Annotated in this window: 832 protein-coding genes, 2 tRNA genes, 1 other RNA gene and 4 pseudogenes (2 of these 839 cut by a window edge); 384 read left to right on the top strand and 455 right to left on the bottom strand. The window is 68.0% G+C overall.

The genetic code is table 11. The features are described from left to right. The 6 genes in view from ABL844_RS08555 to ABL844_RS08530 are tightly spaced (at most 20 nt apart) and all read right to left on the bottom strand, a layout consistent with a single transcriptional unit that may run on beyond the window. On the bottom strand, positions 1-1,153 hold the 5' portion of the coding sequence (locus tag ABL844_RS08555; protein ID WP_184635663.1) for an AMP-binding protein. 473 nt of this gene lie to the left of the window's left edge; 1,153 of the gene's 1,626 nt are visible here — the first part of the coding sequence; its start codon is at positions 1,151-1,153; its stop codon lies off the left edge, out of view. A gap of 14 nt (positions 1,154-1,167) precedes the next feature. Next, the gene (locus tag ABL844_RS08550) at positions 1,168-1,662 is read right to left on the bottom strand and encodes an aromatic-ring-hydroxylating dioxygenase subunit beta (RefSeq protein ID WP_184635661.1); all 495 of its coding nucleotides are present in this window, start codon (positions 1,660-1,662) and stop codon (positions 1,168-1,170) included. Then, complete coding sequence (locus ABL844_RS08545) at positions 1,662-2,975, bottom strand: aromatic ring-hydroxylating dioxygenase subunit alpha (protein WP_184635659.1); 1,314 nt, start codon at positions 2,973-2,975, stop codon at positions 1,662-1,664. The genes ABL844_RS08550 and ABL844_RS08545 overlap by 1 nt, the downstream gene beginning before the upstream one ends. A 20-nt stretch (positions 2,976-2,995) precedes the next feature. Beyond that, the gene (locus ABL844_RS08540) at positions 2,996-3,988 is read right to left on the bottom strand and encodes a PDR/VanB family oxidoreductase (RefSeq protein ID WP_418130994.1); all 993 of its coding nucleotides are present in this window, start codon (positions 3,986-3,988) and stop codon (positions 2,996-2,998) included. 15 nt (positions 3,989-4,003) lie between these two features. Beyond that, positions 4,004-5,512, bottom strand: coding sequence for an indolepyruvate oxidoreductase subunit beta family protein (locus ABL844_RS08535; RefSeq protein ID WP_418130993.1), 1,509 nt, complete (start codon positions 5,510-5,512; stop codon positions 4,004-4,006). A gap of 4 nt (positions 5,513-5,516) precedes the next feature. Next, the gene (locus ABL844_RS08530; protein WP_418130992.1) at positions 5,517-7,688 is read right to left on the bottom strand and encodes a thiamine pyrophosphate-dependent enzyme; all 2,172 of its coding nucleotides are present in this window, start codon (positions 7,686-7,688) and stop codon (positions 5,517-5,519) included. Positions 7,689-7,832: 144 nt separating this feature from the next. Here ABL844_RS08530 and ABL844_RS08525 point away from each other — a divergent pair, with 144 nt between their 5' ends. Continuing rightward, a complete protein-coding gene (locus tag ABL844_RS08525; protein WP_126022757.1) occupies positions 7,833-8,309 on the top strand; it encodes a MarR family winged helix-turn-helix transcriptional regulator in 477 nt (158 codons plus the stop codon). 18 nt (positions 8,310-8,327) lie between these two features. Here the strand turns inward: ABL844_RS08525 and ABL844_RS08520 are convergent, their stop codons facing one another. From ABL844_RS08520 to ABL844_RS08500, 5 genes are all read right to left on the bottom strand, one after another. Next, entirely contained in the window at positions 8,328-9,203 is an 876-nt protein-coding gene (locus tag ABL844_RS08520) for a quinone oxidoreductase family protein (protein WP_418131889.1), read from the bottom strand. Positions 9,204-9,208: 5 nt separating this feature from the next. Continuing rightward, positions 9,209-10,009, bottom strand: a complete 801-nt coding sequence (locus ABL844_RS08515; RefSeq protein WP_418119572.1) for an alpha/beta fold hydrolase — start codon at positions 10,007-10,009, stop codon at positions 9,209-9,211. Then, positions 10,006-11,013, bottom strand: coding sequence for a 3-hydroxybutyryl-CoA dehydrogenase (locus ABL844_RS08510; RefSeq protein ID WP_418130991.1), 1,008 nt, complete (start codon positions 11,011-11,013; stop codon positions 10,006-10,008). The genes ABL844_RS08515 and ABL844_RS08510 overlap by 4 nt, the downstream gene beginning before the upstream one ends. Further along, positions 11,003-12,076, bottom strand: coding sequence for an NAD/NADP octopine/nopaline dehydrogenase family protein (locus ABL844_RS08505; protein ID WP_418130990.1), 1,074 nt, complete (start codon positions 12,074-12,076; stop codon positions 11,003-11,005). Before ABL844_RS08505 ends, ABL844_RS08510 begins: the two co-directional genes overlap by 11 nt. A gap of 255 nt (positions 12,077-12,331) precedes the next feature. Further along, positions 12,332-12,694 (bottom strand): winged helix-turn-helix transcriptional regulator, encoded by a 363-nt coding sequence (locus tag ABL844_RS08500; protein ID WP_184635643.1) that lies wholly within the window; start codon positions 12,692-12,694, stop codon positions 12,332-12,334. A 71-nt stretch (positions 12,695-12,765) separates the two neighbouring features. On the opposite strand from ABL844_RS08500, the gene ABL844_RS08495 reads away from it, so the two are divergent. Then, a complete protein-coding gene (locus tag ABL844_RS08495; RefSeq protein ID WP_221297381.1) occupies positions 12,766-13,173 on the top strand; it encodes a YybH family protein in 408 nt (135 codons plus the stop codon). Between the two features lie 182 nt (positions 13,174-13,355). Here the strand turns inward: ABL844_RS08495 and ABL844_RS08490 are convergent, their stop codons facing one another. Both ABL844_RS08490 and orn read right to left on the bottom strand, forming a co-directional pair. Next, positions 13,356-15,212: a DEAD/DEAH box helicase gene (locus ABL844_RS08490; RefSeq protein WP_184635641.1), complete on the bottom strand. Its 1,857-nt coding sequence runs from the start codon at positions 15,210-15,212 to the stop codon at positions 13,356-13,358. 259 nt (positions 15,213-15,471) lie between these two features. Next, entirely contained in the window at positions 15,472-16,068 is a 597-nt protein-coding gene (gene orn / locus ABL844_RS08485) for an oligoribonuclease (protein WP_126022748.1), read from the bottom strand. Between the two features lie 59 nt (positions 16,069-16,127). Between orn and ABL844_RS08480 the strand changes: the two genes are divergently transcribed. From ABL844_RS08480 to rsgA, 3 genes are read left to right on the top strand one after another with little or no spacing between them, the layout of a single operon-like run. Continuing rightward, positions 16,128-17,390 (top strand): M48 family metallopeptidase, encoded by a 1,263-nt coding sequence (locus tag ABL844_RS08480; protein ID WP_418130989.1) that lies wholly within the window; start codon positions 16,128-16,130, stop codon positions 17,388-17,390. 33 nt (positions 17,391-17,423) lie between these two features. Then, positions 17,424-17,777, top strand: coding sequence for a 4a-hydroxytetrahydrobiopterin dehydratase (locus ABL844_RS08475; RefSeq protein WP_369659201.1), 354 nt, complete (start codon positions 17,424-17,426; stop codon positions 17,775-17,777). Between the two features lie 12 nt (positions 17,778-17,789). After that, complete coding sequence (rsgA, locus tag ABL844_RS08470) at positions 17,790-18,740, top strand: ribosome small subunit-dependent GTPase A (protein WP_126022744.1); 951 nt, start codon at positions 17,790-17,792, stop codon at positions 18,738-18,740. An 18-nt stretch (positions 18,741-18,758) separates the two neighbouring features. Here rsgA and ABL844_RS08465 read toward each other — a convergent pair whose 3' ends face one another. The 8 genes from ABL844_RS08465 to rpsP form a co-directional block, all read right to left on the bottom strand. Next, positions 18,759-19,802, bottom strand: a complete 1,044-nt coding sequence (locus ABL844_RS08465; protein ID WP_260319194.1) for a hypothetical protein — start codon at positions 19,800-19,802, stop codon at positions 18,759-18,761. Then, positions 19,799-20,902 (bottom strand): histidinol-phosphate transaminase, encoded by a 1,104-nt coding sequence (gene hisC, locus ABL844_RS08460; protein WP_369659204.1) that lies wholly within the window; start codon positions 20,900-20,902, stop codon positions 19,799-19,801. Before hisC (ABL844_RS08460) ends, ABL844_RS08465 begins: the two co-directional genes overlap by 4 nt. Positions 20,903-20,917: 15 nt before the next feature. Then, the gene (locus ABL844_RS08455) at positions 20,918-21,919 is read right to left on the bottom strand and encodes a CobD/CbiB family protein (protein WP_418130988.1); all 1,002 of its coding nucleotides are present in this window, start codon (positions 21,917-21,919) and stop codon (positions 20,918-20,920) included. Positions 21,920-21,971: 52 nt separating this feature from the next. Continuing rightward, positions 21,972-22,715 carry a CoA pyrophosphatase gene (locus ABL844_RS08450; RefSeq protein ID WP_418130987.1) on the bottom strand — a complete coding sequence of 248 codons (744 nt, stop codon included), beginning with the start codon at positions 22,713-22,715 and terminating at the stop codon, positions 21,972-21,974. Between the two features lie 140 nt (positions 22,716-22,855). Further along, complete coding sequence (gene rplS, locus ABL844_RS08445) at positions 22,856-23,236, bottom strand: 50S ribosomal protein L19 (protein WP_026346370.1); 381 nt, start codon at positions 23,234-23,236, stop codon at positions 22,856-22,858. Between the two features lie 99 nt (positions 23,237-23,335). Continuing rightward, positions 23,336-24,082: a tRNA (guanosine(37)-N1)-methyltransferase TrmD gene (gene trmD / locus ABL844_RS08440; protein WP_184635634.1), complete on the bottom strand. Its 747-nt coding sequence runs from the start codon at positions 24,080-24,082 to the stop codon at positions 23,336-23,338. A 16-nt stretch (positions 24,083-24,098) separates the two neighbouring features. Then, the gene (gene rimM / locus ABL844_RS08435) at positions 24,099-24,653 is read right to left on the bottom strand and encodes a ribosome maturation factor RimM (RefSeq protein WP_184635632.1); all 555 of its coding nucleotides are present in this window, start codon (positions 24,651-24,653) and stop codon (positions 24,099-24,101) included. A gap of 15 nt (positions 24,654-24,668) precedes the next feature. Next, the gene (gene rpsP, locus ABL844_RS08430) at positions 24,669-24,932 is read right to left on the bottom strand and encodes a 30S ribosomal protein S16 (protein ID WP_028259818.1); all 264 of its coding nucleotides are present in this window, start codon (positions 24,930-24,932) and stop codon (positions 24,669-24,671) included. Between the two features lie 178 nt (positions 24,933-25,110). Between rpsP and ABL844_RS08425 the strand changes: the two genes are divergently transcribed. Further along, a complete protein-coding gene (locus ABL844_RS08425) occupies positions 25,111-25,635 on the top strand; it encodes an N-acetyltransferase family protein (RefSeq protein WP_418119563.1) in 525 nt (174 codons plus the stop codon). Beyond that, the gene (locus ABL844_RS08420) at positions 25,632-26,078 is read left to right on the top strand and encodes a TM2 domain-containing protein (RefSeq protein WP_184635628.1); all 447 of its coding nucleotides are present in this window, start codon (positions 25,632-25,634) and stop codon (positions 26,076-26,078) included. The genes ABL844_RS08425 and ABL844_RS08420 overlap by 4 nt, the downstream gene beginning before the upstream one ends. A gap of 6 nt (positions 26,079-26,084) precedes the next feature. Here the strand turns inward: ABL844_RS08420 and ABL844_RS08415 are convergent, their stop codons facing one another. The 5 genes from ABL844_RS08415 to hda form a co-directional block, all read right to left on the bottom strand. Then, positions 26,085-27,095 carry an inorganic phosphate transporter gene (locus ABL844_RS08415; protein ID WP_126022732.1) on the bottom strand — a complete coding sequence of 337 codons (1,011 nt, stop codon included), beginning with the start codon at positions 27,093-27,095 and terminating at the stop codon, positions 26,085-26,087. 14 nt (positions 27,096-27,109) lie between these two features. Continuing rightward, the gene (locus tag ABL844_RS08410) at positions 27,110-27,754 is read right to left on the bottom strand and encodes a DUF47 domain-containing protein (protein WP_126022731.1); all 645 of its coding nucleotides are present in this window, start codon (positions 27,752-27,754) and stop codon (positions 27,110-27,112) included. A 127-nt stretch (positions 27,755-27,881) separates the two neighbouring features. Continuing rightward, the gene (folK, locus tag ABL844_RS08405; protein ID WP_184636721.1) at positions 27,882-28,340 is read right to left on the bottom strand and encodes a 2-amino-4-hydroxy-6-hydroxymethyldihydropteridine diphosphokinase; all 459 of its coding nucleotides are present in this window, start codon (positions 28,338-28,340) and stop codon (positions 27,882-27,884) included. Between the two features lie 158 nt (positions 28,341-28,498). Further along, on the bottom strand, positions 28,499-30,118 hold the full coding sequence (pcnB, locus tag ABL844_RS08400; protein WP_418130986.1) for a polynucleotide adenylyltransferase PcnB: 1,620 nt from the start codon (positions 30,116-30,118) through the stop codon (positions 28,499-28,501). A 27-nt stretch (positions 30,119-30,145) separates the two neighbouring features. Continuing rightward, a complete protein-coding gene (hda, locus tag ABL844_RS08395) occupies positions 30,146-30,832 on the bottom strand; it encodes a DnaA regulatory inactivator Hda (protein WP_301506698.1) in 687 nt (228 codons plus the stop codon). Between the two features lie 138 nt (positions 30,833-30,970). Between hda and purM the strand changes: the two genes are divergently transcribed. From purM to ABL844_RS08370, 5 genes are all read left to right on the top strand, one after another. Further along, complete coding sequence (gene purM, locus ABL844_RS08390; protein ID WP_418130985.1) at positions 30,971-32,011, top strand: phosphoribosylformylglycinamidine cyclo-ligase; 1,041 nt, start codon at positions 30,971-30,973, stop codon at positions 32,009-32,011. Positions 32,012-32,066: 55 nt separating this feature from the next. Continuing rightward, on the top strand, positions 32,067-33,158 hold the full coding sequence (locus tag ABL844_RS08385) for an AI-2E family transporter (protein ID WP_418130984.1): 1,092 nt from the start codon (positions 32,067-32,069) through the stop codon (positions 33,156-33,158). A gap of 126 nt (positions 33,159-33,284) precedes the next feature. Next, entirely contained in the window at positions 33,285-33,845 is a 561-nt protein-coding gene (locus tag ABL844_RS08380; RefSeq protein ID WP_418130983.1) for a cysteine hydrolase family protein, read from the top strand. Further along, positions 33,842-34,486, top strand: coding sequence for a DJ-1/PfpI family protein (locus tag ABL844_RS08375; RefSeq protein ID WP_418130982.1), 645 nt, complete (start codon positions 33,842-33,844; stop codon positions 34,484-34,486). Before ABL844_RS08380 ends, ABL844_RS08375 begins: the two co-directional genes overlap by 4 nt. Continuing rightward, positions 34,447-35,451: a GlxA family transcriptional regulator gene (locus ABL844_RS08370; protein WP_126022724.1), complete on the top strand. Its 1,005-nt coding sequence runs from the start codon at positions 34,447-34,449 to the stop codon at positions 35,449-35,451. Before ABL844_RS08375 ends, ABL844_RS08370 begins: the two co-directional genes overlap by 40 nt. 6 nt (positions 35,452-35,457) lie before the next feature. Here the strand turns inward: ABL844_RS08370 and ABL844_RS08365 are convergent, their stop codons facing one another. The 7 genes from ABL844_RS08365 to murJ all read right to left on the bottom strand — a co-directional run bounded on the left by ABL844_RS08365 (position 35,458) and on the right by murJ (position 42,479). Next, complete coding sequence (locus ABL844_RS08365; RefSeq protein ID WP_165909636.1) at positions 35,458-37,065, bottom strand: M14 family metallopeptidase; 1,608 nt, start codon at positions 37,063-37,065, stop codon at positions 35,458-35,460. A 169-nt stretch (positions 37,066-37,234) separates the two neighbouring features. Beyond that, positions 37,235-38,527, bottom strand: coding sequence for an RNA polymerase sigma factor (locus tag ABL844_RS08360; protein ID WP_418130981.1), 1,293 nt, complete (start codon positions 38,525-38,527; stop codon positions 37,235-37,237). Beyond that, positions 38,524-38,949: a YciI family protein gene (locus tag ABL844_RS08355; protein ID WP_369659212.1), complete on the bottom strand. Its 426-nt coding sequence runs from the start codon at positions 38,947-38,949 to the stop codon at positions 38,524-38,526. The genes ABL844_RS08360 and ABL844_RS08355 overlap by 4 nt, the downstream gene beginning before the upstream one ends. Before the next feature lie 43 nt (positions 38,950-38,992). Beyond that, a complete protein-coding gene (locus ABL844_RS08350) occupies positions 38,993-39,424 on the bottom strand; it encodes a YciI family protein (protein WP_019654629.1) in 432 nt (143 codons plus the stop codon). A 138-nt stretch (positions 39,425-39,562) separates the two neighbouring features. After that, positions 39,563-39,991, bottom strand: a complete 429-nt coding sequence (locus tag ABL844_RS08345; RefSeq protein ID WP_126022720.1) for a bleomycin resistance protein — start codon at positions 39,989-39,991, stop codon at positions 39,563-39,565. Position 39,992: 1 nt separating this feature from the next. Next, complete coding sequence (locus ABL844_RS08340) at positions 39,993-40,844, bottom strand: SirB1 family protein (protein ID WP_126022719.1); 852 nt, start codon at positions 40,842-40,844, stop codon at positions 39,993-39,995. Positions 40,845-40,925: 81 nt separating this feature from the next. Beyond that, positions 40,926-42,479 (bottom strand): murein biosynthesis integral membrane protein MurJ, encoded by a 1,554-nt coding sequence (gene murJ, locus ABL844_RS08335; RefSeq protein WP_418130980.1) that lies wholly within the window; start codon positions 42,477-42,479, stop codon positions 40,926-40,928. Positions 42,480-42,597: 118 nt separating this feature from the next. Between murJ and rpsT the strand changes: the two genes are divergently transcribed. After that, positions 42,598-42,912 carry a 30S ribosomal protein S20 gene (gene rpsT, locus ABL844_RS08330; protein WP_019654625.1) on the top strand — a complete coding sequence of 105 codons (315 nt, stop codon included), beginning with the start codon at positions 42,598-42,600 and terminating at the stop codon, positions 42,910-42,912. Between the two features lie 156 nt (positions 42,913-43,068). Here the strand turns inward: rpsT and ABL844_RS08325 are convergent, their stop codons facing one another. Further along, positions 43,069-43,398, bottom strand: a complete 330-nt coding sequence (locus tag ABL844_RS08325; RefSeq protein WP_093124243.1) for a DUF3579 domain-containing protein — start codon at positions 43,396-43,398, stop codon at positions 43,069-43,071. Positions 43,399-43,559: 161 nt separating this feature from the next. Between ABL844_RS08325 and ABL844_RS08320 the strand changes: the two genes are divergently transcribed. The 9 genes from ABL844_RS08320 (at position 43,560) to ABL844_RS08280 (ending at position 51,409) form a co-directional block, all read left to right on the top strand. Beyond that, positions 43,560-44,768 (top strand): aspartate aminotransferase family protein, encoded by a 1,209-nt coding sequence (locus ABL844_RS08320; RefSeq protein ID WP_369659216.1) that lies wholly within the window; start codon positions 43,560-43,562, stop codon positions 44,766-44,768. Continuing rightward, positions 44,765-45,727 carry an ornithine carbamoyltransferase gene (argF, locus tag ABL844_RS08315; protein WP_126022716.1) on the top strand — a complete coding sequence of 321 codons (963 nt, stop codon included), beginning with the start codon at positions 44,765-44,767 and terminating at the stop codon, positions 45,725-45,727. The genes ABL844_RS08320 and argF overlap by 4 nt, the downstream gene beginning before the upstream one ends. A 39-nt stretch (positions 45,728-45,766) precedes the next feature. Beyond that, positions 45,767-46,321, top strand: a complete 555-nt coding sequence (locus ABL844_RS08310) for a hypothetical protein (protein ID WP_295984552.1) — start codon at positions 45,767-45,769, stop codon at positions 46,319-46,321. Further along, the gene (locus ABL844_RS08305) at positions 46,318-46,632 is read left to right on the top strand and encodes a YkgJ family cysteine cluster protein (protein WP_418130979.1); all 315 of its coding nucleotides are present in this window, start codon (positions 46,318-46,320) and stop codon (positions 46,630-46,632) included. Before ABL844_RS08310 ends, ABL844_RS08305 begins: the two co-directional genes overlap by 4 nt. A gap of 86 nt (positions 46,633-46,718) precedes the next feature. Further along, positions 46,719-47,372, top strand: a complete 654-nt coding sequence (kynB, locus tag ABL844_RS08300; protein WP_418130978.1) for an arylformamidase — start codon at positions 46,719-46,721, stop codon at positions 47,370-47,372. Positions 47,373-47,382: 10 nt separating this feature from the next. Continuing rightward, complete coding sequence (gene kynU / locus ABL844_RS08295) at positions 47,383-48,660, top strand: kynureninase (RefSeq protein ID WP_418130977.1); 1,278 nt, start codon at positions 47,383-47,385, stop codon at positions 48,658-48,660. Between the two features lie 13 nt (positions 48,661-48,673). Then, a complete protein-coding gene (locus ABL844_RS08290) occupies positions 48,674-49,159 on the top strand; it encodes a hypothetical protein (protein WP_418119552.1) in 486 nt (161 codons plus the stop codon). Between the two features lie 19 nt (positions 49,160-49,178). Further along, positions 49,179-50,030: a tryptophan 2,3-dioxygenase gene (gene kynA / locus ABL844_RS08285; RefSeq protein ID WP_418130976.1), complete on the top strand. Its 852-nt coding sequence runs from the start codon at positions 49,179-49,181 to the stop codon at positions 50,028-50,030. A 128-nt stretch (positions 50,031-50,158) separates the two neighbouring features. Then, positions 50,159-51,409, top strand: a complete 1,251-nt coding sequence (locus ABL844_RS08280; protein ID WP_418130975.1) for an SMI1/KNR4 family protein — start codon at positions 50,159-50,161, stop codon at positions 51,407-51,409. Positions 51,410-51,434: 25 nt separating this feature from the next. Here the strand turns inward: ABL844_RS08280 and ABL844_RS08275 are convergent, their stop codons facing one another. The 11 genes from ABL844_RS08275 to ABL844_RS08225 all read right to left on the bottom strand — a co-directional run bounded on the left by ABL844_RS08275 (position 51,435) and on the right by ABL844_RS08225 (position 63,877). Beyond that, a complete protein-coding gene (locus ABL844_RS08275) occupies positions 51,435-52,619 on the bottom strand; it encodes an FAD-dependent monooxygenase (protein ID WP_418130974.1) in 1,185 nt (394 codons plus the stop codon). Positions 52,620-52,624: 5 nt separating this feature from the next. Next, on the bottom strand, positions 52,625-52,912 hold the full coding sequence (locus ABL844_RS08270) for a DUF6587 family protein (RefSeq protein WP_418119549.1): 288 nt from the start codon (positions 52,910-52,912) through the stop codon (positions 52,625-52,627). A 132-nt stretch (positions 52,913-53,044) separates the two neighbouring features. Beyond that, on the bottom strand, positions 53,045-54,940 hold the full coding sequence (gene feoB, locus ABL844_RS08265) for a ferrous iron transporter B (RefSeq protein WP_126022701.1): 1,896 nt from the start codon (positions 54,938-54,940) through the stop codon (positions 53,045-53,047). Next, positions 54,933-55,235: a FeoA family protein gene (locus tag ABL844_RS08260; protein WP_418130973.1), complete on the bottom strand. Its 303-nt coding sequence runs from the start codon at positions 55,233-55,235 to the stop codon at positions 54,933-54,935. The genes feoB and ABL844_RS08260 overlap by 8 nt, the downstream gene beginning before the upstream one ends. A 209-nt stretch (positions 55,236-55,444) precedes the next feature. Continuing rightward, complete coding sequence (gene efeO / locus ABL844_RS08255) at positions 55,445-56,281, bottom strand: iron uptake system protein EfeO (protein ID WP_418130972.1); 837 nt, start codon at positions 56,279-56,281, stop codon at positions 55,445-55,447. A gap of 57 nt (positions 56,282-56,338) precedes the next feature. Next, positions 56,339-57,622 (bottom strand): iron uptake transporter deferrochelatase/peroxidase subunit, encoded by a 1,284-nt coding sequence (gene efeB / locus ABL844_RS08250; RefSeq protein ID WP_418130971.1) that lies wholly within the window; start codon positions 57,620-57,622, stop codon positions 56,339-56,341. 16 nt (positions 57,623-57,638) lie between these two features. Next, positions 57,639-58,829 (bottom strand): iron uptake system protein EfeO, encoded by a 1,191-nt coding sequence (gene efeO, locus ABL844_RS08245; protein WP_418130970.1) that lies wholly within the window; start codon positions 58,827-58,829, stop codon positions 57,639-57,641. Positions 58,830-58,837: 8 nt separating this feature from the next. Next, the gene (efeU, locus tag ABL844_RS08240; protein ID WP_418130969.1) at positions 58,838-59,674 is read right to left on the bottom strand and encodes an iron uptake transporter permease EfeU; all 837 of its coding nucleotides are present in this window, start codon (positions 59,672-59,674) and stop codon (positions 58,838-58,840) included. A gap of 209 nt (positions 59,675-59,883) precedes the next feature. Beyond that, positions 59,884-60,345: a metallophosphoesterase family protein gene (locus ABL844_RS08235; protein ID WP_418130968.1), complete on the bottom strand. Its 462-nt coding sequence runs from the start codon at positions 60,343-60,345 to the stop codon at positions 59,884-59,886. A gap of 57 nt (positions 60,346-60,402) precedes the next feature. Beyond that, positions 60,403-63,270 carry an aconitate hydratase gene (locus tag ABL844_RS08230; RefSeq protein ID WP_418130967.1) on the bottom strand — a complete coding sequence of 956 codons (2,868 nt, stop codon included), beginning with the start codon at positions 63,268-63,270 and terminating at the stop codon, positions 60,403-60,405. Positions 63,271-63,463: 193 nt separating this feature from the next. Further along, entirely contained in the window at positions 63,464-63,877 is a 414-nt protein-coding gene (locus ABL844_RS08225; RefSeq protein WP_418131888.1) for a hypothetical protein, read from the bottom strand. Positions 63,878-64,020: 143 nt separating this feature from the next. Between ABL844_RS08225 and ABL844_RS08220 the strand changes: the two genes are divergently transcribed. After that, a complete protein-coding gene (locus tag ABL844_RS08220; protein ID WP_418130966.1) occupies positions 64,021-64,875 on the top strand; it encodes a helix-turn-helix domain-containing protein in 855 nt (284 codons plus the stop codon). Here the strand turns inward: ABL844_RS08220 and ABL844_RS08215 are convergent. The 7 genes and pseudogenes from ABL844_RS08215 to ABL844_RS08185 form a co-directional block, all read right to left on the bottom strand. Beyond that, positions 64,772-67,039: an acyl-CoA dehydrogenase gene (locus ABL844_RS08215; protein WP_418130965.1), complete on the bottom strand. Its 2,268-nt coding sequence runs from the start codon at positions 67,037-67,039 to the stop codon at positions 64,772-64,774. The two genes, ABL844_RS08220 and ABL844_RS08215, sit on opposite strands and share 104 nt — an antisense overlap. 121 nt (positions 67,040-67,160) lie before the next feature. Next, on the bottom strand, positions 67,161-67,769 hold the full coding sequence (locus tag ABL844_RS08210) for a hypothetical protein (protein ID WP_418130964.1): 609 nt from the start codon (positions 67,767-67,769) through the stop codon (positions 67,161-67,163). Positions 67,770-67,777: 8 nt separating this feature from the next. Then, positions 67,778-68,902: a DUF2827 domain-containing protein gene (locus ABL844_RS08205; protein WP_418130963.1), complete on the bottom strand. Its 1,125-nt coding sequence runs from the start codon at positions 68,900-68,902 to the stop codon at positions 67,778-67,780. Further along, the gene (locus ABL844_RS08200; RefSeq protein WP_418130962.1) at positions 68,899-70,050 is read right to left on the bottom strand and encodes a DUF2827 domain-containing protein; all 1,152 of its coding nucleotides are present in this window, start codon (positions 70,048-70,050) and stop codon (positions 68,899-68,901) included. Before ABL844_RS08200 ends, ABL844_RS08205 begins: the two co-directional genes overlap by 4 nt. Before the next feature lie 99 nt (positions 70,051-70,149). Next, positions 70,150-70,599, bottom strand: a pseudogene (locus ABL844_RS08195) (YadA-like family protein); the annotation flags it as partial. A gap of 351 nt (positions 70,600-70,950) precedes the next feature. Then, positions 70,951-77,385, bottom strand: a pseudogene (locus tag ABL844_RS08190) (hemagglutinin); the annotation flags it as partial. A gap of 255 nt (positions 77,386-77,640) precedes the next feature. After that, a pseudogene (locus tag ABL844_RS08185) lies at positions 77,641-78,516 on the bottom strand (ESPR-type extended signal peptide-containing protein); the annotation flags it as partial. Positions 78,517-79,006: 490 nt separating this feature from the next. On the opposite strand from ABL844_RS08185, the gene ABL844_RS08180 reads away from it, so the two are divergent. Together ABL844_RS08180 and ABL844_RS08175 are read left to right on the top strand one after the other, a co-directional pair. Then, positions 79,007-80,143 carry a DUF2827 domain-containing protein gene (locus ABL844_RS08180; protein ID WP_418130961.1) on the top strand — a complete coding sequence of 379 codons (1,137 nt, stop codon included), beginning with the start codon at positions 79,007-79,009 and terminating at the stop codon, positions 80,141-80,143. 42 nt (positions 80,144-80,185) lie between these two features. Beyond that, on the top strand, positions 80,186-81,046 hold the full coding sequence (locus tag ABL844_RS08175; RefSeq protein ID WP_184635563.1) for a hypothetical protein: 861 nt from the start codon (positions 80,186-80,188) through the stop codon (positions 81,044-81,046). An 80-nt stretch (positions 81,047-81,126) separates the two neighbouring features. On the opposite strand, the gene ABL844_RS08170 is transcribed toward ABL844_RS08175, so the two are convergent. From ABL844_RS08170 to ABL844_RS08150, 5 genes are all read right to left on the bottom strand, one after another. Next, the gene (locus ABL844_RS08170; RefSeq protein ID WP_184635561.1) at positions 81,127-83,718 is read right to left on the bottom strand and encodes a bifunctional aconitate hydratase 2/2-methylisocitrate dehydratase; all 2,592 of its coding nucleotides are present in this window, start codon (positions 83,716-83,718) and stop codon (positions 81,127-81,129) included. A 91-nt stretch (positions 83,719-83,809) separates the two neighbouring features. Then, positions 83,810-84,367: a hypothetical protein gene (locus ABL844_RS08165; protein ID WP_184635559.1), complete on the bottom strand. Its 558-nt coding sequence runs from the start codon at positions 84,365-84,367 to the stop codon at positions 83,810-83,812. Positions 84,368-84,405: 38 nt separating this feature from the next. Continuing rightward, the gene (locus ABL844_RS08160) at positions 84,406-85,404 is read right to left on the bottom strand and encodes an HpcH/HpaI aldolase/citrate lyase family protein (RefSeq protein ID WP_418130960.1); all 999 of its coding nucleotides are present in this window, start codon (positions 85,402-85,404) and stop codon (positions 84,406-84,408) included. Then, positions 85,401-86,201 carry a trans-aconitate 2-methyltransferase gene (tam, locus tag ABL844_RS08155; protein WP_418130959.1) on the bottom strand — a complete coding sequence of 267 codons (801 nt, stop codon included), beginning with the start codon at positions 86,199-86,201 and terminating at the stop codon, positions 85,401-85,403. Before tam ends, ABL844_RS08160 begins: the two co-directional genes overlap by 4 nt. A 16-nt stretch (positions 86,202-86,217) precedes the next feature. Next, entirely contained in the window at positions 86,218-87,204 is a 987-nt protein-coding gene (locus ABL844_RS08150; protein WP_126022681.1) for a malate dehydrogenase, read from the bottom strand. Between the two features lie 184 nt (positions 87,205-87,388). Between ABL844_RS08150 and ABL844_RS08145 the strand changes: the two genes are divergently transcribed. From ABL844_RS08145 to ABL844_RS08110, 8 genes are all read left to right on the top strand, one after another. Next, positions 87,389-88,147: a GntR family transcriptional regulator gene (locus ABL844_RS08145; RefSeq protein WP_019654078.1), complete on the top strand. Its 759-nt coding sequence runs from the start codon at positions 87,389-87,391 to the stop codon at positions 88,145-88,147. Between the two features lie 240 nt (positions 88,148-88,387). Further along, positions 88,388-88,834: a succinate dehydrogenase, cytochrome b556 subunit gene (sdhC, locus tag ABL844_RS08140; RefSeq protein WP_126022679.1), complete on the top strand. Its 447-nt coding sequence runs from the start codon at positions 88,388-88,390 to the stop codon at positions 88,832-88,834. 13 nt (positions 88,835-88,847) lie between these two features. Next, the gene (gene sdhD / locus ABL844_RS08135) at positions 88,848-89,213 is read left to right on the top strand and encodes a succinate dehydrogenase, hydrophobic membrane anchor protein (RefSeq protein ID WP_125947845.1); all 366 of its coding nucleotides are present in this window, start codon (positions 88,848-88,850) and stop codon (positions 89,211-89,213) included. Positions 89,214-89,219: 6 nt separating this feature from the next. Beyond that, positions 89,220-91,028: a succinate dehydrogenase flavoprotein subunit gene (gene sdhA, locus ABL844_RS08130; protein WP_126022678.1), complete on the top strand. Its 1,809-nt coding sequence runs from the start codon at positions 89,220-89,222 to the stop codon at positions 91,026-91,028. 49 nt (positions 91,029-91,077) lie between these two features. Next, entirely contained in the window at positions 91,078-91,779 is a 702-nt protein-coding gene (locus ABL844_RS08125; RefSeq protein ID WP_081270662.1) for a succinate dehydrogenase iron-sulfur subunit, read from the top strand. A gap of 34 nt (positions 91,780-91,813) precedes the next feature. Beyond that, positions 91,814-92,128 carry a succinate dehydrogenase assembly factor 2 gene (locus ABL844_RS08120; protein ID WP_126022677.1) on the top strand — a complete coding sequence of 105 codons (315 nt, stop codon included), beginning with the start codon at positions 91,814-91,816 and terminating at the stop codon, positions 92,126-92,128. A 24-nt stretch (positions 92,129-92,152) separates the two neighbouring features. Further along, positions 92,153-93,463, top strand: a complete 1,311-nt coding sequence (locus ABL844_RS08115) for a citrate synthase (RefSeq protein ID WP_126022676.1) — start codon at positions 92,153-92,155, stop codon at positions 93,461-93,463. A gap of 110 nt (positions 93,464-93,573) precedes the next feature. Beyond that, positions 93,574-94,653, top strand: a complete 1,080-nt coding sequence (locus ABL844_RS08110; RefSeq protein WP_418130958.1) for a purine-nucleoside phosphorylase — start codon at positions 93,574-93,576, stop codon at positions 94,651-94,653. A gap of 10 nt (positions 94,654-94,663) precedes the next feature. Here the strand turns inward: ABL844_RS08110 and ABL844_RS08105 are convergent, their stop codons facing one another. Further along, entirely contained in the window at positions 94,664-98,653 is a 3,990-nt protein-coding gene (locus ABL844_RS08105; protein ID WP_418130957.1) for an autotransporter outer membrane beta-barrel domain-containing protein, read from the bottom strand. A gap of 273 nt (positions 98,654-98,926) precedes the next feature. Here ABL844_RS08105 and ABL844_RS08100 point away from each other — a divergent pair, with 273 nt between their 5' ends. The 11 genes from ABL844_RS08100 (at position 98,927) to accD (ending at position 112,060) form a co-directional block, all read left to right on the top strand. After that, positions 98,927-99,871 carry a LysR substrate-binding domain-containing protein gene (locus ABL844_RS08100; RefSeq protein ID WP_369659240.1) on the top strand — a complete coding sequence of 315 codons (945 nt, stop codon included), beginning with the start codon at positions 98,927-98,929 and terminating at the stop codon, positions 99,869-99,871. Positions 99,872-99,922: 51 nt separating this feature from the next. Continuing rightward, complete coding sequence (gene leuC / locus ABL844_RS08095; RefSeq protein ID WP_369659241.1) at positions 99,923-101,344, top strand: 3-isopropylmalate dehydratase large subunit; 1,422 nt, start codon at positions 99,923-99,925, stop codon at positions 101,342-101,344. A gap of 32 nt (positions 101,345-101,376) precedes the next feature. After that, positions 101,377-102,033, top strand: a complete 657-nt coding sequence (gene leuD, locus ABL844_RS08090) for a 3-isopropylmalate dehydratase small subunit (protein WP_184635540.1) — start codon at positions 101,377-101,379, stop codon at positions 102,031-102,033. 52 nt (positions 102,034-102,085) lie between these two features. Further along, the gene (gene leuB, locus ABL844_RS08085; RefSeq protein ID WP_418130956.1) at positions 102,086-103,174 is read left to right on the top strand and encodes a 3-isopropylmalate dehydrogenase; all 1,089 of its coding nucleotides are present in this window, start codon (positions 102,086-102,088) and stop codon (positions 103,172-103,174) included. Positions 103,175-103,263: 89 nt separating this feature from the next. Next, positions 103,264-104,406 (top strand): aspartate-semialdehyde dehydrogenase, encoded by a 1,143-nt coding sequence (gene asd / locus ABL844_RS08080; RefSeq protein ID WP_184635537.1) that lies wholly within the window; start codon positions 103,264-103,266, stop codon positions 104,404-104,406. A 167-nt stretch (positions 104,407-104,573) separates the two neighbouring features. Then, entirely contained in the window at positions 104,574-107,432 is a 2,859-nt protein-coding gene (locus tag ABL844_RS08075; RefSeq protein ID WP_418130955.1) for a FimV/HubP family polar landmark protein, read from the top strand. 40 nt (positions 107,433-107,472) lie between these two features. Beyond that, entirely contained in the window at positions 107,473-108,285 is an 813-nt protein-coding gene (gene truA / locus ABL844_RS08070) for a tRNA pseudouridine(38-40) synthase TruA (RefSeq protein WP_418130954.1), read from the top strand. Further along, positions 108,282-108,983, top strand: coding sequence for a phosphoribosylanthranilate isomerase (locus ABL844_RS08065; protein ID WP_369659245.1), 702 nt, complete (start codon positions 108,282-108,284; stop codon positions 108,981-108,983). The genes truA and ABL844_RS08065 overlap by 4 nt, the downstream gene beginning before the upstream one ends. Positions 108,984-109,031: 48 nt before the next feature. Beyond that, the gene (gene trpB / locus ABL844_RS08060; protein WP_418125001.1) at positions 109,032-110,318 is read left to right on the top strand and encodes a tryptophan synthase subunit beta; all 1,287 of its coding nucleotides are present in this window, start codon (positions 109,032-109,034) and stop codon (positions 110,316-110,318) included. Then, positions 110,318-111,163 (top strand): tryptophan synthase subunit alpha, encoded by an 846-nt coding sequence (gene trpA / locus ABL844_RS08055; protein WP_126022665.1) that lies wholly within the window; start codon positions 110,318-110,320, stop codon positions 111,161-111,163. The genes trpB and trpA overlap by 1 nt, the downstream gene beginning before the upstream one ends. 24 nt (positions 111,164-111,187) lie before the next feature. Next, the gene (accD, locus tag ABL844_RS08050; protein WP_019654097.1) at positions 111,188-112,060 is read left to right on the top strand and encodes an acetyl-CoA carboxylase, carboxyltransferase subunit beta; all 873 of its coding nucleotides are present in this window, start codon (positions 111,188-111,190) and stop codon (positions 112,058-112,060) included. Positions 112,061-112,135: 75 nt separating this feature from the next. Here the strand turns inward: accD and ABL844_RS08045 are convergent, their stop codons facing one another. Then, on the bottom strand, positions 112,136-112,696 hold the full coding sequence (locus ABL844_RS08045; RefSeq protein ID WP_126022930.1) for a YggT family protein: 561 nt from the start codon (positions 112,694-112,696) through the stop codon (positions 112,136-112,138). A 49-nt stretch (positions 112,697-112,745) separates the two neighbouring features. Here ABL844_RS08045 and ABL844_RS08040 point away from each other — a divergent pair, with 49 nt between their 5' ends. The 6 genes from ABL844_RS08040 to ABL844_RS08015 all read left to right on the top strand — a co-directional run bounded on the left by ABL844_RS08040 (position 112,746) and on the right by ABL844_RS08015 (position 119,581). Further along, the gene (locus tag ABL844_RS08040; protein ID WP_369659247.1) at positions 112,746-113,390 is read left to right on the top strand and encodes an LON peptidase substrate-binding domain-containing protein; all 645 of its coding nucleotides are present in this window, start codon (positions 112,746-112,748) and stop codon (positions 113,388-113,390) included. A gap of 124 nt (positions 113,391-113,514) precedes the next feature. Continuing rightward, positions 113,515-115,089, top strand: coding sequence for a lysine--tRNA ligase (gene lysS / locus ABL844_RS08035; protein ID WP_418130953.1), 1,575 nt, complete (start codon positions 113,515-113,517; stop codon positions 115,087-115,089). A gap of 2 nt (positions 115,090-115,091) precedes the next feature. After that, positions 115,092-116,363, top strand: coding sequence for an Hsp70 family protein (locus ABL844_RS08030; RefSeq protein WP_418130952.1), 1,272 nt, complete (start codon positions 115,092-115,094; stop codon positions 116,361-116,363). 13 nt (positions 116,364-116,376) lie between these two features. Next, the gene (locus ABL844_RS08025; RefSeq protein ID WP_126022661.1) at positions 116,377-116,913 is read left to right on the top strand and encodes a YgjP-like metallopeptidase domain-containing protein; all 537 of its coding nucleotides are present in this window, start codon (positions 116,377-116,379) and stop codon (positions 116,911-116,913) included. Positions 116,914-116,981: 68 nt separating this feature from the next. After that, positions 116,982-117,608: a hypothetical protein gene (locus tag ABL844_RS08020; protein ID WP_418130951.1), complete on the top strand. Its 627-nt coding sequence runs from the start codon at positions 116,982-116,984 to the stop codon at positions 117,606-117,608. A 26-nt stretch (positions 117,609-117,634) separates the two neighbouring features. Then, positions 117,635-119,581: a glycosyltransferase gene (locus ABL844_RS08015; RefSeq protein ID WP_418130950.1), complete on the top strand. Its 1,947-nt coding sequence runs from the start codon at positions 117,635-117,637 to the stop codon at positions 119,579-119,581. Positions 119,582-119,590: 9 nt separating this feature from the next. Here the strand turns inward: ABL844_RS08015 and ABL844_RS08010 are convergent, their stop codons facing one another. From ABL844_RS08010 to ABL844_RS07900, 23 genes are all read right to left on the bottom strand, one after another. Beyond that, positions 119,591-120,940 (bottom strand): galactosyl transferase GMA12/MNN10 family protein, encoded by a 1,350-nt coding sequence (locus tag ABL844_RS08010; RefSeq protein WP_184635519.1) that lies wholly within the window; start codon positions 120,938-120,940, stop codon positions 119,591-119,593. 6 nt (positions 120,941-120,946) lie between these two features. Next, on the bottom strand, positions 120,947-122,044 hold the full coding sequence (nagZ, locus tag ABL844_RS08005) for a beta-N-acetylhexosaminidase (protein WP_418130949.1): 1,098 nt from the start codon (positions 122,042-122,044) through the stop codon (positions 120,947-120,949). 2 nt (positions 122,045-122,046) lie between these two features. Next, on the bottom strand, positions 122,047-122,439 hold the full coding sequence (gene acpS, locus ABL844_RS08000; RefSeq protein ID WP_369659255.1) for a holo-ACP synthase: 393 nt from the start codon (positions 122,437-122,439) through the stop codon (positions 122,047-122,049). Positions 122,440-122,452: 13 nt separating this feature from the next. Next, positions 122,453-123,250, bottom strand: a complete 798-nt coding sequence (locus tag ABL844_RS07995) for a pyridoxine 5'-phosphate synthase (protein ID WP_418130948.1) — start codon at positions 123,248-123,250, stop codon at positions 122,453-122,455. Further along, entirely contained in the window at positions 123,247-124,017 is a 771-nt protein-coding gene (gene recO / locus ABL844_RS07990) for a DNA repair protein RecO (protein WP_418130947.1), read from the bottom strand. The genes ABL844_RS07995 and recO overlap by 4 nt, the downstream gene beginning before the upstream one ends. Before the next feature lie 133 nt (positions 124,018-124,150). Next, complete coding sequence (gene era, locus ABL844_RS07985) at positions 124,151-125,134, bottom strand: GTPase Era (RefSeq protein ID WP_418130946.1); 984 nt, start codon at positions 125,132-125,134, stop codon at positions 124,151-124,153. 8 nt (positions 125,135-125,142) lie between these two features. Further along, complete coding sequence (rnc, locus tag ABL844_RS07980; RefSeq protein ID WP_126022652.1) at positions 125,143-125,829, bottom strand: ribonuclease III; 687 nt, start codon at positions 125,827-125,829, stop codon at positions 125,143-125,145. 17 nt (positions 125,830-125,846) lie between these two features. After that, complete coding sequence (locus ABL844_RS07975; RefSeq protein ID WP_126022651.1) at positions 125,847-126,215, bottom strand: DUF4845 domain-containing protein; 369 nt, start codon at positions 126,213-126,215, stop codon at positions 125,847-125,849. A 41-nt stretch (positions 126,216-126,256) separates the two neighbouring features. Continuing rightward, on the bottom strand, positions 126,257-127,222 hold the full coding sequence (gene lepB / locus ABL844_RS07970) for a signal peptidase I (RefSeq protein ID WP_126022650.1): 966 nt from the start codon (positions 127,220-127,222) through the stop codon (positions 126,257-126,259). Between the two features lie 7 nt (positions 127,223-127,229). Continuing rightward, a complete protein-coding gene (lepA, locus tag ABL844_RS07965; protein WP_126022649.1) occupies positions 127,230-129,041 on the bottom strand; it encodes a translation elongation factor 4 in 1,812 nt (603 codons plus the stop codon). 521 nt (positions 129,042-129,562) lie between these two features. Further along, complete coding sequence (locus ABL844_RS07960; RefSeq protein ID WP_126022648.1) at positions 129,563-131,044, bottom strand: DegQ family serine endoprotease; 1,482 nt, start codon at positions 131,042-131,044, stop codon at positions 129,563-129,565. A gap of 93 nt (positions 131,045-131,137) precedes the next feature. Beyond that, the gene (locus tag ABL844_RS07955) at positions 131,138-132,217 is read right to left on the bottom strand and encodes a MucB/RseB C-terminal domain-containing protein (RefSeq protein ID WP_184635508.1); all 1,080 of its coding nucleotides are present in this window, start codon (positions 132,215-132,217) and stop codon (positions 131,138-131,140) included. 31 nt (positions 132,218-132,248) lie between these two features. Continuing rightward, positions 132,249-132,926, bottom strand: a complete 678-nt coding sequence (locus ABL844_RS07950) for a sigma-E factor negative regulatory protein (RefSeq protein WP_418124991.1) — start codon at positions 132,924-132,926, stop codon at positions 132,249-132,251. Positions 132,927-132,942: 16 nt separating this feature from the next. Further along, on the bottom strand, positions 132,943-133,614 hold the full coding sequence (gene rpoE, locus ABL844_RS07945; RefSeq protein ID WP_126022645.1) for an RNA polymerase sigma factor RpoE: 672 nt from the start codon (positions 133,612-133,614) through the stop codon (positions 132,943-132,945). Between the two features lie 10 nt (positions 133,615-133,624). Continuing rightward, the gene (locus ABL844_RS07940; RefSeq protein ID WP_418130945.1) at positions 133,625-134,107 is read right to left on the bottom strand and encodes a hypothetical protein; all 483 of its coding nucleotides are present in this window, start codon (positions 134,105-134,107) and stop codon (positions 133,625-133,627) included. Positions 134,108-134,120: 13 nt separating this feature from the next. After that, a complete protein-coding gene (gene fabF, locus ABL844_RS07935; protein ID WP_019654120.1) occupies positions 134,121-135,365 on the bottom strand; it encodes a beta-ketoacyl-ACP synthase II in 1,245 nt (414 codons plus the stop codon). Between the two features lie 102 nt (positions 135,366-135,467). Further along, positions 135,468-135,707: an acyl carrier protein gene (gene acpP, locus ABL844_RS07930; RefSeq protein WP_007830471.1), complete on the bottom strand. Its 240-nt coding sequence runs from the start codon at positions 135,705-135,707 to the stop codon at positions 135,468-135,470. 99 nt (positions 135,708-135,806) lie between these two features. After that, complete coding sequence (gene fabG / locus ABL844_RS07925) at positions 135,807-136,550, bottom strand: 3-oxoacyl-ACP reductase FabG (RefSeq protein ID WP_126022642.1); 744 nt, start codon at positions 136,548-136,550, stop codon at positions 135,807-135,809. Positions 136,551-136,577: 27 nt separating this feature from the next. Next, a complete protein-coding gene (fabD, locus tag ABL844_RS07920) occupies positions 136,578-137,531 on the bottom strand; it encodes an ACP S-malonyltransferase (RefSeq protein ID WP_126022641.1) in 954 nt (317 codons plus the stop codon). Between the two features lie 59 nt (positions 137,532-137,590). After that, entirely contained in the window at positions 137,591-138,568 is a 978-nt protein-coding gene (locus ABL844_RS07915; RefSeq protein ID WP_126022640.1) for a beta-ketoacyl-ACP synthase III, read from the bottom strand. Continuing rightward, entirely contained in the window at positions 138,568-139,665 is a 1,098-nt protein-coding gene (gene plsX, locus ABL844_RS07910; RefSeq protein WP_126022639.1) for a phosphate acyltransferase PlsX, read from the bottom strand. The genes ABL844_RS07915 and plsX overlap by 1 nt, the downstream gene beginning before the upstream one ends. Before the next feature lie 61 nt (positions 139,666-139,726). Next, positions 139,727-139,909, bottom strand: coding sequence for a 50S ribosomal protein L32 (rpmF, locus tag ABL844_RS07905; RefSeq protein WP_007830466.1), 183 nt, complete (start codon positions 139,907-139,909; stop codon positions 139,727-139,729). 173 nt (positions 139,910-140,082) lie between these two features. After that, on the bottom strand, positions 140,083-140,640 hold the full coding sequence (locus ABL844_RS07900; RefSeq protein ID WP_184635500.1) for a YceD family protein: 558 nt from the start codon (positions 140,638-140,640) through the stop codon (positions 140,083-140,085). Between the two features lie 82 nt (positions 140,641-140,722). Between ABL844_RS07900 and ABL844_RS07895 the strand changes: the two genes are divergently transcribed. From ABL844_RS07895 to ABL844_RS07885, 3 genes are read left to right on the top strand one after another with little or no spacing between them, the layout of a single operon-like run. Continuing rightward, positions 140,723-141,304, top strand: coding sequence for a Maf family protein (locus ABL844_RS07895; protein WP_418130944.1), 582 nt, complete (start codon positions 140,723-140,725; stop codon positions 141,302-141,304). Further along, a complete protein-coding gene (locus tag ABL844_RS07890; RefSeq protein WP_418119511.1) occupies positions 141,301-142,074 on the top strand; it encodes an SAM-dependent methyltransferase in 774 nt (257 codons plus the stop codon). The genes ABL844_RS07895 and ABL844_RS07890 overlap by 4 nt, the downstream gene beginning before the upstream one ends. Before the next feature lie 2 nt (positions 142,075-142,076). Continuing rightward, positions 142,077-143,228: an MFS transporter gene (locus tag ABL844_RS07885; protein WP_126022929.1), complete on the top strand. Its 1,152-nt coding sequence runs from the start codon at positions 142,077-142,079 to the stop codon at positions 143,226-143,228. A gap of 7 nt (positions 143,229-143,235) precedes the next feature. On the opposite strand, the gene ABL844_RS07880 is transcribed toward ABL844_RS07885, so the two are convergent. From ABL844_RS07880 to ABL844_RS07865, 4 genes are read right to left on the bottom strand one after another with little or no spacing between them, the layout of a single operon-like run. Next, positions 143,236-144,252 (bottom strand): S49 family peptidase, encoded by a 1,017-nt coding sequence (locus ABL844_RS07880; RefSeq protein WP_126022635.1) that lies wholly within the window; start codon positions 144,250-144,252, stop codon positions 143,236-143,238. A gap of 5 nt (positions 144,253-144,257) precedes the next feature. After that, entirely contained in the window at positions 144,258-144,629 is a 372-nt protein-coding gene (locus tag ABL844_RS07875) for a Rieske (2Fe-2S) protein (protein WP_184635494.1), read from the bottom strand. A 23-nt stretch (positions 144,630-144,652) separates the two neighbouring features. After that, positions 144,653-145,324, bottom strand: a complete 672-nt coding sequence (locus tag ABL844_RS07870; protein WP_418130943.1) for an HAD family hydrolase — start codon at positions 145,322-145,324, stop codon at positions 144,653-144,655. Further along, the gene (locus tag ABL844_RS07865; protein ID WP_418130942.1) at positions 145,317-146,414 is read right to left on the bottom strand and encodes an RluA family pseudouridine synthase; all 1,098 of its coding nucleotides are present in this window, start codon (positions 146,412-146,414) and stop codon (positions 145,317-145,319) included. The genes ABL844_RS07870 and ABL844_RS07865 overlap by 8 nt, the downstream gene beginning before the upstream one ends. 553 nt (positions 146,415-146,967) lie before the next feature. Here ABL844_RS07865 and ABL844_RS07860 point away from each other — a divergent pair. Next, positions 146,968-150,153 carry an Rne/Rng family ribonuclease gene (locus ABL844_RS07860; RefSeq protein ID WP_418130941.1) on the top strand — a complete coding sequence of 1,062 codons (3,186 nt, stop codon included), beginning with the start codon at positions 146,968-146,970 and terminating at the stop codon, positions 150,151-150,153. Between the two features lie 48 nt (positions 150,154-150,201). On the opposite strand, the gene ABL844_RS07855 is transcribed toward ABL844_RS07860, so the two are convergent. Beyond that, a complete protein-coding gene (locus ABL844_RS07855; RefSeq protein WP_126022630.1) occupies positions 150,202-151,080 on the bottom strand; it encodes a LysR family transcriptional regulator in 879 nt (292 codons plus the stop codon). Positions 151,081-151,199: 119 nt separating this feature from the next. Between ABL844_RS07855 and ABL844_RS07850 the strand changes: the two genes are divergently transcribed. Next, positions 151,200-152,747, top strand: coding sequence for an MFS transporter (locus ABL844_RS07850; protein WP_418130940.1), 1,548 nt, complete (start codon positions 151,200-151,202; stop codon positions 152,745-152,747). Positions 152,748-152,763: 16 nt separating this feature from the next. Here ABL844_RS07850 and ABL844_RS07845 read toward each other — a convergent pair whose 3' ends face one another. From ABL844_RS07845 to hemC, 4 genes are read right to left on the bottom strand one after another with little or no spacing between them, the layout of a single operon-like run. Beyond that, positions 152,764-154,047: a heme biosynthesis protein HemY gene (locus tag ABL844_RS07845; protein ID WP_126022628.1), complete on the bottom strand. Its 1,284-nt coding sequence runs from the start codon at positions 154,045-154,047 to the stop codon at positions 152,764-152,766. A 10-nt stretch (positions 154,048-154,057) separates the two neighbouring features. Continuing rightward, complete coding sequence (locus tag ABL844_RS07840) at positions 154,058-155,155, bottom strand: uroporphyrinogen-III C-methyltransferase (RefSeq protein ID WP_418130939.1); 1,098 nt, start codon at positions 155,153-155,155, stop codon at positions 154,058-154,060. Continuing rightward, on the bottom strand, positions 155,152-155,925 hold the full coding sequence (locus ABL844_RS07835; RefSeq protein WP_418130938.1) for a uroporphyrinogen-III synthase: 774 nt from the start codon (positions 155,923-155,925) through the stop codon (positions 155,152-155,154). Before ABL844_RS07835 ends, ABL844_RS07840 begins: the two co-directional genes overlap by 4 nt. A gap of 16 nt (positions 155,926-155,941) precedes the next feature. Next, positions 155,942-156,847, bottom strand: a complete 906-nt coding sequence (gene hemC, locus ABL844_RS07830; protein WP_418130937.1) for a hydroxymethylbilane synthase — start codon at positions 156,845-156,847, stop codon at positions 155,942-155,944. Between the two features lie 103 nt (positions 156,848-156,950). Between hemC and ppc the strand changes: the two genes are divergently transcribed. The 4 genes from ppc (at position 156,951) to ABL844_RS07810 (ending at position 162,270) form a co-directional block, all read left to right on the top strand. Then, a complete protein-coding gene (gene ppc / locus ABL844_RS07825) occupies positions 156,951-159,794 on the top strand; it encodes a phosphoenolpyruvate carboxylase (protein WP_418130936.1) in 2,844 nt (947 codons plus the stop codon). A 92-nt stretch (positions 159,795-159,886) separates the two neighbouring features. Then, complete coding sequence (locus ABL844_RS07820; RefSeq protein WP_418130935.1) at positions 159,887-160,288, top strand: GFA family protein; 402 nt, start codon at positions 159,887-159,889, stop codon at positions 160,286-160,288. Between the two features lie 4 nt (positions 160,289-160,292). After that, on the top strand, positions 160,293-160,835 hold the full coding sequence (locus ABL844_RS07815) for a hypothetical protein (RefSeq protein WP_184635478.1): 543 nt from the start codon (positions 160,293-160,295) through the stop codon (positions 160,833-160,835). A gap of 181 nt (positions 160,836-161,016) precedes the next feature. Beyond that, a complete protein-coding gene (locus ABL844_RS07810; RefSeq protein ID WP_126022621.1) occupies positions 161,017-162,270 on the top strand; it encodes an MFS transporter in 1,254 nt (417 codons plus the stop codon). A gap of 18 nt (positions 162,271-162,288) precedes the next feature. Here the strand turns inward: ABL844_RS07810 and ABL844_RS07805 are convergent, their stop codons facing one another. Continuing rightward, positions 162,289-163,212: a LysR family transcriptional regulator gene (locus tag ABL844_RS07805; RefSeq protein WP_418125846.1), complete on the bottom strand. Its 924-nt coding sequence runs from the start codon at positions 163,210-163,212 to the stop codon at positions 162,289-162,291. 49 nt (positions 163,213-163,261) lie between these two features. Here ABL844_RS07805 and ABL844_RS07800 point away from each other — a divergent pair, with 49 nt between their 5' ends. From ABL844_RS07800 to ABL844_RS07790, 3 genes are all read left to right on the top strand, one after another. After that, the gene (locus tag ABL844_RS07800; RefSeq protein ID WP_418130934.1) at positions 163,262-163,795 is read left to right on the top strand and encodes an N-acetyltransferase family protein; all 534 of its coding nucleotides are present in this window, start codon (positions 163,262-163,264) and stop codon (positions 163,793-163,795) included. A gap of 12 nt (positions 163,796-163,807) precedes the next feature. Beyond that, positions 163,808-165,061 carry an MFS transporter gene (locus tag ABL844_RS07795; RefSeq protein WP_418130933.1) on the top strand — a complete coding sequence of 418 codons (1,254 nt, stop codon included), beginning with the start codon at positions 163,808-163,810 and terminating at the stop codon, positions 165,059-165,061. Positions 165,062-165,150: 89 nt separating this feature from the next. Further along, positions 165,151-165,636 (top strand): winged helix-turn-helix transcriptional regulator, encoded by a 486-nt coding sequence (locus ABL844_RS07790; RefSeq protein WP_418130932.1) that lies wholly within the window; start codon positions 165,151-165,153, stop codon positions 165,634-165,636. A 15-nt stretch (positions 165,637-165,651) separates the two neighbouring features. Here ABL844_RS07790 and ABL844_RS07785 read toward each other — a convergent pair whose 3' ends face one another. Genes ABL844_RS07785 through ABL844_RS07775 form a run of 3 tightly spaced genes read right to left on the bottom strand, consistent with a single transcriptional unit; the run spans position 165,652 to position 168,730 of the window. Then, positions 165,652-166,905, bottom strand: coding sequence for an AI-2E family transporter (locus tag ABL844_RS07785; RefSeq protein WP_418130931.1), 1,254 nt, complete (start codon positions 166,903-166,905; stop codon positions 165,652-165,654). Continuing rightward, positions 166,902-167,651: a LytR/AlgR family response regulator transcription factor gene (locus tag ABL844_RS07780; protein ID WP_184635464.1), complete on the bottom strand. Its 750-nt coding sequence runs from the start codon at positions 167,649-167,651 to the stop codon at positions 166,902-166,904. Before ABL844_RS07780 ends, ABL844_RS07785 begins: the two co-directional genes overlap by 4 nt. Then, positions 167,648-168,730, bottom strand: coding sequence for a sensor histidine kinase (locus ABL844_RS07775; protein WP_418131887.1), 1,083 nt, complete (start codon positions 168,728-168,730; stop codon positions 167,648-167,650). Before ABL844_RS07775 ends, ABL844_RS07780 begins: the two co-directional genes overlap by 4 nt. 56 nt (positions 168,731-168,786) lie before the next feature. Between ABL844_RS07775 and argH the strand changes: the two genes are divergently transcribed. Continuing rightward, the gene (argH, locus tag ABL844_RS07770) at positions 168,787-170,184 is read left to right on the top strand and encodes an argininosuccinate lyase (protein WP_418130930.1); all 1,398 of its coding nucleotides are present in this window, start codon (positions 168,787-168,789) and stop codon (positions 170,182-170,184) included. A 31-nt stretch (positions 170,185-170,215) separates the two neighbouring features. Beyond that, positions 170,216-171,691 (top strand): rhomboid family intramembrane serine protease, encoded by a 1,476-nt coding sequence (locus ABL844_RS07765; protein ID WP_418130929.1) that lies wholly within the window; start codon positions 170,216-170,218, stop codon positions 171,689-171,691. Between the two features lie 22 nt (positions 171,692-171,713). Here the strand turns inward: ABL844_RS07765 and ABL844_RS07760 are convergent, their stop codons facing one another. Together ABL844_RS07760 and ABL844_RS07755 are read right to left on the bottom strand one after the other, a co-directional pair. Further along, positions 171,714-173,036, bottom strand: coding sequence for a hypothetical protein (locus ABL844_RS07760; RefSeq protein WP_418124968.1), 1,323 nt, complete (start codon positions 173,034-173,036; stop codon positions 171,714-171,716). A gap of 31 nt (positions 173,037-173,067) precedes the next feature. Then, the gene (locus ABL844_RS07755) at positions 173,068-173,607 is read right to left on the bottom strand and encodes a hypothetical protein (RefSeq protein ID WP_418130928.1); all 540 of its coding nucleotides are present in this window, start codon (positions 173,605-173,607) and stop codon (positions 173,068-173,070) included. Between the two features lie 157 nt (positions 173,608-173,764). On the opposite strand from ABL844_RS07755, the gene ABL844_RS07750 reads away from it, so the two are divergent. The 3 genes from ABL844_RS07750 to ABL844_RS07740 all read left to right on the top strand — a co-directional run bounded on the left by ABL844_RS07750 (position 173,765) and on the right by ABL844_RS07740 (position 176,003). After that, positions 173,765-174,340: an RNA polymerase sigma factor gene (locus ABL844_RS07750; RefSeq protein WP_418130927.1), complete on the top strand. Its 576-nt coding sequence runs from the start codon at positions 173,765-173,767 to the stop codon at positions 174,338-174,340. Positions 174,341-174,386: 46 nt separating this feature from the next. Continuing rightward, complete coding sequence (locus ABL844_RS07745) at positions 174,387-175,142, top strand: anti-sigma factor (RefSeq protein WP_369659284.1); 756 nt, start codon at positions 174,387-174,389, stop codon at positions 175,140-175,142. A gap of 102 nt (positions 175,143-175,244) precedes the next feature. Next, complete coding sequence (locus ABL844_RS07740) at positions 175,245-176,003, top strand: SGNH/GDSL hydrolase family protein (protein WP_418131886.1); 759 nt, start codon at positions 175,245-175,247, stop codon at positions 176,001-176,003. Positions 176,004-176,018: 15 nt separating this feature from the next. On the opposite strand, the gene opgC is transcribed toward ABL844_RS07740, so the two are convergent. Beyond that, the gene (gene opgC / locus ABL844_RS07735) at positions 176,019-177,161 is read right to left on the bottom strand and encodes an OpgC domain-containing protein (protein ID WP_126022608.1); all 1,143 of its coding nucleotides are present in this window, start codon (positions 177,159-177,161) and stop codon (positions 176,019-176,021) included. Positions 177,162-177,346: 185 nt separating this feature from the next. On the opposite strand from opgC, the gene ABL844_RS07730 reads away from it, so the two are divergent. From ABL844_RS07730 to ABL844_RS07685, 10 genes are all read left to right on the top strand, one after another. Next, complete coding sequence (locus tag ABL844_RS07730) at positions 177,347-183,373, top strand: alpha-2-macroglobulin family protein (protein WP_418130926.1); 6,027 nt, start codon at positions 177,347-177,349, stop codon at positions 183,371-183,373. 97 nt (positions 183,374-183,470) lie between these two features. Beyond that, positions 183,471-184,190 (top strand): hypothetical protein, encoded by a 720-nt coding sequence (locus ABL844_RS07725; protein ID WP_126022606.1) that lies wholly within the window; start codon positions 183,471-183,473, stop codon positions 184,188-184,190. 43 nt (positions 184,191-184,233) lie between these two features. Then, the gene (locus tag ABL844_RS07720; RefSeq protein WP_126022605.1) at positions 184,234-184,638 is read left to right on the top strand and encodes a 2OG-Fe(II) oxygenase; all 405 of its coding nucleotides are present in this window, start codon (positions 184,234-184,236) and stop codon (positions 184,636-184,638) included. Then, positions 184,635-184,988, top strand: a complete 354-nt coding sequence (locus ABL844_RS07715; protein ID WP_126022604.1) for an NIPSNAP family protein — start codon at positions 184,635-184,637, stop codon at positions 184,986-184,988. The genes ABL844_RS07720 and ABL844_RS07715 overlap by 4 nt, the downstream gene beginning before the upstream one ends. A 111-nt stretch (positions 184,989-185,099) precedes the next feature. Next, positions 185,100-185,465, top strand: coding sequence for a nuclear transport factor 2 family protein (locus ABL844_RS07710; RefSeq protein WP_126022603.1), 366 nt, complete (start codon positions 185,100-185,102; stop codon positions 185,463-185,465). A 93-nt stretch (positions 185,466-185,558) separates the two neighbouring features. Then, a complete protein-coding gene (locus tag ABL844_RS07705) occupies positions 185,559-186,476 on the top strand; it encodes a LysR family transcriptional regulator (RefSeq protein ID WP_418130925.1) in 918 nt (305 codons plus the stop codon). A gap of 144 nt (positions 186,477-186,620) precedes the next feature. After that, positions 186,621-187,301 (top strand): hypothetical protein, encoded by a 681-nt coding sequence (locus tag ABL844_RS07700; RefSeq protein WP_418130924.1) that lies wholly within the window; start codon positions 186,621-186,623, stop codon positions 187,299-187,301. Between the two features lie 54 nt (positions 187,302-187,355). Beyond that, positions 187,356-188,684: an MFS transporter gene (locus ABL844_RS07695; protein ID WP_369659289.1), complete on the top strand. Its 1,329-nt coding sequence runs from the start codon at positions 187,356-187,358 to the stop codon at positions 188,682-188,684. Positions 188,685-188,687: 3 nt separating this feature from the next. After that, entirely contained in the window at positions 188,688-189,425 is a 738-nt protein-coding gene (locus ABL844_RS07690) for a DUF2848 domain-containing protein (protein ID WP_418130923.1), read from the top strand. Between the two features lie 2 nt (positions 189,426-189,427). Beyond that, positions 189,428-190,774, top strand: a complete 1,347-nt coding sequence (locus tag ABL844_RS07685; protein WP_418130922.1) for an amidase — start codon at positions 189,428-189,430, stop codon at positions 190,772-190,774. Positions 190,775-190,790: 16 nt separating this feature from the next. Here ABL844_RS07685 and ABL844_RS07680 read toward each other — a convergent pair whose 3' ends face one another. From ABL844_RS07680 to ABL844_RS07670, 3 genes are read right to left on the bottom strand one after another with little or no spacing between them, the layout of a single operon-like run. Then, positions 190,791-191,567 carry an alpha/beta hydrolase family protein gene (locus ABL844_RS07680; protein ID WP_126022598.1) on the bottom strand — a complete coding sequence of 259 codons (777 nt, stop codon included), beginning with the start codon at positions 191,565-191,567 and terminating at the stop codon, positions 190,791-190,793. Further along, the gene (locus tag ABL844_RS07675) at positions 191,551-192,714 is read right to left on the bottom strand and encodes a DUF3182 family protein (protein ID WP_369659292.1); all 1,164 of its coding nucleotides are present in this window, start codon (positions 192,712-192,714) and stop codon (positions 191,551-191,553) included. Before ABL844_RS07675 ends, ABL844_RS07680 begins: the two co-directional genes overlap by 17 nt. A gap of 16 nt (positions 192,715-192,730) precedes the next feature. Next, complete coding sequence (locus ABL844_RS07670) at positions 192,731-192,997, bottom strand: hypothetical protein (protein WP_418124956.1); 267 nt, start codon at positions 192,995-192,997, stop codon at positions 192,731-192,733. A 277-nt stretch (positions 192,998-193,274) separates the two neighbouring features. Here ABL844_RS07670 and ABL844_RS07665 point away from each other — a divergent pair, with 277 nt between their 5' ends. The 5 genes from ABL844_RS07665 to ABL844_RS07645 all read left to right on the top strand — a co-directional run bounded on the left by ABL844_RS07665 (position 193,275) and on the right by ABL844_RS07645 (position 196,588). Further along, entirely contained in the window at positions 193,275-194,339 is a 1,065-nt protein-coding gene (locus ABL844_RS07665) for a hypothetical protein (protein WP_418130921.1), read from the top strand. Positions 194,340-194,388: 49 nt separating this feature from the next. Next, on the top strand, positions 194,389-194,670 hold the full coding sequence (locus ABL844_RS07660; protein WP_418124954.1) for a DUF2277 domain-containing protein: 282 nt from the start codon (positions 194,389-194,391) through the stop codon (positions 194,668-194,670). A 55-nt stretch (positions 194,671-194,725) separates the two neighbouring features. Further along, positions 194,726-195,412 carry a class I SAM-dependent methyltransferase gene (locus ABL844_RS07655; protein ID WP_418130920.1) on the top strand — a complete coding sequence of 229 codons (687 nt, stop codon included), beginning with the start codon at positions 194,726-194,728 and terminating at the stop codon, positions 195,410-195,412. A 95-nt stretch (positions 195,413-195,507) separates the two neighbouring features. Further along, positions 195,508-195,909 (top strand): GFA family protein, encoded by a 402-nt coding sequence (locus ABL844_RS07650; RefSeq protein WP_418130919.1) that lies wholly within the window; start codon positions 195,508-195,510, stop codon positions 195,907-195,909. Between the two features lie 52 nt (positions 195,910-195,961). Further along, positions 195,962-196,588, top strand: coding sequence for a LysE family translocator (locus ABL844_RS07645; RefSeq protein WP_418130918.1), 627 nt, complete (start codon positions 195,962-195,964; stop codon positions 196,586-196,588). A gap of 96 nt (positions 196,589-196,684) precedes the next feature. On the opposite strand, the gene ABL844_RS07640 is transcribed toward ABL844_RS07645, so the two are convergent. Beyond that, positions 196,685-196,891, bottom strand: a complete 207-nt coding sequence (locus ABL844_RS07640; protein ID WP_126022590.1) for a hypothetical protein — start codon at positions 196,889-196,891, stop codon at positions 196,685-196,687. A 278-nt stretch (positions 196,892-197,169) separates the two neighbouring features. On the opposite strand from ABL844_RS07640, the gene pbpC reads away from it, so the two are divergent. Next, positions 197,170-199,443, top strand: coding sequence for a penicillin-binding protein 1C (gene pbpC, locus ABL844_RS07635; RefSeq protein WP_418131885.1), 2,274 nt, complete (start codon positions 197,170-197,172; stop codon positions 199,441-199,443). Between the two features lies 1 nt (position 199,444). Here the strand turns inward: pbpC and ABL844_RS07630 are convergent, their stop codons facing one another. Then, positions 199,445-200,338 carry a LysR family transcriptional regulator gene (locus ABL844_RS07630; RefSeq protein WP_184635428.1) on the bottom strand — a complete coding sequence of 298 codons (894 nt, stop codon included), beginning with the start codon at positions 200,336-200,338 and terminating at the stop codon, positions 199,445-199,447. 347 nt (positions 200,339-200,685) lie between these two features. Here ABL844_RS07630 and ABL844_RS07625 point away from each other — a divergent pair, with 347 nt between their 5' ends. Then, positions 200,686-201,363 carry a FadR/GntR family transcriptional regulator gene (locus tag ABL844_RS07625; protein WP_126022587.1) on the top strand — a complete coding sequence of 226 codons (678 nt, stop codon included), beginning with the start codon at positions 200,686-200,688 and terminating at the stop codon, positions 201,361-201,363. After that, entirely contained in the window at positions 201,363-202,718 is a 1,356-nt protein-coding gene (locus ABL844_RS07620) for a CynX/NimT family MFS transporter (protein ID WP_418130917.1), read from the top strand. The genes ABL844_RS07625 and ABL844_RS07620 overlap by 1 nt, the downstream gene beginning before the upstream one ends. A 16-nt stretch (positions 202,719-202,734) precedes the next feature. On the opposite strand, the gene ABL844_RS07615 is transcribed toward ABL844_RS07620, so the two are convergent. Then, positions 202,735-203,526 carry a hypothetical protein gene (locus ABL844_RS07615; protein WP_418130916.1) on the bottom strand — a complete coding sequence of 264 codons (792 nt, stop codon included), beginning with the start codon at positions 203,524-203,526 and terminating at the stop codon, positions 202,735-202,737. Positions 203,527-203,581: 55 nt separating this feature from the next. Here ABL844_RS07615 and ABL844_RS07610 point away from each other — a divergent pair, with 55 nt between their 5' ends. Next, positions 203,582-204,220 carry an ABC transporter ATP-binding protein gene (locus tag ABL844_RS07610; RefSeq protein ID WP_369659299.1) on the top strand — a complete coding sequence of 213 codons (639 nt, stop codon included), beginning with the start codon at positions 203,582-203,584 and terminating at the stop codon, positions 204,218-204,220. 9 nt (positions 204,221-204,229) lie between these two features. Here ABL844_RS07610 and ABL844_RS07605 read toward each other — a convergent pair whose 3' ends face one another. Further along, complete coding sequence (locus ABL844_RS07605; protein WP_184635424.1) at positions 204,230-205,096, bottom strand: oxidoreductase; 867 nt, start codon at positions 205,094-205,096, stop codon at positions 204,230-204,232. A gap of 117 nt (positions 205,097-205,213) precedes the next feature. On the opposite strand from ABL844_RS07605, the gene ABL844_RS07600 reads away from it, so the two are divergent. The 3 genes from ABL844_RS07600 (at position 205,214) to ABL844_RS07590 (ending at position 208,942) form a co-directional block, all read left to right on the top strand. Beyond that, a complete protein-coding gene (locus ABL844_RS07600; RefSeq protein ID WP_418130915.1) occupies positions 205,214-206,143 on the top strand; it encodes a LysR family transcriptional regulator in 930 nt (309 codons plus the stop codon). 148 nt (positions 206,144-206,291) lie between these two features. After that, complete coding sequence (locus tag ABL844_RS07595; RefSeq protein ID WP_184635420.1) at positions 206,292-208,523, top strand: NADP-dependent isocitrate dehydrogenase; 2,232 nt, start codon at positions 206,292-206,294, stop codon at positions 208,521-208,523. A gap of 23 nt (positions 208,524-208,546) precedes the next feature. Continuing rightward, a complete protein-coding gene (locus ABL844_RS07590) occupies positions 208,547-208,942 on the top strand; it encodes a DUF1161 domain-containing protein (protein WP_418130914.1) in 396 nt (131 codons plus the stop codon). Between the two features lie 69 nt (positions 208,943-209,011). Here ABL844_RS07590 and ABL844_RS07585 read toward each other — a convergent pair whose 3' ends face one another. Both ABL844_RS07585 and ABL844_RS07580 read right to left on the bottom strand, forming a co-directional pair. Further along, a complete protein-coding gene (locus tag ABL844_RS07585) occupies positions 209,012-209,890 on the bottom strand; it encodes an alpha/beta fold hydrolase (RefSeq protein ID WP_418130913.1) in 879 nt (292 codons plus the stop codon). A gap of 60 nt (positions 209,891-209,950) precedes the next feature. Then, complete coding sequence (locus ABL844_RS07580; protein ID WP_418130912.1) at positions 209,951-210,514, bottom strand: nucleoside 2-deoxyribosyltransferase; 564 nt, start codon at positions 210,512-210,514, stop codon at positions 209,951-209,953. 360 nt (positions 210,515-210,874) lie between these two features. On the opposite strand from ABL844_RS07580, the gene ABL844_RS07575 reads away from it, so the two are divergent. Beyond that, positions 210,875-211,645 carry an SDR family oxidoreductase gene (locus ABL844_RS07575; protein WP_369659306.1) on the top strand — a complete coding sequence of 257 codons (771 nt, stop codon included), beginning with the start codon at positions 210,875-210,877 and terminating at the stop codon, positions 211,643-211,645. A gap of 2 nt (positions 211,646-211,647) precedes the next feature. Here the strand turns inward: ABL844_RS07575 and cynS are convergent, their stop codons facing one another. After that, on the bottom strand, positions 211,648-212,091 hold the full coding sequence (cynS, locus tag ABL844_RS07570; protein WP_418124944.1) for a cyanase: 444 nt from the start codon (positions 212,089-212,091) through the stop codon (positions 211,648-211,650). Positions 212,092-212,268: 177 nt separating this feature from the next. Then, positions 212,269-212,691 (bottom strand): DUF1348 family protein, encoded by a 423-nt coding sequence (locus ABL844_RS07565; RefSeq protein WP_418130911.1) that lies wholly within the window; start codon positions 212,689-212,691, stop codon positions 212,269-212,271. Positions 212,692-212,777: 86 nt separating this feature from the next. On the opposite strand from ABL844_RS07565, the gene ABL844_RS07560 reads away from it, so the two are divergent. Next, a complete protein-coding gene (locus ABL844_RS07560) occupies positions 212,778-213,413 on the top strand; it encodes a TetR/AcrR family transcriptional regulator (RefSeq protein WP_418130910.1) in 636 nt (211 codons plus the stop codon). Here the strand turns inward: ABL844_RS07560 and ABL844_RS07555 are convergent. Further along, positions 213,391-215,052, bottom strand: coding sequence for an L-lactate permease (locus ABL844_RS07555; RefSeq protein ID WP_418130909.1), 1,662 nt, complete (start codon positions 215,050-215,052; stop codon positions 213,391-213,393). The two genes, ABL844_RS07560 and ABL844_RS07555, sit on opposite strands and share 23 nt — an antisense overlap. Positions 215,053-215,158: 106 nt before the next feature. Here ABL844_RS07555 and ABL844_RS07550 point away from each other — a divergent pair, with 106 nt between their 5' ends. From ABL844_RS07550 to ABL844_RS07540, 3 genes are all read left to right on the top strand, one after another. Continuing rightward, the gene (locus tag ABL844_RS07550; RefSeq protein ID WP_418130908.1) at positions 215,159-216,052 is read left to right on the top strand and encodes a LysR substrate-binding domain-containing protein; all 894 of its coding nucleotides are present in this window, start codon (positions 215,159-215,161) and stop codon (positions 216,050-216,052) included. Between the two features lie 112 nt (positions 216,053-216,164). Beyond that, positions 216,165-217,322, top strand: a complete 1,158-nt coding sequence (locus ABL844_RS07545; protein ID WP_418130907.1) for an alpha-hydroxy acid oxidase — start codon at positions 216,165-216,167, stop codon at positions 217,320-217,322. 131 nt (positions 217,323-217,453) lie between these two features. Then, positions 217,454-218,788 carry an MFS family transporter gene (locus tag ABL844_RS07540; protein WP_418130906.1) on the top strand — a complete coding sequence of 445 codons (1,335 nt, stop codon included), beginning with the start codon at positions 217,454-217,456 and terminating at the stop codon, positions 218,786-218,788. A gap of 36 nt (positions 218,789-218,824) precedes the next feature. On the opposite strand, the gene ABL844_RS07535 is transcribed toward ABL844_RS07540, so the two are convergent. From ABL844_RS07535 to ABL844_RS07500, 8 genes are all read right to left on the bottom strand, one after another. Beyond that, positions 218,825-219,268 carry a helix-turn-helix domain-containing protein gene (locus tag ABL844_RS07535; RefSeq protein ID WP_126022565.1) on the bottom strand — a complete coding sequence of 148 codons (444 nt, stop codon included), beginning with the start codon at positions 219,266-219,268 and terminating at the stop codon, positions 218,825-218,827. A 72-nt stretch (positions 219,269-219,340) separates the two neighbouring features. Then, positions 219,341-219,670 carry an L-rhamnose mutarotase gene (locus tag ABL844_RS07530; RefSeq protein ID WP_369659313.1) on the bottom strand — a complete coding sequence of 110 codons (330 nt, stop codon included), beginning with the start codon at positions 219,668-219,670 and terminating at the stop codon, positions 219,341-219,343. A 30-nt stretch (positions 219,671-219,700) separates the two neighbouring features. Continuing rightward, positions 219,701-220,477 carry an SDR family oxidoreductase gene (locus ABL844_RS07525; protein WP_418130905.1) on the bottom strand — a complete coding sequence of 259 codons (777 nt, stop codon included), beginning with the start codon at positions 220,475-220,477 and terminating at the stop codon, positions 219,701-219,703. Positions 220,478-220,502: 25 nt separating this feature from the next. After that, complete coding sequence (locus ABL844_RS07520; RefSeq protein WP_418130904.1) at positions 220,503-221,780, bottom strand: L-fuconate dehydratase; 1,278 nt, start codon at positions 221,778-221,780, stop codon at positions 220,503-220,505. Between the two features lie 32 nt (positions 221,781-221,812). Beyond that, positions 221,813-222,769, bottom strand: a complete 957-nt coding sequence (locus ABL844_RS07515) for an ABC transporter substrate-binding protein (protein ID WP_418124935.1) — start codon at positions 222,767-222,769, stop codon at positions 221,813-221,815. Positions 222,770-222,827: 58 nt separating this feature from the next. After that, positions 222,828-223,868, bottom strand: coding sequence for an ABC transporter permease (locus ABL844_RS07510; RefSeq protein WP_184635385.1), 1,041 nt, complete (start codon positions 223,866-223,868; stop codon positions 222,828-222,830). Positions 223,869-223,896: 28 nt separating this feature from the next. Beyond that, positions 223,897-225,414, bottom strand: a complete 1,518-nt coding sequence (locus tag ABL844_RS07505; RefSeq protein WP_418130903.1) for a sugar ABC transporter ATP-binding protein — start codon at positions 225,412-225,414, stop codon at positions 223,897-223,899. Further along, positions 225,411-226,298 carry an amidohydrolase family protein gene (locus ABL844_RS07500; RefSeq protein ID WP_418130902.1) on the bottom strand — a complete coding sequence of 296 codons (888 nt, stop codon included), beginning with the start codon at positions 226,296-226,298 and terminating at the stop codon, positions 225,411-225,413. Before ABL844_RS07500 ends, ABL844_RS07505 begins: the two co-directional genes overlap by 4 nt. Before the next feature lie 161 nt (positions 226,299-226,459). Between ABL844_RS07500 and ABL844_RS07495 the strand changes: the two genes are divergently transcribed. After that, positions 226,460-227,275, top strand: coding sequence for an IclR family transcriptional regulator (locus ABL844_RS07495; RefSeq protein ID WP_311736981.1), 816 nt, complete (start codon positions 226,460-226,462; stop codon positions 227,273-227,275). On the opposite strand, the gene ABL844_RS07490 is transcribed toward ABL844_RS07495, so the two are convergent. Beyond that, positions 227,276-227,713: a helix-turn-helix domain-containing protein gene (locus ABL844_RS07490; RefSeq protein ID WP_184635379.1), complete on the bottom strand. Its 438-nt coding sequence runs from the start codon at positions 227,711-227,713 to the stop codon at positions 227,276-227,278. Between the two features lie 84 nt (positions 227,714-227,797). On the opposite strand from ABL844_RS07490, the gene ABL844_RS07485 reads away from it, so the two are divergent. After that, positions 227,798-228,661 carry a class I SAM-dependent methyltransferase gene (locus ABL844_RS07485; protein ID WP_418130901.1) on the top strand — a complete coding sequence of 288 codons (864 nt, stop codon included), beginning with the start codon at positions 227,798-227,800 and terminating at the stop codon, positions 228,659-228,661. Further along, positions 228,654-229,142 (top strand): DUF2938 domain-containing protein, encoded by a 489-nt coding sequence (locus ABL844_RS07480; protein WP_418130900.1) that lies wholly within the window; start codon positions 228,654-228,656, stop codon positions 229,140-229,142. Before ABL844_RS07485 ends, ABL844_RS07480 begins: the two co-directional genes overlap by 8 nt. Before the next feature lie 7 nt (positions 229,143-229,149). Here the strand turns inward: ABL844_RS07480 and ABL844_RS07475 are convergent, their stop codons facing one another. Beyond that, the gene (locus ABL844_RS07475; protein WP_418130899.1) at positions 229,150-230,163 is read right to left on the bottom strand and encodes an SLAC1 anion channel family protein; all 1,014 of its coding nucleotides are present in this window, start codon (positions 230,161-230,163) and stop codon (positions 229,150-229,152) included. A gap of 108 nt (positions 230,164-230,271) precedes the next feature. Here ABL844_RS07475 and ABL844_RS07470 point away from each other — a divergent pair, with 108 nt between their 5' ends. The 3 genes from ABL844_RS07470 to ABL844_RS07460 are packed head-to-tail and all read left to right on the top strand — an operon-like array spanning position 230,272 to position 232,258. Continuing rightward, a complete protein-coding gene (locus ABL844_RS07470; protein WP_418120447.1) occupies positions 230,272-231,225 on the top strand; it encodes a GlxA family transcriptional regulator in 954 nt (317 codons plus the stop codon). Between the two features lie 19 nt (positions 231,226-231,244). Beyond that, positions 231,245-231,781 (top strand): GrpB family protein, encoded by a 537-nt coding sequence (locus tag ABL844_RS07465; RefSeq protein WP_184635373.1) that lies wholly within the window; start codon positions 231,245-231,247, stop codon positions 231,779-231,781. A 54-nt stretch (positions 231,782-231,835) separates the two neighbouring features. Further along, positions 231,836-232,258: a hypothetical protein gene (locus tag ABL844_RS07460; protein WP_126023232.1), complete on the top strand. Its 423-nt coding sequence runs from the start codon at positions 231,836-231,838 to the stop codon at positions 232,256-232,258. Positions 232,259-232,268: 10 nt separating this feature from the next. Here the strand turns inward: ABL844_RS07460 and ABL844_RS07455 are convergent, their stop codons facing one another. From ABL844_RS07455 to ABL844_RS07445, 3 genes are read right to left on the bottom strand one after another with little or no spacing between them, the layout of a single operon-like run. Further along, on the bottom strand, positions 232,269-233,246 hold the full coding sequence (locus ABL844_RS07455; RefSeq protein WP_418130898.1) for a tripartite tricarboxylate transporter substrate-binding protein: 978 nt from the start codon (positions 233,244-233,246) through the stop codon (positions 232,269-232,271). A 32-nt stretch (positions 233,247-233,278) separates the two neighbouring features. After that, positions 233,279-234,646, bottom strand: coding sequence for a hypothetical protein (locus tag ABL844_RS07450; RefSeq protein WP_418130897.1), 1,368 nt, complete (start codon positions 234,644-234,646; stop codon positions 233,279-233,281). Further along, positions 234,643-237,381 (bottom strand): tannase/feruloyl esterase family alpha/beta hydrolase, encoded by a 2,739-nt coding sequence (locus tag ABL844_RS07445; RefSeq protein WP_418130896.1) that lies wholly within the window; start codon positions 237,379-237,381, stop codon positions 234,643-234,645. Before ABL844_RS07445 ends, ABL844_RS07450 begins: the two co-directional genes overlap by 4 nt. A gap of 121 nt (positions 237,382-237,502) precedes the next feature. Here ABL844_RS07445 and ABL844_RS07440 point away from each other — a divergent pair, with 121 nt between their 5' ends. After that, entirely contained in the window at positions 237,503-238,423 is a 921-nt protein-coding gene (locus ABL844_RS07440) for a LysR family transcriptional regulator (protein ID WP_418130895.1), read from the top strand. Continuing rightward, positions 238,420-239,415, top strand: a complete 996-nt coding sequence (locus ABL844_RS07435; RefSeq protein ID WP_418130894.1) for a Bug family tripartite tricarboxylate transporter substrate binding protein — start codon at positions 238,420-238,422, stop codon at positions 239,413-239,415. The genes ABL844_RS07440 and ABL844_RS07435 overlap by 4 nt, the downstream gene beginning before the upstream one ends. 10 nt (positions 239,416-239,425) lie before the next feature. Here ABL844_RS07435 and ABL844_RS07430 read toward each other — a convergent pair whose 3' ends face one another. Then, positions 239,426-239,998 (bottom strand): putative glycolipid-binding domain-containing protein, encoded by a 573-nt coding sequence (locus ABL844_RS07430; protein ID WP_418124913.1) that lies wholly within the window; start codon positions 239,996-239,998, stop codon positions 239,426-239,428. A gap of 192 nt (positions 239,999-240,190) precedes the next feature. Between ABL844_RS07430 and dinB the strand changes: the two genes are divergently transcribed. After that, entirely contained in the window at positions 240,191-241,384 is a 1,194-nt protein-coding gene (gene dinB, locus ABL844_RS07425; protein ID WP_221297428.1) for a DNA polymerase IV, read from the top strand. Between the two features lie 7 nt (positions 241,385-241,391). Further along, positions 241,392-242,087: a TIGR02117 family protein gene (locus ABL844_RS07420; protein WP_418130893.1), complete on the top strand. Its 696-nt coding sequence runs from the start codon at positions 241,392-241,394 to the stop codon at positions 242,085-242,087. A 3-nt stretch (positions 242,088-242,090) separates the two neighbouring features. On the opposite strand, the gene ABL844_RS07415 is transcribed toward ABL844_RS07420, so the two are convergent. Further along, a complete protein-coding gene (locus ABL844_RS07415; protein WP_418130892.1) occupies positions 242,091-242,636 on the bottom strand; it encodes a hypothetical protein in 546 nt (181 codons plus the stop codon). A gap of 2 nt (positions 242,637-242,638) precedes the next feature. Then, a complete protein-coding gene (locus ABL844_RS07410) occupies positions 242,639-243,697 on the bottom strand; it encodes a purine-nucleoside phosphorylase (RefSeq protein ID WP_418124909.1) in 1,059 nt (352 codons plus the stop codon). A gap of 149 nt (positions 243,698-243,846) precedes the next feature. Here ABL844_RS07410 and ABL844_RS07405 point away from each other — a divergent pair, with 149 nt between their 5' ends. Next, the gene (locus tag ABL844_RS07405) at positions 243,847-245,085 is read left to right on the top strand and encodes a DNA topoisomerase IB (RefSeq protein WP_184635357.1); all 1,239 of its coding nucleotides are present in this window, start codon (positions 243,847-243,849) and stop codon (positions 245,083-245,085) included. On the opposite strand, the gene ABL844_RS07400 is transcribed toward ABL844_RS07405, so the two are convergent. Together ABL844_RS07400 and ABL844_RS07395 are read right to left on the bottom strand one after the other, a co-directional pair. Then, positions 245,028-245,708: a hypothetical protein gene (locus ABL844_RS07400; protein ID WP_418124906.1), complete on the bottom strand. Its 681-nt coding sequence runs from the start codon at positions 245,706-245,708 to the stop codon at positions 245,028-245,030. The genes ABL844_RS07405 and ABL844_RS07400 overlap by 58 nt on opposite strands. A gap of 192 nt (positions 245,709-245,900) precedes the next feature. Then, entirely contained in the window at positions 245,901-246,080 is a 180-nt protein-coding gene (locus tag ABL844_RS07395) for a DUF3606 domain-containing protein (RefSeq protein ID WP_126023219.1), read from the bottom strand. Positions 246,081-246,271: 191 nt separating this feature from the next. On the opposite strand from ABL844_RS07395, the gene ABL844_RS07390 reads away from it, so the two are divergent. Next, positions 246,272-246,736: a nuclear transport factor 2 family protein gene (locus ABL844_RS07390; protein WP_418130891.1), complete on the top strand. Its 465-nt coding sequence runs from the start codon at positions 246,272-246,274 to the stop codon at positions 246,734-246,736. Here the strand turns inward: ABL844_RS07390 and ABL844_RS07385 are convergent. From ABL844_RS07385 to ABL844_RS07375, 3 genes are read right to left on the bottom strand one after another with little or no spacing between them, the layout of a single operon-like run. Continuing rightward, complete coding sequence (locus ABL844_RS07385) at positions 246,693-248,195, bottom strand: class I adenylate-forming enzyme family protein (RefSeq protein ID WP_418130890.1); 1,503 nt, start codon at positions 248,193-248,195, stop codon at positions 246,693-246,695. The genes ABL844_RS07390 and ABL844_RS07385 overlap by 44 nt on opposite strands. A 2-nt stretch (positions 248,196-248,197) precedes the next feature. Beyond that, the gene (locus ABL844_RS07380; protein ID WP_418130889.1) at positions 248,198-249,184 is read right to left on the bottom strand and encodes a Bug family tripartite tricarboxylate transporter substrate binding protein; all 987 of its coding nucleotides are present in this window, start codon (positions 249,182-249,184) and stop codon (positions 248,198-248,200) included. 39 nt (positions 249,185-249,223) lie between these two features. Then, positions 249,224-251,545: an acyl-CoA dehydrogenase gene (locus ABL844_RS07375; protein ID WP_418130888.1), complete on the bottom strand. Its 2,322-nt coding sequence runs from the start codon at positions 251,543-251,545 to the stop codon at positions 249,224-249,226. Positions 251,546-251,651: 106 nt separating this feature from the next. On the opposite strand from ABL844_RS07375, the gene ABL844_RS07370 reads away from it, so the two are divergent. From ABL844_RS07370 to ABL844_RS07360, 3 genes are all read left to right on the top strand, one after another. Beyond that, positions 251,652-252,437 (top strand): citryl-CoA lyase, encoded by a 786-nt coding sequence (locus ABL844_RS07370; protein ID WP_418130887.1) that lies wholly within the window; start codon positions 251,652-251,654, stop codon positions 252,435-252,437. Between the two features lie 10 nt (positions 252,438-252,447). Continuing rightward, positions 252,448-253,611, top strand: coding sequence for an acyl-CoA dehydrogenase family protein (locus ABL844_RS07365; protein WP_418130886.1), 1,164 nt, complete (start codon positions 252,448-252,450; stop codon positions 253,609-253,611). 110 nt (positions 253,612-253,721) lie between these two features. Further along, entirely contained in the window at positions 253,722-255,089 is a 1,368-nt protein-coding gene (locus tag ABL844_RS07360) for an MmgE/PrpD family protein (protein WP_418130885.1), read from the top strand. Positions 255,090-255,095: 6 nt separating this feature from the next. Here ABL844_RS07360 and ABL844_RS07355 read toward each other — a convergent pair whose 3' ends face one another. From ABL844_RS07355 to yaaA, 10 genes are all read right to left on the bottom strand, one after another. Next, complete coding sequence (locus ABL844_RS07355) at positions 255,096-255,818, bottom strand: aspartate/glutamate racemase family protein (protein WP_418130884.1); 723 nt, start codon at positions 255,816-255,818, stop codon at positions 255,096-255,098. 2 nt (positions 255,819-255,820) lie between these two features. Beyond that, the gene (locus ABL844_RS07350) at positions 255,821-256,834 is read right to left on the bottom strand and encodes a Bug family tripartite tricarboxylate transporter substrate binding protein (protein WP_184635339.1); all 1,014 of its coding nucleotides are present in this window, start codon (positions 256,832-256,834) and stop codon (positions 255,821-255,823) included. A gap of 70 nt (positions 256,835-256,904) precedes the next feature. After that, positions 256,905-258,059 (bottom strand): mandelate racemase/muconate lactonizing enzyme family protein, encoded by a 1,155-nt coding sequence (locus tag ABL844_RS07345; protein WP_418130883.1) that lies wholly within the window; start codon positions 258,057-258,059, stop codon positions 256,905-256,907. 112 nt (positions 258,060-258,171) lie between these two features. Next, entirely contained in the window at positions 258,172-259,059 is an 888-nt protein-coding gene (locus tag ABL844_RS07340) for a LysR family transcriptional regulator (protein ID WP_126023208.1), read from the bottom strand. A gap of 172 nt (positions 259,060-259,231) precedes the next feature. Further along, positions 259,232-260,122 (bottom strand): LysR substrate-binding domain-containing protein, encoded by an 891-nt coding sequence (locus tag ABL844_RS07335; RefSeq protein ID WP_184635335.1) that lies wholly within the window; start codon positions 260,120-260,122, stop codon positions 259,232-259,234. Between the two features lie 80 nt (positions 260,123-260,202). After that, on the bottom strand, positions 260,203-261,108 hold the full coding sequence (locus tag ABL844_RS07330) for an SDR family NAD(P)-dependent oxidoreductase (RefSeq protein WP_418130882.1): 906 nt from the start codon (positions 261,106-261,108) through the stop codon (positions 260,203-260,205). Between the two features lie 122 nt (positions 261,109-261,230). Next, on the bottom strand, positions 261,231-262,109 hold the full coding sequence (gene queF / locus ABL844_RS07325; RefSeq protein ID WP_418130881.1) for an NADPH-dependent 7-cyano-7-deazaguanine reductase QueF: 879 nt from the start codon (positions 262,107-262,109) through the stop codon (positions 261,231-261,233). After that, positions 262,106-263,011 carry an alpha/beta fold hydrolase gene (locus ABL844_RS07320; RefSeq protein WP_418130880.1) on the bottom strand — a complete coding sequence of 302 codons (906 nt, stop codon included), beginning with the start codon at positions 263,009-263,011 and terminating at the stop codon, positions 262,106-262,108. Before ABL844_RS07320 ends, queF begins: the two co-directional genes overlap by 4 nt. Before the next feature lie 26 nt (positions 263,012-263,037). After that, positions 263,038-263,880, bottom strand: a complete 843-nt coding sequence (locus tag ABL844_RS07315) for a 2OG-Fe(II) oxygenase (RefSeq protein WP_418119438.1) — start codon at positions 263,878-263,880, stop codon at positions 263,038-263,040. Positions 263,881-264,037: 157 nt separating this feature from the next. Beyond that, entirely contained in the window at positions 264,038-264,823 is a 786-nt protein-coding gene (gene yaaA / locus ABL844_RS07310; protein WP_418124884.1) for a peroxide stress protein YaaA, read from the bottom strand. A 104-nt stretch (positions 264,824-264,927) separates the two neighbouring features. Between yaaA and ABL844_RS07305 the strand changes: the two genes are divergently transcribed. Further along, a complete protein-coding gene (locus ABL844_RS07305; protein WP_418130879.1) occupies positions 264,928-267,807 on the top strand; it encodes a valine--tRNA ligase in 2,880 nt (959 codons plus the stop codon). 99 nt (positions 267,808-267,906) lie between these two features. Then, on the top strand, positions 267,907-268,797 hold the full coding sequence (gene galU / locus ABL844_RS07300; RefSeq protein WP_418130878.1) for a UTP--glucose-1-phosphate uridylyltransferase GalU: 891 nt from the start codon (positions 267,907-267,909) through the stop codon (positions 268,795-268,797). Positions 268,798-268,870: 73 nt separating this feature from the next. Here the strand turns inward: galU and ABL844_RS07295 are convergent, their stop codons facing one another. The 3 genes from ABL844_RS07295 to cysM all read right to left on the bottom strand — a co-directional run bounded on the left by ABL844_RS07295 (position 268,871) and on the right by cysM (position 270,708). Beyond that, positions 268,871-269,098 carry a sulfurtransferase TusA family protein gene (locus ABL844_RS07295; protein WP_106937528.1) on the bottom strand — a complete coding sequence of 76 codons (228 nt, stop codon included), beginning with the start codon at positions 269,096-269,098 and terminating at the stop codon, positions 268,871-268,873. Further along, positions 269,088-269,663 (bottom strand): NUDIX domain-containing protein, encoded by a 576-nt coding sequence (locus ABL844_RS07290; protein WP_019654253.1) that lies wholly within the window; start codon positions 269,661-269,663, stop codon positions 269,088-269,090. The genes ABL844_RS07295 and ABL844_RS07290 overlap by 11 nt, the downstream gene beginning before the upstream one ends. Before the next feature lie 142 nt (positions 269,664-269,805). Next, positions 269,806-270,708, bottom strand: a complete 903-nt coding sequence (cysM, locus tag ABL844_RS07285) for a cysteine synthase CysM (protein WP_126023198.1) — start codon at positions 270,706-270,708, stop codon at positions 269,806-269,808. A 42-nt stretch (positions 270,709-270,750) separates the two neighbouring features. Here cysM and ABL844_RS07280 point away from each other — a divergent pair. Beyond that, positions 270,751-270,835: transfer RNA gene (locus tag ABL844_RS07280), tRNA-Leu, on the top strand. A gap of 202 nt (positions 270,836-271,037) precedes the next feature. Here the strand turns inward: ABL844_RS07280 and ABL844_RS07275 are convergent. Then, complete coding sequence (locus ABL844_RS07275) at positions 271,038-271,979, bottom strand: NAD-dependent epimerase/dehydratase family protein (RefSeq protein WP_418130877.1); 942 nt, start codon at positions 271,977-271,979, stop codon at positions 271,038-271,040. Positions 271,980-272,064: 85 nt separating this feature from the next. Here ABL844_RS07275 and ABL844_RS07270 point away from each other — a divergent pair, with 85 nt between their 5' ends. Further along, positions 272,065-273,129, top strand: coding sequence for a CDP-6-deoxy-delta-3,4-glucoseen reductase (locus ABL844_RS07270; protein WP_126023140.1), 1,065 nt, complete (start codon positions 272,065-272,067; stop codon positions 273,127-273,129). Between the two features lie 34 nt (positions 273,130-273,163). Beyond that, entirely contained in the window at positions 273,164-274,144 is a 981-nt protein-coding gene (locus tag ABL844_RS07265) for a Bug family tripartite tricarboxylate transporter substrate binding protein (RefSeq protein ID WP_418130876.1), read from the top strand. Here the strand turns inward: ABL844_RS07265 and ABL844_RS07260 are convergent. Then, positions 274,116-274,874: a Crp/Fnr family transcriptional regulator gene (locus ABL844_RS07260; protein ID WP_126023138.1), complete on the bottom strand. Its 759-nt coding sequence runs from the start codon at positions 274,872-274,874 to the stop codon at positions 274,116-274,118. The two genes, ABL844_RS07265 and ABL844_RS07260, sit on opposite strands and share 29 nt — an antisense overlap. A gap of 144 nt (positions 274,875-275,018) precedes the next feature. On the opposite strand from ABL844_RS07260, the gene ABL844_RS07255 reads away from it, so the two are divergent. Both ABL844_RS07255 and ABL844_RS07250 read left to right on the top strand, forming a co-directional pair. Next, positions 275,019-277,205, top strand: a complete 2,187-nt coding sequence (locus ABL844_RS07255) for a molybdopterin cofactor-binding domain-containing protein (RefSeq protein WP_418130875.1) — start codon at positions 275,019-275,021, stop codon at positions 277,203-277,205. An 11-nt stretch (positions 277,206-277,216) separates the two neighbouring features. Then, entirely contained in the window at positions 277,217-277,675 is a 459-nt protein-coding gene (locus ABL844_RS07250; protein WP_184635311.1) for a (2Fe-2S)-binding protein, read from the top strand. Between the two features lie 24 nt (positions 277,676-277,699). On the opposite strand, the gene ABL844_RS07245 is transcribed toward ABL844_RS07250, so the two are convergent. The 8 genes from ABL844_RS07245 to ABL844_RS07210 form a co-directional block, all read right to left on the bottom strand. After that, positions 277,700-278,461, bottom strand: a complete 762-nt coding sequence (locus tag ABL844_RS07245; RefSeq protein WP_369662473.1) for an ABC transporter ATP-binding protein — start codon at positions 278,459-278,461, stop codon at positions 277,700-277,702. A gap of 16 nt (positions 278,462-278,477) precedes the next feature. After that, positions 278,478-279,251, bottom strand: a complete 774-nt coding sequence (locus ABL844_RS07240; protein WP_126023135.1) for an ABC transporter ATP-binding protein — start codon at positions 279,249-279,251, stop codon at positions 278,478-278,480. Between the two features lie 20 nt (positions 279,252-279,271). Next, the gene (locus tag ABL844_RS07235; protein ID WP_418130874.1) at positions 279,272-280,480 is read right to left on the bottom strand and encodes a branched-chain amino acid ABC transporter permease; all 1,209 of its coding nucleotides are present in this window, start codon (positions 280,478-280,480) and stop codon (positions 279,272-279,274) included. A gap of 13 nt (positions 280,481-280,493) precedes the next feature. Further along, the gene (locus ABL844_RS07230; protein WP_019654264.1) at positions 280,494-281,423 is read right to left on the bottom strand and encodes a branched-chain amino acid ABC transporter permease; all 930 of its coding nucleotides are present in this window, start codon (positions 281,421-281,423) and stop codon (positions 280,494-280,496) included. Positions 281,424-281,674: 251 nt separating this feature from the next. Beyond that, on the bottom strand, positions 281,675-282,967 hold the full coding sequence (locus ABL844_RS07225; RefSeq protein WP_418130873.1) for a replication-associated recombination protein A: 1,293 nt from the start codon (positions 282,965-282,967) through the stop codon (positions 281,675-281,677). A gap of 25 nt (positions 282,968-282,992) precedes the next feature. After that, positions 282,993-283,625, bottom strand: a complete 633-nt coding sequence (lolA, locus tag ABL844_RS07220; RefSeq protein WP_176668072.1) for an outer membrane lipoprotein chaperone LolA — start codon at positions 283,623-283,625, stop codon at positions 282,993-282,995. A 157-nt stretch (positions 283,626-283,782) separates the two neighbouring features. After that, positions 283,783-286,239, bottom strand: a complete 2,457-nt coding sequence (locus tag ABL844_RS07215) for a DNA translocase FtsK (protein WP_418130872.1) — start codon at positions 286,237-286,239, stop codon at positions 283,783-283,785. Between the two features lie 100 nt (positions 286,240-286,339). Continuing rightward, positions 286,340-287,014 (bottom strand): Crp/Fnr family transcriptional regulator, encoded by a 675-nt coding sequence (locus ABL844_RS07210; protein ID WP_126023131.1) that lies wholly within the window; start codon positions 287,012-287,014, stop codon positions 286,340-286,342. 183 nt (positions 287,015-287,197) lie between these two features. On the opposite strand from ABL844_RS07210, the gene trxB reads away from it, so the two are divergent. The 3 genes from trxB to rpmG all read left to right on the top strand — a co-directional run bounded on the left by trxB (position 287,198) and on the right by rpmG (position 288,747). Further along, positions 287,198-288,157: a thioredoxin-disulfide reductase gene (gene trxB, locus ABL844_RS07205; RefSeq protein WP_126023130.1), complete on the top strand. Its 960-nt coding sequence runs from the start codon at positions 287,198-287,200 to the stop codon at positions 288,155-288,157. Positions 288,158-288,328: 171 nt separating this feature from the next. After that, positions 288,329-288,562: a 50S ribosomal protein L28 gene (gene rpmB, locus ABL844_RS07200; RefSeq protein ID WP_019654270.1), complete on the top strand. Its 234-nt coding sequence runs from the start codon at positions 288,329-288,331 to the stop codon at positions 288,560-288,562. Positions 288,563-288,573: 11 nt separating this feature from the next. Then, positions 288,574-288,747, top strand: a complete 174-nt coding sequence (gene rpmG / locus ABL844_RS07195) for a 50S ribosomal protein L33 (protein ID WP_007830291.1) — start codon at positions 288,574-288,576, stop codon at positions 288,745-288,747. Between the two features lie 182 nt (positions 288,748-288,929). On the opposite strand, the gene ABL844_RS07190 is transcribed toward rpmG, so the two are convergent. The 3 genes from ABL844_RS07190 to ABL844_RS07180 all read right to left on the bottom strand — a co-directional run bounded on the left by ABL844_RS07190 (position 288,930) and on the right by ABL844_RS07180 (position 293,446). Then, positions 288,930-290,144 (bottom strand): fatty acid desaturase, encoded by a 1,215-nt coding sequence (locus ABL844_RS07190; protein WP_126023129.1) that lies wholly within the window; start codon positions 290,142-290,144, stop codon positions 288,930-288,932. Positions 290,145-290,280: 136 nt separating this feature from the next. Next, the gene (locus tag ABL844_RS07185) at positions 290,281-291,552 is read right to left on the bottom strand and encodes an RsmB/NOP family class I SAM-dependent RNA methyltransferase (protein ID WP_369659357.1); all 1,272 of its coding nucleotides are present in this window, start codon (positions 291,550-291,552) and stop codon (positions 290,281-290,283) included. A 40-nt stretch (positions 291,553-291,592) separates the two neighbouring features. Beyond that, positions 291,593-293,446 carry a M48 family metallopeptidase gene (locus ABL844_RS07180; protein ID WP_126023127.1) on the bottom strand — a complete coding sequence of 618 codons (1,854 nt, stop codon included), beginning with the start codon at positions 293,444-293,446 and terminating at the stop codon, positions 291,593-291,595. A 55-nt stretch (positions 293,447-293,501) separates the two neighbouring features. Between ABL844_RS07180 and ABL844_RS07175 the strand changes: the two genes are divergently transcribed. Continuing rightward, positions 293,502-293,735, top strand: a complete 234-nt coding sequence (locus ABL844_RS07175; protein ID WP_418130871.1) for a DUF1653 domain-containing protein — start codon at positions 293,502-293,504, stop codon at positions 293,733-293,735. Between the two features lie 70 nt (positions 293,736-293,805). On the opposite strand, the gene ABL844_RS07170 is transcribed toward ABL844_RS07175, so the two are convergent. Together ABL844_RS07170 and purN are read right to left on the bottom strand one after the other, a co-directional pair. Then, positions 293,806-294,126, bottom strand: coding sequence for an I78 family peptidase inhibitor (locus ABL844_RS07170; protein ID WP_184635304.1), 321 nt, complete (start codon positions 294,124-294,126; stop codon positions 293,806-293,808). A gap of 37 nt (positions 294,127-294,163) precedes the next feature. Then, positions 294,164-294,760, bottom strand: a complete 597-nt coding sequence (gene purN / locus ABL844_RS07165; RefSeq protein ID WP_126023124.1) for a phosphoribosylglycinamide formyltransferase — start codon at positions 294,758-294,760, stop codon at positions 294,164-294,166. A gap of 132 nt (positions 294,761-294,892) precedes the next feature. On the opposite strand from purN, the gene ABL844_RS07160 reads away from it, so the two are divergent. The 4 genes from ABL844_RS07160 to ABL844_RS07145 all read left to right on the top strand — a co-directional run bounded on the left by ABL844_RS07160 (position 294,893) and on the right by ABL844_RS07145 (position 299,559). Then, a complete protein-coding gene (locus ABL844_RS07160) occupies positions 294,893-296,074 on the top strand; it encodes an acyl-CoA dehydrogenase family protein (protein ID WP_184635302.1) in 1,182 nt (393 codons plus the stop codon). Positions 296,075-296,087: 13 nt separating this feature from the next. Then, on the top strand, positions 296,088-297,203 hold the full coding sequence (locus tag ABL844_RS07155; RefSeq protein WP_418130870.1) for an acyl-CoA dehydrogenase family protein: 1,116 nt from the start codon (positions 296,088-296,090) through the stop codon (positions 297,201-297,203). A gap of 187 nt (positions 297,204-297,390) precedes the next feature. Next, positions 297,391-298,749, top strand: coding sequence for an alpha/beta fold hydrolase (locus ABL844_RS07150; RefSeq protein WP_418130869.1), 1,359 nt, complete (start codon positions 297,391-297,393; stop codon positions 298,747-298,749). 18 nt (positions 298,750-298,767) lie between these two features. Further along, on the top strand, positions 298,768-299,559 hold the full coding sequence (locus ABL844_RS07145) for an enoyl-CoA hydratase (protein WP_418130868.1): 792 nt from the start codon (positions 298,768-298,770) through the stop codon (positions 299,557-299,559). 13 nt (positions 299,560-299,572) lie between these two features. On the opposite strand, the gene ABL844_RS07140 is transcribed toward ABL844_RS07145, so the two are convergent. Next, positions 299,573-300,133, bottom strand: a complete 561-nt coding sequence (locus ABL844_RS07140) for an HNH endonuclease (RefSeq protein WP_019654281.1) — start codon at positions 300,131-300,133, stop codon at positions 299,573-299,575. Positions 300,134-300,299: 166 nt separating this feature from the next. Between ABL844_RS07140 and ABL844_RS07135 the strand changes: the two genes are divergently transcribed. The 10 genes from ABL844_RS07135 to ABL844_RS07090 all read left to right on the top strand — a co-directional run bounded on the left by ABL844_RS07135 (position 300,300) and on the right by ABL844_RS07090 (position 312,378). Next, positions 300,300-301,337 (top strand): bifunctional riboflavin kinase/FAD synthetase, encoded by a 1,038-nt coding sequence (locus ABL844_RS07135; RefSeq protein WP_184635294.1) that lies wholly within the window; start codon positions 300,300-300,302, stop codon positions 301,335-301,337. A gap of 131 nt (positions 301,338-301,468) precedes the next feature. Beyond that, complete coding sequence (ileS, locus tag ABL844_RS07130) at positions 301,469-304,318, top strand: isoleucine--tRNA ligase (RefSeq protein ID WP_418130867.1); 2,850 nt, start codon at positions 301,469-301,471, stop codon at positions 304,316-304,318. Then, positions 304,318-304,833: a signal peptidase II gene (gene lspA, locus ABL844_RS07125; protein ID WP_019654284.1), complete on the top strand. Its 516-nt coding sequence runs from the start codon at positions 304,318-304,320 to the stop codon at positions 304,831-304,833. The genes ileS and lspA overlap by 1 nt, the downstream gene beginning before the upstream one ends. A gap of 145 nt (positions 304,834-304,978) precedes the next feature. Then, positions 304,979-306,013, top strand: a complete 1,035-nt coding sequence (locus ABL844_RS07120) for a LacI family DNA-binding transcriptional regulator (protein WP_418130866.1) — start codon at positions 304,979-304,981, stop codon at positions 306,011-306,013. 50 nt (positions 306,014-306,063) lie between these two features. Further along, positions 306,064-307,074, top strand: a complete 1,011-nt coding sequence (locus tag ABL844_RS07115; protein WP_369659363.1) for an ABC transporter substrate-binding protein — start codon at positions 306,064-306,066, stop codon at positions 307,072-307,074. 16 nt (positions 307,075-307,090) lie between these two features. Next, positions 307,091-307,930: an ABC transporter permease gene (locus ABL844_RS07110; RefSeq protein ID WP_126023114.1), complete on the top strand. Its 840-nt coding sequence runs from the start codon at positions 307,091-307,093 to the stop codon at positions 307,928-307,930. Positions 307,931-307,940: 10 nt separating this feature from the next. Further along, a complete protein-coding gene (locus tag ABL844_RS07105; protein ID WP_418130865.1) occupies positions 307,941-308,741 on the top strand; it encodes an ABC transporter permease in 801 nt (266 codons plus the stop codon). Then, positions 308,731-309,795 (top strand): ABC transporter ATP-binding protein, encoded by a 1,065-nt coding sequence (locus ABL844_RS07100; RefSeq protein ID WP_418130864.1) that lies wholly within the window; start codon positions 308,731-308,733, stop codon positions 309,793-309,795. Before ABL844_RS07105 ends, ABL844_RS07100 begins: the two co-directional genes overlap by 11 nt. Continuing rightward, a complete protein-coding gene (locus ABL844_RS07095) occupies positions 309,792-310,643 on the top strand; it encodes a phosphodiesterase (RefSeq protein WP_418130863.1) in 852 nt (283 codons plus the stop codon). Before ABL844_RS07100 ends, ABL844_RS07095 begins: the two co-directional genes overlap by 4 nt. Before the next feature lie 73 nt (positions 310,644-310,716). Further along, the gene (locus ABL844_RS07090) at positions 310,717-312,378 is read left to right on the top strand and encodes a Na/Pi cotransporter family protein (protein ID WP_418130862.1); all 1,662 of its coding nucleotides are present in this window, start codon (positions 310,717-310,719) and stop codon (positions 312,376-312,378) included. A 27-nt stretch (positions 312,379-312,405) separates the two neighbouring features. Here ABL844_RS07090 and ABL844_RS07085 read toward each other — a convergent pair whose 3' ends face one another. The 3 genes from ABL844_RS07085 to ABL844_RS07075 form a co-directional block, all read right to left on the bottom strand. Continuing rightward, positions 312,406-313,416, bottom strand: coding sequence for a bile acid:sodium symporter family protein (locus ABL844_RS07085; RefSeq protein ID WP_184635278.1), 1,011 nt, complete (start codon positions 313,414-313,416; stop codon positions 312,406-312,408). A gap of 192 nt (positions 313,417-313,608) precedes the next feature. Further along, positions 313,609-314,010, bottom strand: coding sequence for a response regulator (locus tag ABL844_RS07080; RefSeq protein ID WP_418124852.1), 402 nt, complete (start codon positions 314,008-314,010; stop codon positions 313,609-313,611). 116 nt (positions 314,011-314,126) lie between these two features. Beyond that, entirely contained in the window at positions 314,127-315,113 is a 987-nt protein-coding gene (locus ABL844_RS07075; protein ID WP_126023107.1) for a quinone oxidoreductase family protein, read from the bottom strand. Between the two features lie 118 nt (positions 315,114-315,231). On the opposite strand from ABL844_RS07075, the gene ABL844_RS07070 reads away from it, so the two are divergent. Next, the gene (locus tag ABL844_RS07070; RefSeq protein ID WP_418130861.1) at positions 315,232-316,140 is read left to right on the top strand and encodes a DMT family transporter; all 909 of its coding nucleotides are present in this window, start codon (positions 315,232-315,234) and stop codon (positions 316,138-316,140) included. Between the two features lie 9 nt (positions 316,141-316,149). Here the strand turns inward: ABL844_RS07070 and ABL844_RS07065 are convergent, their stop codons facing one another. The 5 genes from ABL844_RS07065 to ABL844_RS07045 form a co-directional block, all read right to left on the bottom strand. Continuing rightward, positions 316,150-317,904 carry a DUF5672 family protein gene (locus tag ABL844_RS07065; protein WP_418130860.1) on the bottom strand — a complete coding sequence of 585 codons (1,755 nt, stop codon included), beginning with the start codon at positions 317,902-317,904 and terminating at the stop codon, positions 316,150-316,152. Between the two features lie 32 nt (positions 317,905-317,936). Continuing rightward, on the bottom strand, positions 317,937-318,728 hold the full coding sequence (locus ABL844_RS07060) for an SDR family oxidoreductase (protein ID WP_418130859.1): 792 nt from the start codon (positions 318,726-318,728) through the stop codon (positions 317,937-317,939). 37 nt (positions 318,729-318,765) lie between these two features. Continuing rightward, positions 318,766-319,722 carry a DMT family transporter gene (locus ABL844_RS07055; protein WP_418130858.1) on the bottom strand — a complete coding sequence of 319 codons (957 nt, stop codon included), beginning with the start codon at positions 319,720-319,722 and terminating at the stop codon, positions 318,766-318,768. Positions 319,723-319,762: 40 nt separating this feature from the next. After that, positions 319,763-321,376, bottom strand: a complete 1,614-nt coding sequence (locus ABL844_RS07050) for a gamma-glutamyltransferase family protein (protein WP_418130857.1) — start codon at positions 321,374-321,376, stop codon at positions 319,763-319,765. A 128-nt stretch (positions 321,377-321,504) separates the two neighbouring features. Next, the gene (locus ABL844_RS07045; protein WP_184635268.1) at positions 321,505-322,476 is read right to left on the bottom strand and encodes a Bug family tripartite tricarboxylate transporter substrate binding protein; all 972 of its coding nucleotides are present in this window, start codon (positions 322,474-322,476) and stop codon (positions 321,505-321,507) included. A gap of 99 nt (positions 322,477-322,575) precedes the next feature. On the opposite strand from ABL844_RS07045, the gene ABL844_RS07040 reads away from it, so the two are divergent. Then, positions 322,576-323,502: a LysR family transcriptional regulator gene (locus tag ABL844_RS07040; RefSeq protein ID WP_418130856.1), complete on the top strand. Its 927-nt coding sequence runs from the start codon at positions 322,576-322,578 to the stop codon at positions 323,500-323,502. A gap of 193 nt (positions 323,503-323,695) precedes the next feature. Here the strand turns inward: ABL844_RS07040 and ABL844_RS07035 are convergent, their stop codons facing one another. The 7 genes from ABL844_RS07035 to ABL844_RS07005 all read right to left on the bottom strand — a co-directional run bounded on the left by ABL844_RS07035 (position 323,696) and on the right by ABL844_RS07005 (position 330,501). Then, the gene (locus ABL844_RS07035) at positions 323,696-325,207 is read right to left on the bottom strand and encodes a tripartite tricarboxylate transporter permease (RefSeq protein WP_126023100.1); all 1,512 of its coding nucleotides are present in this window, start codon (positions 325,205-325,207) and stop codon (positions 323,696-323,698) included. A 19-nt stretch (positions 325,208-325,226) separates the two neighbouring features. Then, entirely contained in the window at positions 325,227-325,715 is a 489-nt protein-coding gene (locus tag ABL844_RS07030) for a tripartite tricarboxylate transporter TctB family protein (RefSeq protein WP_019654302.1), read from the bottom strand. 136 nt (positions 325,716-325,851) lie between these two features. Next, positions 325,852-327,648: a GspE/PulE family protein gene (locus ABL844_RS07025; protein ID WP_126023099.1), complete on the bottom strand. Its 1,797-nt coding sequence runs from the start codon at positions 327,646-327,648 to the stop codon at positions 325,852-325,854. 16 nt (positions 327,649-327,664) lie between these two features. Continuing rightward, positions 327,665-328,441, bottom strand: coding sequence for a spermidine synthase (locus tag ABL844_RS07020; RefSeq protein WP_184635266.1), 777 nt, complete (start codon positions 328,439-328,441; stop codon positions 327,665-327,667). A gap of 12 nt (positions 328,442-328,453) precedes the next feature. Next, the gene (locus tag ABL844_RS07015) at positions 328,454-328,987 is read right to left on the bottom strand and encodes a DNA-deoxyinosine glycosylase (protein ID WP_126023097.1); all 534 of its coding nucleotides are present in this window, start codon (positions 328,985-328,987) and stop codon (positions 328,454-328,456) included. Positions 328,988-329,088: 101 nt separating this feature from the next. Continuing rightward, the gene (locus tag ABL844_RS07010; RefSeq protein WP_126023096.1) at positions 329,089-329,508 is read right to left on the bottom strand and encodes a hypothetical protein; all 420 of its coding nucleotides are present in this window, start codon (positions 329,506-329,508) and stop codon (positions 329,089-329,091) included. Positions 329,509-329,640: 132 nt separating this feature from the next. Further along, on the bottom strand, positions 329,641-330,501 hold the full coding sequence (locus ABL844_RS07005; protein WP_418130855.1) for a TatD family hydrolase: 861 nt from the start codon (positions 330,499-330,501) through the stop codon (positions 329,641-329,643). Positions 330,502-330,598: 97 nt separating this feature from the next. Between ABL844_RS07005 and ABL844_RS07000 the strand changes: the two genes are divergently transcribed. Genes ABL844_RS07000 through ABL844_RS06985 form a run of 4 tightly spaced genes read left to right on the top strand, consistent with a single transcriptional unit; the run spans position 330,599 to position 334,677 of the window. Beyond that, positions 330,599-331,609: a S1C family serine protease gene (locus tag ABL844_RS07000; protein ID WP_418119413.1), complete on the top strand. Its 1,011-nt coding sequence runs from the start codon at positions 330,599-330,601 to the stop codon at positions 331,607-331,609. A gap of 44 nt (positions 331,610-331,653) precedes the next feature. After that, positions 331,654-332,673 carry an AAA family ATPase gene (locus ABL844_RS06995; RefSeq protein WP_418119412.1) on the top strand — a complete coding sequence of 340 codons (1,020 nt, stop codon included), beginning with the start codon at positions 331,654-331,656 and terminating at the stop codon, positions 332,671-332,673. Further along, on the top strand, positions 332,654-333,643 hold the full coding sequence (locus tag ABL844_RS06990) for a DUF58 domain-containing protein (RefSeq protein ID WP_126023092.1): 990 nt from the start codon (positions 332,654-332,656) through the stop codon (positions 333,641-333,643). The genes ABL844_RS06995 and ABL844_RS06990 overlap by 20 nt, the downstream gene beginning before the upstream one ends. Next, complete coding sequence (locus tag ABL844_RS06985; RefSeq protein WP_126023091.1) at positions 333,640-334,677, top strand: VWA domain-containing protein; 1,038 nt, start codon at positions 333,640-333,642, stop codon at positions 334,675-334,677. Before ABL844_RS06990 ends, ABL844_RS06985 begins: the two co-directional genes overlap by 4 nt. Here ABL844_RS06985 and ABL844_RS06980 read toward each other — a convergent pair. Both ABL844_RS06980 and ABL844_RS06975 read right to left on the bottom strand, forming a co-directional pair. Continuing rightward, complete coding sequence (locus ABL844_RS06980; RefSeq protein WP_418124834.1) at positions 334,661-335,299, bottom strand: TetR/AcrR family transcriptional regulator; 639 nt, start codon at positions 335,297-335,299, stop codon at positions 334,661-334,663. The genes ABL844_RS06985 and ABL844_RS06980 overlap by 17 nt on opposite strands. Before the next feature lie 73 nt (positions 335,300-335,372). Further along, the gene (locus ABL844_RS06975; RefSeq protein WP_418130854.1) at positions 335,373-335,975 is read right to left on the bottom strand and encodes a phenylacetic acid degradation protein PaaY; all 603 of its coding nucleotides are present in this window, start codon (positions 335,973-335,975) and stop codon (positions 335,373-335,375) included. Between the two features lie 168 nt (positions 335,976-336,143). On the opposite strand from ABL844_RS06975, the gene ABL844_RS06970 reads away from it, so the two are divergent. The 15 genes from ABL844_RS06970 (at position 336,144) to ABL844_RS06900 (ending at position 351,250) form a co-directional block, all read left to right on the top strand. Next, on the top strand, positions 336,144-336,947 hold the full coding sequence (locus ABL844_RS06970; RefSeq protein WP_418130853.1) for an enoyl-CoA hydratase-related protein: 804 nt from the start codon (positions 336,144-336,146) through the stop codon (positions 336,945-336,947). 4 nt (positions 336,948-336,951) lie between these two features. Beyond that, positions 336,952-337,416 carry a hydroxyphenylacetyl-CoA thioesterase PaaI gene (paaI, locus tag ABL844_RS06965; RefSeq protein ID WP_184635257.1) on the top strand — a complete coding sequence of 155 codons (465 nt, stop codon included), beginning with the start codon at positions 336,952-336,954 and terminating at the stop codon, positions 337,414-337,416. Positions 337,417-337,429: 13 nt separating this feature from the next. Beyond that, a complete protein-coding gene (gene paaK / locus ABL844_RS06960) occupies positions 337,430-338,740 on the top strand; it encodes a phenylacetate--CoA ligase PaaK (RefSeq protein WP_184635255.1) in 1,311 nt (436 codons plus the stop codon). Positions 338,741-338,778: 38 nt separating this feature from the next. Further along, entirely contained in the window at positions 338,779-339,789 is a 1,011-nt protein-coding gene (paaA, locus tag ABL844_RS06955; protein WP_418130852.1) for a 1,2-phenylacetyl-CoA epoxidase subunit PaaA, read from the top strand. Further along, positions 339,786-340,082, top strand: coding sequence for a 1,2-phenylacetyl-CoA epoxidase subunit PaaB (gene paaB / locus ABL844_RS06950; RefSeq protein WP_126023084.1), 297 nt, complete (start codon positions 339,786-339,788; stop codon positions 340,080-340,082). The genes paaA and paaB overlap by 4 nt, the downstream gene beginning before the upstream one ends. A 10-nt stretch (positions 340,083-340,092) precedes the next feature. Next, a complete protein-coding gene (gene paaC, locus ABL844_RS06945) occupies positions 340,093-340,872 on the top strand; it encodes a 1,2-phenylacetyl-CoA epoxidase subunit PaaC (protein WP_418130851.1) in 780 nt (259 codons plus the stop codon). Next, entirely contained in the window at positions 340,872-341,396 is a 525-nt protein-coding gene (gene paaD / locus ABL844_RS06940) for a 1,2-phenylacetyl-CoA epoxidase subunit PaaD (protein WP_418130850.1), read from the top strand. Before paaC ends, paaD begins: the two co-directional genes overlap by 1 nt. A gap of 13 nt (positions 341,397-341,409) precedes the next feature. After that, positions 341,410-342,495 (top strand): 1,2-phenylacetyl-CoA epoxidase subunit PaaE, encoded by a 1,086-nt coding sequence (gene paaE, locus ABL844_RS06935; protein ID WP_418130849.1) that lies wholly within the window; start codon positions 341,410-341,412, stop codon positions 342,493-342,495. Between the two features lie 170 nt (positions 342,496-342,665). Continuing rightward, positions 342,666-343,811, top strand: coding sequence for an ABC transporter substrate-binding protein (locus tag ABL844_RS06930; protein ID WP_184635247.1), 1,146 nt, complete (start codon positions 342,666-342,668; stop codon positions 343,809-343,811). 171 nt (positions 343,812-343,982) lie between these two features. After that, positions 343,983-345,011, top strand: a complete 1,029-nt coding sequence (locus ABL844_RS06925) for a branched-chain amino acid ABC transporter permease (RefSeq protein ID WP_126023079.1) — start codon at positions 343,983-343,985, stop codon at positions 345,009-345,011. Further along, on the top strand, positions 345,008-346,918 hold the full coding sequence (locus ABL844_RS06920; RefSeq protein ID WP_418130848.1) for an ABC transporter permease subunit: 1,911 nt from the start codon (positions 345,008-345,010) through the stop codon (positions 346,916-346,918). Before ABL844_RS06925 ends, ABL844_RS06920 begins: the two co-directional genes overlap by 4 nt. After that, positions 346,915-347,646 carry an ABC transporter ATP-binding protein gene (locus ABL844_RS06915; protein ID WP_184635241.1) on the top strand — a complete coding sequence of 244 codons (732 nt, stop codon included), beginning with the start codon at positions 346,915-346,917 and terminating at the stop codon, positions 347,644-347,646. The genes ABL844_RS06920 and ABL844_RS06915 overlap by 4 nt, the downstream gene beginning before the upstream one ends. A 153-nt stretch (positions 347,647-347,799) precedes the next feature. Then, positions 347,800-349,872 (top strand): phenylacetic acid degradation bifunctional protein PaaZ, encoded by a 2,073-nt coding sequence (paaZ, locus tag ABL844_RS06910; protein WP_418119403.1) that lies wholly within the window; start codon positions 347,800-347,802, stop codon positions 349,870-349,872. Beyond that, the gene (locus ABL844_RS06905; RefSeq protein WP_418130847.1) at positions 349,872-350,660 is read left to right on the top strand and encodes an SDR family NAD(P)-dependent oxidoreductase; all 789 of its coding nucleotides are present in this window, start codon (positions 349,872-349,874) and stop codon (positions 350,658-350,660) included. Before paaZ ends, ABL844_RS06905 begins: the two co-directional genes overlap by 1 nt. A 29-nt stretch (positions 350,661-350,689) precedes the next feature. Continuing rightward, positions 350,690-351,250 carry a methyltransferase family protein gene (locus ABL844_RS06900; protein WP_418124819.1) on the top strand — a complete coding sequence of 187 codons (561 nt, stop codon included), beginning with the start codon at positions 350,690-350,692 and terminating at the stop codon, positions 351,248-351,250. Positions 351,251-351,342: 92 nt separating this feature from the next. Here ABL844_RS06900 and ABL844_RS06895 read toward each other — a convergent pair whose 3' ends face one another. After that, a complete protein-coding gene (locus ABL844_RS06895; protein WP_418131884.1) occupies positions 351,343-351,750 on the bottom strand; it encodes a hypothetical protein in 408 nt (135 codons plus the stop codon). Between the two features lie 195 nt (positions 351,751-351,945). Here ABL844_RS06895 and ABL844_RS06890 point away from each other — a divergent pair, with 195 nt between their 5' ends. The 7 genes from ABL844_RS06890 to ABL844_RS06860 all read left to right on the top strand — a co-directional run bounded on the left by ABL844_RS06890 (position 351,946) and on the right by ABL844_RS06860 (position 358,324). Beyond that, positions 351,946-352,578 (top strand): OmpA family protein, encoded by a 633-nt coding sequence (locus ABL844_RS06890; RefSeq protein WP_369659386.1) that lies wholly within the window; start codon positions 351,946-351,948, stop codon positions 352,576-352,578. Between the two features lie 189 nt (positions 352,579-352,767). Beyond that, entirely contained in the window at positions 352,768-353,220 is a 453-nt protein-coding gene (locus tag ABL844_RS06885; protein ID WP_418130846.1) for a hypothetical protein, read from the top strand. Between the two features lie 168 nt (positions 353,221-353,388). Next, positions 353,389-353,985 (top strand): phosphatase PAP2 family protein, encoded by a 597-nt coding sequence (locus ABL844_RS06880; RefSeq protein WP_418130845.1) that lies wholly within the window; start codon positions 353,389-353,391, stop codon positions 353,983-353,985. After that, on the top strand, positions 353,982-355,037 hold the full coding sequence (locus ABL844_RS06875; protein ID WP_126023071.1) for a glycosyltransferase family 2 protein: 1,056 nt from the start codon (positions 353,982-353,984) through the stop codon (positions 355,035-355,037). The genes ABL844_RS06880 and ABL844_RS06875 overlap by 4 nt, the downstream gene beginning before the upstream one ends. Continuing rightward, positions 355,034-356,653, top strand: a complete 1,620-nt coding sequence (locus ABL844_RS06870) for an ArnT family glycosyltransferase (RefSeq protein WP_418130844.1) — start codon at positions 355,034-355,036, stop codon at positions 356,651-356,653. The genes ABL844_RS06875 and ABL844_RS06870 overlap by 4 nt, the downstream gene beginning before the upstream one ends. Beyond that, complete coding sequence (locus ABL844_RS06865) at positions 356,646-357,470, top strand: ChbG/HpnK family deacetylase (RefSeq protein ID WP_418130843.1); 825 nt, start codon at positions 356,646-356,648, stop codon at positions 357,468-357,470. The genes ABL844_RS06870 and ABL844_RS06865 overlap by 8 nt, the downstream gene beginning before the upstream one ends. A 50-nt stretch (positions 357,471-357,520) precedes the next feature. After that, positions 357,521-358,324 carry a lysostaphin resistance A-like protein gene (locus ABL844_RS06860; protein WP_418130842.1) on the top strand — a complete coding sequence of 268 codons (804 nt, stop codon included), beginning with the start codon at positions 357,521-357,523 and terminating at the stop codon, positions 358,322-358,324. A 17-nt stretch (positions 358,325-358,341) separates the two neighbouring features. Here the strand turns inward: ABL844_RS06860 and ABL844_RS06855 are convergent, their stop codons facing one another. Beyond that, positions 358,342-358,950 (bottom strand): flavin reductase family protein, encoded by a 609-nt coding sequence (locus tag ABL844_RS06855; protein WP_418130841.1) that lies wholly within the window; start codon positions 358,948-358,950, stop codon positions 358,342-358,344. A gap of 15 nt (positions 358,951-358,965) precedes the next feature. Continuing rightward, positions 358,966-360,537, bottom strand: a complete 1,572-nt coding sequence (locus tag ABL844_RS06850; RefSeq protein WP_184636693.1) for a TerC family protein — start codon at positions 360,535-360,537, stop codon at positions 358,966-358,968. A 335-nt stretch (positions 360,538-360,872) separates the two neighbouring features. Between ABL844_RS06850 and fusA the strand changes: the two genes are divergently transcribed. The 7 genes from fusA to ABL844_RS06815 all read left to right on the top strand — a co-directional run bounded on the left by fusA (position 360,873) and on the right by ABL844_RS06815 (position 366,701). Continuing rightward, a complete protein-coding gene (fusA, locus tag ABL844_RS06845) occupies positions 360,873-362,936 on the top strand; it encodes an elongation factor G (RefSeq protein WP_418130840.1) in 2,064 nt (687 codons plus the stop codon). A 241-nt stretch (positions 362,937-363,177) separates the two neighbouring features. Next, complete coding sequence (locus ABL844_RS06840; protein ID WP_418130839.1) at positions 363,178-363,537, top strand: hypothetical protein; 360 nt, start codon at positions 363,178-363,180, stop codon at positions 363,535-363,537. 125 nt (positions 363,538-363,662) lie between these two features. Then, positions 363,663-364,205, top strand: a complete 543-nt coding sequence (locus ABL844_RS06835; protein ID WP_184635217.1) for a DUF421 domain-containing protein — start codon at positions 363,663-363,665, stop codon at positions 364,203-364,205. A gap of 11 nt (positions 364,206-364,216) precedes the next feature. Then, the gene (locus tag ABL844_RS06830) at positions 364,217-364,720 is read left to right on the top strand and encodes a DUF421 domain-containing protein (RefSeq protein ID WP_418130838.1); all 504 of its coding nucleotides are present in this window, start codon (positions 364,217-364,219) and stop codon (positions 364,718-364,720) included. A gap of 142 nt (positions 364,721-364,862) precedes the next feature. Further along, positions 364,863-365,135, top strand: coding sequence for a hypothetical protein (locus tag ABL844_RS06825; RefSeq protein ID WP_369659396.1), 273 nt, complete (start codon positions 364,863-364,865; stop codon positions 365,133-365,135). 26 nt (positions 365,136-365,161) lie between these two features. After that, positions 365,162-365,797, top strand: a complete 636-nt coding sequence (locus tag ABL844_RS06820; RefSeq protein WP_418130837.1) for an isochorismatase family cysteine hydrolase — start codon at positions 365,162-365,164, stop codon at positions 365,795-365,797. A 31-nt stretch (positions 365,798-365,828) separates the two neighbouring features. Next, on the top strand, positions 365,829-366,701 hold the full coding sequence (locus tag ABL844_RS06815; protein WP_418130836.1) for an SDR family oxidoreductase: 873 nt from the start codon (positions 365,829-365,831) through the stop codon (positions 366,699-366,701). On the opposite strand, the gene clsB is transcribed toward ABL844_RS06815, so the two are convergent. Beyond that, positions 366,694-367,893 (bottom strand): cardiolipin synthase ClsB, encoded by a 1,200-nt coding sequence (gene clsB, locus ABL844_RS06810; RefSeq protein WP_418130835.1) that lies wholly within the window; start codon positions 367,891-367,893, stop codon positions 366,694-366,696. The two genes, ABL844_RS06815 and clsB, sit on opposite strands and share 8 nt — an antisense overlap. 35 nt (positions 367,894-367,928) lie before the next feature. Further along, positions 367,929-368,081, bottom strand: a complete 153-nt coding sequence (locus ABL844_RS06805; RefSeq protein ID WP_184635207.1) for a hypothetical protein — start codon at positions 368,079-368,081, stop codon at positions 367,929-367,931. Positions 368,082-368,392: 311 nt separating this feature from the next. Here ABL844_RS06805 and ABL844_RS06800 point away from each other — a divergent pair, with 311 nt between their 5' ends. After that, positions 368,393-368,884 (top strand): hemerythrin domain-containing protein, encoded by a 492-nt coding sequence (locus ABL844_RS06800; RefSeq protein WP_369659399.1) that lies wholly within the window; start codon positions 368,393-368,395, stop codon positions 368,882-368,884. Between the two features lie 16 nt (positions 368,885-368,900). On the opposite strand, the gene ABL844_RS06795 is transcribed toward ABL844_RS06800, so the two are convergent. After that, entirely contained in the window at positions 368,901-370,217 is a 1,317-nt protein-coding gene (locus ABL844_RS06795; RefSeq protein ID WP_418124803.1) for an Nramp family divalent metal transporter, read from the bottom strand. Positions 370,218-370,451: 234 nt separating this feature from the next. On the opposite strand from ABL844_RS06795, the gene ABL844_RS06790 reads away from it, so the two are divergent. Further along, positions 370,452-370,694 carry a hypothetical protein gene (locus ABL844_RS06790; RefSeq protein ID WP_184635203.1) on the top strand — a complete coding sequence of 81 codons (243 nt, stop codon included), beginning with the start codon at positions 370,452-370,454 and terminating at the stop codon, positions 370,692-370,694. Between the two features lie 17 nt (positions 370,695-370,711). On the opposite strand, the gene ABL844_RS06785 is transcribed toward ABL844_RS06790, so the two are convergent. Beyond that, positions 370,712-370,966, bottom strand: a complete 255-nt coding sequence (locus ABL844_RS06785; protein ID WP_418130834.1) for a hypothetical protein — start codon at positions 370,964-370,966, stop codon at positions 370,712-370,714. Between the two features lie 176 nt (positions 370,967-371,142). Beyond that, positions 371,143-371,772 carry a DUF4337 domain-containing protein gene (locus ABL844_RS06780; protein ID WP_418130833.1) on the bottom strand — a complete coding sequence of 210 codons (630 nt, stop codon included), beginning with the start codon at positions 371,770-371,772 and terminating at the stop codon, positions 371,143-371,145. 122 nt (positions 371,773-371,894) lie between these two features. Here ABL844_RS06780 and ABL844_RS06775 point away from each other — a divergent pair, with 122 nt between their 5' ends. Beyond that, entirely contained in the window at positions 371,895-373,568 is a 1,674-nt protein-coding gene (locus tag ABL844_RS06775) for a SulP family inorganic anion transporter (RefSeq protein ID WP_418130832.1), read from the top strand. Here ABL844_RS06775 and ABL844_RS06770 read toward each other — a convergent pair. Further along, entirely contained in the window at positions 373,540-374,499 is a 960-nt protein-coding gene (locus ABL844_RS06770; RefSeq protein ID WP_418130831.1) for a helix-turn-helix domain-containing protein, read from the bottom strand. The two genes, ABL844_RS06775 and ABL844_RS06770, sit on opposite strands and share 29 nt — an antisense overlap. A 229-nt stretch (positions 374,500-374,728) precedes the next feature. On the opposite strand from ABL844_RS06770, the gene ABL844_RS06765 reads away from it, so the two are divergent. The 6 genes from ABL844_RS06765 to ABL844_RS06740 are packed head-to-tail and all read left to right on the top strand — an operon-like array spanning position 374,729 to position 380,693. Further along, positions 374,729-375,919 carry an amino acid ABC transporter substrate-binding protein gene (locus ABL844_RS06765; RefSeq protein ID WP_418130830.1) on the top strand — a complete coding sequence of 397 codons (1,191 nt, stop codon included), beginning with the start codon at positions 374,729-374,731 and terminating at the stop codon, positions 375,917-375,919. Between the two features lie 4 nt (positions 375,920-375,923). Next, positions 375,924-376,802: a branched-chain amino acid ABC transporter permease gene (locus tag ABL844_RS06760; protein WP_126023058.1), complete on the top strand. Its 879-nt coding sequence runs from the start codon at positions 375,924-375,926 to the stop codon at positions 376,800-376,802. After that, the gene (locus ABL844_RS06755) at positions 376,799-377,737 is read left to right on the top strand and encodes a branched-chain amino acid ABC transporter permease (protein ID WP_418130829.1); all 939 of its coding nucleotides are present in this window, start codon (positions 376,799-376,801) and stop codon (positions 377,735-377,737) included. The genes ABL844_RS06760 and ABL844_RS06755 overlap by 4 nt, the downstream gene beginning before the upstream one ends. Then, on the top strand, positions 377,734-378,486 hold the full coding sequence (locus tag ABL844_RS06750; protein WP_418130828.1) for an ABC transporter ATP-binding protein: 753 nt from the start codon (positions 377,734-377,736) through the stop codon (positions 378,484-378,486). Before ABL844_RS06755 ends, ABL844_RS06750 begins: the two co-directional genes overlap by 4 nt. After that, entirely contained in the window at positions 378,483-379,202 is a 720-nt protein-coding gene (locus tag ABL844_RS06745) for an ABC transporter ATP-binding protein (protein WP_418130827.1), read from the top strand. Before ABL844_RS06750 ends, ABL844_RS06745 begins: the two co-directional genes overlap by 4 nt. 39 nt (positions 379,203-379,241) lie before the next feature. Then, positions 379,242-380,693 (top strand): aldehyde dehydrogenase, encoded by a 1,452-nt coding sequence (locus ABL844_RS06740; RefSeq protein WP_418130826.1) that lies wholly within the window; start codon positions 379,242-379,244, stop codon positions 380,691-380,693. On the opposite strand, the gene ABL844_RS06735 is transcribed toward ABL844_RS06740, so the two are convergent. Together ABL844_RS06735 and ABL844_RS06730 are read right to left on the bottom strand one after the other, a co-directional pair. After that, complete coding sequence (locus tag ABL844_RS06735) at positions 380,681-381,976, bottom strand: aminotransferase class V-fold PLP-dependent enzyme (RefSeq protein ID WP_418130825.1); 1,296 nt, start codon at positions 381,974-381,976, stop codon at positions 380,681-380,683. The genes ABL844_RS06740 and ABL844_RS06735 overlap by 13 nt on opposite strands. Positions 381,977-381,979: 3 nt before the next feature. Further along, on the bottom strand, positions 381,980-382,876 hold the full coding sequence (locus ABL844_RS06730) for an amino acid ABC transporter substrate-binding protein (RefSeq protein WP_418130824.1): 897 nt from the start codon (positions 382,874-382,876) through the stop codon (positions 381,980-381,982). Positions 382,877-383,010: 134 nt separating this feature from the next. On the opposite strand from ABL844_RS06730, the gene ABL844_RS06725 reads away from it, so the two are divergent. Beyond that, positions 383,011-383,961 carry a LysR family transcriptional regulator gene (locus ABL844_RS06725; RefSeq protein WP_184635173.1) on the top strand — a complete coding sequence of 317 codons (951 nt, stop codon included), beginning with the start codon at positions 383,011-383,013 and terminating at the stop codon, positions 383,959-383,961. A gap of 38 nt (positions 383,962-383,999) precedes the next feature. Here ABL844_RS06725 and ABL844_RS06720 read toward each other — a convergent pair whose 3' ends face one another. Continuing rightward, positions 384,000-384,194: a hypothetical protein gene (locus tag ABL844_RS06720; protein WP_126023050.1), complete on the bottom strand. Its 195-nt coding sequence runs from the start codon at positions 384,192-384,194 to the stop codon at positions 384,000-384,002. 313 nt (positions 384,195-384,507) lie between these two features. Between ABL844_RS06720 and ABL844_RS06715 the strand changes: the two genes are divergently transcribed. Together ABL844_RS06715 and ABL844_RS06710 are read left to right on the top strand one after the other, a co-directional pair. After that, positions 384,508-386,040: a BBE domain-containing protein gene (locus tag ABL844_RS06715; RefSeq protein WP_418130823.1), complete on the top strand. Its 1,533-nt coding sequence runs from the start codon at positions 384,508-384,510 to the stop codon at positions 386,038-386,040. A gap of 29 nt (positions 386,041-386,069) precedes the next feature. Beyond that, on the top strand, positions 386,070-387,320 hold the full coding sequence (locus tag ABL844_RS06710; protein ID WP_418130822.1) for a lactonase family protein: 1,251 nt from the start codon (positions 386,070-386,072) through the stop codon (positions 387,318-387,320). Positions 387,321-387,326: 6 nt separating this feature from the next. Here the strand turns inward: ABL844_RS06710 and ABL844_RS06705 are convergent, their stop codons facing one another. From ABL844_RS06705 to ABL844_RS06665, 9 genes are all read right to left on the bottom strand, one after another. After that, on the bottom strand, positions 387,327-388,808 hold the full coding sequence (locus ABL844_RS06705; protein ID WP_418130821.1) for an N-acyl-D-amino-acid deacylase family protein: 1,482 nt from the start codon (positions 388,806-388,808) through the stop codon (positions 387,327-387,329). Continuing rightward, entirely contained in the window at positions 388,805-389,716 is a 912-nt protein-coding gene (locus ABL844_RS06700) for a MurR/RpiR family transcriptional regulator (RefSeq protein WP_126023046.1), read from the bottom strand. The genes ABL844_RS06705 and ABL844_RS06700 overlap by 4 nt, the downstream gene beginning before the upstream one ends. Positions 389,717-389,726: 10 nt before the next feature. Then, on the bottom strand, positions 389,727-391,028 hold the full coding sequence (locus tag ABL844_RS06695; RefSeq protein WP_418130820.1) for an amino acid deaminase: 1,302 nt from the start codon (positions 391,026-391,028) through the stop codon (positions 389,727-389,729). Next, positions 391,025-392,002 carry an ABC transporter ATP-binding protein gene (locus ABL844_RS06690; RefSeq protein WP_369662476.1) on the bottom strand — a complete coding sequence of 326 codons (978 nt, stop codon included), beginning with the start codon at positions 392,000-392,002 and terminating at the stop codon, positions 391,025-391,027. Before ABL844_RS06690 ends, ABL844_RS06695 begins: the two co-directional genes overlap by 4 nt. Before the next feature lie 142 nt (positions 392,003-392,144). Further along, entirely contained in the window at positions 392,145-393,191 is a 1,047-nt protein-coding gene (locus ABL844_RS06685; RefSeq protein WP_418130819.1) for an ABC transporter ATP-binding protein, read from the bottom strand. Continuing rightward, positions 393,191-394,030: an ABC transporter permease gene (locus ABL844_RS06680; RefSeq protein ID WP_418130818.1), complete on the bottom strand. Its 840-nt coding sequence runs from the start codon at positions 394,028-394,030 to the stop codon at positions 393,191-393,193. Before ABL844_RS06680 ends, ABL844_RS06685 begins: the two co-directional genes overlap by 1 nt. 177 nt (positions 394,031-394,207) lie before the next feature. Continuing rightward, positions 394,208-395,149, bottom strand: a complete 942-nt coding sequence (locus ABL844_RS06675) for an ABC transporter permease (RefSeq protein ID WP_369662477.1) — start codon at positions 395,147-395,149, stop codon at positions 394,208-394,210. 11 nt (positions 395,150-395,160) lie between these two features. Continuing rightward, positions 395,161-396,420 (bottom strand): lactonase family protein, encoded by a 1,260-nt coding sequence (locus ABL844_RS06670; RefSeq protein ID WP_418130817.1) that lies wholly within the window; start codon positions 396,418-396,420, stop codon positions 395,161-395,163. Positions 396,421-396,440: 20 nt separating this feature from the next. Next, on the bottom strand, positions 396,441-398,015 hold the full coding sequence (locus ABL844_RS06665; RefSeq protein ID WP_418130816.1) for an ABC transporter substrate-binding protein: 1,575 nt from the start codon (positions 398,013-398,015) through the stop codon (positions 396,441-396,443). A gap of 200 nt (positions 398,016-398,215) precedes the next feature. Between ABL844_RS06665 and ABL844_RS06660 the strand changes: the two genes are divergently transcribed. Continuing rightward, positions 398,216-398,605 carry a RidA family protein gene (locus ABL844_RS06660; RefSeq protein WP_126023039.1) on the top strand — a complete coding sequence of 130 codons (390 nt, stop codon included), beginning with the start codon at positions 398,216-398,218 and terminating at the stop codon, positions 398,603-398,605. A 145-nt stretch (positions 398,606-398,750) separates the two neighbouring features. On the opposite strand, the gene ABL844_RS06655 is transcribed toward ABL844_RS06660, so the two are convergent. From ABL844_RS06655 to ABL844_RS06645, 3 genes are all read right to left on the bottom strand, one after another. Then, entirely contained in the window at positions 398,751-399,365 is a 615-nt protein-coding gene (locus tag ABL844_RS06655) for an ATP-dependent Clp protease proteolytic subunit (RefSeq protein WP_418130815.1), read from the bottom strand. A 97-nt stretch (positions 399,366-399,462) separates the two neighbouring features. After that, the gene (lolD, locus tag ABL844_RS06650; protein WP_418130814.1) at positions 399,463-400,224 is read right to left on the bottom strand and encodes a lipoprotein-releasing ABC transporter ATP-binding protein LolD; all 762 of its coding nucleotides are present in this window, start codon (positions 400,222-400,224) and stop codon (positions 399,463-399,465) included. Beyond that, positions 400,217-401,473: a lipoprotein-releasing ABC transporter permease subunit gene (locus tag ABL844_RS06645; protein ID WP_369659421.1), complete on the bottom strand. Its 1,257-nt coding sequence runs from the start codon at positions 401,471-401,473 to the stop codon at positions 400,217-400,219. Before ABL844_RS06645 ends, lolD begins: the two co-directional genes overlap by 8 nt. A 55-nt stretch (positions 401,474-401,528) precedes the next feature. Here ABL844_RS06645 and ABL844_RS06640 point away from each other — a divergent pair, with 55 nt between their 5' ends. The 9 genes from ABL844_RS06640 (at position 401,529) to ABL844_RS06600 (ending at position 417,801) form a co-directional block, all read left to right on the top strand. Next, positions 401,529-402,497, top strand: a complete 969-nt coding sequence (locus tag ABL844_RS06640; RefSeq protein WP_418130813.1) for a hypothetical protein — start codon at positions 401,529-401,531, stop codon at positions 402,495-402,497. After that, entirely contained in the window at positions 402,494-404,215 is a 1,722-nt protein-coding gene (gene recJ / locus ABL844_RS06635) for a single-stranded-DNA-specific exonuclease RecJ (protein WP_184635150.1), read from the top strand. Before ABL844_RS06640 ends, recJ begins: the two co-directional genes overlap by 4 nt. Positions 404,216-404,392: 177 nt before the next feature. Next, entirely contained in the window at positions 404,393-405,244 is an 852-nt protein-coding gene (locus ABL844_RS06630; protein WP_418120443.1) for an SDR family NAD(P)-dependent oxidoreductase, read from the top strand. Between the two features lie 149 nt (positions 405,245-405,393). After that, positions 405,394-406,542, top strand: coding sequence for a diguanylate cyclase domain-containing protein (locus tag ABL844_RS06625; protein ID WP_418130812.1), 1,149 nt, complete (start codon positions 405,394-405,396; stop codon positions 406,540-406,542). Positions 406,543-406,750: 208 nt separating this feature from the next. Next, positions 406,751-410,902: a DUF4132 domain-containing protein gene (locus ABL844_RS06620; RefSeq protein ID WP_418130811.1), complete on the top strand. Its 4,152-nt coding sequence runs from the start codon at positions 406,751-406,753 to the stop codon at positions 410,900-410,902. An 8-nt stretch (positions 410,903-410,910) separates the two neighbouring features. Continuing rightward, positions 410,911-412,050, top strand: coding sequence for an ATP-binding protein (locus tag ABL844_RS06615; RefSeq protein ID WP_418119367.1), 1,140 nt, complete (start codon positions 410,911-410,913; stop codon positions 412,048-412,050). Continuing rightward, on the top strand, positions 412,050-414,515 hold the full coding sequence (locus ABL844_RS06610) for a DUF5682 family protein (RefSeq protein ID WP_418130810.1): 2,466 nt from the start codon (positions 412,050-412,052) through the stop codon (positions 414,513-414,515). Before ABL844_RS06615 ends, ABL844_RS06610 begins: the two co-directional genes overlap by 1 nt. After that, complete coding sequence (locus ABL844_RS06605) at positions 414,512-415,636, top strand: VWA domain-containing protein (protein ID WP_418130809.1); 1,125 nt, start codon at positions 414,512-414,514, stop codon at positions 415,634-415,636. Before ABL844_RS06610 ends, ABL844_RS06605 begins: the two co-directional genes overlap by 4 nt. After that, positions 415,633-417,801 carry an SWIM zinc finger family protein gene (locus ABL844_RS06600; RefSeq protein WP_418130808.1) on the top strand — a complete coding sequence of 723 codons (2,169 nt, stop codon included), beginning with the start codon at positions 415,633-415,635 and terminating at the stop codon, positions 417,799-417,801. Before ABL844_RS06605 ends, ABL844_RS06600 begins: the two co-directional genes overlap by 4 nt. A 44-nt stretch (positions 417,802-417,845) precedes the next feature. Here the strand turns inward: ABL844_RS06600 and ABL844_RS06595 are convergent. From ABL844_RS06595 to ABL844_RS06560, 8 genes are all read right to left on the bottom strand, one after another. Beyond that, positions 417,846-417,921, bottom strand: a tRNA-Thr gene (locus ABL844_RS06595). Positions 417,922-417,986: 65 nt separating this feature from the next. Then, positions 417,987-418,556 (bottom strand): ClpXP protease specificity-enhancing factor, encoded by a 570-nt coding sequence (locus tag ABL844_RS06590; RefSeq protein WP_418130807.1) that lies wholly within the window; start codon positions 418,554-418,556, stop codon positions 417,987-417,989. A 157-nt stretch (positions 418,557-418,713) separates the two neighbouring features. Continuing rightward, a complete protein-coding gene (locus ABL844_RS06585) occupies positions 418,714-419,325 on the bottom strand; it encodes a glutathione S-transferase N-terminal domain-containing protein (RefSeq protein ID WP_007835362.1) in 612 nt (203 codons plus the stop codon). Between the two features lie 96 nt (positions 419,326-419,421). Then, the gene (locus ABL844_RS06580; protein ID WP_019654379.1) at positions 419,422-420,195 is read right to left on the bottom strand and encodes a cytochrome c1; all 774 of its coding nucleotides are present in this window, start codon (positions 420,193-420,195) and stop codon (positions 419,422-419,424) included. A 36-nt stretch (positions 420,196-420,231) separates the two neighbouring features. Further along, positions 420,232-421,668: a cytochrome b gene (locus ABL844_RS06575; RefSeq protein ID WP_126023028.1), complete on the bottom strand. Its 1,437-nt coding sequence runs from the start codon at positions 421,666-421,668 to the stop codon at positions 420,232-420,234. Between the two features lie 14 nt (positions 421,669-421,682). Beyond that, a complete protein-coding gene (gene petA / locus ABL844_RS06570) occupies positions 421,683-422,300 on the bottom strand; it encodes a ubiquinol-cytochrome c reductase iron-sulfur subunit (protein WP_126023027.1) in 618 nt (205 codons plus the stop codon). 177 nt (positions 422,301-422,477) lie between these two features. After that, entirely contained in the window at positions 422,478-423,281 is an 804-nt protein-coding gene (locus ABL844_RS06565; RefSeq protein ID WP_369659429.1) for a response regulator transcription factor, read from the bottom strand. A gap of 995 nt (positions 423,282-424,276) precedes the next feature. Further along, complete coding sequence (locus ABL844_RS06560) at positions 424,277-424,483, bottom strand: hypothetical protein (RefSeq protein WP_418130806.1); 207 nt, start codon at positions 424,481-424,483, stop codon at positions 424,277-424,279. Here ABL844_RS06560 and ABL844_RS06555 point away from each other — a divergent pair. From ABL844_RS06555 to mscL, 3 genes are all read left to right on the top strand, one after another. Continuing rightward, a complete protein-coding gene (locus ABL844_RS06555) occupies positions 424,458-426,170 on the top strand; it encodes a YadA-like family protein (RefSeq protein WP_418130805.1) in 1,713 nt (570 codons plus the stop codon). The two genes, ABL844_RS06560 and ABL844_RS06555, sit on opposite strands and share 26 nt — an antisense overlap. 177 nt (positions 426,171-426,347) lie before the next feature. After that, a complete protein-coding gene (locus tag ABL844_RS06550; protein WP_418130804.1) occupies positions 426,348-428,837 on the top strand; it encodes a tetratricopeptide repeat protein in 2,490 nt (829 codons plus the stop codon). Positions 428,838-428,896: 59 nt separating this feature from the next. Then, the gene (mscL, locus tag ABL844_RS06545; RefSeq protein ID WP_126023023.1) at positions 428,897-429,328 is read left to right on the top strand and encodes a large conductance mechanosensitive channel protein MscL; all 432 of its coding nucleotides are present in this window, start codon (positions 428,897-428,899) and stop codon (positions 429,326-429,328) included. Here mscL and pdxA read toward each other — a convergent pair whose 3' ends face one another. Genes pdxA through ABL844_RS06530 form a run of 3 tightly spaced genes read right to left on the bottom strand, consistent with a single transcriptional unit; the run spans position 429,329 to position 432,491 of the window. Continuing rightward, entirely contained in the window at positions 429,329-430,369 is a 1,041-nt protein-coding gene (gene pdxA, locus ABL844_RS06540) for a 4-hydroxythreonine-4-phosphate dehydrogenase PdxA (RefSeq protein WP_418130803.1), read from the bottom strand. After that, complete coding sequence (locus ABL844_RS06535; RefSeq protein WP_418130802.1) at positions 430,366-431,139, bottom strand: Nif3-like dinuclear metal center hexameric protein; 774 nt, start codon at positions 431,137-431,139, stop codon at positions 430,366-430,368. Before ABL844_RS06535 ends, pdxA begins: the two co-directional genes overlap by 4 nt. Further along, on the bottom strand, positions 431,136-432,491 hold the full coding sequence (locus ABL844_RS06530; protein WP_418130801.1) for an MFS transporter: 1,356 nt from the start codon (positions 432,489-432,491) through the stop codon (positions 431,136-431,138). Before ABL844_RS06530 ends, ABL844_RS06535 begins: the two co-directional genes overlap by 4 nt. A gap of 294 nt (positions 432,492-432,785) precedes the next feature. On the opposite strand from ABL844_RS06530, the gene ABL844_RS06525 reads away from it, so the two are divergent. Next, on the top strand, positions 432,786-433,946 hold the full coding sequence (locus ABL844_RS06525; RefSeq protein ID WP_126023019.1) for a trypsin-like peptidase domain-containing protein: 1,161 nt from the start codon (positions 432,786-432,788) through the stop codon (positions 433,944-433,946). A 159-nt stretch (positions 433,947-434,105) separates the two neighbouring features. Here ABL844_RS06525 and tatC read toward each other — a convergent pair whose 3' ends face one another. The 9 genes from tatC to ABL844_RS06480 all read right to left on the bottom strand — a co-directional run bounded on the left by tatC (position 434,106) and on the right by ABL844_RS06480 (position 439,020). After that, positions 434,106-434,915: a twin-arginine translocase subunit TatC gene (tatC, locus tag ABL844_RS06520; protein WP_184635118.1), complete on the bottom strand. Its 810-nt coding sequence runs from the start codon at positions 434,913-434,915 to the stop codon at positions 434,106-434,108. Between the two features lie 67 nt (positions 434,916-434,982). Next, entirely contained in the window at positions 434,983-435,444 is a 462-nt protein-coding gene (gene tatB, locus ABL844_RS06515) for a Sec-independent protein translocase protein TatB (RefSeq protein ID WP_019654392.1), read from the bottom strand. Positions 435,445-435,460: 16 nt separating this feature from the next. Further along, positions 435,461-435,709 (bottom strand): Sec-independent protein translocase subunit TatA, encoded by a 249-nt coding sequence (gene tatA, locus ABL844_RS06510; RefSeq protein ID WP_093196339.1) that lies wholly within the window; start codon positions 435,707-435,709, stop codon positions 435,461-435,463. Between the two features lie 65 nt (positions 435,710-435,774). Then, positions 435,775-436,134 (bottom strand): histidine triad nucleotide-binding protein, encoded by a 360-nt coding sequence (locus ABL844_RS06505; RefSeq protein WP_418130800.1) that lies wholly within the window; start codon positions 436,132-436,134, stop codon positions 435,775-435,777. Continuing rightward, on the bottom strand, positions 436,124-436,513 hold the full coding sequence (locus tag ABL844_RS06500; protein WP_126023017.1) for a DUF4870 family protein: 390 nt from the start codon (positions 436,511-436,513) through the stop codon (positions 436,124-436,126). The genes ABL844_RS06505 and ABL844_RS06500 overlap by 11 nt, the downstream gene beginning before the upstream one ends. A gap of 13 nt (positions 436,514-436,526) precedes the next feature. Continuing rightward, complete coding sequence (locus ABL844_RS06495) at positions 436,527-436,922, bottom strand: phosphoribosyl-ATP diphosphatase (protein ID WP_126023016.1); 396 nt, start codon at positions 436,920-436,922, stop codon at positions 436,527-436,529. Further along, complete coding sequence (gene hisI / locus ABL844_RS06490) at positions 436,919-437,317, bottom strand: phosphoribosyl-AMP cyclohydrolase (RefSeq protein ID WP_418131883.1); 399 nt, start codon at positions 437,315-437,317, stop codon at positions 436,919-436,921. Before hisI ends, ABL844_RS06495 begins: the two co-directional genes overlap by 4 nt. A 58-nt stretch (positions 437,318-437,375) precedes the next feature. Then, positions 437,376-438,161 (bottom strand): imidazole glycerol phosphate synthase subunit HisF, encoded by a 786-nt coding sequence (gene hisF, locus ABL844_RS06485; RefSeq protein WP_126023015.1) that lies wholly within the window; start codon positions 438,159-438,161, stop codon positions 437,376-437,378. A 25-nt stretch (positions 438,162-438,186) separates the two neighbouring features. After that, complete coding sequence (locus ABL844_RS06480) at positions 438,187-439,020, bottom strand: D-hexose-6-phosphate mutarotase (protein ID WP_418130799.1); 834 nt, start codon at positions 439,018-439,020, stop codon at positions 438,187-438,189. A 170-nt stretch (positions 439,021-439,190) separates the two neighbouring features. Between ABL844_RS06480 and ABL844_RS06475 the strand changes: the two genes are divergently transcribed. Both ABL844_RS06475 and ABL844_RS06470 read left to right on the top strand, forming a co-directional pair. Further along, positions 439,191-440,495 carry a dicarboxylate/amino acid:cation symporter gene (locus ABL844_RS06475; RefSeq protein ID WP_418130798.1) on the top strand — a complete coding sequence of 435 codons (1,305 nt, stop codon included), beginning with the start codon at positions 439,191-439,193 and terminating at the stop codon, positions 440,493-440,495. An 11-nt stretch (positions 440,496-440,506) separates the two neighbouring features. Next, positions 440,507-441,424 carry an amino acid ABC transporter substrate-binding protein gene (locus ABL844_RS06470; RefSeq protein WP_418130797.1) on the top strand — a complete coding sequence of 306 codons (918 nt, stop codon included), beginning with the start codon at positions 440,507-440,509 and terminating at the stop codon, positions 441,422-441,424. 110 nt (positions 441,425-441,534) lie between these two features. On the opposite strand, the gene ABL844_RS06465 is transcribed toward ABL844_RS06470, so the two are convergent. The 33 genes from ABL844_RS06465 to ABL844_RS06305 form a co-directional block, all read right to left on the bottom strand. Then, positions 441,535-442,707, bottom strand: a complete 1,173-nt coding sequence (locus tag ABL844_RS06465; protein WP_418130796.1) for an AAA family ATPase — start codon at positions 442,705-442,707, stop codon at positions 441,535-441,537. 19 nt (positions 442,708-442,726) lie between these two features. Then, complete coding sequence (gene hisA, locus ABL844_RS06460) at positions 442,727-443,467, bottom strand: 1-(5-phosphoribosyl)-5-[(5-phosphoribosylamino)methylideneamino]imidazole-4-carboxamide isomerase (protein ID WP_093196354.1); 741 nt, start codon at positions 443,465-443,467, stop codon at positions 442,727-442,729. A 63-nt stretch (positions 443,468-443,530) separates the two neighbouring features. Then, positions 443,531-444,190, bottom strand: coding sequence for an imidazole glycerol phosphate synthase subunit HisH (hisH, locus tag ABL844_RS06455; protein ID WP_126023010.1), 660 nt, complete (start codon positions 444,188-444,190; stop codon positions 443,531-443,533). A 19-nt stretch (positions 444,191-444,209) separates the two neighbouring features. Beyond that, complete coding sequence (gene hisB, locus ABL844_RS06450; protein WP_418130795.1) at positions 444,210-444,836, bottom strand: imidazoleglycerol-phosphate dehydratase HisB; 627 nt, start codon at positions 444,834-444,836, stop codon at positions 444,210-444,212. Beyond that, positions 444,833-445,930, bottom strand: coding sequence for a histidinol-phosphate transaminase (gene hisC, locus ABL844_RS06445; protein WP_418130794.1), 1,098 nt, complete (start codon positions 445,928-445,930; stop codon positions 444,833-444,835). The genes hisB and hisC (ABL844_RS06445) overlap by 4 nt, the downstream gene beginning before the upstream one ends. Further along, positions 445,927-446,277, bottom strand: coding sequence for a hypothetical protein (locus tag ABL844_RS06440; RefSeq protein WP_418130793.1), 351 nt, complete (start codon positions 446,275-446,277; stop codon positions 445,927-445,929). The genes hisC (ABL844_RS06445) and ABL844_RS06440 overlap by 4 nt, the downstream gene beginning before the upstream one ends. Before the next feature lie 5 nt (positions 446,278-446,282). Then, positions 446,283-447,146, bottom strand: a complete 864-nt coding sequence (locus ABL844_RS06435; RefSeq protein ID WP_418130792.1) for a hypothetical protein — start codon at positions 447,144-447,146, stop codon at positions 446,283-446,285. Between the two features lie 38 nt (positions 447,147-447,184). After that, a complete protein-coding gene (gene hisD, locus ABL844_RS06430; protein WP_418130791.1) occupies positions 447,185-448,555 on the bottom strand; it encodes a histidinol dehydrogenase in 1,371 nt (456 codons plus the stop codon). 18 nt (positions 448,556-448,573) lie between these two features. After that, positions 448,574-449,215, bottom strand: a complete 642-nt coding sequence (gene hisG / locus ABL844_RS06425; protein ID WP_093196366.1) for an ATP phosphoribosyltransferase — start codon at positions 449,213-449,215, stop codon at positions 448,574-448,576. Then, on the bottom strand, positions 449,212-450,504 hold the full coding sequence (gene murA / locus ABL844_RS06420) for a UDP-N-acetylglucosamine 1-carboxyvinyltransferase (protein WP_184635101.1): 1,293 nt from the start codon (positions 450,502-450,504) through the stop codon (positions 449,212-449,214). Before murA ends, hisG begins: the two co-directional genes overlap by 4 nt. 42 nt (positions 450,505-450,546) lie before the next feature. Continuing rightward, entirely contained in the window at positions 450,547-450,789 is a 243-nt protein-coding gene (locus ABL844_RS06415; RefSeq protein WP_019654412.1) for a BolA family protein, read from the bottom strand. Positions 450,790-450,810: 21 nt separating this feature from the next. After that, complete coding sequence (locus ABL844_RS06410) at positions 450,811-451,566, bottom strand: ABC transporter permease (protein WP_418120442.1); 756 nt, start codon at positions 451,564-451,566, stop codon at positions 450,811-450,813. A 5-nt stretch (positions 451,567-451,571) separates the two neighbouring features. Beyond that, entirely contained in the window at positions 451,572-452,519 is a 948-nt protein-coding gene (locus ABL844_RS06405; RefSeq protein ID WP_126023000.1) for an ABC transporter ATP-binding protein, read from the bottom strand. An 86-nt stretch (positions 452,520-452,605) separates the two neighbouring features. Beyond that, positions 452,606-452,881 carry an STAS domain-containing protein gene (locus ABL844_RS06400; RefSeq protein ID WP_093196373.1) on the bottom strand — a complete coding sequence of 92 codons (276 nt, stop codon included), beginning with the start codon at positions 452,879-452,881 and terminating at the stop codon, positions 452,606-452,608. Between the two features lie 16 nt (positions 452,882-452,897). After that, the gene (locus ABL844_RS06395; RefSeq protein ID WP_126022998.1) at positions 452,898-453,554 is read right to left on the bottom strand and encodes an MlaC/ttg2D family ABC transporter substrate-binding protein; all 657 of its coding nucleotides are present in this window, start codon (positions 453,552-453,554) and stop codon (positions 452,898-452,900) included. A 158-nt stretch (positions 453,555-453,712) separates the two neighbouring features. Beyond that, positions 453,713-454,447, bottom strand: coding sequence for a VacJ family lipoprotein (locus ABL844_RS06390; RefSeq protein ID WP_206169519.1), 735 nt, complete (start codon positions 454,445-454,447; stop codon positions 453,713-453,715). Between the two features lie 26 nt (positions 454,448-454,473). Then, positions 454,474-454,962, bottom strand: coding sequence for an outer membrane lipid asymmetry maintenance protein MlaD (gene mlaD / locus ABL844_RS06385; RefSeq protein WP_019654418.1), 489 nt, complete (start codon positions 454,960-454,962; stop codon positions 454,474-454,476). A 136-nt stretch (positions 454,963-455,098) separates the two neighbouring features. Continuing rightward, entirely contained in the window at positions 455,099-455,881 is a 783-nt protein-coding gene (gene mlaE / locus ABL844_RS06380) for a lipid asymmetry maintenance ABC transporter permease subunit MlaE (protein WP_184635095.1), read from the bottom strand. An 82-nt stretch (positions 455,882-455,963) separates the two neighbouring features. Further along, a complete protein-coding gene (locus tag ABL844_RS06375; RefSeq protein ID WP_418119329.1) occupies positions 455,964-456,794 on the bottom strand; it encodes an ABC transporter ATP-binding protein in 831 nt (276 codons plus the stop codon). Between the two features lie 171 nt (positions 456,795-456,965). Further along, a complete protein-coding gene (locus tag ABL844_RS06370) occupies positions 456,966-458,444 on the bottom strand; it encodes a glutamate synthase subunit beta (RefSeq protein WP_126022994.1) in 1,479 nt (492 codons plus the stop codon). Positions 458,445-458,482: 38 nt separating this feature from the next. Continuing rightward, on the bottom strand, positions 458,483-463,249 hold the full coding sequence (locus tag ABL844_RS06365; RefSeq protein WP_418130790.1) for a glutamate synthase-related protein: 4,767 nt from the start codon (positions 463,247-463,249) through the stop codon (positions 458,483-458,485). A 184-nt stretch (positions 463,250-463,433) separates the two neighbouring features. Next, positions 463,434-464,129 (bottom strand): transposase, encoded by a 696-nt coding sequence (locus tag ABL844_RS06360; RefSeq protein WP_418130789.1) that lies wholly within the window; start codon positions 464,127-464,129, stop codon positions 463,434-463,436. Positions 464,130-464,156: 27 nt separating this feature from the next. Further along, complete coding sequence (locus ABL844_RS06355; protein WP_126022991.1) at positions 464,157-465,035, bottom strand: class I SAM-dependent methyltransferase; 879 nt, start codon at positions 465,033-465,035, stop codon at positions 464,157-464,159. Beyond that, a complete protein-coding gene (locus tag ABL844_RS06350) occupies positions 465,032-465,607 on the bottom strand; it encodes a DUF1415 domain-containing protein (protein WP_418130788.1) in 576 nt (191 codons plus the stop codon). Before ABL844_RS06350 ends, ABL844_RS06355 begins: the two co-directional genes overlap by 4 nt. Next, entirely contained in the window at positions 465,604-466,866 is a 1,263-nt protein-coding gene (locus ABL844_RS06345) for a CynX/NimT family MFS transporter (protein WP_418130787.1), read from the bottom strand. The genes ABL844_RS06350 and ABL844_RS06345 overlap by 4 nt, the downstream gene beginning before the upstream one ends. Then, a complete protein-coding gene (locus tag ABL844_RS06340) occupies positions 466,863-467,993 on the bottom strand; it encodes a deoxyguanosinetriphosphate triphosphohydrolase (protein WP_418130786.1) in 1,131 nt (376 codons plus the stop codon). Before ABL844_RS06340 ends, ABL844_RS06345 begins: the two co-directional genes overlap by 4 nt. Beyond that, positions 467,990-469,102 (bottom strand): 3-dehydroquinate synthase, encoded by a 1,113-nt coding sequence (gene aroB / locus ABL844_RS06335; protein ID WP_418130785.1) that lies wholly within the window; start codon positions 469,100-469,102, stop codon positions 467,990-467,992. The genes ABL844_RS06340 and aroB overlap by 4 nt, the downstream gene beginning before the upstream one ends. Before the next feature lie 35 nt (positions 469,103-469,137). After that, entirely contained in the window at positions 469,138-469,686 is a 549-nt protein-coding gene (locus tag ABL844_RS06330) for a shikimate kinase (protein WP_418130784.1), read from the bottom strand. Positions 469,687-469,709: 23 nt separating this feature from the next. Continuing rightward, entirely contained in the window at positions 469,710-471,866 is a 2,157-nt protein-coding gene (gene pilQ / locus ABL844_RS06325; RefSeq protein ID WP_418130783.1) for a type IV pilus secretin PilQ, read from the bottom strand. Continuing rightward, positions 471,863-472,402 (bottom strand): pilus assembly protein PilP, encoded by a 540-nt coding sequence (locus tag ABL844_RS06320; RefSeq protein ID WP_184635077.1) that lies wholly within the window; start codon positions 472,400-472,402, stop codon positions 471,863-471,865. The genes pilQ and ABL844_RS06320 overlap by 4 nt, the downstream gene beginning before the upstream one ends. Next, positions 472,399-473,076 carry a type 4a pilus biogenesis protein PilO gene (locus ABL844_RS06315; protein WP_184635075.1) on the bottom strand — a complete coding sequence of 226 codons (678 nt, stop codon included), beginning with the start codon at positions 473,074-473,076 and terminating at the stop codon, positions 472,399-472,401. Before ABL844_RS06315 ends, ABL844_RS06320 begins: the two co-directional genes overlap by 4 nt. Before the next feature lie 6 nt (positions 473,077-473,082). Beyond that, positions 473,083-473,703 carry a PilN domain-containing protein gene (locus ABL844_RS06310; RefSeq protein WP_126022982.1) on the bottom strand — a complete coding sequence of 207 codons (621 nt, stop codon included), beginning with the start codon at positions 473,701-473,703 and terminating at the stop codon, positions 473,083-473,085. Continuing rightward, positions 473,700-474,779 carry a pilus assembly protein PilM gene (locus ABL844_RS06305; protein ID WP_093196407.1) on the bottom strand — a complete coding sequence of 360 codons (1,080 nt, stop codon included), beginning with the start codon at positions 474,777-474,779 and terminating at the stop codon, positions 473,700-473,702. Before ABL844_RS06305 ends, ABL844_RS06310 begins: the two co-directional genes overlap by 4 nt. Positions 474,780-475,020: 241 nt before the next feature. Here ABL844_RS06305 and ABL844_RS06300 point away from each other — a divergent pair, with 241 nt between their 5' ends. After that, positions 475,021-477,429 (top strand): penicillin-binding protein 1A, encoded by a 2,409-nt coding sequence (locus ABL844_RS06300; RefSeq protein ID WP_126022981.1) that lies wholly within the window; start codon positions 475,021-475,023, stop codon positions 477,427-477,429. A gap of 19 nt (positions 477,430-477,448) precedes the next feature. Here ABL844_RS06300 and cyaY read toward each other — a convergent pair whose 3' ends face one another. Next, on the bottom strand, positions 477,449-477,781 hold the full coding sequence (gene cyaY, locus ABL844_RS06295) for an iron donor protein CyaY (protein ID WP_184635074.1): 333 nt from the start codon (positions 477,779-477,781) through the stop codon (positions 477,449-477,451). 12 nt (positions 477,782-477,793) lie between these two features. Between cyaY and lptM the strand changes: the two genes are divergently transcribed. Then, entirely contained in the window at positions 477,794-478,087 is a 294-nt protein-coding gene (gene lptM, locus ABL844_RS06290) for an LPS translocon maturation chaperone LptM (RefSeq protein WP_184635072.1), read from the top strand. Continuing rightward, positions 478,084-479,367 carry a diaminopimelate decarboxylase gene (gene lysA, locus ABL844_RS06285; RefSeq protein WP_418130782.1) on the top strand — a complete coding sequence of 428 codons (1,284 nt, stop codon included), beginning with the start codon at positions 478,084-478,086 and terminating at the stop codon, positions 479,365-479,367. Before lptM ends, lysA begins: the two co-directional genes overlap by 4 nt. A 40-nt stretch (positions 479,368-479,407) precedes the next feature. Here the strand turns inward: lysA and ABL844_RS06280 are convergent, their stop codons facing one another. The 5 genes from ABL844_RS06280 to ABL844_RS06260 form a co-directional block, all read right to left on the bottom strand. Beyond that, on the bottom strand, positions 479,408-480,052 hold the full coding sequence (locus tag ABL844_RS06280) for a sulfite oxidase heme-binding subunit YedZ (RefSeq protein ID WP_184635068.1): 645 nt from the start codon (positions 480,050-480,052) through the stop codon (positions 479,408-479,410). A gap of 28 nt (positions 480,053-480,080) precedes the next feature. Beyond that, the gene (gene msrP, locus ABL844_RS06275; protein ID WP_418130781.1) at positions 480,081-481,118 is read right to left on the bottom strand and encodes a protein-methionine-sulfoxide reductase catalytic subunit MsrP; all 1,038 of its coding nucleotides are present in this window, start codon (positions 481,116-481,118) and stop codon (positions 480,081-480,083) included. Between the two features lie 118 nt (positions 481,119-481,236). Further along, on the bottom strand, positions 481,237-482,553 hold the full coding sequence (gene ccsB / locus ABL844_RS06270) for a c-type cytochrome biogenesis protein CcsB (protein ID WP_418130780.1): 1,317 nt from the start codon (positions 482,551-482,553) through the stop codon (positions 481,237-481,239). Between the two features lie 16 nt (positions 482,554-482,569). Further along, a complete protein-coding gene (locus ABL844_RS06265; RefSeq protein ID WP_184635064.1) occupies positions 482,570-484,732 on the bottom strand; it encodes a cytochrome c biogenesis protein ResB in 2,163 nt (720 codons plus the stop codon). 113 nt (positions 484,733-484,845) lie between these two features. Then, complete coding sequence (locus ABL844_RS06260; RefSeq protein ID WP_176667929.1) at positions 484,846-485,520, bottom strand: c-type cytochrome; 675 nt, start codon at positions 485,518-485,520, stop codon at positions 484,846-484,848. Between the two features lie 72 nt (positions 485,521-485,592). Between ABL844_RS06260 and yihA the strand changes: the two genes are divergently transcribed. Both yihA and ABL844_RS06250 read left to right on the top strand, forming a co-directional pair. After that, positions 485,593-486,342, top strand: a complete 750-nt coding sequence (yihA, locus tag ABL844_RS06255) for a ribosome biogenesis GTP-binding protein YihA/YsxC (protein WP_369659459.1) — start codon at positions 485,593-485,595, stop codon at positions 486,340-486,342. Positions 486,343-486,430: 88 nt separating this feature from the next. Further along, a complete protein-coding gene (locus ABL844_RS06250) occupies positions 486,431-487,345 on the top strand; it encodes an alpha/beta fold hydrolase (RefSeq protein ID WP_126022972.1) in 915 nt (304 codons plus the stop codon). Here ABL844_RS06250 and ABL844_RS06245 read toward each other — a convergent pair. Both ABL844_RS06245 and ABL844_RS06240 read right to left on the bottom strand, forming a co-directional pair. Further along, positions 487,339-488,223, bottom strand: a complete 885-nt coding sequence (locus ABL844_RS06245; protein WP_184635058.1) for a lipid A biosynthesis acyltransferase — start codon at positions 488,221-488,223, stop codon at positions 487,339-487,341. The genes ABL844_RS06250 and ABL844_RS06245 overlap by 7 nt on opposite strands. Continuing rightward, the gene (locus ABL844_RS06240) at positions 488,220-489,110 is read right to left on the bottom strand and encodes a lysophospholipid acyltransferase family protein (protein WP_418130779.1); all 891 of its coding nucleotides are present in this window, start codon (positions 489,108-489,110) and stop codon (positions 488,220-488,222) included. Before ABL844_RS06240 ends, ABL844_RS06245 begins: the two co-directional genes overlap by 4 nt. 220 nt (positions 489,111-489,330) lie before the next feature. Here ABL844_RS06240 and metK point away from each other — a divergent pair, with 220 nt between their 5' ends. Beyond that, a complete protein-coding gene (gene metK, locus ABL844_RS06235) occupies positions 489,331-490,515 on the top strand; it encodes a methionine adenosyltransferase (RefSeq protein WP_126022969.1) in 1,185 nt (394 codons plus the stop codon). Between the two features lie 24 nt (positions 490,516-490,539). Here metK and ABL844_RS06230 read toward each other — a convergent pair whose 3' ends face one another. The 4 genes from ABL844_RS06230 to ABL844_RS06215 all read right to left on the bottom strand — a co-directional run bounded on the left by ABL844_RS06230 (position 490,540) and on the right by ABL844_RS06215 (position 496,315). After that, positions 490,540-492,699: a TonB-dependent receptor domain-containing protein gene (locus ABL844_RS06230; RefSeq protein WP_418124688.1), complete on the bottom strand. Its 2,160-nt coding sequence runs from the start codon at positions 492,697-492,699 to the stop codon at positions 490,540-490,542. A gap of 63 nt (positions 492,700-492,762) precedes the next feature. Next, on the bottom strand, positions 492,763-492,975 hold the full coding sequence (locus ABL844_RS06225) for a hypothetical protein (protein ID WP_184635052.1): 213 nt from the start codon (positions 492,973-492,975) through the stop codon (positions 492,763-492,765). After that, positions 492,972-494,171: a PepSY-associated TM helix domain-containing protein gene (locus tag ABL844_RS06220; RefSeq protein WP_418124687.1), complete on the bottom strand. Its 1,200-nt coding sequence runs from the start codon at positions 494,169-494,171 to the stop codon at positions 492,972-492,974. The genes ABL844_RS06225 and ABL844_RS06220 overlap by 4 nt, the downstream gene beginning before the upstream one ends. Positions 494,172-494,200: 29 nt before the next feature. Beyond that, a complete protein-coding gene (locus tag ABL844_RS06215) occupies positions 494,201-496,315 on the bottom strand; it encodes a TonB-dependent siderophore receptor (RefSeq protein ID WP_418124686.1) in 2,115 nt (704 codons plus the stop codon). A gap of 178 nt (positions 496,316-496,493) precedes the next feature. Here ABL844_RS06215 and ABL844_RS06210 point away from each other — a divergent pair, with 178 nt between their 5' ends. Continuing rightward, a complete protein-coding gene (locus ABL844_RS06210; RefSeq protein ID WP_418124685.1) occupies positions 496,494-498,095 on the top strand; it encodes a phospholipase D family protein in 1,602 nt (533 codons plus the stop codon). A gap of 19 nt (positions 498,096-498,114) precedes the next feature. Here ABL844_RS06210 and ABL844_RS06205 read toward each other — a convergent pair whose 3' ends face one another. Beyond that, entirely contained in the window at positions 498,115-499,032 is a 918-nt protein-coding gene (locus ABL844_RS06205; RefSeq protein WP_418124683.1) for a LysR family transcriptional regulator, read from the bottom strand. A gap of 138 nt (positions 499,033-499,170) precedes the next feature. On the opposite strand from ABL844_RS06205, the gene ABL844_RS06200 reads away from it, so the two are divergent. The 4 genes from ABL844_RS06200 to ABL844_RS06185 are packed head-to-tail and all read left to right on the top strand — an operon-like array spanning position 499,171 to position 502,484. Further along, a complete protein-coding gene (locus tag ABL844_RS06200; protein ID WP_418130778.1) occupies positions 499,171-500,439 on the top strand; it encodes an aromatic ring-hydroxylating dioxygenase subunit alpha in 1,269 nt (422 codons plus the stop codon). A 3-nt stretch (positions 500,440-500,442) separates the two neighbouring features. Then, positions 500,443-500,913: an aromatic-ring-hydroxylating dioxygenase subunit beta gene (locus ABL844_RS06195; RefSeq protein ID WP_126022961.1), complete on the top strand. Its 471-nt coding sequence runs from the start codon at positions 500,443-500,445 to the stop codon at positions 500,911-500,913. 8 nt (positions 500,914-500,921) lie between these two features. Beyond that, the gene (locus tag ABL844_RS06190) at positions 500,922-501,239 is read left to right on the top strand and encodes a non-heme iron oxygenase ferredoxin subunit (protein ID WP_126022960.1); all 318 of its coding nucleotides are present in this window, start codon (positions 500,922-500,924) and stop codon (positions 501,237-501,239) included. A gap of 18 nt (positions 501,240-501,257) precedes the next feature. Next, positions 501,258-502,484 carry an NAD(P)/FAD-dependent oxidoreductase gene (locus ABL844_RS06185; protein ID WP_418130777.1) on the top strand — a complete coding sequence of 409 codons (1,227 nt, stop codon included), beginning with the start codon at positions 501,258-501,260 and terminating at the stop codon, positions 502,482-502,484. Between the two features lie 22 nt (positions 502,485-502,506). On the opposite strand, the gene ABL844_RS06180 is transcribed toward ABL844_RS06185, so the two are convergent. Then, a complete protein-coding gene (locus ABL844_RS06180; protein ID WP_126022958.1) occupies positions 502,507-503,274 on the bottom strand; it encodes a response regulator in 768 nt (255 codons plus the stop codon). Positions 503,275-503,900: 626 nt separating this feature from the next. Between ABL844_RS06180 and ABL844_RS06175 the strand changes: the two genes are divergently transcribed. Beyond that, a complete protein-coding gene (locus tag ABL844_RS06175; RefSeq protein WP_007835162.1) occupies positions 503,901-504,191 on the top strand; it encodes a co-chaperone GroES in 291 nt (96 codons plus the stop codon). A gap of 31 nt (positions 504,192-504,222) precedes the next feature. Continuing rightward, entirely contained in the window at positions 504,223-505,875 is a 1,653-nt protein-coding gene (gene groL / locus ABL844_RS06170) for a chaperonin GroEL (protein ID WP_019654459.1), read from the top strand. A gap of 159 nt (positions 505,876-506,034) precedes the next feature. On the opposite strand, the gene xylB is transcribed toward groL, so the two are convergent. From xylB to ABL844_RS06115, 11 genes are all read right to left on the bottom strand, one after another. After that, positions 506,035-507,501 carry a xylulokinase gene (xylB, locus tag ABL844_RS06165; protein ID WP_418130776.1) on the bottom strand — a complete coding sequence of 489 codons (1,467 nt, stop codon included), beginning with the start codon at positions 507,499-507,501 and terminating at the stop codon, positions 506,035-506,037. Positions 507,502-507,670: 169 nt separating this feature from the next. Beyond that, positions 507,671-508,615, bottom strand: coding sequence for an AraC family transcriptional regulator (locus ABL844_RS06160; RefSeq protein ID WP_418130775.1), 945 nt, complete (start codon positions 508,613-508,615; stop codon positions 507,671-507,673). Positions 508,616-508,629: 14 nt separating this feature from the next. Next, positions 508,630-509,604, bottom strand: a complete 975-nt coding sequence (locus tag ABL844_RS06155) for a carbohydrate kinase family protein (protein ID WP_418130774.1) — start codon at positions 509,602-509,604, stop codon at positions 508,630-508,632. A 21-nt stretch (positions 509,605-509,625) separates the two neighbouring features. Beyond that, on the bottom strand, positions 509,626-510,300 hold the full coding sequence (locus tag ABL844_RS06150) for a transaldolase family protein (RefSeq protein ID WP_418130773.1): 675 nt from the start codon (positions 510,298-510,300) through the stop codon (positions 509,626-509,628). 7 nt (positions 510,301-510,307) lie between these two features. Continuing rightward, positions 510,308-511,096 carry an L-iditol 2-dehydrogenase gene (locus ABL844_RS06145; protein WP_126022948.1) on the bottom strand — a complete coding sequence of 263 codons (789 nt, stop codon included), beginning with the start codon at positions 511,094-511,096 and terminating at the stop codon, positions 510,308-510,310. Beyond that, entirely contained in the window at positions 511,093-512,484 is a 1,392-nt protein-coding gene (gene dalD / locus ABL844_RS06140; RefSeq protein WP_418131882.1) for a D-arabinitol 4-dehydrogenase, read from the bottom strand. Before dalD ends, ABL844_RS06145 begins: the two co-directional genes overlap by 4 nt. Positions 512,485-512,572: 88 nt before the next feature. Then, a complete protein-coding gene (locus tag ABL844_RS06135) occupies positions 512,573-513,613 on the bottom strand; it encodes an ABC transporter ATP-binding protein (protein WP_418119305.1) in 1,041 nt (346 codons plus the stop codon). A gap of 167 nt (positions 513,614-513,780) precedes the next feature. Next, positions 513,781-514,617, bottom strand: coding sequence for a carbohydrate ABC transporter permease (locus ABL844_RS06130; protein ID WP_418130772.1), 837 nt, complete (start codon positions 514,615-514,617; stop codon positions 513,781-513,783). Between the two features lie 13 nt (positions 514,618-514,630). Then, the gene (locus ABL844_RS06125) at positions 514,631-515,488 is read right to left on the bottom strand and encodes a carbohydrate ABC transporter permease (RefSeq protein ID WP_184635025.1); all 858 of its coding nucleotides are present in this window, start codon (positions 515,486-515,488) and stop codon (positions 514,631-514,633) included. Positions 515,489-515,626: 138 nt separating this feature from the next. Beyond that, positions 515,627-516,937 (bottom strand): ABC transporter substrate-binding protein, encoded by a 1,311-nt coding sequence (locus ABL844_RS06120; protein WP_019654469.1) that lies wholly within the window; start codon positions 516,935-516,937, stop codon positions 515,627-515,629. 180 nt (positions 516,938-517,117) lie between these two features. Next, positions 517,118-518,047, bottom strand: coding sequence for a LysR family transcriptional regulator (locus ABL844_RS06115; protein ID WP_418119304.1), 930 nt, complete (start codon positions 518,045-518,047; stop codon positions 517,118-517,120). 93 nt (positions 518,048-518,140) lie between these two features. Here ABL844_RS06115 and ABL844_RS06110 point away from each other — a divergent pair, with 93 nt between their 5' ends. Both ABL844_RS06110 and ABL844_RS06105 read left to right on the top strand, forming a co-directional pair. Next, positions 518,141-519,121, top strand: a complete 981-nt coding sequence (locus ABL844_RS06110) for a Bug family tripartite tricarboxylate transporter substrate binding protein (RefSeq protein WP_418130771.1) — start codon at positions 518,141-518,143, stop codon at positions 519,119-519,121. 68 nt (positions 519,122-519,189) lie between these two features. Beyond that, positions 519,190-520,254 (top strand): PdxA family dehydrogenase, encoded by a 1,065-nt coding sequence (locus ABL844_RS06105; protein WP_418130770.1) that lies wholly within the window; start codon positions 519,190-519,192, stop codon positions 520,252-520,254. A 73-nt stretch (positions 520,255-520,327) separates the two neighbouring features. On the opposite strand, the gene ABL844_RS06100 is transcribed toward ABL844_RS06105, so the two are convergent. The 3 genes from ABL844_RS06100 to tal form a co-directional block, all read right to left on the bottom strand. Continuing rightward, positions 520,328-520,666: a DUF805 domain-containing protein gene (locus ABL844_RS06100; RefSeq protein WP_126025705.1), complete on the bottom strand. Its 339-nt coding sequence runs from the start codon at positions 520,664-520,666 to the stop codon at positions 520,328-520,330. A 143-nt stretch (positions 520,667-520,809) separates the two neighbouring features. Beyond that, complete coding sequence (gene pgi, locus ABL844_RS06095; RefSeq protein WP_184635015.1) at positions 520,810-522,363, bottom strand: glucose-6-phosphate isomerase; 1,554 nt, start codon at positions 522,361-522,363, stop codon at positions 520,810-520,812. 2 nt (positions 522,364-522,365) lie between these two features. After that, positions 522,366-523,319, bottom strand: coding sequence for a transaldolase (gene tal / locus ABL844_RS06090; protein WP_184635013.1), 954 nt, complete (start codon positions 523,317-523,319; stop codon positions 522,366-522,368). A gap of 301 nt (positions 523,320-523,620) precedes the next feature. On the opposite strand from tal, the gene ABL844_RS06085 reads away from it, so the two are divergent. Continuing rightward, a complete protein-coding gene (locus ABL844_RS06085) occupies positions 523,621-524,283 on the top strand; it encodes a lipocalin family protein (RefSeq protein WP_418130769.1) in 663 nt (220 codons plus the stop codon). Here ABL844_RS06085 and ABL844_RS06080 read toward each other — a convergent pair. The 4 genes from ABL844_RS06080 to ABL844_RS06065 form a co-directional block, all read right to left on the bottom strand. Then, positions 524,229-524,891, bottom strand: a complete 663-nt coding sequence (locus ABL844_RS06080) for an HAD family hydrolase (RefSeq protein WP_126025701.1) — start codon at positions 524,889-524,891, stop codon at positions 524,229-524,231. The two genes, ABL844_RS06085 and ABL844_RS06080, sit on opposite strands and share 55 nt — an antisense overlap. 12 nt (positions 524,892-524,903) lie before the next feature. After that, positions 524,904-525,947 (bottom strand): ABC transporter ATP-binding protein, encoded by a 1,044-nt coding sequence (locus ABL844_RS06075; protein ID WP_184635009.1) that lies wholly within the window; start codon positions 525,945-525,947, stop codon positions 524,904-524,906. A 142-nt stretch (positions 525,948-526,089) separates the two neighbouring features. Next, positions 526,090-528,339, bottom strand: a complete 2,250-nt coding sequence (locus ABL844_RS06070) for an ABC transporter permease (RefSeq protein WP_418130768.1) — start codon at positions 528,337-528,339, stop codon at positions 526,090-526,092. Further along, the gene (locus tag ABL844_RS06065; RefSeq protein WP_418130767.1) at positions 528,340-529,356 is read right to left on the bottom strand and encodes an ABC transporter substrate-binding protein; all 1,017 of its coding nucleotides are present in this window, start codon (positions 529,354-529,356) and stop codon (positions 528,340-528,342) included. Between the two features lie 180 nt (positions 529,357-529,536). On the opposite strand from ABL844_RS06065, the gene zwf reads away from it, so the two are divergent. Next, the gene (gene zwf / locus ABL844_RS06060) at positions 529,537-531,009 is read left to right on the top strand and encodes a glucose-6-phosphate dehydrogenase (protein ID WP_126025697.1); all 1,473 of its coding nucleotides are present in this window, start codon (positions 529,537-529,539) and stop codon (positions 531,007-531,009) included. Between the two features lie 25 nt (positions 531,010-531,034). On the opposite strand, the gene ygiD is transcribed toward zwf, so the two are convergent. The 9 genes from ygiD to ABL844_RS06015 all read right to left on the bottom strand — a co-directional run bounded on the left by ygiD (position 531,035) and on the right by ABL844_RS06015 (position 542,579). After that, entirely contained in the window at positions 531,035-531,943 is a 909-nt protein-coding gene (gene ygiD, locus ABL844_RS06055) for a 4,5-DOPA dioxygenase extradiol (protein WP_418130766.1), read from the bottom strand. Positions 531,944-531,999: 56 nt separating this feature from the next. Further along, positions 532,000-533,970, bottom strand: coding sequence for a glycosyltransferase family 2 protein (locus ABL844_RS06050; RefSeq protein WP_418130765.1), 1,971 nt, complete (start codon positions 533,968-533,970; stop codon positions 532,000-532,002). Next, positions 533,967-534,974 (bottom strand): ABC transporter ATP-binding protein, encoded by a 1,008-nt coding sequence (locus tag ABL844_RS06045; protein ID WP_369659479.1) that lies wholly within the window; start codon positions 534,972-534,974, stop codon positions 533,967-533,969. Before ABL844_RS06045 ends, ABL844_RS06050 begins: the two co-directional genes overlap by 4 nt. Further along, positions 534,971-536,041 carry an ABC transporter ATP-binding protein gene (locus ABL844_RS06040; RefSeq protein WP_126025694.1) on the bottom strand — a complete coding sequence of 357 codons (1,071 nt, stop codon included), beginning with the start codon at positions 536,039-536,041 and terminating at the stop codon, positions 534,971-534,973. Before ABL844_RS06040 ends, ABL844_RS06045 begins: the two co-directional genes overlap by 4 nt. Before the next feature lie 133 nt (positions 536,042-536,174). Next, on the bottom strand, positions 536,175-537,086 hold the full coding sequence (locus tag ABL844_RS06035) for an ABC transporter permease (protein ID WP_126025693.1): 912 nt from the start codon (positions 537,084-537,086) through the stop codon (positions 536,175-536,177). A 171-nt stretch (positions 537,087-537,257) separates the two neighbouring features. After that, positions 537,258-538,844, bottom strand: a complete 1,587-nt coding sequence (locus ABL844_RS06030; RefSeq protein ID WP_184634999.1) for an ABC transporter substrate-binding protein — start codon at positions 538,842-538,844, stop codon at positions 537,258-537,260. A gap of 31 nt (positions 538,845-538,875) precedes the next feature. Continuing rightward, positions 538,876-540,150, bottom strand: a complete 1,275-nt coding sequence (locus ABL844_RS06025; RefSeq protein WP_418130764.1) for a M20 aminoacylase family protein — start codon at positions 540,148-540,150, stop codon at positions 538,876-538,878. Between the two features lies 1 nt (position 540,151). Further along, a complete protein-coding gene (locus ABL844_RS06020) occupies positions 540,152-541,132 on the bottom strand; it encodes an ABC transporter permease (RefSeq protein WP_418130763.1) in 981 nt (326 codons plus the stop codon). Positions 541,133-541,316: 184 nt separating this feature from the next. Then, on the bottom strand, positions 541,317-542,579 hold the full coding sequence (locus tag ABL844_RS06015; RefSeq protein WP_184634995.1) for a porin: 1,263 nt from the start codon (positions 542,577-542,579) through the stop codon (positions 541,317-541,319). Between the two features lie 282 nt (positions 542,580-542,861). Here ABL844_RS06015 and coq7 point away from each other — a divergent pair, with 282 nt between their 5' ends. Next, a complete protein-coding gene (gene coq7, locus ABL844_RS06010; protein WP_126025688.1) occupies positions 542,862-543,491 on the top strand; it encodes a 2-polyprenyl-3-methyl-6-methoxy-1,4-benzoquinone monooxygenase in 630 nt (209 codons plus the stop codon). A gap of 10 nt (positions 543,492-543,501) precedes the next feature. Here the strand turns inward: coq7 and ABL844_RS06005 are convergent, their stop codons facing one another. Then, positions 543,502-543,951, bottom strand: coding sequence for an OsmC family protein (locus ABL844_RS06005; RefSeq protein WP_418131881.1), 450 nt, complete (start codon positions 543,949-543,951; stop codon positions 543,502-543,504). A 270-nt stretch (positions 543,952-544,221) separates the two neighbouring features. On the opposite strand from ABL844_RS06005, the gene ABL844_RS06000 reads away from it, so the two are divergent. Then, positions 544,222-545,460 carry a porin gene (locus tag ABL844_RS06000; protein ID WP_418131880.1) on the top strand — a complete coding sequence of 413 codons (1,239 nt, stop codon included), beginning with the start codon at positions 544,222-544,224 and terminating at the stop codon, positions 545,458-545,460. A gap of 124 nt (positions 545,461-545,584) precedes the next feature. On the opposite strand, the gene ABL844_RS05995 is transcribed toward ABL844_RS06000, so the two are convergent. Next, positions 545,585-546,715 (bottom strand): hypothetical protein, encoded by a 1,131-nt coding sequence (locus ABL844_RS05995; RefSeq protein WP_418130762.1) that lies wholly within the window; start codon positions 546,713-546,715, stop codon positions 545,585-545,587. A 50-nt stretch (positions 546,716-546,765) separates the two neighbouring features. Here ABL844_RS05995 and ilvA point away from each other — a divergent pair, with 50 nt between their 5' ends. Then, positions 546,766-548,382, top strand: coding sequence for a threonine ammonia-lyase, biosynthetic (gene ilvA, locus ABL844_RS05990; RefSeq protein WP_184634990.1), 1,617 nt, complete (start codon positions 546,766-546,768; stop codon positions 548,380-548,382). 59 nt (positions 548,383-548,441) lie between these two features. Here ilvA and ABL844_RS05985 read toward each other — a convergent pair whose 3' ends face one another. After that, on the bottom strand, positions 548,442-549,101 hold the full coding sequence (locus ABL844_RS05985; protein ID WP_418130761.1) for a hypothetical protein: 660 nt from the start codon (positions 549,099-549,101) through the stop codon (positions 548,442-548,444). Between the two features lie 50 nt (positions 549,102-549,151). On the opposite strand from ABL844_RS05985, the gene gspG reads away from it, so the two are divergent. From gspG to ABL844_RS05915, 14 genes are all read left to right on the top strand, one after another. Further along, positions 549,152-549,592 carry a type II secretion system major pseudopilin GspG gene (gspG, locus tag ABL844_RS05980; protein WP_418130760.1) on the top strand — a complete coding sequence of 147 codons (441 nt, stop codon included), beginning with the start codon at positions 549,152-549,154 and terminating at the stop codon, positions 549,590-549,592. Beyond that, complete coding sequence (locus tag ABL844_RS05975) at positions 549,567-550,082, top strand: prepilin-type N-terminal cleavage/methylation domain-containing protein (RefSeq protein ID WP_418130759.1); 516 nt, start codon at positions 549,567-549,569, stop codon at positions 550,080-550,082. The genes gspG and ABL844_RS05975 overlap by 26 nt, the downstream gene beginning before the upstream one ends. Then, a complete protein-coding gene (gene gspI, locus ABL844_RS05970) occupies positions 550,079-550,468 on the top strand; it encodes a type II secretion system minor pseudopilin GspI (protein ID WP_418130758.1) in 390 nt (129 codons plus the stop codon). The genes ABL844_RS05975 and gspI overlap by 4 nt, the downstream gene beginning before the upstream one ends. A 3-nt stretch (positions 550,469-550,471) precedes the next feature. Beyond that, on the top strand, positions 550,472-551,167 hold the full coding sequence (locus ABL844_RS05965; RefSeq protein WP_418119286.1) for a PulJ/GspJ family protein: 696 nt from the start codon (positions 550,472-550,474) through the stop codon (positions 551,165-551,167). Continuing rightward, positions 551,164-552,180, top strand: a complete 1,017-nt coding sequence (gene gspK, locus ABL844_RS05960) for a type II secretion system minor pseudopilin GspK (protein ID WP_184634985.1) — start codon at positions 551,164-551,166, stop codon at positions 552,178-552,180. Before ABL844_RS05965 ends, gspK begins: the two co-directional genes overlap by 4 nt. A gap of 126 nt (positions 552,181-552,306) precedes the next feature. After that, complete coding sequence (gspL, locus tag ABL844_RS05955; protein WP_418130757.1) at positions 552,307-553,518, top strand: type II secretion system protein GspL; 1,212 nt, start codon at positions 552,307-552,309, stop codon at positions 553,516-553,518. Next, positions 553,515-554,063: a type II secretion system protein GspM gene (gspM, locus tag ABL844_RS05950; protein WP_126025677.1), complete on the top strand. Its 549-nt coding sequence runs from the start codon at positions 553,515-553,517 to the stop codon at positions 554,061-554,063. Before gspL ends, gspM begins: the two co-directional genes overlap by 4 nt. A gap of 22 nt (positions 554,064-554,085) precedes the next feature. Beyond that, positions 554,086-554,886: a type II secretion system protein N gene (gene gspN / locus ABL844_RS05945; protein WP_126025676.1), complete on the top strand. Its 801-nt coding sequence runs from the start codon at positions 554,086-554,088 to the stop codon at positions 554,884-554,886. Positions 554,887-554,891: 5 nt separating this feature from the next. After that, the gene (gspD, locus tag ABL844_RS05940; protein ID WP_418130756.1) at positions 554,892-557,228 is read left to right on the top strand and encodes a type II secretion system secretin GspD; all 2,337 of its coding nucleotides are present in this window, start codon (positions 554,892-554,894) and stop codon (positions 557,226-557,228) included. 11 nt (positions 557,229-557,239) lie between these two features. After that, positions 557,240-558,637: a GspE/PulE family protein gene (locus ABL844_RS05935; RefSeq protein WP_126025674.1), complete on the top strand. Its 1,398-nt coding sequence runs from the start codon at positions 557,240-557,242 to the stop codon at positions 558,635-558,637. Positions 558,638-558,655: 18 nt separating this feature from the next. Further along, positions 558,656-559,894, top strand: a complete 1,239-nt coding sequence (gene gspF, locus ABL844_RS05930; RefSeq protein WP_418119282.1) for a type II secretion system inner membrane protein GspF — start codon at positions 558,656-558,658, stop codon at positions 559,892-559,894. Between the two features lie 34 nt (positions 559,895-559,928). Continuing rightward, entirely contained in the window at positions 559,929-560,828 is a 900-nt protein-coding gene (locus ABL844_RS05925) for a 5'-nucleotidase (protein ID WP_126025672.1), read from the top strand. 56 nt (positions 560,829-560,884) lie between these two features. Further along, the gene (locus ABL844_RS05920) at positions 560,885-562,276 is read left to right on the top strand and encodes an 8-oxoguanine deaminase (protein ID WP_418130755.1); all 1,392 of its coding nucleotides are present in this window, start codon (positions 560,885-560,887) and stop codon (positions 562,274-562,276) included. A gap of 170 nt (positions 562,277-562,446) precedes the next feature. Then, a complete protein-coding gene (locus ABL844_RS05915; protein WP_418130754.1) occupies positions 562,447-564,456 on the top strand; it encodes a lipoxygenase family protein in 2,010 nt (669 codons plus the stop codon). 16 nt (positions 564,457-564,472) lie between these two features. Here the strand turns inward: ABL844_RS05915 and ABL844_RS05910 are convergent, their stop codons facing one another. From ABL844_RS05910 to ABL844_RS05900, 3 genes are read right to left on the bottom strand one after another with little or no spacing between them, the layout of a single operon-like run. Continuing rightward, positions 564,473-565,762, bottom strand: coding sequence for a c-type cytochrome (locus tag ABL844_RS05910; protein WP_418130753.1), 1,290 nt, complete (start codon positions 565,760-565,762; stop codon positions 564,473-564,475). A 13-nt stretch (positions 565,763-565,775) separates the two neighbouring features. Then, complete coding sequence (locus tag ABL844_RS05905; RefSeq protein ID WP_418130752.1) at positions 565,776-566,486, bottom strand: c-type cytochrome; 711 nt, start codon at positions 566,484-566,486, stop codon at positions 565,776-565,778. Further along, on the bottom strand, positions 566,483-566,671 hold the full coding sequence (locus ABL844_RS05900; protein WP_184634972.1) for a DUF2970 domain-containing protein: 189 nt from the start codon (positions 566,669-566,671) through the stop codon (positions 566,483-566,485). The genes ABL844_RS05905 and ABL844_RS05900 overlap by 4 nt, the downstream gene beginning before the upstream one ends. Before the next feature lie 99 nt (positions 566,672-566,770). Between ABL844_RS05900 and ABL844_RS05895 the strand changes: the two genes are divergently transcribed. Next, positions 566,771-568,189 (top strand): PLP-dependent aminotransferase family protein, encoded by a 1,419-nt coding sequence (locus tag ABL844_RS05895; RefSeq protein ID WP_418130751.1) that lies wholly within the window; start codon positions 566,771-566,773, stop codon positions 568,187-568,189. Here ABL844_RS05895 and ABL844_RS05890 read toward each other — a convergent pair. The 7 genes from ABL844_RS05890 to ABL844_RS05860 form a co-directional block, all read right to left on the bottom strand. Next, a complete protein-coding gene (locus ABL844_RS05890; RefSeq protein ID WP_418130750.1) occupies positions 568,137-569,408 on the bottom strand; it encodes an MFS transporter in 1,272 nt (423 codons plus the stop codon). The two genes, ABL844_RS05895 and ABL844_RS05890, sit on opposite strands and share 53 nt — an antisense overlap. Positions 569,409-569,503: 95 nt before the next feature. Beyond that, the gene (locus ABL844_RS05885; RefSeq protein ID WP_369659494.1) at positions 569,504-569,641 is read right to left on the bottom strand and encodes a hypothetical protein; all 138 of its coding nucleotides are present in this window, start codon (positions 569,639-569,641) and stop codon (positions 569,504-569,506) included. A gap of 64 nt (positions 569,642-569,705) precedes the next feature. Further along, positions 569,706-570,548 carry a phosphonoacetaldehyde hydrolase gene (phnX, locus tag ABL844_RS05880; RefSeq protein WP_369659495.1) on the bottom strand — a complete coding sequence of 281 codons (843 nt, stop codon included), beginning with the start codon at positions 570,546-570,548 and terminating at the stop codon, positions 569,706-569,708. 62 nt (positions 570,549-570,610) lie between these two features. After that, positions 570,611-571,756 carry a TIGR03364 family FAD-dependent oxidoreductase gene (locus ABL844_RS05875; protein ID WP_418130749.1) on the bottom strand — a complete coding sequence of 382 codons (1,146 nt, stop codon included), beginning with the start codon at positions 571,754-571,756 and terminating at the stop codon, positions 570,611-570,613. Further along, entirely contained in the window at positions 571,753-573,468 is a 1,716-nt protein-coding gene (locus tag ABL844_RS05870) for a putative 2-aminoethylphosphonate ABC transporter permease subunit (protein ID WP_418130748.1), read from the bottom strand. Before ABL844_RS05870 ends, ABL844_RS05875 begins: the two co-directional genes overlap by 4 nt. 2 nt (positions 573,469-573,470) lie before the next feature. After that, on the bottom strand, positions 573,471-574,541 hold the full coding sequence (locus ABL844_RS05865; protein ID WP_418130747.1) for an ABC transporter ATP-binding protein: 1,071 nt from the start codon (positions 574,539-574,541) through the stop codon (positions 573,471-573,473). 163 nt (positions 574,542-574,704) lie between these two features. After that, positions 574,705-575,739: a putative 2-aminoethylphosphonate ABC transporter substrate-binding protein gene (locus ABL844_RS05860; protein WP_418124626.1), complete on the bottom strand. Its 1,035-nt coding sequence runs from the start codon at positions 575,737-575,739 to the stop codon at positions 574,705-574,707. Positions 575,740-576,050: 311 nt separating this feature from the next. On the opposite strand from ABL844_RS05860, the gene ABL844_RS05855 reads away from it, so the two are divergent. Next, a complete protein-coding gene (locus ABL844_RS05855) occupies positions 576,051-576,611 on the top strand; it encodes a phosphonate degradation HD-domain oxygenase (RefSeq protein ID WP_126025660.1) in 561 nt (186 codons plus the stop codon). A 107-nt stretch (positions 576,612-576,718) separates the two neighbouring features. Beyond that, positions 576,719-578,512: an ABC transporter ATP-binding protein/permease gene (locus ABL844_RS05850; RefSeq protein WP_126025659.1), complete on the top strand. Its 1,794-nt coding sequence runs from the start codon at positions 576,719-576,721 to the stop codon at positions 578,510-578,512. Here the strand turns inward: ABL844_RS05850 and queC are convergent. Beyond that, positions 578,461-579,198: a 7-cyano-7-deazaguanine synthase QueC gene (queC, locus tag ABL844_RS05845; protein WP_418130746.1), complete on the bottom strand. Its 738-nt coding sequence runs from the start codon at positions 579,196-579,198 to the stop codon at positions 578,461-578,463. The two genes, ABL844_RS05850 and queC, sit on opposite strands and share 52 nt — an antisense overlap. Before the next feature lie 259 nt (positions 579,199-579,457). On the opposite strand from queC, the gene ABL844_RS05840 reads away from it, so the two are divergent. Genes ABL844_RS05840 through ABL844_RS05830 form a run of 3 tightly spaced genes read left to right on the top strand, consistent with a single transcriptional unit; the run spans position 579,458 to position 583,214 of the window. Then, on the top strand, positions 579,458-580,939 hold the full coding sequence (locus ABL844_RS05840; protein WP_369659502.1) for an alkaline phosphatase: 1,482 nt from the start codon (positions 579,458-579,460) through the stop codon (positions 580,937-580,939). Positions 580,940-580,971: 32 nt separating this feature from the next. Further along, positions 580,972-582,507: an alkaline phosphatase gene (locus ABL844_RS05835; RefSeq protein ID WP_260319182.1), complete on the top strand. Its 1,536-nt coding sequence runs from the start codon at positions 580,972-580,974 to the stop codon at positions 582,505-582,507. Continuing rightward, the gene (locus tag ABL844_RS05830) at positions 582,504-583,214 is read left to right on the top strand and encodes a hypothetical protein (protein ID WP_418130745.1); all 711 of its coding nucleotides are present in this window, start codon (positions 582,504-582,506) and stop codon (positions 583,212-583,214) included. The genes ABL844_RS05835 and ABL844_RS05830 overlap by 4 nt, the downstream gene beginning before the upstream one ends. A gap of 54 nt (positions 583,215-583,268) precedes the next feature. Here the strand turns inward: ABL844_RS05830 and ABL844_RS05825 are convergent, their stop codons facing one another. After that, positions 583,269-583,748: a DUF1854 domain-containing protein gene (locus ABL844_RS05825; RefSeq protein WP_418130744.1), complete on the bottom strand. Its 480-nt coding sequence runs from the start codon at positions 583,746-583,748 to the stop codon at positions 583,269-583,271. Continuing rightward, positions 583,745-586,036, bottom strand: a complete 2,292-nt coding sequence (locus tag ABL844_RS05820) for an ABC transporter ATP-binding protein (protein ID WP_126025656.1) — start codon at positions 586,034-586,036, stop codon at positions 583,745-583,747. Before ABL844_RS05820 ends, ABL844_RS05825 begins: the two co-directional genes overlap by 4 nt. A gap of 139 nt (positions 586,037-586,175) precedes the next feature. On the opposite strand from ABL844_RS05820, the gene cphA (ABL844_RS05815) reads away from it, so the two are divergent. From cphA (ABL844_RS05815) to ABL844_RS05795, 5 genes are all read left to right on the top strand, one after another. Further along, positions 586,176-588,413, top strand: a complete 2,238-nt coding sequence (gene cphA / locus ABL844_RS05815) for a cyanophycin synthetase (protein ID WP_418130743.1) — start codon at positions 586,176-586,178, stop codon at positions 588,411-588,413. A 43-nt stretch (positions 588,414-588,456) separates the two neighbouring features. Next, on the top strand, positions 588,457-591,024 hold the full coding sequence (cphA, locus tag ABL844_RS05810) for a cyanophycin synthetase (protein ID WP_126025654.1): 2,568 nt from the start codon (positions 588,457-588,459) through the stop codon (positions 591,022-591,024). Between the two features lie 153 nt (positions 591,025-591,177). Further along, positions 591,178-591,588 carry a hypothetical protein gene (locus ABL844_RS05805; RefSeq protein ID WP_369659508.1) on the top strand — a complete coding sequence of 137 codons (411 nt, stop codon included), beginning with the start codon at positions 591,178-591,180 and terminating at the stop codon, positions 591,586-591,588. Positions 591,589-591,660: 72 nt separating this feature from the next. Further along, complete coding sequence (locus tag ABL844_RS05800; RefSeq protein ID WP_418130742.1) at positions 591,661-592,152, top strand: hypothetical protein; 492 nt, start codon at positions 591,661-591,663, stop codon at positions 592,150-592,152. 136 nt (positions 592,153-592,288) lie between these two features. After that, complete coding sequence (locus tag ABL844_RS05795; protein WP_126025651.1) at positions 592,289-592,579, top strand: hypothetical protein; 291 nt, start codon at positions 592,289-592,291, stop codon at positions 592,577-592,579. A 40-nt stretch (positions 592,580-592,619) separates the two neighbouring features. On the opposite strand, the gene ABL844_RS05790 is transcribed toward ABL844_RS05795, so the two are convergent. The 10 genes from ABL844_RS05790 to ABL844_RS05745 all read right to left on the bottom strand — a co-directional run bounded on the left by ABL844_RS05790 (position 592,620) and on the right by ABL844_RS05745 (position 605,593). Continuing rightward, a complete protein-coding gene (locus tag ABL844_RS05790; protein ID WP_184634943.1) occupies positions 592,620-593,537 on the bottom strand; it encodes a dihydrodipicolinate synthase family protein in 918 nt (305 codons plus the stop codon). Between the two features lie 9 nt (positions 593,538-593,546). Next, positions 593,547-595,295: an IlvD/Edd family dehydratase gene (locus ABL844_RS05785; RefSeq protein ID WP_418130741.1), complete on the bottom strand. Its 1,749-nt coding sequence runs from the start codon at positions 595,293-595,295 to the stop codon at positions 593,547-593,549. A 38-nt stretch (positions 595,296-595,333) separates the two neighbouring features. Further along, positions 595,334-596,362 carry a galactofuranose ABC transporter, permease protein YjfF gene (yjfF, locus tag ABL844_RS05780; protein ID WP_418130740.1) on the bottom strand — a complete coding sequence of 343 codons (1,029 nt, stop codon included), beginning with the start codon at positions 596,360-596,362 and terminating at the stop codon, positions 595,334-595,336. Beyond that, the gene (locus ABL844_RS05775) at positions 596,359-597,408 is read right to left on the bottom strand and encodes an ABC transporter permease (protein ID WP_369659513.1); all 1,050 of its coding nucleotides are present in this window, start codon (positions 597,406-597,408) and stop codon (positions 596,359-596,361) included. Before ABL844_RS05775 ends, yjfF begins: the two co-directional genes overlap by 4 nt. A 166-nt stretch (positions 597,409-597,574) precedes the next feature. After that, positions 597,575-599,098, bottom strand: a complete 1,524-nt coding sequence (locus ABL844_RS05770; protein WP_418130739.1) for a sugar ABC transporter ATP-binding protein — start codon at positions 599,096-599,098, stop codon at positions 597,575-597,577. 10 nt (positions 599,099-599,108) lie between these two features. After that, the gene (mmsB, locus tag ABL844_RS05765; RefSeq protein ID WP_418119259.1) at positions 599,109-600,326 is read right to left on the bottom strand and encodes a multiple monosaccharide ABC transporter permease; all 1,218 of its coding nucleotides are present in this window, start codon (positions 600,324-600,326) and stop codon (positions 599,109-599,111) included. After that, on the bottom strand, positions 600,313-601,881 hold the full coding sequence (gene mmsA / locus ABL844_RS05760) for a multiple monosaccharide ABC transporter ATP-binding protein (RefSeq protein WP_418131878.1): 1,569 nt from the start codon (positions 601,879-601,881) through the stop codon (positions 600,313-600,315). The genes mmsB and mmsA overlap by 14 nt, the downstream gene beginning before the upstream one ends. A gap of 2 nt (positions 601,882-601,883) precedes the next feature. Then, positions 601,884-602,954 (bottom strand): multiple monosaccharide ABC transporter substrate-binding protein, encoded by a 1,071-nt coding sequence (chvE, locus tag ABL844_RS05755; protein ID WP_184634931.1) that lies wholly within the window; start codon positions 602,952-602,954, stop codon positions 601,884-601,886. A gap of 136 nt (positions 602,955-603,090) precedes the next feature. Then, positions 603,091-604,056: an ABC transporter substrate-binding protein gene (locus ABL844_RS05750; protein WP_418130738.1), complete on the bottom strand. Its 966-nt coding sequence runs from the start codon at positions 604,054-604,056 to the stop codon at positions 603,091-603,093. An 82-nt stretch (positions 604,057-604,138) separates the two neighbouring features. Continuing rightward, positions 604,139-605,593: an aldehyde dehydrogenase family protein gene (locus ABL844_RS05745; RefSeq protein ID WP_126025642.1), complete on the bottom strand. Its 1,455-nt coding sequence runs from the start codon at positions 605,591-605,593 to the stop codon at positions 604,139-604,141. 148 nt (positions 605,594-605,741) lie between these two features. On the opposite strand from ABL844_RS05745, the gene ABL844_RS05740 reads away from it, so the two are divergent. Next, entirely contained in the window at positions 605,742-606,707 is a 966-nt protein-coding gene (locus ABL844_RS05740) for a LysR family transcriptional regulator (protein WP_369659517.1), read from the top strand. A gap of 140 nt (positions 606,708-606,847) precedes the next feature. On the opposite strand, the gene ABL844_RS05735 is transcribed toward ABL844_RS05740, so the two are convergent. Beyond that, positions 606,848-607,648 (bottom strand): SDR family NAD(P)-dependent oxidoreductase, encoded by an 801-nt coding sequence (locus ABL844_RS05735; RefSeq protein ID WP_126025640.1) that lies wholly within the window; start codon positions 607,646-607,648, stop codon positions 606,848-606,850. A gap of 116 nt (positions 607,649-607,764) precedes the next feature. Between ABL844_RS05735 and ABL844_RS05730 the strand changes: the two genes are divergently transcribed. The 3 genes from ABL844_RS05730 (at position 607,765) to ABL844_RS05720 (ending at position 611,263) form a co-directional block, all read left to right on the top strand. Further along, a complete protein-coding gene (locus ABL844_RS05730) occupies positions 607,765-608,697 on the top strand; it encodes an SMP-30/gluconolactonase/LRE family protein (RefSeq protein ID WP_418130737.1) in 933 nt (310 codons plus the stop codon). Positions 608,698-608,769: 72 nt separating this feature from the next. Next, positions 608,770-609,897, top strand: a complete 1,128-nt coding sequence (locus tag ABL844_RS05725) for a 3-deoxy-7-phosphoheptulonate synthase (RefSeq protein WP_418130736.1) — start codon at positions 608,770-608,772, stop codon at positions 609,895-609,897. 286 nt (positions 609,898-610,183) lie between these two features. Continuing rightward, positions 610,184-611,263 (top strand): hypothetical protein, encoded by a 1,080-nt coding sequence (locus ABL844_RS05720; protein WP_418130735.1) that lies wholly within the window; start codon positions 610,184-610,186, stop codon positions 611,261-611,263. A 33-nt stretch (positions 611,264-611,296) separates the two neighbouring features. On the opposite strand, the gene ABL844_RS05715 is transcribed toward ABL844_RS05720, so the two are convergent. From ABL844_RS05715 to ABL844_RS05700, 4 genes are all read right to left on the bottom strand, one after another. Further along, on the bottom strand, positions 611,297-612,391 hold the full coding sequence (locus tag ABL844_RS05715) for an aldose epimerase family protein (RefSeq protein WP_418130734.1): 1,095 nt from the start codon (positions 612,389-612,391) through the stop codon (positions 611,297-611,299). 11 nt (positions 612,392-612,402) lie between these two features. Further along, positions 612,403-613,341, bottom strand: a complete 939-nt coding sequence (locus ABL844_RS05710) for an alpha/beta hydrolase family protein (protein ID WP_126021285.1) — start codon at positions 613,339-613,341, stop codon at positions 612,403-612,405. Beyond that, positions 613,338-618,062, bottom strand: a complete 4,725-nt coding sequence (locus ABL844_RS05705) for a CapA family protein (RefSeq protein WP_418130733.1) — start codon at positions 618,060-618,062, stop codon at positions 613,338-613,340. Before ABL844_RS05705 ends, ABL844_RS05710 begins: the two co-directional genes overlap by 4 nt. A 210-nt stretch (positions 618,063-618,272) precedes the next feature. Beyond that, positions 618,273-619,151, bottom strand: a complete 879-nt coding sequence (locus ABL844_RS05700) for a LysR family transcriptional regulator (RefSeq protein ID WP_418130732.1) — start codon at positions 619,149-619,151, stop codon at positions 618,273-618,275. 141 nt (positions 619,152-619,292) lie between these two features. Between ABL844_RS05700 and ABL844_RS05695 the strand changes: the two genes are divergently transcribed. Further along, positions 619,293-620,273 carry a DMT family transporter gene (locus ABL844_RS05695; protein ID WP_418130731.1) on the top strand — a complete coding sequence of 327 codons (981 nt, stop codon included), beginning with the start codon at positions 619,293-619,295 and terminating at the stop codon, positions 620,271-620,273. Then, positions 620,270-621,412, top strand: coding sequence for an NADH:flavin oxidoreductase/NADH oxidase (locus ABL844_RS05690; RefSeq protein ID WP_418130730.1), 1,143 nt, complete (start codon positions 620,270-620,272; stop codon positions 621,410-621,412). The genes ABL844_RS05695 and ABL844_RS05690 overlap by 4 nt, the downstream gene beginning before the upstream one ends. Before the next feature lie 40 nt (positions 621,413-621,452). On the opposite strand, the gene ABL844_RS05685 is transcribed toward ABL844_RS05690, so the two are convergent. Genes ABL844_RS05685 through ABL844_RS05675 form a run of 3 tightly spaced genes read right to left on the bottom strand, consistent with a single transcriptional unit; the run spans position 621,453 to position 623,743 of the window. Beyond that, a complete protein-coding gene (locus ABL844_RS05685; RefSeq protein WP_418124600.1) occupies positions 621,453-621,995 on the bottom strand; it encodes an N-acetyltransferase family protein in 543 nt (180 codons plus the stop codon). Next, on the bottom strand, positions 621,992-622,603 hold the full coding sequence (locus ABL844_RS05680) for a helix-turn-helix domain-containing protein (RefSeq protein WP_418130729.1): 612 nt from the start codon (positions 622,601-622,603) through the stop codon (positions 621,992-621,994). Before ABL844_RS05680 ends, ABL844_RS05685 begins: the two co-directional genes overlap by 4 nt. Positions 622,604-622,663: 60 nt before the next feature. Next, positions 622,664-623,743, bottom strand: coding sequence for a hypothetical protein (locus tag ABL844_RS05675; RefSeq protein ID WP_418130728.1), 1,080 nt, complete (start codon positions 623,741-623,743; stop codon positions 622,664-622,666). A gap of 176 nt (positions 623,744-623,919) precedes the next feature. Here ABL844_RS05675 and putA point away from each other — a divergent pair, with 176 nt between their 5' ends. Beyond that, positions 623,920-627,636: a trifunctional transcriptional regulator/proline dehydrogenase/L-glutamate gamma-semialdehyde dehydrogenase gene (putA, locus tag ABL844_RS05670; RefSeq protein ID WP_418130727.1), complete on the top strand. Its 3,717-nt coding sequence runs from the start codon at positions 623,920-623,922 to the stop codon at positions 627,634-627,636. A gap of 18 nt (positions 627,637-627,654) precedes the next feature. Here putA and ABL844_RS05665 read toward each other — a convergent pair whose 3' ends face one another. The 5 genes from ABL844_RS05665 to ABL844_RS05645 all read right to left on the bottom strand — a co-directional run bounded on the left by ABL844_RS05665 (position 627,655) and on the right by ABL844_RS05645 (position 632,037). Further along, complete coding sequence (locus tag ABL844_RS05665) at positions 627,655-628,047, bottom strand: carboxymuconolactone decarboxylase family protein (protein ID WP_184634902.1); 393 nt, start codon at positions 628,045-628,047, stop codon at positions 627,655-627,657. A gap of 63 nt (positions 628,048-628,110) precedes the next feature. Continuing rightward, complete coding sequence (locus tag ABL844_RS05660) at positions 628,111-628,554, bottom strand: hypothetical protein (RefSeq protein WP_418130726.1); 444 nt, start codon at positions 628,552-628,554, stop codon at positions 628,111-628,113. A gap of 115 nt (positions 628,555-628,669) precedes the next feature. Beyond that, complete coding sequence (katG, locus tag ABL844_RS05655; protein ID WP_418130725.1) at positions 628,670-630,871, bottom strand: catalase/peroxidase HPI; 2,202 nt, start codon at positions 630,869-630,871, stop codon at positions 628,670-628,672. Between the two features lie 143 nt (positions 630,872-631,014). Next, positions 631,015-631,251: a tautomerase family protein gene (locus ABL844_RS05650; protein WP_418130724.1), complete on the bottom strand. Its 237-nt coding sequence runs from the start codon at positions 631,249-631,251 to the stop codon at positions 631,015-631,017. A gap of 51 nt (positions 631,252-631,302) precedes the next feature. Then, positions 631,303-632,037, bottom strand: coding sequence for an SDR family NAD(P)-dependent oxidoreductase (locus tag ABL844_RS05645; protein ID WP_418130723.1), 735 nt, complete (start codon positions 632,035-632,037; stop codon positions 631,303-631,305). Positions 632,038-632,190: 153 nt separating this feature from the next. Between ABL844_RS05645 and ABL844_RS05640 the strand changes: the two genes are divergently transcribed. Beyond that, a complete protein-coding gene (locus ABL844_RS05640; protein WP_418130722.1) occupies positions 632,191-633,099 on the top strand; it encodes a LysR family transcriptional regulator in 909 nt (302 codons plus the stop codon). 10 nt (positions 633,100-633,109) lie between these two features. Here the strand turns inward: ABL844_RS05640 and ABL844_RS05635 are convergent, their stop codons facing one another. Then, a complete protein-coding gene (locus ABL844_RS05635) occupies positions 633,110-634,348 on the bottom strand; it encodes an alpha/beta hydrolase (RefSeq protein ID WP_418130721.1) in 1,239 nt (412 codons plus the stop codon). Between the two features lie 267 nt (positions 634,349-634,615). Between ABL844_RS05635 and blaOXA the strand changes: the two genes are divergently transcribed. Together blaOXA and ABL844_RS05625 are read left to right on the top strand one after the other, a co-directional pair. Continuing rightward, positions 634,616-635,428: a class D beta-lactamase gene (gene blaOXA, locus ABL844_RS05630; RefSeq protein ID WP_418130720.1), complete on the top strand. Its 813-nt coding sequence runs from the start codon at positions 634,616-634,618 to the stop codon at positions 635,426-635,428. Between the two features lie 13 nt (positions 635,429-635,441). After that, complete coding sequence (locus tag ABL844_RS05625) at positions 635,442-636,368, top strand: polysaccharide deacetylase family protein (RefSeq protein ID WP_418130719.1); 927 nt, start codon at positions 635,442-635,444, stop codon at positions 636,366-636,368. 86 nt (positions 636,369-636,454) lie between these two features. Here the strand turns inward: ABL844_RS05625 and ABL844_RS05620 are convergent, their stop codons facing one another. From ABL844_RS05620 to ABL844_RS05605, 4 genes are all read right to left on the bottom strand, one after another. Continuing rightward, entirely contained in the window at positions 636,455-636,949 is a 495-nt protein-coding gene (locus ABL844_RS05620) for an Lrp/AsnC family transcriptional regulator (RefSeq protein ID WP_126021302.1), read from the bottom strand. Between the two features lie 78 nt (positions 636,950-637,027). After that, entirely contained in the window at positions 637,028-638,431 is a 1,404-nt protein-coding gene (locus ABL844_RS05615) for an aspartate aminotransferase family protein (protein ID WP_418130718.1), read from the bottom strand. A gap of 158 nt (positions 638,432-638,589) precedes the next feature. After that, on the bottom strand, positions 638,590-639,525 hold the full coding sequence (locus tag ABL844_RS05610; protein WP_418130717.1) for a 2-hydroxyacid dehydrogenase: 936 nt from the start codon (positions 639,523-639,525) through the stop codon (positions 638,590-638,592). A gap of 11 nt (positions 639,526-639,536) precedes the next feature. Beyond that, positions 639,537-640,415, bottom strand: a complete 879-nt coding sequence (locus tag ABL844_RS05605) for a GNAT family N-acetyltransferase (protein WP_418130716.1) — start codon at positions 640,413-640,415, stop codon at positions 639,537-639,539. Between the two features lie 569 nt (positions 640,416-640,984). On the opposite strand from ABL844_RS05605, the gene ABL844_RS05600 reads away from it, so the two are divergent. From ABL844_RS05600 to ABL844_RS05520, 17 genes and pseudogenes are all read left to right on the top strand, one after another. Continuing rightward, complete coding sequence (locus ABL844_RS05600; protein WP_184634882.1) at positions 640,985-641,650, top strand: haloacid dehalogenase type II; 666 nt, start codon at positions 640,985-640,987, stop codon at positions 641,648-641,650. 35 nt (positions 641,651-641,685) lie between these two features. Continuing rightward, positions 641,686-642,984 (top strand): NAD(P)/FAD-dependent oxidoreductase, encoded by a 1,299-nt coding sequence (locus ABL844_RS05595; protein ID WP_418119228.1) that lies wholly within the window; start codon positions 641,686-641,688, stop codon positions 642,982-642,984. A 70-nt stretch (positions 642,985-643,054) separates the two neighbouring features. Continuing rightward, entirely contained in the window at positions 643,055-644,683 is a 1,629-nt protein-coding gene (locus ABL844_RS05590; protein WP_184634878.1) for an ABC transporter substrate-binding protein, read from the top strand. Positions 644,684-644,717: 34 nt separating this feature from the next. Beyond that, on the top strand, positions 644,718-645,674 hold the full coding sequence (locus tag ABL844_RS05585; protein ID WP_126021309.1) for an ABC transporter permease: 957 nt from the start codon (positions 644,718-644,720) through the stop codon (positions 645,672-645,674). A gap of 12 nt (positions 645,675-645,686) precedes the next feature. Continuing rightward, entirely contained in the window at positions 645,687-646,592 is a 906-nt protein-coding gene (locus ABL844_RS05580) for an ABC transporter permease (protein WP_184634876.1), read from the top strand. Further along, complete coding sequence (locus ABL844_RS05575; protein WP_418130715.1) at positions 646,592-648,229, top strand: ABC transporter ATP-binding protein; 1,638 nt, start codon at positions 646,592-646,594, stop codon at positions 648,227-648,229. Before ABL844_RS05580 ends, ABL844_RS05575 begins: the two co-directional genes overlap by 1 nt. 11 nt (positions 648,230-648,240) lie before the next feature. Then, on the top strand, positions 648,241-649,329 hold the full coding sequence (locus ABL844_RS05570; protein WP_184634872.1) for a tartrate dehydrogenase: 1,089 nt from the start codon (positions 648,241-648,243) through the stop codon (positions 649,327-649,329). 19 nt (positions 649,330-649,348) lie between these two features. Beyond that, positions 649,349-650,830 (top strand): NAD-dependent succinate-semialdehyde dehydrogenase, encoded by a 1,482-nt coding sequence (locus tag ABL844_RS05565; protein ID WP_418130714.1) that lies wholly within the window; start codon positions 649,349-649,351, stop codon positions 650,828-650,830. 226 nt (positions 650,831-651,056) lie between these two features. Then, entirely contained in the window at positions 651,057-651,410 is a 354-nt protein-coding gene (locus tag ABL844_RS05560; RefSeq protein ID WP_126021314.1) for a cupin domain-containing protein, read from the top strand. 32 nt (positions 651,411-651,442) lie between these two features. Continuing rightward, positions 651,443-652,861, top strand: coding sequence for an aldehyde dehydrogenase family protein (locus ABL844_RS05555; protein ID WP_418130713.1), 1,419 nt, complete (start codon positions 651,443-651,445; stop codon positions 652,859-652,861). A 73-nt stretch (positions 652,862-652,934) separates the two neighbouring features. Beyond that, positions 652,935-654,260, top strand: coding sequence for an NAD(P)/FAD-dependent oxidoreductase (locus ABL844_RS05550; RefSeq protein ID WP_418119222.1), 1,326 nt, complete (start codon positions 652,935-652,937; stop codon positions 654,258-654,260). 117 nt (positions 654,261-654,377) lie between these two features. Continuing rightward, positions 654,378-655,373, top strand: coding sequence for an ornithine cyclodeaminase family protein (locus ABL844_RS05545; protein ID WP_418130712.1), 996 nt, complete (start codon positions 654,378-654,380; stop codon positions 655,371-655,373). Next, positions 655,370-656,350, top strand: a complete 981-nt coding sequence (locus ABL844_RS05540; protein WP_418130711.1) for a threonine ammonia-lyase — start codon at positions 655,370-655,372, stop codon at positions 656,348-656,350. Before ABL844_RS05545 ends, ABL844_RS05540 begins: the two co-directional genes overlap by 4 nt. Before the next feature lie 263 nt (positions 656,351-656,613). Beyond that, positions 656,614-657,939, top strand: coding sequence for an NAD(P)/FAD-dependent oxidoreductase (locus ABL844_RS05535; protein WP_418130709.1), 1,326 nt, complete (start codon positions 656,614-656,616; stop codon positions 657,937-657,939). A gap of 11 nt (positions 657,940-657,950) precedes the next feature. Then, on the top strand, positions 657,951-659,108 hold the full coding sequence (locus tag ABL844_RS05530) for an MFS transporter (RefSeq protein WP_418124570.1): 1,158 nt from the start codon (positions 657,951-657,953) through the stop codon (positions 659,106-659,108). Positions 659,109-659,115: 7 nt separating this feature from the next. Continuing rightward, entirely contained in the window at positions 659,116-659,778 is a 663-nt protein-coding gene (locus ABL844_RS05525) for an aspartate/glutamate racemase family protein (RefSeq protein ID WP_418130708.1), read from the top strand. Positions 659,779-659,988: 210 nt separating this feature from the next. Beyond that, positions 659,989-660,188, top strand: a pseudogene (locus tag ABL844_RS05520) (IS5/IS1182 family transposase); the annotation flags it as partial. A gap of 206 nt (positions 660,189-660,394) precedes the next feature. Here the strand turns inward: ABL844_RS05520 and ABL844_RS05515 are convergent. Continuing rightward, positions 660,395-661,294, bottom strand: coding sequence for a LysR substrate-binding domain-containing protein (locus tag ABL844_RS05515; protein WP_369659537.1), 900 nt, complete (start codon positions 661,292-661,294; stop codon positions 660,395-660,397). Positions 661,295-661,452: 158 nt separating this feature from the next. On the opposite strand from ABL844_RS05515, the gene ABL844_RS05510 reads away from it, so the two are divergent. From ABL844_RS05510 to ABL844_RS05485, 6 genes are read left to right on the top strand one after another with little or no spacing between them, the layout of a single operon-like run. Continuing rightward, positions 661,453-662,202 carry an SDR family NAD(P)-dependent oxidoreductase gene (locus ABL844_RS05510; RefSeq protein WP_418130707.1) on the top strand — a complete coding sequence of 250 codons (750 nt, stop codon included), beginning with the start codon at positions 661,453-661,455 and terminating at the stop codon, positions 662,200-662,202. A gap of 40 nt (positions 662,203-662,242) precedes the next feature. Continuing rightward, positions 662,243-663,232 (top strand): TRAP transporter substrate-binding protein, encoded by a 990-nt coding sequence (locus ABL844_RS05505; protein ID WP_369659539.1) that lies wholly within the window; start codon positions 662,243-662,245, stop codon positions 663,230-663,232. Positions 663,233-663,258: 26 nt separating this feature from the next. Further along, positions 663,259-663,789, top strand: a complete 531-nt coding sequence (locus tag ABL844_RS05500; protein WP_126021323.1) for a TRAP transporter small permease — start codon at positions 663,259-663,261, stop codon at positions 663,787-663,789. Positions 663,790-663,813: 24 nt separating this feature from the next. After that, on the top strand, positions 663,814-665,073 hold the full coding sequence (locus ABL844_RS05495; protein WP_126021324.1) for a TRAP transporter large permease: 1,260 nt from the start codon (positions 663,814-663,816) through the stop codon (positions 665,071-665,073). Positions 665,074-665,112: 39 nt separating this feature from the next. After that, entirely contained in the window at positions 665,113-665,991 is an 879-nt protein-coding gene (locus ABL844_RS05490) for a transketolase (RefSeq protein ID WP_126021325.1), read from the top strand. After that, positions 665,988-667,001 carry a transketolase family protein gene (locus ABL844_RS05485; protein ID WP_418130706.1) on the top strand — a complete coding sequence of 338 codons (1,014 nt, stop codon included), beginning with the start codon at positions 665,988-665,990 and terminating at the stop codon, positions 666,999-667,001. The genes ABL844_RS05490 and ABL844_RS05485 overlap by 4 nt, the downstream gene beginning before the upstream one ends. A gap of 149 nt (positions 667,002-667,150) precedes the next feature. Here the strand turns inward: ABL844_RS05485 and glmS are convergent, their stop codons facing one another. Continuing rightward, positions 667,151-669,031 carry a glutamine--fructose-6-phosphate transaminase (isomerizing) gene (glmS, locus tag ABL844_RS05480; RefSeq protein ID WP_126021327.1) on the bottom strand — a complete coding sequence of 627 codons (1,881 nt, stop codon included), beginning with the start codon at positions 669,029-669,031 and terminating at the stop codon, positions 667,151-667,153. Positions 669,032-669,169: 138 nt separating this feature from the next. Here glmS and ABL844_RS05475 point away from each other — a divergent pair, with 138 nt between their 5' ends. Beyond that, positions 669,170-669,661 (top strand): Lrp/AsnC family transcriptional regulator, encoded by a 492-nt coding sequence (locus ABL844_RS05475; protein WP_418130705.1) that lies wholly within the window; start codon positions 669,170-669,172, stop codon positions 669,659-669,661. 9 nt (positions 669,662-669,670) lie between these two features. On the opposite strand, the gene glmU is transcribed toward ABL844_RS05475, so the two are convergent. Then, the gene (gene glmU / locus ABL844_RS05470) at positions 669,671-671,113 is read right to left on the bottom strand and encodes a bifunctional UDP-N-acetylglucosamine diphosphorylase/glucosamine-1-phosphate N-acetyltransferase GlmU (RefSeq protein WP_418130704.1); all 1,443 of its coding nucleotides are present in this window, start codon (positions 671,111-671,113) and stop codon (positions 669,671-669,673) included. 40 nt (positions 671,114-671,153) lie between these two features. Here glmU and ABL844_RS05465 point away from each other — a divergent pair, with 40 nt between their 5' ends. Next, positions 671,154-672,008 carry a DUF6279 family lipoprotein gene (locus ABL844_RS05465; RefSeq protein WP_418130703.1) on the top strand — a complete coding sequence of 285 codons (855 nt, stop codon included), beginning with the start codon at positions 671,154-671,156 and terminating at the stop codon, positions 672,006-672,008. A 25-nt stretch (positions 672,009-672,033) separates the two neighbouring features. Here ABL844_RS05465 and ABL844_RS05460 read toward each other — a convergent pair whose 3' ends face one another. Beyond that, a complete protein-coding gene (locus ABL844_RS05460; RefSeq protein ID WP_375792071.1) occupies positions 672,034-672,804 on the bottom strand; it encodes a Crp/Fnr family transcriptional regulator in 771 nt (256 codons plus the stop codon). Positions 672,805-672,896: 92 nt separating this feature from the next. Here ABL844_RS05460 and ABL844_RS05455 point away from each other — a divergent pair, with 92 nt between their 5' ends. Continuing rightward, positions 672,897-673,307, top strand: coding sequence for a BLUF domain-containing protein (locus ABL844_RS05455; RefSeq protein ID WP_126021331.1), 411 nt, complete (start codon positions 672,897-672,899; stop codon positions 673,305-673,307). A 65-nt stretch (positions 673,308-673,372) separates the two neighbouring features. On the opposite strand, the gene ABL844_RS05450 is transcribed toward ABL844_RS05455, so the two are convergent. Then, a complete protein-coding gene (locus ABL844_RS05450; RefSeq protein WP_184634843.1) occupies positions 673,373-673,690 on the bottom strand; it encodes a DUF2917 domain-containing protein in 318 nt (105 codons plus the stop codon). Positions 673,691-673,860: 170 nt separating this feature from the next. On the opposite strand from ABL844_RS05450, the gene ABL844_RS05445 reads away from it, so the two are divergent. Beyond that, the gene (locus ABL844_RS05445) at positions 673,861-674,844 is read left to right on the top strand and encodes a LysR substrate-binding domain-containing protein (protein WP_184634841.1); all 984 of its coding nucleotides are present in this window, start codon (positions 673,861-673,863) and stop codon (positions 674,842-674,844) included. A gap of 144 nt (positions 674,845-674,988) precedes the next feature. Here the strand turns inward: ABL844_RS05445 and ABL844_RS05440 are convergent, their stop codons facing one another. Further along, positions 674,989-675,606 carry a 5-formyltetrahydrofolate cyclo-ligase gene (locus tag ABL844_RS05440; protein WP_418130702.1) on the bottom strand — a complete coding sequence of 206 codons (618 nt, stop codon included), beginning with the start codon at positions 675,604-675,606 and terminating at the stop codon, positions 674,989-674,991. Positions 675,607-675,615: 9 nt separating this feature from the next. Here ABL844_RS05440 and ABL844_RS05435 point away from each other — a divergent pair, with 9 nt between their 5' ends. From ABL844_RS05435 to ABL844_RS05425, 3 genes are all read left to right on the top strand, one after another. Continuing rightward, the gene (locus ABL844_RS05435) at positions 675,616-677,646 is read left to right on the top strand and encodes a transglycosylase SLT domain-containing protein (protein WP_418130701.1); all 2,031 of its coding nucleotides are present in this window, start codon (positions 675,616-675,618) and stop codon (positions 677,644-677,646) included. Between the two features lie 15 nt (positions 677,647-677,661). Further along, positions 677,662-678,195, top strand: a complete 534-nt coding sequence (locus ABL844_RS05430) for an MgtC/SapB family protein (protein WP_418130700.1) — start codon at positions 677,662-677,664, stop codon at positions 678,193-678,195. Between the two features lie 108 nt (positions 678,196-678,303). Next, positions 678,304-678,993, top strand: coding sequence for a glutathione S-transferase family protein (locus ABL844_RS05425; protein ID WP_126021337.1), 690 nt, complete (start codon positions 678,304-678,306; stop codon positions 678,991-678,993). Positions 678,994-679,023: 30 nt separating this feature from the next. On the opposite strand, the gene ABL844_RS05420 is transcribed toward ABL844_RS05425, so the two are convergent. After that, a complete protein-coding gene (locus tag ABL844_RS05420; protein WP_126021338.1) occupies positions 679,024-679,749 on the bottom strand; it encodes an OmpW/AlkL family protein in 726 nt (241 codons plus the stop codon). Positions 679,750-679,910: 161 nt separating this feature from the next. Here ABL844_RS05420 and ABL844_RS05415 point away from each other — a divergent pair, with 161 nt between their 5' ends. From ABL844_RS05415 to otsA, 5 genes are all read left to right on the top strand, one after another. Beyond that, entirely contained in the window at positions 679,911-681,101 is a 1,191-nt protein-coding gene (locus tag ABL844_RS05415; protein WP_418130699.1) for a multifunctional CCA addition/repair protein, read from the top strand. A gap of 76 nt (positions 681,102-681,177) precedes the next feature. After that, entirely contained in the window at positions 681,178-683,007 is a 1,830-nt protein-coding gene (locus ABL844_RS05410; protein WP_418130698.1) for a hybrid sensor histidine kinase/response regulator, read from the top strand. Between the two features lie 86 nt (positions 683,008-683,093). Beyond that, complete coding sequence (gene otsB / locus ABL844_RS05405) at positions 683,094-683,900, top strand: trehalose-phosphatase (RefSeq protein ID WP_126021341.1); 807 nt, start codon at positions 683,094-683,096, stop codon at positions 683,898-683,900. After that, positions 683,897-685,819 (top strand): glycoside hydrolase family 15 protein, encoded by a 1,923-nt coding sequence (locus ABL844_RS05400; RefSeq protein ID WP_126021342.1) that lies wholly within the window; start codon positions 683,897-683,899, stop codon positions 685,817-685,819. The genes otsB and ABL844_RS05400 overlap by 4 nt, the downstream gene beginning before the upstream one ends. Then, positions 685,816-687,201, top strand: coding sequence for an alpha,alpha-trehalose-phosphate synthase (UDP-forming) (gene otsA, locus ABL844_RS05395; protein WP_418130697.1), 1,386 nt, complete (start codon positions 685,816-685,818; stop codon positions 687,199-687,201). The genes ABL844_RS05400 and otsA overlap by 4 nt, the downstream gene beginning before the upstream one ends. Before the next feature lie 16 nt (positions 687,202-687,217). On the opposite strand, the gene ABL844_RS05390 is transcribed toward otsA, so the two are convergent. After that, on the bottom strand, positions 687,218-687,550 hold the full coding sequence (locus ABL844_RS05390; protein WP_418130696.1) for a hypothetical protein: 333 nt from the start codon (positions 687,548-687,550) through the stop codon (positions 687,218-687,220). A 183-nt stretch (positions 687,551-687,733) separates the two neighbouring features. On the opposite strand from ABL844_RS05390, the gene ABL844_RS05385 reads away from it, so the two are divergent. Beyond that, a complete protein-coding gene (locus ABL844_RS05385) occupies positions 687,734-689,179 on the top strand; it encodes a PLP-dependent aminotransferase family protein (protein WP_418124541.1) in 1,446 nt (481 codons plus the stop codon). Between the two features lie 21 nt (positions 689,180-689,200). Here ABL844_RS05385 and ABL844_RS05380 read toward each other — a convergent pair whose 3' ends face one another. Genes ABL844_RS05380 through hisN form a run of 5 tightly spaced genes read right to left on the bottom strand, consistent with a single transcriptional unit; the run spans position 689,201 to position 693,154 of the window. After that, positions 689,201-689,647: a DUF1877 family protein gene (locus ABL844_RS05380; protein ID WP_184634822.1), complete on the bottom strand. Its 447-nt coding sequence runs from the start codon at positions 689,645-689,647 to the stop codon at positions 689,201-689,203. After that, a complete protein-coding gene (locus ABL844_RS05375; RefSeq protein WP_418130695.1) occupies positions 689,644-691,188 on the bottom strand; it encodes a tetratricopeptide repeat protein in 1,545 nt (514 codons plus the stop codon). The genes ABL844_RS05380 and ABL844_RS05375 overlap by 4 nt, the downstream gene beginning before the upstream one ends. A gap of 19 nt (positions 691,189-691,207) precedes the next feature. Beyond that, positions 691,208-692,134 carry an ROK family protein gene (locus ABL844_RS05370; protein ID WP_126021348.1) on the bottom strand — a complete coding sequence of 309 codons (927 nt, stop codon included), beginning with the start codon at positions 692,132-692,134 and terminating at the stop codon, positions 691,208-691,210. Between the two features lie 38 nt (positions 692,135-692,172). Beyond that, positions 692,173-692,367, bottom strand: a complete 195-nt coding sequence (locus ABL844_RS05365; RefSeq protein ID WP_184634816.1) for a DUF2905 domain-containing protein — start codon at positions 692,365-692,367, stop codon at positions 692,173-692,175. A gap of 10 nt (positions 692,368-692,377) precedes the next feature. Next, positions 692,378-693,154 (bottom strand): histidinol-phosphatase, encoded by a 777-nt coding sequence (hisN, locus tag ABL844_RS05360; RefSeq protein ID WP_126021350.1) that lies wholly within the window; start codon positions 693,152-693,154, stop codon positions 692,378-692,380. 114 nt (positions 693,155-693,268) lie between these two features. Between hisN and ABL844_RS05355 the strand changes: the two genes are divergently transcribed. Beyond that, positions 693,269-693,667: a DUF5329 family protein gene (locus ABL844_RS05355; RefSeq protein WP_184634812.1), complete on the top strand. Its 399-nt coding sequence runs from the start codon at positions 693,269-693,271 to the stop codon at positions 693,665-693,667. Positions 693,668-693,676: 9 nt separating this feature from the next. Here ABL844_RS05355 and ABL844_RS05350 read toward each other — a convergent pair whose 3' ends face one another. The 5 genes from ABL844_RS05350 to ABL844_RS05330 all read right to left on the bottom strand — a co-directional run bounded on the left by ABL844_RS05350 (position 693,677) and on the right by ABL844_RS05330 (position 698,635). Further along, complete coding sequence (locus ABL844_RS05350) at positions 693,677-694,546, bottom strand: ABC transporter permease (RefSeq protein ID WP_418124537.1); 870 nt, start codon at positions 694,544-694,546, stop codon at positions 693,677-693,679. Further along, positions 694,543-695,385: an ABC transporter ATP-binding protein gene (locus ABL844_RS05345; RefSeq protein WP_418130694.1), complete on the bottom strand. Its 843-nt coding sequence runs from the start codon at positions 695,383-695,385 to the stop codon at positions 694,543-694,545. Before ABL844_RS05345 ends, ABL844_RS05350 begins: the two co-directional genes overlap by 4 nt. A gap of 65 nt (positions 695,386-695,450) precedes the next feature. Next, positions 695,451-696,461, bottom strand: coding sequence for an ABC transporter substrate-binding protein (locus tag ABL844_RS05340; protein ID WP_418130693.1), 1,011 nt, complete (start codon positions 696,459-696,461; stop codon positions 695,451-695,453). Between the two features lie 26 nt (positions 696,462-696,487). Further along, positions 696,488-697,378, bottom strand: a complete 891-nt coding sequence (locus tag ABL844_RS05335) for a TauD/TfdA dioxygenase family protein (RefSeq protein ID WP_418130692.1) — start codon at positions 697,376-697,378, stop codon at positions 696,488-696,490. 141 nt (positions 697,379-697,519) lie between these two features. After that, positions 697,520-698,635: a class I SAM-dependent methyltransferase gene (locus ABL844_RS05330; RefSeq protein ID WP_418130691.1), complete on the bottom strand. Its 1,116-nt coding sequence runs from the start codon at positions 698,633-698,635 to the stop codon at positions 697,520-697,522. 23 nt (positions 698,636-698,658) lie between these two features. On the opposite strand from ABL844_RS05330, the gene ABL844_RS05325 reads away from it, so the two are divergent. Both ABL844_RS05325 and ABL844_RS05320 read left to right on the top strand, forming a co-directional pair. Next, positions 698,659-699,438, top strand: coding sequence for an SDR family oxidoreductase (locus ABL844_RS05325; protein WP_369659561.1), 780 nt, complete (start codon positions 698,659-698,661; stop codon positions 699,436-699,438). Between the two features lie 11 nt (positions 699,439-699,449). Further along, on the top strand, positions 699,450-699,824 hold the full coding sequence (locus ABL844_RS05320; protein ID WP_126021358.1) for a dihydroneopterin aldolase: 375 nt from the start codon (positions 699,450-699,452) through the stop codon (positions 699,822-699,824). Positions 699,825-699,849: 25 nt separating this feature from the next. On the opposite strand, the gene ABL844_RS05315 is transcribed toward ABL844_RS05320, so the two are convergent. Continuing rightward, complete coding sequence (locus ABL844_RS05315) at positions 699,850-701,079, bottom strand: MFS transporter (protein WP_418130690.1); 1,230 nt, start codon at positions 701,077-701,079, stop codon at positions 699,850-699,852. 100 nt (positions 701,080-701,179) lie between these two features. Here ABL844_RS05315 and ABL844_RS05310 point away from each other — a divergent pair, with 100 nt between their 5' ends. From ABL844_RS05310 to ABL844_RS05295, 4 genes are read left to right on the top strand one after another with little or no spacing between them, the layout of a single operon-like run. After that, the gene (locus ABL844_RS05310; protein ID WP_418130689.1) at positions 701,180-702,169 is read left to right on the top strand and encodes a LysR family transcriptional regulator; all 990 of its coding nucleotides are present in this window, start codon (positions 701,180-701,182) and stop codon (positions 702,167-702,169) included. 55 nt (positions 702,170-702,224) lie between these two features. Then, on the top strand, positions 702,225-703,169 hold the full coding sequence (gene ttcA, locus ABL844_RS05305) for a tRNA 2-thiocytidine(32) synthetase TtcA (protein WP_418119200.1): 945 nt from the start codon (positions 702,225-702,227) through the stop codon (positions 703,167-703,169). A 46-nt stretch (positions 703,170-703,215) separates the two neighbouring features. Continuing rightward, positions 703,216-703,842, top strand: coding sequence for a DUF4136 domain-containing protein (locus tag ABL844_RS05300; RefSeq protein ID WP_418130688.1), 627 nt, complete (start codon positions 703,216-703,218; stop codon positions 703,840-703,842). 20 nt (positions 703,843-703,862) lie between these two features. Next, complete coding sequence (locus ABL844_RS05295) at positions 703,863-704,504, top strand: histidine phosphatase family protein (protein WP_418130687.1); 642 nt, start codon at positions 703,863-703,865, stop codon at positions 704,502-704,504. Between the two features lie 162 nt (positions 704,505-704,666). Here the strand turns inward: ABL844_RS05295 and ABL844_RS05290 are convergent, their stop codons facing one another. Both ABL844_RS05290 and ABL844_RS05285 read right to left on the bottom strand, forming a co-directional pair. Continuing rightward, positions 704,667-707,825 carry an efflux RND transporter permease subunit gene (locus ABL844_RS05290; RefSeq protein ID WP_418130686.1) on the bottom strand — a complete coding sequence of 1,053 codons (3,159 nt, stop codon included), beginning with the start codon at positions 707,823-707,825 and terminating at the stop codon, positions 704,667-704,669. Beyond that, entirely contained in the window at positions 707,822-708,997 is a 1,176-nt protein-coding gene (locus tag ABL844_RS05285; RefSeq protein WP_126021701.1) for an efflux RND transporter periplasmic adaptor subunit, read from the bottom strand. Before ABL844_RS05285 ends, ABL844_RS05290 begins: the two co-directional genes overlap by 4 nt. A 394-nt stretch (positions 708,998-709,391) precedes the next feature. On the opposite strand from ABL844_RS05285, the gene ABL844_RS05280 reads away from it, so the two are divergent. The 8 genes from ABL844_RS05280 to ABL844_RS05245 all read left to right on the top strand — a co-directional run bounded on the left by ABL844_RS05280 (position 709,392) and on the right by ABL844_RS05245 (position 719,439). Further along, positions 709,392-709,709, top strand: a complete 318-nt coding sequence (locus tag ABL844_RS05280; RefSeq protein WP_260319175.1) for a hypothetical protein — start codon at positions 709,392-709,394, stop codon at positions 709,707-709,709. Positions 709,710-709,800: 91 nt separating this feature from the next. Then, positions 709,801-711,150 carry a tRNA (N6-isopentenyl adenosine(37)-C2)-methylthiotransferase MiaB gene (gene miaB / locus ABL844_RS05275; RefSeq protein WP_184634788.1) on the top strand — a complete coding sequence of 450 codons (1,350 nt, stop codon included), beginning with the start codon at positions 709,801-709,803 and terminating at the stop codon, positions 711,148-711,150. After that, positions 711,150-712,577, top strand: coding sequence for a sensor histidine kinase (locus tag ABL844_RS05270; protein ID WP_126021367.1), 1,428 nt, complete (start codon positions 711,150-711,152; stop codon positions 712,575-712,577). The genes miaB and ABL844_RS05270 overlap by 1 nt, the downstream gene beginning before the upstream one ends. Positions 712,578-712,637: 60 nt before the next feature. Beyond that, on the top strand, positions 712,638-713,306 hold the full coding sequence (locus tag ABL844_RS05265; RefSeq protein WP_418119197.1) for a hypothetical protein: 669 nt from the start codon (positions 712,638-712,640) through the stop codon (positions 713,304-713,306). Continuing rightward, positions 713,303-714,691 (top strand): sigma 54-interacting transcriptional regulator, encoded by a 1,389-nt coding sequence (locus tag ABL844_RS05260; RefSeq protein WP_126021369.1) that lies wholly within the window; start codon positions 713,303-713,305, stop codon positions 714,689-714,691. The genes ABL844_RS05265 and ABL844_RS05260 overlap by 4 nt, the downstream gene beginning before the upstream one ends. Before the next feature lie 402 nt (positions 714,692-715,093). Next, positions 715,094-717,106 carry a glucans biosynthesis glucosyltransferase MdoH gene (mdoH, locus tag ABL844_RS05255; RefSeq protein ID WP_418124520.1) on the top strand — a complete coding sequence of 671 codons (2,013 nt, stop codon included), beginning with the start codon at positions 715,094-715,096 and terminating at the stop codon, positions 717,104-717,106. Positions 717,107-717,403: 297 nt separating this feature from the next. Next, positions 717,404-718,303 carry an RNA ligase family protein gene (locus ABL844_RS05250; RefSeq protein ID WP_418130685.1) on the top strand — a complete coding sequence of 300 codons (900 nt, stop codon included), beginning with the start codon at positions 717,404-717,406 and terminating at the stop codon, positions 718,301-718,303. Then, positions 718,300-719,439, top strand: a complete 1,140-nt coding sequence (locus tag ABL844_RS05245; protein WP_418130684.1) for an AAA family ATPase — start codon at positions 718,300-718,302, stop codon at positions 719,437-719,439. The genes ABL844_RS05250 and ABL844_RS05245 overlap by 4 nt, the downstream gene beginning before the upstream one ends. A gap of 67 nt (positions 719,440-719,506) precedes the next feature. Here ABL844_RS05245 and ffh read toward each other — a convergent pair whose 3' ends face one another. Continuing rightward, entirely contained in the window at positions 719,507-720,895 is a 1,389-nt protein-coding gene (ffh, locus tag ABL844_RS05240; RefSeq protein ID WP_184634780.1) for a signal recognition particle protein, read from the bottom strand. Positions 720,896-721,010: 115 nt separating this feature from the next. On the opposite strand from ffh, the gene ABL844_RS05235 reads away from it, so the two are divergent. The 8 genes from ABL844_RS05235 to ABL844_RS05200 all read left to right on the top strand — a co-directional run bounded on the left by ABL844_RS05235 (position 721,011) and on the right by ABL844_RS05200 (position 731,391). Continuing rightward, positions 721,011-721,826, top strand: a complete 816-nt coding sequence (locus ABL844_RS05235; protein WP_126021374.1) for a cytochrome C assembly family protein — start codon at positions 721,011-721,013, stop codon at positions 721,824-721,826. 1 nt (position 721,827) lies between these two features. Beyond that, complete coding sequence (locus ABL844_RS05230; RefSeq protein ID WP_184634778.1) at positions 721,828-722,088, top strand: PP0621 family protein; 261 nt, start codon at positions 721,828-721,830, stop codon at positions 722,086-722,088. Then, positions 722,085-723,782, top strand: a complete 1,698-nt coding sequence (locus tag ABL844_RS05225; protein WP_418130683.1) for a two-component system sensor histidine kinase NtrB — start codon at positions 722,085-722,087, stop codon at positions 723,780-723,782. The genes ABL844_RS05230 and ABL844_RS05225 overlap by 4 nt, the downstream gene beginning before the upstream one ends. A 5-nt stretch (positions 723,783-723,787) precedes the next feature. Then, a complete protein-coding gene (locus tag ABL844_RS05220) occupies positions 723,788-725,362 on the top strand; it encodes a sigma-54-dependent transcriptional regulator (protein WP_418130682.1) in 1,575 nt (524 codons plus the stop codon). Then, positions 725,349-725,960 carry a 1,6-anhydro-N-acetylmuramyl-L-alanine amidase AmpD gene (gene ampD, locus ABL844_RS05215; protein WP_418130681.1) on the top strand — a complete coding sequence of 204 codons (612 nt, stop codon included), beginning with the start codon at positions 725,349-725,351 and terminating at the stop codon, positions 725,958-725,960. Before ABL844_RS05220 ends, ampD begins: the two co-directional genes overlap by 14 nt. A gap of 349 nt (positions 725,961-726,309) precedes the next feature. Continuing rightward, the gene (locus ABL844_RS05210; RefSeq protein WP_184634770.1) at positions 726,310-729,234 is read left to right on the top strand and encodes a ribonucleoside-diphosphate reductase subunit alpha; all 2,925 of its coding nucleotides are present in this window, start codon (positions 726,310-726,312) and stop codon (positions 729,232-729,234) included. Between the two features lie 191 nt (positions 729,235-729,425). Beyond that, positions 729,426-730,685, top strand: coding sequence for a ribonucleotide-diphosphate reductase subunit beta (locus ABL844_RS05205; RefSeq protein ID WP_418130680.1), 1,260 nt, complete (start codon positions 729,426-729,428; stop codon positions 730,683-730,685). Between the two features lie 196 nt (positions 730,686-730,881). Beyond that, the gene (locus tag ABL844_RS05200; RefSeq protein ID WP_019656794.1) at positions 730,882-731,391 is read left to right on the top strand and encodes a histone H1-like DNA-binding protein; all 510 of its coding nucleotides are present in this window, start codon (positions 730,882-730,884) and stop codon (positions 731,389-731,391) included. Between the two features lie 101 nt (positions 731,392-731,492). On the opposite strand, the gene ABL844_RS05195 is transcribed toward ABL844_RS05200, so the two are convergent. The 7 genes from ABL844_RS05195 to ABL844_RS05165 form a co-directional block, all read right to left on the bottom strand. After that, positions 731,493-732,395 (bottom strand): carbohydrate kinase family protein, encoded by a 903-nt coding sequence (locus tag ABL844_RS05195; RefSeq protein WP_418130679.1) that lies wholly within the window; start codon positions 732,393-732,395, stop codon positions 731,493-731,495. Between the two features lie 66 nt (positions 732,396-732,461). After that, positions 732,462-733,991 (bottom strand): zinc-ribbon and DUF3426 domain-containing protein, encoded by a 1,530-nt coding sequence (locus ABL844_RS05190; RefSeq protein ID WP_418130678.1) that lies wholly within the window; start codon positions 733,989-733,991, stop codon positions 732,462-732,464. Between the two features lie 83 nt (positions 733,992-734,074). Next, positions 734,075-734,968: a 50S ribosomal protein L11 methyltransferase gene (prmA, locus tag ABL844_RS05185; RefSeq protein ID WP_418130677.1), complete on the bottom strand. Its 894-nt coding sequence runs from the start codon at positions 734,966-734,968 to the stop codon at positions 734,075-734,077. A gap of 15 nt (positions 734,969-734,983) precedes the next feature. Then, positions 734,984-736,333: an acetyl-CoA carboxylase biotin carboxylase subunit gene (accC, locus tag ABL844_RS05180; RefSeq protein WP_184634765.1), complete on the bottom strand. Its 1,350-nt coding sequence runs from the start codon at positions 736,331-736,333 to the stop codon at positions 734,984-734,986. Between the two features lie 2 nt (positions 736,334-736,335). Continuing rightward, positions 736,336-736,809 (bottom strand): acetyl-CoA carboxylase biotin carboxyl carrier protein, encoded by a 474-nt coding sequence (gene accB, locus ABL844_RS05175; RefSeq protein WP_418124509.1) that lies wholly within the window; start codon positions 736,807-736,809, stop codon positions 736,336-736,338. Between the two features lie 100 nt (positions 736,810-736,909). Further along, positions 736,910-737,464 carry a TlpA family protein disulfide reductase gene (locus ABL844_RS05170; protein WP_126021386.1) on the bottom strand — a complete coding sequence of 185 codons (555 nt, stop codon included), beginning with the start codon at positions 737,462-737,464 and terminating at the stop codon, positions 736,910-736,912. Then, complete coding sequence (locus ABL844_RS05165) at positions 737,465-738,061, bottom strand: hypothetical protein (protein WP_184634762.1); 597 nt, start codon at positions 738,059-738,061, stop codon at positions 737,465-737,467. It lies immediately after the preceding gene. A gap of 111 nt (positions 738,062-738,172) precedes the next feature. On the opposite strand from ABL844_RS05165, the gene mpl reads away from it, so the two are divergent. Together mpl and ABL844_RS05155 are read left to right on the top strand one after the other, a co-directional pair. Further along, positions 738,173-739,576 carry a UDP-N-acetylmuramate:L-alanyl-gamma-D-glutamyl-meso-diaminopimelate ligase gene (gene mpl, locus ABL844_RS05160; RefSeq protein ID WP_418130676.1) on the top strand — a complete coding sequence of 468 codons (1,404 nt, stop codon included), beginning with the start codon at positions 738,173-738,175 and terminating at the stop codon, positions 739,574-739,576. Then, the gene (locus ABL844_RS05155; protein WP_418130675.1) at positions 739,573-740,091 is read left to right on the top strand and encodes a cupin domain-containing protein; all 519 of its coding nucleotides are present in this window, start codon (positions 739,573-739,575) and stop codon (positions 740,089-740,091) included. The genes mpl and ABL844_RS05155 overlap by 4 nt, the downstream gene beginning before the upstream one ends. A 7-nt stretch (positions 740,092-740,098) precedes the next feature. On the opposite strand, the gene ABL844_RS05150 is transcribed toward ABL844_RS05155, so the two are convergent. From ABL844_RS05150 to ABL844_RS05125, 6 genes are all read right to left on the bottom strand, one after another. Beyond that, positions 740,099-741,217, bottom strand: a complete 1,119-nt coding sequence (locus ABL844_RS05150; protein ID WP_126021390.1) for a 3-deoxy-7-phosphoheptulonate synthase — start codon at positions 741,215-741,217, stop codon at positions 740,099-740,101. 240 nt (positions 741,218-741,457) lie between these two features. After that, complete coding sequence (locus ABL844_RS05145; RefSeq protein ID WP_126021391.1) at positions 741,458-741,994, bottom strand: hypothetical protein; 537 nt, start codon at positions 741,992-741,994, stop codon at positions 741,458-741,460. Positions 741,995-742,077: 83 nt separating this feature from the next. Then, complete coding sequence (gene tldD, locus ABL844_RS05140) at positions 742,078-743,538, bottom strand: metalloprotease TldD (protein ID WP_418130674.1); 1,461 nt, start codon at positions 743,536-743,538, stop codon at positions 742,078-742,080. A 33-nt stretch (positions 743,539-743,571) separates the two neighbouring features. After that, positions 743,572-744,726: a rod shape-determining protein RodA gene (gene rodA / locus ABL844_RS05135; RefSeq protein WP_126021393.1), complete on the bottom strand. Its 1,155-nt coding sequence runs from the start codon at positions 744,724-744,726 to the stop codon at positions 743,572-743,574. A 32-nt stretch (positions 744,727-744,758) separates the two neighbouring features. Further along, a complete protein-coding gene (locus ABL844_RS05130) occupies positions 744,759-746,621 on the bottom strand; it encodes a sensor histidine kinase (RefSeq protein ID WP_418130673.1) in 1,863 nt (620 codons plus the stop codon). Between the two features lie 6 nt (positions 746,622-746,627). Next, complete coding sequence (locus tag ABL844_RS05125) at positions 746,628-747,374, bottom strand: response regulator (protein WP_418130672.1); 747 nt, start codon at positions 747,372-747,374, stop codon at positions 746,628-746,630. 386 nt (positions 747,375-747,760) lie between these two features. On the opposite strand from ABL844_RS05125, the gene ABL844_RS05120 reads away from it, so the two are divergent. The 5 genes from ABL844_RS05120 to mtgA all read left to right on the top strand — a co-directional run bounded on the left by ABL844_RS05120 (position 747,761) and on the right by mtgA (position 753,101). Continuing rightward, the gene (locus ABL844_RS05120; protein WP_184634753.1) at positions 747,761-748,354 is read left to right on the top strand and encodes a YqiA/YcfP family alpha/beta fold hydrolase; all 594 of its coding nucleotides are present in this window, start codon (positions 747,761-747,763) and stop codon (positions 748,352-748,354) included. 124 nt (positions 748,355-748,478) lie between these two features. Further along, a complete protein-coding gene (locus ABL844_RS05115; protein WP_418130671.1) occupies positions 748,479-750,545 on the top strand; it encodes a ribonuclease catalytic domain-containing protein in 2,067 nt (688 codons plus the stop codon). Positions 750,546-750,594: 49 nt separating this feature from the next. Further along, complete coding sequence (locus ABL844_RS05110) at positions 750,595-751,449, top strand: energy transducer TonB (RefSeq protein WP_418130669.1); 855 nt, start codon at positions 750,595-750,597, stop codon at positions 751,447-751,449. 59 nt (positions 751,450-751,508) lie between these two features. Beyond that, positions 751,509-752,357 carry a shikimate dehydrogenase gene (gene aroE / locus ABL844_RS05105; protein WP_418119182.1) on the top strand — a complete coding sequence of 283 codons (849 nt, stop codon included), beginning with the start codon at positions 751,509-751,511 and terminating at the stop codon, positions 752,355-752,357. Beyond that, positions 752,358-753,101 carry a monofunctional biosynthetic peptidoglycan transglycosylase gene (gene mtgA / locus ABL844_RS05100; RefSeq protein WP_126021399.1) on the top strand — a complete coding sequence of 248 codons (744 nt, stop codon included), beginning with the start codon at positions 752,358-752,360 and terminating at the stop codon, positions 753,099-753,101. It abuts the gene before it with no gap. Here mtgA and ABL844_RS05095 read toward each other — a convergent pair. Then, the gene (locus tag ABL844_RS05095; RefSeq protein ID WP_418130668.1) at positions 753,067-753,495 is read right to left on the bottom strand and encodes a DUF2809 domain-containing protein; all 429 of its coding nucleotides are present in this window, start codon (positions 753,493-753,495) and stop codon (positions 753,067-753,069) included. The two genes, mtgA and ABL844_RS05095, sit on opposite strands and share 35 nt — an antisense overlap. Here ABL844_RS05095 and ABL844_RS05090 point away from each other — a divergent pair, their 5' ends adjacent. Together ABL844_RS05090 and ABL844_RS05085 are read left to right on the top strand one after the other, a co-directional pair. Continuing rightward, entirely contained in the window at positions 753,496-754,374 is an 879-nt protein-coding gene (locus ABL844_RS05090) for a lysophospholipid acyltransferase family protein (RefSeq protein WP_418130667.1), read from the top strand. A gap of 10 nt (positions 754,375-754,384) precedes the next feature. Continuing rightward, positions 754,385-755,374: a phosphatidate cytidylyltransferase gene (locus ABL844_RS05085; protein ID WP_184634745.1), complete on the top strand. Its 990-nt coding sequence runs from the start codon at positions 754,385-754,387 to the stop codon at positions 755,372-755,374. A gap of 150 nt (positions 755,375-755,524) precedes the next feature. On the opposite strand, the gene ABL844_RS05080 is transcribed toward ABL844_RS05085, so the two are convergent. Continuing rightward, positions 755,525-757,603, bottom strand: coding sequence for a tetratricopeptide repeat protein (locus ABL844_RS05080; RefSeq protein WP_418130666.1), 2,079 nt, complete (start codon positions 757,601-757,603; stop codon positions 755,525-755,527). A 150-nt stretch (positions 757,604-757,753) separates the two neighbouring features. Here ABL844_RS05080 and ruvC point away from each other — a divergent pair, with 150 nt between their 5' ends. Next, on the top strand, positions 757,754-758,317 hold the full coding sequence (gene ruvC, locus ABL844_RS05075; protein ID WP_126021404.1) for a crossover junction endodeoxyribonuclease RuvC: 564 nt from the start codon (positions 757,754-757,756) through the stop codon (positions 758,315-758,317). A gap of 19 nt (positions 758,318-758,336) precedes the next feature. On the opposite strand, the gene glyA is transcribed toward ruvC, so the two are convergent. Further along, on the bottom strand, positions 758,337-759,662 hold the full coding sequence (gene glyA, locus ABL844_RS05070; RefSeq protein ID WP_418130665.1) for a serine hydroxymethyltransferase: 1,326 nt from the start codon (positions 759,660-759,662) through the stop codon (positions 758,337-758,339). A gap of 116 nt (positions 759,663-759,778) precedes the next feature. On the opposite strand from glyA, the gene ABL844_RS05065 reads away from it, so the two are divergent. Continuing rightward, positions 759,779-760,738 (top strand): LysR family transcriptional regulator, encoded by a 960-nt coding sequence (locus ABL844_RS05065; RefSeq protein ID WP_418130664.1) that lies wholly within the window; start codon positions 759,779-759,781, stop codon positions 760,736-760,738. Positions 760,739-760,763: 25 nt separating this feature from the next. On the opposite strand, the gene ABL844_RS05060 is transcribed toward ABL844_RS05065, so the two are convergent. The 21 genes from ABL844_RS05060 to dksA form a co-directional block, all read right to left on the bottom strand. After that, on the bottom strand, positions 760,764-760,940 hold the full coding sequence (locus ABL844_RS05060; protein WP_019656766.1) for a hypothetical protein: 177 nt from the start codon (positions 760,938-760,940) through the stop codon (positions 760,764-760,766). Positions 760,941-760,958: 18 nt separating this feature from the next. Next, positions 760,959-761,882: a UDP-3-O-acyl-N-acetylglucosamine deacetylase gene (lpxC, locus tag ABL844_RS05055; RefSeq protein WP_165909589.1), complete on the bottom strand. Its 924-nt coding sequence runs from the start codon at positions 761,880-761,882 to the stop codon at positions 760,959-760,961. Between the two features lie 317 nt (positions 761,883-762,199). Next, positions 762,200-763,414, bottom strand: coding sequence for a cell division protein FtsZ (ftsZ, locus tag ABL844_RS05050; protein WP_126021408.1), 1,215 nt, complete (start codon positions 763,412-763,414; stop codon positions 762,200-762,202). Positions 763,415-763,584: 170 nt separating this feature from the next. Next, a complete protein-coding gene (ftsA, locus tag ABL844_RS05045; protein WP_093196937.1) occupies positions 763,585-764,814 on the bottom strand; it encodes a cell division protein FtsA in 1,230 nt (409 codons plus the stop codon). Between the two features lie 30 nt (positions 764,815-764,844). Next, positions 764,845-765,633 carry a cell division protein FtsQ/DivIB gene (locus ABL844_RS05040; RefSeq protein ID WP_126021409.1) on the bottom strand — a complete coding sequence of 263 codons (789 nt, stop codon included), beginning with the start codon at positions 765,631-765,633 and terminating at the stop codon, positions 764,845-764,847. 2 nt (positions 765,634-765,635) lie between these two features. Further along, positions 765,636-766,607: a D-alanine--D-alanine ligase gene (locus tag ABL844_RS05035; protein ID WP_184634739.1), complete on the bottom strand. Its 972-nt coding sequence runs from the start codon at positions 766,605-766,607 to the stop codon at positions 765,636-765,638. Next, positions 766,604-768,079: a UDP-N-acetylmuramate--L-alanine ligase gene (gene murC / locus ABL844_RS05030; RefSeq protein ID WP_418130663.1), complete on the bottom strand. Its 1,476-nt coding sequence runs from the start codon at positions 768,077-768,079 to the stop codon at positions 766,604-766,606. The genes ABL844_RS05035 and murC overlap by 4 nt, the downstream gene beginning before the upstream one ends. After that, entirely contained in the window at positions 768,076-769,140 is a 1,065-nt protein-coding gene (gene murG, locus ABL844_RS05025; protein ID WP_184634735.1) for an undecaprenyldiphospho-muramoylpentapeptide beta-N-acetylglucosaminyltransferase, read from the bottom strand. The genes murC and murG overlap by 4 nt, the downstream gene beginning before the upstream one ends. Further along, positions 769,137-770,435 (bottom strand): putative lipid II flippase FtsW, encoded by a 1,299-nt coding sequence (gene ftsW, locus ABL844_RS05020; protein ID WP_126021413.1) that lies wholly within the window; start codon positions 770,433-770,435, stop codon positions 769,137-769,139. Before ftsW ends, murG begins: the two co-directional genes overlap by 4 nt. Next, a complete protein-coding gene (gene murD / locus ABL844_RS05015) occupies positions 770,432-772,609 on the bottom strand; it encodes a UDP-N-acetylmuramoyl-L-alanine--D-glutamate ligase (protein ID WP_418130662.1) in 2,178 nt (725 codons plus the stop codon). The genes ftsW and murD overlap by 4 nt, the downstream gene beginning before the upstream one ends. 22 nt (positions 772,610-772,631) lie before the next feature. Continuing rightward, positions 772,632-773,810: a phospho-N-acetylmuramoyl-pentapeptide-transferase gene (mraY, locus tag ABL844_RS05010; RefSeq protein WP_093299737.1), complete on the bottom strand. Its 1,179-nt coding sequence runs from the start codon at positions 773,808-773,810 to the stop codon at positions 772,632-772,634. A 15-nt stretch (positions 773,811-773,825) separates the two neighbouring features. Then, positions 773,826-775,274: a UDP-N-acetylmuramoyl-tripeptide--D-alanyl-D-alanine ligase gene (locus ABL844_RS05005; RefSeq protein WP_418130661.1), complete on the bottom strand. Its 1,449-nt coding sequence runs from the start codon at positions 775,272-775,274 to the stop codon at positions 773,826-773,828. Continuing rightward, positions 775,271-776,839, bottom strand: a complete 1,569-nt coding sequence (locus ABL844_RS05000) for a UDP-N-acetylmuramoyl-L-alanyl-D-glutamate--2,6-diaminopimelate ligase (RefSeq protein ID WP_418130660.1) — start codon at positions 776,837-776,839, stop codon at positions 775,271-775,273. Before ABL844_RS05000 ends, ABL844_RS05005 begins: the two co-directional genes overlap by 4 nt. Positions 776,840-776,841: 2 nt before the next feature. After that, a complete protein-coding gene (locus tag ABL844_RS04995; protein WP_126021416.1) occupies positions 776,842-778,596 on the bottom strand; it encodes a peptidoglycan D,D-transpeptidase FtsI family protein in 1,755 nt (584 codons plus the stop codon). Next, entirely contained in the window at positions 778,593-778,967 is a 375-nt protein-coding gene (ftsL, locus tag ABL844_RS04990; protein ID WP_418130659.1) for a cell division protein FtsL, read from the bottom strand. Before ftsL ends, ABL844_RS04995 begins: the two co-directional genes overlap by 4 nt. 94 nt (positions 778,968-779,061) lie before the next feature. Next, on the bottom strand, positions 779,062-779,985 hold the full coding sequence (gene rsmH / locus ABL844_RS04985; protein WP_369659599.1) for a 16S rRNA (cytosine(1402)-N(4))-methyltransferase RsmH: 924 nt from the start codon (positions 779,983-779,985) through the stop codon (positions 779,062-779,064). An 8-nt stretch (positions 779,986-779,993) separates the two neighbouring features. Next, on the bottom strand, positions 779,994-780,422 hold the full coding sequence (mraZ, locus tag ABL844_RS04980) for a division/cell wall cluster transcriptional repressor MraZ (RefSeq protein WP_081270207.1): 429 nt from the start codon (positions 780,420-780,422) through the stop codon (positions 779,994-779,996). Between the two features lie 272 nt (positions 780,423-780,694). Further along, positions 780,695-782,023 (bottom strand): ATP-dependent protease ATPase subunit HslU, encoded by a 1,329-nt coding sequence (gene hslU / locus ABL844_RS04975; protein ID WP_126021419.1) that lies wholly within the window; start codon positions 782,021-782,023, stop codon positions 780,695-780,697. Positions 782,024-782,025: 2 nt separating this feature from the next. Then, complete coding sequence (gene hslV, locus ABL844_RS04970; RefSeq protein WP_418130658.1) at positions 782,026-782,571, bottom strand: ATP-dependent protease subunit HslV; 546 nt, start codon at positions 782,569-782,571, stop codon at positions 782,026-782,028. 56 nt (positions 782,572-782,627) lie between these two features. Beyond that, on the bottom strand, positions 782,628-784,274 hold the full coding sequence (locus tag ABL844_RS04965) for an STAS domain-containing protein (RefSeq protein ID WP_418124485.1): 1,647 nt from the start codon (positions 784,272-784,274) through the stop codon (positions 782,628-782,630). A gap of 86 nt (positions 784,275-784,360) precedes the next feature. Then, positions 784,361-785,323 (bottom strand): RNA polymerase-binding protein DksA, encoded by a 963-nt coding sequence (dksA, locus tag ABL844_RS04960; protein WP_418130657.1) that lies wholly within the window; start codon positions 785,321-785,323, stop codon positions 784,361-784,363. 405 nt (positions 785,324-785,728) lie between these two features. Here dksA and ABL844_RS04955 point away from each other — a divergent pair, with 405 nt between their 5' ends. Then, positions 785,729-787,237 carry a YdgA family protein gene (locus ABL844_RS04955; protein WP_418130656.1) on the top strand — a complete coding sequence of 503 codons (1,509 nt, stop codon included), beginning with the start codon at positions 785,729-785,731 and terminating at the stop codon, positions 787,235-787,237. An 88-nt stretch (positions 787,238-787,325) separates the two neighbouring features. Here ABL844_RS04955 and ABL844_RS04950 read toward each other — a convergent pair whose 3' ends face one another. The 11 genes from ABL844_RS04950 to ABL844_RS04900 form a co-directional block, all read right to left on the bottom strand. After that, positions 787,326-788,378 carry a CobW family GTP-binding protein gene (locus tag ABL844_RS04950; RefSeq protein WP_418130655.1) on the bottom strand — a complete coding sequence of 351 codons (1,053 nt, stop codon included), beginning with the start codon at positions 788,376-788,378 and terminating at the stop codon, positions 787,326-787,328. Between the two features lie 109 nt (positions 788,379-788,487). Further along, positions 788,488-789,711, bottom strand: a complete 1,224-nt coding sequence (locus ABL844_RS04945) for a class I SAM-dependent rRNA methyltransferase (RefSeq protein WP_418130654.1) — start codon at positions 789,709-789,711, stop codon at positions 788,488-788,490. A 13-nt stretch (positions 789,712-789,724) separates the two neighbouring features. Further along, on the bottom strand, positions 789,725-790,723 hold the full coding sequence (locus tag ABL844_RS04940; protein WP_418130653.1) for a tyrosine recombinase XerC: 999 nt from the start codon (positions 790,721-790,723) through the stop codon (positions 789,725-789,727). After that, complete coding sequence (locus ABL844_RS04935; RefSeq protein ID WP_418130652.1) at positions 790,707-791,342, bottom strand: YdcF family protein; 636 nt, start codon at positions 791,340-791,342, stop codon at positions 790,707-790,709. The genes ABL844_RS04940 and ABL844_RS04935 overlap by 17 nt, the downstream gene beginning before the upstream one ends. Next, positions 791,339-792,043 carry a DUF484 family protein gene (locus tag ABL844_RS04930; RefSeq protein WP_184634711.1) on the bottom strand — a complete coding sequence of 235 codons (705 nt, stop codon included), beginning with the start codon at positions 792,041-792,043 and terminating at the stop codon, positions 791,339-791,341. The genes ABL844_RS04935 and ABL844_RS04930 overlap by 4 nt, the downstream gene beginning before the upstream one ends. After that, a complete protein-coding gene (gene dapF, locus ABL844_RS04925) occupies positions 792,040-792,915 on the bottom strand; it encodes a diaminopimelate epimerase (protein WP_418130651.1) in 876 nt (291 codons plus the stop codon). The genes ABL844_RS04930 and dapF overlap by 4 nt, the downstream gene beginning before the upstream one ends. Positions 792,916-792,987: 72 nt before the next feature. Beyond that, positions 792,988-794,589 (bottom strand): MFS transporter, encoded by a 1,602-nt coding sequence (locus ABL844_RS04920; protein ID WP_184634707.1) that lies wholly within the window; start codon positions 794,587-794,589, stop codon positions 792,988-792,990. Continuing rightward, the gene (locus tag ABL844_RS04915; RefSeq protein WP_418130650.1) at positions 794,582-794,980 is read right to left on the bottom strand and encodes a DoxX family protein; all 399 of its coding nucleotides are present in this window, start codon (positions 794,978-794,980) and stop codon (positions 794,582-794,584) included. The genes ABL844_RS04920 and ABL844_RS04915 overlap by 8 nt, the downstream gene beginning before the upstream one ends. 11 nt (positions 794,981-794,991) lie before the next feature. Then, on the bottom strand, positions 794,992-796,884 hold the full coding sequence (locus tag ABL844_RS04910; protein ID WP_418131877.1) for an amidohydrolase: 1,893 nt from the start codon (positions 796,882-796,884) through the stop codon (positions 794,992-794,994). Between the two features lie 104 nt (positions 796,885-796,988). Further along, positions 796,989-797,288, bottom strand: a complete 300-nt coding sequence (locus tag ABL844_RS04905) for a DUF1427 family protein (protein WP_126021432.1) — start codon at positions 797,286-797,288, stop codon at positions 796,989-796,991. A 162-nt stretch (positions 797,289-797,450) separates the two neighbouring features. Next, entirely contained in the window at positions 797,451-798,104 is a 654-nt protein-coding gene (locus ABL844_RS04900) for a hydrolase (protein WP_418119161.1), read from the bottom strand. 188 nt (positions 798,105-798,292) lie between these two features. Here ABL844_RS04900 and ABL844_RS04895 point away from each other — a divergent pair, with 188 nt between their 5' ends. Further along, positions 798,293-799,201 carry a LysR family transcriptional regulator gene (locus tag ABL844_RS04895; RefSeq protein WP_184634703.1) on the top strand — a complete coding sequence of 303 codons (909 nt, stop codon included), beginning with the start codon at positions 798,293-798,295 and terminating at the stop codon, positions 799,199-799,201. Positions 799,202-799,251: 50 nt separating this feature from the next. Beyond that, the gene (locus ABL844_RS04890; RefSeq protein WP_418130649.1) at positions 799,252-800,631 is read left to right on the top strand and encodes a DUF4303 domain-containing protein; all 1,380 of its coding nucleotides are present in this window, start codon (positions 799,252-799,254) and stop codon (positions 800,629-800,631) included. Between the two features lie 12 nt (positions 800,632-800,643). Here the strand turns inward: ABL844_RS04890 and ABL844_RS04885 are convergent, their stop codons facing one another. After that, entirely contained in the window at positions 800,644-801,273 is a 630-nt protein-coding gene (locus tag ABL844_RS04885) for a 2-hydroxychromene-2-carboxylate isomerase (protein ID WP_418130648.1), read from the bottom strand. 86 nt (positions 801,274-801,359) lie between these two features. Here ABL844_RS04885 and ABL844_RS04880 point away from each other — a divergent pair, with 86 nt between their 5' ends. Continuing rightward, on the top strand, positions 801,360-802,547 hold the full coding sequence (locus ABL844_RS04880; RefSeq protein WP_418130647.1) for an MFS transporter: 1,188 nt from the start codon (positions 801,360-801,362) through the stop codon (positions 802,545-802,547). A 25-nt stretch (positions 802,548-802,572) separates the two neighbouring features. Here ABL844_RS04880 and ABL844_RS04875 read toward each other — a convergent pair whose 3' ends face one another. Next, positions 802,573-803,139 carry a DUF3455 domain-containing protein gene (locus ABL844_RS04875; RefSeq protein ID WP_369659611.1) on the bottom strand — a complete coding sequence of 189 codons (567 nt, stop codon included), beginning with the start codon at positions 803,137-803,139 and terminating at the stop codon, positions 802,573-802,575. Positions 803,140-803,410: 271 nt separating this feature from the next. On the opposite strand from ABL844_RS04875, the gene ABL844_RS04870 reads away from it, so the two are divergent. Next, entirely contained in the window at positions 803,411-803,716 is a 306-nt protein-coding gene (locus ABL844_RS04870) for a hypothetical protein (protein ID WP_418130646.1), read from the top strand. A 49-nt stretch (positions 803,717-803,765) separates the two neighbouring features. Here the strand turns inward: ABL844_RS04870 and ABL844_RS04865 are convergent, their stop codons facing one another. Continuing rightward, complete coding sequence (locus ABL844_RS04865; RefSeq protein WP_418130645.1) at positions 803,766-805,202, bottom strand: MFS transporter; 1,437 nt, start codon at positions 805,200-805,202, stop codon at positions 803,766-803,768. Positions 805,203-805,341: 139 nt separating this feature from the next. On the opposite strand from ABL844_RS04865, the gene gcvA reads away from it, so the two are divergent. The 6 genes from gcvA to ABL844_RS04835 all read left to right on the top strand — a co-directional run bounded on the left by gcvA (position 805,342) and on the right by ABL844_RS04835 (position 809,682). Next, positions 805,342-806,319, top strand: coding sequence for a transcriptional regulator GcvA (gene gcvA / locus ABL844_RS04860; RefSeq protein WP_418130644.1), 978 nt, complete (start codon positions 805,342-805,344; stop codon positions 806,317-806,319). Positions 806,320-806,424: 105 nt separating this feature from the next. Beyond that, the gene (locus ABL844_RS04855) at positions 806,425-807,012 is read left to right on the top strand and encodes a hypothetical protein (RefSeq protein ID WP_418130643.1); all 588 of its coding nucleotides are present in this window, start codon (positions 806,425-806,427) and stop codon (positions 807,010-807,012) included. A gap of 301 nt (positions 807,013-807,313) precedes the next feature. Further along, entirely contained in the window at positions 807,314-807,802 is a 489-nt protein-coding gene (locus ABL844_RS04850; RefSeq protein WP_184634695.1) for a hypothetical protein, read from the top strand. Beyond that, a complete protein-coding gene (locus ABL844_RS04845; RefSeq protein ID WP_418130642.1) occupies positions 807,799-808,644 on the top strand; it encodes a hypothetical protein in 846 nt (281 codons plus the stop codon). The genes ABL844_RS04850 and ABL844_RS04845 overlap by 4 nt, the downstream gene beginning before the upstream one ends. A gap of 163 nt (positions 808,645-808,807) precedes the next feature. Further along, positions 808,808-809,182, top strand: coding sequence for a hypothetical protein (locus ABL844_RS04840; protein ID WP_184634692.1), 375 nt, complete (start codon positions 808,808-808,810; stop codon positions 809,180-809,182). Beyond that, entirely contained in the window at positions 809,179-809,682 is a 504-nt protein-coding gene (locus ABL844_RS04835; RefSeq protein WP_418130641.1) for a hypothetical protein, read from the top strand. The genes ABL844_RS04840 and ABL844_RS04835 overlap by 4 nt, the downstream gene beginning before the upstream one ends. A gap of 29 nt (positions 809,683-809,711) precedes the next feature. Here the strand turns inward: ABL844_RS04835 and ABL844_RS04830 are convergent, their stop codons facing one another. Further along, entirely contained in the window at positions 809,712-810,170 is a 459-nt protein-coding gene (locus ABL844_RS04830) for a lysozyme inhibitor LprI family protein (RefSeq protein ID WP_418124449.1), read from the bottom strand. Then, positions 810,167-810,679: a glycoside hydrolase family protein gene (locus ABL844_RS04825; protein WP_418124448.1), complete on the bottom strand. Its 513-nt coding sequence runs from the start codon at positions 810,677-810,679 to the stop codon at positions 810,167-810,169. Before ABL844_RS04825 ends, ABL844_RS04830 begins: the two co-directional genes overlap by 4 nt. 339 nt (positions 810,680-811,018) lie before the next feature. On the opposite strand from ABL844_RS04825, the gene ABL844_RS04820 reads away from it, so the two are divergent. After that, complete coding sequence (locus tag ABL844_RS04820; protein WP_418130640.1) at positions 811,019-811,294, top strand: hypothetical protein; 276 nt, start codon at positions 811,019-811,021, stop codon at positions 811,292-811,294. Positions 811,295-811,438: 144 nt separating this feature from the next. On the opposite strand, the gene ABL844_RS04815 is transcribed toward ABL844_RS04820, so the two are convergent. The 3 genes from ABL844_RS04815 to ABL844_RS04805 form a co-directional block, all read right to left on the bottom strand. Continuing rightward, on the bottom strand, positions 811,439-811,765 hold the full coding sequence (locus ABL844_RS04815) for a hypothetical protein (RefSeq protein ID WP_418130639.1): 327 nt from the start codon (positions 811,763-811,765) through the stop codon (positions 811,439-811,441). Between the two features lie 308 nt (positions 811,766-812,073). After that, positions 812,074-812,733, bottom strand: a complete 660-nt coding sequence (locus tag ABL844_RS04810; protein WP_418130638.1) for a DUF2290 domain-containing protein — start codon at positions 812,731-812,733, stop codon at positions 812,074-812,076. Positions 812,734-812,735: 2 nt separating this feature from the next. Then, complete coding sequence (locus ABL844_RS04805; protein ID WP_418130637.1) at positions 812,736-814,847, bottom strand: DEAD/DEAH box helicase; 2,112 nt, start codon at positions 814,845-814,847, stop codon at positions 812,736-812,738. A gap of 284 nt (positions 814,848-815,131) precedes the next feature. Here ABL844_RS04805 and ABL844_RS04800 point away from each other — a divergent pair, with 284 nt between their 5' ends. Together ABL844_RS04800 and dkgB are read left to right on the top strand one after the other, a co-directional pair. After that, positions 815,132-816,334 carry an MFS transporter gene (locus ABL844_RS04800; RefSeq protein ID WP_418130636.1) on the top strand — a complete coding sequence of 401 codons (1,203 nt, stop codon included), beginning with the start codon at positions 815,132-815,134 and terminating at the stop codon, positions 816,332-816,334. Between the two features lie 46 nt (positions 816,335-816,380). After that, on the top strand, positions 816,381-817,196 hold the full coding sequence (gene dkgB / locus ABL844_RS04795; protein WP_418130635.1) for a 2,5-didehydrogluconate reductase DkgB: 816 nt from the start codon (positions 816,381-816,383) through the stop codon (positions 817,194-817,196). Between the two features lie 29 nt (positions 817,197-817,225). Here dkgB and ABL844_RS04790 read toward each other — a convergent pair whose 3' ends face one another. The 3 genes from ABL844_RS04790 to ABL844_RS04780 form a co-directional block, all read right to left on the bottom strand. After that, positions 817,226-817,771, bottom strand: coding sequence for an RICIN domain-containing protein (locus ABL844_RS04790; protein ID WP_418130634.1), 546 nt, complete (start codon positions 817,769-817,771; stop codon positions 817,226-817,228). Positions 817,772-817,830: 59 nt separating this feature from the next. After that, complete coding sequence (locus ABL844_RS04785) at positions 817,831-818,841, bottom strand: patatin-like phospholipase family protein (protein ID WP_418130633.1); 1,011 nt, start codon at positions 818,839-818,841, stop codon at positions 817,831-817,833. Between the two features lie 189 nt (positions 818,842-819,030). Then, positions 819,031-819,291: a hypothetical protein gene (locus ABL844_RS04780; protein ID WP_418130632.1), complete on the bottom strand. Its 261-nt coding sequence runs from the start codon at positions 819,289-819,291 to the stop codon at positions 819,031-819,033. A gap of 254 nt (positions 819,292-819,545) precedes the next feature. On the opposite strand from ABL844_RS04780, the gene ABL844_RS04775 reads away from it, so the two are divergent. Next, entirely contained in the window at positions 819,546-820,034 is a 489-nt protein-coding gene (locus ABL844_RS04775; protein ID WP_418130631.1) for a hypothetical protein, read from the top strand. A 25-nt stretch (positions 820,035-820,059) separates the two neighbouring features. Here the strand turns inward: ABL844_RS04775 and ABL844_RS04770 are convergent, their stop codons facing one another. Genes ABL844_RS04770 through ABL844_RS04750 form a run of 5 tightly spaced genes read right to left on the bottom strand, consistent with a single transcriptional unit; the run spans position 820,060 to position 824,774 of the window. Next, a complete protein-coding gene (locus ABL844_RS04770; RefSeq protein ID WP_418130630.1) occupies positions 820,060-820,536 on the bottom strand; it encodes a nucleoside deaminase in 477 nt (158 codons plus the stop codon). A gap of 23 nt (positions 820,537-820,559) precedes the next feature. Next, positions 820,560-821,840 carry a cyanate transporter gene (locus ABL844_RS04765; protein WP_418130629.1) on the bottom strand — a complete coding sequence of 427 codons (1,281 nt, stop codon included), beginning with the start codon at positions 821,838-821,840 and terminating at the stop codon, positions 820,560-820,562. Then, positions 821,837-823,039: an amidohydrolase family protein gene (locus ABL844_RS04760; RefSeq protein ID WP_418130628.1), complete on the bottom strand. Its 1,203-nt coding sequence runs from the start codon at positions 823,037-823,039 to the stop codon at positions 821,837-821,839. The genes ABL844_RS04765 and ABL844_RS04760 overlap by 4 nt, the downstream gene beginning before the upstream one ends. A gap of 35 nt (positions 823,040-823,074) precedes the next feature. Continuing rightward, a complete protein-coding gene (locus tag ABL844_RS04755; protein ID WP_418130627.1) occupies positions 823,075-824,550 on the bottom strand; it encodes a sodium:solute symporter family protein in 1,476 nt (491 codons plus the stop codon). Next, positions 824,547-824,774: a DUF3311 domain-containing protein gene (locus tag ABL844_RS04750; RefSeq protein ID WP_418130626.1), complete on the bottom strand. Its 228-nt coding sequence runs from the start codon at positions 824,772-824,774 to the stop codon at positions 824,547-824,549. Before ABL844_RS04750 ends, ABL844_RS04755 begins: the two co-directional genes overlap by 4 nt. Before the next feature lie 238 nt (positions 824,775-825,012). On the opposite strand from ABL844_RS04750, the gene ABL844_RS04745 reads away from it, so the two are divergent. Together ABL844_RS04745 and ABL844_RS04740 are read left to right on the top strand one after the other, a co-directional pair. Continuing rightward, positions 825,013-825,714 (top strand): GntR family transcriptional regulator, encoded by a 702-nt coding sequence (locus ABL844_RS04745; protein ID WP_418130625.1) that lies wholly within the window; start codon positions 825,013-825,015, stop codon positions 825,712-825,714. A gap of 63 nt (positions 825,715-825,777) precedes the next feature. Further along, positions 825,778-826,707 carry a DMT family transporter gene (locus tag ABL844_RS04740; RefSeq protein WP_418130624.1) on the top strand — a complete coding sequence of 310 codons (930 nt, stop codon included), beginning with the start codon at positions 825,778-825,780 and terminating at the stop codon, positions 826,705-826,707. 10 nt (positions 826,708-826,717) lie between these two features. Here ABL844_RS04740 and ABL844_RS04735 read toward each other — a convergent pair whose 3' ends face one another. Next, complete coding sequence (locus ABL844_RS04735) at positions 826,718-827,641, bottom strand: LysR family transcriptional regulator (protein ID WP_184634662.1); 924 nt, start codon at positions 827,639-827,641, stop codon at positions 826,718-826,720. A 115-nt stretch (positions 827,642-827,756) separates the two neighbouring features. On the opposite strand from ABL844_RS04735, the gene ABL844_RS04730 reads away from it, so the two are divergent. From ABL844_RS04730 to ABL844_RS04695, 8 genes are all read left to right on the top strand, one after another. After that, a complete protein-coding gene (locus ABL844_RS04730; RefSeq protein WP_184634660.1) occupies positions 827,757-828,806 on the top strand; it encodes a Gfo/Idh/MocA family protein in 1,050 nt (349 codons plus the stop codon). A gap of 117 nt (positions 828,807-828,923) precedes the next feature. Then, positions 828,924-829,592 carry an amino acid ABC transporter permease gene (locus tag ABL844_RS04725; protein WP_184634658.1) on the top strand — a complete coding sequence of 223 codons (669 nt, stop codon included), beginning with the start codon at positions 828,924-828,926 and terminating at the stop codon, positions 829,590-829,592. A gap of 13 nt (positions 829,593-829,605) precedes the next feature. Next, positions 829,606-830,253 carry an amino acid ABC transporter permease gene (locus tag ABL844_RS04720; protein WP_375792079.1) on the top strand — a complete coding sequence of 216 codons (648 nt, stop codon included), beginning with the start codon at positions 829,606-829,608 and terminating at the stop codon, positions 830,251-830,253. A gap of 59 nt (positions 830,254-830,312) precedes the next feature. Further along, positions 830,313-831,146 carry a transporter substrate-binding domain-containing protein gene (locus tag ABL844_RS04715; protein WP_184634654.1) on the top strand — a complete coding sequence of 278 codons (834 nt, stop codon included), beginning with the start codon at positions 830,313-830,315 and terminating at the stop codon, positions 831,144-831,146. A 68-nt stretch (positions 831,147-831,214) separates the two neighbouring features. Beyond that, entirely contained in the window at positions 831,215-831,970 is a 756-nt protein-coding gene (locus tag ABL844_RS04710) for an amino acid ABC transporter ATP-binding protein (RefSeq protein WP_418120437.1), read from the top strand. A gap of 5 nt (positions 831,971-831,975) precedes the next feature. Next, positions 831,976-832,776 carry a sugar phosphate isomerase/epimerase family protein gene (locus ABL844_RS04705; protein ID WP_221297365.1) on the top strand — a complete coding sequence of 267 codons (801 nt, stop codon included), beginning with the start codon at positions 831,976-831,978 and terminating at the stop codon, positions 832,774-832,776. 50 nt (positions 832,777-832,826) lie between these two features. Then, positions 832,827-833,273: a type II 3-dehydroquinate dehydratase gene (gene aroQ, locus ABL844_RS04700; RefSeq protein WP_184634650.1), complete on the top strand. Its 447-nt coding sequence runs from the start codon at positions 832,827-832,829 to the stop codon at positions 833,271-833,273. Between the two features lie 146 nt (positions 833,274-833,419). Then, positions 833,420-834,220, top strand: a complete 801-nt coding sequence (locus ABL844_RS04695) for a TorF family putative porin (protein WP_418131876.1) — start codon at positions 833,420-833,422, stop codon at positions 834,218-834,220. Between the two features lie 9 nt (positions 834,221-834,229). Here the strand turns inward: ABL844_RS04695 and ABL844_RS04690 are convergent, their stop codons facing one another. Continuing rightward, complete coding sequence (locus tag ABL844_RS04690; protein WP_418130623.1) at positions 834,230-835,258, bottom strand: Bug family tripartite tricarboxylate transporter substrate binding protein; 1,029 nt, start codon at positions 835,256-835,258, stop codon at positions 834,230-834,232. Between the two features lie 136 nt (positions 835,259-835,394). Between ABL844_RS04690 and ABL844_RS04685 the strand changes: the two genes are divergently transcribed. The 3 genes from ABL844_RS04685 (at position 835,395) to ABL844_RS04675 (ending at position 838,474) form a co-directional block, all read left to right on the top strand. Beyond that, positions 835,395-837,065 carry an MBL fold metallo-hydrolase gene (locus ABL844_RS04685; RefSeq protein WP_418130622.1) on the top strand — a complete coding sequence of 557 codons (1,671 nt, stop codon included), beginning with the start codon at positions 835,395-835,397 and terminating at the stop codon, positions 837,063-837,065. Positions 837,066-837,070: 5 nt separating this feature from the next. Further along, positions 837,071-837,790, top strand: coding sequence for an RNA pseudouridine synthase (locus tag ABL844_RS04680; protein WP_418130620.1), 720 nt, complete (start codon positions 837,071-837,073; stop codon positions 837,788-837,790). A 141-nt stretch (positions 837,791-837,931) separates the two neighbouring features. Next, positions 837,932-838,474 (top strand): hypothetical protein, encoded by a 543-nt coding sequence (locus tag ABL844_RS04675; protein ID WP_126021470.1) that lies wholly within the window; start codon positions 837,932-837,934, stop codon positions 838,472-838,474. Here ABL844_RS04675 and ABL844_RS04670 read toward each other — a convergent pair. The 8 genes from ABL844_RS04670 to ABL844_RS04635 form a co-directional block, all read right to left on the bottom strand. After that, positions 838,464-839,702, bottom strand: a complete 1,239-nt coding sequence (locus ABL844_RS04670; protein WP_418130619.1) for a multidrug effflux MFS transporter — start codon at positions 839,700-839,702, stop codon at positions 838,464-838,466. The genes ABL844_RS04675 and ABL844_RS04670 overlap by 11 nt on opposite strands. Further along, positions 839,699-841,174 carry an efflux transporter outer membrane subunit gene (locus ABL844_RS04665; RefSeq protein ID WP_418130618.1) on the bottom strand — a complete coding sequence of 492 codons (1,476 nt, stop codon included), beginning with the start codon at positions 841,172-841,174 and terminating at the stop codon, positions 839,699-839,701. Before ABL844_RS04665 ends, ABL844_RS04670 begins: the two co-directional genes overlap by 4 nt. Then, complete coding sequence (locus tag ABL844_RS04660) at positions 841,171-842,112, bottom strand: efflux RND transporter periplasmic adaptor subunit (RefSeq protein WP_418130617.1); 942 nt, start codon at positions 842,110-842,112, stop codon at positions 841,171-841,173. The genes ABL844_RS04665 and ABL844_RS04660 overlap by 4 nt, the downstream gene beginning before the upstream one ends. Before the next feature lie 16 nt (positions 842,113-842,128). After that, entirely contained in the window at positions 842,129-842,335 is a 207-nt protein-coding gene (locus tag ABL844_RS04655) for a DUF1656 domain-containing protein (RefSeq protein ID WP_019658367.1), read from the bottom strand. Beyond that, a complete protein-coding gene (locus ABL844_RS04650; RefSeq protein WP_418130616.1) occupies positions 842,332-844,458 on the bottom strand; it encodes an FUSC family protein in 2,127 nt (708 codons plus the stop codon). Before ABL844_RS04650 ends, ABL844_RS04655 begins: the two co-directional genes overlap by 4 nt. Before the next feature lie 6 nt (positions 844,459-844,464). Continuing rightward, positions 844,465-844,929 (bottom strand): MarR family winged helix-turn-helix transcriptional regulator, encoded by a 465-nt coding sequence (locus ABL844_RS04645; protein ID WP_126021706.1) that lies wholly within the window; start codon positions 844,927-844,929, stop codon positions 844,465-844,467. A gap of 172 nt (positions 844,930-845,101) precedes the next feature. Then, an RNA gene (gene rnpB, locus ABL844_RS04640) (RNase P RNA component class A) lies at positions 845,102-845,430 on the bottom strand. Positions 845,431-845,464: 34 nt separating this feature from the next. Beyond that, complete coding sequence (locus ABL844_RS04635) at positions 845,465-845,992, bottom strand: shikimate kinase (protein WP_418130615.1); 528 nt, start codon at positions 845,990-845,992, stop codon at positions 845,465-845,467. Between the two features lie 122 nt (positions 845,993-846,114). On the opposite strand from ABL844_RS04635, the gene cysK reads away from it, so the two are divergent. From cysK to ABL844_RS04600, 7 genes are all read left to right on the top strand, one after another. Beyond that, a complete protein-coding gene (gene cysK, locus ABL844_RS04630) occupies positions 846,115-847,035 on the top strand; it encodes a cysteine synthase A (RefSeq protein WP_019658370.1) in 921 nt (306 codons plus the stop codon). Between the two features lie 147 nt (positions 847,036-847,182). Continuing rightward, positions 847,183-848,844 carry an NAD(P)/FAD-dependent oxidoreductase gene (locus ABL844_RS04625; protein ID WP_418130614.1) on the top strand — a complete coding sequence of 554 codons (1,662 nt, stop codon included), beginning with the start codon at positions 847,183-847,185 and terminating at the stop codon, positions 848,842-848,844. Then, positions 848,844-849,413 (top strand): VUT family protein, encoded by a 570-nt coding sequence (locus ABL844_RS04620; protein ID WP_418130613.1) that lies wholly within the window; start codon positions 848,844-848,846, stop codon positions 849,411-849,413. The genes ABL844_RS04625 and ABL844_RS04620 overlap by 1 nt, the downstream gene beginning before the upstream one ends. 120 nt (positions 849,414-849,533) lie before the next feature. Next, positions 849,534-850,478 carry a ProQ/FINO family protein gene (locus tag ABL844_RS04615; RefSeq protein ID WP_418124411.1) on the top strand — a complete coding sequence of 315 codons (945 nt, stop codon included), beginning with the start codon at positions 849,534-849,536 and terminating at the stop codon, positions 850,476-850,478. 275 nt (positions 850,479-850,753) lie between these two features. Next, positions 850,754-851,083, top strand: coding sequence for a helix-turn-helix domain-containing protein (locus ABL844_RS04610; RefSeq protein ID WP_418130612.1), 330 nt, complete (start codon positions 850,754-850,756; stop codon positions 851,081-851,083). Then, positions 851,080-852,303, top strand: a complete 1,224-nt coding sequence (locus ABL844_RS04605; protein WP_418130611.1) for a type II toxin-antitoxin system HipA family toxin — start codon at positions 851,080-851,082, stop codon at positions 852,301-852,303. The genes ABL844_RS04610 and ABL844_RS04605 overlap by 4 nt, the downstream gene beginning before the upstream one ends. Further along, positions 852,281-852,526 carry a hypothetical protein gene (locus ABL844_RS04600; RefSeq protein WP_418130610.1) on the top strand — a complete coding sequence of 82 codons (246 nt, stop codon included), beginning with the start codon at positions 852,281-852,283 and terminating at the stop codon, positions 852,524-852,526. Before ABL844_RS04605 ends, ABL844_RS04600 begins: the two co-directional genes overlap by 23 nt. A gap of 59 nt (positions 852,527-852,585) precedes the next feature. Here the strand turns inward: ABL844_RS04600 and htpX are convergent, their stop codons facing one another. From htpX to ABL844_RS04560, 8 genes are all read right to left on the bottom strand, one after another. Beyond that, positions 852,586-853,461 carry a protease HtpX gene (gene htpX / locus ABL844_RS04595; protein WP_019658374.1) on the bottom strand — a complete coding sequence of 292 codons (876 nt, stop codon included), beginning with the start codon at positions 853,459-853,461 and terminating at the stop codon, positions 852,586-852,588. A 161-nt stretch (positions 853,462-853,622) separates the two neighbouring features. After that, positions 853,623-854,384, bottom strand: coding sequence for a DUF3025 domain-containing protein (locus ABL844_RS04590; protein WP_418130609.1), 762 nt, complete (start codon positions 854,382-854,384; stop codon positions 853,623-853,625). After that, positions 854,381-855,178 (bottom strand): NYN domain-containing protein, encoded by a 798-nt coding sequence (locus ABL844_RS04585; RefSeq protein WP_418130608.1) that lies wholly within the window; start codon positions 855,176-855,178, stop codon positions 854,381-854,383. Before ABL844_RS04585 ends, ABL844_RS04590 begins: the two co-directional genes overlap by 4 nt. Then, entirely contained in the window at positions 855,175-856,206 is a 1,032-nt protein-coding gene (gene pyrC / locus ABL844_RS04580) for a dihydroorotase (RefSeq protein ID WP_418130607.1), read from the bottom strand. Before pyrC ends, ABL844_RS04585 begins: the two co-directional genes overlap by 4 nt. 48 nt (positions 856,207-856,254) lie before the next feature. Next, a complete protein-coding gene (locus ABL844_RS04575; protein ID WP_418119129.1) occupies positions 856,255-856,782 on the bottom strand; it encodes an RNA polymerase sigma factor in 528 nt (175 codons plus the stop codon). Positions 856,783-856,785: 3 nt separating this feature from the next. Beyond that, positions 856,786-857,004 (bottom strand): YgaP family membrane protein, encoded by a 219-nt coding sequence (locus ABL844_RS04570; RefSeq protein ID WP_369659648.1) that lies wholly within the window; start codon positions 857,002-857,004, stop codon positions 856,786-856,788. Between the two features lie 111 nt (positions 857,005-857,115). Further along, a complete protein-coding gene (locus ABL844_RS04565) occupies positions 857,116-858,546 on the bottom strand; it encodes a UdgX family uracil-DNA binding protein (protein ID WP_418130606.1) in 1,431 nt (476 codons plus the stop codon). A 22-nt stretch (positions 858,547-858,568) separates the two neighbouring features. Continuing rightward, positions 858,569-859,831, bottom strand: a complete 1,263-nt coding sequence (locus ABL844_RS04560) for a putative DNA modification/repair radical SAM protein (protein WP_418130605.1) — start codon at positions 859,829-859,831, stop codon at positions 858,569-858,571. 434 nt (positions 859,832-860,265) lie between these two features. Between ABL844_RS04560 and ABL844_RS04555 the strand changes: the two genes are divergently transcribed. The 7 genes from ABL844_RS04555 to ABL844_RS04525 all read left to right on the top strand — a co-directional run bounded on the left by ABL844_RS04555 (position 860,266) and on the right by ABL844_RS04525 (position 869,833). Continuing rightward, a complete protein-coding gene (locus ABL844_RS04555) occupies positions 860,266-862,584 on the top strand; it encodes a DUF6351 family protein (protein WP_418130604.1) in 2,319 nt (772 codons plus the stop codon). Positions 862,585-862,667: 83 nt separating this feature from the next. Then, on the top strand, positions 862,668-863,669 hold the full coding sequence (locus ABL844_RS04550; protein ID WP_418130603.1) for a tripartite tricarboxylate transporter substrate-binding protein: 1,002 nt from the start codon (positions 862,668-862,670) through the stop codon (positions 863,667-863,669). A 122-nt stretch (positions 863,670-863,791) separates the two neighbouring features. Beyond that, on the top strand, positions 863,792-865,828 hold the full coding sequence (locus ABL844_RS04545) for a sensor histidine kinase (RefSeq protein WP_418130602.1): 2,037 nt from the start codon (positions 863,792-863,794) through the stop codon (positions 865,826-865,828). Beyond that, on the top strand, positions 865,825-867,204 hold the full coding sequence (locus ABL844_RS04540) for a sigma-54-dependent transcriptional regulator (protein WP_418130601.1): 1,380 nt from the start codon (positions 865,825-865,827) through the stop codon (positions 867,202-867,204). Before ABL844_RS04545 ends, ABL844_RS04540 begins: the two co-directional genes overlap by 4 nt. Before the next feature lie 23 nt (positions 867,205-867,227). After that, entirely contained in the window at positions 867,228-867,602 is a 375-nt protein-coding gene (locus ABL844_RS04535) for a Rieske (2Fe-2S) protein (RefSeq protein WP_418130600.1), read from the top strand. Between the two features lie 42 nt (positions 867,603-867,644). Next, positions 867,645-868,247 carry a YbhB/YbcL family Raf kinase inhibitor-like protein gene (locus tag ABL844_RS04530; RefSeq protein WP_418124384.1) on the top strand — a complete coding sequence of 201 codons (603 nt, stop codon included), beginning with the start codon at positions 867,645-867,647 and terminating at the stop codon, positions 868,245-868,247. 86 nt (positions 868,248-868,333) lie between these two features. After that, a complete protein-coding gene (locus ABL844_RS04525) occupies positions 868,334-869,833 on the top strand; it encodes a sensor domain-containing diguanylate cyclase (RefSeq protein WP_184634592.1) in 1,500 nt (499 codons plus the stop codon). A 12-nt stretch (positions 869,834-869,845) separates the two neighbouring features. Here the strand turns inward: ABL844_RS04525 and ABL844_RS04520 are convergent, their stop codons facing one another. Next, complete coding sequence (locus ABL844_RS04520; protein ID WP_418130599.1) at positions 869,846-870,760, bottom strand: LysR family transcriptional regulator; 915 nt, start codon at positions 870,758-870,760, stop codon at positions 869,846-869,848. A 139-nt stretch (positions 870,761-870,899) separates the two neighbouring features. On the opposite strand from ABL844_RS04520, the gene ABL844_RS04515 reads away from it, so the two are divergent. The 14 genes from ABL844_RS04515 (at position 870,900) to ABL844_RS04450 (ending at position 887,901) form a co-directional block, all read left to right on the top strand. Then, positions 870,900-873,038, top strand: a complete 2,139-nt coding sequence (locus ABL844_RS04515; protein ID WP_418130598.1) for a 3-hydroxyacyl-CoA dehydrogenase NAD-binding domain-containing protein — start codon at positions 870,900-870,902, stop codon at positions 873,036-873,038. A 35-nt stretch (positions 873,039-873,073) separates the two neighbouring features. Continuing rightward, positions 873,074-874,264: an acetyl-CoA C-acyltransferase gene (locus ABL844_RS04510; RefSeq protein ID WP_019658390.1), complete on the top strand. Its 1,191-nt coding sequence runs from the start codon at positions 873,074-873,076 to the stop codon at positions 874,262-874,264. A gap of 13 nt (positions 874,265-874,277) precedes the next feature. Next, positions 874,278-875,486 carry an acyl-CoA dehydrogenase family protein gene (locus ABL844_RS04505; protein ID WP_184604794.1) on the top strand — a complete coding sequence of 403 codons (1,209 nt, stop codon included), beginning with the start codon at positions 874,278-874,280 and terminating at the stop codon, positions 875,484-875,486. Between the two features lie 163 nt (positions 875,487-875,649). Further along, complete coding sequence (locus tag ABL844_RS04500; RefSeq protein WP_418130597.1) at positions 875,650-876,816, top strand: acyl-CoA dehydrogenase family protein; 1,167 nt, start codon at positions 875,650-875,652, stop codon at positions 876,814-876,816. Next, positions 876,813-877,631 (top strand): oxepin-CoA hydrolase, alternative type, encoded by an 819-nt coding sequence (locus ABL844_RS04495; RefSeq protein WP_418130596.1) that lies wholly within the window; start codon positions 876,813-876,815, stop codon positions 877,629-877,631. The genes ABL844_RS04500 and ABL844_RS04495 overlap by 4 nt, the downstream gene beginning before the upstream one ends. Positions 877,632-877,703: 72 nt before the next feature. Then, entirely contained in the window at positions 877,704-878,915 is a 1,212-nt protein-coding gene (locus tag ABL844_RS04490; protein WP_418130595.1) for a CaiB/BaiF CoA transferase family protein, read from the top strand. A gap of 56 nt (positions 878,916-878,971) precedes the next feature. Next, positions 878,972-879,958 carry a Bug family tripartite tricarboxylate transporter substrate binding protein gene (locus ABL844_RS04485; protein WP_418130594.1) on the top strand — a complete coding sequence of 329 codons (987 nt, stop codon included), beginning with the start codon at positions 878,972-878,974 and terminating at the stop codon, positions 879,956-879,958. A 43-nt stretch (positions 879,959-880,001) separates the two neighbouring features. Continuing rightward, positions 880,002-881,954 carry an acyl-CoA synthetase gene (locus ABL844_RS04480; protein ID WP_418130593.1) on the top strand — a complete coding sequence of 651 codons (1,953 nt, stop codon included), beginning with the start codon at positions 880,002-880,004 and terminating at the stop codon, positions 881,952-881,954. 32 nt (positions 881,955-881,986) lie between these two features. Beyond that, a complete protein-coding gene (locus ABL844_RS04475; protein ID WP_418130592.1) occupies positions 881,987-882,988 on the top strand; it encodes a Bug family tripartite tricarboxylate transporter substrate binding protein in 1,002 nt (333 codons plus the stop codon). A gap of 61 nt (positions 882,989-883,049) precedes the next feature. Beyond that, a complete protein-coding gene (locus ABL844_RS04470) occupies positions 883,050-883,799 on the top strand; it encodes an electron transfer flavoprotein subunit beta/FixA family protein (protein ID WP_019656080.1) in 750 nt (249 codons plus the stop codon). Positions 883,800-883,801: 2 nt separating this feature from the next. Further along, complete coding sequence (locus ABL844_RS04465; protein WP_019656081.1) at positions 883,802-884,734, top strand: electron transfer flavoprotein subunit alpha/FixB family protein; 933 nt, start codon at positions 883,802-883,804, stop codon at positions 884,732-884,734. Between the two features lie 16 nt (positions 884,735-884,750). Next, positions 884,751-885,722, top strand: coding sequence for an NAD(P)H-dependent flavin oxidoreductase (locus ABL844_RS04460; protein WP_418130591.1), 972 nt, complete (start codon positions 884,751-884,753; stop codon positions 885,720-885,722). A gap of 1,133 nt (positions 885,723-886,855) precedes the next feature. Then, positions 886,856-887,332, top strand: coding sequence for a toll/interleukin-1 receptor domain-containing protein (locus ABL844_RS04455; RefSeq protein ID WP_418130590.1), 477 nt, complete (start codon positions 886,856-886,858; stop codon positions 887,330-887,332). A 50-nt stretch (positions 887,333-887,382) separates the two neighbouring features. Continuing rightward, positions 887,383-887,901, top strand: a complete 519-nt coding sequence (locus ABL844_RS04450) for a hypothetical protein (RefSeq protein ID WP_418130589.1) — start codon at positions 887,383-887,385, stop codon at positions 887,899-887,901. A 48-nt stretch (positions 887,902-887,949) separates the two neighbouring features. On the opposite strand, the gene ABL844_RS04445 is transcribed toward ABL844_RS04450, so the two are convergent. Continuing rightward, positions 887,950-890,907 (bottom strand): KAP family NTPase, encoded by a 2,958-nt coding sequence (locus tag ABL844_RS04445; protein ID WP_418130588.1) that lies wholly within the window; start codon positions 890,905-890,907, stop codon positions 887,950-887,952. Between the two features lie 619 nt (positions 890,908-891,526). Between ABL844_RS04445 and ABL844_RS04440 the strand changes: the two genes are divergently transcribed. From ABL844_RS04440 to ABL844_RS04430, 3 genes are all read left to right on the top strand, one after another. Next, on the top strand, positions 891,527-892,099 hold the full coding sequence (locus ABL844_RS04440; RefSeq protein WP_418130587.1) for a TRAP transporter small permease: 573 nt from the start codon (positions 891,527-891,529) through the stop codon (positions 892,097-892,099). Beyond that, positions 892,096-893,394 (top strand): TRAP transporter large permease, encoded by a 1,299-nt coding sequence (locus tag ABL844_RS04435; RefSeq protein WP_126021517.1) that lies wholly within the window; start codon positions 892,096-892,098, stop codon positions 893,392-893,394. Before ABL844_RS04440 ends, ABL844_RS04435 begins: the two co-directional genes overlap by 4 nt. 158 nt (positions 893,395-893,552) lie before the next feature. Further along, positions 893,553-894,590: a DctP family TRAP transporter solute-binding subunit gene (locus ABL844_RS04430; protein WP_418130586.1), complete on the top strand. Its 1,038-nt coding sequence runs from the start codon at positions 893,553-893,555 to the stop codon at positions 894,588-894,590. Between the two features lie 31 nt (positions 894,591-894,621). On the opposite strand, the gene ABL844_RS04425 is transcribed toward ABL844_RS04430, so the two are convergent. Then, the gene (locus ABL844_RS04425; protein WP_418130585.1) at positions 894,622-895,587 is read right to left on the bottom strand and encodes a GlxA family transcriptional regulator; all 966 of its coding nucleotides are present in this window, start codon (positions 895,585-895,587) and stop codon (positions 894,622-894,624) included. Positions 895,588-895,706: 119 nt separating this feature from the next. Between ABL844_RS04425 and ABL844_RS04420 the strand changes: the two genes are divergently transcribed. Continuing rightward, positions 895,707-896,543 carry a dienelactone hydrolase family protein gene (locus tag ABL844_RS04420; RefSeq protein ID WP_418130584.1) on the top strand — a complete coding sequence of 279 codons (837 nt, stop codon included), beginning with the start codon at positions 895,707-895,709 and terminating at the stop codon, positions 896,541-896,543. 246 nt (positions 896,544-896,789) lie between these two features. Next, entirely contained in the window at positions 896,790-897,899 is a 1,110-nt protein-coding gene (locus ABL844_RS04415; protein ID WP_418130583.1) for a nucleoside hydrolase, read from the top strand. 43 nt (positions 897,900-897,942) lie between these two features. On the opposite strand, the gene ABL844_RS04410 is transcribed toward ABL844_RS04415, so the two are convergent. The 7 genes from ABL844_RS04410 to ABL844_RS04380 form a co-directional block, all read right to left on the bottom strand. Next, positions 897,943-898,389 carry an SRPBCC family protein gene (locus tag ABL844_RS04410; RefSeq protein ID WP_418130582.1) on the bottom strand — a complete coding sequence of 149 codons (447 nt, stop codon included), beginning with the start codon at positions 898,387-898,389 and terminating at the stop codon, positions 897,943-897,945. 185 nt (positions 898,390-898,574) lie between these two features. Next, positions 898,575-899,312: an amino acid ABC transporter ATP-binding protein gene (locus ABL844_RS04405; protein ID WP_126021710.1), complete on the bottom strand. Its 738-nt coding sequence runs from the start codon at positions 899,310-899,312 to the stop codon at positions 898,575-898,577. Positions 899,313-899,352: 40 nt separating this feature from the next. Beyond that, the gene (locus tag ABL844_RS04400) at positions 899,353-900,021 is read right to left on the bottom strand and encodes an amino acid ABC transporter permease (RefSeq protein ID WP_418130581.1); all 669 of its coding nucleotides are present in this window, start codon (positions 900,019-900,021) and stop codon (positions 899,353-899,355) included. Position 900,022: 1 nt separating this feature from the next. After that, entirely contained in the window at positions 900,023-900,781 is a 759-nt protein-coding gene (locus ABL844_RS04395) for an amino acid ABC transporter permease (protein WP_375792069.1), read from the bottom strand. A gap of 98 nt (positions 900,782-900,879) precedes the next feature. Continuing rightward, the gene (locus tag ABL844_RS04390) at positions 900,880-901,776 is read right to left on the bottom strand and encodes a transporter substrate-binding domain-containing protein (protein ID WP_126021523.1); all 897 of its coding nucleotides are present in this window, start codon (positions 901,774-901,776) and stop codon (positions 900,880-900,882) included. A gap of 145 nt (positions 901,777-901,921) precedes the next feature. Next, complete coding sequence (locus ABL844_RS04385) at positions 901,922-903,394, bottom strand: aspartate ammonia-lyase (protein WP_126021524.1); 1,473 nt, start codon at positions 903,392-903,394, stop codon at positions 901,922-901,924. Between the two features lie 186 nt (positions 903,395-903,580). Then, the gene (locus ABL844_RS04380; RefSeq protein WP_126021525.1) at positions 903,581-904,564 is read right to left on the bottom strand and encodes a LysR substrate-binding domain-containing protein; all 984 of its coding nucleotides are present in this window, start codon (positions 904,562-904,564) and stop codon (positions 903,581-903,583) included. A 61-nt stretch (positions 904,565-904,625) separates the two neighbouring features. Between ABL844_RS04380 and ABL844_RS04375 the strand changes: the two genes are divergently transcribed. Next, positions 904,626-906,068 carry an amidase gene (locus tag ABL844_RS04375; protein ID WP_418130580.1) on the top strand — a complete coding sequence of 481 codons (1,443 nt, stop codon included), beginning with the start codon at positions 904,626-904,628 and terminating at the stop codon, positions 906,066-906,068. 33 nt (positions 906,069-906,101) lie between these two features. Here the strand turns inward: ABL844_RS04375 and ABL844_RS04370 are convergent, their stop codons facing one another. Both ABL844_RS04370 and ABL844_RS04365 read right to left on the bottom strand, forming a co-directional pair. Beyond that, the gene (locus ABL844_RS04370) at positions 906,102-907,040 is read right to left on the bottom strand and encodes a 2-hydroxyacid dehydrogenase (RefSeq protein ID WP_418130579.1); all 939 of its coding nucleotides are present in this window, start codon (positions 907,038-907,040) and stop codon (positions 906,102-906,104) included. Positions 907,041-907,086: 46 nt separating this feature from the next. Then, positions 907,087-908,154, bottom strand: the 3' portion of a protein-coding gene (locus ABL844_RS04365; RefSeq protein ID WP_418125832.1) for an ABCB family ABC transporter ATP-binding protein/permease. 777 nt of this gene lie beyond the right edge of the window; only the last 1,068 of its 1,845 coding nucleotides appear in the window; its start codon lies off the right edge, out of view; it ends in the stop codon at positions 907,087-907,089.

The following is a 908,154-nucleotide window of genomic DNA, read 5'->3' as shown; positions in this document are numbered from 1 at the left end:
CCTCGTCCTTCAGGTAGCCGGAGAAGAAATGGCGCCTCGGGTCCAGGCCGGCCGAGCGCACCAGCAGTTCGCCCGGCGCATCGACGCCGACTTCACTGCCGTCGTCGCCCACGAGGCGGATCTCGACGAAGTCCTCCTGCCGGCCGAAACAGCTGGTGCCCACCAGGCGCGGCTCCCGGTTGGCCATGATGCAGGCGGCCGCGCCGGTCTCCGTCATGGCCCAGGCCTCCACCAGCGGAAAGCCGAAGCGCTCCTCGAAGGGCGCGTGGTTCTTGCGGTCCACGCCGGCGCCGAAGCCCCAGCGGATGGCATGGTCGCGGTCGGCGGCCGATGCGGGTGCCGACAGCAGCATCGCGGGCATCACGCCCAGGTAGTGGACGATGGTCGCGCCGCTTTCCTTCGCGCTCGCCAGCCAGCTCTTCGGATGGAAACGGTCGAGCTGCACCAGGCAGCCGCCCGCGACCAGCACCACCATGGTGGAGAAGGCCATCGCGTTCATGTGGTTGAGCGGCAGCGGCGTGATCACGCGCTCCTTGTCGGGCCGGATGCTGCACACGCCGTCTAGCGCCGCATACCACTCGCCTGCGCGCAGGAAATAGGCATTGCTCAGGATGCAGCCCTTGGGGCGCCCGGTGGTGCCCGAGGTGTAGAGCAGGCCGCATTCGGTGTCGATGCCCACGGGCTCGCCAGCACGCGGCGCAGCTGTCTTCGCGGACGGCACCGCGTCGTCGGGGCCCATGGTCTCGAAGGCGATGCCTGCCTGTGCGGCCGCCGCGCGCAGGTCGGCAGCGCGTTCGGGCAGCGTTACGGCCAGCCCGATCTCGCTGTGGCCGATCAGGTAGACCAGCTCGGCCGAGCGCATCTCCGAGTTGATCGGCACCACGCTCACGCCCAGTGCGTTCAGCGCGAGCCAGTGGAAGATGAAAGCCGGCCGGTTCTCCAGCAGCAGGCCGACGCGATGGCCGTGGCCGTAGCCGGCTTGCGCATAAGCGGCACGCAGGCGTTCGATCTGCGCAGCGGCTTCACCCCAGCGGATGGCGCCCGCCTCGATGCCGTAGGCGGCGGCGGTCACCGATTCGGTGAAAAGGAATTCAGCCTGCGGCGTGCGGGCCGCGGTGGCCGCGAAGACGTCGTGGACGGTGGCGTGGGGCATCACTCGCGTCCCGGCTAGATGAAGAGCTGCACGGCCGGCAGGGCCGCGTCGCAGTTGAGAAGGTTGACGCGCTTGAGCGTCATGCGCAGCGCGCCGTCCTGCACCGTGAGGTGGTGGAAGAAGGTGCCCACGTAGAACTGGATCTCGTCGCCCTGCGACTCCGTGTAGTGGAACGAAGTGCGCACCACGTAGCGGTTGGCTTCCGCGTCGAACTGCTCGACCACCGGCACCTGCAGCAGGTGGTGGCAGCGGCTCGGCGGCTGCTGCGAGAAGGCACGCGGGCTCTTCAGGCGCTCGATGCGCAACTCGCGCAGCAGCTTGTCCTCGTAGAGATGCGAGGTGTGGTTGAGGCCGTCTTCCTGGTCGGGAATCAGCGGCACCCAGTAGAAGGCATCGTCGGTGAAGAGCGCGTTCCACTCCTCGTAGCGGCGGGTGTCGAGCAGGTACGCCTCGTTCACCACGAAGTCGATGAGGTCCTGGCGGGTGATTTCTGACGCGGTGCCGGCCATCACATCGTCTCCGTCATGCGTTGCACCCAGCTGCGGTATTGATTACGCATCGGCAGCTCGTTGGTGCCGCCGGTCGTGATCTCGCCGCCCTTCAGCTCGGCCGGGTCGTAGTCGCGGTGGAGGCTGACCCATTCGTTGCCGCTCGCGTGCAGGCCGGCCTGCATGCCGCGATAGGCCTGCAGGTCGTCGTGGCCCACCACCGAGAACGGCGAGTTGATGAGGCGGTTGTACATCGCCGTGCGCTGCAGCAGCTCGGGCGGCGCGCCCTTGAGGCGGAAGGTCCAGCTCTCGATGAGGGTCTTGTCGGCCGAAATCGGCTTGACCACGCGGATCGCCTGGATCGCGCCCTTGATCGTGAGGTTCGGGTAGTAGACGGTGTTGTGCCGCGCCATGCCGAGGATCTGCGCGGTCTTCTCCTCGCCGTAGCGCGCCTTCATCGCGTTGTCGTACTCGGGGATCGCCTTGTACTTGCTGTGGATGCTGAAGTGCACGCCGGTGAAGCTGTGGCCGTTGTCGTAGGTGCGGATGCCCATGTCCTCGAAGAACTTGTAGTCGGACATGAAGGGCACGAACTGCTCCACCGCCATGGGCTTGGGCTCGCTCTCGGGCTTGTCGGCCCACATGCGCTTGGCGGTGCCGGCCGAAGATTCGTGCGCCACCATCGGGTGCATGGTGTCGTTGAGGTTCTCGACGAACATCTTCCAGTTGCACTGGTGCATGAAGCGCAGGCAGCCGCCGGCGATCTCCAGTTCGCCCTCGGGCGAGCGGTCGGCCATGTTGTCGATGGAACTCAGCGAGTCGCCGAAGTACTCGTCGAAATCGGGGCCGGCATCGTTGATCTTCACGAAGATGAAGCCGCGGTGGCTGCGCACGTGTTTCACGGTGGTCAGGCCCTTGCCCGATTCGCACTCGTGCAGCTGGGTGTTCTCGTAGCCCGTCTTCAGCGGAATCGCCAGGGGCGCTCCATCGGTCTTGAAGGTCCAGGCGTGGTAGGGGCAGCGGAAGAACTTGCCGGTGTTGCCGCAGGGCCCGTTGACGAGGCGCGAGCCCTTGTGGGCGCAGCGGTTCATCATCACGCGCACGCTGCCGTCGGAGTGGCGTACCACGATCAGCGGGCGCCCGGCGATCTCGTTGCTGATCCAGTCGCCGGGCTTGGGCAGCTGGCTCTCATGGCCGACGTAGTTCCAGGTGTTGGCGAAGAAGTGCTCCTGCTCCAGCTCGAAGAGTTCCTGGCTGGTGTACAGGTCGCGGTGCACCCGGTCGTTCTGCACCAGCGCGCGAATGGCGTCGGGGTTGTCTCTGTACGAGGTCATGGCGTTCATGTCTCCTTGCTTCAGATGTCCAGCACCAGGCGCGCGCCCTTGGCGCGCGAGATGCAGATCTGCATGACGGTGCCTTGCGCCTTCTCGCGGGCGGTGAGCACGTAGTCGCGATGGTCGATCTCGCCTTCCAGCACGGGCACTGCGCACACGCCGCATTCGCCGCGCTTGCAGTCGAACATGGGGTCGCAGCCGTGCTCGATGAGGCAGTCGAGGATGCTCTGGTCCGCCGGCACGGTGAAGCGCTGCCCGGACTGGGCGAGCTCCACCTCGAAGGGCTGGTCGCCCTCTTCCGCGACGGGCTCGGTGAAGAGCTCGAAGTGCACGCGGTCGTGCTCCCAGCCGCGCGCCTGCGTGCGTTCGAGCACCGCATCGAGCATGACCTTGGGGCCGCAGACGTACAGGCGGTCGCCGACGGGAACGCTGTCGAGCAGCGTGTCGATGGCAAGCGGCGCGCCGGCCTCGGCATCCGCATGCACGCGCAGGTCGTCGCCCAGCAGAGTCTGCAGCTCGGGCAGGAAGGCCATCAGCTCGCGGCTGCGGCCGGCGTAGTGCATGCGCACCGCCGCGCCCTCGGCCCGGCGGCGCGCGGCCATGGTGGCCAGCGGCGTCACGCCGATGCCGCCCGCCACGAGCACCGTGCCGCCGGGGCCGGTGTGCAGTGGGAAGTCGTTCTTCGGCGGCTCGATGGCGATGGTGTCGCCTTCTTTCAGCCCTTCGTGCATGAAGCGCGAACCGCCGCGGCCTTCGGCTTCCTTGCGTACCGCGATCACGTATTCGGTCGGTGCGTTGGTGGCGTTGCGCGCCGTGTCGAAGTTGATGAGCGAGTAGTGGCGCCAGTCGGTCTTGCCATCGGCGAGCGACACCTGCACGCGGATATGGGCGCCGGCCGCGAAGCCGGGCAGCGCGCGGCCGTCGTCGGCGCGCAGGCGCAGCATGCGGATCAGCGGGTTCAGTTGCCGCGCTTCGGTGACGCGCAATGAAAGAGTGGCTGAGGGTGCGGTCATCTTCGGAGTCTCTTCTCAGGCCAATGCGTGCTGCACCAGTGCGGCCCGCAGCTTGTGGCCATGCTCGTCGGCCAATGCGGCGTCGCGCAATTCGCGCAGCGTGGCCGGCGCCAGTGCGTCGCCGGCGCGCTCGAAGGCACGCATGACGGTTTCGTAGTTGCGGATGCCGCGCTCGTGCGTGTCGCTGTAGCCCTTGACGAGGCGCTGGCACTGGGCCAGTTCGACGGCAAGCTCCGGATTGCGCTGCGCGGTGGCGGCGATGCGCTGCAGCCATTCTTCGATGCGGCGGTTCTCCTCTGCGTAGCGCATGGTGGAGAGGCGCCAGCGTTTGCAGGCAGCCACCATGCGCAGCATGAGATAGCCGCGCAGCGAACTGGTCTGGATGACGCGGCCGTGCTGCGTGAAGCGTTCGACGATCTTCTTCGGCAGCGTCGAGTTCATCAGCCAGCGGCCGATGCCGCCGGGCAGGGTCTCGCAGATCTCCTGCAGACGCGGGTGCATGTACTCGTTGATGGCGAGTACCTGTCCCGGTTGCACGCGCGCTTCGCCGCGCACGCGCTCGAAGCGGGTGGCGCGGGTCTTGAGAGCCGCGACGCGGGCAGTGTCTTCGTAGGACATCCACAGCGCGAGATGGCGCGCGGTCTCGCGAAGCAGGCGACGATCGCCCGAGGGCAAGGCCGCGATGGAAGCCATGCGGTCGAGGTAGAGGCCGGCGTAGGCCGGGTCCTGGTAGTCGATGAGGCGGCGCACGCCTTCGAGCAGCAGGTCTTGCGCTTCGGCCGGGAAGCTGTTCTGCACGCGCTCGACCAGTGAGCGCACGGCGGGGTGGCGCGGCTGCGGTGCTGGGGCGGCGATAGGTACTTCCTTCACCGGCTCGCCATCGTCGCCGCCCTGTGCACGCTCGAACGCCGCACCGAAGGCCTTGAGGCTGGGCTTCACGCCCACGCCGCCGCGTTCGATGGTCGCTTCGAACTGCGCGCGGCTGAAGGGCAGCACGCCCGAGCCTGCCAGCGCACCGAAGAGCACCGCACTGATCACGCTGCCTGAAGCCTCGGCGGCCTGGGCCATGTCGAAGCGGATGAAGCGCTTGGCGGCGTTGGCCGTGTGCGCGAGGAGCTGGCCGCTGTCGACGCGGCCGTCGCCCATCGCGCTCTTCTCGGTGATGGAGAACACGCGGTGCGTGGAAGCGATCAGCGTGGTGCGTTCGCGCGTGACCAGGCCGCGCTGCACGGCGCGGCCGGCTTCCATCAGCTCGGATGCGAGCACCACGTCGACGTCGCCCGGCAGCGGCATCAGCGCGAGCACCGGCGTGCCGCCGTCGTTCTCTGCTTGCGACGATGGGTACAGCTCGACGTAGTAGATGGTCGCGCCGGTGCGCTGGGCCACGCCGGGCACGGAGGTGGTCTGAGCGACGTAGCCATTGGCCTCGCCCATGTCGACGATCCAGTCCGCGAGCACGCCGCCACCCTCCCCGCCCATGGCGAGGATCGCGATCTTGATAGGCTGGGCCTTGGTGTTCGTCATCGCTTCAGAAGGCATAGGCTTCACGGCGGCGAGCCTCGCCGCGCTGCATCCAGCCGATGACGGCTGCGCGCATGCGCTCGCGCAGCTGGTCCCAGCGGCTGGGGTTGCTCACGATCTGCGCCTTGTAGAAGGAGGGGCACAGCACCGCGGCGTGCGAGACCTCGCCGCACACACCGCAGCCCACGCAGCTGTCGAGCACCGCCGCGACCGGGTCGGTGCGAAGCGGATCGGGGTTGGGCTTGATCGACAGCGACGGACAGCCCGAAAGGCGGATGCAGGAGTGGTCGCCGGTGCAGGTGTCGGAATCGACGCCGAACTTCTCGCGCACCATCCGCTTGCCGTCGGCGATGGCCTTGCGCACCAGCGGCTTCTCGCGGCGCTGCTTGTTGAGCATGCACTCCGACTGCGCGATCAGCACCTTGGGGCCCTTCTCTTTGGTGGTCAGTGCCTCCTTGAGCGCGTCGCGCATGCCGGCGATGTCATAGGTGCGGCGCATCGTCTTCACCCACTTCACCCCCACGCCGCGCACGGCGCTCTCGATCTCGTGGCCGGTGCTGCGCGTCTTGTTGACGGCGTTCGAGGAGAGGATGTCCTGCCCGCCCGTGGCCGAGGTGTAGTTGTTGTCGACGACGATGGTGAGGTTGTCGCTCTTGTTGAAGACCGCGTTGGCGACGCCGCTGGTCAGGCCGTTATGCCAGAAGCCGCCGTCGCCCATCATCGAGATCGCGCGCTTGCCTGCGGGCGCATTGAGCGCCGCGGCGCCCGCGCCGCCCAGCCCGTAGCCCATGGTTGTGTTGCCGATGTTGAAGGGCGGCAGGATGGAGAACAGGTGGCAGCCGATGTCGGCGCTCACATGGTGCGGGCCTAGTTCGCGCTCGACCAGCTTCATCGCGCTGAAGATCGGGCGCTCGGGGCAGCCGGTGCAGAAGCCCGGCGGACGGGCGTGAACCACCTCGCCGAGCGGCGCGACGGGCTGCGCAGGCTCGGCAGCGACTTCGGTCAGCGGAATCACTTTGCGCACCGGCACGGGCACCGGCAATGGCGCGAGGCGTTCGTAGCGCTCGCAGAAGCTGCGCGCACCCTTGAGCAGCTCGGCGGCCGTGTATTCGCCGGCCACCGGCAGCATGTCCTTGCCGTGCAACACCGTGGAGGACCCGGCCTGGCGCAGGATGGTCGCGAGGTTCTGCTCGACGAAGTTGGGCTGCCCCTCTTCCACCACGAGCACCGCGCGCTTGCCTTCGCAGAAGCGGATCACCTCGCTCTCGATGACGGGGTAGGCCACGTTCATCACGTACAGCGGCACGCTGGTGTCGCCGTAGACATCGGCGAGGCCCAGGCGTTCGAGCGCTCGCACCAGCGTGTTGTAGCTGCCGCCCTGCACGATGATGCCGATGTCGTCGGCGTCCTCGGAGAAGAACTCGTTGAGCTTGCGCTCCTCGATGAAACGCACCGCTGCGGGCCAGCGGTCCTTCACCTTCTCTTGTTCATGCACGAAGCTCGCGGGCGGCAGCACGATGCGGCCCACGTCGCGTTGCGGGTTCTCGAGCGCGTCCTTCAGCGTGAACTTCGCGCGCTTGTTGTCGCCCGCGACGAAGTGGCCATGCACGTGGCAGGCGCGGATGCGCAGCTGCAGCATCACCGGCGTGTTGCTGGCCTCGGAGAGATCGAAGCCCTGCTTGACCGCATCGACGATGCTGGGCAGGTTGGGCCGCGGGTCGAGCAGCCAGATCTGCGACTTCATCGCGAAGGCGTGGCTGCGCTCCTGCATGATCGAGGAGCCTTCGCCGTAGTCCTCGCCCACGATGATGAGCGCGCCGCCGGTCACGCCGCCCGAGGCCAGGTTGGCCAGCGCGTCGGAAGCCACGTTGGTACCCACGGTAGCCTTGAAGGTGACGGCGCCGCGCAGCGGGTAGTTGACGGAGGCTGCGAGCGTGGCGGCCGCGGTGGCTTCGCTCGCGCTGTTCTCGAAGCGGATGCCCTGCTCGGCGAGGATGTCCTGCGCATCGGCCAGCACGTCCATCAGATGCGAGATGGGCGCACCCTGGTAGCCGGCCACATAGGAAACTCCCGACTCCAGAAGGGCCTTGGTGACGGCCAGAATGCCCTCGCCTCTGAAGACTTCCCCACCAGAAAGCCGCAGTTTCTTGACTTCTTCAACGAACGAACGCTCTGCCATCGGGGTCCTTGTTGTCTGTCGTGGGACGATGCGACCAGGAGGTTGCACCATGCTTTCTATAATGTTGACAAATGAATGTATCCACAATCATGAATTACCCTAGACATGCAAGCAGCGTGCCCGTGGCGACTGTGAGGTGCCTTCATGGCTGATCAACCCGTCGAATCGCATCGCTTCGTCGATGACTACCTTCCTGCGCTGCTGGCGCAGGCCAGCCAGTTGATCTCTTCGGAGTTCCACGAAGTGGCGCGCCAGCAGGGCTTCTCCGTGTCTGAGTGGCGCGTGATGGCCTCACTCGCGGGCAGCGAGCCGATCAGCATCGGCCAGCTCGCGCAGGTGACCGTGACCAAGCAGCCGACAGTGACGCGGCTGCTGGACCGCATGGAAGCACGGGGACAGGTCGAGCGCCTGCCCCATGAGAGTGATCGCCGCATCACGCTGGTGCGCATCACGCGCAAGGGGCTCAAGGCGGTCGAGCATCTGATGGAACTGGCGCGTGAGCACGAACGGCGCGTGCTCGAGCCCTTCGGACTGCGGCGCGCGGAAGAGCTCAAGCAGACGCTGCGGCAGATGATCGATCTGCACGTGCGCACGCCAGGCGACGAGCCGGAAGAAGACTGAGCCCCGGGGCTCTGCCGCTCAGAGGCGGGGCACGAGAACGGCGCGTCCGCGATGGCCGCGCTGCGCGATCCAGTCGAGTGCGGCAGCGGCATCCGCAAGCGCGAACGGCCGCACGTCGAGGCTCAGTCGACCATCCGCGAGCCTGGCAAGCAACTCGGGCGCCGCTGCGCGTCCTTGAGCTTCGCGCCTGAACATGTTGAGGGGCAAGAGTGCCACGTCGCGCTGCAGAAAGTGCGCGATGTCGAGCGAGAGCGTGGGCCCCGCGGTGTAGCCGACCAGAACGGCCCGCCCGCCAGGGCGCACTGCAGGCAGCGTTCGCGCGAGCACACTGCCACCGACGGTATCGATCAGCAGATCGGCGCTGGCCACTGCAGGCGGTTCCGCATCCGCAGCGACCGCGACGGCCGCACAACCGGCATCGCGCGCAAGCTGCATCACGAGCGAGCCGACGGCGCCGCTCGCCCCGGTCACCAGGACCTGCTCGCCCGCCTTCAGCTTCGCGACTTCATGCAGCGCCACCCACGCCGACGTCGTCGGAGAGAAGAAGGCTGCGCCCAAAGTCATCGGCACGTCGTCGGGCAACGGGCCCAGCGCCTCGTCGGGCGCATCGATCTGCTCGCACCACGTGCCGTCGAAGAGCGTGCCCAGGCCGCTTCCTCGCAGCCAGACGCGCTGCCCTGCCTGGTAGCGGCCGCTCGCGATGACGACGCCTGCGGCCTCCACGCCCGGCGTATACGGCAAAGGCGGATGCCTGAGGAAGCTGCCGCGCCACACGGTGCGGTCGATGTGCCCGACGGTCGCGGCCTCCATGCGCACGATGGTGCGCCCAGGCCGTGCCGTGGGCTCGGCGACCTCTTCCAGCACGGGCACGGCATCAAATCCATGGATACGCACAGCTTTCAAGGCTGCTTCTCCAGAAAATCGAGCACCGTGCGAGCAAAGGCATCGGGCATCTGGTCGGGCAGCGGCACCATGCCGCCTTCGATGTCGACGATGCGCGCCTGCGGCAGGTGGTGCTGCAGCTCAGCGGCATGCGGAGCGGCGAAAGGGTCGTGGGTCGCGCGCACGATCAGCACCGGCTGCGCGATGCGGCCGATTCGCTCTTCCATGCGGTACGACGCCACGGCACGGTGCCCTTCCTCGACACGCGCGACCTTCAATGCATCGAGCACGAAGGCTTCGAGCAACTCGGGGCGGCCAGTCGGATAGAAGCCCTGGCGCTTCTGCCAGAGCGCGGCGAGGTGAGTGCCGTCTTCGCTCGGTGCGACTTCATCGATGGGCGGGCGCTGCGCACGCGCCTTGCGAAAAGTCTCGTCGGTGTACGGCGTGGACGACAGCACCAGGCGGCGAACCCGCTGTGGAAACGCCGCTGCAAGCTCGAGCGCGATGACGCCGCCGGTGTGATGCCCCACCGCGTCCACCGTCTCGATGCCGAGCGCATCGAGCAGCTCGCAGGCCACGCGCGCCCATTGCTCGATGCTCGCCGGCACGCCGCCGTCGGCGGAGTCGCCGAAGCCGGCCGTATCCATCGCGATGGCCCTGCGGCGCGCGCCGATCAGCGGCAGCACCGCGCGGTATTCGGCCCAGCTGCGCGGCGACTGGTGCAGCAGCAGCACGGCCGGTGCCGTCGGGTCACCGCATGCCGCGTAGTGCACCTGCCCCACCGACAGGTCGGCGAATGCGCGGCGGATGCTGGTCATGACAGGGTCCGATCGGCAGGTGCGCGCCAGAGGCCCGCATGCCGCAGCTCGCCGAGCGTGCGCGAGAGTACGTCGCGCCGGTAGGCCGCGACGTCGCGGCCCTCGTAGTCGTAGAAGCCGCTGCCGCTCTTGAGGCCGAGCCGGCCCTGCTCAACCATCTTCCCGACGATCGCCGGCGCGGTGTAGCGGGCCGCATCGAGCGAGGCCGACATCTCGCGGCTCGCGTGATGCAGGATGTCGCAGCCGCCGAAGTCGATGAACTCGACCACACCCAGCGCAGCGAAGCGCAGGCCCAGGCCGTAGCGCGTGGCCTTGTCGATTTCTTCCGCGGTGGCGGCGCCCTCCTCGATCATCCGCGCGGCCTCGTTCATCACCAGTGCCTGCAGGCGGGGCACGATGTAGCCGGGCGACGCGCCGCAGACCACGGGCAGCTTGCCGATCTCTTCCATCAGCGCCTTCGTGCGAGCGAGCACCGTGGCGTCGGTACCGGGGTGGCAGCTGAGCTCGACCACGGGGATCACGTAGGCCGGGTTGAGCCAGTGCATGTTGAGGAAGCGCCCCGGCAGCCGCACCAGCGACGCGAGCTGCGTCACCAGGATGCTGCTGGTGGTCGAGGTGAGGATCGCGTCGTCGCGGCAATGGCGGTTGAGCTGATCGAAGGCTTCGCGCTTGGCTTCCATGGTTTCGGGCACGCCCTCGAACACGAGCTCGGCGGCGGCCAGTGCCTGCGGGGCGGCAGCGGCATCGACCAGATCGACGCGCGCGGCGATGTCGGCGATCTTCGACTCGTCGATCACGCCGAGCTGCGCGAGCCCCGAGAGGCTGGCTTCGATCTCGGCCTTGGCTTCGTCGCGCAGCCGCGCCCATGCTTCGTCGGTGCGCTGGCGCAGGTCGATCAGCGAGATGCGGTGGCCGGCATACGCGAAAGCGATGGCGATGCCGCGCCCCATGCGGCCCGCGCCCACGGCCGCGAAGCGAGGCAGCGAGGCGGTTTCATTCACCATCGTGGAGCCTCTGCTTGAGCTGCGCGGTACTCAGGCCGGCGAAGCCCAGGCTCTCGAAGGTGCGGGGGCCGCGCCGCAGGTCGCGCCCCAGAAAGCCGCCGACGATGGCAAGCAGGCCGTGCGCGATGGGTGCATCCACGCCCGCATGGCGCGCGGCCGAGGCAAGGAAGGCGAGACCGAGCTCGGTGTCCTCGGTGATGTAGCGGTGCGTGTGCAGGTCGATGTTCTCGCGCCAGTCGCCCGACTTGACGAGCTGCTTGTGCGCGTCGCCGTACATCCACTGGTCATTGTTGTAGTGGTCGGCCAGTGGATAGTGCGGCGAGCCCTGCCCGAAGGCTTCGCGCACCGCGATGCGCTCCTGGTCGAGCCGGTCGGTCACGTCGCGCACGGCGCGCTGCGTGCCCTCGTTGTGGATGTCCCAGCGCTCGAAGTGCTGCAGCGGCGCGGCGTTCATCACCATCAGCGGCGGGTGGATGACGGGACCCGCGTTCATCAGCGCGCCCGAGAGCGCGTCGCCGCAGCCATGCACCGCCGGATAGGCCCTGCGAATCACCTCGATGGCCTGCGCCTCCTTGCGGGCCGGATAGACGCCGGTCGGCAGGCGGATCGCGCGGATGGTGACGTTGACTTCGCGCTCGCCGTGCTTGCGCGCCAGGTAGGGCAAGGTGCCGGTTTCGGCCCAGGCCACGTCGGCGCGGCTGCCGGCATCCTTCACGGTGCGCGCCATCACGTAGCTGCCGAATGTGCCCGGCGGCAGGAAGACGACCTGGCCGTCGACCAGGTGCGGCGCCATCGCGAGCGCGATGTCGTGCTGGGCGATGGCAGGAGTCGGTATGACGATCAGTTCGGCGTCCTGCATGGCGGCGCCGATGTCGGCGGTGGCGAGCGCGATGGGCACCTCGCGCGAGCCGTCGGCGTCCTTCAGCGTGATCGCGCCGGCGCGCAGCAACGGCTGCAGCGCTTGGGCATCGCGGCGCCACAGGCGCACTTCATGACCGGTTTCAGACAGGTCCGCGGCAGCCGCGTAGGCGCCATGACCACCCCCAAGAATCGCAATTTTCATGTCGAAAGTCGAAAAGCAGGTGTCGATGAACCGGCAGTCGAGCGACGACCCCGGGGAAGCGATGCGCCATTACATTACTTTTCATCGATTGAAGTGTCAATCAAATTCGACGGGCGTCCGCGTGCTCGGAAACCCGGAAGGTCCGAAGTAACGGTCCGCGACAAGGAAGCGGATGGTCGTGATTCGGCACGGAAGGCAGCGTGTAGGCTGAAGAGCCAAGCGGCACTTCTCGCCGATACGTCGAACAGTGGCACCTCAGGCGACAGGATGATCGAAGTGGCGTGACCACACTTCCAACTGGTTCAGGACAGGCACCAGCGCTTTGCCAAACGATGTCAAGCCGTAGCCCACGCCCCTCGGAAATCCAGTGATCAGGAATCGCTCAAGCAATCCCCGCGCCTCCAATCCCTGCAATCGTTCTGACAACACCTTGGGCGAAACGCCGGGGAGCAGTGCCGCCAGTTCACCATGCCGCCGCGCGCCATCCTGCAAATGCCACAGCAGCAGTGCGTTCCAGCGATGGCCAAGAAAACCAAGCCAATCCTCGACAGGACATTGGAGGCAGTGCCGAGGCGAGGGCACATCGAGGCGCTGTTCGCTAATGGGGAGGACTTTCATTCGTGCCTTTCCGTTTGGTGAGTACAGGGCGGACCATCCATCATCCCCATTTCAATGAAGGGAGTGACACCATGGCATTCGCCATCACATTACCGGAGCACATGAACGCGGCATTTGCGGAGGCATTCAACAGCCGCAGCATCGAGAACCTGCTTCAACTCTATGAACCCGACGCGGTATTGCGTACGGATGGGGACAGCGTGGATCTAACCGGGCTTGCGTCCATCGAGAAAGCGCTGATGCAACTACTCCAGGTACCGGGCCGAATGACCTCGCGCAACCATTTCTGTATCGCTCACGGCGACTTGGCACTCCTGCGCGCTGACTGGAATGTGGTTGACAACGACGGCACCATAGTTGTTTCGGGCAGCTCTGCTGAGCTCGTGAGAAAACAGGTGGACGGCCGCTGGCTGTATGCCATCGATCACGCCGTGGGAGCGAGCCTCCCACCTGTGTCGCAGGCGAAGCAAGCGACATAGCGTCCCGCTGGTGCCGGAGCGAAGGCGACGGCGTACCGATGAGCCTGCTGTATCGGGCTGCGACGTAAACCAACGAAGTTTGGCGCTCCAGTCATCGTGAAACGAAAAAGCCCGCGCTCGTGAGAACGCGGGCTTTCGCGAGGATGAGAGGGCGCAGCCGTCAGGTGCGTTTCCCGGAAGGATCAGCGGGTGGGCTTGAACGCGCGCTTTTGCGCATCGCGGGGCACGAACACCTTGCCCGGGCCGCCATGGCCGGCGCCATTGCCGCGGGGCGCGAAACCGCCGTCGCCGCGGCCGCCGCCGTGACCGTGGCCGCCGCGCGGAGCGCTGTCGCCCCAGCCCGGCTTGCGGCCATAGCCGCCGCCGTTGCCGCCTTCGTCACGGCCGCCGCCGAAACCGGCGTTCTGGCCCTGATAGCCACCACGCGAGCCCGATGCACCGGGGCCGCGCGAGTTGCGGTCGTTGAAGCCGCTGGCGCCGGCATAGCCGCCGCCATTGCCGCCACGGTAGCCGCCGCCACCGCCGAACTTGCGGTCGCGCGAGTGACCGTCGCGGCCGCCGCGGCCACCGAAATCAGGGCGCGACTGCGGCATGCGCTGCTGCGGTTCCATGCCGGGGATCACCTCGGCCTTGAACTGCTGGCGGCTGTAGTGCTCGATGTCCATGATCCGGCGGCGATCGCGGAATTCCGCGAAGGTGACGGCGATGCCGTCGCGGCCCGCGCGGCCGGTGCGGCCGATGCGATGGGTGTAGTCCTCGGCCTTCATCGGCAGGCCGAAGTTGAAGACGTGGGTGATGGTCGGCACGTCGATGCCGCGCGCAGCCACGTCGGTGGCCACCAGGATCTGCACCTGGCCGTTGCGCAGCGCCATCAGGCGGCGGTTGCGCAGGCCCTGGCTCAGGGCGCCGTGCAGCGCGACGGCGCTGAAGCCGTCCTGCTGCAGGTCGTTGGCGAGGCCGTCGCACTCGACCTGCGTGCTAGCGAACACGATGGCCTGGTTGATGCTGGTGTCGCGCAGCCAGTGGTCGAGCAGCTTGCGCTTGTGCTGGGCGTTGTCGGCCCAGAACAGCACCTGCTTGATGTTGGCGTGCTTTTCCTGCGGGCTGTCGATGGTCACGCGCTGCGGCTCGCGCATCACGCGGGCAGCCAGCTGCTGGATGCGCGGCGCGAAGGTGGCGCTGAACATCATGGTCTGCTGGCGCTCGATGGTGAGCTGGTTGATCTCGGCCAGGTCATCGGCGAAGCCCAGGTCGAGCATGCGGTCGGCCTCGTCGACCACCAGGAACTTGACCTGGTCGAGCTTGATCTGCATCGAGCGCTGCAGGTCGAGCAGGCGGCCCGGCGTGGCGACCACGAGGTCGGCGTTCTGCAGGCGGGCGATCTGGAGCTGGTAGGGCATGCCGCCCACCACGTTCGCAATGCGCAGGCCGCGGCAGTGGCGCACCAGGTCGATGGCGTCGTGCGCAACCTGCTGCGCGAGTTCGCGCGTGGGACACAGCACCAGGGCGCCGGGCGTGGCGGCCTTGAAGTTGCGGGCGTTGGTCGGGTCCTTGCGCTTCGGCTTCTTGGGCGGGGCTTCGCCGCGGGCGGCGGCCTCTTCGGCCAGGCGCTGGAACTCGGCCCGGGCCGCGGCCTCGGCTTCGGCCTGGCGCTTGATGAGGGTGTGCAGCACGGGCAGCAGGAAGGCTGCGGTCTTGCCCGACCCGGTCTGGCTGGAGACCATCAGGTCGACGAAGCGCGTCGACTTGGCTGCGCCGTCCTGATCGCCCATGGCGATGGGAACGACCTTTTCCTGCACGGCGGTGGGTTGGGTGAAGCCCATGTCCGCGACGGCGGCGATCAGCTCGGGAGCGAGGCCCAGCTTGGCGAAGCCGTTGGGCGCGCTCGGTTCCTCGGCTGTGGCTGCTTCGGGAGCGGCGCCGTCCAGCGCTTCGAGGATGGGAGCCTCGGACACGGTGTCCGTGGCGGCGGTGAATTCGTTGTGGGTAGCGGATTGCACAGGCGCGAACTCGCCCTGCGCTTCAAAAGCGTCGGTCATGAATTTCAATCTCAAACGCGAGCGCCGCCGTGGACGGCGCCCCGTTGGGTGGTTAAAAACATCAACCATCCAACGACATTCAACTCCGGGCGGGTGCCCGGGGCTGCGGCCCTTTTTGATCAGCAGATGCTGCGATCGGGCGCGGTGTGCAAGATAGGGAGATGCGAGAAACGCTCACCGGGCTCAAATTTGCCCGCCCGGCCAGCGAAGCCTGCGATTATGGCACGGATTCGGGTTTTTACCTAATTCCGTGCCTCACTCAATCTGCCAGGCGCAGGAAGGTTTCTCGGTAGTGCGCCAGCTCCTCGATGGACTCGTGCACGTCGGCCAGCGCCGTGTGGGCCTGCTGCTTCTTGAAGGCGTTGTAGGCCGCCGGCTTCCAGCGCTTGGCCAGTTCCTTCAGCGTGCTCACGTCGAGGTTGCGGTAGTGGAAGTACGCCTCGAGCTTGGGCATGTACTTGACGAGGAACCGTCGGTCCTGTCCGATGGTGTTGCCGCACATGGGCGAGCCGCTGCGCGGAACGTACTTTGCGATGAATTCCAGCAGCTGCTGCTCGGCGGCGGCCTCGTCGAGGGTCGATGCCTTGACCTTGTCGATCAACCCGCTGCGGCCATGGGTTCCCTTGTTCCAGGCGTCCATGCCGTCGAGCACGGCGTCGCTCTGGTGGATGACGAGCACGGGGCCGTCGATGCGGGGCGTGAGGTCGGGGCCGGTCACGACCACGGCGATTTCGAGCAGGCGCTCTTTCTCGGGGTCAAGACCGCTCATTTCGCAGTCCAGCCAGACCAGGTTCTGGTCGCTTTTCTTCAGGGTCGGGGCGGCTGCGGAGGGCGTCGGGTCAAGGGATTCAGGCATCGCAGGATTGTCGTCGAAGGGCTGCGGCCCCGGATAGCGAGGGCTAAACTCGCCGATCCATGTCCTATTCGCTCATCTTCACCATCGCTTTCGCGGCCGCGATCGTCGCGGGCCTGCTCGTGAAGTTCTGGCTGGCCACGCGACAGGTCCGCCACGTGGCGCAGCACCGCGGCACCGTCCCTGCAGCCTTCGCGCAGACCATCACCCTCGCCGCGCACCAGAAGGCGGCCGACTACACGATCGCCAAGGCGCGATTCGGCCTGGTCGAGATGGCATGGAGCGCGGCGCTGCTGCTCGGCTGGACCCTGCTCGGCGGACTTGACCTGCTCAACAAGCTCCTGCTGGGCTGGATCGGCGGCGGCATGGTGCAGCAACTGGTGCTGCTGGCAGCCTTCGCGGCCATCGGCGGGCTGCTCGAGCTGCCCTTCACGCTCTGGCAGACCTTCAGGCTCGAGGAGCGCTTCGGCTTCAACAAGATGACCTGGAAGCTCTGGCTGGCGGACACGCTCAAGTCCACGCTCCTGGGCGCGGTGATCGGACTGCCCATCGCCGCCCTGATCCTCTGGCTCATGGGCGCAGCCGGCCAGCTGTGGTGGCTGTGGGCCTGGGGCGCCTGGATGGGCTTCAACCTGCTGCTGATGCTGATCTACCCGACCTTCATCGCGCCGCTGTTCAACAAGTTCCAGCCGCTGGACGACCCCACGCTCAAGGAACGCGTAACGGCCCTCATGAAGCGCTGCGGCTTCGCGGCCAAGGGCCTGTTCGTGATGGACGGCAGCACGCGCAGCGCCCATGCCAACGCCTACTTCACCGGCTTCGGCGCCAGCAAGCGCGTGGTGTTCTATGACACGCTGCTGCGCCAGCTGAATGCCGGCGAGGTCGAGGCGGTGCTCGCACACGAACTCGGCCACTTCAAGCACCGCCACATCGTGAAGCGGCTGGTCGCGATGTTCGCGCTGAGTCTGGCCGGCTTCGCCCTGCTGGGCTGGGTGTCGACGCAGGTCTGGTTCTATGCCGGCCTGGGCGTGCAGCCCAACATGACGGCGCCCAACAGCGCGCTGGCGCTGCTGCTGTTCATGCTCGCCGTGCCGGTGTTCGGTTTCTTCGTGGCGCCGCTGCCCGCGCTGCTGTCGCGCAAGCACGAGTTCGAGGCCGACGCCTACGCGGTGGCCCAGACCAGCGGCGCCGACCTGTCGGCCGCCCTGCTCAAGCTCTACCAGGACAACGCTTCGACGCTCACGCCCGACCCGGTGTTCGTCAAGTTCTACTATTCGCATCCCCCGGCCTCCGAGCGCCTCGCGCGCATGGCAGCCCAGGCCTGACCCGGCCGCGCCCCTCAATCGAAGAAGCCCATCATGAGCAGCATGTTCAAGCCCAAGGACTGGAAGAACCTCCCTCCCCGCAAGGCGCTGAGCGCCACCGAGATCGTCTCGGGCCTGGCGCGCCTCGACGGCTGGAGGCTCACGGGCGACGGCGCCGATGTCGCCATCGAGAAGACTTTCAGCTTCGCCAACTACTTCGAGACCATCGCCTTCGTGAACGCCCTCGCCTTCGTGGCGCACACGCAAGATCATCATCCCGACCTGTCGGTGCACTACAACCGCTGCGTGGTGCGCTTCAACACGCACGACGTGGGTGGCCTGTCGACCACCGACTTCGACTGCGCCCGCCAAGCCGACGCGCTGGTCGGCGCCGCGCCCGCCGCCTGATGGAAGACGCCCTTGGCTAAGCCCGGCCGCGCCGCGCCCGCAGCCGCCGCTGCGAAGGCACTCCACGAAGGCCTCGTCGTCGCCAGCCACGGGCGCCACTGCCTCGTCGAAACACCCGCAGGCGAACGGCTGATCTGCCATCCGCGCGGCAAGAAGAGCCAGGCCGTGGTCGGCGACCGCGTCCACTGGCAGGCCAGCGAGGACGAAGGCACCATCGAGCAGGTGCTGCCGCGGCGCAATCTCTTCTACCGCCAGGACGAGATCCGCACCAAGTCATTCGCGGCCAATCTCGACCATGTGCTGATCCTGATCGCGGCCGAGCCGGAGTTTTCCGAACACCAGCTGGCCCGCGCGCTGATCGCCGCCGAGGCCGAGCGCATCGCGCCGATCATCGCGTTGAACAAGAGCGACCTGGTCGAGCCCTTCGAGCGCGCCTGGGCCAGGCTGGCGCCCTATCGACGCATGCACCACGGCGTGCTGCCGCTGTCGCTGAAGGCTTCGGCGGAGGCGGACCGCGCCTCGCTGATGAAGCTGCTCGCCGGCAAGTCCACCCTGGTACTGGGCCCGTCCGGCTCGGGCAAGAGCACGCTGACTAACCTGCTGGTGCCTGGCGCGGCCGTGCTGACGCAGGAGATCTCGCAGGCGCTCAACTCCGGCAAGCACACCACCACGAGCACCACCTGGTACTGGATCGACGAGGCCCGTACCACCGGCCTGATCGATTCGCCGGGCTTCCAGGAATTCGGCCTGAACCACATCGCGCCGATGCAGCTCGCCAGCCTCATGCCGGACATCGCCGAGCACGCAGGCGACTGCAAGTTCTACAACTGCACGCACCTGCACGAGCCGGGCTGCGGCGTGATCGCGAACGTGGAAACCGCCGACGTGCCGGGCGCCATCAGCGCGAGCCGCTACAGGATCTACGGCGAACTGTTCGAAGAACTCAGCCAGAAGCGCTACTGAGCGCAGCCGGCCGCAGGCTCAGCCGAGCCAGACCCGGTACGACTGCCAGGTCGGGTCGAAGACCAGTTCCATCGTCGCAGCCAGATCCATGTCGTCCTGCAGCGATTGAGCCTGCGTGATCGCGCTGTCCGGATCGGTCACCTGGAAGTGGATGGTGCGCACGCCCTCCTCCAGCACCACGTGAGTGCAGCAGCCGGCCTCGTGCACCTGCAGCCGCGCCGTCAGCCGGTCTTCATAGCCGCGAGCCTCTTCCAGCTCCTCGCCCGATTCGACCGGAACCGCCACGGACAGGCGATGGCACAGGTCGGCACGGCCCACCAGCGCGGTGGCGCTGTCGTTGCGCATCACGATCATCTCGATCTCGCGGCCGTCCTCGGCCGTGCGCGTCGCGCTCACGCCCGACCAGGCATGCTCGCCCGGCGCGAACACGCCGGTGTGGCCCAGTTCGTCCCGCCAGCAGGCGTCGAACAGGGGGACGAAATCGTCCAGCGGCACGCCCTTGAAACCAGCCTGCGCATCGGCCTCCACGTAATCGACCGCGCCCACCTTCACGGCGAAGTCGTACTCGCCCAGGATGTGGTCGAGCATGATGAGGCTCATGTGGCGTGCGTGGTCCTGCATGTCCATCGGGATCGGCTTGGCGAAGCCGATCTCCAGCGCCACCCGCCCGCGGTAGGGCTCATGCTTGACCAGCACCTCGGAGCTCGCCAGTTCGAAGTTGTTCATGCGCATGCCGAAGCCATCGCTCGCGCGCTGGCGGAAGGCTTCCACCTCCACACGCGGCAGCCTGGGGCTGGACTGCACCAGCATCATCAGGTCCTCGAAGTCGTCCACCGAGCCATGGGCGGTCAGCACGAGCTTGAAGACGGGCGGATCGCCGGCCACCTCGGCCGCCAGCCTCGGGAAATGGGGCTCCAGCAGCTGGTTCAGCCCCTCCATCAGCTCACGGGCAGGCAAGGCCCGCAGGCTTTCGAGCCGGGTGCTCACGGCCTCCCAGAAGGCGGCGCAAGCCTCGGCGCGCGGATCGGAGTCCTGGACCGGCATGGGTTGGGTATCTTTCATGGAGTCGAGTCGAGGATGTCCTGCAGCCGCTGCACGAGCACGCTGCATTGCTCCCGCGTACCGATGCTGATGCGCAGGTACTGCGCGATGCGCGGCTGCCTGAAGTGCCGCACCAGCACTGCGCGCTCGCGCAGCGAGGCGGCCAGTTCGGCCGCATCGCGCTTCGGGTGGCGCGCGAAGACGAAGTTGGTCTGCGAGGGCAGCACTTCGAAGCCCAGGTCCTCGAGCTGGAGGGTCAGGCCCTCGCGGGTGTCGACGATCTTGCCGCAGGCCTCGCGGAACCAGGCTTCGTCCTCGAGCGCGGCGACGGCGCCCGCCGAGGCCAGCCGGTCGAGCGGGTACGAATTGAAGCTGTCCTTGACGCGGACCAGGGCGTCGATCAGGTGCGCCTGCCCGCAGGCAAAGCCCACGCGCAAGCCGGCCAATGCGCGCGACTTCGAGAGGGTTTGGACCACGAGCAGGTTGGGGTACTTGCGGATCAGCGGCAGCGCGCTCTCGCCACCGAAGTCGACATACGCCTCATCGACCAGTACCACGCGATCAGGGCAGGCTTCGAGCAATTGCTCGATGCGCGACAGCGGCAGTCCGATGCCCGTCGGCGCGTTCGGATTCGCGATGACGATGCCCGCGCATCCCCGGCGCGCACGAACCGCGAGTGCATCGATGTCGATGCCCAGGCCCTCGTCCACGGGCTGCTGCTCGCAGGCAATGCCGTAGAGCTGCGCATAGACCTTGTAGAAGCTGTAGCTCACGTCCGGCATCAGCAGGGGGGCGGCCTGCTGGAAGAACGCGAAGAAGGCGTGCGCGAGCACCTCGTCGGAACCATTGCCGGCGAAGACCTCGCCGGGCTCCAGGCCATGCCGGCGGGCGACGGCCTCGCGCAGCGCGAGCGAGGTGGGATCCGGGTAGCGCTCCAGGCCGTCTTCGGCGGCGCGGCGGATGGCTTCCACCGCAACCGGCGACGGCGGATACGGGTTCTCGTTGGTGTTGAGCTTGACGAGGTTCGCGATGCGCGGCTGCTCGCCGGGCACATAGGGCTCGAGCGCGGCGATCCGGGGGCTCCAGAAGGCCGGTACCGGCTGCTGCTGTTGCTGGGTCATGGCTTCGGCCTTCGCTCAGCCGAGCAGGCGAGCCAGGGTCAGCAGGGCCAGCAGCACCATCCACATCACCACCGAGCGCCAGACAAGGCCCACGACGCTGCGCAGATGCCCTGGCTCGGGTTCGCGGCCCGGCGTGCTGCCGCTGTCGGTGCGGCGGCCATCGGCCAGCGATTCACCGGCCTGGGCGCGCGGCAGCGGGTCGGCAACCGGGATCGGCCGCAGCGAGCCGCCGCCCAGACGCACATTGACCGCTCCCGAGGTGGCCGCGAGGATCACCCCGTCGTTCTCGTTGGGAAAGCGTTGCGCGTCGTTGCGCCAGCAGTCGATCGCTTCCTCGAAGCTGCCGACCACCGCGAAGCCCAGCGCAGTGATGCGCGCGGGCAGCCAGTCGATGGCGTGCCAGGCGCGGTCCGCGGCCTCTTGCACCGAAACACTGGAAGGCTGGACCGCGGCGCCGTTCTTGTGTGCCCAGTAGCGCGAGACGAACTCGCTCATCCGGTAGAACACGGCGCCTGCGGGCCCGAAGCCGACGGCCGCGATGATCGAGAACCATGCGAGCACGCCGAACACGTGGCGGTGCGCGGCGATCACCGAATGCTCGATGACGTGGCGCACGATCTCGCTGCGCGGCAGATCTGCCGCGTCGACACCCTGCCAGTGCGCCAGCAGCGAGCGCGCCAGGGGCTCGTCGCCTTCGTCGAGCGCGTCGCGGATGTCGGTGAAATGGTGGCTGAACTGCCGGAAGCCCAGCGTGACGTAGAGCACCGCGATGCTCCAGAGCACCGCGAAAGGAAGGCCGAGCGTAAGTACCAGAAGCCAGTGCACGCCGAGTGCGCCAATCGTGGGCACGAATACAGCGAGCCCCCATGCGATCCATCCGTGATGCGGCTTGCCCGCGTCGAAGTTGCGGCTGGTCCAGCGCGTCCACGCAAGCACCGCGCCGTACACGGGGTTGTGCGGGCCCAGCGGCCGCACCTGCTCGATCAGCAGCGCGCACAGGATGGCAAAAAAGCTCATCCTTCGATGATAGCGAGAGCGCCTGAAGGTTCAGGCCGCATTCAGGCTGGGCTCAAGCCGCCAGAAAACGGTAGAGATTGCGCAGCATGCCGGCGGTCGCGCCCCACACGAAGCGCTCGTCCGGGCCGTCCTGGTAAGGCATGGAGTACCACTGGCGCCGGGTGCCGTCGGGTGCTGGCACGGTGTGGTGACGATGATTGGCCGGATCCATCAGCCAGGCGAGCGGCACCTCGAAGGCATCGGCAACCTCGTAGGGGTTGATGGTCAGCTCGAAATCGGGCTGCACCAGCGCGACAACCGGCGTCACGATAAAGGAGGTCACGGTCGTGTACGTCGGCAGGCTGCCGAGCACCTCGATGTATCGGGCCGAGAGGCCGACTTCCTCCCAGGCTTCGCGCAAGGCGGCGGCGGCGATGTTGGCGTCTTCCGGATCGACGCGGCCGCCGGGAAAGGCGACCTGGCCCGAGTGGGTCGACAGGTTCGAGGTTCGCTCGGTGAGCAGCACGGTCGCGCCCTCCGGACGCTGCACGATCGGCACCAGCACTGCAGCCTGGGCTGGAACGCGATCGGTCATGCGCGGCTCGCGGCGCAACTCGGGCGTCCAGACGGGAGGGGTGGCGAAACGCGTGCGCAGCGCCTGTGCCGTCAGCTGCTCCACAGCCACCGGCGGCAGTCCCTCGACCTCACCAGCCACGAAGGGCACCTTGCGCGGGTCGAATTGCATCAACGTGGGCGGCGCCACGGCGTTGACGATTTCGGCGGAGGCGGCCTGCGGGGAAATGGATGAGTTGGTCAAGAGATGAAAGGTACCGGGGTCGGGGTTGAGTGAAACAGAAAGGAAGTAGAGCGGAAAAACGGAAAGTTGTCGTTGAGCGCGGGCAACAACGCAAAAAGCCGCCAGAACGGCGGCTTTTCTTGCACGACAGGAAGGCTGCTTTACGCGGCCGTCGCAGCCGTCGACTTGCTCGGCAGCTTTTCCTTGATGCGTGCCGAGCGGCCGCTGCGGTCGCGCAGGTAGTACAGCTTGGCGCGGCGCACATCGCCACGGCGCTTGACTTCGATGCCGGCGATCAGCGGGCTGTAGGTCTGGAAGGTACGCTCCACGCCTTCGCCGCTGGAGATCTTGCGAACGGTGAAGCCGCTGTTCAGGCCACGGTTGCGCTTGGCGATCACGACGCCTTCGTAGGCCTGCACGCGCTTGCGGGTGCCTTCGACGACGTTCACGCTGACGATGACCGTGTCACCGGGCATGAATTCGGGGATGGTCTTGCCGAGACGGGCGATTTCTTCCTGCTCGAGGGTCTGGATGAGGTTCATGATTTCCTGAAATTCGATCGTGTCGGGCTACACAAAAGGCGCCTTTGGCTTCCATGGGAAGACCGGGCGCGGCCGGACAGAGGATCGGGGAACCCGGGATTATAGCTTTTTTTTCAGCGCGGCCTCATCGGCCTTGCCAAGACGTCCCGCCGCACGGGCCGCGTCGATGAGCTCGGGGCGCCGCCCGGCCGTGATGGCAAGGCGCTGGTCGCGCCGCCAGCGCTCGATCTGCGCGTGATGGCCCGAGAGCAACGGCGCCGGCACGCCCTGCCCGTTCCATTGCTCGGGCCGCGTGTAATGAGGGCAGTCGAGGAGGCCGTCGAGTGCCGGATTGAAGCTGTCCTGCACATGGCTGGCCTCGTCCCCGAGCACGCCCGGCTGCAGCCGCGCCACCGCATCGAGCAGCGCCATGGCCGCGATCTCGCCACCGGAAAGCACGAAATCGCCAAGGCTGATCTGGTGGGTGACGCGCGCATCGATGAAACGCTGGTCGATGCCCTCGTAGCGGCCGCACACCAGCACGGCGCCCTCGCTTGCCGACCAGCGCTCGACCACCTCATGCCGCAGCACCTCGCCGATGGGAGAAAACAGGATGACCGGCGCTTCGGTTCCACGCGCGGCCAGCGCCGCGTCGAGGCAGTCGGACAGCGGCTCGGCCATCATGACCATGCCGGGACCGCCGCCGAACGGCCGGTCGTCCACGCGCTTGTAGTTGCCCTGCGCGAAGTCGCGCGGATTCCACAGCACCACTTCGACCTGCTTCGACTCGTAGGCGCGGCGCGTCACGCCGCTGGCCATGAAGGGCGCGAAAAGTTCGGGAAAGAGCGTGAGAACGTCGAAGCGCATGCCGCGCGGGCGCCGGTCAGTAGTCCGGCTGCCAGTCGACGGAGATGAGGCGCCCGGGCAAGTCGACCTTGTCGACGAAAGCCGAGACGAAGGGCACCATCCGCTCGATGGCCTTGCCGCCTTCTTCGGCGGCAAGCACCAGAGTGGTCTGCGGGCCGGTTGCGAGCAGCTCGCGCACCGTGCCGAGCGCCACTCCTTCGCGGTTGACCACGGACAGGCCGATCAGGTCGACCCAGTAGTACTCGTCGTCGCCGGCCGTCGGAAAGCTGGAGCGCGGCACGAACACGCGCGCGCCGCGCAGCGCCTCGGCGGCGTTGCGGTCGGGCACGTCCACGGACGTGGCGACGATGCAGTCGGAATGTTCCTTGGCTTCGCGGATCGCGAGCCGGAAGGCTGTGCTCGCCGAGGCTCCGGGAGCCTGCAGGAACCAGCGCTTCGATGAGAAGAGCGCCTCGGGCTGGGCGCTGTGGGGCAGGACCTTGAACCAGCCCTTGATGCCCCAGGCATCGGCGATGCGCCCTACTTCGATCGCATCCGCCGGCAATTCGGCGGCTTCGAGTGCGGGCAGCATCGCCGTGCGGGCGGCTTAGGCGGCCGCCTTGGGAGCTGCGGCTGCAGCTTGCTTGATCAGGCGCAGAACGGTCGGCGAAGCTTGTGCGCCGACGCTCTTCCAGTACGCCAGGCGGTCCTGGGCGATACGGATGCTTTCTTCGTTTTCCTTGGCGATCGGGTTGTAGAAGCCCAGACGCTCGATGAAACGGCCATCGCGGCGAACGCGCTTGTCCGACACGACGATGTTGAAGAACGGACGGCCTTTGGAGCCGCCGCGGGAGAGTCGAATGACGACCATGATTTATCCTTGGGTGGTCAGCAGGCCTCGTGGATTGGAAAAGGCCCGCTCACAATGTTCTTCCAGCGTCGAGACACGCGACTGGCCACCCGGCCAGCGACACGCTGAAAAGCCCGCGATTATAGCCCGACCCGCGTTTTTGTCCGAATTCCGGCCTCACGCCATCCGTTTCACCCGCATGCCCCTCGCCATCCGCCCCTGCACCGAAGCAGACATCGCGGCCGTCACGGCCATCTACGCCCACCACGTGCTGCACGGCACCGGCACCTTCGAGACAGAGCCTCCCTCCCCCGGCGACATGGCCGCCCGCCGCGCGGACGTGCTCTCCAGGAACCTGCCGTACCTGGTTGCCGAGGAAGACGGAAAAGTGTTGGGTTTTGCCTACTGCAACTGGTTCAAGCCACGCCCCGCATACCGTTTCTCTGCAGAAGACTCGATCTACGTGTCGGAGTCAGCACGCGGCAAGGGTCTGGGCGCCAAGCTGCTGGCGGCGCTGTCGCAGGCAGCCGAGGCAGCGGGCGTGCGCAAGCTGATCGCGGTGATCGGCGACTCGGCCAACGCGGGCTCCATCGGCGTGCATCGCAGCCAGGGCTTCTCGCACGTCGGCGTGCTGAAGGACTGTGGCTGGAAGTTCGGCGAATGGCGCGACGTCGTATTGATGGAAAAGGTGCTCGGCGAAGGCAGCACCACCAGACCCGAATGAAAAACAAGACCGTTGCCGCCTGGCTTTCCTTCCTCGGCGGCCCCCTGGGGCTGCACCGTTTCTACCTGCGCGGCATGGGCGACTGGCTCGGCTGGCTGCTGCCCATTCCCACCGCGCTGGGCGTCTACGGCATCGAGCGCGTGCGCATGTACGGCGTGGACGACGGCCTGAGCTGGGCGCTGATCCCGCTGCTGGGCTTCACCATCGCCGGCTGCGCGCTGATGGCCATCGTCTACGGCCTCATGACACCCGAGAAGTGGAACGCCCGCTTCAACGCCAGCGCCCCGGCCGATGCCGAACCCGGCCGCACCAACTGGTTCACCATCGGCGCCGTCGTGCTGGCCCTCTTCTTCGGCAGCACGATCCTGATGGCCAGCATCGTCTTCAGCTTCCAGCGCTACTTCGAGCACCAGATCGAAGAGGGGCGGAAGATTTCGCAGTAGCCGCCGTCAGAACAGCTGCATGCTGATCCAGTAAGCAATAGCTGCCACGAACGCGGAAGCCGGGATCGTGAAGATCCAGGCCCAGACGATGTTCCCCGCCACGCCCCAGCGCACGGCGCTCGCGCGCTGCGTGGAACCCACGCCGACGATGGCGCCGGTGATGGTGTGGGTGGTCGACACCGGAATGCCCAGCGCGGTGGCCAGGAACAGGGTCAGCGCGCCGCCGGTCTCGGCGCAGAAGCCGCCCACGGGCTTGAGCTTGGTGATCTTCTGGCCCATGGTCTTCACGATGCGCCAGCCGCCGAACATGGTGCCCAGCGCGATCGCGGCATAGCAGCTCACGATGACCCAGTTCGGAGGCGCCGATTCGCCGGCGGAAGCGTAGCCCGTGGCGATCAGCAGCATCCAGATGATGCCGATGGTCTTCTGCGCGTCGTTGCCGCCGTGGCCCAGGCTGTAGGCGCCGGCCGAGACCAGCTGCAGCCGGCGGAACCAGCGGTCGATGCGCGACGGAGTGGCACGACGGAAGCCCCAGGCCACCACGACCATCATCAGCGAGCCCAGCAGGAAGCCCAGCAGCGGGGAGACAAAGATGAACGCCACCGTCTTCCAGATGCCGGAGGCGACGAGGCCGCTGGTGCCGGTCTTGGCGATCACGGCGCCCACGATGCCGCCGATCAGCGCATGCGACGAGCTGCTCGGAATGCCGTAGTACCAGGTCACGAGGTTCCAGCTGATGGCGCCGACGAGCGCGCCGAACACCACGTGCACGTCGACCACCCCGGGCTGGGCGATGCCCTTGCCCACCGTGGCGGCCACGCTCAGATGAAAGATGAAGATCGCGACCAGGTTGAAGAAGGCCGCGAAGACCACGGCCTGCCCCGGCCGGAGCACCCCGGTGGAGACCACCGTCGCAATCGAATTGGCGGCGTCGTGGAATCCGTTCATGAAGTCGAACAGGATCGCCAGAGCGACCAGCACCACAACCACCCAGAGGGCGACCTGAACCGTTGCCATCGGTCGCTGCCCGCTTACGAATTCTCGAGGACGATGCCCTCGATCACGTTGGCCACGTCCTCGCACTTGTCGGTGATCGTCTCCAGCAACTCGTAGATCGCCTTGAGCTTGATCACCTCGCGCACGTCGGGCTCCTCGCGGAACAGCTTGCTCATGGCGCTGCGCATCACACGGTCGGCGTCGGACTCGAGGCGGTCGATCTCCTCGCAGGTCTTGAGGGTGGCCTCGGCCACGGCCGGGTCGGCGATGCGGCCGAGGAACTTCACGGCGTCCTTCAGGCGGTCGCAGCACTTCACGCTCAGCGAGGTGAGGCGCACGATTTCCTCGGTCATGTGGCGCACGTCGTACAGCGCCATGGTCTCGGCCGAGTCCTGGATCAGGTCGGCCACGTCGTCCATCGTGTTGATGAGCTTGTGGATCTGCTCGCGGTCGATGGGCGTGATGAAAGTCTTGTGGATCAGCCGGTTGACGTCGTGCGTCACGCGGTCGGCGGCGCGCTCGGCGTTGTCGACGTCGCGGTTGTACTGCTCGCGCAGGTGCACGTCGCTGTAGTTGGTCACCAGTTGCTCGAACGCCCGCGCCGCCTCGACGATGCGCTCGGCGTGCTGGTTGAACATCTCAAAAAAATTCCCCTCGCGGGGCAGCAGCTTGCCGAACATGGGTGGCGCTCTCCTGGGATCTCGGGACTTGCCTGCCACAAGCGTGTGACAGCGTGATGAAAAACCGTGCAAGTGTACCGGGAGGGCGGTACCGGGCCGGCCGGGCGGGCTCTCGCCCGGCCGCCGGTCAGCCGCGGATGCGCTCGATGACCTGGTCCGAAACCCGCGCCAGCGCCGCGCGCGGCACCTTGTCGGGGGCGATTTCGGCTAGCGGCTTGAGCACGAAGGCCCGCTCCCGCATGCGGGGATGGGGCAGGCTCAGCTTGGGCGTGTCCTTGACCGAATTGCCGTGCATCAGCAGGTCGAGGTCGAGCGTGCGCGGCGCGTTGGGAAAGGGCCGCTCGCGGCCGGCCTGCTCTTCGAGCAACTGCAGCTCCGAAAGGAATGCCTCGGCCGTCAGGCCGGTGCGCACCGCCACCACGGCATTGATGTAGTCGGGCCCCGAGGATTCGATGGGCGCGCTGCGGTACAGCGACGAGCGCGCCGTGACCACGGTGCGCTCGATGGCGCCGATGGCCTCCATGGCCGCCTTCACCGCCGCCTGGGCGTCGCCCAGGTTGGCGCCGATGGCGATGAAGGCCTGCACGGTCGGGTAGTCCTCCTTCGGACGGCGCGCAGATGGAGCGCCGCCTGAAGGCCGGGCCGGAGGGCGCTTCGCGGGTGGCATCGCAGCGCGCTTGCCCGCGGGAGCGCGGGGCGCCCCCCCTTTCCTGCCGTCGCCCCTGGGCCGGTCGGGCTTGTTCGTCATGCGCCTGCAGCGCTTGCGCCGCCCTCACCACCGCCGCCACCTCCGGTGCGCGGCTTGCGCCGGCGCCGGCGCTTGCGCGGCGCCACGGCTTCCCCATCGGGCGGCACGGCCGCGGTCTCGACCTCGTCGCCCTCGTCATTCCGGCCCGCATCGGCGGCGCGGCGTCCCGCCGGCTCGCCGCGCGGCTTCGGGGGCTGGGGCGTCTCGCGCACCCGCACGCGCTGGCGCACCTTCTGCTCCTCGCGCACCTGCTCCAGCAGATCGGTGCGGCGCACGTCGTCGGCGGTGCTGAATTCCTGCCACCACTCGGCGATGGCTTCGCTCACCTCGCCCACGTCGGCGCGCAGGCGCATGAAGTCGAAGGCGGCGCGAAAGCGCGCCTGCTCGACCAGGCTATAGGGCGTGGAGCCGGTGCGCTTGTCGAAGCGCGGCTGCATCATCCAGATCTCGCGCATGTCCGCCGCGAGCTTGCCGCGGCCCGACACGTCGCCGATGCGCGCATTGAACACGTCGTCGATGGCGTCCTGCAGCGCCGGGAACGGCGGCTGCGCGCGCTGGCCGTTGCGGCCTTCCTGGCGCTGGGCCCAACCGTCGCGCACGTCGGCCCAGAGCACGCAGGCCAGCAGGAAGCTGGGCGCCACGGGCTTGCCCTCGCCCACGCGGCGATCGGTGTCCTGCAGGGCGGCCTTCACGAAGGGCTGGTCGGCGCGTTCCACCACCACGTCGAGCAGCGGATAAATGCCGCGGGCCAGGCCGAGCTTGTTGAGCTGCTCGACCGTGGCGATGGCGTGGCCGGTCTGCAGCAGCTTGAGCATCTCGTCGAAGAGACGGCTCTGCGGCACGTCGGCCAGCAGCTTGCTCGACTCGACCAGCGGGGCGGCCGTCTTGGCCTCCAGCTTGAAGCCCAGGGCCGCGAGCTTGGCCGAGAAGCGGATGGCGCGGATGATGCGCACCGGGTCTTCGCGGTAGCGCGTGGCCGGGTCGCCGATCATGCGCAGGGTGAGCTTCTGGGCGTCCTTGATGCCGTTGTGATAGTCCACCACCACCTGGTTGGCCGGGTCGTAGTACATGGCATTCACGGTGAAGTCGCGGCGCGCGGCGTCTTCTTCCTGCGGGCCCCAGACGTTGTCGCGCAGCACGCGGCCGCTGGCGTCCACCGCGTGCTTCATGCTCGCGAGCTCGCCCTTGCTGGTGCGCTCGTTGCCGGCCACCTGCTCGGCGGCGGCGTTGTCCATGTAGGCGCGGAAGGTCGAGACCTCGATCACCTCGTGCTCGCGCCCTCGGCCGTACACCACGTGCACGATGCGGAAGCGCCGCCCGATGATGAAGGCGCGGCGAAAAAGCGCCTTCACCTGCTCCGGCGTGGCGTTGGTGGCCACGTCGAAGTCCTTGGGGCGCAGGCCCAGCAGCAGGTCGCGCACCGCGCCGCCCACCACATAGGCTTCGTAGCCTGCCTGCTGAAGCGTCGTCACCACGTTCTTCGCACGCTCGTCGACCAGGGCCGGATCGATTCCGTGGACCTCGGCCGGCACCTCCTGGCGCTTGCCGAAGCGGCTCTTGCCCTGCGTGCCGCCGGCACCCTTGCCGAGCAGCTTGTCGATGAATTTCTTGATCATTTGTTGTTGGAAGCCTTGTTCGCTCTTCTATTCGTTCTCGAGCATGGAGCGGATCAGCGGAATGGTGATCGCGCGTTGCGTCTGCAGGGCGTAGCCGTCGAGTTGCGTGAGCAGCTCCATCAGGCTGCCGAGGTCGCGGCTGAAGCGGTGGAGCATGTAGTCGAGCACGTCGTCCGACAGCATCACGCCGCGCGCGTCGGCGGCCTGGCGCAGCACCGCGCGGCGTTCGCTTTCGCTGAGCACCTGCATGTGGAACACATGGCCCCAGCCGAGGCGGGTGCGCAGGTCCTCGCGCAGCGGCAGGTCGGCCGGCGGCAATGCGCCGGCGGCGACCACGCCGCGCTGCAGCGTCTGGGCGTTGACGAACCAGTTGAAGGCCGCGTGCTGCTGCACGGCGGTGTAGAGGTGCACGTCGTCGAGCAGGACGGCGCCCCAGCGCTCGTCGAACTCGGGCGGCTCCAGCAGACCGGCGTGCAGCCAGCCCACGCTGGCGCCCTGCTCGCGCAGTGCGACACGCACCGATTCGAGCAGATGGGTCTTGCCGCTGCCGCCGTCGCCCCACAGGTAGGTGGGCACCGGCGAGTGCAGCGCGGGGCTGCCGGCGCCGCCCACCCACACTTGCAGGTGCCGCAGAGCCGCCTCGTTGGGGCCGGCGAAAAAGGCGTCGAAGCTGGGGCCCGTCGCAATGCCGATATCGAGCGCGAGCTGTTTCATCCCGGGAAGGTTCATGGAGGGGGCCGCGGGGGCCCTTAAAATCATCGGGAATTCTATCGGCCCGGCCACCATGGTTGCCGGCGCCCCTTCCGCCCCACCCTTCACGTCCTTTCGCGTCCTTCCCGACACCGACCACCCATGACCTCCTCCACGCCCACCCCGCTCAGCTACAAGGACGCCGGCGTCGACATCGATGCAGGCGACGCCCTGGTCGACCGCATCAAGCCGCTCGCGAAGAAAACCCTGCGCGAAGGCGTGCTGGCCGGCATCGGCGGCTTCGGCGCCCTGTTCGAGGTGCCCAAGCGCTACAAGGAGCCCGTGCTCGTGAGCGGCACCGACGGCGTGGGCACCAAGCTCAAGCTGGCCTTCGAATGGAACATGCACGACACCGTCGGCATCGACCTGGTGGCCATGAGCGTCAACGACGTGCTGGTGCAGGGCGCCGAGCCCCTCTTCTTCCTCGACTACTTCGCCTGCGGCAAGCTCGACGTGGACACCGCCGCGGCGGTCGTCGGCGGCATCGCCCGCGGCTGCGAGCTCTCGGGCTGCGCGCTCATCGGCGGCGAGACGGCCGAAATGCCCGGCATGTACCCGGCCGGCGAATACGACCTCGCGGGCTTCGCAGTCGGGGCGGTCGAGAAGTCGAAGATCCTCACGGGCCAGAACGTCAAGCCCGGCGACGTGGTGCTGGGCCTGGCCTCGGCCGGCGTGCACTCCAACGGCTTCAGCCTGGTGCGCAAGGTGATCGAGCGCGCTGGCTCCGACCTGCCCGCCACCCTCGACGGCAAGCCGTTCCGCGAAGCCGTGATGGAGCCCACCCACCTCTACGTGAAGCCGGTGCTCGAGGCGCTGGGCAAGCACCCGATCAAGGCGCTGGCCCACATCACCGGCGGCGGCCTGCTCGAGAACATCCCGCGCGTGCTGCCCGAGGGCACGGCCGCCCACCTCAAGAAGGGCAGCTGGCCGCAGACCGAGCTGTTCGCCTGGCTGCAGAAGATGGCCGGCATCGACGACATCGAGATGAATCGCACCTTCAACAACGGCATCGGCATGGTGGTGGTCATCGACGCCGCCGAAGCCGCCGCCTGCGCCGCCACGCTGCGTGCCGCCGGCGAGACGGTGCACGAGATCGGCGTGATCGCCGAGCGCGGCGAAGGCGCGGCCGTGGTCGTCGGCTGACCGCCGGCTGCTGCGTCCACTTTTTTTCGAAGAACAGAGCACGCACCCGCACCGGATGGCCAACAAGCCGCAGCCCTCCCCCATCGCCTCGCCGGCGTCCTCCACCATCCGCCCCGCCGCCCCGCGCGGCGTGACCATCGCCAGCTACCTGCTGATGCTGGGCGCCCTGATGCTGGTGATGTGGGAGCACCTGCTGCCCGGCCTGCTGTGCGTGTGCATCGGCTTCCTGGTCACGCGCTGGTTCTCGCGCCTGCTGGCCTCGGGGCTGGGGCGCATCCCCGCGCTGGCCAGGCGGCCAGGCAGCGCCCAGGGCTGGGCCGGCGTGCTGGCCGTGACGGTGGTGCTGCTGGCGCCCATCGCGCTGATCACGCTGGGGCTGTCGCAGGCCCGCGAATACATCGTCGATGCGCCCGACCAGTACCGCGAGCTGCTCGACTACACCGCGCGCACCGTGCTGGAGCTGCGCTCCAAGCTGCCGGTGGAGATCGCCGTCTACCTGCCCGAGGGCGCGGCCGAGGTGCAGCGCGTGATCGCCAACTACCTGCGAGCGCAGGCCGGCTCGCTGGCCGTGGCCGGGCGCGCGTGGCTGCACGGCATTCTTTTCTCGTACGTGGGCCTGATCATCGGCAGCCTGGCCGCCGTGGCCCACGCGCCGATGCGGCGCCTGCCGCTGGCCGAACAGCTGCACCGGCGCGTGCAGACTTTCGGCGAGGCCTTCGCCCAGATCGTGGCGGCCCAGTTCTGGATCGCGGCCTTCAACACGCTGCTGACGGCCATCTTCCTGCTCTTCGTCATGCCGCTGTGGGACGCGCACCTGCCCTACACGCCGGCGCTCATCACCCTCACCTTCCTGGCCGGACTGGTGCCGATCGTGGGCAACCTGGTCTGCAACTCGGTGATCACGCTGGTGGGGCTGTCGGTGTCGCCGGTCACGGCCGCGGCCTGCCTGATCTTCCTCATCGTGATCCACAAGGCCGAGTACGTCATCAACGCCAAGGTGGTGGGCGCGCGCACGCAGATGAGCGTGTGGGAGCTGCTGGCGGTGATGTTCGTGGCCGAGGCGGTCTTCGGGCCCGCGGGGCTGGTGGCGGCGCCGCTGTACTACGCGTACCTGAAGAAAGAGCTGCAGGCGGCTTCGCTGGTCTGACGGGGCTTTCGTCCTGATCGATGTCCTGATCTGATCGATTCCGGTCCGGCGCCGAGCGGACCGGAAGCTGGCGCGCCGCAAGAATGAGCGGCATCATCCACTCCGCTCCCGCCCGCGAGCCCCGCCATGAAAACCTGTCTGATAGTGATCGACGCCCAGGAGTCGTTCCGCCAGCGCGCCTACTGGAACGAAAGCCAGGCCGCGCCCTACTTCGCCGCGCAGAACGCGCTGATCGAAGGCGCCGCCGCCGCGCGCCTGCCCATCGTGCGGGTCCTCCACACCGACGAGCCCTCAGACGCCAGCAACCCCTTCGCGGTCGAATCGGGCCATGTGCACCCCATCGTCGGGCTGGCCGCCTTCGACGCCGCCGCCACCTTCACCAAGCACCGCCACAGCGCGCTGGTGAACAGCGGACTGGACGTGTGGCTCACGCAGAACGGCATCGGCCGGCTGATCGTGAGCGGCATCCGCACCGAGCAATGCTGCGAGACCACCACGCGCCACGCCTCCGACCTGGGCTGGGAAGTGGACTACGTCACCGACGCCACCCTCACCTTCGACATGAAGCATACCGACGGCAGCCCGCTGGCCGCCACCGACATCAAGGCCCGCACGGCCGCCGTGCTGCATGGCCGGTTCGCCACCGTCTGCACCGTGGCGCAGGCGCTGGAACGGGCGGCGGCATGAGCGACAGCGCCAGCCTGCGCGTGCTGATCCTCGCCTTCGACGGCGTGGAAGCGCTGGACTTCGCCGGCCCCTTCGAGGTGTTCACCACCGCGAGCCGGGTCAGCCAGCGGATGCGCCCGGGCTCGGCGGCACCGTTCGAGGTCGCCTCGGTAGCGCTCGCCGCCGCCGGCCAGCCTGTGCGGGCCCGCGCCGGCCTTCAGCTGCTGGCGAACCACGCACTGGCCAGCAGCCCGCCAGCCGACGTGCTGATCGTCCCCGGTGGGGTGGTCGATGCGCCGATGGCCAGCCCCGAGACACTGCGCTGGATCGCCCGCACCGCCGCCGAAGCGAAGATCGTCGCGTCCGTCTGCACCGGCGCCTTCCTGCTTGCCGCCAGCGGCGTGGTGACGAACGACGCCGTCACCACCCACTGGGAAGACATCGCCGATCTGCGCGAGCGCTTCCCCTCGCTCGATGTGCGCGAGGGCGTGCGCTGGGTCGACAACGGCCGCATCGTCAGCTCCGCGGGCATCAGCGCCGGCATCGACATGAGCCTGCATCTCGTCGAGCGGCTGGCCGGGCTCGAACTCGCCGAGCGCACCGCGCGCCAGATGGACTACGAATGGAACCGCAGCAACCCGAGCCCGCCCCCATCCGCGTAGTCTTCGTCCTTCTGCCCGGCAGCCTCGTGCTCGACTGGGCCGGGCCGGCGGAGGCGCTGCGCATCGCCAACCAGCGGCTGCGCGCGGCGGGGCGGGCCGAGCGCTTCGCCATCGAATTCGCCAGCCCCCGGCCGACGGCCATGGGCTCGGTGGGCGTGGCGCTGGCCGGGCTCTCGCCGCTGCCCACGGCCTGGGACGGCCCCGGCTGGGTCGTGCTGGTCGGCCTGCCCGGCGACGCCATCGCCATCGACAACCCCGAGACGCAGGACCTCCTGCACTGGCTGCGCGGCCTGCGCTTCGAGCGTGGCCGGCTGGAGCTGGTGACCGTCTGCGCCGGCGCCGTGCTGGCGGCGCACGCCGGGGCACTGGCGGGCCGGCGCGCCACCACGCACCACCATCACCTGGGCGAGCTGCGCGAGGTGGAGCCGCGCTGCGAGGTGGTGAGCAACCGCGTGTTCGTGATCGATCCGCCGCTCTACAGCAGCGCGGGCGTGACCACCGGCATCGACCTGATCCTGCACCGCATCGGCGAACTGTGCGGCGAGGCGCTCGCGGCGCAGGTCGCGCAGTCGATGGTGATGCCGCTGCGCCGCGGGCCGCACGATCCGGAGCTCTCGCCCTTCCTCGCCCATCGCAACCATCTGCACGCCGCGCTGCACCGCGTGCAGGACGCCGTGAGCGAGCAACCACAGGCCGACTGGAACGTGCCGCGCATGGCCGAGGTGGCGCATACGTCGGCGCGGCACCTCACGCGGCTCTTCGTCGAGCATGCGGGCGTGGCGCCTCTGGCCTACCTGCGGCGGCTGCGGCTCGCGACGGCGCAGCTGGCGCTGGCCTCGGGCGCGAGCGTGACACGGGCGGCGGAGCAGTCGGGCTTCGGCTCCGATACGCAACTGCGCCGCGCGTGGCACCAGTTCGGGCTGCCGGGTTCGCCTTCGGAAGCGGGCCCGTCTTCCCGCGCCTGACACCGCTCAGTGCCAGACACCCGCAGGGGCCGGCCCCGGCACCCGCAGCAGCCTGTCGTCGCCGATCTCCAGCAGCCGGTTGGCGGCATAGCTGTTCTGCGAATCGGGCTCCAGCGCCGCGCTGACCAGCGGCGACAGCGGCTGTGCCAGCGACACGTAGAAGCTGCCCGGCTGCACCACCGCACGGCCATGGCGCAGCCGCACGCGGAAGGCGCGGATCGCCTCGCCATCCTCGATGGCGCCGCGCGCGTCCTGCCGCTGGCCGTCGGTCTGCGAAAGGATTTCGTAGCGTTCCACCGACCACGGCGCCGCGCTGTCGATGCGCTCCACGCGCACACCCAGCATCTGCAGACGCTGCACGGCCACAGTCTCGCTCGAAGCGAGCAGGTAGCCGCAGGGGCGCGGGCGCGCATTGACGATCTTCAGCGGCTCGGCGGCGCGCCAGTCGACGTCGACGGCCTTGTCCTCGCCGGTCCTGGCATCGAGGAAGTCGAGGCGCTGCCGCGTCGGCGTCTGCCAGGCCTCGACCACCACGTCGCCCTGGCAGGCTTGGGCCTTCGCGCGCTGGCCGGCCTGGGCGGTGAGCTGCATCAACGCCGGCCCCTGCCGCGCCGCCGTTTCGATCACGGTGGTGGCGGCCAGTACCTGCGTATGCACGCGGCGCGCGAAATGCGCGCGGCCGAGCCCCACGCCGCGCACCTCGAGCAGCAGGCTCACGGCCTGGCGCAGCGCGCTCACGTTGCGGCCGGTGTCGGGCTGCACGCCGCCCATCGACACGGTGCGGTCGTCCGCCTTGCCGCCGGAAGTGGTGTGGTACTTGAAGCCCTGCAGGCCCGCGCGCGCGAAGGCGGCCTGGATGGCATCGACGTAGTCGCGCTGCGCGCTCGCGGCGATGGCGGCGTCGAGGTTGCCCACGGTGGCCGGCTGCAGCAGGCCGTCGTATTTCATGACGGCGCCGAACTTGTCGATCCAGCGGCCGCCGACTGTGAACTCGTGCAGGTCGAGCACCACCTGCGGCGCGTAGCGCAGGGTGGCCGCCGCGATCACGCGGGCCTCGGGCGTGCGCAGCAGCAGGTGGTCGCGGTTCACGTCGATGCCGTTGGCGGTGACGCGGGTGAAGCGCTCGGCGCCGTCGGGGTTGCCGCGCGGCACCAGGACCAGATTGACCTTCTTCAGCAGCGCCGAGCCCGGCTCGGAGGCGAACTGCTGCGCCAACGCCAGCACCGCCTCGCCGCCGGCCGGCTCGTTGCCATGCTGCTGGCCGATCACCATCACCGTGGGCCGGGCCGGGTCGACGCGGCCCTGTTCGGCCAGCACCACCAGCGGCATCTCGCGGCCCTGCTGCGACGTCCCTATGCGCTCGACGCGCACGTTGGGCGACTGGCGCGCCAGCTCGTCCAGGAAGGCCAGCATCTCGGCATGCGAGGGGAAGTCGGTGCGGCCCGGGCGAAAGCCAGGCGTGGCGTAGCTCACCGGCGGATCGGGAAAGCGCGCGGCAATGGCCGGCGGCTCGGTCCACACCTTGGCGGGATCGAACTGGGCCAGGGCCGAGGCGGTCGGCAGCAGGGCCAGGCCGGAAACGCACAGGAAGCGGAGGGAGGGGGTGCGCAGCATGGCGCGCATTGTCCTCCGGCCCGACTCGCAGCAGATTCAGGTGTGGTTCAGTTCAAGCGCGCCCCTTTCTTCCAGAGATACCGCGGAACCGGCTCCGCCGGGCCGCAGGTATCGCCCCCCGGAAGGGGGTTGGCGCAGCGACACGAAGTGCGCGAAGCCTGGGCGCGAGTCAAGTACAAGCCCGGGCGCGCGCCAGCAGCAGCGCACGTTCGCGGGTGTTGCGAGTGAGCGCCGCGGCGCGGTCGAACTCCCGGCGCGCCTCGTCGAGGCGGCCGAGCTTGAAGAGCAGGTCGCCGCGCACGGTCGGCAGCAGGTGGTAGCCCTTGAGCGCGGGCTCGTCCAGCAGCGCATCGGCCACCTCCAGCCCGGCCGCCGGGCCGAAGGCCATCGACAACGCCACCGCGCGATTGAGCTCGACGATGGGCGACGGTGTGAGTTCGGCCAGCGCATCGTAGAGCGCGGCGATACGCCCCCAGTCGGTTTCGCCGGCGGTGCGCGCGCGGCCGTGGCAGGCGGCGATGGCGGCCTGCAGCGCATAGGGGCCGAGCGCCCCGCCCAGCGACTCGGCTCGCGCGAGTGCGGCGAGGCCGCGGCGGATCAGCATCTGGTCCCAGCGCGCGCGGTTCTGCTCCAGCAGCAGCACCGGCTCGCCCGAGGGCCCCATGCGCGCGGCGGTGCGCGAGGCCTGGATTTCCATCAGCGCGACCAGCCCGTGCACTTCCGATTCCTTCGGCACCAGCTCGGCCACGATGCGGCCGAGGCGCAGCGCCTCTTCGCACAGCGCGGGGCGCATCCAGTCGTCGCCGGCGGTGGCCGAGTAGCCTTCGTTGAAGACCAGGTAGATCACCTCCAGCACCGAGGCCAGCCGCGCCTCGAGTTCGTGCCGGCGCGGCACCTCGAAGGGCACGCGCGCCTCGGCCAGGGTGCGCTTGGCGCGCACGATGCGCTGCGCCACCGTGGCCTCGGGCACGAGGAAGGCGCGCGCGATCTCGTCGGTGGTCAGGCCGCCCATCACCCGCAGCGTGAGCGCCACCCGCGCCTCGGTCGAGAGCACCGGGTGGCAGGCGGTGAACACCAGCCGCAGCAGGTCGTCGCCGATGTCGTCGTCGAGTGCGGCATCGACTGCCTCGGCGAAGTCGTCCTGCGCCATCTCGTGCCGCGCGTCGAGCTCGCGGCCGATCTCGCCGGACTTGTGCTCGGCCAGTTGCAGGTGGCGCAGGCGGTCGAGGGCGCGGCGCTTGGCCACGGCCGTGAGCCAGGCGGCGGGGTTGTCGGGCACGCCCGATTCGCTCCATTGCTCCAGGGCCGAGACCAGCGCGTCCTGGGCCAGCTCTTCGGCCAGCCCTACGTCGCGCACCATGCGCGCGACGGTGGCGATGATCTTCGCGGACTCGATGCGCCACACCGCCTCGATGGTGCGGTGGATGGCGGCCGTGTCCACGCGGCCCCCGGCCTGGCTCATGCGCCGGTCTTCTTCACCGTCTGCATCGACGTGAATTCGCCGGCCACCGCCTGCACGTCGGCCGGAAAGTCTTCCATCTCCTGAATCTGGCGCACCTCGATGACCTCGTTGTCGCCGCCGGGGCAGCGGCTGGCCCATTCGATGGCGGCGGCACGCGAGGGCACGTCGATGATCCAGAAACCGCCCAGCACCTCCTTCGCCTCGGCGAAGGGGCCGTCGACGACCTTGGGCTTGCGGTTCCTGAAGCTCACCCGAGCGCCCATGGAGGGCGGGTGCAGGCCGTCGCAACTGACCAGCACGCCGGCCTTCTGCAGCGACTCGTTGTAGGCCATCATGGCCGACACCGCCTCGACGTCGTCGGGGATGGTGCCGGGCGCGGCGGTCTCGTAGCCGTGGGGAATCATCAGCAGCATGAATCGCATGGTGCGTCTCCTTGGGTTCGGTCGGGTTGCACGGGTGGCCGGTTCAGCCACCGGCCTTGGTGCGGGCCTCGGTCTCGGCGCGCAGGCGGTCTTCCTGGGCGAGCAGTTCGGGGGTCATGGAGTCGCCGAAATCGGCGGCCTCGAACACCTGGCGGATCTCGATCTCGCCTTCCTGGAAGGGGCTGCGCTTGATCCACTCGATGGCCTCCTCCTTCGACTTGCACTGGAACAGCCAGAAGCCGGCCAGCAGCTCCTTGGTCTCGGCGAAGGGGCCGTCGATGACGGTGCGCTTGGTCGGGCCCTCGCAGCGCACGCGCACGCCCTTGGAACTGGGATGCAGGCCCTCGCCCGCCAGCAGCACGCCGGCCTTGACCAGTTCTTCGTTGAACTTGCCCATGGCGGTGAGGATTTCGGTGCTGGGCATCACGCCGGCTTCGGAATCGGCGTTGGCCTTGACCAGAATCATGAATCGCATGTCGTTTCTCCTGAAGGTTGATGGTGGTGAAGCGGCGTCGGAATCTGCCTGCTCCTGTTCACACGTCGGACGAGCGGAAGCCGGATCGACACGGATGCATCGATCCATTTGTAATTTTGTGTTTCTGAAATTGAGGTTTCAGGGCAGATAGCCGCAGAAGCGCAGCACATGGCCGTCCGGCTCCCGGATCGCGAATTCGCGCAGCCCCCAGGGCTGGGAGGCAGGCGGCTCGATGACCACCACGCCGCGCTTCACGTAGGCGGCATGCAGGCCGTCGATGTCCTTGCCGACGTGGATCACGATCTCGCCGCGCCAGGGTTTGGCCTCGCGCGCGTTGCACTGCCAGAGGCGCAGATAGACCGGGTCGCCGTAGCTGCGATCGCCCTTCTTCACCCGCGCGTAGCTGGGCGGCTCGCCGGCGATGAAGTCGAGCTCGAAGCCCAGCACGTCGCGGAACCAGCGCGCGGCGCGGGTGACGTCGGACACCGGCAGCACGGGCTGCACGCCGTGGAATTCGTGCAGCGTGCCCAGGTCGGGCGCGGGGCTCACGCCGGCCTGCATGCTCATTTCAGTTCGCCATGCGGCGCAGGGCGGCGACGCGCTCGGCGATCGCGTCGATGTCCAGGGCGTCCTCGGCCTTCGCCAGGTAGGTTTCGAGGTCGCGCACGGCCGATGCCGTGTTGCCCTGCTCCGCGTGCGCGATGCCGCGGTCGCGGTACTCGCCCCAGGCACTGGGCAGCAGCGCGATCAGGCGGTCCTGCACGGCGATGACACGCTGCCAGTCTTCCTGCGCGTGGTGCACTTCCTTCAGGTTGCGCAGCATGCGGGCAATGATTTCGCGCGAACTGGCGGGCTGCAGGTACAGGCCCAGCGGCACGTCGAAGTCGCCGACCAGGCCGTTGCTGCGCTTGTAGGGCTCAAGCCGCTCGCCGAGTTCTTCGCGCGACAACGACTTGCCGGTGAACGGGTCGATCACCACCTGCCCCTTGGGCAGCGTCACCTTGAGCATGAAGTGGCCGGGAAAACCGATGCCGCGCGCCTGCAGGCCCAGGCCCTGCGCCAGCTCCATCCAGAGCACGGCCAGCGAGATCGGGATGCCGCGGCGGGTGCGCAGCACGGCGTTCAGGTAGCTGTTGTCGGGGTCGTAGTAGTCGTTGACGTTGCCGCCGAAGTTCAGGTCGTTGAAGAAGAACTGGTTCAGCGCCCGCAGACGGGCCAGCGGTGCGGCATCGGCGGGCAGGCGGCGGCGCAGGCGCGCCAGGAGCTGGTCGACGTCGCCCAGCACCTGCTGCACGTCGAGATCGGGGTATTCGTCCTGCGCCAGGCTGGCGGCGGCTTCGAGCAGCGGAAACTGTTCGTCGCTGCGGACCAGCGACTCGAAATACTCCAGGGCGGTTGGAACCTGAAAGCTGAACGTCATGTGGCTTTGTAGAGGAGCATTTCCGGAGCGTCAAGAAGGGGCACACGCGGATTGCGTCCGCCTGGAAAGCCCGGCGGGGCCTCAGCGGCGGATGAAGCTTCGCAGCCGCACGCCGACCGCCGCCAGCACGCCGAAATACAGCAGCGCCGAGCCGGCGATCAGCGCGGCCAGCAGGCCGATGCGCAGCAGGCGCTGCTCGCGCAGGGCAACCCAGTCGAAATGCGCCGAGCCCCAGACCAGCAGGCCCGCGAGCACCGCCGTGCCCGCGACGACCTGCAGCGCGAACCGCCCCCAGCCCGGCTCGGGCTTGTAGCTGCCGCGGCGGATCAGCCCGACCAGCAGCCAGGCCGAATTCACCAGCGCCCCGATGGCGATGGTCAGCGTGAGCGCCGCGTGCTGCAGCACCGGCACCAGGAAAACGTTGAGGATCTGCGTCAGCACCAGCACGCCCACCGCGATGAGCATCGGCGTGCGCGTGTCGTGCTTGGCGTAGTAGCCCGGCGCGAGCACCTTCACGGCCACGATGCCGACGAGGCCGACGCCGTAGCCCATCAGCGCCAGGGTGGTCCGGCCCACGTCCTCGCCCGAATACGCGCCGTTGTGGAAGAGCACCGTCACCAGCGGCTTGGCGAAGAGCAGCAAGGCGATGGCGCACGGCGCCGACAGCAGCACCACGAGGCGCAGGCCCCAGTCGAGCAGCGAGGAATAGCGCGCGTCGTCCTTGGCTGCGCGGGCGCCGGCCAGTTGCGGCATCAGCACCACGCCCAGCGCCACGCCGAGCATGGCGGTGGGGAATTCCATCAGCCGGTCGGCATTGGTGATCCAGGTGACGCTGCCCACCGCCAGATGGGAGGCGATCTGCGTGTTGATGAGCAGCGAGATCTGCGCCACGCTCACGCCCAGCAGCGCGGGCAGCATCAGCTTGAGCACCTTGCGCGTGTTCGGGTCGGTCCAGGCGGTGCGCAGGGCCCGCAGGCTCAGGCCCAGGCGCGGCAACAGCCCCAGCTTGCGCAATGCGGGAATCTGCAGGGCCAGCTGCAGCACGCCGCCGGCCATGACGCCCACGCACTGGGCGTAGATCGGCTCGATGCCCCAGTGCCTGAAAAGCGGCGCGCCGACCAGGATCGACAGGATCAGCGCCACGTTCAGCAGCACCGGCGACGCCGCCGGCACCGCGAACTTGCGCCAGGTGTTGAGAATGCCGCCCGCCAGCGCCACCAGCGACATGAAGCCGATGTACGGGAACATCCACCGCGTCATGACCACGGCCGCCTCGAAGCCCGGCAGCCCGCTGGCCATGGCCCAGACCAGCAGCGGCGCGCCGACCACGCCGGCCACGCACACGATCACCAGCGTCCAGGTCAGCAGCGTGGCGACGTGGTCGATGAGCTGGCGGGCGCCCTCGTCGCCCGCTTCGGTCTTGCGGGCGGCCAGCACCGGCACGAAGGCCTGGCTGAAGGCGCCTTCGCCGAAGACCCGCCGGAACAGGTTCGGGATGCGGAACGCGACGTTGAAGGCGTCGGTGAGCGCGCTGACGCCGAAAACCGAGGCGAAGAGCACGTCGCGCACGAGGCCCGTGATCCGCGAGGCGAGGGTCAGCAGGGAGACGGTGGAGGCGGATTTGAGCAGGGACACGGAGGCCGAGTTTAGGCCCCGTCGGCCCCCCGAAACGCCCGGATTCGCCGGAAAAGCCGACCCGGCCTATAATGGAGGGCTTTGCTGCATCATCCTCAGACACCTAAGGACATAAATCATGGCATCCGCCAAGCCCAAGAAAAAGAACCCGCGCCTCGCCTCCGGCCGTAAGCGCGTCCGCCAGGACACCAAGCTGAACGCAGCGAACACCTCGCTGCGCTCCAAGTACCGTACCGCTGTCAAGAACGTCGAAAAGGCTGTTCTGGCTGGCGACAAGACCAAGGCAAGCGAACTGTTCGCGAAGGCCCAGAGCATCGTCGACGCGATCGCCGACAAGGGCATCTTCCACAAGAACAAGGCAGCCCGCGACAAGAGCCGCCTGTCGGCCAAGGTCAAGGCCCTCGCCCTCGCGCCTGCAAAGGCCGCCGCCTGACACCTGTCAGGCAAGCCCGGACCGGAATCCTCCGGTCCGCCGTTTGATCGGGGTGCGCTGCAGCAAAGTGAAAAACCGCCTTCGGGCGGTTTTTTCATGCCCGATCGGTTTGCAGTTCCTGGTGAACCCGGATTACGGGCAAAGAAAAAGGCCTTGTCAGGCCTTTTTGGGGGGGATCGGTGCGTCGGGCACCAGGCAGGCTTCGGCCACCTGGAGATCGTTGTCCCTTGCGAAGTTCACGCAGAAGTCCCAGGCCATCGGCTCGGCATCGCGCAGCGCGCGGTTCACGACCACGCATTTCACGCCGTTGATGGTCGTCGGAATGCACCAGGGCGAATAGCTCAGGTGGCTGCCCGGGTAGGCGCCACCGGGACGGAAAGAGCACATGACACCGGCCAGACGCTCGGCCCAATCGCTCGGGCGGAAGGTCCGGCCATCCTTGGTGATGCCCTGGATGAAGATTTCTTTGGCTGTGGGGGAAATCATCGTTGAATGAAGCGACCGGAGCAGGTGCTGCGGTGCAGCAAGCGATTCTATCCGCGCCCCTTTTTGCATCCTGAACATGGGGCATTGCTGTGATGCGCAATCCTCAACGAAGCCGTCAAACCACGCGCCTAGAATCCGCCTTCCCTATCTGGAGAACCCGAATGAGCGCTACCGCCCAGCCCACCTCGCCCCACGTCATGAACACCTACGGTCGCCTGCCGATCGCACTGTCGCACGGTCAGGGTTGCCGAGTCTGGGACACCGCGGGCAAGGCCTACCTCGACGGCCTCGGCGGCATCGCGGTGAACACGCTGGGCCACAACCACCCCGAGCTGGTGCCGGCCCTGCAGGACCAGCTGACCAAGCTGATCCACAGCTCCAACTACTACCACGTGCCCGGCCAGGAACAGCTCGCCACCAAGCTGACCGAGCTCTCCGGCCTCACCAACGCCTTTTTTTGCTGTACCGGCCTCGAAGCCAACGAAGCCGCCCTCAAGCTGGCGCGCAAGTTCGGCCACGACAAGGGCATCGAGCGCCCCGAGATCGTCGTCTACGAAGCCGCCTTCCACGGCCGCAGCATCGCCACCCTCTCGGCCACGGGCAATCCCAAGGTGCAGGCCGGCTTCGGCCCGCTGGTCGAGGGCTTCATCCGCGTTCCGCTGAATGACATCGAGGCGCTGAAGAAGGCGACCGAAGGCAACCCGAACGTGGTCGCCGTGTTCTTCGAAACCATTCAAGGCGAAGGCGGCATCAACCCGATGCGCTGGGAATACCTGAAGCAGGTGCGCCAGCTGTGCGACGAGCGCGACTGGCTCATGATGATCGACGAAGTGCAGTGCGGCATGGGCCGCACCGGCAAGTGGTTCGCCCACCAGTGGGCGGGCATCAAGCCCGACGTGATGCCGCTGGCCAAGGGCCTGGGCTCGGGCGTGCCGATCGGCGCCGTGGTGGCCGGCCCCAAGGCCGCCAACATCTTCGGCCCGGGCAACCACGGCACCACCTTCGGCGGCAACCCGCTGGCCATGCGCGCCGGCGTCGAGACCATCCGCATCATGGAGGAGCAGAACCTGCTCGAGAACGCCGCCACCGTGGGCGCCCACCTGAAGGCGGCGCTGGAGCGCGAGCTCGGCGGCCTGCCCGGCGTGAAGGAAATCCGCGGCCAGGGCCTGATGATCGGCATCGAGCTCGACCGTCCCTGCGGCGTGATCCTCAACCGCGCCTGCGACGCCGGCCTGCTGCTGAGCGTGACGGCCGACAAGGTGATCCGCCTCGTGCCGCCGCTCATCCTGAGCATCGCCGAGGCCGACGAGATCGTCGCGATCCTCGCGCCCATCGTCAAAAACTTCCTCTCGGAGCCTGCAGCCCAATGACGACGACCGCGCCCGCAGCCATCCGGCACTACCTGCAGTTCTCGGACTTCACGGCCGACGAATACGCCTACCTCTTCGATCGCATGGCGATCATCAAGAAGAAGTTCAAGACCTACGAGAAGCACCAGCCGCTGGTCGACCGCACGCTGGCCATGATCTTCGAGAAGGCAAGCACGCGCACCCGCGTGAGCTTCGAGGCCGGCATGTACCAGTTGGGCGGCAGCGTGGTGCACCTGACCACCGGCGACAGCCAGCTCGGCCGCGCCGAGCCCATCGAGGACAGCGCCAAGGTCATCAGCCGCATGGTCGACCTGGTGATGATCCGCACCTACGAGCAGACCAAGATCGACGCCTTCGCCGCGCACTCGCGCGTGCCCGTCATCAACGGCCTGACCAACGAGTTCCACCCCTGCCAGATCCTGGCGGACATCTTCACGTACATCGAACACCGCGGGTCACGCGGTGCCGGAGGCGACGCACTTTCCTGCCTGAAGGGCAAGACGGTCGCGTGGGTCGGCGACGGCAACAACATGGCCAACACCTGGCTGCAGGCGGCCGAAATTCTGGGCTTCACGGTGCACGTGAGCACGCCCAGCGGCTACGAGGTCGACCAGTCGATCGCCGGCATCCGCTCGGGCGACAGCTACAAGGTCTTCAAGGACCCGATGGAAGCCTGCCGCGGCGCCGACCTCGTCACCACCGACGTCTGGACCAGCATGGGCTACGAGGCCGAGAACGAGGCCCGCCGCAAGGCTTTCGCCGACTGGTGCGTCGACGAGGAAATGATGCGCGCGGCCCAGCCCGACGCCCTCTTCATGCACTGCCTGCCCGCCCACCGCGGCGAGGAAGTGCAGGCCGAGGTCATCGACGGGCCGCAGTCGGTGGTGTGGGACGAGGCGGAGAACCGCCTGCACGCCCAGAAGGCGCTGATGGAGTTCCTGCTGCTGGGCAGGCTCTGATCCGGCAGACGACCTTTTCCGATCCGCGAGGCGCCGCGCATGGAACTGATGAACCGCTACCTGCCGCGATACCAGTTCGCGGAGGAGCACAGCCTCCACGTGCCGGCCGCGCCCGGCCGCGTTCTCGACATCGCGAGCCGCCCCGAGGTGGTCGACGACCCGGTCGCCCGCCAGCTGATCGCGCTGCGCGAACTGCCGAACCGGCTCGCCGGCCGGCTCGGTTTCGCATCGAACCTGCAGCACCGCCCGGCCTTCAGCCTGGCTGAATTCACGCCGCTGGGCCGCGATGGCGATCGTGAACTGGCCTTCGGCCTCGCGGGCCGCTTCTGGCAGTCCGACTACGGGCTGGTTCCGCTCGCAGATGCATCCGCCTTCGCCGCGCTCGACGCCACCAGCCTTGCCAAGCTGGTGCTCAACTTCACCGCCCGGCCCGAGGGCCAGGGCACGCGCCTCACCACCCGCACGCGCATCTGGTGCGGCGACGAGGCGTCGCGGCGCAGATTCAACCTCTATTGGCTGCTGATCCGTCCCGCGAGCGGGCTCATCCGCCGCCGGCTCCTGCGGCGCGTGCATGACGCGGCCCTGCAACCATGAACTCCTGCCAGCAATGCGGCGCCTGCTGCGCCAGCTACCGCGTCGACTTCAGCGTGCATGAACTCGACGACAACGGCGGCAAGGTGCCCTCGGGCCTCGCTGTCGAGGTGAACGACGCCATCTGCCGCATGCGCGGCACCGACCATGCGTCGCCGCGCTGTGCCGCGCTCACCGGCAAGATCGGCCAGTCGGTGGGCTGCGGCATCTACGAGTGGCGCCCCAATCCTTGCCACGAGCTGGAGGCCGGCAGCGATGCCTGCGAACGGGCGCGAGCCCGGCACGGCCTGCCGGCGCTGTCTTCACTGCACTGACCGCCCGCCCCACGGCTTCAACTCGTCACGCCTGGTGTTGGAAATAACCGACACCACGACCCCTCGCCCGGCGCTAACTTCGCGCCATGCGTTCACAGCAACCCCGCTCCCGCATCTGGGACATCTCTCCGCCCGTGCATGAAGGCGCGCCGGTCTTTCCCGGCGACACGCCCTACCAGCAGCGCTGGGCCGCGACCATCTCGCCGGGCTGTCCGGTCAACGTCAGCGAGATCAAACTCTCGCCCCACGTCGGCGCGCACGCCGATGCGCCCCTGCATTACGACCCCGAAGGCCAGACCATCGGCGACGTCGACCTGACGCCCTTCCTCGGCCCCTGCCGGGTGATCCACGCCATCGACAAGGGCCCGCTGATCGAGTGGGAGCACATCTCCCACGCCGTCGACAGCACACTGCCGCAGCGCGTGCTGGTGCGCACCTACGCCACCATGCCCGTCGGCCGATGGGACCCTCAACTCTCCGCCTACGCGCCCGCAACCGTCGAGCGCCTGGCCGCCATGGGCGTGAAGCTCATCGGCATCGACACCGCCAGCATCGACCCGGCCGACAGCAAGACGCTGGAAAGCCACCAACGCATCCGCCGCCTCGACCTGCGCGTGCTCGAGAACCTCGTGCTCGACAACGTGCCCGAAGGCGACTACGAACTCATCGCGCTGCCGCTCAAGCTGGTCAGTGCCGATGCCTCCCCCGTTCGCGCCGTGCTGCGCGAACTCCCTCGCTGAAACCTCCGACATGACGACCCTTGAAGACTGCCGCGCGCTCGACGCGCAAGACCCGCTGCGCGCCCTGCGCGACCAATTCACCATTCCCGAAGGCGTGCTCTACCTCGACGGCAACTCGCTCGGCGTGATGCCCAAGGCCGCGCCTGCGCGCATCGCCGAAGTGGTGACGCAGGAATGGGGTGAAGGCCTCATCCGCTCGTGGAACACCGCGAGCTGGTTCGACCTGCCGCAGCGCCTGGGCGACAAGGTGGCCCGCCTGATCGGCGCCGCGCCCGGCGAGGTGGTATGCACCGACAGCACCTCGGTCAACCTCTACAAGGTGCTGTTCGCGGCGCTCTCGCAGCAGAAGGACAGCGGCCGCAAGCTGGTGATCAGCGAGCGCAGCAACTTCCCGACCGACCTCTACATCGCCGAATCGCTGTGCCGCGAACGCGGCTTCACGCTGAAGCTGATCGAGGCGAGCGAATTGCCCGGCGTACTGACAGAGGACGTGGCCGTGCTGATGCTCACGCACGTCAATTACCGCACCGGCGCCATGCACGACATGAAGGCCGTCACCGCCGCCGCGCATGCCGTGGGCGCGCTCACGGTATGGGACCTCGCGCACAGCGCGGGCGCCGTGCCCGTGGCCTTGAACGACAGCAATGCCGACTACGCCATCGGCTGCGGCTACAAGTACCTCAACGGCGGCCCCGGCGCGCCGGCCTTCGCCTGGGTGCACACCAGGCACGCGGGCCAGTTCGAGCAGCCGCTTTCGGGCTGGTGGGGCCATGCGGCGCCCTTCGAGTTCACGCCGCACTACCGTCCCGCTCCCGGCGTGGGCCGCTATCTGTGCGGCACGCAGCCGATCATCGCGCTGGCCGGGCTCGAATGCGGCCTCGACACGGTGCTCGCGGCCGAGTCCTTCAACGGTGACTTCGGTGCGATGTCCGCGCTGCGCGCCAAGTCGCTCGCGCTCACCGACATGTTCATCAGGCTGGTCGAGGAGCGCTGCGCCGGCCAGGGCCTCTCGCTGGTCACGCCGCGCGAGCACGCGCAACGCGGCTCGCAGGTGTGCCTCAGTCGTGAGGAAGGCGCGTACGCCATCGTGCAAGCCTTGATCGCGCGCGGCGTGATCGGCGACTATCGCGCCGGCGACTCGCAGATGCCCGACATCCTGCGCTTCGGCTTCACGCCGCTTTACATCGGTTTCGAGGACGTGTGGAACTCGGTCGAGCACCTCGTGCAGGTACTCGAGACCGGCGAGTGGCAGCGCCCCGAGTTCAATCGCAAGAACGCGGTGACCTGAGTTGCGCCCGACCATGAAACATCGACTGCTCACCCTTTCGGCCGCGCTGCTGATGCTGGCGGTGCCCGCCTTCGCACAGCAGCCGGCCTTCACGCTGCCGCAGCTCAAGGCCTTTGCCGAGCAGGCGCCCGACGCCTTCCGCGCGCAGGTCAAGAGCCAAGGCTTCTCGTATGCCGACAAGACCGTGACCGATCAGGTCAGCATGATCGAGTACGAGAAGTTCGTCGACGGCCAGACCACGCGCCTGATGAAGTCCACCTACGTGGCCAGCCGCAGCGGGGAAGACGGCATACAGCTCACCCTCACCGACAAGGCCGCCTTCGAGCGCCTCGTGAAGGAAGCGCGCGACACCGGCTACAAGCCCGGCGAGAAAGGCCGCATTCCCGGCGGCGAGACCTACCAGGAGTTCAAGCGCGGCAACGAAGTCGTGCGCTTCGTCTATCCGAAGAAAGATACCGGCATGGGCCTGCCCTCCTACACCGCCGTGGTCTGGCGATGACCACCTGCCAGCAAGCATCATGAGCACCGAAAAGACAACGACCGAGAACATCGTCCACGAAGAGAAGGCCCAGCTGGACTTCAGCAAGTCCATGAGCTACGGCGACTATCTGCACCTCGACGAAATCCTCAGCGCGCAGCATCCCCTGTCGCCCGCGCACGACGAGCTGCTGTTCATCGTGCAGCACCAGACCAGCGAACTCTGGATGAAGCTGATGCTGCACGAGCTGCACGCCGCCATCGGCTGCATTTCCGAAGAGAAGCTGCCCGACGCGTTCAAGATGCTGGCGCGCGTGAGCCGCATCATGGAACAGCTGGTCAACGCCTGGACCGTGCTGTCGACCATGACGCCGCCCGAGTACACGGCGATGCGCCCCTACCTCGCCAATTCCAGCGGCTTCCAGAGCGCGCAGTACCGCTGCATCGAATTCGCGCTCGGCAACAAGAACGCCGCCATGCTCAAGCCGCACGCGCACCGCGCCGACCTGCTGGCGCAGGTCGATGCCGCCTACCGAGCGCCGTCGCTGTACGACGAGTCGCTGCGCCTGCTCGCGCGCCACGGCCTGCCCGTGCCCGCCGACCGGCTGGAGCGCGACTGGACCCAGCCCTACGAACCCAGCGACGGCGTGGAGGCCGCCTGGCTCACGGTCTACCGCAACCCGCACGACCACTGGGACCTCTACCAGCTCGGCGAGAAGCTCACCGACCTGGAAGACGCCTTCCGCCTCTGGCGCTTCCGCCACGTGACGACGGTGGAGCGCGTGATCGGCTTCAAGCGCGGCACCGGCGGCACCGGCGGCGTGAGCTACCTGCGCAAGATGCTCGACGTGGTGCTGTTCCCCGAAATCTGGAAGCTGCGCACGGACCTGTAGCCTGCGCGCGGCGGGTGAAGCACCGGCACGCTGCTCACCCGCCGCAAACGCCCTCATGAAGCTGGGGTGGCCCGGATTGCCCCGCGAGCTCAAAGCGCTACATTTTTGAAAACGATGGAGGCGCCGACATGAACGACATCCGGTTCACACCCGACGAGCTGGCCACCCTGCGCGAGCACGGCATCGTGCTCTTCGCCGATCGCGTGATCTTCGAGGCGCAGCCGCCGATGCCACAGGAGGAAATCGACGCGGTGCAGGCACTTTGCTCGGGCCCTCTCCCCGAAGCGCTGGTCGCGCTCTGGCGGGAAACCGCTGGCGGGCGCCTCGACTACGACCTTTCGCTCGATATGAACGGCAACCTCGAAGGCATCAGCTGGAGCGAGCTCTTCTGGAACGGCAGCGACGGCTACGACGACCTGCAGGGCTGGATCGGGCACGAGCAGGAACTGGCCCGCGAGGCCGCCGAGGAAGGCGGCACGCCCTGGGGCGGCAAGCTCACGCATCTGCCCTTCGGCGGCTTCGAGTACACCGACCGCATCTACGCGGTGGTCGAGCCCGGCGCGGCGCACGGGCAGATCGTCGCCTGGAAGAAGGGCCTGCCGCCCGCCTGGACGCACGCGCTGCACGAGGACAGCGTGAACACCATCGCACCGGACCTGCGCGGCGCCTTCGCGGCGCTGCGCCTGGACGAAGACCCGCTCGCGCCCACCAGCGACTACTTCTCGGGCCAGACGCTGCTCGCCTATCTCGACGACAGGCACGAGGAGCACGGTCTGGACTTCGACCTGATGGACAAGCTGGTGACCTTCTACTGCCGCGCCGTCGTCGACTGGCGCACGCCGCTGGCCGAAGGCACGCTGCGCCACAAGCCGCAGCTGGCGCGCGTGGCCCTGCGCCATGCGATCGGAACGGACGATGCCCGGCTGGTCGCCGAACTGGCCGCGGCGGGCGTGGCCTTCGACGGGCCGCAACAGGGCAGCGCGCTGGCCACCGACGTCGCCGTGGGCCAGGGCGCCTTCGCCGCCGCCTCGGCGCTGGTGCGCGCGGGTGCTCCGGTGGCAGCGGATGCGCTGCGCAACATCGACGGGCAGATCTCGCCCGAGCTCACAAGTGCGTTGCTGGACAACGGCGCCGAGCCCAACGTCGCGGCCATCGTCAAGTGCGCGGCCTGCGGTGCGCCGGCGAGCGCGCACCTGATCGCGGATGCCTGCGCGAAGGCGGGCATCGACGTGCCGCCTGCCTTCGTCGCGGAGCGCGACGCGATGCTGCTCGAACTGGAGACCGCGCTCGCGAAGATGCAGGGCGGCAAGTACGGCCACTATCTCGGACAGGAAGGGCTGGCCGAGCGCATCGAGCATCTACAGACCTTCAGGCTCTGAAGGTTCCTCCTCTCCCAGCCTCTGCTCAGCCGCCGTACAGCCAGGGCTGGTCGAGCAGCTTCGCGCCGAGCAGGCGCATCGCCATGTCGCGGCCCAGCCGCACCGGGCCGGTGGCGTGGAAGATCTCGCCGTTGCGGCGTGCGCGCGCCTGCACCTGCGCGTTGCGAGCCCAGCGCGTCTGGGCGTAGCGGGCGAAGGCGGCGGGCACGTCGGCCGCATCGCCATCGGCAAGTGCATCGGCGAGCGCCACCGCGTCCTCGATGGCCATGCCTGCGCCCTGCGCGAGGTACGGCACCATGGGGTGCGCCGCGTCGCCCACCAGCGCGACGCGTTCGTGCGCCATGTCGGCAGGGCCCGTCATCGGCGCGCGATCGCCCAGCGACCATGCGCGCCAGCCGGGCATGGCATCGAGCAGGGATTGCAGGCTGGCGCAGCTGCGGCCCATGGCCTGCTTCAGCGCGGTGATGCTGGTGGACTGGTCCCAGTCGCGCGCGTCGCCGGCCGGGGCGGATTCGGCGATCACGACCACATTGAGCCATTCGCCGCCGCGAACCGGATACGCCACCGCATGCAGGCGCGGGCCGAGCCAGACATCGACCCGGCCGCGCCGCAACGCGGCCGGCAAGGCGGGCTGCTCGACCAGCGCGCGCCAGGCCGTGTGACCGGTGACACGCGGCGGCTGCGCCGCCGAGGGGCTGTCGAGCTGCCGCCGCACCATGCTCCAGAGGCCGTCTGCCCCGACCACCGCCTCGCCCTCCCAGGCGCGCGCGTCGGTGCTCGAGAGGCAGACGAGATCGTCGCTGGTCTCGACCTGCCTGATCTGCGCGCCGGTCACCAGCGCGCCGGTGCCGCGCGCGCGCACGGACTCCAGCAGCAGGCCGTGGAGGTCGGCTCGATGAACGCAGAAGTAGGGGGCGCCGTAGCGCTGCTGCATGGTATCGCCCAGCGGCATGCGGGCCAGCTCGGAGCCGCTTTCGGCGCTGTGGACCACCAGCGCCTCGGGCCGCGCCGCGATGGCCGCGAGCCCGGTGCCGAGATCGAGTTTCCGGAGTCGCCGCGTGGCGTTGGGCCCCAGCTGCACGCCGGCGCCGATTTCACCGAAGGCCGGAGCCTGTTCGAAGACGTCGGCCCGGTGCCGACCTTGTGCGAGTGCCAGCGCAGTGGCCAGCCCCCCGATGCCGCCCCCGGCGACGAGGATGTGCGCAGGCATCGGTCTCAGCGGCCGTGCATGGACGGGCTGCTGGCGACCTGTTCGGCTTCCGGTTGTTTGAGGGGTGCCTTGGGAGCGCAGCTGCCGCAGCTGTCGCACGAGCCGCAGCCCGATGTCTTGGCCAGCGAGGCCGCCAGCTCCTTGGCGCGTTCTTCATCGATCAGGCCCGCGCGCTGCGTGCCTGCCGCGAGTTTCTGCGCGGCGCCACGGCGCCACCCTGCGGGCATCCAGCGCCAGACCGCGTAGAACGCGGCGGCCGCGACGATCAATCCGACGATCAGTTGTTGCGTCATATCTCAAATACTCCAATCCCGAAGCCTACACCGCGGGGAATACCGCGGAACCGGCTTTGCCGGGCCGCAGGTATTGCCCCCGGAGAGGGGGTGGCGGCCACACGAAGTGGGCAAGCCTGGGGGTGTGCTTTTTTACCCCGCCCCGAGTGCCACTGCAACGTGGTAGGTGATGAAGCAGGCCATGTAGGCCAGCGCGAAGAGATAGCCCGCCATGATCCAGACGTACTTCCACGAACCGGTCTCGCGCTTCACGGCCGCCAGCGTCGAGATGCACTGCGGCGCGAACACGTACCACACCAGCAGCGACAGCGCGGTGGCCAGCGTCCAGCTGCCGGCGATCAGCGGCTCCAGCGCGCCCGCCACGTCGTCGCCCGTGGCCGAGAGCGCATACACCGTGCCCAGCGCGCCCACGGCCACTTCGCGCGCCGCCATGCCCGGCACCAGCGCGATCGATATCTGCCAGTTGAAACCGATGGGCGCGAAGATGTGCTCCAGGCCGCGGCCGATCATGCCGGCCAGGCTGTACTGGATGGCCGGGCCGGTCGCGCCTTCGGGCGGCGACGGGAAGGTCGAGAGGAACCACAGCAGGATCGTCAGCGTCAGGATGATCGTGCCCACGCGCTGGATGAAGATCCATGCGCGCTCGTACAGGCCCAGCGCCAGGTTGCGCAGGTTGGGCCAGCGGTAGGCCGGCAGCTCCATGAGCAGCGGCGAGTGCTGCGTGCTGTCGCGGAAGCGCTTCATGACCCAGGCCACGGCCATCGCCGAGACGATGCCGAACACGTACAGCGCGAACAGCACCACACCCTGCAGGTTGAAGATGCCGCCCACGGTGCGCGCCGGGATGAAGGCCGCGATGAGCAGCGCATACACGGGCAGCCGCGCCGAGCAGGTCATGAGCGGCGCGATCATGATCGTCGTGATGCGGTCGCGCCAGTTGCTGATGGTGCGCGTGGCCATCACGCCCGGAATGGCGCAGGCGAAGCTCGACAGCAGCGGAATGAACGAGCGGCCCGACAGCCCCACGGTGCCCATCACGCGGTCGAGCAGGAAGGCCGCGCGCGGCAGGTAGCCCGAGTCTTCCAGCGCGAGGATGAAGAGGAAAAGAATCAGGATCTGCGGCAGGAAGACGATGACGCCGCCCACGCCCGCGATCACGCCGTCGACCAGCAGGCTCTGCAGCATGCCCTCGGGCATGTAGGTCTTCAGCAGGTTGCCCAGCCCTTCGGTACCGGCCTTGATGGCGTCCATGGGCACGTTGGCCCAGCTGAACACCGCCTGGAACATCAGGAACATGGTCACGGCCAGCACCAGCATGCCCCACACGGGGTGCAGCACCACGCGGTCGATGCGGTCGCTGGTGGCGAGGCTGCCGACCGGCTCCTTCACCGCGAGGCCGAGGATGCGGCGCACCTCGCGCTGCGTGGCCAGCACGTCGTCCAGGCCCGGTGCCTTCCAGGGCTGGGGCGTGGCAGCGGCCACGGGGGTGTCGAGGGCTTCGAGCAGGCCCTGCGCGCCGCCGGTGTGCACGCCGACGGTCTCGATGACCGGCACGCCGAGTTCGCGCGCGAGCACGGCCGTGTCGACCGCGATGCCCTGCTTCTTCGCCATGTCGGTCATGTTGAGCGCCACCACCATCGGCAGGCCGAGGCGCCTGGCTTCGAGCACCAGCCGCAGGTTCAGGCGCAGGTTGGTGGCGTCGGTGACGCACACCAGCAGGTCGGGCAGCGCTTCCTTGCTCTGGCCGGTGACGATGTCGCGGGTGACGGCCTCGTCGGCGCTCAGCGCGTTCAGGCTGTAGGCGCCCGGCAGGTCGAGCACGAAGACACGGCGGCCCGAGGGCGTGCGCAGCGTGCCCTCCTTGCGCTCGACGGTCACGCCCGCGTAGTTGGCGACCTTCTGGCGGCTGCCGGTGAGCAGGTTGAACAGCGCGGTCTTGCCGCAGTTGGGATTGCCCAGCAGCGCGATACGGCCCGGCTGTGCGGTGGGCGCGAGGCGGCCCGGCCCCTGGATGACGGCTTCAACCATGGTTGGCGGCTCCCGGCGTGACGTGGATCAGCGCGGCCTCGTGGCGGCGCAGCGCGAAGGTGGTGTGGCCCAGGCGCACGGCCAGCGGCTCGCGTCCCGGGATGCCGCTGGCGACGATGCGCACCGCCTCGCCCGGCACGAAGCCGATTTCGGTCAGGCGCAGGACGAGCTCGCGGTCGTCCGCGCTCTCGGGCCGGGCCACGTCGAGCACGGTGGCCCACTGGTTGTTGGGAAGCTTGTCGAGGCTCAGGGCGACGGCGGTGGTCGGCGCTGCGCCGAAATCGTTGGTTCGCACGGTGGGGGCGGAGACGCCCTGAATATCGGGCGCATCTGTAAGCAAAACCCAGATGCTAGCAATTCTCACTCGCGAAAACCTGACCAACCCCTCAGAAATGCGGGCTGCAGGGCCAGAAACACCGCGGAACCGGCTTTGCCGGGCCGCTGGTGTTGCCCCGGAAGGGGGTTGGCGAAGCGACACGAAGTGCGCGAAGACTGGGGGCGAGCCTAGTTCAGCCCCAGCATGCCGCGCAGTTTGGAGAGATCTTCGGCCAGCGTGTTGACCCGCCCGGCCAGCAGCTTGCGGTCGCGCTCGCTGAGCTTCGAATAGGTTTCGAAGCCGCCGTCGGCCGTGCGGTACTTGGCCAGCGTGTCGAAAACCACCTTGAAGTTGGCCTCGGCCTTGTCCGAGAAGGCCTTGTTCTCCTTCACGACCAGCGGGCGCAGCAGTTCGACGATCTTGTAGGCGCCCTCGAAGTTCGACTGGAAGTCCCACAGGTCGGTGTGGCTGTAGCGGTTTTCCTCCCCCGAGATCTTGGTGGCCGCCACCTCCTCCATCAGCACGGCGGCGCCGCCCACCACTTTCTCGGGCGGGAAGGTGAGCGCGGCCAGGCGCTTCTGCAGTTCGAGCACGTCGGCCAGCAGCTTGTCGGCCACGGGGTTGAGCCCCTTGGTGCTCTTGTGCACCCACAGGCCGTGTTCGATGCGGTGGAAGCCGCCGAAGTCCGGGTCCTTCTCGGCCTTCTCGTGGTCGTCGGCGCGCGAATCGATCGCCTTGTCGAGATCGTTGAAGAGCTCGGCCACCGGCTCGATGCGCTCGTAGCTGGTGCGCGTGGGCGCATAGAGCTTCTTCGCCTTCTCGACGTCGCCGGCCTTCACCGCGGCGGTGAAGGCGCGCGTGTCCGCCGCCAGCTTGCGCACGTTCTCGGCGACGTAGATCTTGTAGTCGGAGATGGGGCCGACCAGTTCGAGCGGCGACACGGCGGCCTGCGCGCCAGCGACATGAAGCCCGGCGAAGCCTGCGACGAGAGTGGTGAGGAAGTGGCGGCGGAACTGCACGGTCATGGATCTCCTTGTTCTGGGCAGTGATGAAAATCTTGCGGGCCTCTGGCAGACCGGCCTTCAGGCGGACATCAGCGAGCGCCCCAGCCAGTCGCGCTCGTCCCGCACGCCCGGCAGCGTGAAGAAAAAGCCGCCGCCGATGGGCTTGATGTATTCCTCGAGCGGTTCGCCGTCGAGGCGCTTCTGCACCGCGATGAAGCCGTTCTCCAGGTCGGCCTGGTAGCAGATGAACAGCAGCCCCATCTCGAGCTGGCCCGACTTGGTGACGCCGTTCGAATAGTTGAAGGGCCGGCGCAGCATCAGGTTCTTGTCCGAAGCCCTGGTGCGCGGGTTCGCCAGGCGGATGTGCGCATCCATCGGCGTGACCTTGCCTTCGGGGTCCTTCGTGTAGTCGGGCACGTCGTGCTCGGTCTTGCCGCCGTCCATCGGCGCGCCGCTGGGCTTGAGCCGGCCCATGATGGCCTCCTGCTCCTGCAGCGGCGTGCGGTCCCAGCGCTCGACGAAGTTGCGGATGATGCGCACCGCCTGGTAGCTGCCGCCCGCGGCCCAGGCCGGTTCGTCGCTGCCGGGCTGCACCCAGACGATGCGGTCCATGAGAGCGCCGTCGGCCGAGTCGGGGTTGGCCGAGCCGTCCCTGAAGCCGAGGAAGTTGCGCGCGCTCTCGGCCGGCTTGCCGGGCACGGCCGGAATCGGCGGCACCGTGCCTTCCTGCTTCCAGTGCAGCACCAGCAGGTCGGGCGTGTTCTTGATGATGTCGCGCAGCGCGTGGATGTTGGTGTCGGGCGTGTTGGCGCAGAACTGGATCGACAGGTCGCCATGGCACAGCGCGGCATCGAGCGCGTCGTTCGGGTGGCGCTGCATTTGGCTCAGCCGCAGCGGCTTCTTCTTCGCGAGGCCGAAGCGCTCGTCGAAGAGCGACGCGCCGACCGACACGGTCACGGTCAGCGCGTCGGGCTGCACCACCGGCCCGAGGATGCCCGAGCCCGCCGGCGGCAGCTTGGGGTCGGGGTCGACCTGCGGCCCGCCCTGCGTGAGGAAGGCGATGCGCTCGGTGAGCGTGCGGAACAGCCGCTCCAGGTCTGCGCGGTTCTCGGCCAGCACGTAGAACGACGCGATCATGCCGGCCGTCGGGCGCGGCGTCACGATGCCGGCCTGGTGCCTGCCGAGGAAGGGCACGCGGTCCTGCGTGTGGGTGCTCTGCGGCGCGTCGGTGACCTGCGCGCCGTTGTCGGGCGCGGCCGCACGGGCGGAAGTTGCAGCGAGGCCGGCAAAGGCTGCGCCAGCCGCGCCGAGCATGCGGCGGCGGTGCGGGGAAACGGGCTCGGGCTTGTTCGACTTGTCCATGGTGCTGTCTCTCAACTCATTCCAGCCCGAGCGCGGCGTTCACCTTGCCGAGCTCCTCGGCCAGCGCGCGCACGGTTTCGGCCATCGCCTTTCTCTGCGCCTCGTCGAGCGGCGCGGGCTTGAAGCCCTCGCCCTCGCGGTAGGGCCCCAGCGCGGCGTCGAAGGCAGCGAAGCGCTCGTCCACGCTCTTCTGCAGCGCGGGTGCGGCCTTCACGAGCAGCGGCTGCAGCAGGTCGGCGATCTTCTTCGTGCCCTCGTAGCTGCCCTGCAGGTTCGCGGCCTCGGCGTGGCCGTAGTGGTCCTCGCCGCCGGCCGGCAGGTTCTCGGCCACGCGGCGCAGCAGCTTCGAGGCCGAGCCCGCGAGCCGCTCGGGCGGGACGTTGAGCCCGCGCAGGCGCTCCTTGAGCACGCCGATGTCGGCGATGAGCCTGTCGGCGGCGGGCGCCAGGCTCCTGGTTTCGTTCTGGCCGTACAGCCCGTACTCGATACGGTGGAAGCCGGTGAAGCCCGGGTCGGCCTCTCGCTTCTCGAAGTAGTCCGCGCGCGCGTTGATGCGGGTGTCGAGGTCGGCGAAAAGCTCCGCCATCGGCTCGATGCGCTTGTAGGCCTGGTGCGCCGACGCGTAGAGCGCCCTCGCCTGCTGCAGGTCGCCGGCCTTGATGGCATCGGTCAACGCGCGCACCGCGTCGTCGAGCGAACCGGCTTCGAGCCGCAGGAAGGTCTGGTACTCGGCCAGCGCGCCCACGTAGTTGACCAGCGAGGGCCGGGCCGCTTCGGCGTCCGATGCGGCCGACGGCGTCACGCGCAGCTTGCCGCGCGGATTGCTCAGCAGGCCGCAGGTGATGGCGAATTCGCCCGGCTGCAGCTTGACCGTCATGGTCTGCGAGAAGCCCGGCGCGATGTTCTCGCGCTCCTCCACCACCATCACGCCGTCGAGAATCTCCCACTCGAGCGCGCGGTTCGACTTGTTGACGATGGTGAAGGTGGTGCGCCCCGCCGGCACGGTGATCTCGTTGGGCTCGCAGGCGTTGCCCTGGATGGTGACGGTGACGGCGTTGTCGACCGCCTTGGCAGGCGCCTTGCGCGCCTCGTTCGAGGCATACCAGAAGGCCGCGAGGCCGGCGACCACCAGCAGCGCCGAAGCGGCCACCGCCACGCGCATCAGGTTGGACGAAGAGGGCTTGTTGTCGGAAGAAGAAGAGGACATTGCAGGTTTCAGCGAGCCACGGCCGCGCGAGGCGCCGGCGCGGCGGCCGGGCGCAGGAAGAAGAACAGCGAGACGGCCAGGAAGGCCAGGTAGACGACGACCTCGCCCACCACCGGCGCGGCCTGGTAGCCCAGCAGGCCCGAGAGCACGGCGCCCAGGGGGCTGTCCATCGGCAGCGCGGTGCTCATGTCGAACACCACCGTCTGCAGGTGGTTCCAGACGCCCCCTTCATGCAGCTTGCGCAGCACGCCGGCCAGCAGGCCCGCGGCCACCAGCAGGATGAAGAGGCCGGTGAAGCGGAAGAAGCGGCGCAGGTCGAGCCGCACGCCGCCCGAATACAGGCCCCAGCCGATCGCCACCGAGACCGCGATGCCGCCCAGCGCGCCCACCGGCGCCTCCCAGCCGCTGCTCTGCTGGAACACGGCCAGCAGGAAGAACACCGACTCCAGCCCCTCGCGCGCCACGGCCAGGAACACCATGCCGATCAGCGCCCAGCCCTGCCCGTCCGCGCCCTTGCCAAGTGCCTTGTCGATGGAGGCCTGCAGTTCGCCCTTGATGGAGCGCGCGGCCTTGCGCATCCAGAACACCATCGAGGTCAGCATGACCACGGCGATCAGCCCGACCACGCCCTCGAACAGCTCCTGCTGCTTCTGCGGGAACTCCGCTGCCAGCAGTTGCAGGCCGGCGCCCGCGAACAGCGAGAGCGCCGTGGCCAGCAACACGCCGACCCACACCGCGGGCATCAGCGCGCCGCGTCCGCTCTGCTTGAGGTAGCTGGCAACGATGCCGACGATCAGCGCGGCTTCGATGCCTTCGCGCAGCATGATGAGGAATGGAATGAGCATCGGCTTCGGAAATGGAGGCGGTTGAGGCCCTCCGGAGCCGGCATGGGTCAGCGCGCGAGTCTGCGTTTGCCTTTGCTTCTGGCTCCACGGAGGAGCGTCCGAGCATAGCGCATCAAATAAGAAACATTCTCATTTGTGGGCTTTTCTTGCCGAATGGTAATGATTGCCCTGCCCGCCTCGCCCTACCCGCTCCCGCCGGAGCGGCAGCGTCAGGAAACCAGTTCGGCGACGTGGGCGCTGACCGCGCCGCCGTCGATGCGCAGCTCGGCCGCCGAGATCGGCAGCCTGAACCGCCTCGGCCCCGCGCTACCGGGATTGACGTAGAGCACGCCGTCGCGCTCCTGCACCTTCGGCTTGTGCGAATGGCCGGAAACCACCACGCGCACGCCCGCCGCGCGCGGTTCGATGTCGATCTGCGCGAGATCGTGGATGGCGTAGAGGCGCACATCGCCGAAGGTCACCAGTTCGGTCTCGGCGATGCGATCGGCCCAGGCTTCGCGGTCGTTGTTGCCCCGCACGACCGTCAGCGGCGCGATGCGCGCCAGCGCTTCGAGGATGCCGGCGTTGCCGATGTCGCCGCCGTGGACGATGAAGTCGCTGCCCTCCAGGAAGGCGAGCGCCTCGGGCCGCATCAGCCCGTGGGTGTCGGAAATCAGGCCGATGCGAATCATGGAGAAGAAGGAGCCGGCGCGGACGCAAGATGCGCCTGCGCCCGCCCCAGCGGCCGCTCAGGCGGCCAGCAGCTGCCGCAGCACGAAGGGCAGGATGCCGCCGTGCTTGTAGTAGTCGACCTCGATCGGCGTGTCGATGCGCAGGCGCACCGTCACTTCCTGGTGCGAGCCGTCGGCGCGGTGCACCACCAGCTTCACGTCCATCTGCGGCTTCAGCTCGCTGCCGATCACCACATCGATCTGCTCGTTGCCGGTGAGGCCCAGCGTCTGCCATGAATCGGCGCCGCGGAACTGCAGCGGCAGCACGCCCATGCCGACCAGGTTGGCGCGGTGGATGCGCTCGAAGCTGCGCGCCACCACGGCCTTGATGCCCAGCAACTGCGTGCCCTTGGCGGCCCAGTCGCGCGAGGAGCCGGTGCCGTACTCCTCGCCGCCGAACACCACCGTGGGCGTGTTCTGGGCGATGTACTTCATGGCCGCGTCGTAGATGAACATCTTCTCGCCCGAGGGCTGGAACAGCGTGACGCCGCCCTCTTCCTGCGTGCCGTTGGCATCCGGCGGAATCATCAGGTTCTTGATGCGCACGTTGGCGAAGGTGCCGCGCATCATCACGTCGTGGTTGCCGCGACGCGAGCCGTAGCTGTTGAAGTCGGCCTTGGACACGCCGTGCGCCTTCAGCCAGATGCCCGCGGGAGAGCTTTCCTTGATGGAGCCGGCCGGCGAGATGTGGTCGGTGGTGATCGAGTCGCCGAACAGCGCCATGATGCGCGCGCCCTTGAAGCCCGCATCCGTGGAATGCGGCTCCATCTTGAAGCCCTCGAAGAACGGCGGCTCGGCGATGTAGGTCGACTCCGGCCAGTCGTACACCTGCCCGGTGGTGCCCTTGATGCTGCTCCAGAACTTGCCCGGATCGGTCTTGACCTTGTCGTAGTTCGCGCGGAACGACTTGGCGTTCATCGCATAGCGCAGGTTCTGGTCGATTTCCTTCGGCGTGGGCCAGATGTCGCCCAGGTACACGTCCTTGCCGCCCTTGCCCTTGCCCACGGGCTGGGTCATCAGGTCGGTCATCACGTTGCCGGCGATGGCGAAGGCCACCACCAGCGGCGGCGAGGCCAGGAAGTTGGCCTTCAGGTTCGGATGGATGCGCGCCTCGAAATTGCGGTTGCCCGAGAGCACGGCCGCGCCGACCAGGTCGTTCTTCGTGATGGCTTCGTTGATCTCGGGCGTGAGGTCGCCCGCGTTGCCGATGCAGGTGGTGCAGCCGTAGCCCGCGAGGTAGAAGCCCAGCTTCTCCAGGTACGGCAGCAGGCCGGCCTTCTCCAGGTATTCGGTGACGATGCGCGAGCCAGGGGCCAGCGAGGTCTTCACGTGCGGCTTGACCGAGAGGCCCGCCTCCACCGCCTTCTTCGCGAGCAGGCCGGCGGCCAGCATCACGCTCGGGTTGGAGGTGTTCGTGCAAGAGGTGATTGCCGCGATCAGCACGTCGCCGTTGCCGATGGTGACTTCGCCCTTGGGCGCGGCGGGCGCGCTGGCGCTCACATGCGCGGCGGCCTTGGTCGAGCGGTTGGCCACCATCTCGACCACGTCCAGCGGCGCGCCCGCCGGCGGCGGGGCGGCTTCCTCGTCGCCGCTCTTGCCGGCGGCGGCCAGCGGATAGCGCAGCTTGAGCTTGTCGGCCGGCTGGTTGAAGCCGTTGGCGTCGTTGGGCTTGCTGTAGAGCTCCGAGAACTTGGTGGAAAGATCGCCGAGGTTGATGCGGTCCTGCGGCCGCTTCGGGCCGGCCAGGCTGGGCGACACGGTGCCGAGGTCGAGCCTCACCACCTTCGTGTAGTCGATGTCGCCGGGGTTGGGCATGCCGAACAGGCCCTGTGCCTTGTAGTAGGCCTCGAAGCGCTCGACCTCCTCCTTGGTGCGGCCGGTGCCCTCGAAGTAGGCCACCGTCATCTCGTCGACCGGGAAGAAGCCCATGGTCGCGCCGTACTCGGGCGCCATGTTGCCGATGGTCGCGCGGTCGGGCACCGCGATGGAAGCGGCGCCCGGGCCGAAGAATTCGACGAACTTGCCCACCACCTTCTCGGCGCGCAGGATCGAGGTGACGTAGAGCACCAGGTCGGTCGCGGTGACGCCTTCGCGAAGCTGGCCGGTGAGCTCGAAGCCCACCACGTCGGGCGTGAGCATGTAGACCGGCTGGCCCAGCATGGCCGCCTCGGCCTCGATGCCGCCCACGCCCCAGCCGACCACGCCGATGCCATTGATCATCGTGGTGTGGCTGTCGGTGCCGACCAGCGAGTCGGGGTAGTAAGTTGATTTGTCTTCCTTGTCGTTCGGGCTCTTGTAGACGCCGCGCGCGAAGTACTCGAGGTTGACCTGGTGCACGATGCCGAAGCCCGGCGGCACCACGCGGAAGGTGTCGAAGGCCTGCATGCCCCACTTCATGAACTGGTAGCGCTCGTTGTTGCGCTGGAACTCCAGCTTCATGTTCAGGTCGAGCGCCTTCGGCGTGCCGTAGTGGTCGACCATCACCGAGTGGTCGACCACCAGGTCGACGGGCACCAGCGGCTCGATGGTCTTGGGCGACTTGCCCAGCTTGCCGGCCACGCTGCGCATGGCGGCCAGGTCGGCCAGCAGCGGCACGCCGGTGAAGTCCTGCAGCACGACGCGGGTGACGACGAAGGGAATCTCGTCGACGCGCTCTGCATTCGGCGCCCAGTGGGCCAGCTCTTCGACGTGCTTGGCCGTGACCTTCTGCCCGTCGCAGTTGCGCAGCACCGACTCGAGCACGATGCGGATGGAAACCGGCAGGCGGTCGACGGACGGGTATTGCTTGGCCAGTTCCTTCAGGGACCAGTATTTGCCGGACTTGCCCGACGGGGTCTTGAAGGACTTGAGGGTGGACGCAAAGGCATGCGCCGGGGCTTTGGCCATGGAGAGACTCCTGTTTGTTCGTGGAAGCCTCTCAAGGATAGCTGGGATGAATGTCAACCGTTGTAGTCGGGGGACTTGGCTCGCCCCCAGGCTGCGCGCACTTCGTGTCGCTTCGCCACCCCCTACCGGGGGCAACACCAGAGGCCCGGCAGAGCCGGTTCCTCGGTGTTTCTCGAAAGGAACACGGAGCCTTTCAGGCCATGACCATGTTCACGCCGCCACGGCTGCGGCGCAGCCCGGTCCACTGCAGCTCGGCCAGCACGATCACGCACACGGCCTGCGCCAGCACCCAGGCCAGGCCCACGGCGGTGACCGGGAAGATGCCGCTCACCAGCAGCGAGATGCAGGCCACGGCCCAGCCGAAATTGCCGGCGACGACAAGGCCGATCAGCGTGCGCGGCGGCGTGCTGCGGCTGGCCATGAAGGCCGCCATGGCCGCGTAGGCCAGAAGGAACACACCGGTGCCCATGAGCAGCGGCGCCGGCAACCCGGTCAGCCCGGCGAGCGCGCCGGTGAAGGCGACCTGCAGCGCGCCGGTGGCGGCGCAGGAGGCGGCGTCGGCCCACATCACGTTGGGCAGGAAGCGGGGGGATGCGAAGATGGACATGGCGGACATGGAATCTCTCCTTGGGTGGTTACGCCGCAAGCCAGTCCTGCCGCGTTGGGGTCGATGATTCCGGCCCCGCTGCATCGGGTCGATGACCTGGGAGGTCATGGCGCCGCGCCATCGCCACGCCAGAATGCGGGTCCATGAACACCACCCGCTCCCACACGTCCAAGGCCGGCCAGCCCGGCGCGCGCGACCCGTTCGGCGCGCACCTGCGGCACTGGCGCACCCATCGCCGGCTCAGCCAGCTCGACCTGGCGCAGGAGGCCGAGGTCTCTACCCGGCACCTGAGCTACGTCGAAACCGGCCGCGCCGCGCCCAGCCGCGAGATGGTGCTGCGCCTGGCCGAGCGGCTCGAGGTTCCGCTGCGCGAGCGCAATGCGCTGCTGGTGGCCGCCGGCTTCGCGCCGATGTACAGGCAGCGCTCGCTCGACGACCCCGCGATGGCCGCCGCGCGCCGCGCCGTCGACCTGGTGCTGAAAGGCCACGAACCCTTTCCGGCGCTGGCCGTGGACCGTCACTGGAACCTGGTCGCGCACAACGCGCTGGTTCCACTGCTGATGGAAGGCGCCTCGCCCGAACTTCTGAAACCGCCGATCAACGTGCTGCGCCTGAGCCTGCACCCCGAGGGCGTGGCGCCGCGCATCGCCAACCTCGCGCAGTGGCGCGTGCATCTGCTGGAGCGCCTGCAGCAGCAGATCGCCGCCACGGGCGATGCGGCGCTGCAGTCATTGCACGACGAACTCGAAGCCTATCCGGCGCCCGCGGTGAGCCACGACGCGCCCGTCATCGACACCGCGCTGTCGGCGGTGGCCGTGCCCTTCCAGGTGGTGATGCCCGGCGGCGTGCTGAGCTTCATCAGCACCATCACGATCTTCGGCACGCCGGTGGACGTCACGCTGCAGGAACTCGCGGTGGAGTCGTTCTTTCCGGCGGACGAGCAGACGGCGGCTGCGCTGACGGCACTGGCGGCGCAGCAACAGCAGCAGGCGGGCTGAGGTCCGCCCTGCCCTGCGCATCGCGCGGCGGGCCTTCGAAGTCGTCGACCTGGATGACCTTGTCGGCCGCCTTCAGGTAGGCCAGCGCCAGCTCGGGGTCGGGCGCCGAGCGCGCAGCCTCTTCAAGCGAGTTCGTGCGGCGCAGCACCTTGTTGAGCGCGGCCGTGCCGTCGCCAAGCTTCGCGCCCAGTTCCATCGCATGCATCAGGTCGAGCAGGCCGCCCGCGGCTGGCTCGCTCAGGTCGGGCGCCAGCCGCCCGACGATGCGCGGGTCCTTGCGCAACAGGTCGGCCAGTTCGAGCAACTGCAGGTCGCGCAGCGGCGCCAGGTGCGCGGTGCGGCGCAGCACCAGCGAACCGATCACGCGCCGCCCCGGCGCCGGAAGGTTCGCGTAGAGATCGCGCAGGATGCCGCCGGCCTCGTCGATCTGCAGCCGGATCGCCGCCTTCGCGAAGGGCAGCATCTCCGGCGCCCGCTCGACGCCGTAGCGCCACACGCAGGCGCTCGCCAGATAGAGATGCGCGAGCACGTCGCCCAGGCGCGCCGAGAGCAGCTCCATGCGCTTGAGCTTGCCGCCGAGCATGCCCATCGCGAGATCGGCCGTGAGCGCGTACTTGGCACTCATGCGCGCGATGAGCCGTGCTTCATGCACCAGTTCGTCCGGCGGCGAGCCGAGCACCGGCGCGCCGAACAGGCTGCGCCACAGGTTCACCGCCACGTGCCGGCCGTGCGCCATCAGCGCCTTGCCGAGCGCGGTCTCGTCCTTCGCCTGCACGGCGGCCATTTCGTCGAGCACGTGCGGATGGCACCGCACCGCGCCCTGCCCGAACACGATCAGCGCACGCGTGAGGATGTTGGCGCCCTCCACCGTGATCGCGATCGGCGCCTGCCGGTAGGCCACGCCCAGCAGGTTGGAGGGGCCCGAGATGATGCCCTTGCCTCCGAGGATGTCCATGCCATGGTTCACCGCGCGCCGACCCGCTTCCGTCAGCTGCACCTTGAGGATGGCGCTCGCCACGCTGGGCCGCTCGCCCTTGTCGAGCGCGGCGGCCGTGAAACGGCGCGCGGCGTCGCTCGCATACAGCTCGGCCGACATCTGCGCGACCAGCCCCGCGACAGCATGGAACCTGCCCACCGGCATGCCGAACTGCTCGCGGATCCGGCCGTAGCCGTTGGCCACGTACAGCGCGGTCTGCTGCATCGCCGAGCCCAGCGCCGGCAGCGATATCGCGCGGCCCGCAGCCAGGCATTCCATCAGCATGCGCCAGCCCTGGCCGACCTGCTGCTCGCCGCCGATGATCCAGTCCATCGGCACGAACACCTGGCGGCCGTGGATCGGGCCGTTCATGAAGGCGCTGTCCATCGGCCGGTGGCGACGCCCGATCTCCATGCCGGCCTGCGGCACGGGAATGAGCGCGCAGGTGATGCCCAGCTCGCGCTCGCCTTCCGGCCTGCTCTCGTCGATGGCGTGGAAGGCCAGCCCGACCACGGTGGCGACCGGTGCGAGCGTGATGTAGCGCTTGTCGAAATCGACCAGGAAGCCGCGCCGCATGCGCCCGCCGATCTCGCGCTCCACCAGCATGCCGCGATCGGGAATCGAGGCCGCATCCGAGCCCGCGTAGGGCGAGGTCAGCCCGAAGCACGGCAGCTCGCGGCCGTCGGCCAGGCGCGGCAGGTAGTGGGCCTTCTGAGTGTCGGTGCCGTAGCGCAGCAGCAGCTCGGCCGGGCCCAGTGAATTGGGCACCATCACCGTGACGGCGGTGGCCACGTTGACGGTGGCGATGCGCGCCACCACCGTGGCGTGCGCATGGTGGCCGAAGCCGAGGCCGCCGAACTCCTCGGGAATGATCATTCCGAAGAAGCGCTTCTCGCGCAGGTAGCGCCACACCTCCGGCGGCAGGTCGCGTGCCTGGTCGATGGCGTGGTCGTCGAGCATGCGGCACAGCTCGCGCACTTCGTTGTCGAGAAAGGCCTGCTCGCGCTCGGTGAGCCGGTTCGGGCCCATGGCCGCGAGTGCGTCGAAGTCGGGCCGGCCCGCGAAGAGCCGCCCCTCGAAGCCGACAGTGCCGGCCTCCAGCGCGGCGCGCTCGGTGTCGCCCAGCGGCGGCAGCGCCTTCGAGAAAGGCTGCATGGCCCATCGGCCGATCAATGAAGCCAGTGGCATGGTGCGTCTCCTTCCTGCCGCCGCGGATTCGCGCGCGGATCGTCACCATTCTTCGGGCTTGCGGCCGGCTCGCGGGGCCGGTCAAGGACGTCCCCGGTTGTCGGAGACGGGCGCCTGTCGCCTAGCGCTTCTTCGGTGGCTGGGTCGCGCCGGCACCGGCGGGAGCCGCCGCCGGTGCAGCCGCCGGGTCGCGCCAGCCGTATTCCACGTAGCGCCGGATGATCAGGCAACCCGGCGGCGAATCGATCAGTGAGACCGACGAGGTCGGCTCCTTCTCATCGGTGTAGACCGCGTAGTTGGGCAGCAGCCGCGTCATCTTGTAGCTGGCCAGTTCCTGCTGGCCGACGCTCGCGCAGGTGAAGGGCGCCACCGAGATGCGCTCGGCCGACACGGTGCAGGCGCCGCTGTCGTCGGGAATCGCGGTGATCGACGCGGCCACGCCCGCGTTCGGAAACTCCATGCCGATCAGCGAGAAGATCGGCCCGCCGTCGGGGCGCTTGCGGTCCCAGTCGAGCAGCACGTCATGGCTGCGGCTGCCCTGCACGGTGAGCGTGGCAAGCCGCGTGATCGCCGGCAGGCAGCGCTTGACGCCCACGCTGGTCGCGGCGCGCGTGAGCGTGTCCTGCGGCGGGGCAGGCGGCGCCAGAACGCCCTGGGCGAGCGCGCAGCCGGCGAAGGCCCATGCGAGGGCCGCCAGCGACAGACGGGGGAATCGTTGGGTCGGCTTCATCCCGGTCCTCATGCGTAAAGGTTTTCGATGGAGGCGGTGTAGACGCGCACGTTCTCCTCGCCCTCGGGGTCGAGGGTGGCGATGAAGCGGCGCGCGCGCTCGCGGTAGGCCGGCAGGTCGGCGTCGTGTTCGGCGAAGGCGCGCCGCAGCGCGAGGCCACCCTCCTCGCAGTCGAAGCCGTGATAGCGGTAGCCGCAGTCGCCGATGAGGTGTGAGTTGTGGATCAGCGGATAACCGCCGTACAGCGCCTCGTAATAGAGATAGTTCTGCGCGTTTTCCCAGTGGTGCGCGAACACCGCGTCGATCTTGCCGGGCATCACCTGGAACATCGGAAAGCGCCCCTCGAAGGTGGCCAGGCCGTGCTGCACGATGTCCAGGCTCTGCGCGAAGCCGATGAAGAGCGCCTTGTCCTTCAGGTGGAAGCTGTTGTAGACCCACATCTTCTCGATGAGCCTGGGCTGCGCGCGGTGCGCGGCCTCGCAGCCGAGCATCGGGATGAAGCTGGTCTTCACCATGCAGATGTTGGGCTCGAAGATGGCCACGCGCCAGCGGCCGCGGCCGGGCTCGTAGGCGAAGGGAGCGCCCTGCGGCGCGCGGGCCATGGCTCGCTCCAGCACCATCGGGCTCCACAGGTGCGGCATGAGCCGTACCGGCGCGCGGAAGGTGCTCTCGAAATACGGCTTGCACGACACCTCGTACTCGGGGATCGTCCAGACCTCGTCGTAAGGCGCGCCCGAGATCAGCAGGCCGTGCGGCTTGTCGAAGATCATGCGCTCGATGTCGATCACGTAGTCGTTGCCCACGCGCATCGAGACGATCTTGCCGCCGCGCTCGCGGAACGCCACCGACCACGGCACGGCGAGCTGGGCGCTCATCTCGAACATGACGTCGAGCTGCTGCCCCGCCGTGGCCATGTCGATGACGGGCACGGGCGAGTCGGCGAGGAAGTTGGTGGCATCCGCCGGGCCGCCGTCGCCGCCGCCGGCCACCAGCACCGCGCTTTCCACGCGCGGCGAGCGCAGCAGCAGCATCACGAGAAACAAACAGTTCTGGTAGACGCCGTTCTCCCACAGGCTCTGCTCGCCCTTGCGGATGAAGATGGAGACGCCGACCTTGAGCTTCGCCGGCATCATGCGGCGGCCCTCGCTGCATCGGCACGGAAGCCGGCATTGCCGCCCACGAGGTGCAGCAGGCGCTGCGCGTAGCCCTCGATGTTCGCGGGATTGAGCGGGTCGACCGACTGGAACACGCGCTGCGCGCGGGCGCGGTAGTCGTCGAGCTGCAGGTCGTGGGAGCGCACGGCCTCGCGCAGCTGCGCCGCGCCGGCGGCGATGTCGAAGTCGGGGTAGTAGTAGCCCGCGTCGCGCAGCCAGGGCGAGTTGTGCACCAGCGGGTAATTGCCGTAGAGCGCGTCGAGATAGCCGTAGTTCTGGTCGTTTTGCCACTGGTGCGAGACCACCGCGTCGGCGAACTGCACCATGAAGCCCGCGAAGTCGTTGCGGCCGTGGAAAGTCGCCTTGTGCTGGCGCACGATGTCCAGCGAGTTCGCCAGGTACAGCATGGTCGGGTGGTCCTTCAGGTGCAGGGTGTTGAGCACCTGCATCGAGGCCACCGTCGAAGGGTCGGCGCGGTAGGCGCCGTCGCAGATGAGCATGGGCACGCTGCAGGTCTTCACCACCGAGATGTTGGGCTCGAAGATCGCCACGCGGAAGCCCGGCTGTTCGGCGGTGCGCGGCCTGTAGCCGAAGGGATAGCCCGCGGCCTCGACCTCTGCGACGCGCTGCGCCAGGAACTGCGGCGACCAGAGGTAAGGCACCTCGTGCACCGGACAGCGGTGGATGGTGCGCATCATGGGCGCAAACACTTCGTCCTTGGGCAGCAGCCACACCTCGTCGCAGCGGTCGGGCTTGCTGAAGTGGCCCTTGTCGGTGAAGACGATGGGCTCGGCCAGCGCCGCGAAGGGCTGGCCCACGCAATGGAACACCACGCGGCCGCCGCATGCGCGGAAGTATGAGAGCCACTGCACGTCGAGCGCGCCGGCCATCTCGATGACCACGTCCAGCGCGTCGGTGAGTTCGCGGGCCCGGCCGAAGCCCAGGCCCATGGCGGCCATGTCGACCTGGGGCGGCATGGCCTGCTGGTCGCCCGCGTCGACGAGGATCACGGATTCGACGAAGTCGATGCGTTGCAGCAGCCGGGCCAGGAACAGGACGTTCTGCCCCATTCCGTTCTCCCAGATGTTCTGCCCCGCATGGGTAAGGACTGAAATACCTATGCGCATGAGGCGGAGTGTGTACCAGAAAGAACGGCTCCCACGCCGTGAAGCGAGGGAGCCGCCCGTTCGAGGGCCGGTTCGGCGGCCTTTCAGTGGCTTATTCCCTTATTTCCACTTCCAGCCGATGCCGGCGTTGATGCCCCACTCCTTGCCCGTGGTCGTCAGGCCCGCGCCCCACGACATCTTGCCGTCGTCCGACAGTGCCTTGAAGGTCAGCGCCACCGCGCTGTAGCCCTTGTAGCTGCCCAGGCCCACGCCCACCGTCTTCTCGCCCGGATAGAGCGTCGGCAGGTAGGTGCCCGACATCGCGAACGCCATGGCCGTGCCCGAGTAGGCGATGCGCGCCACGTCGCCGACCTGGCCCTGCACCTGGTTGAGCTGCTGCACGTTGACCGCGTCGCCCGGCAGGATGCCCGCCGCCACGTTGCTGATGCGCGTGCCGCCCGGCGCCTGGCCGTTGCCCAGCGTGATCTGGTTGTAGTTGACCGAGCCGTCCGGGTTGGTCGCGTACTGAACGCTGCTGGCCTTCGACGCCGCCGAGGCCGCCTTCAACTGCGCCACGTTGGTCGCATCGCTGTCGGCCGTGCCCGCCGCCACGCCGGTGATCTGGCGGTACTGGCCGTTGGCCGCGTCGCCCACAGACACCGCTGCCTGCGTGCTGGTGGTCGCCTTGATCGCGGCCTCCTGCTGCGCCGTCGCGCCGCCCGGCACGTAGCCGGCCATGCCTGCGGCAGTGGAAGCCACCGAGCCGGAGCCCAGCGCCACGCCGCCGCTTTGCTGGACGATCGCGCCGAAGCCGATGGCCGTGCCCTTGGAGACGTTCTGCGCCTGGCTCAGCGGCGTGCCGCCCGCATCCGCGTTGTCGCCCAGCGCCACGCCGCCGCCGCCCGCACGGGCGTTGGCACCGATGGCCTGCGAGCCCGTGGCCAGGGCGCCCGTGCCGATGGCGATCGCGTTGGCCCCCGTGGCCTGTGCGCCGAAGCCCACCGCCACCGCGCCGTCGGCCGTCGCCTTCGCACCGTTGCCGGCCGCGAAGGAGTTGGCGCCGCTGGCCACCGACTGCGGGCCGATCGCCACCGCCTCCTGCCCGCTGGCCACCGAGTCGCCCGCCGTCGAGTTGGCGTGGAAGTACTTGGTGCCGGTGTTGTAGATGTTGTTGACCGAGGTGCTCAGGCTGTTGAGGTTGACGTTCGTCGTGCTCAGGCCCGTCGACAGGCTGCCGATGCCGCTGAACGCCGTGCTCAGGCCCGACGAGGTCGAGGTCGAGAGGCTGTTGATGCTGCTCGTGGCCGTGCTCAGGCCGCTCGACGTGGAGGTCGACAGGCTGCTGATGCTGCTGGTAGCGGTGCTCAGGCCCGTGGAGGTCGAGGTCGACAGGCTGTCGATGCTGCTCGTCGCGGTGCTCAGGCCGGTCGACGTCGACGTGGACAGGCTCGCCAGGCCGCTGCCGGCCGAGGACAGGCTGGTGGACAGGCTGTCGACCGTGCTGTTGGTCGTGCTCAGGCCCGTCGACAGGCTGCTGATGCTGCTGGTGGCGGTGCTCAGGCCAGTCGACGTGGAAGTCGAGAGGCTGCTGATGCTGCTCGTCGCAGTGCTCAAGCCGGTCGAGGTCGACGTGGACAGGCTGTTGACCGTGCTGTTGGTCGTGCTCAGGCCGGTCGACAGGCTGTTGATGCTGCTCGTCGCAGTGCTCAGGCCGGTCGAGGTCGACGTGGACAGGCTGTTGACCGTGCTGTTGGTCGTGCTCAGGCCGGTCGACAGGCTGTTGATGCTGCTCGTGGCGGTGCTCAGGCCGGTCGAGGTCGAAGTGGACAGGCTGTCGATGCTGCTGGTGGCGGTGCTCAGGCCAGTCGAAGTCGACGTGGACAGGCTGTTGATGCTGCTGGTCGCAGTGCTCAGGCCGGTCGAAGTCGAGGTCGACAGACTGTTGATGCTGCTGGTGGCAGTACTCAGACCGGTCGAGGTGGAGGTCGACAGGCTGTTGATGCTGCTGGTCGCAGTGCTCAGACCGGTCGACGTCGAGGTCGACAGGCTGTCGATGCTGCTCGTGGCAGTGCTCAGGCCGGTCGAAGTGGAGGTCGACAGGCTGCTGATGCTGCTCGTCGCCGTGCTCAGGCCAGTCGACGTGGAAGTCGAGAGACTGTCGATGCTGCTCGTCGCAGTGCTCAGGCCGGTCGAGGTCGAGGTCGACAGGCTGTTGATGCTGCTCGTCGCGGTGCTCAGACCGGTAGAAGTGGACGTCGACAGGCTGCTGATGCTGCTCGTCGCAGTGCTCAGGCCAGTCGACGTGGAAGTCGAGAGGCTATCGATGCTGCTCGTGGCGGTGCTCAGACCCGTCGACGTGGACGTCGAGAGGCTGCTGACAGTGCTGTTGGTCGTGCTCAGGCCGGTCGACAGGCTGCTGATGCCGCTGGTTGCAGTGCTCAAGCCGGTCGAGGTCGAAGTCGAGAGGCTGTCGATACTGCTGGTCGCAGTGCTCAGGCCGGTCGAGGTGGAGGTCGACAGGCTGTTGATGCTGCTTGTTGCGGTGCTCAGACCCGACGAGGTCGACGTCGACAAGCTGTTGATGCTGCTCGTCGCCGTACTCAGACCGGTCGACGTGGACGTCGACAGACTGCTGACGGTGCTGTTGGTCGTGCTCAGGCCGGTCGACAGGCTGTTGATGCTGCTGGTGGCGGTGCTCAGGCCAGTCGACGTGGAAGTCGAGAGGCTGTCGATGCTGCTCGTTGCAGTGCTCAGACCGGTCGAGGCGGAAGTCGACAGGCTGTTGATGCTGCTCGTCGCGGTGCTCAACCCCGTCGACGTGGAGGTCGACAGGCTGTTGATGCTGCTCGTGGCCGTGCTCAAGCCCGTGGAGGTCGAAGTCGACAGACTGCTGATGCTGCTGGTTGCCGTGCTCAGGCCAGTCGACGTGGAGGTCGACAGGCTGTTGATGCTGCTCGTGGCAGTGCTCAGGCCGGTCGAAGTGGAGGTCGACAGGCTGCTGATGCTGCTCGTCGCCGTGCTCAGGCCAGTCGACGTGGAAGTCGAGAGACTGTCGATGCTGCTCGTCGCGGTGCTCAGACCGGTAGAAGTGGACGTCGACAGGCTGCTGATGCTGCTCGTCGCAGTGCTCAGGCCAGTCGACGTGGAAGTCGAGAGGCTATCGATGCTGCTCGTGGCGGTGCTCAGACCCGTCGACGTGGACGTCGAGAGGCTACTGACGGTGCTGTTGGTCGTGCTCAGGCCGGTCGACAGGCTGTTGATGCTGCTGGCGGCGGTGCTCAGGCCAGTCGACGTGGAAGTCGAGAGGCTGTCGATGCTGCTCGTTGCAGTGCTCAGACCGGTCGAGGTGGAAGTCGACAGGCTGTTGATGCTGCTCGTCGCAGTGCTCAGACCCGTCGAGGTCGAGGTCGACAAGCTGTTGATGCTGCTCGTCGCGGTGCTCAACCCCGTCGACGTGGAGGTCGACAGGCTATTGATGCTGCTCGTGGCCGTGCTCAGGCCAGTCGACGTGGAGGTGGACAGGCTGTCGATGCTGCTCGTGGCCGTGCTCAGCCCTGTCGAGGTCGAGGCCGACAGGCTGCTGATGCTGCTCGTGGCCGTGCTCAGCCCTGTCGAGGTCGAGGCCGACAGGCTGCTGATGCTGCTCGTGGCCGTGCTCAGGCCAGTCGACGTGGAGGTCGACAGGCTGCTGATGCCGCTGGTCGCGGTGCTCAAGCCGGTCGAAGTCGAGGTCGACAGGCTGTTGATGCTGCTCGTCGCGGTGCTCAGGCCCGTGGAGGTCGAAGTCGACAGGCTGCCGATGCTGCTGGTGGCCGTGCTCAACCCCGTCGAGGTGGACGTGGACAGGCTGTCGATGCGGCTGTTTGCCGTGCTCAGGCCGGTCGACGTGGAGGTCGACAGGCTGCTGATGCCGGTCGAAGTCGACGTGGACAGGCTGTTGATGCTGCTGGTTGCGGTGCTCAGACCGGTCGAAGTGGAAGTCGACAGGCTACTGATGCTGCTCGTCGCCGTGCTCAGACCCGTCGAGGTGGACGTGGACAGGCTGTCGATGCGGCTGTTTGCCGTACTCAGGCCGGTCGACGTGGAGGTCGACAAGCTGCTGATGCCGGTGGAAGTCGACGTGGACAGGCTGTTGATGCTGCTGGTTGCAGTGCTCAGGCCAGTCGAAGTCGAAGTCGACAGACTTGCAACAGAGCTGTTCGTGGTGCTCAAGCCGGTCGAGGTGGAGGTCGACAGGCTGTCGATGCTGCTGGTCGCCGTGCTCAGGCCGCTCGAGAGCGAAGCCGTGACGGTCTTCACCTGGGAGACGTTGACGGCATCCGTGTCCGCGCTGCCCGGGGCCACGCCGGTGATCACGCGGTTGCCGACGTTCAGTTCGCCCGACGCGTTCTGCTTGCTGGTCAGGCCGAAGGCGTCGTAGTTCGTCATCGCCGCGGCGCTGCGGCTGGCCGTGGAGTTCGCGCCCAGCGCCACGCTGTTGTCGCCGTTGGCGATGGCGTTCTGGCCGATGGCCACGCTGTTCGCGCCGATGGCCTGGCTGTCCGCGCCGGTGCTGTTGGCGTGGAAGTACTTCGTGCCGGTGTTGTAGATCGAACTGACCGACGAACTCAGGGTGCTCAGGTTGCTGTTGGTCGTGCTCAGGCCGGTCGACAGGCTGCCGATGCCGCTGGTGGCGGTGCTCAGGCCCGTGGAGGTCGAGGTCGACAGGCTTGCGATGGAGCTGTTCGTGGTGCTCAGGCCAGTCGACGTGGAAGTCGACAGGCTGCTGATGCCGGTCGACGCCGATGTGGACAGGCTGTTGATGCTGCTCGTCGCCGTGCTGAGGCCCGTAGAGGTCGAGGTCGACAGGCTGCTGATTCCGGTCGACGCTGAGGTGGACAGGCTGGCAACAGAGCTGTTCGTGGTGCTCAGGCCCGTCGAGGTCGAGGTCGAGAGGCTGCTGATGCCAGTCGAAGCCGACGTGGACACGCTGCCGATGCTGCTCGTCACTGTGCTCAGACCGGTGGAAGTCGAGGTCGAGAGGCTCGTAATGGAGCTGTTCGTGGTGCTCAGGCCGGTCGACGTCGAGGTCGACAAGCTGGCGACCGAGCTGTTGGTGGTGCTCAGGGCCGTCGAAGTCGAAGTCGACAGGCTGCTGATGCCAGTCGAAGCCGACGTGGACAGGCTGCCGATGCTGCTTGTCGCAGTGCTCAGGCCCGTGGAAGTCGAGGTCGACAGGCTCGCAACCGAGCTGTTGGTGCTGCTCAGGGCCGTCGAGAGGCTGCCGATGCTGCTCGCCGAGTTACTCAGGCCGGTCGACAGGCTGCTGACGGCGCTGTTGGTCGTGCTGAGACCGGTCGACAGGCTGCTGATGCCGGTGGAAGTCGAGGTGGACAGGCTGCCGATGCTGCTTGTCGCGGTGCTCAGGCCCGTGGAGGTCGAGGCTGACAGGCTCGCAACGGAACTGTTGGTGGTGCTCAGGCCCGTCGACGTCGAAGTCGACAGGCTGCTGATGCCGGTCGAAGCCGACGTGGACAGGCTGACGATGCTGCTCGTGGCCGTGCTCAGGCCGGTCGAGGTCGAAGTCGACAGGCTGCCGATGCTGCTGGTGGCGGTGCTCAGCCCCGTCGAGGTGGAGGTCGACAGGCTGTTGATCCGGCTGGTCGCGGTGCTGAGCCCCGTGGAAGTCGAGGTCGACAGGCTGCTGACGGTGCTGTTGGTCGTGCTCAGGCCGGTCGAGAGGCTGACGATGCCCGTGGAGGTCGAGGTCGACAGGCTTGCAACGGAGCTGTTCGTGGTGCTCAGGCCGGTGGAAAGGCTCGATGCGGTGGTGCTCAGCTGCGCGACGGTCACGGCGTCGGTGGGCGCGGCGCCGTCGGCCAGGTTGGTGATGCGGCGGTTGGTCGCGGCCGTGCCGCCGCCGAACGAGACTTCGCCGCCGTTGGCCGTCTGCCCGGTCATGTAGGCGGCGCCGGTCGGGGCGGCCGCGCCCGTCACGCTGCCGTTGCCGATGGCCACGGCGTTGGCGTACTGCGCGATGGCCTTGTAGCCGATGGCCACGGCATTGGCGCCAGCCGCATTGGCCAGCGTGCCGATGGCCACCGTGCGCGTGTTCGACGCGAGCGCACCGGCACCGATCGCCAGGGCCTGCTGGGCCGATGCGTTGGCCGTATCGCCCAGCGCCACCGCCGACTGGCCGGTTGCGGTGGTGTTGTTGCCGAGCGCGACGGACTGTTGCGCCGCGAAGCCATTCACGCCGATTGCGACGGATGCCACGGCGGAAGCGTTGGCGTTCCGGCCGATGGCCGTCGAGTCCTGGACGGCGCTTGCGCTGCTGCCGAGCGCGACGGCGCCCAGGGCCGTTGCGCGCGAGCTGTCGCCGAGGGCGACCGTGCCTGCGCCGATCGCGTTGGTGTTGTTGCCCATTGCGACGGCGCCCTGGCCGATCGCGTTGTTGGCATTGCCGATGGCCACCGCGCCGTTCGCGGCGGTCGTGCCGGCGGCGTCGCCTGCGGCCGTGCTGTCGGCACCCAACACCACGGCGCCGGTGCCGTTGGCGGTGTTGGGATCGCCGATGGCCACGGCGCCATTGCCCGTGGCCTTCTGGCCGCGCCCGATGGCGACTGCGCCCCCCGTGGCCGAGCCGCTGTTGGCGGTGGTGCCGCTGGAGCCGATCGCCACGTTCTGGCCCGTGGCGCCGCTGGTCACGCCATCGCCCTGAGCGATGCCGAAGGCGCCGTTCACCACGGCGCCGCGGCCGAGGGCGATGCCCGAAGTGGCGGTCGAAACGACCGAAGACTGGCCGCCGATGGCGATGGAGTCGGCGGCCGCCGCGGCTGCGCCGCCGGTGGCGTTGCCGCCGATGGCGGTCGAGCCTGCGCCGCTGGCTGCGGTGGCCGTGCCGATGGCCACTGCGTTCGAGCCTGAGCCGAGTGCGTTGACGCCGAGGGCGAGCGTCGCATCGACCACCGAGGTCGTGTTCGGCGGCTTGACCGATGCGCCGTTGCCGATCGCGATGCTGCGGGTCGAGCGGTCGTCCGTCGCGGCGTTGCCGCCGATGGCGATGCCCGCGTTCTGGGCCGAGACGCCGAACTGGTCGGCGGATGCGCCGGTGCCCAGCGCGATGCTGCCGCCCCAGCTGTTGGCGTTGGTGCCGATGGCTACCGAGTTGACGTCGGTGTTGGAGCCGATGGCGGCGTTCTTGCCGATGGCGATGGAGCCGTCGGCCCTGGCCAGGGCGGTGTTGCCCACCGCGACGGAGCTGTTGCCCAGGCCTGCCGCGCTGGAGCCGACCGCCACCGCGCTCGCGGCAGCTGCGTTGGCGTTGTTGCCGATGGCCGTCGCGCTGGCGCCGCTGGCGTTGGCACCGCTGGCGATCGCAACGGTGTTCGTTCCGGAAACCTTGGAACTGGCGCCGATGGCGACACCGCCATTGGAGCTCGCGGCAACGTTGGCGCCGTCGCCCTGCGCAATGCCGGAAACGCTGTTCACCACGGCGCCGCGGCCGACCGCGATACCCGAAGTCGCAGCCGCCGCCACGCTGGACTGGCCGCCGATGGCGATGCCGTCGGTCGCCGCGGAATTGGCGACGCCGCTGGCATTGCTGCCGATGGCGATGGAACCGGTGCTCGATGCCGTGGTCCCGTTGCCGGCTGCGAGCGAGTTCTGGCCGGAGGCCTTGGCGCCCACGCCGAACGCGGTCGCGCCCTGCGCGGTGGCGCTGGTGCCGTTGTTGCCGATGGCCAGCGTGTTCGTGGCGGTGGCCGAGGTCTGGCCGCCGACGGCGGTCGAATCCTGCCCCGTGGCCTTGGCGCCCGTGCCGATCGCGGTCGAGTCGCCCAGGGAGGCCGCGGTGCCGCTCGCATTGGCGCCCCAGCCGATGGCCAGGTTGCTGGAACCGACACTGGCGGCATTGGCATTCAGTCCAATGGCGATGCCGTTGACGCCCTGCGCACTGGCAGCGTTGCCCACGGCCACGCTGCTGGTGCCGATCGCGTTGGCGGCGGAACCGAGGGCGGTGCTGTTGTCGCCGGCGCTGCGTGCATTGAAGCCGGCGGCCAGGCTCGTGATACCGGTGGCCTGGGCCTGGTGGCCCAGCGCGGTGGCGAGCTTGTTGGCCACCGCCGCCATGCCGATGGCCGTGGCGCCCGCGCCCTGGGCGGTGGTGAAGGAGCCGATCGTCGTCACGCCCAGGAAGTTGCCGCCGTTCGAGGAACAGCCGGCGACCGTCGACCACACGCCCGAGCCATCGACCGGGGCGACGGTCGCCCCGTACGCCGTCGTGCCATCGGGGCCGGTGCCGCCGCCGGTCACGCAGGTGCCCGACGGTCCGAGCACCGAGGCCCCCGCATGCGGGCCAAAGGCCATGGAGGCGATCGCCAGACCGATTGCCGCGACCGTGGCGGTCACGCTGGAACCGCTTCGCTTGCCGCGCGCCGAGGTGATCTCCGATGCCGCCACCCAGGCGCCAAGGGATTCATTCCATATGCTTCTGTAAGACTTATTCATGTGACTTTCGGCTCGCGGTGTGGACGGATTCGGATAGCGGAAATGCGATGCTTCCTGCCTCAGGCTCCATCGCGGAGGCGCTCAATACGGCACCTCAATTACAAGAATGGTGGAATGTACGGAGTTGTTTACATTTCCGATGCACCGCAGCATTCTTCAAAATCGACTCTGATGATTTAGTTCACAAAAATTTAAAAAAGCGTCCTGCCTTGCATGCCAGAAGCGGTCGTCGAACGTTGAAACAAGGTTCCAATTGAAGCCATGCAGACCTCCAACTCCATTCATTTGCATCGAACACCTCCCATTTGGCGGTCTTTTCCAAGCGTTCTCGGTGATGCCACACAGCGGTTCGCTTTTCGATTTCTTTGAATGCAAAGGTCTGCTGTGAAATTAAAATCGTGAAATTGATCACGACCCAATAGCAAGCCTCGTGACTTTTTTCACGCAAATGAGTCCACCTCCGGCAATTAACATTTAAGAAACAATTCAAATGTCTCTCGCCCCAAGGCTGCGCATCGGAATCACCATCGGCCTCCATCACGAGGCCGAAACGCTGTGGAACAACGGGATCAAGCAGAACGCCGTGTTCCTGGCGGAGGCGCTGAAGCACTGCCCGACCGTGGCCTCGGTGGTGCTCGTTAACACCACGGCCGTCCCGATCACCCAGGCCCTGCCCTGGGACCAGTCACGCTGGCCCACCGTGACCTTCGAGGCGGCCAAGGACAGCGTGGACGTGCTGATCGAGCTCGGAGGCCAGATCGACGCGGCGCAGACCGACTACCTCAAGCAGCGCGGCGCGCGACTGGTGTCGTACTGCTGCGGCTTCGAGTACGTGCACGCCATGGAGGCGATGCTGTTCAGCAAGCCGCTCTGGGGACAGAACCTGTTCGTCAACCAGCGCTACGACGACATCTGGATGGTTCCGCAGGTCTCCAACATCAGCCAGCCGTACTTCGAGGTGCTGCGCCGGGCCGATGCGCGCCCGGTGCCCTTCGTGTGGAGTCCGGTGTTCCTGGACGAGCGCACGCGCGGCCTGCCCGATGCCGGCGTCTACCAGCCGAAGGCCGGCCCGCGCCGGTTGAGCGTGATGGAGCCGAACATCAACGTGGTGAAGTTCTGCCTCTACCCGGTGCTGATCGCCGAGCTGGCCTACCGGGCGCGGCCCGAGGCCATCGCGCTGCTGCAGGTCACCAACGCCGAGCGACTGGCGAAGGAGAACATGGAGTTCATCACGCTGATGAACCAGCTCGACCTGGTGCGCCAGCACAAGGCGGTCTTCCTGGGCCGGCACGAAACGCCCGTGTTCCTCGCACAGAACACCGACATCGTGGTCTCGCACCAGTGGGAGAACCCGCTGAACTACTTCTACCTGGAGACCTGCTGGCAGGGCTACCCGCTGGTGCACAACGCCCACCTGTGCGCGGACCTGGGCTACTACTACCAGGGCAACGACGTGTCCGGCGCCAGCACCCGCGTGGTCGAGACCATCGACACGCACGACGCGCAGGCCGGCGCGTACCGCGAGCGCCAGCGCAGCCTGATCGGCCGCTACCTTCCCGGCAACGCCGCGGCCACCGAGGTCTACGACACCCTGCTGCTCGGCCTGATGCGGCGCGCGGCCCGATAAGCCCGGCAGTCACCCGGCCAACGACAAGCGAACGGAACCGACATGCTCGATCCATCCGAACTCCGGCAGTTCTTCCCAGTGATCGTGACGCCAAGCCACGACGGCAAGGTCTTCCTGAACTACGTCAACTCGATGCTGAACTTCGCCGTGCAGGCCGAGCGTGCCGGCATGCGGCTGCAGGTGTTCACGCACCAGGGCGAGAGCCTGGTGACGCGCGCGCGGAACAACTGCGTGGCCCAGTTCCTGGCCAATCCGCAGTGGACGCACCTTTTCTGGGTCGACGCCGACATCGGCTTCTCGGCGCAGGCGGCCTTCCGCCTGCTGCTGTCGGGCTACGACGTCGCGGCGGGGGTCTACCCGCTGAAGCGGGAGAACTGGCCCGAAGGCGGCGTAGCCGCTGGCACGACGCAGCAGCAGTTCGAGTCCACCTTCACCCGCTACACGGTCAACGCCCAGGCATCCGCGACCACCTCGCGGGTCGAACTGGAGGTGCAGCCCGACGGCTTCATGAAGATGACCGAGGCGCCGACCGGCTTCATGGTGATCAGGCGATCGGTGTTCGAGCGGCTCATGGCGAGCTACCCCGATCTCAGCTACGTGCCCGACAGCATCGGCGAGGCCGACCTGGGCCTGCACTACCGCTTCTTCGACGTCATGGTCGATCCGCAGACGCGGCGCTACCTGTCGGAGGACTACGGCTTCTGCCGCCTCTGGACGGGGCTGGGCGAGTCGATCTACATCGACGCCAACTCCAACCTCTCCCACCAGGGCGCCAAGCTGTACCGCGGCGACTTCGCGAACTCGCTGCTGAACGCCCTGCCCCATGCGGTGGGCGGCCCGGCCGGCGCGGCGATGGTGCTCACGGGGCAGGAGTACCTGCAGCCCAACCAGCCTTCGCCCTGAAAAAGAAAAAGCCCCGCAGAAGCGAGGCTTGCGGGGCTCGTTTCATCGGGCGATCCGCAGATCACCCCGGGAGAGCCCGATCAGGCCGCGACCGTATCCGCCACGCCCTTGTAGTCCTCGATCTTGTCGAAGTTCAGGTACTGGTAGATCTTGTCGCCGTTGCTGTTGATCACGCCGATGTCGGCCATGTACTCCTCGCGCGTCGGGATGCGGCCGAGCTTCGAGCAGATGGAAGCCAGTTCCGCCGAGCCCAGGTACACGTTGGTGTTCTTGCCCAGGCGGTTCGGGAAGTTGCGGGTGCTGGTCGACATCACGGTGGCGCCTTCGCGCACCTGTGCCTGGTTGCCCATGCACAGCGAGCAGCCGGGCATCTCGGTGCGGGCGCCGGCATTGCCAAACACGCCGTAGTGGCCTTCCTCGGTGAGCTGCTGCGCGTCCATCTTGGTCGGGGGCGCGATCCACAGCTTGACCGGGATGTCGCGCTTGCCTTCCAGCAGCTTCGACGCAGCGCGGAAGTGGCCGATGTTGGTCATGCACGAGCCGATGAACACTTCGTCGATCTTGGCGCCGGCCACGTCCGACAGCGTCTTCACGTCGTCGGGGTCGTTCGGGCAGGCCACGATCGGCTCGTGGATGTCGGCCAGGTCGATCTCGATGACAGCCGCGTATTCGGCGTCGTCGTCGCCCTTGAGCAGCTGCGGGTCCTTCAGCCAGGCTTCCTGCGCGGCGATGCGGCGCTGCAGCGTGCGGGCGTCGGCATAGCCCTCGGCGATCATCCACTTCATCAGCGTGATGTTGCTGTTGATGTACTCGATGATCGGTTCCTTGTTCAGGTGCACCGTGCAGCCGGCAGCCGAGCGTTCGGCCGAAGCGTCGCTCAGCTCGAAGGCCTGTTCCACCTTCAGGTCGGGCAGGCCCTCGATTTCGAGGATGCGGCCCGAGAAGATGTTCTTCTTGCCCTTCTTCTCGACCGTCAGCAGGCCGGACTTGATGGCGTACAGCGGAATCGCGTTGACCAGGTCGCGCAGCGTGACGCCGGGCTGCATCTTGCCCTTGAAGCGCACGAGCACAGACTCAGGCATGTCCAGCGGCATCACGCCGGTGGCGGCAGCGAAGGCTACCAGGCCCGAGCCGGCCGGGAAGCTGATGCCGATGGGGAAGCGGGTGTGGCTGTCGCCGCCGGTGCCCACGGTGTCGGGCGTCAGCAGGCGGTTGAGCCACGAGTGGATCACGCCGTCGCCCGGGCGCAGCGAGACGCCGCCGCGGGTGCTGATGAAGTCGGGCAGCTCGTGGTGCATCTTCACGTCCACCTTCTTCGGATAGGCGGCGGTGTGGCAGAACGACTGCATCACGAGGTCGGCCGAGAAGCCCAGGCAGGCCAGGTCCTTCAGCTCGTCGCGCGTCATCGGGCCGGTGGTGTCCTGCGAGCCGACCGAGGTCATCTTGGGTTCGCAGTACGTGCCGGGGCGCACGCCCTGGCCTTCGGGCAGGCCGCAGGCGCGGCCGACCATCTTCTGGGCCAGCGAGAAGCCCTTCTTGGTGTCGACCGGGCTTTGCGGCAGGCGGAACAGCGTCGATGCGGGCAGGCCCAGGGCCTCGCGCGCCTTGGCCGTCAGGCCGCGGCCGATGATCAGCGGAATGCGGCCGCCGGCGCGCACTTCGTCGAACAGCACGTCGCTCTTGACCTTGAATTCGGCGATGACCTTGCCGTCCTTCAGCGCCTTGCCTTCGTAGGGGCGCAGCTCGACGACGTCGCCGGTGTCCATCTGGCTCACGTCGAGCTCGATGGGCAGCGCGCCGGCGTCTTCCATGGTGTTGTAGAAGATCGGGGCGATCTTCGTGCCCAGGCACACGCCGCCGAAGCGCTTGTTGGGAATGAAGGGGATGTCTTCGCCCGTGAACCACAGCACCGAGTTGGTGGCCGACTTGCGGCTGGAGCCGGTGCCGACCACGTCGCCGACGTAGGCGACCTGGTGGCCCTTGTCCTTGAGCGACTCGATGAACTTGACCGGGCCGCGCTTGCCGTCTTCCTCGGGCTGGAACGCGGTGCCTTCACGCTTGTTCTTGAGCATGGCCAGCGCGTGCATCGGGATGTCGGGACGCGTGGTGGCGTCGGGCGCGGGCGAGAGGTCGTCGGTGTTGGTCTCGCCGGGCACCTTGAAGACCGTGATGGTCAGGCTCTGCGGCACTTCGGGACGGCTGGTGAACCACTCGGCATCGGCCCAGCTCTGCAGCACGCCCTTGGCGTTGGCATTGCCCTTGTCGGCCTTTTCCTTGACGTCGTGGAACTGGTCGAACATCAGCAGGGTCTTCTTCAGGCCTTCGGCCGCCACGGCGCCGACTTCGGCGTCGTCGAGCAGGTCGATCAGGGGACTGATGTTGTAGCCGCCGAGCATGGTGCCGAGCAGTTCGGTGGCGCGGGCGCGCGAAATGAACTCGCTCTTCTCGGTGCCGTGGGCCACGGCCGCGAGGTAGCTCGCCTTGACCTTGGCGGCGTCGTCGACGCCGGCAGGCACGCGGTGGGTGAGCAGGTCCAGCAGGAAGGCGCCGTCCTTCGCGTTCGCGCTCTTGAGGAGCTCGATCGCTTCAGAGGTCTGCTTCGCGCTCAGGGGCAGCGGCGGGATACCGAGCGCGGCGCGTTCGGCAACATGGTCAACGTAGGCTTGCAACATCTTCTTTTCTCCGGAAACTGGGCTGGCGGGCATGCGGGGCGGCTCCGGCGGTCAAGCAAGAGCCGCGCCGCACCCCACCGGGTAGGGACGCTTACTTCTTCTCGCCGTCGGCGCCGTCGAACAGGGCCTTGGGCGGGTTCTTCTTCATTTCTGCGGCAAACGCGATCTGGGCTTCGGTCTGGCATTCGTCGGCGATGCGCAGGCCGGCCTTCTGGTTCATCAGCATCGACTTGTTGCCGAGCTGGAGCCACATGGCGCCGGCGCGCGGGTCTTCGAGGCGGATGGCGCCGGTGCGGCTTTCGACCGGGTGCATGCGGTACTTCTGGCCCTTGGTGCTGACGGTGAAGAAGCCGGGCTTCTTCTCGTCGGCCGTGACGGTCACGTCGGCGCCGAGTTCGCACTGGGCCTTGCCGAGCGACACGCGCTTGGCGACTTCGAGGTCGGCGTCGCTGAGGACGATGTTGGTGTCATCGCTGATCGGCGTGACTTCTTCCACCGCCTTGGCTGCCTTGCGGGTGACCTGGCGCTTCGGGGGCGCCTTCTTCGTCGTCTCGGCCTTGGCTGCGGGCTTGGCCGGCGTCGTGCTCTGTGCCACGGCCGCGAGCGGCAGTGCCAGGGCGACAGCGGCGATCAGGGCAATTTTCTTCATGTGTGGGTTTCCTTGAGGCTGGGTTCGAAGGTTTCGTTTCAGGAGGCCGCGAATGCAAACCAGGCTTTCGCCTCGGAGGGCAACGCGCGCCCTGTTGCGTGGGCACGCGTCAGTACCTGCCAGAAATGGCGGTAGCTCGCGCGGTCGTGCAATGTGCCATCAATTTGTGTCGGAGCCCAATCCGCGGCCGCCGCCTTTACAAGGATTTTTGTGGCAATTTGAATCTGCGACTCGTCCGGCGCGAAGGCTTCGAGGATGGGCCGGATCTGGTTCGGATGGATGCTCCACATGCGCGTGTAGCCGAATTCCGTGGCCGCCCTGCGGGCCGCCGTACGCATGGCGCCGGCGTCGTTGAACTCGGTGACCACGCAGTGCGACGGCACCTTGCCGTAGGCGTGCGCGGCCGAGGCGATGGCCAGCTTGGCGCGCACCACCAGCGGGTGGCTGAACTGCCCTGCCGCGCCCATGCCGTCGGCCGGGATGGCGCCGGCATGCGCCGAGACGAAATCCATGAGCCCGAAGCTCAGCGACTGCACGCGCGGATGCGCGGCAATCTCGAAGGCGTTGTGCACCGCCAGCGGCGATTCGATCAGCACGTGCAGCGGCAGCTCGCCGGCATCCGCCGCGTCGAGGGCAGCTACAGCCTGATGCACATCGGCCACCGATTCGATCTTGGGCACCATCAGGTGGCTCAGGCGCGAGCCGGCGCGGCCGGCGATGGTGACCACGTCGCCCGCGAAGGCCGGGTGGTCGACCGGATGCACGCGCACGCCGACGCGCATGCCGGGCTTCGCCGCCAGCGCGAGCTCGGTGACGAGCGCTGCGTGATCGGCCTCGCCGCCCACGGGAGCGCCGTCTTCGCAGTCGAGGGTGACGTCGAACACGCAGGCGCCGAACTCCTCGGCCATCTCGGCCTGGAGCGCGAGGCTCTTCTTCATGCGGGCCTCGACGCCGCTGTAGTGGTCGCAAACGGGCAGCGCCACCGCGCCGGCCTGTGCGCCGAGCAGCACTTCAGCGGGGTGGGCCGTCTTCGTCATGCCTTGTCGTTCTTTCCGCTCTTCTGCGCGACGATGAACATGCGCGGAAAGGCCAGCAGGCGCTTGCCGTCGGTGCGCACCGGGTACGCCTCGTCCACGCGCCGCTGGTATTCGGCGAGATAGCTCGCCTGCAGGTCGGGCGACAGGCGGTCGACGAAGGGTTTCAGGCCGGTGCCGCGCACCCATTCGACGATGGAGGCCGCATCGGTCATGCGGTGCTGGTAGATGGTGTGCCAGACATCGACGTGCGGCGCGAGCGGCGCCAGCAGGTCGTAGTAGCCGCGCAGGTCGAGCAGCAGCGTGCGCAGCTTGTCCGCGTCGCCGATGGGCTCGGCCCAGGGCGCCTCGGCCGCGAGCGCGCGCATCAGGCGGTGCGTGGGCTCCTGGCGGTTGTCGGGCATCTGGATGGCGAGCACGCCACCCGGCGCCAGCGCGTCGAACAGGCGCGGGATCAGCTTCTCGTGATCGGGCACCCACTGCAGGGACGCGTTGGCATAGATGAGATCGGGCGCTTCTTCTTTCGATCGCGGCGCCCAGGTCGCGATGTCGCTCAACTCGAAGCGCGCCTGCGGCAGGCGCTCGCGCGCGCTGACCAGCATGGCTTCGGAGTTGTCGGTCCCGATGACCTGCGCCTTCGGGAACCGGTTGACCAGCAGCTCGGTGGAGTTGCCCGGGCCGCAGCCGAGGTCGACCACGCGGGCCGCTTCGGTCAGCGGCACCCGCGCGAGGAGTTCCTGCGCGGGACGGGTGCGCTCGTCCTCGTAGCGACGGTAGAGCGCGGGGTTCCAGTCGAGCATGCCGGTCTGCGGTGGCTTACAGCAGGTGGGCGACGCCGGCCTGCTCGTCCTGCAGTTCCTTCAGCGTCTTGTTGATGCGTTCCTGGCTGAATGCGTCGATCTCCAGGCCTTCGACGATCTTGTACTTGCCGTTCTCGGTGGTGACCGGGAAGCCGAAGATCACGTCCTTCGGAATGCCGTATTCGCCGTTGGAGGGCACGCCCATGGTGACCCACTTGCCATTGGAGCCCAGGGCCCAGTCGCGCATGTGGTCGATGGCTGCGTTGGCGGCCGATGCTGCCGACGACAGGCCGCGGGCCTCGATGATGGCGGCGCCGCGCTTGCCCACCGTGGGCAGGAAGGTGTCGGCATTCCAGACCTGGTCGTTGATCAGGTCCTTGACGCCCTTGCCGCCGACGGTGGCGAAGCGGTAGTCGGCGTACATCGTGGGCGAGTGGTTGCCCCAGACGGTGAGCTTCTCGATGTCGCCCACTGCGGTGCCGGTCTTGGCGGCGATCTGGCTGGCGGCGCGGTTGTGGTCGAGGCGCAGCATGGCGGTGAAGTTCTCGCGCGGCAGGCTGGGCGCGCTCTTCATGGCGATGTAGGCGTTGGTGTTGGCGGGGTTGCCGACCACGAGCACCTTGACGTCGCGGCTGGCGACCTGGTCGAGCGCCTTGCCCTGCGCCGTGAAGATCTGGGCGTTGGCGGCCAGCAGGTCGGCGCGCTCCATGCCGGGGCCGCGGGGACGGGCACCGACCAGCAGGGCGTAGTCGGCGTCCTTGAAGGCCACCAGCGGATCGCCGGTGGGAATCACGCCGGCCAGCAGCGGGAAGGCGCAGTCTTCGAGCTCCATGATCACGCCCTTGAGCGCCTTCTGGGCCTTCTCGTCGGGGATCTCGAGCAGTTGCAGGATGACCGGCTGGTCTTTGCCGAGCATTTCACCGGAGGCGATACGGAACAGCAGGGCGTAACCGATTTGACCGGCGGCACCGGTGACGGCAACGCGGACGGGCTTTTTGCTCATGGGAAGACTCCAGAAGGTAATGAAACGGTGTCGGCGCTCTCGTGGGGCGCCAGGGGTTCTGCGGGATGAAATACCTTCCCGCAGCGCGAGACCGGCAGCATTTTAAGCCGATTCGATGAGCCCCGTCTTATGTCTTATATAAGATATCCTCTCGGGGTCCGCCAAGGCGCACCCCACCGCTGCCATGAACACGCCCACCCCATTCGACGAGCCCGCGACGCCGTCCTTCAGTCCGCTCTACCAGCAGATCAAGACCCTGATCCTGCAGAGCCTGCAGGCGGGCGAGTGGAAGCCGGGCGAGCCCATCCCCAGCGAGATGGACCTGGCGGTGCGCTACCGCGTGAGCCAGGGCACGGTGCGCAAGGCCATCGACGAGCTCGCGGCCGAGAACCTCGTGGTGCGCCGCCAGGGCAAGGGCACCTTCGTCGCCACGCATGCCGAGCAGCATGTGCAATACCGCTTCCTCAAGCTCGTGCCCGACGAGGGCGACCCGAGCACCGAGGGCCCGGCGGTTCGCACCATCGTCGACTGCAAGCGCCTGCGCGCATCGGCCGACGTAGCGCGCGCACTCGGCCTGCGCACCGCCGACGCCGTGCTGCAGGTACGCCGCGTACTTGCCTACGGCGGCGTTCCCACCATCCTCGAAGACCTCTGGCTGCCCGGCGCGCCCTTCAAGGGCCTCACCGCCGAGCGGCTGCGCGCATGGCCCGGCCCGATGTACGCGCTCTTCGAAACCGAGTTCGGCGTGCGCATGGTGCGCGCGGAAGAAAAGATCCGCGCCGTGCTGCCCGATGCCGAACAGGCCGCGCTGCTCGACGTGCCGCCGCAGATGCCCCTGCTGAGCGTGGAACGCGTGGCGCACACCTACCATGACACGCCGATGGAGCTGCGCCGCGGCCTCTATCGCACCGACACGCACCATTACAGGAACCAGCTGGGCTGACCGCGATGCAGATGAACGCCGAACACAGGTGCGCCAGCGCGCGCATGCAACGTGAGCATTGCGCTACGAAGTCAATAGCATCCGACTGCAACGGTGCAGTGACTCGCATGCGTCCGCAGCGCGATGGTGCATTGCAATAGAATTTTGCGTTGTTTGCACTTCCCATAAGAAACAAAAGCGTTCGCCCTCAGAACAAGCAACAAGCCAACAAGTCACAAAAGCCACGAAAGCCATCCCCCAATGACAGAGCTTGCAACTCCTCCCCGGCCCAAGCGTCGCGAATTCCGCAACATCAACGCCTTCACCGACCTGACCACCTACCGGCTTCCGCCGGCCGGCATCGTGTCGATCCTGCACCGCGTCAGCGGCGTGCTGATGTTCCTGCTGATGCCGTTCATCATCTGGATGTTCGACACCTCGCTGTCCTCCGACTATTCGTTCGCCCGCTTCAAGGCCGCCTTCAACAGCGGCCTTGGTTTCGTTCCGGGGTGGTTCTTCAAGCTCGTGGCGCTCGCGCTCATCTGGGCCTACCTGCACCACTTCATCGCCGGCCTGCGCCACCTCTGGATGGACGTGAGCCACTCCGCGGTGAACAAGGAGTTCGGCAACAGCTCCGCCATCTTCACGCTGGCCGCGAGCGTCATTCTCACGCTGGCGCTCGGCGCCAAGCTGTTCGGCCTGTACTGAGAAGGAGCCAACCATGTCTGTGAATTACGGCTCCAAGCGCGTCGTCGTCGGCGCCCACTACGGTCTGCGCGACTGGCTCAGCCAGCGCATCACGGGTTGCCTGATGGCGCTCTTCACGATCATCCTGCTCGCGCAGCTGATCTTCACCCGCGGCCCCATCGGCTACGACCTGTGGGCCGGCATCTTCGCCGCGCAGTGGATGAAGGTCCTGACCTTCTCCGTGATCGTCGCCCTGCTCTACCACGTATGGGTCGGCATGCGCGACGTGTGGATGGACTACGTCCAGCCCGTCGCCATCCGTCTCGTGCTGCAAGTTTTCACCATCGTCTGGCTTGTCGGTTGTGCGGGTTGGGCCATTCAAGTGCTTTGGAAGATCTGACCCACCATGACCTACACAAAAGAAAAAATCACCAAGCGCAAGTTCGACGTCGTGATCGTCGGTGCCGGCGGCTCCGGCATGCGCGCCTCGCTGCAACTCGCCCGTGCCGGCCTCAACGTGGCCGTGCTCTCCAAGGTGTTCCCGACCCGCTCGCACACCGTCGCCGCGCAAGGCGGCGTGGGCGCGTCGCTCGGCAACATGAGCGAGGACAACTGGCACTACCACTTCTACGACACGATCAAGGGCTCCGACTGGCTCGGTGACCAGGACGCGATCGAGTTCATGTGCCGCGAAGCACCGAAGGTCGTGTACGAGCTCGAGCACTTCGGCATGCCCTTCGACCGCAACCCCGACGGCACCATCTACCAGCGTCCGTTCGGTGGCCACACGGCCAACTACGGCGAGAAGCCCGTGCAGCGCGCCTGCGCCGCGGCCGACCGCACCGGCCACGCGATGCTGCACACGCTCTACCAGAAGAACGTCGAGGCACGCACCCAGTTCTTCGTCGAATGGATGGCGCTCGACCTCATCCGCGACGAGGAAGGCGACGTGGTCGGCGTGACCGCGCTCGAAATGGAAACCGGCGACCTGCACATCCTGCAGGCCAAGACCGTGCTGCTGGCCACCGGCGGCGCGGGCCGCATCTTCCAGGCTTCGACCAACGCCTTCATCAACACCGGCGACGGCCTCGGCATGGCCGCGCGCTCGGGCATCCCGCTGCAGGACATGGAGTTCTGGCAGTTCCACCCGACCGGCGTGGCCGGCGCGGGCGTGCTGCTGACCGAAGGCTGCCGAGGCGAAGGCGCGATCCTGCTGAACAGCAACGGCGAACGCTTCATGGAGCGCTATGCGCCCACGCTGAAGGACCTGGCGCCGCGCGACTTCGTCTCGCGCTCGATGGACCAGGAAATCAAGGAAGGCCGCGGCTGCGGTCCCAACAAGGACTACGTGCTGCTCAAGCTCGATCACCTTGGCGCGGACACCATCCACAAGCGCCTGCCCTCGGTGTACGAGATCGGCGTCAACTTCGCCAACGTCGACATCACGAAGGAACCGATTCCCGTCGTGCCGACCATCCACTACCAGATGGGCGGCATTCCCACCAACATCCACGGCCAGGTCGTGGTGCAGAAGGGCGAGGACAACAGCGCCGTGGTGAACGGCCTGTACGCCGTCGGCGAATGCTCCTGCGTGAGCGTCCACGGCGCCAACCGCCTGGGTACCAACTCGCTGCTCGACCTGCTGGTGTTCGGCCGTGCCGCCGGCAACCACATCGTCGAGTTCGCCGACAAGCTCAAGGAACACAAGCCCCTGCCCAACGACGCGGCCGACCGCACGCTGGAGCGCCTGAACCGCCTCGAAGCCTCCACCGGCGGCGAGTACGCGCAGGACGTGGCCGGCGAGATCCGCGCCGTCATGCAGCAGCATGCCGCCGTGTTCCGCAAGCAGGCCTCGATGGACGAAGGCGTGGTCAAGATCGCCGCCGTGCGCGAGCGCGTCAAGGCCATCGGCCTGAAGGACAAGTCGAAGGTGTTCAACACCGCCCGCATCGAAGCCCTGGAAGTCGACAACCTGATCGAAGTGGCGCAGGCCACCATGGTCTCGGCTGCTGCCCGCAAGGAATGCCGCGGTGCCCACACGGTGGAAGACTACGAGCGCCCGGCCGACGATCCGGTCGCACCGCTGGGCCGCGACGACGCCAACTGGATGAAGCACACGCTCTGGTACAGCGCCGACAACCGCCTCTCGTACAAGCCGGTCAAGCTGCAGCCGCTCACCGTGGCCTCGGTTCCGCCGAAGGTCCGCACGTTCTAAGCGAGCGGCTCACAGCCAGCTCACACAAAGCATTCACAAGGTCACTACGATGAAGCGCACATTCCAGATTTACCGCTACGACCCGGACAAGGACGCCAAGCCCTACATGCAGACGGTCGAGATCGAACTCGACGGCCACGAGCGCATGCTGCTCGACGCGCTCATGAAGCTCAAGGCGCAAGACCCGACGCTGTCGTTCCGCCGTTCGTGCCGCGAAGGCGTCTGCGGCTCCGATGCGATGAACATCAACGGCAAGAACGGTCTGGCCTGCCTGACCAACATGAACACGCTCAAGGGCACCGTGGTGCTCAAGCCGCTGCCGGGCCTGCCCGTCATCCGCGACTTGATCGTGGACATGACCCAGTTCTTCAAGCAGTACAACTCGATCAAGCCCTACCTGCAGAACGACAGCGTGCCGCCCGAGAAGGAACGCCTGCAGTCGCCCGAGGAGCGAGAAGAGCTCAACGGCCTGTACGAGTGCATCCTTTGCGCGAGCTGCTCCACGAGCTGCCCGAGCTTCTGGTGGAACCCCGACAAGTTCGTCGGCCCCGCCGGCCTGCTGCAGGCCTACCGCTTCATCGCCGACAGCCGCGACGAAGCCACCGCCGAGCGCCTGGACAACCTGGAAGACCCGTACCGCCTCTTCCGCTGCCACACGATCATGAACTGCGTGGACGTGTGCCCCAAGAGCCTGAACCCGACCAAGGCCATCGGCAAGATCAAGGAATTGATGGTGCGTCGCGCCATCTGAGCCCCGCGGTCCAGCAGTTCTTCAGAAAGTCACCATGCAACCCGTCGCCGACTCCCGGGAGCTGCTCAGCGAACGCGCGCTGAGCAAGCTCAAATGGCGCTGCCGGCGCGGGCTGCTCGAGAACGACCTGTTCATCGCCCGCTTCTTCGAGCGGCACGAATCCCGCATGACCGTGGGTCAGGCGGGAGCGATGGAGACATTGATGGACCTGTCGGACAACGACCTCCTCGACCTCCTTCTTCGCAGAAAGGAGCCCGAGCCCGAATGGGCCGGCGCCGAGGTGGTCGCATTGCTGCAGCTCATGCGCACCGACGGCGCGCAGCGCCCTGCAATTTCTCCTTCGTCCTGAATCCACCTCTGAAAGTAAACCGAAATGAAAGCATCCGATACCAAGGCCACGCTGTCGTTCAGCAACGGCGGCGACAGCGTCGAACTGCCGATCTACAAGGGCACCGTCGGCCCCGACGTGATCGATATCCGCAAGCTGTATGCACAGACCGGCATGTTCACGTACGACCCGGGCTTCATGTCGACCGCCGCCTGCCAGTCGGCCATCACGTACATCGATGGCGACAAGGGCGAGCTGCTGTACCGTGGCTACCCCATCGAGCAGCTCGCGACCAACTGCGACTTCCTCGAGACCTGCCACCTGCTGCTGTACGGTGAACTGCCGGACGCAGCCAAGAAGGCCAACTTCACGAAGCTCGTGACCAACCACACGATGGTCAACGAGCAGATGCAGTTCTTCCTGCGCGGCTTCCGCCGCGACGCGCACCCGATGGCCATCATGACCGGCCTGGTGGGCGCCCTGTCGGCCTTCTATCACGACAGCACGGACATCAACAATCCCGAGCACCGCGAGATCGCCGCGATCCGCCTGATCGCGAAGATGCCCACGCTCGTGGCCATGGCCTACAAGTACACGATCGGCCAGCCGTACATGTACCCGAAGAACGAACTCAGCTATGCAGGCAACTTCCTGCACATGATGTTCGCCACGCCGTGCGAGGAATACAAGGTGAACCCGGTGCTCGAGCGCGCGCTCGACCGCATCTTCATCCTGCACGCAGACCACGAGCAGAACGCCTCGACCTCGACGGTGCGCCTGTGCGGCTCGTCGGGCACGAACCCCTTCGCGGCCATCGCGGCCGGCGTGGCCTGCCTCTGGGGCCCTGCCCACGGCGGCGCCAACGAAGCGGCGCTGAACATGCTCTACGACATCCAGAAGGAAGGTGGCGTGGAGAAGATCGGCGAGTTCATCAAGAAGGTCAAGGACAAGAACTCGAACGTCAAGCTGATGGGCTTCGGCCACCGCGTGTACAAGAACTACGACCCGCGCGCCAAGCTGATGCAGGAAACCTGCAACGAAGTGCTGACCGAGTTGGGCCTGGAAAAGGACCCGCTGTTCGCGCTGGCCAAGCAGCTCGAGAAGATCGCCCTGGAAGACGAGTACTTCGTGTCGCGCAAGCTGTACCCGAACGTCGACTTCTACTCGGGCATCGTGCAGCGCGCCATCGGCATCCCGGTGCCGCTGTTCACCGCGATCTTCGCGCTGGCCCGCACGGTCGGCTGGATCGCCCAGCTGAACGAAATGATCGGCGACCCCGAGTACAAGATCGGCCGCCCGCGCCAGCTGTTCGAAGGCTCGCCGAAGCGCGACGTGAAGCCGATCTCGGCTCGCTGATCCGCGCCCTCCGGCTCGGCCATGAAAAGGAAGCTGCCTTCGGGCAGCTTTTTTTTGGCCTGTAAATTGCGGTCTCCTTCCTGTTGTTCGACAAAAAAAGGAGAAAGCAGATGGCAGCTTCCAGGCGCGTAGCAAGTTTGTATTCAAGGGCGGCATGCCTTGCCCTCGCCGCGGCGGCCCTCCTCGGCTGCGCGGGCGACCCGAACCGGTCCGTGGCACCGTCGGCGGCATCCGGCGGCCAACAGCAGATACCCGTGAAGGTGCTCATCATCAGCATGTTCAAGCCCGAGGCGCAGGTCTGGCACGAACCGCTGAAGCTCAACCGGGAGATCAAGGTGCCGGGCCTGTCCGCCGACGATCCGCTCGTGCGCTGCAACGCCGATTCGGTGTGCCAGGTCACCACCGGCATGGGGCACACCAATGCGGCGGCATCGATCACGGCGCTGGTGTTCAGCGGCAAGTTCGATCTCTCGAAGACCTACTTCCTCGTGGCCGGCATCGCGGGCGTCGACCCGAACGTCTCGACCATCGGCTCGGCCACGTGGGCCCGGTACCTGGTCGACTTCGGCATCGCCCACGAGATCGACGCGCGCGAGATGCCGTCGACCTGGCGCACCGGCTACTTCGGCATCGGCGCGAAGGATCCGGACGCCAAGCCCAAGTTCGAGTACCGCACCGAGGTCTTCCGCCTCGACGAGGCACTGCTGCGGAAGGCGCTGAAGCTGTCGGCCAACGCGCCGCTGGCCGACAGCGACAAGGCGCGCGCCTATCGCGCAAGGTATCCGCAGCCGACGGCCAGGGCGCGGCCATCGGTCCTGCAATGCGACACCGCAGCCGGTGACACCTACTGGCATGGCAAGTACCTGGGCGAGACGGCCACGCGCTGGGTCTCGCTCGTGACCGACGGGCAGGGCAGGTACTGCACCACCCAGCAGGAGGACAACGCCACCTACGAGGCCTTGAAGCGGGGCGCCGGCGCAGGTCTGCTGGACTTGAAGCGCGTGGCCGTGCTGCGCACCGCGTCGAACTTCGACCGGCCCCATCCGGGGCAGACCGCCTATGCCTCGCTGTCGGCCGAGTCGGGCGGGTTTCCGATCTCGACCGCCAACCTGCTGATCGCGGGCCGTCCCCTGGTCGATGCCATCGTCGGCAACTGGGCAGCCTGGAGCGCCGGGGTACCCGCCGACTGAACGCAGCCGGTCACCACTTCACGCGCACGCCCACCGAGCCGTTGATCGAGCTCTTCACCCTGGCGTTGCCGCCGCTCGCCCAGAGCTTGCCAATTTCGCCGTACAGGCTCGTCGACTCGCCGAGGGCCAGCGTGAAGCCGCCCGCGAGTTCGGTGCTCGTGCCGCCGGTCGGGGCTGCGATGTCGGTGGTGGTCGCGCCGTTCACGAAGCGGGCGATGTCCGCGCCGCTCGACGTCCGGTAGACGTTGAAGCGGCCGTACGGCTGCAGTGTGCCGACGCCGGTGGCGATCTCGCCCTTCACCCGCACGCCAGCACGCGCGATCCAGCCGCTGTCGGCCTGCGGCTGGACGACGGCGCCGACGATGGCGGAGTTGCCCAGGTCCATGTGCTGGTGGATCAGCTGCAGCTGCGGCTCGATGCGCCAGCCGCTGCCGCCCAGTGCGAAGGACTGACCCACCTCGATGGAGCCCAGCAGGCTGTTGCCCTTGCCGCTCATGCCCTGACTCGCCAGCGGCTCGACGGTGTAGCGGTGTCGGCCCGACTGCACCACCGCGTCGGCGTAGAAGCCGCTGTCGCTGGTGTAGGTGCCATACACGCCCAGGTACTGGCTGCGCAGGTCGTTGCGGCCCACGCCCAGGTTCTGGATGCCGCTGGCGAAGCCTCTCACGCTGGCGTCGCCGTCGAGCTGGCCGACGTAGAGGCCCGCGCGCCAGTTCGGTGTGGCCAGCAGGTCGGTGCCGGCCTGGAAGCCGGTGAGGCGGCCCTTGCTCGACGGCGATACCGCGCCCCCCTGCTGGATGTCGATGTCGGTGGAGAGCACGCGCGCCCAGGCGCGGCGGCTCGAGGCGCCCGGTGTGGCCGCGCCGCCCTTGACGTCGTCGTCGCCCACGCGCTTGCGCAGGTCGCCCAGCATCGCGAGGTTGCCCTGGCGCAGTTGGCCGGGGAGCGCGGAATAGAGGGAAGCCTCGGCGCGGTAGGTGATGACCGGTGCCGGCACGCCAGGAGAAACATTGGTGCTCGAACGCAAATACCAGTTCTCGCCCGCACCGTTGGCGTCAGCCGCATAGAGACGGTACTCGTAGGCACCGGCATCCACATGGCCGCTGGCGAGGCTGAAGGCGTCCTTGGTGGTCTGGGCCGTGGTGGTGGCGCCGTTCTTCGCGGTGACCACCTCGATGCCGTTGCCGCTGGTGAGCGCGCCCAGCCCGCCGAGGTTGCTGACCTGCACCGTCGTCCTGCCGCTGGCGGAGGCGGCGGCGCCGTCGAGCACCAGCCGGTCGGACGGCCCCGTGCCGTTGAGCACTGTGCCGAGCCTGAGCACGCCGCCGTTGCCGACGTACGCGCCCGTCACGGTGAGCGTGGTGCCGGCGGCCGCGCCCACGAGCGAGACGGTGCCGCTGTTGGCCAGCGAGGCCACTGTCTGGCTGAAGCCCGCAAGGTCCAGCGTGGCGCCCGAGGCCACGCTGTGGGCGGAGGCCGCGCTGAAGGTATTGGCGGCGCCCGCCTTGAGCGTGCCCTGCGCGACGTTGGTGGCACCGGTGTAGTTGTTGGCGCCGGACAGCGTCAGCGTGCCCGAGCCCTCCTTCGTGATGAAGCCGCCGCCGCTGATCGCGCCGCTCAGGGTCGCGTTGAAGGCGCCGGTGTCGATGACCGGATCGGTGCTGCCGGTGAGCTGGATCGCGTTGGCGATCGTCAGCCCGTCGGCACTGAAGCCCAGCGTCGTGTCGTCGTCCATCGACAGCGTGCCGGTGCCCAGCGCCTGGCTGTTGCCGAGGTTCAGGCGCCCCTGCCGCAACGCGGTGCCGCCGGTGTAGGTGTTCGCGCCCGAGAGCGTGAGCGTGCCCGTGCCCACCTTCACCAGCGAGCCGCCGGTGCCTGAGATCACGCCCGAGACTTCGGTGCTGCCGTTCAGCCCGCCCGTGGTCAGCGCCTTGGCGCCGAGGATCACATCGCCCGCGCCGGACAGCGAGCCGACGGAGATTCCCGCCGTGGTCAGCGAGCGGATGAGCAGGCGCCCACCGGCGTTGTTGACCACCGTGGCCTGATCGGCGGTAGCGCGGTCGAAGATGTCGATCACGCCGCCGCTTTCGTTGACGAAGGTCGCCTGGCCCGCACTGGCGTCGTCCAGCAGGTTGATCTGGCCGCCCGAGAAGTTGGTGACGCGCGCGTTGCCGGCCGTCGCGTTGCCCCGGATGTTGGTCAGGCCGCCATGGTTCTCGATGACGGCGCTGCCGACGGAGGCGTTGTCCCTGAACTCGGCCGATGCACCCGTGTTCATGATGAGATGGGCGGTGCCGGCGGAACTGCTGTCGCGGAACTGCACGAAGCCTGCGTTGTCCGTCGGCAGGGGGCCGCGCGCGGCGGCGGTGATGGTCAGGCCGCCCGCATCAGCCTTGCTGCCGAAGACCAGTGAGGCGTTGCCGGCCACGGACACCGGCCCGGCGCCGAGCGCGCCGGTCGCCAGTGCCTCCAGGCTGCCGGCAGCCACCGTGGTACCGCCCGTATAGGAGTTGGCGGCGCCCAGCACCAGCGTGCCACGACCGGTCTTCTGCAGCGCTCCACCGCCGGAGACTTCGCCATTCAGCGTCAGCGTGCGCACCAGGTCCACGTCGAAGGTGCCGCCGCCCGCGCCGATCGAAACGGCGCGGGTGGCCGTGGTGTCGCCGGTGACGTTCAGCGTGCCGCCGTCGAGCGTGAGCGCACCGCTCGAGTTGCCGAGCGCGCCGTCGTCGGCGATGGAGAGCGCCCCGCCGGTCACGAACCACGGCGTCAGGCCGGTATTGATGCCGGTCAGCGCCCAGGTGCTGGCGCCGGTCTTCTCGTAGCGCGCGAAGCCGCTATAGCTGGCCGAGTTGAGCGCAGTGGTGCCGTCGGTCGTGTCGCCTGCCAGCCTCAGCACGTTGCCGGTGCCGGATGTCACCCTGAGCAGGCCGGTGATCGAAGAGCCGGCGCGCAGTTCGAGCTGGTTGTCGTTGCCGGCGATCCGCACCGCATCGCCGGGCGTGGTGCCGTCGCCGCTCCTACCGGCCATCAGCGTCCCCGTGTTGACGATGCTGTTCGCATTGCCGCGGATGCGCAGGCCCGCGCCTCCGACGCCGTCGGCGAAGCTGTTTCCGCCGGCGCCGCCCGCGCCTCCCGCCAGTGTCCCGGTATTGAGCACCGAGTTGCCGCTGGACTCCAGCGCCAGGCCGGCACCGCCTTCGCCGCCGCCACCCACCATGCTGCCGATGGTGGCCGCGCCGCCAATCCCGCCGTTACCGCCGATGGCCGTGCCGGTGTTGGTGACCGTCGCGCCATTGCCTTGCACCACGATACCGTCGCCACCGCCGCCGCCACCGCCGGCCCACTGGCCGATGGCGCCTGCGCCGCCGTTGCCGCCGATCGTCTGGCCCGCATTGTCCAGGGAGACGCCGGCCGCCACGGACTGCAGGCCCGCGCCGCCACCGCCACCACCGCCGGCCAGGCGCGCGACGCCGCCGGCGCCGCCATTGCCGCCCTGCAGGATGACGGCTCCTCCCACGTTGATGCCAGTGTCGGCCGTGTACACGGCGGCACCGCCACCACCGCCGGCGCCCGCGCCGTAGACCGGATCCGGATCGGGAGCGCCATTGGTTCCCGAGCCTCCGGAGACCGAGCCGGTCACGCTGGTTGCCCCTACCGCGCCGCCTGTTCCGCCGGGCCCGCTGGCACCATTGCGGCCGTTTCCTCCATTGCCACCCGACGGAGGAATTCCATCGAGGCCCGGGAACTCGCCGACGCTTCCGCCGACTCCGCCGCTGCCGTTGCCCGCGCCGCCGCGACCGCCAGTGCCGCCGATCGCGATGTATGCAGTCCCGCCGCTGGCCTGGGCCCAGGAGACTGCCGGCAAGCTGGCCAGAACCATCAGGCCCACGACTGAAGTGACCGAAGAAGCGCGCCGACCGCGTCGGCGCGAAACCTCCGAAACAGCCACCCAGGTGCCCAGTGCAGCGTTCCATACGCTGCGGTAGATCATGTTCATGCCCCTCCTCCGTTATGAATTGCAACCAAAAAAGGTCGGAATGTAACCAAACAATCCAAAGCAGGCGAGGGTATCGTTTTCGTCGGCCGCAAAAATCACTGGAACAGGTGATAGCCGAATTACTGACACGGCAAGCCCCCGAGGCATCCATGCCCGGCCAGGCGGGTTGCCCGTCGTCGCCCGGCACCGAGGCCATCTCACATCACGATGACTGGCACTTGGAAACAGGGAGAAAATAGCCCTCTCATCGCAAAACGCGATGTCCGCAGCCCCATGAGCACCTCCGAACGCAACTTCGCCCGCCGTATCGACCTCACGTCGCTGCAGCTGTTCGTGGCCGTATGCGAGCTCGGCAGCATCGGGCGCGCGGCGGAGCGCGAATTCATCGCGGCCTCGGCCATCAGCAAGCGGCTGTCTGACCTCGAGGCCACGCTCGGCACCACCCTGCTCTACCGCCATGCGCGAGGCGTCGACCTCACGCCCGCCGGCGAAAGCCTGCTGCACCACGCGCGCTCGGTGCTCTACAGCCTCGAGAAGATGCAGGGCGAGCTCAGCGAATACGCCGATGGAGTGCGCGGCCACGTGCGGGTGCACGCCAACATCTCGGCGATCGTGCAGTTCCTGCCCGAAGACCTGGGCGTGTTCACGCGCGCCCACGAGGCCATCAAGATCGACCTCGAGGAACACCTCAGCAGCGAGGTGATCCGCGCGGTGCAGGAAGGCGCGGCCGACCTCGGCGTCTGCCACGTGGCCGGCGGCGCGGGCGAGCTGCAGAGCCTCTCCTACCGGCACGACCGGCTCGCGCTGATCGTGCCCACGGGCCATGCGCTGGCGGCGCGGGGCAGCATCGACTTCGTCGACTCGCTCGACTTCGACCACGTCGGCCTGCACACCAACAGTTCCATCTACGTCGCGATGCACGAGGCCGCGCTGGACGCCGGCCGCAGCATCAAGCTGCGCATCCACGTGACAGGCCTCGACGCCATGTGCCGCATGATCGAGAACGGCCTGGGCATCGGCGTGATGCCGCAGCGCGCCTTCGAACTCATGCGCAACGGCATCGGCCACGGCCTCGCGAGCGTGGCGCTCAACGACGCCTGGGCCGCGCGCGAGATCAGGCTGGTGGCACGAGATTTCTCCACCCTGCCCGTGGCGGCACGCTCGCTGGTCAACCACCTGCACGCGGCCGCGGACGGCGGCGAACAGCTCGCGGCCTAGGCCGCAACGGCAGACAATTCCATTTCCCCACGAAAGACAGAAGAGACCGACATGGCACGCACGCTCTACGACAAGATCTGGGACGAACACGTCGTCCACACCGAGGAAGACGGCACCGCGATCCTCTACATCGACCGCCACCTGGTCCATGAAGTGACCAGCCCGCAGGCATTCGAAGGCCTGCGCGAGGCCGGCCGCAAGCTGTGGCGCATCAGCTCGGTGGTGGCCACCGCCGACCACAACACGCCCACCACCGGCTGGGAGCGCGGCTACGAAGGCATTGCCGACCCGACCAGCAAGGAACAGGTCACCACGCTCGACCACAACATCGCCGAGTTCGGCGCGGCCGCGTTCTTCCCCTTCCTGAGCAAGCGCCAGGGCATCGTGCACGTGATCGGCCCCGAGTCGGGCGCGACGCTGCCGGGCATGACCGTCGTGTGCGGCGACTCGCACACCTCCACGCACGGCGCGTTCGGCGCGCTGGCGCACGGCATCGGCACGAGCGAGGTCGAGCACGTGATGGCCACGCAGACGCTGCTGGGCAAGAAGGCCAGGAACATGCTCGTGAAGGTCGAGGGCAAGCTGCCGCTGGGCTGCACGGCCAAGGACATCGTGCTGGCCATCATCGGCAGGATCGGCACCGCCGGCGGCACGGGCTACACCATCGAGTTCGCCGGCTCGGCCATTCGCGACCTGAGCATGGAAGGCCGCATGACGGTGTGCAACATGGCCATCGAGGCCGGTGCACGCGCCGGCCTGGTGGCGGTCGACGAGAAGACCATCAACTACATCAAGGGCCGTCCGCTCGCGCCCACCGGCGTCGAATGGGACCAGGCCGTGACCTACTGGCGCACGCTGCAGTCCGACCCGGGCGCGAAGTTCGACGCCGTGGTCGAGCTCGACGCCGCGCAGATCCAGCCGCAGGTGACCTGGGGCACCTCGCCCGAGATGGTGGTCGAGATCAACGGCCGCGTGCCCGATCCCGACAAGGAGAAAGACGCCAACAAGCGCGGCGCCATCGAGCGCGCGCTGGTCTACATGGGCCTGGAGCCCAACAAGGCCATGAACGACATCTTCATCGACAAGGTGTTCATCGGCTCGTGCACCAACAGCCGCATCGAGGACATGCGCGAAGCCGCCGCCGTGGTGAAGAAGCTGGGCCAGAAGGTCGCGAAGAACGTGAAGCTCGCGATGGTCGTGCCCGGCTCGGGCGTGGTGAAGGAACAGGCCGAGCGCGAAGGGCTCGACCAGATATTCAAGGCCGCGGGCTTCGAATGGCGCGAGCCCGGCTGCTCGATGTGCCTGGCCATGAACGCCGATCGCCTGGAGCCCGGCGAGCGCTGCGCCTCCACCAGCAACCGCAACTTCGAAGGCCGCCAGGGCGCGGGCGGGCGCACCCACCTCGTGAGCCCGGCCATGGCCGCGGCCGCGGCGGTGCACGGCCATTTCGTCGACGTCCGCACGTTTGCCTGAGCGGGCTGCAAGAAGGAAGAAAAGAGACTCCCATGAAGCAATTCACCGTGCACAAGGGCCTCGTGGCCCCGATGGACCGCGAGAACGTCGACACCGACGCGATCATCCCCAAGCAGTTCCTCAAGTCGATCAAGAAGACCGGCTTCGGCGTGAACCTGTTCGACGAGTGGCGCTACCTCGACCCGGGCCTGCCCGGCCAGGACCCGGCCAGCCGCAAGCCGAACCCCGACTTCGTGCTGAACCAGCCGCGCTACGCCGGCGCGTCGATCCTGCTGGCACGCCAGAACTTCGGCTGCGGCTCGTCGCGCGAGCACGCGCCGTGGGCGCTCGACCAGTACGGCTTCCGCGCGATCATCGCGCCGAGCTACGCCGACATCTTCTTCAACAACAGCTTCAAGAACGGCCTGCTGCCGATCGTGCTGCCGGAAGCGCAAGTGGCGCAACTGTTCGACGAGACCTTCGCCTTCCCGGGCTACACGCTGACCATCGACCTGGAACGCCAGGTGGTGGTGAAGCCCGACGGCCAGGAGTTCGCGTTCGACGTGCAGGCCTTCCGCAAGTACTGCCTGCTCAACGGCCTGGACGACATCGGCCTCACGCTGCGCCACAAGGACAAGATCAAGGCCTTCGAGGCCGAGCGCCTGGCGCAGAAGCCGTGGCTTGCGCATACGATGCTCGCCAACAGCTGAGCCGCCCGAGCCTGTTCGCGCGCTCCCATTCATTCCCTCAACAGAAGACAAAATGAAAATCGCAGTTCTCCCGGGTGACGGCATCGGCACCGAAATCGTGGCGGAAGCCGTCAAGGTGCTCGACGTGCTCGACCTGAAGTTCGAGACGGAGTCGGCCCTGGTCGGCGGCGCGGCCTACGAGGCGCACGGCCACCCGCTGCCCGAATCGACGCTCAAGCTCGCCAAGGAAGCCGACGCGGTGCTGTTCGGCGCCGTGGGCGACTGGAAGTACGACAAGCTCGACCGGCCGCTGCGGCCCGAGCAGGCCATCCTGGGGCTGCGCAAGAACCTGGGCCTGTTCGCCAACTTCCGCCCGGCCATCTGCTACGAGGAGCTGGTGGGCGCCTCGAGCCTGAAGCCCGAGCTGATCGCCGGGCTGGACATCCTCATCATCCGCGAGCTGACCGGCGACATCTACTTCGGCCAGCCGCGCGGCCGCCGCGTTGCGACCGACGGGCACTTCCCTGGCTCAGAGGAGGCCTTCGACACGATGCGCTATTCGCGCCCCGAGATCGAGCGCATCGCCCGCGTGGCGTTCGATGCAGCCCGCAAGCGCAGCAAGCGCGTGACCAGCGTCGACAAGAACAACGTGCTGGAAACCTCGCAGCTGTGGAAAGACGTGATGCTCGACATCGCGAAGGAATATCCGGACGTCGAACTCGACCACATGCTGGTCGACAACGCGGCCATGCAGCTCGTGAAGGCCCCCAAGAAGTTCGACGTGGTGGTCACCGGCAACATGTTCGGCGACATCCTCTCGGACGAGGCCGCGATGCTCACCGGCTCCATCGGCATGCTGCCCTCGGCATCGCTCAATTCGAGCAACCAGGGCCTGTACGAGCCCAGCCACGGCAGCGCCCCCGACATTGCTGGCAAAGGGGTTGCCAATCCTTTGGCTACAATCCTGTCCGCTGCCATGATGCTCCGTTTCTCCCTCAACCAGCCAGAAGCTGCCGACCGTATCGAGTCGGCGGTCAAGCAAGTGCTCGCCTCCGGGCTGCGCACGGGCGACATCTGGTCGGAAGGCACCAAGCGCGTCGGCACCCGCGAGATGGGCGACGCGGTCGTTGCAGCAATCACCAAAAAGACGATTACCGGCTAACCGCAGCCCGCTTCGTCACGCCCCTCCCCGGCTCGACGAGTCGGGCGCAAAAAAGACAACTTTTCTTTTTTTCATAAGGGCAAACTGAAATGGCGAACGCATCTCAACCTCTGGTCGGCCTCGTGGGCTGGCGCGGCATGGTCGGCTCGGTCCTGATGGACCGCATGCAGGCTGAAGGCGACTTCGGTCTCATCGAGCCGGTCTTCTTCTCGACCTCCAACGCCGGCGGCAAGGCCCCTGCGATGGCCAAGAACGAAACCGCGCTGAAGGATGCGAACGACATCGAGGCACTGAAGAAGTGCGACATCGTCATCACCTGCCAGGGCGGCGACTACACCAGCGAGGTGTTCCCCAAGCTGCGCGCCGCCGGCTGGAACGGCCACTGGATCGACGCCGCGTCCACCCTGCGCATGAAGGACGACGCGATCATCGTGCTGGACCCCGTCAACCTGCCGGTGATCGAGAACGCGCTCGCCAAGGGCGGCAAGAACTGGATCGGCGGCAACTGCACGGTGAGCTGCATGCTCATGGGCGTTGGCGCCCTCTACAAGGCCGGCCTGGTCGAGTGGATGACCAGCATGACCTATCAGGCAGCCTCGGGCGGCGGCGCGCAGCACATGCGCGAGCTGCTGACCCAGTTCGGCACCCTCAACGCCGAAGTGCGCGCCCTGCTGGACGACCCGAAGTCCGCCATCCTCGAGATCGACCGCAAGGTGCTGCACAAGCAGCAGACCCTCAGCGCCGCCGAGACGGCCAACTTCGGCGCGCCGCTGGGCGGCTCGCTGATCCCCTGGATCGACAAGGACCTGGGCGATGGCATGTCCAAGGAAGAATGGAAGGGCGGCGCCGAGACCAACAAGATCCTCGGCCAGGGCGCGGGCTTCGGTACCGCCGCCGTGCCGGTCGATGGTTTCTGCGTGCGCATCGGCGCCATGCGCTGCCACAGCCAGGCCCTGACCTTCAAGCTCAAGAAGGACGTGCCGGTGGCCGACATCGAGGCGATGATCGCCGCGGACAACCCGTGGGCCAAGGTCGTGCCGAACACGCGCGAAGCCACGGTCAGGGACCTGACGCCGGTGGCCGTGACGGGCACCATGAACATCCCGGTCGGCCGCATCCGCAAGCTGGCGATGGGCCCGGAGTACGTGGGCGCCTTCACCATCGGCGACCAGCTGCTGTGGGGTGCCGCGGAGCCGCTGCGCCGCATGCTGCGCATCCTGCTCGAAGCCTGATGAGGGCTGCTCAGGCTTTTGAAACACGAATTGTTGCCTTCAAGCAACGCAAGATGTGTGCGTAAGTATGCGCGCACTGGGTAGAACAAGCGCATTGCCTTGTCAGTGCCCAGTGATGATGCTAACGTCCTCTTACAAATTCCGGGCCTGAGCCGCCCCCTATCAGCATGACAAGACATCTGTTGCCTGCGGCCAGCCCATCGGCCGTTCGCCCGCCTCTGCCGTCGAACGGTTGGCGCCTTTCCATTCTTGGCGCGGCGGCAGCCGTGGCCATGGGCATCGCCAGCGTCGACGCCAGCGCCTTCACGCTGGGGCAGCTGAAGGTGCAGTCGGCCCTCGGCGAACCCTTGCGTGCCGAGATCGACGTCACCGAAATCGCAGCCAACGAGGCGGACGGCCTGAAGATCAACATCGCCACGGCCGAGGCATTCAAGAACGCCGGCGTGCCGTACAACTCGGCACTCAGCGACGTCAAGGCGACGCTGCAGCGCCGGGCCGGCGGCCAGTACGTGGTGCGCCTGAGTGGCAGCCGCCCGCTGAACGATCCGTTCATCGACCTGCTGCTCGAAGCCAACGGCGCATCCGGCCGCATCGTGCGCGACTACACCGTGCTGCTCGATCCGCCGGCCACCCGCCAGGCTGCGGCGAGCACGCAGGCCACATCCATCTCTCCCCAGATCAGCACTCCCGTCGAGCGCGCAGCCCCCGCGGCGCGCGCGCGCCGCGAGCGCCCGCCCGTGGTGACCACGGCGCCGTCCGCCGCTCCCGCGCCTGCCGCAACCGCACCCGCCGCGGCAGCTCCCGCCCCGGCCGCAGCCGCACCAGCCCGTAGCGGCGGCGGCGAGCAGGTCACGGTGCAGCGCGGCGACACCGCCGGCAAGATCGCCGCCACCTACAAGCCCGCGGACGTCTCGCTCGACCAGATGCTCGTTGCGCTGCTGATGGCCAACCCCGACGCCTTCGTCGGTGGCAACGTCAACCGCATGCGCGCAGGCGCCGTGCTGGACCTGCCGAGCGCCGCCGAGGCATCCGCCGTGCCGCCGGCCGAGGCCCGCCGCACGGTCACGGCACAAAGCCGCGACTTCGGCGCCTACCGTCAGCGTCTGGCCGACAACGCACCGACCACGAACGTGGCCGCCGCGAGCCGCAAGGCAGCGGGCAAGGTTCAGGCGAACGTCGAAGACCGCAACGCGGCGGCCAGCTCGCCCGACAAGCTCACGATCTCGCAAGGCAACGCTGCCAGCCGCGCCGCCGACGAGAAGGTCGCGCAGAACCGCCAGGCACAGGACAGCAGCAACCGCGTCGCGGAACTGTCGAAGAACATCAACGAGCTGAACAAGCTCAAGGCGGCGACGGGCACCGGCACGGGGTCGTCCGCCGCCGCGCCGGCCGCTGCCGCACCGGCACCGGCGACGCCTGGCATTCCGGTTCCGGCCCCCAATACCAGCGCCACGGTCGCGGCCCCCGTCGCCAGCCCCGCACCTGCTGCGGCCGCCGCAGCTCCGGTCGCACCTCCCGCGCCGGCACCCGCTGCGGCGCCCGCCGCCGCCCCGGCAGCAGCGGCAGCTCCGAGCCCCGCACCTACGCCCGAAGCCACGGCACAGGCCGCAGCGCCTGCTGCTCCGGTTGCCGCTCCGGCTGAAGCAGCACCGGCCGTCACGCCGCCGGTGGCAGCCGATGCCACCGCCACCCCTGCTGCTGCAGCCGCAAGCGCCGCGGTGGCCGCCGCACCGAAGCCCGCTGTGAAGAAGCCGGCTCCGCCGCCCCCGCCGCCGGAGCCCACCTTCCTCGAAGAGCTGATGGACAACCCGCTGATGCTGGCGGGCGCCGCGCTGATCGCGCTGCTGGTCGGCTTCCTGCTGTACCGCGTGCTGGGCCGCCGCCGCGAGGAAATGAGCGAGAGCGTGTTCCTCGAAAGCCGCATTCCGAAGGATTCGTTCTTCGGCGCCAGCGGTGGCGAATCGGTGGACACCAAGCATCGCGGCGACTCCACCGTCTCGTCGCTGTCGTACTCGCCGAGCCAGCTCGACGCAGGCGATGTGGACCCGGTTGCCGAAGCCGACGTGTACCTGGCCTACGGCCGCGACCTGCAGGCCGAAGAAATCCTGCGCGAAGCGCTGCGCCTGAACCCGGACCGCACGGCCATCCACCTGAAGCTGCTCGAGATCCACGCCAAGCGCCGCGACGTGCGTGCCTACGAGAGCCTCGCCACCGAAGTGCACAAGCTGACAGGCGGCCAGGGCTCCGACTGGACCCGCGTCGTCGACATGGGCAAGGACCTCGATCCGGGCAACCCGCTGTACGAATCGGGCTCCCCGCGCAGCGGTGGCGCCAGCGCCGCCGAAACGGCCGCCTTCGCAGGTGCCCTGGCCGCAGCTGCCAAGCCGGCAGCGCCCGCTCCAGTGGTTTCGCCGCCGGTGGCCGTGGCACCGCCCGCCTTCGTGCCCTCGGTCGCTCCGCTGGACTTCGACCTCGACCTGACCACCCCGCCGGCACCCGCTCCGGCACCGGCTGCCCAGCAGCACGCACCGGTCGGCGCCAGCCTGCCGAAGTCGGCCTACGCCCCCGCTCCGACGACGGCTCGCCCAGCGCCGCCGCTGTCGAACGGCCATGCTCCGACGACGCCGGTCGACCTCGAGAACGACTTCGACACCGCCCCCGGCGCACTGTCGGCCGATACGCTGCCCGGTTCGCTGAGCCTGAGCGACGCCGACAACACCCGTCCCGCGATGCTGCGCAATGCGCTGCCGGCCGACTCGGGCTTCATCGAGTTCGACATGAGCGCGCTGGCCGGCCTGCCGGCATCGCGCCCGGCCGAGACCGCCAAGCCCGCGTCGGCTCCTGCCGCCGCCGCGCACAACGACGACGGCGACGACAGCCCGCACGCGGTCAAGCTGTCGCTGGCCCGTGAGCTGCAAGCCATCGGCGACGTCGAAGGCGCCCGTTCGCTGGTCGAGGAAGTCGAAGCCGAAAGCGCCGGCGACCTCAAGTCACAAGCCCGTCAACTGCTCGCGGAACTGCGCTGATCGGGCCTCGCCGCCCGTTCTTCCTCGGTCCCCTGAATTCGTGAGGCTGGCGCTCGGCATCCGGTACAACGGCCAAGCGTACGACGGCTGGCAGAGCCAGCCCTCGGGCCGCACGGTGCAGGACAAGCTCGAGGCGGCCCTCACGAAGTTCACCGCGCAGCCCATCAGGACGCTGTGCGCCGGACGTACCGACGCGGGCGTCCACGCGCTGATGCAGGTGGTGCACTTCGACACCACCGCCAGGCGCGAACCCTTCTCCTGGATGCGGGGCACCAACCGCTTCCTGCCTGACGACATCGCGGTGCAGTGGGCGCACCCTGTGCCGGACGAATTCCACTGCCGCGCCAGTGCCCTGGCGCGCCGCTACATCTACGTGCTCTCCCAATCGCCGGTGCGGCCCAGCCTCGATTCAGGCCGTGTCGGCTGGTCGATGCATCCGCTCGATGGCGACGCGATGCGTGCGGCTGCGGCACTGCTGATCGGCCAGCACGACTTCAGTTCGTTCCGCGCCTCCGCCTGCCAGGCACGCTCGCCGGTCAAGGACTTGCGGCGCATCGAGATCACGCGCATCGGCAATGGCGAACGCTGCCGCTGGCACTTCGAGTTCGAGGCCGATGCGTTCCTGCACCACATGATCCGCAACCTGATGGGCAGCCTCCTGCGCGTCGGCCGCGGCGACGAGCGGCCCGAGTGGATCTCGCACGTGCTCGCGGCGCGCAGCCGCGATGCGGCGGCGCCCACCTTCTCGGCCGACGGCCTGTATTTCATGGGCCCGTTGTACGACGCCAAGTGGGGTCTGCCGGACGAAGCCACGCTGCAGGCCGGCCGCGCTCCGTATGATGGCCCGCCATGAGCGCGCCTGCCTTGTCCCGAACCCGCATCAAGATCTGCGGCCTGACCCGCGAAGCCGACGTCGACGCGGCAATCGAAGCCGGAGCCGATGCCATAGGCTTCGTGCTGTATCCGAAGAGCCCCCGTGCCGTGACCGCCGAGCGTGCAGCCGAACTGGCCTCGCGCCTGCCGCCGTTCGTCACGCCCGTGCTTCTGTTCGTGAACGAGGATGCTCCCAAAGTCATAGCGTCACTCGCCCAGGTGAAGGGCTCGATCGCGCAATTCCACGGTGAAGAGACGCCGCAGCAATGCGAGGAAGCCGCCGGCGGCGGGCGCTTCCGCTACATGCGCGCCGCCCGGATTCCGCTGGGGGATGCCGGGGCCGGCTTCGACCTCGTAAAATACGCGTCCGATTACTCCCACGCCCAGGCCATCCTGCTCGACGCGCATGTCGAAGGTTATGGCGGTGGCGGCAAGGCATTCGATTGGTCACTTCTTCCACCCGCCGTCGACGCTCACCTCGTCTTGAGTGGTGGGCTCACACCTGCAAACGTGAGCGATGGCATTCGCATTCTGCGGACGCGCTGCAAGACGCTGTCCGTTGATGTGAGCTCGGGCGTCGAAATCGACGGTCCCGGGAACAAGGGCCTCAAGGACGCCGGAAAGATCCGGCAGTTCGTCGCAGCAGTCAGGGCTGCAGACGCGTCCTTCTCCAGTTAGCCGCCGCAGCCGATCGTTCGTCGGGCTGCGGCCCACCGATCGAGAACCATGCAAAGTCAATTCCAGGACTACCAGCAACCCGACGCCACCGGCCACTTCGGAAACTACGGCGGCACCTTCGCGAGCGAGACGCTCACCCACGCGATCAACGAACTGCGCGACGCGTACGCGAAGTTCAAGAACGATCCGGCCTTCCTCGCGGAATTCCACTACGAACTCAAGCACTTCGTCGGCCGCCCCTCGCCCATCTACCACGCGGCGCGCACCAGCCGCGAGATGGGCGGCGCGCAGATCTACCTGAAGCGCGAAGACCTCAACCACACCGGCGCCCACAAGATCAACAACGTGATCGGCCAGGCGATGCTCGCGCGCCGCATGGGCAAGCCCCGCGTCATCGCCGAGACCGGTGCCGGCCAGCACGGCGTGGCCACCGCCACCATCTGCGCGCGCTACGGCCTCGAGTGCGTGGTCTACATGGGCAGCCAGGACGTGAAGCGCCAGAGCCCCAACGTCTACCGCATGAACCTGCTCGGCGCCACCGTGGTGCCCGTCGAATCCGGCAGCAAGACGCTGAAGGACGCGCTCAACGAGGCGATGCGCGACTGGGTCACGAACGTGGAGAACACGTTCTACATCATCGGCACCGTCGCCGGCCCGCACCCCTACCCGACCATGGTGCGCGACTTCCAGAGCGTGATCGGCACCGAGTGCATCGAGCAGATGCCGGCCATGCTCGCGGCCGACGGCATCACCGGCGAAGCGGAGGGCAAGCAGCCCGACGTGGTGATCGCCTGCGTGGGCGGCGGCAGCAACGCCATGGGCATCTTCCACCCCTACATCCCGTTCACCGGCACGCGCCTGATCGGCGTGGAGGCTGCGGGCGAAGGGCTCGACAGCGGCAAGCACTCGGCCTCCATCCTGCGCGGCAGTCCCGGCGTGCTGCACGGCAACCGCACCTACCTGCTGCAGAACGAGGACGGCCAGATCACCGAGACCCACAGCATCAGCGCGGGCCTCGACTACCCCGGCGTGGGCCCCGAGCATGCGTACCTGGCCGACATCGGCCGCGCCGAGTACGTGGGCGTCACCGACACCGAGGCGCTGGACGCCTTCCACTACCTGTGCCGCACGGAGGGCATCATTCCCGCGCTCGAATCCAGCCACGCCGTGGCCCACGCGCTGAAGCTCGCCAAGACCATGCGCCCCGACCAGTCGATCCTGGTGAACCTGTCCGGCCGCGGCGACAAGGACATCGGCACCGTCGCCGACCTGTCGGGCGTCGATTTCTACGACCGCCCCTCGATGCGCGGCCTGAGCGTGAAGGGAGGCAAGTGATGAGCCGCATTGCAGCCACCTTCGAGGCCCTGAAGAAAGACGGCCGCCGCGCCCTCATTCCGTATGTGACCGCGGGCTTCCCCTTCGCCGACATCACGCCGGAGTTGATGCACGGCATGGTCGAGGCCGGCGCCGACGTGATCGAGCTGGGCGTGCCATTTTCCGACCCGATGGCCGACGGCCCCGTGATCCAGAAGGCCGGCGAGGCCGCGCTGGCGCTGGGCGTGGGCATGAAGCAGGTGCTCGCCATCGTCGCGGCCTTCCGCAAGACCGACACGACCACGCCCGTGGTGCTGATGGGTTACGCCAACCCGGTCGAGCGCTACGACCTGGTGCACGGCAAGAAGGCCTTCATCCGCGACGCGGCCGCCGCCGGCGTAGACGGCCTGCTGGTGGTCGACTACCCGCCCGAGGAATGCGAGGCCTTCGCCGCCGAGCTGAAGTCCGCCGGCATCGACCTGATCTTCCTGCTGGCCCCCACCAGCACCGACGAGCGCATGGCCCAGGTCGCACGCATCGCGAGCGGCTACGTCTACTACGTGTCGCTCAAGGGCGTGACCGGCGCCGGCCACCTCGACACCGAGGCCGTCGGCCGGATGATCCCGCGCATCCGCGAGCACGTGAGCATCCCGGTGGGCGTGGGCTTCGGCATCCGCGACGCCGCCACGGCGCAGGCCATCGGCTCGGCCGCGGATGCGGTCGTGATCGGCACGAAGATCATCCAACTCATCGAGGACCAGCCCCGCGACAAGGTCGTGCCGGCGGTGCGCGAATTCCTCGCGGGCATCCGCGAGGCGCTCGACGCGCTGCCCGCCGCGACGGCCAAGAACGCGGCTGGTCGATAATCACCGCCAACACAAGGAGCCCCCATGAGCTGGCTTGAAAAACTGCTACCCGCCAAGATCGCCCAAACCGACCCGTCCGAGCGCCGCCAGGTGCCCGAGGGCCTGTGGATCAAGTGCCCCGCCTGCGAAACGGTCCTGTACAAGACCGACCTCGAGCACAACCAGAACGTCTGCCCCAGCTGCAGCCACCACCACCGCATCGGCGCCCGCGCGCGGCTCGACGCCTTCCTCGACGCCGAAGGCCGCTACGAAGTCGGCCAGGAAGTGCTGCCGGTCGACGCGCTGAAGTTCAAGGACAGCCGCAAGTACCCCGAGCGCCTGAAGGAAGCCCTGGAGAACACCGGCGAGACCGACGCGCTGGTCGTCATGGGCGGCTCGGTGCACAGCATCAGCGTGGTCGTGGCCTGCTTCGAATTCGAGTTCATGGGCGGCTCCATGGGCAGCGTGGTCGGCGAGCGCTTCGTGCGCGGCGTCGAGACCGCCATCGAGCAGAAGGTGCCCTTCATCTGCTTCACCGCCACCGGCGGCGCGCGCATGCAGGAAGGCCTGCTCTCGCTGATGCAGATGGCCAAGACCAACGCCGCGCTCACGCGCCTGGCGAAGAAGGGCCTGCCCTACATCAGCGTGCTGACCGACCCGACCATGGGTGGCGTGTCGGCCGGCTTCGCCTTCGTGGGCGACGTGGTGATCGCCGAGCCGAAGGCGCTGATCGGCTTCGCCGGCCCGCGCGTGATCGAATCGACCGTGCGCGTGACGCTGCCCGAAGGCTTCCAGCGCGCCGAGTTCCTGCAGACCAAGGGCGCGATCGACTTCATCAGCGACCGCCGCGAACTGCGCAAGACCATCGCCAACACGCTGGCGATGCTGCTGCGCCAGCCGGCCGATGCGGTGAGCTGAGCGAAACGCCGACGCAATAACAAAAGGGCCCGGATGCCGATGCATCCGGGCCCTTTTGCTTTGGAATTCAGGCGTTCAGAAGGTCAGCTGGTAAGCAAACACCAGCAGGTTGCCCAGCACGATCGCGATCACCTGCAGCACGACGATCGCGGCCAGCGGCGACAGGTCGACCCCGCCGATCAGCGGAATGAAGCGGCGGAACGGCCGCACCAGCGGCTCGGCCAGGCGGGAGATCAGGTCGAGCAGCATCGGCGACGCATTCGGAATCCACGACAGCACCGCGTAGACCACCAGCAGCGCCGTCAGGCCCGAGACGGCCAGCTGCATCAGCCCCACCAGCGACACCAGCGGCAGGGTCGCGATGCGCCCCAGGTTGCCCACCAGCAGCCACAGCAGCAGGAACTTCAGCATCACCAGCAACCAGGCCGCGATCAGGCTGGCCAGGTCCCAGCGCTTCACGGAAGGCACGATGCGCCGCAGCGGCAGCACGATCCAGTCGGTGATGGCGAACACGAAGCGCCCAAGCGGGTTGCCGAAGGGCACGCGGTGGTACTGCATGTACAGGCGCAGCAGGCAGGCGCCGCCGAGCAAACCGACGATCACGTCGAGAAGGAACGAGGGAATCTGGTAGAGCATGAGGCGCGGCCGTGAGGGGAATGCGATGATAGCCACGCAAGGCTCTTCGATGACGACACAACCCCTTTTGCATTCACTGCCATTGTTTCCGCTCGGTACGGTGCTCTTCCCCGGCGGTCTTCTTCCACTGCGCATCTTCGAGGTGCGCTACCTCGACATGATCGGCAAGTGCCGCAAGGCCGACGCGCCCTTCGGCGTGGTGAGCCTCACCAGCGGCAGCGAGGTGCGCAAGGCCGGCGCCGATGCCGAGAGCTTCTGCGCCATCGGCACGCTGGCCATGATCCGCGAGTTCGAGTCTCCTCAAAGCGGCCTGTTGCAGATCGAGTGCGTGGGCACGCAGCGCTTCAGGGTCCGCAGCAACGAGCTGCAGAAGCACGGCCTCTGGGTCGCCGAGGTCGAGGCGGTGAACGACGACGTCGCGCTCGAGATTCCCGACGACCTGCGGCACACGTCCACCGCGCTGCAGCGCCTTGTCGGCACCCTCGAGGAGCGCAAGCGCGCCCAAGGCGGGGCGGTGCGGCTGCCGATCGCCGAACCCTATCGCTTCGACGATTGCGGCTGGGTGGCCAACCGATGGTGCGAACTGGTGCCGATGCAGCTCGAGCTGCGCCAGAGGCTGATGGAGCTCGACAGCCCGCTGATGCGGCTGGAGCTGGTCAGCGATCTGCTCGCACGCACCGGCATCACTGAATAGGCCGCTCCATTTTTCATAGCACATAGCGCAGGATCGACGGGCGCTCCGGGCCGGTTTTATTCAAACCCGATCGGCTAAAATGCCGGGCCCGCGCACGCTCCCGGTTGCGCACCATCCGCCTCCCATGTCCGATCACCTGACCCCCAACCCCCCCACGCCCGCGACGGAAGCGGCAACGGCTGCACCAGCCGTCGACGACAACAAGCTCATCGCAGAACGCCGCGAAAAGCTCAAGCTGCTGCGCACAGCACAGACCGAGGGCAAGGGCGTCGCATTCCCCAATGACTTCAAGCCGGCACACCGCGCCGCGGCGTTGATCGAGGCTCATGGCGCCATCGAGCCCGAGGCGCTCGAAGCACAGGCTGTCGCCGTGAGCGTTGCAGGCCGCATGATGCTCAAGCGCGTGATGGGCAAGGCCAGCTTCGCGACCTTGCAAGACACCACCAGCCGTATTCAGCTCTACGTCACGCGCGATGCCGTCGGTGAGGAGGCGTACGCCGAATTCAAGCGGTGGGACCTGGGCGACATCCTCGGAGCCGAAGGCACGCTGATGAAGACCAAGACGGGCGAACTGTCGATCAAGGTCACGAAGCTGCGCCTGCTGACCAAGAGCCTGCGTCCGCTACCGGGCGACTTCTATGGCATGGCCGACCAGGAGCAGAAGTACCGCCAGCGCTACGTCGACCTGATCACCGACGAATCCGCCCGCAAGCGCTTCACCGCGCGCAGCAAGGCGGTGAGCGCGCTGCGCGAGTTCATGGTGTCCAACGACTTCCTCGAGGTCGAGACGCCCATGCTCCACCCGATTCCGGGCGGCGCCAACGCCAAGCCCTTCAAGACGCACCACAACGCGCTCGACCAGGAGATGTTCCTGCGCATCGCGCCCGAGCTCTACCTCAAGCGCCTGATCGTCGGCGGCTTCGAGCGCGTCTTCGAGATCAACCGGAGCTACCGCAACGAGGGCATCTCGGTGCGGCACAACCCCGAGTTCACGATGATGGAGTTCTACGCGGCCTACTGGAACTACCGCGACCTGATGGACTTCACCGAGACGCTCATCCGCACCATCGCCGACAAGGCCGTGGGCACGCAGCAGCTCACCTACCAGGGCAAGCCGGTCGACCTGACCCAGCCCTTCGAGCGCCTGACGATCCGCGAGGCGATCCTCAAGTACACCGAGGCTGAAGGCGTGGCGCAGGGCGTCGACGACAGCGCCTGGCTCATCGCCGCGCTGCGCAAGCTCGGCATGAACGAGGAGAAGGACAAGCTCTCGCAGCGCAGCCTCGCCAGCCTGCAGGTGCTGTTCTTCGAGGAAACCGTCGAAGAGAAGCTCTGGCAGCCGACCTTCATCATGGAGCACCCGACCGAGATCTCGCCGCTGGCGCGCGCCAACGACGAGCGCCCCGAGGTCACGGAGCGCTTCGAGCTCTACATCACCGGCCGCGAGTTCGGCAACGGCTTCAGCGAGCTGAACGATGCCGAGGACCAGGCCGCGCGCTTCAACGCGCAGGTGGCCGCCAAGGACAGCGGCGACGACGAAGCCATGTACTACGACCACGACTTCGTGCGCGCCCTCGAATACGGCATGCCGCCCACCGGCGGCTGCGGCATCGGCATCGACCGGCTGATGATGCTGCTGACCGATTCGCCGAGCATCCGCGACGTGATCCTGTTCCCGGCGCTTCGCAGGGAATCCTGATCGTGAAGGCACCGTCGTCGCTGCCGACGATCGGCATCGACTTCGGCACCTCCAACTCCGCTGTCGCCTGCCGGGTCGGCATGGAAACGCGCCTGCTGCCCATCGAGGGCGCGGCCACCACCCTGCCCACCGCGATCTTCTTCAACGCCGAAGACCGCACCACCCATTTCGGCCGCGACGCCATCGGCCAGTACCTCTCGGGCACCGAGGGCCGGCTGATGCGATCGCTCAAGAGCCTGCTCGGCAGCGCGCTGATGCAGGAGAAGACGGCCATCTACGACGGCCTCGTGAGCTTCGAGGACATCATCGCGCGCTTCCTGCGCGAACTGGCCGTGCGCGCCGGCCGCGAGCTCGGCCAGATGCCGGAGCGCGTGGTGATTGGGCGCCCGGTGCATTTCGTGGACGACGACTCCAAGCGCGACGAGCGCGCGGAAGAAAGCCTGCGCCTTGCGGCGCGCGCGGCGGGCTTCCGGGAAATCTCGTTCCAGCTCGAGCCCATCGCGGCCGCCTTCGACTACGAGCAGCGGATCGCCAAGGAGTCGATCGTGCTCATCGTCGACATCGGCGGCGGCACCTCCGACTTCACCGTCGTGCGCGTCGGCCCCGAGCGCGCCGCGCGCGAGGACCGCGGCGACGACGTGCTGGCCACCAGCGGCGTGCACATCGGCGGCACCGACTTCGACCAGCGGCTGAACCTCGAACAGGTGATGCCGCAGTTCGGCTTCCGCCATCACGGCCCGCAGGGGCGCGAAGTGCCGAGCAAGGTGTTCTTCGAGCTGTCGTCCTGGCACCTGATCAACTGGCTCTACGCCGCCAAGGCGCTGCGGCAGGCGAAGGACCTGCGCACCAGCTACAGCGACACGCGCCTGCACGACCGGCTGGTGACCGTGCTCGAAGAGCGGCACGGCCACCGCATCGCGAGCGCGGTGGAAGCAGCCAAGATCGAGGTCTCGCTGAGCGATGCCCCGACCGCCATCGACCTCGGCAGCGCCGAACGCGGACTGGCGGCATCACTGACTCCGGACGACATGGCCCAGCAGCTGGCCACGCCGCTGGAAAGCGTGGTCGCCTGCGCCCACGCCTGCGTCAAGCGCGCGGGCCTGCGCAGCAACGACCTCGACGCGATCTACCTCACCGGCGGCTCTTCCGCGCTGCGCCCGTTCCAGCACGCCCTGCGCAGGAGCTTCGCAGGCGTGAACCTGGTCGAGGGCGACCTCTTCGGCGGCGTCGCCACCGGGCTGGCCTGCGCGGCCAGTACGCAGCGCCGGGCCTGAGCTCGCTCATTCCATGAAATACCTGGCGGGCTACCCGGCACCCTTGCTGGAGCAGGTCCGCCAGCTCATCGCCGAAGACAGGCTCGGCGCCCTCCTCGGCCAGCGCTACCCGGACGGCGTGCACGACATCCAGACCGACCGGGCGCTCTACGGCTACGTGAGCGAACTCAAGGGCGAATTCATGCGCAAGGCCGAGCCGCTGTCGAAGGTGATGTTCGACAACAAGCTGCACGTGATCCGCAACGCGCTGGGCACCCACACCACCGTGTCGCGCGTGCAGGGCGGCAAGCTCAAGGCCAAGCGGGAAATCCGGGTCGCGAGCCTGTTCAAGGAAGTGCCGCTGGCGTGGCTGAGGATGATTGTTGTGCACGAGTTGGCACATATGAAGGAACGTGAGCATGACAAGGCGTTCTATGCGCTGTGCAGGCACATGGAGCCGGACTATCATCGCCTCGAGTTCGATCTCCGGCTGTACCTGGAGCACTTGGGCATGGGAGGAAAGCGCTTGTGGGCGAATGCGGCAGCAGCCTCTTCACCCGGCCAGGGTTGACTTCGCGCAGCGAGTGTTCCAGTCCCCCCGAGCTTCAGCCGCAAAGCCAATCCAACGCAGCCAGGCTCATGTCACATCCTCAACAACGATTCTTCGTCGCCGGCGTGAAGCAGTTCCTGCCTTCCTACTTCACCGGTCGGTCGGTGATCGAGATCGGGAGCCTCAATCTCAACGGTTCGGTCCGCGAGTTCTTCCAGGACTGCAGCTATCTTGGCCTCGATGTAGGGGAAGGCCCGGACGTCGACCTCGTCTGCCACGGCGAAAACCATGGCGGCGCCGCGAATGGCACGGACGTCGTCATCTCGTGCGAGGCCATGGAGCACAACCCACAGTGGAAGAAAACCTGGCTCAACATGCTGCGACTGGTGAAGGACGACGGCCTCGTCGTCATGACCTGCGCCACACCGGGACGGCGCCAGCATGGCACCGTGGAGTTCAACCCCTACGACTCGCCGCTGACCATCGGCAAGAGCCAGAACTACTACCGGAATCTCGCGGCCTCCGATTTCACGGAACTGCTCCAGCACGACGCCTGGTTTTCTGTCTGGGGATTCTTCGAAGATCGCAGCAGCCACGACCTGTACTTCTTCGGCGTGGGCAAGGAGGCCGGTGACGAAACCCGCGCGCAGGCGCTGCAGCTGCATGCCGCGCTGAAGGACCACTACCACAAGGTCAACGTGCTAGGCCACTACTGACGGCCCTTGCCCGTGCACTGCGCCCCATGACGACACTGCCCCGGCTCAACTTCACCTCGCTGTCCTCGCACGAAACCTGCGGCGACATCGTCGAAGCCTTCAGGCTGGCGGCGGAACGCCTCGGCTACCCGACCCGGTTCACCCACTGCTACATCGAGCCGGGTGAAATCAACATCCTGTTCTTCTTCTGGGATGTGCCATGGGAGCACATCGAGCAGCACCACCCCGACTGCATCGTCGTCAACTTCGAGCCGATGGTGCATGGCACCCATGCATGGAACGATCGCTATCTCGAAGTGCTCAAGCGCTGCTATCTCTGGGAATACAGCAAGACGAACTTCCAGCGGCATCGCCAGCTCGGCTACCGCAACGCGGACTATGTCGCGCTCGGCTGGGAGCCCGACGCCGCGGAGATCATGCCGCTGGAAGACGTCCTCCCCGACGAGCAGCAGGACATCGACGTCGTTTTCTTCGGCTCGCTGACACGCCGGCGCATCGACATCCTCGAAGGACTGATGGCGCGCGGCCTGCGCGTCGAAGTCAACCGGGGGCGAGCCTGGACGCTGGAAGAGCGCAACGGCTTCATGCGGCGCGCGAAGATCGTGCTCAACCTCCACAACTGGGAAGAGTCGCGCATCGTCGAGGTGCCACGGCTGTCGATCCTGCTGCGGCACCGCAAGGCGGTGGTCTGCGAGCTATACCCCGACAGCGAGATCGAGGCGTCGATCCGCAAGGCGGTGGTTGGAGCCCCCTACGAGAAGCTCATCGAGACGATCGAGCAGCTTCTTGCCGATGCACCCCGCCGGGCGAGACTCGAACGCGAAGGCCTGGCGATCTTCACCAGCGCGTTCGCAGCCCCTCTGGTAGGGCCGGCCATCGAGCGCTTCCTGAGCTGGCGCGCCCAGCAACCCGACCGCTTCGCCGTGCCGGCAACGCCGCCGCGCATCACCCTCTGCCTGGCAGCCGGCGATTCGCTCGAAAGCCTGGGGCGCAGCCTTCGGACCTGGGCGGCCCAGACCGCGGTGGAGCTCCACCTGGTACTGGTCGCGCGCGCGGGCATCGCCGGCCTCGAGGCCGTGCTGGCGGGATCGGGCATCGCCAGTTCGCAACTGGTCGCCCTGCCCTTCGCGTTCGACCGAGCCACGGCCCGCAACCTTGCATTCGCGCATGCGCAAGGCCACTACGTCGTCTTCGCCGACGTCGACGACGTTCCAGCGCCGCAACGGCTTCAGCGTCAGGCCTCGCTGCTCCAGGCTTGCCCCGACGTCGATATCGTCGGCTCCTGGTGCGAAACGCAGGAGGGCCCCTTCGAGTTCTCAGAGCGGCATCAGGACATCCTCGTGGAGTTCTTCGGCCCGCGCCCCTTGCTACTGTCGGCCTGCATGTTGCGCCGCAGCTTCATGGAGCGCAGCGGCGTGCGCCACGATCCCGAGTTCACGGCGCACGACGACTTCCACATGCTGTGCAAGAGCGCAGCCGCCGGTGCGCGCTTTGCGGTGATCCCCGAGCTTCTTCACAAGCCGGCCACTCCGACCGGCTCCGTCGATGCAGCCCGCGCGGCAACGCTGGCATCGCGGGCGCGGGCGCTGGTTCTGGCCTACCTGCTGCCCCAATCGAGCGTCGAGCATGTGCACGAGATCGCCAAGCTCTACGACCTCTACTGGCCGCCGGTGCTCGACTTCGCGGAGAAGCTGCTGCTGATCCTCGCGCGCGCGAGCTTCAGGCCGGCCGCGGCACCGGAGCTGCAGCTGGTCGAGCATGAAACGCTGACGCGCGCATTGCGGCACGAGGCCTTGCGGCTGCTTCAGATCTTTTTCAACGCGGGGCTGGCGGACAAGGAATGGCTGGAGCGGCAGTTCGCGGTGCCCGAGATCGCCCAGTTCCTCGCGCCGGCGTCCAGCCAGTTGCCGGTACGGATCTTCAGGCTGGAACCAGCACCGGCGGCCGCCGAGCCGCAGGCCGCGAACGGCTGACCGGCCCGCTCAGCGCAGGCGCTGCGAGAGCGCATCCATCGAGGCCATGTAGGCCGAACGATAGGGCTCGTCCAGATTGATGAAGTGCACCAGCAGGGTCTCGTCGGAAGCCAGGTGCGGTGGCGTGTTGATGCTGAGGTTGTCGACGATGCCGTGCTCGTTCACCAGCCCCGCTCCGGACAGCACTTCGTTGGTGTAGTACTGATCGCCCTGGCTGCTGTAGACCGCCGACTTGTCATCGACCTCGCCGATGCGCTGCCAGATACGCGCCAGCAGCTCGGCGTTGCCTCGGGTATTCAGGAAACCCATCACGCCCGAGTTGAACGACCAGCCGCCTACGTCCTTGGCGAGCAGCAGCTCACGCCCATCGAGCAAGGCGTCGATCCGGCGACTCTGGTTGAGGAAGAGCACGTCGGCGTCAATCCAGATCACCCACTTGTGATGCGCGATGTGCTGCTGCAGCAGCCAGCTGCGCACCCACGATCCGCCGATGCCGGTGTCGACGGCTTCCGGGATCGCACGGTACACGTGGTACGCGTAGCCGTGCCGGTCGCAATAGCGCTTCACGTTGTGCTCGGACACCCGCGCGTAGCTGCCGACGTGGTGCGTGTAGAGCGTGACGAAAGCGATGTCGGCACCGGCGTTGTAGCTCGACACCCGCTCTTCCGACAGAGCAGGATAAGCCGCAGGCTGCAGCACGGGCTGGCCGTGGATCAGTGCATTGTTGACCTGCGCCACGAGCATGTCCTGCAGGTTCTGGTCGTGAAGCAATGCCTCGCGCCATCCGCCCTCGGGCGCCAGGATGGGCAGCGGCCCGAGGTTGACGACGAAGATGCGCGCCAGGAACCACTGCGGAATGCGCCACGACACGTTGACGTAGATGTCGCCGACCATGGCATTGCAGCCGAGCAGGCCGGCCGGACGCAGTCGTGCAGCTTCGTCGACGGCGCGATTCACCAGAGCGATGACATAGCCTGCGTCGTCCATCAGCCCGAGCAGCATGGCGCGGTTGGCTGCCGTATTGCGCAGCACCATCATGTTGGTCATCGCCGGACCGGGTCGGTCACCGCTGGGAGGCCCTTCGACGACCAGCGAATCCCGCCCCTGCAGCAGCACTTCGACGGCCACCGGGTGGAACACCACGGAGTCGCCGTCGAGGAACAGCAGCCAGTCGTTCTCCGGCAGCGCGCGCAGGTGGCGCAGGATCTGGCTGTATTTCGCGCTGTCGCGCAACGCGGGGTGACGGATGCGATCGGCCTCGATCCACTGGTGCGGGTATCCGAACAGCCGGCAATAGTGCGCGTGATTGCGCAGCACGGCCTCGTCCTTGCGCTGGAAGAAACTGAGGCACAGCGGCATCAGCGACTACTCCGCCAGGCGATCGCGCGAGAGGGTGCGCCTGGCGCTGCAATACGGCGCCGAGCCCGCAAGCGCAGCCCATGGCAGCGCCGCCGTATCGGGAAGCAAGGCCCTGCGGCGCGCTTCGCTGTCCAGGTTGCCCGCCCAGCGCCCTGAATCCCTGGCATCAGCGAAGCCCTGCAGCAATCCGTCGAGCGGCGCGCCGTCGCCGACGCTCTGGTTGCAAAGCAGCGCCATATCGCACCCTGCCTCCAACGCAGCCAGCGCCGCATCGGCAAAGCTGAGCAATTCGCCATCGATGTAGCGCCCGGCCTCCATGCTCAGGTCGTCGCTGAAGACCGCACCCTCGAAGCCGATCCGCTGCCGCAGGGTCTCTTTCAGCCACTTCTCCGAAAACCCCGCCGGCCGCTTGTCGACCTTCGGATAGATCACATGCGCCGGCATCACGGCCGCCAGCGAGCCCAACAGCCAGTCGTATGGCTTCGCGTCGTCGGCCAGGATGGCCTTGAGACTGCGCTTGTCCACCGGGATCTCGACGTGCGAGTCGGCGTGCACGAAACCGTGTCCCGGAAAGTGCTTGCCGCAGTTGCGCATGCCCATCTGCAGCATGCCGTGCATCACGCTCTTGGCCAGCAGCGCGACCACGCGCGGGTCGCGGTGGAAGCTGCGGGTGCCGATGACGCTGCTGCCGCCGTAGTCCAGGTCGAGCACCGGTGCGAAGCTGAAGTCGACGCCGCAGGCACGCAGCTCGCCGGCCAGCACCTGCCCGACAGCCGTGGCGGCCTGGGTGGCGCGCATGGCGTCGCGCATCCAGAGTTCGCCGAGCGCGCGCATCGTCGGCAGGTGGGTGAAGCCGTCGGTGCGGAAGCGCTGCACGCGGCCGCCCTCGTGATCGACGCAGATCAGCAGGTCGGGCCGGATCGACTTGATCTCGGCATTGAGCGCGGTCATCTGCGCGCGGTCCTGCCAGTTGCGGGCAAAGTGGATCACGCCGCCGACGAGCGGGTCGGCGAGGCGACGGCGGTCGGCGTCTGTCAGCGCCGTGCCGGCAACGTCGATGATCAGCGGCGCATGGGGGCGGTCTTCTGCAAGCCCGGCGGTCATATCTATATCTTCTCCACCACCACGAAGCTCGCGGCGTATTCGGTTTCGTCGGTCACGGTCACGTGGGCCGTGAGGCCCTGTTCCTCGAACCACTCCTTCAGGGCGCCGTGCAGCACGATGACCGGCTTGCCGCTGCGCAGGTTGGCGATCTCGCACAGGCGCCAGCTCATGGGCATGCGCATGCCCAGCCCGATCGCCTTGCTGAAGGCCTCTTTGGCGGAAAAACGGGTAGCGAGGTAGCTCAGGCCGCGCTTCGGCCAACGCGCGCTGCGGGCCTGCCAGACCTTGAACTCGGCATCGCTCAGCACCTTGCGGGCAAAGCGTTCGCCCTGGCGCTCGAAGGTCGCGGCGATGCGACGCAGGTCGCAGATGTCGGTGCCAATGCCGTAGATCATGCGGCGACGGCGCTCATTGTTGTTGCTGCTCTTGCTGCTGGCTCGCCTCACGGATGCAGCGCAGGTAGTCGCGCGTGGCGGCCGTGTAGCCGAGCTCGAGCGCGTCGGCGACGAAGGCGTGGCCGATGGAAACCTCCTGCACGCCTGGCACGGCGCGCAGGAAGGCCGTGAGGTTGTCGCGGCTCAGGTCGTGCCCGGCGTTGACGCCTAGGCCTGCCGCCATGGCCGCGCGCGCCGTTTCGGCATAGCGCGCGAGCACGGTCTGCTCGTTCGGGGTGCCGCGGGAGGCGGCGTAGCCTTCGGTGTAGAGCTCGACCCGGTCAGCGCCCACGGCCTTGACGGCGGCCATCATCTCGGGAATCGGGTCCATGAACAGGCTGACGCGCACGCCCAGCGCCTTGGCTTCGGCGATCAGCGGGCGCAGGCGCTCGGCGTCGTCGGGGAAGGTCCAGCCGTGGTCACTGGTCGACTGGGTCTCGCTGTCGGGCACGAAGGTGGCTTGGTGCGGCTTGAGCGCGCGCACGAAGTCCATCAGGTTCTGGAAGGGGTTGCCCTCGATGTTGAACTCGATGCCCGGCCAGTCCTTGGCGAGCAGCGCGGAAAGATCGCTCACGTCGTGCGCGCGGATGTGGCGTGCGTCCGGCCGCGGATGCACCGTGATGCCGTGGGCACCGGCGGCCAGGCAGGCCTGGGCGGCCTTCACCACGCTCGGAATGCCGAGGTGGCGCGTGTTGCGCACCAGCGCGACCTTGTTGAGGTTGACGGACAGCGAGGTGGCGGCGCTGGCGCCGGCTTGGCCCGGAGTGCTCATAGTGCTTGCAGGTCTCTCATCATTTGCCGCGTTCGCAGCGTGGACACGCCGCAATGGTAGTTGAGCAAGGCGCGCAGCTGGTTTCGCAGGGCACTGTTGCTGCCGGCGTTCATGGTGGCAATTTCACGCAAGGTGGCGGTAAATGGCGCGCGGTCGTCCAGCACGGCCTGCAGGGCCTGCCAGTCGACGCCGGTCAGCGCGGCCTCGTCGTCGCCGGCCTCGCGCAGGCCGGCCTCGGGCACGAGGCTGTAGCGCAGCCCGCCGGCGAGCGGCTCCAGCGTCAGGGTCTGGACGTCGAGCGACGGCAGCAGGCCGACTTCGCGCAGCAGCAGCAGCTCGAAGGCGCGCAGCGCGGCCGCCTGGGCCGCTGCCTGCGCACCGCCGTGCTCGCTCGCCAGCACCTGCACGACGCCGGCGTAGGCATCGAACAGCGCCTCGTGGGCGTCGTCGCGCGCCAGCAGGCGCAGCAGCAGCTCGTTGACGTAGTAGCCCGACAGCAGCGCCTCGCCGGTCGGCATCACGTGGCCGCCCATCCATTCGGCGCCCTTGAGCGTGCGGATTTCGGCGTCGCCGCCGTAGTTGAGTTGCAATGGCTGCAGCGGCAGCAGCACCGGGCGGAAGTTGGAACTGGGCCGCTTCGCCCCCTTGGCCACGAGCGCGATGCGCCCGTGGTGCCGGGTGAAGACTTCGAGGATCAGGCTCGACTCGCTCCAGTCGTAGCGATGGAGGACGTAAGCCGGCTCGTGCGAAACGCGGTGGGTGGCCATGTCAGTGAGCAGTCGAGCATCGAGGCTTCAGGCCGGCAAACGTCGCGGAACCGGCTTTGCCGGGCCGCTGGCGTTGCCCCCTGCAAGGGGGTTGGCGGCTACGCGAAGCGAGCAAGCCTGGGGGTTTGCCTGTTTATTCGTAGCCGAAGGAACGCACGCGCGCTTCGTCGTCGGCCCAGCCGGAGCGCACCTTCACCCACAGCTCGAGGAACACCTTGGCATCGGCCAGCTTCTCGAGCTCGACGCGGGTTTCCATGCCAATGCGCTTGATGCGCTCGCCCTTGTCTCCGATCACCATGGCCTTGTGGCCGTCGCGCTCGACCACGATGGTGGCGGCGATGCGCAGCAGGCGCTTCTGGCCCTTCTTCTGGGGCGGCTCCTCGTCGAACTTGTCGATGACGACGGTGGAGGTGTAGGGCAGTTCGTCGCCGGTCAGGCGGAACAGCTTCTCGCGCACCAGCTCGCCGGCGAGGAACTTCTCGCTGCGGTCGGTCAGCTCGTCCTCGTCGTAGAACCAGGGCTGCTCGGGCAGGTATTTCTCGCAGATGCCGAACAGGCGCTCGACGTCCTTCGGGTTCTTGGCCGACATCGGCACGTACTCGGCGAACTCGTGCTTCTCCTGCATGCTCTTCAGCCAGGGCGCGATGTCGCCCCGGCGGTGCACGTTGTCGAGCTTGTTGGCCAGCAGCACCGTCGGAATGCCCTTGCCGAGCAGCTTGAGCACGCGCTCGTCGGCCTGGGTGAAGCTGCCGGCCTCGACCACGAACAGGATCAGGTCCACGTCGCCGACCGCGCCCTGCACGGTCTTGTTGAGCGACTTGTTCAGCGCGTTGGCGTGCAGGGTCTGGAAGCCCGGCGTGTCGACGAACACGAACTGCGTGGCGCCCAGCGTGCGCATGCCGGTGATGCGGTGGCGCGTGGTCTGCGCCTTGCGCGAGGTGATGCTGATCTTCTGGCCGACCAGGGCGTTGAGCAGCGTCGACTTGCCCACGTTGGGCTTGCCGACGATGGCGATGAGGCCGCAGTGCTGGGGGCCTTGGTGGCCTTGGGAACCAGCGGCACCCTCGCCGCCTTCGGCATCTTCGGGTTCCGCTACGGGATTGATAACATCGTTCATTCTGGATTTCACGCGCCGCCGCGTGCCTTGAGCCGGATCAACATGGCCGCCGCGGCAGCCTGCTCGCCGGCGCGGCGCGAGCCGCCGATGCCGCGTTCGCGAAAGCCCAGCTCGGGCACCTCGCACTCGACATCGAAAGTCTGCTTGTGCGCCGCGCCCAGTGTGGCGGCCACGCGGTACACCGGCAGCTTCATTTTGTGACCCTGCAGCCATTCCTGCAATTCGGTCTTCGGGTCCTTGGCCGCGGCTTCCATGCGCGGGTTGATCTCGACCGACTCGTAGAGCCGGTGCACCAGCGCCTGGGCGGCGGCGAAGCCCGCATCGAGATAAACGGCACCGATCAGTGCTTCCAGCGCATCGGCCAGGATCGACGGCCGGTTCGGCCCGCCCGAGCGCGCTTCGCCTTCGCCAAGCCGCAGCAGCGGTGACAGTGCCAGCCCTACGGCCAGGCGATGCAGGGTGTCCTGTTTGACAAGGTTGGCCCGCACGCGCGAAAGGTCGCCCTCGGGCAGCGCCGACAGGCGCTGGTAGAGCAGGTGCGAGACCGCCAGGTTCAGCACCGAGTCGCCGAGGAATTCGAGGCGCTCGTTGTGGTCGGCCGAGAAGCTGCGGTGCGTGAGCGCGAGCTGCAGCAGCCGCGGATCGGAGAAGGTGTGCTGCAGGCGCGCCTGCAACGCGGCCAGGCTGCCGTCCACCTTTTTGGGTGCCGTGTTCAGCGGGTTTCGCCCTTGTACTTGAGCGTGAGGTAGGCCGGGCCGAAGAGCGGGATCTCGCGCTCGTACGAGTACGAAACCACCACCTTGTCGCCGACCTTCTTGATTTCGAGGTCCTTGCCGCTGACCGACTTGAAGTCGTCGATGGCCTGGGCGCGATCGAAGATGGCGCGCACCTCGGGCACCGTGGTGCCCTCCTTGGCCTTGTTTGCGGCCTTGTCGATGGCCTGCCATTCGATCAGCGTCGGAATGACCTGTGCGATGACCACGCCCAGGCACCCGAGCACGGCCGCGACGAACACCAAGCCGATGAACGAAATGCCACGTTGCTGCGCAGCGCTGCTGCGAACGGACCGATGTGCTCTCATGCCCTCATACCCCTCGAACTGTGCTTGCGATGAACGCTTGTTTATTGAAACGGACCGATGCGTCCCAGGTCGCCGAAATTCATCCAGACGAAGAAGGCCCTGCCCACGATGTTCTTGTCCGGCACGAATCCCCAGAAACGCGAGTCGGCCGAATTATCGCGGTTGTCGCCCATCATGAAATAGTTGCCAGGCGGCACCTTGCAGACAACGCCTTCGACCGAGTAGCGGCAGTTTTCGCGGAACGGGAAGTCGCTGGCGCCGGGCACGAATGCCGGCGAGGCATCGTCGTTGAGGATCTTGTGCTGTTTGCCGCCCAGGTTCTCGTCGAACTGCTTGAGCAGGCGCATCGATTCGCCGTCGAGGTAGTCGGCGGCAGCCACCTTGGAGACCGGCTGGCCGTTGATCGTGAGCTTCTTGTTCAGGTAGGCGACCTCGTCGCCCGGAATGCCGACCACGCGCTTGATGTAGTCCATGCTCGGCTTGGGCGGGTAGCGGAACACCACCACGTCGCCGCGCGCCAGCGGCGTGCCTTCGGTGATCTTGGTGTTGATGACCGGCAGGCGCAGGCCGTAGGTGAACTTGTTGACCAGGATCAGGTCGCCGGTCAGCAGCGTGGGCATCATCGAGCCCGACGGGATCTTGAAGGGCTCGTAGAGGAACGAGCGCAGCAGGAACACCACCAGGATCACCGGGAACAGGCCGGCGGTCCAGTCGAGCCACCAGGGCTGCATCAGCAGCCGCTCGCTCGCCTTGGCGTCGACCGTGTCGACCTGGTTGATGCCCTGCCCCGCCAGGCGCGCGTTGCGCTCGGCCAGCGAGGCTTCGAGCTTCGCGGCGGCCTGCTCGCGCCGCGGCAGGAAGTAGAAGCGCTCGGCCAGCCAGTAGAGGCCGGTGACCACCGTCGCCAGGAACAGCAGCAAGGCGAAGTTGCCCTCGATCACGTTGAAGTACCAGGCGCCGACGTAGGCGGCGAAGGCCGCGAGGACCAGGGAGGTGATGAATGCCATTTTTCGATCAGTCTTCGACTTGCAGGATGGCGAGGAAGGCCTCTTGCGGGACCTCGACGGAGCCGATCTGCTTCATTCTTTTCTTGCCCGCCTTCTGCTTCTCGAGCAGCTTCTTCTTGCGGGTGATGTCGCCGCCGTAGCACTTCGCCAGAACGTTCTTGCGAAGGGCCTTGATTGTCTCACGCGCAATGATGTTGGCCCCGATGGCCGCCTGGATCGCGACGTCGTACATCTGGCGCGAGATGATCTCGCGCATCTTCGAGACCACCGCGCGGCCGCGGAACTGCGACTGGCTGCGGTGCACGATGATCGACAGCGCGTCGACCTTGTCGCCATTGAGCAGGATGTCGACCTTCACCACGTCGGAGGCGCGGTACTCCTTGAACTCATAGTCCATCGAGGCGTAGCCGCGGCTCACCGATTTGAGCTTGTCGAAGAAGTCGAGCACGATCTCGCCGAGCGGCATCTCGTAGGTCAGCATGACCTGGCGGCCGTGGTAGGCCATGTTGATCTGCACGCCGCGCTTCTGGTTGGCCAGCGTCATCACCGGGCCGACGTAGTCCTGAGGCATGTAGAGATGCACCGTGACGATCGGCTCGCGGATTTCGGCCATGCGGCCGATGTCGGGCATCTTGGACGGGTTCTCGACCATGATGACCTCGCCGTCGTTCTTGAGCACCTGGTAGACCACGCTCGGCGCGGTCGTGATCAGGTCCTGGTCGAACTCGCGCTCCAGGCGCTCCTGCACGATCTCCATGTGCAGCAGGCCGAGGAAGCCGCAGCGGAAGCCGAAGCCCAGCGCCTGGCTGACCTCGGGCTCGTAGTGCAGCGAGGCGTCGTTCAGCTTGAGCTTCTCGAGCGCGTCGCGCAGCGAGTCGTACTCGCTGGCCTCGGTCGGGTAGAGCCCGGCGAAGACCTGCGGCTGGATTTCCTTGAAGCCCGGCAGCGGCTCGGTGGCGGTGAAGGCCGCGCCGCCAGTGCCCCCTTTGATCAGCGTGACGGTGTCGCCCACCTTGGCCGCCTGCAACTCCTTGATGCCGGCGATGATGTAGCCCACCTCGCCTGCCTCGAGCGCTTCGCGCGGCTGGTTGGCGGGCGTGAACACGCCGAGGTTGTCGGCGTTGTAGCTCGCGCCGGTCGCCATCATCTTGATGCGGTCGCCCTTGGCGAGGCGCCCGTCGACCACGCGCACCAGCATGACCACGCCGACGTAGGCGTCGAACCAGCTGTCGATGATCATCGCGCGCAGTGCGCCTTCCGGATTGCCGCGCGGTGCCGGCACCTTCGCGACGATCGCCTCCAGGATCTCGTCGATGCCCATGCCGGTCTTCGCGGAGCACGGGATCGCATCGCTCGCGTCGATGCCGATCACGTCCTCGATCTCGGCCTTCGCCGTGTCGGGGTCGGCCTGCGGCAGGTCCATCTTGTTGAGCACCGGCACCACCTCGACGCCGAGGTCGAGCGCGGTGTAGCAGTTGGCCACCGTCTGCGCTTCGACGCCCTGCGATGCATCGACGACGAGCAGCGCGCCTTCGCATGCGGACAGCGAGCGGCTCACTTCATACGAGAAGTCGACGTGGCCCGGCGTGTCGATCAGATTGAGGTTGTAGACCTTGCCGTCGAGCGCCTTGTACTGCAGCGCAGCCGTCTGCGCCTTGATGGTTATCCCACGCTCTTTTTCGATGTCCATCGAGTCGAGGACCTGCGCTTCCATCTCGCGCTCCGCGAGGCCGCCGCAACGTTGGATCAAACGGTCTGCGAGCGTCGACTTGCCATGGTCGATGTGCGCAATGATCGAAAAATTTCTGATGTGATTCATCAACGGGAACGCTTAAGTACTTGAATTGGCTCGTACGCAGAGTGCTACAGGCAAGAAAAAAGGGCGCGTCTTCTGGAGACGCGCCCTGAACCAACAAGCAATGGCAACTGCAGTAGTTGGAGCTTCATTGTAGGCAAAAAGGGAAGCGCGTACATCCGGGAACGGGGTCCAAAAGGGTCGTTGCAGGTCCACAACATCAAAGATACAAACAGGTTATCCACAGGATCGGTAGAGCAGTTACTGAACAACTTGTGGGCGATCTGTGGAGCACCGGTGGACTGCCAGCTGGCATCTCGCATGGTGAAGGTCGGGGCATTCCTTATGCGCCGACCAGCCGCCGAGAGTGCCTTATTCTACCGAAAACCGTCCTTAGCCCTTCTGAAAGTTAGTAGGCGCAAACCAAAATCAGCGTTTTCAGTCCGCCGGATTTTTTTGGAGGCCGGCGCCGGAACGTCGTAAACACCTCAAAAAAACGGCCCCAAACCCGACTACCGGGTGGGGCCACTTGACGCCAGAGCCGGTCAGCGTGTCTGCCGGATCAGCGCGTACTGCGCCCAGTCGCCACGGCGGAAGAGCACGCTGAGCGGCTTGCTCTTGTCGGACTTGGCAACGGCCGACTCGAACTCCCGCGCGTTCGATACATCGACATTGCCGACAGCCATGATGATGTCGCCCTCGCGCAGGCCCGCACGGGCCGCGGCGTCGCTGGCTGCATCGACCTTCACGCCGCCCTTCACCTTCAGCTCCTTCTTCTGCGCATCGGTGAGGTCGCTCACGGCCAGCCCCAGCGACTTGGCGGCGGCGGATGCCGGCGGCTTCTGCGCCGGCTCGTCGCGATCGCTCGCACGCTTGCTGGGCTTGTCGGGCTCGATCTCGGCGATGGTCACGCTGAGGTCGCGCGAGGCGCCGCGCCGGAACACGGTGAGCGTGCTCTTCGTGCCCGGCTTGGTGTTGCCCACCAGGCGCGGCAGGTCGCTCGGCTTCTCGATGGCCTTGCCGTCGAACTTGGTGATCACGTCGCCCGGCTCCACGCCGGCCTTCTCGCCCGGCGAGCCCGCCTCGACGCCGCGTACCAGCGCGCCCTGCGGCTTGCCCAGGCCGATGGCCTCGGCCACGTCCTTCGTGACCTGGTCGATCTGCACGCCGATGCGGCCACGCGAAACGCGGCCCGACGTGCGCAGCTGGTCGCTCACGCGGATCGCCTCGTCGATCGGAATCGAGAACGAGATGCCCATGAAGCCGCCCGAGCGCGAGTAGATCTGGCTGTTGATGCCGACCACCTCGCCGCGCATGTTGATGAGCGGACCACCCGAATTGCCCGGGTTGATGGCCACGTCGGTCTGGATGAACGGCAGGTATTCGCCGGTGTCGCGCTGCTTGGCGCTCACGATGCCGGCGGTGACGGTGTTCTCGAGGCCGAAGGGCGAGCCGATGGCCATCACCCACTCGCCCACGCGCAGCCTGGAGATGTCGCCGACCTTCACCGCCGGCAGGCCGGTCGCCTCGATCTTCACGACGGCGACGTCGGTGCGCTTGTCGGCGCCGACGATCTTGGCCTTGAACTCGCGCTTGTCGGGCAACGTGACCAACACCTCGGAGGCGTCTTCGACCACGTGCGCATTGGTCATCACGTAGCCGTCGGGCGTGAGGATGAAGCCGGAGCCCACACCACGCGGACGCTCTTCTTCCTGCGGCTGCTGCGGACGGTTCTGGCGCGGCCCCTGTCGCGGCTGGCCCGGCAGCGGCTGGCCGAAGAAGCGGCGGAAGAACTCCTGCATTTCCTCGTCCATCTCGCCGTTGCCACCGCGCTGCGCCACCTTCTCGACGGTGCGGATGTTGACGACGGAGGGACCGACCTGATCGACCAGATCGGTGAAGTCGGGCAGCGTGCGCGTCTGCGCGTGAACAGGCTCGACGGGAAGGAATGTGGCGCTGGCGGTCAGTGCGAGTGCGCATGCCAGCAGGCCGGAACGAAACTTGTGTCCCTCGACTTTGAAGATCATCGGCTTTCTTTCAAAAGAACAGAGCGGCGAAAAACAGGTCTATGAGTCTGCTGCGCGGGCTTGGTTCAGCGCAATTGGCGCTTCTCGGGCCCGTCAGCGCGTGCGCGCGAGGCTTTGTGCGAATGCGTTGAGCGTCTGCTGGGGCACTTCGCCGACCGCGGTCAGCCACCAGTCGCTGGCCGGCTCGGGCAAGCGGCGGCGGATCGCGTTGGTCGCGCCGATGGTCAGCACGCCGTCGCGGGGCGAGCGCGCGGGGTCGTAGCGTTCGATGAAGAGAGATACCGAGGCCAGGCCGTCGGAGAAGGTCCACTGGACGGTGGCGGCATCCTGCTGCTTTGCCTTGCCGCCGTCGTCACCCGTCGTGGGACGACGGAAGAAGCTTCGGGGCTTGAATCCGGCCACGGGCGTGCGCAGGGTCCAGCCTTCATCCTGCGCGTTGCTGCGTTCGAGTTCGAGCTTCTCGACCCGGTATCCCGCGGTGTTGGACATCATCTGCGCGAGCGCCTGCGCCTTCACCGGCGCATCGAGCTGCAGTTCGGAAAAAGCCGACTGCTCCACCACGCGGGAGTCGCTGTCGACGGTCTGCAGTTTCACCACGAGGCCCGAGCGGCGCTCGCTCCAGATGCGATAGCCGAAGCGCAATCCGTCATGCGGCACCAGCTGCACCACGTCGGCATCGAAGCCGGCGACGCGGTCCTTGCCGATCGCGCGCACGTCGTAGAAATCGCCGATCGAGGAATCGGGCTTGTCCGGCAGATTCGGGAAGAGATCGAGGTTCTCGCGCTTCTCGACCTTCACCACCTTCGCCTCCGGCAGGAAGGTCATGACGTTGCGATTGCGCCGGAAGGTGGAGCGCGGCGGCCCGGTCAGGGCTTCGATGCGCTCGATCTGGTGTTCGCCGTCGCGCACATGCCAGATGCGCGCGCTCGAAAGGTCGCCGCCCGGCGCCGACACCACGAAGGTGCCCACGTAGTTGCGCTGGCGGGCGCCGGTGTGCATGCGCTGCAGCCACTCCGTGACGCTCATCGCGGGCGGCTCGTCCGTCTGCGCGGTTGCCGCACTCTTCGCATTCGCGGTGCCCGAGCGGGTCTGCGCGGTGGCAGCCTGCGCGAGGCAGAAGGCAGCAAACACAAGCACGAAGGCGCGTGCGGAGAACGGCATCGGAACGGTCATTACGGGCGGCTACGGGTGCTGCTCGCGCTCATCAGCGCGTCGGGCCCTCGAAAGTGGCGTTGCGCAGGAAGCCGGAGGGCATTTGCGAAGCGCCGCCGGCCTGCTGGTGCGCTTCGAGGAGTTGATCCAGGCGCGGGTCGCGCAGCATGACCTGCGGATTGCCGTTGCCCACGATCACGCGGGTCGGGGTCAGCGTGTTGCCGACGGCCTGGGGGCCGTTGACCGCGGCCGCGGCAAGCACCGAGTTCACGGCCGGTGCCGGCTGCTGTTGCTGCTGCACCGAAGCCAGTTGAGCACCGCCTTGCTGCGGCACGGCCGAGCCGTTGCCGACCAGGGTCCAGCTGATGGCGGCAACGGCCATCAGCGATGCGGCGCCGGCCACCAGCTTCCAGCGGAACACCGGCTCGTTGGCCGCTTCCGCCCTGCGCTGGACCGGCATGGCCACGGCGACGGGCTCCGCCACCGGGGCCATCATCACCGGCTCTGCCGCCAGCCGCTGCTGGAAGCGCGCCAGGAAGGCCGAGGTGTCGCTGCACGGCGAATGCGAACCCGAGCGCAGCACGTCGCCCACCACGTGGTAGGCCTGCCATGTCGCGCGCGACTCGCCTTCGGCGCCGATCGCCTCGATAGCCTGAGCGAACGCCTCGCCCTGCAAATGACCATCCGCAAGTGCGGACACCTGTTCCCGAACCGTCATCGTCTGATTCATTTCATTCACCTGCTTACTACCAACGCTTGCCGGACTGGTTGTCCAGCAACGGCTTGACCCTGGCCGAAATGGCCTCGCGCGCTCGGAAAATCCGCGAACGCACCGTGCCGATAGGGCAATCCATGACCTCGGCAATCTCTTCGTAACTCATGCCCTCGATCTCGCGCAGCGTGACCGCCTGCCGAAGTTCGGCAGGGAGCGCTTCCATGGCTGCCTCGACGGCGCCGGCGATTTCGTTCGCCGCCATGACCGATTCGGGGGTTTCGTCGCTGGTTGGTTCGTTTCCGGGACGGTAAGTTTCATCCTCATCCTCGGAAGAAGGCCTCAGAGCCGCCTCGGAGACGGTGGGATCGCGCTTCATGTCCACCAGCGCCTTCTTGGCGGTGTTGACGGCGATCCGGTAGAGCCAGGTATAGAACTGCGCTTCGCCGCGGAACTGGTGCAGGGCGCGGTAGGCGCGAATGAAGGTTTCCTGCGCGATGTCCTCGATCAGGTCGACATCGCGCACCATCCGCCCGATCAGGCGCTCGATGCGGCGCTGGTACTTGATGACCAGCAGTTCGAAGGCCTTCTGGTCGCCTGCGACGGTGCGCTGGACCAGTTGGAAATCGACCTCGCCCGGACGCGCCGCCGCGGCGGGCGCGTCGTTCAGGCCGGAGTCCGGCGGCACGGGCGGGGAAGTGGTCATCGAAGAAGGTTCAGGGCGCGTCGGCCGGAGCTGTCGCGCGCCAGGGGTCGGCCGCGGGCATGGCGGCCGGGGGGCGCGAATATACCGCGCGGCGCAGATCGCGCCAGCGCTCGGGCATGGCCCGCTGCTCGATCCAGATCCAGCGCCGGGCACGGCCCGGTTCGCTCAGGCGCAGCAGCATCAGCGACTGGAAGTCGAGCGCCACGGAGGCACGCGCGACGTGCACGCCACGGGAGGCCTGATTGCCTGTCAGCGACCAGTAAAGGCCGTCGAAGTGCAGGACGCCCGCGCCTTCTTGCCGCAGGCCGAAACCCGCGGCGACGCCCGCGAACACGACACTGAGAACCAGCAGGAGATGACGCCATCCGACGCTATCGAAGAGATAGCAGGACGCACCTGCGCAAAGAGCCCCCAGCGCCCAGAGAACGACAAGAATCCGGGTTGCGCCACGCGAGCGCCCCACCGGATAGGTCACCGACGGCGCGCTGTGCATGACAGAGCGACGCTCAAGCGCGCTTGAACACCAGCGTGCCGTTGGTGCCGCCGAAGCCGAAGTTGTTCTTGACCGCGACATCGATCTTCAGATCGCGCGCCTCATTGGCGCAGTAGTCGAGATCGCACTCCGGATCCTGGTTGAAGATGTTGATGGTCGGAGGGCTCTTCTGCTCGTGCAGCGCCATCACGGTGAACACCGACTCGATGCCGCCCGCGCCGCCCAGCAGGTGGCCGGTCATGGACTTGGTCGAATTGACGACCAGCTTCTTCGCGTGGTCGCCGAAAGCCAGCTTGACCGCATTGGTCTCGTTGACGTCGCCGATCTGCGTGGAAGTGCCGTGCGCGTTCAGGTATTGCACCTGGTCGGCGTTGACGCCCGCGTTCGACAGCGCCATGGCCATCGAGCGGCGGGGGCCGTCGACGTCGGGCGCGGTCATGTGATACGCGTCGCCCGTCAGGCCGAAGCCCGCGACCTCGGCGTAGATCTTGGCGCCGCGCGCCTTGGCGTGTTCGTATTCTTCGAGCACCAGCACGCCGGCGCCCTCGCCCAGCACGAAGCCGTCGCGGTCCTTGTCCCATGGGCGCGAGGCCGTGGCCGGATCGTCGTTGCGGGTGCTCAGTGCGCGAGGCGCGGTGAAGCCGCCGATGCCGAGCGGGGAGATCGTCGATTCCGCGCCGCCGGCGATCATGACGTCGGCGTCGCCGTACTCGATCATGCGAGCCGAGGTGCCGATGGCATGCAGGCCGGTGGTGCAGGCGGTCACGACCGCGATGTTCGGGCCCTTGAAGCCGTACTTGATCGAGACGTGGCCCGAGATCATGTTGATGATCGAAGCCGGCACGAAGAACGGCGACACCCGGCGCGGGCCGCGGTTCATCAGCTCGCCGTGCGTTTCCTCGATCATCGGCAGGCCGCCGATGCCCGAGCCGATGTTGCAGCCGATGCGCACGGCCTGCTCATAGGAGAGCGCTTCGCCGGTCGGCAGTCCGCTGTCCTGCACCGCCTGGATGGCGGCGGCGAGCCCCAGATGAATGAAGCGGTCCATGTGACGCGCTTCCTTCTCCGAGATGTATTGGGTGATGTCGAAACCCTTGACCTCACCTGCGAACTTGCAGGCGAAGGCGCTTGCATCGAACGCGGTGATGTTCGCAATGCCCGACTTCCCGGCCAACAGGTTGGCCCAGGATTCGGCAACGGTGTTTCCGACAGGAGCGATGCAACCGAGTCCGGTAACGACGACGCGGCGTTTGGTCATGCCGGCAAACCTTTCTGAAAGCGCTGAACAGTTGCCTGTCGGCGCGTGCGGTTCAAGAAAAAGCCGCCGGCCGCAGTTGCAATGTTGTTGTCAGCTGGCCGATCAGGCCTTTTGATTCTTGGTGGCGTAGTCGACGGCGTTTTGCACCGTGGTGATCTTCTCGGCGTCTTCGTCGGGAATTTCGATGCCGAATTCGTCTTCGAGTGCCATCACGAGTTCGACCGTGTCGAGAGAGTCGGCGCCGAGGTCAGCCACGAAAGCCTTTTCGTTCGTCACCTGGGACTCTTCCACGCCGAGTTGCTCGGCGATGATTTTCTTGACACGTGCTTCGATATCGCTCATTTGGTTCCCTCTGAGGGTTGTAGGTAATCGGTGGATTTTAGCCGGGCGCATTGTGGCATTTGCCGTGCCCCCGGGACGGAGAAAACTTGCGCCTTGCGGCTACATGTGCATGCCGCCGTTGACGTGCAGCTCCTGCCCCGTGACGTAGGACGCCTGGGGCGATGCGAGGTACGCCACCGCGTGCGCGATGTCGGCCGGCTTGCCCAGGTGGCCCAGCGGGATCTGCTGGAGCAGCGCCTGTTGCTGGGCTTCGGGAAGGCTGGCCGTCATGTCGGTCTCGATGAAACCGGGGGCGACGCAGTTGACGGTGATGTTCCGGCTGCCCAGTTCGCGGGCCAGCGCACGGGTCATGCCCGCCACGCCCGCCTTGGCGGCCGCGTAGTTGGCCTGGCCGGCATTGCCGGAAGCGCCCACCACGCTGGTGATGCTGATGATGCGGCCGTAGCGCTGCTTCATCATCGGGCGGATCACCGCACGCGAGAGCGAGAAGACGGCCTTGAGATTGGTGTCGAGCACCGCATCCCAGTCGCTGTCCTTCATGCGCATGGCGAGCGTGTCGCGCGTGATGCCGGCGTTGTTCACCAGCACGTGGATGGCGCCGTATGCCTGCACGATCTCGTCGATCAGGGCCTCGACGGCAGCGCCGTCATTGACGTTCAGCGCGCGGCCGCGGCCGTCGTACGCGCTCAGCGCCGCGGTGATCTTGGCCGCGCCGTCATCGGTGGTACCGGTGCCCACGACCTTGAGGCCGCGCTGGGCCAGCTCCAGCGCGATCGCCGCGCCGATGCCGCGCGTCGCGCCGGTGACCAGGGCAACCTGCCCTTCGAATTTGGGAATGCTCATAAGAAAAGTATGGGGGCCTTGGCGCCGTCAGCCGGCGAGCGATTGTCGGGTGTCCGCGAGCGTTGCCGGGTCGTACACCGACGCGGCTTCCAGATCGGGGGCAATGCGCTTCACCATGCCGGCCAGCACCTTGCCGGGACCGCACTCGATGATGGCGGCTACACCGCGCAGTTTCAAGGCCTGCACGCTCTCGACCCAACGCACCGGGCCAGCGGCCTGGCGCACCAGGGCGTCGCGGATGCGGTCGGCGTCGGTTTCGACGGCGACGTCGATGTTGTTCAGCACAGGGATCTGCGGCGCAGCCAGCGTGACCGAAGCCAGCTTCTCGCGCAGCGCTTCCGCCGCGGGCTTCATCAGGCTCGAATGGAAAGGCGCCGAAACCGGCAGCAGCAGCGCGCGCTTGGCGCCGTTTGCCTTCAGCAGCTCGCAAGCTTTGTCCACCGCAGCTTTGCTGCCGGCGATCACCGTCTGCACCGGGTCGTTGAAGTTCACCGCTTCAACGACTTCCGCGCTGCCGGCGCCGAAACTGGCCGTGGCTTCCGCACACCCAGCCACCACCTTGCCCGACTCCATGCCAAGCACGGCAGCCATCGCGCCGACGCCCACAGGCACGGCCTGCTGCATCGCCTGTGCACGGAAGCGCACCAGCGGCGCGGCCTGCGCCAGCGTCAGCACGCCCGAAGCAACCAGCGCCGAATACTCACCGAGCGAATGCCCCGCCACGACGGAAGGCTTCGCGCCACCCTCGGCCAGCCATGCGCGCCATGCGGCCACACCAGCCACCAGCATCACGGGCTGGGTGTTCGTGGTGAGCGCCAGCTCTTCCTTCGGGCCGTTCTTGATCAGGGCGCCGACATCTTCGCCGAGCGCCTCGGACGCCTCACGCAGCGTTTCGGCCACGGCCGGATGGTCGCCCCAGGCGTCGAGCATGCCGACAGCCTGCGAGCCCTGCCCCGGAAAGACAAATGCAAAGGATTTCATTGTTTACGCGTCGTCTCGCATTGCCGGCCCCTTCCGGGGCACCGCAACGCACTAGCTAACTACAGATTCAACAGCACCGCGCCCCAGGTGAAGCCGCCCCCCACGCCCTCGAGCATGAGCGTTTCGCCTTTCTTCACCTTGCCCGAGCGCACCGCCTCGTCGAGCGCCAGCGGAATCGAGGCGGCGGAGGTGTTGCCGTGCTCGTTGACCGTGACGATCAGCTTCTCGCGCGGAAGCCTCAGCTTCTTCGCGGTGCCCTCCATGATGCGGATGTTGGCTTGGTGCGGGATGAGCCAGTCGATGTCGGTGTCTACCTTGCCGGCCTTTGCCAGCGTGGCACGCGCCGCCTCTTCGAGCACGCGGACCGCGAGCTTGAAGACGGCCTGGCCGTCCATGTGCAGCAGCGGCGTGCCCAGCACGTTGCCGCCCGAAACGTGGCCCGGCACGCAAAGAATGCCGACGTGCTTGCCGTCGGCGTGCAGGTCGCTTGCCAGGATGCCGGGCTCCTCGCTGGCCTCGAGCACCACCGCGCCCGCGCCGTCGCCGAACAGTACGCAGGTGGTGCGGTCGTTGAAGTCGAGGATGCGGGAGAACACTTCGGCGCCCACCACCAGCGCACAGCGCGCGGTGCCGGTGCGGATCATCGCGTCGGCGACGGTGAGCGCGTAGACGAAACCGCTGCAGACCGCCTGCACGTCGAACGCCGGGCAGCCGGCAATGCCGAGCTTGTTCTGGAGGATGGCTGCCGACGACGGAAACACCATGTCCGGCGTGGAAGTCGCGACGATGATCAGGTCGACGTCGCTGGCCTTGCGGCCGGCCGCCTCCAGCGCGTGCCGGGCCGCCTGGAGACCGAGGTCGCTGCTGGTGACATCCGGCGCGGCGAAATGCCGGGCGTGAATACCGGTGCGCTCGACGATCCACTGGTCGGAGGTCTCGATGCCTCGCGTAGCCAGATCCTTGGCGAGATCGTCATTGGTCACGCGGCGTGGAGGCAGGTAGCTGCCGGTGCCGGTAATGCGTGAATAAGGAGTCATCAAACGTGAAGGGCTGTCGCGTCGACCGGCGCCGCCGGTTCCTGCCGCGCGAGCAAAGGCGCGGCGTGGGCGATGCGGGCCCGCACGCGATCGAGCAGGTTGTTGCGAGCGGCATCATAAGCGCGATCCAGCGCATGACCGAAAGCCACCTCGTCAGCCGAGCCATGGCTCTTGAAAACCAGTCCACGCAGGCCCAACAAGGCGGCACCGTTGTAGCGACGATGATCCAAGCGACTTTTAAACGCTTTTAGGACCGGATAAGCAACAATTGCCGCAATTTTGGTGAAAAGGCTTCGCGAGAATTCGACCCGGATGAACTCGCCGATCATCGACGCGACGCCTTCGCTGGCCTTGAGCGCCACATTTCCGACAAAACCGTCACAGACGACAATGTCGGTCGTGCCCTTGAAGATATCGTTGCCTTCCACGTTGCCGTAAAAGTTCAGATCCTTGGAATTGGCGGCCGTACGCAGCAGTTGGCTTGCTTTCTTGATCGTTTCGCTGCCCTTGATGGCTTCCTCGCCAATATTGAGCAGGCCGACCGAAGGCGCCTCGTTGCCGGTCAGCGCCGAGACCAAGGCCGAGCCGAGCACGGCAAACTGAAGCAGGTCTTCGGCATCGCAATCGACGTTGGCGCCGAGGTCGAGCACCGTCGTTGCTCCGCCCTTGGCATTGGGGAGCTGCGGCGCGATGGCCGGGCGGTCGATGCCTTCCAGCGTCTTGAGCAGGTAGCGCGCGATCGCCATGAGGGCGCCGGTATTGCCGGCGGAAACGGCCGCCTGGGCGGCGCCGTCCTTGACCTGCTGGATTGCGACGCGCATCGAAGAATCCTTCTTCTTGCGCAGGGCGATTTCGATTGGATCGTCCATGCCCACGACTTCGCTCGCAGCGACGATACGGGCACGCGGATGGTCAGCAAACCCGGCCAGCGCGGCCGGCGCGCCGACAAGCAGCAACGAGGCATCGCCGTGCCGCTCGAGGAACGCGCGGCAGGCCGCGAGCGTGACGCGCGGCCCATGATCACCCCCCATGCAATCCACGGCGAGCGTGATTGCGGAAGGCGCAGCGGTGTTTTCGGAAAAAGAAGGCGTAGCCATCAAAACAAAGGCCCGACGCTACGGCAAAAGTAGCTTCGGGCCTTGGCCTTGGGATGCGAGATCAGGCTTCGGACTTGTTCTTGAGAACCTGGCGGCCACGGTAGAAACCGTTCGGGCTGATGTGGTGGCGCAGGTGGGTTTCGCCGGTGGTCGGCTCCACGGCGATGCCGGGCACGACCAGTGCATTGTGGGAACGGTGCATGCCGCGCTTGGAAGGCGACTTCTTGTTTTGCTGGACGGCCATGATGGCTCCTGGACTGTTAGGTTGGTGATTGGATGCGGGCTCAAGCGGTGGCAATAAACGAAACCCGCAAAACCCGGAGGCATGTATGGAATGCCCCTGTCGTCGTTTCGTGTATCGCTGCTCACGGCGGCGCGCGCGAAGCCCATGATTATAGCCCAGCCTGAGGCAAAGGGCTACTTTCCCTCTTCCGGCTTGCGCGAACGCAACGCACCGAGCACGGCAAAGGGGTTCGGCTTGGCCTCTTCGGCGGCCTTGAAGTCCTCGTCGCTGGACGAAAGCCGCACCGGCGTGGGACAGACCTCATGGGCCGGCATGACGGGGATTTCCATCAGAAGCTCGTCTTCGATGAGGGTATGGAGGTCGAAATCCCGGCTCACGACGAGCAAATCTTCCTCGGATTCCTCGTCTTCCGCCTCGGCGACCTCCTCGTTGGCGACGAAGCGGAACCAGCGGTCCACGGTAAGCGATGTATCTACAGGCGACAGGCAGCGCTGGCAAACCAGCGGCACGACGGCCTCGGCCTCCAGATGGAGCCAGGGCACCGGCTTGCCATCCGCGCCGGGGCGGTCTTCGCCGTGGGCCGTCCAGTTCACCACCGCATCGGGAGCGGGAGCAGCCAGTTCGGCGACCAGGCGTGCGTATTTCGGAACCGGATCTGCGGCTTCCATCGTGGCGCCAGCGGCGGCGAAACCGGGCACATTGAGCCGTTCGGGGGCGAATTCTCTCTTCATCCACGCCAGTCTAGCGCGCCAGCCATCCGGCCGGCATGGGACATGCCTGAGGGTTTTAGGCGGCTCACGCACAATCGTCGGCATGCAACGCACAGTGATCCTCGCTTCCACCTCGCGCTATCGCCGCGAATTGCTCACCCGCCTGCGCCTGCCCTTCGACGTGCACTCGCCGGAAGTGGACGAAACACCCTTGCCCGGCGAAACGCCGCACGACCTCGCCGTCCGCCTCGCGCTCGAAAAGGCCAATGCCGTGGCCGCCCGTTTCCCCGAAGCCGTGGTCATCGGCTCGGACCAGGTGGCCGATCTCGCCGGCGAAGCGCTGGGCAAGCCCGGCGACCACGCCAGGGCCACCGCCCAGCTGCGCCGCATGCGCGGCCAGACGCTGATCTTCCAGACCGCCGTGGCCGTCGTCTGCAAGGCCACGGGCTTCGTCCAGCGCGACATCGCCCCCGTGCGCGTGGTGTTCCGCGATCTCAGCGACGCCGCCATCGAGCGCTACCTGCAGGCCGAACAGCCCTACGACTGCGCCGGCAGCGCCAAAAGCGAGGGCCTGGGCATCGCGCTGCTGAACACCATCGACAGCGACGACCCGACCGCGCTGGTCGGCCTGCCACTGATAAGAACCTGCCAGATGCTGCGCGCCGCGGGGGTCGACCTCCTATGACGCAGAAGGAAAAAGGCAAGCTCTATCTCGTCCCCGCGCCGCTCGATTTCGGCTGCGAGGCTCAAGCCCCGTTGCAGGATGCCCTGCCCTTGGGCACCTTGCAGACGGCCGCCGGCATCACGCACTGGATCTGCGAGAACGCGAAGTCCGCGCGCGCCTACCTGAAGCGCATCGACGCCGTCGCGCCGCTCGCCGCGCCCCTGCAGGCGCAGAACATCCAGGAACTGCCGCGCGAAGTGCACAAGAAGGGTGACCATGCCGGGCAATTCGACGCCCGCCCCCTGCTCGCCGCCGCGCTCGAAGGCCACGATGTCGGCCTGCTGAGCGAAGCCGGTATGCCGGCGGTGGCGGATCCGGGCTCGTCGGTAGCGCGCGCCGCGCACGACCTTGGCCTCGCCGTGGTGCCGCTGACCGGCCCCGTCTCCCTGTTGCTTGCGTTGGCCGCGAGCGGGCTCAACGGCCAGAACTTCGCCTTCGTCGGCTACCTGCCGCAGGACGCCGGCGAGCGCCAGGCCCGCATCCGCGAGCTCGAGGCGCTGGCGCTCAAGTCGGGGCAGACGCAGCTCTTCATCGAGACGCCCTATCGCAACGCCGCACTGCTGCAGGCACTGACGCAGACGCTGCAGCACAACACCCGCCTCGCCGTGGCACGCGGCCTGACGCTCGCCAACGCCCACGTGCGCAGCGAGACGGTCAAGTCCTGGCGCGCCGCGAAGCCCCAGCCCACCACTGACGAACGCCTGCCCGCCGTGTTCGCGATCGGCCGCTGATGATGGTGGCCATTACCGCAGCCACGCGCTGGGCTTCGCGCGCGCAGTTCTTCGCAGCCGGCTTCATCTTCGCGACCTGGGGCGTGCACGTGCCCACGGTCAAGGCGCACTACGGCATCGACGAGGCCCAGCTCGGCCTGGCCATGCTCGCGGCCGGCGCCGGAGCCATGTTCGGACTGACCAGCGCGGGCCGCTGGATCGGCCGCAACGGCCCGCGGCGCATGGCCGGCATCTGCGGCGTCGTCTACGCGCTGCTGCTGGCAGGCCTGATCGCCATGCCGGGCTACGCGGCGCTGCTGGTGCTGCTGGCAGCCTTCGGCCTCGTGACGAGCGTGTTCGACGTGTCGATCAACACGGAGGCCGCCCAGCTCGAGCTGCATGGCGGCACGCCGCTGATGAGCGGCATGCACGGCATGTTCAGCCTCGGCGGCATGGCCGGTGCCGCGAGCGGCAGCGCCGCGCTGGCGGCCGGGCTCGGCGCGCAGGCGCACCTGCTGGTGGTTGCAGCCGGCATGACGGTGCTCGTCGCACTGGCCTCCACACGCATGCTGCCCCGCCCTGCCACCAGCGGTGCGACCGAAGTCGACCACGGCTTCCTGCTGCCTCGCGGCACGCTCGCCGTGCTGGGCGTGCTCGCCGCGCTGGGCCTGATCGCCGAGGGCGCGATCTACGACTGGAGCGTGCTCTACATGCAGCAGGAAATCGGCAGCCCGCAGCAGCAGGCCGCGCTGGCGTACGCGAGCTTCTCGGCGGCGATGGCGGCTGCGCGCTTCGGCGGCGACGCCCTGCGCGCGCGCTTCTCGCCGGCTGCGCTGCTGCTCGGCAGCGGCCTGCTGGCGGCGGCATCAATGACGCTGGTGCTCATCACCGATCTGCCCTGGCTGGCACTGGTCGGCTTCGCCGGCGTGGGGGTAGGTTTCGCGAACGTGGTGCCGATCCTGTTCTCGGCCTCCGCGAAGGTGCCCGGCATCGAGCCCGCGCGTGGCATCGCGTCGGTCTCGGCCGTGGCTTATCTCGGGTTCATGGCAGGCCCGGCGGTGATCGGCCTGCTGGCGCGCGCGACCTCGCTGACGGCGGCGCTCTACGTGGTGGTGGTCTTCGCCGCGGCGCTGGCGGCATCGGCGCGCTACACGGCCGGCGGCGAAGCCAGGTAAGAAACGATCAGCGCAGCGCCGGCGTGGCGTGCATCAGGCGCACGGTGGTCTCGGCCATCGCCGCGCCGAACTTCTTGGCCAGCTTCTCGGCCACGTTGTCGCGGCGGGTGTAGTCGATCACCTCTTCGGCCTTGATCACTTCGCGCGCCACGTAGTCGACATTGCCGAGCTGGTCGGCCAGGCCGTACTCGACGGCCTGCTCGCCGCTCCAGAAGAGGCCGCTGAACAGGCCCGGGGTATCGAGCTTGAGGCGGTCGCCGCGGCCGGCCTTCACCACATTGATGAACTGCGTGTGGATCTGGTTGAGCATGGTCTGCGCATGCGCGCGCTGCGCGTCGCTCATCGGGCTGAACGGGTCGAGGAAGCCCTTGTTCTCGCCGGCCGTCAGCAGGCGGCGCTCGACGCCCACCTTCTCCATCACGCCGGTGAAGCCGAAGCCGTCCATCAGCACGCCGATGCTGCCGACGATGCTGGCCTTGTCGACGTAGATCTTGTCCGCCGCGGCGGCGATGTAGTAGGCCGCCGAGGCGCAGGTTTCCTCGACCACGGCATAGACCGGTTTCTTGTACTTGGCCTTCAGGCGCTTGATCTCGTCGTTGATGATGCCGGCCTGCACCGGGCTGCCGCCAGGGGAGTTGATCAGCAGGACCACGCCCTTGGCGCCCTCGTCCTCGAAGGCTGTCTTCATGGCCGCGACCACGAACTCGGCGCTCGCGTCGCCGCCGTTGGCGATTTCGCCCTTGATCTCGACGACGGCCGTGTGCGCCGAGGTCTTGGCCGTGCTCGGCGTGCTGCGCGAGAACGCGGCCCAGGCCAGGAAGACGAAGAAGGCCAGCCAGGCCAGTCGCGTGAAGGTCTTCCAGCGGCGCGCGGCCTTCTGTTCGTTCAGCGAGGCGAAGGCGAGCTTCTCGAGGGTTGCGCGCTCCCAACCGGGGCGCTGCGTGGGATCTTTGGCCATGTTCGTGGAAGGGGCCCGCTCAAAAGGTTCGAACCCCGAGGGTTCGGTTCGGTTCGGGTCGGTCATGTCGGTCAGAAAGTCAGGGGGTGAAGGTTCCAGTCAGTATGCCAGTGCACCACGCCGTCATGCTCGCTCAGCGCGATCTTCACGAGGCCGCCGCGGCACGGGCCGCCCGCGCATTCGCCGGTGTCGGGCCGATAGGCCGCGCCGTGCGTCGCGCACAGCAGCCACTGGCCGGTGTCGTCGAAGAAGCGGTCGGGCTGGAAATCGAGCTCCATCGCGACGTGCGTGCAGCGATTGAGGAACGCATGCGGCCGGCCCTCGAAACGTATCGCGAAGGCGCGGCAGGTCTCGCCGCCGTAGATCACGTCGAAGGGCACCGCCAGGCCGCCTTCGGCCAGGTCGCAGGCGTTGCACAGCGGAATGCGTTCTTGATCGCTCATGGCGGCATCTTGATCGATTCTGTTCAGGCGTTTTCGAGCAGCCAGGCTTCGAGGTCGGCCACCGAATGGGCGACGTGCAGCGGCTTGAATTCGTCGAAGCTCGCGGGCTCGTGGGCGCCGTAGCTCACGCCCACGCTGGCGCAGCCGGCGTTCTGCGCGAGCTGCAGGTCGTGCGTGGTGTCGCCGATCATCAGGGTGCGCTCGGGCGGCACGTCGAGTTCTTCCATCAGCTCCAGCAGCATGCGCGGGTGCGGCTTGCCGAAGGTCTCGTCGGCGGTGCGCGAGGCGTCGAAGCGGTCGCGCAGCGCGACCGTCTTGAGCGCCTCGTTGAGGCCGCGGCGCGACTTGCCCGTGGCCACCGCCAGTTGGTGGCCGCGCTCGCGTAGCGCGTCGAGCATCTGCAGCACGCCGTCGAAGAGAACGATGTCGTCCTGGTGCTGCAGGTAGTGGTAGCGGTAGCGCGCGCCGAGTTCGGGGTATTTCTCCTTCGGCACATCGGGCGCCGCGCGCGCGAGCGCCTCGGCCAGGCCCAGGCCGATCACCCAGGCGGCGTCGTTCTCGCTAGGCTTCGCGCCGCCCACGTCGATCACTGCGGCCTGGATGCAGCGCACGATGAGGCGGGTGGAGTCGTAGAGCGTGCCGTCCCAGTCGAATGCAATCAGGTCGAAGCGCCGGGGTCTGTTGGAATCAGTCATGAACCTTGGAGGTGGGGTGTTGGGCCATCGCCTCGAGGGCGGCGGGAGGCATCAGCGAGAGCAGCTCGGACGGCAGGCTGGCCTGCAGCGCAACGCGTTCGCCGCTGGCCGGGTGATTGAACTGCAGCCGCCACGCGTGCAGGAACATGCGCCGCAGGCCCAGCTTGTGAAGGGCGCGCTGGCGATCGGCTTCGCCGTACTTGTCGTCGCCCGCAATCGGATGGCCGGCCGAGGCGAGATGAACGCGGATCTGGTGCGTGCGGCCGGTCTTGATCGTGACCGCCAGCAGCGACATCGGAGCCGACTCGCCCGGCAGCGAGAGCCCGGCCAGCACCCGCACCAGCGTGACGGCGCGCATGGCGTCCGGGTGGTCCTTGGCAACCACACGTACGCGGCGCTCGCCCGCGCCGGCCGAGCCGTCGGGCAGCAGATACCTGGCGAGAGGCGCGTCGAGCACCTTTTTGCTGGCCGGCCAGTCGCCTTCGACCAGCGCCAGATAGGTCTTGCCGGTCTCGCGTTCGCGGAACTGGTCCTGCAGCGCGACCAGCGCGCTGCGCTTCTTGGCGACCAGCAGGATGCCGGAGGTCTCGCGGTCCAGCCGGTGCACCAGTTCCAGGAACTTGGCCCCGGGCCGCGCGGTGCGCAGTTGCTCGATCACGCCGAAGCTCACGCCGCTGCCGCCGTGGACGGCCACGCCGGCCGGCTTGTCGACGGCAAGGACGGCGTCGTCTTCCAGCAGGACGGGAAATTCGCGCGCTGGCGCAGGCGGGGCGGCGCCCTCTTCCGCGCGCTGCGAAATGCGGATCGGCGGCAGCCGCAGCACGTCGCCGGCTTCGATGCGGGTCTCGGCCTGCACCCGGCCCTTGTTGATGCGCACCTCTCCCGACCGGATGATCCGGTAGATGTGCGTCTTCGGAACGCCTTTCAGATGGCGGAAAAGGAAGTTGTCGAGCCGCTGCCCGGCGGATTCGGCATCGACCGTGAGGAATCTGATGGCCGAATGCGGCGCCCCGGGTTCTCCTGCGGCCTGCAGGCCTGCGGGATTTCGAGCAGCCGCGGGCCCTTGCTTCGCACCTATAATGTTTTTCACCAGCGCGGTCATGTAAGTGCTTGATTAGACAGAAGTTTAGTCCACTGCCATCAAATACCCAGGGCGGCGCTGGGAGGTCGATGCCGCTTTGGCGCCGAGCTGCAAACCCCGCGCAATCGCGCAAAGTGGCAGACAAGGCGCCCAAGTCAAGCCGACACCCACGAAACACCGATACGGAATACCCCAGCCTGCAGCTTCCAAGCTGCCGGCGGATCGAAGCGAGTCCCTTGTTGTGTTGATGCTGCTGATTCGAATGTGCCTGCACTGGCTTGCGCCGGTGGCTTCGGCCATTCAGCCGTCCGCAGCGCGCGCCATCATTGCGCAACCGGCTATCAAAAAGATAGCTACCCAACACCGAATCTGGCTCGCGCCCATCCACGCGCCCCCACCCCGGCTGTCTTCTTGAGCTAACGCTCGAGAAGCCCGCCCGCGCCCTGCGCGGCAGCGGCAGCATCCGGGGCCCAAGCGGCAATTCCCTGGTTTCGCGGGCGTCGTCCGTGCATCGTTGGCTCGTCAAGGGCCGGTAGAACGATACATATAAGGACAACGCATCATGAAGCGGATGCTGATCAATGCCACGCAGGCCGAAGAACGCCGCCTGGCCATCGTCGACGGGCAGAAACTGCTCGACTACGAAATCGAAATCGAAGGGCGCGAACAGCGCAAGGGCAACATCTACAAGGCGGTCGTCACGCGCGTCGAGCCCTCGCTCGAAGCCTGTTTCGTCGACTACGGCGAAGACCGCCACGGCTTCCTGCCGTTCAAGGAAATCTCCAAGCAGTACTTCGCCGAAGGCGTGTCGGCCAGCCAGGCCCGCATCCAGGACGCGATCCGCGAGGGCCAGGAACTGGTCGTTCAGGTTGAGAAGGAAGAGCGCGGCAACAAGGGCGCGGCCCTCACCACCTTCATCTCGCTGGCCGGCCGCTATGTCGTGCTGATGCCGAACAACCCCCGCGGCGGCGGCGTCTCGCGCCGCATCGAGGGCGACGACCGCGCCGAGCTCAAGGAGGCGATGGACCAGCTCGAGTACCCCAAGGGCATGAGCATCATCGCGCGCACCGCCGGCATCGGCCGCTCGGCGCCCGAACTCCAGTGGGACCTGAACTACCTGCTCAAGCTCTGGAGCGCCATCGACGGCGCCGCCAAGGGCGGCAAGGGCGCCTTCCTGATCTACCAGGAATCCTCGCTCGTCATCCGCGCCATCCGTGACTATTTCAATCACGACATCGGCGACATCCTGATCGACACCGACGACATCTACGACCAGGCGCAGCAGTTCATGGCGCACGTCATGCCCGAGCATGCCTCGCGCGTGAAGCGCTACCGCGACGACGCGGCGCTGTTCAGCCGCTTCCAGATCGAGCACCAGATCGAGTCGGCCTACGCCCGCACCGTGCAACTGCCCTCGGGCGGCGCCATCGTCATCGACCACACCGAGGCGCTGGTCTCGGTCGACGTGAACTCGGCGCGCGCCATCAAGGGCGGCGACATCGAGGAAACCGCCACCCGCACCAACCTCGAAGCCGCCGACGAAGTGGCCCGCCAGATGCGCCTGCGCGACCTGGGCGGCCTGATCGTCATCGACTTCATCGACATGGACGAGTCGAAGAACCGCCGCGAAGTCGAAAGCCGCCTGCGCGACGCGCTCCGGCAAGACCGCGCCCGCGTGCAGTTCGGCTCGATCAGCAAGTTCGGCCTGATGGAAATGAGCCGCCAGCGCCTGAAGCCGGCGCTGTCCGAAGGCTCGTCGATCCCCTGCCCCCGCTGCGGCGGCTCGGGCCACATCCGCGATACCGAGTCGAGCGCGCTGCAGATCCTGCGCATCATTCAGGAAGAGTCGATGAAGGACAACACCGCCGCCGTGCACGTGCAGGTGCCGGTGGAAGTGGCCTCCTTCCTGCTGAACGAGAAGCGCACCGAGATCGCCAAGATCGAACTCAAGCAGCGCGTGAGCGTGCTGATGGTGCCCAACAAGACGCTCGAGACGCCCAACTACAAGCTCGAGCGCCTGAAGCACGACGACCCGCGCCTCGACCACATCGAGGCCAGCTACAAGATGGCCGACGAGATCGAGGACCCGACCTCGGTCACCCGCCGCTCGCAGGAGCCCACCAACAAGCAGACGCCCGTTATCAAGGGCGTGCTGCCCGACGCGCCGGCTCCGGTTGTGCCGCCCAAGCCCGAAGCCGTGCGCGCTCCCGCCGCACCGGCGCCGGTCGCTCCGCCCGTGGTGAGCGCGCCCGTTCCGGCGCAGACCGGCTTCTTCGCCTGGATCAAGAACCTGTTCGGCGGCAAGCCCGAGCCGGTCGCGGCTCCCGCGCCGGCGCCGATCCCGGTCGAGGCACCGAAGCCCCGCCGCGACGGCCGCCCCGGCCGTGACGGCGAAGCTCGCAGCGGCGAACAGCGCCGTGGCGGCCGCAACGGCGAAGGCCGCGGTGAACGCGGCGAGCGAAGCGAGGGCCGTGGCGAGAACGGCGGACGCCAGGGCGGCCGCGACGGCGAACAGCGCCGCGGTGGCCGTGGCGGCGAACGCCGCGAAGGCCGCAACGGCGAACAGCGCAACGAGCAACGCAACGAAGGCGCCAACAACCAGCCGCGCGAACAACGCGAGCCGCGCGAAGCCCGTGAGGCACGCGCACCGCGCGACGGCGAACAGCGCCGCAACGGACGCGGCGAGCGCCGCGAAGGCGAAGGCCGCGAAGGTCGCGAAGGTCGCAGCAGCGTGCTGCCGGCCGATGCGCTGGCAGGCACCGACCTCGAAGCCCAGCAACTGGCCGGCGCCGTTGCGGGCGACGAAGGCAACACGGCCGAACGCGCACCGCGCGCCCGTGGCGAGCGTCGCGAACGTGGCGAGCGCAATGAGCGTAGCGAGCGTGGTGAACGCAATGGCGACCGCGAACGCAACGCAGCCGAAGCCGGCGAAGGCGAGCAGCGCCAGCCCCGCAACGGTCGCGATGAACAGCGCGGCCCCCGTGGCGACCGCAACGACGGCCGCCGTGAACGCCGCGGCAACGACGCAGCGCAAGCCGAAGCGGATGCACGCGGCGCCGAAGCCGCTGCAGCCGACGCCGAGCAAGGCAGCGAAGCCGCCATCAACGGCAACGGCGAGCAGGCACCGCGCCGCGACGGCGAAGAGCGCCGCGGCCGTTCGCGCGACCGCTACGGCCGCGACCGCCGCGAACGCGGCCCGCGCGAAGAAGCCGAAGCCGGTGCCGCAGTGGCTTTCGCCGAAGGCTTCTCACAGCAGGGGCAGCAACAGGAGCCCCAGCAGCAACTGCCGCTGGCGTCCGAGCGCGTCGAAGCCGTGGAAGCCGTTGCCGTCGCAACGGAAGTCCGCGAGGCACCGCAGCAACAGCAGCCCCGTGCCGAGCGCCCCGCGCCGGTCGTCGCCGTTGCTGAAGCAGCAGCCGAGCAGATCGTGATCGAAAGCGCTTCCGCCAAGGCACCCGCGGCCGCCAACGGCCGCGCGCTGCCCAAGGTCCAGCCCTTCGAACTGCCGCTGGCAGAACTCGCGCAGATCGCCGAAAGCTCGGGCCTGCAGTGGGTCAACTCGGACGCCGAGCGCATCGCCCAGGCGCGCGCCGCGATCGAAGCCGAGCCGAAGCCGGTGCACGTGCCGCGCGAGCGCCCGCCGCTGGTGGTGCTCGACGAGGGCCCGCTGGTGCTGGTCGAAACCCGCCGCGACCTCGGCTCGATGTCGCTGCCGTTCGAACAACAGCAGCAGCAACAACAGCAGTAAAGCCTGCTGGAAGCAAATGAAAAACGGCGCCACTGGCGCCGTTTTCATTCATGCCTTCTGCATCGCCTTCCCGGGCAGGGGCAGCTCGGGCATCTCCAGGATCAGTTGCCCGAAGCGGCAGGCGCATTCGGTCTTGCCGTTCTCGCTCCAGATCAGCGAGAAATCCACGCTCGGCAGCTGCGGCAATCCATAGCGGCCGTCGACGATCTTCATGCCCGGCTCCACGTCCTCGCGCGTGAGCACCGTCACCGCCAGCCCCGCGAGCACCGCCGCGCGAATGCCGTGCTGGCTCGCCGAGGTGAAGACCACATGCCAGTCGAGCGCCATCGCATCCAGCGCCTCGCTCGCCACCTCGCGGTTGACGCAGGGCTTGGGAAAGAAAGCCAGCGGCAGCGAGGCACCGGGCGCCGCCTCGAAGGTTTCGGCCGCCGCCCACACCAGCTGCGTGCGCCGCAGGCGCGTGCCCTCCTCGCAGCCGGGCGGCGACATCACCACCGCAAGATCCAGCTCGCCCGCGCGGACCATGGCGCGGAAGTCGAGGTGCATGCTCACGCTGACTTCCATGCGCGTGGCGGGAAAGGAGCGAGCGAACTGCGAAAGCAAGGGAGGCAGCCGCTCGCCCATGAAGGTATCCGGCGCGCCGAAGCGCACCACACCAGCGATGGGCGAGGGCTGGAAGCGCCGCGTCATCGCGTCCAGCGTCTCGAGGATCTGCTGGGCATAGCGCAGGAAGTCTTCGCCGTCCTCGGTCACCGTGAGGCGGCGCGTCGTGCGATGCAACAGCGGCCGGCCCACCTGCTCTTCCAGCCGCCTGATCTGGTGGCTCACGGCCGACTGCGTCAGGTGCAGCCGCTGGGCGGCGCGCGTGAAGCCGCCGGTTTCCTTGACGGCCACGAAGGCGCGCAGCAGTGCGGGGTCGAAATCCATGGCAATGAATAAATGATGAATTTTAATGGGTCTCAGCAAATTAAATCATTTCCATCATGAAGAGGCTTTACCCAGAATCGCCCGGACCTGTCGCCTTCAAGGATTTCCGAAAGATTCCGATGCCCCTTTCCCACACCGGCAAGAACCGCGTCGCACTGGCCGCGATCTGCCTCATTGCCCTGATGTTCGGCCTGGAGATCTCCAGCGTGCCCGTCATCCTTCCCACGCTCGAAAAGGCGCTGCATGGCGACTTCAGCGACATGCAGTGGATCATGAACGCCTACACCATCGCCTGCACCACGGTGCTGATGGCCGCCGGGACGCTGGCCGACCGCTACGGCCGCAAGCGCATCCTCGTCGTCAGCGTGGCGCTGTTCGGCCTGACCTCGCTGGCCTGCGGGCTCGCGCAGAACGCGCCGGTGCTGATCGCCGCGCGCTTCCTGCAGGGCCTCAGCGGCGGCGCGATGCTGATCTGCCAGCTCGCGGTGCTGTCGCACCAGTTCCAGCAAGGCAAGGAACGCAGCCGGGCCTTCGCCACCTGGGGCGTGGTCTTCGGCATGGGCCTGGGCTTCGGGCCGGTCATCGGCGGCGCGATCGTGGCGCTGTCGAGTTGGGAATGGGTGTTCCTGGTCCACGCGCCGCTCGCGGCGGTGGCGCTGGCCCTGGTGCTCGGCAGCGTGGAGGAGTCGAGCGACCCCGACGCGCAGCGGCTCGACCTGCCCGGCATCGTCACGCTGTCGCTCGCGGTGCTGGGGCTGACCTGCTTCATCACGCAGGGGCCCGGCCTCGGCTTCTCGAGCCCGCTCGCCATCGGCATCGCCGCCGCGTCGGCCGCGAGCTTGGCGCTCTTCCTGTGGGTGGAGAAGATCAACCCGCATCCGATGTTCGACTTCTCGGTCTTCAGGATCCGCGACTTCTCGGGCTCGATCATCGGCTCCATCGGCATGAATTTCAGCTTCTGGCCGTTCATGATCTACCTGCCCATCTTCTTCCAGGGCGCGCTGGGCTACGACGCCGTCGTGGCCGGCTCCGCGCTGCTGGCCTACACCTTGCCCACGCTGGTGCTGCCGCCGCTGGCCGAGCGGCTCTCGCTGCGCTACCGCCCGGGTGTGGTGATTCCGGCGGGCCTCTTCGTCATCGGCCTCGGCTTCATGGCCATGCGCTACGGCAGCGGCATGGCCCATGCGAGCTGGATGACGATGCTCCCCGGCTGCCTGCTCGCGGGTATCGGGCTCGGGCTGACCAACACGCCCGTCACCAACACCACCACCGGCTCGGTGCCCAGCGCACGCGCGGGCATGGCTTCGGGCATGGACATGAGCGCGCGGCTGATCACGCTGGCCATCAACATCGCGCTGATGGGCTTCGTGCTGCTCGAGGGCGTCCATGCGCATCTGCGCGGCGCGCTGTCCGCATCGCTCGATGCGCTGCAGCTGCGCGCGCTGGCGGAGAAAGTCGCGGCGGGCAGCTTCGCGTCGCTGGGCGAGAGCTTTCCCGCGCTGCCGCAGCTCGATCCGTCCGGAGCAACGGTGCATGCCGCGCTGGCGCACGGCTTCGGACTGGTGATGCTCTACGGAGGCGCCGGCGTATGGCTGCTGGCCGGCATCAGCTGGCTGGTATTCGGTAGCGGCAGCAAGAAGCCGTCGGTGCGGCCCGCGTGCCCTTAGGCCGGCCAGGCCGGCTTCAGGAGTTCTCGACCTGCGCCGCGCGCTTCCAGGCCTCGGCGGCCTGCTCGGCGTCGTCGCGGTCTTCCGCCAGCTGCGCCAGTGCGAGCCAGGCGCGGCGATAGAGCTCGGTGTCCTGCAGACCCATGCCGGCCTGCATCAGCAGCTGCTGGGCCTTGCCCCAGAGCTGGCGCTTCATGCAGGCCATGCCCGCGAGGTACTGCAGGTTCGCGTCACGCGGGTTGTTGCGCTGCGCGCTCTCGATGCGCGCAAGCCATTCGGCGTCCACCGAGTCGAGCCCTGCTTCGAGCGCGCGCGCCAGCTTGACGCGCAGCCCGTCGCCGAGCCCGCGCGGATTGGCCACCATGCGCTCCCAGGCCGGCAGCAGCCAGCCGCGCGCCAACGCCAGATCGCCGCGCAGCGCGACCATGCGCTGGGCCGCGTGGATCGCCACCTCGGGCATCTCGCGCTCACTGGCATCGAGTTCGGTCCAGGCACGCAGCAGCTGGGCCGGATCATGCGCGCCCGACAGCAGCTCGGTCGCGAGGCCGCGCACGATGCTTTGTGCGGCCGCATCCGAGAAAGCGCGGTGCTTGGCCAGCAGGCGCGCGGTTTCGAGTGCTTCGAGCGTGCGGCGATCCTGACGCGCGGCCTTCAGGCGCAGCCGCAGTGCGAGCGTGCGACGCTGCGCGCCCTGCGGCAGTTCTTCGAGCCGCGCCAGTGCGGCCGCTGCATCGCGATCTTCGAGGGCCCAGCGCGCAGCGCGCAGCTGCACGCCTTCGCGCGTCTCGGGGCTGGCGAGCACGGTGCGATCCGCGCTTTCGTTGAGGGCCTGCTGCAGATGCGCGTCGCGCGCCGCCTTGTCCTGCAGCGCCTGGGCGCTTTCCGCGGCGAGCAGGTGCGAGAGCACGCGAACCTGCTGCGCCTGCGGCAGGCTGGCGCCGAGCGCGGCGAGCGTTTTCTCCTGCGTGAGCGCGGCCTGCGCGGCCTTTCGCGCGCGCGAGAAGCGGCCGGAGATCAGCTGCACCATCGCATCGAGCAGGGCTGCGTGCAGCGTGCGCTCCTTCTGCTGCAGCCGCCACTGGCGCGCCTGCGTGGGCAGCGAGAACAGCGCCGCCAGCGCCCGCAAGGCCGCATGCAGCAGCACGAAGGCCACCAGCAGGATCACGAGCACGAGGTTCAGCGAAAGATCGACACGCCACGGCGGCCAGAACACGGTGATCGTGCCCTGGTTGTTGCCTGCGAAGAGAGCGACTGCCGCCGCGACGGCGAAGAGGGCAAGAAGCCAGATTGCTGCGCGCATGGATGTCCGATCAGCGCCCTGCTGCGGCAGTCGCGAGCGCCGCCAGCGTGTCGTCGATGCGGACCGGCTCGGTCGTCTTCACCAGCGACTGCAACTGCTGCAGCAGCGTGGCGGCGGCCTGGGTGCGGCGCGATGCGGGGTCGAAGTAACGGTTGAGCGAGGCGGTCACCTGCGACAGCTCGCTGCGCGTGGCCTCCATCTGCCGCGACAGCAGCGACAGGCGCGCGTTGAGCAGCTTCAGCTTGAGGTTCTCGCGCAGGAAGTACGACTGCTCGGGCGCCAGCAGGATCGCCTCCGGGCTCTGGATGCGGCCGACGCGCACCAGCGAGCGGGCCTCGCCGCGCACGGTGAGCAGCACGCGGCGCCACCACGGCGCATCGGCGGGAATGGGCTCGGCCTGCCACGCATTGGTGCCGGTGCCTCGCACGGCCACCGCGTTGAGCGTGGGCAGGTCGTCGACGTTGCGCATCAGCTCGTCGAGCTTCTGCAGCGCCTCGGCGCCGTCGTTGCTGGCGCTGCTGCGCAGGCGGTCGGCGTCGCGCTGCATGGCGCGCTGCAGCGGAGTGAGCCGCGGCTGCGCGGCGCGTGCGATGCGTGTGTCGCCGGCCTTCAGCGCGGCCAGCAGCGGCTCGACGCTGCCGGTGACCTGCGCCTGCTGCAGGGCAAGGCGCACGGCCGACTCGATGTCGACCACGAGGTTCTCGTCGCGCGAACGCGAGAGGCTCTGGATGAGTTCCTCGAGCTGCGAGCGCTGCAGCGCGACTTCTGCCACGCGGGTCTCGACCAGCGCCACGCGGGCCGAGGCATCGCGCACCGTGTCGCTGGCCTGACGGGCCAGCGTGCGCGCCTCCATCGACTGCGCGATGGCGTCGGCGCTCTGGCGCGCCAGCTGCTCCTTCATGCCGCCGACCTTCTGCCAGAGCGCGATGGACATCAGCAGTGCGACCAGCGCCACCAGGGCCACCAGGCCGAAGCCGATGCGGGAGAGAAGCAGTGCGCCCGCGGCCTGCGCGGCAGGTGTCTGATGCGGTGCCAGCGGGGCTGGCACCGGCGCCGTGGCAGCGGATGGGGAAGGAGAAAGATCGTCTGTGGGGGACGCGGCGCTCATGCCAAGGATTCTATAGACGCGACCAGCGCATCCAGCAGGGGCGTGCATACACGCAACGCCCCGAAACCCGCGCCACGCGCGGCTTCGCCGATGCGCGCATGCGTGGCGACCGCGCTTGCGGCATGCCACTGCACGCCCGGCATCGCGCGCTGCAGATTGGCGATCGCCTCCGAGCTGCTGAAGAGCCAGATCGCCCGGCCTTCGGCGCCGTCCATGGCGAGGCGGTGTTGTACGACGTCCAGCGATGGCGGCAGCCTGCGATAGGCCGCCACGGTGTCGCGATGGCCGCCCGCCGCATCGATCTCGTTGGCCAGCCAGTCGCGTCCCGCGGACCGTCCGGCTTCGTCCCCGCCGCGCACGATCAGCACGCGAGCGCCATTCGACACCTGCGCGTGGACGCGTTCCCACAGCGCCTCGGAGTCGAAGCGCGTGGCCTCGGGCGGCGGCGCGTCGATGGAATCGGACGGCACGCCCGCACGCAGCAAGGCGCGCTTCGTACCAGGGCCCGTGGCCCAGAAGCGGCAACCTGCCAGCGAATCGGCGGCACCTCTGTATTGGAAGAAGTGCTCGACCGCCGTGGCGCTCACGAACATCAGCGCGGCATAGTCCGAGAGCTGCCGCCATGCCGCGCGCAGCGGCTCGATGTCGGTGGCGGGTTCGATCACGATGAGCGGCAGCGCCACCGCCTCGATCCCCGCTGCGCGCAGATCGCTGACCCATCGCGCGGCTTCGCGCGCCGGCCGCGTGACGATGACGGGACGGCCGGTCATACGACGACCACCGGTGTCAGTGGGCTCCGCCGGCACGCAGCAGCGCTGCGGCATGCTCGCCGAGCGCATCGGCCTGGGCGAAGTCGCCGACGGATGCCAGCGCGTGCACCCTCACCAGCGGCACCTTGCCTTCGGGGTCGCCCCAGGCGGCATCGATGCGCAGCGCGCCGTCGGCCTGCCAGCGCGCATGGGCGGCCAGCGGCATCGAGCAGCTGCCGCCCATCGCGCGGCTCACGGCGCGCTCGGCGGCGGTGGAGAGCCAGTCGCCCTGGTGGGCCAGCGGGCCCAGCAGTTCGATGAGGTCCTTGCGGTCGGCGCGCACTTCGATGCCGAGCGCACCCTGCCCCGCGGCAGGCAGCATGGTGTCGGCGTCGAAGGCCACGCGGATGCGGCCCTCCAGCCCCAGCCGCTTGAGACCGGCCGCGGCCAGCACGATGGCGTCGTACTGCCCTTCGTCGAGCTTGCGCAGGCGGGTGTCGAGGTTGCCGCGCAGCGGTTCGATGCGCAGGTCGGGCCGCAGCGCGCGCAGCAGCGCCATGCGGCGCAGGCTGGAGGTGCCGACGACGGCGCCCTGCGGCAGCGCGTCGAGCGATTCGAAACGGGGGGAGACAAGCGCGTCGCGCGGGTCTTCGCGCTCGAGCACGCAGGCCAGCACGAAGCCTTCGGGCAGGTCCATCGGCACGTCTTTCAGCGAATGGACGGCAATGTCGGCGCGCCCTTCCTCGAGTGCGAGTTCGAGTTCCTTCACGAAGAGCCCCTTGCCGCCCACCTTGCTGAGCGTGCGGTCCAGGATCTGGTCGCCGGTGGTGGTCAGCCCCAGCAGGCTGACGGTGTGGCCTCTTTCTTGCAAAAGCGCCTGCACATGCTGGGCTTGCCACAGTGCCAGGCGGCTTTCGCGCGTGGCGATCACGATATTGCTCAAGACCGGCCTCAAAAGTACGTGTTCCAAACCGCGGGAATGCTAGCATGTTGCGCCGCAACAACGAAGACGGCACTCCATTCAAGAAGTCCAGGACAAACATCGAATGAAAGCCAGCAAGACACCTGCTCCGCCCAAGCGCCGCCAGGCCGAAGACCAGCCTCTGATCGAAGACATCCGGCTGTTGGGCCGGATCCTCGGCGACGTGATCCGGGAGCAGGAGGGAGAAGAGACATATGCACTGGTCGAGAAGATCCGCACTCTCTCCGTGGCTTTCCGCCGCGATGCGGACCAGGCGGCCGACCGGGCGCTGAAGAACCTGCTCAAGGGGCTGAGCGCCGCCGAGACGGTGCGCGTGATCCGCGCCTTCACCTACTTCAGCCACCTGGCCAATCTTGCCGAAGACCGCCACCAGATCCGCCGCCGCACCGAGACCGAGCGCGCCGGCGAGAGCATCGAGGGCGACCTGCAGACCGCGCTCGCGCGCATCCGCAAGGCCGGCGTGAAGCCCGACGAGATCGTCGCCTCGCTGGCACACAGCTATGTCTCGCCGGTGCTCACCGCGCACCCCACCGAAGTGCAGCGCAAGAGCATCCTCGATGCCGAACGCGCCATCGCGCAGCTGCTGACGGTGCGCGACGAGATCAGGCTGCGCCAGAACGCCTATGCGGCGGCCAAGGACGCGCTCACGCCCATCGAGTTCGCGGAGAACGAAACGCAGATGCGCATCCGCGTCACGCAGATCTGGCAGACGCGCATCCTGCGTTTTTCCAAGCTCACCGTGGCCGACGAGATCGAGAACGCGCTGAGCTACTACGAAGCCACCTTCCTGCGCGAGATCCCGCGCGTGTACGCCGACCTGGAAAAGGCGCTGGCCCAGGGCGGCCAGGCGCCGTCGGTGGCGCCCTTCCTGCGCATGGGCCAGTGGATCGGCGGCGACCGCGACGGCAACCCCAACGTCACGGCCGAGACGCTCGAATACGCGCTGAGCCGCCAGTGCGAGCTGGCGCTGCGCTACTACCTCACCGAGGTGCACTACCTCGGCGGCGAGCTGTCGCTGTCGGCCACGCTGGTCGACGTGTCGGTGGAAATGCAGGCACTCGCAGAGCGCTCGCCCGACACCAGCGAGCACCGCAAGGACGAGCCCTATCGCCGCGCCCTCACCGGCGTGTACGCGCGCCTGGCGGCCACGCTGCGCGAGCTGACCGGCGGAGAGGCCGCGCGGCACGCCGTCGCGCCGCAGAACCCGTACAAGAGCGCCGAGGAGTTCCTGGCCGACCTGCGCACCATCGCCGAATCGCTGGAGGAAAAGCACGGCAGCGTGCTCGCCGCGCCGCGCCTGCTGCCGCTGATCCGCGCGGTGGAGGTGTTCGGCTTCCACCTGGCCACGGTCGACCTGCGCCAGAGTTCCGACAAGCACGAGGCCGTGATCGCCGAGCTGCTGGCCACCGCGCGCATCGAGCCTTCGTATGCGTCGCTGGCCGAGGAGGCCAAGCAGACGCTGCTGCTGAAGCTGCTCGACGACGCGCGGCCGCTGCGCGTGCCCGATGCCGACTACTCGCCGCTCGCCAGGAGCGAGCTGGCCATCTTCTCGGCCGCGCGCACCGCGCGCGCGCGCTACGGTGCCGCCGCCATCCGCCACTACATCATCAGCCACACCGAAACGGTGAGCGACCTGCTCGAAGCCCTGCTGCTGCAGAAGGAAGCGGGCCTGCTGCGCGGCGCGATGGACGGCAAGGCCACCTGCGACCTGATCGTGGTGCCGCTGTTCGAAACCATCGAGGACCTGCGCAACGCCGCGCCCATCGTGCGCGCCTTCTATGCGCTGCCGAACATCCAGGCGCTCATCGAACGCTCGGGCGCCGAGCAGGACGTGATGCTCGGCTACTCCGACAGCAACAAGGACGGCGGCATCTTCACCAGCAACTGGGAGCTGTACCGCGCGGGCATCGCGCTGGTGTCGCTCTTCGACGAGCTCAACAAGAAGAAGGCCAACCCCATCCGCCTGCGCATGTTCCACGGCCGCGGCGGCACGGTGGGGCGCGGCGGCGGCCCGAGCTACCAGGCCATCCTCGCGCAGCCGCCGGGCACGGTGCGCGGGCAGATCCGGCTGACCGAGCAGGGCGAAGTCATCGGCTCCAAGTACGCCAACCGCGAGATCGGCCGGCGCAACCTCGAGACGCTGGTGGCCGCCACGCTCGAAGCCACGCTGCTGCCGCAGGGCAAGTCGGCGCCTGCCAATTTCCTCTCGGCCGCGAGCGAACTCTCCGCGGCGAGCATGGCGGCCTACCGCAAGCTGGTGTACGAAACCCCGGGCTTCGGCGACTACTTCTTCGGCTCCACGCCGATCCGCGAGATCGCCGAGCTCAACATCGGCTCGCGCCCCGCGTCGCGCAACCCCAGCCACAAGATCGACGACCTGCGCGCGGTGCCGTGGAGCTTCAGCTGGGGCCAGTGCCGCCTCACGATTCCGGGCTGGTTCGGCTTCGGCTCGGGCGTGGAGCAGTTCCTGGCCGCCGCCGGCAACGCGGCGGGCCGCAAGGAGCGCCAGGCGCTGCTGCAGCGCATGTACGCGCAGTGGCCCTTCTTCCGCACGCTGCTGTCGAACATGGACATGGTGCTCGCCAAGAGCGACCTCGCGCTGGCCTCGCGCTACGCCGAGCTGGTGACCGACCGCAAGCTGCGGCAGAAGGTGTTCTCGATGATCGACGCCGAATGGCATCGCACCTCCGATGCACTCACGCTCATCACCGGCGCGAAGCAGCGGCTCGAGGGCAACGCCGAGATGCAGCGCTCGGTGCGCCACCGCTTCCCGTACATCGACCCGCTGCACCACCTGCAGGTCGAGCTGATGCGGCGCTACCGCGCGGGCGACGGCGGCGAGCGGCTGCAGCGCGGCATCCACATCTCGATCAACGGGGTGGCGGCGGGCCTGCGCAACACGGGCTGACGCCACCGCGCGAGCCGGGACGGGCCCTTCGGGGCCCGTCGTCGTTTGCAGCGCGCATAGACTCGCAGCCCTATCCACCGAAAGAGAACGCCATGAAAGGCTCCTGCCTCTGCGGCACCGTCCGGTACGAAGCCGCGCGCCTCGCCGGCCCCATCGTCCACTGCCATTGCCAGACCTGCCGCAAGGCGCACAGCGCCGCGTTCACCACGACCGGTCGCGTCGACCGCGCAGACTTCCGCTGGACCGCGGGCGAGGAAGCCATCGGCTCCTTCGAATCGACGCCCGGCAAGCTGCGCCACTTCTGCACCCGCTGCGGCACGCACCTCGTGGCCGAGTGGGTGGACAAGCCCCAGGTCATCCTGCGCCTGGGCTCGCTCGACGACGACCCGGGCCAGCGCCCCGCCTCGCACATCTGGACTTCGCACGAGGTGCCGTGGCTCGACCACACGACGGAAATTCCCTCCTTCCCCGAAGCACCGCCGGCGAAGGACTGAACGCATGAGCACGAAGATCGGCTTTCGCCGCAGGCTCATCGTCGCCATCCTGCTGTGCGTGGCGGTGGGCGGCGCGGTGGTGCGGCACTACGCGGCGCCGGGCTCGACCACGCGCGACATCGCGACGCTCCTGATGGTGCTGTGGGTGCCGATCATCGGCAACGTGATCGCATGGCTGATCGGCAAGTGGCCGCGCCGTGCGCCTGCCGCAGCACCGCCGGGCTTCGATGCGCTGGGTGCGTTCACGCCCGGTGCGCTCGCGGAGATCACTTTCCGCAAGCCCGCCCTGCCCTCGCAGGACACGCCCATCGCGCCGGGCGAATACCGCTGCGCGCTGGTGCTCGACAAGGAAGGCTTCTCGGCGCGCTGGATGGTGCCGGCGGGCGATGCGCTGGAGCGCGGCAAGCCCGCCGCGCTCGAAGTCGAGTTCCTCTCGCCCGCCGTCGCGCTGCCCCGCTTCCAGCCCGGTACAACCTTTCGCGTACTGATCGGCGATTCCTTCGTCGCCGATGGCCGAATACTGCAATTGCGACCCGCGCTCAGCTAGGCCGCTGCAGAGGCCCCATGGATGGCGATAGCCATCAAAAGGGCCCATTGTTCATCCCCGGGAAACTGTCTGCTGCCGCGCGGCACCTTTGTCGCAAGCGCGACGGCTCGCACACTCCATGCCTCTTCAACGGCATCGGTGCGCGCGCCGCCGCCGACGCTCCAAAGGACAGCTTCCCATCATGATGAATTCACCCAGCAGCAACCCGTGCATCGACGAACTCGGAGCACCGGTGCAGGCCGCGGCAGCACACGTTCCGGCCTCGCGCTCCGCATGGCTCGCCGTCGGCTCCATCGCCGTCGGCACCTTCGCGATGGTCTCGACGGAGTTCATGCCCATCGGCCTTCTCACCGACATCGCGCGCGGCCTCAACGTGTCCGACGGCACGGCCGGACTCATGGTCACCATGCCCGGCGTGCTCGCCGCCTTCGCCGGGCCGGCGCTCATCGTCGCTTCGGGCAAGCTCGACCGCCGCACGGTGCTGATCGCGCTCACCACCTTGCTGATCGCATCGAACCTGCTCGCGGCCTTCGCGCCCAACTTCGCCACCATGCTGGTGGCACGCCTGCTGCTCGGCCTGTGCGTGGGCGGCTTCTGGACTTTCGCTCCCGCCGCCGCCACGCAGCTGGTGCCGCATGCCTCGCAGGCTCGCGCCATGTCGATCGTGCTGGCCGGCGTGTCGGCCGCCACCGTGCTCGGCGTGCCGGCCGGCTCCTTCCTCGGCACGCTGTTCGGCTGGCGTGCATCGTTCGCCGTGACGGGCGCGCTCGCGGCCGCCGTACTGGTGGTGCAGCTGTGGTTGCTGCCTTCGATCCCGCCGGTGCGCGCCATCGGCGCACGCGACCTGCTCACGCCGCTCACGCGCCGCATGGCACAGGTCGGCCTGCTCGCGGTGCTGTTCTTCATCGCCGGCCACTTCGCGGCCTACACCTACCTGAAGCCGCTGCTGCAGCAGGTGTTCGGCCTCGCGCCCAACTCGGTGTCGACGCTGCTGCTGGTGTACGGCGCGGTGGGCTTCATCGGCACCTTCCTCGGCGGCAGCCTGGTGGCGCGCAGCGTGCGCGGCACCACCCTGCTGGCGGCGCTGATGCTGGCCACCGCCCTGCTGCTGACGACGGTGATCGGCTCCGGCTTCGTGCCCGGCGCGGTGGTGGTCGTGATCTGGGGCGTGGCCTTCGGCCTGATCCCGGTCGCGCTCACCGGCTGGATGATGGAAGCGGTGCCCGACGCACCCGAGGCCGGCCAGGCCCTGCTGGTGAGCGGCTTCCAGGTGGCGATCGCCTCCGGCGCGCTGATCGGCGGCGTGACGGTCGACAGCTTCGGCATCTCCAGCGCGATGGTGCTCAGCGGCGTGCTCGTGCTTATCGCGGCGCTGATCGTCGGCACGCTGGGCCGCGCGCGCGGCGGTGCCTCGCTGGCTGCCGTGCCCGAGTAAGCGCAGGCAATTCCGCGATCAGTGGCGGCCGGGCTTCCCGGCCGCCACGATCGCATCCAGCACGACGCGCAAGGCCTTGCCGACGGGCTTGTCGCGCCGCACCACGATCGCCAGCGCGCGGTGCATGCGCGGGTTCAGCCGGCTGGCCTTCAGCTCCGGGTGCGCGCCGCGCCCCGTCATCGCCATGCCGGGCACGATGGCGTAGCCCAGCCCCGCGGCCACCATCTCCTTCATCGCCTCCACGCTGCCCAGCTCCATCACCGGCTGCGGCTGCAGGCCCTCGGCGGCGAACCAGCGGTCGACCAGCTTGCGCGTGTTGGCCGCGGGCTCGAACAGCACCAGCGGCAGGCCGGCCAGATCGCCCGGCGCGACCTTCGACTTCAGCGGTGCGAGGTCCTGCCGGCCGATGGCGACGAACTCGTCGTCGAGCACCGGCATCACCGCCAGCGAGCGCCCGGCCACGGGCAGCGTGACCAGCGCGAGATCGAGGCTGTTTTCTTCCACCTTGCGCGCCTGGTCTTCTGTGTTGCCGGTGCTGACCACCACGCCGAGTTCGGGGAAGCGTTCGCGCAGTCCGCGCAGCACAGAAGGCAGGAAATGCAGGCAGGCCGTCGCGCCCGTGCCCAGCCGTACGCGGCCCGCGATGCCGCTGGCGTGATCGGCGAGCGCGTCGATGGCGTTCTCCACCGCGGTCTCGATGTTCTGCGCATGGCGCAGCAGCTCCATGCCCGCCGGCGTGGCCTGCGCGCGCTTGCCGACACGCTCCACCAGGCGCACCGCCAGCCGGCGTTCGAGCTGGCGGATCTGCAGGCTCACGGCCGGCTGGGAGAGGCCCAGCCTGTCGGCGGCGGCCGAGAAGCTGCCGGTTTCGATGACGAGCGCGAAGGACCGGAGCTGGTCGAGGTTGAGCGATTTATCCAAAGTTTTTCTCATGCCTTGCATAGGCTGGCGAAGCTTCACTTATCGATGAGGCATCGTCAAGATCGGGGCCATGTCATCGCCATTCAACGCTTCCCTCGCTTCCACCGCCGTAGAAATCCTCGATGCCATGCCGCATCACATGGTCGCCGTGCAGTCCATCTACAGCCACTACGTGCTGCACGACCTGTGCTCCTTCGAGGAGGAAGTGCCGAGCGTCGACCAGATGCAGCAGCGCCGCGCCGACGTGATCGCGCGCGGCATGCCCTACCTGGTGGCGATGCTCGACGGCGAGGTCGCCGGCTACGCCTACGCCACCGCCTACCGCGCCCGCTCGGCCTACCGGCATTCGGTGGAAGACTCGGTCTACGTCGCGCAGGGCATGCACGGCCACGGCATCGGCAAGGCGCTGCTGCGCGAGGTGGTCCGGCGCTGCACCGAAGCCGGCTTCACGCAGATGGTCGCCTGCGTGGGCAACAGCGCCAACACGGGCTCGCTGCGGCTGCATGAAAGCCTGGGCTTCGCGCAGGTCGGCGTGCTGCGCGACATCGGCTTCAAGTTCGGGCGCTGGGTCGACACCGTGCTGATGCAGCGCGCCCTGCGCTGAGGCTGCGTCGTCATGTCGGGCGACACCGCCGCCCCCGCGCGCGGCTGGCTGGCGCTGCTGTGCGCGAGCCGGCTGCTGCAGTCGATGATCGTCACCGCCTACTCCGGCGTGCTGCCCTTCGCGATGGCCGACTGGCACATGACGGCCGCGCAGGCCGGCTCGATCCAGAGCGCCTGGCACGTGGGCTACATGAGCTCGCTGTTCGCCGTGGGCTTGCTGGCCGACCGCTACGGGCCGCAGCGCATCTTCTTCACGGGCAGCGCGGTGAGCGCGGCGGCTGCGCTCGCCTTTGCGCTCTTCGCACGCGACCATATCTCGGCCACGCTGCTCTACGGCCTGGCCGGACTGTGCGCGGGCGCCTCGTACACGCCGGGCCTGCAGCTGCTGGCGCACAACACCGAGCCCGCCGTGCGCGGGCGCGCGATGGGCCTCTTCATCGGATCGTCGTCGATGGGCTATGCACTCTCGCTCGCGGTGGCGGCGGCGTTGAGCCATCTGCATCAGTGGCGGCTGGGGCTGCTGGCCGCTGCGGTCTGCACGGTGGCTGGCGCGGTGCTCACGGCGCAGGCGCTGCGCCGCATGCGGCTGCCCTCGCCCCCCGCGCCCGGTGCGATCCGCGAAGGCACCCTGCACGCCCTGGCAGCCACGGTGCGCGACAAGCCCGCGATGGCCGGCAACTGGGCCTACGCCTTCCATTGCTGGGAACTGATGGCGCTCTGGGCATGGCTGCCGGCGTATCTGGTCGCCTCTTCGAGCGTGGTCTCGTCGTGGCAAGGCGCCGGCATCGCACTGGCGGCGCTGGCCCATCTGGTGAGCGTGTTCGGCAGCATCGCGGGCGGCGCGGCTTCCGACAGGCTGGGTCGCGCGCGGGTGATGATGATCGCCACCGTCGCGAGCCTTTGCATGTCCTTCGCCTTCGGCTGGATGTGGAGCTGGCCGCTGTGGCTGCTGGCGGTGGCAGCGGCCGTCTACAACCTGTTGGCCATCGCGGACTCGTCGGTCTACTCGACCGCGCTGGCCGACGTGGTGGCGCCGCACCGGCTGGGCGTGGCCTTCTCGGTGCGCTCGGTGATGGGCTTCGGCGCGGGCGCGCTCAGCCCCTGGGTATTCGGCCTCGCGCTGGACTGGGGGCAAGGCAGCTTCGGCATCGGCAGCACGCATGCGTGGGTGGCGGCATGGAGTTCGGCCGGGCTGGGCGCGCTGCTGGGGCCGCTGATGATCGCGCGCTTCTCGCGGCTGCATCGGGCGCACATGGCGACCCGCTGAACGCGCGCCCCGCACCTCGGGTTTTAAAATAAAACTGATGCCGGCAATCGCCGGCCCAGCCAGACCCGATCCGGAAAGAAACGCTCCTCATGGCCCAACGAAAAAGCCTCAAGGCCGATGCATGTCCGATGGCACGCGCGCTCGACATCGTCGGCGACCAGTGGTCGCTGCTCGTGATCCGCGATGCCTTCGACGGCATGAAGCGCTTCGGCGAATTCCAGCAGAGCCTGGGCGTCGCCAGGAACATCCTGTCGGACCGGTTGAAGAACCTGGTGCAGGAAGGCGTGCTCGAGCTCGTACCCGCCTCCGACGGAACTGCCTACCAGGAATACGTGCTCACGCCCAAGGGCAAGGGCCTGTTCCCCGTGGTGGTCGGCCTGCGGCACTGGGGCGAGGCGCACCTGTACGCGAAGGGGGAGCCGCACTCGGTGCTCGTCGAGCGCGACAGCGGCAAGCCGGTGCCGAAGATCGAGTTGCGAACGCGCGATGGAAAGCCGCTCGATCCGGACGCGACCTTCGTGAAGAAGCCTCCCGCGACCGCCCGGGCTGCGAAGTCGCGAAGCGCGACCTCATAGCGCGGCGCGCGTGGGCTACTCGCCCAGCAGTTCCCCGATCGGCTGCAGGTCCTCCACCCGGTCGCAGATCGACTTGATCACCATCGTGATCGGAATGCCCAGCAGCAGGCCCCAGATGCCCCAGAGCCAGCCCCAGAAGATCACGCCCACGAACACCGCCACCGGGTTCATGCGGCTGGTGCGGCTGGTGAGCCAGGGCATCAGCAGGTTGCCGATGACGGTGTGGATGCCCAGCGACATGCCTGCCACCACGATGCCCATCTGCAGGCTGTTGAACTGCAGGAAGGCCACCAGCCCCGCGGCCGCCAGCACGATCACCGAACCGATGTAGGGAATGAGGTTGGTGACGGCCGCGATGATTCCCCACACGGCCGCGTTCTCCATGCCGACGGCCCAGAACGCGAGGCCCGTGGCCACGCCGACGATGGCGCTCACCAGGATCTGCACGAGCAGGTAGCGCTCGATGTTGCGCGTGATGTCGTCCAGCACGTGCACCGTCACCTTCTTCTTCTGCAGGCTCGAGCCGGTGATCTTGATGAGCTTGCGCCTGAAGGTGTCGCCCGAGCACAGCGCGAAGTAGGTCAGGAAGGCCACCAGCGTGAACTGCCCCATTGCGCTGAGCAGTCCGACGGTGCCGCTGAGCAGGTAGTCGCGCACGTTGAAGCTGGGCCGCTCGATGATGACGCGCGCCACGCCCTTGCGCGAAGCGACGCGGGCCGAGTTCTCCTCGGCCGCCTTCTCGAGCTGCGCCGCCGCCTGCTGCACGTTGTCCAGCGGCGTGGCGCTGGCGCCCCGGTCGCGGCGCATGGCCTGGCCCAGCTTCTGCGCGGCCACGGGCAGCGAGTCGAGCAGCTGCGTGGCGCTGCCCGAGAGCGAATAGCCGGTCCAGCCCAGGCCGCCGAAGAGGCCCATGAGGATCAGCCCCGCACCGATCCAGCGTGGCAGCTTCCAGCGATGCAGCAGCTCGACCAGCGGCGACAGCGCATAGGTCAGCAGCAGGCTCAGCATCAGCGGAATGAAGACGGCCTGCCCCCACTGCAGCGCGAACACGCTGGCCAGTACCGCGAGCACCACCAGCGAGGCGCTGCGCACGTCGACGGGCATGTGCAGCAGCAGGCGCTCGCGCGCCGGGGCGGGCGGCTCGGGGGCGGGTGCAGGCGGTTCAGGTTCCGGCCCGGGGGCCGGCTCGGCCGCCACCGGCTGCGCAGGTTCGGCAACCGGCTCGGTCGGCGGCGAAGCTTCCGCCGCCTTGGGCTTGTCGTCGCTCATCGCGTTTCCTTCAGCACCTCGCGCACCGCCGCGAGCTGCCGGCGCGACACGGCCACGGGCTCGGGAATGGAATCCAGCCGCAGGGCCCAGCCCTCGGCGTCCTCGCCGTCGTCGTATTTCTCCAGCGCGCGGATCGCCGAGCGCGCGACCAGCGCGTTGCGGTGCACGCGCAGGAAGCGCTGCGGATAGCGCTCCTCGAACTCGTTGAGCGAGCCGTCGAGGATGTGGCTGCGCGTGGCGGTGCGCACCGTGAGGTACTTGTATTCGGACTTGAGGTAGAGCACCTCCGACAGCGGCACCCGCTCCGCACGGCCCCGGTCCTGGATCAGCACCGTCTCGGGCGCGGCCTGGGCCTGCTGCAGCGCGCGGCGCTCCTTCAGGAAGCGCTCGACCTTCTGCAGCGCCTGTTGCAGCCGCTCGGCGCGCACGGGCTTGGTGAGGTAGTCGACGGCCTCGAGGTCGAAGGCCGTCACCGCATGGGCGGCGTGGGCGGTCACGAACACCACGGCAGGCGCGTTGGAGCGGCTGCGCAGCGCGCGCGCCACCTCGATGCCGTCGACGCCGGGCATGTGCACGTCGAGCAGCACCAGGTCGAGCGCCAGCGTGCCCAGCTGCTGCAGCGCCTCGCCGCCCTGCGAGGCTTCGGCCACCACTTCGGCGCCGGGCGAGGTGCAGTCGCGCAGCAGCGTGCGCATGCGCGAGCGCGCCAGGGCTTCGTCGTCGACGATGAGTGTCTTGAGGGTCATGATTCGGCGGGAATGGCTATGCGTACTCTGTAGCTTTTCTGGTCCATCCCGGCGCTGAACTGCATCTGCATGTCGTGCAACAGCCGCAGCCGGTCGCGCACATTGGCCAGCGCGATGCCGTGGCCGCGCGGCAGCGGCTCGTCGGCCCAGCGCAGCGGCGGAAGGCTGTTGACCACTTCGATCACCACCATGCCGCCGCGCCGCTCGGTGCGGATGCGCAGCCTGGCGCCCTCCGGGCTGGGCTCCACGCCGTGCTTGATGGCGTTCTCGACCAGCGGCTGCAGCAGCAGCGGCGGCAGGCGCGCGTTGCTGGCGGCGGCGTCCAGGTCCCAGCGGATGCGCAGGCGGTCGCCGAAGCGCACCTGCTCGATGGCGAGGTAGCGCTCGGCCAGCGCGATCTCGTCGGCCAGCGTGCCCGATTCGCCGGGGTCGGCCAGCGCCTGGCGGAACAGCTCGGCCAGGTCCTCGAGCATGGTCTCGGCCTTGGCCGGCTCCTCGCGCACCAGTGCGATGGCGCTGTTGAGGGTGTTGAAAAGAAAGTGCGGGCGGATGCGCGACTGCAGCTCCTCCAGCCGCGCCGTGGTGGCTGCCGGCGTCTGGCCCCGGGCGCGCAGCACCATCGCCGCCATCACCAGCCCCGCGAACAGGGCACCCGTGAGCGCGCTGGCGAGCCATGGCGCGCTGGCCAGCACGCCCGTCAGGCGCAGCAGGCCGCAGCCGTAGGTTGCCGACAGCGCGCCGAGCAGCGCGCCGGCCGTGTACTGCCAGTGCTTCGGCAGCCGCCGCAGCGGCTTCTTGAGGCCGCAGGCGCTCACCAGCCACAGCAGCGTGGCGGGCAGCGCCCCGCCGGTGATGGTGGCGGTCTGCACCAGCCATTCGCCGGGCGTGGACACCACGAAAAGGGCTGCGATGGCCACCACCGCCTCGACGAACACCACCGTGCGCAGCACCACGCCGATCTGGCAGGCGTCGAAGATCGACGGGCCGCCGCGCGCGGACGACGCGGCCGCGCGCGCCCTTTCCGACGACGGTGGGGGCGTGGGTGAAGAGCTGGCCGATAAAATCGCCGGGTTGCGCATCGCAGACATCTGATCCATCGGGTAACCAACCCATTATTGCCTCCAGGACGGCTCCCATGACCCAAAACCAACTCGACAAGAAATCCGAAGCCTGGTCGGCCCTTTTCTCCGAACCGATGAGCGACCTCGTGAAGCGCTACACCTCCAGCGTCTTCTTCGACAAGCGCCTGTGGCAGGCCGACATCCAGGGCTCGCTGGCACATGCCGGCATGCTGGCGGCACAGGGCATCATCAGCGTGCAGGACCACGCCGCCATCGAACGCGGGATGGCGCAGATCCGTTCCGAGATCGAATCCGGTGCCTTCGAGTGGAAGCTCGACCTGGAAGACGTGCACCTGAACATCGAGGCGCGCCTGACCCAGCTGGTCGGCGACGCCGGCAAGCGCCTGCACACCGGCCGCAGCCGCAACGACCAGGTCGCCACCGACGTGCGCCTGTGGCTGCGCGGCGAGATCGACCTGATCGGCGACCTGCTGGTCGAGCTGCAGAAGGCGCTGGTGGACATCGCCGAGAAGAACGTCGACGTGATCCTGCCGGGCTTCACCCACCTGCAGGTGGCGCAGCCGGTGAGCTTCGGCCACCACATGCTTGCCTACGTGGAAATGTTCAGCCGCGACGCGGAGCGCATGAGCGAGGTCCGCAGGCGCGTCAACCGGCTGCCGCTGGGCGCCGCCGCGCTGGCCGGCACCAGCTACCCGCTGGACCGCGAGCTGGTCGCCAGGACCCTGGGCATGGACGGCGTCTGCCAGAACAGCCTGGACGCGGTGAGCGACCGCGACTTCGCCATCGAGTTCACCTCCGCCGCCAGCCTGTGCATGGTGCACGTGAGCCGCATGAGCGAGGAGCTCATTCTCTGGATGAGCCAGAACTTCGGCTTCATCCAGATCGCCGACCGCTTCACCACCGGCTCGTCGATCATGCCGCAGAAGAAGAACCCCGACGTGCCCGAGCTGGCGCGCGGCAAGACCGGCCGCGTGGTCGGCCACCTGATGGCGCTCATCACGCTCATGAAGGGCCAGCCGCTGGCCTACAACAAGGACAACCAGGAAGACAAGGAGCCGCTGTTCGACACCGTCGACACGCTCAAGGACACCCTGCGCATCTTCGCCGAGATGATCGGCGGCATCACCGTGAAGCCCGAGGCCATGGAAGCCGCCACCCTGCGCGGCTACGCCACCGCCACCGACCTGGCCGACTACCTCGTGAAGAAGGGCCTGCCCTTCCGCGACGCGCACGAGACCGTGGCCCACGCCGTGAAGGCCGCCACCTCGCACCAGGTCGACCTGGCCGAGCTGCCGCTGGCCGTGCTGCAGCAGTTCAACCCGAGCATCGAGAAGGACGTGTACGACGTGCTGAGCCTGCGCGGCTCGCTGAACGCGCGCAACATCCTGGGCGGCACCGCCCCGGCGCAGGTGAAGGCGCAAGTCGCCCGCCACCGCGCCCGCCTCGGCTGAGCGCGGCCGCAACTGCAGCAGCGGCCGCGCCGTGTTCTACGCCATCCCGCTCGAGAACAAACCGAGCTGGCGCAATCCACCGTGGATGACGGTGCTGCTGATCCTCGTGAACATGATCGTGTTCTGGGGGCCGCAGCGCAGTGAAGAGAAGGGGCAGGAGCGCGCCGCCGCCTACTACGTGAAGAGCGCACTGCCCGCGCTGGAGCTGCCGCCCTTCGTCGAGTGGCTAGAGAAGACCGATCCCGGGCGCGGCAAGCTGGCCCGCCGCATGCTGCGCCACGAGGAGGCCTATCCGCAGCTTCTCGAGGGCCTGCAGAACGACCGCAAGTTCCTGCAGAAGCTGCGCGCCGACGAGATCATCAAGCCCGACAACCCGCAGTACGACGAGTGGAAGCGCGCCCGCCAGCAGTACGAGTCGATGCTGCCCGCGCCCTTCACCGAGCGGTGGGCGCAGAGCTACGCGACGGATGCCGAATTCAGGCCCTGGACCTGGATCACCAACGCCTTCCTGCACGGCAGCACCGGCCACCTGCTGGGCAACATGCTGTTCCTGTTCCTCTTCGGCTTCTCGGTCGAGCTGGCGCTGGGGCGCGGCACCTACCTCGCGTTCTACCTGCTGGGCGCGGTCGGCGCCTCGGTGCTGGCCGGCTGGGCCTATGCCGGCGGCACCTACGGGCTGGGCGCCTCGGGTGCGGTCTCGGCGCTGATGGGCATGTACGCGGTGATGTACCGCCTGCGGCGCATCCGCTTCTTCTACCAGTTGTTCTTCTATTTCAACTACGTCACCGCGCCGGCCCTGCTCCTGCTGCCGGCCTGGATCGCCAACGAGCTGATGCAGCACTGGCTGGGCGGCCAGGGCATCGCCTACATGGCCCACCTCGGCGGCCTGCTGACCGGCGCCGCGCTGATGTACGGTGCCATGCTGATGGGCCGCGTGAAGACGCCCGAGACCGTCAAGTCGGAGATGGTGAACGACGACGACCGCTTCGACGAGCACGTGGCCGCCGCCCGCAAATACGGCGCCGCGATGAAGTTCGACCGCGCCTGCGCCGAATGGCGCGCCGCCGCCGCCCTGCGCCCCGGCGACGCCGAGACGCTGCGCGCCTGGTTCAACACGGCGCGCCTTCAGCCCGCGAGCGACGACTTCCACCAGGCCGCGCGCCGCATCTTCCGCCTGCCCGCCACCGACGAGGACACGCTGGCGCTGCAGCACGCGAGCTTCCAGACCTACCTCGACCAGGCCCGCCCCGGCGTGCGGCTCAAGCCCGAGGACATGGCCCGCCTCGCGCGCCGCTTCGCCCGCATCCGCCAGTTCGACGACGCCGACCGGCTCTGCCGCATCCTGCTGAAAACGGCGCCCGACCATCCCGAGCTGGCCGACACGCTCTCGACCTGCGCCAACGGCCTGCTGCACGCGGGCCTGCGCGACAAGGCGATCGGCCTGCTGCCGCACCTGCTGCGCCTTGCGCCGAACGACATGGTGACGCGGGCGCTGCAGAACGCCTGAAGGTGCCTGGGGTCTGCGCCACCTATGCCGTCTGCGCCGGCGGCGCCGCCGGCCGCAGCAGCCAGCGCACTTCCTGCGTCTGCTCGCTGTCGGGGTAGCGCGCTTCCATCGTCGTCAGGATGGGCTGCGCCATGTCGGCGCGGCCAAGCCCCTGCACCAGCGCGCGCGCCGCGAGCTCATAGGCCTGCGGAATGGCCTCGTGCCCGCGGAAGCGCTTGTCGAACCCCGACAGCAGCGCCAGCGTGGAGTGGGCGTCGCCGTTGCGCCATTCGGCGCGCGCCATGGCGATGACCATGGCCGGATCGTCGAGCGCGAAGGCCTTGTCGCGCTCCTTGCAGGCCTTGAACACCTTCAGCGCCTCGGAGGCCAGGTCGCGCCGCATCAGCAGCGGGATGAAGCGCTTCGCCTGGTCGAGCATGGTGTCTTTTTTCTCGGGCATCAGCGCCAGCACGCGGTGGTAGCGGCGCTGCGCCGCGAGGTCGTTGGAGTCGGCGGTGCGCTGCGCCTCGTAGGCCGTGCCCAGTGCCGCGGCGAGGTCGCCCTCGGTGATGAACTGCGCCACCTCGGCGTCGATGCGCTGCGCCTCGATCTGCGCGGGCGTGCGGCGGTCGGCCGGCGCGCCGTCGGGCAGCTCGCTGCCCGGCACGGCGTCGAAGCCGAAGGCGTCGTGGTGCTGGAACATCACGTAGCCCAGCAGGCTCGCCATGACCCAGCCGAAGTAGATGAAGGCGAAGTTGACGATCGGCAGCACGATGCGTCCGTCGAACATCGGAAGCACCATCGCCAACGCCACCTGCGCGCCGGTGCTCAGCAGGAACAGGAAGAAGCAAAGCAGCGCATACGGCCAGCCGATGGTGCGCATCGCGTCCATCACGTGGCCGGGGTTCATCGCCTGGAAGAAGCTGCCCGACTGCACCAGCACGATCACCGCAGCCGGGAAGGTGAATGACATGACGAAAAGGCCCACGGTGCCGAGGATGGGCGCATACCAGGCGAGCCAGCCGATCAGGAAGGCCTGCACCAGGGAAATGGCGAAGAGCTTCCAGGGCAGGTAGGTCCACTCGTCGCTCGACTCGCGGCCGAAGTCGGCCGAGTCGCGGATGCCGCGCGCGCCCAGCGCGATGATCTTGAAGCCGTAGCGGCTGGACGCCAGCATGATGCCGACCTCGATCACGAAGAGGGCCAGCGCATCGGGCAGGAAGAAGATCGCGTCGAACAGCAGGCTGCAGAACGACAGCAGCAGGCCGTAGGCCAGCGGCCGCATCTGGAACGGAAAAGCGAAGAAGCTGTTGAGCCGGCGCCAGAAAGGCGGTGGCGGCGGCAGCGCATCCTTGACGACGATCATGGCAACTCCCTCGTTTCCTTTTCTTTTCTTCTTACTTGCGGAAGAAATCGCTCTGGCTCATGGCGCCGGCGCCGCCCATGCGCATCACCGTGGCCTCGTCGGCATGAACGAGGCGCATCTGGCCGAGTTCGCGCTCCAGGCGCTGGGTGAAACTAGTCTTGTACTGCAGCAGCGACTCGCCCATCTTCAGCACGCTGGTGCCCTTGACGGTGGCGCTCTTGCGGTCGGGGGCCACCTCGATGCCGTCGATGTTGTACTCGTACTCGATGGTGAGGATGCCGCCGATGCGTTCGCCGACCTTGCTGAAGGTCTCGAAGGCTTCGCGCGTCGCCTGGCAGGCCTCGTCGCGGTTGTGGGAGTGCTCGACCGTCTTGCCCATCATCGTGGTCCTGCTCTCGATGCGGGCCTTGCGGCTGAGCTGCTTGCACAGCGCCTCTGCATCGCGCGAGTAGATGGCGTGGGCCTCCTTCTGGTAGTAGTCGCGCACCATCGGCTCGTCGAGCTTGCGCCCGCCGATAAAGAAGTACCACGCGCCCACGCAGAGCGCGATCACGATCGCAATTTGCTTCATTCTTCTCCGTCCGCGTGTGTGCGCGGTCCCTCGGTTTTTGCGGGGCAGTATACGTTCACAAATGTTTCCAAAAGACTTCATTTGGCCGGCACAGTGAATCCGCCCGCCAGGTTGCTCCGTACTCCGGGCATGCGCATCGATGCCCCACAATCCCCGGATGCCAGCACCCAGCCCCGACGCCGAACTGATGGCGCTGATCGACCGGATCGGCCATCGCGACGAAGCCGCCCTGCGGCAGCTCTACGACCGAACCTCCCCTCGGCTGATGGGCCTGGCGATGCGCGTGGTGCGCCAGCGCGAATGGGCGGAAGACGTACTGCAGGAGAGCTTCCTGACCGTCTGGCGCGTGGCGGGCGACTACCGCGCCTCGTTGAGCCCGCCGCTGGCCTGGCTCGGGCTCATCGTGCGCAGCCGGGCGCTCGACCTGCTGCGCCGCCGCGCCGCCGACCGCGCCCAGCTCACGCAGGAATTCGACGAGCAGACGGCCGGCCAGCTCGAGTCCGACGCCCCCGGCCCGGCCGAGAATGCCGATGCCAGCGAGCAGGCCTGGGCGCTGCACCAGTGCCTGAGCCAGCTGGAGGGCCGCCAGCGCGAGGTGGTGAGCCTGGCCTACCTGCGCGACATGAGCCACGGCGAACTGGCCCGGCAGCTCGAGCTGCCGCTGGGCACGGTCAAGAGCTGGATACGGCGCGGGCTCGAAAAGCTGCGCGTCTGCATGGGACGCTTCGCGTGACAGCGGTGACGACGAAGAAGGCGTTTCAAAAGGCGTTTGTCCCCTCATGAATCTCATCGCACACCCCGAATTACTGGAGCTGCTGGCGGCGAGCCACGCGCTGGGCACCCTGCGCGGCGGCGCCCGCCGCCGCTTCGAGGCCATGGCGCGCGAGCAGGCGCCGGTGCGCGCCGCGGCGCTGGTCTGGCAGGGCCGGCTCGCGAGCATGACCGAGCTGCAGTCGCCCGTCGTGCCCGACGCGGCCGTGTGGACGCGCATCCGCAACATGATCGACGCCGAGCAGTCCGCGCTCGCGCTGGAACGCCAGCGCGCGGCGGCCAGTGCCGCCGGCGAGCCCCGCCAGGGCGGCTGGCTGCGCAGCCTCGCGCTGTGGCGCGGCGCCGCGGTGGCCGGCGCGCTGGCCACCGTGGTGGCCGTGACGGTCGGGCTGAACCTGCGCGACCAGCTGCAGAACGCGCCCGTGGTGCAGTACGTGGCCGTGCTCAGCGACGACAAGGCCGCCGCCTCGATGCTGGTGACCTTCGATCCGAAGAAGAAGCAGCTCGTGCTGCAGCGCGTGGGCGACTACCGCGAAGGCGACGACAAGTCGCTGCAGCTCTGGGCCCTGCCGCCGGGCGGCGCGCCGCGATCGCTGGGCGTGCTCGGCAACGCGCCGGCCCTGAAGCTGACAGCGTCGGAGTCCGACGTGCAGGCCGTGCCGGCGCTGGCCATTTCGCTCGAGGCCAAGGGCGGCGTGCCCGCAGGCAGCGGGCCGAAGGGGCCGATCCTGTTCAAGGGCGCGCTCATCGAGAAAACCATCTAGCCGGCTGCTGCCACTGTCAACGACCGCCCGGCCTGGGGCGTCGTGGTAGAAAACCCGCCTGCCCCGCCCTCCGCCTCTTTTTTCGTTCTTCCAATGTCTTCGATGAAAACCGCGCTGGCCGCGGTCGCCCTGCTGACCGCCGCGCTTGGAGCGCAAGCCCAGTCCAGCTTCTTCCCCCAGGAGTCCGAAACGGCCGCCGCCGAGGCTGCAGCCGCGCGCGACTACCTGGCCGCCAAGGACCGCTGGCACAACGAACTGGCCGCTTTCGCGCGCGCCGACCAGGAGCGCTTTCCGGCCCCCGGCGGCGTGGTGTTCGTGGGCAGTTCCACGGTGCGCATGTGGACGCGCCTGTCGCAGGATTTCGCGCGCGTGCCCGGCGGGGTGGTCAACCGCGGCTTCGGCGGCTCCACGCTGGCCGATTGCGCCCTCTTCGCGCGCGACCTGGTGGTGCGCTACAAGCCGCGCCAGGTGATGGTCTATGCGGGCGACAACGACCTAGCCGAGGGCCGCACGCCGCTGCAGGTGCTCGACAGCTTCGCGCGCTTCGCCAATGCGGTGCGCGCCGAACTGCCGGATACCCGCATCAGCTTCATCTCGGTCAAGCCCAGCCCCTCGCGCGAGCAGCTGCTGCCGCAGATCCGCGAGACCAACCACGTCGTTTCGGCCTACCTGAACCTGCTGCCGAACAGCGAATTCATCGACATCTACACGCCGATGCTGGGCGCGGACGGGCGCCCGCGCATGGAGCTCTTCCGTGGCGACAGGCTGCACCTCACGGACGAGGGCTACCGGCTCTGGCATTCGGTGATCGCGCCGCACCTGCCGAGCCCTCCGCCGGCGCCGACGGTCGGGCTGCCCTGAGCCGGGCGCATCCGCTCAGGCCGGCGCGGGCTCCGACGGTACATCGTCCGCCGGCGGCGGAACGTCCGCCCCGCGCGTGAAGCGCGCCACGAAGTACATCCCCGAGAACACCGCCGCCAGCAGCAGGCCGTCGCCCCACCAGGGCCGCGCCGTCTGGCTGTCGCCGTAGAAGGCCAGCACCAGCAGCACCGCGATCAGGTGCGCGCAGAACACCGGCAGCGAGGCCGAGCCCATCGCCTCCAGCCAGCGCAGCCGGGGAATGCGGCGCATCAGCCAGGGCCCGAAGCGCACCGCCAGGACGCCCAGCGCCACCAGGTTCACCAGCCGCAGCGGGCCCAGCTGCCACTTGTCGAACAGCAGGTTCAGCTCCACATCGCCGCCGAACGGCGCCTGTCCGTTGATGCCTGTGTGGCGCCAGTAGAAGCCGTAGAGGGCGATGCCCGCGGCCAGCGCCAGCAGCCACGCCGGAAAGCGCAGCGGCCGGGCACCGGGGTCATTGCGGGTCGCGCCGATGCACAGCCCCGCGAACCACAGGAACTGCCACGCATAGGTATTGAAGGCGCCCATCTCGTGGAAAGGCACCGGCACGCCCAGGTAGCGCACCGCCAGCCCGTAGACCCATTCGCTGATGCCGAACTGCGCCGCCGCCCACACGGTGGCGCTCGCCACCATCACCCAGGTCCAGCCGTGGCGCATGGCGAAGGCCAGCACCCAGGGGCTCATGAGCATGAAAAAGATGTACATCGGCAGGATGTCGAGCAGTGCCGGTTCGTAGATGAGCAGCAGCCCGTAGATAAAGCCCTCGCGCGGCTCCGCCAGGTAGTACGAGACCAGGTTCTTCACCGCCGGCTGGTCGATGTGCAGGCCCACCGCCGTGATCACGGTGAACAAAAACAGCAGGGTCGCCGCCTGCGCCAGGTAGACCTTGAGCACGCGCCGCCAGAAGGCCTGGCGCATCGAGTCGACGCCGCGCACATGGCCGATGCGGCTGTACACCAGGCCGGCGACGAATGCCGACAGCAGCACGAAGCCTTCGGCGGCCGATACGAAACCGAAGGGCTGGCCCAGCGGATCGGTCAATCGGGTGGGCAGATGGGTGACGGTCATCAGCACGAGCATCAGCCCGCGCAAGGCGTCAATTTCCCAGTAGCGTTTCATCGGTCGGCGGCGAGGTCTTGGTGGCGGTCCGCGCGGCGCACGCACGACGGCCCCGATTGTAAGAAGAGCGGCGTAAAGACCGCCGCACCCGCAACCGGGCCGACGGCCTATGACTGTTGGCACTCCCGAACCGTCGTGCAAATCGGCTACGCTGCGCGCTGCCTCTCAGGTGGAGATATAAAAAAGTGAACCGTTTCCTTCCAACATTGCTCCTGGCCGGCGGCGTTCTCGCGTCCAGCCCGGGCTTTGCCCTCCAGATCGTCAGCCTCTCGCCCCAGGGCGAAGTGGCGCGGGTTCGGCAGGTGGTCGCCAAGTTCGACCAGCCGGCCGTCAACTTCGGCGACCCCAAGGCCCCCGCCCCGCTCGCGGTGAGCTGCAACGACGCGCAGGCCGCCAAGGGCACCGGCCGCTGGACCGACGCCAAGGCCTGGGTCTACGACTTCGAGAACGACCTGCCGCCCGGCGTGCGCTGCACGGTCACCCGCATTCCCACCTTCAAGCCCGCCTCGGGCGAGCTCACCGGCCCCGAGCGCTATCAGTTCAACACCGGCGGCCCCTTCGTGCGCAACTACATGCCGGGCAGCTACAGCCGCATCGACGAGCAGCAGATGTTCATGCTGGAGCTCAACGGCGCGGCCACGCTGGAGAGCGTGCGCCAGAACGTCTGGTGCACGGCCGACGGCGTGGGCGAGCGCATTCCCGTCAAGCTGCTCGACGGCGAACAGCGTGCCGGCCTGCTCAAGGCCTTCGGCCGCGAGAAGTCGGCCGAGAAAGACCCGCTGCGCTTCATCACGATGCAGTGCAACCGCACGCTCACGCCCGGCGCCAAGGTGCAGGTCGTCTACGGCAAGGGCGTGGCCACGCCCTCGGGTGTGGCCAACAACGTGGAGCGCCGCCTCGAATTCCAGGTACGCGAGCCCTTCGCGGCTTCGTTCACCTGCGAGCGCGAGAACGCGCAGGCCGCCTGCCTGCCGCTGCGCCCGATGCAGCTGCAGTTCAACGCGCCCGTCACGCGCAAGCTGGCCTCGCAGATCCAGCTCAAGGGCGACAAGACCATCAAGGCCAAGCTGGACAACGAAGGCGGTTCGCAGAGCGACGACGACGTGGTCAACAGCGTGAGCTTCGAGCCGCCGCTGGCCGAGAGCGCGCAATACAGCATCGAGTTGCCCTCCAAGTTCGAGGACGCCTCGGGCCGCCCGCTGGCCACGCCCGGCAACTTTCCGATGAAGGTGGCGACCGGCGCGATGCCGCCGCTGGCCAAGTTCGCCGCCTCGCCCTTCGGCGTGGTCGAGCGACTGGCCGAGCCGGACACGCCGGCGATGATGCCGGTCACCGTGCGCCGCGTGGAGCCGAAGCTGATGGTGAACGCGCTCACGCCCGGCAAGGTGAGCGACATGAACCCGAAAACCGACGCGGAAATCATCGCGTGGTTCCGCAAGGTGCGCCGCTACGACAACTTCACCGTCTCGCGCGAACAGGCCCGCAAGGACGTGAAAGGCCCGCTGCCCCCGGTCATCGACAAGGACGACCGCACCACGCTGCAGACCCGCATGCTGTCGCTGCTGGCCGGCCAGCCGGGCGTGAAGGCGCTCGACATGCCCAAGGCCGACTCGGGCGATCCGCGCCCCTTCGAAGTCATCGGCATCCCGCTGACGCCGGGCTTCCACGTGCTCGAGATCGCCTCGCAGAAGCTGGGCGAGGCACTGCTCGACGAGCGCTACAACGCCGGGCGCACGATGTACGTGCGCACCACCGCGCTGGCCACCAACCTGGCGGTGCACTTCAAGCTGGGCCGCGAGAACTCGATGGCCTGGGTCACCACGCTGGACAAGGGCAAGGTCGTGGCCGGCGCCGAGGTGCGCGTTTCGAGCTGCGACGGCAAGGCCGTGGCCAGCGGCACCACCGACGCCAACGGCGTGGTCATGCTCAGCGGCGTCTCGCCGCAGGCGCCCTCGTGCAACGGCCCGAACGAATACGACAGCGGCGCATGGTTCGTCAGCGCCCGCGCCAAGGACGAGAAGGGCGTGGAAGACCTCGCCTTCACCTGGAGCGACTGGCAGCGCGGCATCGAGCCCTGGCGCTTCAACGTGCCCACCAGCCTGCAGGCCGAGGCCGACCGCGTCGCCCACACCATCTTCGACCGCACGCTGCTGCGCGCCGGCGAGACGGTGTCGATGAAGAGCCTGATCCGCACGCAGACCAGCAAGGGCTTCGGCCTGCCCGAGAACCGCCCCGACACGCTGGTCATCACCCACGTGGGCAGCGGCCAGCGCTTCACCCAGCCGCTGAACTGGCGCAAGACCGCCACCGGCGGCCTGAGCGCGGAGAACAGCTTCGCCATTCCGCCGGCCGCCAAGCTCGGCGTGTACGAGGTGATGCTGCGCAGCGGCAAGGGCAAGGACGCCAACGGCGAGGGCGAAGGTGAGGACGACGACGGCTACGGCCGCAGCTTCTCCACCGGCAGCTTCCGCGTCGAGGAGTTCCGCCTGCCCGTGCTCGAGGGCCGCATCGCGCCCACGGACAAGAAGCCGCTGGTGGCCGCCACCAGCGTGCCCGCCGACGTGCAGATCAACTACGTCTCCGGCGGCGGCGCAGCCAACCTGCCGGTGCGCGTGTCGGCCATGGTGCGCGGCAAGAGCCTGAGCTTCTCCGACTACGACGCCTTCAGCTTCAACCCGCCGCGCGCCTCGCAGGGCGACGGCAGCGAGGCGGCCACGGCGGTCACCGCCGCGGCCGAGGCCGGCTCGGGCGAGGAAGACCTCAACAGCGTGAACGACACCCGCGTGATCGCCGACAAGCTGCCGCTCACGCTGAACAAGGACGGCGCCGGCAAGGTCACGATCGACAAGGTGCCGAAGGTGAAGGCCGCGCGCGAGCTGCTGCTGGAGGCCACGTACGCCGACCCGAACGGCGAGGTGCAGACCATCCGCAGCACGCAGACGCTGTGGCCGGCCTCCGTCATCGCCGGCATCAAGACCGAGGGCTGGGTCTCCACCGCCCAGAAGCTGAAGTTCCAGGCGCTCGCGCTCGACCTCTCGGGCAAGCCCCAGGCCAACGTCACGCTCAACGTGCGCGCCGTGGCGCGCATCACCACCACCAGCCGCAAGCGCATGGTGGGCGGCTTCTACACCTACGACAACAAGACCGAGACCAAGGACATCGGCACCGTCTGCAGCGGCAAGAGCGACGCGCGCGGCCTGCTGCTGTGCGAATCGGAGCTGAAGGAAGCCGGCGAGGTCGAACTCATCGCCAGCGCCACCGACAGCGACGGCCGCGACGCCAAGGCCGTGAGCTCGGTCTACGTGACCAAGCAGGGCGAGCTGTGGTTCGGCGGCGAGGACAACGACCGCATCGACGTGCTGCCCGAGAAGAAGAGCTATCAGCCCGGCGAGATCGCCAAGTTCCAGGTGCGCAGCCCCTTCCGCTTCGCGACCGCGCTGGTCGCGGTGGAACGCGAGGGCATCATCGAGACGCACGTGGTCAAGCTCGACGGCAAGGACCCGACCGTCACCCTCGAAGTGAAGCCCGAGTGGGGCCCGAACGCCTACGTGAGCGTGCTCGCGCTGCGCGGCCGCCTGCGCGAGGTGCCCTGGTACAGCTTCTTCACCTGGGGCTTCAAGTCGCCGCGCGAGTGGTGGACGGCCTTCTGGTACGAAGGCAAGGAATACGTGGCGCCGACCGCCATGGTCGATTTGAGCAAGCCCGCCTACCGCCTCGGCATGGCCGAGATCCGCGTCGGCACGCGAGCGCACCAGCTCGACGTGAGCGTCACCAGCGACAAGCCCAGCTACCCGATTCGCAGCAAGGCGCAGGTCACCATCAGCGCCAAGCTGCCCGACGGCAAGCCGGCCGCCGGCGCCGAAGTGGCGCTCGCGGCGGTCGACCAGGCCCTGCTGGAGCTGATGCCCAACGACAGCTGGAACCTGCTCAACGCGATGCTGCAGCGGCGCAGCTGGGGAGTGAGCACCTCCACCGCGCAGATGGAAATCGTCGGCCGGCGCCACTACGGCCGCAAGGCCGTGCCCGCGGGCGGCGGCGGCGGCAAGGGACAGACACGCGAACTGCTCGACACCCTGCTCGTGTGGAACCCGAAGGTGGTGCTCGACGCCAACGGCCAGGCCGTGGTGACGGTGCCGCTGAACGACGCGCTCACCACCTTCAAGATCGTGGCCGTGGCCGATTCGGGCACCAACCTGTTCGGCACCGGCCAGGCCAGCATCCAGGCCACGCAAGATTTGCAGATCATCAGCGGCCTGCCCCCGCTGGTGCGCGAGGACGACCAGTTCCGCGCCCAGATCACGCTGCGCAACACCACGCAGAAGCCGATGAAGGTCGAGGCCACGCCGCGCGCCACCCTGCTCACGCTGGAGCCGCAGACGGTCGACATCCCGGCCGGCGAGGCCCGCGAGGTGGCATGGACCGTGACCGCGCCTGCGCAGCTCGGGCAGACGCGCGCCGAAGCCATCCTGTGGGAGATCGAAGCGAAAGACACCCTCGGCGGCGCACGCGATGCGCTGAAGGTGCGCCAGCGCATCGTGCCCTCGGTGCCGCTCACGGTGCAGCAAGGCACGCTGGTGCAGGTCGACGGTCCGTTCACGCTCGACGTGGCGCCGCCGGCCGACGCCCTGCCCGGCCGCGGCGGCCTGAAGCTCTCGCTGCAACCCAAGCTGGCCGAAGGCCTGCCGGGCGTGCGCGACTGGTTCGCCAACTACCCCTTCATCTGCCTGGAGCAGAAGACCAGCAAGTCGGTCGGCCTGCGCGACGCGAAGATGTGGCAGGGCGTGCTGGCGACGCTGCCGACCTATCTCGACAGCGACGGCCTGGCCAGCTACTTCCCGCCGCGCGACGGCGAGGCCAACCGCGGCAGCGACATCCTCACCTCGTACCTGCTCGCGGCGACGAATGAAGCCGCCCAGCTCAACCCCGCCTTCGCGCTCGCCGACGACGTGCGCGCGCCGATGGAGTCGGGCCTGATCGCCTTCGTCGAAGGCCGCATCACGCGCGAGTTCTGGAGCCCGCGCAAGGACCTCGACGTGCGCAAGCTGGCCGCGCTCGAAGCGCTCTCGCGCTACGGCAAGGCCCGTGGGGCAATGCTCGGCAGCATCACCATCGCGCCGAACCAGTGGCCCACCAGCGCGGTGATCGACTGGCTCAACATCCTCAAGCGCGTGAACGACGTGCCCCAGCGCCAGCAGCGCCTGGACGAGGCCAACAACGTGCTGAAGGCGCGCCTGTCGTACCAGGGCACCAAGCTGATCTTCAGCACCGAGCAGGACGACTACTGGTGGTGGCTGATGACCAACGGCGACGTCAACACCGCTCGGCTGCTGCTCAGCGTGATGGACGACCCTGCCTGGAAGGACGAGACGGCCAAGCTCGCCAACGGCTTCATCGGCCGCCAGCAGAACGGCGCCTGGCACACCACCACCGCCAACCTGTGGGGCGGTCTGGCGCTGGAGAAGTTCAGCAAGGTGTTCGAGAGCACGCCGGTGGCCGGCGTCACCGCCGCCACGCTCGGCGCGGTGAAGGCGCAGGTCGACTGGAGCAAGGTCGAGCGCGTGAAGACCAGCGACGCGACCGGCGCGCCCAACCAGAGCACCTTCTTCGGCGCACCCGCCTCGCCGGGCAACCTGAAGAACAACACGATGTTCCTGCCGTGGGCATCGTCGCCGTCTGGAGCCCCCGTGCGCGACACGCTGCTGGTCACGCAGCAGGGCACCGGCAAGCCGTGGCTCACGCTGCAGTCGATCGCCGCCGTGCAGCTGAAGGCGCCGTTCGCCGCCGGCTACGCCATCAAGAAGACCATCACCCCGGTCGAGCAGGCCACCGCCGGCAAGTACACACGCGGCGACGTGCTGCGCGTGACGCTGGAGGTGAACGCCAGCGCCGACATGACCTGGGTCGTCATCAGCGACCCGATCCCGGGCGGCGCCACCATCCTCGGCGGCGGCCTGGGCCGCGACTCGCAGATCGCCACCCAGGGCGAGAAGAAGTCGGGCGCCGGCTGGCCGGCCTTCGAGGAACGCAGCTTCGAGGCCTTCCGCAGCTACTACGAGTACCTGCCCAAGGGCGTGGTGAAGATGGAGTACACCGTGCGCCTGAACAACGTCGGCGACTTCGCCCTGCCGCCCAGCCGCGTCGAGGCGATGTACGCGCCCGAGATGTTCGGCGAGGCGCCGAACGCGCGGGTGAAGGTGGAGGCGGCGAAGTAAGCATCGCCAGGTACGGTGGAGGAGCGGCGGCCGGTCATCGCTCCTTCACCGGCCGCCGTCACCATCGCGGCGAACCAACAACCTGGAGGAAAACACCATGGGCCTGGCTGTCTGCGTCGGCATGCTCGCCGAACTGCTCGAGGACGATCCCGAAAGCGCCGAGGGCTTCGAGGAAGAACTGGCCGAAGTCAACCGCGTGCTGGCCGCCGCGGGGCTGCCCCCGCACACCGAACCGCGCGGCCCCCTCGAACTCGACTCGCGCGCCTCGATCGACGGTTTTCCCTATTCCTTCATCCACTACCTGCGCCGCGCGTACGCCCACCGCGTGCTGGCGCCCGACTGGGTCGCCACGCCGCTGGCTGACGACGTCGATCCCACGGCCGATCCGAAGATCCAGGCGCTGCTGGACGGCTCGGAAAGCCATCTGCTGTGTCACTCCGACGCCGAAGGCTTCTACGTTCCCATCGACTTCCAGGAAGTGCTGTTCGACAGTGACGGCAGCGACGAGGATGAAGAAGAAGACGACGCACAGGAGGAAGCGGACGAGGCCGAAGGCGACGCGGACCTCGAAGAACTGAGCGGCCTGCCCGGCGGCATGCTCGGTTCCTCCCAGCGCCTGCTCGAGGAACTCGTGTTCGTCGCTCCCGCCCTGGGCATCCGCCTCGAGAACGGCAAGCTCTCCGACGAGGAAGCCGAACGCATCGATGCACTCATCGACGACGACAACGGCCTGTACCGCGAATACGTGTCCTGGCTGCTGCTGTACGAATCGGCGCGGCTGAGCATCGAGCACAGGACGGCGATCGTTTTCTGCTGAATCGCCAGAGAATGCGCGGCATGGAGGCTCCACGACTTCACTCATGAGCTTTGCCACCACACTGCGCAGCTACTTCTCCCTGGCCTTCCGCTGGCAGCGCGGCCGCCAGGGCACGGGCTACGACAAGATGCTGCTGCTCACGGCGCGCTGGCCGCTGCCGTTCGACAGCTACCTCATCCGCTACCCCGAGGGCTCGGAGATTCCGCCGCACACCGACCCGGTGCAGGCCGGGCGGCACTACCGGCTGAACGTCGTGCTGAAATCGCCGCGCTCGGGTGGCGAGTTCGTGTGCGCCACGCCGATCTTCGCGACGCGGCGCATCAAGCTGTTCCGCCCCGATGCCTGCGAGCACAGCGTGACGCGGGTGGTGGGCGGCAGCCGCTATGTGTTCTCGCTCGGCTGGGTGTTGCCGGGCAGGTCCGACGCTGGAGAAAGGCCGCCGCCATGAAGCAGATGCTGCTGGAGATCCGAACCTACCGGCTCAAGCCCGGCACCCTCGATGCCTTCCACCAGGCCATGCACGAACGCGCCGTGCCGATGCTGCGCGGCAAGGGCATGGACGTGGTCGCCTACGGCAGGTCGGACCACGAGGAGGAGACCTACCACCTGGTGCGAGCCTATGCCGACCGCGCAGCGCTCGAAGCCGGGCAGGCCGCGTTCTACGGCTCCCCGGAATGGCGCGAGGGCCCGCGCGGCGCGCTGGTGGACCGCATCGAGACCTACCTGAACACCTTGCTGTGGGCCTCGCCCGAAGCCGTAGACAGCATGCGCGCGCTCAACGGCCCCGCTTCCTCCTGAGAAAGAAAAGCCGGCGAAAGACAGCCACCGCAGGCCTAAACTGCGCCCCCGGTCGTCGTTCATTCATTCATTCGCTCGCTCGTTCCCTCTCAACGTTCGCAGGAGAAACCCATGAACACCAAGGAAATCGCCGACAAGCTCGTGGCGCTGTGCAAGGACGGAAATTTCGAAGGCGCCCAGGTGCTCTATGCGCCCGAGGCCGTGAGCGTCGAGGCCAGCGCCCCGCCCGGCCAGGCGCGCGAGGCGGTCGGCCTTGCGGCCATCAGGGCCAAGGGCGAGTGGTGGACCGCCAACCATGAAGTGCACTCCATGCAGGTTGCCGGCCCGTGGCCGCACGACGACCGTTTCATCGTCGGCTTCCGCTTCGACGTGACGATGAAGGCCAACGGCCACCGCTTCACCATGGAGGAAATGGCGCTCTACACCGTCAAGGACGGGAAGATCGTGCGGGAAGAGTTCTTCTACGACGCCGGCTAGCAAGCGGCTGCTCCCGCCAATGCCGGTACGGGTCCGGCGGACGGCAAGTTCTCGTGCAGGCGCGACGCGGGCAGAATGCCCGCAGGTGCCCCCATGAACACAAGATTTGTAGAAGCCTTCCTCTGGGCCGCGCGGCTGGGCAGCTTCCGCGCGGCGAGCGACCGGCTCCACATCACGCAGGCGGCGGTGTCCAACCGCGTCGCCTCCCTCGAAGAAGACATCGGCGCACGCCTGTTCGAACGCGACGCGCGCGAACTGCGGCTCACGCCCGTGGGCGTGCGGCTGATGGACTACGGCGAACGCCTGCTCGAGCTGCGCCGCGAGATCGTCTCGCTCGGCCGGCCGCGCGAAGACATCCTGGGGCTGGTGCGCATCGGCGCCATCGAAACCGTGGTCCACACCTGGCTGCTGGGCTTTCTCACCAACCTGCGCTCCACCTACCCGGGCATCGAGGTGCAACTCACCTCCGAGACCACGCTGGCGCTGCACCGCGGCCTGCGCGAGGGCGCGCTCGACATCGCGCTGCAGACCGACCACATCGCCGGCGCGGGCATCGTGAGCACGCCCTGCCTGCCGATGCCCATGGGCTGGGTGGGCGCGCCCGGCGCCGAGCCCGTGCAGACGGTCGAGCAGCTGCTGCGACAACCCGTGCTTACGATGAGCCCCGGCTCGCAACCGCACGAGGCGCTGAAGAACCTGTTCCGCGCGGCGGGCATTCCGCTGGGCAAGGTGCATTGCGTGAGCTCGATCTCAGCGCTGGCGCGGCTGGTGAAGGCGGGCTTCGGCAACGCGCTGGTGCCGCTGCCGCCCTGCTATGAATATGTGGCGGCCGACGACGTGAAGATCATCGAGTGCGACGCGCTCATCTCGCCGCAGCGCATCGTGGTGAGCCACCTGGAAGCCGCCGACTCCGACGCCATCCGGCTCGTGGCCGAACTAGCCTGCCGGGCCTCCGACCAGTTCACGACATCGGCTGTGGCACCAACCTGGAGCACAGCTTCAGAGGGTTAACCCTCGGTTTGGCGCATTTCGGCCCCGAAAAGGGGCCAGTAATTCTTGTGGCTGTCGCCCAGAAAAACTCGTTTGTGACAGCCCGACCCTGCGACGGAAGATCGCGCCTTCATTTTTCGAAGGCCCGCCTCTTCTTCCGCCGCCATGAACACACCTGATTCCTCTTCCTCCGCAACAGCAGTGAACGGCCTGCTGTTCGTCGCTTCCGACGTCGACCCAGCCGACGAGGCCGACTTCAACCGCTGGTACGACCGGGAGCACGTGGAAGAGCGTGTGCGCATTCCCGGCTTTCTCTCGGGCGCGCGCTACTTCTCGCTCGAGGGCGGCCGCAAGTACCTGGGGCTTTACCGCACCGAGTCGCTGGCGGTGTTCGGCTCGCCCGGCTACCGCGCCGCGTTCGAGAAGCAGACGCCGTGGTCCGTCGCCAATCTCGACCGCATGCGCCAGCCGATGCGCCGCGTGTGCGCGGTGCGCGCCGTTACCGGCTTCGGCAGCGGCAGCCACGTGGCCGTGCTTCCGCTCGTGGCCGCCGCCGATGCCGAGGCGCAAGTGGCGCACGCCGCCGGCATCGGCGCGCAACTGCGCAAGGAGCAGGCAGGCTTCGTGCAGTCGTACCTGCTCGTGCCCGACGCCGCGCTCAGCACGCCGCTGCCGCGCGAATCCACCGAAGGCCGCGTGCTGCGGCCGCTGCTGGTGATCGAGACCAGCAGCGAAGCCGCCGCCCGCGCGGCGCGCGCCACGGCCGCCGCCGCATTCGACGCCGATCCCGCCGGCGGCTGGCTGCTCGCGCTCGGCTGGAAGCTGACAGCGGCCGAGCTGGCCTGACGCGGCGGCCATCCGCCCCCTCTCACCTCATCTCTCACCGAACAAAGGCATCCGATGACCGAACATGTTCTTCCCGCCGCGGGCTCCGCGGCACCCGGGCAGGCCGCCCCTGCTTCCGCCAAGATGGGCCGGCTGGCCATGGCCAGCTCCATCGGCACCACGCTGGAGTGGTACGACTTCACCGTCTACAACATCATGGCGGCGCTGGTCTTCAACGCGGTGTTCTTCCCCTCGTTCGACCCGCTCACCGGCACCATCCTCGCGTTCTCGACCTACGCGGTCGGCTACATTTCGCGCCCGCTGGGCGGCGTGGTGTTCGGCCACCTCGGCGACCGGCTGGGCCGGCGCTTCGTGCTGGTGGCCACGCTGGTCATCATGGGCGTCTCCACCGGCCTGATGGGCCTGCTGCCCACCTACGCGAGCTGGGGCATCTGGGCACCCGTCGCGCTGGTGGCACTGCGCTTCGTGCAGGGCGTGGCGCTCGGCGGCGAATGGGCCGGCGCGGTGCTGCTGTCGATGGAGCACGGCAAGCCCGACGAGCGCGGCCGCAACGCCTCGTTCACGCAGGTGGGCCCCTCGTGCGGCACGCTGATCGGCACCGGCTTCATTGCCGCCGTGTCGGCCTGGCTGAGCCCGGAAGATTTCCAGAACTGGGGCTGGCGCATTCCCTTCATCTCCAGCGTGGCGCTGGTGCTGTTCGGACTGTGGCTGCGCCGCGGCGTGGACGAAACACCCGTCTTCCGCGAGATGGAGGAGAAGAAGGCCACCGCCAAGACGCCCATCAAGGAAGTGCTGACGCAGCACTGGCGCCGCCTGTTGGTGGCCGGCGGCTCGCGCATCGGCTCCGACGTGCTGTATGCGCTCGTGGTGGTGTTCACGCTGACCTACGTGACCACCGTGCTGCACCTGTCGCGTCCGCTGGCGCTCACCGCCACGATGATCGGCGCGGCCGGCAACGCCATTGCCGTGCCGTGGTTCGGCAGCCTGTCGGACCGCATCGGCCGCCGCCCGGTCTACATCGCCGGCGCGCTGCTGGGCATGGTCTGGGCCTTCGTGTTCTTCGTGCTGATGGACAGCGCGCACCCGGTCGCGATCTGCGCTGCGGTGGTGGTGGGCCTGCTGATCCACGCGATGATGTACGGCCCGCAGGCCGCCTTCGTCACCGAGCAGTTCCCCGGCCGCGTGCGCTATGCCGGCGCTTCGCTGGCGTACACGCTGGCGGGCATCCTGGGCGGCGGCTTCGCGCCGCTGATCATCGCGAGCCTGTTCAAGTCGTGGGGCAGCACGGTGGCCGTGTCGTTCTACGTGGTGGCCGCGCTGGGCGTGACGCTGATCGCCCTGCTGGTTGCGCGCGAAACCGCCAAGCGCCCGCTGGAGAGCTGATCGATGACGACGACGAACAACATGAATTCACGATTGCGCTTCGCCTGCGAAAGCATCGCCGAGGACGGCACGCGCTCCACCTCCTTGCACCTGGTCGCGCCGCGCGCGCTGGTGGTGGCGGGCTGGACCGGGCGCGACATCGCCGCCATCGAACACCACATCGAGGAACTGGCCGAGCTCGGCGTGCCGCGCCCTTCGAGCGTGCCGCTGTACTACCGCGTGGCGGCCCAGTTGCTGACGCAATCGAGCGCCATCGAGGCGCTGGGCGACCGGAGCTCCGGCGAGGCCGAGCCGGTGCTGTTCTTCTCGCAAGGCGAGTGGTGGCTGAGCGTGGCCTCGGACCACACCGACCGGCAGGTCGAGAGCTACTCGGTGGCCGTGTCGAAGCAGATGTGCGCCAAGCCCGTGGCCGAGACCGCATGGTGCTGGCGCGACGTGCAGGCGCACCAGGACACGCTGGAGCTTCGCTCGCGCATCCTGGAGGACGGCCGCTGGGTCGACTATCAGCGCGGCACGCTCGCATCGATCCGCCCGCTGGCCGGCCTGCGCGACGGCATGCCCGGTGCCGGTGCCGCGCCCGAGGGCCTCTTCATGACCTGCGGCACGCTGGGCGCGCTGCCCAACGCCAAGGGCGAAGGCATCCGGCCCGCGACGCAGATGGAGATCGAGCTGCACGATGCGAAGCTGCAGCGCCGCATCGTGCATCGCTATGCGGTGGAAGCACTGCCGGTGGTGGCGTGACGATGACGATGAAGAACGGCAACACCATCGCGGCGCTGCGCGGGCGCATCGCGCGCGGCGAGCTCTCGCACGAGGCGCTGATCGACGAAGTGCTCGAAGCGGCCGGACAGCCTGCCGCGCAGCATGTCTTCACCCGCCTGTACGCCGACGCGGCCCGCGCCGCCGCGCGCCATGCCGATGCGGCACGCAAGGCCGGCATAGAGACGGCACCGCTCGCCGGCCTGCCCGTGTCGGTGAAGGACCTCTACGACGTGGCCGGCGAAACCACCATGGCGGGCTCCGCCGTCTGCGAAGGCGAGGCACCCGCGGCGCACGACGCGACCGCCGTGGCGCGGCTGCGCGCACAGGGCGCAGCCATCGTCGGCAAGACCAACATGACGGAGTTCGCCTTCTCGGGCGTGGGCATCAACCCGCACTACGGCACGCCGCGCAATCCGGTCGACACGCAGACGGCGCGCATTCCGGGCGGCTCGTCGTCCGGCGCGGCGGTGTCGGTGGCGCTCGGGCTCGCGGTGGCAGGGCTGGGCTCGGACACGGGCGGCTCCATCCGCATTCCCGCCGCGCTGTGCGGGCTGGTCGGCTTCAAGAGCACGCAGTCGCGCGTGCCGCGCACGGGCGCCTTCGAACTCGCGCGCTCGCTCGACACGGTATGCGCCATGGCGCGCAGCGTGGAAGACTGCCTTGTCGCCGATGCCGCCATCGCCGACGTGCCGCTCGCGGTGCGCCGCCGTCCGCTGCAGGGCATGCGTCTGGCCGTGCCGCGCACGCTGGTGTTCGACGACATCGAACCCGCCGTGGCGCGCGCCTTCGACCGCGCGCTGCAGGCGCTCTCGGCCGCGGGCGCGCAGATCGTGGACATCACGCTGGCGGAACTGGCCGAGATCGCCAGCGTCAACGCGCCCGGCGGCTTCTCGCCGGTGGAAGCCGCCGCCGTGCACCGCGAGCGCTTCGCCGCGAAGCGCGACGGATTCGACGCGCGCGTGGCCGCCCGCATCGCGCTGGGCACCGAGGTGCGCGCCGCCGACTACATCGCCATGCAGGACCGCCGCCGCGACTGGATCGGACGCGTCGAGCGCGCCATCGAAGGCTTCGACGCGCTCGTGTGCCCGACCGTGCCCATCGTCGCGCCGCCTATCGAGGCACTGGCGGAAGACGCCGCCTTCTTCAGGGCCAACGGCCTGCTGCTGCGCAACACCTTCGCGATCAACCTGCTCGACGGCTGCGCTTTCAGCCTGCCCTGCCATGCGCCGGGCGATCTGCCGGTGGGCCTGATGCTGGCCTCGGTGCGCGGCGACGACGCGCGGCTGGCGGCGGTGGCGCTGGCGGCCGAGGCCGCGCTGCAGCGGTGAACGGTGGGCGGCGGCCTCAGGCCGTGGCGGTGGTCACCGGCTTGGTGAGGGTGGCCGTCGCCTTGGCGCCGAGCGTCATCTCGGTGATCCACGACACCAGCAGCGCACCGTAGGCCTGGCGCCACTCCTGCTTCGAGAGCGCGTGGTCCGCGTCGGAGAGCACGCGGTAGGTCACCGACTTCACGCGCTTGAAGGCGCCGAGGTAGTTCTCGACCACCGGGTGCGGCACGATCTGGTCGTGCTCCGATTCGACGATGAGCACGTCGCCGGCGAAGTCCGCGCAGGCCGCGAGCGCGCGGTTGTCCTTGGGCCCGACCAGCGATCGGCGGTAGGCGACCAGGTCGGAGCGGCTGAGCTGGCCCTTGGGGGTGTCCCACTCGCCGTCGCGGTAGAGCGCGGGCGCGCGCAACGCCAGCCAGCGCACCGGCCGCATGGCGCTGACCAGCGCCGCCAGGTAGCCGCCGTAGCTGCTGCCGACGATGGCGACGGCCGCCGGATCGACCGCCGGGTGGCCGACCAGCGCGTCGTAGGCCGCGAGCACGTCGCGCAGGTTGTCCTCGCGCGTCACCTCCATGCGTTGCGCGGCGTGGCGCGCGTGGCCGCGCAGGTCGAAGGTCAGGCACACGCAGCCAAGTGCGGCCAGTTCGTGCGCGCGCCTGGCGTACTGCTCCTGGCTGCCGTCCCAGCCATGCACCAGCAGCACCCCGGGCACGGTCGTCGAGGCCGCGAACAGCGTGCCCTCGATATGCTGGCCGTCGACGGGAATGTCGATGGTGCTATGGCGCGTCGGCATGGCGGTCTCCAGGCAGGATCGTGTACTTCGCGAGCGGGCCGACGCGGCTGTCCGTCCCCTGGTAGGCCACGATGGCATCGGCGGGCACGAGCACCGAGGGGCCGTAGACCTCGAAGCACGAGGCGCGCACCTCGCGCCGCCCGGGGTCGGCATGCAGCGCTTCGAGCCCCGCGATCTCGGCGCCGGTGGCGCCGCCCACGCGCCACGACTGCTCCAGCACGCCCGAGCGCCATTCGCCTCTGCCGTCGACGCCCTGCGCCACGTCGTAGTTCACGCGCGAGGCGAAGAAGCCGGGGTAGCAGTCGATCACCGCCTGGTGATAGCGGCGCGCCTGCTCGATAGCGCGGCGCAGCGAGGGCGACGCGACGCCGGCGATCAGCGCGTCGAAGTCGCCGCGCACCATCACCAGATCGGAGCCGCCGTAGACCTCCTCGCCGGCGTTGTCGCCGGTGGTGCGCTGCACGCCGCAGTAGCTGACGATCATGCCGGCCACCAGCAGCTGCCCGACGCTCCAGGTGACGGGGTCTTCCAGGTTCGCTTCGAGGACGAGGCCGCTTCGCGCGAGGCCGGCCTGGTCCATCTCGGCGATGCAGCTGCCGAGCGCCTCGGTGCGCTCGACGACGATCTGCCCGCGTCCGCCGGTAGCCGTCACCGGCTTGAGGCGCACGGGCCCCGCATCGAGCATCGCGCGCCCTGCCCTCAGCGCCTCGCCGGCCGAGAAGCACGAGAAGCCCGGCAGGACTGCGTCGCCGACCTCGCGGGCGAAGCGCGTCGACCAGCCGTCCGGTCTTGCGGCACTGTTCTCGTCGATCAGCGGGTGGCTGATGACCTTGGTGGCGACGAAGGCATGCGGCACCACGCCGCCGAACAGGTCGTCCACCCCGGCGATGCCCATGGCGTGCACCCGGGCCGGGTCGGAAAGGGTGTCGCTGGGCACGAAATAGTGCCGCGAGCCCGAGGGCGCCGGGGAGACGTACTCCCCTTCGAAAGCGCAGCCGATCAGCACCGCCAGCCGCCGCCCGTAGTTGGCGCGGGTGGCATGCTCGTGCTCGGTGCAGTAGCCGCGCGGGTCCACGTCGAGCGTGACGACGCTGCACGGGCCGGGCACTGTGCCCGCCGCCCTGGCTTCGGAGGAAAGCGCTTGCACGGCGGTGTGCCTGGCTTCAGCCCTTGCCGGCCTTCGCCTTCTCTTCGACGTCCTTCTTCTTTTCCGAGGACGGCAGCTTCACCTTCGTCACGGTGACGGACACCGGATCGCTGGCCGGAAAGGACTCTTCCACACCGCTGTCCAGCGCTTCCTCGCTGGCAGGCTGCTCGGTGGGCCTGGCCTTCTCGACCTTGCCCTGCTCAGGGTTGCCGGATGTGGGAAAGTGGAATTTCCCCGGCGATTTCTCTTCTTTCTCTTCTGGCTGTTGCTGCTTCGAAGTCATGGATGGCCTCCTGGCTTGTTCACCGCCCCATGTTGTGCGAGCGCAGCCCGCGGTTGGTGGGAGGGAGGTGCGGATGCGTGTGGGAACAGTCCGGCGCGGAGCCATTGGTGGGCTTCATACGCGCAGCGCCCCGAGGGCTGAGCCCTCCTCCTCCCCTGCGCGCGGCGACGGTGCGCCGCCCTACCTGTTCTCGGGGATCGACGGCCCTGCACCGCGGGTGCTATCTTGCCGCCCGCCCAAGCCGGGCAGCCGATGACTCAACACCAGGGGACGGACCATGCCGACGCTCGATCAGGTGCTGCAACAGGCCTTGTGGAAAGACAAGACGATCGCTCGGGAAACCTTGCTGCGCGCCGGAGCCGACGTGGACACGTTACCGACCGCGGACGAAGTCGAGCAGTACAGCCGCCGCCTGCTGAGAAACGGGCGCTGGGTTCCCAGTGCCGAGGCTGCCGCCGCGCTGGACCTCGTGATCGGCGTGCGCCCCGACCCGCAGAACCAGCCGCACAGCTACCAGGGCGGTTTCCTGCGCGGAAACGCCGCGCTCCCCTGGCGGCATTTTTCGCGCGAGCGGATCGCGCTGCAACTGATCGTGCGGATCGCGGACTACAGGTACATCGAGCAGCAGCACCATTCGCTGTGCGGCCCGGTCACGTTCATGCACGACATCGCGAAGCGAACCCCTCAGGCCTACGCGGCCTACGTGATCGGCCTGGCGGAAAACCGCCGCGGCCCCCTCGGGCAGATGACCGTGAAGGTCAAGTCGGGCTCCTCGCTGCTGGGCAAGCGCATCAACAGCGCCCCCGGCTCGCCGAGGATCTGCGAGGCCGACTACATCGCGCTGGCCAGCCTGCGCGACGGCAGCAACATCCTGGCCTACCGCTCGCCCTTCACTCACACGATGCTCGAAGGCGCGACCTCGCCGGCCGACATGGTCCGGTGGATGCGCGACACCGGCTACCAGCATGTGGAGGACCACAGTCACATGGGCAGCTGGCGCCTGCGTGGCCTGCTCATCAAGGCGCACCGCACCAGCGTCGGCCAAAACGCCGTGGGCCCGCACCTGAACCAGATGCGCCACAAGCGCAACGCTGGCCACACCGTCATGATGTGTGCCGCGGGCAGCCTGGCCAACATGGCGCTGGGCCGCAGCCTGCGCGACGACATGACGATGCGCGTATTCGGCGGCCACTTCATGCTGGTGAATTCCGTCGATGTGACGGCCAACGGCGCCATCTTCGACCTCGTCACCTGGGGCCGCGACAGCAGCGAGAACCGGATCGAGATTCCATGGAGCAAGCTCGCGAGCTGGTACGGCGGCTTCGTCAGCGGGCTCCCCTGAATTCCGGCCGCTAGACTGGCGCCACGTCGCCATCGAACGGAGAGCGCCCATGTGCCGCAGCATCAAGACCCTCTACAACTTCGAGCCGCCCGCCACCGAGCAGGAGATCCGCGCCGCCGCGCTGCAGTTCGTGCGCAAGCTCAGTGGCTTCAACGTGCCCTCCAAGGCCAACGAGGCGGCATTCAATCGCGCGGTCGATGACGTGGCCGCCACGGCGGCGCGGCTGATCGATTCGCTTGTCACCACGGCCGAACCGCGCGACCGTGCTGTGGAGGCGGAACGCGCCAGGGCCCGCTCGGCGATGCGCTTCGGCAGCGGCTCCACCGCCTGATCGTGCCTTGCCCCCTGTGGCCGATGGCTGCGCGCCCGCATGCCATCATCTTCGGATGAGCAACACACCCCATAGCGCCTTCAGCACCTCGGACGCAGTCGCCAAATACGCCGAAGGCCCGAAGCGCAACGTGCCCGGATACAGCGGGCTCCTGCCGATGACGCGCATCCTTCTCGAGGAACACGTGCCCAGCGATGGCCGGGTGCTCGTGGTTGGCGCGGGCGGCGGCCTGGAAGTGGAAGACCTTGCGCAGGCCAACCCGGAATGGACCCTCGACGGGGTCGATCCGAGTGGCCCGATGCTTGAACTCGCATCACAGAGGCTGGGCCCGCTGATGTCGCGCGTGGCGCTGCACGAAGGCTATGTGCAGGACGCGCCCGCCGGCCCCTTCGACGGCGCGACCTGCCTGCTGACCTTCCACTTCGTGCCGACGGACCAGCGGCTGCCGACGGCCCGCGAGATCCATCGCCGGTTGAAGCCGGGCGCCCCGTTCGTCGCAGCGCATCTCAGCGTGGAAGACGGCGAAGGCGAACGCGACCTCTGGATGTCGCGCTACGCGGCCTTCCTCGTCTCCTCGGGCTCCGATCCGCGCCAGGCGGCCGCGGCGCGGGAGAAAGTCCAGAAGGAACTGTCGATCCTCTCTCCCTCGCAGGACGAGGCCGTGCTGCGCGAGGCGGGGTTCAAGGACATCCGCCTCTTCTTCATGGGCTTCACGTTCCGGGGCTGGGTCGCCCGCGCCTGAGCCGGCGGTGGTGGCCGGGCCATGACCACAGCGCAGCGCCGCCCCCCGGCCTTTGATATGGTGCTTGCCAGCACCACCATGCGAAGTCCGAGCACATGAAAAAGACCTACACAGGCGGCTGCCATTGCGGCGCCGTGAGATTCGAGGCCGACATCGACCTCGGCCTCGGCACGCTGCGCTGCAACTGCTCGATCTGCACCAAAACCCGCTTCTGGCCCGCCATCGTCGCGACCGATGCCTTCCGGTTGATCGAAGGCGAATCCGAACTCAGCGAGCAGATGCTCGACACCCGCAACAGCCACTACATCGTCTGCAGGCATTGCGGCGTGCGGGCTTTCGGCGTGGGCCATTCGCCCGCCACCGGCGAGAGCGCCTACGGCGTGAACGTGACCTGCCTGGACGACGTGGATCTCGACGACCTCGCCAGCTCGCCCATCAGCTACGTGGACGGGCACCGCGGCACCTGGCACGCCGCGCGCGCGGCCATCGGCATCTGACGAAGAGAATCGCTTCCCGCAACAACAACCCACCACTACTGGAGACAGGCACATGTCCATCGAACTCTGGCTCGCCTTCGTCGCGGCCTCCACCCTCATGCTGGTCATTCCCGGGCCGACCATCCTCACGGTGATCAGCTATTCGATGTCGCACGGGCGGCGCGCCAACCTGCCGCTGGTGGCGGCCGTGGCGCTGGGCGATTCCACCGCGCTGGTGGTGTCGCTGCTCGGGCTGGGCGCGCTGCTGGCCACCTCGGCCTTCTGGTTCACGGTGGTGAAGTGGGTGGGCGGGCTGTACCTGCTGTATCTGGGCATCAGGCTGCTGCGCGCGGGCATCACCTCCGCCGAGATCGCCACGCCGGCCGCGCCCGCCTCGCGCCTGCGCCTGTTCGCCAACACCTACCTGGTGACCGCGCTGAACCCCAAGGGCATCGTTTTCTTCGTGGCCTTCCTGCCCCAGTTCATCAACCCGGCCGCCGACGTGACGCGCCAGCTGTGGGTGCTGGCCGTCACCTTCGTGGTGCTGGCCGCGACCAATGCCACGCTCTACGCGGTGTTCGCGGGATCGGCGCGCAGGCTGCTGTCGTCGCCGCGTGCGCAGCGGCGCTTCAACCTCGCGGGCGGCTCGCTGCTGGGCGCGGCGGGCATCTGGGCGCTGATGGCGCGCCGGCCGGGCTGAGCGGGCAGCCCTTCGGAACGCAAAAGCAACTCAAAAGAAAAGGCCGCGAAGCACGGAGCTTCGCGGCCTTTTCTTCATTTGTCGCAGCGCTGAGGATCAGTTGCGGTACGGGTTGTTGGGATTGCGGTCGTAGCGGTTCGGAACGCCGTCGTTGTCGCGGTCACGGTCGTAGCGGTTGGGCACGCCGTCGCGGTCACGGTCGCCGTAGTGCGGGCGCGGCGGCGGCGGGCGGTCGTAGGGTGCGACCACACAGCCCGCGAGGATGGCCGATGCGGCCAGAAGGATCGCCAATGTCTTCGTCATGCGAGTTCTCCTTGGAGTGTTTGTGAAACCGGGGTTCGCCTCCTGCGAGCCGGTAGTGCATTGAAGGCCACGCCGGTACGCGCCGGGTTTCCGCATTGAAGCCCTCGCGTGAAGTTCGTTACGGGATGTGGCACCCGGCATTTACTTTGCCCCGGGGTGCGCAAGCCGCAAGGCAGCGCGCAGCCCGTCGCGCAGTAGGCGCGATTCCCGTGGCGGACCGGCGAGAGAGAATGGCGGCGCCCATGCTTTCGCTTCTGGATACCGCCTCCTTTCCTCCGATGCAGCCCGCGCCCTCCGCCTTCTCCCGCAAGACCCTCGCAGCCCTGCTGATCGCCGCGGCATGGACGCTCCCGGCCCGGGCCGTGGTGAGCTTCGAGGAAGTGAAGCGCGACTTCCGCTCGTCCGACACCGCCGTGCTCGACCGCAACGGCGAACTGCTGCAGCGCGTGCGCACCGACCCCACGGTGCGCCGCGGCCAGTGGACCGCGCTGGCCGACGTGTCCCCAGCGCTGCGCACGGCCATGGTGCTGAGCGAGGACAAGCGCTTCTACGAGCACAGCGGCATCGACTGGCGCGCCGTCTCGGCCGCCGCCTGGGGCAATCTCTGGAACACGCGCACGCGCGGCGCATCGACCATCACGATGCAGCTGTCGGGCCTGCTCGACGAGGACCTTCGCCGCAGCTCGGGCGGCCGCAGCTTCACGCAGAAGATCGGGCAGACGGTGGCGGCCGCGCAGCTGGAGCGCAACTGGCGCAAGGACCAGATCCTGGAGGCGTATCTCAACACCGTGCCGTTCCGCGGCGAGATCGTGGGCATCGACGCGCTCTCGCGCACGCTCTTCGGCAAGGCGCCCAGCGGGCTCGACGCGCGCGAGGCCAGCGTGGCGGCGGCACTGGTGCGCGCGCCCAACGCCAAGCCCGCCGTGGTGGCGCAGCGCGCCTGCGAGGTGCTGCGCACCATGGAACCGCAGCAGAAGACCGACTGCGAGGCGCTGGACATGTTCACCAGCGCGGCCGTGCAGCGCCGGGCCTTCGAGCCGAACGAAGGGATCGCGCCGCACGCCGCGCGGCGCGTGCTGCGCGAGATCCGCGACGCGAACTCGGCGGCTGCGCCCGTTGCAACCGCAGCCGTTGCGGCGTCGAAAGGCAAGGACAGGGAAACCGGCGTGCGCACCACTCTGCGCGCGCCGCTGCAGCGCTTCGCGCTCGACACGCTGCAGCGCCACCTGCGCGAGCTGCGCGAGCGGCACGTCGAAGACGGCGCGCTCGTCGTGCTCGACAACGCGACCGGCGAGGTGCTCGCCTGGGTCGGCTCCTCCGGCCCGCTGAGCCAGGCGGCGGAGGTCGACGGCGTCACGGCGCTGCGCCAGCCCGGCTCCACGCTCAAGCCGCTGCTCTACGCCCAGGCGATCGCCGAGAAGCGCATCACGGCGGCATCGCTGATCGAGGACTCGTCGGCGCAGATCAGCACCGCCAGCGGCCTCTACATTCCGCAGAACTACGACCGCCGCTTCAAGGGCCCGGTGTCGGCGCGCACCGCGCTGGCGGCATCGCTGAACGTGCCGGCCGTGCGCACGCTGGTGATGGTGTCGCCCGAGGCCTTCGCGCGCGAGCTGCGCGCCGCCGGGCTGCCGCTGCGCGAAAGCGGCGACTACTACGGCTACAGCCTCGCGCTCGGCAGCGCCGAGGTGTCGCTGCTGTCGCTCACCAACGCCTACCGCATGCTGGCCAACGGCGGGCGCTACGGAACGACGACGCTGGCGCCGCGGCCCGCGGAGAAATCGAAAACCGCGCCGGCCTCGCCGCCGACGCCGATCGACGCGCGAGCGGCCTTCATCGTGGGCGACATCCTGTCCGACCCGAACGCGCGCACGCGCACCTTCGGCCTCGACAGCATTCTTTCCACCCGCTTCTGGACCGCCGTGAAGACCGGCACCAGCAAGGACATGCGCGACAACTGGGCCGTGGGCTGGTCGCAGCGCTACACGGTGGGCGTGTGGGTGGGCAACGCCAGCGGCGAGTCGATGTGGGACGTGAGCGGCACCAGCGGCGCCGCGCCGGTGTGGGCCGAGGTGATGCGCTTCCTGCACGCGCGCGAGCCGAGCCGCGCGCCTTCGCCGCCGCCGGGCCTGGTCCAGATGCAGGTGAGCTTTGGCCCCGGCGCCGACGGCAATCCGCTGGAGGCTTCGCGCAGCGAGTGGTTCCTGCAAGGCACGGAGCAGCCGCTCTTCGCGCTGGACACCGGCATGACGACGGATGCTTCCGCCCCGGCGCGCATCACCGCGCCGGCCGACGGCACCATCATCGCGCTGGACCCCGACATCCCGCCGCAGCGCCAGCGCGTGCGCTTCGATTCCGAGGGCCGTGGCGTGCAGTGGCGCATCGACGGCAAGCCGCTGGCGCGCGGCAACACCGTGCAATGGTTTCCATGGCCGGGGCGCCACCTGATCGAGCTGGTGGACGCCGGCGGCAAGGTGGTCGACCAGCGCCGGCTCGAGGTGCGCGGCGCGGGCGTGGTCGCGAAGAACAACGGCAGCGGCGCGCGGCGCTGATTCAAGGGGCCCTGAACACGTCGAGGAAGTAGTCGACGAAGGTCCGGATCTTCGGCGTGTTGCGGCGCGCGGGCAGGTAGCTCAGGTGGATGTCGTGCGGCTTCAGGGCCAGCGAGGGCAGCACCGGCACCAGCGTGGCGCCGTCGATCTGCGGGCGCGCGAGCGACTGCGGCACCAGCGCGATGCCGCGCGCCGACAGCGCGAGCCGCAAAACCATTTCAGGGTCGTCCGACTGGAACACGCTTTCCACGCGCACGCGGTGCGTCTTTTCGATGGCCGCGAGGCTGATCTCGCGCTTGCGCCCTTCGGCGTCGGTGGTCAGGAAGCGGTGCGCGGACAGATCGGGCAGGTCCTGCACCGGAGCGTGGCGCGCGAGATACGCCGGCGCGGCGCACAGCATCAGCGGCTCCTGCTTCAGGTGGCGCACGACCAGCTCGTCGCCGCCCTCACGGCCGTAGCCGATGGCCACGTCGGCCGCGTCTCGCCGCAGGTCGGCGCGGTCCTTGCCGGTCTCGACCGTGACCTCCAGCCGCGGGTAGGCGGTCATGAAGGCGGGCAGGTGGTTCATCAGCAGCTCGCGGCCATAGTAGTGCGGCACGGCGATGCGCAACCGCCCGGTAACGGCGCTGCCGTCGGAGGACAGGTTGAGCATGACGTCGTCGAGGATCGTGAGCGCATGTTGGGCCGCCGCGAGGAACTCGCGGCCTTCCTCGGTCAGCGCGAAGCGGGTGGCGCCGCGATGCAGCAGCAGGTGGCCGACGGTGGCTTCCAGTCTCTGGAGCTGGCGCGACGCGGAGGCCTTGGGCACGTTGAGCACTTCGGCGGCCGGAGTCAGTCCCCCGAGCTGCGCGGCCTTGGCGAACAGCCGCACATCCGACAAAGAAAAGTCCTTCATATCGCCGCCGCGGTCCGTATTTCTCTTGCGCTCCCCTGAACGCTCCGCAGGAAGGTCGGGAAGGGAGGGCCGGACCGTGGAGCAGAACAACTTGCCGATTCACAAGCTACCTTTAGTTTCATTCTCTGACAGGACGCTCCAGACGAACAACACTTTCGGCAACAGCTGCCCAAGGCCGGGAAAAATTCACTTAATGAGGACAAATCCGCGAAATCGGCTTGCGCGATCCGCGGACAGGGGTTGCGGTTTTCTACGAGGTGCTACCCGGATCAATCGCCGCGCGGGGAGTCCGGTTTCTTTTTGGAGGCAAAATTCATCCAATCATTGAACGACCAGGCTCACTCCCGATGCTTGCCCAAGCTCCCCGTACTTCACTTGCAGACACCGCCGCGGACAGCATCCGCGCCGAGATCTCCGCCGGCCGCTGGTCCGTTGGCTCCCGCATCCCGATCGAACCGCAGCTCGCCCAGCTGCTGGGCGTGAGCCGGGGCACGGTGCGCGAGGCGGTCAAGACGCTGGTGTCGCGCGGGCTGCTCGAAGTGCGCCAGGGCTCGGGGACCTATGTTCGCTCGGGCTTCGATCCTTCGTCCAGCCTGCAGAAGATGCGGCTCGCGAGCCTGCGCGACCAGTTCGAGGTGCGCCGCGCGCTCGAAGTGGAAGCCGCCCGGCTCGCCGCCGTGCGCCACACGGCGCGCGACCTGCGCCGCCTGCACGTGCTGCTCGACAAGCGCGGCGGCTTCGATCCCGCCGACAACGGCGCGGCCTTCATCGAGCGCGACCTGGCCTTCCACCTCGCCATCGTCGACATCTCCGGCAACCTCGCCCTGGCGGAAACCTGCCGCTTCATCACCGGCTACATCAAGGAGACCATCGCGAGCTCGATGGGCAGCGCCCTGCCCGAGCCCGACGATGCCGCGCACCGCGCCATCATCGAAGGCATCGCCAGCCGCGACCCCGACGTGGCCGCCGCGGCGGTGCGCACCTTCATGGCGCCGATGATCAACGCACTGGCGCTGGGGTCGTGATGAACTCGGCCACCCTCGCACGCGGCAATGCCGGCGCCTCTTCTTCTTCCTCCTCTTCTTCTCCCTCCTCCTCTTCTTCCGCTTCCGCCCACCGCTGCGGCGACGAACTGCTGATCGACGCCGAGGCCGACAGCCTGCCCGCGCCGCGCCCCACGCCCGCCCCCAACCTCGCGCGCCGCATCCTGCTCGGCGCCAGCGTGGTGCTGATCGCCTTCAATCTGCGCCCGGTCTTCGCCAGCCTCTCGGTGGTGCTGCCGGAAATCATCAAGGCCACCGGCCTCTCGCCCACCGCCGCCAGCCTGCTGACCACGCTGCCGATCGTCTGCCTCGGCGTTTTCGCGCCGCTCGCGCCCGGCCTGGGCAGGCGCTTCGGCACCGAGCGCACGCTGCTCGGCTGCATGGTGCTGATCCTGGTCGGCACGGTGCTGCGCGGCACCGGCAACATCCCGCTGCTGTTCCTGGCCTCGGCCATCGCGGGCAGCGGCATCGCGGTGTCGAACGTGCTGCTGTCGGGCCTGGTGAAGCGCGACTTCGCCTCGCAGGCGGCGCTGATGATGGGCCTCTACACCATGGCCGTGTGCGGCGGCGCGGCCAGCGCCGCCGGGCTCACGGTGCCGATCGAGCACGCGCTGGGCGGCGGCTGGACCATGGCGCTCGCGATGTGGGCGCTGCCGGCCGCGCTGGTCACGCTGATCTGGGCGCCCCAGGCGCTGCCGCTGAAGCCGGTGGCGAGCGAATCGGGCTTCACCGTGCGCGGGCTCTGGAGCGACAGGCTGGCCTGGCAGGTCACCTTCTTCATGGGCCTGCAGTCCGCCCTCGCCTACATCGTGATGGGCTGGCTCGCGCCGATCCTGCGCGAGCGCGGCCTGGGCAGCGAGACGGCCGGCTACGTGGTGTCGCTGTCTGTCATGACGCAGGTGGTGACCTGCCTCGTGGTGCCGGCGCTGGCGGTGAAGCTGCGCAACCAGCGCGGCCTGGCGGTCGTGCTGGCGCTGCTCACGGTGGGCGCGATGCTGGCGATGCTCTTCGCGCCGCTGGACGGCTTCTTCGGCGTGTGGGCCTGGGCGGTGCTGCTGGGCATTGCGCAGGGCGGCACCTTCGCGCTGGCGCTCACGATGATCGTGTTGCGCTCGCCCGACTCGCACGTCGCCGCGCACCTCTCGGGCATGGCGCAGGGCGTGGGCTACATGGTGGCGGCCTTCGGGCCGCTGGTGGCCGGGCTGCTGCACGGCTGGACGGGGAGCTTCCGCGCCTCGTCGTGGCTCTTCATCGGGCTGGGCGTGGCGCTCGTGATCGCTGGGCTGGGGGCAGGACGCACGATGCACGTGGGCACGACGACCGTGCCGCGCCACTGAGGCGCGAGCCCGCTGTCTACTGCGGCCCGCCGCAGAAGCCCGCGCGCTCGGTGGTCCTGGCGGTGAACAACACGCGCGTGGTGGTCGCCGCGCTGCGCGGCTCGTTCTGCGGCCATTCGGTCTGCACCCAGGTGTATTGCCAGTCGTAGGGCGAGCCGGGCTTGAATGTCTCGCCGTAGGCGATGCGCAGGCTGCCGAAGCTCTCGTCATGGCAGTGCTTCGAGGTCTTGTATTCCTTCTCGCTGAAGCAGGCGCGGATCATCTTGGAGCACGAGAACGGAATGCCCTCCTGCACCGCCTTGCCGCCTTCGAGCGGCACGAAGTCGGCGGTGTCGAACGAGGCGCCGCCGCCCGAATAGCCTTCGGACACCGTCTGCAGCACGGCCACGGCCCACTTGCCCTCGGCCACCGGGTAGAGCGCCGGCGCGAGCGAGAGGCGCGCCTCGGACCGGCTGGCATCGCTGTCTTTCTTCAGGGCCTGGGCGTAGCCGGAGAAATCATGAAGGCGAGCGAGCTGCCAGCCCTTGGCGTCTGCGGCATCCCGCCTGATGCGCGCCATGGCCAGCGGCTCGGCGGAGAGCACCACATAGTCGCCCGCCGCGGCGCCGCGCGGACGATAGAGGCCCAGTTGCTGCGCGTCGCAGGGCTGCGGCAGCAGGGCGCACAGGCGCGTGCGCCATTGCGCGTCGAGCGAATCGGGCTTCTTCACCGCATCGAACACCTGCGCCGATGGCGCGGAAAGATCGGGAGCGGCGAGCACCGCGGTGGCGAACGGCAGCAGGGCGAGCAGGAGCGGCAGCTTTGTCATGGAGCCGGATGGTAGCCACCGGCGGCGCGGCTGGTTGATAAAGTCGCACGCGACCATGAATCCTTCTTCTCCCGCCCTGCTCCGGATCGACACGCTGCGCTTCGCCTACCCCGACCAACCCGCGCTGGTGTCCGGCTGGAATGCATCCATCGGCCCGGGCGTCACGCTGCTCTACGGCGATACCGGCACGGGCAAGTCGGCGCTGCTCAACGTGATTGCCGGTGCGCTGCCCGCCTCCGCCGGACGGCTGACCGTGGCCGGGACGAGCCTCGATGCCGCGCCCGAGGCCTATCGCCGCCAGGTGTTCTTCGTCGCTCCTGAAACCGACCGTTTCGACCAGCTCAGCGCGCGCGAATGCACGGCCTCGCTTGCCGAAGGCGACGCGGGCTTCGACCAGGCGAAGTGGCAGGCCATCGCCGACGGCTTCTCGCTGGCGCCGCACCTGGACAAGAAGATGTTCATGCTGTCAACCGGCTCCAAGCGCAAGGTCTGGATGGCCGCCGGGCTCGCGTCGGGCCGGCCGCTCGTACTGCTCGACGAGCCGACCGCCGGCCTGGACATGCCCTCTACACGCTGCCTGTGGGCCACGCTCTCGGAGATTGCTGCGCAGTCGAAGCAGGCGGTCGTCGTGGCCAGCGCGGCGCGCATCGACACCGTGCCGCTGGCGGCCACCATCGAACTGCCGCTGCGCTGAGGCCTGCCTTCAGGCTGCAGCGTCGAAGTCGGTGCTGCGGCTCAGGGCTTCCCAGGCCTCCATGTCCTTGAGCAACGCCTGCGCATGGGCGCGCACCGCGTCGACCGAGTCGCCGCCCAGCTGCAGGCGCAGGGGCGTGTGCTCGGCCTCCAGCGCCTTCGCGATCGCCACCGCCGCCTTGCGCGGATCGCCGGCCTGCGTGTTGTGCATGCTGTGCGCGAACTCGCGGGTGGCGCCCACCACCGGCTGGTAGGCCTCGATCACCGGCATGTGGCGCATGCCGCTGCCCGCGAGCTGGGTGCGGAACTGGCCCGGCTCGACGATCAGCACCTTGATGCCGAAGGGCGCAACCTCCTGCGCCAGCGCTTCCGAGGCGCCCTCCAGCGCGAACTTCGAGGCCGAATATGCGCTGAAACCCGCGAACGACAGCTGCCCGCCGAGGCTGGAGATATTCACGATGGCGCCCGACTTCTGCGCGCGCAGCACCGGCAGCGCGGCGCGGGTGACGGCCATGGCGCCGAAGAAGTTGGTGTTCATCAGCGCGCGCAGCTCGGCGTCGGAGGTTTCCTCCAGGGCGCCGACCACGCCGTAGCCGGCGTTGTTCACGAGCACGTCGATGCGGCCGAAGCGGGCCACCGCGGCCTCGACGGCAGCTTCGGCGGCGCCGGCGGCGTCCACGTCCAGCGGCGTGGCCAGCACGCGGTCGGGTGCCTGCGCCACGAGGTCGGCGAGGCGGCCGGCGTCGCGGGCGGTGGCGACCACGTTGTGGCCCAGGGCCAGCGCGTGCTCGGCGAAGGCGTGGCCGAAGCCGGAAGCGGCGCCGGTGATGAACCAGGTCTGGCGGGTCTGCGAAGAGGTGATGGCGATGTTGGACATGATGCTGGCTCCTTGAAGGGTTGAGGGTTGCCGTGAAGGCATGGCGTGACTGTTCCAGCAATCGCACTCAACGACTAGCCGGTTCAAATCGAATGCACTGTGCGATACAGTGCATGAATGGACCGAACCCTGCTCCCGCATCTCGCCATCGTGCTGGCGGTGCACCGGCGCGGCGGGTTCGCCGCCGCGGCCGCCGAGCTGGGCATGAGCGCCTCGGCCGTGAGCCACGCGGTGCGCGCCGTCGAGGACCACCTGGGCCAGCCGATCTTTGCGCGCACCACCCGCAGCGTGCGGCTGACCGAGGCCGGCGCCGGCTTCATCGGCATGCTGGCCCCGGCCATGGGCGAGATCGCCGACGCGGTGGACCGCTTCGGTGAGTCGCTCGGGCGGGTGAGCGGCGTGCTGCGCATCAACGCACCCCATGTGGCGCTGCCGCTGGCCATGACGCCGCTGGTGGCCGAAATGGCGCGCCGCCACCCGGACCTGGTGATGGAGATCACCTGCGACGACGGCCTGGCCGACATCGTCGCAAGCGGCCACGACGCCGGCGTGCGGCTGGGCCACACCGTCGCGCAGGACATGGTGGCGGTGCGGCTCACCCCGCCCTTCGAGGCCATCCTGGTGGCCACCCCGCGCTACCTGGCCACGGCGGGCGAGCCGCGCGGCATCGAGGCGCTGCAGCGGCACAACTGCATTGGCTTCCGCTTCGTGACCTCGGGTGGCGTGTACGCCTGGGACCTGCGCGACCAGGCCGGCGCCCACGTCTCGGTCGAGGTGCCGGGCACCGTGCGGGTCACCGACGCGCTCTACGCCCGCGACCTGGCGCTGGCCGACGTGGGCATCGCCTACATCTTCGAGCCGCTGGTGCGCGCCGAACTGCGCGAAGGCCGCCTGCGCCAGCTGCTGCCGCGCTCGGCCTTCGCAGAGCCGGGGCTGTTCCTGTACTTTCCGCGCCGCGCGGCCCAGGCGCCCAAGCTGCGCGCCTTCGTCGACCTGGCCCGGGAAATGCTCGAAAAGTCCGCTTCAGGCCAGCCGCAGCCCCGTTAAGACGCGCTTCGCACCGGGGGCTTCGCAACCCGCATGGCGAAACACGGTCCCGGCGGGCGACAATCGGGGGCTCCGGCAAAAAACGGGCTACCCCCGGAAAGCCGGAAGTTCCAGCCACCCCGACAACCAGGATCTACGGAAGAAGCGCATGAGCTCGAAGCAACCCACCATCGTCTACACCCTCACCGACGAGGCGCCCCTGCTGGCGACCTACGCGTTCCTGCCGATCATCCGCGCCTTCACGAACCCGGCCGGCATCAACGTCGAGACCAGCGACATTTCCGTGGCGGCCCGCATCCTGGGCGAGTTTCCCGACTACCTGAGCGACGAGCAGAAGGTGCCCGACAACCTCGCCGAACTGGGCAAGCTCACGCTCAAGCCCGAAGCCAACATCATCAAGCTGCCCAACATCAGCGCCTCGGTGGCCCAGCTCAAGGCGGCCATCAAGGAACTGCAGGGCAAGGGCTACAAGATTCCCGACTACCCCGAGAACCCGACCACGGATGAGGACAAGGACATCCGCGCGCGCTACAACAAGTGCACCGGCAGCGCGGTGAACCCTGTGCTGCGCGAAGGCAACTCCGACCGCCGCGCCCCCAAGGCCGTGAAGGAATACGCGCGCAAGAACCCGCACAGCATGGCCGACTGGAGCCAGGCCTCGCGCTCGCACGTCTCGCACATGCACGGCGGCGACTTCTATCACGGCGAGAAGTCCATGACGCTGGACCGCGCGCGCAACGTCAAGATGGAGCTCATCACCAAGAGCGGCAAGACCATCGTGCTCAAGCCCAAGGTCGCCCTGCTCGACCGCGAGATCATCGACTCCATGTTCATGAGCAAGAAGGCGCTGCTGGCCTTCTATGAAAAGGAGATCGAGGACGCGCACAAGACCGGCGTGATGTTCTCGCTGCACGTGAAGGCCACCATGATGAAGGTCTCGCACCCCATCGTGTTCGGCCACTGCGTGAAGATCTTCTACAAGGAAGCCTTCGAGAAGCACGGCAAGCTGTTCGACGAGCTGGGCATCAACGTCAACAACGGCATGGTCGACCTCTACAACAAGATCGCCACGCTGCCGCAGAGCACGCAGGACGAGATCAAGCGCGACCTGCACGCCTGCCACGAGCACCGTCCCGAGCTGGCGATGGTCGACTCGGCCAAGGGCATCACCAACTTCCACTCGCCCAACGACGTGATCGTGGACGCCTCCATGCCCGCGATGATCCGCAACGGCGGCAAGATGTGGGGCGCCGACGGCCGCCTGAAGGACGTGAAGGCCGTGATGCCCGAATCGACCTTCGCCCGCATCTACCAGGAGATGATCAACTTCTGCAAGTGGCACGGCGCCTTCGACCCCAAGACCATGGGCACCGTGCCCAACGTGGGCCTCATGGCGCAGAAGGCCGAGGAATACGGCTCGCACGACAAGACCTTCGAGATCGCCGAGGACGGCGTCGCCAACATCACCGACCTGGACACCGGCGAAGTGCTGATGAGCCAGGAAGTGGAGCAGGGCGACATCTGGCGCATGTGCCAGGTCAAGGACGCCGCGATCCGCGACTGGGTGAAGCTGGCCGTCAACCGCGCGCGCAACTCCGGCATGCCGGTGGTGTTCTGGCTCGACGCCTATCGTCCGCACGAGGCGCAGCTGATCACCAAGGTCAAGATGTACCTGCACGAGCACAACACCACGGGCCTGGACATCCAGATCATGAGCCAGGTGCGCGCCATGCGCTACACGCTGGAGCGCGTGGTCCGCGGCCTGGACACCATCAGCGCCACCGGCAACATCCTGCGCGACTACCTGACCGACCTGTTCCCCATCATGGAGCTGGGCACCTCGGCCAAGATGCTGTCGATCGTTCCGCTGATGGCCGGCGGCGGCATGTACGAGACCGGCGCGGGCGGCTCGGCCCCCAAGCACGTGCAGCAGCTGGTGGAAGAGAACCACCTGCGCTGGGACTCGCTGGGCGAATTCCTCGCGCTGGCCGTGAGCCTGGAAGACCTGGGCCTGAAGACGAACAACAAGAAGGCGACCATCCTCGCCAAGACGCTGGACACCGCCACCGGCAAGCTGCTCGACAACAACAAGAACCCATCGCCCAAGACCGGCCAGCTCGACAACCGCGGCAGCCAGTTCTACCTGGCGATGTACTGGGCGCAGGAACTGGCCGCGCAGACCGAAGACCTCGAACTGCAGGCCGCCTTCAGCAAGCTGGCCGAGACGCTCGCGGCCAACGAGAAGAAGATCGTCGACGAACTCGCCGCCGTGCAGGGCAAGCCGGTGGACATCGGCGGCTACTACCTGGCCGACCCGGTCAAGTTCTCGGCCATCATGCGCCCGAGCGCCACGCTCAACGCGGCGCTGGCTTCGGCCTAAGAAGGCCGATCGACATCGTGCGGATGGCAGTCGCCATGAAGCCCTTCAGGCTCGCGATGCTTCCCGCCGTGCTGGCCCTGGCCGGCGCGGCGGGCACAGCCCGTGCGGCCGAAGACTGCGAGGCCCTGCGCACCCGCATCGAATCGAAGATCGCCGCGAGCGGCGTGGCGCGCTTCACCGTCACCGTCATCGATGCGAACGCATCGGCGAACGGCCAGGTGGTGGGCAGCTGCGAGCTCGGCACGAAGAAGGTCGTCTATCTGAAGGACGCGGGGGCCGCACCGGCTCCTGCTCCTGCATCCATCCCTGCATCTGCCCCGACGCCTCCTGCTACGGCTGCGGCCCAGGGCGCGGACGAACCCATGATCACCGAGTGCAAGGACGGCACTGTGACCATGGGCGACTGCAGAAAGCAGTAGCGGCAAGCTGGCGGCGCCTGCCGCCCGGCCCAGCCCCATCCATTGTTACGGCCGGAGTCTTCCGGCTCGTCAGCCCTTCGCCACCACCCGCGCGATCCACGCGAGCAGCACGGCCTCGACCTCGTCGCGGTTGGTCTCGTTCAGCGCCTCGTGACGCGCGCCGCCGAACACGTGGCATGACACATCGCGCAGCCCCGCCTGGCGATATCGCTCCACCAGCGGATAGAACCACTCGGCCTTGTTGCTCACCGGATCTTCGCCGCCGATGAACAGGTACAGCGGCAGCTCGGGGCGGATGGTCTTGCGCATGGCCTCGGGCGTCAGGGCGTCCAGCTTCGCGAACATCGAACCCAGCCCCTCCGGCGAGACCGTGAAGCCGCACAGCGGGTCGGCGATGTACGCATCGACCTGCGCGGGGTCGCGGCTGAGCCAGTCGAAGGGCGTGCGCACGTCGGGCAGCGCGGCATTCATGTCTTCGAGCTTGAAGCCCGACTGCAGCGCGGTTCCCAGCAGGTCGAGCGCCGAGGTGCCCGACAGTGCCGCGCCCGCGAGCAGCGAACCGTGCTCGACGAGGTAGTACTGCAGCGCGAACGAACCCATGCTGTGGCCCAGCAGGATCAGCGGCAGCCCGGGATGCACGCCTCGCACGTGGCGGCTCAGCAGCGCCATGTCGTCCACCAGCCCGGCGAACGCGCGCGGCCCGAACTCGCCCAGCTCACCGCGCGCCTGCGCACCCTTGCCATGCCCGCGATGCTCGTTCGCATACACCACGTACCCCGCGCGCACCAATGACTCGGCCAGATGCCGGTAGCGCAGCGAATGCTCGCCCATGCCATGCGCGAGTTGCACGATGGCGCGCGGCGCCGTCGCCGTGCCCAGCCACCGATGGACCTCCACCGTGACGCCGTCGTTGGCGGTGAGCTCGAAGTGGGTCTCGGTGGTCGGCATGCAGTGCTCCATACAGTGATCGATGGAGCCGATCCTAGGGGCTGGTGAGTGGCGCTTCGATCAGGGGTTTCCTGCTTTTGTCGCGTGGTGGACAGCCAGCAAGTGCGACATCTTTTTCAACGCCGCCTCCGGCGTAGCCTCGATGTGAATCGAACACGCCAGCATCAGGTTCAATTGCTGCCCGAAGTCCTCGACCGCGATGCTGGTTCCGGCTTCGCGCAGCACGCCGTTCGCGTCGACTTCGCACTGCAGCGCGGCGCGCACGCGGTCTGCGTAGCTGCCTTCGGGAACGCCGTAGGCCACGACCGGGATGCCCAGCGCGATCGCCGCGCCGACCTCGAACACGGTGCCCGAGTCGGGCTCCATGCCCCTGAAGCTCGCAAGATTGGCGACGACGCCGTCCGCGCCGCGAAGGCGCTGCATGTTGGCTTCGTAGATCTGCTTCTCGGGCGCCTCGGAGCTCAGCTCTTCGTTGCCGTCGGCCGGCAGCAGAGCCGCAAGGCCGGCTGCGTCACAGATGGCCGACAGGCTGACGAAATGCGCCCTGGCGTCGGGGCGAAAGACGTCCGGCCCCGCGAGGTAGATGCGCGGGCGGGCCGTGTTCCGGGGAGGCTGATTGTCCATCGGCGCAGCATCGGCGATTTCGGGCTCTTGCTCAATCCTTGCGACATGGTGCAAAGCGAATTACCGATGGATGCATCGGCCCGCCGCCCCTGCCGCTGCTGCTTCGGGGAATCAGGCAAGAAGCTCGCACGAAGCGCCAAACGCTCCGCTTGAGCCTTCTCTACCGCGAAAGCACTACGCGGCCCCGAGCGGCCGAAGCGGCGGCCGCGGTCGGCACCGCGTTTTGCAGGATCAGGCAAAAACCGCGTTCGATTCGTCTACCGCTTCGGGCTCGCGAAAACGCACACTTCTCTGCATGCCCGGCCCACGCTCATTCCAGTGTGCGCCCCACGGCAGACAGATCAGCACGAGGAGTTCACCATGACCACGATCCAGGAAAAAGTCGTACTCATCACCGGCGCGAGCAGCGGCATCGGCGAAGCGACCGCCAGGCTGCTTGCGCGGCGCGGCGCCAAGGTGGTGCTCGGTGCGCGCCGCACCGACAGGCTCGCCTCGCTCGCGGCCGAGATCACGGCCACGGGCGGAACGGCGAGCTTCCAGCGGCTCGACGTGACGCACCGGCCCGACATGGAAGCGTTCGCCGAATTCGCGCTCGAGACGCACGAGCAGATCGACGTGCTCGTCAACGCCGCGGGCGTGATGCCGATGTCGCCGCTGTGGAACCGCAAGATCGAGGAGTGGGAACTCATGATCGACGTGAACCTGCGCGGCGTGCTGCTGGGCATCGCGGCGGTGCTGCCGACGATGCAGGAGCAGGGCTGGGGCCACATCGTGAACGTGGCGCCGGTGGCGATGCACGGGCTGTCGCCGGGCTCGGCGGTGTACCACGGCACGCAGTACGCGGTGAACGCGATCTCCGAGGGCCTGCGGCAGGAGCATGCCGGCCGGCTGCACGTGACGGTGGTGAGCCCCGACGTGCACGGCCCCATCGATCCGCTGGCAGAGCGCATCGCGGCCAGCTACGCGCGCGAACGCATGCGCACCAACCGGCGCATCGCGGTGCCGGTGGATGCGGTGGCGCGCTCGATCGCGGGGGCCATCGAGGGCTACGGCATCACCGCCGGCGCAGTGCGCCCGCCCGCCAGGCAACATCAGCAGCAGCGGCCGCGGCCGGCCGAATACGCTCAGTAGGCTCAGTAGGTCTTGTAGGGCAGGAACTTGCCCGACAGCACCACGTTGACGCGGTCGCCCTTCGGGTCGGCCTCGCGCTGGATGTCCATGCTGAAGTCGATGGCGCTCATGATGCCGTCGCCGAATTCTTCATGGATGAGCTCCTTGATGGTGGTGCCGTACACGCTCACTACCTCGTACCAGCGGTAGATGAGCGGATCGGTGGGCACCGGCGTGGGCAGCGAGCCCTTGTAGGGCACCACCTTCAGCCACTTCTGCTCCTCGGCGGTGAGGCCGAAGATCTTGCCGACGATCTTCGCCTGCTTGTCGTCGAGCGTCATCTGGCCCAGGCAGGCGGCGGTGGTCCACTCCTTCGAGAGGCCCACCTTCCTGGCCACGTCGGCCCACTGGATGCCCTTGCTGACCTTGGTGGCGATGATTTTCTCGGTGACGTCGTTGCGGTTCATGGGGTCTCCTGTTGAGTGAGCTCAGGCAAGCAACAGCCATGCCGGGGTCTTGCCCCCTCTCCCCCTCGGGGAGAGGGTTGGGGTGAGGGTGCGTCGGCGATGGATGGAGCGCGGCGGCATTGGCGCTCCGGCCCTCACCCTGACCCTCTCCCCGAGGGGAGAGGGAACAACACGAGGTCAGCGCGCCCAGTGGAACTTGCGGTCCGATTCCTTGATGGGCTGGTCGTTGATGCTCGCGAAGCGCCTCTGCATGAGGCCGTTCTCCGCGAACTCCCAGTTCTCGTTGCCATGGCTGCGATACCACTGGCCCGAATCGTCGTGCCATTCGTACTCGAAGCGCACCGCGATGCGGTTGTCCATGAAGGCCCAGAGCTGCTTCTTGAGGCGGTAGTCAAGCTCGCGCGTCCACTTGCGCGACAGGAACTCCACCACCTGCTCGCGGCCGTTGACGAAATCGGCGCGGTTGCGCCATTCGGTGTCGGGCGTGTAGGCCAGGCTCACGCGGACGGGGTCGCGCGAATTCCAGGCGTCTTCAGCGGCCTGGACCTTCTGGATGGCGGATTCGAGGGTGAAGGGCGGCAGCGGCGGGCGTGATTCCATGGTGGTTCTTTCGATGGAGGTTGAAGGGGAATGCGCCGGAATGTGCCACATGTAGACAGACCTGTCTACATGCCTACAATCGCGCCATGGACATCTCTTCCATCTCCGAACTGCCGGCGCGCGAGCGCATCCTGCGCACCGCGCACGACCTCTTCTACGCCGACGGCATACGCGCCACCGGCATCGACCGCGTCATCGCCGCGTCGGGCGTCACCAAGGTCACCTTCTACCGGCACTACCCGTCGAAGGACGACCTGGTGCGGGCCTTCCTCGATCACCGCCACGGCCTGTGGATGGCATGGTTCGTCGATGCGCTCGGCCGGCTCGGCGCGCAGCAACGCATCGGCGGCGGCCAGGCGCTGGAGGTGCTGGCCGACGCGATGGCCGAGTGGTTCGCCGACCCGGCCTTCCGCGGCTGCGCCTTCATCAACTCGGTGGTCGAGGTGGGCGGCAGCGTGAGCGGCGCGACCGACATCTCGCGCGAGCACAAGCGCGAGATGGTCGAGGTGATCGCCGGGCTGCTGCCCGAATCACTGGAAAGCCCGCGCCGCATGGCGGTTGCGCAGGCCGCCGCGCTGGGCGTCGACGGCGCCATCGTCAAGGCGCAGATGGGCGGCGCCGCGCTCGCGCGCGAAGCGGTCGACGACCTGCGCCGGCTGCTTCAGGCGCTGGCGGCCACGCTGCCCGCCTCGACAGCCGCTACTTCACGACCATCAGCGTGAACGGCCACACGTAGGCCTGCAGCGTCACGTAGAAGCCCACGAGGCAGGCCAGCGCAATGGAGTGGAAGAACACGTAGCGCAGGATCTCGCCTTCATGGTTGAACCAGCGCGTGGCGGTGGAAGCCACCACGATCGACTGCGCGTCGATCATCTTGCCCATCACGCCGCCCGAGCTGTTGGCCGCGCCCATCAGGTTGGGGCTCAGGCCGAGCTGGTCGGCCGCCACCTTCTGCATGCCGCCGAAGAGCACGTTCGATGCGGTGTCGGAACCGGTGAGCGCCACGCCCAGCCAGCCCATCAGCGTGCCGAAGAAGGGATACAGCACGCCGGTGTTGGCGAAGGCCAGGCCCAGCGTGGTGTCCAGCCCCGAGTAGCGCGTGAGCGTGCCCAGCGCGAGCATCAGCACGATGGTGAGCAGCGAGAACTTCACCAGCCACAGCGTGCGTCCATAGGCGGCCACGAGCTGGATCGGGTTGTACTTCATCACCAGCCCGCCCACGATGGCCGACACCAGGATGCCGGTGCCCGTGGCCGAGAGCAGCAGCAGCTGATAGACCGCGCCCTCCTTCGTCGGCTTGGGCACCACCGGCGCCACCTTCTCGACCATGTTGTGCAGCCCCTCGATGGGGAAGCTCGGCGCGAAGATGCCGTTGAGCCAGGTCTTCACCGAGGGCAGGCCCCAGATGAACACGAACACGGTGAGGATGAGCCACGGCGTCCAGGCGCGGATGACGGCGGCGCTCGAATGCTTCGTCGGCGCGACGGCCGCGGACGCCTCGCCGCCGTCGGCCTCGTGTCCCTTGAGCGACACCGAGGTCCAGACCTTCTTCGGCTTCCACACGCGCAGGAACGCGACCAGGCACACCATCGAGACGATGGCCGCGATGATGTCCACAAGCTCCGGCCCGATGTAGTTCGACACCAGGAACTGCGGAATCGCGAAGGACACGCCCGTGACCAGGATGGCCGGCCACACCTCCATCATTCCCTTGCGCCCCGCGAAGGCCCAGATGAGCCAGAACGGCACGAGCAGCGAGAAGAACGGCAGCTGCCGCCCGATCATCGCGGTGACCGCCATCAGGTCGTAGCCATGCACCTTGGCCAGCGTGATGACCGGCGTGCCCAATGCGCCGAAGGCCACCGGCGCGGTGTTGGCGATGAGCGAGAGCCCCGATGCCGCGAGCGGCGAGAAACCCAGCCCGATGAGAATGGCCGCGGTGACCGCCACCGGCGTGCCGAAGCCCGCCGCGCCTTCGAAGAACGCACCGAAGGCGAATGCGATGAGCAGCAGCTGCAGCCGCCTGTCTTCCGTGATGCCGGCGATGGAGTCCTGCAGCACCTGGAAGCTGCCGTTCTGCTGCGTGAGCTGCTGCAGGAAGATGATGTTCAGCACGATCCAGCCGATCGGCAGCAGGCCGGTGATGCCGCCGAGAAAGGCCGCCTTGCCCGCCATGTCGGCCGGCATGCCGAAGGCGAACACCGCGATGAGCACCGCGCTCAGCAGGCCCAGCCCCGCCGCGTAGTGCGCCTTGACGTGAAGCAACCCGAGGCACACCAGCATCACCACCACCGGTATCGCGGCCAGCGCCGTCGATACGATCATGTTGCCGAAGGGGTTGTAAACCTGTTGCCAGACCATTCGCTCATCTCCTGTTGTTATGGAAATTCTTCTGAGCCGGTGCTTCGGCCGGGCAGGGCCGGAAGCGTTCGATACCATCCTACCCCGCTACCCCTCACGACAAAAGATGGTTTCTCCGCGTCTCCCCTCGACCCAGGGCCTGCAGGCCTTCGAGGCCGTCGCGCGGCTGCGCAGCGTGAACCTCGCGGCCGAGGAGCTCGCCGTGACGCCCAGCGCGGTGAGCCACCGCATCCGCCAGCTCGAACTGCTTCTGGGGCTGAAGTTCTTCACCGGCAGCGACTTCAGCCTCAGCGCCGACGGCATGGCCTACCTGGCGCGGGTGCGCGAGGCCATCTCGGCGCTGCGGCAGGTGCCGGGGCGCGAGCCCGAATCGCAGGTGCGGCGGCTGCGCGTGGCGGTCACGCCGACCTTCTCGCGCCAGATGCTGCTGCCCCGGCTGGCGCGCTTTCGCGATGCATACCCGAACATCGAGCTGATGCTGCAGGTGACCATGCCGGTGCGCAACACCACGGTGGAAGAGGCCGACATCGAGCTGCGCTTCGGCACCGGCCCCTTCCACGACCGCGAGTTCGTCCAGCTGCTGGCCGACGACGTGTCGCCGGTGTGCAGCCCCGCCTACCTCGAACGCCACGGCCCCTTCGAAAGCTTCGAGACCGACGCCGAGGTGTCGCGCGCGCAGCTGCTGCGCACGCCGCTGGAATCGTGGCGCACCTGGTTCAAGGCCTGCGGCATCGGCCTGCCGGAGCCCGCCACGGGCCACCAGTTCAACGACCTCGGCCTGGCGCTCGACGCTGCCGCCGAGGACTTCGGCGTGGTGCTGATGCACCTGCGCCTGGGCAGCGCCTGGCTCGACAACGGCCGGCTGGTGCGGCTGTCGCAGCGCAGCGTGCCCTCGCCCAACGCCTACTTCCTGTGCTGGAAGCCGGGCGCCATGGAGCGGTGGGAGTGCGCGACCTTCGTCGAGTGGCTGCGCGAGGCGCTGCGCGAGCGGGCGGCCTGAATTTTTTTCAGCAGCAGGGTCGGAATTTTTCAGATGTGGCCCCGGAGCGCCTGCTGATAATGGCCGGTTAGCTTCCGCCGATCCACCAAGAGAACCCGCCAGGAGACCGCCCGTGCCCGACCTTTCCAAGATCACCAACATCGAAGACCTGCGGGTGATCGCCAAGCGGCGCGTGCCGAAGATGTTCTACGACTACGCCGACTCTGGCGCGTGGACGGAGGGCACCTACCGCGCCAACGAGAGCGACTTCCAGAAGATCAAGCTGCGCCAGCGCGTGGCGGTGAACATGGAGGGCCGCTCGCTGCGCACCACCATGGTCGGCCAGGAGACCGCGATGCCCGTGGCCATCGCGCCCACCGGCCTCACCGGCATGCAGCACGCCGACGGCGAGATCCTGGGCGCGCGCGCCGCCAAAGCCTTCGGCATTCCGTTCACGCTGTCGACCATGAGCATCTGCTCGCTGGAGGACATCGCCGAGAACACCGACCGCCATCCCTTCTGGTTCCAGCTCTACGTGATGAAGGACCGCGACTTCATCGAGCGCCTGATCGAGCGCGCCAAGGCCGCCAACGTGACCGCGCTGCAGCTCACGCTCGACCTGCAGATCCTCGGCCAGCGCCACAAGGACATCAAGAACGGCCTGACCGCGCCGCCCAAGCCCACCATCAAGAACCTCATCAACCTGGCCACCAAGCCGCGCTGGTGCATGGGCATGCTGGGCACCAAGCGCCGCACCTTCGGCAACATCGCGGGCCACGCCAAGGGGGTGAAGGACCTGTCGTCGCTGTCGTCATGGACGGCCGAGCAGTTCGACCCCGCGCTGAGCTGGGCCGACGTGGAGTGGATCAAGAAGCTCTGGGGCGGCAAGCTCATCCTCAAGGGCGTCATGGACGTGGAGGACGCGCGCCTCGCGGCCGCAAGCGGCGCCGACGCGCTCATCGTGTCGAACCACGGCGGGCGCCAGCTCGACGGCGCCCCCTCCTCCATCGCGGCGCTGCCCGCCATCGTCGACGCGGTGGGCACCGAGATCGAGGTGTGGATGGACGGCGGCATCCGCAGCGGGCAGGACGTGCTCAAGGCCCGCGCGCTGGGCGCCCGCGGCACGCTCATCGGCCGCAGCTTCCTCTACGGCCTGGGAGCCTTCGGGCAGGAGGGCGTGACCCGCGCGCTGCAGATCATCCAGAAGGAGCTCGACATCACGATGGCCTTCTGCGGCCGCACGAACATCGACGAGGTCGATTCGAGCATCCTGCTGCCTGGCACTTTCTGAGCCTGCAGGGCTTCACCGGAAGGCCCCTGCGGAGGTAGGCCGATGCGGCATCGGCCGACACGCGGTCCCTTCGTGCCGGCGCAGAATGTTTTGGAAACAACAACATTGCCTGCACGGCACAAGAAGGCACCATGAGCGCAGTCACGCCTACCTCGGGAGGCCCAGCGGCCTCTGCTTCATCTCCCCCGCACTACACGGCAGAAGAAAAGCGCCACCGCGTCTTCGCGATCATGGCGGCCTCCTCCGGCAACCTGGTCGAGTGGTTCGACTTCTACGTGTACGCCTTCTCGGCGCTGTACTTCGCGCCGGCCTTCTTTCCCAAGTCCGACCCCACCGCGCAGCTGCTGAACACGGCCGGCGTGTTCGCGGCCGGCTTCCTCATGCGGCCCATCGGCGGCTGGCTCTTCGGGAGGCTGGCCGACCGGCTCGGGCGCAAGACCTCGATGCTGATCTCGGTGACGATGATGTGCGGCGGCTCGCTCGTCATCGCCTGCCTGCCCACCTATGCGCAGATCGGCGCGTGGGCGCCTTTCCTGCTGCTGGTATGCCGGCTGTTCCAGGGGCTCTCGGTGGGCGGCGAATACGGCACCACCGCCACCTACATGAGCGAGGTGGCGCTGCGCGGCCAGCGCGGCTTCTTCTCTTCTTTCCAGTACGTCACGCTGATCGGCGGGCAACTGCTCGCGGTGCTGGTGATCGTGGTGCTCGAACAGTTGCTGACCGAGGCCGAGCTCAAGGCCTGGGGCTGGCGCATTCCCTTCGTGATCGGCGCCATCGCGGCGGTGGTGGCGCTGCTGCTGCGCCGCACGCTGCACGAGACGCAGACCGACGAGGCCAGGAAGAACAAGGAAGCCGGAAGCATCGGCGGCCTCTTCAGGCACCACACGCCGGCGTTCCTCACGGTGCTGGGCTACACGGCCGGCGGCTCGCTGATCTTCTACACCTTCACCACGTACATGCAGAAGTACCTCGTTAACACGGTGCACCTGCCGATCAAGACGGCAAGCTACGTCATGACATGCGCGCTCTTCGTCTACATGTGCATGCAGCCGGTGTTCGGCGCGTTGTCCGACCGCATCGGGCGGCGCAACAACATGCTGCTGTTCGGCGGCCTCGGCGCGCTGACGACGGTGCCCATCCTGACCGCGCTGCAGCACACGACCAGCCCCCTGCTGGCCTTCGTTCTCATCATCGCGGCGCTGGCCATCGTGAGCTTCTACACCTCGATCAGCGGCATCGTGAAGGCGGAGATGTTCCCGCCCGAAGTGCGCGCCCTGGGCGTGGGGCTGGCCTACGCGGTCGCGAACGCGATCTTCGGCGGCTCGGCCGAATACGTGGCGCTGGGGCTCAAGTCACTGGGACACGAGTCGGCCTTCTTCTGGTACGTGAGCGCGATGATGGTCATCGCCTTCCTCGTGAGCCTCAGGCTGCCGAGGCAGGCGAGCTACCTGCATCACGATCACTGACGCAGGAAGAAAAGAGGGCTGAAGGGCTGAGGCGGGCTACTCGGCCTCGCCCAGCCGCTGCGCCACCTGCTGCCTGCCCAGTCCGCGCACGGAGGCGAGGCTTTCGAGTTGCGCGGCCCGGGGCCGGGCCTTGCCCTGTTCCCAGTGGTAGATCGTCTGGCCCGACACGCCCACCAGCTTTCCGTAGGAAGCAGCGGAGATACCCAGCTTCGCCCGGTGGGAAGCCAGCCTGCCCGCGCTGAACCTGCGCTTCGGTCCGTCTTCGCCGGACTCGTCTGGCTCGCTCGCGCGCGCGCCGCGCGACGTGCCCTTGGCGACATTGCGCAGTTCCTTTTCCAGCGAGCTTATCTGGCGGCGCAATGCAGCAATGGCCGCGCGATGGTGAACAGATGCCTTCTTGAGGGTTTCCATTTCCGCGCGAACTTCCTTGCGGGCCACGCGCGAAATCTCCGATTTAAGAATGGATGCAATATTTGGCATGGCGGCATTTTGCCCAGCAAATGTAAACACATGGCAAAAATACCGAGCCCCGATCAAATTTGAATCTTTTGATTACAAACAGAATATCCGCGTCATTGCGGTCCATTTCTCGCCTTCCGGCGTCCATGGCGTGGGCGCCTGGAACTTCCACATCAGCTCTTCCCATTGCCTGATCTTCGGGTCGCTGCGCGTGGCAAGCGCCATCGCCTCGGGGTCGTGGCGCGCGTCGTCGGTTTCCATCAGCATCACCATGCGCGTGCCGAGGCGATGGATTTCCATGGCAGTCACGCCATGCGCCTTCAGGTGTTCGCGCACCTCGGGCCAGATATCGCGGTGATAAGCCTCGTATTCGGCGATCAGCGCTGGGTCGTCCTTCAAATCGAGGGCCAGGAAATGGCGCATGCACAGCTCCAGGAAAAAGCTTCGAGACGATCAGGTCAGTGCCCGGTCCAGATGCGTGTATCCGCCATCCACGAACACCCATTGCCCCGTGGTGTGCGAGGCGCGCTCCGAGAGCAGGAACACGACGTTGTCCGCGATCTCCTCGGGCGTGGTCATGCGCCGACCCAGCGGGATTTTGTCGGTGATGTCGGCCAGCTTGCGGTCGGGTTCGTCGAAGGCGGAAATCCAGCGCTGGTAGAGCGGCGTCATCACTTCAGCCGGGATCACCGCGTTCACGCGCACGCCGTCTTCCAGCAACGAAGCGGCCCATTCGCGCGTGAGCGACAGCTGCGCCCCCTTGGCCGCCGTGTAGCCGCTGGTGTTGCCTTGTCCCGTGACGGCCGTCTTCGACGAGATGTTGACGATGGCGCCCTTGCTGGCCTTCAGGTGCGGCAGGCAATGGTGCGCCATCACGTAGCAGTGGATGAGGTTTCGCTCCAGCGAAGAAACGAAGGCATCGCGCCCCGCCTCGAGCCCCACGCTGTCGTTCACGCCCGCGTTGTTGACCAGCCCGTCGATGCGGCCGAACGCGGCGGCCGTGTCGGCAATGGCCTTGACGCAGGCGGCCTCTTCCATCAGTTCGAGCTGGAAGAAGCGCGTGCGAGGCTGCAGCTTGCGCAGCGCTTCCTCGAAAGGCGCATCGAGCGGGTTCTTGCCGAAGATCACCGGCACCGCTCCTTCCTGCGCCAGCGTCATCGAGATGGCCGCGCCGATGCCGCTGCCGCCGCCGGTGACGATCACCACCTTGTCCTTCAGATGCAGGTCCATGCCTGGCGATGCCTTTCCTTGCTGTCTATCCCTTGAAGCGGTACTGCTCCAGCGACTGCGGCTTCATCGTGATCGAGAAGCCCGCGCCCTTGGGCGGCATGTAGGCCGCGTTGCGAACCTCGCAGGGCTCCACGAAATGCTCGTGCAGATGGTCGACGTACTCGGCCACCCGGCCCTCGCGCGTGCCCGAGATGCAGAGGTAGTCGATCATCGACAGGTGCTGCACGTACTCGCACAGCCCCACGCCGCCCGCGTGCGGGCACACGGGCAACCTGTACTTCGCGGCCATCAGCATCACCGCCAGGATCTCGTTCACGCCCCCCAGCCTGCAGGCGTCGATCTGCACCACGTCGATGCCGCCACGCATGATGAACTGCTTGAACATGATGCGGTTCTGGCACATCTCGCCCGTGGCCACCTTCACCGGCGCGATGCCCTCGCGGATCCTGCGGTGGCCTTCCACGTCGTCGGGGCTGGTGGGTTCCTCGATGAACCACGGCTTCGCGAAGGCGAGCTGCCGCACCCAGTCGATGGCCTGCCCCACTTCCCACACCTGGTTGGCGTCGATCATCAGATGCCGGTCGGGCCCGAGCACCTCGCGCGCCACCTTCAGGCGGCGGATGTCGTCCTGCAGGTCGCGCCCCACCTTGAGCTTGATGTGGCTGAAACCCGCGTCGATCGCCTCCTGCGCGAGCCGCCGCAGCTTCTCGTCGGGATAGCCCAGCCAGCCGGCGGAGGTCGTGTAGCAGGGGTAGCCCTCGGCCTTGAGCGTGGCGATGCGTTCTTCCTTGCCCTTCGATGCCTCCCGCAGCAGCGCTAGAGCCTCGTCCGGCGCGATGCAGTCGGTGATGTAGCGAAAGTCGATGCAGCGCACCAGTTCCTCGGGCGACATGTCGGCCACCAGCTGCCACACGGGCTTGCCTTCGGACTTGGCCCACAGGTCCCACATCGCATTGACGATCGCGCCGGTCGCAAGATGGATCGCGCCCTTGTCGGGGCCGATCCAGCGCAGCTGGCTGTCGGAAGTCACATGCCGCCAGAAGCGCCCCATGTCCTCGGCCACCCATGCAAGGTCGAGCCCCACGACCAGATGCCGCATCGCCTCGATCGCCGCGCAGCAGATCTCGTTGCCGCGTCCGATGGTGAAGGTGAGCCCATGGCCCTCCAGCCCCGGCTGGTCGGTCTCGAGCACGACGTACGCCGCCGAGTAGTCCGGATCGGGGTTCATCGCATCCGAGCCGTCCAGATGCTGCGAAGTGGGAAAGCGCACGTCTAGCACGCGCATGGAGCGGACGATGGTCATGGGTTCCTATGGGTTCTTTCTTCGCCTGCGGATCAGTCGTACAGCACAGCCGCGATCTTGGGATCGGCGATGTTGGTCTTGTCGTACCAGAAGAAACCGGTGTCGACGATCTTCGGCAGCTTCTCGCCCTTGACGGCCTTCACCGCCATCTCGACGGTCTTGTAGCCCATGCCCACCGGGTTCTGCGTGATGGCGCCAGCCATGCTGCCGTCCATGATGGCGTTCTTCTGCTGCTTGCCGGAGTCGTAGCCGATGACCACCACCTTGCCGGTGCGCTTCATCTCGCGCACGCCGTTGACCACGCCGATGGCCGAGCCCTCGTTGGCGCCGAAGATGCCCTTGAGGTTGGGCGATGCCTGCAATATCGACTTGGTGATCTCGGTCGACTTCAGCTGGTCGCCGCCGCCGTACTGCACGCTCACGATCTTGATGTTCGGGTAAGCCGACTTGATGCGGTTGACGAAGCCGTCGCGCCGGTCCACGCCGGTGCGGCTGGTCTGGTCGTGCACTACCAGCGCCACCTCGCCGCTCTTGCCGATGAGCTCGGCCATCTTGTCGGCGGCCAGCGCGGCGGCGGCCTTGTTGTCGGTGGTGGTCGTGGTCACCGGAATGTCGCTGTCCACGCCCGAGTCGAAGGCCACCACCGGGATCTTCGCGGCCTGCGCCTTCTTCAGCAGCGGAATCGCGGCCTGGCTGTCGAGCGCGGCGAAGCCGATGGCCTGCGGCTTCTTGGCGAGCGCGGCCGAGAGCATGTCGATCTGCTTGTCGACCATGGCCTCGGTCTCGGGGCCTTCGAAGCTCACCTTCACCTTCAGGTCCTTGGCGGCCTGCTCGGCGCCTGACTTCACGGCCTGCCAGAACTGGTGCTGGAAGCCCTTGGACACGAGCGGGATGTAGATCTCCTGCGCCTGCTGTGCCTGCGCGAGTGCCGACACACCGGCAAGGGCCGCGCCCAGCGCGCAAGCGACGACTGTTCTTCTCTGGATCATGCGATGTCTCCTGTGGTTGTGGGGAACGAACGGATCGGGATCGGAAACGGGCGGGAGTTCAGCGCGCCTTGCTGCCGCTGCGGCGGCGCAGGATGTCGGCGTACACGGCCAGGATGATGATCACGCCGGTGACCACCGTCTGCCACTCCTGCGCCACCGAAAGAATGCGCAGGCCGTTGGTGAGCACGCTCATGATGAAGGCGCCGATGATCGTGCCCACGATGGTGCCGGTGCCGCCGCTGAGCGAGGTGCCGCCGATGACCACCGCCGCGATGGCGTCGAGCTCGTAGCCCTGCCCCAGCGCGGGCTGCGCCGAGTTCAGGCGCGATGCGATCAGCAGGCCCGCGATGCCGCAGATGCCGCCGCTCACCGTGTAGACCACGATCTTCCAGAAGTCGGTGTTCACGCCCGACAGGCGCACCGCCTCCTCGTTGCTGCCGAGCGCGAAGGTGTAGCGCCCGAGGATCGTCCTGTTGAGCACGATGCTCGCGGCCACCGCCACCAGGAACAGGATCAGCACCGCGTTGGGAATGGGCAGCGAGGGCACGATGTCGCCGATCAGCGAGTCCTGCGAGATGGCGGTGAAGCCCGGCGTGTCGTTGAAGTAGATCGGCTTGGTGCCCGAGATCACCAGCGACAGGCCCTTGAGCAGCATCATCATGCCCAGCGTCGCGATGAAGGGCGGGATCTTCAGCTTGGCGATCAGCAGCCCCGAGACGAAGCCGCTGAGCGCGCCGAAGAAGATGGCCGCGCAGATGCCCAGCCACAGCGGCATGCCCATGTAGGTGAGCACCACGCCGGTCATGACGGCGCAGAAGGTCATCAGCGTGCCCACCGAGAGGTCGATGCCCGAGGTGATGATGACGAAGGTGCAGGCGATGGCGAGCACGCCGTTCACCGCGGTCGACTGCAGGATGCCCACGAGGTTGTCGGCCTGCAGGAACTGCGGCGACGCGAAGCTGAAGAACACCATCAGCGCGACGAGGCTGGCGAAGGCCAGCAGCTTCTGCCGCGTGGCGGGGCGCAGGAGCCTGTCCTTCAGCGTCTTCGGCGAGAAGCCCGCTGCGGTGGCTGCGGTGGTCACGGTGGGGGTCGTCAAGGGCAGTCTCCAGTCGTGTCGTGCGTGGTCAAGGGGCGGCGTGCGCGGTCTCGCGCCGGGTGGCGAGCTGCATGATCCTTTCCTGCGAGGCCTCGCGCGCCGGGAGCTCGCCGGTGATGCGGCCCTCGCACATCACGAGCACGCGGTGGCTCATGCGCAGCACCTCGGGCAGCTCCGAGGAAATGATGACGATGGCCTTGCCCTGCGCGGCCAGCTCGTTGAGCAGGCGGTATATCTCCGCCTTGGCGCCCACGTCGATGCCGCGCGTGGGCTCGTCGAAGAAGAGCACATTGCAGTCGCGCAGCAACCACTTCGCGATGACGATCTTCTGCTGGTTGCCGCCCGACAACAGCCGCACCTGCTGGCGCACCGACGGCGTCTTGATGCCGAGCTGCCGCACATAGCGCTCACCGGCCGATTCGACAGCCGCCTGATCGATGAGGAAGCCCGCCGACAGGAAGCGCTTCATGCTCGCGAGCGCGATGTTGGTTTCCACGTCCATGCCGGTGACCAGGCCGAAGTGCTTGCGGTCCTCCGACAGGTAGCCGATGCCGTGGGCCACCGCATCCTCGGGGGAGCGGATCGACACCTTCCGCCCCTGCACGAGGATTTCGCCCGCGTCGATGCGGTCGGCACCGAACACGGCGCGCGCCAGCTCGGTGCGGCCCGCGCCCATCAGCCCCGCGAAGCCGAGTATCTCGCCGCGCCGCAGCACGAAGCTCGCGTCGCGCACCATCGCGCCCCGGCAGATGCCCCTGGCCTCCAGCACCACCTCGTTGCCCGAGGTGTCGGGCATCTCGTGCCCGGCTTCGGCGAGCTGGCGACCGACCATCATGGCGATGAGCGTGTCCATCGGCGTCGTCGCCATCGGCACGGTGGCGATGTACTGGCCATCGCGCATCACGGTCACGCGGTCGGCGATGCGCTTGAGCTCGTCCATCTTGTGCGAGATGTAGACGATGGCCACGCCGCGCGAACGCAGGCGCCCGATGATGCGGAACAGGTCTGCCACCTCCTCGTTGTTCAAGGCGGCGGTGGGCTCGTCCATGATGAGCACGCGCGAGTCGAACGACAGCGCCTTGGCGATCTCCACCATCTGCTGCCGGGCCACCGTGAGTTCGCCCACCGGCGTGCGCGGGTCGAGCTTGAGGTTCATGCGCTCGAAGATGCGCTGCGCCTCGCCGCACATGGCCTCCTCGTCGATGAAGAGGCCGAAGCGACCGCGCGGCTCGCGGCCGATGAAGATGTTCTGCGCGGCGCTCAGGTGATTCATCAGGTTGAGCTCCTGATGGATGATGCCGATGCCCAGCGCCTGCGCGGCGCGCGGGCTCTCGATGTCCACGGGCCGGCCGTCGAGCAGCACCTCGCCGGAGTCCTTGCGGTAGACGCCCGCGAGCACCTTCATCAGCGTGGACTTGCCGGCCCCGTTCTCGCCCATGAGCGCATGCACCTCGCCGGGCAGCAGCTCGAACTGCGCCCTGTCGAGCGCGCGCACGCCGGCGAAGGACTTGCTCAGGTCGCGAATGGTGACGATGGGTTGCGTCATGAGGGGTCCTGAATCGACGCCAGGCCGTAGAAGCGCTGGGCGGTGCCGTGCCACACCTCGGCCTGCTCGTTGGGAGAAAGGCCGCCGATGCAGGCTTCGCTCACCGCGACCCAGCCCGCGTAATCGCCGGCCAGCGTGAGCACGGGCCAGTCGCTGCCCCACATCAGGCGCGCCGGGCCGAAGACTTCGAGCAGGTGCTCCCACACGGGGCGAACCGCCTGTGCGAAGGCATCCGCATCGCGCTGCATCGCGGGCGGCGCCTCGGTCCACAGGCCCGAGAACTTGCAGCAGACCTGGGGCAGCGCGGCCATGGCCGCCATGTCTTCGCGCCAGCGGGCGAATTCTTCGCTGCCGTGCGCGCCCACCGGCGGCTTGGCCGCATGGTCGATCACCATCGGCAACTGCGGCCAACGCTTCGCGAACTGCAGAACCCACGGAAGGTGACGCGGGTTCGCGAGCGCGTCGAAGCGCAGGCCGAGCTTCAGCATGGCGTTCACCGCATCGGGATGCGGGCGGCGCGCGATCCAGTCGTCGTCGGGCAGGTCCTGCAGCATCGGCCGCACGCCCTTGAATTTGGGATGCCGGGCCATCCGCTCCAGCGAGGCGGCGGCGTCGGGCCGGCTCAGGTCGACCCAGCCGACCACGCCGCCGATCTCCTCGCGGCTGCCCGCGAGATCGAGCATGAAGTCGGTCTCGGCGTGGGAATCGGCGGCCTGCACGAGCACGGTCCGGCTCACGCCGTGGGCATGCAGCAGCGGCTGCAGGTCTTCGGGCATGAAGTCGCGCAGGAGCGGCGCCAGCGCGGGCACGTCGGCGCGCAGCCACGTGTAGTCGCCGCGCGCGGGCCGCCAGAAGTGCTGATGCGAGTCGATTCGCTGGATCATTTCGGGTCGCGGGCAGCGCCTGGCTGCCGAACGCCTTGCCTCTCTAGTCCATTCGTGAACATAGTATTTACATACGAACTTTCAGCGTCAAGCGCGCTTCATGGGTGCTTTCCCGTAAAACGAAACTTGCAAACGACGATCCTTGCTGTTGAAATTCATTGGTGAACAAATCGATTCAACCGGACATCCTCGGCAAGCCCGCCGAAGAGCAGGAGCAGCAGGACCGCTACCGCGCCCCCGCGCTCGACAAGGGCCTGGACATCCTCGAACTGCTGGCCGACCAGCCCGAAGGCCTGACGCGCGGCGAGATCGTGAAGGCGCTCGACCGCGGCCCCAGCGAGATCTACCGCATGCTCGAACGGCTGGTGGCGCGCCAGTACGTGCTGCGCTCGCTGGCGGGCGACCGCTACAGCCTGAGCCTGAAGATGTTCGACCTGGCGCACCGCTATCCGCCGAACCACCGGCTGGTGACGCAGGCGCTGCCGGTGATGGACCGCTACGTGAAGGAGGCCGAGCAGTCCTGCCACCTGGGCGTGTACGACCGGGGCAACGTGCAGATCGTGGCGCAGGTCAACAGCCCCGCGGCGAGCAGCATGACGGTGCGGCCCGGCACGCGCGTGAACCTGCTGGACACCGGCTCGGGCCAGGTGCTGCTGGCCTGCGAGTCGGAAGAGCGGCGCCGGCAGATGCTGGCGGAGCACGTCGCGCTCGACGGCGAGGTACAGATTCCGCCTGACGAGCTGGAGCACATGCTCGAGGCCGTGCGCGCCACCGGTTACCGGCAGCGCGAGAGCATGCAGTACTTCGGCGTGATCGACATCTCCTGCCCCATCCTCGGGCCGCACGGGCATGCGCTGGCGGTGCTCACCACGCCGTACATCCGACGCATCGACCGGCACGCGATTCCGTCGCTGGACCGCGCGCGAGAACTCATGCTGCAGGCCGCGCGCGATCTCTCGCTGCTGGCGAATGCCTGATCAGCCTGCCGGCGGAGGCTGCTGCTTCTTCTTTTTCTCTCTGCGGCCGCCGATCGCCCCCGACGCCGCGGCGCCAAGAATGCGCCGGAAGGTCGGGCACTCCATGTGGCTGGGTGCGCGGCAGACGGCCGCATGGCGCAGGCCGTCGCGCATCGCGCTCAAGTTGCGGATCGTGCGGTCGAGCTCGTCCGCCTTGGCGTTGAGCATCACCCGATCGATGCGCGGCTGCCCGTTGGGGCCGAACATGCGCGCGATCTCGTCGAGCGAGAAACCGGCGGCGCGGCCCAGCGCGATCAGCGCCAGCCGCTCCAGCACGCCTTCATCGAATGTGCGCCGCAGGCCCTGCCGGCCGGTGGAGGCGATCAGCCCCTTCTCGTCGTAGTAGCGCAGCGTGGACGCGGGCAGGCCGGAGCGTTTGGCCACTTCGGCGATATCCATGTGCTTCCTCCTCTTGACTTCAAGCCGGCTTGAATTTGCATAGTGCGGCTTCCGCCTCGTGAAGGCAAGCAAGAGGAAACGATCATGGAGAAAACCATGCACCCCGCCACGCAAGCGGCCGGCGACGCACAGGCCCGGCTCTGGAACGGCCCGGCCGGCCACGCCTGGGTCGATGCGCAGCAAACGCTGGACCAGCTTTTCGGCCCGCTGGAGAAACTGCTCGTCGAGACGGCCTGCGCCGCTCCCGGGAGCCGCGTGCTCGACGTCGGCTGCGGCACCGGCGGCACCACGCTGGCCATCGCGCGAGCAGTGGGCGGCGGCGCGGAATGCACCGGCATCGACATCTCGCAGCCGATGATCGCCGCCGCCCGCATCCGTGCCGGGCGCGAGGGCATACCCGCTCGCTTCGTCTGCGCGAACGCGCAGACCCACGCCTTCGAGCCCGCGAGATTCGACAGCATCGTCTCGCGCCTCGGCGTGATGTTCTTCGACGACCCTGTGCGCGCCTTCGCCAACCTGCGGCACGCCGCGAAGGACGGCGCCGGGCTGAGCTTCGTCGCATGGCGAAGCGCGGCCGAGAACCCGTTCATGACGACCGCCGAGCGCGCAGCCGCGCCGCTGCTGCCGAACCTGCCGCCCCGTGTTCCGGGCGCACCGGGCCAGTTCGCCTTCGCGGACCGCGAGCGGGTGCAGGCCGTCCTCGAGGAAAGCGGCTGGCACGGCATCGACATCCGGCCCGTCGACCTGCACTGCACGATGCCCGAGAGGGATCTGGTCGGCTATCTGAGCCGCCTCGGTCCGGTCGGCATTGCGCTGCTGCAGGCGGATGAGGAAACGCGCGCCCGGGTCATCCACACGGTGCGCGCCGCCTTCGAGCCCTACGTGCATGGCGACGAGGTCCGGCTGACCGCAGCCTGCTGGCTGGTCAAGGGGCGTGCCGATGCCTGACACGACGAAGCTGCTTGCCGGCGCGGTGTTGGTCGGCACCGGCGCCACCGCGCTCATGGACCTCTGGGCCATTGCCCGCAAGCACCTGCTGGGCGTTCCGTCGCTCGACTACGCACTGGTCGGCCGATGGCTGGCCTGGCTGCCGCGCGGCCGCTTCTTCCACACGCCCATTGCCGCCACGCCGCCCGTACGTGGAGAACGCCTGCTGGGCTGGGTCGCGCACTACACGATCGGCATCGCATTCGCTGCGGCGCTGCTCACCGTCTGGGGCCATGGCTGGCTGCTTGCTCCCACGCTCGGCCCCGCAATGCTCATCGGCATCGGCAGCGTGGCCGCTCCCTTCTTCGTGATGCAGCCGGCCATGGGCGCCGGCATCGCCGCCAGCCGCACGCCACGGCCGGCCATCGCGCGGCTGCACAGCCTGGTCACGCACGCGGTCTTCGGGCTCGGGCTCTACGCGACCGGCCGGGCCCTGGCCTGAGCGAAGCTCAGGCGAAGAGCTTCCCGTTGAGCGCGATCCGCACCGTCTTCACCGTGAGCACCGCCAGCGCCACGTTCAGCGCAGCCAGCAGCACGATGGCGATCGCCCAGAGCGGCTCGCTCGGATGCGACTCGGCGTACTTCAGCGCGGCGTTGGCCAGCGCAGCCATCGGGAAGCCGATCGCCCACCAGCCCGGCGCGAAGCTGGCGCCGCGGCGGAACACCTTCGGCGCGACCACGGCGAACATGAAAAGGCCGAAGTAGAAGAGCAGCGAGGCGAAGCGGTCGATCTCGCCGACGATGTTGGTGTAGGCGAGAAAGCCCACGGCGAAAGGCGCCACCAGGATCATCAGCGATGGCTCCATGGCGGGAGCGAGCGGATCGCGATGCACCAGCCGGCCGATGATCATGGTGAAGAGCACGAGGGCCAGCACCACGCCGATGGCGCTGGCAGCCAGGTTGGCCTCGGCCGCCCAGGCCATCGGCATGTGCGCACCGGTCACGGGAATGTCGAGCGTGGCCACGCCGGGGATGATCCACGCCGGCACCGCGAGCGAGGCATCCACCTGCCCCTTCAGCAGCCGCGACAGGCCCGCGAAGCTCAGCGAGAAGGTCGCCAGCAGCCCGATCGTCCACGCGAGGTGAGCGAGGGGCGCGCTGTACGGCGCGATGACGGCCGACAGCAGCAGGATGGAGATCGCGATGGTGCCGAAGAAGTTGCCCGCCACCGGATGATGGAACTCCGCGTGCACCGCCTGCGGATGCCTCACCAGCTTCGTCAGGTAGCCCGCCGCGATCAGCACGAACACGCCCAGCGCGGAGGCCCCGATGGCTTCGCCGATGATGGCCGGCGCGCCCAGGCTCTCATGCGCGAGCCGCCATGCGAGGGCCAGCCCGGAAAAGCCCATCACGGAGGCGAAGAGGTTGACCGGGAGGTTGCGCACGGAGGCTTGCGCGCGCGGCGCAACCGCGGCGACCGATGAAATCACCGGGGAGGAAGGGTTCAGAGCCTGGTTTTGCATGTTGTCGTCCTTGGCTGGATTTGCATTAGTGTGTATTTTCCGCCAGACTACCGAAGCCATTTCCGCCAACTCACGGCGTTTTCAGCCAATCCCCGGACCTTGTCTGCCATGCGTGTCGCCATCCTCGCCTTTCCCCGTTTCCAACTGCTCGACGTGGCCGGCCCCGCCGACGTCTTCGCCGAGGCATCGCAGCAGCTGGGCGACCCGCGCGCCTATCGCGTCCAGGTGATCTCCAGCGGCGAAAGCATGCTCAAGAGCAGCGGCGGGCTGCGGCTGGGCGTCGATTCCACGGTGGCCACGCATCGCGGCGCCATCGACACCCTGCTGGTCGCCGGCAGCCCCCGCGTGGAAGACATGGCGGCCGACACGCAGTTGCAAGAGTGGCTCAGGCGCCAGGCGCGCACCGTGCGGCGCTACGGCTCGGTGTGCAGCGGCGCCTTCGTGCTTGCCGCCAGCGGGCTGCTCGACGGCAAGCGCGTGGCCACGCACTGGAAGCTCGCGGGCCAACTCGCCTCCGACTACCCGCTCGCCAGCGTCGAGTCGGACGCCATCTACGTGCGCGACGGCCAGCTCTTCACCTCCGCCGGCGTCACGGCCGGCATGGACCTCGCGCTGGCCATGGTGGAGGAAGACCACGGCCGCGACCTCGCGCTGAGCGTGGCGCGGCAGCTGGTGATGTTCCTCAAGCGCCCCGGCGGCCAGAGCCAGTTCAGCGCCCACCTGGCGGCCCAGACCTCCGAGCGCTCCAGCATGCGCGAAGTGCAGGACCACGTGCTCGCGAACCTCAAGGGCGACCTCTCCGTGCCCGCCCTCGCCCAGCGCGCCGGCATGAGCGAGCGCAACTTCGCGCGCATCTTCCGCAGCGAAACCGGCACCACGCCGGCCGAGTTTGTCGAGAATGCGAGGATCGACGCCGCCCGCCGGATGGCCGAGGAGTCGGACCTGCCGGCCAAGCGCCTGGCCGACGCGGTGGGCTACGCGAACGTTGACGGCTTCAGGCGTGCATTCGGCCGCCGCCTGGGCGTGAGCCTCGTGGAGTACCGCAGGCGCTTCGCCAGCTGACGACACACCGGAGCGACCCATGAAGATCGAGCCGTTCGACGAGGGACTGGACCAGCGCAACATCGTCGCCTACGACCCGGCGTACGCCGAAGTCTTCGCCGCCGCGCGCGAGTACGTGCAGGCACGGCTGCCCGCCGTGGAGCTGGTGCACATCGGCAGCACGGCCATCGCCGGCCTGCGCGGCAAGCCCATGATCGACACGGCCGCCATCACCACCCGCGAGAACCTGCGCGAGGAGCAGGCGCAGTTCGAGCGCATCGGCTTCCACCGCCGCCCGGTCTGGGTCGACCGCGACGAGAAGCCGTATGTCTGCGGCTCGGTGCTGCACGCAGGGCGGCGCTTCAATATCAACATCCACGTCTGCCACCGCGGCGATCCGGTCCACAGGGATTCGCTGGCCTTCATCGGCATCCTCGAACGCCGCCCCGACCTGCGCCTGAAGTACGAGCAGGCCAAGGACCGCGCCCACGCGGTCGATCCGGCCAATCCCCAGATATACAACCGCGAGAAAGAGGCTGTAATCAAGGAAATCGAGGCCCAGATTCCCAGGGAGTAGCCGTTCCAGCGCCGCAGGAGGCCCGAAGAGGCCTGTGCACGGAGGTGAGTCCAGATGTCCGCTGCCATGTTCGCCGCCCTGTTCTTCACGGTGGCACTGCTCGTCACGACGGCCTATTTCATCATGGGCTCCATCCCGCTGCTGGTGCTCAAGCACGACACGCCGCTGGACGCGCGCTTCGTGCGCGGCTTCTTCAACATCTACTACGTCGCCGCCTTCATCACCGCGAGCGCGACGGCGGTGAGCTTCGCCTCCGCGGGCCGGCTGGGCATCGCGGCCGGCGCGGCGGCACTGGCGGCGATCGCCGTCGTGCTGCGCAAGAAAGTGATTCCGAAGATGGACGCGCTGGGCACGCAGATCCAGTCGAACTACATGGACGCGATCCCGGGGTTCCGCAGAACCCACGTGGTCGCGATCCTGATCAACATCGCCCAGCTGGTGGCGATCGTCTGGACGCTGATCGCCGTGGGGCGGTAGCTTGCGGCTCTCAGTCGGCGTAGACGCCCGCCGCCTTGATCACGGGCGTCCATTTCGCGATCTCGTCGATCACGAACTTCTTGTGGCCCGCCGGCTCGACGCGGCCGTCGGTGGCAACCACGGCGCCGAGCTGTTCCTCGCGGTGGATGAAGTCCGGATCTTTCAGCGCGACCTTGAGTGCGTCGTTGAGCTTCTTGAGCACCGGCGCGGGCGTGCCCTTGGGCGCGTACAGGCCGTGCCAGATCGTGACCTGGAAGTTCTTCAGGCCGGCCTCGTCGAGCGTGGGCAGGTCCTTCAACAGCGGCAGCGCGAGCCGCTTCGACGTGGTGACGGCGAAGGCCTTCACCTTGCCGCCCTGGATGTGCGGCGTGGTGTTGGTGGTCTGGTCGCACAGCAGGTCGATCTGGCCGCCGATCAGGTCGGTGATGGCGGGCGCGGTGCCCTTGTAGGGCACCGGCGTCATCTCGGTTTTGGTGGCACTCTGGAACAGCAGGCCGCACAGGTGCGAGGCCGAGCCCACGCCGGCGTTGCCGAGGTTGATCTTGCCCTTGTTGGCGGCGATCCAGCCGCTGAGCTCCTTGTAGTTGGCGGCCGGAATGCCCGGCTTGGAGATGAGCGTCATCGGCACGTCGTTGACGATGCCCAGGTACTCGAAGTCGGTCTCGACCTTGAACGGCACGTTGCGCACCAGGCTGGGCACGGTGGCCATCGCGATGTGGTTGAGCAGCAGCGTGTAGCCGTCGGGCGTGGCGCGCGCCACCTTGGCCGCGCCGATGGAGCTGCCGGCGCCGGGCACGTTGTCGATGATGACGGTGCTGCCGCCCAGCGGCTTGCGCAGCGCCTCGGCAAGGTCGCGCGCGACGCGGTCGGTCGGGCCGCCGGCCGCGAAGGGCACGACGATGGTGACGGGCTTGCCGCCCGGGAAGTCCTGCGCATGGGCAGCGACGGCGGCAGCGGCGATCGCCGCGAGGGCGAACAGTTTCTTCATGGAGTCTCCGTGAGGTTGGATTGAAAAATGGTTCAGGGCGCGCGCGGCGGCACGCGGCTCTCCAGCGCGGGCGGCTGCCATGCGGGCTGGATGTGGCAGCCGTTCCTGCCGTCGGTGTCGTAGCGCGGCATCAGCGTCTTGCAGCGTTGGGCGAGGCCCTCGGGTGTGGGCTTCTCGCCCTTGTCGATCCAGTCGAGCAGCGCGGCGAAGAGCGCGGGGTATTCCGAATCGCTCAGGTAGCTGTGCTCGCGCTCGCTGCTGAAGCTCTGTACCAGCAGGTCGCCGGTACCGGCCGCGTCACGGATGCGGCGGTAGGAATTTTCGAGTTCGACGAAGGCCGTGGGATCGTCGATGGCATGCAGGCCCACGGTGGGCAGCGCGGTGCGGCCGGTGGGCTGGCTGTCGGCCGCCAGCGCGCCCTTGGCCTGCGGATCGGCCGCATAGCGCAGCACGCCGGCATTGAGCGCCGCGTCGTCGGCCGAGCCGCTGTAGACCACGCCGACGTTGCCGAAGGGGTTGCGGCCCTCCAGGCGCTTCTGCACCAGGTCCTGGAAGAGCCAGGTCGCCCAGCTCAGGTGGCCCAGCAGCGAGCGCTCCTGGATCTTCACGACCGAAAGAATGGTCTTCAGCCGCGCCGCCTGCTCGGGCGTGCGCTGCGCGGCGGGCAGGCCGACGCCGGTGCACTCCTTCACGCGCGCGGCGAGGTCGGCGCGCGTGAGCTTCGAATCGAGCGGCAGGCCCATCCACAGCGGGTACTGCGGCTCGTCGGGGCGCGGATGGTTGCGGCAGACGTACTGGTAGACCACGCGCAGGTCGAGCCGGAAGTCGTAGGCGCTGTTGCCGCCGCCGAGCACGCCGCTGGTGAGCAGCAGACCGTCGTAGGGCGACTTCGCGCCGCCGGCCGGCGCGTAGAGCTCGGCCGCCTTCGCCGCCACCCCAGCGCCGTAGCTCTGCCCGTGCAGCAGCGTGCGGTGCGGCTGGCCGAAATGCCGCACGAAGATCCGGCGCAGGCGCTCGGTGTCTTCGGCGGCCATGGTCACGCCGTAGCCGCCGCGCCTGTAGGTGGAAGCAGCCCACGCATAGCCGGCCTTCACGGTGACGGCCCAGCGCTTGAGGTCTTCCTCGCTGCGCTCCAGCTTGGGCGGTCCGGTCTCGGGGCCGCCGTGCGCGTGCATCACGAGCACGCGGCCGGCATCCTTCGCCCAGTCCTTCGGGATGGCGATCCAGTAGAACGAGCCCGCGCCGTCCTCACCGGTGTAGCAGCGCGCAGACTCGGGCACCGGCGAGGGGCAGGCTGCCGCTTTCGGGCCGGCAGGAGCGGCGTGGGCTTGCGCACCCGATACCGCACCGAGCAGCGCGAAGGCGGTGGAAGCCGCGAGGCTGGAAAGTCGTTTGTTCAATGGCGTACTCCGAATTCGAGCGCCGCCTTCGCCGTGTCGGTGGAGACGAATGCGAGGACGCCGCTGTTGAAGATGAAATTGCCCGGCCGGCCGGCATCGGCTTGCGCCGCGCCGAGCACGGGAGTGTCGTAGTTCAGCGCGGCTGCCGCGCCGCCGAGGTTGAGGCCGGTGCCGGCCACCGTGGCATCGTGGTTCTCGCCCTTGACGCTGACCAGCGCGTAGCTGCCGTCCGCCGTGCCGCTGACCAGGCTCTGCTGCAGGCCGTACACGCGCATGCCCATGTTGGCCGCCGATTCGCGTACCAGGTGCACCGGCACGGCGACGCCGTTGACCAGGCCGATGACCATCGAGCCGGTGAGCGTGCCGCCTGTGGTCACGGCGCTGCCGGTCGGCGAAGTGGTGTACAGGTCGAAGGCGCCGCGCGTGCCGTTGTAGGTGATGTAGCCCTTCTCGGTCTGCGTGCAGCTCGCGTCGTAGGTCATGAAGGCGCCGCTGACCGGATCGCGGCAGTACTGGAAAGTGCCCGCGTTGCGCAGCCGCACCGACGACGCATGCGCCGCCGTGCCGCCGGTGCCCTGCTGCACGCCCACGGCGTTGAAGATGTTCGCCACCGGGTTGAACACCGTCGGCGTGGCCGCGTTCTGGAAGGCGTTCTGGAACGCCAGCAGCGGCGCGAAGCCACCGCCGCTGGGCGCATTCACGCCGCCCGAGAGCACGCCGCCCGCGCCGAAGCTGAACACCGCCCCGCTCTCCGCGCTGGCATAGCTGCAGTTGCCTTCCGACACCAGCGTGCCGCTGCGCACCGTGCCCGCCGTGCGCTGCAGGCTGGCATCGATGGTCACGGTGTAGGCCATGGTGGCCGGGTCGATCTGCACGCGCAGCTCCTCGCCGAAGCTGTCGCCGCCCTTGTAGGTGGTGACGGCCGCAGGCAGGTTCGGGCAGGCCAGCGGGTCGCCGACCTCGGTAACGCAGCTGTAGTTGACGGCCGCGTCCAGGCTGCCGCTGCCGCGGTACTTGGGCCAGGCCGGGAACAGGCACAGCGGACGCGTGCGGCCGTAGGTGCCGGCCACCGCATCGACCGCGACGCCGGTGGCGGGAGCGAGGCCGTTCTCCACCCAGCCTTCGAGCGCGGCGAGCGAATCCCAGTTGGGAATGAAGCTGCCGGTGCCGTGGCCCATGCCAGGCACGGTGTAGAAGCGCACGCTCTGGTCGACCGAGGCCTGGCCCACCGTGGCGATGAGCTGCTTGTAATAGTCGATGGTCGAGTTGGGGCTGATGACTTCGTCGGCCAGGCCGTGCAGCATGATGAGCCGGCCGCCGTGCGCGAAGAAGGGCGCGAGGTTCGGGTTGGTGGCGTCGGTGAGGTTCGACACTTCGGTCACGCGCGCCGCATAGCTGCCCGGGTCCAGCGGGTCGAAGGTCAGCGTGTCGAAGTTGGCGATGCGGGTGACGAAGAACTTCACCCACTGGTCACCGGTGACGTACATGTTGGCGTCGGCCGAGGTGGCGGGGTTGGCCGGCACCTTCCGCGTGCCGAGGTCGCGCGTGGTGAAGGGCCCGGCCACCAGCGCGCCCTCGAGCAGGTTGTAGCCCCCTGCGCGCTTCACGCCATTGGCCAGCGCGTAGGTCGTGAAGTCCAGCGGCGATTCGATGGCGCGCACGGCGTCGAGCTGCGCGTCCGAAAGGCAGGTATCGCCCGTGTCCGCGCCGCCGCTGCAGCGCAGCGAGGCCAGGATCTGGCTGTTCAGCAGGCGGCAGCTTTCGACATTGCTCACGATGCTGTCGGCCGCGCCGTCGAGCTTGTCGCAGGCCTGCATCGCGGCCTTCTGCACCAGCAGCGTCTTCGCCACGTTCATCCAGCCGGCGCCGCCGTTGTTGTAGAGCGCGCGGCCCACGGCCAGGTTCGACAGGCGCGTGCCGGTGTAGTTGAGCGCGGGCTCGTTGGCGATCACGCCGTCGTAGTCCAGCGGCCAGCGCTGGATGTAGCTCAGCGCATCGCGCCCGCCGGTGGAGGTGCCCAGGAAGTAGGCGTGCTTCGGCGCCACGCCATAGCGCGCGAGCACCAGCGCCTGCGCCACGTCGCGCGTCTTCTTGAGCGAGGTGCCGCCGTAGTTGGCGAGCTGCTCGTCGTTGGCCGCGAACTTGCCGTCGGTGATGCTGCCCGACTGGTGGCCAGAGTCGTCGCCGTAGGTGGCATAGCCCAGCGCGAGCGGCGCGGGCTTGCCGGCGGGGCCGAAGCGGATGACCTCGGTGCCGTCGATCAGCACGCCGTCGAAGCCGCCGCCGCCGAAGTGGATGGTCTTCTGGTTCCACTTCTCGGGCAGGTTCACCGCGAAGTTGATCGACTGCGAATTGGGGTCCACCGGCTGGATGGTGCCGCGCACGCGGCAGTAATCGCCCAGCGTGTTGCCGGCGTCGCTCGCGGCGACCGGCGTGGCGCTGGTGACGGTGGCGCCCTGCGTGGGCAGGCTGATCAGCGGGGCAGGCAGGCTCCGGCCTGCGAGGTCGGCGCAGGAGACGACCGGCTGCACGGCCGGAGGCGGCGGGTTGTCGGGCTGGTCGCCCGCGGGCGGGTTGTCGATGCCGCCGGCGGGCGGCGTAGAGGACGCAGGGGGCAAGAAGCCGAAGCCGCCACCCCCTCCCCCACCTCCGCCGCCGCAGGCGGCCAGGGCCAATGAGATGCCGATCGCGCTGGCGACGGCGAGGAACTTCGATGCAGGGCGCTCTTTGCGCATGGACTTGTCTCCGGCATGCGGTCTCGTTGGACCGCTTGTTCTTGAATGGGCGGCCGGAAGATAGATTCGGGGTGACTTAGGGTCAAATAAAATAACAAGGCACTTTTCATACAAAAAACATATGGACATACGGGCACTGCGCTACTTCGCCGCCGTTGCCGAGACCGGCCACATGACGCGCGCGGCCGAGCAACTGGGCATCCAGCAGCCGCCTTTGAGCCTGCAGATCAAGGCGCTCGAACGCGAGCTGGGCGTGCTGCTGTTCCGGCGCCATCCGCGCGGCGTGGCGCTCACCGACGCTGGCCGGCTGTTCCAGGCCGAGGCGCTGCGCATGCTTCAGGACATGGAATCGATGAAGCAGCGCATGACCCGTGTGGCCAAGGGCCAGGCCGGCACGCTCGCGGTGGGCTTCACCAGCTCGGCGGCGGCGCACCGTTTCATGCCCGAGGCGCTGCGCGAGTTCCGCCGCGCCCACCCCGACGTGGAGCTGCAGCTGCGCGAGGACAACGCCGCCGAGCTCACCGAGGCGCTGGCCGCCGGCCGCCTGCACTGCGGCCTGCTGCGCGTGCCGGTCGCGCGGCCCGAGGGGCTGATGTTCGAGACGCTGCTGCGCGAGCCGGTGCTGGTGGCCATGCCCAGCGACCATCGCCTTGCCCTCGGCCGCGACAAGGACTCGCGCCCGCTGCCGCTCGCGAAGCTCTGCGAGGAAGGCATCATCCTCGTGCGGCGCCCGGGCGCGCCCGGCCTGTATGCCGACCTGCTCGCGCTGTGCCACGCCAAGGGGCTGCGCCCGCGCGTGGTGGCCGAAGTCGATCGAATGATGACCAACCTCAATCTCGTGGCCGCGGGTGTCGGCCTCTCGGTGGTGCCGGCGTCGATGCATGGCGTGCACGCGCACGCCATCGCCTACACGCGCCTCGCCGACGGCGGGCAGCTCGACGCGCCGCTCACGCTGGTCTCGCGCGCGGACGAAGACAACCTGCCCGCGCTGAATTTCGCGGCGCTGCTGCGCAGGCTGGCGCAGGAGAACCCCGGCTCATGATCCGGCTTCGCCGTCGCCACCTGCTGCAGCGCGCCAGCGCCCTGCTCGCGGCGGCCTGCGCATTGCCGCGCGTGCTGCACGCGGCGCCGGCACAGTGGCCGAACCGTCCGGTGCGCCTGGTCGTGGTCTATCCGCCCGGCGGCGTGAGCGACGGAATGGCGCGCGCGCTGGCCGAGCCGCTCGCACGTTCGCTCGGCGTGCCGGTGCTCATCGAGAACCGCCCCGGCGCGGGCGGCAGCCTCGGCATGGACGCACTCGCCCGTTCCACGCCCGACGGCAGCACGCTGGCCTTCTCGGCCATCAGCCCGCTCACGCTGCACCCTCTGCTCGCACGCGTTCCCTACGACCCGATGCGCGCCTTCGTGCCCGTGGCCAGCGTGATGCGCACACCGGTGCTGGTGGTGGGCACGCCCGCCTTCACCGGCCGAGGCTTCGGCGAGCTGATCGCGCAGGCGCGCAGGCAGCCGGGCGAAGTGCGATGGGCGACGTCGGGCGTGGCCACCATCGGCCACCTGGTGCTGGCGCAGGTGCGCGCGCAAAGCGGTGCCGACATCACGCACATTCCCTACCAGGGCGGCGGTCCGCAGCTCAACGATGCGCTCAGCGGCCAGTTCGAGGTGCTCTCCACCAACGTCGCCGCGCAGCAGCTGCAGTACATCGAAGGTGGCCGATTCCAGGCGCTGGCCGTGGGCGCGCCTGCGCGCATCGAGGCACTGCCCACGGTGCCCACGCTCGCGGAGCTGGGCTTCGGGAAGGCCAACCGCGACTCGCTCTTCGGCATCTTCGCGCCCGCGCGCACACCACCAGCTGTGGTGCAGATGCTCAATGCGGAGATCAACCGCGTACTCGAAAGCGACGCGGTGCGCGCACGGCTGCGAGCGGCCTACAACCTGCCGGCGGGTGGCGGCAGCGAGGTTTTCGCGCACGAGATCGCGATCGACCGGCGGCGCAATCGGGAGCTTGTGACGGGGGATCGGGCGCAGTTCGACTGAGTCTTCCGACTCAGCCCTCGGCCACCCAGAGCCGGGGGTAGTCGCTGACGAAGCTGTCGGCCGTCACGCTCAGCGTGGCCGCGTAGTCGAAGCGCTTCGCCTCGTACGCATACTCGGTCTCGCCGCGACGCTCGTAACGCTGCATCAGCTCACTGAGCCCGCCACCGCCATCGATATCGAGCCATGCGGCAGGCGCATCCGCGCCCTCGCCTTTCGCAAGACCCAGGCGGCGCAGCTGCAGCAGGTTGGTGGCGGGCGTGAAACCCAGGTCGAGGTCGATGCAGTGCGACAGGTCGGGCACGGCCTCGTCGTTGAGCTTCCAGTGGCCGCGCGGGTCGCGGGCGATGGAGAGGTCGACCGCCGAGTCGCCCAGCCATCCGCGCACCGTGCCCCACTGGGTGTGCCACAGCAGATCGCAGCGCACGCGGTAGTGCAGCTGGCCGATGCGGCCGTCTTCCAGGCGGAACACCGCCGCACCGTCGAGTTGCCAGGCCGAGGCATTGCGTTCGAGGCGGCAGGCATCGTGACCCGGTACGTCGAGCCTGCGCCAGAGGATGGAAGCGACCGTTTGCATGGCGCGCATGATGGCACCGGCATGCGGCGGCGCGCAAGCAATGACCCGCCGCCCCGAAAAAAGTCGGCCTGGCACGCTGCTGGGCGTGCGCGTCGGCGAATCGCCCCGCACGCGCAAGCAGCGCCCAGCCGCGAGACAATTGTTTCCGTGAGCTCCCAGACCCCATCGGCACCGAAGATCCGCCGCATCGCGCACCTCGACATGGACGCCTTCTACGCATCCGTCGAGCTGCTGCGCTATCCGCAGCTCAAGGGGAAGGCAGTGGTGATCGGCGGCGGGCGCAGGCGCGTGGACGAGGCCATCCGCAACCTGCCCGAAGGCGGCACGCTGGCCGACATTCCGGTGGAGGCCTTTCCGCTGTTGAAGGACTACACCGGCCGCGGCGTGATCACCACCGCCACCTACCCGGCGCGGCAGTTCGGCGTGGGCTCGGCGATGGGGCTCATGAAGGCGGCCAAGCTGTGCCCGCAGGCGATCATCCTGCCGGTGGACTTCGACGAGTACCGGCGCTATTCGCGCACCTTCAAGAAGATCATCCTGGAGGTCGCGCCGCTCATGGAAGACCGGGGCGTGGACGAGGTCTACATCGACTTCACCGACGTGCCAGGCGGCCAGCGCGAGGGCGGGCGCTCGCTGGCGCGGCTGCTGCAGAAGGCCATCTTCGACGCCACCGGGCTCACATGCTCCATCGGCGTGGCGCCCAACAAGCTCATTGCCAAGATGGCGAGCGAGTTCAACAAGCCCAACGGCATCTCTGTCGTCTACGAGGACGACCTGGAAAAGCTCATCTGGCCCCTGCCCTGCCGCAAGGTGAACGGCATCGGCCCCAAGGCCGACGAGAAGCTCAAGCGCTTCGGCATCGAGACCGTGGGCCAGCTCGCGGCGCGCGACCGCGACTGGCTCGTCGCCAACTTCGGCAAGGCCACCGGCGCGTGGATGCACGAGGTGTCATGGGGCCGCGACAGCCGCCCGGTGGTGACCGAGAGCGAGCCCGTGTCGATGAGCCGCGAGACCACCTTCGACCGCGACCTGCACGCGGTGCGCGACCGCGCCGAGCTGGGCGCGATCTTCACGCAGCTGTGCGAGCAACTGGCCGCCGACCTGCAGCGCAAGGGCTACGTGGGCAAGACCATCGGCATCAAGCTGCGCTACGACGACTTCAGGATCGCCACGCGCGACCAGACCATCGACCGCTTCACCGACGACGCGAAGACCATTCGCCAGACCGGCGGCCTGTGCCTGAAACGCGTGCCGCTGGAGCGCCCGCTGCGGCTGCTGGGCGTGCGCGTGGGCGCGCTGGCAAAGGCCGGCAGCCCCGAGGCGCTGGCCCCCGCCGGCTCCGGCGCGCACCGCGCGGCGGCCGAACCGGTGGCGACCACCGCTTCGCTCTTCTGAGTACGCGATGGTCCGACGCTGGCTGCGCCGCATCGCCTTCACGCTGCTGGGCTTCATTGCGCTGGTGGGCCTGTACGTGGCGACGGCCTGCGCGCTGGTGTTCTGGCCCGCCAACCCCGGTCCGCCGGAGAGCGCCAGGGCCGAAGTGCAGGCCTGGGTGCTGAGCAACGGCGTGCATACCGACTTCGTGTTTCCTGTGCGTTCCGCCACCATCGACTGGCCTCAGCTGTTTCCGCTTTCGGACTTCAAGGCGCCACCGCCCGACGCCGAGTTCATCGCCATCGGCTGGGGCGACCGCGAGTTCTACCTGAACACGCCCACCTGGGCCGACCTGACCGCATCGCGCGCGCTCGGCGCCCTGGCCGGCGGCAACCGCGCACTGCTTCATGTGAGCTACCTGCGGCGCAGCCAGCTCGGGCAAGGCGCCTTCGCGCTGCCGCTCACGCGGGCCCAGTACGCGCAGCTTGCCGCCTACGTGCGCGCCGCCTTGCCATCAGGCAAGGCCACGCCCATCGCAGGCGCGCATTACGACGACCAGGACGCCTTCTACGAGGCCGAAGGCGGCTACAACCTCTTCGAGACCTGCAACACCTGGACCGGCCGCGGCCTGCGAGGCTCAGGCGTCACCGTGAGTCGCTGGACGCCGTTCGACTTCACGGTGACGTGGCACCTGAAGCCGGCGCCGCCCGGCGCGATCCGGTAGAAGTCAGTAGAGGTGTGGCTCCTCGTCGATCACGCGCACCGGCGGCGTGCTCGCGAAGACGTCGAGCGCATGCGTGCGGTCCACGCACATGAGGTTGGTCACGCGCTTCTCCCAGGCCCAGTGATCCCATCCGTTGGTGCGCCGGTGCGTCACCACGCGCAGCCACTGGCCGGGCCGCAGTACACCCAGCGGTTGCGGCTGACCTGTGTGCCGCACCGCGCCGCCGTGCCACCAGCCGATGGCCATGCCGCCCGGCTGCGCGTGCCATTCATACCCCTGCTCGCGCAGCTGCTGCGCGTTCCATGACTTCCAGGCGGCCGGCGCGACGGGCTGGTTCTCGAACGCCCCGCCGTCGGAACGCAACGAGATCTCCTGCCACAGCACGCCGCCCGCAACGGGTAGCTGCAGCAACTGCGCCTCGAGCCCGGTGAGAGGCAGGCGCATCGGTGCCTGGTTGCGCCGCCTGCCGTGCTCCGCATCGCGCCCAGCCTTCGTCCAGAGGCAGCGGATGCTCTGCACGGCCAGCCACATGGCGGGATCGCCCGTCACGCTCAGGGCTTCGGCACCCCGCCCGACCACTTCGGCCAGTTCGCGACGATGTGGTCGACCACGCGGCTGCCCACCAGCTCGATGTTCTCCACCGTCTCCGCGAAGCCGCCGGCCGTCTCGCCCGGTGCAGGGTCCAGGTGCTGCAGCGTGGTTTCCTTGGGGTTGCCCTGGTCGAAGTTGACGGCGCCGCGCAGGCTCATCACGCGGTCGGTGCCGTGGGTGCGCTTGATGACGAGGGTGATGGCTGCGGCTTCCATCTCGGTGATGACGTAGTCGTCGGCGCCGTAGAGCTTGGCGATGTACTGCGCCTGCTTCGACATGCCGGGGCCGTGGAAGAAGGTGTCGCCGGTCATGTGGGTGCCGGTGCCGACGAAGGGGGCGCGGCGCGCGGCCGCGTCGGGGTAGCGCAGGCGGTACTTGCGGGCCGATTCGGAGTCTTTCAGGGGCGTGTCGGCCGAGAGCTTCATGGCCCAGCCCACGAGGTCGGGGTTGAGCCTGAAGCGGCGATATTCCTCATAGCCTTTGCGCGGCATGAAGGTGGGCTCGCCGGGCTTGTTCTCCTCGGGTGCCCAGCGGTGGCCGAGGTCGTAGTCGACCAGCCAGGTGGCCCAGCTCACCTCGCCGATGGTGCCGCGCGAGGGCGGCGTGCCTGCCACGCCGGAGATGACGTAGTAGCTCTGCGAGAAGTCGAACTGCGGGTTCAGCAGGATGGCCTGCATCGACGAAGACGAATTCACCTTGCCCATGCCCAGCACCGAGCCGCACACGCCATCGGCGTTGCAGTACACGGGCTGCAGCGCGCCGGGCACGGCGATGGGTTTGGCGTCCTTCCAGTAGCGCTCGTACCAGTGCTGGAACTCGCCGGCGCGGTCGCCGGTGTTCTTGCCGATCTCGAACATGGCGGCGACGAAGACCTTGACCTTCACGGGCGCGGCCGGAGCCTGCGCCGCGGCGGTCGTGGTGGAAGTGCTGGACGTGGAAGCACAGGCCGTGAAGAGCAGCGCCGCGGCGGGCACGGCCAGCCAGCGGGCGGCGAAAAGAGAAGACTTGGACGAACTCATTCTGAACCCCGGTGAGAGAGGAAAACTGCGGACAAGACGGAAGGACTGGAGCCGCAAGCGCCCGGCGCACCGCCGGCGCCTGCGGCGTCCTACACCCGGCGATTGTCGGTGCTGGCAAAAGCTCGGTGTACCGCCACCACGCAAGCCCCATGCCGGCCTCATCCTCTTCTTCGCCATCGAATCCCAAGCCTGCGTCGAAGCCGACGCCCATCGCCAACGGCCTGGTCTACGTGAACCCCGACATGCCCGGCATCCGCCGCCTCAAGCACGGCGACCGCTTCCGCTACCGCGACGCCCGCGGCAGGTGGGTGCGCGATACGGACGAACTCTCGCGCATCCGGATGCTGGCCATTCCGCCGGCCTACACCCAGGTGTGGATCTGTCCCCTGCCCAACGGCCACCTGCAGGCCACCGGCATCGACGCGCGGGGACGCAAGCAGTACCGCTACCACGCCGACTGGCGTTCGATGCAGGACGAGACCAAGTTCGAACGGCTCGAAGCCTTCGCGCTCGCGCTGCCGGGCATCCGCGCCCGCGTGGCGCGCGACCTGCGGCTGCCCCCGGGCCGCAAGGCGCCCGGCCGCGCGCAGGTGCTCGCGGCGCTGGTGCGCCTGCTCGACACCACGCTGCTGCGCGTGGGCAACGAGGAATACGCGAGCAGCAACGGCTCCTTCGGACTCACCACGCTGCGCACCCGGCACGCGGCGGTGAAGGGGCAGGCTCTCAGGCTGCGCTTTCGCGGCAAGAGCGGCGTGATGCATGAGGCCCAGCTGGACGATCCGCGCGTGGCGAAGGTGGTGCGGCAATGCCAGCAACTGCCTGGGCAGGCGCTCTTCCAGTACGTCGACGCCGGCGACGAAGGCAATGGCGAAGAAGGAGAACTGCGCGGCGTCTCCTCCACCGACGTGAACGACTACCTGGCCGAGGCCGCCGGCGGCGAGCGCTTCACCGCGAAGGATTTCCGCACCTGGCACGGCACGGTGCAGGCACTGGAACTCACCCGACTGGCCTGCGAGCCCGGCCGTACCGCCGCCGACGGCAGCCGCTACAGCGCCAGGGACATCCTGGGCGCCGTGGCCAAGCAACTGGGCAACACGCCCGCCGTGTGCAAGAAGGCCTACGTGCACCCGGCGGTGCTGGCCCTGGGCAGTGCCCTGTCGGACGGCGACGAGGCCACCGCCGCGCTGTTCGAGAAGATCGGCGGCAGCAACAAGGCGAGGCCCTCGCGCGGGCTCTACGCGGCGGAGCGCCGGCTGCTGTCGTTCCTGAAGGCGCACCGGCGCGGGCAACGGCGCACCGCCGCAGCCGCCGGAAGAAAGAGCGGGAAAACTCAGGTCCGCGTGGCGAGCACCAGGCGCACGCTGGCGGCATCGAGCGCCACCGCATAGCCCAGGTCTTCCGCGAGGTTCTGCAGCGCCACGGCGTCGATGGCCAGCGCGCGCGGCGCGCGGTGCGCGTCGAGCACGGCCTCGGTGGCACCCGGCTCGCGCGGCAGCGCCGTGAGCCGCAGCGCATTGGCGCCATCGGCCTCGATGCGGATGGTGCCCGCCTCGTCCGCGCCGTCATGCAGGTAGCCCATCGCGCCAAGGAACAGGTAGCGCAGGGCCGCCGCGGCGGGCCAGCGGTGCTCGTCGTCCGACGGGGTCAGCGACTCGTCGGTTTCGAGCGACACGCCGTGCAGGTCGAAGGCCGAGCGCATCAGCGTCACGCACTGGGACACCAGCGCGCTGCGGGTGATGCCGTCGTCGACGGTGGCCAGCTCCCAGTCGCGCAGCGAGCGGATCGCCTCCACCAGTTCGGAGACCTGGTTGTCGATCAGCCCCACCCGCTCCTCGCAGGCCGCGGCGTCGACGGTGGGGGCGCCGATCTGCCGCTTGAGCATCAGCAGCGCCATGCGGATCACCGAGACCGGGGCTGCCATGTCGTGCCGCAGGGCTGGCAGTGCGCGGGTGAGAAGTTCGTGGCGCACGCCGGCGGCAATCCAGCTGCGCGCACTTGGTGAGGATTTCATCGCGCGGCGGCCACGGGATTCGGGTTCAACATCGGCAGGATCAAGAGCAGCTTGCCTCCAGAAACGATCTGGTAACAAGTATGAAGTACACGCCCGCCCACAGGTGTAGGAGGGTGCCTACCGTGATTGCGCCCCTCAGCGGGGCGGCCATTGGCTGCAGCCGCGCCTTTTCGCGGAGTTCAGGGCTCGGACTCAGGGCTTGCCGAGGTAGGCGCGCACGTCCTTCACCTCGACGCCCGCCGCCGCGATGGCCGAGCGCAGCTGTGCCTCGGTCACGCCCAGCGTCTGGGTCCAGTAGCGCACCTCGTGCGCCTCGTTCACGTTGATGCGGGCGGCATCCTGCGGTCCGCGCTTGGTCAGGTCATCGGCCATGGTGTGTTTCCTGTGTTTGCTTTGCAGAAGGCTTCACCTTGAGACGCCCGCGCGGCTCCTTCTGGCGGACGGCGGCGCACCCGCTTGCAGGAAAAATCCGAGGCGGCCCGGTTGGAGATGTCCGGAAGCGGCGCGCCGCCGCCCGTGCCTGCCCTTAGCTTCGGGCCACACCAACTGCCGCTGCGCACGAAATGACACCCGAACAGAACAAGCAAGCTGTCGCCGACGCATGGAAAGCCTTCGCGAGCCGCGACCGGCAGCGCATCGAGGCCGTCTTCACCGAAGACGCCGAATGGCTCGCGCCCCGGGGCAACGCGACCGCGGTGGCGCTCGGCGTGCCCGACCACATGATCGGACCCGCCGCCATCGCGCGCTTCCTGGCCGAGGACTTTCCGAGGCTCTTCGTCGCCGACGTGGCCGTGAGCTTCTCGCACCTCTGGTGCGATGGCGACACCGTGATCCTCGAGGAGCGCATTCAGGCACGCTGGCCGGCGGCAAGCCCTACGACAACGACTACTGCTTCGTCTTCGAGCTGCGCGAAGGCCGCATCGCCCGCATGCGCGAGTACATGGACACGCGCAAGGGGCACGCGGCGATCTTCGGCTGAGCGGGTCAGCCGGCGGCCGGCACGCAGCGCGCCCGCAGCTCTCGCTTGAGCAGCTTGCCGTTGGCCGTGGTCGGCATCGCGTCGATCAGCTCGATGCGCGCGGGGCGCTTGTAGGGCGACAGGTTTTCGGCCAGGTGCGCGCGCAGCGCCGCCTCGTCGAGCGTCGCGCCCGGCTTCGGCTCGATGAAGGCGACCACCTGCTCGTTGCCGTCGGCCTCGGGCACGCCGATGACCGCGCACAGGTGCACGCCCTCGAAGCGGCCGATGACCGCCTCGATCTCCGCCGGGTACACGTTGAAGCCAGAGCGGATGATCATTTCCTTCAGCCGCCCGACCACGAAGAGCGCGCCGTCCTCGCCGAAGCGCCCCAGGTCGCCGGTGGCGTACCAGCCGCCGGGGCGCATCACCTGCGCGGTGGCGGCCGCGTCGCGGAAGTAGCCGAGCATGAGGCCGGGGCCGCGCAGCCAGATCTCGCCGGTGTCGCCCTGGGCCACGTCGTTGCCTTCGGGGCCGACGATGCGCGCCTCGCCGCCTTCCACCGCATGCCCGGCGGAGGTATCGCTGCGCGGAGCCTCGGTGCGCGTGAGAAACACCGAGCCCGCGTACTCCGACAGCCCGTAGCCGTAGTGCAGCGGCTGCCCGAAGAGCCGCTCCACGCGCTGCTTGAGCGCAGGATCGAGCGGCGCCGAGCCTGTGTAGACATAGCGCAGGTGTGGAAAGCGCGGCACCGCATGCTCGGCCTCGATGTGCGCGAGCAGCCGCGCATACATCGTCGGCGGGCCGAGCAGGTTCGACACCTGCTCCTGCGCCAGCGCCCGCAGCACGTCGGCCGGCGAGAAGCTGCCGCGCAGCACCAGCGACGCGCCCCCGGTGAGCGCGGCCATCAGCACCGTGCCGATGCCGAAGATGTGCGTCATCGGCAGGAAGGCGTAGACGCGGTCGCGCCCTTCCAGCGCGCGAATCCGCGCCGACACGCGCCCGAAGTGCAGCAGGCCGCGGTGCGACACCATCACGCCCTTGGGCGTGCCCGAGGTGCCGGAGGTGAAGATGATGGCGGCCGTGTCGGCCAGCGCCGGGTCGGGTTCGGGGCGCGCGTCTTCGCGGGTGACCGAGCGCATCACGCCCTCCAGCGAAGTCTGCTTCGCACCGGCGCCGTGCGCGTGCCTTGCGGCGGCTTCGGATGCGACGGTCGTGTAGCAGCACAGGCGCGCGTCGGCACGCTCGGCGATGGCCGCGATCTCGCCCGGCGACATGCGCGCATTCACGCCGCAAGACCACGCGCCCACGCGGCTGCAGGCCATGATGAGCGCGATGTGCGCGGCGCAGTTCTCCGCCACCAGCAGCACGCGGTCGGTCGGCCGCACGCCGGCGTCCAGCAGGTCCTGCGTGGCGGCGTCGGCCATGGACTGCAGTTGCGCATAGGTCGTCGTGCCGCCGGGCTCATGGAGAAACACTGCGTCGGGCGTGCGCGCCGCGCGCTCTTCGAGCAGATGGTGGATTCTCTGCATGCTCACTCGGCCTCGATGCCCTTGGACGCCGTCGCCCACAGCTGCCGGTCGGCCTTGCCCTTGGTCGCCAGCACCTCGGGCGCGCCCGACCAGACGTCGTAGCCCTGCTCGCGCAGACGGTTCGCGATGTCCTCGCGCGCCAGCATCCTGCGCGCGGCGGCGTTCATGCGCGCGACCAGCGCCGGCTCCATGCGCGCCGGCCCGTACAGGCCGAACCAGCCGCCCACGTCGTAGCCGGCCACGCCCGACTCGACCATCGTCGGCACATCCGGCAGCATGCGGTTGCGCTGGCGCGAGGTGACGGCCAGCGCGCGCACCTTGCCCGACTGGATGAAGGGCTTGGAGGTCGCGATGATGTCGAACATCATGGTCACGGTGCCGGCCATCACGTCGGCGAGTGCCGGTGCGCTGCCCTTGTAGGGCACGTGCGTGAGCTGCACGCCGGCCATCTTCTCCAGCAGCGCGCCGCTCAGGTGATTGGAGGCGCCCACGCCCGCCGAGCCGTAGAACACCTTGCCCGGCCGCGCCTTCGCATAGGCCAGCAGCTCGGCCACGCTGCGCACCGGCACATCGTTGTTGATGACCAGCACGTTGGTGTAGTCCACCAGCGGTGCGATGGGCGCGAGGTCCTTCATCGGGTCGAAGGCCATGTGGCGCTGCACGTTGGGGTTGATGGTGATTGTCGGACTCGCGCCGAAGAAGAGCGTGGCGCCATCGGGCGCGGCCTTGGCGACCGCGTCGCCGCCCAGAGAACCGCTGGCGCCGGGGCGGTTGTCCACGATCACCTGCGTGCCCAGCTCCTGGCTCAGCGCGGGCGCCAGCAGGCGCGCCGCGCCGTCCACCGGGCCGCCGGCCGAATAGCCGACCACCAGCTTGACGAGCGATGGCAATGGCTGCTGCGCGAACACGCGCGAAGGCAATGCGGCCAGCGCCGCGCTGCCCGCCAGCGCGGACACGATGTGGCGGCGCGAGAAGTGGATCGATGTCATGAGCGTTGTCTCCTGTTTTGAATTCTTCGACGCCCTCGTTCAGCCCGGAAGGTCCAGCACCTGGCGAGCGAGGATGTTGCGCTGTATCTCGTTGGTGCCGCCGTAGATCATTGCGGCGGTGGAGCCGATGAGCGGCGAGAGCACGTTGAAGGTCTGGCCGTCGAGCACCTGGTCGCCGGCCACTGCCCCCTGCTCCTCGCCCGCCTCGACCAGCAGCGCGCCGATGCGGTGGTAGGTCTCGCTCGCCCATATCTTCAGCAGCGACACCGAAGCCGGCAGCGGCCTGCCCGCGCGCACGATGTTCGCGAAGCCGGTGTAGGCGGCCGAGAGGTCGAACACGTCGAGCCGCAGCGCCGCGAAGCGCTGTGCGAACACCGGGTCGGCGAACAGCCGCCGCGCCTGCGCCAGCCGCGCAAGCTGCCCCAGCGCGTACTGCGACTGCTTGGGGCTGCCGAGGAAGATGCGCTCGAAACCCAGCAGCGCCTTCGCGATCGTCCAGCCGCCGTGCAGCTTGCCCACGAGGTTCTCGGCCGGCACGCGCACGTTGTCGAAGAACACTTCGCAGAACTCCGGCTCGCCCGCCAGTGTGTGGATCGGACGGATGGTGATGCCCGGCGTGCGCAGGTCGCACAGCAGGAAGCTGATGCCCTCCTGCTTGCGCGCGTCCTTGTCGGTGCGCACCAGCATGAAGATGTGGTTGGCGTCCTGCGCGAGCGTGGTCCAGATCTTCTGGCCGTTGACCACGAAATGCTCGCCCTGCGCGTCGCGCGCCGGCATCGCCTCGGTGCGCAGGCCCGCGAGGTCGGAGCCGGCGTTGGGCTCCGAGTAGCCCTGGCACCACACATGCTCGCCGCTGAGGATGCGCGGCAGGAAGCGCTGCTGCTGTTCCTGAGTGCCGTGCTGGATCAGGAGCGGCCCGATCATCACGATGCCCTGGTCGGGTGCACGGGCCACGCCGTACTGCTCCAGCTCCTCGATCCACGCGATGAGCTTGTCTGCAGGCAGGCCCATGCCGCCGTGCGACCGAGGCCATGCGGGCGCGATCCATCCCTGCGCCGAGAGCGTGAGATACCACTCGCGCATCTCGCTCCAGCGTGCGCGGTGCGAGAGGTAGCGCAGCTGCTGCGGATAGCGCTGCTGCAGGAAGGCGCGCACCATGCGGCGGAAGTCGGTCTCGGGCATCGAAGACCAGTCGGTGGTGCGCGGGAACTCGCCGCTCCACTCGGCCACGCCCGGCGCGGGCTCCGCATCGCCCGACAGCACGGCATGCCTGCGTTGATGCGCGCTCGCGTTGCCCAGCCATGCCGAGAGACACAGCACGCGCTTGTAGAACAGGCTCAGGTCGCACTCCTGCGTGTAGCCGATGGCGCCATGCAGCTGCACCGACGCGCGCGAAGCCTGCAGCGCGGCGGCGGTGCAGCGCGCGTTGGCACGGCTGGCCTCGGCCTCCAGCCGCTGCGCCGGCAGGCCCTGCGCGGCCAGCCCGAGCACCTCGTCCAGCGTGGCCTTCGCCACTTCGAGGTGGATGAACATGTCGACGCAGCGATGCTGCAGCACCTGGAAGCTGCCGATGGGCTTGCCGAACTGCGAGCGCGTGCGCAGGTAGGCCAGGGTCTGCGCGAGCATGGCCTGCCCCGCGCCCAGCAGCTCGGCCGACTGCAATATCTGGCCCGCCGCAAGCGCATGGCGCAGCGCCTCCTGCGCGGCCGGCCCCTCGGCCAGCACCGCGCCGGCCGGCAGCGCGACCTGCTCGAAGCGCAGGTTCGAGGCCTGGCTGCCGTCGATCAGCGGCACGGGCGTCTCGCAGACGCCGGCCGTGCCGCGCGGCACCCACAGCAGCACGGCATCGTCGTCGCCACGCGCGGACACCAGCCAGCCGCTGGCGGCCGCGCCGGGCAGCACCATGAGCTTCTCGCCCTGCAGCAGCACGCCGCCCCCGGGTCGGGACTCGCAGCCGCAGGCCAGCGGCACCGCGCTCAGGTCGCCCGCGCTCTCCTGCCAGGCCAGCGCGGGCAGGCTGCGGCCCGCGACCAGCTCGGCGAGCAGCGCATCCGCGGCAGGCGTGCCCAGCCGGGCCAGCAGCAGCGCGCCGAGGCCGGCCACGGCCAGCAATGGCTCGGGCGCGGCATGCTCGCCCGCCGCGCGGAAAATCTCGGCCGCGCCGTCGAGCCCCAGCGCGAGGCCCCCGGCCGATTCGGGCGCCAGCATGCCGGGCCAGCCGAGCGCGGCAACGTCCTGCCAGCCCTCGGCCTCGTCGCCGTCCGGGTGCTCGATGCGCCCGCGCCGCCGCTGGAGGGCGCGGCTGCGGTTGAAGTAGTCGAGCGCCGATTCGCGCACCGCCGAAAGTGATTCAAGGTCCATCGCCGCAGCGTGCCCCAAGACTTCGCCAGGCGGCATTTGCATTTGCCGAAGGGAGGGTTTCGCAATCTGAGAGCCGCCCCGCGCGTACGCGGGCTAGATTCGCTCCATGACCACCAAGATCAAGAAATCCCTGCACACGGAACTGGGCCACAGCACACCCGACAGGATCACCGTGCGCGGACGCGACCTGCCCTCGGAGATCCTCGGCCACCTCAACCTGGGCGACATGGCCTTCCTCGAATTGACCGGGCGCATTCCCACGCCGCAGGAGTCGGTGACCTTCAACGCCATCGTCGTCACGCTGGTGGAGCACGGCGTCACGCCAAGCGCGCTGGCCGCGCGCCTCACCTACGCAGGCGCGCCCGAGGCGCTGCAGGCGGCCGTGGCGGCGGGCCTGTGCGGGCTGGGCACGGTGTTCGTCGGCAGCACCGAGGGCGCCGCCAGGATGCTCTACGAGGCCATTCCCTTCGGCGAGAAGCCCTCGCGCCCGCTGGCCGACATGGCGAAGGACATCGTGGCCGACCACCGCGCGCGCAAGCTGATCGTGCCGGGGCTGGGCCACCCGCTGCACAAGCCCATCGATCCACGCACGCCGCGGCTCTTCCAGATCGCGGCGGAGAACGGGCTTTCCACGCACTACGTCGCGCTGATGCAGGCCGTGCAGGAAGAGGCCGAGCGCGTCTCGGGCAAGTCGCTGCCGATCAACGCGACAGGTGCCATCGGCGCGATCGCGGCCGAGTTCGGCTTTCCCTGGAAGATCATCCGCGGGTTCGGCGTGATGGCGCGCGCCATCGGCCTCGTGGGCCACATCCTGGAGGAGATCGACGACCCGATGGCCATCGAGATCTGGCAGCGCGTGGAAAAAGAAGCGGGCGGCCCCCGCCGGGATTGAGCAGAAATCAATGAACAACGCCAACGACAAGAACTTTCCCGACATCCGCGATGCGGTGCGCGGCCTGTGCGCGCAGTTTCCCGACGCCTACTTCCGCAAGGTCGACGAGGCGCGCGGCTACCCCGCCGACTTCGTCGACGCGCTCACCAGGGCCGGCTGGATGGCCGCGCTGATTCCGCAGGAGTACGGCGGCTCGGGCCTGGGCCTGACCGAGGCCTCGGTGATCATGGAAGAAATCAACCGCTGCGGCGGCAACTCCGGCGCCTGCCATGGCCAGATGTACAACATGGGCACGCTGCTGCGCCACGGCAGCGAGGCGCAGAAGCGCGCCTACCTGCCGAAGATCGCCAACGGCGAACTGCGCCTGCAGTCCATGGGCGTGACCGAGCCCACCACCGGCACCGACACGACGAAGATCAAGACCACCGCCGTGAAGAAGGGCGACCGCTACGTCGTCAACGGCCAGAAGGTATGGATCTCGCGCATCCAGCACTCCGACCTGATGATCCTGCTGGCGCGCACCACGCCGCTGCCGGATGTGAAGAAGAAGTCGGAGGGCATGTCGATCTTCATCGTCGACCTGCGCGAGGCCATCGGCAAGGGGCTGGAGGTGCGGCCCATCCTGAACATGGTCAACCACGAGACCAACGAGCTGTTCTTCGAGAACCTGGAGATCCCGGCCGAGAACCTGATCGGCGAGGAAGGCCAGGGCTTCAAGTACATCCTCGACGGGCTGAACGCAGAGCGCACGCTGATCGCAGCCGAGTGCATCGGCGACGGCTACTGGTTCATCGACCGGGTCACGAAGTACACGAAGGAGCGCGTGGTGTTCGGCCGGCCCATCGGCCAGAACCAGGGCGTGCAGTTCCCCATCGCCGAGTCGTTCATCGAGGTGGAGGCAGCGAACCTCATGCGCTACGAAGCGTGCCGCCTCTTCGACGCGCACCAGCCCTGCGGCGCGCAGGCCAACATGGCGAAATACCTTGCGGCCAAGGCGAGCTGGGAGGCCGCCAACGCCTGCCTGCAGTTCCACGGTGGCTTCGGCTTCGCCTGCGAATACGACATCGAGCGCAAGTTCAGGGAGACACGGCTCTACCAGGTGGCGCCGATCTCGACGAACCTGATCCTGAGCTACGTGGCGGAGCACATGCTCGGCCTTCCCCGTTCCTTTTGACCAACCCCCAGGCTGCGCGCACTTCGTGTCGCTTCGCCAACCCCCTTGCAGGGGGCAACGCCTGCGGCCCGGCAAAGCCGGTTCCGCGGCATTCCACGAAAGGATCATTCATGACATCCACCGCTGGCGATCATCCGAGCAAGGTGCTCGCCACCTTCGCCGCCGAACTGAAGTTCGACGCCATCCCCACCCCCGTGCTGCGCCGCACCGAGGACCTGATGCTCGACTGGCTGGGCTCCGTGCTCGCCGCGCGCACGGCGCGGCCGGTGCGCAACATCGAGCGCTTCGCGCAGATGATGGGCCCCGCCGACGGGCCCAGCGAGCTGCTGACCTCGCGGCGCACGACCTCGCCGGTATTCGCGGCGCTGGTCAACGCGGCGGCTTCGCACTTCGTGGAGCAGGACGACGTGCACAACGGCTCCGTCTTCCACCCGGCCGCAGTCGTCATCGCGCCTGCACTGGCGGTGGCGCAAAGCATCGGCGCGAGCGGCGCGCAGCTGCTCACGGCGGTGGTCGCGGGCTATGAAGTCGGAATCCGGGTCGGTGAATTCCTCGGCCGCTCGCACTACAAGACCTTCCACACGACCGCGACGGCGGGCACGCTCGCGGCCGCAGCAGCCGTGGGCCGGCTGCTGGAACTCACGCCGCAGCAGATGCTGCACGCCTTCGGCTCGGCCGGCACGCAGTCGGCCGGTGTGTGGGAATTTTTGCGCGACGCGGCTGACTCGAAGCAGCTGCATTGCGCGCACGCAGCGGCCAGCGGCCTGATGTCGGCCTACCTCGCGCAGGACGGCTTCACCGGCGCCGCGAAGATCCTCGAAGGCGCGCAGGGGCTGGGCGTGGGCATGTCCAGCGACGCCGACCCGGCGAGGCTCACCGACGGCCTGGGCACGCGCTGGACGCTGGCCGAGACCTCCTTCAAGTACCACGCTTCCTGCCGCCACACCCACCCGGCCGCCGACGCGCTGCTGCAGGTGATGACACAGAACAAGCTGAAGCCCGCCGACGTGTCGCGCGTGACCACGCACGTGCACCAGGGCGCCATCGACGTGCTGGGCCGCGTGGACGTGCCCGCCACGGTGCACCAGGGCAAGTTCTCGATGGGCACGGTGCTGGGCCTGATCGCGGTGCACGGCCGCGCGGGCCTGGGCGAGTTCGACCGCGACTTCCTCGCGCCCGAGGTCTCGGCCTTCCGCGAGAAGGTAACGATGCAGCTCGACGAGGAGGTCGACACCGCCTACCCCGCGCGCTGGATCGGCAAGGTCAGCGTGCAGACCGCCGACGGCCGCACGCTGCACGGTCGCGTGGACGAGCCCAAGGGTGACCCCGGCAACAGCCTGAGCCGCGCCGAGATCGAGGACAAGATGCAGCGCCTCGCGCACTACGGCGAAGGCGCCACGGCCGAGGAAGCCAGGGCGCTGTGCCAGCGCGTCTGGCAGCTGGCCGACACGCCGCGCGTGGGGCGCTGGCTGGCCTGAAGGCCTTCAGGCCGGTGCAGTCCAGGCGAAGAGCCGGCCGCAGCCCGGCGAGCGCGCATCGAGCCCCGCGGTGCGCGCCAGGTCCCAGAAGCCGGCGGGCGAGCTGGACACCACGGGCACCTGAAGGCGCTCCTCCACCTCGCGCACCGCGTCGAGCGTGACCAGCCCGCCGCAGGAGATCAGGATGCCGTCGGCGCCCGGCTGCGCCTCGAACACCTTCACGCACAGTTCCACCAGCGCCCTGGTGGGCACCTTGCCCACGGCCTGCACGTCGGAGATGGAAAGGCCCTCGAGCGCCAGCGGCTCGAAGTCGCTTTGCTGCAGATAGCCGCGCAGCTGCGCGTTGACCTCGTCGATGTAGGCCGTGGCCACCGCGACGCGCCGCACCTTCAGGTGGCGCAACCCGTTGACGATGGCATTGCTCATGGTCGTGCAGGGCAGGCCGGTGGCGCGCGCCATCTCGATCTCGAGTTGGCGGTTGAAGGCCGCGCCGCGGAAGAAGCTCAGCGAAGTGCCCATGAGCGAGATCGCGGAAACGCCCTCTTCCTTGAGCGCAACGGCCTTCGCGACCACGAAGTCGATGACGTCCAGATAGCCGCGCGTGGAGATTTCTCCCAGGCCCAGCCCGCGCGCGCTGAAGCGGATGCGCTCGCCGTAAAGCAGCGGCCCGTCCACCGGCACGGCGCCTGCCGCCGGCGGCACGATCAGGCCCAGATGAGGCTGCGCCATGCTCAGCTCCCCTCGGCCACGATGTGCTGCTCGGCGATGATCTTCTTCCACCGCGAGGTCTCCGCCGCCATGTCCTTGCCGAGCTGGGCCGGCGTGGCGTACGCGCGCAACGTGCCCTGCGCGGCGGCCGCGGCGCCGGCCTCGGGCGTGTCGAGCACCGACTTCACCGCGGCCGAGAGCTTGTCGACGATGTCGTTGGGCGTACCGGCCGGCGCCAGCACGAAGATGCGCGGCGCCACGTCGAAGCCCGGCAGGGCATCGGCCAGCGGCGGCACGCTCTCGGCGCCCTCGAGCTTTGCGGTGTTCATCATCGCCAGCGCGCGCAGCTTGCCCGCCTTGGCCTGCGCCATGCCGGCGGTGGCACTCACCACGCCGATCGGAATCTGGCCACCGATCACGTCGGGCACGATCTGCGCGGCGCCGCGGTACGGCACGTGCACCACGGGGCTGCCGGTGGCCTGCTTGAGCATCTCGAAGCCCAGGTGCTGCACCGTGCCCACGCCCGAGGTGGCGTACGAGTAGCGCGAGGCGTTGGCCTTGAGCTCCTTCACCAGCTCGGCCGGCGTCTTCGCGGGAAAGTCGTTGCCGGCCACGATCATCAGCGGCGAAATGAAGGCCCCGGCCACCGGCTTGAAGCTGGTGAGCGGGTCCAGCGCGATCTTCGGCTGCAGCAGCTTGGCGGCGAGCAAGGCGCTGTCGCCCATCATCAGCGTGTAGCCGTCGGGCGGCGCCTTGGCGACGAAGTCGGCGGCGATGAGCCCGGTGGCGCCGGTGCGGTTCTCCACCAGCACCTGCTGGCCCAGCACGTTCGACAGCCGCGTGCCGAGCAGGCGCGCCACCGCGTCGACACCACCGCCGGCCGAATAGCCGACGATGAGGCGGATGGGCTTGTCGGGGTACTTCTGGGCCTGGGCCCAGGCGGCGGGCGCCACGAGGGCACCGATGAGTCCGAGGGCGGCCATCGCGCGCAATGCATGGCGGCGCGCGGGTGGTCGAATCGCTTGTGTGGCTTTCATCATGTCTCCGTTGTCTGTATCGGACGCCGGCCGTCTGTCGCGGCCCGGTCGTTTGGGAAGAAAGTGTGGCTCAGGCCTTGCCCTTGCCGTGCGAGGTCGGCAGCTTCGCCAGCTCGCGCACGCGCTCGGCATTGGGCGCGAAGCCCAGGCCCGGCGTCTCGGGCAGCGTGAGCCAGCCCTGCTCGGGCACCGGCAGGCCGTCGAAGATCTGCTTGAGCATCTGCACCGCCACGTAGTGGTACTCGACGAGGCCGCCGTTCGACACACCCGCGTGCAGGTGCATGTTGTGGAAGGGCCAGGCGCCGCCGTTGTCAATGGGCACGTTGAAGGCCTGCGCCATGCCCGCGATCTTCAGCACCTGCGAGTAGCCGCCCGAGATGGTCACGTTGGGCTGCAGCACGTCGGCCGCCTGGTTCACCAGCAGGTCGCGGAAGCGGAAGGCCAGGCCCTCGTTCTGGCCGCACGCCAGCGGGATGCGGGTGCGCGAGCGCAGCTGGGCCATCTGGCGCACGTCGTTCTGCGTGAGCGGCTCCTCGAAGAAGCTGATGCCGTAGGGCTCGATGCGGTGCGCCAGTTCGGTGGCGTGGAACAGGTCGAGGCCGCAGTTGGCGTCGACGTAGAGCTTGACGTCGGGGCCCACGGCCTCGCGCACGGCGGCGACGCGGCGCACGTCTTCCGCGATGACTTCGTCGAGCGGGCGCGGCTCGTCGCGGCGCGCGAGCGCGTGGTTGCCCACGGTCATCTTCAGCCGCTGGAAGCCCTGCGACACCCACAGCTTCGCGGCGGCGGCGAGCTGGTCGCGCTCGAAGAAGCCGAAGCCGAAGGTGGCGTACACCGGCACCTTCGCGCGTGCGCCGCCCAGCAGGCGCCACAGCGGCTGGCCGAGCGCGCGGGCCTTGATGTCCCACAGCGCGATGTCGAGCGCGGCGATGGCGTGGCTGGCGTAGCCGGTCTGGCCGCGCGGCGAGAGCAGCCAGTAGAGCTTCTCCCACAGGCGCTCGGTGGCCATCGGGTCCTCGCCGATCAGCGCGGGGCCCGCCACCTCGCGCACGGCGGCGGCGATGATTTCTTCTTCCGTGATGGCCGTCATGCCGTGGCCGACGAGGCCGGTGTCGGTCTCGATCTCGGTGAGGCACAGCGACAGCGAGGTCTGCTTGTTCATGCCGACCACGTCGATGGTGACGGGAATGTTCAGCGGCGTGGCGCTGACGCGAACGATCTTCAAGTGTGTCTCCTTTGTTGGAGCGCGCATCTTTGCGCGCGCGCCGCCGGAGAACAATTCGTTTTTGGCGGGAGCGAGGCTTCGCGCGGCGCGAAGCCTCGACGGATGCGGTGCCTCAGTCTGGCAGGCCGAGATGCTCCAGCACCGAGCGCGCGGCCACCGTCAGCTCCTGCTGCCTGCGCACGCACAGCAGGTGGCGCCTGTTGGCCCAGGGCGCGTCGAGCTTCAGGCAGCGCAGCTTCAGTATCTGCAGCTGCGGCAGGATGGCCGCATAGGGCAGCACGCCGATGCCCGCGCCCTGCTCCACCATGCGGCAGACCATGTCGAAGCTGCCCACCTGCATGCGCACCTTCAGCGGCACGCCGGCCTCCAGCGCCGCCGACAGCAGCACCCGGTGCAGCGCCGTGCCTTCGCGCACCACGATGTGGTCGTGGCTCAGCACCTCGTCGACGCCGATGCGCCTGCGCCGCGCGAGCGGATGGTCGCGCGCCACCACCACGGCCAGCTCGTCGGTGCGGTAGGGCAGGCATTCGAGGCCTTCGGCGGGCGTGTTGCCCTCGATCACGCCGATGTCGGCGAGGCCCGCCTGCACCGCCTTCACCACCTCGGTGCTGGCCCGCTCCTGCAGGTCGATCTTCAGCACCGGGTGCAGCCGCAGGAAGGAGCCGATCTGCGCCGGCAGGAACTGCGCGATGGTCGACGCATTGGCCGTGATGCTGACCACGCCGGCCACGCCGTTCTGGAAGTCGTCGAGCTCGGCGCCCAGCCGGTCCATGGCCGAGAGCACGGCGCGCGCATGCAGCAGCAGCCCGTGGCCCGCCGAGGTGAGCGTGACGCCGCGCGCATGCCGCACCAGCAGCGGCAGCCGCGCGCGTGCCTCGAGGTCGGAGATGCGCTTGCTGGCCGCCGCCAGCGCGATGTGGCAGCGCTTGGCGCCTTCGCTGATGCTGCCGTGGTCCGCCACGGCCACGAACAGGCGCAGCGACTTCAGGTCGGCCGACATGCGCCCCCGTCGTTCAGGTTTTTCGAGGAGCCGATGTATCGCCCACGATGCGCTCGCTCGCCACGGCCGAGGTCGGGAACACCGCGGAACCGGCTTTGCCGGGCCGCAGGTGTTGCCCCCTGCAAGGGGGTTGGCGAAGCGACACGAAGTGCGCGAAGCCTGGGGGTGAGCCTCATGACGCGACGAGGTGGTCGAAGAGCTCTCGTGCGGAGGCCGGCAGCTGCTCGCGGCTGCGCGCGATCAGCTTCAGCTCGCGCTCGGCCCAGGCGTCGCTGAGCGCCACGGTCGAGATGCGCATGGCCATCGAAAGCCGCTGCGCCGACGACGCCGGCAGCACTCCGACGCCCACGCCCGCCTCGATCATCAGGCAGATGGCCTCGAAGCTGCTGACCTGGATGCGCGGGTTGAAGCCGCGCCCCGCGAGCTCGGCCCTGCGCTGCAGGAAGCGATGGATGGCGCTGCCGTGGTGCAGGCCCACGTGCTGCTCGTCGAGCGTGTCGGCAAAGGCCACCGATGGCACGCCCGCGAGGCGGTGCTTGGTCGGCACCACCAGCACGAGCTGGTTGCTGCCGAAGGGCTGCGCATCGAAGTCGCCCGTGTGCACGTCGCCCGCGAGGATGCCGATGTCGGCCTCGCCGTCAGCCACCGCGCGCACGATCTCCTCGCTGAGGTATTCGCGCAGGTCGACCTGCACGGCCGGATGCTGCGTGAGGAAGCCCGCCAGCTTCTGCGGCAGGTATTCGGTGATGGAGGTGGTGTTGGCGAACACCCGCACGTGGCCCTTGATGCCCTTGCCGAAGTCCTGCATGTCGCAGCGCAGGTGCTCCATCTGCTGCATCACGCGCTTGGCGTGATAGAGCACGGCCTGCCCCGCCGCCGTGAGGCTCACGCCCTGCGCGCTGCGGTGCAGCAGCTTGCCGCCCACGGCCTCTTCCATCTGCTTGATGCGCGTGGAGGCGGCGGCCAGCGAGATGCAGGCCTTCTCCGCGCCGCGCGTGAGGCTGTGCGCGTCCGCCACGTAGACGAACAGTTTCAGGTCGAACAGGTCGAAGTGCAGGTTCACCGGGCGCCGGTATCAAGGAGAAGGCGAAACGCGCATTGTCCGGCGAATGAGGCCGCTCGCCGCCCTGTGCGGGTTTGTCCTCAGACCGGGTCCCAGCTGAACACGTCCGCCGAGCGGTCGAGCTCGAAGAAGCTGGCGCGCATCGCCGGCATGGCGTGCTCGGCGATGCTCTGCGGCGTCCAGCCCTCGGAGCGGTGGATGGAGCGCACCGGCCGCGGCTGGCTGATGAGCGAGATCTCGTTGTTGCGCACCGAGAAGATCTGCCCATTGACCGCCGCCGCGGCATCGCTCGCAAGGTAGACGGCCAGCGGCGCGACCTTGGCGGGCGTCATCTGCTTGATCTTGTCGACGCGGGCGCGCTGCTCGTCGGTGTCGGTGGGAATCGCGCCGATCATGCGGCTCCAGGCGAAGGGCGCGATGCAGTTGGAGCGCACGTTGAATTTCTGCATGTCCAGCGCGATCGACTTCGACAGCGCCACGATGCCGAGCTTGGCCGCCGCGTAGTTGGCCTGGCCGAAGTTGCCGATGAGGCCCGAGGTGGAAGTCATGTGCACCAGCGCGCCCGACTCCTGCTCCTTGAAGTGCGTGGCGGCCGCTCGGCTCGTGAAGTACGCGCCGTACAGGTGCACCTTGAGCACCGAATCCCATTCGTCGACCGACATCTTGTGGAAGAAGCGGTCGCGCAGGATGCCCGCGTTGTTCACCACGGCGTCGATGCGCCCGAAGCTCTCGACTGCACATTCGACGATGCGCGCCGCGCTCGCGGCATCGGCCACGCTGTCGGTGCTGGGCACGGCCTGCCCGCCGGCCGCGCGGATCTCGTCGACCACCTGCTGCGCGGGGCCGGCGCTGCCCCCGGCGCCATCAAGCGCCGCGCCGATGTCGTTGACCACCACCTTCGCACCATGCGCCGCCATCGCCAGCGCGATGTCGCGCCCGATGCCGCCGCCCGCGCCGGTGACGACGACCACTTTTCCTTCAACCATGCTTGCCTCTGCTTCAGATGTTCGTTCGCCCGCGGGGTCGCGGGCGAAATCCAGAATGCCACAGGGCGGGTTGGAGCGGGTTTCGGGTTTCCGAAGAGGGGCTTCGGCCGGGCCCGGCCTGCTTACTGCCGCGCGGTCCGGATATTCGGTGGCAGCGCCTGCGGCCAGCTCGTGCGGAAGGGGTTGATGTCGAGCCCGCCGCGGCGCGTGTAGCGAGCGTACACCGCGAGCTTGTTCGGCTTGCAGCGGGTCCAGATGTCCGTGAACATGCGCTCGGCGCAGGGCTCGTGGAACTCGTTGTGGTTGCGGAAACTGACGATGTACGCGAGCAGGCCAGCCTGGTCGATGGGCGGGCCGCTGTAGCGGATTTGCACGCTGCCCCAGTCGGGCTGGCCGGTGACGAGGCAGTTGCTCTTGAGCAGCCGGCTGGTGAGCGTTTCGTTGACGGGCGCCTGCGTGGCGTCGCTGCTCAGCAGCTCGGGCGCGGGCTGGTAGTGGCTGCACTCGATGTCGAGGCGGTCGAGGTCGAGGCCGTCGAGCTCGTGCACCGGCTCGCGGTCGAACATGTCGGGTGCGAGCAGCGTCACGCCGATGGTGGCCTGCTGGTCGCTGCCGCGCCATGCGGCCTCCGACAGGTCGGCGCGCAGGCGCTCGCGCACCGCGTCGACGCTCGCGAACTGGCTGTTGTTGAAGCTGTTGAGGTAGAGCTTGAAGCTCTTGCTCTCGATGATGTTGGGCGTCTCGCAGGGAATGGTGAAGTGCGCGATGGCCAGCTGCGGCTTGCCGCGCAGGTTGAGCCAGCTCACCTCGAAGGCGCTCCAGAGGTCGGCGCCGAAGAAGGGCAGCGCACCGGCCTTGATGCCCATGGCCTCGCGCTGCGTGGCGCGCGCGATGGGAAAGAGCAGCGTGGGGTCGTAATGGTCGGCGTAGGCCGAGGCGCGGCCCAGCTGCGACTGCTCGGGCGTGTTCGGGTTGTGTGGGCTGTGCGGATCGTGGCTCATGGTCTTGCTGTGTCTCGGGCATCGGCCGCGTGTGCGAACGGTGCGATGTGGCGGGCGAGGATGTTGCACACCTCGGGCGGCAGGTCGTGGCCCATGCCGGGAACGGAAACGAACTTCGAGCCCGGGATGCGCCGGGCCGTGTCTTCGCCGCAGGCGATGGGCACGAGCGCGTCGGCCTCGCCGTGCAACACCAGCGCGGGCGACTGGATGCGCGGCAGCAGCGCGGGGCGCTCGTCGTCGGCGCCGATGGCGAGCATCTGCCGCATCAGGCCGGCCGGGTGGTAGGAGCGGCGCATGCTGAAGACGAGCCGCTCGGAGAGCTCTTCGTCGGTCTGCGGATAGGCCGGGCTCTGGATGAGCCGCAGCAGCCGGATGCTGTGCGCGACCAGCGCGGCTTCGTCGCGGCCCATCGGCCGGCGCATGAGCATGGCCGCGACCTCGCGGCGCGGGCCGGGCAGGCCGCGCGCCCCGCTGGAGCTCATGATGCTCACGAGGCTGGCCGTGCGCTGCGGCGCGGCGGCAGCGATGCGCTGGGCGATCATGCCGCCCATGGAGGCGCCGACGATGTGGGCCCTTTCGATGCCGAGCGCGTCGAGCACGCCGAGCGAATCGAGGGCCATGTCCTGCAGCGTGTAGGGCGAGCGCACCTTCAGGCCGAGGCGATGACGGATGGTCTCCCACACGATGTTGCCCACGCCCGCATGGTCGAAGCCCTGGCTCAAACCGATGTCGCGGTTGTCGTGGCGCACCACGCGGAAGCCCGCGTCCACCAGCTGCTGCACGAAGGCCGTCGGCCACGCGACGAGCTGCATGCCCAGGCCCATGATGAGCAGGATGACGGGGCGACCCTCGCCCCCCGTGTCGCCGACCTCGATCTGCAGCCCGTTGGCGGTGACTTTCATCGATTGCTTCGTCGTGCCTGCGCGTCTTACTTGAACTCGCGCTCGCGCAGCCACTTGGTGGCGACCCACTTTTCGCCCGCGAGCACCGGCGCGCCGCCGTGCAGGGTGCGGGTGACGGGGTCGGGCCGGTCGTAGCTGAAGAACACGCCGCAGCCGCGCGCCGGGGCCACTTCGAGGCCCACATCGGGGAAGGTGGTGGCGCCGCCGCCCTCGGGCTCCTGCAGGTACATCACCAGCGTGGCCACGCGCTGGCCGCCGCGCTTGAGGATGGTGGGCGTCCCGGGCTCGTTGGGGTCGAAGTAGTCGTAGTGCGGGCGGTACTGCGCGCCGGGCGCGTAGCGCAGTATCTGCAGGCCCTCGCCGAATTCGAGCGGCCAGCGCAGCAGCGCGGCGATGCGCTGTTCGACGCGGGCGACGATCTCGTTCTCGCCGCGTTCGAAGAACATGCCGTCGCTGGTGCGGTCGACGTTGAGCACCTCGCCGCCGGTACGCGTCTCGACCGTGAGCGAGCGCGCAAGCCGCACGCGCGCGGCGGCGATCAGCCCTTCGCACTCCTCCGCCGACAGCAGGTTGCCGAAGACCACCACGCGCGGGTGCCGCATGGTCTGCAGCACCTGCACGCGGCGGTCGCCCGCATCGATGTACAGCGGCGCGCCGTCGAGGTCGGGCCCGGGCATCTTCGCCTGCACGGAGGGCAGCGCGACTTCCACGTTCGGGAAGCCGGCTTCGAGCTGGGCCAGCGCCACGTCGGCGGCGGCGTCGTGCCAGCCCGCCGCGCGCATGGAAGCGCGCAGCGCCGGCACCGAATGCCCGGCTGCGAGCTGGGCTACCAGCCACTCGCGCAGTTCCGGACTGATCGCTTGGGACATCTCAATACTCCTGCACGTTGCGGCACCCCCGCAACGCATGAAAAAACCGCCACGCCCCCAATGCCAGGAACACCGCGGAACCGGCTTTGCCGGGCCGCCGGTGTTGCCCCCTGCAAGGGGGTTGGCGCAGCGACACGAAGTGCGCGAAGACTGGGAGTCAGTCCAACCTTCTCCTGAACACCAATCTGTCTGGTTTGGACACATCGGCGTCGAAACCATAACCCTCGAGATCGAACTTTTCCAGTGCCTTGGGCGTGGCCGCCTTGTGCTGCGCGGCCCAGCGCGCCATCAGGCCGCGGGCGCGCTTGGCGAAGAAGCTCACGATCTTGTAGCGGTCGCCCTTCCACTCCTCGAACACGCATTCGACCACACGGGCCTTGAGCACTTTCCGGTCCACCGACTTGAAGTACTCGTTCGATGCGACGTTGATCACCACCGGCGAGCTGTCGGCCGCGAGGCGCTGGTTCAGGTGCTCGGCGATGCGCGAGCCCCAGAAGGCGTAGAGGTCCTTGCCGTGGCGGTTGGCCAGCTGGGTGCCCATCTCGAGGCGATAGGGCTGCAGCAGGTCGAGCGGGCGAAGCAGGCCGTAGAGGCCGCTAAGGATGCAGACGTGGTCCTGCGCCCAGGCCAGCTGGGCCTTGGTGAGGGTGCGGGCGTCGAGGCCGCCGTAGACGTCGCCGTCGAAGGCGAAGGCGGCCTGGCGGGCGTTCTTCGGGCTGCTCTTGCTGGACCAGGCCTCGTAGCGGGCCACGTTCAGGGCCGCGAGCTTGTCCGACAGGCTCATGAGCTCGGAGATCTGCTGGGGCGACTTCTCGCGCAGCAGCTTGATGAGTTCGACCGAAGGGCCGCGGGGCGATTCGAAATGGGGCTGGGTGGCAGGGATTTCGGAGGGGACGGGGGTTTCGTAGTCGAGCGACTTCGCAGGGGAAAGCAGGAACAGCATGCCGGAATTATCAGTGGCGGCCATGACAGGGGCGGCCCCGGTAAAATCGCCGGCTACCTCCCTGTGTCCCCGACGGCCCCCGAAGGGCCGTTCCTGCATTTCCCATGAGCGAACCCACCACCCCTCCCGCCCAGCCTGGTCTGGACAGCCTTTCCAAATCGTTCGAGCCCGCCGCCATCGAGGCGCACTGGGGCCCCGAATGGGAGAAGCGCGGCTACGCCAAGGCCGGCTTCCGAGGCACGCAGCAACCCAAGGAAGGCGCCGAGTCGTTCGCGATCCAGCTGCCGCCACCCAACGTCACGGGCACGCTGCACATGGGCCATGCGTTCAACCAGACGATCATGGACAGCCTCACGCGCTACCACCGCATGAAGGGCGACAACACGCTGTGGGTGCCCGGCACCGACCACGCCGGCATCGCCACGCAGATCGTGGTGGAGCGCCAGCTGCAGGAGCAGAAGGTCAGCCGCCACGACCTGGGCCGCAAGAACTTCGTGGCGCGGGTGTGGGAATGGAAGGAGAAGTCGGGCAACACCATCACCCAGCAGATGCGCCGCATGGGCGACACGGTGGACTGGAGCCGCGAGTACTTCACCATGGACGACGACCTCTCCAAGGTCGTGACCCACACCTTCGTGAAGCTGTACGAAGAAGGCCTGATCTACCGCGGCAAGCGCCTGGGCAACTGGGACCCGGTGCTCAAGACCTCGGTGAGCGACCTCGAAGTCGAGAGCGAAGAGGAAGACGGCTCGCTCTGGCACATTGCCTATCCGCTGGAAGACGGCAGCGGCACGCTGACCGTGGCGACCACCCGGCCCGAAACCATGCTCGGCGACACGGCCGTGATGGTCCACCCCGAGGACGAGCGCTACAAGCATCTCATCGGCCAGCGCGTGAAGCTGCCGCTGGTGGACCGGCTGATCCCGATCATTGCCGACGACTACGTCGACAAGGAGTTCGGCACCGGCGTCGTGAAGGTCACGCCCGCGCACGACTACAACGACTACGCCGTCGGCCAGCGCCACAAGCTGGACATGATCGGCGTGCTCACGCTCGACGCCACCATCAACGACAACGCCCCCGAGAAGTACCGCGGCCTCGACCGCTTCGTGGCGCGCAAGGCCATCGTGGCCGATCTCGACGCGCTGGGCCTGCTGGTCGAGGTGAAGAAGCACAGGCTGATGGTGCCGCGCTGCGCGCGCTCGGGCGCCATCGTCGAGCCGATGCTCACCGACCAGTGGTACGTGGCCATGACGCGCCCCGGCGCGGACGGCCAGTCGATCGCGCAGAAGGCCATCGACGTGGTCAAGTCGGGCGAGGTGCGCTTCGTGCCCGAGAACTGGGTCAACACCTACAACCACTGGATGGAGAACATTCAGGACTGGACCATCTCGCGCCAGCTGTGGTGGGGCCACCAGATTCCCGCCTGGTACGACGAGGAAGGCAACGTGTACGTGGCGGAAGACGAAGCCGCCGCGCAGGCCAAGGCGCCCGGCAGGAAGCTGGTGCGCGACGAGGACGTGCTCGACACCTGGTATTCGTCGGCGCTGGTGCCCTTCTCTTCTCTCGGTTGGCCGGAGAAGACGCAGGACCTCGACCTGTACCTGCCCTCGACCGTGCTGGTGACGGGCTACGACATCATCTTCTTCTGGGTCGCCCGGATGATCATGATGACCAAGCACTTCATCGGCAAGGTGCCGTTCAAGCACGTGTACATCCACGGCCTGGTGCGCGACGCGCAGGGCAAGAAGATGAGCAAGTCCGAAGGCAACGTGCTCGACCCGGTGGACCTGATCGACGGCATCGAACTGCCCGCGCTCCTGGACAAGCGCACGCAGGGCCTGCGCAAGCCCGAGACGGCGCCGGCCGTTCGCAAGAACACGCAAAAAGAGTTTCCGGACGGCATTCCGGCCTTCGGCGCCGACGCGCTGCGCTTCACGTTCGCATCGCTGGCCTCGCTGGGCCGCAGCATCAATTTCGACTCGAAGCGCTGCGAGGGCTATCGCAACTTCTGCAACAAGCTGTGGAACGCCACGCGCTTCGTGCTGATGAACTGCGAGGGCCAGGACTGCGGCCTGCTGGAGCACACCAAGGAAGACTGCAAGGTCGGCGGCAAGGCCCACGGCTACCTGAAGTTCAGCCGTGCCGACTACTGGATCGTGTCGAAGCTGCAGCGCGTGGAGGCCGAGGTGGCCCAGGGCTTCGAGGAATACCGCCTCGACAACGTGGCCACCGCGATCTACCAGTTCGCCTGGGACGAGTTCTGCGACTGGTACCTCGAAATCGCCAAGGTGCAGATCCAGACCGGCGACGACGCTCAGAAGCGCGCCACGCGCCGCACGCTCATCCGCGTGCTCGAGACGCTGCTGCGCCTGGCGCATCCGGTGATTCCTTTCATCACCGAAGAGCTGTGGCAGAAGGTTTCGAAGGTTGCAGGACGTGAGGGCGAGTCGATCATGATCGCCGCGTATCCGAAGAGCCAGCCCGAGAAGATCGACGAGGCGGCCGAAGCATATGTGGCGCGGTTGAAGGCGCTGGTGGATGCGTGCCGGACGCTGCGCGGCGAGATGAACGTGTCGCCCGCCACGCGCCTGCCGCTGTACGCGGTGGCCGACGATGCCGAGGGCGCGGCCTTCCTGCGCGAATCGGCGCCGGTGCTGCAGGCGCTCGCCAAGCTCAAGGAAGTGAAGGTCTTCGACGACGAGGCCTCGTGGTCGGCCGCAGCCGAGGCCGCGCCCGTGGCCGTGGTTGGCGCAGCGCGCCTGTGCCTGCACATGGAAATCGACAAGGCCGCGGAGAAGCTTCGCATCGGCAAGGAAGTGGCGCGCGTCGAAGGCGAGATCGCCAAGGTGCACTCGAAATTGGGTAACGAAGCGTTCGTCGCGAAGGCCCCGCCGGCTGTGATCGAGCAGGAACGTAAACGTCTGACTGACTTCACGGCCACTCTGGAGCGCCTGCGCGACCAGCTTGTACGCCTCGGCTGACAGACTCCGGGTTTCGAAGGCGTTTAGGATGCTTGGAGCGGCTGCGCGCCGTTTCGCATCCTGCCATCCCCCTCTTTGACGAAAGACGCTGAACCGCCCATGTCCACATCCGCGACCCGCATCCGCAAGGCCGTATTTCCCGTTGCAGGCTTCGGCACCCGCTTCCTGCCGGCCACGAAGGCGCAACCCAAGGAAATGCTGCCGGTGGTCGACAAGCCGCTGATCCAGTACGCCGTCGAGGAAGCGTACGCAGCCGGCATCCGCGACATGATCTTTGTGACCGGCCGCAACAAGCGCGCGATCGAAGACCACTACGACACCGCCTACGAACTCGAGAGCCAGCTCGAGGCCAGCGGCAAGACCGCGCTGCTGAACATCGCCCGCTCGGTCATGCCCGACGACATGACCTGCTCGTATGTGCGCCAGCCGCGCATGCTGGGCCTGGGCCACGCGGTGCTGTGCGCCGAGCACCTGGTCGGCAACGAACCCTTCGCCGTGCTGCTGGCGGACGACCTGATGGTCGGCCCCGACGGCGGCCAGCCCGTGCTGGCGCAGATGACCGAAGCCTTCGGCCGCCTCGGCGGCTCGCTGCTGGCGGTGCAGGAAGTTCCGCTCGCGCACGTCAAGCGCTATGGCATCGTGGCCGGCGACAAGGTCGAGGAAGGCCTGGTGAAGGTCAGCCGCATGATCGAGAAGCCGAAGCCCGAAGAGGCTCCCTCGCGCCTGGGCGTGGCCGGCCGCTACATCCTCACGCCGGGCGTGTTCGACGAGATCCGCAACCAGCCCAAGGGCGCGGGCGGCGAGATCCAGCTGACCGACGGCATCGCGGCGCTGATGAAGAAGGAATCGGTCTACGCCTACTCGTACAAGGGCATCCGCTACGACTGCGGCAGCAAGGAAGGCTTCCTGCAGGCGTCGGTGGAACTGGCGCTGGCACACCCCGAAGTGGGCGCGGATTTCCGCGAATACCTCAAGAGCCTGAAGCTGTAATCCGCAGCTTCGAGCACATGCAGGAAGGGCCGCAACCGCGGCCCTTTTTCTTTGTTCCGTCGCCTGCGCCTTGTCAGCGGCGCTTCAGCACATGGATGAAGTCGGTGCCGACGGTTTCCTGCTCCATCAGCTCGTTACCGGTCTGGCGTGCGAAGGCCTGGAAGTCGCGGATCGATCCGGGGTCGGTCGACACCACCTTCAGCAGCTGGCCGCTCGTCATCTCGTTGAGGGACTTCTTCGCCTTGAGGATGGGCAGCGGACAGTTCAGCCCGCGCGTGTCGAGCTCGCGATCAGCTTGCATTGCCAGGCTCCGGGGGCAGGTTGAGGCCGCGGCGGCGCTCCTCGTTCTCGGCGGCGGTGAAGAACACCGGCTCGTGCCCGCGCGTGCGCAGCCAGTCGGCCAGCGCATACCCGGTGCCGGCGGGCCAGCACTTGAGATCGGGCAGATCGTAGAGCCGGTAGTCGACCAGCTCGGGCGAGAGCTTCACCTCGCCATCGGCCACCACGTGATAGGCGATGATGACCTGGTTCATGCGCTGGAAGTCGTAGGCGCCCACGATCTTCGTGGCGCTCACGTCGAGGTTGGTCTCTTCCTTCACCTCGCGCGCGATGCCCTCCTCGGGCGTCTCGCCGGCCTCCATGAAGCCGGTGATGAGCGCGAACATCTTGCCGGGCCACGCGGCATTGCGCGCCAGCAGCACCTGGCCACGGTATTCGACGATGGCCGCGAGCACGGGCGTCGGATTGTTCCAGTGCGTGTGGCCGCAGTTGGGGCAGCGCAGCCGCTCCTTGGGGCCGCCGTCTTCCATCAGTGCGATCCACTCGAGCGGGGTGGCGCAGACCTGGCAGAACTTGGGGTGGGGCATGGGGGGTTCTCAGCCTTCTTGTTGTTGAGCAGTGGCCCCCTCCAGGAACACCGCAGAACCGGCCTTGCCGGGCTGCAGGTGCTGCCCCCGGAGGGGATTGGCGAAGCGACACGAAGTGCGCATAGCCTGGGGGCGGACCTTGTCAGGCGGGGAAGACGCCGGTGGAGAGGTAGCGGTCGCCGCGGTCGCAGACCACGAAGACGATGGTCGCGTTCTCCACCGTCTTCGACACTTCGAGCGCGGCCCACAGCGCGCCCGCGGCAGAGATGCCGCCGAAGATGCCCTCCTCGCGCGCGAGGCGGCGGCACATCTCTTCGGCATCGCTCTGGCTCACGCTGATTTCCTCGTCGACACGGCTGGGATCGAAGATCTTCGGCAAGTACTCGGCGGGCCACTTGCGGATGCCCGGAATGCGCGAGCCTTCGGCCGGCTGCGCGCCGATGATGCGGATGGCAGGGTTCTTCTCTTTCAGGAAGCGCGAGACGCCGGTGATGGTGCCGGTGGTGCCCATCGCGCTCACGAAGTGCGTGACCTTGCCCTTGGTGTCGGCCCAGATCTCGGGGCCGGTGGTCTCGTAGTGGATGCGCGGGTTGTCGGGGTTGGCGAACTGGTCGAGCACGCGGCCCTTGCCCTGGGCCACCATCTGCTCGGCGAGGTCGCGGGCGTATTCCATGCCGCCGCTCTTGGGCGTGAGCACGAGCTCGGCGCCGAAGGCCTTCATGGTCTGCGCACGTTCGACCGAAAGGTCCTCCGGCATGATGAGCACCATGCGGTAGCCCTTGATGGCCGCGGCCATCGCGAGCGCGATGCCGGTGTTGCCGGAGGTGGCTTCGATGAGCGTGTCGCCGGGCTTGATCTCGCCGCGCTCCTCGGCACGCCGGATCATCGAGAGGGCCGGCCGGTCTTTCACCGAACCGGCGGGGTTGTTGCCTTCGAGCTTGCCGAGAATCACGTTGCCGCGCCTGGCGTTTTCTGCTGCATTGATGCGTTGCAGCGCGACCAGAGGGGTCTTGCCGATGGCGTCTTCGATCGTCGGATAGTTCATGCCAGCCACTGTGCCATAATTTTGGGCTTCGTTCAGAACCCTGCCCGGGTGGTGAAATTGGTAGACGCAGGGGACTCAAAATCCCCCGCCGCAAGGCGTGCCGGTTCGATTCCGGCCCCGGGCACCAGGCTTGGCTCTCCCCCAGGCTTCGCGCACTTCGTGTCGCTGCGCCAACCCCCTTCCGGGGGCGACACCGGCGGCCCGGCAAAACTTGGCTCTCCCCCAGGCTTCGCGCACTTCGTGTCGCTGCGCCACCCCCTTCCGGGGGCGACACCGGTGGCCCGGCAAAGCCGGTTCCACGGTGTCCCTGGAATTGGCGCTCCCCTGTCTTATCTCGATTCGGTCTGTTCTTGCAGGCCGGTGTGCACCGTCGGATGCGCCAGCCGCACCCGCAGCTCACGCTTCAGCCTGGAGTTGTCCAGCCGTCGCGATTCACCCATGAAGCTCAGCAGCTGCAGCGGCAGTTGCCGTTCGGCTTCGCCTCGGGCCACTCGGGGCGGGCGGGGCATGCCGTAGATATCGGCGGCGAGGTCGATGTAGTCGCCCATGCGCAGTTCGGTGTCGTCCGCGGCGTGCACCACGCGCTGCGGCTTGCCGCGGTAGAGCGCGGCGATGCAGGCGCGGGCGAGGTCGTCGGCGTGGATGTGGCTGGTGTAGACGTCGTCCTCCTGCCGCAGCACGGGCGTGCCGCGCTGCAGGCGGGCGCGGGGGGTGCCGTTCTCGCGGTCGGGAGCGTAGATGCCCGGGATGCGCAGGATGCTGGCGCGCACGCCGGCGCTGCGGCCGAGCCAGCGCACGGCGCGTTCGGCGTCGACGCGGCGGTGGGAACGTGGGGTGTCGGGCCGCACGGCGCGGGTTTCGTCGATGCGGGCGCCGCCGCAGTCGCCGTAGACGCCGCTGGTGGAGCCGTAGACGAAGGCCGAGGGCAAGGACCGCAGCCGCAGGGCCCGCGCCAGCATGGTGGTGCGCTGGTCGCGCCACCAGGCGGGGCCGCCGTCGCGCGCGGGGGGCGCCAGGTGCAGCACGCGGGTGGCGATGCCGGCGAGCCGGCGCAGGGTGGCCGGATCGTCCAGGTTGCCCACCAGGGGGCGTATTCCGGCGGTGCGCAGGACGCCCACGCGGTCGGCCGATGAAGTGAGCGCCACCAGCTGCATGCGCCCGCGCAGGTCGCGCGCCACGCGCTGGCCGACGTCGCCGCAACCGACGATCAGCAGGCGTTCTCGCCGGAACCGCGCTGGCAGCGCGCCGGAGGGGCTATTGATTGAAGGCAAAATCCTGTTCCCGTCTTCCCAATTCAGTTCCAGCTCCCCCGGCCGCCAGCGGCCCGGAGGGAGCGTTACCCCTCGAAGAATACCGATGACAGCCACAGCGCCGCACGAAGCGGGCTTTTCCATCACCGTCGAGCCCAGCGGGCGCCATTTCACGGTCCAGGGCGACGAAACCATCCTGGCCGCGGGCATCCGCCAGGGAATCGGCCTGCCCTACGGCTGCAAGGACGGCGCCTGCGGCTCGTGCAAGTGCAAGAAGCTCTCGGGCGAAGTCACGCTGGGCCCGCACCAGAGCAAGGCGCTGAGCGCCGAGGAGCAGCTGGCCGGCTACGTGCTCACCTGCTGCGCCCATCCCACGAGCGACGTGGTGCTCGAATCGCGCCAGGTCACCGAGGCCGGAGCGCTGCCGATCCGCAAGATGCCGGTGCGGGTGATGGCCCTCACGCGCCAGTCGCACGACGTGATGCTGGTGCGCCTGCAGCTGCCGGCCGGCGAGCCGCTGCAGTTCTACGCGGGCCAGTACGTCGAATTCATCCTGCGCGACGGCGCGCGCCGCAGCTACTCGATGGCCAACGCGCCGCACACGCTGGCCCAGCCGGGCACGGGCATCGAGCTGCACCTGCGGCACCTGCCCGGCGGCAAGTTCACCGACCATGTGTTCGGCGCAATGAAGGAAAAGGAGATCCTGCGCATCGAAGGCCCCTTCGGCAGCTTCTTCCTGCGCGAGGACTCCGACAAGCCGATGATCCTGCTGGCCTCCGGCACGGGCTTCGCGCCCATCAAGGCGCTGCTGGAGCACATGCAGTTCAAGGGCATCGACCGCGCCGCCACGCTGTACTGGGGCGGCCGCCGGCCCGAAGACCTGTACATGGACGGCTGGCTGCGCGAGCAGATGGCGCAGATGCCCAACCTGCGCTACGTGCCAGTCGTGTCCAACGCCACGCCCGAGGACAACTGGACCGGCCGCACCGGCTTCGTCCACAAGGCCGTGCTCGAAGACTTCGCCGACCTGTCGGGCCATCAGGTGTATGCCTGCGGCGCGCCCATCGTGGTCGACTCGGCCAAGCGCGACTACGTTGCGCTGGCGGGGCTGCCCGAAGAAGAGTTCTACGCCGACGCGTTCACCACCGAGGCGGACAAGGCGCTCCCCTGATTTTTCCGATCCACTGCGATACCCCAAGAACAAGATGAAGACGAGACACTTCCTTTTCACCCTCCTCGCAAGCGCCACCGCCCTCATGAGCACCGGCCAGGCCCTGGCGCAGCAATCGCAGCGCCCCATCCGCCTGATCGTTCCCTACGCGGCGGGCGGGCCGATCGACAACACGGCGCGCATCCTGGCCGAGCGCGTGAAGGACACGCTGGGCACGGTCATCATCGACAACAAGCCCGGCGCGGGCGGCAACATCGGCGCCGACGCGGTGGCGAAGGCGCCGGCCGACGGACTGACGATCGGCATCGCGGCCACCGCCACCAACGCGGTGAACCCGTGGCTCTACAGCAAGATGCCGTTCAACGCCGCGACCGACTTCGCGCCGATCACGCAGATGGTCCGCGTGCCCAACGTGCTGGTGATGAACGCCGACACCGCCAAGCGCCTGAACATCAACAGCGTGGCCGACCTGATCCGCTACGCCAAGGCCAACCCCGCCAAGCTCAACTACGGCAGCGGCGGCAACGGCAGCGCAGGGCACCTCGCGGGCGAGCTGTTCAAGAAAGAGGCCGGTATCTTCGCGCTGCACATTCCGTACAACGGCGGCAACCCGGCGCAACTGGCGCTGATCTCGGGCCAGGTCGACTTCAACTTCGACAACCTCGCCACCGCCGCGCCGAACATCCGCTCGGGCAAGCTGAAAGCGCTCGCTGTGACGACGTTGCAGCGCAGCAGTTCGCTGCCCGAGGTGCCGCCCGTGGCCGACACGCTCAAGGGCTTCTCCATCGACACATGGTGGGGCCTGGTCGCACCGGCCGGCACGCCGCACGATGTGGTCGTGAAGCTCAACCAGGCCTTCGTGGCGGCACTGAATGCGCCCGAAACGAAGACCCGCTTCGCCTCGCTGCTGGCCGAGCCGGTGGGCAGCTCGCCCGAGCAATTCGGCGCCTTCATGAAGAGCGAGCTCGCCAAGTACGAGAAGGTCGTCAAGGCCACCGGCGCGAAGGTGGACTGACGAGGTCCTCGGGCAAGGCCTCCTCGCGGCGCAACGCCACCGAGGAGGCATCGCCCGAATAGCTGCGCAGCCCCGCGAGGTCGAGCACCTCGACACCGCCATGCTCCACGCGCAGCAGGCCGTCGCGCTGCAGGGCGTGCAGCGCGCGGTTGGCGCGCTGCCGCGACACCGCCGACAGCAGGCCGATCTCGTCCTGGCTCAGCCGCACGAAGCGATCGGCACGCGGATACAGGATCGGATCGAACAGGCTCGCAAGGCAGCGCGCCACGCGCGCGTCCGGGCCCAGCAGGCGGTCGAACTCCATGAGCCCGATGAACAGGCTCAGCCGCGCATTGATGTGTAACAACAGAAACCGATTGAATTCGATGTTCGAGGCCAAGAGGCGCTCGAAGCTGTGCTTCGGGATGCAGGCGACGCGGGTGGGCCGCAGCGCCACGCCGTCGTAGCGCCAGGGGCCGGGGGTGAGCAGGGAGCCCTCGCCGCTCCAGCCTCCGGCAGTGACGCCGGTGAAGGTGGAAACGCGGCCGTCAGGCAGCGACACGGACATCTTGAGCAGGCCGTCCATCACGCCGACCCAGTGATCGGCGGGCTCGCCGCGCCGCACGACGAAACCTCCGGCAGGAACGGTGCGCTCATGGGATTCCTGCACGACCCGGTCGAGCTCCTCGCTCGTGAGGGCTCGCGCCCACAGGCTCTCGCGGAGCATGTTCTCCAGCGCGCTCGTCGACATCGTCGGGTCTCCTCCCAGGACACGGCCGGCCCGTCGCGCGAGCCGGTCCATCGCGGGCCGTAAGAAATGTCGTTCCAACGACATCCTCGGCGCGGCCATGATGCCACAGTCGCTCGCGTTCGCCACCACAACAAGGAGACAACGATGAAGCGATCGAACGAGAGGCCGCGCCCCTCGCGCCGGCCGGACGACGACGATTCGCCGGGCCTGCGACGGCGCGAGGTGCTGGGCTATGCGACGGCCGCGCCGCTGCTTTCGGCGACCGCCGGCCTGGGCAGCCTCACCGCATCCTCCCGGGCAGTCGCAGCGCTGCTGCCGATGACGCCGCCCGACACCACCGACCTGATCGACATCGGCGATGCGGTGACCGTGACTTCGCTGCCGACCATGCCCCTCGTGAAGGTGACGAACGCCGAGAACGGCCGCGTGCGGCTCGCGCTGCCGCGGCTGGAGGTGGGCCAGGGCATCGCCACGGCCACCGCGATGATGCTGGCCGACAAGCTGCGCCTGCCGCTGAGCGCGATCGAGGTGACCTCGGCAGACGCCAGCCCCGAGCTGATCTGGAACCAGCTCACCGGCGGTTCGTCGAGCGTGCGCTCGCTGCATGCCGGGATGCCGCTGCTGGGCGGCCTGGGCGGCGTGCTCTCGGGCTCCACGCCATCGGTGGTCGGGCAGCGCGTCACGCGGCTCGACGCGCTCGACATCGTCACCGGGCGCAAGAAGTTCACGCTAGACCAGGCCGTGCCCGGCGCCATGCCGACGATGGTGCGGCGCCCGCCAACCATCAACGGCAAGTTCGTGAGCATCAACAACATGAACACGGTGATGGCCATGCCGGGGGTGATCGGCGTGGTACCGATTCCATCGACCAACGGCATCACGCCGACGCCGCCCGGCGTGGCCGTGATGGCCGAGACCTTCGGGCAGGCATGGGCCGCGGTGAATGCGCTCGACGTGACCTGGGCCGCCGGCCCGATCGACGGCGAGTCGAACGCCACCCTCATGCGCAAGCTGAAGTCGGCGCTGCTTCCGTTCGCGCTGCCGCCGCTGGGTGCGCTGACCGTGGAGGGCGAATTCGAGTTCGCGCCGGTCTCGCACTGCCCGATGGAAGTGGAATGCGCAATTGCCGACGTGCGCCCGGACCGGGCCGAAATCTGGGCCGGGCTGCAGAGCCCCATCGTCACCCAGCAGGCGGTGGCGGCCGAACTCGGCCTGCCATTGAACAAGGTGACCGTGCATGTGGTGCCTTCGGGCGGCTCCTTCGGACGGCGCCTCTTCTGGGACCCGGTGCTGCAGGCGATCCAGGTATCGAAGGCGCTCGGGCGACCCTGCCGCCTGATGTACCACCGCACCGACGACATGCGCCACACGCGCATGCGCCCGCCGATGTTCCACAAGGCGCGCGCGACGATGCTGCTGGGCCAGGTGATCGCCTTCGAGCAGCGCATCGCCGGCGTGCGGCTCGACACGCGCCACGGCTTCGGCAACATGCTGGAGGCCGCGGCCATCGCGCTGCCCAACGCCTTTCCGCAGACGGTGGGCAACTTCGCGATCGAGCAGATCATGTTCAAGACCATGGTCTCCTCGCCCTACAACTTCGGCGTGACGACCAAGCTGCTGACGCCGGTGCCGATCGACATGAACACCTGCTCGTACCGCTCGGTGCACATCCAGCCCTCGCGGCTGGTGGAGGAGATCCTGGTCGACGAGATGGCCAGGGCTGCGGGCAAGGACCCGGTCGCCTTCCGGCTCGAGTACCTGCGCCTGCCGCGCGCCCGCGCGGTGCTCAAGGCGGTGGCCGAGGCGGCGCAGTGGGGCAAGGCGATGCCCGCGGGCTTCGCGCAGGGCGTGGGCGTGCACCAGGAAACGAAGTCGTTCACGGCCTGCATCGTCGAGATCGACGCGCGGGTGCCTTCGGCTGCGAAGGTGGTGCGCGCGACGATCGCGATCGACGTGGGCACGCCCATCAACCCCTCGGGCATCGAGGCGCAGCTGCAGGGGGGCCTGTGCGAATCGATCGCGCTGGTGCTCAGCGCCGGGCTGCACATCCAGAACGGGCTGCCACTGGAAGGCAGCTATTCGCAGTACCACTTCTCGCGCATGAAGAACTACCCGAAGGACGTGAAGGTCATCATCATGCCGCCCAGCGCCGAGGCCATCGGCGGCCTGGGCGAGGTCGGCCTGTCGGCAAGCTCGGGCGCCATCGCCAACGCCTACGCGCGCGCCACCGGCATCAAGCCGCGCAGCTTTCCGCTGAACTTCCCGGTCGACTTCACGCCGATCCCGCCGGGCAAGCTGCCCACGCCCGTCAACGTTCCGATCCCGACCTGAGGAGGCCTCCCATGCCAGTGCAATCTTTCAAGGTGAATGGCCAGAACGTCGACGTCGAGGCGCCCGACGACATGGCCCTGCTCTGGGTGCTGCGCGACAAGCTCGGCATCACCGGGCCGAAGTACGGCTGCGGCATCAACGTGTGCAAGGCTTGCACCTGCCACGTGGATGGCAAGGCGGTCACCACCTGCTCGACGCGGGTGTCCGACGTGCGCGGCCGCCAGGTGACGACCATCGAGGGGCTGGCCAACGGCAACACGCTGCATCCGGTGCAGCAGGCTTGGCTGAACCTCGACGTGCCGCAGTGCGGCTTCTGCCAGCCAGGGCAGATCATGGCCGCGGTGGACCTGCTGCGCCGCACGCGCAACCCGACGGACGCCGACATCGACGCCATCGAGAACGTGTGCCGCTGCGGCACCTACGGCCGCATCCGCGAGGCCATCAAGGCTGCGGCTGCGGCGATGGGATAGGCAGGGGAAAAAAGAGAAAGGGCCTTATTCGCCGAGGTAGGCGGCCCGCACGCGCGGGTCGCTCAGCAGTTCCTTGGCATCGCCGCTCATGGTGATGAGCCCCGACTCCATCACGTAGCCGCGGTCGGCCAGCTGCAGCGCGCGGTTGGCGTTCTGCTCGACCAGCAGGATGGTCACGCCCTGCGAGGCCACGGTCTGCACCACCTCGAAGATCTTGTCGCACATGATGGGCGACAGGCCCATGGTGGGCTCGTCCAGCAGCAGCACCTTGGGGCGCGCCATGAGCGCGCGGCCCATCGCCAGCATCTGCTGCTCGCCGCCCGACATGGTGCCGGCGAGTTGGTCCTTGCGTTCGCGCAGGCGCGGGAAGGTGACGAACACGCGCTCCATGTCGCTCGCGATGCCGGCCTTGTCCTTGCGGATGTAGGCGCCGATCTGCAGGTTCTCGGTGATGGTCATGCGCGTGAACACGCCGCGGCCTTCCGGCACCATCACCAGGCCTTCTTCCACCAGGTCCCATGCGCCGCGGCCCTTGATGCTGCGGCCCAGGAACTCGATGTGGCCGGCACCCGAGGGCAGCGTGCCGGTGATGGCCTTCATGGTGGTGGTCTTGCCGGCGCCGTTGGAGCCGATCAGCGAGACCAGCTCACCCTCGCGCACCTCGAAGTCCACGCCCTTGACGGCCTGGATGCCGCCGTAGCCGACCTTCAGGCCACTGACTTTCAGCAGGGTCTTGCCGGCGGTCCTGGCTTGCGCGGTGCCGGCGGCGGTGTCTTGTTCGCTCATCGTTGCTGTCGTCATCTCAGTGTCCTCCGGTACCGAGGTAGGCCTCGATCACCTTCTCGTTCTTCTGCACCTCCATCGGAGTGCCCTCGGCGATCTGCTTGCCGTAGTCCAGCACGGTCACGCGGTCGCACAGGCCCATGATGAGCTTGACGTCGTGCTCGATGATCAGGATGGTGCGGTTGTCGCGGCGGATGCGGTCGATCAGCTCGCGCAGCGCCACCTTCTCAGTGGAGTTCATGCCAGCGGCCGGCTCGTCGAGCGCGATGAGCTGCGGGTCGGTGGCCAGCGCGCGTGCGATCTCGAGGCGGCGCTGGTCGCCGTACGACAGCGTGCGCGCCTTGTAGTCGGCGAACTTGCCGATGCCCACGTAGTCGAGCAGTTCGTGCGCGCGGTCCGCAATGGCCTTTTCCTCGGCCTTGAAGCCGCCGGTGCGGAACATCGCGCCGAGCACGCCCGAATGGGTACGGATGTGGCGCCCGACCATCACGTTCTCCAGCGCCGTCATTTCGGCGAAGAGTCGGATGTTCTGGAAGGTGCGCGCGATGCCGGCCTTGGCCACTTCGTGCACGGCCGTCGGCTGGTAGGGCTTGCCCGCGAGCTCGAAGGTGCCGCTGTCGGGCGTGTACAGGCCGGTGATCACGTTGAAGAACGTGGTCTTGCCGGCACCGTTGGGGCCGATCAGTCCGTAGACCTGGCCGCGCTTGATGGTGATGCCGACGTCGGACAGGGCCTGCAGCCCGCCGAAGCGCTTGGAGATGCCCCGGACGTCGAGGATGGTGTCAGTCGTCATGTTGATTCTTCCTCGCGCGTTCAGGGATTGATCGACATGGGACGCGAAGCCGCGCCCGGCAGTTCGTCTGCGGGCGTGTCGACGCCCGGCGCGTGGGTCTGCAGCGAGCCGGGGGCGACCGCGGCGTGGGTCGGGTCGACGGGCACGCCGCCCTTCCTGGTCAGCGACTTGCCGTGCTCCGGCGAGGGCCACAGGCCGCGCGGGCGCACCAGCATGATGACGATCATGGCCAGCGCGATGAACAGCTGGCGCAGGATGGAAGCGTCGAGGCGGCCGTCGGTCAGCGACTGCAGCGGACCCGCCACGTAGCGCAGCACTTCGGGCAGCGCGGCCAGCAGGATGGCGCCCAGGATCACGCCGGGCAGGTGGCCGATGCCGCCGAGCACGACCATGGCCACGATCATCACCGACTCCATCAGGCTGAAGGACTCGGGCGACACGAAGCCCTGGAAGGCAGCGAACATCGCGCCGGAGACGCCGCCGAAGCTCGCGCCCATGCCGAAGGCCAGCAGCTTCATATTGCGGGTGTTGATGCCCATGGCCTTGGCGGCGATCTCGTCCTCGCGGATGGCCATCCAGGCGCGGCCGATGCGCGAGAGCTGCAGGCGGTGCGAGATGAGGATGGTGACCAGCACCAGCGCCAGGAACAGGTAATAGTAGAGCGTGACCGAGGAGATGGTGAAGCCGTCGAACTTCAGCGCCTTGCCCAGGTCGAGCCCCCAGAACTTGATCGAGTCGATCGAGGTGATGCCCTTCGGACCGTTGGTGATGTTCACCGGCTGGTCGAGGTTGTTCAGGAACACGCGGATGATTTCGCCGAAGCCGAGCGTCACGATGGCGAGGTAGTCGCCGCGCAGCTTGAGCGTGGGCGCCCCCAGCAGCACGCCGAGCACCGCCGCCAGCACGAAGGCCAGCGGTATCACGATCAGCAGCGAGGTGTGCATGCCGTTCGGGAAGGTGATCTTGAACCACTCGAAGGTCTCGGACAGGTGCGACGACCCCATCAGCGCGAAGAGGTAGGCCCCCACCGCGAAGAAGGCCACGTAGCCCAGGTCGAGCAGGCCGGCATAGCCGACCACGATGTTCAGGCCCAGGGCCAGCAGCACGTAGAGCAGTGCGATGTCGGCGATGCGTACCCAGGCGTTGCCTTGCATCTGCAGCAGCAGCGGCAGCGCGAGCACGGCGATGGCGCCGATGACGTAGAGGGCGAGGTTCTTGCTGTTCTTCATGATGGCAAGCTCCTCAGGCGCGGTCGGCCACGCGTTCGCCCAGCAGGCCCGAAGGACGCAGCGTGAGCATGGCGATCAGCACGATGAACGCGAAGATGTCGCTGTAGTTGCTGCCCAGCACCCCGCCGGTCAGCGTTCCGATGTAGCCCGAGCCGATGGCCTCGATGAGGCCCAGCAGGATGCCGCCGACCACCGCGCCGGCCAGGTTGCCGATGCCGCCGAACACGGCCGCCGTGAAGGCCTTCAGGCCGGGCAGGAAGCCCATGGCGTGCTGCGCGATGCCGTAGTTGGAGGCGTACATCACGCCGGCGATCGCCGCGAGCACCGCGCCGATGATGAAGGTGGCCGAGATGACCATGTCGGGGCGGATGCCCATGAGCGCGGCGACGCGCGGGTTCTCGGCAGTGGCGCGCATCGCGCGGCCGAGCTTGGTGTAGTTGACCAGCCACATGAGCACCACGAGCGAGAACGCCGTGACGCTGAGGATCATGACCTGGGTGGGCGAGATGACCGCACCGCCGAGGTGGATGGGGTCGGAAGGCAGGAGGGTGGGATACGCCTTGTTGGTCGGCTTCCAGATGATCATCGCCAGCGTCTGCAGCAGGATCGACATGCCGATGGCGGTGATGAGCGGCGCGAGCTTGGGGCTGTTGCGCAGCGGCCGATAGGCCACTTTCTCGATCACGAAGTTCAGGGTTGCCGCGACGACGCAGGCAATGATCAGCGCGATGAAGAGGATCAGCCATCCCGGTGTGTTGGGCATGCCGTCCTTCATGAGTCCGATGATGGTCCAGCTCGTGAGCGCCCCCACCATTAGCACTTCACCATGCGCAAAGTTGATCAGATTGATGATGCCGTACACCATTGTGTAGCCCAGGGCTATCAAGGCGTACATGCTGCCGAGAACCAGACCGTTGATGATCTGCTGCAGCAAAATGTCCATAACGCGATTTCCTATGTGTTGCACCGTTGGGGTGCCATTCACCCACCGGGTCACCGGTTTGGCGCCCCTGGCTTGACAAGCAAAAAACCAGCCAACATGTGTCGCCGGCGGATTTGTGGGCGGGATTGTAGTCACGCACCAGCGCCGATTCGGTGCGCGCGGACCGGGGTTTACCCGCTCACGTCATGCTGTATGCGCGTGGGGTCATGCACGCTTCGCGCACATGGTGCAACAGGGTATAGACGGCTGTATCAGCCCTTGGCTTCGTCGTTCCGGCGGCGAAGGTCGCGCAGCTTTTCCGCGATGCGGATTTCGAGTCCACGCTCCACCGGTTCGTAGAAGACCTGGCCTTCCAGGCCGTCGGGAAGGTAGCGCTCGCCGGCGGCGAAACCGCCCTCCTCGTCGTGCGCATAGCGGTAGCCCTTGCCGTAGTCGAGCTGCTTCATGAGCTTGGTCGGCGCATTGCGCAGGTGCATGGGCACCGGGCGCGTGGTGTCGGTCTTCACGAGGGCGCGTACCGCGTTGTAGGCCTTGTAGACGGCGTTCGACTTGGGCGCGATCGCGAGGTAGACCACGCACTCGGCCAGCGCCAGTTCGCCTTCCGGGGTACCCAGCCGCTCGTAGACCTCGGCGGCGTCGAGCGCCAGGCGCAGCGCGCGCGGATCGGCCAGGCCGATGTCTTCGCTGGCCATGCGCACCAGGCGGCGCGCCATGTAGCGCGGATCGGCGCCTCCGTCGAGCATGCGCACGAACCAGTAGAGCGCGGCATCGGGTTCGCTGCCGCGCACCGACTTGTGCAGCGCACTGATGGTGTCGTAGAACTGTTCGCCGCCCTTGTCGTAACGGCGCATGCGTTCGCCGAGCACGCGAAGCAGCCATTCGTCGGTGATGTGGTCGAGCTTCTCGGCGCGCGCGGCGACCGCAAGGGTTTCGAGCGTGTTGAGCAGCCGGCGGGCATCGCCGTCGGCATAGGCCACGAGGCGGTCGACCGCGGCGTCGTCGATGGCGGGCACGGCCTGTATGGCCTGCGCGCGCGCAACAATCTGCTTGAGGTTGCCTTCGTCGAGCGACTGCAGCACGTAGACGGCCGCGCGCGACAGCAGCGCCGAATTGACCTCGAACGAGGGGTTCTCGGTGGTCGCGCCGATGAAGGTGAAGAGGCCCGACTCCACGTGCGGCAGGAAGGCGTCCTGCTGGCTCTTGTTGAAGCGGTGCACCTCGTCGACGAAGACGATGGTGCGCTGCTGCGTGAGCCCGTCGCGCGCGGCAGTGGCGCGCTCGACCGCCTCGCGGATGTCCTTCACGCCGCCGAGCACCGCGCTGATGCTCAGGAACTGAGCGTCGAAGGCGTCGGCCATCAATCGCGCGATGGTGGTCTTGCCCGTGCCCGGCGGGCCCCACAGGATGCAGGAATGCGGCTGGCCCGACTCGAAGGCGATGCGCAGCGGCATGCCCGGGCCGAGCAGGTGCTGCTGGCCGATCACCTCGCCCAGGGTCTTGGGACGCAGGCGTTCGGCAAGGGGCTGGTGGGCTGAAGTGGCCAATCCGGTGGGCTTGCCTGTTTATGGATTACTGCTTGACGACGTCCGCGCCGGCCGGCGGCTTGAAGTCGAACACGCTGGCGGGCAGCGAGGGATTCACTTCGACCTTGCTGAACTTCAGCACCGAGCGCTGGCCGAAGCTGTCGAGGATCTCGAGCGCCGCCAGCGCATCGCCCTGGAAGCCGACCTGCACGCTCTGCAATTGGCCGTCCTTGTTCTTCGGCGTGGCCTTGACCCACTGCAGGCCGTCGCGGTCGGGCGCGGACTCCAGCGTGAAGTCGGCCTGCAGCGCCTTCAGGTCGGGCGCCGCAGCGATCAGCGCCGCGGGCGTGGAGCCCAATGCCTGCGCCTGCGCGCGCTGCGTGACCTGGTTCAGGTCGGCGTCGTAGAGCCACAGCGTCTTGCCATCGGCCACGATGCTCTGCGCGAAGGGCTTCTGGTAGTCGAACTTGAACTTGCCGGGGCGCTGGAATTCGAAGGTGCCGGCCGAGGTCTTGGTACGGCCCGGCTGGCCTTCACGCGCGGGCGCGGTGACGGTCTGGGTGAAGTCGGCGCGGCCGGACTTCACCGTCTTCACGAAGGTTTCGAGGCTGTCGAGCCCGCCCGCCCAGGCATTGACGGAACTCAGCAGGCCGATCAGTAGCCAGTGACGCAATTTCAATTTGGATTCCTCTGAATGGCTATGGCACCAGGCTTTCGACCCTACCCGCCGCGAATTGCGGCAGGTGTAGGCCTTGATGAAGATTTGCAATGCCGAAAGGCGCTTTTGCAAATTGCCTTTCAGCACGTAACCTGGGTGATCCGGGGCCTTGCGGCTGTCATTCGGCCGCGCGCGCGGGCACCAGGATCTCTCGCTGGCCGCTGCCGCTCATGGCGCTGACGAGGCCTGCCTTCTCCATGTCCTCGACGAGGCGGGCGGCGCGGTTGTAGCCGATCTTCAGGTGGCGCTGCACCAGCGAGATGCTGGCCTTGCGGTTCTTGAGCACCACTTCGACCGCCTGGTCGTACATCGGGTCCTTCTCGCCGTCGCCACCGCCACCGAGCAGGTCGCCGTCACCGTCGCCGTCGACCGTGCCGCCTTCGAGCACGCCTTCGATGTAGTCGGGCTCGCCCTGGCTCTTGAGGTAGGCCACCACGCGGTGCACTTCGTCGTCGCTGACGAAGGCGCCGTGCACGCGGATCGGCAGACCGGTGCCGCTGGGCATGTAGAGCATGTCGCCCATGCCGAGCAGCGCCTCGGCGCCCATCTGGTCGAGGATGGTGCGGCTGTCGATCTTGCTCGACACCTGGAAGGCGATGCGGGTCGGGATGTTGGCCTTGATCAGGCCGGTGATCACGTCCACGCTGGGGCGCTGGGTGGCGAGGATGAGGTGGATGCCGGCCGCGCGCGCCTTCTGCGCGAGACGGGCGATCAGCTCCTCGATCTTCTTGCCGACCACCATCATCAGGTCGGCCAGCTCGTCGATGACCACGACGATGTGCGGCTCGCGCTTGAGCGGCTCGGGATCGTCCGGCGTGAGGCTGAAGGGGTTGTAGATGAACTCCTCGCGTGCCTTGGCCTCATCGATCTTGGTGTTGTAGCCGGCCAGGTTACGCACGCCCAGCTTGCTCATGAGCTTGTAGCGGCGCTCCATCTCGGCCACGCACCAGTTCAGGCCGTGCGCGGCCTGGCGCATGTCGGTGACCACAGGCGCCAGCAGGTGCGGGATACCTTCGTAGACCGACATTTCGAGCATCTTCGGGTCGATCATGAGCAGGCGCACGTCGCGCGCCTCGGCCTTGTAGAGCAGCGACAGGATCATCGCGTTGATACCCACCGACTTGCCCGAGCCGGTGGTACCGGCCACCAGCACGTGCGGCATCTTCGCGAGGTCGGCCACCACGGGGTTGCCGATGATGTCCTTGCCGAGGCCCATGGTGAGCATCGACTTGCCTTCGTTGTAGACCTGCGAGCCCAGGATCTCGCTGAGCTTGATCGACTGGCGCTTGGCGTTCGGCAACTCGAGCGCCATGTAGTTCTTGCCGGGGATGGTCTCGACCACGCGGATCGAGACCAGCGAGAGCGAGCGCGCAAGGTCTTTCGCGAGGTTGACGATCTGCGAGCCCTTGACGCCGGTGGCGGGCTCGATCTCGTAGCGCGTGATGACGGGGCCCGGCGAGGCCAGCACCACGCGCACCTCGACGCCGAAGTCCTTGAGCTTCTTCTCGATCATGCGCGAGGTCATCTCGAGCGTGTCGGCGGAGACGGTTTCCTGGCGCGCCTGCGCGGGGTCGAGCAGGTCGACCTGCGGCAGCTTGCTGTCGGGCAGTTCGTTGAAAAGCGGCTTCTGGCGCTCCTTGACGACGCGGTCGCTGCGGGGCACTTCGGTCATCGCGGGCTCGATCTGCACCGGCGGCGATGGCGGGCGGCGCTTGGGGCGCGGCTCGATGAGGATTTCGTCATCGCCGCCGCCACCGCCACCACCGGCATAGGCGCCGGACGAAGGCGACAGCGAGGGCTCGGAACGGCCGGAGTCGGCGTCGCCGCGCGTGAAGCCGTGGTCGTCGGCCTCGGCGCGCTCGCGCGCGGCCTGCTTGCCCATGGCGATGTCGGCTGCGAGTTCGCGCTTTTCGCGGCGCGATTCGAAGAGCGAATAGAAGCGCGCGCCGATGCGCTCGGCGATCAGGCTCCAGGAGAAACGGAACACCAGCGCGGAGCCGATCACGCCGCCGGCGATGGCCACCAGCGCCGATCCGGTGAAGCCCATCCAGCGCACGCTGGCGGGACCGACCAGGTATCCCAGCGCACCGCCGCCAGAGCCTGGCAAGTGCGCTTCGAGCCGGTACAGCCGCGACCACTCGAGCACGGTACTCGCGCAAAGCAGCAGGATCAGGCCGAGCCAGAAGGCAAGGCGGCTGCGGTTGAAGCGCCCGCGCGGGGTTGCCTGTTCGGCCGCCGAGGGTTCGCCGCCGCGCAGCCAGTTGGCCAGCGAAGACAGCCAGGCGCGCAGCCCGGCGAAAAGGCACCACCAGACGGAATAGCCGGCGGCGTAGTAGCTGCCATCGGCCAGCCAGGCGCCGATGCGGCCGCCCCAGTTCTTGATTTCGCCCCCGGTGCCCGAGGTAGACCAGGCGGCATCGGAGGGCGTGAAGCTCAGCATCGAGAGCAGCCAGAACAGCAGCGCTGCGAATCCTGCGATCAGCGTGATCTCGTGGGCGAAGCGCATGGCGCGCACGCGCACGGGTTGCCCCTCGGCGGCAGAAGAAGATTGAAGCGTATTCAGCGAATAGGTCATGAAAAACACGGCGCCCGGTCCCTGTGAAGCGGGGCCGGATGCACGAACACTACAACAAAAGGCCGGGGCCGCCGTTACCAGCGGCCCCGGCCCTGGAGGCTCAGGCCAGAGACAGGAGCCGTTCCTTGACGATCATCGATCCGTCGTCCTGCGTCTGGACGAAACCGCGCTCTTCGAGATCCTTCATCACGCGGCTCACCATTTCGCGCGAGGCGCCGACCATCTTGGCCAGGTCCTGGCGGGAGATCTTGTCGCGCACCTTGAGATTTCCGGCGCCGTCCTCGATGGCGAATTCGAGCAGCGAGCGGGCCACGCGCCCGTAGACGTCCATCAGCGCCAGCGATTCGATCTTGCGGTCGGCATGGCGCAGGCGCTGCACGAGGCCGCGCATGATGTTGTACGCCATGGAAGAGTTCTCGGGCAGGCAGCGCGCAAAGGCGTCGCGGCCCAGCATGAGCACGTCGCACTGGATTTCGGTGCGCACGGTGGCCGAATGCGGCTCGTCGTCGATCAGGCTCATCTCGCCAAGATAGTCGCCGGGGTGCAGCGTGGCGAGGATGACCTCGCGTCCGCGGCTGTCGGCGCTGGTGACGCGCGCACGTCCGGTCAGGATGATGTAGAGCGCATCGGACTTCTTGCCCTGCTCCACAACGACTTCCGCGCGCTTGAAGCGCTTCTTGATGATCGCGTCCGCGATGCTAGCGGACTGCGTGGCCGTCAACGACGCGAACAATGGAACGCGCCGAAGCAATTCGAGGTTGGACAGCATCGACATTTATCAATCCCTGAGACAGCGGGCGGAGCAATCCAGAAAGCAGCAAGCCGATGGATTACTACAATCGCGCGCATTGAAAACACCGTTTACCCGGTGTTGAACCGGGCAGTGATACTCCATATATATCGCTACCACCCTGAAAATGTACACGCTGAAGCAGCGTCCATCCTAGGTTTTCTACTCATGTCCGCTCCCCAACACGCCAAGGTTTTGATTCTGGGCTCCGGCCCTGCCGGCTATACCGCCGCCGTCTATGCGGCACGCGCAAATCTGCAGCCACTGCTCATCACCGGCATCGCCCAGGGCGGACAGCTGATGACCACCACCGAGGTCGACAACTGGCCGGCCGACGTCCACGGCGTGCAGGGCCCCGACCTGATGCAGCGCTTCCTGGAGCATGCGGAGCGCTTCAAGACGCAGATCGTTTTCGACCACATCAACAAGGTCGACCTGAGCAAGCGCCCCTTCACCCTCACGGGCGACAGCGGCACCTACACCTGCGACGCGCTGATCATTGCCACCGGCGCTTCCGCGAAGTACCTGGGCCTCGACTCCGAACAGAAGTTCATGGGCCGCGGCGTTTCCGCGTGCGCGACGTGCGACGGCTTCTTCTACCGCGAGCAGGAGGTCTGCGTGATCGGCGGCGGCAACACGGCCGTCGAGGAAGCGCTCTACCTCGCCAACATCGCGAACAAGGTCACCCTGGTGCACCGCCGCGACAAGTTCCGCGCCGAGCCGATCCTGATCGACAAGGTCATGGAGAAGGTCGCCGAGGGCAAGATCGAACTGAAGCTGCACAACGAGCTCGACCAGGTGCTGGGCGACGACACGGGCGTGACGGGCATCCGCATCAAGAACACGCAGACCGGCGCCACCGAGCAGATCGACCTCAAGGGCTGCTTCATCGCCATCGGGCACCACCCCAATACCGACATCTTCCAGGGCCAGCTGGAGATGAAGGACAACTACATCCTGACCCGCTCCGGCCTGCAGGGCTTCGCCACGATGACCAGCATTCCGGGCGTTTTCGCCGCCGGCGACGTGCAGGACAACGTCTACCGCCAGGCCATCACCAGCGCCGGCACCGGCTGCATGGCCGCGCTCGACGCACAGCGCTTCCTGGAACAGGACGGCACGCTGTAACCACCGAGCCTCCAAAAGGGCTATAATCCAAGGCTTTGCCGAAACAGGGCTCTCCCACGAGCCGCGGCAAAGTCGGGGTACCGCCACCCGTTTTCTGGCGAGGTCAAGCTGCAAAACACCTGCGATCGCCCTGATTGCACCGGTGCCAGCTGTTCAAGAAAGAGTGTCCTCATGGCACGCGTATGCGACGTAACGGGCAAGGGCCCGATGGTCGGAAACAACGTTTCCCACGCCAACAACAAAACCAAGCGCCGGTTCCTGCCGAACCTGCAATACCGCCGTTTCTGGGTCGAAAGTGAAAACCGCTGGGTTCGCCTGCGTGTTTCGAGCGCCGCGCTGCGCCTGATCGACAAGAACGGTATCGACTCCGTGCTCGCAGACCTGCGCGCACGCGGCCAAGCCTAAGGAGCTGAATCATGGCAACGAGCAAAGGCGGACGCGAAAAGATCAAGCTGGAATCCACCGCGGGTACCGGCCACTTCTACACGACCAGCAAGAACAAGAAGACGATGCCTGAAAAGATGTCGATCATGAAGTTCGACCCCAAGGCGCGCAAGCACGTCGAATACAAGGAAATCAAGCTGAAGTAATTCGGCCCGGTTTCTCCAAATAGAAAACCCGCTGCAAACACAGCGGGTTTTTTATTGCCCGTCTATTTCGTATTTCGCCTTGCCTTCTTTTTCATTGGGGATTTGGCATCCTCAAGAATTCGACGGACATGAAAAAGCCGGCCCTCAGGCCGGCTTTTGTTCGGGGAAAGCTCCAGTTCGCGTCAGGCGCGAGCAGCGCGCAGACGGGTCGAGAAGTCGCGCAGACCGGCAATGCCGCTGGCTTCCGCACGATGGCACCAGGCAGCCAGATCAGCCGCCAGCTGCTCGCGCGACTGCGAAGTGTTGAGCCACAGCTGACGCAGCTCTTCGCGCATCGTGACCATCTTGTCGAGCACCGGGTGGGCGGCGCGAGCCTGCGAGACATGAGTGCGAGCCGATGCAGGCACCTTGTCGTCGTCGCGATGCAGCCAGCGCTTGGCGGCCTTGAGCACCGACAGGTCGGCACCCTTGTTCTTCAGGGCAGCCAGTTCCTGGCTGGTGGCGCGGCGCATTTCGCGCGCATAGCCGGCCATGACTTCGTAGCGGTTGGCGATGACGGCCTCGAGCGTCTTCTCGTTGGCCACGGGCTGGATGTCGCCCATGAGCATCTTCGGCGGCACCTTCTTGACCTTGGCCCAGCCCAGCTTCTGCAGAGCCTGGATGTAGATCCAGCCGATGTCGAACTCGTACTTCTTGACCGAGAACTTGGCCGAGGTGGGGTACGTGTGGTGGTTGTTGTGCAGCTCTTCGCCGCCGATGATCAGCCCCCAGGGCATGATGTTGCGGCTGGCGTCGGGCGCCTCGAAGTTGCGGTAGCCCCAGTAGTGGCCGATGCCGTTGATCACGCCGGCGGCGGTGATCGGGATCCAGAGCATCTGCACAGCCCACACCGCCATGCCGAGCGCGCCGAACAGCGCGAGGTTCAGGACCAGCATCAGGCCGACGCCCTGCCAGCTATAGCGGGAATACAGGTTGCGTTCGATCCAGTCATCGGGCGTGCCGTGACCGTAGCGCTCCATCGTTTCCTTGTTCTTCGACTCGGCGCGATACAGCTCGGCGCCGCGCCAGAGCACCTCTTCGATGCCCTTGACCTGCGGGCTGTGCGGGTCGTCCTGGGTTTCGCACTTGGCGTGGTGCTTGCGGTGGATCGCGACCCACTCCTTCGTCACCATGCCGGTGCCGATCCAGAGCCAGAAGCGGAAGAAATGCGACGGGATCGGGCCCAGATCCATGGCCCGGTGCGTTTGCGTGCGGTGCAGGAAGATCGTGACCGCGGCGATCGTGATGTGCGTGGTGGCGAGCGTGTAAAGCACGATCTGCCACCAGGTGAGATCCCAAAGGCCGTGTCCGAGCCATTCGATGGCCGCGTTGAGGACGGCGGAGTCAGGAAGCAACATTGAGTCAGGTACTCCATCATGGCCGCACGAAGGTGCAGCCTTCAGATAACCCACGATTTTAAGGTCCGAGGGCCTAGAACAAGCCCTTTAAACCTTCACGAAAAGCGCAGATTAACCCTAGTTTGGAGTCCGCCCTCTATTTGCGGTTCCAGGCCGCGGCGAAGAAACCGTCGGTCGAATGCAGGTGCGGCCAGAGCCGCAGATAGCGCCTGGCGCCCTCCCCGCCTGCGCACAGCGCCTCGAAACCCTCGACCTTGAGCCCCTGCAGCAATTCCGCCACATCCACGGGCGCGAAGTCGGGATTGGCGGCGCTGAAAGCCTCGGCGATGGCTTCGTTTTCCTCCGGCAGCACGCTGCAGGTGGCGTAAACGAGACGCCCGCCCGACTTCACCAGCCGCGCGGCGCTCTGCAGGATGGCTGCCTGCTTGACCGTCAACTCCTCTACCGACTTGGGCGACTGCCGCCATTTCAGGTCCGGATTGCGCCGCAGCGTTCCCAGCCCCGAACAGGGCGCGTCGACCAGCACGCGGTCGATCTTGCCCGCCAGCCGCTTGATCCGGTCGTCGCGCTCGTGGGCGATGGCGGCCGGATGAACGTTCGACAGCTTGCTGCGCGCCAGCCGCGGCTTGAGCGCGTCCAGCCGGTGCGCAGAGACGTCGAAGGCGTACAGCCGGCCGGTGTTGCGCATCGTCGCGCCGATGGCCAGCGTCTTGCCCCCGGCGCCGGCGCAGAAATCGACCACCATCTCGCCGCGCTTGGCGTCCAGCAGCAGGGCCAGCAGCTGGGAGCCCTCGTCCTGCACTTCGACGGCGCCCCGGGCAAAGGCGTCCAGCTTGGTCAGCGCCGGCTTGCCATCGATGCGCAGGCCCCATGGCGAAAAAGGTGTCGCTTCCGATTTGATAGCAGCCAGCGCAAGCTCCGCCTTTACATCCGCGCGCTTGTCGGTCAACGCATTGACGCGCAGATCGAGCGGGGCGGGCTGCTGCAGGGCCTCGACCAGCGGCCAGAAGCCGTCGCCGAGCTGCGCCTTCAGCGGCGCTACCAGCCATTCGGGGAGGTTGTGGCGATGACGCTCCAGCAGGTCGTCGGGCCTGACGGCGTCGCAGTTGTCGAGCCAGCGCTTCTCGGTGTCGTTGAGCGCGCTCTTCAGGAAGTCGCGCGGGCCATGGAAGCCCAAGATCGCCATCCGACGCTCCTTCGAGCCGCTGCCCGAGGGCGAGAGGTGATCGAAAAGCAGCTTCTTGCGAAGCACGGTGTAGACGGTTTCGGCAAGCGTCGCGCGCTCGCGCGGGCCGAACTCGCGGTGGTCGCGGAAGAACCGGGACACGACCTGGTCGGCGGGGTGATCGAACTTCAGGACGAGGCCGACCAGATCGGCGGCGGCCTCCAACAGGGCTTTGGGATGCATCCCCCGATTGTCTCAGCCGCGGGGAACCCGGCCCGAAAGCCTAGGCGTCGCGCACCCAGACCGCCCCGAAAGCCTCGCGCTCGATGTCTTCCAGCTTCGGCGAATGGCCAGCCCACAGCACCAGCGCGGCGCCCGGCAGCGTGAGCGTCTGCTCCAGCTGGCGGCAGAGGTTCCAGCGGTCCTCGTCATCGAGCCCCGGCAGCTCGACGAACACGATGTAGGCGCGGCGCCACGGAAATTCGCGCAGGTTCTTGCGCACCAGCCAGGCACGGGAGGCAGGCAGGCAGCGCACCAGGTCGGCACGCAGTTCGCCCAGTTCATAGTCGTTGAGGTCGTGCCGCGAGATCTGGCTGAAGAACGGCGTACCGGTGATCTCCTCCCATGCGCGCGTCTCGGCCTCCTCCGCCTCCTTGAGGCGGCCGCGCCACAGCTTCAGCGCTTCTTCGTCGTGCGGACCGGCGTCCGGGTCTTCGAGAGAGGCCACGGCGCTCTTGGCGGCCCACCAGCGGCTGGCCGCGCCGGAGCCGTGCAGCCGCTCGAGCACCGCGAGCCGCGCCTCGCGGTCGCTGGCCGGCAGCATCTGGGCCAGTCCTCGCAGCGCGCCGGGGTGCTCGGGGGCGATCCGCAGCGCGCTTTCGTAACGCACGCGCACGGGGGCGGACGGGTCGAGCCGCCGCTCGGAATCGGCCCATTCGACCATTTCGTCCGGCGTGTTTCGCTCGCCGCGCGCGGCCAGCACCGCGATGCGCTCGCGGATGCGCGAGCGGTGCGCGTGATGCTGCTTCCAGTCGGCAGCGTGTGCGCGGCGCCACTGGCTGTCGAAATGCGCGATCCATTTCTTGCGGTCGACCAGCATTTCGAGCGCCGGGCGCATCGACCACTCGGGCATGGCCGCCTTCTGCCCCAGCGCCTCCAGCCGGTCGCGCAAGACCGGATGGGTGTCCTCCAGGTCGCTTACACGGCGCATCGCCTCGCGCAGCGCCTGGCGGGCGAAGTCGTCGTCGGGCGGCGTGCGCACGCGCTTGCGCAGCGCCTCGAAGGGCCCCGGCGGCATCGGCTCGTGCTCGGCACGGGCCCAGTGCCAGGGCCAGAACTCGTTGGCGTACCAGTTGGCCTTGATGGCGATCTCGGTCAGCGCGGCTCCCGCCACCGGCGCCCCCAGCAGGCGGCCCGAGATGCGGTCGGCCTCGTATTCGTCCTGGCGGGCCAGCGCGAAGGTCTTGGCCGCGAAGCGCGGAAAGTACCAGCGGAAGAACGCCTGAGAGAACAGCGCCATCACGCCCTCGTTGCGCTGCAGGCTGGCGTCCAGCTTGAGCCAAGACAGCCGCGTGCGGTAGATCCAGGCGCTCAGCCGCCCGTGGTTGCCGCGCAGGTGGCCGTACTCGTGGGCCAGTACCGACAGCAGCCGCCGCCGGTCGAGCATCATCAGCAGCGGCAGTCCGATGCTCAGCGAATTGACAGCGCCACCGAAGAGTCCGAAGCGCGGCACCTGCCGGATGCTGGCGTTGAAGTCGTCGTCGAGGTAGACGTGGTGGACCGGCGGCCCCTTGATCCGGGCACGGATGCGGTCAAGTGCCTCGAAGAGCGCCGGGGCGTCTTCGCGATGGAGTTCGATGCCTTCCGGCTCGTCGAAGCGCACCCAGAGCGCGCGCAGCGTCGCCCACAGAAGTCCCAGCGCAAACAGCAACAGCCAGCCTCGCGTGAAGTTGAAGCGCACCTCCCCGATCGAGGCAAGCACCCAGGCGATGATGCCCACCGACAGCCCGAGGCAGCCCAGCACCCAGAGGTAGCCGAGCGCGGCAAAGGCCGCGACGCTGCGCCGGTAGCGCGCGCTGTCGTCCGCACTGGCATGCTCGCTCAGTCGAACCAGGTGAACAAAATCAGCGCGATCCATCCGACTCCAGTCAAATCAAGCCCGCCAGTTTTTTTTGAAGAAAGGCAAGCCGCCGTTGAACGACGAAGACCTCCCTCCCCTGATCGAAACGCCTCCCGGCCGCTACCGCCACTACAAGGGCGGCGAATACGAAGTGCTCGGCACCGTGCGCCACAGCGAGACGCTGGAGCCGATGACGCTCTACCGGGCCCTGTACGGCGCGCACGGCCTCTGGGTCCGGCCGGCCGCGATGTTCGGCGAAACCATCGAGATAGACGGCGTCGCCCGCAGAAGATTCACACCGATCTAGCCAGTCAGGCTGCGCAAGCCCATCCTGCCTGGACGGGTTGCTACCTTTTTCGCAGCAACCCGGACGAGGGTCAGCCGCAGCGGACGTCCGTCACGCGGTTGCGGGCATCGACGTCCAGATTGAGCCGCCCGCCGTTGAGTTCCATCGTGGTCACTTCGCCCGGCTTCAGCACTCTCACGGTGCCGGCGCCCGAACGCACGCGTGCTGCGGCCTCGAGCTGGGGCGTCACCGGCTGTCCGATGGCAAAGCGGGCGCCGTCCGCATTGCACTGGTACACCGGCTCCGGCGGCGGAGCCGGAGGTGCGGCGGGGGCTGGCGCGGGCGCCGGAGCTGCACAGCCCGCCATCAGGGCGGCGCCGGCAAGCGCCAGCAGCAACGATTGGTTCTTCACTTTCTGGACTCCCGAAAACCCGCGAATATAAACAACTTTACTCATTGTGACGCGATGTATCCGACAGCCAGCCGGCGATGGCTCGCGGATACAACAGATGCTCCTGCGCGAGCACCCGTGCGGCCAGCGTGGCGGCCGTGTCGTCCGGCAGCACCGGCACCGCGGCCTGGGCCAGGATCGGCCCGTGATCGAGTTCATTTGTAACCTGGTGCACCGTCACGCCGGCCACCTTGCAGCCCGCCTCGATGGCGCGCTGGTGCGTATTCAGGCCTGGAAACGCCGGCAGCAGCGAGGGATGGATGTTCACCAGACGGCCCGCATAGCGGCCGACGAAGCCCGGCGTCAGGATGCGCATGAAGCCCGCCAGCACCACCAGCGCCGGTGCGTAACCGTCGACCACCTTCGCCAGCGCCTCGTCGAAGGCCTCGCGGGTGGCGAAATCCTTGTGCGGGACCACCGCGGTGTCGATGCCCTGGGCCCTGGCGATCGCCAGCCCGCCGGCCTCGGCCTTGTTGCTCACCACGGCGGCAATGCGCGCGCCGTAGCGCTCGGCCCAGCGGTCGCGCCCGGCGGCGCGCACGATGGCCTCCATGTTGGAGCCGCCGCCGGAGATCAGGATCACGATGTTCTTCATTGGAGGCGGGATTATCCGTGGCGCGCCACTTGTCGCCGCGCGGACACCGCATCACAGCACGACCGTGCTAAAACTCGTGGTTCCGGAGACACACCGCGTCTGCGGTGGACCGATCAACACAGCGAGGCACGCATGGATTTGAGCTTCACACCCGAAGAACAGAAGTTCCGCGAAGAAGTTCGCGCATGGGTCAAGGACAACCTCCCCAAGGAGATTTCGCACAAGGTGCACAACGCGCTCGAGCTGACGCGCGACGATCTGCAAGGCTGGGCCAAGATCCTCGGCAAGAAGGGCTGGCTGGGCTACGGCTGGCCGAAGGAATTCGGCGGCCCGGGCTGGACCGCCGTCCAGCGCCACCTGTTCGAGGAAGAAACCGCACTGGCCGGCGCGCCGCGCATCGTGCCGTTCGGCCCGGTGATGGTTGCCCCGGTCATCATGGCCTTCGGCAACGCCGAGCAGCAGAAGCGCTTCCTGCCCGGCATCGCCAGCGGCGAAGTCTGGTGGAGCCAGGGCTACAGCGAACCGGGTTCGGGCTCCGACCTGGCATCGCTGAAGACCAAGGCCGAGCGAAAGGGCGACAAGTACATCGTCAACGGCCAGAAGACCTGGACCACCCTCGGCCAGTACGGCGACTGGATGTTCAACCTGGTTCGCACCAGCAGCGAGGGCAAGCCCCAGACCGGCATCAGCTTCCTGCTGCTGGACATGAAGTCGCCCGGCGTCACCGTGCGCCCGATCAAGCTGCTCGACGGCGGCCATGAAGTCAACGAAGTGTTCTTCGACAACGTCGAAGTGCCCGCCGAGAACCTGATCGGCGAGGAGAACAAGGGCTGGACCTACGCCAAGCACCTGCTCTCGCACGAGCGCACCAACATCGCCGACGTGAACCGCGCCAAGCGCGAGCTCGAGCGGCTCAAGCGCATCGCCAAGAGCGAAGGCGTCTACGAAGACCAGCGCTTCCGCGACGAGATCGCCAAGCTCGAGGTCGACATCGTCGCGCTCGAGATGATGGTGCTGCGCGTGCTCTCAGCCGCCACCTCGGGCAAGAACTCGCTGGACGTGGCGGGCCTGCTCAAGATCCGGGGCAGCGAGATTCAGCAGCGCTACAGCGAACTGATGATGCTGGCCGGCGGCGCCTACTCGCTGCCACTGATCCGCGAGGCGATGGAAGCCGGCTGGCAGGGCAATTTCCCTGGCGGCAACCCGGCGCTCGCGCCGCTGGCGTCGACCTTCTTCAACATGCGCAAGACCACCATCTACGGTGGCAGCAACGAAGTGCAACGCAACATCGTCGCGCAGACGGTTCTGGGCTGAGGAGACAACGAGCATGGACTTCAATTTCACCGACGACCAGGAACAGCTGCGCGACGCCGTGCGCAAGTGGATCGACAAGGGCTACGACTTCGAGCGCCGCCGCGGCATCGAGGCCAAGGGCGGCTTCTCGCGCGAGGCCTGGGACGAACTGGCCGAGCTTGGCCTGGGCGGCCTCTACATCAGCGAGGACGACGGTGGCCTGGGCATGGGCCCGGTCGCGGGCATGGTCGTCATGGAAGAACTGGGCCGCGGCATCGTGCTGGAGCCCTTCGCGCAGACGCTGATCGCCGGGGCAGTGCTCAGCGGCTACGCCGGTGCCGACACCAAGGAAAGCTGGCTGCCGCGCATCGCGGGCGGCCAGGCCATCGTGGTGCTGGCCTACCAGGAACGAAAGGCGCGCTATCGCCTCGACGTGTGCGAGGCCCATGCTGCCAAGGCTGGCAGCGGCTGGTCGCTGACCGGCTCCAAGAGCGTGGTGCCCGTGGGCGACGAAGCCGATGCCTTCCTGGTGCCGGCCAAGGTCGACGGCAAGATCGCCCTCTTCCTGGTCGAGCGCAGCGCCAGCGGCGTGGAAGCGCGCGGCTACGGCACGCAGGACGGCTCCCGTGCCGCCGAGGTCGTGTTCGACAAGGCCGACGCCACGCTGGTGACGCTCGACGGCCTGGCCGCACTCGAATACGCGGTGGACGTCGGCATCGCCGCCCTCTGCGCCGAAGGCGTGGGCGTGATGGACAAGACCGTCGACCTCACCGTCGAATACCTGAACCAGCGCAAGCAGTTCGGCGTGGTCATCTCCAGCTTCCAGGCGCTGCGCCACCGCGTCGCCGACATGAAGATGCAGCTGGAGCTAGCCCGCTCGATGAGCTACTACGCCACGCTCAAGCTCAACGCCCCGGCCGACGAACGCCGCCAGGCGCTGGCCCGCGCCAAGTACCAGCTCGGCGTGTCGATGCGCTACATCGCCGCGAACTCGGTGCAGCTGCACGGCGGCATCGGCGTGACCGACGAGTACATCGGCAGCCACTACTTCCGCAAGCTCACGCAGATGGAAATGACCTTCGGCGACACGCTGCACCACCTGGGCGAGGTCTCCGCCCGCATGCAGGACACCGCCGGCGTCTTCGCCTAGGACAAGGCTCGCGCCCAGGCTGCGCGCACTTCGTGTCGCTGCGCCAGCCACCTACCGGGGGCAACACCTGCGGCCCGGCAAAGCCAAGCCGGTTCCGCGGTGTTCCGCTAGCATCCAACGCCCGCCCGCCTTTGCGCTGGCGGGCGTTTTCACTTGGCCCCTCACTCCAGGACCCCAGGAACGAAACATGCAGACTCGCCGCTCTCTTCTGGTCGCCATGGCCGCAGGAACCACCACCGCGATGCTGACCGCCTGCGCCACCTCCCCCACGCCTTCCTACACCGAGCGCCCGCCCATCGTGTTCATGCACGGCAACGGCGACTCGGCCGCGCTCTGGCAGACGACGATCTGGCGCTTCGAATCGAATGGCTGGCCGCGCGAGCGGCTGTTCGCGGTCGACCAGCCCAACCCGGTCGCGCGCGACGACGACGCCGTGGCGCAACCCGGGCGCAGCTCGACCGGCGAATCGGCCGTGTTCCTCAAGGCCGAGGTCGACAAGGTGCTGAAGGCCACCGGCGCGAGCAAGGTGGTGCTGATCGGCAACTCGCGCGGCGGCAACACCATCCGCAACTATGTGCAGAACGGCGGCGGCGCTGCGGTCGTGAGCCACGTGGTGCTGGGCGGCAACCCCGCGCACGGCATCTGGGCGGTGAAGGGCTTGCGCGAGAACAACGAGTTCTCGGGACTCTCGGGCTTCATGCAGCAGCTCAATGCGCCGAAGGGCCCGAACGGCGAAGAAGTCACGCCCGGCGTGAAATGGCTGACGCTGCGCTCCGACAACAACGACAAGTACGCCCAGCCCGACGGCGTGTGGATCGGCGCGCCCGGCAAGCCGACCAACATCGGCTTCGACGGACCGGCGCTCAAGGGCGCGACCAACATCGCGCTGCCGCGCGTCGACCACCGCGAGACTTCGTTCTCGCCCGCCGCCTTCGCCGCGACCTGGCAGTTCCTGACCGGACAGGCGCCGCGCACCACCGAGGTGGCTCCGGAGGCGAATGTCGTGCTCAACGGCCGCGCGCTCGGCGCCGAGAACCTCGCGTTGAACGGCGCGACGGTGACCGTCTACACGGTCGACCCCGCCAGCGGCGCACGGCTCGGCGAGGCGGTCTTCACCAAGTCGATCGGCGCCGACGGCCGCTGGGGCCCCTTCAAGGCACGCGGCGACGCGGCCTACGAATTCGTGCTGGCCACGCCCAGCTACGGCACCACCCACATCTACCGCAGCCCCTTCCCGCGCAGCAGCGGCGTGGTGAACCTGCGGCCCGAGCGCGTCACGCCGGCCGACGGCAGCGCCGGCGCGGTCGTCGTCTTCACGCGGCCGCGCGGCTACTTCGACGCGCAGCGCGACACCATGCGCTTCGACGGCCAGAGCCCGCCGGCGGGCGTGCCGCCCAAAGGCTCGGGCGTGTCGAGTTCGCGGCTGCGCGTCGCGGCCGCCGAGCCGCAGCGCCCGGTGACGGGCGAGTTCAACGGCGAGCGCCTCACCGGCCTGACCTGGCCGGCGGCGAAGGAGCACGTCACGGTGCTCGAACTGACTTACTGAGCGAGGCAAGGGCAGGTCATGACCGACAGCACCGACTCCCCTTTCATCCTGCAGTCGCGCGACGAGCGCGGCGTGGTCACGCTGACGCTGAACCGGCCGGCCGCGTTCAACGCGCTCTGCGAAGGCATGCTCGGCGCGCTCGAGCAGGCGCTGGGCGAAGTCGCCGCCGACGGCAGCGTGCGCGCGGTGGTCATCGCCGGGGCCGGCAAGGCCTTCTGCGCCGGCCACGACCTGAAGGAAATGCGCGCAGCCCCTTCGCTCGACTATTACGAACAGCTGTTCGAGCGCTGCGGCGCGATGATGCTGTCGATCCAGAAGCTGCCCGTGCCGGTGATCGCGCGCGTGCACGGCATCGCGACGGCGGCGGGCTGCCAGCTGGTCGCGGTCTGCGACCTGGCGGTGGCTTCGAGCGACGCGCGCTTCGCGGTCAGCGGGGTGAACGTAGGCCTCTTCTGCGCCACGCCGAGCGTCACGCTCTCGCGCAACCTCGGGCGCAAGGAAGCTTTCGAGATGCTGGTGACGGGTGAATTCATCAGCGCGCAGGAGGCGCGCGAGAAGGGCCTGATCAACCGCGTGGCGCCGCCGGAAGAGCTGGATGCGGCGGTCGAATCGCTGGTCGCCAGCATCGTCGCCAAGCCCCGCACGGCCCTCGCGCTGGGCAAGGCCCTGTTCTACCGCCAGCTCGAAACCGGCATCGAGGCCGCACTGGCCGACGCCAGCCAGACCATGGCCTGCAACATGATGGACGAGAGCGCGCTGGAGGGCGTGCAGGCCTTCATCGAGAAGCGCCCGCCGGCCTGGAAACGCTGAGAGCGCCGGTCAGCTAGGAATCGTGCAGCCGCGAGCTCTGCGGCAGGTGCGCCATCAGGAACTCCATCTGGTCGGCCAGGATGCGCCTGTTTCGCAGGATGAAGTCTTCCCAGAGGCTGGGCACGTAGGGGGCATACAGCAGCGGCATGCCGGCCTGCTCGGGCGTGCGGCTGCTCTTGCGGTGGTTGCAGGGCCTGCAGGCCGTGACCACGTTCATCCAGGTGTCGATGCCCCGCTGGGCGAAGGGGATGATGTGCTCGCGCGTGAGTTCGTCCTCGTGGAAGTGGCCGCCGCAATAGGCGCAGATGTTGCGGTCGCGCGCAAAGAGCTTGCTGTTGGTGAGGCCGGGGCGCAGCGCGAAGGGGTTGATGCGGGGCACGCCCTTGGTGCCGATGATGCTGTTGATCGCGATCTGCGACTGCTCGCCGGTGATCGCGTTGTGGCCGCCACGGAACACCGCCACCTGCGCACCCACTTCCCAGCGGACTTCGTCCGCGGCGTAGTGGATCACCGCCTGTTCCAGCGAAATCCATGACTGGGGCAGCCCTTGGGCCGACAGCTTCAAGACCTTCACACACGCCTCCTCGAAAAGGGAGAGAACACGGAAAGACCAGGGACACGGAGCGCGTTGCGGGCCCACGCCGATCGACGCGCTGCGTCACAATATACCGGCTTTGTGACAAATCGGCCTGATTCGCCCATTAGACGGGCGGAAGGCGCTATCAAAAAGATACTCACCGATGCAGGTTTTTCGTGGCTTCCGGCATCCTGGCGTAGCCCCCGCCTGCGCCCTGACCATTGGCAATTTCGACGGCGTGCACCGTGGCCACCAGGCCATGCTCGCACTGTTGCAGACCGAGGCCCGCCAGCGCGGGCTGCCGAGCTGCGTGCTCACCTTCGAGCCCCATCCGCGCGACTATTTCGCCGCCGTCACCAAGAAACCCGACCTGGCGCCGGCGCGCATCGGCACCCTGCGCGACAAGCTCAGCGAGCTGGCCGCCTGCGGCGTGGCGCAGACCATCGTGCTGCCCTTCGACGCCCGGCTGGCCTCGCAGTCGCCCGAGGAATTCATCCAGAACGTGCTGATCGACGGCCTGGGCGCGCGCTACGTGCTGGTGGGCGACGACTTCCGCTTCGGCGCCAAGCGGGCCGGCGACTACGCCATGCTCGACGCGGCCGGCGACGCCCACGGCTTCGACGTGGCCCGCATGAACAGCTACGAGGTGCACGGCCTGCGGGTTTCCAGCTCCGCCGTGCGCGAGGCCTTGGCCGAAGGCCGCATGGCCGATGCCCACACCCTGCTGGGGCGTCCGTACACCATCTCGGGCCACGTGGTCCACGGCCGCAAGCTGGGCCGGGCGCTCGGGGCTTCGGCGCCTGGCAAGGACGACGGCTTTCGCACCCTCAACCTGCGCTTCAAGCACTGGAAGCCGGCCGCCAGCGGCATCTTCGCGGTGCTGGTGCACGGCCTGTCCGAAGAGCCGCTGCCGGGCGTGGCCAACCTGGGCGTGCGCCCTTCGCTGGACGCCAACGACGTCAACGCCGGGCGGGTGCTGCTCGAAACCCATTGCCTGGAGTGGCCCTCGCATCTGGGTGCCGAAGGGGCCTACGGTAAAATCGTCCGCGTGGAACTCCTGCACAAACTGCACGACGAATTGCGCTACACCAGCCTCGAAGCCCTCACCGCGGGCATCGCGAAGGATGGCCGCGACGCTCGCGCGTTCTTCGCATCGACCCACGCCGAAACCCACCGCCAGACCACGCGCGACCGAATTTAGCCCTGCACGCCCCGTGCTGCCGCCCTTCGACAAGCTCAGGGCGAACGGCTTTACCCTCCGCACCGACGCGCTCCTTTTTTCCCGGGCAGTTCGGGCCGAGCCTGTCGAAGCCCCCTGTTTCGTACCCCAACATGTCTGACGCCGCTTCTCCCAAAGACTACCGTTCCACGCTGAACCTGCCCGACACCCCCTTCCCGATGCGCGGCGACCTGCCCAAGCGCGAGCCGGGCTGGGTGAAGGAATGGAACGACGAAGGCCGCTACCACCGCCTGCGCGACGCCCGCCACGGCGCGCCCAAGTTCATCCTGCACGACGGCCCGCCCTACGCCAACGGCCAGATCCACATGGGCCACGCGGTGAACAAGATCCTGAAGGACATGATCACCAAGGCGCGCCAGCTCGAGGGCTACGACGCCCTGTACGTGCCCGGCTGGGACTGCCACGGCCTGCCGATCGAGAACGCCATCGAAAAGCAGTACGGCCGCAACCTGAGCCGCGACGAGATGCAGGCCAAGAGCCGCGCCTTCGCCACCGGCCAGATCGCCCAGCAGATGGCCGACTTCCAGCGCCTGGGCGTACTGGGCGAATGGGACCATCCCTACAAGACCATGGACTTCGCCAACGAAGCCGGCGAGCTGCGCGCGTTCAAGCGCGTGATCGAGCGCGGCTTCGTCTACCGCGGTCTGAAGCCCGTGTACTGGTGCTTCGACTGCGGCTCCTCGCTGGCCGAGTTCGAGATCGAGTACGCCGACAAGAAGAGCCAGACCATCGACGTGGCCTTCAAGGCGCATGAGCGCGAGAAGGTGCTCAAGGCCTTCGGCACCGACCACACGATCCTCGGCGACATCTTCGCCGTGATCTGGACCACCACCGCCTGGACCATCCCCGCCAACCAGGCGATCAACCTCAACCCCGAGCTCGAGTACTCGCTGGTCGACACCGAGCGCGGCCTGCTGATCCTGGCCAACTCGCTGGTCGAGATGTGCATGACGCGCTATGCGCTCGACGGCAAGGTGCTGGCCACGGTCAAGGGCGAGAAGCTCGGCGGCCTGGAATTCGAGCATCCGCTGTACGACGCGGACGCCGGCTACCGGCGCCTGTCGCCCGTCTACCTGGCCGACTACGCCACCGCCACCGACGGCACGGGCCTGGTGCACTCCTCGCCCGCCTACGGCCTGGACGACTTCAACTCCTGCATCGCCCACGGCGTCGCTTACGACGACATCCTGAACCCGGTGCAGGGCAACGGCAGCTACGCGCCCGACTTCCCGCTCTTCGGCGGGCAGAACATCTGGAAGGCCGTACCGGAAATCATCGCCGCGCTGCGCGACGCCAACCGCCTGCTGACCACCGAGACCATCACGCACAGCTACCCGCACTGCTGGCGGCACAAGACGCCGGTGATCTACCGCGCCGCGGCGCAGTGGTTCGTGCGCATGGACGAGGGCGAAGGCGTATTCACCAAGGACAAGGCGCCCAAGACGCTGCGCCAGACCGCGCTCGACGCCATCGAGCAGACCAGCTTCTACCCCGAGAACGGCAAGGCGCGACTGCACGACATGATCGCCGGCCGGCCCGACTGGTGCATCAGCCGCCAGCGCAGCTGGGGCGTGCCGATCCCGTTCTTCCTGCACAAGGACTCGGGCGAGCTGCACCCGCGCACCATGGAAATCCTCGACCAGGCCGCCGACATCGTCGAGAAGGGTGGCATCGAGGCCTGGAGCCGCGTCACCGTCGAGGAAATCCTGGGCGCCGAGGACGCGCCGCACTACACGAAGAGCACCGACATCCTCGAGGTGTGGTTCGACTCGGGCTCGACCTTCTCCCACGTGCTGCGCGGCACGCACCCCACGGTGCACCACGACACGGGGCCGGAAGCCGACCTGTACCTCGAGGGGCATGACCAGCATCGCGGCTGGTTCCACTCGTCGCTGCTGATCGCCTGCATGCTGGAAGACCGCGCACCGTACCGCGGCCTGCTGACGCACGGCTTCACGGTCGATGCCAAGGGCATCAAGATGAGCAAGTCGCTCAAGAACGGCATCGACCCGCAGGAGATCAGCAACAAGCTGGGCTCGGAAATCATCCGCCTGTGGGTGGCCGCGAGCGACTACTCGGGCGACATCGCGGGCGACGACAAGATCCTGGCGCGCGTGGTCGACGCCTACCGCCGCATCCGCAACACGCTGCGCTTCCTGCTGGCCAACACCAGCGACTTCGACATCGAGAAAGACGGCGTTCCGCTCGACCAGCTGTTCGAGATCGACCGCTACGCGCTCTCGCGCGCCGCGCAGTTCCAGGCCGAGATCCTCGCGCACTACAAGGTGTACGAGTTCCACCCGGTGGTGGCCAAGCTGCAGATCTACTGCTCGGAAGACCTGGGCGGCTTCTACCTCGACATCCTGAAGGACCGCCTCTACACGACGGCCCCGGGTTCGCTGGCTCGCCGCAGCGCGCAGACGGCGCTGTGGCACATCTCGCAGGCAATGCTGCGCTGGATGGCGCCCTTCCTGAGCTTCACCGCCGAGGAAGCCTGGAAGATCGTGGGCACCGGCAAGCCGGGCGACTCGATCTTCACGCAGACCTACAGCAAGTTCGCCGCGCCCGACGAGGCCCTGCTGGCCAAGTGGAACCGCATCCGCGAGATCCGCGACGTGGTCAACAAGGACATCGAGGCCGTGCGCGCCGAAGGCAAGGTCGGCTCCTCGCTGCAGGCCGACCTGCAGCTGACGGCACCGGCCGACGACTTCGCGCTGCTGGGCTCGCTGGGCGATGACCTGAAGTTCGTCTTCATCACCTCGGCGATCGCGCTGGCCGCCGGCGAGGCGCTCGCCACGGTGGTGACGCCGAGCACCGCACAGAAGTGCGAACGCTGCTGGCACTACCGCGACGACGTGGGCCACGACGCGGCCCATCCGACGCTGTGCGGACGCTGCACGAGCAACCTGTTCGGCGCCGGCGAATCGCGGAGCGTTGCCTGATGGCCGCCGCCCGCTCCATGTCCTCGGCCTCGCGTTCGCGCGGCGGCAGCATCTGGCCGTGGCTGGGGCTGGCGGTGATCATCGTGATCATCGACCAGTTCACCAAGACGCTGATCCTGGGCTACTACAAGCTCGGCGACGCCACCTACGTCACCAGCTTCTTCAACGTGGTGCGCGCCCACAACACGGGCGCGGCCTTCTCGTTCCTCGCCGACCACTCGGGCTGGCAGCGCTGGCTGTTCACCGCCATCGGCGTGGGCGCGGCGGTGTTCATCGTGTGGATGCTGAAGTCGCACGCGGGGCAGAAGCTGTTTTCGTTCTCCATGGCCTGCATCCTGGGCGGCGCCATCGGCAACGTGGTCGACCGGATGATGCACGGCTACGTGGTCGATTTCCTGAGCTTCCACGCAGGCAACTGGTACTTCCCGGCCTTCAACGCGGCGGACAGCGCCATCACGCTCGGGGCGATCTGCCTGATCGTCGACGAGATCCGGCGGGTCCGCAGGGGCAAGTAACGTTCTCTCGAAGGGGCCCGCCGGGCCCCTTCTTATTTGGGCCTTCGCTCGCGCCAAGGCCGAGGGTTTTTCCCGCTTTCTCCCGATGTCATAACAAAGTCATACTGCCGCGGTTCAATGTAATCGATTACATGAACACCGCACGATGAGCATCCAAGCCGTTGCAGCCAAAGCCGGGGTCTCGGTGGCCACCGTCTCGCGCGCCTTCAACTTTCCGGACAAGGTGACGCTCGCCACGCGCGAGCTGGTGGAACGCGTGGCGCGCGAGCTCAACTACGTGCCCAACGCCAGCGCGCGCACCCTGCGCACCCAGCGCAGCCGCGTGCTCGGCGTGGTGCTTCCGACCCTGCTGAACCCGACCTTCGCCGAATGCCTGCAGGGCATCGCGCGCGCGGCCATCGCAGGGGGCTACGCGATCATCCCGGTCACCACCGGCTACCAGCTCGACGAGGAAGAGCGCGCCGTGCACCTGCTGCTGGCCGGCAGCGTCGACGGCCTGATCCTCGTGGTGTCGAACCCCTCGACCTCGGCCGCCCTGCCCCGCCTGCAGGCGGCCGGCGTGCCCTACGTGCTGGCCTACAACCGTCATCCCGAGCACCCCTGCGTGTCGGTCGACAGCGAAAGCGCCGTGGCCGACGCGGTGGCGCGGCTCGTGCTGCTGGGCCACCGCCGCATCGCGATGGTCAGCGGCACGCTCGCCGCCTCCGACCGCGCGCAGCAGCGCTATCGCGGCTACCGCAGGGGCATGGCCGAAGCCGGCCTGCCGGCGCCCGCGCTCGTCGAGGTGCCGTTCGTCGAAACGGCCGTCGATGCGCTCTCGAAGCAGCTACAGGCACGCAACCGGCCCACCGCGCTGATCTGCTCCAACGACCTGCTGGCCATCCGCAGCATCCGCGCCGCGCACCTCAGCGGCCTGTCGGTGCCGGGCGACCTCAGCGTGGTCGGCTTCGACGGCATCGCGCTCGGCGAGGACCTCACGCCCGCGCTCACCACCATCGCCCAGCCCAACAGCGACATCGGCCGCCACAGCGTCGAGCTGCTGATCCAGGCCATGGCCAGCGGCGCCGCGCTGCAGGCCGACGCGAGCCTGCTGCTTGCCCATTCATTCCGAGACGGCGAGTCGTGCGCCTCGGTGCACGAGAACGAAAACAACGACGACAACAACGCCGCGATTTCCTGACCTTCCCCGTTCCCTGCCTGCACCTACATCCATCCAAGGAGCTTCCGATCATGTCCCTACGCATCCACCGCCTGGCCCGCCTCGGCCTGCTCGCCGCCACGCTCGTCGCCGGCAGCGCCATGGCGCAGACCGCCATCTGCTACAACTGCCCGACCGAATGGGCCGACTGGGGCACGCAGCTCAAGGCCATCAAGGCCAAGACCGGCGTCACCGTGCCGCCCGACAACAAGAACTCGGGCCAGTCGCTCGCGCAGCTGGCAGCCGAGAAGGCCAGCCCCGTAGCCGACGTCACCTACCTCGGCGTGACCTTCGCCGTGCAGGCCGCCAAGGACGGCCTGGTCGAGCCCTACAAGCCCGCCGCCTGGAAAGACATTCCCGACGGCCTGAAGGACCCGGCCGGCAACTGGTTCACCATCCACTCGGGCACCCTGGGCTTCATGGTCAACGTCGACGCGCTAAAGGGCAAGCCGGTGCCGAAGTCGTGGGCCGACCTGCTCAAGCCCGAGTACAAGGGCCTGATCGGCTACCTCGACCCGGCCTCGGCCTTCGTCGGCTACGTCGGCGCGGTCGCGGTGAACGAAGCGCGCGGCGGCACGCTCGACAACTTCAAGCCGGCCATCGACTACTTCAAGGCGCTGCAGAAGAACGAGCCCATCGTGCCGAAGCAGACCTCCTATGCGCGCGTGCTCTCGGGCGAGATCGCGATCCTGCTCGACTACGACTTCAATGCCTACCGCGCGAAGTACAAGGACAAGGCCAACGTCGCCTTCGTCATTCCGAGCGAAGGCACGCTGGCCGTGCCCTACGTGATGAGCCTGGTCGCCAAGGCCCCGCACGCGGCCGACGCGAAGAAGGTGCTCGACTTCACCCTGTCCGACGAAGGCCAGGCGATCTGGGCCAAGGCCTACCTGCGCCCGGTGCGCGCCAGCGCCATGCCCAAGGACATCGAGGCCCAGTTCCTGCCCGCCAGCGAGTACGCCCGCGCCAAGAGCGTGGACTACGGCCGCATGGCCGCCGCGCAGAAGGCCTTCTCCGACGAGTACCTGAAGGAAGTCCGCTGAGCGGACGCCGCGTGCGATGACGCAAGCCACTCTCTCCAACGCATCCAGCGCCTGGAACCCGCGCTGGCGCCTGCTGGCCTGCGTCGCGCCCGCGGCCGCCTTCTTCGCGGCCTTCTGGCTGCTGCCGGTGGTGCGCCTGATGGCATTGCCCGCCGGCAAGGGCTGGGCCACCTACTTCGCGGTGCTGACCGACGCGCGCTACCTCGCGAGCATGGTCAACACCGTGGTGCTCTCGGTCGCCGTGACGCTGGCCACGCTGGTGCTGGGCGCGGCCGTGGGCATCTACCTCGCGCGCCGCGCCTTCGTGGGCAAGCGCGTGCTGCTGTCGCTGCTCACGCTGCCGCTGTCGTTCCCGGGCGTGATCATCGGCTTCTTCGTGATCCTGCTCGGCGGGCGACAGGGCGTGGTCGCCAGCATCAGCGACAGCCTCTTCGGCGAGCGCATCACCTTCGCCTACGGCCTGCTCGGGCTGTTCCTGGCGTACCTGTATTTCTCGCTGCCGCGCGCCATCGCCACCTACGCGGCGGCGGCCGAATCGATGAACACGCAGCTGGAAGAGGCCGCGCGTTCGCTGGGCGCCTCGCGGCTGCGCGTGGCGCGCGACGTGTGGATGCCCGAGCTGGCGCCCACCACGCTGGCCTGCGGCGCGATCCTGTTCGCCACCTCGATGGGCGCCTTCGGCACCGCTTTCACGCTGGCGAGCAAGTTCGAGGTGATCCCGATCACCATCTACAACGAGTTCACCAACTACGCCAACTTCGCGCTGGCCGCGTCGCTGTCGATCGCGCTGGGCGTCGTGACTTGGCTGGTGCTGTTCGTGGCGCGCCGCTTCGGTGCGAACCCCGTCGCACGCTGAGGTCCGCACCATGCGCAAGAACACTCAACCGAAGGCTCCGTTCCTGTTCGCAGTGACGGCGATCGTGAGCCTCTTCATGATCGCCCCCATGCTGCTGTCGGTGATGGCCGGGCTGGTCAACAACTACAGCGCTGGCCTCAAGAGCGGCCTCACGCTGCGCTGGCTGTCCGAGGTATGGGAGAACTACGGCGGCACCGTGGGGTGGTCGCTCGCGCTGGCCGCTGCCTGCGTCGCCGGCACGGTGCTGCTGGGCGTGCCCTGCGCCTACGCGCTGGCGCGCAGCCGCTCGCGCGCGGCGCGCATCTTCGAGGAACTGCTGACGTTGCCGGTCGCGGTGCCGGGGCTGGCCACGGCGCTCGCGCTGATCCTCGCCTACGGCCAGCTCACGGCCTTCCGCCAGAGCTTCGCATTCATCCTCGTCGGCCACATCGTTTTCACGCTGCCCTTCATGGTTCGCACCGTGGGCTCGGCCTTCCAGCGCGACGAACTGCTCGCGCTCGAGGAGGCCGCGCGCTCGCTGGGCGCGAACTTCCGCCAGCGCTTCATGGGCATCCTGGTGCCCGCGGTGTTCCCGGCCATCGTGGCCGGCAGCCTGATGGTGTTCACGCTCTCGGTGGGCGAGTTCAACCTCACCTGGATGCTGCACACGCCGCTCACCCGCACCCTGCCCGTGGGCCTGGCCGACAGCTACGCCTCGATGCGCATCGAGATCGGATCGGCCTACACGCTGGTCTTCTTCGCCGTCATCCTTCCGGTGCTGTGGGGCCTGCAGTACCTTGCCAACCTGATTCAGAAGCGCCATGGAACTTGAACGTATCCCCATCGACATCGCCAACTGCGCGAAGACTTATGCCGACGGCACGCGCGGCCTGCAGCCCACCAGCCTGCGCGTGGAGGCCGGCGAGGTGCTGGCGCTGCTCGGCCCCTCGGGCTGCGGCAAGACCACGCTGCTGCGGCTGATCGCCGGGCTGGAATCGCCCGACGCGGGCAGCCGCATCGTCTTCGGCGACCAGGACGTCACGCAGCGCCCGGTGGAGCATCGCGGCGTGGGCATGGTGTTCCAGAGCTACGCGCTCTTTCCGCAGATGACCGTGGCGGCCAACATCGGCTACGGGTTGCGCATCCGGGGCGTGTCGGCCGAAGAGGAAAAGCGCAGCGTCGGCGAACTGGTCGACCTGGTGCGGCTGGGCGGCCTGGAGAACAAGCGCCCCTCCGAGCTTTCCGGCGGCCAGCGCCAGCGCGTGGCCCTGGCGCGCGCGGTGGCGGTGCGCCCGCGAGTGCTGCTGCTCGACGAGCCGCTGGCCGCGCTCGACGCCAAGCTCAAGGAGTCGCTGCGCGACGAGCTGGCCGAGCTGCTGCGCCGCCTGCACATCACGGCCATCCACGTCACGCACGACCAGCAGGAGGCGCTCGCCATCGCCGACCGGCTCGCGGTGATGCGTGCCGGCCGCATCGTGCAGGTGGGCCGCGGCGAAGACCTGTACCGCGCGCCCTCGCATCCCTTCGTGGCCGAGTTCCTGGGCCGGGTCAACCGGCTGGAGCGCGGGCAGGACGCCATCGCTCAGGGCGTTGTCCGACTCGGAGGAACGACCCTGCCCTGCCCGCAGGCGTGGCGCAGCCATGCGACCCTGCTGGTGCGGCCCGAGGACATCGAGGTCGGCACGCCCCAGCTCGACTGGGGCGCCGCCATTGTCGAGCGCCGCACCTTCCTCGGCGACCGCGTGCAGCTGCACCTGCGCGCGCAGGACCAGCCCATGCTGGTGGCCGACGTGGGGCGCGACAATCCTTTCGGGCCGGGCGACACGGTGGGGCTCCGCATCCAGCCCGAACGCCTGATGACGTCGCAGGAAGAAACCATCGCATGACGACGACAGAAACCGCCAACACCATCCTGGTCCAGCTCACAGACCTGCACATCCGCGAGCCGGGCCGGCTGGCCTACGGCCGCATCGACACGGCTCCCTACCTGGAGCGCGCGGTGCAGTCGGTGCTCGCGCTGCGCCAGCAGCCCGACGCTGTGGTCGTCACCGGCGACCTGACCGACTTCGGCCGCGCCGCCGAGTACGAGCACCTCGCCCGCCTGCTGGCCCCGCTGACCATGCCGGTCTACCTGATGCCCGGCAACCACGACGACCGCGACCAGCTGCGCCGCAGCTTTCCTGGCCACCCCTACCTGGGCGCGGAAGACGGCGGCTTCATCCAGTATTCGGTGCGCATCGGCGCGCTGCGGCTGCTCACGCTCGACACCTGCGTGCCCCGCGCCAGCCACGGCGCGCTGTGCGAGAAACGCCTGGCCTGGCTCGAAGCGCAGTTGGACGCCTGCCGCGGCGAGCCAGTCGTCATCGCCATGCACCATCCGCCCTTCGAGACGCTGATCGGCCACATGGACGAGATCGGCCTGCTGGAGGGCGCCGAAGCGCTCGAAGCCCTGGTCTCGCGCTATCCGAACGTCGAGCGCATCATCTGTGGCCACCTGCACCGGGCCATCGACGTGCGTTTCGGCGGCACCATCGCCTCGACCTCTCCGGCACAGGCCCATCAGGTCTGCCTCGACCTGGCGCCCGACGCCGACTCGGCCTGGACGCTGGAGCCGCCCTCGTTCCGGGTGCACGCCTGGTCCGCGCGCGGGCGCCGGCTCGTTACCCATCTGGCCGCCTCCGGAAGTTTCGAGGGGCCTTACCCCTTCCACGACAACGGAGCGCTGATCGACTAGCCCTGAGCGCTCACTTGTGGAAAATGGGGTCGAAACGAAGCAAAACGAAAAGAAAGGATAGAACCCGACCTCCATGAAGCACCTCCTGAATCTGCTGGCGGCGGTGGCCCTGCTGGTCTGGGGCACGCACCTGGTCCGAACCGGTGTTCTTCGCGTGTTCGGCGCCAACCTGCGCAAGATCCTCGTGCAGAGCATGCGCAACCGCTTCACGGCCGCCCTCTCGGGCATTGGCGTGACGGCGCTGGTGCAGTCGAGCACCGCCACCTCGCTCATGACCTCGTCCTTCGTCGGACAGGGCCTGGTCACGCTGCCGGCCGCGCTGGCGGTGATGCGGGGCGCAGACGTGGGCACGGCGCTGATCTCGGTGCTGTTCTCGGCAGACCTTTCGTGGCTCTCGCCGATGTTTATCTTCGTGGGGGTGGTGCTCTTCATCACGCGCTCGGCCACCGTGGCGGGGCGCGTCGGCCGGGTGCTGATCGGGCTGGGCCTGATGCTGCTGGCGCTGCAACTGGTGGTGGAAGCCACCGAACCGCTCTTCTCCTCGCCGGCCATCCGCGCGTTGCTCGCGTCGATCAACAGCGACGTGCTGCTGGAGATCACCATCGGCTCGGTGCTGGCCATCGTGGCCTATTCGAGCCTGGCGGTGGTGCTGCTGGTGGCGGCCATGGCCACCTCGAACGTGGTGCCGCTGGACGTGGCGCTCGGGCTGGTGCTCGGCGCCAACCTGGGCAGCGGCCTGCTGGCGGTGCTGACCACGGCCAAGTCGGCGGTATCGGTGCGGCAGGTGACCATCGGCAACCTGCTCTTCAAGGCGCTGGGCGTGGCCATCGTGGCGCCCTTCGTCGGCCTGTGGATCCGCTACGTGCAGCCCGAGCTGCCGAACCAGACGCACGGCGTGGTGCTGTTCCACCTGGCATTCAACGTGGTGATCAGCGTGGGCTTCATTGGCCTCACCCAGCTGGTCGCAAGACTGGTGACGCACATGCTGCCCCAGCCGCAGCAACCGGCGGGCTCCACGCGGCCACATCACTTGGACCCCTCGGCGCTTTCGACGCCCTCGCTCGCCATTTCGAACGCCGCGCGCGAGGCGCTGCACCAGGCCGACGTGGTGGAGACCATGCTGATCGGCATCCTGGACGTGATCCGCCACAACGACCTGCGGCTGGCGCAGGAGCTGCGCCAGCTCGACGACACGGTGGACCAGCTCTACTCGGCGATCAAGTACTACATGACACGCATCTCGCGCGAGGCGCTGGGCGAGGAGGAAAGCCGCCGCTGGACCGACATCATCAGCTTCACGATCAACATGGAGCAGATCGGCGACATCATCGAGCGCGTGATCATCGACGTGGAAGACAAGAAGATCAAACCGCAGCGCAACTTCTCCGAGGCCGGCATGGCCGAGATCGTCGAGCTGCACGGGCGGCTGGTGGCGAACCTGCGGCTGAGCATGAGCGTGTTCCTCAACGGCAACGTGCGCGACGCGCAGAAGCTGCTGGAGGAAAAGGCGCGCTTTCGCGACCTGGAGCGGGCCTACGCCACCACCCACCTCGACCGGCTGTCGGACCGCACCACCCTGAGCATCGAGACCAGCTCGCTGCACATCGACCTGATCAGCGACCTGAAGCGCATCAACTCGCACATCTGCTCGATCGCGTATCCGATCCTGGAGTCGGCCGGGGCGCTGGCACCCAGCCGGCTGAGGGAATCGCGGCTGGGGAAGATCGAGGGCTGAGCGCCCTCCCGACTCCCGGCTGCTTTCTTACTTGGCCTGCTCGGCCGTCTTCAGCACCGCGGTCTCGTCACGCCCGCGCCGCGCATAGCGCTGCGCCAGCACCGCGCAGACCATCAGCTGCATCTGGTGGAACAGCATCAGCGGCAGCACGATCGCGCCCACCGCATGCGAGGCGAAGAGCACCTTCGCCATCGGGATGCCGCTGGCCAGGCTCTTCTTGGAGCCGCAGAAGACGATGGTGATCTCGTCTTCCGTGTCGAAGCCCAGCTTGCGCGCCAACAGGGTCGTGAGGCTCAGCGCCAGGCCCAGCACCACCGCGCACACCACCAGCAGGCCGACCAGCGCGTGCGCCGGCACCTGCTTCCACAGCCCCTCGATGACGGCCGCGCTGAAGGCGGTGTAGACCACCAGCAGGATCGAGCCCTGGTCGACGAACTTCAGCACCGCGGCGCGGCGCTGGATCCACTTGCCGATCAGCGGGCGCAGCAGGTGGCCCGCCGCGAAGGGCACCATCAGTTGCAGCAGGATGCGGCCGATGGAATCCAGCGAGGAAGAAGCCGCATGGCCGCCGCTGGGGACCACCACCAGGTTGACCAGCACCGGCGTGATGAAAACGCCCAGCAGGGTAGAGGCCGATGCGCTGCAGATGGCCGCGGGCATGTTGCCCCGGGCCATCGCGGTGAAGGCGATGGCCGACTGCACGGTGGCCGGCAGCACGCACAGGTACAGCACGCCGGTGTAGAGCTCGGGCGTCACCAGCGGCAGCAGGAATGGCTTGAGCACCAGCCCGAGCACCGGGAACAGCACGAAGGTGCTGCCGAACACCAGCAGGTGCAGCCGCCAGTGCATGAGCCCGTTGACGATCGCCTCGCGCGACAGCTTGGCCCCGTGCAGGAAGAACAGCAGGCCGATGGCCACGGTGGTCAGTCCCTCGAAGAAGTGCGCGAGCTGCCCGCTGGCCGGCAGCAGGCTGGCGAGGGTCACGACCGAGAGAAGCGCGAGGGTGAAGTTGTCGGGAAGAAAACGGGGGCGGGACATGTTGCAACCTGGACGAACGCCGCGCGTTGCAGGCGCGCAGGCCGACTCAGCAGGGGAATTTGTGATTTCCGCGCATGAATCTGGTCGCCACTTTGCGGAGCCCGGCGCGTGCTCCTCGCGCCTTCAAGGGGTGATTTTCGGTCAGTTCCGGCATCGCTGCCGGGCAGCCCGGGAATGCCCCACCACGGCGCTTCAGTGTGCCGTGCTCGAACTGAACTGCGCCTGACGACGGCGCTGGCAGTAGTCGATCAGGTCGTCGATCTCGGTGGCCTTGTCGAACACCGCGTCGGCGCCCAGGTGGACGCACTTGCGCCGCATGTCGGGCGTGGCGTAGTTGCTGAGCACCACGATCTTCTGCGCGGGGCTGCGGTTGCGGCAGGCTTCCAGCACGCGAAAGCCGGTACCGTCCTTCAGGAACAGGTCGACGATGGCCAGGTCCCATTGCGAAAGGTTGCCCGAGAGCCAGCGCGAACCCTCGGCCTCGGTTTCCGCCTCGCCCACCGGCTCGACCCTCGCCACCTCCCGCAGCGTGCCCGCGAGGTTGCGGCGGATGGTGGGGTTGTCCTCGACGATGAAGGTGCGAACGGTGGTCATTGGGAGTGCTTGCCTCTGTGCTGTATCCACAGGCTACAAATTGCTCGTGGCACAAGTCGAAGGCATGACACCCCTGCGCCGGTAGGACAAGACCGGCGCGCCCTGCTGCCCCGGAGTCAGAGCGTGAGGATCGTGCAGCCCGTGGTCTTGCGCGCTTCCAGGTCGCGGTGCGCCTGCTGCACGTCGGCCAGCGGGTAGCGCTGGTCGATCGGAATCTTCACCGCACCGCTGCGCACCACCGCGAACAGGTCGTCGGCCATCGCCTGCGTGCTCTCGCGCGTGGCCATGTGGGTGAAGAGCGTGGGCCGGGTGATGTAGAGCGAGCCCTTGGAGGCCAGCACGCCGAGGTTGACCGGCGGCACCGGGCCCGAGCCGTTGCCGAAGATGGCCAGCAGGCCGAACGGGCGCAGGCAGTCGATGGAACCCTCGAAGGTGTCCTTGCCCACCGAGTCGTACACCACCTTCACGCCCTTGCCGCCGGTGATCTCCTTCACGCGCGCCGCGAAGTTCTCGGTGCTGTAGTTGATGGCGTGGGCCGCGCCGTGCTCCAGCGCGAGCTTGCACTTGGCGTCGCTGCCGGCCGTGCCGATCAGTTGCAGGCCCAGCGCCTTGGCCCACTGGCAGGCGATCAGCCCGACCCCGCCCGCAGCCGCGTGGAACACGATGAAGTCGCCGGCCTGCAGGCCTTCGGCCGGCAGCGTCTTCTTCAGCAGGTACTGCGTGGTCAGGCCCTTGAGCATCATGGCCGCGCCGGTCTCGAAGGAAATGTCGTCGGGCAGCTTGCAGACGTTCTTCGCCGGCATCACGCGAAGCTCGCTGTAGGCGCCGGGCGGCTGGCTGGCATAGGCGGCGCGGTCTCCGGCTTTCAGATGCGTGACGCCCTCGCCCACCGCCTCGACCACGCCCGAGGCCTCCATGCCGAGCTGCAGCGGCATCTGGAAGGGGTAGAGCCCGCTGCGCTGGTAGGTGTCGATGAAGTTCAGGCCCACGGCCTTGTGGCGGATGCGGATCTCGCCCGGGCCGGGCTCGCCGACATCCACCTCGACGATCTTGAGTTCTTCGGGACCGCCATGGCGGTCGATACGGACGGCTTTGCTCTTCATCGTTGCGGTCTCCACGCTCTGGAAAGGAAGGAAGGGGAAAGAGAAGGGGAAGGCATCCTGCCATGTTTGAGCTTCCGGCGACGGCGCGGGGAATCATTGCCCGGTAGAGTCGGCGGCCATGCAGACACAGCCGCAGCGCCTCGCTCCCCTCACCGTCTTCCTTCTCGTCGTTCCTCCGCTGCTCTGGGCCGGCAATGCCGTGGTCGGCCGGCTGATGCGGGAGCTGGTCTCGCCGCTCACGCTGAACTTCGTGCGCTGGGTCATCGCCTTCGTGCTCCTGCTGCCGCTGGCCGCGCAGGTGCTGCGCCGCGACAGCCCGCTGTGGGCGCACTGGAAGCGCTACGCCGTGCTCGGGCTGCTTGGCATCGGCCTGTACAACGCCTTCCAGTACCTGGCGCTGCAGACCTCCACGCCCATCAACGTGACGCTGGTCGGCTCGAGCCTGCCGCTGTGGATGCTGGCGGTGGGCGCCCTCTTCTTCCGCGCGCGCATCAGCGGCCGCGAGATCGGCGGCGCCCTGTTGTCGATGGCGGGCGTGCTGCTGGTGCTCAGCCGCGGCGAATGGCAACAACTGCTCGGGCTGCGGCTGGTGCCGGGCGATCTGTACATGATCCTGGGCACCATCTCGTGGGCCTTCTACAGCTGGCTGCTGGCGCGCACGCACGAGCCCGCGGCCGTGCGCAAGGACTGGGCCGCGTTCCTGATGGCGCAGCTGGTGTTCGGCCTCGCGTGGTCGGGCGCGCTGGCCGCCGGCGAATGGACGCTGACGCCCGCGCACATCGAGCTCGGCTGGCCGCTGGTCGCGGCGATGCTGTTCATCGGCATCGGACCTGCCGTGGTGGCGTACCGCTGCTGGGGCACCGGCGTGCAGCGCGCGGGGCCGCAGGCGGCGAGCATCTTCATGAACCTCACGCCGCTGTTCGCGGCGGTGCTGTCGGCGGCCTTCCTGCGGGAGCCGCCGCACTGGTATCACGGCGCGGCGTTCCTGCTGATCGTGGGCGGGATCGTGGTCGCGTCGCGCCGCTGAGCGCAGCCCTCAGGCGAAGAGCCGCGCCAGGTCGGCCTGCTCGCGCATCCAGCGCGGCGCCTGGGCCTTGTCCACCACGCGCCAGGCATAGCCCGGGCGGTCGTAGAGATCGCGCCCGGAGGCCAGCAGCGCGGGAATGTCGATGGCATCGAGAAAGGCCTGGGAGTTGTATTCCTGGTGCGCGAAGCCCCGGATCTTGGCGCGCACCGCGTCCTCGCTCATCGCAAGGTACGAGAAGTGCCAGCCGGCATCCGCCAGGATCAGCGCCGGCTGCGCGCCGCTGCGCACGCGCATGCGAAGCTGGTCGGGCGTGAGCCTGTCCAGCGTTGCGCGCGTGGCCGCCACCGTCCACACCGAAGACGCCTCGGGCCCCTCGACGTTGCGGTAGTTCGCGTAGAAATAGTAGAAGGCCAGGCACAGGCCGAACACATCGTGCCGCCGGTCGTCGCGCATCGCGCGGACGATCTCGGCGCGCGGGATCTCGTCCGCGTCAGACACCATCACGAGGTCGCGCGCCGCCGCATCGTGCAGGCCTCGCATGACCTGGTTGCGCTGGAACTTCTCGCGTATCCAGAAGCCGGACTTCGGCGTGTCGGAATGCCAGTCGCCCACCACCGCCGCGGCATCGGCTGCCTCGTCGACCACCGGCATGTCGTGCACCGCGATGTAGCGGATGCGCGGCAGGAAGGCCGCGATGCGCGGGTCGGCGGCGTCGAAGCGCAGGGCCTTCGGCTCGCCGCTGAAGGTGCGGTCGGCCTCGACGATGACGAAGCAATCGACCACCTCCGACAGCTCGTGCAGCCGCGCCGCGAGGATGTCGGCCTCACCGTTGTAGGTGATGCAGTCGTAGACCCTGCGAGCGGGCACTGCTGCCACCGTCGCCTCGGGCTCCTGCGCGAACTCGATGCGGTAGCCGTTGCGCTCGAACATCTGAAGGATGTCGCGCTCGCCATACCAGCCGTCGAGCTGCGACAGCGGAATCAGCGAGCGCAGCGTGAGCGGCGACAGGCTCGCGAGCTGCCGCACTTTCGCGTGATGCCCGAAGAGCCGCATCGCGTCGTAGCCATGGTGCAGCTGCGGCCCCGCGTGCTCGATGGCGAAGCCGCGCGCCAGTTCCAGCGGCGCGAAGCGCATGCCTACGGCTTCGAGCGCGGGACGCAGCACGCCGCTGAGCTGCACGTCCTCCAGCAGCGCGTTGTGGTTCCAGTGCATCCCCAGCGGCTCGCCGCCGACCACCTCGGGCGGCGGGATCTCCACGCGGATCTGCGGATGGTCCACCAGCGCGCGCATGAAGCGCCGGCTGCGCAGGCTGAAGCCGCCGTTCTGTATCGGCGTGACGACGTGGCCGGGCTTGCCGAGCTCGTCGGCCCACTCGAAACGGTTGCGCCAGTAGGTGCCTTGGGGGGCGTCGATCTTCGCGAGGTGGATGGGCGCGCCGATGTAGTCGCAGTCCAGGAACTCGTCGCTCCAGTTGGCGGCGTTGACGACCCAGCCGTCTTCCTGCACCACGAGCGCGAACTCGGTCTGCACCACGCGCCAGAGCGCGAACATCATGAACCAGCTGTACTCGTGGTAGTTCAGCGGTTCGATCGGCAGATGCTCGATGCCGGGCGGCAGGTCGTCGGGCGCCTTCGGGCTGCACAGCAGCGCGCGGGCGCCGGGCATCTGCGCCTGGCTGTGCCGCAGCGCCAGCGCCGCGCCGCGCGCGTCGAGCAGGCCGGTGACCGAGACCAGCGTTATTTCTTCGAATGACTCCCTGCTCACGATGCGCCTCCCGCCGCTCTCGTGAACCGCGCTCAGTAGGTGCCGGGGTAGGCGCCGCCGTCGGCCAGGATGTTCTGGCCGGTCATGTAGCCGGCCTGCATGCTGCACAGGAACGCGCAGATGGCACCGAACTCCGCCGGCGTGCCGAAGCGCTTGGCCGGGATGTTCTTCTTGCGGGCTTCCCACACGGTGTCGAAGTCCTGGCCCGACTTCTGCGCGGCGCCGGCCATCGTGCCCTTGAGGCGGTCGGTGTCGAAGGAACCCGGCAGCAGGTTGTTGATGGTCACGCCCTGCGCTGCCACCGCCGTGCGCGCCACGCCGGCCACGAAGCCGGTGAGGCCGCTGCGCGCGCCGTTCGACAGGCCCAGGATGTCGATGGGCGACTTCACCGAGCTCGACGTGATGTTCACGATGCGGCCGTAGCCGCGCCTGGCCATGCCGTCCACCGTGGCCTTGATGAGCTCGATCGGCGTGAGCATGTTGGCGTCGACCGCCTTGATCCAGGCCTCGCGGTCCCAGTTGCGGAAGTCGCCGGGCGGGGGGCCGCCGGCGTTGGTGACGACGATGTCGAAGTCATGGCCCAGGGCGAACACCGCGGCGCGGCCGGCCTCGGTGGTGATGTCGGCGGCCACGTGCTTGACGAAGGGACCCGAGGCACCAGCCGCCTCGGCCAGCTTCTTCGCGGCGGCTTCCAGCGCCTCGGCGCCGCGCGCCACGATCACCACGTTCACGCCCTCGCGCACCAGCGCCTCGGCGCAGCCGTAGCCCAGCCCCTTGCTCGCGCCGCACACCAGCGCGATCTTGCCTGCAATACCCAGATCCATGTTCTTGCTCCAGTGAAAACAAAAGGCGCCAGGGGCTTCAGCGCCCCTTGCGCGTGAAAACGAAAATGCCCGCGATCACGAGCACGGTACCCGCCGCGATCCACGGCGTGAACGGCTCGCCAAGTATGACCACCCCCATGAGGATGGTCGACAGCGGCCCGATCATGCCGGTCTGGGCCGCCATCGCGGGGCCGATGCGCTCGATGGCCATCATCACCATCAGCACCGGCACCGCCGTGCACAGCGTGGCGTTGAGCACCGAAAGCCAGATCACCTCGGGCACCACCGCCATCGCCACGCTCATCGGCCGCGTCAGCACGAACTGCAATATGCACAGCACGCAGGCCACCGTGGTCGCCAGCCCCACGAGCCTGAGCGACCCCAGCCGCTTGACGAACTCGCCGCTGTAGACGAGGTAGCCCGCGTAGCTCACCGCGCTCAGGAACACCAGGAAGGCGCCCCAGGCCGCCGCGCCGCCGCCCTTGCCGCCGCCACCGGTCCAGAGTTCGTGGCCGAACACCAGCAGCACGCCGGCATAGCTCACGACCATGCCCAGCACCTGCGGGCGCGTCGGGTGGCGCCGGTAGAGCAGCCAGCCGAAGAACAGCACCAGCGTGGGGTTGAGATAAAGAATCAGCCGCTCGAAGCTGGCCGAGATGTAGGCCAGCCCGGCAAAGTCGAGAAAGCTCGCGAGGTAGTAGCCCGAGAAGCCCAGGCCGATCACGCCGATCCAGTCACGCCCGGTGAGCGCCGGCTTGCCGCGCCCGGCCCACCACGCCATCAGCGCGAAGAGCGGCAGCGCGAACAGCATGCGCAGCATGATGAGCGTGACCGCGTCCACGCCGTAGCGGTACGCGAGCTTGACGATGATGGCCTTGCCGCTGAACGCGATGGCGCCCAGCGTGGCCAGCACGAGGCCGGTGGCGATGCCTTTTCTGGCGGCATCGCGGGAAGGTGGGGGGGAGATGCCTGCCGACGCGGCTGTCTTGTTCATCCCCCGATCATCGCGGCAAGCGCAAACCCCTGGCTTGCGCTCAGTACCCCGCGGCCACGCCGTCGCGGCGCGGGTCGCTGGCGGCCACGTAGCCTTCCACCGAGGGCTCGCCCGCGCGCCAGATGAACTGGCCGGCGCCGAAGTCCTGGTACGAGTCGTTGATCACTTCCAGGTGATGGCCCAGGTCGCGCAGGCCCTGCACCGTGGCCGGGTTCATCGCGGCCTCGACGTTGATCTCCAGCCCCGCGTTGAAGCGCCAGCGCGGCGCGTCGCAGGCGGCCTGCGGGTTCTGCCTGTAGTCGAGCATGCGCACCAGCGTCTGCATGTGGCCCTGCGGCTGCATGTTGCCGCCCATCACGCCGAAGCTCATGACCGGCTGGCCGTCCTTGGTGAGGAAGGCCGGGATGATGGTGTGGAACGGCCGCTTGCCCGGCGCCACCACGTTCGGGCTTTCCGCCTTCAGGCTGAAGCCGTGGCCGCGATTCTGCAGGCTGATGCCGTACTCGGGCTCCACGCAACCCGAGCCGAAGCCCATGTAGTTGCTCTGGATGAAGCTCACCATCATGCCGCTCTCGTCGGCGGCCGTGAGGTAGATGGTGCCGCCCTTGACCGGGTTGCCGGCCTTGAAGTCCTGCGCCTTCTTCGGGTCGATGAGGCGGGCGCGCGAGGCCAGGTACGCGTCGTCGAGCATCTGCTCGGTCGTCACTTCCATGGTCTTGCGCTCCGACACGTAGCGGTACACGTCGGCGAAGGCCAGCTTCATGGCCTCGATCTGCAGGTGCTGCGATTGCACCGAGTCGACCGGCAGCGAGGCTATGTCGAACTTCTCCAGGATGCCCAGCGCGATCAGCGCCGCGATGCCCTGGCCGTTCGGCGGGATCTCGTGCAGCGTGTGGCCGCGGTAGTCGCGCGAGATGGGCTTGACCCACTCGGGCTGGTAGGCCGCGAGGTCGGCCACGGTGAGCGCGCCGCCCTGTTCAGCGGAGAACCTGGCCAGCGCCTCGGCGATCTCGCCGTTGTAGTAGGCCTCGCCCTTGGTGCGGGCAATGGCCTTCAGTGCACGTGCGGCGGCCGTGAAGTGGAACATCTCGCCGACTTCGGGCGCGCGGCCCCAGGGCAGGAAGGTCTGGGCGAAGCCCGGCTGCGACTGCAGGATCGGCGTGGCCGCAGCCCACTTGCCCTGCACCACCGGCGGCACGAGGTAGCCGCGCTCGGCGATGTCGATGGCCGGCGCCAGCAGGTCGGCAAAGGGCAGCTTGCCGAAGCGCTCGCTCAGCGCCACCCAGCCGCGCACCGCGCCCGGCACCGTGACCGAGTCGATGCCGCGCATTGGCGGCGTGGCGGCATCGGCGCCGTACTTGTTCTTGAAGTACTCGGGCGTCCAGGCCTTGGGCGCGGGACCCGAGGCGTTGAGGCCGTGCAGTTCCTTGCCGTCCCACAGGATGCAGAAGGCGTCGCTGCCCAGGCCGTTGCTCACGGGCTCGACCAGCGTCATCACGGCGGCGGTGGCGATGGCCGCGTCGACCGCGTTGCCGCCCTGCTGCAGGATGCGCAGGCCGGCCTGCGAGGCCAGCGGGTGCGAGGTCGACACCACGTTGCGCGCAAAGATCGGGATGCGCGTGGAGAGATAGGGGTTGGCGTAGTCAAACTTCATAACGTGCCTTCAAAGATGACTTGAACAATCGGGAACACCGAGGAACCGGCTTTGCCGGGCCTCTGGTGTTGCCCCCGGTGGGGGTTGGCGAAGCGACACGAAGTGCGCGAAGACTGGGGGCGAGCCTGTCACTCGTTGGTGATCTTGCGGTCTACGACGATCTTTTTCCACTTGGCGGCATCGGTCGCAACCATCTTCGCGAACTGGTCGGGCGTACCGGGCACCGCGGGTTCGATGCCCAGGCGCGCCAGCTTTTCCTTCACCTCGGGGTCGGCCAGCGCGTCGTTGGCGGCCTTGTTGATCTTCGCGACGATGTCCGCCGGCAGGTTCTTCGGACCGTAGAAGCCGAACCAGGTGTTCGACTCGTAGCCCGGCAGCGTGTCGGCGATGGGCGGCAGTTCGGGTGCCAGCGGACTGCGCTTGAGCGAAGTGACGCCCAGCGCGCGCAGGCGGCCGTCGCGCACGTGCGGCATGCCGGTGGGCAGCGAGTCGAACAGGACGTCGACCTTGCCGCTGATCAGGTCGGGAATGGCCAGCGCCGTGCCCTTGTAGGGAATGTGCGTGACGAACACGCCGGCCTGCGCCTTGAAGAGCTCCGCCGTGAGCTGCACGATGGTGCCGTTGCCGCTCGATGCGTAGTTGAGCTTGCCGGGGTTCTTCTTCGCGTAGTCGATCCACTCGCGCACCGTCTTCGCGGGCGAATTGACCGGCACCAGCATGATGCTGGCCGCGTCGCCCACGTGCGCGATCGGCGTGAAGTCGCGCACCGTGTCGTAGGGCAGCTTGCTGATCGCGGGGCCGATGGCGTGCGTGCTCGTGGTGGCCAGCAGGATGGTGTAGCCGTCGGGCGCGGCCTTGGCGGCCTGGTCGGAGCCGATGGCGCCGCCGGCGCCGGGCTTGTTGTCCACCACCAGCGTGGTGCCCAGCTTGTCGCCCATCTTCTGCCCCAGCGTGCGGGCGAAGAGATCAGTGGCGCCCGCGGCCGGGAACGGAACGATCAGCCGGATCGGCTTGTTCGGATAGCCCTGCGCCAGGCTGGCGGACGAGGCGGCCATGCCGAGCGCGACGGCGAGCACCTGGATGAACTGGAGGCGTTTCATGTGCGGGAAAGAATTCTGTGCCAGTGGGAACCGAGCATGCTATGCACCGCTGGCGCATCAAGCCAGATAATTCGGCTTATTCAACTATCAATGCCGTTTATGACACGAGTCCCAGCCGAAGAGATCTCGCTGCAGCAGTTGCGGGCACTGGCGGCGGTGGCCGAAACCGGCAGCTTCACGCTGGCGGCCGAGGCCCTGCAGCTCACCCAGCCCGCCATCAGCCACCTGATCAAGCGGCTCGAGGAAGAACTGGCGCAGCCGCTGGTGGTGCGCGGGCGCCGCATCCGCATGACCAACGCGGGCCAGATGATGGTCGACACCGCCGTGCGCGCGCTGCGGCTGATCGACGACTCGGTCGGCGCCTGCCGCTCCCAGTCGCAGCTGCGCGAAGGCCGCATCGTGCTGGCCGTGGGTCACCTGACCGCGGGCGCCCTGCTGCCGCCGCTGCTGGGCCGCTTCTCGCAGAAGCACCCCACGCTCGCGGCCACGCTGCTCGACAGCACGGCCGAGCAGATGATTTCGCGCGTGCTCTCGCAGGAGGCCGACCTGGGCTTCGGCTCGGACATCGGCCAGAAGCATTCCGAGCTGGCGACCGAGCCGCTCTTCACCGAGCGCATGGCCCTTTTCGTGCGCGACGACCATCCGCTGGCCCAGCACGAATCGGTCGAGGCCAGACAGCTTGAGGGGCTGCCCTTCATTCACGTGAACCCCGACGCCAACGTGTGGCGCGCCGTGAGCCGCCAGCTGGCGAGCGTGGCCAACGTGTATCCGCAGGTGGTGCACCACGTCTCGATGCTGTCCACCGCCTTCGGCCTCATACAGGCCGGCGCGGGCGTAGCGCTGGCGCCGCGCTATGTGGAAGTGCTGATGCCCGGCAACCTTCGCGCCGTGGGCGTGACGCGGCCCGTGCTGGAGTACCCGGTGGTCGCCATCCGGCTGGCCAAGCATCCGCTGAGCCCGGCGGCGATGGCCTTCCTGGCGATGGCGCGGCAGCACATGAAGCCGCCGCGCGCGGGCAAGCTCTGAAGGGGAGCGGACAGCCGAACGCAGAAGAAATACAAAAATCACGCGAAGGTCGCGGAAGAAACCATGAAAACTTCTTCGATCTTCCTTCTGCGACCTCTGCGAAACTTTCGCGACTTCTGCGTTCGGCTGTCCGAATCCTCTCCCCCAAAACAAAAACGGCGCCCGAAGGCGCCGTCGTGCAGAGCGTAAAGGATCAGTCTTCGACGAAGGCCTCTTCGCGCTTCGACTTCACGGCCGGCAGCAGCACGATGATCAGCAGCAGGGCTGCCGCGGCCAGCAGGCTCGCCGAGATCGGGCGCGTCACGAACACGCTCCAGTCGCCACGCGACAGCAGCAGCGAACGGCGCAGGTTCTCTTCCATCATCGGGCCCAGGATGAAGCCCAGCAGCAGCGGCGCAGGCTCGCAACCCAGCTTGAAGAAGGTGTAGCCCACCAGGCCGAAGATGCCCACCATCCAGATGTCGAAGGTGTTGTTGTTGGTCGAGTACACCCCGATCGCGCAGAACAGAACGATGGCCGGGAACAGGTACTTGTAGGGCACCGACAGCAGCTTGATCCACATGCCGATCAGCGGCAGGTTCAGGATGATGAGCATCGCGTTGCCCAGCCACATCGAGGCGATCAGGCCCCAGAACAGCTCGGGGTTGCTGGTCATCACCTGCGGTCCCGGCTGGATGTTGTGGATGGTCATCGCGCCCACCATCAGCGCCATCACCGCGTTGGGCGGAATGCCCAGCGTCAGCAGCGGGATGAAGGAGGTCTGCGCGCCAGCGTTGTTGGCCGACTCGGGAGCCGCCACGCCGCGGATGTTGCCCTTGCCGAAGGGAACTTCGCCCGCCTTCAGCTTGGTCTTCTTCTCGATCGTGTAGGCAGCGAAGGCAGCCAGCAGCGCACCGCCGCCCGGCAGGATGCCCAGGGCCGAGCCCAGCGCAGTGCCGCGCAGCACCGCGGGAATCATGCGCTTGAAGTCGTCCTTGGTCGGGAACAGGCCCGAAACCTTGGCGGTGAACACTTCACGCTCGTCGTCCGGGCGCGAGAGGTTCGCGATGATTTCGCCGTAGCCGAACACGCCCATGGCGATGGCCACGAAGCCGATGCCGTCGGTGAGCTCCGGAATGTCGAAGCTGTAGCGCGCGACGCCCGAATTCACGTCGGTGCCGACCAGGCCCATCAGCAGGCCCAGCACGATCATCGCGATGGCCTTGAGCAGCGAGCCCGAGGCCAGCACCACGGCGCCGATCAGGCCCAGGATCATCAGCGAGAAGTATTCGGCGGGGCCGAACTTGAAGGCCAGCTCGGTCAGCGGCGGCGCGAAGGCGGCCAGGATCAGCGTGCCCACGCAGCCCGCGAAGAACGAACCCAGGCCGGCGGCGGCGAGCGCCGGACCCGCACGGCCCTTGCGCGCCATCTGGTAGCCGTCGATCACGGTCACCACCGACGAGGATTCGCCCGGCAGGTTGACCAGAATGGCCGTGGTGGAGCCGCCGTACTGGGCGCCGTAGTAGATGCCGGCCAGCATGATCAGCGCCGACACGGGCGGCAGCGCGTACGTGGCCGGCAGCAGCATCGCGATGGTCGCGACCGGGCCGATGCCCGGGAGCACGCCGATCAGCGTGCCCAGGATGCAGCCGATCAGGCAGTACAGCAGGTTGGTGAAGGTAAAGGCAACGCCAAAACCCATCGAGAGGTGTTCAAACAATTCCATGATGTGGTCGGCTTTCTTCTCAACCGGTGATGAAGGTCGGCCAGACCTGGATCTGGAGCTTGAGCGCCCAGATGAAGGCGACGTAGCTGCCGACGGCCAGCACGGTGGCCAGGATCAGCACGCTGGGCAGCTTGAACTCGTGGCCCGCGAGGCTGGAGATGATCACCAGCGCGTAGATGGCGATGATCATGCCCATGGCCGGAACGCCGATGCTCGGCAGGCCGCCGAGCAGCACGCCGAAGGCGAGGTTGGCGCCGAGGATGAACACCACCTGCTTCCAGGCCCACTTGCCGATCTTCTCGCCGTCGGTGGTCTCGACGCTGAGCCCGGTGAACATGATCCCGAGGCCGATGAGGGCCATCAGGATGCCGAGCATCAACGGGAAGTAACCCGGTCCCATCCGGGCCCCGGTGCCCACGGTGTAGGTGGTGGCGCCCCATGCGAACGCCACGCCCACCACCGTGAACATCAGACCCGAGAAAAAGTCTTTCTGACTCTTGATCTTCACGAACAGTCTCCTCGAACAAATTTCGATGCGGGATTGTCGAGTCAGCTTCCGGTCAGGCCGATGTGGATTCCACTAACCAAAGTCTTAGGGATAACCCGGGAGCATCAGTCGCTCCCGGGGCTGGAACCGGGGCGGATCATTCCAGCGGAGGCGTGGCGCTCAGCACTTCTTCGATGGTGGTCACGCCCTCGGCCACGCGCAGCGCGCCGGCCAGCCGCAGCGGCCGCATGCCGTCGATCACGGCCTGGCGGCGCAGCCCGGCGAGGTTGGGCTCCTTCGTGACCTGGCTCTTGAACGGCTCGCTGACGCTCAGCAGTTCGTACAGCCCCATGCGGCCCATGTAGCCGGTCATGCGGCAGTCGACGCAGCCCACCGGCTTGTAGGCGCGCACCGAGCCGGTGATCTGCCAGGGCTTGACGATGGCCTCGAGCTTCTCGCGCGTGACGGTGTCGTCGGGCTGCTTGCAGTTGGGGCACAGCGTGCGCACGAGGCGCTGGGCGAGCACGCCAAGCATCACGGCGTTGATGAGGTACGAGGGCACGCCCAGTTCCATCAGCCGCGTGATGGCGCTCGGCGCGTCGTTGGTGTGCAGCGTGCTGAACACGAGGTGGCCGGTGAGCGCGGCCTGCACCGCCATCTCGGCGGTGGCGAGGTCGCGGATCTCGCCGACCATGATGATGTCCGGGTCCTGCCGCATCAGCGCGCGAAGGCCCTCGGTGAAGCCGAAGTCGAGCTGCGGCTGCACCTGCGTCTGGTTGAAGGAGGTCTCGATCATTTCGATCGGGTCCTCCACCGTGCTCACGTTGACCTCTTCCGTCGCCACGCGCTTGAGAGTGGAGTACAGCGTGGTGGTCTTGCCCGAGCCCGTGGGCCCGGTCACCAGGATGATGCCGTTGGGGCGCGTGACGAGCTGTTCCCAGCGCTGCGCGTCGTGCTGCGCGAAGCCCAGCGCGTCGAGGTCCTTCACCGCGGTGTCGGGGTCGAAGATCCGCATCACCATCTTCTCGCCGAAGGCGGTCGGCAGCGTCGACAGGCGCATTTCGATCTCGTCGCCGCGCATGTTGCGGGTCTTGATGCGGCCGTCCAGCGGACGGCGCTTCTCGACCACGTCCATGCGGCCCAGCAGCTTGATGCGCGCGACCATCGCGTTCATCACGCCCATGGGCATCTGGTAGGCCGGATGCAGGATGCCGTCGATGCGGAAACGGATCACGCCCTGCTCGCGGCGCGGCTCCAGGTGGATGTCGCTCGCGCGCTGGTCGAAGGCGTACTGCCACAGCCAGTCGACCACCTGCACCACGCTCTGGTCATTGGCGTCGAGCTGCTTGTTGCTCTTGCCGAGCTCCACCAGCTGCTCGAAGCTCGTGGTGCTGGCGTTGCCGCCGGCCTTCTGCGCGGCGCGCACCGATTTCGCGAGCGCGAAGAACTCGGCCGTGTAGCGCTGGATGTCGGCCGGGTTCGCGACCACGCGCCGCACCGAGCGGCGCGCCTGCCGCTCGACCTCGGCGATCCAGTCGGTGAGGAAGGGCTCGGCCGTGGCCACCACCACCTCGTTGGGCAGCACCTGCACCGGCAGCACCTTATGGCGCTCGGCATATGCGGCGCTCATGGTGTCGGCCACCTTGCCCACGTCGACCTTGAGCGGATCGATGCGCAGGTAGGAGAGGCCCGCGCGGCCCGCGAGCCATTGCGTGAGCATTTCGAGGTCGAGCGGCTTGTTGTCGCTCTCGCGCGTCATGGCGACGTTGGCCAGCCGCACCAGCGGCGCCTGGCGGCTCTCGGCCTGTGCGCAGCGGGCGATGGTGCGCTTGGCCTCGTGCGGGGAAATCACGCCATCGGCGGCGAGCCATTCGATCAGGCGGCGCAGGTCGAGCGGGCCTTCGTGGCGCGCGGCCAGCGGGGCGGGGGCGGAAGCAGCGGGTACAGCGCTCATGTGCCGTGGGTCGGGTTCAGGTTCGGGTGAGTGTCGGATTCTGCGGCTTGAAGACCCGCAGCCATTTGGGTGCGGGCAAGCCCCAGCGAGTCTGGATCGTTTGGGCGCGCTCGGCAAGCGCCTCGCGCTTCGGGCGGCTCGGCGTGCGCTGCGCGAGGACCACCGTGTTGCCTTCGCGCGTCGGCTTGAAGGCCCAGACGGCATCGGCGCCGAAGGCGGAGGAAATCTTCTCGAGGCTGCGCTCGTAGCTCGACGAGCGGCCGAAGAGATTGACCGTCATGCAGCCGTCTTCCGTGAGCAGCGCGCGGCAGTCGGCATAGAAGTCTTCGCTGTCGAGCACCGGCGCGGCGGCCTCGTGGTCGTACAGGTCGACCTGCAGCGCGTCGACCGTGCCATGCCACTCGGGCTTGCGGATCTCGGCCGCGGCATCGGCGATCACCACGCGCAGCTTCGGGTCGTCCGGCGGCAGCTTGAACCAGCCGCGGCAGGCCGACACCACCTGCGGATTGAGCTCGATCGCGGTGGTGCGCATGCGCAGGATCTTGCGGCTGAACTTGGTCAGCGTGGCCGCGCCCAGGCCGAGCTGCATGGCATGGCGGCCGGCCACGCTCTTGGGGTCGGCGAAGAGCAGCCAGGCCATCATGCGCTGCACGTACTCGAGCTCGATCTCGAAGGGCGCATCGAGCTTCATCGAGCCCTGGACCCATTCGGTGCCCAGGTGCAGATAGCGGATGTCGCCCCAGTCGGAAAAGTTGACTTCAGGGAGGGAAACAGGAGTTTTGCTCGATGCCATCGATGCAGCGGGTCAGGCGACTAGTTTGTGGGCAGCCAGCACTTCGCGCCAGGCCGCAAGCTTGCGCTCGAAGCTCCACGACGCATTGGCGGGGCTGGTGGAAGGCAGCTGGTAGACCGGCACGCCCAGCGCGCGCGTGTGGCGCGCATGCTTGAAGCTCTCGCCGCCGTTGTGCGCGATGGCCGCGAGCTTCGGCAGGTGCAGGCCGGCGATGTCGTTGGCCACGGGCGCGCGGATGGCCGAGTCGAGGCTGCCCTCGCGCTCGCAGGACGCGTACACGTCCCACACGCCCAGGCCGCGGTCGAGCAGCCACCGGCAGCGCGGCCCGTAGCTGTCGGCGCCCGAGGGCAAGGGGATGTCGGGCCACACGGCTTGCAGGATCTTCCAGAACTGGTTTTGGGGGTGTGCATAGTACTGCTGCCGCTCGAGCGACTTCACTCCCGGAAAGCTGCCCAGGATCAGGACGACGGTGGCCGGCGAGACGATGGGCGCGAGCCCCGTGAGCAACGGGCTCGCGGCGGCCGTGGATGCGGCGGAGGGGTTCATGGTCGGCAATCGTGCCACTGTCGGGCGCGTGCCCCGTGCGCCCATGAAAAAACCCGCCGAAGCGGGTTCTTTCGCGAAATCCGGAAGGGTTCCGGGACTGTTTACTTCTTGGCGGCTTCGTTCTCGGCCGTGCCGGGGATCTTCTCGCCGATCGCCTTGCCGGTGGAACGCATGCCGTCGGCCGTCTTGTGGCCGGCGTTCTCGACGGCATCGCCGGTCTTCGCGGCGGCGTTCTTGGTGGCGTTGGTTGCCTTCTTGGTGGTGCGCTTGGTCGCGTTCCAGGCCTTCTTGGAGCCGCGCTCGGTAGCGTTCACGGCCTTCTTGGTGGTGCTCTTGGTCGCGTCCCAGGCCTTCTCCGCGCCGCGCTCGGTGGCGTTCACCGCATCCTTGCCGGCTTCCTTCACCTTCTCGGTGGTGGATGGCTCGGTGGTGGCTGCGGTCTGCGCAACGGCCGACAGGCCGATGGATGCCAGCGCCAGGGCGACGACGACGGGAACGGTACGAACAAAGGACTTGGTCATGAAAGAACTCCTTTTTTGAGTGAAGTATGGGAGTGACGGATGTGCCACTGCACAACCAACGCCACTTCGAACTTCAAGGATGACAGCAAAAACGGGCCCTTGGCACGCCCGGACGCAACTCGGGGCATCGGCCTACGCGAGGGGTTTCCGGCCATCCGACACGGACAGCAGACTTTGGAGCTTCGGCAGCGCCGCAACCGCGTTGCGAGTGGTCGCTTCGGCCAGCGCATAGATGCCGATGCCCCGCAGATCGGCCACCACCTCGGCGATGCGCGGCAGCTCGGCCGGCTCGTTGCGCCCCTGCGGCTCGCCAGCATCGCGCTGGGCCTGCGTGCGGTAGATCCAGTGCGGCTGGATGTCGGGCGCGTCGGTCTCCATCACGATCGATTCCATCGGCAGCGTGGAGGCCAGCCGCCGAAGCTGCAGGGCGCGCTCGAAGGTCACCGCGCCGCCGAAGCCGAGCTTGAGCCCGAGCTCGATGCACGCGTCGGCCTGCTGCCCGCTGCCGTTGAAGGCGTGCGCGATGCCCTGCCACGGCCGCCCGCCCGCCGTCTGCCGCAGGTGCTTGAGCACCTTGTCGACCGAGCGCCGAACGTGGATGAGCACGGGTAACCCGTGCTTGCGTGCCAGTTGCAACTGAGTGTGAAAAAACCGCTCCTGCTTTTCGCCGTCGAGCCCTTCGACGAAGTAGTCCAGGCCGATCTCGCCGACCGCCACCAGCCTCGGGTCGTCGCGCCGGGCGGCGAGTTCGGCGTCGAGGGTTTGCAGATCCTCGTCCTTCGCCTCGCCGGTGCACAGCGGGTGGATGCCCAGCGCATAGGCATCGCCCTGCGCGTGGGCCAGCTCGCGCACGGTGGCGAAGTTGAAGACGGCCACGGCCGGGATCACGCACATCGCCACCCCCCGCTCGGCGGCATGGGCGCGCAGCACCGGCATCTCCGCACCGAATTCGGGCGCGTCCAGATGACAGTGGGTATCGATGAAGGTAGCCATCGCGCGATGATGCCCGATGGGATGCGCAGGCGCGGAAAGCGTGCTACTGTGAACTCCTCTACACGCGATTGCGATTTTTTAAGCCGGAGGTACTCCGATGCGCAGGCCCGCTTTCTACAGCCGTTCGCCCCGCACGCAGCCACCGGCCGCAGACGAGGCGGCCGAACGGGCGGATGCGCCGGCATCGCCCGAGACGGCCGGCGCGGGCTCCCTACCTCCCGAAACTCCTGTCAGGAAAGCAGGCTGGCAGCCCGGACGCCGCAGCTTCGCGCTGCTCGTCGTACTCTCGGCCGCGCTGGTCGCCGGCGCCGTGCTCTGGGCGCCGCGCCCTGGCACCAAGGTTCTCACCCAGAAAGACATCGACGCGGCCGTGCTGCGCACGCTGCAGACCAACACCCTGCCCTCGCCCGCGGCCAAGGCGGCCGACATCATCCGGCCCTCGGTGGTGCGGGTGGTGAGCTACGGCGAGGAGAAGAACACGCCCGAGGCCAAGACCCAGAAGCGCGGGCGCAACATGGCCAAGGGCAAGCCGCCCGAGGCGCCCAACGACGGCGGCGCGCCGGGCGAGTTCGAGCGCGGCGTGGGCACGGGGGTGGTGATCGTCGACAAGGGCGTGATCCTCACCAACCTGCACGTGGTCGCCGGCGCCGACAAGATCAAGGTCACCTTCTACGACGGCCTGGAGGCGCCCGCCACCATCACCGGCGTGCAGCCCGAGAACGACCTCGCGGTGCTGCAGGCGCAGAAGATTCCCGACGACCTGATCCCCGCCACCATGCGCTCCACCGCCGACCTGCGCCCCGGCGACCAGGTGGCGGCCGTGGGCTTTCCGTTCGGCATCGGGCCCTCGGTGTCGGCCGGCGTGGTGTCGGGCCTGAAGCGCTCGTTCCGCTCGCCCGAGGGCAAGCAGGAGCTGGGCAACCTGATCCAGTTCGACGCGGCCGCCAACCCCGGCAACTCGGGCGGACCGCTCATCAACATGGACGGCGAGGTGCTCGGCATCGTCACCGCCATCCTCAACCCGACGCAGCAGCGCACCTTCATCGGCATCGGCTTCGCGGTGCCCATCGAGAACGCGGCATCGGCCGCGGGTTCACCGCCGTTCTGAACGATCTTCTTTCTTCTCTTCCCTTCCTCTCGAAAGCCCTTCGCATGAGCACAGCAGAGACCACCGCCAACCCCACGCCGGCCGGGACGGCCGAACTGATGGAGCAGATCCTCTACGAGGTGAAGCGCGTGGTCGTCGGGCAGGACCGCTTCCTGGAGCGCGTGATGGTCGCCATGCTCGCGGGCGGGCACCTGCTGGTCGAAGGCGTGCCGGGGCTGGCGAAGACGCTCACGGTGAAGACGCTGGCCGACACCGTGCGCGGCCAGTTCAAGCGCATCCAGTTCACGCCCGACCTCGTGCCCGCCGACCTGGTGGGCACGCGTATCTACAACCAGAAGACCGGCGACTTCAGCACCTCGCTGGGCCCGGTGTTCGCCAACCTGCTGCTGGCCGACGAAATCAACCGCGCGCCGGCCAAGGTGCAGAGCGCGCTGCTCGAGGTGATGCAGGAGCGCCAGGTGACCATTGCCGGCGAGACGCACAGGGTGCCGCGCCCCTTCCTCGTGATGGCCACGCAGAACCCCATCGAGACCGAGGGCACCTATCCGCTGCCCGAGGCGCAGGTCGACCGCTTCATGATGAAGGTGCTGGTCGACTACCCGAGCGACGAGGAAGAATTCGTCATCGTCCAGCGCGTGATCGGCCCGCCGGTCAGCGCCACGCCGGTCGCCACCACCGAGCAGCTCGCGGCGCTGCAGGCCGAGGCGCGGCGCGTGTACGTCGACCCGTCGCTCATCCAATATGCGGTGAAGCTGGTGTCCGCCACGCGCACGCCCGAGAAGCACGGACTGAAGGACCTGCATCGCTTCATCACCTTCGGCGCCAGCCCGCGCGCCAGCATCAGCCTGACCGAGGGCGCGCGCGCCCTGGCGCTGCTGCGCGGCCGCAGCTACGCGCTGCCGGAAGACATGACGGCGCTGGTGCCCGACGTGCTTCGCCATCGCGTGACGCTTTCCTACGAAGGCTTGTCCGAAGGCCTGACGCCGGACAGCCTGATCGAGAAGATCATGCGCGCAGTACCCGCTCCTCCCAAGCCGCTCGAACATGAAAAGCTGGTGGCGTAAGGCCCCCGCGGCCGCCAACGACGACCGGCTCGCCATCGAAGCCGGCGGGGCCGAGCGCGCGCTGCGCCGGCTCGAGTGGACCGTGATCCGCCGCCTCGACGGCCTGCTGCAGGGCGACTACCGCACGCTGATGCGCGGCACCGGGCTCGACCTGGCCGACCTGCGCGAATACCAGCACCACGACGACGTGCGCCACATCGACTGGAACGTCACGGCGCGGCTGCAGACGCCGCATGTGCGCGTGTTCACCGAAGACCGCGAGATGGCCGCGTGGTTCGTGCTCGACCTGAGCCGCTCGGTCGACTTCGGCTCGGGCCTGAAAGCCAAGCGCGAGATCTCGGCGGGCTTCGTCGGCGTGCTGGCGCGGCTGCTCACGCGGCACGGCAACCGGGTGGGCGCGCTGGTCTACGGCAGCGATCTCGAAGCGGTGATCCCGCCGCGCAGCGGGCGGCGCCATGTGCTGCACCTGCTGCACGCGATGGAAAAGCGCGCCGGCAAGGCCGGCGCCGAGCCTGCGCAGAAAGGCATGACGCGGCTGGCCGACCTGCTCAAGTCGGCCGCCACGCTGATGCCGCGGCGCTCCACAGTGTTCGTGGTGTCCGACTTCCTGAGCGAACCCGGCTGGGAACGCCCCCTGGGCCAATTGGTGCAGCGCCACGAGGTGGTCGCGGTGCGCCTGTTCGATCCGCTCGAGCTGGAGTTGCCCGACCTCGGCCTGGTGCCGCTGCGCGATGCCGAGACCGGCGAGCAGCTGTGGGTCGATACCCACGACGCAGGCTTCCGCAAGCGCTTCGCCCGGCTGGCGGCCGAGCGCGAGAACACATTGCGCGAGGCGCTGGCCCGGGCCGGCGTCGACGCGCTCGAACTCTCGACCGATGACGACCTGGTGGAAGCCATCGTCCGTTTCGCCGATCTGCGCAAGCGCCGCGCGCGCATCGGCCAGGCTGGCCTGAAGGCGGTGGCAGCATGACTTTTCTCTGGCCTCAATTCCTCTGGCTGCTGGCGGCCCTGCCGCTGCTGATCCTGCTCTACCTCTGGCTGCTGCGGCGCAAGAAGAAGCTGGCGGTGCGCTACGCCAGCCTGTCGATCGTGCGAGAAGCCATGGGCGCCGGGCAGAGCGTGCGGCGGCACCTGCCGCCCCTGCTGTTCCTGCTGGCCATGGCCGCGATGCTCGTGGCCGCGGCGCGGCCCATGGCGGTGGTGGTGCTGCCGTCGAACCAGCAGACCATCATCCTTGCGATGGACGTATCGGGCAGCATGCGCGCGGCCGACGTGCAGCCCAACCGGCTGGTGGCGGCGCAGGAGGCGGCCAAGAGCTTCATCAAGGACCTGCCGCGCACCGTGAAGGTGGGCATCGTCGCCTTCGCGGGCAGCGCGCAGGTGGCGCAGCTGCCCACCACCAACCATGAAGACCTGGTGACCGCCATCGACAGCTTCCAGCTGCAGCGCGCCACCGCCACCGGCAACGCCATCGTGGTGTCGCTGGCCACGCTGTTCCCCGACGCGGGCATCGACGTCGAGCAGTTCAGCTCGCCCAGCCGCCAGCGCGGTGCGGCCATCGACCAGAACGAGAAGAAGCTCAAGGAGTTCACGCCGGTGGCGCCGGGCTCGTTCACCTCGGCCGCGGTCATCATGCTGACCGACGGCCAGCGCACCACCGGCGTCGACCCGCTCGATGCGGCCAAGGCCGCGGCCGACCGCGGCGTGCGCATCTACACGGTGGGCGTGGGCACGGTGGACGGCGAGACCATCGGCTTCGAAGGCTGGTCGATGCGCGTGCGGCTCGACGAGGACACGCTCAAGGCCATCGCCAACAAGACCAACGCCGAATACTTCTACGCCGGCACCGCGAACGACCTGAAGAAGGTCTACGAAACGCTGAGCTCCAAGCTCACGGTGGAGAAGAAGGAAACCGAAATTTCCGCGCTCTTCGCGCTGGGCGCGGCCGTGCTTACGCTGCTGTCGGCCGGGCTCTCGCTGCTCTGGTTCAACCGGATTCTCTAGCGCCGCGGGGGGCCGCCGGCGCCTCGGGCGACTTCACCGCCCCGATGCCGCCAAGGAACAGGTCGGCCACGATGGGCGCGATGGCCACGTGGTCGAGCCGGCCGTCGGGCTTCATCCAGGTGAACATCCAGTTGATCATGCCGAAGAGCAGCATGGTCAGCGGCTTGGCGAGGTCGTCGCTGGGCGCACCGGGGCGCAGCGCCGACACTGCGCGCGCGAAGCCCGCGACCACCTCGCGTTCCTTGTCGAGCACGCGCTCGCGGTCGGCCTCTTCGAGAAAGCGCACGTCGTCGGTCAGCACGCGGTGCGCGTCCTGGGCGCCGGCGTATTCCTCGACGATGCGGTAGATGAAGCGGCGCAGGCGCTCCTCGTCGGTGTGCGTCGAGGCTTCTTCCTCGGCCACCAGCGCCGCGAGCTTGGACACGTGCGTTTCCGCGATGCTGATGAGCAGGCTGCTCTTGTCCTTGTAGTAGTGGTAGAGCGTGGCCTTCGAGAGGCCGCAGGCCTCGGCCACCTGGTTCATCGAGGTGGCGGGATAGCCGCTGCGCGCGAACAGCTGGGCGGCCTGCGCGAGGATGAATTCACGCTGGTCCTCGTAGGTGGCGGATCTTCCACGCGGCATCGGTTCGTGTTCCTGGGTTCTTCGGTGTTGGGGTTGAAGGCAACGCGCGATCTTGCCCGAAGCTCGGCGAGGTTCAGCCGCGCTTCGTCGCGATGAGCGAACGCACGTCGGTGGCCGGCAGGCTCGGGCGGTTCTTCTCCACGCTGGAAAGCGGCTCCACCTCGCGCAGGCTCGCGAGGCTGCGCACCGTGAGCGCCTGGTAGGTCTGGGTGCCTTCGAGCTTCCAGGCGATCTCTTCATCGCTCAGCTCGCGCTTGACCTTTGCCGGAATGCCGGCGCTCAGCGTGCGCGCCGGCACCTTCATGCCAGCTGGCACGAAGGCGCACGCGGCGACGATGGCTTTCTCGCCGATCTCGGCCTCGTCCATCACCACCGCGTTCATGCCCACCAGCGCGTCGCGCCGCACGATGCAGCTGTGCAGGATCGCGCCATGGCCGATGTGGCCGTTGACCTCCACCACCGTGTCGTTATCGGGAAAGCCGTGGATGCAGCAGTGGTCCTGCACGTTGGAGCCCTCCTCCAGCACGATGCGGCCGAAGTCGCCGCGCAGGCTCGCACACGGGCCCACGTAGCAGTTGGCGCCGACGATCACGTCGCCGATCAGCACGGCCGTGGGATGCACGTAGGCGCTCGGATCGACGACCGGGATCACGCCGTCGATGGAATAGCTGGGCATTCGCTCTGTCTCCTTGTCTTGCCTTGGCTGGCTTTCAGCGCGCTCTCAGGGTTTGCCCTGATCGAGCCGCCTTGTGCCGCCATCGAGGTCGATCCTAAAATCAACCGAACGGTCGGTCAATAGTGTTTGCACGCCGGCCCGTACCCATAAGGATGAAAGAGACAAGCGATGACTGAGCCTTTGGTACTCACCAGCAACGCCGGCGCCGTCCGCACGCTGAGCCTCAATCGGCCGGCTGCCCTCAACAGCTTCACGACGCAATTGCATGAAGCGCTGATGGCCGAGCTGGAAGCCGCGGCAGCCGACGAGAGCGTGCGCTGCGTGGTGCTCACGGGTGCAGGCCGCGCCTTCTGCGCGGGGCAGGACCTGGCCGACCCGTCTGTTGCGCCCGACACCACGCCCGGCGCCGCGCCCAAGGACCTGGGCCACGTCATCTCCACCTGGTACGCCCCTCTGGTCGCACGACTGCGCTCGATGCCGGTGCCGGTCATCGCTGCCGTCAACGGCGTGGCCGCCGGCGCGGGGGCCAACCTGGCGCTGTGCTGCGACATCGTGGTGGCCGCGCGTTCGGCAAGCTTCATCCAGGCCTTCACCAAGATCGGCCTCGTGCCCGACACCGGCGGCACCTGGCTGCTGCCGCGCCTCGTGGGCTCGGCACGCGCGCTGGGCATCGCGATGCTCGGCGACAAGCTGCCCGCCGAGGAAGCCGCGCGCATCGGGCTGATCTGGCAGTGCGTGGACGACGCAGCGCTCGCCGAAACGGCAGCCGCCCTCGCATCGAAGCTCGCCGGCATGCCCACGCGCGCCCTCGTCGCCACCCGCGAGGCCATGGCCGCCGCGCAGCACATGGACCTGGGCGCGGCGCTGGCCGAGGAAGCCCGCATCCAGCGCGAGATGGGCAACGCCAATGACTACCGCGAAGGCGTGGAAGCCTTCCGCGCCAAGCGCGCGCCCGTCTTCAAGGACCGCTGAAGCCATGACCGACAACAACCAGCAACGCACGCCCCAGCAGACGGCCGAGTACGTCCGCGACGGCATGTTCGCCAACGACAACGCCAGCAAGGGCCTGGGCATGCGCATCGTGGAGGTCGGCCCCGGCCAGGCCACCATCGAGATGCGCGTGCGCCCCGACATGCTCAACGGCCACGCGATCTGCCACGGCGGCTTCATGGCCACGCTGGCCGATTCGACCTTCGCCTTCGCCTGCAACTCGTACGACGAGCTGACCGTGGCCTCGGGCTTCGCCATCGACTTCATCGCCCCCGCGCGCGAGGGCGACGTGCTCACCGCGCGCTGCCACGAGGTGTCGAAGGCCGGGCGCACCGGCGTGTACGACACCGAGATCACCAACCAGCGCGGCGAGCGCGTCGCGATCTTCCGCGGCCGCTCCTACACCGCCAAGGGCCGCCCGGCCGTTCCGCCCGCCGCAGCAGCCGCCTGAGGAGACAACACCCATGACAGTCAAACGCCCCGCCCCCGGCGAGCTCGAGCCCATCGAAACCGCCAGCCGCGACGAGATCGCCGCGCTGCAGCTCGCCCGCCTGCGCACCACGCTGCAGCGCGCCTACGACAACGTGCCGCACTACCGCCGCGCCTTCGACGCCAAGGGCGTGCACCCCGACGACCTGAAGTCGCTGGCCGACCTGTCGAAGTTCCCGTTCACGGTGAAGAGCGACCTGCGCGACAACTACCCCTTCGGCATGTTCGCCGTGCCGCGCGAGAAGGTCGCGCGCATCCACGCCTCTTCCGGTACCACCGGCAAGCCGACCGTGGTGGGCTACACGCTGCAGGACATCGACACCTGGGCCGACCTCGTCGCCCGCTCCATCCGCGCCGCGGGCGGCCGTCCCGGCGACATGGTGCACGTGTCGTACGGCTACGGCCTCTTCACCGGCGGCCTGGGCGCGCACTACGGCGCCGAGCGCGCGGGCTGCACCGTCATCCCGATGTCGGGCGGCCAGACCGAGAAGCAGGTGCAGCTCATCCAGGACTTCAAGCCGAACATCATCATGGTCACGCCCAGCTACATGCAGGTGATCATCGAGCAGTTCGAGCGCCAGGGGCTCGACGCGAAGGAGAGCTCGCTCAAGGTAGGCATCTTCGGCGCCGAGCCGTGGACCGAAGCCATGCGCCGCGACATCGAGGCCAGGGCCGGCATCGACGCGGTCGACATCTATGGCCTCAGCGAAGTGATGGGCCCGGGCGTGGCCAGCGAATGCGTGGAGAGCAAGGACGGCCCCGTGATCTGGGAAGACCACTTCTACCCCGAGATCATCGACCCCGAGACCGGCGAGCTGAAGGCCGACGGCGAGGAAGGCGAACTCGTCTTCACCTCGCTGAGCAAGGAGGCCATGCCGATCGTGCGCTACCGCACGCGCGACCTCACGCGCCTGTTGCCGCCCACCTCGCGCTCGTTCCGCCGCATGGGCAAGATCGTCGGACGCAGCGACGACATGATGATCATCCGCGGCGTCAACGTGTTCCCCACGCAGGTGGAGGAGATCGTGCTCGCGCACCAGGCGCTCTCGGGCCTCTACCAGGTGCACGTGAGCCGCGCCGACAAGCTCGACCAGGTCGAGATCCACTGCGAGCTCAAGCCCGCGGATGTCGCATCGGCCGACCGCGCCGCCATCGGCGACTGGCTGCAGCACCGCGTGAAGACGCTCATCGGCATCTCCACCCGCGTGGTGGTGCACGGCCCCGACGAGATGGAACGCACCCAGACCGGCAAGGCGCGCCGCGTGATCGACACACGCCCGCGCTGACACAAGCCACTTCCAACACCGACCGAAAGGACACGCACATGTACACCCAGGCGATGGACACCATGGGCAAGGACGCGGGCGACGGCAAGCAGAAGGCCGTGCGCTCCGCAGAGGAGATGCAGCTCGAGGAGCGCTTCGACGCGCACATCGACGCCGGCGACTTCATCGAGGCGAAGGACTGGATGCCCGAGCACTACCGCAAGACGCTGGTGCGGCAGATCAGCCAGCACGCGCACTCCGAGATCGTCGGCATGCTGCCCGAGGGCAACTGGATCAGCCGCGCGCCCACGCTCAAGCGCAAGGCCATCCTGCTGGCCAAGGTGCAGGACGAGGGCGGCCACGGCCTCTACCTGTATGCCGCGGCCGAGACGCTGGGCACCTCGCGCGACCAGATGTTCGAGGCGCTGCACAGCGGCAAGGCCAAGTACAGCTCGATCTTCAACTACCCCACGCTGACCTGGGCCGACATGGGCACCATCGGCTGGCTGGTGGACGGCGCGGCCATCATGAACCAGGTGCCGATCTGCCGCTGCTCGTACGCGCCGTATGCGCGCGCCATGATCCGCATCTGCCGCGAGGAGAGCTTCCACCAGCGCCAGGGCTACGAGTCGCTGCTGACCATGATGACCCACGGCACCGAGGCGCAGAAGACCATGGTGCAGGACGCGGTCAACCGCTGGTGGTGGCCCTCGATCATGATGTTCGGCCCGCCGGACGACCAGTCGCCCAACAGCGCGCAGTCGATGCGCTGGGGCATCAAGCGCTTCAGCAACGACGAGCTGCGCCAGAAGTTCGTCGACGCCACCGTGGAGCAGGCCCGCATCCTCGGCGTGACCCTGCCCGACCCCGACCTCAAGTGGAACGAAGAGCGCCAGGCGCACGACTTCGGCGCCATCGACTGGAGCGAGTTCTGGCGCGTGATCGGCGGCGACGGCCCCTGCAACCGCGAACGCCTGCAGGCCCGCGTCGACGCCTGGGAAGACGGCGCATGGGTGCGCGAAGCCGCGCTGGCCCACGCCAACAAACAACCTATGAAGGAGGCGGCATGACCGTCGAACAGAAGCAAGAGTGGCCCCTGTGGGAAGTGTTCGTGCGCAGCAAGGCCGGCCTGGACCACAAGCACTGCGGCAGCCTGCACGCCGCCGACCCGAAGATGGCGATCCAGATGGCGCGCGACGTGTACACCCGCCGCCAGGAAGGCAGCAGCATCTGGGTGGTGCGCTCCGACCAGATCGTGGCCAGCGACCCGGGCGACAAGGACATGTTCTTCGATCCGGCCGAGGACAAGGTGTACCGCCACCCGACCTTCTACGCGCTGCCCAAGTCGGTCGACCACATGTGAGCGCCGCCCCATGCAAGCATCGATCGAACTGAACCGCACGCCCGCCGTGCAATACCTGCTGCGCATCGGAGACACCTGCCTGGTGCTCGCGCAGCGCCTGGGTGAATGGTGCGGCCACGCGCCCGTGCTGGAGGAAGACATCGCGATGGCCAACATCGCGCTCGACCTCGTCGGCCAGGCCCGCGCGCTGCTCACGCACGCCGGCAAGCTCGAAGGCGCCGGCCGCGAGCATGACGAGGACCAGCTCGCCTACCTGCGCGACGAGCGCGACTACTTCAACCTCACCATCGCCGAGCTGCCGCGCGGCGACTTCGCCTTCGCCGTGGTGCGCAACACCATGGTGTCCACGCTGCTGAAGCTGCTGTGGCAGCGCCTGGCCGCATCGAACGACCCCGAGGTGGCCGCCATCGCCGGCAAGGCGCTGAAGGAAGCGCGCTACCACCAGCAGCACTCGGGCGACTGGGTGGTGCGGCTGGGCGACGGCACCGAGGAATCGCGCCGCCGCACCGAGAAGGCGCTGAAGCAGCTGTGGCTCTACATGCCCGAGCTGTTCTTCAGCGACGACGTGGATGCCGCCGCCAGCGCGAACGGCCTCGGCCCGGCATGGAGCGAACTTCGCGAGCCCTGGCTCGCCGAGATGCAGCAGGTGCTGGACGCCGCCGACCTCGCCATGCCCAAGGAAGCGGCCTTCCGCAGCACCGGCAAGCACGGCGTGCACAGCGAGCACATGGGCTACATCCTCGCGGAGATGCAGCACCTGCAGCGCACCTATCCCGGAGGCGTGTGGTGATGAACGCCCTGGCCTCGCGCGTCGATGCGGTATGGGCCGTGCTGCGCAACGTGCCCGACCCCGAGGTGCCGGCCGTGTCGGTGTGCGACCTCGGCATCGTGCGCGAGGTGATCGAGCACGACGACGGCCTGGAGATCGTGCTCACGCCGACCTACTCCGGCTGCCCCGCGACCGAGGCCATCGAGCACGACGTGCTCGCCGCCATCGAGCAGGCCGGCCTCGGCAGCGCACGCGCCACCTTGCGCCGCGCGCCCGCATGGACCAGCGACTGGATCAGCGACGAGGGCCGCGCCAAGCTCAAGGCCTACGGCATCGCGCCGCCCGCGCACCTGAACGCGGAGCAGGCCGCCAACACCGCCATGCCGATCAGGCTCTTCGGCCGCATCGCCGGCGAGCGCATCGCCTGCCCGCGCTGCGCGAGCGAGCGCACCGAGCGGCTGTCGGCCTTCGGCTCCACCGCCTGCAAGGCCCTGTACCGCTGCATGGCGTGCAAGGAGCCTTTCGAACACTTCAAACCCATCTGAGACTTCCCCCGCGATGAGCACCCTCTTCCATCCCCTGCGCGTGAAGGCCATCGAGCCCGACACGCACGAGGCCGTCATCGTCTCGTTCGAAGTCCCCACCGACCTGCAGGAGGTGTTCGGCTTCACGCAAGGCCAGTACCTCACGCTGCGCCACGACATCGACGGCCAGGACCTGCGCCGCTCCTATTCGATCTGCGCCGGCCTCGACGACGGCGAGCTGCGCGTGGGCGTGCGCAAGGTGCGCGGCGGCGTGTTCTCCAACTGGATCAACGCGAGCCTGAAGCCCGGCGACACCATCCAGGTGATGGCGCCGCAGGGCCGCTTCTTCGTGCCCATCGAGCCGGGCTCGGCGCGCCATCACGTCGGCATTGCCGGTGGCAGCGGCATCACGCCCATCCTGTCGATCATGAAGACGGTGCTCGCGCGCGAGCCGCACAGCCGCTTCACGCTGATCTACGGCAACCGCCAGCTGCAGTCCACGATGTTCAAGGAAGAGATCGAGGACCTGAAGAACCGCTACATGACGCGCCTCGTGCTGCAGCACGTGTTCTCCGACGAGCACACCGATTCGCCGCTGGGCTTCGGCGTGATGAACCGCGAGAAGATCGGCGAGTTCCTCGCGAGCGTGGTGCCTGCAGCGGACATCGACCATGTGTACGTGTGTGGCCCCTTCCAGATGAACGACGAAGCCGAGGCCGCGCTGCTGGCGGCCGGCGTGCCAGAAGACCGCATCCACATCGAGCGCTTCGGCGTCGCCCTGCCCTCGGCCACGCAGGTGGGCGCGGTGGTGCACGAGGCGCAGCCGGGCGACGCGAAGCAGGCGCGCATCGTCATCGTGCGCGACGGGCTGCAGCGCGAGATCACCTTCACCGAAGGGCAGCCCAGCATCCTCGATGCGGCATCGGCCGCGGGGCTCGAGGTGCCGTTCTCATGCACCTCGGGCGTGTGCGGCACCTGCCGCGCGAAGTGCGTGGACGGGGAAGTCCGCATGGAAAGAAACTTCGCGCTCGACAAGAATGAAGTCGCCGCGGGTTTCGTACTGACCTGCCAGGCGCACCCCCTTACCGAACGCGTCACGCTGTCGTTCGACGAGCGCTGAAAGATGAACCCACCCCCGAATCTCCGCGCACTTCGTGTCGCTTCGGATCCCCCCTCAAGGGGGCGCACCCGGTGGCCCGGCAAAGCCGGTTCCACGGGTGCCCTGAAAAGGACACCTGCAACGGAGATACTTCAGGCCTCAATCGATTTTCAACCCGGAGACAAAGCAACATGAAATTCTTCAAGCCCCTGCTGACCGCCGCCCTGTGCGCCACGGCCCTCGCGGCCTGGGCCGACGTGAACGTCGGCGTGACCATCTCGGCCACCGGCCCGGCAGCCTCGCTGGGCATCCCCGAGAAGAACACCATCTCGCTGATGCCCAAGACGATCGGCGGGCAGAAGATCAACTACATCGTGCTGGACGACGCCTCCGACACCACCGCGGCCGTCAACAACACGCGCAAGCTCATCGCGGAGAACAAGGTCGACGTGATCCTGGGCTCGACCACCACGCCGGCCTCGCTCGCCATGATCGACGTGGCCGCCGAGGCGCAGACGCCGATGATCTCGGTGGCCGCTTCGGCCCGCATCATCGAGCCGATGGACGCCAAGAAGAAGTGGGTGTTCAAGACGCCGCAGAACGACATCATGATGTCGCTGGCCATCGCCGAGCACATGGCCGCCAACGGCGTGAAGACCGTCGCCTTCATCGGCTTCTCCGACGCCTACGGCGAAGGCTGGTCGCAGGAGTTCGCCAAGGCCGCCGACCTGAAGAAGATCAAGATCGTGGCCAACGAGCGCTACGCACGCACCGACACCTCGGTGACCGGCCAGGCCCTGAAGATCATGGCCGCCAAGCCCGACGCGGTGCTGGTCGCCGGCTCCGGCACGCCGGCCGCGCTGCCGCAGAAGACGCTGAAGGAGCGCGGCTACACCGGCAAGATGTACCAGACCCACGGCGTGGCCAACGCCGACTTCCTGCGCGTGGGCGGCAAGGACGTGGAAGGCACCTTCCTGCCCGCAGGCCCGGTGCTCGTGGCCGACCAGTTGCCCGCCAGCAACCCGGTGAAGAAGTCCGCGCTCGCCTACGTGTCCGCCTATGAAGCCGCCTACGGCAAGGGCTCGGTCTCTACCTTCGGCGGCCACGCCTGGGACGCCGGCCTGCTGATGAGCTCGGCCGTGCCCGTCGCGCTGAAGAAGGCCCAGCCCGGCACGCCCGAGTTCCGTGCCGCACTGCGCGACGCGCTGGAGCAGACCAAGGAAGTGGCCGGCGCGCACGGTGTGTTCAACATGACCGCACAGGACCACCTGGGTCTGGACCAGCGTGCACGTGTAATGGTCAAGATCGAGAACGGCGCCTGGAAGTACCAGCCCTGATCCCGCGCTTTCTCCCTCCCCCGCTGGGGGAGGGCCGGGGCGGGGGCTCGACGGCATTGAACTTCGCGCAGCATTGAGCGCGGGAGTGCCCCCATCCCAACCTTCCCCCAGAGGGGGAAGGAGCAACGCAACGCACTGACTCGATACAAGGGCCGAGCCCGAGGGTTTTATATGGATTTGCAGATTGCCCTTTTGCTGGGGCAGGACGGCATCGTGAACGGCGCGGTCTACGGACTGATGGCGCTCGCGCTGGTGCTGGTGTTTTCGGTCACGCGCGTGATCTTCATCCCGCAGGGCGAGTTCGTCGCCTTCGGTGCGCTGTCGATGGCCGCGCTGCAGGGCGGGCGCGCGCCCTCCACGCTGTGGCTGCTGCTGGCGCTTGCCGCCATCGTGCTGGTGGTGGAAGCCTGGCGCTGGAAGCGCGGCGCCACCGTCGACTGGCGCTCGGCGCTGACCTGGTGCGTGGCTTTCCCGGCCATCGCCGCGGTACTGGTGCTCGGCTTCAAGCCTACCTCGCTCGCAATGCAGTCGATCGCCACGCTGGTGCTGATCGCGCCGCTGGGCCCGCTGCTGTACCGCGTCGCCTACCGCCCGCTGGCCGATGCCAGCGTGCTGATGCTGCTGATCGTGTCGGTGGCGCTGCATGGCGTGCTGGTCGGCCTGGGCCTCTTCTTCTTCGGCGCCGAGGGCTCGCGCACCAGCGCGTTCTCTGAAATGCGCTTCGACCTCGGCGGCATTCCGGTCAACGGCCAGTCGCTGGTGGTGGTCGGCGTCACGCTGGTGCTGGTGATCGCGATGTTCTGGTTCTTCGGCCGCTCGATGGTCGGCAAGGCGCTGCGCGCCACCGCCATCAACCGCGTGGGCGCGCGGCTGTCGGGCATTCCCACCGAGCTCTCGGGCGACCTGAGCTTCGCGCTGGCGGCCGTCATCGGCGCCATCTCGGGCCTGCTGATCGCACCGATCACCACGGTCTACTACGACACCGGCTTCCTGATCGGCCTGAAGGGCTTCGTGGCCGCCATCGTCGGCGGGCTGGCGAGCTATCCGCTGGCGCTCGCGGGCGCGCTGCTGGTGGGGCTGCTGGAGGCCTTCTCTTCCTTCTGGGCCAGCGCATACAAGGAAGTGCTGGTCTTCACCCTGATCATTCCGGTGCTGCTGTGGCGCTCGCTGAACAGCCATCACGTGGAGGACGAGGAATGAACCCGTCTTCACCGACCACCGCTCCCGCAGCCGCCAGTGCGGCACCCGAGAGCCGCCCGCTGGTGACGCCGCGCGTGCTCACCCTCGTCTTCATCGTCGCGCTCGCGCTGGCCTGGGGCTGGCTGCCCGAGTTCACCGTCAGCGTGCTCAGCAATATCGGCCTGTACGCGCTGGTGGCCGTGGGCCTGGTGCTGCTGACGGGCGTGGGCGGCATGACCTCGTTCGGCCAGGCCGCCTTCGTCGGCATGGGCGCCTATGCCACCGCATGGATCTGCACCTCGCCCACCGCCGCCGGCTGGCTCGGCGGCCTCGCGGGCTCGGCGCTGGTGCCGTGGCTGGGCCTGCTGCTCGGTCTGGCGCTGACCTTCGCGCTGGCCTGGGCGCTCGGCGCGGTCACGCTCAAGCTCTCGGGCCACTATCTGCCGCTGTGCACCATCGCCTGGGGCCTGAGCCTGTACTTCCTGCTGGGCAACATGGAGTTCCTCGGCGGCCAGACCGGCATCACCGGCATTCCGCCGCTGGTGGTGGCGGGCGTTTCCTTCGCCACGCCGCGCATGCTGGGCGTGGTGATCTGGGCGGTGCTGCTGCTGGCGCTGTGGGCCATGCACAACCTGCTCGACTCGCGCGAGGGCCGCGCCATCCGCGCGCTCAAGGGTGGCCGGCTGATGGCCGAATCGATGGGCGTGGACACTGCGCGCCACCGCATCAAGCTCTTCGTGCTGGCGGCCCTGCTCGCGGCCATCTCTGGCTGGCTCTATGCCCACATGCAGCGCTTCGTGAACCCAACGCCCTTCAACCTGAACATCGGCATCGAGATGCTGTTCATGGCGGTGGTCGGCGGCGCGGGCCACCTCTGGGGCGCGGTACTGGGCGCCACGCTGATCACGCTGCTGAAGGAAAAGCTGCAGGACGTGCTGCCCGCGCTGCTGGGCACCAGCGGCAACTTCGAAGTGGTGGTGTTCGGCCTCTTGATGCTCTTCGTGCTGCAGCGCTTTGCCGACGGCCTGTGGCCCACGCTCGCGCGGCTGTCGCGCCGCTGGGTGCGCGAAGTGCCGCGCGCGGCCGGTGCCGGCCCCGCCGCATCGACCACCGTGCAGCTCGCGCAACGCGCGGTGCCGGCCGCCGGCACGCTGCTGCTGCAGGCAGACGGCGTGAGCAAGCGCTTCGGCGGCCTGGTGGCCAACAACGACATCTCGATGACGCTGAAGGCCGGCGAGGTGCATGCGCTCATCGGCCCCAACGGGGCAGGCAAGAGCACCTTCTTCAACATGATCTCGGGCGTGGACGACCCGACCACCGGCGAAGTGCGCCTGGTGGGCCAGCCGATGTCGGGCAAGCCATCGCGCGCCTTCGCCTCGCTGGGCCTGGGCCGCACCTTCCAGCACGTGCGGCTGCTCGGCCAGCGCAGCGTGGTCGAGAACGTGGCGCTCGGTGCCCACCTGCGTGCGAAGCGCGGCTGGCTGTCGGCCATGCTGCGCCTGGACCGCGCGGAAGAGGCCGCGCTGATGGCCGAGGCCCGCAGGCAGATCGAACGCTGCGGCCTCGGCGCGCATGCCGACACGCCTGCCGCATCGCTCTCGCTCGGCCAGCAGCGCGTGGTGGAAATCGCCCGCGCGCTCGCCGGCCAGCCCTCGGTGCTGCTGCTCGACGAACCCGCCGCCGGCCTGCGCCACCTGGAGAAGCGCGCCCTCTCGGAACTGCTCGCGCAGCTGCGCGCCGAGGGCCTGGGCATCCTGGTGGTGGAACACGACATGGAGTTCGTGATGAACCTCGCCGACCGCATCACGGTGCTCGAGTTCGGCACCGTCATCGCCACCGGCACGCCCGCCGAAGTGCAGGCCAATCCGCGCGTGCTCGAAGCCTATCTGGGCGGCGCCGACGACGAACTGCTGGAAGACGCACGATGAGCCACCCATTGCTTCAACTCGACGGCTTCTGCGTGGCCTACCGCACCGTGGAAGCGGTGCACAGCGTGCGCCTGCAGGTGAACGAGGGCGAGATCGTCACCGTCATCGGCCCCAACGGCGCCGGCAAGACCACGCTGCTGTGCGCGGCGATGGGCCTGCTGCCTTCCACCGGCCAGCTGCTGCTGGACGGCGAGCGCGTCTCGCGACCCAGCGTCGAGACCATGGTGGCGCGCGGCGTCGCGCTGGTGCCCGAGCGGCGCGAGCTGTTCGGCGAGATGTCGGTCGAAGACAACCTGCTGCTCGGCGGCTTCTACCAGTGGCGCAAGGGCAAGCGCGACCAGCGCGCGCGCATGGACGAGATCTTCGCCATCTTCCCGCGCCTGAAGGAACGCCGCGCGCAGATGGCATCGACGCTCTCCGGCGGCGAACGCCAGATGCTGGCCATCGGCCGCGCGCTGATGGCGCGGCCGCGCCTGCTGATGCTCGACGAGCCCTCGCTGGGCCTCGCCCCGCTGGTGGTGCGCGAGGTGCTGCGCGTGGTGTCGCAGCTGCGCAGCCACGGCGTGTCGGTGCTGCTGGTGGAGCAGAACGCCCGCGCCGCGCTGCAGGTGGCCGACCGCGCCTATGTGCTGGAGATGGGCGCCGTGGCGCTCGAAGGCAAGGCGCGCGACCTGCTGCATGACCAGCGGATCATCGATACCTATCTGGGCATCGGCAAGAAAGAGTGAGCTGAATTCCTCCCTCCCCCGCTGGGGGAGGGCCGGGGTGGGGGCATGCGGCGGCCGGGAAGGCACTGCGCAGAACCGATGCCGCCTGCCCCATCCCAACCTTCCCCCAGAGGGGGGAAGGAGCAAGACAGACACCGCGAAAGGACACGCACCATGACCACCACCCTCCAAAGCTACATCGCCGGCCGCTGGATCGGCCAGCAGGCCGCGCAGCAGCTGCGCAGCGCCGTCAACGGCAAGCCCGTGGCCGCCACGCACGCCGAGGCCATCGACTTCGCCGAGGCGTTGCAGTACGCGCGCCGCACCGGCATTCCCGCGCTGATGAAGCTCGACTTCCAGCAGCGCGCCGAGCGCCTGAAGGCCCTGGCCAAGTTCCTCGCCGCGAACAAGGAAACGCTCTACGCCATCTCGGCCCACACGGGCGCGACGCGCGCCGACAGCTGGATCGACATCGAAGGCGGCGCCGGCACGCTGAGCGCCTATGCCGGCATCGGCACCAACGAGCTGCCCTCGGGCAACCTGGTGCACGAGGGCCCGGCCTTCCCGCTGGGCAAGAAGGGCGGCTTCGCGGGCACGCACATCCTGGTGCCGCGCGGCGGCGTGGCGGTGCACATCGACGCGTTCAACTTCCCGGTGTGGGGCCTGCTCGAGAAGTTCGCGCCCAGCTTCCTCGCTGGCATGCCCTGCATCGGCAAGCCGGCGACCGCCACCAGCTATCTGACCGAAGCGCTGGTGCGGCTGATCTTGCAGTCGGGCATCCTGCCCGAGGGTGCGCTGCAGCTGGTCATCGGCAGCACGGGCGACCTGCTCGACCGGCTCGAAGGGCCCGACGTGGTCACCTTCACCGGCTCGGCCGACACGGCCGCGAAGCTGCGCGTGCATCCGAACATCGTGCGCCAGTCGATCCCGTTCAACGCCGAGGCCGACTCGCTGAACTGCGCGATCCTCGCGCCCGACGTGACGCCCGACGACGAGGAGTTCGATCTCTTCGTGAAGGAAGTGGCGCGCGAGATGACCATCAAGGCCGGCCAGAAGTGCACGGCCATCCGACGCGCGATCGTGCCGCGCCAGCACCTCGACGCCGTGGCCGAGCGCCTGCGCGCGCGGCTCGCGAAGACGGTCGTGGGCGACCCCTCGCGCGAGGAAGTGCGCATGGGGGCGCTGGCCTCGCGCGACCAGCAGGCCGACGTGGCCGAGCGCGTGGCGACGCTGCTCAAGGGTGCCGAGCTGGTCTACGGCGAGCGCGACGGCTTCTCGCCCGTGGGCGACGGCGTGGGCGAAGGTGCCTTCTTCGCGCCCACGCTGCTGCTGAGCCGCCAGCCGCTCGAGCACGACGCAGCGCACGACGTGGAAGCCTTCGGCCCCGTCAGCACGCTGATGCCCTACGACGGCATCGACGAGGCGCTGGCGCTGGCCGCGCGCGGCCGCGGCAGCCTGGTCGGCACGCTGGTCACGCGCGACCCGGCCACCGCCGCCAAGGCGATTCCGGTGGCCGCCGCATGGCACGGCCGCCTGCTGGTGCTGGACCGCGAGGCCGCCGCCGAATCGACCGGCCACGGCTCGCCGCTGCCGCAGCTCAAGCACGGCGGCCCCGGCCGCGCAGGCGGCGGCGAGGAGCTCGGCGGCCTGCGCGCGGTGAAGCACTACCTGCAGCGCACCGCCGTGCAGGGCTCGCCCACCATGCTGGCCGCCATCACCGGCGAGCACGTGCGCGGCGCTGCCGTGCGCGAGAGCGAGGTGCACCCCTTCCGCCGCTACTTCGAGGACCTGCGCGTCGGCGATTCGCTGCTCACGCACCGCCGCACCGTGAGCGAGGCCGACATCGTGGCCTTCGGCGGCATCTCGGGCGACTACTTCTACATGCACTTCGACGAGGTGGCGGCCAAGGAATCGCCCTTCGGCAAGCGCATCGCGCACGGCTACTTCGTGCTGTCGGCGGCCGCGGGCCTGTTCGTGTCGCCCGCGCCGGGGCCGGTGCTGGCCAACTACGGCCTGGACACGCTGCGCTTCACCAAGCCCGTGGCGATCGGCGACACCATCCGCGCGCGCCTGACCTGCAAGCGCAAGATCGACCGCAACAAGAAGGACGCGAGCGGCCAGGGCCAGGGCGTGGTGGCATGGGACGTTGAAGTGACGAACCAGGACGGCGAGCTGGTCGCCAGCTACGATATCCTGACCCTCGTTTCCAAGAAGCCCGAAGCACCCGCCGCCTCGGCCACCGCCTGATGTCCTCTTCGTCGTCTTCCCAGTCCTCCATGTTCGACCTCACCGGCAAAGTCGCGCTCGTCACGGGCGGCAACGGAGGCATCGGCCTCGGCATGGCGCAGGGGCTGGCCAGGGCCGGCGCCCGCGTCATCGTCGCGGCGCGCAACGCGCAGAAGTCGGCCGCGGCAGTCGAGGCATTGAGGGCGCTGGGCAGCGACAGCTTCGCGCTCGAGGCCGACGTGAGCGATGAGACCTCGGTGAGCAAGCTCTTCGACGACGCCGCCGCGCGCTGCGGCCGGCTCGACATCCTGGTCAACAACGCCGGCACCACGGTGCGCAAGCCGGTCGACCAGCTCGCGCTGGACGAGTGGCACAAGGTGATGGACACCAACCTCACCAGTGCCTTCCTGTGCAGCCGCGCCGCGCATCCGCACCTGAAGGCCGCGGGCGGCGGCAAGATCATCAACATCGGCTCGATGATGTCGATCTTCGGCGCGCCCTACGCCCCGGCCTATGCGGCGAGCAAGGCGGGCATCGTGCAGCTCACCAAGTCGACGGCGCTCTCCTGGGCGGCGGACAACATCCAGGTCAACGCGATCCTGCCGGGCTGGTTCGAGACCGAGCTGACCGACGGCGCACGCAGCCAGATCCCGGGACTGTACGAGCGCGTCAAGGTCCGCGCCGCCGCCGGCCGCTGGGGCCAGCCGGTCGACATCGCCGGCACCGCAGTGTTCCTGGCGAGCGCCGCGTCGGACTACGTGACGGGAACCGCAATTCCCGTTGACGGCGGCTTCTCCATTTCGGGCTGAAGCCCGCGGGCCGTGTAAATTCGCCGGCCATGCTCTTCTGGATCCAGATCTTCCTCTTCGTCGCCGGCACGGCCGCGCTCCTGTACGTGTCGCGCGGCCCGCTGAGCCAGCCGGGCTCGCACGGCTTCTACCGCTTCTTCGCGTGGGAATGCATGCTGGTGCTGATCGTGCTGAACCTGCCCGTGTGGCATGACGATCCGTTCTCGGCCAGGCAGATCATCTCCTCGCTCTTCTTCGTGCTGTCGATCTGGCTGCCGATCCACGCGGTGCGGCTGCTCAAGGCGCAGGGCAAGCCCAGCGACGCGCGCAACGACGATCCGGCCCTGTACGGCTTCGAGAAGACATCGGCCATCGTCAGCAGCGGCGCCTTCCGCTACATCCGCCACCCCATGTACACCGCACTGATGCTGCTGGCCTGGGGCGCCTTCCTCAAGCAGTTCACCTGGCTCACGCTGGCACTGGTGCTCGCGGCCACGTTGCTGCTGTTCATGACCGCCCTGCGCGACGAGCAGGAATGCATCGCGCACTTCGGCGACGACTACCGCGCGTACATGCGCGGCACGCGGCGCTTCATACCGTTCGTGTTCTAGGACCTGCCGCCCCGCTGTAGAGGGCGCAAGGCCTTCCGCTGTGCCAAGGAGAAAGCGCCCCGTCAGGGGCGCTTTTCACGTGGCCTCGATGCTCAGCAAGCTTTGCCGTGGGCAGCGTGCGCGCCCTTGGCCTTCGCATCGGCTTCCGACATGTACGAGCCGCGCTTGGTCTTGCCGAAGTACTTGTCGTTGGCGCAGTGATAGACCTTGCCGTTGACCCATACCTGGCCGGCGGCGGGTACCGCCGCGGGAGCGCCGGCGGAAGGTGCTGCGGCGGGCTTGGTCGCTGCCGGGGCGGGCGCGGCGGCAGCGGGCGATGTGGCTGCAGGGGCGGTCGTCGCGGGAGCGGATGGCTGTTGAGCAAAGGCGGAGACGGCAAGGACGGAACTGGCCGCCAGCAGGAAAAGGGTCTTCTTCAAGATCGCTCCTTGTGGATCGCACGAAAGCACGTGCATGCAGCGACCAACGCCCGCGCCGCAACGCAGTTGACGAATGTTCACCCGGATGTGTGACGAGCCGTACGGCGCGAGACCTATTTCACGACGGCATGAAAGAGATGAGGCTTCGCGGCCTCCGCGAGGCCAACGCTGTCGGCCGGAGTGAGCGTGCATGAGTTGTTCCCTTCGGATCGAGCGCCGACGCGGCAGACCGCGGACGTCGCCGATCCGGATCAGAAACATCGAAAAGGGAAGAACATGAAAATCACAATGACCTCGCTCGCCATCGTCGCGGCGCTCCTCGCAGGCTGCGCATCCGAGCAAGCAACCCATACGGCCGTCGGCACCGGTGCCGGCGCGGCGGTAGGCGCGGGTGTGGGAAACCTCATCGGCCGCGACAGGAAGAGCACAGCCATCGGCGCGGCAGTCGGCGCCGCCGTTGGCGCAGGTGTCGGGTACAACTGGACCACCATCCGCAACAAGCTCAGCAGCCAGACCGCCGACACCGGCACGCAGATCATCGATCAGCCCGACGGCTCGCTGAAGCTCAACATCCCCAGCCAGGTGACCTTCGACACCGACAGCGCCACCATCAAGCCATCTTTCCGCAATGTCCTCGACGGCGTGGCCCAGACGATCGCGCAGGAGCCCAACATCAACGCACGCGTCGTCGGCCACACGGACAGCACCGGCAATGCCGAGCACAACATGGCGCTGTCGCAGCGCCGCGCGCAGAGCGTGGGTGCCTACCTGGTCGACCATGGCGTGAAGAGCGCGCGCCTCACGACCGAAGGACGAGGCCAGACCCAGCCCGTGACGAGCAACGCCACCGAGGACGGGCGCACGCAGAACCGCCGCGTCGAGATCTACCTGAAGCCCGTCTCGCAGTAGGCGAGACAGTAAGCCCCGGCCGCTGCCGGCCGCTGCCTGCCGGAGGCGGCCCTGCCCGGGTAGGGCCGCCGGCACAGGGTCGACGGCCCCTCCCCCCAGGAACCCTTCACACGCGCGTCATCTTCAACCTTGCGGGATGCTGACCCGCACGATCAGGTTCGGTTCACACGAGCCTCCTAGCATTCGCGCATGCTGCTGCTCGCGCGCGTTCGCCGTTTCGTCGAGGCACACCACAAGGCGTGGTGCGTCGCGGGCATGCTGCTGATTTTTCTGCAGCCCTTCATCGCGGCACACTTCCGCTGCGACGGGCTGGAAGACGAGCCGATGCTGCGCGTGCGCAGCGCCAGCGACACCACCCAGTTCGAGGCCGACGACCGCGCGGATCATCAGTCCGACCGCGAGACCACGCTGTTCGCCCAGGCCGCCGCGAGCATCGACCACCCCGATGCCTTCGACCTCGCGCTGGGCATGCTGATGGCGATGGTGCTCGCGATGCTGCCGCTGGCACTGGCCGTTGCGCGGCTCGCCGTTCCCATCGCGCGCGAAGCGCCCGAACACGTCCCGCCACACGGCGGCGCGCCACCTCCGGCGCAACCCTGGCGTCGACTGCCGCCTACCGTCGCACCACCTTCCGTCACTTGAGACACGGCGCCTCGCGCGTCGGGTGGTCCGCTGCGCCTCGCAGCGGGCTTTCTCTTCCCTGTCGAAAGGTCCGACCATGTCAAGTTTCTCCTGCTGCGCCCGTGGCGCCGCGTGGCTTCGTTCGCCCGCCGTTTTCCAGTTCCCGACCACGCCCATGAAGGTGGCGTCATGAACGCACTGAACATCACGCTTTTCCAGTGGCTCACCGCCGGCAGCCAGCCCACGCCGTGGGTGCTGTCCTTCGCATCAGCCTTCGCACTCTGGGGCAGCTGGCTGTGCGCGGGCGTGCTCGTCTTCGCGCTGTGGCGGCATCGCGCCGAACGCGCCTATCTGTTCATCGTCGCGGCCTTCTCCGGCCTCGCATCGATGGCTTCCCACGCGATCGCGCTGGCGCTGAACACGCCCCGCCCGTTCGTCCTCGGGCTTGCTCCTGCCTACATCGAGCACGCCGGCCGCGGCTCGCTGCCCAGCACGCACGCGACCGTGATGTTCATGGTGGCGCTGGCCTTACTGCTGCGCCCCGGCCTGCGCAGGCTGGGCGTGCCGCTGCTGGCGCTGGCGGCGGTCACGGGCTGGGCGCGCGTCTACGTGGGCGTGCATTTCCCGATCGACATCGTCGCCGGCATGCTGCTCGGGGGCGCCATCGCCGGCCTGCTCGCGCTCGCGCAGTTGCTGGTGCACCGCGTCGTTTCTTTTCCGGCGTCGCCCGTTGGCCGCACTCGCGACGACACGCCAGCGGCCGCTTCTTTCTGGAGGCATCCATGATTTCATCGACCGACAACAGCCGGCACTCGCGCGCCCCGATCCGGCTGCAACAGGCCGACGATGCTCCCGCGACGCGCGCGGCCGTCGCTTTCGCGCCGCCGGACGAAGCGCGCAGCATCTCCTGCGTCATCCCCTGCTTCAACGAGGGGCCGAACCTGCGGCGCCTGCTGCCGCTGCTGGAGGACATTCTCTGGGCCACGCGCCTGCGCTGGGAGATCATCGTGGTGGACGACGGCAGCACCGACGACACCGTGGCCGTTGCCGAGGCATGGTGCGAGCTCTCGGGCTTTCGCTGCATCTCGCTGTCGCGCAACTTCGGCAAGGAAGCCGCGCTCACCGCGGGCCTCGCCGCCGCCACGGGCGACGCGGTGGTGCTGCTCGACGGCGACCTGCAGCATTCGCCGGAGCTCATCCACACCATGATCGCGCAGTGGGTGGCCGGCGCCGAGGTGGTGTACGCGGTGCGCGAGCAGCGCAGCGACGAAAGCCGCTTCAAGCAGCTCGGCAGCAGGCTCTTCTACAGCCTGGTCAACGCGTCCGACCGCTTCGCCGTGCCCAGGGACGCGGGCGACTTCCGCCTGATGGACCGCAAGGTGGTCGACGCGCTCATGAGCCTGCCGGAGCGCAGCCGCTTCATGAAGGGCCTGTATGCCTGGGTGGGCTTTCGCGCCGTGGCGCTGCCCTACACGCCCGCGCCGCGCGCGGAAGGCGCCAGCAGCTTCAACACGCGGCGGCTGGTGGGGCTGGCCATCGACGGGCTGACCGCCTTCACCACCTGGCCGCTGCGGGTGGTCAGCGTGGTGGGGCTGATGCTGGCGGTGCCGGCCTTCGCTTACGGCGCCTTCGTGGCGGTCGACTACCTGCTGTTCGGCAACTCGGTCTCGGGCTGGACCACCATCGTCGCGAGCCTGATGTTCTTCATCGGCATCCAGATGATCTCCACCGGCATCGTGGGCGAGTACATCGCGCGCATCTACGAGGAGGTGAAGGGAAGGCCGCTCTACGTGGTGCGCCGCGAGCGCGGCACGGGGCTGGAGACCGGGCGGACATGAAACGGGCCGCTCCCGCATGGTGGACCTCCCCCCGACCGCTATGGATCATCGTCGCCCTCTTCGCCTGGCTGCTGGCCACCGCATGGATGCGCCCGCTGATGGCGCCCGACGAGGGCCGCTACGGCGGCGTCGCGCTCGCCATGCTTCGCTCGGGCGACTGGCTGGTGCCTCGGCTCGACGGGCTGCCCTTCTTCCACAAGCCGCCGCTCTTCTACTGGATAGGCGCGGCGGCCATGTCGGTCACCGGTCCGGTGGAATGGGCCGCGCGGCTGCCGTCCGTCCTGGGCGGCGCAGTGGCCGCGGCGGCGCTCTTCCTCTTCCTGCGACGCTGGTCGACGGCGCGGCTGGCGCTGCTGTCCACGGTGGTGCTGGCGACCACGCCCTTCTTCTTCCTCGGCGCGCAGTTCGCCAACCTCGACATGCTGGTGGCGGGCTGCATCTCGGCCACGGTGCTGCTGGCGGCCGGCGCAGCGCTGGCCCGGGAGCGCGAGGAACCGTGGCGAGCGCTGCTGGCCGGCGCCTGGCTGTTCGCCGCGGCCGGCCTGCTGGCCAAGGGGCTGATCGGCCTGGTGCTGCCCGCGATGGTGATCTTCATCTGGTGCGCAACGACGCGCAGGCTCGCGTCGTTGCGGCTCGCGCTGTGGCTGCCCGGCTGGGCCGTGCTGCTGGCCGTGGCCGGGCCGTGGTTCGTCGCGATGCAGTTGCGGTATCCGGAGTTCTTCGACTACTTCGTCGTCACCCAGCACTTCCGGCGCTTCGCGTCCTCGGGCTTCAACAACGAGCACGGCTTCTGGTTCTATCTTCCGGTGCTGGCGGGCCTGACGCTGCCGTGGTTCGCATGGGTGTTCGTCCCTCGCGGGTCGAACGAGGGGGCGAGCGACGACGCGGCACGCCCCCGGCTGCCGGACATCGACCGGCTGATGTGGATCTGGCTCGCGGTGATCGTGGTGTTCTTCTCGCTGCCGCGGTCCAAGCTGGTGGGCTACGTGCTGCCGGCACTGCCGCCGCTGGCGTACCTGATCGCGCAGCGGGTGCTGGCGAGCCGCTCGCTCGAAGCCCTGCTGCCGAAGGTTCGAGCGATGACGCTGGCGGCGGCAACGGTGTGCATCGGCTGCGTGGTCGCGGTCATGGTGTACTCGTCGCCGCCAGGTACGCGCCTGCGCCTGCCGGCTGGGCAAGCGGTGGCACCGGGTGAACAGGTGCTGATGCTCGACGGCTACCACTACGAGATTCCCTTCTACTGGAACCTGCGCGAGCCGGTGCTGGTGGCGGACGACTGGAAGGCGGCGGCCGAGGACACGCGCGACAACTGGCGCAAGGAGATCTTCGACGCCAGCCGCTTCGATCCGGCGCGCGCGGCGCGCACGCTGGTCGACCGAACCGAGCTCGCGGACGTGCTGTGCGTGCCGCACACCACCTGGGTCGTCGGCTCGAACACGGCGCATCTCGCGAACCCCTGGCTGCACCATGCGCAGCTGGTGGCGGTGAACGACGGGCTGGCGGCCTGGCGCTTCAAGGGAAGCGCCACGGGCGATCCGCACTGCCTGGATACCGCCCCATTCCCCGCCGCAGTCCCAGCTCCCGCCCCGCACTCGGGCGCCAACGGCAATGGCTGAATCGCCCCGCTGCCTCTGCATCTGCGCCGACGACTTCGGCATGAGCGCGGGCATCAACTCGGCCGTGCTCGACCTCGCCGAGAAGGGCAAGATCTCCGCCGCCAGCGGCATGGTGCGCCGCGAGGCCTGGCTGGCCGGAGCCAGGCTGCTGCGGCGCCTGGAGCCAGCGGAGTTCGACACCGGCCTGCACCTGGACCTCACGCGGCCCGCGCATGCCGGCGGCCCCGAGCCGGGGCTGGGCGGCCTGCTCGCGCGCACGTACGCGCGCACCATCTTCGCGCCCGGCCTGCAGGCCGACATCCGCGACCAGTTCACCCGCTTCGAGGACGCCATGGGCCGTGCACCCGCCTTCGTGGACGGGCACCGGCACGTGCACCAGTTCCCGGTGGTGCGCGAGCTGCTGGTGGAAGAAATCTCGCGGCGCTATCCCTCCTCGCCGCCTTGGGTCCGCAACACGGCGCCGGGCTGGCGCCATGGGCCCGACAGTCTGAAGGCCCGCGTCATCCACATGCTGGGCGGCGCGCGGCTTGCTGCACTGGCCGTCCGGCACGGCATTCCCACCAGCAGCCGGCTGCTGGGCGTCTACGACTTCTCGGGCGACATGGAGCGCCATCAGCAGCGTTTGTCCGAATGGCTCTCGGCCTGCCGCACCGGCGACGTGCTCATGTGCCACCCGGCCGCCGGCATCATGCCCGGCGACCCGCATGGCGGCGCGCGGCTGCACGAATACACGGCGCTGCGCGCGCTGGCGCTCGGGGTCGGCCAATACAGCGGGATCGCGCTCGCGCCACTCTCACGGTGCCTGAAACGCGGCTGAACATGCCGCTCGCGTAACATGCGCGCCGTCTCCCTGCCCCGCTTCCGCCCATGCCCTCCCCGAAAAGCGCCGCCTTTCCCTCGGTGGCGCAAGCCGTCCTCCTGTTCGTGGCGCTGTTCCTTTGCGAACTCGTCATCGGCGCCGCGCTGCGCGACGCCAACGGGTGGCTGCGCCTGACCAGCATGCAGATCGGCGTGCTCGCGGCCGTGCTGGGCAATGGCTGCGTGTTCGCGGCGGTGATGCACTCGCAGGGCCTCGGCTACCGCAGCCTGTTCCACCAGTCGCGCGCCTCCGCCGGGGCAATGCTGATGCTCGTGGTGCCGCCGGTGCTGCTGGTGCCCGCGCTGCTGCTGACGCTCACCTCGGCGCTCAACATCATGATGCGCATCGCACCGCCTTCCGCGTGGGAAGAAGCGATGTTCAGCCGCATGGCCGACGGCAGTGTGGCGGCCGTGCTCGCGGTGTGCGTGGTGGCACCACTGCTTGAGGAAATGCTTTTCCGCGGCATCGTGCTGCGCGGCTTCCTCACCCGCTATCCGCGATGGCAGGCGATCTTCATCTCGGCGCTCCTCTTCGGCGCGGCCCACATGAACATCTACCAGTTCATCGTCGGCCTCGTCATCGGCACCGTGCTCGGCTGGCTCTATGAACGCACGCGCTCGCTCATTCCGTGCATCGCGCTGCATGCCGCCTACAACACCACCACGCTGCTGCTGGGCGACTGGCTCGATGCGGCCTCGCCCTCGCGGCTGCTGTGGGCCGTGCTGATGGCGCTGGCGGCGGCCGTGTGCGGCGTGCTCGTGCTGCGCGCGATGCTGGTGCCGCGCGCGGCGCGCGACGGCTCCTCGGCCTGAGCTTCTTTGCTCTTTCCCTAGCGGGGCAGCCGCTGCAGCGGCCGCGCATCTACCGCTTCGCCGTCGATGATGAAGTGCCCGCCCGCCACATGGTGCAGCGTGCGCAATTCGTCGTGCCCCTCGAAATGCCAGCGCCCGTTGGAGAACACGCGCTCGTCGGCCTGCGCGGCGATCACTTCGCCGAGGAACAGGTCGTAGCGCTGCTGGATCGCCGGCTCGGGCAGCAGCCTGCATTCGAGCCATGCGGCGCAGCCCTCGAGCAGCGGCGCGTCGATGGCCGTGCCCGCGAAGGTCGAAAGGCCGTAGGCGGCGAACTTGTCATGACCCGACTTCTCGACGATCTCGCGGCCGGAGCTGTTGCCCAGCGTCTCGGTCAGGTCGAGCTGGGCGCGCACCGGCACCTGCAGCGCGAAAGCGCCGGCGCCTTCGAGCAGCTCGCGCGTCCAGGTGCTCTTGTCGAGCACGACCGCCACCTTGGGCGGATCGAAGTCCAGCGGCATGGCCCAGGCTGCCGCCATGATGTTGCGCTTGCCGCCATGCGCGGCGCTCACGAGCACGGTGGGGCCGTGGTTCAGCAGGCGATAGGCCTTGTTCAGCGCGACGGGCTGGCGGTGGTTGGCGGTCATGGTGGTCGGTGCAGGTCAGGTTCCGGGATCGTCCACCGGCACCCGGCGGACGATGACCGTGCGGATGCGCTGCGCATCGACCTCGGTCACCACGAAATCGTACCCGTCGTGCGTCCAGCGGGCATCGCGCGGGGGCAGTCCGCCGAAGCGCGCCAGCAGCAGGCCAGCGACCGAGGTGTAGCTGTCGTCGTCGCCCACGAGGCCGTGGGTCTGCAGCGCCTGCTCCAGCAGGTGCAGGTCGGCGCTGCCGGAGACGGTCCATGCATCGGGTGCGGTCTGCATAATTTCCAGCGTCTCGTCCTCGTCGGGAAACTCTCCGGCGATGGCCTCCAGCACGTCGATGGGCGTCACCACGCCGGTGAGCGTGCCGTGCTCGTCGGCCACCAGCGCGAGCTGCCCGCGCGCGCCGCGCAATGTGTCAATGAGGCGGATGGCCGTGGTCGACTCGGGCACGTAGATGGGCGCGCGCAGGCCGGCGCCCTCGTCGATCCTGCCGTGGCGCATCAGCTGGCCCAGCAGATCCTTGGCGCGCGCCACGCCCACCACGTCGTCGAGCGAGCCCCGGCACACGGGGAAGATGCCGTGCGGCGTGTCCAGCAACTGCTCGCGCACCGCGACCGGGTCGTCGTTGAGATCGACCCACGAGATGTCGGTGCGCGGCGTCATCACCGATCGCACGGTGCGGTCGGCCAGCGAGAGCACGCCGCTCACCATGTTGCGCTCCTCGACGGCGAAGGCGGGCTCTTCCTGCGCTTCGGGCGTCGCGTCGGAGGGACCCGCGCCGGCTGGTACCGGCTCGCCGCGCGCCCTGCCGCCCAGCAGCCGCAGCACCGACTCGGCCGTTCGCTCGCGCAGCGGTCTGCGCGCCTCGTGCTTCAGCGCGTTGCGCCGCGCCCACTGGTTCAGCGCCTCGATCATCACGGAGAAGCCGATGGCGCCGTAGAGGTAGCCCTTGGGAATGTGGAAGCCCAGGCCCTCGGCCACGAGGCTCAGGCCGATCATCAGCAGGAAGCTCAGGCACAGCATCACCACCGTCGGATGCGCGTTCACGAAACGTGTGAGCGGCTTCGAGGCCCACAGCATGATGCCGATGGAGATGACGACCGCGGCCATCATCACCGGCAGGTGGTCGACCATGCCCACGGCGGTGATCACCGAGTCGAGCGAGAACACCGCGTCGAGCATCACGATCTGCGTGACCACCAGCGTGAAGCCCGCATAGGCCACCGGGCCGCTGGCCGTGTGCTCCGGAACGCCTTCGAGCCGCTCGTGCAGCTCGGACGTGGCCTTGAACAGCAGGAACAGGCCGCCGCCGAGCAGGATCAGGTCGCGGCCGGAGAAATCCTGGCCCCACAGGGAGAACAGCGGCGTGGTCAGCGTCACCAGCCACGAGACGATGGACAGCAGCCCCAGCCGCATGAAGAGCGCGAGGCTCAGGCCGATGAGCCTTGCCTTGTCGCGCTGGCGCGGCGGCAGCTTCTCCGCGAGGATCGCGATGAAGACGAGGTTGTCGATGCCCAGCACGATCTCCAGGACGACCAGCGTCAGGAGACCGAGCCAGACGGCCGGGTCGGAGAGCAGTTCGATCATGATTGGAGAAAAGAGGCGCGCAAACGGCCGCGTCCCGGAGCGGCGCGGGCCATTCCGGCAACGGGTGACTGGGGAAACTGAAGACGCAAGGCGGCTGCGGAAGGATCGGTCGCAGCGCCGCGTTGCAGGTTGTTGCTGGCGCAGGCCAGCGGCCTACTGGGAGGCTCGCAGGAGGAGTTCACCCGCGCAGTTTAACGAAGGCCCCCTTCGCGACCCGGCCATTTCCGCTTGCATCGGTACGGTCAATACCGTAGGCTGACCCGGCGTCCGCGCGCAGCACCCGAGCCCAAGCGGGCCGCCGGGCCTGTCTTGCGGGCGTGAAGGAGCCACGCATGCCAAGCCGATCGAACGGCCTCGCGGCCGAAATGGAAGCGGTGCGAACCCTGGCGCTCGTCGGCGCCTCCGCGTCCGGCAAGACCTCCATCGCGGAGGCCCTGCTGCACGAAGCGGGCGCCATCGGGGCACGCGGCAGCGTGGAGCGCGGCACCACCGTCAGCGACCACGACCCGCTCGAGAAGCGGATGCAGCATTCGCTCAATGCAACCCTGATGCACCTGGCGCACGACGGCACGCGCATCCACCTCATCGACACCCCCGGCGGCGCCGACTTCCTGGGCCAGAGCCTGCCCGCGCTGGAAGCGGTGGAAACCGCCGCCATCGTCGTCAATGCAAGCGCCGGCATCGAGCCGATGACGCTGCGCATGATGGACTACGCGGCATCGCGCCACCTCGCGCGCCTGATCGTCGTCAACAGGATCGACGACCCCGGCGCCGACCTCGCCGGCCTGCTGGCGCAGATCCAGGCCACCTTCGGCCGCGAATGCCTGCCGCTGAACCTGCCGGCAGCCGGCGGCACGCGCGTGATCGACTGCTTCTACAACCGCGAAGGCGAGTCCGACATCGGTTCGGTCGATGCGGCGCACCGCGCGCTGGTCGAGCAGGTCGTCGAAGTCGATGCGGCCTTCGTCGAGCGCTACCTGAACGATGGCGACGTGGACGCCAGCGAGCTGCATGCGCCGCTCGAGCAGGCGCTGCGCGAAGGGCACCTGATTCCCGTGTGCTTCATCTCGGCACGCAGCGGCGCGGGCGCGGCCGAGCTGCTCGACATCATCGTCAAGCTTCTGCCCAACCCGAGCGAAGCCAATCCTCCGGACTTCCTGCTCGGCGAAGGCGCCGATGCAAAGCCGATGCAGGCCAGGCCCGATGCTTCGCTGCACGTGCTGGCCCATGTGTTCAAGGTCACGAGCGACCCTTACGTCGGCAAGCTCGGCATCATGCGCGTGCACCAGGGCACCCTTGCGAGCGATAGCCAGCTCTATATCGGAGACGGCCGCAAGCCCTTCAAGGTGGGCCACCTGTTCATGCTCCAGGGCAAGGACCATGTGGAAGTGCCGCGCGCGGTGCCGGGGGACATCGTGGCGGTGGCGAAGGTGGAGGAGATCCAGTTCGACGCCGTGCTGCACGACGCGGCGGAAGACAGCCACGTGCATCTCGCGCCGCTGGAGTTTCCGGTACCCGTGCACGGACTGGCCGTCGAGCCCAAGCGCCATGGCGACGAGCAGCGCGCATGGGAGATCCTCGGCAAGCTCGCGGCCGAAGACCCCTGCCTGCGCATCGAGCACGTGGTCGCGACCAACGAGACCGTTCTCTACGGACTCGGCGAACTGCATCTGCGCATGGTGCTGGACCGCCTGCGCGAGGTGTACCGCTTCGAGGTGCAGACCCGTCCGCCGCGCATCGCCTACCGCGAGACCGTGACCGCGCCTGCGGAGGGCCATCACCGCCACAAGAAGCAGACCGGCGGCGCGGGGCAGTTCGGCGAAGTCTTCCTGCGCATCGAGCCGCTCGCGCGCGGCGACGGCTTCGAGTTCGCCGATGAAGTCAGGGGCGGAGCGATTCCGGGCCAGTTCATTCCCGCCGTCGAGAAAGGCGTGCGCGAAGTGCTGGCATGCGGCGCCATCGCCGGCTACCCCGTGGTGGACGTGCGCGTAGTGGTGCACGACGGCAAGCACCACAGCGTGGACAGCAAGGACATCGCGTTTGCCACCGCCGGCCGCAAGGCCTTCATGGCGGCCATCCGCGAGGCCAGGCCGGTGGTGCTGGAGCCGATCGTGCAGATAGAGATCGTGGCGCCCGAGCATGCGGTGGGCGATGTCACGAGCGATCTGTCGTCACGGCGCGGGCTGGTGACCGGTACGTCGACCATCGGAGCCGGTGCCGCTGCGGTCCGGGGGCAGGTGCCGATGGCGGAGCTGGCGAGCTATCAGTCGCGGCTCAACGCGATGACCAGCGGACAGGGGCGGTACACGATCGCGCTGTCGCACTACGAGGCCGTGCCGCCGAATGTGCAGCAGGTCTTGATGGCGCAGTACCGAGGGCGGGAAGAAGACCAGTGAGGGGTCAGTGAGGCCGCGCAGCGTGGCCATGTCGCGCCCTGTCGAGCCGCCGCCCTCGATTGGCGTCGAGCGCACAATGAGAATGCCACGCCATCTTTCCTTCCCGACACCACGCGCGACGATGCCCATGCCCGATACCCCTCGCCCTTGCGCCGGTGAAGACACCGACGAAAGACGCCTGATCGCGTTGCCCTTCTCCGTCGCCCTGCCGGATATCGCGGTGCCCGTCGGAAATGCAATCGTGCGTCTCTCACGAGTTCAGCTGGAGCAGCTTGCGCAGGCCGCGTCCATTCAGTGGAGCACCGAAGAGGAGCGCATGGCGCGCATCGATGGCCAACGCGCCCAGGCGCTGCTGAAATCGGCATCGGGCGGCGACGCCGCCCCGGCCCCGCTCGACCCCGACGCCCACCACCTGCTGTCCCGCTTCATCGAGCAAGGCCGGGCCTCCATCTTCTGCGGCACCCCGCCCCAGCCGCAGCCCCACGTCACGGTCCGCTACCTCGCAAGCAGGGCCGGCCCCCTCGCAGGCCGGGGCGACATCCTCTTCCACCTGCCCGACGACCCGACGCCATTCCTCGTGGTGAACTGGTGGGTCGCGTGAACGCGCGGTAGCGCGGGTGCATCCGGGGCCGGGGTGGCCATCGCCTACAGCCCGCTCATGCGCCTGCCGACACGGCTCCATCAGGGCCGAACCTATGTTGGAGGCTGATCGAGAGGGCAGACAGCATGAGCGAAGTCGCCGAGCTTTTCGCGCGCGAGTTTCCTGTGTGGCACATGGTGGTGCGCGGAACTGTCGTGTACTGGTTCCTGCTCCTCGTGTTCCGCTTCGTGCTGCGGCGCGACATCGGCTCGATGGGCGTCGCCGACCTGCTCTTCGTGGTGCTGGTCGCCGATGCGTCGAGCAACGCGATGCAGGGCGAATACAAATCCATCGACGACGGGCTTGTGCTGCTCGCGACGCTCGTCGCCTGGAACTTCGCGCTGGACTGGCTGAGCTTTCACTTCGAGCCCGTGGCGCGTTTCCTGGAGCCGCGCCCCGAGGTCCTCATCCGCAACGGCCGCCTGAACCGGCGGGCGCTCAGGCGCGAAATGATCAGGACCGACGAACTGCTCGGCAAGCTGCGCGAGCAAGGCGTGGCGGATTTCTCGGAGGTGCGCGTCGCGCGGCTGGAGAGCGACGGAACGCTCAGCGTATTCAAGAAAGAGAAGAAGCAGGCTTGCGACGACAGCCATCAGGCACCCAAGCCCTCCAAGCCTCCGGTGCAATAGCGGCTGCGGTGATGACGACGGCGATGCAGTTCATCGACTGGCTCTTCGGCGAAGGCTCCGAACTCGCTGCGTGGCAGATGGCCGCGCGCGCGCTGGTCGTCTTCTTCCTTGCATTGGTGATGATCCGCGCCTCGGGCCGGCGGTCGTTCGGGCAGCAGAGTCCCTTCGACACCTGCATCACGGTGCTGCTGGGTGCGGTGCTGAGCCGCGCGGTGGTCGGTGCCTCGCCCTTTTGGAGCACCATGGCGGCCGGCGCGGCGCTGGTCGTCACGCACCGGCTGGTCGCGCTCGCGAGCATGCGGTGGCAGGGTTTCGAGGACCTGATCAACGGCCACAAGATCACGCTGGTGCGCGACGGCCGGATGGACGAGAACGCGATGCGCCACGCGCTGGTGTCGCGCAAGGACCTCGACGAGGCCCTGCGCCAGCAGGCCGGCGGCGTGCCTCTGCACGAAGTCGAACGCGCGGTGCTCGAGCGCGATGGCAAGCTGAGCATCGTCAAGCGACGGTCCTGAGCCGCAGCCCATGCCGCTCACGTAAGAAACCACCGACCCGCAGCGGCGGCGATTGCTTCGCTCGCGTGCGCAGCCGCTGCGAACACTGGTGCGCAGGATGATCCCTCTTCATCCCCTATTGATCGCAGGCAAGGAGACCGCAATGAGCAGCAGCACCAGCAGCAACCCCCGCGTCACCGGCACCGGAGATGGCACCCGCCCCACCACCAGCGGCGGCGTGGACAACATCGGCGGCGCGGAGTCCTTCACCGCGCGCAAGACCAAGGCCGGCGAAGACGTCGCGGGCCCCGCGCCGCGCGAACGCATGCAGGACAGGAAAAAGGACGTGGAAGGCACGAAGCACGACGACTCCGCGCCTTTCGGCCTGACCGAGGATCTCACGCCCGAGACCAATCGCGACCCCGGCAAGAGCTGAGCAAGCGACCTTTCCGGCTTGTGCACATGGCCACAGCTCGCCGCCTCAGCGCCAGTTCGTCGCCGCCGCGCGGCGCGCTGGCGGTCGAGGCGGCCAATGGCGGGACCGCCCTTCTCATCGTCGACATGATCAGCTGCTGGGACTTTCCCGACGCCGACAGGCTGCTGCCCGCCGCCGTGGCGGTCGCGCCTGCCATCGCAGCCCTGAAGCGGCGGTGCAAGGCGCGGGACGTGCCGGTGATCTATGCCAACGACAACCGCGGGCGCTGGCGCTCCGACTTGAGCGCGCTGGTCGATCTGTCGATGGCCGGCGGCGGCCCCGGCGCAGCCGTCACTGCCGGCCTCGCGCCGGACCATGACGACTACTTCGTGCTCAAGCCGCAGCAATCCGCCTTCGTCGCCACGCCGCTCGAACAGCTGCTGGGCGTGCTGAAGGCCCGCCGCCTCGTCGTGACCGGCGTGGCCAGCGACCAGTGCGTGCTGAGCACAGCCTCCGACGCGCGCATGCGCGGCTTCGAGGTGGTGCTTCCCAAGGACTGCACGGCCACGCAGACGGCCAGGCGCCACGCGATGCTGCTGGAGCAGTGCGACACGGTCTTCGGCATCGCTACCACCTCCGGCTCGCGCATCCGCCTGCCCGCCGAGCGAGCGCGCAAGCGTTGAGCCCGTTGTTTCAACCCGTTTGGAGAAAGCCATGACACACCCCATGCAATCCGGCCCGAAGCCACCCTTCGACACGCCCCGCCAGGCACCGCCCGGCCTCGAATCGCGGATGGATCCGCCGCCAGACTTCGGCGAGTCTTCGTACGTCGGCTCCGGCAAGCTCGTCGGGAAGGCGGCGCTCATCACCGGCGGAGACAGCGGCATCGGCCGCGCCGTCGCCCTGGCCTTCGCGCGCGAGGGCGCGGACGTGCTGATCTCCTATCTTGCGGAGGAAGAGCCCGACGCCCGTCGCACCGCCGAACTCATCGAGAAGGAGGGCCGCACCTGCGTTGCCGTGCCCGGCGACATCCGCGAGGAGCCCCATTGCAAGAAGCTGGTGGACACCGCCATGGAGCGCTTCGGCAAGCTCGACGTGCTGGTGAACAACGCGGCCTTCCAGATGGCACACAAGGACCTGGCCGAGATCACGGCCGAGGAGCTGGACCGCACCTTCCGCACCAACGTCTACGCCAACTTCTTCCTTTGCAAGGCAGCGGCCGCCTGCATGAAGCCGGGCAGCGCCATCATCAGCACCGCATCGGTCAACGCCGACAAGCCCAACGCCACGCTGGTGGCCTACGCGGCGACCAAGGGGGCGATCCAGAACATGTCCGGCGGCATGGCGCAGCTGCTGGCCGAGAAGGGCATCCGCGTGAACTGCGTGGCGCCCGGCTCGTTCTGGACGCCGCTGATCCCTTCGACCCTCCCGCCCGACAAGGTGAAGAACTTCGGCATGCAGACACCGATGAAGCGGCCCGGCCAGCCGGCGGAGCTGCAGGCGGTGTATGTGCTGCTCGCCTCCGACCAGGCGAGCTACATCTCGGGAGCCACGGTGGCGGTGACCGGGGGCGTGCCCTTCATCTGAGTGGCGGGGCCGGCTGGCGCGCGCCGCCATCGCTGCCCGCCAGTACCTGCAGTTTCTGCCGCCTGCCCGGCAGCCAGGTGCCGATGCGCGACACCCAGCGCAGCACGTGGAAGACGATGAAGCTGCCCAGCGGCGGCCATCGGTTCCATGCGGACAGCTTCTCGCGCTGCACGATCTCGCATTCGGTCTCCAGCGCCGCCAGGTGCCTGGCCACCTGTGAATTGAACGCGCGGCTCACGATGACCACGTTGGCCTCCATGTTGAGCGTGAGGCTCAGCGGATCGAGGTTGCTGGAGCCCACGGTGCTCCATGCGTCGTCCACGATGGCTACCTTGCCGTGCAGCGGGCGCGCGCAGTATTTATGCACCTCCACGCCCGCGCCCAGCAGGTGGCCGTAGAGCAGCTGGGTCGCGAAGCGCACCGATTTCATGTCGGGCATGCCCTGCAGGAACAGCTTCACCTCCACGCCACGCGCGGCGGCCCGGCACAGGTCGCGGAACAGGCGATAGCCCGGAAAGAAATAGGCATTGGCGATGACGATGCGGGCGCGCGCGGTGCGGATGGCCTGGCGGTAGATCTTCTCGATGCTGTCGGGCGAGGCCATGTTGTCCCTTCGCGCGAACAGCACCGCGGCCTTGCCGGCGGCCGGCGGCGGTGCCTCGATATCCTGGGGAACGCGGGTGTCTCCCGCGGTGTGCTGCATGAAGCTGCGTATGCGCCCGACGATGGGTCCGCGCAGTTCCACCGCGTAGTCCTGCTTGGCCAGCTCGCCGAAGTCCAGCAATTGGTCGGCGCAGAAATTGATGCCCCCCACGAAGGCCACTGTGTCGTCGACCACCACAAGCTTGCGGTGCATGCGCCGCAGCAGGTTGAGCTGCTGGCCGAAGAGCGACCGCCCCGGATCGAACACGTGCACTTCCACACCCGCCTGCGTCAGCCGCGCGAGAAAGCGCCCCGACAGCCGGGGCGAGCCGAATCCGTCAATGGTGAGCACCGTGCGCACGCCGCGGTCTGCACACTCGCGCAGCGCGTCGCTCAGCGCGCGGCCGACCTTGTCCTCCTCGAGGATGAAGGTTTCGAGCAGCACCCACTGGCGAGCCTGCGCGATGGCATCGAAGACGCGCGGGAAGAATTCGTCGCCATTCTCCAGCAGGCGCGCCGCGTTACCGTGGGTCCAGTCCTCGCGCGTCACTTGCCGAGGCCTTGCTGACTGTTCGTGCCGGTGGCTCAGCCGTGGCGCTTGAAGTACTGCACTTCGCGCTCGTGCTGCTGCGCCGCCTCGCGCGAATCGAAGGTGCCGAGGTTGCGCCGCTTGCCGGTCTTCGGGTCGACCTTGCGGGCGTAGAGGCGGTACTGGCCGGATGCGAGCTTGCGGATCATGGGAGCGTCCTTTCGCCGAAGCACCTGACCTCGCGGGCACCGCGCCCGCGACCCGGATCGGTGCGCCGTCGATGCACGCTAGCGCGCCCACCGGGCCTCTCTGTCAGGCCATGCACTACGTGGGGGTGGGATTTCGCTGGCGATGCCGGCTTTCGAACACCGGTGTTGCAGCTTGTTGCGCGCAGAGAAAAGCGCCGCCAAGGGCGTACGACGCTCTCCTACGCGAAGCGGGCGAGCCGCGGTCCATCTTGCGGCTTCACCTTCTTTTCTTCTTTGTGTTCCCTTTTCATCAACCCACCATGGAGCCCACGATGTCAACGACCCGCCGTGCAACCCCCGACGCCTGCAGCCTCCTCGATACCGACCACAAGAACGTGAAGAAGCTCTTCACGGCGTACGACGAACTCGCCCACTCCCGCTCCCAGAGCGCACCCGGGAAAAAGCGCGATCTGGCGATGCAGATCTGCATGGAGCTGCAGGTGCACACGCAGATCGAGGAAGAAATCTTCTACCCCGCCCTGCGCGAAGCCATCAGCGAGACCGACCTGCTCGACGAGGCCGAGGTTGAGCACGCCAGCGCCAAGGAGCTGATCGCGCAGATCCAGGACGCCACCGAGATCGACGAGAAGTTCGACGCCAAGGTGAAGGTGCTCGGCGAGTACATCGACCACCACGTGAAGGAAGAGCGCAACGAGATCTTCGTGAAGGCGCGCGCGACGCGCGGGCTCGACCTCGTCGCCATGCGCGAGCAGCTTGCGCAGCGCAAGGAAGAGCTGATGGCCGAGATGGAGGTGATGGCCTGACCGGGGCCGGGCCCGCTCAGGACCACGCGGCAGCGAGCGTCGCCACGGCGGCCACCAGCATCACGCCGGTGGCCGCCCATCCCACGATCTTCAGGCGGCGCGCAATCACCAGTTCGCCCATCACCGCGCGGCTCGACGCGGCCAGCATCACGCCGATCATGATCGGCACCGAGGCCAGCGCGTTGATGATGGCGGCATAGACCAGCGCAGTCATCGGGCTGATGCCCGAGAGGCCGATGGCCAGCCCGATCAGCATCGCAGCCGCAAGGATGGCGTAGAACGCCGGGGCCTTGCCCGGCGCATGGTCCAGGCCCTTGCGAACGCCCAGCAGGCTCGCCAGCGCATACGCGGCCGAGCCGGCGAGCACGGGCAACGCAAGCAGCCCGGTTCCCACGATGCCCATGCCGAACAGGACGAAAGCCGCCTCGCCCGCCACCGGCTTGAGCGCCTGCGCTGCTTGCGCAGTCGTCTCGATGGAAGTCTGGCCGTGCGCATGCAGGGTGGCCGCCGTCGCGATGATCATGAAGAAGGCGATGGCATTGGAGAAGCCCATGCCCACCCAGGTGTCGATCTTCAGGCGGCGCAGTTGGCCCGGCGCCTGCGCGGGCGCGTGCCGCAGGGCCTGGTCCTGCGGCACGCGCTTGATCTCCTCCACCTCCTGGGAGGCCTGCCAGAAGAACAGGTAAGGGCTGATGGTGGTGCCGAGGATCGCGACCCAGGTGGTGATGAAATCCTTGTTCCACTGCAGGTGCGGCAGCAGAGCGCCCTTGGCTGCGGCCGCCCAGTCGACGTGGGCGGCGAAGGCCACCGCCACGTACGAGAGCAACGAGAGCGTGAGCCACTTCAGCACCCGCACGTAGCGTTCGTAGGGCAGCCAGATCTGCAGCGCCAGCGACACCACGCCGAAGCCGATTGCATAGGCTGCCTTGGAGCCCCCCGCCACCAGCGCGGAAACATCGGCCATCGCGTTCAGGTCGGCACCCAGGTTGATCACGTTGGCAACCACCAGCGAACCCACCAGCAGCCACACCACCCAGCGCGGCCACAGCCGCAGGAAGGCCTCCGTCAGCCCATGGCCGCTGACCCGGCCGATACGCGCGCTGGCGAGTTGTATGCCGACCATCAGCGGATAGGTCAGCAGCAGCGTCCAGCCCATGTCGTAGCCGAACTTCGAGCCGGCCTGGGAGTAGGTGGCGATGCCGCTGGGGTCGTCGTCGGCCGCGCCCGTGATGAGGCCGGGGCCAAGCTTGGAGAGCCAGCCCTTGCGCCCGGGTGGCTCCGCCTGCCCCCGCTCTCCTCCCGCGTCCGGTCCCGCCGCTTCCATCTGAGTCATCGCGTGCTCCTTGCCGGGTGCTCTGGCTGCCGGCCCGGTCAATCTGGACGAGGCACCGGTGCCGGGGTGTCGGACAAGAGCATCTCGCGTTGCCAGCGTTCGGGTGTCTTCGCGACAGGGGCCTCAGTGGATGTCCGACACATGGCGCCTCATGAAGTCCTAGCGTTTCCCTTGAACGTGCGGATGTCTGCGCTCCTGCATTCATCCGCGCCGTCGCAGGAAAGGAAAGATGCCATGAGCGAACTATCGAGAAGACAGCAGGCGAGGGACGACCGGCGCGACAACCAGCGCGTGTTCGTGTTCAGCGTGACAGTGGCCATCCTCGTGATGCTCGGCGCGCTGATCTACTTCTACGCCGTGGACAAGCGCGGCGAAGGCCCCTCGCGTGAAACAGCCCCGCCGCCGGCCGCGCAGGTGCAGGGTGGCGCGCAGACCGCTCCCACCACGGCGCCGACGGCTCCGCAGCAGCAGAAGTAGGCAGACAGGCAGGCTCCTCAGGTGGGAAGTGTCGTCTGCTCTTCGTCGTCGAGTTGCGCCTGCTCTATCCAGGCGATGCAGCGGCACTTCAGGATGCCGATGCCGGTCTCGACCGAAATGCCGGGCCGCGTCAGCACCAGCTTGCACCGATGTTCGCCCCGGAACGCGATGTCCCCCACCGCGGCGAAGTTGCCGTCATCGGCCTTCAGCAGGCTGATAGTGCAGGTCCACGGCCCTGCTCGGCCGTCGTAGACGAAAGTTTCTCCATCCATGGCACACCCCGGTACTCAGTACAGGCGTGCCACCAGGATCGATGGGTTGGCGCGAGCAACAAGTGAACCCACCATACGCGCATTGCCTGGCGCGCGCCAAGCTTTATTCCGGAGGGAGGGCTTCTTGACGGGTGTCCGGTTTCGGCGCGATTTCGGAGCCCGAGGGGCCCGGGGGGTTACACGTGGAATGCGGCCAAACCACCCACGGCAAGCCCCGCCACCGCCACCCCGAACATCGCCCGCTCCAGCCATTTGTTCTTCGTCAGCAGCGCAATGGCAGCCAACGCAATCGAAACCTGCAGCACGGTAGTCGCCTGAGCCCACCGGTGATGCTGATGCATCTGCTCATCCGACTTCGCATCCCACTTGCTTGCTTCCGCCTCCAGTTTCTTCGCCTCGGTCTGGATGTCGGTCTTCTCCTGCTCGTAGCGCGCCACCTTGGCCTGCCAGCCCTGCCTGCGCGCGTCGTCGGTCGCGGTGTCGCGGGCGAATTCGGCGAGGGCCTGCTTGGTGCTCTTCGACTGGAAGTAGTTCCACTGGTTGGAGGCTTCGGTCTTCTTGATGGCGGCGTTGTTCTTGTAGATGCCGGCGTTGGCCTGGGTGGCACCGCCCATGTACGCGAAGATGGCGCCGAAGGTGGCGATGACGGCGGTGCACATCGCGATCTTGCTCGTCGTGCTCATGCCGCCGGAGTGCTCCGCTGCCGGGGCTGCGTGATGGCCGTCGCCATGACCGTGGCCGCCCGATGCGGCGTGTTCGAGTTCGTGATCGTGCGGGCCGTGCACGTGAAAGCCGTGTCCTGACATGGGATCCTTGTTGTAGAGAGATATGGTTTTTCGGGCGCGCGCGAGTATGCCCGTTCAATGAGTCAGCTTCCGGTCCGCGAGCCATTGCCAGCATGGGGCGACAACAGCACACTTGCCTGCCCATGGCCGCCGAACCCTCGCCGACACCGACAGCCAACGCCCGCCACCCCGGCTTCGCCGACATCGTGGCCGGCATTTCCATCGCCGGCCTGCTTCTTCCCGAGGCTGTGGCCTATTCGGGCATCGCGGGGCTGCCGCCGCAGGCCGGAGTGATCGCACTCTTCGCGGGGCTGCTGGTCTACGGCCTCTTCGGCAGCAGCCGCTTCGCAATCGTTTCCGCCACCTCTTCGTCTGCCGCGGTGCTGTTCGCCGCCACCACGTCGGTGACGGGAGTGGACACCGCCACGCGGCTGGCGATGGGCATGGGCATCGTTCTTCTCGCCGGGGTGTTCTTCGTCATCGCGGGCATTGCCCGGCTCGGCGCGGTGTCCAGCCTGATCGCCAAGCCCGTGCTGCGTGGCTTCGCGCTGGGGCTGGCGCTCACCATCGTGGTCAAGCAGTTGCCCAAGGTGCTCGACGTGCATCCGGCGCACAGCGATTTCTTCCGGCTCTTCGCAGGGCTGGTGGCCGACTGGCGGCACTGGAACATCGCGGGCGCGGCAATGGCGCTCATGGCACTGGTGCTGCTGCGCGGCCTTGCACGCTGGCGCGCGGTGCCGGCGGCGCTGCTGGTGATCGTGGCCGGCATCGTGCTCGACGTGTACGGCCTCTGCCACGCATGGGGCGTGGCGGCGGTGGGGCCGATCTCGCTCGACTTCTCTCATCCGACGGTGCCGCAACTCGACCGGGCGCAGTGGCAGAACCTCGGCGGGCTGGCTTTCGCAATGGCGCTGATCCTCTATGCGGAGTCCTACGGCTCGATCCGTACCTTCGCGATGCGCCATGGCGACAACGTGTCGGCCAACCGCGACCTGCTGGCGCTGGGCGGCGCGAACCTGCTGTCGGCGCTGTTCCAGGGCATGCCGGTGGGCGCGGGCTACTCGGCCACCTCGGCCAACGAATCCGCGGGTGCCAGGAGCCGGGCGGCCGGCATCGTGGCGGGGCTGGTGGTGCTGGTGGCGGTGCTCACGCTGCTGCCGTGGATCGCGCACACGCCCGAGCCTTTGCTGGCGGCCATCGTGATCCACGCAGTGGGCCACACGCTGAGCCCTACGGCGCTGCGGCCCTACTTCCAGTGGCGGCGCGACCGGCTGGTGGCGCTGGTGGCCGTTGCTGCGGTGCTGGTGCTGGGCGTGCTCAACGGTCTGCTGGCGGCCATCGGCGTGAGTATCCTGCTGCTGCTGCGCGGCTTCACGCGCACCACCGTGAGCTGGCTCGGGCGGCTCGGCCAGAGCCACGACTTCGTCGATACCGCGCGCCACCCCGAGGCGGTGGTGCCCCCGGGTGTGCTGATCGCGCGGCCCGAGGTGCCGCTCTTCTTCGGCAATGCGGACGCGGTGTTCGCGTCGATACGCGCGCGCATCGACGCCACGCAGGGCCTGCAGCGCATGGTGCTGAGCCTGGAGGAATCGCCGGACCTCGACGCGACCAGCATCGAGGCGCTGTGCGACTTTGCGGCCTACGTGCGCGTGCGGGGCGTTCGCCTCTCGCTGGCGCGCGTGAAGGACGACGTGCGAGACCTGCTGGCCAAGGTGGATTCTCCCGACCTGCATGCCGAGGTGTACGCGCCGTGGAGCGTGGACGACGCGGTGCCGCGCGCCGCGGCGCCTAGCCCCGCAGCGCAGCCTGCCGCCTGAACTCGCTCGGGCTGCCGCCCGTGTGCTCGCGGAACACGCGGCTGAAGTGCGAGAGGTTGCCGAAGCCCGAGGCCAGCGCGATGTCGGTGATCGACCTTGCGGCGTTTGCCGGGTCGAGCAGTTCGCGGATGCTCGCTGCAAGCCGCTGGTGCTGGATGTAGCCGTTGAGCGTCTCGTCGTCGTCGGCGAAGGCGCTGTGCAGCAGGCGCTTGCTGCAGCGCAGGGCCAGGGCCATGCTGTCGATCGACAGCGCCGGGTCGTGCAGGTTCTGCGCAACGTGGCGGCGGATGCGGTCTTTCAGGGCCTCGCGCTGCGTCTGCGGCGTTTCCTGGCCCGCCAGCTCCATCAGCGAAAGGCGCACGAGCTGGATCAGCAGTTCGCCCGCGCCGCGCGCGGCGGCCTCGCTCATGAAGGGCAGCTCCAGGTAGGTGTTGCGCATGGTCTCCAGCGCCACGCGCGAGATGCCGCTGCCGCCGCCGATGCGCCGCGCCACCAGGTCGTTGAGCGGCAGCGCGGGCGATGCGATCTGGTTCTTGGGCAGCATCACGATCAGGTGGTCGCTGCGCTCGGGGTTGGCCACGGTGTAGTCGGCGGTGGTGTCGTAGAGCGTCCATCCGCCCGAGCGCACCGCCGCGGCGCGGCCGCGCTGCGTGACCTCGGCCGAGCCCTGCCAGGGCGCGACGATCTTCACGTAGGGCGCCTCGCTCAGCCGCGCCATCTGCGTAGTGCGCAGCACGCGGTGGCGGTTGGCCTCCAGCCGCGTGAGGATCACGTCGCCCGCGTGCGAGGCCGCGAGGTGGCCGTCGAATTCGCTGTCGTCGTAGAGGTCGGAGCCCAGTCCGCCGAAGTGGCGCCACACCCATTCGCACCACAGCGGCCCGCGCTCCTTGGGCGGGATCTGGTCGGTGGACAGGAGCAGCGAGGCGGTCATGCGGGCTGGGCGGCTGTAACGGCAGTGGGGACGAGAACGAAAGATTTCAGCACGAAGCCGGGTTGCCGCGCATTGTGAAGCGCCTTCGCGGCCCAAGGGATTGCGGGTTAACCACTAGGCGCGTGCACGCTGCGTCAAGTGCTTTGTGCGCGGCTGGCACAGCGCGCGAAGGCTGCGATTTCTACGATTCCGGGCAGCGGGCGCATACCGACGCCCGGAGGAGACTTCAATGCTTCGACCCGATCGCCGCACCTGGATCAAGGGCACCGCCACCGCCCTCGGAGCGGCCGCCGTCGCGCCGCAACTGTTCGCCCAGAGCGGGCCCGTGAAGATCGGCTACGCCATCGCACGCACAGGCCCCTGGGCGGCAGGCGCGCAGGTGAGCCAGGAACCCAACTACCTGCTGTGGGCCGAGCAGGTCAACGCGGCGGGCGGGCTCTCGGTGAAAGGCACGAGGCGCCCCATCGAGCTGATCGGCTACGACGACCGCAGCGAGACCGAGACCTGCGTTCGCACCTTCGAGAAGCTCATGGGCAGCGACAAGGTCGACCTGGTGCTGCCGCCCTGGGGCTCCGGCGCCAACTTCGCGGTCGCGCCGCTGGCCAACCGCTTCGGCTATCCGCTGCTGGCGCCCACCGCGCTCTCGCGCAAGCTGATCGACATGCGCCTGCCCTTCTTCTTCTCGCTGCTCCAGCAGCCCGACAAGATGATGGGCGCGCTGGTCGACATGCTGGTGGCGAACAATGTGAAGACCATCGCCATCGTCTACATGGACGACCTGTTCGGGCTGGAGAACTTCGCGGCGCTGAACAACGCGCTGAAGAAGACGAGCATCCAGGTGGTGGAGCGCAAGAGCTACCCGCTGGGCGTGAAAGACCTCGCGCCGGTGCTGCGCACCATCAAGGACCTGAACCCCGACGCCTTCATCGGCATCACCTACCCGCCGGACACCATCCTCGCGAGCCGGCAGGCGCGCGAGGTGGGATTCAACCCGAAGCATTTCTACGCTTCTGTCGGCACCGCCTTCCAGCTCTACAGGAACGTGATGGCCGCCAACACCGAGGGCGTGATCGGCATGGGCTCGTGGAACGGCAAGACAAGCCCCGAGGCCAAGGCCTACTTCGACGCGCACACGAAGAAGTTCGGCAAGGAGCCCGATCGCTGGGCCAGCGGCCATGCATGGGCCGGGCTGCAGATACTGCAGCAGGCGGTGGAGAAGATCGGGCTGGACCGCAAGGCGCTGCGCGAGCACATCGCGAAGAACGAGTTCAAGACCATCCTCGGCCCGATCCGCTTCGAGGGCAGCGAGAACGCGTCGATTCCGGGCACGGTGTCGCAATGGCAGGGCAGCGACTTCGAAGTCGTCTGGCCGAAGGACCGCGCCACCGCGCAGCTGATGCCGAAGCCGGCCTGGAAGTAGGCACGTGTCTTTCTCCGGATGGGCCGAGCTTCTGGCCGGCGGGCTGATCACGGGCGGCATCTACGCGCTGGTGGCCATCGGGCTGAACCTGCAGTACGGGCTGATGCGCATCATGAACATATCGCACGGCGAGTTCCTGATGCTGGGCGCCTTCGCGACATGGTGGGCGCACACCGCGCTGGGCGTATCGCCGCTGCTGTTCATGCCGGTTGCCTTCCTGCTGCTGATGGCGCTGGGCATGGCGGTGCACCGGCTGTGCTTCCGGCAGGTGGCGGCGCGCGCGCCGAACGTGGACGTGTTCGAGGCGCGCAGCCTGATGGTGGGCTTCGGCCTGATGTTCCTGGTGCAGAACACCGCCCTGCTCATGTGGGGCGGCGACCTGCGCGGCTACGACTACCTGGCCGACCCGGTGCAGCTGGGCGAGATGCGCTTCACCGCCAACAAGCTGGTGCTCTTCGGCGTGGCGCTGGCGCTGAGCCTGGTGCTCATCGCGCTGCTCAAGCTCACGCTGCTGGGCAAGGCGGTGCGCGCGCTGATGCAGTCGCCCACCGGCGCGCAGCTGGTGGGCATCAACACCAGACGGCTGCATCCGCTGATGTTCGGCATCGGCCTGGGCCTGTCGGGCGTGGCCGGCTCGCTGCTGTCGATGACCTATGAAATCTCTCCCTCGATGGGCGAGCCCTACACGGTGACGGCGCTGATCGTCATCACCCTCGGCGGCTTCGGCAGCGTCGCGGGCAGTCTGGTCGGCGGCCTGCTGCTGGGCGTGGTGGAGGCGCTGGGCATGCACTTCACCAGCCCCTCTCTCAAGATGCTGCTGTCTTACGCCGTGTTCATCGGCGTGCTGATCTGGCGGCCCAACGGACTGTTCTCCAGAAAATGACTCTTCTCCCGTCTGCAACGAACAAGCCCTGGTGGGTGCTCGGCGCCGGCCTCGTGCTGGCGGCTGCCGTGCCATGGGTGGCGACGGAGTTCGTGGCCTCGGTCGCGCTCGGCTGCCTGATGTACATCGCGCTGGCCACGAGCTGGTCGCTCTTCTGCGGTGCCACGCGCTATCTCTCGCTCGCCACCTCGGCCTTCTTCGGGCTCGGCGCGTATGCGAGCGCGACGCTGCTCGAGGTTCTGCCCTGGCCGCTGGTGATATTGAGCGGCGCAGCCATCGCGAGCGCGGTGGCGGTGCTGATGGGCGCGGCGGTGCTGCACCTGCGCGGCACCTACTTCGCGGTGCTGACCTTCGGCATGACGGAACTGATCCGCCACGCCGTGACCTTCGTCGAGAAGCAGGTTTCGGGCACGGTGGGCCGCGTGCTGACGGTGGTGCCGTCGAACGAGATGGTGTATCTCACGGTGCTGGCAATCGCGGGTGCGGCCATCGCGACCGCCCTGCTCGTCAAGCGCAGCCGCTTCGGGCTCGCGCTCGCAGGCATCGGCGCCGACGAGCAGCGCGCGCAGACGCTGGGTGTGGACACGCGCCGCGCCAAGGTGATGGGCTTCGCGCTCACCGCCGCCTTCGCGGGTGCGGTCGGCGCGGCCATGGCGGTGCGCTGGACCTACATCGATCCGCCGGCGGTGTTCAGCCCCTTCATCGGCTTCCAGACCGTGCTGATCGCGATGATCGGCGGCGCGGCCAGCATCGGCGGGCCGGTGGCGGCGGCGGTGGTGTTCAGCCTGCTGTCGGAAACGCTGCGGCTGCAGCTGCCCTACGGCTACATGATGGTGCTGGGGCTGCTGCTGATCCTTTGCGTGATGTACCTGCCCGACGGGCTCGCGTCGCTGTGGCGGCGCAAGGCGCCGGCGTCGAGGGAGGCGCGGCCATGAGCAATCCGCGGATCCTGCTGGAAGCCCGCGAGCTCACGGTGCGCTTCGGTGGCCTCACCGCCGTCGACTCGGTGAGCGCCACGCTGCGCTCGGGCGAGATCGTCGGAATCATCGGGCCGAACGGCGCGGGCAAGACGACCTTCTTCAACGCCATCTCGGGCGTGGTCATGCCGACCTCCGGCCGGCTGCTGGTGGAGGACGGCATCGAGCTGACGCGGCGCGGCCCGCACCTGTACGCGGCCCACGGCATCGCGCGCACCTTCCAGACGCCGCGCGTGATGGCCGACATGACGCTGGCAGACAACGTTCGCTTCGGCATGCAGTTCGCGGGCAGGCACCGCGAGCCCATCGCGGGGCTGGGCAGCACGGGCGAGATTCTCGACATGCTGGGCCTCGGCGCGCTCGCGAACAACACCGCCGCCGGCATCACGCCCTCGCAGCAGCGGCTGCTGGAGATCGGCATGGCGCTCGGCACCCGGCCGCGCGTGTTGCTGCTCGACGAGGTGGCGGCCGGGCTCACCGAGGCGGAGGTCGACGCGATGGCGCGGCGCATCCGCCGGCTACGCGACGAGCACGGGCTCACGGTCGTGTGGATCGAGCATGCGGTGGCCACGCTGCTGAAGTACGTGGAGCGCGTGCTGGTGCTGCACCAGGGCCGCAAGATCGCCGACGGCACGCCCGCCGAGGTGGTGCGCAACGCGGAGGTGGTCGAGGCCTATCTCGGCGACGAGATGGAGGCGACGGCATGAGCGGCACGAACATGAGCCACATGAGCGTGCGCGGCCTGTCGGCCGGCTATCACGGCTTCCAGGTCATCCAGGGCATGAGCCTGGAAGTGCACCCCGGCGTGACCGTGGTGCTGGGCCCCAACGGCGCGGGCAAGACCACGCTGCTGAAGGCGCTGGCCGGCCTGCTGCCGCGAACCGGCGAGGTGCTGCTCGACGGCGTCGCGCTGCCTGCGGCCGACGCTGCCGCTTGCGTGAAGCGCGGCCTCGCGCTGGTGGCCGAGGGGCGCCAGCTCTTTGCGCAGATGACGGTCACCGAGAACCTGGAGCTTGGCGGCTGGCTCATTCCGGCGCGGCTGCGCGCCGAGCGCCTCGCGCGCGCCTTCGACGACTTTCCGCGCCTGAAGGAGCGCGCCACGCAGCTCGCCGGCACCATGAGCGGCGGCGAGCAGCAGATGGTGGCCGTGGCCCGCGCCATGATGAGCGGGCCGCGCCTCCTGATGCTCGACGAGCCCTCGCTGGGCCTCGCGCCGCGCATGGTCGACGAGCTGCTGTCCATCGTGCGCCGCATCGCCTCGCAGGGCGTGACGGTGCTGATGGTCGAGCAGAACGTGCGCAAGGCGCTGCAGGCCGCCGACCGGGGCTATGTGCTCGAACGCGGGCGCGTCGTGGCTTCGGGCGAGGCGCAGGCGCTGCTGAATTCCGACGCGGTGCGCCAGGCCTACCTGGGCGTCGCCTGATACCCCCTCTTTCTTCTTTTCTCCTCGCAAAGGATCCCCATGACCGACATTTCCATGCTCATCGACGGCGAGCGCCGCGCGGCCACCGGCGGCGCGACCTTCGAGCGCCGCAACCCGCTGGACGGCGGCATCGCCACGCGCGCGCCGGCCGCCACGCCGGCCGACGCAGTCGCCGCCGTCGAGGCCGCGCACCGCGCCTTCGCCGCATGGTCGGCCACCGGCCCCGGCGAGCGCCGCGCCGCGCTGCTGAAGGCCGCGCATGCGCTCGAAGCGCGCGCCGATGCCTTCGTGCAGGCGATGGCACGCGAGACCGGCGCATCGGCGCTGTGGGCAGGCTTCAACGTGCACCTGGCGGCAGGCATCCTCACCGAGGCGGCCTCGCTCACCACGCAGATCGCGGGCGAGGTGATTCCTTCGGATGTGCCCGGCAGCCTCGCCATGGGCGTGCGGCAGGCGGCGGGCGTGGTGGTCGGCATCGCGCCGTGGAACGCGCCGGTGATCCTCGCCACGCGCGCCATCGCGACGCCGCTGGCCTGCGGCAACACCGTGGTGCTGAAGGGCTCGGAGCTGTGCCCGCAGACGCACGCGCTCATCATCGAGGCGCTGGACGAAGGCGGGCTGCCCAGGGGCGTCGTCAACTTCGTGACCAACGCGCCCGCCGATGCCGGCGCGGTGGTCGAGGCGATGGTGGCGCACCCGGCCGTGCGGCGCGTCAACTTCACCGGTTCCACGCGCGTGGGCCGGCTCATCGCGCAGAGCTGCGCGAAGTACCTGAAGCCCGCCGTGCTCGAACTCGGCGGCAAGGCGCCCTTCGTGGTGCTGGACGACGCGGACCTCGACGCGGCGGTGAACGCGGCCATCTTCGGCTCCTTCGCCAACTCGGGGCAGATCTGCATGTCGACCGAGCGCATCGTGGTCGACAACGCGGTGGCCGACGAATTCGTCGCCAGGTTCGCGGCCCGCGCGCAGTCGCTGCCGCTGGGCGATCCGCGCGAAGGCCCGGTGGTGCTCGGCTCGGTGGTCGACATGAGCACGGTGAAGCGCTGCAACGCGCTCATCGACGACGCGCTGGCCAAGGGCGCCAAGCTGGTGTGCGGCGGCAAGGCCGACAACACGCTGATGCCCGCCACCGTGCTCGACCATGTGACGCCGGCGATGGAGATCTACCGCGAGGAATCCTTCGCGCCGGTGAAGGCGGTGGTGCGCGTGAACGGCGAGGAAGAAGCGGTGGCGGTTGCCAACGACAACGAGTTCGGCCTCTCTTCAGCGGTATTCGGCCGCGACGTGGCGCGCGCGTGGAACGTGGCGAAGCGCATCGAGTCCGGAATCTGCCACGTGAACGGACCTACGGTGCACGACGAGGCACAGATGCCCTTCGGTGGCGTGAAGGCCTCGGGCTACGGCCGCTTCGGCGGGCGTGCGGGCGTGGAGGCCTTCACGGAACTGCGCTGGGTGACCGTGCAGACCACCCCGCGGCACTACCCGTTCTGAGCGATCTCGCGGGTGATGCGCAGGAACTTCTCGATGTCGGCCATCGAGTGGCAGTGCAGCGGCGACACCCGCACCGTGCCCGTGAGCCCGAAGGATTCCAGCATGCGCTTCGAGTAGATGCTGCTCGCCACGCGCTCGTAGACCGTCACGCCGCGCTTTGCATACTCGACCACCGCCTGCGTGCAGTCGATGCGGTCGAAGCCGATACCCAGGATCAGGTCGCGCTTGCTCAGGTCCTCGTAGTCGAGGAAGACGTTGACGCCTTCCATCTTGCGCATGCCTATGGCGTTCGCGTTGCCGTCGAGCAGCGCCGACAGCAGCGCGCGCTCGTGCAGCTCGATGTGCGTGATGCCCGCGACGAACAGCGCGCGGCGGTCGGTTGCATCTGTGAAGTGCGAGCCCAGCCAGCACACGTAGTCGACGATCTCGGTGAGCACCGCGAACTGCCACGGCGAGGCGCTGCCCAGGTCCCAGTAGCCGGGCTTCTTGCCGGCCAGCTTGTGGTGCGGCAGCACGGCCGCGCGCTCGGACACCCACGACAGCCCCGAGCCCCGGCAGCCGAAGAACTTGTAGGGCGCGAGATTGATGCCGTCCACCGGCGTCTTCTGCAGGTCGATGAGACCGTGCGGCGCGTGCTGCACGGCGTCGACCAGGATGTACAGGTCGGGCTTGATCTCGCGCACGCGGCGCACGATGGCTTCCATGTCGAGCTTGGCGCCCGAGATGTTCGACGCATGGATCACGTTGAGCAGGCAGGTGTCCTTGTCGACCAGCCGCACGATCTCGTCCACGTCGACGCCGCCGGTGACGGGGTTGCTCTTCGCCACGCGCAGCTCGCGGCCCAGGCGCTGGGCGTAGAGGCTCATCGCGTCGAATGCCGAGGGGTGCTCCAGCACGGTGGTGACCATGTTCGTGCCCGGCACGTTCTCGGCCACCGCGCGCACCATGTCGAACATGGCGCCCGAAGCGGTGAGCGAGGCGTACACGCTGCCGCCGGTGGCGTTGAGGATGGTGCGCAGGTCGTCGCAGCCCCTGGCCTGGATCTGCTGCAGCTCGACGGCCGTGGCGTGGATGCGCTCGGTGTTGTCGGGAATGGCATCGACCTGCGCGAAACGCTCGGCCGCGGCCTTCAGGCGGAAGGAGCCGCCGGCGTTGTCGAAGTACAGGCGCTCGCGGCCATGGTGGTCGTGGTCGACCTGCAGGAAGCGCGCCTTCACCTCGCGCATGAGCGCGTCAGGAAAGGCCAGTCCGTGGGGGTGTTTGGAAGACAGCTCGGAACCCATCGCTCAGACGCCCTTGTTGTTCGGGTTCTTGTAGATCTCGCGCACCGCGTCCGTCATCGGGAAGTTGAGGTTCGCGTTCCTCGGCGGGATCGGCGAGAGGAACCACTTGGTGTAGAGCTGCTCGATGGCGCCCGACTTCATCAGGCCCGTGACGGTCTCGTCCACCAGCGCCTTGAACTGCGGGTCGTCCTTGCGCAGCATGATCCCGTAGGGCTCCTGGCGCAGCGATTCCTTCAGGATCTTGTATTCGCCCGGATTGGGCGCGCTGGCGATCATGCCGGCGAGCTGGACATCGTCGAGCACATAGGCGTCGGCGCGGCCGTTGGACAGCCGGAGGAAGCCGTCGGAGGTGTCCTTGCCGGGGATCTCGTTGACTTCGATGGCGCCGCTCTTGCGCGCGACGCGCAGCAGTTGGATCGAGGTGCTGCCCGAGACGGTGGCCACGTTCTTGCCGTTGAGGTCGGCGAAGGTGTCGATGCCGGAGTTCCTGCGCACGGCGGCAGTGATGTTGGCCACGAAGTGGCTGGGCGCGAAGTCCACCTGCTGCTGGCGCTGCGTGGTGTTGGTGGTGGTCGCGCAGTCGAGGTCGACGGTGCCGTTCTGCAGCAGCGGAATGCGGTTGGTCGAGTTGAGCATGGTATAGCGCACCTCTATCTTCGCGAGGCCCAGCCTGGCCTTCACCGCGTCGACGATCTTCAGGCAGATGTCGTTGGTGAAGCCGATGGGGTCGCCGTCGGAGCCGAGCTTGTACGAGAACGGGATCTGGCTGTCGCGCGCGCCGATCTGGATCGTGCCGCTGTCCTTGATCTTCTGCAGCGTGCCGCTGTCCTGGGCGCTGGCGGCGGCACAGGCGAATGCGAGAGCCAGTCCGAATGCGAGGGGCAGTTTCCTGAAGTCCATGGCGGGTTCCTTGAAGAAGAGTCGATGACGGTGGATCGGGGCGAATCTTCAGCCTCGCCATCAATTTCCAAAAGCGATTTTTTGTGATCGAATCACATGAGAAAAAGTGCTCCTTCGGAGCCCGCTCCACCGTGATGACCTTCAAGCAACTCGAAGCCCTGTACTGGATCGCCCGCCTCGGCGGCTTCGCCCAGGCCGCCAACCAGCTGCACACCTCGCAGTCGGCCATCTCCAAGCGGGTGCACGAGCTCGAGCAGCTCTTCGACACCGAACTCTTCGACCGCAGCCAGCGCACCGCCCGCCTCACCGAGAAGGGCGAGGAAATGTTCGTGCTCGCGCGCAAGCTGCTGGAGCAGCGCGACGCGGCCATCGAGCAGTTCGGCAAGCCGGGCGTGGTGGAGCGGCGCATCCGCCTCGGCGTGACCGAGCTCACGGCGATGACCTGGCTGCCGAGGCTGGTCGGCCTGATCCGGCAGCACTACCCCAAGGTGATCCTCGAGCCCGACGTGGACGACAGCCTGCAGCTGCGCGACAAGCTGCTGGCCGATGAACTCGACCTGGTCATCGTGCCCGACACCTTCGCCGACTCGCGCATGCCGCACAAGGTCATCGGCCAGGTGAGGAGCGCGTGGATGTGCAAGCCGGGCGTGGTGCCTTCGCCTTCCAATGGCGCCGCCATGCGGCTGCACGAACTGGCGCGCCACCGCATGCTGGTGCAGGGCAACAACTCCGGCACCGGCCGCGCCTACGACGCATGGATGAAGGAGCAGGGCGTGCAGCCCGCCGACGTGATCGTGGTGAGCAACCTGGTGGCGCTGACCGGGCTGACGGTGTCGGGCCTGGGCGTGAGCTACCTGCCGCGCGAGTGCCTTCAGCCGCTGGTGACGGCCGGCATGCTTTCAGTGGTCGAGGTGGCGCCCGCCCTGCCGGTGGTGCGCTACGTGGCGATGCACAAGGGCGAGCACCGCAGCGCCCTCACTTCGTCGATCGTGATGCTGGCGCAGGAGTGCTGCGACTTCACGCGCATGTTCCAGGCGCAAGGGGAGGAAGAGAAGAAGGAGTACGGAAGGCCGGCTCCGGCCTGAGCGGCACCGCCGAGGACGCCCATCCTGATGAAGCCGCGTCAGCGGCTGTCGCCGACCGGGGAAAGGTCGGAAAGATCGGGATGCATGTGCTGCAGCGCGAGCGACAGCCGGACCACGCGCTCCCGCGCACCCGGCTCGCCCCGGGCGAGTGCGCCCAGCGCGGCTTCGTAATCGTCGGTGAGCTGTTGCCACAGCTCGAAGTCGGCGCCAAGGCCTTCAGCGTCCTTGTCCATCTTTGCTCCAGTAGGAATTCGACGGCCGATGTAGATGCGCAAGTTTGACTGATTTTGACCGTGAACGTTAGAACTTTAGCGGTCTCAGGGTTATAGCTGTCGAAATACTGCGACGAAGTGCGCCGGCAGGGCGGTCGGCATCTAAGGGTTCCTACGGTGAAAGTATTTTTCAATACAGCCAAGAATTCGCGCCATCTAGCCAGGAAAAAGCCAAATCCAAGCAAAAAGCAAGGCATATAAGAAAAAACATTTCAAGCCTTGCCGCTTCCGCAAACCAAAAGCTCCGTTGCAAGACATCCGTTGGAAGGTGCCCATGACCATCACCGTGACACGCCAGGACGCCCGCTACAACACCCTGAAGAAGGGTTTCAACCTGCGATGGCCCTCGACGGAAACGGACGCCGCCTCCCGCATCGAGCTGGCGGAAAACGCCGCCGACGCGGCCTCCGCGCTGCAGCGCATCGTCGACGCGGGCCTGCGCCCCACCCTGCGCAGCGGCGGGCATTGCTATGAGGACTTCGTCTCCAACAATCCCGACGGCGCAATCCTCGACCTGAGCCTGCTCGACCAGGCCGGCGCCGCAGCCCGCGGCGACGGCCGCTTCCGCGTAGGCCCCGGCACGCAGAACTGGACCGGCTACCTCGACCTCTACAAGCGCGGCAACGTCACCCTGCCCGGCGGCTCCTGCTACTCGGTGGGCGCGGGCGGCCACATCTGCGGCGGCGGCTACGGCCTGCTGTCGCGGCTGCAGGGGCTCACGGTCGACTGGCTCTCTGCGGTGGACATCCTCACGGTGGACAACCGCGGCAAGGTGGTGCCGCGCACCGTCGACGCCAACCGCGACCCCGACCTGTTCCGCGCCTGCCGCGGCGCGGGCGGCGGCAACTTCGGCGCGATCACCAGCTACGTGTTCGACAAACTTCCCACGGCGCCGCGCGAGGTCGCGCTGGCGGTGGTGGCCTTCGACTGGGCCAGCATGACGCCCGAGCGCTTCACCGCCCTGCTCACCACCTATGGCGACTACTGGGCCACGCGCGGCAAGTCCCCCGACACCTGGGGCATGTTCTCGCTGCTGAAGCTTACGCACCGCTCGGCCGGCCAGATCGTGATGCTCACCCAGTTCTGCAACCCCGACGGCACCTGCAACGACCTGACGGTGCTCAACGACTTCCTCGACCGCTTCCGCGCCTGCGCGCCCGTGCCCGCCAAGGGCCGCCCGCCCGGCGTGGGCCCGGCACCGCAGCGCGACGCGGGCCAGCTGCTGTGCTCCAAGCCGCACACCGTGACACGCTACGACTGGCTCACCGCCACGCAATATCTCAACGGCTCCGGCGAAAACCAGCGCGGCAAGTACAAGTCGGCCTACATGAAGCAGAACTTCAGCGCGCGCGAGGCGCAGCGCATCTACACGCACCTCACGCGCACCATCGCCGGCGTCGACCTGAGCCAGTCGCTGCTGCAGGTCGATTCGTACGGCGGCGCCGTCAACAAGCCAGAGCGCATCGCCGACACCGCAGTGCCGCAGCGCGCATCGATCATGAAGCTGCAGTACCAGACCTACTGGCGCGACGCGAAGGACGACGCCGGCCACCTGCGCTGGATCGGCGCCTTCTACCGCGACGTGTACGGCACGCCCGACGTGCCCGAGCGCCGCGCCGGCACGCCCTACCCCGGCGAGCGCTACGAGGGCTGCTACATCAACTACCCCGACAACGACATGCTGGCCTACCCCTTCTGGCCGCAGCTCTACTACGGCGACCAGGGGCTCTACGACTTCCTGCGCAAGGTGAAGCGCCGCTACGACCCGAACAACATCTTCCACCACGCGATGTCGGTGCGTCCGTGACGAGGCCCGATCGAGAGAGGAACGACACCATGACAGCCCAGACCGGCCAGAACCGCCGCACCGTCATGCAATGGCTCGGCGGCGCATCCACGCTCGGCGCGCTCTCGCCCGTGCTGCCCGCCGATGCGCAACAAGCCCCGGCCACGGCCGTGCCCGCGGAAGCGCCCGCCGGGCCGGCGCCCCGCTTCGCCTATGTCGGCACCTACACCTTCGACGCTCCCGGCGGCACGGCCGGCGGGCCGGCCTCGAAAGGCATCTACGTCCTCGCCATGCAGGACGGAGGCTGGACGCCGCTGCAGACGGCGGAAAGCGCGAACCCGTCCTTCCTGGCCGTGCATCCGAACCGGCGCTTCCTCTACGCGATCAACGAGATCGACACGTACCAGGGCCTGCCCACCGGCACTGCCGAGGCCTACGCCATCGACGAGCGCAGCGGCCGGCTCACGCTGGTCAACCGCCAGCCGCTGTCGCTCTCGGGCGTGATCCCGGCGCACCTGGCCGTGTCGCCCGACGGCCGGGCGCTGGTGGTAGCGCTGTATGGCGGCGGTGCCTACAACGTGCTGCCCATCGGCACCGATGGCGCGCTCGGCAAGGTCTCGGGCATCGAGAAGGAAACCGGCTCCGGCCCCGACACCGAGCGGCAGGAGTCTCCGCACCCGCACATGGTGCAGTTCGATGCCTCGGGTGGGCGCGTGCTCGCGACCGACCTCGGCAGCGACCGCATCAACGTCTTCACCCTCGCGGAAGGCAAGCTGGCGCCCATCGGCCGCACGGCCGTGCAGGCCGGCAGCGGGCCGCGCCACCTGGCGCTGCATCCGTCGCAGCGCCATCTCTACGTGGTGGGTGAGCTCGATGCATCCGTGAGCTGCTACGGCTACGACGCGGCGAGCGGCGCTGTCGGGGCGCAGCGGCAGCGCGTCTCGACCCTGCCCGACGGCTACACCGGCCAGAAGAGCGCGGCTGCGCTGGTGATGCATCCCTCGGGGCAGTTCCTCTATGCGAGCAACCGCAGGCTGAAGTCGGAGCATCCGCTGGCCGACAGCATCGCCGCGTTCCGCGTCGACGCGGCCAGCGGCAACCTGACGCCGCTGCAGCATTGGAGCGAGGGCCTGCGCTTCCCGCGCGCCCTGGCCGCCGCCGCCGATGGCAGGCACCTGTACGCGCTGAGCCAGAAGGGCGACACCATACTGCGCCTGCGCATCGACCCCGCCACCGGCCGGCTCGACCAACCGGTGCAGGTGGCGCAGGTGCCGACGCCGGTCTGCCTGGTCTTCGCCTGACCGGAGCTAGCTCGCGCTGCCCCGCGTGAGCATCCGCCCCGCGCGCGCGAGCACGCGGGCCTCGGCCTCCCCGCCGCGATAGGCGAGCACGCCGTTCACGAACACGCGCTCCACACCCAGGCTCACGCCATGCGGCTTGTCGTAGGTGGCGGTGTCGGCGATGGTCTCGGGGTCGAAAACCACCACGTCGGCCATGGTGCCGGCGCGCAGCAGGCCGCGGTCGGCGATGCGCAGGTTGCGCGCGCTCATGCCGGTCATCTTGTGCACCGCCTGCTCCAGCGTGAACAGCCGGCGCTGGCGCCAGTAGCGCGCGAACACGCGCGGGAAGGCACCCCACAGGCGCGGATGCGGATGGCGGTCGTGCGGCAGGCCGTCGCTGCCGATCATGGTGAGCGGATGCGAGATGACACGCTCCACGTCTTCCTCCTGCATCTGGAAGTAACAGGCGCCGCCGGGCTTCAGCCGCAGGCAGGCGTCCTGCTCGCTCACGCCCCACTCGCGCGCAATGTCCGAAATGAGCCGCCCCGTCATCTCCGGGTGCGGGTCGGACCAGGTCAGCAGCACGTCGATCACGCCGTCCACCAGGTCCTCGCGCAGCACGGTGGAGCCGGCCACGTAGGGGTACACGTCCATCGCGATCTTCTGGCGCTGCGCGAGCGACTCGATCAGCGGCAGCGTTTCCTTGGTGCGGCCCCAGTTGGCGGGGCCCGCGCACTTGTGGTGCGAGATCACCAGCGGCACGCCGGCCTCGAAGGCGCAGTCGCCGGCCTCGTGCAGCGCCTCGATGATCTGCTGCATCTCGCTGCGCAGGTGCGTGGCGTAGACGCCGCCGTGGCGGCTCACCACGCGCGCCAGCGCGGTCACTTCTTCGGCGGGCGCCGCGAAGGCCTCTTCATAGAACAGGCCCGAGGATATGCCATGCGCCCCATCGGCCATGCAGCCGTCGAGCAGCGCCTCCATGCGCGCCAGCTCTTCGGCGCTGGCCGGGCGGTCGAGCGCCTGCATGGCGGCGAAGCGCAGCGTGGTGTGGCCGACCAGCGCAGCCACGTTGAGCGCGGGCTGCGTCGCATCGACGGCCGCGCGGTACTCGGCCATGGTCGCGTGCCTGAACGAATCGGCGCCCAGCAGCGTGAGCGGCGGCAGCGACTGCGGCGTGCGGTACGGCGCGAGCGAGATGCCGCAGTTGCCCGTCACCACCGTGGTGATGCCCTGCGACACCTTCGGCAGGCACAGCGGGTCGCGCAGCACGATGGCGTCGTCGTGCGTGTGCGCGTCGATGAAGCCGGGGGCGATCACCTTCGCGCGGCAGTCGACGACTTCCACGTCGGCCAGCGCCAGCCCCTGCGGCAGCCGGTCGCGCAGGCCTTCGCCGAGCGCGACGATGCGGTCGCCCTGCAGCAGCACGTCGCCCGGCCACGAAGGTCCGCCCGAGCCGTCGACCACCAGGCCCGCTTCGAGCAGCACGGCCTTGTTCTCGTCTCCGCTCACGATGCGCTCCCTCCGTCGTTCACGCCGCCGCCGTCCCAGCTTTGCAGCGGATGCGTGGTGGCGTCGATGCCGTGGCGCTGGAAGGCTTCGCGCGCACGCTGCAGGCGCTGCACCGCGGGCTCGCCGCGGCGCTGGGCCACCAGCACGGTAAGGATCTCGATGACCGTGAGGTGAGTGAGGTAGGCGTCGATGCCCACGTGCATCACCGCGTCGTCGGGCACCGACAGGCCCAGCAGGAAGTCGGCCCTGGCCGCGAGCGCCGTGCCCGGCCGCGTGAGCGCGACCACCTTGGCGCCCTGCCCGCGCGCGATGTCCACCGCGTCGAGCAGCGAGGGCATGCCGCCCACGTGCGAGATGGCGATGACCACGCCGCCCGGGCGCTGCGCCGCGCCCGCCACCTGCTGCAGGTGGTAGTCGGCCCATGCGTTGGCCGACAGGCCCAGGCGGAAGAGCCGAGCCTGCAGGTCATTGGCCATGAACCAGGAAGTGGCGCCCGCACCGTACAGGTCGACGTGCGGTGCGGCCGCGATGGCCGCCACGGCGCCGTCGAGCACCTGCATGTCGAGCTGGCCGCGCACGCCCGAAACCGAAGCCGCCGCGCTGCGCGCGATCTTGCCGACCACTTCGTCGGCCGCGTCCTCGATGTTCACGCGGCGGTGCAGCGGCGAGCCGCCCAGCGCGAGTTCCTGCGCGAGCGCGAGCTTGAATTCGCGCAGGCCCGCGAAGCCGAGGTCGCGGCAGGTGCGCATGATGGTGGGCACCGAGCTGCGCGAGCGCTCGGCCAGCTGCTCGAAGCTTTCTTCGAGCACGCGGTCGGGGTCTTCGAGGATCAGGTCGAGAATCGCGCGCCGCGTCGCCGGGGCGTCGCTGCGGATGTCCGCGATCTTCTGGAGCAGTGATGGGGTCATCGGGATGCGATCAGAAGTGCATGGCCACCGCGTCGCTCACGCGGTAGTCCTGCTCGACAACCGGCATCCAGTGCCACTTGTCGAACGTGGTGCAGGGGTGCGAGATGCCCAGGCCCACGCGGTCGCCGACATTGGGCGCCTCGGCTTCCTCGTTCGCGTCCCAGCGCAGGTAGGCGTGCTGGTCGTTCAGCGCGGTGATCGTCCAGCCGGCGGGAACGCCCTGCGGCTGCAGCGCGCCGCGCGCCGCGCGTGCGATGGGCACGGGCAGCGAGAGGTCGAAGGAGATGTCGCGCTTGCCCACGGCCAGGATCGCCAGGCCCGGCTCCGGGCGCGACTGCACCGTGGCCCAGACTTCCATCGCCGGCACCAGGCTTTCTCCGCAACCGCAACCCAGGCGCTCGTCCACCGCGCTCACCATGCGCTTGTAGAAGCCGTGGTCGTGCGTCACGTAGCAGCCCGAGCGCAGCAGGCCGCGCACCGGCGCGCCGAGCGCGGGCTTGAGCCGGCCGGCCACCAGGTCGAAGATGGCCGAGCCGCCGGCCGAGACCAGCACCTCGTCGGTCTCGAAGAGACTGTTCTCGTCGCAGTGGCGCGCCACGGCTTCCACGCGGTCCATCAGCGCCTTGGCATAGGCCGTGTCGGGCTCGCTCTGGCCGGTGGCGCCCTGCCCTTCGTAGCACTCGATGCCCACCAGCCGCACGGCCTCGCTGGCGCGCAGGCGCGCGGCCAGCGCCACGGCTTCCTCGTGCGTGCGGCAGCCGGTGCGCGCGCCGTCCACGCCGATCTCGATCATCACGTCGAAGGGCACGCTCTCGGGATGGCGCTTCGACCAGTCTTCGATGAGCGCCAGCTGCGCCAGCGAATCGACCAGGAACACGATGCGCAGGTCGGCATGCTCGCTCAGCAGCATCTGGATGCCGGCCAGGTCCTCGTCGCTCACCACCTGGTTGGCGATGAGCGTGCGGCGCGCGCCGGCCGCCACGCCCACGGCCAGCTGCGTGACGGTGGCGAAGGTCAGGCCCCAGGCGCCGGCGTCGAGCTGGCGCCGGAAGAGTTGCGGCGACATGGTGGTCTTGCCGTGCGGCGCGAGGTCGATGCCCCACTCGCGCACGCGCGACTGCATCCACGCCAGGTTGTGTTCCAGCGCCTCGCGCTTGAGCACGGCCAGCGGCAGCGGCAGGTCGCCGGCCAGCACGTTCCAGCCGGCGGCGCCGATCTCGCTGCGGCGGCGCGGCGCGGCGGTGCGCGGATAGCCCTTGAAATTGCTGCCCAGCAGCGGGTCGGTGAAGTCGGTGGCGGCGGTCATGGTCATGCGGCAATGTTTGATGGCAGTTCTTTGCGGATGCAGGCGCTGTAGTGTCCCGCCGAAATCTCCTCCAGCGGCGGCACCGTCTGAGCGCAGGCATCGATGGCGTGCGGGCAGCGCGTGCGGAACACGCAGCCCGAGGGCGGCGCGATGGGACTCGGGATGTCGCCCTTCAGTGCAATGCGCTCGGTCGTCATCTCCGGGTCGGGTTTGGGGCTCGCGGCCAGCAGCGCGCGGGTGTAGGGGTGCGAGGGGCGCGCGAACAGTTCCTCGGTGGTGGCGACTTCCATCACCTTGCCGAGGTAGAGCACCACCACGCGGTCGCACAGGTACTCGACCACGTCGAGGTCGTGCGAGATGAAGAGCATCGTCAGCCCGAGCCGCTCGCGCAGGTCGGCCAGCAGGTTGATGACCTGCGACTGGATCGACACGTCGAGCGCCGACAGCGGCTCGTCGGCCACGATGAATTCGGGCTCCACGGCCAGCGCCCGCGCCACGCCGATGCGCTGGCGCTGCCCGCCCGAGAACTCGTGCGGGAAGCGGTTGGCATGCTCGGCGCGCAGGCCCACGGTTTCGAGCAGTTCGGCGATGCGCCTATCGCGCGCCGCCGCCCCCTTGTGCAGGCCGTGCGTGGACAGCGCCTCGCCGAGGATCGCGCTGATGCGCATCTTCGGGTTCAGGCTGGCGTACGGGTCCTGAAAGATGATCTGCAGCTTGCTGCGCAGCCGGCGCATGCGCTCGGCCGAGAGCTCGCCTATGTCGTCGCCCCGGTAGAACACCTGGCCGCTGGTTCGCTCGAGCAGGCGCAGCACGGTGCGGCCGATGGTGCTCTTGCCCGAGCCCGATTCGCCGACCAGGCCCAGCGTCTCGCCGGGCTGGATCGCGAAGGAAACGTCGTCGACGGCGCGTACCGGGCGGTCGCTGCTGCCGAAGTATTTCTTGAGTCCGCGGACTTCGATGAGGGGAGCGGCGGTGGTCATCGTGGGCATTCGGTATTGGCTCCTTCTCCCTCTTGGGGGAGAAGGCGGGGGATGAGGGTGCGTGCGAGGGCCACGGGGGTCACCCTCACCCCAGCCCTTTCCCGCAAGCGGGAGAGGGAGCAAGACAGGAACAGAGCGTTCGTCATGCGGCCCTCGCGAGCGGTTGCTCAGGCTGCACACGAACACATCGCGCCTGCCGCCCCTGCCTGATGTCCAGCAGCGGCGGCATCGCGGCGCTGCATTCGGCGAGCGCGAGGTCGCAACGCGGCTCGAAGGCGCACCCCGGCGGCGGCGCCAGCGGGCTCGACACCTGGCCGCGAATGGCGAAGAGCCGCTTGGGCTTGGGCTGGCCGGGCTGGCGCGCCTTGCCCGGCAGGCAGGCCAGCAGGCCCTGCGTGTACGGGTGCTCGGGCTGCGCGAACAGCGGCCGCACCGGCGCGCTCTCGACCACGCGGCCCGAATACATCACGACCACGTCGTCGGCATGGTGCGCGACCACGCCGAGGTTGTGCGTGATGAACAGGATGCTCATGCCCGTCTCGGCCTGCAGCCGGCGCATGAGCTCGAGAATCTGCGCCTGGATGGTCACGTCGAGCGCGGTGGTGGGCTCGTCGGCGATCAGCAGCGTCGGGTCGCAGGCCATGGCCAGCGCAATCATCGCGCGCTGGCGCATGCCGCCCGAGAGCTGGTGCGGGTACTCGTGGATGCGCTGCGCCGCCGCGGGGATCTCCACCAGCTCCAGCATGCGCTGCGCGTGCGCCAGCGCCGCCTTGCGGTCGAGCCCCTTGTGCAGGCGCACGCTTTCCGCGATCTGCTCGCCGATGGTGAACACCGGGTTCAGGCTGGTCATCGGCTCCTGGAAGATCATCGACAGCTGGTTGCCGCGCAGCGAACGCATCTCGCGCTCGCCGATGCCCAGCAGGTCGAGCGCCTTGCCCTCGCGCGTCACGAAGGAAGCGCTGCCGCTGACCTGCGCGTTGGCCGTCTTGGGCAACAGGCGCATCAGCGTGAGGCTGGTGACCGACTTGCCCGAGCCCGACTCGCCCACCAGCGCCGTCGTCTTGCCGGGCTGGATCGAGAAGCTCACGTCGGCGACCGAACGCACGAGGCCGTCCTCGGTCGGGAAGCTGGTGCTCAGGTTGCTGACCGTGAGACGCGGGGTCTGGTTGTTGTTGGCGGTCGTCGTCATCACGCGCCTTTCTTCAGCTTGGGATCGAGCAGGTCTCGCACGCCGTCGCCCAGCAGTTGCAGCGACAGCGCGGTGAAGATGATCGCGAGCCCCGGGAACAGCACCACCCAGAAGGCCTGGTGGGCGTACTGCTGGCTGCCCGCGACCATCGTGCCCCAGGTCGGGATCTCGGGCGGCACGCCCACGCCGAGGAACGACAGGCCCGCCTCGGCCAGGATGGCATAGGCGAAGATGAACGACACCTGCACCAGGATCGGCGACATCAGGTTCGGCAATATGTGCCGCCAAAGGATGCGCGAGGTGCGCACCCCCAGCGCACGCACGGCCTCCACGAACAGCAGCTCGCGCACCACCAGCGTCGAGGCCCGCACCACCCGCGCCACGCGCGGCGTGTAGACCAGCACCAGCGCGAGCACGGTGTTGACCAGCGAGGGTCCGAGGATGGCCACCAGCGCGATGGCCAGCAGGATGTCGGGGAAGGACATCATCGCGTCGACCACGCGCATCAGCGGCGCGTCGAGCCGGCGGAAGAAGCCCGCCATCAGGCCCAGCACGGTGCCGGCGATCACGGCGCCCAGCGCGGTGAGCGCGGCGATGGCCAGCGAGTAGCGCGCGCCGTGCACGATGCGCGAATAGAGATCGCGGCCGAGCTCGTCGGTGCCGAGCAGGTGGTCGGCGCTGGGTGCCTTCAGGCGCTCCAGCACGGCCGTGTCGTTGGGGTCGATGGAGGCGAACAGCGGCGCGCCGATCGCGAGCACCGCGATCACCAGCAGCACCAGCGCGGACACCATCACGATGCGTCTGTGCATCAGCTGGCGGAGCATTCGGGGCATTTGCATTGGGGGCTCTTCAGTACTGCAGGAAGAAAGACGGGATCGGACAGCCGAACGCAGAAGAAAGACAAAAGCTACGCAAAGGTCGCAGAAAAGACAGAAGACATCTTTTGGTTTTCTCTTCTGCGACTTCTGCGAAACCTTCGCGACTTCTGCGTTCGGCTGTTCGGCTTTGCATCTGCATCACACCTTCACGCGCGGATCGACCACGGCGTACAGCAGGTCGATGGAAAAATTGATGAGCACGTAGATCGCCGCGATGACGAGCAGCGCCCCCTGGATCACCGGATAGTCGCGCCGCAGCACCGCGCTGACCACAAGGTTGCCCACGCCGGGCAGGCCGAACACGGTTTCGGTGATGACCGCGCCGCCGATCATCAGCGCGACCGTCAGGCCGATCACCGTGACGATGGGCACCAGCGCGTTGCGCAGGGCGTGCTTGAGCACCACCGTGCGCTCGCTCAAACCCTTGGAGCGTGCGGTGCGCACGTAGTCCTCGCCCAGCACGTCGAGCATCGAGGCGCGGGTGAAGCGGATGATGAGCGCAGAGTTCAGCAGGCCCAGCACCGTGGCAGGCAGCACCAGCGAGTGCAACCGTTCCGCGAACGGCGCATCAGGCGCGCCGTAGCCCGACACCGGGAACCAGCCGAACGAGACGGCGAAGATCTGGATCAGCACGATGCCCAGCCAGAAGCTCGGAATGCTCGCGCCCAGCATCGCGATGCCGGTGAAGAGCTGGTCGACCACGCGCCCCCGGAACACGGCGGAGACGATGCCGCATGGCACGCCGATCAGCGCCGCGATGGCCACGGCCATCAGCGCGAGCAGCGTGGTGGGTTCGGAGCGCTCCCACAGCGCCTGCGTCACGGGGCGCTGCAGGAAGATCGACTGGCCGAGGTTGCCCTGCAGCACCTCGCGCAGCCAGTAGCCGAACTGCACGGGCAGCGGCTTGTCGAGGCCGTACTCCTTCTGCACGCGGGCGATGTCGGCCGCGGTGGCCTGGTCGCCCAGCAGCACCGAGACCGGGTCGCCCGAGGCCGCGCGCGTGAGCACGAAGACCAGCACCGCCACGATGGCGAGCACGATCAGCATGCCCGCGGCGCGGGAGGCGATGTAGCGCAACAGCGATTTCTTCATCACGCGGAAAACTCGATGGCGGCGGCGGAACCGACCGCGACGTACTGGCCGGTGAAGCGAACGTCGCCGCCCTGCACGCGGAAGACGGTCACGTTGTCGCCCTGCTTGTTGTGGCACACGTAGAGGAAGCGTCCGCTCGGGTCGAGCGTGCAGCTGCGCGGGTAGTTGCCGCGCGACCATTCCTCGCGCACCAGCGTGGGCGCGCCGGTGCGGGCGTCGACCTTGAAGATGGAGATCGAGTCGTGCAGGCGGTTGAGCGACACGAAGTGCTGGCCGTCGGGCAGCATGCGGATGCCCGAGGCGTAGCTGGTGCCCTTGAAGCCCTTGGGCAGCGCCGAGGTCTCGCTCACCAGCGTGAGCACGCCGGTGGCGTTGTCGTAGCGCATGAAGGCGATGGTGGAAGCCTCCTCGTTCACCAGGTAGAACCACTTGCCGTTCGGATGGAACACGAAGTGGCGCGCGCCCGAGCTCTCCGACACGGCCACCGTGCTGGGCTGGCTCAGCACGCCGGTGATGCGATCGAAGCGGTAGGAAATGACGCGGTCGAGCCCCAGGTCGGCCACCAGCACGAAGTTGCCCTTCGGGTCGGCATGCACCATGTGCGCGTGCGGGCCGTCGTGGTCGCTGGTGGCGAAGCCTTCGTGCGAACGCGCGGCCGCCGGCACCACGTCGGCGCCGGGCTTGCAGGGCGTGCCCGCGCCGCAGGCATCCACGTCCTTGTAGACGACGGCGGCAACTGCCGGGTCGGGCGTGCCGTCGGCGCGCAGCGCGAGCACGCTGACATCGCCGCTCGCGTAGTTGGCGGTGAACAGAAAGCGGCCGTCGGGGTGCACGCTGATGTAGGCCGGGTCCTTGCCGCCGCAGGGCGTCTCGGACACGAAGCTTAGAGCGCCGTCCGCGCCGATTCGGAAGGTCGAGACCGAGCCGGCCTCGAACTCGTTGGCCGCGTACAGCACAGGCAGCTTCGGATGGCGCGCGAGCGAGGCGGGGTTGCGCAGCTTCGCGCCCTCGCCCGTGCTGGCCACGGCGGCCGGCGCGCCGGGAATCGGCTTGAGCGCGCCGGTGGCGCTGTCGAGCACGAACTGGTGCACGCCCTGCCCGCGACCACCGCGCCACGGCTCGCCGCCGTCGCTGTAGGTGCCGACGTAGGCGTAGATCGGGCCGGAGGTGGCGGCCTGAGCCGTGGAGGCGGTAAACCCCAGGGCCCCGAGGCCGGAGGCCAGTGCGCTGGCTTGCAGAAGTTGGCGACGCGACGGCATGGCTGTGTGTCTCCGCCTTCTTACTTGATCTTCGCGTTCCAGAAGAACGGCCAGGTCGCGGGCTGGTAGTTGTCCAGCGCCGGGCTCTTGGCGGAGAGACCGTTGAACTTGCCGACGTTGATGTACGGCACCTCGTCGTACACCACCTGCTGCACCTTGCCCCACAGCGCGCCGCGCTTGGCAGCGTCGCTCTCGACGTTGAAGGCCTGCAGCGCCGACTTCTTGGCGGGCGTGTCCCACCAGCCGGGCGCGCCGTCGCCGAGCTGCGGCGGCGAGAGCATGGGCTCGGGGAACTGGCCCGAGTGGGTGACGTAGATGTCCCACAGCTTGGCGTCGTTGCGCCGCTGCACCAGCGTGGCCCAGTCGACCACGTTGAGGTCGACCTTGAAGCCGGCGCGCTTGAGCTGCTCGGCCATCAGGAGCGCCATGTTGTAGTGGAAGTCGTACTGGCGGCTGGTAAGCACGCGGATCGGCTCGCCCTTGTAGCCGGCCTTGGCGGCGGCTTCCTTGGCCTTGGCGGCGTTGCGCTGGTTGTACTGGTCTGCGCCCGCGGTCGAGTAGAACGGCGAGCCCTTCGGGAAGTGGTTGGGCTCTGCCGTGAAGAAGCGCGTGTCGCCGAAGCCGGCGGCGAGCATCTCGCCCTCGCCCAGCGCGGTCTGGATCGCCTGGCGCACCGGCTGGCTGGCGGCCACGCCTTCCTTGGTGTTGAGCACGAGGTACGGGAAGCCGAACGAGGGCGTCATGATCGGCACGGTCTTGCCGCCCGATTTCTCCAGCCGCGGCAGCGCCTCCACCGGCAGCAGGTCTGCGAAGTCGTACTGGCCGGCCAGCGCACCCTCGACGCGGGTGCTGGCGTTGGGCACGGGCACGAAGCGCAGTTCCTCGATGGCCGCCTCGCGCTTGCCGCCGTAGCCGCTGGCGGCTTCCTTGCGCGCGCTGTACTTGTCGAAGCGGGTGAGCAGCACGAACTGGTCGGGGCGGCGCTCCTTGAACTTGTAGGGGCCGGTGCCGACGAAGTCTTTCAGCGGCGAGGCGATGGAGTCCTTGGCCATGATGGCCGCCATGCCGCTGGGCAGCGCGAGCTGCGACAGCAGCGGCGCGTAGGGTTCCTTCAGCACCACTTCGACCGCCAGCGGGCCCTTGGCCTTGAGGCTGTCGATTTCCTTGCCCACGGCCTTGCCGCGCGGCGACTGGTCCATCCAGCGCTGCAGGCTCGCCACCACATCGTCGGCCGTGAGTTCGCGGCCGTTGTGCAGCATCACGCCCTTGCGCAGGGCGATGGCGTAGGTCTTGCCGTCGGCCGAGATCTTCGGCATGCCCTCGGCCAGCATCGGCACCACGCTCCACTTGGCGTCGAAGGTGTAGAGCGTCTCGTACACGTGCTGCATGATGGTTCCGACCAGGTCGGCGGTCGAAGCCATCGGGTCGAGCGTCTGCGGCTCCGCCACCATCGCCAGCGTGGCGAAATTGCGCGGCCCCTGGGCGTGGGCGCTCTGGTGGGGCAGCGCGGCGCACAGCATCGCGAGCAGGGAGACACCCAGCAGGCTGCGCTTCGACAGCATGGGCAGGCGCTGGACAAGACCGACGTGGGGCATGGGGAACTCCTTCTTGGGGCGGGCGAATTGTGAAAGAAATTTTCTCTTCGGCCCGGACTTTGAAGCAGTATTCATGCCTAATCATCCGTGTTAACCCTTGTTCAGGGGTTATTTTGAAATAGATTTTCAAATCGGATGGATACTCGCGGATCGTTTCGCCCTTTCCGTTTCTCTTTTCCCGTCATCACTCAGGAGTTCCCATGCCCCTCGAATACCTCGGCGCCCCGCCCCTGGCCTCCGACCGCCAGGTCCGCCCCTTCTCCCCGGCCGTGCGCGCCGGCGACTTCATCTATGTCTCGGGCCAGGTACCGGTCGACAAGAACGGCGAACTCGTGGTGGGCGGCATCGAGGCGCAGACGCGCCAGGTGATGGAGAACATCAAGTCCGTGCTCGCGCTGGCCGGCGCCACCTTCGACGACGTCTGCAAGAGCACCTGCTGGCTGCAGGACGCGCGCGACTTTGGTGCCTTCAACCGCATCTACATGAGCTATTTCGGTGAGAACAAGCCGGCCCGCTCGACCACCGAGGCACGGCTGATGATCGATGCGCGGGTGGAGATCGACGTGGTGGCTTACAAGCCCAAGGCCTGAGCGAAGGCCCAAAAAAGCGGGATCGGACAGCCGAACGCAGAAGGAAGACAAAAGCTACGCAGAAGTCGCAGAAGAAACCTTTATCGGTTTTCTTCTGCGACCTTCGCGGAACCTTCGCGACCTCTGCGTTCGGCTACCCGACCCCTCAGCCGTGCAGCTCGGTCTTGCGCTGGATGATGCGCGAGACCAGCCCGTACTCCACGGCCTCCTCGGCCGACAGCCAGCGGTCGCGCTCGATGTCGGCAAGCACCACGTCGATGGGCTTGCCGGTCTCGCGCGCGATCTCGTGCGCGATGCGCTGGCGGGCCTTGATGATTTCCTGCGCCTGGATGGCGATGTCGGTCGCCTGGCCGCCCGCGCCGCCGCTGGGCTGGTGGATCAGGAAGCGGGTGTTGGGCAGGCACACGCGGCGCTCGCGCGGCGCCGCCAGGAACAGGTGAGTGGCCGCGCTGCCCACCCAGCCGGTGCCGATCATGTTCACCGGCGCGCTGATGAAGCGCACGATGTCGTGGATGGCATCGCCCGACTCCAGGTGCCCGCCGGGCGAGCTCACGAGGATGTCGATGGGCTTCTCTGCGCTGTCGGCATCCAGCGCGATGAGCCGGCGCGTGACGTCGGCGGCCACCGAATCGCTGATGGCGCCGAAGATCAGCAGCGTGCGCGACTTGAACGCTTTCTCTTCCAGATACGAATTGCGCGGCTCGGCGGTGGCCGCGGGCTTGGTGTCGTCGTCGGATTCCATCGAGAACATGGGCAGCATGAAACGGGCTCCTGTGGTTTTGGACTTCGGCCCGTCCTGACGGACAGGCGCCCCCCAGTTTCGCGACATTGCGCCGGCCGTGCCAGGCCGGCCCGAATCACCCCGCCAGGCGCCCCGCCACCAGTTGCAGCACCCGGTCGCAGCGCTTCGCCAGGTCCTGGTCATGCGTGACCATTACGAAGGCGGTGCCGTGCCTGTGCGCGAGGTCGAGCATCAGTTCGAAGACCGTGTCGGCCGTGCTGCGGTCGAGGTTGCCGGTGGGCTCGTCGGCGAGCACGCAGGCCGGCTGCGTGACCAGCGCGCGCGCGATTGCCACGCGCTGGCGCTCGCCGCCCGAGAGTTCGGCCGGGCGGTGGTGCAGGCGCTGGCCCAGGCCCACGCTCTCCAGGATCTTCGCGGCCGACTGCGCGGCGGCCTGCTTCTCCACGCGGCGGATCTTCAGCGGCATGGCCACGTTGTCGAGCGCGCTGAATTCGGGCAGCAGGTGGTGGAACTGGTAGACGAAGCCCAGGTGCTGGTTGCGCAAACGGCCCTGCTCCGCGGGGTCGGCGTGCGCGATGTCCTTGCCCAGCAGCTCGACCTTGCCGGTGGTGGGCTCGTCGAGCCCGCCCATCAGGTGCAGCAGCGTGCTCTTGCCGGAGCCGGAGGCGCCGACGATGGCCAGCGTCTCGCCGGCGTGCACGTCGAGGTCGATGCCGTGCAGTACGGTCAGGTCGAGCCTGCCCTCGTGGAACCGCTTGGTCAGTCCACGGGCCTTCAATACAACACCATTGGCGCCGGGCCGCCCCAAGCCAATGGCGGCCCCCTCGGGGGGCAGCGAGGACACGACAGTGCCGAGCGTGGGGGTCAATTCACTCATAGCGCAGGGCTTCGGCGGGGTTCACGCGGCTGGCGCGCCAGCTCGGGTACAGCGTGGCGACGAAGGCCAGCACCAGGGAAATGATCGCGATGGGCACGATGTCGCTTTGCTGCGGATCGCTGGGCATCTTGCTGATCAGGTAGATGTCCTTCGGCAGGAAGCTCGCGTGGAAGAGCTGCTCCAGGAAGGGCACGATCACGTCGATGTTGTAGGCGATGCCCAGGCCCAGCAGCAGGCCGGCCACGGTGCCGATCACGCCCACCATCGCGCCCTGCACCACGAAGATGCCCATGATGCTGCGCGGCGAGCTGCCCAGCGTGCGCAGGATGGCGATGTCGGCGCGCTTGTCGGTCACCGTCATGACGAGCGTGGACACCAGGTTGAAGGCCGCCACCGCCACGATCAGCGTGAGGATGATGAACATCATGCGTTTCTCGACCTGCACGGCCGCGAACCAGGTCTTGTTCTGGCGTGTCCAGTCGCGGATGAGGAACTCGCCCGGCAGCGTCACGGCGAGCTGGTCGGCCACGTCGCGCGCCTCGTTGAGGTTCTTGAGCTTCAGGCGGATGCCGGTCGGGCCTTCGAGGCGGAACACCTTGGCGGCGTCCTGCTCGTGCACCATGGCCAGCGCGGAGTCGTATTCGTAGTGGCCCGAGTCGAAGGTGCCGACCACGGTGAACTGCTTGAGCCTGGGCACCACGCCCGCCGGCGTGACCTGCCCGCCCGGCGCCACCAGCGTGACCTGGTCGCCCGGCTGCACGAAGAGCGAACGTGCCAGCTCCGCGCCGAGCACGATGCCGAACTGGCCCGGCACGAGCTTGTCGAAGGTGCCCTTGGAGGCGATGCCGTTGATGTCGGTGACCTCCGGTTCGAGCTTCGGATCGATGCCGCGCACCAGCGTGCCCTTCATGTCCTCGCCGCGCGCGATGAGCGCCTGCGTGTTGATGAAGGGCGCCGCGCCGACCACCTCGGGGTGCTTGCGCGCCGCCGCCATGATCTGGTCGAGGCTCTGCAGCGCCTGGCCGTCGCGCGAGAAGATTTCGATGTGCGACACCACGCCGAGCATGCGGTCGCGCACTTCCTTCTGGAAGCCGTTCATCACACTGAGCACAATGATCAGCGCCGCCACGCCCAGCGCGATGCCGAGCATCGAGACACCGGAGATGAAGGAGATGAAGCCGTTGCGCCGCGTCGCCCGTCCTGCGCGCGTGTAGCGCCAGCCGAGCTGCAGTTCATAAGGAAGTCGCATAGGGGCGGGATTGTGGCATTCCGGGCAAACCTGGGGCTTCCCGGACAATAGGGGAATGGCCGAAACCTCCCCACGCCAATTGCTGATCCCTTTCGCCGGCCGCGGTTCCCCGTCGTGCCGCGCGGCCCTCTCCACGCTCAGGCTCCCCAATCTCGAAAACCTGCTCTCGCGGCTCACCCTCGCGGACACCGACACGCAGGACGAAAGCACGCGCTCGCCTCCGCATGAACGCGCCCTGGCGCAGGCGCTGGGCATCGCCGCGCCCGACGGCTGCATTCCCTGGGCCGCGCTCGAAGCGCGCCGGCTGGGCATCGCCACGGCGGGCGATACCGAAGGCTGGGGCATGGTCACGCTGTGCAACTGGCAGGTGGGTATCGACGACGTGGTGCTGGGCGACCCGTCATCCATCGAGATCGACGCCGCCGAATCGGCCGCGCTGCTGGAAGCCGCCCGCCCCTTCTTCGAGGAGGACGGCATCGCGCTGCACGCGTCGCCCGTGCCCGGCCGCTGGTTGGCGCGCGCCGGCATCTTCGACGGGCTGGCCACCGCCTCCATCGACCGCGCGGTGGGCTACCCCGTTTCGCAGTGGTCGCCGCTGGCCGACGCCGCACGGCCGCTGCGCCGGCTGCAGAACGAGATGCAGATGCTGCTGTACACCCAGCGCGTGAACGACGACCGCGCCGCGCGCGGCGTGCCGCCCATCAATTCCTTCTGGCTCGCGGGCACCGGCGCGCTGAAGAATGAAGAAGCCGCAACCCCCGTCGCGCCGACGGTGAACGACTCCCTGCGCACCCCCGCGCTGCGCGACGACGGCACCGGCTGGGCCGAGGCCTGGCAGGCGCTCGATGCCGGCCCTGTCGCCGCCCTGCTGGCCGAATACACGCGCGGCGCGAACGACTTGTCGCTCACGCTGTGCGGCGACCGCGCCTCGCAACGCTACACCGTGCAGCCGCGCGGCCTGGCCCGCTGGGCGAAGAGCCTGTTCGACCGCAAGCAGGCTCCCGCCCTGCTGGAGTCGCTATGAAAATCATAGCCAGGGATATCCCGCCCCGCACCGTCTGGGCGCTGGAGCAGGCCGGCGTGCATCCGCTGCTGGCCCGCCTTTTCGCCGCGCGCGGCGTGCGCGCCAAGGAAGAGCTGGACGACGGCCTCGCGCTGCTGCTGCCGCCCGACACCTTGCACGGCACGCGCGAAGCCGCCGCGCTGCTGGCCGACGCCATCGCGCAGGACAAGCGCCTGTGCATCGTCGCCGACTACGACTGCGACGGCGCCACCGCCTGCGCGGTCGGCGTGCGCGGCCTGCGCCTCTTGGGCGCGAAGAACGTGAGCTACCTCGTGCCCGACCGCGTGGTCGACGGCTACGGCCTCACGCCGCCGATTGCAGAGCGCGTGGCCGCGAGCGGCGCAGACATGCTCATCACCGTCGACAACGGCATCGCCAGCGTCGAGGGCGTGGCCGCCGCCAAGGCGCGCGGCCTGCAGGTGCTGGTAACGGACCACCACCTGCCCGGGCCCGAGCTGCCCGCGGCGGACGTGCTGGTCAACCCCAACCAGCCCTGCTGCGGCTTCGAGAGCAAGAGCATCGCCGGCGTGGGCGTGATGTTCTACGTGCTGCTCGCGCTGCGCTCGGAGCTGCGTCGGCGCGGCGTATTCGACACGGCCACGCAACCCAAGCTCGATGCGCTGCTGCCGCTCGTCGCACTGGGCACCGTCGCCGACGTGGTGCGGCTCGATGCCAACAACCGCCGCCTCGTGGCGCAGGGCCTGCGCCGCATCCGCGCGGGCGCGATGCCGGCCGGCGTCGCCGCGCTCTTCAAGGCGGCCGGGCGCAACGCTTCCGTTGCGACCACCTTCGACTTCGGCTTCGCGCTCGGCCCGCGCATCAACGCAGCGGGCCGGCTCTCGGACATGACGCTGGGCATCGAATGCCTGCTGACCGACGACGCCGGCCGCGCCGAAGAGCTCGCGCGCATGCTCGACGGCATCAACCGCGAGCGGCGCGACATCGAGGGGGGCATGCGCGACCAGGCACTGCTGCTGGCCGAGTCGCTGTTCGCCACCGATGGCGAGGGCATCGAGGCGCCGCCGCCGGCCATCAGCGTGTTCGACGCGGGCTTCCACGAAGGCGTGGTCGGCATCGTGGCCTCGCGCATCAAGGACCGCTTCCACCGCCCCACCTTCGTCTTCGCCGCGAGCGCTGCGCCGGGCAAGGAGCAGGAGCTGAAAGGCTCAGGCCGATCGATTCCGGGCTTCCACCTGCGCGACGCGCTCGACCTCGTGGCCAAGCGCCATCCGGGCGTGCTGCTGCGCTTCGGCGGCCACGCGATGGCGGCCGGCTGCACCGTGGCGCGCGAGCATTTCGAGACTTTCGAAAAAGGCTTTGCACAGGTCGCGCGCGAGCTGCTGGCCGAGTCGGCGCTCACGCGCCAGATCGAGACCGATGGCCCCATCGCGCGCGAGTACATGCGCATCGACCTCGTCGACACGCTGCACCGCGAGGTGTGGGGCCAGGGCTTCGCGCCGCCCACCTTCAGCGAGGAAGTGGAAGTGGTGTCGCAGCGGCTGGTGGGCGAGAAGCACCTCTCGCTCAAGCTCAGGCACCAGGGCCAGCCCATCGACGCGATGTGGTTCAGTCACACCGAGCCGCTGCCGCCGAAGGTCAAGCTGGCGTTCCGGCTCGACGCGGACGAGTGGCAGGGGGTGCGGCGGCTGCGCTTCCTGGTCGAAGGCGCGGAGTTCTAGAAGAAAGTTCCAGCGGAAGGTCCCGGGGTTCCCGTTCGCAAGCGATGACGCGCGCGCGGTCGGGACGGATTCCTACGCATGCGCCGAGTCGTCGTTCTACGGTGGAAAAACACAACCACCACTTCAGCCACCTTAAGCGATGGGATGAACTCCATCGTCGGCTTCAAGGAGAACGACATGCAGACCACAGACACCCGGCCGCCGCCTCGCCTCGACACCCGCCCCCTTGCCGTGGTGACCGGGGCCTCCTCCGGCATCGGCTTCCAGCTCGCGCTGCTCGCGGCGCGCAGGGGCTACGACCTTCTGATCGGCGCCGACGAGCCGCTGTCGCAGGCCGAGACCGAGCTGCGCATGCTCGGGGCCAACGTGTTCTCGGTGCGCGCCGACTTCGCCACCCGCGACGGCGTGGATACGCTGCTGGCCGCCACCGAAGGCCGCCGCGTGGACGCGCTGTTCGCCAACGCCGGGCACGGGCTGGGCCACGGCTTCCTGGACCAGGATTTCCATGACGTGCAGCACGTCATCAACACCAATATCACCGGCACCATCTACCTCGTGCAATGCGTGGGCCGTGGGATGCGCGAAGCGGGCTGGGGCCGCATCCTCATCACCGGTTCCATCGCGGGTTTCCAGCCGGGCAGCTTCCAGGCGGTCTACAACGGCAGCAAGGCCTTCATCGATTCCTTCGCGATGGCGCTGCGCAACGAGCTCAAGGGCACGGGCGTGTCGGTCACCTGCCTGATGCCGGGCGTGACCGACACCCACTTCTTCGCGCGCGCCGACATGCTCGACACGCGCGTCGGCCGGCAGAGCGACAAGGCCGACCCGGCCGAGGTAGCGCGCATCGGTTTCGACGCGATGATGCGCGGCGAAAGCGGCGTGATCGCCGGCTGGCGCAACAAGATGCAGGTGGCGCTGTCGCGCGTGATGCCGGCGCCGCGCCTCGCCGAACAGCACCGGCGGATCGCCGAACCCGGCAGTGGCGAAGTGCACCAGCAGCAACAGCAGCACGCCCGGCCCTTCGTCTGAGCTGACTCCCTTTCCTGCGTGCCCGCGCGCAGGGCTTGCGCGGGCGCTGCCGGCCCCGGCTACGATCGGCGACTTTCTTCCGACTTTCTGCCTGAAGCCGACCGGATGCCGCCCAGCCCTCGCCCCGTTGCAGCCAACCACCATCGCCCATGCAAACCGGCATGAGCCTCGGCCTGCTGGCCGGCCTCATGGTCTGCGGCCTCGTGCTGCTGCTGGTGTCCGGCAACACGCGCATGCATGGCTGGTACGTGCTGGCCTGCGGCTTTGCGCTGGCGGGCTTCGCGGGGCTGGACCGCATCGCACCCGGCAGTTCCCTCGCGCACTGGGCCGCGTCGGCGCTGACGCTGTGGGCCGCCTGCCGGGTGGCGTTCGCGCGGCAGCTGCTGCGGCTGAACCGGCTTGCGCCGCGCCTGGATCGCATCGCGCTCGGGCTGCTCGCCGCGCTGGCCGTGGCGACGATTCATGCCGCCATCGACACCCGCCTGCCCTGGATATTGCGCGTGCTGCAGGCGCTGGTGGCGGCCTCCACCGTGCTCCTCGCGGTTGGCGCGCTGACGGTGCGCCGCCGCATGCCATGGCCCGCATTGCTCTTCTGCGTGGGCGCGGTGCTGATGCTTGCAGGCGTCTCGGCCGCGCATCTCCCCGCCTGGGGCGCGCAGCCGTGGACGCCGGGCCACGCGAGCCTTGCGCAGGCCGCGGTGATCGCCGAACTCGCGCTGCTGGCCCTGGCCGCCGCCGCGCGCATCCGCGATGAAAGGGCGCTGGAGGCACGCGCACAGGCCCTGATGGCCGCTCCCGGCATCGACGCGCTCACCGGCGCCGCCAGCGAAGCAGGCTTCGAGCTGCGCGGCGAGGAATGGCTGCGCGAGGGCCGCAGCTTCTCGCTGATGCTGATCGGCCTGAACGGCTTCGACGCCGTGTACGAACGGCATGGGCAGGCGGGCGGCGACGCGGTGCTGGCCGCCATCGCGCAGCGCCTGCGCGAGCAGGTGCGCGCGGACGACATGGTGGCCCGGCTCGGCCCCGACAGCTTCGCGATCCTGCTGGTCGGCATGCCGCCGCGGCAGAAGCTCGCCGAGATGGCGATCCGCATCGAGACAGCCGGCGCGAGGCCGGTGGCCCACGAGGGCCGGCTGCTTGCGGGCGGTGAAATCAGCATGGGCATCGCCTGCCACCCCGGCGACGGCGACACGCTCGCCGGCCTGCTGGAAGCGGCCGAACGCGCGCTGGCGCACTGCAACCGGCAGCGCATGGGTCCTGCCTATGTCTTCGCGAACGAGCTCGGGCGCGCCTCCTGAATAGTTTCTTCGTAACCGCCACGCACCGGCCGGTGCGGAAAGCGAAATCTTCTTGCCGACAGGCACCACGCGGCGGCCGGGCCTTCACGCCGGCCCCTTATCCTCGGCGGCGACCCAGCGGAAGGAACTGCCCGCGCGCCCGGCAACAAGGGCCCGGGGCCGCCGTCTCCGACCGCTCTTCATCGATTCACAGGAGGACGTTTTTTCCATGCGCCGTTTTGAACTGATCGAGGGAACCGCCAGCAAATTCTGGGAGATCGAGCAGGCAGACACCGAGCTCAACATCCGCTGGGGCCGCATCGGCACCGCGGGCCAGAGCCAGACCAAGTCGTTCGCCGACGCCGCCAAGGCGGCAACCGCGCTGACCAAGCTGGTGAACGAGAAGACCGGCAAGGGCTACAGCGAAGTCGGCGTGGCCGCAGACGCGGCCATCGGCAAGACCGAGGCGAAGCCCAAGGCCGAGGCGGCGCCGAAGGCGGAAGCGGCAGCGCCAGCAGCGGCGGCAGCGCAGGAGCCGGTGGCGGCAGCCCCCACCGAGAGCATCGACGCGCAGGCCGACCGTGCCTTCGAAGCCGTGCGTGCACAACTGGAGGCCGACCAGCTCAAGCCGACGGATGCCATCTCGGCGGCGGTGCTCAAGCGCCAGCACGGCGTGAGCGAACAGGGCGCGGCGCTCGCGTTCAAGCGGCTGAAGGACCAGGGCCTGCTCTCCGGCTGGGGCACCACCGCCACGCCGGGCAAGCGCGCCAGGGAAATCGCCCGCCAGCTCGCAGCAGCGGCCGCATCCGGCGGCACCGGGGCACCGGCCGCCCTGCCCTCCTCCGATGCGGCAGCCGGCACCGACACCCCGCCCTGGCTGGCCGCCGGCACGCCGGTGCGCTTCACGCCCGAGATGCGGCGCGTGGCCTTCGCATCGCGCCGCTTTCCGCAGCCGGTGGAAAGCCGTGGCGTGACGGCCGCGTGGTTCCTGGCGCAGCGCAAGCTGGAAGGCTCGATCGACCTCGACGGCACCGACGCGGCGCTGCGCCCCGCGGCGCAGCGCGTGGTCGAGCGCGTGGGCGCGCCGGCCGCCGGCTCGGCGCCCGGCCCCGACACCGAAGCCGACGCGCTGATGCTCGCGCTCGCGCTGAGCACCTCCGGCTACTACGGCGAGAGCGAGCCGGCCGAGGCCATCGTCGACTACCTGGTCGCGCAGTACGGCCTGGCCGATGCCACCGGCGTCATGCTCGACGCGCAGCGCGTGCAGGTCGAGACCGATTACAGCCACAGCACCAAGACCCGCAAGAGCCGCTTCACCAGCGCCGTGACCCGCCCGATGAGCAACGGCTGGCGCGGCCCGCTGGGCCAGGGCGAGCAGGCCATGCGGCGCCATCTGGCCGCGGCCCCGCAGGAGGCCTGGCAGGAAGCCCGCGACCGGATCGAGGCGGCCCTGCCGCAGCTGCACGCGAGCCGCCGGCCGATCATCGCGATGCTGCTGCCCGATGCACCCGAAATCTCGAACGCGCTGGCGCACTCGCTCGCGGCCGAAAAAGACACGCCCGAGACGCTGCACTGGCTGGCGCTCACCGCCACCGAGCCCGCCGCGATCGCGCTGGCCGCGAAGACGCGCGTGGGCTACTCCACCGGCTTCTGGGGCCACGACAACATGGTCGCCACGCTGATCCAGGAACGCGGCATCGATGCGGTCGAAGGGCTGGAGCGTGGCGCGGCCAGCGACGAGGCCGGCGACGGGCTCGCCGCCATCGGCACGCCCGAGGCGGTGCAGGCGCTGGCGCGCGTGGCGGGCAGTTCCAAGGCGGCGCTCGCGCGTCTGGCGCTCTCGGTCGACCGCTGGCCGCAGGCGGCGCTGGTGGCGCTGTCGCGGCTGGTGGCCGCCGGCGGCAAGGACGCCAACCTCGTCACGCCCAGCCTCACGCGCCTGCTGCGCGCGCACGCGGGCTCGATCGACGCCCTGCGGCCCTGGCTCGATGCCGGCGCGCAGGCCGTCATCGACCGCCAGCTCGCGCTGCTGGCCGGCCCCGCCGAAGTGGCCGGCGCCGACGAGCTGCCGGGCGTGCTGGCCGCGCCGCCGTGGCTCGCCAAGGTGCAGAAGAAGGCGGCAGGCGCGCTGGTGCTGGAGCCGCTGGCGCTCGCGCCCGTGGAGCGCTGGGACGAGGCGGCGCGCGCGAACGCGCTGAGCGCCAATTCGTGGCAGAAGAGCCGCCATTCGAGCGCGCAGCAGGACGTGCGCGTGCTGCTCGAGGAGCTGGGCTTCGACCGCAGCAAGCAGCCGCTGCGCGGCCTGAACGAAGCGGCCGTGGCCGCGGTCGCCGCCGGCGATGCCGACGCGCTCATCGCCAGCTGGCGCGCGATGGTGGTCGAGCGCAAGAAGGAGCGCTACTACTGGTTCCGCTTCCAGTCGGACTACGCGGCGATGCTGCCGCCCGCCGTCGGCGTGCCCTTCTGGAACGCGATCGCCGGCGAGGCCGAGGACTACGGCATCGGCCGCATCCTCGCGACGCACGGCCTGGCGGTGCTGCCGGGCCTGCTGTCGATGGTGCGCGCCAAGCCGGGCGAGAACCTGTCCTTCGCGCTCTATTACGGCGCGCCCGAACTCGCGCTGCCCGCCGCGCGCGCCTTCGCCAAGCTCAAGACGCTGCGCGCCACCGGGCGCGAATGGCTGCTGAAGTTCCCGGAGCACGCCGCCTGCGGGCTGATCGCGCCCGCGCTGGGCAAGGCCGGCGAGGCACGCGACTGTGCCGGCTCGGCGCTTCGCCTGCTGCATGCCAACGGCCACGAGGCGCTGCTGCTCGAAGTGGCAGGCCGCTATGGCAGGCCCGAGGTGGTGGAGGCGCTGCGCGCCGTGCTCGACGAGAGCCCGCTCGACCGCTTCCCCACCAAGCGCGCGAAGCTGCCCGAGTTCTGGCAGCCGCGCGGCTGGCGCCGCCCGGTGCTCAAGAACGGCAAGGCGCTGCCCGATGAGGCGCTGGAGCACCTGGGCCAGATGCTCACCTTCCCGACCAACGAAGAGGTCTACGGAGGCATCGCCGTGGTCAAGGAAGCCTGCGACGCCGCCTCGCTCGCCGACTTCGCCTGGGACGCCTTCACCGCCTGGCTGGAGGCCAGCGGCCCGAGCAAGGAAGGCTGGGCCCTCACCAGCCTGGGCCACCTGGGCAACGACGACACCGCGCGCAGGCTCACGCCCTTCATACGCGCCTGGCCCGGCGAGGCCGCGCACGCGCGCGCCGTCACCGGCCTGGACGTGCTCGCCAACATCGGCAGCGACGTGGCGCTGATGCTGCTCAACGGCATCGCGCAGAAGGTCAAGTTCAAGGGCCTGCAGGACAAGGCGCGCGAGAAGATCGACGCCATCGCAGAGGCGCGCGGCCTGAGCACCGAGGAACTCGAGGACCGGCTCGCGCCCGACCTCGGCCTCGACGAGCAGGGCACCATGCAGCTCGATTTCGGCCCGCGCGCCTTCAAGGTGGGCTTCGACGAGACGCTCAAGCCCTACGTGCGCGAGATCGGCGCCGACGGCGTGGCCGGCGCCCGCCTGCCCGACCTGCCCAAGCCCAAGAAGACCGACGACGCAGAGCTCGGCAAGGAAGCCGTGGAGCGCTTCAAGCTTCTCAAGAAGGACGCGCGCACCATCGCGAGCCAGCAGCTGCTGCGCCTTGAAGTCGCCATGTGCACCCGCCGCCGCTGGACGCCCGACGTGTTCCGCACCTTCCTGGTCGAGCATCCGCTGGTGCGCCACCTGGTGCAGCGCCTGATCTGGGGCGTGTACGAAGTGGCCGGCGGCGGCAGCTACGGCGGCACGCTCAAGGCCTGCTTCCGCGTGGCGGAGGATGGCAGCTACACCACGGCCGAGGACGACGCGTTCGAGCTGCCCACCGGCGAGAACATCCGCATCGGCGTGCCGCACGCGCTGGACCTCTCGGCGGCCGACGCAGCCGCCTTCGGCCAGGTGTTCGCCGACTACGAGCTGCTGCAGCCCTTCGCGCAGATCGGCCGCGACGTCTACACGCTCACCGACGAAGAAAAGGGCAGCAACAAGCTCGAACGCTGGAAGAAGGCCAAGGTGCCCACCGGCCGCGTGCTCGGCCTGGTCAACAAAGGCTGGCGCCGCGGCGAGGCGCAGGACGGCGGCGGCATCTGGTACTTCACCAAGCCGCTGGGCACCGACCGCGTGATCGAGCTGTACCTCGACCCGGGCATCATCGTCGGCATGGTCGACGAGTACCCCGAGCAGGAACTCGGCGAAGTGCAGGTCGGCAAGCCTTCGGGCTGGGGCAACATGCAGAACGCGGAGACGCTCGACCGGCTCGATCCGATCTCGGCGAGCGAACTCATTCGTGACATGGAGGGCCTTCGCGCCTGAACGACCAGATGGCCACCGCAAGCAAGACATCCAAAGACACCTCCGCTTCCGCCGCGCTGCAGCGCCCGCCGGCGGAAATCCTCTACGCCGACCAGCTCGCCCGCCTGCGCGCGCAGGACAAGGACCCGCGCCCGCCGGGCTGGGCGCTGAGCCTGAAGGCCGCGCGCTCGTTCATCCTGGGCGACGCGGCGCTCGACATCGCGCCGAAGATCGTCGCGCCCGTGGCCAGCATCGAGCGCATGCTGGTCACGCTGGCCACCGGGCGCGGGCTGATGCTGGTGGGCGAGCCGGGCACGGCGAAGTCGATGCTGTCGGAGCTGCTGGCCACCGCCATCTCGGGCATCTCGACGCTCACCATCCAGGGCGGCGCCTCGATCACCGAGGACCAGATCAAGTACGGCTGGAATTACGCGCTGCTCATCAACGAGGGGCCGAGCCCGCGCGCGATGGTGCCGGCGCCGCTGTACCTGGGCATGCAGCAGGGCCAGGTGGTGCGCTTCGAGGAAATCACGCGCGCGCCGCTGGAGGTGCAGGACTGCCTGCTGGGCATGCTCTCCGACCGCGTGATGGCGGTGCCCGAGCTCTCGGGCGAGCACGGCATGCTGTATGCGCGCGAGGGCTTCAACATCATCGCCACCGCCAACACGCGCGACCGCGGCGTGAACGAGATGAGTGCGGCGCTGAAACGGCGCTTCGACTTCGAGACCGTGTTCCCCATCCTCGACTTCGACCGCGAACTGGCGCTGGTGCAGGAGTCGTCGGCTCGGCTGCTCGCGCAGAGCGGCATACCGAAGACGGTGCCCGCGCCCGTGCTGGAGCTGCTGGTGTCCACCTTCCGCGACCTGCGCGGCGCGCCCGCGAAGGGCGATGGCGGCAATGGCGGCAGCGATGCAGCCATGGACCGGCTCACCGCCGTGATGTCCACCGCCGAGGCGGTGAACGTGGCGCACGCGGTGGGCGTGCGCGCATGGTTCCTCGAACAGCGCGAGGGCTCGCCGGCCGACCTGGTCGACTGCATCGCCGGCACGGTGGTGAAGGACAACGCGGATGACCGTGCGAAGCTGCGGCGCTACTTCGAGCAGAAGGCCGCAAAGCGAAGCGGCACCCATTGGCGCGCGTATTACGAAGCCCGCCACCGCCTCCCCTGATGGCACAGCCCCACATCGTCGGCGTGCGCCATCACAGCCCGGCCTGCGCGCGGCTGGTGGCCGAGCGCATCCGCACGCTGCGCCCCATGTACGTGCTCATCGAAGGTCCGGCCGACTTCAACGAGCGGCTCGACGAGCTGTACCTGCCGCACAGCCCACCGGTGGCGATCTACAGCTATCTGTCGAGCGACCGCACGCACCGCGGCTCGTGGTCGCCGTTCGCCGAGCACTCCCCCGAGTGGCAGGCGCTGCAGGTGGCGCGCGAGGTGGGCTGCGCCGTGCGCTTCATCGACCTGCCGGCCTGGCACGACGCCTTCTCGCGCATGGAGAACCGCTATGCCGACGTGGCCGACCACGAGCACGAGGAGCGCGCCGAAGCGTATGAACGCGCGCTGACCGAGAAGCTCTCGGTGCAGGGCCGCGACGCGCTGTGGGACCACCTGTTCGAGGACGGCTGCGACGTGGCCGAACTCGCGCAGCGCCTTTCCACCTACTTCGACCACCTGCGCGGCCAGGACCCCGGCTCGCAGGGCAACCAGGCGCGCGAGGACATGATGGCGCGCTGGATCGCATGGGCGATGGCGCAGCCGGGCGAACCCGGCCGCGCGCAGGCGCTGGTGGTGTGCGGCGGCTATCACGCGCCGGCGCTCGCGCGGCTGTGGCAGGGCCTGCCCGCCACGCTTCCTGAGACGCCGCAGCCTTCGCCGGAGACCACCGACGAGGATGAAGACGAGGCACAACCAGTCCAGCCAGCCAGTCCGCAGGCCCCGCTGCGCTTCGGCTCCTACCTCGTGCCCTACACCTTCAAGCGCCTCGACGCCTTCGCGGGCTATGCCTCGGGCATGCCGTCGCCCGCCTACTACCAGTGGGTGTGGGACCACGGCCCCGAGGGCGCCGCGCACCGCGCGCTGCAGCTGGTGATGCAGCGCCTGCGCGACAAGAAGCTGCCTGCCTCCACCGCCGACCTGATGGCCGTGCACCTGCGCGCCCAGGGGCTCGCGCGGCTGCGCGGACACGACAAGCCACTGCGCTCCGACTGGCTCGACGCGCTGGCCGGCGCGCTGGTCAAGGACGCGCTAGATGCGCCGCTGCCCTGGACCTATCGCGGCAAGATGCGTCCCGGCACCGACCCCGTGCTGGTGCAGGCCATGGACGTGCTGGCCGGCGACATCGTCGGCCGCCTCGCGCCCGGTACGCCGCAGCCGCCGCTGGTGGCCGCCGTGCAGGCCGAGCTCGGCGCGCACGGCATCGCGCTGCGCGGCCAGCTCAAGCTCGATCTGCTCACCGAAACCGACCGCGCGAGGAGCCGCGTTCTGCATCGCCTCGCGATCCTGCGGCTGCCCGGCGTGCGGCGCACGCAGGGGCCGAAGCTCGCGATGTCGGGCGAGCGCACCGAGCTGTGGTCGCTCTCGGAGCCGCTGGAGCAGCAGGCGGCGCTGATCGAGGCCGGCGCCTGGGGCGCGAGCCTGCACGATGCGGCGCGCGCCCGGCTCGAGGACGACCTGCGTCAGGCCCAGGGCCGCATCGGCCCGCTGGCCGAGGGCCTCAACCAGGCCGCGTGGGCGGGGCTTTCCGCGCTGAGCGACACGCTGCTGCGCGAGCTGCGCGGCGCGATCGCCGCCGAGCCGCGCTTCGAGGCGCTGGGCCCTGCCCTGTCGGTGCTGCACACGCTGCTGCGCCACGGCCAGATGCTGGGCATGGCCGACGCGCCGGTGCTGCGCGTGGTGATCGAGTCGGGCTTCGACCGCGCGCTGTGGCTGCTGGAACCGCCCGCGGCCATCGCGCCGGCCGATATGCAGTCGCACCTCGAAGGGCATCTGGCACTGCGCCGCATCGTGGCCGACGTGCTGGCGCATGCGCAGGATCATTCTTCGGACGCCCAGCCACTGCTCGACCTGGAGCCGGCCCGCGCGCTCGCAGTGTGGCAGCGCAAGGCCGCCGACCCCGCCGCTTCCCCCCTGAGCCGAGGCGCCGCGCTGGGAGCGACGCTGAGCCTGGCAGGCCGCACCGACGACCCGCATGCGCAGGGCGAGAGCGGCGCGGCCGAGGCGATGCAGCTGCTGCAGTCGCTGCCCGCGCCGGTGCTCGGCGATGCACTCACCGGTCTGCTGGCGCTCGCGCGCGAGCAACTCGCTTCGGAGCCCGCCTTCGTCGCCGGCATGGACCGCACCGTGCAGGCCCTGGACAACGCCGACTTCGTGCGTGCCATGCCCAGCCTGCGCGCCGCCTTCGCCTGGCTGCCGCCGCAGGAGCGCGGCCTGCTCGCCGACCAGGTGCTGGCGCTGCACGACGCCACGCACCTGTCGCGCCGCACCCTCACCGCCCACCGCAGCGGCGAGGCACCGCCCGAGCAACTGGCCGAAGCCCGCCGGGTGGAAGACGCGGTGTTCGCGCGCCTGGCCGCCTGGGGCGTGACGCTGGACGACGAAGAAGAAAAAGACACCGAGAAAGCCCCTCGCCCATGAGCCTCGACATTCCCGATCCGCTGCAGCGCTGGCGCCTGCTGCTGGGCGATCCGGCCGAATCGGCCTGCGGCGGACTGAGCGCCGAGGCGCAGGCCGCCGACGCCGCGCTCGACTGGCTCTACGGCCGCGACACCGACCGCGAAAGCCGCGGCGAACGCAGCGCGGGCCTGGGCCCGTCGTCGCTGAGCACGCCCGACTGGATCAACACCATCCACACGCTCTTTCCGAAGGAAGTGATCGAGCGCTTGGAGCAGGACGCCGTCGAGCGCTACGGCATCGACGAGGTGGTGACCAACCTCGAAGTGCTGGAGCGCATCGAGCCCTCTGAATCGCTGCTGCGCGCGGTGCTGCACACCAAGCACCTGATGAACCCCGAGGTGCTGGCGGCCGCGCGCAAGCTGGTGGCCGAGGTGGTGCGGCGCATCATGGAGAAGCTCGCCACCGAAGTGCGCCAGGCCTTCAGCGGCAGCCGCGACAGGCGCCGCCGCTCGCGCATGAAGGTGGCGCGCAACTTCGACTTCCGGCAGACGCTGGCCGCCAACCTGCACCGCTACGACCCGCAGCGCCGCAAGCTCTACGTGGAGCGGCCTGTGTTCATCAGCCGCACCAGGCGGCATGCGGAACCATGGGACATCGTGCTGCTGATCGACCAGAGCGGCTCGATGGTCGACTCGGTGATCCACAGCGCGGTGATGGCCGCCTGCCTGTGGCAGCTGCCCGGCATGCGCACGCGGCTCGTTGCCTTCGATACGGCGGTGGTCGACCTGACCGCCGACGTCTCCGATCCGGTGGAGTTGCTGATGAAGGTGCAGCTCGGCGGAGGCACCGACATCGCGAAGGCGGTGGCCTACGCGCAGTCGCTGGTCGCCAACCCCTCGAAGAGCATCGTGGTGCTGGTGAGCGATTTCTACGAGGGCGGCAGCGAATACGAACTGGTGCGGCGCGTGAAGGCGCTGGTGGAATCCGGCGCCAAGGTGCTGGGGCTGGCCGCGCTCGACTCGAGCGCCGAGCCCAACTACGACCGCGAGATGGCGGCGCGGCTGGTGCGTGAAGGCGCGCAGGTCGGCGCGATGACGCCGGGCCAGCTCGCCGGCTGGCTGGCCGAGAAGGTGCAGGGATGAGCAGCGACATCGCATCGAGGGCCGACCTGCTCGAACTCACGCCAGAGGCGCTGACGGCGCTGGCCAACGCCGGCTTCGTCAAGCGCGCGCAGAAGGACGTGGCGGCCGGGCTGCTGCCCAAGCTCGAGACCGGCGCCGACGGCACAGTGCAGGCGCAGTTCGACGACGGCGTGCGCACCAGCCTGCCGCCGGGGCGCACGCTGCGCGACGCGCAGTGCAGCTGCCCTGCCAGCGGCATGTGCAGGCACAGGGTGATGCTGGTGCTGGCCTATCAGGCGCTGGCGAAAGCGGCGCCCGCGACGGGCGATGCATCGATCGCGTCCGTCGAAACTTCACCGCCCGAGCCCGACGCCGCCTGGAGCCCCGCGCAGTTCGACGATGCCGCGCTGGCCGCGAGCTTCGCGCCCTCGGTGCTCGACCAGGCCGTCAAGCTCGCCACCGCGCGCCCCGTGGTCGGCGTGCAGGCCTGGCGCAGCGCGAGCGCCCCGCCGGTGGCGCGCCTGCCGATGTGCAGCGTGCGTTTCTTCTCGCGCAGTTCGCTGGTTCATGCGCGCTGCGACTGCAAGCAGGGCGGCGGCTGCGCGCACGTGGTGATCGCGCTGTGGGCGTTCCGGCAGGCCGGAGCGCTGGAGCCGGGCTCGGCGGAGGTGATGGTCGAGGTGCAGCCGGCCGCGTCGTCCGAAGAGGATTCGGCTGCATCGCCGGCGCCCTCCGTGATGCAGGGCGAGACGGCCGTCGCGCTGCGCTCGGGCATCGACGCCCTGCTGCTGTCGCTCTGGCTCGACGGATCGAGCCAACCCGCGATGGCGCTGGCCGCCCGCTTCGAGGCCGTGCGCGAACAGGCACGCACGCTGGGCTGGAGCTGGGTGGACGACGCGCTCGACGAACTCTGGCAGCTCCTGCAGGCGCAACAGGCGCGCAGCAGCCGCTTCGAGCCGCTGCGGCTGCTGCGCGTGACGACCGAGCTGTGGGCGCGGCTGCGGGCGGCGGCGCACGCGGGCCATCCGCCGGATGGCTCTTCTGCCCGGCCCGCGCTGCCGGCCAGCCAGATCCTCGGCATCGGTGTGAAAGGCGAAGTCGCGCTCGACCATCTGCGGCTGGTATCGCTCGGCGCCGAGCTCTGGTCCGACGAGACGGCCGAAGGCGCGAGCATCCTCTTTGCCGACCCCGACACCCAGAACGTGACCGTGCTGGAGCGCCAGTGGTCACGCACGGCGGACGCCGCCGCCGGCGGCGCGCCGCCCAGCCTCATGAACCGGCGCGTCGCGGGCTTTCCGCTGCGGCAACTGGCGAGCGGACAGGTCATCACCAAGACCGCCACCCGGCGCGCGAACGGGCTGGTAGACATCACCGCCGGCGCCCGGCAGACCGGCGTGCTGCCGCTGTCGCCCAAGTCGTGGGACGACCTCGTCGCGCCGCTGCGGCAGCACAGCGTGGCCGCGCTGGTGGCGCACCTGCGCGAGGCGCAGCCGGATTTCGTGAAGCCCAGGCAGGCCGCGAGCGGCGCTTCGGCCGGCGCATCCGGCCAGTTGCACGTGGTGGCCTTCGAGCGCATGGAAGTGGCGTCATGCCATTGGGACGCCGCGGCGCAGGTGCTTCATGCGCGGCTGGGGCAGGCGTCGGAAACGGAAGATGAGGAGGACACGGCGGACGACAACGCATCGTGGCTGCACCTGGCGTTGCCACATCGCTCGGTGACCCCCGGTGCCGTCGACGCCCTGGCCCGCACCCTGGCCGGCGAGCACGGTGCATTGCGCGCGGTGGCGGGCACCGTGCACCTGCAGGGCGGCCAGGCTGTCATGCAGCCGCTGACCGTGCTCACCGACCAGCGCGCCGTGGTGCTCCAGGTCGAAACCGCCGCACCGCAGCCGCTGGGCCTGCAAAGCGACATCGAGGAGACGCCCGCGCTGAACGCGCTGGCCGGCGACACGCTGGAACTGCTGGCCCTGTGGCTGCGCCAGGGCCTGCGGCACCAGAGCGGCGGCGCGCTGTCGCGGGCGCAGGCGCAGGTGCTGCGGCTGAAGCAGGCCGGACTGGGGCGCAGCGCTGCGCTGCTGGGAACGGTGCTCGAGAACGTGCGCTCGGCGCAGCGGCTGGCGCTGGTGGGGCAACTGGCGATGCTGGGGTTGGCTATGCAGGGGGTGGCGCAGTCGGCCTCTGCATGAATAAGAAAACCCCTGAGCTGTTCAGGACTCAGGGGTTTCTTGCTTGGTGCCGCTTGTCGGAATCGAACTGACGACCTTCCGCTTACAAGGCGGGTGCTCTACCAATTGAGCTAAAGCGGCTGAATTCCAATGCGTGATTCTAGTGGCGGTACCGACTGGTCCCGCCAGGCGCCATTCGCGACCGCCTACTTGATGCGCTTGAGCGACGGCCGGGTGCCGCCACCCGACGGCGGGCGCGGCGGTTCGTCGACTGGGTCGGTGGGCGCGCCGGCATCGACTGTCTCGCTGCCGTCTTCGCCCGTCACCAGGTGGACGATCTTGCCGGCATCGCCTTCGGAGCCACTGCCGCGCGAAGCATCGCGCAGCGGCGCTCGCGCAGGTGCCTGAACGGGCATCGGAGCATCGACGTTGCCATCCGACGAAACGGCCGGAGCCGGCGCGGGAAACGCCATGCCCTGCCCGTTCTCGCGCGCGTAGATCGCGATCACGCGCCCCACCGGCACGCTGATTTCACGCGCGGTGCCCGCGAAGCGGGCCTTGAACTCGATGAAGTCGTTGCCGAGCTTGAGCGAACTGGTCGCGTCGAAGCTGATGTTGAGCACGATCTCGCCGTTCTTCACGTACTCGCGCGGGACCTGCACGGTTTCGTCGACCTGCACCGCGACGTAGGGCGTGAAGCCGTTGTCGGTGCACCATTCGTACAGCGCCCGGATGAGGTACGGGCGGGTGGAGGACGACTCGAGCGCGTTGATCATGAAATTGGTACCGTGCAATCGCGAAATCGCAGCCTCGGACAGGCCGCCGTCTCTTCGCGGAACACCGCGGAACCGGCTCTGCCGGGCCGCAGGTGTTGCCCCCGGAAGGGCGTTGGCGAAGCGACACGAAGTGCGCGAAGCCTGGGGGCGATCTTAATTACTTTCGCATGACCTTTTCGGACGGGGTCAGTGCTTCGATGTAGGCCGGGCGCGAGAAGATGCGTTCGGCGTACTTCAGCAGCGGCGCGGCGTTCTTGCTGAGGTCGATGCCGTAGTAGTCGAGGCGCCACAGCAGCGGAGCGATGGCTACGTCGAGCATCGAGAAGTTGTCGCCCAGCATGTACTTGTTCTTGAGGAACACGGGCGCCAGCTGCGTGAGGCGGTCGCGGATGTGCGAGCGGGCCTTTTCGAGCGCCTTCTCGTTGCCCTTGGTGGTGCGGTTCTCGAGGGTGGAGACGTGCACGAACAGTTCCTTCTCGAAGTTGAGCAGGAACAGGCGCACGCGGGCGCGGTCGACCGGGTCGCCGGGCATCAGCTGGGGGTGCGGGAAGCGCTCGTCGATGTACTCGTTGATGATGTTCGACTCGTACAGGATCAGGTCGCGCTCGACCAGGATCGGCACCTGGCCGTACGGGTTCATCACGCTGATGTCTTCGGGCTTGTTGTAGAGATCGACGTCGCGGATCTCGAAGTCCATGCCCTTTTCGAACAACACGAAGCGGCAGCGGTGGGAAAAGGGGCAGGTCGTTCCTGAATACAAGACCATCATGGCGAGAGACTCCTAAAAATCAAAAAGAGTGGGTCGCGTTGGCAACCCACTCTGTGGGACCGGATGCCCGAAGGTATCCGGTCGGCGTGCACGGAACTACTTGACGTCTTTCCAGTACGAGGCGTTCAGCCGCCACACGAATACCACCGACATGGCCAGGAACAGCAGCACCCACACGCCGATGCGCACGCGGGTGTTCTGAGCCGGTTCAGCCATCCATTGCAGGTAACTCACCAGGTCGCCGACCGCATTGTCGAATTGCACGGGCGTCATGGTGCCGGGAGTGACTTGCTCCCAGCCCTTGAACACTTCGGTTTCGTGGCCGTGCTGTTCGACCTTGGTGTAGACCGGGCGGCGCTCGCCCTGCAGTTCCCACAGGGGGTTCGGCATGGCGACGCTCGGGAACAGGAGGTTGTTCCAGCCGGTGGCCTTGGTTTCGTCGCGGTAGTAGGTGCGCAGGTAGGTATAGAGATAGTCGGCGCCAGTGCCGCCGTGGCCGGCGCGCGAGCGCGCGACCAGCGTCAGGTCGGGCGGCGTGGTGCCGAACCAGTCCTTGGCCTGGCGCGCGTCGATGTTGGCCTTCATGGTCTCGCCGACCTTGTCGGTCGTGAACAGAAGGTTGTCCTTGATCTGCTGCTCGGTGATGCCGATGTCCTGCAGGCGGTTGTAGCGCATGAAGGCGGCCGAGTGGCAGTTCAGGCAGTAGTTGACGAAGAGCTTGGCGCCGTTCTGCAGCGCGCTCACGTCGTTCGTCTTGTTGGGCGCCTTGTCCCACGCGATGCCCCCGGACTCGGCCGATGCCGCCGCGGAGAAGGTCAGGCCCAGCGCGAGACCCAGGACCGCGAGCCAGCCGGAAATGCTTTTCTTCATCGTGTTTCTCTCAGCTCTCTTGGCTTCTGGTTCTCATCAATGGGCGGCGAAGACCACGCGCTCGGGCACGGTCTTGAATTCGCCCTTGCGGCTCCACCACGGCATCAGCAGGAAGAAGCCGAAGTACACGAGCGTGCCGATCTGCGAGATGGTCTGCGCGATGTCCAGCTTGAACGAACCGATGGCCAGCTCGCCCCAGACGCCGGGAGGCTGGATGCCCAGGTAGCCCAGGATCAGGAAGAAGAAAACGAAGAGGCCGTACACATACTTGTGCCAGCCCGGACGGTAGCGGATCGACTTGACTTCGCTGTGGTCGAGCCACGGCAGGAAGAACAGGATGATGACCGAGCCGCCCATGACGACCACGCCCCAGAACTTGGCGTCGAAGGTCTTGAGCAGGAAGATCACCACAGCCGCGACGACGATGCCCGCGATCTTCAGGCCCATGCCCGACTTGCCCTTGACGAAGTTCCAGATGGCGGCAGCGGCGATGATCAGCGAGAACACGTTGACCATGTCGTCGGTGGTCGCGCGCAGCATCGAATAGAACGGCGTGAAGTACCACACCGGGGCGATGTGGTTCGGCGTCTTCAGCGAGTCGGCCGGGATGAAGTTGTTGTATTCGAGGAAGTAGCCGCCCGCCTCGGGAGCGAAGAAGATCACCGCCGAGAAGATCGTGAGGAACACCACCACGCCGAAGATGTCGTGCACGGTGTAGTACGGATGCGACGGAATACCGTCCAGCGGATGGCCGTCGGGGCCGCGGTTGGCCTTGATCTCGATGCCGTCGGGGTTGTTCGAACCCACTTCGTGCAGCGCGATCAGGTGGGCCACCACCAGGCCGAGCAGCACCAGAGGCACGGCGATCACGTGGAAGCTGAAGAAGCGGTTCAGCGTGGCGTCGCTCACCACGTAGTCGCCGCGGATCAGCAGGGCCAGGTCGGGGCCGACGAAGGGAATGGCGGCGAACAGGTTCACGATCACCTGGGCGCCCCAGTAGGACATCTGGCCCCAGGGCAGCAGGTAGCCCATGAAGGCCTCGGCCATCAGGCACAGGAAGATCGCGCAGCCGAACACCCAGATCAGCTCGCGCGGCTTGCGGTAGCTGCCGTACATGAGGCCGCGGAACATGTGCAGGTACACCACGATGAAGAACGCCGAGGCGCCCGTCGAGTGGATGTAGCGGATCAGCCAGCCCCACGGCACGTCGCGCATGATGTACTCGACCGATGCGAACGCCTGGTTCGCGTCGGGCTTGTAGTGCATGACGAGAAAGATGCCGGTGACGATCTGGATCACCAGCACCAGCATCGCCAGCGAGCCGAAGATGTACCAGAAGTTGAAGTTCTTCGGCGCGTAGTACTTGCCCCACTGGTCGTTCCACAGCTTGCTCAGCGGGAAACGGTTGTCGACCCAGTTCAGCAGCTTGGCGCCGGCGGGTGCGTTGGGGGAAATCTCGTGGAATTCAGCCATGTTCTTCTTCCGCCTCAGGCCTTCTTGGAGTCTTCACCGATCAGGAGCTTGGTGTCCGACAGGTACATGTGCGGCGGCACCGGCAGGTTGTCGGGCGCAGGCTTGTTCTTGAAGACCCGGCCGGCCAGGTCGAAAGTGGAACCGTGGCAAGGGCAGAGGAAGCCGCCTTCCCAGTCGTTCGGCAGCGAAGGCTGCGGACCGGCCTGGAAGCGGTCGGTCGGCGAGCAACCCAGGTGGGTGCAGATGCCGACCACGACGAGCACGTCGGGCTTGATGGAGCGGTGCTCGTTCTGTGCGTACTTGGGGGTGAATTCGTCGGGGTGACGCTTGGAGAGGGGATCGGCCAGCTGGCCGTCGAGCTTGGGGAGTTCCGCGACCTGCTCGGGGGAGCGCTTGAGGATCCAGACCGGCTTGCCCCGCCATTCGACGGTGATCTTCTCGCCGACCTTGAGGCCCGAGATATCGACCTCGACCGCAGCACCCGCAGCCTTGGCCTTCTCGGAAGGCTGGAAAGTGCTAACAAAGGGGATGGCGGTGGCCACGCCGCCCGCCACGCCAGCGCAGCTGGATGCAATCAACCACGTGCGCTTGCTGGTGTCGATCCGGTGCGAGCCGGAGGTCATGTCACTCATGGGGATCCTCTTGTCTTCTTCGCTGGAGCAGGAGTCAACCCGCGATTGTAGCGGGGCGCTGTAAGGATATTCAATGGCCGCCATGCGCATGGCCGGCGGCCGCGGGCGGGGCGCGCCGCGTCCGCGGCCGCCCGCCAGGGGCTGCACAGGGCGACGAAGACTGTCGCCGCGGGGACTTCAGTTCAGCAGTCCGTGCTGCATCGCCTCGTGGACCGCCTGGGTCCGCGACTTGACCGAGAGCTTGCGATAGATGCTCTTCGCGTGGAACTCGATGGTATTGACCGACAGGTACACCGCTTCGGCGATCTGCCGGTTGCTCCAGCCCTGCGCGATCAGGCGCAGCACCTTGAGTTCGCGCGGCGACAGCAGGCCCTGCGGAAGCCTGGAATCGGGAGCTTCTCCCTGCGGCTGCTGTTTGTGCTTCTGCTGCTGTTGCGGCGGCTGGCCCTGCACGCGGATGGCCTCGATCGTGCGCGCCTTCGCGGACGCGGCGATAGAACCGAGGATGCGCCGCGCGATGCGCGAATCCATCGGCGAGCCTCCGCGTTCGATGGAGCGCAGCAGATAGGCGAGTTCCGCGTCGTCGGCTTCGGTAAGTAGATACCCGATGGCGCCGGCCGCGATCGCGGCATTCACCTGCTGCTGGTCGTCGGACGCCGACATGCCGATGCTCTCGACGCGCGGATAGGTCTGGCGCACATGATGAAGAACGGCGGCACCGTCGCTTCCCGGCAGCCGCATGTCGACCAGCACCAGGTCATAGGGCAATGCCGCCAGCAGATTGAACGCCTCGGCCCGGCCCGATGCGACCACCACGCGGCGATGCGGCGCGAGCTCGCAGAGGATGCGCCGCATGCGGTCGGCGCAGGCAGCGTCGTCCGCGACGACCAGCGCGGCATGGAAGACGCCGCCATACAACTGCGCTGCCGTGGGTACCGGCGTCGATGCGGCCGAGGAGGTGTAGTGGATGTTCATTTCCATGTCCGCGCTCCTGCTGCGTCTTCTCCTGCCTTGCCGCAGCGGACCTGGTCCGTGCTGCATGCGCTGATGCCGTTGACGATGTCCAAGAAAAAATTGATCACGCGACGTCCTCTGGCTCTTTCGCCACCCGTGGGTAGCTTCGAAATGTTGTCTTTCGTTTCAGATACCGCAGGAACGATGCCCACTCGGACGAGCGTCGGCGTACATCACGCAAGGACGCGTGTAGTACTTTGATTTCATTGAAGAAATTGCCCGAAACGAGCTGAAGAACGAGCTCGCGCGAAGGCCTTGTGAAGGCCGTTTTCAGGCCGTTGTTACGTGCGGGTTACCGCGCCTGTTACGTAGCACCGCGACACGCGAAACGCGTGCGAGACCACATCTCCAAACGTCAATACGCGATTCATGCGATGGCCGCAAACCCGCATGTGCATTGGCTTTGCAGGCTATGTATGCATGCGTCGATGGCGCGCCGTCGACATGCATACATCCATAACTACGGATACCGGTGATGTTCAGCGAAGACCTCGATTCCTAGCATCGGTTGCATTGGGTAACTCGATGAAACCCAACCCTGCTTTCACGCGACGAGGGCGTGTGAAAGACCAGAAATGGCAACTGATTTCTTCAAGGAAGAAAGTCCAAATGACTACATCCCAGCGCTCCAGTGTCCGCTCTTTCATTGTTCGCCGTCCGGGCGTCAGCAAGCTTCTCGCTTCGGTGCTCGTAGGCGCCGGATATGTAATGACGCTGCCCGTAGCAAACGCGCAGGTCACCATTGGTGGCCAGAACGTCCATGCCGGTAGCGTCATCAATAACAGCAACAATGGCGGAGTGCTTGCTGCACCCGGCGGTGTATCAACAACCTCCCTGACAGCCGGCTCTGTGACTGCCAGCGGCGTTGACGTTACCGGAAACGTGACCGCAGCAGGCGCGAACATCGCTTCGTTGACAGCCGGCAATGCCAATATCACCGGCACCGTCACAACGGGCGGCGTTCAGGCGACCAACGGTACCTTCACCGGCAACCTTGGGGCCAACGTACTGACCGCAGCGACGGGTACGATCACGAATCTCACATCCACCAGCATCAGCACCGGCTCGCTAACCGCAGGAACAGTCAGCGCGACAAACACCACAACGTCCAATCTGTCGGCCACTGCCGGCACGATCAACGCGTTGAGCACCACCAACGTCAGCACCACGGACCTGACCGCCAGCAACGGCACCATCAACACGCTGAGCGCAACCAACGTCAGCACCACGGACCTGACCGCCAGCAACGGCACGATCAACACGTTGAGCGCCACCAACGTCAGCACCACGGACCTGACCGCCAGCAACGGCACCATCAACACGCTGAGCGCCACCAACGTCAGCACCACGGACCTGACCGCCAGCAACGGCACCATCAATACGCTGAGCGCGACCAACGTCAGCACCACGGACCTGACCGCCAACAACGGCACCATCAATACGCTGAGCGCGACCAACGTCAGCACCACGGACTTGACCGCCAACAACGGCACGATCAATACGTTGAGCGCGACCAATGTCAGCACCACGGACCTGACCGCCAACAACGGCACGATCAACACGCTGAGCGCCACCAACGTCAGCACCACGGACCTGACCGCCAACAGCGGCACGATCAACACGCTGAGCGCCACCAACGTCAGCACCACGGACCTGACCGCCAACAACGGCACGATCAACACGCTGAGCGCGACCAACGTCAGCACCACGGATCTGACCGCCAACAGCGGCACGATCAACACGCTGAGCGCCACCAACGTCAGCACCACGGACCTGACCGCCAACAACGGCACGATCAACACGTTGAGCGCGACCAACGTCAGCACCACGGACCTGACCGCCAACAACGGCACGATCAACACGTTGAGCGCAACCAACGTCAGCACCACGGACCTGACCGCCAACAACGGCACGATCAACACGCTGAGCGCAACCAACGTCAGCACGACGAACCTGACGGCCAACAGCGGCACGATCAACACGCTGAGCGCAACCAACGTCAGCACGACCAACCTGACGGCCAACAACGGCACGATCAACACGCTGAGCGCCACCAACGTCAGCACCACCAACCTGACGGCCAACAGCGGCACGATCAACACGCTGAGCGCGACCAACGTCAGCACGACCAACCTGACAGCCAACGCCGGCACGATCAACACGCTGAGCGCCACCAACGTCAGCACGACCAACCTGACGGCGAGCCGCGGCACGATCAACACGCTGAGCGCGACGAACGTGAGTACCACCAACCTGTCGGCTGCCAGCGCCACGGTCAACGCCCTGACCGCCGGCACGGTCAGCGCCACGACGGTGAACGCCAGCACGGTGAATGCCACCACCGGCAACTTCCAGACGATCACTGCGGCCAACGGCAACATCACGGTGCTGAACACGCAGACCGGCAACATCACCACGATCAACGCCGTGACCGGCAACGTCACGACGCTGAACGCGGGCACGGTCAACGTCACCGGCAACGTGACCGCGGGCGGCACCATCACGGCGGGCAACGGCATGGTCGCCAACGGCCGCGTGCAGAACGTGGCCCCCGGCATCCTGCCGACGGACGCCGCGAACATGTCGCAGTTGAACCAGGTCCGCAACGAGGTGCAGGACATGCGCAAGACCAGCAGCACCGGCGCGGCCATCGCGCTGGCCGCGGCCTCGGTGCCGGCGCTCGAAGCGGGCAAGAGCTTCGGCATCGGCGTGGGCGTGGGCTCCTTCGACGGCCGCTCGGCCATCGCGGCAGCCGCCAGCTTCCGCATCGGCGAAGGCGCGCAGATCAAGGTCAACATCGGCAGCGGCAGCAGCGGCAAGGTCGGCGGCGGCATCGGCGCCTCCTGGTCCTGGTAATCCGGCCCGGCACTCCCGTGGCGCCAGCGTGTGCGCCGCGGGATTGCCAGCGGATGCAAACGAAAGGCCGGCCCCTATACTGGGTAACCGGCCTTTTTCATGGCTCCCTGCTGCGCGCGAAGGTCGGCGCCGAAGCGGCCGCCCTCTCCTGTGCCGACCCGTCCATCACGCGGATTCATGAACCCACCTTCTCTCGCTCCCGCTCCCTCCATTCCGGCCGCGAACGCCGGCCAGCTCCTGGAGCAGGGACTGGCGCTGCATCGCGTGGGCCGCTTCGCCGAGGCCTTGCAGGTCTACGAAGCGCTGCTGTCGCTCTTTCCCGATCATGCCGACGCGCTGCATCTGAGCGGCGAGGCGCTGTACCGGCAAGGCCGCCCCAAGCTGGCGCTGAACTACGTGAACCGGGCCATCGCGCGCTCGCCGCACCACTTCTACTTCAACACCCGCGCGACGATCTTCATGCACATGGGCCTGCCGGCCGAGGCGCAGCAGGATCTGCGTCGCGCAATCAAGGCGCAGCCCAACTATCCCGAGGCCTACGTGAACCTGTCGGCGGTCTACCGCCAGCAGAAGAAGTTCCGCCAGGCGCGCGAGGCCGCCGCCGAGGCCACGCGGCTCGCGCCGCAGGCACCCGCCGCATGGAACAACGCCGGCGCGATCGACATGGAGCAGGACCGCTTCGACGAGGCGATCGCGCAGTTCAGCCAGGCTCTGGCGCTGGACCCCGGCTACGCCGCCGCGCACAAGAACATCGGCAAGATCCGCGCGCACCAGAAGGACTGGGCCGCCGCGCTCGGCTCGTACGAGCAGGCCGCCGCCGATCCGCTGGACTGCGAGGCCGCCTTCATGCTCTCCAGGGCGCTGCAGGCCTGCGGCCGCATCGAGGAAGCCATCGCGCCCATGCAGCGCGCCATGCGCAACTGGCCGGCCGAGGAGCGCCACAAGGCGCTGTCCGACCCCGAGGGCGTGGCCGCGCTCTACGGCGTGTGCGGCGCGCTCGAAGGCGTGTCGATGCGCTTCGGCGAATCGGCCGAGCTCTACAGGCTGGCGCTCGAAAGCCTGCCCGAGCACGAGCTGCTGCTGAACAACCTGGGCACGGTGAACTTCCGCCTAGGCCGCTTCGACACCGCCATCGAGGTTCTGAAGCGAGCGCTCGAGGTGCATCCGCGCCAGGTGCTCGCGCGCTGCAACCTGGGCGTGACCTACGTGATGGCCGGCCAGTCGAAGGAAGCCATCGCGGAGTTCGAGCAGTGCCTGCGCGACGACCCCGACTTCATGCCCGCCATGGTGTGGATGCTGGGCGAGAAGGCGCACATCGCCGACTGGAGCGGCGTGCCCGAGCTGCGCGAGCGCATCGCGGCGCTGCTCGACAACCCGAGCAACGACCAGACGGTTTCGTCGTTCATCCTGATGTCGAACTACGACGACGCGCGCCGCCTCATGAACTGGACGCAGCGCTCCGCCCTGCTGGCCGACCGCAACGCGGCCATCCGGCCCTTTGCCGACGCTGGCGCGCGCCGCACCTCGCCGCGCATCCGCGTGGGCTACTTCTCGTTCGACTTCCGCAACCACCCGGTCGCGCACCTGACGGCCGAGCTCTACGGCCAGCACGACCGCAAGGAGTTCGAAGTCTTCGTGTATTCCTACGGCCCCGACGACGGCCACCCCGCGCGGGCGCGCATCGCTTCATCGGTCGAGCATTTCGTCGACATGCAGGGCCAGTCGATCCAGCAGATGGCCGAGCGCATCCGCGACGACGAGATCGACATCCTTGTCGACCTCTCGGGCGACACGCGCGGAGCCAAGCCCCAGGTGATGGCCTACCACGCGGCACCCGCGCAGCTCATGTGGCTGGGCTACATGGGCACCAGCGGCACGCCCAACTACGACTACCTGGTGTCCGACAACTTCCTCTCGCCGCCGGGCACGGAAGATTGCTACTCCGAGAAGCTGCTGCGCCTGCCCGAGACCTTCCAGGTCATCGACACCAAGCGCCCGACCAACCCGCACAGGCCCACGCGCGCCGAACACGGCCTGCCCGACGACGCCTTCGTGCTGTGCAACTTCTCGCAGTCGTTCAAGATCCAGCCCGAGACCTTCGAGGCATGGGTGCGCATCGTGCAGGGCATTCCGAACTCGGTGCTGTGGCTGGCGCAGGGCCCGAACGGCTTCGAGCAGAACCTGCGCGCGCAATGGGAGAAGGCGGGCCTGCCGGCCCAGCGGCTGATCGTGTCGCCGCGCATGCCGGTCGACCAGCACCTGGCGCGCATCGGCCTGGCCGACCTGTTCATCGACACCTTTCCCTACAGCAGCGGTGCCACCGCGAACGACGTGCTGTGGTCGGGCGTGCCGCTGCTGGCGCTCACGGGCACGACGATGGTGTCGCGCATGGCGGGCAGCCTGCTGCATGCCATCGGACTGCCGGAGCTGGTGGCCACGAACCACGCGGAATACGTGAGCAAGGCCATCCACTACGCCACGCACCCCGAGGAGCTGGCCTCGCTGCGCTCGCGGCTCGCGCGGGCCAAGGACACGCGCAGCGGCTACTTCGACACGCCGCGCTTCGTGCGCCACCTGGAAGACGGCTACAGGCAGATTGCCGCGCGCAGTCGTGAAGGGTTGCCGGCCGCGCATGTCGATGTGGTACCGCGTGCGCTGGAGAAGTGAGCAATCGCGGGCATACTCGGCTCTCCTTCAACAGCAGAGCTCCAGCAGCCTTTTGAATCATGAGCATCCTCAGTGAATTCAAGGAATTTGCCGTCAAGGGCAACGTCATCGACCTCGCGGTCGGCGTGATCATCGGTGCCGCCTTCGGCAAGATCGTCGACTCGCTCGTGGCCGACATCATCATGCCGCTGGTGGGCGTGGTGTTCGGCAAGCTCGATTTCTCGAATCTCTACGTGGTGCTGGGCACCGTGCCGCCAGGGGTGGCGAACACGCTGGCCGACCTGAAGAAGGCAGGCGTTCCTGTGCTGGCGTACGGCAACTTCATCACCATCGCCGTCAACTTCGTGATCCTCGCCTTCATCATCTTCATGATGGTCAAGCAGATCAACCGCCTGAAGCGCAGCGAAGAGCCGGCGCCCGCCGCAGCCCCTGAAACACCCGAAGACGTGGTGCTGCTGCGCGAGATCCGCGACAGCCTCAAACGCTCCTGATCAAACGCCCCCGAGCACCCGGGCCATGCGCAGTGCCTCGACAAGGCTCGAGGCATCGGCCAGCCCCGTTCCCGCGATGTCGAACGCGGTGCCGTGATCGGGGCTGGTGCGCACCAGCGGCAGCCCCAGCGTCACGTTGACGCCCTTCTCCACGCCCAGGTACTTGACCGGGATCAGGCCCTGGTCGTGGTACATCGCGATCACCACGTCGAATTCGCCGCTGGACGGCACGCCGGCCTTGGCGCGCGCGCGCATGAAGACGGTGTCGGGCGCATGAGGCCCGCTGGCATCGATGCCTTCGGCGCGCGCAGCCTCGACGGCCGGCGCGATGATTTCCTGCTCTTCCGAACCGAACAGCCCACCCTCGCCCGCATGCGGGTTGAGGCCCGCCACGCCGATGCGCGGCGCGCGGCCCAGCGCGTGGCTCAGCGCGCGGTGCGTGATGCGCAGCGTTTCGAGCACACCCTCGAAGCGCACTGCCTCGATGGCCTTGCGCAGCGACATGTGGATGCTGACGAGCACGGTGCGCAGTTCGTCGTTGGCCAGCATCATGCGCACCGGCACGTCGGCCACGGTGCGCCCCAGGTGCGCGGCCGCCTCCGCCTGCAGCAACTCGGTGTGGCCGGGGTACGGAAAGCCGGCGGCCGATAGCGCTTCCTTGTGCAGCGGCGCGGTCACGAGGGCGCCGATCTCCCCGCGCAGCGCGGCCCGCGCGGCCCACACCACGCACTCGCCCGCCACACGGCCGGCCTCGGCGCTGATGCGGCCCGTTTCGATGCCATCGGGCGGCGCGATCACCTGCAGCACCGGAATGCAGCCCGGCGGTACGGTTGCGGCCTCGGCGACGGATTCGATTTCCAGCACTGGCCAGCCCGGCCGGCCATCGGCGGCCAGGGCCTGAGATGCCTTGCGCAGCGTGCCTACGTCGCCGGCGACGAAGGCGCCATGCGTGGCGTCAGGCGCGTCGCGGAAGGCCTTGACGATGATTTCCGGCCCGATGCCCGCGGGGTCACCCAAGGTGATGGCAATGGCGCTGCTCATGCCGGGTTGTCGATGTCGATGAACTCGTGCTTCAGCCCGAGCTGCGCAGCCACGTGCGCGGCCACCGCGGGCGCGCCGTAGCGCTCGGTGGCGTGATGCCCGCAGGCGAGGAAGGCCACGCCCATCTCGCGCGCGTAGTGGGCCTGCGGCTCAGAGATCTCGCCGGTGATGAAGGCATCGGCACCGGCCGCGATGGCGGCTTCGAAGTAGCCCTGCGCGCCGCCGGTGCACCACGCTATGTTCCTCACGGCACGCTGCGCCGGCTCGACCAGCGTCACCGGTCTTTTCAACACGCTCTCGACGTGGGTGGCCAGCGCCTTGGCACTGTCGAAGCTCCCGCCGCCTTCCTGCGTGCCGATGAAACCCAGCTCCTGTTCGCCGAAGCGGCCTCCAGGGCCGGCATACGCCACGAGCCCCAGCTTCAGGCCGAGCTGGGCGTTGTTGCCCAGTTCGGGGTGCGCGTCGAGCGGCAGGTGATAGGCGAAGAGATTGATGTCGTGGCCCAGCAGCAGGCCCAGGCGCTGCTTCATCCAGCCGGTGACGCGGCCGTCCTGGCCGCGCCAGAACAGGCCGTGGTGGACGAAGATTGCGTCGGCCTCGGCGCCGATCGCGGCCTCGATCAGCGCACGGCTGGCGGTCACGCCCGAGACGATCTTTCGCACCACGGTACGCCCTTCGACCTGCAGGCCGTTCGGTCCGTAGTCCTTGAAGCGCCCGGGGGCCAGCAGCAGGTCGAGTGCGTGAAGCAGTTCGTGGCGGGTTGTGCTCATCGCCCCATTGTCGCGCCGTGCGCGGGCGCCACGCCACCGTCGCGCATCGCATGGCCGCGCGCGGCCAGGGGCAGCAGCGCCAGCAGGAAGCCCAGCGCGGCCAGCGCCGCCACGTAGTGCGCGGGCGCCATCGTGTCGTGCTGCAGCCAGAGCGTCAGGATCACCGGCGTGAGCCCGCCGAAGACCGCATACGACATGTTGTAGGCGAAGGAGAGCCCGGTGAAGCGCACCGGCGCCGGAAAGGCGCGCACGCCCGCGATCGGCACCGTGGCGATGGTGCCCACGAACAGGCCCACCAGGCCGTAGTGCCAGAAGAGCATCGCCGGCGTCCCGGGCAGGCCGCTGTAGAACAGGTAGGCCGTGACGAGCAGGCCGCCCCAGCCGATCAGCATCACGGTGCGGGTGCCGATGCGGTCGCTGGCCCAGCCGGCCAGCACGCAGCCCAGCGTGAGCGTCAGCGTGGCGAGCGCGTTGGCTTCCAGCGCCATGGCGGCCGGAATGTGATGCACCTTCTGCAGATAGGTGGGCGTGTAGAGCACCACGACCACGATGGCGGCCGACAGCACCCAGGTCAGCAGCCCGACGTACACGCAGGCCAGGCGGTGCTCGCGCAGCACGGTGCGCAGCGGCAGCTCGCGCGAGGCGCTGCGGCGACCGGCCAGCTCCTTGAACACCGGCGTCTCGTGCAGGAAGCGGCGCAGGTACACCGACACCAGCCCGAAAACGCCGCCCAGGATGAAGGGGATGCGCCACGCGAAGTCGCTCACCTGCTGCGGCGAATAGTGGCGGTTGATGGCCACCGCGATCAGCGAGCCCAGCAGGATGCCGCCGGTGATGCCCGAGGTCAGCACACCGATGCCCAGGCCGTAGCGCTTGCCCGGCACGTGCTCGCCCACGAACACCCAGGCGCCGGGCATTTCGCCGCCGATGGCCGCGCCCTGCAGCACGCGCATCGCCAGCAGCAGCAGGGGCGCCGCGACACCGATGCTCGCGTAGGTCGGCAGCAGGCCGATCACCAGCGTGGGCGCAGCCATCAGGAAGATCGACAGCGTGAACATGCGCTTGCGGCCGAAGATGTCGCCGAAATGCGCGATGACGATGCCGCCCACCGGACGCGCCAGGTAGCCGGCCGCGAAGATGCCGAAGGTCTGCAGCTGGCGCAGCCAGTCGGGCATGTCGGCCGGGAAGAACAGCGCCCCCAGCACGGTGGCGAAGAACACGTAGATGACGAAATCGTAGAACTCCAGCGTGCCGCCGAGGGCGGACAGGCCGAGGGTCTTGTAATCGCTCGAACCGAGCGTGCGCGCCGGTGCCGGCTGCGCGCCGTCCGGAAAGGTTGCTTCTGAAGTCATGGCTGGCAGGAAGGTCTTGGCCGCGCGCCAGCCCGCAGGACCGGGTGAGAAAACGGAAGAATGGCGCGCCGACGGAAGGCCTGGCCGCAGCCGCCGGATAGGCGGCACGGAGGCCGGAAAACAGACGGACCGGGTGGGGCCGACCCGTAATCGTAAGTGTTAACCCGGATTCACGTCCCCCGGCGGCCCGAATCTCGACCGGCCGGAGCGGGTTCTGGTCCGCCCGGTTGAGGGACAATTGACAACATTGCCGCGCTGCATGCGGTCTTCCAACGCCTTTTTCACCAATCTTTCATGAAACGCACCTGGCTGCTATTTGCCCAAGCCGTGACCGTCCTGCTGGCGGCCTACTTCGTCGTCGCGACGCTCAAGCCCGAGTGGATCAACAAGCGCGCGACCTCGCTGGGCGGGGTGGTCTCCATCGTCGAGGCGCCAGCGAGCAACCCGAACATCGCGGCGCCCGGCAGCCTGAGCGCGCCGGCCAAGAAGGCTTCTCCGGCGGTGGTGAGCATCAACACCAGCAAGGCCGCGCAGCGCCACCCGCGCAGCAACGACCCGTGGTTCCGCTTCTTCTTCGGCGACCAGGACGACCAGCCCCAGGTGGGCCTGGGCAGCGGCGTGATCGTGAGCCCGGACGGCTACATCCTCACCAACAACCACGTGGTGGAAGGCGCCGACGAGATCGAGGTGACGCTCAACGACAGCCGGCACACCCGCGGCAAGGTGATCGGCACCGACCCCGACACCGACCTGGCGGTGCTGAAGATCGAGCTCGACAAGCTGCCCGTGATCGTGCTGGGCGACTCCGACGGCCTGCAGGTCGGCGACCAGGTGCTGGCCATCGGCAACCCCTTCGGCGTGGGCCAGACCGTGACCAGCGGCATCGTGTCGGCGCTGGGCCGCAACCAGCTGGGCATCAACAATTTCGAGAACTTCATCCAGACCGACGCCGCCATCAACCCCGGCAACTCGGGCGGTGCACTGATCGACGTGAACGGGAACCTGCAGGGCATCAACACCGCGATCTACTCGCGCTCGGGCGGCAGCATGGGCATCGGCTTCGCCATTCCGGTGTCGATGGCCAAGATCGTGCTCGAGGGCATCGTCAAGGAAGGCCAGGTGCGCCGCGGCTGGATCGGCGTGGAGCCCAGCGACCTGTCACCCGAACTGGCCGAGACCTTCGGCGTGAAGGCCGACGCGGGCGTGATCATCACCGGGGTGCTGCAGAACGGCCCCGCCGCCAAGGCAGGCATCCGCCCGGGCGACGTGATCACCTCGGTGGGCGAGAAGAAGACGGACAACGTGCAGGCCCTGCTGACCGCGGTGGCCGGCCTGAAGCCCGGCAGCACCTCGCGCTTCGCGCTGCAGCGCGGCAGCGACAAGATGGAACTGGACGTGACGCCGGGCCTGCGGCCGAAGAGCCCGGTGCGGCAGGTGCCCAATCAACAGGAATAGGTTCACCCCCAGGCTTCGCGCACTTCGTGTCGCTGCGCCAACCCGTTTCCGGGGGCAACACCAGCGGCCGGCAAAGCCGGTTCCGCGGTGTTTCTGGAATTTCTTGGGGACGTTGACGGCCGCAGCGTGGGCTGAGTGCTGCCGCCCGACTCCTGGAAACTAGCTGGAAGCCGAGTCGGCGCTCTGTTCTTCTTCGGGCTTCTTGCCGGTGCTGGCGAAGTACTTGGCCCCGATGATGCCCACCTCGTAAAGCAGGCACATGGGCACGGCCAGTGCCAGTTGCGAGACCACGTCGGGTGGCGTGAGCACCGCGGCCACGACGAACGCGACCACGATGAAGTAGCCGCGGAAGGAGCGCAGCTTCTCGATGGTCACCATCTCGAAACGCACCAGCAACATGACGACGATCGGCACCTGGAACGCCACGCCGAAGGCGATGTAGAGCGACAGGATCGCCTCGACGTAGGAGGAAATGTCGGGTGTCGCCTGCACCGCGGCCGGCGCGAAGCGCTGGATGAAGCTGAACATCTTGTCCAGCACGAAGAGCTGCACGAAGGCGATGCCCGCATAGGCCAGCAGGCTGCCGAAGAAAATCAGCGGCAGCGCGAAACGCTTTTCATGACTGTAGAGGCCCGGCGCGATGAACATCCACGCCTGGTACATGAGCCAGGGCAGCGCCAGTAGCACGGCCGCCATCATCAGCACCTTGAGCGGCACGAAGAAGGGCGAGAACACGCCGATGGCGATCAGCTTCGCGTCGTGCGGCATGTGCGCCTTGATCGGCAGCGCGATCAGGTCGATCAGGCCGCCCGGGCCCGGCCAGATGGCCAGCAGGATGCCCGCGACCACGAGGCCGTAGACGCAGTAGAGCAGTCGGTCGCGAAGCTCGACCAGGTGCGCCACGAACGGCTGTTCGGTGCCCGCGAGCTCGTCTTCTTTGTCTTTGCTCTTGCTGTCGGAATCGGCCATTGGGAAGAAGAGGAGATAGCGTGACGCCGGCCGGCGCCCGGGGAGCGCGGTAGTGGGAGCCCGGCCCTTAGTTGATCTTGTGCGGACGGAAGCGCGCGACGCGCGCCGCGCCCGAGAGCGCCTTGGTGCGCACGCCGTTGCGCGCCTTGTACCACTGCGGCGTGGCGCCCTGCTTCAGGCGCCAGTTCTTGCGGGGGTGCTTGTAGACCGGCGGCGGTGGCGGCTCGGGTTCGGCCAGCGCCGAGAGGGTTTCGCCCGAACCGCTGAACTGCTTCTCGAACTCGCTCGCGCCCGTGTGGATGCTGTGCTCGACGTCGCGCGCCGCATCCTCGACGGTGGTCTTCATCTTGCGGAGCTCGTCGAGCTCCATCGAGCGGTTGACTTCGGCCTTGACGTCGTTCACGTAGCGCTGCGCCTTGCCCAGCAGCGTGCCCACGGTGCGGGCGACGCGCGGCAGCTTTTCCGGGCCGATGACGATCAGCGCCACGACGCCGATCAGCGCCAGCTTCTCAATGCCGAGGTCGAGCACGTGCTGCTGCCCGTGCTCAGGACTTCTGACGCGCTTCGACGTCGATCGCCGACTTGTCGCTGTTGGCCGGCTGGCCGGTCACCTGCTGGGCGGGAGCCGAAGAGGCGGCCGGGGCATCGGAGGACGCGCCGTCCTTCATGCCGTCCTTGAAGCCCTTGACGGCGCCTCCAAGATCCGAACCCATGTTCCGCAGCTTCTTGGTGCCGAAGATCATGACCACGACGAGCAGCACGATCAGCCAGTGCCAGATGGAAAAAGAACCCATGGAGAACTCCTAAGAATGTGTCCGATTTTAGTCGGGCGGAATGTGACAGTTTGTCCTAATGCCCGTCAGCCGCGAAGCCATGGCCGGGGGCCACCCATGACATGGACATGGAGATGGTGAACCTCCTGCCCACCTTCCGCGCCCGTGTTGACCACGACGCGGAAGCCCCCCTCCGGATAAGGCCTGCAGCCCTGCTCCAGGGCCAGCTTGGGCGCCACGGTCATGATCTTGCCCATGAGCGCCGAATCTTCGGGCGTCAGCTGCGCCATCGAGGCGATGTGCTTCTTGGGCACCAGCATGAAATGCACCGGCGCCCAGGGCGCGATGTCGTGGAAGCCGAACAGGTCCTCGTCCTCGTAGACCTTGCGGGAGGGAATCTTGCCCTCGATGATTTTGCAGAAGACGCAGTTCGGATCAGATGACATCTTTGGGTTCCATGGGACGGCCGTCGTTCATCCGGATCATGCCTTTCACGATCCGGTAGAGGAACCACAGCGAGATCAGGCTCCAGGCAATCCAGCCCGGCACGAGAAACAGCAGCCAGAGCCACGAGGTGACGATGTACAGCAGCCCCGCCCAGAGCACCGAGCGGATGCGCCAGCTGAAGTGAGAGGCCTGCCAGGTGCCCGCCGCGTCGTCGCGCTTGACGAAGTCGATCACCAGCGCGATCAGCAGGAGCAGCACGGAGGCCTGCGCCCCCGGCACGACGGCGCCGATGGCCACGATCAGGTGCAGGATGTAACTGACCCAGCCCCAGGTCTTGAGCGAGTCGTCGGGTTCCACGTTCACGATGTCGTTGGCCATGACAGGTGTCCTTTCAATCGTTGGGGGCTTCGGCTTCCCGCGCCTTCACCTTGCGAAGCGCCTTTTCCTCGATGCCGCTGGTGCCCTCGCGGCGCTCCAGCTCGGCCGTGACGTCGGACGGGGAAAAACCGTAGTGCGCCAGCGCTACCATGGTGTGGAACCACAGGTCGGCCACTTCGTTCACTATTTTCGAGCGGTCGCCACCGTGGTCGGCATCCTTGGCGGCCATCACGACCTCGGTGGCTTCCTCGCCGATCTTCTTGAGGAAGGCGTCCGGCCCCTTGTGCAGCAGGCGCGCCACGTAGCTTTTCTCGGGGTCGCCGCCGCGCGCAGGCAGGCGGCTTTCGATGACCGCGGCCAGGCGGGCGAGCGCGTCGGAGGTGCTGTCGTTGTTCACTGTGGCCGTCACTTGTAGATCGATTCCGGGTCTTTCAAGACGGGCTCGACGGCCTTCCAGCCGCCGTTGCCGTACTTGTTGAAGAAGCAGCTGTGGCGGCCGGTGTGGCAGGCGATGCCGGGCTCGTGGCCGAGCTGGGTGACCTTGAGCAGCACCACGTCGCTGTCGCAGTCCAGGCGGATCTCGTGCACGGTCTGCACGTGGCCCGACTCCTCGCCCTTGAACCACAGCTTGTTGCGCGAGCGGCTGAAATACACCGCGCGGCCCAGCTCGGCGGTCTTCTCGAGCGCCTCGCGGTTCATCCAGGCGAACATCAGCACGTCGTTGCTGCCCTGTTCCTGCGCGATCACGGGCACCAGGCCGTTCGCGTCCCACTTCACTTCATCGAGCCAGTTCATGGACGGTATTGTCGGGGATGGCCAAAGACCCTCGAACAGGCGTCCGGCGGGCCTTCGGCAGGGTCATTCAGCGGTCGATGCGCACGGGAATGCCCCGCGCTGCCATGCGGGCCTTGGCCTCGCCCACCGTGTGCTCGCCGTAGTGGAAGATGCTCGCGGCCAGCACCGCGTCGGCGCCGCCGGTCTGGATGCCGTCGGCCAGGTCGTCCAGGCTGCCCACGCCGCCCGAGGCGATCACCGGCACGTTCACGGCGTTGCTCACCGCGCGGGTCAGCTCCAGGTCGAAGCCGCTCTTGGTGCCGTCACGGTCCATGCTGGTCAGGAGGATCTCGCCGGCGCCGCGGCGCGCCATCTCGGTGGCCCATTCGACGGCGTCCAGGCCGGTGTTCTTGCGCCCGCCGTGGCTGTACACGTCCCAGCCCGCGCCGCGCGTGGCGGCCTCCTCGGGGCTGCGGCGCTTGGCGTCGATGGCGACCACGATGCACTGCGAGCCGTATTTCTGCGACGCATCGCTGATCACCTGCGGATCGGCGATGGCGGCCGAGTTGAAGCTGGTCTTATCGGCGCCGGCGTTGAGCAGCCGGCGCACGTCGGCCACGGTGCGCACGCCGCCGCCCACGGTCAGCGGGATGAAGACCTGGGAGGCCACGGCTTCGATGATCGGCAGGATCAGGTCGCGGCCGTCGCTGGTGGCGGTGATGTCGAGGAAGGTGAGTTCGTCGGCGCCCTGCGCGTTGTAGCGCGCGGCGATCTCGACCGGATCGCCGGCGTCACGCAGTTCGACGAAGTTGACGCCCTTGACGACACGGCCGCCGGTGACGTCGAGGCAGGGAATGATGCGTTTGGCAAGCATGGTGGGGAAGGAACCGGTGGGGTGGTCAGAGAACGCGCAGCTGCTGCCAGCCGAGCCATTGGGCGCCGGGCGCGAGCAGCACAGGCTCGTCGATGCGGGCCGCCTCGACGCAGAGCATGTGGCGCCAGCCGTCTTCGGGCATGTCGGCGAGTTTCGCACCGAGCACGGCGCCTGGGTTCCAGACCACGGTTTCGGTGCAGGTGGGGCTCTGGGAGATTTCGACGGTGCCACCGGGCTGCGCCAGATGCAGCGGCCGGGCCGGTGCGCCGTAGACGCTGTCGAATTCGGCATCGAATTGCAGCGCCTCCGACTTTTCGGCATGGCGCTCGTCTGTCAGCGAATCCCAGCGATCGGCGCCCTGCAGGCCCTTCAGGCGCGCATCGGCGATGTCGTCGACGCGCAGATAGGTGTGCAGCGCGGCGGTGAAGGACCAGGGCACGGCATCTGTGTTGACCAGCGTGAGCGCCGTGCGCAGCCCGCCGGGGCTCAGCGTGGCATCCAGCCGTGCCTCGAAAGCGTGCGGCCAGAGCTTGCGCGTGGCCTCGTTGTCGCGCAGCATCAGGCGAAGGGTCTGGGGGTCGTCGGAAGGGGCGTTTTCCCAAGGCAAATTGCGCATGAAGCCATGCTTGGGCAGCATGCCGCGCTGGTTAAACTGCGGGCAGCAAATGGGTATGCCGCCGCGGATGGCGGCCTGTCCGTCGAATACCGCGCGAGGGCTCAGGTAGAGCCTTTCCACGGCGTCGGCCGTGGTCCACGAGAGCACATGGGCGCCATGCAGTGCGATGGTGACGGTACTTCCGCCGGCGCCCGTGGCGCGCATGGCGGGCTGGCCGCGGAACTCGATCAGGCTGGTTTCCATGTGAGGAATTGTAGGCAGCGCCCGTGCAGTGGCACGGAACTGGCATCCCGGGCCATTGCGCGCCCGGGGCCTTCTTGGATAACCTGTGGCGGCCTGCATCGGGAGACAAGGTGCAGGCCGGTCCCGCGCTCCCGGAAAAAACCACTCTCACACGACAAAAGGGGATACGAATGAAGAAGCTGCCGATGGCCGCATGGATCCTGATCGCGATGGTGCTGGGCATCATCGTCGGCTACATGATCTTCACCAGCTTTCCGGACAAGAAGGCCGCCAAGGAAATCGCGGACTACGTCTCCATCGTCTCGGACGTCTTCCTGCGCCTCATCAAGATGCTGATCGGCCCGCTGGTGTTCTCCACGCTGGTGGTGGGCATCGCGCACATGGGCGACGCCAAGTCGGTGGGCCGCGTGTTCGGCAAGGCCATCGGCTGGTTCCTCACCGCCTCGCTGATCTCGCTGGTCATTGGCCTGGTCATGGCCAACCTGCTCAAGCCCGGCGAGAACCTCGGGCTGCCGCTGCCGGACATCGGCGCCTCGGCCAACCTCGCCACCGCCAAGTTCACGCTCAAGGACTTCGTGAGCCACACGGTGCCCAAGTCCTTCGTCGAGGCCATGGCCAACAACGAGATCCTGCAGATCGTGGTGTTCTCGATGTTCTTCGGCGTGGCCCTGGCCTCGCTGGGCGACAAGGCGAAGACGCTGGTCGCCGCCATCGAGGAGCTCTCGCACGCGATGCTCAAGATCACGGGCTACGTGATGAAGCTCGCACCGCTGGCCGTGCTGGCCGCCATGGCCGCGACGGTGGCGGTCAACGGGCTGGGCATCCTGCTGAAGTTCGCGGTGTTCATGGGCGACTTCTACCTTGGCCTGTTCGTGCTGTGGAGCGTGCTGATCCTGGCGGGCTTCCTGTTCCTGGGCCCGCGCGTGCTCAAGCTGCTGGTGCTCATCAAGGAAGCCTTCCTGCTGTCCTTCGCCACGGCCAGTTCCGAGGCGGCCTATCCGAAGATCCTGCAGGCGCTCGACCGTTTCGGCGTGAAGCGCAAGATCTCCAGCTTCGTGATGCCGATGGGCTACTCGTTCAACCTCGACGGCTCGATGATGTACTGCACCTTCGCCGTGCTCTTCATCGCGCAGGCCTACAACATCCACATGCCGATCAGCACGCAGATCACGATGCTGCTGATCCTGATGCTCACCTCCAAGGGCATGGCCGGCGTTCCGCGCGCCTCGCTGGTGGTGATCGCCGCCACGCTGAACCACTTCGACATTCCCGAGGCCGGCCTGCTGCTGATCCTGGGCGTGGACACCTTCCTCGACATGGGCCGCTCGGCCACCAACGCGGTGGGCAACTCCATCGCCACGGCGGTGGTCGCCAAGTGGGAAGGCGAGCTGCTCTCCGAGAGCGATGCCGAGGTCAATGCCAAGGCGCTCGACGAGGAGGCCAACGCCACCCTCGCCCACCCGGCGCACGCCTGAGCTGTAGCACCATGAAGCGCATCGGCACACTGCCATCCGCTTTCGCCGCGCTGCTGGCGGCCGTGGTTCTTGCCGCTGCCCTGCCCGCGGCGCCCGCGCGGGCGCAGGAACAACTCACTGGCACGCTGGCCAAGGCCCGCGAGACTGGCGCCATCACCATCGGCTACCGCGAGTCGTCGGTGCCGTTCTCCTACCTCAATGCGCGCGGCGAGCCCATCGGCTATTCGATCGAGCTGTGCCGCGCGCTGGTGACGGCCATAGAGGACGCGGTGAACAAGAGCCTCACCATCAAGTGGGTGCCCGTGACCTCCGACTCGCGCATCGACGCGGTCGCAAGCGGCAAGGTCGATCTGGAGTGCGGCTCCACCACCAACAACCTGGAGCGCCAGAAGCGCGTGAGCTTCTCGCCAACGATGTTCGTCTCGGGCACCAAGGTGCTGGTGAAGAAAGGCTCGCCGATCAAGTCCTTCCGCGACCTCGCCAACCGCAAGGTGGCGGTGACGGCCGGCACCACCAACGAGAAGACGCTGCGCGACCTGTCGCAGAAGTTCAAGCTCAACATCGACCTGCAGGTGGCGCGCGACCACGCCGAATCCTTCGGTCTCGTGAAAAGCGGCCAGGCCGACGCCTTCGCCACCGACGACGTGCTGCTCTACGGCCTGATCGCCAGGGACGCCGCGAAGGCCGACTACGAGGTGGTCGGCGACTTCCTCTCCTACGACCCCTACGGGATCATGTACCGCAAGGGCGACCCGCAGCTCAACAAAGTGGTCGTCGACACCTTCCAGGTGCTGGCAGAAGACGGCGAGATCGAGCGGCAGTACAAGCGCTGGTTCCTGCGCAAGCTGCCCTCGGGCGAGAGCATCAACCTGCCGATGAGCGCGCAGCTGGAAACCATCATCCAGACGATGTCGGTGAAGGCTGAATAGGCAGGCCGGGTGGCCGCCGCCGGGCCGCCCCAAGGCGGGCCACGCCTCCCCCTCGGGGGGTGGCGAATTACACGCAGCGAAGCGGAGTGAAAAGCCGGGGGCCGACAGGTTCAGCGCGCAGGCCACTCCCATCGCGGGATCTCGCTCATGTCGAGATTCGCGATGCGGGTCTCGCCGAAACGCTTTTCCAGCACCACCGGCTGCATGCCGTCGCTGTCATCCAGCGCCGAGATGAGCCGGGCGGCATGCGACACCACGATCACCTGCGACTGCCCCGCCGCCTGTGCGATGAGGCGGCCCAGCGCGGGCAGCAGGTCGGGATGCAGGCTGGTCTCAGGTTCGTTCAGCACCAGCAGCGCGGGCGGACGCGGCGTGAGCAGCGCCGCGATCCACAGCAGGTAGCGCAGCGTGCCGTCGGAGAGTTCGGCGGCCGTCAGCGGCCTCAGCAGGCCGTGCTGGTGCATCAGCGTCTCGAAGCGGTCGCCGTTCACGCGGATCTCGATGCCGGCGCCCGGAAAGGCGTCGTCCACGGCGCGGTCCAGCGCCTCGTTGTCGCCGATCTCGCGGATGGTCTGCAGCGCAGCAGCCAGGTCGGCACCGTCGTTGGCCAGCACCGGCGTGTAGGTGCCCAGTTGCGGCTGGCGCGCGGGCGCGTCGGCGTCCGAGCGGAAGTGGTCGTAGAAGCGCCAGGAGCGCATCTGCTCGCGCAGCGTGAGCATCTCGGGCGCGTCGCGCGGGTCGGCGTGCTCGGTCATCATGCTGGCGAAGGCGGGAATCGGTCGGCCGACGGCCTGCCAGCCCTTGCCTTCGCGCAGCCGCAGCGCGGCGCCCTTGCGGTCGACCAGCTGCGTGGAGGGCCGCAGCAGCGGGCCGCTCCAGATGGCTTCGTGCTTGATCTGCGGGTCGTGCGAGAACGCAGTGGACGGGATCGGCGGCGGCAGGCCGATGTCGATGGCGTAGCCGAAATCTTCGGCCTCGGCACCAGCGAAGCCCAGCTTCAGCGCCACGGGCTCGCTGCGCCCGGTGCCCTGCACCGGCACCTCGCCGCGCAGCATGGCGGCCGAGAAGCGCTCGGGCCCGGCCCACAGCGTGGATGAAAGCCCGCCCTCGCGCACCAGCGAGCGGATCACGCCGCCGTTGGCGATGTCGGCCAGCAGCCGCATCGCGCGGTACACGCTCGACTTGCCGCTGCCGTTGGCCCCGGTCACGACCGTGAGCCGGCCCAGCGGCACGGTCAGCTGCCGCAGCGATCGGTAGTTGGCGATGGCGAGCGCGGAGAGCACGCGCTGCGCGGCAGGAGGGTCAGGCGGCCAGTTCGTCCGCGCGGGCCTGCGCGGCGGCGAAGTCGAGGTCGCCCGAATAGATGGCGCGGCCGCAGATCACGCCCTCGACGCCGTCGGACTCGACGGCGCAGAGCTGGTCGATGTCGGCCATGTTCGACAGGCCACCCGAGGCGATCACCGGGATGGTGAGCGCCTGCGCGAGCTTGACGGTGGCCTCGATGTTGATACCCGAGAGCATGCCGTCGCGGCCGATGTCGGTGTAGATGATCGACTCGACGCCGTAGTCCTCGAACTTCTTGCCCAGGTCGGCCACCTCGTGGCCCGTGAGCTTGCTCCAGCCGTCGGTGGCGACCTTGCCGTCCTTGGCGTCCAGGCCCACGATGATGTGGCCGCCGAAGGCGCTGCAGGCGTCCTTCAGGAAGCCGGGGTTCTTGACCGCGGCGGTGCCGATGATCACGTAGCGCAGGCCGTCGTCGATGTAGCGCTCGATGGTGTCGAGGTCGCGGATGCCGCCGCCGAGCTGCACCGGGATGTCGTCGCCCACCTCCTTCAGGATCGCCTTGATCGCCGCGTGATTCTGCGGCTTGCCGGCGAAGGCGCCGTTCAGGTCGACCAGGTGCAGCCGCCGCGCGCCGGCATCGACCCACTTTCGCGCCATGGCGGCGGGGTCTTCGCTGAAGATGGTGGACTGATCCATGTCGCCCTGCTTGAGGCGAACGCAGTGGCCGTCTTTGAGATCAATGGCGGGAATGAGGAGCATGGAAGTGACGCGAGTATGCGAATTCCGGGCTGTCAAAGCTTCGGCCCGGTCGGGAAAACAGGTTCAGGGGTTCCAGTGGAGGAAATTGCGATATAGCTGCAGCCCATGGTCCGCACTCTTCTCCGGGTGGAACTGGGTTGCAAAAATGTTATCGCGTGCAATGGCTGCGGTAAAGCTCGCGCCATATTCCGCCTCGCCCACACTGTGTTTGGGGTTTGCCGGGCGGGCATAGAAGCTGTGGACGAAATAGAAATAGCTGAGGTCGGGCACCCCGGCCCACACCGCATGCGGCTGGGCCTGGCGCACCTGGTTCCAGCCCATCTGCGGCACCTTGAAGCGGCTGCCGTCGGGCTGCAGGCGCCCGGCCAGGTCGAACTTGACGACCTCGCCGGGAATGAGGCCGAGGCCGTCGGTCGGGCCCTCGTCGCTGCGCGACAGCATCATCTGCATGCCCACGCACACGCCGAACAGCGGCTTGCTCGCCGCCGCCTCGAGCACCGATTCCTGCAGGCCCGAGTCGCGCAGCTCTCGCATGCAGTCGGGCATGGCGCCCTGCCCCGGCAGCACCACGCGAGTGGCCTTGCGGACCACGTCCGGGTCGGAGGTGACGAACACTTCCACGCCGACCTGGTCGGCCGCGTGGCGCACGGCCTGCGATACGGAGTGCAGGTTGCCCATGCCGTAGTCGACGACCGCGACGGTGTTTGCTGCTACAGATTTCATAGCTGATTGACGAACGCGTTCAGAGCGAGCCCTTGGTCGAAGGAATGACGCCGGCCGAACGCGGATCGAGCTCGAGCGCGCCGCGCATGGCGCGCGCGAAGGCCTTGAACACCGTCTCGCACTGGTGGTGCGCGTTGACGCCCTTGAGGTTGTCGATGTGCAGCGTGACGAAGGCGTGGTTCACGAAGCCCTGGAAGAACTCGTAGGTGAGCTGGCTGTCGAAGGCGCCGATCATCCCGCTGGTGAAAGGCACGTGCATCACCAGGCCCGGGCGGCCCGAGAAGTCGATGACGACGCGGCTCAGGGCCTCGTCCAGCGGCACGTAGGCGTGGCCGTAGCGGCGGATGCCCTTCTTGTCGCCCACGGCCTTGGCCACGGCCTGGCCCAGCGTGATGCCGACGTCTTCCACCGTGTGGTGGCCGTCGATGTGCAGGTCGCCCTGGCAGTCGACCTCGAGGTCGATCAGCCCGTGTCGGGCGATCTGGTCGAGCATGTGGTCGAAGAAGCCGATGCCGGTCGAGAGCTTGGCCTTTCCGGTGCCGTCGAGGTTGACGCTGACGGTGATCTTCGTCTCGGCGGTGTTGCGGGTGACGGTCGCAACGCGATCGGCGGCGCCCGCGAGGGCCGTGGTGGTGGGGGTGGTCATAGTGAGGCTTCGAGTGCCGCGAGCATCCGCGCATTCTCGTCGGCGGTTCCGACGGTCAGGCGCAGGCAGTTTGCGAGCAGATCGTGCATTTTAGAAACGTTCTTCACCAGCACCCCATGCGCCTTCATGCCTTCGAAGGTCTTGGCGGCATCGGGCACGCGCAGCAGGATCATGTTGGCGTCGCTCGGCCAGGTCTTCACGCCGGGCAGGCGGCCCAGGCCCATCATCAGGCGCTCGCGCTCCTCGCGGATCTGCCGGGCCTGCGCCTCGAACACGCCGGCGTGCTCCAGCGCGAAGAGCGCGCACTCGCAGTTCAGCACGCTGATGTTGTAGGGCGGGCGCACCTTGTCGATCTCGGCGACCAGCCCGGCCGGGCCCATCAGGTAGCCCAGGCGGATGCCGGCCAGGCCGAATTTGCTAAGCGTGCGCATCAGCAGCACGTGGCGGTGCTTCGCGAGCCGGTCGATGTAGCTGCGCGCGGCGAAGGGCTGGTAGGCCTCGTCGATGGCGACCAGGCCGCCCTGCGCGCCCTGGGCCTCGACGATGCGCTCGAGCACCGCGTCGTTCCAGAGGTTGGCCGTGGGGTTGTTGGGGTATGCGAGGTAGACGATGGCGGGCTTCTCGCGCTCGATGGCGGCCAGCATGGCGGCCTCGTCGAGCTCGAAGTCGGCCGTCAGCGGCACGCCGACGAAGCGCAGTCCCTGCAGCCTGGCGCTCATGGCGTACATGACGAAGCCGGGCACCGGCGCAAGCACCGTGGCGCCGGGCTTGTCGCAGGCGATGGCCAGCAGCGAGATCAGCTCGTCCGAGCCGTTGCCCAGCATCAGCTCGAAGCCCTCGGGCATCTGCGCATGCGCGGCCAGCGCGCGGCGCAGGTCGGCGCCTCGCTCGCCCGGGTAGCGGTTCAGCGCCAGCGCGCCGAGCCGCGCACCGAGCTCGGCCTGCAGCGCGGGCGGCAGGCCGAAGGGGTTCTCCATGGCGTCGAGCTTGATGAAGCCGGTGGCGTCCTGCACCGCGTAGGCGTGCATGGACCGCACGTCCTCGCGGATGCGGTCGAGCGGAAGGCGGGTGGATTCGGAAGGAGCAGCGGTCATCGGGTGCAGCGGTAGCTGTTGCGGAGGGCGCCGGACATGACCAGTTGCACGGGCATGTCGGCTTCGTAACTGTCGGCGTTGCGGCTCAGCTCCGTCTGGTAGAGCGAGCGCGCCATGGAGGGCTCGAGTCGGCGGCCCTCGACGCAGAAGATCGGCTTCTGCCCGTTGCGCTGGGAGGCCTCGACGCCTTCGCGCAAACCTTCGAGCACGCCGACGAGGTAATAGCTGGCGTAGGCCTTGCCGTCCTTCTCGCCGGCTTCGAGCGTGCGCAGTTCGCGGATGCTCATGGCCTGCGCGCCGGTCGTGGCCGCCGCGAGCACGAGCAGCAGGAAGGCGGCACGCTTCATGGGGCTCACTTGCGGTAGCGCGGCGGCGGCGCGTAGGCACCGTCGGCGGGGAAGGCGCTGGGCTGCTGCGGCGCGGCGTCGCGACGCTGGCGGCGGGGCGCGTTGCGCTCCTCGAGCTCGAACAGCGCGGCGCCGATCACGCCGATGTTGCGCACGTCGCCGGCCTCGGTGTTGGCGGCATAGGCGCGGCCGGGCGCGGAGAAGCGGAAGGCCGCCACCTCGTTCTGGCTCTTGCGGAATCCCTCGATGGTCAGCGACTGCAGCGGCTGCAGCACGTAGCCGCCGTTGCGCAGGCTGCCAAGCTTGCCGCTGAGCACGTCCAGGCCGTCGACCGTGGCGATCACTTCGTAGCTGCGCTCGCTGAGGTTGCGAAAGCGCAGCGTGTAGCGCGAGCCTTCGACGCCGGCCAGGCGGAACATCTCGTCGCCACCGGCGCCGCGGCGAGCGCGCTGCAGCGGCAGCGGACGGCCGTCCTCGTCCAGCACCGACCATTCGACGTCGCCGTCGGCCAGCATCAGGCTCAGGCGCCGCTCGGGGTTGCCGCCCACCGCGCGGCGCACGGCGGGAGCTTCGTTGTAGCCCAGCGAGGCCATGTCGTCGGGCTGGTCGGAAAGGCGCTTGGTGACGACCGTGCGGGTCTTCGACTCGATGCCCTCGCCCCACTGCGTGCCGAGCTGCGGCGCGGGCGCCGCGGGTGCGGCGCTGGGCGTGGCCGTGGCGGCCACCGATTCGCGCGGCGCCTGCGGCATCTGGCTGCAGGCCGCCAGCAGCGCGGCACCGGCGATGGCCGTGGCAGCGAACCTGAACAGGCGCGAACCGAAGAAACCGACGAAACCGGTGAAATGCGAACCGAAAGAACGATCGATCATCAGGCGTGCTCCCCCCGCATGCGGGTTGTTGTTGGACTTCAGATCTTACGCAGCCGCATCCGGGCGGCCTCGGCGTGCGCCTGCAGGCCCTCGCCCTCGGCCAGCGTCACGGCGATCGGGCCCAGCACCTGGGCGCCGGCCTCGCTGACCTCGATCAGGCTGGAGCGCTTCTGGAAGTCGTACACGCCCAGCGGGCTCGAGAAGCGCGCGGTGCCGCTGGTGGGCAGCACGTGGTTCGGACCCGCGCAGTAGTCGCCCAGGCTCTCGCTCGTGAAGGCCCCCAGGAAGATCGCGCCGGCGTGGCGCAGCAGCGGCTCCCAGCGGTTCGGCTCGCTGCTGCTGACTTCCAGGTGCTCGGGGGCGATGCGGTTGCTGATCTCGCAGGCCTCTTCCATGCTCCTCGTGTGGATCAGCGCGCCGCGGCCGTTGAGCGAGGCGGCGATGATTTCCGCGCGCGGCATCGTGGGCAGCAGGCGGTCGATCTCGGCCTGCACGCGGTCGATGTAGGCGGCGTCGGGGCACAGCAGGATGCTCTGGGCAAGTTCGTCGTGCTCGGCCTGGCTGAACAGATCCATCGCCACCCACTCGGGCGGCGTGGTGCCGTCGGCCAGCACCAGGATCTCGCTGGGGCCCGCGATCATGTCGATGCCCACGGTGCCGAACACCCGGCGCTTGGCGGCGGCCACGTAGGCGTTGCCGGGGCCGGTGATCTTGTCGACGGCGGGAATGGTGGCGGTGCCGTAGGCCAGCGCGGCCACGGCCTGGGCGCCGCCGATGGTGAACGCGCGGGTCACGCCGGCCACGTAGGCGGCGGCGAGCACCAGCACGTTGCGCTCGCCCTTCGTGGACGATTGCCCGCCCGCGCCGCCCGTCGCCACGCTGCCCTTCACGGGCGTCGGGACCACCATGATGATTTCGCCGACGCCGGCCACGTGGGCCGGGATCGCGTTCATCAGCAGGCTCGACGGATAGGCTGCCTTGCCGCCCGGCACGTAGATGCCGACGCGGTCGAGCGGCGTGACCTTCTGGCCCAGCAGCGTGCCGTCCGCGTCGCGGTAGCTCCAGCTCTCGCCGCTGGCCTTCTTCTGGGCCTCGTGATAGCTGCGCACGCGGTCGGCGGCGGACTGCAGCGCATCGCGCTGTGCGGCGGGCAGCGAATCGAAGGCTTCCTTGAAATCGGCCTGCGTCAGTTCGAGCTCGGACATGGTGGCTGCGCCGAGGCCGTCGAAGCGGCGGGTGTACTCGAGCACCGCCTCGTCGCCGCGCTTCTGCACGTCGCCTAGGATGTCCGCCACCACCTTCTCGATGGCCGCGTCGGCGTCCGCCGACCAATGCAGCCGCGCCTTGAATTCAGCATCGAAGCTGGCTGAAGTCGTGGACAGGCGGAGGGGGGCTGCTTTCGAGGTCATGGAACGGGACGGAAGGTTTCAGGCGGAAGGAATGGCAGAGGCGAAGGCGTCGATGATGTGGCGGATGGGCTCGCGCTTGAGCTTGAGCGCGGCCTGGTTCACCACCAGGCGGGCGCTGATGTCCATGATCCGCTCCACCTCGACGAGGTGGTTGGCCTTGAGCGTGTTGCCGGTGGAGACCAGGTCGACGATGGCGTCGGCCAGGCCGGTGAGCGGCGCGAGCTCCATGCTGCCGTAGAGCTTGATCAGGTCGACGTGCACGCCCTTGCTCGCGAAGAAGTCGCGTGCCAGGCCCACGTACTTGGTGGCCACGCGCAGGCGCGAGCCCTGCTTCACGGCCGAGGCGTAGTCGTAGTCGGCGCGCACGGCCACGCTCAGGCGGCAGGCGGCGATGCGCAGGTCCAGCGGCTGGTACAGGCCCTGGTTGCCGTGCTCGAGCAAGACGTCGAGGCCGGTCACGCCGAGGTCGGCGCCGCCGTACTGCACGTAGGTGGGCACGTCGGAGGCGCGCACCAGCACCACGCGCACGTCGGGACGGGTGGTCCCGAGGATGAGCTTGCGCGACTTCTCGGGGTCTTCGGTGACCTCGATGCCGGCGGCGGCCAGCAGGGGCATCGTCTCCTCGAAGATCCGGCCTTTGGAAAGCGCCAAGGTAATCATGCGGCTGCGGCTCCGGTCAGTCGTTCGATGTCGGCGCCGAGGCCGCGCAGTTTGGCTTCCATGCGGTCGTAGCCCCGGTCGAGGTGGTAGATGCGGTCGACCAGCGTCTCGCCCTCGGCCACGAGGCCGGCGATGACGAGGCTGGCGGACGCGCGAAGGTCGGTGGCCATCACGGTGGCGCCCGAGAGCTGCTGCACGCCCTCGACCATCGCCACCTTGCCTTCGACGTGGATGTGGGCGCCCAGGCGCACCATCTCGTTCACGTGCATGAAGCGGTTCTCGAAGATGGTCTCGGTGACCATCGAGGCGCCGCGCGCGATCACGTTCAGGGCCATGAACTGGGCCTGCATGTCGGTCGGGAAGCCCGGGTATTCAGTGGTGCTGAAGCTCTGCGCCTTCAGGTGCTCGTACGCCGGCCCCCTGGACGCGATGCGCACGCCGTCCTTCTCGGACTTGACGGTGCAGCCGGCGTCGCGCAGCTTGTCGATCACGGCGTCGAGGTGGTCGCCACGCGCGTGGCGCAGGAAGGCCTCGCCACCCGTGGCCGCAACGGCGCACATGAAGGTGCCGGCCTCGATGCGGTCGGCCACCACGGCGTGCTCGCAGCCGTGCAGCTTCTCGACGCCCTGGATGCGGATGTGGCTGGTGCCGTGGCCTTCGATCTTCGCGCCCATGCGGATCAGCATCTCTGCCAGGTCGACGATCTCGGGCTCCTGCGCGGCGTTCTCCAGCAGCGTCTCGCCCTCGGCCAGCGCGGCGGCCATGAGGAAGTTCTCGGTGCCGGTGACGGTGACCATGTCGGTCAGGATGCGCGCGCCCTTCAGCCGCGTGCGCCCCGCCGGCAGGCGCGCGACCATGTAGCCGTGGTCGACCACGATCTCGGCGCCCATGGCCTGCAGGCCCTTGATGTGCTGGTCGACCGGCCGCGAGCCGATCGCACAGCCGCCCGGCAGCGACACCTTGGCGTGGCCGAAGCGCGCCAGCAGCGGGCCCAGGGCCAGCACCGAGGCGCGCATGGTCTTGACCAGCTCGTAGGGCGCTTCCGGCCTGGTGAGTTCGGCCGCGTTGAGTTGCACGGTGCCGTTGTCATCGCGCTCGGCCGAAACGCCCATGTTTCGTACCAGCTTGAGCATCGTCGACACGTCCTGCAGGCGCGGCACGTTGTGCAGCACCACGGGCTCGTCGGTCAGCAGGGCCGCGCACAGCTCGGGCAGCGCTGCGTTCTTGGCGCCGGAAATGAGTACTTCGCCGCGGAGCTCTCGCCCGCCGCGAATCAGAAGTTTGTCCATCGAAGTTCCAGCGAAATCAGGAGGCCGCCAGGGGCCAGGGAGTCATTTTTCCACCGCCGCCCATTCGGCCGGCGTGTATGTCTTCATCGAAAGCGCATGCACCTCGTCGGTGTGCATTTTCGCACCCAGGGTGGCGTAGACCCGCTGGTGGCGCTGGATCGAGCGCTTGCCCTCGAATTCGGCCGAGACGATGGTCGCGTACCAATGTCGGCCATCGCCCTCCAGCGAGATGTGCTCGCACGGCAGGTGGGCGGTGATGATGGCTTGGAGCTGGTCAGCGGTCATGGGAGTCGTGGAAGGAGGCGTTCAGCCTCTGATTTTGTAGCCGATGCGCAGGAGATGGATGGCGATGGCACTCACCACCAGCCACGCAGTGCCGACGATGCCCAGGCTGAGCCAGGGCGAGGCGTCGCTCACGCCGAAGAAGCCGTAGCGGAAGCCGTCGATCATGTAGAAGAACGGGTTCAGGTGGCTGACGTTCTGCCAGAACGGCGGCAGCGAGCCGATCGAATAGAACACGCCCGACAGGAAGGTCATGGGCATGATCAGGAAATTCTGGAACACCGCCATCTGGTCGAACTTCTCGGCCCAGAGCCCGGCGATGAGCCCCAGCGTGCCCAGCATGGCCGAGCCCAGCAGCGCGAACACCAGGATCCACACCGGCGCGACGAAGCTCGGCTGCGCGAACAGCACCGTCACCACGAACACGCCCAGCCCCACCGCCAGCCCGCGGATGACCGACGAGCCCACGTAGGCGAAGAACCAGCCCCAGTGCGAAAGAGGAGTGAGCAGCACGAAGACCAGGTTGCCCATGATCTTGCTCTGGATGATCGAGGACGAGCTGTTGGCGAAGGCGTTCTGCAGCACGCTCATCATCACCAGGCCCGGAACGAGGAAGGCGGTGTAGCCGACCGTGCCGTAGACCTTCACGTGGTCTTCGAGCACGTGGCCGAACACCATCAGGTACAGCAGCGCGGTGAGCACCGGCGCGCCCACGGTCTGGAAGCCGACCTTCCAGAAGCGCAGCGTTTCCTTGTAGAGCAGCGCGCGCCAACCCGTCACGGCCATCATCGCGCCACCTCCAGCGGGGTCTGCTCGCCGGCCATCAGGTCGATGAACACGTCTTCCAGGTCGGCCTTGCGCATTTCCACGTCTTCCACCGTGACGCCGGCTTCGCGAATGGCGGCCAGCAGTTGTTCGACTTCATGGGCGTTCTGCGCCGGCAGCTGCACGATGCGCCCGGTGATGCGCGCATGCTGCGCGATGGCCCAGGGCAGCATGGCGTCGGTCTTGAATCGCAGCACGTTGCTCGCTGCCGACTTCAGCAGCTCGCTGGTGCGGTCGAGCGCGATCACCTTGCCCAGCTTGAGCATCGCGATGCGGCTGCACAGCGCCTCGGCCTCTTCGAGGTAATGGGTGGTGAGCAGCACGGTGCTGCCCTGCTTGTTGAGCCTGGCGACGAACTGCCACAGCGTCTGGCGCAGCTCGACGTCAACGCCGGCGGTGGGCTCGTCGAGCACGATCACCGGCGGCTTGTGCACCAGCGCCTGCGCCACGAGCACGCGGCGCTTCATGCCGCCGGAGAGCTGGCGCATGTTGGCCGTGGCCTTGTCGGCCAGGCCCAGGCTCTGCAGCAGCTCGTCGATCCAGGCTTCGTTGTTGGTGATGCCGAAGTAGCCCGACTGGATGCGCAGCGACTCGCGCACGTTGAAGAAGGGGTCGAACACCAACTCCTGCGGCACGATGCCGAGCTGGCGGCGCGCCTGCGCGTACTCGCGCTGCACGTCGAATCCGTGGACGCTGATGGCACCCGCCGTAGGCCGCGAAAGGCCCGCGAGCATGCTGATCAGGGTGGTCTTTCCCGCGCCGTTCGGGCCGAGCAGGCCGAAGAACTCGCCCTCCTCGATCTGGAAGCTGACCTCGTCGACCGCCTTGAGCCCCGGCTTGCCCTGGGCCTTCTGCTGTCTGGAGGGGGGATAGGTCTTGGAGACCGACTGGAATGAGATCGCGGGCATGGGAGCCCGCGATTTTAAGGTGCCGCTTTACAAGCTGCCGGGCAGCGGCCCGATACCCTCATGCGGCCCCGGCCGGGTCCGACGGGTCAGGGCGCGGCGGGCAAAAGTCCGGCAATGCCGTAGAGGGCAGCCAGTTCGCGCAGCCGGGGCGAGAGCCCCTTGACGGAGAAACCGCGCCCCAGCGCGCTCGATTCGCGCCGGCATTCGAGCAGCACGGCCAGCGCCGATGAATCGAACTGGGTCAGCGCCGTCGCGTCGACCACGGTGGACGACGAGTCGGCCTGGCCCTTGAGCCCCTGCTGCAGCATGCGCATGCAGGCGGGGGCTTCGTCATGGGTCAGTCGGGCGGGCAGGACCAGCATGTCGCGCGGCTCCGGCTCAGCTCTTGCCGTTGCCCTTGTTGCGCGCGGCCAGCGCGGTAATCAGGCCGTCGATGCCGCTCTTGTTGATTTCCTGCGCGAACTGGGTGCGGTAGGTATCGACCAGCCAGACGCCCAGCACGTTCAGGTTGTAGACCTTCCAGCCGGCGCCCTGGCCGGGGGTCTTCTCGAGGCGGTAGTCGAGCTGGACCGGATCGCCGCGGCCGCGGACCTCGGTGCGCACCAGCACGTCCTTGTCGTCGGGCGAGCCGCGGAACGGACGCACGGTGACGGTCTGGTCGGTCACCTGGTCGAGCGCGCCGGCGTAGGTGCGGACCAGCAGGGCCTTGAACTCGTCCTGCAGGCGCTTCTGCTGCTCGGGGGTGGCGGTACGCCAGGCCGGGCCGACGGCAGAGGCGGTCATGCGCTGGAAGTTGACGTTCGGCATGATCTTGCTGTCGACCAGCACCATGATCTTGTTGACGTCGCCCGACTTGATGGACGAGTCGGCCTTGATCGTCTCGAGCACGTCGGTCGACAGGCGCTTGACCAGTGCGTCGGGCGCCTCGTCGGCGGCACGGGCGGGCTGGACGAAGGCGACGGCGGCACTGAACAGCAGTGCGCCGGCCAGAGCCAGGCGGCCGAGATCGCGACGTTGCAGGGTCTTGTTGTTCATGGAGAGTCCCTCATTCAAGTTTGAAAATCCGCAGGCACCCGGAAAACCGGCTGCTGAGACAGGAACGGATTCGAGCCCCACGGGGCCGACGGGGTTCCTGTCCGGGAGGTGAAGCCTTGCAACCGGATGCAAGCGGGCTGCCCTCCCTTGCGTCGTCTTTATTTGTCGGCACCCTTGTCCATGCCGCCGCCATCGTCGGGCGGGTTGCCGTCGTAGACCTGGCTGCGGCGGCGCTGCAGGTACGCATCGCGCGTGAACGAATACTTGTCGAGCGCCGCGTCGCCAAGCAGGCGGCTCGCGCGCAGGTACTGCGAGCGCGTGTCGACGACGCGCAGCACCGTCAGCGAATTGCGCCAGGGGATGTCCTCCACGTAGCCCAGCGGGTCGCCCCACATGTCGAGCGGCTTGGCGGCGGTGTCGCGCAGCGTGGAGGAGCCCAGCAGCGGCAGCACCACGTACGGGCCGGAACCCACGCCCCAGTAGCCCAGGGTCTGGCCGAAGTCTTCCTCGTGGCGCGGGAGGCGCGCTTCGGTCGCCACGTCCAGCACACCGCCGAGGCCGAAGATGGTGTTGACGTTCAGCCGCATGAAGGTCTCGGCACTGTTCTGCAGCTTGAGCTGGGCCACGTTGTTGACGAGGTTCCAGACGTCACCGATGTTGTTGAAGAAGTTGTTCACGCCGGTGCGCACCATGGAGGGCAGCGCGTTCTGGTAGGCCGTGGCCGCGGGCACCAGCACGGCATCGTCGACGGCGTCGTTGAAGCGCGAGACACCCCGGTTGAACGGCTCGAGGGGATCGGCGGGGTTGGCGTTGGGGCCGGTCGCACAACCGGCGGCCAGGGCGAGTACCGCGCCGGCGCCAATCCAGCGGGTCCGGCTTGCTACGCTATTCATAGCAAAAGACAAAGAAGATCGTGTTTTCATTTCTTATTGGCTGTTCCAGGCGTGGAATTTCCCTCCGCCGCCTTGCTGTACAGGAACTGGCTGATCAGGTTTTCCAGCACCACGGCCGATTGGGTCGCGGTGATGGTGTCGCCGGCTTGCAAGTTCTTGTCCTCGGCGCCCGCCTCGATTCCGATGTACTGCTCGCCGAGCAAGCCACTGGTCAGGATCTTGAGCGAACTGTCCTTGGGAAAACTGTAACGGTTTTGCAAAGCCAGAGTGACGTCTGCCTGAAAGGTCTTGTCGTTGAAGGAGATGGATTCCACACGCCCGACCACCACGCCCGCGCTCTTCACCGCGGTCTGCGGCTTGAGGCCGCCGATGTTGTCGAAGCGCGCGGTGACCGAATAGGTCTTCTGGAAGTTCAGGCTCAGCAGGTTGGCCGACTGCAGCGCGAGGAACAGCAGCGCAGCAGCGCCGATCAGGACGAACAGGCCGACCCAGATGTCGTTGTTGGAACGTTGCATATCGACTCTTCCTAAATTCCAGCGGTTTGGCTCATTCGGGGAACACCGCAGAACCGGCTTGGCCGGGCTGCAGGTGTTGCCCCCTGCAAGGGGGTTGGCGGCCACACGAAGTGGGCAAGCCTGGGGGTGTGCCTGGTCATATGCTGAACATCATGGCGGTCAACAAGAAGTCGAGGCCCAACACCGCCAGCGACGCCGTCACCACCGTGCGCGTGGTCGCGCGCGATACGCCCTCGGGCGTGGGCTGGGCCTCGTAGCCCTGCAGCAGCGCGATGAAGGTCACGGTGAAGCCGAAGACGATGCTCTTGATGACGCCGTTGCCGACATCGCGCCACACGTCGACGCCGCCCTGCATCTGGGCCCAAAACGCGCCGGGGTCCACGCCCAGCATCAGCACGCCCACCACGTAGCCGCCCATGATGCCAATGGCGCTGAACACCGCCGCCAGCAGCGGCATGGTGATGACGCCGGCCCAGAAGCGCGGCGCGAGCACGCGCTGCACGGGGTCTATCGCCATCATCTCCATGGCGCTCAGTTGTTCGTCGGCCTTCATCAGGCCGATCTCGGCCGTCAGCGAGGTGCCGGCACGGCCGGTGAACAGCAGCGCCGCCACCACGGGACCGAGCTCGCGCACCAGGCTCAGCGCGACCAGCAGGCCCAGCGCCTCGGAAGACCCGTAGCGCTGCAGCGCGTAGTACATCTGCAGCCCGAGCACGAAGCCCACGAACAGGCCCGACACGCCGATGATGGCCAGCGAGTAGTTGCCCAGGAAATGGATCTGGTCGCGCACCAGGCCGAAGCGGCGCAGGATCTGCGCGCCCGGACCGACCAGGCGCATGAAGAGCTTCGCGCCGTAGCCGAGGTTGGCCAGATGGCTGCGCGTGGCAAAGCCGGCATCGGATGGCTTCCACCAGGTCATGTTTGCCCCCACGTTCGGCACTTCGTGTCCTCACTGCCCCCCGAGGGGGCCTTCGCTTGCTCGGGGCGGCCCAGCGCGGCGCTCATGAGCGCCCTCCTTCGACATTGCCGAAGTCGTCCTCGATGCTGACGCCCGGGTAATGGAAATGAACCGGCCCGTCGGGCAGCGCATTCACGAACTGATGGACCAGCGGATCGGCGCTCTCGCGCACCTCGGACGGCGTGCCCTGCGCGGCGATGCCGCCGTTGGCCAGGATGATCACGTGGTCGGCGATGCGGAAGGTTTCTTCCAGGTCGTGCGACACGATGATGCTGGTGAGCCCCAGCGCGTCGTTGAGCTGGCGGATGAGGCGCGCGGCCGTACCCAGAGAGATCGGGTCGAGTCCGGCGAAGGGCTCGTCGTACATCACGAGGTCGGGGTCGAGCGCGATGGCCCGTGCCAGCGCCACGCGCCGCGCCATGCCGCCCGACACCTCGCTGGGCATCAGGTCGCGCGCACCGCGCAGGCCGACCGCGTCGAGCTTCATGAGCACCACGTCGCGCACCAGCGCTTCGGAAAGTTGCGTGTGCTCGCGCAGCGGGAACGCCACGTTGTCGAACACGCTCATGTCGGTGAAGAGCGCGCCGAACTGGAACAGCATGCCCATGCGCCGGCGCGCGGCGTAGAGGGCGCTCGCATCCATCCTGCCGACATCATTGCCGTCGAAGAGCACCTCGCCGCGCTGCGCCTTCTGCTGTCCGCCGATCAGGCGCAGCACCGTGGTCTTGCCGCCGCCCGATGCGCCCATCAGCGCCGTCACCTTGCCGCGCGGTACGGCGAACGAGACGCCGTCGAGGATGGTGCGCGCACCATAGCCGAACTTGACGTCGCGAAACTCTACGAAGGGATGTGGCAGCGGTGTGGCGGTGTCCATCTCAATAAAAAAGCCGGGGCGCTTTTCCAAGCATCCCGGCATGCGGTTTGACGCGGATGATAACGGGGCCGCGGCCGGCCCCGCGAAACTGAAACAAAATTCAGCGCGGCGGCCGTCAGACCCTCGTCAGGAACCCGTGGACAAAGGCCCCTGGCGCCGCGAACCCTCTCCTCAGCGAGGCAGGTCGCTGAAGCCCATCAGGAACTCGTCCACCGAACGCGCGGCCTGGCGGCCTTCGCGGATCGCCCACACCACCAGCGACTGTCCGCGGCGGATGTCGCCGGCCGCAAAGACCTTCGGAACGTTGGTGGCATAGCCGCCGACGAAGTCGACCGTCGCCCGGGCGTTGCCGCGTGCATCCTTCTCCACGCCGAAGGCGTCGAGCACCGAGGCCACGGGGCTCACGAAACCCATGGCGAGCAGCACCAGGTCGGCCTTGAGCACCTGCTCGCTGCCGGCCACTTCCTGCATCTTGCCGTCCTTCCATTCGACGCGAACGGTCTTCAGGCCGGTGACCTTGCCCTTTTCGCCGATGAACTCCTTGGTGGAGATCGCGAACTCGCGCTCGCAGCCCTCTTCGTGGCTGGAGCTGGTGCGCAGCTTGATCGGCCAGTACGGCCAGGTCAGCGGACGGTTCTCTTCCTCGGGCGGCTGCGGCATCAGCTCGAACTGCGTGACGCTCACCGCGCCATGGCGGTTGCTGGTACCCACGCAGTCGGAGCCGGTATCGCCGCCGCCGATGACGATCACGTGCTTGCCGTCGGCGCGCAGCTGGCCCTTGACCTTGTCGCCCGCGTTGACGCGGTTCTGCTGCGGCAGGAACTCCATCGCGAAGTGGATGCCGTCGAGGTCGCGGCCGGGCACGGGCAGGTCGCGCGACTGCTCGGCGCCGCCGGTCAGCAGCACGGCATCGAACTCTTTCTGCAGCTGCTCGGGCGTGACGGTTTCCTTGGCCAGGTTGGTGACCTTGGAGCCCTTGCCCAGCGGATCCTTCGCGGCACCGACGATCACGCCAGTGCGGAACACCACGCCTTCGGCCTTCATCTGCTCGACGCGGCGATCGATGTGCGACTTCTCCATCTTGAAGTCGGGAATGCCGTAGCGCAGCAGGCCGCCGACGCGGTCGTTCTTCTCGAAGAGCGTCACGTCGTGGCCGGCGCGTGCCAGCTGCTGGGCCGCCGCCATGCCGGCCGGGCCGGAGCCCACCACCGCCACCTTCTTGCCGGTCTTGTGCTTGGCGACGCGCGGCGCCACCCAGCCTTCGTCCCAGGCGCGGTCGATGATGGCGTGCTCCAGCGACTTGATGCCGACCGCGTCGTCGTTCACGTTGAGCACGCAGGCCGCCTCGCAGGGCGCGGGGCAGATGCGGCCGGTGAACTCGGGGAAGTTGTTGGTCGAGTCGAGCACCGCGAAGGCGTTCTGCCAGTCGTTGCGGTACACCAGGTCGTTGAAGTCCGGAATGATGTTGTTGACCGGGCAGCCGCTGTTGCAGAACGGCGTGCCGCAGTCCATGCAGCGCGCGCCCTGCACCTTGGCCTGGTCGTTGCTCAGGCCGACGACGAATTCCTTGTAGTGCTTGACGCGCTCCTCGACGGGCTTGTAGCCCTCCTCGATGCGCTCATGCTCCATGAAGCCGGTGATCTTTCCCATCGTGCTTTCCTTTGTTCTCTGTACTTACTCGCGGGCGCTCAGACCGAAGCCGGGGCCGACTGCGGCGCGGGGGCTGCCAGCGCGTGCGGCTCCAGGCCGATGTGCGCGTTGTTGCCGCTGCTCGTGAGTTCGACCTTGCGGTCGTGCAGCTCGGCGAGCGCGCGCTTGTATTCGTTCGGGAACACCTTCACGAACTTGGTGCGCGCCACGGACCAGTTGTCGAGCAGTTCGCGCGCGCGCTTGCTGCCGGTCCAGCGGTGGTGCTCTTCGAGCAGCTTCTTCAGCTGGGCCTCGTCGGTCTCGCCGCCGTGCCAGATCTTGCGGTGCACGCTGGCGGTCTGCTCGGCAGAGGTCAGCACCTTCTCGAGGGAGACCATCGAGAGGTTGCAGCGCGTGGCGAACTGGCCGTCCTCGTCGTACACGAAGGCGACGCCGCCGCTCATGCCGGCCGCGAAGTTGCGTCCTGTCTTGCCGAGCACGGCCACCGTGCCGCCGGTCATGTATTCGCAGCCGTGGTCGCCGGTGCCTTCGATGACCGCCGTGGCGCCCGAAAGGCGCACCGCGAAGCGCTCGCCGGCGACGCCGCACAGGTAGGCCTCGCCGGTGGTCGCGCCGTACAGCGCGGTGTTGCCGACGATGGTGTTGCGCGCTGCCTCACCGCGGAAGTCGAGGCTGGGGCGCACCACCACGCGGCCGCCCGAGAGGCCCTTGCCGGTGTAGTCGTTGGCGTCGCCGATCAGGTACAGCGTGATGCCGCGCGCCAGGAAGGCGCCGAACGACTGGCCGCCCGTGCCTTCGAGCTGGATGCGGATCGAGTCGTCGGGCAGGCCCTGCGGATGCACCTTGGTCAGCGCGCCCGAGAGCATCGCGCCCACAGAGCGGTTGACGTTGCGCGCCACCTCGATGAACTGCACCTTCTCGCCCTTGTCGATGGCCGGACGCGACTTCTCGATGAGCTTGACGTCCAGCGCCTTGTCCAGGCCGTGGTCCTGGTTCTCGACGTGGAAGCGCGGCACGTCGGCCGGCACGTTCGGCAGCGCGAACAGGCGGCTGAAATCGAGGCCGGCGGCCTTCCAGTGCTCGATACCCTTGCGCATGTCGAGCAGGTCGGCGCGGCCGATCAGGTCGTCGAACTTGCGGATGCCGAGCTGGGCCATGATCTGGCGCACTTCTTCCGCGACGAAGAAGAAGTAGTTGACGACGTGCTCGGGCTTGCCCGAGAACTTCTTGCGCAGCACCGGGTCCTGCGTGGCCACGCCCACCGGGCAGGTGTTCAGGTGGCACTTGCGCATCATGATGCAGCCCTCGACCACCAGCGGCGCCGTGGCGAAGCCGAACTCGTCGGCGCCCAGCAGCGCGCCGATGGCGACGTCGCGGCCGGTCTTCATCTGGCCGTCGGCCTGCACGCGGATGCGGCTGCGCAGGCGGTTGAGCACCAGCGTCTGCTGCGTCTCGGCCAGGCCGATCTCCCACGGGCTGCCCGCGTGCTTGATCGACGACCAGGGCGAGGCGCCCGTGCCGCCGTCATGGCCGGCGATCACGACGTGGTCGCTCTTGCACTTGGCGACGCCCGCGGCGATGGTGCCCACGCCGATCTCGCTCACCAGCTTCACGCTGATGCTGGCGTGCGGCGCGGTGTTCTTCAGGTCGTGGATGAGCTGCGCCAGGTCTTCGATCGAGTAGATGTCGTGGTGCGGCGGCGGGCTGATGAGGCCCACGCCCGGCACGGCATAGCGCTGCTTGCCGATGTACTGCGTGACCTTGCCGCCCGGCAGCTGGCCGCCCTCGCCCGGCTTGGCGCCCTGCGCCATCTTGATCTGGATCTGGTCGGCCGAGTGCAGGTATTCGGCCGTGACGCCGAAGCGGCCGGACGCGACCTGCTTGATGCGCGAGCGCAGCGAGTCGCCGTCCTTCAGCGGCAGGTCGACCTCGACGTTCTCGGCGCCCACGATGCTGCGCAGCGTGTCGCCCTGCTTGATCGGGATGCCCTTGAGCTCGTTGCGGTAGCGCGCGGGGTCTTCACCGCCCTCGCCCGTGTTGCTCTTGCCGCCGATGCGGTTCATGGCCACGGCCAGCACCGAGTGCGCCTCGGTGCTGATGGAGCCCAGCGACATCGCGCCGGTGGCGAAGCGCTTGACGATCTCGGCCGCGGGCTCGACCTCGTCGACCGGAATGGCCTTGGCCGGATCGATCCTGAACTCGAACAGGCCGCGCAGCGTGAGGTGGCGGCGGTTCTGGTCGTTGATGAGCTGGGCGTATTCCTTGTACGTGTTCCAGTTGTTGGAGCGCGTGCTGTGCTGCAGCTTGGCGATGGCGTCGGGCGTCCACATGTGCTCCTCGCCGCGCGTGCGCCAGGCGTATTCGCCGCCGGCGTCGAGCATGTTGGCGAGCACCGGGTCGTTGCCGAAGGCAGCCTTGTGCATGCGGATGGCTTCCTCGGCGATCTCGAAGACGCCGATGCCTTCCACACGGCTGGCGGTGCCGGTGAAGTATTTGTTCACCGTCTCGCTGTTCAGGCCGATGGCTTCGAACAGCTGCGCGCCGCAATAGCTCATGTAGGTGCTGACACCCATCTTCGACATGATCTTCGACAGACCCTTGCCGATGGCCTTGACGTAGTTGTAGACCGCCTTCTCGGCGCTCAGCTCGCCCGGCAGGTCGGCGTGCATCGCCACCAGCGTCTCCATGGCGAGGTAGGGGTGCACGGCTTCCGCGCCGTAGCCCGCCAGCACGCCGAAGTGATGCACCTCGCGCGCCGAGCCGGTCTCGACCACCAGGCCGGCGGTGGTGCGCAAGCCCTCGCGCACCAGGTACTGGTGCACGGCCGACAGCGCCAGCACGGCGGGAATCGCCACCTGCGTGGGGCTCACGCCGCGGTCGCTCACGATCAGGATGTTGTTGCCGCCCTTGATGGCGTCCACGGCCTCGGCGCACAGCGACGCCAGCTTGGCTTCGACGCCCTCGTCGCCCCACGCGAGCGGGTAGGTGATGTCGAGCACGTAGCTCTTGAACTTGCCCTGCGTGTACTTGCCGATGTCGCGCAGCTTCGCCATGTCGGCGAAGTCGAGGATCGGCTGGCTCACTTCGAGCCGCATCGGCGGGTTGACCTGGTTGATGTCCAGCAGGTTCGGCTTGGGGCCGATGAAGGACACCAGCGACATCACGATGGCTTCGCGGATCGGGTCGATCGGCGGGTTCGTGACCTGCGCGAACAGCTGCTTGAAGTAGTTGTACAGCGGCTTGTTCTTGCTCGAGAGCACGGCCAGCGGGCTGTCGTTGCCCATGGAGCCGATGCCTTCTTCACCCGCCTGCGCCATCGGGCTCATCAGGAACTTGATGTCTTCCTGGGTGTAGCCGAAGGCCTGCTGGCGGTCGAGCAGCGGCACCTGCGACAGCGGCGCCTTGACCGCCTCGGCGGCCTCCGCCTTCACGCTGTCGAGCTTGATGCGCAGGTTCTCGATCCACTGCTTGTAGGGCTTGCTGTTGGCGAGGTTGGCCTTGACCTCCTCGTCGTCGATCAGGCGGCCCTGTTCCAGGTCGATCAGGAACATCTTGCCGGGCTGCAGGCGCCACTTGCGCACGATCTTCTGCTCGGGCACGGGCAGCACGCCCGACTCGGAAGCCATGATGACCAGGTCGTCGTCGGTCACGCAGTAGCGCGAGGGGCGCAGGCCGTTGCGGTCGAGCGTCGCGCCGATCTGGCGGCCGTCGGTGAACACGATGGAGGCCGGGCCGTCCCAAGGCTCGAGCATGGCGGCGTGGTATTCATAGAACGCGCGGCGGCGCGGGTCCATGGTGGCGTGCTGTTCCCAGGGCTCGGGAATCATCATCATCACGGCCTGGCTGATGGGGTAGCCGGCCATCGTCAGCAGCTCGAGGCAGTTGTCGAAGGTGGCGGTGTCGGACTGGCCGGCGAAGCTGATCGGGTAGAGCTTCTGCAGGTCGGCGCCCAGCACCGGCGAGGACATCACGCCTTCGCGCGCCTTCATCCAGTTGTAGTTGCCCTTGACCGTGTTGATTTCGCCGTTGTGGGCGACATAGCGGTACGGGTGGGCCAGCGGCCACTCGGGGAAGGTGTTGGTCGAGAAGCGCTGGTGCACCAGGCCCAGGGCCGAGACGCAGCGCTTGTCCTGCAGGTCGAGGTAGTAGGTACCGACCTGGTCGGCCAGCAGCAGGCCCTTGTAGACCACGGTGCGGCTCGACATGCTGGGAACGTAGTATTCCTTGCTGTGCTTGAGCTTCAGGCGCTGGATGTTGGCGCTGGCTGTCTTGCGGATCACGTAGAGCTTGCGTTCCAGCGCGTCCTGCACGATCACGTCGTTGCCGCGGCCGATGAAGACCTGGCGCAGCAGCGGTTCCTTTTCGCGCACGGTGGGCGACATGGGCATGTCGCGGTTGACCGGCACGTCGCGCCAGCCCAGCAGCACCTGGCCTTCGGCCTTGATCGCGCGCTCCATCTCCTGCTCGCAGGCCTCGCGGGAGGCGTGTTCCTTCGGCAGGAAGATCATGCCGACGCCGTACTCGCCCGGCGGGGGCAGCGTGACGCCCTGCTTCGCCATTTCTTCACGGTAGAGACGGTCGGGCAGCTGGATCAGGATGCCGGCGCCGTCGCCCATCAGCTTGTCGGCGCCCACTGCGCCGCGATGGTCGAGGTTTTCAAGAATCTTCAGGCCCTGCAGCACGATGGCATGGCTCTTCTCGCCCTTGATGTGTGCAACGAAGCCGACGCCGCAGGCATCGTGCTCGTCGGCAGCGGAATACAGACCGTGTTCTTGGAGATGCTTGATCTCGGCAGCCGTCGTCATGGCGCGCTCCTTCAGTTTTCGCAGGGAATCGGAGCATATTGCGTTGCACAAAGAATGCCAAACACTTTAATAGGGGTCAGATTCCATTTAAATCTTGAGTTTTTCGATAGGAATAAAATTAGGGACACATCAAGAACAGGAGCAAAAAGGCCAGTCCACCCGAAGGATGGACCGCTTTTCCTGCTCAGGATCGGGGAGTCGAAGGCGGGCGCCCAGCCTTGGCTTTGACCACCCGGCGGTCGGTGGACTTCTGCAGGCCGTCGAGAAAATCCTCGTCGCCAGCCGCCCAGCCCCGCAGCGTGGCTTCGGTCAAGGCCTTCTGATCGGCCGCGCGCACCCCGGCGCGCACCAGTTCGACATACGCAGCCTCACGGGCGAACGGGGTGTTGCCGAGTTCCCAGTACAGCGGATGCGGCGTCAGCAGCTTGTCGTGCCGAAGGCCGGCGTAGTGGCCATGGCTGGACCATGGGAAGTCGCGCGCCTCAGCCACCATGCCCGCCCGCACGGGGTTGAGGTCGATGTAGGCCATGCAGGTCAGCAGGTAGCGCTCGGTCTGGATCAGCGTCGACCTGTAGCGCCCTTCCCAGAGCGTGCCGCTGCGGCCGTGGCGGTCGTTGAAGTAGCGCACATAGGCGCGGCCGACCGACTGCATGAACTGCGGCAGCCCGGTGGCGCTCGCGGGCGTGGCCAGCAGGTGGAAGTGGTTGTCCATCAGCACGTAGGCGTGCACCGCGATGCCGAACCGCGTGGCGCTTTCGGCCAGCAGGGCAAGCAGCTTCTCGTGGTCTGCGCGGTCAATGAAGATCGGCTGGCGGTTGTTGCCGCGCTGGATCACGTGGTGCGGCACGTCGGCCAGCGTGAGACGGGGAAGACGGGCCATGGAGCCAGGCGGCCTGCGAGCCGGCGTTCAGGCGAGGCTGAAGCGCGTGTCGCCCAGCCTGTCGAGCCCGAACTGCGCCAGCAGCTCGCGTAGCCGCGCGGCCGCGCTCGCCTTTCGCTGCCCGGTGTACCGCGCCAGGATCAGCTCGTTCTTCATGCTGTGCTCCCAGCCGACCAGTTCGGTCACGGTAACGCTGTAGCCGTTGGCTTCCAGGTACAGGCAGCGCAGCACGTTGGTGAGCTGGCTGCCGATCTCGCGCGTGTGCAGCGGATGGCGCCACAGCTCGGCCAGCGGCGTGCGCGAGAGCGCCAGCGCCTTGGTCTCGCGCAGGCAGGCGGCCACCTCGGCCTGGCAGCAGGGCACCAGCACCATGCAGCGCGCCTTCTTGGCCAGGCCGAAGGCGATGGCGTCGTCGGTGGCGGTGTCGCAGGCATGCAGCGCCGTGACCACGTCGATCTGCGCCGGCAGCTCGCCCGACTGCGCGGACTCGGCCACCGTGAGGTTGAGGAACGACATGCGCTCGAAGCCAAGGCGCTTGGCCAGCTCGCGCGAGCGCTCGACCAGTTCGCCGCGCGTCTCGATGCCGTAGACATGCCCCCCGCCTGATCGCGCCCGGAAGAACAGGTCGTAGATGATGAAGCCCAGGTACGACTTGCCAGCGCCGTGGTCGGCCAGCGTGGCGCCGGCCCCTTCGTCCGGCAGCTCGCGCAGCAGCTGCTCGATGAACTGAAACAGGTGGTAGACCTGCTTGAGCTTGCGCCGCGAGTCCTGGTTGAGCCGGCCCTCGCGGGTCAGGATGTGAAGCTCCTTGAGCAGCTCGACCGACTGGCCGGGGCGCAGAACCTCGGCCAGCTCGGCATCGGCCTTGGCGGCCTTGTTCGTCTTCGGTGCGGTCTTCGTGTTCATGGCTTGGCACTCCCCGGCCCGACGTCCAGCTCGGCCCAGCCCTGCGCGCCCAGTGCCTCGAGCGTGTCGATGTTGCGCTCGAAGATCGCCTCGGCTTCTGGAAAGGCCTCGACTGCGCGGCTCACGCTGTCCTCGCGCAGAAGATGCAGCGTGGGATGCGGCGCGCGGTTGGTCGCGTTGCCGATGTCGTCGGCCTCGGTGCCGGCGAACTGGAACTGCGGATGGAAGCTCGCCAGCTGCAGCACGCCGTCGAATCCCGCATGGGCGAGCCGGCGTTCGGCGCGCGCCGTGAAGTCGTTGAAATCCAGGAAGTCGGGCAAGGCGTTCGGTGCAATCAGAAGGGTTGTGTCGCGCACGGCGGCGTCGAGCGCCACGAGTTCCCGGGCCTGGGCCAGCAGTGCGTCCATCAGGTCGGCCTCCTCGGCGGGCTCGTACACCGCGTAATGGATCTGCCCTTTCACGTGCACGGCCTTCGCGAAGGGGCACAGGTTGAGGCCGATCACAGCGCGCTCCAGCCAGCGCCGCGTATCGGCTTCGGCCTGGGGGGCTGCGATTGTCGCCGGGAGCGTCATGCCATCTCCGCAGCGGGGCGAATGCGCCCCAGTCGCCGTGCGATCGCCATGCCGACCAGCGAGCAGGCCAGCGTGGCCGTCCAGGTCCAGTGCCAGCCGCCGACGCGATGCGCCAGCCAGGCCACCGCTGGCGGCGCCAGGAACTGGCCCAGCGAGGAAGCCTGCTGCATCAGCCCGACGGTCGTCGACACGGTGGATGGCCCGGGCGCGAGCCGCACGCCCAGCAGGAACAGCGTGGCCGGTACCATGCCGCCGCCCAGCGAGAAGGCGCACACGGCGATGTAGCGCAGCACAGGCGGCAGGCCCAACGCGTCGGCGCCCTGCCCCATCTGCGCGAAGGCGGCCACGCCGCCCAGCGCCATCGTCAGGAAACCGAGCTGCAGCAGCCTGTCGGGCGCCACGCCGCGCTGCAGCCAGCGCCCGCCGGCGACGTTGCCGACGATGTTCATCGCCGCCGCGAGCGCGGTGAGCACCGCGTTCCACGCGGCCGGCACACCGGCGCCCGCGTAGATGGCAGGCAGGAAGCCGATCACCGCCATCCATTGCGACGAATACACGGCAAAGGTCAGCGCGACCAGCCAGGGTGCGCGCGCACCGACGGTGGCGCGCAACCGCGACGTCCATCCGCCCGAAGCCGGGCCTGCCGCGGCCGGCCGGAGCCGGTCGGCGGGCACCACGATCCAGAGCCAGAGCGCCGCTCCGGCCGACACGGCCGACAGCGCCCACCACCAGTCCACCCAGCCGCCCCAGGCGATCAGGGCCGGACCGAGCAACAGCGCGAGCGCCACGCCCAGCGGCATGTAGGCGCCCCACAGGCCCAGCGCCGCCTTGTCGGCGCCCGGCGGCGTCAGCGCACGGATCAGCCCCGGCCCCGGCATCACCGCCAGCAGGAAGCCGACGCCCTCCACGGCGCGAAGCACCAGCAGCCATTGCACGGCATGCGCACCGCCGCCGCCCAGTCCGGTGCCGGCCGCACCGCCGAGCAGGCTGGCGACCGTCAGCACGACCAGCCCCGCCAGCATGCTGCGTCGCAGGCCGATGGTGTCCGCCGCGAGGCCGACCAGCAGCCCCAGCGTCATGCTCGCGACCTGCACCAGCGAGAGCAGGAATCCCGCCTCGACCAGATCGATGCCCAGCGACGCCTGCAGCGCCGGCACCGCGGGCGGCAGCTTGCCGAGGTGCAAGGCTGCGCTGACACCGCCCAGCAGGACGGCCAGCGCGGCAGCGGGAATGCGGGGGCGCCCGGCCTGGCCGCTCATGCGATGCCCCGACGGCCGGTCAGCCGCTCATGCTCGCGCACGGCGAAGCGGTCGGTCATGCCGGCGATGTAGTCGGCCACGGCGCGATGCCTGTCCTGCCGCTCGGCATAGGACGCCGGCATCTCGGAGCCGCGCTCCAGATACGCCTCGAACAGTTCCCGCATCACCTGCCGCGCCTGATCGGTGGTCTGGGTGACCTGGGGATGGCGGTAGAGGTTGCGGAAGAGAAAGCGCTTCAGGTTTTCCGACTGGGCCTGCATCGTCTCGCTGAACGAAACGACCGGCGGGGCCTTGCGCACAGCGTCGGAATCGCCCGGCGCGAGCGCTTCGAGCGCAGCGCGGGTCGCGTCGATCACGTCGTAGACCTGCGCGCTCAGCATGCGGCGGATGGTTTCGTAGAGGACGCGGCGACCCCGCAGCTGCGGATGCTCGGCCACTGCCTCGCGGCGATGACGCTCGAACAGTTCCACCTCGGACAGCTGCTCGACGGTGATGAGGCCCGAGCGCACGCCGTCGTCGATGTCATGGGCGTTGTAGGCGATGGCATCGGCCAGGTTGCACAGCTGGGCTTCCAGCCCCGGCTGGCTGCGGTCGAGGAAACGCCGGGCGACGCCATTGGGCTCCGCCGCCTCCAGCCGCTCGGCGTTCGCGCGCGAGCAGTGCTTGAGGATGCCCTCGCGGGTCTCGAAGCTCAGGTTCAGGCCGTCATATTGCGGATAGCGATGCTCCAGCGCATCGACCACGCGCAGGCTCTGCAGGTTGTGCTCGAACCCCCCGTGCCCGGCCATGCAGTCGTTGAGCGCGTCCTGCCCGGCGTGGCCGAAGGGCGTGTGGCCCAGGTCGTGCGCCAGGGCGATCGCCTCGACCAGGTCCTCGTTGATGCGCAGCGCCCGCGCGATCGACCGGCCCAACTGGGCGACCTCGAGCGAATGGGTGAGCCGCGTGCGAAACAGGTCGCCCTCGTGGTTCAGGAACACCTGCGTCTTGTAGACCAGCCGGCGGAAAGCGGTGGAATGCACGATCCGGTCGCGGTCGCGCTGGAAGGCATCGCGCGTGGGCGCGGGCGGCTCCGCATGCCGACGGCCGCGCGAGCGCGCAGGCTGGCAGGCGTAGGCCGCGAGGCTCATTGCGGCGCGCAGCTCTGGGCGAGCACTTCGCGCACGAGCGCGTCGGGCGCGCTGCGGACCACCGCGGAGCCGGGGCGGTCGATCACCACGAAGCGGATCTCGCCGGCCTCCGACTTCTTGTCGACGCGCATCAGCTCCAGGTAGCGGTCGGCGCCCAGCGCGGGCCCGACGGTCGGCAGGCCGGCCCGCTCGATCAGCCGGGTGAGCCGCTCGACGAAGGCGGCATCGACACCGCCGAGCCGCTGCGACAGCCGTGCCGCCATCACCATGCCGCAGCCCACCGCCTCGCCGTGCAGCCATTCGCCATAGCCGAGGCCCGATTCGATCGCGTGGCCGAAGGTGTGGCCGAAGTTGAGGATCGCCCGCAGCCCGGTCTCGCGCTCGTCCTGCCCGACCACCAGCGCCTTGATCTCGCAGCTGCGCTTGACGGCGCGGGCCAGCGCGGCCGGCTCCCGCGCGACGAGGGCATCGACGTTCGCCTCGATCCAGTCGAGGAAGGCCATGTCGTGGATCGGGCCGTACTTGATGACCTCGGCCAGGCCAGCGCTGAGTTCGCGCGCGGGCAGCGTCTGCAGCGTCGCCAGGTCGCAGACCACGAGCTGCGGCTGGTAGAACGCGCCGATCATGTTCTTGCCCAGCGGATGGTTGATGGCCGTCTTGCCGCCGACCGAGGAATCCACCTGCGCCAGCAGCGTGGTCGGCACCTGCACGAAGGGCACGCCGCGCATGTAGCTGGCGGCCGCGAAGCCGGTCATGTCACCGACCACCCCGCCGCCCAGCGCGAAAAGAACGGTCTTGCGGTCGCTGCCACGGCCCAGGAGCTCGTCGAAGATCAGGTTCAGCGTCTGCAGGTTCTTGTAGGCCTCGCCGTCGGGCAGCTCGAGCAGGCGGACCGCCCGGAACCGGCCCGCCAGGGCGGATTGCAGCGCCCTGGCATAGAGCGGCGCCACCGTGGTGTTGCTGACGATCAGGGCCGTGGCCGAGGCGGGCGTGGCATCGAAGCTCCGCGGGTCGTCCAGCAGGCCGGCGCCGATCAGGATCGGATAGCTGCGGTCGCCGAGCTGGATGTCGACGCGTTCTGGCGGGGCGGAGAGTTCGGACAGGGACATGGGCAGCGAGTTTAGGCGCTGCGGCTCGGGCAGGCTCAGGCGGGGGGCTCTTCGGGGTGGGCGCCCGGCTCGACGATGCCGGCCAGTTCGAGCTGCATCACGATGATGTTCACCAGCATCGCGATGGTCGGGCGGCCGGTGTCGACCACGTCGTGGGCGGTTTCCCGGTAGAAAGGGTCGCGCGCATCGTGCAGCTCCCGCAGCCGCCCCAGCGGATCGGCCACCTGCAGCAGGGGCCGCTTGACGTCATGGCGCAGGCGCCGGAACAAGTCTTCGGGGGAGGAGCGCAGGTAGATCACATGGAAGTGATCGCGCAGTTGCTTGCGGTTCGCCTCCCGGAGCACCGCACCGCCGCCGGTGGCCAGAATGCCCTGGGGATTGGCGGCCAGGTCGGCGATCACCGTCTGCTCGAGGTCGCGGAAGGCGATTTCGCCCTCTTGCTCGAAGTAATCACGGATCGAGCAGCCGATGCGCTGCTCGATCACGTGGTCCGTATCTACGAAGGGAAGGTCCAGCCGCATTCCCAGGCGCCGGCCCACTGCGGATTTTCCGGCGCCGGGCAAGCCGACGAATGCGACCGCCACGCGGTGGCTGCTACGCCCGCGCGTCAGCGCGCGGCGTTGCGGTCGGTAATCATCTTCGGGGTGATAAAGACGAGCATTTCAGTCTTGTTGGCAATGCGTTCGCGCTTGCGGAACAGTGCACCCACATAGGGCACTTCACCCAGCACCGGCACGCGCGATTCGTCATTGGTTTCGGTGAGCTCGAAGATACCACCGATGACAACCGTGCCGCCGTTCTCGACCAGCACCTCGGTCTGCACATGCTTGGTGTTGATCGCCGGACCCGCCGAAGTATTCACGCCGCGGGCGTCCTTGCTCACGTCCAGCGTCAGGATGATGTTGCCTTCGGGTGTGATCTGGGGCGTGACTTCGAGCTTCAGCACCGCCTTGCGGAACGAGATCGAGGTGGCGCCGCTCGAAGTGGCCTGCTGGTACGGGATTTCCTCGCCCTGCTCGATCAGCGCCTTGGTCTGGTCGGCTGTGATCACGCGGGGGCTGGACACCAGCTTGCCCTTGCCGTCGGCTTCGAGCGCCGAGATCTCGAGGTTCAGCATGCGCGAGAAGCTCGAGTTGAAGAGCGAGATCGCGAAGGTGCCTGCTGCGGTACCCCCCGTTCCAGCATCCCCAGCAGGCAGGTTGATGAAGTTAGAGTTGGTGAACGTACTGGTGGCAGTGCTGGCTCCTCCGTTGGTTCCTGGCGTAACAACAGGCATTGCACCAACATTAGCAAAGGCCCTATTGCCGCCAGAGGACGCGAAACGCTCGCCAGAGATCCCTCCACCCAGCCGAACACCAAGGGATTTCCCAAATGTGTCGGAAGCTTCAACGATACGAGCCTCAATCAGCACCTGACGAACAGGAATATCGAGCTTCTGGATCAATTCAGCCACCTGCGCCAGCCGCGAGGGAACATCCGACACGAAAAGCTGGTTGGTACGTGACTCGGCGATGACGCTGCCGCGCGGGCTCAGGATGCGGGTGGTCGTACCGTTGCTGCCGCCTCCGCCACCGCCAGCCGATGCACCGGTACCGGTCAACCCCTGGGCAATGGCAATCGCCTTGGTGTAGTTGAGCTGGAACGACTGGGTCCGCAGCGGCTCCAGATTCTCGATAGCAGCCTTGGCCTCGAACTCGAGCTTTTCCTTGGCGTTGATCTCATCCTTCGGCGCGATCCACAGCACGCTGCCGTTCTTGCGCATGCCCAGGTTCTTCGCCTGCATGATGATGTCGAGCGCCTGGTCCCACGGCACGTCCTTCAGCCGCAGCGTCAGCGCGCCGGTCACCGAATCCGAGGTCACGATGTTGAAGTTCGTGAAATCGGCGATCACCTGCAGCAGCGAACGGATCTCGATGTTCTGGAAGTTCAGCGACAGCTTCTCGCCGTTGTAGCCCACGCCTTGGGTCAGCTTGGTCGGATCGACCTTGCGGGCACGGACCTCGACCACGAACTGGTTCTCGCTCTGGTAGGCACTGTGCTCCCAGTCGCCCTTGGCATCGATCGTCATGCGGACGCGGTCGCCGGCTTGCTGCGAAGTGATGAGCTGGACCGGGGTGCCGAAGTCGGCCACGTCGAGGCGGCGGCGCAGCCCTTCGGGCAGCGTCGACTTGGTGAACTCCACGACAAGGCTCTTGCCCTGCTGCTTGACGTCCACGCCCACCTGGTTGTTCGGCAGATCGACGATGACCCGGCCGGTGCTGTCGGAACCGAGACGGAAATCGATATCCCGCAGGGGCAGCGTGTCGCGATTGCGGTTTTCCGCGAAGGTCGTGGAAGCCGACGCGACAAGCGCCGGGCCAGCCACCGGCTCGAGCGTCACCAGCAGCGACTTGCCCTGGATCTCGGCCTTGTATGCGGTCGCCTGCTTCAGGTTCAGCACCACGCGGCTGCGTTCACCGGCCTGCACCACGTTCACCGAGCGCAGGTTGCCCTGGTTCACCTCGATGGCGGAGCGGCCGATGGCATTCGTGACACCGGGAAAGTCGAGCGCGATACGCGCAGGCGTCTGCACGGCGAATCCGGCAGGAACCGCGGTGAGCGGCTGTGCCAGATCGATGCGGATCACTTCAGAGCCCGACTGCGTCGAGCTCGTCACCGCCTCGATGGCGTTTTGCGCATGAGCCACGGCCAATGCGCCGAAGGCCAGCAGACCCAGGCCGGCAGCGCGCAGCCACTGTGCCATTTTTGATTTCTTTTGGTTCATTTCGCACTCTCTTGCAGCTGCAGCGTCGCGACGCGTTCGATCCATTCACCGGCGGCGTCTTGCACGATTTCACGCAAGGCGATTTCGGTTTCGTTGATACGGGTGATGCGCCCGTAGTTGAGGCCCAGGTATTCGCCGACGCGCACCTTGTAGAGCAGCTTGTCGACGCGCAGCAGCGCCACCGGCTGGCCATTGCGGTTCATGCTGCCGACCATGGCCATCGAGTCGAGCGGGAAGGCTTCGAGCGCTTCCTTGCGGCGCGCGAGCTCGGGCGCGATCAGCTCCGAGGTGCTCGGCTGATTCGATTCGCGGCGCAGCGCCTGCGTCAGCTTCAGGATGTTGAAGGGCTCGAATGCCGAGGCCTCGGTATAGGCCTGCGGGGTGAACTTCTTGGGCTCGGAAATCGGCGGCACCGAGGGCTTCACCTGGGCACGCTGCTCGGCCATCCAGCGCTGCATGTCTTCCTGGCCCGAATCGCAGGCGCTCAGTGCCGACGCCGCCAGCGTCAGCCACAGTACTTTGGCGACGATCTTCATTTCTTCGCCTTCGGTGCGGAGGCGCGCTTCTGCGCGGCCCGTTCTTCGTCATCGAGGTAACGATAGGTGCGCGCGGTGGCGTCCATCGTCAGCACGTCCTTGTCCTTCTGCGGGGTGACGGAAATGTTGTTCAGCGTCACGATCCGCGACAGGCCCGCCACGTCGGCAGCGAAAGCACCCATGTCGTGGTACCGGCCGGTCACCCGGACGGCGATCGGGAGTTCGGCGTAGTAGTCCTTGACCGACACCTGTCCCGGACGGAACAGCTCGAACTGAAGGCTGCGGCCAAGGCCTGCCTGGTTGATGTCCGACAGCAGGGCGTCCATTTCGGCCTTGCTGGGCAGCTGCTTCTCGAGCAGGGTCACGTACTGCTGCACCTGCTCGCGCTGCTTCTTGAGCAACTCGAGGTTGGCGGCCTGAGCCACCTTCTTCTGGTAGTCGGCCTTGAGCGTGACTTCCTTGGCGCGCTCGCTTTCGAGCTCGTCGTTCGAATTGGTCAGCCAGACGAACCAGAGGGCGACCAGCACAAGTGCCGTGACCACCAGGCAGAGCGCATAGCGGGGCACCGCCGGCCATGCCGAGGGATCGTTCGGATTGAGTCCGCGGAATTGGTCGCCGAAGCGCTGGAACGCAGCTGCGACGTCGATTTTCTGGGAGGGGCGATTGCTAGCCATGATCGGTTACCCCTTGGACTGCGCCGTTGCGGCCAGGGCCTTTTCGGCGGCAGCCTTCTGAGCATCGGTGGGGCGTTTCAGGCCGATGCGCATCGTGAAGTTCGCCACGCGACGCTGATCGCGCGGGTTCAGGTTCACGTTCGCCGACGTGATTTCGACCAGCTCGGGCTTCACCAGCCAGGGACTGTTGTTGCCGAGGTTGCGCAGCAACTCCGAAACCCGCTCGTTCGACTGCGCCATGCCTTGCAGGGTGACAGTCTGGTTGTCCTGCTTCATGTTGGTCAGGTACACGCCATCGGGCAGTTGCCGGACCAGTTCGTTGAGCAGGTGCACGGGCAGGTTGCGGTCGCCCTGCAGGTCTTCGACCGCCTGCTGGCGGGCGCGCAGCGCGGCAATTTCTTCCTGCAGCGTCGAGATTTCCTTGATCTCGACTTCGAGCTTCTTGATCTCGGCCTGCAGAAAGCCATTCGTCGAACGCTGCGCCGAGATCTGCGCCTCGAACCAGAGATAACCAAGGCCGGCGATCAGGACGCCCAGGATCGCCGCGGCACCCAGGGTGCCGTAGAACGCCTCGCGCCTGCGCTTGCGCGCAGCTTCGCGGTGCGGGAGCAGATTGATGAGGATCACTGCAGGAACCTCCGCATGGCCAGGCCGCAAGAGGTCAGATAGGACGGCGCCTCGCGGCGGACCTTCTTCTCGCGGACGTTCGAGCTGATTTCCATGCCTTCGAAGGGATTCAGCAAGGAGCAGGCGAACGAGGTCTGCCGCGTCACCGCGTTGGTCAGGCCGGGCAGCGAGGCCGATCCGCCTGCCAGCAGCACATAGTCGACGCGGTTGTGCGGCGTGCTGGTGAAGAAGAACTGGAGCGCGCGGGCGATTTCCTGCGCGATGCTTTCCACGAAGGGCTTGAGCACGCCGGAGCCGTAGTCGTCGGGCAGGTCGCCGCTGCGCTTCTTCGCCTCGGCCTCCTCGGCTGAAAAGCCATACTGGCGCACGATCAGCTGGGTGAGCTGGGCACCGCCGAACGCCTGGTCGCGGTCGTACAGCACTTCCTGGTTGCGCAGCACCTGCATGCTGGTGGTGAAGGCGCCCACCTCGAAGAGAGCCACGATCGAATCGACGCCTTTGCCGGGCAGCTGCTCGATCAGGCGGGCGGTCGCTAGGCGCGATGCGTAGGACTCGACGTCGAGGATCATCGCCTTCAGGCCGGCGGCTTCCGCCAGGCCCTCGCGGTCCTGGACCTTTTCCTTGCGCGACGCGGCGATCAGCACTTCCACGTCGCCGGCAGAGGTGGTGCTCGGACCGGTCACGCAGAAGTCGAGGCTCACCTCGTCGAGCGAGAACGGGATGTACTGGTTGGCTTCCGACTCGACCTGGATCTCGAGCTCCTGCTCGCTCATGCCGCCCGGAAGAATGATCTTCTTGGTGATCACGGCCGACGGAGGCAGTGCCAGTGCCACGTTGCGGGTGCGCGTGCCGCTCTTGCGGATGACGCGACGGACGGCTTCCGCCACCTCGTCGAACTTCTCGACGTTGCCGTCGGTGATCCAGCCGCGTTCCAGGGGCTCGATGGCGCAGCGCTCCAGGACCAGCTTGCCGCTGGCCTCACGGCCGAGCTCGACCAGCTTGACGCTGGACGAACTTACGTCCAGCCCCAGCAGGGGAGCGTTCTGACGACGAAACAATGATCCAAGAGCAGCCAAGGCAGGTTCCTCTTCCCCTGTATTTGTAACCAATAGAAAAAATTGAATTCGGTTGCATGCTAGCAGCAGGCGTAGCGGCAACCAAGCGACGCCGCAGGGCAAATTCCTCAAGCGTTGTCAAAACCTGACGGCAAAACCGCATTTTGTAACTTTTGAATTAGGGCAATGCAAGCCCCGCAAAGATCGGATCGTTCGGAAGGGGCGGCTTTTTATAATGTCGGGTGACTCTGTGCGGCCCCTCATGCAAGAAACTTCCAGCCCCAAAGGGCCAGCCAAGAACTCCCCCTCCACTCGCCCGACCTGGCTGAAATGGCTGCTGCGCCTTTTCTTCTGGAGCTTCGGCATCGCCCTGGCCGGCGCGCTGGCCGTGCTGTGCGTGGTGGCAGTGGCCCTCGCGGTGGCGTATCCGAACCTGCCCGACATCAGCGAGCTCTCCGACTACCGGCCCAAGCTGCCGCTGCGGGTTTTCTCGGCCGAAGGCATCCTGATCGGCGAGTTCGGCGAGGAGCGCCGCAACCTCACTCCCATCTCGGCCATCCCGAAGGTCGTGAAAGACGCCGTCCTGGCGGCCGAAGACGCCCGCTTCTACGACCACGGCGGCGTCGACTACAAGGGCATGGTCCGCGCCGGCCTGGCCAACATGAACCGCGTGAAGAGCCAGGGCGCATCGACCATCACGATGCAGGTGGCGCGCAACGTCTACCTGAGCTCCGAGAAGACGCTCACCCGCAAGATCTACGAGGTGCTGCTGACCTTCAAGCTGGAGCACCTGCTCACGAAGGACCAGATCTTCGAGATCTACCTGAACCAGATCTACCTCGGAAACCGCGCCTATGGCTTCGCCGCCGCTTCCGAGGCCTATTTCGGCAAGCCCCTGCAGGAACTCACGATCGCCCAGGCCGCGATGCTGGCCGGCCTGCCCAAGGCACCGGGCGCGAACAACCCGGTCAACAACCCGCAGCGCGCGCGCGGCCGCCAGTTCTACGTGATCGACCGCATGCAGGAGGCCGGCTTCATCACCGCCGAACAGGCGGCGGAAGCCAAGAAGGAAGAGCTGCACCTGCGCGACGCCGCCGACCCGAACCGCCTGCACGCCGAATACGTGGCTGAAACGGTTCGCCAGTTGATGTACGCCCAGTACGGCGACAGCACCTACACGCGCGGCCTCAAGGTCTACACCTCGCTGGTCGCGGCCGACCAGGCGGCCGCCTACAAGGCGCTGCGCAAGGGCATCATGGACTACGAGCGCCGCCAGATCTATCGCGGCCCCGAGAAGTTCGTCGACCTGCCGAACGACCCCAAGGACCTCGACGAAGCAGTCGACGACGCACTCAACGACCACCCCGACAACGGCGACGTGATGGCCGCGGTCGTGCTCAAGGCCACGCCCAAGCAGATCGACGCGGTGCGCGGCAATGGCGATCCCGTCCAGATCACCGGCGAAGGGCTCAAGCCGGCCCAGTCGGGTCTCTCCGACAAGGCTCCGCCGAACATCAAGATCCGTCGCGGCGCGGTCATCCGCGTGGTGAAGACGCCCAAGAACACCTGGGAAATCACGCAGCTTCCCGAGGTCGAGGGCGCATTCGTCGCCATGGACCCGCGCGACGGCGCCATCAAGGCGCTGGTCGGCGGCTTCGACTTCGGCAAGAACAAGTTCAACCATGTGACGCAGGCCTGGCGCCAGCCGGGCTCCAGCTTCAAGCCCTTCATCTATTCCGCGGCGCTCGAAAAGGGCTTCACGCCCGCCACGGTCATCAACGACGGCCCGCTCTTCTTCGACGCCGGCACCACCGGCGGCCAACCCTGGGAGCCGAAGAACTACGGCGGCGGCTACGACGGCCCGATGTCGATGCGCACCGCGCTGATGAAGTCGAAGAACCTCGTGTCCATCCGCATCCTGCAGTCCATCGGCACGCGCTATGCGCAGGAGTGGATCACCAACTTCGGCTTCGACAAGGAAAAGCACCCCGCCTACCTGCCGATGGCGCTGGGCGCGGGCTCGGTCACGCCGATGCAGATGGCGGTGGGCTATTCGGTCTTCGCCAACGGCGGCTACCGCGTCAATCCGTACCTCGTCACGCGCATCACCGACCACAAGGACAAGGTACTGGTCGACAAGCAGCCGCCGCTCCTGAACGAATCGCTGCGCGTCATCCCGCAGCGCAACGCCTTCATCATGGACACGCTGCTGAATTCCGTCGCTCGCGGCGGCACCGCGGCCAAGGCGCAGGCCATGCTCAAGCGCCCCGACCTCTACGGCAAGACGGGCACCACCAACGACTCGCTCGACGCCTGGTTCGCCGGCTTCCAGCCCACCATGACGGCCATCTCGTGGATCGGTTACGACACCCCGCGCAACCTGGGCGACCGCGAGACCGGCGGCGGCCTGAGCCTTCCGATCTGGATCACCTACATGGAAACCGCCATCAAGGGCGTGCCGGTGACTGAACTGTCGGCCAACCCGCCAGCGGGCATCGTGAATGTGGGTGGCGAGTGGTACTACGACGACTACGCGCCGGGACGCGGCGTTGCCAGCCTGGGTGTCGAGTCCGCACCGGCGGCGCCGGTCGAAGCCCCGGCGGGTGGTCCGATCGGCGCTCCTGCGCAACCCGAGGAGCGCAACCGCATCCTCGATCTGTTCCGCAACTGAGCGGCGCCGGCAGAAGAATTCAGGGAGCCGCGAAGTCCAGCGGCTGCCCGGCCTGCAGCGTCGCCTCGCGCGACAGGTTGCCGAAGAATTCCTCGCCGGTCTTGGTGTCCACCCAGGCCTTGCCGTCATGGCGGTAGTGATAGCCGCCGGAACGCGCGGCAAGCCAGATTTCCTGCAACGGCTTCTGCAGGTTCACGATCAGCTGGCTGCCGTTGCGGAATGAAATCGTGATCATCCCGCCCACCCTCTGGTTGTCGATGTCGGCGTCGGTCGCTTCGTTGATGCGGTCGCAGCCCAGTTCGATGGCGGCAAGCGCAGCCTCGGCGCGATCCATGTATTCGGTGTCGGTCATTACAATTTCGCCATGTTGAACGTTCACCAAATTCTAGTGAGCACCCGCGTCCGCGCCGCGCTCATGGTCTGCCTTGCCGTGGGCACCGCCGGGCTCGTCGCTGCCTGCGGGCAGCGCGGTGCGCTGTACCTGCCGACCGATCCGGCAGCCGCCGGGCGCGCCACCTTGCCGGAGCTCATGACGCCGGACAGCCTGCGGTCTTCGTCGTCATCTTCGTCCTCCAGCCAGGCGGCGCCCGCTCCGGCTGCCGCGGCCAGCGCGCCAGCCGGCAGCACCAGCACCACCAGCACGGAGCAGCGCAAGTGAGTTCCGGCACCCCCATCTCCCTGCCCGGCCAGCCGCACATCGCCGAGCGCGACGGCACGCTGCACGTCGAAGGCGTGGCGCTCGACGCGCTGGCACGCGAACACGGCACTCCTCTCTTCGTCTACTCCAGGCAGTGGATGCTGGACGCCCTGGCGGCTTACCAGCGCGGCTTCGAGGGTCGTGATGCGCTCATCTGCTACGCGATGAAGGCCAACTCCTCGCTCGGCGTGCTGCGCGTGTTCGCGGAAGCCGGCTGCGGCTTCGACATCGTCTCCGGCGGCGAGCTGTCGCGCGTGCTGGCCGTGGGTGCCGATCCGAAGAAGATCATCTTCTCGGGCGTCGGCAAGACCCGCGCCGAGATGCGCCAGGCCCTCGCTGCCGGCATCGCCTGCTTCAACGTCGAGAGCGAAGCCGAGCTCGACGTGCTCCACGAAGTGGCGGTGGCCGAAGGCAAGCGCGCGCCGATCAGCATCCGCATCAATCCGAACGTCGATCCGAAGACGCACCCCTACATTTCCACCGGCCTGAAGGGCAACAAGTTCGGCATCGCGCACGACCGCGCCGTCGAGGCCTACAAGCACGCCGCGCGGCTGCAGGGGCTGGAGGTGGTGGGCATCGACTGCCACATCGGCTCGCAGATCACCGAAGCCTCGCCCTACCTCGACGCCTGCGACCGGGTGCTCGACCTGGTGGAAGCCATCGAGGCAGCCGGGGTGCCGATCCATCACCTGGACTTCGGTGGCGGCCTGGGCATCGACTACAACGGCGAGGTGCCACCCAAGGCCGATGCGCTGTGGCAGCAGCTGCTGGCCAAGCTCGACGCGCGGGGCTTCGGCAAGCGCAAGCTGGTCATCGAGCCAGGCCGCTCGCTGGTCGGCAATGCCGGCGTGTGCGTGACCGAAGTGCTCTACACCAAGCCGGGCGAGGACAAGAACTTCTGCATCGTCGACGCGGCCATGAACGACCTGCCCCGTCCCGCGATGTACCAAGCCTTCCAGCGCATCGTGCCGGTGCGCACCCGCGCGGGCAATGCCACGACCTACGACGTGGTCGGCCCGGTCTGCGAGAGCGGCGACTGGATCGGCCGCGACCGCGCGCTCAACGTGGTGTCGGGCGACCTGCTGGCCGTGCTGTCGGCGGGCGCGTACTGCATGAGCATGTCCAGCAACTACAACACGCGCGGCCGCGCCGCCGAGGTGCTGGTGAGCGGCGCGAGCGCCAGGCTGATCCGCCGTCGCGAGACGATGGAAGACCAGCTGCGCAGCGAGATCGACGGCTGATCGCCGATCGCTCTTCCCGGTCTTCCCGGTCTTCCCGGCGTCAGCCGGTGCGCACAGCACCCGCAGACGCCGGCTTCACCTTCCCGCGCTTGTTCGCGAAGTAGTTCCACACGCGCCACGCGAGCAGCACCGCGATGATCGCGGCGTAGACGAACACTTCCGCGAAGTTGTTCTTGCCCGCGCGCATCCAGAAGAAGTGCAGCAGGCCGAGCCCCGCGATCAGGTAGACCAGCTTGTGCAGCATCTGCCAGCGCTTCGCGCCCATCGCCTTGATCGCGCGATTGAACGAGGTGGCCGCCAGCGGCGTCAGCAGCACGAAGGCCGAGAAGCCCACCAGGATGAACGGCCGCTTGGCGATGTCCTTCGCAATGTCGCCCCACTCGAAGCCCATGTCGAACCAGCTGTAGCACAGCAGGTGCAGCACCACGTAGAAGTACGCGAACAGGCCCAGCATGCGGCGGTAGCGCGCGAGCGCGTTCCACTTGCTCATCACCCGCAGCGGCGTCACCGCCAGCACGATGCAGATGAAACGCAGGGTCCAGTCGCCGGTGGCGCGGATCAGGAACTCCGCGGGGTTGGCACCCAGCCCGTCCGTGAACGCGCCGTAGGCCAGCCGCGCGAACGGCAGCAGGCACAGCAGGAAGACGGCCGGCTTGGTCGCGGGATGCATGAGCAGCTTGTTCATGGGGCGCTCGCCACGTGCCGAGGCCGGCTCAGTAGTTCTTCTTCAGGTCCATGCCCGCGTAGAGCTGGCCGACCTGTGCTTCATAGCCGTTGAACAGCTCCGTCTTGCGCCGTTTTGCGAAGAGGCCGCCGCCGTCGCCGATCCGGCGCTCGGTGGCCTGGCTCCATCGCGGATGGTCGACGTTGGGATTCACGTTCGAATAGAAACCGTATTCGTTGGCCGCGGCCTTGTTCCAGGCGGTGCTGGGCTCCTTCTCGACGAAGCGGATCTTCACGATCGACTTGGCCGACTTGAAGCCGTACTTCCACGGCACCACCAGCCGCACCGGCGCGCCGTTCTGGTTGGGCAGCACCTCGCCGTACATGCCGAAGGCCAGCAGCGTGAGCGGGTGCATCGCCTCGTCCATGCGCAGGCCCTCGGTGTAGGGCCAGTCGAGCACGCGCGAGCCGACGAAGGGCATGGTCTTGGGGTCGGCCAGGGTCACGAACTCGACGAACCTGGCGTTGCCCTGCGGCTCGACCTTCTTGATGAGTTCGGCCAGCGAGTAGCCGACCCACGGAATCACCATCGACCAGCCCTCGACGCAGCGCAGCCGATAGATGCGCTCTTCCTGCGCGCTGAGCTTGAGCAGGTCCTCGATGCCGTACTTTCCCGGCTTCTTGACCAGCCCTTCCACCTCCACCGTCCAGGGCCGCGTCTTCAGCGTGCCGGCGTTCTTGGCCGGGTCGGCCTTGTCGGTGCCGAACTCGTAGAAGTTGTTGTAGGTGGAGGCATCCTTGTAGTCGGTGACCTTTTCCATCGACATGGCGCCGGGCACCGCCGACTTCGCGCCGGGCAGCGGCGCCAGCTTGTTGGGGCGCTCGGTCTGCGCCAGGGCTTCGCGCGAGGCGAAGGCCGCCAGCGCGGCTCCCGCGGCGCCGCCGGCCATGAGCTTGAGCATGTCGCGGCGGCCCTCGTAGACCTCTCGGGGCGTGATCTCGCTGGACAGCGGATGGATGAAGCCGTTGTCGCCGCTGTTGCTGGCGGTACGACGGATGGGGCGGCTGGGATGGGAAGGGAACGACATGACGGGCCTTTCGCGGAATCGTTGTTCTCAGGGTAGTTCGTGGCCAACCCCGATTCGGTTACGCGCCGCCGGGGCGCGTGGTTTCAATAATTCTTCGCGAAAGCCCGCGGGCCTGCACTCACAGGGTGCCGTAGCTGTGCAACCCGCTCAGGAACATGTTCACGCCCAGGAAGGCGAAGGTCGTCACCGCCAGCCCGCCCAGCGCCCACCAGGCCGCCACGGTGCCGCGCAGGCCCTTCACCAGCCGCATGTGCAGCCAGGCCGCGTAGTTGAGCCAGACGATCAGCGCCCAGGTCTCCTTCGGGTCCCAGCTCCAGTAGCCGCCCCAGGCGTCGGCCGCCCACAGGGCGCCCAGCACGGTGGCGATGGTGAAGAAGGCGAAGCCGACGGTGATCGACTTGTACATGACGTCGTCGAGCACCTCGTTGGCCGGCAGGCGCGCGGCGATGCGCTTGCGGCCCAGCAGGATGCCCGCGGCGATCAGCGCCGAAATGCCGGCGTAGATCACCCAGTAGCTGCCGCCGGCTTCCTGCACGCGCTGACGGAACGCCACCGGCACGAAGCACAGCGCCACGCCCAGCAGCCAGATCGGCGTGAGCTTGTACCAGCGCTTCTCGTCCGCCTGTTCCTTGATGAGGTAGGCGAAGGCAACCATGGCCGCGAGCGCGAAGGTGCCATAGCCGATGAAATTGGCCGGCACGTGAAGCTTCATCCACCAGCTCTGCAGGGCCGGCACCAGCGGCTGGATCTCGTGTGCCTCGCGCACGATCGTGTACCAGAGCAGGAAGCCCACCGCCGCGCTGACCACCAGCATCACGAAGGCGCCGAGCGCGCGCGTGCCGTAGCGCTCCTCGAAGTACAGGTAGAAGGCGGCCGTCAGCCAGCAGAACAGCACGAACACCTCGTACAGGTTGCTCACCGGGATGTGGCCGATGTCCGGGCCGAGCTGGTGGCTCTCGTACCAGCGCACCATGGTGCCGATCAGCGCCATCGTCACCGCCGCCCACGCGAGGCGCGAGCCGATGGCGTCGAAGGTGTCTGACTGCCTGCCGCCGAAGAAGCCCAGCCAGTAGAACAGCGTGCTCATGAAGAACAGCACGCTCATCCACAGGATGGCCGACTGGCTCGACAGGAAGTACTTGAGCCAGAACACCGTGTCGGCACGCGCCAGGTCGCCCTGGTACGAGGCGATGGCCAGCAGCGAAGCCGCAGCCACCACGATCGCCAGCACCCGCAGCGGCCGCCAGAACCAGCCGATGGCGATGGTCGCGATCACCGCCGCGGCGAGGATCGGCTTCTCGTAGGAATCCATCGACCCCGCGTAGCGCGCGAAGGCGAAGAGGCCGCCGGCGACCACCAGCGCCGCGAACACCCAGTCGAACAGGTTGCGGCGCGAGAGCCAGCTTTCATTGAGCGTGAGGGTCGTGGTGTTCATGTTGCCTCGTGGGGTCTTATTCGTTCAGGGCGAGCAGCTTGCGTTTGAGATGCTCGAATTCGCGGTCGCTGTCGATGGTCTTGCGATTGACCGAGAAGGCCATCGTGGCGGCCGTCATTGCGGATGCATCGCCTTCGCCGGCCTTGCCATCCGGCGCCAGCCACACCCAGAGGCGGCGCTCGCGCACGTACAGCATGGCAAAAATGCCGACGATCAGCAACAGGCAGCCCAGATAGACGATGTTCTTGCCTGGGGCGCGCGCCACCTGGAACACGCTGGCCTGCACCTGGGTGAAGTCGGTCATCATCATCGCGACCGGCGCCGGGTAGAAGTGCGCGTCGCTGATGGCCAGCACGGCCTGCGTCAGGTAGGCCTGCGACTTCTCGTCGTTGGGCAGCGCGGCCAGGCCGGCGCCTTCGCGGCTCAGGTTCAGCACCTCGAACAGCACGTCGTTGAGGATGCGCACCAGCACCCCGCCGGCGCGCTCGCGCTCGGCCTCGGGCACGTTGGCTTCCATGAATTCGGCGATCGCCTGCCAGCCGCCCACGGTGGTGGCGTCGGCCTTGGCGCGCTCGCTGCCCGCGAACAGCGCCAGTGCGCGCGTGGCGGACACGCGCAGTTGCTCGGCCATTTCGGGACGCTTGGGGTCTGTGGCCTTGGCGATGTAGCGCTCGACGGCACGCTCGCGCGTGGCGGCGTCGCCGAGGGCGGCGCGCATGCGCACGAAGCCGTCCATCGAACCCTGGTCGTCGGCCGGCACGCGCAGGTAGCGGAAGGGCTCCTCGGGCTTCTCGCGCATGCCCAGCAGGAACACCGGCTGGCCGTCGCCGGTATCGACCGGCACCATGTAGTTCTGGTACTCGCGCGCCTGGCCGGCGGCGTCGCGCAGCTTGTAGCCGATGCTCGGGCCGATGTTGCGCAACACCTTCGGCTTGTTGGTCTTGTTGGCTGCCCCCAGGCGCGATTCGATGTCGTGGCGCAGGTCGACCTTGCGCACGTCGGCGCCGCTGCCCATGGCGTTGGCGTCGGCGAAGTTCTCGACGTTGATCACGCGCAGCGCGGCGTATTCGAGCGTGAGCTTGTCCTTGCCGTTGGTGATCTCGGTGCTGGGCCCGCCGATGACGCCTTCCACCTCGAAGGGCTTGGCCGCGGCAGCCATCGGCACCGCCTTGAGCTTCACCTTGGAGCCGCCATCGTCGAAGCTCGACTGGTAGATCTCCACGCCCTTGTAGCTGGCCGGGTGGTTGACCTCGATGCGCGCGGGCACCTGCTCGCCGGTCTCGCGGTCGTGCAGCACCACTTCGCTCGCGAAGAGCTTGGGCATGCCGGTCGAGTAGTAGTCGACGATGAACTTCTTCAGCTCGATGGAGAACGGCAGCTCCTGCAGCAGCACGCCGTCGGACTGGTTCAGGATGGCGACGCTGCCCTGCCCGCCCTCGGGCACGAGGATGTTGCCGCGGAAGGTCGGGTTGCTCGCCGACAGCCGGTGCTGCGGCGGCACGTCGGCGATCATGCCGCCGCCGGTGAATACGCTCTTGCCGTTGAACCAGGTCTGCGCGCGCACCACCAGGTCGCCGTCGAGCAGGCCGCCGATGCACACCAGCACGATGGCGCTGTGGGCGGCGATGTAGCCCAGCTTGTGGGCGCCGCCGGCACGCGCCGCGACCATCCAGCCCGCGGCCTGCCTGCCGTCGCCAGTTGCCTCGCGCTGCTGCAGCTTGACCTTCCAGCCGCCGCTCACCAGCAGTTGCCCGATCCGGTTGGCGGCGACGTCCGGCGTTTCACCGAGACGGTTCTCGGCGCGCTGGCCGAAGGCCTTGAGGCTCTGAGCGCGGATGTCTTCCTTGAAGGTCCTGAGGTCGACCAGGATGCGCGGCGTGTTGCGCACGATGCACAGCGTGGTGCTGATCACCAGGAACAGCAGGATCAGCAGGAACCACCAGGCGCTGTAGATCGAGTCGAGCCGCGCGGTGCGGAAGAGCTCGGCCCAGAACGGGCCGAACTGGTTGATGTAGTTGTTGATCGGCTCGTGCTGCTTGAGCACCGTACCGATGATCGACGCGATGCAGATGATCGTGAGCAGCGCGATCGCGAAGCGCATCGACGACAGCAGTTCCACCGCGGCGCGAAGCATCTGCGGTCCGCGATGAACGCGAAGGCCATGGGTGGAGACGGACATCGGGCGAGAGTAGGAAGAGAAAAAAACAAAAAGGCGGGCCATCCTGCTGGATCGGCCCGCCCTTTGTTTGGGGTTGTTATCGGCGGCTGGTCACGCTCCAGGGAGCGCCATCATCAACGCAAACCGGCAATGTAGTCGGCGACCGCCTTGATTTCCCTGTCGTTGAGCTTGGCGGCGACGCCGGTCATGGGCAGGCTGTTCAGGCGGACGTTGTCGCGGAAGGCCGTGAGCTGGGCCACGGTGTAGTCGGCGTTCTGGCCGCCCAGGCGCGGGTACTGGGCCGGGATGCCGGCGCCGTTGGGGCTGTGGCAGCCGGCGCAGGCCGGGATCTGGCGGTCGCCGATGCCGCCGCGGTAGATCTTCTCGCCCAGGGCGATGGTGTCCTTGTCCTTCGAGAAGCCCGGCTTGACCTTCTTCGAGCCGACGAACCAGGCGATGTTGCGCATGTCTTCTTCCGACAGCGCCGAGGCCAGCGGCTTCATGATCGCGCTCTTGCGGGCGCCGGACTTGAAGTCCTGCAGCTGCTTGAGGATGTATTCGGGGTGTTGCTGCGCCAGCTTCGGGTTGGCGGCGATGGCGGAGTTGCCGTCGGCGTTGTGGCAGGAGGCGCAGCTCTGGCTGTTTGCCGGCGTTGCGTTGAAGAGCGCATCCCCCTTGGCGGGGTCCGGCTTGGCCGGCTTGGCGGCCGCCGGGGCGGCAGGAGCGGCCGCGTGTTCATCGGCTGCAAAACTCACGCTGGATGCGATGCCCACGAGGGCCGCAAGCACAATATTGGCAAACAACTTCATATCGGGGGCTTCGAATTTATGGCGCAAAACCTCACGATTCTACAATGTGGGCCCTGTTTCGAAAGTCCGTAGATGCCCTCCCCGCGCGCCAAGCCCGCCGCCTATCCTCCCCGCGCGGCGCCCGCCGCAGACCCCAAGGTTGCCGAACGCGAACGCATGGCGCTGGGCTGGCTGCACACCGCCCATTTCCTCACCAGCGCGCCCCAGCTGGAGCATCTGCCACCTTTCGACCTGCCCGAGATCGCCTTCGTCGGCCGCTCCAACGCGGGCAAGTCGACCGCCATCAACACCCTCACGCAGCAGACGCGCCTGGCCTTCGCCTCCAAGACGCCCGGCCGCACGCAGCACATCAACCTGTTCGGCATCGGCAAGCAGAAGGTCGATGACGCGGTGCTCGCCGACCTGCCCGGCTACGGCTACGCGGCCGTGCCGCGCGAGGCCAAGCTGCGCTGGCAGCGGGTGATGGGCAACTACCTGATGACGCGCGAGAACCTGCGCGGCGTGGTGCTCATGTGCGATCCGCGCCACGGTCTGACCGAGCTCGACGAGATCCTGCTCGACGTGATCCGCCCGCGCGTGCAGCAGGGCCTGAAGTTCCTCGTGCTGCTCACCAAGGCCGACAAGCTCACCCGCAGCGAGGGCGCCAAGGTGCTGTCCATTACGCGACTGCAGGCCGGTGGCGGCGAGGTGAAACTGTTCTCGGCCCTGAAGAAGCAGGGCGTGGGCGAGGCGGCGCAGCTGCTGTGGCGTTGGGTGCACCCCGAAGACGCCCAGGCACCGGCCGCCGGCCCCGAGCCGACGCCACCACCGGAAGACGCCTGATACGCAACAGGCTGTACCGATCGTCCCATCTGCGAAGTTCACTATCAAAACAATAGCGACACCAGTCAACCCGAAGGAGACAAGAAGCATGATCGAGACATTCCAGCGCAGCCTGCCCAACGGCACCACTCTGAGTTGCCGCGCCGCCGGCCAGCCGGGCCGGCCGCTGATGGTGTTCCTCCACGGATTCCCCGAGGCCGCGTTCATCTGGGACGAACTGCTCGAGTACTTCGCCGACCCGGCCCACGGCGGCTACCGCTGCGTAGCGCCCAACCTGCGCGGCTTCGAGAAGTCGAGCTCGCCCACCGACGTGGCTGCCTACAAGGCGCCCCTGCTGATCCAGGACATCCAGCAGCTCGCCGCCACCGAGAGCGCCGACGGCACCATGGCCGCGCTGGTCGCCCACGACTGGGGCGGCGCCTTCGGCTGGGGCTATGCCAATGCCTTCCCGCAGCAGGTCGGGCGCCTGGTCATCATCAATTCGCCGCACCCGGGCACCTTCACCCGCGAACTGCGCAACAACCCGGCGCAGCAGCAGGCAAGCGCCTACATGAACTTCCTCGCGCGCCCCGACGCCGAGGCGCTGCTCGCGGCCGACGACTTCAAGCGCATGTGGCCCTTCTTCCTGCTGATGAAGGCCGGCCCCGACGGCTTCGGCTGGCTCACCGAGGAAGTGAAGCAGCAGTATCGCGAAGTCTGGAGCGCGGGCCTCACGGGCGCCTGCAACCTCTACCGCGTGACGCCGATGAAGCCGCCGCTGCCCGGCCAGACCGTCGACGGCATCCCCGTGCTGCCGCGCGAGCGCCTGGTGGTGGAAGTGCCGACCTTCGTGTTCTGGGCGCTCGACGACGCCGCGCTGCTGCCCGGCCTGCTCGAAGGACTCGACGAGTACGTGCCGAAGCTGGAGATCAAGAAGGTGCCGAACGCGACCCACTGGATCGTGCACGAGCAGCCGCAGTTGGTTGCGCGCGAGATCGAGGGATTCCTGCAGCGGAATCAGTAGATCGGCGGCTCGCCTTCGGGCCGCGTCTTGAAGCGGCGGTGCACCCAGTAATACTGGGACGGCATCGTGTCGATGTAGCCCTGCAGCCGCTCGTTCATGAGCGCAGTGTCGGCCTCGACGTCGTCGGTCGGGAAGTTCTGCCAGGTCGGCAGGATCTCGATTTCATAGCCCTCGCGCGTGAGCTTCGACACCACCGGCACCACCTTGGCCTTGCCCAGCCGCGCGAAGCGCGACAGCGACGGCACGGTGGCCGCCTGCACGCCGTAGAAGGGCACGAAGATGGTCTGGTCGCGGCCGAAGTCCATGTCGGGCAGCAGGTACAGCAGGCCGCCCTTGCGCAGGCCCTGCAGCACCGGCTTGATGCCGTCCACCCGGTTGAGCGCCGCCACGTCGCCGAAGCGGGTGCGGCCCTCGCGGATCCAGGCGTCGATCATCGGATCGCGCTGCGTCGTGTAGATCGTGGCCGAGGGGCGCGCGGTGTGCATGGTGAGCGCGGTGGCCGCCGCGTCGAGGCCGTAGAAGTGCGGCGCGAAGAGGATCATCGGCGCATCGCCCTCGGCGATCTCGCGGATCTCCGAGGCCGCGCCCACTACCTTGAGCCGGCTCGCCACAGTCTTCTCTGGCGCATGCCAGAGCCAGCCACGATCGAGCCAGGACTGCGCCACGTAGACGAATGTCTCGCGCGCGATGGCGCGCCGCTCGGCTTCCGACTTGTCGGGGAAGCAGACCGCCAGGTTGGTGTCGACCACGCGCCGCCGTGGCACCGCCACGGTGTGCAGGATGCGCCCGAGGAACGCGCCGAAACCGCGCACCACGGGCAGCGGCAGCGGCGCGATCACGCGCATGAAGCCGATGCCGAGTCGGGAACCGAGGCTCATGCAGCTTCCCCTGCGGCGGCGACCACGCGCTCGGCGCGCGGTTCCTTGTAGCGGGCGTAGTCCCAGACGTACTGGCCCGGCAGGCTGTGGATGAGGCGGCCGATGGCATCGTTCATCGCGGCAGCGGCATCCTCGATGGGAGCGGACGGGTCGGTCAGCGCGGTGCCGACGATGGGCTCGAAGCGGATCACGTAGCCCGCGCCACGCGGCAGGCGTTCGCACACGCTCAAAAAGCAGGCCGCGCCGGTCTGCTGCGCGAGTCGGGGAAGAAGGGTCATGGTGTAGGCGGGCCGGCCGAGGAAGGGCGCCCACACGCCCTGCCCCAGCGGAGGCACCTGGTCGGGCAGGATGCCGGTGTAGCCGCCGCTGCGCAGCGTGCGGATCAGGCCGCGCACGCCGGTGTTGTTGGTGGGCAGGGTCTGCAGGCCGGGCCGGTCGCGCGAGCCGGCAGCGATCAGGTCGGCCATCCATTTCTTGCGCGCGGGGCGAAACAGCGCGGTGATCGGCCCGTAGGTCAACAGAAAGCGCTCGCCGATGGCCTGGCCGCACATCTCCCAGCTGCCGAGATGCGGCGCGACCAGGATCACGCCCTTCTTCGCCTGCATGGCCGCCTCGAAGGCTTCGACGCCTTCCCAGCGCACCACGCGGTTCAGCACGGTCTGTCCATGCGGACGCAGCCAGAGCCATGGCAGCTCGGACGCCATCTTGCCGGCGGCGGCGATGGCCGGGCGGTATTGCTCGGGGCCGAAGCCCGCGCTCTCGGCATTGGCCTTGAAGCGGCGGCGATAGCCGGGTGCGCTCCACCAGACCAGCCAGCCCAGCAATGCACCGAACCGATGCATCAGCGGCATCGGCACGCGGGCAAGCAGGCGGAACAGGGTGATCATCGAATACGGGAGGGAGTCAAAACACGGACGCGCGCGCATGGTATTGCGCGGCTCGAATAGAATGCAAATTGTCGCCGAGTTACGGAACAACTTGCAGGGCGACAAACACAAGCGCAGCAATGCGATTGTGCCGGGCCGAGAAATCGGCATCTGCTAAAGCGTTCGCCAGAGCTCCGCAGAGTTGGCAACGCGCCAAGTCAAATCAAGGAGTTTTGAACAAATGGCGAACGACTTCCTCTTCACGTCCGAATCCGTCTCCGAAGGCCACCCCGACAAGGTCGCCGACCAGATCTCGGACGCCATCCTGGACGCGATCTTCGAGCAGGACCCCCGCAGCCGCGTGGCCGCCGAGACGCTGACGAACACCGGCCTGGTCGTGCTGGCCGGCGAGATCACCACCAACGCGCACGTCGACTACATCCAGGTCGCGCGCGACACCATCAAGCGTATCGGCTACGACAACACCGACTACGGCATCGACTACAAGGGCTGCGCCGTGATGGTCTGCTACGACAAGCAGTCCAACGACATCGCCCAGGGCGTGGACCACGCGAGCGACGACCACCTGAACACCGGCGCCGGCGACCAGGGCCTGATGTTCGGCTACGCCTGCGACGAAACGCCCGAGCTGATGCCCGCGCCCATCTACTACGCGCACCGCCTCGTCGAGCGCCAGGCCCAGCTGCGCAAGGACGGCCGCCTGCCTTTCCTGCGTCCCGACGCCAAGAGCCAGGTGACGATGCGTTATGTCGATGGCAAGCCCCACAGCATCGACACCGTGGTGCTCTCCACCCAGCACAGCCCCGACCAGAGCGAGACGCCCACCAAGATGAAGGCATCGTTCAACGAAGCCATCATCGAGGAGATCATCAAGCCGGTGCTGCCCAAGGAGTGGCTGAAGGACACGCGCTACCTGATCAACCCGACCGGCCGCTTCGTCATCGGCGGCCCGCAGGGCGACTGCGGCCTCACCGGCCGCAAGATCATCGTCGACACCTACGGCGGCGCCTGCCCGCACGGCGGCGGCGCGTTCTCGGGCAAGGACCCGTCGAAGGTCGACCGCTCGGCCGCCTACGCCGCGCGCTACGTCGCCAAGAACATCGTGGCCGCCGGCCTGGCGCGCCAGTGCCAGATCCAGGTGGCCTACGCCATCGGCGTGGCACAGCCGATGAACATCACGGTCTACACCGAAGGCACGGGCGTCATCCCCGACGAGAAGATCGCCGAACTGGTGCGCGAGCATTTCGACCTGCGTCCGAAGGGCATCATCCAGATGCTCGACCTGCTGCGCCCGATCTACCAGAAGACCGCCGCCTACGGCCACTTCGGCCGCGAGGAGCCCGAGTTCACCTGGGAAGCGACCACCCAGGCCGCCGCACTGCGCGCGGCAGCCGGCCTCAAGTAAGCAAGAGAAAAAGATGGTGGGGCGTCAGAAGCGGTAGGCGCCGCTCAGCCCCACCGTCCAGTTGCGGCCCGGCGCCGGCTCGTAGTAGCGGCCGTTGCCTTCGTTGACGATCACCGAGCCCACGTAGCGCCGGTCGAACAGGTTGTCGACGCGCGCGAAGGCGTTGAACTCCCAGCGCTCCCACTTCTTCAGGTAGCCCGCATACACCGCCGCCACGGCGTAGCCCGGCGCGCTCGCCGTGTTGGCGTCGTTGGCCTGGATGCGCCCGAGCGCGCGCATCTCGATGCCGGCGCGCCAGCCCTCGGGCGGCACCCAGCCCAGCGACGCGAACAGCGACTGCCGCGCGATGCCAGGAATGCGGTTGCCCGCAGCCACGGTGTTCGCGGTGCCGCACGGAGACGGCGAGCAGAAAGCGTCGCGATAGGTCGCGTCCAGCCACGTGTAGGCCAGTTGCGTGCGCCAGTGGTTCGCTGTCTCGTGCTGCCAGCCCAGTTCGAGGCCGTTGCGCTTCGTGCGGCCCGCGTTCTGGAAGGTGGCGCGGCCGCCGACGTTGGTGTCGGTCACGATCTCGTCGCGCGTGCGGGTCTGGAACAGCGCTGCCGTGAGCAGGCCGCCGGCGAGCCGCGCCTTGGCGCCGATCTCGATGCTGTCGTTGACCGACGGGCGCAGTGCGAAATTGAGGCCGCTCGCGCCGTTGGCGCGGTAGGAAAGCTCGTTCAGCGTCGGCGTCTCGAAGCCGCGCCCGATGGAGCCGTACAGCGCCAGGTCCTGCGTCGCCTGGTAGCGCAGCGAGGCTACCGGCAGGGTCTTGCTGTAGCGCGCGCTGCCGCTGTCGTCGCGGTTGGTGCCGACGATGTAGCGGTCCTGCGAGTCGAAGTGCACGCTGCTGCGGCGCACGCCAGCCTCGAGCGTCCAGCGGTCGGTGAGCCGCCATGTGGCCTGCGCGTACGGGTCGAGGTTCCATGCCTCGTTGAGCTCGTTGCGCCGCAGCCGTCCCCGCACGCCGAGCACGGGAGCCGACACCGGCCCGAGGTAGTTCTCGTAGCCCCGGCGCTTTTCGCGCAGGCTGTCGTAGCCCAGGCCGGCCACGATGTCGAAGGGCCGGCCGGCCAGGGTGAGCGCGGCGTTCCAGCGCAGGTCGACACCGCCGTACTGGCGCGAAAGATCGATCACGCCGCCCGCGTGCAGCGGGTTCTGCTGCGCAGACGGCGGGATCGACTGGAACTGCACGGTCTTGCGCTGGCCGCCGTAGACCATGAGCCGCAGCCCCTGCGTGGCGTCGATGCGGTGCTCGTAGAGCAGGCCGGCCTGCGTCTGCTCGACCGTCTTGCGCGTGTCGTACTGCGTGGCCAGCGGCGCGTTGCGCGGCGCCAGGGCGTACTGGTCGGCGGTGAGGCCCAGCGGGTCCTGCGCGGCTATGCGCACGCTGTTGAACACCAGCGTGAGCCTGTCGCCGTTGTCCAGCGCGATGCCGAGCTTGCCGTTGGCGATGTCGCGCTTCGCGGCGCTGTGCTCGCGCCAGCCATCGGTGTGGAAGCGGCTCGCGTCGAGCAGGTAATCCACCGCGCCCTGCGATCCGCTGAGCTTCAACGACTGCCGCCAGGTGCCGAAGCTGCCGCCCGCGAGCGAATACGACAGGCGCGGCGGCCCCTCGCCCGAGGCGGTGAAGGCCTGCACCACGCCGCCTGAGGAGTTGCCATAGAGGGCGGAGAACGGTCCGCGCAGCACTTCGACGCGGTCCAGCGAGCCGATGTCGATGTTCGATGTCTGGCCCTGCCCGTCGGGCAGGGTCGCGGGGATGCCGTCGACGTAGAGGCGCACGCCGCGCACGCCGAAGGTCGAGCGCGCACCGAAGCCGCGGATGGAAAGCTGCAGGTCCTGCGCGTAGTTCAGCCGGTTCTGCACCTGCAGGCCCGGCACCGCGCCGAGGCCTTCGGACAGGTTGACCTGCAGGCGGCTGTCGCGCATCTCGTCGCCATCGACGCGGTCGACCGAGCCGGGCACGTTGAAGGGTGCGACCTCGCCTCGGGGAACGGATACGGTGATCTCGCGCAGGCTCGGGGCGTTGCTGCCGGGGCCCGGGCCGGCGGCGGGCTGATCCTGCTGCGCCCGCGCGGCCGGCGGCGCGGCGAGCAGAAGGAGGAGGCCGGCGGCGGTGAAGGCAACGGGCGCGAGGTTCTTCATCGCGCCGATTCTGCTTTGGCGCGCCGGCCGCGCGTGTCGCGGTGGCGCGACTCTCAGGGAAAACTAGGACTCGCTGGCCTTCTCGGCCCGCTTCCTGCACCAGCCGTACCAGACGCACACCACGCACGGGATGCCCAGCGCGATCCAGGCCAGGACGTCGCCCAGGCCGCCGTCGCTGAAGAGCGCCGAGATCAGGCCGAAGGTGGTGAGCACGCCCAGCACGATGGGCCAGCCCCACATCTGCCAGAAGCCGTGATGATGGTGCTGCGGCTTCATGCCTGCGCCTTCATCGCCGGTGCCGGCTCGGGTTGCGAGACGCCGACGTGCTCGGGCTTGCTCTCTTCATGTTCCAGCACCTTCCTCGAGGCCGCCGGCGCGGTGTTGCCGCGCTTGAGCCACAGGTACAGGCCGCTGCCCAGTACGATGATGGTCGCGATGTCGAGCAGTGCCCAGATGATCTGCATCGGCATGCCGCCGTAGTCGCCGAAGTGCAGCGGCTGCGACACCAGCAGCGCCCACAGGTACCAGGGCAGCTTGGGCGATGCGGTCACCTCCGCCGTCTTGGCGTCGACCAGTACCGGCTGGAAGAGCTTCGACGTGAATGGTTCGTTGCCGCGCAGGAAGAAGGTCGTGTGGTGCGGGCTCGAGAACGACGTGCCGGGGAACGCGATGAACGACAGCTTCATGCCGGGCGTCGCCTGGATCGCGGCTTCCATCGAGCGCTGCACCGAGGCGCGGTCGTTCACCGCCACGACGGGCTCGTTCTTGTAGGGCGTCAGCAGCGCGCTGAGCTGGTCGTACTGCCAGTACTTGATGACCAAGTCGGCCCAGGTGTTGATCATGCCGGTGGCGCCCACCACGAACACCCACACCAGCGTGACGATGCCCAGCAGGTTGTGCAGGTCGAGCCATTTCAGGCGCGGACGCTTCTCGCGCCGCACCGTGCCGAAGTCGAGCTTGCGCATGAAGGGCGAATACAGCACCACGCCCGAGACCACGGCCACCAGCAGCAGCAGGCCCATGAACCCGAGGAACAGCTTGCCCGGCAGACCCGCGAAGAGGTCGACGTGCAGCTTGAACATCACGTACATGAAGCCCTCGTCGAACTTGGGCTGCGCGAGCACCTCGCCCGTGCGCGCGTCGACCGCGACCGACTTGAAGTCGTCCGTGGGCGCCGGCGTGGGCGTGAGCGTGACGAACCACAGGCCGTCATCGTCCTCGGGCTGCGAGGCGAACTGCACCACGCGGTCGGGGTGCCTGGCCTTCGCGACCTCGAGCACGCGGTCGAGGCTGACGCGCGGCGTGTCCGCCGGCATCTTCGGCGCCTCGACCTCGGTGCCCAGCAGGTGGCCGATCTCGTGGTGGAAGATCAGCGGCAGCCCGGTGATGCACAGCAGCAGCATGAAGACGGTGCACACGAGGCTGCTCCACTTGTGCACCCAGGCCCAGGTCTTGATCTTTCTGCTGTTCATGTCGTGGCTGTTCTATCGAGGAAGGGGTTCTAGAAACGGTAGGTCGCGCTGGCGACGATGTTGCGGCGCGCGCCGTACCAGCAGTCGCCGCGCGCGAGGCAGGTGCTGAAGTAGGTCTTGTCGGTGGCGTTGTTGATGTTCAGGGCGTAGCGCCACTTGGCCGACTCGTAGGCGAGCATCAGGTCGAGCAGTGCGACCGAAGGCACGTAGGGCCCCGCACCCGCGCCTTCCACATCGCGGAAGCCGCTCATGTAGCGCACGCCGGCGCCGGCCGAGAAGCCCGGCACGCCCGCGATCGAGAAGCGGTACTTGCCCCACACCGACACCTGGTTGCGCGGCGTGTCGGTGAGCTTGTGGTCGACGTCGATGTAGGTGTAGTTGGCGATGAGATCGAAGTCGCGCGCCAGGGTGGTCTTGAGCTCGAACTCCACGCCCTTGTTCTTCGTCGCGTCGACCTGCCGGCCATAGTTCGGATTGGTGCTGTCGAAGACGGTACGGTTCTTTTCCTTTAGCGAGTACACCGAGGCAGTGAAGCTCGTGGGCGAGCCCTGGGGCTGGTACTTGACGCCGGCTTCCACCTGTTCGCCGCGCAACGGCTTCAACAGCTTGCCGTCGGCGTCGGTGCCTGCCTGCGGGGTGAAGGATTCGGTGTAGCTCAGGTAAGGCGACAAGCCGGAGGGCAGCGCGTACATCACGCCCAGGCGGCGCGAAGTGGCGCTCGTCGTTTCAGAAGCACTGCCCGCCGTGCCGGCGGTGCTGCGGTCATGGCGCAGCCCGGCAACGAAGATCCAGTTGTTCCACTTCATCTGGTCCTGCACGTAGATGCCGGCATTGCGCTGCGTGGTGCGGGGCTTGCGCGTCAACTCGGTGACCGGCACGTAGCCGAGGCCGTAGACCGGTGCATAGGCGTCGATGGTGCTGTAGACCGAGCCTTCGGTCTTGTCCTGGCGCTGGCGGGAGTACTCGGCCCCCACGAGCAGCGTGTGGCGCACCGCGCCGGTGTCGAAATGGCCTTCGACGTGGTTGTCGATGCCGGCCATGCTGGTCCAGGCCAGCGACTTGTCGTTGTAGCGGCCGAGCAGGCGCTGGCCGACCGGGTCGAGCGACCAGCCGCCGGGCTCGGAGAACGAATCGGCGTAGTGGTAGTGCGAGTCGTTGAAGGTGCGCGACGCGCGGAAGTTCTGCCGGAAGGTCCACCGGTCGCCGAACTTGTGCTCGAACAGCCAGCCGAAGGTCTTGCGCTCGGTGTCGTAGCCGTCGCCCGGCTCGCCGATGAAGCGGCTCGACGGCAGCGGGCCGTTGACGTTCGGCAGGATCGTGCCCTGCCACGGGAAGAACTGCGAGGTGCTGCCGGTCTTGTCCTTCTGCCACAGGGCCTGCAGCGTCAGCGACGTGGCGGCGTTCGGCCGCCAGGTGAGCGACGGCATGATGAGGGAGCGGTCGTCGGGAACATGGTCGACCTGCGTGTCGGACTTGCGGTGCAGCGCCACCAGCCGGTACGACCAGTCGCCGTCCGCCGTCAGGGGGCCGGTCAGGTCGGCCTGGATCTGCTTGCGGCCGAAGGAGCCGAACTGCACGCCGACCTCGCGGTAGGCCTCCTGCTGGGGCCGCTTGCTGACCATGTTGACCACGCCGCCCGCGGTGCCCGCTCCGAAGAGCATCCCGGAGGGCCCGCGCAGCACTTCGAGGCGCTCCAGGGTGTAGGGGTCGGGCCGCGCGGTGGCGGTGTACCAGCCGGAGGAGTAGGTCTGCAGGCCGTCGAGGTAGATGGTCGGGTCGCTGCCGCGCACGGAGAAACTGTCAGAACGGGAATCGATGCCGTAGGCGTCGGAACGCACGCCCGCGGCGTAGGTGAGCGCGTCCTGCAGGTTGGTCGCGCCCTGGTCGACCATCTGGTCGCGCGTGACCACCGTGACGGACTGCGGCGTCTCGGCAAGCGGCGTGTCGGTCTTGGTGGCAGTGACGGCGTTCTTCGCTCGGTAGCCGATAACGGGCGTGGTCGCCGTCTCGGCCCCGGCATCGACCCGCACTTCCGGCAGCGAGGCTGCATTCGTCGTCTGGGCCAGCACCTGATGCTGTGTGTAGACCGCCAGGCATCCCGCCAGCACTGATGCGACCCTGCGCCGCGCCACCAACCTCTTCATTCCCGCTCCGCTCCTCTACAAATTAATAAGAACGATTCGCATTTTATGCGTGACAAATTTCCGCCTTCCCGAATCACCGCCTTGGATGAAGGGCGTTGCGTTGCGAAATTGCGTCTTCTGCGCGAAGGCGAAACGGCTACGATGCCGCCCGCACGCTCACCGTGCGTTGGCAGCCTTCATGCTCAAGCTCATCGCCCTTCTGTTTCCCGCATCGCGCGGTCCGGCTCTGCGGCTGATGGCGCTCGTGGCGGTCGCCGCGCTCACCGGCTGCGCCGGCCTGCCGCCGCGCACGCCCGAGCCGCCCACGCTGGCCATCCCCGCCTCGCCGGTCACCGAACTGGGCCGCGCGGCCATCAGCCTCAACACCCCGCCCGACGGCCTTAGCAGCATGCGGCCGCTGATCGAGGCCTCCTTCGCGCTCGACGCGCGGCTCGAGCTGATGCGACGTGCGAAGTCGTCGCTCGACATCCAGACCTACCAGCTCGGCAACGACAAGACCGGCCGCCTGCTGCTTCGCGAGATGCGCAACGCCGCCCGCCGCGGCGTGCGCGTGCGGCTGCTGCTCGACGACTTCTACACGGCAGGCATGGACCGCCTGCTGCTCGGCCTCGCAGCCGAGCCCAACGTCGAGGTGCGGCTCTTCAACCCCTTCGTGAATGCGCGCGACCATTCCTCCGGGCGCTGGCTGGAGTTCTTCTCCGACTTCCGCCGGCTCAACCACCGCATGCACAACAAGCTGTTCGTGGCCGACGGTGCCATGGCCATCGCGGGTGGCCGCAACCTCGCGGACGAGTACTTCCTGCGCAGCGAGAGCGCCAACTTCATCGATTTCGAGTTGCTCCTGGCCGGCCCCGTGGTGCCCGAATCCGCCGCCATCTTCGACACCTACTGGAACAGCGACGTGGTCTACCCGCTGCAGCGGGTGGCCGGTACCAGCCGCACGCCGCAGGCGCTGAAGGCCGATTTCGAGGAAGCGACTTCCCCCGCCCACGCGCCGCCGCCCGACCCGCTGCCGTTTTCCGACCTGCTCGGCGATCCGCCGCTGGGCGCGCAGCTTGCCGACATCGACGAGGCGAAATGGATGCGCGCCGAGGCCCACGCCTCCGCGGACAGCCCCAACAAGGCGCTGGGCGTGATGGCCCACCCGGTCGAGCCGCTCGCGCAGCGCTTCCACGAGATGCTGGCCACGGCCCGTTCGAGCGTGGTCGTGATCTCGCCCTACTTCATTCCGGGCGACGAGGGCATGGAGCGCATCCGCATGGGCCGCGAGCATGGCGTGAACATCACCGTCATCACCAACTCGCTGGCCGACAGCGACGAGCCGCTGGTCAACATCAACTACAACCGCTACCGCGTCGACATGCTCAAGCTCGGCGTGAACCTGTACGAGGTGAGCACGCAGCAGTTGAAGCGCAGCGACCAGTTCCGCACCCTGCTCAAGAAGGCGCGCGGGCGGCTGCATGCCAAGCTGGCGCTGGTCGACCGGCAATGGGTGCTGCTCGGCTCCATGAACCTCGACCCGCGCTCCGCCCGCCTGAACACCGAGTTCGGCGTGCGCGTGCGCAGCTTCGACCTGACCCAGGCCCTGCTCTTCGCCTACCAGCTCGACGACATCGAGGGCGTGTACCGCGTCACCCTCAAGCCCGACGGCCAGAGCGTGCAGTGGGTCGGTACCGGCGACGTCGACAACGAGGTGCTGGACAGCGAACCCGACTCGAGCATGCTGACCCGGCTGCAGCTGCTGCTTTTCTCGTGGTTCGTACCCACCGACCAGCTGTAGCAGCGGCGAAGCCCGCTCCTCAGCCCGACCCGCCCTCGCCATAGAGCCCGATGATCAGCGAGCGCAGCCACGCGATGGCTGGGTCCTTGTGGAAGCGGCCGTGCCAGAACAGGTTGATCGCGATCTCCGGCAGCTTCGCCGGATGCCGCACGTAGGACAGGTCGAAGGGCCCCGCCAGTGCCTGCGCGAGTCTCTCGGGCACGGTTGCGACGAGGTCGGAGTCGTGCAGGATGTGCCCCACGGCCACGTAGTGCGGCACGGTCAGCACCACCTTGCGCGTGATCTTCTTGCGGTCGAGGAATTCGTCTGCCTTGCCGTGGCCCGTGCCGTCCGAAACCACCACGACGTGATCGGCGGCGGAGAAGTCGTCGAGCGCCACCTTCTTCCTGCCGTCCAGCGGATGGCCGCGCCTGAACATGCACACATAGTTCTGCCTGAAGAGCCTGCGCTGGAAGTAGCCCGCCTTCAGCTGCGGCAGCAGGCCGATCGCGAGGCTGACGTGGCCGGCCTCCATCTCGTCCTGCAGGTTCACCGCCGTGTTGCGCACGGTGCTCAGCGACACGTTGGGCGCGACGCGCGCGATCTCCTTCATCAGCCTGGGCAGGAAGTAGATCTCGCCGATGTCCGTCATGCCGACGGTGAAGGCGCGCTTCGACGTGGCCGGATCGAACGAGGCCTTCTGGTTCATCGCCGCGTGGATGACCTGCAGCGCGCGCGCCGTCGGCTCCGCGAGCTGCTGCGCATAGGGCGTGGGCTCCATGCCGTTGGGCGTGCGCAGGAAGAGCGGATCGTCGGTGAGCTTGCGCAGCCGCGCCAGCGCGTTGCTCACGCCCGGCTGTGAGAGACCGAGGCTGCTGGCCACCTTGGAAACCCGGCGGTCGACGAGCAGCTGCTGGAAGACGACCAGGAGGTTGAGATCGATGTCCTTCAGCTCCATCGCCGGCCTCTCACATTCTTGAAATCAATATGAACTATTGATCACATTCTATTGAGCGATGACGCCCGAATGCGGATCATCGACGCACCCACGAGAGACGAACGCCGCCCTCCACCGGACGGCCAAGGAGACACAAGAATGGACGACACCGCATCGGCGGTCTTCCCCCAGAAGATCCACTGGGAGAGCCAGGGCACCAGCCGCATCCCCTTCATGGCCTACACCGAGGCCGACCTGCACCGCCAGGAGCTGGAGCGCTTCTTCTATCGCAACCACTGGAGCTACGTCGGCCTGGAGGCCGAGATTCCCGCTGTCGGCGACTTCAAGCGCACGGTGGTGGGCGAGCGCTCGGTGATCATGGTGCGCGATGCGGAAGACTCCATCAGCGTGGTCGAGAACGTGTGCGCCCATCGCGGCATGCAGTTCTGCCGCGAGCGGCACGGCAACCGCAAGGAAGGCGGCTTCACCTGCCCCTACCACCAGTGGAACTACACGCTCACCGGCGACCTGCAGGGCGTGCCCTTCCGCCGCGGCGTGAAGCAGGACGGCAAGGTCAACGGCGGCATGCCGGCCGACTTCAAGCCGGCCGAGCACGGCCTCAACAAGCTCAATGTGGCGCGGCGCGGCGGCGTGGTCTTCGCGGCCTTCGACCCCGAGGTCGAATCGCTCGAGGACTTCATGGGCCCGGAGATCCTCGGCTACTTCGACCGGCTCTTCAACGGCCGCAAGCTCACCATCCTCGGCTACAACCGCCAGCGCATTCCGGGCAACTGGAAGCTCATGCAGGAGAACATCAAGGACCCGTACCACCCGGGCCTGCTGCACACCTGGTTCGTGACCTTCGGGCTCTGGCGCGCGGACAACAAGTCGGAGCTGAAGATGGACCGGCACCACCGCCACGCCGCCATGATCTCCACGCGCGGCGCGAGCGGCAAGGCAGACCAGGTGACCCAGGTGTCGAGCTTCAAGGAAAGCATGCAGCTCAACGACCCGCGCTTCCTCGACATCGTGCCCGAGCCCTGGTGGGGCGGGCCGACGGCGGTGATGATGACGCTCTTCCCGAGCGTGATCCTGCAACAGCAGGTCAACAGCGTCTCGACGCGGCACATCCAGCCCAGCGGCCCCGGTGCCTTCGACTTCGTGTGGACGCACTTCGGCTTCGAGGACGACACGGAAGAGATGACGCAGCGCCGCCTGCGCCAGGCCAACCTCTTCGGCCCCGCGGGCTTCGTGTCGGCCGACGACGGCGAGGTGATCGAGCTCTCGCAGAAAGGCTTCGAGCAGAAGCCTTTTCACCGCACGCTCGCCGAGCTCGGCGGCCGCGAGGTCGGCGACACGGACCACATGGTCACGGAGACGCTGATCCGGGGCATGTACGAGTACTGGCGCAAGGTGATGGAGGCTTGAGCGATGGACTTCCAGGAATACTTCGAGCTTTCGCAGCTCTACGCCCGCTACGCCCAGGCCGTGAGCTCCAGCCAGTGGGAACTGTGGCCAGAGTTCTTCACGGAAGACTGTGTCTACCGGCTGCAGCCGCGCGAGAACCACGAGCGCGGCTTTCCTCTCGCCACGCTTTCCTTCGAGAGCAAGGGCATGCTGAAGGACCGTGTGTACGGCATTCGCGAGACCCTCTTCCACGACCCGTACTACCAGCGCCACGTGGTGGGCGCGCCGGTGGTGCTGAAGGCCGAACCCGGGCGCATCGAGTCGGAGGCCAACTACGCCGTCTTCCGCACCAAGCTCTCGGAGCTTTCGAGCGTCTTCAGCGTGGGCCGCTACATCGACGTGGTGGTGCGCACCGAGGAGGGCCTGAAATTCGCCTCGCGCCAGGTCATCTACGACAGCGAAATGATCCCGAACTCCGTCATCTATCCGATCTGAGGACCGCCATGAGTGAGCTGCAATGGACCGACGCCGCCGCGGTCGACGACGTACCGGCGGACGACGTGATCGCCGTCCTCGTGGGTGGCAATGAAGTCGCGCTCTACAGCGTCGAAGGCAATGTCTACGCCACCGACAACATCTGCACGCACGGGCATGCCCGCCTGTGCGAAGGCTTTCTCGAAGGGCACGAGATCGAGTGCCCGCTGCACCAGGGCAAGTTCGACGTGCGCAACGGCAAGCCCACCTGCGCGCCTGTGACCGAAGCGATCCGCTCCTATCCCGTGAAGATCGAGGGCGGGCGGGTGTTTCTTTCGCTGGGCTGATCTGCAACGGTACGAACCATGAGCGCTGAAGAAAAGACGATCGCGATCGTCGGCGCCGGCCAGGCCGGCGGATGGGCCGCGCAGACACTGCGCAGCGAAGGCTTCGGCGGCAGGATCGTGCTGATCGGCGACGAGGCGCATCGCCCCTACGAGCGCCCTCCCCTGTCGAAATCGGTTCTCGCCGGTGAAGCCCTTCCAGAGACGACCAGCCTGCAGAAGCCCGAAGCCTTCGACGCGCTCAACGTGGACTGGCGCCCGGGAGTGAGCGCGACGCGCATCGACAGCGCGGCGAAGCGACTGCACCTGAGCGGCGGCGACGTCGTCGGCTACGACAAACTGATTCTCTGCCCCGGCGGCCGTGCCCGGCGGCTGGGCATTCCCGGATCGGAGCTGCCCGGCGTCTTCACGCTGCGCAACCTCGACGATGCCGCGGCGCTGGGAGCCGCGCTCATGCCGGGCAGGCGGCTGCTGGTCATCGGCGGCGGATGGATCGGGCTCGAAGTGGCCTCGACCGCCCGCAGGAAGGGGCTGGAGGTCACGGTCGTGGAAGCGATGCAGCGCCTCTGCGAGCGCACCGTTGCGCCGGAGATCTCCGGCTACCTGCTTCGGCTCCACGCCTCGCACGGCGTTCATGTCGAACTGGGCATGGGCATCGAGCGCCTGGCGCAAGGCGCGGACGGCAACGGCCTGATCGCCACGCTCGTCGACGGACGCACGCTGGCATGCGACGTGGTGCTGGCCGGCATCGGCCTGATCGCGAACGACGAGCTCGCGCGCGAGGCCGGCCTGCAGTGCGAAGGCGGCATCGTGGTCGACTCGCAATGCCGCAGCTCCGACCCGGACATCCTCGCCGCCGGCGACGTCGCCGTCTGGCACTGCGAGCGCGCCGGCCGGCGGATGCGGCTGGAGTCGTGGCAGAACGCGCAGGAGCAGGGCATCGCGGCCGCGCGCTCCGCACTGGGCATCGCGGTCGATCACCAGCCGCTTCCGTGGTTCTGGTCCGACCAGTACGGCATCAACCTCCAGATATTCGGCATGCCGGCGCCGGGGCATCGCGCCGTGGTGCGCGGCGACATGGAGAGCGACAGCTTCGTCGTGTTCTTTCTGGATGGCGGCAAGGTCGCCGCCGCGCTGGGGCCGAACGCGGCGCGCGATCTGCGGTTTGCGCGAAGGCTCATCGAGCGCGGCACCGAGGTCACGCCGGAGCAGCTTGCCGATCTTCAGGTGCCGCTGTCCAGGCTCTGAGCGGCGCCGAGGCAGCCCGGAGCTACCAGGAGGCCGCGTGGCCGGGCCCTGACGGATACCGGATGCCGCCATCCTTGCCGCTGGGCTCGAACATGTAGCCCACGCCCCATACCGTCTGGATATAGGAAAACGCCCCGTCCTCCAGCAGCTTGCGCAACCGGGAGACCTGCACGTCCAGGCTGCGGTCGAAGGCGCCGAGTTCGCGCCCGCGCGCCACCTGCGCGAGCTTTTCCCGCGACATCGGCTGGCCCGTGTGCCGCACGAGCACCTTGAGAATCGCGATCTGAACGGTGGTGATGCCGAGAATGCGCCCGTCCCTGCGAAGCGTGCGCGTGCCCATGTTGAATTCGAAAGGCCCGAAACGCACGACCTCGTTCGCGATCGAAGGTCCGCCCGGCTCCTCCTTCGGAGGGCTGCGCCGCAGGATCGCCTGAATGCGGGCACGCAGTTCCCGGGGATTGCAGGGCTTGCAGACATAGTCGTCAGCGCCCATCGTCAGGCCCGCGATCCTGTCGGCGTCCTCGGCCTTCGCGCTGAGCATGATGATCGGCGTGCGCGTGCCCGTGGCGCGCAGGCGCCTGCAGACCGAGAAGCCGTCCTCGCCCGGCAGCAGCACGTCGAGCACGATGAGGTCGATGGCGCGGCGCTGCAGGATCGACGAAAGCGCACTGCCGTTCTCGGCCTCGAACACCTCGTAGCCCTCCTGGGAGAGATAGCCGCCGACCAGTTGCCGCAGGCGCGGGTCGTCGTCGACGACCGCGATCGCATCGCAGCGATGGGAAGCGGTCATGCGAGCGGGTCTTTCGGTGGCGGGCTCCGATGGGCCTCGTTTCTCGAACTCATCGTTCCCCGCAGCCCGCGCGAGCCATCGGCCCTGCGTAAAATCAAATGCAAAATCATGGAAACCGGCTCGATCCGCCAAGTTCGGCATCGGCCCCAAGGCCGGGTGAAAAACCGGGATTTATAGGGCCGGGGCCGTTGATTGATCTAATCCATTAGCAGCCTCATGAGCGCCGTCCCGCGTGCCTCATCACTTGCCTGGCCCCGAAGAGCGACTTGCCGGCCTGGCGAGCAGCGGCGTCGGGCCTGAATCATCGATCCGTGCATCGACTGATGGCCCCGGTTCCCTGCCTGGCCAACACGCGAGAGATCTGGAAACCTGCCCCTCCCGCGCCTCCGGAAGCCACCTCCTGCCGCATCGGCGACAGAAAGAGCACGGCCGTGCGATTTCGGATTTCCTGACTGCGGAACTGGCGCCAGCGGCCGCCCAGCCTTGAAACGTCATCGATTGCCCTTATGATTAGCACTCGCTGCTGACGAGTGCTAACAACCCTCGCTTCCAGCTGATGGGCTGCCGGCCTCCGGTCCGGCGCCCGACCACAAACCCGTTTCTTATCCATACATCCAGGAGATGCAATGAAACTTCGTCCTTTGGCCGATCGCGTGATCGTCAAGCGTGTTGACAGCGAAACCAAGACCGCATCGGGCATCGTGATTCCCGACGCAGCCGCCGAGAAGCCCGATCAGGGTGAAGTCCTGGCCGTGGGCCCGGGCAAGCGCAACGACAAGGGCGAACTGGCAGCTCTGACCGTGAAGGTCGGCGACCGCGTCCTGTTCGGCAAGTACAGCGGCCAGACCGTCAAGGTCGGCGGCGACGAGCTGCTCGTCATGAAGGAAGACGACCTGTTCGCGGTCGTCGAGAAGTAATTCAACAGATCCCCATTCGGAGTAATTAGACATGGCAGCAAAAGACGTAGTCTTCGGCGGCGAAGCCCGCGCACGCATGGTCGAGGGTGTGAACATCCTGGCCAACGCAGTCAAGGTGACCCTGGGCCCCAAGGGCCGCAACGTGGTGCTCGAGCGCTCGTTCGGCGCCCCCACCGTCACGAAGGACGGCGTGTCGGTCGCCAAGGAAATCGAACTGAAGGACAAGCTCCAGAACATGGGCGCCCAGCTCGTGAAGGAAGTGGCCTCCAAGACCAGCGACAACGCCGGTGACGGCACCACCACCGCGACCGTGCTGGCTCAAGCCATCGTTCGCGAAGGCTTCAAGTACGTGGCCGCCGGCATCAATCCGATGGACCTGAAGCGCGGCATCGACAAGGCAGTGGCTGCCCTGGTCGAAGAGCTGAAGAAGGCTTCCAAGCCCACCACCACGTCGAAGGAAATCGCCCAGGTCGGCTCGATCTCGGCCAACAGCGACGAAACCATCGGCAAGATCATCGCCGACGCGATGGACAAGGTCGGCAAGGAAGGCGTGATCACCGTGGAAGACGGCAAGTCGCTGGACAGCGAACTGGACGTCGTCGAAGGCATGCAGTTCGACCGCGGCTACCTGTCGCCCTACTTCATCAACAACCCCGAGAAGCAATCGGCGATCCTGGACAACCCGTTCGTCCTGCTGTTCGACAAGAAGATCAGCAACATCCGCGACCTGCTGCCCACGCTGGAGCAAGTTGCCAAGGCCGGCCGTCCGCTGCTGATCATCGCTGAAGAAGTCGAAGGCGAAGCCCTGGCTACGCTGGTGGTGAACACCATCCGCGGCATCCTGAAGGTCGTGGCCGTCAAGGCTCCTGGCTTCGGCGACCGCCGCAAGGCCATGCTGGAAGACATCGCCATCCTGACGGGCGGCAAGGTCATCGCCGAAGAAGTGGGCCTGACCCTCGAGAAGGTGACCCTGGCCGACCTGGGCCAGGCCAAGCGCATCGAAGTGGGCAAGGAAAACACGATCATCATCGACGGCTCGGGCGCTGCTCCGGACATCGAAGCCCGCGTGAAGCAGATCCGCGTGCAGATCGAGGAAGCCACCAGCGACTACGACCGTGAGAAGCTGCAAGAGCGCGTGGCCAAGCTGGCCGGCGGTGTTGCCGTGATCAAGGTCGGCGCTGCCACCGAAGTCGAAATGAAGGAAAAGAAGGCTCGCGTCGAAGACGCCCTGCACGCCACCCGCGCTGCAGTGGAAGAAGGCGTGGTTGCCGGCGGCGGCGTGGCTCTGCTGCGTGCCAAGCAAGCCGTGGGCGACAAGGTCAAGGGCGACAACGCCGACCAGGACGCCGGCATCAAGCTGGTGCTGAAGGCCATCGAAGCTCCCCTGCGCGAAATCGTGAACAACGCCGGTGGCGAAGCCTCGGTGGTGGTGAACGCGGTTCTGGCCGGCAAGGGCAACTACGGCTTCAATGCCGCCAACGACACGTACGGCGACATGCTCGAGCTGGGCATCCTGGACCCGACGAAGGTCACCCGCACCGCACTGCAGAACGCCGCTTCGGTGTCCTCGCTGCTGCTGACGACCGAAGCTATGGTGGCTGACGCTCCGAAGGACGACGCTCCTGCGGCCGGCGGCATGCCCGACATGGGCGGCATGGGTGGCATGGGCGGCATGGGCATGTAATTGCTCGCCCCCAGGCTGCGCGGCACTTCGTGTCCGCTACGCCTACCCCCTACCGGGGGCGACACCTGCGGACCGGCTAAGCCGGATCCGCGGTGTCCCGCGAAATGAAAAAAGCCCGTCTCCGACGGGCTTTTTTCATGGTCGTGGCAATCGTGCGGTTTACTGAAACTGGTCTCGCAGTGACTTGTACAGCGCCTGGAAGCGCGCGTGCCTTGTCCTGCGGACATCGGCACTCTCGATCGAGGGCACCAACTGCTGCTTCACCGGCGGCAGCGTGCAAACCTCCGCCACCGAGCCGCCATCGGCCAGCCACGCCAGCCGCGCCGCTCCTAGCGCCCCGCCCGTCTCGCTGCCTGCATAGAGCGTTAGCGTCACGCCGAAGATGTCGGCCAGCAACTGCCCCCACCACACGCTGCGGGCGCCGCCGCCGACCAGCGCCATCTCGCGCATCGGCATGTCTTCCGGCAGCCGCAGGGTGTCGAAGCCGTCGCGCAGTCCGAAGCTCACGCCCTCGACCACCGCATAGGCGATCTCCGCCGGCCCGTGCGCATGCGTGAGCCCGAAGAGCACGCCCTGCGCGTTGGGGTTGTTGTGCGGCGAGCGCTCGCCCGACAGGTACGGAAGGAACAGCGGGCAGCGTTCGCGCTGCGCCGGCGCAACGCTTGCGGCAGCTTCGAGCAGCGCCGCCTCGTCGGCGAACCTGAAAGTCTTGGCGGCCCAGCTCACCGCGCTGGCGGCCGAGAGCATCACCGACATCTGGTGCCAGCGCTTCGGCAGCGCATGGCAGAAGGCGTGCATCGCCTGCGCGGGGTTCGGCAGGAAGCGGTCGGTCGACACGAACACCACGCCCGACGTGCCTAGCGACACGAAGCCCTGCCCCGGCTCGACCAGCCCCATGCCAACCGCGCTCGCCGCGTTGTCGCCGGCGCCGCCGGCGATCTTGACGCCATCGGGCAGGCCCCATCGCCCGGCCAGTTCGGGCTTGAGCTGCGCCGACACCTCGCTGCCCTCGACCAGCCTCGGCATGTGGGCACGCGTCAGCCCCGTGGCAGCGAGCAGCTCGTCGGACCAGTCGCGCGCGCCCACGTCGAGCCACAGCGTGCCCGCGGCGTCCGACATCTCGCTGACGGCCTCGCCGCTGAGCATGAAGCGCAGCCAGTCCTTCGGCAGCAGCACGCGCGCGACGCGGCCGAAGACCTCGGGCTCGTGCTCGCGCACCCACAGCAGCTTGGGCGCGGTGAATCCCGGCATCGCGAGGTTGCCCGCGATCTCGCCGAGCCTGGGCACGGCACGCGCGAGCGCCTCGCACTGGGCGCCGCTGCGGCCGTCGTTCCACAGGATCGCGGGGCGCAGCACTTCGCCTGCTTCGTCGATCAGCGTGGCGCCGTGCATCTGGCCCGACAGGCCGATGGCGCGGACCGCCGCGAGTTCTTCGGGATGCGACTTGCCCAGCGCACGCATCACTTCTTCGAGCGCGTGCCACCACTGCTGCGGCGCCTGCTCCGACCACAGCGGCTGCGGCCGTTCGACGGTGAGCGGCGCACGGGCCACGCCCACGATGCGGTGATCGTCGGCGAGCAAGAGCGCCTTGAGCTCGGACGTGCCGAGGTCGAGTCCCAGATACAAGATGATCCCCTGTTTGTTCAGATTGCCGTGCTTTCGCGCGGCGGACTTACGAAGAACCCGCTTTCCCTTCAAGGAACACCGAGGAACCGGCTTTGCCGGGCCTGCGGTGTTGCCCCCGGAGAGGGGGTTGGCGAAGTGACACGAAGTGCGCGCAGCCTGGGGGAGAAGCTCATACCCCGAAGCGTGTGTCGGCCTGCTTGCGGAACTCGCTCGGCGTCATGCCCTTGATCTCGAGAAAGCGGCGGTTGAAGTTCGCCACGTTGTTGAAGCCCACCTGGTAGCAGATGTCGGTCACGTAGTGGTCGGTCTGCATCAGCAGGTGGCAGGCGCTGTTGATGCGCACGCGGTTGACGAAATCGGTGAAGCTGTTGCCGGTGGAGCGCCTGAAGAAGCGGCTGAAGCGGCTCTCGCTCATGCCCAGTTCGGCCGCCACGTCCGACATCGAGATCGGCTCGGCCATGTTGTTGGTGATGCGGTTGACGATGCCGTTGATCTGGTCGACCTGCGCGTCGCCGTCGGCCCCCTGCGCGCCCTGCATCTGCACGCTCGACAGCAGCCGGTAATCGGTGCACTGCGCCAGGTCGGCCATGAAGTCGAGGAACAGGCCCAGGCGGCGCACGCCGCGCGCGGCCTTGATGCGGTCCCAGTGCGCCTGCGCCTGCTGCGACATGCCGAAGAACTCGATGCCGTGGCGCGCCCGCTCCAGCAGCTGCATCACCTCGCGCAGCTCGGGAATCTGCGCCGCCGCGTGCTCGATGGGCTCGTGGCGGAACTGGATCACCCTGTCGCGCCCCGCCGCGCCGCCCTCGGGCACGTCCAGCGAGATCCAGTTGTGCGGCAGCCTCGGCCCGCACAGCACCAGATGCCCCGGCTGGAAGGGCCCGATCCAGTCGCCGATGAAGGCCTTGCCCGATGTCTCGGTGATCAGGTGCAGCTCGTACTCTTCATGGAAGTGCCACCGCACCAGCGGGCTCGGAAAGCCGTGCGCGAGACAGCGCACCACGCCGGTCTCTTCGGGAGCCTCGTAGCCCAGCGAGGGGGAGCGCGCGAAGTCGCGCTCCAGTTCGGGCTGACGCTGGCGGGGAATCGAGCGCTTGCGGGTGGACGTCGTCATGATGGCAGCCCGGCTCAGGGCCGGGAAGCAGCAGCAACAGCGGTATTTTGTGCCTTCGCCAGCGCGGCGTGAACCGCCTCCAGCGTCGGTGGATCGGCACCCTCGCGGGTGCAGTTGAGGGCGGCGGCGGTAGCGGCGAAGCCCATCACGCCCTTCCAGTCGTCGTCGGTCAGCGCGTCGAGCTGCCCGGGCTGCTCGATGCCGTGCGAGAGCAGCGCCACCGACAGCCCTGCCGTGAAGGTGTCGCCCGCGCCGATGGTGTCGACCACGGTCACGCGCGGCGCCGCCACGCTCAGCGGCGCGTGGCCGGTACGCCAGAGCGTCGCGCCGTCGCCGCCGCGCGTGACGATCACAACGCGAGCGCCGGCCTTCAGGCACTCGGCGGCCAGCGCATCCACCGGCTGGCCGGGCGCGAGCAGCTCGGCGTCCTCGTCGCTGAGCTTGACCAGGTCGGCCATGCCGAACCAGCCGTTCACGCGCTCGCGATAGGCGGCCATGTCGGTGATGAGGCTGGGCCGCACGTTCGGGTCGAACACGATCACGCGCTGCCCGCGGTTCGCCGCGACCAGGTCGGCGATGCGCGTGGCGGCCGGGTCCTGCAGCAGCGAGATCGAGCCGAAGTGCAGGAAGCGGCACTCCGCCGGCAACTGGGGCAGCGGCTCGGGCGCCCAGGTGGCGTCGGCGCTGCCTTGCGTATAGAAGGCGTAGCGGTTGGTCTGTGGCGTGCGCTCGACGAAGGCCAGCGTCGAAGGCGCGCCGCTGCGCAGGATGAAGCTGGTGTCCACGCCGTTGCGCTGCAGGAAGCCCATCAACCGCTCGCCGAACAGGTCGGTCGAGAGCTGCGTGAGAAAGCCCGTCGGCTGGCCCAGCCGCGCACAGGCCACGGCCGTGTTGAGCGGCGAACCGCCCTCGTGCCCGAGGAACGCCAGGGTGCCAGCCTCGCTGGCGGTGAAATCGATGAGGGCTTCGCCCGTGAGTGCAATGCGCATGGTGTCTGGATTCTGGCGCGGTCAGGCCGGCAGGTCGCGCGCGTCGGCGAGGAAGCCGCTTTCCGCGGCCAGCGTGGCGGGATGATCGAGCAATTCGGAAAACAGGCGCGGCGGAATGGTGATGGCGCCCACGCCGATCCGCAGCAGAGAAAGATAGGCCTCGCGCGAGCGGATGCTCGCCACCAGCAGCCGCGTGCCCGACGCGGGCCGCTGCGCGACCAGCGCCTGCATCTGCGCGATCAGCCCCAGCCCGTCGGCGCCGGAGTCTTCCAGGCGGCCGAGGTAGGGCGCGGCATAGGCGGCGCCCAGCTGCGCCGCGAAGTGGGCCTGCTCGGGCGCGTAAACCGCAGTCCAGGTGACGGGCACGCCCTGTTCGATGAGCCGCGCGCCGGCCGCGAAGCCCTGGCGTGTGGCCGGGATCTTCACCACCAGCTGGCCCGGCGCGAAGTGCGCGAGCAGCGCCCGCGCGTCCTCCAGCATGCCGTCGGCGTCCTGCGAATACACCTGCGCCTGCACCTGCCTGGCGCCCAGCTCGATGCAGCGGCGCAGCAGGCCGGGCACGTCGGCGCGGCCGATGCCGGCGCGCTTGAGCAGCGTGGGGTTGGTGGTCACGCCGTGCACCACCGGGTGCGGCAGGCAGGCCTGCAGCTCGGCCATGTCGGCGCTGTCGAGGTACAGGTGGAAGTCTTGGTTCATCGGGTCTTCAGCTCATGACGTTGCCGCCGTCGACATTGAGGGTCTGCGCCGTGATGTAGCGCGCCTCGTCGCTGGCGAGGAACACCGCCGCCCCCGCGATGTCGTCCGGCACGCCCATGCGTCCGAGCGGCACCGCCAGGCCGACCTGCCGCTTCTTCTCCCCGGGCTGCAGTCCTTCGGCCTTGGCGAACAGGCTGTCCACATGGTCCCACATCGGCGTGTCGACCACACCGGGAGCGATGCCGTTGACGCGGATGCCGTGCGGCGCCATGGCCAGCGCGGCGCTCTGGGTATAGCTGATGACGGCCGCCTTGGTCGCGCAGTAGTGCGACACCAGCGCCTCGCCGCGGCGCCCGGCCTGCGAGGCCATGTTGATGACCGAGGCGCCCTGCGTGCCGGCCTCAACCATATGGCGCAGCACCGCCTGCATCACGAAGAACATGCCCTTCACGTTGACCGCGAACAGCCGGTCGAACGAAGCCTCGTCGCTGTCGAGCAGCGGCGCGAGGTCGAATACCGCCGCGTTGTTGAACAGCGTGTGGACCGGCCCGAAGGCCACCTGCGCCTCGGCCAGCATGTGCGCGATGGCCTGCGTGTCGGTCACGTCGGCCGCGATGTAGGCCAGGCTGTCGGGGTGGCCCTGCTGCAGCGCGCGCACGGCCTCGGGTGCGGCGGGCGCGCGGTCGATCACCGTGCAGCGCGCACCTTCGGCGATGCAGGCCGCGGCCACGGCCAGGCCGATGCCGCCGCCCGCGCCGGTCAGCAGCACGTGCCTGCCCTGCAGCCTGCCGCTCATGGCTTGTGCCCCGCGGCCTGCACGAAGCGCGCGACGCGTTCTCCCGCGCGGCGCACGGCATCGATCAGCCGCGCATCGCCCGCGATGTTGCCCCACAGCCCCGCGTCGGAACACAGCGCGACCACAGGGTCGGCAGCGTCGCAGATCGCGTGCGCCACGGCCTCGTCCATGCCCTGGTCCTGGTAGGCGTAGGGCAGCGCGCCCTTGTGCCAGCGCTGCAGGAAGGCCAGGAACAGCGCGGGCAGCATCGCCACGCTCTCGATGGGCTGGCCGGCCGCGAGGCGCTCGCGCACCGTCGGCGCGATGAAGCCGGGGATCTTCGAGAAGCCGTCCGCCGCCACGCGCTGGTTGGTGTCGCGGATGGCCGGGTTGCCGAAGCGGTCGAGCACCACGTCGCGGTAGGCCGCAAGGTCGATGGGGCTGGGAGTCAGGCAGGGAATGACGTCGTCGGTGACGTAGTCGAAGGCCATCTCGCGGATGGCCGCGTCGTGCGTGCCTTCGTGGATGAAGCCGTGCCCCACCAGCGTGCCCGCCCAGGCAATGCAGCTGTGCGTGGCGTTGAGGATGCGGATCTTGGCCTCTTCGTACGGCTGCACCGACTCGACCAGCTCCACGCCCACGCGGCCCCAGTCGGGGCGCCCGACCGCGAAGTCGTCCTCGATCACCCACTGGATGAAGCTCTCGCCGGTGATGGCGGCTGCGTCGTCGCGTCCGGTGGCAGCCTTCACGCGCGCGCGCAACTCGGGCGGCGGGCGCGGCGTGATGCGGTCGACCATGGCATTGGGGCAGCGGGTGTTCGCGTTCACCCAGACCAGCAGGTCGGCGTCGCCCGCCAGGCCGATGAACTCCAGCAGGCCGGCGCGGAAGCGGTCGCCGTTGTGGCGCAGGTTGTCGCAGTTCAGCAGCGTCAGCGGGCCCGCGTTCGCGGCCTTGCGCGCACGCAGGATGGCGCAGACGGCGCCGTAGATGGTCACGCCGTCGCCACCCGTCTCGCCGCGCCGTGCGCGCTCCACGTCGGCCGCGAGGTCGCTGAAGGAGAGATCGAGCTTGCCCTTGTCGTCGAGGTAGTAGCCGGCCTCGGTCACGGTGAACGAGACGATGCGCGTCGAAGGCGCCGCGCCGCGCGCGATCACGCCCGCCAGCGAACGCTCCCAGGGCAGCACCTCGCGGATCGCGGAGATCTCTTCGTAGCGGTACTCACCCGCGGGCGAGACGGTTTCGAGCGTGTAGCGCCCGCCCTGGGCTTCGAGCGCCGCGACGACCTCGGCCATGTCCGGCCGGATGTTGGCGCCCGAGAGCGTCCAGCGGGTGTCGCCCGCGTCGATCAGCCGCTGCAGGTACACGGCCTGGTGGGCGCGGTGGAACGAGCCCAGGCCGAGATGGAGCACCGTGAACTCGGAAAGAGCCGGTGGAGTTTGCGCAATGGTCACGAGAAGGTCCGTTGAAAAGACGGTGGACAGGAGTAGATGGGTCAGGTCACGCGGCGACCGAGCGGCCCTCGCGGTTGAAGAGATGCAGCACCGACGGATCGAGCTCCACGGCCACGTCGTCGCCGGCCTGCAGCGGCGTGCGGTCGTTCTGCCGCGCGATCAGCGGCACGCCGCCCACGTCGACGTGGATGAGCGTGTCGGCACCCAGCGCTTCGACCAGCTCGACGCGCCCGAGCACGTCGGTCACTGGCGCGCCCTGCTTCGGATGCACGCGCAGCCCCTCGGGGCGCACGCCCAGGAAGCCGTCGGCGGGCAGCCTGCCGCCGGTCGCGGCGGAAAAGGAAGGAATGGCGTTGGCCGCCACCATGTTCATCGACGGCATGCCGATGAACTGCGCCACGAACTGGTTGGCCGGGCGGTCGTACAGCTCCAGTGGCGTGCCGACCTGCTCGATCAGCCCGTCCTTCAGCACCACCACGCGGTCGGCCAGCGTCATGGCCTCGACCTGGTCGTGCGTGACGTAGATGGTGGTTGCGCCGAGCGCGCGGTGCAGCTTGTGGATCTCCACGCGCGTGTTGCCGCGCAGTGCGGCGTCGAGGTTCGACAGCGGCTCGTCGAACAGAAACACCTTCGGCGCCCGCACGATGGCGCGGCCGATGGCCACGCGCTGGCGCTGGCCTCCCGAGAGGTCCTTGGGCGTGCGGTCGAGGTACTGCGTGAGATTCAGCGTCTTCGCCGCGTACTCGACCTTCGTCTTGATCTCGCTCTTGGAGACGCCCGCCAGCTTGAGCGCGAAGGACATGTTGTCGTACACGCTCATGTGCGGATAGAGCGCGTAGCTCTGGAACACCATCGCGAGGTCGCGCTTGCCCGAGGGTGCCCAGGTGATGTCCTTGCCGTCCAGCAGCAGGTTGCCGCTGGTGATCGGCTCCAGCCCCGCGATCAGCCGCAGCAGCGTCGACTTGCCGCAGCCCGAGGGCCCGACGAAGACGATGAACTCGCCCTTCTGGATCTGCAGGTCGACGCCCTTGATGATGTTGACTTCACCAAAGCTCTTCTTGATGTTCTTGAGTTCGAGGTAGGCCATTCACGACTCCTTGATGTTTTGCCAGCAGGCGAGCGATGCGCCGACGTTGTTCGAAAGCGCGCGGCGCAATCCGCGAGCTGCCGCGGAACCGGCTTTGCCGGGCCGCAGGCAGCGCCCCCTCGAGGGGGTTGGCGAAGCGACACGCAGTGCGCGAAGACTGGGGGTGTTCATTTCACGGCGCCGAAGGTCAGGCCCTGGACGAGTTGTTTCTGGCTGAACCAGCCGAACACCACGATGGGCGCGATGGCCATCAGCGAGGCGGCCGACAGCTTGGCCCAGAACAGGCCCTCGGGGCTGGAGTAGGAGGCGATGAGCGTGGCCAGCGTGCCGGCCTTGGCCGAGCTGAGGTTGAGCGCCCAGAAGGCCTCGTTCCAGCTCAGCACCAGGCACAGCAGGCCGGTGGATGCGAGCCCGCCCACCGACAGCGGCATCACCACGTGGCGGAACTCGGTCCACAAGTTGGCGCCGTCCATGCGCGCGGCCTCCAGGATTTCGGGCGGAATGTCCTTGAAGGCGCTGTAGAGCATCCACACCATGATCGGCAGGTTCGACAGCGTGAACACGATGGTCAGCGCGGTGAGCGAATCCAAGAGGCCCGCGGTCTGCGCGATCACGTAGATCGGCACCAGCGCGCCCACGGCCGGCATCATCTTGGTGGAGAGCATCCACATCAGGATGTCGCGCGTCTTCTTCGTGCGGAAGAAGGCCATCGAGTACGCGGCCGGCGCCGCGATCAGGAGGCCCAGGATGGTCGAGCCGAGGCTGGTGATGAGCGAGTTGCGCGCATACAGCAGGTAGTCGCTGCGGCGCTGCACCTCGCCGAAGTTGTCGAGCGTGGGCTCGAAGATGAAGAGCGGCGGTACATGGATCGCCTGCAGCTCCGTCTTGAAGGCCGTGAGGAACAGCCAGCCGAGCGGGAAGAACAGCAGCAGCGCGACGGCCCACGCGCCGACGGTGCGCAGCAGTTGCGGCAGGAAGTTGCTGGGAGCTTGTGTCTGTTGCATGGTGTGCGCTCCCTCAATCGAGGTTCTTGCCGATGATGCGGATGAGGAACACGGCCACGATGTTGGCCAGCACCACCGCGAACAGCGCGCCCGCCGAGGCCACGCCCACGTCGAAGTTCATGAGCGACTGCTTGAAGATCATGTAGGTCATGTTCGTGCTCTCGTTGCCCGGGCCGCCGTTGGTGGTGATGGCGATCTCGGCGAACACGCTGAGCAGGAAGATCATCTCGATCATGATCACCACCGCCATCGGACGCGCGAGGTGGGGAATGGTGAGATAGAAGAAGCGCTGGATGGCGCTCGCGCCGTCCATGCGCGCGGCCTCCATCTGCTCGCGGTCGAGCGACTGCAGCGAGGTGATGAAGATCAGGCAGGCAAAGGGCAACCACTGCCAGGCCACCATGATGATCACCGACAGCAGCGGCACGTCGGTGAGCCAGTCCACAGGCTCGGCGCCGAAGGCGCGCCACACATCGGCCAGGATGCCGTAGATGGGGTTCATCATCATGTGCTTCCACAGCAGCGCGTTGACAGCGGGCATGACGAAGAAGGGCGAGATCAGCAGCACCCGCACGATGCCGCGCCCCGGGAAGGGCTCGTTCACCAGCAGCGCGAGCAGCACGCCCAGCACCACCGTGATGACGATCACGCTGCCGATCAGCAGCAGCGTGTTCCACGTGGCCGGCCAGAAGTCGGGGTCGGTGATGAAGTAGTGAAAGTTCTCGATGCCCGCGAAGGTGCGCTCGCCGGGCTGCATGAGGTTGTAGTTCACGAACGAGAAGTACAACGTCATCACCAGCGGCACGATCATCCAGAGGAAGAGCGTGAGCACGGCGGGCGCCATGAGGGCGCGTGGCAGGAGTCTTTTCATTGTGTGTTCCTCTCTGGGGGCTGTTGCCCCCTCTCCCGCTTGCGGGAGAGGGTTGGGGTGAGGGCATGCGACACATGCGGTGGGCACGCCGCCCCCGCACCCTGCCCTCTCCCCGAGGGGAGAGGGTAAGAAAGCGGCTTACTTGTAGTAGCCCGCTTTCTTCATCTCACGTTCCGCCGCCGTCTGCGAAGTCTTCAGCGCCTGGTCCACAGTGACCTTGCCCGACAGCGCCGCACTCATCTGCTGCCCCACCGCCACGCCGATCGCCTGGAACTCGGGAATGGCCGCGTACTGCACGCCCACGTATGGCGACTTCGGCAGCGTGCTGTCCGTCAGGTTCGCGCTGTCGATCGCCTTCTTCTCGGCCGCCGCGAACTTGGCGACCTTCTGGAACTCGGGGTTCGCATACGTCGACTTGCGCGTGCCGGTCGGCACCGAGGCCCAGCCGGTTTCCTTGGCCACGAGGGCGATGTAGTCCTTCGACGTGGCCCACTTGATGAACTTCTGCGCCGCCTCGTCCTTGGTCGAGCTGGCCGGGATGGCCAGGTTCCACGACCACAGCCAGTTGGCGCCCTTGGGCGTGGCGGCGGTGGGCGCCTGCGCGAAGGCCACCTTGTCGGCCACCTTCGACTGCTTAGGGTCGCTGATGAAAGAGGCCGCGATGGTCGCGTCCACCCAGGCCGCGCACTTGCCTTCGTTGAAGAGCGCGAGGTTCTCGTTGAAACTGTTGGCCGAGGCGCCCGGAGGGCCGTCCTTCTTCATCAGGTCGACGTAGAAGGTGATCGCGTCCTTCCAGGGCTTGGTGTCGATCTGCGGCTTCCACTGCATGTCGAACCACTGGCCGCCGTTGGTGTTGACCAGCGTGGTCAGGAAGGCCATGTTGTCGCCCCAGCCCGGCTTGCCGCGCAGGCACATGCCGTAGACGCCCGCCTTCGGATCGTTGGCCTTGTCGGCGAACTCCTTGACCTGCGCCCAGGTGGGCTGCTCGGGGAACTTCACGCCCACCTTGTCGGCCAGATCCTTGCGGTACATGAGCATGGAGCTCTCGCCGTAGAAGGGCGCTGCATAGAGCTTGCCCTCGTTCGACAGGCCGTCGCGGATGGCGGGCAGCAGGTCGTCCACGTCGTAGGCGGCGTCGGTGGCGATGGGCTTGAGCCAGCCCTTCTTCGACCAGATCGGCGTCTCGTACAGGCCGATGGTCATCACGTCGAACTGGCCGCCCTTGGTGGCGATGTCGGTGGTCACGCGCTGGCGCAGCGTGCCTTCTTCCAGCGTGACCCACTTGAGCTTGATGTCGGGGTTGGCCTTCTCGAAGAAGGGGGTGAGCTTCTGCATCTCGATCATGTGGCCGTTGTTCACGGTCGCGATCACGAGCTCGGTGGCGGCCTGCGAGACGACGCCCGTACCGATCAGTGCGAGGACGAGGCCCGCTTTCAGAAAACGCTTCATGTTTGTCTCCTAGAGGTGAGCGACGCCCTGTTCCTGTCGGGTCGCCGTGCCGCGAATTCTGGAGAAGCACGCCTTCGGTTTTGGTACTGCCGCCGCCATCACCAGTACTTTCATGCACCAGTTGGCTAGTGAATTCCCTAGTTAACGCAATACAGCATGGAAAACAGCAGCACAAAGGCTTCAGGCGCCGCCCAGCAGCTGGCGCCGCAGCTGCGCCGCCGCGGGCGATAGCGCCCGGTCGGTGCGGGTGATCAGGCAGATCGGCGGCACGCGCACCGGCAACTCCACCGGCACCACGCGCAGCACGCCGAGACGGGCGTAGTGGCCGGCCTGCGAGGCGGGCATCACGGCCGCCATGTCGGAGTTCTCCAGCAAGGCGGTGATGGCAATGGGCGATGCCGTTTCGATGATGTCCAGCCGCTCCCGTATGCCCGCCTCGCGCATCGCCGCCTCGAAGCGCCCGCGCTGCGGCGAGCCCGGCGGCTGCAGCACCCACGACCAGCCCGCCATCTCGGCCAGCGTGACGTTGCCGCGCTCGAACACCGGGTGGGCCGCGCGCACCACCACCACCTGCGACTCGCCCAGGAGCGGCACGCTCGCGTACTTCGCCTCGTCGTGGCCGTCGGTGAGGCGGCCCAGCACGAAATCGACATCACCCTGCTCCAGCTGCGCCTGGATCACGTCGCTGGTCTCGACCACCACCGACACCGCCACCTGCGGATGCCTGCGGTGGTATTCCACCAGCGCCGGCGCCAGCAGCTGCGGCACCGCGCCCGGCACGCTGCCCACGCGCAGTGCGCCGCTGAGGCCCGAGCGCAGCGCCAGCATCTCCTCGCGGGCGGTGCCGAAGTCGCTGAGCACGCGGCGGGCGTAGCGGATCAGGATCTCGCCGTAGGGCGTGGGCTCCATGCCGCGCGCCAGGCGCTCGAAGAGCTTTTCGCCGAGCGAATCCTCCAGTTGCTGCAGCAGCTTGGTGGCCGCCGGCTGGCTGATGTTCATGGCCTCGGCCGCCCGGCCGAGGTGGCGATGGGCGTCGAGCCGGGCCAGCAGCAGCAGCTGGCGCGGCCGCACGAGGAGCATCAGCGAGGCGTCGGAGGGGCCTTGGGTCATGCACAAAAGTATATGGATCAGCAGGCTTTTTCGATTGGATCGTGCGGACGATGCTCCGTACGCTAGCCCCACTACAAGCAGGAGACAGACCCGATGAAGCCCTCTTTTCTCGCCCGCGCGGCAGGGTTGGCGGCCACCATGCTGCTCACGGCGGCGCCAGCCGGCGCACAGCAGCCGGCCTATCCCGACAAGCCGATGCGCATCATGGTCGGCGCCTCTCCTGGCGGCGGCACCGACATCCTGGCGCGCGTGCTGGCCGACAAGTTCTCGCCCGCGCTGAAGCAGCCCGTGGTGGTCGAGAACCGGCCGGGCGCCTCCAACACCATCGCGGGCGAGCTCACGGCCCGAGCGCCGGCAGATGGCGCCACGCTGCTGCTGGCCACCAACACGGCACAGGCGGTGGCACCGCACATCCTCAAGCTCAAGTACGACCCGCTGAAAGACCTGCAGCCCGTGGGCCTGGTGGCCGTGATGCCCAACGTGCTGGTCGTGTCCGCCAATTCGCCCTACAGGTCGGTGAAGGACCTGGTGGCGGCCATGGCCGCGAAGCCGGGCGGCTTCAAGTACGCCTCCTCGGGCATCGGCAGCACGCAGCACGTGGGCGGCGAGGCCTTCAACCTGGCGACAGGAATGAAGTCGATCCACGTGCCCTACAAGGGCAGTTCGCAGGCGCACGTCGACATCATCGCGGGCGAGGTCGACATGATGTTCGACAGCACCTCCTCGGCCATGGGCCAGATCAAGGCCGGCAAGTTCCGCGCGCTGGCGGTGAGCGCGCCGCAGCGCTCGCCCGAGCTGCCCGACGTGCCCACGCTGGCCGAACAGGGCATCAAGGGCGCCGACGTGTCGACCTGGTATGGCCTCTACGTCACGGCCGGCACGCCGCGCCCCGCGGTGGAGCGGCTGAGCGCCGAGCTCTCGCGCACCTTGAGGCTGGCCGACGTGCAGGCGCGCATCAAGGCGCTGGGCGGCGAGCCCGGTGGCCTGACCGGCGAACCCTTCGCGGCGATGAACCGGCAGGAGTTCGACCACTACGGCCAGCTCGTGCGCGACGCCAACATCAAGGCCGAATGAGGCGGCCGGTTCCTTCTCTTGATTCCTTCTCTTTTCTCCCTGCCCTTCAACCGTATCCGACCGACACCATGTCCCTCCCCTCCCCCAAGACTTCAGGCACGAGTTCCGCCAAGCCGCGCATCGCCGTGCTGCTCGGCGACCCGAGCGGCATCGGCCCCGAGATGGCGGTGAAGCTGCTCGCGCGGCAGCGCAATCTCGACGCCGCGCGCGTGCTGCTGATCGCCGACCCGGTCGTGCTCGCGTCCGGCGAGCGCATAGCGGGCGAAAAGCTGAACCCGCTGCGGGTCGACAGCCTCGATGCCGTGCGCTTCGAGGACGGGCGCCCCACCCTCCTCGCCATGGACTGGATGGAGGGTCGCGAGCCGGTGCTCGGCGAGTCGAACGAACACTCGGGCCGGGCCTCGTTCGAGGCGCTGGAGCTGGCCACGCTGGCGGTTCGGCGCGAACAGGCCGAGGGCATCCTCTTCGCGCCGCTCAACAAGCATTCGCTGCGCCTGGGCGGCCTGGTGCACGAGGACGAGCTGCGCTACATGCAGGAGCGCTTCGCGGTGGAAGGCTTCGTCTGCGAGTTCAACCTCACCGGCTCGCTGTGGACATCGCGCGTGACCTCGCACATTCCGCTGAAGGACGTGGCCAGCCACATCACGGTGCAGGGCGTGAGCGACGCGGTGAAGATCATCGCCAGCGCCTTGCGGCGCGCGGGCGTGGCGCATCCGCGCATCGCGGTGACCGGGCTCAACCCGCACGCGGGCGACGGCGGCTCCATCGGCATGGAGGAGATCGAGATCATCGCGCCCGCCATCGAGCAACTGCGCGCCGAGGGTCTCGACGCACGCGGCCCCTTCTCGCCCGACACGGTGTTCATCGGTGCGCGGCGCGGCGACGTGGATGCTGTGGTGTCGATGTACCACGACCAGGGCCAGATCGCGATGAAGCTCATGGGATTCGAGCAGGGCGTGACGCTGCACGGTGGCCTGCCGGTGCCGGTGGCCACCTCGGCCAGCGGCAGCGCATTCGACATCGCGGGCAAGGGCATCGCGAAGATCGAGGGGCTGCAGCAGGCCTTCGACCTGTGCGTGCGCATGGCCAGCGGCGCGCCCGTGCGCGAGCAGGCACAGGCGGTGACGGCCTGACGCATCGCATGAAGCAAGGCAAAAAGAAAAGGGGCCGCTTGCGCGGCCCTCTTGCATTGAAAACCCGGAAGACTCAGGCAGAGACAACCGGCGCTTCGCCGTAGTTGTTGGACGCGGGCTGCGAAGGCTGGACGTAGAAGTAGATCAGCACGAGGTTGACGATCGGGATGATCATCAGGAGCTGGAGCCAGCCGCTCTTGCCGATGTCATGCAGGCGGCGGGCGCCCACTGCCAGCGCGGGCAGCAGGAAGGCCAGGGCCGCGATGCCGTAGACGTACTGGTGGATGAGGCTGGCGACGATCAGAACGATCACCTCGGCCAGCACGAACCACCAGTACTCGGAACGCGATGCACGGCCGTTGAAATCGGCGTACTTGTTGAAGCAGGTCTTGACCGCTGTTTGAAAATCCATTGTTCGACTCCTCTTTTGTGATTGGTCCCAGGGAAATTTCCCGGGGCCATCATATCGATGCGTCTTTCAACGGCAAATACAGCCGGAAGCCATAGCCTGGCTTAAAACAAAAGGCTCCGAAATCGCTTTCCCGCAGCCCTCGATCAGCTTCCGAGCCGCTTCAGCAGCCCCGCGGTGGAGGCATCGAGCCCCGTGATGTCGCCCGATGCGAGGCGCGGCTCGATGTCCTTGGCGAGCACCTTGCCGAGCTCCACGCCCCACTGGTCGAAGCTGTTGATGCCCCACAGCGCGCCGCTGGTGAACACGCGGTGCTCGTACATCGCGAGGAACGCACCCAGCGCCTCGGGCGTGAGCTTCTCGAACACGAAGAAGCTGCTCGGCCGGTTGCCGGGGAAGTTCCTGTGGCCGCCCTCGTCGAGCTTGCCCACCATCAGCGCCTGCGCCTGCGCGAGCGCATTGGCCAGCAGCTTGGGGTGATGGCCTTCGAGGTCGTGCGAGGCATCGCGCACCGCCACGAACTCGAGCGGCGTCACGTCGGTGCCCTGGTGCAGCATCTGGAAGTAGGCGTGCTGGCCGTTGGTGCCGGGCTCGCCCCACAGCACCGGCGAGGTGCCGAAGGCCAGCGGCTTGCCGCCTGCGTCGACCTGCTTGCCGTTGCTTTCCATCTCGAGCTGCTGCAGGTAGGCCGGCACGCGCTTCAACGCGCTGTGGTACGGCGCGATGCTGCGGCTCGTGAACTTGTGGAAGTTGCGATACCAGACATCGAGCAGCCCGAGGCGCACCGGCAGGTTGCGCTCCAGCGGCGCGGTGCGGAAGTGCTCGTCCATCGCATGCGCGCCCGCCAGCAGCCGGCGGAAGCCCTCGGCACCGATCGCCAGCGCGATCGGCAGGCCGATGGCCGACCACAGCGAATAGCGCCCGCCGACCCAGTCCCAGAAGCCGAAGGTGGTGTCGATGCCGAACTTCTTCGCCGCTTCCACGTTGGTGGTGAGCGCGGCGAAATGGCCCGCGATGTCGGTGCCGCCCGACTGCTCGTACCAGCGCCTGGCCGACTGCGCGTTGGTCATCGTCTCGGCCGTGGTGAAGGTCTTGGAGGCGATGAGGAACAGCGTGTGCTCGGGCGCCAGGCCCTGCAGCACGCCGGCCAGTTCGTGGCCATCGACGTTCGAGACGAAGTGGAAGCGCTTGCCCGGCGCGGCGAATTCGGCCAGCGCCAGCACCGCCATCTGCGGGCCGAGATCGGAGCCCCCGATGCCGATGTTGACCACGTCGGTGATCGTGTGGTCGGCGCGCACCTTCTCTGCATAGGCCAGCATCGCGTCGAGAGTGGCATGCACCTCGCGCAGCTCGCTGGCCGTCTTAGGGCCCGTGGGCGCATCGGCCGGCGCGCGCAGCAGCGTGTGCAGCACGGCGCGGTCTTCGGTGTTGTTGATGTGCTCGCCAGCGAACATGGCGTCGCGATGCGCCTCCAGGCCGCACTCGCGCGCCAGCTTGAAGAGCAGTTCCTCGGTGCGCGCGTCGATCAGGTTCTTCGACAGGTCGGCGAACACGAAGGGGGCCTCCTGGCTGAAGCGCTCGAAGCGGCCGGCGTCTTCCACGAAGGCGTGGCGCAGGTCGAACTGGCGGCCCGCGGTGTCGAAGCCGGCCTGCAGTTGCGTCCAGGACGGCGCGCGGTCGCAGCGAAGGGTCATGGCCATCTTTACTTGCCGCTTTCCTGCATGAGCTTCTCGAGCTTCACGGCGTCGGCCGCGAAGGCGCGGATGCCTTCGGCCAGCTTCTCGGTGGCCATGGCGTCTTCATTGAGCGCGAAGCGGAAGCTCGCCTCGTCGTAGCTGACCTTGGCGATGTCGGCGCCTGTGGCCTTGGGGTCGAGCGCATGCTGCAGCGGCTCGTTGCTCGCGGCCAGCTCCGCCAGCAGCTCGGGGCTGATGGTCAGCAGGTCGCAGCCGGCCAGGGCCTTGATCTGCCCCACGTTGCGGAAGCTCGCGCCCATCACTTCGGTCTTGATGCCGTGCTGCTTGTAATAGGCATAGATCTGGCGCACCGACTTCACGCCGGGGTCGTTGGCACCGGCGCTCTCCGCCTCGTTCCAGTTGGCGCCGGCCGACTTCTTGTACCAGTCATAGATGCGGCCCACGAAGGGCGAGATCAGTTGCACGCCCGCCGCGCCGCAGGCCACGGCCTGCGCGAAGGAGAACAGCAGCGTCAGGTTGGTGCGGATGCCCTTGCGCTCAAGCTGGCGTGCGGCCTCGATGCCTTCCCAGGTGGAGGCCACCTTGATGAGCAGGCGCTTTTCGGTGTCGATGCCTTCGGCCTTGTACAGCGCCACGATGCGCTCGCCGCGCGCGACGGTCGCGGCCGTGTCGAAGGACAGGCGGGCATCGACCTCGGTGGAGACGCGGCCCGGGATGATGGAGAGGATCTCGGTGCCGAAGCGCACCAGCAGGCGGTCGATGACTTCGTCGAGCGGCTTGCCTGCGTGCTTCTTCACGGTCTCGTCGAGCAGTGGCCGGTACTCGGGCTTCTGCACGGCCTTGAGGATCAGCGACGGATTGGTGGTCGCGTCCTGCGGCTTGGAAATGCTGAGCTGTTTGAAGTCACCGGTGTCGGCGACAACGGTGGTCCACTGGCGGAGTGCATCGAGTTGGTTCATGAAATCATTATCCTGTGCCGGTTGTGACAAGACCTGCACGCAGTTGCGCGTCGGCCGATGTTTTCATGCGCACCGTAGCACGGGTTTCCGCGCGGCTCCATCGGCCTGAGCCGAGTGGGGTTGTCGGTTTCTTCTACGGTTTCCGCCCCCGCTGGTGTCCCCTGGCTCTCCCCTTGGCGCCCTACAGCGCCTGTGGTCCGTGGCTGACGGCCCGGCGCCCGCCGCGCGGCTAGGCTTTGCCGTACTGCGAATGTCTTCAGCAGTTTCAGCAGACGCAAAGTCTTTCCCTTCAGGAGCCCTCATGACCACTCGCCGACCTCCCGCCAACGTCAGGCCCTTCGACGACCGCCGCACCAGCAATGCGATCGGCGCGATGGCCACGGCCTTCGTCGTGGGCGGGGTGGCAACGTGGTTCGCGCTGGGTGCCGCACGCACGGCGCGTGCCCAGCCCGCGGGCCCCGCGGACGGCGCCCCGCTGATGCGCGCGCCGCTGCAGGTGGTGGCACCCGTCGACCTGCAGCGCTATGCCGGCATCTGGCACGAACAGGCCCGTCTGCCGAACCGCTTCCAGAAGCAATGCGCGGGCCCGGTGAGCGCCGAGTACACGCCCCAGCCCGATGGCACGGTGCAGGTTCGCAACCGCTGCCTGCGGGACGACGGGAATTTCGACGAGGCCGTCGGCACGGCCCGCGTGGTGCCGGTGGCAGGTCAGCCCGGCGCGGGCCGCCTCGAAGTGCGCTTCGCCCCGGCCTGGCTGGGATGGCTGCCGATGGTCTGGGGCGACTACTGGATCCTGAAGCTGGACCGCGACTATCAGGTCTCGCTGGTCGGCACGCCCAACCGCGAATACCTCTGGGTGCTCTCTCGCGCACCGCGCCTGGACGACGCGGTGCTGCAGGCAGAGCTGGACTACGCCCGCAGCCTGGGGTTCGACACCGGCAAGGTGACGCTGACAGGCAGGTAGCGCTGCAGCTGCGAGGGCAGCATGGCCGGCGAGGTGCAGTGGATGGCGTGCCAGCCGAAGGCGCGCGCCGCCTCGACGTTGGCGGCCGAGTCGTCGATGAACACGGTCTGCGCCGGATCGAGCGCATGGCGCGTCGCCAGAACCTCGTAGATCTCGCGCTCTGGCTTGAGGAATTTCACGTCCCCCGAGAACACGCCGCCGTCGAAGCGCCCCATGAAGGCATGCCGGCGCTCGATGGCACGGGCATAAGGCGAGGGCATGTTCGACAGGTAGTACAGCCGCAGCGGCTGACCGGCGTCGCGGTGGGCGATCAGCTGTTCGAGCATCTCGACGGTGACGCCGATCGGCTCCAGCCGCTCGCCCAGCCCGTCGAGCATGGCGAAAAGCGGTTCCGGCGGCAGCGCCAGCCGGGCCGACATGCGGGCGATGGAATCGGCCAGCGTGCGGGTGCCGCAATCGAAGCTGGTCCAGTCGTCGTGATGGAAGAGCGCGCGGCCCATGGCCGCCGCGGCGGCTTCAGTGGGTGCGTGTGGAGCGAGATGGGCCTGTACCAGCCGGGTGGGCTCCCATGCGAACAGCACGGCGCCCAAGTCGAAAACCACGTTCATGGCCCCATTGTTTCATGCGCCGGGCACCACGCTCACGCCATGGGCTCCCAGGGACAGGGTGGTCTGCGCGCCGGCCGCCAGCGGGCTGGACAGGTCGGTCGACACCACGAAGACCGGCCCCAGGGTGGTGTCGAAGCCGTATTCGTAGAAACTGCCGAGGTAGGCGGCCTTGCGAAGCGTGGCCGGCAAGCCACCCGGAGCACCGATCTGCCACGCCTCCGGCCGCACCGCCACCTTCACCGTGCCGGGCGCCACCGCATAGCGCGGCTGCAGGCGCAAGGGGCCTAGCGCCACGCTGCCGTCGGCCTCGGCCACCGCCGGGAACACCATCGCCTCGCCCATGAAACCGGCAACGAACTCGCTCTCGGGCCGGCCGTAGAGCTGCTCGGGCGTGCCGCGCTGGGCGATCACGCCGTGGTCCATCACGATGATCTGGTCGCTCACCGCCAGCGCCTCGCTCTGGTCGTGCGTGACATAGGCCACAGTCAGCTTCAGCCGCTGCTGCAGCGCGCGGATCTCCTCGCGCATCTCGCGGCGCAGCCGGGCGTCGAGGTTCGACAGCGGCTCGTCGAAGAGCAGCACCGCCGGCTCCAGCACCAGCGCGCGCGCCAGCGCCACCCGCTGCTGCTGGCCGCCCGAGAGCTCGCTGGGCAGCCGCTCGTCGAAGCCGACCAGCCCCACGCCGCGCAGCGCCTCGCGCGCCCGCGCCGCGGCCTCCTCCTTCTTCACGCCGCTCATGCGCAGCCCGTAGGCCACGTTCTCGATCACGTTCATGTGCGGGAACAGCGCGTAGCTCTGGAACATCATGCTCACGTTGCGCTCCGCCGGCCCCAGCGTGGTGACGTCGCGCCCGCCCATCAGGATCGACCCCGAGGTGGGCGACTCGAGCCCCGCGATCATGCGCAGCGTGGTCGTCTTGCCGCAGCCCGAGGGGCCGAGGATGGTGGTGAGCGTGCCCACCGGCACCTCGAAGCTGATGCCCTTGACGGCCAGCGGCGCGTTCTTGTCTGCGCCGTAGCGCTTGGTGACGTTGCGGAATTCGATGCCGTTGCTCATGAAGTCAGAACCCCAAATTTCAGAACGCAGAAGTCGCGAAGATTGCGCAGAAGTCGCAAAAGAAAACCAAAGGAAAATTTCTGGATGTTCCTTTCGCGACTTCTGCGCAACTTCTGCGACCTCTGCGTTCGGCTGCCCGTATTCACTGGGTCAACACCGGCGCGGTGCCGCGCCGTCCCAGCCTGCGCTCGCCGACCATCCATTGCACCAGCGCGATGGCCAGCGACATCAGGATCATCAGCACCGTGCAGTACGCCAGCGCGATGCCGTAGTCGCCGTTGCCCACGCGGCCGATGATGTAGGTGGTGGCGAGCTCGTTCTCGGCCGTGACCAGGAAGATCACGGCACTCACCGTCGTCATCGCGCGCACGAAGCTGTAGACCAGCGCGGCCACCAGCGCCGGCTTCAGCAGCGGCAGCACCACCCGGAAGAGCGTCTGCGAGGTCGATGCGCGCAGCATCAGCGAAGCCTCGTCCAGCGAGCGGTCGAGCTGCTTGAAGGCCGCCGTGCCGGCGCGCACGCCCACCGGCAGGTTCCGGAACATGAAGCACAGCACGATGATCAGCCCGGTGCCGGTGAGCTCGAAGGGCGGCACATTGAAGGCCAGGATGTAGCTCACGCCCAACACCGTGCCCGGAATCGCGAAGGCCAGCAGCGCGCCGAACTCGAAGAGGCCCTGCCCCCTGAACTCGTTGCGCGCCAGCAGCCACGCTATGAGCAGGCCCAGCGCGGCAGTGATCGGCGCCGAGATGCCCGCCAGCTTGAGCGTGGTGAGCAGCGAGTTCCATGCGGTACCCGCCCACACCAGCCCGAACTGCCCCCATTCGAGCGAGAACGCCGTCTTGAAGTGGTTCAGCGTGAAGGTGTAGTCGCGCCCCCAGGTCTGCACGAAGCCGCCGGCGAAGGCGAACAGGTAGACCACGGCGGTGAACGCGATCCACGGCCCGGCGATGCAAAGGATGGTGCGGCGCACGCCGTCGGGCAGCGCCATCGGAATGCCGGCATCGCCCTTGCCGCTGACGGTGGTGTAGTTCTGCTTGCCCAGAAGGCCGCGCTGCAGCGCGAAAACGCCGAGCGCGAAGAGCGTGAGCACCCAGGCCAGCGAGGCCGCGCGGCCCTGGTCGTACTGCGCGCCGACGATGGCGAAGAAGATGTCGGTCGACAGCACCGAGAACTGCCCGCCCACCACCACCGGGTTGCCGAAGTCGGCGATGCTCTCGATGAAGCCCACCAGGAAGGCGTTGGCCAGCCCGGGCTTCAGCAGCGGCAGCGTGATGGTGAAGAAGGCCCGGCGGCGGTCGGCGCGCAGCATCTGCGCGGCCTCCTCCAGGCTGGGCGCGATGCCCTGCACCACGCCGCGCATGATCATGAAGGCGATGGGCGTGAAGGCGAAGAGCTGCGCCACCAGCACGCCCGGCATGCCGTAGAACCAGCGCGTGGGCTCGATGCCGAAGGCGCTCTCCAGCACCTGGTTGACGATGCCCGCGCGGCCGAAGAGCAGGATCAAACCCAGCCCCACAACGAAGGGCGGCGTGATGATCGGCAGCAGCGCCAGCACCCGCAGCGCGCCCTGCCCGCGCTTGCTGCCGCGCTCGGCCATCAGCGCCATCAGCGTGCCGAGGAAGGTGGTTCCGGCGGCCGTGAGCAGCGCAAGCACCAGCGTGTTCCAGGCCACGCCGCAACGCACGCCGCCCGCGAGGCAGCCCAGCCCCCAGATGCGCTCGGTGAACACGCGCGCGAAGAAGGCGGCGACCGACCACTGCCCGTCTTCATCGAAGAACGCGCCCGACAGCGCCTTGCTCACCGGGTAGGCGATGAACAGCGCCATCAGCACGCCGCAGCCGACCACCGCGGCGGAAACGAACAGGTCGCCCTTGAAGAGCCCCAGCCGCGCGATGCCGAAGGCCGCCAGCAATACCAGCGCCGTGAGCGCCACGAAGCCGCCCGCGCCTATGCCGAACTGGTTGACCGCCAGCTCGCCGAACTGCGCATTCAGCGCCGCCACGCTCCAGCCGCGCGCGCCGATGGTGAAGCCCGTGAGCGCAAGCCCGAGCGCGCCGACGAGGCCGCCGGCCAGCAGCCAGCGCCCCTGTGCCCTGCCCGCCGGCAGCCACGCGCCCACGGCGCACAGCAGCAGCCCGGCCAGGCCCACGAAGAGCCAGGCGCGGCCCTGGGTGGCGGCCTGCATCAGCCCGTTGGCGCCCTCGCCCTGGCCGAAGACCTGCGGAACGGCCTCGTACCAGGTCGAATCCTGGATCGCGTACCAGGGCAGCAGCAGGTAGGCCGCGAAACCGAACGCGATCCATGCCCGGATCCAGCGCTGCGAGCGCCGGGCCGCGGCGAGCGATGCCGGATTGGCCGGCACGCCCGCGTCGATGGAACCCGCCTTCACTTAGCGCGGCAGCGAGTTGACGTCCTTCTCCCAGCGCGCGATCAGGCGGCGACGCTCGGCGCTGGCGCCGTACTTGGCGTAGTCGTAGTTGATGAACTTGATCTTCTTGAAGTCGGGAATGCGCGGGTCGAGCTTGGCGTTCACGTTGCTCGGCAGCTGGAACTGCTTGTTGGCGGCGCCCAGTTCCTGCGCGGCGGGCGTCAGGGCCCATTCGTAGAACTTCTTGGCCGCGTCGAGGTTGCGCGCGCCCTTGATGATGCTCATGGAGCCGATCTCGGCGCCGGTGCCGTCGCTCGGGGTGATGGTCTCGACCGGGAAGCCCTGCATCTTCTCGCCGGGGCCGTCGTGCACGAAGCTGATGGAGATGGCGGTTTCGCCGCGAGCCACCGCCTTGATCGGGCCGGTGCCCGAGCGGGTGTACTGGCCGACGTTCTTGTGCAGGGCCTTGAGGTATTCGAAGGCCTTGTCCTCGCCCATGAGCTGCACCAGCGTGGCGATCATGGTGTAGGCCGTGCCGCTGGAGGCCGGGTTGGCCACCTGGATGTCGCCCTTGTACTCGGGCTTGAGCAGGTCGGCCCAGGTCTTGGGCACGGGCAGCTTCTTCTTGGCCAGCAGCTCGGGGTTGTAGCCGAAGCCCAGCGGCCCCGAGTAGATGCCCACCGTCTTGTAGCCCGACTGCTTGGCCTGCTGCTGCGCCCAGGGGTGCAGCTGCGGCAGCGTGGGCGACTTGTATTCGAGGGTGAGCCCCTGCTCGGCCGCCTGCAGGTGCGGGTCGCCGGTGCCGCCGAACCAGACGTCGGTCTTGGGGTTGTCCTTCTCGGCGATCAGCTGGGCCAGGGCCTCGCCCGAACCCTTGAGCGCCATGTTGATGCGCACGCCCGTGGTGCGGGCGTAGACCGTCGAGATCACGCTGCACCATTCGGCCTGCACCGAGCAGATCACGTTGACGGTCTGGGCCGAAGCCGTGGCCGACAGGCCCAGCAGCGCTGCCGCGGCAAGAAACTTGTTCTTGTTCATCTGGTCTCTCTTCCTCTGAGCAATAAAAAAAGGCCTCGCGGCCATCGGGCAGCGTAGCTTTAGTACAGGCTTCGCGAATCCGTACAAGTACCATCGCGGGTGGCGCAGTCGCCTTTGCGACGAGGAGTCGCGACCGGGGCGGCCTGGCCAGGCATTCAGACAAGGAAGGAAAGTTTTCTCATGAGCTTCGATCTCGTTCTGTTCGGCGGTACTGGCGATCTCGCGTGGCGCAAGCTCATGCCCGCGCTGTTCCAGGCATTCCGCCACGGCAGCCTGCCACCCGACGGACGCATCGTCGGCGTGGCGCGGGACGACCTGTCGGACGACCAGTACCGGGAGCTGATCCAGTCGCGCTTCAGCGCCGTCGAAGGCGCCAAGCGGCCCTCGCCCGAGGAGTTCAAGAAGTTCGCCTCCATGCTGCACTACCTGCGCATGGACCTCTCCAAGCCCGACGACTACGCCCGCCTGGCCGACCTGCTCAAGCAGCGCGACGCCAAGACGGTCGTGATGTACGTGGCCACCGCCCCGGCGCTCTTCACCCAGGTGGTCGAGCAGATCGCCGCGGCCGGCCTGAACGGCCCGCGCACCCGCATCGTGCTGGAGAAGCCGCTGGGCCACGACCTGGCCTCCAACCGCGCCATCAACTCCGCCGTGGGCAAGGTGCTCGAGGAGAAGCAGGTCTTTCGCATCGACCACTACCTCGGCAAGCCCTCGGTGCAGAACCTGTTCGCGATGCGCTTCGGCAATGCGCTGTTCGAGCCCATCTGGCGCCGCGAGCACATCGCCAACATCCAGATCACCATCGCCGAAGACCTGGGCGTGGAAAAGCGCGGCGCCTTCTACGACCAGACCGGCGCGCTGCGCGACATGGTGCAGAACCACGCACTGCAGCTGCTGTGCGCGATCGGCATGGAGCCGCCGATCAACTCGCACGCCGACGCCATCCGCGACGAAAAACTCAAGGTTCTGCGCGCACTCAAGCCCTGGACACCCGAAACCCTGGGCCTGCACACGGTGCGCGGCCAGTACACGGCCGGCACGGCCTACGGCGAGCGGGTGCAGGGCTACCGCGACGAGCCGGGCGTGAGCCCCGACAGCCGCACCGAGACCTTCGTGGCGCTGCGCACCGAGATCGCCAACTGGCGCTGGGCCGGCGTGCCCTTCTACATCCGCACCGGCAAGCGCCTGGCCTCGCGCGACGCGCGCATCGAGGTCAACTTCAGGCCCACGCCGCACGCCATCTACCGCGCGCCGGCCGGCAACGTCAACAAGCTGGTGATCAACCTGCAGCCCAAGGACGGGCTGGAGCTGCACATGCTCGCCCAGGCCCAGGACAACCGCCAGCGCACCAACGGCAACCAGAGCACGGCCGCCCAGTTGGCGCCCGTGCAGCTCGACCTCGACTTCGACAAGCGCTTCGGCTCCGAGCGCGTGGGCGCCTACGAGCGCCTGCTGCTGGACGTGATCGACGGCCGGCTGAACCTGTTCGTGCGCAGCGACGAGCAGGAAGAAGCATGGCGCTGGGTCGAGCCGCTGCTCGACAGCTGGGAGTCGGACGGCGGCCCGCGTCCCTATGCGGCCGGCACCTGGGGTCCGAGCGCATCGAGCGCGATGATCGCGCGCGACGGCTTCTCGTGGGGCGAGGAGCAGTAAGCGCTGCCCCCAGCCGGGCCAAAGCTCAGCCGAACTGCAGGCAACGCATGCTGAGCGTGCCCGACTGGAACCCCTCGTAGACCGTCTTCGCGCGCTCGCTGCTTCCGGCGGCGCCCAGCGCGTAGAGGAACGGGTAGTAGTGATCGGGCGTCGCCACCGCGGTCGATGCGCCTTCCAGCTTCGCGTAGTCGACCAGCGCCCGGTCGTCCCGACCCGCCAGCGCCGACTTCACCGCATCGTCGAACGACTGCGCCCATGGCCGGCTGGCGCTGAGGCTGTCGGGCGTTCCGCGGTCGGTGGCGCGCAGGTTGTGAACCACGTTGCCGCTGCCCATCACCAGCACGCCCTTGTCGCGCAACGCGGCCAAGTCGCGCCCCACTGCGTAGTGGAAGGCGGCAGGCTTGTCGTAGTCGATGCTCAGCTGGAACACCGGAATGTCGGCCTTGGGATAGAGGTGCTTCAGAACGGTCCAGGTGCCGTGGTCCAGGCCCCACTGGTCGGTGGCGATCACCGGCGCCTGCTTCACCGCGCCGACGGTCTCGCGGGCAAATGCCGGATGACCCGGCGCGGGGTACTCGATGTCGAACAGTGCCTGGGGAAACCCACCGAAGTCGTGGATCGTCTTCGGCCGCTCCTGGATGCCGACGCCGGTGGCGCCCCGGCTGAGCCAGTGCGCCGACACGCTGAGGATCGCCGACGGCCGCGGCAGCTCCCTGCCCCACGCCGCCAGCCGGCGCGTGAAGGCGTTGTCGGTGATGGCGTTCATCGGCGAGCCGTGGCCTATGAAAATCACCGGCATGCGGCGCCCGGCCGTGCCCGCGGCCTGCACGCTGCAGGCCAGCGAAGCCAGCACCGCGGTCGCACCGAGCGCGGTGCCCATCAGGAAGCCGCGGCGGCCCGATCCGGAAGTTGAAAGCGTCGTCGTCAGTGGCATGGCCGGACTCTGCAACCGTTTCGCGCGCGAGGCAGTGCCTTTGCGCACACTTTTATTCATGAAACCGGAAGGCTCTCCACGGGCGCGAACGACAGCAGCCGCTCTCCCAGCGGCGCCAGGAAATCGCGCAGCAGCGGTTCGCGCATCAGTTCGTCGACATAGCCCGGCGGGAGGCGCCCGTTCGCGGCGTACACATCGAGCACGCGCAGGCATTCGCGGCGGAGCGCGGTCACGACATGGACGTCCTCATGCCGCTCGCAGGCCGACGCCATCTCCCGCAGCAGGGCCGTGGCGTCGGATGCGTCGGGCGCCCAATGCTGGCCGTAGAGGCGTGCGAGCCTGCGGGCATCGGCCGATGGGAGGCGCGGAAAGATCAGCGGCAGCAGCCGTTCACGGACGTGGAAGAGCGCGACGACGTCGGCTTCGGTCGGGGCTTCCGGCGCGACGCCCCGTTCCCGCCCCAGCACGACGTCCAGGTTGGCCAGCAGGGCGCCGTCGGCGACGAGCGCGATCAGCAGGCCCATCCATGCGAAGCGGCCGAAGGTGGCATCGAAGCCCAGGCCAAGCTGCCTGATGCGGAGCAGCGAGAACATCAGGCTGCCCATCTGCAAGGGCTGCTCGCATGGCATATGCGCCAGCAGGCCAGCCAGGATATGCCCGTGCATCTCCGGCAGGCGCCGGATTCCGGCATCCCCGGAGGATTGCCAAGCCCCTATTGCGCCAACGGCCGGCGAGCCCTGAAGGAACGCGGCTTGCACCTGCAACCGGTTCGCTTCCGCGCGCACGTCGGGAGACCAGAGGGCGAGCCAGTCGCCCTCTGCCTGCGACAGGCCCCATTGCGCGGCCGCCGCCCGGCCCATCGGCTCGGGGGCCTGCAGCAGCCGAAGCCCTGCGAGGCGCGGATCGGAGTTCATCCGCTCGCGAATCACGGCCACCGTGCCGTCAGACGAAGCATCGTCGACCACGACGATGCGATGAGGAGCCAGTGTCTGTGCTGCGATCGAATCGAGCGCGTCCGCCACATGGGCCGCATCGTTGCGGGTGACCATCAGGACCGACACCCGCGAAACGTGGTCGGTCGCCGCCACCGCCCGGCGGCTCGCCAGCCGCTGTGACGTGGCAGCGAGGTAACGGCGCATCGTGCCAGCCAGGATCGTGTGCTGCGGTGGCAGGCTTTCCAGCGCCCGCGGACCAGCCCTTTCCAGCTCGCGCCGCCGCGGGGCATCGGCCACCAGCGCGCGCACCCGAACGACGAGTTCTTCCTTCGCACATCCTTCGACCGCACTCCTGAGCACGGCAGGAATCTCCGAATGCGGATACAGCTCGGACACCACCGCCTTGCGATGGCGAAGCAGGATCGATAGGCGCGGCAGCTCGGCTGTGGCCGTGCTGTCGTCTTTGCGCATGTTCAGGCCGACCTTGGCGCGCGGCAGCAGGGCATCGCGCTGCGCGGGCGTCCATGGCGTGCCGAAGGGATGGGCCACGCGCAGCCCGGCGGACTTCAGCGCTTCCAGCACCTGCAGGCGCCGGGGCGTGGTTTCGCCGAAGAAGATGACGTCGATGTCCTGCTGCGCGTCGTCCAGCACTTGGGCCTCCGGCACCAGCGGCGTCGCCAGGGGCTCGAAGCTCAGCGGCACGTAGTCGGACCTGAAGATGCCCAGCGCCCGGTGATGCGCCATGTTCTCCAGGCTGTATTCCCACACGTAGGCGCGCTCGAGCAGGCGCCGGTAGCCGGGCATGCGCTCCAGCAACTGGGGCAGCGCAGGCTCGAAGTTGACGACGATGGCGTTGGGCGGCAGTTCCTCGTCGGATGGCAGCGAAAGCCCCATCGCGAAGAAGAACAGGTTGATGTCGGCGTTGTCGACGCTCGGCACCCCCTCGACGCTGGTGGTGAAGCCGAGCCGCTCGCAGGCGAGGCGGAAGCTCTGCATCACCTCCGCGACGTTCTCGTTGCCCAGCGAGCAGAAACGCAGGTGCGGGCGATACGGAAAGTGTTCAGGCCAGCCGATCACGGCGGCCCCGCTCACAGCCGCCCTTCTTCCACCGCGTGGCAGGCCACCTGCACGCCCCCGATGCTCGACAGCTTCGGCCGCTCCGCCGAGCAGCGCGCATTCGCATGCGGGCAGCGCGGATGAAAGGCGCAGCCCGCGGGCGGGTTCAGCGGGTTCGGGACCTCGCCCTGCACCGGGGTGCGGGCGCGGCCGGTCTGCTTCATCTGCGGGATGGCGTCCAGCAGCATGCGCGTGTACGGATGGCGCGGCGCCGAGAACAGGTCCTGCTTGTCCGCCACCTCGACCAGCCGGCCCAGGTACATCACGCCCACCTGGTCGGCCACGTGGCGCACCACGGCGAGGTTGTGCGAGATGAAGAGGTAGGTCAGGCCCTGCTCGCGCTGCAGGTCCTTCATGATGTTGAGCACCTGCGCCTGCACGCTCACGTCGAGCGCGGAAGTGGGCTCGTCGCACACCAGGAACTCGGGCTGCGTGGCAAGTGCGCGCGCGATGGAGATGCGCTGGCGCTGGCCGCCCGAGAACTGGTGCGGGTACTTGCTCATGTCCAGCGGCGAGAGGCCGACAGACTTCAGCAGCTCGCCCACGCGCTCGCGCAGCGCGGCCTTGTCGCTGAGGATGTCGTGCTCGCGCAGCGGCTCGCCGATGATGTCTTCCACGATCCAGCGCGGATTGAGGCTCGCGTAGGGGTCCTGGAAGATCATCTGGATGCGGCGGCGCAGCTTGCGGCCTTCGGCGGTCTTGAAGGCGGCGTGCGCGTCCTGCCCGTCGAACTTCAGGCCGCCGCGCGTGGGCGCGTAGAGGCCGACCAGCAGGCGCGCCACGGTGCTCTTGCCGCAGCCCGATTCGCCCACCAGCGCCAGCGTCTTGCCGCGCTCGATGGAAAAGCTCACGCCGTCCACCGCGTGCAGCAGCACGCGCGGCTTGCGTTCGAGCACGCGGTTGAGCCAGGGCGGCGAGACGTCGAAGGTGCGCGCGAGGTCGTGGGCGACGACGAGCGGCTCGTTCACGGCAGCGCTCATCTGGTTACCTCCACGATGGTCTCGGCCGCTTCGGGCGTGGCGCGCTCGCCGGCCGCCATCGCGTCGTGGTGCCTCGCGGCGATCTCGGCCTGGCCCGCGTGCGGATCGGCGGCGTCGTGCAGCCAGCAGGCGGCGCGAGTGGCGCCGGCATGCATGAGCTCGGGCCGCTCCACCAGGCAGCGCGCGAAGGTGCGCGGGCAGCGCGGGTTGTAGGCGCAGCCGGCCGGGATGGCATTGAGCCGCGGCATCGCGCCGTCGATCTGGTTGAGGCGCTCGCGGTCGCTGGTCATGTCGGGAATCGAGCCCATCAGGCCCGAGGTGTAGGGGTGCGCGGGCTGGTGGATGACTTCGTGCACCGGACCGATCTCGGCGATGCGGCCGGCGTACATCACAGCCACGCGATCGCAGGTCTCGGCGATCACGCCCATGTCGTGCGTGATCAGCATCACCGCCGCGCCGCGTTCCTTGCAGACCTGCTTGAGCAGCTGGATGATCTGCGCCTGGATCGACACGTCGAGCGCCGTGGTCGGCTCGTCGGCCACGATGAGCTTGGGCTCGGCCGCGAGCGCGAGCGCGATCACCACGCGCTGGCGCATGCCGCCGGAGAACTGGTGCGGGAAGTGGTCGATGCGCTGCTCGGCGGCCGGGATGCCGGTGTCCTGCAGCAGGCCGATGGCGCGCTTGCGTGCCTCGGCCTCGGTCACCGGCAAGTGCGCGCGGATGGTTTCCACCAGCTGGCGGCCCACGGTGTAGAGCGGGTTCAGCGAGGTCAGCGGGTCCTGGAAGATCGCGCCGATCTTTCGGCCGCGAATGGGGCGCATCGCCTCGAAGCCGAGGTTGTCGATGCGCTGGCCCTCCAGCACGATCTCGCCGCCGGCCACGCGGCCCGGCGGCTCGAGCAGGCCGATGATGGCCGCGCCCGTGAGCGACTTGCCGGCGCCCGATTCGCCCACCACGCCGAGGATTTCACCGGGCGCGATGTCGAAGGAAATGCGGTCCAGCGCGCGCAGCGTGCCGCGGCGATGGGGGAATTCGACGACGAGGTCTTTGACTTGCAACAGGCTCATGACGCTACCTTCCACCGAACTCCACGGGGTGACATATCAGGAACACCGCGGAACCGGCTTTGCCGGGCCGCAGGTGTTGCCCCCTGCAAGGGGGTTGGCGAAGCGACACGAAGTGCGCGAAGACTGGGGGTGATCATCTGAGCCTGGGGTTAAGCGCGTCGCGCAGCCAGTCGCCCAGCAGGTTCACGCTGAGCGCGATCAGCACCAGCATCAGGCCCGGAAACACCGTGATCCACCACTCGCCCGAGAACAGGTACTGGTTGCCGATGCTGATGAGCGTGCCCAGCGAGGGCGAGGTCGGCGGCACGCCCACGCCCAGGAAGGACAGCGTGGCCTCGGTGATGATCGCCGTCGCCACCTGGATCGTGGCGAGCACCGTCACCGGCCCCAGCACGTTGGGCAGCACATGGCGCAACATGATGCGCAGCGGCGCCACGCCGGTCACGCGCGCGGCCTGCACGTATTCCTTGTTGCGCTCCACCAGCGTGGAGCCGCGCACCGTGCGCGCGTATTGCACCCAGCCGGTCAGCGAGATGGAGATGATCAGCACGCCGAAGGCGAGCGACTCGTGCGCCCCCGGAAAGAGCGCGCGCCCGACGCCAGCGATCAGCAGCGCGACCAGGATCGGCGGGAACGACAGCATCACGTCGCACACGCGCATGAGGAAGGAGTCGAGCCAGCCACCGAAGAAGCCGGCCAGCAGGCCCAGCACCACCCCGACGGCCACCGACAGCACCACCGACACGAGGCCGACGATCAGCGAGATGCGCGCACCGTAGATCACGGCCGAGAGGATGTCTCGGCCCTGATCGTCGGTGCCAAGCAGGTATTTGGAAGAGCCTTCGGCGCTCCATGCGGGCGGTAGCCGCGCGTCGCCCAGCTCGAGGGTGGCGAGGTCGAAGGGGTTGTGAGGCGAGACCCAGCCGGCGAACACCGCGCAGAACACGCAGACCAGCGCGATCAGCGCCGCGGCCATGGCCACGGGCGATGTGCGGAAGCTGTAGCCGACATCGCTGTCGAGCCAACGAGCGAGTGTTTTCTTCATCGCCGGGCCGCCCCAAGATGAAAAGCGGCCCCCTCGGGGGGCAGCGGACCTTGCGCAGCAAGGGAAGCGTGGGGGTTAATTTTCATCGTGAAGCAAAAAGGAATGGGCCCGCAAGAAGCGGGCCCATGGACAGGCCGCCTTGTTCGATCGATCAGCCGGCGGCCGGCGGCATCAGGGCTTGATGCTCATCCACTTGAAGTACATGAAGTTGTCGGCCAGCTGCACCAGCTCGACCTTCTTGCTCACGCCCCAGGCCAGCGACTGCTGGTGCAGCGGCAGGTGGCCCACGTCGTCGGCGTGGATCTTGAAGGCCTCCTTGATCATCTCGTTGCGCTTGGCCTTGTCGGTTTCCGACTGGATCTTCTTGGTCAGCTCGTCGAGCTTGGGGTTGCAATAGGCGCCCAGGTTGAACTGGCCGGTGCCCTTGTCGTCGGGGCAGGCGGTGAGCGAACTCAGCGCGTTGTGCGCGTCGTAGGTGGTCGGGGTCCAGCCCAGCATGTAGAAGCTGGTGTCGCGGCGCAGCACCTTCGGGAAGTAGGTGCCCTTGGTCTCGGCGACCAGGTTGACCTTGACGCCGATCTTCGCCAGGTTGGAGGCCACGCTCTGGCAGACCTGACCGTCGTTGACGTAGCGGTCGTTCGGGCAGTTCAGCGACACCTCGAAGCCGTTGGGGTAGCCGGCTTCGGTCAGCAGCTTCTTGGCGGCATCGACGTCGTAGGGCAGGCGCTTGTCCTGTTCGGCGCTCCAGCCGTTGATGCCGGGGCCCACCAGCAGCGCGGTCGGGCGCGAGGCGCCGCGCATCACGGTGCGCTGGATGCCGGCGATGTCGATGGCCTGGTAGAAGGCCTGGCGGACGCGCTTGTCCTTGAACGGGTTCTTGCCCTTGATGTTCGAGTACTGCAGCTCGTCGCGCTTCTGGTCCATGCCCAGGAAGATGGTGCGCAGCTCGGGGCCGGTGATCACGCGGGCGTTGGGCGCGGCGTTGATGCGGGCGATGTCCTGCACCGGCACCGGCTCCATCACGTCGACTTCGCCGGAGACCAGCGCGGCCACGCGGGTGGCGGGGTTGGCGATGGGCGTGAAGACGATCTCCTGCGCGTTGCCTTCGATCTTGCCCCAGTAGGTGCCGTTGCGCGTGAACACGGTACGCACGTTCGGCTGGCGCTCGCGCACGCGGAACGGGCCGGTGCCGTTGGCCTTGAACGAAGCCGTGTTCTCGATGCCCTTGCGGCGGTCGACCGGCTTGGTGGCCTGGTTCTCCTCGCACCATTTCTTGCTCATGATCATCGTCAGCGAGATCACGTCGGGCAGGATGGGGAAGGGACCGTTGGTCTCGATCTCGACGGCGAGGTCGCCGACCTTGCGCACCGCCTTGATGTCGCTGAGCGTCGCGCGCATGTCGGAGCCGTCGCCCTGGGCGCGCGCGAAGCTGAAGACCACGTCATCGGCGGTGAACGGCGTGCCGTCGTGGAAGACAACGCCCTTGCGCAGTTCGAAGCGCCAGACGTTGGGCGAGGTCTGCTTCCAGCTGGTGGCCAGCAGCGGGGCAAGGGTCAGGTCCTTGTTGCGACCCACGAGGGTTTCATAGACGTTGGCGGTGACGCTCAGCTGCAGCGATTCGTTCAGCGAGTGCGGGTCCAGCGATAGCGCATCCCCCTGGTTCGCGATGCGGATGGTCTGCGCGCCGGCGACCATGCTGACGGCGCTCAAGGCGCACAAAACGGCGGCCGCGGCCACATTCTTCTTGATGAAACTCATGGGAACACTCCTCGGGTTGGAATCGAACAAATCACGTCGCCGCGGTGGCGGCTGCTTTCCCTGGCTGCGCGCCGCGGGTAGCGGCGAGCGGCATGCCCTGCTCGATCAGGCCGGCATGCAGCGCGGCGCCGAGCGGCAGGATCTCGTCATTGAAGTCGTAGCGGCTGTTGTGCAGGTAGGCGCCGTCGCGCACGTCCTGGCCGATGCGCAGGTAGGCGCCGGCCTTCTTCTGCAGCATGAAGGAGAAATCTTCCGCGCCCATGCTGGGCTCCATGCTGCGCTCGACGTTGCGCGCGCCGACCAGCGACTCCGCCACGTCGGCGGCGAACATCGCCTCCGGCGAGGTGTTGATGGTGGCCGGGTAGATGCGCTCGTACTTCACGCTGGCGGCGGCGCCGAAGCCGGAGGCGATGGCAGCGCACAGCTCGTTCAGGCGCTGCTCGACCTGCGCCTGAACGCGCGAGCTGAAGGTGCGCACCGTGCCGACCAGCGTGGCCTCGCCGGGCACCACGCTCATCGCGCCGAGGTCGCCGGCCTGCATCGCGCAGATGCTGATGACGGCCGCGTCGATCGGGCGCACGTTGCGCGACACGATCGTTTGCGCCGCGGTGATGATGTGCGCCGCGACGATCACCGGGTCGATGGTCTGGTAGGCGTGCGCGCCGTGGCCGCCCTTGCCCTTGATCTCGATGGTGATGCGGTCGGCCGCGGCCATCATCGCGCCGCGGTTGATGCCGACGGTGCCGGCCGGCATCGCGGGCCAGTTGTGCATGGCGTAGACGGCGTCGACCGGGAAGCGGTCGAAGAGGCCGTCCTCGATCATCACGCGCGCGCCGGCGAAGCCTTCCTCGCCGGGCTGGAAGATCAGCACCGCGGTGCCGTCGAAGTCGCGCGTCTCGGCGAGGTAGCGCGCGGCGCCGACCAGCATTGCGGTGTGGCCGTCGTGGCCGCAGCCGTGCATCAGGCCGTCGCAGGCGGAGCGCCAGCCGAAGTCGTTGTCCTCGCGCATCGGCAGCGCGTCCATGTCGGCGCGCAGGCCGATCATGCGGCCGCTGGCCGTCGAGCGGCCGCGAATGACGCCGACCACGCCGGTCTTGCCGATGCCCTCGTGGATCTCGTCGACGCCGCAGGCGCGTAGCGCTTCGCGCACGCGCCCGGAGGTGTAGACCTCCTCGAAACCGAGTTCGGGGTGGGCATGGAGGTCGCGGCGGAAAGCCTCGATCTCGGGGTAGAAGTTCGCGATGTGCGCGAAGGCGCGGCCGGAGGCCTTCAGACGCGGAACCATGGGCGTGGCTGCTGCGGCCATGTCAGTGTCCTCCCGCCTTGCCCACGCGCAGGCGCGGATCGACCACGAAATACAGCATGTCGACCACGAGGTTGATCACCACGAAGATCAGGGCGATGAGGCACAGGTAGGCGGCCATCACCGGGATGTCGGCGAAGGTCACGGCCTGGATGAAGAGCAGGCCCATGCCGGGCCACTGGAACACCGACTCGGTGATGATCGCGAAGGCGATGAGGCCGCCGAGCTGCAGGCCGGTGATGGTCATCACCGGCACCAGCGTGTTCTTGAGCGCATGGCCGAAATGGATGGCGCGGTTCGAAAGGCCGCGTGCGCGCGCGAACTTGATGTAGTCGGTGCGCAGCACCTCCAGCATCTCGGCGCGCACCAGCCGCATGATCAGCGTCAGCTGAAAGATCGCCAGCGTCACCGCCGGCAGCACGATGTGCTGCCAGCCATCGGTGCTGAAGAGCCCGCTGGTCCACCAGCCGAACTTCACTGTCTCGCCGCGGCCGAAGCTCGGGAACCAGCCCAGCGTGACAGCGAAGACCAGGATCAGCAGGATGCCGATGAGGAAGGTGGGCAGCGACACGCCGAGCAGCGAGACGGTCATGAACACCTGGCTCATGAAGGTGCCGCGGCGCAGCGCGGTGTACACGCCCATCGGGATGCCGATGAAGAGCGCCAGCACCGCTGCCACGAGCGCGAGCTCGAGCGTGGCCGGGAAGCGCTCGCCGATCAGGCGCGACACCTTCGCGCCCTGGCGCAGGCTCAGGCCGAACTCGCCCTGCGCCGCATTCACGAGAAAGTGCCAGAACTGCACGAAGAAGGGTTGGTCTAGCCCCAATGCGGCGCGCAGCTCGCGGATCTGCTCGGGCTTGGCGTCCTGGCCCAGAAGGAACACGACAGGGTCGCCGACGTATTGAAAAAGAAGGAAGGCGATGAACGCGACCGCGATCATCACGATCACGGCCTGGATCAGGCGGCGCAGTACAAAGGCGATCATTCAGCAAGCAAAGTGAACGGGCATGCTAGCAGTGCAAGGTGCGTGCCCGCACGGTGGTTCCCCGGGGGTGCGCATTGTGATTTCCCCGGGGCTTCACGCCGGGGGCAGACGAAAAAAAGCCACTCGACTTGCGCCGAGTGGCTTTTTGACTTTTTAACCGAAGCTGGCTTGCGCCAGCGTCAGATTAGAAAGCGTGACGGATACCGAAGTCGTAGCCGGTGGAGCTCTTCGGGGTGAAGACGCCAGCTGCGTTGTTGTAGAAGGCCGGACCACCAACCGTCAGGCTAGCACCGTTCTTGTTGCTGACGCGAGCGATCGTAGCGTACAGAGCCGTGCGCTTCGACAGGTTGTGCACATAGCCCAGGGCGATCTTGTTAGCCTTCGGATCGGCGTTGTTCACGACGAACGGGTTGTAAGGCTGGTTCGTGTCGTACTTGACGTGCGACCACGAAGCACGGATCAGGCCAGCGCCGACCGGCACGGTCACGCCGAGCAGGTAGCCGGTCAGATCGATGTCGGGACGGCCGCCCAGGAACGGCGTCACTTCGTAGTCGATCTTGTTCTTTGCCTTCGACAGTTCGCCGAACAGCTTCACGGGACCGAAGTCATACGAAGCGCCCAGGTTCAGGGTGTTGACCTTGGTGGTCGTGCCAGCGTAGTACTGGTCGCCAACCGTGCTGCTGCCGTAAGCCAGTGCAACGTCCAGAGGACCGTTTGCGTAGCCGAAGCGGCCGCCGATGTAACGGCCTTGGCGCTGGCTGTTTGCAACGTCAGGCGTGAAGATGCCCGAGCTGTACTTGGTCTTCTCGGCGAAGCCGTACTGGAACTGGCCATAGAAGCCACCCAGGTTCGGTGGCAGGAAGTAGCCGATCGTGTTGCTGGCGCGGACGTAGTTGCTCGAACCGACGTTGGTGAACGGAGCGGTCGAAGCTGCGGGGGTGCCGAAAGCGCCGAACTGGCCGTTAGCCGTCGAGATCAGGTTGGTACCAACGCCGTTGGTGCCGAACGGGTCGAACACGGTGTCGTTCCAGAACGTCGGGGTGTAGTCACGGCCCAGACGGATTTCACCGAAACCACCCGACAGGCTGACGGTCGAGCGACGTGCGAACGTTGCAATACCTTCTTGGCCGTTGTCATTGGAGATCGGGGCTTCGAGCCAGAAGCTGGCAGCCAGGCCACCACCCAGGTCTTCCGTACCACGGAAGCCGATGCGGCTGGAGTTGTAACCCGAGTTAGCCAGTTCACGACGGCTGGTCTTGACCGAACCTTGGTTCAGGTAGACGGGGATGCCGAAAGCGTTGGGGAACACGGTCGCGCGCTCGTCGCGGGCGGTGCTCGAGTAGCCGCTGATCGACGCGTCGACCACACCAAACAGCGTGACGGACGACTGAGCCGAGGCAACACCGGCAACAGCCAGGGCAGCCAGAGCAACTAGAGATTTTTTCATTGCAAGTTTCTCCAAGGTTAAACATAGGGCTCCGGTGCGAAGGGCTCACCGTGACTGGCACTTTTGTGCTCCCACCGGACCCCGGGCCAACCTCCTTTTGGGAAGTTGATGCTATTGCACCAGAGCCGCTGCGGCAGGGCAAAACAAATCGCCCGAAATCTTGGATGGCCCGCGCGTTTCGTTGCACGCCTGCAACAAAGGACTTATGCCCCGAGATACACCATATTGTGAAAAATCATGCACCCGTGGCAGGGCATTTCCCGTGTGCGTTCAAATAGCCCCATGACGCTCATGATCGACTCAGTTCTGACCGCGGCAGATTCGGCGTTGCGCACGCTTTTTGCCCGCCCCCACGCTACCCGGGCGATTCCAGCCCCCTCCCAGGCGACGGGCGAATTGAGCGAAGCAGAGCGTCGGGAAGCCGGGGCCCTGATGCGCGTGAACCACGTCGGCGAAGTCTGCGCCCAGGCGCTTTACACGGCCCAGGCGGCTGTGGCACGCGATCCGGCGCTGCGCGCTCGCTTCATCGAGGCGGCGCACGAAGAAACCGACCACCTGGCATGGACCCGGCAACGGCTGGATGAACTGGGCGCCCGCCCATCGATCCTGAACCCGCTTTGGTATGCGGGTGCTTTCGGCCTCGGCCTGGTCGCGGGCCGACTGGGAGATCCGCTGAGCCTGGGATTCGTCGCGGAAACCGAACGCCAGGTGGAGGCCCACCTGGACAGCCACCTCGACCGCCTGCCATCTGGAGACAGCGCCTCGAGGGCAGTGGTCGAGCAGATGAAAGTCGACGAAGCCCGCCATGCGTCGCAGGCCGTCGACGCCGGCGCGGCGGAGTTGCCGGCGCCAGCCAAGGCGATGATGCGTGCCGCTTCCCGCGTGATGACCACGCTGGCGCACCGCATCTAGGCTGAGCGGCTCAGGTTTCGATCAGGTCGAAACTGGTGGTGATCTCGGCCGTCTTCGCCAGCATGATGCTGGCGGAGCAATAGGTGTCGTGGCTCAGCGCAATCGCCCGTTCCACGGCGGAGGCCGGGATTCCCTTGCCCGCCACTGTGAAATGCATGTGGATCTTGGTGAAGACCTTGGGATCTTTCTCGGCGCGCTCGCTGGTCAGCTTGACGCTGCAGCGTTCGACACGGTGCCGTCCGCGCTTCAGGATCAGCACCACGTCATAGGCGGTGCACCCGCCGGTACCGGCCAGAACGGTCTCCATCGGCCGCGCCGCCAGGTTCTGGCCGCCATTCTCGGGCTTCGCGGCATCGGGGGCGCCGTCCATCATCAGGGCGTGGCCGCTGCCCGTCTCGGCAACGAAGCCCATGGCCGATCGCGTGCCGGCATCGCCGGTCCAACTTACTGTGCATTCCATGGTTTTCGGGTTTCCAGGTCTGGGATGCAGGGCAAAATGCACGCCAACATCCATTTGTGTGTGGGAAAAGCATCACTCGCTTGTTGCAACGCAACAAACAGTCGATATACTTTATTTCATTGCGCAAACGTATGCGCACCCAGTTGTCTCCTCCACCCTTCCAATTGGTGGATTTAGCCCCGAGCTGCAAAGCTCGGGGCTTTTTTCTTGCCCGAACGGCCTCGTCCGCCCTGTCACCACTCTAGTTTTCCCTCGAAAAGGGCAGTTGCTCTGGCTGCCCTGGCTGTTGCCGGTGTTGCCTCGGCTCAGTCGTCCGTCACGCTGTTCGGTGTGGTCGACGCGTCGATCAGCGGCTACTCGTCGAGTTCGCGTGACCTGAAGCCCACCGTCCTGCCCAACAACTTCGGGGCAGCCACTTACACGAACCGGGGCAGCGTCAAGGTCAGCCGTACGGGGGTGTTCAATTCTGGGTACAACTCGAGCCGCCTTGGCTTCCGCGGCACTGAAGATCTGGGCGGCGGTCTGGCCGCCAGCTTCTGGCTCGAAGCTCCCATCACTGCTGACGACGGCGCTACCGGCATTTCGACGTTTGCTCGTCGCTCGACCGTGAGCCTGTCGGGCGGGTTTGGTGAACTGCGCATCGGTCGGGACTACACCCCGACTTTCTGGAACGACACCGTCTTCGACCCCTTCGGCACCAGCGGTGTGGGCGCCAACCTGATATTCACGGCCAACGGCTACAACGCAGAGACCTATGGCGCCAAGGACACCGGCGGCTTCGGGGGCAACCAGAACTATGCCCGTGCCAGCAACTCCATCGGCTACTTCCTGCCGCCCAACCTGGGCGGCTTCTATGGCCAGGTGATGTACGCTTTCCACGAGAATGACAAGTACAGCAACGGCGGGTTCACACCCAAGGACAGCAGCACCTCCAAGAGCCGCGCCGGGCGCTACGTCGGTGGTCGCTTCGGCTATGCGAATGGCCCGCTGGACGTCGCAGTGGCATACGGCAGCAGCACGGTCGCCGATCAGTACTACGCAGGTACCACGGACTACGTGAAGACGTTCAACCTGGGTGCTTCCTACGACTTCGGTCCTGTCAAGCTGTTCGGCGAACTGTCGCGTGCCAAGAATTCGCGCGACTATGCAATCACGCCCATCATCGGAGCCCGCCCCGACGTGGATCTGAACGGCTACCTGCTCGGTGTGACCGTCCCCGTCGGCGCAGGACTCATCCGTGCGTCTTATTCGGCCGTCAAGTACGACTACAACCAGCCGTTCAATCCGTTCGGCTTGAACAATCGCGATCCGAAGGCGAACAAGCTCGCGCTGGGCTACGTGCACAACCTGTCGAAGCGAACGGCTCTGTACGCGACCATCGCTCGTGTCAGCAACAAGAACGGCGCATCGCTGACGGTAGGCGGCCCTGGCTTCTACCAGGCCTCCGAAAACGTGTTCAAGCCGAAGACGTCGACCGGCTACGACTTCGGCATTCGCCACGCGTTCTGACCGTCGAGCTTTTCAAGTTCTTTGCCTGACCCCGATGCTGGCTCCTGCCAGTTCGAAGCGGCAACCAAGCCTCAAGTCGCCCGGCTCGCGCCGGGCGGCTTTTTGTCGTTTTCCCCGTCCCGTTTCAGGTTGCCCGGCTGCGCCGGCTCTGCAGCAACCCCACATTCATTTCTCCGCTCAATACCGAGGCGTAGAAACGCTCGACCATATTGACGCTCGTGCGCGCATTGCGCGCCAATGTCAGCATGTCGATTCCTTGCCCGTACAGAAGCCGCAACGTGATGGCGGTATGGCGCAGGCAGTACAAGGTCCTCGACTGGCCCAGTGGCCCCTTCTCGAGCCCCGCCTTTTCGAGCACCCAGTGGAAGAAGAAGTTGAGCACCGCCAGGGCGTGCTCGCGGTTCTTCAGTTGCGGCATGAAGACGTAGTCTTCCGCGCCACCATATCCACGCTCCGCTCGATAGCCGAGCAGGCATTCGTAAACCCGCACGGCAGGGCACAGGCTCACGATGGGCTGGCTGTGCCGCTTGGTCTCCGGCAGGTTCATCCGCAGATAGACGTGCTTGCCGCGCACGACTTCGATGTGCTTGTGCTTCATGAACTTGATGTCGCTCGGACGCACGAAGGTGTTCACCATCCAGCGGACCAGCCAAGGCAGTTCGTCCGGCATCACGAGCAGTTCGCGCGCTATCCAGAAACGCTCTCCCGCCGCCAGTTGATCGAGCACCGGGTGCGAGTGCCCGCGCAAGCTGCGCGCAGTCCTGATGATCGCGCGGTACTCCGCAACGCTGAAGCTGCCACGCGGCTGGCTGCGCACCTTGACCTTCGGGAATGCAGGCGCATCGCGAAGCGCGCCGATGTGGACGCCATGCATCACGACCTTGCGCAGCAGCACCAGGTACTGGGCAATGGTCGTGCTGGTGAAACCCTGTTCGCCGAGGTGATCGATCAGGCGTTGCGCGTCAGCCGTTGCAAACGACTGCGCCGGCACATCACCCAGCAACGGAACGATGTGCGCACGCAATCTGTTGCCCATCACTTGCCATGTGGCACGCCCGATTTCCTTTCGCTGAACGCGCGCGGCTTCCGCCTGCATCAGCCTCTTCGAAAGGTCGCTGACAGAAATTGATAACAGATTTTGCTCATTTGTAATTTGATCGGCGGCCATATGGATCGCGGGATAGGTGCGTCCAAAAAATCCCGAATCATTTGCAGCTGGCGCCTTGTGGAAGAGGTTTATGACATTTGTGTCCATGCCATATCTCGCATGCAATCTCGATGCCTCTTATCATCGGCAGTTAGCAAATGAAAACTCCCTTGGAAAAAATCGTGCAAGACGCACCTCTTAAAACAACGCTGACGCCCGCCGACTATCTCAGAAAAATTCTCAATGCCCGGGTCTACGACGTTGCTGTCGAGTCCGCGCTGGAGAAAGCGCGCGCGCTGAGCGAGCGACTCGGCAACACAGTTCTATTGAAGCGCGAAGACCAGCAACCGGTTTTCAGCTTCAAGCTGCGCGGCGCCTATAACAAGATGGCTCATCTGAGTGCAGCCCAATTGGCAAGCGGCGTGATTTGCGCATCGGCCGGCAATCACGCACAAGGCGTTGCATTGGGTGCCCGCAAGCTCGGCACTCGCGCGGTGATCGTGATGCCGGTGACCACTCCGAAACTCAAAATCGATGCGGTGCGCGGTTTCGGCGGAGAAATCGTGCTGCATGGCGACAGCTATTCGGATGCTTATCTGCACGCACTCGATTTGCAGACAAAGCAAAACCTGACCTTCGTGCATCCCTTCGACGACCCGGACGTCATCGCGGGCCAGGGCACCATCGCCATGGAAATACTGCGGCAGCACCAGGGCCCGCTGGATGCGGTGTTCGTTGCGATCGGCGGCGGCGGCCTGATCTCCGGCGTGGCCAACTACATCAAGGCGGTGCGCCCCGAGATCAAGGTGATCGGCGTGCAGATGAACGACTCCGACGCGATGATGCAATCGGTCGCAGCCCACCAGCGCGTGAGCCTTCCCGACGTCGGCCTGTTCTCGGACGGCACGGCCGTCAAGCTCGTCGGCGAGGAAACCTTCCGCATCGCCAGCGACCTGGTCGACGACTACATCGCCGTCGACACCGATGCCGTGTGCGCTGCCATCAAGGACATCTTCGTGGACACGCGCAGCATCGTCGAGCCCGCGGGTGCGCTGGCGGTCGCTGCCATCAAGGAATACGTCGCGCAGCATGGCCGCCATGGCGAAACCTATGCGGCGATCCTGTGCGGCGCGAACATGAACTTCGACCGGCTGCGTTTCGTAGCCGAACGCGCCGAGGTCGGCGAAGAACGTGAAGCCCTGTTTGCCGTCACCATGCCCGAAGAGCGCGGCAGCTTCCGCCGCTTCTGCGAACTGATCGGCGAGATGCCCGCCAGCGATTCGGAAGCTCCGGGCACCGGCGGCGGCGCGCTGCGCAACGTGACGGAGTTCAACTACCGCATAAGCGATGCAGCCAAGGCGCATGTGTTCGTCGGCCTCACGACCTCGACGCGGGGCGAATCGGCCGTCATCGCACGGACCTTCGCCGCGCACGGATTCGACGCGCTCGACCTCACGCACGACGAACTCGCCAAGGAGCATCTGCGGCATCTGGTGGGTGGACGCACCGGCCTTGCGCACGACGAGCGCCTGCTGCGCTTCGTGTTTCCCGAGCGGCCGGGCGCTCTGCTCAAGTTCCTGAGCCTGATGCAGCCGAGCTGGAACATCAGCCTGTTCCACTACCGCAACCAGGGCGCGGACTACGGCCGCATCCTCGTCGGCCTGCAGGTGCCGGCCGGCGAATCCGCCGAGTTCGACGCCTTCCTCAAGACGCTGGGCTATCCCTACGTCGAGGAAACTGCCAATCCGGCCTACCGGCTCTTCCTCCAGGCCTGAAAAAGCAGAAGCCGGCGCAAGGCCGGCTTCGCTTCATCGAACCGAAATCCTGAAGAAAATTACTGGGTAGCCGCCTGTTGCTGCTGCGGTGGCGCTCCCATGGCGGCCGGTTGCTGCTGTTGCTGCAACAGCGAGCCAGCCGGCGGCGGCGGAGGAGGCTGCATCTGCTGCTGATGCATCTGCGGCGGAGCCGCCACGGCGGGCATGGCCGGGGGGGGCGGCACAGCCACCATCGGTGCCGCCGCCAGCGCGGGAGTGGAAACGCTGATCGGCGCACGCACCGGCAGCTGCAGCGTGAATGCCGCCGGGCCATCGGCACGCAATCCGATCGTCGCCGAGCGCAGACCTACCGACTGCAGCACGTAGCTCTCGCCGACCGTCGAGCCGACGCGGAACGGCCGCGGCGGCTTGCCATCGATGGAAATCAGCGCCGCTCCCTGCCTGGAAGGATCGGCCACCACACCGGACAACGCGAAGCGGCTGGCGGCTTCCGGGGCCACAGGCGCCGTGCGGGACTCGGGCAGCACGCCCAGCAGACGCGCCACCGAGTCGGAGTCCGCCGCCACCGAGGGCCGGGGCATGGTCGCGGCAGCGGCGACGGCATCGGTCGGCGACGCCAGCCGCAGCGACCAGAACACCGCGGCACCGGCCGCCAGCGCCCAAAGCCCCGTCGTTGCAAGTGGGGCATGCCAGCGGGCGGCGGAGTAAGGACTTGTCATGGCCGCGGATTATCATGCAGCGCGCCTTCCGAATCATGTCTGCCCAAGCTATGAACAAATTCATCCGTGCCGCTACCCGTACCGCCCAACGCGGCTTCACGCTGATCGAGCTGATGGTCGTGCTGGTCATCATCGGCGTGCTGGCGGCACTCATCGTCCCGAACGTGATCGAGCGCGCCGACGACGCCCGCGTGACTGCCGCCCGGACCGACATCAACAACCTGATGCAGGCGCTCAAGCTCTACCGCCTGGACAACCAGCGCTATCCCACCGCCGAGCAGGGCCTGCAGGCGCTGCTCACCCGCCCGACCACCGGTCCGGCCGCCCCCAACTGGAAGCCCTACGTCGAGAAGCTGCCCAACGATCCCTGGGGCCACCCCTACCAGTACCTGAACCCGGGCATCAAGGGCGAGATCGACGTGCTCTCGTTCGGCGCCGACGGCCAGAGCGGCGGCGAGGGCAAGAATGCCGACATCGGCAGCTGGCAGTAGCAGCGGCGGCTCGGACGCGCCGCTCCGCACTCCCCATTCACGCCGCCTCCAACGGCCAGGCGGCTTCACGCTGCTGGAGCTGATCGTGGTGATCGCCATCATCGCGATCGCCACCGCCGCCGTGAGCTTCGCCATCCGCGACACCAACGCCGCCAACCTCGACCGAGAAGCCGACCGCCTGGCCGCCCTGCTCGAATCGGCTCGCGCCCAGTCGCGCGCCAGCGGCATCGTGGTGCGTTGGCGGCCGGTGGAAGGCAGTTTCAGGTTCGACGGCCTGCTGCCTGGCTCGCTGCCCGACGGCTGGGCCGCCGACGGCATCACCGCCCAGGTGTCGCTCGCCAACGGCACGCTGATTCCGGCACTGCAGCTCGGGCCCGACCCGATCATCGCGGCGCAGCAGGTCATGCTCTATTCCGCCGGCCCGCCCGCGCGCGCCCTGCGCATCTCGACCGACGGCGCGCGCCCCTTCACCGTCTCGGCGGTTCAATGAGAAATACGCGGCGCCCGCTTGCTTCGCGCTCCCGCATCGGCGGCTTCACGCTGATCGAGGTGCTGATCGCGCTCGGCATCGTCGCGATCGCGCTGGCCGCGGGCTCGCAGGCCACCATGTCGCTCACACGCAATGCGCAGCGCCAGTCCGACCTCGTGCTGGCCGACCTGTGCGCCGAGAACGAGCTGGCCAAGGCCCGCCTCTCGCGCCAGATGCCGGCGTTGGGCGATTCGGGGTCGATCTGCCTGCAGGCCGGCATTTCGTTCAACGTGACCACCTCGACCATCCCGACGCTGAACCCGAACTTCCGGCGCGTCGACGTGCAGGTGCGCGACCAGGCCGACTCGCCCATCCTGCGCATCTCCACCGTGGTGGGGAGGTACTGAGCGATGCAGCGACACCCTGGCGCTCGCACCGCGCGCGGCTTCACGCTGATCGAGCTGCTTGTCGCCATCGCGGTGATGGCGCTGCTCTCGCTGGTGAGCTGGCGCGGGCTCGACAGCATGTCGCGCGCCACCACCCAGAACCAGCAGCGCGCCGACGCCGTGCTCACGCTGCAGGCCACGCTGGCGCAATGGGGAGCCGACCTCGACGCCGTGACCACGCTCGCCCAGACCCGCCCCATCGACTGGGACGGCCGGGTGCTGCGGCTCACGCGCCGCGGCAGCGACGACACCGCGCCGTCGGTGCAGGTGGTGGCGTGGACGCTGAAGTCCGGCCCCGACGGCGTGCGCTGGCGGCGCTGGCAATCGCTGCCCTTCACCACGCGCGGCGAATGGCAGCAGGCCTGGAACCTGGCGGCCGCCTGGGCGCAGGACGGCGGCGCCGGCTCGAACGGCGGCTACAGCGACGTGGCGCTGGTGCCGGCCAACAGCTGGCAGATCTTCTTCTTCCGCGACAACAGCTGGGTGCCGGCCAGCCAGCTGCCCGTCACCCAGCCCAACCCCAACAACCCCTCGGGCCCCGTCGTCGCCATGCCGGACGGCGTACGCCTCGTCATCACGCTGCCGCCCGGCGAAGGCCTCTCGGGCACGCTCACGCGCGACTGGGTCAAGCCGACCGTCGGAGCGCCGAAAACCTCATGACGCAGACGCCCGCAAGGACCAACGACGGCAGCAAGCGATCGCGCCAGCGCGGCGCCGCCCTGCTCGCCGCGATGCTGACCGTGATGCTGGTGGCCACCTTCGCCGCCGCGGCGCTGTGGCAGCAGTGGCGCTCGGCCGAGGTCGAAGGCGCCGAGCGGGCGCGCGTGCAGGCGGCCTGGGTGCTGATCGGCGCGCTCGACTGGTCGCGCCTCATCCTCGGCGAAGACGGCCGCGCCGGCGGCCCCGACCACCTGGGCGAGCCCTGGGCCGTGCCGCTGGAAGAGGCGCGGCTCACCAGTTTCCTCTCGGCCGAGAAGAACGTGGCGAGCGACAACCTCGAAGGACTGCCCGACGCCTTTCTCTCGGGCCGCATCGTCGATGCGCAGTCCAAGCTCAACGTGCTTTCGCTGGTCGACAACGGCAAGCCGGTGCCGGCGGCCGTCGCCACCTTCACGCGGCTGTTCAACCTGCTGGGCCTGCCCGTGTCGGAGCTCAGCCTGATGACCACTGGCCTCGCTGCCGCGCTTGCCACGGGCACTGCGACCGACGGCAGCAGCAGCGGTGTCGATTCCAGCGCCGCGCCGCTCATGCCGCAGCAGGTCTCGCAGCTGGTGTGGCTGGGTCTGTCGGCCTCGACGGCCGCGGCGCTCGAACCGTACGTGACGATCCTGCCGGTGAAGACCACGCTCAACCTCAATACCGCGAGCGCCGAGGCGATCAGCGCCAGCATGGAGTCGCTCAACATCGCCAGCGCGCGCCAGCTGGTGGACCGCCGCTCGCGCGCCTTCTTCAAGGACATCGCCGCCGCCAACGCCGCCCTGCCCAGCGGCAGCGCGCCCTTCAACGCAGCCCAGCACGGCGTGGGCACACAGTTCTTCGAGGTCTACGGCAAGCTGCGCCTCGATCGCACCTACGTGGAGGAACGCTCGTTGCTACAGCGAAGCGGTGTCACGGTGACGACGATCTGGCGCACGCGCGGCGCCGGCGCAACGCTCACTCCGGTCAAACCCTGATTTCGATGCATTATTTGTAGCCAAAAAGCCTTCCAGAGCGCGTCACATCAGCGTGATACGCTATGAAAAACAGAGCGCCATCGTGTCGGACGCGCACCTACAATCACCGGCTTTTCCAAGATCCACATGACTCCCCTGCTGCTCATTGCCCCCCTCCCTCCGGCCGATGCCGCGGGCGAGTACGACTGGGCCCAGGCAGGCGACGACGGCATTGCGTTGCGCAACCAGGGCCGGGCGTTGCTGGCGCTGCTGCCCTCGAGCACGGAGGTCATGCTCGGCATTCCTTCCGCCGCGCTCTCCTGGCACCGCATCACGCTGCCCAAGGGCAGCATGGGCAGCGCCTCGAAGCTGCGCGCCGTGCTCGACGGCCTTCTCGAAGAACACCTGCTCGACGAGCCCGAGGCCCTGCACTTCGCGCTCGAGCCCGACGCCAAGGCCGGCGCGCCCGTTTGGGTCGCGGCCTGCAATCGCATCTGGCTGCGCAGCATCGTGCACGGGCTCGAAGCGGCCGGCCGGCGCGTGGTGCGCATCGTTCCCGAATTCACTCCCCAGCCGGCGGACGGCCCGCCGCTGCTGCTGGTCACCGGCGAGCCCGAGACGCCGCGGCTCACGGTGTGCGATGCCGACGGCGTGGTCTCGCTGCCGCTGGCCGGCGCGGGGCAGGCGCTGTCGGACGGCCTGCCGCTGGACACCGCCGTCATCTCCACCGAGCCCGCCGTGGCCGAGGCCGCCGAATCGCTGCTGCAGCGCCGCGTGCCCATCGTGCAGTCGCCGCAGCGCTGGCTGCAGGCCGCGCGCACGCCCTGGGAGCTCGCTCAGTTCGACCTCGCGGTCACCGGCCGCGCACGTGCCGGCAAGAAGTTCGCCTCGGTGATTCAAACATTGCGCTATGCGCCCGAATGGCGCGCCGCGCGCTGGGGCGTGGTCGCGCTGCTGCTGACCCAGCTGATCGGCCTGAACGCCTGGGCCTGGAAGGAGCGCAACGCGCTCGAATCGAAGCGCCAGGCCGCCAAGGCGATGCTGACGCAGACCTTCCCATCCGTGAAGATCGTGGTCGACGCGCCGGTGCAGATGCAACGCGAGGTCGCATCGCTGCAGCAGGCCGTGGGCGACGTGGCGAACAGCGACTTCGAACCCATGGTCGGCGCGCTCGCCGGCGTCCTGCCACCCGGCAAGGTACCGAGTGCTGTCGACTACAGCGCCGGCCAGCTGCGCCTGCGCGGCCTCGGGCTGCAGCCGTCGGAGGTCTCGCAGATCACCAATGCGATGGCGCCACGCGGCTACAACGTGCGCACCGAAGGCGACCTCCTGCTGGTACAGGCCGAGGCCAACCGATGAACTTCAGCGAACAGCTCAAGGCCCGCTGGGCCACCCTGGAAGTGCGCGAGCGCCGCATGGTCTATGCCGCCGCGGCCCTCGTGGCGCTGGCCCTGCTCTGGTGGATCGCGCTCGCTCCCGCGCTGCGCACACTGTCCGCGGCGCCGGCCGAACACGCTCAGCTCGATGCGCAGCTGCAGCAGATGGCCACCCTGCAGGCCCGCGCCAAGGCCCTGCAGTCGCAGCCCCGCCTGAACCGCGACGACGCGATGCGCGCGCTCGAAACCTCCGTGCGCGAGAGCCTGGGCACGAGCAACGCGCAGCTCATGGCATCGGGAGGTGACGGCGCCGCCACCGTCTCGCTGCGCGCGGCGCCCGCCGCCACCGTCGCCCAGTGGCTCGGCCAGGCCCGCGGCAATGCGCATGCGGTGCCGCGCGAAGTCCACCTGACCCGCGCGCCGGCCTCGACGCCGCCGCCATCTTCGCCCGCCGCCAAGGACGCGCCCAGGACACCGCAGGTCCGCTGGGACGGCACCGTCGTCATGGCGCTGCCCGCGGCGCGCTGAGAAAGAACGGCAGACGACCCGCATGCTGAGCCGCCCTCCGATCCCCGAACCCCGACCCCGCCGCGGCTGGCGCTGGGCCCTGCTCGGCGCCGTCACCGGCGTGCTGCTGGCGGTGGTGCTGTTCGCGCCGGCCCGCTGGCTGTCGGCGGCGCTGTCGAGCTGGAGCCAGGGCCGCCTCGTGCTGACCAACCCGCGTGGCACCGTATGGAACGGCACGGCCGCCGTGGTCCTCGCCAGCGGCGCGGGCGGCATGCAGGCGGTGTCGCTGCCCGGCCTGCTGCACTGGCGCATGCGCCCGAGCTGGAACGGCATCGCCGCCAGCCTCGATCTGCCGTGCTGCGCCGCGCAGCCGATCGAACTCAAGGCCAGTCCGCGCGCCGGCGGCATGCAGCTCGCCTGGCAGGACAGCCGCTCGCGCTGGCCCGCCACCCTGCTCATGGGGCTGGGCGCGCCGTGGAACACGCTCAAGCTCGAAGGCGCGCTCGACCTGAACACCAAGGCCTTCTCGATGCAGTGGGACGGCCCCGCGCTGCGCATCGCCGGCCAGGCGACGCTCGACGCCACCGATGTTTCCTCCAGCCTGTCGACGCTGCGGCCGATGGGCAGCTACCGGCTCACGCTCGAAGGCGGCAGCCGCCCCACGCTGCTGCTGAGCACGCGCGAGGGCAGCCTCGAGCTCAACGGCAGCGGCAGCTGGACCGGCACTTCCTTCCGCTTCAACGGCGAAGCCAGTGCCGCGCCCGGCCGCGAAGACGCTCTTTCCAATTTGTTGAACATCATCGGACGGCGCGACAACGCGCGTTCGATCATCACCCTGGGTTGATCCTCATGATGAAGCCACTGTTTTCGACCGGCACCGTCGCGCTCGCCGTGCGCGTGCTGATCGCCGCCACGTTCCTGCAGGCCGCGCCCGCCGCGTTCGCGCAGACCGGCGACGCGCCGCGCCGCGGCGAGCCGATCACGCTGAACTTCTCCAACGCCGACATCGAGGCCGTGGCCCGCACCATGGCCGTGGTCACCGGCCGCGACGTGGTGGTCGACCCGCGCGTGAAGGGCACGATGAACCTGGTCACCGACCGCGCGATCCAGCCGGCCGCGGCCTTCAACCAGTTCGCCTCGGCACTGCGCCTGCAGGGCTTCGCGGTGGTGGAAGCCGACGGCCTCTACAAGGTGGTGCCCGAGGCCGACGCCAAGTTGCAGAGCAGCACCGTCAACACCTCCATCAGCGCCACGGCGTCCAGCGGCAGCAACCAGATCGTCACGCAGATCTTCAGGCTCAACTACGAGTCGCCGAACAACCTGCTGCCGGTGCTGCGCCCGCTGATTCCGCCGAACAACACCATCAACGTGAACCCGGGCAACAACTCGCTCGTGATCACCGACTACGCCGACAACATGCGCCGCCTGGCGCGCATCATCGCGTCGCTGGACGTGCCGAACGCCTCCGACATCGAGATCATCCAGCTCAAGCACTCGGTGGCCACCGACATGGTGCCGCTGGTACAGCGGCTGGTGGACGGCGGCGGCTCGGGCGCACCGGGTGCGCCGGCGGCTCCCGGCGCGGCCGACGCGTCGTTCCGCACCACGCTCATGGCCGATCCGCGCAGCAACTCGCTGATCATCCGCGCGGCCAACCCGGCCCGCGTGGCGCTGATCCGCACGCTGGTGGACAAGCTCGACCGCCCCGCCGTCGAGGGCAGCAACGGCGCGGCCGGCAACATCTACGTGGTGTACCTGAAGAACGCCGACGCGGTGCGCCTCGCGGCCACGCTGCGCGCGGCGATGGCCGCCAACCAGTTGAACACCACGCCGGGCACGCCGGGCGCCACGGCCAGCGCCGTGCCGCAGCAGAGCACGCCGCAGGCCATGCAGGTCAACCTGAACAACAGCAGCCAGTCGGGGGCATCTGCGGCCGCCAGCGCGCCGCTCAACAACGCCAACCAGCCGTCCACCGGCGGTCAGATCCAGGCCGACCCGTCGACCAACTCGCTGATCATCACCGCGCCCGAGCCGCAGTACAGGCAGATGCGCGCGGTGATCGACAGGCTGGACGGACGGCGAGCGCAGGTCATGATCGAGGCGCTGATCGTCGAGGTGAGCGACACGGCCGCCGCGAAGTTCGGCGTGCAGTGGCAAAGCGCGCTGGGCAACAACGCGGTGATCGGCACCAACTCCTCGGTGGCCGGAGCCAACCTGCTGACGCTGACCCAGGCGCTGGCCACGCGCAACGCCGCCGGCCTGGCCGGCGCGATCACGCCGGGCGCGAACCTCGGCATCGCCGGCAAGGTCGGCGGCCAGTACATCCTGGGCGCGATCGCCAGCTTCTTCGACAGCGACAAGGACGCCAACGTGCTGTCCAAGCCCAACCTGCTGACGCTGGACAACGAGGAAGCCAAGATCGTCATCGGCCAGAACGTGCCCTTCGTGACCGGCCAGTACGCCAGCACCTCGGGCTCGGTCGGCGTCAACCCGTTCACCACCGTCGAGCGCAAGGACGTGGGCCTCACGCTGCGCGTGCGCCCGACCATCAACGAGAACGGCACGGTGAAGCTGACGATCTTCCAGGAGACCTCCACGGTCGACGGAAACACCGTCAACAACCAGAACGGTCCCACCACCAACAAGCGCTCCATCGAATCGAGCGTGCTGGTGGAAGACGGCGGCCTCGTGATGCTCGGCGGCCTGCTGTCCGACAGCTACGGCAACACGGTCGAGAAGGTGCCGCTCGCAGGCGACATTCCGGTGCTCGGCAACCTGTTCAAGAGCCAGGCCCGCACGCGCGAGAAGATCAACCTCATGATGTTCCTGCGCCCGGCGGTGATGCGCGATGCCAGCGCCACCGAAGCCTTCGCGTACGACCGCTACGACGAGATCCGCGGCATGCAGCAGCGCACGCAGCCCGACACCTCCAACGTGATGCTGCGCGGCGTGAGCGGCTCGAACATCCTGCCCGAACTGGCGCCCCCCTCGCGTGCCCTGGCCCCGACTTCGGCGGCTCCAGCACCCTCGGCCTCCACCGCCGCGCGCGGCGGCTCGCGCCTCGAAGGCACCCAGCTGATCCCGCCATCGCAACCTGCCGCGGACAGCCGCAAACTGGCGCCCAGCCCCCTGCGTGGCGCACTGCCCCCCACCGGCGACCCGGTGAGCGCGCGGGAACTGCCCTGATACTGTTTCCGATGTCCAACCGCTATCCCCTGCCCTACGCCTTCGCACGCAGCCAGCAATTGCTGCTGGAAGAGACCGACGACGGCCGCTACACGCTGTGGATGTCGAGCACCCCGGCGCGCAGCGCGGTCGGCGAGGTCTCGCGCAAATACGGCGTGCAGGCATTCGAGGTGCTGGCCGACGGTCCGCTGGCGCAGCGCATCAGCGCGGCCTATGCGCAGGGCGAATCGAGCGCCGCCGCGGTGGTCAGCGAGGTGCAGAGCGACGCCGACCTCTCGCGCATGATGCAGGAGCTGCCGGCGGTGGAAGACCTGCTGGAAAGCGCCGGCGACGCGCCCATCATCCGCATGCTGAACGCCCTGCTCACGCAGGCCGCGCGCGACGGCGCCAGCGACATCCACATCGAGCCCTACGAGCGCACGTCTTCCGTGCGCTTTCGCATCGACGGCACGCTGCGCGAGGTGGTGCAGCCCAACCGCGCGCTGCACGCGGCGCTGATCTCGCGCCTGAAGATCATGGCCGACCTCGACATCTCCGAGAAGCGGCTGCCGCAGGACGGGCGCATCTCGCTGCGCATCGGCACGCGCGCGGTCGACGTGCGGGTGTCGACGCTGCCCAGCGCGCACGGCGAGCGCGCGGTGCTGCGCCTGCTGGACAAGAGCGAATCGAAGCTCACGCTCGAATCGGTGGGCATGCAGGGCGACACGCTGGAGCGCTTCGAGAAGCTCATCGCGCAGCCGCACGGCATCATCCTCGTGACCGGCCCCACGGGCTCGGGCAAGACCACCACGCTGTACGCAGCGCTGGCCCGGCTCGACGCCACCCGCAGCAACATCATGACGGTGGAAGACCCCATCGAATACGAGCTGCCGGGCGTGGGCCAGACGCAGATCAACGCAAAGATCGAACTCACCTTCGCCAAGGCCCTGCGCGCCATCCTTCGGCAGGACCCGGACGTGATCATGATCGGCGAAATCCGCGACTTCGAAACCGCGCAGATCGCCATCCAGGCCTCGCTGACCGGCCACCTCGTGCTGGCCACGCTGCACACCAACGACTCGGTCAGCGCCGTCACGCGCCTTACCGACATGGGCGTGGAGCCTTTCCTGCTGAGCTCGTCGCTGCTGGGCGTGCTCGCCCAGCGCCTCGTGCGCAAGGTCTGCACCTCGTGCGGCGGCGCGGGCTGCGAGGCCTGCGGCCAGACCGGCTACCAGGGCCGCACCGGCATCTTCGAGCTGCTGGTGGCGGACGACGAAGTGCAGGCGCTCATCCACGGCAAGGCGGCCGAGAGCCAGCTCTTCGAGGCCGGCGAACGCGGCGGCCTGCGCTCCATGCGCGAGGACGGCGAGCGGCTGGTACAGGCCGGCATCACCTCGCGCGCCGAGTTGCTGCGCGTCACGCGCGAGTAGCGAGCAAGAAGAGAAGAGATGCCCGCCTACGCATTCGAAGCCATCGACGCCAGCGGCCAGTCGCGCGAAGGCGTTCTCGAGGCCGACACCGCCCGCAGCGCGCGCAGCCTGCTGCGGGCTCAGGCGCTCATTCCGCTGTCGGTCAAGCCGGTTGGCAGCGAGCATGCCGGCGGTGGTGGCCAGCGCAGCGGACTCGGGCGCTGGCTGGGCGGCGGCAAGCGCGTGTTCAACTCCACCGGGCTCGCCGTGTGGACGCGGCAGCTCGCCGGCCTCGTCTCGTCGGGCCTGCCGCTGGAACGCGCGCTCACGGCGCTGACCGACGAGGCCGAGTCCGACCAGCAGCGCAATCTTGTCGCGTCGCTGCGCGCCGAGGTCAACGCAGGCTCGCCGTTCGCGCGGGCGCTGTCGGCGCATCCGCGCGAGTTCTCGCCCATCTACACGGCCGTGATCGGCGCCGGCGAGCAGAGCGGCAACCTCGGCCTCGTGCTCGACCGCCTCGCCGACGACCTCGAGGAGCGCCAGGCGCTGCAGCAGAAGCTGATCGGCGCGGCGCTGTACCCGGCCATCGTCACGCTGGTGGCGATCGTGATCGTGATCTTCCTCGTGAGCTACGTGGTGCCGCAGGTGGCGCAGGTGTTCGCAGGCACCAAGCGCTCGCTGCCGTTCCTCACCACGGTGATGCTCTCGCTGAGCTCCGGCGTGCGCAACTACGGCTGGTGGATGCTGGCGGGCGTGGTGCTCGCCGCCATCGGCACGCGGCTCGCGCTGGCGCAGGAAGCGCTGCGCCTGAAGTTCGATTCGGCCTGGCTGAAGCTGCCGCTGGTGGGCAAGCTCGCGCGCGGCTACAACGCGGCGCGCTTCGCGAGCACGCTCGCCATGCTGGCCACGGCCGGCGTGCCGATCCTGCGCGCGCTGCAGGCAGCTTCCGAGACGCTGGGCAACCGCGCTATGCGCGCCGACGCGCTCGACGCGCTGGTGCTGGTGCGCGAAGGCGCGCCGCTGGCCTCCGCGCTGGCGCAGAAGAAACGCTTTCCGGGCCTGGTGTCGATGTTCGCCCGCCTCGGCGAGCAGACCGGCACCCTGCCGCTGATGCTGCAGCGCGCCGCCAACCAGCTCGGCGCCGAAGTGCAGCGCCGCGCGATGCACCTCGCCACCATCCTGGAGCCGCTGCTGATCGTGGCGATGGGCGGGGTGGTGATGCTGATCGTGCTGGCGGTGATGCTGCCGATCATCCAGCTGAATCAATTCGTCAAGTGACGACGGCCAGCCAGCAGCGCAGGACGTACTCGACATGCCCGTAACCCTCGAAGACAAGCTCGTGGTCGCGATCTCCTCGCGCGCCCTGTTCAACCTCGAAGAAGAAAACAAGGTCTTCGAGGCCGGCGACAACGAGGGCTACATGAAGCTGCAGCTCGACCGCATCGACGTGCCGGCCGCGCCCGGCATTGCCTATTCGCTCATCCGCAAGCTGCTGCGCTTCAACGACGACGGCGTGCAGCGCGTGGAGGTGGTGATCCTCTCGCGCAACGACCCGGTCTCGGGCATGCGCATCTTCAGGTCGAGCGCGGCGGCCGACATCAAGCTGCAGCGCGGCGTATTCACCCAGGGTCGCCCGCCCTTCGGCTACCTGCGCCCGCTGCGCGCGCACCTGTTCCTGTCGGTCAATGCGCAGGACGTGCGCGAGGCGCTCAATGCCGGCTTTCCGGCCGCGCGCGTGCTGGTCGAATCGGTAAAGGCGAGCGACGCCTGGCCGAACGAAGTGCGCATCGCCTTCGACGGCGACGCCGTGCTGTTCTCCGACGAGGCCGAGCGCGTGTACCAGAAGGAAGGCCTCGACGCCTTCCAGGCCCACGAACTCAGCAAGGCCGACCTGCCCCTGCCCGAAGGGCCATTCAAGCCGCTGCTGAGCGCACTGCACCGCCTGCAACTGGCCGGCAACGCGAAGATGCGCATCCGCACCGCGCTGGTCACCGCGCGCAGCGCACCGGCACACGAACGCGCCATCCGCACGCTGATGAAGTGGAACATCCGCGTCGACGAGGCCATGTTCCTCGGCGGCCTGCCCAAGGGCGAGTTCCTGCGCGAGTTCGAGCCCGACTTCTTCTTCGACGACCAGACGGGGCATGTGGATGCGGCCTCGAGGCATGTGCCGGCGGGGCATGTGAGCAGCGGGATCAGCAACGAGTCCTGAGGGGCGGCCTCGCGGCGCGCTTGCCTCGCGCCCGGCCCGGGGACAAGAATGCCGGCATGCTGATCCTCCGACATGCCGACACTCTCGTCACCATGGACGCCACCCGGCGCGAGATCGCCGATGGCGCCGTGGTGTGCGACGGCCCCGCGATAGCCTGGGCCGGCCCCACGGCCGAGCTGCCCATCGCCTACCTTGAAGCCCTGCGCGACGGCAAGGCCGAGGCCATCGACATGCGTGGCCACGTGGTGATGCCCGGCCTGGTCAACACGCATCACCACATGTACCAGAGCCTCACGCGCGCGGTGCCCGAGGCGCAGGACGCCGAGCTCTTCGGCTGGCTCACCAGCCTGTACCTGCTGTGGGCACGCATCACGCCCGAGATGATCCGGGTGTCCACGCAGACGGCGATGGCCGAGCTGATGCTCTCGGGCTGCACCACCACCAGCGACCATCTCTACCTGTTCCCCAACGGCTCGCGGCTCGACGATTCGATCGAGGCGGCCGACGCGATGGGCATGCGCTTCCACGCGGCGCGCGGCAGCATGAGCGTGGGCCGCAGCGCCGGCGGACTGCCGCCCGACGAGGTGGTCGAGACCGAGGAAGCGATCCTGCGCGACAGCGAGCGGCTCATCGGCCGCTGGCACGATGCCTCGCGCCACTCGATGCGCCGCATCGTGCTCGCGCCCTGCTCGCCTTTCTCGGTGTCGCGCGACCCGATGCGCCTGTCGGCCGAACTGGCGCGCGAGCGCGGCGTGTCGATGCACACGCACCTGGCCGAGAACGACAACGACGTCGCCTACTCGCGCGAGAAGTTCGGCATGACGCCGGCCGAGTACGCCGAAGACCTGGGCTGGGTCGGCCGCGACGTGTGGCACGCGCACTGCGTGAAGCTCGACGAGGCCGGCATCGCACTCTTCGGCCGCACCGGCACGGGCGTGGCGCACTGCCCCTGCTCCAACATGCGCCTGGCCTCGGGCATCGCGCCCATCGGTGCGATGCGTCGCGCTGGCGTGCCGGTGGGGCTGGGCGTGGACGGCAGCGCGTCGAACGACGGCGCGCACATGCTGGGCGAGGCGCGCCAGGCGATGCTGCTGCAGCGCGTGGGCTACGGCCCGGCGGCGATGACGGCGCGCGAGGCGCTGGAGATCGCCACGCTCGGCGGCGCCCAGGTGCTGGGCCGCGACGACATCGGCGCCATCGCGCCCGACATGTCGGCCGACATCGTGGCCTTCGACATGCGCGGCGTCGCGCATGCTGGCGCGGGGCACGACCCGGTGGCAGCGCTCGTGTTCTGCACGCCGGCATCGGTGTCGCTGAGCGTGATCGGCGGCGCGGTGCGCATCCGCGGCGGTGCATTCACCGGGCTCGAGCTGGCACCGCTGCTGGCCAGACATCGCGACCTGGCGCGCACGCTGTACGAAGCCGCACGGCACCCGCATACGGCCTGACGACGCCCTGACCAGGCGTTGCAGGGAAGGCGCCTCGGAGTAGGCAGCAACCCTGATTGCCAACGCCCAAGCCCCTCCGCAGAATCCGCCCACCAAATAGAACGAGCGTTCGATTTGGTGGCCGAGCCTTCCGTCGGCCTCCCAAGATTCACAACAACAGGGACTCCCCGATGAAGCGCAGAGACATCCTCAAATGGTCCGCCTCGGCGGGCGGCCTGGGCCTGCTGGCCGGCAAGACATCCACGGCATCGGCGGCACTGCCGGTGCCGAAGCCCACGCTGCCGCAGAAGATCGACCCGATCAGCGCCACGCTGCGGCGGTTGGAGCTGGTGGGTCGGCAGGCGACCTATCTCTGGACCGAATCGCACATCAACCTGGCTGGCGTGCCGATGGGCGCGGTGGTGCCGGCCACCGAACTGCCGGCACTCGAACACCAGCTCAAGACGATTGCAAAGGCGCTGGAGGCCGTCACCAACTTCGCGGCCTCGTTCGCCACCAGCGCGCTGGCCTCGGGCAGCCTGCAGTCGCTGGACAACCTGCGCACGCGGCTTGCGAGCCTGCAGGCCAGCTTCGACCAGCTGCTGGCCGCCAACAGCGGACTGGCCACCTTGCCGGCCGCGGTTCTGACGCTGCTCGGCACGCTCACCGGCACGGCGGGCGACATCGCCACGCAGCTCAAGCAGATCCACCAGGACCTGCTCTCGCAAGGCCCGCTGGGCGCGCTGAACGGACCGAAGACGGTGGCGCAGTACGACGCGCTGTTCGTCACGATCGAGAAGCCCGCCATCGCTCAGCTGCGGCACGACAACGACCTGTTCGCCGCCATGCGCGTAGCCGGGCCCAACCCGATGCTGATCCGGCGCGCGACCGCGCTGCCGGCCAAGTTCCCGCTCGGCAATGCGCAGTACCAGCAGGTGATGGGCGCGGGCGACAGCCTTGCCGAGGCTGCCTCGTCGAGTCGGCTCTATATCCTCGATTACGAAGGCCTCGCAGACATGGCGCCGGCCGGAGCGCAGGTCAAGCCGCTCACGGGCACCGGCTACATCCAGGCGCCCATTGCGCTGTTCGCGCGGCCGAAGACCGGCCGTTCGCTGGTGCCGGTCGCCATCCAGTGCGGGCAGGACCCGGCCGCGAGCGCCATCTTCCTGCGCGTGGACGACACCGCCAACGCCGAGGCCTACTGGGCCTGGCAGTCGGCCAAGACCGTGGTGCAGGTGGCCGACTTCAACTACCACGAGATGTTCGTGCACCTGGGCCGCACGCACCTGATGTCGGAAGCCTTCGCGATGGCCACGCAGCGCCAGCTCGCGACCGCGCATCCGCTGAGCCGGCTGCTGTCGCCACACCTGGAAGGCGCGATGTTCATCAACGAGGCGGCGACGCTGATCATCATGGCGCCGCTGACCACGGGCGACGTGATCCTCGCCGCGCCCATCGAGACGCTGCAGCAGCAGTGCGGACGCGACCGGCTGGCCTACGACTTCTACGACCGCATGATGCTGCCCAACGACCTGCGCACGCGCGGCGTGGACGACGCAGCGGCACTGCCCGACTACCCCTACCGCGACGACGCGCTGCTGGTGTGGAACGCGATCGCGCAGTGGGTGGGCGACTACGTGGCCACCTACTACCTGAGCGACGCCGACGTGACCGGCGACTACGAGCTCAAGGCCTGGGCCTCCGAGCTGGCGACCAGCGGCAAGGTGCACGGCTTCCGCGCGATCACCACGCGCGCGCAGCTGGCCGACGTGCTCACCGCCATCATCTTCAACGCCAGCGCGCAGCACGCGGCGGTGAATTTCCCGCAGTATTCGGTGATGACCTATGCGCCCTTCAGCGCGGGTGCCGAAGGGATGCCGGCACCGACGAGCGGCGCTGGCCAGAACGAGGCGAGCTGGTCGCAGATGCTGCCCTCGCGGCTGGCGGCGCAGGAGCAGATCCTGCTGTTCCACATCCTCGGCGGCGTGTACTACCGGCCGCTGGGCGAATACAAGGACAACGTCTTTCCGCACCTGCCGGTGCTTCTGGACCCGGCCATCGTCGGGCAAGGCGGGCCGCTGGAGCGCTTCCGCAATGCGCTTGCGGGCATCGAAGCGACCATCGGCCAGCGCAACACGACGCGCGCGCGGCCTTACGAATATCTGCTGCCGAGCCGGATTCCCTCCAGCACGAACATCTGATCGATCGGTCGATCGATCAGCGCCGCATGGTGTCGAGCTGCGTGACCGGCGGGCTGTCGTTGCCCCACGAGCCGCGCACGTAGGTGAGCACCGCCGCGACCTCGGCCGCACCCAGCGTCTGGCCGAAGGGCGGCATGCCGTACGGGCGCGGGTTGCCAGCCGTCGAGGGCAGGAAGCCACCGTGCGCGATCACCTGGATCAGGTTGGTGGGCCGCGCCATGTTCACTGCGCGGTTGCCCGCCAGCGGCGGATAGGCGCCCGCCGCACCCTGGCCCTGGTCGCCGTGGCAGTAGGCGCAGCGCTGGTCGTAGATCTTCGCGCCGCGCGCCATGGTGCCGGCATCGCGGCGGATCGGGGCCTTGGCCGTGGCGGCGGCCGGGGCTTCGGCCTTGGGCGCATCGGGCAGGTCCTTGAGGTAGCTGGCCATGGCGGTGAGGTCGGCGTCGCTCAGGTACTGCGTGCTGCGGAACACCACGTCGGCCATCGGCCCCATCACCGAGCCGCGCGGTGCCACGCCGTTCTTCAGCAGCGACACCACCTCGGCTGCAGGCCAGTCGGCCACGCCGGCTTCATGCGGGTCAGTGAGCGAAGGCGCGTACCAGTTCTCGACGGCAATCAGGCCGCCCGAAAGCCCCAGCTTCGTCTCGGTGGCGCCCAGCGAATTGCGGCTGCCATGGCAGGCGATGCAATGGCCCAGGCCGTTGACGAGGTAGGCGCCCCGGTTCCATTCGGCGGGCTTGCCTGCATTGGCGACGAAGGGCTCGGGCTTGAACGAGAGCGCGCGCCACACGGCGAGCGCCGCCTGCGTGTCGTAGGGAAAGCGCAGCCGGTGCTCGCGGTTGGGTACCGCCGAGGGCGGCACGCTGCGCAGGTAGGCGTAGATGGCGTCCGAATCCTCGCGCGTCACCTGCGTGAAGCTCGGGTACGGGAACGCGGGGTACAGCAGCCGGCCCTCCTTGCTGCGGCCGTTGTGCATCGCGCGCCAGAAGTGCGCGCTGCTCCAGCCGCCGATGCCGGCCTTGTCGTCGGGCGTGAGGTTGCTCGAATAGACGGTGCCGAAGGGTGTCTCGATGGGCATCCCGCCCGCATAGGGCTCGCCGCCGCGCGTGGTGTGGCAGCCGGCGCAGTTGCCGGCCAGCGCGAGGTAGCGCCCGCGCTCGACGAGTTGCGGCGTGGACTGGAAGGCTTCGGCCTGCGCGGGCAGCGGGTCTTCGCCGCGCAGGTTCATCGCCACGATGGTGCCGGCGGCCACGGCGCCGAGCACGACGAGCGCAAGCAGCAGCCAGGCGAGGTGTCGCAGTTTCATGGGCGCTGCTCCCTCACTTCGCGGGCATGCCGCCGCACTTCACCGGCAGCGGTGCGGGCAGCGAGGCGGCGGGCTTCGTGTCGACGGGCATCGGCTGCACGGCGAGCCAGCTCGCGACGGCGTTGATGTCGGCGGTGCTCATGCGCCGGCCGATATCGGCCATGCAGTCGGGCGCCATCGCATGCCGCTCGTTGGTGAGCCAGGCGCCGAGCTGCGACGACACGTACAGCCGCGGTAGCCCCAGCAGCCCCGGAATGGCCGGCTGCACGCCCGTGAGCGCCGCGCCGTGGCACTGCACGCAGGCCGGAATGCCGCGCGCCGCATCGCCCTCGCGCACGAGCTGGCGGCCGCGCTGCAGCTGCTCGGGCGTCGCATCGCTCACGGGGGAAACGGGCGGGTAAGGCAGCTGCAGCCCGGCGAAGTAATCGGCCATCTCGCGCAGGTAGGCGTCCGACAGGTGCTGCGCCATGTAGGCCATGTCGGTGTTGAAGCGGCGGCCGTCGCGAAAGCTCACGAGCTGGTTGAACAGGTAGCCGGCCGGCTTGCCCGCCAGGCGCGGAAAGTAGCCGGCGTTGGTGGTCGCGCCCTCGCGGCCGTGGCACGCGATGCACGCGGCCACGCGCTGCTCGATGGTGTCGGGCACGGTGGCCGGCGTGGCGGCGTTCGCCATGGCCTGCACGGCAAGAAGCAGGCCGAGCCCGAGGAGCTTGAGCGCTCGCCTCATGTGCCGGCGGCGAAATGCGCCAGCGTGATGAGCCCCGCGATCAGCAGCAGCACCATCACCACCGCGACGCCGATCAACGGCAGGATGCCGACCTGCGAGGTGCGCCGCTCGGCGTCGGCACGGCGGCCGCCCAGCCCGATGAAGCTCCAGAGAACGGCGCGCAGTGCGCGCAAGAGATTCGACATGAGGTCGAGTGTGGACCAGACCGGCCGAAAAAAACAGATGCAGATCCGCACCAATTGACCGGTGCAGATAAAGTGCATCCGAACGAATCACACCCAGCGATGAAGCGATATGAAGCCTTGGCCGCCGACATCGAGGCCTCGATCCGCAGCGGCACCCTGAAGACCGGCGACCGCCTGCCCTCGGTGCGCCACACCGGCAGCAGCCGGGGCGTGAGCGCCTCCACCGTGTTCCAGGCCTACTACCTGCTCGAGGCGCGCGGCCTGGTGCGGGCGCGCGACCGCTCGGGCTACTACGTCGCCGGCGGCGGGCTGCGAGACGCACCGCCCGAATCCACCCTCACCTCGCGCCCCGCCGGCGGGCCGAAGTCGCTGGACGTGAGCGACCAGGTGTTCGACATCCTCGAGGCCAGCATGTCGCGCAAGGTCGTGCCCTTCGGCTCGGCCTTTCCGAGCCCGCTGCTGTTTCCGCTGGCGCGGCTGGGGCAGTTCATGGCCGCCAGTGCCAGGTCGCTCGACCCGTGGAGCACGGTGGATGACCTCACGCCCGGCAGCGCGGCGCTGCGCCGGCAGATCGCGCTGCGCTACCTGGCCGACGGCATGCAGGTGCCGGCCGACGAGATCGTCATCACCAACGGCGCGCTGGAGGCGCTCAACCTCTGCCTCTCGGCGGTGACGCGGCCGGGCGATGCGGTGATCGTCGAATCGCCCACCTTCTACGCGGCATTGCAGGCGCTGGAACGCATGGGCCTGCGCGCCGTCGAGGTGCCGACGCATCCCGGCGACGGCATCGATCTGGAGGCGCTGGAGCAAGCCATCGCGGCACACAAGCCAGCCGCCTGCTGGCTCATGACCACCTTCCAGAACCCGCTGGGCAGCCTGATGCCCGATGCGAAGAAGAAGGCGCTGGTCGAACTGCTCGCGCGGCACGGGCTGCCGCTGATCGAGGACGATGTGTACGCCGAGCTGTACTTCGGCGAACGCCGCCCACCGCCGGCCAAGGCCTTCGACACGCAGGGGCTGGTGCTGCACTGCTCCTCGTTCTCGAAATGCCTGGCGCCTGGCTATCGCATCGGCTGGACCTCGGCCGGACGCTTCGCACGCAAGGTCGCACGGCAGAAGCTGTCGAGCACGCTGAGCACCTCGGCGCCGGCACAGCTGGCGCTCGCGGGCTACCTGGAGAAGGGTGGCCTCGACAGGCACCTGCGCAAGCTGCGCCAGACGCTGGCGATGCAGCAGGCCACCTTCGCGCAGGCCGTGGGGCACTACTTTCCGGAAGGCACGCGCGCGACGCGGCCGCTGGGCGGGTACTTCCTCTGGGTAGAGCTACCGGCGGGTGCGAGCGCGCTGGAGATACACCGCAAGGCGCTGGAACTCGGCATCAGCGTCGCGCCGGGCCCGATCTTCTCGGCCACGCGCGCCTTCGCCAACTGCCTGCGGCTCAACTACGGCCACCCGTGGGACACGGTCAGCGAGCAGGCAATGCGAACACTCGGCCGCCTGATCGCCGAAGCGTCCTGAACAGCAGGAAGCTGGCGATGCTCACGTTCACCAGGTTCCAGCCGATGCCGTTGATGAAGGCCGCGTGGTAGCTGCCGGTGAGGTCGAACACCTTGCCCGACATCCATCCGCCCAGCGCCATGCCGAAGAGCGTGAACATCAGCACCGTGCCCACCCGCCCGCCCGCTTCCTTCGGCGGAAAGTGCTCGCGCACGATGATCGCGTACGACGGCACGATGCCTCCCTGGAAGAGGCCGAAGAGCGCCGAGATCACGTAGAGCGGCACCAGCCCGTCGAACGGCAGGAACAGCAGCAGCGCCACGCACTGCAGCACGCCGCCCAGCAGCAGCGTGCGCAGCCCGCCGATGCGGTCGCAGATGGCGCCCGACACCAGCCGGCTCACGATGCCGAAGCCCAGCATCAGCGACAGCATGATCGCGCCCTGCGCGGGGCCGTAGCCCAGGTCGCCGCAGTAGGCCACGATGTGCACCTGCGGCATCGCCATGGCCACGCAGCAGGCCACGCCGGCAATGCACAGCAGGCTCTGCGCCGCGCCCGTGCTCAGGCCGAAGGGGCGGGTCATGTCGCGCACGGGCGCTGCCGCACCCGAAGCGGCGCCTGCCGGAGCCACCTCGGCCAGCGCGGGCGGCCGCGCGCGGAAGAACAGCGCCAGCAGCGCCATCGTCACGCCGCAGAAGATGCCCATGCCGATGTAGGTCTGGCGCCAGCCCACGGTTTCCACGAAGTGCTGCGCGATCGGCGGCCACACCGCGCCCGCCAGGTAATTGCCGCTGGCGCACACCGCCACCGCGATGCCGCGCCGCTTGACGAACCACAGCGAGGTGTCGGCCACCAGCGGCGCGAAGGCCACCGAGCTGCCGAGCAGGCCGACCAGCAGCGCCTGCGCTATCGTGAAGCTGACGATGCCACCGGAGAAGCCCGTGGCGACGTAGCCCGCCCCCAGGAAGACCGCGCCGATCAGCAGCGGCTTCATCACGCCGATGCGGTCGGCCAGCTTGCCCATCAGCACGCCGCCGAAGCCGAAGCCCAGCATCAGCAGCGTGTAGGGCAGAGAGGCGTCGGCGCGCGCGATGCCGAACTCGGCCTGCACGGCAGGCAGCATCACCGACACCACGTACATGCCGCTGCTGCCGACGGTCATGATCAGCAGCGTGAGGCCCAGGCGGACCATGGCGTAGCGGGAGTCGGGCTGATGGATGGTTGTCTCGCTTGTCTTCATTTTTCTCTCCGCGGCGAGGATACCCCGCGGTGCGAAAACCCGAGACACGCGCGGAACCAAGTGGCGCAGTGAGCCACCTCGGACGCGGCTTTGCCTCAGTGCGCGTCGGCCGCCGGAGCGACAAGGCTCGCCAAAGCCTTCGGCGTGGGCACGCCCGGCTTCGTCGGCTTTTCGTCGCACGCGGCCGTCAGCAGGCCGAGGCAGAAGAGAAGGACAAAGGCTGTGCTTCGCATGCGAGCCATGCTAGGCCCGCGCCGCGGCGCGTCAAGTCGGACGCTGCCGCTTTCTCTCCAGCGCTCAGGCGGCAGTGGCCGCGGCGGCTGCTGGCCGCTCGCCGCGCTGCAGGCGGCGCTCGATGTCTTCCAGTACCTGCGGCAGGTCGGCCACGCTGTCGATCACGTAGTGCGCGCCGGCAGCTTCGAGGTCGGCAGTGGCGCGGGCGCGGCGCTCCTGCTGCTGCGCTTCGTCGAGCGCCTGCCATTCGGCCAGCGTGAGGCCGTTGGCGTTGCCGCTGACCGCGAGGCCCACGGCCCAGGTGCCGGCGTTGAGGCCTTCCTGCAAGCCGACGCCGGTGTCGTCGACCTTCACCACGGTGTGCGGCGGCCACACGCCGAGGTCGGCGAAGCAGCGGTACATCATGAGCGGCGACGGGCGGCCCTCTGCGAGGTCGCCGGCGCATACGAGGTTGTCGGGCGAGTAGCCGCCGGCCGCGGCGATGGGCACGACCACCTCCATGATCGGGCGGTTGTAGCCCGTGGTGGAGCCGATCTTCAGGCCCCGGTCGCGCGCCGCCTTCACGGCTTCGAGCGCGCCGGGAATGAAATCGGCATGGTCGCGTGCGCTGGCCGCGTTCATCGGCGTGAACACTTCATAGAGCCTGTCGACATCTGCGTCGCTGAAGGCGTGGCCGTGCTTCGCTTCCCATTGCGCGGCGATGCGCGGCAGCGTGCCCAGCGCCTTGATGTGGTCCCACTTGGCCATGCCCATCGGGCCGCGCGCCTCGGCGATGGTGATGTCGACGCCGAACTGCTCGAACAGCTTCACGAAGGCGCCCATGGGCGCGCAGGAGCCGAAGTCGAGGATGGTGCCGGCCCAGTCGAAGACGACGGCCTTGAGTTGGGAGTGGTTGTGGGCGTTCATGGCGGCGGGTTTGTATGTCTCTGGAAGAAGGATAGCGGCGAGGCCGTTTCGATGGATAGGCCTCACCAGGCGTTGAAGACGTCGTGCGCGATGCCGAAGCCGGTGCTCGCGCCGCTGCCGCTGGTGACCAGCACCAGCCGCGTGGCATCGTCGGGCGCGTCGATCACGCAGGGCGTGGTCTTCGACGACGGGTAGACGCCGGTCCAGCGCTCGGTGATCTGCGCGGTTTCGAGGTTCAGCGTGCTGCGCAGGTGGCGCAGGATGAGCTGGTCGACCTCCTCCATCGCGAAGGGCTCGGGCGCGTCGGCGTAGTGGTGCGAGTCGCCGACCACCAGCGAGCCATCGGCGCTCTGCACCACGATCAGGTGGATGCCGTGCGCGAGCGAGGCGGCTTCCTCCTGCTGCAGACGCGCACGCAGCGCGGCGGCTTCGGGCAGCGTGCTGTAGCCCTCGTAGCGCACGAGGCTCAGGTCCATCATCACCGAGCCCGGCAGGCGGAAACCCGCCTCCGGCTTCACGCGCAGCATCTGCAGCCGGCACAGCGTGAGCTTCTGCTCGGCGATGCGTTCGGCGAAGAGGCCGTGCAGGTCGGTGTTGGTGCAGACCACCACGCGCTCGGCGTGCAGCGCGCCGCGCGAGGTGCGCACGCGCGGGGTTTCCACTTCGTGCACGGCTTCGCCGAAGCGGAAGGTCACGCCGTGCGCCTCGGCCAGCCACTTCGTGAGCAGGCCGATGGCGGTGCGCGACTCAACGCGCAGCTCGTGCGGGCTGAAAAGCACCGAGCGCGCATCGGCAAGACTCAGCGCAGGCGCCCTGGCCTGCGCGTCGGCGGCTTCGAGCAGTTCGCAGCCCTTGCCCATCGGGGTGCGCATGAAGGCTTCGAGCACGTCATGCGCCTCGGGGCGATAGGCCGCGAGCCAGAGGTTGCGGTGCACGACATCGATGCCGGCCTGCGGTGCGACCTCGTTCCACACGCCTCGCGCATGCATGGCGCGGCGCCACATGTCGCCCGGCGCCTGGCCGGTGATGGTGATGAAGCCGAAGTTGCGGATCGACGCGCCGATGGCGGCGGTGTCGCGCTCGATCACGCAGACCTTGAGGCCGCGCTGCACGGCGGTGTAGGCATGGGCCAGTCCGACGATGCCGGCGCCGACCACGATGAGGTCGAAGCTGTCGGGGTTCTTTGCTTGCGGGGTTGCGCTTGTCAACGATGTCTCCAGGTCTGGGTGCGCTTGAGTGCCCATTGCCCCGCCAGCGCGAACAGGCCCCGGCCGATGGCGGCGGTGAGCATGATCAGCGAGGCCATGGCGGCGGCGGGCGCCACGTCGCCGGCGTCGTCCATGTTGAGCACGGCGATGGCGGCGAGCGTGGTTTGCGGCGAATAGAGGAACACGACGGCCGAAACGGTGGTCATCGCGTTCACGAAGAAATAGCCGCCCACGTTGAGCACGGTGGGCAGCGCCACAGGCAGGTGCACGCGCCACAGCGTGCGCCAGAACGGCACGCCCATCGACTCCGACACCAGCTCGTATTCGCGGTCGAGCTGGCGCAGCGCGGTGAGCGAGGTGAGGTGCGCCACCGAGAAGAAATGCGCCACCGTGCAGACCACGAGGATGGTCATGCTGCCGTAGATGGCGCGCAGCGGGTTCGACGGCGAGATGAAGAAGAAGATGTAGCCCACGCCCAGCACCAGCCCCGGCACCGCGAGCGGCAGGTTGGCGAGCAGGTTGAGCAGCTCGCGCAGTAGGCCGAAGTGGCGCGGCTTCTCGACGAAGTAGGCCGACACGAAGGTGACGAGCGCGCCCGCCACCGCCGCGCAGACGGCCATGCGCAGCGAGTTGAAGTAGCTGCCCCAGCCGCCGCCGTCCATGTTGCTGAAGTCGTAGTTCTTGAAAGACGGCACGAGGTTGTAGGGCCAGTAGGTGGCGAGCGACGCGAACACCGCCATGCCGATCATCACGAGGATGGCGCCGGCCGTGAGCACGCAGAACGCCAGCAGCGCGCGGTCGCGCGACTTCACGGGCTCCGGCTGGTAGGGCGTGGCGCGCGCCGACAGCGCCGCGGCCTGCTTGCCGCGCACATGCCGCTCTACGAGGAAGGACAGCACCGCGGGAATCAGCAGCACCAGCCCGACCACCGCGCCCATCTGGAAGTTCTGCTGGCCGACCACCTGCTTGTAGATGTCGGTGGCGAGCACGCCCGTCTGGCCGCCCACCACCTTCGGCACGCCGAAGTCGGTGACGACCAATACGAACACCACCATCGCGGCCACGATCGCGCCGTAGCGCGACGAAGGCAGCGTCACCGTGCGGAAGATTCGCCAGCGCGAGGCGCCCAGCGTCTGCGCGGCCTCGTAGAGCCGGCCGTCGGAGGTGGCCATGGCGGTGGTGAGGATCAGCAGCGCGTGCGGGAGCGTCCAGAACACCGAGCCGAGCACGATGCCCAGCGGGCCGTAGATGGAGAGGTCGCCCAGCAGCCCCTTGAACAGGCCCTGGTTGCCGAACAGGTAGACGAGGCTGATCGCGGGCAGCAGCGAAGGCGCGAGCAGCGGCATCAGCGCCACGGCGCGCAGCACGCCCTTGGCCGGCATGCACGACAGCGTCAGCCCGTAGGCATAGACGTAGGCGATGCCGGTGCAGATCACCGCGCTGATCGCCGCGAGCCCCACGCTGTTGAATGCCGACTGCACCAGCGCCGGGTTCTCGAAGTAGCGCGCGAAATTGGCGAGGCCGACGAAGGCGCCCTCGCGGTCGAAGAAGCTCTGGCCGACCAGCGCACCGACCGGCAGCGCGACGATCACCACCAGCAGCAGCACGACCAGCAGCACGGCAGCGCCGGTCAGCCAGCGCTCGCGGTCGAACGCGCTGCGGCGCGTCGCCACCACCGGCGCGACGGCGATGGCGTCGGGAGAACTGCTCATGCTCAATGCGCCAGGACGGACAGCGCGTTCAATGGCAGCTGGATGTGCACCATGCTGCTGGGCACCAGCGGCTCGTCGCCGCCGCTGCGGGCGTCGGCGGGCAGTTCGGCCTCGATCTCGATGCCCAGCGGCTCGCAGGCCAGGCGGGCGCAGGTGCGGTTGCCGAAGAACTCGGTGTCGAGCAGGCGCGCCGCGAAGCTGTTGGCGCCGAGCTCGGTGCCGAAGCGCTTCACCACCACGTGTTCGGGACGGATGCCCACGGTCGCCTGCGAACCGATGCTGAGATTGCCGGGCGCGCACAGCAGTTCGCTGTCGCGCACACGCACCTTGCCGTCGGCCAGCACGGTGGCGGGCAGCATGTTCATGCGGCCCACGAAGCCGGCCACGAAGCGGGTGCGCGGTTGGCGATAGAGCTCGTCGGGCGTGCCGGCCTGCTCGATGCGGCCGTTGTGCATGAGCACCACCCGGTCGGCCATCGAGAGGGCTTCTTCCTGATCGTGCGTGACCATGATGGTGACGATGCCCAGGCGCTTCTGCAGCGCGCGGATTTCGCTGCGCAGCGTGGCGCGCACCTGCGCGTCGAGCGCGGAGAGCGGCTCGTCGAGCAGCAGCAGGCGCGGGTTGGGCGCGAGCGCGCGTGCCAGCGCGATGCGCTGCTGCTGGCCGCCGGAGAGCTGCACCGGGTACTTGTCGGCATGCGCGGCCAGCCCGACCAGGTCGAGCATCTCGCGCGAGCGCTTGGCCATCTCGCGGGCCAGCGCGCCCGTGGGATGCAGGCCGTAGGCGATGTTCTGCGCGGCCGTGAGGTTGGGAAACAGCGCGTACGACTGGAACACCACGCCGAAGCCGCGCGCCGCGGGCGGCAGGCCCGCGATGTCCTGGCCGCCGAGCAGGATCTGGCCGCTGTCGGCACGCTCGATGCCGCAGACGATGCGCAGCAGCGTGGTCTTGCCGCAACCCGAAGGGCCGAGCAGGCACACGAACTCGCCGGGCTCGATGTCGAGGTCGATGCCGTCGAGCACGCGGGTCGCGCCGAAGGATTTCTGGATGCCGCGCAGGGAAAGGAAGCTCATATCAATGTCGAACGGGGTGGAATGCGGGTACAGAACGCAGAGGACGCGAAGGTTTCGCGAAGGTCGCAGAAGTCTTCAAAAGGGAATAGCCAGCCAATGGGCTTCCTTCTGCGACCTTTGCGCTCTTTTGTCTTCCTTCTGCGTTCGGCTGTCCGTATTCAAGTCACATCGGCTTCTTTTCCGACTTCGATTCGTAGCGCTTCGACCACTCCGTCAGGATGCGCTCGCGGTTGGCGGCGGCCCAGTTGAAGTCGTTCTTGGCCAGCAGCTTCTCGACGTCGCCCGGCACGAATTCGAGCTTCTCCTGGATGCCCGGCAGCGCGAGCACGGCGAAGTTCTTGGCGTAGAGCTCGTTGGCCTGCTTCGTCACGGCCCAGTCGGCCAGCGCCTTGGCGGCTTCCTGCTTCTTGCTGGTCTTGATGATGCCGGTGGCTTCCATGTCCCAGCCCAGGCCTTCCTTGGGCAGCACGATGTCGATGGGTGCGCCGTCGCGCTTGGTCTTGTTGGCGCGGTATTCGAAGGACATGCCCAGCGCGAACTCGCCGGCGCCGGCCTGGCGGCAGGGCTTGCTGCCCGACTGGCTGTAGATGCCGATGTTCTGGTGCAGCGCGTCCATGTACTTCCACGCTTTTTCTTCACCCATCATCTGGATCCAGCCCGACACCATCAGGTAGCCCGTGCCAGAGGCGGCCGGGTTGGGCATGGTGATCTGGCCCTTGTAGACCGGGTTGGTCAGGTCGGCCCAGCTGGTGGGCTTGGGCAGGTTCTTCTTCTGCGCTTCGGCGGTGTTGAAGCAGATGGCCGAGGACCACACGTCCATGCCGACCCACTTGGGCGGGTTGGCCGGATCGCGCATGTTGGACTTGACGGCGTCCAGGCCCTTGGGCGCGTAGGGCTGGAGCATGCCTTCCTTGTCGAGCAGCATCAGCGAGGTGGCGGCCAGGCCCCAGACCACGTCGGCCTGCGGGTTGGCCTTTTCGGCGAGCAGCTTGGCGGTGACGATGCCGGTGGAGTCGCGCACGAACTTCAGCTCGATGCTCGGGTTCTCCTTCTCGAAGGCGGCCTTGTAGGCCTGGACCTGGTCGGCTTCGAGCGCGGTGTAGACCAGCAGTTCGGTGCGGCCCTGGGCCGAGGCGGCGAAGGCCAGCGAGAGCAGAGCGGCCGGCACGGCGGCCCAGCGGATGGAACGATGCAGCATGGGGTGGTTCCTCGGGAGAAAGAAGTGGAGAAGTGGAGAACGGGAGACAAGAAGGGAGGCCGGGCGGAACCGCGAACGGGCAAGCGAAAGTACGCAAATTCCACCGGGCAACGAATGGGGGCGATGCTGGCAGCGGCATGTGACAGTGATTTGTCAGATGCCTCAAAAAAACCCAAATCCCCAAAATCACGCTGAAATTGGCGACTCCGGGCGGCGCTGCAACGGCTTCGTCATCCGCATGTCACCGCGGCGCGGCAGACTCGCGGACTTATTGCCCTGTGTTTTCGCGTCGCCCGCTGCACTCCACTCCCATGACACTCGACCTCGCCGAGATCGCCCGCCTGTTCGCCGAACGCGGCGGAATCGCGTACGCGGGCGAGCCTGTGTCGCAGCTGGAGCATGCGCTGCAATGCGCCTGGCTCGCCGAGCAGGCCGGCGCGAGCGATTCGCTGGTCACGGCCGCGCTGCTTCACGACCTGGGCCACCTGCTGATCGCCGAGCACCAGACGCTTTCGCACTCTCCCACCCAGCTGGGCATCGACGACCGGCACCAGTACATCGCCCTGCCCCTGCTTCGCGGCGCCTTCGACGTCGAGGTGCGCGAGCCGATCCGGCTGCACGTGGACGCCAAGCGCTACCTCTGCGCCACCCAGCCCGACTATTTCTCCAGGCTTTCTCCTGATTCCGTGCGCAGCCTTGCCCTGCAGGGCGGCGTGATGGACGCCGAAGCCGCCCAGCGCTTCGCCACCCATCAGTGGGCCGGTGACGCGGTTCGGCTGCGGCAATGGGACGAGGAAGCGAAGGTCAAGGGCCTGCAGACGCCGCCGCTGGCCCATTTCCTGACGACGGCCGCGCGCGTGCTTTTGCGCTGACGAACTCTTTTCGAGGGCCGACGCCGGTTTCAGGCCGGTTTAAGAAACATTTGTCTACGATGGTCTCCTCACCATGACCGGCGCGCGAGCGCCTGCGAGGAAACCGAATGTCTCTATCAGTCACAGCTCGCGCTGGCTCGTTCATCCAGGTGCTACGCCGTGTTTTCAGGCTTGCGGCGCCTTATTTCCAGTCGGAGGAGAAATGGCGGGCCCGAAGCATGTTCGCCGCCATCGTGGCACTCAACCTGGCCTATGTGTATGCGCTGGTGCTTTTCAATCAGTGGTATGGCCGCTTCTACGACGGCCTCCAGAACAAGGATGTGACGGTGTTCTGGCGCGAGATCCGCGTGTTTCTCGTGCTGGCCTTCTTCAACATCGCGCTGCAGGTGCTCAAGTTCTACGTGACGCAGCTGCTGCAGCTGCGCTGGCGCGCATGGATCACGCGCAACTATCTCGGTCGCTGGATGGCGAACCGCACCTTCTACGAGATGGAACTGGCACGCTACGCCGGCAAGGAAGGCACGACGCCCGACAACCCCGACCAGCGCATCCAGGAGGACATGCAGCTGTTCACCAGCGCCACGATGACCCTGTCGATGGGCCTGCTGAACGCCGTGGTCACGCTGGTGAGCTTCGTCGGCATTCTCTGGGGCCTCTCGGGAACCACCGAGTTCTCGCTCAGCGGCACCACCTACCAGGTCGCGGGCGCGATGGTCTGGCTCGCGCTGGCCTACTGCGTGGTCGGCACCATCATCACCCACTACATCGGTCGGCCGCTGATCGGGCTGAACTTCCGCCAGCAGCGCTTCGAGGCCGACTTCCGCCACCACCTCGTGCGCGTGCGCGAGTACAGCGAGGCCATTGCTCTCGACCGCGGCGAGAAGGTGGAGCACGGCCAGCTCGACCTGCGCTTCGGCGCCGTGCTTCGCAACTACCTGCAGCTCATCAAGCAGCAGAAGAATCTCGTGACCTTCACCGCCTTCTTCGGCCAGGCTGCGGTGATCTTTCCCTTCGTGGTCGCGGCGCCGCGCTTCTTCAGCGGCGCGATCCAGCTCGGCCAGCTGATGCAGATTTCGTCCGCCTTCGGCAAGGTGCAGGATTCGCTGAGCTGGTTCGTCGACAACTACGACAGCGTGGCCGTATGGCGCGCAACCACCGACCGTCTCACGAGCTTCGACGATGCGATCCGGGCCCGCGCCGCGCAGGAACACCCCCTGGAGCGCAGCGAAGCTCCCGAACTTCAAACCGACGGACTCTCGCTCAGCCTACCGAACGGCACGCCGCTGCTCGTGAACGCGGCGCTCTCGGCGAAGGCCGGCGACAGCGTCCTCGTGCAAGGGCCGTCCGGCAGCGGCAAGTCGACCCTGTTCCGCGCTTTCGCCGGCATCTGGCCGTTCGCGCGGGGACGCGTGCAGGTGCCGTCCGATGCGATGTTCGTGCCCCAGCGCCCCTACATGCCCGACGGGCCCCTGCGCGTTGCGCTGGCCTATCCGGACGATGCAGCCAGGTACAGCGACGCGCAACTGCGCGAGGCGCTGCGCGATGCGCTGCTGCCCCAATTCGCAGATCGACTGGACGACAGCGACGCCTGGAGCCAGAAGCTCTCCGGCGGCGAACAGCAGCGGCTGGCCATCGCGCGCGTGCTGCTGAAGAAGCCACGCTGGGTCTTCGCCGACGAGATCAGCAGCGCGCTCGACGCGCCGGCGGAGCGCACGCTCTACCAACGGCTGTCCGAGATGGTGCGCGCGAGCGGTGGCGCGATGGTGTCCGTGGCCCATCGTGCTGCCGTGGGCGAGTTCCACAGCCAGCGGTGGACGCTGGTACCCGAGGCAGACGGAGCGGCCGCCCGCTATCGCGTGGAGGTCGTGCCCTCGTCGGCCGGCACGGCGGCGGCCACGTAGCGCTCCCAGCCCTTCCTGCGCAGCTCGCAGGCGGGGCATTCGCCGCAGCCGTAGCCCCAGTCCTGGCGGTGCACGCGATCGCCCAGGTAGCAGGTGTGCGTCTCGTCGACGATCAGGTCGACCAGCGGCCTGCCGCCCAGGCGGTGCGCCAGTTGCCAGGTCTCGGCCTTGTCGATCCACATGAGCGGCGTCTCGATGACCAGGCGGCGCTCCAGCCCGAGCGAGAGCGCGAGCTGCATCGCCTTCATGGTGTCGTCGCGGCAGTCGGGGTAGCCCGAGAAGTCGGTCTCGCAGACACCGGTGACGATCACCTGCAGCCCGCGCCGGTAGGCCAGCGCGCCGGCGAGCGTGAGAAAAAGCAGGTTGCGCCCGGGCACGAAGGTGTTGGGCAGGCCATCGGCCTGCATGGCGAAGGCGACTTCTTCCGTGAGCGAGGAGCCGCCCAGCTGCGCCAGGGCCGCGAGCGTGAGCACATGGTCTTCGCCCAGGCGCGGCGCCCAGTCGGGAAAGCGCTCGCGCATCTTCGCGAGGATGCTGCCGCGCACGTCGAGCTCGACGCGGTGGCGCTGCCCGTAGTCGAAGCCCAGAGTTTCGACGCGCTCGTACTTCGAGAGCGCATCGGCGAGGCAGGTGGTCGAATCCTGGCCGCCGGAGAACAGGACGAGGGCGGTGGTGTGCAGGGGCATATCCGTCGGCGGCGGTGCGTGCCGCCGCAATCCAAAGACGCGATTTTCCGTCAGCTTCGCGCAGCTGCCGGAATTCACCGCATCGGCCAGACGATGCGCATGAAACGCCGAAGACAGCCTTGGCATTTATTTCCGAGCGATCGGCGAACTTTCATTCGGCTTTCAACTCGTCACGGCCGGGTCATCTGACGTCTTTAGATTTCATCGCCAGAAATGGCGCACGCCCGGTGCGCCGGTCCAACAACCAACCGAGGGAATCATGACCCAACGCCTCATCGCCCCAGCACTGCTGGGCGTCTCTCTCCTGCTGTCCGCCTGCGGCGGCAGCAGCAACAACAACGGCATCGTGCTGCCGTTCATCCCACCGTCGAACACCACGCCGCCTCCGCCCGCGGCGCAGGCGCCGAAGAACGTCCTGTTCTTCCTGGGCGACGGCATGGGCATCACCACCATGACCGCCGCGCGCATCTACAAGGTCGGCGAAGACGGCGACCTCACGATGGACACGCTGCCCGAGACGGCCTTCGTCCACACCTATTCGAACGACGCCCAGGTCACCGACAGCGCTCCTTCGATGTCGGCCTACATGACCGGCGTGAAGATGAACAACGAAGTCATCTCGATGAGCGCCGAGACCAAGGCCACCGACGCCTCGGGCAAGGCCTACCACGTCAACTTCGACAGCACCTGCCCCTCGGGCAACGGCCAGGCCGTCGAAACGCTGCTCGAGCAGAGCAAGGCCAAGGGCTACGCCACCGGCGTGGTAACGACCACCCGCATCACGCACGCCACGCCCGCTGCCACGTACTCGCACGTGTGCCACCGCGACGCCGAGAACACCATTGCCGCCGCGCTGGTGCCGGGCGGCGCCGGCTACAACGGCAAGCTGGGCGACGGCGTCGACGTGTTCTTCGGCGGCGGCACCGACTACTTCACCGCCAAGGAAGACGGCGGCAAGCGCAACGACAAGCGCAACCTCATCGCCGAACTGAAGGCCGCGAAGTACAGCTTCGCCGCGAACAAGAGCGAGTTCGACAAACTGCCGGCCGACGGCGCCACCAAGATCGCCGGCCTCTTCACCAAGAGCCACATGGCGTACGACCTCGACCGCGACGCCACGAAGGAACCGAGCCTGGCCGAGATGACCGGCAAGGCCATCGACGCGCTGGCCGCGCGCAAGAAGGGCTTCTTCCTGATGGTGGAAGGCGGACGCATCGACCATGCGCTGCACGCCACCAACGCACGCCGCGCCCTGCAGGACACCGGCGCCTTCGACGACGCCATCAAGCTCGCGCTCGACAAAATGCAGGCCGTCGACCCCGGCCTGAAGAACACGCTGGTAGTCGTCACGGCCGACCACGACCACACGCTGCAGCTCAACGGCTACGCCGCGCGCACCGGCAAGACCGAGGCAGGCAAGCCTGGCGTGCTGGGCCTCGTGAAGGACTACGTCGACACCAGCAAGACCAGCAAGGACGTCGACGGCAACCCCTACACCATCATCGGCTTCGGCAACGGCCCGCGCCGCCTCGCCACCCGCGGCCCGATCTCCGACGCCGAGCTGGAAAGCAAGGACTACAGGCAGGAAGCCGTGGTGCCGATGGATGCGGCCAGCGATTCCGAAACCCATGGCGGCGCCGACGTGTTCCTCGGCGCGCAGGGCCTGGGCGCCGACAACTTCGCCGGCGTGATCACCAACACCGACGTGTTCGGCCTCATCAAGAAGGCGGTCGGCCTGTGAAGGGCAGCGAACGCTCATCGACGAACACAACCATGAACACGACGACCATGAACCGCATCACCCGCAACACCCGCCTGGCCGCCGCCCTCGTCTGCGCCGCCGCCGGCACCCTGGCCGGCACCGCGCACGCCGCCGGCGAAGCCAGGAACGTCATCTTCTTCCTCGGCGACGGCATGGGCCCCGTCACCGTGACCGCCGCGCGCATCTACAAGGGCGAGAAGCAGCTGGCCGCACAGCCCGGCTCGCTGGTGAGTCCCGAGCGCGCCAACCTCGTCATGCAGTCGCTGCCCTACGCCGCGCGCGTGAAGACCTTCTCGCTCGACGGCCAGACCACCGACAGCGCCCCCTCGATGGCCGCCTACATGACCGGCGTGAAGATGCGCAACGAAGTCATCTCGATGTCCAGCGACACCACCGCCGTCGACGGCACCGGCAAGCAGTACATCAGCGGCGAGGACACCACCTGCCCGCCCACCAACGGCAAGGCCGTGGACACGCTGCTCGAACTCGCCAAGGCCAAGGGCCGCTCGGTGGGCGCGGTGTCGACCACGCGCGTGGGCCACGCCACGCCGGCCACCACCTACTCGCACATCTGCAACCGCAACGGCTACAACACCATCGCCGAGCAGAGCGTTCCGGGCCACGCCAACTACAACCCCAAGCTGCTCGACGGCGTCGATGTGCTGATGGGTGGCGGCCAGCGCAACTACCTGCCGGTGGCGACTAACCCCAGCAGCAAGCGCACCGACGGCGTCGACCTGGTGGCCGCGATGAAGGCCAAGGGATACACCTACGTCGACACCGGCACCAAGCTCAAGGCCGTCGACACGGCCGCCACCGGCAAGCTGCTGGGCCTGTTCTCCCAGAGCGAGATGGCCTACGAGCTCGACCGCGTGAAGCAGAGCCTCGACCAGCCCAGCCTGTCGGAGATGACCGAGAAGGCGCTCGGCGTGCTCAGCAAGAACGACAAGGGCTTCTTCCTGATGGTCGAAGGCGGCCGCATCGACCACGCGCTGCACGGCACCAACGCCAAGCGCGCGCTGGAAGACACGCTGGCCTTCGACACGGCCATCCAGACCGCGCTCGACTTCATGAACAAGAAGGACCCCGGCCTGAAGAACACGCTGGTGGTGGTCACGGCCGACCATGACCACGCGATCGCCTTCAACGGCTATCCGAAGATCGGCAACCCGATCCTCGGCAAGGTCAACAGCTACGCCGACGGCAAGCTCGCGAAGGCCGCCGACGGCAACCCGTACACCACGCTGGTGTTCGGCAACGGTGGCCGGCCCAACGCGACGGGCTCCAGCCAGGTCAACCCCGAAGACGGCAACAAGCCGTGGATCGCTCCGGCGCGTGCGGCCTCGCGCGACGACCAGACCGCGATGGACACGACGGACGACAACTTCCTGCAGGAAGTCGGCATCAACCTCGGCACGCCCGGCGCCGAAACCCACGGCGGCGGCGACGTGATGCTGTTCGCGGGCGGTGCGGGCTCGAAGATCTTCAAGGGCACCGTGGAGAACATCAAGGTGTTCAACAAGGTCAAGGAAGCGGCGGGCCTGTGAGCGCATCCGTGGCACTGAAAACGCTCCTGGCGGCAGCGGCCCTCGCGGCACTTCCACTGGCGGCCAGCGCCGCCGGCGATGCCGAGGCGCCCGACCAGAACCTGCGCATCCAGCACCATGTGATGTCGATCGGAAAGGACGGCGTGCAGCGCGAGAGCCGCTACGCCGACCTGATGTTCCGCCGCGCCGACACGGTGTGGATCGAGCGCGAGCTGCCGCCCGCGCTTCGCGCCGACCACGACCACGAGGCCAGCGAAGCCAAGGTGCACATCGGCCACTCGCACGCCGACAACACGGCCGCGCCGCTGTGGCTGAGCCGCGATCCGGCCGGCAAGGTGCTGGTGAACATGGTGCTGCGCCAGCAGCGCAAGCTGATCGAGGTCGACAAGGCCAACTACGGCAACGTGGGCTACGGCGGCTCGTGGGCGAATGCCTACTGGCTCGTCGACCCCGCCAGCCTGCCGCGCATGAAGTCGCTGGGCACGGCCGGCAAGGGTGTTCAGCGCTACGAGCTGCAGCAGGGCGAGAGCACGCTGCGCATCGAGTGGGACACGGTCGGCCGCTACGCGCGCAGGATCGAGCAGCGCAACGGGCACGGCACCTCGCTCAACGTGATGACGGCCTCGTCCATCCCGGCGCCGAAGACGCTGCCGTGGAAGACCGCCGATTCCTACGAACGCGGCGAATATTCCGACCTGCTGGATTGACCGGCTTCCCCACTGCTCCACGCAAAGAGACCTACGGACCTCTTTTCTTTTGGGCTAGAGGAAGCGCTCCAGCAGCTTGCGCGAGGCCCGGTCCAGCGTCTTCACATCCGGAATGCGGAACTGCACGCCGTGCGCACTTGCGATCAGCAATGCGCCGCCTTCGAGCCGGCGGATGTCCTCCTCGGCCTTGAGCACGAAGCTGGTCTCGCCGCGGTCGGTGCTGATGGTCCAGGTGCTGGGAACGCCGAAGCTCGACACGCCGTGCAGCTTCAGCAGCGTGGGCGCGAAGTCGCGCACCGCGAGGTCTTCCTCGAGCAGCGCCTTGGCCTGCGCCGGCAGCTGCTCGACGCTGTCGATCCAGACCAGCTCGCGCCCTTCGCTGCCGACCAGCGAGATGCCGTGGCCGGGCGCGCTCAGCGGAAAGGCCCGCACGGGCAAGATGCCGACGTGGCACTCGCCCTGGGCGTCGGTCAGCACGAGGCGGCCGAAGGCATCGCGTTCGAGTTCGAAAGATGGCGTGTTGTGGTCGGTCATGCGTCCCCCGCCGGATGAGCCGCGTGGCTGATAGCCAGCGGCGCCTGCGCGCTGGCGCGCTCGTCGGCAGCGCCTTCGCTCGCGTCGTCGTCGCCCTGGCGCAGCTGCGCTTGGTAGAGCCGCCAGTAGGCGCCCTGCTTCGCCATCAGGGCGTCGTGCGGGCCGACCTCGACGACCTCGCCGCGGTCCATGACCACGAGGCGGTCTGCCTTGCGCAGCGTCGACAGGCGGTGCGCGATGGCGATGGTGGTGCGGCCCTGCACGAGGTTGTCGAGCGCCTTCTGGATCTCCTTCTCGGTCTCGGTGTCCACGGCCGAGGTGGCCTCGTCGAGGATCAGGATGCGCGGGTCGATCAGCAGCGCGCGCGCGATGCTGATGCGCTGGCGCTCGCCGCCCGACAGGCCCTGCCCGCGCTCGCCCACCAGCGAGTCGTAGCCGTGCGGCAGGCGCAGGATGAAGTCGTGCGCATGCGCGGCGCGCGCGGCGGCCACGATTTCCTCGCGCGTGGCGTCGGGCTTGCCGTAGGCGATGTTCTGCGCGATGGTGCCGAAGAACAGGAACGGCTCCTGCAACACCAGCCCCACGTGCCGGCGGTAGTCGGCCACGGCGAAGCGGCGGATGTCGGTGCCGTCGACCTTGATGGCGCCGTCGGTCACGTCGTAGAAGCGGCAGATCAGGTTGACCAGCGTGCTCTTGCCCGAGCCGCTGTGCCCCACGAGGCCGATCATCTCGCCGGGCTCGATGGTCAGGTCGAGGTCGTGGATGACCGCGCGCGAGCCGTAGCGGAAGCCCAGTCCACTCATGTCGATGCGGCCCTGCACCCGCTCCACCTTCACCGGATTGGCCGGCTCGGGCACGTTGCTCACGTGGTCGAGGATGTCGAAGATGCGCTTGGCGCCCGCCGCGGCCTTCTGCGTGACCGAGACGATGCGGCTCATGGAGTCGAGCCGGGTATAGAAGCGCCCGATGTACGCGATGAAGGCGGTGAGCACACCCACCGTGATGCTTCCGCGCGCCACCTGCCAGATGCCGAAGGCCCAGACCACGAGCAGGCCGATCTCGGTGAGCAGCGACACGGTCGGCGTGAACAGCGACCAGGTGCGGTTGAGCTTGTCGTTGACCTGCAGGTTGTAGGCGTTGGCGACGCGGAAGCGCTCGGCCTCGCGGCGCTCCTGCGCGAAGGCCTTCACCACGCGGATGCCGGGAATGGTGTCGGCCAGCACGTTGGTCACTTCGGACCAGACGCGGTCGATCTTCTCGAAGCCGGTGCGCAGGCGGTCGCGCACGACGTGGATCATCCAGGCGATGAAGGGCAGCGGCACCAGCGTGACCACCGCCAGCAGGGGGTTGATGGAGATCAGGATGACCGCGGTCATCACGATCATCAGCACGTCGTTGGCGAAATCGAGCGCGTGCAGCGACAGGAAGACGTTGATGCGGTCGGTTTCGGAGCCGATGCGCGCCATCAGGTCGCCGGTGCGCTTGCCGCCGAAGTAGTCCAGCGGCAGGGTCAGCAGGTGCTCGTAGGTGGTGGTGCGCAGGTCGGCGCCGATGCGCTCGGACACCAGCGCCAGCAGGTAGGTGCGCGCCCAGCCCAGCCCCCAGCCGACCAGCGCCGCGATCAGCAGGCCGCCCAGGTACAGGCCCACGCGCATGGAATCGATCTTCTGCCCGTTCTGGAACGGAATCAGGATGTCGTCCATCAGCGGAATGGTCAGGTAGGGCGGCACCAGCGTCGCGGCGGTGGAGAACAGGGTCAGGAAGAACCCCGCGATCAGCTGCTTGCGGTAGGGCTTGGCGAAGCGGCCGAGGCGCAGCAGCACCCAGGTGGAGGGCGGGGTCTGGAGTTCGGCGTCGGTGGAATCCTCGCCCTCGGCAGTCTCCACGGCCTCGGGTGTCTCCTTGGCGACACCGCCCGCCATACGCTGGCCGAACAGCTTCATCAGCCGCAGCGCCGCGACCTGTCCGGCCAGGGTATAGCGCCACCGTGCGAGCCGTCCGGCGGGCCCCGCCAAGTCGAGGGTCCCGACGCCTGCATGGTCGGAAACGCGCATTTCCAAGGCCGCATCGGTTAGCGGCCACTCACGCCAAGTCCCATCGGGGTCGAGCGAAATCAGCTTCCGGTCAGTCAGGGCGACTAGGCCGGAAGCGAAGCGAAGTTGGTCGTCGAGGTCAACCGTCAGTGTTACCAGAACGTTTTCCGCGACTGCGAGGCGGTTTTTCAGTGCTTGCGCTGATGCCGCTTCTGTTTCGCCCTCCCGGGTGCCGACTGGATCGTGATGTTGCATTGTGTTTCTTTGACTCTTGCCCGTCGCGGGCCTCTTGGACCGCGTCATGGCGCCCCAGGTCGGGCGCCGATTCTGACCGATAGCCATGGGTGCGCTTGAAGGCGCCGTGGTGCTCGGCCAAAGCACATCGAACGTTTGCATGACCCGTTTCGACGACATCCGACTGCTGCGCATCAATTATTTGCGCGGCCCCAATCTCTGGACCTACCGTCCCGTACTCGAAGTCTGGCTCGACCTGGGCCAGCTCGAAGACTTCCCCTCCAACAAGATCGACGGTTTCACCGACCGCCTGACCGCCCTGCTGCCGGCGCTCATCGAGCACCACTGCGGCGTCGGCGAGCGCGGCGGCTTCATCCAGCGCCTGACCGAAGGCACCTGGTCGGGCCATGTGCTGGAGCACGTCGTCATCGAGCTGCTGAACCTGGCCGGCATGCCGACCGGCTTCGGCCAGACCCGCAGCACCTCGGAGCATGGCGTCTACCGCATGGTGTTCCGCGCCCGTGACGAGCAGGTCGCCCGCGTGGCGCTGGCCGAGGGCCACCGCCTGCTGATGGCGGCCATCAACAACGACCCGTTCACCGCCGCCGACGTGCAGAAGGCCGTCGACGCGGTCAAGGCCAAGGTGGAAGACTGCTACCTCGGTCCGAGCACCGCCGCCATCGTGGCCGCCGCCACCGACCGCGGCATTCCCCACATGCGGCTGAACAGCGGCAACCTGGTGCAACTGGGCTACGGCGCCAACCAGCAGCGCATCTGGACCGCCGAGACCGACTACACCAGCGCCATCGGCGAATCGATCGCCAGCGACAAGGAGCTGACCAAGTCGCTGCTCGCGAGCTGCGGCGTGCCCGTGCCCGAAGGCCAGGTGGTCGCCGACGCCGAGGAAGCCTGGGAAGCCGCCGAGGACATCGGCCTGCCCGTGGTCGTGAAGCCATCGGATGCCAACCATGGCCGCGGCGTGTCGCTCGAGCTGACGACCCGCGAGGAAGTCATGGCCGCCTTCGCGGTCGCCGAGCCCGAAGGCAGCGACGTGATGGTCGAGCGCTTCATCCGCGGCCACGAGCACCGCCTGCTGGTGGTGGGCGGCGAGGTGGTGGCGGCCGCGCGCGGCGAGATCATCACCGTGACCGGCGACGGCCAGGCCAGCGTGCGCGAGCTCATCGAAAAGCAGCTCAACAGCGACCCGCGCCGCGGCGCCGAGGAAGAGTTTCCGCTCGACGTGATCCTGATCGACACCGATGCCAAGCTGCAGCTCGAGCTCAAGCGCCAGGACCTGAGCGCCGACGCCGTGCCCGCCGCCGGCCGCGTGGTCACGATCCAGCGCAACGGCAACATGGCCAACGATTGCACCGACCTGGTGCATCCCGAGGTGGCCCACGCCGCCGTGCTGGCCGCCCGCGTGGTGGGCCTGGACATCGCCGGCATCGACCTCGTGGCGCAGGACATTTCCAGGCCGCTCGGCCCGCAGGGTGGCGCGATCGTCGAAGTCAACGCCGGCCCCGGCCTGCTGATGCACCTGAAGCCGGCCGTCGGCTCGCCGCGCCCGGTGGGCCGCGCGATCTGCGACCACCTGTTTCCCAACGACGCGCCCGGGCGCATTCCCGTGGTCGGCGTGGCCGGCTCGCGCGACACCGCCGTGCTGGCGCGCCTGGTGGCTTGGCTCATCAACCTGGGCGGGCGCCACACCGGCCTGGCCTGCCGCGACGGCCTGTTCCTCGAACGCCGCCGCGTCGACGCGCGCGACAGCGCCAACTGGGAAGCCGGCCACCGCCTGCTGGTGAACCGCGCCGTGCAGGCCGTGGTGATCGAGAACGGCGCCGAGACCATCCTGCGCGACGGTCTCCCGTACGACCGCTGCGAAGTCGGCATCGTCACCGACCTCGAAGGCTGCGAAGCACTGGCCGACTACGACATCACCGAGAGCGACCAGATGGTCAAGGTGCTGCGCACGCAGGTCGACGTGGTGCTGCCCGAGGGCACGGCCGTGCTGAACGCCGCCGACCCGCGCGTGGCCGGTCTCGCGCCGCTGTGCGACGGCGCCGTCATCCTCTATTCGGCCGACGCGCAGGCTCCCGCGCTCACGGCGCACCAGACCGCCGGCGGCAAGGCCGTGCTCGTGCGGCAGGACCGCGTGGTGCTGGCCAACGGCAGCAGCGAATCGTTCCTGCCGGGCCTCGGCCGCCTGACCGTGTGGCGCGCCACGCATGCCGGCGTGAGCCTCGAAAGCCTGCTGGCCGCCGTGGCCGCGGCCTGGGCCATGGGCATTCCGCTGAACCTGATCGGCGCCGGGGTCGAAGCCTTCGAGGCCGACCTGCAGGCCGCGCTGGCCTCGCTGCAGCTCTCGCAGACCCAGCCTCTCCAACCCCAATTTGCCTGAGGCCCCCGGCCCCGGCAGACAGTACCGTAGCTCTCGCAGCCCCATGAAAGTCACCCGCACCCGAGCCCTTCGCGGGCCCAATCTCTGGAGCCGCCATACCGCCATCGAGGCGGTCGTGGCCTGCCAGGGCGACGAGAACGCCATCAGCAAGCTGAGCGGCTTCGAAGACCGCCTGCGCGCCCGCTTCCCGACCATCGGCGAGCTGCACCCGATGGTGCTGGGCCAGCCGCTGGCGCTGGCCCACGTGCTGGAGAACGCCGCGGTCGCGCTGCAGGCGCAGGCCGGCTGCGCGGTCAACTTCGGCCACACCTCCCCCACCGTGGAAGAAGGCGTCTACCAGGTCGTGTTCCAGTACAGCGAGGAGGCCGTGGGTCGCCGCGCCGCCGAGCTGGCCGAGGAGTTGATCGTCGCCGCCCAGAACGACACGCCCTTCGACGCCGAAGCCGCCATCGCCGAACTGCGCGACCTCGACGAGTCGGAGCGCCTGGGCCCGAGCACCGGCTCCATCGTCGATGCGGCCGTGGCGCGCGGCATTCCGTACCGCCGCCTCACGCGCGGCAGCCTGGTGCAGTTCGGCTGGGGTTCCAAGCAGCGCCGCATCCAGGCCGCCGAAGTCGACAGCACCAGCGGCGTGGCCGAGTCGATCGCGCAGGACAAGGAACTGACGAAGCAGCTGCTCAACGCCGCCGGCGTGCCGGTGCCGCTGGGCCGCCCGGTGAGCAGCGCGGAAGACGGCTGGGCCGCCGCCAACGAGATCGGCCTGCCGGTCGTGGTGAAGCCGCAGGACGGCAACCAGGGCAAGGGCGTCACGGTCAACATCAACTCGCGCGAGGAACTGTTCGCGGCCTACGAATCGGCCGCCGTCTACGGCGAGGTGATGGTCGAGAAGTTCCTGCCCGGCTTCGACTTCCGCCTGCTGGTGGTGGGCGACCGCCTCGTGGCCGCCGCGCGCCGCGATCCGCCGCAGGTCATCGGCGACGGCAGCTCCACCGTGCGCCAGCTGGTCGACACCGTGAACCTCGACCCGCGCCGCGGCGAGGGCCACGCCACCTCGCTCACCAAGATCCGCCTGGACGACATCGCCATCGGCCGGCTCGAATCGCAGGGCCTCACGCCCGACAGCGTGCCCGCGCGCGGCCAGCGCGTGGTGCTGCGCAACAACGCCAACCTGTCCACCGGCGGCACCGCCACCGACGTGACCGACACCGTGCACCCCGAAGTCGCGGCGCGTGCCATCGACGCGGCGCAGATGGTCGGCCTGCACATCTGCGGCGTCGACATGGTCTGCGAGAACGTGCTGCGCCCGCTCGAGGAGCAGCACGGCGGCGTGGTGGAGGTAAATGCCGCGCCCGGACTGCGCATGCACATCTCGCCTTCGTTCGGCCGCGGCCGCGCGGTCGGCGAGGCGGTCATGGACACCCTCTTCGCCCACGGCGACGACGGCCGCGTTCCCGTGGTGGCCGTCACGGGCACCAACGGCAAGACCACCACCGCGCGCCTGATCAACCACCTGCTCGCATCGAGCGGCCTGCGCACCGGCATGACCAACACCGACGGCGTGTACGTCGACGGCCGCCAGACCGACAGCGGCGACTGCAGCGGCCCCAAGAGCGCGCGCAACGTGCTGATGCACCCCGACGTCGACGCGGCAGTGTTCGAAGTGGCGCGCGGCGGCATCCTGCGCGAGGGCCTCGGCTTCGACCGCTGCCAGGTGGCGGTGGTCACCAACATCGGCAGCGGCGACCATCTGGGCCTGAACTACATCACCACCGTGGAAGACCTGGCGGTGCTCAAGCGCGTGATCGTGCGCAACGTGGCGCCCGACGGCTACGCGGTGCTCAACGCGGCCGACGTCAACGTCGCCGCCATGGCGGCAGGCTGCCCCGGCAACGTGATCTTCTTCACCGCCGACCGCATGCATCCTGTGATGGCCACGCACCGCGCGCAGGGCAAGCGCACGGTGTACGTCGACCAGGACACGCTGGTGGCCGCCGAAGGCTCGTGGCGCGAACGCATTCCGCTGCGCGACGTACCCATCACGCGCGGCGGCAGCATCGGCTTCCAGGTCGACAACGTGATGGCCGCCGTGGCCGCGGCCTGGGGCGTGGGCCTCGACTGGGACACCATCCGCAGCGGCCTCGCGAGCTTCATGAACGACGCGGCCGGCGTGCCCGGGCGCTTCAACGTCATGGACTACCGCGGCGCGACCGTGATCGCCGACTACGGCCACAACACCGACGCTATGCGCGCGCTGGTGTCGGCCGTGGACACGATGCCGGCGAAGAAGCGCTCGGTGGTCATCAGCGGCGCGGGCGACCGGCGCGACTCCGACATCCGCGACCAGACGGCCATCCTCGGCCAGGCCTTCGACGACGTGATCCTCTACCAGGACGCGGCGCAGCGCGGCCGCGCCGACGGCGAAGTCATGGCGCTGCTGCGCCAGGGCCTGCAGGGCGCGGCCCGCACGCGCTACATCGACGAGATCCGCGGCGAGTTCGTGGCCATCGACGCCGCGCTGGCGCGCCTGCAGCCGGGCGATCTCTCGCTGATCCTGGTCGACCAGGTCGAGGAAGCGCTCGCTCACCTGGCCCAACGGATCGCAGCAGGCTGAAGCCGCGCTTGCCGGACATGTCCCACACGCTGGGGCGCGTCCGGCCCGGTTGGCGGCGTGCGGCTGTCCCACAGACCGCCGGCCGCCTCCCACAGCACACTGGGGCTCCAGTCACGCACCTCCTTGAGGGCGTGCCTTCACAGAGGAGCCCGCATGAGAAAAACCCTTCGTTCCGTTCTTTCCGCCACGGCCGCCTTCGCCGCCGGTGGCTTCATCGTCTTCGGCGCGCAGACGGCCAGCGCGCAGGCGCCGGGCAGCGACGCCCGCCTGCAGAAGGAGCGCGCCACCTGTGACGGCGTCCAGCAAGACCGTGCCGCCTGCCTGCGCGAAGCCGGAGCCGCGCGCCAGGAAGCGGCCCGCGGCGGCCTGACCAGCCCCAGCCCCGCGCGGGAGCAGGTCAATTCGCTGGCCCGCTGCAGCGAACTGCCTGCGGCCGAGCAACCGGCCTGCGAGGCGCGCATCAAGGGCGGTCCGCGCACCACCACCGAAGGCAGCGTGATGGGCGGCGGCGTGATCCGCGAGACCGTGACGCCCCTGCCGCCGCAGACAGTGCCGGCGCGCTGAATCGAATGAACCCGCCCAGATACGGGCGGTCCAATCTCTCCTGGTTATCCAGCTCACCTCAAGGAGTCATCCATGAAAAGCAACCCGCGTTCGATGCTCTTCGCCATGTTCGCCGCCGGGGCACTCACGGTTTCCGCAGCCGCTTCGGCCGCACCGCCGCAGCGCGGTGAATCGTCCAGCACCTACCAGCAGGAACTGGCCGTCTGCGGCCACAACCAGCAGGATCGTGCCGCCTGCATCCGCGAAGCCGGCGCCGCGCGCCAGGCCGCGGCACGCGGCGGCCTGACCAGCGCCCCCGACTACCGCGCCAATGCGCTCGCCCGCTGCGGCCTGCAGCAGCCTGCCGACCGCCCGGCCTGTGAAGCCCGCGTGCTCGGCAGCAGCGGCAACACCACGGCCAACGTCGACGGCAGCGTGATGGGCGGCGGCGTGATCCGCGAGTCGGTCACCACCACCATGGTTCCGGTGCCCCCGCCGGCCATGGCACCCCAGCCGATGCCGATGCCGCAGCCCATGCCGCAACCGATACCGATGCCCCGGCCCATGCCGGCGCCCATCCGTTGATCTAGCAGTCTTTCCACACAGGGGCATCGCCATTTCCCCCGGGAAGGCGATGCCCCTAATGTCATATTTCTGTCACAAAACGCCGCGGCGTGCTAGCTATAGTTCCCGGTCCCTGCCTACCGAGGAACTCTTTTTCATGAATGCCATCAAGGTCGCTCGCCGATTCATCGAAACGGACCCGGCCAACGATTCGGCCAAGATCCTGGCCCAGCTCGTGCTGGCTCTGGAGTCCGAACGAAGCTTCGAACTCATCACCCTCTACGAACTCGACTACAAGAGCTTCCAGCTCGCCATGGACATCCTGAAGGAGTGGCGCCTCGACCGCTACTACGCCAGCAAGTCCAAGCTGTTCGATCTGTCGCTGCAGGTCAGCGAACTCGAAAAGAGCAGCGAACCCAGGAAGAACGCACCCGAAGCCAAGGCCTGAGCGGCCCCGGCTTCCTTCCCACCCCTCTTCTCTTTTCTCTTTACTTCCCCCAACGCAGCACCATCGGATCGAGTCGCCTTGCGGTCTCGATCAGGCCGGCACGCGTGTCGGGGTGCATGGCCGGCAGGGGGTGGCGGGGCGCCTCGCAGGCGATCACACCGCCCTCCTTCATCAATGACTTGCAGGCCAGCAGCCCTGCCTGGCGGTTCTCGTAGTTGATGAGCGGCAGCCACTGCTGGTACAGCGCGAAGGCCTTGTCGCGGTCGCCCGAGCGGTGCGCCTCGATGATCGGGCGGATGCCGTCCGGATAACCGCCCCCCGTCATCGATCCGGTCGCACCGGCATCGAGGTCAGGCATCAGCGTGATGGCCTCCTCGCCATCCCACGGTCCCTCGATGGCGTCGCCGCCCAGACGGATCAGCTCCCGCAGCTTCGATGCGGCGCCGGGCGTCTCGATCTTGAAGTACGCCACCTGCTCGATCTCCTTCGCCATGCGCGCGAGGAACGGCGCCGACAGCACCGTGCCGCTGGCCGGCGCGTCCTGGATCATGATCGGGATGCCCACCGCGTCCGACAGCCGCGCGTAGAACTCGTAGATCTGCGGCTCGGGCACGCGGAAGGTCGCGCCGTGGTAAGGCGGCATCACCATCAGCATCGCGGCGCCCATGTCCTGCGCACGGCGGCTGCGCTCGGCGCAGACCTTGGTGCTGTAGTGCGTGGTGGTCACGATCACGGGCACGCGGCCCTTCACGTGTTCGAGGATGGTTCGGGTCAGCACCTCGCGCTCCTCGTCGGACAGCACGAACTGCTCCGAGAAGTTCGCGAGGATGCAGAGCCCGTCCGAGCCCGCGTCGATCATGAAGTCGACGCAGCGCTTCTGGCTTTCGAGATCGAGCGCGCCCTGTTCGGTGAAGGTGGTGGGCACCACCGGGAAGATGCCGCGGTATCTGGGGGTCATGGTGATAAATCAGTGTGAGTGGCGGGGAACGGCGGCGCCTCTGCAGCCGACGAGAAAATCGAAGTCGCAGCCCTCGTCGGCCTGCAGCACATGGTTGACGTAGAGCTTCTGGTAGCCGCCGCCGCGCGTGCTCATCGGCTGCGCGTCCGAAGCCGACAGCGAAGCCAGCCGCGCGGCCAGCTCCTCGTCGCTGATGTCCAGATGCAGGCGCCCTGCATCGCAGTCGAGCTCGATCCAGTCGCCGTCGCGCACCGCGGCCAACGGCCCGCCGTCGGCCGCCTCGGGCGCGACGTGCAGCACCACGGTGCCGTAGGCCGTGCCGCTCATGCGCGCGTCCGAGATGCGCACCATGTCCTTCACCCCCTGGCGCAGCAGCTTCGGCGGCAGCCCCATGTTCCCGACCTCGGCCATGCCCGGGTAGCCCTTGGGCCCGCAGTTCTTCAGAACCATCACGCAGCTGGCGTCGATGTCCAGGTCTTCGTCGACGATGCGCTCCTTGTAGTGCTCCAGGTTCTCGAACACCACCGCCCTGCCCCGATGCTTCAGCAGCTCCGGCGACGCGGCCGAGGGCTTGAGCACCGCGCCGCGCGGCGAGAGATTGCCGCGCAGGATGCGGATGCCGCCATCGGCGATCAGCGGCTTGTCGATCGGGCGGATCACCTCGTCGTCGAGGCTGGGCGCATCGCGCACGTTGTCCCAGATCGACTGGCCGTTCACCGTCAGCGCATCGGGATGCGGCAGCAGCCCGTTCTCGCCAAGCCGGCGCAGCACCGCCGGCAGGCCGCCCGCGTAATAGAACTCCTCCATCAGGAAGCGCCCCGAAGGCATCAGGTCGACGATGGTCGGCGTGTGGCTGCCGATGCGCGTCCAGTCCTCCAGCTCCAGATCGACGCCGATGCGCCCGGCGATCGCCTTCAGGTGGATCACCGCGTTGGTCGAGCCGCCGATAGCCGCGTTCACGCGGATCGCGTTCTCGAAGGCCTCGCGCGTGAGGATCTTCGACAGCGTGAGCCCCTCCTTCGCCATCTCCACCGCGCGCATGCCCGACATCTGGGCGAGCACGTAGCGCCGCGCGTCGACCGCCGGAATCGCCGCGTTGTGCGGCAGCGAGGTACCCAGCGCCTCGGCCATGCAGGCCATGGTCGAGGCCGTGCCCATGGTGTTGCAGGTGCCTGCCGAGCGCGACATGCCGCCTTCGGCCGAGAGGAACTGGTGCAGGTTGATCTCGCCCGCCTTCAGCGATTCGTGCAGCTGCCACACGGCCGTGCCGGAGCCGATGTTCTTGCCCTCGAGCTTGCCGTTGAGCATCGGCCCGCCGGTGACCACGATGGCCGGGATGTCGCAGCTGGCCGCGCCCATCAGCAGCGCGGGCGTGGTCTTGTCGCAGCCGGCGAGCAACACCACCGCATCAACCGGGTTGCCGCGGATGGCTTCTTCCACGTCCATGCTGGCGAGGTTGCGCGTGAGCATCGCGGTCGGCCGCAGGTTCGATTCGCCGTTGGAGAACACCGGGAACTCCACCGGGAAGCCGCCCGCCTCCGAGATGCCGCGCTTCACGTGCTCGGCGATCTTGCGGAAGTGCGCGTTGCAGGGCGTGAGCTCCGACCATGTGTTGCAGATGCCGATGATCGGCCGGCCGTCGAATTCGTGGTCCGGAATGCCCTGGTTCTTCATCCAGCTTCGATACATGAAGCCGTTCTTGTCGGCCGAGCCGAACCATTCGGTCGAGCGCAGTTTCTTCGGAGGGGTGTCCGGCATGCGAGTTGTCCTGAGGGGAGAGAAAGGAAAAAAGAAGGTCAGCGCCGTGGCGTGCGCGACGTGAAGAAGCGCTGCAGCAGGCAGAACACGAACAGCAGCGCTCCGACGACGATGCGCGTCCACCACGAGCTCAGCGTGCCGTCGAAGGAAATGAGCGTCTGGATGATGCCCAGCATCAGCACGCCGAAGAGCGTGCCCGCCACGTAGCCCACGCCGCCGGTGAGCAGCGTGCCGCCGATCACCACCGCCGCGATGGCGTCGAGCTCCAGCCCGACCGCATGCAGGCCGTAGCCCGAGAGCATGTAGAAGGTGAAGATCACGCCCGCCAGCGCCGAGCAGAAGCCCGAGAGCGTGTACACGCCGATGAGCGTGCGGCGCACCGGCAGGCCCATGAGCACCGCCGACTGCTCGCTGCCGCCGATGGCGTACACCGCGCGCCCGAACGGAGTGCAGTGCGCGAGAAAGATCGCCGCCAGCAGCACCGCGATGGCGATCACCGCGCTGATCGACACCGAGGCCTCGCCCCACACCGGAATGCGGATCTGCGAGACCTCGGAGTAGAACTCGTTGGTGATGCTGATCGAATCGATGCTGATGAGGTAGCAAAGCCCGCGCGCCAGGAACATGCCCGCGAGCGTGACGATGAAGGGCTGCAGCCTGAAGCGCTCGATGAGCACCCCCATGAAGGCGCCGAACGCCGTGCCCATCGCGAGCACCAGCGGAATCACGATGCCGGGGCTCCAGCCGTGCTTCTCCACCAGCGAGGCCGACACCATGGTGGTGAGCGCGATCACCGAGCCCACCGACAGGTCGATGCCGCCCGAGAGGATCACGAAGGTCATGCCCACCGCCACGACGATGAGGAAGGCGTTGTCGATCAGCAGGTTGAGGAAGACCTGCGCCGAGAAGAAGCCGTCGTAGAAGACCGAACCCAGCGTGGCCACCAGCACGAACAGCGAGACGGTCGCCGCCAACGGCAGGTACTTGGGATTGAGCCCCCTCTTGCCCCCTCTCCCGCGCGCGGGAGAGGGTTGAGGCGAGGGTGCAGCATCGATCACCGCGCTCATGCCCGTCCTCCTTCATGCACCGGCCGCTGCACCAGCGTGCGCACCTGCGACCTGAACTCCGGCGACTGCAGCAGCATCACCACGAACACCACGCCCGCCTTCACCACGAGGTTGATCTCGGGCGGCACGCCCAGCGAGTAGATCGCGTAGGTGAGCGTCTGGATGATGAGCGCGCCGATCACGCTACCCACGAGGCTGAAGCGCCCACCCGTGAGCGCGGTGCCGCCCAGCGTCACCGCGAGAATCGCGTCGAGCTCGATGAGCTGCCCCGCGTTGTTGCCGTCCGCGCTCTTCACGTTGGAGCTGATGAGAAGCCCCGCCACGCCCGCGCAGGCCCCGCAAAAGGCATAGGCGCCCACGATCAGCCGCCGCGCCTGCACGCCCGCCACGCGCGCCGCCGTCGGGTTGATGCCCACCGCCTGGATGAAGAGCCCCAGCGCCGTGCGCGTGATCGCCAGGTACAGCAGCGCGAACACCGCCGCCACGATGAACAGCGAGAACGGCAGCCCCAGCAGGTAGCCGCTGCCGAGGAAGAAGAAGGGCTTGTAGTAGATGGTGATGATCTGCCCGTCGGCGATCAGCTGCGCGATGCCGCGCCCCGCCACCATCAGGATCAGCGTCGCGATGATCGGCTGCATGCCCACCTTGGCCACCAGCAGGCCGTTCCACAGCCCGCACACCAGCGCGATGCCGATGGCCGCGAGGATCGCAAGCGGCATCGGGAATCGGCTCGTGTCGCTGGACACCGAGCCGCCGATCATCCAGGCCGCGAGCGCAGCTGCGATGGCCACCACGGCGCCCACCGAGATGTCTATGCCACGGGTGGCGATCACCAGCGTCATGCCGAGCGACACCAGCACCAGCGGCGCTGCGCGGTTGAGGATGTCGACGAGGCTGCCGTAGAGATGGCCGTCGCGCCATTCGAGGTGCAGGAAGCTGGCGTTGAAGGCGGTGTTCACTGCGAGCAGGAGCAGCAGCGTGACGATGGGCCAGGCGAGGCGATGGCGCATCGCAGCCGCCAAGCGATTGTTTTCGGCGTTGGTCATGACAGTTGCTCCACCGAGGCGGTCTTGCCCCCTCTCCCGCTTGCGGGAGAGGGTTGGGGTGAGGGTGTGGCCTGAACCGGAGCACCTTGCTTTTCGAAAGCCGATGCCCTCACCCTAGCCCTCTCCCGCAAGCGGGAGAGGGGACAACACGAAAACAGGGTCGCCATCACGTCGCCGCAATCATTTCGTACACCTCATCCTCGGTCGAGCCGCCCGGCAGCTCGCCCACCTTCTTCCGGTCGCGCAGCACCACGATGCGATGCGCCACGCGCACTACCTCGCTCATCTCCGAGGAGATGAAGATCACCGCCATGCCGGCCTTCGCGAGCCGCAGGATCTCTTCCATGATCTCCTGCTTGGCCGCCACGTCGATGCCGCGCGTGGGCTCGTCGAGGATCAGCAGGCGCGGTTCGGTCGCGAGCCAGCGCGCGATCACGGCCTTCTGCTGGTTGCCGCCCGAAAGCAGCCCGATCGGCGTCTCGACGCTCGCCGTCTTGATGCCGAGCGACGCGACGAACTTCTCCGCCATCGCCGTCTGCTCCGCGTGCGAGAGAAAGCGCTTCGTGCCCAGCCGCGCCTGCAAGGCCAGCGCGATGTTCTCGCGCACCGACAGCTCGGCGACGATGCCGTCCGTCTTGCGTTCTTCCGGACACAACGCCAGGCCTTCGCGGATCGCGTCGGCCGGATTCGAGAAGCTCACGCTGCGGCCATCGACCTTGAGCACGCCGCGGTCCGGCGTCTCCAGCCCGAACAGCAGCCGCGCCAGTTCCGTGCGGCCCGCGCCCAGCAGGCCCGCGATGCCGACGACCTCGCCCGCGCGCACGCGCAGGTCGGTCGCCTGCAGCTGGCCCGCCTGCCCGAGCCCCTCGATCTGCAGCAGCGCAGGCGCGGCCTCGTCGAACGAAGGCAGCGCGGCCGGCCGCGCCGACTGCGCCGCGAGCTCACGTCCGAGCATCGCCGCGATCAGCGCCTGCGGCCCGAGGTCGGCCGCCTTCCACTCGCCGATCCACGCGCCGTTGCGCAGCACCGTGATGCGGTCCGACACCGCGTACATCTGGTTGAGGAAGTGCGTCACGAAGACGATGGCGAGCCCCTCGGCGCGCAGCCGCCGCAGCACGTCGAAGAGCTTCTCGACCTCGTCGTCGTCGAGACTGGAGGTGGGCTCGTCGAGGATCAGCACCTTCGACGACACGCCCAGTGCCCGTGCGATGGCCACCATCTGCTGCACAGCCACCGAGTGGCTCGACAGCAGCCGCGTCACGTCGATGTCGAGCCCGATGCGCGCCAGCAGCTCCTCGGCGCGCCGGTTCACCGCGGCCCAGTCGATGCGAAAGCCCTGCGCCGCGCCCTTGCGGGGATAGCGCCCGGCGAACACGTTCTCAGCCACCGAAAGGTTCGGGCACAGGTTCACTTCCTGGTAGACGGTGCTGATGCCGAGCTTCTGCGCCTCCAGCGGCGAATGCGCGCGGATCGGCCTGCCCTCGAGCAGCATCTCGCCGCCGCTGGACGGCAGCACGCCCGTGAGCACCTTGATCAGCGTCGACTTGCCAGCGCCGTTCTGCCCCATGAGCGCGTGGATCTCACCCGGATACAGGTCGAGCCGCACGTCGCGCAGCACCGGGATGCCACCGAATTGCTTGTGGATGCCCCGGAGCTGGAGAACGGGGCTGGTGGCGCTTGCGTCTGCCATGTGCTGCCCGTCACTTGTTCTTGTTGTAGACGTCGATGAACACCGCCGCCAGCAGCACCAGTCCCTTGATGACCTGCTGATAGTCGATGCCGATGCCGAGGATCGACATGCCGTTGTTCATCACGCCCATGATGAAGGCGCCGATCACCGCGCCCATCACCTTGCCCACGCCGCCCGAGGCCGAAGCGCCGCCGATGAAGCAGGCCGCGATCACGTCGAGCTCGAAGCCCAGGCCGGCCTTTGGCGTGGCCGTGTTGAGCCGCGCCGCGAACACGAGGCCGGCCAGCGCCGCCAGCGCGCCCATGTTCACGAAGGTGAGGAAGGCCAGCCGCTGAGTCTTCACGCCCGACAGCCGAGCCGCCTTCTCGTTGCCGCCCAGCGCGTAGATGCGCCGGCCGACGGTGGTGCGGTTGGTGACGAAGTCGTACACCACGATCAGCACCGCCATCACGATCAGCACGTTGGGCAGGCCCTTGTAGGTCGACAGCAGGTAGCTGAAGAACAGGATGATGGCCGCGAAGAACAGGTTCTTCACCAGGAAGAAGGCGTAGGGCTCCTGCTCCATGCCGTGCGCCGCCAGCTTGGCGCGCCCGCGCATCTTGAAGAACACCAGCGCCACGGCGGCCAGCGCGCCCACGATCAGCGAGGTGGTGCGGAAGGCGTCGCCGCCCAGCGGATCGGGAATGAAGCCCGAGCTCAGACGCTGGAACTCCACAGGAAACGGCCCCACCGACTGCCCCGCCAGCAGCGCAAGCGTCAGCCCCTTGAACACCAGCATGCCCGCGAGCGTGACGATGAAGGACGGGATCTTTCGGAAGGCCACGAACCAGCCCTGCGCCGCGCCGATGATCGCGCCCGCGAGGATGCTCACCAGCGCCGTCGGCACGAAGTGCCAGTCGTACTCCACCATCAGCACCGCCGCCAGCGCGCCGATGAAGCCGCACACCGAGCCCACCGACAGGTCGATGTGCCCCGCCACGATCACCAGCAGCATGCCCAGCGCCATGATGACCACGTAGCTGTTCTGCAGCAGCAGGTTCGTCAGGTTCAGCGGCCGCAGCAGCGTGCCGTCGGTCAGCACCTGGAACAGCACCATGATCGCGACCAGCGAGATCAGCATGCCGTATTCGCGCAGGTTGTTCTTCAGGAAACCGGCATGCAGCTTCGCGGCTGCGCCCTCCTGTACCGGCACCGCCGGTTTCGCCACGTTGACTTCAGGATGCGACATGGACGGAACTCCCCGAACTCACGATGGCATGCATGATGCGCTCCTGAGAGGCTTCTGAAGCCGGAAACTCGGCGACGAATCGCCCCTCGTTCATCACGTAGATGCGGTCGCACATGCCGAGCAGCTCCGGCAGTTCGGAAGAAATCATGAGAATGCCCTTGCCCTCGCTGGCAAGCCTGTCGATGATGGTGTAGATCTCGTACTTGGCGCCCACGTCGATGCCCCGCGTGGGCTCGTCGAGGATCAGCAGCTCGGGCTTCGTGAAGAGCCATTTGCTCAACACCACCTTCTGCTGGTTGCCGCCGGAAAGGTTGACCACCAGCTGCTCGATGCCCGAGCAGCGGATGTTGAGCGCCTTGCGGTACTCGTTGGCCACCTTGAACTCGCGCCCGTGGTCGATCACCGACCTGTCGGCAATCGCATCCAGGTTCGCGAGGCTGATGTTCTTGCGGATGTCTTCCTCCAGCACCAGCCCGAGCCCCTTGCGGTCTTCGGTGACGTAGGCGATGCCCTGGTCGATGGCCTTGCGCACCGTGCTCACGTCCACCGGCTTGCCGTGCATGAACACCGAGCCGCTGATGCGCTGGCCGTAGGAGCGGCCGAAGATGCTCATGGCCAGCTCGGTGCGGCCCGCGCCCATGAGGCCCGCGATGCCGACGATCTCGCCCTGGCGCACGTTCAGGCTCACGCCCTTGATCTGCTCGCGGTCGGCGTGCAGCGCATGGTGCACGCGCCAGTCGCGCACCTCGAACACGGTGCTGCCGATCTTCGGGTCGCGCTGCGGATAGCGGTGCGCCATGTCGCGCCCGACCATGCCGCGGATGATGCGGTCCTCGCTGATGGGCTGGCCGCGGCAGTCCATGGTCTCCACGGTCGCGCCGTCGCGCAGCACGGTGATCGAGTCGGCCACCTTGGCGATCTCGTTGAGCTTGTGCGAGATGAGGATCGACGCGATGCCCTGGCGCTTGAGCTCCAGCAGCAGCATCAGCAGCGCGTCGCTGTCGTTCTCGTTGAGGCTGGCGGTGGGCTCGTCGAGGATCAGCAGCTTCACCTCCTTGGCCAGCGCCTTGGCGATCTCGACGAGCTGCTGCTTGCCCACGCCCAGGTCGGTCACCAGCGTGGTGGGCGGCTCCTTCAGGCCTACCTTGGCAAGCAGCTCGCGCGTCTTCGCATAGGCGGCGAACCAGTCGATCACGCCCGCGCCGCTGGCGATCTCGTTGCCGAGGAAGATGTTCTCGGCGATGGACAGCAGCGGCACCAGGGCCAGCTCCTGGTGGATGATGATGATGCCGAGCTTCTCGCTGTCGGCGATGCCCCTGAAGCGGCGCTCCTCGCCCTCAAAGAAGATCTCGCCGGTGTACGAGTCGCACGGGTAGACGCCGCTCAGCACCTTCATGAGCGTCGACTTGCCCGCGCCGTTCTCGCCGACCACCGCGTGGATCTCCCCGGCGCGCACGCTGAGGTTGACGTTGCTCAGCGCCTTCACGCCAGGGAACGTCTTGGTGATGCCGCGCATCTCGAGGATGGCGCCGGCACCGTCGCTGCTGCCCTGCATGCTCACTTGATCTGGCTTTCCTTGTAGTAGCCGCTGTCCACCAGCACCTGCTTCCAGTTCGACGCATCCACGCTCACGGGCTTGAGCAGGTACGAAGGCACGACCTTGATGCCGTTGTTGTAGGTCTTGGTGTCGTTCACCTCGGGCGTCTTGCCCGAAAGCATCGCGTCCACCATGGCGACCGTCACCTTGGCCAGCTCGCGCGTGTCCTTGAACACGGTCGAGGTCTGCTCCTTGCGCAGGATCGACTTCACCGAGGGGATCTCCGCGTCCTGCCCCGACACCACCGGCATCGGCTGCGAGGCCGAGCCGTAGCCCACGCCCTTGAGCGACGAGAGGATGCCGATGGAAAGGCCGTCGTACGGCGAGAGCACCGCGTCGACGCGGTCCTTGGTGTAGAAGGCCGACAGCAGGTTGTCCATGCGCGCCTGCGCCACCGCGCCGTCCCAGCGCAGCGTGCCGACCTTGTCCATGCCCATCTGCTTGCTGCGCACCACCAGCTTGCCGCTCTTGATGTAGGGGTCGAGCACCGACATCGCGCCGTTGTAGAAGAAGAAGGCATTGTTGTCGTCGGGCGAGCCGCCGAAGAGCTCGATGTTGAACGGGCCCTTGCCGCTCTTCAGGCCCAGCGCCGCCTCGATCGACTGCGCCTGCAGCACGCCGACCTGGAAGTTGTCGAAGGTGGCGTAGTAGTCGACGTTCTTCGAGCCCTTGATGAGCCGGTCGTAGGCGATGACCTTCACGCCCTTGTCGGCCGCCTTCTGCAGCACGTCCGACAGCGTGGTGCCGTCGATGGCCGCGATGACCAGCACCTTCGAGCCCTTGGTCACCATGTTCTCGATCTGCGCGAGCTGGTTGGGAATGTCGTCTTCGGCGTACTGCAGGTCGGTCTTGTAGCCCTTGTCCTTGAAGTACTTGACCATGTTGGCGCCGTCGGCGATCCAGCGCGCCGACGACTTGGTGGGCATGGAAATGGCGATCAGGCCCTTGTCCTGCGCGTTGGCCAGCGGAGCGAAGCCGACGATGGCCAGTGCGATGCCGGCCAGCGATGCCTTGAGGAAGTTGCGTTTCATGGTGCTAGTAAATCCGTCTTTCAATGGGAATGGCCTTTGGGGGAACACCGCGGAACCGGCTTTGCCGGCCGCCGGTGTTGCCCCCGGCGAGGGGGTTGGCGAAGCGACACGAAGTGCGCGAAGCCTGGGGGAGTACTCAATATTTCCGATTGGGGAACTCTTTTGCCGCGACTTCCATCGGGAAGATGCTCTCGACGGTCACGATGCGCTTGGGCAGCGTCTTGCCGCCCTTGATGTCCTTCACGGCCTGCATGAGCTGGGGCCCGAGCAGCGGGCTGCACTCGACCGACACGTTGAGCTTGCCGGCGATCATGGCTTCGAACGCGCCCTTCACGCCGTCGATGGAGATGATCACGATGTCCTTCGCGGGCTTCAGGCCGGCTTCCTCGATGGCCTGGATCGCGCCGATGGCCATGTCGTCGTTGTGCGCGTACAGCACATTGATCTTCTTGCCGTCGGCCTTCAGGAAGGCTTCCATCACCTCCTTGCCCTTGGCGCGCGTGAAGTCGCCGGTCTGCGAGCGGATGATCTTGAACTTCGGGTCGGCCTTGATGATTTCCTCGAAGCCCTTCTTGCGGTCGATGGCCGGTGCCGAGCCCACGGTGCCCTGTAGCTCGACGATGTTCACGTCGCCCTTCTGGTCCTTCATCTTCTCCACCAGCCAGCGGCCGGCCTTGCGGCCTTCCTCGGTGAAGTCGGAGCCCATGAAGGTCACGTAGAGCGAGTCGTCCTTGGTGTTGACGGAACGGTCGGTCAGCACCACCGGGATCTTCGCGGCCTTGGCTTCGCGCAGCACGGTCTCCCAGCCCGACTCGACCACCGGCGAGAAGGCGATCACGTCCACCTTCTGCGCGATGTACGAGCGGATGGCCTTGATCTGGTTTTCCTGCTTCTGCTGCGCGTCGGAGAACTTGAGCTCGATGCCCGCCTCCTTGGCCGAGGACTTGATCGACTCGGTGTTGGCGGTACGCCATTCGCTCTCGGCGCCCACCTGCGCGAAGCCGAGCACGAGCTTCTTCTGCGCGAGCACGGAAGCGGGCAGAAGCCCGCCGAGCGCGGCGGCGGCCAGGGCGGTATTGAGGGTGCGGCGATTCATGGTCATGGGATGTCTCCTTCTTGATGATTCGAGGAATGCCGGTTGGCGTGGATGATGAAAAACGAAACTGAAAAGAACCCCGTCCGGTTCAGGCCAGCATATAGCCGGTCTTCACCGTCGTGTAGAACTCCGCGGCGTGGCGCCCTTGTTCGCGCGGCCCGTAGCCCGACCCCTTGCGGCCGCCGAAGGGCACGTGGAAGTCCACCCCCGCGGTCGGCAGATTGACCATCGTCATGCCGACCACGGCATGGCGCCTGAAATGCATCGCGTGCTTCAGCGAATTGGTGCAGATGCCCGCGCACAGGCCGAAGGGCGTGTCGTTGCACAGCGCGAGCGCCTCGTCGTAGTCGTCGGCGCGCAGCACGCAGGCCAGCGGGCCGAAGATCTCCTCGCGCGCGATGCGGTGCGAGGGCTTCGCCAGGAAGAGCGCGGGGCTCATGTAGTGGCCGGCGGTGGCGCGCTCCAGCGCCTCGCCGCCCCAGACGTGCTCGGCGCCCTCCTCGCGTGCGGTGTCGACCCAGGCGAGGTCCTGCGCGAGGCGGTCTTCGTCGGCCACCGGGCCGATGTCCACGCCGCGCTCCAGCGCGTGGCCTATCTTCAGCGTCTTCAGGCGCTGGCGCAGCTTCGCCACGAAGGCGTCGTGCACCGCCGACTCGACGATGAGCCGGCTCGACGCGGTGCAGCGCTGCCCGGCGGAGAAATACGCGCCCTGCACCGCGCAATCGACCGCGCGGTCGAGGTCGGCATCGGCCAGCACCACCAGCGCGTTCTTGCCGCCCGTCTCCAGCTGCACCTTGGCGCGCCGCGCAGCCGCCACCTGCAGGATGCGCTCGCCGTTGGCCATCGAACCCGTGAAGCTCAGCGCATCGACCAGCGGGCTGTCGACCAGCGCCTGCCCCGCTTCGCGGCCGCTGCCCATCACGAGGTTGAAGGCACCCGCCGGCAATGCGGCGCGGCTGATGATCTCGGCCAGCGCCCAGCCGCAGCCAGACACCAGTTCGGCCGGCTTGAACACCACGCTGTTGCCATGAGCCAGCGCGGGCGCGATCTTCCATGCGGGCACCACGAAAGGCGAGTTCCACGGCGTGATGAGCCCCACCACGCCCACCGGCTCGCGGGTGACGTCGACCTGCACGCCCGCGCGCACCGAGGCCACGTTCTCGCCGCCACCGCCGCGCAGCGCTTCTCCGGCAAAGAACTTGAATATCTGGCCGGCGCGCGCCACTTCGGCCACCGCCTCGACCAGCGTCTTGCCCTCCTCGCGCGCCAGCAGCATGCCCAGGTCATCCTTGCGCGCGAGCAGCTCGGTGCCGATGCGGTCGAGCACATCTGCGCGCCGCTGCGGCGTGCTGTGGCTCCAGTGCGGAAAGGCTTCCGTGGCGGCGCGGATGGCCGCCTCGGCCTGGCGGCGATCGGCACGTGCGTACTCGGCCACCACTTCGCTGGTGTCCGAAGGATTGGCGCTCACACCGGTGGTCGCGCTGGTTTCCCAGCGGCCGTTGATGTACTGCCGCACGTTCTGATGGAGCTCGCCGTGGATCACCGGGGCCTGGACCTTGTCTCTGTTGTTCTTGGAATGCCCGGAGTCTAGAAACAGATTTGATATCAATCCAATCGTTTTTTAAGCAAAATGGATATCGATCGCCGGATTCTGGAAAACCCGATCAGTCCTTTGTTTAAAGCCCGGAGACATGACCAACTACAACCACTGGTTCATCCGCGCCCGCCTCAAGACCCGGCAGCTGCTGCTGCTCGTGGCGCTGTCCGAGGAGGGGAACATCCACCGCGCGGCGCAGGTGCTCAACATGACGCAGCCGGCCGCCTCCAAGCTGCTGAAGGACCTGGAAGACGTGCTGGAGGTGCCGCTGTTCGAGCGCCTGCCGCGCGGCATGCGCCCGACCTGGTACGGCGAGACCATGATCCGCCACGCCCGCGTCGCGCTCGCGAGCCTGAACCAGGCGCACGACGAGCTCACCGCGCTGAAGGCCGGCCGCTTCGGCCAGGTGAGCGTGGGCGCCATCACCGCTCCCGGCCTCACGCTGATGCCGCCTGCGGTGGCGATGGTGAAGCGCGAACACCCCGACCTGCGCGTGTCGCTGGAGATCGAGACCAGCCCGGTGCTGATCGAGCGGCTGGAGCAGGGCAAGCTCGACATGCTGGTGGCGCGCCTCTTCGCCGAGCACGACAAGTCGCAGCTGCGCTACGAGGCGCTGAGCGAGGAACCCGTGTGCGCGCTGGTACGACCCGGCCATCCGCTGCTGGGCGTGAGCGGCCTCACGCTGCGCGACGTGGTGGGCGCCGGCTGGATCGTGCCGCCCGCGGGCAGCGTGCTGCGCCACCGCTTCGAGCTGATGTTCCAGGAGGAAGGCCTTGCGCCGCCGACCAACACCATCGAGAGCTCGGCCCTGCTCTTCATCACGCGCATGCTTCAGCAGAGCGACATGGTGGCGGTGCTCGCGACCGACGTGGCGCGCTACTACGCCTCGCACGGCATCGTGTCGCTGCTGCCGCTGGACATGCCCTGCCACATGGACGCCTTCGGCATCATCACGCGCACCGACCGGCTGCCGTCACCGGCGGCGAAGGTGATGATGAAGGCGCTGAAAACGGCGAGCGTCAGCGTCTATGGGCGCAAGCTGGAGATGGAGATCGACTGAGGAAATACGGGATCGGGCAGCCGGACGCAGAGGGCGCGAAGGTTTCGCAGAGGTCGCAGAAGGAAACCCAAAAAATGGTTTCGGTCTCTTCTGCGACTTCTGCGTAGTTTTTGTATTTCTTCTGCGTTCGGCTGTTGGATTCAGGTCCAACCGGCGTCGACGGTGAACTCCTGCGCGGTGCACATCTTCGCGTCGTCCGATGCCAGGAACAGCACCATGCGCGCGATGTCTTCCGGCATCAGCTTGTCGGGCAGGCACTGGTTGCGCTTGAGCGACTGCTCGCCCTCCTCGTCGAGCCACAGCTTCACTTGCCGCTCGGTCATCACCCAGCCGGGCGAGACGGTGTTGATTCGGATGCGGTCGCGGCCCAGATCCACCGCCAGGCCGCGCGTGAGACCGTTCACCGACGACTTCGCGATCGCGTAGCAGGGGTAGCCCGAGCCCTTGGTCTGCCAGCCGGTGGAGCCGAGGTTGACCACCGAGCCGAAGCCCAGGCGCTTCATGCCCGGAACGACCGACTGGATCGCGAAGAGCGCGGGCCGCTCGTTGATGGCCATGCGGTTGTCGTAGTAGTCGGGCGTGACCGATTCGAGCGTGTGGCGGTCGTCGCTCGCCACGTTGTTGACCAGCACCGCGAAGTCGCCGAGCTCGGCCGCCGCATCGGCAATGGCTTTCTGCAGCGCGGCGATGTCGCGCACGTCGCAGGCGCGCCACCACGGCGCGGCATGGCCGGCCTCTTCGATCTGCCGTGCGAGCGCCGCGCTGGCACTTTCGGCGATGTCGACGAAGGCCACGCGCGCGCCCTGTTCGGCGAACGCGGCGACGATGGCCGCGCCGATGCCGCTACCTCCGCCGGTGACGAACACGGTGCGGCCCTTGAGGCTGGGATGAATGGAAAGCTGGGGGGAATTCAAGAAAAGTCTCCGGGGTGGGCATCTCATGACATTGCAATATGCATATCAATCGATGCCGTGATTTTCGATTTCGGTTATCAATATGCCTTGATACGATCCGCCGCGTCAAGAAGACAGACACGAACAGGAAAGAAGAAAGACCAATGAGCAAAGAGACAAGCAGCCCCGTTCCCTCTCCTTCCGTCATCGGCCAGGCCGAGTGCATCTGGCCGGCAGGCGCCAACCTCGGCGAAGGCACCATGTGGTCGCAGCGCGAGCAGGCGCTGTACTGGATCGACATCCTCACGCCGCGCCTCTTCCGCTACGACCCGGCCACCGGCGCGCAGCGCACCTGGAACTTCGACGAGGAGATCACCGCGATCGCAGAGCGCGCATCGGCACCCGGCCTCTTCATCACGCTGCGCCGCGGCTTCGCGCTCTTCGACACCACCGCGCCCGGCGACGAAGCCAAACCGCAGTACCTGCACCAGCCCGAGCCCGAACGCACCGGCAACCGCTTCAACGACGGCAAGTGCGATGCGCGCGGCCGCTTCTGGGCCGGCAGCATGGACTTCGACTGCAAGGCGCCCACCGGCGCGCTCTACCGCTACGACGCCGGCGGCCGCTGCACGAAGCACGACGACGGCTTCGAGGTGACCAACGGCCCGACCTGGTCGGGCGACGGCCGCACCATGTACTTCAACAACACGGTGCTGAACAACCTGTACGCCTATGACTTCGACATGGAAGCGGGCACCGTGTCGAACCGCCGCGTGTGGCATCGCTTTCCCAAACCCGACGGACTGCCCGACGGCATGACCACCGACGCGGCCGGGCGCCTGTGGATCGCGCACTGGGGCGGCTCCTGCGTCACCTGCCACGATCCGGTGAGCGCGGCCGAGCTGTGCCGCATCGCCATACCCGCGAGCCACGTCACCGACTGCGCCTTCGGCGACGCCGACATGCGCACGCTCTACATCACGACCGCCCGCAACGGCCTCACGCCCGAGCAGGAGGCGGCCGAGCCGCTGGCAGGCGGGCTCTTCAGGGTCCGCATCGACAGCCCGGGCGTGCCGGCCGCCCTGTTCGCGGGCTGAGCAGCCCCCCGCAAGGCCGGCGTCGCGACGAGGGGACAATCGAGGCATCCATCGGAAACTGCATCAACGACCATGCCCCGCCTCGACGACCCCCTCCACGACGCCGAAATCGGCTCCCGCGACAGCACGCTCGACACCACCCGCATCGACGACGTGCGCATCGGCGCGGTCCGTCCGCTCATCACGCCCGCGCTGCTGCAGGAGCGCGTGCCGGTGCGCGACAACACGCTGGCGCTGGTCGAGCGCAGCCGTACGGAGATCGCCGACGTGCTGCACGATCGCGACGACCGGCTGGTGGTGGTGGTGGGCCCCTGCTCCATCCATGACCACGACCAGGCCATCGAGTACGCGCAGCGCCTGAAGAAGGTCGCAGACTCGCTGCAGGACGACCTGATCATCGTGATGCGCGCCTACTTCGAGAAGCCGCGCACCACCGTCGGCTGGAAGGGCTACATCAACGACCCGCACCTGGACGGCAGCTTCGCGATCAACGAAGGGCTGGAGCGCGCGCGCCGCCTGCTGCTGGAGCTGACCACGCTGGGCCTGCCGACCGGCACCGAGTTCCTCGACCTGCTGAGCCCGCAGTTCATCGCCGACCTGATCGCCTGGGGCGCCATCGGCGCGCGCACCACCGAGAGCCAGAGCCACCGTCAGCTGGCCTCGGGCCTGAGCTGCCCCGTGGGCTTCAAGAACGGCACCGACGGCAGCGTGAAGGTCGCGGCCGACGCCATCCTCGCCGCGCGCGCCCCGCACGCTTTCATGGGCATGACCAAGATGGGCATGTCCGCGATCTTCGAGACCCGCGGCAACGACGACTGCCACGTGATCCTGCGCGGCGGCAAGGCGCCCAACTACTCGGCCGCCGACGTCGCCGCCAGCTGCGAGGCGCTGCTGGCCAACGGCCTGCGCCCGCAGGTGATGATCGACGTCTCGCACGGCAACAGCAGCAAGCAGCACCAGCGCCAGATCGTGGTGGCCGAAGACGTGGCGGCGCAGATCGCGGGCGGCGAACGGCGCATCACGGGCATCATGATCGAAAGCCACCTCGAAGAGGGACGGCAGGACCTGAAGCCCGGCGTGCCGCTCCAGCACGGCGTGTCGATCACCGATGCCTGCATCGGCTTCGCGCAGACGGTGCCGGTGCTCGAAGGGCTGGCTTCCGCGGTCAAGGCGCGGCGGCGCCTGTCGTCGAAGGCCTGACGGCGGGAGCTTTGGAGCTTGGGGTGGTGGCGGCGTTCAAGGCCGCAGGGCCTTGAACACGCCGGGTGAATGGCGACAGCGGCTGGCATCGAGGCGGTCCCTGAGCGGTTTCCCTCCCCCTCTTTTTTTGCCTCTACCAGCGCCGAACCGCTGTCGGGACGCAGTGTGCCCACGCGCGGTGAAGTCGAGGTGAAGTGCGTGCGGGAGTTTCGTGAAACGATACTCGGCGTCCTGCTGCGCGGCACCCGCGCATCGACTCCCGGGCGGCGATATCCACACATCGAACATGGCAGCGCTTCTTTCTTCTTACATCGGCAATCTCTTTTCCAAAGTCTTCGCGGGAGACGCACCGCCGCTGCACGCGGCGAAGGGGCGTGCAGGCATCCATCCATGGCTCCAGGTCGGCGAGCAGGTGAATGCCGACGTGCTGGCGGATGGCAAGGCCATCGCGAGGCTGGAGCACACGGCCACGCTGCCAGGGCTGAAGAAACGACCTTCGGTGGTGTTCGATCTGCCGGAGAACTTGAGTCGGCTCGAGCTGCGCGGATCGCACGTCGATGCCCAGGGCAAGGCCACGTCGTTCAGGCGGCGCTGGTCGGTGCTCGACATGGCCCGCATCTCCCACCCTCTCTACGACACCGCCAGGCCGCTGGTCGAGCGCATCCGCGCCTTCGCCGAACTCTCCGGGCTGGTGGAGGTCGGCAACGCCCGTCCGCCCGCCGGCACTAACGCCGAGGCCGAGGCCGCGCTGATCGAAGCCGAAGCCCGCCTCGGCACCACACTGCCTTCCCCGCTGCGCGTGCTGCTTGCCGAAGCCGACATCCGGATCGACAACTCGTACTTCCTGCAGCCCCATCGCCTGCAGACGGCCGAGGGCCTGCTGCTCGGGCTTGGCGGATACGGCGACGGCAACGGCGGCCTCGGCGCGCTGCTGCCGCCTTCGGTCCTGGCGCGCTACCGCCGCAGCGTGGCCGTATTCGCGGAGATCGGCGACGGCCTGGGTGCCCTCGCTTGGGACCCGCAAGGCGTGGTCGCCGGCGAGCCGCCCAACAGCGCCGGAGACCAGGGCAACCCCGGCGCGCAGCCCGCGACGCCGAACGAAGGTGTCTGGTACTGGCTGCACCAGGAGCACATCGCCGAGCCCGCGCTGCTGCTGGACGACGACTACCAGCCCCAGACGGCCGAAGCGGCCTTGACCCACGTGTTCAAGCGCCTCGCTCTTTCGCAGGCTGCGTCGCCCGAAAGCGAAGAACAGCTGCTGGTCGACACGGCCCACCCGCGCAATCTGCTGCAGCTCCATTTCGACGAGCCTCGAAAGCCGCAGCTGCGGTTTCGCAGCTACGACTACCACTACAGCCTCTATTGACCTGCGATTGCATGTGCGATCGCGGGAGCGGCATCAACCCATCAGTGAGAACCGGTGCTCCGTCGCGCTGTGGAAGCGCTCCCCGGGCCGCAGTACCGTCGACGGAAATTCCGGCTGGTTCGGCGAATCGGGGAAATGCTGCGTCTCCAGGCACAGACCGTCTCCCTGTCGCAGGCTCGCGCCAGCGCTGCCGAAGAGGCTGCCATCGAGGAAGTTGCCCGAGTAGAACTGCACACCGGGCTCGCTGGTGTGCACTTCCATCACGCGGCCGGAAGCCTCGTGCTCCAGCCGGGCCGCGAGCGCGAGGCCTTGCCCGGCATTGGCGCGGTCGAGCACCCAGTTGTGGTCATAGCCATGGGCCCGCATCAGCTGCTCGTGGCCTTCGCGGATGCGCTCGCCGATGCGGGTCGCGGTGCGGAAGTCGAAGGGGGTTCCGGTCACGTCGGCGGTGCCCAACGGGATCAGCGTCTCATCGACCGGGCAGTAGCGGCTCGCGGCGAGCATCAGGCGATGATCCATCACCGAGCCGCTGCCCGCGAGGTTGAAGTAATCGTGGTGGCTCAGGTTGAGCACGGTGGGCTTGTCGGCGATGGCGCTGTAGTCGATGCGCCAGGTGTTCGCCCTGGTGCTCAGCGTGTAGCGCAGCGTGAGCCGCACCTCTCCCGGGTAGCCCTCCTCGCCATCGGCGCTGGTGTAGCTCAGCTCGATGGCGATGGCGTCGCCTCCTGCCTGCTCCGCCGGAACCGGCGCGATCTCCCAGTAGCGCTTGCCGAAGCCCGTCGCGCCGCCGTGCAATGAATTGGGGCCGTTGTTCAGGCCCAGTTGATACGCCTTGCCATCGAGCGTGAAACGCCCGCCCGCGATGCGGTTCGCGTAGCGCCCGACGATGGTTCCGAGGTGCGGATGCGGCCCCAGGTAGTCGGCCAGCGAGGGCAGGCCCAGCACCACGTTGCCGCTGCGCCCGTGCCGGTCGGGCACGCGCAGCGCGGTGACGATGCCCCCGACGTTGATGGCACTCAGGCTCAGCCCGAGTCCGTTGTCGAGGGTGTACTCGGTGACCACGCGGCCGTCGGGCATGCGCCCGTACTCGCGCGATGCGATGCTGCTTTTCTGTTCTCGATTGCTCATGTGTGCGGTGATCAGGGAAAGAGTGCCTCGCGTGCGCACTGCGACGCGGTATGCAGCGCGATGCGGTCCTTGAGGTCGTGAAAGTCGGGCGGCTCGGCCGCGTGGGTGCGCAGCTCGATGCGGTGGCCAGCCTTGGCTACCGCATCGGCGAAGCGCTCCTGCAGCGCATAGGGCGTGTTCCTGTCCTCGCGATTGCCGATGAGCACGATGCGCCGCGCCGGGTCGCGCACGATGCCGTTCACGTGGTCGAGCGGGTCGTAGAACTGCGTGCTGCCGGTGGTGTCGGTGCGGCCGTCCTTCGAGCGGCCCAGCATGCGCGCGCGCTCCAGCAGGCCGTAGGCACCGGATGTGAGCACCGCGCAGGCGACGCGCGTGCGCCCCAGCGTGAGCAGCGCGGCGCCGGCCGTGGCGCCGCCGCTGTGGCCGACGATCACGATGCGCTGCAGCCGGTGGCGCTGCATGAGGGCGTCGAGCGCGGCATCGAGCGCATGGAACTCGACAAGCTGGCGGCGCTTGCGGTGGTCGCCCGAGGAGCCGTACGTGCCGGGCCGTGCCACGAAGATCCACGGCACGCCCGCGCGGTCGCGGCTGCGCTGTGCGTCGAGCGTGCGCAGCTCCTCGGTGTTCCCGGGGATGCGCGTGGGCGCCTGGTCCATCACGCCGTCGCGGTCGCCGGAGAACTGCACGATGGCGATGCGCGCACCGTCGATGTCGTCGCTCGCGAAGTAGCGGATGCACGACGGCCCCTCGGCCGCCTGCACCCACAGGAAGCCGTTGCGGTCGGGGCAGCGGGCGCGGTCGGCGGGCTGGTTCCAGTACAGCACCTCGTCGGCGCCGGCGGCGAAGACTCTGGGCACGTCGGGCCCGGTGCGCTGCGCGCAGGCGGTCTGCGCCAGCGCCACGAGCAGCAGCACGAAGCGCAGTCTTCGAAGCGTGTGCAGCAGCTTCATAGCCGTTGCAGCAGCCCCGGGATGCTGCCGAAATCCGACCGGTCGCGGTCGCCCTTCACCAGCACGAGGTCGCCGTCTCGCAGGAAGCCGCCGAGGTAGCCCGCGAGCTGCGCGGCGTCGTCGAAGTGCGGCCCGAGCAGCTCGGGGGGCACTTCCTCGCGCAGCCAGCGCATCTCGTTGCCGTGCGTCACGAGGTGCTGGATGCCCGAGGCCAGCAGCGGCGCCGCCAGGCTGCGGTGCATGGCCTCGGCGTCCTTGTCGAGGTTGACGATGCGCCCCAGCACGCCGATCTTGCGCAGCACGCCCGTGCCGATGTCGGCGCGCTGCCAGTTGCGCACGAACTCCATGGCGTTGCGCATCGACATGACCTCGGCGTTCCAGCTGTCGTCGATCAGCGTGGCCTGCACGCCGGCCTGCGTACGCAGCGCACGCACCTGCATCACCGATGCCGGCAGCCGCACCTGCGGCATGCGCGCGCAGGCGGCCTCACCGTCGAAGCCCATGGCCAGCAGCGCCGCGAACGCGAGCAGCGAATTGCGCACCAGCCCCGCGCTCTCGACCGGGAACAGGTATTCGAAGGTGCGCCCTGGCGCGGCGACGCGCACGCGGCAGCCGCCGCCGGGCTCGGGGCGGGTCTCGATCAGCCGCACATTGGCGTCGGGCCCGCTGCCCACCACCCAGATCGCGCCGGCCGTGAGCGCGGCCATGTCCACCACCTGGCGCAGGCAGGGAATGTGGTCGGGCACGATCGCCACGCCGCCGGGCTCCAGCCCAAGGAAGATGCGCGACTTGTAGGCGGCCGTGAGCTCCAGCGTCGGAGCCTGCCGTGTCTGCGACAGCCCCACCTCGGTGAGGATGGCCACGTGCGGCCGGGCCATCAGCGAGATGGGGCCGCGGTCCATCCACAGGCCGCTCTGCGCCATCTCCAGGATGCACACGTCGGTGTCGGGCCCGAGATTCGCGAGCGTGGCCGGCACGCCGACGCGCGAGTTGTAGTTGTAGACGGTGGTGTGCACGCGCGCGCGCTCGGGCAGCAGGTCGCGCAGCATCGCGATGGTGGACGACTTGCCCACGGTGCCGGTCACGCCCACCACCAGGCCCTTGAAACGCTCCCGCGCAGCCTCGCCCATGGCGAGCATCGCGCGGATGGGGTCGTCGGCCTGCAGCAGCGGGAAGGCCGCATCGAGCCCTTCCACCGTGTGCGCGATCACGGCCCCGGCCAACGCCATCTGCAGGCGGGGCAGCTCCAGGTGGCGGTCCCAGTTGTCGGAGCTGGGCTTGCTGTAGCTCTCGTGCACGGCCAGCGTGCGGTAGTCGGAAGCGACGAAGAGCGAGGGCTGCGGCAGCACGCCCATGTGCACCGGTCCTCGCACCACCGAGTTGGCGTACCAGCCCGGCGGCGGCTCGACCAGCCAGCGCCCGCCGGTGGCGCGCTGCAGTTCGTCGGCGGTCCACACGGGTGCGGGGCTCGGGCCGGCGCCGGGCCGGTCGGCCCAGAGCACGGGCGCGGGGCGCTGCGGCAACGGCACGGGCAGATCCGGCACGCGCAGGCCGCACCACAGCGTGAGGCGCCGCGCGGGCGGCAGCTCGGGCCACTCGCCGCGCACGGCCACCTCGATCTGCAGCACGTCGCTTTCGAGCAGGCCGGCGCGCGGCGGACGCAGTCCGTAGCGGTCGCGGTATATGCGCCCGGGCTCCCAGCGGCTGGTGGGCCACATCCAGTCGCAGGGGTCGTGGTCCATGCCCTCGCCCCATGGCGGCATGCGCTTGCTGCGCATCGGCAAGGCGCGGAAGTGCAGGCGCAAGTCGGCGGCGACGGGAGCGTCGATGCTCCAGAAAGACTCGATCCACAGCATGCGCCGGCCGACGATCTGCCTGGGCACGCAGCGCAGCCCCAAGAGGCGCAGCGGGCCGAATTGCAGCGGCGCGATGCGCGCCTCCCTGGGCACCTCGTCCACCAGCCACTCAGGCCGCGGCGTCGGCAGGGGCGCAATGGCGCGAGCGGGCCGGAAGTCCTGGACGCCGGCGCCGGACGGGTCCGCATGGAACGCGGGCCGCGCGGGCGGCGACAGGCGCACCGCGCAGCGGCCTCCCGGCAGCGGGCTCATCCGCGTGCCGAGCGCGCTGCATTGCGCGGTGAAGCGTTCGCTCGATGCCCGCGCTTCATCGCCTTCGAGCTGGCGCGAGAAACCGAAGCCCACGCCCACGGGCGTGAACACCACCTCCTCCACGCCGCGCGGGCTCAGCTTCAGCGTGAAGACGCCGGAATCCCCGAGGTCGTTGCGCACCGAGTCGAACAGCAGGTCGCCGGCGTCGTGCAGGATGGGCCTGCCCTTGTACGTCTCGATGCCCTGCAGCACGTGCGCCGAAGTGCCCAGCACCGCGTCCGCGCCCGCATCGACGATGGCATGGCCGACGGCGATCTCGGCCTGCGTGGGCTCGGTCTCGAGGTTGGCGCCCCAGTGCACCGCAACCAGCACCACGTCGGCCTCGCGGCGCGCGGCCTCGATGCGCGGCGCGAGCGTGGCGATCCATGCGGCGGGGTCTTCGAGCGGCAGCCAGGCGGCGCCCGCGCTGGCGGCTGTGGCGGCGAAGCTCGGCTGCGTGGCGTCGAGCGAGAACAGCGCCACGCGCACGCCGCCCGCGCGGCGGAAGGCCGGGCGCAACGCGGCCTCCAGCGTGCGGCCGGTGCCGGCGTGGGCGATGCCCGCGGCCTGCAGCAGGGCCTGCTGCTCCATCAGCGCCTCGGGGCCGTAGTCGCCGCTGTGGTTGTTGGCGGTGGCGACCATGCCGATGCCGGCCTCGGTCAGCACCGCGAGCATCTCGGGGCGCGCGCGGTAGTAGTACGGGCCGGCCTCGCCCTTGTCCACGCCCTGCTCGCCGACGGTGGCGACCACGCATTCGAGGTTCACGATGCCCAGGTCGGCTTCGCGCAGCGCGGCGATGTTGCCGAGCATCCGGTGCGCGCCGCCGAGATCCTTCAGCCGGTAGTGCTGGCGGCGCGAGAGGTTCACGTCGCCGCCCCATGCGACGGTGCCGGTGGCGCTGTCCGCAGCGTCGGCTACCGCTGCGCCCTCGCCCGCCTTCAGCATGCGGTGATAGGCCACATAGCCCGAGAGATAGTGCTCCACGTCGTCGATGCGCACGCGGAAGCTGTGGTGCTTGATGAAGAACGAGCCGGCGATGCGCGCCGGGTTGCGGAAGAACATCGCCAGCTCGGGCCAGAAGTGGCCGTTGGCGAGATAGCGCGCGCGGTATTCGAGCGCGCGGTCGAACCTGTCGCGGTCGAGCCCGGCCAGCAGCGGGCGAAGCTCGGGGTCGGCCTCCAGCCGCAGCACCATGTCGCGCGCGGCCATCATCAGTTCGAGCAGCGTGGGGAAGGTGGTGATGCGCTCCAGCACGAAGTCCAGATACCCCGCAACGTTCTGCAGGCCGAAGCGGTAGTAGCGCAGCTCGGGCCGGTAGCGCGTGAGCTCGTTGACGCAGTAGCTCAGCCAGTGGTCGTGGGCGCGCCAGTGCTCCGCGGCGATGAAGTGCTCGAAGGCCTTCTCGACCACCGCGAGCCAGCGCGCGTCGCGCGTGAGGCCGTACAGGCGCATCAGCCCGAAGGCGGCCTCGCCGTCGTAGTAGATGACGCGGAACTTGTCCTTCACGTCGAGCGCAGGCGCATTGAGCACGTGCACGAAGCTGCCGGTCTCCGGGTCCTGCATGTGGCGGATGCCGAGCGCGAGCTGCTCCAGCAGCGGCAGGTATTGCTCGTCGCCGGTGAGCTCGGTGTACTTGACCAGCGCGAGCAGGCACACGGCATTGCCGCCAAGCTTGATCTCGCTGCCAATGTCCAGCAGGTAGGCCGCGCGCGTGCCGTCGGGCAGGTTGGCCGGACGGATCAGCGTGCCGGCGAGGAAGGCCAGCGAGCGGTCGATGGCCGCCTTCAGCGTGTCGTTGCGCGTGAGCTCCCAGGCCTCCAGCATCGCGTAGGTCGAGCTCGCGTGGCGCAGCGTGTTGTAGGTGGGAATGGTGCGGTCGAAGCAGGGGAACCAGCCGTAGTGGAACTCGCCCGTGGGCTTGACCTGCGCGGCGAGGTAGTTGCCCGCGTCGTCGATCAGCGCATGAACCTGCTGCGCGTTCCAGTCGCTCAGTTCGCGAAAGCCCGCGGCCTGCCCCTCGGCGGTGACGGGCCACGCGCCCTTGGCATCGACGTACACGGCCCGCGTGGTGAAGCACCACACCGGCGCGGCGTCGTCGGAAGGAAAGTCGAGCTCGCGGCCGAAGCGCCGCTTGGTGTGCAGCCGCAGGTTGCCGGTGTTGGGCTCGGCATGGTCCACGTCGCCGTTGTAGAGCACGGCGCTGCCGTGCATCTCCTGCGCGAGCAGGGCGAACTCGAAGCGCGCGTCGAAGGCGATTCCCTCGTTGAAGTAGTTGCGCTTGGTCTTCGCGAGCCTGGCCTTCAGCTCGCCCCAGCTCATCGGCACGACCTTGTCGACGATCTCCGCGCGAAGGCGCTGCGGAGGCTGCGCGCCGCGCCTGGCTTGCGCGGCGACGGCATCGGCGGCGGCGCGCCAGGCGGCCTCGATGTCCGAGCCCCGGCCCGAGGCCACGCGGGCCCGGCTGCTGGCCTCGCCGATGGCGAAGAAGACCACGCAACCCGCCTCGGCGGTGACCGGCGCCGCCGGAGGCAGCATGCCCGCCGGGTCCGCCAGGGCCTGCCTGGCACGGTTCAACAGATCTGCGAGTGGATTCTTCGGCTCGTGATTCATGCAGCCGCGAATCATGACAGGCCGCGACACTGGCCGCCATCCCGTCAATCCATGGAATTTGCGCGCGGCCTGACCGCTGGCTGACCATGCGCTGCCGCCTGGAGTCTCAGCAACTGTCTCAGCAACTCCGCCCGGCAATGCCCACTCGTGCCGGCCCCCGCACGAGGCGCAGCCTCAGGTCCAGGCCTCCATCACGGCCACCTTCACCGCCTCGACCGCGACTGCCCGCCGGTCACCGCCCGGCGCCACCCAGCACAGCCAGGTGTGCGAGCGCCACCCGCTCCAGATCGCGAGCTCGCCGTTGCGCTCGCCCTGCTGCGCCTGGTCGAGCCGGATCAGCCCCGCGCCCATGCCGCTTGCGACCATGCTGCGGATGGCGCTTTCGTCATCGGCCGTGCGGCCCTGGCGGTATTCGCGGCCTGCGCCAGCGAAGAGCTTCTCGAGATGCACGCGCAGGACGCACGAGGGTGGCGTGCCAACCCACGGCAGGTTCGTGAGCTCGTCGAGCGACAGGCCGGGATGCGCCTCGGCCACCGACGACGGCAGCACCACGACCAGGTCGACCGCGCCCAGGCGGTGCAGCTCCAGTCCCTCGACGTGCTCCGCGTCGCTGAGCACGTAGGCGCAGTCGAGATCGCCGCGCTGCACGGCCGAGAGCGTCTGGTACGACAACCCCTGCCTCAGCTGCAGCGCCACCTGCGGATGCCGCTGCGCCAGCGTCACCAGCACCTCGCCCAGCCGCAGCGCGACCGGATCGACCACCGTGCCGAAGCGAACCACGCCCTGCGCCGCCCCGCGCAGCTGGTCGGCCGCCGAGCGCATGCGCATGGCCGATGCCAGCGTGCGCTCGGCCTCGTCGAGCAGGCGCACGCCGGCCTCGGTGAGCGACATGCCGCGCGGCGTGCGCTCGAACAGCTTCACGCCGAGCTCGTCTTCCAGCGCCCTGAGCTGGGCGCTGACTGCCGGCGCGCTGGTGAACACGCGTTCGGCGGCACGGGTCAGGCTGCCCTCGCGGGCGATGGCGACGAAGGTCTTGAGTTGGTAGAGCTCCATGGCCGCCGATTGTGAGCGCCGGCGCCCGATGCGTCCGTTCGCTTTTTTGGAGCCCCCTGTCCAAAGATGCGAATGGCAATGGCGGACCGCAGCCCCGATTCTTGGGGCATCGATCCATCGCAAAGAAAAGGCTGGTTTCCCATGTCCCGTCGCCAACGCATCGCCGGCACCGCCGCGCTGCTGCTCGCCACCTCCGGGTGGGGCTCCCTGTTCCTCGTGAGCAAGGGCGTGCTCCACCATGTCGAACCGGTGTGGTTCACGCTGATCCGCTACACGCTGTCGGCGCTGCTCTTCGTGCTGCTGATCTTGCCGCGCGGCGCCGCCCCGTGGCGCAAGCTGCGCCGGCATGCGGGGCCGCTGGCGCTTCGCGGCGCGGCGGGCTTCGGCGTGTTCAGCGTCATGCTGCTGGTGGGGCTGGCGCATTCGGTGCCCTCGCACGGCGCGGTCATCATCGCCACCACGCCCATGACCACGCAGATCGTGCGCTGGCTGCTCGACGGCGTGCGCCCCACGCGCACCACCCTGCTGACCAGCGCACTGGCGCTGCTGGGCGTGGCGACCGTCTCGGGGCTGCTGGCCGGCGGCGCGGGCTCCCCTGGCGGGGCGAGCACGCTGATGGGCGACGCGATCGCCTTCGGCGGCACGCTGGGCTGGGTCTGGTACACGCGCGGCACCACGCACTTTCCGGATCTGGACGTGATCGAGTACACCGCGCTCACGGTGCTGGCCTCGTGGCCCGTGCTGCTGGCGGCGGCGGTCGGCGCCTCGGTGCTGGGCTGGTCCGCGGTGCCGAGCGTGGAAGGGCTGCGCCTGTCGTGGCATGCGTTGCTCTTCGTGGGCGTGGTGCCTTCGGCCATCTCGGTGCTGGCTTTCAACTACGGCGTGCGCGCGCTCGGCGCCGTCACGGGCACGGCGTTCCTCAACTTCGTTCCGGTTTCCGCGCTGCTGATGAGCGCGGCCATGGGCCGGCTGCCCACCACGAGCGAGGTCGCCGGCATGGCGATGGTGATCGCGGCGCTCCTGATCCATACCGCATCGAGCCGCAAGGCTTCCGCCACGGCGGCTGCAACGATCGCGCCTCCACAGCAGAATTACCGGACCTGTGGAGCCACACCCTCATGAGCACCAGCGACAGCGACAGCCCCCGAAGCCATCTTTTCGAGCCCCTTCAGCTCGGCCCCCTGCGGATCGACAACCGCATCGTCATCGCGCCGATGTGCCAGTACTCCGCCACCGAAGGCACGCCGGGCGACTGGCACCTGATCCATCTGGGCCACCTGGCGCTCTCCGGCGCGGGGCTGCTGATCATCGAGGCGACGGCGGTGGAGGCCGACGGCCGCATTTCGCCCGGCGACCTCGGGCTCTATTCCGATGCCAACGAGGAAGGCCTGGCGAAGGTGCTCCACGCGGTGCGCGCGCACTCGCCGATCAAGATCGCCATCCAGCTCGGCCACGCGGGGCGCAAGGCTTCGAGCCGCGCACCGTGGGAGGGCGGCAAGCAGATTCACCCCGGCGAACCCGGCGGCTGGAAGGCCTGGGCTCCTTCGGCCGTGCCGCATGCACCCGGCGAAGACACGCCGATCGCGCTCGATGCCGCCGGGCTGGCGCGCGTGCGCGACGCCTTCGTGGCCGCCGCGCGCCGCGCCACGCGGCTTGGCATCGACGGCATCGAGCTGCATGCGGCACATGGCTACCTGCTGCACCAGTTCCTCTCGCCCATCGCCAACCATCGCGAGGACGAATACGGCGGCAGCCTGGAGAACCGCCTGCGCTTCCCGCTCGAAGTCTTCGAGGCGGTGCGCGAGGTGTTCCCCGCCGACCGGCCGGTGTGGGTGCGCGTGTCGGCCAGCGACTGGGTGCCCGGCGGCTGGGACCTCGACAGCACCGTCGCCTTCTCGCGCGCGCTGCAGGAGCGCGGCTGCGCGGCCATCCACGTGTCCAGCGGCGGCGTGTCGCCGCAGCAGGCGATCACGCTGGGCGCGGGCTACCAGGTGCCGTTCGCGGAACGCATCAAGGCCGAGGTCGGGCTGCCGACCATCGCGGTGGGACTCATCACCGAACCCGCGCATGCGGAGGCTATCGTCGCCAACGGCCAGGCCGATGCGGTGTCGCTGGCGCGCGCGATCCTCTACGACCCGCGCTGGCCCTGGCATGCGGCTGCCGAGCTGGGTGCGCGGGTGAAGGCGCCTCACCAGTACTGGCGCTCGCAGCCGCGCGAGTTCAAGGATCTGTTCGAGAACGCGGCCTTCGGCGCACGTTAGACCGCGCGGGTTGCGAAACGGCCCCTCGTCGCGCCGACCTTCACTTCAGCTCGCGATAGAAGAAGGTGGTGTCGCAAGGCTCGCCCTGCGGCAGCAGCGCGAAGCCCGGAATCGATCCGACACGCACCCAGCCCGAGCGCTCGTAGAGCCGCTCGGCGTCGGCACTCGATGTGTCGAGCACCAGGAGCGTCTTGCCGCGTTCGCGCGCTACCCGTTCGGCCGCCTTCATCAGCAGCGCGCCGATGCCCCGGCGGCGAGCGCGTCGATGCACGAGCATCTTGGCGACCTCGCCGCGGTGCGGCTGGTTCTCGGGCTGCGCCAGCACCACCTGCACCGTGCCGAGGATGCCTTCCTCGTCCTCCGCCACCAGCAGCGCGCGTTCGCCGCTCGCCACGCCATCGGCCACCCGACGCCAGAAGGCCTGCGCGCGCTGCGCGGTCAGCGGCTGCATGAAGCTCACCGATGCGCCGCCCTCGACGCAATCGGCCAGCACGGCGGCAAGGCCACGCAGCTGCGCTTCGGAAACGGTGTCCAGCAGGCGGACGGCCGGGGTGCTCCCGGCGGAAACGGTCGTCATGTTCATCTCCAGGAAGAAGGGGCGGTCGCGATCACGACGGCATAGCGCGTGTTCTTGCGCGAGGGGTTGTGAAAGCTGGTGGGGCGGTCGAGCACCATCGCCAGGCAGTCGCCGGTGGCGAGCCGGTGCAGCTCGTCGCCCACGGTGAGTTCGATGACGCCGTCGAGCACCCACACCTGCTGGTGGATGAGCGGCTCGCGCGCCGAGGTTTCGTAAGCCACGCGGGCGCCGGGCGGAAACTCCACCTCGACGATCTGGATCGGCGACGCGACGCCGCCGGGCGACACGTTCCTGCGCAGGTAGCCGGAGTGCGGATCGCGCCACTGCAGCTGGTCGGCCAGCCGCGAGACCGGATCGGCAGCCGGGGCCGGCGCCTCGAACAGCGAGGCCAGCGATACGCCGAGGCCGGTCGCAAGTTTTTCCAGGACCACCGCGGTGGGGCTGCTCTCGCCGCGTTCGATGAGCGAGATCATCGAGCGGCTCACGCCGCAGTGCGTGGCGAGGGTGTCGAGCGAGAAGCCGCGCGCCGCGCGCAGGTCGCGCACGCGCTGGGCGATGCGGTCGTTGAGGCCGGAGGGGGTTTCCGTCTCAGCCGATTCCTTAATTTCCTTCATATTGGATGAAATGTCCACCATAAAGGAAATCGCGTCAAGCCCGCCGGCAGGCTCCTCCGGTCAGCGTGGAGGCCCGACCAGCGCAGCGCGCGCGGCCTCGGAGGGAAACACGCAGGCCACGTCGTGCGCGCAGCTCGGCACCACCACGACCTCGCGTCGCTTGTCGGGCGCGAGCAGCTTGCGGTCGTACTCCGCATAGGCCAGGCCGCGCTGCATGCGGAACGAGCCTTGGGCGAGCGCCGCGCAGGACTTGTCGAGCACGCGGTAGGCGGTGCCCTTGGCGTCGTTGCTGTCCAGCGCGCCTTCCAGGTAGCTGATGTCGGCCTGCGCGTACTGCTCGCGTGCCTGCGCGGCGGTGCGGCCCAGCCATGTGGGCAGGTCGTCGGTGCCGTACTTCCAGCGGTTCGTCCGCGGGCATGCGGCTGCGTCGGGCACGGAGAAGCCGGTCACGGAAGCACCGTCGGCCGAGAACTGCGGGCGCACCGCGTCGAAGTAGAGCCAGGTGCTCGGGTCGGCGACCACATAGCGCATGGCCGGCTTGCCGTCGTGCTGCGTGAAGGCGATGTAGCGCTGCACGAACTGCCCGCCGGCCGAGAAGCCCGCGACGGTGATGGTGCGCAGGCTGGGCCAGCGCCGCGCGATGTCGGCGACCAGCGCATCCATGACCGCGAAGGACCCGACACGATTGCCCGATGCCGAGCGCGCGCCTTCGAGCCAGGAGCCGCAGGTCCACAGCAGGTCGCCGGGCTGCGCGACCGGCACGCCCGCGGTGTTGCAGCGGCCGGCCACCGCCTTGTCGGCCGCGACCTGGAAGAGCGGCGCGATCACCAGCGTGTCGCCGAGCGCATCGGCGTTGCGCAGGGTGCGCAGCGCGGCCTCGAAGGTCTTGTTGGCATCGCGCGAGTGCCCGTGCATGGCGATCAGCGCTCTGGTCGGCCCGGCGGTCGCCGCTGCGTCGGGGTCGAGCGACGAGTAGAAGTGAAGTGCGCCGCCGGCCCCTGGCGGCGTGAAGCTGCGCAAGCAGTCCGCGGCCGCCGAGTTCATGCAGGCAGAGGCATCGGCCGTTGCCGCATGAGCCGGCCATGGCGCGATGTACGCGGCGGCGAGGGCCAAGGAAAGGAACCATCTGTAGCTGGGCATGTTCGTGCGACTCCCGGGATGGAACGGAATGGAAGCGGATTCTCTGCCCGCCACATCCGGCGAAGCTGACTTGCCCGCTGCTTTACATAGCGATTTGCTCTACCGAAGCGCCGCTCTTCGAACACAAATTCGGCAACGGGGCGCGGATCATCCAACAAATCCCACCACGAACCGCCATGAACCCAGACCCCCTGCCCTCCTCTTCCCAGGCGTTCGCCGACGGACTGCCATCCGCGCCTTCGCCGCTGCGCGCCCGCATCACCACGGCCTGCCGCCGCCCCGAGCCGCAGGCACTGCCGCCGTTGCTCGCGCAGGCCCGGTTGCCAGACGATCAGGCGGAGGAGGCACAGGCGCTCGCCATGCGCATCGCCCGGCAGCTGCGCGACCGCAGGAGCGCGAGCGGCCGCGCCGGCCTCGTGCAGGGCCTGCTGCAGGAATACGCGCTGTCGTCGCAGGAAGGCGTGGCGCTGATGTGCCTGGCCGAGGCGCTGCTGCGCATTCCCGATGCGGGCACGCGCGACGCGCTCATACGCGACAAGATCGCGCACGGCCAGTGGCAGTCGCACGCGGGCCGCAGCCCCTCGGTGTTCGTCAACGCCGCGACCTGGGGCCTGCTGCTCACCGGCAAGCTGGTGGCCACGCACAGCGAGAGCAGCCTGTCGACGGTGCTCACGCGCCTCATCGGCAAGGGCGGCGAGCCGCTGATCCGCAAGGGCGTGGACATGGCGATGCGGATGATGGGCGAGCAGTTCGTCACCGGGGAGACCATCGCGCAGGCGCTCGCCAACGCGCGCGAGCTGGAGGCACAGGGCTTCCGCTATTCGTACGACATGCTCGGCGAGGCGGCGCTGACCATGGAGGACGCGAAGCGCTACCGCACCGCGTACGAAGAGGCCATCCACGCCATCGGCAAGGCGTCGGCGCGGCGCGGCGTGTACGAGGGGCCGGGCATTTCCATCAAGCTGTCGGCGCTGCACCCGCGCTACAGCCGCGCGCAGCATTCGCGCGTGATGGCCGAGCTGTACCCAGTGCTGCGCGACCTCGCGCTGCTGGCGCGGCAGCACGACATCGGCCTGAACATCGACGCGGAGGAAGCCGACCGGCTGGAGCTCTCGCTCGACCTGCTGGAGCGCCTGTGCTTCGAGCCCCGGCTCGCAGGCTGGAACGGCATCGGCTTCGTGGTGCAGGCCTACCAGAAGCGCTGCCCCTTCGTGATCGACTTCGTGATCGACCTCGCGCGGCGCAGCGGCCACCGGCTGATGGTGCGGCTGGTGAAGGGCGCCTACTGGGACAGCGAGATCAAGCGCGCGCAGCTCGACGGCCTCGACGGCTACCCGGTCTACACGCGCAAGGCCTACACAGACGTGTCGTACCTCGCCTGCGCGCGCAAGCTGCTCGATGCGCCCGAGGCGGTGTACCCGCAGTTCGCCACGCACAACGCGCACACGCTGGCGGCCATCTACACGATGGCGGATCCGTCGCGCTACGAGCCGGGGCAGTACGAGTTCCAGTGCCTGCACGGCATGGGCGAGCCGCTGTACGAGCAGGTGGTGGGCCCGCTCGCGCGGCCCTGCCGCATCTACGCGCCGGTGGGCACGCACGAGACACTGCTGGCGTACCTGGTGCGCCGGCTGCTGGAGAACGGCGCCAACACCTCCTTCGTGAACCGCATCGCGGACCCGACGATTCCGCTCGACGTGCTGGTGGAAGACCCGGTCGCGACGGTGGAGCACATGGCGGTGCAGGAAGGCATGACGGGCCTGCCGCATCCGGCCATCCCGCTGCCGGCGGCCTTGTACGGAACGCAGCGCGCCAACTCGCGCGGCCTCGACCTCGCGAGCGACGACAGCCTGCGCGCGCTGGGCCAAGTGCTGGGCGAAAGCGCGTCCGACCACTGGCGTGCGGCGCCGATGCTGGCCGAGGCCGCGCCCAACGGCGAGACGGCGAACGTGCTGAACCCCGCCGACCATCGCGACATCGTCGGGCAGGTCCAGGAAGCCACGCTCGCCGATGTCGAATCGGCCATCGCGCAGGCCCATGCCTTCGCGCCGGCATGGGCCGCCACGCCACCCGCCGAACGCGCAGCGCTGCTCGAACGCGCGGCCGAAAAGCTCGAACAGGGCATGCCCCGCCTGCTCGGCCTGCTGACGCGCGAGGCCGGAAAGACGTACGCCAACGCCATCGCGGAGGTGCGCGAGGCGGTGGACTTCCTGCGCTACTACGCGGCGCAGGCGCGCGGCGATTTCTCCAACGACACGCACCGCGCGCTCGGCCCCATGGCCTGCATCAGCCCGTGGAACTTTCCGCTGGCGATCTTCACCGGCCAGGTCGCAGCAGCGCTTGCGGCCGGCAACCCGGTGCTGGCCAAGCCGGCGGAGCAGACGCCGCTGGTCGCGGCCGAGGCGGTGCGCGTGCTGTGGGAAGCCGGCATTCCGCGCGCAGCGGCGCAGCTGCTGCCCGGCCGTGGCGAGACGGTCGGCGCCGCGCTGGTGGCCGATGCGCGCGTGCAGGGCGTGATGTTCACCGGCTCCACCGAGGTCGCTCGCATCCTGCAGAAGACGCTGTCGCAGCGCCTGGGCGCGCACGGCGCGCCGGTACCGCTCATTGCCGAGACCGGCGGGCAGAACGCGATGATCGTCGACTCCTCCGCGCTGGTCGAACAGGTGGTGGCCGACGTGATGGCCTCCGCCTTCGACAGCGCCGGCCAGCGCTGCTCCGCGCTGCGCGTGCTCTGCGTGCAGGAGGAAGCGGCTGACCGCGTGGTCGCGATGCTCAAGGGCGCGATGGCCGAGGCCGCCATCGGCAACCCGGCCCGCCTCTCGGTGGACGTGGGTCCGGTGATCGACGCCGAGGCGCGCGACGGCATCGAGCGCCACGTCGAGGCGATGCGCGCGCGCGGCCATGCCGTGTTCCGCCAGGCCCGCGAGCATGGCGACGACACCCGCCACGGCACCTTCGTGACACCCACGCTGATCGAGCTCGACGGCATCGCCGAGCTGCAGCGCGAAGTGTTCGGCCCGGTGCTGCACCTCGTGCGCTTTCGCCGCCGCGACCTCGGCGCGCTGGTCGGGCAGATCAACGGCACCGGCTACGGGCTCACGCTGGGCGTGCACACGCGCATCGACGAGACCATCGCGCAGGTCGTGGAGAACGCGAAGGCAGGCAACGTCTACGTGAACCGCAACATCGTGGGCGCGGTGGTGGGCGTGCAGCCCTTCGGCGGCGAGGGCCTGTCGGGCACGGGGCCGAAGGCGGGCGGGCCGCTGTACATGCTGCGCATGCTGTCGGCGCGGCCTGACGATGCGATGGCGCGCGCGGTGGCGGGCGCCGCGCCGGCTTCGCATCCGGCGCTGTCGGCGCTGGCCCGATGGGCCGATGCCACCGGCCGGCCCGCGCTGTCGGCGCAATGCGCGCTCTTCGCAGCGCAGTCGCGCTCGGGCAGTTCGCGCACGCTGGCCGGGCCTACCGGCGAGCGCAATGTCTACAGGCTGGAGCCGCGCGAGGCGGTGCTTTGCCTGGCCGATGCGGAAGCGGACCGGCTGGCGCAGTTGGCCGCCGTGCTGGCGGTGGGCAGCAGCGCGATCTGGCCTGCCGATGCGGCGGCGCAAGGCCTGCTCGCGTCGCTGCCGGCCGAGGTGCAGCAGAACGTAGCCATCGCGAACGACTGGTCTTCGGACACGGTGGTGTTCGACGCCGCGCTGCATCACGGCGATGCGCAGGGGCTCTCGGAAGTGATGCGGCGCATCGCCGCGCGGCCGGGCCCCATCGTCGGCGTGCGCGGCTTCGCGCCGGGCGAGGCGCGCATTCCGCTGGAAAGCCTGGTGGTGGAGCGCGCGATCAGCACCAACACCGCGGCGGCGGGCGGCAACGCGAGCCTGATGACGATCGGCTGAGCGCTCCCGGCCAGCCAGCTATTTGTCGAACGCGGGGTCGATCGGCACGCGGTAGCCGTTGACGAGCCGGTTGGTCTCGTTGGCCATGCCGACCACGGCCATGAGCTCGGCGAACATCGCGGGCGTCATGCCGGCCTTCTCCGCGCCGGCGTGGTGGCTCGCGGTGCAGTAGCCGCAGCCGTTGGTGACGCTCACGGCGAGGTAGACCATCTCCTTCACCACCGGGTCGAGCGCGCCGGGCGCCATCACCTCCTTCAGGCTGCTCCAGGTGCGCCGGAGCGTGGCAGGGTCGTTGGCGAGGTACTTCCAGAAGTTGTTGACGTCGGGCACGTTGCGCGTGGTCTTGATGTCGTCGAAGACGGCGCGCACTTCTTCCGAAGCGGCCGCGTATTCGATGGGCTGGGGTTTCATGCAAGGCTCCTGATGGTGGATGCGTTGCCGGCAACGGTACCAGCCTTCACCGCGCCCTGCCCGTCAGTAAGTCTGCAGGAACCGGGCATGCTCCTGGTGCATGTGCGAGCGCGCGAGCAGCCACTTTCTCAGCGCGGCCTGCTTGCCGGGCGAGAGGTCCTTCGAGCATTGGTCGAAGGCCTCGCCGAGCAGCCTGAACTCGACGTCCAGGTGGCGGCGCGATGGCGGCGCGCCGGCCGGCGAGTTGTTCCGCGCGAAGTTCAGCAGCGCTTCCTGGCCGAAGGCTTCCATCTCCTTGACGAGGCGGCTGCGCTCCAGCATCAGGCGGCGCACGATGGCGTTGCGCCTGCGCGGGCCGAAACGGCGCAGGATAGGGTTGGAGTCGTCGCCCTGCACGGTCGCCAGGATGATGTCCATCTGCTCGAGCAGATGCAGCCACTGCTCGGGCTGGAAGAACTCCATCGATGCAGCGGGCGCCTTCTCTTCTTTCCTCTTCACGACGAGCATGGTTGTCTCCTGCTGTCATTCTTTTTCTGCCGATGAGCCCCGGCCTGCTTCGAGCCGGGGCTTCACGCGCTGCCGTACTCGGCGGCGGCCGGAGCCGGCCGCCGTCCGCGAACGATCACCGGAGGTCGAAGCGATCGAGGTCCATCACCTTCGCCCATGCGGCCACGAAGTCGCGCACGAACACCTGCTGCGCATCGCTGGAGCCGTAGACCTCCGAGAGGGCGCGAAGCTGCGAGTTCGAGCCGAACACCAGATCGGCGGTGGTGGCGGTCCACTTCGCCTCGCCGCTGGTGCGGTCGCGTCCTTCGAGCACGTTGGCATCGGCGGCCGACTTCTTCCAGCCGGTGCGCATGTCGAGCAGGTTCACGAAGAAGTCGTTGCTCAGCGTCTCCGGCCGCTTGGTGAAGACGCCGTTGGGCGACTGCCCGTAGTTGGCGTTCAGCACGCGCAGGCCGCCGACCAGCACAGTCATCTCGGGCGCGCTCAGGCGCAGCAGCTGCGCCTTGTCGAGCAGCAGGTCGGCGGTGGCCGCGGGGTTGGCGCCCTTGCGCAGGTAGTTGCGGAAGCCGTCGGCCAGCGGCTCCAGCGGAGCGAAGGATTCGACGTCGGTCTGTTCCTGCGATGCGTCCATGCGGCCTGGCGAGAAGGGCACGGTCACGTCCTGGCCGGCCTTCTTCGCGGCGGCCTCGACTGCGGCGTTGCCGGCCAGCACGATCAGGTCGGCCAGCGAGATCTTCTTCTTGCCGCCGGCCTGCGCGCTGTTGAACTCCTTCTGGATGCCTTCGAGCACCGACAGCACCTTCGACAGCTCGGCCGGCTGGTTCACGTCCCAGTCCTTCTGCGGCGCGAGGCGGATGCGTGCGCCGTTGGCGCCGCCGCGCTTGTCGCTGCCGCGGAAGGTCGAGGCCGACGCCCAGGCGGTGCGCACCAGCTGGCCGATGCCCAGGCCCGAGGCCAGCACCTTGGCCTTGAGCGCGGCGACGTCCTTGTCGTCGACCAGCTGGTGGTCGACGGCGGGGATCGGGTCCTGCCAGATCAGCTCTTCCTTGGGCACCAGCTTGCCGAGGTAGCGGGCGCGCGGGCCCATGTCGCGGTGCGTGAGCTTGAACCAGGCGCGGGCGAAGGCGTCGGCGAACTCCTGCGGATTGGCCATGTAGCGGCGCGAGATCTTCTCGTAGGCCGGGTCCATGCGCATGGCCATGTCGGCCGTGGTCATCATGGGAGCGTGGCGGCGCGACGGGTCGTGCGCGTCGGGCACGGTGCCGTTGCCGGTGTCGCCCTTGGGCTTCCACTGGTGCGCGCCGGCCGGGCTCCTGGTGAGCTCCCATTCGTAGCCGAACAGCGTCTCGAAGTAGCTGTTGTCCCACTTGGTGGGCGTGGGGGTCCAGGCGCCTTCGATGCCGCTGGTGGTGGCGTGCACGCCGATGCCGCTCTCGAAGCTGTTCTTCCAGCCCAGGCCCAGTTCCTCGATGTCTGCGCCTTCCGGCTCGGCACCCACTTTGGCAGGGTCGCCGGCGCCGTGGGCCTTGCCGAAGGTGTGGCCGCCGGCGGTGAGCGCCACGGTTTCCTCGTCGTTCATCGCCATGCGCGCGAAGGTCTCGCGGATGTCGCGGGCCGACTTCAGCGGATCGGGGTTGCCGTTGGGGCCTTCGGGGTTGACGTAGATCAGGCCCATCTGCACGGCGGCCAGCGGGTTGGCGAGATCGCGCTCGCCGCTGTAGCGCTCGTCGCCCAGCCACTTGTTCTCGGCGCCCCAGTTGACGTCGTCCTCCGGCTCCCAGATGTCGGGGCGGCCGCCGGCGAAGCCGAAGGTCTTGAAGCCCATGGACTCCAGCGCGACGTTGCCGGTGAGGATCATCAGGTCGGCCCACGAGAGCTTGCGGCCGTACTTCTGCTTGATCGGCCACAGCAGGCGGCGCGCCTTGTCGAGGTTGCCGTTGTCGGGCCAGCTGTTGAGCGGCGCGAAGCGCTGCGCGCCCGCACCGCCGCCGCCACGGCCGTCGAAGGTGCGGTACGTGCCGGCCGAGTGCCAGGCCATGCGGATGAAGAGCGGGCCGTAGTGGCCGTAGTCGGCGGGCCACCAGTCCTGCGAATCGGTCATCAGCGCGTGGAGGTCCTTGACGACCGCGTCGAGGTCGAGCGTCGCGAACTCCTTGGCGTAGTCGAAGTCCTCACCCATCGGGTTGGACTTGGCGGAGTGCTGGTGCAGCAGCTTCAGGTTGAGCTGGTTGGGCCACCAGTCGGTGTTCGCCGCGGCGCGGCGGGCGGTGCCGGTGGTTGCATGGCCCGGGAACGGGCATTTGGCTTCATCGGACAAGGGGTTCTCCTTTGGTTGTCGGGTGCTCGGGGGAGCGGGCTCAGTCTAGGTAGGCCGGGCTGATCCATCAACCAAATTGGGTTCATTGGATGGATAGCGAAGAGCTATGCGCCCTTGCTGTCCCTCCCCGCCCCGATGAAGATTTATTCGCCCGTCTTCGCTCGCGAGCCGGGCACGGCGGCCAACCCCCGGCGAACCGCGGTGGTCGTGTGCCCGCCGAAGCCCCAGTTGTCGGTGTCGACCTCCTCGATGACGATGTGCGTCCAATCCGGCGGCTTGTGGAGCACGCGTTCGAGCGTGTCCGTGACCTCGCGGATGACCTGCGCCTTCTGCTCGGCAGTGTTGCCCTCGCGGGTGATGCGGATGCTGACGAATGGCATGGCCTTATCTCCTTGTCTGTATTTCCTGGTCTCTCTCTCGCCGCTCGGCGCTCAGCGCCCTGCGCTGAACCCGCCGTCCACCGGCAGCACGGCGCCGGTCACGAAGCCGGCGCGGGCAAGGTAGAGCACGGCCTCGTCGATGTCGCGCGTGGTGCCGATGCGGCCCAGCGGGTGCAGCCCGGCGAGCGCCGCGTGGTTGTCGGCGCTGTGCATGGGGGTGTCGACCACGCCGGGCGCCACCGCATTGACCGTCACGCCGTACGGCGCGAGCTCGAGGGCCAGCGCGCGCGTGGCCTCATTGACGCCGCCCTTGAGCGCCACCGCCAGCAGCGCCGGCACGCCGCTGTGGGGCTGCATCGCAATCGCCGCGGTGATGTTGATGATCCTGCCGGCACGCCGCTCGCTCATGTGCTTCGCCGCTTCCTGCGACGCGTAGAGCACGCCCTTCAGGTTGGTCGCGATGTTCTCCTCGATCTCCTGCGGCGTGAACTGGACGAACGGCTTGGCGGTGAAGATGCCCGCGTTGTTCACCAGCACGTCGACGTGGCCGTAGCGCGCGATGGCCTGTGCGAACAACTCGCGCGCCGACTCCGGCCGGCCGACGTCGCCTGCGACGCCCAGGAAACGGCCGCCTGCGTTCAGGCCTTCGGCCGCGGCCTGCAGGCGCTGCTCGGTGCGGCCGGTACCCACGACGTTGTAGCCCTCGCGCAGGAAGGCCTCGGCCAGGCCCAGGCCGATGCCGCTGGTGGCGCCGGTGATGACGACGGTGTTTTCAGACTTGCTCATGGTGGTCCTCGATCAGGTTCGGTTTCGAAAAAAAGTCCGGAAGGGCCGGTGCGGAATCCGCGTTTCGCCACCGGTTGGACTGAACTTTATTGATGACCAGGAGAGCAATAAACACACGCGACTACACTTGTCTTGATACTCCATGTAATCAATATGCAGCGCCAATTCGACGACGTGCTCCTGGGCAGCATCGAGCTGTTCTGCCTGGCGGCCGAGGCCGGCAGCTTCACCGTGGCCGCCAACGCGGCGGGCGTCACGCCGGCGGCGGTGAGCCGCTCCATCGCGCGGCTGGAGAAGCGCCTGGGCGTGCGCCTCTTCGTGCGCTCCACGCGCAGCATCCGGCTCACCGAAGGCGGGCGGGAGTACTTCGAGCAGTGCCGCGCCGCCCTGCATCAGCTGGCGGAGGCCGAGCACAAGCTCACCGGCGAGCAGGTGCAACCTTCGGGAACGCTGCGCATCAGCGCGCCCACCACCTACGGCCACCACCGCCTGCTGCCGCTACTGCCCGGGTTCCGCGAGCGCTATCCGTTGATCAAGGTCGAGGCGCACATCAGCAACCGCAACATCGACCTGCACGAGGAGAACTTCGACGTCGCGATCCGCTTTCGCGCCCAGCCCGATTCGACGATGGTGGCGCGCCACCTGGAAGACGCGAAGCTCGTGGTGGTTGCGAGCCCGGCCTACCTGCGCCGCGCGGGGCAGCCGCTGACGCTGGACGACCTCGCGCGGCACGAGTGCATCCAGTTCGACCTGCCCAGCAGCGGGCGGCAGATTCCGTGGCTGTTCACGGACAACGGGCGCGAGAAGGAAATCCTCTCCACCGGCAACTACAGCTGCGCCGAAGACGTGCTTGCGGGCGTCACGCTGGCCCGGGCCGGCGCGGGGCTGTTCCAGACCTACGGCTTCGTCGTCGAGAAAGACCTGGCGCGCGGCGAGCTGGTCGAGGTGCTGCAGCCCTACGCCGGGCGCTCACGGCCGGTGAGCCTGATCTATCCGCATGCGCGGCTGCTGCCCTCTCGGGTGCGGGCGTTCGTGGAGTTCATCGTGGAGCGCGCCACCTAGGCAAGGGCCCTCAATGCGGCGGAGCCTGGATCTGCCAGTACGTTTCGGCGCCTCGTTTTCTCGGAATCAATCCGGGCCGTTGACCGGCACGCGCACCGCCGTAGAAAAGAGCCATGTCCTCCAGAAGGGCCGGCGAGTCTCCATATTTCGAATGCCCGAGAACGTCGGTGTCGATGTCGCTCGCATCGATGGTCTCGACGCCAGGCGAGAGCGTCAGCGCTGCGCCCGCGATGCCCGCGCGAGGCCTTCCCCAGACGACCCTGGAAGCGTTCAGCGCCTTGTCGTTGTCCGATGCATAGAGGTTCACGGCGTAGCCGGCCTTGACCATCGCCGGCGCGATCTGCACCGTGAAGACCCTGGCGTCGATGTCGGGAGCCGCCAGCGTGACCAGCTTCACCTTGGCGGCCAGCTTCGGGCGATTCAGGGCGAGCGACATCAGCGCATGGGTCGTCGTCCAGGAGCCCATGCTGTGCGCAAGAACGTAGATCTCCTCGGCGCGGGTCTTCTCCCCGAACTGGACGAGGAACTCCTCGAGCGCGGGAATGGAGCTGATGGCCTTGGTGAAGTCCCGCAGGTAGTTGGCGGTTCCCTCGACGGGCGACTCGCCATTCGACGGCCAGCTGAAAAAGGCCGGCACCACGGGCAGCTGCATGTCCACGGCGAGTTGCGCCGTCCTCAGCGCGGCATCGCGGAAGGGAACGTTGAAGCCGTGCACGAACACGAAGCCGATGTTCTTTCGCGGATCGGCGGCAAAGGACCGATTCACCTGAGCGATGAACTCATCGGGCCTCAGGGGCACCGCGTCGAGGAGAAGCATGAACCTGTCCGGGTTGCTCCGGTCCCAGTCGAAGACTGTCGGCGTCTCGACCTCACCTTTTTCATGGATCCATGGCAGGCTGACCAGGGCATACCCATACTGGACTTCCGGCGCCTCGTTGTCATCGAAGTAGACCGGCCTTGCAACCGGGACGCGATTCGTCCCGTAGAACACCGCTACCTTTACCGGATGTCCTTTCTTTGCGTCCTCGATCCGAGGGACAGCCGTCGGAATGCCCAGCGGGGCTGGCGCTGTCGCACAGGCCCCCAGTGCAAGCGCCACGAGAACCTGGGCGCCAAGCAATACGACGAGGCGAGCGCACCGCGTCAGACGCATGAGAAGGCTTGCAGCCATGAATCCCTCCGGAAGTCTTCGACCTGTTTCATCGGACATTGGCAGCGCCAGGACAGCGCCGCCCTGCTCTTTTTTCATGAAGTACCGCGGCGGCGGATTCTCCAGGCACGCCTCATCTTGCGACGGCGCCTGAGAGGAGACATCCCTCGAATTGGTGATGCACCTTTTCGCACTCCGGCGACAAGCCTTCATGGCACGGAACGATAAACTCGGCGCGCTGGCCGAGGGCCCTGCACCACGCGCGAATACCACGCCGGCATCTTCGATCCCCGGGTACTGCGGGATGCTCCAGAAGCACGCCCCCGGCACCGGGCTCCCATTCTTCCCCGCAGAAAAACAGACAACATGCGCAACCGCGTCCTCCAGGTCGCCGCGACAGCAGCGGCCGTTCTTTTTTCAGCGCCCTTCGCGACCGCGCACGAGCTGTGCACGCTGATCGCCGATGCCAATGCCGATTCCGGCAAGGTGCTTCTGCAGCGCGGCCCCGCCTGTTCCGAGCGCGTGACGCCCGCCTCCACTTTCAAGCTCGCCATCAGCCTCATGGGCTACGACGCGGGGGTGCTGAAGGACGCTGCACAGCCGGCCTTGCCTTATCAGGCGGGGTATCCGGATTGGGGCGGCGATGCCTGGCGGCGCGACATCACGCCGGCCACATGGATCAGGGACTCCGTCTTCTGGTACTCGCAGCAGGTTGTGAAGCGGGTCGGGCAGGAGCGCTTCGCGCAATATGTGAAGGCTTTTCGGTATGGCAATGCAGATGTCTCTGCCGTGCCGGTCGATGACCCTGGGCAGAACGGCGTCTGGGTGATGAGTTCCCTGCGCATCTCCCCCGAGGAACAGCTTGCGTTCATGCGCAAGATCGTGCGCCGCCAGCTGCCGGTGAGTGCGCATGCCTTCGACATGACCGCACTCATCGCAAGCTACGGCGCCCCGGTCGACGGCTGGGCCGTGCATGGCAAGACGGGCACCGGGTCGCCAGGCACCGACAACCGCTACGACGCGAGCCGCGCTTACGGCTGGTACGTGGGCTGGGCCACCAAGGGCGCGCGAAGGGTGGTGTTCGCACGCCTCATTCAGGATGAGCAGGCGCTCAGGCCCAACGCGGGCCTGCGTGCGCGCGACGAACTGCTTCGGCTTCTGCCAACCGTAGACCATTGAGGCGGGCATCGCCATGACCGCATTGCGCCGCGCGCTTGCCGCGCTTCTCCTCCTTCTCGGTTCGTCCTGCGTCATTGCCCAGACCTTGGCGCTGACGTTCGACGACGGCCTCGACCCTTCGAAAGAGCCCGCGGCCGCGTCGTGGAACCGGCAGATCCTGGAAACGCTCCGCGATGCGGGCATCACGTCCATGGTGTTTCCAGCACTCGTGCGCACCGGCCCGGCCCAAGGACTGGACCTCATCCGGGACTGGGCGCGCGCGGGCCACGCGGTAGGCAACCACACCTCCCGGCACCGCAGCCTTGGATCGCCTCAAGTGCCGCTTGCGGACTTCATCGGCGATGTCAAGGAGGCCGAAGCCGTGCTGAGCCGGCTTCCTGGCTGGACGAAGATGCTGCGCTTTCCGTATCTCAAGGAAGGCGACACGCTTGCCAAGCGGGACGGCATGCGCCTCTGGATGCAGGCCGCAGGCTACAGGGCGGCACCGGTTTCGATCGACGCGAGCGACTGGTACTACAACCAGGTCTATGCGGCCTGGCTGGACGAAGGAAATGCCGGCAAGGCCGATCGAGTGAAGGCCGCGTACATCGAGCACCTGCTGGACCGCGCGGCCTACTACGACGCCCTGGCCCGGCAGGTCCTCGGCCGCAGCCCTGCCCATGTGATGCTGCTGCACACGAGCAGGATCAACGCCGCCGCTCTCGGCGAATTGATTGCGGCGTTCCGGGCGCGAGGGTGGACTTTCACCGCCGCCAGGACGGCCTTCGACGACCCGGTCTACTCCGTTCGGATCGACACCCTGCCTGCGGGCGAAAGCGTCGTCTGGGCCAGCGCCAAGGCGGCGCAGGTTCCAGGTCTGCGCTATCCGGCCGAGGACTCGGTCTACGAGGAACCGAAGCTGCGCGCGCTGGGACTGGTGCCGGCGCGACTGCTGTGGTAGTGCCGTTCATTGCCAACGATGACCAATTTACGACCTGATCAGACGTTCCCCAGGCATGGAAGGTCGAAGACGTCGAAGAGCGCCGGTCACCGCTCGTGGGGGAAAAGCCGATCGATCGGACAGTGCGTCTTGATGAACGGCGACTTGATGACGATGTAGCTGAAGTACTTCGAGATGCCGATGTTGCGTTCGAGCAGGCTCTCGATCACTTCCTGGTAGTGGTTCACGCCGCGCGTGAGGAAGCGCAACAGGTAGTCGTAGCCGCCGCTGACCAGATGGCATTCGAGCACCTCGTCGACCTCGCGGATCGCGGCCTCGAAGCGCACGAAGTCCTCGCGGTGATGGTCCTGCAGCGTGACCTCGGTGAACACGGTCAGCGTGTCGCCGAGTTTTTCGAGCCGCAGGTGCGCACCGTAGCCGGCGATGTAGCCGGCCTGCTCCAGCCGCTTCACGCGGATCAGGCAGGGGCTGGGCGACAGACCGACCGCGTCGGCCAGGTCGACGTTGGTCATGCGCCCGTTCTTCTGCAGCTGGGACAGGATGCGCAGGTCGAGTCGGTCGATCTTGAATGCTTCTGACATGGCGGAGCCTGACAACGAAACGAGGAATCCCGATTTTGCGACGGCCGCCGATTTCCGAGGGCTCTTTGCGCTTGCTGCTCAGGCCACCAGCGCGGCGCGCACGTCAGGGGCGTCGAGCACCTCGTCGAGCGTTCGCTTCAGGCGCGTGAACAGCTGCGCGAACTCGTCCTCGGTGAAGGTGAGCGCGGGCGCGAAGCCGAGGATGTGGTCGCCGAAGGAACGGAACACCAGGCCGTTGCGGTAGCCGGCCGCGAAGATGCGGTCCGACAGCCCCAGCGCCGCGTCGAAGCGGCGCTTGCTGGCCTTGTCGCTCACCAGCTCCAACGCGCCCAGCAGGCCGCGGTGGCGCGCGTCGCCCACCAGCGGATGGGCGCGCAGCGCCTCCAGCCCGGCCGCGAAATGTGCCGCGCCGCGCTGGCCATTGACGAGGATGCCGCCTTCCTCGTAGAGCCGCAGCACCTCGAGCGCGACGGCCGCGCCCACCGGGTGTGCCGAATAGGTCGCGCCGTGGCCGATGGGGGCACCCGACGGCGCGCCGTCGGCGATGCCTGCGTAGACCTTCTCGGACATCATGGTCGCGCCCATCGGCACATAGCCGGCGGTCAGGCCCTTGGCCATGGTCATCAGGTCGGGCTCCACGCCTTCGGCCTCGCAGGCGAACATGGGGCCGGTGCGGCCGAAGCCGGTGATGACCTCGTCGACCACGAAGAGGATGTCGAGCTCGCGCGCCGCGTCGTGCATGGCCTTGAGCCAGCCCTTGGGCGGCACGATGACGCCGCCCGAACCCTGGATCGGCTCGCAGAAGAAGGCGGCCACGTTGTCGGCGCCGAGCTCGGCCACCTTGGCGCGCAGCGCGGCGACCGAGGAGGCGATCAGCGCCTGCGGATCGGCGCCATGCTCGTGGCGGTAGGCATAAGGCGAGGCGATGTAGTGCTGCGTGGGCAGCGGCAGGTCGAAGCCGCGATGGAAGGCCGGCAGCGCGGTGAGGCCCGCGCCGGTGGAAGATGAGCCGTGGTAGCCGCGCTCCAGCGAGATGAACTGCTTCTTCGACGGCCGGCCGATGGCGTTGTAGTACTGCACGATGAAACGCACGGCGGCATCGACCGCCTCGGAGCCGCCCAGCGTGAGGTACACGCGCGTGAGCGACGCGGGCGTGATCTGCACCAGCTTCTGCGCGAGGCGGATGGCCGGCTCGCTGCTGAAGTGGAAGTAGCCGGTGGCGTAGGGCAGCCGGCGCATCTGCTCGGCGGCGGCCTGCACCACGCTTTCCTGGCCGTAGCCCACGTTCACGCACCACAGGCCCGCGAACGCGTCGAGCAGCTGGCGGCCGTTGCCGTCGGTCAGCCATGCGCCCTTGCCCGAAGACAGCACGGTGGGCCCGCGCTGCTCGTGCACGCGCCAGGGCGAGACGGGGTGGATGAGGTGCGCGCGGTCGATGGCGTCGAGCGCGGCTTGCTGGGGCAATGCGGTGGGGTGTGTCATGGGGTGTGAAGGAGCGAGAGCGAAGGAAGCTTTCGATGCCCTCAGCTTAGGCGGCCCGCGGTGCGAGGTGGTGCTGCTTTGGGGGTGCCGCGCGAAGCAGGCTGCGGTTGTGCACGCCATGCTCAGCAGATCGTGCGGTGGGTCCTTCGCGCCTCTTTTCAGTACCCGCGCGCGCGATCGACCAGCCCCTGCATCGGCTCGCCGACCTCGAAGCGCTCGAGGTTGTCGAGCACCGCTTCGGCCGCGCTCAGCGGCTGCGTCATGCTCGCGATGTGCGGCGTGAGCTGGATGCGCGGATGGCGCCAGAAGGCATGCTCCGGCGGCAGCGGCTCGGGGTCGGTCACGTCGAGCACCGCGTCGCCCATGCGGCCGCTCTCCAGCGCGGCCAGCAGGTCGGCATCGACCAGCTGCGGCCCGCGTCCCACGTGCACGAGGCTCGCGCCTTCGGGCAATTGCGAGAACAGGCGCGCATCGAGAAAGCCGCGCGTCGAATCGGTCAGCGGCAGCAGGCACACGAGGATGTCGGAGCGCGCGAGGAATGCGGGCAGCTCATCTGCGCCGGCGTGGCATTGCACGCCCTGCACCTGGTGCCGCGAGCGGCTCCACCCCGCGCAGTCGAAGCCCAGCGCGACGAGCTGCGCCAGCACGGCCTGCCCGAGCGAACCCAGCCCGAGCACGCCCACGCGCCGCTCGGCGGCGGTGCGCACGGGCAGCGGCTTCCAGCAAGCCTCCTGCTGCTGGCGCCGGTACTGCGGCATGTCGCGATGCAGGCCGAGCACCGCATACGTCACGTACTCGACCATGCCGCGCACGATGCCGGGCTCCACCATGCGCACCACGGGCAGCGCTGGCGGCAGCGACGCGAAGTCGAACTGGTCTACGCCAGCACCGGAGGAGAACAGCACCTGCAGATCGGGGAAGCGCTTCGCCAGGTCGTCCGGCGGCTCCCATGCAGCGAGAAAGCGCACCTGCGACGCATCACCGATATCGGGCCAGATGCGGAAGTCGATGTGCGGGGCGCGGCGGCGGAACACTTCGGCCCACAGGCGCCCGCGTGCGGGGTCGGATTTGTAGAGAAAAGTGAAGGCCCCCACGAACGCCTCCTTCAACCCAGGGCCTGGGTCACGAGGGCGAACAGCGCCGGTGCGTCCGCTGACCGGGCCAGCGGCGCACCGCGTACCATCGTCGTGGGCGCATCCACGCGCAGCAGGCCGATGCTCTCAAGCCATTCGGCCAGGCCGCTATCGAAGTCGACGTCGATGCGCGTGAAGCTGCCCGCATTCATGCCGGCGAGGTGCGCGATCAGCGCCTTCGCGCCCTCGGCACTGGGCGCGACCACCGGGCCGATGACATGGCCGCGGCCGAAGCGGCGCAGCATGGCAAAGCCCTTGGGGGTGTTGTCGTGGTCGAACACCACGCAGGCGTCGGCGGTGGCGAGCAGGTCAGCGATCAGTGCGTCGCGCGGCATGCCGCGCGCCGCGGCATCGAGCGCCTGCAGCGCAGGCAGTTCGTTCAGGCCCGCGGGCCGCAGGCGCCAGCCGCGCTGCAACGCAATCAGCGGCGCCGGCTGCGCAATGCCCTGGTGCTGCCGGACTTCGCCGGTCCGCACGAAACCGAGCCGCTCGTACAGGCCCCGACCTTCCGACGTGGCGTGCAGCAGCACGGTGCGGTCTTCCATCCCTTCGAGCAGCGCGGTCATGAGCCGATGCCCGATGCGGCGGCCCTGGCATGCGGGCGTGACGATCACCAGGCCGATGGTGGCGTGGTGCTCGCCCCAGCGCCAGCGCAGGGCGGTGGCGATGATCTCGCCGTCGCGCTCGACCACGGTGCCTTCGGCGTGCGCGAACATCTGTTCCCAGTCGGCCGGCCGGTGCGGCCAGCGCAGTTCGGCGGACAGCGCATGGGCGTGCGGCAAGTCGGCGGAAGTCATCGGTCTGAGCACCACGCCGTCCATGGCGGGTGCGTTCGTGGCGGGTTCGGGCATCGGGAAGTCTCTCTGTTGCGGCTGGAATGGCACGCCTATCTTGGACGACATTGCGGCGCTGCACCAGACCGAATCGGCTCTTCGCAGCAACTCGCAAGCTTCGCCTGCCACGCACCCCGGTCTTGCAATTTACTGCGGTGGCGCGCCCCCATACGCACACAAATGCCGCGTCGATCTGCCTAGCATCGGTCGGCCCGGATCTACGCCCATCGCCCCCCTCTTCTCTTCGCCCCTCTCCACCTGCCCCGTGCCATGGAAGCCTTCGATTGGAAACCTATCCAGCTGCGTGCGGGCCGTGCGGCCGGCACACGCTCGCGCCCGGCGCCTGTGCTTCAAAAGCGTGCCCGTCGACTTCGCCGCGACGCAGCGAGGTGCGTGGCCGCACACCGAAAGGGCGGACAGCACGGCATGCTGCCGCCGCCCCCGTAAACCGCAGCTTCGGTTCGGGCAGCACCTTTTTTCCCTACATCCCCCAAGCGACTGCGTGCTGCAATCACTTCGTAATGAGCTTGTCGCAATTCCTGTCTATTCGCCACCTTGTTCGCCACTTCTGAAAAAGGATCGAGACCATGACCTTCCGTCCCAAGTACGTGACCTTCGACTGCTACGGCACCCTCACCCGGTTCCGCATGAAGGAGATGGCCGCAGACCTGTTTGCCGACCGCATTCCCGCAGAACGCATGGAGGAGTTCCATGCGGACTTCACCGCCTACCGCTTCGACGAGGTGCTGGGCGCGTGGCAGCCCTACGAGGTGGTGCTGAAGAACGCGGTGCGTCGCCTGTGCCGCAAGTGGAAGATCCAGTACTTCGACCTCGACGCGCAGAAGATCTACGACGCGGTGCCCACCTGGGGCCCGCACGATGACGTGCCGGCCGGCCTGGCGAAGGTCGCGAAGGAAATCCCGCTGGTGATCCTGTCGAACGCCTCGGACGACCAGATCCAGAAGAACGTCGCGATGCTGGGCGCGCCCTTTCACCGCGTCTACACCGCGCAGCAGGCCCAGGCCTACAAGCCGCGCCTGACGGCCTTCGAATACATGCTCGACTCGCTGGGCTGCAACCCCGAGGACGTGCTGCACGTGTCGTCCAGCCTGCGCTACGACCTGATGTCTGCCGACGACCTGGGCATCGTCAACAAGGTGTTCGTCAATCGCGGCCACGGGCCGGGCAACCCGGCGTACCGCTACACGGAAATCCAGGACATCGGCGGCCTGCCCGGCGTCGTCGGCCTCTGATCTCCCTTTCACGCAGCCACACACAGCACCACGCCATGAAGCTCGACTCCTACTGGACCGATTCGGCACCCGCCTTCGTGCCCGAGGCGCGCGAGCTGCCGGCGCGGGTCGACGTCGCCATCGTCGGCGGCGGCTTCACCGGCCTGTCGGCGGCGCTCGCGCTGGCCCGGCGCGGCGCGAGCGTCGCGGTGCTGGAGGCCGGCACGCGGGTGGCGGCCGAAGCCTCGGGGCGCAACGGCGGGCACGTCAACAACGGGCTGGCCGTGGACTACGCCGATGTGGCGGCCAAGGTCGGCGTGGAGCGCGCGCGCGGCTGGTATCGCGCCTACGACGACGCGGTCGACACGGTGGAGCGGCTGGTGCGCGAGGAAGCCATCGACTGCGACTTCCTGCGCCACGGCAAGCTCAAGCTCGCAACGCGGGCGAACCAGATGGCCGCGCTCGAGCGCAGCGCGCAGCGGCTCATCGACGACGGCGTGGACAGCGACGTCGAAGTGCTCGACGCGGCCCGCGTGCGCGCCGAGGTGAGCAGCGAGCGCTTCCACGGCGGCCTGCTCTACAAGCGCAGCGGCCAGATGCACATGGGCCGCTTCGCCGGCGGGCTTGCAGCGGCCGCGCAGCGCGGCGGCGCCTCGATTCATACCGGCACGGAGGTGAGCCGCATCGAGCGCATCGGCGGCAGCGGCCATGCCCACCGGCTGCACACCGGGCGCGGCGCCGTCGTCACCGCGCAGCAGGTCCTGCTGGCCACGGGCGCGACGCGCCATGGCGGCTACGGCAGCTTCGGCTGGCTGCGCCGGCGCATCGTGCCCATCGGCAGCTTCATCGTCGTCACCGAGCCGCTGGGCGAGCAGCGCGCGAAGGCGCTGCTCGCGGCGCGGCGCACCTACACCACCATCGCGAACATCCACCACTACTTCAGGCTCACGCCCGACCACCGGCTGGTGTTCGGCGGCCGGGCGCGCTTCGCAGTTTCCAGCCCGCAGTCGGACGCCGCCAGCGGCGACATCCTGCGGGCCGGCCTGGCCGAAACTTTTCCGCAGCTCGGCGCGGTACGGCTCGACTACTGCTGGGGCGGCCTCGTCGACATGACGCAGGACCGGCTGCCGCACGCCGGCGAGCGCGACGGCCTCTACTACGCCATGGGCTACAGCGGCCACGGCACGCAGATGTCGGTGCACATGGGCCAGCGCATGGCCGCCGTGATGGGCGGCGATGCCGGAGCCAACCCCTGGCAGGGCCGCGACTGGCCCGCCATTCCCGGCCACTTCGGCCCGCCGTGGTTCCTGCCGGCGGTGGGCCTCTATTACCGGCTCAAGGACAGGCTGGCCTGAGAGCGGGCTGTCCGGCGTTCGTTCTTCCGACTGATTTCTTTCACCCCACGGCCCCCCAGGAGCACCCACCATGAGCGACAGCAGCAGCGACTACAAGAGCTTCCAGAACCTCGTCGGCCCCGACGAAAGCCTTCGCGTGATGACATCGCTTCGGCGCGGCGCCACGCGGCGCGACATCCTGTCGATGCTGATGGCCGGCGGCATGCAGGCCACGCTGGCCGGCAGTCTCGCGGGCGTGGCCTTGTCGGCGCATGCGCAGACGCCGCGGCGCGGCGGCCGCATCCGGGTGGCCGGCGCCACCGCCGCGGCCACCGACACGCTGGACCCCGCCAAGCAGTCGAACCAGACCGACTACGCGCGCTGCAACATGGTCTACAACAGCCTGACCTCGCTGGACGGCAGCCTCACGCCGCAGCCCGCGCTGGCCGAATCGTTCAACACCAAAGACGCCAAGACCTGGGTGTTCACGCTGCGCAAGGGCGTGGTGTTCCACGACGGCAAGCCGCTCGCGCCCGCCGACGTGGTGTTCTCGGTGATGCGCCACAAGGACCCGGCCACCGCCTCCAAGGCCAAGGTGCTCGCCGACCAGATCGAGAGCGTGAAGGCCACGGGCCCGAACGAGGTGACCATGGTGCTGAGCGCGCCCAACGCCGACCTGCCGGTGATCCTGGGCACCTATCACTTTCACATCGTCAAGGACGGCACCACCGATTTCAACGCCGGCATCGGCACCGGCCCCTACAAGCTCAAGGAATTCAAGCCCGGCATCCGCTCGGTGGTGGTGCGCAACGAGGCCTATTGGAAGCCGGGCAAGCCGTACCTCGACGAGATCGAGTTCGTCGGCATCGGCGACGAGAGCGCGCGCGTCAACGCTCTGCTGTCGGGCGGCATGGATCTCGTCGGCGTCGTCAACCCGCGTTCGGTGGAGCGCGTGAAGGGAACGCCCGGCTTCAGCATCTTCGTCACCCAGTCGGGCCAGTACTCCGACCTTGTGATGCGCAAGGACGTGGGCCCCGGTGCAAACCCCGACTTCGTGCTGGGCATGAAGCACCTGTTCGACCGCGAGCAGATGAAGAAGACCATCGCGCTCGACTACGCGGTGGTCGCCAACGACCAGCCGATCGATCCGACCAACCGCTTCCACTTCGCGGGCCTGCCGCAGCGGCCCTTCGACCCCGAGAAGGCGAAGTTCCACCTGCAGAAAGCCGGCATCACGGGCAAGGTGCCGATCGTGGCTTCGCCGGTGGCGCTGTACTCGGTGGAGATGTCCCTAATGTTGCAGCAGACGGCGCAGCGCGTGGGCCTGGAGCTGGACATCAAGCGCATGCCGGCCGACGGCTACTGGTCGAACCATTGGCTCAACAGCCACGTCGGCTTCGGCAACGTCAATCCGCGCCCGAGCGCGGACGTGCTGCTCACGCAGTTCTTCCAGTCGGGTGCGGCGTGGAACGAGTCGCGCTGGAAGAGCGACAAGTTCGACCAGCTGCTTCTGGCCTCGCGCGCCGAGACCGACCTGGCCAAGCGCAAGCAGATGTACGCCGACATGCAGACCATGATCCACCAGGACGCGGGTATCGGCATTCCGCTGTTCCTCTCGAGCATCGACGGCCACAGTTCCAAGCTCAAGGGCCTGTCGCCCATCCCGCTGGGCGGCCTCATGGGCTATCAGTTCGCCGAGAACGTGTGGCTCGAGGCATGACGCGCGCGAGCCGCCGTTCTCCGGGATGCTCGCCATGAACCGCGTAATCCTCAAGCTACTCGGCCAGCGCATCGCATTGGCGCTGCTGTCGCTGCTGGCTGTGTCGGTGGTCGTGTTCTCGATCACCGCGGTGCTGCCCGGCGATGCCGCGCAGGAACAGCTCGGCCAGGACGCCACGCCCGAAGCGGTGGCGGCTCTGCGCGCCCAGATGGGCCTGGACGTGCCGGCGCCCGAGCGCTACGCGAAGTGGCTGCTCGGCATGCTGAAGGGCGACCCCGGTCTCTCCTCCAGCACGCAGACCCCGGTGGCCGAGCTCGTGGCCAGCCGCCTGCCCAACTCGCTGCTGCTGGCGGCCGTCACGGCGCTCTTCTCGGTGCCGATCGCATTGACGATTGGCATCGCCTCGGCGGTGTGGCGCGGATCCTGGCTAGACCGCGCCGCCTCGACGGGCGCCGTGGCGGTGGTGTCGGTACCGGAGTTCCTGGTGGCGACGCTGGCGGTACTGGTGTTCGCGGTGAAGCTGCGGTGGCTGCCGGCGCTTTCCTTCGTGAGCGACATCGACTCGCTGGGCCAGATGCTGCAGGCCTTCGCGATGCCGGTGCTGGTGCTGTGCTGCGTGATCGTCGCGCAGATGATGCGCATGACGCGCGCGGCCGTCATCGACCAGTTGGAGGCGCCCTACATCGAGATGGTGCGGCTCAAGGGGGCATCGCCAATGCGCACGGTGCTGGCGCACGCGCTGCCCAACGCGGTGGGGCCGATCGCCAATGCGGTGGCGCTGAGCCTGTCGTACCTGCTGGGCGGCGTGATCATCGTCGAGACCATCTTCAACTACCCGGGCATCGCCAAGCTGATGGTCGACGGCGTCTCGCAGCGCGACATGCCGCTGGTGCAGACCTGCGCCATGATCTTCTGCGGCGCCTACCTGATCCTGGTGACCGCGGCCGACGTCTGCGGCATCGTCGCCAACCCGCGGCTGCGGCACCGCTGACGGGGAACCATCATGGAATCGTCCACTTCTTCCCCTGTCCTGAACGCGGCCACGCAAACGCTGCCACCATCACCCGCGCCTCGGCGCAACCCGCTTCGCGGGCTCGCCGGCTTCGGGCCTTCGGGACTGCTCGGTCTCGCGGTGCTGCTCTTCTGGGTGCTCGCGGCGGCATTCGGTCCCTGGCTGCTTTCGTTCAGCGCGGCTGCCGCCGGCACCTCGAACGTCTTCGCGCCGGTCAGCGCAGCGCACTGGCTGGGCACCGACTACCTGGGCCGCGACATGCTGGCGCTGGTGATCGAGGGCGCGCGCTACACCGTCGGCGTGGCGCTGCTGGCGACGCTGCTGGCCAGCGGCACCGGCACCACGCTGGCGCTGCTGGCGGCAGCCGGCAGCCGCTGGACCGACGCCACGCTCAGCCGCTGCCTCGACACGCTGACGGCCATCCCGAGCAAGATGTTCGCGCTCATCATGGTGGCGGGCTTCGGCTCCTCGGTGCCGATGCTGGTGGTCACGGCGGCCATCATCTACGTGCCGGGCGCCTTCCGCATCGCACGCTCGCTGGCGGTGAACATCAACGCGCTCGACTACGTGACCGTGGCGCGCACGCGCGGCGAGGGCACGCTCTACATCATGCTGCGCGAGATCCTGCCGAACATCGTCGGCCCGATGCTGGCCGACCTGGGGCTGCGATTCGTCTACATCGTGCTGCTGCTGGCGAGCCTGAGCTTCCTGGGCCTGGGCATCCAGCCGCCTGCCGCCGACTGGGGATCGCTGGTGCGCGAGAACATCGGCGCGCTGGCCATGGGCGGCGCCTCGGTGATCGTGCCGGCGCTGGCCATCGCGAGCCTGACCATTGCGGTCAATCTTGTAATCGACAACCTTCCTGGCCGTCAGGCCCGGGAACGAGGAGCACGCTGATGGGAGCCTCACTCACCGTCGAAAACCTGAGCATCAGCGCCGGCACCGCCACGCTGGTCGACAACCTGAGCTTCTCGGTGCAGCCCGGCGAGGTGCTGGCGCTGATCGGCGAGTCGGGCTCGGGCAAGACCACCACCGCGCTGGCGCTGATGGGCCATGCGCGCCACGGCTGCAGCATCTCGGGGGGGCGGGTACGCATCGGCGACACCGACGTGCTGGCGCTCGATGCACGTGCGCAGCGCGCGCTTCGGGGGCGCACCGTGGCCTATATCGCGCAGAGCGCGGCGGCCTCCTTCAACCCCTCGCGCATGATCATGGACCAGGTGGTGGAGCCGACCGTGATCCACGGCCTGTGCAGGCGCGCCGAGGCCGAGGCGAAGGCGGTGCAGCTCTTCCGCGAGCTGGCGCTGCCCGACCCCGAGGGCATCGGCTCGCGCTACCCGCACCAGGTCTCGGGTGGCCAGCTGCAGCGGCTGATGGCGGCGATGGCTCTCATCGGCGACCCCGACCTGGTGATCCTCGACGAGCCGACCACCGCGCTGGACGTGACCACGCAGATCGAGGTGCTGCGCGCCTTCCGCCGCGTGGTGCGCGAGCGCCGCGCCACCGCGGTGTACGTAAGCCACGACCTCGCGGTTGTGGCGCAGATGGCCGACCACATCCTGGTGCTGCGCAACGGCACCATGCGCGAGCTCAACGCCACCGGACAGATCCTCACCGCGCCGGCCGACGACTACACGAGAAGCCTGCTGGCCGCCGCGCGCCCGCAGGTACGCACGCCGGCCAACGCCACGGACGACGGACGCGAGCTGCTGCTTGAAGTGCGCCAGCTCTCGGCCGGCTACGGCCCGGTCGATGCGCAGGGGCGCCCGGCCAAGCCGATCCTGCAGGACATCGACCTGAAGCTCTACCGCGGCCAGGCCATCGGGGTGATCGGCGAATCGGGCTCGGGCAAGACCACGCTGGCGCGCGCGGTGGCGGGGCTGCTCAAGCCCAGCAGCGGCAGCGTGCTGTTCCATGGCCGCGAGCTGAAGCCGACGCTGCAGCAGCGCGAGCGCGACGAGCTGCGCCGCATCCAGATCGTGTTCCAGATGGCCGACACGGCGCTGAACCCCTCGCAGACCATCGAACGCATCCTGGCGCGGCCGCTGGAGTTCTACAAGGGACTGCGTGGCGAGCCGCTGCGCAGGCGCATCGGCGAGCTGCTCGACCTGGTGAAGCTGCCGCGCACCGTGGGCGGACGCCTGCCGGGCGGCCTCTCGGGCGGGCAGAAGCAGCGCGTGAACCTCGCGCGCGCGCTGGCGGCGGAGCCGGACCTGATCCTGTGCGACGAGGTGACCTCCGCGCTCGACACCGTGGTGGGCGCGGCGGTGCTCGACCTGATGGCCGAGCTGCGACGCGAGCTGGGCGTGTCGTACCTCTTCATCAGCCACGACCTGCACACGGTGCGCGCGGTGTGCGACGAGATCGTCGTGATGCAGCACGGCCGCAAGCTCGCGCAGGTGGCACGCGCCGACTACGACCGTGGCCCGCACCACCCCTACTACGAGCTGCTGGTGCGCTCCGTGCCCGAGCTGCGCCAGGGCTGGCTCGACGACATGGACCGTGCGGCAGCCGCCGCCGCCCTCGCATCATGAGAAAGACAGAGATGACACCGACCTTCCGCATCGCGCTGATCGCCGGCGACGGCATCGGCAAGGAGGTGATGCCCGAGGGCCTGCGCGTGGTGCAGGCCGCCGCGGCGCGCTTCGGCTTCGAGCTCGACTGCCGCGCCTTCGACTGGGCCAGCGCCGACTACTACGCCGCGCACGGCCAGATGATGCCGGACGACTGGAAGGAGCAGCTCAAGGGCGTCGACGCGCTGTACTTCGGCGCCGTCGGCTGGCCGGCGACCGTGCCCGACCACGTGTCGCTCTGGGGTTCGCTGCTGAAGTTCCGCCGCGAGTTCGACCAGTACATCAACCTGCGGCCGGTGCGCCTGTTCGAGGGCGTCCCCTGCCCGCTGGCCGGCCGCAAGCCCGGCGACATCGACTACCTCGTGGTGCGCGAGAACACCGAGGGCGAATACACCTCGCTCGGCGGCGTGATGTACGAGGGCACCGAGCGCGAGATCGTGATCCAGGAATCGGTGTTCTCCCGCCACGGCGCCGACCGCGTGCTGCGCTTCGCCTACGAGACCGCGCGCGCCCGCAGGCGCAAGCACCTGACGGTAGCCACCAAGAGCAACGGCATCGCGATCAGCATGCCCTGGTGGGACAGGCGCGCCGACGCGGTCGGCCGCGACTACCCCGAGGTGACGGCCGACAAGCAGCACATCGACATCCTGTCGGCGCGCTTCGTGCTGCAGCCCACGCGCTTCGACGTGGTGGTGGCGAGCAACCTGTTCGGCGACATCCTCTCCGACCTCGGCCCCGCGACCACCGGCACCATCGGCCTCGCGCCTTCGGCCAACCTCAATCCGGAGCGCAGATTCCCCTCGCTCTTCGAGCCGGTGCACGGCTCGGCGCCCGACATCTACGGCCAGAACATTGCCAACCCGATCGCGATGATCTGGTCCGGCGCACTGATGCTGGACTTCCTCACCCAGGGCCAGGGCGCGGGCCGCGCGGCGCACGACGCCATCCTGGGCGCGATCGAATCGGTACTGCGCGACGGCCCGCGCACGCGCGACCTCGGCGGCTCGGCGACCACCACCGAGGTGGGCATCGCTATCGCCGAACGTGTGGCCGCATCCTGAAGAAAGCTCCCTGCTCCATATGACTCTCGAAATCGAAAACAAGAGCCTGATGCCGGGCCGGCATCTGATCGGCGCTGAATGGCGCGAAGCCGGCGACGGCCGTCGCCTCGATGTGAGCGACCCCGCGACCGATGGCGTGTTCGCGAGCGTGCCCGACGGCACGGCCGCCGATGCGCATGCCGCCGTCGATGCCGCGCATGCAGCCTTTCCCGCATGGCGTGCGGTGCCCGCGAAGCAGCGCGCGCAGATCCTCAAGCGCTGGAATGATCTCGTGCTCGCGCACCAGGAAGACCTGGGCCGACTCATCTCCCGCGAACAAGGCAAGCCGCTGGCGGAAGGCCGAGGCGAGGTTGCCTATGCGGCCAGCTACATCGAATGGTTCGCTGAAGAGGCGACGCGCGCCAATGGCGACATCATCCCGGCACCCGTGACGGGCCGCCGCATGCTCGCACTGAAGGAGCCCGTCGGTGTGGTTGCAGCGATCACGCCTTGGAACTTTCCGGCCGCGATGATCGCGCGCAAGATCGCTCCGGCCCTCGCCGCAGGCTGCACCGTGGTGTGCAAGCCGGCCGAGGACACGCCGCTGACTTCGCTGGCACTCGTCGCGCTCGCATCTGAAGCCGGCGTACCGCCGGGCGTACTCAACATCGTGACCGCCTCGCGCGAACGCACGCCCGAAGTGGTCGACGCCTGGCTCGACGACTCACGCGTCCGCAAGATCACCTTCACCGGCTCCACGCCCGTGGGCAAGCACCTCGCGCGTCGCTCGGCCGACACGCTGAAGAAGCTGTCGCTCGAACTCGGCGGCAATGCCCCCTTCATCGTGTTCGACGACGCCGATCTCGACGCGGCGGTCGAAGGCCTGATGGCCGCCAAGTTCCGCAACGGCGGCCAGACCTGCGTGTGCCCGAACCGGGTGTTCGTGCAGGCGAGCGTGCACGACGCCTTCGTCGACAAGCTGGCCGCGCGGGTCGGCGCACTCAAGGTAGGGCCAGCCACGCAGGCGGATTCGCAGATCGGGCCGATGATCAACGCGCGCGCGGTGGAGAAGATCGAGCGCCATGTGCGCGACGCGGTCGCACGCGGCGCGTGCATCGTGGTCGGCGGCAAGCGGCTGCGCGACGCGCGCTGCGACGGCCCCAACTATTTCGCGCCCACGGTGCTGGTGAACGCCGACGCGACGATGGAATGCAGCTGCGAGGAGACCTTCGGCCCCGTGGTGCCGGTCACGCGCTTCGAGACGGAGGCGCAGGTCATCGCGGCCGCCAACGACACGCCCTTCGGACTCGCGGCGTATTTCTATTCGACGGACGCACGGCGCATCTGGCGGGTGACCGAGGCGCTGGAGTCGGGCATCGTCGGAGTCAACGAAGGCGCGCTGGCGGCCGAGGCCGCGCCCTTCGGCGGCGTGAAGGAGTCGGGCTACGGCCGCGAAGGCTCGGTGTACGGGCTGGACGACTACATGCACATCAAGTACGTGTGCCAAGGGCAGCTGCAATAGCGCATCGTTTCGCCCTGGCTGCGTCGAGAAAACCCGGACGGCAGGCTACCGGATCGAGCGGTAGACGGCACCTCCGTCTCGGCGAATCAACGGCCACCGCACGATCCATCAGTGCGCGCTCGCAAAGACATATTTCCCGCTGTTGTCGACCCATGGTTCAGCATCAACGGGGCCGGATTTTTTCTAGCATCGATCCACCATCCGACCAACGCGAACAGGGTTTCACATGTCCAAGCTTCTTGTCCCTTTCAACCTCGACCAACTCGGTGAACCGCGTGAATACCGGCCGCCGGCGGAGCGCGTCATCGAGGGCGATGTCGTATGCCGCAACTGGGACGTCGACAGCGCCAAAGACGGCAAGGTGCGCGCCGGCGTGTTCGAGTCGACGGTGGGCGTCAATCACTCCATCAAGGGAGAGACGTGGGAGTTCTGCCTGATCCTTTCGGGCGTGGTGGAGATCACCGAGCAAGGCCAGCCCCCGTTGACCTACAAGGCCGGCGACTGCTTCATCATGAAGCCGGGCTATGTCGGAACGTGGCGCACCATCGAGACCGTTCGCAAGGTGTGGGTCACCGCTTGACGGAAAGCCCCGTGATGACAGCTGAACCACGCATGGACGACGCCCGCTTCTACATCGATGGGTGCTGGCAGGACCGCACTCATGCCGCGGGTATTGCGGTCGTCGATCCGTTTACCGAAGAGATCATCGGACACGTCGCAGCCGGCTCATCGACCGACGTGGACCTGGCCGTCGCTGCGGCCCGGCGCGCTTTCGAGGCGTTTTCACAAAGTTCCGTCGAGGAGCGGCTTGCGCTCCTGGGGCGAATCCTGGCGCTTCTGGAGGAGCGCGCGGAGTTGTTCGCGCAAGCCATCGTGGCGGAGATGGGGGCTCCCATCGGATTCGCCAGGACCGCCCATGTGCCATTCGGGATTGCGCATGTCCGTGCCCAGATGGAAGTGCTTCAGCGCTACAAGTTTCTTTCCTCGGATGGCAGCGTTGCCATTTCGAAAGAGCCGATCGGCGTATGCGCCCTGATCACGCCATGGAACTGGCCGCTGTATCAGATCACCGCCAAGGTCGCACCGGCGATCGCCGCGGGCTGCACGATCGTCCTGAAGCCCAGTGAGTTGTCGCCGTACAGTGCGCAGCTTTTCGCGCAAGTGATGCACGACGCCGGCACGCCGGCAGGTGTCTTCAATCTGGTCGGGGGCAGGGGGGAGGTGGTCGGTGCGTCGTTGGCGGCGCACCCCGATGTCGACATGATCTCCATCACCGGATCGACGCGAGCCGGTGTGCTCGTGGCCCAAGCAGCTGCGGTGACGGTGAAACGCGTCGTGCAGGAACTGGGCGGCAAGTCGCCGAACCTGTTTCTGGACGACGCCGACTTTGAACGGGGCGTGGCAAAGGGCGTGCTGGCAGGAATGCGCAATGCGGGCCAGTCGTGCAGTGCGCCGACACGGATGCTGGTGCCCGCGTCGCGGTTGGCCGAGGTGGAAGCATTGGCACAAGCGGCGGCAGCGGGCATCACGGTTGGCGATCCGCGCGACGCAAAGACGTCGATGGGCCCGATCGCAAACGCTGCGCAGTATGCGAGGGTGCAGGAGCTGATCGCCAGCGGAATCGAACAGGGCGCCAAGCTGGTCTGCGGCGGTCCGGGCAGGCCCGCCGGCTTGACGCGTGGCTATTTTGCACAGCCGACCGTGTTTTCCGATGTGACGCCCGACATGAGAGTGGCGCAGGAAGAAATATTCGGTCCCGTGCTGGTCATCATTCCTTATCGGGACGAGAAAGAGGCCATTGCGATTGCGAACGACACGGTCTATGGCCTCGGTGCGAACGTGCAGTCTGGCGATCGGGAGCGAGCGCAGCGCGTAGCCATGCAACTTCGCGCCGGCCAGGTGCATATCAACTATCCGGCTTGGAACAGCCATGCGCCGTTCGGCGGATTCAAGCGGTCCGGCAATGGCCGCGAATACGGCATTCACGGGCTTGAGGAATATCTCGAGACCAAGGCAGTCCTTGGCTACTGATCCAGCAGGATCTGCCAACAATCGAAATAAACATACTTCACGTTTTCACCGCCCCTTCACGGACATCCCGAGAATGCCTGCACCACTGTTTCCCGTTGAGTCCAGCCCCGATCTGCCGACCCATGCGGACGTCGTCGTCATCGGCGCCGGCATCATTGGCGCATTCACTGCCTACTTCCTGGCCAAGCGCGGCATGAAGGTCGCTCTCGTGGAAAAGGGGCGCGTGGGCGCCGAGCAATCGAGCCGGAACTGGGGGTGGTGCCGTCAGCAGAATCGCGATGCGCGCGAACTGCCCATGTCCACCCGGAGCCTTGAGCTGTGGGATCAGTTTGCCGCAGACAGCGGCGAAGACACGGGCTTCAAGCGCTGCGGCCTGCTGTATCTCAGCAACGACGAAGCCCAGATTGCCGGTTGGGCCAAATGGCGCGAGTTCGCGACGACCGTTGGCGTGACCACGCACATGCTGAGCGGCCGCGAGGCCTCCGAGCGCGGCCAGGCGACCGGCCGCGCGTGGAAAGGCGGCGTCTTCTCACCCAGCGACGGCACGGCCGATCCGGCCAAGGCAGCGCCCGCCGTGGCAGCCGCGCTCATGAAACTTGGCGGCACGGTGCACCAGAACTGCGCCGCGCGTGGCATCGAGATGCAAGGCGGCCGGCTCTGCGGCGTGGTGACCGAAGCGGGGACCATCAAGACCCGCAGCGCCGTGCTCGCAGGCGGCGCGTGGGCGTCCTCGTTCTGCAACCAGCTCGGTGTGCAGTTTCCGGTCGCCACGATTCGCCAATCGATCGTACGACTGGCGCCGGTGGATCAGAGCCTGCCGGCCGCCTTGACGAGCCCGCGCGTCGCCGTCACGCGCCGCCCCGACGGACACTACGTCCTGGCCATCAGCGGGCGAGGGCGCGCCGACCCCACAGCGCAGCTGGTGCGCTTCGCGCCGCAATTCATCCCGATGTTCGCCAAGCGCTGGCGCAACGTGTTTCCCGGCGGCCTGGAGGGCATCCGCTGGGGCCACGAAACCCGGGCTCGATGGAAGCTGGACGCGCCCACACCGATGGAACGGGCGCGCATCCTCGACCCGAAGCCCGACCCTGCGGGTGTCCGCGAAACCCACCGCCGTGCCGTCGACTTGTTGCCTGCGCTGCGCGGAGCCCGCATCGCCAACACCTGGGCTGGCTACATCGACAGCACGCCCGACGGCGTGCCGGGGATCGGCGAGCTGCCGCAGGTTCCCGGGCTCATCCTGGCTGCGGGCTTTTCGGGCCACGGTTTCGGCATCGGTCCCGGCGCAGGGCACCTGATCGCCGACCTGGTGTCCGGGGCCAAGCCGATACTCGATCCCGCGCCTTTCGACCCCGCACGGTTCAAGAAGTCGATGTGGGGCAAGGTGGCTGATTTCTAGACCGGTTCCGGGTTTGCCGCACCAGGCCGGCGCCCCTTCGCCTATGGTCCCCACACCACGCGCGGCGCCACCGATGGCAGTCGCCCCGAGCCCTTGATTCATGGACAGATCACACCGATGAAGACACTGTTGCTGAACAAAGAGAATGTAGGGAGCCTGATTTCCATGAAGGAAGTCATTGGGACGGTGGAGCAGGCGTACAAAGCCTTCAGCAGCGGCCAGGTGATTCAACCGGCCTACACATGCATCCACTTCCCGCCACCCCGGGGCGAAATCGACTTCAAGATAGGGTACTGCGAGGCCAACGAGATCATCTCGATGAAGACCTCGTCCGGGGGATTCCCGAACAATCCCACCGAGCACGGCGTGCCCAGCGGCATGGGAACCATCCTCCTGTTCGACGCCAGAACCTGCGCGCTCATTTGCGTGATGGATGGCAGCCTTGTCACCGGCTTGAGAACAGGCGCCGCCGGGGCCGTTTCGGTGAAGGCGCTGGCCCGCAAGGACGCGAAGACCATCGCCTCCATCGGGACCGGCAATCAGGCCCGGATGCAGATCCGCGCGATCCGGGAGGTGATGACGATCGATACCATCCATGCCTGGAGCCCCCACCCCCAGACGCTCGCGCAATACAAGGCCGATATCGAGCGCGAGTTCGGCATTCCGGTGGTGATGGCCCGCTCCAAACAAGACGCTGTGGAGCAGGCGGACATCCTAGTCACTACCACCCGCGGCAAAGGTTCGCTGGTGGAAGCCGCCTGGGTCCGACCTGGCACGCATATCGTCGCCATTGGCACGGACACGCAAGGCAAGCAGGAGCTGGAGCCCGAGATCTTCAGGAACGCCAAGATCGTCAACGATTCGATTGCGCAATGCGTCGAGAAAGGCGAAACCTGGCATCCGCTGCACAAGAACATCATCGGCAAGCACGACATCCACGCCGAGATCGGCGAGGTCCTGCTGGGCAAGAAGCCGGGGCGCGAGTCCGACGGCGAGATCACGATCTTCGACTCGACGGGCATGGCCATCCAGGACAACACGACGTCGCACCTGATCTATCGCAACGCCATGGCCAGCAACACCGGCACGGCTTTTGAGTTCATTCAATCATGAAGCCCCTGCTCGAGCACCCCACCCTTCGCGACATCCACCAAGCGCGGGAGCGACTGAAACCACACATCCGTCACACGCCCTTGCTGCGCGCCGAGAAGATGGAGACCACGCTCGGGTGCGAGGTGTACCTCAAACCCGAGACGCTGCAGATCACCGGGGCCTTCAAGATCCGCGGCGCGCTGAACAAGACCTTGTCGCTGCCCCGCGAGGCGATTGACAACGGCATCATCGCCACGTCTTCAGGCAACCATGCCCAGGGGCTGGCCTACGCGGCGCGGATGCTGGGCGTCAAGGCGCTTCTGGTGGTGCCCGTCACCACCCCGAAAATCAAGGTGGAGAACACCCGGGCGCTCGGCGCGGAGGTGATTCTGTTCGACGGCGACACCGCGGCGCGATGGAAACGGGTTTACGAGATCGCGGCAGAAAACCACTACGCCGTGGTGCACGCATTCGAGGATCCCACGGTCATGGCGGGCCAGGGAACCATAGGCTGCGAAATCCTGGAAGACCTGGCCGACGTGGACACCGTCATCATCCCTATGGGGGGCGGGGGTCTCATTTCCGGCATCGCCACCGCCATCAAGGAAACCAGACCCTCCGTGCGTGTGGTGGGCGCGGAACCAGCGCTGACCCCCAAGTACTTCCATAGCCGCATCAACAAGGAGCGCACTTCACTGCCGCTGAAGAACACGATCGCCGACGGTTTGCGTATCAGTGTGCCAGGCCAGAACCCCTACCCCATCATCGAAAGGTACGTCGACGAGATCGTGCTGGTCGAGGACGAACACATCATCGAGGGCATGCGCATGCTGGCCAAGGACGCCAAGCTGATTGCAGAACCGGCTGCCTCGATCGGCATTGGCGCGCTGCTGGCGAAAGGACTCAAAGTGACGCCAGAGGAAAAGGTCTGTGTGGTGTTGACAGGCGGCAACTGGGATCTGTGCGACCTTGCCGAAATCTTTCAGCGCGCCAATTGATCGCTCCGGGGTCGGGCGTGTCCGCCGTGGGAAAGCGGCGCCGGCAAAGCCTCATCTGCCGAGATCCGCTTCACAACTGCCGCAGCATGTGCCGGCAGAGGTGCCGATAGCGATCAATGGTGCGGGTTTATGGCCACGCAACGGCACCAACCTCTTCATGCCCCCCCTTAAGCTGTGGCAATCGGCGACAGCCGCGTCGCACGCATCGCAAGCCCTACGTCGTGCAACGCACGGCAGCCTGAACAAACGATAGCGATCCATCCATGGCCCAGCCCTTGCGTCTCATCGAGACCTCCTCCACACTGCCGCGCCATGCCGACGCCGTCGTCATTGGCGGCGGGATCATCGGTGTCTTCACGGCCTACTACATGGCCCGTCGCGGCCTGTCGGTAGCGCTCTTCGAGAAGGGTCGCATCGGTGCCGAGCAGTCGAGCCGCAACTGGGGATGGTGCCGCCAGCAGAACCGCGATGCACGCGAGCTGCCCATGGCCACCCGCAGCCTCGATCTTTGGCAGCAGTTCGCAGCGGACACGGGCGAGGACACGGGCTTCAACCGCTGCGGACTGCTCTACCTCAGCGACGACGAGGACGAGATCGCCCGCTGGGCCAAATGGGGCGAATTCGCGAAGACGGCCGGCGTGAAGACGCACATGCTCAGCGGCCGCGATGCCAGCGAGCGGGGCCGGGCCACCGGCCGCGCGTGGAAGGGTGGCGTGTTCTCGCCCAGCGACGGCACGGCCGACCCGTCGAAGGCGGCGCCCGCAGTGGCCGCGGCGCTCATGAAACTCGGCGGCACGGTGCACCAGAACTGCGCCGTGCGCGGCATCGAGCGCGAGGGAGGCCGCCTCGCCGGCGTGGTCACCGAGGCCGGCACCATCAGGACCCGCATGGCCATCTACGCCGGCGGCGCATGGGCTTCGTCCTTCCTGCGCCAGCTGGGCATCAGGTTTCCCCAGGCCACGGTTCGCCAGACCATCGTGCGCGTGTCATCCGTGGCCGAGCGACTGCCGGCTGCGCTGCACACCGCGCGCGTGTCCGTTACGCAGCGCAGCGACGGCAGCTACAACCTCGCCATCAGCGGGCGCGGACGCGTGGACCCGACAGCGCAGCTGCTGCGCTTTGCGCCGCAATTCCTGCCAATGTTCGCCAAGCGCTGGCGCAACGTTTTTCCAGGCGGTCTGGAGGGCATCCGCGGCGGCCACGAAACGCTGGCAAGGTGGCGGCTGGATGCGCCCACGCCCATGGAGCGGGTGCGTGTGCTCGACCCCAGGCCGGATGCCGCGGCGGTGAAGCAGACTTTCCACCGTGCGGCCGAACTGCTGCCGGCGTTGGGCCAGGCGGGCATCGCCAACGCCTGGGCTGGCTTCGTCGACAGCACACCGGACGGCGTTCCGGGCATCGGCGAGGTGCCGCAGATCCCCGGCTTCATCCTGGCCGCGGGATTCTCGGGCCACGGCTTCGGCATCGGCCCCGGTGCGGGCCACCTGATCGCCGACCTGGCGACGGGCGCGCCGCCCATCTTCGATCCGGCGCCCTACAACCCGGCGCGCTTCGCGAAGTCGGCCTGGGGCCAAGTCGCCGACTTCTAGCAGTCCACCGCGTGTCCCCTTTTCAACTTCCGGCCGGTGAGCTGGCGAGGCTGGTACTCGCCCAGCTGTTCGTCAACGCCTGCGTGACCGGCCTGCGGATGGCCATGCCGCTGCAGTCGCTGCGACTGGGGCATGGCGAGGCGGCAGTGGGCGGCCTGATCGCGCTCTTCGCGCTCGCCCAGGTGTTTCTCGCACTACCCGCGGGCCGCTACTGCGAACGCAGCGGGCTGAAGCGGCCGGTCGCGATGGCCGTGGTGGTCGCCACGGCGGCCTGCGCCATGGCCGCGGCGTGGCCAGTGTTGCCGGTGTTGTGCGCCAGCGCGCTTCTCACCGGCGGCGCGGGCGGCGTCGTGATCATTGCGGTCCAGCGCCATGTTCCGCGAGTCGCGGGCGAGGCGGCCTCGCTTCGCCAAGCGTTCTCGTGGCTGGCGATCGGCCTGGCCTTGTCGAATGTCCTGGGCCCGCTGATGGCCGGGTTCCTCATCGACAGCGCCGGAATCCGCGTCGCGCTCCTGGGGCTGGCGCCACTGCCGCTGCTGGCCTGGCTAGCCGTGCGAGGGGCGGTCGATCATGCGTCCCCGCTGCACGAAGCGCCCACCAGCGAGCGCAGCGTCCGGGACCTCTGGCGCCATGCCGGCCTGCGCCGGCTGCTGCTGTTGACCGGCCTGCTGTCGTGCTGCTGGGACGTGCACACCTTCCTCGTGCCCGTGCTCGGTCATGAGCGCGGCGTGCCCGCATCGGTGATCGGCAGCATCCTGGGCGCCTTCGGCATCGGCGCCGCCGCCGTCCGGCTGCTGGCGCCGCTTGTGGCCGCGCAGTTGCGCGAATGGGCCGTCCTGCTCGGCGCGATGGTCGCCACCGCGCTGCTGTTCGCCGTCTATCCGCTGGTGCAGGCGCCGCTCGCCATGGGCCTGTGCTCGGCGCTGCTGGGCTTCAGCCTCGGCAGCACTCAGCCCATGGTCATGAGCCTGCTGCACCGGCTCGCGCCGCAGCACCGCTATGGCGAAGCAGTGGCGATGCGCGTGATCGTGAACAACGCATCCAGCGTCGGCATTCCCTTGGTGTCGGGCGCGGCCGGTTCGCTGGTTGGCGCGGCCGGCGTGTTCTGGGCCGCGGGCGTACTGGCGGCCGCCGGTGCGCGTCTCGCGCTTCCCCTCAAAGATCACTGAGAACCCCATGATCCGTTCCATCGCCTTCATCCACACCGTGGCCCTGCTGGTCGAGCGTTTCCGGCCGCGCTTCCAGGCCGAGCTGCCACAGCAGCGCTGCTTCCACCTGCTCGACGAAAGCGTGCTGCAGGACCTGCTGCGAGACGGACCGTCGCCCGCCATTACGCGGCGCATAGTCACGCTGGCCACGCTGGCCGCCGACGCGGGCGCGGACCTGATCGTCTTCACCTGCTCCTCAACCTCTCCCGCCATCGATGCGGCGCGGCCACTGGTGCCGGTGCCCATCGTGAAGATCGACGACGCGATGTACGCCGAGGCGGCCCACTGCGATGGCCGTGTCGGCCTGCTGTACACGGCGCGCTCGACGCTGGAGCCGAGCCGTTCGCTGCTGGCCGAACATGCCGCGGCGTCCGGCGCGCGGGTGAAGGCCGAGTGCGTGCTGGTCGACGGTGCATTCGACGCGCTTTCCGCCGGCCGGCGCGAAATCCACGATGCACTGGTGACGGAATCGGCGCTTGCCCTCGCTGCACGCGCCGACCGGCTGGTGCTGGCACAGGCCTCGCTCGCCCACTTGGCTGCGCCACTCGCCGAAGCCACCGGCAAGCCGGTGTTCGCCAGCCCGGAGTGGATGGTCCGCGATGTCGTGGCGCGCGTGGCCGCGGCGGCCTGATCTCGAAGAGGCGCAGGCTCGTCTGGATCTGACGCGACTGGCACCCGGCATGCAGAGCGTCGTGCGTCACAAGACCGTGCTGCAGCATCTCATGATCGTTCGCAAGGTCATCCTGGCTCAGAGCGCCAATTTGACTATCTCGACAGGCCTGCCGCTCGATCCAAGCAGAGCTGTCATGCGATCCGCGCGCGACTTCGGGATCGCGATACCCGCGAGACGGCACAGTCCATCGCAAAGACACCGGAGTACAGCCAGTCGCGCAGGGACAGGAAGAAGGTCGAGATGCTGTTCGCACACCTCAACGCATCATGGAAATGGATCGGCTCCGGCTTCGCGGACTCTGTGGTGCGCGGGACGACTTCCTGCGGGCGGCAACTGAGCCGAGCCTTCGTTCACCGTGCGATCTACTCTCGCCTACTCTGTCAGATGCTCGCACCAGAATTCGCAGCCTCGACCAGCCCCGGCCCCACGTTCAAGCCTACTGGACCAACCTGCGGCTGGCTTCCGAGGCGCCTCCTGTCAATCGCTTCACAGGTTGCGCATCTCGGACCGGTCGCCGGCGGCCTCGAGGCCTTGCAGGCGGAGGCGGGCGTTGCTGCGGGCGCGGCCTCGCCACTCAAGCGCGCCGCACCCGCTGCCTCGCGGCTTCGGAATGCACCCACGCCAGAAACGCCTCCACCGCCGGACGCCCGGCATGGCGCTGGGGATAGACCAGAAAATGTGCCTTGACCCTGATCGCCTTGTCCAGGCCGAACACCGGCTTGAGCTTGCGCTCGGCGAGGTGACCTGCGGCATTGACGTCGCTCTCCAGCGCGATACCCAGCCCTTGCGTTGCCGCGTCCAGCGACATTTGGGCGCGGTCGAAACGCAAGGCGTAGCGCTCCGGGGCGCGCTTGTCTGAAAACGCCTGCAGCCAGTCCGACCATTGGACGATGCTGACGTTGCTTTGGATCAAGGGCATGTCCAGGAGTTGATCGATCCTGGACAGGCGACGCTCGCGGACGAATGCCGGGCTCGCGAGCGGCACGATGCGTTCCTCGAACAGCGGCTCGACCACCAGGTTGCCCCATTGCGGCACGCCATAGCGGATGTCGATGTCGGCCTGGCCCAGCGCGAAGTCGCTCTGCGTGTGGGCGGCCGACAGGTTCAGCGAGATGTCGGGGTGCGCCTGTGCGAAGCGGCGCAGGCGCGGCATGAGCCACAGGCTAGCGATGCTGGGCGCGCAATGGACGTACAGGCTGTTGCCGACTCCTTCGCGCAGGTCTTCGGTGGCCGTGGAGATGGCCGACAACGCGCCGCCTACGCGATCGAGGTAGCGAGTCCCCGCATAGCTCAGGCGCACCCCATGCGCGCTGCGCTCAAACAGGCGCACGCCAAGGTCCGACTCGAGGCGTGCGATCTGGTGGCTGACCGCAGAAGGCGTCAGGTGCAGTTCCGCGGCGGCGAGCGCAAAGCTGCGTCGTCGCGCGACGCTCTCGAATGCGAGGAGGTTGGCAATGGCTGGGATCGACGACATCGGGTTTCCCCCGCGCTCAGATGAACATCCTTCATCCTAGCCTGACGAGATATCGCTTGTCTTCATCTTCAGCCCGATCGACCATTCGCTCCGTCCCGAGAGGCGCGCCACCTACGGCCGCTGCGGACCCCTTACTCAGAACTCAGGAGATCGAAGACATGCTGCTCAAGGACAAGGTCGCGCTGATCACCGGCGGTGCCGGCATCAACGGACTGGGCTTCGCCACTGCGCGAGAAATGGCCGCGCAGGGCGCGCGCGTGGTCATCATGGACCTCGAACGGGCGGAACCGCAGGCGGCTGCGGCTCGCCTGGGCGAAGGCCACCTCGGTGTGGTCGGCGACGTGACCGACAAGAACGCCTGCATCGCAGCGGCAGCCGCAACGATCGCGGCCTTCGGGCGCATCGATGTCCTCATCAACAATGCCGGCATCACCCAGCCGGTGAAGACCCTGGACATCACGGGGGCCGACTATGACCGGATCCTGGACGTCAGCCTGCGCGGCACGCTCTACATGTCGCAGGCAGTGCTGCCCGCCATGCGCGGCGCACAGGGCGGTTCGATCGTCTGCATCTCGTCCGTGTCGGCGCAGCGCGGCGGCGGCATCTTCGGGGGGCCGCACTACTCGGCCGCCAAGGCGGGCGTGCTCGGCCTGGCGCGTGCGATGGCGCGTGAGTTCGGCATCGAAGGCATCCGCGTCAACTGCATCACCCCCGGCTTGATCGAGACCGACATCACGCAGGGCAAGCTGAGCCCGGACCGCAAGAAGGAAATCGAGGACACGATCCCCCTGGCTCGCCTGGGCCAGGCCAAGGACGTAGCCGGCGCCTGCGTCTTCCTGGCCAGCGACCTGGCCGCCTACTGCACGGGCATCACCCTCGATGTGAACGGCGGCATGCTGATTCACTGACCGACACCTCACTCCATCAACAAAATCCAGGAGACATCGCATGAACCGCCAACATTTCATCCGCAGCGTGCTTGCCACCTCCCTCGGCCTGCTCTGCGCTGCGGGCGCCGCCGCACAGACAGTCAAGCTCACGCTCGGCCACGGCGCCGCGATCGGCAATCCGCGGCATGAAGCGGCCGTGAAGTTCGCCGAGGTCGTCAAGGCCAGGTCGGGCGGCCGCATCGAGGTGCAGGTCGCGCCTTCCGGCCAGTTGGGCGACGACGCTGCCATGGTCACCGCACTGCGCACCGGTGCTCTCGACATCAGCGCGAACTCGCAGGGTGCGGTGGCCAATGCGGTGCCCGAGTACGCCGCTTACGGCATGCCCTTCCTGTTCGCCAGCCCGGCGGCTGCCTTCAAGGTGCTCGACGGCCCGCTCGGCAAGGAACTGGCCGACCGTTCGGCCGAAAAAGGCATGGTGCTGCTGGGTACCTGGGACAACGGCATCCGGCAGATGACCAACAGCAAGCGCCCGATCAACGGCCCCGAGGACCTCAAGGGCCTGAAGATGCGCGTGCCGCCGGATGCGACCCTGGTCGACATCATGAAGGCGCTCGGCGCCGAGGCTCAGCAGATCAAGTTCGCCGAGCTGTACGTGGCCCTGCAGCAGGGAGTGGTCGATGGGCAGGAGAACCCGCTCGTGAATTTCCACGCCAGCAAGCTCTACGAAGTGCAGAAGCACCTGGCCATGACGAATCACCAGTTCCAGATGACGCCATTCCTGATGAGCAAGCGCAGCTGGGACAAGCTGTCGGAAGCAGACCGCAGGATCGTGCAGGAGGCCTCGACCGAAGCCACCGCGCTGCAGCGCAAGCTGTCGCAGGACGCCGACGAGAAGCTGCTGGCCGACCTCAAGGCCAAGGGCGTACAGGTGACCACCCCTGCGCCGGCACCCTTTGCCAAGGCCACGGCGGAAGTCGTCACCAAGTGGGCAAGCGGCCCCATCGGTGCCTACGTCAAGAAGGTCGTTGCGGCCGCCCAGGCGCTCTGACCGATAGCCACGCCAAGGAGATCCCCATGGTCCACGCCCCTAACGGCTGGATCGATGGCGTCATCGCCGGCATCTGCCGCGCGGTGCTCTGGCTGTCGACCTCCGTCATCTTCCTGATCCTCGTGGTCAACACGGTGCTGCGCTATGCCACCGGCTCCAGCCTGGAGTGGGCCAACGAGGTGCCCGAGCTGCTGTTTCCCTGGCTCGTCATGGCCGGCGTCGTCATCGCCGCGCAGCAGGGCGCGCACATCGCCACCACGTTCTTGATGGACGCGCTGCCTGCTGGCGCACGCCGTGTGGTTGCCACGTTCGCCTGGCTCGTCGTGGCGGCGATGTACGGCACGCTGTCGGTCGCCACCTTCCGCATGCTGGAAATCGTGCACGACGAGAAGTCGCCGATCCTGCAAGTGCCGGGCTCGGTCACCTATGGCTGCGTGATGGGGGGCATGGCCCTGCTCGCGGCGCTGGCCCTGCAATCGGGCGTCAAGACGTGGCGCAGCACGCCGCTGCCGCCTTCAGCCGACGCGGAGCCGGTCGTCCCGGCCGCCCACTGGTAGAGCGCAACACGACAAGGACCCGACATGAGTGCCCTGATTCTTCTCGTGTTCATGGTGGCCGCCGTGGCGGCCATGCCCATCGCTCATGCGCTGCTCGTGGCAGCCATGGCCGCGGCGGCCAGTTCGGACAAGGTGCCTCTCGACCTGCTGGTGCAGCAGATGGTCGCGCAGGTGCAGAGCTTCCCGCTGATCGCCATCCCCTTCTTCATGCTCACCGGCAGCCTCATGATGGGCGGCAAGCTGGGCGAAGCGCTGGTCGGCGTGCTGTCCACGCTGCTGGGGCGCTTCCACGGCGGCCCCGCCCAGGTCGGCGTTTTGTCCTCCACGCTGTTCGGCGGCGTGTCGGGCTCGGCGGTGGCGGATGCCTCGGCCATCGGCTCGCTCATGATCCCCTGGCACAAGCGCCTGGGGTACCCCGCGGCCTTCTCGGCGGCCACGCTGGCGGCGGCCGCCACCATCGACATCCTGATCCCGCCGTCGATCCCGATGATCCTCTTCGCGTTGACCGCCAACGCGTCGATCGCCGACCTGTTCGTCGCCGGCGTGCTGCCCGGCCTGCTGATGTGCGGCGGCTTCATGTTCATGTGCTGGTGGGTGGGCCGGCGCCGCAACTTCCCGCGCGAGACCGCGCCCTTCGACGGCATCGCATTCCGCAGGCATCTGGCTTACGCCTCGCCCGCGGTGCTGTTGCCCGTGCTCATCATCATCTTCCTGCGCTTCGGCATCGCGACGCCGACCGAGGTGGCCGTTCTGTCGACCCTGTATGCGGGCGTCGTGTCGGCGGTGATCTATCGCGACCTGGGCTGGAAGCGCCTGAACGACGCGGTGGTACACGCAGGCTTGGCAACCGGCGTGGTGCTGCTGGTGATCATGGCCTCCGCCGCCATCGGCTGGCTGCTCACCTTCGACCAGATGCCCCAGGGCATCGCGCAGTGGGTGCAGCAGAACGTGCATGCGAAGGTGCTCGTGATCCTGCTGATGAACCTGCTCATGCTCTTCCTCGGCATGTTCATCGACCTGCCTGCGGCCATCCTGCTGCTGACGCCGGTGTTCGTTCCGCTGGCGAATTCCATCGGCATGGACATGACCCAGCTCGGGATCATGATGGTCGTCAACCTCGCCATCGGCCTGTACACGCCGCCGGTGGGCACCACGCTGTTCATCACCAGCGCGCTGGCCAAGGTCAAGGTCGGGCAGACCGTGCGCGAGCTGGGCCCGTTCTACCTCGTCGCCTTTGGCGTCCTGGCCCTCGTGTCGTATTTCCCGTCCTTCATCCTGAAGTGACCCAGATCCCCCATCCCCCGTGTCTTCTAGGAGAAATTCATGACCGATTCCGCGGCGTTGCCTTCAACGGCCACGCAAGCGCTGGCACAGGCTGCCTGGCGCATCCGCCGTTACGCCCTGCGCATGGGCGAAGTGCAGGGACAGGGCTACATCGGCCAGGCCCTGGGCTGGGCCGACGTGCTGGCCGTGGCTTACCGCCACGCCCTCACCCTGCGTCCCCGCGAGCCCGAATGGGAAGGCCGCGACCGCTTCCTGCTCTCGCATGGTCACTACGCGATTGCCCACTATGCGGCGCTCATCGAGGCCGGCGTGATCGACGAGAGCGAACTCGAGACCTACGGTGGCGACGACAGCCGCCTGCCCATGTCCGGCATGGCCGCGTACACGCCCGGCATGGAGATCTCCGGCGGCTCGCTGGGCCAGGGACTGGTCATTGCCGTCGGCATGGCGCTGGGCCTCAAGCAGAAGAAGAATCCGGCCTTCGTCTACAACTCGATGTCCGACGGCGAGCTCGACGAAGGGTCGACCTGGGAGGCCGCCATGGCCGCCGCTCATCACCGGCTGGACAACCTGGTCTGCCTGGTCGACATCAACAATCAGCAGGCCGACGGCCCTTCGAGCAAGGTACTGGGCTTCGAACCCCTGGCCGACAAATGGGCGGCGTTCGGCTGGCACGTCCAGCGTGTGGACGGCAACGACCTGCCGGCCGTGCTGAGCGCCTTCGACACAGCCCGCGGCCTGCGCGAGGCCAAGCCGCGCGTGATCCTGTTCGACACGCTGATGGGCAAGGGCGTGCCTTTTCTGGAGCAGCGCGAAAAGAACCACTTCATCCGCGTCGACCCGCCCGAATGGCAGCAGGCGCTGGCCATCCTCGACGCGAGCCGCCCCGAACCATCCACCGAAGGAGCCCTGGCATGAGCCAAGCCATCGCAGAGAAAGCAAAGCCCCGGCTGACGACGTCGGCCATGATCGCCTCCATCGCCTCCGAAGGCCAGCGTGTCAAGGCGGCCCCCTTCGGCAAGGCCCTGGTGGAGTACGCCGCCGATCGGCCCGAGGTCGTGGGCCTGACGGCCGACCTCGCCAAATACACGGACCTGCATCTTTTCGCCCAGGCCTATCCCGAGCGCTTCTTCCAGATGGGCATGGCCGAGCAGCTGCTCATGGGAGCCGCCGGCGGGCTGGCCAAGGAGGGGCTCGTGCCCTTCGCGACCACCTATGCCGTCTTCGGCACCCGGCGCGCCTACGACTTCATCCACCAGGTGATCGCCGAGGAAAACCTCAACGTCAAGATCTGCTGCGCGCTGCCGGGCCTCACCACCGGCTACGGGCCCAGCCACCAGGCCACCGAAGACATCGCCATGATGCGCGGCGTGCCCGGCCTGACCATCGTGGACCCGTGCGACGCCCTGGACATCGAGCAGGCCGTGCCGCAGATCGCACAGCACCCCGGGCCGGTCTACATGCGCCTGCTGCGCGGCCAGGTGCCGCTGGTTCTGGACGAGATCGAGGACTACCGCTTCGAGCTCGGCAAGGCCAGGATGCTGCGCGAGGGCGCAGACGTGCTGGTCATCTCCAGCGGCATCCTCACCATGCGTGCGCTGGAAGTGGCGCAGGACCTGGCCGCCGACCGCGTCGATGTGGCCGTGCTGCACTGCCCGACCATCAAGCCCCTCGATGAAGCCGCCATCGTCGCCGCCGTCGGCGCGGCGCCGCGTCTCGTGGTCGTCGCCGAGAACCATTCGGTGGTCGGTGGCCTCGGCGAGGCGGTGGCGTCGGCGCTGCTGCGTCACCGTGTGCATCCCGCCCGCTTCGAACTCGCCGGCCTGCCCGACGCCTTCCTCGATGCGGGTGCGTTGCCGACCCTGCACGATCGCTACGGCATCAGCCGGGAAGTACTGGGGCGGCGCATCCGCGGCTGGCTGGGCTGAGGGGCGTTCGAACGGCTTCGGGCCCGCGCTTTGGCGCCATCGGTGCGGCGCCGGTCGTTTTCACCGAGTGACTACGCAGACCGCGTCATTTCTCGAGGAGCGGTCAGCGCCAGCTGCGTTCAACGCCCTTCCACCAGCCGCCCCCAGCCTCACTCCACCGTCACACTCTTCGCAAGATTGCGCGGCTTGTCCACGTCGGTCCCCCGCGCGCAGGCCGTGTGATACGCCAGCAGCTGCAGCGGCACCACGTGCAGGATCGGCGAGAGCGCGCCGTAGTGCTCGGGCATGCGGATCACGTGCAGGCCTTCGCCGCTCCTGATCTTCGTGTCGCCGTCGGCCAGCACATAGAGCACGCCGCCGCGGGCGCGCACTTCCTGCAGGTTGCTCTTGAGCTTCTCGAGCAGCGCGTCGTTGGGGGCCACGGCCACCACGGGCATCTCGCTGGTCACCAGCGCGAGCGGGCCGTGCTTGAGTTCGCCGGCGGCATAGGCCTCGGCGTGGATGTAGGTCACTTCCTTGAGCTTGAGCGCGCCTTCCAGCGCGATCGGGTAGTGCAGTCCGCGGCCGAGGAAGAGCGCGTTGTCCTTGCGCGCGAAGTCTTCGGCCCAGCCGATGATCTGCGGCTCCAGCGCGAGCACCGACTGCAGCGCGACGGGCAGGTGGCGCATTTCCTTCAGGTAGCGCGCCTCCTCGGCATCGCTCAGCCGGCCCTTGGCCTGCGCGATGGCCAGCGTGAGCAAAAAGAGCCCCGCGAGCTGCGTGGTGAAGGCCTTGGTCGAGGCCACGCCGATTTCCACGCCGGCGCGCGTGATGTACGCCAGCTTGCACTCGCGCACCATCGCGCTGGTGGCAACGTTGCAGATGGTCAACGTCTGCTCCATGCCCAGCGAGCGAGCATGCTTGAGCGCGGCCAGCGTGTCGGCCGTTTCGCCCGACTGGCTGATGGTGACGACCAGCGTCTTCGGGTCGGGCACCGATTCGCGGTAGCGGTACTCGCTCGCGATCTCGACCTGCGTGGAGATCTTCGCGATGCCCTCCAGCCAGTACTTGGCGGTGCAGCCGCTGTAGTAGCTGGTGCCGCAGGCGAGGATGAGGATCTTGTCGATGTCTTGGAACACGCGGTGCGCGCTCGCTCCGGTGGCACCGTCCTGCCCGATGCCGTCGAACAGCTCGGGCACGATGCCTTCCACGCCTTCGAGCGTGTCGCCGATGGCGCGCGGCTGCTCGAAGATTTCCTTCTGCATGTAGTGGCGGTACGGGCCCAGTTCGGCCGCGCCGCTGTGGGCGAGCACGGTGCGCACCTGGCGAGTGACGGGCTTGTGGTTCCTGTCGACGATCCAGTACTTGCCAGGCTGCAGGTCGACCACGTCGCCCTCTTCCAGGTAGACGATCTGGTCCGTCACGCCGGCAAGGGCCATCGCGTCGCTGGCCAGGAAGTTCTCGGCGCCGTCCTTGCCCGCGCCCAGGATCAGCGGCGAACCCGCGCGCGCGCCGACCACGCGCTGCGGCTCGTCGCGGCAGATCACGGCGATGGCGTAGGCGCCGTGCAGCTGCAGCACGGCGGCCTTCACGGCCTCGAACAGGTCGCCGTCGTAGAGGCTGTCGACCAGGTGGGCGATGACCTCGGTGTCGGTCTGGCTCTCGAAGGCGTAGCCCTTGGCCTCGAGCGCGGCGCGCAGGCTCTCATGGTTTTCGATGATGCCGTTGTGCACCAGCGCGATGCGGCCCGGCCGCGCGGCCTGCGCGTCGGCGCCCGGGCCGTGGCTGAAGTGCGGATGCGCGTTGTGCACCGCCGGCGCGCCGTGCGTGGCCCAGCGCGTGTGGGCGATGCCGGTGAGGCCCTCGACCTTGTCGTCGCGCACCTGCGCCACGAGGTCGGCCACGCGCGAGGTGGTGCGCGCCCGCGTCAAGCCGCCGGCATGCACCGCGACGCCGCAGGAGTCATAGCCGCGGTACTCGAGCCGCTGGAGGCCCTGCACGAGGACCGGAACGATGTTGCGATGGGACGCTGCCCCGACGATGCCGCACATGGTGAGCTGCCTTTGAATGGAGAAGAGGCTCGATGGTAGGAAGGCATGGAAGAAATATGCATTCGAAATTCGATTGATTTCGCACTTTTATTTCTCCATTTCGGATGATTGGAGTTTTATTCCATAATTTCATTGAATATGGAATCAATTTCCCTCGATTCAACCGACCTCCGCCTGCTCGACGCCCTGCAGCGCGACGCCTCCCGGACCAACCAGCGCCTGGCCGCCGACGTGGGCATCTCCCCGCCCACCTGCCTGCGCCGCGTGCAGCGGCTGCGCGACGTCGGCCTCATCGAGCGCCAGGTGGCGCTGCTGTCGCCCGACCGGCTCGCCGCGGTGCTGGGCCACGGCCTGCAGGCGGTGATCGAGATCTCGCTCGACCGGCAGGATGCCGCCTCGCTCGACGCCTTCGAGACGCGCGTGATCGCCGACGACGCGGTCCAGCAGTGCTGGCGCGTATCGCCCGGTCCGGACTTCATCCTGGTGGTGGCGGCGCGCGACATGCCGGACTACGGCGCGCTCACGCAGCGCCTGTTCACGGCCGATGCGAACGTGCGCAACGTCAAGGCCTTCTTCAGCCTGAAGCGCGCGAAGTTCGAGCCCCGGATGCCGCTGGCATCGGGGGCCTGAAGGCCGTCGTCAGGCCTTCGGCTTCTTCTGGGGACGCTTCCAGTTCGGGAAGCTCACCGCCTTGCTGCGCGCCACGGTCAGCGCGCCCGGCTCGGTCGACTTGTTGATGGTCGAGCCGCCGCCGATGGTGCCGCCCGCGCCGATGGTGATGGGCGCCACCAGCACGCAGTTGCTGCCCACGTGCACGTCGTCGCCGATCACGGTGCGGTGCTTGTTGGCGCCGTCGTAGTTGGCGGTGATGCTGCCCGCGCCGTAGTTCACGCGCTCGCCCACGGTGGCGTCGCCCAGGTAGGCCAGGTGGTTGGCCTTGGCGCCGGCGGCCAGCGTGGAGTTCTTCACTTCGACGAAGTTGCCGATGTGCACCTCGGCGCCCAGCTGCGCGCCGGGCCGCAGCCGCGCGAAGGGGCCGACGAGCGCGCCCGCGCCGACGGTGACGCCGGCCTTCTCGCCCTCGATGTGGGTGAAGGGATGGATCACCGCGCCGGCCTCGATGCGCGCGTTGGCGATCACGCAGTTCGCGCCGATGCGCACGCCCTCGCCCAGCGACACCGCGCCCTCGAAGACGCAGTTGACGTCGATCTCCACGTCGCCCGCGCATTCGAGCGTGCCGCGCAGGTCGAAGCGCGCCGGGTCGGCCAGCCGCACGCCCTGCTCCATCAGCGCGCTCGCCTGGCGCAGCTGCCAGGCGCGCTCCAGCGCCGCGAGCTGGGCGGGGCTGTTGATGCCGGCCACCTGCAGCGCGTCGGTGGTGACGTGCGCGACCACGGGCACGCCGTCGGCCGCAGCGAACTTCACCACGTCGGTCAGGTAGTACTCGCCCTGGGCGTTGCGGTTGTCCAGCCGGCCGAGCCAGCCCTTGAGCAGGCGCGCGGGCACTGCCATCACGCCGCTGTATATCTCGCGCACCGCGCGCTGGGCCTCGGTGGCGTCCTTGTGCTCGACCACGGCCTGCACCTCGCCCTGAAGCCCGCCGCTGCCGGCCGCGCGGATGACCCGGCCATAGCCCGTGGGGTCGTCGAACTCGATGGTCAGCAGCGCCAGCTTGCCGCCGGCACTGGCCGCGACGAGGGCACGCAGGGTTTCTTCGCCGATGAGCGGCACGTCGCCCGAGAGCACCACCACCGTGCCGTCGTCCGCCAGCAGCGGCGCGGCCTGCTGCACCGCGTGGCCGGTGCCCAGCTGCGGCTCCTGGCGCGCGAAGCGCAGGCTGGCATCGCCGATGCCGCCAGCCATCGAGGCCTCGACCTGGTCGGCGCCGTGGCCGGTGACCACCACCACGTCGCGCGCCCCGATGCGCGCGGCGGTGCCCGCCACGTGCGCCAGCAGGGCGCGGCCGCCCAGCCGGTGCAGGACCTTGGGCAGCCTGCTCTTCATGCGGGTACCCTTGCCGGCGGCCATGATGACGACGTCGATCGGTCCGTGGTCGCTGTTCTGTTGCGGAGGTTGATTCATGCGTTTCTTTTCCAGGATTCGTTGCGCGACTTGCTCGGCAATGAGCCGAATTATCGGCGCGCTGCTCGTGGCCACCGCCCTGGGCGCCTGCAGCGCCATCCAGCTGGCCTACAACAACCTGCCCACGGTGAGCTATTGGTGGCTCGACGGCTACCTCGATTTCGACGGTGCCCAGACCCCGAAGGTGCGCGACGAGCTCGCCCGGCTGCTGGCCTGGCACCGGCAGAACGAGCTGCCGCGCATCGCATCGCTGCTCAAGGAGGCCGAGACGATGGCCCCGGGCGAGGTGACGCCCGAACAGGTCTGCGCCATGTCCGACCGCATCCGCGAACGCCTGCTGGCCGTGACCGAGCGCGCCGAACCCGCCGGCACCGAGCTGGCTCTGAGCCTGAGCGAGGCCCAGCTGCAGCAACTGGAGCGCAAGTACGCCAAGAACAACGCCGAATACCGCAAGGACTGGCTCGACCGCACGCCCGCGCAGGTGCACGAGAAGCGCTACGACCAGTTCCTGGAGCGCACCGAGGATTTCTACGGCCGGCTCACGAACGAGCAGCGCGACCTGCTGAAGCAGCAGGTCGCGCAGTCGGTGTTCGATCCGAAGCCGGCGGACGCCGAGCGCCGCAAGCGACAGCAGGAGGCGCTGAGGCTGCTGCGCGGCTTCCTCGCCAACAAGACCCCGCCGGCCGAGGCGCGGGCCGCGCTGCACGACTACATCCAGCGCATCGCCGAGCCGCCGCCCGGCCCCTGGCGCGACCAGCAGCGGGCCCTGCTGCAGGAAGGCTGCCGCAACACCGCGGCCATGCACAACGGCACCAGCGCCAGCCAGCGCGCGCAGGCGGTGCGCCGGCTGCAGGCCTACCAGGACGATCTGCGCCAGCTGGTGGCGGCGCGCTGAAAACGCTGGCTCCGGAGGGCGGAGCTCACAACAGCGGTGTCGGCCGTATCGGCCGCTCGAAGTAGTCGCCCAGCGCTTCGAGCGCATGCGGCTCCATGATGCGCAGCCAGCCGGCGTCGATCTTGTACAGCCCCAGGCGCTGCAGCCGCCGCAGCGTCTTGTTGGTGTGCACCAGCGAAAGCCCCAGCGCGTCGGCGATGTGCTGCTGGTTGAACGGAAACTCGACCCAGCCGTCGCGCTCCATGCCTACGCGCTGCGCCCGGCGGTACAGGTGCATCAGCAGCATCGCCACCCGTTCGCCGGCATTGCGCCGGCCGGCGGTGACGAGGTTGTCGTCGACCATCTTCTCTTCGCGCGCGGCCAGCCAGGTGATGTCGTAGCCGAGCTTGGGCTGGGCATGGAACAGCTCCCACAGCCGGTCGCGCGAGAAGGCGCACAGCGTGACGTCGGAGACCGCCTCGACACCATGGGTCTGGCCGTCGGCGAACTCGTCCTGCAGGCCCAGGAAATCGCCGGGAAGCAGAAAGCTCAGGATCTGCCGCCGGCCGTCGCTCAGCGTCTTGTAGCGGAAAGCCCACCCCGCATAGAGGGTGAACAGCTGCGCGCTGCGCCGGTGCTCCTCGATGATCGCGCCGCCGGCCTCCACGCGGCGGGCGCCCACGCGGAAGGACTGGATGGTCTTCAATTCCTCCTGCGAGCACGGCAGGAAGGCGTCCAGGCGGCGCAACGCGCATCGGTCGCACGAATTCGCGCCGACGGGCGGGGCGGCGGCAGCTGGGTAGTCCTCGAATTTCACACCGCACTATAGGCGCCCGGCCTGTGTCTTTTGACATGCCCAGGGCTTCCCCCGGCCACCTACACTCTGCGCGCCCCTCCGACTCCGAACGCATGACCGACGAAGCAACGCTCCCACTTCACGAAATCTTCTACTGCAGCATGCTCACGCATAGCCTGCCCCCGCAGACCGTGGGCCAGATCGTTTCCCGGGCCCGCACCCAGAACGCGCTGCACGGCATCACGGGCCTCCTGGTGTTCGACGGAATGCGCTTCTGCCAGCACCTGGAGGGCCCGGCCGATGCCGTCAGCGCGCTGATGCAGCGGATCGAGAAGGATCCGCGCCATGTGGACGTCAGGGTGGTCCACCGGGCCCCGCTGGAGGTTCGCCGCTACAGCGGCTTCGGCATGGGGCTGGCGGAATGCGAGGGCCCCGACCTGATGGCGGGCGTGCATGCGCTGACCGGGGAAGCGGCGCTGAGGCACTTCCTGGCGCTGGTGCCCAGCTTCGACATCAACGGCTGAGCGGCCGCCAAAAAAGGAAAAGGCGGCCGAAGCCGCCTTTTCAAGCACCTGGAGGACTGGAACGATCAGGCGTTGTCCCAGCTGTAGGTGGCGCCATAGCCATCCCACGCCTCCATCACGATGCGCTGGCCCGCGGCCACCATCAGCGACTCGCCGGGGGCGAGCACCAGGTCTTCGCTGGGGTTGGCGAGCGTGGCGTCGGGCGTGATCCACACGCGGCCCTGCTTCACGCGCAGGACGCTCGCCGCCCGCGCCTTCAGGCTCATCGCCTCGCCGGGAGCGATCTGCCATGCGCCGCGGCGCACTGCCGGCGGGACGGTGGCGGCGCGAGCCGGGACGGAGAGGGACGAGAGCGATTCGGTGGTGCAGACGGCGGTGGACATGGTGTAACTCCTTGGGGCTTTGCCGAGGCGCTTGACAGAAAGAGGCAATTGCGCAGTTCGGGAATGAATGATCGTTTGTGCGGCGTTGGCGGTCCAATGAAAACGAGTTAGCCTACTGATGCTGGTTTCGCATCAATTGACTGGCCGCGAGACGACCCGGATTCACACCCATGCAACATTCCCAGACCCATCTGCGCTCCCGCCCGATCTCCGCCGGGCACCTGCGCGCCTTCGAGGCGGTGGCCCGCCACCTGAACTTCCGGGCGGCCGCCGAGGAAATGGCGCTGACCCAGTCGGCCGTGAGCCGCCAGATCCAGTCGCTGGAAGAGGAAGTGGGCGTGGCGCTGTTCCTGCGCCACACGCGCGCGGTGGAGCTCACCAGCGCCGGCGCCCTGCTGCTGCTGGCGGTGCAGCAGTCGCTGCCGCGCATCGACACGGCCGTGCGCCAGATCCGCCAGAGCGCGGGGCGCCAGAGCGTGTCGCTGACCACCTTCGCCTCGTTCGCCTCGATGTGGCTGATACCGCGGCTGGAGGCCTTCCAGCGCGACAACCCCGAGATCGACATCCGCATCGACGCCAGCGACGTGGCGGTCGACCTCGACGTGGCCGACGTGGACATCGCCCTGCGCTATGGCCCGCGCGATTCCATGCCCTCGGGCGCCGTGCGCCTGTTCGGCGAAACGCTCACGCCCGTGGCCAGCCCCTGGCTGCTCAAGAGCAGCCCGCCGATCAAGACGCCGGAAGACATGACCCGGTTCACGCTCATCGAGGCCGGCGACGCCCACCGCACGCACCTGGAATGGCTGACCTGGCGCCGCTGGTTCGAGGTGAACGGGCTGGAGCGCGCCCAGCCCAAGCGCTGGCTCTACTTCAACTACGCCTACCAGATGGTGCAGGCCGCCCTCACCGGCCAGGGCGTGACGCTGGCGCGCAGCTCGCTGATCGCCGAGAGCCTGGCCAACGGGGATCTGGTCGAGGTGCTGCCGCAGCACCGCATGGATTCGCCGATGTCCTACTGGATGATCGCCGGCCCGCGCAGCATGCAGCGCCCCGAGATCCGGGCCTTCTGCGACTGGCTGCAGCTGCAGGCCGTGACCACGCGCGAAACCATCGGCGAGGTGCCCGACCCGGATACCGTAGACGACCTCGACTGAGATTCAAGAAGAAGAGGAAGGGGAAGAGCGGCCCGGCGGCCTTTTCCGGGAACACCGCGGAACCGGCTTCGCCGGGCCGCAGGTGTTGCCCCCGGCGAGGGAGCTTGGCGCAGCGATACGAAGTGCGCGAAGCCTGGGGGAGAGTCAGGCCACCGGCCAGACCACACCGTTGTCGTTGAGGATGGCGTCCAACGGCAGGTCGTGCGCCTCGGGCGCGAAGTCCGGGACGAAGCCGTTGGTGAAGCCCAGCCCCACCGTGAAGGGCCGGGGTTCCAGCGCGGCCAGCGTGCGGTCGTAGAAGCCGCCGCCGTAGCCAAGCCGGTAGCCCCCGGCGCTGTAGCCCACGCAGGGCACGAACAGCAGGGTGGGCACGATCAGCTCGGTGTCCTTGGGCTTGGGAATGCCGTAGGCATCCTCTTCCATCTGGCAGCCCGGATACCAGGCGTGGAAGGTCAGGGTCTTGTGAACTTTGTCGATCACCGGCAGTCCGATGCGGCGGCGCTGCGGCTCTTCCATCAGCTCGCCGTCTTCCTTCCAGCGGTGCAGTGCGGGCAGCGGATCGAATTCGCCCTTGATCGGCCAGTAGGCACCGATCACCGTGTCGGGCCGGCCCACGAGCCAGATCCGCATCACGCGCTGCAGCAGGTCGGCGCGCGTCAACCGGTCGGGCATCGCAAGGCGTTGCTCGATGAGTGCCTTTCTCAACTGTTCCTTAAGAAAACTCGCCGTTGCCGAGGTGTCGGCACCCTTTGACTTGTCCATAATCCCCCGATGCAGTTCCCAAGCATTTTGGCATCCAAGCGCAGCCATCCGCGCAATGCGGCTCCCGCGCTGGTTTTTTCCGCGGTCATCGCCTTCGCCGCACTGCTCTCGCAGCAGCCCGCCGCGGCCCAGAGCAACACCAACGACGACATCCTGATCCAGATGAAGCAGGCCTTCCAGCGCGGCGACAAGGCCCGGCTGACGGCCCTGCTGCCGCAGGCCCGTGGCCATGCGCTCGAACCCTGGGCCGCCTACTGGGAACTGAAGGCCCGTCTGCAGGAAGCCGCACCCAACGAAGTGCAGGACTTCTACGCCCGCTACCCCGGCACCTACCAGGAAGACCGCCTGCGCAACGACTGGCTGCTGCTGACCGGCCAGCGCCGCGACTGGGACAACTTCTCCGCCTCGCTCGACGGCTTCCGCATGGGCGACGACGCGCAGGTGCGCTGCTACGCGATCCTGGTCGATACGCTGCGCAGCGGCACCGCCACGCAGGCGCAGGCCGACGAAGTGCGCCGCAACTGGTTCGCCCAGAAAGACCTGGACGACGGCTGCCTCACCGCCGCCGACCGCATGACCGCCGCCCGGCTGCTGTCGACCAACGACGTCTGGAAGAAGGCCCGCCTGGCCATGGAGGCCAACCGCCCGCAGGCCGCGCGCGCCGCCGTCGCCATCGCCGCGCCCGACGCGCTGCCGCTCTTCGAGGAGCTCAACACGAGCTCGGCCAAGTTCCTGACCGGCCGCGCCTTCGTGGCCGCCAAGTCGCGCAAGGAGCTGGTGGTGCTCGCGCTCATCAAGGTCGCCATGGCCGACCCCGAGCTGGCCGCCTCGCAACTCGACAGCAAGTGGGGGCCGATGCTCTCGGCCGAGGAGCGCAACTGGCTCTGGGGCACCATCGGCCGCGCCGCCGCCATCAAGCTGTGGCCGCAGGCCGGCAGCTATTTCGCCAACGTCACCAGGAACGGCGACCTCTCCGACGACATGCTCGGCTGGCGCGTGCGCGCCGCGCTGCGCGCCGGCCAGTGGAAGGAGGTGGTGCCCGCCATCAACGCGATGAGCGAGACCGCCCAGCTCGATCCCACCTGGGTCTACTGGAAGGCGCGCGGCCTGGCCAGTGCCGGCGGCGACGAACGCCGCGCCCAGGCCCGCGAGCTCTACCAGAGCATCGCCGGCTCGCGCGGCTTCTACGAGATGCTGGCGCTGGAGGAACTGGGCCAGCGCACCGTGGTGCCCACGCGCCCCGCCCCGCTCACCCCCGAAGAGAAAGCCGCCGCGCGCAGCAACCCCGCGCTGGCGCGCGGCCTCTACGCCATCGCCATCGGCCTGCGCCCCGAGGGCACGCGCGAGTGGAACTACGCCACCAACCTGCACGACAAGGGCGGCATGGACGACCGCGCGCTGCTGGCCGCGGCCGATTTCGCCTGCCAGCGCGAGGTGTGGGACCGCTGCATCAACACCAGCGAGCGCACCAAGGGCGTGGTCGACGTGGAACAGCGCTTCCCGATGCCCTTCCACGACACGGTGCTGCGCAAGAGCCAGGACATCGGCCTCGATCCGGCCTACGTCTACGGCCTGATCCGCCAGGAAAGCCGCTTCATCATGGACGCGCGCTCCGGCGTCGGCGCCTCGGGCCTGATGCAGGTCATGCCCGCCACCGCGCGCTGGACGGCCCGCAAGATCGGCATGACCGACTTCTCGCCGAGCCAGATCAACGACCGCGAGACCAACATCACCATCGGCACCAACTACCTGAAGCTTGCGCTCGACGACTTCGACGGCTCGATGGCGCTGGCGGCGGCCGCCTACAACGCCGGCCCCGGCCGACCGCGCAGCTGGCGCAACGGGCCGGTGCTCGACGCCGCCATCTGGGCCGAGAACGTGCCCTTCAACGAGACGCGCGACTACGTGAAGAAGGTGCTGGCCAACACCACCAACTACGCCGCCATCATCAGCGGCCGGCCGCAGTCGCTGAAGGAGCGCCTGGGCCGCGTCGGCCCGCGCGATGCATCCGAGCCCGAGCCGAACAAGGACCTGCCCTGAGCCCGGCGGCCTGAAATGAGCTGGCGCGACGAGGTCCTCGATACCCTCGCGTCCGAGTTCTCGGACGTGGGCGACGTCGCGCAGCTCACACGCATCGTGCTGCGCCTGACGCTGGCGGGCGCGCTGGGCTTCGTGCTCGGCTTCGAGCGCGAGCAGCAGGGCAAGGCGGCCGGCGTGCGCACCCACATGCTGGTGGCGATCGGCTCGGCGATGTTCGTGCTCGTGCCGCAGCAGACCGGCATCGTGCCGGCCGACATGAGCCGCGTGATCCAGGGGCTGGTGGCGGGCGTGGGCTTCCTGTGCGCCGGCACCATCCTCAAGCAGGGCAAGGACGAGAGCCACGTGCAGGGCCTGACCACCGCCGCGGGCCTGTGGATGACGGCCGCCATCGGCATGGCCTGCGGGCTCGGCCGCGAGCTGACGGCCGTGCTCAGCGCGCTGCTGGCGCTCGCCGTGCTGGCACTGGTGCCTCGCCTGGTGGACCTGATCGAGCGCGTGTCGGGGCCCAGGAAGCAGGATGAGAACGGCAAGGACGGCGGCCGGCACTGAACGCGCGCAGCTGCATCAATTCGCGCCGCGTTCGGCATCAATCGCAGTCGGGCGCGCGGCTAGCATCGAAGGCTTTGTTTCACCCCCGCAACGGACCGGAGATCCCTCATGCGCAAGCTCTATGTCGGCAACAAGAATTACTCGTCGTGGTCCATGCGGCCCTGGGTACTGATGAAGCAGGCCGGCATCGAATTCGAGGAAGTCGCGGTGCGCTTCGACTCCTTCGAGGCCGATTCGCAGTTCAAGCACACCATCGGCGCGCTGAACCCGGTCGCCAAGGTGCCGGTGCTGGTGGAAGACGGCGGCCTCGTCATCTGGGACACGCTCGCCATCGCCGAATACCTCGCCGAGACCTTTCCCGAGAAGCATCTCTGGCCCCAGGCCAAGGCCGACCGCGCACGCGCGCGCAGCGTCTGCGCCGAGATGCATTCCGGCTTCGGCGGACTGCGCAACCATTGCGGCATGAACCTCGAAGCCTCGCTGCCCGAAGTGGGCGCGCGGCTGATGAAGGAAGTGCCCGAAGTCGCCAGCGACCTCGCGCGCATCGTGCAGATGTGGAGCGGCCTGCTCGACACCCACGGCGGCCCGATGCTGTTCGGCCGCGAGTTCGGCATCGCCGACGCCTACTTCGCGCCGGTGGGCACGCGCATCAGGACCTATGGCCTGCCGGTGCCGACGCACATCACGGCCTACATCGAGCGCGTGCAGGCGTTGCCGGGCGTGAAGGCCTGGATCGACGCGGGGCTGGCGGAGAAGGATTTCCTGCAGTTCGAAGAGCCCTACCGCACGGGGCGATAGGGCTTCAAACGCTGCAAGGGCGAGCCCGGTTCAGAACCGGTAGGTTGCCGCCACGTAGGTGACGATCGGGTTCAGCTTCAGGCTGGCTTCGCTGGTGGCAACCGGCAGGCCGTAGATCGAGGTCGTCGTCAGCTTGGCCTTGGTCTTCAGCGGGATGTAGGAGACCGAGAAGGAGATGCCCCAGTGCTTGTCGAACTGGTAGGCGGCGCCCACGTTGATCACCGGCGCGAACTTGCTGTCCAGCTTGGCCGTGGTGTTGACCGCGAAGGGCGATTGGTGGAACTGCGAGGCCAGCGCGCTCTGCAGGTTCGGGGTCAGCTTGACGTCGCTGTACCAGACATAGGTGGCGCCCAAGCCCACGAACGGACGGAAGGCGTCGTTGCCTTCGTTGAAGAAATACTTGCCCAGGATCGTCGGGCTCCACTGGCGGGCCTCGCCGAGCTGGCCCACGCGCCCGAGGGTGCCGGTGCCGTTGAGCTTGAACTTGGGCGGCACGCCGAACACGCCTTCCACCGCCCAGTGGCTGTCGATGAAGTAGGTGGCGTTGAGGCCCAGGGTGTCCGAATCGCTCACGCTGGCGCCGGAACCGGCCAGGACGCTCTGCACGGGCGAGGTCACGGTCAGCGGCTTGCTCGAATCCTGCGGTGACAGATGGAACCACCCTGCGCCGACGACCCAGTCGCCGGCCTGTTGCGCCATGGCGCCGCCGGACGCCAGAGCGCCCAGAGCTGCCAGTGCAATCATTCTTTTCTTCATGATGTGAATCCTTTTGGTTGAATATCCCTCTGCGGATGCGGGCATCGGCTGTGACCGCCGCTGAAGATCGCCCGAATGACGAACGATTGCCCGGTCTGCATCGCGAATTATCGAACGACCGTTCTATTTCTGACAGGGGGGAGTATCCCTAAACTGCGGCCATGAAAATCTTTCTCGTCGGTGGCGCACTGCGCGACCGCCTGCTGCAGCGCCCGGTGTCCGACCACGACTGGCTGGTGGTGGGCGCTACGCCGCAGGAGATGGTCAAGCGCGGCTACCTGCCCGTGGGGCGCGACTTCCCGGTGTTCCTGCACCCCGACACGCGCGAGGAATACGCGCTCGCCCGCACCGAGCGCAAGAGTGCGCCGGGCTACCGCGGCTTCACCGTGCATGCCGCGCCCGACGTCACGCTCGAGCAGGACCTGGCCCGCCGCGACCTGACCGTCAACGCCATCGCGCTGCCCGCCGAACTGGTGAGCGCCGATGGCCGCTTCGACCCCACGCCGGAAACGCTGGCCGACCCCTTCCACGGCCAACGCGATCTGCGCGACAAGGTGCTGCGCCACGTGACCGACGCCTTCCGCGAAGATCCGGTGCGCATCCTGCGCGTGGCGCGCTTCGCCGCCCGCTTCGACGACTTCGGCGTCGCCCCCGAAACCATGGCGCTGATGCGAGAGATGGTCGCGGCCGGCGAGGCCGAGGCGCTGGTGGCCGAGCGCGTGTGGCAGGAGCTCTCGCGCGGCCTCATGGAAACGCGCCCCTCGCGCATGTTCGAGGTGCTGCGCGAATGCGGCGCGCTGGCCGTGCTGCTGCCCGAGGTCGACGCCAGCGACCCGCTGCCGATGCGGATGGTGGACACCGCCGCCCGGCTGAAGACATCGCTGGCCGTGCGCTTCGCCTGCCTGGCCGGTGGCTTCGGCGGCAGCGAGGGCAGCGTGGCCTCGCTGCAGGCGGTGTGCGAGCGCTGGCGCGTGCCGGTGGAAATCCGCGAGCTGGCGGAGGTGGTGGCGCGCGAGCATTCGCACATCGACGAGAGCGGCGCGCTCGACGCCGCCGGGCTGGTCCGCCTGCTGGAGCGCTGCGACGCCTTCCGCAAGCCCGCGCGCTTCGCCGAGGCCCTGCTGGCCTGCGAGTGCGCGGCGCGCAGCCGTGCGGGCAGTGGCGTCGACGAAAGCGATGCGCCCTGGCCGCAGCGCCAGCGGCTGCTCGCGGTGCTGGCAACGGCGTCGGCCGTGGCCACCGACGTGGTGGCCAGAGCCGCCCAGCAGTCCGGCGCCACGGGCCCTAAGATCGGCGAGGCCATCCACCGGGCCCGCGTCGAAGCCGTCGCGGCGTCGCCGGGCCAGGCCTGAGGTCGACCGGAGCCGGCCCTCCGGGGCATGACTTACGACACTTCCGTGCGCGAACCCGGCCGATAGCATCGGCCGTGTGAATGCCACCGCGCCGAAGCCGTCACACGAATCCGCCGATTTCCCGCGCCTGCCCGGGCCGGACGAACTGGGCCTGCGCGTGCTGCGCGAGCACGTGGCCTCGGTTTACGCGGCCTACAACGCGTCGGTGTTCGTGCACTTCGGCCTGGGCGCGGCGCTGGGCGCGGCCATGTACCTGCACCAGCCGCGCGCCTGGGTCCTGGTGTGGATGGCGGTGCATCTCTCGCTGGGCGTCTTCCTCTTCCTGATGCCGCGCTGGCACCCCGATGTGCCGCTGGCCGACACCAGGCGCTGGGCGCGCCGGCATTCGCGCACCGTCACCGTGGTGGGCGCGGCCATGGCCAGCGCGCCGCTGCTCTTCATCTCGCCCGGCGACCTGCCGGTGACCTCGGTCATCACGGTGGTCATCATCGGCAGCTGCGCGCGGGCCATGCAGCTGCTGTGGCCGCTCAAGCCCGCGCTGTACGGCTACACGCTGCCGATGATGCTGAGCCTGATCGTCGCGCTGGCCTGGCAGGGCGACGCGATGCATTTCTTCCTCGCGCTCTTCAGCCTGGGCTACCTGCTCTTCACGCTGCGCGTGGGCGGGCAACAGCACAAGCTGCTGACCGACTCGCTGGTGCTGCGCTTCGAGAACGAGGCGCTGGCCGGCCAGCTCGGCACGCAGATCGCCGCGGCCGAGCGCGCGAGCGCCGAGAAGACGCGCTTCCTGGCCACCGCGAGCCACGACCTGCGCCAGCCGCTGCATGCCATCGCCCTCTTCGGCGCCGCGCTGGAGAACGAGCTGCGCGAGCACCACGGCGGGCGCAACGCGCAGCAGCTGATGCGCGCGGTGAATGCGCTGGGCAGTTCGCTGGACACCATGCTCGACGTGTCGCGGCTCGACGCGGGCGTGGTCACGCCGGCCATCGCGCCCGTCTCGCTCGATGCGCTCTTCCGCTCGCTCAACCACATGTTCGCGGCGCGGGCCGAGCAGCGCCAGCTGCAGCTGCGCGTGCGCGCCAGCGGCCTTTGGGTACACAGCGATGCTCAGTTGCTCTACCGAATGCTCTCCAACCTCGTCGACAACGCGCTGAAGTACACGACGCGCGGCGGCGTCGCCGTGCGAGCCCGCGCGCGCGGCGGCGTGGTGTGGATCGAGGTGTTCGACACCGGCATCGGCATCGCTCCCGAGCAGCAGGAGCGCGTGTTCGAGGAGTACTACCAGGTGCACAACCCGGGCCGCGACCGCGCGCAGGGGCTGGGCATCGGCCTGTCGATCGTGCAGCGCCTCTCGCGGCTGCTGCAGCACCCGGTGCGGCTGAAGTCGCAGACGGGCCGCGGCAGCCGCTTCCGGCTGGAGTTGCCGGCCGCCGAGGCGGTGGCGATGCCCGACGCCGGGCTGGCCGCGCCCGTGCGCACCACGGGGGTGCGAGGCGATCACGCGGCGCCGGCGGTGCACGGCCGCATCCTGCTGATCGACGACGAGGCCGAGATCCGCGAAGCCATGACCGGCCTCTTCCGGGCCCACGGCCTCGCGCTCGACGCCGTCTCCAGCGAGGCCGAGGCCGCCGAATTGCTGGGCCGGCCCGACGCGCACGAGCGGCCCTTTTCTCTTCTCATGTGCGACTACCGCCTCTGCGACGGCGAGAACGGCCTCGACGCGGGCATGCGCCTGCAGCGCCGCTTCGGGCTGCAGGCGCCGCTGCTGCTGGTGACGGGCGAGACGTCGCCAGATCGGCTGCAGCGCGTGCGCGCCTCCGGCATCCCGGTGCTGTTCAAGCCGGTGAACCCGGCGATGCTGCTGCGCGCGCTGGCCGAACTGGCGCCGGGGCCTCTCGCACACTGACCGGCCCGCCCGCGCCGGGGCGGATCCAGGCACATTGGGCTTTGGCCGACATGCGCGGCGCGCGACGCGTGTTAAGGTTTTTCCCGATGCCAAAGTCCTCCAGCAACACGCAGTTGCCTCCTCCGTTGGGCCGGGACGCAGCCCTCTTTCTCGACTTCGACGGTACGCTGGTCGGGCTTGCGCCCACGCCTGAAGCCATCGAGATTCCACCGGCCCTCGTGCCCCTGCTGGACGATCTGCGCGACCAGCTCGGCGGCGCGCTCGCCGTGGTGTCGGGCCGCCAGATCGACTCCATCGACCGCTTCCTCGCCCCGCTGCGGCTGCCCGCGGCCGGCGAGCACGGCGTGCAGCGCCGCGATGCCCAGGGCCGCATGCAGGAACAGCGCGCGCCCGACCTTGTGCCCATTCTCGACATCGCCAACGAGCTCGCCCGTGTGCACGAAGGCCTGCTGGTGGAGCGCAAGCACGCCGCCATCGCCCTGCACTACAGGCTCGCGCCGCAGCTGGAGGCCGTGTGCCGCGACGCGATGTCGCGCGCCATCGCGCACGATCCGATGCTGGAGCTGATGCACGGCAAGTTCGTGTTCGAGGTGAAGCCCGCGGGCGTCAACAAGGGCATCGCCATCGACGCCTTCATGGCCGAGGCGCCCTTCGCCGGCCGCGTGCCCGTCTTCCTCGGCGACGACACCACCGACGAGAGCGGCTTCGCCGTGGTGCAGCCGCGCGGCGGCGTGGCCGTGAAGGTCGGCTCCGGCCAGAGCCTGGCGCAGCACCGCCTGGAATCGCCGCTGGCCGTGTATGAATGGCTGGTGCAGGCACGCGACCTGCTCGCCGCACGGCCACCGAAAGAAACCGCTAGCCAACCCGAAGAATCACCGAGGAGCCCCCGATGAGCGAACAACAACTGCCGGCGGCGCCCGAGGAACGCGCCGGCCAGGCGCTGGCGGGCGCGGCCGGCCCCGACGACCGCGCGCCGGTCGACGCGAGGGCGGCCGCCGCCCCGGGCAAGCGCGGCTTCGCTCCACCGGCCGAACCTTCGCTCAACGTGGGCGTCATCGGCAACTGCGCCTACAGCGCGCTCATCGACTCGCGCGGGCGCGCCGTGTGGTGCTGCCTGCCGCGCTTCGACGGCGACCCGGTGTTCAACGCCCTGCTGCACCCCGGCGAGGATGCGGGCGCATGGAGCATCGACATCGAGGACTTCGCGGAATCGAAGCAGTGGTACGAGCCGAACACGGCCGTGCTGCGCACGCAGCTCTTCGACAGCGCCGGCCAGGGTATCGAGATCACCGACTTCGCGCCGCGCTTCTACAGCCGCTCGCGCTACTTCCGCCCGCTCATGCTCGTGCGCCGCGTGCGGCCCATTGCCGGCGCGCCGCGCATCCGGGTCTCGCTCGACCCGAGGTTCCAATGGGGCTCGTCGGCGCCGGTGGAGGTCACGCGCGGCAGCAACCACATCCGCTACGTCGGGCCCGACGTGACGCTGCGGCTGAACACCGACGCCTCGATCTCGCACATCCTCTCGCGCCAGCCCTTCGTGATCTCGCGCGAATACAACTTCATGTTCGGCGTGGACGAGACGCTGATGGACGGCATCGCCGACACCGCGCGCCGCTTCGAGCAGGAGACCATTTCGTACTGGCGCGTCTGGAGCAAGCGCCTGGCCATTCCTTTCGAATACCAGGACGCAGTGATCCGCGCGGCCATCACGCTGAAGCTCTCGCTGTACGAGGACACGGGCGCCATCGTCGCGGCCATGACCACCAGCATTCCCGAGGCGCCGGGCAGCCAGCGCAACTGGGACTACCGCTACTGCTGGCTGCGCGATGCCTTCTTCGTGGTGCGCGCACTCAATTCGCTGAGCGAAGTCGGCACCATGGAGGACTACCTTCGCTGGCTGGGCAACGTGGTGATCGGCTCGCACGGCGAGCACATCCAGCCGCTGTACGGCATCGGGCTGGAGCGCGAGCTGCCCGAATCCTTTGTCGACCAGCTGCCGGGCTACCGCGGCATGGGCCCGGTGCGCGTGGGCAACCAGGCGCAGGAGCACTTCCAGCACGACGTGTACGGCAACATCGTGCTCGGCGCGGCGCAGGCCTTCCACGACCACCGGCTCCTCAGCCGCGCGGGGCTGGCGGAATTTCCGCACCTCGAGGCGGTGGGCGAGCGCGCGGTGGCCGTCTACGGCACGCCCGACGCCGGCATGTGGGAGCTGCGCACCCGCGCGCGCGTGCACACCAGCTCGGCGCTGATGAGCTGGGCCGCCTGCGACCGGCTCTCCAAGATCGCACGCACGCTGGGGCTGGCCGAGCGCGCCGCCTACTGGCACGGCCATGCCGCGCGCATGAAGGAGGAGATCCTTGCCAAGTCGTGGTGCGAGGAGCGCCAGGCCTTCGCCGAGAGCTTCGGCGGGCACGAACTCGACGCGAGCATCCTTCTGATGGTGGAAGTGGGCCTGATCGACGCGCGCGATCCGCGCTTCATCTCCACCGTCGACGCCATGGAGAAGACGCTGTGCGACGGTCCCTACATGCGCCGCTACGAGGCCGCCGACGACTTCGGCAAGCCCGAGACCGCCTTCAACATCTGCACCTTCTGGCGCATCGACGCGCTTGCCAAGATCGGCCGCAAGGCCGAGGCCCGCCAGATCTTCGAGACCATGCTCGCGGCGCGAAACCCGCTGGGGCTGCTGTCGGAAGACACGCACCCGGTCACGGGCGAGATGTGGGGCAACTTTCCGCAGACCTACTCGATGGTCGGCATCATCAACGCAGCGGTTCGGCTGTCCGCCCCCTGGGACTCCGCAATATGAGCCGCCTCGTCGTCATCTCCAACCGCGTGGCCGACCCGCGCAAGCCCGCCGCCGGTGGCCTCGCCGTGGCGCTGGGCGAGAGCCTCCAGCAAAGCGGCGGCCTGTGGTTCGGCTGGAGCGGCCAGATCATCGAGGGCGGCCCGACCGGCGAGGGCGAGCTGCACCGCCAGCAGGCCGGCAAGGTCACGCTGGCCACCCTCGACCTGAGCCGCGAGGACCACGACAGCTACTACCTCGGCTACAGCAACGACGTGCTCTGGCCGGTGTTCCACAACCGGCTCGACCTGGCCCACTTCGACGCCGGCTTCGTCGCCGGCTACCGGCGGGTGAACCAGCTCTTCGCGCGCAAGCTGCTGCCGCTGCTGAAAGATGACGACATCATCTGGGTGCACGACTACCACCTGATACCGCTGGCGGCAGAGCTGCGCGCCATGGGCTGCAGGCAGCGCATCGGCTTCTTCCTGCACATTCCGCTGCCGCCGCAGATCATCATCGCGGCCATTCCGCAGCATGCGTGGCTGATGCGCTCGCTGTTCTCGTACGACCTGATCGGCTTCCAGGCGCAGCAGGACGTGCAGCACTTCGAGCACTACGTGCGCAACGAGGCCGCCGGCGAGTACCTGGGCAACGACATGTACCGCGCCTACGGGCAGACGGTGCGCAGTGCCGCCTTTCCCATCGGCATCGACGTGGACGAGTTCGCGGCGCTCACGCATGCGAAGGAGTCGCGCGACATGTACGAGACCATGAAGCGCGAATACTCGCAGCGCCGGCTGCTCATGGGCATCGACCGGCTCGACTACTCGAAGGGCATCCCGCAGCGGGTGCGCGCGTTCCGCGAGTTGCTGGCGAACTACCCCGAGAACCGGCGCAGCGCCACGCTGATCCAGATCGCCTCGCCCACGCGCGAGACGGTCGACGCGTACGCCGACATCCGGCGCGAGCTCGAATCGCTGTGCGGCGCCATCAACGGCGACTACGGCGAGCTCGACTGGATGCCCGTGCGCTACATCCACCGCATGGTGGCACGCAAGCGCGTTCCGGGGTTGTGCCGCGCTGCGGCCGTGGGCTTGGTGACGCCGCTGCGCGACGGCATGAACCTCGTCGCCAAGGAATACATCGCCGCGCAGGACCCGGCCGACCCGGGCGTGCTGGTGCTGTCGCGCTTCGCCGGCGCCGCCGAGCAGCTGAAGGAAGCGCTGCTGGTGAATCCCTACGACACCCACGGCACCGCCGAGACGGTGCAGCAGGCGCTGCAGATGCCACTGGAGGAGCGGCGCGAACGGCACCAGAAGCTGCTGTCGCGCATCCGCGAGCAGGACATCCACTGGTGGCGGCGCAGCTTCCTGGATGCGCTGCGCGAGGCGGCCAGCGAGCGCTGACTCCCTGGCCGGTCGCTCACCAGCCGGTCAGCAGCCGCACCAGGCGCATCACCGGCCGCGGCTGGGCAGGGGCGGCCGCCCTCGCGGCCATGGGCGCATGCACCCGCAGGTGCACCGGCGTCAGCGCCGACACCTCGATCCACCCGCCGTGCGGCACGCGGTGCATGTCGCCTTCCTCGAGCAGCGTCTCGGTCATGAACACGGTCTCGCCGAACCAGCCCGGCGGCGACACCACGCGCGCGCTGCCTTCGGCCAGCTGGAGCCAGGCGCCGGCCTCGACCGAGGTGCGCAGGGACTGTCCGGGTTCGAGGACGATGGAATCGGGCGCTTGGGAGAGTGTGGTGATCATGGCGGCTACGTCGGCATAGGTGGGTTGGACGAGGCTTCATCGTAGGAATCCTGCTGCCCGGAAAACAGGCACACGCCATGGCTATTGCGACCGGAACAGCAGGGTCGGAAACGCATCTGTTATGGTCGTTTTCCCAGGCAACTGCATCTGTTTTCGGATGCCCGATGCGGGGAACATCGATCCATGGACTCGCTACCGCTCTACCGCCAGCTTTCCGCGCACTACGTGGATGCGATCCACACCGGCTCGCTCAAGCAGGGCGACAAGCTGCCATCGCTGCGCAGCCTGATGCGGCTGCACGACATCAGCCTGTCCACCGCGCTGCAGGTCTGCCGCGCCATGGAAAGCGACGGCTGGGTCGAGGCGCGCGACCGCTCCGGGTATTTCGTGCGCCGGCCGCAGCGGCTGGCCATCGCGCCGATGGAAGAACCGGTGGCCGACGTGCCGCCCGACCCGGCGCAGTTCGTGAGCATGCGCGCGCGCATGGCCAACTTCATGGCGCGCGGGCGGCATACGGGCGTGAAGCTCAACTTCGCGATCGCCCGCGCAGCGCCCGAGCTGTATCCCGCGGAGGCCCTGCGCAACTCGATGACGCGCGCCCTGCGCCAGCGGCCCGAACTGCTGACCACCGCCTCGTCGCAGAAGGGCCACGAGCAGTTCCGCGAGGCCGTGGCGCAGCGCAGCCTGCGCATAGGCATGACGGTGGCGCCCGACGAGGTGCTGGTCACCAACGGCTGCATCGAGGCGCTGAACCTCGCGCTGCGCGCCGTCGCGAAGCCCGGCGACACGGTGGCGGTGGAGTCGCCCACCTTCTACGGCCTGCTGCAGGTGCTCGAGAGCCTGGGCCTGCGCGCGCTGGAGATCCCGACCAGCCCGCAGACCGGCATCTCGCTGGAAGCGCTGGACCTGGCCATCCACACCTACGACGACATCAAGGCCGTGGTGGTGGTGCCGCACCTGCAGAATCCCATCGGCAGCGTGATGCCCGACAGCCACAAGCAGCGGCTCGCGCACCTGTGCGAGAGCCACGGCATCGCGCTGGTCGAGGACGACACCTACAGCGACCTGGTGGAGACCGACGCGCCGCTGCGGGCGCTGAAGTCGTGGGACCGCACCGGCAACGTGATCTATTGCGCCTCGCTGCACAAGGTGCTGGCGCCGGGGCTGCGGCTGGGCTGGATCACCGCCGGGCGCTGGCATGCGCAGGTGGAGATGCTCAAGTACGCGCAGACCCGTAACAACGAGGCGCTGGCGCAGATCGCCGCCGGCGAGTTCATCGCGGGCGGGCGCTACGACCGCCACCTGCGCCGCCTGCGCGAGCGGCTGCACATGCAGCGCGACCAGACGGCCGACGCCATCGCCCGCTATTTCCCGGCCGGCACGCGGCTGAACCTGCCGCGCGGCGGGCTGCAGCTGTGGGTGGAGCTGCCGCAGCAGCGCTCGTCGGTGAACGTGTTCGACGCCGCGCTGCGCGAACAGATGCTGGTGGCGCCGGGCGCGCAGTTCTCGAACTCCGGGCGCTTCGACAACTACCTGCGCATCAACTGCGGCTGGCCGTTTTCGAAGGCGGTGGACGCGGGACTGCGGCGGCTGGGCGAGATCGTCTCGGCAGTGCCTCCGCCACGCTAGCCGCCGGCGCTTCGGCGCGATTCAGACGATGTAGAACACGACGGCGTCGCGCCTTGCGGCCGCTTCGGCGAAGAAGCGCTTCACGCCGTCCATGAAGCCCGCGAGGTCCTGAGCGCCTTCCTGCCAGGCCTTGGCCCAGTACAGCTCGCCGAACTTCGCCGGCTCGGCAGTGAATCGGCCCACCAGCGCCGCCACGTCGCACTGCGCGAGCCGTGCCGCCGCGCGCTCCACGTGGGCGGCCGTGAGGTAGATGCAGCCCAGGCCGTCGGTGCCGTCGAGCTCCTCGCCGTCGACCGCCTCGGGCATCAGCGTGCGCACCACGTCCCAGGCCTGCTCCACCGTCTGGCTGTCGTGCGGGCCGCCCTTGGCCGCGGGCGAATTCAGGAAGGCGGAGACGGTGGACGGATCGATCACCAGCGCGCGCAGCCGGTAGCGGTCGAGGGCATAGAAGGCGGCGCCGATGCTCAAGTGCTGGGCTCCATGCGGGCGGCGCGCGCCACCGCCGCGAGCGCGATGCTCACGCTGTCGATGTTGCGCTGCGCGTTGTCGATGTTCCTGAAATGGTCGGGCGCGCAGATCTGGTTGAGCAGCAGCGTGCGCTTGAAGTGCGCAAGCGCCTGGCGCAGCTCGCCCTCTTCCTGCGCGATCAGGCCCAGGTCGTTGTGCGCATTGGCGGCCGACGACGAGATGCCGCGGCAGCTGCGCTGCTGGATGTCGAGCGAGCGCTCGAACAGCTCCCGCGCCCGCACGAAGTCGCGGCGCGCCATGAAGAGGCTCGCGAAGTTGTTGAGCATGTCCGAATGCAGCTCGGCGTCGCCCTCGCCCGGCGGGAGCTTGTCGAGGTGCACCAGGGCGCGTGCGTAGCAGAGCTCGGCCTTCGCGTCCTGGCCCGACTCGGCATAGAGGAACGCGAGGTTGTTGAAGGCGCGCACCACGCCGTCGCTGGAGCCGCCTCCGGCCTCGGCCACCGCCATGGCGATGGTCTTCTTGTAGAGCGCCTCGGCCTCGTCGGCACGTCCGGCCGCGGCATGCAGCAGCGCCAGCGTGTTGGTCGGACCGCGCCGCCAGCTGTCGTCCAGCCCGAGCTGCGCGGCCACGGCGAGGGCCTCGTCGGCCGAGGCCTGGGCCTTCTCGTTCCAGCGCAGCCGCCGGCACAGCTCGGCATGGCTGGACAGATGCAGCACCACGCTGCGGTGCGCGCCGCCGTGCAGGCGGCGGCTGGTGGCGATGGCCTCCGCGCAGAGCCTTTCGGCGCTCTTCAGGTCGCCCTGCGCGAGCGCGTCGCGGTAGCGGGCCTCGCGGTCGTCCAACAGGTTCAGCAGTGCGCCCTGCTCGTCCGTGGTCGCGCCGCGCGCCTTGCGCTGCTCGATGCCGACCAGCGTCAGGTCCAGCGCCTTGCGGGCGACGTCCATGTCCTCCGCGGGCATGCCGAGCTTGCGGCCGATGGACAGGCTTTCCTCGAGGCTGGCGCGCGCCTTGTCGAAGGCGTCGATCTGGTAGCAGGCCTGGCCGAGCATGCACAGGGTCATGGCGAGGTTCTGGTGCGGGCCCTTGAACACGCGGCGCGTGGCGGCGACGATCTGCTCGCCGATGGCGACGGTCTGCGTCCAGTCGCCGGCCTCGGCGGCGGCCACGAAGCGCTCCTGCAGCTTGTTGGCTTCGGCGAGGGCGGCAAGGTCGTAATCCTTGGCGGGGTCCCTCGGCGCGGGGCGGCGGGAGGCGTGGCGCGCGGCGGCGGGCGGGGTTTCCTCTTCTTCCTCCTCGGCCGGGCGCTGCGCCTGCAGCTGACTCATGCGCCGATGGATCCACCACAGGTCGAACAGCATCCACGGCAGCAGCACCATCAGGCAGAAGCGGCCGCCCGGCAGGCCGGCGATTCCGTACACCAGAAACGCCAACTGCCCCGCCCCGCCCAGGTAGCTGCCCAGATAGAAGCGGTGCGCGCCGATGAAGCCGCCCACCAGCCACAGCAGGTAGGCGAACGAGCGGCGGCGAGGCAGGGGGGCCATGGTTCGCCGGGTGCCCGGGTCAGTCGAGCAGCGCGAGCGCCGCGTAGTCGCCGACCTTGTCGCCCAGGCCGGCGGGTACAAGCATCACCCCGCGCGTGAGAGGGAGCAGCCTGCCGTCGATCTGCGCCTGCAGCCTCGGCAGCACGAAGTCGCGGTGATGCCAGAACACGCTTCCACCCAGGCTGATGCGCTGCAGGTCGAGGATGATGACCATGTTGTAGAGCATCCGGCCGAACACACGGCACAGGGCTTCCGCCGTTTCCAGCGCCTTGGGTTCGCCGGCGGATGCGGCGGAAAACAGGTCGGCGGCGGACTGTCCGAAACGGTGGCCGATCGAATTTCCGCCAACCAGCGCCTCGACGTCGCCGTAGTTGCCGCAACCGCACAGCGCCCCGGTGGCATCGTCGACCACGAAGCTGTGTCCCGCGTGCCCGGCATTGCCGTTCTTGCCACGCAAGGCCTTGCCGTCGACGCACAGGCCCACGCCCACGCCGGTGCTCCAGGTGGCATAGGCGCAGTTGTCCAGGCCCTGGAGCGCGCCCCAATGGCGTTCGGCCTCAAGGGCGGCCACGGCGTCGTTCTCGACACGAACGCTGCCGAAGCGCTGAACCAGCGGGGCTTCGATGATCGCGGTCATCCATGAATTGGGCAGGCCGCGCGATGGCCCCGCGATGCCGCCGCAGATATTGGGCGTGGCGAGTTCGACCAGCCCGTCGCGCAACTCGAAGGGCCCCGTCGACGACACGCCCACGCGGTCAATGGAAGCCGGATCGACACCCTGCTGCGCGCAGACCTCGTCGATCATCCGCATGATCTGCACCGCCACCGCGTCGTTGTCGCCGGTCTTGGCCGTAGGCTCGCTGCGGCGGCCGATCAGCGGCGCGTCGCTCGAGGCGGAAAGGCTCACGGCTACCTTGGTGCCGCCGATGTCTACGCAGGCTCTCATTGCGGTTCGTCTTTTCCTTGTCTGGTTCTGTGCTCTGTCTACAGAAAGCGCGCCACCAGCGCCGCGATCATGCTGAGCACGATGGTGCTGGCGATGGGCAGCTGCCACTCGCGGCCGAAGGCGCGGAACTCGAAGTCGCCCGGCAGCCGTCCGAAGCCGAAGCGGCGCAGCCAGGCGGTCAGGCCGCTCATGAGCACCAGCGCGAGGACGACGACGATCAGCCAGCGAAGCATGGGCAACAGTCTAGGCCGAGAGAATGGCCATCGCTTGCCGGTGGAGTTCGGGCGTTGCGGCCGCGATCACCCGGCCGTCGGACTTCAGCCCGAGCGGCTGGCCCTGCCAGTCGGTGATGACGCCGCCGGCCGCCTCGATCAGGCCCGCCGGTCCGAGGTAGTCGTACGGCTGCAGGCCGGTCTCGACCACGAGGTCGATGGTGCCGCCCGCCAGCTGGGCGTAGCCGTAGCAGTCGCCACCGAAGCGGCGCATGGCGCACTGGCGGCTCAGGCGATCGAAGGCGCTCCAGTCGGCCGGCGCGAAGATGTCGGGCGAGGTGGTGACGATGCGGGCCTTGGCCACTTCGGTGCAGCCGCTCACGCGCACCGGCTGGCCGTCGCGCGTCGCGCCCCGGCCCGCCACGCCGATCCAGCGCTCCTTGAGCACCGGCATGTCGATCATGCCCAGCGCCACGCGCCCGCCCTGCAGCACGCCGATCAGCGTGCCCCACAGCGGCGAGCCGGTGATGAAGCTGCGCGTGCCGTCGATGGGGTCGAGCACCCAGATGCGCCCGGCATCGAGCCGCTCGGGGCCGTGCTCTTCGCCGTAGATGCCGTCCGCCGGGGCGCGCGCGGCGAGGATCTCGCGCATGGCCGTCTCGGCGGCGCGGTCGGCCAGCGTGACGGGGCTTTCGTCCGCCTTGGTGATGATGTCCAGCGGCGTGCGGAAGTAGTGCATCGACTTGGCGGCGGCGGCATCGGCCAGCGCTTCGGCGATCGGCGAGAGGTCGGAAGAGGAGGAGCTCATGAAAGAGTTGGAAACGCTTGCCAAAACCTGCAATTAGACCCGAGCCGGCCCCTGTTTGACACAGCGGGCCCGCCAGCCCTAGCATGGCCCGGAAATTGCCACGAACTACGACAAATGGCTTCTTTCACCCACCTGCGCCCGGCCCTGCTCGCCCTCGTGCTCGGCGCCTCGGCCTTTCTGGCCCACGCCACACCCTCCGACACCGAAGACAAGCTGATCGACACGCTGATACAGCGGGTCTCGAAGATGAGCTCGATGATCTTCCTGCGCAACGGCAGCGAGTACAACGCCTCCGACGCCGCCAAGCACATGCAGGCGAAGTACGACTACTTCAAAAAGGAGCTGGTCACGGCCGAGGACTTCATCGAGCGCTGCGCCTCGCGCTCGGAGATGACCGGACAGGCCTACAGGGTGAAGCTCACCAACGGCACGGTGCGCGACGCCAACGAGTTCCTCAACAGCGAACTGCGCGCGCTGCGGCAGGCGACAGGCGCGAAGAAGCCCGGCGGCTAGCCGGGCACCCTAGCGCTGCTGCCCCCAGCGGCGCACCGTCAGCCGCTCCAGCGTCCTGAAGCCCAGGCTCTCGACCAGCAGGCCGATCAGCACCACCAGCGCGAGCCCCGCGAACACGCGGTCGGTATAGAGCTCGTTGCGGTTCTGGAAGATGTACCAGCCCAACCCTCCCTTGCCCGACGAGGCGCCGAACACCAGCTCCGCCGCGATCAGCGTGCGCCAGGCGAAGGCCCAGCCGATCTTCAGCCCCGACAGGATCGACGGCAGCGCCGCCGGCACCAGGATCTGCAGCACGTAGCGCAGCCCCCTGAGACCATAGTTGCGCCCGGCCATGCGCAGCGTGTCGGGCACGCCCTGGAAGCCCGCGTAGGTGTTGAGCGCCAGCGGCCACAGCACCGAATGGATCAGCACGAACACCAGGCTGCCGCGCCCCAGCCCGAACCACAGCAGCGCCAGCGGCAGCAGCGCGATGGCGGGCAGCGGGTTGAACATGGAGGTGAGCGTGTCCAGCAGGTCGCGGCCGAGGCGCGTCGACACCGCGAGCGTGGTGAGCGCGAAGGCCAGCAGCACGCCGGCGACGTAGCCCTGCAGCAGCACGGCCAGCGAGATGCGCACCTTCTCGATCAGCTCGCCGCTCACAAGACCGTCGAACAGCGCCGCCGCAGTGGCAGTGAAGGTGGGCAGCAGCAGGTCGTTGTTCTGCCACCGCGCCGCCAGCTCCCACAGCACGGCAATGACGGCGAGGATCAGCCCCTTGCGCAGCCAGGCCTGCGACCAGATGCGCTCACCCAGCGGCAGCGAACGCTCCACCGGCACATCGGTGAAGGGCTCGAGCGTGCGCTCGTACTCGGGGCGGACCGGCGGGACGACGGCGCTCATACGGCAGCCTCCTCTTCGAACAGCATGTCGTGGATGCGCTGCGCCGTGCCCTGGAATTCGGCGCCGCCCAGGCTGTCGAGCGTGAAGGCGTGGCTATTGATCTCGGCGCGCATGCGCCCCGGATGCGGCGACAGCAGCGCGATGCGGTTGCCCACCACCAGCGCCTCCTCGATCGAGTGGGTGACGAACAGCAGCGTGAAGCGCACCTCCTCCCACAGTTCGAGCAGCTCCTGCTGCATCCTGCGGCGGGTGAGCGCGTCGAGCGCAGCGAAAGGCTCGTCCATCAGCAGCACGCGCGGCTGCATCGCCAGCGCGCGGGCGATCGCCACGCGCTGCTTCATGCCGCCCGAGAGCTGGTGCGGATGCACGTCGGCGAATTTCGAGAGGCCCACCTTGTCGAGGTAGTGCAGCGCGCGCTCGGCCGCCTCCTTTCTGCCGAGCGTGCGCGAGGCCAGCAGCGGGAACATCACGTTCTGCTTCACCGTCTTCCACGGCGGCAGCTGGTCGAACTCCTGGAACACGACGATGCGGTCGGGGCCTGGTTGCGCCACGCGCCTTCCGTCGAGGCGGATCTCGCCCTCGACCGGCGGAATGAACCCGGCCACCGCCTTCAGCAGCGTGGACTTGCCGCAGCCCGAGGGGCCGAGCAGCACGAAGCGGTCGGCGGCATGGACGTCGAAGCTCACGCGGTGCGTGGCACGCACGACGCGCTCGGGGGTGCGGTATTCGAGGCTCACGTTCTCGACCTGCAGCAGCGGCGCGCTGTCTTGCTCCCTCTCCCGCTCGCGGGAGAGGGTCGGGGTGAGGGCCGGTGGAGATGCCGGAGGCTCCCCCCTCATCCCCGCCCTCTCCCGATGGGAGAGGGAGTCACCCCGCGAATCGAGGACTGCCGCCGTGCCGCTCATCAGTTCCCCGACACGTTCTGCACGTCGTCGAAGAAGTAGTCCTTCACCGAAGCCGGCTTGTTCCTGATCGCGCCCACGCGGTGCATGAACTCCGCCAGCGGATAGGTGTTCTGCGGCGTAGTCTTGAACTGCACCTCGGGGTTCCTGATGATCTTCAGCAGCAGTTCGCGGTCGAGCTTCGCGTTGCTCACCTTCAGGTAGATGTCGGCGGCCTTTTCAGGATTTGCCGTGACGAACTTCGCCGCCTCGTCGAGCGCGTCGACGAAGGCCTTGTAGGTCTTCGGGTTCTCGCTGCGGAACTTCTCCGTCGCGTACAGCACCGTCGCCGACGAAGGCCCGCCCAGCACCTGGTACGAGTTGAGCACGATGCGCGCGTTCGGATTGCCCGCGAGCTCCTGCTCCTGGAACGGCGGATTGCCGAAGTGCGCCGTGATCTCCGTGCCGCCCTTGATGATCGCCGCCGCCGCATCGGGATGCGGCACCGCCACGCTGATCCTGTCGAGCCTGTTGAACTCCTTGTCGCCCCAGAGCTTGGCCGAGGCGAACTGCAGCACGCGCGACTGCACCGAAACGCCCACCGCGGGCAGTGCGATGCGGTCCTTGTCGGTGAAGTCGGCAATCGACTTCACGTTCGGGTTGTTGCTCACCAGGTAGTACGGGAAGTTGCCCAGCGAGGCCACGCCCTTCACGTTCTGCTTGCCCTTGGTGCGGTCCCACAGCGTGAGCAGCGGCCCCACGCCGGCACCCGCGATCTCGATGTTGCCCGACAGCAGCGCGTCGTTCACCGCCGAGCCGCCCGAGAGCTTGACCCACTCGACCTTGGCGTCGATGCCCGCGGCCTTCGCATGTTTCTCGATGAGCTTCTGCTCCTGCGCCACGTTGAGCAGCAGGTAGACGATGCCGAACTGCTCGGCGATGCGGATCTGGCCTTCCGCATGCGCGGCAAGGCTGCCGGCGAGAAGGCCGAGGCCGGCGACGAGCGCCGCGGCTTTGCGGGTGAAACGGTTCATTGGAAGCGGTGGCTAGGAAAGAAAAATCAGAAAGGCGTGTCGCCGACGATCGTGGTGCGGTTCAGTCGCCGGCGCAGGTGGTCGGGCGTGCCCGCTGCCAGGTGCATCAACGAGCGGTTGTCCCAGAACACCAGGTCATGCGGCGCCCACCGGTGGCGATACACGAACTCGGGCTTCACGCTGTGTGCGAACAGCTCGGCCAGCAGCGCGTCGCTCTCTTCCTGAGGCAGCCCGACGATGCGCGTCGTGAAGTGCTCGCTGACGAAGAGCGCCTTGCGGCCCGTCTCCGGGTGAGTACGAACCACCGGCTGCACCGCGGGCGCGACCTGGTCGATCTGCGCCTGCGAGAGCTTCGGCCGCCATGGGTTCTTCGCGCGCAGCTCCTCGTACTTTGCGAGATAGCTGTGCTCGGCCTTCAGCGGCAGGATGCGCTGCTGGAGCTCGGAGCTCAGAGACTCCCATGCGAGATGCTGGTCGGCGAAGAGCGTGTCGCCGCCTTCGCTCGGCAGTTCCTGGGCGTGCAGCAGCGAGCCGAGGCTGGGCTTGGGCTTGTAGGAGATATCGGAGTGCCAATAGACGCCCGCGTCGCCGAGGCCGATGGGCTCGCCGTTCTCCTTGATGTTGGAGACGATGAGGATCTCGGGGTGGTTCTTGAGCTGGAACTGGTGGAGGACGTGGATTTCGAGCGGGCCGAAGCGGCGGCTGAAATCGATGTGCTCTTGCGGGGTGATCTGCTGGTTGCGGAAGACCAGGACGTGGTGGTCGAGATGGGCCTTGTGGAGGCGGGTGAAGTCTTCGGTGTTGATGGGCTTCGAGATGTCGAGGCCTACTACCTCGGCGCCGACCGGGGCATTGAAAGGGCGCACTTCGAAGTGCTGCGAAGGGGGGCTTACCTCGCTGGCAGGGGCGGCAGTCATGCCGGGAATGTAGGGGGCGGGGTTTGGATCGGCAACGAACTCTTTGTTGCTAGCTTATGACTTTGTTTTTGGCGTGGTGAGGGGTTGCTTCCCGGGGCCGGGCCGAGTCCCGGCCTCGGGAAGCAAAGCAAACGCAGTCACTCAAAGCGTATGACTGCGATCCCCCTCCCTGAACCCCATCGCGTCCCAAGCTTCCCCAACAGCAAACCCCACAACCTTGAACAACTCCCCCATTTCATGCTCATGGATGAGCCGAGCCGCCATCCCCCGCTCAGCAACAGTCCCTTGCTCCATCAAACCAAGTAGTCCGCAATTCAAAAGAAACCGCGCCTGACTCGTATAGCCAAGCACAGCAAGCCCAGCATCCTGTCCAGCAAGAGCAACCCCAGTGAAGTCGACGTGTGCAGTGATGTCCTTGTAGCCAACATCAGACAGCGGATCCCCATCGGCCTTGTGCCCCCGATGACACATCACAGTTCCCATATGCCTCTGCGGGTGGTAGTACTCCGCCTCGGGAAACCCATAGTCGATAAGAAAAGCCGCCCCCTTCTTCAACCGATCCGCCAGCGTCGCAACAAACGCCTTGGCCTGCGGATGAATCTCCGTGAGGTAGTCATGCTCTCCAGGCACCTCCACCGGCGGCCGCAGTTCAGTCGCACGATCGGCCCACGCCCATCCATCGTCCGAAGCGTTCCGCACAACGCCCCGCTCGAACCATTGCCCGCCGGCACGCGCCAGCAACTGCACCGGCATCGCATCGAGCACCTCATTGCCAACGACAACCCCCTGCATCGATTCAGGCAGTTCGTTGAGCCACTCCACACGCCCCGCATGCCCCGCCAGCGCCTGCTGCTGCCGCTCCCTCAAGGTCCCCGACAGATCGACGATCCGATAGCGCACATCACCACGCCCCATCCCATCGAGCGCATGCAGCAGCTGCACGGCCAACGCACCGGAGCCCGCACCGAATTCCCAGACCGTATCGGTCCCGGTTTTCTCCAGCGCCTCGGCCACCTGCGCGGCCAGGGCCTGGCCGAACATGGGCGTGAGCTCGGGCGCAGTCACGAAGTCGCTGCCCGACGAAGGCATGTGGCCGAACTTGGCCAGTGTGTTGGCGTAGTAGCCGAGGCCGGGCGCATAAAGCGCGAGGGCCATGAAGCGGTCGAAGCCTATCCACCCGCCCGCGCGCTCGACGGAGCGCGCGATGAGGTGGTCGAGGGCGGTAGGTAAACTGCTGGGGGTCGTCTTTGTCGTCACAGCGCCATTCTCCCTCCCCCCGCATGAGCCCCGCCTCCCCCGCATCCAACTCCCCCCGCACGGTCCTCGTCACGGGCGCGGGCCGCCGGCTCGGCCGCGAGATCGCGCTCGCACTGGCCGCGGGCGGCTGGCAGGTGGCGGTGCACTACCGGAACTCGCGCGCCGAAGCCGAGCAGACCGTCGCCGACTGCGCCGCTCTCTCGGGCGACTCGGCCCTGTTCTCGGCCGACCTGGACGACGAACAAGCCACGCGCGCGCTGCTGCCCCGCGTGGTGGCGCGCTTTCGCAGCGTCGATGCCGTCGTGCACAGCGCGGCCCTCTTCGAGCACGACGAGGCCGCCACCTTCGGCTACGCGCTCATGGAGCGCCATGCGCGCAGCAACACCGGCGCGGCCATCCTGCTGGCGCAGGCGCTGCACGAGCATGTGGCGGCGCGCAACGCGCAAGGCGCGGTGGTCCACTTGCTCGACCAGAAGCTCTGGAACCCGAACCCCGACTTCCTGAGCTACACGCTGTCCAAGGCTGCGCTCGAGGCCGCGACGCCGATGCTGGCGCTGGCCCTGGCGCCGCGCGTGCGCGTGGTGGGCGTGGCGCCCGGCCTCACGCTGGCGAGCCACATGCTGGACGACGACAAGTTCGCCCAGCTGCACAAGCTGTCGCCGCTGGGCCGCTCGTCCACGCCCGAGGACGTTGCCGCCACGGTGAAGTTCGCGCTGGAGAACCGCTCGATCACCGGCACCACGCTGCTGGTGGACGGTGGCCAGCATCTGATGAAATTCGAGCGCGATTTCTCGCTCATGTGAGCCCATCCACCATGTCCACTCCCTCGCACGGCCACCAGACACTCACCCTCCAGGGCCTGCGCTTCGACGCCAACCTGGGCATCCTCGAGCAGGAAAAAACGGCGCCCCAGCCGATCCTGGTCGACGCCGAACTCAATCTCGGCCCCCAGCCGCTGCTGCCGCAGGACGACGACATCTTCCACGTGCTCGACTACCGCAAGGTGCGCCGCATCATCATCGACGAGTGCACCGCCGAGCACGTCAACCTGCTGGAGAGCCTGATCGGCAAGCTGGCGCAACGGCTGCTGCAGCTGCCCGGCGTGCTGGGCGTGCGCGTGAAGATCGCCAAGCTGGAGATCTTCGACGACTGCGAGGTGGCGATCCGCATGGAAGCCGGCGAGTGGTGAGCTAGCCGGACGTCCTGCATTTCTTTCAGGCGGCCGAGCCGCAGGCAACGGCTGTCTTCTTCGAGGCGACAGGCCACATGCGCACCCCCAGCGCCCCGAGCGCCGACACCGAGGCCATCGCCGCCACGCCCGGCCATCCCCACTGCGCCAGCACCAGGGCACCCAGCGCGGAGCCCGTGGCCATGCCGACGAACACACCCGTGAAGAACACCGCATTGAGCCGGCTGCGTGCGCCGGGGTCGATGCCGTAGACCACAGTCTGGTGCGCGATCAGCGCGGCCTGCAGCCCGAAGTCGAAGCCGATGGCAGCGACCACGATCAGCCCCAGCCGCGCGGCGGGCATCGCCAGCAGCGGTGCGAACAGCATCGCGGCGAACGACACGGCGACCAGCGCGGCGCCCATGCGGATCACCAGCTCGGGACCGCGGCGGTCGGCAAGGCGCCCGGCGATGGGCGCGGCCAGCGCACCCGCAGCACCGGCCAGGCCGAAGGCGCCGGCGGCCGCGCTGCCCAGGTGGAACGGCGCGCCATGCAGCATCACCGCCAGCGTCGACCAGAAGGCGCTGAAGCCCACCGACAGCAGGGCCTGCGCGAAAGTCGCGCGACGCAGCGCGCCATGGCGCTTCCAAAGGCCAGCCAGCGAACCCAGCAGCGCGCCGTAGCCCAGGTGCGTGGTCGGGCGCAGGCGCGGCAGCCCGCGTGCGGCGGCAGCGCCGATCAGCGCGATGCTCACGGCCGCCACGACGAACATCGCGCGCCAGCCGAAGTGCTCGGCCACGAAGCCGGCGAGCACGCGCGACAGCAGGATGCCCAGCAGCAGCCCGGTCATCACCGTGCCGACGATCCGGCCGCGATGCGCCTCGGGCGCCAGCGTGGCGGCGGCAGGCACAACGTCCTGCGCCAGCGTTGCCGCCAGGCCGATGACCAGGCTCGCCACCAGCAGCGGCGCGACCGAGGGCGAGAACGCCGCGCCCAGCAGCGCGAGCACCAGCACCGAAGCCTTGGCGAGGATGATGCGGCGCCGGTCGAAGCGATCGCCCAGCGGCGCGAGCAGCAGGATGCCCAGCGCATAGCCGAGCTGCGTGAGCGTGGGCACGAAGCCCACGGAGCGGGCGGAGGCGCCGATGTCGGGGCCGAGCACGCCCAGCATGGGCTGGCTGTAGTAGAGCGCCGCGACGCCGAAGCCGGCGCTGGCGGCCAGCAGCAGGATCAGCGAGCCTGGCAGCTTTTCATGCGTATTCTGAATGGAAGACATGGTGTAAACCCTTGGTTTCGAGAAGCAAGGGCTGGAGTTTGCGGGCCGTCCTCCTATGGAGGTAGCCCTGCGGGCCGAACAATTGATATACGCTCGACGCATGGCCACACTTCTCCCGCCCCCTCCCCCGGCCGACCGCATCGAGCTGATGCAGACCTTCGTGCGCATCGTCGAGGCCGGCAGCCTGTCAGCCGCCGCGGCCCAGATGGACACCACCCAGCCCACAGTGAGCCGCCGCCTGCAGGCCCTCGAACGCTCGCTGGGCGTGCGGCTGCTGCAGCGATCCACCCACGCGATGAAGCTCACGGAAGACGGCGAGCGCTGCTTCGACCGCGCCAAGGAACTGATCCTGAGCTGGAGCGCCTTCGAGGCCGAACTGCGCGGCGTCGGCGACCAGCCCGAGGGCCGGCTGCGCGTGGTGGTGCCGCATGCCTTCGGGCAGCAGCTGCTGGTCGGGCCGCTGGCCACATATCTGCAGCGCCATCCGCAGGTGACGGTCGAATGGCTGCTGCACGACAGCCCGCATGACGAAACGCCCGACTTCATCGCCGAGGGCGTGGACTGCGCGATCCGCGTGGGCGAGGTGACGGACCCCAACGCCGTGGCGATCCGCCTCTTCGAGGTGCCGCGCATCGCGGTCGGGGCGCCGTCGCTCTTCGGGGGCGGCACGCCGGTGCCGGCGCACCCCGCCGAGCTCGAGGCCCTGCCCTGGCTGGCGGCGCGCAATTTCTACCGGACCGAAGTCGTGTTCACGCACGAAGGCACGGGCGAGGTGTACCGCGTGCCCATACGCCCGCGCATGATCACCGACAGCCTCTACGCCCTGCGCAGCGCGGCCGTGCTGGGCGTGGGCGTCGGGGTGTCGTCGGCCTGGATGCTGACCGAGGAGCTGGAGGCGGGCCGGCTGGTGCACCTGGCGCCGCAATGGCTCGGGACGCCGGCGCCGGTCTACATCGTGTACCCGTACGCGCGCTTCTATCCGGCGAGGCTGCGGCTCTTCGTGGAGGCGATGCGGCAGGCCTTTCCGGAGTCGCCGCTGCCTGGAACCGGAAAAGCCGGGAAGGCCGGAAACGGGCCGGATGGCGGGTGAAATGGGGATCGGGGACAATCACCCCCTTCCCCCGACTCCCCGAAGCAGCCTGCCCATGAACGCCGTCTGGATCGACGAGGCGCCCGCCACCGCCGACGCCACCGCTCCCTCTCCCGCCAACTCCATGAAGATCGAGCGCGAGACGCACAAGCTCGAGAAGCGCCTGTGCCGCCAGGTCGGGCAGGCGATCGTCGACTACAACATGATCGAGGAGGGCGACAAGGTCATGGTGTGCGTCTCGGGGGGCAAGGACAGCTACGCGCTGCTCGACATCCTGCTCAAACTGAAGGCGCGCGCGCCTATCCACTTCGACATCGTCGCGGTCAACCTCGACCAGAAGCAGCCCGGCTTTCCCGAGGAGGTGCTGCCCAAGTACCTGAGCGAGCTGGGCGTGGACTTCCACATCGAGAACCAGGACACCTACAGCATCGTCAAGCGCGTGATTCCCGAGGGCAAGACCACCTGCGGCCTGTGCAGCCGGCTGCGCCGGGGCATTCTTTACCGCGTGGCCGACGAGCTGGGCGCCACCAAGGTCGCGCTGGGCCACCACCGCGACGACATGCTGCAGACCTTCTTCCTCAACATGTTCTTCGCCGGCAAACTGAAGAGCATGCCGCCCAAGCTGGTGAGCGACGACGGCAAACATGTCGTGATCCGCCCGCTGGCGTATGTGTCCGAGAAGGACACCATCCGCTGGGCCCAGCACCGCGAGTTCCCGATCATTCCGTGCACGCTGTGCGGCAGCCAGGAGAACCTGCAGCGCAAGCAGGTCGGCGAAATGCTGCGCGAGTGGGACAGGAAGTATCCCGGCCGCGTGGAGAACATGTTCACCGCACTGCAGAACGTGGTGCCTTCGCACCTGCTCGACGGAACGCGGCACGACTTCAAGGGTCTGAAGGCGACCGGCGTGGCGGACGACGAGGGCGACAAGGCCTTCGACCCGCCTTCCTTCGATCTGCTCTCCCAGGCACCTGCCGCCCTGCGCATCGTCCAGGGCTGAACGGGCAACCCAGGGGAATTTGGGGCACCAGTGCCCGGAGACCCTCATGAAATCTGCCATCTCGGCTCTTCTTCTCGCCGCCAGCCTGACGGGCTGCGCCACCTCCTGGGTGGTCGACAGCGACGTGAAGAGCTTCGCCTCCCCCGGCGCCATCGCGCCCGGCGCCACCTACCGCTTCGACCGCCTCCCCTCGCAACAGGCAGACGGCGCGCGGCAGGAGTCGCTCGAAGCCATGGCCGGCGCGGCGCTCGACCAGGTCGGCCTGCGCCGCGACGACGCCAAGGCCCAGTACACCGCGCAGATCGGCGCGCGCGTGACGGCCGGCCTCTCGCCCTGGGCCGATCCTTGGCTCTACAACGGCCCCTGGGGCTACGGCTACGGCGGCTATGGCTACTACGGCCGGCGCTGGTACGGCAGTGGCTGGTACGGTGGCCCGGCGTTCGCGCCGCCCGCCAACCCCTGGTACGAGCGCGAGGTGAGCATCGTGCTGCGCGAGGCGGCCACCAACCGCGTGGTTTACGAGACCCGCGCCCGCAACGATGGCCCCTACACGTCGAGCGCGGCGATCCTGCCGGTGATGTTCCAGGCGGCGCTTCAGGGCTTCCCGAATCCGCCGCAGGGCGAGCGCCGGGTCAACATCGAGCTGCAGACCGGGCAGCAGGCCAAAAAGTAGCGCCTTCTAGAATTCCCCGGATGGAAGAACCCACCCGCCTGATCGCCGTACGCCACGGAGAGACCGCCTGGAACGTCGACACCCGTATCCAGGGCCAGCTCGACATCGGGCTCAACGCCACCGGCGTGTGGCAGGCACGGCGCGCGGGCGCGGCGCTGGCCGACGAGCCCATCGGCGTCGTCTACGCCAGCGACCTCTCGCGCGCCTGGCAGACCGCCCAGGCCATCGCCGAGCCCCACGGCCTGGCCGTGCAGCCCGAGCCGCGCCTGCGCGAGCGCGCCTTCGGCAAGTTCGAGGGCATGAGCTTCGCGGAGATCGAGGCCACGCTGCCGGTGCAGGCCAAGCGCTGGCGCGAGCGCGATCCCGAATTCGAGCCCGAGGGCGGCGAGAGCCTCCTGACCTTCCGCGACCGCGTGACGGGCGTTGCTTCCGAACTGGCCGCGCGCCACCCGGGCGAGCTGGTGGTGCTGGTGGCGCACGGCGGCGTGATGGACGTGCTCTACCGCGCAGCCACGCGCCAGGAGCTTCAGGCGCCGCGCACGTGGCAGCTGGGCAACGCGGCCATCAACCGCATGCTGTGGACGAGCGAGGGGTTCAGCCTCGTGGGGTGGAGCGATACGACGCACCTCACGGACGGTGCTCTGGACGAAACGACTGCCTGAGAGCGGGAGCGGGATCGGACCGCCGAACGCGGAGGACGCAGAGGACGCGAAGGTTTCGCGAAGGGCGCGAAAGAAAACCTTGAAAGGTTTCCTGGTTTCGCGACTTTTGCGTAGCTTTTGTCTTCCTTCTGCGTTCGGCTGCCCGCTCCCGCGTTCCCGCTTTCAGGCGTGCGAGTGCTGTGCGTGGGCTGCCTCCGCCTGCGCTTCACCCGGCAGGTCCACCATCGGCCCGGTGCCGCTGTAGCGGTCCAGCGCGAGGTAGATCGCGGGCGTGATGTACAGCGTGATCACCTGCGAGAAGATCAGGCCGCCCACCACCGCCACGCCCAGCGGCTGGCGCAGTTCGGCGCCGGCGCCCAGGCCCAGTGCGAGCGGCAGCGCGCCCATGAGCGCGGCCAGCGTGGTCATCAGGATCGGGCGAAAGCGCAGGCGGCAGGCCTCGCGGATCGCGTCCACCGGCTTCATGCCCTCGGTGCGCTGCGCTTCCAGGGCGAAGTCGATCATCATGATCGCGTTCTTCTTCACGATGCCGATCAAGAGCAGGATGCCGATGGTGGCGATCAGCGTGAGGTCGAAGCCGAAGATCTTCAGCGAGATCAGCGCGCCCACCGCGGCCGAGGGCAGGCCCGCGAGGATGGTGATCGGGTGGATGTAGCTCTCGTAGAGCACGCCCAGCAGCACGTAGATGACCAGCACCGCCAGCACCAGCAGCACGGCCTGGCTCGACTGCGAACTCTGGAACACCGCCGCGTCGCCGCCGTAGGTGGTGATGATCGACGGCGGCATCTTCAGCTCGCTCTTGAACTGGTCGATCTTCGCGGTCGCGTTGCCCAGCGGCACGTCGGGCGCGAGGTTGAACGACACCGTCACCGCCTGCAGCTGGCCCTGGTGGTTGACCGCGGTCGGCCCCACGGTGCGCTTGACGGTCGAGAAGGCCGACAGCGGCACCAGCTTGCCGGTGGTGCTGCGCACCGACAGGCGCGAGACGTCTTCCTCGAACTGGCGGTCGTCGTCGGCGGCCGAGAGGATCACCTGGTAGGTGTTGCTCGCACCGTAGATGCTGCCGATCTGGCGGTCGCCGTACGCGTTGTAGAGCGCGGTGCGCAGGTCGCCCACGGCCACGCCGAGCACGCCGGCCTTGTCGCGGTCGATGTCGAGGGTGGCCTGCAGGCCGCGGTTCTGCGAGTCGCTGGTGACGTCGCGAAAGTCGGGGTCGGCGCGCATGCGTTCCATGAGCCGCGTGGCCCACGGCACCATCTCGCCGGCGTTGACGCTCTGCAGCGTGTACTGGAAGCGCGCCTTGCTCTGCCGTCCGCCCAGGCGCAGGTTCTGCACCGGCTGCATGTAGACGGCGATGCCCGGGATTTCGCGGAAGCGCTGGCGCAGCGACTCGAGCACCTTCGACATCTGCGGACGCTCACCGCGCGGCTTGAGCACGGCGAACAGGCGGCCGGAGTTCTGCGTGGCGGTGGGCCCGCCCACGCCGACGAAGGAGCTCACGTAGTCGACGCTGGGGTCGTCCTTGAGCGCGGCGGCCACGCGGTCCTGCAGCGCCTTCATGGCGGTGAAGGAGATGTCTTCGGCCGCCTCGGTGGTGATCTGGATCTGGCCGATGTCCTCCTCGGGGAAGAAGCCCTTCGGGATGGTCGCGAACAGCCAGCCGGTGACGACGAAGGTCAGCGCCGCCATCAGCAGCATCACCTTGCGGTGACCCAGCGTCCAGTCCAGCGTGCTCATGTAGGTCGCGTGCACCTTGCGGTAGCCGCGCTCGAAGGCACGGCCGATGGCGGTGCCGGGCTCGGGGTGTTCTTCCTCGTGGTCCATCGCGCCTTCCTTGCGCGGGACCTGCCTGAGCAGGCGGCTCGCGAGCATCGGCACCAGCGTGAGCGACACCACCGCCGACACCAGCACCGCCAGCGCCACCACCACGGCGAACTCGTGGAACAGCAGGCCGATCACGCCCGGCATGAAGAAGATCGGGATGAACACGGCCACCAGCGAGATGGAGATGGACACGATGGTGAAGCCCACCTCGCGCGCGCCGCGCAGCGCCGCCGCGAACGGATCCATGCCCTTTTCGACGTAGCGCATGATGTTCTCGAGCACCACGATGGCGTCGTCCACCACCAGGCCCACCGCAAGCGTGATGCCCAGCAGCGAGATGTTGTCCAGGCTGTAGCCGAAGGCATAGAGCAGCGCCACCGCGCCGATCAGCGAAATGGGGATGGTCGCGGCCGGGATCAGCGTGGCCACCAGCCGGTGCAGGAACAGGAAGATCACCAGCACCACCAGCGCGATGGTGCCCAGCAGCGTGAGCTGCACGTCGTGCACCGCCTCGCGGATCGAGAGGGAGCGGTCGTTCACCATGTGGATCTCCACCGACTGAGGCAGCTCCGCCTTGAAGCGTGGGATGAGCGCGCGCACCGCGTCGACGACCTGCACGGTATTGGCGTTGGGCTGGCGCTGAACGGCCAGCGAAATGGACGCCTGTCCGTTGAAGCTGCTGGCGGTCTTCACCGACTCGAAGCTGTCCTCGACGGTGGCCACCTCGTCCAGCCGCACGGGCGCGCCATTGCGCTGGCCGACGATCAGCTTGGCGAAGTCGGCCGCCTTCATGAGCTGGCGGTTGGCCTGGATGGTGAGCGTCTGGCGCGGGCCGTCGAGCACGCCCACCGGCGTGTTGGCGTTGGCGGAGTTCACCGCCCTGGCCAGCTCGTCGAGCGTGATGTTGCGCGCGTTGAGCAGGTCGGCGTTGGCCTTGATGCGCACGGCGAACGCCTTGCGCCCGTACACGCTCACCTGCGCCACACCGTCGATGGTCGAGAGCGTGGGCGAGATCAGGTTCTCGGCGTAGTCGTTGAGCTCCGACGGGTTCATCGACGGCGAGATCAGCGCGATGAAGAGCACCGGCGCGTCGGCCGGGTTCACCTTGCGGTACGAGGGCAGCTGCGTCAGCTCCTGCGGCAGCTGGCGCTGGGCGCGCAGCAGCGCGGCCTGCACGTCGACGGCGGCGGCGTCGATGTCGCGGCTGCTCACGAATTCGAGCGTGAGCGAGGTAACGCCCTGCGTGTTCACCGAGCTGATGGTCTGCAGGCCGGGGATGGTCGAGAACTGCTTTTCGAGCGGCAGCGCGACCGATGAGGCCATGGTGTCCGGACTGGCCCCGGGCAGCTGCGCGTTGACGTTGATGACCGGCGTGTTGTAGCTGGGCAGCGCGGCAACGGGGATGCTGAAGTACGCGAAGATGCCGATGACGACCACGGCGGCGGACAGCAGCACCGTCATCGCCGGACGGCGGATGCAGAGCTCCGAGATGTTCATGCGCGTTCCTGGCGCGGCGGCTTGATGTCGGTGCCGTCGGTAGATGCGGCGCTGCCGGGCGTGACGCCCGTGGTGCCGTTCACCGGAGCACCTGGGGCCGTGCCCGGCGCCTTCGCATCCACGCGCACCTTGCCGCCCGGGCGCACGTTCTGGCTGCCCTCGATCACCACCTGCTCGCCGGGCTCGATGCCGCTCACCGCCACCTGCGTGCCGAAGGTGTGCAGCGCCTTCACCTTGCGGCGCGTGGCGGTCTTGGCCTGGTCGACCACGTACAGCGATGCACCGTCGGACAGCATCATCAGCGCCGCGGCCGGCACCACGGTGACGCCGTTGAGCGTGCGCACCGTGATGCGCGTGCCCACGAACTGCCCCGGCCACAGGCTCTGGTCGGCATTGGCGAACACGGCCTTGGCGCGCACGGTGCCGATCTGCGGATCGACGGTGTTGTCGACGAAATCGAGCGTGCCGGTCAGCGGCTCCCTGCGGCCGGTGACGACGGCCTCGACCTTGGAGCGCGAGCGCGCGGCCTCCAGCAGGTCCTGCAGGTTGCCTTCGGGCACGGGGAAGCTCACGGCGATCGGGTCGAGCTGGGTGACCGTGACCAGCGACAGCGTCGGCTGCACCAGCGTGCCCGGGTAGATGTTGACCGCGCCGATGCGCCCCGCGATGGGCGCGCGCAGCGTGGCATAGCCCAGCGCCACCTGCGCCGACTGCACGGCCGCGCGGTCGGCGGCCACGGCGGCGCGCTGCGCCTCGAGCTGCGAGAGCGTGGCGTCGGCCGCGCTCTTGGCGATGAAGTTCTGCGCCACCAGTTCCTGGCTGCGTTTGTACTGCCGCTCCAGGTCGGCCAGCGTGGCCTCGTCCTTCTTCTGCTGCGCCTTCGCGCGCGCGAGGTTGGCCTGGTCGTTGCGGTCGTCGAGCGAGAAGAGCAGCTGGCCGGCCTTGACGAACTGGCCTTCCTTCACATGCACCGCGCTCACCGTGTTGGTCACCTGCGGGCGCAGGTCGACGCTGTTGAGGGACACCACGCTGCCGTTGACCTGCACGGTCACGGGCACGTCCTGCTTCTTCGCCGTGGCCAGCGTCACGAGCGCCGCAGCGCCACCGCCCGCCGGTGCGCCGCCAGCGGCCGGGGCCTTGGCGTTCTTCGCAGCGGACTTGTCTGCGGACATGCTCCACCACCCGCCCGCGACGGCTACGATCAACACGCCCGCAAGGGCGACGGCGACATTTTTCTTCATGGGTTCTTGTGCACTTTGGGCTGACACGGCTATTGGATCAGCGGCCGACTCCTGGTGATCATGGGTCCCGTAAAGAAATGTAAAGCAGGTCAACCGAAAGTCGCACTACTCGCTGCGGCCGGCCCGGGCCGACAGGGGCCCATCGCTAAAATCGCCGGTCCACAGCCTCTGGATAAACCCCATGAACCGCTGCAAGAAACAATCCACGAATGCTCTCACTTCCATAGCGCTTTGCACAGCAGCCATTGCGGCTGCAGGCCTTTTCCCGATCGCCGCCAGCGCACAGGACGAAGTCCCCCGCCCACAGACCCAGAACGAGTCGCTCGTGGGCGGCCGCACCTTCCCCATCGGCACCCTGCGCGGCAAGTTCATGGTGACCAACGCGCCCGACGTCGAGCTCGACGGCAGGCCCGACCGCCTGGGCGCCGGCGCGCGCATCCGCAGTGGCCAGAACATGCTGGTGATGCCCGGCGCCATCGTCGGCCAGAAGTACCTCGTCAACTACACGCGCGACGCCGCCGGGCTGCTGCGCGAGGTGTGGATCCTCACGCCCGACGAAGCCACCGCCAGCCGCGAATCGCTGGACAAGCCGTTCCTGAACATCTGGCCGTTCACCTCGAACGACACCCTCAACACGCAGTAAGCAAGCAAGAAGACGGCCGGCGCGGCGGGTCCCGCGCGCCGGCCGCCGTGCCTTCCCCTTCAAGCAGGGAGGCCACGAGAGAGAGCTCCCCATGAAAAAAGTATTCATCAAGACCTTCGGCTGCCAGATGAACGAGTACGACTCGGACAAGATGGCCGACGTGCTCAACGCCGCGCAGGGCTACGAGCCCACCCAGAACGTGGACGAAGCCGACCTCATCCTGTTCAACACCTGCTCGGTGCGCGAGAAGGCGCAGGAGAAGGTGTTCTCCGACCTCGGCCGCGTGAAGCACCTGAAGGCCAAGGGCGTGAAGATCGGCGTTGGCGGCTGCGTGGCCAGCCAGGAGGGCGAGGCCATCATCGCGCGCGCGCCTTATGTCGACATCGTGTTCGGCCCGCAGACCCTGCACCGCCTGCCCGAGATGCTGAGCGACCGCGAGCGCCTGGACCGCCCGCAGGTGGACATCAGCTTCCCCGAGATCGAGAAGTTCGACCACCTGCCGCCCGCGCGCGTCGAGGGCGCGACCGCCTTCGTGTCGATCATGGAAGGCTGCTCCAAGTACTGCAGCTACTGCGTGGTGCCCTACACCCGCGGCGAGGAAGTGAACCGCCCGCTCGACGACGTGCTCGTCGAGATCGCCGGCCTGGCCGACCAGGGCGTGCGCGAGATCACGCTGCTGGGCCAGAACGTGAATGCCTACCGCGGGAAGATGGGCGATACGGCCGAGATCGCCGACTTCGCACTGCTCATCGAGTACGTCGCCGAGATCCCCGGCATCGAGCGCATCCGCTACACCACCAGCCATCCGAACGAGTTCACGCCGCGCCTCATCGAGGCCTACGCGAAGGTGCCGCAGCTCGTGAGCCACCTGCACCTGCCGGTGCAGCACGGCAGCGACCGCATCCTGATGGCGATGAAGCGCGGCTACACCGCCATGGAATACAAGAGCACGGTGCGCAAGCTGCGCGCCATCCGCCCGGAGCTAGCGCTCAGCAGCGACTTCATCGTCGGCTTCCCCGGCGAGACCGAGGAGGACTTCGGCAAGATGATGAAGCTGATCGACGACTGCCAGTTCGACGCCAGCTTCAGCTTCATCTTCAGCCCGCGCCCCGGCACGCCGGCGGCCGCGCTGCACGACGATACGCCGCACGAAGTGAAGCTCGCACGGCTGCAGAAGCTGCAGGCCGTGATCGACGCCAACGTGAAGCGCTTCGGCCAGGCGCTGGTCGGGACCACGCAGCGCGTGCTGGTGGAAGGCGCCTCGCGCAGGGACGCGAACGAGCTCATGGGCCGCACCGCCTGCAACCGCGTCGTCAACTTCGAGGGCGACGCGCGACTCGTGGGCCAGATGGCCGACCTGCGCATCACGCGCTCGCTGGCCTACACGCTGCGCGGCGAAGTCGTCACGAACGAATCGCCGATGGCGCTCGCCCACCACTGATGGCGAAGCGTCCGTCCATCCGGGGCTCGTTCCAGCAGCTCCTGCTCTTCGCCTTCCTTCTGATCACCGCGCTGCTGGTCGGCGTGGCACTGCGCTCGGTGCTGCAGTACGACGCGCTCATGACGCAAAGCCGCGACGCGGCCGCGCGCGCGCTGCGCCTGTCGGGCGCTTCGCAGTCGCTGGCCGAGCGCAGCGCGGCCATGGAGCGCGCCGGGCGCCAGTCGCTGGTGCTGAACGACGCCGTGCTGCGCCGCCGCTTCGACGAGGCGGCGCGCGAGGCGCACCAGGTGCTCGATCGCCTGGAGAAGAACGGCCTGCCGCCCGCCGGCATCGAGATGTGGCGCACGCAGCTCGGCGTGATCGAGGGCCTCATGAGCGGCAGCGCCGACAGCGCCCTGGCCCGCGAGAGCACGATGGCGATGCAGTTCCGCGAACTCGACGCGCTCAACACCAACCTGGCGCAGCAGGCGCAGTTCCTCATCGAGACGCAGAACGATGCGCTGGCCAGGCGCATCGAGAACGCGCGCCGCCGGCTGATGCGCGAGGTGGTGGCCGCCAGCGTGCTGGCCGCGGTGCTGGCGCTGGCCTTCGGCATCTGGCTGGCGCGGCCCTTCAAGCGGCTGGAGCAGGCCATCGTCGGCCTCGGACAGAACCGGCTCGACGAGCCGATCGACATCCGCGGCCCCGCCGACGTGCGCCGCGTGTCGCAGCAGCTCGAATGGCTGCGGCTGCGCCTGACCGAGCTCGACGCCGACAAGGCCCGCTTCCTGCGCCACGTGTCGCACGAGCTGAAGACGCCGCTGGCTGCGCTGCGCGAGGGCGTGTCGCTGCTCGAAGACGGCGTGACCGGGCCGCTGAACCCGGCGCAGCTGGAGGTGGCGCAGATCCTCAACCAGAACACGGTGGCGCTGCAGGGCCAGATCGAGGCGCTGCTGCGCTTCAATGCCGCCGCCTTCGAGGCACGCGAGCTGCGCCGCGAGCGCACCGAGCTGCTGCCGCTGATCGAGGAGCAGATCGAAGGCCAGCGCCTGCAGTGGCAGTCGCACGGCCTGCGCGTGCGCGCCGAGGGCGAGGCGGTCACCGTCACGGTCGACCGGGCCAAGCTCGGCACCGCCATCGCCAACCTGCTGAGCAACGCCATCCGCTTTTCGGTAACGGGAGGTGTCATCACGCTGGCCGTGTCGCAGACACCGGAAGCGGTGCACATCGACGTGAACGACGCCGGGCCGGGCATCGCCGAGGGCGACCGCGACCGAATCTTCGAACCCTTCTTCCGCGGCGAGCGCCAGCCCGAGCACACGGTGAAGGGCACGGGCATCGGACTTTCCATCGTGCAGGAGTACATTGCAGCCCACGGGGGCCGCATCACACTGCAGCCCGGCGGTCCCGGTGCCCACTTCCGCATCGAGCTGCCGCGCACGGCCTGACCACCCCGGCATCCCCTTTCCAGAAAAACCGTCCGAACGCCTCGCGTCCTTCTTCGACCCATGTCTTTTCCGTTCGTCCGCCGTTCCTCCTTCGCCGGGGCGATGACCGTGCCTTTCGTCCTGCTGCTGGCCGCCTGCGCCTCGCAGCCCAAGCCGCCCGCGGAGGCCGATGCGCTGCCGCCGCCGCCGGTCGTGCCCCGCGTGATGCCGGTGGAGGCCGAACCCAAGGCGCCGGCCACGCAGCCCGCCGCCTCGCTCTTCACGACGATGCTGCAGGGTCCGGTGTCCTCGATGCTGTCGTACGCCGACAAGATTCGCCCCCTCAACGGCGCCGACCTGAGCGCCGAGATCGCCCGCGTGGGCGACCCCGGCGACTCGCCAACCGCGCAGATGCAGGTGGCGCTGCTGCTCTCGCAGACGCGCGTGCCGGCCGACCTGGCGCGCGCGCTGGGCCTGCTGCAGCGGGTGATCTCCAACCCCGCGCCCGAAGCGCAGGCGCTGCAGCCGCTGGCGCGCGCACTCGCTGCCCGCTATGTCGAGCAGCGCCGCGTGGAGGACGACCGCGACAAGCAGGTGCAGCAGCTGCGCGACAGCCAGCGCCGCATCGACCAGCTCAACGACCGCATCGAAGCCCTGCGCGCCATCGAGCGCAGCTTCGCGCGGCCCAACAGCAACCCGGCGTCGGCCGTGCCCGCCGCGCCGCCCAACGCAGGCAAACCCAATCAATGAGCACCACCGGCGCCCGCCTCCTCGTGGTCGATGACGACCCGGACATGCTGCGGCTGCTCTCGATGCGGCTGAGCTCGGCGGGCTACCAGGTCACGGCCGTCACTTCGGCCGAGACTGCGCTCACGCAGCTCGAGATCGAGCACCCGCAGCTGGTGCTGAGCGACGTGCGCCTGCCCGGGCGCGACGGCCTGCAGCTCTTCGACGAGATCCGCAAGCGCCATCCCTCGCTGCCGGTGATCCTGCTGACCGCGCACGGCACCATTCCCGACGCCGTGGAAGCCACCGCGCGCGGTGTCTTCACCTACCTGACCAAGCCCTACGACGGGCGGGAACTGCTCGAGAAGATCGCGCAGGCCCTGGCGCTCGGCGCCCCCGCCGCCACGCCGAGCAAGGCCGGCGACGACAGCTGGCGCTCCGAGATCGTGAGCCGCAGCAACCGCATGGCCGAACTGCTGGCCGAGGCGCGCATGGTCGCCAAGTCCGACGCCTCGGTGCTGCTGCGCGGCGACTCCGGCGCCGGCAAGGAAATGCTGGCGCGCGCCATCCACAAGGCCAGCGCGCGCGCCGACAAGCCTTTCGTGGCGGTCAACTGCGGTGCCATTCCCGAGGCGCTGCTCGAATCGGAGCTCTTCGGCCACATGAAGGGCGCCTTCACCGACGCCCACGCCAATCACAAGGGCCTGTTCCAGCAGGCCGACGGCGGCACGCTGCTGCTGGACGAAATCGGGGACATGCCGCCCGCGCTGCAGGTCAAGCTGCTGCGCGTGCTGCAGGAGCGCGCGGTGCGGCCGCTGGGGGCGAGCCAGTCGATCCAGGTCGACGTGCGCATCGTCTCGGCCACCCACCGCGACCTCGACGCCGCGATGGAAGCCGGCCAGTTCCGCGAGGACCTGTATTACCGCCTGAACGTGGTGACGCTCACGCTGCCGCCGCTGTCGGCGCGCCGCGAAGACATTCCGCTGCTGGCCAACCACTTCCTGCAGCGCCTGTCGACCAAGTACGGCAAGCGGCTCTCGGGCTTCGCGCCCGAGGCGCTGAAGGCGCTGACCATGGCCGCCTGGCCGGGCAACGTGCGACAGCTCTACAACGTGGTGGAGCAGGTGTGTGCGCTGTCGAGCTCGCCGCTGATCCCGCTGGCGCTGGTGCAGCGGGCGCTGCGCGTGCCGACGGTGGAGGTGCAGACCTACGCCGAGGCCAAGCAGCGTTTCGAGCGCGATTACCTCGTCGGCCTGCTCAAGCTGACGGACGGCAATGTGGCCGACGCAGCCCGCCTGGCAGACCGGAATCGCACCGAGTTCTACCGGCTTCTGCAGAAGCACGAGCTCACCCCCGGCCACTTCAAGGCCGACGCTGTCGCTGGCGGTGGAGACGCTGTCGCCGAGTAGCGACGCCGCTAAGTTGTTGATTTTCTTGACCTAAGCCCGCCAGTCACCCAGGCTTGTCGGGATTCGGCGACAAAAACAGGGGTTTGGAGGCCCTCCGGCGGCCTTTCTCCACGAAAAATGCTCTCGAACACGCCCAAGTCGTTGATCTGAAAGCGTTTTTCCAGCCTGGCACAGGGTTTGCCCCTGTACCGGCATGACAGCACTTACCAGCCCATCTTTCGCACTGCGCCAGCAGCGCGACGGCCTGCGTCAAAAGCAGTTTTCCCCCTCGCGGCCCCGTGCCGCGGGCCATTCGCTGGCCGCGCTCGCAAGCGCCGGCGGCGCCTCCTCCGACTGTGTCTTCAAGCGCCTTCCGGCCATTGGCGACACCCCCTCCCTCGACAAGCAACGTTGGTAAACCGCATGAAGCCGAACGACTTCTCCCAACTGAACGTGCTGGCCGACACCGATTTCTCGCGCCGCAGCCAGGTTCGCGAAGAACGCCATCCCAACTCCGTCACCGCTCCGCCGGTCAACCGCGGCTCCATGACGCCGCGTCCTTGGCGCGGTTTCTGGAACAGCCTCGGCACCGCCGCGCTGGTCAAGCTCGGCGCGGGCCGTGACGCCGAAGCCGGCGCTCACCCCGTCAACGAAACGAAGCAGCCCTGGCAGCGCGCCGCCGCCCGCCGCCGCTTCGCCTTCATGATGCTCACGCTGCTGAGCACCGTGATCGCGTCCTCGCTCTTCGCCAGCGTGCAGCCCGACTACGACAACCTCTGGCTCGAATACGGCCAGATCGGCCTGTACGGCCTGCTCTCGGGCTGGGTCGTGACCGGCTTCGTGACCGCGCTCATGGGCTTCTACGTTTCCGTGCGCGGTGACAAATACTCCCTCTCGGCGAAGCAGGTGGCCCACCACCCGATGAACCCCGAGGCACGCACCGCGATCATCATGCCGATCTGCAACGAGGACGTGGCCACCGTGTTCGCCGGCCTGCGCGCCACCTGCGAATCGGTCGCGGCCACCGGCCACGCCAGGCAGTTCGACGTGTTCGTGCTGTCCGACAGCTACAACCCCGAGACCGCCGCCGCCGAGCGCGCCGCCTGGGAAGACCTGCGCGCCGCGCTGGCCGAGAGCCCCAACCAGCCGCAGGTCGAGGTCTACTACCGCCTGCGCACCCGCCGCACGCACCGCAAGGCCGGCAACGTGGCCGACTTCTGCCGCCGCTGGGGCAAGGACTACCGCTACATGGTCGTGCTCGACGCCGATTCGGTGATGAGCGGCGACTGCCTGACCTCGATGGTCAAGCTGATGGAAGCCAACCCCACCGCCGGCATCATCCAGACCGCGACGCAGGCCATCGGCCACGTCACGCTGCACGCCCGCGCTCAGCAGTTCGCCTCGCGCGTCACCGGCCGCCTTTTCACGCTGGGCATGCAGTTCTGGCAACTGGGCGAGTCGCACTACTGGGGCCACAACGCGATCATCCGCGTCGAGCCCTTCATGAAGCACTGCGCGCTGGCCCCGATCAAGGGCACCGGCGGCATGTCGGGCGGCATCATGTCGCACGACTTCGTCGAAGCCGCCCTGATGCGCCGCGCCGGCTACCACGTGTGGCTGGTGTCCGACCTGGTCGGCAGCTACGAACAGCAACCGCCGGACCTGCTGGCCGAACTCCAGCGCGACCGCCGCTGGTGCCAGGGCAACCTGCAGAACGCCCGCCTGATGGCCGAACCCGGCATCCACTCCGTGCACCGCGCGATGTTCGTGACCGGCACCATGGCTTACGTCTCGGCCCCGCTGTGGCTCGCGTTCCTGACGCTGGGCACGGCCCTGTGGCTGAGCGGCTCGAGCCTGGTCTCCAGCTGGAGCGTGCTGCCCGCCGAACTGGCCGGCCTGTGGGTCTGGACCCTGTGCCTGCTGTTCCTGCCGCGCGTACTGGGTATCGCCGCCGTGCTGATGCGCGGCGAGCAGCGCCAGTACGGTGGCCTCTGGGGCCTGGTGAAGAGCTCGGTGATGGAAGCCGGCCTGGCGATCGTGCAGGCACCGGTGCGCATGCTGGCTCATTCGCTCTTCGTGCTGGTCGCCCTCACCGGCATCAAGCTCGACTGGAAGTCGCCCCCGCGCGAAGCCGCCGCCGTGCCGTGGAAGGTCGCTGCCTCGCAGCTGGCGCCCATGACGCTGGTGATCGCGATGCTGGCCGCAGGCGTCGCCATGATCGACCCGAGCGCGCTGGTCTGGCTCATGCCCGTCGGCCTGCCGCTGCTGCTGGCGATCCCGCTGACCGTGCTGACCAGCCAGATCGCGCTGGGCACCACGCTGCGCGACCGCGGCTACCTGCTGATTCCCGAGGAATCGCGCTCGCCGGCCGTGCTGCGCCGTGCATGGATGCACGCGCTGCGCCTGGCGCGTCCGGCAGCTCTCGCGACGGCCTGATGCGCTGAAGCTCCGCCCTCCGAAAGAAGCCGGCCACTGCGCCGGCTTTTTTCATGGCGCGCTATCGCTAGAATCGCCGACTCTTTTTTCATCCACCCACGGATCCCCCTCGATCCACAGGAGCGCCAAGTGCCCCGTCTCGCCGTCATCACCCTCTGACGCCGACAACGCCGCTTCATTGCCGGTCATGTCGGGCGCCAAGCTGCGCTTTCCGCTGACCGCAATCCGCTTCTTCCAGCTTTCCAGCTTCGCTCCCGCACGTTGTCGGTTCTTCCTGGTTCCAACCGGAGAACAAACGTGTTTCCCCTCTCTTCTTCTCTTTCATCGATCCCGCTGCTCAAGTACCCGCGTACTGCGCACCTGGAAGGCTCCCGGCTGCAGGCCGGCGACAGCGACGACGGCCAGGCGCCGCTGTCGGAACTGCAAGGCATGCATGTCGTCATCGAGGAAAAGCTCGATGGCGCCAATGCCGCCGTGTCGTTCACTTCCGCAGGCGAACTGCTTCTGCAGTCGCGCGGCCACTACCTAGCGGGCGGCGCCGGCGAGCGGCAGTTCAACCTCTTCAAGCACTGGGCCGCCGCGCATGAGGCGGCGCTGCTGGAGCAGCTCGAAGACCGCTATGTGATGTACGGCGAATGGTGCTTCGCCAAGCACAGCTGCTGGTACGACCGGCTGCCGGCCTTCTTCCTGGAGTTCGACATCTATGACCGGCAGTCGCAGTGCTTCCTCTCGACGCCGGCGCGGCATGCGCTGCTCGAAGGCAGCCCGGTGCTGCCGGTGCCCGTGCTCTACGAAGGCGAGATGCCGCGCCAAGCGAAAGCATTGCAGGCGCTCGTGCGGCCCTCGCTGGCCCGCAGCGCAAGCTGGAGGTCCGCCTTCGAAGCTGCGGTGGCGCAGGAAGGCCAGCCGCTCGATCTGGTTCGGCAGCAGACCGACCTGTCCGACCTCGCCGAGGGCCTGTACCTCAAGACCGAGTCCAACGGCCAGGTGACGGGCCGCTACAAGTGGGTGCGCCCGGACTTCGTCCAGACCATCCTCGACTCGGGCTCGCACCACAGCCGACGGCCGGTACTGCCCAACCAGCTCGCGCCGGGCGTGGACCTCTACGCGCCGACGCCGCAGCTGACATGGCAGGACCTGGGCCTGCGCACATTGCGCGATCCGGCCGAACTGACGACCACGGGGAGAAAGCGATGAACTTCGACGACCTGCGCGCCCTGGTGCCCGAGCCCGGCAAGGACACCGACTGGGCGCAATGCTGCGATCTGCTGCCGGCCCTGCTGCGCCTCGAAGAGACGCCGCAGGACCCGTACTACCACGCCGAAGGCAACGTCGGCATCCACACGCGCATGGTGCTCGACGCCCTGATGCAGGACGAGCACTACCGCCGCGCCGATGCCGACGGCCGCTTCGTGCTGTTCATGGCCTGCATGCTGCACGACATCGCCAAGCCCGACACCACGGTGATCGACGAGGCCAGCGGCCGCATCGGCCAGCCGGGCCACTCGCGCCGGGGCGCGGTCGACGTGCGCGTGCTGATGTGGAAGGCTCGCGTGCCTTTCGCGCTGCGCGAGGCGGTGTGCCGGATCATCGCGGTGCACCAGCTGCCATTCCACGCCTTCGCCTCGCGCAAGGGCGTGCGGCCGGAGTGGCTGGTTCACAAGCTCTCGTGGGAGCTGAGCCTGCCCGACCTGTGCTGCGTGGCGCGCTGCGACATGCTCGGGCGCCACTACGAGAAGCGCGCGGACAGCATGGCCGACATCGCGCTCTTCGAGCAACTGGCGCAGGAGGAAGGCTGCTGGGAAGGCCCTCGGAAGATGGCCGACGCCCACACGCGCCTGGCCTACTTCCGCGGCGCCGACACCAGCCCCGACTACCCGCTGTTCCAGAACGCCGGATCGCAGGTGACGGTGATGTGCGGCCTGCCCGCCAGCGGCAAGAACCACTGGGTGGCGCAGCACCGCAAGGGCTGGCCGGTGGTGTCCTTCGACGATGCCCGCGCCGAGCTCGGCCTGAAGCACGGCGAGAACGACGGCCTCGCCGCGCACCACGCGGTCGACCAGGCGAAGGCGCTGCTGCGCAGGCAGGAGCGCTTCGTCTGGAACGCCACGCACCTGAGCCAGCAGATGCGCACCAAGACGCTCGACCTGCTGTGGGCCTACCACGCGCACATCGAGCTGGCGTACCTGGAAGTGCCGCACGCGGAGCTGATGCGCCGCAACCGCGAGCGCGACACCACGCTGTCGAACGCGGGCATCGAGCGCATGCTGCACCGCTGGGAGCTGCCGGCGCCGGTGGAGGCGCACGAGACGGTCTACGAGGTCCAGACCTGAAAAGCAGAAGGCCCGCCGGTTCACCCCGGCGGGCCTTCTTATATATATGTGTGCGTGCGGCGTCCGCTCAGAACGGCAGCTTCGGCCCGCCGGGGCCGCCCATTCCGCCCAGGCCCTTCATGCCGCCCATGCGCTTCATCATCTTCATGAGGCCGCCGCCCTTCATCTTCTTCATCATTCCCTGCATCTGCTCGAACTCGTTGAGCAGGCGGTTCACTTCCTGGACCTGCACGCCGGCACCGGCCGCGATGCGGCGCTTGCGCGTGGCCTTCAGCAACTCGGGCTTGCGCCGCTCCAGCGGAGTCATGCTGTTGATGATGCCTTCCTTGCGGCGGATATCGCGCTCGGCGCGGCTCAGGTCGGCCTCGCTGGCCTTGGCGGCCATCTGCGTGGGCAGCTTGTCCATCAGGCTGGAGAGGCCGCCCATCTGCTTCATCTGCTGCAGCTGGCCAAGGAAGTCGTTGAGGTCGAAGCCCGCGCCGCTCTTGACCTTGGCGGCGAGCTTCTGCGCCGCCGCCACGTCGACGCCGGCCGTGACCTGCTCGACCAGCGCCACGATGTCGCCCATGCCCAGGATGCGGCCGGCGTGGCGTTCGGCGTCGAACACCTCCAGGCCGTCGATCTTCTCGCTCACGCCCGCGAACTTGATCGGCACGCCCGTCACCTGCCGCACCGACAGCGCCGCGCCGCCGCGTGAATCGCCGTCGGTCTTGGTCAGGATGATGCCGGTGAGCGGCAGCGCTTCCTTGAAGGCCTTGGCGGTATTGACTGCGTCCTGGCCCTGCATGGCGTCGACCACGAACAGGGTTTCGACCGGGTCGAGCGCGGCGTGCAGCTGCTTGATCTCGGCCATCAGCACTTCGTCGATGGCCAGGCGGCCGGCCGTGTCGACCAGCAGCACGTCGAAATAGTGGCGCCTGGCGTGGTCGAGCGCGGCGCGCGCGATGTCCAGCGGCTTCTGGTCGGGCGTGCTGGGGAACCACTCGGCGCCGGCCTGCCTGGTGACGGTCTTGAGCTGCTCGATGGCGGCGGGGCGATACACGTCGCCCGACACGGTGAGCACCTTCTTCTTGCGCTTCTCGATCAGGTGCTTGGCCAGCTTGGCGGTGGTGGTGGTCTTGCCGGCGCCCTGCAGGCCGGCCATCAGGATCACCGCCGGCGGCTGGGCCGCGAGGTTGATGTCGGAAACGCCCTCGCCCATGGTGGCGGCGAGCTCGCGGTTGACGATGCCCACCAGCGCCTGGCCCGGCTTGAGCGAGCCCAGCACTTCCTGGCCGAGCGCCTTCTCCTTCACGCGGGCGACGAAATCGCGCACGACGGGCAGGGCCACGTCGGCTTCCAGCAGCGCCATGCGCACCTCGCGCAGCATGTCCTGCACGTTGCTTTCGGTGATGCGGGCCTGACCGCTCATCGTCTTGACGAGGCGGGAGAACTTTTCTGTGAGGGCGGTGGCCATGAGGGGGATGCCTTGCTGCCCGCTATGGCGCGGGCCGGATGAGAAGCCTGGGAGACGGGAAAGAACTTGAAGCCGGGCGCCGGGAACGCAATAGCGAGACGCTAAACTCCGGCCGATGATTTTAGCGATCCCCTCCCCGCTCGGCGTGGCTCTGGGCATCGCCACCGCGGTTGCCTACGGTTTTGTCGCCGCCGCCGGCGCCAGATTCAGCCGCCAATCGACCCAATGGACGCTCGGGATCGCATGGCTGCTGCACGCCGCCGCTCTCGCCCATGGTCTCGTCGGCAGCGAACCGCGCTTCGGTTTCGCGCCCGCGCTGTCGGTCACGGCCTGGCTGGTGCTCACTGTCTACGCGGTCGAAAGCCGCATGTATCCGCAACTGAAGGTGCGTCGCGCGCTCGCCTGGCTGGGCGCGGCCGCGGTGCTGCTGGCCATCCTGTTTCCCGGCACGCCGCTGCACGTGACGGCCTCGCCGTGGCTGCCGCTGCATCTGGCGCTGGGCATCGCCTCGTACGGCCTTTTCGGCGCCGCGGTGGTGCACGCCTGGCTCATCACCCGCGCAGAGAAGCAGATCCGCCTGGCCGCGGCCGTGGAACCGCAAGGCGGCGTGCCGCTGCTCACGCTCGAGCGGCTCACCTTCCGCTTCGTCACCGCCGGCTTCGTGCTGCTGTCGGCCACGCTGCTGGCGGGCCTGCTGTTCAGCGAGCAGCTGTACGGCGCCGCCGGCCGTGCCTGGAAATGGGACCACAAGACCATCTTCTCGGTGCTCGCCTGGATCAGCTTCGCGATCCTGCTGATCGGCCGCGCCCGCTTCGGCTGGCGCGGACGGACCGCGCGCCGCGTGCTCTATGCCGGCTCGGCGCTGCTGCTGCTGGCCTACGTCGGCTCGCGCTTCGTGCTCGAAGTGGTTCTCGCGCGCCCCCCCGTCTGAAATGAAATACCTCCTCGTCCTCGCGGTGCTCTGGGTCGCGATCTGGCTCTGGCGCAAGAACCGGCGCGAAGAAATGCACGACGCCATGCGCGAGCGCGCGGCCAAGGCACGGCAACAGCAGCGCACGGCCGCCAGCCAGCCGCAGGCCATGGTGCGCTGCGCCCATTGCGGCCTGCACCTGCCGGCGACCGATGCCATCGCCGGCCCCGGCGGCGCGGTCTACTGCAGCACCGCGCACCGCGAAGCCGCCACGCAGCAATGAGCACGCCCCTGTGGTCGCGCGGCGAGCCGGTCACCGACTGGGACGTGCTCGACCAGGGCCCGGCCGAGAGCTCGGCGCTGGGCCGCCTCTGGCGCGGCTTCATGGGCGCGCGCTGCTTCGTCGCGCTGGTGCTGGTGCTGCTGCAGGGCGTGGCGTTCGCGATCGGCCAGACCATGCAGACGGCGGCCATCGCCGTCTCGGCGCTGTACCTGGCCGCGACGTGGCTGGGCATGCGCTACTCGCGCTTCCAGCCGCCGATCCGGGGCTTCGCCGCGTCGTGGCTGATGACCATCGGCATCGACCTGGCGGCCTTCGCCGCCTTGCAGGTGCTGCAGGGCGGCAACGTCAACTACACGCCGCTGTTCGCGCTGCCGGTGCTCATGAGCGCGGTGCTGGGCACCATGATCGTGAGCCTGGGCACCACTGCCACCGTCACGCTGCTGCTGCTGGCCGACGCGGGCTGGCACTGGCTGCAGCAGCCAGCCGATTCGTCGCCGCGCTTCGTGCAGGCGGCGCTCACCGGCACCGGATTCTTCGTGGTGGCGCTGCTCGCGCACGAGATGGCCCGCCGGCTGGCGCGCGAGGAAGCGGTGGCGCAGCGCAACCGCAGCAGCGCGCAGATGCAGGCGCAGGTCAACGACCTGGTGATCGAGACGCTGAGCGAAGGCGTGCTGGTAATCGACGCCGAGGGCCTGGTGCATGCGGCCAACCCCGCGGCCGACGCCATCCTCGGCCAGGGCCTGGCCAGGCTGACGCTGCCCTTCCCGCTGCATGCGCAGCCGGCCTGGCACGCACTCGCCGCGCTGGCCCGCCAGACCTTCGCGCGCCGGGCGCCGCAGACGGAGGAAATTCCGGTGGCGCAGGCGCGCGGCGCGGCGCGCGAGGTGCGCGTGCGCACTCGCCTCACGCCCGCCAGCGAGAAGCGCGCGGACAGCCTGTGCGTGATGTTCCTGCAGGACCTGCGCGAGCTCGAGGCCCGCATCCGCACCGAGAAGCTGGCGGCCATGGGCCGCATGTCGGCCGCCGTGGCGCACGAAATCCGCAACCCGCTGGCCGCCATCACGCAGGCCAGCGCGCTGCTCAACGAAGACCTGACCGACCCCGCGCACCGCAAGCTGACGAGCATGGTGCAGCACAACGCGCAGCGCCTGGCGCGCATCGTGGACGACGTGCTCGACGTTTCCCGCGCGCGCCAGCAGCGCGTGCTCTCGCTCGGCGAGCAGCTGGTGCTCGACCCTGCGGTGCAGGTGCTGGCCGAGGAATGGGTGCGCCAGACGCAGCGCAAGGGCGTGCTCATGTCGTTCGACGCGCCCGCCAGCGAGGTGCGCTTCGACGCCGAGCACCTGCGCCGGCTGATCGTGAACCTGCTGGACAACGCCTCGCGCTACGCCGGCACGCGCGAGGGCTCGATCCAGGTGCTGACCGCGCTGCAGCGCAGCGGCACCAGCCGCCCGAGCCTGATGGTGTGGAGCGACGGCGCACCGCTCGAACCGGCGGTGCAGCGGCACCTGTTCGAGCCGTTCTTCTCCTCGGAGAGCCGCTCCAGCGGCCTGGGCCTTTTCCTGTGCCGCGAGCTGTGCCGGCGGCACGGCGCCACCATCGGCTACGAGCGCCGCGCGCTGGTGCCGGGCGGGCCCGAGGGCAACGAATTCTTCGTCAGCTTCGCCCCCAGCGAAAACCGGCTGACACAATAGCGCCCGTGAGCAACTCCCCCTCTTCTTCCACCCAGCGGCCGGCGCAGATCCTGGTCATCGACGACGAGCCCGATCTGCGCACGCTGTACGAGCTGACGCTGCTGCGCGAGGGCTATCGCGTCGAGGCGGCGGGCAGCGTGTCGGAAGCCTGGCAGCACCTGGAGGCCGCGCGCTTCGACGCGGTGATCACCGACATGCGGCTGCCCGACGGGCAGGGCATGGAGATCATCCACCGCATCCAGAAGAATCAGCGCAGCGAGCGCTGCGTGGTGATGACCGCCTACGGCTCCGCCGAGAACGCGGTGGAGGCGCTGAAGGCCGGCGCCTTCGACTACCTCACGAAGCCGGTCGACCTCAAGCAGTTCCGCGCGGTGGTGGCTTCCGCCGTGCAGGCGCGGACGACGCCGCAGCCGCTGGCCAAGCCTGTGCAGGCGACGCCCGCTGGAAGCAACAGGGCCGAAGCAGAGGCGGCGCCTACGTCCGGCACCGGCATCGCCGCGCTCGACCGGCTGGTGGGCGAATCGGAGCCGATGCGGCTGGTCAAGTCACGCATCGCCAAGGTGGCGCGGGGCATGGCGCCGGTGCTGGTGCGCGGCGAATCGGGTACCGGCAAGGAACTGGTCGCGCGCGCGGTGCATGCCTGCAGCCAGCGCAGCGAAGGCCCCTTCGTCGCGGTGAACTGCGGCGCGATTCCCGAGAACCTGCTCGAGGCCGAGTTCTTCGGCGCGAAGAAGGGCTCCTACACCGGCTCCTCGCAGGACCGCGACGGCTACTTCCAGGCCGCGCGCGGCGGCACGCTCTTTCTCGACGAGATCGGCGACCTGCCGCTGGCCATGCAGTCGAAGCTCCTGCGCGCGATCCAGGAGCGCAGCGTGCGCTCGATCGGCTCGACGCAGGAAGATGCCGTCGACGTGCGCATCGTCAGCGCCACCCACAAGGACCTCCACTCCGAAGTGCAGGCCGGCCGCTTCCGGCAAGACCTTTTCTACCGCCTCAACGTGATCGAGATCGCGGTACCCGCGCTGCGTGACCGCCGCGAGGACTTGCCCGCGCTGTGCAGCGCGCTGCTCTCGCGCATCGCACAGGACGGCGGCCTGCCGGTGCCGCATCTGTCCGACGATCTGCTGCGCCGCCTCGCGCAGCATCCGCTGAATGGCAACGTGCGCGAGCTCGAGAACCTGCTGCACCGCGCGGTCGCGCTGAACGACGGCGACGAGCTGCATCTCGACCTGATGGGCGGCTTCACGGCCGCGGCCGAAGCTGCTGCGTCCTCCGCGCCGGCGCCGCTGTCGCCCATCGGTGCCGATGCGCTGGCAGTGCCGACACCGGCGCCGAGCGCACCCGTGGTGGCACCGCCCAGGGCCGCACCGCCGCCGCTGCCTTCCGACCTGCAGTCCTACCTCGACCAGCAGGAGCGCGAGATCCTGGTGCGCGCGCTGCACGAGAGCGGCTTCAACCGCACCGCGGCCGCGGCGCGGCTCGGCATGAGCCTGCGCCAGATCCGCTACCGCATCGCGCGGCTGGGCATCACCACGCCCAACGGCGACGATGGTGCGAACAGCAGCCATGCCGACGACTGAAGAAGCCCCCCCGGCGTCTGGCGACGCACTCTGGCGGGCCGGCTGGTACCGCTTCGCGAAAGCACTGCCCTCTCCCAACTTCGGGCCCCGGCCGCTGGGCGCGCAGATCGACCTCGTCGTGCTGCACTCGATCAGCCTGCCGCCCGGCGAGTACGGCGGCGACGAGGTGCAGCGGCTTTTCACCAACCGGCTCGACTGGGATGCGCACCCCTACTTCCAGGCCATACGCGGGCTGGAGGTTTCGTCGCATTTCTACGTGCGGCGCAACGGCGAACTCTGGCAGTTCGTGAGCTGCGACGACCGCGCCTGGCATGCGGGCGTGTCGTCCTGGCGCGGCCGCGAAAACTGCAACGACTACTCCATCGGCATCGAGCTGGAGGGCCTGGAAGGACAGCCCTTCGAGGAGCCTCAATACGAGACGCTCGCGAGCCTTTGCGCCGCCATCGCGCAGCATTTTCCGGTCGGGCACATCGCCGGCCACGAGCACGTCGCGCCGGGGCGCAAGCAGGACCCGGGCGCCGGCTTCGACTGGCGCCTGCTGCGCGAACAGCTCGGCTGGAATCCACAGATGTTTCCCGAGCAGGTGATCCGGCGCTAATTTTTTCAATCGCGCGGCGGCTTGCGATGCGACGCTCATGCGCCGCAGCAAAGAGAATCTTTCAAACGCGCGATGCAGCAACCATGCGCCCTGCAGGCCCAAATCGGCCTGCAAGCCACGGCCCATGCGGGTTGCAGGACCATAGGCCAGTATTCATGGGGCATCTTTGCAGGTGTTCTATTGCGGAAGTAATACCGGCAATCCTTGTATCCATTGGAAAACGCTACATCTAGTGGGTTGTACGCCCCGTGCACCCTAGATATAGTGTCCCCCGTCCGGTACCGTACACCGGTGCGGCGCCGGGCCAGGTGCCGCCATCCAACAAGAATTGCCAACTGAGAGGAAGCGAATGCAAACAGCCCTGAACCCCCAATCGACCCCGCGTGCCATCCCCTCCACGCCGTCGCAGCAGCAGCGAGACACTGCTGGCTCCCCCGCCGGCCAGAACCTGGCCCACTACCAGATCATCCGCCGCAACGGCGCCGTCGTTCCCTTCGAGCCGAACAAGATCGCCATCGCGATGATGAAGGCCTTCCTGGCCGTGCACGGCACGCAGGGCGCGGCATCGGCCAGCGTGCGCGAGACGGTCGACACGCTCACGCAGGGCGTGATCCGCGCGCTGGTGCGTTCCCGTCCGGGCGGCGGCACCTTCCACATCGAGGACGTGCAGGACCAGGTCGAGCTCGGCCTGATGCGCGGCGGCCACCATGAGATCGCCCGCGCCTACGTGCTGTACCGCGAACGCCGCACGCAGGAGCGCTCGAAGCAGGGCGAGCAGGAAGTGCCGGCCGCTCCCGCGCTGCACGTGCTGGACAAGGGCGAACTGGTCGCGCTCGACCTGAATGAGCTCAAGAGCCTGATCGAGTCGGCCTGCGAAGGCCTGGGCGACAGCATCACGGCCGCTCCCATCGTCGCCGAGACGATGCGCAACCTGTACGACGGCGTGCCGCTCGACGAGGTCTACAAGGCCTCGATCCTGGCGGCCCGTACGCTGATCGAAAAAGACCCCGACTACACCTTCGCCACCGCACGCCTGCTGCTGCACACGATCTTCAAGGAGATCATCGGCCGCGAAGTGCTGCCCGCCGAACGCGCATCCGCCTACGCCGACTACTTCCCGCAGTTCATCAAGAAGGGCGTGGACAACGACCTGCTCGACGAGAAGCTGCTGCAGTACGACCTGCCCCGCCTGGGCGCGGCCCTGAAGCCCGAGCGCGACAACCAGTTCGACTACCTCGGCCTGCAGACCCTGTACGACCGCTACTTCCTGCACGTGCGCAAGACCCGCATCGAGCTGCCGCAGGCCTTCTTCATGCGCGTGGCCATGGGCCTGTCGCTCAACGAGATCGACCGCGAAGCGCGCGCCATCGAGTTCTACGAGGTGCTGTCTTCGTTCGACTTCATGTCGAGCACGCCCACGCTGTTCAACGCCGGCACGCTGCGCTCGCAGCTGTCGAGCTGCTACCTGACCACGGTGCCCGACGACCTGGACGGCATCTATGAGTCGATCAAGGAAAACGCGCTGCTGTCGAAGTTCGCCGGCGGCCTGGGCAACGACTGGACCCGCGTTCGCGCGCTCGGCAGCCACATCAAGGGCACGAACGGCGAATCGCAGGGCGTGGTGCCCTTCCTGAAGGTGGTGAACGACACGGCCGTGGCCGTGAACCAGGGCGGCAAGCGCAAGGGCGCCGTCTGCACCTACCTCGAAACCTGGCACCTCGACATCGAGGAGTTCCTGGAGCTGCGCAAGAACACCGGCGACGACCGCCGCCGCACGCACGACATGAACACAGCCAACTGGATCCCCGACCTGTTCATGCGCCGCGTGATGGAAAAGGGCACCTGGACGCTGTTCTCGCCCTCCAACGTGCCCGACCTGCACGACCTGTTCGGCGCCGAGTTCGAGAAGGCCTACGTCGCCTACGAAGAGAAGGCTGCCCGCGGCGAGATCAAGCCGAGCCGCACCATCCAGGCCACCGATCTGTGGCGCAAGATGCTCACGATGCTGTTCGAGACCGGCCACCCCTGGATCACGTTCAAGGATGCCTGCAACGTGCGCTCGCCGCAGCAGCACGCCGGCGTCGTGCACTCGTCCAACCTGTGCACCGAGATCACGCTGAACACCAGCGACACCGAAACCGCCGTGTGCAACCTGGGTTCGGTGAACCTGCTGCAGCACCTGAAGGACGGCAAGGTCGACCAGGAGAAGCTGAAGAAGACCGTGTCGACCGCGATGCGCATGCTCGACAACGTGATCGACATCAACTACTACGCCGTGAAGAAGGCGCGCGACTCGAACCTGCGCCACCGTCCGGTCGGCCTGGGCCTGATGGGCTTCCAGGACGCGCTGTACGAACTGCGCATTCCCTACGCTTCGCAGGAAGCCGTGCAGTTCGCCGACGAGTCGATGGAAGCCATCTGCTACCACGCCTACTGGGCCTCGACCGAGCTGGCCAAGGAACGCGGCAAGTACTCAAGCTACAAGGGCTCGCTGTGGGACAAGGGCGTGCTGCCGATCGACTCGCTCGACCTGCTCGAGAAGCAGCGCGGCGGCTACGTCGAGGTCGACCGCTCGGCCACCCTCGACTGGGACGCGCTGCGCTCGAAGATCAAGGCCGACGGCATGCGCAACTCGAACTGCGTGGCGATTGCTCCGACCGCGACCATCTCGAACATCATCGGCGTGGACGCCTCGATCGAGCCCTGCTTCGGCAACCTCTCGGTCAAGTCGAACCTGTCGGGCGAATTCACCGTGATCAACCACTACCTGGTGCGCGACCTCAAGCGCCTGGGCCTGTGGGACGACGTGATGGTGATGGACCTGAAGCACTTTGACGGTTCGCTGCGCCCCATCGACCGCGTGCCGCAGGACGTGAAGGCGCTCTACGCCACCGCGTTCGAGATCGAGACCACGTGGCTGGTGGAAGCCGCCGCGCGTCGCCAGAAGTGGATCGACCAGGCGCAGTCGCTGAACATCTACATGGCCGGCGCATCGGGCAAGAAGCTCGACGACACCTACAAGCTCGCATGGCTGCGCGGCCTGAAGACCACGTACTACCTGCGCACGCAGAGCGCGACGCACGCAGAGAAGTCGACGGTGCAGTCGGGCCGCCTCAACGCGGTGTCGTCGGGCAACGGCGAAGCGACTTCTTCCTCCGGCATGAGCGCGCTCGAAGCCGCTGCTGCTGCGGCAAAGGCGCAGATGAGCGCGATTCCCGCCACCGACATCGCGTTCTGCGGCGTGGACGATCCGACCTGCGAAGCGTGCCAATAAACGCTTCGGTGCTCGCGACAACAACTCAGTGAGGTGCTCGCGAAATCGCGCGACGTTCAATCAATCAAGGCATTGACTGACATCGCGCGATGCATGCGAGCAACATAACAACCACATAAATGGCGTGCGATGTGAACGAGCACTTTGCAACTCACATCGTTACTCCGATAATTTGAGCATTGGATTTTTCTATGTTGACCTGGGACGAAGAAGTCAAGCCCTCCTTACCAAAGGATATGCAACAAGGTTTGCAGCACCACAACGCATCGACCGGCGGATTGCCCGCAGGCCGTTCGGTGGACGCTCCGGCTTCGTCTTCCGTCGCGCAACCCACCCTCCGCACCTTCAGCACGCTCGATGACGGCGCGCAGGTGCGCCCGGTTGCCACCGCCGCTCCTGCAGCAGCAACGCCCGCAGTCGCCACCCAATCCACCCAGCGCGTCAAGGCTTCGGACAAGCGCATCATCAACGGCCAGACCGACGTCAACCAGCTGGTGCCGTTCAAGTACAAGTGGGCGTGGGAGAAGTACCTCGCCACCTGTGCCAACCACTGGATGCCGCAGGAAGTGAACATGACGCGCGACATCGCGCTCTGGAAAGATCCGAACGGCCTGAGCGAAGACGAGCGCCGCATCGTCAAGCGCAACCTCGGCTTCTTCGTGACCGCCGACTCGCTGGCCGCCAACAACATCGTGCTGGGCACCTACCGCCACATCACGGCGCCCGAATGCCGCCAGTTCCTGCTGCGCCAGGCTTTCGAGGAAGCGATCCACACGCACGCGTACCAGTACATCGTCGAGTCGCTCGGCCTGGACGAGAGCGAGATCTTCAACGCCTACAACGAAGTGCCGTCGATCCGCGAGAAGGACCAGTTCCTGATCCCGTTCATCGACGCCATCAGCGACCCCAACTTCCACACCGGCACGCCCGAGGCCGACCAGAAGCTGCTCAAGTCGCTCATCGTGTTCGCCTGCCTGATGGAAGGCCTCTTCTTCTACGTCGGCTTCACGCAGATCCTCGCGCTGGGCCGCCAGAACAAGATGACCGGCGCCGCCGAGCAGTACCAGTACATCCTGCGCGACGAGTCGATGCACTGCAATTTCGGCATCGACCTGATCAACCAGCTCAAGCTCGAGAATCCCGGCCTCTGGACGGCGGAGTTCAAGGCGGAGATCAAGGCACTCTTCCTGCGTGCCGTCGAGCTCGAATACAGATACGCCGAAGACACCATGCCCCGTGGCGTGCTCGGCATGAACGCCTCCATGTTCAAGGGCTACCTGCGCTACATCGCCAACCGGCGTGCACAGCAGATCGGCCTCGAAACGCTCTTCCCGAACGAAGAAAATCCGTTCCCGTGGATGAGCGAAATGATTGACCTGAAGAAAGAGCGCAATTTCTTCGAAACCCGCGTGATCGAATACCAGTCGGGTGGTGCGCTCTCCTGGGATTGAATCTTTCGAAAAGAATTAATGAATTCAAGAATTGCCCTTGCCACCGATCGCGCCGAAGAGCGCGGCATGGACGAGGGCTCAGGTGTTCATGGTGCTGGAGCAAAGATTCCAACACCATGAATCGCTTCACGTTACCCAACGTGCGTGGAGTGCTTCAATAGGTTGATTTTTTCAACTTGATCAAGGAGAAATAGAAATGGCAACTGCAAAGAAAGCTCCGGCTAAGAAAGCCGCTGCAAAGAAGGCTCCGGCTAAGAAGGCCGTCGCCGCCAAGAAGGCTCCTGCCAAGAAGGTAGCCGCCAAGAAGGCACCGGCCAAGAAGGTCGCTGCCAAGAAGGCTCCGGCAAAGAAGGTAGCAGCGAAGAAGGCAGCACCGGCGAAGAAGGCCGCTGCCAAGAAGGCTCCTGCCAAGAAGGCCGTAGCGAAGAAGGCGCCTGCGAAGAAGGCTGCTGCCAAGAAGGCCCCGGCGAAGAAGGCCGCTGCCAAGAAGGCGCCTGCGAAGAAGGCTGCTGCCAAGAAGGCCCCTGCCAAAAAGGCTGCGGCCAAGAAAGCCGCGAAAAAGCCTGCTGCCAAGAAGCCTGCTGCGAAGAAGGCTCCCAAGGCCGCTGCTCCTGCCAAGGCTGCCGCCGTAGCGCCTGCCCCTGCGGCGCAAACGACGCTGAACCCCCAGGCAGCCTGGCCGTTCCCCACGGCCAGCAAGCCCTGAGTTTCTCAGCGGCCTTGAAGGCAAAAAGCCCGGCACCTCACGGTGCCGGGCTTTTTTTATCGCCCCTTATCGCCCTTCCAGGCGCTCTCTCAAAGAGAAGATCAGACGCCCAGCGCCTTGCGATCGATCTCGTAGTTCTGCGGGCCACGCTGCGCAATCTTGATCGCGCCGACCTTGTTGCCCAGCGCCGCGCACTGCGCGAGCGGCCAGCCCTTTTCCAGACCGAAGAGCAGCGCGCCACGCCATGCGTCGCCGCAGCCCGTGGGCTCGACCACCTCGGTGGCCACCACGCCCGGCACGTGCTCGCGCTCGCCATCGATCCAGATCTCGCAGCCCTCGGCCGCCAGCGTGACCACGAGGCCACGCACGCGCCTGGAGATCTCCGCAAGGCTCCAGCCGGTGCGCTGCGACAGCATCTTTCCTTCGTAATCGTTCACCACCACCCAGCTCGCCAGATCGACGAAATGGCGCAGCGCCTCGCCATCGAACATCGGCAGGCCCTGGCCCGGATCGAACACGAACGGGATGCCCGCTGCGGCGAACTGCTCAGCGTGCTGCAGCATCGCGTCGCGGCCATCGGGGGCGATGATGCCGAGCTTGATGTCCTCGCGCGCAGCCACCTTGGTGACGTGCGCCTGCTGCATCGCGCCGGGGTGGAAGGCGGTGATCTGGTTGTTGTCGACGTCGCTCATGATCATCGCCTGCGCGGTGAAGGTGTCGTCGAGCTGGCGCACGAACTCCGTGCTGATGCCCAGCGAGCGCATGCGCTCGAGGTACGTGGCGCCATCGCTGCCCAGCGTGGCCATAGGCAGCGCCGTGCCGCCCAGCGCATTGAGGCTGTAGGCGATGTTGCCCGCGCAGCCGCCGAAGTCGCGGCGTAGCGTCGGCACCAGGAACGACACATTGAGGATGTGCAACTGATCAGGAAGGATCTGGTCGGCGAACCGGCCCTCGAAAGTCATGATGGTGTCGAATGCGAGGGAACCGCAAATCACTGCTGCCATGGTTAGCCGTTGGTGTGTTGAGTGGTGGATGAAAGCGAGAAGGACACACGCGCGCACGAGCCCCGCTCAGGGATAGAAAGCCTCGACGCGATAGCCCGCGACGGGCGGCAGCGCCGCCGCTTCCGAAGCGGACAAGGTCAGGGGCAGCGAGGCCGCGCGATCCGCGCGCGCCTGCAACACGGCCGGAGCGCCGTAGTCCGCCGGCATCAGCACGCGGCGCACCACGGCGCGCTCCTGCGTGTCGAGCAGCGAGAGCTCGACGGCCGGCATCGCGAGCGGCACCGTGGCGCCGTTGCGCAGGGTGAAGCTCAGGCGGTAGTCGTTGCCGCCGCTCTTCTCGCGCGCGAAGGCCGCGCCTTCGATCACGATGTCGCCGATCTGGCGCAGCGCGCCGAGCTCGCAGCCGGTGTACTGGCACAGCGCCGCAAGCGTGGGCCGCAGGTTGGGCTGGCGCGCGACGATGCCGTCCCGTTCATGGCGAACGATCTGCAGAACCAGCAACAGCGCCGCAAGAACCGCCAGCAGGACCAGCAGCACCCGCACACCCCTGCGCTGCCAGAAGCCCGGTGCCTTTTCCAGCGGCTCGTCGTCCTCCGCGAAGGGATGCCCCGGCGGCGGCTCGAAGATCGGCGAGAGCACCGGATCGGGCTCGTCGGCTCCGCTTTCGGTCTCTTCCCGCACCACCAGGGCCGGCGATGCCTTCGCGGCCGCACGCTCCTCGCGCGCCTTGGCGCTTGCGATCTTGGCCGACTTTGCACGAGCCCGGCGCAGCGCCTTCTGCATCTGGACCTGGTCGTGTTCCTTCTCCAGTTGCTCGCGTTCGTCCGCGGCACCACCGTCGTCGGCGGCGTCGTCATCGCTCGCACGCTGGATGAGCGTGCGCGTCTTGACGATGCGCGGCGTAACCGGCAGCGGCGGCGCCGGTGGTGGCGGCGCGGGCGGCGGAGACGCAAGATTCAGGTCGATGTTCGGAAACGGCGGCAGCGTGCTCGGCGGCGGCTTCCAGGCGGGCTGCGTGGCGTCGAGGTCGGACCACGGCTCGTCGGCGGCGAGGCCGTGCTCGGGCAGGGTCAGCGAGAACGCGGGCAGCGGCGACGCCGGGGCAGGAGGCGGCGACTGCACCAGCGGCGACACGGTCTTCGGCGTGGGGTCGAGCACCAGGGCATCCGGCGGAAGCAGGTGCTCCTCGTCCGTGAGCCAATCCTTGCGCTGGCGCTGATGCTCGGGCTCGTCGTCAAAGAAGTCCGCATCCTCGGCGGATGACGACAGGGGTTGCTCCGGCTCCTCGAGTCCGGGCTCGGCCGGGGGCAAGGGTTCCGGTGCAGGCGAAGGCGCGGGAGGCTCGGGCGAAGGCGCCGGCTCCGCAGCAGGCTGCTCGACCAGCCCCGGCATGAAGCCACTGCCCTGCACCGCCGGCGACGCACCAGGCGCGACCGCTGTCCCGCCGGTCCCTTCGGATGTCTCGTGCAGGTCGAGCGTCGCGTCGAACACATTGCTGCAGCGGCCGCAGCGCACCCAGCCATCCGAGATGCGAAGCTGGTCGCGCACCACCTTGAAGGTGGTGGTGCAGGCAGGGCAGCGCGTGACGAGACTCATGACCGGGCGATTGTAGGGTTGGGCCCTCGCCGCGCGAGGGGCTCAAGGCCACGCAAGAAACCGGCCGCGTGCGCCGCAGCAGCTCAGCAGCGGGCCGTAATGAGGATCCAGCCGTCCTCGCTGTCGCTGACTTCGAGCACCGCGTACGGTGCGTAGGCTTCCTTCAGTTCGTCGGCCTGGCGTTCGAGGATGCCGGCCATGACGAGCGAGCCGCCCGCCTTCACATGGCCGCGCAGCAGCGGCGCGAGCAGCTTGAGCGGCGTGGCCAGGATGTTGGCCAGCACGATGTCGTATTCGCCCTTGGCGGCGTCGGGCAGGCCGGCCTTGAGCTTCACGCCGTTGGCTTCGGCGTTGAGCACGGTCGAGGAGACCGCTGCTTCGTCGATGTCGACGGCATCGATGTCGGTGGAGCCGAACTTCGCGGCGCCGATCGCCAGGATGCCGGACCCGCAGCCGTAGTCGAGCACGCGCCTGCCGGCCAGGGCCCCCTCGCCTCGCGTCGCGATCCAGCGCAGGCACATGCGCGTGGTGGGATGCGTGCCGGTGCCGAAGGCCAGGCCCGGATCGAGCCTGATCACCTGCTTCGCCTGCTCGGGCGGCTCATGCCAGGTCGGCACGATCCAGAACTCGGGCGTGACTTCGACGGGCGCGAACTGCGATTGCGTCAGGCGCACCCAGTCCTGCTCGGGCACCGTCGCGATGCCGAGCACCTCGCAGCCTTCGTCAAAGAAGTCCTGCAGCGCGAGCACCGAAGCGGCGTCCTTGGCCTGCGCCTCGTCGGGAAAGAGCGCGATCACGCGCGAACGCTGCCAGCCCTCCTTGGGCGGCGGCATGCCAGGCTCGCCGAACAGCGCCTGCTCCGCATCGGTCTGCGCGTCGGCGTCTTCCACCGACACGCTCAATGCGTCGAGCGCATCGAGCGCTTCGCACAGCGTCTCGACCCGGTCTTCCGGCGCCATGAGGCGAAGTTCAAACATCGCGATGTTCCAGGCTCAGCGCTTGTGTGCGGCCAGCCACTCTTCCAGATAGTGGATGTTGGTACCGCCGCTCATGAACTTGGCGTCGACCATCAGCTCGCGGTGCAGCGGGATGTTGGTCTGGATGCCTTCGATCACCGTCTCGTTCAGCGCCGTGCGCATGCGCGCCATCGCCTGCTCGCGCGTGTCACCGTAGACGATGATCTTGCCGATCATCGAGTCGTAGTTCGGCGGCACGAAGTAGTTGGTGTACGCATGCGAGTCGACGCGCACGCCCGGGCCGCCCGGCGGGTGCCACATGGTGATGCGGCCCGGCGAGGGAATGAACTTCCAGGCGTCTTCCGCGTTGATGCGGCACTCGATGGCGTGGCCGTTCATCTGGATCTGGCGCTGCGTGAACGGCAGGCGCTCACCCGCCGCGACCATGATCTGCGTCTTGACGATGTCGATGCCGGTGGTGAACTCGGTCACCGGGTGCTCCACCTGCACGCGCGTGTTCATCTCGATGAAGTAGAACTCGCCGTTCTCATAGAGGAACTCGAAGGTGCCGGCGCCACGGTAGCCGATCTTCTTGCAGGCCGCGGCGCAGCGCTCTCCGATCTTCTCGATCAGCTTGCGCGGGATGCCGGGCGCGGGCGACTCCTCGATCACCTTCTGGTGGCGGCGCTGCATGGAGCAGTCGCGCTCGCCGAGGTAGACGGCGTTCTTGTGCTTGTCGGCCAGCACCTGGATCTCGATGTGGCGCGGGTTCTGGAGAAACTTCTCCATGTACACGGCCGGATTGTTGAAGGCCGCCTGGGCTTCCGCCTTCGTCATCTGGATCGCGTTGACCAGCGCCGCCTCGGTGTGCACCACGCGCATGCCGCGGCCACCGCCGCCGCCGGCGGCCTTGATGATGACCGGGTAGCCGATGGCTCGCGCGATGCGCTTGTTGGTGGCGGCGTCGTCCGAGAGCTCGCCTTCCGAGCCGGGCACGCAGGGCACGCCGGCCTTGATCATCGCCTGCTTGGCCGACACCTTGTCGCCCATGGTGCGGATGTTGTCGGGCGTCGGGCCGATGAACTGGAAGCCGCTCTGCTCCACGCGCTCGGCGAAGTTCGCGTTCTCGCTCAGGAAGCCGTAGCCGGGGTGGATCGCCTCGGCGTCGGTCACCTCGGCCGCCGAGATGATCGCCGGCATGTTGAGGTAGCTCTGCGCCGATGGGGCCGGTCCGATGCAGACAGCCTCTTCGGCGAGCTTGATGTACTTGGCGTCGCGGTCGGCCTCGGAATAGACCATCACGGCCTTGATGCCGAGCTCGCTGCAGGCGCGCTGGATCCGGAGGGCGATTTCCCCCCGGTTTGCAACCAGGATCTTCTTGAACATGCTTACTCGATGATGAACAGCGGCTGTCCGTATTCGACCGCCTGGCCGTTTTCGCCGAGGATCTGGGTGATGGTGCCGGACTTGTCGGCCTCGATTTCGTTGAGGATCTTCATCGCCTCGATGATGCAGAGGGTGTCGCCCTCGTTGACCTTGCTGCCGACCTCGACGAATGCCGGAGCGCCCGGGCTCGACGAACGATAGAAAGTGCCGACCATCGGCGATTTCACCGCATGGCCGGACGGCGCGGCCTCGGCGGCAGGCGCAGCGGCCGCGGCGGGAGCCGCCGGGGCGCTGACGGCCGCGGCCGGCGCGGCGGCAGCGGCCTGAGGCGCGGCCAGGGTTTGCACATACTGCACCGGAGCGGCGCCGCCGCCCTTGACGATGCGAACCTTGCCTTCGGTTTCCGTGATTTCCAGTTCGGAAATATTCGATTCGGACACCAGATCGATCAGTGTCTTGAGTTTGCGCAGATCCATGGGACTCCAGTGCCGGCTGTGCCGGTCTTCAGGATATAACTTGTTCGAAAATCGGTGATTTTCGGCGTTCGGCGTCTAACGCCAGCGTAAGGAACTGATTCTAACCATGAACCAGTTCACGCCGCCAAGTCTCCAGGTCGGTCGCTTCGAGCTTGCCCATTTTACGGGCGGCCACGGAGCCGTTCGCGTTCAGGACCAGCGTGAAAGGCAGTCCGCCGCCCGTGTTGCCCAGGTTCTTGACCAGTTCGGTGCCCTGCAGGCCGGCCAGGCCCGTGGGATAGGTGACCGGCGTGCGCTGCAGGAACTTGCGCACGGCGCTCGGCTGATCGATGGCCAATCCGATCACTTGCCATCCATTCGCCCCATTTTGACGGAAGAAGGCGTCGATCATCGGCATTTCCTCGACGCAGGGCGGGCACCATGTCGCCCAGAAGTTCAGCAGCAGCGGCTTGCCCCGCAGACTCGACAGGACGAGGTCACCGCCCTCCGGACGCTCGAAGCTCTGGGCCCAGAAGGCTGCGTCGAGCATCTCCTTGCCGCCCGCACCGCCCCCTGCACTGCGCTCCTTCCACCAGGCGCCGCCGAGCCCGGCCGCCGCAGCCGCGGCCGCCACGCCGGCATAGAGCATGCCGCGTCGGGTGGGCGAAGAAGTCATTCACTTGTCCTTTTCTCGTTCAATCAGTCGGCGCAATGCGGGCAGGTCACCGCGCGGCACGCGCCCCTGGGCATCAGGCTTCAGGGCGCCGCGCAGGTCGTCGAGGTCGTACACAAGCAGGTGCACGCCGATTTCCTCGCCGAGCGCGCGGCTCGGCGCATGCACGCTCAGGGCCTCGACCTGCTCGCCGTGGAAGCCGGTCACCATGCGCGGTTCGTAGTCCACGTGGTGATCGATCAGGGCTATCTCCGCCGATTTGGGATCATCGCAGAACAACTGAATATAAATGTCTGACAGCCGCGTGGCCGTTCCGTGCCAGACGGCGCCGCCCACATGAGGGCGGAAGACAGCCATGCGCTCCATCCATTCGAGCGCGAGCAGGCGCAATGCGTGCAATTCCTGTGGCTGCGTGTCGGCGCAGAAGAGCTCGATGTACTCGCGCACCTCGGCTTCGACCTCGTCGTTGTTCGGCAGCGCGGTGCGCGTCGAAAGCCCCAGGTCGCGCAAGGCCCGCCGCTTGGCGGGGCCGTATTCGAGCCCCTCCTCCACGACGAGGCGGGCTGCGGCGGCGGCGATTTCACGCTTGGACGTGTCCATCGGGGCATTTTGCCCGCAGTAGGCGCCCCTCACATGAACATCAGTACGCGGCACGGGACAAACGGGCGCCCCCGCCGAAGGGCCTGCACACCGCTTACCTAGAATCGACCAATGCACATTCATATCCTGGGTATCTGCGGCACTTTCATGGGCGGAGTGGCCGCCCTCGCCCGCGAAGCCGGCCACCGGGTCACGGGCTGCGACGCCGGCGTGTACCCCCCGATGAGCGACCAGCTGCGCGCCCTCGGCATCGACCTGATCGAGGGCTTCGGTGCCGACCAGCTCTCGCTGGCCCCTGACATGTTCGTGGTCGGCAACGTGGTCTCCCGCGCGCGGCTGGCCGACGGCAGTCCCAAGTTCCCGCTGATGGAAGCCATCCTCGACGCCGGCAAGCCCTACACCAGCGGCCCGCAGTGGCTGGCCGAACACGTTCTGCTGGGCCGCCACGTGCTGGCGGTGGCCGGCACCCACGGCAAGACGACCACCACCTCGATGCTTGCCTGGATCCTTGAAAAGGGCGGCAAGTCCCCCGGCTTCCTGGTGGGCGGCGTGCCGCTGGACTTCGGCGTCTCGGCCCGGCTGGGCGACGGCCCCGCCTTCGTCATCGAGGCCGACGAGTACGACACGGCCTTCTTCGACAAACGCAGCAAGTTCGTGCACTACCGGCCGCGCACCGCGGTGCTGAACAACCTGGAGTTCGACCACGCGGACATCTTCGACGACCTTGCCGCCATCGAACGCCAGTTCCACCACCTCGTGCGCACCGTGCCCGGCACCGGCCGGCTGGTGGTGAACGCCACCGAGGAAAGCCTGCAGCGCGTGCTGGCCCAGGGCTGCTGGAGCGAACTCGCGCGCTTCGGCGCGGGCGGCGAGTGGCAGGCACGCGGCACCCACGACGCCTTCGACGTGCTGCTGCGCGGCGAGGCGGTCGGCCGGGTCGAATGGGAGCTTTCCGGACTGCACAACCAGATGAATGCGCTGGCCGCCATTGCCGCGGCCGAGCATGTGGGCGTGGCGCCGGCCGATGCAGCGCGGGCGCTCGGCAGCTTCCGCAACGTGCGCCGCCGCATGGAACTGCGCGGCACGGTCGAGCGCGACGGCGGCGCGATCACGGTCTATGACGACTTCGCCCACCATCCCACCGCGATCCGCACCACGCTCGACGGCCTGCGCAAGAAGCTGGACGACGCTGGCCGCAAAAGTGAGCGCATCCTCGCTGTCTTCGAACCGCGCAGCAACACGATGAAGCTGGGCGTCATGGCGGCGCAGTTGCCGTGGAGCCTGGAATCGGCCGACCTGTCGTTCTGCCACACGGCCGGCCTCGACTGGGACGTGGCCGCCGCGCTCGCGCCGATGGGCGATCGCGCGCAGGTCGCGGGGGCCATCGAGCCGCTGGTGAAGCAGATCGTCGCCGCGGCCCGGCCGGGCGATCACATCGTCTGCATGAGCAACGGCGGCTTCGGCGGCGTGCACGACAAACTGCTTGCGGCCCTGCACGCGGCGGCCGCATCATGACCGCCATGCCGATCGGCCGAGCCCGCGAACTGATCGAGACGCTGAAGCTGCAGCCGCACCCCGAAGGGGGCTGGTACGCCGAGGTGTTCCGCTCCACATCGAGCGTCACGCCGGCCGATGGCCGCCCGCCGCGCAGCGCGCTGACCAGCATCTATTACCTGCTCGAGGCGGGCCAGCATTCGCGCTGGCACCGGGTGCTGTCCGACGAAGTCTGGGTGCACCTCGAAGGCGTGCCGCTCGCGCTGTGGACCTGCGACGCCGCGATGCGGACCGCGCCGGCGCACACGCGGCTGGGCCTGGTCGACATCCACGGCACTCGTCCCCAGCACGTGGTGCCCGCCGGCCAATGGCAGGCGGCGCGGCCGATCCAGAGCCACAGCTCGGGCGACTACACGCTGGTCGCCTGCATGGTCGGGCCGGGCTTCGACTTCGCCGATTTCTCCCTGGTGCCGTCCGACAGCGACGAGGCTGCGTCGATGCGGCACCACTGGCCCGACCTGGCCGGATTGCTCTAGGGCCCGCTCACCCCCGGCGGCGCTTGACCGCTTGCGAGAGCGTGTCCAGCACCTGCACCGAGTCTTCCCAGCCCAGGCAGGCGTCGGTGATGCTCTTGCCGTATTCGAGGCCCGAGAGCTGGTCCTTGCCCGGCGTGAACTTCTGGGCGCCCGGCTGCAGGTGGCTTTCGACCATCACGCCGAAGACGCGCTTGGAGCCGTCAGCGATCTGAGCGGCGATGTCCTTGGCCACGTCGATCTGCTTCTGGTGCTGCTTGGAGCTGTTGGCGTGGCTGCAGTCGACCATCAGCGTGGGCGGCAGCTTGGCGGCTTCCAGGTCCTTGCAGGCGGCCTCGACGCTGGCGGCGTCGTAGTTGGGCGCCTTGCCGCCGCGAAGGATCACGTGGCAGTCGCGGTTGCCGTTGGTCTGCACGATCGCGACCTGGCCGTTCTTGTGCACCGACAGAAAGTGATGGCCGCGCGCCGCCGCCTGGATGGCGTCGGTGGCGATGCGGATGTTGCCGTCCGTGCCGTTCTTGAAGCCGATGGGCGCCGACAGGCCCGAGGCGAGTTCGCGGTGCACCTGGCTTTCGGTGGTGCGCGCGCCGATGGCGCCCCAGGAAATCAGGTCGCCGATGTACTGCGGCGAGATCACGTCGAGGAACTCGCTGCCCGCCGGCAGGCCCATGCGGTTGATGTCGATCAGCAGCTGGCGGGCGATGCGCAGGCCTTCGTCGATGCGGAAGCTCTCGTCCAGGTACGGGTCGTTGATCAGTCCCTTCCAGCCGACCGTGGTGCGCGGCTTCTCGAAGTACACGCGCATCACGATCTCCAGCGTGCCGGCGTATTTCTCACGCTCGGCCTTCAGGCGGCGGGCGTATTCGAGCGCGGCGGCCGGGTCGTGGATCGAGCACGGGCCCATGATCACCAGCAGCCGGTCGTCCTTGCCGGCCATGATGTTGTGGATGCGTCCGCGGGTGTCCTCGATCAGCGTCTCGACCGCGGTGCCGCGGATGGGGAAGAAGCGGATGAGGTGTTCTGGAGGGGGGAGCACGTTGATGTCCTTGATGCGTTCGTCGTCGGTCTTGCTGGTTTTTTCGACGCGCGCATACCAGCTGTCGCTGGCGGGGGAGTTGTTCGTGCTCATGGTGCTTCTTCCTTGTGTGCTGCTGGAGTTGGAATCGAGGGGACAAGAAAAAACCGCCGGGGCTTGAGGCCACCGGCGGTTCTGGGAGGGTATTCGTGTGTGCTTTTTACGCGCTCGCCTCTCGTCCGCCGGAAACCGGGAACCAAAAGTAGGCAAAAAAGTAAGCGCGGACAGCGGACATGGGGTGGCAATGTAGCACGGAAAAGCGAAACCCGGTCAAGGGACCGGGCTCGCTGTTGTTTACCGGTAGCCCGATTCGTTGGGGTTGTGGATGATCCAGATCAGGTTGCCGGAGGAATAGTCACCCATGCCGCCGCCCGCGAAGATCAGGCGGCCCTGGCCCTTGTAGGTCATCTCGAAACGATGGCGGTCGCTACCGAAATAGAAGGGAATGAAGGCCTTGCCGGTTACATATGCGCCCTGATCGGTGGGCTGGCCGGCGATGTCGGTGACCTGCCGGGCGCTCATGCCGATCTGCAGGCGCGCGAACTTGCTGTTACGCGCCGGGTTGCCGGTGATCTCGCCTTCGTAGCCGTTCAGGCCCTTGACGGTGCGGCCGCTGCCGGCCTCGACCTTGGAGGAGTCGATCACGTTGCCCTGGGCGTCCATGCCGGCCTTGGCTCCGCCGCGCGCGGCAGGTGCCGCAGCCGCCGCGGGTGCGGGCGCCGCCGCGGGCTGGCTACCAGAACTGCCGCGGGATGCGCAACCGGCGGAGGCCACCGCCACCACGGCGGTCACGGCCCACAGAACGGCGGGCGAATTGATCCTGTTCCCCATCGAAATGCTCCTTGAATGCGTTCTTCGCAAAAAAGGAGCGCAGCTTAGCAACGGGAGGAAACAGTCCACAAGTGCCGAAAGTCCTAAGCCGTTCCACCTACAGTCAGGCCGTCGATGCGCAGGGTGGGCTGGCCGACGCCCACGGGCACGCTCTGGCCTTCCTTGCCGCAGGTGCCCACGCCGGAGTCGAGCGCCATGTCGTTGCCGATCATGGTCACGCGGGTGAGCGCGTCGGGGCCGTTGCCCACGATGGTCGCGCCCTTCACCGGGTACTGGATCTTGCCGTTCTCGACCCAGTAGGCCTCGCTGGCCGAGAACACGAACTTGCCGCTGGTGATGTCGACCTGCCCGCCGCCGAAATTGGTGGCGTACAGGCCCTTCTTGATGCTCGCGACGATTTCGTCGGGTTCCTTGTCGCCGCCGAGCATGTAGGTGTTGGTCATGCGCGGCATCGGCACGTGGGCATAGCTTTCGCGGCGGCCGTTGCCGGTGGGCTTGACCTTCATGAGGCGCGCGTTGAGCGCGTCCTGGATGTAGCCCTTGAGGATGCCGTCCTCGATCAGCACGTTGCGCTGGCTGGCGTTGCCCTCGTCGTCGACGTTGAGCGAGCCGCGGCGGTCGGCGATGGTGCCGTCGTCGAGCACCGTCACGCCCTTGGCCGCCACGCGCTGGCCGATGCGGCCCGAGAACGCGCTCGATCCCTTGCGGTTGAAGTCGCCCTCCAGCCCGTGGCCGATGGCTTCGTGCAGCAGGATGCCGGGCCAGCCGGAGCCCAGCACCACCGTCATTTCGCCGGCCGGGGCCGGGCGCGCGTCGAGGTTGGTCAGCGCCGCCTTCACGGCATGGTCGACGTACTCGGCGATCTGCTCGTCGGAGAAATACGCCAGGCCGAAGCGCCCGCCACCGCCGCCGGAGCCGATCTCGCGGCGGCCGTTCTGCTCGGCGATCACGGTGACCGACAGGCGCACCAGCGGCCGCACGTCGGCGGCCAGCGTGCCGTCGGCGCGGGCAACGAGCACCACGTCGTACTCGCTGGCCAGCCCCGCCATCACCTGCGCCACGCGCGGGTCGCGCGAGCGGGCGAGCTTCTCGACCTTCTCGAGCAGCTTCACCTTGGCGGTGCTGTCGAGCGTGGCGATGGGGTCGATGCCCTGGTAGAGCGAGCGGCTGGATGCGATCTTGCGGGGCGCCGTCTTCACCTTGCCGGCGCGGCCCGCGGAAGAGATGGAGCGCACGGTGCGCGCGGCGTCGAGCAGCGAGGCCTCGGAAATGTCGTCGGAGTAGGCGAAGGCGGTCTTCTCGCCGCTGACCGCTCGCACGCCGACGCCCTGGTCGATGCTGAAGCTGCCGGTCTTGACGATGCCTTCCTCGAGGCTCCAGCCTTCGCTGCGGGTGTACTGGAAGTACAGGTCGGCGTCGTCCACCCGGTGCGCGGTGATCTCGGCGAGGGCCTTGCTCAGGTGCGATTCGTCGAGGCCGAATGGCGTGAGAAGGAGCTGTTGCGCCGTGGCGAGGCGCCCGATGGTGGGTTCGCGAGAGATCATTTCAGGATTCTATGGCTCGCCCCCCGTCCGCGCTCAGTTCTGGGCGAGCCTCCTCGCCCGGGCGATGGACATCAGGATGCCCAGCCCCAGCCCCAGCGTCACCATCGCGGTGCCGCCATAGCTGATGAAGGGCAGCGGCACGCCCACAACCGGCAGGATGCCGCTGACCATGCCCATGTTCACGAAGGCGTAGGTGAAGAAGATCATCGTCACCGCCCCGGCCAGCAGGCGCGAGAACAGCGTCCCGGCGTTGGCCGCGATCACCAGCCCCCGGAAGATCAGCAGGATGAAGGCCGAGATCAGCGCCAGGTTGCCCATGAGCCCGAATTCCTCGGAATAGGCGGCGAAGATGAAGTCGGTGGTGCGCTCGGGAATGAATTCGAGGTGCGTCTGCGTGCCCTGCATGAAGCCCTTGCCGCCCACGCCGCCCGAGCCGATGGCGATCATGCCCTGGATGATGTGGAAGCCCTTGCCGAGCGGGTCCTTGCTGGGGTCGAGCAGCGTGCACACGCGCTGCTTCTGGTAGTCGTGCAGCACGCGCCAGTCGACGCCGTCGGCGCACAGCCGCGACTCGAAGCCCACGATCAGCGTGATGGCCACCGCGCCGATCACCACCGGCGGCACGATCAGCTTCCAGGGCAGCCCCGCGAAGAAGATAACCGACAGCCCCGCCGCCAGCACCAGCAACGAGGTGCCCAGGTCGGGCTGTTTCATGATGAGCCCCACCGGCACCGCCAGCAGCATCGTCGCCACCACGAAGTCGAGCGGCCTGAGCTGGCCCTCGCGCCGCTGGAACCACCAGGCCAGCATCAGCGGCATGGCGATCTTCAGGATTTCGCTGGGCTGGATCACCACGCCCACGTTGATCCAGCGCTGGGCGCCCTTCTTGGTGATGCCGAAGAGCGCCACCGCCACCAGCAGCGCCACGCCCATCGTGTAGAGCGGCACGGCCGCGAGCATCAGCCGTTGCGGGGGCACCTGCGCCACCACGAACATGATGAAGCCGGCCAGCAGCATGTTGCGGCCATGGTCGACGAAACGGGTTCCGTGGTCGTAGCCCGATGAATACATGGTGAGCAGCCCGGCGAAGGCGAGCAGCAGCACGGCGAAGGCCAGAAAGCCGTCGAAGCCCTGGAAGATGGGCGCAATTCGACGCGCCAGGGAGGGCTGATTGAACACGGCGGACATGAGGGCGGATTATCCCAGCCCCACCGGCCCCCTCAATCGAATTCGAGCTGAACGACCGTGCGCCCCGGTCGGCTTTCGACCGTCAGCCGGGCCCCGATGGCCCCGGAGCGCTCCGCCAGCGAGCGCGGCATGAGCCTGGTGGTGTCGAAGCCCTTGCCGTTGTCGATCACCCGCAGCTGCACCGTCTTGCCCTTCATGCCGGCCTCGAAGCGCAGCACGGTGGCCTCGGCGTGCCGCAGCACGTTGGAGATCGATTCGAACAGCAGGAACTGCAGCTGCCGCATGCCGTGCGCGTCCAGCCCCTCCACCGGCTCCACCTCGTCCACCGCCCATTCGAACTCGATGCCCGAGGACGCCAGCCGGGGCTCCAGCCGGTAGCGCGCCGCGGCGAGCAGCGCGCCCACGTCGCCCGGCGGCAGGTGGATGGAATCGATCTGCAGCTTGAGCTGGTCCAGCGAGTCGCGCAGGGTGCGCAGCAGGTCGCCCGAGCTGCTCTGGCCTGACTGCAGCTGGCGGATCGCCGAGCTGATGTGCGAGCCCACGCCGTCGTGCATCTCGCGCAGGATGCGCTCGCGCTCGTGGGTGCGCGCCTGCACCTGCGCCGCGGCCTCGAGCTCGGCATAGGTGGCCGCCAGTTCGCGCTCGCGCTGCGCCACCCTCTCGGCCAGGGCCGCGACAGAGCCGCGCGCCTGCACGGCCGCCGCACGGAAGCGCCGCAGCACGATCAGGAGCAGCACCGCGCCGAAGAACACCGACGAATAGCGCACCCAGGTGGTCTCGCCGTAGGCGTCGCTCAGGCGGACCACCAGCCAGTCGCGCGCGGCGAATGCCACCGTGACCAGCGCGGCGCCGGCCATCAGCAGGCGGTCGTCGTTCGGGTGGCGCAGCGTGGCGAGGGCGAAGGCGCCGACGAAGGCGGCAACGAACACGAGCTCCACGGCGAGCCAGGCGGTGAACCAGGCCGGCTCGTCCCGCTGCAGCGAGAGCGCGCTGAACAGCACCGTGCCGACCACCACGCCGGCCACCGGCCAGCGCACCCAGCGGTGGCGCCGCTCGTTCGCCCAGCCCGCGAGGTGGTAGACGAACATCATGGAGGCGGCCGCCCAGCCGGCGTAGCAGGCCGCCATCAGCACGCCCCACGGCCCCCAGGACAGCGGCGGCTCGGCGACCAGCCCGTCGGCCATGCGCACCGCCCAGAAGAACTCCGCCAGCGCGGCCCAGAAATAGATGGCCACGCGCCGCGGCATGCCGTTTGCATCGACGTCGAGCTGCGTCAGCCACAGCGCCAGCGCGATGCCGCCCACGATCAGGCTGAAGGCCATCAGCAGGACCGAGCCGGTGAAGCGCCAAGCGTTGGCGCTCTCGAAGAGCTCGTTGCGAACCGACGCGGCCGGCCCGACGACCACCTGCGACAGCCCCGCGAGGCGGGCGGTGTCGGCGTGCAGCCGGATCTGCAGCAGGTTGTCGCCCTTGCGCAGCAGCTTGCCGGGCACGGGCACGTAGATGGGCGCCTTTGCGTAGTCGGCGTCGTTGTTGCGCTTCATGTCGCCGTAGGTCTGCAGCAGCGCGTCGTTGAGCTGCACCTCGAAGACGTTGCCCACGCGCGGAATGAAGATGCCCCACGGCGTCTCGGGCTCGGCCTCGAGCGTGAACGGCAGGTCGAAGCTGGCCGTGCCGGGGCGTCCGTTGTGCTGCCGGTCCCAGTGGTAGGAAAGCTCGACCGGCTCGGTGCGCGTGACGCCGTCGACCGTGGTCGTCACGGTACCCTGGCGCAGTTCGATCGGCGCCTCGGCGGCGGACGCGGCGGAAACGCCGCAGGCGCCGAAAAGGCCGGCGAGGCCCATCAGGAGCATCGCCAGCCACGACATCACCAGCGACACCCGGTTCGGCCGCATCTGCGCTCAGCCCGGATGAGACAACAGGCCGAGACGCGTCGCTTCGAAGACGGCCTCGCTCTTGGAATGCACCGCGAGCTTTCCGTAGAGGTTCTTGATGTGGGTCTGCACCGTGTGCACGCTCAGGCCCTTGAGCCGGGCGATCTCGGCATAGGAGAAACCGCGAGCGATCAGCGTCAGCACCTCGTGCTCGCGCGCCGAGAGCAGGCCGCGGTCGGCTTCCTCGGCGGCGGCCTCGGGCGCCGAGCCCGGCATGGTGCCGGAAGGCGCCGCAGTCTGCAGGCTGCGGTACTTGGCGAGCACGCGCCGCGCGATCATGGGCGAGATCGGCGAGGCGCCGGCCTTCATCTCGACGATGGTCTGGGCGATGTCCTCGGGCGCGGCGTCCTTGTGGATGTAGCCCACGGCGCCGGCCTCGATGCTGGCGAGAACGTTTTCCTCATCCCCGAAGACCGAGACAACCAGCGGTTCGCAGCCAGGAAAACGCGAGACCGCCTCGCGGATCACGTCGAGCCCGGTGCCGTCGGGCATGCCGAGGTCGACCAGCAACACGTCGGGAATGGTGGTCGTGCGCGAGAGCCAGCCCAGCGCCTCCTGCACGGTACCCGCGCTGCCGAGCCAGAAAAGCCGCGGGCTGCGCTGCACGCTCGCCTCGAAAAAGGCGCGCGCGCGACTGTCGTCCTCGACCACGAGCACGCCCCAGCGGCGTAGCGACGCGTCGTCCTGAGCCTCAATGTTCATTCCTCCGAGCATAAGCCTCGGCGAGCATGGGGCATCCATGCGCACATCCCTCGTTCATGGGATATGTGCGCCAACAGGCTTTGCTCGAAACTCTGGCCGCTTTTTTCCGGGCACATTCCTGCAGCCCGGGCGAGCGAAGTAACCGGAATGTAGGCGATTTGCACCGCAGCGAACTCAGCCTGAGTACTTTCGAATTCCAGATGCGCGGCATGCCCCCAGGCGCAGGAGCATGCGGAACGCCGGTGCGCCCCGGGCCCCGGCAGGCTGCGGCCTTGCCGACGAACCCGACCAGCCGGTTTTTGTATGTCTGAAGCGGCCTCGCGAGAACAGACCTCATGCAGAATTACCCGTTCCCGGCAAGCGAGGCACCACCGCCGCACCGCCCTTCCTTTCCTCGCATGGATCCGCAAACAACCCACCTGCTCTACCTGCACGGCTTCCGCTCTTCGCCTCGTTCGACCAAGGCCCGGATCGTCGCGGATCGCGTCGCGCGGCGGCATCCGAACCTGCAATGGTGGTGTCCGCAGCTGCCGCCGTCGCCGCACGATGCCATCGACATGGTGATGAAGGGCATCGCGCACTGGCCGCGCAAGTCGATGGCCGTGGTGGGCTCGTCGCTGGGCGGCTACTACGCCACCTATGTGGCCGGCATGACGCGCTGCCGCGCGGTGCTGCTGAACCCGGCCGTGCACCCCGCGCGCGACCTCATGCTCTACATCGGCGACCAGACCGCCTGGCACGACCCGGCCGAGCATTTCTATTTCCGCCCCGAATACATCCACGAGCTGCGCGCCATGGAGGTCGGCCCGCTCACCCGGCCCGAGCGCGTGTTCGCCATCATCGCCAAGGGCGACGAGGCGCTCGACTGGCACGAGATGTCGGCGCGCTACCCCGACAGCAACATCAAGCTGCTCGAAGGCGGCGACCATGCCCTGTCCGACTTCGAAAAGGCCCACCTGGACGACGTGATGGCCTTCATCAACCCCGTTTGAATTTCCGGGGACACCGCAGAACCGGCTTCGCCGGGCTGCAGGGGTCGCCCCCGGAAGGGGCGGGAGGCCACACGAAGTGGGCAAGCCTGGGGGTGAGCCCAACTCCGCGTGGGACAATCGACGGATGTTTGTATTGTTTGAAGAAGCCGGCAAGTACCTCGGCGGCCGCGTGCTGTCGGAGGCCGAAGCATCGGCGCAGGTCGAGCTCGACACCGGCAAGCGCGTCAAGGTCAAGGGCGCCAACATCGTCCTTCGTTTCGAGAAGCCGTCGCCCGCCGACCTGATCGCCGAAGGGCGCGCGCTCGCCGCCGGCATGGACCTCGACCTCGCCTGGGAGTTCGCGCCCGAGGGCGAATTCGGCTTCGCCGAGCTGGCCGCCGAGTATTTCAGCGAGAAGCCCTCGCTCGCCCAGCAGGCCGCCGCCCTGTTCGCGCTCTTCGAGGCGCCGCATTACTTCCGCCGCGCCGGCAAGGGCCGCTTCAAGAAGGCGCCGGGCGAGATCGTGCAGCAGGCGCTGGCCGCCATCGAGAAGAAGAAGGCCATCCAGGCGCAGATCGCCGAGTGGGCGGCGCAGCTCGCCGAGGGCGTGTGCCCGGCTCCCGTGCGCGAACAGCTCTACAAGATCCTTTTCCGCCCCGACAAGAACGCCCCCGAATACAAGGCCGTGGTCGAGGCTGCGCGCGCCACGCAGCGTCCGCCGCTCGACCTGCTTGAACGCGCCGGCGCCATCGACTCGCCCTACCAGTTCCACTGGCGCCGCTTCCTGTTCGAGAACTTCCCCAAGGGCACCGGCTTCCCCGCGCTCGCGGCGCCCGCCATCGCCGACGACCTGCCGCTGGCAGAGGGCGTGCAGGCCTTCTCCATCGACGATTCGCAGACCACCGAAATCGACGACGCGCTCTCCGTGCAGGGCCTGGGCAGCGGCACCGTCACGGTCGGCGTCCACATCGCCGCGCCGGCGCTCGCGCTGACGCCCGGCAGCCCGATCGACAACGTGGCGCGTGCGCGCATGTCCACGGTCTACATGCCGGGCTACAAGATCACGATGCTGCCCGACGAGGTGGTCGACACCTACACGCTGCTCGAAGGCGGCGACCGCCCGGCCGTGTCGCTCTACGCGCGCTTCGACGAAGCCACGCTGGAGCTGCAGGGCACCGAGACGAAACTGGAGCGCGTGCCGATCGTGGCCAACCTGCGCCACGACCAGCTCGACACCGTCGTCACGCAGCAGTGGCTGGAAGACGCCGCCTTCAATGCCGACAGCACACCCGACGCCGCGGCCCGCATGCGCGCGCCCCTGTCGTTCCTGTTCCGCCTGGCGAAGCAGCTGAAGGCGCAGCGCGAGGTCGTGCGCGGCAAGCCCGAGAGCTTCAACCGGCCCGACTACAACTTCCGCCTCGTCGGCAACGACGGCGCCGAGCCCACCGGCGGCGAGCAGGTCCAGATCAGCACGCGCCAGCGCGGCGCACCGCTCGACCTGATCGTGTCCGAAGCCATGATCCTGGCCAACAGCAGCTGGGGCGGCTGGCTCGGCGAGCTCGGCGTGCCGGGTCTCTACCGCAGCCAGGCCAGCCTCGCGCCCGGCATCAAGGTGCGCATGGGCACGCGTGCGCTGCCGCACGCAGGCCTGGGCGTGAAGAGCTACGCCTGGAGCACCTCGCCGCTGCGCCGCTACACCGACCTGGTGAACCAGTGGCAGATCATCGCCGCCGCACGCCACGGCAAGACCGCCGCGCTGGCCGCGCCCTTCAAGCCGAAGGACGCAGACCTGTTCTCCATCCTCTCGGGCTTCGACGCGGCCTACACCGCGTACAACGCCTACCAGGGCGGCATGGAGCGCTTCTGGACGCTGAAGTACCTGCAGCAGCAGGGCATCACCGAGCTGGAGGCCACCGTCATCAAGGACATGCCCAACGGCGCGCTCGTGCGTGCCGACACCCTGCCGCTGGTGTTCCCCGTGGCCGGGCAGCAGGAGCGCGGCGCGCGCCTGCGCGTGAAGCTCGGCGAGATCGACGAGATCGCCCTCGACGTGAGCGGCACGGTGCTCGAGCGCCTCGACGCGCCGAAGGCCGGCGCATCCGCCGAGGAGGAAGGCGACGACGGCGAAGAAGAAGTGGTTGCGGGCCCGATCGCCATCGCCGTCGACCTGAACGACAGCGAGGCAGCACCCGAAGAAAACACGCCCGCATGAACCCCGGCGGATCGTCCGGAGAAATGCGGCCCCTGGAGGAGTCTAGAGAATGAACTTCAAGGACCTCAGCACGCTGCAGATCGCACTGGGCGTGTCGGTCGTTGTGCACGCCGCGCTGCTCACGGTGCGGTTCGTCGATCCCGAATCCTTCAACAAGGTCTTCAGCGACACGCCGCTGGAGGTGATCCTGGTCAACACCAGGACCAACGACCGGCCCGACCCCGCCGCGCGGCTGCGCGCGCAGACCTCGCTCGCGGGCGGCGGCGACCTCGACAAGGGCCGCGCCACCAGCCCGCTGCCGCCGTCGAGCTTCACCACCGTGGGCGACTCGTTCGAGGACGCGCAGCGCAAGGTAGACGCCATGCAGGCCGAGCAGATGCAGATGCTCACCCAGCTCAAGCGCGATCTGGCCGCGATGCCCGCGCCCGATCCGCGCAACGCCGGCGATCCGGCCGAGGCCAAGGCGCAGGAGGAAAAGCGCCGCCAGATGATCAACCTGCTGGCCGAGATCGAGCGCCGCGTGAACGAGGAGAACGCGCGTCCCAAGAAGCGCTACCTCAGCCCCTTCACGCGCGAGGCCGCCTTCGCCACCTACGTCGATTCGCTGCGCCGCCGGGTGGAAGCGCAGGGAACGGCCAACTTCCCGACGCTGGCCGGCAAGAAGCTCTACGGCGAGCTCACCATGACCATCACCGTCAACTTCGACGGCCGGCTGCTCTCGACCGTGATCGACGAAAGCTCGGGCCAGGCCGTGCTCGACAAGCGGGCCCAGGCCATCGTCGCGAGCGTGGGCAACTTCGGCAACTTCACCGACGCGATGCGCAAGGAGCACGCGGACCAGATCGTGATCCGCCCGCACTTCCGCTTCTCGCACGACGGCTCGGTCGAACTCTCCTCGCAGTAACCGGAATCCGGAAAACAGCCGCACCGCAACGGCAGGCGCAACCAGAAAAGGCAGACACCATGGACCTGTACTGCGTCATGGGCAACCCCGTCGAGCACAGCCGCTCGCCCCGCATCCACGCGCGCTTTGCGCAGCTGTGCGGCCAGCAGCTGGAATACGGCCGGCGGCTCATTCCGCTCGGTGCCTTCGCCGAGGGCATCGCAGCCTTCCGCCGCGAAGCCGCCGAGCGCGGCGACGCCGCGCTCGGCTGCAACATCACCGTGCCATTCAAGTTCGAGGCCGCGGCGCTCGCGCAGCACACCAGCGAGCGCGCCCTTCTCGCGCAGGCGGTCAACACGCTGCGCTTCGAGGCCGATGGCGGCATTCGTGCGGACAACACCGACGGCATCGGCCTGGTCAACGACATCGTGCGAAACGCGGGCGTGCCGCTGCAGGGCAAGGCGCTGCTGCTGATCGGCGCGGGCGGCGCCGCTGCCGGCGTGCTGGGGCCGCTGCTCGACGCAGGCGCCTCGCGCGTCGTGGTCGCGAACCGCACCGTGGACAAGGCCGTCGAGCTGGTGCGCCGCCATGCGGCCATTGCGCTGCGCCACGGCGCATCGCTCGAAGCCTGGGCGCTCGACGAAGTGCCGGGCGCCTTCGACGTGGTGGTCAACGCCACCGCCTCCAGCCTTGCGGGCGACGCGGTGCCGGTGAAGGCCAGCGTGCTGCGCGAAGGCGGGCTCGCGGTCGACATGATGTACGGCCCCGCCGCCGCCGGCTTCATGGCCTGGGCCGAGGCGCACGGCGCGGTGGCGCGCGACGGGCTGGGCATGCTGGTCGAGCAGGCGGCCGAGTCCTTCGAGATCTGGCGCGGCGTCCGGCCGCCTTCGGCACAGGTGCTGGCCGAGATCCGGGCCGAGCTGAAATAAATGAAGGCCGTGCTGCGCCTGATCGCCTGCCTCGCGGTGGCGGGCCTGGCCCTGCAGCTCTTCTTCGTGGCGCGCATCGCGGCGATGGCTGTGGTCGATCCGCAGAGCACCGCCTTCCAGCGCTCCGAGGCTTTCCAGATCGCCGTTCATGAAGGCCGCGGCGGCGGCTGGCGGCAGGAGTGGGTGCCCTACTGGCAGATCAACGACACGCTCAAGCGCGCGGTCATTGCCAGCGAGGACGCCGGCTTCGTCGACCACAACGGCGTGGAATGGGAAGCCATCGAGCGCGCGCGCCAGCGCAACGCCAAGGCGGAAGAGCTGGCCGCCAAGCGCGCGGCCCGTGCGGCAGCGCGCGGCAAGCCGGTGCGGCCGGTGCAGCTGCGCGGCGGTTCGACCATCACGCAGCAGCTCGCGAAGAACCTGCTGCTGTCGGGCGAGCGCACCATGCTGCGCAAGGGCCAGGAGCTGGTGCTGGCCACGCTGCTCGAGGTGCTGCTGGACAAGCGGCGCATCCTGGAGATCTACCTCAACAACGTCGAGTGGGGCGAAGGCGTGTTCGGCGCCGAGGCGGCGTCGCAGTACTACTTCCGCAAGCCAGCCTCGCGCCTGAGTGCCAACGAGGCCGCGCGCCTCGCGGTGATGCTGCCCAGCCCCAAGTTCTTCGAACGGCGCCCGGGCTCGCCCTACCTGAGCGGGCGCGCCTCCACCGTCATGGCGCGGATGCCCGCGGCCGAGCTGCCCTGAGGAACCCGCCGCGCAGGCCCTCGATGGCCAGCACGCCGGCGAAGCCGATGGTGTAGGCCAGCACGTCCCACCAGTCCGCCGTGCTGCCGAGCACGATGCGCAGCGCGCGGTTCGGAATGTGCAGGTGCCACGCCGCCGCGAGGTACTGCCCGAGCTCGACTGCGAGGCCCACGCCCAGCGCGGCTAGCGCCAGCGGCAGCACGCGCGCACCGATCGCGGTCTTGAACACGAAATACACCCACGCCACGGCAAGCACGTCGCCGAAGAAGCTGCGCAGCCAGCCCCAGCGCGCACCCACGGTGGCCAGCATCAGCAATACAAGAAACAGGGCCACCGCCCACGCCAGTGAAAGAGGATCGAAACGCCATCGCATGGCCCGTATCATCGCGCCCATATGCTGGCAAAGCTCACGGGTTGGCTGCTTCTTGGGATCGTCCGCTTGCTCACGGGCGCGCAGGCGCGCTGGTACGGCTGTCCGCCCAAGGCCGAGCAGCGCATCTATTTCGCCAACCACCAGAGCCATGCCGACCTGGTGATGATCTGGGCGGCGCTGCCGGAAGAATTGCGCAGCATCACGCGGCCCATCGCGGCGCGCGACTATTGGGCCAACACACCGGTCAAGCGCTGGATCACGACTGAAGTGTTCAACGCGGTGTACGTGGAGCGGCAGGCCGCGGCAGCTCCCGCGGCAGTTCCCGCAGCGCCGGCGACTCCTGCCGCTCCCGAGGCTGCGCCGCCGGCGCCTGCCGCCCGGCCACTGGAAGATCGCATCGAGCCCTCGATGGAGCCGCTGCTGCCCCTGACCCCGCCGGCACCGCCCGTCGAAGCAGCATCCGGCGCACAAGGCCAGCTGGACCTGCCCGTGCCCCCTGCCCCGCCGCCTGCGCCGTCTCCCGAACCACCTCCGCCCGCGGCGCCCGAACCCGCGCCCACGCCGGCGGCCCCTGCCTCCGATCCGCTGGCCCCGCTGGTCGAAGCCCTTCGCAGCGGCGACTCGATCATCATCTTTCCCGAAGGCACGCGCGGCCACACCGGCGAACCGCAGAAGTTCAAGTCGGGGCTCTACACGCTGGCCACCATGTTCCCCGAAGTGGTACTGGTACCCGCCTGGATCGACAACGTGCAGCGCGTCATGCCCAAGGGCGAGATCGTGCCGGTGCCCATCCTGTGCTCCGTCACCTTCGGCGCGCCGGTGCGCGTGGAGGAAGGCGAGGAGCGCCGCCCTTTCCTCGACCGGGCGCGCGCCGCCGTGATCGCCCTGCGCGACGTCTGACGACGACGACATGAACCAGTTCCTGCGCAGCCTCAGCCCGACCCAGCAGGTCGCGGCGCTCTTTCTCATCATCTTCGGCGTGCTCGCGGTCGTGAGCGCCACCGCCTTCTTCCTGAGCTTCAGGGAAAAGCGCAACCCCGTGCACGACGCCGCCTGGCAGGCCGAGCTGGCGCACTTCCGCAAGCTGCTGGGCACCACCTGGTTCATGGCGCTGGTCTTCTGGATCGGCTGGGCGCTCGGCGAGACGGTGGCCACGGTGCTGTTCGCGCTTATCTCCTTCTTCGCGCTGCGCGAGTTCATCACGCTCTCGCCCACGCGGCGCGGCGACCACCGCAGCCTGATCCTCGCCTTCTTCGTGGTGCTGCCGATCCAGTTCTGGCTGGTGGCCACCGCGCGCTTCGACCTCTTCACCGTGTTCATCCCGGTGTACGTGTTCCTCGCGATCCCGGTGACCAGCGCGCTGGCCAACGACCCGAGCCAGTTCCTGGAGCGCAACGCCAAGCTGCAGTGGGGCATCATGGTCTGCGTCTACGGCATGAGCCACGTGCCGGCGCTGCTGCTGCTGAGCTTTCCGGGCTACGAGGGCAAGAGCGCGTTCCTCGTGTTCTTCCTGGTGTTCGTGGTGCAGACCTCGGTGCTGGTGCAGCACCTGATCTCGCGGCGCATGCAGCGCGCGCCCTTCGCGCCCAACGTGAGCCGCAGCTTCAACTGGACCAGTTGGGCCATCGGCATCGCGGTGGCGAGCCTGGTGGGCGCGCTGTTCTCGTTCATCACGCCCTTCAGGTTCGGGCAGGCGCTCGCGGTGTCGGTCATCGCCTGCATCTCGGGCTCGATGGGGCACCTGGTGATGAAGGCGCTCAAGCGCGACCGGGGCATTCCGAACTGGGGCCGCAAGGATGCGGGCGTGACGGGCGCCAACGGGCTGCTGGATCGCGTCGACGCGCTGTGCTTCGCCGCCCCCATCTTCTTCCACTCCATCCGCTGGTACTTCAACGCATGAACTAGGCAAACCCCCAGGCTGCGCGCACTTCGTGTCGCTTCGCCAACCCCCTTGCAGGGGGCAATACCTGCGGCCCGGCAAAGCCGGTTCCGCGGTATTCCTGGAAGAACACCTGAGACGGCTCGACTCCGAGCGTCGGAACGATTTGGTTCAGGCCTTGCGCCGCACCACGCGGCCGAAGACTTCCTTCGCCTTGCGGCCCAGTGCCTTCGCCTTCAGCGCCTGCAGCTCGCGCGTGAGACGCGTGCGCTGCTCGGCCGATAGTGCGGTGCCGAAGCGCCCCAGCGCGGCTTCTAGGGCCGCGCGCTGCGCCTCCACGCGCCCCTGGCGGCCTTCGGCCTCGGCGAGCCATTCGCAGGCATTGACGACACGCTCGCGCAGCGCGGCGTCGCCCGAATCGCCGAAGCGGGCTATGAGAGTGCGATAGGCCTTGATCTGCCCGGCAGGGTCGCCCAGCTTGTCGAGCGCCTTGGCCTTGTTGATCATCGACTTGGCGGCCCAGAGCTGCAGCGTGCCCTCCCTCGCGCTGCTGGTACGCGCGATGGCCTCGTCGTAGCAGGCCACCGCGGCCTCGAGCTGGCGGGCCTGGCGCAGCGTCGCGCCCTTGCGGAACAGCGCGCCCACCACGCGCCCGCGCAGGTCGGGCAGCTCGGAGTTGCCCCAGCGCGCGACGATCTCGTCGTGCACGCGCATCTCGTCGTCGTGCAGGCCGAGCCGGTCCAGCGCGGTGCTCTTGTATTGCAGGCCCTGCGCAACGGTCTCCTGCATCTCGGTCGAAGGGTCGGCGCCGTAGTACACGTCGATCGCATCGGCGGCCGCGACCACTTCGTGGAAGCGTTCGAGGGCGATCAGGCAGAAGGCCTTGTGCACCAGCGCCCGGGCGCACTGCCGCCGCAGCTCCGGATGCGGCGACGCGGTGTGCGCGGACAGCACCTGGTCGAACAGCGCGACGGCCTCCTGCAATTCGCCGGCATCACCGTGCTTGCGGCCCTGCCGGACCTTGTCGCGCACTTCGTCGCGCAGCTCCGCCGGCAGTTCCGGCAAATGAGCTCCGGCCTCGGCCTTGCGCAGCCGCTTGAGGCAGGCTTCCCGGCCGGCGAGGGCTTTGGCCAGCGTGTCCTGCAGCTCGGACGCAGGCGTACCTTGCAGTTGCCTCGCGAGCTGCTGGTATGCGGCGAGCGCTTCATCGGCCCGGCCCAGCCGTTCGAGCAGCACGAATCCCTTGTTGAGCTGCGCGCTCGCCACGGTGCGATGCACCACCGGATCGGTGTCCGCGCCGAAGGTGGCAAGCAGCCGCTCGCAGGCGGCCAGCGCGGCCTCGCCGTCGTCCGACTCGCGCAGGCCCACCGACCAGTCGTAGGCGCGGCGCACCGCCATGCGCCGCACCTGCGGCGAGGCATCGTGGCCGTAGCGCTCGAGCAGCCAGCCGACCAGCTCGGCGCGGTTCGCATGCTCGTCGATGCCGAAGCCGTCGAAGAAGAGCGTCAGCGCGCGCACGCCCTCGATGCGCAACTCGGGCGCCGCATGGGCCAGGCCGGCCTCGATCTGGTCGGCCACCGCGAGGCACATCACCTGCGCCTGCGCATGCTGTGCCAGCTCGCGCAGGTTCAGCACCGAAGCCAGGCGCGCACGCGCGACGCGCAGCACCACGCCGGGGTCGGCACTGCCGTCGAAGCGTTCGATGACGGCCTCCAGCGTGGCCAGCGCGTCCTGCGGCAGGCCGCGGTGGTGCTCGACCTCGGCCTTCAGCAGCCGCGCCTCCACGCGCCAGGTGTCGAAGGCGGCGTCGGGCTGGCTGTCGAGCAGCTCGCTCATGGCATCGCAGGCTTCGCAGCGCGCGGCGGGCTCATCGATCCACCAGGTGCGCTGGTAGAGCGCGTGGGCGATGTGCTCGCGAATCTCGGGTTCGGGGCGCTGGCCGTGCGCCGCGATCAATCGGTCGAGCGTGGCGAGCGCATCGGCGGGGCGGTGCAGCTGGCGCAGCATGTGGGCCAGCAGGCGCAAGGCCTGGCAGCAGGGCACGACCACGCCGACCTCGGGCTTCGCCGCGAACTCGTCGAGCAGCCTGACGCTGGCGGCCACCGCTTCCTTGCGGCGGCCCAGGTCGTCCAGCAGCTCGATGCGCCGGAAGCTGGCGGCCGCGCGTTCGGCGGGGTGCATCTGCAGGCGCGCGATCAAGGCTTGCACCTCGTCCAGTTGCTGCTGCGCGGAGGACTCGACTACATTCACATTCGCTTCCTTGAATGGCGCGCCCCGCGCGGGGCGGGGCGGACGGTACGGACCGGGGCGCATTCTGCCCACGATCAGCCGGCTTTCGCCCCCCTCCTCGCAACTCTTTTGACAATCTTTTCCCAGGCTTAGTCCTTTACGTTTCCTTTCATGCGCATTCTCGGCATCGACCCCGGATTGCAGACCACCGGCTTCGGCGTGGTCGACGCGGACGGCCATGCGCTGCGCTACGTGGCCAGCGGCACCATCAGCACCCGGCACCTGGGCACCGGCAACAACCTGCCGGCGCGCCTGAAGGTGCTGTTCGACGGCATCGCGGAGATCACCGCGCGCTACCAGCCCGACGCGTCGGCGGTGGAAATCATCTTCGTCAACGTCAACCCGCAGTCCACGCTGCTGCTGGGGCAGGCGCGCGGCGCCTGCGTGACCGCACTGGTCACCAACAATCTCTCGGTGGCCGAGTACACCGCGCTGCAGATGAAGAAGGCGGTGGCCGGCCACGGCCAGGCCGCCAAGGCGCAGGTGCAGGAGATGGTGCGTCGCCTGCTCGATCTGCCGGGCCTGCCGGGCGCCGACGCAGCGGACGCGCTGGGCATCGCCATCACGCATGCGCAGGTGGGACGTTCGATGGCACGGCTGGCCGAAGCGGCCGAGGCATCGAAGAGTTCCGCGGCGCTGCCTGCCGGCACCTACCGGCAGGGGCGTTCGCGCTGAGCCGAAGCGGCTGCCTGCGTCAGCGCACGATGTAGCGCAGCTCGCCGAGGCGCTTGCGGCGCTCGCGCACTTCGGCTGCAACCGATGCCGCATCGCCCTCCAGGGCTCGTGCGATCCAGTCAGCGAACTGGGGCATGTCGCCGGGCGTGAAGCCCAGCCGCACGATCTCGGGCACGCCGAGGCGCAGGCCGTTGATGTCACCTTCCACGGGTGCCATCGGCAGGCCGATGCCGCAGGCCAGCAGGCCGCCCTTCGCGAGCTTCTTCGCCGCTCGCTGGCCGCCGCCCCATCGCGCGGCCTCCAGCGCGAACTGGTGCGACTGCGTGAAGCCGCGCACCTTCGCGAACACCGGCAGCCCCCGCGCATCGAGTTCGCGCGCCAGTGCCTGCGCGGTCTCCCGCATCGCGGCCGCATAGGCGATGCCGTGCACCTTCCAGTCGAGCAGGCCACGGGCCAATGCCGCCGTGCGGCCCGCATCCGAATTGGCCGTGAGGCCGGGATAGGCGATGGCGTCGATTCGCTCCATCAGCGCCGTGTCGTTCGACACGATCAGCCCGCCCGCCGGTCCGCCCAGGCTCTTGTAGGTGCTCATGGTGATCGCATGCGCACCCTGCTCCAGCGGCTGCGGCCACGCCTTGCCGGCCACCATGCCCGAGAGATGCGCCGCGTCGAAGAGCAGCTTCGCGCCCACGCTGTCGGCGATCTCGCGGATCGCGGGCACCGGATGCGGAAACAGGTTGAGGCTGCCGCCGATGGTGACGAGCTTGGGCTTTGTCTCGCGCACCAGCTTCGCGAGCGCGGCGAGGTCGACCGTGTAGCCGTCGGCATCCACCGGCGCGGAAACCGGCTTCAGGCCATAGAGCCCTGCGGCGCCTGCCGCATGGTGCGTGACGTGCCCGCCGATGCTGGGCGGGGGCACGACGATGGTGTCGCCGGGCTGGCAGGTCGCCATGAACACGTAGAGATTCGACAGGGCGCCCGAGCTCACGCGCACCTCGGCGAACTTCGCACCGAACACCTCGGCCGCCAGCTCGGCGGCGACCACCTCGATGCGCTCGATGGCCTCCAGGCCCATCTCGTACTTGTCGCCCGGATAGCCGAGCGAGGGGCGCGAGCCCAGTCCGCGCGACAGAAGCGCCTCGGCGGCCGGGTTCATCACGTTGGTGGCGGGGTTGAGGTTCAGGCCGTCGACGTCGTGGATGCGGTGGTTGTCGGCCACCAGCCGTTCGATCTCGGCGGCCACGCCTGCAGCATCGCGCGAGGCGGCGTCCGCGGCGATGGAAAGCACGTGGTCCTCGCTGGCGGCGGGAACCCAGGGGCGGCGTTGCAGGGCGGCGGCAGGCATGTGGCGGATCTCGCTATGAAAGGGGGATGGCCGCATCGTCGCCTGCCCTCGCCGACGGGGCAAACCGGATAATCTGGCCCCGAGCCGTAGAAAAACTTGGCCTGAAGGATCTGCCCATGCCGCTCGCACCACCCCGCCCACGCCTGCCGCCGCACACCGCGGTGCGCGCCTTCGAGGCGGCGGCGCGCCATGGCAGCTTCGCGCGCGCGGCAGAAGAACTCTTCGTCACGCCGGCGGCCATCGCGCAGCAGATCAAGGCGCTGGAGACATGGGCCGGCGGCGCGCTCTTCGAGCGGCACAGCCAGGGCATCCGCCTCAGCGCGCACGGGCGGCGCGCCCTGCCGGCCCTCAGCGCGGCGGTCGACCAGCTCGGCCTGGCCGTGCAGGCACTGCGCCACGAAACCCAGACCGCCGCGCGCCGCAGCACGCTGCAGGTGGCTGCGCTGCCGGCAGTTGCGCAGCTGTGGCTATCACCGCGCCTGTCGCGGCTGAAGGCGGAGCTGCCCGGCGTGCAGGTTTCGGTGACGGCACTCGAGCAGCCACCGAACTTCCGCCGCGAACCCTTCGATCTGGGGCTGTTCTATGCGCGCGCCGGCGAACGTATCGAGATTGCGGCAGGCGCGCAGGCGATCCCACTGGTGCGCGACCGACTGCTGCCCGTGTGCAGTCCGCGCCTGCGCGAGCCCCTGCCCAGCGGCCGTCCACGCGCACTCGAAGATCTGACAGAACTGCTGCAGCGCAGCGGCGGACTGCACGACACCGTCTGGCGCGACGACTGGCAGCGCTGGCTGCAGGCCGTGCGGCCCGGCATCAAGACGGCCGAAGCCGAGGCGCTGGCTGCAGGGCCGGATTTCTCGCTCTACAGCCTCGCGCTGCAGGCAGCTCTGGACGGCGAAGGCGTGCTGATGGGCCGCGAGCGACTCGTCGCACCGCTGCTGGCTCAAGGCAAGCTGCATGCGCCCTGGGGACGGCCGAAAGCGCTGGGGGATACGGTGATGCTGCTGGTGCCTGCGCACCGCAAGGGGCCGCTGCTCGCGCGGCAGGTGCAGGCATTGCAGGCGCTGGCAGCGGGCTGAAAGCCTGCTATCGGGATAGCCGGCTCTACGCCACCCGCTCCGCGATCAGCACGGCGAAGAAGCCGAATGCCGCCAGCAACGTCCACTTCAGCACGATCCAGCCGATGCGCCGGTACTTGACCTGGCCCGTACCCGCGTAGAACGCGAAGCACACGCCGGCCACCAGAAGCAGCAGCAGGATGGCCCAGCGGAACAGAAGCATGTGAGAGGAACGAGCGGCCTACCAGGCCCGCGCGACTTCGCCGAAACCGCGCGGGGCGCGCTTCTCGTCCTCGAAGGTCACGACCTCGTAGGCGTCGCTGTGCGAGAGCAGCTCGCGCAGCAGCTTGTTGTTGAGCGCATGGCCCGAGCGGAAGGCGGTATACGCGGCCAGGAGCGGCTTGCCGATGATGTACAGGTCGCCCATCGCGTCGAGGATCTTGTGCTTCACGAACTCGTCGTCGTAGCGCAGTCCGCCTTCGTTCAGCACCTTGGTGTCGTCCATCACGATGGCGTTGTCGAGGCCGCCGCCGAGCGCGAGGCCCTTGCTGCGCATGTACTCGACTTCCTTCGTGAAGCCGAAGGTGCGGGCGCGCGCGATGTCGCGGCTGTACGAGCCGGTGCCCAGGTCGAACTCCACGCGCTGGCCGGTGGAGTTGACGACGCGGTGGTCGAAGTCGATCTCGAAGCTCAGCTTGTAGCCGTGATAGGGCTCCAGGCTCGCCCACTTCTCGTTGGCGCCCTCGCCTTCGCGCACCTCGACCTTGCGGGTCACGCGGATGAAGCGGCGCGGCGCCTTCTGCAGCGCGATGCCCGCGCTTTGCAGCAGGAACACGAACGAGGAAGCCGATCCGTCGAGGATCGGCACTTCGTCGGCCGTGATGTCGATGTAGAGGTTGTCGATGCCCAGGCCCGCGCAGGCCGACATGATGTGCTCGACGGTCTGCACTTTCGCGCCGCCGGTGGAGACCGTGGACGCCAGGCGCGTGTCGGTGACCGACTCGGCCGTCATGCGGATCTCGGCCGGCTCCGGCAGGTCGACGCGGCGGAACACGATGCCCGTGTCGGCCGGTGCCGGCCGCAGCGTCAGCTCCACGCGCTGGCCGCTGTGAAGCCCCACGCCCACGGCGCGGCTGATGGACTTGAGGGTTCGTTGTTGCAGCACGGCCGGGATTTTAGGCGCGCGACGGGCGTGGCGGCCTATGCCCCTCGCTATGGCACCGATAGACATGGGTTCTATGCAATTCCTTCGAATTGGCCCGAAATGGACGCAAAGGGCACGAGGCGAGCGCAGCGCCTAGAGCCAGCAGACGTCCCTTTCGGGTCGTCCCTGTGCCCCTTACGCCCTCTCGTGCCCTCTGCGTCGAGCTGGTCCCTTCGCAAAACACCGAGGAACCGGCTCTGCCGGTCCTCAGGTGTTGCCCCCGGTAGGGGGGCTGGCGAAGCGACACGAAATGCGCGCAGCCTGGGGGCGAGCTTGGTTCAGTCAGCTTGGCGGCGCAGGAACGCGGGAATCTCGAAGTCGTCCATGCCGCCCGAGGACAGCGCGTCCACCTTCGCGGCGGCCATCGTGCGGTTGGTGCGCCACACGCTGGGAACGGCCATGCCGTCGTAGTTGGGCTGGCTGCCGCCCGTGCCGCCGGCGTGACCCACGCCACCGAGCGTCGGCACGGTGAACGGGATGTTGTCGGTGCCGGTGCGGATGACTTCCAGCGTCGGCTGCTGGCGGCGAGCGTCGGGACGCGACAGGCCGGTGGCCACCACGGTCACGCGCATCTCGTCGCCCAGGCTGTCGTCGTAGGCAGCGCCGTAGATCACGTGCGCGTCCGGCGAGGCGTAGGCGCGGATGGTGTTCATCGCCAGCTTCGACTCGTTCAGCTTCAGCGAGCTCTTCGATGCCGTCACCAGCACCAGCACGCCCTTTGCGCCCGAGAGGTCGATGCCTTCGAGCAGCGGGCAGGCCACGGCCTGCTCGGCTGCGATGCGCGCGCGGTCGGGACCGGCTGCGGCAGCGGTGCCCATCATGGCCTTGCCGGGCTCGCCCATCACGGTGCGCACGTCTTCGAAGTCGACGTTCACGCCGCCGTACTCGTTGATGATTTCCGAGATGCCGCCCACGGCGTTCTTCAGCACGTCGTTGGCCTGAGCGAAGGCTTCGTCCTGCGTGACGTCCTCGCCCAGCACGTCGAGCAGCTTCTCGTTGAGCACGACGATCAGCGAGTCGACGTTGGCTTCGAGCTCGGCCAGGCCGGCGTCGGCATTGGTCATGCGGCGCCCGCCTTCCCAGTCGAAGGGCTTGGTCACCACACCCACGGTGAGGATGCCCATTTCCTTCGCCACGCGCGCGATCACGGGAGCGGCGCCGGTGCCGGTGCCGCCGCCCATGCCGGCCGTGATGAACAGCATGTGCGCGCCGTCGATGGCGGCGCGGATGTCGTCCACCGCTGCCTCGGCCGCGTCACGGCCCTTCTCGGGCTTGCTGCCAGCGCCCAGGCCGCTGGTGCCCAGCTGGATGATCTTGTGTGCGTTGCTGCGCTGCAGGGCCTGCGCGTCGGTGTTCGCGCAGACGAACTGAACGCCCTGCACGCCACGCTCCATCATGTGGGCGACCGCATTGCCGCCGCCACCGCCGACACCGATCACCTTGATCTGCGTGCCCTGGTTGAACTCTTCGACTTCGATCATTTCGATGGTCATTTTTAACTCCTTGAATCTTGCAGTTGCCGTTATGTGTCTGTGAATATTTCTTGTGTACTGACGGGATCAACGATGAGACCGTCGCGATGGTGGACCTGTTCGTCGCCATCGCTCGTTGAAATGCATGGGAGGGCTGCCACGCGCGAGCCAGAGTGGAGACTTGATCATGGCTAGAAATTCCCCACGATGAAGTCCTTGAAACGTCCGAATGCAGTCTTTACCGACCCATTCTTCTGCGCGACCTTGAAGCCGCGCATGCGCGCGAAGCGTGCTTCCTCCAGCAGGCCCATCACCGTCGCGGCGCGGGGCTGCGCGACCATGTCCGACAGCGCGCTCGAGTACTTCGGGATGCCGCGACGCACGGGCTTGAGGAAGATGTCCTCGCCGAGCTCCACCATGCCCGGCATCACGGCGCTGCCGCCCGTGAGCACCACGCCCGACGAGAGCACCTCTTCGTAGCCCGACTCGCGCACCACCTGCTGCACCAGCGAGAAGATCTCCTCGATGCGCGGCTCGATCACGCCGGCCAGCGCCTGCTTGCTCAGCATGCGCGGGCCGCGGTCGCCCAGGCCCGGCACTTCCACCTGCGTCTCGGGGTCGGCCAGCAATTGCTTGGCGAAGCCGTTCTCGACCTTGATGTCTTCCGCGTCCTTCGTCGGAGTGCGCAGCGCCATCGCGATGTCGCTGGTGATGAGGTCGCCCGCGATCGGGATCACCGCCGTGTGGCGGATCGCACCGTTGGTGAAGATCGCCACGTCCGTAGTGCCGGCGCCGATGTCCACCAGCACCACGCCCAGCTCGCGCTCGTCTTCCGTCAGCACCGCCTGGCTGGAGGCCAGCGGGTTCAGCATCAGCTGGTCGACTTCCAGGCCGCAGCGGCGCACGCACTTGATGATGTTCTCGGCCGCGCTCTGCGCGCCGGTCACGATGTGCACCTTGGCTTCCAGGCGCATGCCGCTCATGCCGATCGGCTCCTTCACGTCCTGGCCGTCGATCACGAACTCCTGCGGTTCCACCAGCAGCAGGCGCTGGTCGCTGGAGATGTTGATGGCGCGTGCCGTCTCCACCACGCGGGCCACGTCGGCGGGCGTCACTTCCTTGTCCTTCACCGCCACCATGCCGCTGGAGTTGATGCCGCGGATGTGGCTACCGGTGATGCCGGTGTAGACGCGGCTGATCTTGCAGTCGGCCATCAGCTCGGCCTCTTTCAGCGCCTGCTGGATGCTCTGCACGGTGGCGTCGATGTTCACCACCACGCCGCGCTTGAGGCCGTTGCTCGGCGCGATGCCCAGGCCGGCCAGCTTGAGCTCGCCGCCGGGCAGCACCTCGGCCACGACCACCATCACCTTGGCGGTGCCGATGTCGAGTCCTACGACCAGGTCTTTGTATTCTTTGGGCATTGGGATATGTCCTCGATTCCTCGGTATTCGCTACTTGATTTTTCTTGGGGCCTCGGGCGAGACCGTGGTGACGCCGCGCAGCCGCAGGGCATACGCGTCGTTGTGGCGCAGGTCCGCGCCTTCGACGTCGGCCATGGTGCGGCGGTACTGGCCCGCGACCTGGGTCACGGTCTTCAGGAAGCGCTGCAGGCGGGCCGTCACCTCTTCGCTCTGGCCGCGGCCGAGCTCGATCTCGGCGCCGCTGTCGAGCACCACCTTCCAGCTGCCGCGGCTCGACAGCGTGAGCTCGTCGATCCCCAGGTCGTAGGGCTGGAACTGCGGCTGCAGCACGCGGTACATGCCCAGCACCTGGCCGGCCTGCTCGATCGGGCCGTCCAGGCGCGGCAGGTTGTCGTCCACCTCGGCCACGTTGGCCTCGAACACGTCGCCGAAGCCGTTGATCAGCTTCGAGCCCGCCTCGTCGCCCCAGTTGGCCACCGGCACCTGCTCGGTCAGCGTCACGCGCAGCTTGTTCGGGAACTCGCGGCGCACCACCGCGCTGCGCACCCACGGCACCGACTCGAAGGCCGCGCGCGCGCGGGCCAGGTCGATGGTGAAGAAGTTGCCCGACAGCTGCGGCGCCACGTTGGCGCGCAGCGTGACCGCGTTGTTGTGCGTGACCTCGCCGTCCACCTTGATGCCGGCGATCGGGAAGAAAGGCTGGCGCAGCACCCACCACGCACCCGCGGCAAGCAGCATGAGCGCCACCGCCGCGAACGCAAGGTTGGCGACGATGTTCATGAGCTTGACGTCGAAGGGCGCTGGAATGCTGTCGGCCATGGCTATAGCGAGCCTCCCGTCGCGTCCAGCGTCGCGGAAGCCAGCACCCGCAGGCACAGCTCCTCGTACGCGATGCCCGCGGCGCGGGCGGACATCGGCACCAGCGAATGGCTGGTCATGCCGGGCGAGGTGTTCATCTCCAGCAGGAAGGGCTTGCGGTCGCTCGCGCGGATCATCACGTCGGCGCGGCCCCAGCCGCGGCAGCCGAGCGTGCGGTAGGCGGCCAGCGTGATGCGCTGGATCTCGTGCTCCTCGGCCTCGGGCAGGCCGCTCGGGCACTGGTACTTCACGTCGTCGGTGAAGTACTTGTTCTGGTAGTCATAGGCGCCCTCGGGCGCGGCGATGCGCACCACCGGCAGCGCGCGCGCGTCGAGACCGTGGCCGAGCACGGCGCAAGTCACTTCCTCGCCCTCGATGAATTCCTCGCACAGCACGTCGGCGTCGTACCTGGCCGACAGCGCCACCGCGTCCTGCATCTCTGAATAACCTTGCACCTTGGTCACGCCAATGGACGAGCCTTCGCGCGGCGGCTTCACGATCAGCGGCAGGCCGAGCACGTCGGGCACCGCCCTGACCTGCTCGCGGCTTTGCTGGTCGAAGGCCAGGCGCACGTACTTGGGCGTGGGCAGGCCGTCGGCCTGCCAGATGCGCTTGGTCATGACCTTGTCCATCGCCACGCTGGAGGCCATCACGCCAGAGCCGGTGTAGGGAATGCCGAGCAGCTCGAGCGCGCCCTGCACGGTGCCGTCCTCGCCGTGGCGGCCGTGCAGCGCGACGAAGCAGCGCGCGAAGCCTTCGCTCCTGAGCTCCGACAGGTCGCGCTGCGACGGGTCGAAGGCATGCGCGTCCACGCCGCGCGAGCGCAGCGCTTCGAGCACGCCTGTGCCCGACATCAGGGAGATCTCGCGCTCGGCGGAACTGCCGCCGAAGAGCACGGCGACCTTGCCGAAGAGTTTGGGGTCCTGGAGGCTCATGAGGCCCTCCCTTTGCGCGAACCGCGCTCGGATGTTGAAGGGGCAGAGGCGCCGGTCGCGGCACCGGCCGCGCCGAGCTCGACCACCTTGGCCGGCACCGCGCCGATGGAGCCCGCGCCCATCGAGAGCACCACGTCGCCCGGGCGGGCGTTGTCGAGAATGGCGCGCGGCATCGCGGCGATGTCGTCGACGAAGACCGGCTCGACCTTGCCCGCCACGCGCAGCGCGCGCGCCAGCGTGCGGCCGTCGGCCGCCACGATGGGCGCCTCGCCGGCGGCATAGACCTCGCCGAGCAGCACCGCGTCGGCCGTGCCGATGACCTTCACGAAGTCTTCGAAGCAGTCGCGCGTGCGGGTGTAGCGGTGCGGCTGGAAGGCCAGCACCAGCCGGCGGCCCGGGAATGCGCCGCGCGCGGCCGCGATGGTGGCGGCCATCTCCACGGGGTGATGGCCGTAGTCGTCGATCACCGTGAAGGTGCCGGCAGCATCCCCGCTCTGCACAGCCACGTCGCCGTAGCTCTGGAAACGGCGGCCCACACCCTTGAAGCCTGCAAGCCCGCGCTGCACGGCTTCGTCGGGAATACCGAGTTCCACCGCCACCGCGATCACCGACAGCGCATTGCGCACGTTGTGCTCGCCCGGCAGGTTCAGCACGATGGGCAGGTCGGGCAGCGTCACTCCGTTGCGGCGCTGCGCGGTGAAATGCATCTGGCCGCCAACGGCGCGCACGTCGATGGCGCGCACCTGGGCGTCCTCGCCGAAACCGTAGCTGGTGACCGGGCAGGTCACGTCGGCCACGATCTCGCGCACCGCCGGATCGTCGGTGCACAGAATGGCCACGCCATAGAACGGCATGCGGTGCAGGAAGTCGACAAAAGCCTTCTTGAGCTTCGCGAAGTCGTGCCCGTAGGTCTCCATGTGGTCGGCGTCGATGTTCGTCACCACCGCCATCACCGGCAGCAGGTTCAGGAACGAGGCATCCGACTCGTCGGCCTCCACCACGATGTAGTCGCCGCTGCCGAGCTGCGCGTTGGCACCGGCGCTGTTCAGGCGCCCGCCGATCACGAAGGTCGGGTCGAGCCCGGCGGCCGCGAGCACGCTCGCCACCAGGCTGGTGGTGGTGGTCTTGCCGTGCGTGCCGGCAATGGCGATGCCCTGCTTCAGGCGCATCAGCTCGGCCAGCATCAGCGCGCGCGGCACCACCGGAATGCGCTTCTCGCGCGCAGCCAGCACCTCGGGGTTGTCCGGCTGCACCGCCGTCGACGTGACGACCGCATCCGCGCCGTCGATATGCGCGGCCGCGTGGCCCACGAAGGTGCCGATGCCCAGGCCCGCGAGCCGGCGCAGCGTGGCGCTGTCGGCCAGGTCGGAGCCGGTGATTTTGTAGCCCAGGTTCAGCAGCACTTCGGCGATGCCGCTCATGCCGGAGCCGCCGATGCCCACGAAATGGATGTGACGAATCGCGTGCTTCATTTGGCAAGCTCCTCGCAGGCGCGGACGACCGCCTCGACGGCTTCGGTCTTCTGCATGGTCTTGGCCTTCTCGGCCTTCTCTATCAGCGCATCGCGCCCGGTTTTCTGTAGCAAGTCAGCCAGCAATTCAGGAGTGAGGTCGGCCTGCTGCACCAGCCAGCCGCCGCCCGCGTCCACGAGGAAGCGCGCATTGGTGGTCTGGTGGTCGTCGACCGCCGAGGGGAAAGGCACGAACAGCGCTGCTGCGCCGACGGCCGCGATTTCTGTGACGGTGCTGGCACCGGCGCGCGCGACGATCATGTCGGCGTCCGCATAGGCCTGCGCCGTGTCTTCGATGAAGGGCGTTAGCTCTCCTTCGACGCCCGCGGCCTCGTAGTTGGCGCGCAGCTCGTCGATCTGCTTGGCGCCGCTCTGGTGCAGCACCCGCGGGCGCTCGGCCGGCGCGATGCGCGCGAGTGCCTGCGGCACCACGGTGTTGAGACCGCGAGCGCCAAGGCTGCCGCCGACCACAAGCAGTTTCAGCGGACCGCTGCGGCCTGCGAAGCGCTCGGCCGGCGCCGGCTTGGAAGTGAAGGCCGCGCGCAGCGGGTTGCCCACCCACTGCGCCTTCTTCAGCACGTTGGGAAAGGCGGTGAACACGCGGTCGGCCACGCCCGCCAGCACCTTGTTGGCGAGGCCGGCGACCGAGTTCTGCTCGTGCAGCACCAGCGGCTTGCCGACCAGCACGCCCATCATCCCGCCAGGGAAGGTGATGTAGCCGCCCAAGCCCACCAGCACGTCGGGCTTCACGCGGCGCACTACGCCCAGGCTCTGCCAGAAGGCGCGCAGCAGCTTCAGCGGCAGCAGGAACAGCGTGAGCGGGCCCTTGCCGCGCACGCCGCCGAACTGCACGGGTTCGAAGGCGAAGCCGCGCGGCGGCACCAGCTTTTCTTCCATGCTGCCGGGGGCGCCCAGCCAGTGCACCTTCCAGCCGCGCTCGCGCAGGGCCTCGGCCACAGCGAGGCCGGGGAAGATGTGGCCGCCAGTGCCGCCGGCCATGACGAGCGCGGTGCGGCCCGTCATACGCGACCTCCGCGCATCAGCACTCGGTTTTCGTAATCGATGCGCAGAACGATCGCCAGCGCCACCAGGTTCATCAGAATGGCCGAGCCGCCGAAGCTCATCAGCGGCAGCGTCAGGCCCTTGGTCGGCAGCGCGCCGAGGTTCACGCCCATGTTGATGAAGGTCTGGAAGCCCAGCCACACGCCCACGCCCTGGGCCACGAGGCCCGAGAACACGCGGTCGAGCGCGATGGCCTGGCGGCCGATGTGCATGATGCGGCGCGTGAGCCAGAGGAACAGGCCGATGATCAGCAGCACGCCGACGAGGCCGAACTCCTCGCCGATCACGGCCAGCAGGAAGTCGGTGTGCGCCTCGGGCAGCCAGTGCAGCTTCTCGACGCTGCCGCCCAGGCCGACGCCGAAGATCTCGCCGCGGCCGATGGCGATCAGCGAGTGCGAAAGCTGGTAGCCCTTGCCCAGCGCGTGCTCCTCGCTCCACGGATCGAGGTACGCGAAGATGCGCTCGCGGCGCCACGGGCTGCTCGCGACGATGGTGCCGAAGGCCACCACCACCAGCGCGGCGATCAGGAAGAACATGCGCGCGTTCACGCCGCCCAGGAACAGGATGCCCATGGCGATCACGGCGATCACCATGAAGGCGCCCATGTCGGGCTCGGCCATCACCAGCATGCCGACCACCACCACCGCCACGCCCATGGGCAGCACGGCGCGGAAGAAGCGCTCCTTGATCTCCATCTTGCGCACCATGTAGCTGGCGGCGTAGAGCACCATCGCGAGCTTGGCCAGTTCCGACGGCTGGAAGCGCATGAAGCCCATCGGCAGCCAGCGGCGCGCGCCGTTCACGTTGATGCCGATGTGCGGAATGAGCACAGCCACCAGCAGCAGCAGCGAGGCCACGAAGAGCCAGGGCGCGGCGCGCTCCCAGGTCTTCATCGGGATCTGGAAGGTCAGCAGCGCGGCGATGAAGGCGAACACCACCGAGGCCGCGTGCCGCGTGAGGAAATACGAGGCGCTGTAGCCCGCGCGCGCGAAGCGCGGGTTGTCGGGCAGCGCGATGGAGGCCGAATACACCATGATCAGGCCCCAGGTCAGCAGCGCCACCGTGACCCAGACCAGCGCCTGGTCGAAGCCCAGCACGCGCATCGGCGTGGCCTTGGTCTGCGCGATGCCGGCGCCGCCCAGCCGCACGGGCAGGTGCACAGGCAGCGAGTCGATCCCGCTGCGCGCGCGCCTGAACCAGCCGCCGAAGCGGCTGGTGCGTGCGTTGGGCGTGGCGCCCGATGCGGCAGAGTTCAAACCTGTTCCTCCGTCGTCGAGTCGCCCAGGCCGCGCGGGCTGTCCTCGTAGGCCTGCACGGCCTCGCGGAACACCTCGGCGCGGTGCGCGTAGTCCTTGAACATGTCGAAGCTCGCACAGGCCGGTGACAGCAGCACGGCATCGCCGGGGTTGGCGCGCGCGGACGCGAGCTTCACCGCCTCGTCCATCGAGGCGGCGTGCAGCAGCGAGACGCCCGTCGATGCCAGCGCGGCTTCGATCAGCGGCGCGTCGCGGCCGATGAGCACCACGGCGCGCGCGTACTGGCGAACGGGCGCGGCCAGCGGCTCGAAGTCCTGCCCCTTGCCTTCGCCGCCGAGGATGACGACCACGCGGCGCTCCTCGCCCAGGCCGGTCAGCGCGGCGGCGGTGGCACCCACGTTGGTGCCCTTGCTGTCGTCGAAGTACTCGACCTCGTCGATGACGGTGATGGGCTCGACGCGATGCGGCTCGCCCTGGTATTCGCGCAGGCCGTAGAGCATGGCGTTCAGCGGGCAGCCGGCGGCACTGGCCAGCGCCAGGGCCGCGAGCGCGTTCATGGCGTTGTGGCGGCCGCGGATGCGCAGCGCGTCGGCGGGCATCAGCCGCTGCAGGAAGATCTCTTCCTCGACCACGGCACCACGCTTGCGCTTCTGCGTTTCGTCGGCTTCCAGCGCGCGCACCAGCCAGGCCATGCCGTTCACGCGCTCGATGCCGTAGTCGCCCGGGCGCAGCGGCATCGCGGAACCGAAGGTGACATGCGTGCGGATCTGCGGGCGCTGCAGCTTGACCTTGACGGGCGCGGGCAGCATCGCCATCACGCCGGCGTCGTCGCGGTTGAGGATCATGAGCCCGTGCGCGCCGAAGATGCGCGCCTTGGCCGCGCCGTACGCGGCCATGTCGCCGTGCCAGTCCAGATGGTCCTGCGTGAGGTTGAGCACCGTCGCGGCCGTGGGCTCGAAGCCCTGCACGCCGTCGAGCTGGAAGCTGGACAACTCCAGCACCCACACGTCGGGCAGCGTCTCGGCGTCCATATGCGCCGAGAGCGTGTCGAGCAGCGTCGGGCCGATGTTGCCGGCCACGGCCACCGTCTTGCCCGCGCGCTCGACCAGTTGGCCGGTGAGCGAGGTGACCGTCGTCTTGCCGTTGGTGCCGGTGATGGCGAGCACCGCGGGCGTGTAGCCCTTGGGCGCTTCGGGTTCGACGGGCGGTGCCAGTTCGAGCTGCGGCGACGGCTCTTCCTCGACGGCCGCCGAGGCCGGGTTGGTGACGGAGAGCTCGGCGATGCGCGCGACGAACTCCGCGGCTTCCTTGGCGGCGGTCGGGACGTAGGGCTTGCCGGTGGTGGGCAGGCGCGAAACGGTGGCGGGCGCGGGCGCGGGTGCGGGCTCCGCTGCCGGGCCTTCGGGTGATTCGGGAGCTGCTTCGGCAGCCGGGGCTTCCGGCGCTGCTTCAGCGCTGGTTGCTTCGGTGGATTCCAGCGCCGGTTCAGGCGCGGCTTCGGATGCTGGCTCCGCAACGGCTTCGGCCGGCACGGCCACTTCGCCTTCCTGCGGCGGCGGCACGGCAACGCTGATCGACGGATCGCGCGGCATCGCTTCGGCCATCGCGGGGGCGGCCGGCTCGGGCTGGGCTTCAGCGGTTTCCGATGTTTCTACTGGCGCGGGTGCTTCTGCAGGCTCGACCGGAGCTGCGGCCTCGGCGGGCGCAGGCTCTTCCAGCGCCAGCTCGGCCTGTGCTTCAGGCTCGGCGGAAGCTTCGGCAACCGGCTCGGCTTCCGTTGCGGCGACGACTTCCGCTTCGGGTTCGGCCTCGACCACCGGCACTTCCACCGTCCGCAGGTCCTGCAGCGCACGCGCGAACAGATCCAGCTCGCCACCGACCGGCAGGCCCACGGCACGCGCCGCATCGGCCACCGGCGCGATGGTCGCCGGCGAAAGGCCCGGCGAACGGTACACGGCGCGGATCGGCGTGCCTTCGACCAGCGCGGCCGAAAACGGCCCGCCGACGAAGTTCACGCCTGGCAACTCCTCGCGCAGCGTCGGAAGCAATGCCGGCGCCTCGCGCGTGTCGGCCACGGTCACGACCGCGCCGTGCCGCGCGCACCAGCGCGCCATCGCCAGCCCGGACGCGCCGAGGCCGAGGATGAGGACGGGGAGGTCTTTCAGGTGCCGCATGGTTGTCTTCTTCTTTTCTCTCTCAGCGCAGCTTCAGCGTCGAAAGGCCCACGAGGCACAGCAGCATCGTGATGATCCAGAAGCGCACCACGACCTGCGTCTCGCGCCAGCCGCTCTTCTCGAAGTGATGGTGCAGCGGCGCCATCTTGAGCACGCGCCGCCCCTCGCCGAAGCGCTTCTTCGTGTACTTGAAGTAGGTGACCTGCGCCATCACCGAGATCGCCTCGACCACGAAGATGCCGCCCATGATGAAGAACACGATCTCCTGGCGCACGATGACCGCGATGGTGCCCAGCGCGCCGCCCAGCGCCAGCGCGCCCACGTCGCCCATGAACACCTGCGCCGGGTGCGTGTTGAACCACAGGAACGCCAGGCCCGCGCCGGCCATGGCCGAGCAGAACACCAGCAGCTCGCCCGAGCCGGGGATGTTGGGGAACAGCAGGTACTTGGAATACACCGCGCTACCCGTGACGTAGGCGAACACGCCCAGCGCCGAGCCCACCATCACCACCGGCATGATCGCCAGGCCGTCCAGGCCATCGGTCAGGTTCACGGCATTGCTCGCGCCCACGATCACCAGGTAGGTGAGGATCACGAAGCCGATGCCGCCCAGCGGATAGCTCACTTCCTTGAAGAAGGGCACCAGCAGGTTGATCTTGGGCGGGAAGTCGAGGTCGAAGCCCGACTGCACCCATGCGAAGAACAGCTGCACCACGCGCCAGTTGGAGCTTTCCGAGATGCTGAAGAGCAGGTAGAAGGCCGCGATCAGGCCCACCACCGACTGCCAGAAATACTTCTCGCGCGAGCGCATGCCCTCCGGGTCCTTGCGCACCACCTTGCGCCAGTCGTCCACCCAGCCGATGGCGCCGAAGCCCATGGTGACCCACAGCACGATCCACACGAACCTGTTGGAGATGTCGAACCACAGCAGCGTGGCGAAGGCGATGGCGAACAGCACCAGCACGCCGCCCATGGTGGGCGTGCCGCTCTTGGTGAGGTGCGTTTCCATGCCGTAGCCGCGCACCGGCTGGCCGATCTTGAGCGCCGTGAGGCGGCGGATCACGTAGGGCCCGGCCACCAGGCCGACCACGAGCGCCGTCAGCGCGGCCATCAGCGCGCGGAAGGTGAGGTACTGGAAGATGCGCAGGAACCCGAACTCGGGCGACAGCGTCTGCAGCCATTGAGCGAGGGTCAGCAGCATGTGGTTTCGCGCGGCTCATGCGTCATGACCGGCCTCCTTTTGTTGTTGTGGTTGTTGTAGTTGTGCCTGCGCCTCGACGACCTGCACCACGCGCTCCATCTTCATGAAGCGCGATCCTTTCACGAGCACGCTGCCGACCTGCGGCAGGCGTGCGAGCACGGCCGCGCTCAGCGCGTCGAACTCGTTGAAATGGTGTCCGTCGGCACCGGCGAAGGCGGCGACGGTATGCGACGTAGCGTCGCCCAGCGTGTAGACGGACTCGATGCCGCGCTCGCGGGCATGCTCGCCGACCTCGGCGTGGAACTCGGGCGAGCGGTCGCCCACCTCGCCCATGTCGCCCAGCACCAGCAGGCGCGGGCCCGGAAGGGCGGCGAGCACGTCGATGGCGGCGATCACCGAATCGGGGTTGGCGTTGTAGCTGTCGTCGACCAGCGTGATCGCATGGCCGCCGGGCAGCGCGACTTCGCTGGCGCGCGAGCGGCCCTTGACCGGCTCGAAGGCCGAGAGGCCGGCGCCGATGGTTTCCAGCGACACACCCGCCGCGAGCGCGCAGGCCGTGGCGGCGAGCGCGTTGACGACGTTGTGTCGGCCCGCGATGTGCAGGCGCGCGTCGAAGTCGCCCACCGGCGTGCGGATGCTCACGGCCCAGGCGCCCTGCTTCCATTCGGCGTGCTGCAGCGAGATGTCGGCATCCTCGTGCTCGCCGAAGGTCAGGCAGCGGCGCGAGCCGCCGTCGTGCGCCATGTCGGTCCACAGCGAGGTGAACTCGTCGCCGTAGGGAAAGACGGCCGTGCCGTCTTCCGGAAGCACGGCGAACACGGCGGCGTTCTCGATGGCCACAGCCTCGACGGTGGCCATGAATTCCTGGTGTTCGCGCTGCGCGTTGTTGACCAGCGCGATGGTCGGGCGCGAGATGGCCGCCAGCCGCGCGATCTCGCCCGGGTGGTTCATGCCCAGCTCGAGCACCGCGCGCTGGTGCTGCGCGCGCAGGCGCAGCAGCGTGAGCGGCACGCCGATCTCGTTGTTGAAGTTGCCGGCCGTGGCGAGCGAGCGCTCGGCCCGGAAGGCGAAGAGCACGGCCGCGATCATCTGCGTGACCGTGGTCTTGCCGTTGCTGCCCGTCACCGCGATCAGCGGCAGGTCGAACTGCGCGCGCCAGCCCGCGCCGAGCGCGCCCAGCGCGACCAGCGAGTCGGGCACCTCGAGGCCGGCGAGGCCCGCGGCCTCCAGCCCGCGGTGCGCGATGGCGGCCACGGCGCCCTGCTTCTTCGCATCGGCCAGGAAATCGTTGGCGTCGAAGCGCTCGCCCTTGAGCGCGACGAACAGGTCGCCGGGCGCGAGCGTGCGCGTGTCGGTGTGCACGCGGGCGATGACGATGGAGCCATCGCCCACGAGGCGAGAACCCGGAATCCATTGCTGGATCCGGGCCAGGGTGATGTCCAGGGGCGAGGTCGTGACGCTCATGCCGAGGCACCCCTCTTTGCCAGCGCCTGCAGCGCATGGGCCTTGTCCGAGAACTCGATGCGCTGGCCGGCGATTTCCTGCCAGGCCTCGTGGCCCTTGCCGGCGATCAGCACCACATCTTGCGGCGCGGCCTGCGCGATGGCGTCGGCGATGGCTCCCGCCCGGTCGGGCTGCACCTGCGCCGCGTCGGGGCGGGAGAAGCCGCGCAGCACCTGGCTGATGATCGCGTCGGGCTTTTCGCTGCGGGGGTTGTCGCTGGTGACGATCACGCGGTCGGCCTGGCGCTCGGCGACGGCGGCCATCATCGGGCGCTTGATCGGGTCGCGGTCGCCGCCGCAGCCGAACAGGCACCACAGTGCGCCGCCGCGCTGCTTTGCGAGCGGGCGCAGGCCGATCAGCGCCTTGTCGAGCGCATCGGGAGTGTGGGCGTAGTCGACCACGGCCAGCGGGGCGCCTTCGCCGGTGCCGGCGCGGTCCATGCGTCCTGGCACGCTGGTGAGGTTGGCGCATGCGGCCACGGCCTGCGCGAGCGTGAGGCCCAGCGCGCGCAGCGTGCCGAGCACGCCCAGCAAGTTGGACACGTTGTACTGGCCGATGAGCCCCGTCGACAGGCGCTCCACGGCAGCCGTGCCGTGCTCGGCCACCGAGAACTGCAGGCCCTGCGCGTCGTAGCCGATGTCGCGCGCCATGAGGCGGGCCGGCTTGCCGGCGGCCGAGACGGTCCAGACGTCGAGCGCACCGATGCCGGCGTCGATCAGGTTCGCGCACAGGCTGGCGCCGTGCGTGTCGTCGATGTTGATCACCGCGGCGCGCAGGCCGGGCCAGCGGAACAGCTCGGCCTTGGCCTGCCAGTAGGCGTCCATGCTGCCGTGGTAGTCGAGGTGGTCCTGCGTGAAGTTGGTGAACACGGCCACGGCGATCTGCGCGCCGTCGAGGCGGCGCTCGGCGATGCCGATGGACGAGGCCTCGATGGCGCAGGCGCCGAAGCCGTTCGTGACCAGCGCGCGCAGCTCGCGCTGCATCATCACCGGGTCGGGCGTGGTCAGGCCGGTGTAGGTCAGCTCGGGCGGCACGCCGATGCCCAGCGTGCCCATCACGGCACAGGGCGATGGCGCGTCGCGCTGCATGGTGCCGTCGGGCTTCATCACTCGCACGCCGCCCGCCGCGCGCAGCGTGGAGAGCGACTCGGCCAGCCACCATGCGGTGGAGGTCTTGCCGTTGGTGCCCGTCACGGCCAGCACTTCGAGCAGGGCCGAGGGGTTGTCGTAGAAGGCCGAGGCGATCGGGCCGGTGGCGGCCTTCAGGCCGGGGTAGCTCACGATGCGCTCGCGGTATTCGTCCTGGTCGAAGCCGAAGGGCTCGACGCCCTCGTGCTCCACCAGGCAGACGGCGGCGCCCTGCGCCAGCGCGGCCGCCACGTGCTTGCGGCCGTCGGTGGCGGCGCCCGGCCAGGCGATGAAGACGTCGCCCGCGCCCACGGCGCGGCTGTCGGCATGCAGCGCGGCGTTCGGCGCGCGCTCCTTCAGCCAGGCGGCGACCAGTTGGGGGGAAGTGAAGGTCAGCATGTTCAGAAGCTCTCGTCGACGCCCTGCGTCATCACAAGCGGTTTGACCGCCAGGTCGGGCGGTACGTTCATCATGCGCAGCGTCTGCTGCACGACCTCGCTGAACACGGGAGCGGCCGCGAGGCCGCCGAAATACTGGCCGTCGCTCGGCTCGTCGATCATCACCGCGACGATGATGCGCGGCTTCTCGATGGGCGCCATGCCGGTGAACCATGCGCGGTACTTGTTGCTGGCATAGCCCTTGCCGACCTGCTTGTGGGCCGTGCCCGACTTGCCGCCGACCGAGTAGCCCACCGTCTGCGCGCGCGTGCCCGTGCCGCCGGGGCCGGCGGCCATCTGCAGCATCTTGCGCACCGCCAGTGCATTGGAGGGCGAGAACACCCGCACGCCGGCTGGCGGCTCGGAGTTCTTCAGAATGGTCACCGGAATGAGCGAGCCGTCGTGCGCGAACGCGGTGTACGAATGCGCCATCTGGAAAAGCGATGCCGAAAGGCCGTAGCCATAGGCCATGGTGGCCTGCTCGACCGGCTTCCAGGTCTTCCAGGGCCGCAGCCGGCCGGTGACGGCGCCGGGGAACTGGATCTGCGGCTTCTGGCCGTAGCCGAGCGCAGTGTAGGTGTCCCACATCTCGTGCGGGGTCATCTTCTGGGCGATCTTGAGCGCACCGACGTTGCTCGACTTCTGGATCACGCCCTCGACTGTCAGCGTGCCGTAGTTGTGCGTGTCGCTGATGGTGAAGCCGCCGATCTGGTAGCGGCCGGGGCCGGTTTCGATCAAGGTCGAGGGCTTCACGCGGCCGGCCTCCAGCGCCATGCCCACCGTGATCGGCTTCATGGTCGAGCCGGGCTCGAAGGTGTCGGTGATCGCGCGGTTGCGCAGCTGCTCGCCGGTGAGGTTCTGGCGCTTGTCGGGCACGTAGCTCGGGTAGTTGGCCAGCGCCAGCACCTCGCCGGTGACGGAATCGAGCACCACCACGCTGCCGGCCTTGGCCTTGCGCGCGGTCACGGCGTCGCGCAGCTTCTGGTAGGCGAAGAACTGCACCTTGCTGTCGACGCTGAGCTGGATGTCCTTGCCGTCCAGCGGCGGCACGGTCTCGCCCACGCCCTCGACCACGCGGCCCAGGCGGTCCTTGATGACGCGGCGCGACCCGGCCTTGCCGGCCAGGTCCTTGTTGAAGGCCAGCTCGATGCCTTCCTGGCCGTTGTCTTCCACGTTGGTGAAGCCCACCACGTGCGCGGCGGCCTCGCCCTCGGGGTACTGGCGCTTGTATTCCTTGCGCTGGTAGATGCCCTTGAGGTTCATCGCGGCGATCTGCTTGGCGATGGGCTCGTCGACCTGACGCTTGATCCAGACGAAGGTCTTGTCCTCGTCTTCCAGCTTCTTGTCGAAGTCCTTCTGCGGCATCTCCAGCAGCTTGGCCACCTGCTTGAGCTTGGCGCGCACCTCGGGGTCGTCGCGCTCGATGTCCTCCGGGATGGCCCAGATGCTGGGCGCGACCACGCTCGATGCGAGGATGAGCCCGTTGCGGTCGAGGATGCGGCCGCGGTTGGCCGGCAGCTCCAGCGTGCGCGCGAAGCGCACCTCGCCCTGCCGCTGGAAGAAGCTGTTGCCGATGACCTGCACGTAGGCAGCCCGGCCGGCCAGCACCAGGAAGCCGAAGGCGATGCCGGCGACGATGAGCTTGCTGCGCCACACCGGCGTCTTGCTCGCAAGCAGGGGGCTGGTGGTGTAGCGGACGCTGCGGTTGCCTCGGGTCATCGCGCGGCCCTCGCTGCGGTTGCGGCCGGCTTGGCCGCAGGTTTGGCTGCCGGCTTGCCTGTGGTGGGGGGCGTCGGCGCCACCGGTGCGACGGCGGGAATCACGGAGCCGTCAGGGCGCACGTACTGCGTGATCGCCGGGGAGGTGGTGCGCATCTGCAGCTGCTCCTTGGCGAGCTTCTCCACGCGCAGCGGCGTGGCCTGCGCGCGCTTCTCGACCTGCAGGCGGTCGCGCTCGGTCTCGAGGCGGCGGGCATCCTGCTGCACGCGATCGAGCTCGGTATAGAGCTGGCGCGACAGATACTGGGTGTGCACAAGGTACAAAGCCGTCGCAATGACGGCCATCAGCAGGAGCAGGTTGATCCGGGCCATGGCTAGTGAACCTCCCCCAGGCTGCACCACTGCGTGGCTCCGCCAACCCCCTCGCGAGCGAGGGGGCGAGCGCCTTCGGGCGGCCGGGCGGCGCTCATGCGGCCTCCGTGCGTTCTGCCACGCGAAGAATGGCGCTGCGCGCCCGCGGGTTCCCGCTCACCTCGGCCTCCGAGGGCTTGATGCGCTCCAGCGCGCGCAGCTTCATGACCTTGGGCGCGGCAAACGGCGCGCGGCGGTCGTAGACCTCCTTGGAGTGCTTCGCTATGAACTGCTTGACGATGCGGTCTTCCAGCGAGTGGAAGCTGATGACCGCCAGCCGCCCCCCGGGCTTCAGGATGGACAGGCTGGCTTCTAGCGCCTGTTGCAGCTCTTCAAGCTCGGCGTTGATGAAAATCCGAAAAGCCTGAAATGTGCGCGTTGCAGGGTTCTGGCCCGGCTCGCGGGTTTTGACCGTGCCAGCCACGAGCTCGGCCAGTTCGGTGGTGGTTGAAACTGGGCCCCGTTCTTGTCGGCGAGCAACAATCGCCTTTGCAATCTGAACAGCAAACCGTTCTTCGCCATAGTCACGGATCACCTCTGCAATCTGCTGTAGTTCGGCCGTTGCCAGCCACTCGGCCACGCTCTCGCCGCGCGTGGTGTCCATGCGCATGTCGAGCGGGCCATCGAAACGGAAACTGAAACCGCGCACCGGGTTGTCGATCTGCGGCGAGCTCACGCCCAGGTCCATGAGCAGGCCGGCGACGCTCGCGTCGGGCAGCTCGCCGATCGAGCGGAATCCCTGGTGGCGGATGGAAAAACGCGCATCCGAGATGCGCGCTGCTTCGGCCACTGCTTCCGCATCCTTGTCGAATGCGATGAGCCTGCCTTCCGGCGCCAGCCGCGCGAGGATCGCGCGCGCGTGCCCTCCTCTTCCGAAGGTGGCGTCCACGTAGGTGCCGGCAGCAGCGGCGCTGCCGGATAGAAGAGCTTCCACCGCCTCGCCGAGCAAGACGGTCGTGTGGGTCCAGGGCGTGTTCACGGGGCCCCTCAGAACGCGAAGTCCTGGAATACGTCCGGCATCTCGCCCTGGGTGGCCTCGGCCTCCTTGGCCTCGTAGGTGGCCTTGTCCCAGAGTTCGAAGTGGTTGCCCATGCCCAGCAGCAGCGTCTCGCGCGTGATGCCGGTCGCCGCGCGCAGCTCGGGCGACACGAGGATGCGGCCGGTGCCGTCCATCTCGACGTCCATGGCGTTGCCAAGGAAGACGCGCTTCCACCACTGCGCCGACATCGGCAGCGCGGCGATGCGCTCGCGGAATTTTTCCCATTCGGGACGGGGGAACACCATCAGGCATCCGTGCGGATGCTTGGTGATCGTGAGCTGGCCGCCTGCCGTCGCGCTCAGGACGTCACGATGCCGGGTCGGCACGGAGAGCCGCCCCTTGGCATCCAGACTGAGCGATGAAGCGCCTTGAAACACGACCACGAAACCCCTGTGTTGGGAGTGCTGCGGCACCCGAAAGGGGCACTACCCGCACTTTTTCCCACTTAACTGCACTTTTTTGCACTGTAGCAGGAAACACTTCGGAAGCAACTGGCCGTTTGGGCTATTTTTTGTAATGGAATCAACGACTTAGCGCCGATTCCAAATCCTTGGAATCGGCGAATTTCGTTGAAAATGAAGTACTTAGCTCACGCAGTGAAAGTGATGCGTGAAGGATTCCCCCGTTACAGGGGGAGAGAGAAGCTGCTTCAGAGGATGAAGCGCGAAAGGTCTTCGTCGTGACTTAGTGCCGCAAGGCGCTGGTCGACATAGGCGGCATCGATGCGGATCGATTGCCCTTCGAGGCGGGTCGCGTCGAAGCTTACCTCATCCAGCAGGCGCTCCATCACGGTCGACAGACGGCGCGCGCCGATGTTCTCCGTGCGCTCGTTCACCTCGAAGGCGATGGTGGCCAGCCGGTTCACGCCCTCGGGCGTGAATTCGAGCGTCACGCCCTCGGTGGCGAGCAGCGCCTGGTACTGCTTCACCAGCGAGGCGCGCGTCTGCGTGAGGATGCTCTCGAAGTCCGCCACCGAGAGCGACTGCAGCTCCACGCGGATCGGAAAGCGCCCCTGCAGCTCGGGAATGAGGTCGCTGGGCTTGCTCAGGTGGAAGGCGCCGCTCGCGATGAACAGCATGTGGTCGGTGCGCACCACGCCGTACTTGGTGCTGACGGCCGTGCCCTCCACCAGCGGCAGCAGGTCGCGCTGCACGCCCTGGCGCGACACGTCGGAGCCCTGGGCTTCGCTGCGGGTGGCGACCTTGTCGATCTCGTCGATGAAGACGATGCCGTTCTGCTCTGCGTTGGCGATCGCCTGCGTGCGGATCTCGTCCTCGTTGACCAGCTTGGCGGCTTCCTCGTCGGTCAGGAGGCGCAGCGCCTCGGCGATCTTGAGCTTGCGCATCTTGCGCTTGCCGCCGCCGATCTGGCCGAACATGCCGCGCAGCTGCTCGGTCATTTCCTCCATGCCGGCCGGGCCCATGATCTCCAGCGGCGCACGGGTTTCGGCGAGGTCGAGTTCGATCTCCTTGTCGTCGAGCTGGTGCTCGCGCAGCTTCTTGCGGAAGGCCTGCCGGGTGGCGTTGCTGGTGTCGGTCGCGGTGGAGGTGCCGTCGGCGCTGCGCGCTTGCGGCAGCAGCACGTCGAGGATGCGCTCCTCGGCGGCATCCTCGGCGCGCGCGCGAACCTTCACGCTCTCCGCCTCGCGCGTCTGCTTGACGGCGATCTCGGCGAGGTCGCGGATGATCGAATCGACGTCCTTGCCCACGTAGCCCACCTCGGTGAACTTGGTGGCCTCGACCTTGATGAAGGGCGCGTCGGCCAGTCGCGCGAGGCGGCGGGCGATCTCGGTCTTGCCCACGCCCGTGGGGCCGATCATGAGGATGTTCTTCGGCGTGATCTCGTGGCGCAGCTTGTCGTCGACCTGCTGGCGGCGCCAGCGGTTGCGCAGGGCGATGGCCACGGCGCGCTTGGCTGCCGGCTGGCCGACGATGTGGTTGTCGAGCTCGGAGACGATCTCCTGGGGGGTCATGGACATGGTCAGAGCGCTTCCACCGTATGGTTCATGTTCGTGTAAATGCAGATTTCTCCGGCGATCGCCAGCGATTTGCGCACGATCTGCTCGGCCGAAAGGTCGGTGTTCTCGATCAGCGCCTTGGCCGCCGACTGGGCGTACGCGCCGCCCGAGCCGATGGCGATCACGCCGTCCTCGGGCTCCAGCACGTCGCCGTTGCCGGTGATGATGAGCGAGGTGGTGGCGTCGGCCACCGCGAGCATGGCTTCGAGCTTGCGCAGCACGCGGTCGGTGCGCCAGTCCTTGGTGAGCTCGACCGCGGCGCGGGTCAGGTGCCCCTGGTGCTTCTCGAGCTTGGCCTCGAAACGCTCGAAGAGCGTGAAGGCGTCCGCCGTGGCGCCCGCGAAGCCGGCAAGCACCTTGCCGTGATACAGCCGGCGCACCTTGCGCGCCGAGCCCTTGATGACGATGTTGCCGAGAGTGACCTGCCCGTCCCCGCCGATGGCGACCTGGTCGCCCTGGGGGGTCTTGCGGCGCACGCTCACGATGGTGGTGCCGTGAAACTGTTCCATCGCAGCCATCTGGGGGTGCGCGGCGGCAATGCAACCGCCGCAAGGCGGTGCGGGTTTCAGTTTTTCCTAACGGCCACCGTGGCGTGATCGGCGATGCCTACCAGATTGAACAGCGCGGCAACCAGCCGGTGCACGTCGACGAACTGCACGCGCTCGCCGTTGGCGTCGCGCGTGCGCACCCAGCTCAGCAGCGTGCCTGCGGCGGCGAGGTCCATGCGCAGCAGCGCCGCGCACGAGATGACCGGCGCCGTGGTGTGGCGCAGGTCGTGGTCCAGCCGCTGCCAGTTCGACAGCGACTCGCCCCGCAGGTCGCCCGCCAGCGCGGCAAAACCGCTGTCGGTGGAAGGAAAACTCTCCGAATCGCCGCCGACCGACAGCAGCGACCACACCGAGCTGGGCCGGCTGGCAGGCGGCGCGGCCAGCGTGGTGCACTCGCCCTTCGGGTCTGCCCAAGCGGGCGGCGACACCTCGTAGGTGATGCAGTAGTTGAGCGCCACCAGCTCGAAGTCGTCGGGCAGGTGCATCATGCGCAGCGCCGCGAGGTGCAGTTGCCACCAGACGTCGTCGGTGCCGCGCTCGTTGTTGGGCGCGGCCTCGGACAGCACGGCCAGCAGCTGCGACGAGCCCATGAAACGCAGCTGCACCGGCGAATCGGCCCAGTGGGTGAAGAGCACGCGCAGCGGCGCGGCGGCCTCGGGTTCGATGGCATGCAGGCCACGCCAGTCGAGCGTCCACACCGAGCCCGCCTTCGACAGCGCGCGGGTGAGATCCATGAGGCCTTCGCGCGCGAGGCGCGTGGGGCAGGTCCAGTCGGCGGGAGCGCCGCTTTCGGCGATGCCGGCAGCCTCCTCGCTCGCCGTGACGGCCTTGACGCTGCGCGCCAGCTCTTCCAGCGAGACCCAGTCGGGTCCCATGCGCCGCATGCGCTGCGCATAGCGCATGCGGGCGGCAGCGAACTTGGCGGCGTCGCCGGTGGCGCGGTACAGGTCGAAGAGAGCCCGCCAGCGGTTGTCGTCGCGCTCGGAGGCTGCGTCGGTCGCGCTTTCGACCGGCGACACGCTGTCGGGGGGCGAAGCCAGCGCCTGCAGCAGGATCGCTTCGGCGCCGGTGTCGTCGCCATGGGCGAAACGGATCACCGCTTCCTCGAGCGCGCCATCGTGCGCCAGGCGCGACGACAGCAGCGGCACGCTGGCCGCGACGGCCGGCGCTGCGCCGGCCTCGCCGGCGACCTGTGCCGCCTCCACCGCCAGGGACGGCGGAGCCGGCTCCGACAGCAGTTCGTCGGTGTCCACCGGCGGCAGGGTCTCGGCGCCGGCTTCGGGCGGCGGATTGACCAGCACCTCGCCGTTCGGCCCGCGCCCCTTCCACCACTGCTGCGACATCTGCTGCTCGATCTCGTCGATCTTCTTGAGCGTGAGCGCGCGGCCTTCCGATCTCTCGGAGGAACTGTTGACGTTGAACGAAGACGGCGTGACCGTCGCCTCGAAGGCGTGCGCCGCGGCCTCGCGCTGGCGCAGCTTGCGCAGCATGTCGAACTCGCGCCGGCGAACGAAATCGTTGCGCTGGCGCCGCTCGATCATCTCCTTGAGCATCTCCCGGCTGTAGGTCTGCGCGGGCAGCGAGGAATCGGAGGCCGAACTGGCGGAGGAAGGCGCGTCCAGCTCCGACCAATCCTTCAGGGGATTGCGGACAAACTTGGCCACCTTTGAAAGAAGGCGGCCCGAATCTTCCTTTGGCATTCGGCGGAGGCTATCGAAGACGCTGGCTTTTATCTACCTTGTGCTGGCTTTCAGTCCCCGAACATCTTCTGCTTGAGTTCGCGGCGCTGCTGCGCCTCGAGCGAAAGCGTCGCGGTCGGGCGGGCCAGCAGGCGGCCGACGCCGATGGGCTCGCCGGTCTCGTCGCAGTAGCCATAGTCGCCGGCGTCGATGCGCTGGATCGACTGCTCGATCTTCTTGAGCAGCTTGCGCTCACGGTCGCGGGTGCGCAGCTCGAGGGCATGTTCTTCCTCGATGGTGGCGCGGTCGGCCGGGTCGGGCACGACCACCGTGTCTTCACGCAGGTGCTCGGTGGTCTCGCCGGCGTTCTCGAGGATGCCGCGCTTGAGTTCTTCGAGCTTCAGGCGGAAGAACGCCATCTGCTTTTCGTTCATGTACTCGTCGTCGGGCATGGCGATGACTTCGGCATCGCTCAGTTCCGCGGGCGACTTGGTTTTCCAGTTGTTGGCCAGTTTCGGGTCTTTCTTGATGGCGAGGGGCGGCGGAGGCACCAGCGCGTTGGAATGGCTTTGGGAGAAGGTGGACTTGGCGGCCGTCGACGCCACCGATTGCGGCATCGAGGGGACGGTCAGTTGCGACAGCCGGGACACGCGGCCACCACGCGCGGCGGGAGCGGGCGTGGCTGTTTGAGCGGGCATCGAGGGTGTCGCCGGGGCGGAAGTGGAGGCGGCAGCCGTTTTTTTCATGGGGATCGGGGGGACAGAGGAAACAGCCGCAGGACGGCCGACGGGTTTGGATGACGATGAGCCGGCGTCCGCGGTCTTCGTGGCGGCAGTTGCAGGCTTGGCGGACTTCTTGGTCGCAGCGGTCGCGGCCTTGGCCGGTGGTGCTGCGGGCTTCTTGGACGGTGCGCTCTTCTCCTTGGTCGCGGGACCGGAAACCTTCCTGGCCGCAGGTACAGCCTGCTTCGCAGCCGGCGCCTTCTTGGCGGCGGGCTTGGTTGCTGGCGTGGCCTTGGCGGCGGGTTTCTTCACGGTGACTGGCTCCTTTGACGAACTGGAACGCGCTTTCACTGGGTGTCTCCTCCCATGGGAGCCTCTTGCAGCCTCCAGGCCGCGCAGGCTCCCGTTGTCGGGGTGCCCGCCAAGTGGCGAACCCCGGGGTTATACCCCCGAAAGCCCGCCAGAAACGTACGGCGCCCCGTGCCGGAAGTCACATCTTGTCCTTGGGAGCAGGACGTGGCTTGCGAAACAGGCGCGCGATTGTATAGAGAACTCGAAGCCGCGGGACATGTTCCGGCGCGTCGTCCGACTCCGTTAGCATCGCCCGGCGCCGCCGGAGGGGGCGGCGCGCGGGCCCCGGCCCTTGTCCATATGGCGCAGGGGGCCTATCCGATCATTCCGATCAATCGCAAGACAGATACAAGAAAGCAACAAGCCTTGAACAAGAAAGCAGTTTTGGGAGTCCTGGCCGCGGCCATCGCCGCCGCCTACGGCGGCAGCACCTGGTGGGCCGGGTCACAGATCAAGTCGCGCTACGACACCGCCCTGGACGAGCTGCCCAAGCAGACCGCGCTGGTGCGCGTGACCGAGCGCAAGTACGAACGCGGCTTCCTGGGCGCCGTCAGCACCGTCACGCTGGAAATCGGCTGCGCGGCCGACGCGGCCGCGCCGGCAGCCAGCCAGCCCACCGCTGGCCAGGACGAAGAGGAAAAGGAAGACGGCGAGGAAGACGATACCCCCGCCATCAAGCCGCCGAAGCAGCTGCGCCTGACCATCCGCGACACCATCCACCACGGCCCGCTGGCCGGCGGCACGCTGGCGGCCGCCACCATCGACAGCGAACTGGTGCTCGATCCCAAGACCCAGGCCGAGCTGAAGAAGCTGTTCGGCGAGGCCAAGCCCCTGTCGGCGCGCACCAAGGTCGGCTTCGACGGAGCCTTCACCACCGACCTGACGGTCGCCCCCGCCAAGCTGTCCGAGGACGGCAAGGGCCGTCTCGACTGGCAGGGCCTGCAGGCCCGCGTGAACGTGAACGCCGCGCGCACCCAGGCACGGTACGACCTGAACATGCCCGGCCTCGACTTCAGCGACGTGAAGAGCGGCGTGACCATGAAGATGGGCAAGCTCACCGCCAAGGCCGACATGGACAGCAGCGCCGGCTGGTTCCTGGCCACCGGCAAGACCGAGGGCCGGCTCGACACGCTGGAGTTCGCCGTCAGGAAGAAAGCGGCAGAGGACGGCTCGGAGCCGCCGAAGGCGCTGCCGGCAGTCGTGCTGCAGAACATCGACCTCGTGGGCGACGCGACCATGAAGGACGGCCTCTACGCCTCCACCGGCACCCTCAAGGGCACCGGCAAGATCGGCGAGACGAAGATCGACAAGTTCGAGCTGACCAGCGGCGCGCGCCGCATCCACGGCGCCGGCTACAGGAAGCTGGCCGACGCCTGGATGCAGTCCAGCGCCGCCAGCGGCTGCGGCAAGGGCGGCAGCAAGGCTTCGCAGGCGGCCATGCAGGCGCTGGCCGAGCAGCTCACGCCCGACCTCAAGGCCATGGCCAAGTACGCGCCCGAGGCCGGCATCGACAAGCTGCTGGTCGAGATCGACGGCAAGCGCGCCGAGCTCGGCTACTCGGCCGGCATGGCCGGTGTGACCGACGAAGACCTGCAACTGCCGGGCACGGCGCTGATGATGAAGCGCGGCGTGCTCAAGGCCCACGCGCGGCTGCCCATGAAGTGGCTGGAGAAGCTGGCCGAGACTGGTGCCGAGAGCGGCCAGACGCCGCCGCCCGAAATGGTGGCCGGCCTGGTCGAACAGGGCGAGCAGAGCGGCTTCGTGAAGCGCGACGGCGACGACGTCACCACCCAGGTCGAGTTCAGCGAGGGCAACCTGAAGGTCAACGGCCAGCCGCTGGGCGGAGCGCCCGGCATGAATGGCTCAGGCAAGTAAGCCGCCCTGCCCCAACGGAAAACGGCGCTGGCCTCGTGGGCCAGCGCCGTTTTTGTTTGCTTCAGGAAGCCTTCAGCGGCTCTTCAGGTCAGACCAGGCACTGCTCCAGGCCCTGTTCCAGGATCTCCCGCGGCAGCTCGATGCCGATGAACACCATGCGGCTCTGGCGCGCCTCGTCCTTGCCCCATTCCGGGCCCAGGTCGCTGCCCATCAGCTGGTGCACGCCCTGGAAGATCACCTTGCGCTCGGTGCCCTTCATGCTCAGCACGCCCTTGTAGCGCAGCATGCGCGGGCCGTAGATGTTGACGATCGCGCCCAGGAAGTCTTCCAGCTTGGCCGGATCGAACGGGCGGTCGGCCTTGTAGACGAAGCTCTTGACGTCGTCGTCCACGTGGTGATGGTGGCCATGGCCTTCGTGCTTGTGCGAGGGATGGTCGCAGTGCTCGCCATGCGCGTGGTCATGGTCGTGATGGTCGTGGTCGTCTTCCTTGAGGAAGTCGGGGTCGATGTCGAGCTTGGCGTTCAGGTTGAAGCCGCGCAGGTCGAAGATGTCCTTGAGCGGCACCTCGCCGAAATGCGCCTTCTGCTGCGGCGCGCGCGGATTCATGTGCTTCAGGCGGTGGATCAGCGCGTCGGTCTCCTCGGCGGAGACCAGGTCGCTCTTGCTGATGAAGATCTGGTCGGCGAAGCCCACCTGCCGGCGCGCTTCCTGGCGGTCGTTGAGCTGCTGCGGCGCGTGCTTGGCGTCGACCAGCGTGAGGATCGAGTCGAGCAGGTAGCTTTCGGCGATCTCGTCGTCCATGAAGAAGGTCTGGGCCACGGGGCCGGGGTCGGCCAGGCCGGTGGTCTCGATCACCACGCGGTCGAAGTCGAGCAAGCCCTGGCGCTTCTTGGCGGCCAGCAGCTGCAGCGCCTCGCGCAGGTCTTCGCGGATGGTGCAGCAGACGCAGCCGTTGCTCATCTGCACGATCTGCTCCTTCGACTCGGTCACGAGGATGTCGCTGTCGATGTTCTCCTCGCCGAACTCGTTCTCGATGACCGCGATCTTCTGGCCGTGGGCCTCGGTCAGGATACGTTTGAGCAGCGTGGTCTTGCCCGAGCCGAGAAAGCCGGTGAGGATGGTCGCGGGAATGAGGGCCATGGGGAAAGTGCTCCGGATGCGGAAAACGGGAAATGGGGGCCGTGGAAGGCGCGGCCCGGCAGTTTAGCCAATGCCACTGAGTTGCGTTGGCGGCAGGGTCAAGCCTGCTTCAGGCCGGCTTCCTGACCACCACCAGCCCCTTCAGGTACTCGCCTTCAGGGAATTCGATGGTCATCGGGTGGTCTGGCGCCGCGCCCAGCCGCTCGGCGATGTAGCCGTCCACGCCCGCGTCGAGCCCCGCCGAGGCCACGATCTTGTGGAACAGGTCGGCGCTGATGCCGCCCGAGCACGAAAAAGTCAGCAGCACGCCGCCCGGCTCCAGGATCTTGAGCGCCAGCCGGTTAATGTCCTTGTAGGCGCGCGACGCACGCTCGGCATGCGCCACGGTGGGTGCGAACTTGGGCGGATCGAGCACGATGGCGTCGAAGGTGCGGCCCTGGTCGATGAACTCGCGCAGCACGGTGTTGACGTTGGCGTCGAGGAACTCGGCCTCGATGCCCTGCCCTCCGGCGGCATCGAAGCCGTTGAGCGCCAGATGGCCCCGCGCGCGCTCCAGCGCCGGCAGCGAGGAATCGACCGACACCAGTTGCGCACCCTCGAGCGCGCCCGCGGCCTTGAGCCCCGCCAGCGCCGCGACGGTGAACCCGCCCGTGTAGCAGAAGCAGTTCAGCACGCGCCTGAATCGACGGTGCTGCGCCAGCTCGGCAAAACGCTGGCGGCTGTCGCGCTGGTCGAGGTAGAAGCCGGTCTTGTGGCCGGTGGCGATGTCCAGCGACAGCTTCCAGCCGTGCTCGCGGATGACGATCTCGGTCGGCCCTTCACCGCGCAGCCAGCCCGTGACCGGCTTCAGCCCCTCACGCTCGCGGCCGCTGGCATCGGAGCGCTCGTAGAGCTTCGAAAGGCCCGTGGCCTTCAGCAGCGCATCGGCCAGCGCGCCCTTCCAGCGCTCCACGCCGGCCGAGAGGAACTGCGCCACCAGCGTGTCGCCGTAGCGGTCGACGATCAGCCCCGGCAGGCCGTCGGCCTCGCCGTGCACCAGCCGCACGCCGTCGCTCTGCAGGTCGAACAGGCCCCGCGCCGCCACGGCGCGGGCGCACAGCGAGGCGAGGAAGGCGGCGTCGATGCGCTGTGTCTCGGTGAAGCTCCAGGCCCGCGCGCGGATCTTGGAAGCGGGGCTGAACGCAGCCCACGCGAGAAAAGCGCCGTCGTGCGACTCGACGCGCACCGTCTCGCCGGAATCGGCGCCGCCGCGCGCGATGGCGGATTCGAACACCCAGGGATGACGGCGCTGCAGCGAGCGCTCCTTGCCGGGTTTGAGGCGAAGGGTTTTCATTTTTTCCGTTTGCTTACTTGTTGTTCTCGGGCTTGGCCTTCGCCCGCGGATGCGCCGCGTCGTACACCTTGGCCAGGTGCTGGAAATCCAGCCGCGTGTAGACCTGCGTGGTCGCGATGTTGGCGTGGCCCAGCAGCTCCTGCACCGCGCGCAGGTCGCTGCTGGACTGCAGCACGTGGCTCGCGAAGGAATGGCGCAGCATGTGCGGATGCACCGGCGCCGCGAGGCCGGCCTTGAGGCTGCGCTCGCGCAGCAGCTTCCACACCGCCTGCGACGACATCCGCATGCCCTTGGCGCTGATGAAGAGCGCGGCCGCCGCCTGCGGATCGCGCAGCCGGGCCGTCGTCAGCCCGGGGCAATCGCCGCGCACCGCGAGCCAGTCGCGCAGCGCCTCGGCCGCCTTGCTGCCCATGGGCACGATGCGGCGCTTGCTGCCCTTGCCGAGCACGCTGGCCTCCATCGCGTCCAGGTCGACCCAGCCGCGCGCCGTGCCGCTGGCCTGCGCATCGAGCCCCGTGAGCTCGCTCACGCGCAGGCCGCAGCCATAGAGCACTTCGACAATGGCGCCGTCGCGCGCCTCGGTCCATGGGTCGGCCTCGGGGTCGTACAGCTCGGCGAGCCGCACCGCGTCGTCCACGCCCAGCGCCTTGGGCAGCGGCCGGCGGGCCTTGGGCGCGTGCACGTCCTGCACCGGGTTGAAGCCGATCAGCCCCTCATGCCCCAGCCAGCGATAGAAGCTGCGCCAGCACGACAGCACCAGCGCGATGCCGCGCGGCTCGCGCCCGGCGCTGTGCAGCTGCGCCATCCAGCGGCGGATGTGGGCGGTCTGCACCCGGTCCAGCGGCAGCTTGGCCTCGGCGGCGTGCTCGCGCAGGGACTGCAGGTGAAAGGCGTAGAGCTCGACCGTGCGCGCCGCGAGCTGGCGTTCGACGCGCACGTGCTCCAGGTATTTCTCGATCCAGTCCGTAGGAGTTGGCGGAACGGATGCGACCGGCTCAGAAGAGATAGCCATGAGCCGCATTGTTGATGATGGCCGCCGGCTCGCGCAACGCGCCCTTGGAGAAGGGCCCGAGCGCCTGCCAGCAGGAAGTGGGCGCCGCGGCGTACTGCACGTCGAAGCTTCTGTCGAAGCCGCTCATCTTCACGAGACGCTCGACGCGCCACAGATGAAAGGGCTCCGACACGATGACCACGCTGCGCACCCCCGCCGCCAACAGCAGCGGGCGCGACAGCGACAGGTTCAGCCGCGTGGAGGTCGATGCGGGCTCCAGCACCATCGGCCCGGTGAAACCCGAGGCGATCGCGTGTTCGCCCATCGTGATGGCCTCGATGCGGCTGTCCTCGGAATCCACGCCGCCCGAGAAAGCCAGTTGCCTGACCAGCCCGGCCTTCGCCAGCGCCAGGGCCGTGTCGACCCGGCCGGTCAGGCACGGGTGCGGCTTGCCGTCGAGGTAAGCGCGGCTGCCGAGCACCAGCGCTGCATCGGCCTGCCGCCGGGGCGGATTCGCGAGCAAGTCCTCGGAATGCCGCCAGATGAATGCACCGATGGCCGCGTACACGAGGGCCATAGCCGCCAGCCCACCGGCCAGCACGACCTGCCAGGGCCGCCGCAACCAGCGCGGACGTTTCAAGGACGCAGCCGCGAGAGCGCGCCCGAGGCCAGCTCGGCGATGCGCTCCAGGAAATCGGTGCCCATCTCGGCGTTGAAGCGCTGCGCGTCGGGCGAGGCCAGCACCAGCAGGCCGAAGGCCGGCGACTCGGGGCCGGGGCGCAGCGGAATCAGCGCGATCGACATCGCGGCCTGCGGCTCGGGCAGCCAGCTGGAGGCCTCGAAGCCCGAATTGAGCCCGCAGTAGGGCGAGGTCAGCGAGGTGGCCAGCGCCTTCACGTCGTCGCTCACCCACTGGGCGTAGGCCTCGTTGAGGTATTCGCTGCCGCAGTCCCACACCTTGATGGCCGTCTGCGGCACCAGGAAGAGCGACTGCAGGTCGACCGCGATGCGGTACGGCAGGCTGCGCGGGTCGCGCGTGGTCAGCAGGCCCGTGGTCCAGCGCTGCAGGCGGTCGGCGATCACGACGTTCTCGGTGCCGTGGCGCATCATGTCCATCAGGCGATGCTCCAGCGCCTTGATCTTCTCGCGCAGCATCTCGGCCTGGCGCTCCTGCAGGCTCACGGCGCGGTTGCCGTGCGGGCTGGTGAGCTGCACCTGCGCCAGCAGCTGGGCATGGCGCTCGAAGAAGTCGGGCGTGTTCGCCAGGTAGTTGGCGATGTCGTCTTCGGTGATCGGGTTCATGGCGTTGGCGTCGTTGTTGTTGCTCGTGAAGTGGGTCATGGCAGCTCCGGCACCTCGATGTCTCCCTCGAAGACCGTGACGGCCGGTCCGGTCATCAGCACCGGCTGGCCCTCCCCCTGCCACTCGATCGTGAGGACGCCGCCGTGCGTCTGCACGTCCACGCGGCGATCCAGCAGCCCGAGGCGGATGCCCGCCACCACCGCCGCGCAGGCGCCGGTGCCGCAGGCCAGCGTTTCGCCGGCGCCGCGCTCGAACACCCGCAGCCTGATGCTGGATCGGTCGACCACCTGCATGAACCCGGCATTCACCCGCTGCGGAAAGCGCGGGTGGTGCTCGATCTGCGGGCCCTGCTCGGCCACCGGGGCGGTGTCGACGTCATCCACCACCTGCACCGCGTGCGGGTTGCCCATCGAGAGCACGGCTACGGAAACGATAGCGCTGCCGGCGTGGGTGCCCAGGGCCAGATGCCACTTGTGCCACCCGCCCTCGGCCTGCGGGTCGAGCCCGGCGGGGTCGAAGGGCACGCGGGCGGGTTCGAAGATGGGGGCGCCCATGTCGACCGTGACGCGGCCGTCGGCGCCCATGCGGGGTTCGATCACGCCGGAGAGGGTCTGAACGCGCACCTGCTTCTTCTCTGTCAGGTGGTGTTCGCTGACGAAGCGCATGAAGCAGCGCGCGCCGTTGCCGCACTGCTCCACCTCGCCGCCGTCGGAGTTGTGGATCACGTACTGGAAGTCGATGCCTTCGCCCGGCGAGGGCCGCACGGTGAGGATCTGGTCGGCGCCGACGCCGAAATGGCGGTCGGCCAGAAAGCGGTATTGCGCGGCGCTGAGGCCCAGCGTGCCGCACGTTTCGTCCAGCACGACGAAATCGTTGCCGGCTCCCTGCATCTTGGTAAAGCGGATTCGCATCCCGGGATTATCGCCACGGGCATCGCCCCTGGCGACCGAGGGCCCAAGCCCCCGCCCCGGCCGCTTCCAGCCCTACAGCGCCAGGAAGTGGTGCACCTCCGGCTTGCCGGGCCCGATGTGGAAGCGCAGCGCCTCGCTCTGCAGGTCCGCGTCGGCATGCGACACGCGATGGTGCTGGCGCAGATGCTCCGCCCAGGACTCGACCAGGAACCACTCCATCACCCGCTCCGGGTCGGCCGTGTGCTCGTGCACGCCCCAGGCGTAGGCGCCGTCGCGGCGGCGTTCGAGCGACAGGCGCTTCATCGCCTGCAGGAAAGGCTCGCGGTCCTCCTTGCGGATGCGGTACTCGACCTGGATCATCACCGGCCCGCGGTCGTGCGCCACCGGCTCGGCCAGCAGGGGTTCCGGCCAGTGGTGCGAGGCCTGCAGGTCGGCCTCGCCGGCCGGCAGCCGCACGCGATGGAAGACGAGGCCCGCCACCACCAGCCCGACGGCGCCGGCCACCAGCGTCATCGGCACGCCGATCTGCTGCGCCACCAGGCCCCAGCCAAGGCTGCCGGCGGCCATAGCGCCGTTGAACACCGTCAGGTACACGGCCAGGCCGCGACCGCGCACCCAGTTCGGCAGGATCGACTGGGCCACGCTGTTGAGCGTGGTCAGCGCCACGATCCAGCCCAGGCCCAGCACCAGCAGCAGCGCCACCGCCAGCCACTTGGGCGGCGCGAAGACCAGGGCGCCCATCACCGCGGCGGTGAGCAGCGAGGCCAGCAGCATCATGCCGTCGGCGTCGAGCCGGGCGCGCAGCCGGGGCATCACCAGCGCGCCGCCGATGGCGCCGGCACCCACCGAGCCGAGCAGCACGCCGTAGAAGCCGGCCGAGCCGCCCAGCATCTGCCGCGCCACCAGCGGCAGCAGCGCCCACACCGAGCTCGCGAACAGGAAGAACACCGCCGCGCGCAGCAGCACCACGTGCAGCTCCTTGCTGGCGCGGGTGTAGCGCAGGCCGGCGCGGAAGGCACCGAGGAAGTTCTCCGAGAGCGCCGTGTCTTCCGCCGGCGGACGCTTCCACCACAGCAGCGCCGCGATCACGAAGACGTAGCTCAGCACGTCCACGCCGTAGGTGGCGGCCGCACCGAAGCTCGCGAGGATGAGCCCGCCCGCCGCCGGCCCGATGGAACGCGCGATGTTGATGCCCAGCGAGTTCAGCGCCACGGCGCCCTTCAGGTCGGAACGCGGCACCAGCTCGGGCACGATCGACTGCCAGGTCGGCCCCATCAACGCCGCGCCGATGCCGCCCACGAAGGTCAGCGCGATCAGGTATTGCACCGTGAGCGCACCGGTGTGCGAGAGCACCAGCAGCGTGCCGCTGACCGCGGCGAGCACCAGTTGCACGAAGATCAGGAAGCGCCGCCGGTCGAGGATGTCCGACAGGACGCCGGCCGGAATGGCCAGCAGGAAGATCGGCAGCGTCGCCGCCGTCTGGATCAGCGCCACCGCCGTCGGGCTGGCCGACAGGTCGGTCACCAGCCACGAGCTGGCCACGTCGCGCATGAAGCTGCCGATGTTGCCGAGCACCGTGGCTGCCCACAGCACCGCGAAGACCGGCTGGCGCAGCGGCGCGAAGGCGCCGGGTTGCGCCGCGGGCGCGGTCGTGCCTTGCGAGGTTTCAGACATGTGCACGTTCCTTCAGGTCGTGCCAGGCGACGAGCAGGAAGCCGCCGACCAGGCCCAGGTGTTCGAAGAAGGAGTTTGCCGCCATGAAGCGCTCCTGCCCCACCGGCATCTGCCAGAAGCGCAGCGCCACGAAGGTCGCCATCAGCGTGAATCCGCCGAGCGCCAGCGCGCCGAGCCAGCGCAGCCGGCCGGTGAGGATGAGCGCCGAGGCGCCCAGCTCCAGCACGATCACCGCCAGGGCCAGCGGCCCCGCGGGCGACAGGCCGAAGTGGTTCATTTCGGCAAGGGCCGCGTCGAAGTCCATCGCCTTGTTCAGGCCGCCCTGCAGGTAGGCGGCGCACAGCAGCAGCAAGGCGATCCAGCGCAGCAGGGGTACGGTTGTCCAGCGCATCGTCATCGTCCTCACACCGCCCAGCAGGCGCAGCCGAGCGCGCCCCAGAAGCTCTTCAGGTCGCCAACGGGCAGCTTGCTGCTCCAGGCCGTGGCGTGGCTGTGGCCGTGCACGTTGCAGTTGTTGGCGCAGGCGCAGGACATCGCGGCGTTGCGCATTACTTTCTGCAGCGGCGCGCCCTCCTTCTGGTCGGCCCAGCCGGCATAGCCGCCGAAGATGCGCGCGGGCGACCAGTCGGGCATGGCGGGCGGCACCGAGCCTTCGTCGTGCGAGGCGAAGGGGCCGGCGCCCCAGACCACCTTGCCGCCTACCATCGTCAGCAGCGCGGTCGTGTCGGCGATGTCCGATTCGGGGCAGGCGAAGAAGTCGCGGTCGGGCACCACCAGATCGGCGAGCTGGCCGGCCTGGATGCGGCCCTTCCTGCCCTCCTCGTTCGAGAACCAGGTGACGTTCTCGGTCCACATGCGCAGCGCCTGTTCGCGGTCGAGCAGGTTGCGCTGCGGCGTGATCTGCAGGCCGCCCACCGTCTTGCCCGTGACCAGCCAGGACAGCGATACCCACGGGTTGTACGAGGCCACGCGGGTCGCGTCGGTGCCGGCCGAGACCTTCAGGCCGCGCTCCAGCATGCGCTTGACCGGCGGCGTCGCTTCTGCAGCGGCGGCGCCGTAGCGCTCCACGAAATACTCGCCCTGGTAGGCCATGCGGTGCTGCACCGCCACGCCGCCGCCCAGCGCGGCGATGCGGTCCATCGACTTCTCGGAAATGGTCTCGGCATGGTCGAAGAACCAGTTCAGGCCGGCCAGCGGGGTGTCCTTGTTGACCTTCTCGAACACGTCGAGCGAGCGGCTGATGGTTTCGTCGTAGGTGGCATGCATGCGCCAGGGCCAGCGGTTCTGCGCCAGGATGCGCACCACGCCTTCGAGGTCGCCTTCCATCTCGGGCGCCATCTCGGGGCGCGGCTGGCGGAAGTCCTCGAAGTCGGCGGCCGAGAACACCAGCATCTCGCCTGCGCCGTTGTGGCGGAAGTAGTCGTCGCCCTGCTTGTATCTGGAGTTGGCGGTCCAGTTCAGGAAGTCGTCCTTCTCCTGCTTGGGCTTCTGCGTGAACAGGTTGTAGGCCAGGCGGATGGTGAGCTGGCCGTCGTCGGCCAGCTTGCGGATGACTTCGTAGTCATCGGGGTAGTTCTGGTTGCCGCCGCCCGCGTCGATGGCGCCGGTCACGCCCAGGCGGTTGAGCTCGCGCATGAAGTGCCGCGTGGAGTTGAGCTGGTAGTCGAAGGGCAGCTTCGGGCCCTTGGCCAGCGTGGCGTAGAGGATGGCCGCGTTGGGCTTGGCCAGCAGCAGGCCGGTGGGGTTGCCGGCGCTGTCGCGCACGATCTCGCCGCCGGGCGGCGCGGGCGTGTCTTTCGTGTAGCCCACGGCGCGCAGCGCGGCGCCGTTGAGCAGCGCGCGGTCGTACAGGTGCAGGATGAACACCGGCGTGTCGGGCGCCACGGCGTTCAGCTCTTCGATGGTCGGCAGGCGCTTCTCGGCGAACTGGTGCTCGGTGAAGCCGCCCACCACGCGCACCCACTGCGGCGCGGGGGTGATCGCGACCTGGCGCTTGAGCATGCCCATGGCGTCGGCGAGGCTCCTCACGCCGTCCCAGCGCAGCTCCATGTTGTAGTTCAGGCCGCCGCGGATGATGTGCAGGTGGTTGTCGATCAGCCCCGGCAGCACGCGCCTGCCCTGCAGGTCGATCACGCGGGTGGCGCCGCCGGCCAGCGGCAGCACCTCTTCGGCGCGGCCGACGCGGGTGAAGCGGCCGTCCTTGATGGCTACGGCCTCGGCCACCGGGTTGGCGCGGTCCAGCGTGGTGAAGCGGCCGTTGTGCAGGATCAGGTCGGGGGTTTCGGTGTTGGTCATGTTGCTGGAAAGAGAGGCGACCGCGAGGCCGGGGGCTGCGAGGGTGGCGCCGATTGCTCCGAGGGAGCCGAGGACACGGCGGCGGCTGGGGTCTGCGGATGAGTTCATGCGTCGTGCCTGCCGGAGGACTGAGTTTCGGCGGTATTCACTACCGGTGACTGGGGTTGCACGCACTTCGGCAGATCGCCGAACACATGCGGCTTGACCTGGTGATGCAGCCACGAGGTGGCCGCCGCCTCGGGCTTGATCACGCTCTTGATGAGCGGCGGGATCTGCTCGCCGAGCAGGATTCCCAGAAGCCCCACCAGGGCGATGACCGGCGGCGCCGGCGAGCGCACCTGGAAAAGTGCGTAGATCACGCCGACCAGGAGGCCGAGCGCGAGCGAGAGGACATAGGGCTTCATGATCAGCTTGTCTTTGAGGAAGGTTGTCGAGAGCACGGCGCGAGGCGCGAAGAAACCGTAGCGAGCGCTCCGAGGTCGCGCCGAGGACCGCAGCCGTACCCAGGTACGGCGAGGACCGCAGGTGCGAGATCGGGGCGCGCAGTAGGTTTATTCGTGCCTCGATCAGCCCTCGTGGGCGCCGAACATGGTCTTGGCGTAGTTGATGCCGATACCGTAGGCGCCGCCCACCTTCTTCGCGATGCCGGTGGTCAGCTCGTAGGTTTCGCCACGGGCCCAGTCGCGCTGCAGCTCGAGCAGATATTGCAGCGAGGTCATCGGCTGCGCGCCGGCCTGCACCATGCGCTCCATCGCGCGGTTGTGCGCCTCGGCCGACACGTCGCCGCAGGCGTCGGCGATCACGTACACCTCGAAGCCCTGGTCGAGTGCCGACAGCGCCGGGCCGACGATGCACACGCTGGTCCACAGGCCCGCGAGCACGATGCGCGGCTTGCCGATCTGGTTCACGCGCTCGATCACGGCGGCGTCTTCCCAGGTGTTCATCGAGGTGCGGTCCAGCATCTTCTGGCCCGGGAAGGCATCGGTGATCTCGCTGAACATCGGGCCCGAGAAGCTCTTCTCGGCCACCGTCGTGAGGATGGTCGACACGCCGAAGCCGGCCGCCGCCTGCGCCACCAGCGCGGCGTTGTTGCGCAAGTTCACCGCGTCGATCGAGTGCGTGGCGAAGGCCATCTGCGACTGGAAGTCGATCATCACCAGCGTGTGATCGGTGGGGGTGAGCAGCTTGGAACCGGCGGTGGGGGTGGCTTTGATGGACATGTGAAAAACTCCTGCGGGTTGGTTGAATGTTCGATCTGATTCACAATTGCTTCCGGAGAGAAATCCCCTTGACATGGAACGAATCATCGAGGCCATTGCGGTCGTCATCGACGAAACTTTTCATCTTCAATGATCGAATTTTTCGAACATTGCTTTTCCACCCCTTCTTCACCCTCGCAGGCCACCGCATGCTCAAACTCAGCCTGGAAGCCATCGAGATCGTCGACGCCATCGCGCGCCACGGCTCCTTCGCCGCAGCCGCCTCGCATCTCAACAAGGTGCCCTCCACCATCTCCTACGCCGTGGGCAAGCTGGAGGAGCAGCTCGGCATGCTCCTCTTCGAGCGCAACGGCCCGCGCGTGAGCCTCACCGCCGCCGGCGAGGAAATGCTCAAGGAAGGCCGCTGGCTGCTCGGCGCCGCGAGCGACCTCGAATCGCGCATGCGCCAGATCGCGACCGGCTACGAGTCGGAAATCCGCCTGGTGCACGACTCGCTCATTCCCACGCAGGCCCTCATCGACGACATCCGCGCCTTCGAAGACCTGCGCTGCGGCACGCGGCTGCGCATCGGCTGCGAGGCGCTCACCGGCAGCTGGGAGGCGCTGCGCGAAGGCCGCGCCGACATCGTCATCGCCGCCGGCGACGGCCCGGCCGGCGGCGGCTACCAGGCCGTGACCGTGGGCAGCCTCGACTTCGCCTTCTGCGTCGCGCCCTCGCACCCGCTCACCCGCCTGGGCCGGCCGCTGCAGCGCGGCGACCTGCTGGAGTGCAACGCCATCGTGGTGGGCGACAGCGCGCGCACGCTCTCGGAGCGCACCGTCGGCCTGCTGGCCGGCCAGCCGCGCATCACCGTGCCCTCCATGCCCGCGAAGATCGCCTGCCAGGTGGCCGGCCTGGGCCACGGCTTCCTGCCGCGCGCGTGCATCGTCGACGAGCTCAGGCGCGGCACGCTGGTCGAACTGCCCACCGAGGAGCCGCGCCCGCCCGAGGCCTTCTGGCTGGCCTGGAAGACCGGCGCGCAGGGGCAGGCGCTGCGCTGGTGGCGCGAGCGGATGAACCGCAAGCTGATACCGGCGCTGCTGCCGCGGTCGAGCTGAGACTTGGTCGACCTTAGGATTGCACGATTCAAGGAAGGAAAGACGCCCGCATGAGCCACTGGAAAGCGCTCGAGCCGCTGATCGTCGAAGACGCCACGCGTGCACTGCGCGAACTGCTGAACCAGAACCCCGGCGAGCGGTTGTATGCCGTCGCCTTCAGCGGCATGTACCGTGAACTCGACGGCCCGATCTATCTGCCTGCACTCTCCGCGAACAGCGTGAGCGCCCGCGAGGACGAGGGCAGCGGCGACTTCTGGTCGGCCGAGTGGAACCCGGCCGACTGGCGCTGGGACGAGATCCAGTTCTCCAGCCCGGCCCTGGATGCGGCCGCCGACGCTGCCTGCGAGCTCACCCGCGACGAAACCCGCGAAGGCTGGCTGCTCGCCGAGCGGGAATGTATCGACATGCTCGTCTCGGCCGCGCGGAAACTCCGGGCCGCGCTGGGCGATGCGCCCCAGCTCACACCGGACTTCGTGCTGTTCCTGCACGACGACGAGAACGGCCTCGACCTGGCGCGCCGCTGCATCGGCGATGCCGCGTTCCAGGCCCTTTTTCCGAAGGAAGCGGTGGCGCAGCGGGAGCGCATGCGCGTCGCGTCCCTGCCCGTCGAAGAGCGGGTGGCCTGGCTTGTCGGACGTCTCGGCCGCTTCGATGGCAAGCCGGTCGATGCCGAGGACGCGGAGCAATGGCTGATCGACATCGGCGCACCCGCCGTGCCGGCACTCGTCGAGCAACTGGCCCGGCCGCGCGGCAGGTTCGGCAGCGAGGCTGCCAGGATGCTCGGGCGCATCGGGCTGGCAACGCCCGAGGTGCTGGACGCGCTGCGCAAGAGGCTGCTCGCGCGCGGCGACAAGCCCACGCACGCCTGGTGCGCCGCGACGCTGGCGTACCTGGGCGACAGCGAATGGCTCTTCGGGCGGCTCGCCGAGTGGCGCGGCGAGCCCGAGCGGGCGGCAGTCGCCATCCGCGGGCTCTGCGCCCCGTATTCGTCCTTTCGCGACCCGACGCCCGCGGCCCTCGACTACCGGCAACTGGAAACCTTGCTCTCGGGCTCCGCGGCCGAAGTCGCCGTCGTGCACGACAAGCTCAAGCCCGGCAGCAGCTACTGCACGCTGCGCGCCGGGGAACTCGACGAGGCTCTGCGCGGCCTGGTTTCCCCGCACGCCTTCGTCCGCCGGCATGCGGCCAGCCTGCTGGACGAACGGGGACTGGGCGCCGAAGCCGGCGAGCGCATCCTGCCGGCGCTGGCCGATCGCCTCGCACACGACGAGGATGCCGACGTGCGCTGGCAAGCCGTTCGCGCCCTCATGGCGTGGAAGCGTGCGGCACTTCCGTGGCAGGCGCAGGTGCGGCACGCCGGCCTGCACGACGCCGACGAGCGCGTGCGCGAAGCCGCCCGGCAGTGCCTTGCCGATCAGGGCAGCGCCTGAAGGCGGGTGCGCTCAGCCCGCAGCGCGCAGCTTGTCCAGTGCCCGGTCGAGGAACGCGAGCCGGTCCTGTCCCCAGAAGCGCTCACCGTTCAGGATGAAGGTCGGCGCGCCGAACACGCCGGCCTCCACCGCCTCGGCGCTGTTGGCGCGGTAAACCGCCAGCACTTCGGCCGACTGCTCCATCGCCTGCAGCGAGGCGCCGTCGTAGCCGTTCTCCTCGGCCACGCAGATGCGCACCTCGGCCCTGGAGGTGTCGCGCTCCTCGGCCCAAAGGGCGCGCAGCAGCGCGTGCGACAGCGGCTGGGCATCGAGGCCCTGCAACTGGGCGGCGATCACCATCCAGCCGGGGTACTTGTTCCAGTTCGGGTCGGTGGGCGCGCCCTTCGGGTAGTGCGCGGGCTCCAGGTTCATCGGCATGCCGAGGTAGTCGCTCCAGCGCGCGAGTTCGAGCGCGTGGTACGTGCGGCGCGGCTCGGGCCGGGTCTTCAGCGGGATGCCGCCGGTCTGCGGCACCACGGCCTGGAAGTCGTAGGGCTTGAGCGCGAGCCGCACGTGGTGGCGGCGCACGATGTCCTGGAGTTGCGGGCCGCCGAGGTAGGCCCAGGGGGAGGAGAGGCTGTAGTAGCAGTCGAGCGCGATCATGGCTTCGATTATCTTCAGCGCATGCCCGCCGATGCTGCAACTCTCCCCCTTCTCCCCTTGGGGTCGGCACAGGCAGCGGCGAAGCGATGAAGTTCCCGGCCTTTCTCTTCTCGCTGTTCCTTTCGCGGCTCGCCGACCAGATCCTGCTGTTCCTCGTGCCGCTGGTCGTGTTCCAGGTGACGCAGGACGTGGCGTGGTCGGGCTATGCCTTCGCGGCGGAGACGCTGCCGCGGTTCCTGTCGTTTCCGATCTGCGGCGCGCTGTGCGACAGGGTGTCGCCGCTCAAGCTGCTGCGCGGCAGCCAGATTCTTCGCGCGCTGGTCTGCGTGCTCGGCGTGCTGGCCAACGAGGCCATGGGCGGCATCGGCTGGCTGGTGGGCCTCTCGGCGGTGTGCGGCGTGCTCACCACCCAGGGCGTGATGGCGCGCGAAGTGATCCTGCCGCAGATCGCCAACGGCAACCGCTTCGACAAGGTGCTGGCGTATGCCCAGACCGCCGAGCAGACCGGCACCGTGCTCGGCCCGCTGGTGGCCGCGGCGCTGTTCGCGCTGTGGCCGTGGCAGGCGGTGGTCGGCGCGGCGGCTGGCTTCTTCCTGCTGGCCGACGTCGCGACTTCGTACTGGCGCCGCGGCAACCCCATGCAGCTGCACGAACCGCAGGGCGAGCCGGGCCACATCCTGCAGCCCATCGCGACCGCGCTCGGCCATGTGCTGCGACTGCCGGGTTTGTTGCGGCTGACCATGCTCACCTCGGGCGTGAACCTGATGCTCGGCACCACCCTCGCCTCGTCCGCCGCGATGGTCACCGGGCTGCACCAGCGCTCGGCCACCTACTACGCGACGCTGCAGACCCTGGGGGCCGTGGCCAGCATCGCGATCCTGCTGGCGATCATCCGCGGATCGATCCCGCTCAAGCGCATGGGCGTCACCGCGTACGCGCTGGTCTTCGGCGGCGGCCTGCTCACCGCCGCGAGCACCAGCCACTGGGGCTATGCGGCCGGCTTTTTACTCGTGGTGGGGTTCGACAAGATGTTCAGCATCTACATCCGCATCCACAGGCAGCGGATCATTCCGGCGCAGGACTACGGCAAGACCACCGGGGTGATCGTGCTGCTGAACAACCTGACGCAGCCGCTGGCGGGGCTGGTGGTAGGGGCGTTTGCGGATTCGGTGCACGCGCGTGGGGTGATCCTTGCGCTGTGCATGGTGGTGGGAGGCATCGGCCTTGCCGCCGCCGTGGCGGCAGGCAGGCTGGCCAGGGCCGCGAAACCCTGACGACGGGCCTCGCTCCCCTCGTCCGTCAGGACGCCTTCCAGAAGATGTAATCCGCCTGGTACTTCACGACCTGCTTCTGTCCCTTGGTGGCCGGCGTGCAAGGCACCGCCGCCGGTGCCACGCCGCCCTGCAGCGCCACGCGCTGGATGTAGGTCACGCCCGTCATCGCACCGCTGCCGACCGCCGGATTGGCCTTGACCAGCTGGAACGGCAGGCTCGTCGGCCCCGAGGGCGCCACCGCCAGCTGCGTTGCCGTGAGCTTGGAGCCGTCGTTCGACTCCCACGTGGCCGGCGGGCCGTAGTACTTGCCGACCTGCTTGCCGCCGCGATCCCACAGCTTGGCGTCGGGGCCGACGAACACCCACTCGGTCTGCCCGGGCGCGTTCGCCTTGTCGCGGCATTCGTAGGTGATGTCGCCTTTGCCCACGGTTTCCATGGCGACCTTGTTGCCGGCGGGGACCTGGATGGTCGGTGGGAGCGTGGACTGGTTGAAGGCGGGGGCCATCGAGCCCGAGGGCATCGAGCCGCATGCGGCGAGCAAGGCAATGGCCGGGGCGACGCCGAGCGCGGCGACGAGACGGGTGGTGTGCATGAAGGTTCTCCTGGTTGTCGGTAGATGGGCGGACAGCAGCAGCTCCTCGCTGCTGGAGGCTGTACGTACCGCGCGGCGGATCGGATGCAGCGCGCCGGATTTCACCTTTTCTTCATGGGGGTAAGCCGCCCGGATCGAATGCGAGCCGGGCCGTGAAATACGAACGGTCGATTGACGATAGACAACAGTGGTTTCGATCGCTGGCGGGTACACCTCTTGGGTCGTGGGAGAACCCCATGCCTGGCCACTATTACAAGGGCGAGGCGATCCGATGAGCGCACGCTGGTGGCTACCACTGAACATGCTGGCGTGGACCGTGGCGATGCCCCTGCTCAGCCTCGGCATGCGCTACCTGAACGAGCAGCGAATCCTGGCGATGTCGGAGTCGGTCGTGGCGATGGGAGTTTCTGCGCTGCTGCTGTGGGCCGTCTTCATCTATGTGAAGTTCGTTCCATCTGCGTCCGGCCTATCCCACCGCATCGGATACCTCGTGGCTTTCTTCGCCATGATGACTCTGCTGGGTGCCGCAGGCCTTTGGCTGACTTTCCTGACCATCGTCGCCGTCTACGGGCTGTGACGCCGATAAGAGGCGCCGCAGATCCTGCGCTGCGGCGCCGAGCAACCCGCTACCGCCGACCTGCCCTCGCCCCCTGCGCCACCAACGTCAACACAGCAAATCCAAGAATCACCCACACCCCCGCATAAAGCATTCCCAACTCCGTCCCAGGCGCAATCGCCGCAGTCAGCACCGCCAACCCGCAAGCCCCACCCACCTGCAGCGAACTGTTCAGCAGCCCCGCGGCCAGTCCCTGCTCCTCATCGGCCACGCCGTTCGTCCCCGCCACCATCAGCGCCGAGATGCTCAGCGCGAAGCCCACGCCCCACAGCACCGATGCGGGCAGCAGCACGCCCCACAGGTCGGGCTCGGGGCCGATGCGCAGCATCAGCAAGTAACACGGCACGAAAGCCGAGAGCCCCACCAGCAGCACGCGCCTGACGCCGAAGCGGCTGATCAGCGCGCCGATCTTCGGGCCGACGAGCACCACCATCAGGCCGGCCGGCAGCAGTACGAGTGCCATCTGCCATGGCTTCCAGCCCTGGATGTTCTGCAAGTAAAGCGCGACGAGGAACTGGAAGCCCATGGCGCCGCCGTACAGCAGCGCGGCGCTGATGTTGGCCGCCACCAGTTCGCGGTTGCGGAAGATGCCCAGCCGCACCAGCGGCTCCTTCACCATGCGCTCGATGACGACGAATGCCGCCAGCAACGCCAGCGCCACCACGAAGCCGCCGATGGTGCGTGCCGAAGCCCAGCCCACCTCTTCCGCCGACACCACGGTGAACACCAGCAGCAGCATGCCCGCCACCAGCGTGACGGCGCCGCCGACGTCGAGCTTCGGCCGGCTCTTGTTGCCGGCGCTCGGCGCGTCGGGCGGCAGGTAGCGCAGCGCGGCGATCATCAGCAGCAGCGCGACGGGAATGGGCAGCACGAAGATGTAGCGCCAGTTCAGCGCGGCCAGCAGCCCGCCGATGAGCAGGCCTGACGAGTAGCCCGAGGCCTCGAACAGGTTGAAGATGCCGAAGGCCTTGTTGCGCGCCGGCCCTTCGGCAAAGGTGGTGGCCAGCAGAGACATCGCAGCCGGCCCGGTGAAGCCCGCGGCCATGCCTTTGACAAAGCGCGAGACGATCAGCAGCCCCGCGTCGGTGGCGAAGGCGCCGCCCACCGACACCAGCGCGAACACCGCCAGCCCAGCCACCAGTACGCGCCTGCGGCCGAACAGGTCGGCGCAGCGCCCGCCCAGCAGCAGAAAGCCGCCGAAGGCCAGGATGTACGCGCTGACCAGCCACTGCGCCGTGGCAGCGCCGATGCCGAAGGCCTGCTGGATCTCGGGGATTGCCACCGCGATCATCGAGATATCGAGCCCGTCGAGCAGAATCACGCCGCTGAAGATGAGCAGCGCGATCCACATGCGCGCGGGCCAGTGCAAGGGGTCGTGGTTGCCGGCAGTGGCAGCAGCGCCTTCAGCAGTGCTCGCGCCACTTGGGTTGTTCAGGCTGGCAGACATCGTTCGTTCACTCGCTTCTTCGTTCAGTTGATTCGCCTGATCCTCCCGTGCCGCTCGCGGCTTGGGAAACGAGTAGTTCTCAACGAAGCATCAAACAAGGCTTGAAGATCGATCGACTGATCGACACGACACCACCACCATGACAAGCACCACGAACCGCAGCATGCCCCTGCCCGGCACGCGAGCCCTGCGCACCTTCGAGGCGGCCGCGCGGCACCGCAACTTCACGCGCGCGGCCGACGAGCTGGGGCTCACGCCCGCGGCCGTGAGCTACCAGATCAAGGAAATCGAAGACCAGATCGGCGTGGTGCTCTTCACGCGCACCAGCCGCAGCATCCAGCTCACGCCGGCCGGCGCCGTGCTGTTCGAGGCGACTGCCGACGCGCTCGACACCCTGCACCGCGCCACCGGCCGCGCCCGCCGGCTGGCGCGCAGCGCGGCGCAGCTGCGCGTGTCGCTGAGCGCGCGCTTCGCCACCAACTGGCTGCTGCCGAGGCTGCCGCAGTTCAGGACCGCCAACCCGGGGCTGGAACTGAGCTTCGACATTTCGGACGAGCTGCGCGACTTCGAGGCCGACGACATCGACATTGCCATCCGCTTCGGCACCGGCAGCTATGAAGGCGCGCGCGCCGACCGGCTGTTCGACACTCTCATCGTGCCCGTGTGCAGCCCCAGGCTCATCGAGAACGGTCCGCCTTTGAACGAGCCGTGCGACCTGCTGCGCCACGACCTCACGCTCTGCCATGTCGACTGGAAGACCGACACCATGACCTGGCCCGACTGGCGCATGTGGATGGCCGCGGCCGGCGTGGACGACAAGGACATCGACGACAGCCGTTTCGTCGGCTTCACCGATTCGAGCTTCGTGGTGCAGGCCGTGCTCGAAGGCGCCGCCGTGGGGTTGGCAGATCTGGACCTGATCGCGGGCGACCTGGCGCAGGGGCGGCTCGTGCGGCTGTTCGACGTCGGCGTGCGCATGGCGCAGCCTTATGCGTACTACTTGGTGTATCCGCAGGAGAGCAGCGAGGACGCGCGGGTCGCGGCGTTTCGGGAATGGATGCTGGGGGAGATGAAAGATCGCGATATCGGGCAGCCAGGCAAGTCGGCCACCTCATGAACGTGGCTTGCTCCGGACAGCCGCCCAAAGCGGAGAATCGAACGCCTCCGCACGCGGTTCTTTCGGGCCGCATTCCTTGCGTGCCGGCATTTCGCAAAGGCCCCCATGCCCCCGACGATTCGAGAAACCCGGCGCGCCAGCCGGCTCGCGCTTCCACAAGCACTGGCGGTTGCCTCCGCGCTCTCATTGGCACTGCTGTGCCCGGCCGCCACGGCTGCCACGCCCAAGGCCCCGCCGAAATTCACCGACTACCCGATCACCGTGCGCGATCAGCCCCGCGCAGGCCCGCCCCCACCGCTGCGGCTGACAACCCGAACGGCCCGGCGCTACACCACCGTGATCCACAACGCCTACAAAGAGCCGCCCAACTTCGCCGGCCATCTGCGGGTGGCGAGCTGGGGATGCGGCACCGATTGCCGCAACTTCGCGGTGCTCGACCAGAACACGGGCCAGGCCTACACCCTTCCCGGCGTCGATGCGATCGCGGGCGCCATGGGCAACGACGATGAGCGCGTGGATTTCCAGCTCGACAGCCGGCTGCTGATCATCTCCGGCAGCTTCAACGAGAAGCCCCTGCAGGGCAAGTTCTACTACCTGTGGACGGGCCAGCGCCTCCAGCGGATCTTCACCGGGCCGCTGCCCGTGGAGGCGATCGACACCTCTCCAGTGGAAACCCAGACACCCGCGCGCTGAGACAAGGCCCGGATCGCCCGCAACGCGTGCCGCGTTTCTCTTCAAAAGAACCGAAAACTCCAGCCAGCGTGAAGAACTTGTAGCCGGTTGACGTTGGTCCACAGTGTCAACACGCGCATCGCTCTACAACTCCCCGACTCGACAAGGGAGGTTTCAGGATGATGCGCAAAGTTGTATTGGTCGGCGATCCGCCGGCCGCAGGCGGGAGGGTGCTGCCCTACGACGGCCCGATGGTCGATTTCTTCGGGCATCGGCCCGCGCTGATTGGTGGCAGGGCGTACTGCGAGGTCCTCGGAATCGCATGAAAAGTCGCAACGCAGCCCTGTCCGTCCTGATGGCAATCCTCGCCGTGATGGCGCCTTTGTCTTCGCATGCATGCTCACCGGTCAAAGTCAGAGGGGTGTATTTCGAGCGCAACTCCTCGGATGTCTCGGCGTATCAAGTCTTGAGACTGGCGGACTGGGTGACTGACCTTCGCCTGCGCTATCCAAGCCACCAAACCTTCTACGTCACTGCGTCCACTGAGCCTGGCGAGCAAACCCCTGACCGTCTGGGAATGGACCGTGCACACAACATTGCTCGCGTCTTTCAAGAGACGCTACAGATCGCTCCAGCGAAGATCGAGCTTCCGAAACGAAGCTATGTCGAAGCGCCTGTTTCCGCATATCTGAAGCAGCTCGAGAAAAGCGAAGGCGTCAGGGTGGATGTCAGTTTTCTACTGGCCTGCCCGCACGAGTGCCCTTGCCAATGGGGAGACCCTCTTTACAAGCCACAGGCTCCCAAGCAATGAACGGCCGGCTCCTCGCCCTCGCCTGGGCACTTGCAGCGGGCGAAGCATCAGCATGCAGCTACATCGTGCAGACCCAGCTGAGCTTCGAGGGCAGCTCAGCGGCACTGGATCGATCGCAGGTCATCAAGCTTGCCCAATGGCTAGATCGCTCCTATGCAAACTTTTCCATGTACACGCGCGCCTCGATAGAGGTCGGGGCATCCGACGCGGTGCCCCACAGGGCAAAGGCATTGGCTGAACAGCGTGCAGCCAACGCGGCGAGAGCGCTGCGCATCTTGTTGAAGACCGAGCTTCCGATTACCACCGTCGCTCGTGGACATAGATCACCTCTGAATGGCTTGGGCGACAGCAACGATTTCGCATCGCTCCAGCTCTATCCCGACGTCGAAGGTCTGAAACTGCCGGACTGCAATCCAGTCCCGATTCCCGGCTTCAAGCCATGCCAGCGAATCATTCAGATCACCTTGGCCTTTGCCGATGGCTCCGCCGAGCTCGACCGCGCCCAATTGAACCGGTTGGCGGAGTGGGTCGATCGTGCCGACGCGATGTACGCAATCTACGAGAGCGCCGGCGTAGAAGCAGGTGCGACGGTCAAGGTGCCAAGCAGAACCTCGGAGGATGCAATGCGCCTCGCAAGAATGCGAGCCGACAACACGACACAGGCGTTGAAAGGTCTCTTTCCCGTGCCCATCGAAGTCGAGCAGTTTGCGCATAGCTACCGAGAGAGAAAAGATGCAGGCCTTGTGGTCAACGACTTCGCTGCCATACAGCTATATCCGAACCTGAAGACCTCGAAACTGCCGGACTGCAATCCCGGTCGGCCCGATGGTTTGGAGCGTTGATGCAAGTGCAGGCCGACCTGCCGGCACATCGAGCATGGCGTCGAGCCGAGGCGTTGAAATGAAAGGCTGCTGGCAAACTTTTCCGAGATGCCTTCTTGCATCCCTTGCTGTTCTGCTCGCGCCAGCCGCATGGGCTTGCAGCCCGGGCAGAAGCATCGGCGTCGTGTTCGAGCGGAACTCAGCGACCGTTCCGGCCAAGGAGGTTCTCAAGCTCGCCAATTGGACGGCGATGCTCCGATTGCAGTATCCAAATCGCGAGTCGCTTTTTCTTTCAACGCAAGCGGCATTCGGCGAGCACGATGCGAGCGATCTGGGGGTGAAACGCGCCAGGAACGTCGCAAGAGTCCTCAGGGAAGACTTGCAATTCGACGTGCGCGAAGTCCACTTGCCCACCAAAGGGTATGTCGCCGCCATGCCGGCTCCAGAAGGAAGCGACCTGGTGAAGCGCGTCGATATCGATTTCCTTCCGGCCTGCCCACACGAATGCCCGTGCCAAAAGGGTGACCCTCTCTACAAACCGCCGGCCCCGCAAAGATGAAAGAGCAATTCGAATCCACGCTGCCTCGCGGAAGATGGATGTGTGCGGGCGTCGCCCTCATCTGCACTATTGCCTTCAAAGGGGCCATTGCATGTTCTTTTGGTGGGCTCGAACGCGAAGTGCAGTTCCCGCCAACCAGCAAGCGCCTCGGGTCTGAACAGGTCATCTCTCTGACAAACTGGTTCATCGAGCAGAAGGACACACGCAGAGCGACGCACGGCATATATCGCGCCGACATCCTTGCTTTCGCGATCAAGGGCGATGCCGATTCGTCGAGAAAGGCACATCTGCGGCTTGCCGAAATCGCCGGCCTTCTGAAGACGCTCAGCGACGGGACTTCTTTCGAAGTGGAAACCCATGTCGATGAACTCGAAAACCCGTCGACAAGGCGCCTGGAGCGCCTGGACAGGCTGCAAGCCACGGTTCAACCAGCTTGCGCCAAGACACGCTCATGCTGCAAGTCGATTGAAGGCCCAGCGGCGTCGTCCAAGCAGCAGTAAGCCCATGTACGTGGAGGACCTCGGAAGTACTAGCGATCGCAGCTGCGCTGGCGCTCGATCTTCATCGCCATCCGCTCGTTCTCGTGTTGAACGCACATGGACATGGCCATCGGCTCGAGCGATCCGCCACCGTAAGCCTTGGCAGCGCTGCGTTTGCAGCCTCGATCACGCTCGGCTGCCCAACGGGCGATCCTGGCTTCGAGCCGGTCCTTGCAGGCTGGCAACTGCTCTGACTTGTTGGCGACAGCGTGCTGAAGAACCAGGTCCGCTGCTACAGCATCGCGGTACGCACAGATGTTCATCGCGGACTGACTGGCATCGCAGTTGGAGAGGGGGCCGCGCAGCGCATCTTCGGTCAACCCGGAGCGATGCGCCAATGCAGCCAGCACTTCTTCGGGGCTGGGTTGGTACTTCGCGTGAGAGGAAGAAGACGCAGCCGCGCCTGCCATCGCGAACACTCCCAGCAATAGCGTAACTACGCGCTTCATCGTGCAGGCCTCGTGTTAGGTTGTGTGGGCCGAAACGGCGCAGTCTCTTCAAGCCGACGGTTTGCCAAGCCCTGCGATCGGATGGCCCGCAACCTACGGCCCTGAGCATCACGCGGACGCACAAAAACGTTGTTGTTCATGTGAGTCACGACATCGGCATCGGCTCCTCGGTTGGCTGCGTCAAGTACAGACCTTGCGCCCCTCACGCCGAGGTTGAAGGTGTAGCTCACCAGCGCGTCGAACTGGGCTTGCGTAAGTGTTTGCCTGTTCACATGCCGGCGCACTCCGGCCTCGGCAGTGTGCAGCCTGGCCGCCAATTGGGCATCGACCTGCGCGGCTGTCACCGGCCGCACCAGTTCTTCTGCGGTGCAAGGGCCGTGATGCGCGAGAGCACCGACTCCAAAGGTGCAGTTGTTCGCCAGATCGTTGTAGTACTGAAGGCGAACGTCCTCGCGACGGCGAAGCTCGGCGCGCCCACTCGCGCTCATAGACATATTCTCATTGGCCATTTCTACTCCCTTAATCTCATTCAGTGGCTCATGCTTGAGTCGCCGAGGGCGCCACTATTTTTTGTCTTGACCTACTCGAAGAAGGGCCAGATCTGGCCCTCGCAAAATCATAGCGACGCGTCGAGATGAGCTCACAGATACAACCTGCGCAAACTCGTCGTCTGCGTGCGCAATCGCTTAAAAACGCCGACGCATCTGTCCATAAAGAGCGTCATGGCTGAGTGCCCGAAACTCGACACCCCGATACCAAGCTCCGAGCCGGGACCCACCAGTGCGGGAGCATTTCTTCAAGGGAGAAACAATTCGATGATCAATGTCTGAGCACGTCTTCTTCTCAACGTGCTGGCGTGGTTCCTCGCGACGCCGGCCATGTTCGTGGCTGTGGGGGCGCTGGACCAGCGCAAGTTCCAGCCACTCTTCGAGAACCTCGTTCCGATCACCGCCGCGATCCTTTTTGTATGGGCGGCCTGGGTCTATTGGCGCTTCGTTCCGAGCACCCCTCGAATCTGGCAACGCATCGGCTATCTGGTTGCCTTTCTGCTGGGCATGTATCTGCTTGGAGCCGGCGCGCTGTGGGTGACCTTCTGGGTCATGCTGATGATCCACGGCGCTTAGCGGCCGCAGATGCCAGAGCAGCACTGAGGAACGACTTCGAAGAGCCCTTGCACATCCAAGCCTCACCGCGCAGCCCGCGCGGGGACGATCAGCCGGCCGGACCGGCTGCCCGAATGAACAACGGACTCTTCGCCGCCAGCTACCTCACGCGAGGCCCGGCTTGCCCCTTTGCAGCGCTTCGCGCACCGCGCCGGCCGCGAGGTTGATGGCGTCGATGCGCGCCGTCAGCGCGTCGTTGAGCACACCGAGCAAGGCGCTCAGTTCGGTGCGGCTGGGGGTGAGTTCCTCGCTGTCGTTCAGGGCGCTGGTGTCGACGAGCTTCCTGAGCGCGGCGTAGGCGCGCATCACGTCGTTGAGGTTGTCGGCGTCGTCGCAGGCTTGCAGGGCGAGGTCGTCGAGGTTGGGGGATGCGGGGTCGGGGGAAGTGGATCGAGCGCTTGACTGCGCTGAGGCGGATGCAGATTCAGCCATGTATGGCCTCCCAGAACTTCGGTTTTGCAACAACCGCCGCAACCGCTTCCAAACGATGGCGGCAGCTCGAACGGGTTGGAAGACCGGGAAGCTCTGACGAGAACCGGCAAGGCTCGCGCCTTCCCGTTCGAGCCGCCAAAACTGGAGGCGCAAACAGAAAAGCCGCAGACCAAGTGCGGTAGCTGCGGCTTTCGTCGCAGAACTTCGACGGGCTTCCAAACCCGATCACGTTTTACGTGACGACCCAGTATATCTAGAAACCGATCCTTCGAAACTCGGCTTTTTCGCGCCATCTCGTAGCTCAAAATCTAAGAGACCACAAGATGAGCAATCTTCCTCTCCAATTCGCTAATCGTGGAATTCAACTGAACGCCTTTAATTTTCTTTTCAAAAATATTCTTGTTTCGAACATAAGATCTTCGATAAAAATTTCGCAACAAGAACATTACAAAAACGTACGGACTCACGGGACCGGTTACCGGAATTCTGCATCCATCAAACTGCCCCAACGTCAAATGGCATTGAGGATGATCAACATCAACATATTGTTCCGGAGCAAAGTCAAAGCGAATCGGGAATCGAACAAGTCGCTGCACCATTATGTCCGCAAACAACTCATCGTTCTCATATAACAATGGCGCTTCTTCCACTGTAGGAAGCACCATTGACGGGAAATATGTAAGTCTATGCTTTAAAACACTGCCATCTTTATCAACAGTATATTGAAAAGCCATCAAACCGCCGTCAACAAATTTCGAATGGAAGGCAAGACTACGATCCAAATCCTCATAGATCATCTGATAATAAACATCCTTCAAGGCATATGTTGACATCGGAAGATCGCCGATGCTGATACGACCACCCGTAAGCACGTGCCGTGAAGGATTGAATTGCTGGGCGGACAATCCAGCCCTAATCAATCGTGATAAAGCCTCTCTGATCTGAGCTTCAATTATTTCTGCGGACATGATCAGTATGGGCGCGCGGCCTTTTTAAGCTCCTCGATAATGTGATCCGCATTCAGCTCACCACTACTTACAGCGTCAATCACTGCCTGAAGCTCTCGTCGCTGCCTTGTTCTTTTTTTGCTTGCTTTTCCGACGTTAATCAACCTGAGCTGAGCCTTTTCTTCAACCGTAGGATAATTAAATTTGAGCTTGAAATTATTTTCACGAAGCAACTTCAACTCCTCCATCAATTTATCCATCTGAGGTCCAATACCAAGAACACGGACCCAAGCCTTTGATCGAGTTATGGCGGTAAAAAGTCGATTTCGAACTAGTGCGGTTGCAGCCTTGTCCCATCCAGAATAGCAGTCCTGAGCATTCAGGATGTACACCATCCCAGCTTCATTACCTTTGGCTCGAAAAATTCCAGTAAAAGTAACCGCATCAGCTTTACTAAAAATGTCTGCAGATGTACTTACTCCAGCCAATTCGTTACTCACCCCATCTCGAAAGAGCGCTTGACGAGCAGGACCGACTTCTCGCTGCGTTGTCAGAGGATTAGGGTTTATAACCACGATATCTTCTGGGCGGAGCTCCTCTTCAGCAATATCTTTTTTAATGGCGTTAACCAACCATTCAGTCTGCTCCGAAGATGTCCCGAATTTTATGAATTTAATCAAATCATCTGGGCTTGAATGATCTTCAAGAAAGAGCGGTGAAGTTTTAGGTGTTCGCGAGAGAGTGACATTTTTTCCGCCAACAATCTCCCCCTCTTCGACAACGTAACCAACATCTGTCCAAAGAGAATCTTGCCCAAAAAATTGAACAAGCCCATTTTGCCGATAGATACCAAATCCGATTGCATGAGCAGTTGCAAGTAAGGGCCTTGAATTTCGGTAGCATTTCTCAAGAATAATATCTTGACGAGGGGTATTCACCTCCTCTGCACCAAATACAACTAATGGCCGCCCTTTTTCATCGGTGCCAAACAGTTCTTCCGGGGGCAGCACAGCTTGCCCAGTCAACGACTGCAACTCATCGTAGGCGTAAACGAGTCGCTTGGGGTTGCGCAAAAACGCATAACATAATTTCAAGAACTCCGGCGGCAAATCTTGAGCTTCATCGACGAGCATCAAGTCATAGTAGGGCTTGACATTGGAGGTCTGCGACAAGGCCAACGCGGACACTCCTTTCAACTCATTGTCTTTGCCAAATTTTAGTTTGGCAGCTCCATAGTCGACAAAATCAATTCCGTGCTCGACGCAATACCTATGATAAATTCCGTCTCGCTCTTTTCCACCCGGCCCGCCCCAAGCGTTGAGAATATCTATTTGCACCCAATCTGGCTCAGTTCCGGATTGTTCAATCGTAAAATTATTAATCAACCTTCGAAATTGCTCTTTCAACGAGCGCGTATTAAAGGTCACACCAATCTTCCATTCTGGATTTTGCGAGTGAAGATATGCAACCTTCAATGCCAAGATAATGGTTTTCCCAGACCCAGCCAATCCGCGAATGCGCTGCACACCCTCAACCGTCTCAATTACAGCTTGTGATTGATGCTGATCGAGATTTGCGATCGAATCCTCTACTCGCTTAAGTTTGGCGCCTTTTGAATCTTGTTTTTTCGGCTCTCTTTTTAATTTTCCGGCTCTGATCGAAGTCACCACCTGCACTGCAGCAACGAGTGCTGAATAAGTTTCAGCATCCGCCTCCCACTTAAACGCCTTTACCTGAGCAACAAGGTTCGCGGAGTTTGCAATGAAGTACGGATCGCTACTTTCAGGAATATTGCTTTTAGCCGGCGCAAAAGTAATTGCATTGATTGAAAATTTTAATTGCCGCCCTTGCTTGAGGTTTGGGTATGGCTTGAATTTAACCTCAAGCATCGACGCGATATCGTCTTGGCGACTTTGATATGCGCCAATTTCCGTTCCTTCAACAAGATCAAAGACAATCAATCCAAGTTCAGCAGAAATCAAAAGCGCATCAAATTTCACAGGCCCTAAGGGTGAACCCATAATTGGATAACCAATATAAAGTTGCCCTTGTGCAGTTAGGTCCGCCAAATGCTCTGCAAGTACGCGAGACGACTCGGGTTTATCCTTTGCCGTCCCCCAAATAACGTCAATCATTTATTTCCCCCAATAGGCAATTAGCCAATAAGTTGCCGTAACGCACATAACCTAGGCGGGCGCCTGACAAAGCGCAATGATGCCTTACGAACAGGTTGCAAAGGACATTTCTCCAGCCCAAGGCGAAAAGACGAAGCTAGCAGGCATCGTCCGCTACCGAGTGGCGTCAGTTACTTAGGCTAGAGCATCAATTCTTGCGCTGAAATCAATTATCTTCTGAACTTAACTTGGTTTATCCGCAAAGATAACCGCAAGACACTCCTCCCATCCCAAAGGAGTGCCTTATGCCCATCGCCCTACTCGCGCTAACCCTCAGCGCCTTCGCCATCGGAACGACAGAGTTCGTCATCGTTGGCCTCATCCCCACAGTCGCTGCCGACCTCCACATCGGCCTCCCCTCCGCCGGCCTGCTGGTCAGCCTCTATGCACTGGGCGTCGCCATCGGCGCGCCGGTGCTCACCGCGCTCACGGGCAAGCTGCCGCGCAAGGCGCTGCTGCTCGGGCTGATGGCGCTGTTCACGGTCGGCAATCTGCTGGCGTGGCAGGCGCCGAGCTATGAATCGCTGATTGCCGCCCGCGTGCTCACGGGGCTGGCGCACGGGGTGTTCTTCTCCATCGGCTCGACGATCGCCGCCGGCCTAGTGCCGAAGGAAAAGGCGGCGAGTGCCATCGCGATCATGTTCACGGGCCTCACGGTAGCGCTGGTCACGGGCGTGCCGCTGGGTACGTTCATCGGGCAGCACTTCGGCTGGCGCGAGACTTTCCTGGCGGTGTCTGCCCTGGGCGTAATCGCGTTCATCGGCAGTTGGGTCTCCGTGCCCGGCAACATCCGCCACACGCCGCCGGCCTCGCTGGCGCAGCAGGCCAAGGTGCTGGCCGAGCCGCGCCTGCTGCTGGTGTATGCGAAGACGGCCATCGGCTATGGCGGCTCGTTCATTCCGTTCACGTTCCTCGCGCCGATCCTCACCGAGGTGTCTGGCTTCAGCGCCGGTGCCGTGGGCTGGGTGATGCTGGTGTACGGCGTGTCGGTGGCGGTGGGCAACATCTGGGGCGGCAAGCTGGCCGACCGCAAGGGCCCGATTCCGGCGCTGAAGATCATCTTCGCGTTGCTGGCCGCGGTGCTGCTGCTCTTCAACTTCGCGGCACCGCACAAGTGGCTGGCGCTGCTGGCCGTGCTGATGTGGGGAGCGGTCGCCTTCGGCAACGTGCCGGGGCTTCAGGTGTACGTGGTGAAGCAGGCCGAGCGCTTCACGCCGCAGGCGGTGGACGTGGCCTCGGGCCTGAATATCGCGGCCTTCAACCTCGGCATTGCCGGAGCGGCCTGGGCCGGCGGGCTGATCGTGACGCACCTGGGGCTGATGCACACGCCCTGGATCGGCGCGCTGGTGGTGCTGGTGTCGCTGGCCCTCACGCAGTGGAGCGGAACGCTCGACCACCGCGCAGGCATTCCGGTGCGCGCCTCGGGGCCCGTGCCGGTCGGGCACTGAACTTCTTTCTTTCTCTCTTTCCTTTCTGAACTCACAAGGACAAACCATGAACACGAACAACCCCATTCCCGCCTTCGGCCTCGGCACCTTCCGCCTGAAGGGCCAGGTGGTCATCGACTCGGTGAAGAACGGCCTCGACGTGGGCTACCGCGTCATCGACACGGCGCAGATCTACGGCAACGAGGCCGAGGTGGGCCAGGCGATCGCTGAAAGCGGCGTGGCCCGCGAGAGCCTCTTCATCACCACCAAGATCTGGACCGACAACTACGCCAAGGACAAGCTGGTGCCCAGCCTGAAAGAAAGCCTTGCGAAGCTGCGCATAACCCAAGTCGACCTGACGCTGATCCACTGGCCCTCGCCCGGCAACGCGGTACCGGTGGCCGAGTTCATGGGCGCGCTGGCCGAGGCCAAGGCGCAGGGGCTCACCAGGCACATCGGCGTGTCGAACTTCAACATCGCACTGATGAAGGAAGCCATCGCGGCCGTGGGCGCGCAGAACATCGCCACCAACCAGATCGAGCTGCACCCCTACCTGCAGAACCGCAAAGTGGCGGAGTTCGCGAAGAGCGCGGGCATCCACATCACGTCTTACATGACGCTGGCCTACGGCAAGGTGCTGGGCGATCCGGTGGTCGGGGCGATTGCCAAGGCGCGCAACGCCACCGCCGCACAGGTGGTGCTGGCGTGGGCGATGCAGCTGGGCTATGCGGTGATTCCGTCGTCCACCAGGCGCGAGAACCTCGAAGGCAACCTGAAGGCGCTGCAGCTGAAGCTGACGGACGCCGAGATGGCGCAGATTGCGGCGCTCGACCGCAATGAGCGCCTCACAGACCCGGCCGGTCTGTCGCCGGCCTGGGACTGACAACGGCAGGCCGGCCGCCGGTCTCCTCCCTACCAGTACACGGGCTTGAACCCCCAGGCCTGTGCTGCAAACCCGGTGAAGCTCAGCGGGTTGGCAACGGCGCTCGCAGCCGAGGTGTCGCTGGTAAGCCCTATGACCACTGGCGTCTGCGAGTTGCTCGCCCCGTACTTGCTCTGTATGTACCAGTAGCCAGGTACCTCGGTGGGCAGCAGGCTCCAGAGCTGGGTGTCGAGGTCGCCCAGTGCCTTGGGCTGCATCACCACCGGGCCCGCGCCGGTGGTGGCGTGGGGCTGCAGGGTCATGACGTATTCGGTGCCCATCAGTGTCTGCAGATACCACCAGCCCGGCGCCTGCGGCCCCGCAGGGACGAACAGCCACTGCTGGTTGCCGGTTTCGGGCAGGTTGACCGTGTACCCGATGACTTCCGTGCCCTTGGCGGTGTTGTTTCCGTTCACGTCCAGCACGTAGTGGTTGCCGGGCAGGTATTGGATGTAGTACGGCCCGAGGTTCAGTTCGCCCGTGGAAGTGCCGGATGCTGCCTTTGGCGCTGCACCCTTTGTTGCGGTGATCGACATCGTCGTTTCTCCTTTCCGGGAATGCGTTGGAGCGTTTGCTCGGTATGGGTGGATGCGGCTCAGGTCGTCCGCACGGGGCCGAGCACGTGGTCGACCCAGTACTTCTCGAGCAGGACTTCCGCATGCGCGGTGTCCGCATGCTTGCCCTTGTCCTGCAGCAGGTCGATGGCCGGCTGGTAGGTCGTGTTCTCGGGAATGAAGAAGGGCAGCGTCGGGTTGATGTTGGCGTAGCGCTCGCCCAGCAGCATCTTCGCGATCATCGGCATGAGTTCGGTCGAAGTGCCATTCAGGCACATGTCGAGCACCGGCGAAGGCTTCGCCTGGTTCATGAGGAATGGCGGCGTGTTGTTGAACGGGTTGGCAACGCCGTTCATCCACTGATCGGCACCCCAGTTCCTGGTGTCGCTGGCAATCCAGTCGGGCATGTAGCCGGTGCCGAAGGTGATGGCCGTGATGTCCTCGAGCGCATAGCCCGCCTTCACCGCCAGCGCAATCGCTGCGACTGTGGGGTCGTGGTTGAAGAAGGCACCGTCGACGTTGCCTTCGTAGGAGCCCAGTTGCCCGGGCATCGCGCCGCTCGAGGTGGCAGCCTTCGCGATGGTGACGTCGCCGAGCTCGGGGTCCATGTTGGTGTACATCACCGGCTTCCACGGTATGGGCGTCTGCAGTGAGTTCTTCACCTCGAGCCCGCCGACATTGAAGGTCACGAACAGCGCCTTCTTCCAGTCGACATCCTTGACCTTCTTGTCGCCGTGGAGCGCGAACTGGGAGCCGTAGGCGTCCATGATGTTGTACGCGGGCTCCCTCGGGTCGGTGTTCATCTTGTCGTAGAACGGGATCTCGCCCCTGCCGGTGCGCTCGGTGAAGAAGGTGACGAGGTCCGATGGCTTCTTTCCCGCGAGCAACTCGCTGGTGATGATCGAACCCGTCGAGCAGCCCGCGATGAGGTCGGTGTTGTCGAGCATGTGAGGAAACAGGGTGTAGAGCTTGTTCAGCGCCGACACCGACATCAGCCCCCGTATGCCGCCACCGACGAACGAGAGGATCGTGAACTTCGCGTTTTCCGCCATAGCCAACTCCTTTCAAGAGAAATGACTTCCATGAAATGACTTCCCGGCCGGGGAAGCGGAGTCTGGGCGTTCGCGATGTTTGCCGCTACGAGTGGAATCCCGTTCAATCCAACTCTGTAATTCCGCAAGCCGCGCAAGCTTTCGGAATGAAACCTGGAGCGGCTGAAATTGCCGCGAAGGTTCTCTTCTTCATGCGGCGCGATCGAAAAGCGCATCGAGCGCGTACCTAAGTTCGCGCTCTTCGGTCGCGGTCATTGCGAGCACGAGGGTGCGGAATTCGGCCTTGTAGCAGGGCAGCATCAGGGCTGCTGTGAGTGCGTGAGTGCTGTTGCGGTCGAGTGCGACGTGCGCGTTGCACGCCATCACGCTTCGATGGATTTCGAGTGCACGCGCGACGCGGTTGGAAGGCGGCTTCGTCGTACTGCTGCCGCTGCTTCTGGTGATGAACATTGCGAGCTCCTCTTGGCGCGCTTCGAATGGCGCCGTGAGGTCACTCTATTGAGCGGCTGGCGAAGTGGTGAGTAACAACATCGTCGTGAATCCGGAAGGCGAACTCCAAGGCCGCCAAGGATCGCGCCAAGTCGCAATTCCAGCCTTTCGTGAGAAATTTCTGAGCGATTGACGATAGACAACTGTGTTAGCGCGCCCGGGCTCATACAACTCCTCGTCATTCAATGGGAGCGTATTGACGCTTGAGGCACATCTTGAACAAGCATCTTCGATTTCTGGGCGCTTTGACTCTCGCCTTCGCAATGCTCAGCCCGGTCGCCGCGCTCGCATGCAGCCCTATCAAGGTTTTCTATGTGTACTTCGAGCGCGACTCGGCGACGGTATCCCCCGATCAGATCCTGAAGCTCGACGCCTGGATGCAGGAGCTTCGAACTCGGTACGTCAACCACGAAGCGATCTATATCGGAGCGTCGGTAAACCCGGAAGAGCGAGACCACGACCCCAAGGGCCTGAGCTTGGAGCGGGCACGCAACGTGGCTCGCGTTCTTCGAGAAGAACTGCGCTTCAGCGCCAGGATCGCCCTTCCCAAGAGCGGCTACGTTGCCGACCCTGCGTCTCTTTCGAACGGCCCCACCGAAGACTCACGAGTTCTTGGGGTGCAGCTCGACTTCCTGCCGGCTTGCCCGCATGAATGCACCTGCCAGTTGGGCGATCCGCTCCATACGCAGCAAACTCCTCGCTGACCGCGCAGCGATCGGTCCAAGAGGCTCAGGAAGCCCTGCGCGTCGCAGCCCAGTCCGAAAGAACCGCCACCGCCTCTCGATCCATCTTCTGCTCCGCAGGCAGGCTTCGCTGCGCCAGCGTCGCACCAGCCTCGGCACGCAGCGCATCCACATCGATGGGATGCCGCGCCGCCACCGTCACACCCTCGAAGGCCTCGCCCGACTGCGCCAGCGAGGCCGCGTAGTAGAGCTTCGCGATACCCGCGATGTGCATCGCCGCCACACACATCGCGCAGGGCTCGCACGAGGTGTAGAGCTCGCAGCCGCGCAGGTCGACGGTGCCGAGCTTGCGGCAAGCATCGCGGATCGCTTCGACCTCGCCGTGCGATGTCGGGTCGTGATACGCGACGGAGTGGTTGAAGCCTTCGCCGACTATCACGCCGTCCTTCACGACGACCGCGCCGAAGGGCTCGGTGCCAGGCTCGCTCAGCGATTGTGCAGAAAGGGCGATGGCCCGTTGCATGAAGTGTTCCTGGTACATCGTGTTCAGACCTTTCTGGTGACCGTGCCTTCGAGCGCGGTGATGGATGGTGCGCCGGCCTGGGGGCCACGCGCATCGAAGAGGCCTGCGGTGGCGGCGGCATAGCGGCGCGGATCGAAGCGCAGCATGAGCGGCAGCAGCGCCACCGCCACCGCTGCGAGGTAGGCCCACGCGAGCGTGAAGCCGCCGGTGTGCTCGCGCACCCAGCCGGTGACGAAGGGCGCGAGCGCGGCGATCATGAAGCCGACGCCCTGCATGAAGCCCGCGAGGGCGCCGGCCTGTGCGGGGTCGGGCAGGTGATCGAGGGCGAGCACCATGCACAGCGAGAACGCGCCGCCGAGGCCGAAGCCCAGCACGACGGCGATGGCGACTGCCGGCGCGGGTGCGTCGAAGGTCAGCGCGCAAAAGCCGGCGAGCTGCGCGGCGAGCGTGAGCACCAGCCAGGGCCGCAGGTCGCACCCGCGGCTTCGTGCGATGGCTGGCATGGCGAGGGCGGAGACCACCTGCGCTGCCGTCATCAGCGCGAGCACCGAGCCGCCCTGCTGCGCGGTCCAACCTTGTTGTGCATAGAAGTGCGGCAGCCACGCGACGAGGCTGGTGTAGCCACCGTTGATGAGGCCGAAGCACGCGGCCAGCAGCCATGCGCGGCGGCTGGCGAAGCAGCGCAGCCATGAGAGGCCTTGTCTTGGCGCGTCGGCTGTGAATTCCATGCGCCGCATGTTGAGCCAGTACAGCAGAGCGAAGACGGCGAGCAGCGACCAGATCGACAGGCCCGCGTGCCAGTCGGGCTGCGCGCCGCCGAATGCATGCGCCACCCATGGGCTGGCCATGGCGCCGAGGCCGCCGCCACCCATGATGGCCGCGGAGTACAGCCCCGTCATCACACCGATGCGCGCCGGGTAGGCCTGCTTCACCACGCCGGGCATCAGCGCCTGCACCAAGCCCACGCCTGCGCCGGCGAGTGCGGCGCTCCACAGCAGTGCCGCCGCGCCTCCAGCCACGTACCGGCTCGCGCAAGCCAGGGCGATGGCCGCCAGCCCGAGCCCGACGCCACCGCGCGCGCCGATGCGCTGGCCGACCGCCGCGCCGAAGAGCGAGGTGGCGCCCATCGCGAACATCGGCAGCACGGTGAGCAGCGCCACCGCATGGAAGCCGATGCCGGTCGCGAGGCGGATGGGTTCGAGCAGCGGGCTGCTCGAGGTGAGAAAGGCGCGTAGGTTCAGCGCCACCAGCACGATGACGATCGCGAAGGCGATGCCTCCGTCACGACTGCGCCCTGCCCTCACAGAGACGCCACATCCGCCTGCAGCACGCCGTTGCGCGCCACGATGCGGCCACCCGCCACCACCAGCTTGCGCACGGGGCGCGAGACGACGGCGTGCGCGACGGTCTGCGCATCGACCAGCACCAGGTCGGCGCGGCAGCCCACTTCAAGGCCATAGGCTTCGAAGCCGCAGCCGCGTGCACCCGAGTGGGTGACCGTGTCGAGCGCCACTTCGATCTCGTCGTCGCGGCGCAGGTTGTAGCGCAGGCCGATGATCATGGCGCGCTCGAGCATGTCGGGGTTGCCGTAGGGCGACCAGGTGTCGCGGATGCCGTCGTTGCCGCCGAGCACGGCCACGCCGGCCTGCCTGCAGGCCATGAGCGGCGGCACCGTGCGCGAAGGCGGTGCGCTGGTGACGAGCACCACGCCGAGCTTCGCCATGCGCGCGAGCAATGCCTCGCGCTCGCGTTCGCTCACGTCGCCAAGGCAGAAGCCGTGGCTGATGGCCACCTTGCCCTGCATGCCCAGCGCCTCGGTGCGCTGCAGGATCAGGTCGAGCGAGAAGGCACCCATGGCGCCGGGCTCGTGCAGGTGGATGTCGACCGGGCGCTGGTGCTTGTGGGCGATGCCGAAGAGCACGTCGAGCGACTTCACCGGATCGCCGTCGATGGCGCAGGGGTCGAGGCCGCCGAGCACGTCGGCGCCCATCGCCAGCGACTGGTCGAGCAACTCGGCCGTGCCCGGACGGCCCAGCAGGCCCGACTGCGGGAAGGCGACGATCTGGATCTGCTGCAGCTTGCTCAGCGCCTCGCGCGTGCGGATGGTTCCTTCGAGGTGGCGCAGGCCGGCCTGGGTGTCGACGTCGACGTGCGTGCGCAGCCGCGTGGTGCCGAGCGCGAGAAAAGCCTTGGCCAGCACGAGCGACTGAGCGGCCGCGTCGTGCCCGCTGGCATGGCGGAAGGCGCGCTCGTTCTCGATCTTGTCGATGAGGTTCACACCGACCTCGTTGCGATACCAGTCCATGCCCCACATCGTCTTGTCGAGGTGCGTGTGGCCTTCGACGAGGCCGGGCAGCAGCAAGGCGCCGTGGCCTTCCTCGACGGTGGCGCCGGCCGGCGCAGCGAGCTCCGCGCCGATCGCGGCGATGCGGTCGTCCTGTACCAGCACGTCGACGGGGGAGGCACCCATGGGGCGCACGTTGCGGATCAGGAGCGATGGCATGTGGGGCGGTCCGTTTCTCTATCTGTCTATGGCTGTCAGGCAGGCTGGGCGGCGATGGCGCGGCGGGTCGTGTTCGGTGTGAGCAGCGCCACCACGACGAACACCAGCGCATTCGTCGCCAGCGCCACAAGCCCGGTGTTGAGCGACTTGAAAACGACCGGCGCGGCCGGGAACAGCGTACCCAGGTTGGAGCCGGTGGTCATCATGAATCCCAGCACCGCGCCGCCCGCCAGGATGCCGGCGAAGGCCGCGTGCCGGTTGCCGAAGGGCTTCTTCATGAGGCTGAAGAGCAGCGAGGGCAGCAGCTGCGTGAGCAGGCTCGAGGCGAAGATGGCCACCGACACGATGGTGGTGCCGCCGCGCAGCACGAAGTACACCGCCACCAGCGCGAACACCGGCAGCACCCAGCGTGCGACGCGCGACACCTGCTTGTCGGTGGCGTGGGGCGCGAAGCCTTCCTTGTAGACGTTCTTGCCGATCACGGTGGAGGCGGTGAGCAGGATCATCGAGCCCGGCACCAGAGCCGTGAGCACGCCGGTGCCGCCGATCACGCCGACGAACCACGGGTCGAAGGTGTGCTTCACGAGGCCGAAGAGGGCCAGGTCGACGTCCGAGCCCTTGAGCCCCGGCACCTGCAGGATGGCCGCGAAGCCGACCAGGAACAGGAAGGCGATGACCACCTGGTACAGCGGCATCAGGATGGTGTTGCGGCGCACCGCGCTCGCGCTCTTGGCGGCGTACACCGAGGTGAGGTTGAACGGGTAGAGGTAGTAGCCCAGCGCCGTCAGCAGGATGGTCGAGTTGTACCAGGTGAGGTTCAGTCCTTCCTTCGGAAATTCGAAGAAGCTGGGGTTCGCCGCATGGATGGCGGTGAACATCGGCATGACGCCGCCGTAGTAGTGCCACGGCAGGTAGATGCCGAGGAACACGGCGAGTGCGAGGATGAGGATGTCCTTCACGATGGCGATGCTGGCCGAGCCGTGGATGCCCGAGAACAGGATGTAGCTGACCATGACCAGCGTGCCGATCCAGATCGCCACCTGCGGCGCGATGGAGCCGTACGAGGCCTCCGACACGATGATGCCGAGCCCGCGCAGCTGGATGGTGAGCAGCGCGACCATGCCCATGAGCGCCACGATGGACACCAGCACGCCCAGCGCGCGGCTGTCGTACTTGTGGGCGAAGAAGTCGGAGAACGACACCAGCTTGTTCGCGGTGGCGTAGCGCCAGATGGCCGGCAGCATCCAGAAGGCCATGAGGTAGGCCAGCCCGCCGTAGGCCAGGATGTAGAAGGCCGGCGTGCCCTTGCTGTAGGACCAGCCGCTCGCGCCCAGGAAGGTGAAGGTGGAGAACGATTCGCCCGCCATCAGCAGGAACACCATGATGGCGCCGAGCCCGCGCCCGCCGAGCGCCCATTGCTCCAGGCTCATGGTGCGGCCGCGCCGCGCGAGCACGGCGAGGGCCAGCGCGCCGACGACGAACAGGGCGATGACGCCGAGTGCCGCGTTCATCGCGCGCCTCCGGTGGAGGAAGAAGAAGAAGAAGAAGGCGCGTCGATGTCGCCTTCGGCACGGTCGATGACCACCATGATCAGCGAGGTCAGCACCAGCCAGCTGACGTTCCACACCATCAGGAAGGGCATGCCGAGCACGAAGGTGGGGGCGACGGAGGACAGCCATCCCCCGCTGAAGAAGGCGGCGACCGGCAGTGCGGCAAGCCATTTGGCGGATTTCATGGAGGCCTCGATTCTTGTCTCGGGTTGGGATTTTCTGGAATTTTGGTTAACCATACAGTTTTATTTGGTTAACCAAACGGAGGCGGATGGTACGGAGCGCGGGGTGCCGAGTCAATCCGGGGGCTTTCCCTGAGGCTGCCGGACGCAGGCAATAATCCGGCTGCCTATGCCCTCCGCCGCCCGCAAATCCCCAGCGACAGCCCCCTCCCCCGAACTCACGGAAGCCGACGATGCGAACGTGGACGAACGCGTCTACGGCGCCGTCTCCAAGGCCTTGCTGAGCGGCAAGCTGCGCCCCGGTACGCCGCTGCGCGAGCGCGCGCTGGCCGAGGCGCTGGGCTGCACGCGCGGCGCGGTGCGCAAGGCGCTGGCGCGGCTGGGCTCGGAAAAGCGGCTGGTGCTGGAGCACAACCGCGGCGCCTTCGTGCCCAACCCCTCGATCGACGACATGCGCGGCATCTATCGTGCGCGCCGCATCGTGGAAGCGGGGCTGGTGACCACGCTTTTCGGCAATCTCTCGCGCGACCAAGTGGCCGCGCTGCGCAAGCACGTGCAGGCGGAGCAGAAGGCCTTCAAGGAAGGCCGGCGCGAAGACGCGGTCAGGCTGGCCGGCGACTTCCACCTGCTGCTTGCGGAGATGGCGCAGAGCGAAGAGCTGCTGTCGTACATCAAGCGGCTGATCTCGAACACCGAGCTCTACAAGGCGCTCTACGACTCCGCCGAGGCCGCGAGCTGCGCACCGCGCGAGCATGAACAGATCATCGAGGCGCTGGCCACGGGCAAGTCGCTCGACAAGGCGCTGGCCGTGGCGCTGGAGCACCTCGACGAGCTGGAACAGCGGGTGATCGCGGGGGCGGCAGCGGAGCAGGAAGTCGACCTGGCGACGCTGCTGAATGGCGGCGGCACCGGCGGCAGCAAACCGCACTCGCACGACCACTGAGGCATCCACGCTTCGCTCGCGGCCGAAGTGTGGCCGCGCCAGTAGGGGAATGATCGGCGCACCATGCACGCATCCACACCCTCCTCCATCGACACGCCCCGCGCCAACCTCGCCTTCGAATGGGTGCTGCTCGCGGTGCTCGCCACCTGCTGGGGCGCTTCGTACACCTTCATCAAGATCGGCGTGGCGACGATCCCGCCGGTCACGCTGATCGCGGCGCGCACGCTCGTCGCCGGCCTGCTGCTGCTTGCGGTGCTTCACATGCGCGGCGTGAGGCTGCCGACGGAGCCCGCGACGTGGGGCCGCTTCGTGCTGCAGGCCTGCCTGAACAGCGTGCTGCCCTTCACGCTCATCGCATGGGCGGAACGCAGCGTCGACGCGGGGCTGGCGACCATCCTCAACTCGACCTCGCCGATCTTCATCTTCCTGCTGGGGCTGGGCCTCGGCGGCGCCGACAGGCCCACGCTGCGCCGCCTGTTCGGCGTGGGCGCGGGCCTCGCGGGCATCTGCCTCGTCGTGGGCTTCGAGGCGCTGAACGGGCTCGGGCATTCGCTGCTCGCGCAGCTCGCCCTGGTGGCCGCCGCCGTCTGCTACGGCTGCGCCGCGATGTTCGGCCGCGTGTTCAAGGGGCTGGACCCGATGGTGCCGGCGGCTGGATCGCTGGTCAGCGGCGCAGCGATGCTGCTGCCAGCGAGCATCCTCATCGACAGGCCTTGGACGCTCGCGCCGTCGGCCGCGTCGATGTCGGCGGTGCTCGCGCTCGCGGTGCTCTCCACGGCGCTTGCCTTCACGATCTACTTCCGGCTCATCAAGACGCTCGGGCCGATGTCCACCGCCGCCCAGGCCTACCTGCGCGTACCCATCGGCGTGACGATCGGCGTGGTGTTCCTGGGCGAGCGGCTGGCGCCGACGGCGTGGATCGGGCTGGCCTGCGTGGTGACGGGCGTGGTGGCGATGACGATGCCCGCCACGAAGCGCGTGCGAGGCGGCTGAGGACCTCCGCTCAGCTTCTCGGCCCCTCCGGATCGATGTTCAACGCATGCGGCCCGTTGGCGAGCTGCTTCTTCAGGAACTCCACGCACACGCGGACCTTCGCCGAGCCGGCTGAGCGGGTGCTGGTCATGGCCCAGATGTCGGCCGGCTCGTGATAGGCGGGCAGCACCCGCGTCACGCGGCCGTCGATCAGCGGCTGCGCGACGTCCCAGATCGACAGCAGGCAGATGCCCTTGCCGTCGATGCTCCAGCCTCGCACGACATCGCTGTGGTTGGAGCTGAACCGGCTCGTCACCTTGACGGCTTCCATGCCCCGGGGACCCATCAACCGCCAGTTGCCGAAGGGCTGGTCGCGCTCGCGGAACAGCAGGCACTCGTGCTCCGCGAGTTCGGCCACGGTCTTCGGGTGGCCGTGCTGCGCGAGGTAGTCGGGCGAGGCGCAGAGGATGCGCCGGCTCTCGACCATGCGCTGCGCGATGAGCCGCGGCTGGGTTGGGTCGCCCACGCGGATGTCGAGATCGAAGTTCTCGGTGATCAGGTCGACGCGCCGGTCCATCAGCTCCAGCCAGACCTCGATGCGCGGATAGCGCTTGCCGAGCGCGGACAGGATGGGCGCCACATGCTCGCGCCCCAGCCGCTGGCTGGTTGCGATCCGCAGCGGCCCCGAGGGCTCCTTCTTGGCGCTGCTGAAGGCTTCCGACATGGCGTTGGCGTCGTCGAGGATGCGCTGCGCCCACTGGTAGGCGCGCTCTCCGTCCTCGGTGATCACCACGCGCCGCGTGGTGCGGTGGAACAGGCGCACGCCGAGCTGGGATTCGAGGATGGCGATGCGCTTGCTGATGTGCGCCGAGGTGGTTCCGATCTCCAGGGAGGCGCCGACGAAGCTGGAGCGGCGGGCGGCCTCGCAGAACACTTCCAGGTCTTTCAGGTCCATGGCTTTTTATCAACGATCCGTTGATATCGGGTCAACAGAAGGCGGATTGTAGTTTCTATCGTTGTTACTAGACTCCGCGGCAGTTCCCACAGCCAACGAGACGAGACAAAGGACCATGAGCAAACTCCCCATCGCGGTCATCGGCGCAGGCCTGATCGGCAAGACCCACATCGATCGCGTGCTGGGCAGCGCCGACGCCGAACTGGTCGGCATCGCCGATCCCACGCCTACGGCGGCCGAGCTGGCGCGTGCGGTGGGCGTGCCCTGCTTCGCCGACCATCGCGCGCTGCTCGCCGAGACCAGGCCCAGGGGCGTGGTGGTCGCCACGCCGAACGCGACCCATGCGCGGATCACGATCGAATGCCTGGAGCACGGTGCGGCTGTGCTGGTCGAAAAGCCCATCGCCGACACGCTCGAGGACGGGCGGCGCATCTGCGAGGCGTCGAGAGCCACGGGGTTGCCCGTGCTGGTGGGACACCAGCGCCGCCACAACCCGATCATGCGCAGGGCCCGTGCCATCGTCGCCGATGGCGCGCTCGGCCGCCCCGTGAGCGCGACGGTGATGTGCACCTGGCTCAAGCCGCGCGACTACTTCGACGTGACGTGGCGGCGCCAGCAGGGCGGCGGGCCGATCCTGATCAACCTGATCCACGACATTGACCTGATGCGCCATCTGTACGGGGAGATCGAGAGCGTGCAAGCACTGGCCTCGAACGCGGTGCGCGGCTTCGAGGTCGAGGACACGGCCGTGGTGGCGCTGCGCTTTCGCAACGGCGCGCTGGGCACGGTCACGGTATCGGACACCGCGGCCGCGCCGTGGAACTGGGACCTGGGTGTGGGCGAGGCGGAGCGCTTTCCGCGCCAGGACATCAACGCGCACTACTACTCGGGCACCGAGGGCTCGCTGACGCTGCCGCGCCTGGAGCTCTGGCACTACCGCGAGGACCAGGGGCCCGCCCAGGGCTGGCACGACCCGCTGACGCAGGAGCGCACCGCCGTGCACACCGGCTGCCCCTACAGCGAGCAGATCCGTCATTTCGCCGCACTCATCGAAGGCCGCGAGGAGCCGGTGTGCTCCGCGCTCGACGGCTTCCGCACGCTGGAAGCGACGCTGGCGGTGACGCAGGCCGCCTCTAGCGGAGGCAGCGTGACGCTGCCTTCGTAGCGCAGGCACGCGCATCCCGCCCGACGCGGGCGCCGGGGGCCGCGCAGGCCGCCGCAAGGCACGGAGACAGACAAGAGATCCAACAACAACCGCTCCACGAGACAAGAGCAAACAGCCATGAGCTACACATTCGACTTCGCGGTGCTGATGCCGCATTGGGAAGCCTTCGCCGAAGGCTGCTGGTTGACACTGCGGCTTTCCGCGGTGTCGGTGGCCATCGGCCTGGCCGCCGGACTGCTGACCGTGCTGGCCAGACGGTCGCCGCTGGCAGGGCTTCGCTGGTTCGCCGAGGCCTACATCGAGCTGATCCGCAACACGCCGTTCCTGGTGCAGGTGCTGTTCGTCTTCTTCGGGCTGCCATCGCTCGGGGTGAGCCTCACGCCGAACGCGGCGGCGGTGCTGGCGCTGAGCCTGAACCTGGGGGCCTTCTGCGCGGAGATCCTGCGCACGGGCATCGAGTCGGTGCCGCGCGGACAGTTCGAGGCCGGCGCGGCCCTCGGCCTGAGCCCCCTGCAGACGCTGCGCCACGTCGTCCTCAAGCCCGCGCTGCGGACCATCTATCCGGCGCTGACGGGGCAGTTCGTGATGCTGCTGCTGACGACCAGCATCGTCTCGTCGATCTCGGCCGAAGAGCTGACGTCGGTCGCGCAGAACATCGACTCGGCCACCTTCCGCAGCTTCGAGGTCTACATCGTCGCGGCGCTGCTCTACCTGGCGATGTCGACGATCTTCTCGACGCTCTTCAAGGCGATCGACCGGCTGTACTTCTCCTATCCCGCGCGGTGAGGAGGCAAGCATGATCCGCGACTTCACGCTGACCGAGTTCTGGCTCGTCGCCGCCGGCATGGGCGCCACGCTGATGCTGTCCGCCATCGCCTTCATGGGCGGTGGCCTGGCGGGGCTGCTGGTGGCGCTGGCGCGCACCTCGCCCTGGAAAGGGCTGCGCATCGCCGCGGGCGCCTTCATCGACTTTTTCCAGGGCACGCCGATGCTGCTTCAGCTGTTCCTGGTTTTCTACGGATTGCCGGTGCTCGGGTGGAAGGTGAACGTCTGGGTGGCTGCGGCCGTGGGGCTGACGCTGCATGCCGGCGCCTTCCTCGGCGAGATCTGGCGCGGCGGCATTCAGGCGGTGCCGCGCGGGCAGACCGAGGCCGCCGCCGCGCTGGGGCTCGGCTACGGCACGCGCATGCGCCACGTGGTGCTGCCGCAGGCGCTTCGCATGTCGTTCGCACCGACGGTAGGCTTCCTGGTGCAGCTCATCAAGGGGACCTCGCTGGCGGCCATCATCGGTTTCGTCGAGCTCTCGCGCTCGGGCCAGCTGGTTTCCAGCATCACGTACAAGCCGCTGCTCGCCTTCGGGCTGGTGGGAGCCTGCTACTTCGCCATCTGCTTTCCGCTGTCGCGCTACAGCGCGCGACTGGAGCGGCGCTTCGCCTCCACCCACTGATTCCGTTTCCGACAGACAAGAAACCGCGGACCTCTCCGCATCCACCCGAGGAGCAAACCATGTCTCGACAATTCATCCGCCGCGCCGCGCTCACGCTGCTGCTGGGCCTGGCGGTGCAAGGCCTCGCGCAGGCGCAGAAAGTGGCCGACATCAAGAAGGCCGGCGTGCTGAAGATCGGCGCGCAGGTGGCCCAGGTGCCCTGGGGGTTCAGCGACAAGAGCGGCAAGCTGACGGGCTACGACATCGAGTTCGCGGAAATGCTCGCGAAGGACTTGGGCGTCAGGCCCGAGTTCACGCCGGTGACGGTGGCCAACCGCACGGCGGCGCTGCTGACCGGGCAGGTCGACGTGCTCGCGGCGGTGGTCACGATCCTTGCCGACCGGCAGAAGGTCGTGCTGTTCTCCCGGCCTTACTCGTACCTGGAGACCGTTCTGATCGGCAAGGCGGGCACGCCGCCGATGAAGAGCTACGCCGACCTGAAGGGCCTGCGCATCGGCGTGCCGCGCGGCAGCGTGCAGGACTCGTCGGTGACGCAGGCGCGCACCGGCGCCACTATCCAGCGCTTCGACGACGACGCCGCCGCCGTGCAGGCCCTGCTGTCGGGCCAGGTGGATCTGGCCGGCGCCGCGAACTCGCAACTGGGCCCCATCGCGCAGGTCGCGGGCGCGGGCAAGTACGAGGTCAAGCTGGTGGTAGCCCGTGGTTTCCAAGGCGCCACGGTGCGGCCGGGCGAGCGCGAATGGGTCGGCTACATCAACGACTTCATCGCGCGCAAGCTCGCCAGCGGCGAGCTGCCCGCGCTCTACAGGAAGTGGATCGGACAGGACATGGACAAGGACCTGCCCGCCACCGGCGAGACCGAGTCCGCCCTGCCCCGCGTGGTGGCGAAGTGACGGCGCAAGCCCCTGGGAGCCGGCACACCATGATTTCCAACGACTGCGGCATCGCGCCGGACCACGCCATGCCGCATGCGGTCGGCGCGGAAACCGTGATCACGATGGAAAAGGTCAGCAAGTGGTTCGGCACGATGCAGGTGCTGACCGACGTCGACCTGAAAGTGCGCAAGGGCGAGCGCATCGTCATCTGCGGGCCATCGGGCTCCGGCAAGTCGACGACCATCCGCTGCATCAACCGGCTGGAGCCCTACCAGAAAGGCCGCATCGTCGTCGGCGGCATCGACCTGGGCGCCGACGCGAGGAACGTCAAGGCGGTGCGCGCCGAGGTCGGCATGGTGTTCCAGCAGTTCAACCTGTTTCCGCATCTCACGGTTCTGGAGAACTGCATGCTCGCGCCGATGAAGGTGCGCGGCACGGGCAGGGCCGAAGCCGAGGCCACGGCGATGAAGTACCTGTCGCGCGTGCGAATTCCCGAACACGCGAGGAAGTACCCGGCACAACTCTCGGGCGGACAGCAGCAGCGCGTTGCCATCGCCAGGGCGCTGTGCATGACGCCGCGGATCATGCTGTTCGACGAGCCGACCTCCGCGCTCGACCCCGAGATGGTGAAGGAAGTGCTCGACACCATGACCGGCCTTGCCGAGGAAGGCATGACGATGCTGTGCGTGACGCACGAGATGGGCTTCGCGCGCGCCGTGGCCGACCGGGTGCTCTTCATGGACCGCGGCGAGATCGTCGAGCAAGCCTCGCCCGAGGAGTTCTTCGGGGCCCCGAAGCACGCGAGGCTGCGCGATTTCCTGGGACAGGTGCTGCACAAATGACACCCTTGTCGCTTGCCCATCTCACGGTGCTCGAGGTGGCGCCTCCCGCGCTGTTCGACCTGGCCGCCGAAGCCGGTTTCCAGAGCGTCGGCATCCGTATCCTTCCTGCCGCGCCCGGTGCGGTCTCGTATCCGCCGAGTGTTGCCACGGTGCCGGTGTGGCGCCGTCGGATGGCCGATGCCGGCGTGGGCATTCACGACGTCGAGTTCATTCCGCTGACACCCGGGGTCCGCATCGGCGAGTTCGCTGCGGTGGTGGCGCTGGCCGCGGAGCTGGGCGCCAGCCGCATCAATGTGTCGGGCGACGATGCCGACACGTATCGCCTCGTCGATCGCTTCGGCGAGCTGTGCGACCTCGCGGCGGGGGCCGGCCTCGGGGTGGACCTGGAGTTCATGCGCTTTCGCGTCATCGGCACGCTGCAGCAGGCGCTCTCGATCGTCGAGCGCGCGGGACGGGCCAACGGGCGCCTGCTGATCGACGTACTGCATTTGTTCCGCTGCGGCGGCACCGCCGCGATGCTGCGGGAGGTACCGGCTGGCGCGCTGGGCTCGGTGCAGCTCTGTGATGCGCCGCGGCAGGACCCGACGGATGCAGGCCTCGTGGCCGAGGCGCGCGAAGGACGACTGTTCCCCGGCGAAGGCGAGTTGCCGCTGAAGGCCTTCATGGATGCACTGCCGCGGGACATTCCCGTCGGCGTGGAAGTGCCGACCGGCAGTACCCATCCGGCACTCGCAGCCGCGGAGCGTGCCGCGAGGGCGTGCAACGCGGCGCGCAAGCTCCTGGCCTCATGGCAGTCCTCGCGCTGACCGTGAGGCCACAGCCGACCGAATCATCAACACCAGGAAAGGAAACCGCGATGAACGTGCTCATGCTTCACGGCATCAACCACAACATGTTCGGCAAGCGCGACCCGGAGCAGTACGGAACCACCACGCTGGCGCAGATCGACACTGCGCTGCAGGCGCTCGGCCGCGAGCTCGGCGCGGAGGTGGAGAGCTACCAGACGAACAGCGAAGGTGCCATGTGCGAGCGCATCCACCAGGCCTTCGAACAGGGCAAGGACGCGGTGCTGATCAACGCCGGCGCGTGGACCCACTACAGCTACGGCATACGCGATGCGCTCGCGATACTGACCTGCCCGGTGGTGGAGCTGCACATGTCGAACATCCACGCGCGCGAGGAGTTCCGGCACAAGTCGGTCTTTGCCGAGATCGTGAAGGGGCAGATCTGCGGCTTCGGGGTGGACAGCTATCTGCTGGCACTGCGCGCCGCGGTGTCGGCGGCCAGGCAAGAGGCTTCGTAGCTCCATCTCGGCCAGCGCTGCGATGAAACTTTTGCGCAGCGGGCTTCGATTTTTACGTGGCGTTTAGACGCCCGCCCCTACGCTGCCGGCTCCTCCATTCGTCAGCGATTTCTTCGATGAAAAACCTTCTGCGCATCGCACTGCCGATGCTCGTTCTTCCCACCCTGGGCGCCCTGCCGGTGCTCGCGAGCGCACAGCTCAGCGGCAATGTGTCGCTCACCACCGACTACAAGTTCCGCGGCCAGGACCAGGACATGCTCGGCAAGAACGACTACGCCAAGACCAGCGCCTTCAAGCCCGCCATCCAGGGCGGCTTCGACTACGCCTTCGGCGACAGCGGCTTCTACCTGGGCAACTGGAATTCGAGCGTCAACTGGCTCAAGGGCAACAGCATCGAAAGCGACATCTACGGCGGCTACAAGTTCAAGGCCGGCCCCTTCGACATGGACGTGGGCGCGCTCACGTACATCTACCCGGGCAACTCCTCGGGCAACACCACCGAGCTCTACGGCAGCGCGGGCTACACCGACGAGACCATCGGCTCTTTCACGCTGAAGTACTCGCACACGGTGTCGAAGGACTACTTCGGCTATGCGGGCAACAAGGCCGGCTCGGGCCTCAAGGGCACCAACACCGGCTACCTGAACCTCGCCTACAGCAAGGAGATCGCGCCCAAGCTCACGCTGAAGGCCGCGGTGGGCTTCACCAACATGTCCAGCGACATCCGCAGCCTGGGCTACAAGAGCTACGTCGACTACAACGTGGGCGCGAGCTACGACTTCGGCAACGGGCTCTCGCTGGCAGGCTCGGTGCAGGGGGCCAACAGGCAGAGCGCGTATCTGTCCGTGAGCAATCCGGGCATCGACCTGGGCTTCGGGCCGTTGGGCAGGCAGACCTACTCGCCGAACAAGGCGCGCTTCATCCTCACGCTGACGAAGACGCTCTGAGCACCAGCATCAGTCGATGCTGATGTTCGCCGCCTTCGCGACTTCGGCCCACTTCACCCGGTTGTCGTGCACGGTCTTCTTGAACTGTGCCGGCGACTCGATGCGCACGGTGTTGCCCTGGCTCTCGAAGCGCTCGCGGATCTCGGGCGTCTCGAGCACCGCCTTCACCGCGGCGTTGAGCTTGTCGACGATCTGCGGGTCGGTGCCCTTGGGCGCGAAGATGCCGAACCAGATCGAGCTGTCGAAGCCCTTGGTGCCGGGCAGGCCGCTCGATGCGATGGTGGGCACCTCCTTCACCGCGGGCACGGCCGCCGCGGTGGTCACGCCCAGCAGGCGCACCTTGCCGGCCTTGTAGTGCGGCAGCACGGTCTGCACCTGGTTCATGATGCAGCAGGTCTCGCCGCGCACCACCGACGTGATGGCCTCGGGGCCGCCCTTGTAGGGCACGTGCACCATGTTCAGACCCAGGCGCGAGTTGAACTCGGCAAAGGCCATGTGCGTGCCGGCGCCGTTGCCTGTAGACGCATAGTTGTACTTGCCGGGGTTGGCCTTGACCAGCTCGACGAATTCCTTCAAGGTCTTGACGTTGATCACGTCGGGATTGATGGTGAGCACGTTCGACACGTCGAGCACCGGCGCCACCGGCACGAAGTCGGCCTCCACGTCGAAGGGCAGCTTCTTGTAGAGCGCGGCGTTGCTGCCGTGCGTGGCGGCGGTGCCGAAGGAGAGCGTGTAGCCGTCGGCCTTCGAATGCGCCACGTAGTCGCTGGCGATGTTGCCCGCGGCGCCCGACTTGTAGTCGATGATGACCGGCTTGCCCAACTGCTTCGCCAGCGGCTCCTGGATGGTGCGGGCCACCACGTCCACGCCCGAGCCAGCCGGGAATCCCATGATCAGCGTGACGGGTTGCTGCGGCCAGTCGTGCGCCGCGTGCTGGGCGAAGGCGGCGGTTGTCGCCAGCAAGGCGGCGGCCAGCAGCACGGTGCGACGGGCGGGTCGGGCGAATCTGGCAAGACGGGTGAATGGAGAATGAGCCATGGCAGTCTTTCGGTCGTTCAGTCTTTTGTCTTCAATACAGACGGTGCACGCGCATTGTGGCGCGCGGCTGATGCCCGATTCCATATGAGCTTATGCGCGACATGCAGGTATCGCGCCTGCTCCCGATAATCGCCCCATGGTCCGCTCCACCCAACAACTACACGCCCCACGCGAGCCCGCGCCCCTGCGCCCGGCCGCCACGGTGCTGCTGCTGCGCGACAGCGCCGCCGGCATCGAAGTGCTCATGACCCGCCGTTCCGCCACCGCCAGCTTCGCGCCCGGTGCCTACGTGTTTCCCGGCGGCCACATCGACGAGGCCGACGAAGCCGCCAAGCGCATCGCCACGCGCCGCCCCACGCAAAGCCGTGTACAGCGCACGCAGGCCATCGCGGCCATCCGCGAGGCCTTCGAGGAACTAGGCATCCTGCTCGCGCACCGCCAGGCCGATGGGCAGCCCGTGGGCGCCGATGAGGTCGCCTCGATGGACCGCGGCAACACGGCAGGCACCGCCTTCGCCGACCAGTGCGCCGCGCGCGGCCTGGTGCTCGATTCCGACCGCGTTTTCACCTTCGCGCACTGGATGACCGACCGCGACCTGCCGCGCCGCTTCGACGTGCCCTTCCTGGTGGCGCGCATGCCCGAGGGCCAGGTGCCCACCGCCGACGAGAGCGAGCAGTTCGAGCCCTGCTGGGTGCGCCCCGCCGATGCGCTCGCGCGCCACGAGGCCGGCAGCTTCTTCATGATCTTCCCGACCGTGCGCACGCTGCAGCGCATGGCCACCTACGCCACGGTCGACGGACTGCTTGCGGCCTGCGCAGGCGAGGTGCCGCTGTGGACCAGCTGCCCGCGCGCCGGCCTGCTCAAGGGCGAGGACGCGCGCTACATGGAGCACGAGTCGCCCTACGGCGAACTCGCGATGGTGTGCCCAGACGGCCAGATCGCGCATGCGCTCGACTGGCAAAGCGAAACCCCGGTACCGCTGCTGAAGAACGTGACGCGCCTGACCGCGCCCAACGCCAGCATCATGACCGGCCCCGGCACCAACAGCTACATCGTGGGCGACGCGGCCACCGGCTACATCGTGATCGACCCGGGCCCGAACGACTTCGACCACATCGGCCGCCTGTGGCGCGCCACGCATGGCGACATCCGCATGATCGTCTGCACGCACTCGCATGCCGACCACTCGCCGGGCGCGGCGCCGCTGCAGGCGCTGTGCAAGAACGCAAGCAAGCCGCCGATCCTCGGGCTGGCCTCGAAGCCGACGGCACGCTCCACCGCGCGCTTCACGCCCGAGCGCGAACTGGCCGACGGCGAGCGCCTGGTGCTCTCGGGCACCACCGAAGCGGGCGAGGCCGTCTCGCACACGCTGCGCGTGATCCACACGCCCGGCCACGCGGCCAACCACCTGTGCCTGGTGCTGGAGGAAGACGGCCTGCTGTTCTCGGGCGACCACATCCTCAATGGCAGCACCACGGTGATCGATCCGCCCGACGGCGACATGGGCGCGTACCTCGATTCGCTGGACACGCTCGACAAGGCCTGCGAGGCGGGCGGCATCGACTTCATCCTGCCCGCGCACGGCTACGTGATCGGCTTCGCCCGCACCGCCATCGGCATGCTGAAGGCGCACCGGCTCAAGCGCGAGGCCAAGATCGCGGCGGCCATGCAGAAGCTGCCCGAGGGCACGCCCGACGACTGGCTGCCGCTGGCTTACGACGACGTGCCCGAACGCATGTGGCCGGTGGCCGCGCGCTCGCTGGCTGCGCATGTGGCGCACATCCGGCAACTGGCCGCGCATCGATGAGCGGCATGGCGACTACCTCGCCCGTCGACAGCGAAGGCATCCGCCTTGCCAAGCGCGTGGCCGCGCAGGCCGGCGTGTCGCGGCGCGATGCGGAGCTGCTGATAGAGAACGGCGCGGTGCGCGTCGACGGCGTGCAGCAGACGCTGCCGCAGTCGCGCGTGCTGCCGCACCAGCGGGTGGAGATCGAGGCCGGCGTGAAGCCGCAGCCCGTGGAGCCCGTCACATTGCTCCTGTACAAACCTGCCGGCATGCCCACCGACGCCGCGCACCAGCTGCTTGTTGCCGCCAACCACCACGAGCCCGAGCGCGCCGGCCTGCGCTTCCTGCCGGCGCATGCAAGGGCGCAGCGCTGCATGACGCCGCTGGAGACCGGCGCGAGCGGGCTGGTGGCGTTCACGCAGGAATGGCGCGTGGAGCGCAAGCTGCACGAGGATGCAGCCTTCCTCGAACACGAAGTAATGGTGGACGTGGCCGGCCCGGTGAGCCCCGAGGTGCTCGCGCGGCTCGAACGCTCGCCGGCGCGAGTGAGCATCGGCCGGCAGGCCGAGGAGCAGACAGGCCTGCGCTTCGCGCTCAAGGGCGCGCGGCCGGGGCAGATCGCCCACATCTGCGACGGGGTGAACCTGCGGATACTGGCGATGCGGCGCATCCGCATCGGCCGCGTGCCGCTGGCGGGGCTGCAGCCAGGCCAGTGGCGCTACCTTGCACCCCACGAACGCTTCTGACAACAACAGCAAGAACAAAAAAAGAAGAAAAGCCGTCGAGAAGAGAAGACAGAGGACGACAACGACGATGCACCGCATTCGCGCGGCCCGCAATTTTCAGCCCGCGGCCTCCAGGGGCCGCCCTCAGGGAGAGACTGAGTCATGAAGTTCGCTACACCGGGCGCCGCCCTCGCCTGCACCGTGCCGCTGGCACTGGTGGCGGGGTGCTCCTACCTCACGCCCGCGCCGCCGCCCCCGCCGCCGGCACCGCCGCCGCCCGTGGTGTCGAAGGACGGCCTCGCGCCCATCACCGAGCAGCAGGTCGAGCGCATCCGCGAGGCCATCGCCAGCAAGCCGCCGAGCCCGGCCGTGGGCAAGGTGGTGCGCAGCGCCTCGCCGACCATCGAGTCCTTCGTTCGCACCGAGGGCTGCATCACGGCGCGCAACGGCGCGGTGCTCAACCCCTTCGCCGCGCCCGGGCGCCTGTTCGACGGCACCGGCTTCCAGGGCGGCCCGATGGCCGAGATGCAGTACCACGACAAGACCGCCTGCGTGACGGTGAAGCGCATCCAGAACTGGAAGATGGTCTCGCCCAAGCTGCTGCGCTTCGAGGTGGTCTACGTGGGCGACGACGGCGAAGAGCGCGCCGTCAAGCGCCACGAACTGGTGCGCCAGCCCAAGGGCGGGTGGCTGTTCACGCGCTGAGGCTTGTTGCCGCTGCCTCTGCTGCTGCCGCGCGCTTCTGCGTGCGCAGCGCAACCGCGAACGACAGCTGCGCCACGATGCCCGCTCCCGCGAGCACGATGGCCGAAGCCAGCGCAGGGTTCACGTGCCCCATGCCCGCGAGCGCGGTGCACAGCGCGCCCACGGCCATCTGCGTGAAGCCGTAGAGGCCCGAGGCCGAGCCGATGACCTGCGGGTTGACGCTGATCGCCTGCGTGAGCGCCGGCGGCGAGGCCATGCCCACGCCGACGGTGAAGAGGAACATGCACGCGACGATCAGTGGCACCGAGAGATGGCCGCTGAGCGCCGCGCCGAGCAGCACGAAGGCCGCCACCACGCTCAATGCGTTCGATCGCGTCATCAGGCGGTCGACGCGCACCCGCGAGATCAGGTGGCTGGTGAGAAAGCTGCCGAGCCACACGCCAGACACCAGGATGGCAAGGTAGATGCCCGCCTCGTGCGCCGGCCGGTGCAGCTGGTCGACAAAGATGAAGGGCGCCGAGGCGATGAAGGCGTACATGGACGTGGTGGCGCAGCCGCCGCCGATGGAGAAGCCCAGGAAGGCCGGCGAGGCCAGCAGCTTGCGGTAGTTGCGCCCGAGCTCGCGGGCGTTCACGGCGGCGCCGGGCGCGCCGGTCTCGGGCAGCATGCGCCAGGTGAAGAGAAAACCGACCACGCCCAGGCCGAAGAGCGCATAGAAGATCGAGCGCCAGCCCAGCGTGGTGGCGAGCGCGCCGCCGATCAGCGGCGCGAGGCTGGGTCCGACGGTGACCATCAGGTTCATCAGCGCGAGGCGGCGCGTGGCCTCCTGCGGCTCGGCCGTGTCGCGCACGATGCTGCGGCCCAGCACGAGCCCCGAGCAGCCGCCCACCGCCTGGAAGAGCCGCGCCGCAATGAGCGAATGCACCTCGGGCGCGAGCGCCGCGGCAAGGCCCGCCACGCAGTAGATGCCCAGCCCGCCCAGCAGCACCGGACGCCGCCCGAAGCGGTCGGCCAGCGGGCCGTACACCAGCTGGCCCAGCGCGAGACCGAGGATGTAGAGGCTCACCGTCATCTGCATCTGCCCGATGCCGGCGCCCAGGCCCTTCGCGGCGATGGGCAGCGCGGGCACGAAGATGTGCATGGCCAGCGTGCCGCTGAAGGTGACCAGAGCGAGCAGCCACAGCGGCGCGTGCGGGCGGCGCGGCGGCTGAGCGGATGTCGGCGTCATTGCTTGATGCTGGCCGGCGTCGAGCCCTGCGCAAGATGGGCTTCGTCAGGCTCCCAGCCGCCGCCCAGCGCCATGAACAGCACCACCTGGTCGTCGGCCAGCTGCGCCTCGCTGGCCGCGAGCGCGGCTTCGCTGGCGGCCAGCGAGCGTTCGGCGTCGAGCGAATCGAGGTAGCCGGTGCGGCCGTTCTGGTAGAGCTGGCGCGCCTGCGCCGCGACCTTGGCGCTCTCGTCGCGCGAGGCCTGCAGGGCAGCGCGGCGGTCGAGCTCGCGTGCGTAGGTGGCGAGCGCGGTCTCGGTCTCGCGCAGCGCGGTGAGCACGGTGCCGTCGAACTTGGCGAGCGCGGCGCGCGTGCCGGCCTCTGCCTGCGCGATACGGGCCTGCGCGACGCCGGTGTTCGGAATGGTCCACGAGATCAGCGGACCGAGGCTCCAGGCGAAGGTGTCCTTGCGCCCGAAGCCGTCGGCATGGCCCGCGGAAGAGCCCGAGAGCCCCAGCGTGACCTTCGGATAGAGCTCCGCAGTCGCCACGCCGATGCGCGCGGTCGATGCGGCGAGGCTGCGTTCGGCCTGGCGGATGTCGGGGCGGCGGCGCAGCAGCGCGGCGCCGTCGCCCACCGGCAGCACGCCGGCCACGCGCGGCGGCACGGTGCAGTCGGCCACCTCGCGCGGAAAGTCCTGCGGCAGCGCGCCGGTGAGCGTGGCGAGACGGTAGAGCGCGCCCTGGCGCTCGGCCTTCAGCGGCGGCAGCGCGGCATTGAGCTGCTGCAGCTGCGCACGTGCGCGGTTCGCGTCGATGGCGCCGGCACGGCCCGCGTGCTGCAGGCGGTCGGTGACGTTGACGGCGTCCTGCTGCAGCGAAACGGACTTCTGCGCGATCTGCAGCCGCAGGCCGGTCGAGCAGGCTTCGGCGTACGCGCGTGCGGTGCCGGCCGCCACGTTCACGCGCACGAGGTCGAGCGCGGCTTCGGCGGCCTGCGTGCTGGCTTGGGAGGCCTCGATGGCGCGGCGGATCTGGCCGAACAGGTCGACCTGGTAGGAGAGCGACGCGCCCGCGCTGTAGTTGAAGGTGCTCGGCGGCTCGTAGCCCTTCTGCAGCAGCGACAGGCCCGAGACGTGGCCGAACGAGGGGCCGCCGTTGACGCCGATGGTGGGGTACCTGGCGCCGGCGGTCTCGTCCTCGATGGCGCGTTCACGCTCGAGGTTCGCCACGGCCTGGCGCAGGTCGGTGTTGTGCGCGAGGGCCTGTTCGACCAGCTTGTCGAGCAGCGGGTCGTGGTACAGGCGCCACCAGTGGGCGGGCAGCGGCGCCGCGTTGGCGGGCGCCTCGGCGAAGGGCTTGCCCGCTGCAGGCTGGCTGGCCAGCGCCTCGGGCGGCTGCCTGTAGTCGGGGCCGACCGCCGCGCAGGCCGCGAGCGCGGCGGCGGCGGCCAGCGATGCGATGCGGAATGCGAAGCTGGTCATGTCGTTCATCCCTTCTGTGGCGTGGAAGCCGTTGCCGCCGTCTTCTGCGCCGGCTTGTTCTCCAGCACCTGCACCGTGACCGTCTGGCCCGCGACGAGGCGCGCGCCCTGCGGCAGCGGATCGAGCTTGACGCGCACCGGAATGCGCTGCGCGAGCCGCACCCAATTGAAGGTCGGGTTCACGCTGGGCAGCAGGTTGGCGCTGGTGGAGCGGTCGTGGTCGGCGATGCCGGCGGCCACGCTCTCGACCGAGCCTTCGAGCACCGCGCCGCCGCCCATGGGCGTGACGCGCACGCGGTCGCCGAGGTGGATGCGCGGCAGCTTGGTTTCCTCGAAATAGCCTTCGACGTAGAACGACTGCGCATCGACCAGCGCGAGCACCGGCCGGCCCGCCGCGGCATAGCTGCCCTGGCGCAGGTCGAGGTTGGTGACCAGGCCGTCGGCCGGCGCGCGCACCTGGGCGCGCTGCAGGTTGAGGCGGGCCGAGTCGAGCGCCACTTCGGCCTGCGCGACCGCAGCCTGCATCTGCTCGACGCGCGAGCGGGTCTGTTCGCGCGATTCCTTCGACACCAGCTCGTCGAGGCCGGCATTGCGCGCGTTCTCGCGCTGGGCCTGCGCGCTCACGGCGCGTTGCGCCGCGAGCGCGGCCTGCGCCTGGCGCACGGCGAGGTCGTAGCGCGCGCGGTCCACTTCGAAGAGCAGCGCGCCGGCGGCCACCGGCTGGTTGTCGTGGATGGGCACTGCCGTGACCAGGCCCGAGACGTCGGGCGCGATCTGCACGACGTTGGCGCGCACGCGGCCGTCGCGCGTCCAGGGCGCGAGTTCGTAGTGGTCCCACAGGCGCAGGCCGGCCCACACCGCGGCGGCCACCACGGCCAGGGTGATGAGGACGCGGCCCAGGCGCTGGGCCCACGGATTGTTGTCGTCGGAAGTTCGGGCGGCTTTCATTGGAATCTCGTTGTTGTCATTGGAGGTAGGCGCTGGCGCGGCTGAGCGCGTAGAGCAGCAGCAGGTAGAGCGCCATGTCGAAGAGGGCCGGGTGCCACACCCAGCGATAGGCGCCGGTGGCCGCGAGCAGGCGGCGCACGCCCCACAGCACGAGCAGCGCCGCGAGCGCGAGCACCATGATCCAGGGCAGGTACAGGCCGTAGAAGCTGGCTTCGCCGATCATGCGGAAGCTCCTTGCGAAGTGAGGGACGTGCCCGCGAGCGAGGGCGGCGCGTCGGGAAAGAGATTGCGGCGCAGGCCCACCAGTGCGGTGACGGCCGAGCGCGAGGCTGAAGAAGAAGACGACGACGCGGTGTCGCGCGCATCGAGCACGGCGCCGAGCGCCTCGTCGATCTGCGGCAGCAGGCCGGGCGGGCGCGGGTTCATGCGGCCCTCCGCGCGCTGGCGGAAGAAGCGCGAGATGCCGCCCAGCAGCGCGGCCGAAGTGGCCAGCGGCAGCTGGCCGCGCACACGCTGCAGCACGGCGATGTCGGCACCCATGCGCAGGTCGCGCAGCGCGTCGTTGGCGGCCACGCCCTCGACGGTGCCGCCGGCCTGCGCGATGCGCGGTGCGAGCAGGCCGATGCGGTCGAGCATGCGCACGGCGTAGGCGTCACTCTGCGCGTACTGCGGATGCGACGAGGCGGCCATGTCGCCCAGCTCGCGCCAGGTGGCGCGCTGGATGCGCCGCGCGCTCCAGTCGGCGCCCACCGAGCGCACGAGACGCGTCACGCGCGCGGCGACGACCACGCCGACGATCTGGCCGATCATGCTGTTGATGAAGCTCACCAGGTCGGAGCTGGCGGTGTCGTGCATCGCCAGCGTGCCGCACACGCCGAAGATCAGCGCCATCGCGGGCATGAAGTGCGTGGGGCGCGGCAGGTAGAAACCCAGCAGCAGGAAGAGCGGCGCACAGATGACCACCAGCATGCCGAAGTCCTGCACCGTGGGCATGAGCACCAGCACGTAGACGGCCGAGATAGGGATGGACCACAGCGTCCACTTCAGGAAGCCGTGGATCGCCGGCACCGGGTCGTCCATCGTCGCGAAGAAGCAGCAGAAGACGGCGGCCATCATGGTCGCGGCCGAGCCCATGGGCCAGCCGGTGACGATCCAGAACGCGCCGCACAGGCAGATGGCGATGACTGCCGCCAGGGCCGACAGCAGCGCCATGCCGTAGTCGCGGTGCAGCACGCGGCTGCCGAGCGCGGCCGTGCGGCGCAGCGGCGCGGCGCCCTTCAGACCCTCGTCTATGTCCTGGCGCAACTGGGCGCAGGCGTTCCAGCCGTCGACGAGCTCTTCGAGGCGGCCCGCGAGGCCGATGCGCAGCGCGCTGCCCCAGCGGGCCTGCGGATCGGCGTCGGGCGGCGTGGCGCCCAGGGCGTCGATGGCGCGGCGCAACTCCTGCAGGCGCGCGGCACGGGCCGCGGCGTCGCCGGGGGCGTCGGCCTCTTCACGCAACCACTGAGCGGCCTTCGCGAGCACGGCGGCCATGTCGGGAGCGATGACGCCTTCGGCCTGCTCCAGCGCCAGCAGGCGGTCTTCGACGGCGGAGAGCGCGGGCGTGAGCGCGGCGACGCGGTCCTGCATCGCGCGGATGGCGCCGGCGGTCCAGCGCAGGTGCGTGGTGTCGAAGGGAACGTGGGTGGAGAGAAGGCGCAGCTGCGTGATGTCGCCGGCGAGGCGGCGGCGGTCGTCGTCGAGGCGCCGTGGCTCGGCACTGCTTCGGCCGGCGGGCTGGAAGAGGTCGCCCAGCCACTTGCGCGCGTCCTGCAGCGTGCGGTCGAGCAGGCCCAGCACGGTCGGCGCGAGCCCCGCGGGCAGCACGAGGCTGTGGATGAGCGTGGCGCAGAAGATGCCCAGGCCGATCTCTTCGACGCGCGCCACGGCGGTGTCGAACAGCGCGAGCGGGGTCTGCACCGACGGAAAGCCGATCAGCGCCGCCGTGTAGCCCGCGAGCATGAACACATAGGAGCGCGGCGTGCGGTCGAAGAGCGAAATGCACAGGCACAGCCCCACCCACAGCGCGAGCACCAGCGTGAGCAGCTCGGGCGCGTTGGACAGCGCCGGCACCAGCAGCACGGTGGCGGTGCTGCCGATGAGCGTGCCGAGGAAACGGTAGACCGCCTTGGAGCGCACCGCGCCGGCCAGCGGATGGGCGACGACGTAGGTGGTCATGAGCGCCCAGAACGGACGCGGCAGGCCGGCGCGGCTGGCGAGGTACATCGCCAGCATGGCCGCGGCGAAGCTCTTGCCGGAAAAGAGGATCTCCGCGCGGCTGAAGCGCGGCAGGCTGAACGAGGCCATCTGCTGCTACCTGCGCCCTTCCTGCGTCGGCGCGAGCGGCGGCAGGCTCTGCACGGCACGCACGCCCATGCGCTCCTCGAGCACGCTGAACACGCGCAGGCAGGCGGCGACGTCCTCGTCGGACACGCCGTCGAACAGCGACACCCGCATCAGCGTCAGCGCCGCCTCGATGGGTTCGCAGACGGCCTTGCCGGCCTCGGTGAGGTGCAGGGTCTTGGCGCGGCGGTCGGCCGGGTCTTCGCGGCGCTCGACGAGGCCGGCTTCCACCAGCTGGTCGACCGAGCGCACCAGCGACGGGCCCTCGATGCCCAGCGCCTCGGCCAGCACGCCCTGGCGCACATCGCCGTTCATGCGCCCGAGCATCACGATCGGATAGGCCAGCGTCTGCGACACGCCCACATGCGCCACCGCCTTGTCCGCCGCGGCGCGGTAGCCGCGCTGCAGCACCGCCAGCGACGTGCCGAGGCGCATCAGTGCCTGTTCGCGCGTCGGTTGGATGTTGGCTTGGTCGTTCACGATAGCCGCCTATTAATTAGCATGCTATCGATTATACGGGTAACTACCAATCCGTGCAGGCGGCAAGGCTCGCGCCCGCCTTCAGGGCCGAAGGACGCGGAAAAACGGAAAGGAAGGGGAAAGAAAAGTGTGAAGCCCGCCGATAAGCCGGATTCTGTGCACCGCGAGCTCCTTGCGGAACCCGCGGCGTGACCGCCATTACTCTGGGCCGCCTGTCACCAGACGGCTCGATGCCACCTACCCGCCAGCTCAGCGGAACCACCTCGATACTGGCCTACTTGGTGTTGCTGCGCGCAGAGATTGCCCGTTTCACCCGAACTGAATCGGCTCGTCTCTGTTGCTCTGATCCTCACCTCACGGTGGAGAGTCGTTAACTCCTGCGCTGTCCTGTGCAGTCCGGACGTTCCTCCAGTGCGGCCTTTCGGCACTTGCACCAGCGGCGGTCTGGCGTGCTTCACGGGGTGGATTATCGCCCGGCGCGCCGCCGGGCCTACAGCGCCAGCACGCGGGCGATCTCGCGCGCCGCATCCTGCGGCTGCGTCACGGCGGTGTCGATGACCACCTCGCCGGGCGGCATCGCACGCTCGCAGGCCTCGAACTGGTAGCGCAGCTGCCGCAGCAGTTCGAGGGAGCGCAGCTTCCCGAATTCGGCCCGGCTCGCGGCATCGATGCGCTTCTCCTGCTCGTCGCGCGAGAGCTTCAGCTGGACGAACATCGTGCTGCCACCCTCGGCCGCCACGGTCTCGACCACGCGCTGCGGAAAATCGGCAGCCACCGAAGGCTCCGGCGCGAAGGTGAAGATCAGCGAGCGCCCGGTTCGCGCGGCCTCGCGCATGGTGGCGAGCCACATCTGCTCGCGCAGCTTCACGAAGCTCTCGCAGCCGAAGGGAAACACCGCCGCGACGGAGTCGACGACCAGGTGGTTGTGGAAGACCGCGAAGCCGCTGAGCTGCCCCAGCGCACGCGCGATCGTCAGCTTGCCGGAAGCGACCGGCCCATGGATGAACACCAGTTTCATCCGGCCATTCTGCCAAGGCACTCCGCGGCCGATCAGGGAGATCGGGGCCGAAGGCACACGGGCTGGTCTCACAATGCGCGTTGTCCGTCCGACAAACGCATCGATCCAAGGAGATTGCATCCATGAAGGCCCAGAACATCCTCCAGACCATCGGCAACACGCCGCACATCCGCATCAACCGCCTGTTCGGCAATGCGAAGCAGCAGGTGTGGATCAAGTCCGAGCGCGCCAACCCCGGCGGCTCGATCAAGGACCGCATCGCGCTCGCGATGGTGGAAGACGCCGAGAAGAGCGGCGCGCTCAAGCCCGGCGGCACCATCGTCGAGCCGACCTCGGGTAACACCGGCATCGGCCTGGCGATGGTGGCGGCCGTCAAGGGCTACAAGCTGATCCTGGTGATGCCCGACAGCATGTCGGTGGAGCGCCGCCGCCTGATGCTGGCCTACGGCGCCACCTTCGACCTCACGCCGCGCGCCAACGGCATGAAGGGCTCCATCGCCCGCGCGGAAGAGATCGTGGCCGGCACGCCCGGCGCATGGATGCCCCAGCAGTTCAACAACCCCGCCAACATCGACGTGCACGTGCGCACCACGGCCGAGGAAATCGCGGCCGACTTTCCCGACGGCATCGACGTGCTGATCACCGGCGTGGGCACGGGCGGCCACATCACCGGCGTGGCGAAGGTGCTCAAGAAGAAGTGGCCCAAGCTGCAGGTGTTCGCGGTGGAGCCGGTGGCATCGCCGGTCATCTCGGGCGGCCAGCCTTCGCCGCACCCCATCCAGGGCATCGGCGCGGGCTTCATCCCGAAGAACCTCGACACCTCGCTGCTCGACGGCGTGCTGCAGGTCGACGCGGAGCCCGCGCGCGAAATGGCCCGCCGCTGCGCGCGCGAGGAAGGCATCCTGGTGGGCATCTCCTCGGGCGCCACGCTCGCGGCCATCGCGCAGAAGCTGCCGTCGCTCGCGCCCGATGCGGTGGTGCTGGGCTTCAACTACGACACGGGCGAGCGCTATCTGTCCGTAGAGGGCTTTCTGCCGGCCTGAAGGTTCTTGTCGCGAAACACCACGGAACCGGCTTTGCCGGGCCGTCGGTGTTGCCCCCGGTAGGGGGTTGGCGTAGCGACACGCAGTGTCGCGCAGCCTGGGGGCGAGTAAAATTGCTGGCTGCTTGATAGTCACAAGCCCCACGCCATGCTGAGAATCTCCGAACTCAAACTCCCGCTCGACCACGCGCCAGAGGCGCTGGCCGAACTGATCGCCAGGACGCTCGGCGTCCCACTCGAAGCGATCGCTTCCCACACCGTCTACAAGCGCAGCTTCGACGCCCGCAAGGCCGAGCTGCTCACCGTCTACATCTGCGACGTGCAGCTGTCGGACGCGAAGCTCGAAGCCGCCCTGCTCGCCAGGCACGCGGGCCATCCGCACATCCAGGCGGCGCCCGACATGCGCTACACGCCCCCGGCCAGCGCGCCCGAGGGCCTGTCGACGCGGCCCGTGGTGATCGGCTTCGGCCCCTGCGGCATCTTCGCGGCGCTGATGCTCGCGAAGATGGGCTTCCGCCCCATCGTGCTCGAACGCGGCAAGACCGTGCGCCAGCGCACCCGCGACACATGGGGCCTGTGGCGCAGGAGCGAGCTCAACCCCGAGTCGAACGTGCAGTTCGGCGAAGGCGGCGCCGGCACTTTCTCCGACGGCAAGCTCTACAGCCAGATCAAGGACCCGCGCTTCCTCGGCCGCAAGGTGATGGAAGAGTTCGTGAAGGCCGGAGCGCCGCCCGAGATCCTCTACGTCGCGCATCCGCACATCGGCACCTTCAAGCTGGTGAAGGTGGTCGAGAACATCCGCGAGCAGATCGTGGCGCTGGGCGGCGAGATCCGCTTCGAGCAGCGCGTGACCGACGTGCACATCGAGGACGGCCCCGACGGTAGACATTTGCGCGGCCTCACCGTGCTCGACCAGTCCACCGGCCAGACGAGCGAGCTGCGCGCCGACCACGTGGTGATGGCGCTGGGCCACAGCTCGCGCGACACCTTCGCGATGCTGCATGCGCGCGGCGTGCACATCGAGGCCAAGCCCTTTTCCATCGGCTTCCGCGTGGAGCACCCGCAGGGCCTCATCGACCGCGCGCGCTGGGGCCGCCATGCGGGCCATCCGCTGCTGGGTGCGGCCGACTACAAGCTGGTGCACCACGCCAGCAACGGCCGCTCGGTCTACAGCTTCTGCATGTGCCCTGGCGGCACCGTGGTCGCGGCCACCAGCGAGCCGGGCCGCGTGGTCACCAACGGCATGAGCCAGTACTCGCGCAACGAGCGCAACGCCAACGCGGGCATCGTGGTGGGCATCGACCCGCGCGACTATGCCGGAGATGCGCTCGCCGGCATCGCGCTGCAGCGCGAACTGGAAAGCAACGCCTTCGTGCTCGGCGGAGGCGACTACCGCGCGCCGGGCCAGCTGGTGGGCGACTTCATCGCCGGGAAGCCTTCCACCGCGCTCGGCAGCGTGATCCCGTCGTACAAGCCGGGCGTGACGCCGACCGACCTGCACAAGGCCCTGCCCGCCTACGCCATCGAGGCGATGCGCGAGGCCTTCCCGGCCTTCGGCCGCAAGATCAAGGGCTTCGACACCTACGACGCGGTGCTCACCGGCGTCGAGACGCGCACTTCGTCGCCGATCAAGATCACGCGCGGCGACGACTTCCAGAGCCTCAACGTGCGCGGCCTGTACCCTGCCGGCGAAGGCGCGAGCTACGCGGGCGGCATCCTGTCGGCCGGCGTGGACGGCATCAAGGTGGCCGAGGCCGTGGCGCGCAGCCTGGTGGCCGAGTCGGAGCGCGAACGCACCGCGAGCGTCTGATGCGGCATCAGCCCTCCCCCATCCGCTTCGAGCGCCCCGCTGCAGGCCACCTGGCCGTCGCCACGCTGGCGATGGCGGCGGTGGTGCTCGCCTCCAACGTGCTCGTGCAGTTCGCCATCAACGACTGGCTGACCTGGGGCGCCTTCACGTACCCGGTGGCGTATCTCGTGAGCGATCTCGTCAACCGGCGCTTCGGCCCCGGCATGGCGCGGCGCGTCGCATGGGTGGGCTTCGCGGTCGCGGTGGGCGTGTCGCTGCTGCTGGCGCCGGTGCGCATCGCGGCGGCCTCGGGGCTGGCCTTCATCGCCTCGCAGCTGCTCGACATCGGCATCTTCGACCGCCTGCGCCGCGGCCTCTGGTGGCGCGCGCCGCTGGTGGCCACGGTGATCGCCGCGGTGCTCGACAGCATCGTGTTCTGGGGCATCGCCTTCGCGGGCACCGAGGGTCCGTGGCTCACCTGGGCGCTGGGCGACCTCGCGGTGAAGCTGGCCGTCGGCGTGCTGATGCTGCTGCCCTTCAGGCTGCTGATCGGCCGCCAGGCTGCGCGCACCTCGGCCGCCATGGGCTGACGCCGGACATGGAAACGACAATGCACCGAGCGCCCCATTCACTGCACCGCGCCAAATGCGCGAGCGCATTCCACTGAACCACTTCCTGCTTTCTTCGCGCCTTCGCGCCGGATATCCAGAATGACCGAAGCAACCACCGCCAACCCGAACAACAAGTCGCGCCGCCCCCGCGGCGAACGCATGGACATGGCGCAGCAGCTGCAGGCCCTGCGCGCCGGCACGGACGGCGCGGCGACCGCGCCCGAAGCCGATCAAGCCCCCATGCAGGCCAGCAGGCAGCGTCCGCAGCATCAGCAGCAGCGCAAGAAGGCGCAGGGCCGCCAGCAGCCTTCGCAACAGAAGCAGCAACAACAGCCTCAGCAGCCCGCTCGCCCGCAGCGCAAGGTGCACCCGGCGCTCGAGCGCCTGTTCGAGCTGTACCCGAACCTCTTCGGCGCGCGCTTCCTGCCGCTGAAGCTCGGCGTGTACGAAGAGCTGATCGCCCGCCACCCCGACGACTTCAAGGCCGAAGACCTGAAGGTGGCGATGGGCCTGCACGCGCGCTCCACCCGCTATCTCGAAAGCGTGGCAGCCGGCCATCCGCGCCATGACCTCGACGGCAACGTCGCCGAGCCGGTCGCGCCCGAGCATGTGCACCACGCCATCCTCGAACTGCACCGCCGACGCTCGCAGCGCACCGGCGAAGACCTGCGCCCCCAACTGGTAGCGCGCCTGGCCCGCGCCGTCGAAGCCTCGGGCCTCGACCGAGAGGCCTACGCCGTGCTGGTGCGCTCGCGCGACGCGAACAACAACGCCGTGCTCGACGAAGCCCTGGCCCTGCTCGCGGAACAGGCCGCCAAGCGCGAGGCGCTGCTGCGCGCCTTCGAGGCCAGCGGGCGCAGCGAGAAGGAGTTTGCGGAGATGTACGGCATGACGCAGGGCGAGGTCACGCGCACGCTGCAACGTGCGCGGGCCGACCGGACGGCGGCTGCCGCCGCGCCGCAAGCAGCGGAGGCGCCGCAGGCCGCGGCTGCGCCCGAAGCAGCGGAACCCACGGCGGCTCCCGAAACCCCGGCGGCCGACTGAGCCGGTCCAAGCGCTGGATCGGCCGTGGGCCGGGAGTCTTCCCACTGCAGTCAGCAGCCAGCCTGGGCGTGTCATTCGGCGTTTTTTGCGCCATGGCATCTGGATCATCTGGGACGGCCGTGAACGACAACAGGTGCTGGCGTCGAACAGGCGCAGTCACCGGCATCGCATCAAATCATAATGGATGTTTTTCAGACCTTTAAGTGGATAAATTTAGCATTTGAGCTACAATTCAATCCTTTAAATAGCAAGACATCCTCATGCTCGATGTCGCGTTGGCCACCGTCCCGGAACTCGTGGAGGCCCTCGGACAGCGCTTGCGCGCGCAACGCATCGCGCAGTCGCTGACCCAGGCCGAGCTGGCCCAGCGCGCCGGCGTCTCGGGCAGCGCCATCAAGACGCTGGAGTCCACCGGCATGACGACGCTGGAAACCTTCGTGCGCGTCATACAGGCGCTGGGCCTGGTCGATGAACTCGCCGACCTGCTGACCCTGCGGCCGACCACCAGCATCGCCGCCATGGAACAGGCGCAGGCCGCGCAGCGTCAGCGCGTTCGCCATCCACGCAAGCCCCTGCCGCAGGGCCGCCGACAAGACCGCCAATGAAGAAGCTCACCGTCCTCTACGAAGGCTGGGGCCAGCACTGGCCCCTGGGCACCCTGGCCGACGACGGGCGCCAGATCATCTTCGAGTATTCGGCCGACGCGCTTGCCAACGGCATCGAGCTGTCGCCGCGCCACCTGAAGCTGCGGCCAGCGGCCTACGGTCCGTTCCCAAAAGAGATGGGCTACCTGCCGGGCCTCATCTACGACAGCCTGCCCGATGGCTGGGGGATGCTGCTGATGGACCGGCTGTTCCGCAAGGCGGGGCGTGACCCGGCACGCGTCTCGCCCCTCGACCGGCTGGCCTTCATCGGCGCACGCGCCATGGGTGCGCTCTCCTTCATCCCGCCGCAGGACGATGGCACGCAAACGGCCGACTGGAGCCTGCTGCAACTGGCGCAGGCGGCACGGAACGTGTCCGACGACGACGTGACGGCGCTGCGCATGCTGGCCCAGGCCGGCGGTTCACCGCACGGGGCCCGTCCCAAGGCATTGGTCCGGTTCGACGCCGCGACCCGCGCCGTGAGCACCGCCGACGATGCCGCAGGCGAGCCCTGGCTCGTGAAGTTCCCGGCCCAATCGGAACACCCCGAGGTCTGCGCCATCGAGCACGTCTATGCGCAGATGGCGCGCGCATGCGGCATCGTCATGGGGCCGACCGAATATTTCGACCTGGGCGCGAACCTCGCCGCCTTCGGCACCCAGCGGTTCGACCGCGTGGGACACGTGCGCGTACCCGTCCACTCCCTGGCCGGCGCCCTGCATGCCGACTTCCGGGTGCCCTGCCTGGACTACGAAACCGTGCTGCGCGCCACCGGCTTCTTCACCCAGAACGCGCACGAGGTCATGGCCGCCTTCCGGCTGTGCGTGTTCAACGTGGTGTTCAACAACCGGGACGACCACGCGAAGAATTTCTCGCTGCGCATGAATGAGGCACACCGCTGGGACTTCGCGCCTGGCTACGACCTCACCTTCAACCCCGGCCCGGGCGGAAACCACCAGACCTCGGTGATGGGCGAGGCGCTCGCGCCCGGCAGACCCCACCTGCTGGCCCTGGCGGCCAAGCTGGGCCTGCGCGCCCGCGACGTGCAGCACGTCATCAATCAAACCTGCTCAGTGGCGGCAGACCTGGACAGCACCTTGCGCGATGCCCCGGTGCGGCGCGAGACCGTGGCCGTCATCGCAGACGCGGTCGCCAGCAATGTGCGGCGCTGCAGCGCCTAGCTGTGCCCGCCTGCTTCGCCGCCGAGGCTTTTCGGCCAATGCTGCCGGCCCGGGCATCGAAGTCATCAAAGCTGAGCCGGGTATCGAGGCGATCATCGATGCCCTCATCGATGCGGCAGTAGATGAGCCTCAGCCGCCCGGCATGCTTCTGGCCGATCTCCGCAACCTGAAGCGCGAGAAATGGGACTTGGCTTTGCCCGATGGACCTCTGCGCAAGGCGTAGAAAGCCGCCCAGCGGCTTTTCCTTGTCGAACCGCGGGCCGGATGGTCCGTCTGTCCCGCTCAGCGCTGCGCGTTCTGCAGCGCCGCAATGCGCTCCTCGATCGGCGGGTGCGTGGCAAACAGCTTGCCGATGCTGCCGGTGATGCCCATGGCTTCAACCGCCTTCGGCAGTTCACCGGCCGGCAGGCCACCCAGTCGAGCGAGCGCGTTGATCATCGGCTGCTTCTGGCCCATCAACGCGGCGGCGCCGGCGTCGGCGCGGAACTCGCGCTGGCGCGAGAACCAGGCCACCACCATCGCGGCGGCGAAGCCGAGCACGATGTCCAGCACGATGGTGCTCACGTAGTAGCCGATGCCGGGGCCCGAGGAGCGGTCGTCGCCGCGGCGCAGGAAGCTGTCGACCGCATAGCCGATCACGCGCGACAGGAACACGACGAAGGTGTTCATCACGCCCTGGATCAGCGTCATGGTGACCATGTCGCCGTTGGCGATGTGCGCTACCTCGTGGCCGATGACGGCCTCGACCTCTTCGCGCGTCATGTTCTGCAGCAGGCCGGTGGACACCGCCACCAGCGACGAGTTCTTGAACGCGCCCGTCGCGAAGGCGTTGGGCTCGCCTTCGAAGATGCCGACCTCGGGCATGCCGATGCCGGCCTTGTCGGCGAACTTGCGCACCGTGCCGACGATCCAGGCCTCGTCCGGCGTCTGGGGGTTGTCGATCATGTGCAGCCCGGTGGTCCACTTGGCCATGGGCTTGCTGATGAGCAGCGAGATGATCGCGCCGCCGAAACCCATCACCAGCGCGAAGCCGAGCAGCGCCGTGAGGTTGAGCCCGTTGGCCGTGAGGAAGCGATTGACGCCGAGCAGGCTGGCGACCACGCCGAGCACCGCGACGACCATCACGTTGGTCAGGACGAACAGAAGGATACGTTTCAAGTTGAATTCTCCGTGGGGAAATCTGCCATCCAGATGAGGGCCCCGGGGCTCTCTTCAAGCCGCATTCAAGCGGTTCGCGGCATGGAAGCCCTGGGTGTTGTGTGTGTTCTTGGAGCTCCGGTCGGCGGCAGCCGGGTGGAGCCATGATAGGAGCAAAAGTTCTAGGCCCCCGGTATTCCCCGACCGGCCAAGGGCCTGAACACCTTCGGATCGTCATAGAACTGTGCGGCCTCGTTGCCGGCGCACCAGCCGGGCACGCCGAGCACCGGCAGCGGCACGAAGGGCTTGCGCCCGAGCCGTTGCGCATCGAGCATGCCCGCCACCGAGACGTCGTCGAGCGCCGCCGGGCCGTTTCCTCCATCCGCCGGCAGCAGGACGTGCGCGGTGATGGGCTTTCGCGGCGTCACCAACTTCTCGAGCAGCGCATGGCCGAAGAGCACCAGCCGTGCCTCGCTCCACAGCCCGCGCCCGCCGACGAAGAGTGTGTGCCAATCACGCGCGACCAGCGCCCGCCACAGCGCTGGCGGCGCATCCAGCAACGCGCCGTTCTCGTCGAACAGCGTCAGCGCGTCGCGCAGCGCACCGCGCGTGGCACCGACGCCGTCGCGCGCGATCTCGCCGGCCTGCAGTTCATTGAGGCGGCGCTTGGTCCGTGGAAAGGCGAGCCAGACCAGGCCGTTGAAGAAGTCGTGCAGGTTGTCGCGGGACGGCACCGTTCGGGTCCGGAAGATGTGGGCCTCGTACGCCTGCCCGGCGGGAAGCTCGTACTGCCTCACGAAATCGGGCGCTGATGTGGATCCGATGTCCTGCAGGCCGGCCGCCACGCAGCCGTCGTTGCGCGCGACAGCCTGCGCTGCCGCCTCGCCATCGGCGCGATAGGGCGCGAGCCATGGCTGCGCCCAGTCGATCGCCGGCAGGGTCAAGGCGCGGGGGCGCCGGTCCAGCGGATGCGGTCCGGGTGCTGCATCAGCGCGAACTCGGCCGTGAGCTTCTCGAAGAGCTTGAGCGAGCTGCTGTTCTTGCCGAGCAGGCCCGCGGTGCGCAGGGCCTTGGCGACGTCGTTGAGCGGCACGTCCTTGCCGCTGCGCAGGGCCGGGGCAGCCTGAAGGATGAATTCGGCTGCTTCCGACGGAGGCGGCGGCTGCTGCGGCTGCACCTTGGCGGCGGCCTTCGCCTTCGTCGTCTTGCGTGCCGCGGCCTTCTTCGAGGCCGGCTCGGCCTTGGCGCGCGGAGCCTTCGCAGCGGCCGTCTTCTTCGCGGCCACCGTGCGCGCGGCCGGCTTGGCGACGGCGTTGTGCGCGATGTCGGTGAAGGCGTCGTAGATGCCGATGGTTTCGTCGCCGGTCTTGCCCTGCTGGCCGATGCCGCAGACGCGGCAGCCCTTCTCGCGCAGGCGGATCACCAGCGGCGCGAAGTCGGAGTCGGAGGACACCAGCACCACCACGTCGGGCCGCTCGGCGACGGCGAGGTCGATGGCATCGACCGCGAGCGCGATGTCGGTGCTGTTCTTGCCGGTCGACAGGTTCACCATCGGCCGCACCGAGAGGCGCTTGAAGAGCGCCTGCCGGTTCACCGCCATCTCGGCGTTGCAGTAGGCGCGGCGCACGTGGATGGCGCCGTACTCGTCCATGGTGCGCTGCACCGCCTGCTCGATGACTTCGGCCGACACGTTGTCGGCGTCGATCAGGAGCATCACGCGCAGCGAGGGAACCGTCATGCGAGCTTCCAGTTGACGGTCTCGCCGCCGCGCAGCGGCTTGAGCGTGGCGTCGCCGTAGGGCACGGTCTCGGGCACGGTCCAGCTCTCGCGCTTGAGCGTGATGGTGTCGGTGTGGCGCGGCAGGCCGTAGAAGTCGGGGCCGTGGAAGCTCGCGAAGCCCTCGAGCTTGTCGAGCGCGCCCGCGTTGTCGAAGGCCTCGGCGTAGAGCTCGATGGCGGTGAGCGCCGTGTAGCAGCCGGCGCAGCCCAGCGCGTGCTCCTTCAGGTGCGCCGGGTGCGGCGCGCTGTCGGTGCCCAGGAAGAAGCGGTCGCTGCCGCTGGTGGCCGCCTCGACCAGCGCCACGCGGTGCGTCTCGCGCTTGAGCACCGGCAGGCAGTAGTAGTGCGGGCGGATGCCGCCGGTGAAGATGGCGTTGCGGTTGTACAGCAGGTGGTGCGCGGTGATGGTGGCGGCCGTGAAGCGGCCGGCGTCGCGCACGTAGTGGGCGCCTTCCTTGGTGGTGAGGTGCTCGAACACCACCTTGAGCTCGGGGAAGTCGCGGCGCAGCGGGATCATCACGCGGTCGACGAACACGGCCTCGCGGTCGAACAGGTCGATGGCCGGGTCGGTCACCTCGCCGTGTACCAGCAGCAGCAGGCCGTGCTTCTGCATGGCTTCGAGCGTCTTGTAGGTCTTGCGGATGTCGGTCACGCCGGCATCGCTGTTGGTGGTGGCGCCGGCCGGGTAGAGCTTGAGCGCACGCACGCCGGCTTCGGCTGCCAGCGCGATCTCCTCGGGCGGCAGCTTGTCGGTGAGATAGAGCGACATCACCGGCTCGAAGCCCGTGCCTTCGGGCACTGCGGCGCGAATGCGGTCGCGGTAGGCCACGGCCTGCGCGGCGGTGGTCACGGGGGGGCGCAGGTTCGGCATGATCAGCGCGCGGCCGAACTGGCGGGCGCTGTGGGGAACGACGGCTTCGAGTGCGGCGCCGTCGCGCACGTGCAGGTGCCAGTCGTCGGGGCGGGTGATCGTGAGGGTGTCTGTCATGGCGGGCCGATTGTCGCATCGACCCCCTTCCGGCCGCGCAGGCCGGGATCACGCCAGCAGGTACTCCCGCACCAGCGAACGCGCGCGGTGCAGCCGGCTCTTGACGGCGCCCGCCGGCTCGCCGAGCCGTTCGGCGATTTCCGCGATGGTCAGCTCCTCGAAATCGCGCAGCAGCACCACTTCGAGGTAGTGCGCGGGCAGCGATTCGAGCGCGTGGGTCAGGTCCAGCCGCAGCGCGGCGTCGCCCCGGCTGGCCAGCTGCCGCTCGGCCACCTCATCGCCATCGTCGTCCAGCGGATCGTGGCGGAACATCGCGCGCTGCAGCCTCAGGCATTCGCGCCGGATGACGGTGAAAAGCCACGACGAGAACGCCGCCGCGGCCTTCAGCCCCCGGACCTTGCGCGCGACGACCAGCAGCGACTCCTGCACAGCGTCGTCCACGTCGCTGGCCTGGCAGTGCCGCCAGGCGTAGCGGCGCGCGTCGGCCTGGCACACCGCGAGCAGGCTGGCGATGGCGGCCGGGTCGCCGGTCTGCGCGGCGTGGATCAGGCCGGTGCGGTCGGTGCCGGAGGCCACGGTTCAGCGCCCTTTTCCGTCGAGCTTGCGCCCGACCATCGCGCACATCGGGCAGAAGCCGAACAGGCCCGTCAGCGCCAGGATGGCGCCCATGAGGGCGACGGCCACGGCAAGCCCGAAGCCGGCGGTACTCCAGCCGATGGCGGCGAAAGCGAGGCCGGCGAGGCCCATGGCGATGCGCAGCGCGCGTTCCCAGCCGGGTAGGTTCTTGGCGTAGAGCATGGCGATTCCTTCGATCCTTCTTGAGTGCTGAGGAAGACCCTCGGACACGAAGAGGCGCCGAGCCCGCGAAACGGTTCGCGGGATGCGCGGATTTTCTTTTTTTCTTTTCTTCTACGCGGGCGCCGCCATCGCCCGCGCGAGGTCGTCCAGCCAGCGCGCCTGCGCCTCGGCACGCTCCGTGGGCGGCAGGCGCAGCAGCGCCGAAGGATGCAGGGTGACGAGCACGGGCCGGCCGTCCCCGCGCTCGCGCAGCCAGGCGCCGCGCTCGGCCTGCACCGCCACCGGCCGCCCGAGCAGGGCGCGCGCGGCGGTGGCGCCCAGGGCCACCAGCGCCTTGGGCTGCACGAGTGCGATCTCGCTGTCCAGCCAGTGGGCGCAGGCCTCGGCTTCGCGCTGGCCGGCGGTCTTGTGGATGCGGCGCTTGCCGCGCAGCTCGTACTTGAAGTGCTTGACGGCGTTGGCCAGGTAGACGCTCTCCCGCGCCCAGCCCAGCTGCGCCATCGCGCGGTCGAGCAACTGGCCCGCCGGCCCGACGAAGGGCCGGCCCGCCAGGTCCTCCTGGTCGCCGGGCTGTTCGCCGACGAGCATGTGATGCGCGCCGGCCGGGCCCTCGCCGCACACGGCCTGGGTGGCGAGCGCGCCGATCGGGCAGGCGCGGCAGCCGTGCGCCGCGGCGCGCAGCGCGTCCAGGTCGGCGGGCGCCGCGCCTTCGGCCGGGCGCGGATGCATCAGCAGCGGCGGGCGGATGCGGCGCGCGGGCGTGGCCGGCGCTTCGATCATCGACTGGCTGCGCGCCTCGGCCGCATCGGCCAGCGGCTGGATCAGCGCGGCCTCGGGCAGGTTGTGCCAGTAGCGGCGCGGCATCTCGCGCCGCATCGTCGCGAACTTGAGCCGCGCGGGGTTGAAGATGTTCTCGTAGTAGGTGAGCCAGAGCTGCTCGCCCTCGTCGGGCGCGGGCTTCTGGCGGCGGTCCGCGCCCTCGCGGAACGACAGCGCCTGCCCGTCCCATTCCACGCACCGCCGCGGCGTGAGGATGGCCCAGCGCATCTGCGCGAAGCGGCGCGCGAAGAAAGGCGCGTTGGCCTCGACGATGCGGTGCTCGGGCTCGAACCACGCGACGTGGCGCTCGGCGCCCTGCGCGTCCACGACGCGGGTGAAGCGCACGAAGGCGCGCATCTTGTGGATGTCGCGGCGCACCGAGCGGGCCATGAGCTGTGCCTGCATCATGTCGGCGTCCAGCGGGTCGTGGCGCAGCGCCGGCTCGTGCACCAGGCGCCACAGCAGGCGGTAGAGCAAGGCCAGGCGCTGCGCGTCGCGGTGCAGGATCACGTCGGCGCACAGTTCGACGAAGGATGCGGGCACGGCCTGCCGGGCTACCGCTGGTGGCACCCGCGCGGGCGGCAGGTCCGGCGCTTCGCCGAACAGATCGTTGCCACCTTCGCTCCATTCGACCTGCTCCGGCGGCACGCCGGCAGCCAGCAGCCGCCGCGCATGGCCGCGGAAGGCATCGAGATCGACCGGGTCTTCGAGACACACGCGCATGCCGATGCCAGGCTTGCCGCCCTCAGAACAGCGCCGCCTGCGCCGGCTCCGCCGCCGCGGCAGCAGAGCCGGACATCGCCATCGCGTTGGCCGCCGGCCGGTGCCCGTCCGCCACCACGAAGGGCAGCACCTTGCGCGCCGGCACGTGCAGGCGCCGCAGGTCGTCGGCACGCACCCGTCGAACGCGCCGCGCCTGCAGCAGCCGCTCCACGGCCTTCACCCCGAGGCCGGGCACGCGCAGCAGCATCTCGCGCGGGGCGTGGTTCAGGTCGACCGGGAAGCGCTCCGCGTGCGCCAGCGCCCAGGCCAGCTTGGGATCGACGTCCAGCCGCAGCAGGCCGTCGGGCGAGGCCACGATCTCCTGGTGCTCGAAGCCGTAGAAGCGCATGAGCCAGTCGGCCTGGTAGAGCCGGTGCTCGCGCATCAACGGCGGCGCGGCCAGCGGCAGCGCGCGGGCCGCGTCGGGAATGGGGCTGAAGGCCGAGTAGTACACGCGCCGCAGCTTGTAGGCGCCGTAGAGCGTGGCGCTGGAGGCCAGGATGTGCCGGTCGTCGGTGGCATCGGCGCCCACGATCATCTGCGTGCTCTGGCCGGCGGGCGCGAAGGGCGGCGGCTTCGCGGCGGCCGGCGCGGCGCCCGGCAGCGCACGGATCGGCACCACGCGGCGCGTCTCCTCGCGGGTGTCGTCGATGCGAAGCCGCAGCCGCGCCATCGAGCGGCGGATGGCGCTCTCGTCCTTCTCCGGAGCCAGCGCGCGCAGGCCCTCGGCGGTGGGCAGCTCGACGTTGATGCTGAGCCGGTCGGCATAGCGGCCGGCGCGCGCCAGCAGTTCGTCGCTGGCGTCGGGAATGGTCTTGAGGTGGATGTAGCCGCGGAAGTCGTGCTCCTCGCGCAGCTGGCGCGCGACCTCGACCACCTGCTCCATCGTGTGGTCGGGCGATTTGACGATGCCGCTGGAGAGGAACAGGCCCTCGATGCAATTGCGCCGGTAGAAGTCGAGCGTGAGCTGCACCACCTCCTCGACCCGGAAGCGCGCCCGCGGCACGTTGCTCGATGCGCGGTTCACGCAGTAGAGGCAGTCGTACTGGCAGTGGTTGGTCAGCAGCACCTTCAACAGCGATATGCAGCGCCCGTCGGGCGCGTAGCTATGGCAGATGCCGGCGCCCTCGGTGGAGCCGATGCCGCGCCCGCCGAGCGAGTCGCGCGGCTGGGAGCCGCTCGACGCGCAGGAAGCGTCGTACTTGGCGGCGTCGGCCAGGATGGCGAGTTTGCGCTGGATGTCCATGGGATCGGTCGAATACTGTATGAATATACAGTTTTAAGCTGATTGTGTCCTGCCCCTGGCGTGCGGTTTTCCGGCCGCGCGGCGCCGGCGATGGCTGGTTTTTCAGCCGCCGATTTGCGGGAAAACCGCAGGCCCTCCGAAAAAACTCCAATGGAATCAGTCACTTGGGTTTGACGGCCTGCGTGGCACATGCGTTGCTATCCATGCGGCACACCCGACAGTGATGGAGACACGCCAATGACCGACCTGCCCGCACTCGCCGCCGCGCCGCCACCGCCGGCCGGCCTCCCACTCACCGCCTCGCACTGACGCGCCGCGCGTCGCGCTTCGATCCGGCCCGCGCCGGGTCGCGCCGCCGCATGGCCGTGCCGGCCAGGGGGAGCCGCTTTTCCCCCATCGCTTGTTCAACCAGAACCACAACGGAGACAGAGAAGATGATCAGAACCCAGAAGAAGAGCACCCGCCTTCGCCCGACCCCCGTGCGCATCGGCACGCTGCTGGCCGTGCTGGCGCTCACCGCCTGCGGCGGCGGCGGCGGCGGAGGTGGAGGCGGCTTCAGCTTCATTCCGCCCGCGGCGGGCGGAGGCGGAGGCGGAGGCGGTGGCGGAGGAGGAGGCGGCGGCACCACGCCCACCGACCCGTCCGGCCCCGGCAACCCGCCGCCGGTCGATGCCACGCTGCGCATCGGCGTGCTGTCCTCGTCGCCGCAGATGGTGACCGGCGACGACGCGCTGGTCGAGCTGGAGCTGCTGCGCGAGAAGGCCGACGGCAGCCTCGCGGTGTCGATCGACGGGCGGGACGTGACGGCGGCGTTCTCGCGCGACCCCGCCAGCGGCCGCCTGGTGGGCAAGGTCACGGGGCTCAAGCTGGGCTCCAACGAGCTGGTCGCCAGCTACGGCGGCTACAGCGCGAAGCTGCAGCTGACGGCCTACCCGATCACCGGCCCGGTGATCTCCGGCCCGCACGAGGAGCCCTTCGTGTGCGGCTACGCCACCTTCACCCGCATGGGCGGCCAGGTGCTCAAGCCGCTGGACGACGGCAAGTGCTCGGTGGAGACGCGCGTCGACTACTACTACCGCACCACCGCCGGCAGCAACGTGCGCTTCGTGCCGGAATCGATCACCGCCTACCCGGCCAACATGGCCTGGCTCACCGTCAACGGCAAGCAGGTGCCTTACGTGGTGCGGCTCGAAAGCGGCACGATCAACCGCGGGCTGTACCAGTCGGCGATCCTGCACGACGTGCTCAACGAGCCCGCGCCCTCGCCCACCTCGCGCCCGGCCGGCTGGAACGGCACGCTGCTCTACCCGCTGGGCGGCGGCTGCCAGGGCGGCTGGTTCCAGCAGGGCAACGACTTCGCCACGCTCATCAACCCAACCTACCAGAGCCGCGGCTTCGCCGTGACCACCTCCACGCTCAACGTCTTCGGCACCAACTGCAACGACCAGCTTTCCTCGGAAACCATCGCGATGGTGAAGGAGCGCTTCATCGAGAACTTCGGCGTGCCCGCCCACACCATCGGCACCGGCGGCTCGGGCGGCTCCTACCAGAGCCACCAGACCAGCGACAACTACCCCGGCCTCTTCGACGGCGTGGTGGTGAGCCAGGTGTTCGCCGACGTCACCTCCTCCACCATCTTCAAGCTGCACGACTCGCGCGTGCTCAACAACTACTTCAACGACCCTGCCACCGCGGCGCTGGCCTACACCACGGGCGAGAAGCAGGCGATCTCGGGCTACCTGCAGATCGGCAACATCCCCAACATGAGCAACAGCGCGGGTCGCCTGGACCCCACTGTTTCGTTCCCCGCGGGCGTGCCCACCGAGCAGCGCTACAACGCGCTGACCAACCCCACGGGCGCGCGCGCGACGGTGTTCGACCACACGGTGAACGTCTACGGCAAGACCGAGGCCGAGGGCTTCGCGCTGCGCCCGATCGACAACGTGGGCATCCAGTACGGCCTGAACGCGCTCAACGAGGGCAAGCTCAGCATCGAGAAGTTCCTCGACCTGAACGAGCGCGTGGGCGGCGTCGACCGCGACATGAAGCGCACCGCCTCGCGCACCGTGGGCGACACCGACGCGCTGCGCCGGGCCTACCAGTCGGGCCGCATCGTCAACGGCGCGGGCGGGCTGGCCTCCACCGCCATCATCGACCTGCGCGACTACAACGACGGCGCCACAGGCGGCGACATCCACACCAAGATCCACTCGTTCTCGATGCGCGAGCGCCTGCGCCGCGCCAACGGCAACATCGACAACCACGTGATGTGGACCATGGGCGGCGGCAGCGCGGCCGCCTTCGACGAGATGGTGAAGTGGCTCAGCGCGGTGAAGGCCGACACCTCCGAGCGCACCAAGGCACAGAAGATCGCCGCCAACCGCCCGGCCGACCTGCAGGACGCCTGCTGGAACGCGGGCCTGAAGTACACCGAGGAGCAGACCGCCTTCGGCACCGGCGCGTGCAACACCTTCTACCCGGCCGGCACCACGCCGCGCATGGCAGCGGGCGGCCCGCTCACCGACGACATCGCCAAGTGCCAGCTGAAGCCGCTGAACCCGTCGGACTACAGCGTGAGCTTCAACCCCACGCAATGGGCGCGCCTGAGCGCCGCCTTCCCCGACGGCGTGTGCGACTGGACCAAGCCGGGCGTCGGCCAGCAGCCGCTCGCCGGCACCTGGCTGTCGTTCGGGCCGTCGCCCGTGAACCTGCTGTTCGACATCACGAAGAAGCTGATGTCGAGCTTCCTGTAAGCCAAGCCGCGGGCGGCCTGCACGCGCGACCGCACATGCAGGCCCGCCCGCCTTTTCCCCTGGAGTGAACCTTGAAAGCATCCATGAAGAAGACCCCTGTGTCCGCCTTCCATCTCGCCCTGACGCTGGCCTTCGGCCTCGCTGCAGCCGCCGGCGCGCACGCGCAGGACTTTCCCGCGGGCAAGCCCATCACCATCGTCGTGCCCTTCGCGGCCGGCGGGCCCACCGACCGCGTGGCGCGCGACCTGGCCGAGGCCATGCGCAAGCCGCTGGACGGCACCAGCATCGTGATCGACAACGCCGCGGGCGCCGGCAGCACCATCGGCAACGCCAAGGTGGCGCGCGCCCGGCCCGACGGCTACACGCTGCTGCTCACCCACGTGGGCATGGCCACCACGCCGGTGCTCTACCGCAAGCTGCCCTACGACTACGAGACCGACTTCGAGTACCTGGGCATGATCAACGACGTGCCCATGACCGTCATCGGCAAGCCCCAGCTGGAGGCCGGCAACTTCAAGGAACTGCGCGAATGGATCGCGAAGAACCCGGGCAAGACCAACCTCGGCAACGCGGGCATCGGCTCGGCCTCGCACCTGTGCGGGCTGCTGCTGCAAAGCGAGTTCAAGGCCGAGATGACCACCGTGCCCTACAAGGGCACCGCCCCCGCCATCGCCGACCTGCTCGGCGGGCAGATCGACCTGCTGTGCGACCAGACCACCAACACCACTTCGCAGATCGAGGCCAGGAAGGTCAAGGCCTACGGCGTGACCACGCTCAAGCGGCTGGGCACGCCCGCCTTGAAGGACCTGCCCACGTTGGACGAGTCGGGGCTGAAGAACTTCCAGGTGACCATCTGGCACGGCCTGTACGCGCCCAAGGGCACGCCCGCGCCGGTGCTCAGGAAGCTCAACGACGCACTCAAGGTCGCGCTGAAGGACCCCGACTTCATCAGGAAGGAGGAAGGCCTGGGCGCGGTGGTGGTGGCCGACCGGCGCGTCGAGCCGGCCGAGCACAGGAAGTTCGTGCAGCAGGAGGTGGCGCGCTTCGGCCCGGTCATCAAGGCCGCCGGCGTGTACGCCGACTGAGGCGCGCGCATGGTGCGACGCATCGGCGACAGCGAGGGTAATTCCGCCTCGGCGCGGCGGGGAGTGCTGCATACCATCAGGGCCCTTTGCTGCCCGACGGCGGACTCCCGCTTCCCGCTCCCGTGTCGTCACTGCTCCTATCGGCCGGCCGCGCCGTGCTGAAGCTTTCCGCGCCTTACCGGGCCGGCTTTGCCGGATCGCCCGACGACCTGCGCGACAAGGCCGTGCTGGCGCGCTTCCACGGCGATGCCCCCGCCCTCGCGGCCGGGGCGCCGGCCCTTGCGCGCTGGCGCCTGTGGGCCGCCGTCTGCGTGTGGCTGTGCCTCATCGCGGCCGGCGGCGCGCTGGCCTACCTGCTGGGCGAGCGCGCGGGCATCCGCTCGCTGCAGCAGGGCACGCTGCACCGGCTCGACATCTACGCCACCAGCCTGCGCAGCGAGCTCAGCCGCTACGAATACCTGCCGCAGGTGGTGTCGCTGAGCCCCGACGTGCTCGACCTGCTGCGCAAGCCGCGCGACGCCGGCCAGCAGCTGGACGCCAACGTCTACCTCGAGACCGTCAACGCGCACGCCCAGGCCTCGGCCATCTACGTGATGGACGAGACCGGCCTCACGCTGGCCGCCAGCAACTGGAACCAGCCGGGCAGCTTCGTGGACATGAACTTCTCCTACCGCCCCTACTTCCAGGACGCGCTGCGCGGCGTGCCGGGGCGCTTCTACGGCATCGGCACGGTCAGCCGCGAGCCGGGCTACTACTTCTCGTTCGGCATCATCGACGGCGCGCGCCGGCTGGGCGTGGCCACCGTGAAGGTCAACCTCGACAAGCTCGACGCAGCCTGGTCGCATTCGGCCGACCGCGTGTTCGCCATCGACGGCAACGGCGTGGTGTTCCTCTCGTCCGACCCCGGCTGGAAATTCCGCGCGCTGCGCCCCCTGTCGAGCGAGACGCTCCGGCAGCTCGCGCAGACGCGCCAGTACACCGAGGCCGGCGCGCTCACGCCCATCGACATGCGCGAGCACCGGCCGCTGTCGGGCGGCGAAGGCACCGTGGTGCAGCTGCGCGCGAACGAGGAGGCGCCGCAGCGCCCCGGCGCCACGCCCTTCGGCCCCGACTACCTGCTCGACAGCCGCCCGGTCGACGGCACCGACTGGAAGCTCATCATGCTGTCGGACATGAAGCCGGCGCACGCGCTCGCACGCACCAGCGCGCTGGCCACGATGTTCGCGCTGGTGTTCCTCACGCTGCTGGTGATGTACCTGCAGCAGCGCCGGCGCATCGTGCACCAGCGGCTGGCAGCGCGGGAGGCGCTGCAGGGCGCCTACGACGAGCTGGAGCACAAGGTCGAGCTGCGCACCGAGGCGCTGAGCGAGGCCAACCAGCACCTGCAGACCGAGATCGCCGAGCGCAAGCGCGCCGAGGAGATGCTGAAGAACACGCTCGACGACCTGGTGCAGACCGGCAAGATGGCCGTGCTGGGCCAGATGTCGGCGGGCATCACGCACGAACTCAACCAGCCGCTGGCCGCGCTGCGCACGCTGTCGGCCAATGCGGTGGTGTTCCTGGAGCGCGGGCAGTCCGAGCAGGTCGACCTGAACCTGCGCACCATCTGCGAGCTGACCGACCGCATGGGCCAGATCACCGCGCAGCTCAAGAAATTCGCGCGCCGCTCGGCGGTGGAACTGCAGTCGGTGGCTCTGGCCGACGTGATCGCCGATGCGCTCTTCCTGCTGGGCCAGCGCATCCGCCAGGAACGCATCGAGCTCGAGCAGTTCATCGAGCCCGGGCTCTTCGCGCGCTGCGAGGGCAACCGGCTCGAGCAGGTGCTGGTGAACCTGCTGGTCAACGCCTTCGACGCGGTAGCCGCCGCCGGTGCCAGCCCGCGCCGCGTGCGCATCGCGGCGCGCCGCACCGCCGAGGGCGTGGCGGTGGAGGTGCACGACAACGGCACCGGCATCGCGCCCGAGGTGATGCCGCGCCTCTTCGAGCCCTTCTTCACCACCAAGGAACAGGGCCTGGGCCTGGGACTGGGGCTGGCCATCTCGGCCGGCATCGTGCGCGACTTCGGCGGGCTGCTGCGCGCCGGCGAGGGCGAACTCGGCGGCGCGGCCTTCATCGTCGCGCTGCGCGATGGCACACGCAATGCAGGGAACATTTCATGACTGAACACGAACTCGAGGTTCTTTTCGTCGAGGACGACCCGGCCGTGCGGCTGGGCAGCACGCAGGCGCTGCAGCTGGCGGGGTTGCGCGTGACGGGCTTCGGCTCGGCCGAGCAGGTGCTGCCGCGCGTGGTACCGGGCTTTGCCGGCGTGCTGGTCACCGACGTGAGGCTGCCCGGCATGGACGGGCTGGCGCTGCTGTCGCGAGCGCTGCAGATCGACCCGACGCTGCCCGTCATCCTCGTCACCGGCCACGGCGACATCACCATGGCGGTGCAGGCCATGCGCCTGGGCGCCTACGATTTCCTGGAGAAACCCTTCTCGCCCGACCAGCTCACCGAGGTGGTCCAGCGGGCGCTGGAGAAGCGCGCGCTGAGCCTCGAGGTCGACCAGCTGCGCCGCAAGCTCGCCGGCTACGAATCGATCGAGGCGCGGCTGATCGGGCGTTCCTCGGCCATGCAGCGGCTGCGCCGGCTGGTGCTGGACGTGGCCGGCTCCGACGCCGACGTGCTGATCCTCGGCGAGACCGGCACCGGCAAGGAACTGGTGGCGCGCTGCCTGCACGACTGCGGGCGCCGGCGCGAGGGCAACTTCGCGGCCATCAACTGCGGCGGAATGCCCGAGACGCTGTTCGAGAGCGAGATGTTCGGCCACGAGGCCGGCGCCTTCACCGGCGCGGCGCGCAGGCGCATCGGCAAGATCGAGCATGCGCGCGGCGGCACGCTGTTCCTCGACGAGATCGAGACCATGCCGATGAACCTGCAGGTCAAGATGCTGCGCGCCCTGCAGGAGCGGCAGTTCGAGCGGCTGGGCTCCAACGAGCTGCGCCCGATGGACAGCCGCGTGGTCGCCGCCACCAAGGCCGACCTGCTGCAGGCCGCGCAGGCGAAGAAGTTCCGCGACGACCTCTACTACCGCCTCAGCGTGGTGGTGCTGCACCTGCCGCCGCTGCGCGAGCGGCGCGAGGACATTCCGCTGCTGTTCACCCACTTCGCGATGCAGGCGGCGCTGCGCCACGGACGCGAGCAGCCGGCGGTCGCGCCGCGCCACCTGCAGGCGCTGATGGCGCATGCCTGGCCCGGCAACGTGCGCGAGCTGCGCAACATCGCCGACCGCTTCGTGCTCGGGCTGTGGGACGGCGAAGAGGGCTTCCGCAGCCTCGCGCAGGAACCGCGCTCGCTCGACGAGCAGATGGCGCAGTTCGAGCGCTACCTGATCCGCGAGGCGCTGGAGGCCTGCAACGGCAGCGCCGCCGCCGCGGCCGAACGCCTGGGCGTGCCGCGCAAGACGCTGTACGACAAGATGCGCCGGCTCGGCCCGCTGGACGCGGCCCCGTCCGACGAGACAATGCCGCGGCGCGCGTTGCGCAGCGCCTGAACCTTGGCTAGGCTCGCGGTCAGATGACCGAAGCCGCCACGACCGCCCCACAGCCTGATCCATCCGCCGCATCGGCCCTGCCGCTGGCCACGAGCCTCGCCGAAGGCGGCCTGGCCGCCAGGTTCAACACCCCCGAGGGCGTACCGGCCTTCGCGGTGCGCTGGCAGGGCGCGGTGCACGCCTACCTCAACCAGTGCCCGCATGCCGGCGGGCCGCTCGACTTCGAAGGCCAGGTGCTGGAGAGTTCGGGCCGCTTCCTGATGTGCGCGCGGCACGGCGCCATCTTCGAGGCCGACACCGGCAAGTGCGTCGGCGGCCCGTGCCGGGGCGCGCGGCTAACGCCGGTGGCCGTGCACGAGAAGGCCGACGGCAGCGTTTGGCCCGGCGCGGCCGGCTGAAAGCAGGCCAGGACAAGACAACAACCATCCAGGAGCAACGACATGCGCAACTGCAACACCCTATTTCGCACTCTCCCGCATGCGGCCCTGCCGGCCGCGGCGCTCGCGCTGGCCGGCCTGCTGGCAGGCTGCGCGGGCATGTCCTCGCCGGTGGGCAAGGGCTCCACGGGCATGAAGGTCAGCTCCAGCGCCTTCGCGGACGGCGGCACGATTCCGGCCGAGCACGCGGGCGTTGGCGACTGCGGCGGCAAGAACATCTCGCCGCCGGTGGCCTGGAGCAACCTGCCGGCCAAGACGAAGTCGGTCGCGGTGCTGGTGTTCGACCCGGACGGGGCGGCCGGCCTGGGCGTTTCGCACTGGGTGGCCTACAACATCGCGGCCGAGCGCGGCGAGCTCAAGGCGGGCGAAGGGGCCGCGGGTTCGAACTTCGACTTCACCATGGGCCCGAACGTGGCCGGCACGCCCTCCTACCGCGGCATGTGCCCCCCGGCGGGCGACCGGCCGCACCACTACGTCATGACAGTGATCGCCACCGAGCTCGCGCCGGGCAGCCTGCCCGCCGGCCTGGGCCGCGACGCGCTGCTGGCCGCGCTCAAGGGCCGTGCGCTGGGCGGCCAGAGCGTGGTGGGCCTCTACAGCCGCTGAGCCGGGTTGGCCGCAGTTAATAATTAAGACCTCGTCACGCCAGCCCGCCAGCATTGGCTGCAGCCGCTTCCACGAAAGCTTCATCGATGGCCCTGCCCGCCGCCACCTCCGGCTCCACGCCGGTTTCGCCTTCCGCCGCCGGCGACCTCGACGCCATGTTCGACCTGGCGCCGGTCTCCCTCTGGATCGAGGACTACGGCGACCTCAAGCGCAAGCTCGACGGCTGGCGCGCCGAGGGCATCACCGACCTGGTGGCGCACCTGCAGGCCGAACCGCAGCGGATCAGCGACTGCATGGCGCTGCTGAAGGTGCTGCGGGTCAACCAGCACACGCTGAAGCTCTTCGGCGCCGACAGCGAGCAGACCCTGCTGGGCGCGCTCGACCGCGTGTTCCGCGGCGACATGTCGGCCACCGTGGTGCACGAGCTCGACCAGCTCTGGCGCGGCCAGCTCAGCTTCGAGAGCGAAACGGTCAACTACGCGCTCGACGGCCGCCGGCTCGACGTGCGCGTGCGCGCCCGCGTGCTGCCGGGCTACGAAGACAGCTGGAGCCGCGTGCTGGTGGCGCTGGACGACGTCACCGAGCGCGTGGCCGCGCAGCGCCTGCGCGACGAGAGCGCGATGTACGCGCGCAGCCTGTTCGACCGCTCGCCGGTGTCGCTGTGGGTGGAAGACTTCAGCGCGGTGCGCTCGCTGATGGAAACCATCCGCTCGCGCGGCATCACCGACTTCGCCACCTTCATCAAGGTGCACCCCGACTTCGTGACGCGCTGCATGCAGGAGATCCGCGTCATCGACGTGAACCACGAAACGCTGCGCATGTTCGGCGCGCCCGACCTGCAGACGCTGCTGGGCAACCTGCCGCGCATCTTCCGCGACGAGATGCGCGAATCATTCGCCGAGCAGCTGCAGGACCTTTGGAACGGCAAGACCGTGCAGCACCGCGAAGTGCTCAACTACTCGCTGTCGGGAGAGGTGCTCAACATCCACATGCAGTTCGCGGTGCAGGACGACCGGCTCGACACCTGGGACCTGGTGCTGGTCTCGCTGGTCGACATCACCGCGCGCAAGAAGGCCGAGGCGTATCTCGAATACCTCGGCAAGCACGACGTGCTCACGCAGCTGTGCAACCGCACCTACTACACCGAGGAGCTCAACCGCCTCTCGCGCAAGGGCCCGTGGCCGGTGTCGATCGTGGCCATCGACCTCAACGGCCTCAAGCAGGTCAACGACCAGGAAGGCCACGCCGCCGGCGACACCCTGCTGCGCCGCATGGGCGAGGTGCTCGACAAGGCCGTCGACCTGCCCGCCTGGCCCGCGCGCATCGGCGGCGACGAGTTCGCGGTGCTGCTGCCCATGACCGACGAACGCGGCGCCGAGGCGATGCGCGAGCGCATCCTCACGCTGCTGGAAATGAACAACCAGTTCCACGCCGGCCAGAGCGGCCACGCGCTGAGCCTGGCCATCGGCCTCGCGACCTGCCACGGCGACGAGCCGCTGGAGGCCGCGCTGCAGCGGGCCGACCGGGCGATGTACGAGGACAAGTCGCGGTACTACGAGAGCACCGAAGCCGACCGCCGCAGGTAGGGCGGCCGCCGGCTAAGCGGCAGGAAGGTCGCCATCGCCCGGCCCCCGCACCCGCTCCAGCACGAAATCGATGAAGGTCCGGATCGCCCGCGTGTGCTGGCGGTTGGGCATGTAGAGCATGAACATCTGCGTGCCGAAGATCGAGAGGCGCCAGTCGTCGAGCGTGGTCACCACGTCGCCGCGGCGCACGTCTTCCTGCACCACGTAGTCGGGCACGAGGCCGATGCCCAGGCCGGCGAGGATGGCCTGGCGCAGGAACAGGAAGTTCTCGGAGATCAGCGTGGGCTCCAGGATCACCTCGCGCCGTGTCTCCCCTTGGTAGGCCGACACGCGCAGCTGCCGGCCGATGACGGCGGCCGTGACCACCGGCGCGCCCTGCAGCGCATCGAGCTGCACCGGCAGCGGGTTCTTCGCCGCGTAGTCGCTCGACGCGCAGGCCACGTAGCGCACCGGCCCCATGGCGCGCGCCACCAGGTTCTGCGGCGGCTCGGGAATCACGCGGATGGCGATGTCGACTTCGTCGCGCAGCAGGTCCTCGATGCGGTTCTCGAACACCACGTCGAGCACGATGCCGGGGTACTGGCGCTTGAAGTCGATCAGCCAGTCGGCCATCACCAGCTGCCCGTAGCCGCTGGGCACGCTCAGGCGCACGCGGCCCTGCAGGCCCTGGCCCAGCGTGGTGACCGATTCGCGCGCCGCCAGCAGCTCGGCCTGGATGGCGATGCCGTGCTGGTAAAGGCGCAGGCCGATCTCGGTCGGCTCGGCGCGCCGGGTGGTGCGGCGCACGAGCTGCGCGCCCACCGAGCGCTCGAGCTGGTTCAGGTGGTAGCTGACGTTGGCGCGGGTCATCTTGAGACGCCGCGCGGCCGCGCTCAGGTTGCCGGCGTCGAGGATTTCCACCAACAGGGTGAGCGACTGGAGGTCCATGGGCCGATTGTGTCAAAAATCCTTTGACAGTCTGTCAACCGGCTATGCAATTGTCAAAGCGCCAGCTCAGGCCAAGAATGCCGGGTTCACCCCAGAGCCTCGGACCCACCTGGTCCGCAACGCGAGAGACAAGCAGCACATGGCCACCAACGACACCCCCAGCCCCTCCACGTCCACCGGTCCCGTCACCTTCGAACGTCTTGGCGACGTGTTCGTGGTGACCATCGACAACCCGCCCGTCAATGCCCTGGGCGTGGACGTGCGCCGCGGCCTCGTGGCCGCCATCGACGCGGCCGAGGCCGACGGCGCGGCCAAGGCGGTGCTGATCGTCGGCGCGGGCCGCAACTTCATCGCGGGAGCCGACATCCGCGAGTTCGGCAAGACGCCGCAGCCGCCCTCGCTGCCCGAGGCCTGCCTGAAGATCGAGAACTGCACCAAGCCGGTGGTCGCCGCGATCCACGGCGCCGCGCTCGGCGGCGGGCTGGAAGTGGCCCTGTCGGCGCACTACCGCATCGCCTCGCCCACCGCGAAGCTGGGCCTGCCCGAAGTGGCGCTGGGCCTGCTGCCCGGCTCGGGCGGCACGCAGCGCGCGCCGCGCCTCATCGGCGTGAAGCCCGCCATCGAACTCATGCTCAGCGGCCGCCACGCGGGCGCGAAGGAAGCGCTGTCGCTCGGCCTCGTCGACCGCCTCGCCACCGAAGCCGACGCGCGCGCCGAAGGCCTCGCCTACGCGAATGAACTGATCGCCGCCAACGCCCCCGTGCGCCGCACCCGCGACGCCGGCGCGCTGGCCGACAAGGAAGCCGCCCGCGCCGCCCTCGAAGCCGCGCGCGCCGACACCGCCAAGAAGAGCCGCGGCCTGTTCTCGCCGATGAAGATCGTCGAGGCCGTCGAGGCCGCGCTCACGCTGCCCTTCGACGAAGGCATGGCGCTGGAGCGCAAGCTGTTTTTGCAGTGCATCGACAGCCCGCAGCGCGCCGGCCTGATCCACGCCTTCTTCGCCGAGCGCGAAGTGCTCAAGGCGCCCGAGACCAAGTCGGCCAGCCCGCGCGCGCTGGCGTCGGCCGGCATCGTCGGCGGCGGCACCATGGGCGCGGGCATCGCGGTGGCGATGCTCGACGCGGGCATGCCCGTCACCATGATCGAGCGCGACGACACGCAGCTCGCGCGCGGCCGCGCCAACGTCGAGAAGGTGTACGACGGCCTCATCGCCAAGGGCCGCATGACGCCCGAGGCCAAGGCGGCCGTCATGGCGCGCTTCTCGGGCTCCACCAGCTACGATGCGCTCGCCAATGTCGACATCGTGGTGGAAGCCGTGTTCGAGGACATGGCCGTGAAGAAGGCGGTGTTCGCCGAGCTCGACCGCGTGTGCAAGCGCGGCGCGGTGCTGGCCACCAACACCTCGTACCTCGACATCGACGAGATCGCCGCCAGCATCTCGCGTCCGCAGGACGTGGTGGGCCTGCACTTCTTCTCGCCCGCCAACATCATGAAGCTGCTGGAGATCGTGGTGCCCGCCAAGGTGAGCGCCGACGTGGTCGCCACCGGCTTCGAGCTCGCGAAGAAGCTCAAGAAGGTGCCGGTGCGCGCCGGCGTGTGCGACGGCTTCATCGGCAACCGCATCCTGGCCGTGTACCGCCAGGCCGCCGACCACATGATGGAAGACGGCGCATCGCCCTACGACATCGACGCCGCCGTGCGCAACTTCGGCTACCCGATGGGTCCCTTCCAGGTGTCCGACCTCGCGGGCGGCGACATCGGCTGGGCCACGCGCAAGCGCAAGGCCGCCACGCGCGACCCGAAGGCTCGCTACGTGCAGATCGCCGACCGGATCTGCGAGCGCGGCTGGTTCGGCCAGAAGACGCAGCGCGGCTACTACCTCTACCCCGAGGGCGCCCGCACCGGCCAGCCCGACCCCGAGGTGCTGGCCATCATCGACGCCGAGCGCGAGCGCGCCGGCATCAAGCCGCGCGCCTTCACCGAGGAAGAAATCATGCGCCGCTACATGGCCGCGATGATCAACGAGGGCGCCAACGTCGTGCTGCAGCGCATCGCGCTGCGCCCGCTCGACGTGGACGTGACCTTCCTCTACGGCTACGGCTTCCCGCGCCACCGCGGCGGCCCGATGAAGTACGCCGACACCGTGGGCCTGCCCAAGGTGCTGGCCGACATCCAGGAGTTCGCGAAGGAAGACCCGGTCTTCTGGAAGCCCTCGCCGCTGCTGGTGCAGCTGGTCGAGCGCGGCGCCGACTTCGCGAGCCTCAACCAATCCGAGTAATCACAGACAGAGCCAGCCGTCCAGGAGACACCCCCATGCGTGAAGCCGTCATCGTTTCCACCGCCCGCACCCCGCTCACCAAGGCGCACCGCGGCGAATTCAACATCACCCCCGGCCCCACGCTGGCCGCCTTCGCCGTGAAGGCGGCGGTGGAGCGCTCGGGCCTCGACCCCGCGCTGATCGAGGACGCCATCCTCGGCTGCGGCTACCCCGAAGGCACCACGGGCCGCAATATCGCGCGCCAGGCCATCATCCGCGCGGGCCTGCCGATCTCCATCGCCGGCACCACGGTCAACCGCTTCTGCGCCTCGGGCCTGCAGGCCATCGCCATGGCCGCGGGCCGCATCGTGGTGGACGGCGCGCCGGCCATGATCGCGGGCGGCGTCGAAAGCATCTCGCAGATCCGCACCCGCAGCGCCACCGATGCAGGCGACAGCGGCATGGACCCGTGGATCGTCGAGCACAAGCCCGAGCTGTACATGGCGATGATCGAGACCGCCGACATCGTCGCCAAGCGCTACAACATCAGCCGCGAGGCGCAGGACCGCTTCTCGGCCGAGAGCCAGCGCCGCACCGAAGAGGCGCAGATCGCCGGCCGCTACAAGGACGAGATCATTGCCTGCACCACCACGATGGCCGTCACTGACAAGGAGACGAAGGAAGTCACCTACCGCGAAGTGACCGCCACCGAAGACAACTGCAACCGCCGCGGCACCACCTACGAGGCGCTCGCCAAGCTCAAGCCCGTGATGGGCGAGGACAAGTTCATCACCGCCGGCAACGCCTCGCAGCTGTCGGACGGCGCATCGGCCTGCGTGCTGATGGAGGCAAAGGAAGCCGAGCGCGCCAACATCAAGCCGCTGGGCGCCTTCCGCGGCCTCGCGGTGGCCGGCTGCGAACCCGACGAGATGGGCATCGGCCCGGTGTTCGCGGTGCCCAAGCTGCTCGCGCGCCACGGCCTCAAGGTGCAGGACATCGGCCTGTGGGAGCTCAACGAGGCCTTCGCCTCGCAGTCGATCTACTGCCAGGACAAGCTGGGCATTCCCTCGGAACTGCTCAACGTGAACGGCGGCGCGATCTCCATCGGCCACCCCTTCGGCATGACCGGCGCGCGCCTCGCGGGCCACGTGCTCATCGAAGGCAAGCGCCGCGGCGCGAAGTACGCCGTGGTCACGATGTGCATCGCCGGTGGCATGGGCGCAGCCGGTCTCTTTGAAATCTACTGAAGAGGAGTCAGCGATGGACCTGAACTTCACCCCCGAAGAAGAAGCCTTCCGCAGCGAAGTGCGCGCCTTCCTGGCCGCGAAGCTGCCGGTGCGGCTGTCCGAGAAAGTGCGCAGCGGCAAGATCCTCGAGAAGGCCGACATGCAGGAATGGCACGCCATCCTCAACGAGCGCGGCTGGCTCGCCAACCACTGGCCCGAGCAGTACGGCGGACCGGGCTGGACGGCGGTGGAGAAGTTCATCTTCGAGAACGAATGCGCGCTGGCCTTCGCGCCGCGCATCGTGCCCTTCGGCGTGAACATGCTCGGCCCGGTACTCATCAAGTACGGCAACGAGGCGCAGAAGAAGCACTGGCTGCCGCGCATCCTCAATGGCGCCGACTGGTGGTGCCAGGGCTATTCGGAACCCGGTGCGGGCTCCGACCTCGCTGCAGTGAAGACCACCGCCGTGCGCGGCATCGACGCGCAGGGCGACCACTTCATCGTGAACGGCCAGAAGACCTGGACCACGCTGGGCCAGCACGCCAACATGATCTTCTGCCTGGTGCGCACCAACCGCGAGGCGAAGAAGCAGGAAGGCATCAGCTTCCTGCTGATCGACATGACCTCCCCCGGCGTGGAAGTGCGCCCGATCATCACGCTCGACGGCGAGCATGAGGTCAACGAGGTGTTCTTCTCCGACGTGCGCGTGCCCGCCGAGAACCTCGTGGGCGAGGAGAACAAGGGCTGGACTTGCGCCAAGTACCTGCTGACCTACGAGCGCACCAACATCGCGGGCGTGGGCTTCTCGGTGGCCGCGCTCGAACAGCTCAAGGGCATCGCCGCCACGCAGACCAAGAACGGCAAGCCGCTGGCCGACGACCCGGCCTTCGCGGCGCGCATGGCCCGCGTCGAGATCGACCTGGAGAACATGAAGACCACCAACCTGCGCGTGATCGCGGCGGTGGCAGGCGGCGGCGTGCCCGGCGCGGAAAGCTCGATGCTGAAGATCCGCGGCACGGAGATCCGCCAGGAAATTTCTTCGCTGGCCCGCCGTGCGATGGGCGTCTATGGCCGCCCCTTCATCGCCGAGGCGCTGAAGGACGGCTACACCGGCGAGACCTTCGGGCCGCCTTACGCCTCGGCCGCCGCCTCGCGCTACTTCAACAACCGCAAGCTGTCGATCTTCGGCGGCTCGAACGAAATCCAGAAGAACATCATCTCCAAGATGATCCTCGGCCTGTGATGGCTCTCCCCCAGGCTTGCCCACTCCGTGTGGCCGCCACCCCCTTCCGGGGGCAACGCCAGCGGCCCGGCAAAGCCGGTTTCGCGGCGTTCCTGGAATCACCCTTTGATAGCCGCACTTTTTCATGCGACGCGTGTCTTGGCAGATGCGCAGGAGACTTGAAATGAATTTCGAACACACCGAAGACCGGCGCATGCTCGCCGACAGCCTGAACCGCTTCATCAGCGAGCAGTACGCCTTCGACGCGCGCGACCGCATCGCGAAGTCGGAGCACGGGTTCAGCAAGGAAATCTTCCAGCAGTTCGCCGAGCTGGGCGTGATCGGCGCGCTCTTCAGCGAAGCCGATGGCGGCTTCGGCGGCGGCGGCTTCGACATCGCCGTGGTCTTCGAGGCACTGGGCCGCGGCCTGGTGGTCGAGCCGCTGCTGGGCGCGGTGATGGTCGGCGAGGCGATCAGCGCCGCCGGCACCGCCGCGCAGAAAGAGAAGCTCGGCGACATCATCAACGGCGCAGTCGTCGCCGCCTTCGCGCACGACGAGGCCGACACGCACTACGAGCGCACGCGCGTGGCGACCAAGGCAGAACGCAGCAACAACGGCAGCGACAGCGGCTGGGTGCTGCACGGCGCCAAGGCCGTGGTGCCGCAGGGCGAGCGGGCAGACCTGTTCCTGGTCTCGGCACGCACCTCGGGCAACGTGGACGACGAAGCCGGCATCTCGCTCTTCCTCGTGCCCGCGAAGACGGCCGGCCTCACGGTGCGCGGCTGCCCCGCCATCGACGGCGGCCGCGTCGCCGAACTCTCCTTCGACGGCGTGAAGCTGGGCGCCGACGCGCTGCTCGGCGCCGAAGGCCAGGGCCATGCCACGCTGGAGCGTGCCATCGGCCGCGGCGTGCTCGCGCTGTGCGCCGAAGCGCTGGGCGCGATGGAGGCCGCCAAGGCCGCGACGCTCGACTACCTGCGCACGCGCAAGCAGTTCGGCACGCTGATCGGCAGCTTCCAGGCGCTGCAGCACCGCATGGCCGACCTGCTGCTGGAGATCGAACAGGCCCGCTCGGCCGTCATCAACGCCGCAGCCGCCATCGACACCGGCGACCGCGTGACGCGCGAGCGTGCGCTGTCGGCCGCCAAGTTCAGCATCGGCCGCATCGGCGCGCTGGTGGCGCAGGAGAGCATCCAGATGCACGGCGGCATCGGCATGACCTGGGAGCTGCCGCTGCCCCACTATGCCAAGCGCCTTGTGATGATCGACCACCAGCTCGGCGACGAAGACCATCACCTGCAGCGCTACATCGCCCTGGGCAAGGAATCCGGCAAGGAGGTCGCAGCATGAGCACCGACAACAAGACGATCCTGATCTCGCAGGAGGGTGCGGTGCGCATCCTCACCAACAGCAACCCCGCCTCGCGCAACGCGATCACGCCCACGCTGTACGCCGAGCTCTCGGCCGCGCTGGCCGACGCGCAGAACGACCCCGAGGTGGGCGCCATCGTCTTCACCGGCGCGGGCGACTTCTTCTGCTCGGGCGGCGACCTCAACCTGCTGGCCAAGCGGCGCGAGCTGCCGGCGTCGGAGCGCCGCCAGATCCTCGAAGGCCTCAACAACCTGATCCGCGCGCTGCGCGACTGCAGCAAGCCGGTGATCGCGGCCGTCGAGGGCGGTGCGGCGGGCGCGGGCCTGTCGATGGCGCTGGCCTGCGACATGCTGGTGTCGGCGCGCGACGCCTTCTTCACCGTGGCCTACGTCAAGGTCGGCCTCACGCCCGATGGCGGCGCCACGGCCTTCCTCTCGGAGTTCGTCTCGCGCCAGGTGCTCACCGAGATGTGCCTCACCGGCGACCGCATGCCGGCCGAGCGCCTGCACGCCCTGGGCGCGGTCAACCGCCTCACCGACAAGGGCGCCGCGCTGGCCGAAGCCATCGCGCTCGCGGCCAAGGTAGCCAACGGGCCCGAACGCGCCAGCGCCCGCATCAAGTCGCTGTGCCGCCAGGCGCACCGCGCCACGCTGGAAGAGCAGCTCGACGCCGAGGCCGTGTTCATGGTCGAGTCGCAGGCGGATGCCGAGGCGGCCGAAGGCATCGGCGCCTTCCTGGGCAAGCGCAAGGCCGACTTCGCCGCGCTGCGCCGCCAGAAGCCGGGCGCGTCCTGACGCGGGCTGCGAACTCCGCCTTCCTGCCTCGCACACGGTGCGGGGCTTTCTCGTTTCCAGGGAGTTGAACCCATGCCTCTGCCGAATTCCTCGTCGCTGCCGCTTGCCGGCGTGCGCGTTCTCGATCTGTCCCGCATCCTCGCGGGCCCCTGGTGCGGCATGGTGCTGGCCGACATGGGCGCCGAAGTCATCAAGGTGGAGCACCCGGGCCGAGGCGACGACACCCGCGACTGGGGCCTGCGCGTGGGCAAGACCGAGACCGCCTACTTCAACAGCGTGAACCGCAACAAGCGCTCCGTCACGCTCGACCTGCAGACGCCCGAAGGCCAGCAGCTCGCGCGTGACCTTGCCAAGCAGTGCGACGTTGTGATCCAGAACTTCAAGTTCGGCGGCATCGACAAGCTGGGCCTGGGCTACGAACAGCTCAGCAAGGAGAACCCGCGCCTCGTCTACTGCTCGATCTCGGGCTACGACCGCACCGGCCCCGAGGCCGCACGCCCCGGCTACGACCTGGTGGTGCAGGGCGAGGCCGGCCTGATGGCGCTGAACGGCGAGGCGAACCAGCCGCCGCTGAAGTTCGGCGTGGCCGCCGTCGACCTGTTCACCGGCATGTACTCGGCGCAGGCCATTCTTGCCGCGCTCTACCAGCGCGAGAAGACCGGCAAGGGCCGGCACGTGGAGATGGCGCTCTTCGACTGCGGCCTGATGATCACCGCCTACTACGGGCTCGAAGCGCTGCTCATGGGCGAAGACCCGCCGCGCTACGGCAACTCGCATCCGTCGATCGTGCCGTACGGCGTGTTCGATGCGGCCGACGGCCCGCTGGTCATCACCGTGGGCAACAACGCGCAGTTCGCGCGCTTCTGCACCGAGGTGATCGAGCGGCCCGACCTCGCGGCCGACGAGCGATTCAAGACCAACATCCTGCGCTCGGCCAACCGCGCCGCGCTGCTGCCCGAGCTGCATGCCGAACTCGCGAAGCGCCAGCGCGCCGACCTGCTCGAAAAGCTCACCGCCGCGGGCATTCCCTGCGGCGAGGTGCTGGGCCTGCTCGAAGCGCTGAACTCCAAGCGCGCCACCGAAGCCGGCCTGGTGACCACGCAGCCGCACCCCGTGGCCGGCACGGTCAACGTGCTCGCGCCGCCCTACCGCTTCGACGGCGAGCGCCTGCCAGTACGCAGCGCGCCGCCCACGCTGGGCGAAGGCACGCACGACGTGCTGCAGTCGCTGCTGGGGCTGTCGGACGAGAAGCTGGCCGCGCTGAAGGCCGGCGGCGTCGTCTGAATGAGCGCGAACGCACGAATGAATGAACGAACCGAATCCTTGAAGAAATGAAGTCCATGGCCTCTCCCGCTTTCCGCCCCCTGCGCCGCGCGCTCCTCGCGCTCGCCCTGCCCCTCGTCACCGGCACAGCCTTCGCCCAGGCCTGGCCCGCCAAGCCGATCACGCTGATCGTGCCTTTCCCGCCCGGCGGCCCCACCGACGTGGCCTCGCGCATCGTGGCGCAGAAGATGTCGGCCTCGCTCGGCCAGAGCATCGTCATCGACAACCGCAGCGGCGCCTCGGGCACCGTGGGCGCGGCCACCGCGGCACGCGCGCCGGCCGATGGCTACACCTTCGTGACGCTGGCCACGCCGACGCTGCTGGCCTCGCACCTCTACGGCCCCACCGGCTACGACATCTTCAAGAACTTCACGCCCGTGGGCAGCATTTACGACCTGCCGATCGTGCTGGTGGTCAATCCGAAGTCGCTGCCCGATGTGACCGGCGTGCAGGGCCTGATCGCCAAGGCCAAGGCCGAGGGTGGCAAGCTCAACTACACCAGCGCGGGCGCTGGCAGCTTCGGCCACCTGACGACCGAGCAGCTCAAGACCATCGGCAAGTTCGACATGCAGCACGTGCCCTATCGCGGCAGCGCGCCGGCCGTGACCGACCTGATCGGCGGCCAGGTGCCCGCGATGTTCTCCGACCTCGTGGGCGTGCTGCCGCACGTCAAGGCCGGCAAGCTGCGCGCCATCGCGGTCGGCTCGGGCCAGCGCGTGAGCCTGCTGCCCGACGTGAAGACGGTGGCCGAGCAGGGCTTCCCCGGCTTCGACGCCACCTCGTGGGGCGGCCTGCTGGCACCGGCCGGAACGCCGAAGGAGGTCATCGACCGCATGAGCGCCGAGCTGAAGAAGGCGCTGGCCGACAAGGAGGTGCAGGAGAAGCTCCAGGGCGTGGGCACCTTCGCGGCCTACCGCACGCCCGAACAGACCGGCGTTCGCATGAAGGAAGATTTCGAGCGCTGGGGCAAGGTCATTCGCGACAACCACATCACGAACCAGTAGAACAACCGGGCCGGCAGGGCGACGACATCAAGGAGACAAAGACATGACGCAGAAGTACGAGAACAACTACAGCACCCCGGTCGGCGCGCCATTTCGCCCCGCCCTTCCCGTTCGCAGCCTCGCCGACATCCGCAAGCTCGAGGAAACGCCGCTTGAACAGGCGCTCACGGTGCGCAGCACCTACGAGATCTTCCGCAACGCGGGCCATGCCTTCGGCGAGAAGACCGCGCTGACCTTCCTGCGCACCGGCAACCCGGCCGACGAGCCGATCCGCTGGTCGTATGCCGAGCTGCTCGCGCGCATCCACCAGACCGCCAACATGCTGCACACGCTGGGCGTGGGGCCGGACGACGCCGTGGCCGTGCTGCTGCCGGGCTGCCTGGAGTACCACCTGGCGCTGTGGGGCGGCGAGGCCGCCGGCATCGTGCAGCCGCTGAACCCGCTGCTCACCGACGAGAAGCTGGTGGCGCTGATGACCGCGGGCCGCGCCAAGGTGCTGATCGCCTACGGCTCGGATGCCGAATCGGGCATGTGGTCGAAGGCGATGCGCCTGCGCAGCCAGGTGCCCACGCTCACTACCGTGCTGCGCGTGGCGCCGCACGACGAGGCGCCAGGCGCAGCCGGTGTACTGCCCGAGGGCGTGGCCGAGTTCGACGTGCTGCGCGCCGCGCAACCAAACGACCGCTTGGTGAGCGGCCGCGACATCCAGCCCTCGGACATCGCCGCCTACTTCCACACCGGCGGCACCACCGGCGCACCCAAGCTTGCGCGCCACAGCCACGGCGCGCAGGTGTTCACCGCATGGGCCAGCGTGCAGGTCGCGGGCATGAACGAGAACGGCATCTCCATCAACGGCTATCCGCTCTTCCACGTGGCGGGCGTGCTGCCGGCCTCGCTCTCGTCGCTGTCGGCGGGCGTGGAGGTGATCATTCCTACGCCCTCGCTGCTGCGCAACAAGGAGGTGCTGGCCAACTACTGGAAGCTGGTGGCGAAGTACCGCCCGACCTCGCTGTCGGCCGTGCCCACCGTGCTCGCGGCGCTGGCGAATGTGCCGCTGGACGGCGCGGACATCTCCTCCATCACCTACTGCCGCACCGGCGCCGCCGTGCTCGCGCCCGAACTGGCCGCGCGCTTCGAGCGCCTGTTCGGCCTGCACGTGCACGAGAGCCTGGGCATGACGGAGATGGCCGGCATCTCGACCATCACACCGCCCGGCGTGAACGGGCCCGCGGGCTGCGTCGGCTTTCGGCTGCCCTACATGCAGATGCGCGTGGTGGCGCTCGACGAGAACGGCAACGCGACCGACCGCGAGATGCCGCGCGGCCAACAGGGCATGGTGCTCTTCAAGTCGCCCAACGTGTTCTCGGGCTTCGTGGACCCTGCGGACAACGCCAAGGCCTTCACCGCCGACGGCTGGCTCGCCACCGGCGACCTGGGCTGGATCGACGACGAGGAACGGCTCAACCTCACCGGCCGCTCGAAGGACCTCATCATCCGCAGCGGCCACAACATCGACCCCAAGACCATCGAGGACGCGCTGGGCGCGCACCCCGCCGTACAGCTTTGCGCCGCGGTGGGCGCACCCGATGCCTACGCTGGCGAGCTGCCTGTGATCTTCGCGACGCTGGTGCCCGGCGCCTCGGCGACCGAAGAAGAGCTGCTGGCCTTCACCTCCGCGCGCGTGGACGAGGCCCCGGCCCGGCCCAAGTGGGTGTCGGTGATCGCGACCATGCCGATGACCAACGTCGGGAAGATCTACAAGCCCGAGCTGCGCGCCATGGCCGCGCTGCAGGTGGTGAACGCCGCCGTCGCCGAAGCCTGCGCCGAGCTGGGCGTGCCCGAGGCCGCACGGCCCGTGGTGAAGACCGAGGGCGAGAGCCTCGTGCGCGTGCAGATCGACAGCGCTGCGGCGGGCACGCTGGCCGCGCCGCTGCAGGAGCGGCTGCACAAGGCGCTGGAGCCCCTGCCCTTCAAGACGCGCATCGCGACGCAGTGACCTTTTTCAGAAACGATAGACAGAGACGAGCCATGACGACCTTCCGCTTTCCGAACCGCCGCGCCCTGCTGTGCGCCGCCGCTTCCGCCGCCACGCTGAGCGCGCTGCCTACGGCGCAGGCACAGGCCCCCTACCCCAGCAAGCCCATCCGCATGGTCGTGCCCTTCGCAGCGGGCGGCGCCACCGATGTGCTCGCACGCGTGATCGGCCAGAAGATGTCGGCCGGCATGGGCCAGCCCGTCGTCATCGACAACAAGCCGGGCGCGGCCGGCATCATCGGCACCGACGCGGTCGCCAAGGCCGCACCCGACGGCTACACCATCGTGCTGGGCCTGAGCAATTCGCTCATGACCAACGAGTTCCTCTACGAGAAGCTGCCCTACGACACCGCGCGCGACCTCACGCTGGTCTACCAGATCGCCGCGGCGCCGCTGGTGCTGGTGGTGCACCCGAGCGTGTCGGCCAAGACCGGGCCGGAGCTTCTGAAGTACGTCGTCGCCAACAAGGGCAAGGTGGCCTACGGCTCTTACGGCATCGGCGCCTACCCGCACCTGGCCGGCGCGCACATGAGCCTGGCCACGCAGTCGGACATGAGCCACGTCGCCTACAAGGGCGAGGCGCCGATGATGCAGGACCTGATCGGCGGCCAGATCCAGATGGCCTACGCCAGCGCGCTGGTGGCCAAGCCGCACATCGACTCCGGAAAGGTCCGCGCCATCGGCGTGAGCGGCGAGCGCCGCATGAGCACCCTGCCCAACGTGCCCACGCTGGCCGAGCAGGGCCTGAAGGACGAGGCCTACCGCGTGACCGGCTGGCTCGCCATCGCGGCGCCCGCGAAGACGCCCAAGCCCATCGTCGACCGCATCGCCGACGAAGTGCGCAAGGCCACGCAGCAGCCCGACGTGCGCGAGCGCATCGCGGCCATGGGCTTCGAGATCAAGGAGAGCTCGCCCGAGCTCTTCGCCACCGCATGGAAGGCAGAGCGCCCGGTGTGGGAGCGCTTGATCAAGCAATCGGGCGCCAAGCTCGAGTAAGCCCTGCCTCATCCATTCATTTCTTCTTCTCTTCTCTTCTTCGTCATTCAAAGGAACAGCCATGAAGGTTCTGGTGCCCGTCAAACGGGTCGTCGATTACAACGTGAAGGTGCGCGTGAAGAGCGACGGCACCGGAGTGGACATTGCCAACGTCAAGATGAGCATGAACCCCTTCGACGAGATCGCCGTTGAAGAAGCGGTTCGGCTGAAGGAAAAGGGCGTGGTCACCGAAGTCATCGCCGTCTCCTGCGGCGACGCCAAGAGCCAGGAAACCCTGCGCACCGCCATGGCCATCGGCGCCGACCGCGGCATCCTGGTGGAAACCGCCGAAGAACTGCAGCCCCTGGCCGTCGCCAAGCTGCTGAAGGCGCTGGTCGACAAGGAGCAGCCCCAGCTCATCATCCTGGGCAAGCAGGCCATCGACGACGACGCCAACCAGACCGGCCAGATGCTGGCTGCGCTGGCCGATCTTCCCCAGGCCACCTTCGCCTCGAAGGTCGAAGTCGCTGGCGACAAGGCCACGGTGACCCGCGAAGTCGACGGCGGCCTGGAGACAGTGGCGCTGACGCTGCCCGCGGTCATCACCACCGACCTGCGCCTGAACGAGCCGCGCTACGTGACGCTGCCCAACATCATGAAGGCCAAGAAGAAGCAGCTCGACACGGTCAAGCCCGAGGACCTGGGCGTGGACGTGAAGCCCCGCCTGAAGACCCTGAAGGTCGCGGAGCCGCCCAAGCGCGGTGCCGGCATCAAGGTGCCCGACGTTGCAACGCTGGTGGACAAACTGAAGAACGAAGCGAAGGTGATCTGAACATGACCGCACTTGTTATTGCCGAACACGACCACGCCAGCATCAAGCCGGCCACCCTCAACACCGTGACCGCAGCACTGGCCTGCGGCGGCGACGTCCATGTGCTCGTGGCCGGTGCCAATGCAGCCGAAGCGGCCAAGGCAGCAGCCCAGATCGCGGGCGTTTCCAAGGTCATCGCGGCCGACAGCCCGAGCCTTGCTGAAAACCTCGCCGAGAACGTCGCAGCCCAGGTGCTCGCGATCGCCGGCAGCTACAGCCACATCCTGTTCCCCTCGACCGCCAACGGCAAGAACGTCGCTCCGCGCGTGGCCGCCAAGCTGGACGTGGCGCAGATCAGCGACATCACGGCCGTGGTGAGCGCGGACACCTTCGAGCGCCCGATCTATGCGGGCAACGCAATTGCCACGGTCCAGAGCAGCGATGCGACGAAGGTCATCACCGTTCGCACGACCGGTTTCGATGCGGCAGCCGCCACCGGTGGCAGCGCAGCCGTCGAATCGGCAGCAGGCGTGGCAGACAGCGGCAAGAGCAGCTTCGTGGGCCGTGAAGTCACGAAGAGCGAGCGCCCCGAACTGACGGCCGCCAAGATCATCGTCTCGGGCGGCCGCGCCCTCGGCAGCGCGGAGAAGTTCACCGAGGTGATGGCACCCCTGGCGGACAAGCTCAACGCCGGCTTGGGCGCCAGCCGCGCAGCCGTCGACGCGGGCTACGCCCCGAACGACTGGCAGGTGGGCCAGACGGGCAAGATCGTCGCGCCGCAGCTTTACATCGCAGCGGGCATCTCGGGCGCGATCCAGCATCTGGCCGGCATGAAGGATTCCAAGGTGATCGTGGCGATCAACAAGGACGAGGAGGCACCGATCTTCTCGGTGGCCGACTACGGCTTGGTGGCCGACCTGTTCACCGCCGTGCCGGAACTGGTGAAAGCGCTGTAAGCGAGAGGCCGCGACGATGAAGACCCGCATCACCGAACTGCTGGGCATCCGCTACCCGATCATCCAGGGCGGCATGCAATGGGTGGGCCGCGCCGAGCTGGCGTCGGCCGTGTCGAACGCCGGGGGCCTCGGCATCGTCACCGCGCTCACGCAGCCCACGCCCGACGACCTGCGCTGGGAGATCGAGCGCACGCGCACGATGACCGACAAGCCCTTCGGCGTGAACCTCACGATCCTGCCGGCCGTGAAGCCGCCGCCCTATGCGGAGTACGTGCAGGCCATCATCGACAGCGGCGTGAAGATCGTCGAGACCGCGGGCAACAGCCCGAAGGACTTCATCGCGGCGCTGAAGCAGCACGGCGTGAAGATCGTCCACAAGTGCACCTCGGTGCGCCATGCGCTCTCGGCCGAGCGCAACGGCGTCGATGCGGTGTCGGTGGACGGCTTCGAGTGCGCGGGCCATCCGGGCGAGGACGACGTGCCCGGCCTGGTGCTGCTGCCGGTGGCGGCGCGCAAGCTGCGCATTCCGATCATCGCCTCGGGCGGCATCGCCGACGGGCGCGGCATGGCGGCGGCGCTGGCGCTGGGCGCCGAGGGCATCAACATGGGCACGCGCTTCTGCGTGACCAAGGAAGCGCCGATCCACGACAACATCAAGCAGGCGCTGGTGGAGGCGACCGAGCGCGACACCAAGCTGATGTTCCGCACCCTGCACAACACTGCGCGCGTGTTCCGCAACGCCATCTCCGAAGAAGTGGTGGCCACCGAGAACCGACCGGGCGGCTGCGAGTTCGAGGACGTGCGCCCGCTGGTGGCCGGCGCGCGCGGACGTGCGGCGCTGGAGTCTGGAGAGGTGCACAACGGCGTGGTCTCGGCCGGGCAGTGCATCGGGCTGATCGACGACATTCCGACTTGCGCGGAACTGCTGGAACGCATGGTGCGCGAGTGCCGTGAGCATCTGGACCGGGCCCGGGGCTGGATGGACTGAAGCCCTCCACTCACTCGCATCCGGGGGCGCTCAGGCCGACGGGGTACCTTGCTCCGCGAATGTCCCCCGGCCTTCGGCCTCCTCCTTAATTTCGCTGCGCAAGGCACCCCATCGGCCTGAGCGTTGAGAGCCGCTGCCGACTGGCACAGCGCGGCTCACGAGGCGCATGTGCAGCGCATTGCGGAAGCTGCATTAGTTCGCAGTCTGCGCGACTTCGTGCTGTGGCAGCGGCTTCTTTGCCGGCTTCTTCTCTAGAGTGAATGCCCCTGTCACTCGATGCCCCGCCAAGGGGAGCAGAAAGGCCCGCACACCAATCCACAACCCAGATGTTTGAAGGCTGCTTGCCTCGCGGCAGGTTATCGGTGCGAAAGCGCCGATGCAGATGCGAGGTATCAAAAGGCGACGGCCAGGGTGTTACGAGCACCCCGGCCGTCTAACCAAGTTCGTGCAAACACCTTGGAAAGGAACGCACAAAAATGGCTACCAAGACTATAGCCCGGCCAACTACGCCGGTAGCTTCCGCAGAAACCGCCCAACAAGACCCGGCGGATCTTCTTGAGAACACCCTTACCCAGCTCGAAGCTCTACTGTGGGTCTGCCACGGGGAAGAGATCGACTGGTGCAGCGGGGATGGGCCTCGGCAGCTGAACAACCTGCTTTGGCTTGCGGCTGAGATGGCTCGGAAGGCGGGGGAGTTGTTTCAGATGAGTGAGAAGGCGCGGCGTGAGGCGCCTGGGGCTGGCGGATAGAGGTTTGTCTGCGGGGTTTGGGTATAGATAGCTGTATTTATCAATACCCTGTTTTCGGGTTTACAAAACCGAAAAATCTGCGGACCATGCATTTTCTTCAGCAAAGGCTTTTAGCGACAACTTACTTAGAAGGAGTGAGGATTGGCACGTTGCACAGCACCTTCGCGCGGACACCGCACCGCATCTGCGGCCGCTGACTGCCCGGCATGTGGTTCTCGCAGCCGGTACAACTACGGAGGCGGCTATGGCAGCGGCTACAGCTCCAGTCCATCCTACGGATCTGGAAACCCGAGTTCCCGCAGCACCAGCGGCGGCGGGAGCGGCGGCGGCGCCAGACCGCGATGGTCGCGCGCCGGATCGACTGTCTCGTACACGCCCGCCCAAGTGCAGTCCCTTACGCCCGTCCGGGAGGCCGTCGAACAACGGGCCGCAACCCAGCCCGACTTGCGCGATGTGTTCTTGTGCCACGCATGGGGCGACCGTCAAGGAGCCGCCAGGGAACTGCGCGAGCTACTTGTGGCCGCTGGTGTCAAAGTCTGGTTCAGCGAGGACGACCTTCCGCTGGGAGTGCCGATGATGCGCGCCATCGACAAGGGCCTCGCTGCCTCGCGCATCGGCCTCGTGCTGGTGACGCCTGCGTTGCTGGAGCGTCTGCCTAACGAGAGCGTCGCCGACAAGGAATTGTCGACACTGCTCTCAAAGAATTTACTCTTGCCCATCATTCACAATACGACGTTTGAGGCACTGCTCGAAGTTAGCCCGATGCTGGCCTCCCGAAGTGGCTTGAGCACAAAGGAAGACACCATGGCGGTGATCGCCGCGAAGATTGCCGAACTGGTTCAAGTTCTCAAAGCCGACTGATCCTGAACACTTATCGAGCAACGTTTTAGGAGCCGCAGGTGCCACGGTTCTTGGTTTACAAGCGCACGCATCCTCACGATCCGAGCATTGAGGGGGTGTTCGGCAATCAAGATTGCATGGGCCAAGTCCGTGGATTCAACTACGACGTTGTAGTCGGCATTGGCGGCATCGGTGCTGAGGCGCGCAGCCACGGCATCAATAGGCGCCTGAACTGGATCGGCATCGGACCGATCCTCGGCCCAGACCACGCCAATCGCGGTCACCCAACTTTCACCTTCAAACATTTCGTGTTGCAGGAGCACACTGGCGCCTATTTCGACACGCACTGCCCGCGACTGGCTGAAGCAATGTACGACAGCGGCTGCCGTTTCCGCCTCAATCACACTGCCGAGCACATCCAAGAGTTGAACCGGCTGGTGGCGTGGGCGAAGCGAAAGTCAGGCCCAAGCGGTTTGTACGTCGCACCCGAACTGCTCGCTGAAGCAACTGACGACCATTGCCCTCGGCCAGATTGCACGCCAACGGGCTGCCCCCCGAAACCGCGCCGCCGGCGCGGTGGTGTTTGCTGAAAGCTGTTATGACCGCTGCTGCAACTTGCAGTATTGGCCCGGTTGACTTCAAGCTACGGTTTCCGCCGTAGGCGGGGGAACGGGCTCATCGGCCAGCTCATCGAGCACCGCGAACACTCCATCAAGATCGTCGCGATAAAACGCGATGTAGTTCGATGTAAAGACGCATCGCCCGCTGGCGTGCAGGCCTCTTTCCTTGATATGTTCGCGATGCTGTCGCCAATAGCGCGCCATCTCCTTCGCATCTAATCCCCCAGGAAGTTCAGCCTTGGTCGCGACGTAGCCCTCCTCATCACCGCCCGAAAGGAATGAGTTACTTAGATGCCCCAGGCAGTAGTCAAGAAATAGAAGCACGTTGTCCTCGTGGATCTCGGGGTTGAAGCAGGTGCCAAATACGTAGTCATTCATTGCCTTTGCTATGCCACCACTGTCTTCAACGCCATCTTCGTCATAGTGTCCACAGCCGACACCAGAACCGTTTGGGGGACGCAAATTGCTAAGTTGGTAGACCACGAACAACTTGACAATTGAACGCGCTGAAGCGATACGCCGAGCCATCGTATTGTCGGCATGCTCAGACTGAGGGTCGCGCGATGCTTCTTCATTGAGCTTTTCGAAAGCTATGCCGAGGAACGCTTCAGCTAACTCTCCATCTACTTCCGCAAAGAAATTTCGCCGTGAATCGATGTAGGTCTGCTTGAACAGCGCGAACACCTCTTGCGACAGCTTCCTCATTCCCATTAAGGCGAGCTCGCTGACAAGTCCAGACGTTGCAGCCTTCGAATCTTGATGGACGATGAGTGCTGTGTACACGTTGTGCAGTTGACCCTGACGATCAGCAGAGCATTGAAGCCTGAACAACATGAGGTCATGCCAGCCAAGAACGCCACGATCGGGACTCGCAAGTCGCTGAAGCAAGCCTTTCCCTCGATAGGCCTGCTCTCCGAAGATCCGCCACGCAATCTCTATGACGTTTTCAGCGCTGTTTGGGAGGCGTCGCCCAGATGTCCTTCCCCAACCGGCCCGCTCCAACAGTCGCACTAAGGAATAGATTGATCGCTGACGTAATCCTCGGTCGTTATTCTCGAACGCGGAGTACCGCGGCAAATACTCGATGAGCGTGTTCAAGGCGTCTTCAGCCAAAACGCTGGTGAAGTCGTGAGACTCATTGACTAGTACCCGCCAGAACTGATCGTGAGCATGCTCTCCTCGCATCAACTCAAAGTCTGGCGCTTCTAGTACCGAAGCGATAGGTTCGCCCTTTCGCACTCGTTCTACCGCGTCTTGGTACAGAACAAACGTATCTTGCGGCTCAGGAGTTGCGAACCGAACGATGAGCTTGAGGTACGCCTCCAAGTTCCTCAAGTCGCTGCTGTTGAAACACGCGCGAGACCTAAGAACCGACTCCTCCATGTTGTCTCTGCTGCCAATTTCTAGAGTTTCGGCGTCAAACAACTGTGTCAGCAGGAACCACGCGGTTGCTTGCAGTTCGCCCTTCAACTGCGCGAATGCCGCATCATTCTTGAATTCTCGATCCTCGTACGCGCGCCGCAGTGAGAAGGTTCCGCTTCGACCCTCAGTTTCCTCGGCATAAATACGCCGGAACAAGCCCGGATAGTTCAGATGCAGCAACATGAGGTTGATGAGGTCGCGCTTGCTGAAATCGGTTCTGCCCAAGTTGGACTTTTCGATCTGCATCAGGAGCATCGCATTGACGAAGCGCTTCACTTTGCGCAGGTCGCCAACAAGAGGTAGGTAGTTCGCGGCCAGCTTGCTATCCAGTATGTCTGCAAGCTCGTTGAGCACGGCCCCGAGTTTGACCATCGTGTCAGACGGCACCGAGCCAAGTTGGCTTTCATCGTGCTCCCAATCGCGCCGCAAGAAGTCACGAAGACTGGAGCTATCGACGAACAGACTCAGCTTGACTGTCACAAACTTCTCGAGAAACTCGCGTGCCCTAGGACCATCCTCCTTGCTTCCCGCAAGCACTTCAGTGTCATAGCAGAGGACATATGTGGCCTGAGACAGCTTGAATGTCCGCCTCGTTGCGAACAGGACATTGTTTGTGGTCTTCGCGTCCAGGCGATCCAAGTCATCAATGACGATGATTACGCGGCGGTCAATGCGGCGGAGAACTTCGTCAATGTCATCGAGGAGTTCATCGACCGTTTCCTGCGAAGGCTCCATCGACAGCTTGAATCCCAAGAAGGAAAAATCGGCTTTTCCTTTTAAGAGTCGTGAATATCGCGATGCCGCAGGTCTGAATTCTGGGACGAAGACTTCACCTTGAATCGCGGCCGACAGATCGCGGATCAATCGATCTGCGAGATCAGGCTCCGTGGCGTAGCGAAGCGGCTCAAAGCGACAAACAATGACCTTGTCCGCAGCACTTTTCCAATAGCGCTCCGCCAGATTAATGAAGCTTGTTTTCCCCACACCCCATGGACCGTCAACCCCAAAGACCAGTCCTGGATGCGCGCCGCTTGCAAGAACAGTTTCGGCGAACGACTTGGCCTGCGCTTCGCTTGCAAGTAGATCGTCCTTCTTCTCATCAATCTCCTCGTCCGCGATAAAGCGCAGTTGCGGAGCTCGTACTTTCTTTCTCGGCCAATAGTTCTGCAAGATAGGGGACAGGAGTACGAAGCAGAGAAGAATCAGAATAGCCGGAGCCCAATTTGGATCTGCAGATTTGAACGCCGCGTGCATCTTCACAAGCCAAGGCGAAGCTAGTTCATTCGACCAAACTCCGATGACCATCGCCACCAGCAGATCAATCCGACAGCTCTGCCCAATACGTGCGGCAGTCAAGTGCCCATTTCGCTTGAATGCATAAGCTAGGCAAAGTGCAATTCCGGCCAAGATTCCAACGACTTTTATGCAGAGTGCAACTTCGATCAGTCGTGGGGCGAAGTTGGCGCCAAGGTAGAAAGCCAACCGAAATATCTCCGTTCCGACGAAGCCAACAACGAACATCTTGGCGAAAACCAAGAGTTCGGGCATCTTCATGGTTGGTTTCTTAGCTGCCATCAGCTCATCCTCTGTATGTGCTTGGACCGGCCACTCGCATGCTGAGTGGCATCGCGATACACCGCGATTGCGCGGAAGCATAGCTGCCGCTTATAGATATCGGCTTCAGTGCCAAGAGTGGATCTCCAAGATGCACATCATGAAGAACCTCACCCCATCTGTAGAGAACATTGAGCGCAGTCGTGCCAAAGTCGACCGCAACCGGCACCATCCCTTCGAACTTCTGCTTCTCCACCGCCCGTGTCACGCGAAAGCTCAGGCCTCGCACTCATCTGAAATCCGTCGCGGCCGTCGCCCCTCAACCCCACAGCCGCACTCCCCGTGCACAGGGCGCCGGGTACTCCCCGCAGCGAAATAAAGGAGGAGGCCGAAGGCCGGGGGACATTCGCGGAGGGGAGTACCCGGCGCCCTGTGCACACGCCCCGAAAGCCGCTCCAAGAGCCGGCCCGAAGGCCGAGCGGCTAAGGAAACCCCCGATACATGAATGGTCATGGACCCCCTAGCATCGGTAACAGTTTCCCTGTCGAGGTGTACGGAACGCGTCCCGGCGTCCGCCCGGTGACATGGCGTTCGTGCGTGCCTCACTGACCATCCTGCGATGACAACTCCACCCGAGTCCGGCCCCACGCTGGACGCCGCCAGCCCCATTCCCCCTGACATCGAAGCCGCAGACGAACCGACCAAGGTTCCCCTTGCCATCGAGGACTGGCTCACGGTCATCATCATGGGCGCGCTGGCGCTCATCACTTTTGCCAACGTCATCGTCCGCTACTTCACCGATTCTTCCTTCGCCTGGACGGAAGAGTTCTCGGTGTTCCTGATGATCATGCTGGCGCTGGTGGCCGGCTCGGCCGCGGTGGCGCGCGACCGGCACATCCGCATCGAGTACTTCTCCGAAAGCGGCTCGATGGCGCGGCGCAAGCGGCTGGCGCAGTTCGGCGCGCTGATGATCGCGGTGCTCTTCACGCTCATCGGCGCGCTGAGCATCCGCATGGTGTGGGACGACTACCGCTTTGAAGAGACCACGCCCGGCATCGGCTTGCCCGCCTGGTGGTATTCGATGTGGCTGCCCATCGTGTCCTTCGCCATCGCGCTGCGGGCCGTGGGCCTCATGATCCGGCGCGGCCGCAAGACGAACTACGACTCGGACAGCAAGGGCGACGCATCGTGATCGCCACCCTGCTCTTCGTCGCCTTCGTCGTGATGATGCTGGTGGGCGTGCCCATCGGCGCCGCGCTGGGCCTGGCGGGCGCCGCCTGCATCGCGCTGGCCAACAGCGACGCCCAGTGGTTCGGCCTGCTGGCCGTGCCGCAGAACTTCTATGCGGGCCTGGGCAAGTATCCGCTGCTGGCCATTCCGATGTTCGTGCTGGTCGGCTCCATCTTCGACCGCTCGGGCGTGGCGCTGCGCCTCGTGAACTTTGCGATTGCCATCGTGGGGCGCGGCCCGGGCATGCTGCCGCTGGTGGCCATTGCGGTGGCGATGTTCCTCGGCGGCATCTCGGGCTCGGGCCCGGCCAATGCGGCGGCCGTGGGCGCGGTGATGATCGCGGCCATGTCGCGCGCGGGCTACCCCGCGCCCTACTCGGCCAGCGTGGTGGGCGCTGCGGCGGCCACCGACATCCTCATTCCGCCTTCGGTCGCCTTCATCGTCTACTCGGTGCTGGTGCCCGGCGCCTCGGTGCCGGCGCTGTTCGCAGCCGGCATGGTGCCCGGCGTGATGGCGGGCCTGGCGCTGATGATTCCGGCCGTGTGGCTCGCCCGCAAGCACAAGATGGGCGCGCTCGAGGCCACGCTGCCGCGCCCGCCCTTCTGGAAGAGCTTTCGCGAAGCGACCTGGGGGCTGGCGGCGCCGGTGCTTATCCTCGGCGGCATGCGCGCGGGCTGGTTCACGCCCACCGAGGCGGCGGTGGTGGCGGTGTTCTACGGCCTCTTCGTGGGCATGTGCATCCACCGGACCATCAAGGTGCGCGACCTGTTCGTGATCTTGCGCGAGTCGGGCGAACTCTCGGCGGTGATCCTGCTGGTGGTGTCGCTGGCGGGCATCTTCGCGTATTCGCTCTCGACGCTGGGCGTGATCGACCCGGTGACGCGCGCCATCGTGAACTCGGGGCTGGGCGAGTACGGCATCCTGGCGCTGCTGATACTGCTGCTCATCACGGTGGGCATGTTCCTCGACGGCGTGTCGATCTTCCTGATCTTCGTGCCGCTGCTGCTGCCCATCGTGCAGTACTACAAGTGGGACCCGGTGTGGTTCGGCGTGATCCTCACGCTGAAGGTGGCGCTGGGCCAGTTCACGCCGCCGCTGGCGGTCAACCTCATGGTGTCGTGCCGCATCGCGAAGGTGCGCATGGAGGAGACCGTGCGCTGGGTGGGCTGGATGCTGTTCTCGATGTTCGTGGTGATGGTGCTGGTCATCGTCTTCCCCGAACTCGCCTTGTGGTTGCCGCGCAAGCTGGGGTATTGAAATGCAGGCAGCCGAACGCAGAGGGCGCAAAAGTTTCGCGAAGGTCGCAGAAGGAAGACCAAAATTTTTCAGAACTTCTGCGACCTCTGCGAGACCTTTGCGACTTCTGCGTTCGGCTGTTCCGCTGTCCGTTTTTTGACAACGAGGAGATAGATCAGATGAAATTCCGCCGCACCCTGCTCGGCCTCGCAGCCGCAGCCACCGCCCTCGGCATGTTCTCGTCCGGCGCCATGGCGCAGGCGGCCTACAAGCCAGAGTACAAGATGTCGCTGGTGCTGGGCCCGCCCACGCCCTGGGGCCAGGCCGGGAAGATCTGGGCCGACCTGGTGAAGGAGCGCACGCAGGGGCGCATCAACATCAAGCTGTACCCGGGCGTGTCGCTGATCCAGGGCGACCAGACGCGCGAGTTCAGCGCGCTGCGCCAGGGCGTGATCGACATGGCCGTGGGCTCGACCATCAACTGGTCGCCGCAGGTCAAGCAGCTCAACCTGTTCTCCATGCCCTTCCTGATGCCCGACTATGCGGCCATCGACGCGCTCACGCAGGGCGAGGTCGGCAAGGAGATGTTCAAGACGCTCGATAAGGCCGGTGTGGTGCCGCTGGCCTGGGGCGAGAACGGCTTCCGCGAGATCACCAACTCGAAGAAGCCGATCAAGTCGCCAGCCGACATCAAGGGCATGAAGATCCGCGTGGTGGGCTCGCCCATCTACTCCGACATGTTCACCGCGCTGGGCGCCAACCCCACGCAGATGAGCTGGGCCGACGCGCAGCCCGCGCTGGCCAGCGGCGCGGTCGACGGGCAGGAGAACCCGCTCTTCCTGTTCACGGTGCTCAAGATGCAGACGGTGGGCCAGAAGTTCGTGACCACCTGGGGCTACGTGGCCGACCCGCTGGTATTCGTGGTCAACAAGGAAATCTGGGCCTCGTGGACGCCGGCCGACCAGGCCATCGTGCGGCAGGCCGCCATCGACGCGGGCAAGGAAGAGATCGCCATCGCACGCAAGGGTCTGGTGGAAGCCGACAAGCCGGTGCTGAAAGACATCGCCGGCATGGGCGTGACCGTGACCAGCCTCACGCCTGAAGAGCGCGCCGCGTTCGTGAAGGCGACGCGGCCGGTGTACGACAAGTGGAAGTCGACCATTGGCGCCGACCTGGTGGCGAAGGCCGAGCAGGCCATCGCTGCGCGCAAGAAGTAATCCGAGTAATCCCGACAGCCGCCGCGCCTGCTCAGGCGCGGTAGCGGCTGGGGTTCGCTCCGGCCACCTTCTTCATCAGGCGCCGCAGTGCCGTGGCGTCCTGATAGCCCACCGCCCCCGCCACCTGCTCGACCGTCATGCGGCTGGATTCGAGCAGCGCGCGGGCGCGCCGCAGCCGCACGCTCTGCACCAGCGCCTGCGTGCTCTTGCCGGTGGCCTTGTGGATGTGCCGCGAGAGCGTGCGCTCCGACATGCAGAACTCGCGCGCCAGTTCGCTCACTGCAGGCGCCTCGGGCAATGCCGATTCGACGCGCGCCGCGAGCCGCGCCACCAGGTCGTTGCCGCTGGCGAGCACCTCCGCCGCGATGAACGGCGCCTGCGCCTGGCGGCCGTCGATCAGCAGCATGCGCGAGACCAGATCGGTGAGCGCGCTCCCGCAGCGCTCGCGCAGCAGGTGCAGCATCAGGTCGGTCTGCGCGAATGCGGCGCCTGCGGTGACCACGGGGCCGTCGGAGCACACCATGCGGTCGGCATCGACGGTGCAGCCGGGTGCCATGCGTGCTAGCAGCGGGGCGTACCACCATGAGACCGTCGCGCGCCGGCCCTGCAGAAGGCCGGCGGCGTTGAGCAGGAACACTGCCGAGCACGAGGCCGCGACCTGGCCGCCTGCCTTGGCGTGGCGCGCGAGGGCGGCGATGGCCTTGGCTGCGTCGTCGGTTTCGAGGCATCGACGGATCTCGCCCGGTGTGTTGAGGCCGAGCCCCGGCACCACCCAGGTGGAGCGATCGTCGCGCGGGCGCACGGGCAGGCGCGTGGTGTCGAGGCTCATGCCCGCGCGCAACTGCACCGGTCCGCCATGCACCGAGCACAGCCGCCAGCGAGGCGGCGCGACGCCCGCGCGCGGGGCCATCGCTTCGGCTGCTCCGAGGATGTCCATCGTGACCGCGACGCTGGAGTTGAAGGCGCCAGGCAGCACCAGCACGGTGAAGTCATGCATCTGGAGGGTTGGCCGATAAAGCCTCAAAGGAGTCGAATTGGACACTGCCATTGTGGTGAGGCCGAACGTCCAATACAAGCTTCGTGGCTTTCGCAAGACCTGAACGGCAAAGGAACCCCATGTCACAGCAACGCCCCCTGACCGAAGACGACCCGCTCGACGACTTCACCGCGCGCCAGATCACGCTGGACGGCATCGAGAAGAAGGTCTACGTCATGGGCCGGGGCCCGGCCGTGATCGTGATGACCGAGATGCCCGGCATCAGCCCGCACGTGGCGCGCTTCGCGCGCTGGGTGCGCGATGCGGGGTTCAGCGTCTACATGCCGTCGCTCTTCGGCCGCGACGGCGCCGTGCCCGGTGCGGAAGAAGGCATCGCGGTGTTCAAGCGCGCCTGCGTGAGTGCCGAGTTCCGCGCCTTCGCGGCCAACGAGTCGAGCCCGGTCACGCAGTGGCTGCGCGCGCTGGCGCGGCTCGCGCACGCGGAGTGCGGCGGGCCCGGGGTCGGCGCGATCGGCATGTGCTTCACGGGCAACTTCGCGCTTTCGATGATGCTGGAGCCCGCGATGCTCGCGCCGGTGATGTGCCAGCCCTCGCTGCCGATGGACAAGCCCGAGGCGATGAATATGGCGCCTGAAGAGCTGGCTGCAGTGCGCGAACGGCTGGAACGCGAAGACCTGACCGTCATGGCCTACCGCTTCGAGGGCGACAGGCACTGCAGGGCGCAGCGCTTTGCGGCCTTCTCTCAAGCGCTGGGCGAACGCTTCGTCGCGCGCGTGCTGCCCGACAGCGCGGCCAACACCCGGACGCCGCCCTTCTTCGCACAGGTGGTGGCGAGCCCGCACAGCGTGGTGACAGCGCACCTGATCGACGAGGTGGGACAGCCCACGGTGGCTGCGCGCGACGAGATACTGGCTTTCTTCGCGCGGCGGCTGCGGCCTGATTCGAACAGGGACTGAGCAAGCGGCGTTTTCGCAACAGGCGGTGCACGGCTTCGGGCCGCCGCAGATGAAACCTCTGCGCGTGCTTTGCGCACTTTCCGATTCGGTTGCGCGCGGGCTCTAAAGCCTTGGTCTACGCAACGTTGCGGGTGCTCGCGCAGCAGCCGAAAATGCGTGCGCGATCAGGTGTCCGCGGCGGGTGTTGCTCTGGCAGACTGACTTGAAAGGCGCACTCTTCTTCAGCGCCTGCAAGGAGGTTCCTTCATGCATTCCAGGGCTGCTGCAGCGGCAACGCCGTCGTCATTGCCATCGCGCCTCGCGGCGACGATCTTCCCGATTCTTCTTCTCGGACTCGCCGCCCTCTTGACCACCAGCCTCATCGCCCCGAAGGCCCACGCCGCCGACGCCAGCACTGCCGCCACTACAGCGGCCACGACGCACACGCTCATCATCGACACCGACCCCGGCGCCGACGATGTGATCGCGCTGCTCTTCGCCATGGCGTCGCCCGAGCAGCTGAAGATCCAGGCGCTCACCACCGTGGCCGGCAACGTGCCGCTTGCCAAGACCTCGCGCAACGCACGCCTGGCGCGCGAGTGGGCGAAGCGGCCCGACATCGCCATCTACGCCGGCGCACCCCGCCCGCTGCTGCGCACGCCGATCTACGCGGCCGACATCCACGGCAGCGAAGGCATCACCGGCGTGAAGGTGCATGAGCCCAGCCAGCCGCTGGCCGACGGCAACGCGGTCGACTACCTGATCCGCACGCTGCGCGCCGCGCCCGAGAAGAGCGTGACGCTCGCGATGCTCGGCCCCGAGACCAACCTCGCGCTCGCACTCACCCAGGCACCCGACATCACGCGCGGCCTGCGCGAGCTGGTGCTCATGGGCGGCGCGCACTTCAACGGCGGCAACATCACGCCCACGGCGGAGTTCAACGTGTTCGCCGATCCGCACGCGGCCGAGATCGTGCTCAAGAGCGGCGTGCCCATCACCATGCTGCCACTGGACCTGACGCACAAGGTGCTCACGAGCCCCGAGCGCATCGCAAAACTGCGCGGCCTGGGCAACCAGGCCGGCAGGACGGTGGCCGACATCCTCGACGCCTACGTGCAGCACGACATGCAGTACTACGGCCTGCCCGGCGGCCCGGTGCACGACGCCACCGTGATCGCCTACCTGCTGCAGCCCTCGCTCTTCAGAGGCCGCAAGGTGAACGTGGAAGTCGACAGCCGCGAAGGCCTTGGCTTCGGGCAGACGGTGGTCGACTGGTACGGCGGGCTGAAGAAGCCGGCCAACGTGAACTGGATCGCGGAAGGCGATGCGCAGGGATTCTTCGATCTGCTGACGCAGAGGATTTCGCGGTTGCCTTGACGGTCCCTGCTTCAGATCGCCGCTTCGCCTTCGCGCGAAGCCTTCAGCCCGGAATGTTCGGCTCCACCAGCTGAGCCAGGGAAACCAGCGACTCCTGCCACCCCAGGTAGCACATCTCCGTCGGGATCATTTCGGGAATGCCTTCCTGCACGATCGAGACGTCGGTGCCGCAGGACACCTCGATCAGCACCACGGTGGTCTTCATCGTGCCCGGAAGGTTCGCGTCGTCGAAGGCCGCGTCGTAGGCGATGCGCTTGCCCGGAACGAGTTCGAGGTACTTGCCGCCAAACGAATGGCTGTTGCCGGTACCGAAGTTGGTGAATGACATGCGCCAGGCGCCGCCCACCACCAGCTCCATCGCGTGGACCTTGCCGACGAAGCCGAAGGGCGGCAGCCAGCGCTCGAAGGCGCCGGGCTGGACGAATGCGCGGTAGACCTTGTCCGGCGAGGTACGAAGGACGCGATGCAGACGGACGGTGTTGGTAGCCATGATTGATTGCTCCTGAAGAAAATCGAGGACGACCCTCGATAGCACGTCGGATGAGCCTGATGAAAATCGACAGGCGCCGAGATCAGGGAAAACCCGTAGCCGCAAGACATAGCCTGGCCGAAAGCAAGAAAGCCGCGCTGCCCGAGGACAGCGCGGCTTTTGCTTCCTGGCCTTGCGGCAGCCGATCAGTGCTGCAGGATCTTGTTGAGGAAGTCCTTGGTGCGCGGCTGGCGGTTTTCGGGGTGGCCGAAGAACTCGTCCTTCGAGCAGTCTTCCAGGATGCGGCCGCCCACGTCGATGAAGATCACGCGGCTGGCGACCTTGCGGGCGAAGCCCATTTCGTGCGTGACCACCATCATGGTCATGCCTTCCTTGGCGAGGTTCACCATCACGTCGAGCACTTCGCCGACCATCTCGGGGTCGAGCGCCGAGGTGGGCTCGTCGAACAGCATGACGATGGGGTCCATCGACAGCGCACGGGCGATGGCCACGCGCTGCTGCTGGCCGCCGGAGAGCTGGCCCGGGAACTTGTCCTTGTGCGCCATCAGTCCCACGCGGTCGAGCATCTTCAGGCCGCGGGTCTTGGCTTCGTCGGCCGAGCGGCCGAGCACCTTGATCTGGGCGATGGTGAGGTTCTCGGTCACCGACAGGTGCGGGAACAGCTCGAAGTGCTGGAACACCATGCCGACCTTGGAGCGCAGCTTGGGCAGGTTGGTCTTGGGGTCGTGCAGCGGGATGCCGTTGACGGTGATCTCGCCCTTCTGGAAGGGCTCGAGCGCGTTCACGGTCTTGATGAGCGTGGACTTGCCGGAACCCGACGGGCCGCACACTACCACCACGTCGCCCTTGGCGATGCTGACGGAGCAGTCGTTGAGCACCTGCACCGGGCCGTACCACTTCGATACGTTCTTGATTTCGATCATTTTTTCGGACATTTCTTTCTCCGGTTAGCCACTCAAACTGTCAGCGGATGATGGCGATTTTCTTGTGCAGGCGTTTCACCAGCCAGGAAAGGGCGTAGCACATGACGAAGTACACGACGGCGGCCAGCAGGTAGGCCTCTTCAGGACGGCCGAAGTTCTTGCCGGCGGTCTCGAAGCCCTTGAGCAGGTCGTAGGCGCCGATGGCGTAGACCAGCGAGGTGTCCTGGAACAGGATGATGGTCTGCGTGAGCAGCACCGGCAGCATGTTCCGGAAGGCCTGGGGCAGGATGACCAGCTTCATGTTCTGGCTGTAGGTCATGCCCACGGCCATGCCGGCGAAGACCTGCCCGCGCGGGATCGACTGGATGCCGGCGCGCATGATCTCGGAGAAGTAGGCCGCCTCGAAGCAGATGAAGGTGATGACGGCCGAGGTTTCGGCCCCGATGGGGCGGCCGATCACGAAGGGCACCAGCAGGAAGAAGCCCAGGATCACCATCACCAGCGGCACGGAGCGCATGCCGTTGACGTAGGCCGCGGCGGGAAAGTCCAGCCACTTCTTGCCCGACAGGCGCATGAGCGCCAGCAGGGTGCCGAAGAAGATGCCGCCCAGCGTGGCCACGGCCGTCAGGATGACGCTGAAGTAGAAGCCTTTCAGCACATAGGTGCTGATGAGGCTCCAGTTGTAGAAGGAAAAGTCGAGACCCATCATGTCAGTGGCCTCCCGTACCGCCGGCGGCGACGAAGCCCGGCACGCGCACCTTGCGCTCGATGAAGGTCATGATGCGGTTGATCAGCATGGCGCTGATGACGTAGAGAGCGATCACGCCGATGTAGATCGGGATCTGGGCCGAGGTCTCTTCACCGGCCTGCAGGTAGAACTGCGTGAGCTCGGGAATCGACACCGCGAAGGCCACCGACGAATTCTTGAAGATGTTCATCGACTCGCTGGTCAGCGGCGGCATGATGATCCGGTATGCCATGGGCAGCAGCACGAAGCGGTAGTACTGCGGCGTCGTGAAGCCCACGGCCATGCCCGCGTAGCGCTGGCCGCGCGGCAGCGCCTGGATGCCCGAGCGCAATTGCTCGGCGATACGCGCCGAGGTGAAGAAGCCCAGCGCGCAGACCACCAGCACGAAAGGCGGCAGGTCGCGCATCGGCGGGATCATCTTGGGCAGCACGAAGTACCAGATGAACACCTGGACCAGCAGGGGGACGTTGCGGAACAGCTCCACCCACGCGTTGCCGAACCGGACCAGCCAGGGGCTGTCGGGCAGCGTGCGCAACGTGCCGATGATCGAGCCCACGACCAGCGCCAGGAACAGGGCCGTGAGCGCCACGCTCACGGTCCAGCCCCATGCAGTCAACATCCATTGCAGATAGGTCTGGTCCGATCCGCGTGCGAAGCAGCTTGCGACCACTTCATTGGTGAGCGTGTCCTGGCAAAAGACCGACATGTCCAGGTTCAGCATCCATCCTCCTTCGCGGGTCAGGGCCCGCGCCCATTGCATCGAAAAGCCCGCGTCGGCAGGGTGCCGCGCGGGCTTGGCTTTTCAGGTCTCGCGACGCCTTACTTGGGGGCGTAGGCTTCCATGGGCTTGTCGTTCGGGTTGGCCCATGCGGCCTTGGTGCCTTCCGAAGCCGGCATGTTCAGGTTGACGTTGTTCGGGGGGATCGGCTGCATGAACCACTTGTCGTACAGCTTGGCCAGCGAGCCGTCCTTGATCTGGCGCACGATGCTGTCGTCGACGGCCTTCTTCAGCTTGGCGTCGCCCTTGGGCAGCATGCAGGCGATGGGCTCGACCGACAGCACTTCGCCGACGATCTTGAAGTCCTTGGGGTTCTTCGACTTGGCGGCGTTGGCGGCCAGGATGGAGCCATCCATCACGAAGGCATCGGCGCGGCCCGATTCGAGCAGCAGGAAGCTGTCGGCGTGGTCCTTGCCCATGACTTCCTTGAAGTCGACGCCTTCGGCGCGCTTGTTCTTGCGCAGCGTCTGGACCGAGGTGGTGCCGGTGGTGGTGGCCACGACCTTGCCCTTCAGGTCGGCGATGCCGTTGATGCCGGAATTGGCCTTGGTGAGGATACGGATTTCTTCCACGTAGGTGGTGTAGGCGAAATCGACGTCCTTCTGGCGGGCCGCGTTGTTGGTGGTGGAGCCGCACTCGAAGTCGATGGTGCCGTTCTGGACCAGGGGCACGCGGTTCTGCGAGGTGATCACCTGGTAGTTGATGGTCAGGGGCTTGCCGAGGTCCTTGCTCAGGTCCTTGATGATGTTCTCGGCCATTTCGGTGTGGAAGCCGACGTACTTGCCGCCGCCCAGGGTGTAGGCCAGGCCGGAAGAGTCACGCACGCCGAGGTTGACTGCGCCGCGCTCCTTGATCTTGGCGAGGGTATCGGTGGCCTGCGCGAACGCGCCGGTTGCCACGAACGCCGTCACTGCCAGCGCGAGCAATTGCTTTTTCATCAGAAGACTCCTTGGGAAATAGACAGAAAGAAACAAATTCTAGACACACACCGTGCTTGGGCACATCGGTAACCACCCCGGTGCACGGCACACTGAATGTGCAGTTTCGCGCAGGGGTGGGCGCCCGTCTGGTGCGAGGGCCTCTTCATGACGCCGATGGCAGGGGGTTAGCAGCCTTCGTGCCTGTCGGCACGGCCGCGGGGGGAACGGGTGCGGCCAATCTTACAGGTTGCGTCAGGTTCTCCGGCACCAGCAGCGCGTCCATCTCGGCACGGGTCATGATGCCCAGCGACTCGGCCACCAGGTCGATCGGACCGCCCGTGGCCAGGGCGGTCTTGGCGATGAGCGCGGCCTTCTCGTAGCCGATGAGCGGGTTCAGCGCCGTGACCAGCGTGACCGACTCGCGCACCCGCTTCGCAAGGAACTCGCGGTTGGCCTCGATGCCTTCCACGCAGTTGTGCTGCAGCGTGGTGCACGCGCGGCCCAGGTGCTGGATGCTCTTGAAGAGGCTCCAGCCCATGATCGGCTCGAAGGCGTTGAGCTGCAGCTGGCCGGCTTCGGATGCCAGCGTCACGGTGATGTCGTTGCCGATGACCTCGAACGCCACCTGGTTCATGACTTCCGGGATCACCGGGTTGACCTTGCCCGGCATGATCGACGAGCCCGCCTGCCGCGCCGGCAGCCGGATCTCGCCGAAGCCGGCCTGAGGGCCGCTGGAGAGCAGCCGCAGGTCGTTGCAGGTCTTGCTGAGCTTGGTCGCCACGCGCTTGAGCACGCCCGACAGCTGCACGAAGGCGCCCGTGTCCTGCGTGGCCTCGACCAGGTTGGCGGCCTGCTTCAGCGGCACGCCGGTCTGCTCGGCGAGGTACTGGCAGGCCAGGTTCGCGTAGCCGTGCGGCGCGTTGATGCCGGTGCCGATGGCGGTGGCGCCGAGGTTGATTTCCTCGATGAGGGCGCGCGCCTCGCGCAGGCGGGCCTCGTCCTCCTCGATCATGACGGCGTAGGTCAGGAACTCCTGGCCCAGCGTCATGGGCACGGCGTCCTGCAACTGGGTGCGGCCGATCTTGAGGATGTCCTTGAACTCCAGCGCCTTGGCCTCGAAGGCGCGGCGCAGCGAAGCCATCGACTCGAGCAGCCGGCCGATGGCGAACCACAGCGCCAGGCGCACCGCGGTGGGGTACACGTCGTTGGTGCTCTGGGAGGCGTTGACGTGGTCGTTGGGGTGCAGCACGTCGTAGCGCGCCTTCTCGTGGCCCAGCTTCTCCAGCGCGAGGTTGCAGATGACCTCGTTGGCGTTCATGTTGGTCGAGGTGCCGGCGCCGCCCTGGATCACGTCGACCACGAACTCGTCGAGCAGCTTGCCCTCGACGATGTCGTCGCAGGCCAGGATGATGGCCGCGGCGCGGTCGCGGTCGATGGCGCCGAGGTCGGCGTTGGCCCGGGTGGCGGCCTTCTTCACGTAGGCCAGCGCGCGCACCAGGTCGGGCATGGCCGAGATGCGGGTGCCGGAGATGGGGAAGTTCTCGACCGCTCGCGCCGTATGCACGCCCCAGTAGGCGATGGCGGGGATCTGCTTCTCGCCGAGGAAGTCGTGTTCCGTCCTGAAATTGGAGCTCATGGGAGGTTCCTCGGCTTAAAAAAAAGCACGCGCAGGGCGCGTGCCGTGGGTTGGGATCGTGACAGCGAAAAGCAGCCGCGACTGTAGTGGCGCCGGATTCGGTGCGCCAATGCCTTTTGCGGGAGGGCCTATGCGCGGCATTTATAGATTGTGCGATGCACAAATTCCGGTGAAGCCGCCCTGGCGTCAGCGCTGCGGCTGGGTGCCGACGAGATAGGACCACAGCGCATCGGCCGTGCGCTTGGGCTGCAGGGTGTCGGCCGCCTTCAGCGCGGCGCGGCCGGCGCCGGCCTTGAGCGGAGCCGGTGTGCCGGGGCGCTCCCGGTACGCGCGGATCTCCATGGTCGCCTCCAGGCTGTCGATCTCCGGCGGCAGCGCGCTCACCAGCTTGCGCGCCTTGATCTCCTTGCGCACCGCGCTCTGCGGCAGGAAGGCGATGCCGTGTCCTTCGAGCGCCATCACCTTCAGGCCCTCGGCCATGTCGGTCTCGTAGACCCGGTCGAGGTGGATGGCGGTGCCCGATTCCTTCAGCAGCTGGTCGACCACGCGGCCCAGGTAAGCGCCCGGCGCATAGCCCAGGTACGGGAGCGGCTGGCCCGGGCGGCCCGGCAGGCGGTAGCGCGGCGCGCCCTCGGCGTCGGCCTTGACCCAGGGGGCCACGGTTTCCTGGCCGAGGCTGACCATCTCGTACTTGTTGGCGTCGAGCTGCAGCGGCTGCGAGGGGTGGTGGTAGGCGATCAGCAGGTCGCAGCTGCCTTCGACGAGGCGCAGCACCGCGTCGTGCACGTTGAGCGCGATCAGCCGGCTCTTGATGGGCCCGAAATGCTCCCTGAGGCTCGTCACCCAAGAGGGGAAGAAGGTGAAGGCCAGCGTGTGCGGCACCGCGATCTCGATCACGTCCTGCCCGGCGGCCGAGTGGCCGCGCAGCATGGCGCGGGTGCTCTGCAGCGACTGCAGCATCTCGATGGCCTGGCTGTAGAGCGTCTGCCCCGCAGGCGTGAGCCGGGTCGGGTACGAGCTTCGGTCCACCAGGTCGGTGCCGGCCCAGCCTTCGAGCGCCTGGATGCGGCGGGAGAACGCCGGCTGCGTCACGTGCCTCAACTGGGCCGAGCGGCTGAAGCTGCGGGTTTCCGCAAGGCTGATGAAGTCTTCGAGCCACTTTGTTTCCATACGCGGCGATTATGCGAGCGCCGCGCCATACTGGGCGCCCCCTCCTTTTCCCTCATCCGCCATGCCTCAAGCCGACCTGCTCGACCTCAGCGCCACCGAACTCTCCCGTCGCATCGCCGCGCGCGAGGTGTCCTGCCGGGAACTGATGCAGGCCTCGCTGGCCCGCATCGAGGCGCTGAACCCGCGCTTCAACGCCATCGTGTCGCTGCGCGATCCGCAGCAGTCGCTGGCCGAGGCGGACGAGCGCGACGCCGAGCTGGCACGTGGCGAACGGCGCGGCTGGATGCACGGCTTTCCGCTGGCGGTGAAGGACCTGAGCCATGCCGCAGGCCTGCCGACCTCCATGGGTTCGCCGCTGTCCCCGCGCTCCGCCGCCCGCGCAGACAGCCTGCACGTGGCGCGCGCCAGAGCCGCCGGCGCCATCGTCATCGGCAAGACCAACACGCCCGAGTTCGGGCTCGGCTCGCACACCTACAACCCGGTGTTCGGCATCACCCGCAACGCCTACGCGCCCGAGCGCAGCGCGGGCGGCAGCAGCGGCGGTGCGGCCGTGGCGCTGGCCCTGGGCATCCTGCCCGTGGCGGACGGCAGCGACATGATGGGGTCGCTTCGCAACCCGGCGGCCTTCAACAACGTGATCGGCATGCGGCCCTCGCGCGGGCGCGTGCCGGGCAACCCCGACGAGGAACTCTTCTTCCAGCAGCTGGGCTGCGAAGGCCCGATGGCGCGCACGGTGGAAGACGCGGCGCGGCTGCTGGCCGTGCAGGCGGGCTTCGACGCGCGCGTGCCGCTGTCGTCGCCGCACGCCCTGACCTCGCCTGACGAACTGCGGCTGGAGGGCGACGCCAAGGGCCTGCGCATCGGCTGGCTCGGCAGCATCTGGCCCGACCTGCCGCTGGAAGCCGGCATCCGCGAACTCGGCGAGAAGGCACTCGGCACCTTCCGCGACATCGGCTGCGAGGTCGAGCCCTGCACGCTCGACGTGCCTCGCGAGCACAACTGGAGCGCCTGGCTGCGACTGCGGCAGCTGCTGGTGGGCGGCAAGCTGGGCGCCTACCTGAGCGATCCGAAGCTGTTCGCGCAGCTCAAGCCCGAGGCGCAATGGGAGATCGAGCAGAGCCGGCACCTCGACGCGGCCTCGCTCTACCAGGCTTCGGTGTACCGCTCGAACGTGTACCGTGCCTTTCTCAAGCTCTTCGAGCGCTTCGACTTCGTGCTGGCGCCGACGGCGCAGGTCTTTCCCTTCGACGCCGAGCTGCACTGGCCTTCCGAAGTGGCCGGCGTGAAGAGCGACACCTATCACCGCTGGATGGAGATCGTCACGCCCTTCACGCTGGCAGGGCTTCCGACGCTCAACGTGCGCGCGGGTTTCGGCGAAGGCGGGCTGCCGATGGGACTGCAGCTGGCGGGGCCGATCTATTCGGACCTCGAGGTGCTGCGGCTCGGGCATGCGTATGACCAGGCATGCGGCTGGGCGGCGCGCCGCCCCTCGGTATTGGCTTGACTCCCTCCCCCGGCGGGGGAAGGAGCAGATGCATCAGATCGGCGTGACGACGCCGCGCCCCGCGAAGTGCCCTTCGGCATTCGCGAGGAAGTGGTCCACCGACTTCTGCGTCGCCTCGGGCGACCAGCCCGCCATGTGCGGCGTGAGCAGCACGTTGTCCAGCCCGATCAGCGGCTCGGGCCGCTTCGGCTCGCTCTCGTACACGTCGAGGCCTGCACCGGCGATGCGGTTCTCGCGCAGCGCCGCGGCCAGCGCCTCGGTGTCGACCACGCTGCCGCGGCCGATGCTCACTACGTAGCCCCGCGGCCCCAGCGCGTCGAGCACTTCGGCATTGACCAGGTGCTTCGTCGCCGGTCCGCCCGGCGCGGCCAGCACGAGGAAGTCGGCCCATGCGGCGAGCGACTTCAGGTCGTCGAAGTAGCGCTGCGCCGCGCCCTCCTTCGGCTTGCGGTTGTGATAGCCCACTTCCATGTCGAAGGCCGCGGCGCGCTTGGCGATCTTCTGGCCGATGGTGCCCATGCCCAGGATGCCCAGCTTCTTGCCCGACACGTTCGGCGGCTGCGGGATCGCTTCGCGCCACACGCCTTCGCGGCACAGCCGGTCGAGCTTGCGGAACTCTCGCACGATGCCGATCAGGAGGCCGAAGGCATGGTCGGCCACGCAGTCATCGTTGGTGCCGGCACCGTTGGCGGTCGCGATGCCGCGGGCGCGCGTCACCTCGAGCGGCACGCCTTCGTAGCCCGCGCCCATGCAGCAGACCAGCTCCAGCGCGGGCATCGCGTCGATCTCCTCGGGCGTGATGCCGATCACGCCGATGGTCAGCACCGCACGAAACTTCCTGCCGTGCTCGGCAATGGCAGCCGCGCGCTGCCCGGGGTCGAAGGCGTAGGTCATGTCGTAGACCTCGGCGATCTGGGCCTGGTGGGCGCTCGAGAGGCTGTTGAGCACCAGCAGGGGTATCTTGTTCGGCACGTCTGAACTCCTGGAATCGATAAAAAAGAAGGAACGGATGATCGCGCTACATCAGCGGTGCTGCTTCGCTCTTCTGCAAAGCCCACATCTGCGCGTAGCGCCCCTGCTTCGCGAGCAGCTGCGCATGCGTGCCGCGCTCGACGATCACGCCGCTTTCAAGCACCAGGATCTCGTGCGCATCGACCACCGTCGACAGCCGGTGCGCAATGACCAGCGTGGTCTTGCCCTGCGCGGCATTCTTGAGTTCGGACTGGATCGCGCGCTCGTTGGCCGAGTCGAGCGCCGAGGTGGCCTCGTCGAAGATCACGATCGGCGGATTCTTCAGCAGCGTGCGGGCGATGGCCACGCGCTGCTTCTCGCCGCCCGAGAGCTTCAGGCCGCGCTCGCCCACCGTCGTTTCGTAGCCCTTGGGCGTGGCGACGATGAAGTCGTGGATGCGCGCGGCGCGGGCGGCGGCTTCCACCTCTTCACGCGTGGCGCCCGGGCGGCCGTACGCGATGTTGTATTCGACGGTGTCGTTGAAGAGCACCGTGTCCTGCGGAACGATGCCTATGGCCTTGCGCACGCTCGACTGCGTCACTTCGCGGATATCCTCGCCACCGATGGTGATGCGGCCTTGCTGCACGTCATAGAAGCGGTACAGCAGCCGCGCCAGAGTCGACTTCCCCGAGCCCGAGGGGCCGACCACGGCCACCGTCTTGCCGGCCGGGATCTCGAAGCTCACGTGCTTGAGGATGGGCCGCGCGGGCTCGTAGGCGAAGCTCACGTCCTCGAAGCGCACCGTGGCATCCACGCCGGCCAGCGGCTGCGCGCCGGGCGCGTCGCGCACCTCGCGCTCCTTTTCCATCAGCACGAACATCTTGTCGAGGTCGGTCAGGCTCTGCTTGATCTCGCGGTAGATCACGCCCAGGAAATTGAGCGGAATGTAGAGCTGGATCATGAAGGCGTTGACCATCACCAGGTCGCCCAGCGTCATGCGCCCGTCGACCACGCCCGAGGTCGCGCGCCACAGCATCAGCACCAGGCTGATCGCGATGAGCGCCTGCTGGCCGGTGTTGAGCATGCTCAGCGTGCGCTGGCTCTTGATGGCGGCCTTGCGGTAGCGGTCGAGGCT

It is taken from the genome of Variovorax sp. 278MFTsu5.1 (assembly GCF_048305045.1).
GTDB classification, from domain to species: domain Bacteria; phylum Pseudomonadota; class Gammaproteobacteria; order Burkholderiales; family Burkholderiaceae_C; genus Variovorax; species Variovorax guangxiensis.
Note: the sequence above shows the minus strand (reverse complement) of the source record. Positions and strands in the feature narration are given on the sequence as shown.

Bases quoted from the DNA above. Each gene is read 5' to 3' on its own strand.
- ABL844_RS08550 (WP_184635661.1), bottom strand. From the start codon at position 1,662: ATGGCCGGCACCGCGTCAGAAATCACCCGCCAGGACCTCATCGACTTC.
- ABL844_RS08545 (WP_184635659.1), bottom strand. From the start codon at position 2,975: ATGACCTCGTACAGAGACAACCCCGACGCCATTCGCGCGCTGGTGCAG.
- ABL844_RS08540 (WP_418130994.1), bottom strand. From the start codon at position 3,988: ATGACCGCACCCTCAGCCACTCTTTCATTGCGCGTCACCGAAGCGCGG.
- ABL844_RS08535 (WP_418130993.1), bottom strand. From the start codon at position 5,512: ATGACGAACACCAAGGCCCAGCCTATCAAGATCGCGATCCTCGCCATG.
- ABL844_RS08530 (WP_418130992.1), bottom strand. From the start codon at position 7,688: ATGGCAGAGCGTTCGTTCGTTGAAGAAGTCAAGAAACTGCGGCTTTCT.
- ABL844_RS08525 (WP_126022757.1), top strand. From the start codon at position 7,833: ATGGCTGATCAACCCGTCGAATCGCATCGCTTCGTCGATGACTACCTT.
- ABL844_RS08515 (WP_418119572.1), bottom strand. From the start codon at position 10,009: ATGACCAGCATCCGCCGCGCATTCGCCGACCTGTCGGTGGGGCAGGTG.
- ABL844_RS08510 (WP_418130991.1), bottom strand. From the start codon at position 11,013: ATGGTGAATGAAACCGCCTCGCTGCCTCGCTTCGCGGCCGTGGGCGCG.
- ABL844_RS08505 (WP_418130990.1), bottom strand. From the start codon at position 12,076: ATGAAAATTGCGATTCTTGGGGGTGGTCATGGCGCCTACGCGGCTGCC.
- ABL844_RS08500 (WP_184635643.1), bottom strand. From the start codon at position 12,694: ATGAAAGTCCTCCCCATTAGCGAACAGCGCCTCGATGTGCCCTCGCCT.
- ABL844_RS08495 (WP_221297381.1), top strand. From the start codon at position 12,766: ATGGCATTCGCCATCACATTACCGGAGCACATGAACGCGGCATTTGCG.
- ABL844_RS08490 (WP_184635641.1), bottom strand. From the start codon at position 15,212: ATGACCGACGCTTTTGAAGCGCAGGGCGAGTTCGCGCCTGTGCAATCC.
- orn (WP_126022748.1), bottom strand. From the start codon at position 16,068: ATGCCTGAATCCCTTGACCCGACGCCCTCCGCAGCCGCCCCGACCCTG.
- ABL844_RS08480 (WP_418130989.1), top strand. From the start codon at position 16,128: ATGTCCTATTCGCTCATCTTCACCATCGCTTTCGCGGCCGCGATCGTC.
- ABL844_RS08475 (WP_369659201.1), top strand. From the start codon at position 17,424: ATGAGCAGCATGTTCAAGCCCAAGGACTGGAAGAACCTCCCTCCCCGC.
- ABL844_RS08465 (WP_260319194.1), bottom strand. From the start codon at position 19,802: ATGAAAGATACCCAACCCATGCCGGTCCAGGACTCCGATCCGCGCGCC.
- hisC (WP_369659204.1), bottom strand. From the start codon at position 20,902: ATGACCCAGCAACAGCAGCAGCCGGTACCGGCCTTCTGGAGCCCCCGG.
- ABL844_RS08455 (WP_418130988.1), bottom strand. From the start codon at position 21,919: ATGAGCTTTTTTGCCATCCTGTGCGCGCTGCTGATCGAGCAGGTGCGG.
- rplS (WP_026346370.1), bottom strand. From the start codon at position 23,236: ATGAACCTCATCCAGACCCTCGAGCAGGAAGAAATCGCCCGTCTCGGC.
- trmD (WP_184635634.1), bottom strand. From the start codon at position 24,082: ATGCGCTTCGACGTTCTCACGCTCTTTCCCGAACTTTTCGCGCCCTTC.
- rimM (WP_184635632.1), bottom strand. From the start codon at position 24,653: ATGCTGCCCGCACTCGAAGCCGCCGAATTGCCGGCGGATGCGATCGAA.
- rpsP (WP_028259818.1), bottom strand. From the start codon at position 24,932: ATGGTCGTCATTCGACTCTCCCGCGGCGGCTCCAAAGGCCGTCCGTTC.
- ABL844_RS08425 (WP_418119563.1), top strand. From the start codon at position 25,111: ATGCCCCTCGCCATCCGCCCCTGCACCGAAGCAGACATCGCGGCCGTC.
- ABL844_RS08420 (WP_184635628.1), top strand. From the start codon at position 25,632: ATGAAAAACAAGACCGTTGCCGCCTGGCTTTCCTTCCTCGGCGGCCCC.
- ABL844_RS08415 (WP_126022732.1), bottom strand. From the start codon at position 27,095: ATGGCAACGGTTCAGGTCGCCCTCTGGGTGGTTGTGGTGCTGGTCGCT.
- ABL844_RS08410 (WP_126022731.1), bottom strand. From the start codon at position 27,754: ATGTTCGGCAAGCTGCTGCCCCGCGAGGGGAATTTTTTTGAGATGTTC.
- pcnB (WP_418130986.1), bottom strand. From the start codon at position 30,118: ATGATCAAGAAATTCATCGACAAGCTGCTCGGCAAGGGTGCCGGCGGC.
- hda (WP_301506698.1), bottom strand. From the start codon at position 30,832: ATGAAACAGCTCGCGCTCGATATCGGCATTGCGACGGGCCCCAGCTTC.
- purM (WP_418130985.1), top strand. From the start codon at position 30,971: ATGACCTCCTCCACGCCCACCCCGCTCAGCTACAAGGACGCCGGCGTC.
- ABL844_RS08385 (WP_418130984.1), top strand. From the start codon at position 32,067: ATGGCCAACAAGCCGCAGCCCTCCCCCATCGCCTCGCCGGCGTCCTCC.
- ABL844_RS08380 (WP_418130983.1), top strand. From the start codon at position 33,285: ATGAAAACCTGTCTGATAGTGATCGACGCCCAGGAGTCGTTCCGCCAG.
- ABL844_RS08375 (WP_418130982.1), top strand. From the start codon at position 33,842: ATGAGCGACAGCGCCAGCCTGCGCGTGCTGATCCTCGCCTTCGACGGC.
- ABL844_RS08370 (WP_126022724.1), top strand. From the start codon at position 34,447: ATGGAACCGCAGCAACCCGAGCCCGCCCCCATCCGCGTAGTCTTCGTC.
- ABL844_RS08365 (WP_165909636.1), bottom strand. From the start codon at position 37,065: ATGCTGCGCACCCCCTCCCTCCGCTTCCTGTGCGTTTCCGGCCTGGCC.
- ABL844_RS08360 (WP_418130981.1), bottom strand. From the start codon at position 38,527: ATGAGCCAGGCCGGGGGCCGCGTGGACACGGCCGCCATCCACCGCACC.
- ABL844_RS08355 (WP_369659212.1), bottom strand. From the start codon at position 38,949: ATGCGATTCATGCTGCTGATGATTCCCCACGGCTACGAGACCGCCGCG.
- ABL844_RS08350 (WP_019654629.1), bottom strand. From the start codon at position 39,424: ATGCGATTCATGATTCTGGTCAAGGCCAACGCCGATTCCGAAGCCGGC.
- ABL844_RS08345 (WP_126022720.1), bottom strand. From the start codon at position 39,991: ATGAGCATGCAGGCCGGCGTGAGCCCCGCGCCCGACCTGGGCACGCTG.
- ABL844_RS08340 (WP_126022719.1), bottom strand. From the start codon at position 40,844: ATGACGTTCAGCTTTCAGGTTCCAACCGCCCTGGAGTATTTCGAGTCG.
- rpsT (WP_019654625.1), top strand. From the start codon at position 42,598: ATGGCATCCGCCAAGCCCAAGAAAAAGAACCCGCGCCTCGCCTCCGGC.
- ABL844_RS08325 (WP_093124243.1), bottom strand. From the start codon at position 43,398: ATGATTTCCCCCACAGCCAAAGAAATCTTCATCCAGGGCATCACCAAG.
- ABL844_RS08320 (WP_369659216.1), top strand. From the start codon at position 43,560: ATGAGCGCTACCGCCCAGCCCACCTCGCCCCACGTCATGAACACCTAC.
- argF (WP_126022716.1), top strand. From the start codon at position 44,765: ATGACGACGACCGCGCCCGCAGCCATCCGGCACTACCTGCAGTTCTCG.
- ABL844_RS08310 (WP_295984552.1), top strand. From the start codon at position 45,767: ATGGAACTGATGAACCGCTACCTGCCGCGATACCAGTTCGCGGAGGAG.
- ABL844_RS08305 (WP_418130979.1), top strand. From the start codon at position 46,318: ATGAACTCCTGCCAGCAATGCGGCGCCTGCTGCGCCAGCTACCGCGTC.
- kynB (WP_418130978.1), top strand. From the start codon at position 46,719: ATGCGTTCACAGCAACCCCGCTCCCGCATCTGGGACATCTCTCCGCCC.
- kynU (WP_418130977.1), top strand. From the start codon at position 47,383: ATGACGACCCTTGAAGACTGCCGCGCGCTCGACGCGCAAGACCCGCTG.
- ABL844_RS08290 (WP_418119552.1), top strand. From the start codon at position 48,674: ATGAAACATCGACTGCTCACCCTTTCGGCCGCGCTGCTGATGCTGGCG.
- kynA (WP_418130976.1), top strand. From the start codon at position 49,179: ATGAGCACCGAAAAGACAACGACCGAGAACATCGTCCACGAAGAGAAG.
- ABL844_RS08280 (WP_418130975.1), top strand. From the start codon at position 50,159: ATGAACGACATCCGGTTCACACCCGACGAGCTGGCCACCCTGCGCGAG.
- ABL844_RS08275 (WP_418130974.1), bottom strand. From the start codon at position 52,619: ATGCCTGCGCACATCCTCGTCGCCGGGGGCGGCATCGGGGGGCTGGCC.
- ABL844_RS08270 (WP_418119549.1), bottom strand. From the start codon at position 52,912: ATGACGCAACAACTGATCGTCGGATTGATCGTCGCGGCCGCCGCGTTC.
- feoB (WP_126022701.1), bottom strand. From the start codon at position 54,940: ATGGTTGAAGCCGTCATCCAGGGGCCGGGCCGCCTCGCGCCCACCGCA.
- efeO (WP_418130972.1), bottom strand. From the start codon at position 56,281: ATGACCGTGCAGTTCCGCCGCCACTTCCTCACCACTCTCGTCGCAGGC.
- efeB (WP_418130971.1), bottom strand. From the start codon at position 57,622: ATGGACAAGTCGAACAAGCCCGAGCCCGTTTCCCCGCACCGCCGCCGC.
- efeO (WP_418130970.1), bottom strand. From the start codon at position 58,829: ATGTCCTCTTCTTCTTCCGACAACAAGCCCTCTTCGTCCAACCTGATG.
- efeU (WP_418130969.1), bottom strand. From the start codon at position 59,674: ATGCTCATTCCATTCCTCATCATGCTGCGCGAAGGCATCGAAGCCGCG.
- ABL844_RS08235 (WP_418130968.1), bottom strand. From the start codon at position 60,345: ATGATTCGCATCGGCCTGATTTCCGACACCCACGGGCTGATGCGGCCC.
- ABL844_RS08230 (WP_418130967.1), bottom strand. From the start codon at position 63,270: ATGGCCAAAGCCCCGGCGCATGCCTTTGCGTCCACCCTCAAGTCCTTC.
- ABL844_RS08225 (WP_418131888.1), bottom strand. From the start codon at position 63,877: ATGTCCATCTTCGCATCCCCCCGCTTCCTGCCCAACGTGATGTGGGCC.
- ABL844_RS08220 (WP_418130966.1), top strand. From the start codon at position 64,021: ATGAACACCACCCGCTCCCACACGTCCAAGGCCGGCCAGCCCGGCGCG.
- ABL844_RS08215 (WP_418130965.1), bottom strand. From the start codon at position 67,039: ATGCCACTGGCTTCATTGATCGGCCGATGGGCCATGCAGCCTTTCTCG.
- ABL844_RS08210 (WP_418130964.1), bottom strand. From the start codon at position 67,769: ATGAAGCCGACCCAACGATTCCCCCGTCTGTCGCTGGCGGCCCTCGCA.
- ABL844_RS08205 (WP_418130963.1), bottom strand. From the start codon at position 68,902: ATGATGCCGGCGAAGCTCAAGGTCGGCGTCTCCATCTTCATCCGCAAG.
- ABL844_RS08200 (WP_418130962.1), bottom strand. From the start codon at position 70,050: ATGCGCATAGGTATTTCAGTCCTTACCCATGCGGGGCAGAACATCTGG.
- ABL844_RS08180 (WP_418130961.1), top strand. From the start codon at position 79,007: ATGTCTCTCGCCCCAAGGCTGCGCATCGGAATCACCATCGGCCTCCAT.
- ABL844_RS08175 (WP_184635563.1), top strand. From the start codon at position 80,186: ATGCTCGATCCATCCGAACTCCGGCAGTTCTTCCCAGTGATCGTGACG.
- ABL844_RS08170 (WP_184635561.1), bottom strand. From the start codon at position 83,718: ATGTTGCAAGCCTACGTTGACCATGTTGCCGAACGCGCCGCGCTCGGT.
- ABL844_RS08165 (WP_184635559.1), bottom strand. From the start codon at position 84,367: ATGAAGAAAATTGCCCTGATCGCCGCTGTCGCCCTGGCACTGCCGCTC.
- ABL844_RS08160 (WP_418130960.1), bottom strand. From the start codon at position 85,404: ATGACGAAGACGGCCCACCCCGCTGAAGTGCTGCTCGGCGCACAGGCC.
- tam (WP_418130959.1), bottom strand. From the start codon at position 86,201: ATGCTCGACTGGAACCCCGCGCTCTACCGTCGCTACGAGGACGAGCGC.
- ABL844_RS08150 (WP_126022681.1), bottom strand. From the start codon at position 87,204: ATGAGCAAAAAGCCCGTCCGCGTTGCCGTCACCGGTGCCGCCGGTCAA.
- ABL844_RS08145 (WP_019654078.1), top strand. From the start codon at position 87,389: ATGAACACGCCCACCCCATTCGACGAGCCCGCGACGCCGTCCTTCAGT.
- sdhC (WP_126022679.1), top strand. From the start codon at position 88,388: ATGACAGAGCTTGCAACTCCTCCCCGGCCCAAGCGTCGCGAATTCCGC.
- sdhD (WP_125947845.1), top strand. From the start codon at position 88,848: ATGTCTGTGAATTACGGCTCCAAGCGCGTCGTCGTCGGCGCCCACTAC.
- sdhA (WP_126022678.1), top strand. From the start codon at position 89,220: ATGACCTACACAAAAGAAAAAATCACCAAGCGCAAGTTCGACGTCGTG.
- ABL844_RS08125 (WP_081270662.1), top strand. From the start codon at position 91,078: ATGAAGCGCACATTCCAGATTTACCGCTACGACCCGGACAAGGACGCC.
- ABL844_RS08120 (WP_126022677.1), top strand. From the start codon at position 91,814: ATGCAACCCGTCGCCGACTCCCGGGAGCTGCTCAGCGAACGCGCGCTG.
- ABL844_RS08115 (WP_126022676.1), top strand. From the start codon at position 92,153: ATGAAAGCATCCGATACCAAGGCCACGCTGTCGTTCAGCAACGGCGGC.
- ABL844_RS08110 (WP_418130958.1), top strand. From the start codon at position 93,574: ATGGCAGCTTCCAGGCGCGTAGCAAGTTTGTATTCAAGGGCGGCATGC.
- ABL844_RS08105 (WP_418130957.1), bottom strand. From the start codon at position 98,653: ATGAACATGATCTACCGCAGCGTATGGAACGCTGCACTGGGCACCTGG.
- ABL844_RS08100 (WP_369659240.1), top strand. From the start codon at position 98,927: ATGAGCACCTCCGAACGCAACTTCGCCCGCCGTATCGACCTCACGTCG.
- leuC (WP_369659241.1), top strand. From the start codon at position 99,923: ATGGCACGCACGCTCTACGACAAGATCTGGGACGAACACGTCGTCCAC.
- leuD (WP_184635540.1), top strand. From the start codon at position 101,377: ATGAAGCAATTCACCGTGCACAAGGGCCTCGTGGCCCCGATGGACCGC.
- leuB (WP_418130956.1), top strand. From the start codon at position 102,086: ATGAAAATCGCAGTTCTCCCGGGTGACGGCATCGGCACCGAAATCGTG.
- asd (WP_184635537.1), top strand. From the start codon at position 103,264: ATGGCGAACGCATCTCAACCTCTGGTCGGCCTCGTGGGCTGGCGCGGC.
- ABL844_RS08075 (WP_418130955.1), top strand. From the start codon at position 104,574: ATGACAAGACATCTGTTGCCTGCGGCCAGCCCATCGGCCGTTCGCCCG.
- ABL844_RS08065 (WP_369659245.1), top strand. From the start codon at position 108,282: ATGAGCGCGCCTGCCTTGTCCCGAACCCGCATCAAGATCTGCGGCCTG.
- trpB (WP_418125001.1), top strand. From the start codon at position 109,032: ATGCAAAGTCAATTCCAGGACTACCAGCAACCCGACGCCACCGGCCAC.
- trpA (WP_126022665.1), top strand. From the start codon at position 110,318: ATGAGCCGCATTGCAGCCACCTTCGAGGCCCTGAAGAAAGACGGCCGC.
- accD (WP_019654097.1), top strand. From the start codon at position 111,188: ATGAGCTGGCTTGAAAAACTGCTACCCGCCAAGATCGCCCAAACCGAC.
- ABL844_RS08045 (WP_126022930.1), bottom strand. From the start codon at position 112,696: ATGCTCTACCAGATTCCCTCGTTCCTTCTCGACGTGATCGTCGGTTTG.
- ABL844_RS08040 (WP_369659247.1), top strand. From the start codon at position 112,746: ATGACGACACAACCCCTTTTGCATTCACTGCCATTGTTTCCGCTCGGT.
- lysS (WP_418130953.1), top strand. From the start codon at position 113,515: ATGTCCGATCACCTGACCCCCAACCCCCCCACGCCCGCGACGGAAGCG.
- ABL844_RS08025 (WP_126022661.1), top strand. From the start codon at position 116,377: ATGAAATACCTGGCGGGCTACCCGGCACCCTTGCTGGAGCAGGTCCGC.
- ABL844_RS08020 (WP_418130951.1), top strand. From the start codon at position 116,982: ATGTCACATCCTCAACAACGATTCTTCGTCGCCGGCGTGAAGCAGTTC.
- ABL844_RS08015 (WP_418130950.1), top strand. From the start codon at position 117,635: ATGACGACACTGCCCCGGCTCAACTTCACCTCGCTGTCCTCGCACGAA.
- ABL844_RS08010 (WP_184635519.1), bottom strand. From the start codon at position 120,940: ATGCCGCTGTGCCTCAGTTTCTTCCAGCGCAAGGACGAGGCCGTGCTG.
- nagZ (WP_418130949.1), bottom strand. From the start codon at position 122,044: ATGACCGCCGGGCTTGCAGAAGACCGCCCCCATGCGCCGCTGATCATC.
- acpS (WP_369659255.1), bottom strand. From the start codon at position 122,439: ATGATCTACGGCATTGGCACCGACATCTGCGACCTGCGTCGCATCGCC.
- ABL844_RS07995 (WP_418130948.1), bottom strand. From the start codon at position 123,250: ATGAGCACTCCGGGCCAAGCCGGCGCCAGCGCCGCCACCTCGCTGTCC.
- recO (WP_418130947.1), bottom strand. From the start codon at position 124,017: ATGGCCACCCACCGCGTTTCGCACGAGCCGGCTTACGTCCTCCATCGC.
- era (WP_418130946.1), bottom strand. From the start codon at position 125,134: ATGAACGATGTTATCAATCCCGTAGCGGAACCCGAAGATGCCGAAGGC.
- ABL844_RS07975 (WP_126022651.1), bottom strand. From the start codon at position 126,215: ATGAGAGCACATCGGTCCGTTCGCAGCAGCGCTGCGCAGCAACGTGGC.
- lepB (WP_126022650.1), bottom strand. From the start codon at position 127,222: ATGGCATTCATCACCTCCCTGGTCCTCGCGGCCTTCGCCGCCTACGTC.
- lepA (WP_126022649.1), bottom strand. From the start codon at position 129,041: ATGAATCACATCAGAAATTTTTCGATCATTGCGCACATCGACCATGGC.
- ABL844_RS07960 (WP_126022648.1), bottom strand. From the start codon at position 131,044: ATGATCTTCAAAGTCGAGGGACACAAGTTTCGTTCCGGCCTGCTGGCA.
- ABL844_RS07955 (WP_184635508.1), bottom strand. From the start codon at position 132,217: ATGACCGTTCCGATGCCGTTCTCCGCACGCGCCTTCGTGCTTGTGTTT.
- ABL844_RS07950 (WP_418124991.1), bottom strand. From the start codon at position 132,926: ATGAATCAGACGATGACGGTTCGGGAACAGGTGTCCGCACTTGCGGAT.
- rpoE (WP_126022645.1), bottom strand. From the start codon at position 133,614: ATGACCACTTCCCCGCCCGTGCCGCCGGACTCCGGCCTGAACGACGCG.
- ABL844_RS07940 (WP_418130945.1), bottom strand. From the start codon at position 134,107: ATGCACAGCGCGCCGTCGGTGACCTATCCGGTGGGGCGCTCGCGTGGC.
- fabF (WP_019654120.1), bottom strand. From the start codon at position 135,365: ATGACCAAACGCCGCGTCGTCGTTACCGGACTCGGTTGCATCGCTCCT.
- acpP (WP_007830471.1), bottom strand. From the start codon at position 135,707: ATGAGCGATATCGAAGCACGTGTCAAGAAAATCATCGCCGAGCAACTC.
- fabG (WP_126022642.1), bottom strand. From the start codon at position 136,550: ATGAGCATTCCCAAATTCGAAGGGCAGGTTGCCCTGGTCACCGGCGCG.
- fabD (WP_126022641.1), bottom strand. From the start codon at position 137,531: ATGAAATCCTTTGCATTTGTCTTTCCGGGGCAGGGCTCGCAGGCTGTC.
- ABL844_RS07915 (WP_126022640.1), bottom strand. From the start codon at position 138,568: ATGACTCCTTATTCACGCATTACCGGCACCGGCAGCTACCTGCCTCCA.
- plsX (WP_126022639.1), bottom strand. From the start codon at position 139,665: ATGGCTACGCCTTCTTTTTCCGAAAACACCGCTGCGCCTTCCGCAATC.
- rpmF (WP_007830466.1), bottom strand. From the start codon at position 139,909: ATGGCCGTCCAGCAAAACAAGAAGTCGCCTTCCAAGCGCGGCATGCAC.
- ABL844_RS07900 (WP_184635500.1), bottom strand. From the start codon at position 140,640: ATGAAGAGAGAATTCGCCCCCGAACGGCTCAATGTGCCCGGTTTCGCC.
- ABL844_RS07895 (WP_418130944.1), top strand. From the start codon at position 140,723: ATGCAACGCACAGTGATCCTCGCTTCCACCTCGCGCTATCGCCGCGAA.
- ABL844_RS07890 (WP_418119511.1), top strand. From the start codon at position 141,301: ATGACGCAGAAGGAAAAAGGCAAGCTCTATCTCGTCCCCGCGCCGCTC.
- ABL844_RS07885 (WP_126022929.1), top strand. From the start codon at position 142,077: ATGGTGGCCATTACCGCAGCCACGCGCTGGGCTTCGCGCGCGCAGTTC.
- ABL844_RS07880 (WP_126022635.1), bottom strand. From the start codon at position 144,252: ATGACCGACCCGAACCGAACCGAACCCTCGGGGTTCGAACCTTTTGAG.
- ABL844_RS07875 (WP_184635494.1), bottom strand. From the start codon at position 144,629: ATGAGCGATCAAGAACGCATTCCGCTGTGCAACGCCTGCGACCTGGCC.
- ABL844_RS07870 (WP_418130943.1), bottom strand. From the start codon at position 145,324: ATGACTGATTCCAACAGACCCCGGCGCTTCGACCTGATTGCATTCGAC.
- ABL844_RS07860 (WP_418130941.1), top strand. From the start codon at position 146,968: ATGAAGCGGATGCTGATCAATGCCACGCAGGCCGAAGAACGCCGCCTG.
- ABL844_RS07855 (WP_126022630.1), bottom strand. From the start codon at position 151,080: ATGGATTTCGACCCCGCACTGCTGCGCGCCTTCGTGGCCGTCAAGGAA.
- ABL844_RS07850 (WP_418130940.1), top strand. From the start codon at position 151,200: ATGCCCCTTTCCCACACCGGCAAGAACCGCGTCGCACTGGCCGCGATC.
- ABL844_RS07845 (WP_126022628.1), bottom strand. From the start codon at position 154,047: ATGCGCGCAGCAATCTGGCTTCTTGCCCTCTTCGCCGTCGCGGCGGCA.
- ABL844_RS07840 (WP_418130939.1), bottom strand. From the start codon at position 155,155: ATGAGCGCCGCGTCCCCCACAGACGATCTTTCTCCTTCCCCATCCGCT.
- ABL844_RS07835 (WP_418130938.1), bottom strand. From the start codon at position 155,925: ATGACCGGCCGTCCCGTCATCGTCACGCGGCCGGCGCGCGAAGCCGCG.
- ppc (WP_418130936.1), top strand. From the start codon at position 156,951: ATGAAAGCCAGCAAGACACCTGCTCCGCCCAAGCGCCGCCAGGCCGAA.
- ABL844_RS07820 (WP_418130935.1), top strand. From the start codon at position 159,887: ATGAAAGGCTCCTGCCTCTGCGGCACCGTCCGGTACGAAGCCGCGCGC.
- ABL844_RS07815 (WP_184635478.1), top strand. From the start codon at position 160,293: ATGAGCACGAAGATCGGCTTTCGCCGCAGGCTCATCGTCGCCATCCTG.
- ABL844_RS07810 (WP_126022621.1), top strand. From the start codon at position 161,017: ATGATGAATTCACCCAGCAGCAACCCGTGCATCGACGAACTCGGAGCA.
- ABL844_RS07805 (WP_418125846.1), bottom strand. From the start codon at position 163,212: ATGCAAGGCATGAGAAAAACTTTGGATAAATCGCTCAACCTCGACCAG.
- ABL844_RS07800 (WP_418130934.1), top strand. From the start codon at position 163,262: ATGTCATCGCCATTCAACGCTTCCCTCGCTTCCACCGCCGTAGAAATC.
- ABL844_RS07795 (WP_418130933.1), top strand. From the start codon at position 163,808: ATGTCGGGCGACACCGCCGCCCCCGCGCGCGGCTGGCTGGCGCTGCTG.
- ABL844_RS07790 (WP_418130932.1), top strand. From the start codon at position 165,151: ATGGCCCAACGAAAAAGCCTCAAGGCCGATGCATGTCCGATGGCACGC.
- ABL844_RS07785 (WP_418130931.1), bottom strand. From the start codon at position 166,905: ATGAGCGACGACAAGCCCAAGGCGGCGGAAGCTTCGCCGCCGACCGAG.
- ABL844_RS07780 (WP_184635464.1), bottom strand. From the start codon at position 167,651: ATGACCCTCAAGACACTCATCGTCGACGACGAAGCCCTGGCGCGCTCG.
- ABL844_RS07775 (WP_418131887.1), bottom strand. From the start codon at position 168,730: ATGCGCAACCCGGCGATTTTATCGGCCAGCTCTTCACCCACGCCCCCA.
- argH (WP_418130930.1), top strand. From the start codon at position 168,787: ATGACCCAAAACCAACTCGACAAGAAATCCGAAGCCTGGTCGGCCCTT.
- ABL844_RS07760 (WP_418124968.1), bottom strand. From the start codon at position 173,036: ATGATCGTCGTCAAGGATGCGCTGCCGCCGCCACCGCCTTTCTGGCGC.
- ABL844_RS07755 (WP_418130928.1), bottom strand. From the start codon at position 173,607: ATGAAGCAAATTGCGATCGTGATCGCGCTCTGCGTGGGCGCGTGGTAC.
- ABL844_RS07750 (WP_418130927.1), top strand. From the start codon at position 173,765: ATGCCAGCACCCAGCCCCGACGCCGAACTGATGGCGCTGATCGACCGG.
- ABL844_RS07745 (WP_369659284.1), top strand. From the start codon at position 174,387: ATGAATCTCATCGCACACCCCGAATTACTGGAGCTGCTGGCGGCGAGC.
- ABL844_RS07740 (WP_418131886.1), top strand. From the start codon at position 175,245: ATGAAAACCGCGCTGGCCGCGGTCGCCCTGCTGACCGCCGCGCTTGGA.
- opgC (WP_126022608.1), bottom strand. From the start codon at position 177,161: ATGAAACGCTACTGGGAAATTGACGCCTTGCGCGGGCTGATGCTCGTG.
- ABL844_RS07725 (WP_126022606.1), top strand. From the start codon at position 183,471: ATGGGCCTGGCTGTCTGCGTCGGCATGCTCGCCGAACTGCTCGAGGAC.
- ABL844_RS07720 (WP_126022605.1), top strand. From the start codon at position 184,234: ATGAGCTTTGCCACCACACTGCGCAGCTACTTCTCCCTGGCCTTCCGC.
- ABL844_RS07715 (WP_126022604.1), top strand. From the start codon at position 184,635: ATGAAGCAGATGCTGCTGGAGATCCGAACCTACCGGCTCAAGCCCGGC.
- ABL844_RS07710 (WP_126022603.1), top strand. From the start codon at position 185,100: ATGAACACCAAGGAAATCGCCGACAAGCTCGTGGCGCTGTGCAAGGAC.
- ABL844_RS07705 (WP_418130925.1), top strand. From the start codon at position 185,559: ATGAACACAAGATTTGTAGAAGCCTTCCTCTGGGCCGCGCGGCTGGGC.
- ABL844_RS07700 (WP_418130924.1), top strand. From the start codon at position 186,621: ATGAACACACCTGATTCCTCTTCCTCCGCAACAGCAGTGAACGGCCTG.
- ABL844_RS07695 (WP_369659289.1), top strand. From the start codon at position 187,356: ATGACCGAACATGTTCTTCCCGCCGCGGGCTCCGCGGCACCCGGGCAG.
- ABL844_RS07690 (WP_418130923.1), top strand. From the start codon at position 188,688: ATGACGACGACGAACAACATGAATTCACGATTGCGCTTCGCCTGCGAA.
- ABL844_RS07685 (WP_418130922.1), top strand. From the start codon at position 189,428: ATGACGATGAAGAACGGCAACACCATCGCGGCGCTGCGCGGGCGCATC.
- ABL844_RS07680 (WP_126022598.1), bottom strand. From the start codon at position 191,567: ATGCCGACGCGCCATAGCACCATCGACATTCCCGTCGACGGCCAGCAT.
- ABL844_RS07670 (WP_418124956.1), bottom strand. From the start codon at position 192,997: ATGACTTCGAAGCAGCAACAGCCAGAAGAGAAAGAAGAGAAATCGCCG.
- ABL844_RS07665 (WP_418130921.1), top strand. From the start codon at position 193,275: ATGCCGACGCTCGATCAGGTGCTGCAACAGGCCTTGTGGAAAGACAAG.
- ABL844_RS07660 (WP_418124954.1), top strand. From the start codon at position 194,389: ATGTGCCGCAGCATCAAGACCCTCTACAACTTCGAGCCGCCCGCCACC.
- ABL844_RS07655 (WP_418130920.1), top strand. From the start codon at position 194,726: ATGAGCAACACACCCCATAGCGCCTTCAGCACCTCGGACGCAGTCGCC.
- ABL844_RS07650 (WP_418130919.1), top strand. From the start codon at position 195,508: ATGAAAAAGACCTACACAGGCGGCTGCCATTGCGGCGCCGTGAGATTC.
- ABL844_RS07645 (WP_418130918.1), top strand. From the start codon at position 195,962: ATGTCCATCGAACTCTGGCTCGCCTTCGTCGCGGCCTCCACCCTCATG.
- ABL844_RS07640 (WP_126022590.1), bottom strand. From the start codon at position 196,891: ATGACGAAGACATTGGCGATCCTTCTGGCCGCATCGGCCATCCTCGCG.
- pbpC (WP_418131885.1), top strand. From the start codon at position 197,170: ATGCAGCCCGCGCCCTCCGCCTTCTCCCGCAAGACCCTCGCAGCCCTG.
- ABL844_RS07630 (WP_184635428.1), bottom strand. From the start codon at position 200,338: ATGAAGGACTTTTCTTTGTCGGATGTGCGGCTGTTCGCCAAGGCCGCG.
- ABL844_RS07625 (WP_126022587.1), top strand. From the start codon at position 200,686: ATGCTTGCCCAAGCTCCCCGTACTTCACTTGCAGACACCGCCGCGGAC.
- ABL844_RS07620 (WP_418130917.1), top strand. From the start codon at position 201,363: ATGAACTCGGCCACCCTCGCACGCGGCAATGCCGGCGCCTCTTCTTCT.
- ABL844_RS07615 (WP_418130916.1), bottom strand. From the start codon at position 203,526: ATGACAAAGCTGCCGCTCCTGCTCGCCCTGCTGCCGTTCGCCACCGCG.
- ABL844_RS07610 (WP_369659299.1), top strand. From the start codon at position 203,582: ATGAATCCTTCTTCTCCCGCCCTGCTCCGGATCGACACGCTGCGCTTC.
- ABL844_RS07605 (WP_184635424.1), bottom strand. From the start codon at position 205,096: ATGTCCAACATCGCCATCACCTCTTCGCAGACCCGCCAGACCTGGTTC.
- ABL844_RS07600 (WP_418130915.1), top strand. From the start codon at position 205,214: ATGGACCGAACCCTGCTCCCGCATCTCGCCATCGTGCTGGCGGTGCAC.
- ABL844_RS07595 (WP_184635420.1), top strand. From the start codon at position 206,292: ATGAGCTCGAAGCAACCCACCATCGTCTACACCCTCACCGACGAGGCG.
- ABL844_RS07590 (WP_418130914.1), top strand. From the start codon at position 208,547: ATGGCAGTCGCCATGAAGCCCTTCAGGCTCGCGATGCTTCCCGCCGTG.
- ABL844_RS07585 (WP_418130913.1), bottom strand. From the start codon at position 209,890: ATGCCGACCACCGAGACCCACTTCGAGCTCACCGCCAACGACGGCGTC.
- ABL844_RS07580 (WP_418130912.1), bottom strand. From the start codon at position 210,514: ATGGACAATCAGCCTCCCCGGAACACGGCCCGCCCGCGCATCTACCTC.
- ABL844_RS07575 (WP_369659306.1), top strand. From the start codon at position 210,875: ATGACCACGATCCAGGAAAAAGTCGTACTCATCACCGGCGCGAGCAGC.
- cynS (WP_418124944.1), bottom strand. From the start codon at position 212,091: ATGAACCGCAACGACGTCACCGAGAAAATCATCGCCACCAAGGTCAGC.
- ABL844_RS07565 (WP_418130911.1), bottom strand. From the start codon at position 212,691: ATGGAATCACGCCCGCCGCTGCCGCCCTTCACCCTCGAATCCGCCATC.
- ABL844_RS07560 (WP_418130910.1), top strand. From the start codon at position 212,778: ATGGACATCTCTTCCATCTCCGAACTGCCGGCGCGCGAGCGCATCCTG.
- ABL844_RS07555 (WP_418130909.1), bottom strand. From the start codon at position 215,052: ATGGTCTGGCAACAGGTTTACAACCCCTTCGGCAACATGATCGTATCG.
- ABL844_RS07550 (WP_418130908.1), top strand. From the start codon at position 215,159: ATGGTTTCTCCGCGTCTCCCCTCGACCCAGGGCCTGCAGGCCTTCGAG.
- ABL844_RS07540 (WP_418130906.1), top strand. From the start codon at position 217,454: ATGAGCGCAGTCACGCCTACCTCGGGAGGCCCAGCGGCCTCTGCTTCA.
- ABL844_RS07535 (WP_126022565.1), bottom strand. From the start codon at position 219,268: ATGCCAAATATTGCATCCATTCTTAAATCGGAGATTTCGCGCGTGGCC.
- ABL844_RS07530 (WP_369659313.1), bottom strand. From the start codon at position 219,670: ATGCGCCATTTCCTGGCCCTCGATTTGAAGGACGACCCAGCGCTGATC.
- ABL844_RS07525 (WP_418130905.1), bottom strand. From the start codon at position 220,477: ATGGACCTGCATCTGAAGGACAAGGTGGTGATCGTCACCGGCGGCGGC.
- ABL844_RS07520 (WP_418130904.1), bottom strand. From the start codon at position 221,780: ATGACCATCGTCCGCTCCATGCGCGTGCTAGACGTGCGCTTTCCCACT.
- ABL844_RS07515 (WP_418124935.1), bottom strand. From the start codon at position 222,769: ATGATCCAGAGAAGAACAGTCGTCGCTTGCGCGCTGGGCGCGGCCCTT.
- ABL844_RS07505 (WP_418130903.1), bottom strand. From the start codon at position 225,414: ATGACGCAACCCATCGTCACCATTCGCGACCTGAGCAAGTCCTTCGCC.
- ABL844_RS07500 (WP_418130902.1), bottom strand. From the start codon at position 226,298: ATGATCCAGCGAATCGACTCGCATCAGCACTTCTGGCGGCCCGCGCGC.
- ABL844_RS07490 (WP_184635379.1), bottom strand. From the start codon at position 227,713: ATGGATATCGCCGAAGTGGCCAAACGCTCCGGCCTGCCCGCGTCCACG.
- ABL844_RS07485 (WP_418130901.1), top strand. From the start codon at position 227,798: ATGGAGAAAACCATGCACCCCGCCACGCAAGCGGCCGGCGACGCACAG.
- ABL844_RS07480 (WP_418130900.1), top strand. From the start codon at position 228,654: ATGCCTGACACGACGAAGCTGCTTGCCGGCGCGGTGTTGGTCGGCACC.
- ABL844_RS07475 (WP_418130899.1), bottom strand. From the start codon at position 230,163: ATGCAAAACCAGGCTCTGAACCCTTCCTCCCCGGTGATTTCATCGGTC.
- ABL844_RS07470 (WP_418120447.1), top strand. From the start codon at position 230,272: ATGCGTGTCGCCATCCTCGCCTTTCCCCGTTTCCAACTGCTCGACGTG.
- ABL844_RS07465 (WP_184635373.1), top strand. From the start codon at position 231,245: ATGAAGATCGAGCCGTTCGACGAGGGACTGGACCAGCGCAACATCGTC.
- ABL844_RS07460 (WP_126023232.1), top strand. From the start codon at position 231,836: ATGTCCGCTGCCATGTTCGCCGCCCTGTTCTTCACGGTGGCACTGCTC.
- ABL844_RS07455 (WP_418130898.1), bottom strand. From the start codon at position 233,246: ATGAAGAAACTGTTCGCCCTCGCGGCGATCGCCGCTGCCGCCGTCGCT.
- ABL844_RS07445 (WP_418130896.1), bottom strand. From the start codon at position 237,381: ATGCGCAAAGAGCGCCCTGCATCGAAGTTCCTCGCCGTCGCCAGCGCG.
- ABL844_RS07440 (WP_418130895.1), top strand. From the start codon at position 237,503: ATGGACATACGGGCACTGCGCTACTTCGCCGCCGTTGCCGAGACCGGC.
- ABL844_RS07435 (WP_418130894.1), top strand. From the start codon at position 238,420: ATGATCCGGCTTCGCCGTCGCCACCTGCTGCAGCGCGCCAGCGCCCTG.
- ABL844_RS07430 (WP_418124913.1), bottom strand. From the start codon at position 239,998: ATGCGCGCCATGCAAACGGTCGCTTCCATCCTCTGGCGCAGGCTCGAC.
- dinB (WP_221297428.1), top strand. From the start codon at position 240,191: ATGGACGCCTTCTACGCATCCGTCGAGCTGCTGCGCTATCCGCAGCTC.
- ABL844_RS07420 (WP_418130893.1), top strand. From the start codon at position 241,392: ATGGTCCGACGCTGGCTGCGCCGCATCGCCTTCACGCTGCTGGGCTTC.
- ABL844_RS07410 (WP_418124909.1), bottom strand. From the start codon at position 243,697: ATGAGTTCGTCCAAGTCTTCTCTTTTCGCCGCCCGCTGGCTGGCCGTG.
- ABL844_RS07405 (WP_184635357.1), top strand. From the start codon at position 243,847: ATGCCGGCCTCATCCTCTTCTTCGCCATCGAATCCCAAGCCTGCGTCG.
- ABL844_RS07400 (WP_418124906.1), bottom strand. From the start codon at position 245,708: ATGAAATCCTCACCAAGTGCGCGCAGCTGGATTGCCGCCGGCGTGCGC.
- ABL844_RS07395 (WP_126023219.1), bottom strand. From the start codon at position 246,080: ATGGCCGATGACCTGACCAAGCGCGGACCGCAGGATGCCGCCCGCATC.
- ABL844_RS07390 (WP_418130891.1), top strand. From the start codon at position 246,272: ATGACACCCGAACAGAACAAGCAAGCTGTCGCCGACGCATGGAAAGCC.
- ABL844_RS07385 (WP_418130890.1), bottom strand. From the start codon at position 248,195: ATGCAGAGAATCCACCATCTGCTCGAAGAGCGCGCGGCGCGCACGCCC.
- ABL844_RS07380 (WP_418130889.1), bottom strand. From the start codon at position 249,184: ATGACATCGATCCACTTCTCGCGCCGCCACATCGTGTCCGCGCTGGCG.
- ABL844_RS07375 (WP_418130888.1), bottom strand. From the start codon at position 251,545: ATGGACCTTGAATCACTTTCGGCGGTGCGCGAATCGGCGCTCGACTAC.
- ABL844_RS07370 (WP_418130887.1), top strand. From the start codon at position 251,652: ATGACCACCAAGATCAAGAAATCCCTGCACACGGAACTGGGCCACAGC.
- ABL844_RS07365 (WP_418130886.1), top strand. From the start codon at position 252,448: ATGAACAACGCCAACGACAAGAACTTTCCCGACATCCGCGATGCGGTG.
- ABL844_RS07360 (WP_418130885.1), top strand. From the start codon at position 253,722: ATGACATCCACCGCTGGCGATCATCCGAGCAAGGTGCTCGCCACCTTC.
- ABL844_RS07355 (WP_418130884.1), bottom strand. From the start codon at position 255,818: ATGGCGCAGCCTCATCTGGGCCTGATCGTGCCGCCGGCGGCAGGCGCC.
- ABL844_RS07350 (WP_184635339.1), bottom strand. From the start codon at position 256,834: ATGAAAGCCACACAAGCGATTCGACCACCCGCGCGCCGCCATGCATTG.
- ABL844_RS07340 (WP_126023208.1), bottom strand. From the start codon at position 259,059: ATGTCGGCCGACCTGAAGTCGCTGCGCCTGTTCGTGGCCGTGGCGGAC.
- ABL844_RS07330 (WP_418130882.1), bottom strand. From the start codon at position 261,108: ATGGTTGAAGGAAAAGTGGTCGTCGTCACCGGCGCGGGCGGCGGCATC.
- queF (WP_418130881.1), bottom strand. From the start codon at position 262,109: ATGAGCCACGATCCGCACAGCCCACACAACCCGAACACGCCCGAGCAG.
- ABL844_RS07320 (WP_418130880.1), bottom strand. From the start codon at position 263,011: ATGAAAGTCACCGCCAACGGGCTGCAGATCGAGGTCGGCGACACGGGG.
- ABL844_RS07315 (WP_418119438.1), bottom strand. From the start codon at position 263,880: ATGTCCCAAGCGATCAGTCCGGAACTGCGCGAGTGGCTGGTAGCCCAG.
- yaaA (WP_418124884.1), bottom strand. From the start codon at position 264,823: ATGCTGTTCCTGCTTTCCCCTGCGAAGTCGCTCGACTACGAAACCCCC.
- ABL844_RS07305 (WP_418130879.1), top strand. From the start codon at position 264,928: ATGAGCGAACCCACCACCCCTCCCGCCCAGCCTGGTCTGGACAGCCTT.
- galU (WP_418130878.1), top strand. From the start codon at position 267,907: ATGTCCACATCCGCGACCCGCATCCGCAAGGCCGTATTTCCCGTTGCA.
- ABL844_RS07295 (WP_106937528.1), bottom strand. From the start codon at position 269,098: ATGCAAGCTGATCGCGAGCTCGACACGCGCGGGCTGAACTGTCCGCTG.
- ABL844_RS07290 (WP_019654253.1), bottom strand. From the start codon at position 269,663: ATGCCCCACCCCAAGTTCTGCCAGGTCTGCGCCACCCCGCTCGAGTGG.
- cysM (WP_126023198.1), bottom strand. From the start codon at position 270,708: ATGAACTATCCGACGATCGAAGACGCCATCGGCAAGACCCCTCTGGTC.
- ABL844_RS07270 (WP_126023140.1), top strand. From the start codon at position 272,065: ATGACAGCCACAGCGCCGCACGAAGCGGGCTTTTCCATCACCGTCGAG.
- ABL844_RS07265 (WP_418130876.1), top strand. From the start codon at position 273,164: ATGAAGACGAGACACTTCCTTTTCACCCTCCTCGCAAGCGCCACCGCC.
- ABL844_RS07260 (WP_126023138.1), bottom strand. From the start codon at position 274,874: ATGTCGACGAGCGCGCTGGAGAACATGCTCCGCGAGAGCCTGTGGGCG.
- ABL844_RS07255 (WP_418130875.1), top strand. From the start codon at position 275,019: ATGAAGCGATCGAACGAGAGGCCGCGCCCCTCGCGCCGGCCGGACGAC.
- ABL844_RS07250 (WP_184635311.1), top strand. From the start codon at position 277,217: ATGCCAGTGCAATCTTTCAAGGTGAATGGCCAGAACGTCGACGTCGAG.
- ABL844_RS07245 (WP_369662473.1), bottom strand. From the start codon at position 278,461: ATGAGCGAACAAGACACCGCCGCCGGCACCGCGCAAGCCAGGACCGCC.
- ABL844_RS07240 (WP_126023135.1), bottom strand. From the start codon at position 279,251: ATGACGACTGACACCATCCTCGACGTCCGGGGCATCTCCAAGCGCTTC.
- ABL844_RS07235 (WP_418130874.1), bottom strand. From the start codon at position 280,480: ATGAAGAACAGCAAGAACCTCGCCCTCTACGTCATCGGCGCCATCGCC.
- ABL844_RS07230 (WP_019654264.1), bottom strand. From the start codon at position 281,423: ATGGACATTTTGCTGCAGCAGATCATCAACGGTCTGGTTCTCGGCAGC.
- ABL844_RS07215 (WP_418130872.1), bottom strand. From the start codon at position 286,239: ATGACCTATTCGCTGAATACGCTTCAATCTTCTTCTGCCGCCGAGGGG.
- ABL844_RS07210 (WP_126023131.1), bottom strand. From the start codon at position 287,014: ATGTCGATGCTGTCCAACCTCGAATTGCTTCGGCGCGTTCCATTGTTC.
- trxB (WP_126023130.1), top strand. From the start codon at position 287,198: ATGTCCGCTCCCCAACACGCCAAGGTTTTGATTCTGGGCTCCGGCCCT.
- rpmB (WP_019654270.1), top strand. From the start codon at position 288,329: ATGGCACGCGTATGCGACGTAACGGGCAAGGGCCCGATGGTCGGAAAC.
- rpmG (WP_007830291.1), top strand. From the start codon at position 288,574: ATGGCAACGAGCAAAGGCGGACGCGAAAAGATCAAGCTGGAATCCACC.
- ABL844_RS07190 (WP_126023129.1), bottom strand. From the start codon at position 290,144: ATGTTGCTTCCTGACTCCGCCGTCCTCAACGCGGCCATCGAATGGCTC.
- ABL844_RS07185 (WP_369659357.1), bottom strand. From the start codon at position 291,552: ATGCATCCCAAAGCCCTGTTGGAGGCCGCCGCCGATCTGGTCGGCCTC.
- ABL844_RS07180 (WP_126023127.1), bottom strand. From the start codon at position 293,446: ATGGATCGCGCTGATTTTGTTCACCTGGTTCGACTGAGCGAGCATGCC.
- purN (WP_126023124.1), bottom strand. From the start codon at position 294,760: ATGAAGAACATCGTGATCCTGATCTCCGGCGGCGGCTCCAACATGGAG.
- ABL844_RS07160 (WP_184635302.1), top strand. From the start codon at position 294,893: ATGGATTTGAGCTTCACACCCGAAGAACAGAAGTTCCGCGAAGAAGTT.
- ABL844_RS07155 (WP_418130870.1), top strand. From the start codon at position 296,088: ATGGACTTCAATTTCACCGACGACCAGGAACAGCTGCGCGACGCCGTG.
- ABL844_RS07150 (WP_418130869.1), top strand. From the start codon at position 297,391: ATGCAGACTCGCCGCTCTCTTCTGGTCGCCATGGCCGCAGGAACCACC.
- ABL844_RS07145 (WP_418130868.1), top strand. From the start codon at position 298,768: ATGACCGACAGCACCGACTCCCCTTTCATCCTGCAGTCGCGCGACGAG.
- ABL844_RS07135 (WP_184635294.1), top strand. From the start codon at position 300,300: ATGCAGGTTTTTCGTGGCTTCCGGCATCCTGGCGTAGCCCCCGCCTGC.
- ileS (WP_418130867.1), top strand. From the start codon at position 301,469: ATGTCTGACGCCGCTTCTCCCAAAGACTACCGTTCCACGCTGAACCTG.
- lspA (WP_019654284.1), top strand. From the start codon at position 304,318: ATGGCCGCCGCCCGCTCCATGTCCTCGGCCTCGCGTTCGCGCGGCGGC.
- ABL844_RS07120 (WP_418130866.1), top strand. From the start codon at position 304,979: ATGAGCATCCAAGCCGTTGCAGCCAAAGCCGGGGTCTCGGTGGCCACC.
- ABL844_RS07115 (WP_369659363.1), top strand. From the start codon at position 306,064: ATGTCCCTACGCATCCACCGCCTGGCCCGCCTCGGCCTGCTCGCCGCC.
- ABL844_RS07110 (WP_126023114.1), top strand. From the start codon at position 307,091: ATGACGCAAGCCACTCTCTCCAACGCATCCAGCGCCTGGAACCCGCGC.
- ABL844_RS07105 (WP_418130865.1), top strand. From the start codon at position 307,941: ATGCGCAAGAACACTCAACCGAAGGCTCCGTTCCTGTTCGCAGTGACG.
- ABL844_RS07100 (WP_418130864.1), top strand. From the start codon at position 308,731: ATGGAACTTGAACGTATCCCCATCGACATCGCCAACTGCGCGAAGACT.
- ABL844_RS07095 (WP_418130863.1), top strand. From the start codon at position 309,792: ATGACGACGACAGAAACCGCCAACACCATCCTGGTCCAGCTCACAGAC.
- ABL844_RS07090 (WP_418130862.1), top strand. From the start codon at position 310,717: ATGAAGCACCTCCTGAATCTGCTGGCGGCGGTGGCCCTGCTGGTCTGG.
- ABL844_RS07085 (WP_184635278.1), bottom strand. From the start codon at position 313,416: ATGTCCCGCCCCCGTTTTCTTCCCGACAACTTCACCCTCGCGCTTCTC.
- ABL844_RS07080 (WP_418124852.1), bottom strand. From the start codon at position 314,010: ATGACCACCGTTCGCACCTTCATCGTCGAGGACAACCCCACCATCCGC.
- ABL844_RS07075 (WP_126023107.1), bottom strand. From the start codon at position 315,113: ATGAAGAGCAAAGCCGTCCGTATCGACCGCCATGGCGGTCCCGAAGAA.
- ABL844_RS07070 (WP_418130861.1), top strand. From the start codon at position 315,232: ATGCAGACACAGCCGCAGCGCCTCGCTCCCCTCACCGTCTTCCTTCTC.
- ABL844_RS07060 (WP_418130859.1), bottom strand. From the start codon at position 318,728: ATGGATCTGGGTATTGCAGGCAAGATCGCGCTGGTGTGCGGCGCGAGC.
- ABL844_RS07055 (WP_418130858.1), bottom strand. From the start codon at position 319,722: ATGAACAAGACAGCCGCGTCGGCAGGCATCTCCCCCCCACCTTCCCGC.
- ABL844_RS07050 (WP_418130857.1), bottom strand. From the start codon at position 321,376: ATGAAGTTTGACTACGCCAACCCCTATCTCTCCACGCGCATCCCGATC.
- ABL844_RS07045 (WP_184635268.1), bottom strand. From the start codon at position 322,476: ATGAAACGCCTCCAGTTCATCCAGGTGCTCGCCGTCGCGCTCGGCATG.
- ABL844_RS07040 (WP_418130856.1), top strand. From the start codon at position 322,576: ATGACACGAGTCCCAGCCGAAGAGATCTCGCTGCAGCAGTTGCGGGCA.
- ABL844_RS07035 (WP_126023100.1), bottom strand. From the start codon at position 325,207: ATGGAATTGTTTGAACACCTCTCGATGGGTTTTGGCGTTGCCTTTACC.
- ABL844_RS07025 (WP_126023099.1), bottom strand. From the start codon at position 327,648: ATGAGCGCTGTACCCGCTGCTTCCGCCCCCGCCCCGCTGGCCGCGCGC.
- ABL844_RS07020 (WP_184635266.1), bottom strand. From the start codon at position 328,441: ATGGCATCGAGCAAAACTCCTGTTTCCCTCCCTGAAGTCAACTTTTCC.
- ABL844_RS07015 (WP_126023097.1), bottom strand. From the start codon at position 328,987: ATGAACCCCTCCGCCGCATCCACGGCCGCCGCGAGCCCGTTGCTCACG.
- ABL844_RS07010 (WP_126023096.1), bottom strand. From the start codon at position 329,508: ATGACCAAGTCCTTTGTTCGTACCGTTCCCGTCGTCGTCGCCCTGGCG.
- ABL844_RS07005 (WP_418130855.1), bottom strand. From the start codon at position 330,501: ATGGCTACCTTCATCGATACCCACTGTCATCTGGACGCGCCCGAATTC.
- ABL844_RS07000 (WP_418119413.1), top strand. From the start codon at position 330,599: ATGCGCAGGCCCGCTTTCTACAGCCGTTCGCCCCGCACGCAGCCACCG.
- ABL844_RS06995 (WP_418119412.1), top strand. From the start codon at position 331,654: ATGAGCACAGCAGAGACCACCGCCAACCCCACGCCGGCCGGGACGGCC.
- ABL844_RS06990 (WP_126023092.1), top strand. From the start codon at position 332,654: ATGAAAAGCTGGTGGCGTAAGGCCCCCGCGGCCGCCAACGACGACCGG.
- ABL844_RS06985 (WP_126023091.1), top strand. From the start codon at position 333,640: ATGACTTTTCTCTGGCCTCAATTCCTCTGGCTGCTGGCGGCCCTGCCG.
- ABL844_RS06980 (WP_418124834.1), bottom strand. From the start codon at position 335,299: ATGCCGCGTGGAAGATCCGCCACCTACGAGGACCAGCGTGAATTCATC.
- ABL844_RS06975 (WP_418130854.1), bottom strand. From the start codon at position 335,975: ATGCCCAGCTATTCCATCGACGGCGTGATCCCGGTCGTCGATCCGAGC.
- ABL844_RS06970 (WP_418130853.1), top strand. From the start codon at position 336,144: ATGACTGAGCCTTTGGTACTCACCAGCAACGCCGGCGCCGTCCGCACG.
- paaI (WP_184635257.1), top strand. From the start codon at position 336,952: ATGACCGACAACAACCAGCAACGCACGCCCCAGCAGACGGCCGAGTAC.
- paaK (WP_184635255.1), top strand. From the start codon at position 337,430: ATGACAGTCAAACGCCCCGCCCCCGGCGAGCTCGAGCCCATCGAAACC.
- paaA (WP_418130852.1), top strand. From the start codon at position 338,779: ATGTACACCCAGGCGATGGACACCATGGGCAAGGACGCGGGCGACGGC.
- paaB (WP_126023084.1), top strand. From the start codon at position 339,786: ATGACCGTCGAACAGAAGCAAGAGTGGCCCCTGTGGGAAGTGTTCGTG.
- paaC (WP_418130851.1), top strand. From the start codon at position 340,093: ATGCAAGCATCGATCGAACTGAACCGCACGCCCGCCGTGCAATACCTG.
- paaD (WP_418130850.1), top strand. From the start codon at position 340,872: ATGAACGCCCTGGCCTCGCGCGTCGATGCGGTATGGGCCGTGCTGCGC.
- paaE (WP_418130849.1), top strand. From the start codon at position 341,410: ATGAGCACCCTCTTCCATCCCCTGCGCGTGAAGGCCATCGAGCCCGAC.
- ABL844_RS06930 (WP_184635247.1), top strand. From the start codon at position 342,666: ATGAAATTCTTCAAGCCCCTGCTGACCGCCGCCCTGTGCGCCACGGCC.
- ABL844_RS06925 (WP_126023079.1), top strand. From the start codon at position 343,983: ATGGATTTGCAGATTGCCCTTTTGCTGGGGCAGGACGGCATCGTGAAC.
- ABL844_RS06920 (WP_418130848.1), top strand. From the start codon at position 345,008: ATGAACCCGTCTTCACCGACCACCGCTCCCGCAGCCGCCAGTGCGGCA.
- ABL844_RS06915 (WP_184635241.1), top strand. From the start codon at position 346,915: ATGAGCCACCCATTGCTTCAACTCGACGGCTTCTGCGTGGCCTACCGC.
- paaZ (WP_418119403.1), top strand. From the start codon at position 347,800: ATGACCACCACCCTCCAAAGCTACATCGCCGGCCGCTGGATCGGCCAG.
- ABL844_RS06905 (WP_418130847.1), top strand. From the start codon at position 349,872: ATGTCCTCTTCGTCGTCTTCCCAGTCCTCCATGTTCGACCTCACCGGC.
- ABL844_RS06900 (WP_418124819.1), top strand. From the start codon at position 350,690: ATGCTCTTCTGGATCCAGATCTTCCTCTTCGTCGCCGGCACGGCCGCG.
- ABL844_RS06890 (WP_369659386.1), top strand. From the start codon at position 351,946: ATGAAAATCACAATGACCTCGCTCGCCATCGTCGCGGCGCTCCTCGCA.
- ABL844_RS06885 (WP_418130846.1), top strand. From the start codon at position 352,768: ATGCTGCTGCTCGCGCGCGTTCGCCGTTTCGTCGAGGCACACCACAAG.
- ABL844_RS06880 (WP_418130845.1), top strand. From the start codon at position 353,389: ATGAACGCACTGAACATCACGCTTTTCCAGTGGCTCACCGCCGGCAGC.
- ABL844_RS06875 (WP_126023071.1), top strand. From the start codon at position 353,982: ATGATTTCATCGACCGACAACAGCCGGCACTCGCGCGCCCCGATCCGG.
- ABL844_RS06870 (WP_418130844.1), top strand. From the start codon at position 355,034: ATGAAACGGGCCGCTCCCGCATGGTGGACCTCCCCCCGACCGCTATGG.
- ABL844_RS06865 (WP_418130843.1), top strand. From the start codon at position 356,646: ATGGCTGAATCGCCCCGCTGCCTCTGCATCTGCGCCGACGACTTCGGC.
- ABL844_RS06860 (WP_418130842.1), top strand. From the start codon at position 357,521: ATGCCCTCCCCGAAAAGCGCCGCCTTTCCCTCGGTGGCGCAAGCCGTC.
- ABL844_RS06855 (WP_418130841.1), bottom strand. From the start codon at position 358,950: ATGACCGCCAACCACCGCCAGCCCGTCGCGCTGAACAAGGCCTATCGC.
- fusA (WP_418130840.1), top strand. From the start codon at position 360,873: ATGCCAAGCCGATCGAACGGCCTCGCGGCCGAAATGGAAGCGGTGCGA.
- ABL844_RS06835 (WP_184635217.1), top strand. From the start codon at position 363,663: ATGAGCGAAGTCGCCGAGCTTTTCGCGCGCGAGTTTCCTGTGTGGCAC.
- ABL844_RS06830 (WP_418130838.1), top strand. From the start codon at position 364,217: ATGACGACGGCGATGCAGTTCATCGACTGGCTCTTCGGCGAAGGCTCC.
- ABL844_RS06825 (WP_369659396.1), top strand. From the start codon at position 364,863: ATGAGCAGCAGCACCAGCAGCAACCCCCGCGTCACCGGCACCGGAGAT.
- ABL844_RS06820 (WP_418130837.1), top strand. From the start codon at position 365,162: ATGGCCACAGCTCGCCGCCTCAGCGCCAGTTCGTCGCCGCCGCGCGGC.
- ABL844_RS06815 (WP_418130836.1), top strand. From the start codon at position 365,829: ATGACACACCCCATGCAATCCGGCCCGAAGCCACCCTTCGACACGCCC.
- ABL844_RS06805 (WP_184635207.1), bottom strand. From the start codon at position 368,081: ATGATCCGCAAGCTCGCATCCGGCCAGTACCGCCTCTACGCCCGCAAG.
- ABL844_RS06800 (WP_369659399.1), top strand. From the start codon at position 368,393: ATGTCAACGACCCGCCGTGCAACCCCCGACGCCTGCAGCCTCCTCGAT.
- ABL844_RS06795 (WP_418124803.1), bottom strand. From the start codon at position 370,217: ATGACTCAGATGGAAGCGGCGGGACCGGACGCGGGAGGAGAGCGGGGG.
- ABL844_RS06790 (WP_184635203.1), top strand. From the start codon at position 370,452: ATGAGCGAACTATCGAGAAGACAGCAGGCGAGGGACGACCGGCGCGAC.
- ABL844_RS06785 (WP_418130834.1), bottom strand. From the start codon at position 370,966: ATGGATGGAGAAACTTTCGTCTACGACGGCCGAGCAGGGCCGTGGACC.
- ABL844_RS06780 (WP_418130833.1), bottom strand. From the start codon at position 371,772: ATGTCAGGACACGGCTTTCACGTGCACGGCCCGCACGATCACGAACTC.
- ABL844_RS06775 (WP_418130832.1), top strand. From the start codon at position 371,895: ATGGCCGCCGAACCCTCGCCGACACCGACAGCCAACGCCCGCCACCCC.
- ABL844_RS06770 (WP_418130831.1), bottom strand. From the start codon at position 374,499: ATGACCGCCTCGCTGCTCCTGTCCACCGACCAGATCCCGCCCAAGGAG.
- ABL844_RS06765 (WP_418130830.1), top strand. From the start codon at position 374,729: ATGCTTCGACCCGATCGCCGCACCTGGATCAAGGGCACCGCCACCGCC.
- ABL844_RS06755 (WP_418130829.1), top strand. From the start codon at position 376,799: ATGACTCTTCTCCCGTCTGCAACGAACAAGCCCTGGTGGGTGCTCGGC.
- ABL844_RS06750 (WP_418130828.1), top strand. From the start codon at position 377,734: ATGAGCAATCCGCGGATCCTGCTGGAAGCCCGCGAGCTCACGGTGCGC.
- ABL844_RS06745 (WP_418130827.1), top strand. From the start codon at position 378,483: ATGAGCGGCACGAACATGAGCCACATGAGCGTGCGCGGCCTGTCGGCC.
- ABL844_RS06740 (WP_418130826.1), top strand. From the start codon at position 379,242: ATGACCGACATTTCCATGCTCATCGACGGCGAGCGCCGCGCGGCCACC.
- ABL844_RS06735 (WP_418130825.1), bottom strand. From the start codon at position 381,976: ATGGGTTCCGAGCTGTCTTCCAAACACCCCCACGGACTGGCCTTTCCT.
- ABL844_RS06730 (WP_418130824.1), bottom strand. From the start codon at position 382,876: ATGGACTTCAGGAAACTGCCCCTCGCATTCGGACTGGCTCTCGCATTC.
- ABL844_RS06725 (WP_184635173.1), top strand. From the start codon at position 383,011: ATGACCTTCAAGCAACTCGAAGCCCTGTACTGGATCGCCCGCCTCGGC.
- ABL844_RS06720 (WP_126023050.1), bottom strand. From the start codon at position 384,194: ATGGACAAGGACGCTGAAGGCCTTGGCGCCGACTTCGAGCTGTGGCAA.
- ABL844_RS06715 (WP_418130823.1), top strand. From the start codon at position 384,508: ATGACCATCACCGTGACACGCCAGGACGCCCGCTACAACACCCTGAAG.
- ABL844_RS06710 (WP_418130822.1), top strand. From the start codon at position 386,070: ATGACAGCCCAGACCGGCCAGAACCGCCGCACCGTCATGCAATGGCTC.
- ABL844_RS06700 (WP_126023046.1), bottom strand. From the start codon at position 389,716: ATGACCCCATCACTGCTCCAGAAGATCGCGGACATCCGCAGCGACGCC.
- ABL844_RS06695 (WP_418130820.1), bottom strand. From the start codon at position 391,028: ATGACCATGACCGCCGCCACCGACTTCACCGACCCGCTGCTGGGCAGC.
- ABL844_RS06690 (WP_369662476.1), bottom strand. From the start codon at position 392,002: ATGACCACCGCCGCTCCCCTCATCGAAGTCCGCGGACTCAAGAAATAC.
- ABL844_RS06685 (WP_418130819.1), bottom strand. From the start codon at position 393,191: ATGACGACGACCGCCAACAACAACCAGACCCCGCGTCTCACGGTCAGC.
- ABL844_RS06680 (WP_418130818.1), bottom strand. From the start codon at position 394,030: ATGCAAATGCCCCGAATGCTCCGCCAGCTGATGCACAGACGCATCGTG.
- ABL844_RS06670 (WP_418130817.1), bottom strand. From the start codon at position 396,420: ATGCCGTCGCGTCGCCAACTTCTGCAAGCCAGCGCACTGGCCTCCGGC.
- ABL844_RS06665 (WP_418130816.1), bottom strand. From the start codon at position 398,015: ATGCCCCACGTCGGTCTTGTCCAGCGCCTGCCCATGCTGTCGAAGCGC.
- ABL844_RS06660 (WP_126023039.1), top strand. From the start codon at position 398,216: ATGCCCCTCGAATACCTCGGCGCCCCGCCCCTGGCCTCCGACCGCCAG.
- ABL844_RS06655 (WP_418130815.1), bottom strand. From the start codon at position 399,365: ATGCTGCCCATGTTCTCGATGGAATCCGACGACGACACCAAGCCCGCG.
- lolD (WP_418130814.1), bottom strand. From the start codon at position 400,224: ATGAGTGAATTGACCCCCACGCTCGGCACTGTCGTGTCCTCGCTGCCC.
- ABL844_RS06645 (WP_369659421.1), bottom strand. From the start codon at position 401,473: ATGCGACTTCCTTATGAACTGCAGCTCGGCTGGCGCTACACGCGCGCA.
- ABL844_RS06640 (WP_418130813.1), top strand. From the start codon at position 401,529: ATGGCCGAAACCTCCCCACGCCAATTGCTGATCCCTTTCGCCGGCCGC.
- recJ (WP_184635150.1), top strand. From the start codon at position 402,494: ATGAAAATCATAGCCAGGGATATCCCGCCCCGCACCGTCTGGGCGCTG.
- ABL844_RS06630 (WP_418120443.1), top strand. From the start codon at position 404,393: ATGCAGACCACAGACACCCGGCCGCCGCCTCGCCTCGACACCCGCCCC.
- ABL844_RS06625 (WP_418130812.1), top strand. From the start codon at position 405,394: ATGCAAACCGGCATGAGCCTCGGCCTGCTGGCCGGCCTCATGGTCTGC.
- ABL844_RS06620 (WP_418130811.1), top strand. From the start codon at position 406,751: ATGCGCCGTTTTGAACTGATCGAGGGAACCGCCAGCAAATTCTGGGAG.
- ABL844_RS06615 (WP_418119367.1), top strand. From the start codon at position 410,911: ATGGCCACCGCAAGCAAGACATCCAAAGACACCTCCGCTTCCGCCGCG.
- ABL844_RS06610 (WP_418130810.1), top strand. From the start codon at position 412,050: ATGGCACAGCCCCACATCGTCGGCGTGCGCCATCACAGCCCGGCCTGC.
- ABL844_RS06605 (WP_418130809.1), top strand. From the start codon at position 414,512: ATGAGCCTCGACATTCCCGATCCGCTGCAGCGCTGGCGCCTGCTGCTG.
- ABL844_RS06600 (WP_418130808.1), top strand. From the start codon at position 415,633: ATGAGCAGCGACATCGCATCGAGGGCCGACCTGCTCGAACTCACGCCA.
- ABL844_RS06590 (WP_418130807.1), bottom strand. From the start codon at position 418,556: ATGATCAACGCGCTCGAGTCGTCCTCCACCCGCCCGTACCTCATCCGG.
- ABL844_RS06585 (WP_007835362.1), bottom strand. From the start codon at position 419,325: ATGATGGTCTTGTATTCAGGAACGACCTGCCCCTTTTCCCACCGCTGC.
- ABL844_RS06580 (WP_019654379.1), bottom strand. From the start codon at position 420,195: ATGAAGAAAAGCATTTCCGGCTGGCTCGCGGTCCTGGGTCTCGCGCTG.
- ABL844_RS06575 (WP_126023028.1), bottom strand. From the start codon at position 421,668: ATGGCTGAATTCCACGAGATTTCCCCCAACGCACCCGCCGGCGCCAAG.
- petA (WP_126023027.1), bottom strand. From the start codon at position 422,300: ATGAGTGACATGACCTCCGGCTCGCACCGGATCGACACCAGCAAGCGC.
- ABL844_RS06565 (WP_369659429.1), bottom strand. From the start codon at position 423,281: ATGGAAATGAACATCCACTACACCTCCTCGGCCGCATCGACGCCGGTA.
- ABL844_RS06550 (WP_418130804.1), top strand. From the start codon at position 426,348: ATGAACCCACCTTCTCTCGCTCCCGCTCCCTCCATTCCGGCCGCGAAC.
- mscL (WP_126023023.1), top strand. From the start codon at position 428,897: ATGAGCATCCTCAGTGAATTCAAGGAATTTGCCGTCAAGGGCAACGTC.
- pdxA (WP_418130803.1), bottom strand. From the start codon at position 430,369: ATGAGCAGCGCCATTGCCATCACCTTGGGTGACCCCGCGGGCATCGGG.
- ABL844_RS06535 (WP_418130802.1), bottom strand. From the start codon at position 431,139: ATGAGCACAACCCGCCACGAACTGCTTCACGCACTCGACCTGCTGCTG.
- ABL844_RS06530 (WP_418130801.1), bottom strand. From the start codon at position 432,491: ATGACTTCAGAAGCAACCTTTCCGGACGGCGCGCAGCCGGCACCGGCG.
- ABL844_RS06525 (WP_126023019.1), top strand. From the start codon at position 432,786: ATGAAACGCACCTGGCTGCTATTTGCCCAAGCCGTGACCGTCCTGCTG.
- tatC (WP_184635118.1), bottom strand. From the start codon at position 434,915: ATGGCCGATTCCGACAGCAAGAGCAAAGACAAAGAAGACGAGCTCGCG.
- tatA (WP_093196339.1), bottom strand. From the start codon at position 435,709: ATGGGTTCTTTTTCCATCTGGCACTGGCTGATCGTGCTGCTCGTCGTG.
- ABL844_RS06505 (WP_418130800.1), bottom strand. From the start codon at position 436,134: ATGTCATCTGATCCGAACTGCGTCTTCTGCAAAATCATCGAGGGCAAG.
- ABL844_RS06500 (WP_126023017.1), bottom strand. From the start codon at position 436,513: ATGGCCAACGACATCGTGAACGTGGAACCCGACGACTCGCTCAAGACC.
- hisF (WP_126023015.1), bottom strand. From the start codon at position 438,161: ATGCTTGCCAAACGCATCATTCCCTGCCTCGACGTCACCGGCGGCCGT.
- ABL844_RS06480 (WP_418130799.1), bottom strand. From the start codon at position 439,020: ATGGAAACCAGCCTGATCGAGTTCCGCGGCCAGCCCGCCATGCGCGCC.
- ABL844_RS06475 (WP_418130798.1), top strand. From the start codon at position 439,191: ATGAAGAAGCTGCCGATGGCCGCATGGATCCTGATCGCGATGGTGCTG.
- ABL844_RS06470 (WP_418130797.1), top strand. From the start codon at position 440,507: ATGAAGCGCATCGGCACACTGCCATCCGCTTTCGCCGCGCTGCTGGCG.
- hisA (WP_093196354.1), bottom strand. From the start codon at position 443,467: ATGCTCCTCATTCCCGCCATTGATCTCAAAGACGGCCACTGCGTTCGC.
- hisH (WP_126023010.1), bottom strand. From the start codon at position 444,190: ATGAAATCTGTAGCAGCAAACACCGTCGCGGTCGTCGACTACGGCATG.
- hisB (WP_418130795.1), bottom strand. From the start codon at position 444,836: ATGACCACCCCCACCACCACGGCCCTCGCGGGCGCCGCCGATCGCGTT.
- hisC (WP_418130794.1), bottom strand. From the start codon at position 445,930: ATGACCGCTGCTCCTTCCGAATCCACCCGCCTTCCGCTCGACCGCATC.
- ABL844_RS06440 (WP_418130793.1), bottom strand. From the start codon at position 446,277: ATGAAGCGTGCCGCCTTCCTGCTGCTCGTGCTCGCGGCGGCCACGACC.
- ABL844_RS06435 (WP_418130792.1), bottom strand. From the start codon at position 447,146: ATGATCGATCGTTCTTTCGGTTCGCATTTCACCGGTTTCGTCGGTTTC.
- hisD (WP_418130791.1), bottom strand. From the start codon at position 448,555: ATGACCTCGAAAGCAGCCCCCCTCCGCCTGTCCACGACTTCAGCCAGC.
- hisG (WP_093196366.1), bottom strand. From the start codon at position 449,215: ATGATTACCTTGGCGCTTTCCAAAGGCCGGATCTTCGAGGAGACGATG.
- murA (WP_184635101.1), bottom strand. From the start codon at position 450,504: ATGGACAAACTTCTGATTCGCGGCGGGCGAGAGCTCCGCGGCGAAGTA.
- ABL844_RS06415 (WP_019654412.1), bottom strand. From the start codon at position 450,789: ATGACCGCTGACCAGCTCCAAGCCATCATCACCGCCCACCTGCCGTGC.
- ABL844_RS06405 (WP_126023000.1), bottom strand. From the start codon at position 452,519: ATGCCCGCGATCTCATTCCAGTCGGTCTCCAAGACCTATCCCCCCTCC.
- ABL844_RS06400 (WP_093196373.1), bottom strand. From the start codon at position 452,881: ATGCTGGTCCTGCCCGCCCGACTGACCCATGACGAAGCCCCCGCCTGC.
- ABL844_RS06395 (WP_126022998.1), bottom strand. From the start codon at position 453,554: ATGAACAACAAGACCCTGCAACGTCGCGATCTCGGCCGCCTGGCTCTG.
- ABL844_RS06390 (WP_206169519.1), bottom strand. From the start codon at position 454,447: ATGAATAGCGTAGCAAGCCGGACCCGCTGGATTGGCGCCGGCGCGGTA.
- mlaD (WP_019654418.1), bottom strand. From the start codon at position 454,962: ATGCAACGTTCCAACAACGACATCTGGGTCGGCCTGTTCGTCCTGATC.
- mlaE (WP_184635095.1), bottom strand. From the start codon at position 455,881: ATGACCTGGTGGAAGCCATCCGATGCCGGCTTTGCCACGCGCAGCCAT.
- ABL844_RS06375 (WP_418119329.1), bottom strand. From the start codon at position 456,794: ATGGACACCGCCACACCGCTGCCACATCCCTTCGTAGAGTTTCGCGAC.
- ABL844_RS06370 (WP_126022994.1), bottom strand. From the start codon at position 458,444: ATGGGAAAGATCACCGGCTTCATGGAGCATGAGCGCATCGAGGAGGGC.
- ABL844_RS06365 (WP_418130790.1), bottom strand. From the start codon at position 463,249: ATGACGACGGCTGCCGAGATCAAGCATCTCCAAGAACACGGTCTGTAT.
- ABL844_RS06360 (WP_418130789.1), bottom strand. From the start codon at position 464,129: ATGGCCCGTCTTCCCCGTCTCACGCTGGCCGACGTGCCGCACCACGTG.
- ABL844_RS06355 (WP_126022991.1), bottom strand. From the start codon at position 465,035: ATGAACACGAAGACCGCACCGAAGACGAACAAGGCCGCCAAGGCCGAT.
- ABL844_RS06350 (WP_418130788.1), bottom strand. From the start codon at position 465,607: ATGACGCTCCCGGCGACAATCGCAGCCCCCCAGGCCGAAGCCGATACG.
- ABL844_RS06345 (WP_418130787.1), bottom strand. From the start codon at position 466,866: ATGAGCGGCCAGGCCGGGCGCCCCCGCATTCCCGCTGCCGCGCTGGCC.
- ABL844_RS06340 (WP_418130786.1), bottom strand. From the start codon at position 467,993: ATGAGCCTCGCGGCCTACGCCTGCCAGCCTGCGCGCTCGCGCGGCCGT.
- aroB (WP_418130785.1), bottom strand. From the start codon at position 469,102: ATGTCCCTGTCCGAACTCTCCGCCCCGCCAGAACGCGTCGACATCCAG.
- pilQ (WP_418130783.1), bottom strand. From the start codon at position 471,866: ATGAACCAAAAGAAATCAAAAATGGCACAGTGGCTGCGCGCTGCCGGC.
- ABL844_RS06320 (WP_184635077.1), bottom strand. From the start codon at position 472,402: ATGAAGATCGTCGCCAAAGTACTGTGGCTGACGCTGGCGGCGTCGGCA.
- ABL844_RS06315 (WP_184635075.1), bottom strand. From the start codon at position 473,076: ATGGCTAGCAATCGCCCCTCCCAGAAAATCGACGTCGCAGCTGCGTTC.
- ABL844_RS06300 (WP_126022981.1), top strand. From the start codon at position 475,021: ATGCAAGAAACTTCCAGCCCCAAAGGGCCAGCCAAGAACTCCCCCTCC.
- cyaY (WP_184635074.1), bottom strand. From the start codon at position 477,781: ATGACCGACACCGAATACATGGATCGCGCCGAGGCTGCGCTTGCCGCC.
- lptM (WP_184635072.1), top strand. From the start codon at position 477,794: ATGTTGAACGTTCACCAAATTCTAGTGAGCACCCGCGTCCGCGCCGCG.
- ABL844_RS06280 (WP_184635068.1), bottom strand. From the start codon at position 480,052: ATGAACAAGCTGCTCATGCATCCCGCGACCAAGCCGGCCGTCTTCCTG.
- msrP (WP_418130781.1), bottom strand. From the start codon at position 481,118: ATGTCGTTCCCTTCCCATCCCAGCCGCCCCATCCGTCGTACCGCCAGC.
- ccsB (WP_418130780.1), bottom strand. From the start codon at position 482,553: ATGAACACCACGACCCTCACGCTCAATGAAAGCTGGCTCTCGCGCCGC.
- ABL844_RS06265 (WP_184635064.1), bottom strand. From the start codon at position 484,732: ATGTCCGTCTCCACCCATGGCCTTCGCGTTCATCGCGGACCGCAGATG.
- ABL844_RS06260 (WP_176667929.1), bottom strand. From the start codon at position 485,520: ATGAAGTTGTTTGCCAATATTGTGCTTGCGGCCCTCGTGGGCATCGCA.
- yihA (WP_369659459.1), top strand. From the start codon at position 485,593: ATGCCCTCCCCGCGCGCCAAGCCCGCCGCCTATCCTCCCCGCGCGGCG.
- ABL844_RS06250 (WP_126022972.1), top strand. From the start codon at position 486,431: ATGATCGAGACATTCCAGCGCAGCCTGCCCAACGGCACCACTCTGAGT.
- ABL844_RS06245 (WP_184635058.1), bottom strand. From the start codon at position 488,223: ATGAGCCTCGGTTCCCGACTCGGCATCGGCTTCATGCGCGTGATCGCG.
- ABL844_RS06240 (WP_418130779.1), bottom strand. From the start codon at position 489,110: ATGATCACCCTGTTCCGCCTGCTTGCCCGCGTGCCGATGCCGCTGATG.
- metK (WP_126022969.1), top strand. From the start codon at position 489,331: ATGGCGAACGACTTCCTCTTCACGTCCGAATCCGTCTCCGAAGGCCAC.
- ABL844_RS06230 (WP_418124688.1), bottom strand. From the start codon at position 492,699: ATGAAGAACCTCGCGCCCGTTGCCTTCACCGCCGCCGGCCTCCTCCTT.
- ABL844_RS06225 (WP_184635052.1), bottom strand. From the start codon at position 492,975: ATGAAGCCGCAGCACCATCATCACGGCTTCTGGCAGATGTGGGGCTGG.
- ABL844_RS06220 (WP_418124687.1), bottom strand. From the start codon at position 494,171: ATGAACAGCAGAAAGATCAAGACCTGGGCCTGGGTGCACAAGTGGAGC.
- ABL844_RS06215 (WP_418124686.1), bottom strand. From the start codon at position 496,315: ATGAAGAGGTTGGTGGCGCGGCGCAGGGTCGCATCAGTGCTGGCGGGA.
- ABL844_RS06210 (WP_418124685.1), top strand. From the start codon at position 496,494: ATGCTCAAGCTCATCGCCCTTCTGTTTCCCGCATCGCGCGGTCCGGCT.
- ABL844_RS06205 (WP_418124683.1), bottom strand. From the start codon at position 499,032: ATGGAGCTGAAGGACATCGATCTCAACCTCCTGGTCGTCTTCCAGCAG.
- ABL844_RS06200 (WP_418130778.1), top strand. From the start codon at position 499,171: ATGGACGACACCGCATCGGCGGTCTTCCCCCAGAAGATCCACTGGGAG.
- ABL844_RS06195 (WP_126022961.1), top strand. From the start codon at position 500,443: ATGGACTTCCAGGAATACTTCGAGCTTTCGCAGCTCTACGCCCGCTAC.
- ABL844_RS06190 (WP_126022960.1), top strand. From the start codon at position 500,922: ATGAGTGAGCTGCAATGGACCGACGCCGCCGCGGTCGACGACGTACCG.
- ABL844_RS06185 (WP_418130777.1), top strand. From the start codon at position 501,258: ATGAGCGCTGAAGAAAAGACGATCGCGATCGTCGGCGCCGGCCAGGCC.
- ABL844_RS06180 (WP_126022958.1), bottom strand. From the start codon at position 503,274: ATGACCGCTTCCCATCGCTGCGATGCGATCGCGGTCGTCGACGACGAC.
- ABL844_RS06175 (WP_007835162.1), top strand. From the start codon at position 503,901: ATGAAACTTCGTCCTTTGGCCGATCGCGTGATCGTCAAGCGTGTTGAC.
- groL (WP_019654459.1), top strand. From the start codon at position 504,223: ATGGCAGCAAAAGACGTAGTCTTCGGCGGCGAAGCCCGCGCACGCATG.
- ABL844_RS06160 (WP_418130775.1), bottom strand. From the start codon at position 508,615: ATGACGACGTCCACCCGCAAGCGCTCGATTCCCCGCCAGCGTCAGCCC.
- ABL844_RS06155 (WP_418130774.1), bottom strand. From the start codon at position 509,604: ATGCGCATTGCACTCACGGGCGAAGCCCTCATCGATTTCACCGCCAGC.
- ABL844_RS06150 (WP_418130773.1), bottom strand. From the start codon at position 510,300: ATGAACCAAGACTTCCACCTGTACCTCGACAGCGCCGACATGGCCGAG.
- ABL844_RS06145 (WP_126022948.1), bottom strand. From the start codon at position 511,096: ATGAGCGGCAGGCTGCAGGGCAGGCACGTGCTGCTGACCGGCGCGGGC.
- ABL844_RS06135 (WP_418119305.1), bottom strand. From the start codon at position 513,613: ATGGCCTACCTCGAACTCAAGAACATCAAGAAGAGCTTTGGTGAAGTC.
- ABL844_RS06130 (WP_418130772.1), bottom strand. From the start codon at position 514,617: ATGCAACAGACACAAGCTCCCAGCAACTTCCTGCCGCAACTGCTGCGC.
- ABL844_RS06125 (WP_184635025.1), bottom strand. From the start codon at position 515,488: ATGAAAAGACTCCTGCCACGCGCCCTCATGGCGCCCGCCGTGCTCACG.
- ABL844_RS06120 (WP_019654469.1), bottom strand. From the start codon at position 516,937: ATGAAGCGTTTTCTGAAAGCGGGCCTCGTCCTCGCACTGATCGGTACG.
- ABL844_RS06115 (WP_418119304.1), bottom strand. From the start codon at position 518,047: ATGACCCAAGGCCCCTCCGACGCCTCGCTGATGCTCCTCGTGCGGCCG.
- ABL844_RS06110 (WP_418130771.1), top strand. From the start codon at position 518,141: ATGAAGCCCTCTTTTCTCGCCCGCGCGGCAGGGTTGGCGGCCACCATG.
- ABL844_RS06105 (WP_418130770.1), top strand. From the start codon at position 519,190: ATGTCCCTCCCCTCCCCCAAGACTTCAGGCACGAGTTCCGCCAAGCCG.
- ABL844_RS06100 (WP_126025705.1), bottom strand. From the start codon at position 520,666: ATGGATTTTCAAACAGCGGTCAAGACCTGCTTCAACAAGTACGCCGAT.
- pgi (WP_184635015.1), bottom strand. From the start codon at position 522,363: ATGGCCATGACCCTTCGCTGCGACCGCGCGCCGTCCTGGACGCAACTG.
- tal (WP_184635013.1), bottom strand. From the start codon at position 523,319: ATGAACCAACTCGATGCACTCCGCCAGTGGACCACCGTTGTCGCCGAC.
- ABL844_RS06085 (WP_418130769.1), top strand. From the start codon at position 523,621: ATGACCACTCGCCGACCTCCCGCCAACGTCAGGCCCTTCGACGACCGC.
- ABL844_RS06080 (WP_126025701.1), bottom strand. From the start codon at position 524,891: ATGAACGTGGTTTTCGACTTGGGCGCCGTGCTGTTCGCATGGGAGCCC.
- ABL844_RS06075 (WP_184635009.1), bottom strand. From the start codon at position 525,947: ATGAGCAACGGCATCGAATTCCGCAACGTCACCAAGCGCTACGGCGCA.
- ABL844_RS06065 (WP_418130767.1), bottom strand. From the start codon at position 529,356: ATGAACAAGAACAAGTTTCTTGCCGCGGCAGCGCTGCTGGGCCTGTCG.
- zwf (WP_126025697.1), top strand. From the start codon at position 529,537: ATGAGCTTCGATCTCGTTCTGTTCGGCGGTACTGGCGATCTCGCGTGG.
- ygiD (WP_418130766.1), bottom strand. From the start codon at position 531,943: ATGCCACTGACGACGACGCTTTCAACTTCCGGATCGGGCCGCCGCGGC.
- ABL844_RS06045 (WP_369659479.1), bottom strand. From the start codon at position 534,974: ATGAGCGCTGCCGTGAACGAGCCGCTCGTCGTCGCCCACGACCTCGCG.
- ABL844_RS06040 (WP_126025694.1), bottom strand. From the start codon at position 536,041: ATGAGCCTGTTGCAAGTCAAAGACCTCGTCGTCGAATTCCCCCATCGC.
- ABL844_RS06035 (WP_126025693.1), bottom strand. From the start codon at position 537,086: ATGAAGAAAACACTCGCTCGTTGGCTCGACAGCGATGTCGGCTACAGC.
- ABL844_RS06030 (WP_184634999.1), bottom strand. From the start codon at position 538,844: ATGAGTTTCATCAAGAAGAATGTGGCCGCGGCCGCCGTTTTGTGCGCC.
- ABL844_RS06025 (WP_418130764.1), bottom strand. From the start codon at position 540,150: ATGGCCGCAGCAGCCACGCCCATGGTTCCGCGTCTGAAGGCCTCCGGC.
- ABL844_RS06020 (WP_418130763.1), bottom strand. From the start codon at position 541,132: ATGATCGCCTTTGTACTGCGCCGCCTGATCCAGGCCGTGATCGTGATG.
- ABL844_RS06015 (WP_184634995.1), bottom strand. From the start codon at position 542,579: ATGAAAAAATCTCTAGTTGCTCTGGCTGCCCTGGCTGTTGCCGGTGTT.
- coq7 (WP_126025688.1), top strand. From the start codon at position 542,862: ATGACGCTCATGATCGACTCAGTTCTGACCGCGGCAGATTCGGCGTTG.
- ABL844_RS06005 (WP_418131881.1), bottom strand. From the start codon at position 543,951: ATGGAATGCACAGTAAGTTGGACCGGCGATGCCGGCACGCGATCGGCC.
- ABL844_RS05995 (WP_418130762.1), bottom strand. From the start codon at position 546,715: ATGGACACAAATGTCATAAACCTCTTCCACAAGGCGCCAGCTGCAAAT.
- ilvA (WP_184634990.1), top strand. From the start codon at position 546,766: ATGAAAACTCCCTTGGAAAAAATCGTGCAAGACGCACCTCTTAAAACA.
- ABL844_RS05985 (WP_418130761.1), bottom strand. From the start codon at position 549,101: ATGACAAGTCCTTACTCCGCCGCCCGCTGGCATGCCCCACTTGCAACG.
- gspG (WP_418130760.1), top strand. From the start codon at position 549,152: ATGAACAAATTCATCCGTGCCGCTACCCGTACCGCCCAACGCGGCTTC.
- ABL844_RS05975 (WP_418130759.1), top strand. From the start codon at position 549,567: ATGCCGACATCGGCAGCTGGCAGTAGCAGCGGCGGCTCGGACGCGCCG.
- gspI (WP_418130758.1), top strand. From the start codon at position 550,079: ATGAGAAATACGCGGCGCCCGCTTGCTTCGCGCTCCCGCATCGGCGGC.
- ABL844_RS05965 (WP_418119286.1), top strand. From the start codon at position 550,472: ATGCAGCGACACCCTGGCGCTCGCACCGCGCGCGGCTTCACGCTGATC.
- gspK (WP_184634985.1), top strand. From the start codon at position 551,164: ATGACGCAGACGCCCGCAAGGACCAACGACGGCAGCAAGCGATCGCGC.
- gspL (WP_418130757.1), top strand. From the start codon at position 552,307: ATGACTCCCCTGCTGCTCATTGCCCCCCTCCCTCCGGCCGATGCCGCG.
- gspM (WP_126025677.1), top strand. From the start codon at position 553,515: ATGAACTTCAGCGAACAGCTCAAGGCCCGCTGGGCCACCCTGGAAGTG.
- gspN (WP_126025676.1), top strand. From the start codon at position 554,086: ATGCTGAGCCGCCCTCCGATCCCCGAACCCCGACCCCGCCGCGGCTGG.
- gspD (WP_418130756.1), top strand. From the start codon at position 554,892: ATGATGAAGCCACTGTTTTCGACCGGCACCGTCGCGCTCGCCGTGCGC.
- ABL844_RS05935 (WP_126025674.1), top strand. From the start codon at position 557,240: ATGTCCAACCGCTATCCCCTGCCCTACGCCTTCGCACGCAGCCAGCAA.
- gspF (WP_418119282.1), top strand. From the start codon at position 558,656: ATGCCCGCCTACGCATTCGAAGCCATCGACGCCAGCGGCCAGTCGCGC.
- ABL844_RS05925 (WP_126025672.1), top strand. From the start codon at position 559,929: ATGCCCGTAACCCTCGAAGACAAGCTCGTGGTCGCGATCTCCTCGCGC.
- ABL844_RS05920 (WP_418130755.1), top strand. From the start codon at position 560,885: ATGCTGATCCTCCGACATGCCGACACTCTCGTCACCATGGACGCCACC.
- ABL844_RS05915 (WP_418130754.1), top strand. From the start codon at position 562,447: ATGAAGCGCAGAGACATCCTCAAATGGTCCGCCTCGGCGGGCGGCCTG.
- ABL844_RS05910 (WP_418130753.1), bottom strand. From the start codon at position 565,762: ATGAAACTGCGACACCTCGCCTGGCTGCTGCTTGCGCTCGTCGTGCTC.
- ABL844_RS05905 (WP_418130752.1), bottom strand. From the start codon at position 566,486: ATGAGGCGAGCGCTCAAGCTCCTCGGGCTCGGCCTGCTTCTTGCCGTG.
- ABL844_RS05900 (WP_184634972.1), bottom strand. From the start codon at position 566,671: ATGTCGAATCTCTTGCGCGCACTGCGCGCCGTTCTCTGGAGCTTCATC.
- ABL844_RS05895 (WP_418130751.1), top strand. From the start codon at position 566,771: ATGAAGCGATATGAAGCCTTGGCCGCCGACATCGAGGCCTCGATCCGC.
- ABL844_RS05890 (WP_418130750.1), bottom strand. From the start codon at position 569,408: ATGAAGACAAGCGAGACAACCATCCATCAGCCCGACTCCCGCTACGCC.
- ABL844_RS05885 (WP_369659494.1), bottom strand. From the start codon at position 569,641: ATGCGAAGCACAGCCTTTGTCCTTCTCTTCTGCCTCGGCCTGCTGACG.
- phnX (WP_369659495.1), bottom strand. From the start codon at position 570,548: ATGAACGCCCACAACCACTCCCAACTCAAGGCCGTCGTCTTCGACTGG.
- ABL844_RS05870 (WP_418130748.1), bottom strand. From the start codon at position 573,468: ATGAGCAGTTCTCCCGACGCCATCGCCGTCGCGCCGGTGGTGGCGACG.
- ABL844_RS05865 (WP_418130747.1), bottom strand. From the start codon at position 574,541: ATGAGCTTCCTTTCCCTGCGCGGCATCCAGAAATCCTTCGGCGCGACC.
- ABL844_RS05860 (WP_418124626.1), bottom strand. From the start codon at position 575,739: ATGCTGCATCGTTCCATCCGCTGGGCCGCCGTGCCGGCCGCTCTGCTC.
- ABL844_RS05855 (WP_126025660.1), top strand. From the start codon at position 576,051: ATGACACTCGACCTCGCCGAGATCGCCCGCCTGTTCGCCGAACGCGGC.
- ABL844_RS05850 (WP_126025659.1), top strand. From the start codon at position 576,719: ATGTCTCTATCAGTCACAGCTCGCGCTGGCTCGTTCATCCAGGTGCTA.
- queC (WP_418130746.1), bottom strand. From the start codon at position 579,198: ATGCCCCTGCACACCACCGCCCTCGTCCTGTTCTCCGGCGGCCAGGAT.
- ABL844_RS05840 (WP_369659502.1), top strand. From the start codon at position 579,458: ATGACCCAACGCCTCATCGCCCCAGCACTGCTGGGCGTCTCTCTCCTG.
- ABL844_RS05835 (WP_260319182.1), top strand. From the start codon at position 580,972: ATGAACACGACGACCATGAACCGCATCACCCGCAACACCCGCCTGGCC.
- ABL844_RS05825 (WP_418130744.1), bottom strand. From the start codon at position 583,748: ATGACCGACCACAACACGCCATCTTTCGAACTCGAACGCGATGCCTTC.
- ABL844_RS05820 (WP_126025656.1), bottom strand. From the start codon at position 586,036: ATGCAACATCACGATCCAGTCGGCACCCGGGAGGGCGAAACAGAAGCG.
- cphA (WP_418130743.1), top strand. From the start codon at position 586,176: ATGACCCGTTTCGACGACATCCGACTGCTGCGCATCAATTATTTGCGC.
- cphA (WP_126025654.1), top strand. From the start codon at position 588,457: ATGAAAGTCACCCGCACCCGAGCCCTTCGCGGGCCCAATCTCTGGAGC.
- ABL844_RS05805 (WP_369659508.1), top strand. From the start codon at position 591,178: ATGAGAAAAACCCTTCGTTCCGTTCTTTCCGCCACGGCCGCCTTCGCC.
- ABL844_RS05800 (WP_418130742.1), top strand. From the start codon at position 591,661: ATGAAAAGCAACCCGCGTTCGATGCTCTTCGCCATGTTCGCCGCCGGG.
- ABL844_RS05795 (WP_126025651.1), top strand. From the start codon at position 592,289: ATGAATGCCATCAAGGTCGCTCGCCGATTCATCGAAACGGACCCGGCC.
- ABL844_RS05790 (WP_184634943.1), bottom strand. From the start codon at position 593,537: ATGACCCCCAGATACCGCGGCATCTTCCCGGTGGTGCCCACCACCTTC.
- ABL844_RS05785 (WP_418130741.1), bottom strand. From the start codon at position 595,295: ATGCCGGACACCCCTCCGAAGAAACTGCGCTCGACCGAATGGTTCGGC.
- yjfF (WP_418130740.1), bottom strand. From the start codon at position 596,362: ATGAGCGCGGTGATCGATGCTGCACCCTCGCCTCAACCCTCTCCCGCG.
- ABL844_RS05775 (WP_369659513.1), bottom strand. From the start codon at position 597,408: ATGACCAACGCCGAAAACAATCGCTTGGCGGCTGCGATGCGCCATCGC.
- ABL844_RS05770 (WP_418130739.1), bottom strand. From the start codon at position 599,098: ATGGCAGACGCAAGCGCCACCAGCCCCGTTCTCCAGCTCCGGGGCATC.
- mmsB (WP_418119259.1), bottom strand. From the start codon at position 600,326: ATGTCGCATCCTGAAGTCAACGTGGCGAAACCGGCGGTGCCGGTACAG.
- mmsA (WP_418131878.1), bottom strand. From the start codon at position 601,881: ATGCAGGGCAGCAGCGACGGTGCCGGCGCCATCCTCGAGATGCGCGGC.
- chvE (WP_184634931.1), bottom strand. From the start codon at position 602,954: ATGAAACGCAACTTCCTCAAGGCATCGCTGGCCGGCATCGCACTGGCC.
- ABL844_RS05750 (WP_418130738.1), bottom strand. From the start codon at position 604,056: ATGACCATGAATCGCCGCACCCTCAATACCGCCCTGGCCGCCGCCGCG.
- ABL844_RS05740 (WP_369659517.1), top strand. From the start codon at position 605,742: ATGACCAACTACAACCACTGGTTCATCCGCGCCCGCCTCAAGACCCGG.
- ABL844_RS05735 (WP_126025640.1), bottom strand. From the start codon at position 607,648: ATGAGATGCCCACCCCGGAGACTTTTCTTGAATTCCCCCCAGCTTTCC.
- ABL844_RS05730 (WP_418130737.1), top strand. From the start codon at position 607,765: ATGAGCAAAGAGACAAGCAGCCCCGTTCCCTCTCCTTCCGTCATCGGC.
- ABL844_RS05725 (WP_418130736.1), top strand. From the start codon at position 608,770: ATGCCCCGCCTCGACGACCCCCTCCACGACGCCGAAATCGGCTCCCGC.
- ABL844_RS05720 (WP_418130735.1), top strand. From the start codon at position 610,184: ATGGCAGCGCTTCTTTCTTCTTACATCGGCAATCTCTTTTCCAAAGTC.
- ABL844_RS05715 (WP_418130734.1), bottom strand. From the start codon at position 612,391: ATGAGCAATCGAGAACAGAAAAGCAGCATCGCATCGCGCGAGTACGGG.
- ABL844_RS05710 (WP_126021285.1), bottom strand. From the start codon at position 613,341: ATGAAGCTGCTGCACACGCTTCGAAGACTGCGCTTCGTGCTGCTGCTC.
- ABL844_RS05700 (WP_418130732.1), bottom strand. From the start codon at position 619,151: ATGGAGCTCTACCAACTCAAGACCTTCGTCGCCATCGCCCGCGAGGGC.
- ABL844_RS05695 (WP_418130731.1), top strand. From the start codon at position 619,293: ATGTCCCGTCGCCAACGCATCGCCGGCACCGCCGCGCTGCTGCTCGCC.
- ABL844_RS05690 (WP_418130730.1), top strand. From the start codon at position 620,270: ATGAGCACCAGCGACAGCGACAGCCCCCGAAGCCATCTTTTCGAGCCC.
- ABL844_RS05685 (WP_418124600.1), bottom strand. From the start codon at position 621,995: ATGAACATGACGACCGTTTCCGCCGGGAGCACCCCGGCCGTCCGCCTG.
- ABL844_RS05680 (WP_418130729.1), bottom strand. From the start codon at position 622,603: ATGAAGGAAATTAAGGAATCGGCTGAGACGGAAACCCCCTCCGGCCTC.
- ABL844_RS05675 (WP_418130728.1), bottom strand. From the start codon at position 623,743: ATGCCCAGCTACAGATGGTTCCTTTCCTTGGCCCTCGCCGCCGCGTAC.
- putA (WP_418130727.1), top strand. From the start codon at position 623,920: ATGAACCCAGACCCCCTGCCCTCCTCTTCCCAGGCGTTCGCCGACGGA.
- ABL844_RS05665 (WP_184634902.1), bottom strand. From the start codon at position 628,047: ATGAAACCCCAGCCCATCGAATACGCGGCCGCTTCGGAAGAAGTGCGC.
- ABL844_RS05660 (WP_418130726.1), bottom strand. From the start codon at position 628,554: ATGCTCGTCGTGAAGAGGAAAGAAGAGAAGGCGCCCGCTGCATCGATG.
- ABL844_RS05650 (WP_418130724.1), bottom strand. From the start codon at position 631,251: ATGCCATTCGTCAGCATCCGCATCACCCGCGAGGGCAACACTGCCGAG.
- ABL844_RS05645 (WP_418130723.1), bottom strand. From the start codon at position 632,037: ATGAGCAAGTCTGAAAACACCGTCGTCATCACCGGCGCCACCAGCGGC.
- ABL844_RS05640 (WP_418130722.1), top strand. From the start codon at position 632,191: ATGCAGCGCCAATTCGACGACGTGCTCCTGGGCAGCATCGAGCTGTTC.
- ABL844_RS05635 (WP_418130721.1), bottom strand. From the start codon at position 634,348: ATGAAAAAAGAGCAGGGCGGCGCTGTCCTGGCGCTGCCAATGTCCGAT.
- blaOXA (WP_418130720.1), top strand. From the start codon at position 634,616: ATGCGCAACCGCGTCCTCCAGGTCGCCGCGACAGCAGCGGCCGTTCTT.
- ABL844_RS05625 (WP_418130719.1), top strand. From the start codon at position 635,442: ATGACCGCATTGCGCCGCGCGCTTGCCGCGCTTCTCCTCCTTCTCGGT.
- ABL844_RS05620 (WP_126021302.1), bottom strand. From the start codon at position 636,949: ATGTCAGAAGCATTCAAGATCGACCGACTCGACCTGCGCATCCTGTCC.
- ABL844_RS05615 (WP_418130718.1), bottom strand. From the start codon at position 638,431: ATGACACACCCCACCGCATTGCCCCAGCAAGCCGCGCTCGACGCCATC.
- ABL844_RS05605 (WP_418130716.1), bottom strand. From the start codon at position 640,415: ATGCCCGAACCCGCCACGAACGCACCCGCCATGGACGGCGTGGTGCTC.
- ABL844_RS05600 (WP_184634882.1), top strand. From the start codon at position 640,985: ATGACCTTCCGTCCCAAGTACGTGACCTTCGACTGCTACGGCACCCTC.
- ABL844_RS05595 (WP_418119228.1), top strand. From the start codon at position 641,686: ATGAAGCTCGACTCCTACTGGACCGATTCGGCACCCGCCTTCGTGCCC.
- ABL844_RS05590 (WP_184634878.1), top strand. From the start codon at position 643,055: ATGAGCGACAGCAGCAGCGACTACAAGAGCTTCCAGAACCTCGTCGGC.
- ABL844_RS05585 (WP_126021309.1), top strand. From the start codon at position 644,718: ATGAACCGCGTAATCCTCAAGCTACTCGGCCAGCGCATCGCATTGGCG.
- ABL844_RS05580 (WP_184634876.1), top strand. From the start codon at position 645,687: ATGGAATCGTCCACTTCTTCCCCTGTCCTGAACGCGGCCACGCAAACG.
- ABL844_RS05575 (WP_418130715.1), top strand. From the start codon at position 646,592: ATGGGAGCCTCACTCACCGTCGAAAACCTGAGCATCAGCGCCGGCACC.
- ABL844_RS05570 (WP_184634872.1), top strand. From the start codon at position 648,241: ATGACACCGACCTTCCGCATCGCGCTGATCGCCGGCGACGGCATCGGC.
- ABL844_RS05565 (WP_418130714.1), top strand. From the start codon at position 649,349: ATGACTCTCGAAATCGAAAACAAGAGCCTGATGCCGGGCCGGCATCTG.
- ABL844_RS05560 (WP_126021314.1), top strand. From the start codon at position 651,057: ATGTCCAAGCTTCTTGTCCCTTTCAACCTCGACCAACTCGGTGAACCG.
- ABL844_RS05555 (WP_418130713.1), top strand. From the start codon at position 651,443: ATGGACGACGCCCGCTTCTACATCGATGGGTGCTGGCAGGACCGCACT.
- ABL844_RS05550 (WP_418119222.1), top strand. From the start codon at position 652,935: ATGCCTGCACCACTGTTTCCCGTTGAGTCCAGCCCCGATCTGCCGACC.
- ABL844_RS05545 (WP_418130712.1), top strand. From the start codon at position 654,378: ATGAAGACACTGTTGCTGAACAAAGAGAATGTAGGGAGCCTGATTTCC.
- ABL844_RS05540 (WP_418130711.1), top strand. From the start codon at position 655,370: ATGAAGCCCCTGCTCGAGCACCCCACCCTTCGCGACATCCACCAAGCG.
- ABL844_RS05535 (WP_418130709.1), top strand. From the start codon at position 656,614: ATGGCCCAGCCCTTGCGTCTCATCGAGACCTCCTCCACACTGCCGCGC.
- ABL844_RS05525 (WP_418130708.1), top strand. From the start codon at position 659,116: ATGATCCGTTCCATCGCCTTCATCCACACCGTGGCCCTGCTGGTCGAG.
- ABL844_RS05515 (WP_369659537.1), bottom strand. From the start codon at position 661,294: ATGTCGTCGATCCCAGCCATTGCCAACCTCCTCGCATTCGAGAGCGTC.
- ABL844_RS05510 (WP_418130707.1), top strand. From the start codon at position 661,453: ATGCTGCTCAAGGACAAGGTCGCGCTGATCACCGGCGGTGCCGGCATC.
- ABL844_RS05505 (WP_369659539.1), top strand. From the start codon at position 662,243: ATGAACCGCCAACATTTCATCCGCAGCGTGCTTGCCACCTCCCTCGGC.
- ABL844_RS05500 (WP_126021323.1), top strand. From the start codon at position 663,259: ATGGTCCACGCCCCTAACGGCTGGATCGATGGCGTCATCGCCGGCATC.
- ABL844_RS05495 (WP_126021324.1), top strand. From the start codon at position 663,814: ATGAGTGCCCTGATTCTTCTCGTGTTCATGGTGGCCGCCGTGGCGGCC.
- ABL844_RS05490 (WP_126021325.1), top strand. From the start codon at position 665,113: ATGACCGATTCCGCGGCGTTGCCTTCAACGGCCACGCAAGCGCTGGCA.
- ABL844_RS05485 (WP_418130706.1), top strand. From the start codon at position 665,988: ATGAGCCAAGCCATCGCAGAGAAAGCAAAGCCCCGGCTGACGACGTCG.
- glmS (WP_126021327.1), bottom strand. From the start codon at position 669,031: ATGTGCGGCATCGTCGGGGCAGCGTCCCATCGCAACATCGTTCCGGTC.
- ABL844_RS05475 (WP_418130705.1), top strand. From the start codon at position 669,170: ATGGAATCAATTTCCCTCGATTCAACCGACCTCCGCCTGCTCGACGCC.
- glmU (WP_418130704.1), bottom strand. From the start codon at position 671,113: ATGAATCAACCTCCGCAACAGAACAGCGACCACGGACCGATCGACGTC.
- ABL844_RS05465 (WP_418130703.1), top strand. From the start codon at position 671,154: ATGAGCCGAATTATCGGCGCGCTGCTCGTGGCCACCGCCCTGGGCGCC.
- ABL844_RS05455 (WP_126021331.1), top strand. From the start codon at position 672,897: ATGACCGACGAAGCAACGCTCCCACTTCACGAAATCTTCTACTGCAGC.
- ABL844_RS05450 (WP_184634843.1), bottom strand. From the start codon at position 673,690: ATGTCCACCGCCGTCTGCACCACCGAATCGCTCTCGTCCCTCTCCGTC.
- ABL844_RS05445 (WP_184634841.1), top strand. From the start codon at position 673,861: ATGCAACATTCCCAGACCCATCTGCGCTCCCGCCCGATCTCCGCCGGG.
- ABL844_RS05440 (WP_418130702.1), bottom strand. From the start codon at position 675,606: ATGGACAAGTCAAAGGGTGCCGACACCTCGGCAACGGCGAGTTTTCTT.
- ABL844_RS05435 (WP_418130701.1), top strand. From the start codon at position 675,616: ATGCAGTTCCCAAGCATTTTGGCATCCAAGCGCAGCCATCCGCGCAAT.
- ABL844_RS05430 (WP_418130700.1), top strand. From the start codon at position 677,662: ATGAGCTGGCGCGACGAGGTCCTCGATACCCTCGCGTCCGAGTTCTCG.
- ABL844_RS05425 (WP_126021337.1), top strand. From the start codon at position 678,304: ATGCGCAAGCTCTATGTCGGCAACAAGAATTACTCGTCGTGGTCCATG.
- ABL844_RS05420 (WP_126021338.1), bottom strand. From the start codon at position 679,749: ATGAAGAAAAGAATGATTGCACTGGCAGCTCTGGGCGCTCTGGCGTCC.
- ABL844_RS05415 (WP_418130699.1), top strand. From the start codon at position 679,911: ATGAAAATCTTTCTCGTCGGTGGCGCACTGCGCGACCGCCTGCTGCAG.
- otsB (WP_126021341.1), top strand. From the start codon at position 683,094: ATGCCAAAGTCCTCCAGCAACACGCAGTTGCCTCCTCCGTTGGGCCGG.
- ABL844_RS05400 (WP_126021342.1), top strand. From the start codon at position 683,897: ATGAGCGAACAACAACTGCCGGCGGCGCCCGAGGAACGCGCCGGCCAG.
- otsA (WP_418130697.1), top strand. From the start codon at position 685,816: ATGAGCCGCCTCGTCGTCATCTCCAACCGCGTGGCCGACCCGCGCAAG.
- ABL844_RS05390 (WP_418130696.1), bottom strand. From the start codon at position 687,550: ATGATCACCACACTCTCCCAAGCGCCCGATTCCATCGTCCTCGAACCC.
- ABL844_RS05385 (WP_418124541.1), top strand. From the start codon at position 687,734: ATGGACTCGCTACCGCTCTACCGCCAGCTTTCCGCGCACTACGTGGAT.
- ABL844_RS05375 (WP_418130695.1), bottom strand. From the start codon at position 691,188: ATGGCCCCCCTGCCTCGCCGCCGCTCGTTCGCCTACCTGCTGTGGCTG.
- ABL844_RS05370 (WP_126021348.1), bottom strand. From the start codon at position 692,134: ATGAGAGCCTGCGTAGACATCGGCGGCACCAAGGTAGCCGTGAGCCTT.
- ABL844_RS05365 (WP_184634816.1), bottom strand. From the start codon at position 692,367: ATGCTTCGCTGGCTGATCGTCGTCGTCCTCGCGCTGGTGCTCATGAGC.
- hisN (WP_126021350.1), bottom strand. From the start codon at position 693,154: ATGAGCTCCTCCTCTTCCGACCTCTCGCCGATCGCCGAAGCGCTGGCC.
- ABL844_RS05355 (WP_184634812.1), top strand. From the start codon at position 693,269: ATGGCTTCTTTCACCCACCTGCGCCCGGCCCTGCTCGCCCTCGTGCTC.
- ABL844_RS05350 (WP_418124537.1), bottom strand. From the start codon at position 694,546: ATGAGCGCCGTCGTCCCGCCGGTCCGCCCCGAGTACGAGCGCACGCTC.
- ABL844_RS05345 (WP_418130694.1), bottom strand. From the start codon at position 695,385: ATGAGGGGGGAGCCTCCGGCATCTCCACCGGCCCTCACCCCGACCCTC.
- ABL844_RS05340 (WP_418130693.1), bottom strand. From the start codon at position 696,461: ATGAACCGTTTCACCCGCAAAGCCGCGGCGCTCGTCGCCGGCCTCGGC.
- ABL844_RS05335 (WP_418130692.1), bottom strand. From the start codon at position 697,378: ATGACTGCCGCCCCTGCCAGCGAGGTAAGCCCCCCTTCGCAGCACTTC.
- ABL844_RS05325 (WP_369659561.1), top strand. From the start codon at position 698,659: ATGAGCCCCGCCTCCCCCGCATCCAACTCCCCCCGCACGGTCCTCGTC.
- ABL844_RS05320 (WP_126021358.1), top strand. From the start codon at position 699,450: ATGTCCACTCCCTCGCACGGCCACCAGACACTCACCCTCCAGGGCCTG.
- ABL844_RS05315 (WP_418130690.1), bottom strand. From the start codon at position 701,079: ATGTCTTCCATTCAGAATACGCATGAAAAGCTGCCAGGCTCGCTGATC.
- ABL844_RS05310 (WP_418130689.1), top strand. From the start codon at position 701,180: ATGGCCACACTTCTCCCGCCCCCTCCCCCGGCCGACCGCATCGAGCTG.
- ttcA (WP_418119200.1), top strand. From the start codon at position 702,225: ATGAACGCCGTCTGGATCGACGAGGCGCCCGCCACCGCCGACGCCACC.
- ABL844_RS05300 (WP_418130688.1), top strand. From the start codon at position 703,216: ATGAAATCTGCCATCTCGGCTCTTCTTCTCGCCGCCAGCCTGACGGGC.
- ABL844_RS05295 (WP_418130687.1), top strand. From the start codon at position 703,863: ATGGAAGAACCCACCCGCCTGATCGCCGTACGCCACGGAGAGACCGCC.
- ABL844_RS05290 (WP_418130686.1), bottom strand. From the start codon at position 707,825: ATGAACATCTCGGAGCTCTGCATCCGCCGTCCGGCGATGACGGTGCTG.
- ABL844_RS05285 (WP_126021701.1), bottom strand. From the start codon at position 708,997: ATGTCCGCAGACAAGTCCGCTGCGAAGAACGCCAAGGCCCCGGCCGCT.
- miaB (WP_184634788.1), top strand. From the start codon at position 709,801: ATGAAAAAAGTATTCATCAAGACCTTCGGCTGCCAGATGAACGAGTAC.
- ABL844_RS05270 (WP_126021367.1), top strand. From the start codon at position 711,150: ATGGCGAAGCGTCCGTCCATCCGGGGCTCGTTCCAGCAGCTCCTGCTC.
- ABL844_RS05265 (WP_418119197.1), top strand. From the start codon at position 712,638: ATGTCTTTTCCGTTCGTCCGCCGTTCCTCCTTCGCCGGGGCGATGACC.
- ABL844_RS05260 (WP_126021369.1), top strand. From the start codon at position 713,303: ATGAGCACCACCGGCGCCCGCCTCCTCGTGGTCGATGACGACCCGGAC.
- mdoH (WP_418124520.1), top strand. From the start codon at position 715,094: ATGAAGCCGAACGACTTCTCCCAACTGAACGTGCTGGCCGACACCGAT.
- ABL844_RS05245 (WP_418130684.1), top strand. From the start codon at position 718,300: ATGAACTTCGACGACCTGCGCGCCCTGGTGCCCGAGCCCGGCAAGGAC.
- ffh (WP_184634780.1), bottom strand. From the start codon at position 720,895: ATGGCCACCGCCCTCACAGAAAAGTTCTCCCGCCTCGTCAAGACGATG.
- ABL844_RS05235 (WP_126021374.1), top strand. From the start codon at position 721,011: ATGATTTTAGCGATCCCCTCCCCGCTCGGCGTGGCTCTGGGCATCGCC.
- ABL844_RS05230 (WP_184634778.1), top strand. From the start codon at position 721,828: ATGAAATACCTCCTCGTCCTCGCGGTGCTCTGGGTCGCGATCTGGCTC.
- ABL844_RS05225 (WP_418130683.1), top strand. From the start codon at position 722,085: ATGAGCACGCCCCTGTGGTCGCGCGGCGAGCCGGTCACCGACTGGGAC.
- ampD (WP_418130681.1), top strand. From the start codon at position 725,349: ATGCCGACGACTGAAGAAGCCCCCCCGGCGTCTGGCGACGCACTCTGG.
- ABL844_RS05210 (WP_184634770.1), top strand. From the start codon at position 726,310: ATGCAAACAGCCCTGAACCCCCAATCGACCCCGCGTGCCATCCCCTCC.
- ABL844_RS05205 (WP_418130680.1), top strand. From the start codon at position 729,426: ATGTTGACCTGGGACGAAGAAGTCAAGCCCTCCTTACCAAAGGATATG.
- ABL844_RS05200 (WP_019656794.1), top strand. From the start codon at position 730,882: ATGGCAACTGCAAAGAAAGCTCCGGCTAAGAAAGCCGCTGCAAAGAAG.
- ABL844_RS05195 (WP_418130679.1), bottom strand. From the start codon at position 732,395: ATGGCAGCAGTGATTTGCGGTTCCCTCGCATTCGACACCATCATGACT.
- ABL844_RS05190 (WP_418130678.1), bottom strand. From the start codon at position 733,991: ATGAGTCTCGTCACGCGCTGCCCTGCCTGCACCACCACCTTCAAGGTG.
- prmA (WP_418130677.1), bottom strand. From the start codon at position 734,968: ATGTTTGAACTTCGCCTCATGGCGCCGGAAGACCGGGTCGAGACGCTG.
- accC (WP_184634765.1), bottom strand. From the start codon at position 736,333: ATGTTCAAGAAGATCCTGGTTGCAAACCGGGGGGAAATCGCCCTCCGG.
- accB (WP_418124509.1), bottom strand. From the start codon at position 736,809: ATGGATCTGCGCAAACTCAAGACACTGATCGATCTGGTGTCCGAATCG.
- ABL844_RS05170 (WP_126021386.1), bottom strand. From the start codon at position 737,464: ATGACTTCTTCGCCCACCCGACGCGGCATGCTCTATGCCGGCGTGGCG.
- ABL844_RS05165 (WP_184634762.1), bottom strand. From the start codon at position 738,061: ATGGACACGTCCAAGCGTGAAATCGCCGCCGCCGCAGCCCGCCTCGTC.
- mpl (WP_418130676.1), top strand. From the start codon at position 738,173: ATGCACATTCATATCCTGGGTATCTGCGGCACTTTCATGGGCGGAGTG.
- ABL844_RS05155 (WP_418130675.1), top strand. From the start codon at position 739,573: ATGACCGCCATGCCGATCGGCCGAGCCCGCGAACTGATCGAGACGCTG.
- ABL844_RS05150 (WP_126021390.1), bottom strand. From the start codon at position 741,217: ATGAGCACGAACAACTCCCCCGCCAGCGACAGCTGGTATGCGCGCGTC.
- ABL844_RS05145 (WP_126021391.1), bottom strand. From the start codon at position 741,994: ATGGGGAACAGGATCAATTCGCCCGCCGTTCTGTGGGCCGTGACCGCC.
- tldD (WP_418130674.1), bottom strand. From the start codon at position 743,538: ATGATCTCTCGCGAACCCACCATCGGGCGCCTCGCCACGGCGCAACAG.
- rodA (WP_126021393.1), bottom strand. From the start codon at position 744,726: ATGTCCGCCGTGTTCAATCAGCCCTCCCTGGCGCGTCGAATTGCGCCC.
- ABL844_RS05130 (WP_418130673.1), bottom strand. From the start codon at position 746,621: ATGCGGCCGAACCGGGTGTCGCTGGTGATGTCGTGGCTGGCGATGCTC.
- ABL844_RS05125 (WP_418130672.1), bottom strand. From the start codon at position 747,374: ATGCTCGGAGGAATGAACATTGAGGCTCAGGACGACGCGTCGCTACGC.
- ABL844_RS05120 (WP_184634753.1), top strand. From the start codon at position 747,761: ATGGATCCGCAAACAACCCACCTGCTCTACCTGCACGGCTTCCGCTCT.
- ABL844_RS05115 (WP_418130671.1), top strand. From the start codon at position 748,479: ATGTTTGTATTGTTTGAAGAAGCCGGCAAGTACCTCGGCGGCCGCGTG.
- ABL844_RS05110 (WP_418130669.1), top strand. From the start codon at position 750,595: ATGAACTTCAAGGACCTCAGCACGCTGCAGATCGCACTGGGCGTGTCG.
- aroE (WP_418119182.1), top strand. From the start codon at position 751,509: ATGGACCTGTACTGCGTCATGGGCAACCCCGTCGAGCACAGCCGCTCG.
- mtgA (WP_126021399.1), top strand. From the start codon at position 752,358: ATGAAGGCCGTGCTGCGCCTGATCGCCTGCCTCGCGGTGGCGGGCCTG.
- ABL844_RS05095 (WP_418130668.1), bottom strand. From the start codon at position 753,495: ATGGGCGCGATGATACGGGCCATGCGATGGCGTTTCGATCCTCTTTCA.
- ABL844_RS05090 (WP_418130667.1), top strand. From the start codon at position 753,496: ATGCTGGCAAAGCTCACGGGTTGGCTGCTTCTTGGGATCGTCCGCTTG.
- ABL844_RS05085 (WP_184634745.1), top strand. From the start codon at position 754,385: ATGAACCAGTTCCTGCGCAGCCTCAGCCCGACCCAGCAGGTCGCGGCG.
- ruvC (WP_126021404.1), top strand. From the start codon at position 757,754: ATGCGCATTCTCGGCATCGACCCCGGATTGCAGACCACCGGCTTCGGC.
- glyA (WP_418130665.1), bottom strand. From the start codon at position 759,662: ATGCCTGCCGCCGCCCTGCAACGCCGCCCCTGGGTTCCCGCCGCCAGC.
- ABL844_RS05065 (WP_418130664.1), top strand. From the start codon at position 759,779: ATGCCGCTCGCACCACCCCGCCCACGCCTGCCGCCGCACACCGCGGTG.
- ABL844_RS05060 (WP_019656766.1), bottom strand. From the start codon at position 760,940: ATGCTTCTGTTCCGCTGGGCCATCCTGCTGCTGCTTCTGGTGGCCGGC.
- ftsZ (WP_126021408.1), bottom strand. From the start codon at position 763,414: ATGACCATCGAAATGATCGAAGTCGAAGAGTTCAACCAGGGCACGCAG.
- ftsA (WP_093196937.1), bottom strand. From the start codon at position 764,814: ATGCCCAAAGAATACAAAGACCTGGTCGTAGGACTCGACATCGGCACC.
- ABL844_RS05040 (WP_126021409.1), bottom strand. From the start codon at position 765,633: ATGGCCGACAGCATTCCAGCGCCCTTCGACGTCAAGCTCATGAACATC.
- ABL844_RS05035 (WP_184634739.1), bottom strand. From the start codon at position 766,607: ATGAGCCTCCAGGACCCCAAACTCTTCGGCAAGGTCGCCGTGCTCTTC.
- murC (WP_418130663.1), bottom strand. From the start codon at position 768,079: ATGAAGCACGCGATTCGTCACATCCATTTCGTGGGCATCGGCGGCTCC.
- murG (WP_184634735.1), bottom strand. From the start codon at position 769,140: ATGACGGGCCGCACCGCGCTCGTCATGGCCGGCGGCACTGGCGGCCAC.
- murD (WP_418130662.1), bottom strand. From the start codon at position 772,609: ATGCGGCACCTGAAAGACCTCCCCGTCCTCATCCTCGGCCTCGGCGCG.
- mraY (WP_093299737.1), bottom strand. From the start codon at position 773,810: ATGCTGCTGACCCTCGCTCAATGGCTGCAGACGCTGTCGCCCGAGTTC.
- ABL844_RS05005 (WP_418130661.1), bottom strand. From the start codon at position 775,274: ATGAGCGTCACGACCTCGCCCCTGGACATCACCCTGGCCCGGATCCAG.
- ABL844_RS05000 (WP_418130660.1), bottom strand. From the start codon at position 776,839: ATGCTGACCTTCACTTCCCCCCAACTGGTCGCCGCCTGGCTGAAGGAG.
- ABL844_RS04995 (WP_126021416.1), bottom strand. From the start codon at position 778,596: ATGACCCGAGGCAACCGCAGCGTCCGCTACACCACCAGCCCCCTGCTT.
- ftsL (WP_418130659.1), bottom strand. From the start codon at position 778,967: ATGGCCCGGATCAACCTGCTCCTGCTGATGGCCGTCATTGCGACGGCT.
- hslU (WP_126021419.1), bottom strand. From the start codon at position 782,023: ATGTCCATGACCCCCCAGGAGATCGTCTCCGAGCTCGACAACCACATC.
- hslV (WP_418130658.1), bottom strand. From the start codon at position 782,571: ATGGAACAGTTTCACGGCACCACCATCGTGAGCGTGCGCCGCAAGACC.
- ABL844_RS04950 (WP_418130655.1), bottom strand. From the start codon at position 788,378: ATGGCCCTCATTCCCGCGACCATCCTCACCGGCTTTCTCGGCTCGGGC.
- ABL844_RS04945 (WP_418130654.1), bottom strand. From the start codon at position 789,711: ATGAAAACCCTTCGCCTCAAACCCGGCAAGGAGCGCTCGCTGCAGCGC.
- ABL844_RS04940 (WP_418130653.1), bottom strand. From the start codon at position 790,723: ATGGCTATCTCTTCTGAGCCGGTCGCATCCGTTCCGCCAACTCCTACG.
- ABL844_RS04930 (WP_184634711.1), bottom strand. From the start codon at position 792,043: ATGACCCACTTCACGAGCAACAACAACGACGCCAACGCCATGAACCCG.
- dapF (WP_418130651.1), bottom strand. From the start codon at position 792,915: ATGCGAATCCGCTTTACCAAGATGCAGGGAGCCGGCAACGATTTCGTC.
- ABL844_RS04920 (WP_184634707.1), bottom strand. From the start codon at position 794,589: ATGTCTGAAACCTCGCAAGGCACGACCGCGCCCGCGGCGCAACCCGGC.
- ABL844_RS04915 (WP_418130650.1), bottom strand. From the start codon at position 794,980: ATGCGCTGGACAACCGTACCCCTGCTGCGCTGGATCGCCTTGCTGCTG.
- ABL844_RS04910 (WP_418131877.1), bottom strand. From the start codon at position 796,884: ATGACCAACACCGAAACCCCCGACCTGATCCTGCACAACGGCCGCTTC.
- ABL844_RS04905 (WP_126021432.1), bottom strand. From the start codon at position 797,288: ATGAAGCCCTATGTCCTCTCGCTCGCGCTCGGCCTCCTGGTCGGCGTG.
- ABL844_RS04900 (WP_418119161.1), bottom strand. From the start codon at position 798,104: ATGTCCATCAAAGCCACCCCCACCGCCGGTTCCAAGCTGCTCACCCCC.
- ABL844_RS04895 (WP_184634703.1), top strand. From the start codon at position 798,293: ATGCTCAAACTCAGCCTGGAAGCCATCGAGATCGTCGACGCCATCGCG.
- ABL844_RS04890 (WP_418130649.1), top strand. From the start codon at position 799,252: ATGAGCCACTGGAAAGCGCTCGAGCCGCTGATCGTCGAAGACGCCACG.
- ABL844_RS04885 (WP_418130648.1), bottom strand. From the start codon at position 801,273: ATGATCGCGCTCGACTGCTACTACAGCCTCTCCTCCCCCTGGGCCTAC.
- ABL844_RS04880 (WP_418130647.1), top strand. From the start codon at position 801,360: ATGAAGTTCCCGGCCTTTCTCTTCTCGCTGTTCCTTTCGCGGCTCGCC.
- ABL844_RS04875 (WP_369659611.1), bottom strand. From the start codon at position 803,139: ATGCACACCACCCGTCTCGTCGCCGCGCTCGGCGTCGCCCCGGCCATT.
- ABL844_RS04870 (WP_418130646.1), top strand. From the start codon at position 803,411: ATGAGCGCACGCTGGTGGCTACCACTGAACATGCTGGCGTGGACCGTG.
- ABL844_RS04865 (WP_418130645.1), bottom strand. From the start codon at position 805,202: ATGTCTGCCAGCCTGAACAACCCAAGTGGCGCGAGCACTGCTGAAGGC.
- gcvA (WP_418130644.1), top strand. From the start codon at position 805,342: ATGACAAGCACCACGAACCGCAGCATGCCCCTGCCCGGCACGCGAGCC.
- ABL844_RS04855 (WP_418130643.1), top strand. From the start codon at position 806,425: ATGCCCCCGACGATTCGAGAAACCCGGCGCGCCAGCCGGCTCGCGCTT.
- ABL844_RS04850 (WP_184634695.1), top strand. From the start codon at position 807,314: ATGAAAAGTCGCAACGCAGCCCTGTCCGTCCTGATGGCAATCCTCGCC.
- ABL844_RS04845 (WP_418130642.1), top strand. From the start codon at position 807,799: ATGAACGGCCGGCTCCTCGCCCTCGCCTGGGCACTTGCAGCGGGCGAA.
- ABL844_RS04835 (WP_418130641.1), top strand. From the start codon at position 809,179: ATGAAAGAGCAATTCGAATCCACGCTGCCTCGCGGAAGATGGATGTGT.
- ABL844_RS04830 (WP_418124449.1), bottom strand. From the start codon at position 810,170: ATGAAGCGCGTAGTTACGCTATTGCTGGGAGTGTTCGCGATGGCAGGC.
- ABL844_RS04825 (WP_418124448.1), bottom strand. From the start codon at position 810,679: ATGGCCAATGAGAATATGTCTATGAGCGCGAGTGGGCGCGCCGAGCTT.
- ABL844_RS04815 (WP_418130639.1), bottom strand. From the start codon at position 811,765: ATGGCTGAATCTGCATCCGCCTCAGCGCAGTCAAGCGCTCGATCCACT.
- ABL844_RS04810 (WP_418130638.1), bottom strand. From the start codon at position 812,733: ATGTCCGCAGAAATAATTGAAGCTCAGATCAGAGAGGCTTTATCACGA.
- ABL844_RS04805 (WP_418130637.1), bottom strand. From the start codon at position 814,847: ATGATTGACGTTATTTGGGGGACGGCAAAGGATAAACCCGAGTCGTCT.
- ABL844_RS04800 (WP_418130636.1), top strand. From the start codon at position 815,132: ATGCCCATCGCCCTACTCGCGCTAACCCTCAGCGCCTTCGCCATCGGA.
- dkgB (WP_418130635.1), top strand. From the start codon at position 816,381: ATGAACACGAACAACCCCATTCCCGCCTTCGGCCTCGGCACCTTCCGC.
- ABL844_RS04790 (WP_418130634.1), bottom strand. From the start codon at position 817,771: ATGTCGATCACCGCAACAAAGGGTGCAGCGCCAAAGGCAGCATCCGGC.
- ABL844_RS04785 (WP_418130633.1), bottom strand. From the start codon at position 818,841: ATGGCGGAAAACGCGAAGTTCACGATCCTCTCGTTCGTCGGTGGCGGC.
- ABL844_RS04780 (WP_418130632.1), bottom strand. From the start codon at position 819,291: ATGTTCATCACCAGAAGCAGCGGCAGCAGTACGACGAAGCCGCCTTCC.
- ABL844_RS04770 (WP_418130630.1), bottom strand. From the start codon at position 820,536: ATGCAACGGGCCATCGCCCTTTCTGCACAATCGCTGAGCGAGCCTGGC.
- ABL844_RS04760 (WP_418130628.1), bottom strand. From the start codon at position 823,039: ATGCCATCGCTCCTGATCCGCAACGTGCGCCCCATGGGTGCCTCCCCC.
- ABL844_RS04755 (WP_418130627.1), bottom strand. From the start codon at position 824,550: ATGAACGCGGCACTCGGCGTCATCGCCCTGTTCGTCGTCGGCGCGCTG.
- ABL844_RS04750 (WP_418130626.1), bottom strand. From the start codon at position 824,774: ATGAAATCCGCCAAATGGCTTGCCGCACTGCCGGTCGCCGCCTTCTTC.
- ABL844_RS04740 (WP_418130624.1), top strand. From the start codon at position 825,778: ATGCACGCATCCACACCCTCCTCCATCGACACGCCCCGCGCCAACCTC.
- ABL844_RS04735 (WP_184634662.1), bottom strand. From the start codon at position 827,641: ATGGACCTGAAAGACCTGGAAGTGTTCTGCGAGGCCGCCCGCCGCTCC.
- ABL844_RS04730 (WP_184634660.1), top strand. From the start codon at position 827,757: ATGAGCAAACTCCCCATCGCGGTCATCGGCGCAGGCCTGATCGGCAAG.
- ABL844_RS04725 (WP_184634658.1), top strand. From the start codon at position 828,924: ATGAGCTACACATTCGACTTCGCGGTGCTGATGCCGCATTGGGAAGCC.
- ABL844_RS04715 (WP_184634654.1), top strand. From the start codon at position 830,313: ATGTCTCGACAATTCATCCGCCGCGCCGCGCTCACGCTGCTGCTGGGC.
- ABL844_RS04710 (WP_418120437.1), top strand. From the start codon at position 831,215: ATGCCGCATGCGGTCGGCGCGGAAACCGTGATCACGATGGAAAAGGTC.
- aroQ (WP_184634650.1), top strand. From the start codon at position 832,827: ATGAACGTGCTCATGCTTCACGGCATCAACCACAACATGTTCGGCAAG.
- ABL844_RS04695 (WP_418131876.1), top strand. From the start codon at position 833,420: ATGCTCGTTCTTCCCACCCTGGGCGCCCTGCCGGTGCTCGCGAGCGCA.
- ABL844_RS04690 (WP_418130623.1), bottom strand. From the start codon at position 835,258: ATGGCTCATTCTCCATTCACCCGTCTTGCCAGATTCGCCCGACCCGCC.
- ABL844_RS04685 (WP_418130622.1), top strand. From the start codon at position 835,395: ATGGTCCGCTCCACCCAACAACTACACGCCCCACGCGAGCCCGCGCCC.
- ABL844_RS04680 (WP_418130620.1), top strand. From the start codon at position 837,071: ATGGCGACTACCTCGCCCGTCGACAGCGAAGGCATCCGCCTTGCCAAG.
- ABL844_RS04675 (WP_126021470.1), top strand. From the start codon at position 837,932: ATGAAGTTCGCTACACCGGGCGCCGCCCTCGCCTGCACCGTGCCGCTG.
- ABL844_RS04670 (WP_418130619.1), bottom strand. From the start codon at position 839,702: ATGACGCCGACATCCGCTCAGCCGCCGCGCCGCCCGCACGCGCCGCTG.
- ABL844_RS04665 (WP_418130618.1), bottom strand. From the start codon at position 841,174: ATGAACGACATGACCAGCTTCGCATTCCGCATCGCATCGCTGGCCGCC.
- ABL844_RS04660 (WP_418130617.1), bottom strand. From the start codon at position 842,112: ATGAAAGCCGCCCGAACTTCCGACGACAACAATCCGTGGGCCCAGCGC.
- ABL844_RS04655 (WP_019658367.1), bottom strand. From the start codon at position 842,335: ATGATCGGCGAAGCCAGCTTCTACGGCCTGTACCTGCCCTGGATCATG.
- ABL844_RS04650 (WP_418130616.1), bottom strand. From the start codon at position 844,458: ATGGCCTCGTTCAGCCTGCCGCGCTTCAGCCGCGCGGAGATCCTCTTT.
- ABL844_RS04645 (WP_126021706.1), bottom strand. From the start codon at position 844,929: ATGCGCCTCGGCACGTCGCTGGCGGTGCTGCAGCGCGGCTACCGCGCC.
- ABL844_RS04635 (WP_418130615.1), bottom strand. From the start codon at position 845,992: ATGAAACTGGTGTTCATCCATGGGCCGGTCGCTTCCGGCAAGCTGACG.
- cysK (WP_019658370.1), top strand. From the start codon at position 846,115: ATGAAGGCCCAGAACATCCTCCAGACCATCGGCAACACGCCGCACATC.
- ABL844_RS04625 (WP_418130614.1), top strand. From the start codon at position 847,183: ATGCTGAGAATCTCCGAACTCAAACTCCCGCTCGACCACGCGCCAGAG.
- ABL844_RS04620 (WP_418130613.1), top strand. From the start codon at position 848,844: ATGCGGCATCAGCCCTCCCCCATCCGCTTCGAGCGCCCCGCTGCAGGC.
- ABL844_RS04615 (WP_418124411.1), top strand. From the start codon at position 849,534: ATGACCGAAGCAACCACCGCCAACCCGAACAACAAGTCGCGCCGCCCC.
- ABL844_RS04605 (WP_418130611.1), top strand. From the start codon at position 851,080: ATGAAGAAGCTCACCGTCCTCTACGAAGGCTGGGGCCAGCACTGGCCC.
- ABL844_RS04600 (WP_418130610.1), top strand. From the start codon at position 852,281: ATGTGCGGCGCTGCAGCGCCTAGCTGTGCCCGCCTGCTTCGCCGCCGA.
- ABL844_RS04585 (WP_418130608.1), bottom strand. From the start codon at position 855,178: ATGACGGTTCCCTCGCTGCGCGTGATGCTCCTGATCGACGCCGACAAC.
- pyrC (WP_418130607.1), bottom strand. From the start codon at position 856,206: ATGACAGACACCCTCACGATCACCCGCCCCGACGACTGGCACCTGCAC.
- ABL844_RS04570 (WP_369659648.1), bottom strand. From the start codon at position 857,004: ATGCTCTACGCCAAGAACCTACCCGGCTGGGAACGCGCGCTGCGCATC.
- ABL844_RS04565 (WP_418130606.1), bottom strand. From the start codon at position 858,546: ATGCGCGTGTGTCTCGAAGACCCGGTCGATCTCGATGCCTTCCGCGGC.
- ABL844_RS04560 (WP_418130605.1), bottom strand. From the start codon at position 859,831: ATGGACATCCAGCGCAAACTCGCCATCCTGGCCGACGCCGCCAAGTAC.
- ABL844_RS04555 (WP_418130604.1), top strand. From the start codon at position 860,266: ATGATCAGAACCCAGAAGAAGAGCACCCGCCTTCGCCCGACCCCCGTG.
- ABL844_RS04550 (WP_418130603.1), top strand. From the start codon at position 862,668: ATGAAGAAGACCCCTGTGTCCGCCTTCCATCTCGCCCTGACGCTGGCC.
- ABL844_RS04540 (WP_418130601.1), top strand. From the start codon at position 865,825: ATGACTGAACACGAACTCGAGGTTCTTTTCGTCGAGGACGACCCGGCC.
- ABL844_RS04535 (WP_418130600.1), top strand. From the start codon at position 867,228: ATGACCGAAGCCGCCACGACCGCCCCACAGCCTGATCCATCCGCCGCA.
- ABL844_RS04530 (WP_418124384.1), top strand. From the start codon at position 867,645: ATGCGCAACTGCAACACCCTATTTCGCACTCTCCCGCATGCGGCCCTG.
- ABL844_RS04525 (WP_184634592.1), top strand. From the start codon at position 868,334: ATGGCCCTGCCCGCCGCCACCTCCGGCTCCACGCCGGTTTCGCCTTCC.
- ABL844_RS04520 (WP_418130599.1), bottom strand. From the start codon at position 870,760: ATGGACCTCCAGTCGCTCACCCTGTTGGTGGAAATCCTCGACGCCGGC.
- ABL844_RS04515 (WP_418130598.1), top strand. From the start codon at position 870,900: ATGGCCACCAACGACACCCCCAGCCCCTCCACGTCCACCGGTCCCGTC.
- ABL844_RS04510 (WP_019658390.1), top strand. From the start codon at position 873,074: ATGCGTGAAGCCGTCATCGTTTCCACCGCCCGCACCCCGCTCACCAAG.
- ABL844_RS04505 (WP_184604794.1), top strand. From the start codon at position 874,278: ATGGACCTGAACTTCACCCCCGAAGAAGAAGCCTTCCGCAGCGAAGTG.
- ABL844_RS04500 (WP_418130597.1), top strand. From the start codon at position 875,650: ATGAATTTCGAACACACCGAAGACCGGCGCATGCTCGCCGACAGCCTG.
- ABL844_RS04495 (WP_418130596.1), top strand. From the start codon at position 876,813: ATGAGCACCGACAACAAGACGATCCTGATCTCGCAGGAGGGTGCGGTG.
- ABL844_RS04490 (WP_418130595.1), top strand. From the start codon at position 877,704: ATGCCTCTGCCGAATTCCTCGTCGCTGCCGCTTGCCGGCGTGCGCGTT.
- ABL844_RS04485 (WP_418130594.1), top strand. From the start codon at position 878,972: ATGGCCTCTCCCGCTTTCCGCCCCCTGCGCCGCGCGCTCCTCGCGCTC.
- ABL844_RS04480 (WP_418130593.1), top strand. From the start codon at position 880,002: ATGACGCAGAAGTACGAGAACAACTACAGCACCCCGGTCGGCGCGCCA.
- ABL844_RS04475 (WP_418130592.1), top strand. From the start codon at position 881,987: ATGACGACCTTCCGCTTTCCGAACCGCCGCGCCCTGCTGTGCGCCGCC.
- ABL844_RS04470 (WP_019656080.1), top strand. From the start codon at position 883,050: ATGAAGGTTCTGGTGCCCGTCAAACGGGTCGTCGATTACAACGTGAAG.
- ABL844_RS04465 (WP_019656081.1), top strand. From the start codon at position 883,802: ATGACCGCACTTGTTATTGCCGAACACGACCACGCCAGCATCAAGCCG.
- ABL844_RS04460 (WP_418130591.1), top strand. From the start codon at position 884,751: ATGAAGACCCGCATCACCGAACTGCTGGGCATCCGCTACCCGATCATC.
- ABL844_RS04445 (WP_418130588.1), bottom strand. From the start codon at position 890,907: ATGAAGATGCCCGAACTCTTGGTTTTCGCCAAGATGTTCGTTGTTGGC.
- ABL844_RS04440 (WP_418130587.1), top strand. From the start codon at position 891,527: ATGACAACTCCACCCGAGTCCGGCCCCACGCTGGACGCCGCCAGCCCC.
- ABL844_RS04430 (WP_418130586.1), top strand. From the start codon at position 893,553: ATGAAATTCCGCCGCACCCTGCTCGGCCTCGCAGCCGCAGCCACCGCC.
- ABL844_RS04425 (WP_418130585.1), bottom strand. From the start codon at position 895,587: ATGCATGACTTCACCGTGCTGGTGCTGCCTGGCGCCTTCAACTCCAGC.
- ABL844_RS04420 (WP_418130584.1), top strand. From the start codon at position 895,707: ATGTCACAGCAACGCCCCCTGACCGAAGACGACCCGCTCGACGACTTC.
- ABL844_RS04415 (WP_418130583.1), top strand. From the start codon at position 896,790: ATGCATTCCAGGGCTGCTGCAGCGGCAACGCCGTCGTCATTGCCATCG.
- ABL844_RS04410 (WP_418130582.1), bottom strand. From the start codon at position 898,389: ATGGCTACCAACACCGTCCGTCTGCATCGCGTCCTTCGTACCTCGCCG.
- ABL844_RS04405 (WP_126021710.1), bottom strand. From the start codon at position 899,312: ATGATCGAAATCAAGAACGTATCGAAGTGGTACGGCCCGGTGCAGGTG.
- ABL844_RS04400 (WP_418130581.1), bottom strand. From the start codon at position 900,021: ATGATGGGTCTCGACTTTTCCTTCTACAACTGGAGCCTCATCAGCACC.
- ABL844_RS04395 (WP_375792069.1), bottom strand. From the start codon at position 900,781: ATGCTGAACCTGGACATGTCGGTCTTTTGCCAGGACACGCTCACCAAT.
- ABL844_RS04390 (WP_126021523.1), bottom strand. From the start codon at position 901,776: ATGAAAAAGCAATTGCTCGCGCTGGCAGTGACGGCGTTCGTGGCAACC.
- ABL844_RS04385 (WP_126021524.1), bottom strand. From the start codon at position 903,394: ATGAGCTCCAATTTCAGGACGGAACACGACTTCCTCGGCGAGAAGCAG.
- ABL844_RS04380 (WP_126021525.1), bottom strand. From the start codon at position 904,564: ATGGAAACAAAGTGGCTCGAAGACTTCATCAGCCTTGCGGAAACCCGC.
- ABL844_RS04375 (WP_418130580.1), top strand. From the start codon at position 904,626: ATGCCTCAAGCCGACCTGCTCGACCTCAGCGCCACCGAACTCTCCCGT.